Source organism: Brevibacillus choshinensis, from assembly GCF_016811915.1.
Taxonomy (GTDB): Bacteria; Bacillota; Bacilli; order Brevibacillales; family Brevibacillaceae; genus Brevibacillus; species Brevibacillus choshinensis_A.
The window spans coordinates 2,659,239-3,581,984 of record NZ_CP069127.1; the positions used below are offsets into that span (position 1 = coordinate 2,659,239).

884 protein-coding genes, 2 tRNA genes, 1 other RNA gene, 15 pseudogenes, 4 riboswitches and 1 other annotated feature (2 of these 907 running past the window's edge) are annotated in these 922,746 nt (G+C 49.3%); of the genes and pseudogenes, 365 read left to right on the plus strand and 537 right to left on the minus strand.

Going from position 1 to position 922,746, the window contains the following annotated elements:
• Positions 1–3,418 carry the 5' portion of an AAA domain-containing protein gene (locus JNE38_RS13600; RefSeq protein WP_203357029.1) on the minus strand. 356 nt of this gene lie to the left of the window's left edge, so only the first 3,418 of its 3,774 coding nucleotides appear in the window; the start codon lies at positions 3,416–3,418; the stop codon falls past the left edge of the window.
• 888 nt (positions 3,419–4,306) lie between these two features.
• On the opposite strand from JNE38_RS13600, the gene JNE38_RS13605 reads away from it, so the two are divergent.
• The 9 genes from JNE38_RS13605 to JNE38_RS13645 all read left to right on the plus strand — a co-directional run bounded on the left by JNE38_RS13605 (position 4,307) and on the right by JNE38_RS13645 (position 11,652).
• Positions 4,307–4,678 (plus strand): response regulator, encoded by a 372-nt coding sequence (locus JNE38_RS13605; protein ID WP_203357030.1) that lies wholly within the window; start codon positions 4,307–4,309, stop codon positions 4,676–4,678.
• 126 nt (positions 4,679–4,804) lie between these two features.
• Positions 4,805–6,166: an ethanolamine ammonia-lyase subunit EutB gene (locus JNE38_RS13610; RefSeq protein ID WP_203357031.1), complete on the plus strand. Its 1,362-nt coding sequence runs from the start codon at positions 4,805–4,807 to the stop codon at positions 6,164–6,166.
• A gap of 20 nt (positions 6,167–6,186) precedes the next feature.
• Positions 6,187–7,014, plus strand: coding sequence for an ethanolamine ammonia-lyase subunit EutC (eutC, locus tag JNE38_RS13615; RefSeq protein WP_203357032.1), 828 nt, complete (start codon positions 6,187–6,189; stop codon positions 7,012–7,014).
• Between the two features lie 83 nt (positions 7,015–7,097).
• Positions 7,098–7,307: a hypothetical protein gene (locus JNE38_RS13620; RefSeq protein ID WP_203357033.1), complete on the plus strand. Its 210-nt coding sequence runs from the start codon at positions 7,098–7,100 to the stop codon at positions 7,305–7,307.
• Between the two features lie 110 nt (positions 7,308–7,417).
• Positions 7,418–8,362 carry a helix-turn-helix transcriptional regulator gene (locus JNE38_RS13625; RefSeq protein ID WP_203357034.1) on the plus strand — a complete coding sequence of 315 codons (945 nt, stop codon included), beginning with the start codon at positions 7,418–7,420 and terminating at the stop codon, positions 8,360–8,362.
• Between the two features lie 70 nt (positions 8,363–8,432).
• On the plus strand, positions 8,433–8,942 hold the full coding sequence (locus tag JNE38_RS13630) for a GyrI-like domain-containing protein (protein ID WP_203357035.1): 510 nt from the start codon (positions 8,433–8,435) through the stop codon (positions 8,940–8,942).
• Positions 8,943–9,007: 65 nt separating this feature from the next.
• Positions 9,008–9,592, plus strand: a complete 585-nt coding sequence (locus JNE38_RS13635) for a TVP38/TMEM64 family protein (RefSeq protein WP_203357036.1) — start codon at positions 9,008–9,010, stop codon at positions 9,590–9,592.
• 24 nt (positions 9,593–9,616) lie between these two features.
• Entirely contained in the window at positions 9,617–10,318 is a 702-nt protein-coding gene (locus JNE38_RS13640) for a response regulator transcription factor (protein WP_203357037.1), read from the plus strand.
• On the plus strand, positions 10,315–11,652 hold the full coding sequence (locus tag JNE38_RS13645; protein ID WP_203357038.1) for a HAMP domain-containing sensor histidine kinase: 1,338 nt from the start codon (positions 10,315–10,317) through the stop codon (positions 11,650–11,652). Before JNE38_RS13640 ends, JNE38_RS13645 begins: the two co-directional genes overlap by 4 nt.
• Here JNE38_RS13645 and JNE38_RS13650 read toward each other — a convergent pair.
• Positions 11,645–12,520: a helix-turn-helix domain-containing protein gene (locus JNE38_RS13650; RefSeq protein WP_203357039.1), complete on the minus strand. Its 876-nt coding sequence runs from the start codon at positions 12,518–12,520 to the stop codon at positions 11,645–11,647. The two genes, JNE38_RS13645 and JNE38_RS13650, sit on opposite strands and share 8 nt — an antisense overlap.
• 116 nt (positions 12,521–12,636) lie before the next feature.
• Here JNE38_RS13650 and JNE38_RS30650 point away from each other — a divergent pair, with 116 nt between their 5' ends.
• The 4 genes and pseudogenes from JNE38_RS30650 (at position 12,637) to JNE38_RS13670 (ending at position 17,280) form a co-directional block, all read left to right on the plus strand.
• Positions 12,637–14,139 carry an L-fucose/L-arabinose isomerase family protein gene (locus tag JNE38_RS30650; RefSeq protein ID WP_238933648.1) on the plus strand — a complete coding sequence of 501 codons (1,503 nt, stop codon included), beginning with the start codon at positions 12,637–12,639 and terminating at the stop codon, positions 14,137–14,139.
• A 184-nt stretch (positions 14,140–14,323) separates the two neighbouring features.
• The gene (locus JNE38_RS13660; RefSeq protein WP_203357040.1) at positions 14,324–15,085 is read left to right on the plus strand and encodes a DeoR/GlpR family DNA-binding transcription regulator; all 762 of its coding nucleotides are present in this window, start codon (positions 14,324–14,326) and stop codon (positions 15,083–15,085) included.
• Positions 15,086–15,539: 454 nt separating this feature from the next.
• Positions 15,540–16,583 (plus strand): rhamnose ABC transporter substrate-binding protein, encoded by a 1,044-nt coding sequence (gene rhaS / locus JNE38_RS13665; protein WP_203357041.1) that lies wholly within the window; start codon positions 15,540–15,542, stop codon positions 16,581–16,583.
• Positions 16,584–16,729: 146 nt separating this feature from the next.
• Positions 16,730–17,280: pseudogene (locus JNE38_RS13670) on the plus strand (dihydrofolate reductase family protein).
• 56 nt (positions 17,281–17,336) lie between these two features.
• On the opposite strand, the gene JNE38_RS13675 reads toward JNE38_RS13670, so the two are convergent.
• A complete protein-coding gene (locus tag JNE38_RS13675) occupies positions 17,337–18,569 on the minus strand; it encodes an MFS transporter (protein ID WP_203357042.1) in 1,233 nt (410 codons plus the stop codon).
• A 354-nt stretch (positions 18,570–18,923) separates the two neighbouring features.
• Between JNE38_RS13675 and JNE38_RS13680 the strand changes: the two genes are divergently transcribed.
• The gene (locus JNE38_RS13680; RefSeq protein ID WP_238933649.1) at positions 18,924–20,114 is read left to right on the plus strand and encodes a P1 family peptidase; all 1,191 of its coding nucleotides are present in this window, start codon (positions 18,924–18,926) and stop codon (positions 20,112–20,114) included.
• A gap of 63 nt (positions 20,115–20,177) precedes the next feature.
• On the opposite strand, the gene JNE38_RS13685 is transcribed toward JNE38_RS13680, so the two are convergent.
• Both JNE38_RS13685 and JNE38_RS13690 read right to left on the minus strand, forming a co-directional pair.
• Complete coding sequence (locus JNE38_RS13685; protein ID WP_203357043.1) at positions 20,178–21,302, minus strand: M20 family metallopeptidase; 1,125 nt, start codon at positions 21,300–21,302, stop codon at positions 20,178–20,180.
• Positions 21,303–21,336: 34 nt separating this feature from the next.
• Positions 21,337–22,659, minus strand: coding sequence for a M20 family metallo-hydrolase (locus tag JNE38_RS13690; protein ID WP_203357044.1), 1,323 nt, complete (start codon positions 22,657–22,659; stop codon positions 21,337–21,339).
• Positions 22,660–22,870: 211 nt separating this feature from the next.
• On the opposite strand from JNE38_RS13690, the gene JNE38_RS30655 reads away from it, so the two are divergent.
• From JNE38_RS30655 to JNE38_RS13735, 11 genes are all read left to right on the plus strand, one after another.
• A complete protein-coding gene (locus tag JNE38_RS30655; protein ID WP_238933650.1) occupies positions 22,871–23,692 on the plus strand; it encodes a M20/M25/M40 family metallo-hydrolase in 822 nt (273 codons plus the stop codon).
• Positions 23,693–23,695: 3 nt separating this feature from the next.
• Entirely contained in the window at positions 23,696–24,220 is a 525-nt protein-coding gene (locus JNE38_RS30660; protein WP_238933651.1) for a M20/M25/M40 family metallo-hydrolase, read from the plus strand.
• Between the two features lie 4 nt (positions 24,221–24,224).
• The gene (locus tag JNE38_RS13700) at positions 24,225–25,427 is read left to right on the plus strand and encodes a M20 metallopeptidase family protein (protein ID WP_203357045.1); all 1,203 of its coding nucleotides are present in this window, start codon (positions 24,225–24,227) and stop codon (positions 25,425–25,427) included.
• A 63-nt stretch (positions 25,428–25,490) separates the two neighbouring features.
• Entirely contained in the window at positions 25,491–27,080 is a 1,590-nt protein-coding gene (locus tag JNE38_RS13705; RefSeq protein WP_203357046.1) for an ABC transporter substrate-binding protein, read from the plus strand.
• An 85-nt stretch (positions 27,081–27,165) separates the two neighbouring features.
• On the plus strand, positions 27,166–28,083 hold the full coding sequence (locus tag JNE38_RS13710) for an ABC transporter permease (RefSeq protein ID WP_203357047.1): 918 nt from the start codon (positions 27,166–27,168) through the stop codon (positions 28,081–28,083).
• A gap of 15 nt (positions 28,084–28,098) precedes the next feature.
• Positions 28,099–29,025: an ABC transporter permease gene (locus JNE38_RS13715; protein ID WP_203357048.1), complete on the plus strand. Its 927-nt coding sequence runs from the start codon at positions 28,099–28,101 to the stop codon at positions 29,023–29,025.
• A gap of 11 nt (positions 29,026–29,036) precedes the next feature.
• On the plus strand, positions 29,037–29,999 hold the full coding sequence (locus tag JNE38_RS13720; protein ID WP_203357049.1) for an ABC transporter ATP-binding protein: 963 nt from the start codon (positions 29,037–29,039) through the stop codon (positions 29,997–29,999).
• Positions 30,000–30,013: 14 nt separating this feature from the next.
• Positions 30,014–30,997: an ABC transporter ATP-binding protein gene (locus tag JNE38_RS13725; RefSeq protein WP_203357050.1), complete on the plus strand. Its 984-nt coding sequence runs from the start codon at positions 30,014–30,016 to the stop codon at positions 30,995–30,997.
• Positions 30,919–31,365: a YheC/YheD family protein gene (locus tag JNE38_RS31165; protein ID WP_428993703.1), complete on the plus strand. Its 447-nt coding sequence runs from the start codon at positions 30,919–30,921 to the stop codon at positions 31,363–31,365. Before JNE38_RS13725 ends, JNE38_RS31165 begins: the two co-directional genes overlap by 79 nt.
• Positions 31,366–31,558: 193 nt before the next feature.
• Positions 31,559–33,301: an ABC transporter ATP-binding protein gene (locus tag JNE38_RS13730; protein ID WP_203357051.1), complete on the plus strand. Its 1,743-nt coding sequence runs from the start codon at positions 31,559–31,561 to the stop codon at positions 33,299–33,301.
• Positions 33,302–33,487: 186 nt separating this feature from the next.
• A complete protein-coding gene (locus JNE38_RS13735; RefSeq protein ID WP_238933652.1) occupies positions 33,488–35,776 on the plus strand; it encodes an EAL domain-containing protein in 2,289 nt (762 codons plus the stop codon).
• Positions 35,777–35,957: 181 nt separating this feature from the next.
• Here JNE38_RS13735 and JNE38_RS13740 read toward each other — a convergent pair whose 3' ends face one another.
• From JNE38_RS13740 to JNE38_RS13750, 3 genes are all read right to left on the minus strand, one after another.
• On the minus strand, positions 35,958–38,813 hold the full coding sequence (locus JNE38_RS13740) for a DEAD/DEAH box helicase (protein WP_203357052.1): 2,856 nt from the start codon (positions 38,811–38,813) through the stop codon (positions 35,958–35,960).
• Complete coding sequence (locus tag JNE38_RS13745; RefSeq protein ID WP_203357053.1) at positions 38,810–40,411, minus strand: SWIM zinc finger family protein; 1,602 nt, start codon at positions 40,409–40,411, stop codon at positions 38,810–38,812. Before JNE38_RS13745 ends, JNE38_RS13740 begins: the two co-directional genes overlap by 4 nt.
• A 78-nt stretch (positions 40,412–40,489) precedes the next feature.
• Entirely contained in the window at positions 40,490–41,530 is a 1,041-nt protein-coding gene (locus JNE38_RS13750; protein WP_203357054.1) for a DUF4855 domain-containing protein, read from the minus strand.
• A gap of 206 nt (positions 41,531–41,736) precedes the next feature.
• On the opposite strand from JNE38_RS13750, the gene JNE38_RS13755 reads away from it, so the two are divergent.
• The 13 genes from JNE38_RS13755 to JNE38_RS13815 all read left to right on the plus strand — a co-directional run bounded on the left by JNE38_RS13755 (position 41,737) and on the right by JNE38_RS13815 (position 56,146).
• Entirely contained in the window at positions 41,737–42,492 is a 756-nt protein-coding gene (locus tag JNE38_RS13755; protein ID WP_203357055.1) for a DeoR/GlpR family DNA-binding transcription regulator, read from the plus strand.
• Positions 42,489–43,400 carry a 1-phosphofructokinase gene (gene pfkB, locus JNE38_RS13760; protein ID WP_203357056.1) on the plus strand — a complete coding sequence of 304 codons (912 nt, stop codon included), beginning with the start codon at positions 42,489–42,491 and terminating at the stop codon, positions 43,398–43,400. Before JNE38_RS13755 ends, pfkB begins: the two co-directional genes overlap by 4 nt.
• Positions 43,401–43,418: 18 nt before the next feature.
• A complete protein-coding gene (locus tag JNE38_RS13765; protein WP_203357057.1) occupies positions 43,419–45,314 on the plus strand; it encodes a PTS fructose transporter subunit IIABC in 1,896 nt (631 codons plus the stop codon).
• Positions 45,315–45,337: 23 nt separating this feature from the next.
• Positions 45,338–45,598, plus strand: coding sequence for an HPr family phosphocarrier protein (locus JNE38_RS13770; RefSeq protein ID WP_203357058.1), 261 nt, complete (start codon positions 45,338–45,340; stop codon positions 45,596–45,598).
• 184 nt (positions 45,599–45,782) lie between these two features.
• A complete protein-coding gene (locus tag JNE38_RS13775; RefSeq protein ID WP_428993704.1) occupies positions 45,783–46,643 on the plus strand; it encodes a YitT family protein in 861 nt (286 codons plus the stop codon).
• A 200-nt stretch (positions 46,644–46,843) separates the two neighbouring features.
• Entirely contained in the window at positions 46,844–50,299 is a 3,456-nt protein-coding gene (locus JNE38_RS13780) for a M14 family metallopeptidase (RefSeq protein WP_203357060.1), read from the plus strand.
• Positions 50,300–50,340: 41 nt separating this feature from the next.
• Positions 50,341–51,039, plus strand: coding sequence for a DUF969 domain-containing protein (locus tag JNE38_RS13785; RefSeq protein ID WP_203357061.1), 699 nt, complete (start codon positions 50,341–50,343; stop codon positions 51,037–51,039).
• A gap of 3 nt (positions 51,040–51,042) precedes the next feature.
• The gene (locus tag JNE38_RS13790) at positions 51,043–51,996 is read left to right on the plus strand and encodes a DUF979 domain-containing protein (protein ID WP_203357062.1); all 954 of its coding nucleotides are present in this window, start codon (positions 51,043–51,045) and stop codon (positions 51,994–51,996) included.
• 123 nt (positions 51,997–52,119) lie between these two features.
• Positions 52,120–52,884 carry an IclR family transcriptional regulator gene (locus tag JNE38_RS13795; RefSeq protein ID WP_203357063.1) on the plus strand — a complete coding sequence of 255 codons (765 nt, stop codon included), beginning with the start codon at positions 52,120–52,122 and terminating at the stop codon, positions 52,882–52,884.
• A 45-nt stretch (positions 52,885–52,929) separates the two neighbouring features.
• Positions 52,930–53,577, plus strand: a complete 648-nt coding sequence (gene pcp / locus JNE38_RS13800) for a pyroglutamyl-peptidase I (protein ID WP_203357064.1) — start codon at positions 52,930–52,932, stop codon at positions 53,575–53,577.
• 81 nt (positions 53,578–53,658) lie between these two features.
• Positions 53,659–54,372 (plus strand): 5-oxoprolinase subunit PxpB, encoded by a 714-nt coding sequence (gene pxpB, locus JNE38_RS13805; protein WP_203357065.1) that lies wholly within the window; start codon positions 53,659–53,661, stop codon positions 54,370–54,372.
• A complete protein-coding gene (locus JNE38_RS13810) occupies positions 54,369–55,382 on the plus strand; it encodes a 5-oxoprolinase subunit C family protein (RefSeq protein ID WP_203357066.1) in 1,014 nt (337 codons plus the stop codon). The genes pxpB and JNE38_RS13810 overlap by 4 nt, the downstream gene beginning before the upstream one ends.
• A complete protein-coding gene (locus tag JNE38_RS13815) occupies positions 55,379–56,146 on the plus strand; it encodes a LamB/YcsF family protein (RefSeq protein WP_203357067.1) in 768 nt (255 codons plus the stop codon). Before JNE38_RS13810 ends, JNE38_RS13815 begins: the two co-directional genes overlap by 4 nt.
• A 41-nt stretch (positions 56,147–56,187) precedes the next feature.
• Here the strand turns inward: JNE38_RS13815 and JNE38_RS13820 are convergent, their stop codons facing one another.
• Genes JNE38_RS13820 through JNE38_RS13830 form a run of 3 tightly spaced genes read right to left on the minus strand, consistent with a single transcriptional unit; the run spans position 56,188 to position 59,873 of the window.
• Entirely contained in the window at positions 56,188–57,303 is a 1,116-nt protein-coding gene (locus JNE38_RS13820; RefSeq protein WP_203357068.1) for a GerAB/ArcD/ProY family transporter, read from the minus strand.
• Between the two features lie 22 nt (positions 57,304–57,325).
• Entirely contained in the window at positions 57,326–58,441 is a 1,116-nt protein-coding gene (locus tag JNE38_RS13825) for a Ger(x)C family spore germination protein (RefSeq protein WP_238933653.1), read from the minus strand.
• Positions 58,398–59,873: a spore germination protein gene (locus tag JNE38_RS13830; RefSeq protein WP_203357069.1), complete on the minus strand. Its 1,476-nt coding sequence runs from the start codon at positions 59,871–59,873 to the stop codon at positions 58,398–58,400. The genes JNE38_RS13825 and JNE38_RS13830 overlap by 44 nt, the downstream gene beginning before the upstream one ends.
• Before the next feature lie 145 nt (positions 59,874–60,018).
• Between JNE38_RS13830 and cdaS the strand changes: the two genes are divergently transcribed.
• Positions 60,019–60,630: a sporulation-specific diadenylate cyclase CdaS gene (cdaS, locus tag JNE38_RS13835; RefSeq protein ID WP_203357070.1), complete on the plus strand. Its 612-nt coding sequence runs from the start codon at positions 60,019–60,021 to the stop codon at positions 60,628–60,630.
• 35 nt (positions 60,631–60,665) lie between these two features.
• Here cdaS and JNE38_RS13840 read toward each other — a convergent pair whose 3' ends face one another.
• Together JNE38_RS13840 and JNE38_RS13845 are read right to left on the minus strand one after the other, a co-directional pair.
• Positions 60,666–60,860 (minus strand): hypothetical protein, encoded by a 195-nt coding sequence (locus tag JNE38_RS13840; protein WP_203357071.1) that lies wholly within the window; start codon positions 60,858–60,860, stop codon positions 60,666–60,668.
• 238 nt (positions 60,861–61,098) lie between these two features.
• A complete protein-coding gene (locus JNE38_RS13845) occupies positions 61,099–62,325 on the minus strand; it encodes an aminopeptidase (RefSeq protein WP_203357072.1) in 1,227 nt (408 codons plus the stop codon).
• A 280-nt stretch (positions 62,326–62,605) separates the two neighbouring features.
• On the opposite strand from JNE38_RS13845, the gene pepF reads away from it, so the two are divergent.
• Positions 62,606–64,411, plus strand: coding sequence for an oligoendopeptidase F (pepF, locus tag JNE38_RS13850; RefSeq protein WP_203357073.1), 1,806 nt, complete (start codon positions 62,606–62,608; stop codon positions 64,409–64,411).
• A gap of 85 nt (positions 64,412–64,496) precedes the next feature.
• The gene (locus tag JNE38_RS13855; RefSeq protein ID WP_203357555.1) at positions 64,497–64,844 is read left to right on the plus strand and encodes an MGMT family protein; all 348 of its coding nucleotides are present in this window, start codon (positions 64,497–64,499) and stop codon (positions 64,842–64,844) included.
• Positions 64,845–64,874: 30 nt separating this feature from the next.
• Here the strand turns inward: JNE38_RS13855 and JNE38_RS13860 are convergent, their stop codons facing one another.
• Positions 64,875–65,234 carry a Lin0512 family protein gene (locus JNE38_RS13860; RefSeq protein ID WP_203357074.1) on the minus strand — a complete coding sequence of 120 codons (360 nt, stop codon included), beginning with the start codon at positions 65,232–65,234 and terminating at the stop codon, positions 64,875–64,877.
• Positions 65,235–65,346: 112 nt separating this feature from the next.
• Between JNE38_RS13860 and JNE38_RS13865 the strand changes: the two genes are divergently transcribed.
• From JNE38_RS13865 to JNE38_RS13910, 10 genes and pseudogenes are all read left to right on the plus strand, one after another.
• Positions 65,347–65,817 (plus strand): PaaI family thioesterase, encoded by a 471-nt coding sequence (locus JNE38_RS13865; RefSeq protein ID WP_203357075.1) that lies wholly within the window; start codon positions 65,347–65,349, stop codon positions 65,815–65,817.
• A gap of 406 nt (positions 65,818–66,223) precedes the next feature.
• Positions 66,224–67,840, plus strand: coding sequence for an ABC transporter substrate-binding protein (locus JNE38_RS13870; RefSeq protein WP_203357076.1), 1,617 nt, complete (start codon positions 66,224–66,226; stop codon positions 67,838–67,840).
• A 111-nt stretch (positions 67,841–67,951) separates the two neighbouring features.
• Entirely contained in the window at positions 67,952–68,872 is a 921-nt protein-coding gene (locus tag JNE38_RS13875; protein ID WP_203357077.1) for an ABC transporter permease, read from the plus strand.
• Positions 68,873–68,887: 15 nt separating this feature from the next.
• Positions 68,888–69,793 (plus strand): ABC transporter permease, encoded by a 906-nt coding sequence (locus JNE38_RS13880; RefSeq protein WP_203357078.1) that lies wholly within the window; start codon positions 68,888–68,890, stop codon positions 69,791–69,793.
• A gap of 14 nt (positions 69,794–69,807) precedes the next feature.
• Complete coding sequence (locus JNE38_RS13885) at positions 69,808–70,788, plus strand: ABC transporter ATP-binding protein (protein ID WP_203357079.1); 981 nt, start codon at positions 69,808–69,810, stop codon at positions 70,786–70,788.
• A 16-nt stretch (positions 70,789–70,804) separates the two neighbouring features.
• Positions 70,805–71,776 (plus strand): ABC transporter ATP-binding protein, encoded by a 972-nt coding sequence (locus tag JNE38_RS13890; RefSeq protein WP_203357080.1) that lies wholly within the window; start codon positions 70,805–70,807, stop codon positions 71,774–71,776.
• Between the two features lie 144 nt (positions 71,777–71,920).
• A pseudogene (locus JNE38_RS13895) lies at positions 71,921–73,868 on the plus strand (ATP-dependent DNA helicase).
• 1,167 nt (positions 73,869–75,035) lie between these two features.
• Positions 75,036–77,078: an acyltransferase family protein gene (locus tag JNE38_RS13900; protein WP_203357081.1), complete on the plus strand. Its 2,043-nt coding sequence runs from the start codon at positions 75,036–75,038 to the stop codon at positions 77,076–77,078.
• A 154-nt stretch (positions 77,079–77,232) separates the two neighbouring features.
• On the plus strand, positions 77,233–78,003 hold the full coding sequence (locus JNE38_RS13905; protein WP_203357082.1) for an SDR family oxidoreductase: 771 nt from the start codon (positions 77,233–77,235) through the stop codon (positions 78,001–78,003).
• A 121-nt stretch (positions 78,004–78,124) separates the two neighbouring features.
• Positions 78,125–79,105 carry a 2-hydroxyacid dehydrogenase gene (locus JNE38_RS13910; RefSeq protein WP_203357083.1) on the plus strand — a complete coding sequence of 327 codons (981 nt, stop codon included), beginning with the start codon at positions 78,125–78,127 and terminating at the stop codon, positions 79,103–79,105.
• A gap of 77 nt (positions 79,106–79,182) precedes the next feature.
• Here the strand turns inward: JNE38_RS13910 and JNE38_RS13915 are convergent, their stop codons facing one another.
• From JNE38_RS13915 to JNE38_RS13925, 3 genes are all read right to left on the minus strand, one after another.
• On the minus strand, positions 79,183–80,508 hold the full coding sequence (locus tag JNE38_RS13915) for an MFS transporter (RefSeq protein WP_203357084.1): 1,326 nt from the start codon (positions 80,506–80,508) through the stop codon (positions 79,183–79,185).
• Positions 80,509–80,768: 260 nt separating this feature from the next.
• Entirely contained in the window at positions 80,769–82,880 is a 2,112-nt protein-coding gene (locus JNE38_RS13920) for a sensor histidine kinase (RefSeq protein ID WP_203357085.1), read from the minus strand.
• Between the two features lie 83 nt (positions 82,881–82,963).
• The gene (locus JNE38_RS13925; RefSeq protein ID WP_203357086.1) at positions 82,964–83,509 is read right to left on the minus strand and encodes a hypothetical protein; all 546 of its coding nucleotides are present in this window, start codon (positions 83,507–83,509) and stop codon (positions 82,964–82,966) included.
• Between the two features lie 262 nt (positions 83,510–83,771).
• On the opposite strand from JNE38_RS13925, the gene JNE38_RS13930 reads away from it, so the two are divergent.
• Positions 83,772–84,431, plus strand: coding sequence for a response regulator transcription factor (locus JNE38_RS13930; protein ID WP_203357087.1), 660 nt, complete (start codon positions 83,772–83,774; stop codon positions 84,429–84,431).
• Positions 84,432–84,520: 89 nt separating this feature from the next.
• Here JNE38_RS13930 and JNE38_RS13935 read toward each other — a convergent pair whose 3' ends face one another.
• Positions 84,521–85,990 (minus strand): hypothetical protein, encoded by a 1,470-nt coding sequence (locus JNE38_RS13935; RefSeq protein ID WP_203357088.1) that lies wholly within the window; start codon positions 85,988–85,990, stop codon positions 84,521–84,523.
• A 62-nt stretch (positions 85,991–86,052) separates the two neighbouring features.
• Between JNE38_RS13935 and JNE38_RS30940 the strand changes: the two genes are divergently transcribed.
• The 17 genes from JNE38_RS30940 (at position 86,053) to JNE38_RS14015 (ending at position 105,568) form a co-directional block, all read left to right on the plus strand.
• Positions 86,053–86,184, plus strand: coding sequence for a hypothetical protein (locus JNE38_RS30940; RefSeq protein WP_275296705.1), 132 nt, complete (start codon positions 86,053–86,055; stop codon positions 86,182–86,184).
• A gap of 115 nt (positions 86,185–86,299) precedes the next feature.
• Positions 86,300–87,214: a DMT family transporter gene (locus JNE38_RS13940; RefSeq protein WP_203357089.1), complete on the plus strand. Its 915-nt coding sequence runs from the start codon at positions 86,300–86,302 to the stop codon at positions 87,212–87,214.
• Between the two features lie 172 nt (positions 87,215–87,386).
• Positions 87,387–89,180 carry a S9 family peptidase gene (locus JNE38_RS13945; RefSeq protein ID WP_203357090.1) on the plus strand — a complete coding sequence of 598 codons (1,794 nt, stop codon included), beginning with the start codon at positions 87,387–87,389 and terminating at the stop codon, positions 89,178–89,180.
• Positions 89,181–89,186: 6 nt separating this feature from the next.
• Entirely contained in the window at positions 89,187–91,208 is a 2,022-nt protein-coding gene (locus JNE38_RS13950) for a S9 family peptidase (protein ID WP_203357091.1), read from the plus strand.
• 234 nt (positions 91,209–91,442) lie between these two features.
• Entirely contained in the window at positions 91,443–92,651 is a 1,209-nt protein-coding gene (locus JNE38_RS13955; protein ID WP_203357092.1) for a M20 family metallopeptidase, read from the plus strand.
• 34 nt (positions 92,652–92,685) lie between these two features.
• The gene (locus tag JNE38_RS13960; protein ID WP_275296706.1) at positions 92,686–93,708 is read left to right on the plus strand and encodes an ABC transporter ATP-binding protein; all 1,023 of its coding nucleotides are present in this window, start codon (positions 92,686–92,688) and stop codon (positions 93,706–93,708) included.
• Entirely contained in the window at positions 93,705–94,694 is a 990-nt protein-coding gene (locus tag JNE38_RS13965; RefSeq protein WP_203357094.1) for an ABC transporter ATP-binding protein, read from the plus strand. Before JNE38_RS13960 ends, JNE38_RS13965 begins: the two co-directional genes overlap by 4 nt.
• A gap of 20 nt (positions 94,695–94,714) precedes the next feature.
• The gene (locus JNE38_RS13970; protein ID WP_203357095.1) at positions 94,715–95,665 is read left to right on the plus strand and encodes an ABC transporter permease; all 951 of its coding nucleotides are present in this window, start codon (positions 94,715–94,717) and stop codon (positions 95,663–95,665) included.
• A 21-nt stretch (positions 95,666–95,686) separates the two neighbouring features.
• Entirely contained in the window at positions 95,687–96,601 is a 915-nt protein-coding gene (gene opp4C, locus JNE38_RS13975) for an oligopeptide ABC transporter permease (protein WP_203357096.1), read from the plus strand.
• Between the two features lie 32 nt (positions 96,602–96,633).
• The gene (locus JNE38_RS13980) at positions 96,634–98,286 is read left to right on the plus strand and encodes an ABC transporter substrate-binding protein (protein WP_238933654.1); all 1,653 of its coding nucleotides are present in this window, start codon (positions 96,634–96,636) and stop codon (positions 98,284–98,286) included.
• Positions 98,286–99,686, plus strand: coding sequence for a M20/M25/M40 family metallo-hydrolase (locus JNE38_RS13985; protein WP_203357557.1), 1,401 nt, complete (start codon positions 98,286–98,288; stop codon positions 99,684–99,686). Before JNE38_RS13980 ends, JNE38_RS13985 begins: the two co-directional genes overlap by 1 nt.
• 22 nt (positions 99,687–99,708) lie before the next feature.
• Positions 99,709–100,926 carry a M20 metallopeptidase family protein gene (locus tag JNE38_RS13990; protein ID WP_203357097.1) on the plus strand — a complete coding sequence of 406 codons (1,218 nt, stop codon included), beginning with the start codon at positions 99,709–99,711 and terminating at the stop codon, positions 100,924–100,926.
• A gap of 174 nt (positions 100,927–101,100) precedes the next feature.
• Positions 101,101–102,066, plus strand: coding sequence for a peptide-methionine (S)-S-oxide reductase MsrA (gene msrA, locus JNE38_RS13995; RefSeq protein ID WP_203357098.1), 966 nt, complete (start codon positions 101,101–101,103; stop codon positions 102,064–102,066).
• A gap of 235 nt (positions 102,067–102,301) precedes the next feature.
• Positions 102,302–103,231: a bile acid:sodium symporter family protein gene (locus JNE38_RS14000; RefSeq protein ID WP_203357099.1), complete on the plus strand. Its 930-nt coding sequence runs from the start codon at positions 102,302–102,304 to the stop codon at positions 103,229–103,231.
• 200 nt (positions 103,232–103,431) lie between these two features.
• Positions 103,432–104,370: a M15 family metallopeptidase gene (locus JNE38_RS14005; RefSeq protein ID WP_203357100.1), complete on the plus strand. Its 939-nt coding sequence runs from the start codon at positions 103,432–103,434 to the stop codon at positions 104,368–104,370.
• A gap of 270 nt (positions 104,371–104,640) precedes the next feature.
• On the plus strand, positions 104,641–104,895 hold the full coding sequence (locus JNE38_RS14010) for a hypothetical protein (protein WP_203357101.1): 255 nt from the start codon (positions 104,641–104,643) through the stop codon (positions 104,893–104,895).
• Between the two features lie 199 nt (positions 104,896–105,094).
• Positions 105,095–105,568 (plus strand): SRPBCC family protein, encoded by a 474-nt coding sequence (locus tag JNE38_RS14015; RefSeq protein WP_203357102.1) that lies wholly within the window; start codon positions 105,095–105,097, stop codon positions 105,566–105,568.
• Between the two features lie 153 nt (positions 105,569–105,721).
• On the opposite strand, the gene JNE38_RS14020 is transcribed toward JNE38_RS14015, so the two are convergent.
• Positions 105,722–106,342: an RraA family protein gene (locus tag JNE38_RS14020; protein ID WP_203357103.1), complete on the minus strand. Its 621-nt coding sequence runs from the start codon at positions 106,340–106,342 to the stop codon at positions 105,722–105,724.
• Positions 106,343–106,555: 213 nt separating this feature from the next.
• Here JNE38_RS14020 and JNE38_RS14025 point away from each other — a divergent pair, with 213 nt between their 5' ends.
• From JNE38_RS14025 to JNE38_RS14040, 4 genes are all read left to right on the plus strand, one after another.
• On the plus strand, positions 106,556–107,635 hold the full coding sequence (locus JNE38_RS14025; RefSeq protein WP_203357104.1) for an isocitrate/isopropylmalate dehydrogenase family protein: 1,080 nt from the start codon (positions 106,556–106,558) through the stop codon (positions 107,633–107,635).
• A complete protein-coding gene (locus JNE38_RS14030; RefSeq protein WP_203357105.1) occupies positions 107,636–108,301 on the plus strand; it encodes an aspartate/glutamate racemase family protein in 666 nt (221 codons plus the stop codon).
• A gap of 30 nt (positions 108,302–108,331) precedes the next feature.
• Positions 108,332–109,390, plus strand: a complete 1,059-nt coding sequence (locus tag JNE38_RS14035) for an Ldh family oxidoreductase (protein WP_203357106.1) — start codon at positions 108,332–108,334, stop codon at positions 109,388–109,390.
• Between the two features lie 122 nt (positions 109,391–109,512).
• The gene (locus JNE38_RS14040) at positions 109,513–110,673 is read left to right on the plus strand and encodes an MFS transporter (protein WP_203357107.1); all 1,161 of its coding nucleotides are present in this window, start codon (positions 109,513–109,515) and stop codon (positions 110,671–110,673) included.
• Positions 110,674–110,678: 5 nt separating this feature from the next.
• On the opposite strand, the gene JNE38_RS14045 is transcribed toward JNE38_RS14040, so the two are convergent.
• Positions 110,679–112,247 carry an FMN-binding glutamate synthase family protein gene (locus JNE38_RS14045; RefSeq protein ID WP_203357108.1) on the minus strand — a complete coding sequence of 523 codons (1,569 nt, stop codon included), beginning with the start codon at positions 112,245–112,247 and terminating at the stop codon, positions 110,679–110,681.
• Between the two features lie 166 nt (positions 112,248–112,413).
• Between JNE38_RS14045 and JNE38_RS14050 the strand changes: the two genes are divergently transcribed.
• From JNE38_RS14050 to JNE38_RS14105, 12 genes are all read left to right on the plus strand, one after another.
• Positions 112,414–112,887, plus strand: a complete 474-nt coding sequence (locus JNE38_RS14050; protein ID WP_203357109.1) for an SgcJ/EcaC family oxidoreductase — start codon at positions 112,414–112,416, stop codon at positions 112,885–112,887.
• 42 nt (positions 112,888–112,929) lie between these two features.
• Positions 112,930–113,208 (plus strand): DUF2277 domain-containing protein, encoded by a 279-nt coding sequence (locus tag JNE38_RS14055; protein ID WP_203357110.1) that lies wholly within the window; start codon positions 112,930–112,932, stop codon positions 113,206–113,208.
• Positions 113,209–113,249: 41 nt separating this feature from the next.
• Positions 113,250–113,900 carry a TetR/AcrR family transcriptional regulator gene (locus JNE38_RS14060; protein ID WP_203357111.1) on the plus strand — a complete coding sequence of 217 codons (651 nt, stop codon included), beginning with the start codon at positions 113,250–113,252 and terminating at the stop codon, positions 113,898–113,900.
• 235 nt (positions 113,901–114,135) lie between these two features.
• Entirely contained in the window at positions 114,136–114,660 is a 525-nt protein-coding gene (gene accB, locus JNE38_RS14065; RefSeq protein WP_238933655.1) for an acetyl-CoA carboxylase biotin carboxyl carrier protein, read from the plus strand.
• A gap of 39 nt (positions 114,661–114,699) precedes the next feature.
• Positions 114,700–116,823 carry a methylmalonyl-CoA mutase family protein gene (locus JNE38_RS14070; protein WP_203357113.1) on the plus strand — a complete coding sequence of 708 codons (2,124 nt, stop codon included), beginning with the start codon at positions 114,700–114,702 and terminating at the stop codon, positions 116,821–116,823.
• Complete coding sequence (gene scpA, locus JNE38_RS14075) at positions 116,820–118,994, plus strand: methylmalonyl-CoA mutase (protein WP_203357114.1); 2,175 nt, start codon at positions 116,820–116,822, stop codon at positions 118,992–118,994. The genes JNE38_RS14070 and scpA overlap by 4 nt, the downstream gene beginning before the upstream one ends.
• The gene (gene meaB, locus JNE38_RS14080; protein ID WP_203357115.1) at positions 118,991–120,043 is read left to right on the plus strand and encodes a methylmalonyl Co-A mutase-associated GTPase MeaB; all 1,053 of its coding nucleotides are present in this window, start codon (positions 118,991–118,993) and stop codon (positions 120,041–120,043) included. The genes scpA and meaB overlap by 4 nt, the downstream gene beginning before the upstream one ends.
• 18 nt (positions 120,044–120,061) lie before the next feature.
• Entirely contained in the window at positions 120,062–121,603 is a 1,542-nt protein-coding gene (locus JNE38_RS14085) for an acyl-CoA carboxylase subunit beta (RefSeq protein ID WP_203357558.1), read from the plus strand.
• Between the two features lie 15 nt (positions 121,604–121,618).
• Entirely contained in the window at positions 121,619–122,068 is a 450-nt protein-coding gene (locus tag JNE38_RS14090) for an acetyl-CoA carboxylase biotin carboxyl carrier protein (protein ID WP_203357116.1), read from the plus strand.
• A gap of 11 nt (positions 122,069–122,079) precedes the next feature.
• On the plus strand, positions 122,080–123,426 hold the full coding sequence (gene accC, locus JNE38_RS14095; protein ID WP_203357117.1) for an acetyl-CoA carboxylase biotin carboxylase subunit: 1,347 nt from the start codon (positions 122,080–122,082) through the stop codon (positions 123,424–123,426).
• A 469-nt stretch (positions 123,427–123,895) separates the two neighbouring features.
• The gene (locus tag JNE38_RS14100; RefSeq protein ID WP_203357118.1) at positions 123,896–124,759 is read left to right on the plus strand and encodes a cation diffusion facilitator family transporter; all 864 of its coding nucleotides are present in this window, start codon (positions 123,896–123,898) and stop codon (positions 124,757–124,759) included.
• Positions 124,760–124,963: 204 nt separating this feature from the next.
• Entirely contained in the window at positions 124,964–125,254 is a 291-nt protein-coding gene (locus JNE38_RS14105; RefSeq protein WP_203357119.1) for a hypothetical protein, read from the plus strand.
• Positions 125,255–125,330: 76 nt separating this feature from the next.
• Here the strand turns inward: JNE38_RS14105 and JNE38_RS14110 are convergent, their stop codons facing one another.
• A complete protein-coding gene (locus tag JNE38_RS14110; RefSeq protein WP_203357120.1) occupies positions 125,331–125,801 on the minus strand; it encodes a hypothetical protein in 471 nt (156 codons plus the stop codon).
• Positions 125,802–126,109: 308 nt separating this feature from the next.
• Here JNE38_RS14110 and JNE38_RS14115 point away from each other — a divergent pair, with 308 nt between their 5' ends.
• The 6 genes and pseudogenes from JNE38_RS14115 (at position 126,110) to JNE38_RS14140 (ending at position 131,968) form a co-directional block, all read left to right on the plus strand.
• Positions 126,110–127,063 carry an MBL fold metallo-hydrolase gene (locus JNE38_RS14115; RefSeq protein ID WP_203357121.1) on the plus strand — a complete coding sequence of 318 codons (954 nt, stop codon included), beginning with the start codon at positions 126,110–126,112 and terminating at the stop codon, positions 127,061–127,063.
• 361 nt (positions 127,064–127,424) lie between these two features.
• Positions 127,425–128,462: a zinc-dependent alcohol dehydrogenase family protein gene (locus JNE38_RS14120; RefSeq protein WP_203357122.1), complete on the plus strand. Its 1,038-nt coding sequence runs from the start codon at positions 127,425–127,427 to the stop codon at positions 128,460–128,462.
• A gap of 309 nt (positions 128,463–128,771) precedes the next feature.
• Positions 128,772–129,569: a citryl-CoA lyase gene (locus JNE38_RS14125; RefSeq protein WP_203357123.1), complete on the plus strand. Its 798-nt coding sequence runs from the start codon at positions 128,772–128,774 to the stop codon at positions 129,567–129,569.
• 21 nt (positions 129,570–129,590) lie between these two features.
• Positions 129,591–130,373 (plus strand): annotated as a pseudogene (locus JNE38_RS14130) (enoyl-CoA hydratase/isomerase family protein).
• Positions 130,374–130,555: 182 nt separating this feature from the next.
• On the plus strand, positions 130,556–130,891 hold the full coding sequence (locus JNE38_RS14135) for an acyl-CoA dehydrogenase family protein (RefSeq protein ID WP_238933726.1): 336 nt from the start codon (positions 130,556–130,558) through the stop codon (positions 130,889–130,891).
• 90 nt (positions 130,892–130,981) lie between these two features.
• Positions 130,982–131,968 carry an NAD(P)H-dependent flavin oxidoreductase gene (locus tag JNE38_RS14140; RefSeq protein ID WP_203357124.1) on the plus strand — a complete coding sequence of 329 codons (987 nt, stop codon included), beginning with the start codon at positions 130,982–130,984 and terminating at the stop codon, positions 131,966–131,968.
• Positions 131,969–132,045: 77 nt separating this feature from the next.
• Here JNE38_RS14140 and JNE38_RS14145 read toward each other — a convergent pair whose 3' ends face one another.
• Entirely contained in the window at positions 132,046–133,287 is a 1,242-nt protein-coding gene (locus JNE38_RS14145) for a cysteine desulfurase-like protein (RefSeq protein ID WP_203357125.1), read from the minus strand.
• 199 nt (positions 133,288–133,486) lie between these two features.
• On the opposite strand from JNE38_RS14145, the gene JNE38_RS14150 reads away from it, so the two are divergent.
• Positions 133,487–134,101, plus strand: a complete 615-nt coding sequence (locus tag JNE38_RS14150) for a DedA family protein (RefSeq protein ID WP_203357126.1) — start codon at positions 133,487–133,489, stop codon at positions 134,099–134,101.
• A gap of 64 nt (positions 134,102–134,165) precedes the next feature.
• Here JNE38_RS14150 and JNE38_RS14155 read toward each other — a convergent pair whose 3' ends face one another.
• Positions 134,166–134,561, minus strand: coding sequence for an RrF2 family transcriptional regulator (locus tag JNE38_RS14155; RefSeq protein ID WP_203357127.1), 396 nt, complete (start codon positions 134,559–134,561; stop codon positions 134,166–134,168).
• 266 nt (positions 134,562–134,827) lie between these two features.
• On the opposite strand from JNE38_RS14155, the gene JNE38_RS14160 reads away from it, so the two are divergent.
• From JNE38_RS14160 to JNE38_RS14185, 6 genes are all read left to right on the plus strand, one after another.
• The gene (locus tag JNE38_RS14160; protein ID WP_203357128.1) at positions 134,828–135,103 is read left to right on the plus strand and encodes a hypothetical protein; all 276 of its coding nucleotides are present in this window, start codon (positions 134,828–134,830) and stop codon (positions 135,101–135,103) included.
• 132 nt (positions 135,104–135,235) lie between these two features.
• A complete protein-coding gene (locus tag JNE38_RS14165) occupies positions 135,236–135,778 on the plus strand; it encodes an AAA family ATPase (RefSeq protein ID WP_203357129.1) in 543 nt (180 codons plus the stop codon).
• Between the two features lie 326 nt (positions 135,779–136,104).
• Complete coding sequence (locus tag JNE38_RS14170; protein ID WP_203357130.1) at positions 136,105–137,265, plus strand: iron-containing alcohol dehydrogenase; 1,161 nt, start codon at positions 136,105–136,107, stop codon at positions 137,263–137,265.
• A gap of 30 nt (positions 137,266–137,295) precedes the next feature.
• Entirely contained in the window at positions 137,296–138,705 is a 1,410-nt protein-coding gene (locus tag JNE38_RS14175; RefSeq protein WP_203357131.1) for an APC family permease, read from the plus strand.
• A 37-nt stretch (positions 138,706–138,742) separates the two neighbouring features.
• Positions 138,743–139,306 (plus strand): DUF3156 family protein, encoded by a 564-nt coding sequence (locus tag JNE38_RS14180; protein ID WP_203357132.1) that lies wholly within the window; start codon positions 138,743–138,745, stop codon positions 139,304–139,306.
• A 9-nt stretch (positions 139,307–139,315) separates the two neighbouring features.
• Positions 139,316–140,836, plus strand: coding sequence for an aldehyde dehydrogenase family protein (locus JNE38_RS14185; protein WP_203357133.1), 1,521 nt, complete (start codon positions 139,316–139,318; stop codon positions 140,834–140,836).
• A gap of 445 nt (positions 140,837–141,281) precedes the next feature.
• On the opposite strand, the gene JNE38_RS14190 is transcribed toward JNE38_RS14185, so the two are convergent.
• Positions 141,282–141,632: a YunG family protein gene (locus JNE38_RS14190; protein WP_203357134.1), complete on the minus strand. Its 351-nt coding sequence runs from the start codon at positions 141,630–141,632 to the stop codon at positions 141,282–141,284.
• A gap of 26 nt (positions 141,633–141,658) precedes the next feature.
• The gene (locus tag JNE38_RS14195; protein WP_203357135.1) at positions 141,659–142,018 is read right to left on the minus strand and encodes a hypothetical protein; all 360 of its coding nucleotides are present in this window, start codon (positions 142,016–142,018) and stop codon (positions 141,659–141,661) included.
• A 200-nt stretch (positions 142,019–142,218) separates the two neighbouring features.
• On the opposite strand from JNE38_RS14195, the gene JNE38_RS14200 reads away from it, so the two are divergent.
• The 7 genes from JNE38_RS14200 (at position 142,219) to JNE38_RS14230 (ending at position 148,694) form a co-directional block, all read left to right on the plus strand.
• Positions 142,219–142,767: a GNAT family N-acetyltransferase gene (locus tag JNE38_RS14200; protein WP_203357136.1), complete on the plus strand. Its 549-nt coding sequence runs from the start codon at positions 142,219–142,221 to the stop codon at positions 142,765–142,767.
• A complete protein-coding gene (locus tag JNE38_RS14205) occupies positions 142,768–143,205 on the plus strand; it encodes a GNAT family N-acetyltransferase (protein WP_203357137.1) in 438 nt (145 codons plus the stop codon). It abuts the gene before it with no gap.
• Positions 143,206–143,312: 107 nt separating this feature from the next.
• Positions 143,313–144,083: an IclR family transcriptional regulator gene (locus JNE38_RS14210; RefSeq protein WP_203357138.1), complete on the plus strand. Its 771-nt coding sequence runs from the start codon at positions 143,313–143,315 to the stop codon at positions 144,081–144,083.
• A 241-nt stretch (positions 144,084–144,324) separates the two neighbouring features.
• Positions 144,325–145,479: an acyl-CoA dehydrogenase family protein gene (locus JNE38_RS14215; RefSeq protein ID WP_203357139.1), complete on the plus strand. Its 1,155-nt coding sequence runs from the start codon at positions 144,325–144,327 to the stop codon at positions 145,477–145,479.
• Between the two features lie 5 nt (positions 145,480–145,484).
• Entirely contained in the window at positions 145,485–146,534 is a 1,050-nt protein-coding gene (locus JNE38_RS14220) for an acyl-CoA dehydrogenase family protein (protein WP_238933727.1), read from the plus strand.
• Positions 146,535–146,555: 21 nt separating this feature from the next.
• Positions 146,556–147,371 (plus strand): enoyl-CoA hydratase/isomerase family protein, encoded by an 816-nt coding sequence (locus JNE38_RS14225; protein ID WP_203357141.1) that lies wholly within the window; start codon positions 146,556–146,558, stop codon positions 147,369–147,371.
• A 120-nt stretch (positions 147,372–147,491) separates the two neighbouring features.
• On the plus strand, positions 147,492–148,694 hold the full coding sequence (locus JNE38_RS14230; RefSeq protein ID WP_203357142.1) for a CaiB/BaiF CoA transferase family protein: 1,203 nt from the start codon (positions 147,492–147,494) through the stop codon (positions 148,692–148,694).
• A gap of 101 nt (positions 148,695–148,795) precedes the next feature.
• Here JNE38_RS14230 and JNE38_RS14235 read toward each other — a convergent pair whose 3' ends face one another.
• Positions 148,796–149,143: a carboxymuconolactone decarboxylase family protein gene (locus tag JNE38_RS14235; RefSeq protein WP_203357143.1), complete on the minus strand. Its 348-nt coding sequence runs from the start codon at positions 149,141–149,143 to the stop codon at positions 148,796–148,798.
• Between the two features lie 299 nt (positions 149,144–149,442).
• Positions 149,443–150,510, minus strand: coding sequence for a COG1470 family protein (locus JNE38_RS14240; RefSeq protein ID WP_238933656.1), 1,068 nt, complete (start codon positions 150,508–150,510; stop codon positions 149,443–149,445).
• A gap of 201 nt (positions 150,511–150,711) precedes the next feature.
• Between JNE38_RS14240 and JNE38_RS14245 the strand changes: the two genes are divergently transcribed.
• The 7 genes from JNE38_RS14245 (at position 150,712) to JNE38_RS14275 (ending at position 156,922) form a co-directional block, all read left to right on the plus strand.
• A complete protein-coding gene (locus JNE38_RS14245) occupies positions 150,712–151,572 on the plus strand; it encodes a MurR/RpiR family transcriptional regulator (RefSeq protein ID WP_238933657.1) in 861 nt (286 codons plus the stop codon).
• A gap of 41 nt (positions 151,573–151,613) precedes the next feature.
• On the plus strand, positions 151,614–152,285 hold the full coding sequence (locus JNE38_RS14250; protein ID WP_203357145.1) for an N-acetylmannosamine-6-phosphate 2-epimerase: 672 nt from the start codon (positions 151,614–151,616) through the stop codon (positions 152,283–152,285).
• The gene (locus JNE38_RS14255) at positions 152,282–153,187 is read left to right on the plus strand and encodes an ROK family protein (protein WP_203357146.1); all 906 of its coding nucleotides are present in this window, start codon (positions 152,282–152,284) and stop codon (positions 153,185–153,187) included. The genes JNE38_RS14250 and JNE38_RS14255 overlap by 4 nt, the downstream gene beginning before the upstream one ends.
• 15 nt (positions 153,188–153,202) lie before the next feature.
• Positions 153,203–154,588, plus strand: coding sequence for an ABC transporter substrate-binding protein (locus JNE38_RS14260; RefSeq protein WP_203357147.1), 1,386 nt, complete (start codon positions 153,203–153,205; stop codon positions 154,586–154,588).
• 7 nt (positions 154,589–154,595) lie between these two features.
• Positions 154,596–155,453 carry a carbohydrate ABC transporter permease gene (locus tag JNE38_RS14265; RefSeq protein WP_203357148.1) on the plus strand — a complete coding sequence of 286 codons (858 nt, stop codon included), beginning with the start codon at positions 154,596–154,598 and terminating at the stop codon, positions 155,451–155,453.
• Positions 155,454–155,457: 4 nt separating this feature from the next.
• A complete protein-coding gene (locus JNE38_RS14270; protein WP_203357149.1) occupies positions 155,458–156,279 on the plus strand; it encodes a carbohydrate ABC transporter permease in 822 nt (273 codons plus the stop codon).
• A 250-nt stretch (positions 156,280–156,529) separates the two neighbouring features.
• Entirely contained in the window at positions 156,530–156,922 is a 393-nt protein-coding gene (locus tag JNE38_RS14275) for a winged helix-turn-helix transcriptional regulator (protein WP_203357150.1), read from the plus strand.
• A gap of 82 nt (positions 156,923–157,004) precedes the next feature.
• Here the strand turns inward: JNE38_RS14275 and JNE38_RS14280 are convergent, their stop codons facing one another.
• From JNE38_RS14280 to JNE38_RS14290, 3 genes are all read right to left on the minus strand, one after another.
• Positions 157,005–158,072 (minus strand): SDR family oxidoreductase, encoded by a 1,068-nt coding sequence (locus tag JNE38_RS14280; protein WP_203357151.1) that lies wholly within the window; start codon positions 158,070–158,072, stop codon positions 157,005–157,007.
• A gap of 123 nt (positions 158,073–158,195) precedes the next feature.
• Entirely contained in the window at positions 158,196–158,876 is a 681-nt protein-coding gene (locus tag JNE38_RS14285; protein ID WP_203357152.1) for a YjjG family noncanonical pyrimidine nucleotidase, read from the minus strand.
• A 318-nt stretch (positions 158,877–159,194) separates the two neighbouring features.
• The gene (locus tag JNE38_RS14290) at positions 159,195–160,100 is read right to left on the minus strand and encodes a glutamate biosynthesis transcriptional regulator GltC (RefSeq protein ID WP_203357153.1); all 906 of its coding nucleotides are present in this window, start codon (positions 160,098–160,100) and stop codon (positions 159,195–159,197) included.
• A 123-nt stretch (positions 160,101–160,223) separates the two neighbouring features.
• On the opposite strand from JNE38_RS14290, the gene gltB reads away from it, so the two are divergent.
• The 15 genes from gltB (at position 160,224) to JNE38_RS14365 (ending at position 180,582) form a co-directional block, all read left to right on the plus strand.
• Complete coding sequence (gene gltB, locus JNE38_RS14295) at positions 160,224–164,837, plus strand: glutamate synthase large subunit (protein WP_203357154.1); 4,614 nt, start codon at positions 160,224–160,226, stop codon at positions 164,835–164,837.
• Between the two features lie 260 nt (positions 164,838–165,097).
• Positions 165,098–165,655, plus strand: coding sequence for an NUDIX hydrolase (locus tag JNE38_RS14300; RefSeq protein ID WP_203357155.1), 558 nt, complete (start codon positions 165,098–165,100; stop codon positions 165,653–165,655).
• Between the two features lie 419 nt (positions 165,656–166,074).
• Positions 166,075–167,043: an ROK family protein gene (locus tag JNE38_RS14305; RefSeq protein WP_203357156.1), complete on the plus strand. Its 969-nt coding sequence runs from the start codon at positions 166,075–166,077 to the stop codon at positions 167,041–167,043.
• A 123-nt stretch (positions 167,044–167,166) separates the two neighbouring features.
• Positions 167,167–168,225, plus strand: coding sequence for a Gfo/Idh/MocA family protein (locus JNE38_RS14310; RefSeq protein WP_203357157.1), 1,059 nt, complete (start codon positions 167,167–167,169; stop codon positions 168,223–168,225).
• Positions 168,226–168,301: 76 nt separating this feature from the next.
• The gene (locus tag JNE38_RS14315) at positions 168,302–169,909 is read left to right on the plus strand and encodes a glutathione ABC transporter substrate-binding protein (RefSeq protein ID WP_203357158.1); all 1,608 of its coding nucleotides are present in this window, start codon (positions 168,302–168,304) and stop codon (positions 169,907–169,909) included.
• A gap of 69 nt (positions 169,910–169,978) precedes the next feature.
• The gene (locus JNE38_RS14320) at positions 169,979–170,902 is read left to right on the plus strand and encodes an ABC transporter permease subunit (protein ID WP_203357159.1); all 924 of its coding nucleotides are present in this window, start codon (positions 169,979–169,981) and stop codon (positions 170,900–170,902) included.
• 20 nt (positions 170,903–170,922) lie between these two features.
• A complete protein-coding gene (locus JNE38_RS14325; protein ID WP_203357160.1) occupies positions 170,923–171,816 on the plus strand; it encodes an ABC transporter permease subunit in 894 nt (297 codons plus the stop codon).
• Positions 171,817–171,834: 18 nt separating this feature from the next.
• Positions 171,835–172,827 (plus strand): ABC transporter ATP-binding protein, encoded by a 993-nt coding sequence (locus JNE38_RS14330; RefSeq protein WP_203357161.1) that lies wholly within the window; start codon positions 171,835–171,837, stop codon positions 172,825–172,827.
• A complete protein-coding gene (locus tag JNE38_RS14335) occupies positions 172,820–173,779 on the plus strand; it encodes an ABC transporter ATP-binding protein (protein ID WP_203357162.1) in 960 nt (319 codons plus the stop codon). The genes JNE38_RS14330 and JNE38_RS14335 overlap by 8 nt, the downstream gene beginning before the upstream one ends.
• A gap of 33 nt (positions 173,780–173,812) precedes the next feature.
• Positions 173,813–175,015: an ROK family transcriptional regulator gene (locus JNE38_RS14340; RefSeq protein ID WP_203357163.1), complete on the plus strand. Its 1,203-nt coding sequence runs from the start codon at positions 173,813–173,815 to the stop codon at positions 175,013–175,015.
• Between the two features lie 39 nt (positions 175,016–175,054).
• Entirely contained in the window at positions 175,055–175,981 is a 927-nt protein-coding gene (locus JNE38_RS14345; RefSeq protein WP_203357164.1) for a Gfo/Idh/MocA family protein, read from the plus strand.
• A complete protein-coding gene (locus JNE38_RS14350) occupies positions 175,978–176,970 on the plus strand; it encodes a Gfo/Idh/MocA family protein (protein WP_203357165.1) in 993 nt (330 codons plus the stop codon). The genes JNE38_RS14345 and JNE38_RS14350 overlap by 4 nt, the downstream gene beginning before the upstream one ends.
• 106 nt (positions 176,971–177,076) lie before the next feature.
• Positions 177,077–177,949: a sugar phosphate isomerase/epimerase family protein gene (locus JNE38_RS14355; protein ID WP_203357560.1), complete on the plus strand. Its 873-nt coding sequence runs from the start codon at positions 177,077–177,079 to the stop codon at positions 177,947–177,949.
• A 101-nt stretch (positions 177,950–178,050) separates the two neighbouring features.
• Entirely contained in the window at positions 178,051–179,250 is a 1,200-nt protein-coding gene (locus JNE38_RS14360; RefSeq protein ID WP_203357561.1) for an MFS transporter, read from the plus strand.
• Positions 179,251–179,376: 126 nt separating this feature from the next.
• Positions 179,377–180,582 carry an ROK family transcriptional regulator gene (locus tag JNE38_RS14365; protein ID WP_203357166.1) on the plus strand — a complete coding sequence of 402 codons (1,206 nt, stop codon included), beginning with the start codon at positions 179,377–179,379 and terminating at the stop codon, positions 180,580–180,582.
• 181 nt (positions 180,583–180,763) lie between these two features.
• Here JNE38_RS14365 and JNE38_RS14370 read toward each other — a convergent pair whose 3' ends face one another.
• Positions 180,764–181,435, minus strand: coding sequence for a GntR family transcriptional regulator (locus JNE38_RS14370; protein WP_238933728.1), 672 nt, complete (start codon positions 181,433–181,435; stop codon positions 180,764–180,766).
• Positions 181,436–181,677: 242 nt separating this feature from the next.
• On the opposite strand from JNE38_RS14370, the gene dpaL reads away from it, so the two are divergent.
• From dpaL to JNE38_RS14435, 14 genes are all read left to right on the plus strand, one after another.
• Positions 181,678–182,904, plus strand: coding sequence for a diaminopropionate ammonia-lyase (dpaL, locus tag JNE38_RS14375; RefSeq protein ID WP_203357168.1), 1,227 nt, complete (start codon positions 181,678–181,680; stop codon positions 182,902–182,904).
• Between the two features lie 49 nt (positions 182,905–182,953).
• Positions 182,954–184,210, plus strand: coding sequence for a Zn-dependent hydrolase (locus JNE38_RS14380; protein WP_203357169.1), 1,257 nt, complete (start codon positions 182,954–182,956; stop codon positions 184,208–184,210).
• A 189-nt stretch (positions 184,211–184,399) separates the two neighbouring features.
• Entirely contained in the window at positions 184,400–184,726 is a 327-nt protein-coding gene (locus JNE38_RS30945) for a type III PLP-dependent enzyme domain-containing protein (protein ID WP_275296707.1), read from the plus strand.
• 5 nt (positions 184,727–184,731) lie between these two features.
• Positions 184,732–184,914, plus strand: coding sequence for a hypothetical protein (locus JNE38_RS30950; protein WP_275296708.1), 183 nt, complete (start codon positions 184,732–184,734; stop codon positions 184,912–184,914).
• 19 nt (positions 184,915–184,933) lie between these two features.
• Entirely contained in the window at positions 184,934–185,560 is a 627-nt protein-coding gene (locus tag JNE38_RS14390; protein ID WP_203357170.1) for a ParB N-terminal domain-containing protein, read from the plus strand.
• Between the two features lie 275 nt (positions 185,561–185,835).
• A complete protein-coding gene (locus JNE38_RS14395) occupies positions 185,836–186,378 on the plus strand; it encodes a helix-turn-helix domain-containing protein (protein ID WP_203357171.1) in 543 nt (180 codons plus the stop codon).
• A 49-nt stretch (positions 186,379–186,427) separates the two neighbouring features.
• Positions 186,428–186,796 carry an acyl-CoA thioesterase gene (locus JNE38_RS14400; protein WP_238933658.1) on the plus strand — a complete coding sequence of 123 codons (369 nt, stop codon included), beginning with the start codon at positions 186,428–186,430 and terminating at the stop codon, positions 186,794–186,796.
• A 159-nt stretch (positions 186,797–186,955) separates the two neighbouring features.
• Positions 186,956–187,390, plus strand: a complete 435-nt coding sequence (locus JNE38_RS14405) for a MerR family transcriptional regulator (RefSeq protein WP_203357172.1) — start codon at positions 186,956–186,958, stop codon at positions 187,388–187,390.
• Between the two features lie 69 nt (positions 187,391–187,459).
• The gene (locus JNE38_RS14410) at positions 187,460–188,632 is read left to right on the plus strand and encodes an MFS transporter (protein ID WP_428993727.1); all 1,173 of its coding nucleotides are present in this window, start codon (positions 187,460–187,462) and stop codon (positions 188,630–188,632) included.
• Positions 188,633–188,740: 108 nt separating this feature from the next.
• A complete protein-coding gene (locus JNE38_RS14415) occupies positions 188,741–189,061 on the plus strand; it encodes an ArsR/SmtB family transcription factor (protein ID WP_203357174.1) in 321 nt (106 codons plus the stop codon).
• Positions 189,051–189,506 carry an SRPBCC family protein gene (locus JNE38_RS14420; protein WP_203357175.1) on the plus strand — a complete coding sequence of 152 codons (456 nt, stop codon included), beginning with the start codon at positions 189,051–189,053 and terminating at the stop codon, positions 189,504–189,506. Before JNE38_RS14415 ends, JNE38_RS14420 begins: the two co-directional genes overlap by 11 nt.
• A gap of 30 nt (positions 189,507–189,536) precedes the next feature.
• Entirely contained in the window at positions 189,537–190,010 is a 474-nt protein-coding gene (locus JNE38_RS14425; RefSeq protein WP_203357176.1) for an SRPBCC family protein, read from the plus strand.
• Between the two features lie 4 nt (positions 190,011–190,014).
• Positions 190,015–190,449, plus strand: a complete 435-nt coding sequence (locus tag JNE38_RS14430; RefSeq protein WP_203357177.1) for an SRPBCC family protein — start codon at positions 190,015–190,017, stop codon at positions 190,447–190,449.
• A gap of 215 nt (positions 190,450–190,664) precedes the next feature.
• Positions 190,665–192,332: a flavin-containing monooxygenase gene (locus JNE38_RS14435; RefSeq protein ID WP_203357178.1), complete on the plus strand. Its 1,668-nt coding sequence runs from the start codon at positions 190,665–190,667 to the stop codon at positions 192,330–192,332.
• Positions 192,333–192,473: 141 nt separating this feature from the next.
• Here the strand turns inward: JNE38_RS14435 and JNE38_RS14440 are convergent, their stop codons facing one another.
• The gene (locus tag JNE38_RS14440; RefSeq protein WP_203357179.1) at positions 192,474–193,886 is read right to left on the minus strand and encodes a sigma-54 interaction domain-containing protein; all 1,413 of its coding nucleotides are present in this window, start codon (positions 193,884–193,886) and stop codon (positions 192,474–192,476) included.
• Between the two features lie 182 nt (positions 193,887–194,068).
• On the opposite strand from JNE38_RS14440, the gene pdhA (JNE38_RS14445) reads away from it, so the two are divergent.
• From pdhA (JNE38_RS14445) to JNE38_RS14530, 19 genes are all read left to right on the plus strand, one after another.
• The gene (gene pdhA, locus JNE38_RS14445; RefSeq protein WP_203357180.1) at positions 194,069–195,136 is read left to right on the plus strand and encodes a pyruvate dehydrogenase (acetyl-transferring) E1 component subunit alpha; all 1,068 of its coding nucleotides are present in this window, start codon (positions 194,069–194,071) and stop codon (positions 195,134–195,136) included.
• Entirely contained in the window at positions 195,133–196,116 is a 984-nt protein-coding gene (locus tag JNE38_RS14450) for an alpha-ketoacid dehydrogenase subunit beta (RefSeq protein ID WP_203357181.1), read from the plus strand. The genes pdhA (JNE38_RS14445) and JNE38_RS14450 overlap by 4 nt, the downstream gene beginning before the upstream one ends.
• Before the next feature lie 16 nt (positions 196,117–196,132).
• Entirely contained in the window at positions 196,133–197,380 is a 1,248-nt protein-coding gene (locus tag JNE38_RS14455) for a dihydrolipoamide acetyltransferase family protein (RefSeq protein ID WP_203357182.1), read from the plus strand.
• Entirely contained in the window at positions 197,381–198,823 is a 1,443-nt protein-coding gene (gene lpdA, locus JNE38_RS14460; protein WP_203357183.1) for a dihydrolipoyl dehydrogenase, read from the plus strand.
• Between the two features lie 125 nt (positions 198,824–198,948).
• Complete coding sequence (locus tag JNE38_RS14465) at positions 198,949–200,331, plus strand: sigma-54 interaction domain-containing protein (protein WP_203357184.1); 1,383 nt, start codon at positions 198,949–198,951, stop codon at positions 200,329–200,331.
• Between the two features lie 52 nt (positions 200,332–200,383).
• Positions 200,384–201,523, plus strand: coding sequence for an S-methyl thiohydantoin desulfurase family protein (locus tag JNE38_RS14470; protein ID WP_203357185.1), 1,140 nt, complete (start codon positions 200,384–200,386; stop codon positions 201,521–201,523).
• Positions 201,492–202,892 (plus strand): hydantoinase/oxoprolinase N-terminal domain-containing protein, encoded by a 1,401-nt coding sequence (locus JNE38_RS14475; RefSeq protein WP_203357186.1) that lies wholly within the window; start codon positions 201,492–201,494, stop codon positions 202,890–202,892. Before JNE38_RS14470 ends, JNE38_RS14475 begins: the two co-directional genes overlap by 32 nt.
• Positions 202,893–203,083: 191 nt before the next feature.
• A complete protein-coding gene (locus JNE38_RS14480) occupies positions 203,084–203,554 on the plus strand; it encodes a hypothetical protein (RefSeq protein ID WP_203357187.1) in 471 nt (156 codons plus the stop codon).
• A complete protein-coding gene (locus JNE38_RS14485; protein WP_203357830.1) occupies positions 203,554–203,703 on the plus strand; it encodes a hypothetical protein in 150 nt (49 codons plus the stop codon). The genes JNE38_RS14480 and JNE38_RS14485 overlap by 1 nt, the downstream gene beginning before the upstream one ends.
• Before the next feature lie 402 nt (positions 203,704–204,105).
• A complete protein-coding gene (locus JNE38_RS14490) occupies positions 204,106–205,428 on the plus strand; it encodes a purine-cytosine permease family protein (RefSeq protein WP_203357188.1) in 1,323 nt (440 codons plus the stop codon).
• Between the two features lie 29 nt (positions 205,429–205,457).
• Positions 205,458–206,555 (plus strand): S-methyl thiohydantoin desulfurase family protein, encoded by a 1,098-nt coding sequence (locus JNE38_RS14495; RefSeq protein ID WP_203357189.1) that lies wholly within the window; start codon positions 205,458–205,460, stop codon positions 206,553–206,555.
• Complete coding sequence (locus JNE38_RS14500; RefSeq protein ID WP_203357190.1) at positions 206,552–208,117, plus strand: hydantoinase/oxoprolinase N-terminal domain-containing protein; 1,566 nt, start codon at positions 206,552–206,554, stop codon at positions 208,115–208,117. Before JNE38_RS14495 ends, JNE38_RS14500 begins: the two co-directional genes overlap by 4 nt.
• A gap of 58 nt (positions 208,118–208,175) precedes the next feature.
• Complete coding sequence (locus JNE38_RS14505) at positions 208,176–208,898, plus strand: aspartate/glutamate racemase family protein (protein ID WP_203357191.1); 723 nt, start codon at positions 208,176–208,178, stop codon at positions 208,896–208,898.
• Positions 208,899–208,958: 60 nt separating this feature from the next.
• Entirely contained in the window at positions 208,959–209,066 is a 108-nt protein-coding gene (locus tag JNE38_RS31170; RefSeq protein WP_428993728.1) for a hypothetical protein, read from the plus strand.
• Between the two features lie 33 nt (positions 209,067–209,099).
• Positions 209,100–209,870: an HpcH/HpaI aldolase family protein gene (locus tag JNE38_RS14510; protein ID WP_238933659.1), complete on the plus strand. Its 771-nt coding sequence runs from the start codon at positions 209,100–209,102 to the stop codon at positions 209,868–209,870.
• A 145-nt stretch (positions 209,871–210,015) separates the two neighbouring features.
• Positions 210,016–210,570: a GNAT family N-acetyltransferase gene (locus tag JNE38_RS14515; RefSeq protein ID WP_203357192.1), complete on the plus strand. Its 555-nt coding sequence runs from the start codon at positions 210,016–210,018 to the stop codon at positions 210,568–210,570.
• A gap of 194 nt (positions 210,571–210,764) precedes the next feature.
• Complete coding sequence (locus JNE38_RS14520) at positions 210,765–211,247, plus strand: PTS sugar transporter subunit IIA (protein WP_203357193.1); 483 nt, start codon at positions 210,765–210,767, stop codon at positions 211,245–211,247.
• Complete coding sequence (locus tag JNE38_RS14525) at positions 211,244–211,528, plus strand: PTS sugar transporter subunit IIB (RefSeq protein WP_203357194.1); 285 nt, start codon at positions 211,244–211,246, stop codon at positions 211,526–211,528. The genes JNE38_RS14520 and JNE38_RS14525 overlap by 4 nt, the downstream gene beginning before the upstream one ends.
• Positions 211,529–211,562: 34 nt before the next feature.
• Positions 211,563–212,909 carry a PTS galactitol transporter subunit IIC gene (locus tag JNE38_RS14530; RefSeq protein WP_203357195.1) on the plus strand — a complete coding sequence of 449 codons (1,347 nt, stop codon included), beginning with the start codon at positions 211,563–211,565 and terminating at the stop codon, positions 212,907–212,909.
• A 65-nt stretch (positions 212,910–212,974) separates the two neighbouring features.
• Here JNE38_RS14530 and JNE38_RS14535 read toward each other — a convergent pair whose 3' ends face one another.
• The gene (locus JNE38_RS14535) at positions 212,975–214,435 is read right to left on the minus strand and encodes a flavin monoamine oxidase family protein (protein ID WP_203357196.1); all 1,461 of its coding nucleotides are present in this window, start codon (positions 214,433–214,435) and stop codon (positions 212,975–212,977) included.
• 132 nt (positions 214,436–214,567) lie between these two features.
• Positions 214,568–215,098, minus strand: coding sequence for a cysteine hydrolase family protein (locus JNE38_RS14540; RefSeq protein WP_203357197.1), 531 nt, complete (start codon positions 215,096–215,098; stop codon positions 214,568–214,570).
• 230 nt (positions 215,099–215,328) lie between these two features.
• Here JNE38_RS14540 and JNE38_RS14545 point away from each other — a divergent pair, with 230 nt between their 5' ends.
• From JNE38_RS14545 to JNE38_RS14555, 3 genes are read left to right on the plus strand one after another with little or no spacing between them, the layout of a single operon-like run.
• Positions 215,329–215,703 (plus strand): copper amine oxidase N-terminal domain-containing protein, encoded by a 375-nt coding sequence (locus JNE38_RS14545; RefSeq protein ID WP_203357198.1) that lies wholly within the window; start codon positions 215,329–215,331, stop codon positions 215,701–215,703.
• 24 nt (positions 215,704–215,727) lie between these two features.
• Positions 215,728–216,477: a polysaccharide deacetylase family protein gene (locus tag JNE38_RS14550; RefSeq protein WP_203357199.1), complete on the plus strand. Its 750-nt coding sequence runs from the start codon at positions 215,728–215,730 to the stop codon at positions 216,475–216,477.
• Positions 216,478–216,509: 32 nt separating this feature from the next.
• The gene (locus JNE38_RS14555) at positions 216,510–217,178 is read left to right on the plus strand and encodes a hypothetical protein (RefSeq protein WP_238933660.1); all 669 of its coding nucleotides are present in this window, start codon (positions 216,510–216,512) and stop codon (positions 217,176–217,178) included.
• Between the two features lie 370 nt (positions 217,179–217,548).
• Here the strand turns inward: JNE38_RS14555 and JNE38_RS31175 are convergent.
• A pseudogene (locus tag JNE38_RS31175) lies at positions 217,549–218,027 on the minus strand (DUF6022 family protein).
• 171 nt (positions 218,028–218,198) lie between these two features.
• Between JNE38_RS31175 and JNE38_RS31180 the strand changes: the two are divergent.
• The 18 genes from JNE38_RS31180 (at position 218,199) to JNE38_RS14650 (ending at position 235,116) form a co-directional block, all read left to right on the plus strand.
• On the plus strand, positions 218,199–218,423 hold the full coding sequence (locus tag JNE38_RS31180) for a MerR family DNA-binding transcriptional regulator (RefSeq protein ID WP_203357200.1): 225 nt from the start codon (positions 218,199–218,201) through the stop codon (positions 218,421–218,423).
• The gene (locus tag JNE38_RS14570) at positions 218,371–218,889 is read left to right on the plus strand and encodes a MerR family DNA-binding transcriptional regulator (protein WP_238933663.1); all 519 of its coding nucleotides are present in this window, start codon (positions 218,371–218,373) and stop codon (positions 218,887–218,889) included. The genes JNE38_RS31180 and JNE38_RS14570 overlap by 53 nt, the downstream gene beginning before the upstream one ends.
• Before the next feature lie 232 nt (positions 218,890–219,121).
• A complete protein-coding gene (locus tag JNE38_RS14575; RefSeq protein WP_203357202.1) occupies positions 219,122–222,001 on the plus strand; it encodes a sigma 54-interacting transcriptional regulator in 2,880 nt (959 codons plus the stop codon).
• 13 nt (positions 222,002–222,014) lie between these two features.
• Entirely contained in the window at positions 222,015–222,278 is a 264-nt protein-coding gene (locus JNE38_RS14580; RefSeq protein ID WP_203357203.1) for an HPr family phosphocarrier protein, read from the plus strand.
• Between the two features lie 94 nt (positions 222,279–222,372).
• Entirely contained in the window at positions 222,373–222,537 is a 165-nt protein-coding gene (locus JNE38_RS14585) for a hypothetical protein (RefSeq protein ID WP_203357204.1), read from the plus strand.
• Between the two features lie 109 nt (positions 222,538–222,646).
• Positions 222,647–223,633 carry a thiamine pyrophosphate-dependent dehydrogenase E1 component subunit alpha gene (locus JNE38_RS14590; RefSeq protein ID WP_428993705.1) on the plus strand — a complete coding sequence of 329 codons (987 nt, stop codon included), beginning with the start codon at positions 222,647–222,649 and terminating at the stop codon, positions 223,631–223,633.
• An 18-nt stretch (positions 223,634–223,651) separates the two neighbouring features.
• Positions 223,652–224,644 (plus strand): alpha-ketoacid dehydrogenase subunit beta, encoded by a 993-nt coding sequence (locus tag JNE38_RS14595; protein ID WP_275296709.1) that lies wholly within the window; start codon positions 223,652–223,654, stop codon positions 224,642–224,644.
• A 21-nt stretch (positions 224,645–224,665) separates the two neighbouring features.
• A complete protein-coding gene (locus tag JNE38_RS14600; RefSeq protein WP_203357205.1) occupies positions 224,666–225,892 on the plus strand; it encodes a dihydrolipoamide acetyltransferase family protein in 1,227 nt (408 codons plus the stop codon).
• Positions 225,893–225,910: 18 nt separating this feature from the next.
• Positions 225,911–227,293, plus strand: a complete 1,383-nt coding sequence (gene lpdA / locus JNE38_RS14605; RefSeq protein WP_203357206.1) for a dihydrolipoyl dehydrogenase — start codon at positions 225,911–225,913, stop codon at positions 227,291–227,293.
• A 77-nt stretch (positions 227,294–227,370) separates the two neighbouring features.
• On the plus strand, positions 227,371–227,781 hold the full coding sequence (locus tag JNE38_RS14610; protein ID WP_203357207.1) for a transcriptional regulator GutM: 411 nt from the start codon (positions 227,371–227,373) through the stop codon (positions 227,779–227,781).
• Between the two features lie 103 nt (positions 227,782–227,884).
• Positions 227,885–228,418 (plus strand): PTS glucitol/sorbitol transporter subunit IIC, encoded by a 534-nt coding sequence (gene srlA / locus JNE38_RS14615; protein ID WP_203357208.1) that lies wholly within the window; start codon positions 227,885–227,887, stop codon positions 228,416–228,418.
• Positions 228,419–228,442: 24 nt separating this feature from the next.
• The gene (srlE, locus tag JNE38_RS14620) at positions 228,443–229,459 is read left to right on the plus strand and encodes a PTS glucitol/sorbitol transporter subunit IIB (RefSeq protein WP_203357209.1); all 1,017 of its coding nucleotides are present in this window, start codon (positions 228,443–228,445) and stop codon (positions 229,457–229,459) included.
• Positions 229,460–229,481: 22 nt separating this feature from the next.
• On the plus strand, positions 229,482–229,847 hold the full coding sequence (locus tag JNE38_RS14625; protein ID WP_203357210.1) for a PTS glucitol/sorbitol transporter subunit IIA: 366 nt from the start codon (positions 229,482–229,484) through the stop codon (positions 229,845–229,847).
• 39 nt (positions 229,848–229,886) lie between these two features.
• Positions 229,887–231,176: an NAD(P)H-dependent oxidoreductase gene (locus tag JNE38_RS14630; protein WP_203357211.1), complete on the plus strand. Its 1,290-nt coding sequence runs from the start codon at positions 229,887–229,889 to the stop codon at positions 231,174–231,176.
• Positions 231,177–231,292: 116 nt separating this feature from the next.
• Positions 231,293–232,267 (plus strand): sugar-binding transcriptional regulator, encoded by a 975-nt coding sequence (locus JNE38_RS14635; protein ID WP_203357212.1) that lies wholly within the window; start codon positions 231,293–231,295, stop codon positions 232,265–232,267.
• The gene (locus JNE38_RS14640; RefSeq protein ID WP_203357213.1) at positions 232,254–232,577 is read left to right on the plus strand and encodes a hypothetical protein; all 324 of its coding nucleotides are present in this window, start codon (positions 232,254–232,256) and stop codon (positions 232,575–232,577) included. The genes JNE38_RS14635 and JNE38_RS14640 overlap by 14 nt, the downstream gene beginning before the upstream one ends.
• 498 nt (positions 232,578–233,075) lie before the next feature.
• On the plus strand, positions 233,076–233,669 hold the full coding sequence (locus JNE38_RS14645) for a YdeI/OmpD-associated family protein (RefSeq protein ID WP_203357566.1): 594 nt from the start codon (positions 233,076–233,078) through the stop codon (positions 233,667–233,669).
• Between the two features lie 178 nt (positions 233,670–233,847).
• Positions 233,848–235,116, plus strand: coding sequence for a sensor histidine kinase (locus tag JNE38_RS14650; protein ID WP_203357214.1), 1,269 nt, complete (start codon positions 233,848–233,850; stop codon positions 235,114–235,116).
• Between the two features lie 189 nt (positions 235,117–235,305).
• Here the strand turns inward: JNE38_RS14650 and JNE38_RS14655 are convergent, their stop codons facing one another.
• Positions 235,306–235,686, minus strand: a complete 381-nt coding sequence (locus JNE38_RS14655; RefSeq protein WP_203357215.1) for a VOC family protein — start codon at positions 235,684–235,686, stop codon at positions 235,306–235,308.
• A 472-nt stretch (positions 235,687–236,158) separates the two neighbouring features.
• On the opposite strand from JNE38_RS14655, the gene JNE38_RS14660 reads away from it, so the two are divergent.
• The 8 genes from JNE38_RS14660 to JNE38_RS14695 all read left to right on the plus strand — a co-directional run bounded on the left by JNE38_RS14660 (position 236,159) and on the right by JNE38_RS14695 (position 242,613).
• A complete protein-coding gene (locus JNE38_RS14660; RefSeq protein ID WP_203357216.1) occupies positions 236,159–236,359 on the plus strand; it encodes a hypothetical protein in 201 nt (66 codons plus the stop codon).
• Positions 236,359–237,360, plus strand: coding sequence for a carbohydrate kinase family protein (locus JNE38_RS14665; protein WP_203357217.1), 1,002 nt, complete (start codon positions 236,359–236,361; stop codon positions 237,358–237,360). Before JNE38_RS14660 ends, JNE38_RS14665 begins: the two co-directional genes overlap by 1 nt.
• Positions 237,361–237,451: 91 nt before the next feature.
• Positions 237,452–238,213: a DeoR/GlpR family DNA-binding transcription regulator gene (locus JNE38_RS14670; protein ID WP_203357218.1), complete on the plus strand. Its 762-nt coding sequence runs from the start codon at positions 237,452–237,454 to the stop codon at positions 238,211–238,213.
• 20 nt (positions 238,214–238,233) lie between these two features.
• Positions 238,234–238,770, plus strand: coding sequence for a D-lyxose/D-mannose family sugar isomerase (locus tag JNE38_RS14675; RefSeq protein WP_203357219.1), 537 nt, complete (start codon positions 238,234–238,236; stop codon positions 238,768–238,770).
• A gap of 140 nt (positions 238,771–238,910) precedes the next feature.
• Entirely contained in the window at positions 238,911–239,837 is a 927-nt protein-coding gene (locus JNE38_RS14680; protein ID WP_203357220.1) for a bifunctional helix-turn-helix transcriptional regulator/GNAT family N-acetyltransferase, read from the plus strand.
• A gap of 57 nt (positions 239,838–239,894) precedes the next feature.
• Positions 239,895–240,707 (plus strand): MerR family transcriptional regulator, encoded by an 813-nt coding sequence (locus tag JNE38_RS14685; protein WP_203357221.1) that lies wholly within the window; start codon positions 239,895–239,897, stop codon positions 240,705–240,707.
• 256 nt (positions 240,708–240,963) lie between these two features.
• Complete coding sequence (locus JNE38_RS14690) at positions 240,964–241,848, plus strand: hypothetical protein (protein WP_203357222.1); 885 nt, start codon at positions 240,964–240,966, stop codon at positions 241,846–241,848.
• An 81-nt stretch (positions 241,849–241,929) separates the two neighbouring features.
• Positions 241,930–242,613 (plus strand): DUF554 domain-containing protein, encoded by a 684-nt coding sequence (locus tag JNE38_RS14695; RefSeq protein ID WP_203357223.1) that lies wholly within the window; start codon positions 241,930–241,932, stop codon positions 242,611–242,613.
• 49 nt (positions 242,614–242,662) lie between these two features.
• On the opposite strand, the gene JNE38_RS14700 is transcribed toward JNE38_RS14695, so the two are convergent.
• Entirely contained in the window at positions 242,663–243,961 is a 1,299-nt protein-coding gene (locus tag JNE38_RS14700; RefSeq protein ID WP_203357224.1) for a copper amine oxidase N-terminal domain-containing protein, read from the minus strand.
• A 350-nt stretch (positions 243,962–244,311) separates the two neighbouring features.
• Between JNE38_RS14700 and JNE38_RS14705 the strand changes: the two genes are divergently transcribed.
• Positions 244,312–245,490 (plus strand): DUF4272 domain-containing protein, encoded by a 1,179-nt coding sequence (locus JNE38_RS14705; RefSeq protein WP_203357225.1) that lies wholly within the window; start codon positions 244,312–244,314, stop codon positions 245,488–245,490.
• A gap of 77 nt (positions 245,491–245,567) precedes the next feature.
• Here the strand turns inward: JNE38_RS14705 and JNE38_RS14710 are convergent, their stop codons facing one another.
• On the minus strand, positions 245,568–245,840 hold the full coding sequence (locus JNE38_RS14710; RefSeq protein WP_203357226.1) for an HU family DNA-binding protein: 273 nt from the start codon (positions 245,838–245,840) through the stop codon (positions 245,568–245,570).
• Positions 245,841–246,019: 179 nt separating this feature from the next.
• Between JNE38_RS14710 and JNE38_RS14715 the strand changes: the two genes are divergently transcribed.
• Entirely contained in the window at positions 246,020–246,886 is an 867-nt protein-coding gene (locus tag JNE38_RS14715) for an SDR family oxidoreductase (RefSeq protein WP_203357227.1), read from the plus strand.
• A 204-nt stretch (positions 246,887–247,090) separates the two neighbouring features.
• Positions 247,091–248,209, plus strand: a complete 1,119-nt coding sequence (locus JNE38_RS14720) for an alkene reductase (protein ID WP_203357228.1) — start codon at positions 247,091–247,093, stop codon at positions 248,207–248,209.
• A gap of 27 nt (positions 248,210–248,236) precedes the next feature.
• Here the strand turns inward: JNE38_RS14720 and JNE38_RS14725 are convergent, their stop codons facing one another.
• A complete protein-coding gene (locus tag JNE38_RS14725; RefSeq protein WP_238933664.1) occupies positions 248,237–249,421 on the minus strand; it encodes an MFS transporter in 1,185 nt (394 codons plus the stop codon).
• A 314-nt stretch (positions 249,422–249,735) separates the two neighbouring features.
• On the opposite strand from JNE38_RS14725, the gene JNE38_RS14730 reads away from it, so the two are divergent.
• The 5 genes from JNE38_RS14730 (at position 249,736) to JNE38_RS14750 (ending at position 254,723) form a co-directional block, all read left to right on the plus strand.
• Positions 249,736–250,320 carry a TetR/AcrR family transcriptional regulator gene (locus JNE38_RS14730; protein ID WP_203357230.1) on the plus strand — a complete coding sequence of 195 codons (585 nt, stop codon included), beginning with the start codon at positions 249,736–249,738 and terminating at the stop codon, positions 250,318–250,320.
• A 216-nt stretch (positions 250,321–250,536) separates the two neighbouring features.
• Positions 250,537–251,964, plus strand: coding sequence for an aldehyde dehydrogenase family protein (locus JNE38_RS14735; protein WP_203357231.1), 1,428 nt, complete (start codon positions 250,537–250,539; stop codon positions 251,962–251,964).
• 235 nt (positions 251,965–252,199) lie between these two features.
• On the plus strand, positions 252,200–252,730 hold the full coding sequence (locus JNE38_RS14740; RefSeq protein ID WP_203357232.1) for a histidine phosphatase family protein: 531 nt from the start codon (positions 252,200–252,202) through the stop codon (positions 252,728–252,730).
• A 124-nt stretch (positions 252,731–252,854) separates the two neighbouring features.
• On the plus strand, positions 252,855–253,454 hold the full coding sequence (locus JNE38_RS14745) for an undecaprenyl-diphosphatase (RefSeq protein ID WP_203357233.1): 600 nt from the start codon (positions 252,855–252,857) through the stop codon (positions 253,452–253,454).
• Between the two features lie 60 nt (positions 253,455–253,514).
• Positions 253,515–254,723, plus strand: a complete 1,209-nt coding sequence (locus JNE38_RS14750; protein WP_203357234.1) for an MFS transporter — start codon at positions 253,515–253,517, stop codon at positions 254,721–254,723.
• A gap of 240 nt (positions 254,724–254,963) precedes the next feature.
• On the opposite strand, the gene JNE38_RS14755 is transcribed toward JNE38_RS14750, so the two are convergent.
• Both JNE38_RS14755 and JNE38_RS14760 read right to left on the minus strand, forming a co-directional pair.
• Entirely contained in the window at positions 254,964–256,460 is a 1,497-nt protein-coding gene (locus JNE38_RS14755) for an oligosaccharide flippase family protein (RefSeq protein WP_203357235.1), read from the minus strand.
• A gap of 78 nt (positions 256,461–256,538) precedes the next feature.
• The gene (locus JNE38_RS14760; RefSeq protein ID WP_238933665.1) at positions 256,539–257,816 is read right to left on the minus strand and encodes an amidase domain-containing protein; all 1,278 of its coding nucleotides are present in this window, start codon (positions 257,814–257,816) and stop codon (positions 256,539–256,541) included.
• 40 nt (positions 257,817–257,856) lie between these two features.
• Between JNE38_RS14760 and JNE38_RS14765 the strand changes: the two genes are divergently transcribed.
• Complete coding sequence (locus tag JNE38_RS14765) at positions 257,857–259,365, plus strand: FMN-binding glutamate synthase family protein (protein ID WP_203357236.1); 1,509 nt, start codon at positions 257,857–257,859, stop codon at positions 259,363–259,365.
• Between the two features lie 26 nt (positions 259,366–259,391).
• Here the strand turns inward: JNE38_RS14765 and JNE38_RS14770 are convergent, their stop codons facing one another.
• Positions 259,392–259,865: a GNAT family N-acetyltransferase gene (locus tag JNE38_RS14770; protein ID WP_203357237.1), complete on the minus strand. Its 474-nt coding sequence runs from the start codon at positions 259,863–259,865 to the stop codon at positions 259,392–259,394.
• A gap of 230 nt (positions 259,866–260,095) precedes the next feature.
• Here JNE38_RS14770 and JNE38_RS14775 point away from each other — a divergent pair, with 230 nt between their 5' ends.
• Both JNE38_RS14775 and JNE38_RS14780 read left to right on the plus strand, forming a co-directional pair.
• Positions 260,096–260,566 (plus strand): MarR family winged helix-turn-helix transcriptional regulator, encoded by a 471-nt coding sequence (locus JNE38_RS14775; protein WP_238933666.1) that lies wholly within the window; start codon positions 260,096–260,098, stop codon positions 260,564–260,566.
• A 48-nt stretch (positions 260,567–260,614) separates the two neighbouring features.
• Positions 260,615–260,983 (plus strand): VOC family protein, encoded by a 369-nt coding sequence (locus tag JNE38_RS14780; RefSeq protein ID WP_203357238.1) that lies wholly within the window; start codon positions 260,615–260,617, stop codon positions 260,981–260,983.
• A gap of 123 nt (positions 260,984–261,106) precedes the next feature.
• Here JNE38_RS14780 and JNE38_RS14785 read toward each other — a convergent pair whose 3' ends face one another.
• Entirely contained in the window at positions 261,107–261,553 is a 447-nt protein-coding gene (locus JNE38_RS14785; RefSeq protein ID WP_203357239.1) for a DUF2269 family protein, read from the minus strand.
• A gap of 22 nt (positions 261,554–261,575) precedes the next feature.
• Entirely contained in the window at positions 261,576–262,304 is a 729-nt protein-coding gene (locus JNE38_RS14790) for an NAD(P)-dependent oxidoreductase (protein WP_203357240.1), read from the minus strand.
• Between the two features lie 131 nt (positions 262,305–262,435).
• Here JNE38_RS14790 and JNE38_RS14795 point away from each other — a divergent pair, with 131 nt between their 5' ends.
• The 4 genes from JNE38_RS14795 (at position 262,436) to JNE38_RS14810 (ending at position 265,853) form a co-directional block, all read left to right on the plus strand.
• Positions 262,436–262,819, plus strand: a complete 384-nt coding sequence (locus JNE38_RS14795; RefSeq protein ID WP_343071659.1) for a winged helix-turn-helix transcriptional regulator — start codon at positions 262,436–262,438, stop codon at positions 262,817–262,819.
• A gap of 263 nt (positions 262,820–263,082) precedes the next feature.
• Positions 263,083–263,520 (plus strand): NUDIX domain-containing protein, encoded by a 438-nt coding sequence (locus JNE38_RS14800; RefSeq protein ID WP_203357241.1) that lies wholly within the window; start codon positions 263,083–263,085, stop codon positions 263,518–263,520.
• A gap of 117 nt (positions 263,521–263,637) precedes the next feature.
• On the plus strand, positions 263,638–265,011 hold the full coding sequence (locus JNE38_RS14805; protein ID WP_203357242.1) for a DJ-1/PfpI family protein: 1,374 nt from the start codon (positions 263,638–263,640) through the stop codon (positions 265,009–265,011).
• Between the two features lie 161 nt (positions 265,012–265,172).
• A complete protein-coding gene (locus JNE38_RS14810) occupies positions 265,173–265,853 on the plus strand; it encodes a response regulator transcription factor (RefSeq protein WP_203357243.1) in 681 nt (226 codons plus the stop codon).
• Positions 265,854–265,946: 93 nt separating this feature from the next.
• Here JNE38_RS14810 and JNE38_RS14815 read toward each other — a convergent pair whose 3' ends face one another.
• The gene (locus JNE38_RS14815; RefSeq protein ID WP_203357244.1) at positions 265,947–266,471 is read right to left on the minus strand and encodes a GNAT family N-acetyltransferase; all 525 of its coding nucleotides are present in this window, start codon (positions 266,469–266,471) and stop codon (positions 265,947–265,949) included.
• A gap of 363 nt (positions 266,472–266,834) precedes the next feature.
• Here JNE38_RS14815 and JNE38_RS31185 point away from each other — a divergent pair, with 363 nt between their 5' ends.
• From JNE38_RS31185 to JNE38_RS14830, 3 genes are read left to right on the plus strand one after another with little or no spacing between them, the layout of a single operon-like run.
• On the plus strand, positions 266,835–267,113 hold the full coding sequence (locus JNE38_RS31185) for a YkgJ family cysteine cluster protein (RefSeq protein ID WP_203357245.1): 279 nt from the start codon (positions 266,835–266,837) through the stop codon (positions 267,111–267,113).
• A 2-nt stretch (positions 267,114–267,115) separates the two neighbouring features.
• Positions 267,116–268,219 carry a hypothetical protein gene (locus tag JNE38_RS14825; protein ID WP_203357831.1) on the plus strand — a complete coding sequence of 368 codons (1,104 nt, stop codon included), beginning with the start codon at positions 267,116–267,118 and terminating at the stop codon, positions 268,217–268,219.
• Between the two features lie 6 nt (positions 268,220–268,225).
• Positions 268,226–269,671, plus strand: coding sequence for a hypothetical protein (locus JNE38_RS14830; RefSeq protein WP_203357246.1), 1,446 nt, complete (start codon positions 268,226–268,228; stop codon positions 269,669–269,671).
• Positions 269,672–269,710: 39 nt separating this feature from the next.
• Here JNE38_RS14830 and JNE38_RS14835 read toward each other — a convergent pair whose 3' ends face one another.
• Positions 269,711–271,774, minus strand: coding sequence for a helix-turn-helix domain-containing protein (locus JNE38_RS14835; protein WP_203357247.1), 2,064 nt, complete (start codon positions 271,772–271,774; stop codon positions 269,711–269,713).
• 124 nt (positions 271,775–271,898) lie between these two features.
• On the opposite strand from JNE38_RS14835, the gene JNE38_RS14840 reads away from it, so the two are divergent.
• The 12 genes from JNE38_RS14840 (at position 271,899) to JNE38_RS14895 (ending at position 286,799) form a co-directional block, all read left to right on the plus strand.
• Positions 271,899–273,350: an aldehyde dehydrogenase family protein gene (locus JNE38_RS14840; protein WP_203357248.1), complete on the plus strand. Its 1,452-nt coding sequence runs from the start codon at positions 271,899–271,901 to the stop codon at positions 273,348–273,350.
• 29 nt (positions 273,351–273,379) lie between these two features.
• Positions 273,380–274,273 (plus strand): NAD(P)-dependent oxidoreductase, encoded by an 894-nt coding sequence (locus JNE38_RS14845; RefSeq protein WP_238933667.1) that lies wholly within the window; start codon positions 273,380–273,382, stop codon positions 274,271–274,273.
• 257 nt (positions 274,274–274,530) lie between these two features.
• Entirely contained in the window at positions 274,531–275,622 is a 1,092-nt protein-coding gene (locus JNE38_RS14850; protein ID WP_203357249.1) for a Fe(3+) ABC transporter substrate-binding protein, read from the plus strand.
• Position 275,623: 1 nt separating this feature from the next.
• Positions 275,624–277,276 (plus strand): ABC transporter permease, encoded by a 1,653-nt coding sequence (locus tag JNE38_RS14855; protein WP_203357250.1) that lies wholly within the window; start codon positions 275,624–275,626, stop codon positions 277,274–277,276.
• Positions 277,273–277,911 (plus strand): ABC transporter ATP-binding protein, encoded by a 639-nt coding sequence (locus JNE38_RS14860; protein WP_203357251.1) that lies wholly within the window; start codon positions 277,273–277,275, stop codon positions 277,909–277,911. The genes JNE38_RS14855 and JNE38_RS14860 overlap by 4 nt, the downstream gene beginning before the upstream one ends.
• Positions 277,912–278,433: 522 nt before the next feature.
• A complete protein-coding gene (locus tag JNE38_RS14865; protein ID WP_275296710.1) occupies positions 278,434–279,276 on the plus strand; it encodes a decaprenyl-phosphate phosphoribosyltransferase in 843 nt (280 codons plus the stop codon).
• Positions 279,277–279,340: 64 nt separating this feature from the next.
• The gene (locus JNE38_RS14870) at positions 279,341–280,711 is read left to right on the plus strand and encodes an FAD-binding protein (RefSeq protein WP_203357252.1); all 1,371 of its coding nucleotides are present in this window, start codon (positions 279,341–279,343) and stop codon (positions 280,709–280,711) included.
• Positions 280,708–281,448: an SDR family oxidoreductase gene (locus tag JNE38_RS14875; protein ID WP_203357253.1), complete on the plus strand. Its 741-nt coding sequence runs from the start codon at positions 280,708–280,710 to the stop codon at positions 281,446–281,448. Before JNE38_RS14870 ends, JNE38_RS14875 begins: the two co-directional genes overlap by 4 nt.
• Positions 281,449–281,508: 60 nt before the next feature.
• The gene (locus JNE38_RS14880; RefSeq protein ID WP_203357254.1) at positions 281,509–283,131 is read left to right on the plus strand and encodes an ArnT family glycosyltransferase; all 1,623 of its coding nucleotides are present in this window, start codon (positions 281,509–281,511) and stop codon (positions 283,129–283,131) included.
• 117 nt (positions 283,132–283,248) lie between these two features.
• Positions 283,249–285,036, plus strand: coding sequence for an LTA synthase family protein (locus tag JNE38_RS14885; RefSeq protein WP_203357255.1), 1,788 nt, complete (start codon positions 283,249–283,251; stop codon positions 285,034–285,036).
• A 91-nt stretch (positions 285,037–285,127) separates the two neighbouring features.
• The gene (locus tag JNE38_RS14890; RefSeq protein WP_203357256.1) at positions 285,128–285,274 is read left to right on the plus strand and encodes a hypothetical protein; all 147 of its coding nucleotides are present in this window, start codon (positions 285,128–285,130) and stop codon (positions 285,272–285,274) included.
• Positions 285,275–285,653: 379 nt separating this feature from the next.
• Complete coding sequence (locus tag JNE38_RS14895; protein WP_238933730.1) at positions 285,654–286,799, plus strand: sulfite reductase subunit alpha; 1,146 nt, start codon at positions 285,654–285,656, stop codon at positions 286,797–286,799.
• Between the two features lie 109 nt (positions 286,800–286,908).
• Here JNE38_RS14895 and JNE38_RS14900 read toward each other — a convergent pair whose 3' ends face one another.
• The 3 genes from JNE38_RS14900 to JNE38_RS14910 all read right to left on the minus strand — a co-directional run bounded on the left by JNE38_RS14900 (position 286,909) and on the right by JNE38_RS14910 (position 290,351).
• Positions 286,909–287,205, minus strand: a complete 297-nt coding sequence (locus tag JNE38_RS14900; RefSeq protein ID WP_238933669.1) for a helix-turn-helix domain-containing protein — start codon at positions 287,203–287,205, stop codon at positions 286,909–286,911.
• Positions 287,206–287,611: 406 nt separating this feature from the next.
• On the minus strand, positions 287,612–288,832 hold the full coding sequence (locus JNE38_RS14905) for an MFS transporter (protein WP_203357258.1): 1,221 nt from the start codon (positions 288,830–288,832) through the stop codon (positions 287,612–287,614).
• Between the two features lie 322 nt (positions 288,833–289,154).
• A complete protein-coding gene (locus JNE38_RS14910; RefSeq protein WP_203357259.1) occupies positions 289,155–290,351 on the minus strand; it encodes a M14 family zinc carboxypeptidase in 1,197 nt (398 codons plus the stop codon).
• A gap of 194 nt (positions 290,352–290,545) precedes the next feature.
• On the opposite strand from JNE38_RS14910, the gene JNE38_RS14915 reads away from it, so the two are divergent.
• Positions 290,546–291,595, plus strand: a complete 1,050-nt coding sequence (locus JNE38_RS14915) for a M14 family zinc carboxypeptidase (RefSeq protein WP_203357260.1) — start codon at positions 290,546–290,548, stop codon at positions 291,593–291,595.
• Between the two features lie 108 nt (positions 291,596–291,703).
• Here the strand turns inward: JNE38_RS14915 and JNE38_RS14920 are convergent, their stop codons facing one another.
• The gene (locus JNE38_RS14920) at positions 291,704–292,627 is read right to left on the minus strand and encodes a carbon-nitrogen hydrolase family protein (RefSeq protein ID WP_203357261.1); all 924 of its coding nucleotides are present in this window, start codon (positions 292,625–292,627) and stop codon (positions 291,704–291,706) included.
• 167 nt (positions 292,628–292,794) lie between these two features.
• Between JNE38_RS14920 and JNE38_RS14925 the strand changes: the two genes are divergently transcribed.
• Entirely contained in the window at positions 292,795–293,211 is a 417-nt protein-coding gene (locus tag JNE38_RS14925) for a DUF1259 domain-containing protein (RefSeq protein WP_203357262.1), read from the plus strand.
• A 223-nt stretch (positions 293,212–293,434) separates the two neighbouring features.
• Positions 293,435–295,042 (plus strand): GMC family oxidoreductase, encoded by a 1,608-nt coding sequence (locus JNE38_RS14930; RefSeq protein ID WP_203357263.1) that lies wholly within the window; start codon positions 293,435–293,437, stop codon positions 295,040–295,042.
• A gap of 150 nt (positions 295,043–295,192) precedes the next feature.
• Here JNE38_RS14930 and JNE38_RS14935 read toward each other — a convergent pair whose 3' ends face one another.
• Positions 295,193–297,373, minus strand: coding sequence for a malate synthase G (locus tag JNE38_RS14935; protein WP_203357264.1), 2,181 nt, complete (start codon positions 297,371–297,373; stop codon positions 295,193–295,195).
• A 158-nt stretch (positions 297,374–297,531) separates the two neighbouring features.
• Between JNE38_RS14935 and JNE38_RS14940 the strand changes: the two genes are divergently transcribed.
• From JNE38_RS14940 to JNE38_RS15000, 13 genes are all read left to right on the plus strand, one after another.
• Entirely contained in the window at positions 297,532–298,434 is a 903-nt protein-coding gene (locus tag JNE38_RS14940; protein WP_203357265.1) for a LysR family transcriptional regulator, read from the plus strand.
• 177 nt (positions 298,435–298,611) lie between these two features.
• On the plus strand, positions 298,612–299,295 hold the full coding sequence (locus tag JNE38_RS14945; protein WP_203357266.1) for a GntR family transcriptional regulator: 684 nt from the start codon (positions 298,612–298,614) through the stop codon (positions 299,293–299,295).
• A 65-nt stretch (positions 299,296–299,360) separates the two neighbouring features.
• Positions 299,361–300,590, plus strand: a complete 1,230-nt coding sequence (locus tag JNE38_RS14950; RefSeq protein ID WP_238933670.1) for an allantoate amidohydrolase — start codon at positions 299,361–299,363, stop codon at positions 300,588–300,590.
• 139 nt (positions 300,591–300,729) lie between these two features.
• Positions 300,730–301,812: a sugar phosphate isomerase/epimerase family protein gene (locus JNE38_RS14955; RefSeq protein ID WP_203357267.1), complete on the plus strand. Its 1,083-nt coding sequence runs from the start codon at positions 300,730–300,732 to the stop codon at positions 301,810–301,812.
• Positions 301,805–302,779: a sugar phosphate isomerase/epimerase family protein gene (locus JNE38_RS14960; RefSeq protein ID WP_203357268.1), complete on the plus strand. Its 975-nt coding sequence runs from the start codon at positions 301,805–301,807 to the stop codon at positions 302,777–302,779. Before JNE38_RS14955 ends, JNE38_RS14960 begins: the two co-directional genes overlap by 8 nt.
• A gap of 82 nt (positions 302,780–302,861) precedes the next feature.
• Positions 302,862–304,388 (plus strand): ABC transporter substrate-binding protein, encoded by a 1,527-nt coding sequence (locus JNE38_RS14965; RefSeq protein ID WP_203357269.1) that lies wholly within the window; start codon positions 302,862–302,864, stop codon positions 304,386–304,388.
• A gap of 118 nt (positions 304,389–304,506) precedes the next feature.
• On the plus strand, positions 304,507–305,445 hold the full coding sequence (nikB, locus tag JNE38_RS14970; RefSeq protein WP_203357270.1) for a nickel ABC transporter permease: 939 nt from the start codon (positions 304,507–304,509) through the stop codon (positions 305,443–305,445).
• Between the two features lie 3 nt (positions 305,446–305,448).
• Positions 305,449–306,357 carry an ABC transporter permease gene (locus JNE38_RS14975; RefSeq protein ID WP_238933671.1) on the plus strand — a complete coding sequence of 303 codons (909 nt, stop codon included), beginning with the start codon at positions 305,449–305,451 and terminating at the stop codon, positions 306,355–306,357.
• Between the two features lie 9 nt (positions 306,358–306,366).
• Positions 306,367–307,383: an ABC transporter ATP-binding protein gene (locus tag JNE38_RS14980; protein ID WP_203357271.1), complete on the plus strand. Its 1,017-nt coding sequence runs from the start codon at positions 306,367–306,369 to the stop codon at positions 307,381–307,383.
• Positions 307,373–308,347 carry an ABC transporter ATP-binding protein gene (locus tag JNE38_RS14985; protein WP_203357272.1) on the plus strand — a complete coding sequence of 325 codons (975 nt, stop codon included), beginning with the start codon at positions 307,373–307,375 and terminating at the stop codon, positions 308,345–308,347. The genes JNE38_RS14980 and JNE38_RS14985 overlap by 11 nt, the downstream gene beginning before the upstream one ends.
• Before the next feature lie 37 nt (positions 308,348–308,384).
• Complete coding sequence (gene allB / locus JNE38_RS14990; protein WP_203357273.1) at positions 308,385–309,779, plus strand: allantoinase AllB; 1,395 nt, start codon at positions 308,385–308,387, stop codon at positions 309,777–309,779.
• A gap of 52 nt (positions 309,780–309,831) precedes the next feature.
• Positions 309,832–311,085, plus strand: a complete 1,254-nt coding sequence (locus JNE38_RS14995) for an ArgE/DapE family deacylase (protein ID WP_203357274.1) — start codon at positions 309,832–309,834, stop codon at positions 311,083–311,085.
• Between the two features lie 215 nt (positions 311,086–311,300).
• Positions 311,301–311,648, plus strand: coding sequence for a VOC family protein (locus JNE38_RS15000; protein WP_203357275.1), 348 nt, complete (start codon positions 311,301–311,303; stop codon positions 311,646–311,648).
• A gap of 307 nt (positions 311,649–311,955) precedes the next feature.
• Here JNE38_RS15000 and JNE38_RS31190 read toward each other — a convergent pair whose 3' ends face one another.
• The gene (locus JNE38_RS31190; RefSeq protein WP_428993706.1) at positions 311,956–312,399 is read right to left on the minus strand and encodes an S-Ena type endospore appendage; all 444 of its coding nucleotides are present in this window, start codon (positions 312,397–312,399) and stop codon (positions 311,956–311,958) included.
• Positions 312,400–312,617: 218 nt separating this feature from the next.
• Here JNE38_RS31190 and JNE38_RS31195 point away from each other — a divergent pair, with 218 nt between their 5' ends.
• The 6 genes from JNE38_RS31195 (at position 312,618) to JNE38_RS15030 (ending at position 320,670) form a co-directional block, all read left to right on the plus strand.
• Positions 312,618–312,974, plus strand: coding sequence for an S-Ena type endospore appendage (locus tag JNE38_RS31195; RefSeq protein WP_428993729.1), 357 nt, complete (start codon positions 312,618–312,620; stop codon positions 312,972–312,974).
• 444 nt (positions 312,975–313,418) lie between these two features.
• Positions 313,419–313,655: a hypothetical protein gene (locus tag JNE38_RS15010; RefSeq protein ID WP_343071665.1), complete on the plus strand. Its 237-nt coding sequence runs from the start codon at positions 313,419–313,421 to the stop codon at positions 313,653–313,655.
• Positions 313,656–313,983: 328 nt separating this feature from the next.
• Positions 313,984–314,754: a prenyltransferase/squalene oxidase repeat-containing protein gene (locus JNE38_RS15015; protein ID WP_203357278.1), complete on the plus strand. Its 771-nt coding sequence runs from the start codon at positions 313,984–313,986 to the stop codon at positions 314,752–314,754.
• A 151-nt stretch (positions 314,755–314,905) separates the two neighbouring features.
• Positions 314,906–315,223: a VOC family protein gene (locus JNE38_RS15020; RefSeq protein WP_238933672.1), complete on the plus strand. Its 318-nt coding sequence runs from the start codon at positions 314,906–314,908 to the stop codon at positions 315,221–315,223.
• 393 nt (positions 315,224–315,616) lie between these two features.
• Positions 315,617–319,270: a bifunctional 2',3'-cyclic-nucleotide 2'-phosphodiesterase/3'-nucleotidase gene (locus tag JNE38_RS15025; RefSeq protein ID WP_203357279.1), complete on the plus strand. Its 3,654-nt coding sequence runs from the start codon at positions 315,617–315,619 to the stop codon at positions 319,268–319,270.
• A 206-nt stretch (positions 319,271–319,476) separates the two neighbouring features.
• The gene (locus JNE38_RS15030; RefSeq protein ID WP_203357280.1) at positions 319,477–320,670 is read left to right on the plus strand and encodes an oxalate decarboxylase family bicupin; all 1,194 of its coding nucleotides are present in this window, start codon (positions 319,477–319,479) and stop codon (positions 320,668–320,670) included.
• A 102-nt stretch (positions 320,671–320,772) separates the two neighbouring features.
• On the opposite strand, the gene JNE38_RS31200 is transcribed toward JNE38_RS15030, so the two are convergent.
• From JNE38_RS31200 to JNE38_RS15050, 5 genes are all read right to left on the minus strand, one after another.
• Positions 320,773–320,853 carry a YjcZ family sporulation protein gene (locus JNE38_RS31200; protein ID WP_428993730.1) on the minus strand — a complete coding sequence of 27 codons (81 nt, stop codon included), beginning with the start codon at positions 320,851–320,853 and terminating at the stop codon, positions 320,773–320,775.
• Between the two features lie 236 nt (positions 320,854–321,089).
• Positions 321,090–321,287, minus strand: a complete 198-nt coding sequence (locus JNE38_RS15040; protein WP_203357575.1) for a PLDc N-terminal domain-containing protein — start codon at positions 321,285–321,287, stop codon at positions 321,090–321,092.
• A gap of 80 nt (positions 321,288–321,367) precedes the next feature.
• Entirely contained in the window at positions 321,368–322,129 is a 762-nt protein-coding gene (locus tag JNE38_RS15045) for a sensor histidine kinase (RefSeq protein ID WP_238933673.1), read from the minus strand.
• On the minus strand, positions 322,126–322,527 hold the full coding sequence (locus JNE38_RS30675) for a HAMP domain-containing protein (protein ID WP_238933674.1): 402 nt from the start codon (positions 322,525–322,527) through the stop codon (positions 322,126–322,128). Before JNE38_RS30675 ends, JNE38_RS15045 begins: the two co-directional genes overlap by 4 nt.
• Positions 322,524–323,210, minus strand: coding sequence for a response regulator (locus JNE38_RS15050; RefSeq protein ID WP_203357282.1), 687 nt, complete (start codon positions 323,208–323,210; stop codon positions 322,524–322,526). Before JNE38_RS15050 ends, JNE38_RS30675 begins: the two co-directional genes overlap by 4 nt.
• A 195-nt stretch (positions 323,211–323,405) precedes the next feature.
• On the opposite strand from JNE38_RS15050, the gene JNE38_RS15055 reads away from it, so the two are divergent.
• The 4 genes from JNE38_RS15055 (at position 323,406) to JNE38_RS15070 (ending at position 326,745) form a co-directional block, all read left to right on the plus strand.
• Positions 323,406–323,810, plus strand: a complete 405-nt coding sequence (locus tag JNE38_RS15055; protein WP_203357283.1) for a DUF6223 family protein — start codon at positions 323,406–323,408, stop codon at positions 323,808–323,810.
• Between the two features lie 179 nt (positions 323,811–323,989).
• Positions 323,990–324,667, plus strand: coding sequence for a helix-turn-helix domain-containing protein (locus tag JNE38_RS15060; protein ID WP_203353744.1), 678 nt, complete (start codon positions 323,990–323,992; stop codon positions 324,665–324,667).
• Between the two features lie 14 nt (positions 324,668–324,681).
• Positions 324,682–325,542 (plus strand): IS3 family transposase, encoded by an 861-nt coding sequence (locus JNE38_RS15065; protein ID WP_238933452.1) that lies wholly within the window; start codon positions 324,682–324,684, stop codon positions 325,540–325,542.
• A gap of 270 nt (positions 325,543–325,812) precedes the next feature.
• Positions 325,813–326,745 carry a cation diffusion facilitator family transporter gene (locus JNE38_RS15070; RefSeq protein WP_203357284.1) on the plus strand — a complete coding sequence of 311 codons (933 nt, stop codon included), beginning with the start codon at positions 325,813–325,815 and terminating at the stop codon, positions 326,743–326,745.
• Between the two features lie 104 nt (positions 326,746–326,849).
• Here the strand turns inward: JNE38_RS15070 and JNE38_RS15075 are convergent, their stop codons facing one another.
• Positions 326,850–327,077 carry a Ger(x)C family spore germination C-terminal domain-containing protein gene (locus JNE38_RS15075; protein WP_238933675.1) on the minus strand — a complete coding sequence of 76 codons (228 nt, stop codon included), beginning with the start codon at positions 327,075–327,077 and terminating at the stop codon, positions 326,850–326,852.
• Positions 327,078–327,124: 47 nt separating this feature from the next.
• The gene (locus JNE38_RS15080) at positions 327,125–328,252 is read right to left on the minus strand and encodes a spore germination protein (protein ID WP_203357286.1); all 1,128 of its coding nucleotides are present in this window, start codon (positions 328,250–328,252) and stop codon (positions 327,125–327,127) included.
• A 244-nt stretch (positions 328,253–328,496) separates the two neighbouring features.
• On the opposite strand from JNE38_RS15080, the gene JNE38_RS15085 reads away from it, so the two are divergent.
• From JNE38_RS15085 to JNE38_RS15100, 4 genes are all read left to right on the plus strand, one after another.
• The gene (locus JNE38_RS15085) at positions 328,497–329,864 is read left to right on the plus strand and encodes a sigma-54 interaction domain-containing protein (RefSeq protein WP_203357287.1); all 1,368 of its coding nucleotides are present in this window, start codon (positions 328,497–328,499) and stop codon (positions 329,862–329,864) included.
• A 204-nt stretch (positions 329,865–330,068) separates the two neighbouring features.
• A complete protein-coding gene (locus tag JNE38_RS15090) occupies positions 330,069–330,272 on the plus strand; it encodes a DUF3311 domain-containing protein (protein ID WP_203357288.1) in 204 nt (67 codons plus the stop codon).
• Entirely contained in the window at positions 330,269–331,750 is a 1,482-nt protein-coding gene (locus JNE38_RS15095) for a sodium:solute symporter family protein (RefSeq protein ID WP_203357289.1), read from the plus strand. The genes JNE38_RS15090 and JNE38_RS15095 overlap by 4 nt, the downstream gene beginning before the upstream one ends.
• A 96-nt stretch (positions 331,751–331,846) precedes the next feature.
• Positions 331,847–333,448 (plus strand): amidohydrolase, encoded by a 1,602-nt coding sequence (locus tag JNE38_RS15100; RefSeq protein ID WP_203357290.1) that lies wholly within the window; start codon positions 331,847–331,849, stop codon positions 333,446–333,448.
• A gap of 39 nt (positions 333,449–333,487) precedes the next feature.
• On the opposite strand, the gene JNE38_RS15105 is transcribed toward JNE38_RS15100, so the two are convergent.
• Positions 333,488–334,717 (minus strand): MerR family transcriptional regulator, encoded by a 1,230-nt coding sequence (locus JNE38_RS15105; RefSeq protein ID WP_203357291.1) that lies wholly within the window; start codon positions 334,715–334,717, stop codon positions 333,488–333,490.
• A gap of 182 nt (positions 334,718–334,899) precedes the next feature.
• On the opposite strand from JNE38_RS15105, the gene JNE38_RS15110 reads away from it, so the two are divergent.
• The 12 genes and pseudogenes from JNE38_RS15110 to JNE38_RS15165 all read left to right on the plus strand — a co-directional run bounded on the left by JNE38_RS15110 (position 334,900) and on the right by JNE38_RS15165 (position 346,057).
• Positions 334,900–336,186 carry an NAD(P)/FAD-dependent oxidoreductase gene (locus tag JNE38_RS15110; RefSeq protein ID WP_203357292.1) on the plus strand — a complete coding sequence of 429 codons (1,287 nt, stop codon included), beginning with the start codon at positions 334,900–334,902 and terminating at the stop codon, positions 336,184–336,186.
• Positions 336,187–336,302: 116 nt separating this feature from the next.
• Positions 336,303–337,298: pseudogene (locus JNE38_RS15115) on the plus strand (aldehyde dehydrogenase family protein); the annotation flags it as partial.
• Positions 337,299–337,343: 45 nt separating this feature from the next.
• A complete protein-coding gene (locus JNE38_RS15120) occupies positions 337,344–338,768 on the plus strand; it encodes an MATE family efflux transporter (RefSeq protein WP_238933676.1) in 1,425 nt (474 codons plus the stop codon).
• 16 nt (positions 338,769–338,784) lie between these two features.
• Positions 338,785–339,075 carry a cupin domain-containing protein gene (locus JNE38_RS15125; RefSeq protein WP_203357295.1) on the plus strand — a complete coding sequence of 97 codons (291 nt, stop codon included), beginning with the start codon at positions 338,785–338,787 and terminating at the stop codon, positions 339,073–339,075.
• A gap of 166 nt (positions 339,076–339,241) precedes the next feature.
• Complete coding sequence (locus tag JNE38_RS15130; protein WP_203357296.1) at positions 339,242–340,525, plus strand: flavin-dependent oxidoreductase; 1,284 nt, start codon at positions 339,242–339,244, stop codon at positions 340,523–340,525.
• Positions 340,522–340,818, plus strand: a complete 297-nt coding sequence (locus JNE38_RS15135; RefSeq protein WP_203357297.1) for a Dabb family protein — start codon at positions 340,522–340,524, stop codon at positions 340,816–340,818. The genes JNE38_RS15130 and JNE38_RS15135 overlap by 4 nt, the downstream gene beginning before the upstream one ends.
• A gap of 126 nt (positions 340,819–340,944) precedes the next feature.
• On the plus strand, positions 340,945–341,250 hold the full coding sequence (locus tag JNE38_RS15140) for an amidohydrolase family protein (RefSeq protein ID WP_238933677.1): 306 nt from the start codon (positions 340,945–340,947) through the stop codon (positions 341,248–341,250).
• Between the two features lie 304 nt (positions 341,251–341,554).
• A complete protein-coding gene (locus JNE38_RS15145; protein WP_203357298.1) occupies positions 341,555–342,034 on the plus strand; it encodes a DUF6530 family protein in 480 nt (159 codons plus the stop codon).
• A gap of 1 nt (position 342,035) precedes the next feature.
• Positions 342,036–343,244 (plus strand): MFS transporter, encoded by a 1,209-nt coding sequence (locus tag JNE38_RS15150; RefSeq protein ID WP_203357299.1) that lies wholly within the window; start codon positions 342,036–342,038, stop codon positions 343,242–343,244.
• A 20-nt stretch (positions 343,245–343,264) separates the two neighbouring features.
• Positions 343,265–344,383, plus strand: a complete 1,119-nt coding sequence (locus tag JNE38_RS15155) for an AAA family ATPase (protein WP_203357300.1) — start codon at positions 343,265–343,267, stop codon at positions 344,381–344,383.
• Positions 344,384–344,517: 134 nt separating this feature from the next.
• Positions 344,518–345,477, plus strand: a complete 960-nt coding sequence (locus JNE38_RS15160; RefSeq protein ID WP_238933678.1) for a vWA domain-containing protein — start codon at positions 344,518–344,520, stop codon at positions 345,475–345,477.
• A gap of 34 nt (positions 345,478–345,511) precedes the next feature.
• Positions 345,512–346,057, plus strand: coding sequence for a hypothetical protein (locus JNE38_RS15165; protein WP_203357301.1), 546 nt, complete (start codon positions 345,512–345,514; stop codon positions 346,055–346,057).
• A gap of 210 nt (positions 346,058–346,267) precedes the next feature.
• Here JNE38_RS15165 and JNE38_RS15170 read toward each other — a convergent pair whose 3' ends face one another.
• On the minus strand, positions 346,268–346,633 hold the full coding sequence (locus tag JNE38_RS15170; protein WP_203357302.1) for an HsmA family protein: 366 nt from the start codon (positions 346,631–346,633) through the stop codon (positions 346,268–346,270).
• Between the two features lie 374 nt (positions 346,634–347,007).
• On the opposite strand from JNE38_RS15170, the gene JNE38_RS15175 reads away from it, so the two are divergent.
• The 4 genes from JNE38_RS15175 (at position 347,008) to JNE38_RS15190 (ending at position 351,251) form a co-directional block, all read left to right on the plus strand.
• Positions 347,008–347,688 (plus strand): response regulator transcription factor, encoded by a 681-nt coding sequence (locus JNE38_RS15175; RefSeq protein ID WP_203357303.1) that lies wholly within the window; start codon positions 347,008–347,010, stop codon positions 347,686–347,688.
• Positions 347,685–349,067, plus strand: coding sequence for a sensor histidine kinase (locus JNE38_RS15180; protein ID WP_203357304.1), 1,383 nt, complete (start codon positions 347,685–347,687; stop codon positions 349,065–349,067). The genes JNE38_RS15175 and JNE38_RS15180 overlap by 4 nt, the downstream gene beginning before the upstream one ends.
• A 374-nt stretch (positions 349,068–349,441) precedes the next feature.
• Positions 349,442–350,302 carry an MBL fold metallo-hydrolase gene (locus JNE38_RS15185; RefSeq protein WP_203357305.1) on the plus strand — a complete coding sequence of 287 codons (861 nt, stop codon included), beginning with the start codon at positions 349,442–349,444 and terminating at the stop codon, positions 350,300–350,302.
• 292 nt (positions 350,303–350,594) lie between these two features.
• A complete protein-coding gene (locus JNE38_RS15190) occupies positions 350,595–351,251 on the plus strand; it encodes a DUF2238 domain-containing protein (RefSeq protein ID WP_238933679.1) in 657 nt (218 codons plus the stop codon).
• 286 nt (positions 351,252–351,537) lie between these two features.
• Here JNE38_RS15190 and JNE38_RS15195 read toward each other — a convergent pair whose 3' ends face one another.
• On the minus strand, positions 351,538–351,987 hold the full coding sequence (locus tag JNE38_RS15195) for a hypothetical protein (RefSeq protein WP_203357306.1): 450 nt from the start codon (positions 351,985–351,987) through the stop codon (positions 351,538–351,540).
• 443 nt (positions 351,988–352,430) lie between these two features.
• Here JNE38_RS15195 and JNE38_RS15200 point away from each other — a divergent pair, with 443 nt between their 5' ends.
• Positions 352,431–352,997 (plus strand): SLOG family protein, encoded by a 567-nt coding sequence (locus JNE38_RS15200; protein ID WP_203357307.1) that lies wholly within the window; start codon positions 352,431–352,433, stop codon positions 352,995–352,997.
• Between the two features lie 1,829 nt (positions 352,998–354,826).
• Here JNE38_RS15200 and JNE38_RS15205 read toward each other — a convergent pair.
• The 7 genes and pseudogenes from JNE38_RS15205 to JNE38_RS15235 form a co-directional block, all read right to left on the minus strand.
• The gene (locus JNE38_RS15205; RefSeq protein WP_203357308.1) at positions 354,827–356,488 is read right to left on the minus strand and encodes an Ig-like domain-containing protein; all 1,662 of its coding nucleotides are present in this window, start codon (positions 356,486–356,488) and stop codon (positions 354,827–354,829) included.
• Between the two features lie 7 nt (positions 356,489–356,495).
• Positions 356,496–356,672 (minus strand): annotated as a pseudogene (locus JNE38_RS15210) (sigma factor); the annotation flags it as partial.
• A 58-nt stretch (positions 356,673–356,730) separates the two neighbouring features.
• Complete coding sequence (locus tag JNE38_RS15215) at positions 356,731–357,918, minus strand: NAD(P)/FAD-dependent oxidoreductase (RefSeq protein WP_203357309.1); 1,188 nt, start codon at positions 357,916–357,918, stop codon at positions 356,731–356,733.
• A 165-nt stretch (positions 357,919–358,083) separates the two neighbouring features.
• Positions 358,084–359,346: an aminopeptidase P family protein gene (locus JNE38_RS15220; RefSeq protein ID WP_203357310.1), complete on the minus strand. Its 1,263-nt coding sequence runs from the start codon at positions 359,344–359,346 to the stop codon at positions 358,084–358,086.
• 31 nt (positions 359,347–359,377) lie between these two features.
• Positions 359,378–360,802, minus strand: a complete 1,425-nt coding sequence (locus tag JNE38_RS15225) for a PQQ-dependent sugar dehydrogenase (protein ID WP_203357311.1) — start codon at positions 360,800–360,802, stop codon at positions 359,378–359,380.
• Between the two features lie 256 nt (positions 360,803–361,058).
• Positions 361,059–363,314, minus strand: coding sequence for an ATP-binding cassette domain-containing protein (locus tag JNE38_RS15230; protein ID WP_203357312.1), 2,256 nt, complete (start codon positions 363,312–363,314; stop codon positions 361,059–361,061).
• A gap of 47 nt (positions 363,315–363,361) precedes the next feature.
• Positions 363,362–363,904: a PadR family transcriptional regulator gene (locus JNE38_RS15235; RefSeq protein ID WP_203357313.1), complete on the minus strand. Its 543-nt coding sequence runs from the start codon at positions 363,902–363,904 to the stop codon at positions 363,362–363,364.
• A 212-nt stretch (positions 363,905–364,116) separates the two neighbouring features.
• Here JNE38_RS15235 and JNE38_RS15240 point away from each other — a divergent pair, with 212 nt between their 5' ends.
• On the plus strand, positions 364,117–365,313 hold the full coding sequence (locus JNE38_RS15240) for an alpha/beta hydrolase family protein (protein ID WP_203357314.1): 1,197 nt from the start codon (positions 364,117–364,119) through the stop codon (positions 365,311–365,313).
• Positions 365,314–365,376: 63 nt separating this feature from the next.
• Here the strand turns inward: JNE38_RS15240 and JNE38_RS15245 are convergent, their stop codons facing one another.
• From JNE38_RS15245 to JNE38_RS15300, 12 genes are all read right to left on the minus strand, one after another.
• On the minus strand, positions 365,377–365,937 hold the full coding sequence (locus JNE38_RS15245) for a glycerol-3-phosphate responsive antiterminator (RefSeq protein WP_203357315.1): 561 nt from the start codon (positions 365,935–365,937) through the stop codon (positions 365,377–365,379).
• A gap of 13 nt (positions 365,938–365,950) precedes the next feature.
• Positions 365,951–367,612, minus strand: coding sequence for a glycerol-3-phosphate dehydrogenase/oxidase (locus JNE38_RS15250; protein WP_203357316.1), 1,662 nt, complete (start codon positions 367,610–367,612; stop codon positions 365,951–365,953).
• A 151-nt stretch (positions 367,613–367,763) separates the two neighbouring features.
• A complete protein-coding gene (gene glpK / locus JNE38_RS15255; RefSeq protein WP_203357317.1) occupies positions 367,764–369,263 on the minus strand; it encodes a glycerol kinase GlpK in 1,500 nt (499 codons plus the stop codon).
• Positions 369,264–369,362: 99 nt separating this feature from the next.
• On the minus strand, positions 369,363–370,193 hold the full coding sequence (locus tag JNE38_RS15260) for an MIP/aquaporin family protein (protein WP_203357318.1): 831 nt from the start codon (positions 370,191–370,193) through the stop codon (positions 369,363–369,365).
• 271 nt (positions 370,194–370,464) lie between these two features.
• Positions 370,465–371,172: a purine-nucleoside phosphorylase gene (gene deoD, locus JNE38_RS15265; protein WP_203357319.1), complete on the minus strand. Its 708-nt coding sequence runs from the start codon at positions 371,170–371,172 to the stop codon at positions 370,465–370,467.
• Positions 371,173–371,336: 164 nt separating this feature from the next.
• Positions 371,337–372,107: a glycosyltransferase family 2 protein gene (locus JNE38_RS15270; RefSeq protein ID WP_203357832.1), complete on the minus strand. Its 771-nt coding sequence runs from the start codon at positions 372,105–372,107 to the stop codon at positions 371,337–371,339.
• Entirely contained in the window at positions 372,061–372,918 is an 858-nt protein-coding gene (locus JNE38_RS15275; RefSeq protein WP_203357320.1) for a glycosyltransferase family 2 protein, read from the minus strand. Before JNE38_RS15275 ends, JNE38_RS15270 begins: the two co-directional genes overlap by 47 nt.
• A 134-nt stretch (positions 372,919–373,052) precedes the next feature.
• Entirely contained in the window at positions 373,053–374,276 is a 1,224-nt protein-coding gene (locus JNE38_RS15280) for a D-alanyl-D-alanine carboxypeptidase family protein (RefSeq protein ID WP_203357321.1), read from the minus strand.
• Positions 374,277–374,344: 68 nt separating this feature from the next.
• Positions 374,345–375,160, minus strand: coding sequence for a GTP pyrophosphokinase (locus JNE38_RS15285; RefSeq protein ID WP_203357322.1), 816 nt, complete (start codon positions 375,158–375,160; stop codon positions 374,345–374,347).
• A gap of 16 nt (positions 375,161–375,176) precedes the next feature.
• On the minus strand, positions 375,177–376,055 hold the full coding sequence (locus JNE38_RS15290) for a M23 family metallopeptidase (protein WP_203357323.1): 879 nt from the start codon (positions 376,053–376,055) through the stop codon (positions 375,177–375,179).
• Between the two features lie 90 nt (positions 376,056–376,145).
• Positions 376,146–376,403 carry a hypothetical protein gene (locus tag JNE38_RS15295; RefSeq protein WP_203357324.1) on the minus strand — a complete coding sequence of 86 codons (258 nt, stop codon included), beginning with the start codon at positions 376,401–376,403 and terminating at the stop codon, positions 376,146–376,148.
• Between the two features lie 206 nt (positions 376,404–376,609).
• The gene (locus tag JNE38_RS15300; protein WP_203357325.1) at positions 376,610–376,810 is read right to left on the minus strand and encodes an alpha/beta-type small acid-soluble spore protein; all 201 of its coding nucleotides are present in this window, start codon (positions 376,808–376,810) and stop codon (positions 376,610–376,612) included.
• A gap of 245 nt (positions 376,811–377,055) precedes the next feature.
• On the opposite strand from JNE38_RS15300, the gene JNE38_RS15305 reads away from it, so the two are divergent.
• Both JNE38_RS15305 and JNE38_RS15310 read left to right on the plus strand, forming a co-directional pair.
• The gene (locus JNE38_RS15305) at positions 377,056–377,934 is read left to right on the plus strand and encodes a 5'-3' exonuclease (protein WP_203357326.1); all 879 of its coding nucleotides are present in this window, start codon (positions 377,056–377,058) and stop codon (positions 377,932–377,934) included.
• A gap of 16 nt (positions 377,935–377,950) precedes the next feature.
• On the plus strand, positions 377,951–378,625 hold the full coding sequence (locus JNE38_RS15310) for a YdeI/OmpD-associated family protein (protein WP_203357327.1): 675 nt from the start codon (positions 377,951–377,953) through the stop codon (positions 378,623–378,625).
• Positions 378,626–378,682: 57 nt separating this feature from the next.
• Here the strand turns inward: JNE38_RS15310 and JNE38_RS15315 are convergent, their stop codons facing one another.
• Complete coding sequence (locus JNE38_RS15315) at positions 378,683–380,395, minus strand: hypothetical protein (protein WP_203357328.1); 1,713 nt, start codon at positions 380,393–380,395, stop codon at positions 378,683–378,685.
• Between the two features lie 12 nt (positions 380,396–380,407).
• The gene (locus tag JNE38_RS15320; RefSeq protein WP_203357329.1) at positions 380,408–381,709 is read right to left on the minus strand and encodes an AAA family ATPase; all 1,302 of its coding nucleotides are present in this window, start codon (positions 381,707–381,709) and stop codon (positions 380,408–380,410) included.
• Between the two features lie 236 nt (positions 381,710–381,945).
• Here JNE38_RS15320 and JNE38_RS15325 point away from each other — a divergent pair, with 236 nt between their 5' ends.
• Together JNE38_RS15325 and JNE38_RS15330 are read left to right on the plus strand one after the other, a co-directional pair.
• On the plus strand, positions 381,946–383,343 hold the full coding sequence (locus tag JNE38_RS15325) for a hypothetical protein (RefSeq protein ID WP_203357330.1): 1,398 nt from the start codon (positions 381,946–381,948) through the stop codon (positions 383,341–383,343).
• Positions 383,344–383,518: 175 nt separating this feature from the next.
• On the plus strand, positions 383,519–384,553 hold the full coding sequence (locus JNE38_RS15330; RefSeq protein ID WP_203357331.1) for a YkvI family membrane protein: 1,035 nt from the start codon (positions 383,519–383,521) through the stop codon (positions 384,551–384,553).
• A 79-nt stretch (positions 384,554–384,632) separates the two neighbouring features.
• On the opposite strand, the gene JNE38_RS15335 is transcribed toward JNE38_RS15330, so the two are convergent.
• Positions 384,633–385,187, minus strand: a complete 555-nt coding sequence (locus tag JNE38_RS15335; protein WP_203357332.1) for a cysteine hydrolase family protein — start codon at positions 385,185–385,187, stop codon at positions 384,633–384,635.
• On the minus strand, positions 385,184–385,804 hold the full coding sequence (locus JNE38_RS15340; protein WP_203357333.1) for a DJ-1/PfpI family protein: 621 nt from the start codon (positions 385,802–385,804) through the stop codon (positions 385,184–385,186). The genes JNE38_RS15335 and JNE38_RS15340 overlap by 4 nt, the downstream gene beginning before the upstream one ends.
• 129 nt (positions 385,805–385,933) lie before the next feature.
• Between JNE38_RS15340 and JNE38_RS15345 the strand changes: the two genes are divergently transcribed.
• On the plus strand, positions 385,934–386,791 hold the full coding sequence (locus JNE38_RS15345) for a LysR family transcriptional regulator (protein ID WP_275296720.1): 858 nt from the start codon (positions 385,934–385,936) through the stop codon (positions 386,789–386,791).
• A 40-nt stretch (positions 386,792–386,831) separates the two neighbouring features.
• Here the strand turns inward: JNE38_RS15345 and JNE38_RS15350 are convergent, their stop codons facing one another.
• Together JNE38_RS15350 and JNE38_RS15355 are read right to left on the minus strand one after the other, a co-directional pair.
• Positions 386,832–388,055 carry an MFS transporter gene (locus tag JNE38_RS15350; protein WP_203357334.1) on the minus strand — a complete coding sequence of 408 codons (1,224 nt, stop codon included), beginning with the start codon at positions 388,053–388,055 and terminating at the stop codon, positions 386,832–386,834.
• Positions 388,052–388,633, minus strand: a complete 582-nt coding sequence (locus JNE38_RS15355; RefSeq protein WP_203357580.1) for a cysteine hydrolase family protein — start codon at positions 388,631–388,633, stop codon at positions 388,052–388,054. The genes JNE38_RS15350 and JNE38_RS15355 overlap by 4 nt, the downstream gene beginning before the upstream one ends.
• Before the next feature lie 99 nt (positions 388,634–388,732).
• Here JNE38_RS15355 and JNE38_RS15360 point away from each other — a divergent pair, with 99 nt between their 5' ends.
• Positions 388,733–389,374, plus strand: coding sequence for a TetR/AcrR family transcriptional regulator (locus JNE38_RS15360; protein WP_238933681.1), 642 nt, complete (start codon positions 388,733–388,735; stop codon positions 389,372–389,374).
• Between the two features lie 277 nt (positions 389,375–389,651).
• Positions 389,652–390,080 carry a VOC family protein gene (locus JNE38_RS15365; protein WP_203357335.1) on the plus strand — a complete coding sequence of 143 codons (429 nt, stop codon included), beginning with the start codon at positions 389,652–389,654 and terminating at the stop codon, positions 390,078–390,080.
• 420 nt (positions 390,081–390,500) lie between these two features.
• Here the strand turns inward: JNE38_RS15365 and JNE38_RS15370 are convergent, their stop codons facing one another.
• From JNE38_RS15370 to JNE38_RS15390, 5 genes are all read right to left on the minus strand, one after another.
• The gene (locus JNE38_RS15370) at positions 390,501–390,905 is read right to left on the minus strand and encodes a nuclear transport factor 2 family protein (RefSeq protein WP_203357336.1); all 405 of its coding nucleotides are present in this window, start codon (positions 390,903–390,905) and stop codon (positions 390,501–390,503) included.
• A gap of 174 nt (positions 390,906–391,079) precedes the next feature.
• The gene (locus JNE38_RS15375; protein ID WP_203357337.1) at positions 391,080–392,276 is read right to left on the minus strand and encodes a branched-chain amino acid ABC transporter substrate-binding protein; all 1,197 of its coding nucleotides are present in this window, start codon (positions 392,274–392,276) and stop codon (positions 391,080–391,082) included.
• Positions 392,277–392,579: 303 nt separating this feature from the next.
• Positions 392,580–393,824 carry an MFS transporter gene (locus tag JNE38_RS15380; RefSeq protein ID WP_203357338.1) on the minus strand — a complete coding sequence of 415 codons (1,245 nt, stop codon included), beginning with the start codon at positions 393,822–393,824 and terminating at the stop codon, positions 392,580–392,582.
• 193 nt (positions 393,825–394,017) lie between these two features.
• Positions 394,018–394,416 (minus strand): nuclear transport factor 2 family protein, encoded by a 399-nt coding sequence (locus tag JNE38_RS15385; protein WP_203357339.1) that lies wholly within the window; start codon positions 394,414–394,416, stop codon positions 394,018–394,020.
• Positions 394,417–394,497: 81 nt separating this feature from the next.
• Positions 394,498–394,962 carry a DinB family protein gene (locus JNE38_RS15390; RefSeq protein ID WP_203357340.1) on the minus strand — a complete coding sequence of 155 codons (465 nt, stop codon included), beginning with the start codon at positions 394,960–394,962 and terminating at the stop codon, positions 394,498–394,500.
• Between the two features lie 195 nt (positions 394,963–395,157).
• On the opposite strand from JNE38_RS15390, the gene JNE38_RS15395 reads away from it, so the two are divergent.
• Complete coding sequence (locus JNE38_RS15395; RefSeq protein ID WP_203357341.1) at positions 395,158–396,069, plus strand: LysR family transcriptional regulator; 912 nt, start codon at positions 395,158–395,160, stop codon at positions 396,067–396,069.
• Positions 396,070–396,334: 265 nt separating this feature from the next.
• Here the strand turns inward: JNE38_RS15395 and JNE38_RS15400 are convergent, their stop codons facing one another.
• The gene (locus JNE38_RS15400) at positions 396,335–396,559 is read right to left on the minus strand and encodes a glycine zipper domain-containing protein (protein ID WP_203357342.1); all 225 of its coding nucleotides are present in this window, start codon (positions 396,557–396,559) and stop codon (positions 396,335–396,337) included.
• Positions 396,560–396,801: 242 nt separating this feature from the next.
• On the opposite strand from JNE38_RS15400, the gene JNE38_RS15405 reads away from it, so the two are divergent.
• Positions 396,802–396,975: a hypothetical protein gene (locus JNE38_RS15405; protein ID WP_203357343.1), complete on the plus strand. Its 174-nt coding sequence runs from the start codon at positions 396,802–396,804 to the stop codon at positions 396,973–396,975.
• 118 nt (positions 396,976–397,093) lie between these two features.
• On the opposite strand, the gene JNE38_RS15410 is transcribed toward JNE38_RS15405, so the two are convergent.
• The 3 genes from JNE38_RS15410 to JNE38_RS15420 form a co-directional block, all read right to left on the minus strand.
• Positions 397,094–397,552, minus strand: a complete 459-nt coding sequence (locus tag JNE38_RS15410) for a GreA/GreB family elongation factor (RefSeq protein WP_203357344.1) — start codon at positions 397,550–397,552, stop codon at positions 397,094–397,096.
• A gap of 202 nt (positions 397,553–397,754) precedes the next feature.
• Entirely contained in the window at positions 397,755–398,402 is a 648-nt protein-coding gene (locus JNE38_RS15415) for a nitroreductase family protein (RefSeq protein ID WP_203357345.1), read from the minus strand.
• Between the two features lie 364 nt (positions 398,403–398,766).
• Positions 398,767–399,822, minus strand: a complete 1,056-nt coding sequence (locus tag JNE38_RS15420) for a glycosyl hydrolase family 18 protein (RefSeq protein WP_203357346.1) — start codon at positions 399,820–399,822, stop codon at positions 398,767–398,769.
• Between the two features lie 165 nt (positions 399,823–399,987).
• Here JNE38_RS15420 and JNE38_RS15425 point away from each other — a divergent pair, with 165 nt between their 5' ends.
• Positions 399,988–400,323: a hypothetical protein gene (locus JNE38_RS15425; RefSeq protein WP_203357347.1), complete on the plus strand. Its 336-nt coding sequence runs from the start codon at positions 399,988–399,990 to the stop codon at positions 400,321–400,323.
• 70 nt (positions 400,324–400,393) lie between these two features.
• Positions 400,394–402,061: a ribonuclease J gene (locus JNE38_RS15430; RefSeq protein ID WP_428993707.1), complete on the plus strand. Its 1,668-nt coding sequence runs from the start codon at positions 400,394–400,396 to the stop codon at positions 402,059–402,061.
• 96 nt (positions 402,062–402,157) lie between these two features.
• On the opposite strand, the gene JNE38_RS15435 is transcribed toward JNE38_RS15430, so the two are convergent.
• Positions 402,158–402,301 carry a hypothetical protein gene (locus tag JNE38_RS15435; RefSeq protein WP_203357348.1) on the minus strand — a complete coding sequence of 48 codons (144 nt, stop codon included), beginning with the start codon at positions 402,299–402,301 and terminating at the stop codon, positions 402,158–402,160.
• 143 nt (positions 402,302–402,444) lie between these two features.
• On the opposite strand from JNE38_RS15435, the gene JNE38_RS15440 reads away from it, so the two are divergent.
• A complete protein-coding gene (locus tag JNE38_RS15440) occupies positions 402,445–402,795 on the plus strand; it encodes a DUF2512 family protein (protein WP_203357349.1) in 351 nt (116 codons plus the stop codon).
• Between the two features lie 81 nt (positions 402,796–402,876).
• On the opposite strand, the gene JNE38_RS15445 is transcribed toward JNE38_RS15440, so the two are convergent.
• From JNE38_RS15445 to JNE38_RS15470, 6 genes are all read right to left on the minus strand, one after another.
• Positions 402,877–403,089 carry a hypothetical protein gene (locus tag JNE38_RS15445; protein ID WP_238933682.1) on the minus strand — a complete coding sequence of 71 codons (213 nt, stop codon included), beginning with the start codon at positions 403,087–403,089 and terminating at the stop codon, positions 402,877–402,879.
• Positions 403,090–403,182: 93 nt separating this feature from the next.
• Positions 403,183–403,347, minus strand: a complete 165-nt coding sequence (locus JNE38_RS15450; RefSeq protein ID WP_203357350.1) for a hypothetical protein — start codon at positions 403,345–403,347, stop codon at positions 403,183–403,185.
• Between the two features lie 87 nt (positions 403,348–403,434).
• The gene (locus JNE38_RS15455; protein WP_238933683.1) at positions 403,435–404,892 is read right to left on the minus strand and encodes an MDR family MFS transporter; all 1,458 of its coding nucleotides are present in this window, start codon (positions 404,890–404,892) and stop codon (positions 403,435–403,437) included.
• A 171-nt stretch (positions 404,893–405,063) separates the two neighbouring features.
• Complete coding sequence (locus JNE38_RS15460) at positions 405,064–406,725, minus strand: AAA family ATPase (RefSeq protein WP_203357351.1); 1,662 nt, start codon at positions 406,723–406,725, stop codon at positions 405,064–405,066.
• Between the two features lie 229 nt (positions 406,726–406,954).
• Positions 406,955–407,248 (minus strand): hypothetical protein, encoded by a 294-nt coding sequence (locus JNE38_RS15465; protein ID WP_203357352.1) that lies wholly within the window; start codon positions 407,246–407,248, stop codon positions 406,955–406,957.
• A gap of 78 nt (positions 407,249–407,326) precedes the next feature.
• Positions 407,327–407,632: a YolD-like family protein gene (locus JNE38_RS15470; RefSeq protein WP_203357353.1), complete on the minus strand. Its 306-nt coding sequence runs from the start codon at positions 407,630–407,632 to the stop codon at positions 407,327–407,329.
• Between the two features lie 169 nt (positions 407,633–407,801).
• Here JNE38_RS15470 and JNE38_RS15475 point away from each other — a divergent pair, with 169 nt between their 5' ends.
• The 4 genes from JNE38_RS15475 to JNE38_RS15490 are packed head-to-tail and all read left to right on the plus strand — an operon-like array spanning position 407,802 to position 411,861.
• Positions 407,802–409,334: a spore germination protein gene (locus tag JNE38_RS15475; RefSeq protein WP_203357354.1), complete on the plus strand. Its 1,533-nt coding sequence runs from the start codon at positions 407,802–407,804 to the stop codon at positions 409,332–409,334.
• Positions 409,331–410,536, plus strand: coding sequence for a Ger(x)C family spore germination protein (locus JNE38_RS15480; protein ID WP_203357355.1), 1,206 nt, complete (start codon positions 409,331–409,333; stop codon positions 410,534–410,536). Before JNE38_RS15475 ends, JNE38_RS15480 begins: the two co-directional genes overlap by 4 nt.
• A gap of 1 nt (position 410,537) precedes the next feature.
• Positions 410,538–410,771, plus strand: a complete 234-nt coding sequence (locus JNE38_RS15485; protein WP_203357356.1) for a hypothetical protein — start codon at positions 410,538–410,540, stop codon at positions 410,769–410,771.
• Positions 410,764–411,861, plus strand: coding sequence for a GerAB/ArcD/ProY family transporter (locus tag JNE38_RS15490; RefSeq protein ID WP_203357357.1), 1,098 nt, complete (start codon positions 410,764–410,766; stop codon positions 411,859–411,861). The genes JNE38_RS15485 and JNE38_RS15490 overlap by 8 nt, the downstream gene beginning before the upstream one ends.
• A gap of 66 nt (positions 411,862–411,927) precedes the next feature.
• On the opposite strand, the gene JNE38_RS15495 is transcribed toward JNE38_RS15490, so the two are convergent.
• Both JNE38_RS15495 and JNE38_RS15500 read right to left on the minus strand, forming a co-directional pair.
• Positions 411,928–413,520: a catalase gene (locus tag JNE38_RS15495; protein WP_238933684.1), complete on the minus strand. Its 1,593-nt coding sequence runs from the start codon at positions 413,518–413,520 to the stop codon at positions 411,928–411,930.
• Positions 413,521–413,600: 80 nt separating this feature from the next.
• A complete protein-coding gene (locus JNE38_RS15500; protein WP_203357359.1) occupies positions 413,601–414,332 on the minus strand; it encodes a 2-phosphosulfolactate phosphatase in 732 nt (243 codons plus the stop codon).
• Positions 414,333–414,457: 125 nt separating this feature from the next.
• Here JNE38_RS15500 and JNE38_RS15505 point away from each other — a divergent pair, with 125 nt between their 5' ends.
• Positions 414,458–414,898 carry a hypothetical protein gene (locus tag JNE38_RS15505; protein WP_238933685.1) on the plus strand — a complete coding sequence of 147 codons (441 nt, stop codon included), beginning with the start codon at positions 414,458–414,460 and terminating at the stop codon, positions 414,896–414,898.
• A 162-nt stretch (positions 414,899–415,060) separates the two neighbouring features.
• On the opposite strand, the gene JNE38_RS15510 is transcribed toward JNE38_RS15505, so the two are convergent.
• Both JNE38_RS15510 and JNE38_RS15515 read right to left on the minus strand, forming a co-directional pair.
• Positions 415,061–415,879 carry a phosphotransferase family protein gene (locus JNE38_RS15510; RefSeq protein ID WP_238933686.1) on the minus strand — a complete coding sequence of 273 codons (819 nt, stop codon included), beginning with the start codon at positions 415,877–415,879 and terminating at the stop codon, positions 415,061–415,063.
• 140 nt (positions 415,880–416,019) lie between these two features.
• Positions 416,020–416,223: a cold-shock protein gene (locus JNE38_RS15515; protein ID WP_023556900.1), complete on the minus strand. Its 204-nt coding sequence runs from the start codon at positions 416,221–416,223 to the stop codon at positions 416,020–416,022.
• A 438-nt stretch (positions 416,224–416,661) separates the two neighbouring features.
• Here JNE38_RS15515 and JNE38_RS15520 point away from each other — a divergent pair, with 438 nt between their 5' ends.
• Together JNE38_RS15520 and JNE38_RS15525 are read left to right on the plus strand one after the other, a co-directional pair.
• A complete protein-coding gene (locus tag JNE38_RS15520) occupies positions 416,662–417,003 on the plus strand; it encodes a rhodanese-like domain-containing protein (RefSeq protein WP_203357360.1) in 342 nt (113 codons plus the stop codon).
• Between the two features lie 145 nt (positions 417,004–417,148).
• Positions 417,149–417,304, plus strand: a riboswitch (cyclic di-AMP (ydaO/yuaA leader).
• 7 nt (positions 417,305–417,311) lie between these two features.
• Entirely contained in the window at positions 417,312–418,037 is a 726-nt protein-coding gene (locus JNE38_RS15525) for a CAP domain-containing protein (protein ID WP_203357361.1), read from the plus strand.
• A gap of 57 nt (positions 418,038–418,094) precedes the next feature.
• On the opposite strand, the gene JNE38_RS15530 is transcribed toward JNE38_RS15525, so the two are convergent.
• From JNE38_RS15530 to def, 3 genes are all read right to left on the minus strand, one after another.
• Positions 418,095–418,250, minus strand: a complete 156-nt coding sequence (locus JNE38_RS15530) for a hypothetical protein (RefSeq protein WP_203357362.1) — start codon at positions 418,248–418,250, stop codon at positions 418,095–418,097.
• Between the two features lie 103 nt (positions 418,251–418,353).
• Positions 418,354–419,367: a homoserine dehydrogenase gene (locus JNE38_RS15535; protein ID WP_203357363.1), complete on the minus strand. Its 1,014-nt coding sequence runs from the start codon at positions 419,365–419,367 to the stop codon at positions 418,354–418,356.
• Positions 419,368–419,394: 27 nt separating this feature from the next.
• Entirely contained in the window at positions 419,395–419,919 is a 525-nt protein-coding gene (gene def / locus JNE38_RS15540) for a peptide deformylase (RefSeq protein ID WP_203357364.1), read from the minus strand.
• A gap of 181 nt (positions 419,920–420,100) precedes the next feature.
• On the opposite strand from def, the gene JNE38_RS15545 reads away from it, so the two are divergent.
• Positions 420,101–421,408: an aminotransferase class I/II-fold pyridoxal phosphate-dependent enzyme gene (locus JNE38_RS15545; RefSeq protein WP_203357365.1), complete on the plus strand. Its 1,308-nt coding sequence runs from the start codon at positions 420,101–420,103 to the stop codon at positions 421,406–421,408.
• Positions 421,409–421,477: 69 nt separating this feature from the next.
• Here JNE38_RS15545 and JNE38_RS15550 read toward each other — a convergent pair whose 3' ends face one another.
• The 22 genes and pseudogenes from JNE38_RS15550 to dacB all read right to left on the minus strand — a co-directional run bounded on the left by JNE38_RS15550 (position 421,478) and on the right by dacB (position 447,207).
• Positions 421,478–422,599, minus strand: a complete 1,122-nt coding sequence (locus JNE38_RS15550; protein ID WP_203357366.1) for a Ger(x)C family spore germination protein — start codon at positions 422,597–422,599, stop codon at positions 421,478–421,480.
• Positions 422,596–423,696 (minus strand): GerAB/ArcD/ProY family transporter, encoded by a 1,101-nt coding sequence (locus tag JNE38_RS15555; RefSeq protein ID WP_203357367.1) that lies wholly within the window; start codon positions 423,694–423,696, stop codon positions 422,596–422,598. The genes JNE38_RS15550 and JNE38_RS15555 overlap by 4 nt, the downstream gene beginning before the upstream one ends.
• Positions 423,696–425,228 (minus strand): spore germination protein, encoded by a 1,533-nt coding sequence (locus tag JNE38_RS15560; RefSeq protein WP_238933687.1) that lies wholly within the window; start codon positions 425,226–425,228, stop codon positions 423,696–423,698. The genes JNE38_RS15555 and JNE38_RS15560 overlap by 1 nt, the downstream gene beginning before the upstream one ends.
• A gap of 174 nt (positions 425,229–425,402) precedes the next feature.
• Positions 425,403–426,302: a DMT family transporter gene (locus JNE38_RS15565; RefSeq protein WP_203254593.1), complete on the minus strand. Its 900-nt coding sequence runs from the start codon at positions 426,300–426,302 to the stop codon at positions 425,403–425,405.
• 72 nt (positions 426,303–426,374) lie between these two features.
• On the minus strand, positions 426,375–427,541 hold the full coding sequence (locus tag JNE38_RS15570; protein ID WP_203254594.1) for an acyltransferase: 1,167 nt from the start codon (positions 427,539–427,541) through the stop codon (positions 426,375–426,377).
• A 143-nt stretch (positions 427,542–427,684) separates the two neighbouring features.
• Positions 427,685–428,809: a GerAB/ArcD/ProY family transporter gene (locus JNE38_RS15575; protein WP_203254595.1), complete on the minus strand. Its 1,125-nt coding sequence runs from the start codon at positions 428,807–428,809 to the stop codon at positions 427,685–427,687.
• Entirely contained in the window at positions 428,806–429,057 is a 252-nt protein-coding gene (locus JNE38_RS15580; RefSeq protein ID WP_203254596.1) for a hypothetical protein, read from the minus strand. The genes JNE38_RS15575 and JNE38_RS15580 overlap by 4 nt, the downstream gene beginning before the upstream one ends.
• Positions 429,054–430,232, minus strand: a complete 1,179-nt coding sequence (locus JNE38_RS15585) for a Ger(x)C family spore germination protein (RefSeq protein ID WP_238933335.1) — start codon at positions 430,230–430,232, stop codon at positions 429,054–429,056. Before JNE38_RS15585 ends, JNE38_RS15580 begins: the two co-directional genes overlap by 4 nt.
• Positions 430,226–430,930, minus strand: a complete 705-nt coding sequence (locus tag JNE38_RS15590; protein WP_203254597.1) for a YqjF family protein — start codon at positions 430,928–430,930, stop codon at positions 430,226–430,228. Before JNE38_RS15590 ends, JNE38_RS15585 begins: the two co-directional genes overlap by 7 nt.
• 77 nt (positions 430,931–431,007) lie before the next feature.
• A pseudogene (locus JNE38_RS15595) lies at positions 431,008–432,439 on the minus strand (FMN-binding glutamate synthase family protein).
• An 86-nt stretch (positions 432,440–432,525) separates the two neighbouring features.
• Complete coding sequence (locus tag JNE38_RS15600; protein ID WP_203254598.1) at positions 432,526–433,710, minus strand: Ger(x)C family spore germination protein; 1,185 nt, start codon at positions 433,708–433,710, stop codon at positions 432,526–432,528.
• The gene (locus JNE38_RS15605; RefSeq protein ID WP_203254599.1) at positions 433,707–434,813 is read right to left on the minus strand and encodes a GerAB/ArcD/ProY family transporter; all 1,107 of its coding nucleotides are present in this window, start codon (positions 434,811–434,813) and stop codon (positions 433,707–433,709) included. Before JNE38_RS15605 ends, JNE38_RS15600 begins: the two co-directional genes overlap by 4 nt.
• 31 nt (positions 434,814–434,844) lie before the next feature.
• Entirely contained in the window at positions 434,845–435,951 is a 1,107-nt protein-coding gene (locus JNE38_RS15610) for a GerAB/ArcD/ProY family transporter (RefSeq protein ID WP_203254600.1), read from the minus strand.
• Between the two features lie 21 nt (positions 435,952–435,972).
• On the minus strand, positions 435,973–436,191 hold the full coding sequence (locus JNE38_RS15615; protein ID WP_203254601.1) for a hypothetical protein: 219 nt from the start codon (positions 436,189–436,191) through the stop codon (positions 435,973–435,975).
• Positions 436,188–437,750 carry a spore germination protein gene (locus JNE38_RS15620; protein ID WP_203254602.1) on the minus strand — a complete coding sequence of 521 codons (1,563 nt, stop codon included), beginning with the start codon at positions 437,748–437,750 and terminating at the stop codon, positions 436,188–436,190. The genes JNE38_RS15615 and JNE38_RS15620 overlap by 4 nt, the downstream gene beginning before the upstream one ends.
• A gap of 310 nt (positions 437,751–438,060) precedes the next feature.
• The gene (locus tag JNE38_RS15625) at positions 438,061–439,269 is read right to left on the minus strand and encodes a DUF418 domain-containing protein (RefSeq protein WP_203254603.1); all 1,209 of its coding nucleotides are present in this window, start codon (positions 439,267–439,269) and stop codon (positions 438,061–438,063) included.
• A 217-nt stretch (positions 439,270–439,486) separates the two neighbouring features.
• Complete coding sequence (gene brnQ, locus JNE38_RS15630) at positions 439,487–440,818, minus strand: branched-chain amino acid transport system II carrier protein (RefSeq protein ID WP_203254604.1); 1,332 nt, start codon at positions 440,816–440,818, stop codon at positions 439,487–439,489.
• 93 nt (positions 440,819–440,911) lie between these two features.
• On the minus strand, positions 440,912–441,736 hold the full coding sequence (locus JNE38_RS15635; protein WP_203254605.1) for an alpha/beta fold hydrolase: 825 nt from the start codon (positions 441,734–441,736) through the stop codon (positions 440,912–440,914).
• A gap of 163 nt (positions 441,737–441,899) precedes the next feature.
• Positions 441,900–442,637, minus strand: coding sequence for a YheC/YheD family protein (locus tag JNE38_RS15640; RefSeq protein WP_203254606.1), 738 nt, complete (start codon positions 442,635–442,637; stop codon positions 441,900–441,902).
• Between the two features lie 2 nt (positions 442,638–442,639).
• Positions 442,640–443,023: an aspartate 1-decarboxylase gene (panD, locus tag JNE38_RS15645; RefSeq protein ID WP_203254607.1), complete on the minus strand. Its 384-nt coding sequence runs from the start codon at positions 443,021–443,023 to the stop codon at positions 442,640–442,642.
• An 82-nt stretch (positions 443,024–443,105) separates the two neighbouring features.
• Positions 443,106–444,170 (minus strand): Ldh family oxidoreductase, encoded by a 1,065-nt coding sequence (locus JNE38_RS15650; protein ID WP_203254608.1) that lies wholly within the window; start codon positions 444,168–444,170, stop codon positions 443,106–443,108.
• Between the two features lie 154 nt (positions 444,171–444,324).
• Positions 444,325–447,207: a D-alanyl-D-alanine carboxypeptidase/D-alanyl-D-alanine endopeptidase gene (dacB, locus tag JNE38_RS15655; protein ID WP_203254609.1), complete on the minus strand. Its 2,883-nt coding sequence runs from the start codon at positions 447,205–447,207 to the stop codon at positions 444,325–444,327.
• Positions 447,208–447,382: 175 nt separating this feature from the next.
• Between dacB and JNE38_RS15660 the strand changes: the two genes are divergently transcribed.
• The 3 genes from JNE38_RS15660 (at position 447,383) to JNE38_RS15670 (ending at position 450,581) form a co-directional block, all read left to right on the plus strand.
• Positions 447,383–447,928, plus strand: coding sequence for a hypothetical protein (locus tag JNE38_RS15660; RefSeq protein ID WP_203254610.1), 546 nt, complete (start codon positions 447,383–447,385; stop codon positions 447,926–447,928).
• A gap of 305 nt (positions 447,929–448,233) precedes the next feature.
• Entirely contained in the window at positions 448,234–449,475 is a 1,242-nt protein-coding gene (locus JNE38_RS15665; protein WP_203254611.1) for a cytochrome P450, read from the plus strand.
• A 194-nt stretch (positions 449,476–449,669) separates the two neighbouring features.
• Positions 449,670–450,581 carry an AEC family transporter gene (locus tag JNE38_RS15670; protein WP_203254612.1) on the plus strand — a complete coding sequence of 304 codons (912 nt, stop codon included), beginning with the start codon at positions 449,670–449,672 and terminating at the stop codon, positions 450,579–450,581.
• 64 nt (positions 450,582–450,645) lie between these two features.
• Here JNE38_RS15670 and JNE38_RS15675 read toward each other — a convergent pair whose 3' ends face one another.
• The 13 genes from JNE38_RS15675 to JNE38_RS15735 all read right to left on the minus strand — a co-directional run bounded on the left by JNE38_RS15675 (position 450,646) and on the right by JNE38_RS15735 (position 463,869).
• Positions 450,646–452,586, minus strand: a complete 1,941-nt coding sequence (locus JNE38_RS15675) for an alkaline phosphatase family protein (protein ID WP_343071702.1) — start codon at positions 452,584–452,586, stop codon at positions 450,646–450,648.
• A gap of 17 nt (positions 452,587–452,603) precedes the next feature.
• Positions 452,604–453,995, minus strand: a complete 1,392-nt coding sequence (locus JNE38_RS15680) for an amino acid permease (protein ID WP_203254613.1) — start codon at positions 453,993–453,995, stop codon at positions 452,604–452,606.
• A gap of 432 nt (positions 453,996–454,427) precedes the next feature.
• Positions 454,428–454,937, minus strand: coding sequence for a GNAT family N-acetyltransferase (locus JNE38_RS15685; RefSeq protein ID WP_238933337.1), 510 nt, complete (start codon positions 454,935–454,937; stop codon positions 454,428–454,430).
• A 145-nt stretch (positions 454,938–455,082) separates the two neighbouring features.
• Complete coding sequence (locus JNE38_RS15690; protein ID WP_203254614.1) at positions 455,083–456,165, minus strand: M42 family metallopeptidase; 1,083 nt, start codon at positions 456,163–456,165, stop codon at positions 455,083–455,085.
• 157 nt (positions 456,166–456,322) lie between these two features.
• Positions 456,323–457,348, minus strand: coding sequence for an ABC transporter substrate-binding protein (locus JNE38_RS15695; protein ID WP_203254615.1), 1,026 nt, complete (start codon positions 457,346–457,348; stop codon positions 456,323–456,325).
• A gap of 19 nt (positions 457,349–457,367) precedes the next feature.
• Positions 457,368–458,138: an ABC transporter permease gene (locus JNE38_RS15700; protein WP_203254616.1), complete on the minus strand. Its 771-nt coding sequence runs from the start codon at positions 458,136–458,138 to the stop codon at positions 457,368–457,370.
• On the minus strand, positions 458,138–458,914 hold the full coding sequence (locus JNE38_RS15705; protein ID WP_203254617.1) for an ABC transporter ATP-binding protein: 777 nt from the start codon (positions 458,912–458,914) through the stop codon (positions 458,138–458,140). The genes JNE38_RS15700 and JNE38_RS15705 overlap by 1 nt, the downstream gene beginning before the upstream one ends.
• Entirely contained in the window at positions 458,908–459,579 is a 672-nt protein-coding gene (tenA, locus tag JNE38_RS15710; RefSeq protein WP_203254618.1) for a thiaminase II, read from the minus strand. The genes JNE38_RS15705 and tenA overlap by 7 nt, the downstream gene beginning before the upstream one ends.
• A gap of 4 nt (positions 459,580–459,583) precedes the next feature.
• A complete protein-coding gene (locus tag JNE38_RS15715; protein WP_203254619.1) occupies positions 459,584–460,873 on the minus strand; it encodes an acetylornithine deacetylase in 1,290 nt (429 codons plus the stop codon).
• Position 460,874: 1 nt separating this feature from the next.
• Positions 460,875–461,645 (minus strand): thiazole synthase, encoded by a 771-nt coding sequence (locus JNE38_RS15720; RefSeq protein WP_203254620.1) that lies wholly within the window; start codon positions 461,643–461,645, stop codon positions 460,875–460,877.
• 5 nt (positions 461,646–461,650) lie between these two features.
• A complete protein-coding gene (gene thiS / locus JNE38_RS15725; RefSeq protein WP_203254621.1) occupies positions 461,651–461,854 on the minus strand; it encodes a sulfur carrier protein ThiS in 204 nt (67 codons plus the stop codon).
• Positions 461,855–462,079: 225 nt separating this feature from the next.
• A riboswitch (TPP riboswitch) is annotated at positions 462,080–462,190 on the minus strand.
• A 41-nt stretch (positions 462,191–462,231) separates the two neighbouring features.
• The gene (gene kapB / locus JNE38_RS15730; RefSeq protein WP_203254622.1) at positions 462,232–462,612 is read right to left on the minus strand and encodes a kinase-associated lipoprotein KapB; all 381 of its coding nucleotides are present in this window, start codon (positions 462,610–462,612) and stop codon (positions 462,232–462,234) included.
• Positions 462,613–462,660: 48 nt separating this feature from the next.
• On the minus strand, positions 462,661–463,869 hold the full coding sequence (locus JNE38_RS15735) for an alanyl-tRNA editing protein (RefSeq protein ID WP_203254623.1): 1,209 nt from the start codon (positions 463,867–463,869) through the stop codon (positions 462,661–462,663).
• Between the two features lie 101 nt (positions 463,870–463,970).
• On the opposite strand from JNE38_RS15735, the pseudogene JNE38_RS15740 reads away from it, so the two are divergent.
• Positions 463,971–464,357: pseudogene (locus JNE38_RS15740) on the plus strand (DUF2203 domain-containing protein).
• A gap of 6 nt (positions 464,358–464,363) precedes the next feature.
• Here the strand turns inward: JNE38_RS15740 and JNE38_RS15745 are convergent.
• The 3 genes from JNE38_RS15745 to JNE38_RS15755 all read right to left on the minus strand — a co-directional run bounded on the left by JNE38_RS15745 (position 464,364) and on the right by JNE38_RS15755 (position 466,392).
• Positions 464,364–464,591 (minus strand): 50S ribosomal protein L7ae, encoded by a 228-nt coding sequence (locus JNE38_RS15745; protein ID WP_203254624.1) that lies wholly within the window; start codon positions 464,589–464,591, stop codon positions 464,364–464,366.
• 140 nt (positions 464,592–464,731) lie between these two features.
• Positions 464,732–466,015, minus strand: coding sequence for a glycoside hydrolase family 18 protein (locus JNE38_RS15750; RefSeq protein ID WP_203254625.1), 1,284 nt, complete (start codon positions 466,013–466,015; stop codon positions 464,732–464,734).
• Positions 466,016–466,083: 68 nt separating this feature from the next.
• A complete protein-coding gene (locus JNE38_RS15755; protein WP_203254626.1) occupies positions 466,084–466,392 on the minus strand; it encodes a thioredoxin family protein in 309 nt (102 codons plus the stop codon).
• A 78-nt stretch (positions 466,393–466,470) separates the two neighbouring features.
• Between JNE38_RS15755 and JNE38_RS15760 the strand changes: the two genes are divergently transcribed.
• Both JNE38_RS15760 and JNE38_RS15765 read left to right on the plus strand, forming a co-directional pair.
• A complete protein-coding gene (locus tag JNE38_RS15760; protein WP_238933338.1) occupies positions 466,471–467,484 on the plus strand; it encodes a medium chain dehydrogenase/reductase family protein in 1,014 nt (337 codons plus the stop codon).
• Positions 467,485–467,509: 25 nt separating this feature from the next.
• Positions 467,510–467,923 (plus strand): MerR family transcriptional regulator, encoded by a 414-nt coding sequence (locus JNE38_RS15765; RefSeq protein ID WP_203254627.1) that lies wholly within the window; start codon positions 467,510–467,512, stop codon positions 467,921–467,923.
• A 59-nt stretch (positions 467,924–467,982) separates the two neighbouring features.
• Here the strand turns inward: JNE38_RS15765 and JNE38_RS15770 are convergent, their stop codons facing one another.
• The 11 genes from JNE38_RS15770 to tlp all read right to left on the minus strand — a co-directional run bounded on the left by JNE38_RS15770 (position 467,983) and on the right by tlp (position 479,669).
• A complete protein-coding gene (locus JNE38_RS15770) occupies positions 467,983–469,479 on the minus strand; it encodes a long-chain-fatty-acid--CoA ligase (protein ID WP_203357588.1) in 1,497 nt (498 codons plus the stop codon).
• A gap of 56 nt (positions 469,480–469,535) precedes the next feature.
• On the minus strand, positions 469,536–470,801 hold the full coding sequence (locus JNE38_RS15775; RefSeq protein WP_203254628.1) for an MFS transporter: 1,266 nt from the start codon (positions 470,799–470,801) through the stop codon (positions 469,536–469,538).
• A gap of 19 nt (positions 470,802–470,820) precedes the next feature.
• Positions 470,821–472,122, minus strand: coding sequence for a CapA family protein (locus tag JNE38_RS15780; RefSeq protein WP_203254629.1), 1,302 nt, complete (start codon positions 472,120–472,122; stop codon positions 470,821–470,823).
• A gap of 42 nt (positions 472,123–472,164) precedes the next feature.
• Entirely contained in the window at positions 472,165–473,046 is an 882-nt protein-coding gene (locus JNE38_RS15785) for a MurR/RpiR family transcriptional regulator (protein ID WP_203254630.1), read from the minus strand.
• A 230-nt stretch (positions 473,047–473,276) separates the two neighbouring features.
• Positions 473,277–474,233: a class 1b ribonucleoside-diphosphate reductase subunit beta gene (nrdF, locus tag JNE38_RS15790; RefSeq protein ID WP_203254631.1), complete on the minus strand. Its 957-nt coding sequence runs from the start codon at positions 474,231–474,233 to the stop codon at positions 473,277–473,279.
• Between the two features lie 55 nt (positions 474,234–474,288).
• Entirely contained in the window at positions 474,289–476,373 is a 2,085-nt protein-coding gene (gene nrdE, locus JNE38_RS15795; protein WP_203254632.1) for a class 1b ribonucleoside-diphosphate reductase subunit alpha, read from the minus strand.
• On the minus strand, positions 476,360–476,719 hold the full coding sequence (gene nrdI, locus JNE38_RS15800) for a class Ib ribonucleoside-diphosphate reductase assembly flavoprotein NrdI (RefSeq protein ID WP_203254633.1): 360 nt from the start codon (positions 476,717–476,719) through the stop codon (positions 476,360–476,362). Before nrdI ends, nrdE begins: the two co-directional genes overlap by 14 nt.
• A 150-nt stretch (positions 476,720–476,869) precedes the next feature.
• A riboswitch (cobalamin riboswitch) is annotated at positions 476,870–477,068 on the minus strand.
• A 191-nt stretch (positions 477,069–477,259) separates the two neighbouring features.
• Positions 477,260–477,775 (minus strand): ACT domain-containing protein, encoded by a 516-nt coding sequence (locus tag JNE38_RS15805; protein WP_203254634.1) that lies wholly within the window; start codon positions 477,773–477,775, stop codon positions 477,260–477,262.
• Positions 477,776–477,812: 37 nt separating this feature from the next.
• Positions 477,813–478,142: a hypothetical protein gene (locus JNE38_RS15810; protein WP_203254635.1), complete on the minus strand. Its 330-nt coding sequence runs from the start codon at positions 478,140–478,142 to the stop codon at positions 477,813–477,815.
• Between the two features lie 26 nt (positions 478,143–478,168).
• Positions 478,169–479,275, minus strand: a complete 1,107-nt coding sequence (mnmA, locus tag JNE38_RS15815; RefSeq protein WP_203254636.1) for a tRNA 2-thiouridine(34) synthase MnmA — start codon at positions 479,273–479,275, stop codon at positions 478,169–478,171.
• 175 nt (positions 479,276–479,450) lie between these two features.
• Entirely contained in the window at positions 479,451–479,669 is a 219-nt protein-coding gene (gene tlp / locus JNE38_RS15820) for a small acid-soluble spore protein Tlp (RefSeq protein ID WP_203357589.1), read from the minus strand.
• 140 nt (positions 479,670–479,809) lie between these two features.
• Here tlp and JNE38_RS15825 point away from each other — a divergent pair, with 140 nt between their 5' ends.
• Positions 479,810–480,025 carry a hypothetical protein gene (locus tag JNE38_RS15825; RefSeq protein WP_203254637.1) on the plus strand — a complete coding sequence of 72 codons (216 nt, stop codon included), beginning with the start codon at positions 479,810–479,812 and terminating at the stop codon, positions 480,023–480,025.
• 5 nt (positions 480,026–480,030) lie between these two features.
• Here JNE38_RS15825 and JNE38_RS15830 read toward each other — a convergent pair whose 3' ends face one another.
• The gene (locus JNE38_RS15830; RefSeq protein ID WP_203254638.1) at positions 480,031–480,375 is read right to left on the minus strand and encodes a DUF952 domain-containing protein; all 345 of its coding nucleotides are present in this window, start codon (positions 480,373–480,375) and stop codon (positions 480,031–480,033) included.
• 30 nt (positions 480,376–480,405) lie between these two features.
• Positions 480,406–480,648: a hypothetical protein gene (locus tag JNE38_RS15835; protein ID WP_203254639.1), complete on the minus strand. Its 243-nt coding sequence runs from the start codon at positions 480,646–480,648 to the stop codon at positions 480,406–480,408.
• Between the two features lie 135 nt (positions 480,649–480,783).
• Here JNE38_RS15835 and JNE38_RS15840 point away from each other — a divergent pair, with 135 nt between their 5' ends.
• Both JNE38_RS15840 and JNE38_RS15845 read left to right on the plus strand, forming a co-directional pair.
• The gene (locus JNE38_RS15840; protein ID WP_203254640.1) at positions 480,784–481,794 is read left to right on the plus strand and encodes a glycerophosphodiester phosphodiesterase family protein; all 1,011 of its coding nucleotides are present in this window, start codon (positions 480,784–480,786) and stop codon (positions 481,792–481,794) included.
• A 71-nt stretch (positions 481,795–481,865) separates the two neighbouring features.
• The gene (locus tag JNE38_RS15845; RefSeq protein WP_203254641.1) at positions 481,866–482,063 is read left to right on the plus strand and encodes a hypothetical protein; all 198 of its coding nucleotides are present in this window, start codon (positions 481,866–481,868) and stop codon (positions 482,061–482,063) included.
• Between the two features lie 72 nt (positions 482,064–482,135).
• On the opposite strand, the gene JNE38_RS15850 is transcribed toward JNE38_RS15845, so the two are convergent.
• Entirely contained in the window at positions 482,136–482,666 is a 531-nt protein-coding gene (locus JNE38_RS15850; RefSeq protein ID WP_203254642.1) for an NUDIX hydrolase, read from the minus strand.
• A 296-nt stretch (positions 482,667–482,962) separates the two neighbouring features.
• On the opposite strand from JNE38_RS15850, the gene JNE38_RS15855 reads away from it, so the two are divergent.
• Both JNE38_RS15855 and JNE38_RS15860 read left to right on the plus strand, forming a co-directional pair.
• Positions 482,963–483,775 (plus strand): alpha/beta fold hydrolase, encoded by an 813-nt coding sequence (locus tag JNE38_RS15855; protein WP_203254643.1) that lies wholly within the window; start codon positions 482,963–482,965, stop codon positions 483,773–483,775.
• A gap of 138 nt (positions 483,776–483,913) precedes the next feature.
• A complete protein-coding gene (locus JNE38_RS15860) occupies positions 483,914–484,138 on the plus strand; it encodes a hypothetical protein (protein WP_203254644.1) in 225 nt (74 codons plus the stop codon).
• A gap of 2 nt (positions 484,139–484,140) precedes the next feature.
• Here JNE38_RS15860 and JNE38_RS15865 read toward each other — a convergent pair whose 3' ends face one another.
• Together JNE38_RS15865 and JNE38_RS15870 are read right to left on the minus strand one after the other, a co-directional pair.
• Positions 484,141–484,818 carry an SOS response-associated peptidase gene (locus tag JNE38_RS15865; RefSeq protein WP_203254645.1) on the minus strand — a complete coding sequence of 226 codons (678 nt, stop codon included), beginning with the start codon at positions 484,816–484,818 and terminating at the stop codon, positions 484,141–484,143.
• A gap of 279 nt (positions 484,819–485,097) precedes the next feature.
• The gene (locus tag JNE38_RS15870; RefSeq protein ID WP_203357590.1) at positions 485,098–486,084 is read right to left on the minus strand and encodes a bile acid:sodium symporter family protein; all 987 of its coding nucleotides are present in this window, start codon (positions 486,082–486,084) and stop codon (positions 485,098–485,100) included.
• Positions 486,085–486,281: 197 nt separating this feature from the next.
• On the opposite strand from JNE38_RS15870, the gene JNE38_RS15875 reads away from it, so the two are divergent.
• Positions 486,282–486,491, plus strand: a complete 210-nt coding sequence (locus JNE38_RS15875; protein ID WP_203254646.1) for a hypothetical protein — start codon at positions 486,282–486,284, stop codon at positions 486,489–486,491.
• A gap of 150 nt (positions 486,492–486,641) precedes the next feature.
• On the opposite strand, the gene JNE38_RS15880 is transcribed toward JNE38_RS15875, so the two are convergent.
• Positions 486,642–487,361, minus strand: coding sequence for a YebC/PmpR family DNA-binding transcriptional regulator (locus tag JNE38_RS15880; RefSeq protein WP_203254647.1), 720 nt, complete (start codon positions 487,359–487,361; stop codon positions 486,642–486,644).
• A gap of 236 nt (positions 487,362–487,597) precedes the next feature.
• Entirely contained in the window at positions 487,598–488,092 is a 495-nt protein-coding gene (locus tag JNE38_RS15885; protein ID WP_203254648.1) for an HPP family protein, read from the minus strand.
• A 158-nt stretch (positions 488,093–488,250) separates the two neighbouring features.
• On the opposite strand from JNE38_RS15885, the gene JNE38_RS15890 reads away from it, so the two are divergent.
• Complete coding sequence (locus tag JNE38_RS15890; RefSeq protein WP_203254649.1) at positions 488,251–488,418, plus strand: hypothetical protein; 168 nt, start codon at positions 488,251–488,253, stop codon at positions 488,416–488,418.
• A 120-nt stretch (positions 488,419–488,538) separates the two neighbouring features.
• Here the strand turns inward: JNE38_RS15890 and JNE38_RS15895 are convergent, their stop codons facing one another.
• Together JNE38_RS15895 and JNE38_RS15900 are read right to left on the minus strand one after the other, a co-directional pair.
• Complete coding sequence (locus JNE38_RS15895) at positions 488,539–489,195, minus strand: YczE/YyaS/YitT family protein (protein WP_203254650.1); 657 nt, start codon at positions 489,193–489,195, stop codon at positions 488,539–488,541.
• Between the two features lie 260 nt (positions 489,196–489,455).
• Positions 489,456–490,211, minus strand: a complete 756-nt coding sequence (locus JNE38_RS15900; protein ID WP_203254651.1) for a metallophosphoesterase family protein — start codon at positions 490,209–490,211, stop codon at positions 489,456–489,458.
• A 93-nt stretch (positions 490,212–490,304) separates the two neighbouring features.
• Here JNE38_RS15900 and JNE38_RS15905 point away from each other — a divergent pair, with 93 nt between their 5' ends.
• From JNE38_RS15905 to JNE38_RS15915, 3 genes are all read left to right on the plus strand, one after another.
• Positions 490,305–490,463: a hypothetical protein gene (locus JNE38_RS15905; protein WP_203254652.1), complete on the plus strand. Its 159-nt coding sequence runs from the start codon at positions 490,305–490,307 to the stop codon at positions 490,461–490,463.
• 256 nt (positions 490,464–490,719) lie between these two features.
• Positions 490,720–491,553, plus strand: a complete 834-nt coding sequence (locus JNE38_RS15910; protein WP_203254653.1) for a lipase family protein — start codon at positions 490,720–490,722, stop codon at positions 491,551–491,553.
• Positions 491,554–491,576: 23 nt separating this feature from the next.
• Positions 491,577–492,467, plus strand: a complete 891-nt coding sequence (locus JNE38_RS15915) for a lipase family protein (protein ID WP_203254654.1) — start codon at positions 491,577–491,579, stop codon at positions 492,465–492,467.
• A 65-nt stretch (positions 492,468–492,532) separates the two neighbouring features.
• Here JNE38_RS15915 and JNE38_RS15920 read toward each other — a convergent pair whose 3' ends face one another.
• The 3 genes from JNE38_RS15920 to JNE38_RS15930 form a co-directional block, all read right to left on the minus strand.
• Complete coding sequence (locus tag JNE38_RS15920) at positions 492,533–492,907, minus strand: hypothetical protein (protein WP_203254655.1); 375 nt, start codon at positions 492,905–492,907, stop codon at positions 492,533–492,535.
• Between the two features lie 171 nt (positions 492,908–493,078).
• On the minus strand, positions 493,079–493,948 hold the full coding sequence (locus tag JNE38_RS15925; protein ID WP_203254656.1) for an alpha/beta fold hydrolase: 870 nt from the start codon (positions 493,946–493,948) through the stop codon (positions 493,079–493,081).
• 106 nt (positions 493,949–494,054) lie between these two features.
• Positions 494,055–494,222: a hypothetical protein gene (locus JNE38_RS15930; RefSeq protein ID WP_238933340.1), complete on the minus strand. Its 168-nt coding sequence runs from the start codon at positions 494,220–494,222 to the stop codon at positions 494,055–494,057.
• A gap of 1,324 nt (positions 494,223–495,546) precedes the next feature.
• Between JNE38_RS15930 and JNE38_RS15935 the strand changes: the two genes are divergently transcribed.
• Positions 495,547–495,756 (plus strand): hypothetical protein, encoded by a 210-nt coding sequence (locus tag JNE38_RS15935; RefSeq protein WP_203254658.1) that lies wholly within the window; start codon positions 495,547–495,549, stop codon positions 495,754–495,756.
• A gap of 634 nt (positions 495,757–496,390) precedes the next feature.
• Here the strand turns inward: JNE38_RS15935 and JNE38_RS15940 are convergent.
• The 8 genes from JNE38_RS15940 to JNE38_RS15975 are packed head-to-tail and all read right to left on the minus strand — an operon-like array spanning position 496,391 to position 504,068.
• Positions 496,391–497,140, minus strand: a complete 750-nt coding sequence (locus JNE38_RS15940) for a creatininase family protein (RefSeq protein WP_203254659.1) — start codon at positions 497,138–497,140, stop codon at positions 496,391–496,393.
• A 32-nt stretch (positions 497,141–497,172) separates the two neighbouring features.
• Positions 497,173–498,138 (minus strand): ABC transporter ATP-binding protein, encoded by a 966-nt coding sequence (locus JNE38_RS15945; protein WP_203254660.1) that lies wholly within the window; start codon positions 498,136–498,138, stop codon positions 497,173–497,175.
• Positions 498,135–499,118, minus strand: a complete 984-nt coding sequence (locus tag JNE38_RS15950) for an ABC transporter ATP-binding protein (protein WP_203254661.1) — start codon at positions 499,116–499,118, stop codon at positions 498,135–498,137. The genes JNE38_RS15945 and JNE38_RS15950 overlap by 4 nt, the downstream gene beginning before the upstream one ends.
• Positions 499,119–499,134: 16 nt before the next feature.
• Entirely contained in the window at positions 499,135–500,037 is a 903-nt protein-coding gene (gene nikC, locus JNE38_RS15955) for a nickel transporter permease (protein ID WP_203254662.1), read from the minus strand.
• A gap of 15 nt (positions 500,038–500,052) precedes the next feature.
• Positions 500,053–500,973 carry a nickel ABC transporter permease gene (nikB, locus tag JNE38_RS15960; protein ID WP_203254663.1) on the minus strand — a complete coding sequence of 307 codons (921 nt, stop codon included), beginning with the start codon at positions 500,971–500,973 and terminating at the stop codon, positions 500,053–500,055.
• 51 nt (positions 500,974–501,024) lie between these two features.
• Positions 501,025–501,834 carry a carbon-nitrogen hydrolase family protein gene (locus JNE38_RS15965; RefSeq protein WP_203254664.1) on the minus strand — a complete coding sequence of 270 codons (810 nt, stop codon included), beginning with the start codon at positions 501,832–501,834 and terminating at the stop codon, positions 501,025–501,027.
• A 17-nt stretch (positions 501,835–501,851) separates the two neighbouring features.
• Positions 501,852–503,399, minus strand: coding sequence for an ABC transporter substrate-binding protein (locus tag JNE38_RS15970; protein WP_203254665.1), 1,548 nt, complete (start codon positions 503,397–503,399; stop codon positions 501,852–501,854).
• A gap of 33 nt (positions 503,400–503,432) precedes the next feature.
• Positions 503,433–504,068 (minus strand): RraA family protein, encoded by a 636-nt coding sequence (locus JNE38_RS15975; protein WP_203254666.1) that lies wholly within the window; start codon positions 504,066–504,068, stop codon positions 503,433–503,435.
• A gap of 187 nt (positions 504,069–504,255) precedes the next feature.
• Between JNE38_RS15975 and JNE38_RS15980 the strand changes: the two genes are divergently transcribed.
• On the plus strand, positions 504,256–506,202 hold the full coding sequence (locus JNE38_RS15980; RefSeq protein WP_203254667.1) for a sigma 54-interacting transcriptional regulator: 1,947 nt from the start codon (positions 504,256–504,258) through the stop codon (positions 506,200–506,202).
• A 488-nt stretch (positions 506,203–506,690) separates the two neighbouring features.
• Here the strand turns inward: JNE38_RS15980 and JNE38_RS15985 are convergent, their stop codons facing one another.
• The 3 genes from JNE38_RS15985 to JNE38_RS15995 form a co-directional block, all read right to left on the minus strand.
• A complete protein-coding gene (locus JNE38_RS15985; protein ID WP_203254668.1) occupies positions 506,691–507,527 on the minus strand; it encodes a transporter substrate-binding domain-containing protein in 837 nt (278 codons plus the stop codon).
• Positions 507,528–507,853: 326 nt separating this feature from the next.
• Positions 507,854–508,219 (minus strand): RNA 2'-phosphotransferase, encoded by a 366-nt coding sequence (locus JNE38_RS15990; RefSeq protein WP_203254669.1) that lies wholly within the window; start codon positions 508,217–508,219, stop codon positions 507,854–507,856.
• 29 nt (positions 508,220–508,248) lie between these two features.
• Positions 508,249–509,241, minus strand: coding sequence for an aldo/keto reductase (locus JNE38_RS15995; protein WP_203254670.1), 993 nt, complete (start codon positions 509,239–509,241; stop codon positions 508,249–508,251).
• 140 nt (positions 509,242–509,381) lie between these two features.
• On the opposite strand from JNE38_RS15995, the gene JNE38_RS16000 reads away from it, so the two are divergent.
• Positions 509,382–511,187 (plus strand): ABC transporter substrate-binding protein, encoded by a 1,806-nt coding sequence (locus JNE38_RS16000; protein ID WP_203254671.1) that lies wholly within the window; start codon positions 509,382–509,384, stop codon positions 511,185–511,187.
• A 227-nt stretch (positions 511,188–511,414) separates the two neighbouring features.
• Here the strand turns inward: JNE38_RS16000 and JNE38_RS16005 are convergent, their stop codons facing one another.
• The 5 genes from JNE38_RS16005 to JNE38_RS16025 form a co-directional block, all read right to left on the minus strand.
• Positions 511,415–511,597, minus strand: a complete 183-nt coding sequence (locus tag JNE38_RS16005; RefSeq protein WP_203254672.1) for a hypothetical protein — start codon at positions 511,595–511,597, stop codon at positions 511,415–511,417.
• A 24-nt stretch (positions 511,598–511,621) separates the two neighbouring features.
• Positions 511,622–513,046 (minus strand): amidohydrolase family protein, encoded by a 1,425-nt coding sequence (locus JNE38_RS16010; RefSeq protein WP_203254673.1) that lies wholly within the window; start codon positions 513,044–513,046, stop codon positions 511,622–511,624.
• Between the two features lie 56 nt (positions 513,047–513,102).
• A complete protein-coding gene (locus JNE38_RS16015) occupies positions 513,103–514,653 on the minus strand; it encodes a Na+/H+ antiporter NhaC family protein (protein WP_203254674.1) in 1,551 nt (516 codons plus the stop codon).
• Positions 514,654–515,062: 409 nt separating this feature from the next.
• Positions 515,063–515,650 (minus strand): helix-turn-helix domain-containing protein, encoded by a 588-nt coding sequence (locus JNE38_RS16020; protein ID WP_203254675.1) that lies wholly within the window; start codon positions 515,648–515,650, stop codon positions 515,063–515,065.
• Positions 515,651–515,901: 251 nt separating this feature from the next.
• Positions 515,902–517,251, minus strand: a complete 1,350-nt coding sequence (locus JNE38_RS16025; protein ID WP_203254676.1) for an aminotransferase-like domain-containing protein — start codon at positions 517,249–517,251, stop codon at positions 515,902–515,904.
• A 201-nt stretch (positions 517,252–517,452) separates the two neighbouring features.
• On the opposite strand from JNE38_RS16025, the gene JNE38_RS16030 reads away from it, so the two are divergent.
• Together JNE38_RS16030 and JNE38_RS16035 are read left to right on the plus strand one after the other, a co-directional pair.
• Positions 517,453–518,106, plus strand: coding sequence for a nitroreductase family protein (locus JNE38_RS16030; RefSeq protein WP_203254677.1), 654 nt, complete (start codon positions 517,453–517,455; stop codon positions 518,104–518,106).
• A 197-nt stretch (positions 518,107–518,303) separates the two neighbouring features.
• On the plus strand, positions 518,304–518,852 hold the full coding sequence (locus tag JNE38_RS16035; RefSeq protein WP_203254678.1) for an NADPH-dependent FMN reductase: 549 nt from the start codon (positions 518,304–518,306) through the stop codon (positions 518,850–518,852).
• Positions 518,853–519,071: 219 nt separating this feature from the next.
• Here the strand turns inward: JNE38_RS16035 and JNE38_RS16040 are convergent, their stop codons facing one another.
• The 3 genes from JNE38_RS16040 to JNE38_RS16050 all read right to left on the minus strand — a co-directional run bounded on the left by JNE38_RS16040 (position 519,072) and on the right by JNE38_RS16050 (position 522,961).
• The gene (locus JNE38_RS16040; RefSeq protein WP_203254679.1) at positions 519,072–520,805 is read right to left on the minus strand and encodes a methyl-accepting chemotaxis protein; all 1,734 of its coding nucleotides are present in this window, start codon (positions 520,803–520,805) and stop codon (positions 519,072–519,074) included.
• 240 nt (positions 520,806–521,045) lie between these two features.
• Positions 521,046–521,753: an SDR family oxidoreductase gene (locus tag JNE38_RS16045; protein ID WP_203357591.1), complete on the minus strand. Its 708-nt coding sequence runs from the start codon at positions 521,751–521,753 to the stop codon at positions 521,046–521,048.
• A gap of 158 nt (positions 521,754–521,911) precedes the next feature.
• Complete coding sequence (locus JNE38_RS16050; RefSeq protein ID WP_203254680.1) at positions 521,912–522,961, minus strand: NAD(P)-dependent alcohol dehydrogenase; 1,050 nt, start codon at positions 522,959–522,961, stop codon at positions 521,912–521,914.
• Between the two features lie 334 nt (positions 522,962–523,295).
• Between JNE38_RS16050 and JNE38_RS16055 the strand changes: the two genes are divergently transcribed.
• The gene (locus tag JNE38_RS16055; RefSeq protein ID WP_203254681.1) at positions 523,296–523,841 is read left to right on the plus strand and encodes a TetR/AcrR family transcriptional regulator; all 546 of its coding nucleotides are present in this window, start codon (positions 523,296–523,298) and stop codon (positions 523,839–523,841) included.
• 81 nt (positions 523,842–523,922) lie between these two features.
• On the opposite strand, the gene JNE38_RS16060 is transcribed toward JNE38_RS16055, so the two are convergent.
• Complete coding sequence (locus JNE38_RS16060; RefSeq protein WP_238933341.1) at positions 523,923–524,087, minus strand: hypothetical protein; 165 nt, start codon at positions 524,085–524,087, stop codon at positions 523,923–523,925.
• Between the two features lie 123 nt (positions 524,088–524,210).
• Between JNE38_RS16060 and JNE38_RS16065 the strand changes: the two genes are divergently transcribed.
• Together JNE38_RS16065 and JNE38_RS16070 are read left to right on the plus strand one after the other, a co-directional pair.
• A complete protein-coding gene (locus JNE38_RS16065) occupies positions 524,211–524,654 on the plus strand; it encodes a MerR family transcriptional regulator (RefSeq protein ID WP_203254682.1) in 444 nt (147 codons plus the stop codon).
• On the plus strand, positions 524,626–525,600 hold the full coding sequence (locus tag JNE38_RS16070) for an arsenic resistance protein (protein ID WP_203254683.1): 975 nt from the start codon (positions 524,626–524,628) through the stop codon (positions 525,598–525,600). The genes JNE38_RS16065 and JNE38_RS16070 overlap by 29 nt, the downstream gene beginning before the upstream one ends.
• A gap of 235 nt (positions 525,601–525,835) precedes the next feature.
• Here JNE38_RS16070 and JNE38_RS16075 read toward each other — a convergent pair whose 3' ends face one another.
• A complete protein-coding gene (locus JNE38_RS16075) occupies positions 525,836–525,973 on the minus strand; it encodes an RCC1-like domain-containing protein (protein ID WP_203357592.1) in 138 nt (45 codons plus the stop codon).
• A 44-nt stretch (positions 525,974–526,017) separates the two neighbouring features.
• Positions 526,018–526,821, minus strand: a complete 804-nt coding sequence (locus JNE38_RS16080; RefSeq protein ID WP_203254684.1) for an HhH-GDP family DNA glycosylase — start codon at positions 526,819–526,821, stop codon at positions 526,018–526,020.
• Positions 526,822–527,477: 656 nt separating this feature from the next.
• Here JNE38_RS16080 and JNE38_RS16085 point away from each other — a divergent pair.
• On the plus strand, positions 527,478–529,001 hold the full coding sequence (locus JNE38_RS16085) for a glycine betaine uptake BCCT transporter (protein WP_203254685.1): 1,524 nt from the start codon (positions 527,478–527,480) through the stop codon (positions 528,999–529,001).
• Positions 529,002–529,397: 396 nt separating this feature from the next.
• Here the strand turns inward: JNE38_RS16085 and JNE38_RS16090 are convergent, their stop codons facing one another.
• The 13 genes from JNE38_RS16090 to JNE38_RS16150 all read right to left on the minus strand — a co-directional run bounded on the left by JNE38_RS16090 (position 529,398) and on the right by JNE38_RS16150 (position 545,035).
• The gene (locus tag JNE38_RS16090) at positions 529,398–530,282 is read right to left on the minus strand and encodes a carboxylesterase (RefSeq protein ID WP_203254686.1); all 885 of its coding nucleotides are present in this window, start codon (positions 530,280–530,282) and stop codon (positions 529,398–529,400) included.
• Between the two features lie 978 nt (positions 530,283–531,260).
• A complete protein-coding gene (locus JNE38_RS16095) occupies positions 531,261–532,331 on the minus strand; it encodes an LLM class flavin-dependent oxidoreductase (RefSeq protein ID WP_203254687.1) in 1,071 nt (356 codons plus the stop codon).
• Between the two features lie 40 nt (positions 532,332–532,371).
• Complete coding sequence (locus tag JNE38_RS30955) at positions 532,372–534,405, minus strand: ABC transporter ATP-binding protein (RefSeq protein ID WP_203254688.1); 2,034 nt, start codon at positions 534,403–534,405, stop codon at positions 532,372–532,374.
• Between the two features lie 17 nt (positions 534,406–534,422).
• Complete coding sequence (locus JNE38_RS16105; RefSeq protein ID WP_238933734.1) at positions 534,423–535,280, minus strand: ABC transporter permease; 858 nt, start codon at positions 535,278–535,280, stop codon at positions 534,423–534,425.
• 42 nt (positions 535,281–535,322) lie between these two features.
• On the minus strand, positions 535,323–536,249 hold the full coding sequence (locus JNE38_RS16110) for an ABC transporter permease (RefSeq protein WP_238933342.1): 927 nt from the start codon (positions 536,247–536,249) through the stop codon (positions 535,323–535,325).
• A 21-nt stretch (positions 536,250–536,270) separates the two neighbouring features.
• Entirely contained in the window at positions 536,271–537,902 is a 1,632-nt protein-coding gene (locus JNE38_RS16115) for an ABC transporter substrate-binding protein (RefSeq protein ID WP_203254689.1), read from the minus strand.
• Positions 537,903–537,931: 29 nt separating this feature from the next.
• Positions 537,932–538,414, minus strand: a complete 483-nt coding sequence (locus JNE38_RS16120; protein ID WP_203254690.1) for a DinB family protein — start codon at positions 538,412–538,414, stop codon at positions 537,932–537,934.
• Positions 538,415–538,516: 102 nt separating this feature from the next.
• Positions 538,517–539,587 (minus strand): LLM class flavin-dependent oxidoreductase, encoded by a 1,071-nt coding sequence (locus JNE38_RS16125; RefSeq protein WP_203254691.1) that lies wholly within the window; start codon positions 539,585–539,587, stop codon positions 538,517–538,519.
• 126 nt (positions 539,588–539,713) lie between these two features.
• Positions 539,714–540,628, minus strand: a complete 915-nt coding sequence (locus JNE38_RS16130; RefSeq protein ID WP_203254692.1) for a LysR family transcriptional regulator — start codon at positions 540,626–540,628, stop codon at positions 539,714–539,716.
• Positions 540,629–541,166: 538 nt separating this feature from the next.
• Positions 541,167–542,075 carry a fumarylacetoacetate hydrolase family protein gene (locus JNE38_RS16135; RefSeq protein ID WP_203254693.1) on the minus strand — a complete coding sequence of 303 codons (909 nt, stop codon included), beginning with the start codon at positions 542,073–542,075 and terminating at the stop codon, positions 541,167–541,169.
• 21 nt (positions 542,076–542,096) lie between these two features.
• Complete coding sequence (locus tag JNE38_RS16140) at positions 542,097–542,870, minus strand: cyclase family protein (RefSeq protein ID WP_203254694.1); 774 nt, start codon at positions 542,868–542,870, stop codon at positions 542,097–542,099.
• Between the two features lie 22 nt (positions 542,871–542,892).
• Positions 542,893–544,158: an MFS transporter gene (locus JNE38_RS16145; RefSeq protein ID WP_203254695.1), complete on the minus strand. Its 1,266-nt coding sequence runs from the start codon at positions 544,156–544,158 to the stop codon at positions 542,893–542,895.
• Between the two features lie 73 nt (positions 544,159–544,231).
• Positions 544,232–545,035 carry a TrmB family transcriptional regulator gene (locus tag JNE38_RS16150; RefSeq protein ID WP_203254696.1) on the minus strand — a complete coding sequence of 268 codons (804 nt, stop codon included), beginning with the start codon at positions 545,033–545,035 and terminating at the stop codon, positions 544,232–544,234.
• A 907-nt stretch (positions 545,036–545,942) separates the two neighbouring features.
• On the opposite strand from JNE38_RS16150, the gene JNE38_RS16155 reads away from it, so the two are divergent.
• Entirely contained in the window at positions 545,943–547,268 is a 1,326-nt protein-coding gene (locus tag JNE38_RS16155) for an FAD-binding oxidoreductase (RefSeq protein ID WP_203254697.1), read from the plus strand.
• A 359-nt stretch (positions 547,269–547,627) separates the two neighbouring features.
• Here JNE38_RS16155 and JNE38_RS31205 read toward each other — a convergent pair whose 3' ends face one another.
• The gene (locus JNE38_RS31205) at positions 547,628–547,915 is read right to left on the minus strand and encodes a YkoP family protein (RefSeq protein ID WP_428993661.1); all 288 of its coding nucleotides are present in this window, start codon (positions 547,913–547,915) and stop codon (positions 547,628–547,630) included.
• 130 nt (positions 547,916–548,045) lie between these two features.
• On the opposite strand from JNE38_RS31205, the gene JNE38_RS16160 reads away from it, so the two are divergent.
• Positions 548,046–549,602 carry a COG4705 family protein gene (locus JNE38_RS16160; RefSeq protein ID WP_203254698.1) on the plus strand — a complete coding sequence of 519 codons (1,557 nt, stop codon included), beginning with the start codon at positions 548,046–548,048 and terminating at the stop codon, positions 549,600–549,602.
• A 524-nt stretch (positions 549,603–550,126) separates the two neighbouring features.
• Here the strand turns inward: JNE38_RS16160 and JNE38_RS16165 are convergent.
• The 8 genes and pseudogenes from JNE38_RS16165 to JNE38_RS16195 form a co-directional block, all read right to left on the minus strand.
• A complete protein-coding gene (locus tag JNE38_RS16165; RefSeq protein WP_203254699.1) occupies positions 550,127–550,978 on the minus strand; it encodes a COG4705 family protein in 852 nt (283 codons plus the stop codon).
• 501 nt (positions 550,979–551,479) lie between these two features.
• Positions 551,480–552,784, minus strand: a complete 1,305-nt coding sequence (locus JNE38_RS31085; RefSeq protein WP_428993731.1) for a sensor histidine kinase — start codon at positions 552,782–552,784, stop codon at positions 551,480–551,482.
• A 66-nt stretch (positions 552,785–552,850) separates the two neighbouring features.
• A pseudogene (locus JNE38_RS31210) lies at positions 552,851–553,447 on the minus strand (response regulator transcription factor); the annotation flags it as partial.
• A 397-nt stretch (positions 553,448–553,844) separates the two neighbouring features.
• The gene (locus JNE38_RS16175) at positions 553,845–554,636 is read right to left on the minus strand and encodes an SDR family NAD(P)-dependent oxidoreductase (RefSeq protein ID WP_203254701.1); all 792 of its coding nucleotides are present in this window, start codon (positions 554,634–554,636) and stop codon (positions 553,845–553,847) included.
• A 185-nt stretch (positions 554,637–554,821) separates the two neighbouring features.
• Entirely contained in the window at positions 554,822–555,832 is a 1,011-nt protein-coding gene (locus JNE38_RS16180) for a helix-turn-helix transcriptional regulator (protein ID WP_203254702.1), read from the minus strand.
• Positions 555,833–556,067: 235 nt separating this feature from the next.
• Positions 556,068–556,490, minus strand: a complete 423-nt coding sequence (locus JNE38_RS16185) for an SRPBCC family protein (protein WP_203254703.1) — start codon at positions 556,488–556,490, stop codon at positions 556,068–556,070.
• Entirely contained in the window at positions 556,487–556,816 is a 330-nt protein-coding gene (locus tag JNE38_RS16190; RefSeq protein ID WP_203357595.1) for an ArsR/SmtB family transcription factor, read from the minus strand. The genes JNE38_RS16185 and JNE38_RS16190 overlap by 4 nt, the downstream gene beginning before the upstream one ends.
• A gap of 82 nt (positions 556,817–556,898) precedes the next feature.
• Positions 556,899–557,312, minus strand: a complete 414-nt coding sequence (locus JNE38_RS16195; RefSeq protein WP_203254704.1) for a DoxX family protein — start codon at positions 557,310–557,312, stop codon at positions 556,899–556,901.
• Positions 557,313–557,644: 332 nt separating this feature from the next.
• Here JNE38_RS16195 and JNE38_RS16200 point away from each other — a divergent pair, with 332 nt between their 5' ends.
• Together JNE38_RS16200 and JNE38_RS31215 are read left to right on the plus strand one after the other, a co-directional pair.
• Positions 557,645–558,142, plus strand: a complete 498-nt coding sequence (locus JNE38_RS16200) for a DinB family protein (protein WP_203254705.1) — start codon at positions 557,645–557,647, stop codon at positions 558,140–558,142.
• 591 nt (positions 558,143–558,733) lie between these two features.
• The gene (locus tag JNE38_RS31215; protein ID WP_428993662.1) at positions 558,734–558,934 is read left to right on the plus strand and encodes a response regulator transcription factor; all 201 of its coding nucleotides are present in this window, start codon (positions 558,734–558,736) and stop codon (positions 558,932–558,934) included.
• Between the two features lie 163 nt (positions 558,935–559,097).
• Here JNE38_RS31215 and JNE38_RS16210 read toward each other — a convergent pair whose 3' ends face one another.
• Both JNE38_RS16210 and JNE38_RS16215 read right to left on the minus strand, forming a co-directional pair.
• The gene (locus JNE38_RS16210) at positions 559,098–559,841 is read right to left on the minus strand and encodes an SDR family NAD(P)-dependent oxidoreductase (protein WP_203254707.1); all 744 of its coding nucleotides are present in this window, start codon (positions 559,839–559,841) and stop codon (positions 559,098–559,100) included.
• 7 nt (positions 559,842–559,848) lie between these two features.
• Positions 559,849–560,754 (minus strand): DMT family transporter, encoded by a 906-nt coding sequence (locus JNE38_RS16215; protein WP_203254708.1) that lies wholly within the window; start codon positions 560,752–560,754, stop codon positions 559,849–559,851.
• A 130-nt stretch (positions 560,755–560,884) separates the two neighbouring features.
• Here JNE38_RS16215 and JNE38_RS16220 point away from each other — a divergent pair, with 130 nt between their 5' ends.
• From JNE38_RS16220 to JNE38_RS16230, 3 genes are all read left to right on the plus strand, one after another.
• The gene (locus JNE38_RS16220) at positions 560,885–561,754 is read left to right on the plus strand and encodes a LysR family transcriptional regulator (protein ID WP_203254709.1); all 870 of its coding nucleotides are present in this window, start codon (positions 560,885–560,887) and stop codon (positions 561,752–561,754) included.
• A gap of 181 nt (positions 561,755–561,935) precedes the next feature.
• Positions 561,936–562,109, plus strand: a complete 174-nt coding sequence (locus JNE38_RS16225; RefSeq protein WP_203254710.1) for a tryptophan RNA-binding attenuation protein — start codon at positions 561,936–561,938, stop codon at positions 562,107–562,109.
• A gap of 326 nt (positions 562,110–562,435) precedes the next feature.
• Positions 562,436–562,879, plus strand: a complete 444-nt coding sequence (locus JNE38_RS16230) for a cell wall hydrolase (protein WP_203254711.1) — start codon at positions 562,436–562,438, stop codon at positions 562,877–562,879.
• 199 nt (positions 562,880–563,078) lie between these two features.
• On the opposite strand, the gene JNE38_RS16235 is transcribed toward JNE38_RS16230, so the two are convergent.
• The 4 genes and pseudogenes from JNE38_RS16235 to JNE38_RS16250 form a co-directional block, all read right to left on the minus strand.
• Complete coding sequence (locus JNE38_RS16235; RefSeq protein WP_203254712.1) at positions 563,079–563,636, minus strand: DUF1541 domain-containing protein; 558 nt, start codon at positions 563,634–563,636, stop codon at positions 563,079–563,081.
• 454 nt (positions 563,637–564,090) lie between these two features.
• Positions 564,091–564,351: pseudogene (locus JNE38_RS16240) on the minus strand (DUF1259 domain-containing protein); the annotation flags it as partial.
• Positions 564,352–565,168: 817 nt separating this feature from the next.
• Positions 565,169–566,908 carry an FG-GAP-like repeat-containing protein gene (locus JNE38_RS16245; protein WP_203254713.1) on the minus strand — a complete coding sequence of 580 codons (1,740 nt, stop codon included), beginning with the start codon at positions 566,906–566,908 and terminating at the stop codon, positions 565,169–565,171.
• Positions 566,909–567,752: 844 nt separating this feature from the next.
• Entirely contained in the window at positions 567,753–567,968 is a 216-nt protein-coding gene (locus JNE38_RS16250; RefSeq protein ID WP_203254714.1) for a WYL domain-containing protein, read from the minus strand.
• A 1,836-nt stretch (positions 567,969–569,804) separates the two neighbouring features.
• On the opposite strand from JNE38_RS16250, the gene JNE38_RS16255 reads away from it, so the two are divergent.
• Positions 569,805–570,023 (plus strand): hypothetical protein, encoded by a 219-nt coding sequence (locus JNE38_RS16255; RefSeq protein WP_203254715.1) that lies wholly within the window; start codon positions 569,805–569,807, stop codon positions 570,021–570,023.
• Between the two features lie 146 nt (positions 570,024–570,169).
• Here the strand turns inward: JNE38_RS16255 and JNE38_RS16260 are convergent, their stop codons facing one another.
• The 29 genes from JNE38_RS16260 to JNE38_RS16400 all read right to left on the minus strand — a co-directional run bounded on the left by JNE38_RS16260 (position 570,170) and on the right by JNE38_RS16400 (position 598,394).
• Complete coding sequence (locus JNE38_RS16260; protein WP_203254716.1) at positions 570,170–571,027, minus strand: creatininase family protein; 858 nt, start codon at positions 571,025–571,027, stop codon at positions 570,170–570,172.
• Positions 571,028–571,066: 39 nt separating this feature from the next.
• Positions 571,067–572,221 (minus strand): iron-containing alcohol dehydrogenase, encoded by a 1,155-nt coding sequence (locus JNE38_RS16265; RefSeq protein ID WP_203254717.1) that lies wholly within the window; start codon positions 572,219–572,221, stop codon positions 571,067–571,069.
• 27 nt (positions 572,222–572,248) lie between these two features.
• Positions 572,249–573,871, minus strand: a complete 1,623-nt coding sequence (locus JNE38_RS16270; protein ID WP_203254718.1) for an ABC transporter substrate-binding protein — start codon at positions 573,869–573,871, stop codon at positions 572,249–572,251.
• A gap of 14 nt (positions 573,872–573,885) precedes the next feature.
• Positions 573,886–574,854, minus strand: coding sequence for an ABC transporter ATP-binding protein (locus JNE38_RS16275; RefSeq protein WP_203254719.1), 969 nt, complete (start codon positions 574,852–574,854; stop codon positions 573,886–573,888).
• Positions 574,855–575,853: an ABC transporter ATP-binding protein gene (locus tag JNE38_RS16280; RefSeq protein WP_203254720.1), complete on the minus strand. Its 999-nt coding sequence runs from the start codon at positions 575,851–575,853 to the stop codon at positions 574,855–574,857.
• A gap of 31 nt (positions 575,854–575,884) precedes the next feature.
• Positions 575,885–576,772: an ABC transporter permease gene (locus JNE38_RS16285; RefSeq protein WP_203254721.1), complete on the minus strand. Its 888-nt coding sequence runs from the start codon at positions 576,770–576,772 to the stop codon at positions 575,885–575,887.
• A gap of 6 nt (positions 576,773–576,778) precedes the next feature.
• Positions 576,779–577,729 carry a nickel ABC transporter permease gene (nikB, locus tag JNE38_RS16290; protein ID WP_203254722.1) on the minus strand — a complete coding sequence of 317 codons (951 nt, stop codon included), beginning with the start codon at positions 577,727–577,729 and terminating at the stop codon, positions 576,779–576,781.
• Positions 577,730–577,798: 69 nt separating this feature from the next.
• Positions 577,799–578,266: a GNAT family N-acetyltransferase gene (locus JNE38_RS16295; RefSeq protein ID WP_203254723.1), complete on the minus strand. Its 468-nt coding sequence runs from the start codon at positions 578,264–578,266 to the stop codon at positions 577,799–577,801.
• 17 nt (positions 578,267–578,283) lie between these two features.
• Positions 578,284–579,774: a M81 family metallopeptidase gene (locus JNE38_RS16300; protein WP_203254724.1), complete on the minus strand. Its 1,491-nt coding sequence runs from the start codon at positions 579,772–579,774 to the stop codon at positions 578,284–578,286.
• 22 nt (positions 579,775–579,796) lie between these two features.
• Complete coding sequence (locus tag JNE38_RS16305) at positions 579,797–581,038, minus strand: NAD(P)/FAD-dependent oxidoreductase (protein WP_203254725.1); 1,242 nt, start codon at positions 581,036–581,038, stop codon at positions 579,797–579,799.
• Positions 581,028–581,336, minus strand: coding sequence for a (2Fe-2S)-binding protein (locus JNE38_RS16310; protein WP_203254726.1), 309 nt, complete (start codon positions 581,334–581,336; stop codon positions 581,028–581,030). The genes JNE38_RS16305 and JNE38_RS16310 overlap by 11 nt, the downstream gene beginning before the upstream one ends.
• Positions 581,333–581,608, minus strand: coding sequence for a (2Fe-2S)-binding protein (locus tag JNE38_RS16315; RefSeq protein WP_203254727.1), 276 nt, complete (start codon positions 581,606–581,608; stop codon positions 581,333–581,335). Before JNE38_RS16315 ends, JNE38_RS16310 begins: the two co-directional genes overlap by 4 nt.
• Positions 581,601–582,905, minus strand: coding sequence for an NAD(P)/FAD-dependent oxidoreductase (locus tag JNE38_RS16320; protein ID WP_203254728.1), 1,305 nt, complete (start codon positions 582,903–582,905; stop codon positions 581,601–581,603). Before JNE38_RS16320 ends, JNE38_RS16315 begins: the two co-directional genes overlap by 8 nt.
• 11 nt (positions 582,906–582,916) lie before the next feature.
• A complete protein-coding gene (locus JNE38_RS16325; protein ID WP_203254729.1) occupies positions 582,917–584,371 on the minus strand; it encodes an aldehyde dehydrogenase family protein in 1,455 nt (484 codons plus the stop codon).
• Positions 584,372–584,398: 27 nt separating this feature from the next.
• Positions 584,399–585,160, minus strand: coding sequence for an amino acid ABC transporter ATP-binding protein (locus tag JNE38_RS16330; RefSeq protein WP_275296578.1), 762 nt, complete (start codon positions 585,158–585,160; stop codon positions 584,399–584,401).
• A 12-nt stretch (positions 585,161–585,172) separates the two neighbouring features.
• Positions 585,173–585,829, minus strand: a complete 657-nt coding sequence (locus JNE38_RS16335) for an amino acid ABC transporter permease (protein ID WP_203254730.1) — start codon at positions 585,827–585,829, stop codon at positions 585,173–585,175.
• Positions 585,830–585,841: 12 nt separating this feature from the next.
• The gene (locus tag JNE38_RS16340; RefSeq protein WP_203254731.1) at positions 585,842–586,657 is read right to left on the minus strand and encodes an ABC transporter substrate-binding protein; all 816 of its coding nucleotides are present in this window, start codon (positions 586,655–586,657) and stop codon (positions 585,842–585,844) included.
• Positions 586,658–586,680: 23 nt separating this feature from the next.
• On the minus strand, positions 586,681–587,988 hold the full coding sequence (locus JNE38_RS16345; protein WP_238933344.1) for an aminotransferase class III-fold pyridoxal phosphate-dependent enzyme: 1,308 nt from the start codon (positions 587,986–587,988) through the stop codon (positions 586,681–586,683).
• Between the two features lie 3 nt (positions 587,989–587,991).
• Complete coding sequence (locus JNE38_RS16350; RefSeq protein WP_203254732.1) at positions 587,992–589,374, minus strand: aminotransferase family protein; 1,383 nt, start codon at positions 589,372–589,374, stop codon at positions 587,992–587,994.
• Complete coding sequence (locus JNE38_RS16355) at positions 589,362–590,552, minus strand: thiolase family protein (RefSeq protein ID WP_203254733.1); 1,191 nt, start codon at positions 590,550–590,552, stop codon at positions 589,362–589,364. Before JNE38_RS16355 ends, JNE38_RS16350 begins: the two co-directional genes overlap by 13 nt.
• A complete protein-coding gene (locus tag JNE38_RS16360; protein WP_203254734.1) occupies positions 590,537–591,238 on the minus strand; it encodes a 3-oxoacid CoA-transferase subunit B in 702 nt (233 codons plus the stop codon). Before JNE38_RS16360 ends, JNE38_RS16355 begins: the two co-directional genes overlap by 16 nt.
• Positions 591,235–591,897: a CoA transferase subunit A gene (locus JNE38_RS16365; RefSeq protein WP_203254735.1), complete on the minus strand. Its 663-nt coding sequence runs from the start codon at positions 591,895–591,897 to the stop codon at positions 591,235–591,237. Before JNE38_RS16365 ends, JNE38_RS16360 begins: the two co-directional genes overlap by 4 nt.
• A gap of 145 nt (positions 591,898–592,042) precedes the next feature.
• Positions 592,043–592,369, minus strand: a complete 327-nt coding sequence (locus tag JNE38_RS16370; protein WP_203254736.1) for a DUF3870 domain-containing protein — start codon at positions 592,367–592,369, stop codon at positions 592,043–592,045.
• Between the two features lie 543 nt (positions 592,370–592,912).
• On the minus strand, positions 592,913–594,055 hold the full coding sequence (locus tag JNE38_RS16375; RefSeq protein WP_203254737.1) for a GerAB/ArcD/ProY family transporter: 1,143 nt from the start codon (positions 594,053–594,055) through the stop codon (positions 592,913–592,915).
• Between the two features lie 32 nt (positions 594,056–594,087).
• Positions 594,088–595,299, minus strand: a complete 1,212-nt coding sequence (locus tag JNE38_RS16380) for a Ger(x)C family spore germination protein (RefSeq protein ID WP_203254738.1) — start codon at positions 595,297–595,299, stop codon at positions 594,088–594,090.
• Positions 595,289–596,833, minus strand: coding sequence for a spore germination protein (locus JNE38_RS16385; RefSeq protein ID WP_203254739.1), 1,545 nt, complete (start codon positions 596,831–596,833; stop codon positions 595,289–595,291). Before JNE38_RS16385 ends, JNE38_RS16380 begins: the two co-directional genes overlap by 11 nt.
• A gap of 280 nt (positions 596,834–597,113) precedes the next feature.
• A complete protein-coding gene (locus JNE38_RS16390; RefSeq protein ID WP_203254740.1) occupies positions 597,114–597,368 on the minus strand; it encodes a hypothetical protein in 255 nt (84 codons plus the stop codon).
• Positions 597,369–597,388: 20 nt separating this feature from the next.
• Positions 597,389–597,589 carry a hypothetical protein gene (locus JNE38_RS16395; RefSeq protein ID WP_203254741.1) on the minus strand — a complete coding sequence of 67 codons (201 nt, stop codon included), beginning with the start codon at positions 597,587–597,589 and terminating at the stop codon, positions 597,389–597,391.
• Positions 597,590–597,824: 235 nt separating this feature from the next.
• On the minus strand, positions 597,825–598,394 hold the full coding sequence (locus tag JNE38_RS16400; RefSeq protein ID WP_203254742.1) for an SF0329 family protein: 570 nt from the start codon (positions 598,392–598,394) through the stop codon (positions 597,825–597,827).
• A gap of 462 nt (positions 598,395–598,856) precedes the next feature.
• A riboswitch (cyclic di-AMP (ydaO/yuaA leader) is annotated at positions 598,857–599,013 on the plus strand.
• 7 nt (positions 599,014–599,020) lie between these two features.
• On the opposite strand from JNE38_RS16400, the gene JNE38_RS16405 reads away from it, so the two are divergent.
• The gene (locus JNE38_RS16405) at positions 599,021–599,635 is read left to right on the plus strand and encodes a CAP domain-containing protein (RefSeq protein ID WP_203254743.1); all 615 of its coding nucleotides are present in this window, start codon (positions 599,021–599,023) and stop codon (positions 599,633–599,635) included.
• Positions 599,636–599,950: 315 nt separating this feature from the next.
• On the opposite strand, the gene JNE38_RS16410 is transcribed toward JNE38_RS16405, so the two are convergent.
• The 45 genes from JNE38_RS16410 to JNE38_RS16625 all read right to left on the minus strand — a co-directional run bounded on the left by JNE38_RS16410 (position 599,951) and on the right by JNE38_RS16625 (position 644,857).
• Complete coding sequence (locus JNE38_RS16410) at positions 599,951–601,144, minus strand: winged helix-turn-helix domain-containing protein (protein ID WP_203254744.1); 1,194 nt, start codon at positions 601,142–601,144, stop codon at positions 599,951–599,953.
• Positions 601,141–601,296: a hypothetical protein gene (locus JNE38_RS16415; RefSeq protein ID WP_203254745.1), complete on the minus strand. Its 156-nt coding sequence runs from the start codon at positions 601,294–601,296 to the stop codon at positions 601,141–601,143. The genes JNE38_RS16410 and JNE38_RS16415 overlap by 4 nt, the downstream gene beginning before the upstream one ends.
• 879 nt (positions 601,297–602,175) lie before the next feature.
• Entirely contained in the window at positions 602,176–602,544 is a 369-nt protein-coding gene (locus JNE38_RS16420; protein ID WP_203254746.1) for a hypothetical protein, read from the minus strand.
• A gap of 22 nt (positions 602,545–602,566) precedes the next feature.
• A complete protein-coding gene (locus JNE38_RS16425) occupies positions 602,567–607,948 on the minus strand; it encodes an RHS repeat-associated core domain-containing protein (RefSeq protein ID WP_203254747.1) in 5,382 nt (1,793 codons plus the stop codon).
• A gap of 33 nt (positions 607,949–607,981) precedes the next feature.
• Entirely contained in the window at positions 607,982–610,642 is a 2,661-nt protein-coding gene (locus JNE38_RS16430; protein ID WP_203254748.1) for a fibronectin type III domain-containing protein, read from the minus strand.
• A 496-nt stretch (positions 610,643–611,138) separates the two neighbouring features.
• Complete coding sequence (locus JNE38_RS16435; RefSeq protein WP_203254749.1) at positions 611,139–611,996, minus strand: N-acetylmuramoyl-L-alanine amidase; 858 nt, start codon at positions 611,994–611,996, stop codon at positions 611,139–611,141.
• Positions 611,997–611,998: 2 nt separating this feature from the next.
• Positions 611,999–612,457 carry a phage holin family protein gene (locus JNE38_RS16440; RefSeq protein ID WP_203254750.1) on the minus strand — a complete coding sequence of 153 codons (459 nt, stop codon included), beginning with the start codon at positions 612,455–612,457 and terminating at the stop codon, positions 611,999–612,001.
• Positions 612,458–612,590: 133 nt separating this feature from the next.
• Positions 612,591–613,022: a hypothetical protein gene (locus JNE38_RS16445; RefSeq protein WP_203254751.1), complete on the minus strand. Its 432-nt coding sequence runs from the start codon at positions 613,020–613,022 to the stop codon at positions 612,591–612,593.
• Positions 613,023–613,393: 371 nt separating this feature from the next.
• Positions 613,394–613,528: a CD1375 family protein gene (locus tag JNE38_RS30960; protein ID WP_275296579.1), complete on the minus strand. Its 135-nt coding sequence runs from the start codon at positions 613,526–613,528 to the stop codon at positions 613,394–613,396.
• 40 nt (positions 613,529–613,568) lie between these two features.
• The gene (locus JNE38_RS30965; RefSeq protein WP_275296580.1) at positions 613,569–613,685 is read right to left on the minus strand and encodes a CD1375 family protein; all 117 of its coding nucleotides are present in this window, start codon (positions 613,683–613,685) and stop codon (positions 613,569–613,571) included.
• A complete protein-coding gene (locus JNE38_RS16455) occupies positions 613,685–614,128 on the minus strand; it encodes a hypothetical protein (protein WP_203254752.1) in 444 nt (147 codons plus the stop codon). Before JNE38_RS16455 ends, JNE38_RS30965 begins: the two co-directional genes overlap by 1 nt.
• A gap of 14 nt (positions 614,129–614,142) precedes the next feature.
• On the minus strand, positions 614,143–615,093 hold the full coding sequence (locus JNE38_RS16460) for a Kelch repeat-containing protein (protein ID WP_203254753.1): 951 nt from the start codon (positions 615,091–615,093) through the stop codon (positions 614,143–614,145).
• On the minus strand, positions 615,093–616,730 hold the full coding sequence (locus JNE38_RS16465; protein ID WP_203254754.1) for a hypothetical protein: 1,638 nt from the start codon (positions 616,728–616,730) through the stop codon (positions 615,093–615,095). Before JNE38_RS16465 ends, JNE38_RS16460 begins: the two co-directional genes overlap by 1 nt.
• Entirely contained in the window at positions 616,727–617,014 is a 288-nt protein-coding gene (locus JNE38_RS16470) for a hypothetical protein (protein ID WP_203254755.1), read from the minus strand. The genes JNE38_RS16465 and JNE38_RS16470 overlap by 4 nt, the downstream gene beginning before the upstream one ends.
• The gene (locus JNE38_RS16475; RefSeq protein WP_203254756.1) at positions 617,011–617,583 is read right to left on the minus strand and encodes a hypothetical protein; all 573 of its coding nucleotides are present in this window, start codon (positions 617,581–617,583) and stop codon (positions 617,011–617,013) included. Before JNE38_RS16475 ends, JNE38_RS16470 begins: the two co-directional genes overlap by 4 nt.
• Complete coding sequence (locus tag JNE38_RS16480) at positions 617,580–618,395, minus strand: baseplate J/gp47 family protein (RefSeq protein ID WP_203254757.1); 816 nt, start codon at positions 618,393–618,395, stop codon at positions 617,580–617,582. The genes JNE38_RS16475 and JNE38_RS16480 overlap by 4 nt, the downstream gene beginning before the upstream one ends.
• Positions 618,380–618,817: a DUF2634 domain-containing protein gene (locus JNE38_RS16485; RefSeq protein ID WP_203254758.1), complete on the minus strand. Its 438-nt coding sequence runs from the start codon at positions 618,815–618,817 to the stop codon at positions 618,380–618,382. Before JNE38_RS16485 ends, JNE38_RS16480 begins: the two co-directional genes overlap by 16 nt.
• A complete protein-coding gene (locus tag JNE38_RS16490; protein WP_203254759.1) occupies positions 618,818–619,066 on the minus strand; it encodes a hypothetical protein in 249 nt (82 codons plus the stop codon).
• Positions 619,067–619,068: 2 nt separating this feature from the next.
• Entirely contained in the window at positions 619,069–620,022 is a 954-nt protein-coding gene (locus tag JNE38_RS16495; protein WP_203254760.1) for an XkdQ/YqbQ family protein, read from the minus strand.
• Positions 620,023–620,026: 4 nt separating this feature from the next.
• Positions 620,027–620,623 carry a hypothetical protein gene (locus JNE38_RS16500; protein ID WP_203254761.1) on the minus strand — a complete coding sequence of 199 codons (597 nt, stop codon included), beginning with the start codon at positions 620,621–620,623 and terminating at the stop codon, positions 620,027–620,029.
• Entirely contained in the window at positions 620,620–621,336 is a 717-nt protein-coding gene (locus JNE38_RS16505) for a glycine zipper domain-containing protein (RefSeq protein ID WP_203254762.1), read from the minus strand. The genes JNE38_RS16500 and JNE38_RS16505 overlap by 4 nt, the downstream gene beginning before the upstream one ends.
• Positions 621,337–621,404: 68 nt before the next feature.
• The gene (locus JNE38_RS16510) at positions 621,405–623,096 is read right to left on the minus strand and encodes a YlbF family regulator (protein ID WP_203254763.1); all 1,692 of its coding nucleotides are present in this window, start codon (positions 623,094–623,096) and stop codon (positions 621,405–621,407) included.
• A 491-nt stretch (positions 623,097–623,587) separates the two neighbouring features.
• Positions 623,588–624,040: a hypothetical protein gene (locus JNE38_RS16515; RefSeq protein WP_203254764.1), complete on the minus strand. Its 453-nt coding sequence runs from the start codon at positions 624,038–624,040 to the stop codon at positions 623,588–623,590.
• A gap of 11 nt (positions 624,041–624,051) precedes the next feature.
• Positions 624,052–624,501 (minus strand): hypothetical protein, encoded by a 450-nt coding sequence (locus JNE38_RS16520; protein ID WP_203254765.1) that lies wholly within the window; start codon positions 624,499–624,501, stop codon positions 624,052–624,054.
• A 3-nt stretch (positions 624,502–624,504) separates the two neighbouring features.
• Positions 624,505–625,845 (minus strand): phage tail sheath subtilisin-like domain-containing protein, encoded by a 1,341-nt coding sequence (locus tag JNE38_RS16525; protein ID WP_203254766.1) that lies wholly within the window; start codon positions 625,843–625,845, stop codon positions 624,505–624,507.
• Positions 625,846–625,848: 3 nt separating this feature from the next.
• A complete protein-coding gene (locus tag JNE38_RS16530) occupies positions 625,849–626,040 on the minus strand; it encodes a hypothetical protein (RefSeq protein WP_203254767.1) in 192 nt (63 codons plus the stop codon).
• Positions 626,040–626,501: a hypothetical protein gene (locus JNE38_RS16535; RefSeq protein ID WP_203254768.1), complete on the minus strand. Its 462-nt coding sequence runs from the start codon at positions 626,499–626,501 to the stop codon at positions 626,040–626,042. Before JNE38_RS16535 ends, JNE38_RS16530 begins: the two co-directional genes overlap by 1 nt.
• Entirely contained in the window at positions 626,502–626,984 is a 483-nt protein-coding gene (locus JNE38_RS16540) for an HK97 gp10 family phage protein (RefSeq protein WP_203254769.1), read from the minus strand. It lies immediately after the preceding gene.
• Entirely contained in the window at positions 626,984–627,310 is a 327-nt protein-coding gene (locus JNE38_RS16545) for a hypothetical protein (protein WP_203254770.1), read from the minus strand. The genes JNE38_RS16540 and JNE38_RS16545 overlap by 1 nt, the downstream gene beginning before the upstream one ends.
• The gene (locus JNE38_RS16550; protein ID WP_203254771.1) at positions 627,307–627,687 is read right to left on the minus strand and encodes a head-tail connector protein; all 381 of its coding nucleotides are present in this window, start codon (positions 627,685–627,687) and stop codon (positions 627,307–627,309) included. Before JNE38_RS16550 ends, JNE38_RS16545 begins: the two co-directional genes overlap by 4 nt.
• Entirely contained in the window at positions 627,653–627,892 is a 240-nt protein-coding gene (locus JNE38_RS16555; protein WP_203254772.1) for a hypothetical protein, read from the minus strand. The genes JNE38_RS16550 and JNE38_RS16555 overlap by 35 nt, the downstream gene beginning before the upstream one ends.
• Complete coding sequence (locus tag JNE38_RS16560) at positions 627,892–628,827, minus strand: phage major capsid family protein (RefSeq protein ID WP_203254773.1); 936 nt, start codon at positions 628,825–628,827, stop codon at positions 627,892–627,894. The genes JNE38_RS16555 and JNE38_RS16560 overlap by 1 nt, the downstream gene beginning before the upstream one ends.
• A 15-nt stretch (positions 628,828–628,842) precedes the next feature.
• Complete coding sequence (locus JNE38_RS16565; RefSeq protein ID WP_203254774.1) at positions 628,843–630,069, minus strand: XkdF-like putative serine protease domain-containing protein; 1,227 nt, start codon at positions 630,067–630,069, stop codon at positions 628,843–628,845.
• 20 nt (positions 630,070–630,089) lie between these two features.
• Positions 630,090–630,917 (minus strand): phage minor head protein, encoded by an 828-nt coding sequence (locus JNE38_RS16570; RefSeq protein ID WP_203254775.1) that lies wholly within the window; start codon positions 630,915–630,917, stop codon positions 630,090–630,092.
• Complete coding sequence (locus tag JNE38_RS16575) at positions 630,910–632,343, minus strand: phage portal protein (RefSeq protein WP_203254776.1); 1,434 nt, start codon at positions 632,341–632,343, stop codon at positions 630,910–630,912. Before JNE38_RS16575 ends, JNE38_RS16570 begins: the two co-directional genes overlap by 8 nt.
• On the minus strand, positions 632,343–633,662 hold the full coding sequence (locus JNE38_RS16580) for a PBSX family phage terminase large subunit (RefSeq protein WP_203254777.1): 1,320 nt from the start codon (positions 633,660–633,662) through the stop codon (positions 632,343–632,345). The genes JNE38_RS16575 and JNE38_RS16580 overlap by 1 nt, the downstream gene beginning before the upstream one ends.
• Positions 633,646–634,461, minus strand: coding sequence for a phage terminase small subunit (gene terS, locus JNE38_RS16585; protein ID WP_238933345.1), 816 nt, complete (start codon positions 634,459–634,461; stop codon positions 633,646–633,648). Before terS ends, JNE38_RS16580 begins: the two co-directional genes overlap by 17 nt.
• Positions 634,462–634,549: 88 nt before the next feature.
• Positions 634,550–634,813 (minus strand): hypothetical protein, encoded by a 264-nt coding sequence (locus JNE38_RS16590; protein WP_203254778.1) that lies wholly within the window; start codon positions 634,811–634,813, stop codon positions 634,550–634,552.
• Positions 634,814–635,500: 687 nt separating this feature from the next.
• Positions 635,501–638,821, minus strand: coding sequence for a S8 family serine peptidase (locus tag JNE38_RS16595; RefSeq protein WP_203254779.1), 3,321 nt, complete (start codon positions 638,819–638,821; stop codon positions 635,501–635,503).
• A 166-nt stretch (positions 638,822–638,987) separates the two neighbouring features.
• Positions 638,988–639,635 carry a hypothetical protein gene (locus tag JNE38_RS16600; protein WP_238933346.1) on the minus strand — a complete coding sequence of 216 codons (648 nt, stop codon included), beginning with the start codon at positions 639,633–639,635 and terminating at the stop codon, positions 638,988–638,990.
• Between the two features lie 132 nt (positions 639,636–639,767).
• Positions 639,768–641,633, minus strand: a complete 1,866-nt coding sequence (locus JNE38_RS16605) for an MICOS complex subunit MIC60 (RefSeq protein WP_203254781.1) — start codon at positions 641,631–641,633, stop codon at positions 639,768–639,770.
• A gap of 506 nt (positions 641,634–642,139) precedes the next feature.
• Positions 642,140–643,456, minus strand: a complete 1,317-nt coding sequence (locus tag JNE38_RS16610; RefSeq protein WP_203254782.1) for an Ig-like domain-containing protein — start codon at positions 643,454–643,456, stop codon at positions 642,140–642,142.
• 161 nt (positions 643,457–643,617) lie between these two features.
• A complete protein-coding gene (locus JNE38_RS16615; protein ID WP_203254783.1) occupies positions 643,618–644,121 on the minus strand; it encodes a sigma factor-like helix-turn-helix DNA-binding protein in 504 nt (167 codons plus the stop codon).
• Positions 644,122–644,142: 21 nt separating this feature from the next.
• Positions 644,143–644,355, minus strand: a complete 213-nt coding sequence (locus tag JNE38_RS16620) for a hypothetical protein (RefSeq protein WP_203254784.1) — start codon at positions 644,353–644,355, stop codon at positions 644,143–644,145.
• 295 nt (positions 644,356–644,650) lie between these two features.
• Positions 644,651–644,857: an XtrA/YqaO family protein gene (locus JNE38_RS16625; protein WP_203254785.1), complete on the minus strand. Its 207-nt coding sequence runs from the start codon at positions 644,855–644,857 to the stop codon at positions 644,651–644,653.
• Positions 644,858–645,610: 753 nt separating this feature from the next.
• Between JNE38_RS16625 and JNE38_RS31220 the strand changes: the two genes are divergently transcribed.
• The 3 genes from JNE38_RS31220 (at position 645,611) to JNE38_RS16640 (ending at position 646,586) form a co-directional block, all read left to right on the plus strand.
• Positions 645,611–645,784: a Spo0E family sporulation regulatory protein-aspartic acid phosphatase gene (locus JNE38_RS31220; protein ID WP_428993732.1), complete on the plus strand. Its 174-nt coding sequence runs from the start codon at positions 645,611–645,613 to the stop codon at positions 645,782–645,784.
• A 78-nt stretch (positions 645,785–645,862) separates the two neighbouring features.
• Positions 645,863–646,093, plus strand: a complete 231-nt coding sequence (locus tag JNE38_RS16635) for a hypothetical protein (RefSeq protein WP_203254787.1) — start codon at positions 645,863–645,865, stop codon at positions 646,091–646,093.
• Between the two features lie 88 nt (positions 646,094–646,181).
• Positions 646,182–646,586: a hypothetical protein gene (locus tag JNE38_RS16640; RefSeq protein ID WP_203254788.1), complete on the plus strand. Its 405-nt coding sequence runs from the start codon at positions 646,182–646,184 to the stop codon at positions 646,584–646,586.
• 324 nt (positions 646,587–646,910) lie between these two features.
• Here the strand turns inward: JNE38_RS16640 and JNE38_RS16645 are convergent, their stop codons facing one another.
• Complete coding sequence (locus JNE38_RS16645) at positions 646,911–647,117, minus strand: hypothetical protein (RefSeq protein ID WP_203254789.1); 207 nt, start codon at positions 647,115–647,117, stop codon at positions 646,911–646,913.
• Positions 647,118–647,969: 852 nt separating this feature from the next.
• Between JNE38_RS16645 and JNE38_RS16650 the strand changes: the two genes are divergently transcribed.
• Together JNE38_RS16650 and JNE38_RS16655 are read left to right on the plus strand one after the other, a co-directional pair.
• Positions 647,970–648,332, plus strand: coding sequence for a zf-TFIIB domain-containing protein (locus JNE38_RS16650; protein ID WP_203254790.1), 363 nt, complete (start codon positions 647,970–647,972; stop codon positions 648,330–648,332).
• 104 nt (positions 648,333–648,436) lie between these two features.
• On the plus strand, positions 648,437–648,655 hold the full coding sequence (locus JNE38_RS16655) for a hypothetical protein (protein WP_203254791.1): 219 nt from the start codon (positions 648,437–648,439) through the stop codon (positions 648,653–648,655).
• Between the two features lie 21 nt (positions 648,656–648,676).
• On the opposite strand, the gene JNE38_RS16660 is transcribed toward JNE38_RS16655, so the two are convergent.
• The 5 genes from JNE38_RS16660 to JNE38_RS16685 all read right to left on the minus strand — a co-directional run bounded on the left by JNE38_RS16660 (position 648,677) and on the right by JNE38_RS16685 (position 652,603).
• On the minus strand, positions 648,677–648,823 hold the full coding sequence (locus tag JNE38_RS16660) for a hypothetical protein (protein ID WP_203254792.1): 147 nt from the start codon (positions 648,821–648,823) through the stop codon (positions 648,677–648,679).
• Positions 648,824–648,868: 45 nt separating this feature from the next.
• Positions 648,869–649,594 carry a BRO family protein gene (locus tag JNE38_RS30700; RefSeq protein WP_238933347.1) on the minus strand — a complete coding sequence of 242 codons (726 nt, stop codon included), beginning with the start codon at positions 649,592–649,594 and terminating at the stop codon, positions 648,869–648,871.
• A gap of 12 nt (positions 649,595–649,606) precedes the next feature.
• Entirely contained in the window at positions 649,607–650,668 is a 1,062-nt protein-coding gene (locus tag JNE38_RS16675; RefSeq protein WP_203254793.1) for a DnaD domain protein, read from the minus strand.
• 171 nt (positions 650,669–650,839) lie between these two features.
• Positions 650,840–651,682: a recombination protein RecT gene (recT, locus tag JNE38_RS16680; RefSeq protein ID WP_203254794.1), complete on the minus strand. Its 843-nt coding sequence runs from the start codon at positions 651,680–651,682 to the stop codon at positions 650,840–650,842.
• A gap of 12 nt (positions 651,683–651,694) precedes the next feature.
• Positions 651,695–652,603: a YqaJ viral recombinase family nuclease gene (locus JNE38_RS16685; RefSeq protein ID WP_203357601.1), complete on the minus strand. Its 909-nt coding sequence runs from the start codon at positions 652,601–652,603 to the stop codon at positions 651,695–651,697.
• Between the two features lie 229 nt (positions 652,604–652,832).
• Here JNE38_RS16685 and JNE38_RS16690 point away from each other — a divergent pair, with 229 nt between their 5' ends.
• Positions 652,833–653,387 (plus strand): hypothetical protein, encoded by a 555-nt coding sequence (locus JNE38_RS16690; RefSeq protein WP_203254795.1) that lies wholly within the window; start codon positions 652,833–652,835, stop codon positions 653,385–653,387.
• A 221-nt stretch (positions 653,388–653,608) separates the two neighbouring features.
• On the opposite strand, the gene JNE38_RS16695 is transcribed toward JNE38_RS16690, so the two are convergent.
• From JNE38_RS16695 to JNE38_RS16730, 9 genes and pseudogenes are all read right to left on the minus strand, one after another.
• Positions 653,609–653,677, minus strand: an RNA gene (locus JNE38_RS16695) — hammerhead ribozyme type II.
• Positions 653,676–653,900: a hypothetical protein gene (locus JNE38_RS16700; RefSeq protein ID WP_203254796.1), complete on the minus strand. Its 225-nt coding sequence runs from the start codon at positions 653,898–653,900 to the stop codon at positions 653,676–653,678. Before JNE38_RS16700 ends, JNE38_RS16695 begins: the two co-directional genes overlap by 2 nt.
• The gene (locus JNE38_RS16705) at positions 653,881–654,120 is read right to left on the minus strand and encodes a hypothetical protein (protein ID WP_203254797.1); all 240 of its coding nucleotides are present in this window, start codon (positions 654,118–654,120) and stop codon (positions 653,881–653,883) included. The genes JNE38_RS16700 and JNE38_RS16705 overlap by 20 nt, the downstream gene beginning before the upstream one ends.
• Positions 654,117–654,329, minus strand: a complete 213-nt coding sequence (locus JNE38_RS16710) for a hypothetical protein (protein ID WP_203254798.1) — start codon at positions 654,327–654,329, stop codon at positions 654,117–654,119. The genes JNE38_RS16705 and JNE38_RS16710 overlap by 4 nt, the downstream gene beginning before the upstream one ends.
• Positions 654,326–654,517, minus strand: a complete 192-nt coding sequence (locus tag JNE38_RS16715; protein WP_203254799.1) for a hypothetical protein — start codon at positions 654,515–654,517, stop codon at positions 654,326–654,328. Before JNE38_RS16715 ends, JNE38_RS16710 begins: the two co-directional genes overlap by 4 nt.
• Positions 654,514–654,912 carry a hypothetical protein gene (locus JNE38_RS16720; RefSeq protein ID WP_203254800.1) on the minus strand — a complete coding sequence of 133 codons (399 nt, stop codon included), beginning with the start codon at positions 654,910–654,912 and terminating at the stop codon, positions 654,514–654,516. Before JNE38_RS16720 ends, JNE38_RS16715 begins: the two co-directional genes overlap by 4 nt.
• A gap of 30 nt (positions 654,913–654,942) precedes the next feature.
• Positions 654,943–655,146, minus strand: a pseudogene (locus JNE38_RS31225) (helix-turn-helix domain-containing protein); the annotation flags it as partial.
• A gap of 100 nt (positions 655,147–655,246) precedes the next feature.
• Entirely contained in the window at positions 655,247–655,438 is a 192-nt protein-coding gene (locus tag JNE38_RS16725; protein ID WP_203254801.1) for a helix-turn-helix domain-containing protein, read from the minus strand.
• 27 nt (positions 655,439–655,465) lie between these two features.
• Positions 655,466–655,699 carry a helix-turn-helix domain-containing protein gene (locus JNE38_RS16730; RefSeq protein ID WP_203254802.1) on the minus strand — a complete coding sequence of 78 codons (234 nt, stop codon included), beginning with the start codon at positions 655,697–655,699 and terminating at the stop codon, positions 655,466–655,468.
• A 163-nt stretch (positions 655,700–655,862) separates the two neighbouring features.
• Here JNE38_RS16730 and JNE38_RS16735 point away from each other — a divergent pair, with 163 nt between their 5' ends.
• From JNE38_RS16735 to JNE38_RS16750, 4 genes are all read left to right on the plus strand, one after another.
• Positions 655,863–656,231 carry a helix-turn-helix domain-containing protein gene (locus tag JNE38_RS16735; RefSeq protein WP_203254803.1) on the plus strand — a complete coding sequence of 123 codons (369 nt, stop codon included), beginning with the start codon at positions 655,863–655,865 and terminating at the stop codon, positions 656,229–656,231.
• 89 nt (positions 656,232–656,320) lie between these two features.
• Positions 656,321–656,953, plus strand: coding sequence for an ImmA/IrrE family metallo-endopeptidase (locus JNE38_RS16740; RefSeq protein ID WP_203254804.1), 633 nt, complete (start codon positions 656,321–656,323; stop codon positions 656,951–656,953).
• Positions 656,950–657,300 carry a hypothetical protein gene (locus tag JNE38_RS16745; RefSeq protein WP_203254805.1) on the plus strand — a complete coding sequence of 117 codons (351 nt, stop codon included), beginning with the start codon at positions 656,950–656,952 and terminating at the stop codon, positions 657,298–657,300. Before JNE38_RS16740 ends, JNE38_RS16745 begins: the two co-directional genes overlap by 4 nt.
• A 15-nt stretch (positions 657,301–657,315) precedes the next feature.
• Entirely contained in the window at positions 657,316–658,509 is a 1,194-nt protein-coding gene (locus JNE38_RS16750; RefSeq protein WP_203254806.1) for a site-specific integrase, read from the plus strand.
• Between the two features lie 63 nt (positions 658,510–658,572).
• Here the strand turns inward: JNE38_RS16750 and JNE38_RS16755 are convergent.
• The 11 genes from JNE38_RS16755 to JNE38_RS16805 form a co-directional block, all read right to left on the minus strand.
• Positions 658,573–658,646, minus strand: a tRNA-Gly gene (locus JNE38_RS16755).
• A 33-nt stretch (positions 658,647–658,679) separates the two neighbouring features.
• Positions 658,680–658,761 (minus strand) — tRNA-Leu (locus tag JNE38_RS16760).
• A gap of 107 nt (positions 658,762–658,868) precedes the next feature.
• A complete protein-coding gene (locus JNE38_RS16765) occupies positions 658,869–659,180 on the minus strand; it encodes a hypothetical protein (RefSeq protein ID WP_203357602.1) in 312 nt (103 codons plus the stop codon).
• A gap of 87 nt (positions 659,181–659,267) precedes the next feature.
• Positions 659,268–659,834 (minus strand): thioredoxin family protein, encoded by a 567-nt coding sequence (locus tag JNE38_RS16770; RefSeq protein WP_203254807.1) that lies wholly within the window; start codon positions 659,832–659,834, stop codon positions 659,268–659,270.
• A 140-nt stretch (positions 659,835–659,974) separates the two neighbouring features.
• On the minus strand, positions 659,975–660,130 hold the full coding sequence (locus JNE38_RS16775) for a YycC family protein (RefSeq protein ID WP_203254808.1): 156 nt from the start codon (positions 660,128–660,130) through the stop codon (positions 659,975–659,977).
• A 170-nt stretch (positions 660,131–660,300) separates the two neighbouring features.
• Positions 660,301–660,501 (minus strand): hypothetical protein, encoded by a 201-nt coding sequence (locus JNE38_RS16780; RefSeq protein ID WP_203254809.1) that lies wholly within the window; start codon positions 660,499–660,501, stop codon positions 660,301–660,303.
• 245 nt (positions 660,502–660,746) lie between these two features.
• On the minus strand, positions 660,747–661,280 hold the full coding sequence (locus JNE38_RS16785; protein ID WP_203254810.1) for a TlpA family protein disulfide reductase: 534 nt from the start codon (positions 661,278–661,280) through the stop codon (positions 660,747–660,749).
• A gap of 23 nt (positions 661,281–661,303) precedes the next feature.
• Complete coding sequence (locus tag JNE38_RS16790) at positions 661,304–662,014, minus strand: cytochrome c biogenesis CcdA family protein (protein WP_203254811.1); 711 nt, start codon at positions 662,012–662,014, stop codon at positions 661,304–661,306.
• Between the two features lie 225 nt (positions 662,015–662,239).
• Positions 662,240–663,466: an efflux RND transporter periplasmic adaptor subunit gene (locus tag JNE38_RS16795; protein ID WP_203357603.1), complete on the minus strand. Its 1,227-nt coding sequence runs from the start codon at positions 663,464–663,466 to the stop codon at positions 662,240–662,242.
• A gap of 33 nt (positions 663,467–663,499) precedes the next feature.
• Entirely contained in the window at positions 663,500–666,640 is a 3,141-nt protein-coding gene (locus JNE38_RS16800) for an efflux RND transporter permease subunit (RefSeq protein ID WP_203254812.1), read from the minus strand.
• Positions 666,641–666,660: 20 nt separating this feature from the next.
• On the minus strand, positions 666,661–667,047 hold the full coding sequence (locus JNE38_RS16805; protein ID WP_203254813.1) for a MarR family winged helix-turn-helix transcriptional regulator: 387 nt from the start codon (positions 667,045–667,047) through the stop codon (positions 666,661–666,663).
• 216 nt (positions 667,048–667,263) lie between these two features.
• Here JNE38_RS16805 and JNE38_RS16810 point away from each other — a divergent pair, with 216 nt between their 5' ends.
• Together JNE38_RS16810 and JNE38_RS16815 are read left to right on the plus strand one after the other, a co-directional pair.
• On the plus strand, positions 667,264–668,457 hold the full coding sequence (locus JNE38_RS16810; RefSeq protein ID WP_203357604.1) for a sensor histidine kinase: 1,194 nt from the start codon (positions 667,264–667,266) through the stop codon (positions 668,455–668,457).
• Positions 668,454–669,143 (plus strand): response regulator, encoded by a 690-nt coding sequence (locus JNE38_RS16815; RefSeq protein ID WP_203254814.1) that lies wholly within the window; start codon positions 668,454–668,456, stop codon positions 669,141–669,143. Before JNE38_RS16810 ends, JNE38_RS16815 begins: the two co-directional genes overlap by 4 nt.
• A gap of 60 nt (positions 669,144–669,203) precedes the next feature.
• Here JNE38_RS16815 and JNE38_RS16820 read toward each other — a convergent pair whose 3' ends face one another.
• The 15 genes and pseudogenes from JNE38_RS16820 to JNE38_RS16885 all read right to left on the minus strand — a co-directional run bounded on the left by JNE38_RS16820 (position 669,204) and on the right by JNE38_RS16885 (position 682,323).
• On the minus strand, positions 669,204–670,715 hold the full coding sequence (locus JNE38_RS16820) for a two-component system sensor histidine kinase NtrB (RefSeq protein ID WP_203254815.1): 1,512 nt from the start codon (positions 670,713–670,715) through the stop codon (positions 669,204–669,206).
• Between the two features lie 177 nt (positions 670,716–670,892).
• Positions 670,893–671,183: an antibiotic biosynthesis monooxygenase family protein gene (locus tag JNE38_RS16825; protein ID WP_203254816.1), complete on the minus strand. Its 291-nt coding sequence runs from the start codon at positions 671,181–671,183 to the stop codon at positions 670,893–670,895.
• Between the two features lie 82 nt (positions 671,184–671,265).
• A complete protein-coding gene (locus JNE38_RS16830) occupies positions 671,266–672,174 on the minus strand; it encodes a hypothetical protein (protein WP_203254817.1) in 909 nt (302 codons plus the stop codon).
• A 90-nt stretch (positions 672,175–672,264) separates the two neighbouring features.
• Positions 672,265–672,927, minus strand: coding sequence for a thiamine phosphate synthase (gene thiE / locus JNE38_RS16835; protein ID WP_203254818.1), 663 nt, complete (start codon positions 672,925–672,927; stop codon positions 672,265–672,267).
• Positions 672,928–673,553, minus strand: a pseudogene (locus JNE38_RS16840) (thiamine phosphate synthase).
• Positions 673,537–673,896, minus strand: coding sequence for a hypothetical protein (locus JNE38_RS16845; protein WP_203254819.1), 360 nt, complete (start codon positions 673,894–673,896; stop codon positions 673,537–673,539). The pseudogene JNE38_RS16840 and the gene JNE38_RS16845 overlap by 17 nt, the downstream one beginning before the upstream one ends.
• A 146-nt stretch (positions 673,897–674,042) precedes the next feature.
• Positions 674,043–674,174: a hypothetical protein gene (locus JNE38_RS30970; RefSeq protein WP_023556963.1), complete on the minus strand. Its 132-nt coding sequence runs from the start codon at positions 674,172–674,174 to the stop codon at positions 674,043–674,045.
• 75 nt (positions 674,175–674,249) lie between these two features.
• Positions 674,250–674,663, minus strand: coding sequence for a DUF3054 domain-containing protein (locus JNE38_RS16850; RefSeq protein WP_203254820.1), 414 nt, complete (start codon positions 674,661–674,663; stop codon positions 674,250–674,252).
• A 95-nt stretch (positions 674,664–674,758) separates the two neighbouring features.
• Positions 674,759–675,349 (minus strand): GNAT family N-acetyltransferase, encoded by a 591-nt coding sequence (locus JNE38_RS16855; RefSeq protein ID WP_203254821.1) that lies wholly within the window; start codon positions 675,347–675,349, stop codon positions 674,759–674,761.
• A 133-nt stretch (positions 675,350–675,482) separates the two neighbouring features.
• Positions 675,483–676,589, minus strand: coding sequence for a D-TA family PLP-dependent enzyme (locus JNE38_RS16860; RefSeq protein WP_203254822.1), 1,107 nt, complete (start codon positions 676,587–676,589; stop codon positions 675,483–675,485).
• A gap of 149 nt (positions 676,590–676,738) precedes the next feature.
• Positions 676,739–678,265 carry a tripartite tricarboxylate transporter permease gene (locus JNE38_RS16865; RefSeq protein WP_203254823.1) on the minus strand — a complete coding sequence of 509 codons (1,527 nt, stop codon included), beginning with the start codon at positions 678,263–678,265 and terminating at the stop codon, positions 676,739–676,741.
• Positions 678,266–678,268: 3 nt separating this feature from the next.
• Complete coding sequence (locus tag JNE38_RS16870; protein WP_203254824.1) at positions 678,269–678,742, minus strand: tripartite tricarboxylate transporter TctB family protein; 474 nt, start codon at positions 678,740–678,742, stop codon at positions 678,269–678,271.
• A 51-nt stretch (positions 678,743–678,793) separates the two neighbouring features.
• A complete protein-coding gene (locus JNE38_RS16875; protein ID WP_203254825.1) occupies positions 678,794–679,858 on the minus strand; it encodes a tripartite tricarboxylate transporter substrate binding protein in 1,065 nt (354 codons plus the stop codon).
• A gap of 148 nt (positions 679,859–680,006) precedes the next feature.
• A complete protein-coding gene (locus JNE38_RS16880; protein WP_238933349.1) occupies positions 680,007–680,696 on the minus strand; it encodes a response regulator in 690 nt (229 codons plus the stop codon).
• Entirely contained in the window at positions 680,662–682,323 is a 1,662-nt protein-coding gene (locus JNE38_RS16885; RefSeq protein ID WP_238933350.1) for an ATP-binding protein, read from the minus strand. Before JNE38_RS16885 ends, JNE38_RS16880 begins: the two co-directional genes overlap by 35 nt.
• A gap of 214 nt (positions 682,324–682,537) precedes the next feature.
• On the opposite strand from JNE38_RS16885, the gene JNE38_RS16890 reads away from it, so the two are divergent.
• Positions 682,538–684,028 (plus strand): NCS1 family nucleobase:cation symporter-1, encoded by a 1,491-nt coding sequence (locus JNE38_RS16890; RefSeq protein WP_203254827.1) that lies wholly within the window; start codon positions 682,538–682,540, stop codon positions 684,026–684,028.
• Positions 684,029–684,082: 54 nt separating this feature from the next.
• Here JNE38_RS16890 and JNE38_RS16895 read toward each other — a convergent pair whose 3' ends face one another.
• From JNE38_RS16895 to JNE38_RS16920, 6 genes are all read right to left on the minus strand, one after another.
• Positions 684,083–685,795 carry a methyl-accepting chemotaxis protein gene (locus JNE38_RS16895; RefSeq protein WP_203254828.1) on the minus strand — a complete coding sequence of 571 codons (1,713 nt, stop codon included), beginning with the start codon at positions 685,793–685,795 and terminating at the stop codon, positions 684,083–684,085.
• A 98-nt stretch (positions 685,796–685,893) separates the two neighbouring features.
• On the minus strand, positions 685,894–686,418 hold the full coding sequence (locus tag JNE38_RS16900; protein ID WP_203254829.1) for a hypothetical protein: 525 nt from the start codon (positions 686,416–686,418) through the stop codon (positions 685,894–685,896).
• 88 nt (positions 686,419–686,506) lie between these two features.
• Complete coding sequence (locus JNE38_RS16905) at positions 686,507–687,397, minus strand: nitrilase-related carbon-nitrogen hydrolase (RefSeq protein ID WP_203254830.1); 891 nt, start codon at positions 687,395–687,397, stop codon at positions 686,507–686,509.
• Positions 687,398–687,425: 28 nt separating this feature from the next.
• Positions 687,426–688,811 (minus strand): dihydropyrimidinase, encoded by a 1,386-nt coding sequence (gene hydA / locus JNE38_RS16910; protein ID WP_203254831.1) that lies wholly within the window; start codon positions 688,809–688,811, stop codon positions 687,426–687,428.
• A 103-nt stretch (positions 688,812–688,914) separates the two neighbouring features.
• Complete coding sequence (preA, locus tag JNE38_RS16915) at positions 688,915–690,192, minus strand: NAD-dependent dihydropyrimidine dehydrogenase subunit PreA (RefSeq protein ID WP_203254832.1); 1,278 nt, start codon at positions 690,190–690,192, stop codon at positions 688,915–688,917.
• Positions 690,193–690,231: 39 nt separating this feature from the next.
• Positions 690,232–691,578: an NAD(P)-dependent oxidoreductase gene (locus JNE38_RS16920; protein WP_203254833.1), complete on the minus strand. Its 1,347-nt coding sequence runs from the start codon at positions 691,576–691,578 to the stop codon at positions 690,232–690,234.
• Between the two features lie 195 nt (positions 691,579–691,773).
• Here JNE38_RS16920 and JNE38_RS16925 point away from each other — a divergent pair, with 195 nt between their 5' ends.
• Together JNE38_RS16925 and JNE38_RS16930 are read left to right on the plus strand one after the other, a co-directional pair.
• The gene (locus JNE38_RS16925) at positions 691,774–692,286 is read left to right on the plus strand and encodes a hypothetical protein (RefSeq protein ID WP_203254834.1); all 513 of its coding nucleotides are present in this window, start codon (positions 691,774–691,776) and stop codon (positions 692,284–692,286) included.
• Between the two features lie 9 nt (positions 692,287–692,295).
• Positions 692,296–692,727 (plus strand): ribbon-helix-helix domain-containing protein, encoded by a 432-nt coding sequence (locus JNE38_RS16930; protein ID WP_203254835.1) that lies wholly within the window; start codon positions 692,296–692,298, stop codon positions 692,725–692,727.
• A gap of 246 nt (positions 692,728–692,973) precedes the next feature.
• Here the strand turns inward: JNE38_RS16930 and JNE38_RS16935 are convergent, their stop codons facing one another.
• Positions 692,974–694,170: an iron-containing alcohol dehydrogenase gene (locus JNE38_RS16935; protein ID WP_203254836.1), complete on the minus strand. Its 1,197-nt coding sequence runs from the start codon at positions 694,168–694,170 to the stop codon at positions 692,974–692,976.
• Positions 694,171–694,377: 207 nt separating this feature from the next.
• On the opposite strand from JNE38_RS16935, the gene JNE38_RS16940 reads away from it, so the two are divergent.
• Positions 694,378–695,688: an MFS transporter gene (locus JNE38_RS16940; RefSeq protein ID WP_203357606.1), complete on the plus strand. Its 1,311-nt coding sequence runs from the start codon at positions 694,378–694,380 to the stop codon at positions 695,686–695,688.
• 58 nt (positions 695,689–695,746) lie between these two features.
• On the opposite strand, the gene JNE38_RS16945 is transcribed toward JNE38_RS16940, so the two are convergent.
• The 7 genes from JNE38_RS16945 to JNE38_RS16975 form a co-directional block, all read right to left on the minus strand.
• Positions 695,747–696,682 (minus strand): aldo/keto reductase, encoded by a 936-nt coding sequence (locus tag JNE38_RS16945; RefSeq protein ID WP_203254837.1) that lies wholly within the window; start codon positions 696,680–696,682, stop codon positions 695,747–695,749.
• Positions 696,683–696,888: 206 nt separating this feature from the next.
• Positions 696,889–698,718, minus strand: a complete 1,830-nt coding sequence (locus tag JNE38_RS16950) for a UbiD family decarboxylase (protein WP_203254838.1) — start codon at positions 698,716–698,718, stop codon at positions 696,889–696,891.
• Positions 698,719–698,904: 186 nt separating this feature from the next.
• On the minus strand, positions 698,905–700,092 hold the full coding sequence (locus JNE38_RS16955) for a cytochrome P450 (protein WP_238933351.1): 1,188 nt from the start codon (positions 700,090–700,092) through the stop codon (positions 698,905–698,907).
• Positions 700,093–700,276: 184 nt separating this feature from the next.
• Entirely contained in the window at positions 700,277–701,605 is a 1,329-nt protein-coding gene (locus tag JNE38_RS16960) for a hypothetical protein (protein ID WP_203254840.1), read from the minus strand.
• Between the two features lie 175 nt (positions 701,606–701,780).
• Positions 701,781–702,368 carry an LOG family protein gene (locus JNE38_RS16965; RefSeq protein WP_203254841.1) on the minus strand — a complete coding sequence of 196 codons (588 nt, stop codon included), beginning with the start codon at positions 702,366–702,368 and terminating at the stop codon, positions 701,781–701,783.
• Positions 702,369–702,539: 171 nt separating this feature from the next.
• Entirely contained in the window at positions 702,540–703,901 is a 1,362-nt protein-coding gene (locus tag JNE38_RS16970) for an aspartate aminotransferase family protein (RefSeq protein ID WP_203254842.1), read from the minus strand.
• 13 nt (positions 703,902–703,914) lie between these two features.
• Entirely contained in the window at positions 703,915–705,423 is a 1,509-nt protein-coding gene (locus JNE38_RS16975) for a CoA-acylating methylmalonate-semialdehyde dehydrogenase (protein ID WP_203254843.1), read from the minus strand.
• A gap of 160 nt (positions 705,424–705,583) precedes the next feature.
• Here JNE38_RS16975 and JNE38_RS16980 point away from each other — a divergent pair, with 160 nt between their 5' ends.
• On the plus strand, positions 705,584–707,281 hold the full coding sequence (locus tag JNE38_RS16980) for a PucR family transcriptional regulator (protein WP_203357607.1): 1,698 nt from the start codon (positions 705,584–705,586) through the stop codon (positions 707,279–707,281).
• 10 nt (positions 707,282–707,291) lie between these two features.
• On the opposite strand, the gene JNE38_RS16985 is transcribed toward JNE38_RS16980, so the two are convergent.
• From JNE38_RS16985 to JNE38_RS17040, 13 genes and pseudogenes are all read right to left on the minus strand, one after another.
• Complete coding sequence (locus tag JNE38_RS16985) at positions 707,292–709,565, minus strand: S8 family serine peptidase (protein WP_343071221.1); 2,274 nt, start codon at positions 709,563–709,565, stop codon at positions 707,292–707,294.
• Positions 709,566–709,659: 94 nt separating this feature from the next.
• Positions 709,660–712,059 (minus strand): AAA family ATPase, encoded by a 2,400-nt coding sequence (locus JNE38_RS16990; RefSeq protein ID WP_203357608.1) that lies wholly within the window; start codon positions 712,057–712,059, stop codon positions 709,660–709,662.
• Between the two features lie 145 nt (positions 712,060–712,204).
• A complete protein-coding gene (locus JNE38_RS16995) occupies positions 712,205–713,026 on the minus strand; it encodes an alpha/beta fold hydrolase (RefSeq protein WP_203254845.1) in 822 nt (273 codons plus the stop codon).
• A gap of 6 nt (positions 713,027–713,032) precedes the next feature.
• Positions 713,033–713,518 carry a DinB family protein gene (locus JNE38_RS17000; protein WP_203254846.1) on the minus strand — a complete coding sequence of 162 codons (486 nt, stop codon included), beginning with the start codon at positions 713,516–713,518 and terminating at the stop codon, positions 713,033–713,035.
• A gap of 285 nt (positions 713,519–713,803) precedes the next feature.
• Positions 713,804–714,169, minus strand: coding sequence for an MFS transporter (locus tag JNE38_RS30705; protein ID WP_238933353.1), 366 nt, complete (start codon positions 714,167–714,169; stop codon positions 713,804–713,806).
• A 94-nt stretch (positions 714,170–714,263) separates the two neighbouring features.
• Positions 714,264–714,869: pseudogene (locus tag JNE38_RS30710) on the minus strand (MFS transporter); the annotation flags it as partial.
• 151 nt (positions 714,870–715,020) lie between these two features.
• Positions 715,021–715,512, minus strand: a complete 492-nt coding sequence (locus JNE38_RS17010) for a MarR family transcriptional regulator (RefSeq protein ID WP_203254847.1) — start codon at positions 715,510–715,512, stop codon at positions 715,021–715,023.
• A 140-nt stretch (positions 715,513–715,652) separates the two neighbouring features.
• Positions 715,653–715,856, minus strand: coding sequence for a hypothetical protein (locus JNE38_RS17015; protein ID WP_203254848.1), 204 nt, complete (start codon positions 715,854–715,856; stop codon positions 715,653–715,655).
• A gap of 42 nt (positions 715,857–715,898) precedes the next feature.
• Positions 715,899–716,948, minus strand: a complete 1,050-nt coding sequence (locus tag JNE38_RS17020; RefSeq protein ID WP_203254849.1) for a Gfo/Idh/MocA family protein — start codon at positions 716,946–716,948, stop codon at positions 715,899–715,901.
• 23 nt (positions 716,949–716,971) lie between these two features.
• Positions 716,972–717,946: an ABC transporter permease gene (locus JNE38_RS17025; RefSeq protein WP_203254850.1), complete on the minus strand. Its 975-nt coding sequence runs from the start codon at positions 717,944–717,946 to the stop codon at positions 716,972–716,974.
• On the minus strand, positions 717,943–719,448 hold the full coding sequence (locus tag JNE38_RS17030) for a sugar ABC transporter ATP-binding protein (RefSeq protein ID WP_203254851.1): 1,506 nt from the start codon (positions 719,446–719,448) through the stop codon (positions 717,943–717,945). The genes JNE38_RS17025 and JNE38_RS17030 overlap by 4 nt, the downstream gene beginning before the upstream one ends.
• A gap of 96 nt (positions 719,449–719,544) precedes the next feature.
• Positions 719,545–720,555 (minus strand): substrate-binding domain-containing protein, encoded by a 1,011-nt coding sequence (locus JNE38_RS17035; RefSeq protein WP_238933354.1) that lies wholly within the window; start codon positions 720,553–720,555, stop codon positions 719,545–719,547.
• 97 nt (positions 720,556–720,652) lie between these two features.
• Positions 720,653–721,645 carry a LacI family DNA-binding transcriptional regulator gene (locus JNE38_RS17040; RefSeq protein WP_203254852.1) on the minus strand — a complete coding sequence of 331 codons (993 nt, stop codon included), beginning with the start codon at positions 721,643–721,645 and terminating at the stop codon, positions 720,653–720,655.
• Positions 721,646–721,818: 173 nt separating this feature from the next.
• On the opposite strand from JNE38_RS17040, the gene JNE38_RS17045 reads away from it, so the two are divergent.
• Entirely contained in the window at positions 721,819–722,787 is a 969-nt protein-coding gene (locus JNE38_RS17045) for a sugar phosphate isomerase/epimerase family protein (protein ID WP_203254853.1), read from the plus strand.
• A 22-nt stretch (positions 722,788–722,809) separates the two neighbouring features.
• Here the strand turns inward: JNE38_RS17045 and JNE38_RS17050 are convergent, their stop codons facing one another.
• From JNE38_RS17050 to JNE38_RS17065, 4 genes are all read right to left on the minus strand, one after another.
• The gene (locus JNE38_RS17050; protein WP_203357610.1) at positions 722,810–723,484 is read right to left on the minus strand and encodes a metallophosphoesterase family protein; all 675 of its coding nucleotides are present in this window, start codon (positions 723,482–723,484) and stop codon (positions 722,810–722,812) included.
• Positions 723,485–723,618: 134 nt separating this feature from the next.
• Entirely contained in the window at positions 723,619–723,945 is a 327-nt protein-coding gene (locus tag JNE38_RS17055; RefSeq protein ID WP_203254854.1) for a hypothetical protein, read from the minus strand.
• An 8-nt stretch (positions 723,946–723,953) separates the two neighbouring features.
• Positions 723,954–726,497 (minus strand): DNA topoisomerase IV subunit A, encoded by a 2,544-nt coding sequence (parC, locus tag JNE38_RS17060; RefSeq protein WP_203254855.1) that lies wholly within the window; start codon positions 726,495–726,497, stop codon positions 723,954–723,956.
• 2 nt (positions 726,498–726,499) lie between these two features.
• Positions 726,500–728,473 carry a DNA gyrase/topoisomerase IV subunit B gene (locus JNE38_RS17065; RefSeq protein WP_203254856.1) on the minus strand — a complete coding sequence of 658 codons (1,974 nt, stop codon included), beginning with the start codon at positions 728,471–728,473 and terminating at the stop codon, positions 726,500–726,502.
• A gap of 383 nt (positions 728,474–728,856) precedes the next feature.
• Between JNE38_RS17065 and JNE38_RS17070 the strand changes: the two genes are divergently transcribed.
• A complete protein-coding gene (locus tag JNE38_RS17070; protein WP_203254857.1) occupies positions 728,857–729,234 on the plus strand; it encodes a YflT domain-containing protein in 378 nt (125 codons plus the stop codon).
• Positions 729,235–729,305: 71 nt separating this feature from the next.
• Here the strand turns inward: JNE38_RS17070 and JNE38_RS17075 are convergent, their stop codons facing one another.
• The 10 genes and pseudogenes from JNE38_RS17075 to JNE38_RS17120 form a co-directional block, all read right to left on the minus strand.
• A complete protein-coding gene (locus tag JNE38_RS17075; protein ID WP_055747121.1) occupies positions 729,306–729,608 on the minus strand; it encodes a DUF1292 domain-containing protein in 303 nt (100 codons plus the stop codon).
• Between the two features lie 82 nt (positions 729,609–729,690).
• On the minus strand, positions 729,691–731,124 hold the full coding sequence (locus JNE38_RS17080) for an ATP-binding protein (RefSeq protein WP_203254858.1): 1,434 nt from the start codon (positions 731,122–731,124) through the stop codon (positions 729,691–729,693).
• A 104-nt stretch (positions 731,125–731,228) separates the two neighbouring features.
• Positions 731,229–731,884, minus strand: a pseudogene (locus JNE38_RS17085) (aminoglycoside 6-adenylyltransferase).
• An 84-nt stretch (positions 731,885–731,968) separates the two neighbouring features.
• Positions 731,969–732,139 (minus strand): hypothetical protein, encoded by a 171-nt coding sequence (locus tag JNE38_RS17090; RefSeq protein WP_203254859.1) that lies wholly within the window; start codon positions 732,137–732,139, stop codon positions 731,969–731,971.
• A gap of 30 nt (positions 732,140–732,169) precedes the next feature.
• Positions 732,170–733,036, minus strand: coding sequence for an ABC transporter permease (locus JNE38_RS17095; protein WP_203254860.1), 867 nt, complete (start codon positions 733,034–733,036; stop codon positions 732,170–732,172).
• Complete coding sequence (locus JNE38_RS17100; protein WP_203254861.1) at positions 733,036–733,962, minus strand: ABC transporter ATP-binding protein; 927 nt, start codon at positions 733,960–733,962, stop codon at positions 733,036–733,038. The genes JNE38_RS17095 and JNE38_RS17100 overlap by 1 nt, the downstream gene beginning before the upstream one ends.
• Complete coding sequence (locus JNE38_RS17105; protein ID WP_203254862.1) at positions 733,956–736,190, minus strand: hypothetical protein; 2,235 nt, start codon at positions 736,188–736,190, stop codon at positions 733,956–733,958. The genes JNE38_RS17100 and JNE38_RS17105 overlap by 7 nt, the downstream gene beginning before the upstream one ends.
• A 17-nt stretch (positions 736,191–736,207) precedes the next feature.
• Positions 736,208–737,281: a PD40 domain-containing protein gene (locus JNE38_RS17110; RefSeq protein ID WP_203254863.1), complete on the minus strand. Its 1,074-nt coding sequence runs from the start codon at positions 737,279–737,281 to the stop codon at positions 736,208–736,210.
• Positions 737,253–737,840, minus strand: coding sequence for an RNA polymerase sigma factor (locus tag JNE38_RS17115; protein WP_203254864.1), 588 nt, complete (start codon positions 737,838–737,840; stop codon positions 737,253–737,255). Before JNE38_RS17115 ends, JNE38_RS17110 begins: the two co-directional genes overlap by 29 nt.
• 137 nt (positions 737,841–737,977) lie before the next feature.
• Entirely contained in the window at positions 737,978–739,126 is a 1,149-nt protein-coding gene (locus tag JNE38_RS17120; protein ID WP_203254865.1) for a trans-sulfuration enzyme family protein, read from the minus strand.
• A gap of 141 nt (positions 739,127–739,267) precedes the next feature.
• Here JNE38_RS17120 and JNE38_RS17125 point away from each other — a divergent pair, with 141 nt between their 5' ends.
• From JNE38_RS17125 to JNE38_RS17135, 3 genes are all read left to right on the plus strand, one after another.
• Entirely contained in the window at positions 739,268–739,963 is a 696-nt protein-coding gene (locus JNE38_RS17125) for a peptidylprolyl isomerase (protein WP_203254866.1), read from the plus strand.
• A gap of 252 nt (positions 739,964–740,215) precedes the next feature.
• Positions 740,216–741,445 carry an MFS transporter gene (locus tag JNE38_RS17130; RefSeq protein ID WP_203254867.1) on the plus strand — a complete coding sequence of 410 codons (1,230 nt, stop codon included), beginning with the start codon at positions 740,216–740,218 and terminating at the stop codon, positions 741,443–741,445.
• A gap of 246 nt (positions 741,446–741,691) precedes the next feature.
• Positions 741,692–742,321: a cell wall hydrolase gene (locus tag JNE38_RS17135; RefSeq protein ID WP_203254868.1), complete on the plus strand. Its 630-nt coding sequence runs from the start codon at positions 741,692–741,694 to the stop codon at positions 742,319–742,321.
• Between the two features lie 388 nt (positions 742,322–742,709).
• Here JNE38_RS17135 and JNE38_RS17140 read toward each other — a convergent pair whose 3' ends face one another.
• Positions 742,710–743,474 carry an SDR family NAD(P)-dependent oxidoreductase gene (locus JNE38_RS17140; protein WP_203254869.1) on the minus strand — a complete coding sequence of 255 codons (765 nt, stop codon included), beginning with the start codon at positions 743,472–743,474 and terminating at the stop codon, positions 742,710–742,712.
• 103 nt (positions 743,475–743,577) lie between these two features.
• On the opposite strand from JNE38_RS17140, the gene JNE38_RS17145 reads away from it, so the two are divergent.
• Both JNE38_RS17145 and JNE38_RS17150 read left to right on the plus strand, forming a co-directional pair.
• On the plus strand, positions 743,578–743,889 hold the full coding sequence (locus JNE38_RS17145; RefSeq protein ID WP_203254870.1) for a YfhH family protein: 312 nt from the start codon (positions 743,578–743,580) through the stop codon (positions 743,887–743,889).
• A 129-nt stretch (positions 743,890–744,018) separates the two neighbouring features.
• Positions 744,019–744,468 (plus strand): DUF441 domain-containing protein, encoded by a 450-nt coding sequence (locus tag JNE38_RS17150; protein WP_203254871.1) that lies wholly within the window; start codon positions 744,019–744,021, stop codon positions 744,466–744,468.
• A gap of 5 nt (positions 744,469–744,473) precedes the next feature.
• Here JNE38_RS17150 and JNE38_RS17155 read toward each other — a convergent pair whose 3' ends face one another.
• Positions 744,474–744,791: an iron-sulfur cluster biosynthesis family protein gene (locus JNE38_RS17155; protein WP_238933355.1), complete on the minus strand. Its 318-nt coding sequence runs from the start codon at positions 744,789–744,791 to the stop codon at positions 744,474–744,476.
• Positions 744,792–745,113: 322 nt separating this feature from the next.
• Between JNE38_RS17155 and JNE38_RS17160 the strand changes: the two genes are divergently transcribed.
• From JNE38_RS17160 to JNE38_RS17170, 3 genes are all read left to right on the plus strand, one after another.
• Positions 745,114–746,166 (plus strand): DUF2515 family protein, encoded by a 1,053-nt coding sequence (locus JNE38_RS17160; protein ID WP_203254873.1) that lies wholly within the window; start codon positions 745,114–745,116, stop codon positions 746,164–746,166.
• A gap of 28 nt (positions 746,167–746,194) precedes the next feature.
• Complete coding sequence (locus JNE38_RS17165; RefSeq protein ID WP_343071228.1) at positions 746,195–747,124, plus strand: hypothetical protein; 930 nt, start codon at positions 746,195–746,197, stop codon at positions 747,122–747,124.
• Positions 747,125–747,217: 93 nt separating this feature from the next.
• A complete protein-coding gene (locus tag JNE38_RS17170; protein WP_203254875.1) occupies positions 747,218–747,769 on the plus strand; it encodes an MOSC domain-containing protein in 552 nt (183 codons plus the stop codon).
• A 16-nt stretch (positions 747,770–747,785) separates the two neighbouring features.
• Here the strand turns inward: JNE38_RS17170 and JNE38_RS17175 are convergent, their stop codons facing one another.
• Positions 747,786–748,715 carry an apurinic/apyrimidinic endonuclease family protein gene (locus JNE38_RS17175; protein WP_203254876.1) on the minus strand — a complete coding sequence of 310 codons (930 nt, stop codon included), beginning with the start codon at positions 748,713–748,715 and terminating at the stop codon, positions 747,786–747,788.
• 152 nt (positions 748,716–748,867) lie between these two features.
• Between JNE38_RS17175 and JNE38_RS17180 the strand changes: the two genes are divergently transcribed.
• Positions 748,868–750,070 (plus strand): low temperature requirement protein A, encoded by a 1,203-nt coding sequence (locus tag JNE38_RS17180; protein ID WP_203254877.1) that lies wholly within the window; start codon positions 748,868–748,870, stop codon positions 750,068–750,070.
• A gap of 138 nt (positions 750,071–750,208) precedes the next feature.
• On the opposite strand, the gene JNE38_RS17185 is transcribed toward JNE38_RS17180, so the two are convergent.
• Entirely contained in the window at positions 750,209–750,826 is a 618-nt protein-coding gene (locus JNE38_RS17185) for a DUF1444 family protein (protein WP_203254878.1), read from the minus strand.
• A gap of 18 nt (positions 750,827–750,844) precedes the next feature.
• Entirely contained in the window at positions 750,845–751,969 is a 1,125-nt protein-coding gene (locus JNE38_RS17190; protein ID WP_203254879.1) for a DUF3900 domain-containing protein, read from the minus strand.
• A gap of 110 nt (positions 751,970–752,079) precedes the next feature.
• Here JNE38_RS17190 and JNE38_RS17195 point away from each other — a divergent pair, with 110 nt between their 5' ends.
• The gene (locus tag JNE38_RS17195; RefSeq protein ID WP_203254880.1) at positions 752,080–752,925 is read left to right on the plus strand and encodes a serine/threonine protein kinase; all 846 of its coding nucleotides are present in this window, start codon (positions 752,080–752,082) and stop codon (positions 752,923–752,925) included.
• 79 nt (positions 752,926–753,004) lie between these two features.
• Here JNE38_RS17195 and JNE38_RS17200 read toward each other — a convergent pair whose 3' ends face one another.
• The 3 genes from JNE38_RS17200 to JNE38_RS17210 all read right to left on the minus strand — a co-directional run bounded on the left by JNE38_RS17200 (position 753,005) and on the right by JNE38_RS17210 (position 754,776).
• On the minus strand, positions 753,005–753,160 hold the full coding sequence (locus JNE38_RS17200; protein ID WP_203254881.1) for a hypothetical protein: 156 nt from the start codon (positions 753,158–753,160) through the stop codon (positions 753,005–753,007).
• Positions 753,161–753,280: 120 nt separating this feature from the next.
• Complete coding sequence (locus JNE38_RS17205; protein WP_203254882.1) at positions 753,281–754,501, minus strand: DEAD/DEAH box helicase; 1,221 nt, start codon at positions 754,499–754,501, stop codon at positions 753,281–753,283.
• Positions 754,502–754,632: 131 nt separating this feature from the next.
• Positions 754,633–754,776 (minus strand): hypothetical protein, encoded by a 144-nt coding sequence (locus tag JNE38_RS17210; RefSeq protein WP_203254883.1) that lies wholly within the window; start codon positions 754,774–754,776, stop codon positions 754,633–754,635.
• Positions 754,777–754,898: 122 nt separating this feature from the next.
• Between JNE38_RS17210 and JNE38_RS17215 the strand changes: the two genes are divergently transcribed.
• Complete coding sequence (locus JNE38_RS17215) at positions 754,899–755,966, plus strand: phosphodiester glycosidase family protein (RefSeq protein WP_203254884.1); 1,068 nt, start codon at positions 754,899–754,901, stop codon at positions 755,964–755,966.
• A 92-nt stretch (positions 755,967–756,058) separates the two neighbouring features.
• On the opposite strand, the gene JNE38_RS17220 is transcribed toward JNE38_RS17215, so the two are convergent.
• Positions 756,059–757,630, minus strand: a complete 1,572-nt coding sequence (locus JNE38_RS17220) for an ABC-F family ATP-binding cassette domain-containing protein (protein WP_203254885.1) — start codon at positions 757,628–757,630, stop codon at positions 756,059–756,061.
• 32 nt (positions 757,631–757,662) lie between these two features.
• The gene (locus JNE38_RS17225; RefSeq protein ID WP_203254886.1) at positions 757,663–758,520 is read right to left on the minus strand and encodes a HEPN domain-containing protein; all 858 of its coding nucleotides are present in this window, start codon (positions 758,518–758,520) and stop codon (positions 757,663–757,665) included.
• Positions 758,521–758,803: 283 nt separating this feature from the next.
• Here JNE38_RS17225 and JNE38_RS17230 point away from each other — a divergent pair, with 283 nt between their 5' ends.
• Both JNE38_RS17230 and JNE38_RS17235 read left to right on the plus strand, forming a co-directional pair.
• Positions 758,804–758,953: a small acid-soluble spore protein P gene (locus JNE38_RS17230; protein WP_203254887.1), complete on the plus strand. Its 150-nt coding sequence runs from the start codon at positions 758,804–758,806 to the stop codon at positions 758,951–758,953.
• Positions 758,954–759,080: 127 nt separating this feature from the next.
• Complete coding sequence (locus JNE38_RS17235; protein WP_203254888.1) at positions 759,081–759,833, plus strand: hypothetical protein; 753 nt, start codon at positions 759,081–759,083, stop codon at positions 759,831–759,833.
• Here JNE38_RS17235 and JNE38_RS17240 read toward each other — a convergent pair.
• The 5 genes from JNE38_RS17240 to pdhA (JNE38_RS17260) form a co-directional block, all read right to left on the minus strand.
• A complete protein-coding gene (locus JNE38_RS17240) occupies positions 759,828–759,989 on the minus strand; it encodes an aspartyl-phosphate phosphatase Spo0E family protein (protein WP_203254889.1) in 162 nt (53 codons plus the stop codon). The two genes, JNE38_RS17235 and JNE38_RS17240, sit on opposite strands and share 6 nt — an antisense overlap.
• Before the next feature lie 136 nt (positions 759,990–760,125).
• Entirely contained in the window at positions 760,126–761,535 is a 1,410-nt protein-coding gene (gene lpdA / locus JNE38_RS17245; protein ID WP_203254890.1) for a dihydrolipoyl dehydrogenase, read from the minus strand.
• 6 nt (positions 761,536–761,541) lie between these two features.
• Positions 761,542–762,945 (minus strand): dihydrolipoamide acetyltransferase family protein, encoded by a 1,404-nt coding sequence (locus JNE38_RS17250; RefSeq protein WP_203254891.1) that lies wholly within the window; start codon positions 762,943–762,945, stop codon positions 761,542–761,544.
• Between the two features lie 90 nt (positions 762,946–763,035).
• A complete protein-coding gene (locus tag JNE38_RS17255) occupies positions 763,036–764,016 on the minus strand; it encodes an alpha-ketoacid dehydrogenase subunit beta (protein WP_203254892.1) in 981 nt (326 codons plus the stop codon).
• 3 nt (positions 764,017–764,019) lie between these two features.
• The gene (gene pdhA / locus JNE38_RS17260; protein WP_203254893.1) at positions 764,020–765,105 is read right to left on the minus strand and encodes a pyruvate dehydrogenase (acetyl-transferring) E1 component subunit alpha; all 1,086 of its coding nucleotides are present in this window, start codon (positions 765,103–765,105) and stop codon (positions 764,020–764,022) included.
• Between the two features lie 327 nt (positions 765,106–765,432).
• Between pdhA (JNE38_RS17260) and JNE38_RS17265 the strand changes: the two genes are divergently transcribed.
• Positions 765,433–766,167, plus strand: coding sequence for an alpha/beta hydrolase (locus JNE38_RS17265; RefSeq protein WP_203254894.1), 735 nt, complete (start codon positions 765,433–765,435; stop codon positions 766,165–766,167).
• 4 nt (positions 766,168–766,171) lie between these two features.
• Here JNE38_RS17265 and JNE38_RS17270 read toward each other — a convergent pair whose 3' ends face one another.
• Positions 766,172–766,369, minus strand: coding sequence for a hypothetical protein (locus tag JNE38_RS17270; RefSeq protein WP_238933356.1), 198 nt, complete (start codon positions 766,367–766,369; stop codon positions 766,172–766,174).
• A gap of 240 nt (positions 766,370–766,609) precedes the next feature.
• A complete protein-coding gene (ltaE, locus tag JNE38_RS17275; protein WP_203254895.1) occupies positions 766,610–767,653 on the minus strand; it encodes a low-specificity L-threonine aldolase in 1,044 nt (347 codons plus the stop codon).
• A 112-nt stretch (positions 767,654–767,765) separates the two neighbouring features.
• Between ltaE and JNE38_RS17280 the strand changes: the two genes are divergently transcribed.
• Entirely contained in the window at positions 767,766–768,068 is a 303-nt protein-coding gene (locus JNE38_RS17280; protein ID WP_203254896.1) for a HesB/IscA family protein, read from the plus strand.
• 56 nt (positions 768,069–768,124) lie between these two features.
• Here the strand turns inward: JNE38_RS17280 and JNE38_RS17285 are convergent, their stop codons facing one another.
• From JNE38_RS17285 to yneA, 4 genes are all read right to left on the minus strand, one after another.
• A complete protein-coding gene (locus tag JNE38_RS17285; protein ID WP_203254897.1) occupies positions 768,125–770,365 on the minus strand; it encodes a HelD family protein in 2,241 nt (746 codons plus the stop codon).
• A gap of 36 nt (positions 770,366–770,401) precedes the next feature.
• Positions 770,402–770,770 carry a fluoride efflux transporter CrcB gene (gene crcB, locus JNE38_RS17290; protein WP_238933357.1) on the minus strand — a complete coding sequence of 123 codons (369 nt, stop codon included), beginning with the start codon at positions 770,768–770,770 and terminating at the stop codon, positions 770,402–770,404.
• An 85-nt stretch (positions 770,771–770,855) separates the two neighbouring features.
• Positions 770,856–771,053 (minus strand): DUF896 domain-containing protein, encoded by a 198-nt coding sequence (locus tag JNE38_RS17295; RefSeq protein WP_203254898.1) that lies wholly within the window; start codon positions 771,051–771,053, stop codon positions 770,856–770,858.
• Positions 771,054–771,144: 91 nt separating this feature from the next.
• Positions 771,145–771,483: a cell division suppressor protein YneA gene (gene yneA, locus JNE38_RS17300; RefSeq protein ID WP_203254899.1), complete on the minus strand. Its 339-nt coding sequence runs from the start codon at positions 771,481–771,483 to the stop codon at positions 771,145–771,147.
• 161 nt (positions 771,484–771,644) lie between these two features.
• Here yneA and lexA point away from each other — a divergent pair, with 161 nt between their 5' ends.
• Positions 771,645–772,268 (plus strand): transcriptional repressor LexA, encoded by a 624-nt coding sequence (gene lexA / locus JNE38_RS17305; protein WP_055747083.1) that lies wholly within the window; start codon positions 771,645–771,647, stop codon positions 772,266–772,268.
• Between the two features lie 44 nt (positions 772,269–772,312).
• Here the strand turns inward: lexA and JNE38_RS17310 are convergent, their stop codons facing one another.
• A complete protein-coding gene (locus tag JNE38_RS17310; RefSeq protein ID WP_203254900.1) occupies positions 772,313–772,798 on the minus strand; it encodes a DUF456 domain-containing protein in 486 nt (161 codons plus the stop codon).
• Between the two features lie 143 nt (positions 772,799–772,941).
• On the opposite strand from JNE38_RS17310, the gene JNE38_RS17315 reads away from it, so the two are divergent.
• Positions 772,942–773,529, plus strand: a complete 588-nt coding sequence (locus JNE38_RS17315; protein ID WP_203254901.1) for a DUF4269 domain-containing protein — start codon at positions 772,942–772,944, stop codon at positions 773,527–773,529.
• Positions 773,530–773,573: 44 nt separating this feature from the next.
• Here the strand turns inward: JNE38_RS17315 and ileS are convergent, their stop codons facing one another.
• The 12 genes and pseudogenes from ileS to infC all read right to left on the minus strand — a co-directional run bounded on the left by ileS (position 773,574) and on the right by infC (position 787,091).
• A complete protein-coding gene (gene ileS, locus JNE38_RS17320; protein ID WP_203254902.1) occupies positions 773,574–776,654 on the minus strand; it encodes an isoleucine--tRNA ligase in 3,081 nt (1,026 codons plus the stop codon).
• Between the two features lie 66 nt (positions 776,655–776,720).
• Positions 776,721–776,978 (minus strand) — a binding site (T-box leader).
• 230 nt (positions 776,979–777,208) lie between these two features.
• Positions 777,209–777,814 carry a dihydrofolate reductase family protein gene (locus JNE38_RS17325; RefSeq protein WP_203254903.1) on the minus strand — a complete coding sequence of 202 codons (606 nt, stop codon included), beginning with the start codon at positions 777,812–777,814 and terminating at the stop codon, positions 777,209–777,211.
• 369 nt (positions 777,815–778,183) lie between these two features.
• Entirely contained in the window at positions 778,184–778,486 is a 303-nt protein-coding gene (locus JNE38_RS31230) for a DUF1963 domain-containing protein (protein WP_203254904.1), read from the minus strand.
• A 27-nt stretch (positions 778,487–778,513) separates the two neighbouring features.
• A pseudogene (locus tag JNE38_RS31235) lies at positions 778,514–778,717 on the minus strand (hypothetical protein); the annotation flags it as partial.
• Between the two features lie 43 nt (positions 778,718–778,760).
• Positions 778,761–778,985, minus strand: coding sequence for a hypothetical protein (locus tag JNE38_RS17340; RefSeq protein WP_203254905.1), 225 nt, complete (start codon positions 778,983–778,985; stop codon positions 778,761–778,763).
• A 1,150-nt stretch (positions 778,986–780,135) separates the two neighbouring features.
• On the minus strand, positions 780,136–781,470 hold the full coding sequence (glnA, locus tag JNE38_RS17345; protein ID WP_203254906.1) for a type I glutamate--ammonia ligase: 1,335 nt from the start codon (positions 781,468–781,470) through the stop codon (positions 780,136–780,138).
• Positions 781,471–781,507: 37 nt separating this feature from the next.
• Positions 781,508–781,918: a MerR family transcriptional regulator gene (locus JNE38_RS17350; protein WP_203254907.1), complete on the minus strand. Its 411-nt coding sequence runs from the start codon at positions 781,916–781,918 to the stop codon at positions 781,508–781,510.
• A 151-nt stretch (positions 781,919–782,069) separates the two neighbouring features.
• Positions 782,070–783,353, minus strand: coding sequence for a methionine gamma-lyase family protein (locus JNE38_RS17355; RefSeq protein WP_203254908.1), 1,284 nt, complete (start codon positions 783,351–783,353; stop codon positions 782,070–782,072).
• 8 nt (positions 783,354–783,361) lie between these two features.
• Positions 783,362–784,654 carry a GTPase HflX gene (hflX, locus tag JNE38_RS17360; RefSeq protein ID WP_203254909.1) on the minus strand — a complete coding sequence of 431 codons (1,293 nt, stop codon included), beginning with the start codon at positions 784,652–784,654 and terminating at the stop codon, positions 783,362–783,364.
• Between the two features lie 49 nt (positions 784,655–784,703).
• Complete coding sequence (locus JNE38_RS17365) at positions 784,704–785,663, minus strand: AAA family ATPase (RefSeq protein ID WP_203254910.1); 960 nt, start codon at positions 785,661–785,663, stop codon at positions 784,704–784,706.
• A gap of 59 nt (positions 785,664–785,722) precedes the next feature.
• The gene (locus JNE38_RS17370; RefSeq protein ID WP_203254911.1) at positions 785,723–786,487 is read right to left on the minus strand and encodes a DUF4184 family protein; all 765 of its coding nucleotides are present in this window, start codon (positions 786,485–786,487) and stop codon (positions 785,723–785,725) included.
• Positions 786,488–786,605: 118 nt separating this feature from the next.
• Positions 786,606–787,091, minus strand: a complete 486-nt coding sequence (gene infC, locus JNE38_RS17375) for a translation initiation factor IF-3 (protein WP_203357614.1) — start codon at positions 787,089–787,091, stop codon at positions 786,606–786,608.
• 156 nt (positions 787,092–787,247) lie between these two features.
• Between infC and JNE38_RS17380 the strand changes: the two genes are divergently transcribed.
• Together JNE38_RS17380 and JNE38_RS17385 are read left to right on the plus strand one after the other, a co-directional pair.
• Positions 787,248–787,697, plus strand: coding sequence for a MarR family winged helix-turn-helix transcriptional regulator (locus JNE38_RS17380; RefSeq protein WP_238933358.1), 450 nt, complete (start codon positions 787,248–787,250; stop codon positions 787,695–787,697).
• 66 nt (positions 787,698–787,763) lie between these two features.
• Positions 787,764–788,987, plus strand: coding sequence for a multidrug effflux MFS transporter (locus tag JNE38_RS17385; protein ID WP_238933359.1), 1,224 nt, complete (start codon positions 787,764–787,766; stop codon positions 788,985–788,987).
• Positions 788,988–789,100: 113 nt separating this feature from the next.
• Here the strand turns inward: JNE38_RS17385 and hfq are convergent, their stop codons facing one another.
• From hfq to miaB, 9 genes are all read right to left on the minus strand, one after another.
• Positions 789,101–789,340 carry an RNA chaperone Hfq gene (hfq, locus tag JNE38_RS17390; RefSeq protein WP_007719110.1) on the minus strand — a complete coding sequence of 80 codons (240 nt, stop codon included), beginning with the start codon at positions 789,338–789,340 and terminating at the stop codon, positions 789,101–789,103.
• Positions 789,341–789,369: 29 nt separating this feature from the next.
• On the minus strand, positions 789,370–790,329 hold the full coding sequence (gene miaA / locus JNE38_RS17395; RefSeq protein WP_203254912.1) for a tRNA (adenosine(37)-N6)-dimethylallyltransferase MiaA: 960 nt from the start codon (positions 790,327–790,329) through the stop codon (positions 789,370–789,372).
• Entirely contained in the window at positions 790,326–791,111 is a 786-nt protein-coding gene (locus JNE38_RS17400; protein WP_203254913.1) for a class I SAM-dependent methyltransferase, read from the minus strand. Before JNE38_RS17400 ends, miaA begins: the two co-directional genes overlap by 4 nt.
• A gap of 179 nt (positions 791,112–791,290) precedes the next feature.
• Positions 791,291–793,348: a DNA mismatch repair endonuclease MutL gene (mutL, locus tag JNE38_RS17405; RefSeq protein ID WP_203254914.1), complete on the minus strand. Its 2,058-nt coding sequence runs from the start codon at positions 793,346–793,348 to the stop codon at positions 791,291–791,293.
• Between the two features lie 24 nt (positions 793,349–793,372).
• Positions 793,373–795,952 (minus strand): DNA mismatch repair protein MutS, encoded by a 2,580-nt coding sequence (mutS, locus tag JNE38_RS17410; RefSeq protein ID WP_203254915.1) that lies wholly within the window; start codon positions 795,950–795,952, stop codon positions 793,373–793,375.
• Between the two features lie 80 nt (positions 795,953–796,032).
• A complete protein-coding gene (locus tag JNE38_RS17415) occupies positions 796,033–797,301 on the minus strand; it encodes a putative amidoligase domain-containing protein (protein ID WP_238933360.1) in 1,269 nt (422 codons plus the stop codon).
• Positions 797,302–797,419: 118 nt separating this feature from the next.
• The gene (gene cotE, locus JNE38_RS17420; RefSeq protein WP_203254916.1) at positions 797,420–797,980 is read right to left on the minus strand and encodes an outer spore coat protein CotE; all 561 of its coding nucleotides are present in this window, start codon (positions 797,978–797,980) and stop codon (positions 797,420–797,422) included.
• A 133-nt stretch (positions 797,981–798,113) separates the two neighbouring features.
• On the minus strand, positions 798,114–798,557 hold the full coding sequence (locus tag JNE38_RS17425; protein ID WP_203254917.1) for a YlbF/YmcA family competence regulator: 444 nt from the start codon (positions 798,555–798,557) through the stop codon (positions 798,114–798,116).
• Positions 798,558–798,561: 4 nt separating this feature from the next.
• Positions 798,562–800,073, minus strand: coding sequence for a tRNA (N6-isopentenyl adenosine(37)-C2)-methylthiotransferase MiaB (gene miaB / locus JNE38_RS17430; RefSeq protein ID WP_203254918.1), 1,512 nt, complete (start codon positions 800,071–800,073; stop codon positions 798,562–798,564).
• A 545-nt stretch (positions 800,074–800,618) separates the two neighbouring features.
• Here miaB and JNE38_RS17435 point away from each other — a divergent pair.
• From JNE38_RS17435 to cbpB, 4 genes are all read left to right on the plus strand, one after another.
• Positions 800,619–801,857, plus strand: a complete 1,239-nt coding sequence (locus tag JNE38_RS17435) for an S-layer homology domain-containing protein (protein WP_203254919.1) — start codon at positions 800,619–800,621, stop codon at positions 801,855–801,857.
• 164 nt (positions 801,858–802,021) lie between these two features.
• Positions 802,022–802,864, plus strand: a complete 843-nt coding sequence (locus JNE38_RS17440; RefSeq protein ID WP_203254920.1) for a lipoyl protein ligase domain-containing protein — start codon at positions 802,022–802,024, stop codon at positions 802,862–802,864.
• 72 nt (positions 802,865–802,936) lie between these two features.
• The gene (locus JNE38_RS17445) at positions 802,937–804,073 is read left to right on the plus strand and encodes an acyltransferase (RefSeq protein WP_203254921.1); all 1,137 of its coding nucleotides are present in this window, start codon (positions 802,937–802,939) and stop codon (positions 804,071–804,073) included.
• A 271-nt stretch (positions 804,074–804,344) separates the two neighbouring features.
• Positions 804,345–804,815 carry a cyclic-di-AMP-binding protein CbpB gene (gene cbpB / locus JNE38_RS17450; protein WP_203254922.1) on the plus strand — a complete coding sequence of 157 codons (471 nt, stop codon included), beginning with the start codon at positions 804,345–804,347 and terminating at the stop codon, positions 804,813–804,815.
• Positions 804,816–805,030: 215 nt separating this feature from the next.
• Here cbpB and JNE38_RS17455 read toward each other — a convergent pair whose 3' ends face one another.
• From JNE38_RS17455 to JNE38_RS17465, 3 genes are all read right to left on the minus strand, one after another.
• Complete coding sequence (locus JNE38_RS17455; protein WP_203254923.1) at positions 805,031–806,110, minus strand: YheC/YheD family endospore coat-associated protein; 1,080 nt, start codon at positions 806,108–806,110, stop codon at positions 805,031–805,033.
• Positions 806,111–806,280: 170 nt separating this feature from the next.
• Complete coding sequence (locus tag JNE38_RS17460) at positions 806,281–806,841, minus strand: tRNA 5-(aminomethyl)-2-thiouridylate-methyltransferase MnmM (RefSeq protein WP_203254924.1); 561 nt, start codon at positions 806,839–806,841, stop codon at positions 806,281–806,283.
• Positions 806,842–806,879: 38 nt separating this feature from the next.
• Positions 806,880–807,629, minus strand: a complete 750-nt coding sequence (locus JNE38_RS17465; protein ID WP_203254925.1) for an MBL fold metallo-hydrolase — start codon at positions 807,627–807,629, stop codon at positions 806,880–806,882.
• A 53-nt stretch (positions 807,630–807,682) separates the two neighbouring features.
• On the opposite strand from JNE38_RS17465, the gene JNE38_RS17470 reads away from it, so the two are divergent.
• Positions 807,683–808,723, plus strand: a complete 1,041-nt coding sequence (locus JNE38_RS17470) for a YkvI family membrane protein (protein WP_203254926.1) — start codon at positions 807,683–807,685, stop codon at positions 808,721–808,723.
• A gap of 44 nt (positions 808,724–808,767) precedes the next feature.
• Here JNE38_RS17470 and JNE38_RS17475 read toward each other — a convergent pair whose 3' ends face one another.
• The 113 genes from JNE38_RS17475 to JNE38_RS18035 form a co-directional block, all read right to left on the minus strand.
• A complete protein-coding gene (locus tag JNE38_RS17475) occupies positions 808,768–809,634 on the minus strand; it encodes a 2-oxoacid:ferredoxin oxidoreductase subunit beta (protein WP_203254927.1) in 867 nt (288 codons plus the stop codon).
• Complete coding sequence (locus tag JNE38_RS17480) at positions 809,606–811,384, minus strand: 2-oxoacid:acceptor oxidoreductase subunit alpha (protein WP_203254928.1); 1,779 nt, start codon at positions 811,382–811,384, stop codon at positions 809,606–809,608. Before JNE38_RS17480 ends, JNE38_RS17475 begins: the two co-directional genes overlap by 29 nt.
• Positions 811,385–811,566: 182 nt before the next feature.
• Entirely contained in the window at positions 811,567–812,505 is a 939-nt protein-coding gene (locus tag JNE38_RS17485; protein WP_203254929.1) for a dipeptidase, read from the minus strand.
• A gap of 90 nt (positions 812,506–812,595) precedes the next feature.
• Positions 812,596–812,856 (minus strand): stage V sporulation protein SpoVS, encoded by a 261-nt coding sequence (spoVS, locus tag JNE38_RS17490; RefSeq protein ID WP_003385776.1) that lies wholly within the window; start codon positions 812,854–812,856, stop codon positions 812,596–812,598.
• Positions 812,857–812,973: 117 nt separating this feature from the next.
• A complete protein-coding gene (locus JNE38_RS17495) occupies positions 812,974–813,768 on the minus strand; it encodes a TIGR00282 family metallophosphoesterase (protein WP_203254930.1) in 795 nt (264 codons plus the stop codon).
• 105 nt (positions 813,769–813,873) lie between these two features.
• Positions 813,874–815,415, minus strand: coding sequence for a ribonuclease Y (rny, locus tag JNE38_RS17500; protein WP_203254931.1), 1,542 nt, complete (start codon positions 815,413–815,415; stop codon positions 813,874–813,876).
• A 278-nt stretch (positions 815,416–815,693) separates the two neighbouring features.
• Positions 815,694–816,341 (minus strand): RecX family transcriptional regulator, encoded by a 648-nt coding sequence (locus JNE38_RS17505; RefSeq protein WP_203254932.1) that lies wholly within the window; start codon positions 816,339–816,341, stop codon positions 815,694–815,696.
• 69 nt (positions 816,342–816,410) lie between these two features.
• Complete coding sequence (gene recA, locus JNE38_RS17510) at positions 816,411–817,469, minus strand: recombinase RecA (protein WP_203254933.1); 1,059 nt, start codon at positions 817,467–817,469, stop codon at positions 816,411–816,413.
• Positions 817,470–817,639: 170 nt separating this feature from the next.
• Positions 817,640–819,229: a DEAD/DEAH box helicase gene (locus JNE38_RS17515; RefSeq protein WP_203254934.1), complete on the minus strand. Its 1,590-nt coding sequence runs from the start codon at positions 819,227–819,229 to the stop codon at positions 817,640–817,642.
• 7 nt (positions 819,230–819,236) lie between these two features.
• On the minus strand, positions 819,237–820,481 hold the full coding sequence (locus JNE38_RS17520) for a competence/damage-inducible protein A (RefSeq protein ID WP_203254935.1): 1,245 nt from the start codon (positions 820,479–820,481) through the stop codon (positions 819,237–819,239).
• A gap of 118 nt (positions 820,482–820,599) precedes the next feature.
• Entirely contained in the window at positions 820,600–821,175 is a 576-nt protein-coding gene (pgsA, locus tag JNE38_RS17525) for a CDP-diacylglycerol--glycerol-3-phosphate 3-phosphatidyltransferase (protein ID WP_203254936.1), read from the minus strand.
• A complete protein-coding gene (rimO, locus tag JNE38_RS17530; RefSeq protein ID WP_203357618.1) occupies positions 821,176–822,522 on the minus strand; it encodes a 30S ribosomal protein S12 methylthiotransferase RimO in 1,347 nt (448 codons plus the stop codon). It abuts the gene before it with no gap.
• Between the two features lie 111 nt (positions 822,523–822,633).
• The gene (locus JNE38_RS17535; RefSeq protein WP_203254937.1) at positions 822,634–823,539 is read right to left on the minus strand and encodes a helix-turn-helix domain-containing protein; all 906 of its coding nucleotides are present in this window, start codon (positions 823,537–823,539) and stop codon (positions 822,634–822,636) included.
• A 12-nt stretch (positions 823,540–823,551) separates the two neighbouring features.
• Entirely contained in the window at positions 823,552–824,331 is a 780-nt protein-coding gene (locus JNE38_RS17540; protein ID WP_203254938.1) for a YmfK family protein, read from the minus strand.
• Between the two features lie 106 nt (positions 824,332–824,437).
• Positions 824,438–824,707, minus strand: coding sequence for a DUF3243 domain-containing protein (locus JNE38_RS17545; RefSeq protein ID WP_203254939.1), 270 nt, complete (start codon positions 824,705–824,707; stop codon positions 824,438–824,440).
• A 102-nt stretch (positions 824,708–824,809) separates the two neighbouring features.
• Positions 824,810–825,544: an elongation factor P 5-aminopentanone reductase gene (gene ymfI, locus JNE38_RS17550; protein WP_203254940.1), complete on the minus strand. Its 735-nt coding sequence runs from the start codon at positions 825,542–825,544 to the stop codon at positions 824,810–824,812.
• 9 nt (positions 825,545–825,553) lie between these two features.
• Positions 825,554–826,846 carry an EF-P 5-aminopentanol modification-associated protein YfmH gene (yfmH, locus tag JNE38_RS17555; RefSeq protein WP_203254941.1) on the minus strand — a complete coding sequence of 431 codons (1,293 nt, stop codon included), beginning with the start codon at positions 826,844–826,846 and terminating at the stop codon, positions 825,554–825,556.
• A 2-nt stretch (positions 826,847–826,848) separates the two neighbouring features.
• Positions 826,849–828,144, minus strand: coding sequence for an EF-P 5-aminopentanol modification-associated protein YfmF (yfmF, locus tag JNE38_RS17560; RefSeq protein ID WP_203254942.1), 1,296 nt, complete (start codon positions 828,142–828,144; stop codon positions 826,849–826,851).
• Between the two features lie 134 nt (positions 828,145–828,278).
• Positions 828,279–828,434: a hypothetical protein gene (locus JNE38_RS17565; RefSeq protein ID WP_203254943.1), complete on the minus strand. Its 156-nt coding sequence runs from the start codon at positions 828,432–828,434 to the stop codon at positions 828,279–828,281.
• A gap of 47 nt (positions 828,435–828,481) precedes the next feature.
• Entirely contained in the window at positions 828,482–829,663 is a 1,182-nt protein-coding gene (locus tag JNE38_RS17570; RefSeq protein ID WP_203254944.1) for a stalk domain-containing protein, read from the minus strand.
• 79 nt (positions 829,664–829,742) lie between these two features.
• The gene (locus tag JNE38_RS17575; protein ID WP_203254945.1) at positions 829,743–830,702 is read right to left on the minus strand and encodes an ABC transporter permease; all 960 of its coding nucleotides are present in this window, start codon (positions 830,700–830,702) and stop codon (positions 829,743–829,745) included.
• Positions 830,702–831,775, minus strand: a complete 1,074-nt coding sequence (locus tag JNE38_RS17580) for an ABC transporter permease (RefSeq protein ID WP_203254946.1) — start codon at positions 831,773–831,775, stop codon at positions 830,702–830,704. Before JNE38_RS17580 ends, JNE38_RS17575 begins: the two co-directional genes overlap by 1 nt.
• Positions 831,768–833,282, minus strand: a complete 1,515-nt coding sequence (locus JNE38_RS17585) for an ABC transporter ATP-binding protein (RefSeq protein ID WP_203357619.1) — start codon at positions 833,280–833,282, stop codon at positions 831,768–831,770. Before JNE38_RS17585 ends, JNE38_RS17580 begins: the two co-directional genes overlap by 8 nt.
• Positions 833,283–833,402: 120 nt before the next feature.
• Positions 833,403–834,458: a BMP family lipoprotein gene (locus JNE38_RS17590; protein ID WP_203254947.1), complete on the minus strand. Its 1,056-nt coding sequence runs from the start codon at positions 834,456–834,458 to the stop codon at positions 833,403–833,405.
• A gap of 58 nt (positions 834,459–834,516) precedes the next feature.
• Positions 834,517–835,242, minus strand: coding sequence for a GntR family transcriptional regulator (locus JNE38_RS17595; RefSeq protein ID WP_203254948.1), 726 nt, complete (start codon positions 835,240–835,242; stop codon positions 834,517–834,519).
• Between the two features lie 223 nt (positions 835,243–835,465).
• Complete coding sequence (locus tag JNE38_RS17600) at positions 835,466–837,841, minus strand: FtsK/SpoIIIE family DNA translocase (protein ID WP_203357620.1); 2,376 nt, start codon at positions 837,839–837,841, stop codon at positions 835,466–835,468.
• Between the two features lie 131 nt (positions 837,842–837,972).
• Positions 837,973–838,200 (minus strand): YlzJ-like family protein, encoded by a 228-nt coding sequence (locus JNE38_RS17605; protein ID WP_203254949.1) that lies wholly within the window; start codon positions 838,198–838,200, stop codon positions 837,973–837,975.
• Positions 838,197–839,018 (minus strand): ClpP family protease, encoded by an 822-nt coding sequence (locus JNE38_RS17610; protein WP_203254950.1) that lies wholly within the window; start codon positions 839,016–839,018, stop codon positions 838,197–838,199. Before JNE38_RS17610 ends, JNE38_RS17605 begins: the two co-directional genes overlap by 4 nt.
• Before the next feature lie 125 nt (positions 839,019–839,143).
• Positions 839,144–840,820 carry a ribonuclease J gene (locus JNE38_RS17615; protein ID WP_203254951.1) on the minus strand — a complete coding sequence of 559 codons (1,677 nt, stop codon included), beginning with the start codon at positions 840,818–840,820 and terminating at the stop codon, positions 839,144–839,146.
• A 144-nt stretch (positions 840,821–840,964) separates the two neighbouring features.
• Positions 840,965–841,831, minus strand: coding sequence for a 4-hydroxy-tetrahydrodipicolinate synthase (gene dapA, locus JNE38_RS17620; protein ID WP_203254952.1), 867 nt, complete (start codon positions 841,829–841,831; stop codon positions 840,965–840,967).
• 31 nt (positions 841,832–841,862) lie between these two features.
• Positions 841,863–843,089 carry an aspartate kinase gene (dapG, locus tag JNE38_RS17625; RefSeq protein ID WP_203254953.1) on the minus strand — a complete coding sequence of 409 codons (1,227 nt, stop codon included), beginning with the start codon at positions 843,087–843,089 and terminating at the stop codon, positions 841,863–841,865.
• 11 nt (positions 843,090–843,100) lie between these two features.
• Positions 843,101–844,141, minus strand: a complete 1,041-nt coding sequence (locus JNE38_RS17630; RefSeq protein ID WP_203254954.1) for an aspartate-semialdehyde dehydrogenase — start codon at positions 844,139–844,141, stop codon at positions 843,101–843,103.
• 61 nt (positions 844,142–844,202) lie between these two features.
• Positions 844,203–844,799 carry a dipicolinate synthase subunit B gene (locus JNE38_RS17635; protein ID WP_203254955.1) on the minus strand — a complete coding sequence of 199 codons (597 nt, stop codon included), beginning with the start codon at positions 844,797–844,799 and terminating at the stop codon, positions 844,203–844,205.
• On the minus strand, positions 844,796–845,695 hold the full coding sequence (dpsA, locus tag JNE38_RS17640) for a dipicolinate synthase subunit DpsA (protein ID WP_203254956.1): 900 nt from the start codon (positions 845,693–845,695) through the stop codon (positions 844,796–844,798). Before dpsA ends, JNE38_RS17635 begins: the two co-directional genes overlap by 4 nt.
• 138 nt (positions 845,696–845,833) lie before the next feature.
• Positions 845,834–846,094 (minus strand): YlmC/YmxH family sporulation protein, encoded by a 261-nt coding sequence (locus tag JNE38_RS17645; protein WP_203254957.1) that lies wholly within the window; start codon positions 846,092–846,094, stop codon positions 845,834–845,836.
• Positions 846,095–846,188: 94 nt separating this feature from the next.
• A complete protein-coding gene (locus tag JNE38_RS17650) occupies positions 846,189–847,442 on the minus strand; it encodes a M16 family metallopeptidase (protein ID WP_203254958.1) in 1,254 nt (417 codons plus the stop codon).
• A 114-nt stretch (positions 847,443–847,556) separates the two neighbouring features.
• Positions 847,557–848,534: a polysaccharide deacetylase family protein gene (locus JNE38_RS17655; protein ID WP_203254959.1), complete on the minus strand. Its 978-nt coding sequence runs from the start codon at positions 848,532–848,534 to the stop codon at positions 847,557–847,559.
• A 136-nt stretch (positions 848,535–848,670) separates the two neighbouring features.
• Positions 848,671–850,818 (minus strand): polyribonucleotide nucleotidyltransferase, encoded by a 2,148-nt coding sequence (pnp, locus tag JNE38_RS17660; protein WP_203254960.1) that lies wholly within the window; start codon positions 850,816–850,818, stop codon positions 848,671–848,673.
• Between the two features lie 233 nt (positions 850,819–851,051).
• Positions 851,052–851,321, minus strand: coding sequence for a 30S ribosomal protein S15 (gene rpsO, locus JNE38_RS17665; protein ID WP_049738821.1), 270 nt, complete (start codon positions 851,319–851,321; stop codon positions 851,052–851,054).
• Between the two features lie 142 nt (positions 851,322–851,463).
• On the minus strand, positions 851,464–852,396 hold the full coding sequence (locus JNE38_RS17670; RefSeq protein ID WP_203254961.1) for a bifunctional riboflavin kinase/FAD synthetase: 933 nt from the start codon (positions 852,394–852,396) through the stop codon (positions 851,464–851,466).
• Positions 852,397–852,399: 3 nt separating this feature from the next.
• Positions 852,400–853,326 carry a tRNA pseudouridine(55) synthase TruB gene (gene truB, locus JNE38_RS17675; RefSeq protein ID WP_203254962.1) on the minus strand — a complete coding sequence of 309 codons (927 nt, stop codon included), beginning with the start codon at positions 853,324–853,326 and terminating at the stop codon, positions 852,400–852,402.
• The gene (locus JNE38_RS17680; RefSeq protein WP_203254963.1) at positions 853,319–854,314 is read right to left on the minus strand and encodes a DHH family phosphoesterase; all 996 of its coding nucleotides are present in this window, start codon (positions 854,312–854,314) and stop codon (positions 853,319–853,321) included. The genes truB and JNE38_RS17680 overlap by 8 nt, the downstream gene beginning before the upstream one ends.
• Positions 854,298–854,669, minus strand: a complete 372-nt coding sequence (gene rbfA / locus JNE38_RS17685) for a 30S ribosome-binding factor RbfA (RefSeq protein WP_203254964.1) — start codon at positions 854,667–854,669, stop codon at positions 854,298–854,300. The genes JNE38_RS17680 and rbfA overlap by 17 nt, the downstream gene beginning before the upstream one ends.
• Positions 854,670–854,692: 23 nt before the next feature.
• Positions 854,693–854,974 carry a DUF503 domain-containing protein gene (locus tag JNE38_RS17690; protein WP_092266703.1) on the minus strand — a complete coding sequence of 94 codons (282 nt, stop codon included), beginning with the start codon at positions 854,972–854,974 and terminating at the stop codon, positions 854,693–854,695.
• Positions 854,974–857,523 (minus strand): translation initiation factor IF-2, encoded by a 2,550-nt coding sequence (gene infB / locus JNE38_RS17695; protein WP_203254965.1) that lies wholly within the window; start codon positions 857,521–857,523, stop codon positions 854,974–854,976. Before infB ends, JNE38_RS17690 begins: the two co-directional genes overlap by 1 nt.
• A gap of 22 nt (positions 857,524–857,545) precedes the next feature.
• On the minus strand, positions 857,546–857,845 hold the full coding sequence (locus JNE38_RS17700) for a YlxQ family RNA-binding protein (protein WP_203254966.1): 300 nt from the start codon (positions 857,843–857,845) through the stop codon (positions 857,546–857,548).
• Positions 857,842–858,132, minus strand: coding sequence for an RNase P modulator RnpM (rnpM, locus tag JNE38_RS17705; RefSeq protein WP_203254967.1), 291 nt, complete (start codon positions 858,130–858,132; stop codon positions 857,842–857,844). The genes JNE38_RS17700 and rnpM overlap by 4 nt, the downstream gene beginning before the upstream one ends.
• Positions 858,133–858,134: 2 nt before the next feature.
• Entirely contained in the window at positions 858,135–859,226 is a 1,092-nt protein-coding gene (gene nusA / locus JNE38_RS17710; RefSeq protein ID WP_203254968.1) for a transcription termination factor NusA, read from the minus strand.
• A gap of 43 nt (positions 859,227–859,269) precedes the next feature.
• Entirely contained in the window at positions 859,270–859,728 is a 459-nt protein-coding gene (gene rimP, locus JNE38_RS17715) for a ribosome maturation factor RimP (protein ID WP_203254969.1), read from the minus strand.
• A 167-nt stretch (positions 859,729–859,895) separates the two neighbouring features.
• On the minus strand, positions 859,896–864,200 hold the full coding sequence (locus JNE38_RS17720; protein ID WP_203254970.1) for a PolC-type DNA polymerase III: 4,305 nt from the start codon (positions 864,198–864,200) through the stop codon (positions 859,896–859,898).
• A 100-nt stretch (positions 864,201–864,300) separates the two neighbouring features.
• Positions 864,301–866,046, minus strand: coding sequence for a proline--tRNA ligase (locus JNE38_RS17725; RefSeq protein WP_203357621.1), 1,746 nt, complete (start codon positions 866,044–866,046; stop codon positions 864,301–864,303).
• Between the two features lie 143 nt (positions 866,047–866,189).
• Complete coding sequence (gene ispG, locus JNE38_RS17730) at positions 866,190–867,272, minus strand: flavodoxin-dependent (E)-4-hydroxy-3-methylbut-2-enyl-diphosphate synthase (RefSeq protein WP_203254971.1); 1,083 nt, start codon at positions 867,270–867,272, stop codon at positions 866,190–866,192.
• Positions 867,273–867,321: 49 nt separating this feature from the next.
• A complete protein-coding gene (rseP, locus tag JNE38_RS17735) occupies positions 867,322–868,593 on the minus strand; it encodes an RIP metalloprotease RseP (RefSeq protein ID WP_203254972.1) in 1,272 nt (423 codons plus the stop codon).
• A 26-nt stretch (positions 868,594–868,619) separates the two neighbouring features.
• Positions 868,620–869,780 carry a 1-deoxy-D-xylulose-5-phosphate reductoisomerase gene (locus tag JNE38_RS17740; RefSeq protein WP_203254973.1) on the minus strand — a complete coding sequence of 387 codons (1,161 nt, stop codon included), beginning with the start codon at positions 869,778–869,780 and terminating at the stop codon, positions 868,620–868,622.
• Between the two features lie 36 nt (positions 869,781–869,816).
• Positions 869,817–870,602 carry a phosphatidate cytidylyltransferase gene (locus JNE38_RS17745; protein WP_203254974.1) on the minus strand — a complete coding sequence of 262 codons (786 nt, stop codon included), beginning with the start codon at positions 870,600–870,602 and terminating at the stop codon, positions 869,817–869,819.
• A 17-nt stretch (positions 870,603–870,619) separates the two neighbouring features.
• Positions 870,620–871,390: an undecaprenyl pyrophosphate synthase gene (locus tag JNE38_RS17750; protein WP_203254975.1), complete on the minus strand. Its 771-nt coding sequence runs from the start codon at positions 871,388–871,390 to the stop codon at positions 870,620–870,622.
• Between the two features lie 67 nt (positions 871,391–871,457).
• Positions 871,458–872,015 (minus strand): ribosome recycling factor, encoded by a 558-nt coding sequence (frr, locus tag JNE38_RS17755; protein ID WP_203254976.1) that lies wholly within the window; start codon positions 872,013–872,015, stop codon positions 871,458–871,460.
• Positions 872,016–872,019: 4 nt separating this feature from the next.
• Positions 872,020–872,742: a UMP kinase gene (gene pyrH / locus JNE38_RS17760; protein WP_203254977.1), complete on the minus strand. Its 723-nt coding sequence runs from the start codon at positions 872,740–872,742 to the stop codon at positions 872,020–872,022.
• Positions 872,743–872,898: 156 nt separating this feature from the next.
• Positions 872,899–873,786 carry a translation elongation factor Ts gene (gene tsf / locus JNE38_RS17765; protein WP_203254978.1) on the minus strand — a complete coding sequence of 296 codons (888 nt, stop codon included), beginning with the start codon at positions 873,784–873,786 and terminating at the stop codon, positions 872,899–872,901.
• Between the two features lie 106 nt (positions 873,787–873,892).
• The gene (gene rpsB / locus JNE38_RS17770) at positions 873,893–874,600 is read right to left on the minus strand and encodes a 30S ribosomal protein S2 (RefSeq protein ID WP_203254979.1); all 708 of its coding nucleotides are present in this window, start codon (positions 874,598–874,600) and stop codon (positions 873,893–873,895) included.
• A 193-nt stretch (positions 874,601–874,793) separates the two neighbouring features.
• Positions 874,794–875,432: a DNA polymerase III subunit gamma/tau gene (locus JNE38_RS17775; RefSeq protein WP_238933361.1), complete on the minus strand. Its 639-nt coding sequence runs from the start codon at positions 875,430–875,432 to the stop codon at positions 874,794–874,796.
• A complete protein-coding gene (locus JNE38_RS17780; RefSeq protein ID WP_203254981.1) occupies positions 875,425–875,940 on the minus strand; it encodes a DUF6115 domain-containing protein in 516 nt (171 codons plus the stop codon). Before JNE38_RS17780 ends, JNE38_RS17775 begins: the two co-directional genes overlap by 8 nt.
• Before the next feature lie 38 nt (positions 875,941–875,978).
• A complete protein-coding gene (locus JNE38_RS17785) occupies positions 875,979–876,320 on the minus strand; it encodes a hypothetical protein (protein ID WP_203254982.1) in 342 nt (113 codons plus the stop codon).
• A 40-nt stretch (positions 876,321–876,360) separates the two neighbouring features.
• Positions 876,361–877,776, minus strand: a complete 1,416-nt coding sequence (locus JNE38_RS17790) for a flagellar assembly protein A (RefSeq protein WP_203254983.1) — start codon at positions 877,774–877,776, stop codon at positions 876,361–876,363.
• A gap of 36 nt (positions 877,777–877,812) precedes the next feature.
• On the minus strand, positions 877,813–878,601 hold the full coding sequence (locus JNE38_RS17795) for a FliA/WhiG family RNA polymerase sigma factor (protein ID WP_203254984.1): 789 nt from the start codon (positions 878,599–878,601) through the stop codon (positions 877,813–877,815).
• Between the two features lie 17 nt (positions 878,602–878,618).
• Complete coding sequence (locus JNE38_RS17800) at positions 878,619–879,005, minus strand: hypothetical protein (protein WP_203254985.1); 387 nt, start codon at positions 879,003–879,005, stop codon at positions 878,619–878,621.
• 2 nt (positions 879,006–879,007) lie between these two features.
• Complete coding sequence (locus JNE38_RS17805; protein WP_203254986.1) at positions 879,008–879,493, minus strand: chemotaxis protein CheD; 486 nt, start codon at positions 879,491–879,493, stop codon at positions 879,008–879,010.
• Positions 879,480–880,106 (minus strand): chemotaxis protein CheC, encoded by a 627-nt coding sequence (locus JNE38_RS17810; RefSeq protein ID WP_203254987.1) that lies wholly within the window; start codon positions 880,104–880,106, stop codon positions 879,480–879,482. Before JNE38_RS17810 ends, JNE38_RS17805 begins: the two co-directional genes overlap by 14 nt.
• Positions 880,107–880,111: 5 nt before the next feature.
• The gene (locus tag JNE38_RS17815; RefSeq protein ID WP_203254988.1) at positions 880,112–880,588 is read right to left on the minus strand and encodes a chemotaxis protein CheW; all 477 of its coding nucleotides are present in this window, start codon (positions 880,586–880,588) and stop codon (positions 880,112–880,114) included.
• 19 nt (positions 880,589–880,607) lie between these two features.
• Positions 880,608–882,650 carry a chemotaxis protein CheA gene (locus tag JNE38_RS17820; protein WP_203254989.1) on the minus strand — a complete coding sequence of 681 codons (2,043 nt, stop codon included), beginning with the start codon at positions 882,648–882,650 and terminating at the stop codon, positions 880,608–880,610.
• Between the two features lie 20 nt (positions 882,651–882,670).
• Positions 882,671–883,804 carry a protein-glutamate methylesterase/protein-glutamine glutaminase gene (locus JNE38_RS17825; protein WP_203254990.1) on the minus strand — a complete coding sequence of 378 codons (1,134 nt, stop codon included), beginning with the start codon at positions 883,802–883,804 and terminating at the stop codon, positions 882,671–882,673.
• Between the two features lie 33 nt (positions 883,805–883,837).
• Positions 883,838–884,701 carry a MinD/ParA family protein gene (locus JNE38_RS17830; protein WP_203254991.1) on the minus strand — a complete coding sequence of 288 codons (864 nt, stop codon included), beginning with the start codon at positions 884,699–884,701 and terminating at the stop codon, positions 883,838–883,840.
• Positions 884,702–884,705: 4 nt separating this feature from the next.
• On the minus strand, positions 884,706–886,061 hold the full coding sequence (gene flhF / locus JNE38_RS17835; protein WP_203254992.1) for a flagellar biosynthesis GTPase FlhF: 1,356 nt from the start codon (positions 886,059–886,061) through the stop codon (positions 884,706–884,708).
• A complete protein-coding gene (gene flhA / locus JNE38_RS17840) occupies positions 886,058–888,100 on the minus strand; it encodes a flagellar biosynthesis protein FlhA (RefSeq protein ID WP_203254993.1) in 2,043 nt (680 codons plus the stop codon). Before flhA ends, flhF begins: the two co-directional genes overlap by 4 nt.
• A gap of 18 nt (positions 888,101–888,118) precedes the next feature.
• Entirely contained in the window at positions 888,119–889,216 is a 1,098-nt protein-coding gene (gene flhB / locus JNE38_RS17845) for a flagellar biosynthesis protein FlhB (protein ID WP_203254994.1), read from the minus strand.
• On the minus strand, positions 889,213–889,995 hold the full coding sequence (gene fliR, locus JNE38_RS17850; protein WP_203254995.1) for a flagellar biosynthetic protein FliR: 783 nt from the start codon (positions 889,993–889,995) through the stop codon (positions 889,213–889,215). The genes flhB and fliR overlap by 4 nt, the downstream gene beginning before the upstream one ends.
• Before the next feature lie 3 nt (positions 889,996–889,998).
• Positions 889,999–890,268, minus strand: a complete 270-nt coding sequence (gene fliQ, locus JNE38_RS17855; protein WP_203254996.1) for a flagellar biosynthesis protein FliQ — start codon at positions 890,266–890,268, stop codon at positions 889,999–890,001.
• Positions 890,269–890,301: 33 nt separating this feature from the next.
• Positions 890,302–891,063 (minus strand): flagellar type III secretion system pore protein FliP, encoded by a 762-nt coding sequence (fliP, locus tag JNE38_RS17860; protein ID WP_203254997.1) that lies wholly within the window; start codon positions 891,061–891,063, stop codon positions 890,302–890,304.
• Positions 891,060–891,737 (minus strand): flagellar biosynthetic protein FliO, encoded by a 678-nt coding sequence (locus tag JNE38_RS17865; RefSeq protein ID WP_203254998.1) that lies wholly within the window; start codon positions 891,735–891,737, stop codon positions 891,060–891,062. Before JNE38_RS17865 ends, fliP begins: the two co-directional genes overlap by 4 nt.
• Positions 891,737–892,099, minus strand: a complete 363-nt coding sequence (locus tag JNE38_RS17870; RefSeq protein ID WP_203254999.1) for a response regulator — start codon at positions 892,097–892,099, stop codon at positions 891,737–891,739. Before JNE38_RS17870 ends, JNE38_RS17865 begins: the two co-directional genes overlap by 1 nt.
• Positions 892,100–892,134: 35 nt before the next feature.
• On the minus strand, positions 892,135–893,502 hold the full coding sequence (gene fliY, locus JNE38_RS17875; protein WP_203255000.1) for a flagellar motor switch phosphatase FliY: 1,368 nt from the start codon (positions 893,500–893,502) through the stop codon (positions 892,135–892,137).
• Positions 893,495–894,490 (minus strand): flagellar motor switch protein FliM, encoded by a 996-nt coding sequence (gene fliM / locus JNE38_RS17880; protein ID WP_203255001.1) that lies wholly within the window; start codon positions 894,488–894,490, stop codon positions 893,495–893,497. The genes fliY and fliM overlap by 8 nt, the downstream gene beginning before the upstream one ends.
• Positions 894,491–894,530: 40 nt before the next feature.
• A complete protein-coding gene (locus JNE38_RS17885; RefSeq protein WP_203255002.1) occupies positions 894,531–894,986 on the minus strand; it encodes a flagellar basal body-associated FliL family protein in 456 nt (151 codons plus the stop codon).
• Positions 894,987–895,000: 14 nt separating this feature from the next.
• A complete protein-coding gene (locus tag JNE38_RS17890) occupies positions 895,001–895,222 on the minus strand; it encodes a flagellar FlbD family protein (protein ID WP_203255003.1) in 222 nt (73 codons plus the stop codon).
• A 70-nt stretch (positions 895,223–895,292) separates the two neighbouring features.
• Positions 895,293–896,111, minus strand: coding sequence for a flagellar basal body rod protein FlgG (gene flgG / locus JNE38_RS17895; protein ID WP_203255004.1), 819 nt, complete (start codon positions 896,109–896,111; stop codon positions 895,293–895,295).
• Positions 896,112–896,212: 101 nt separating this feature from the next.
• On the minus strand, positions 896,213–896,602 hold the full coding sequence (locus JNE38_RS17900) for a TIGR02530 family flagellar biosynthesis protein (RefSeq protein ID WP_203255005.1): 390 nt from the start codon (positions 896,600–896,602) through the stop codon (positions 896,213–896,215).
• Positions 896,603–896,626: 24 nt separating this feature from the next.
• Entirely contained in the window at positions 896,627–897,853 is a 1,227-nt protein-coding gene (locus JNE38_RS17905) for a flagellar hook-length control protein FliK (protein WP_203255006.1), read from the minus strand.
• Positions 897,854–897,919: 66 nt separating this feature from the next.
• Positions 897,920–898,831, minus strand: coding sequence for a MotE family protein (locus JNE38_RS17910; RefSeq protein ID WP_203255007.1), 912 nt, complete (start codon positions 898,829–898,831; stop codon positions 897,920–897,922).
• 12 nt (positions 898,832–898,843) lie between these two features.
• Entirely contained in the window at positions 898,844–899,290 is a 447-nt protein-coding gene (gene fliJ, locus JNE38_RS17915; protein WP_203255008.1) for a flagellar export protein FliJ, read from the minus strand.
• 1 nt (position 899,291) lies between these two features.
• Positions 899,292–900,611: a flagellar protein export ATPase FliI gene (gene fliI, locus JNE38_RS17920; protein ID WP_203255009.1), complete on the minus strand. Its 1,320-nt coding sequence runs from the start codon at positions 900,609–900,611 to the stop codon at positions 899,292–899,294.
• The gene (locus JNE38_RS17925) at positions 900,608–901,426 is read right to left on the minus strand and encodes a FliH/SctL family protein (protein WP_203255010.1); all 819 of its coding nucleotides are present in this window, start codon (positions 901,424–901,426) and stop codon (positions 900,608–900,610) included. The genes fliI and JNE38_RS17925 overlap by 4 nt, the downstream gene beginning before the upstream one ends.
• On the minus strand, positions 901,410–902,423 hold the full coding sequence (fliG, locus tag JNE38_RS17930; RefSeq protein ID WP_203255011.1) for a flagellar motor switch protein FliG: 1,014 nt from the start codon (positions 902,421–902,423) through the stop codon (positions 901,410–901,412). Before fliG ends, JNE38_RS17925 begins: the two co-directional genes overlap by 17 nt.
• A gap of 13 nt (positions 902,424–902,436) precedes the next feature.
• A complete protein-coding gene (gene fliF, locus JNE38_RS17935) occupies positions 902,437–904,020 on the minus strand; it encodes a flagellar basal-body MS-ring/collar protein FliF (RefSeq protein WP_203255012.1) in 1,584 nt (527 codons plus the stop codon).
• Between the two features lie 31 nt (positions 904,021–904,051).
• Complete coding sequence (gene fliE, locus JNE38_RS17940) at positions 904,052–904,351, minus strand: flagellar hook-basal body complex protein FliE (RefSeq protein WP_203255013.1); 300 nt, start codon at positions 904,349–904,351, stop codon at positions 904,052–904,054.
• Positions 904,352–904,369: 18 nt separating this feature from the next.
• Entirely contained in the window at positions 904,370–904,828 is a 459-nt protein-coding gene (gene flgC, locus JNE38_RS17945) for a flagellar basal body rod protein FlgC (RefSeq protein ID WP_203255014.1), read from the minus strand.
• A gap of 3 nt (positions 904,829–904,831) precedes the next feature.
• Positions 904,832–905,245: a flagellar basal body rod protein FlgB gene (flgB, locus tag JNE38_RS17950; protein WP_203255015.1), complete on the minus strand. Its 414-nt coding sequence runs from the start codon at positions 905,243–905,245 to the stop codon at positions 904,832–904,834.
• A 374-nt stretch (positions 905,246–905,619) separates the two neighbouring features.
• A complete protein-coding gene (gene codY / locus JNE38_RS17955; RefSeq protein WP_203255016.1) occupies positions 905,620–906,399 on the minus strand; it encodes a GTP-sensing pleiotropic transcriptional regulator CodY in 780 nt (259 codons plus the stop codon).
• Positions 906,400–906,441: 42 nt separating this feature from the next.
• A complete protein-coding gene (hslU, locus tag JNE38_RS17960) occupies positions 906,442–907,842 on the minus strand; it encodes an ATP-dependent protease ATPase subunit HslU (RefSeq protein ID WP_275296582.1) in 1,401 nt (466 codons plus the stop codon).
• A gap of 20 nt (positions 907,843–907,862) precedes the next feature.
• Positions 907,863–908,405, minus strand: a complete 543-nt coding sequence (hslV, locus tag JNE38_RS17965) for an ATP-dependent protease subunit HslV (RefSeq protein WP_203255017.1) — start codon at positions 908,403–908,405, stop codon at positions 907,863–907,865.
• A gap of 16 nt (positions 908,406–908,421) precedes the next feature.
• Positions 908,422–909,363, minus strand: coding sequence for a tyrosine recombinase XerC (xerC, locus tag JNE38_RS17970; protein ID WP_203255018.1), 942 nt, complete (start codon positions 909,361–909,363; stop codon positions 908,422–908,424).
• A gap of 55 nt (positions 909,364–909,418) precedes the next feature.
• Positions 909,419–910,741 (minus strand): FADH(2)-oxidizing methylenetetrahydrofolate--tRNA-(uracil(54)-C(5))-methyltransferase TrmFO, encoded by a 1,323-nt coding sequence (trmFO, locus tag JNE38_RS17975; protein WP_203255019.1) that lies wholly within the window; start codon positions 910,739–910,741, stop codon positions 909,419–909,421.
• Positions 910,742–910,772: 31 nt separating this feature from the next.
• Positions 910,773–912,851 carry a type I DNA topoisomerase gene (gene topA / locus JNE38_RS17980; protein ID WP_203255020.1) on the minus strand — a complete coding sequence of 693 codons (2,079 nt, stop codon included), beginning with the start codon at positions 912,849–912,851 and terminating at the stop codon, positions 910,773–910,775.
• Between the two features lie 108 nt (positions 912,852–912,959).
• Positions 912,960–914,057, minus strand: a complete 1,098-nt coding sequence (gene dprA / locus JNE38_RS17985) for a DNA-processing protein DprA (protein ID WP_238933362.1) — start codon at positions 914,055–914,057, stop codon at positions 912,960–912,962.
• Between the two features lie 125 nt (positions 914,058–914,182).
• Complete coding sequence (gene sucD, locus JNE38_RS17990) at positions 914,183–915,085, minus strand: succinate--CoA ligase subunit alpha (RefSeq protein WP_055746960.1); 903 nt, start codon at positions 915,083–915,085, stop codon at positions 914,183–914,185.
• Positions 915,086–915,128: 43 nt separating this feature from the next.
• Positions 915,129–916,289, minus strand: a complete 1,161-nt coding sequence (sucC, locus tag JNE38_RS17995; protein ID WP_203255022.1) for an ADP-forming succinate--CoA ligase subunit beta — start codon at positions 916,287–916,289, stop codon at positions 915,129–915,131.
• A gap of 186 nt (positions 916,290–916,475) precedes the next feature.
• Positions 916,476–917,537 carry a hypothetical protein gene (locus JNE38_RS18000; RefSeq protein WP_203255023.1) on the minus strand — a complete coding sequence of 354 codons (1,062 nt, stop codon included), beginning with the start codon at positions 917,535–917,537 and terminating at the stop codon, positions 916,476–916,478.
• Positions 917,538–917,578: 41 nt separating this feature from the next.
• Positions 917,579–918,472 carry an AlbA family DNA-binding domain-containing protein gene (locus tag JNE38_RS18005; protein WP_203255024.1) on the minus strand — a complete coding sequence of 298 codons (894 nt, stop codon included), beginning with the start codon at positions 918,470–918,472 and terminating at the stop codon, positions 917,579–917,581.
• Between the two features lie 86 nt (positions 918,473–918,558).
• Positions 918,559–918,891 (minus strand): SCP2 sterol-binding domain-containing protein, encoded by a 333-nt coding sequence (locus JNE38_RS18010; protein WP_203255025.1) that lies wholly within the window; start codon positions 918,889–918,891, stop codon positions 918,559–918,561.
• A 100-nt stretch (positions 918,892–918,991) separates the two neighbouring features.
• Positions 918,992–919,306 carry a YbjQ family protein gene (locus JNE38_RS18015; RefSeq protein WP_203255026.1) on the minus strand — a complete coding sequence of 105 codons (315 nt, stop codon included), beginning with the start codon at positions 919,304–919,306 and terminating at the stop codon, positions 918,992–918,994.
• A 151-nt stretch (positions 919,307–919,457) separates the two neighbouring features.
• Positions 919,458–920,264 carry a GGDEF domain-containing protein gene (locus tag JNE38_RS18020; RefSeq protein ID WP_203255027.1) on the minus strand — a complete coding sequence of 269 codons (807 nt, stop codon included), beginning with the start codon at positions 920,262–920,264 and terminating at the stop codon, positions 919,458–919,460.
• The gene (locus tag JNE38_RS18025) at positions 920,261–920,617 is read right to left on the minus strand and encodes a hypothetical protein (protein ID WP_203255028.1); all 357 of its coding nucleotides are present in this window, start codon (positions 920,615–920,617) and stop codon (positions 920,261–920,263) included. Before JNE38_RS18025 ends, JNE38_RS18020 begins: the two co-directional genes overlap by 4 nt.
• A 32-nt stretch (positions 920,618–920,649) precedes the next feature.
• Positions 920,650–921,372 carry an EAL domain-containing protein gene (locus JNE38_RS18030; protein ID WP_203255029.1) on the minus strand — a complete coding sequence of 241 codons (723 nt, stop codon included), beginning with the start codon at positions 921,370–921,372 and terminating at the stop codon, positions 920,650–920,652.
• Entirely contained in the window at positions 921,372–921,629 is a 258-nt protein-coding gene (locus JNE38_RS18035; protein WP_203255030.1) for a hypothetical protein, read from the minus strand. The genes JNE38_RS18030 and JNE38_RS18035 overlap by 1 nt, the downstream gene beginning before the upstream one ends.
• 286 nt (positions 921,630–921,915) lie before the next feature.
• Here JNE38_RS18035 and JNE38_RS18040 point away from each other — a divergent pair, with 286 nt between their 5' ends.
• Positions 921,916–922,224 (plus strand): protease inhibitor I42 family protein, encoded by a 309-nt coding sequence (locus tag JNE38_RS18040; protein ID WP_203255031.1) that lies wholly within the window; start codon positions 921,916–921,918, stop codon positions 922,222–922,224.
• 7 nt (positions 922,225–922,231) lie between these two features.
• On the opposite strand, the gene JNE38_RS18045 is transcribed toward JNE38_RS18040, so the two are convergent.
• Positions 922,232–922,746, minus strand: partial view of a YifB family Mg chelatase-like AAA ATPase gene (locus JNE38_RS18045; RefSeq protein ID WP_203255032.1) — the 3' end only. Its footprint extends 1,036 nt past the window's final position; the window shows 515 of its 1,551 coding nt (coding positions 1,037–1,551); its start codon lies beyond the right edge, outside the window; it ends in the stop codon at positions 922,232–922,234.

Consider the following 922,746-nt stretch of genomic DNA (forward strand, 5'->3'; position numbering starts at 1 on the left):
TACTGTCTTGACTCATTTTATAATCGGAGTTAATTCGAGCTAACACCGACTTCGCCATCTGGAGATTGCCTTCTGAGATTGCATAGGCATATTCCAAAAATCGCTTAAAGTAATAGACGCCTCTATTTTCTTCATCTCCTGCCATTTCTGAAGGATAGAGGGAGGCGACGATACGCATTCCTTGCTTTGCCCGTGTAATTGCTACGTTTAGACGATTCTCACCATCATCGTGATTAATCAAACCAAATCGCCCCGAAGTATTTCCTTTCACATCTCTTGCATAAGTTACCGAGAAAATGATGATGTCGCGCTCGTCCCCTTGGATATTTTCGATGTTACGGACGATCAAAGTTTTCTCTAAATCTCCCCCCATCACTTGGTTATAAACTACGCCAAACTCCGAATCTTCTTGTGCTCTCCGTGCAATCAGCCGCTCGATGAGATCCTGTTGGTGACCATTCATTGCTACTACACCCAAGGAGAGGGTCCGATCACCATGAAGGTAATGGTCTCCTATCAGATCTACGACTTTCTTAGCTTCTGCCATATTTGAATTGTTAGCCCACTGCCCATTCTCCACATGAAACCATTGGATCGATGGAGGATCTTGGGTTGGGAGGACATTTGGGGCCACTTGGATATTCTTATAAAAAGCGTGGTTCGAGAAATTTATAAGCTCCTCGTATTTCGAACGGTAATGCCACTTTAACGGTTTTGGTTTGAAATTGAGCTTTGCTAAATCTAACAGGGACTCAGCTGTCTGGATGTCCTCGTAATAGTCTTCGTCGTCTTCATCCATTACGTACGTCTTCTTACCGATCATAGTTGGTTTTAATTGTTTTTCATCCCCAGCTACTATAATGCGACGTCCACGAAACAAAGCTGGTATGCCGTACTCTGCTGGACATTGACTCGCCTCATCAAAGATGACGAGGTCAAACAGTTCTTTTTCTAAGGGAAAAATGGTGCTCGCTATAGAAGGAGACACCAACCAGACGGGCACAACTTTGGCCAATATATCGGGGTATTCTTGGAGCAATTTCCGAATTGGCCATGTTTTGTTTTTCAATCCACAACGATAAGCGATATCACTCCTTACCTTTTCGGGAATTTCAGTAATTTCGTGCTTAAGTTTCATTCGAAGGTATAAAGCGGAGACTTCTTGTTTTCGTTTTAATAAAGCGGCGAATTGTTGACGCTGGATTTCGTACTCATCTTCAGACACATCTTTGACCTTTGGATTTCCTTCTTCTGCAACATGAATCCAATAGTCAAGGTAAGCTTGTTCAACTAGCTCCCACCAAATTGATCCCTGTGATAGTTCTTTAATGGGGGGGATAGTTTGCATACACATTTTAAAGATCTCTTGCTCCGTATTAGGGAGGGACGCTACTTCCCGATCCATTTGTTTCATCTCGTCCCAATCTGATAGCAAGGAATCATGTAATCCTTGCAGCCAGTCACGTAAGGATTCTCCCTGTTTCCATCGGTGGTATTGATCTTGGAGATAATCTTCTGGGAAAAGGGGAGTTAAACTATGTATGTGCTGCTCAAACTGCTCACGTGTTTCTCGCCACCTCCGAAAGTTGGAGAAGTGATCCAATAACTTGTCCCATTCGAGTTCATCATGTCCTCCTAACCGAGTGACAACATGTTGATTTTTCTTTACCCAACGATTCCAATACCACTTAGCTAGCCACTTCCTATCCATGGCACGACGTAAGAGTGAATGACCTTGATCAAATGCTTGTCCATTTCTCTCTAGATAACTTATGGGGAATCCTAAAGTTTCCCACTGGTGCCGTTCTAGTGCCTCCTGTTCTTCTTGAACTAAAAGTGCGCCAAAAACATCAAACCATTGATTGCGCTTCGTGATATCCCAATCTGCAAGGCTTTTTCTCTTGGACCACGGATGCCCAGCATGGAGATAGCGACTGGCGTAGCGCCCGAGACGCTCTAATTTTTCTTTAAGTTTGTCTATATCATCTACCCTCATATCATACCCCTTCGAAGGCAGACGAAAGAGGGGGGCTTTGTTCCTATACTTTAAAGCCCGATCGTACATCCGAAATAAGGATATACCATTGGATTGGTTTAGCCATAGCGTATCAGATATACCTTTTAAATATGTCGTCTTTACCGCAATTTGTTCGGAGTAATGAGTGTACTCCCGTTTAGCTCGTTCGAACTCTACGTTATGTGTACCTCCAACAAGTTTTGCAATTTTATCATAAAGCAAACTCCGATCTTCTTTTTCATCGTGGACCAACGCAACAAATTCCTCTAAACCAACCTCCTGCAACCGTTGTAGTACGACGGTCAAGGCGGCTTTCTTTTCCGCAACCAATAGTACTGGTTTACCGAGTCTGATGGTGTCAGCGATTAAATTGACTATCATCTGGGACTTACCTGACCCTGGTGGCCCATTTACGACGATCCCTCGTTCAAAGCGAGCTGACAATATCACTTCCTCTTGTGATGAATCGGAATCGAGGATAAATACATGCTCTTCTTCCTTACCTTCATCCACGTTGAGTATCGGTTTTTTGTCAGTTTCTCCGAGCTCTAATGTGAGTTCATTTAATAAAGCCGCCACTAAATCCGCTTTTTCTCCTTGCTCGACTTCTTTTATTAACGATTGATAGTCTTTTGAAATGCCCCTTTTCCCTTGACTAAATTGCCCGAGGATTGCATGTGGGACGATTTGAAGTGGAGTTTCAACTTGATCCCATGCAAACTTCTTCGTGGATTCTTTTGGGATGACTCCGTCCTTTAACATCTTCAAATAGTCATCAAAAGGAACAAGTGACAGGTTTTGATGTGGTTGAGGAGAGTGAAGGGGAAGGCCCCAATCCCATAGCATGGTTTGGTATGATACTAGGTCATAGGGATCTTTCAATGGAAGCGTTTGTTCCAATTGACTGTCGTTTATCTTGATTTCATTGGCTTGTTGGACGGCCAGAATTAAAGCTCGATTCCAACTTACTTCCCCGTCTTCTTCAAAGGAAAGAAACCAATCTCCGTCTTTCTTCTTTAGCTCAACCGGATAGAAAAGTAGTGGACCATGAATAAAGGAGCCATCTTGCAATTTTCCTGAAAGAAAGGGGAACCCAACAAACATATCCCGCTCGCCTGTTTCCGTATGGCGAGTGGTCCATTCTTTATGAAGATCTTTACATTGATTCGTCCATTTCGTTTCATCCATTAGAGGACTCTTTGATAGAGTAATTTGTAGGTTGCTGGTATTTCGGTGAAGAATGACGTGATCAAGAAGATCAAAATTGCTTATCCTTCCTTGAGGAATGGTTGTTAAATCAATATAAGACTTATCGCATTGGGTAAAACGAATGTTTTTATTGTTTCTTCGAAGATCATTTAATTTGTCATGGTATTTTTTGAGCTTGTCCACGAGTTGCATAGGGATCACCTGTCATCTACGTAGTTGTGTTTGTTTTTAGTATTTCTTAAGAGTGGGTAGCATAGACCTTTAGACCTATAAGTTGAAAACTAAATATGTTTTATTGATTAACCTAGTTCTTGTTTATCGGTAGCTTAATAAGGGGATTCAACACGATCAGTGGACATCCCATCGAATACTTTTACCTACAACTATGACGTATTCACATTTTTGTTTTTCAGGCATTGTTCTGTTCCGATCAACTCCCAAGCCGAGAGGGGAAAAACATGCCTAAAAACTCGAGATACGGATCCTATGAACGAAATCATAAAAAATTGAGGATGCACCCTCTTCTATGTTCAGTACTATTTTGTGAGTTAGTTCTAACGGGAAGCAAGTGATCTTTCTAGCGATTAATGTTGCTGAACCTGACCTTTTGCTACATCTCCTCAGATTTAAGAGCGGGTTAAATACATCAAACAGCGTCTGTGATTACCCCAGATTCGCATACACAAAACAGCGTCTGTGATTACCCCAGATTCGCATACACAAAACCTCGAAGCGGTGAAGTTATCGACAACATTTAGTCCAGCGGCATGGTGGTCAAGCTAAATGATGGCGTTTAGAACTTAACATGCTAATTATAGCTATCATTGAGTATTAGAAAAGCTCATACCTCATTCCTCATACCAACTTTACGATTCATCATGATCCTACGGGTCGTCTTCAGCTTAATAGTGTATTGGTTTGGAATGCTTGTAGGATGACTTGATTCAGGGTGGAAAATGCCAGACTTTATCGATATAATGTTATTATTCTGAAAATATCGCATTTCGACAACGGCGTCGATCTGCCTTGTTTTTTTAATGAATGTGCACGTCCATTCTCTGAGAAACTGGAGGTGGAGTTTTGCGTCAACCCTATCGAATCATTGTCATTGATGACGATCCGATCACTCGCATGGACTTGATCGAGATGCTGCAGGAGGTCGGATATCATATCGTGGCTGAAGGTAAAAATGGAGAAGAAGCAGTCCGCTTGACGCAAACGTGGCACCCCGATCTCCTCATCATGGACGTGAAGATGCCGGTCATGGACGGGTTGACAGCGACTGGAATCATTCGCAGCTGCTCAGATACCGCGATCCTGCTCTTGACGGCTTACAGCCAAAAGGACATGGTGGTGCAGGCGATGGCCAAGGGTGTAAGCGCTTATCTGATCAAACCGGTCATGGAAGAGGAGTTTTTGCCCGCCGTGGAACAAGTCCTGACGAACCGTTAAAGCAGCAGAGAAAAGTGAACAAAAAAAGCAACGGCGCTTTGGAAGCATACGGTCACAACCGTGTGTTCGTTCAAGGCGTCTTTTTGTTTTTCTATGACCCGATCCAACAGAAAGAGAGTGATACCCATGAAATTGGCATGTGTCATCCGCAAACAACACTATTCGTTTGGTTCTGTGCGTGAAGTGCTGGCAAAGGCGAGTGAAGAAAAATCCGGTGATCAAATGAGCAAAATCGCGGCACAATCAGCCCTGGAGCGGATGGCTGCGAAAGTCGTGCTCAGTGAGATGACACTGGCGGATTTGTATGAAAACCCTGTGATCCCGTATGAGAAGGATGAAGTCACCCGGATCATTTACGATGACCTGAACCTTTCGATTTACGAAGAAATCAAAAATTGGACGGTCGGTGAACTGCGGGAGTACATTTTGTCCTTTTCGTCCGGAATGTCTGAGCTGACTCGTATCAGCCGTGGTTTGACCAGTGAAATGATAGCTGCGACGGCCAAGCTGATGTCGAGCATCGACCTCGTGATGGCCTCGCAAAAGATGCGTCATCAAGCGTATTGCAATACATTGATCGGTGAGCCTGGCCGACTCGCGTTTCGCTGTCAGCCCAATCATCCGATCGATGATCCGGAAGGGATTCTCGCCTCTATCAAGGAAGGGCTCTCCTACGGGTCGGGGGACGCGGTCATCGGGATCAACCCAAACAACGATTCAGTCGAAAGCGTCACGAAGCTGCTCAAGATGAGCCATGAATTCATGCAAAAGTGGGAGATTCCGACGCAAAACTGCGTGCTCGCACATATCACGACACAGATGCAGGCATTGCGCGGTGGCGCCCCGATTTCCCTGATGTTTCAGAGCCTGGCCGGCTCACAGCGCGCCAACGAGGCATTCGGTGTCTCCAAAGACCTGTTGGACGAGGCGATGGAGCTGATGCTGCGCAAAGGGACGGCAGCAGGGCCAAATGTGATGTACTTTGAGACGGGTCAAGGCTCAGAGGTATCGCTGGATTCACATGAAGGTGTCGACATGCAGACCTTGGAGGCGAGAACGTACGGTTTCTGTCGTCACTGGAAGCCTTTCATGGTCAATAACGTCTCAGGGTTCATCGGACCGGAGACGCTTTACGACGGCAGGCAAATGATCCGAGCCGATCTGGAAGATTTGTTCATGGGAAAGCTGCACGGATTGCCCATGGGAATCGCACCGACCTATACCAATCACATGAATGCCGATCAGAATGACCAGGAGATCGCTGGAATGCTGACGACGCTGGCTGGCGCCAACTTTTACATGGGGGTACCCGGCGGAGACGATGTCATGCTCAGCTACCAGGATACGAGCTACCACGACGATGCTAGCTATCGGGAGCTACTCGGCCTGAGACCGCTGCGCGAGTTTGAAAAATGGCTGGAGAAGATGGGGATCATGGAAAATGGTCGACTGACAGAGCGGGCAGGGGACTTGTCCATTTTTGACTAGACAGTGAGGAGGGGAAATGAATGAAACCAATCGATGTGGATGATCTGGTACAGCGTGTCTGGGAAGAAATGATGCGGAAGAGGCAGGAGGCCATTCCATTTCCAGAGCAGAAGCAACGGGGCGTCGAGCGTCCAAAGAACCCGGAAGCGTTGGAGCGAGCGATGAATCGGACGCCTGCTCGAATCGGCATCGGCAGGGCAGGGACTCGGATGAAGACCGGAAGCTACCTGCAATTTCGCATTGATCAGGCGGCGGCTCAGGACGCGGTCATGAAATCGATCAGTCCCGACTGGCTCGAACAGCTTCAGCTGCCGGCCCTCTGCACGAGAGCGAAAGACATGCAGGAATATTTGATGAATCTCGATTCCGGCCGGATGCTCTCGAATGAATCCGCCGCTTGGCTGCAGCGCCATGGAGAGATGGGAAAAGACGTGCAGATCATCATATCGGACGGCCTCAGCACGTCCGCATGCGAAGCCACCATACCTGACTTGCTGCCAGCACTGATGCAAGGGCTGACATTGAAAAAGATCAGCGTCGCAAAACCGATCTTCATCCACAGAGGGCGAGTATGGGTGCAGGATCATGTCGCTTCCATCGTGAAATGCAAGGTGGTTATTTCGTTGATTGGGGAGCGGCCCGGACTCGCTACAGCGGAAAGCCTAAGCGCCTACATGATCTATCAGCCCAATGAACAAACGGTGGAGTCGGATCGCACGGTCATTTCCAACATCCATCGTGGAGGGACACCACCGATCGAAGCGGGCGCCTATTTGGCGGAGATTCTGGAGGAGATTTTACGCTATCGAGCGAGTGGGGTAAAATACGCCCAAATGCGTTTGAAATAACAGGTAGATTCCTACTGGCATCTCGGTCGTTCATGCTCTAGAATACATATGAGTAGATCATTATTGATGAGGAGTTGCTACGCATGACGGAGCCTAATCAAAACGAAAAAGACACGTCCGAACAAAAGCCAGGTAAAATCAGCCTGCAAGAAGCAATGAAACGCAGACTCGCGGAGAAAAAGGCACAGCAAGCTATGGCCAACAATCCGATCAATCAAAAAGCAAAAAACGATGTCGTGAAGAGCCAGAATACGAAGAAAATCAACAATCAACGTCGCCGCATGGGCGTATAACGCGTCTTTTTGAACGATATTGGATGAATGCCAAGCGAGAAGGGGATGTGCAGTGGTTCGTCTACTGTGCGTCCCCTATTTAGTTGTCAGGATGTAAAGGGGGATTCGTGATGAAGATCGAACGACTTCTGGCTATCGTCACGCTGCTGATGGGCAAGCGGAGAATGAGCGCCACGGAGCTGGCCAAGCACTTTGAGGTGTCCCTTCGCACCATCTATCGCGATCTGGAAACGATCAACACAGCAGGAATCCCCATCGTCGCCTACCCGGGATCGAGCGGCGGCTTTGAAATCATGGAGAGCTTTACCATAGATCGGCAATACGTATCCTTGGACGAGCTAGTGACCCTCATTGCAGCTCTTAAAGGAGTGCAGACCTCCGCGGCTGAAAGGCAGGTGGGGCCCTTATTGGAGAAAATCAAATCGCTGGTGTCGACCGGAAGCGAAAAAAGAGGAACCGCACACGCGCATCCGATCGTCTACGATTTTAATCCATGGGGGCATACAGAAGAATCGATGCGTAGGGTGAACCAGCTCCGCGAGGCAATCGAAAGCAGGCAGCGAGTGACGTTTCTCTATACGAAGTACCAAGGTGAGACTCAAAAAAGAACGGTGGAACCAATCACACTGATCTTGAAGGGATACGTCTGGTACGTATACGGATACTGTCAATGGCGGCAAGCGTATCGGCTTTTCCGGCTATCCCGGATGGCTGACTTGATGGTGAAAAATGACACGTTTCACCCGCATCAATATACAGGGGAAGCGCTGAAGTGGCTGGAAGAGTGGAATCAGGAAGAGCAAGTCATGCTGGTCCTGGAGTTCTCACAAAGCGTCCACGTACGGGTCCGAGACATGTTTCGACCAGAAGAAATCGAGACCAAAGAGGATGGCACGCTCCTCGTCAAAACGATGGCGTCCCATGATGAGTGGTTGTACGGAATGCTTCTCAGTTTTGGAGATGCGTTGTATGTGATGGAACCAGAATTGGTCAGGTGCCGCCTCCATGATACAGTGAAAAGGATGGCGGCACGATACGAAAGGGAAGAACGTTGACAGACAGTTGTCAGGGTAGGATTCGTATACTGTTACTTGTAACCAACTCTTTCAAAGGGGCGAGAAAAGCATGAGGAAACCTACCTTTATCGAACTGGGTGAAATGAAGGTTGCCGGGATCGGCATTCGCACGACCAATCAGCAGCAAAGTGACGGCAATAATGCCATAGGTGAGCTGTGGCAAAGATACTACCAGGACGGGATTCAGGATCGTACTCCAGATCGCCTGGACCCGGATGTCGTGGTAGGCGTGTATTCGGGGTATGAGAGTGATGAAAACGGAGCGTACGACCTGTTGATTGGATCAGCCGTGCCGCCTGAAACCGATTTGCCTCAAGAGCTTTCGGTTGTCACCATCCCTGCTGGCACTTATGCGGTTTTTACGTCACGACGCGGGCCACTCGTGGACGTAGTTGTCGAGGCATGGGGGCACGTGTGGGAATGGACCCGTCAAAGTGGGAATAAACGCACATTTACAGCAGATTTTGAACGGTATGATCGTCAAAATTGTGCCGATCCGAGCAATGCGCAAATTAAGCTGTACATTGCATGTGAACCTGGCCATCATCCAGCCCCATGATTTCTTCACAAGTTTGGTTTACTCTGTAGAGAGAAAGTAGTCGAGAGGAGTGTACGGGGCATTTCATGGATTGGATAACAAACGTAGAGGGCTTAGCCGAATGGATTCGTTCGTGGGGTGTTCTCGGCATATTGGGGAGTATCGCGCTAAATGTCATCATCAGCATAGCAGGCGTACTTCCGTCCATCTTTTTATCTGGGGCGAATGCGATCGTCTACGGGCTGGTGGGAGGATTCTTCGTTTCATTGACAGGGGAAGTGCTGGGGGCGACGGTGGCATTTCTGCTGTATCGATACGGCTTGCAAAAATCGAAAGGACTGAAAAAGCTGGGGAAGTTCTCCTGGATTCAAACGATCAATGGATCGACTCGCTTTCGCAAAGGATTGGCGATCGTCTTGCTGAGGATGAATCCGCTTATTCCATCCGGGATCATCAATCTGGGAGCTGCACTCACAAGCATTTCCTTCGTTGATTTTCTCGTCGCCACGCTTCTGGGAAAAATACCGTCCATGGTCTTCGAAACATTCGTCGGGCATGATCTGGTCTATCTGTCCGAAAACAAATATCGGTTGATCATCTCCCTGCTCGCGGGTTCCTTGGTATTTCTGCTCTTTTGGCGGAAGGAGAAAAAACGCCCGCAACAATCCTAGCAAGTGGTCAAAGGAGGTCCTATCATGTCTACGATTCTGCTGGTAGATGACGAGCCTCAAATCCTGGAAATATTATCGTCCTACCTGCAAAAGGACGGCTTTCATGTGGTGACGGCATCGTCTGGCAGCGAGGCACTCGAGCTGGCGAATTCGCTCGATCCTGCTTGCATCATCCTCGATTTGATGCTCCCTGACCTGAATGGAGAAGAGGTGTGCAGCCAGATCCGCAAACGCTCCCGTGTTCCGATCCTGATGCTAACCGCGAAAAGCAAAGAGTCCGATCGGGTTCATGGTCTGGAGATCGGCGCCGATGACTACTTGGTCAAGCCCTTTAGTCCGAGGGAGCTGGTCGCAAGGGTCCGGGCCATTTTGCGACGAGCAGGGGATTATCAATCATTGACGGATCAGGTACAGATCGGTGATTTGCTTATTTTCATGAGCGACAAGCGAGTGAAAAAAAAGGACGTCCTGCTCGAATTGACCCCCAATGAGTACCGACTGCTCACGACGTTTGTCCGGTATCCAGGGCGGACGTGGAGCAGAGAAGACCTGGTGGCGGAGGTGCTCGGCTACGACTTTGACGGCTATGACCGGACAATCGACACACACGTGAAAAACCTGCGCCAAAAAATCGAAGACGATCCGAAGTGCCCTGTCTATATTAAAACGGTATACGGTTTCGGGTATCGGTTTGAAAATCCGGAAGCTGAACGCGGTCTGCGATGAAAAAGGTCTGGGTAAAGCTTGCATTCGTGCTGATGGCGGTAGGGACGTTGGCGATATTGCTGTCAACTGTGCTGTCTCTAAAGGAAATGGACTATCATTTCGCCATGTACTTGGGCGAAGTCAGAAACCAGCACAATCAGGAAATTTCAAAGACAGCGGTTCATGCTTTTGAAGAAAGCGGCGCGTGGAACGAAAAAGTCTATGGAAAGCTGGAGGCAGTCTCAGCGGTGCTGGGGCTGCGTCTTGCGCTGTATGATGATCGCAAGCAGCTTCTCGGATCGTGGGGCCAAGGCACGCTGCAAAGCAGTCTGGAGGATAGCATACCGCTCGATCTGAATGGGAGGCGAATCGGATATCTGTCTGTCGCCCACCAAGATCAGAACGGATACAAATCGCTGGAGGATCACTTCCAGATGGCCCACACGAATGCGATGCAATGGACAGTGTTCGCCTTGATCCTGCTCGTGATCCTCATCAGCATCCTACTGGCGCGTACGCTGGTACGACCTATTGTTCAGATGAGCGGGGCAGCACAAAAGGTGGCAAAAGGCAATTTGCATGTCCGAGTGACGCCACCGCGTAGTCAGGACGAGATCTCTTCATTAGTAGACAACTTCAATAATCTTGTCCATAGCCTAGAGCATCAGGAGGAGCTGCGAAAACGTCTGACCTCGGATGTTGCCCACGAGCTGCGTACCCCACTCAACACACTGCTGGCACAGGTCGAAGCCATGATCGATGGTGTATGGGAGACGAGCCCTGCGCATCTGGAGTCCATGCGCGGTGAAGTTCTGCGCTTGAGCCGCCTCGTACGTGACTTGGATCAGGTGATTCAGGTAGAGTCTGGGGTCCAGCGCATGAACAGAGAGGCAGGAAACCTGAGCGAGATTGTGCAGGAGGTTCTCGATGCCATGAGCGCGGCTTTTACACGTGACGACATCCAGCTACGAGGAAAGCTCGCAAAAGAGGCCTGGGTAATGGGAGATCAGCAAAGACTGGCTCAAGTGGTGACCAATCTTTTGAGCAATGCCGGCAAACATACGCAGGCGGGTGGATGGATCGAGGTCACTGTCATTCAAACAGGAGATTGCGTAACCCTTCAAGTAGCGGATAATGGCTCTGGAATTCCCAAGGATGACATTCCATTTGTCTTTGAGCGCTTTTACCGGGGGGATCGGTCACGAGTCAGAGAGAGTGGAGGATCGGGCCTTGGGCTGACCGTTGTCAAAGGGATCGTGGAAGCCCACAATGGGAAGGTTGCTTTGGAAAGCGAGGAAGGCATAGGGACGCGGGTCTTGGTCACGCTGCCTTCCATTCCGTCCCCGATCAGGTAATTCGCTGCCACTTTTTGCGATAGGCCAACGGAGTCATCTCGACTCGCTGTTTGAAAAGGTTGATAAAGTGGCTGACGTTATCCATTCCAATCTGGTTTGCGATCTGTGCAACCGTCCATTCGGAGTATGTGAGGAGCTCTTTGGCATACGTAATCCTGCGATGAATCAGATACTCGTTCGGCGTGTAGCCCGTATACTTTTTGTACTCTCGCAGCAGGTGGTACTTGCTCATGGCATGTTCACTGGCCAGCTGATCGAGAGACATCTTCTCCGCAAAGCGCTTGTCCAGCTCCGAGACGATGCGCTGAATATGAGCGGGCAGAAAGCTTCCGGCTGCTTCTCTAGGATTCGTGACGAGAAGCAGCTCCGTCAGTAAATCGACGAGATGTTTGGATGAAAGCGGCTCGGTGCGTACGTCATTCTGACGGTTTGTCAGAAGGAGCTGAGCGAGGATACCGGGAATCGGACTATTTTCCCCGACGGAGATGACGGGACAGCCGTTCTTGGCAAACTGCTCATAGTAGCCCCGGCTGCTGCTCCCATTAAAATGAACCCAGGCGATTTCCCAGAGATCGGCTTTGTCCGTTCGGTAATGCTGGTACTCTTGGCAGTCGATGAAGAAAACGTGATGGGGCAAAAGCTCGTGGGTCGTCCCCTGATAGTGCAGATACCCTTTGCCTGCCAGCGTGTAGACAATCAGAAAGGAATTCAAATGCTGCCGCTCGGTGAAATAGGTAGGCAGCGTTCGGAAATGCCCTACCTCCTGCACATAATAATACGTAGATTTCGCCGCCATGCTCGGGGTCGCTATGATTCGGACAGAGTCGTCTGTCCAGTCATGGGCGGCTTTTTCCATGTACGTCCCCATATGATTTCCCTCCTTGAGCAAGATTCTGTTATAAATGATCAAGAACCATGGATGATCTTCCCATTGTAAGCGAATACAATGAACGCATAAAGCTTGTATTTTTAGGGGGGATCAGGATGACAATCTTGCAGCCGATCAAACCGGCCAAAAAAGCGCGAATCGGACTCTATACGATCGGGCTTGCCGCGTATTGGAAGCAGTTTCCTGGACTGCGGGAGCGGCTTCTGGAGTATGGACGTTTTTTGGAGACCAAGATGTCCGAGTTCGGTGAGGTTTTCTTTTACGGTCTGGTGGATCATGAGGGTGAAGGGAGACGAGCGGGGGAGTGGTTCAATGAAAAGAACGTCGACCTGGTGTTCTGTCACTCCGGGACCTATTGCACCAGCTCAGCGGTTCTTCCTGTGCATCAAATCTGCAAGGCACCCGTTGTCGTCCTGAATTTGCAGCCCGCAGCGAGAATCAACTATGAGCAGACCACGACAGGCGAATGGCTTGCTCACTGCGGAGCGTGCCCTGTGCCGGAAATATCCAATTCCTTTGAACGTGCAAAGATTCCGTTTCGGGTGATCAATGGATTGCTCGGCCTGGCTTATACACCTGACATTTCCCTCGCGAATGAGCATACCATAGATCATCCATCGTCCAAGCGGGCGTGGAAGACGATTGAGGAGTGGATTCGAGCAGCGTCTGTTCCACGTACGCTGCGGCACAGCCGATTCGGATTTCTCGGAAATACGTACAGCGGCATGCTGGATATGTACAGTGATTTCACCATGATCCAGGCTCAGACCGGCTTGCATGTAGAGATCTTGGAGATGTGCGATTTGGACCGGATGCTGCGAGACGTGACAGATGCCGAAGTGAAGGAAAAGCTGGAGCAGGTACACGAAATGTTCACTATCAGTGAAGATTCGCCTGCCGATCCGATCGCAAAACGTCCAACCGAAGAACAGATGCAGTGGTCCTGCCGCGTCGCAGCGGCTCAGGAAATGCTCGTCCGCGAGTATGATCTGGACGCATTGACGTACTACTATCACGGAGCTCCTGGCAATGAGTACGAAAAGCTGCAGGGTGGATTTATCGTAGGGCACTCCTTGTTGACCGCACGAGGTATCCCCTGTGCAGGTGAGGGAGATCTCAAGACGGCTGTTGCGATGAAAATATGCGATACACTCGGCACGGGAGGAAGCTATTCAGAGATCGTCGTGGTAGATTACGAAGACGAGTCCATCCTGCTCGGTCACGACGGTCCGTTTCATATCGCCATCTCGGAAGGCAAGCCCATTTTGCGTGGGATGGGTCTCTACCACGGCAAGCAAGGAACAGGGGTTTCCGTCGAGGCAAAAGTAAAAACAGGTGCGATCACGACGCTCAATGTGACGCAGACAGGGGATGGCCAGCTAAAAATGATCAGTAGCGAGGGAGAATCAACGGACGGGCCGATCATGAAAATCGGCAACACCCAAACACCGGTCAAATTCCGGAAACATCCGGACGATTATATGGAGGAGTGGTTTCGGGAAGCGCCTACCCATCATTGCGCGATGGCCATCGGTCATCAGGCGCGGCTGTTCCAAAAGGTAGCCGAGCTGCTGGGAATGGTGCACGTTACTTTATAAGCGAAGAATCAAAAGAGCACGGAGACATAGAATCCGGCTCTTTTTTTAATTCGCAACCCAAAAAACAAACGAAAAACCAAAAAAAATCCTGCGTACCCATGTAAAACTGGTATAATCAAAACTATACAAATAATTACGCGCCTAGAAGAAATTGCGATCATTATACAAGGGAAAGAGGATGACGATGCTTGTAGCGGAAAGACACGAAAAGATTGTCCGTCTGGTCAACGATAGAGGAAGTATCCGCGTCTCGGAATTAAGTGAAATCTGCCAAGTGACGGAAGAAACGATCCGCCGGGACCTGGACCGGTTGGAAGAAGCCGGGCGTTTGCTTCGCAGCCACGGCGGTGCCGTCAGCGTCACCGAGCACCAGCCGGAGATCCCGTATATCGAGCGGGAAATCACCCAGATGGAAGAGAAAAAACGGATAGCGAAAAAAGCGGTATCCTACATTGAACCAAACGACCGGATCATTCTCGATGCGAGCACGACGGCCTGGTATATGGCCTCCATCATTCCGGATATTCCGCTTACCGTGTTGACGAACTCTATCAAGGTAGCGATGGAATTGAGCTCGAAGGAAAAAGTCGAAGTCATTTCAACAGGGGGAAAGCTGGCACCGCGTTCCCTGTCCTTCTTGGGACCGAGCGCAGAGCGTTCTCTCGATCAGTATCATGTCGATAAGGTGTTCCTCTCCTGCAAGGGCATCCATCTGGAGAGGGGGATCAGCGAGTCGAATGAGATGCAAGCGTTGGTCAAGAAAAAGATGATTGGAATCTCGGACAAGGTCTACTTGCTCGCCGATACGAGCAAATTCGGCGTGCAGGCATTTACCTATTTTGCCGAGCTCAAACAGATCGACGAAATCATCACCGATAACGAAATTGATGCGCTTTCGGTGCGACAGCTGGAAGAAAAATCGGTGATTGTGACGGTTGCCCCTTGATGAATGTGCAGAGAAGAGAAGGTGTATCTGATCAGGTACGCCTTTTTTTCTTCAAAAACGTAGAAATATTTTTGAAAACGAGAAGGAAATCAGAAACATACAACGAATGCATAGATACAGAACATAAATAATAAAATACAAACAAAAATAAAACAAAATGAATTTCTCTTTTAGGGGATGTCTGAACACTTTTGTTGTACTGTTTTCTAATGGCTGGCTCATTCTTGTCTGTTTCTGGAAAGGAATTTCTGATAATGAATCATAGGCTGCACCGTGCCTATCTGCATCCGGAAAGAAACAAAAACATGATTGTGCAAAAGCGGATGCAAACAAAAGATATTGTTTTCACATCAATTTGAGAGCGCTTACTTCAAGGTGAAATGCCCGACATCGATACTCGGCAGTCCAGGGGACTGTTTAGTATACATAATGGAAGATAAGGGGAGGAGCACAAATGAAGAAGTTCTTCACATCGTGTCTGTCTTTGATGCTCGCGGTTACCGTCATGGTCGGTTGCAGCACGCAGGCACCAAAATCGGCTGACAACGCAGGCAGTGCCGACGGCGGTAAAAAGAGATTTGCCATCATCTTTAAAAACACGGGGAACCCTTATGGGGAGAAACAAATGGAAGGCTTCAAGAACGCCATCGAGGAGCTGGGCGGGGAGGCCATCCTGAAAGCGCCTGACCAGCCGACAGCAGAGGCACAAATTCAAATGATCGAAGAACTCATCTCTCAAAAAGTGGATGCCATCGCGATAGTCGGAAATGATCCGGATGCACTGCAGCCGGCACTGAAGAAAGCCATGGATGCGGGCATCAAGGTGTTGTCGCTGGATTCAGCGGTTAACGCGCAAAGCCGGATGGTGCATGTCAACCAGGCAGACCCTGAACGAATCGGCCGCGTGCAAATCCAAGCTGTCAGCGAAATGATCGGCGGCAAGGGGGAAATCGCGGTACTGAGTGCCACTTCGCAAGCTACCAACCAGAACACGTGGATCGAATGGATGAAAAAAGAGCTGGAAGATCCAAAGTACAAAGACATCAAGCTGGTGAAGGTCGCTTACGGGGATGACTTGCGCGACAAGAGCGTATCGGAGACAGAAGCACTTTTAAAATCCTATCCCGATCTGAAAGGAATCATTGCTCCAACAACCGTGGGGATTGCGGCAGCAGGAAAGGTCCTGACCGATAAAGGGCTGAAAGGGAAAGTCCAGCTGACTGGTCTGGGTCTGCCAAGCGAAATGGCGGAATACATCGAGAGCGGTGTGTGCCCGTGGATGTACTTGTGGAATCCGGTAGACGTAGGCTATCTGTCTGGCTATGCTGCTGATGCACTCGTAAAAGGGACCATTAGCGGCAAGGCTGGCGAGAAGTTCAAAGCGGGACGTTTGGGCGACAAAGAAATCATCCAGGATGGCGACGGCACGCAGATCATGCTGGGTGACCCGTTCAAATTTGATTCAGGCAATATCGGGGAATGGAAAAAAGTATACTAAAGCGAGAAAGTGGAAGCGTGGAGGATCGGACATAAAGCTCAATGTCCCGTCTGCCACGCTTTTTCTATGGTCTATTTGATGAAAGAGATTGAAATTCCAAAATATTACACGTAGAATGAGGTGTCGGAACAAAGGAGGCGTATGATATGGCGACATTGGTATATCACGTTGCGGTTTCGCTTGACCACTTCATTGCCGATCCAGGGATGGTGGATGGAAAATTGGACAAAACTCTCTTCTTGTTTGATGGAGATCACGTTCCTGACTTTTTATCAGACATCCAGCAATACACGGCGGTATTGATGGGCAGAAGAACGTATGAGTTTGGATTTCAATTCGGTGCAAAACCGGGTGAGCCCGGCTATAAAGGCATCAAGCATTACATCTTTTCGCGTTCCCTGCAGTTTGAATCCAATGACGAGGTCGAGCTGGTACGCGGGATTCAACAGCCTTTATCCGAGACCTGAAAGAAAAGGAAGATGGAAAGCTGTGGCTGTGCGGCGGCGGTGAACTCGCCGGTGCTTTGCTGGAAGAACAGCTGATCGATCAATTGGTGCTGAAGGTGAACCCGATTTACGTGGGTGAGGGTGTACCGATGTTCGGCAGCGTAAAACCACGCATGACGCTCGAGCTCTCGGATTTGAAGCGCTATGATAGCGGCGTGCTGAAAACAACCTACGACATCCGCTATCCTTAGATGATCACAAATAAAAGAAGGGACCCAGCTGCCGGGTCCCTTTCTATTGTTTTCGACTATTTCGTAGCAAGCTGTGCTTCCGACGTTTTTTGTTGTTTCACACCTTGGACCGCTTCATCCGGCTTCCGGTATCGGATCAAGATAGCGGTAGCCAAAAGGGCGATACCATTGATGATGAAAACGATGCGGATGGGGATCAGGCCGCCCATGACACCGCCGATTACCGGACCCAGCATGGTGGCAATCTGTGTCGATGACTGATTCAGACTGAATGCCCTGCCGCGAAACTCGGGATCGGTCACTTTGACAATCATCGCGTTGATGGATGGGTAGACAGCCGCGAAAAACAGGCCGTACACAAAGCGAAGAATGCCAAAGCCATACAAGCTCGTAAAAAAGAATTGCAGCAAGTTTCCGATAGCGCCACCGATCAGCCCGATGAACAGGATCTTGGAGTAGCCAACTCTGGTACCGAGCTTGCCCCAGCGCGGAGCCGCGATGACGGTAGCGATTCCTACTGCGGCAAAAATAATTCCGGCACTGAGCGAAGCATCCTTTTGGGAAGCGCCCAGCTGCAAGACGTAGACAGTCAACAGCGGTTCGAGCAGCATCACGGACATCGTCACAATCAAGCTCAATCCCAGGATCGACATGAGCGGCTTGTTAGCGATAGCGGAACGCAAATCATCGCGCACATGGGAGCGTACACCGGAACGGTTGATATTCGTTTCCTTGACCATGAAAGTGGCGATGAGTGCCGCTACCAGGACAACGACGCCCGAAAATAAAAAGGCTTCCCTGTTTCCCCACATATGGCTGACAACTCCGCCGACGAGGGGACCGATAATGCCTCCAGTGGCACCTGCCGTCGCCATGACGCCAAGCGCGTATCCAACATGTTTTTCAGGCGTATTCGTAGCAACCAGCGCGATAGAAGCAGGAACAAACCCTGCCAGGAGGCCTTGAAAAATGCGCAGGACGAGAAACGAATACGGGTCGGTAATAAAGTAAGTGACAAAATACAGCACCGCAAGACTGAAACCGGATCGGATCAGCATCGGCTTACGGCCATATTTGTCTGCGAGTGATCCCCAATAAGGAGAGATCAACGCACTGGCCAAAAAAGTAATCCCGAATGAGATACCAGACCAAGCTTCCAGATTCTCAGTGACTCCGAGAGAAGTGTGAAGGAAGATGGGCAAAAACGGTATCGCGATGGAATAGGCTGTGCTGCAAAAGAACACACCGACCCACAGTACAATTAAGTTACGTCTCCAGGAAAAATCCATCTTTCTGTCACAACCTTTGCAGTCAAGAAGCAGGATACTCGCATTGATTATTCTAGCACTGCTAACCCCCCTGACTAATAAAGAAATGCGATCATTCTTATGCCAAACAGAAATAAGCAGAAACTGGTTGTATAACTTGACGTACCATTTTGCCATTCCCAAAGTCTTTTTGACGGCCTATGCAAGCTGCAAGAATGCCGATTAAAGAACTAGTCCGAAAGCACTGCGTCTTTCCTCTCAAAATAAGCCTTGTTCATTGAGCAAGCACGAAAAGCAAGGTAAGATAGAAAATAGACATAACTTTCAGACAACTGCAGGCGATCCTCCACATATCCGAAAAAAGGTGGGTACCACATGGCGAATGATTGGGATGAATCGGCTTTTGTACGAGGGGAAAGAAAGGTGAAGCAAGCCGGGGAGATTGTTTCTAGACGGAAGTTTTTGCAGAAGACTGCCATGCTAGGCTTGGCCGCGGCTGTTCCAGGCTCTTTGCTCACCATGTCTGCGATGGCGGAGGAAAAAGCTCAGGGTAAAACCGGGCTGGAAGCAGGTCTGGCTGCCGGAGCCGCTGTCAAACTGGCGAACGGCAGCATCGTGGATGTGCCAGGAGTGAAGGTAGGACAAGTATCGGATGAAACGGCTTTGACTGGATGCACCGTCATCGTTTTGGAAAAAGGGTCTGCATGCGGCGTAGACGTACGAGGCTCTGCTCCAGGAACGCGGGAGACAGACTTGCTCAATCCGATCAACTCGGTACAGGAAGTCAATGCCGTTGTTTTGACGGGGGGAAGCGCGTTTGGACTGGATGCTGCGAGCGGAGTCATGCGATTTTTGGAGGAACAGGGACAAGGGTACAACGTCGGTGTAGGAGTGGTACCCATCGTACCGGCAGCCGTCATCTTCGACCTGTCCATCGGCAGCTCCAAAATTCGCCCTGATCAACAAATGGGTTATGAAGCGGCACGAATCGCAAGCAAGGATCCGGTTCAGCAGGGAAATGTAGGGGCTGGAACCGGAGCTACTGTCGGGAAGCTCGCGGGGATGAAGCGGGCCATGAAAGGCGGCCTGGGATCTGCTTCACGAAGGCTTCCGAACGGTCTGGTCGTAGGGGCCATTGTAGCGGTAAATGCGGTCGGCGAGGTACGATCACCGCATACGGGAGAGATCCTGGCAGGTGCTCGTGATGACAGTGGGAAAATCCGCGATGCCATGTCCTGGATGATCGACGCCAGTACACCGCCTGCACCAACGGGAACCAACACCACGATCGCTGTGGTAGCGAGCAATGCCAACCTGAACAAGGTACAAGCGAACAAGATCGCGCAAATGGCTCACAACGGATTGGCGAAAACCATCCATCCCGTCCATACGATGAGCGATGGCGATACGGTTTTTGCGCTGGCCACAGGCGGAGTGGATGCATCCGTCAATCTCGTAGGAGCTCTTTGTGTGGAAGTATTGGCAGAGGCAGTAGCCAATGCCATCTTGTCCGCGAAAGGGGCAGGAGGCGTGCCGTCCTATCAGGATCTGCAGGCAAAACCATAAAGGAACAAAAAGAAAACAACAACCCTTAGGATTCTCTCCTAAGGGTTGTTCTTCTTGCTTCAGCTACAGCCGTGTCATCAGGGAGGCGAGCATTGCGGCTCTCATGGGAAGCTGGTCGATCAAGATGTGCTCGTATTCAGCATGCGGCCCATCTCCCATGGCGCCTAGACCATCCAGCGTGGGGATTCCGAGGGCTGCCGTAAAATTGCCATCGCTGCCGCCGCCGACATGCGCTTCGGTTAGCGATATACCCACTTCTTTTGCGCACGCGGTCGCAAGGTGGTAAAGCTTCTCCGTCTGGGCCGTACGCTCCATCGGTGGGCGGTTCACATCGCCGTCGATCTGCAGAGTCGTTCCTTCGAGGTGTGGCGTCGATTGGAGGATGAGAGAGCGAATTCGATCGGCCTCGGAAAGACGGTTGATTCGTACATCGATATCAAGCTGAGCACTTTCGGCCACCACATTGCTCCGATTCCCGCCGCTCGCAACACCAACGTTGATAGTCGTCCCCTGTCTGTAATCGGTCAAGCCCTGCAGAAACAGGATTTGATGGGCCATTTCCTCTACGGCGCTGATGCCTTCCTCGTGATGGTTGCCGGCGTGGGAGGCTTTTCCCCTGATGCGCATGGTGAAGTGACCGACCCCTTTGCGAGAGGTCTTCAAGGCACCGGTATTTGCCTCGGGAGGCTCGACGACCAGAACGACATCGCTCTTTTTGGCTTCCAGCTCGATGTATTCACGGGAGCTGGCACTGCCCGTCTCCTCGTCACTCGTACAAAGGAAAACGACTTTTTTCTTCAGGGAAACACCGAGATCCTTGCAAGCCTTCAAAGCCCAAATCGCTTGGACGATCCCGCCCTTCATGTCCTGGATGCCGGGGCCGAATGCTTTGTTGCCTTCGATGCGGTAGGAGAGCCTGCCGATGTCCCAGACCGTGTCGATATGTCCCAAAATGAGAATTTGCCCGCTGCCCTCGCCATATGTGAAGCGCAGGTGGTTGCCGGTCACCTCCATGGGAATGATTTCAGCGGTGAGTCCCAAATGCTCCGCAAACAGCGACTGAAACACTTCCCCGCAGCGATCTACGGCTTGCTTGTCGTGGGTAGGGGACTCGGCCTTGACGACACGTTCTACATCCCCCAAAATATTTTCCTGATTTTCTTGCAAGTAATGTAGGAACTCGGTCATGATCGTATTCCTCCTGTCAGGTATGGATCGTCCCTTACGCTGTGGTCACAGGCAAGGACAGTTCGCGGGCATTGATCGCGCACAACGCGAGCGTTTTTACTGCAATCTTCATGACCTCTTCATCGATGTCGAACCTTTCGTTGTGATGGCCGGCAGCCAGCGTAGTGCCGAATAGGAGATAGGAAGCGAGACCACCGTTTTCTTTCACCCGCTCCATCAGGTATGTGGCATCTTCTGAGCCGCCGGCTGACGTCATATCCACCACGGACTCTACCCCCTGCACGTTGCTTGCCTGTGAGCGAATGTAGGGAAGAAGCTCCGGACTCGGATCGCTGCTGCCAGCCTTGCCAACGATCTCAATCTTGGATTCAACCCCGTACATCTTCGCGGAACCATGGATGACGTCGAGAGCTCGAGCCAGGATGTACTCATTCACTTCACTCGTGTCGCCTCTCGTCTCCAGCTTGAGCGTGGCGTGGTTCGGGATGATATTTCGCCCGCTTCCGGCTTCCAGCACACCGACGTTGATCCGTGAATTGCCGCCGCTATGACGGGAGATGGCGTGCAGATTCATGACGGCAGAAGCAGCCGCGAGCAAAGCGTTCCTGCCTTCCTCGGGATTGCCGCCGGCGTGAGAAGCGACACCGGTATAGACGACGTCCATTTTCGTCGTCGCGAGATAGCCTTGTGCTCCGCAAACGACTTCCCCCAGAGGGACGCCGGTGCCGATATGGGTGGCGAATAAAGCATCCACATCGTCCACAACTCCTGCCTCCACCATCGCTTTAGCGCCGCGCACGCCTTCCTCGGCAGGCTGGAAGATCAGCTTTACACGACCATGGAGCTCCTCTTTTCTCTGACTCAGGACGTAAGCCAGCCCGAGTCCGATCGACGTATGAGCATCGTGGCCGCAGGCGTGCATCATTTTATCGTTGACTGATACAAAATCACCTGCTACTGGCGGATGATCCGCGTCTCCTGATTCCTGGAGATCGAGGGCATCCATATCGACGCGAAAGGCAACGGTGGGACCCGGTTTGCCGGAATCAAGAATGCCAACAACCCCAGTAAAGCCTCCTGAAAAAGCAGGGAGCCATTCCTCGTCAGCCCCCTGGGACAGCGCCCTCTGTTCCTGAGCCTTGAGAAAGGCGAGAGGAGGGACACCCATGCGTGCTTCCTCTTTAATCACTTCTCGCCCGGCTTTTACTTCAAAGCCCCACGAACTCAGTTTGCTCGCCACAATGCTGGCAGTGCGGAATTCTACCCAGCCTGATTCGGCATACTTGTGAAAATCACGGCGCCATTCCTGCAGAGAGGGATACAGTTCTTCCACAAGGCCATTTAGACGATCTTCCATAGCGATTTCCCCTTTGAATTTAGGAATGATTTAAGAAATTTTCCCTTAATGAAAAAACGTTTCTTCGTAAATCAAATAAACCCTGCAAAAGAGCAGGAAATATTCTTTTAAAATTTAGAATATTTGAAGTTGACACTATTTTTCTAATATTTTATAGTTTTTCTAATAAGAGAACAATAAGCGAATATTTCTGTTAAGGGAGCTGACTTCTGTGCAGGACGTGTATGCATTCATTGAACAAAACAGGGAGATGTACATTCGCTGGCTTCAACAGATTTGCCAACAGCCGAGTGTCGCGGCCCAAAATCGGGGCATGAAAGAAACGGCGGCGATGGTGGAGCAGTTTATCCATCAAATCGGCGGGGATTCAAAGCTGCTGGAAACGTCGGGGTATCCGATCGTGTACGGCGAGTTTGCAGGTGAGAGCGAAAAGGTCTTGTCCTTTTACAATCACTATGACGTGCAGCCGGAAGATCCTCTGGATTTATGGGAGTCTCCTCCTTTTGGCGCTGAAATTCGCGATGGCCGCATGTACGCTCGAGGTGTGGCTGACAACAAAGGAAACCTCATGGCAAGGCTCGCTGCAGTCCATGCCTATACGCAGGTACGGGGAAAGCTGCCGACTCGCGTCAAGTTCATCGTAGAAGGAGAAGAAGAGATCGGAAGCGTGCACCTGGAAGAATTCGTGGAAAAGTATCGCGATCAGATCCAGGCGGACGGCTGCATCTGGGAGTTTGGGTATAAGAATGCAGATGGACGTCCGCAGGTCAGCCTAGGGGTCAAAGGAATGTGCTACGTCGAGCTGGTTTGTCGGGGCGCGAATACAGACCTGCATTCGGCCAATGCGGCGATCATTGAAAACCCCGCCTGGAGATTGCTTTGGGCACTGAATACATTGAAGACACCGGATGAAAAGATTCAAATCAAAGGATTTTACGACAAGGTAGCGACGTTAAATGAACACGACGCCTCGATGCTTGAGCAGATGATTTACAACGAGGAAAGCACATTGGAAAAACTGGGTCTGAAGTAGTTTTTGCTCGATTTGTCGGGGGTCCCTTTAAAAGAAAAGCTAATCTTCCAACCCACGTGTACGGTATGCGGACTGGTATCCGGCTATACCGGCACCGGTTCGAAAACGGTGTTGCCGGCTGAAGCGAGGGTCAAACTGGACTTCCGGCTGGTGCCAGACCAAGATCCTCATGAAATCTTCAACCTTCTGCGCGCGCACCTGGATGAGCACGGGTTCTCCGATATCGTGATGGAAGGATACACGTTGGAGCATCCAGCGCGCACACCTCTGAACAATCCATTGACGCGAGCTGTGGTGAACACGGTAAAAGACGTCTATGGAATGGAGCCGACGATCATGCCGATGTCACCTGGCACAGGGCCCATGTACATCCTCTGCCAAAATCTCGGAATCCCGGCGGTATCGGTAGGCGTAGGCAATTTTGCTTCCAATAATCACGCTCCTAACGAAAATGTCATCATCGAGGACTACATCCAGGGGATCAAGCACATGGCGGCCATATTCGAAGAGTTTGCGAAGGAGGCATAAACGGATGGACCAGATCCCTGTCTTGTACCGCAGCTCCGAAATCCTGTCCAAAGCAAGCTCATTAAAAGAACAGGTAACGGCTTGGAGACGGGATTTTCACCAAAATCCTGAGCTCGGATTCGAGGAAGTGCGCACTTCAGAGCGGGTAGCCAGACATCTGGAGCACATGGGGCTTGAAGTAAGGCGCGGCGTCGGGCGTACGGGAGTCGTGGGCTTGCTGCGCGGTCGGCAGCCCGGCCCGACAATCGGCCTTCGCGCGGATATGGACGCATTGCCCATCCAGGATCAAAAGCAAACGGCGTATCGCTCTACCGTACCGGGCAAGATGCACGCCTGTGGACATGACGCCCATACCAGCATCCTGATGGGGGCAGCCCAATTTCTGTCCCAGCAGGAACGGCCTGAAAAAGGCAACATCGCGTTTGTTTTCCAGCCAGCTGAAGAAGGGCTGGGCGGTGCCAGCGAGATGATCAAGGACGGACTCTTGACTGCGTACAACATCGAGGCGATGGCGGGACTTCACGTCTATCCCGGATTGCCGACAGGACAGATCTCTTGCGTGCGCAACGTGAGCTGTGCCGCTGCTGACCGGATCCGCATCAACATTATCGGGAGAGGCGGCCATGCCGCTCATCCTCATCAGGCGATCGATTCTGTCGCTGTTACGGCGGAAGTGCTCTCCGCCCTCCAGCACATCGCGAGCCGCCAAGTGAATCCACTGGATCCGATCGTCATTACCATCGGCAAAATTCAGGGGGGCATTGCCAGCAATGTCATTGCCCCTGAAGTGGAGCTGCTGGGTACGGTCCGGACATTGAACCCAGCTTTGCGGGAGCAGATGCCCGGCAAGATTGAAGCGGTCGTCAAAGGTGTGACGATGGCACTCGGGGCTTCCTATGAGTTTGACTATCATTTTGGCTATCCTTCCATTGTGAATGATGATCAAATGGTCGATCTGCTCTTGGCAACCTCTGATCAAGTGCTCGGTGCAGGAAAGTACCAGATGGTGACACCCTCCATGGGGGGCGAGGATTTCTCGTACTACACGGAACAAGTGCCGGGCGTATTTTTCCGTTTGGGTGTCGGCAGCGAGGAGAAGCAATCGACATATCCGCTGCACCACCCGATGTTTGACATCGATGAGGATGCGCTTCCCGTCGGCATCGCCATGCTGTCATCGTTCGCCTTGAACTACCTTAACAAGTGAAAAAATGATGGATGCAAGCTGGGAAAGAGAAGAGAGACTGAAAAACGTTAGGGGGCGTACAACATGAAAAAGCGTTTTGCCGGAATCGGGCTTGCCGCCGTGCTGGCTCTGTCTACAGCAATCGTGGGATGCAGCAGTCAGCCGACGACTACGACGGCACCAAAACAGGAGCAGACCTCACAGGGCTCGACTGCTCCTGCTCAGAGTGACAGCGGTGAAAAAGTGCTAACCTTTGCCAGCGGAAATGACATTGTCAGCTTCGACATTCACGACCACAACAACACGTCGACGGAAGCAGTACATGTCAATATGTTCAACTATCTGGTGAAGAAGGACAGGGATCAAAAAGTACAGCCTGATTTAGCCACTTCCTGGGAGATCGTCAATGACAAGACCTGGCGTTTCAAGCTTCGTGAAGGGGTCACCTTCCACAACGGCGATCCGTTTACCGCGGAGGACGTGAAGTTTACCCTGGAGCGGATTGCAAAAGACCAAAAGCTGTTGGAATACGGCAACTACAAGCAGATCAAAGAAGTGAAAATCGTGGATCCGCACACGGTTGAGATCATCACCAACGAATCGGAGCCCGTCCTGTTGAACAGGCTGTCCCGACTTGGTTCCAGTATGCTGCCATCCAAGTACATAAAGGAAAAGGGCTGGGATGAGTTCCTGAAGAATCCGGTTGGAACAGGCCCGTACAAATTCCAGGAATGGAAGCGTGACGACCGTTTGATCCTGGTGAAAAACGAGCAATATTTCGGTGACAAGCCAAAGTGGGACAAGCTCATTTTCAGATCGATTCCAGAGGATGCGACGCGGGTAGCTGAGCTATTGACTGGCGGGGTAGATATCGCGGTGAATATTCCGCCGAGTGATCTTGACCGGATCGAGGGCAACGAAGGCACTCACACGGCAACAGGACCGACTCAGCGCGTCATGCAGCTGACTGTGCGCACGACGCCGGGAACCGTCACGGAAAATCCGAAAGTTCGTGAAGCCATTGACCTCGCAATTGATGAAAAAGCTATCGTGGACAGTATTTTGGCAGGGGGCGGAACGCCGACCCGCACTCGTGTAACACCAGGGAACTTCGGCGCCAATCCTGATCTGTTCGGCAAAGCGCTCTATGATCCGGAACGTGCGAAACAGCTTTTGGCCGAAGCCGGATATCCGAATGGCGTGGACATTACCTTCAGCGCGACAAGCGGTCGTTATTTGAAGGACAAGGAGACTGCCGAGCTGATTCAAGCGATGCTGGGGGAAGTCGGCATCCGTGCAAAGCTGGATCTGCTGGAGTGGAGCAAGTTCAATGAGACGTACAAAGCGAAGAAATTTGGCGAGCTGTTCATGATCGCTTATGCGAACTCCATGTTTGATGCTTCCCTTGCGTTCGACCGCATCACTACCGAACGTGGAAAAGGCGAGACGGACTACAGCAATCCAGAGGTAGACCAGCTGTTGAAGGACGCCGAAAAGAACATGAACCTGGAAGAGCGAGCGAAGCAATATGTAAAAGTGCAGGAAATCATTGCACAGGATCGTCCGCAAATCTACATGTACCAAATGAATGCGAACTATGGTGTGAGCGATAAAATCAATTTTGAGCCTCGACTGGACGAAATGCTGTTCGCGGATGAGATCACCAAGAAATAAGTAAGGAAACGAATAGGTCACGGGAGGAGGTCTCTTCAAGCTGAGGCCTCCTCCTGTCTAAAAAGACTCTTGCGGAGGTGACACCATGAAGCAGTATTTGCTGAAATCACTGCTCCAGATCATTCCCGTCCTGTTTTTGATCTCTGTCATCGTATTCGTGCTCGTGTACTGTACGGGCGACCCGGTTTCCCTGATGCTGGCCGATACCGCAACAGACGAAGACAGGAGAATTTTGATTGCTGCGCTCGGCTTGGATCAGCCTCTGTATGTACAGTACTTCACCTTTATCGGGCACCTGCTCCAAGGAGATTTCGGTAAATCATTCCGTTATGACATGCCTGCTCTGCCGATTGTGATGGAGAGACTCCCTGCAACATTTGAACTGGCGATTGCCGCCATGCTCGTGGCAACCGTGATCTCCATCCCGTTAGGCATTCTTTCCGCCACCAAGCGCAATTCATTTCTCGATGTCCTTTTTTCCGGGAGCTCTGTTTTGGGGAAAGCGATGCCCCATTTTTGGCTGGGGATCATGCTGATCCTGCTGTTTGCGGTGGAGTTGAAAGCCTTGCCGGTATCCGGACGCGGAACATTGGCGCACTTGATCCTGCCTGCCTTTACGCTGGGGACCGGGATCGCGGCCGAAATGACACGTCTGATCCGTTCCAGCATGCTGGAAATATTGAATCAGGATTACATTCGCACCGCACGCAGCAAAGGGCTGTTTGAGTCGATCGTCGTGTACAAGCATGCGCTGCGAAACTCCATGATTCCCGTGGTGACCATCATGGCGCTGCAGACCTCAACCCTGATAGGCGGCACGTTGATTACCGAGACCATTTTCTCCTGGCCGGGAATGGGCCAGTTGATCATCCAGGCAGTCAATACCCGTGACATGGCGATCGTACAGGCTGCCGTGTTTGTCGTCGCTTTTCTCGTCATCATCAGCAATCTGCTGGCAGATATTCTCTACCGTGTCCTCGACCCGCGGATCAAGTACAACTAATCGGAGGTGAGCCTGATGTCTGCATCCTTGGAGACACAATCTCCGCAGCTACAGAGCATAGGCGAGCGAAGGCGGCAAACCGGACAGTTTGGACGCATTGCCCGCATGCTGCTCAAGAGCAAAACCGGCACAATCGGATTGATCATCGTTGTTGCCGTCGTGTTCATGTCGGTCTTCGCCGGTGCTATCGCCCCGCATGACCCGGCCAAAACGCAGGCGGCGAAACGCCTCAAACCGCCAATGTGGATGGAGGGCGGATCCTCAGCCAACCCACTGGGAACGGACAATCTGGGCAGAGACGTGTTGAGTCGGATCATTTACGGATCGCAAGTATCGCTTTTGGTCGGCATCTGCGCCGTCATACTAGCTGGAGCCATCGGGGTCATTCTCGGCTTGGTATCCGGCTATTACGGGGGATGGATCGACAGCATCATCATGCGGACGGTTGATGCTTTTCTGGCGATCCCCAATATTTTGTTCATGCTGGTTATTCTGGCCGTTCTGGGACCCAGCCTCATGACCTTGATCCTCGTCCTGGGTTTTACCAACTGGGTGAAATATGCGCGGATCATTCGCAGCGAGGTGTTGGGGGTAAAAGAGCGGGATTTCGTCAAAGCTGCTCTGACCGTCGGAGCCAGCGACAGGAGAATCATCCTGACGCACATCCTGCCCAACGTCATTTCCTCCTTTATCGTGGTTTCCACGTTGAGCGTAGCCACCACGATCATCGCTGAAGCGTCCCTGAGCTTTCTCGGGCTCGGAATTCAGCCGCCAACCGTTTCATGGGGAGGCATGCTCAGCGACGGAAGGCAATACCTGGCTACGAGCTGGTGGGTAGCTACGTTCCCTGGGATTGCCATCACGATTACCGTGCTGGGAATCATGTTCCTCGGGGACTGGCTGCGTGATGTGCTCGATCCACGGATGAAAGCCAGAAAGTAGGGGGTGGTCAAATGGAAACCAAATTGCTGGAAGTAAGGAACCTGCAAACACACTTTAAAACGGAAGAGGGAGTGGTTCCGTCCGTAAATGGAATTTCCTTTACCGTTGCCAAAGGAGAGACGCTTGCCATCGTCGGGGAGTCGGGCTGCGGCAAAAGTGTTACTTCCCTATCGATCATGGGCTTGATCGCCCCGCCAGGACAGGTGGTGGGCGGTGAGATCCTGCTGGAAGGTCAAAATCTGCTGGCGATGAATAAAAAAGAGCTTCGCAAGCTGCGCGGCAACAAACTGTCGATGATCTTTCAGGAACCAATGACCTCGCTCAATCCGGTTTTCACAGTGGGAAACCAGCTGGGGGAAGTGTTTCGTCTACACCAGAACATGGACAAGCAGCAAGCGCGCGCGAAGAGCATCGAAATGCTCGATACAGTCGGCATTCCGCGAGCGGATAAAGTGGTGGATTCGTTCCCGCATCAGCTATCCGGGGGGATGCGCCAACGTGTGATGATTGCGATGGCCCTGGCATGCAATCCGGCTCTGCTGATTGCAGACGAGCCGACGACTGCCCTCGATGTCACCATTCAGGCGCAGATTTTGGAGCTGTTGAAGAAATTGAATCACGTATACGATACGGGAGTCATTCTGATTACTCACGACCTCGGTGTCGTCGCAGAAATGGCGGATCGAGTGGTCGTCATGTACGCTGGAGAGGTGGTGGAGCAGGCAAACGTGTTCGAATTGTTCGCCAGACCCAGACACCCGTACACCAAAGGCCTGCTTGGCTCGCTGCCCAAGCTCGATGAACAGCTGGAAGAGCTGGAATCCATTCCCGGAGCAGTCCCGAATCCATTGGATATGCCTGGAGGTTGCGCCTTTCATCCACGCTGCCCGATCGCTACCGAGCAATGCCAATCCAAGAAGCCGTCGCTTGTCGAGGTGGCCCAGGACCATCTTGCGCGCTGCTTATATGCGTAAGGAGGGACTGTCTCATGAATCGAGCACAGGAAGCATTGTTAGAGGTGAAAGGGCTGAAAAAGCACTTTCCGTACAAGCAAGGAGTCTTTTCAAAAAAGCTGGGACACGTTCGGGCAGTTGATGGGGTTGACTTTACGGTCTGCAGAGGGGAGACCTTGGGGATCGTAGGGGAGTCGGGCTGCGGCAAGTCCACGACGGGCCAAATGATCCTCCAGCTCCTGGAGCCTACGGAAGGGGAGATCTGGTTCGAGGGAAAGCGCCTGGAAGGCTTGGGGAAAGAGGAAGAAAAGGCGGTTCGGCGGAACATGCAGATGATCTTCCAGGATCCGTACTCCTCGCTCAATCCGAGGATGCGGGTGGAGGATATCGTGGCTGAGCCGCTCCGCGTGCACGGAATGGGACGGGGAACGGAAGTGAGGGAAAAAGTGGTGGAGCTGCTGCGGCTGGTCGGTCTGGACGCCCATCACTTGAATCGTCACCCCCATGAGTTCAGCGGAGGACAGCGACAGCGCATCGGAATCGCGCGAGCCCTCGCTCTTCATCCCAGTCTCATCGTTTGCGATGAGGCAGTCTCGGCCCTTGATGTTTCGATCCAGTCACAAATCTTGAATCTCCTGAAGAAATTGCAAAAGGAGCTTAACCTCACCTATATTTTCATTTCGCATGGGCTGCCCGCGGTCAAGCACATCAGCGATCGGATCGCCGTCATGTACTTGGGCAAGATCGTGGAGATGGCAGAGCGCGACGAGCTGTTTGCCAGACCCATGCATCCGTATACGGAGGCGCTGTTGTCCGCCGTTCCGATTCCGGACCCGACGCAGCGAAAAGAGCGGATCGTTTTGCAAGGAGATTTGCCCAATCCTGCAAATCCGCCGTCAGGTTGCCATTTCCACACACGCTGTCCCTATGCACAGGACTTGTGTCGTCAGACAGCGCCACCGCTGCAGCAACATGCGTCAGGTCATTCGGCAGCCTGTCATTTCCCATTGAATGCGTAGCTATTTCCCCGGTTAAAGAACAGCAGCCTCAGTGGGCAGCTGTTCTTTTCCGCATTTTAGGAAGGCGAGCGGCTGGTATCAGGCAGGTCCACTCAAAAATACGCTCACGTGCAAGCCCTCGCATCAGGTGCCTTCCGCCCACGGCCATTTTGTCGAGAAAAACTCTATCCGCATTCTTGCAGCGATACTCTTCGGTTTATATCAAACCGGACAGAGAGCATACAGGGACTGGAATCATACGCGTCTGGAAAAAAAGCGGCCGCTATTCCTTTGTAAGGGTAAAAGGAAAGAATTGGTCTCGCTCTGGGAGTGTGCAGCGGATCGGGTCAATCATGAGGTTCCTTCGAATATGCTTTTCTATCGGTTAAAGGACAAATCGTACTTTCATTATATTCGCAGACTGGCTCGCACGTATAAAAAGCGAAAGTAAATAACCATTTCCCGAGGATGCAGGCTGAAAAGGGATTCACTTCCAAGAAAAGAATCGCTACCAAACAAGTTAGCCTATATAATGAAAATGATTATCATGGGTGGTGTCCCTGAAAGAGAGGAGCTCTGGACATGCTTCGTCGTTTTTTTTCCTATTATCAACCTTACAAAGGATTATTTCTGCTTGATTTTACATGTGCGATCCTCGCTGCTTTGCTGGAGCTGGGATTTCCGCTCGCGGTCAACATGGTTGTGGACCAGTTGCTGCCGAGCAAAGACTGGCCATTGATCCTATGGGCATGTTTTGGACTTCTCGTGATGTACATCCTCAATGCAGGGATGAACTACGTGGTCACGTACTGGGGACACATGCTAGGGATCAATATTGAGACAGACATGCGAAAAAAACTGTACGACCACATTCAAAAGCTTTCCTTCCGCTTTTTTGACAACACGAAGACGGGCCATCTTCTATCCAGATTGACGAACGATTTGATGGAAATAGGCGAGGTCGCACACCATGGACCGGAAGACCTGTTCATCGCCGTCATGACATTGGTCGGCGCATTCTGCCTGATGTTCAGCATCAATGAAGAAATGGCCATCATGACATTCCTGGTAATCCCAATCATGATCTGGGCGGTCATTTACTTCAACCGGAAAATGACGGCGGCGTTTCATCGAATGTACGGTGACATGGCTGAGTTTAATGCTCGGGTGGAAGACAATGTCGGCGGGATTCGTGTCGTCCAAGCTTTCGCAAATGAAGAATTCGAAAATGGCCGCTTTGCTGAAAATAATCTCCGCTTTCGGCTTACCAAGCTTTTGTCCTACAAAATCATGGCTCAAAACTCTTCGGTAAGCTATATGATGATGCGTCTTGTGACGTTGTTTGTCTTGATTTGCGGAAGCTGGTTTGTCCTGCAAAACCAATTGACTTATGGAGAATTCGTCGCTTTCCTGCTTTTGACGAACGTCTTCTTCCGTCCGATGGAAAAAATCAACGCGATCATCGAAAGCTATCCAAAAGGGATTGCAGGTTTCCGCCGCTATGTAGAAATATTGGATACCGTACCGGATATTGCTGACGCTCCGGGTGCCATTGCGGTAGAAAAGCTGCGGGGAGATATCGAATATCAGGGTGTGACATTCAGCTATGACCGTGAATCGAACATTTTGCAGCACATAGATTTGAAAATTCGGGCTGGAGAGACCATTGCATTTGTGGGACCTTCCGGTGCTGGAAAAACCACGCTTTGCAGCCTGCTGCCGCGTTTTTATGAAATCGACAGTGGAAGCATTACGATCGACGGCTTCGATATTCGCCACATCAAGCTGTCGTCATTGCGCAGCCAAATCGGGATTGTTCAACAGGATGTATTCCTTTTTTCGGGGACGATCCGCGAGAATATCACCTACGGGAACCAAACGGCGACGGAAGAGGAGATCTGGGATGCTGCGCGGAGAGCGAAACTGGAGGACTTCATAAAGGCGCAGCAGGATGGGCTGGAGACGATAATCGGGGAGAGGGGCGTCAAGCTGTCCGGGGGGCAAAAACAGCGGCTGGCGATTGCGCGCATGTTCTTGAAAAACCCACCGATTCTCATTTTGGATGAAGCGACTTCTGCTCTGGATACGGAAACAGAACAGGCCATTCAGCAGTCACTGGCAGAGCTGTCCTATGGACGTACCACGCTGGTCATCGCCCACCGTTTGGCCACGATTAAAAACGCGGACCGCATCATGGTCGTCACAGAAGAGGGCATTGCGGAACAAGGCAGCCACGACGAGCTGCTGATGCAGGGGGGAATCTACAGCCGATTGTATCAGGCCCAATTCGGTACCTACGCTGAACAGACGGCTTTCTCTAGGTAATAACATATCATGAGCGGCTCGGACAATTGGTCGAGCCGTTTTCATTTTGAATGGACAAGGGCAGAGTTATGGTGTCATCGAAAAACTGGACAGGCCATCAGTCATCTTATAAAGTAAATAGGAGACCCGAATTACCAAAATTAAGAATTTTTTATATGTCGAATGCAACTTAGATCGGAGGAAGTGATGAGTATGCAGCCTTGGTACCGAATGAATGAGGTAACAGAACCGGATGAATGGGAAAGCAGCCTATTGAGTGCTCTCATACGTCACGAGCTATTCCTCCACTATCAACCTATGGTCGACTTGAAGTCCGGAAAAGTAACGGGAGCAGAAGCCCTGCTGCGCTGGAATCATCCAGAAAAAGGCGTGCTGCTGCCGAAAGACTTTTTTACCTGTGCAGAAAAAGGGGGAGCACTCTCTTCGGTTGAAGAGTGGATTTTGCATACGGCTTGCAAGCAAAACAAGCAATGGCAAGATCAAGGTCTTCCACCTTTCGTAGTCTCGGTCAATATTTCCGCATTCCCTTTGCTTCATGGAGATCTCGTACGGGCGGTTGAACAAGCGCTGCTGGACAGCGGGCTAGAACCGAAATATTTGGAATTGGAAATTACCGAAAAGATGGCGATGGATGCAGTCCGCACGATTGATATTCTGTTTCAGCTCAAGCGAATCGGTATCTCAATCAGTGTGGATGATTTCGGAAAAGGATACAGCTCCCTGAACTACCTAAAGCGTTTTCCGATCGATAAGCTGAAAATTGACCAATCGTTCGTGGAGCAATGCTTGGAGGATGAAAAAGAGGAGTCGGTCGTGAAGACGATCATCGGAATGGCAAAAAATCTGCGCCTCCAAGTCGTAGCAGAAGGGGTAGAGACGAGGGAGCAGCTTTTGTTTCTCCAGCAAAATCTGTGTGATGCTGCGCAAGGGCACTTGATATGCAGGCCAATTTCAGCTGGGGAACTGACAGATCATTTTTCGCGCGTACAGGAGATTGTGCCAGCGATCGGGATGGGGCCGGATCAGATCAAGCAGCTCTGGAAAAAGGAGGTCCACTCCCAAGCGCGGATCGAACTGAGTGAAGCGTTGAAGAATCAACAGGGAATGACGTTCAAGTTTACAAAGATAGATGAACGGTATATCCATACACTGTGCGAAGGCGAGCTTATGTACAGGATGGGGCTGAATGCCGAGCAAGTTTTGGGCAGGGAACTGTCCGCGTTTTTGGATTCTGCCGAGGCAGAGAGAAAAACGAGTTTCTATGAACGTGCATGGAACGGAGAAGAAAACGTCAACTACGAAGGCTGCGTGAACGGCGTCTATTATCTGGCAGCGCTGCGCCCCATTTACCAGAGCGGAAAAGTCAAAGAAGTACTGGCTTCCTGTGTGGATATTACCGATTTGAAAAAAACGGTAGAAGCGCTGCGAGCGAGCGAAGCAAAATACCGTCTGATTGCAGAAAACATGTCGGATATCATTGTTGTGCTCAATCGAGCGGGGAGCATCACCTACACGTCACCGGCTGTTACAACGGTTTTGGGTGTCCTGCCTGAGGAGCTGCAGGATCGGCAAATGCTGCAGTTCATCCTCCCCAAAGAGAAAGAAAAGGTACAGCACGCCGTGCAGAAGATGATGGAGGAAAAGCTTCCCACGCAACTCACGTTTTCCAGTGTGCATCGAAATGGCACCGACGTCATTCTCGAAGCAAAAGGCACTCCGGTGATTGACAATCAAGGCGAGGTCCAGCAAATCATCCTGATCATCCGAAATATCACCGCGCAAGTCCATGCAGAGGAGTTTTTGCGGAAGATCGACAAGCTGGCAGCGGTTGGACACCTGGCGGCAGGAGTGGCTCATGAAATCAGAAATCCGGTGACTTCCATAAAAGGCTTCGTCCAGCTCTTGAGACATGATCAAGGAAAGCAGGAATATTTTGATATCATGCTGGCTGAGTTTCAGCAGTTGGAGAACATTCTGCGTGAATTTGTGTTTTTGACCCAACAGCGTTCAGCTATCTATGAGAGGGTAGCCATTGGGAAGATGCTGGAAGACGCGATAGCACCTTTGCGGGAATCATGCACGAACCATACGTTCAAACTCCATCCCGGAACAGCACTAGACCTGCAAATCTGGTGCGACCCAAGCCAAATTCGCCAGCTTTTTGACAATCTGCTGTCCAATTCAGTCAATGCCATGCCAAACGGGGGGACTGTTCACATCAAAGTGATCCCGGAAGAACACGACAAGGTGAAGATTCAGATCGTGGATCAGGGCTGTGGCATGTCTGAAGAGCGGATCAAACGGCTCGGGGAACCCTTTTACAGCACAAAGGAGAAAGGGACTGGTTTGGGACTCATGATCAGCTACAAGATCATGGAGTATCACGGAGGCTATCTCCATTTTACCAGCGAGCCCGAGAAAGGCACTACAGTAGAAGTGGTTTTTCCATTGGAAAAGGTCCGATCAGCTACTTGATCGGACCTTTGTTATACAGAGAAACTCAGCTTTCCACCTTATTACTCGGGAGACTTTCCATAGTGTCGGCGGATGGCGTCAAGAAGGCGCAGCCAGGCATCCGGAAGTTTGGGAGGGAGCTCTGGGATCTGCTCAGGGATGGGAGAATTGGATTTTTCCTCGTTTTGACCCACGGTGTCGTCTATCCTTTCGTGTCGAGCCAGTCACGTCGAAGGGCAAACAGCTCCCGCAGCTCGTTGGTAGAGAGTTCGGTTATCCACGACTCGCCGCTTCCGACGATCTGTTGACTCAGCGTCAGTTTTCTTTCCATCATTTCATCGATTCGTTCTTCAATGGTTCCGAGAGAGATAAATTTATACACCTGGACGTTCTTGCTTTGTCCGATTCGGTGAGCACGGTCGGTCGCTTGATTCTCGACAGCGGGATTCCACCAGCGGTCGAAGTGAACGACGTGATTGGCCTCGGTCAAATTCAGGCCGGTGCCGCCAGCACGCAAGGAGAGGATAAAGATGGCGCCGCGTTCTTGATCGGGCAAGCTCTCGTTCTGGAAGCGTGAGATCATGTCATCTCTCGCTTCCTTTTTGGTTGAACCATTCAAGAAAAAGACAGGTCCGTATCCTTCCCGAATCAGTACGCGCTGAAGCATATTGCCCATCTCGATGTACTGGGTGAAGATCAGGCAGCGCTCTCCTTTTTGCCGGATATCGCTGATTAATTCCAGCAGACGCTCCAGCTTGTGGGATCGGCTCGCCTCATCTCTGGCCATGCTCTCGCCGAGGAACAAGGCGGGATGATCACAGAGCTGCTTGAGTCTCGAAAGCGTCGTGAGGATGAGTCCGCGCCGTTCCATTGGACTCGTGTTTTCCATGCGGGCGAACATCTCCTGAATGGCAGTTTCATAGAGCGCTCCCTGCTCTGCGGTGAGAGGCACGTATTCCTTGGCTTCATTCTTTTCAGGAAGATCCAGCTGAATATGCGGGTCCGTCTTCACACGCCGGAGCAAGAACGGCTGAATCAGGCGTTGGACTTGCTGGATCAGACTCTGATCCTGATCCCGCTCGATAGGCTGCACATACCGTCTCGCGAATTCGCCGAGGCTTCCTAAATAGCCAGGATTCAAGAAATCAAAAATCGACCATAGCTCGCTCAAACGGTTTTCGATCGGTGTACCAGTCAAGGCGATCCGATGCCAAGCATTCAAATCTCGCACAGCAGAGGCTTGCTTGGTGTAGGCGTTTTTGATGTTTTGCGCTTCATCCAGACAGATCGTATTCCACGTCACCATCGATAGCTCTTCCTCATCCAAATGAGACAAGGCGTATGACGTGATGACCAGATCCGCTCCGGCGATGGCAGGGAGGAAATCCTCCTTCCGTTGCCGCGCATTTCCGTAATGAATAAATACCTTGAGCGAGGGAGCGAATCGTTCCAGCTCCTTCTGCCAGTTTCCGATGACAGAAGTCGGGCAGATCAGTAGCGAGGGGGAGTCCCCGCCTCCTTCCTGCTTCAAGTGGAGTAAATATGTGATGAATTGGACCGTTTTCCCTAGCCCCATGTCATCCGCCAGGCAAGCTCCGAGACCGAATCGGCGGAGGAAGAACAGCCATGAGCTTCCTTCCAGCTGATATTTGCGCAGCGTCCCCTGAAACGCCGGCGGCTGCGCAAGAACGGGAACTTCCTTCGTTTCTTGCAGTTGATGCATCAGCTGCAGCAAATGCTGATTCAACTCCACTTCGACGGAAAGGGGATAGGACTCCTGATCGTAATCCTCTTCCGGCTCATCCTCCAATTCAGCGGGTGCAGTCAAATGCATCTTCATGACATCACGCAAGGTCAGCGCATTTTTCCCTCTCGATTTTTTCAGGGTCTCCTGCAGCTGCAAGAACAGATCAGGGGTCAGCTGCACCCAATGCCCGCGGATTTTAAGCAGTCGCTGCTTCTGCATAATCAACTGTTGGAATTCATCTTCACTGAGCTCGACGGGGCCGAGTGCAAGCTTCCACTCGAAATCCATGAGTTGCGAGATTCCCAAATACGACTGCCGGCTCGCTCCGACAGAGGAGGTGACCTTCGCTTTCAGCTTCGGCTTGACCCGTCTGACCTGTTCCCACCATGCCGGTAAAAAGACGTGGATGCCGGCTTGTACGAGCAATAAACTGCTTGCAGTCAAGAACGTCCAGGCTTGTTCATTTGTGAGATGAGCCCGCAAGATCCCGCTCTTTTCCGACTCTTCCCAAGGCAATATGTCACGGCATTTGTGGATATCATGCAGGAAGCGATCCCAATGCTCCAGCCAGTCAGCCGGTATGCCAGACGATGAGTAGCCATGTGGGGTGTCCAGATCTTGCTCCATGAGAAAGAGGCGGTCCGTTTCTTCACGATCCTGCAAGTAGACGGAAAGCAGCCATTCCCCATAGCTGTCCTCAGCCTCGATCAGGCGCAAACAGGTCCGAAACGGGGTGAGGTCGGGGAGCCAACCGATCGTTTGCAGCCATTCGCGTTCCTCCATATGAGGCGACAAATCCCCACCCATGACGGTCAGGGCAGGGTACTGAGTCAACAACTGATCCCAAGCGAGTCCGACCTCGCTTTTGGAAAACAGCGTCTCCTCCAATGCGAGCGATAGCCATCTGTTTCCAAACGGGGGATAGTCGTCAGGCGTATCGATCAGCTTCCAGCCATAGTGTCCAGCCTTCCATTGGGAAAAATCCGGGGATATGCGTCCGGATGCCAACGCTTTGTGAATGGCATTCGCTGTTTCCTGATAGCTGGAAAACGAATGATCCGTCTTGTATACCATGTGCTCGAGCCAGGCAGGAGTGGCAAAAAAGGAAAGGGCTTCGGAGGGGCTCAGGAGCAATCCTTGCTCGGATTTCTCCAGGAATGTCCCGTAGAACGATTTTTCATCCCAGGCAAACAGCACTCCTGCCAGCTTCTCCGGATCCACCATTTCTCCGTGCGTGCCCGTTCCGGTGATCAAAAAGCGTCCGTCTGCCAATATTTCCGCAGCTAAACCCAGCGTTGTGACAGTGGTCATAAATATAGATTTCCTCTCCTTAGCTCCTCCTGGAAAGCACGCAATCGGTTATGCTTGGCACCCAATTGATCCACGTAGCGCTCCCAACGAGATTCTTGGTTCGCTTTGCTGTAAGCCGTACGAATTTTCTTCAGCAGCTTGATCGCTTCCTTGTATGCGGGACGGTTTCGCTCTGCGATCAGTCGATTCACTTCACGGACGTAGAGCGGGAAGGTCAGCGCGGGATGTGTCTCTTCCAATTCTTTGAGTGGAGCCGTGAGAACATCCGTCAAAGGAACCTGATAAGACATTTGCAAGTCCATCCATTGGCGAAATTGTTTTTGCTCATACAAATACGTTGCGTATTCGTGGAAGCTGCTTGGCAGGAACTGTTTCAGTCCAGCTCCGCATTCTTCGCCTCGTCCTTCTCTCTCCATAGCCTCTTGCCAAATCGCCGCGACGAGCTGGTAATTTTGCGGATCTGCCTGACCGATCAACGAGTGAAGAGCATCCGTCCAAGCCAGGAAGCGAGACCACTTTTCGTTGCGAGCAAACATTTTCAAATATGGAAGGTAGAAAGAGAGAGAGAGTCGCTGATTCGAGCTCCAAATGCGAATAGCCGCCTCGTCTTTCTCTTCCATGACATAAAAGTGGGCACGCAACAGACGATAGACGTCTTTCGCTGAAGATGCAGCGTCAGGATCGCGCATCAAACGGTCGAGATCCTCGATTTCTGACTGAATCCATTCGTCTACCTGAAGCAAGCTCCACCAGAGCAGTTGATAGGCAAATGTCCAATAGAGAGCTGAGGACTCAGTTCCCTTCATCCTTTTGACGGTCAGAAGGGTTTGTTCCAGCAATTCTGGATGCTGATCGCGGAGCCTGGCGTCATCCATGTAGAAAAGGGTCGCTTCCAGCTGCTCGAGGAGTCTCTCTGCAGTCTGGGACAAATCTTGGAACCAATAGGATTGCCGGTTCGTTTTGACAAATTCCTGCAGCTTTAACAGATGAAACACGTTGGCATGTACCGCAAAGAGCTGCGCGCGTTCGGGCGGCCATGCAGCTGCAACTCCGAGTACGTTTTGATAACTCGACAAAAGCTCGGAGGACGCCCGGTACGTCTCCATCGCGGAGGGCAAATTACGGGTCCAGCTCTCAAAAAAGGACCACCAATCCTGAACAGGACTGTCTGGCTTTAGTGGAGATTGTACGGCCGCACCTTCTTGCGGGCTTGGCAATGCCAGGTTTTTATAAGCGGGCACGAGCATGGCGGGAGAGAATCTCGCGCGTCTCGGCTGCTGCGCTCGGGACATGTATTGGCGAGGGTTCTCAAATACGCTGTACATTTGAAAGAAGGTAGCTGCAATGTGCTTGCACAGTCGGGTGTAAGGGCAAGTGCACGTACTGTTCTGGACGTCTTCCAGATCCAAGACGACGCGATATACCTGCGACCCTTGGACGTCACTCGTCAGCAATGTTCCTTTTTCTACACGGGTGTTGAAGACCACGCCATCTGAAAAATAGGAGTAGCCGCGCTCCATCACCGATCCTTCCGCAAAAACAAGGAGCTGTTCTCCCGCCTGCACCGCTTGTTCCCGAGTCAGTTCTCTTTGCAACATTTGGTCAGATCCTCCGCACGAAGTGTCATCCCTCCATTATAACCCAAACAGCGGGGAATGGAAAAAGGAAGAGCGCAACTACTCCGTAATTCCATTGAGATATCGGAAAATCACGTCGTAGAGAGGATCTTTTGACTGGTACAGACTGACCATAGCCTGTTTTCTGCCGTTTTTGCCAAAGAACCAGCCTCCTGTATACCACGCGAGAGGGGATTCGTATCCGTAGGGCCCAAAATACCGTCCTTGTGCATCCGTTCCGCCTGTTGCCCCCAGGCGTAAATACTCGAGCAATTTCTCGCGCTTCGCTTGATCATATGTGACGGCCAAGTCGAACTCGATCATGACTCCCATGTCGTTCTCATAGGCAGATGCCGCGGCTTGACTGATGCTGCGTTGGGGATTGAAGTACGCATTGGGCTGCAGAAAGGCGAGGTCAAAGCCCAAGGATCGCCATTCGTTCCATCCGTTCGCCAGCTGATAGGGAATCCAGATCGACTGCAGGGGAACCCCGTTTTCTTTGCAAGCATGGATTTCCCGATTCACCTCAGTCATGACAAAACGGTCATCGAATGCGCCTCCATACTCGTACAGGCTCTCTTGCAGCCAATAGAAGCCTTTTAGATTCAGGCAGCATTTCAATGGACGGTTTGACCAATTTTCTAGGAACAGGCAAATCCACTCGACGACAGCCCGGATGCGAAGGTGATCACTCGGAAAGATTTGAGGATTGGGATAGGGGAGAGCGATCCAGACGTTCGTGGAAGAAAGAGAGGATCTTTGAACTGCCTGACACAGTGCATCGAGGTTCCGATCGCACAAAAAAAGCTCGTTTTGGTACCGCACCCATTCGTTCCAATTGGCGGGGGCTTTCTCGTTACGAGGCAGGAATCGGCCTTCGCCGGATTCATTCAAGATTCCCAGTGCGAGAAACAAAAAATCGGTAAACATCGTTCCGTCCACGCAGCCGGTGACTTCATCCGTATGTGTCAGGAGTGGAAGAAAATCAGTAGGCTCCCAAAACTGATAGTGAGGCGTACCATCCGTACCAATGCTGTAACCCGTATAGGCGAGAAACAGCTGATCGATCTGTCCTTTGCTCAAAGAAGGATATGGAGACACGGATCACCACCGCTTTCCCCGAGGATTGGAGCTATCATCCTTCATGTATATGAAAAAACGGCTTGGACTATCCGTGCTCCTGAAGTGCAAGCTGGATGATGTTGAATGTTTATGGAAGGTTTATGACTGATTTTGAACGAAAATGATTGTTTATGAAAGGTGCCTGCGATATAATCAGGGACAAGAAGCACAAAGAGGAGGTAACCATGCTAACTCCTGAGCGCCATCAACTCATTTTATCCTTGCTCAAAGAGAGAGATACGGTTCGCATCAATGAACTGGTTGAAATGACAGGGGCCTCAGAGTCCACGATCCGTCGTGACCTGAGTGAACTGGAAGAGCAGTCCCTTCTGAAACGTGTACACGGAGGAGCATCCTCCCTGCAAAACAAGATAGAAGAACCGACGATGCTGGAAAAATCGGTCAAATACGAGCGGGAGAAGACGGCTATCGCCAAATATGCCGCAAGCCTGGTGAGCGAACGGGACTCGATCTTTATCGACGCAGGCTCGACGACCTCGCGCATGGTTCCCTTTTTGCCATACGAGAATATCGTGGTGGTCACGAACAGTCCGGACATCGGGATTCAGCTGATCAAGCGAAACATCAAGACATTTCTTCTTGGTGGTGAATTGAAAGCGGCTACATGGTCACTGGTTGGGCGGGATGCGATCAAATCGATTGGACAGTATCGATTTGACAAATGCTTTATCGGCACAAATGGAATCGATCTCACCCATGGGCTGACGACTCCCGACCCGGACGAAGCCTACGTGAAGCAACTGGCTTTGCAGTATTCGGACAGACGCTTTGTCCTTGCCGATTCATACAAATTCAATCGAGTGACCTTTGCCAAAATGGGGGACTTCTCCCATGTGACCGTCGTCACAGACGATGGGCTGGGGGCGGATGACCAGGTAGCGTACGGCAAATTAACGACAATAAAAGTGGTGAGAGCATGATCTACACAGTAACCTTGAACCCGTCCATCGACTATCACGTGTGGATCGAGACGATGACGGAGGGCGCCATCCACCAGGCACAAAAAGAGTGGAAGGCTGCCGGCGGCAAAGGGATCAATGTCTCCAAGGTCTTGCACAATCTGGGGAGCGCGAGTGTTGCATTGGGATTTGTAGGAGGCTTCACAGGCTCCTTTATCCGGCAGCAGCTCGAGCAGGAAGGGATAAAACACCGTTTCATCCCCATTTCTGAAGATTCGCGCGTGAACATCAAGATCAAGGCAGAGCGGGAGACGGATCTTAGCGGAGTTTCCCCGCACATTCCCAAAGAGGCCTTAAAACAGCTGCTGGACCAACTCGATCAGCTGGAGCGCAATGATTTTCTCGTGCTTGCGGGAAGCGTTCCGGAAAGCTTGCCAGCAGATATTTACAGATTGATCATGCAGCGGATGAATGAGATTGGCGTCCATGTCATTTTGGATGCAAAGGGAACGGCGCTGGGCAATGCGCTGGCAGAAAAGCCGTTTTTGATCAAACCGAACCATCATGAATTGGGAGATTTGTTCGGAGTCTCGGTAACGACGCCGGAAGACGCTGTTCTCTATGGGAGGCGGGCATTGGAGATGGGTGCGTCCAACGCTATTGTCTCCATGGCAGGGGATGGAGCCGTTTTTGTCAATCGTACAACTGCTCTTTTAGCTCAGTTCCCCAGACAGCAGCTCGTCAATTCGATTGGAGCAGGCGATTCTATGGTTGCCGGTTTCTTGTATGCGTATACACGCGGTCAGGGCGAAAAAGAAGCCTTTCGTTATGCGGTTGCAGCTGGTAGTACGACCGCCATCTCGGAAGGATTCTGCACACCCGAGAAGATCCAAGCGTTTCTACCAACAATCTCGATTACAGAGCTATGAGAGGGGGCATCACTCATTATGCAAAATCAAATTCGGATCGCAGACCTTCTGAAGGCCGACACCATCGTTATTCCATTGACTGCGACGACAAAGGATGCGGTATTGGACGAATTGATTGACCGTTTGGATCAAGCCGGTCGATTGAATAGCAAGGAAGGCATGAAGTCATCCATTTTGGCGCGCGAAGCACAAGGCTCGACGGGAATCGGCGAGGGAATTGCCATTCCCCACGCAAAGACTGGCGCAGTGAAGCAGCCGAGCATTTGCTTTGGATTGTCACCGGAAGGGGTCGACTTTGATTCTCTCGATCAGCAAAAAGCACATCTGTTCTTCATGATTGCGGCTACCGAAGACGCCAATCAGGCTCACTTGGAAACACTCGCCTTGCTTTCTCAAATGCTGATGGATGATGCCGTCCGCCAGCAATTGATGACGGCCACGACAAAAGAGCAGGTGCTCGAACTCCTCACGAAAAAAGAGCGGGAAATGAACGGCGAGGATGAAAGTATCGAGGTGGAAAGAGCAGATTTTGGATCGGCAGCCAAAATCGTTGCCGTCACGGCATGCCCGACAGGTATCGCCCATACGTACATGGCTGCGGACGCCCTCAAGAAAAAAGCTGGTGAGCTGGGCATCGCGCTCAAGGTCGAGACGAATGGTTCAGGTGGGGTAAAAAACAAGCTGACCGAACAGGATATCGCCGAAGCGACCGCTGTCATCGTGGCTGCGGACAAGCAGGTGGAAATGGACCGATTCGCAGGCAAAACGGTGATCGAGGTGCGCGTAGCGGAAGGGATTCGCGATCCGGAAGGCCTGCTGACGCGCGCGCTCAACCAGGATGGACCGACTTATCAGGCAAAAAACAGCGGTCAGTCAGGAGGCAGCAAAAGCCAGAAACGAGAGTCTTACTTCTATAAACATCTGATGAATGGCGTCTCGAACATGCTGCCGTTCGTCGTCGGCGGAGGAATTATCATCGCATTGAGCTTTATGTTCGGCATCAAGGCGTCTGATCCCAATGATCCGTCCTTCCATCCATTTGCCAAAATTCTGATGGATATCGGCGGGGGCAGTGCCTTTGCCCTGATGATCCCGGTATTGGCAGGCTTTATCGCAATGAGCATTGCGGATCGACCAGCCTTTGCGCCGGGTATGGTGGGAGGGATGCTGGCGACATCGGCAGGAGCAGGCTTCTTGGGCGGTTTGATTGCCGGCTTTTTGGCAGGCTACGTCGTGGTTCTGCTGCGCAAGGCATTTTCCAGATTGCCGGTTTCGCTGGAAGGCATCAAGCCGATGCTGTTGTACCCGCTATTCGGCATTTTGATCACTGGTTTCATCATGATTTACGTCGTATCGGGTCCTGTGGCCGCCATCAATGGAGCACTGGGCGACTGGCTGAAAAACATGAATTCCGGCAATGCGGTGCTGCTCGGACTGGTGCTCGGGGCGATGATGTCCTTTGACATGGGCGGCCCGCTGAATAAAGCAGCCTTCACCTTTGGCATCGCAATGATTGCGGAAGGAAGCTATACTCCGCACGCTGCGATCATGGCAGCTGGGATGACTCCGCCATTGGGACTTGCACTGGCTACCACGTTGTTCAAGAAAAAATTCACAGACGAAGAGCGTCAGGCAGGCAAAACGGCATACGTGCTCGGAGCATCCTTCATTACCGAGGGAGCGATCCCGTTTGCGGCAGCGGATCCGACCCGCGTCATTCCATCGATCATGATCGGTTCAGCCGTAGCAGGTGGCTTGTCCATGTATTTCGGATGCACCTTGCCTGCTCCCCACGGTGGATTATTCGTCCTGCCGGTCGTAGGCAATGTCGGGATGTATATCGTTTCGATCCTCGCAGGAACCGTGGTCACAGCTCTGATGCTGAGGCTGCTGAAAAAAGACATTTCAGAATGATAACGAAACAGGAGTGAAGAGCTATGGTAGCAAAAACATTCGTCATTCAAAATCCAACAGGCTTGCATGCCCGCCCGGCGTCCTTGTTTGTACAAAAAGCAGCATCGTTCCCGTGCGAGGTGCAGGTCATCAAAGGAAGCAAGAAGGTAAATGGAAAAAGCATCATGGGTGTGATGGCTCTGGGTGCAGCGAAAAACGATGAAATCATCCTGGAAGTGACCGGTGACCGCGAAGAGGAAGCGCTGGAGGAGTTGGGAAAAGTCCTCACTCAGGTACACGGGTAAGCGAAGTTCAACACACGAGGGAAATGCCGCTGGTCTTCACGGAAGCCAGCGGTTATTTTCATATGTACAACTCCGAAGCAGAGGGAAAATACGATCCAGCCAACCAGTCAGTGAACGGGTTGGCTATTTTTTTGGTATGGGCTGGGAATGATGAAACTATGGAAAGAGGGGAAGGATGGTAAAAATGGCCCACAAAAAATCAAAAAAGAAACGCATCATTTCGAGAGCGTTCATCATTGTAATCGGCGCATTGCTCGTCTCCGTAGGACTGGAAATATTCCTGGTTCCCAATCACATCATCGACGGTGGAATAACGGGTCTGTCGATCATGCTGTCCCATTTGACAGGGCTCCATCTCGGCCTGTTTTTATTCGTATTGAACCTGCCCTTTTTGCTAATCGGGTACAAACAAATCGGCAAAACGTTCGCCATCTCCACCTTATTTGGCGTCGCGGTCATGTCTGTCGGCACCGCACTGCTGCTGCCTGTTCCCAGCCTGACTCACGACCTGCTGCTGTCAGCGGTTTTCGGTGGCATTATCGTGGGGATCGGCGTTGGCCTGGTGATCCGGGCAGGGGGGTCGCTGGACGGCACGGAGATCGTAGCGATTTTGCTCACGAAAAAAAGCCCGTTTTCCGTTGGGGAAGTGGTCATGTTCTTCAACATCTTCATCCTGGCCAGCGCGGGCTTCATTTTTGGCTGGGATCGGGCGATGTACTCGTTGATCGCTTACTACATTGCCTACAAAATGATCGATCTGACGATGATTGGTCTCGAGCAGTCACGTTCCGTCTACATCATCAGCGACTTTCCGGACGAGATCGGGGATGCGCTTGCGGCGCGATTGGGCAGAGGCATTACCTATTTGAGCGGAGAAGGCGGATATTCCGGTGAAGACAAAAAAGTGATATTCTGCGTCATCACCCGCCTGGAGGAAGCCAAGCTGAAGTCCATCGTCGAGGAAATCGACCCCTCAGCGTTCTTGGCGATTGGCCACATTCACGATGTTTCAGGGGGACGTTTTAAAAAGAAAAACATTCATTAATGCCCTTTCATACAGAAAACCCTTGCTACGGAAACTCTTTCTGCATGCAAGGGTAATGCGAGGTGATTGTTTTTTCAGAACCTTGTAAATCCATTGTTGATTTTTAAGCTTTATGAACTTATGATAAATCTATCAAAAATGAAACTGAAGTTCCGAAATTCGGAATTTCAAGAATCGGCGAGCGAAAAGGATGGTGAACCATGCATACAAGCATGATCTGGAGCAATGAAGGCATCTTTTTTTCGTTGAACGGAAAAGCGGCGCCAAAAGGAATTCGCAATCGTATGACAGTGCCGTCTGCGGCGTCGAGCTGGGAATCTGCAGCTATGGTAGAGCTGGCAGGCAGGCTTGGACTTCATCTGCCGGATTTGCCTCTGCCAGTCTTTGAGAACTTGTTTGTAGCAGATGTGCTCGACCCTCACTCACATGAAAGCCTTCCAAAGGGTCATCGGCCATTCCACCTCGTTCTCGGCTATGACTGGAAATGGCTGGAGTCAGTCGTGGGGGAGCGTATTCAACCGTTGCAAACCTTTCGTCAGGGGAATCAACAGGAGAGCGGGATCCTGCATGTGATCGAGAAGGAAGAGGAGACGATTCTTGTCGTAACGGGAACCTCACCCCAAATGACGCTCCATGCTGCTCGAACACTGGTATCGGAGCGTTTCGAGCAAAGAACCCTTGAAGAAGCAACTCCGATGCTCATTCCCGCTGACGGTTTGCCTCCAGCCGCTGCAGCCAATCCGGAAACGAAACCAACGAAGCGGTACTCCCTGCACAATCTGTTTACGACGGATGGAATCTTCCAAAAGAAAGAAGGCGAGCTGCTCCCGACGCTCGATGTCCATTTGGCGGTTGCAAATGCGGAACATGAGCAAACGGTCGCTTTCGTTGAATTAGCCGCAAGATTGGCACAAGCAGCTGGGTACGTCTGTTTCCCCATGACTCTGACAAACGAAGAAGAAGCGGCTCAAAAACGATTTGTCATCGAATTTGTTGCAGATGGCGAGGACGAGTCCAATCCACCTTGTCTGCAGCTGGATGATCAACATCATGCACTCAAACTGACTAGTCCCTCAGGAAAGCTGGTTCCTTTTATTCGTGAGTTTCTCCATGAGGGATTGAAGCCTTTGGATTCTTGGCAAGAGGACACATGGCGCCATCGCTTTGCGAATCTGACGGGCAGCAGTCCTGACGTCTCTGTTCGCGCACGGCTTGGATTGCAAGCGTTTTCCCAGAACGAGACCGAAGCGCTTCAGTCCTTGCAGGTACCAGAGCATCTCTCTCAGCCGATCGAGCTTTGGCACAACTACGTCGGGCATGACGTGGCTATCCAGATTGAAGCAGAAGAGCCGATTTGGACCGCTAAATGGGACGATCCTGGCGAGCTTGAGGAGATGAAGAGCTACCTGCTCGAACAATGGAAGCGAATGCCGGCAGGACCACATGCGGTTTCGTCTCTGGAAATCGAAGTGACGACAACCGCTAGCGAGCAGACCTTTTGGGAATGGGCAGCACAGCTTCAGCCCCATTTCCTGGAGCAATGGGGAGTGTCGGTACGATTCGTGTATCGGGATGCCAACAAATCTGGATTGAATTGGGCCATGCAGGAAGTCCTTCCTGCCATCAAGCAGCTCACCGGGATTCGACACATCCAGGTGCGGGCGCGTTCCTTCCAGTCGAGTGAGAAGCATCTGGATCTGGTCCATCGTTATTTGCAGGAACTGTATCCGTTTGACTCCATTTTGGCTCGGGAATTGGGCCTCCCACTCGAACAGATCTCACTCTCACTGGGAAATGACGCTGACTCACCCATGTTCGAAGTCGTGGCGTTTGACCAGGAAGGTCGAGAACTGGAGGCATGGAGCTGGGAAGGATGGGTAGAAAGCTTGCCTTACATGCCTGGTCAGCCAAAGCGCGGTCATGTGATGGTTCCTTTTGCAGGTGTCCGCATGTATGAAGGGGCCACCGGTTCTGAGCTTGCCAGTCAGTCCTTTCCGACCAATCCCTATCGCTTCTGGAAGTGGTATCAAGGGCACGTGCTTCCTCAAGTTTTGGGACAGGTAGGAGATCTTGCAGGCGTTCCCAAGTTCTCCCGACTGGAATGTCATGTGGGGATGGATGCGGTCGAGAAGAAGGTGCCGCATTTGGAGGAGAACAGCTCCGTGTTGGAAGCCTTGCATGAAGACATTTACTTCTACACCTTGCACGCCATGCATGATCACGGGAAAAAGGTGGGAGACCCTGAGTGGGACGCACCAGGCGGAATTCTGCCCTTCATGCACGTGCAGCGGGGAGTCAAGCCATGGGCGAGTGTTTCCTTGTATGCGTTTCCGAGCGATCATCGTGTCTCTATCGTCTACCGTGGAGGAGGAGTTGAGATCCTCACGCCGCATGATCAAGCGTACTTCCGGACTGCGAGAGTGACGGGGATGACCGCTGCGGAAACGGAGTGGACCTTTGCTTTCCAAGGCATTGAAGGAGCACTGCTGGAGGAGCAATGCGGGAACTGGCTAGCTGCAGCTGCATCAGAGCCATCACTCATTCAGCGAGTTGCCGAGGGGCATGGGAAGAAGTCCATTTGGGAGGATGTTTTCGTCAATGAAGATGTCCAGCAGTGGCTCGAGTCGAGGATGAATCAAATCCCGGGCAATGTGACTCCCCTCGATTATTCCTTGAACGGACGCTGGATCTGGATGACAGAGCTGTTTTCGAGCGGGACTCGCAGCACGCTGTCCGCACGCTCAGAAAAACACGGGTTGTACAAGCCTACCTTCTTCATCAACGCGAGACATCATGCGAACGAGGTATCCAGTACAAATGCCGCTTTGCAATTGATCGAGAAGATCGCGGATGACCCGGAAGTGCTCGAATCGCTCAATCTGGTGATCATCCCACTGGAAAATACGGACGGAGCGGCTCTGCATGCAGAAATGGCGAAGGAAAATCCGTGCTGGAAACACCATGCAGCCAGGTACAATGCGTGCGGTTTGGAATTTGCGAAGTATCGGTTCCAGGATGGCGTCTCATTTGGAGAAAGCCGTGTCTACCCGAAAGTATGGGAGCGTTGGGCACCCGACATCGTACTGGATGATCACGGAATACCGTCTCATGAATGGATTCAGCCGTTCAGCGGGTACAACAGTCCGCCACGCTTTCCGGTGTCCTACTGGATTCCGAGTGCGAGGATGTACACGATCTGGCGGGAGCTGATCGAAGCGTCAGCTGTGCAGCGTGAAGCCTATCAGTCAATCCGTTCACATCTCACGAAAAGGCTCGACGAAGATCCACAAGTGGCGGCAGACAACAAAGATTGGCTCCAAACGTACAGGCGTTGGGGGAATGACTTCGACCCTGTTCATTTTCCGATTGAATTGTCCAACGGCAGTATCGCATATACGCGGGATAGTCCGATCAATCGCACATCGCATGACCTCATTGAACGATTCCCCGAATGGGTCACCGCTGATCTGATGACAGAGGTCAATGACGAAACGGTGTACGGTGTTGAATTGGCGGCTTGCCGGCATGCCCATCACGTCGTTCACCAAGCGATTGTTGATTGGATGAAAGATAGACCGATTCAAGTACAAGTAAGCCAGCAGCACATGGAGAGTGGGAAGACACGGATTGGTCTAGAACGCTCCAGACCCCTGTAGGCAACCAAACAAATCCACCACAGCTCGAAGGGAGTTTTATTATGGTTCTGATCGGTGTTGCCATCGTCATCATTGGGTTCATCGTCCGTCTTAATCCACTTTTGGTGGTAACGGTAGCAGGTCTCGTGACGGGACTGGTTGCCAAGCAGCCGCTGTACGACATCATTGAGCAGTTTGGCAAAGCGTTTACGACCAATCGGTACATGGCAATCTTTATCGCCACACTGCCGGTGATCGGTTTGCTGGAACGCTATGGGCTTCGGGAACAAGCAGAATCTGTTGTCGCCAAAATCAAGGCAGCGACGGCAGGGAGAATCATTAATGTGTACTTCATCATTCGCGAGGTGGCAGCCGTTTTCGGCCTGACATCGATTGGTGGACATGCCCAGATGGTGCGGCCGTTGGTAGCCCCGATGGCAGAAGGGGCAGCGGAAGCCAAATACGGGAAAGACATACCGGATGATGTTCGGCAAAAAATCCGTGCTCACTCTGCAGCGGCAGATAACATCGGCGTATTTTTCGGAGAGGATGTGTTTATTGCGATCGGGGCCATCTTGCTCATGAAAGGCTTCTTCGACCAGAACAACATCCCATCAGATCCGCTCCAAATGGCCATGTGGGCGATTCCTACCGCGATCGCAGCTCTCATCGTGCACAGCATTCGGCTGAATATGCTGGATCGTTCGCTTGATCGACGACTCGGAAAGCCAAAAAGCAATTCGGTAGGAAAGGGGGAATAAGCCTTGTTTATCTCGATTGAAGCGGTATACGTATTTTTGGGATTGATCACTCTACTGGGCAGCTTGTACACATTTCGCGATCAAAAAAATCCGCGACGTCTCACGTCAGGCATCTTTTATTTCCTGTATGGGATCAGCTTGCTACTCGGCAGCGTCATTCCACCGTTTATCATGGGGCTCCTGGTCATCGTCATGGTCATCATCGTGGGTGCGGGTGGATTGAAAGTAGGCAGCTACGGAGAAGCAAGTGGGGAAGAGCGTCAGCAAAACCGCAAGCGCTTGGGCAACTGGCTGTTCCTGCCTGCCTTGCTCATTCCGATCATTACGATCCTGGGCACGACAGGTATGAAAGATGTAAAAATCGGGGAGCTGTTCATCCTTGATCAAAAGAATATCACTCTGGTATCGCTCGCACTTGCTACGCTCATTTCCTTGATTGTCGGAGTCGTGATGACCAAGAGCCGTCCAATGGTACCGGTCAAAGAATCGCGTCGTTTGCTGGAAGCGATCGGTTGGGCGGCGGTACTTCCGCAAATGCTGGCTACACTCGGTACCATCTTTACAAGTGCAGGAGTAGGAAAAGTCGTCTCCGATGTGGTTAGCACCATCATTCCGACGCACTCCTTGTTCTGGGTTGTTTTCGCGTACTGTGTAGGAATGGCCTTGTTTACCATGATCATGGGGAATGCGTTCGCCGCTTTTCCCGTGATGACAGCGGGGATCGCGGTGCCTTTGCTGATTGGCCAATTTGGCGTGGATGCCAATCATCTGGCGGCGATCGGGATGTTTGCGGGCTATTGCGGCACACTGATGACTCCGATGGCGGCCAACTTCAATATCGTTCCTGCTGCACTCCTTGATTTGAAAGACAAAAACCATGTCATACGTGTACAAGTGCCGACCGCACTGATTCTCTTGGGTTTCAACATTGCACTGCTCTACTTTATTTCTCTCTAAGCAAAAGTAGGGACGGAGGGTGCTGCCCCTTGCCATTGTTTGGAATTGCCAAGTTTTCTAATGATGAAACTAATGATAAAATATGGACAAATAGTACCTGAATACGGGGGATAAGTAGCGTCCATGATCCAGAATAAAAACAAAACGGTGGTAAAGTCGATGGAGCTGCTCAATCTCTTTATTGAGCACTCCCGGCTGAGCCTCAATGAAATGGTAGAGCTGTCAGGCATCCCGAAAACGTCGATTCACCGAATGGTAGGTTCCTTGGAAGGCATGGACTTCCTGCAAAAAGGGGAGGACGGCAAATACTCACTGGGACTGTTGTTCCTGCAGTTCGGACAGCTCGTTGCAGAGCGGCTGGATATTCGGCAGATTGCTTTGCCCGCTATGACGGCATTGCGGGATCGAGCAGAAGAGGCTGTGAATCTCATCATCCGCGATGGTAAAGAAGCGATCTATGTCGAAAAGCTCGATACGAATCATCCTGTGCGGCTCTACACCAAAATTGGCAGAAGGTCTCCTTTGTATGCAGGAGCGTGCTCTAGAATCATCCTTTCTTATATGGAAGAAAAAGAACGCGAGCGGTATTTGCAGGAGGTTGAGCTGGTGGCGATCGGCCATGGCACGATTATCGATATCGAGCGCCTCCGCCAGGAACTGAAGCTGGCTCGAGAAAAGGGATACACCATCAGCTATTCCGAGCTGGAGAATGATACGGTATCCATTGCCGCTCCAATCTTTGACCATACGTCGCGTTTGGCAGCGGGCATCAGTATCGCAGGTCCGCAAGTGAGATTTGGAGAAGAACGCCTTCCGGAGCTGATTCATCAATTGCAAAAAACAGCAGAAGAAATATCGCGGGAGCTGGGATGGCGCGGACCGCAGTAATCCGGTCAAGTTAGATACTTTGACGATCATGGGAGGGGACGAATCATGAAAACGGTACTCGTAACCGGATTTGATCCATTTGGCGGTGAAACGATCAATCCCGCTTGGGAATCGGTAAAACGCCTTGCGGATGCTTCATCGGCTGACTATAAAATCGTGGTGAGACAGATTCCCACTGTTTTTGATCGTTCCTTGGAGCATCTCTATGCGGCGATCGAGGAAACGAAGCCAGACCTAGTTCTTTGCATCGGCCAGGCAGGCGGTCGAACAGATATCACGGTTGAACGGGTAGCGATCAATGTAAATGACGCACGCATCCCTGACAACGAAGGAAACCAGCCGATCGATACACCTGTAGTGCAGGGCGGACCTGCCGCATACTGGTCGACCTTGCCGATCAAAGCGATCGTGAAGGAGCTTCGGGAAAAAGGGGTTCCGGCTTCCGTTTCGCAGACGGCAGGTACGTTTGTGTGCAATCACCTGTTTTACGGGTTGATGCATGTCATCGCCACGAAGCATCCGTCCATTCGCGGGGGGTTCATCCACATTCCCTATTTGCCAGAGCAGGCAGCACGTCTGTCCGGGCAGCCGAGTATGGCGGTAGAAACCATTGTATCGGGACTGCGAGTCGCCATCGATGCAGCACTTGCGAATGAAGAAGATGTCGTATTGACAGGTGGACAGATCAGTTAAGCAAGAGGAGAGATTCTCCTCTTTTCCTTTATCTATAATTAGGAACGATCATCCCGATAATCGGAATGGGAGGATGGGGAGTTGGAGAGACATACGTACTTTCCCCTCGGGGATTCAGGTGTTGTGGTCAAGCTGGGAAATGAAATTGACCAGTGCACGCATCAAAAAATAAAAAGGTTATCTGCGCTTTTGCAGGATGAACCGTTTCCCGGGATGGTAGAAATAGTGCCAGGGTACACAACGGTTACCGTGTATTACGATCCGATCCTTTTATATGATCCGAAGGGCGGGAGTACGCCGTATGAACGAGTCCTCGGCTTTCTCAACCCTTTCATTGCCCGCGCGCAAAGTGGAGAGGCAAGGGAGCCGAGGCTTGTGGAAATTCCCGTCTGCTACGGGGGCGAGTATGGCCCGGATCTGGAAGAAGTAGCTCGTTACAACGGACTGGAACCGGAAGAAGTCATCCGAATTCACTCCGGGCAGGATTATTTGGTACACATGATCGGGTTTGCACCTGGCTTTCCCTATCTGGGCGGGCTGGATGAACGGATTGCCACACCCAGACGTTCCATACCTCGAACAGCCATTCCGCAAGGCAGCGTAGGGATTGGCGGCTCTCAAACAGGGGTATATCCCATCGTCAGCCCAGGAGGATGGAATATCATCGGACGTACCGCACTTCCGTTGTTCCGCCCAGAGAATGAGCCGCCGAGTCTGCTTCGCGCAGGTGATCTTGTTCGCTTTCGCCCCATTTCGCCAAAGGACTACGATGAGCAAAAGGAGGTGACTTCATGAGTGTGGAAGTGATTCAGCCAGGTGTCTGCACGACTGTACAAGACCTTGGGAGATACGGTTTTCAACAGCATGGAGTCATTGTGGGAGGCGCCATGGATTCTTTCGCTACACGTGTGGCTAACCTCCTCGCAGGGAATCAGGGGGGGGAAGCCGTACTGGAGCTTACATTAAAAGGGCCTGCTCTCTTGTTTCATGAAGATCTGGTAATCGCCATCTGTGGGGGAGATATGGCGCCCGTGTTGGACGGGAAGCGGGTGGACCGCAATCGTCCGATTTGGGTAAAACGCGGCAGCACCCTGCAATTTTCCCATGCCAAAAAAGGTTGTCGCACCTATCTGGCAGTCGCAGGGGGCTGGGATGTGCCGGTTATCATGGGGAGTCGAAGCACGAATTTTCGAGCGGGATTCGGAGGCGTAGAAGGACGGCTGCTGCAGCCAAAGGATCGGTTGAAAACGAATGAACCAGGGGAGTTCAGCCGTTTTCTCGCTTCTGCCTTTTCCGAACAGGCGGGAGCGAACTCCTCTGTTCAAGCAGACTGGTACGTACCCAAGGCAACGTTTACATATGGGGCCAACCCGGTTGTACGTGTCATTCGCGGGGAGCATTACGATGATTTCTCTTCTTTGAGCCGCCAGTCGTTTTGGGAGGAAGACTTTCGAGTGACACCGCAATCGGATCGAATGGGGTACCGGTTAGAAGGACCGCAGCTGACCCTGTCTTCACCCCTTGAGATCACCTCTGAGGCGGTAACGGCAGGGACGATTCAGGTGCCTCCCAGTGGACAACCGATTGTCCTTTTGGCAGACCGCCAGACCACAGGCGGATACCCAAAGATTGGATACGTTGCCAGTGTGGATTTGCCGGTGTTTGCTCAGCTAAAGCCTGGAGATAGGGTTCGATTTCAGGAAGTCTCGGTCGGAGATGCCCAACGAGCGTTATGGGAAAGAGATTCGGAACTGAAACAGCTGAGAGTGGCGATGGAGCTCATCAGCGGATGGAGGCAGCGATGAAATACGTAGATATCAATTGCGACATGGGAGAAAGCTTTGGAGCCTACACGATGGGAAATGACAGCGAGATTCTCGCCTACATCAGCTCGGCCAATATCGCGTGCGGTTTCCATGCAGGTGATCCGGCGACAATGAGAAAAACCGTCCGCATGGCGCTGGAAAAGGGTGTCGCCATCGGTGCTCACCCCGGACTGCCTGACCTCGTAGGGTTTGGTCGACGCAATATGGACATTTCTCCAGAGGAAGCGTACGACATGGTCGTGTATCAGATCGGCGCGCTCCAGGCTTTCGTCCAGGCGGAGGGCGGCACGATGCAGCATGTAAAGCCGCATGGAGCCTTGTACAATATGGCTGCTGCCCGTGCGCCATTGGCGCAGGCCATCTCGGAAGCGATTTATCAGGTGAATCCAGGCCTTGTCCTATTCGGATTATCCGGCAGTGAACTTGTGAGAGCAGGGGAAAAAATCGGCCTTCGCACGGCACACGAAGTTTTTGCAGACAGGACCTATCAGGAGGACGGTACGCTCACGCCTCGCAGGCAACCGGACGCCATGATCACCGAGCAGGAGCAGTCCATGCATCAGGTCGTGCGCATGGTGAAAGAAGGAAAAGTACGTTCCCGCCAAGGGGTAGACGTGTCCATAAAAGCTGACACGATCTGTATTCACGGAGACGGAGCGCATGCACTAGAATTTGCCCGCAGCATTCACGCAGCTTTTGCAGAGGCAGGGATTGTGCCTCGTTCTTTTACAGCCAGCATTTGAAAAAGATAAGAAGCCTGATGATCCCATCAGGCTTTTTTTATTTACTGGTTGTGCTCTAGGGGAGTGCGACTGCCTCGGCGCTTGCCCCACAAGTGGTAGGCGAAAAAAAGAAAGGGAATATACCCATACAGAAAATACATGGCAGTCTCGCCATACATGCTTGTAAGTTCCATGAGGCCCGTCCGACTATCCAATCCGAGAGAGGTGAGCAGGATGGCAAGCAGGACAAAAAGCAGCGTTTTCCGCTGATTCAGGGCAAACATCTGCTTCATCGCCCTTGTGATAGCCCAGACATTCAGACAAATGTTAGGCAGCACCACGAATAACCAAAGGGACACTACGATAAATTCGATTCGTTGAATGAGGGGAATCTCGATGATTTTCACCATGGTTAACGTGGGCCAAATGATTTTCTCCAATTCGCCCTCCGTAAAAAACATAAAAGTAATCAAGGTAAGGGCAAGGTAAAGAACGGTGGTAAACAGCAGCGCGGCGTGCGCCCATTTCCGTGATTGACCAGGGTTTTTAATGAAGGGGTAGTAAAAAAATAACAGCTCAAACCCGGCGAAGTTGAAGATCCCGCTCTTCGCGGACAAGTACAGCTCTTTCACCGAATGGGAAAAGACAGGTAATAAATTATTCGGTTGGATAAATTCAAAGGGAAAGGCAAACAGAGGCAGAATGAGAAGCAAAGGTACGGTCACACCAAAAAAACAGATTCCCGTCACCGTTCGAAATCCGCCAGAAACGACATAGTACACGAGCAAAAGTACGACAAGTCCGATACTCCATGTATTCATCAACGGAAAAATGATGAGTTTTACGACTTCCACATACGAACGAAAAATGATGAAGCCTGCTACGAACACATAAAGAAGGACGAGCAGGCTCATCATTCTGCCCACCCATTTTCCAAAGCATGATTCGTGGAGCTGCAAGAGATCGATCGCTCCATTGCCAAGCATGCTGTACATCATCCACATGACGATATGCGTGCTGAGCCCCGTGGCGATCAGCGAGATCCAGGCATCATACCCCGCGGGATGAATGAGGCTTCGCTGAAATCCCAGGATCCCGACCCCCACCATGTTGGCATGCACGAGAAAAAAGACAAAGAACGGTGTCACGACGTATCTCTCCTGCATGACCGTGCTCATTTGGAAACACTCCTTCCCTCACTTACTCCCCGACGCCTGTTTGTTCCAGCTTGATCTTCACTTGTACGCCTATGTCCATGTGCGGATATTGCTTTTGAAAATCAGCGTAATTCCAATGTGCACTCTTTCCTCGGATGAGATCCCCGATTCCGACCGGATCAACCTTTTTCTTTTGCAGATTAGCGAGAAATACCTTGAGTCGATTCTGGAGATAACCGGACAGTTCTCTTTCCGTTGCATGGAACACAGCGGGGTCCGATAATTCCAGCCACGTCGGGTAGTCCTTGATTTGCCCGCGCATGTTGAGATGGATCATTATCGAGGGGGTAGGTTTACTCTCTCGCACTTCAAACGCCACGACCGATCGCAAGTTCTTCAAAATGCCATTCCCTTTGCGCTTGCCCATTTGTAATTCGACGGGATATTGCCCGCTCTTCGATTTTTCCACCAGAACCTTCAGGAGAAAGGCTTCATCGGTTTGGATGTGATCCACGAATTTATCCTTCCGAAAAAGAGCGACTCCGTCCAGCTTGAGGCGATCGTTTTGCACGACATAATAAGGCAGATACGGATCACGTCCCTGTCCGTACAGGTTGAACAAAAAAACATGTAGATTTGATCTTGGAGTATTCAGCGTTTTGATGTTTTGCTCGATGGTGTCAGAGAGGATGAAAGGAACGTTCATCCGGTGATTGACTCGCATAATCGTTGCAGCTTGCGGATCAGCGACCGCCAGCTGCATACGAAATCCGATATTTGGATCACGGCAGAGCGTGTGTACCAGTGTGCCGATTCCTTTTGACGCATATGCCTTCCCGACGACAACGGAACGCAGTTGACCTAATTCCAGTTGAGAGGATGTGGTGGTATTGAGCTCAGGAAAAATGGAATAGAGGGAAGGCACATGGGTCTCTAGCAGTTCTACCTTCACCTGTTCTTTTTCATAGCGGTGGGTAATGGCTGTACCGAGAATGTGATTATCTTCCAGATCGAGGCCAATCGAATGGATCAACTGCACTTCATTGATGATGCGAGTACTCGAGCAGCCATTGAGGACGAGGCACAGCAAGCATATCTTTCCCCACCGCGCCAGCCTAGTACTCGTCGATATCTTTTCGCTCATTCGCTTTACGGGCATTGTACCTCCATTCAGAGAGGGTTCGTAATAAAGGGGACCGTCTCGATGTTTTGCTGTAAGAAGCTCGGATAAAGCTGTCCGTATAGCTTTTTCGGCGGAACGGATAGAGTGGTGCCAAGTAAGGATTGCCAAGCGATGTGAGACGTATGAGATGGGTGAAGATCAGACAAAGACCCAGCACGATGCCAAAGCCCCCCCATATTCCCGAGAGAATGATCAGCGGGAAGCGCAAGAACCGAATGGTATTCGACATTTTGTAGATGGGGGTCGTGAAAGAAGCCAGGGCTGAGAGGGCGACGATAATCAACAGGATGTTGCTCGTCAGGGCAGCTGCCACCGATGCTTGTCCAATCACAATTCCCCCCACGATGCCCAGCGTTTGCCCGACCTTGGTGGGCAGCCTAGCACCGGCCTCCCGCAAAAATTCAATCGTCAGTTCGAGAAACAGCACCTCCAGCACGGGCGGAAACGGCACATAATTTCGCGAAAGGATAATGGGTGCCAGCATGTCCTTGGGAATCATCTCCAAGTGGTACGTCAATACAGCGGTGTAAGCTGGAGTCATGAGGATGGAAAAGCAGACCCCGAAAATCCGAATCAAACGGAACAATGAGCCCAGTATCCAAGGCAAATAGTAGTCTTCCGGTGAAATGAAGAAATCGAAAATCGTAGTCGGCCCGGTCAGTACATAGGGGGATGCGCTTGAAACGATGGCAACCTGCCCGAGAGTCAGCCCGTAAATGACACGGTCAATTCGTTCGGTGGAAAGAAACAAGGGAAAAGGCGTTTGTGAATTGTCACTCATGATTTGTTCCAGCTGGGAAGAGTCGAAAATGATGTCAAAATCAATTGTTTGCAGGCGCTGCTCAACCGTTTGCACATGCTGGGGATTGGTCACGCCATCGATATAAATGACGGCGACGCGCGTGTGGGACATGCTCCCGATTGAAATTTCCTTGATGATGAGATGGGGTGTCCGAATCTGCTGCCTGATCAGGTGCAGGTTGATATCCAGGTCTTCGACGAAGCCTACTTTGGGGCCGACGACACTGAATTCATTTTCGGTGTCATTGTCCGTACGCAAGCCTCTGGTGGCATCCGATAAATCAATCAGGGCAAAGCAGCTGTCATCGCCATCTATTTGGATGGCAGCATAGCCGCTCAGGATTTTGGAGAAGATGGCGGAAGGATCATCCGTAATCGTGATTTCTTCGACGGGGATCAATCGTGCCAGCTCTCGAAGCTCCTGTGGCAGTTCTTGCCTTGATCGGTATTTTTGAAGAGGGCGCAAGACGTTGTCCTGCAACAGCTCCGTCTTGATTAAGGTCTTGTAATACGAAATGACAAATCGCCCGCCTCCTTCGAAGAGGGGATGGCGCTTGAAATCGTCGGAGCCGTGGGCAAGGGTGAGAAAATCAGTCCATGTATTCATCAATACGTCCGCCTCATACACATTCTTTCGACATCGTTATTATGATCTGTTAGATATTGGATTCTCATTCCAGAATTCGAATGTTTCTTCGAGCAAAAGGGAACAATCAACCATACACGGTAGAATTTGAAATCGAGGGGTTTCCATGGAACAAGTGAACTGCGACGTATCACCGTTGAAAGCGGAGATGAAGGAACAATTACATGCCATCTCAAGCGCGATTGAACTGAGTATCCTCACCCTTGAGAACGAAAATGGATGTCTGCTTGGGACATTTGATCAGATCAGAAGCCGATTCAGCCAACTGGAGACCGTAGCGGCTTCCTTTTATTTGCAATGTTATCTAGGTCCCTATACAGACAAGTATGCAGACCTTTCTATTGCGGTGCAAAATTTGTCTTCACGCAGGCAAGGCGCCTTGATTGTGGTGGAACGGGAGGATCCTATAGGGGCACTGATGCAGGCTGGCATTCCGATTGGTGGCTTGATGACTCACTCCCTGCTCGAATCGATCTTTTATCCGGGGAGTCCTTTGCATGATGGGGCCGTCGTGATCCGGGAAAACCATATTGTCTCTGCAGCCAATGTTTTGCCCTTGTCCAAGGTCCAGGTCGGCGAGCAAAAGCTGGGGACGAGACATCGGGCTGCTTTAGGCTTAAGCGAACAGTGCGATGCGCTGGTCATCGTCGTCTCTGAAGAAACAGGAAAGGCATCCTTTACCTTGAAGGGTCACATGTACCCGATCATTACGCATTAATGCAAAAGACACCGTCTAGATCTGACGGTGTCTTTTTACGGATTCACTCTGCGCTGAAATAGCCAAACGAGAAACATGAAAAACAAGTAGACGGACGTAAACACGGCAGCCAACGAAGCATTTGTGGCTGTAACGCCAGTGCCGGGAAAATCATCCTGGTTTATGTAGGAAAAGATGGCTAGGAACAGCAAGGAGAGGAACCATAAAAGGGTAGCAATGATGTAGGACATATCAGCCACTCATTTCCTGTATGGTTACTTGAATTATCGGATTAGCAGAAGAAAATTTTAACAGGATAATAGGATGAATATGGAAAATGAGAGGAAAGTACCAGGAACAAGTAGATCTAACGACTTGCAGAGCGGGAACGAGATGGGGCATAAAAACCTAGTCTTTTTTAGGTGTGATGAAGAAGATACAAAAAAGCAGCAGGGACACGAGACTCATGTTCCTGCTGCCTTTTACTGTCTATGCCCAGTTCCCGTTTCGGAAAATGGGTTCCCGTTTGCCTTCTGCGGTTTCCCCGTCAATGTTCATCTCGGCAGAACCGATCATGAAATCGACGTGAGTGATGCTGCTGTTCAGGCCGTATGCCTCCAGCTCTTCATTTGTCATCTCAGCGCCGTTTTCGATGTTGACCGGGTAAGGATTCCCGATCGCCAAGTGGTTGGACGCATTTTCATCAAACAGGGTGTTGTAAAAGATGATGTTCGATTCCGAGATGGGAGAGAAATGAGGCACCAATGCCACTTCGCCCAAGTAATGAGACCCTTCATCTGTTTCGATCAGCTTGGTCAGTGCGGCTTCCCCTTTTTCCGCCGCAGCCGAAACGATCCGCCCGTTTTCAAAGGTCAGGGTGAAGTTTTCGATGAGGTTTCCTTGATAGCTCAAAGGCTTGGTGCTGCGAACCGTGCCGTTTACGCCGTTTTTGAGCGGCGCGGTAAATACCTCCTCCGTAGGCATGTTGGCCATGAAAGAAGTGCCATCCTTGTTTACACTGCCGCCGCCGATCCAGATGTGACGCGGGGGCAGCTCGATGGTCAAATCCGTGCCGGGTGCGGAGTAATGGAGATAACGGTATTGCTTGGCGTTGAGAGCGTCCACTTTTTCATTCAGTGCTGCGTGATGGTCATGCCAAGCTTGAACAGGATCGTCCTTATCGATGCGTGTCGCGCGGAAGATGGCTTCCCACAAGGCATGCTCCTGCTGTTCTTTCGGCAAATCAGGGAACACGGCCTCGGCCCATGCCGGCGAAGGAACCGCAATCACGCTCCAGCTGACCTTATCAGCCATGGAGTAGCTCCTAAAGGTGTTCAAGGCTTGTCCAGCCGTCCGATTGGCATTGGAGATCCGATCGGGGTCGACCCCTTTCAGGAGATCAGGGTTGGATGCGCTGATGTAGAGAAAAGCAGCCCCGTTTTCTGCCAGCTCTTCCAGACCCTTCGCCTTCCACATCGGATACTCGAGAAACGCCTCGTCTGGTGCCAAGTCATACTTCATGCGGGTCAATTCATCGTCGGTCCAGTCGATTTGTACGTTCTTGGCACCCGCTTCGTACGCCTTTTTTGCAACCTGACGAACAAATGAGGCAGCGGAGAGAGGGGCAGTCACGACCAAGGTCTGCATTGGCTGCACATTGACGCCGACCTTTACCGCCAATTCAGCGTATCGTTCAATTAAGGAATCAAAATCCATAGGGAAACCTCCTGAGCATGACGTAGTTCTTCTCTCTATTATATCTGCCTGACTGGATTTCTTTGCTATTTATTTTGGGGCATACAGGAATATCTGTGCGAGAGCCCTGAATTTCCTAGGAAAGCGCAGAAACAGACACAATCCAACTGCTTTCGAGCCTCCCAGAGGGGAAAGCTCTGCGAAACCAAGTTTTCTATTTAAAATTAGAGGATTATTGGCAAGAGAATCCAACTTAATTAGATAGAAAACATTTTACTGAATCTTGAGGGAGGCGTGAGCGGTGAAAGCGAGACAGACACGAGAGCACGTGGCAGTGGAACAAACCTGGAATTTGGATGACTTGTTCCCCAGCCAGGAAGCCTGGGAAAACGAATTGCAAGAAATTCTGAATCACCTTCCAATGCTTACCGAGTTTAAAGGAACACTGCATACAGGGGCAGAAAATCTGTCGGCGTGCCTGGAAGCAAAAGAAGCGATCGTCGTTCGGGCAAACCTCGTGGCGACTTATGCCAGTCTGCGTACCTCTGAAGACGGGACAAATCCGCAAAATCAGGCAAATTCTGCGCGGGTCGGCGATGCCATTTCTGCGTTGAATGCTGCGCTCTCTTTCATTCCTTCGGAGATTTTGGACTTGCCGAAAGGTGTAATCGAACAATATTTACAAGAAGAGCCTGGACTTGAGCCTTTCCGCAAAAATCTGGAGGACCTGCTGGAGACCAAGCCGCATCGACTCAGCGCGGAAACGGAGTCAGCGCTGGCTTCTCTAGGGGAAGTCTTTTCCGCTCCTTATACCATTTATCAACGCGGGAAGCTGTCGGACATGACGTTTGCCCCCGTGAAGGATTCAAACGGGATCGAACATCCTGTTTCATTCGCTCTGTTTGAGACCGATTATGAAATGTCGGCGGATACAGAGCTTCGTCGTGCATCCTATCAGTCTTTTTCCAAGACGCTCGCGACGTACCAAAATTCCTTCGCGGCAGTGTATGCGACAGAGGTCAAAAAACAGACGGTGCTGTCCCGTCTGCGAGGCTACGAATCGGTCACCCAGATGCTCCTGCAGCCTCAACAGGTTTCCTTGGAAATGTACCACAACATTCTCGATATTATCGGCACGGAGCTCGCTCCCCACATGCGCCGGTATGCAAAGCTCAAAGCCAAGGAGCTCGGTTTGGAAAAGCTGATGTTCTGCGATCTGAAGGCGCCGCTTGACCCTGAGTTTAGTCCGCCGGTTACGATCGAGGAAGCGGGCAAGACGATCAAAGCTGCGCTGAAGGTAATGGGGCCCGAGTATGCGGAAATCATGGAGACGGCTTTGGATAACCGCTGGATCGACTACGTGGACAATGTAGGGAAATCCACAGGGGCTTTCTGCTCTACACCGTACAGCAATCATTCCTATATCTTGATTACGTGGTCCGGGAATATGCGGAGCGCCTTTACGCTTGCCCATGAGCTAGGACATGCGGGTCACTTTATGTTGGCAGGACGCAACCAGGCGTACGCAAATTTCCGCCCATCCATGTACTGCATCGAAGCTCCGTCGACATTGAACGAGCTTCTCTTGGCTCAACATATCGTGGAGCAATCGGACGATCCGCGACTGAAGCGCTGGGTCATCCTGCAGCTGTTGAATACGTACTACCACAACTTTGTCACCCATCAGCTGGAAGCGCAGCTGCAGCGAAAAGTGTACGAAGCGGCTCAAAGAGATGTGCCGATCACCGCGAAGAAACTGGCGGAATGGAAGGGCGAGGTGCTGGCAGCCTTCTGGGGAGATGCGGTAGAATTAGACGAGGAAGCCAGCCTGACGTGGATGCGTCAACCTCATTACTACATGGGTCTTTATCCATACACATACGCTGCTGGATTGACGGCATCGACAGCTATGGCGGCGAAAATCCGGGAAGAAGGACAGCCGGCAGTAGATCGTTGGTTGGACGTACTGAAGGCGGGGGGGACACTGAAGCCGCTCGAACTGATGAAGCTGGCTGGATTGGATATGTCGGATCCTCAGCCGATTCGCGATGCAGTGGCCTACGTGGGCAGCTTGGTAACCGAATTGGAGCAATTGTTTGAAGCATAAACAGGAAGAAGTAGAGGGGGAATGGGCTTGTGCAGGCGACAGCCGCACAAGCCTGTCTCTTTCCACCGAGGAGTGCGAGAAGGAAATGAGAGCATTTACCCTGAGGGCAGTATCGGTCATCGCGAGTATTCCGGAGGGAAAAGTCATGACGTACGGGCAGATTGCGGCTTTGGCGGGAAGTCCCAGAGGTGCGCGGCAGGTCGTGCGCATCCTTCATTCCATGAGCAAAAAATACAAGCTGCCCTGGCACCGTGTAATCAACGGGAAGGGCAAAATCGGCTTGCAGGATGAAGTCTCCTATACGGTGCAAAAAATGCAGCTGGAAGCTGAAGGCGTGCAAGTCAGTTGGGATGGGACCATTGACCTTGCGAACTATCAATACATTCCCGAAAAGCTGCCGGATCTGCTCATGGAGGGCATGGAGGGGGAATAGAAAAAGGCTTGCATAAGCAAGCCTTTTTTTCTAATATCCAACTTCTACGGAGGCGATGACCACGTACGCGAGGTCATTCTTATCTTCCTTTTCCGCGATGACAACGCCGCTGCTGGTCAGCATACCGCCTTCGACCACTTCGAAAGTGACCTCCCCATAGGGAAGCTCTGCCCGGACGGTTTCGAGGTCCAGCTTGTCTGAATCAGCTGGCACAGCCAGGCGAACGTTCACTTTCATGTTGTGGATATTGTTTTCCGGGAGCACCATGCGCAAGCCCGGCATCGAGTTGTGGTGAATGGCATTTTGAACCGCGCGGACGGCTGCCTTAGTGACGTTTTGGCCGTGCAGGTCAATGCCCATGCCGATTTCAATAAACATGACTTTTTCCATTATGGGTTCACTCCTATGTATGCCTTCTTTCTCTTCTATTTTAGCATGTTTCTCGATTCACGCAGCCATTATCACGAATCTGCGCAAAAGATAAACGTCAGAAAGGAAGAAAATGATGAGAGCAGCCAAGCCTGTCTTGACCCCGCATGATCCTGATTTTGAATCACGCGTCCGCGAAAGCTTTGAGAGGCAAGGTGCGATGAAATTAATCGGAGCCTCGCTGGAAAAGGTAGCTCCCGGTGAAGTGGAGATCTACTTGCCTTTCCGGGAAGATTTGACGCAGCAGCATGGGTTTGTCCATGCAGGGATCATCACCACCGTCATGGATAATGCGTGCGGGTTTGCCGCTTACAGTCTGATGCCTGCAGATGCTTCCGTCCTCTCGGTAGAATTTAAGGTGAACCTGCTGGCACCAGCCAAAGGGGAGGCTTTTATTGCCAGAGGAGAGGTGATCAAACCAGGCAGGACAATCACCGTTTGTAATGGGGAAGTATACGCACCAGGCGAAGTCAACAAGCTGATCGCTACCATGACAGCCACTCTCATCATGCTGCAAGGTCGTACTGGGATTCCCCAGGGCTAAGCTAGATGGTGCCGTTTCCACGAGTAGGGGTCATGTACACCCTGTATGGACTCCTGCTTGCTCTCGCCATCATCGGCATGATGGTGTCAGATTCTGCCTGGCTTGGGAAATTTGCTGTACCTGAATCAAAGGAGTGTGCGAGGGAGTCATCTAGCACATTCCTTTTTTTAGGAAAAGGGAATAAATGGTTAAATTGGAAATGAAAGCATATGAAAATTAGACAGGTTGAATAAAATAATAGTCGAAATCAACAGAATATTTGTACAACATGTGAAATGACGTTTACTAGTTTAGCAGAGTACCATTTTTATAAATATTCATTTTATTAGGAGGTGAATTCAATCGGAGCATTCCTGACAAGCAAAGGCAGAAGAGTCACAACCTGAAGAACGAAGGGAGCAAGTGTATGAAAAGATGGTCACGCTCATTGTTTTCATTTATTTTTGTTCTGATTATTCTGTCATCCGGTATCCTAAGTGGCTGTGGAAAGAGTGCCAGTTCTGGGCGAATGCTGACGATATCCCAACAAAAGGACCCTGGCACCGCGGACGTTCAACTGACTACAGACGACTACATGATCCCACTGAATATTTACGATCGACTCGTGGAAGCCAAAACCGTAGCACCAGGGAAGTCTGAGCTGGTTCCGGGATTGGCTGAAAGTTGGGAGGTAACTCCTGATGGATTAACGTACACGTTTCATCTGAGAAAAAATGTGAAATTCCACAACGGGGAAATCTTCAAAGCCGATGATGTGCTGTTTACGTTTGATCGCATGCTGGATCCCAAAACAAAGGCATTGAATACGGACTTCCTGGATATGATCACAGGTGCGCAGGAGCGGATGGACGGCAAGGCAGACAGCGTGAGTGGCATCAAGGTTATCGATGACAATACGATCGAAATCACACTGTCGGAGGCATTTGCCCCATTTGTGGCCAACCTGGCGACTCCTGCTGGCTCCATTTACAACCGGAAAGCGACGACGGAAGCAGGAGATCAATTCGGCATTGAACCGGAAAAAACAGTGGGGACAGGTCCGTTCAAGCTCTCCAAGTGGTCTCTGAACGACAGCGTGGAAATGACCTCATTTGCGGATTATTGGCGTGGCGCTCCGAAATTCGATGGAATCGTGATGAAGATTGTACCGGATGCCGAGACCAACCGGATGTTGTTTGAAACAGGCAAGCTCGACATTCTGGATCTGGAGGATTCGGCTTCCCAAATTCCGCAATTTAAAGGCGATGAGAAGTGGAAGAACCAGATTGTCAGCGGTCCGATCGTGGGTGTGTATTATTACGCATTCAATGAAGGCATGGAAGCACTGGGCGATGTGCGCGTCAGAAAAGCTTTGCAAATGGCCATTGATCGCCAGACGCTGTTGGACAAGCTGTATTACGGGGAAGGCAAGCTTGTACACGGCATTTCGCCACCCGGACTCTTGGGCTACAATCCTGACCTCGCAGAGATTCCGTTCGACCCAGAGAAAGCAAAGGCTCTGCTTGCAGAGGCGGGCTATCCGAATGGGTTTGATATGGAAATTGCACAGGTGACGGATAGTCCCAACACATTGAAGATGAACGAAGCGGTACAAGCCATGCTCTCCAAAGTCGGAGTAAAAGTCAAAATCAATCAAATGGACGAATCTACGTATTTTGCCACTCGCAAAGAAGGGAAGCTCGCATCTGCTCATAACAACTGGTCTGCAGATTATAACGATCCGGATAACTTCTTCTACACCTTTTTCTCCTCGAAGAACGCAAAAGCTCGCTCTTTTAACTACACGAACAAAGCAGTTCAGGACGATCTCGAGAAGGCACGGACCATGGTCAACCAGGAAGAGCGCATCAAGCTGTATCAGGAGCTGGAAAAGAAAATCGTTCACGAAGATGCGGCTTGGCTTCCTCTGTTTGCATTGAACCACCTGTTTGTCGTGCAGCCGCGAGTGAAGAACTTCCAGGTTTCCTGGAATGGCTGGACTTCGATGAGTTTTTACGAAATCGATATCGTGGAATCCAAATAGGCGGAGCGCTTTCGAGCTGTCTGTCGAAATGAACAAGTTTCCTGTAAGAATAACTACTGCTGCCTGGTAGTTATTTTTACATAGGAAACGGTGAGGAAAAGGAGGGGCCAGATGGGGGCGTATATTGCGAAAAGACTTCTCATATCCATACCGGTTATATTCGGAATCTCCCTGATCACGTTTATATTGTTAAATGTGATACCCGGTGATCCCATTGCTTTGATGATGAAAGAACATATTAGTCCCGATGTAGTCGCGCGAGTCCGTGCTCAAATGCATCTGGATGACCCTGCTTACATCCGCTTTTTCCGATTTATCTGGGATGCACTGCATGGTGATTTCGGTACGTCTTACAAATTAAACCGTTCCGTGACCACCCTGCTCATGGATGCTTTTCCGAATACGTTGGTGCTTGCTTTGTCAGGTGCTCTCGTTTCCTGGATCATTGGAATCCCGGCTGGCGTGCTTTCTGCAGTCAAAAAGCGTTCTTTCCTGGACAATGCCATCATGGGTTTTTCCCTATTCGGGGTCTCGATCCCGGTCTTTTGGGCAGGTCTTCTTTTTCAGTACATTTTTTCAATGGTGCTTGGAATCTTGCCGGTTTCCGGATTTAGCGGGCCGGAATACTTGATCATGCCTGCTATCGTTCTGGGTTGGAGCTCTGCCGGGACGATTGCCAGACTTACACGCTCAAGTCTGCTGGAAGTCATGCGCAACGACTATATCCGGACAGCGCGGGCCAAAGGAAACGTTGAGCTAAAGATCATCCTCAATCATGCCTTGAAAAACTCCATGCTGCCTGTCGTTACGGTCATGGCGCTGCAGGTGGCGGGCCTTCTGTCAGGTGCGGTCATCACGGAGAGTGTCTTTGGAATTCCGGGGATCGGGAGAATCGCGGTAAACGCCATTCAGAACAGGGATATGCCGCTTCTCCAGGGAGCTGTCATGTTTACGACTGTCCTGGTCATTATGGGGAATCTGATCGCTGACATCCTCTATTCCCTGATTGATCCGAGGATTAAATATGACTAAAGGAGGTCGTGATCAATGAATCTAGCGAGAAACCTCATGCTCAAAAAAGAGGTGATCGAAGCCAGTGACGAGCTGGTCAAAGAGACCTTTTGGCAAGACGTGTTTCGTTCTTTGCGAAAGGACCGCATGGCGGTAACGGGCGGCATCATCATCCTGCTCTTTCTCTTGATGGCGATTCTCGCGCCGCTCATCGCACCGCATAATCCCTACGAAGTCAATTTGGATAATCAATTTCAGCAGCCAAGCCTTCAGCACTGGCTGGGGACGGATATGTTTGGCAGAGATGTGTTCTCCCGAATCATGTACGGATCTCAAATTTCCCTCTTGATTGGGATCGTACCGAGTCTGATCACGATGTCGATCGGGATTGTTTTGGGTATCATCGCAGGATACTTTGGGCGCAGAACCGATTTTATCATCATGACGATCTCGGATATGGTCCTTTCCTTTCCGTCTCTTCTGCTGGCGATGGTCGTCATGTATACGCTTGGCGCCAGTCTGTTGAATATCTTTATCGCTCTGAGTATTGTGGGCTGGGCAGGGACGGCCAGGGTCGTGCGCGCACAAACACTCTCGCTGAAAAACAAGGAGTTCGTAGAAGCAGCAAAGGCAGTGGGGGTCAAGCCGTATGTCATCATGCTTCGGCATATTTTGCCAAACTGCATCCCGCAGCTGCTCGTTCTGTTCACCTTGGAAATCCCAGGCTCCATACTGTCAGAGGCGAGCTTGAGCTTTTTGGGAGTAGGTGCACAGCCTCCTGCCTCAAGCTGGGGGCTCATGGTCTCAAACGGGAAAGAATTTTTATTTAATGCCCCTTGGGTAGCGATCGCGCCGGGCGTCGCTATTCTGGTGATTGTCTTGGCATTCAATTTCTTGGGAGACGGTTTGCGCGATGCACTGGATCCGTATTTGAAGCAATGAGGGGGGAGAGCGCCGTGAGTGATACCATTTTGGAGATCAACAACCTGAAAACCTACTTTTACACGGATAAAGGAGTCATTCCTGCAGTTGATGACGTCAGCCTGAAAGTGAAAAAAGGGCAAATCGTTGGCATTGTTGGAGAGTCGGGATGTGGGAAGAGCATGACGTCCTTATCGATCATGCAGCTGATCTCACCGCCAGGAAAGATTGCAGGGGGAGAGGTCCTGTTTGATCAAAAGAATTTGGTAGGGATCTCCAAGCAAGAAATGCGTTCGATCCGAGGGAATGACATCTCGATGATTTTCCAGGAGCCGATGACTTCCCTCAATCCTGTCTACACTGTGGGGAAACAGGTCGCAGAGACGCTGCTGCTGCACAATGAAAGCATGTCCAAAGCGGAAGCCAAACAAAAAGTAATCGAAATGTTTGCGATGGTCGGAATTCCCGAGCCTGAAAAAAGATACCATGTTTTTCCTCACCAATTGTCGGGTGGATTACGGCAACGAGTGATGATCGCGATGGCACTCATCTGTCGGTCCAAGCTGCTAATCGCTGATGAGCCGACGACTGCACTCGATGTGACGATTGAAGCCCAAATATTGAGGCTGATGAAAACCTTGCAGGCGGAGATCGATACTTCCATCATCATGATCACACACAATTTGGGAATTGTCGCCGAAATGTGCGATTACGTATATGTCATGTATGCAGGCAAAATCATGGAGCAAGCCGACGTCTTTGAGCTTTTTGATCATCCAAAGCATCCATACACAGAAGGATTGTTGAAATCGATCCCGAGAAGAGACATTCAGCAAAACAAGTCAAAGGGCTTGTACAGCATTGAAGGAATGGTGCCCAATATGCTTCAGCTGCCCCGTGGCTGCAGGTTTCACCCACGCTGCGAATACGCAGTGGACGCTTGCCGCGAGATCGAGCCGCAGCTCGTCGATGTAGGCGACGGTCATTTGGTCCGCTGCGTCAAATACAACCAGTAGAAGGGAGGCAAGGGACATGGACCAGGCACTGATGCAAGTAAGAAACGTGAAGAAGTACTTCCCGGTGGAAAAAGGCCTCTTTGGCAAAAAAACGGGAACGGTGCATGCGGTAGATGACATCAGTTTTGATATTCATGAAAAAGAAACATTGGCAATCGTAGGAGAATCGGGGTGCGGAAAAAGCACTTTGGGAAGGACATTGATTCGCCTCTTGGATGCGACGGAAGGGTCTGCTCTCTTTCAAGGCAAGGATGTTTTCAAGCTTTCCCAGCATGAGCTGCGCCAGCTGAGAAAAGAGATGCAAATCATTTTTCAGGATCCTTTTGCTTCCCTGAATCCGAGAATGAAAGTGTCGGACATCATCGCCGAACCGCTGGTTACGCATGAGACGATCGGGCGAAAAGAGAGAGAAGACCGCGTCGCAGAGCTGATGGAGCAGGTCGGCCTACGAAAAGCATATAGCTCCCGGTACCCCCATATGTTTAGCGGGGGACAGCGCCAACGGATCGGCATTGCACGTGCACTTGCCCTCCATCCCAAATTCATCGTATGTGATGAGCCTGTATCGGCTTTGGATGTCTCCATTCAATCGCAGATCATAAATTTGCTGCAAAAATTGCAGGAGCAAAACCATCTGACCTACCTGTTCATCTCTCATGATCTAAGTGTGGTCCGCTATTTTTCTGACCGCATCGGCGTGATGTTCCTCGGAAAAATGATGGAGCTGGGACCCACGGAGGAAGTGTACCGTCACCCCTTGCACCCTTATACCAAGTTTTTAATCGCAGCAGCACCCGTTCCAGACCCGCATGCCCGCCACCAGGAAAAGCTCATTTTGGAGGGGGATATCCCCAGCCCGTTGCGCCCACCATCCGGATGCCGTTTTCATACGAGATGTCCGTATGTCAAGGACATTTGCAGGAGCCAGGAGCCGCAAATCCAGCAAATCGACGATCGCTCTGTGGCTTGCCATTTTCCATTGGAATAAAGAGGTTGTCCGTTTCTCACTTTTTTCGCCTCCTTTGCAGATCTTTTTGAGCCAATCTTATTGTGTTTATAAGCAAGTCGTGTCATGATTACTACTTGGCACTATACAGACGATGCATTTTACCTTATTGGAGGCAAGACAGAATTGGAACGGTATCCTTTTGCATACGATCCCACCCAACCGTTTATCTCGCAGGTAAGCGATTGGGTTGCGGATGTTTTTTATGACATACTGCCGGATGCAGGCTTTGAAGTAAGGGACGAACAGATTTACATGGCTTTTCAGCTCGAGCGTGCGTTTGCTGAAAAGGAGACGATCTTTGCCGAAGCGGGGGTAGGGACTGGAAAGACGTTGGCCTACCTGCTCTATGCGATCTGCTACGCCCGCTATACGAGAAAACCCGCGATCATTGCCTGTGCAAACGAATCGTTGATCGAGCAGCTGGTCAAGCCGCAGGGGGATATTGCCAAGCTGGCAAAGCACCTCGATCTGACCATCGATGCGAGGCTGGGGAAATCCCCGGATCAATATCTGTGCTTGCGAAAGCTGGATGAAGCGAGGTATCAGCCGGAGCATGGCGAGAGCTTCCAGATGATCTATCAAGAGCTGCCTCCGTTTGTGAATGCCTATGAAGCTTTGCAATCGTTTCATCCATATGGGGACCGCAGCGATTACCCTGAGCTGGATGACGAGAAATGGGGAAAGATCAACTGGGACTCCTTTCAAGATTGCTTTGCCTGTGATAAGCAGCATCGCTGCGGACAGACTCTGTCGAGAAACCATTACCGCAAATCAACGGATCTCATTATTTGCTCCCATGACTTTTATATGGAGCATGTATGGACGTATGAGGCTCGAAAACGCGGCGGCCAGCTTCCCCTGCTGCCAAGTCACAGCGCTGTGATCTTTGATGAAGGCCACCTGTTGGAGCCAGCTGCCCAAAAAGCACTGACGTACAAGCTGAACCATACTGTCTTTGAAGAAATCATTACTCGGCTGCTCAAGGGCGAGATCCGCGAATCGCTGGCCGTGGCGATCGAAGATGCGATCGGACAGAGCGAGGAAATGTTTTACCAGCTCGACAAGCATAGTCAGGCCGTCATCGGTTCCAAACGAAAGGAAATCCACTTTGACACTCAGCTGCTGCAGGCGATCCGTACATTTACGGACCTGATCAGCTGGATCGAGGAAGAGCTGGCACTCGAAAGCGGATTGTACACGCTGGATGAGTTTCAGCTGCGCATTGTCGAAGAGCATTTGGAAATGATGCAGCTCGCGCTCAGCTTGTTTCGACAGCCCGACCGTGTCATTTCGTGGATGATCGAAGACACCTCAGGCCCGACCTTGATCGTCATGCCGAGAATGGTGCAGGAAGTGCTAAAGGAACGCGTCTTTTCCGAACGGATGCCGATCATCTTTTCCTCGGCGACCCTTTCCGTCGACGGAGCGTTTTCCTATGTGGCAGACAGCCTCGGCATCAGCCAGTATCTGTCCTTTTCCGTCCCTTCGCCGTACGATTATCCCGAGCAAATGGAAGCAATCGTACCGAGGATCTCGGGGATGATTCGCTCCAAGAGAAAATGGATGCGGCTGTCAAGCTTCTGAAGCGAACAGAGGGTAGAGCTCTGCTGCTGTTCCCTTCGATGGAGGAAATGCGGCAGTTCAAGCAAGCTTTCGCGAGTTACCCGAATGCGCCGACATGCGTTTTTATTTTGAGGGCGATCAGGAAATCACGCATCTCATTTCCTCTTTTCAAGAGGACGAGCATAGCTGTCTGTGTGCGGTCTCCTTATGGGAGGGACTAGATGTTCCGGGGCCATCCTTGTCCAATGTCGTGATCTGGTCCTTGCCGTTTCCGCCAAACGATCCTGTTTTTGCTGCAAAACGGAAGGCATCGGCATCGCCTTATGAAGAGGTCGATCTTCCCTACATGCTCTTGCGTTTGCGCCAAGGGATCGGCAGGCTCATTCGATCACGGGAGGATTGCGGTATCGTAGCTGTGTTCAGCGCCGAGCTGTTCCGCGATGAGAAGCTGAAAAAGCATGTCCTGAGCGTATTTCCTCAGGGCGTAGAATGGAAAGAGAGTTTGTAGAGAGATGCTAGGCGGGAACAGTTTCGTTCCTGCCTTTTTTTAATTCCGGCATGATTCCGACGACAGGGGGATTGGAGAGTATCAAAAGATTATTGAGAAACCATGGAGGCTGGATGTATGACACTTCTGTTACGGTGTGAATGAAAATTCAATCGCGGGGTGCATCCCTGTTATAATGGAGTATCGACTTAGAAAAAATGGAAAGTAGAATGGGAACGGGGTAGGTGTAGAAGTTGGGTAATGTCGATTTGGCAAGCTTGCCGTGGAGTTTGTTTTGGGTAGGAATTGCGTATTTTTTGGTAACCGGTGTGTTTTTCTGTCTTGGTTTTATGCGCTTGCTTTCGGCGCGAATTCGCAGTGGAATTATTTTCATGGCAATTGCCGTGATTAGCGGCGGACTTTTCTTGAATTATTTGTTTACACATCACATTTAATGTTGGAAAATGATCGTAGATTGTCAGATCTTTTCCGGGACGGAGCAACGCTTACATAAGGAAGCTGTTGGCAGGAAATGACGCCAGCGGCTTCTTTTTCGTTTGTGGCATATGCTTATGAGGAGAAGAACGAGCGATGACGATGGCCAGCCTTCTGGGTGTCGAATTTCCGGGAAAAATTCCCCGCGCGCATTGTTAACTTTTTGTAACGCGTTCCCCGTCCGGAGCGTCTTATAATCGAAGTACACGAGGTTACCTCTGCTAGGAGCGTACATACCGAAACAGCCTGATTTTACTAGGCCTATCTACCAGCAACCCAAAGGTAATTTCCTGTAAATGGATACGGGATCGAGGCGATGAAGCATATATACATAAAAGGAGAGGACTTCACACCACTGTGAGTCGCTACACACATCCTGAATACGGGCAATATGATTGGAACCAGAAATAATCCATAACGATTATGAACGATACCAACCCCCGTTTTCTCATGCACCTGAAGACAAACAGGGGGTTTTGCATTCATACAGCACGCATTTCCCGATGTGAAATGGCTGACCCCGTCAACTTTAGTCAACGAACAGAATGGAACAAAAGGGGAGAATGCAGATGAGCTGCATATCGAGTACGGAGCTACTTCACCAAAGAAACGTTTTATTTGTAAAGCAAAACAACGAAGATCGAGCAGACGCTGCATCGTCACGTAAAACAGCAAGCAGGGGAGGCCGTCAACATGCCTGAACCAGTAAAAGGCACCAGCCGCTATATGGCTGGAATCGACGGTCTCAGAGCCTTTGCTGTGCTTGCTGTCATTTTGTATCACCTGAATTACAACTGGGCACCCGGCGGCCTATTGGGAGTGGGAATCTTTTTCGTGCTCTCGGGTTACCTGATTACCGATTTGCTGATCGCCCAGTGGAATAAACATGAACGGCTCGATATGAAAGATTTTTGGCTGCGCCGTGCGAGACGACTGTTGCCTGCTCTTTTGATCCTTCTTGTGGTCGTTGTGGCTTGGGTGACTTTTTTCAAGCCTGACCATCTCCCCAGCATGAAAGGCGACGTACCGGCCGCCATCCTGTACGTCAGCAACTGGTGGCTCATCTTTCAGGATGTCTCCTATTTCGAAAAATTTGGTCCCGCATCGCCATTCGGCCACTTATGGTCACTGGCTGTCGAAGAGCAATTTTATTTGGTATGGCCACTGCTGCTTGCACTCGGATTGCGCTTGATCAAACGACGCGGTCCTTTATTCTTCATCACACTCGCAGCTGCTGCCATCTCCGCTTGCGCGATGGCGTGGATGTACGAACCCGGTCTTGACCCCAGCCGTGTTTACTACGGGACAGATACGCGGGTATTCGCACTCTTGATTGGTGCCGCCTTGGCAATGGTGTGGCAGAGTCGCAAGCTGTCTGCAAATATTTCTCGCTCTGGACGAAATGCGCTTGATACGGCCGGTGTAGTTGGTCTTGCCATACTGCTTGCAGCGATTTGGAAAACCAATCAATACGACGACTTTCTTTATCGCGGAGGTCTCGTACTGCTGTCTGTAGTGAGTGCCATGGTTGTAGCGACCCTGGCGCACCCTGCGAGCCGTTTCGCCCGCCTGATGGGCTGCAAGCCGTTGAAATGGCTCGGTGTGCGATCGTACGGAATCTATCTTTGGCACTATCCGGTGATCGTACTGACGAGTCCGGCAGGGGAACAGGGGGATGCCTTCTCCATTCCACTTGCCGTTCTTCAAGTGGTCATCTGCATCGTGATTGCCGCGCTCTCCTGGAAGTACGTGGAGGAGCCGATTCGTCACGGGGCACTGGGACGGATCTGGGCGAGTCTGAAGCCACAGCGCGACGGAAAGAAACGGCGTTATACCCGTCTGGTCGCTTCTGCGTGTGCGCTTGTTCTGTGTGTGACGTATTTTGGAATCGCGTCGTTGACTTCTGATGCGACAGCCAGCCAGATGTCCGTGGAAGAGAACAAAGCGGAGCCTGTGAAGCCAGCTCCGCAGCCGAGCATGCAGCCATCAAAGCCGATGGGTCCGGTGCTCCCGGCAAAAACATCGACTGAACAAGCAAAGCCAAATGAATCATCGAAAAAAACGGATGCTGCTGGGCAAACAAAGCCGGATAAAAAACCAGCTCCCCCCAAAGAAAAGGCCCCAGTGACTGCACCGGAAACACCAGCGCTGCCTGTGAAAGAAAGTCCGGCCGCTCCTGATAAGGCTGCGGAGAATCAGACAGGTCAAACGGATGAATCAGCTGAGAAGCAGGAGGGGCAGGTGCAATCCGGAAAAGGAATCACGGCACTGGGAGATTCCGTCATGCTGGATGTCGCTCCTTATCTGGAGAAGCTCTTGCCTGGAATTGTCATCGATGCCAAAATCGGAAGACAAATGTCGCAAGCTCCCGATGTCGTGGCGAACCTGAAGGCAAAAGGGCAGCTTGGGAACATCGTCATTATTGAGCTGGGCACGAACGGTTCCTTCAGTCAAAAGCAATTGCTGAAGCTGCTGCAATCATTGGACGGGGCCGACCACATCATTCTGGTGAATACGAGAGTTCCGAAGCCTTGGGAAAGTGTGGTCAATAACACGCTGGCAGACGTGGCTGCCTCCAATCCGCACATCGTTTTGCTCGACTGGTATGCGGCAAGTGCCGGCAAAGATTCGTTCTTTTATAAAGACGGAGTACACCTCAATCCGGAAGGCTCACAGTTTTACGCCGATTTCCTGGCGAAGGCCATAGCAAAGGTATCGGAGGATCCGAAAAAGTAAAGAGTTCAGACATGAAAAAGGACAGCTAGGGAGCTGTCCTTTTTGCCGTTTAAGGACGCGGCTGCAAGGAGATGGAGATGATTAAGTAAAAATTCAGTTATTTTGAATAGAATAAAAAGGTACCCGGACACCCATAGCAAAGGGAGGTTTTACGATGCATGTCACTCAGTTGTTTGACCTGAAAGGAAAGCTAGCGCTTGTAACTGGTGGGGGCAGAGGCTTGGGTGAGCAGATGGCAAAAGCGTTGGCTGAAGCTGGCGCGGACATCGTCGTCTGCTCACGCAAGCTGGATAATTGTCAGCAGATCGCGGAAGAGCTCGGAGACATGGGAGTGCGAAGTCTGGCTTTGGAATGTGATGTCACCAAACCGGAGGATATCAATCGAACAGTAACGGAAGTGATCGAGCAGTTCGGTGCCATCGATATTCTCATAAACAACAGCGGGGCGACATGGGGGGCGCCGGTTGTCGATATGCCGCTGGAAGCCTGGAACAAGGTCATGAATGTCAATGTGACGGGGACATTCCTCATGAGTCAGGCTGTAGGAAGGCATATGATAGAGAGGGGCTATGGGAAAATCATCAATATCGCATCTACGGCAGGATTGCGCGCCGACCCGCCAGAAGGCCTGAACGCCATCGGGTACAGCACGAGTAAAGCAGCGGTCATCCATTTTACCAAGGATTTGGCTAGAAAATGGGCGCGGCACGGCATCTATGTCAATGCGATCGCTCCGGGATTTTTCCCTACCAAAATGACCAAGGCACTGCTCGAAAAGCGGGGAGATGCGATCGCGGCGAAAATACCGCTCGGGAAAATCGGGGATGAGACGATGCTCAAAGGAGCTGCAGTCTATCTCAGCTCTCCTGCAAGTGACTTTGTAACCGGACAGGTCCTGGCTGTAGACGGCGGGAGTACACTTTAACGAGAGGAACTTCCTGCGGGAGGGCAGGAAATGCCCCAAGCCTTGATGAATTGGAATCATTACTTAGCCAACGAACGCAGTAGGTTTGTTGGTCCTCCAAGAAAAGAAAGTGGGGCAGAGCATGAAACCAAAAGCGATTATTTATAAGAAAGTAGAACCAAGCATCCTTGCGTACATCCAAGAGGTCTGTGACGTCGTCTATTTCGAGCAGCTGGATTCGAGCAATCTGGAGTCGTTCTATGAGGAGCTTAGAGACGCCCAAGGTCTTTTTGGCTCGGGATTAAAAGTGGATGCAGCTCTTCTCGAAAAAGCTCCCCGTTTGAAAATCGTGAGCAATATCTCAGTCGGCTACGACAACCTGGATGTTCCTGCACTGACCGATAGAGGTGTGATGGCGACGAACACGCCAGACGTCCTCAATGAGACCGTAGCGGATACGATGATCGGTCTGATGCTGGCGACAGCACGGCGCATTCCAGAGCTCGATCAGCTGGTCAAATCCGGGAAATGGACTTCGCATCTTGCTCCTGCCCAGTTTGGGGTGGACATGCATCACAAGACATTAGGGATCATCGGCATGGGACGGATTGGAGCAGCGATTGCCAAGCGTGCGCATTTTGGCTTTGGCATGAACATTCTGTACCGCAATCGCTCTCGGAATGAGGAGGTTGAGAATGCCTATGGTGCAACCTACTGCTCACTAGACGAGCTCTGCCAGCAAGCTGATTTTATATGCTTGATGGTTCCTTTGACGCCGCCTACGACGAAACTGATTGGGGACAGAGAGTTTGGACTGATGAAAAAGACGGCCATTTTCGTCAATGGCTCGCGTGGAGCTACGGTTGATGAAGACGCTCTGGTTCGAGCTCTGCAAAACGGGGAGATCTTGGCGGCTGGAACCGACGTTTTCGCCCAGGAGCCGGTAAATCCGGACCACCCGCTCTTGTCGCTGCCAAACATGGTAACTCTCCCGCACATTGGTTCTGCCACATTGGAAACCAGACAGGCGATGGCGCGGTTTGCAGCGGAAAACTTCGTCCTGGGAATGCAGGGCAAGCTGCCTGTCGCTCTGTTGAACCGGGAAGTATTCGTGAAGGCTTAGGAGAACGTAGCAAAAAGAAAAAAGGACAACGGCAAAGGAGATAGACGCAGGATCGTCTCCTTGGCTGTTGTCCTCTTTTATGCGTGAAGAGTTTGTACGTTGCGCGTTTTTCGATAGCGGAGAACCGTTACGAAAGCTCCGACGAGCACCAGGAAAAGCAAGAAGTATATGGCCTGATAAGAGATTTGCAAGGGCAGCTCTTTTTCCCAAGCAAGCAGCAGACCGCAAAGGGCGACTGCGAAAGAACCTCCTAAAAATTGCACCAGCTGCAACAGACCCATGCCCGCCCCGATCATGTCTTTGGGCAGGATTTGCGAGACTTCATTGGATATCGTCGAAGTGACTGTCGAGAGTGAAGGTGCAAACAGCATGTATGCAAACAAAATGACGTAAGGAGACAGCGGGAGAAGCACCGTCATTGCCAGAATGGATGCCATGAACACCAGATGCGCGCCCAGTAAGAATCGGAAGTTTCCGTACCGGTCAATCATTCGGCCGATGAAGGGGATGAGGATACTTGACAGCATCGCGCCCGGAAAGATGGTCAAGCCGATTGCCGCGGCGCTTTGATGGAAGACCTGTGATAGAACCAATGGCATGAGAAACAGGTTGGACATGTTCAGGATGAAGGCAAAAAACGCGATCATGACCAGCTTGCGATAGCCAGTGTGCATGAGCAGAGCCGGGTAAATGAATGGCTTCTCCTTTTGCCGCAAGTGCCGGACATTGAGGACGCTCGCTGCGATGCCGATGAAGAGATAGAGGAACGAGAGCTGAGTAAGCGCCAGGAGCAGGCTGGCTGTGGCGACAACCGTCAAAAGCGCTCCGATGAAATCAAAGTGCAGCTCTCTTGTAGCCTCACGCGGCAAAAGACGCCACAAAATGGGAATGAGCACAAAGACCAAGCAAATAATCAGAAACAGTCCATGATAGCCCATCATCTGTGTGATTGCTCCGCCGATGACGGGTCCCAGCCCAAAGGCAAGGATGCTTCCGGAAGCGAGAATGGTGATTGCTTTGCCGCGCCGCTCTACTGGAACGTAACGACTGGCGAGAATCATCCCGAGACCGGGAACGGCTCCAGCACCGCATGCCTGCAGCAAACGAGCAAGCAGGATGACGGCAAAGCTGTCGGCCATATACCCGATGATGGAAGAGGCACCCAAAATGCTAAGGCCTACGGTAAGCAGCTTGCGGATCGGGAGGCTGTCGGACAGACGGCTAAAGATGATCGTCGAAAGCGCAAAGACGATCGAATAACCGGAAACAATCCAGGAACCAAGACCTGCATCAATCTGCAATGCGGTGATAATACTCGGCAACGATACATTAAACATCGTCGTGTTCATGAGAACCAGAAACGAACCGATCGCCCAGATCGGAATGGTAACTCGATCGTTCATACAGCACCACCTTTACGAACATTCTATACCTTGAAACTCATAGGAAAAAATATATTTTTTATCCCGCAGTCAAATTGTTTCGCGGCTAGAAGCCGAAGTAGGGGTTTCTCTTTTCGATCGGCAAGGTCGCCCAATTCCGATCCGGATTGAAGAACCTCCCTGCGAGCTCCCATCGGACGTGCCTTAGGCGGTTCCGTTCCTGGGGGAGTGGTGGATAGGAAAAGTCCCTGATCAGAAATGATCAAGGACTTTATTGTGACTTACAACGGCAAGGTGGTTGTCACCCGTGTCCCTCCAGTCTCCAGGCGCTCAAAGAGGCAGTTTCCACCGAGCTCGGCCGCTCTTTCACGAATGGACACGAGGCCTAGTCCGCCCTTTTCCGAGGGCTTAGGCCGCGGGTGTATGCCGATGCCGTTGTCCGTCACTTCCAGAACCAGCTGTCGGGAAGGGGAAATTTGGATTCGGACAGTGCAAGCGGTGGCGTTCGCGTGGCGCACCACATTCACCAAAAGCTCGGTGACGATTCGATACGCAGCGACCTCGACAGCAGCAGGGAGAGGAGGAAGAGAATCGGGCACATGAAAAGAGAATTGAAGCCCAGTCTGCATGCCTGCTGCAGTGAGATGGCGGGTGGACTGGCCAAGCTCATTGATTCTCTCTTGTACGGCCCCGATCAATCCCAATTCATCCAAGGTCGGCGGGCGCAAGTCATGGACCATGGTGCGGATTTCATCGACTGTGGCACGGATGACTTTTCTGAGCTCGACCATCATCTCTTTGGCGGTTTCGGGATTGTGGACGACGTGTTTTTCGGCTGCGGCTGCATTCAGCGCGAGCGCGGCCAGACGAGGCGCGAGGTCATCGTGCAGGTTGTGACGAATTTGCCTGCGCTCTTCTTCGCGCGCCAACACCAGCTTTTCACGAGATTCCTGCAAGGCATCCGCCAACAGCTTCATCCCGATGGTCATGTTCACGTTTTGAATGATCGGGCCAGATTGAGTAAGCAGCACGTCGAGCAGCTTGTAGTCTGCAGCTGTGAACGTCTCGCCGGGTGAACGGTTGGCCACGAGCAGCGTCCCCAGCTCTTCCCCCCGATGGATGATGGGAAATGGCAAAAGTTCGTCCGCCCGCTCCCCGGCGGATGACACCAGCGTGTTTTGGCCGTTGACGGAAATCGAGATGCCGGTATAAGGCAGCCGGAGCGACTCCTTGATGGTCATGACGACAACTTCAAGCATGGCTTCAGGTGAGATCGGTTTGACCAATTGGCTCCCAAGCTCCGAGAGAACGGCATATGGGTCATCGTGCCGCCCTTTCATGATGCGATTGACAAGCCGCTGCAGCTGCTCCTTCAAAGGTGCGAACAACACGGCTACCACAGAAGTGGCAAGCAGGGAGATCACGACGTTGTCTTTTGTCTGGAACAAACGGCTGAGGTACAAGACAGATAAAATGTAGACCGCGACTACAAAAACGGATAGGCCGACATAGACCAGCGTTCGCTTGACCAATGGATCGATATCCCACAGACGCAGGCGGACGATCGCCAAAGTCAAAGTCAGTGGGATGATCAGGAGAAACAGCTCCAGAATCCCGTTCAAGTAAATATAGGCAACTGCGCCCCATTGAAACAGTGCGGGCTCAAACAAAAAACTGATACTGATAAAACCACCCAACCCGCATGTCATGCCGAACACAATCCATTTGGTCTGTTGGCGCTGCAGAGGGAGCGACTTTTTCCGATAACGATAAATCTGGGTGCTTACCAGCAAGAGAATGATCGAGAGAAGCCAGAACGCCTTCGCGAGATTCGGCCATGATGTGAACCTGAACGGGGCGTCAGGAAACAGGCCGCTGTACAAGTAAACCAGGCAGATCAGCGACAAGGCTTTAGCTGTCCAGGCGGGAACGAACTTGCCATCGGGAAAGAGGAGAAAGAATGAGAACAAGGTAATCCAGCCGATCATGTCCACAAGGTCGTACCATTGCCACAAGACTGGCGAAAGCTCCGCTGCACCCCATACGAGCGAAGGGAATGTCGTTCCGAACGATACCAGCATCAGTGACGCGAGCAGGCCGAGTGGTTCACGGAAGCACTTCCACAAAATAATCAAGGCCGCAAAATAAAACAAAAGCGTAAAGGATGCATCGATCACGGTGAAAGTCATGGCATAGCCTTCGACTGTCAAGTGCTCCTGCTGCAGTGCCGCAAGCGGCATCGGCGGCGCTGGCGTCACCTTGCAGGCGGAAAGGATGCATTCGTCGACCAAACGTTCATAATAGCGAGGGATGCTGACAAGAAAACAGGAACAAACTGCGAGGCAGAATGGAACAACAAAGATTTGAATGGGCAAAATCTTGCGAACATGCATCAGACAATCCCCTTTGAGGTTTGGCAGTAAGTGGGTTCCCTCATTATAGCAACGACAAAAATGCTTGGATACACCCTTTTCCGCTACGATGCGGCAGTGATTTTGTTCTTAAGTTTGCCGGACCAGATGAGATAGCCCATCCCGATATAAGATAACCCCCAAAAAAAGGCAAACCATTCGTCTAGAACAATTGTGCACATCATGAGGACTTGCAGGACGACGATCCAGCGCGGATATACCCTTGCCCGAAACGTCACAATCGCAAAGAGCAGGGTGCCGAGCATGGTTCCGACCATGCCAATCATACGTGTGACCACGACAAAAACACCTGGATTATCTGGCACGTTACTACCTAATGCAAATACGCTCCATACCATGCTGGTAATGATAATGTTGCCAATGATGATCAAGAGCGTCGCCAAAAAGCCTGCAATGCCTGTTTCCCGCGATTGCACCAGATACGTGCCGATTGTCCCCGCGGACATCAAGACGCAAGCGATGAATCCAAACGTTAATTCTTGCGGGCTATCCGAGCCCCAGATCAATGCACTCGGGGTCATTCCCATCCGCGTGAGCCCTGCCAGCAAACAAATCATGCCTAACCATTTCACAACCGTTTTCCATTCCATAAATGTACCCTCCATCTTGTAAGGTTGATTTTTTCTGAAGCAATCGTATCAAGCGAGGTTTCCCACCGTGTAGAGCAATGGCTTCCTTCCTTTCAGGGAAAAGCTCGGGAACTTTCGGGATGGTACGCAGAGCAGTATTCGAATTTTTACAAAGTTGCTATAATGGGTTACGCGATGAAAGGACTTCCCGGATACCCTTTTGAGGGGTGCCGCTATCCGTCCTTTTGACAATGTGCCGGAAAAAGAAAAGGAGAGATCTTCGTTGGACATTCTTGTCTCTGACGACCACCCCCTGTTTCGCAATGGAGTCCGCAATCTTTTGCGCACCACTGACGACTTGCGCGTGGTCGGTGAAGCGTCGACTGGCGAAGAGGCGATTGCCCTCGCTTCCAGCCTGCAGCCCGATTTGATTTTAATGGACATACGCATGCCAGGATGCAACGGTATTGAAGCGACCCGCCAGATCTTGGAAAAGCATCCGCGCATGCAAATCCTCATCCTCACCATGTTCAAGGACGACCAATCTGTTTTTGCAGCCATGCGTGCAGGAGCACGCGGGTATGTTTTGAAGGATGCAGATGAAGCTGAACTGATTCAATCCATTCGCATGGTGGGAAATGGTGGGGCCGTCTTCGGCTCCGATATCGCGTCGCGGATGATTCATTATTTTTCGAATCCGGCTCCCGATGAACCGCTGATGGATGCCAGTCTGTCCGAATTGACGAAGCGTGAACGGGAGATTCTCGAACGTATTGCGGAGGGGGACAGCAATGCCAAAATCGCGTCTCGCCTTCAGTTGACAACAAAGACTGTCGCCAACTATGTCTCGACGATTCTCAATAAGCTGCAGGTCGTCGATCGCAATGAAGCCGGACGTCTGGTGAAAAAAATGCGGGATGGAGATCAGCTTGATTTGACATGAGAAGTCGTATGGCAGGGGAGACTTTCGGGGTGTTTATATGAAACAACCAGCCGCCGGTTGATTCCTGCGACTGGTTTATGAACGCCGTCCTATGGCATGATCGGCACGATTTCGATCACGGAATCCGGTATTTCTACAAGCAAACGAATGTCCTGCGTTGCTTTCTCTGTCGTGAACTTCACTTGATAGCCGGTCACCATCGAATTGGATAACTCTGTCTCATGCTCTACTTTTCCATCCAAGGGGATCAGCTTGTTACCGTCGAGCAGGTACACATGTAATGCCGAAGTGCGGATGGTTCCATTGCGGGCGGTTAGTGTCACTTCTTTCCCGTTTCGTTCCGCTTTCACGGTCTTATCATCGAACATATCATAGCCGAGCTTAATATACATGACATGTTTTTGCCCATTTGCCCCTTTCGCCGTAACGGTGACAATATCCAGCGGGGAATACAGGTCGAAATTCTTTTGCAAGACGAAGCTTTTCTTGTCATTGACCGGTACCGTTGAAGACACGCCCGCATACGACACATCTACTGATTTGATTTCGCTATCCAATACAAACCCGTATAGATTCAGCCTTACCTGTGGGGTGGTCCCTTTCACGAAGGTGACATAACCGCCAGTCGAATCGACTCTAAGCAGATCGGCGGTTTTTTCATCCGTAACCGTAGCTTCCGCCGATGTCCGGGTTCTCTCTCCATTCACGCTTTCCGTTACGTAATATTTGCCGCCCTTGCTCGGCAATTTCGAAAAGACAATGCTGCCTTTGCTGTCCGCGGTCTTGGAGCCGTAATTGGAGAAGTAATTGTAGTTGCAATTCGCGCCGCCGTAGCAGACGTTATCTTGAAAGAGCGTAATCATTGCTCCGGGCACCGCTCCTTGCACGGTGATGGTCCCCTGTCCGCCCGTAATCGTCAAATCTGTCACGGGAACAGGAGAGGGAGCAGGAGTGGGCGCAGGATTCGGATTAGGCGTGGTTCCAGCGCCAGCTGAGCCATTCGTTCCCCCGCTTGCAGAACCATTCGACGGCTCTCCGAACGTGATCGGCTGCGAGATGATCGTATCTTCGGGCGTCTCGATTTCGAGGACGTAATATTGTCCTTCCTTCATCGTACCGTTGTCATTCGCAAACAAATCGAAGGAAACCGTCCCTTCAAACGTTCCGACCGGATCATTCGGACTTGGCCGGAATGCAGGCGTGATTACCTTATCTCCCTGCACGATGCCCAATAGCCAGCCGACCCCCACGCGGTTGGTCCTCCAAATTCCATGGTAGTTTTCTTTGCCAAATACATCGGTAGAACGCAGGATGATGGCATTCACTACGGTTTTTTGCGAAAAGGTGAGGCTCACTTGAAAATGACCATCCCGTGTGCCATCCGGTTTGAATTCAGCGCTGCCGGTCTTGTCGAATTTCTTCTCCAGCAAGGCAAACTTCGTAATGCTTACACCTGCTGCCGATTCGGACTCCGCCGCATGTGCAAATTCTCCAAATACGCCCGTCAGCATGGCGCATAGCAACATCCATATTGCTTTTTTAGTGAGTTTCCACTGCATTTCCATACACTCTCCCTGATGAATCAATTTGAATGGTATCACTATAGGGGAGCGTGATTCCCATGAACAAGGGAATCTCTTCCTTGCCGATCCGGGAAGTTTTTCAGGAACGCCAAAGACGGAGCAAATTGCGAAGGCTGGCTTCCTATGAGCGATTGTCGAAAGACGTCATTTCACTGGTCGTGCGTATGTAAAATCGAACATCTTCAATCGAAAAATATGGTTGGAAATCTCATGGACTTTTGGCGAACTCTCGTGTACGATAGCGTAGCGAAGAAGTCAATGTAACGGGCGAAAGAAGGATAATCCATGATTCGATCATACTTGCTATTGCTTTTTTGTGTGACACTGTGGGGAAGTAATTTCGTGTTCGGGAGCATGCTGGTCAAAGAATTTCCTCCCCTGTTTTTGGCAGATGTTCGATTGATGTTTACCTCACTGTTTTTGCTCAGTTACGCGTGGATTACGAAGAAATTTGTGAAAATCAAGCCAAGGGAGTGGGGCTTGCTTATTTTGCTCGGGCTCATCGGTACTCTGGCGAATCAGACGGCGTACTTCAATGGCTTGCTCACCACGGATGCCACCACGGCTTCCCTGATCCTTTCCATGTCGCCGATTGTGACGGCCATACTGGCTTCCCTGTTTCTCAAGGAGCAATTCACGCTGCGCATGAAGATCGGATCGGCAGTGGCACTCCTCGGCACGTTTTGCGTGGTGGGAATCGGGGCCGGATTGACCATTTCCAAAGGCGTGATGCTTATCGTCATCGCGATGATCACCTTTTCCTCCTCCATGATCATCATCCGCAAACTGACGGAGACGATGCATCCGTTTATCTCGACGGTGTACTCCACGACAGTGGGGACCTTGTTCCTGACACCTGCCGCGTTTCTTTCCATCGAACCGGGCACCCATATCAGCCATGAGGTCTGGGCATGGGCGATGCTGATTACGACCGCTATCTTTATGCAAGGCGTTTGCGGTCTGGTCTGGAATCAGCAGCTGAAGGTAGTGGGGACGGGAAAAGCAGCCATCTTCCTGAATTTGCAGCCGTTTGTGGCGATGCTGGTCGGATTCCTGCTGCTCGGCTCTCAGGTAACGGCCATTCAGGCGACAGGCTCATTGCTGATCGTTGCGGGAGTCGTTGTGGCTAGCGTACGCTCTCAGAAATCAACGAGTAACAAGCAAACGCAACTGGCAACAAATCGAACAGAGTCCATGTAAAGCCATTTTTAGCGCAAGCCAGCGGGAATCCATGGTTCCTATGGTCTTGCGCTTTTTACTTGCGGAAAAAGACGAAATTTACAGATAATAATTCCGCGCTCAGGAAGGATAACCATCTCCTCCGTGGAACTGGTTGATGAGGGGGACAAAATGGCAAAGAGGGTGATGACACGTGATCTTGGACTATTTGCAAGTGCAATCTGCCTTTCAGATGAAAGTCATGCCGGGGAAAAACGGCTGGACCTTTCTCAGCAAAATCTCTGGCAATGCTCAGTTGTGGCGCTGGGATGAAGAAGATTCAAGACCTGTGCAATTGACGTTTTTGCCCGACCGAGTGGTTGACTATAGCCACTCTCCATGCGGAACGAAGACAGTCGTCGGCATGGATAGCAAGGGAGATGAGCGGCAGCAGCTATTTTTGCTCACCGAAGAAGGAAAGGTCGCGCGGGCGTTGACGGATTCTCCGTCACACTTTCACTACCTCGGGGGATGGTCCCCATGCGGAGAGAAGATCGTCTGGTCCAGCAACCGCCGACATTCGCGCTGCTTCGATATCTTCGTACAGAACGTCGAGACAGGGGACTGCGAGGAGGTCTTTCAGTACGACGGAAGATGTGACCCGGTAGCTTGGCTACCTGATGGCAGCGGGATTATTTTCAGCGTGCAAGAAACCAACATCGACAATGCTCTCTATCGGTTAGACTTGCAATCCAGGTCAGCGAGCAGGCTTTCGATTTGCAATCAAAATGCCCGATTTCTTTCCGTGAAGCTCACCAAGGACGGGAGGGGCGGCTATCTTGTGACCGATCGCGGTGAGGACACGATGGGCTTGTGCCAGTTTACCTTTGACAGTCCAGAACTGGAGTGCCTGGTCCATACAGCGGGGTGTGACATCGAGGAAATCGTTCTTTCCCAAGATGAACGGCAGATTGCGTTTACGACAAATGAAGGCGGTATTTCCACGCTGTCTGTCCTTTCTTTGTCCGATCAAACGTGCATAAAAGCGGAGGACGTCCCATTTGGCGTCATCCAATCGCTGGACTGGCAATCCGGGGAGCAGTTGACTTTTACCTTGAAAAGCCCGACGATGCCGGGAGATATCTGGACGTATTCGATCCCGGCCCAAACTGCCAGACGGATTACGTACATAGGGAAATCGGAAGCGATCGATGCCACTCTGATCACACCAGAGCTCAAATCGTTCCGTTCCTTTGATGGGTTGGAAGTCCCTTATTTTTACTATGCGAAAGAAGCGGCTGAAGAGTGCCCCGTTGTCGTGTATGTTCATGGCGGACCCGAAAGCCAGATACGCGCCGAGTATCACCCCGTATTTCAGTACTTGGCCAACCAAGGCTTCATCGTCGCAGCACCAAACGTTCGGGGCAGCATGGGGTACGGTCGCACCTACGTGCAGCTCGACGACAAGCGAAAACGAATGGATTCGGTCGCAGACCTCGCTTGGCTTGCGAAGTCGCTTTCGCATCTCGAACAGGTGAATCCCCATGCGATTGGCATCATGGGGCGCAGCTATGGCGGGTTTATGGTTTTGGCCGCCATGACGCATTATCCGGAGCTTTGGTCAGCGGGCGTGGACATCGTTGGAATTTCCCACTTCCGCACGTTCCTCGAGAATACCGGAGAGTGGAGACGCAGTCTGCGAGAAGCGGAGTACGGTTCACTCGCGGAAGACAGCGACTTTTTCGAAGAGATTGCCCCTCTCAATCACTCCGATAAAATCAATGCGCCCTTGCTGGTGTTTCACGGACGCAACGATACCCGCGTACCTGTCAGCGAGGCAGAGCAGCTGGTCGCGGACATGAAAGCCAGAGGGCAGCAAGTAGACCTGCACATCTATGAAGACGAAGGCCACATGACGGAAAAGCTTGACAATCACATCACGATGAATCACAAGATCACCGAGTTTTTTCTGCATCACCTGGCGAAATCCAATTCGGACGAGGAGTGAAGGACGATGGTACAAAACAAACGAGGCATTACTGCAGAGGATTTTTATCGGATGCGTTATACGAGTGACCCGCAGCTATCTCCGGATGGGAAGGCTGTCGCCTACGTACAGACCATGGTGGACGACGACCGTTCGTATCGGAATCACCTGTTCATCCAGTCGATGGAGGACAGGACGGTGACAGCCTTGACAGAAGGAGCTGTCAGGGATACTTCGCCGCGCTGGTCTCCAGACGGTTCTCAGATTTGTTTTGTCTCCAAGCGTTCCGGAACGTCTCAGATCTGGCTGATCGATGCCAAAGGAGGGGAGCCCAAGCAGCTTACCCGCTGCAAAACGGGTGCAGCGAATCCTGTCTGGTCCCCGGATGGCAAGCACATCGCTTTCTCGTCCATGATGACGGCTGATGATTCGTTTGAGGAGCTGGAGAGCGAAGAAAAGAAGGAAGCGCCAAAAAAAGCGATCGTCGTCAATCGCATGAAGTACAAGTCGGATGATTTCGGCTATGTTTACGACACGACCAAGCATATCGCCGTGGTGCATGTAGAGACAGGGGAGATCACCCCTCTTACAAAAGGTGATTACCTGCATACAGTGGGCGCATGGTCTCCAGACGGTCAATGGCTGGCCATTACTGCCAATCGCGTAGAGAATACCGATACGCAGCACAGCGTTGACGTTTATCTCGTCCCTGTGGGTGGGGGCGAGTGGAAAAAACTGACCCGCAGCATGGGCACCTTCTTTTTCCCCAGCTGGTCAGCAGATAGCAAAAAGCTGTCTTATATGGGAAGCGAGTCGCCGACACAGCTGATCGCGACGCAAAAGAAGCTGTGGGTAACCGATCTGGAAAGCGGCATCCAGACGTGCCTCACTGCTGATTGGGACGTTCAGGTGGGAGACTCGACGATCGGGGATGTGCGTTCTCCGGGTCATCCGAATCCGGGAGGCGTCTGGACAACGGATGGAGCAGGCATGTATTTCATCGCCAGCGAACGCGGGAACTCCGGGCTGTACCATGCGACCCTGAATGGGGAAATCACACAGATTGTTGGAGGACCGCGCAACATTTATGGCTTCTCTCTGCATGCAGAGCAAAACAAAGCGGTGATTGCGGTCAGTGATCCGTTCACGCCGGGAGATCTCTATGAAGTCGATCTGCTGACAGGGGAAGAAGTGCGTCTGACGGATGTCAATCGCGAGCTGCTGGCCGAGCTGGAATTACCCGAACCGATCGAATTGGAGTACGAAGGGCAAGATGGCTGGAAGCTGCACGGCTGGCTTCTGAAACCCGTAGGGCATAAGGCCGATCAAAAATACCCGATGGTCCTGCAGATCCACGGAGGTCCGCATTCCATGTACGGAAATACGTTTTTCCATGAGTTCCAGCTGCTTGCGGCAAATGGCTATGCCGTCCTCTATACTAACCCGCGCGGCAGCTTGGGCTACGGAGAGAAATTTGTGCAGGCTTGCTGCGGTGATTACGGAGGAAACGACTACCTCGATCTGATGAGCGCGGTGAAGTACGCGTGCGAACGGTTCGATTGGATTGACACCGATCGCTTGGGAGTGGCAGGGGGCAGCTACGGAGGTTTTATGACCAACTGGATCGTCGGTCAGACGAAGCTGTTCAAAGCGGCTGTGACGGATCGGAGCATCTGCAACTGGCTCAGCTTCTACGGGGTGAGCGACATCGGCTACTATTTCTCGGCAGAGGAAATCCAGGCCAACCCGTTTGACAATCCCGAAAAGCTCTGGCAGCACTCGCCGATCCGCCATGTCGCCAACATCGAGACGCCGCTGCTCATCATGCACGGCGAACAGGATCATCGCTGCCCGATCGAACAGGCGGAGCAGCTGTACATCGCGTTGCAGCACCAAGGAAAAGCGCCGGTGAGCTTCATCCGATTCCCGGGTGCCAGCCACGAGCTGTCACGCAGTGGAGATCCGGTGCAGCGAGTGCTGCGACTGCAGTATACAGCGGAGTGGTTTGACACGTATTTGCACCAAACAGAAAAAGTGGTCATGGAATAACCGCTTGGATGTAGGGAAAAAAGGGACGTCAAAAGGGCGTTCCTTTTTCTGAAAAAATAATTCCTAGTTTTCCAATTGGATGATAACGATTACAAACAGCGAAATAGCAACAATGAAAACGTTTTCATAATTAATCGTTAATTCAGAATAGACTGAAAAATTTAATTGAATTGATAACTGAATATTCGTATACTCAAACTATGGATTTTGACTACAGTTGAGAGGGGAGTCCAAATGCTGAATAACTGGTTTGCGCAGATTGAAGCGATGTACGAGCAGATGGTCGCGTGGAGAAGGCATATGCATCAGTATCCTGAGCTTTCGTTTCAAGAAGTGGAGACACCCAAGATGATTGCGGGCATTCTGGAGAGTTATGGCATTGACGTGAAAACGCACGTCGGCGGCCGAGGCGTTGTCGGTACCATTCGTGGGGCAAAGCCTGGGAAGACGATCGCTTTGCGGGCAGACTTTGATGCGCTCCCCATTCCGGACGAAAAGGATGTCCCGTACAAGTCAAAAGTACCCGGCGTCATGCACGCTTGCGGCCACGACGGACACACCGCAACCTTGCTCGCTGTAGCAAAAGTGCTGAGTGAAAATCGGGACAAGCTCTCGGGAAATGTGGTTTTGCTCCATCAACACGCAGAAGAGCTCGCTCCGGGCGGTGCACTCGAGATGATTGCAGACGGTTGTCTGGATGGCGTCGATGTCGTGTTTGGCACCCATCTCACTTCCCAGGCACCGACAGGCACATACTTGTACAGCAAAGGATACGCGATGGCAGCAGCAGACTCATTTGAGATCAAGGTGCAGGGAAAAGGTGGACATGGAGCATCCCCGCACGAAACGATAGATGCCGTGGCGATCGGAGCACAGCTCATCAATCAGCTGCAATACATCGTCAGCAGACAGATCAATCCGCAGAAAGCAGCGGTCCTATCGGTAGGGTCCTTCCACGCAGGAAATGCAGGGAATGTGATTGCGGACTCGGCAATATTGAAAGGGACCGTGCGTTCTTTTGATGAGAATGTCAGGGAGCATATGCAGCGCGAGGTTACCAATATCGTGAACGGGATCGGTGTAGCCTTGCATGCGGATTGTCAGTTGACCTATCAGTCTGGATATCCGGCGGTCTACAATCACGCTGCAGAGACGGATGTCTTCCTGGAAACGGTACGACAATTTGCGGAAGGAAGCCAGCTGGTGGAAATGACGCCGATTATGGGCAGCGAGGATTTTGCCTACTATTTGCTTGAAAAGCCAGGGATGTTTTTCTTTACGGGTGCCCGAAATGAAGAGACGGGAGCCAAATACCCACATCATCACCCGATGTTCGACTTCGATGAACAGGCGATGGTTCACGCAGCAAAAGCATTGGTTGCCCTCGTTTATCATTACGCTGTAGAGGAAGAGACAAAGCCGGTTCCCGAAGCAGCACTGTAGAGGGTACATGACGATAACGACGGGGGTGGGAGACTTGGAAAAAAACTTTTTGGAAGTAGATAAACTACAGACGGCATTCAAAACGGACAAGGGCGAGGTCGTCTCCGTGGAAGAAGTGAGCTTTCAGCTGAGGCAAGGCGAAACGATCGGGATCGTCGGTGAATCCGGATGCGGCAAGAGTGTCACGTCTTTGTCCCTCATGAGATTGCTCGGCAGCTCAGGTTTTATCAAAAAGGGCTCCATCACCTTCAACGGCAAGGATTTGACAAAGCTGACGGAAGCAGAGATGCGGCAGATCCGCGGAAATGAAATCTCCATGATCTTTCAGGAGCCGATGACCTCCTTGAATCCAGTCTTTACGATCGGGAATCAGATGCTGGAGCTGATCAATCTGCATATGAAGCTGCCTGCGAAAGAGGCGAGGGCATACGCGATTGAAATGCTGACCCGGGTCGGAATCCCGCGGGCATCGGAAATCATCGACGAATATCCCCACAAGCTTTCGGGTGGAATGAGGCAGCGGGTCATGATCGCCATGGCATTGTCTTGCAAGCCAAAATTATTGATTGCGGACGAACCGACCACAGCACTGGACGTTACGATCCAGGCACAGATTCTGGAGCTGATGAAAAAGCTGCGCAATGAGTCGAACACCGCGATCATGATCATTTCTCACGATTTGGGCGTAATCGCAGAGATGGCGGACAAAGTACTCGTCATGTACGCCGGCCAAGTCGTAGAAGAAGCAGATGTTTTCACCCTGTTCGACAACCCCAAGCACCCCTACACCAAAGGATTAATGGATTCGATCCCCCACCTAGAGCACGACAGCGACCAGAGGCTTTTCTCCATCCCTGGAACGGTACCGACCATTCATCAAATGCCACAAGGATGCCGGTTTCACACACGCTGCCAATACGCCATCGAAAAATGCGCACACGAAAAACCGCCTTTGCTCCCCATCGAAGCACACAGTGACCACCGAGTTCGCTGCTGGCTGCTGCAAGACGAACCAGGCCGAGCCCCTATCCCGTCCAGGACAGAGGTGATCGCATGAACATAACTACCCCAGAAAAACCCACACCATTGCTGGAAGTCCAAAATTTGAAAAAGTACTTCCCGATCAAAAAAGGGATCATTTCTCGTACCGTCGGTCACGTGAAAGCCGTTGATGGATTAGATCTGACCATCTATCAGGGAGAAACGATTTCCCTTGTAGGGGAGTCGGGTTGTGGAAAGTCGACGACAGGACGAGCGATCGTTCAATTGGATCCGCAGACAGAAGGAAAAGTCATTTTTCAGGGCAAGGAGCTTACTTCGCTGTCTACGATGGAACTGCGCAAAATGCGGACAGACCTGCAGATCATCTTTCAGGATCCATACTCCTCCCTGAATCCGAGAAAAAGAATCGGAGACCTCTTGTCAGAGCCTCTGCTCGCGCACAAGCTGGCAGACAAGAGTGAGGTTACCAAAAAAGTGGACGACATCCTGGAAATCGTAGGCTTGTCCAAGTTCCACAAAAGCCGCTACCCGCATGAGTTTTCAGGCGGGCAGAGGCAGCGGATCGGCATTGCCCGAGCACTGATCCTTCAGCCAAAGCTGATTGTCTGCGACGAGCCGGTGTCAGCGCTGGACGTTTCCATCCAGGCGCAAGTCTTGAATCTGCTCAAGGACCTCCAAAAAGAATTTCAATTGACCTATCTGTTCATTGCACACGGTCTAGGTGTCGTAAAGTACATCAGTGATCGAATAGCCGTCATGTATTTGGGCAAAATCGTCGAGCTCGCCAAAACGGAGGACATTTTCAAAAATCCTCGTCATCCGTATACACAGGCGCTGCTCCATGCGTATCCGATTCCCAATCCGCATCTGCGCAACAGGGAACGCATTGTGATGGAAGGGGATGTCCCCAATCCGGCCAATCCGCCCAAAGGCTGCAGCTTTCACGCCCGTTGTCCACTTGCGCAGAACATTTGCAAGGAGAAATCGCCAGTCCTGCAGGGCGACCATCATACCGTAGCCTGCCATTTTCCGCTGGGCTAACAGAAAGGAGAGAGGATCTCATGTTTCCGTATATCATCCGAAGACTCTTGATTGCCATTCCTGTTCTCCTCGGGGTTACGGTATTCAGCTTTTTCATCGTGAATCTGGCTCCGGGAAACCCGGTGGAGATGTTCGTCAATCCGGATACGTCCGCAGCCGATATCGAACTGAAAAAAGAAGCGTTGGGGCTAAATGACCCGATTTACGTCCAATACGTCCGCTGGCTCGGCAATTTGGTTCAGGGAGACTTCGGTTTCTCGTATTCGACGTACGAGCCTGTGATGGGAATGGTCTCTTCCCGTATCGGACCGACGCTGCTCCTGATGGGGACGGCCCTGATCGTCGCGTACCTCATTGCGATCCCGATCGGGGTGCTGAGTGCGACTAGACAGTACTCTTGGCTCGATTATTTATCGACGTCCGTCTCTTTTTTGGGTATTTCCATTCCTCACTTTTTTCTGGGCCTCGGATTCATTTACATATTCGCGGTCCAGCTGCACGCGCTGCCGACAGGAGGAATGACTACGCTTGGGAGTGACGGCGGCTTTGGCGATACGTTCAAGCATTTGATCATGCCGGCGCTGGTGCTCGGTGCAGGTATCGCCGGAAGGATGGTTCGCTACGTTCGCTCCAGCATGCTGGATATCCTGGGTCAAGATTATTTGCGGACGGCGCGTTCCAAGGGATTGCGCGAATTTTTCGTCATTAACAAGCACGGCTTTCGCAACGCTCTGATACCGATTATTACAGTGATCGGGATCGATGTCTCTGTATTGATTGGGGGTGCAGTCGTTACCGAGCAGATTTTTCAGTGGCCGGGCTTGGGACAGCTGACCATCCAGTCGATTGGCTCTCGGGATTATCCTACCTTGATGGCGATCAACTTCCTGGCAGCCATTGCCGTGCTGTCATCCAATCTGCTCGCGGACATCTTCTATTCGGTTGCAGATCCGCGCATCAAATATGATTAACGTTGGATTGGGGGGATAACCATGTCGATGGTCAATGTGAAAACAGAGCATGAGATTCCACTGGCGAGTCAACACATCCAGATGGGGGCGGAAGAAAGCTATTTCCGAATGATTGTCAAACGATTCCTCAAGCACAAGCTCGCTGTGCTAGGCTTGATTGTATTTTGTCTGATTATTTTGTCAGCAGCTTTGGCGCCCGTCATCGCTCCCAGCGATCCGTACGCCATCTCTGGAGAGTTCGCAGCGGCTCCGTCCGATGCGCATATGCTGGGGACGGACCAGGTCGGCCGGGATCTGTTGAGTCGCCTGATCTATGCCTCGCGGGTCTCGCTCTCTGTAGGCGTTGGCGCAGTAGCCATTTACGTGGTCATTGGCACGGTGCTTGGGGCCATGGCAGGATATTTCGGCAAATGGGTTGATATGATCATCATGCGTATCACGGATGTCTTCATGTCATTCCCGTACCTCATGGTCATTCTGGTCCTCGTGAGCATCATGGGACCGAGCTTGTTCAACATCGTCGTCGTGCTGGGGCTGCTAGGCTGGCCAGCCATCGCTCGCATCGTCCGGGGAAGCGTACTCTCGATCAAGGAGATGGATTACATCAAAGCGGGGATCGCGCTCGGCTATTCCACACCCAAAATTGTCTTTCAGCATATTTTGCCGAACTGCTTGGCGCCTATTTTGGTCAATGCGACGTTCGGGATCGCCCAGGCAATCATCATGGAGGCATCCCTCAGCTTTCTGGGGATGGGGGTTCAGCCTCCGACGGCGAGCTGGGGCAACATGCTGACAGAAGCACAATCACTGACGGTATTATCATCCCAGCCTTGGCTTTGGGTCCCGCCTGGCTTGATGATCCTGCTGGCTGTCCTCTCGATCAATTTCATGGGTGACGGCCTCAGGGATGCAATGGATCCGAGGAGCTTGAAGTAACAGGCTGGCAACAACAAAAAAGAGGGGGTCTAATGATGAAGAAAAGAATCAAGCAAACCATTAGTGTGGCGGCCATCGCGTCGCTCTTGGTCCTGGCAGGCTGCGGCGGCGGAAACACCGCTTCGAGCGGTACAGGCAGCAGTGCAGGAAACAGCAGTTCATCGAGCAGTGCCGGCAAGACCATGTTCCTCGGGATGGTCAACCCTCCGATTCTCTTCAACCCGATCAACAGCGCTGACGTAGCCTCTCAATTTGCTGAGAAGTTCATGTTTGACTCCTTCCTGGAAATGGAAGGTCCGATGAAGTTTGCTCCCAAGCTCGCGGATTCCTTTGAGACGACCGACAATCAGACGTTCACCATCAAGATCAACAAAGACGCCAAATGGTCGGATGGAAAGCCGGTGACTGCCGAGGATGCAGCGTTTACCTTCCAACTGATCGCCAATCCGAAAGTGGAGACCACTGTAGGAGCGTACTTGTCGATGTTCGACGGACTGGAGATCACCGGGAAGCTGAAAGAGGGGCAAACCGAGCTGGCTTCTGTCAAGGTCCTGGATGAAAAGACGCTTCAATTCAAGACCAAGGCGCCTGTCGATCCCAACATGATCAAGGAGCAGCTGGGCACCAAGCTGATGATTTTGCCGAAGCATGCGCTCGAAAAAATTGACCCGTCGGCTCTGTCGCAGGACCCGTTCATGCAAAAGCCGACCGTCACCAACGGGCCGTTCAAGTTTGTTCAATACAAAAAAGACCAGTACATCGAATATGCGAAAAACCCGGATTACTACCTGGGCGCACCTGAGCTGGATAAGCTCTTCATCAAAGTCATGCCGGCACCTAACCTCGTCGCCCAGCTGCAAACGGGAGAGCTGCACATGAACGTAGCGGGGGGAATCGGTAAAATCCCGCCGCAAGATTACGACACGGTGAAGAAGTTTGAAAATGTGCGAACCAAGGACGAGCCGCAATTTGGCTTCCAGACGATGATGTTCAATACGGAAAAAATTCCGGATCCAAAAGTGCGCCAAGCAATCGCCTATGCCCTCGATCGTCCGCAGATCGTAGACAAACTGCTGAAAGGCTACGGGGAGGTAGTGGATGGGCCGTATACGTCAATAAACCCATATTTGGATAAAAACCTGGAGAAATACAGCTACAACGTCGAAAAGGCCAAGCAGCTCCTGCAGGAAGCAGGCTGGGATTTCAATCGCGAGCTGTCCTTCGTAGTCCCTCTTGGAAACAAGGTCCGCGAGCAATCCGCTGATATCTTGACGCAAAACCTGCAGGCGATCGGCCTGAAAGTGAAGGTAACGACGTATGACTTCCCAACGATCATGCAAAAGGCCAAAGCAGGCGATTATGAACTGCTCCTGATGGGGCTGACCTTTACGCTCGATCCTGAAGTATCCTCCCTGTACAGCTCGATCGGTAGCTTCAACTTCATGAAGTACAAGAATCCAAAGGTAGACGAGCTGCTCTTGAAAGGTAAAGCAGAACCGAATGCAGATAAGCGGAAGGAAATCTACGCAGAGCTGCAAAAAATCTGGAATACAGATGTCCCATTGATCACTCTCTACTCCGACAACGAGTTTTCCGCAATCTCCAAGCAGGTGTCGAATGGCGAGCCAAAAGTATTCGGCTTCCATAACCACCTCGAAAAATGGGCTGTAGGAGGCGCGCAATGATGGAAAAGGAACAGCTGCTCAGCTACGTAAAGGAAAGTGTGCCGAGTGCCATTGAGACGCTCCAGGAGTACTTGAGATTTCCCACCGTTTCCGCGCAGCACAAAGCGATACCTGAGACAGTCGACTTCGTAGCGGGGATCATCCAAGCTGCAGGAGGAGAAGTCAAGGTTCTCGATGATTTAGGAGGAAACCCCCTCGTGTACGCATTTTTTGCGGCGGGGAGTGAAGGGGATGCCACAAAAACACTCCTGTTTTACAACCACTACGATGTCCAGCCGCCGGAGCCTTTTGGTGAATGGAATTCAGAACCGTTTGATCCCGTGATTGCGGATGGCAAGCTGTTTGCTCGCGGCGTCGCAGACAACAAGGGAGATCTGGTCGCACGCTTGACGGCAATCCAGCTCTTGCAAGACAAGTTTGGGGGCCTCCCATGCAATATCAAATTCCTCATTGAAGGCGAGGAGGAAATCGGCAGTCCGAATCTTGAGCCGTATCTGAAAGAATACCAGGATCTGTTTGCGGCGGATGCGTGCATTTGGGAATTCGGATCAAAGGATGAAGAAGACCGGATCAGCATGGTGGCAGGAATCAAAGGAATGGCGTATCTCGAATTGACCTGCGTGGGGGCAGACATCGACATGCATTCCTCCGTGGGTGCCTACGTGGACAATGCCGCGTGGCGCTTGGTGCAGGCGTTGGCCACCATGAAAAACAAGCAGAATGAAATCTTGGTCGAGGGATTCTTCGATGGCATTGAAGAGCCGACAGACGGGGAAAAGCAGGTCACCTCCGAGCTACCGTTTGACGAAGAGGCAGTCAGCCGACTGTATGGACTGAAGCGTCCTCTCATCACTGCTGCGGCAGGTACGGACCCGCGAGAGGCGATGGTCTTTCATCCGACGATGACGATTTGCGGACTGGAGAGCGGCTATACGGGAGAAGGTGCGAAAACCGTCCTGCCGAAGTCGGCGAAGGCCAAAGTCGATTGCCGACTGGTGCCAGGTCAGGATCCCCAGCACATTCTCGCATGCATCCAGAAGCATCTGCTCCAGCACGGTTTTGACGACATCCAGGTGACGATGATCAACGGGCAAAAAGCGTACCGCTCCGATTACCATCATCCGTTTGTCGCTCATGTGCTGGAAACAGCGCGGGTGGTATATGAGAAAGGAACGGTTCTTGCCCCCAATTCGGCGGGAACAGGTCCCATGTTTGCCTTTGGCGAAACGCTACAGCTGCCGATTGTCAGTACCGGAGTAGGCTGGATGGGGTCAAAGGCTCACGCGCCAAACGAGTCGATCCGCCTGAAGGATTTTGAACAGGGAATCGCGCATATGGTCTTGTTGCTCGCCGGATTTGCAGCTGCACTGACTGCTGAGGAAAACAGCGTGCAAGCCTAGTGGTGTAAAGGGGGACGGGAGAATGCTGAATGACTTGTTCGCCAAGCTCGATCAGCTTTATCCGGAAATGGTGAGTTTTCGCCGAGATCTTCACATGTATCCAGAGCTGTCATATCAAGAAGTGAATACTCCGCAAAAGGTGGCTGACTATCTTCAGACCCTAGGGCTGGAAGTACGCACAGCAGTAGGAGGCCGAGGAGTCGTCGGCCTTCTGCGAGGCGGCAAGCCAGGCAGGACCATCGCTTTGCGTGCTGATTTTGACGCTCTCCCGATTCAGGATGAGAAACAGGTGGAGTACAAATCCCGCATTGCGGGTGTCATGCATGCATGTGGTCACGACATTCACACTGCTGCACTGGTTGGGGTTGCCCATGTGCTGAGCGAACGGAAAGACCAGCTTGCCGGCAATGTCGTATTCATTCACCAGTTCGCAGAAGAAATGCCTCCAGGCGGCGCAATCGAAATGATCAAGGATGGGTGCCTGGATGGCGTGGATGAGATCTATGGCGCACATGTATGGTCTTCGGAGCCTTTTGGCACGATTGGCGTCACCGATGGATTTGCGATGGCTTCCGGTGATGGCTTTGACATCGAAATTACGGGGCGGGGCGGTCACGGCGCACAGCCTCACCTGACGATTGACCCGCTTGTCGTGGGTTGTCAGCTGGTGGTGAACCTTCAACAGATCGTCAGTCGGAGAGTCAACCCGATCGATTCAGCCGTTTTGTCGGTCGGTTCCATCCATAGCGGGTTGGCGGCCAATGTCATTCCTGATTCCTGCAGCATCAAAGGGACGGTTCGAACATTCAATGAGGAGGTTCGCCGATTCATCGAGCAGCAGGTTCGGCAGATCACTCAGTCGACCTGCGATGCGATGGGGGCAGTCGGTACGGTTCACTATCGCTCAGGGTACAATGCGGTGTGGAATCATCCCGAGCAGACACGCCAGATTCGGCTGCTGGCACAGCAACTTGTCGGTGAAGAGAATGTAAAGCAGCTGGCGCCAAGCATGGCAGGGGAGGATTTCTCCAACTACCTGAATCAGGTGCCCGGAACGTTCTTCTTCGTCGGTGGAGGCAATCCAGCCATCGGGGCAGACTATCCTCACCATCACCCCATGTTTGATGTAGATGAACGTGCGATGCTGCTGATCGGGAAAGTCTTTCTTTCCGCCGTGATAGCGAGGGGGGAGGCTGAGACGCTTCCTGTCACTATGGAGTCGACGGCTTCCCAAGCATAAAATCAGAGTCAGCTGATCCCGATCCTACCAGGAGAAAGGCCTCGCAAATGCATGCGGGGTCTTTGTCATTGACGCAGGAGGTTGCCTGACAGTTACAAGGTGGACTTTCGTTTTTAAAAACAGGTACAATCGAGTTGTTGGAAGAAAGTTGGGACATGACAGGAGGCGAAGGATATGAGCAGCGAAACCAGCACCTACCAATTGGCCACTTTTGCAGGTGGATGCTTTTGGTGCATGGTAAGCCCTTTTGATAAAATGCCAGGCATAATCAAAGTCATCTCCGGCTATACAGGTGGACACGTGGAGAATCCTACGTATGAAGAGGTGTGCTCCGATACCACTGGACACTATGAGGCTGTGCAGATCACCTTTGATCCTGCCGTTTTCTCGTACGAGCAGCTCGTGGAACTATTTTGGCGGCAAATCGACCCGACGGATGCGGGAGGTCAATTTGGCGACCGCGGGCAATCGTATGCGCCAGTGATTTTCTATCACGATGAAGAGCAGCGACGTATTGCGGAAGAATCCAAACAGCGACTGGATGAGAGCGGGCGCTTTGCAAAACCAATTGCAGTCGCTATCCTGCCAGCGAAGCGCTTTTATCCGGCGGAGGAGTACCATCAGGATTACTATAAAAAGAATCCGCTGCGTTACGAGTACTACAAGGCTGCCTCCGGGCGCGCAAGATTTACAAAGGAAGCTTGGAAAGACCGCGAGAAGCAGGAGGATCTGAAAAAGCGACTCACTCCTTTGCAATATGAAGTTACACAAAACAGCGGTACTGAGCGTCCATTTACAAACGAGTTTTGGAACCACAAGGAGGAAGGCATCTACGTGGATATCGTCTCCAATGAACCGCTCTTCAGTTCGTTGGACAAGTTTGATTCCGATTGCGGGTGGCCATCGTTTACGCAGCCTATTTCGCCTGATCAGGTGACGGAGCACGTCGACCTCACGCACAACATGATCCGCACCGAGGTGCGAAGCAAGGAAGCAGACTCCCATCTGGGCCACGTATTCGAGGACGGTCCAGGAGAAAATGGACTTCGCTACTGCATCAACTCGGCCGCGCTGCGCTTCATTCCCAAAGACAAGCTGGAGAAAGAAGGCTTTGGGGAGTTTAAACGCTTGTTTACGTAAGAACAGGACAACCAAACCTGCTGCTGACCGTCCGCTCCAGTCACCCTGGAGTGTGACGGTCTTTTTGATTGGATCCTATAGGGGATCTCGCCTGAACGTGCGTTCTGATGCAAAACCTATAGTTATATAGGTAACAAGTATAGACGGAATTGTTCCATTGTATAGAATAGTAAAAAGATGTGAAGTATAATGTAAAAAAATTCAATAGAGATATAAAAAGAGTGGAGAGATTGTAGTGAATACAATTGAAAGAATCAGTAAATTTGTCGGCGGCACTTTTTCCATCTGGGTCATTCTGTTTGCGGTCTTCGGATTTTTTGCTCCGGAAGCCTTTGTAGGGGGGAAAGGGTATATTTCTCTGCTTCTCGGCGTGATTATGTTTGGGATGGGCTTGACCTTGTCCAAGGAAGATTTTCGTGAAGTTTTCCGGCGTCCCATGGATGTGCTCATCGGTGTTGTCGGCCATTACCTGATCATGCCGTCACTGGCTTTTGCCCTGGCAGTGGTTCTGCAGCTGCCGCCTGATATCGCAGTCGGTGTCATTCTGGTAGGATGCTGCCCGAGCGGTACTGCCTCTAACGTGATGACCTATCTATCCAAAGGTGATGTAGCATTGGGTGTATCGATTGCTTCCGTCTCGACTCTCATCGCACCATTGGCAACACCAGCGCTGATTTCCCTGCTGGCGGGACAATGGATGAACATTAACACGCAATCCCTGATTATGGACATCATCACTGTCGTTATTGTACCGATCGTCCTTGGCGTGGTTGTAAAGGCATTGTTCCAAAAGCAAGCGGAAGCGAGCGCGAAGGCACTTCCACTCGTTTCTACCATTGCTATCGTCCTGATCGTGGCTATCGTTGTAGCGATCAACAAAGGTAAAATCATGGAAACCGGACTGATGATCTTCGCCGTAGTCATCCTGCACAACTTGCTGGGATATTTGCTCGGGTACGGCTTCGCCAAGCTGTTTGGCCTGAATTTGGCGAAACGCAAAGCCGTAACCTTGGAGACCGGGATGCAAAACTCTGGACTGGGTGCTGCCCTCGCTGCAGCGCATTTCAATCCGCTTGCTGCAGTCCCTAGTGCGATTTTCAGCGTATGGCATAACATTTCCGGTTCTGTGCTCGCTACTTGGTTCGCTAAGAAGGAAGAGAAATAAAAAGGATTGTGGATCCGTATACCTCCGTTCCAACAAGGCAGAGCCTATGGGACGGAGTTTTTTTGTTTGCGCCTAATTTCAGGAAACGTGTAACGAAATCAGACGGATGTATGTCATAATGATTACGTACGCTATAGACAATCGTACGGATATCCGCAACAGGCAGAGATCATGGCTGCCTAATCGAAAGGAACGACAAGATGAGAACTACGCTACATAGCCCTCTAAAAAATCCATTCATTCTCATGTCTGCGGTAGTGTTACTCTTGAGCGGGTGCAGCAGTGCGGCAGCACCGAATCAGTCGGATTTGCCTGCCCCTACAGAACAGACAGAACCAGCCCAACCGGCAGATCCGAGCAAAACGGCGGAGCCAAGCAAACCATCTGATACGGTGCAAAAGCCGGCGGAAGGAAAAGCACCTGTCGCCTCGCCTCCAAAAGCACCGACGGAACAACCAAAACCGCCAGCGAAAGCAAATCCGGTTGAGCAAAAGCCTGTGAAGAAGCCATCGGAAACCGTGCAGATGCCTGCTTTGGATGTGGTAGCCGAACCGCAAAGCATGACTGTGCTCGTGAATAAACAGCATCAGCTGCCGGATCAATATACCCCGAACGATTTGGTTTTCCCGAACGTTCCTTATCTGTTGCCTGAGAAGAGCGAAAAACGCCAAATGAGAAAGGAAGCAGCGGCTGCCCTGGAGCAACTTTTTTCCGCAGCGAAGGCAGATGGCGTCTCCCTCGCAGGAGTTTCTGCGTACCGTTCCCATGCGTACCAAAAAGCGTTGTTTAATCGCTATGTGCAAAAGGATGGCTTGGAAAAAGCCCGCACGTACAGTGCAATACCAGGGACCAGCGAGCATGAAACGGGTCTTGCCATCGATGTATCCGGGGCAGACGGAAAATGCGCGGCAACCAGCTGCTTTGCGGGAACCAAGGAAGCAAAGTGGCTCGCACAGCATGCGCACGAGTACGGTTTTATCATCCGCTACCCGGATGGAAAAGACAATATAACCGGCTATATGTATGAGCCATGGCATCTGCGCTATGTTGGAAACGAAGTCGCACAAGCCGTAACGGCGAAAAACATCACGCTCGAGGAGTATTTCGGTGTCGCTCCGGTTTCGTCGGAGAAGAAGTAGCTTTCATGAAAGAAAAGACAGGCTTAGTCTTCCTATGAATGAAAGGGGAGAAAGGGCCTGTCTTTTTATTTGGGAGGAGATCTTCGATGGAAGTAGTACTCAAAAAGCAACGAAAATTGACGTAATATTTATTACGTTAACTGCAAATGCCTGTTGGTTGAAAATAAAGTTTTAAACCAGTATTAGACTAAATAATAAAGGTATAGACTGGCATCGAGAGTAAGCTGACAGCAGAAGAGTTAAATAATCATTGTTTAAGGAGTAATTTGTTTGGGGAAAACTCATGTTGGTTTGGTAATCATTGCTGGTGCCATTTTTTTAGTTTTGTTAGGCGTGTTTTTGTGGAAAAAGGGAGACCAGAAAGTGCAATTTTGGGAGGCTCTACTTGATGTAATAGGGGATATAATAACATTTCAACTACCCATCTTTTTCACTTTTCGTGCATGGGCAGTGTTTTCTTGGATGATTGGAATTGGAATTTTAATAATAGCTATAGTTGCGTTAGTCACGAAATACATCTCTTGACTAACGGGTTCGTTAGGTCAATGAAACAGAGGCAGTCCAGGACTTTATTTTCGTGTCCTGGACTGCCTCTGACTCTTATATCAGGGCTAATCTAAATGAGTTGATCAATGATGACAAACATGGAACGGAACGCAAGGGAAACTACATAGCGATATCGCTTTCGGCAAGTCAAAGTCAATTTCATATCGGAGGAATGGACATGAACCAAAACAACGAAACAAACAAAATCGCAACCCAAGTAGGTGAATGCGAGATTGTGATCACCCGCATATTGGATGCTCCTCGCGAGCTTGTGTTTGATGCTTGGACGAAAGAGGAGAACCTGTCGAAGTGGTGGGGACCTAGAGGCTTTACGACGACTTTTCAGAAGTTTGATATGAAGCCGGGCGGTACATGGCAGTTTATCATGCACGGTCCTGATGGCGTTGATTATCCCAACACCAACGTCTTTGTAGAGGTCGCTAAACCCGAGCGAATCGTCATCAAACATACTGTGTTTCCCCATTTTCTGGCGACAGCAACCTTTGAGGATCTGGATGGTAAGACCAAACTCACTTATAGAACAGTTTTTGAAGAAAACGCGGCTGCATTCGATAAGGTGAAAACATATGCCGTCCCAGGTGCCGAACAGACCATGGATCGTCTGGAGGAGCATCTGGCGAGTATGTCTTAAAAGTAAGAGGCGAGCCTCGTATTGATGCCGCCGGGATCTATGAAGCCTATTTTCTATTTCATCCCATTACCTAACATCTACCGCAACAATAACTGTGAAGAAAAAGCCCGATTTCCTCCAACTCGCAGAAATCGGGCTGCTATCCATGACTCCTCATTTTCTCCCCAAAAACCGGTCCAAGTACTCGATAATCGCTTCCCGGTTACCGGAAACAGCAGCCTCGCGCTCTTGATCCTTTTCCAGCTTTTCCAAAGCCTGCTCCAAAATTTGCTCTTCCTTTTCCTGAGGCACGACGACGACGCCATCTGCATCCGCTACGATGATATCACCTGGTTGAACGCTTACACCTCCGCACGAGATTGGAACGTTGACCTCTCCCCAGCAGGCCTTGCCACTGGCAGCGACCGTCGTTCCCTTGCAGAAGACAGGGAAATCGAGCTTTTTGATTCCCGCGACGTCACGGATCACACCATCGACGACGATTCCCTTGATGCCCAAGGTTTGCGCCATTCCGACGACGAAATCGCCAGCGATGGCCCGGTAGGTGTCGCCTTTTGCATCGATGACGAGGATGTCGCCTGGCTGTGCATCGCGGATGGCTTGCAGGACGGTCAGATTGTCGCCGACAGGCATTTTCACGGTGAAAGCTCTACCTGCGATATGGTGCTCTTCCTGAAGCGGCTTGATGGCAGGGTCGAGGTTGTTAAGGCCTTGCATCGTGTCGGAAATGCAAGTAGTGGGGACAGTTTGGAATTTTTCTACGATCGTGGACATGAAATAGCCTCCTTTAATCAGAAAAGGTCGATGATAATCCAAGTATACATGCTGTCAGAAAATCGGAAAAATGCCGAAAAGGAATTGCGAGCCATAACCAATCTCATAACAAAAAGTTATCTTTCCTCATTCGAAACCGATATTTCATTTCCCGTCCAAACTACCGTACATTTTTCATAACAACACACGCCAACACAGAAGGGAATGGAATAAATGGCTACTTATCAAATCGGAGTACTAAACGGAGACGGAATCGGACCAGAGATTGTCCAAGCAACCGTAGAGGTGATTGCGGCAGCTGCCGAGTTTGCAGGAACCACTACCTTTGATTTTGTATCCTTGCCAATGGGATGGGAAGGGATCGAGAAGCATGGAGAGCCGATTCCAGCGATCACCAAAGAAAAGCTGCTGGAATGCCACGGCTGGATCATGGGGCCGCATGATTCCTCCGCTTACCCGCCTGAGCAAAAGGAAAAGCGCAATCCGAGCGGGGAGCTGCGCCATACCTTTGATCTGTATGCCAATATTCGTCCGAGCAAGACGATGCCTGGCATCAAAAGTGTGGTAGGAGAAGCAGACCTGGTCATTTTCCGAGAAAATACGGAAGGCTTTTATCCAGACCGAAATATGTACGCAGGACTGGGAGAGTACATGATTACGCCTGACATCGCTGTCGTAAATGGCGTATTTACCCGAAAGGCTGCCGAAAGAATTGCGCACGCCGCTTTTCGCATGGCGATGCAGCGAAAACGCAAAGTGACCATTGTCCACAAAGCGAACGTCATTCGGCTGGGCTACGGACTTTTCCTCGATACCTGCCGCGAGGTCGCAAGGCAATATCCAGAAGTGCAAGTCGATGATTACCACATTGATGCGATGGCTGCCCATCTCGTCCGAAGAGCGAAAGACTTTGATGTGATCGTGACGACGAACATGTTCGGCGATATTTTGTCCGATCTGGCAGGGGAGCTTGTTGGCAGTCTGGGACTGGCTCCTTCCATCAATACGAATGATCGGCAGGCGATGGCGCAAGCGGCCCATGGTTCCGCTCCTGACATTGCCGGAAAAAACATCGCGAATCCGGTAGGCGAAATGCTCTCGATGGTCATGCTGTTGGACTGGCTTGCTTCCCGTCATCAGGATCAGGAGCTGCATCGGATCGCACGGCTGGTGGAACAGTCAATCATGACGACGATCGAAGAAGGAATCTGCACCCGCGACCTCGGAGGAGACGCAACCACCACGGAATTTACGGCCGCGATCATCAAGCGAATCGGGTCGGGAGGGAAATGAATGGCGACGACACCTATCCGTATTGGCCTGATACACGCCACGATGAATTCGGTGCAGCCGATCCATGCCGCCTTTCGTGAGCAAGCTCCGCATGTGACTCTGCTGAACTTCATGGATGAGGGATTGATTTTTGAGCTAAACGAAACGGGTGTCATTACACCTGCGATGATACGGCGGCTGATTGCATTGATCGAGCGAGCTGAAGAAAGCGGGGTAGATGGAATTTTACTGACCTGTTCGTCTTTTTCTCCGTACGTTACCCAAATCAAAAAGCTGTTTTCTACTCCGGTCGTGAGTGCGGATACCAGCATGCTTGAGTATTCCGTCGAAGTGGCTGAACGGATAGGAGTGATCGCGACGGTAGGCACTGCAGGACCCATCACGACTCAGCAGCTGAAAGAGATTGCCGCTTTGCGAGGCAAGTCCATTGAGGTTCAGACGGTAGTAATTACGGATGCGTTTTTCGCCCTGCAAAATGGCGATGTGGCCACGCATGATGGACGGATTCATCAAAAAATCGAAGAGCTGTCTGAAAGCTGCGATGTGATCCTGCTGGCGCAAATGTCGATGGCCCGAGCTTTGCGCACGATCAACAAGGAAATGAAAAAGCCGGTGCTCACCAGCCCGGAAATAAGCATCCGCACCATCTTGAATTTGCTGGCCTAGCAGCTATTCGGTTGAAAAGGGGGCATTGCCTTGCCACAGGATTTGTATCAAGCCGAAGATCTTGTCCAGTTCGCGACGAATTTATTCGTGGGCGGGGGCTTGCGTCAAAAGGATGCACAGGTAATTGCTGAGGATTTGGTTGCAGCCAATTTACGAGGAATCGATTCTCACGGCATTTCCCGCGTTCCGATGTATTTGGAGCGGATACGACGAGGTGTCGTCAATCCGCAGCCAAACATAACCGTGAAGCAAATCACATCAGCCGTTTCTGCAGTAGATGGAGACGATGGAATGGGGTTCCTCGCCGGTCATCGGGCGATGGAGGAGGCCATCTCATTAGCGGAAAAGAGTGGGATTGGCCTCGTAGGGGTTCGCCGCAGCACGCATTATGGAATGGCTGCCCTCTACGTTCTGCAGGCAATTTCTTCTGGCTATATCGGGCTTGCGTACACGAACTCCTCACCCGCTCTGCCGGTGTGGGGAGGGCGTACCCCCTTTCTGGGAGCCAGTCCTTTTGCGGCGGGTGTACCGAGCGGCAATCAGCCTCCGTATGTCCTGGATATGGCCATGACGGTGATTGCCAGAGGAAAGATTAGGCTGGCAGCCACTCACAATGAGCCGATCCCACAAGGTCTGGCGCTGGATGCGGAAGGAGCACCGACGACAGATGCCAAGAAAGCATTTGAAGGGGTCTGTCTGCCCTTCGGTGGCCCTAAAGGGGCGGCGATCGCCATGCTGATGGATGTGCTATCTGGTGTATTGACGGGCGCGAATTATGGAGGAGAGGTAAAGAGCCTTTACTTCGACCACACAGAACCGCAGAATGTCGGCCATCTGTTTTTTGCCATCAGACCGGATCTGTTTCTCACAAAGGACGAGTTTGCCGAGCGCATGGACACCTTCGTCACGAGGGCCAAATCATCTCCGCTTGCCAAAGGGTTCGATGAGATCCTGATTCCTGGAGAGCCTGAAGAGCGCACGGCAGCGAAGCGTCGTGAAGAGGGGATCCCGGTGTCTCATACCGTCATCCAGTCACTGCGAGAAGAGGCAGCCAGGCTCGGCGTAGATCTACCCGACAGCATGACCTGACTGGGAGCGTGTGAGCATTCGCGTTTTCAATAACTGTGATAAAGATTTACAATTTCTGTTTCTATTCGAATTTACCTACAATGAAGCGATACAAATAGAGAGAAAAACTAGGTGGTTCTGGCATGATCCTTCGCAATGTCCTTTTCATCACATTCGGGTTTCAAATCATGATTTTCGCTACGAGGCCGATAATGACACTGTACGCATCCCATCTGGGGGCGGACACCTTTCAAATCGGAATCCTCGCAGCGACTTTTGCATTTTTTCCCTTGCTGTTTGCGATCCATGCGGGAAAGATCGCCGATTACTTCGGGGATCGGATGCCGCTCTTTTTCTCCAACATGAGCTGTGCGCTCGGGCTCACGCTCCCTTTTCTGTTCCCGACGCTCTGGTCGCTGTTCGTCTCGCAGGCGATCGTCGGAATCTCGCACGTGTTCATTAATGTCTGCATGCAAAATGTCTTGGGGAAAGCCGCCACGAAGGAAAATCGCGACCATTATTTCAGCGTGTTCAGTACGGTGGTTGCCTTGGTGAGCTTTATTGGTCCCGTCCTCGGAGGATATATGTCCGAGCACGTCTCCTATGCATCCGTGTTCATGGTTGCTGTCGCCATCAGCGTGATTCCGATCGGCTGCTCTTTGCTGATCCCTGCTCTCGTCGGGCAAAAAAAAGAAAAAGCGGGGGAAGATACGGGGAATACCTTTGCATTGCTGAAGATCCCGCTGCTGCGCAAGGCATTGGCGACCAGTGCCCTGGTGTTGTACTCCCGCGATATTTTCGTCGCGTACTTTCCGTTGTATGCAAGCCACCTCGGCATATCCGACTCCAGCATCGGGTGGATCATCGCAATTCAAGGCTTGGCGATGGTGCCTGTCCGCCTCTTCCTCGCCAAGCTGGCAGATGTGGCAGGGCGAGACAAGGTACTGCTATTCTCCATTATCACGGCCGGCATATCGTTCATCCTCATTCCCTTTGTAAGCAACGCGTGGATGCTGCTCGTCTTGAGTGCCATCATGGGGGTTGGATTGGGGTGTGGACAGCCGTTGTCGATGACGACGACGTACAATGCCTCACCAAAGACGCGAACAGGCGAAGTGCTGGGACTCCGCCTGGCATCCAATCGTCTCTCGCAGCTGATCGCTCCGCTGTTTTTCGGAGTAGTCGGAAGCTGGGGAGGATTGGTAACGGTATTTTATATCAGCGGTGCGTTTTTGCTGGGGGGAGCCTTTTTAACGAAGGAAAAGACCCGCCCCGCAAAAGAGAATGTGACGGTAGGGCATTAATGGAATCACATCGTTTCAGGATACGGAAACAGATCTGCAATCCGAACCGTTTGACCGCTTTCGTTTGTAAATACGACGTGTTCTCGGCGAAAATGGCGGGGGCTATCCAAGCCGCAAGCTGCAGCCAACGAGTACAGTCCCTCCCGTAACTGAAGAATGTAGTTCATGACGCGCCACTGCTTCTCTTCAGGCGCTAATGCCTTTTGATATCTGGAGTCGGTGGTGGTAATTCCGGTCGGGCATTTTCCTGTATGGCACTGCAAGGCCATGATGCACCCATTGGCCATCATGAAGCCGCGTGCGGAGTTGACGAGATCTGCGCCAAGCGCCAGTGCAATCGCCACTTTGTCAGGAGTGACGAGCTTGCCGGAAGCGAAAATTTTCATGCGGTCGCGCACGCCGTATCGTCTCGCCATGTCATCGAGAATAAGAAGCGCGGGGTAGAGGGGGAGACCCATTCCATCGGCCATTGCTTTGAAGGTTGCGCCGGAGCCCCCCTCGGAACCGTCAACGGTAATGAAATCAGGGAAGATATTCAAGGTAAGCATGGCCCCGAAAAACGGTTCGAGCCGCTGCGGATCACCCACCACGATTTTTACGCCAACCGGTTTGCCGCCAGCTTCCTGCAATTCCGCGATAAAACGAAGCGCTTCCTCGGGGCTGGTAAGAAATTCGAACCGGTTTGGCGAATTGACGGTTTTGCCTACCGGTACGAGACGTGCTGCCGCGACTTTTTCCGTGACCTTCGTGCCCTCGAGGTGTCCGCCGCGTATTTTGGCACCCTGATGAAATTTGAGCTCGAATGCCTTGATTTGCGGGTGCTCAGCTTTACGCTTATATTCTTCGATGGAAAAACGACCGGTATCATCCCGAAAGCCGAACAGTCCTGGTCCGATTTGCGAGATAATGTCGACGCCCGTATCCAGATGCACTTGGGCTACTCCGCCTTCGCCTGTATTGATCCAGGAACCACCCGCCATTTTTGCCCCAGTCCCCGTCGATTGAATGTAGTTTTCTCCCACCGCACCGAAGGAAGTGGCGGATGCTCCGAACATTCCTTTGAGTCTCCATGGTTGTCTGCGATTTTCACCTACCACAATCACATCATCATCGTGGAGCAGCCATGGCTTGATTTGCTCTTCAATGAACTTCTCTTTCCTCGTAAAGAGGCCTTCATCGGTAATCACGTATTTCTTCCCTGTGACTGTTCGATCATTATCTACCTTTAACTCGCTCGTCAATTTCGGGAACATGGCATTGGAAAGATAAAAGCCGGGCTTCTCGTAATCGCGTCTCCCGCCAAAGGAGATGAGATCGGTCCGATATTTGGCCGCGTAGACGAGCCCGACAAAATCAGCCCGGGAAAATGGCTTTCCTTCCGTGTCGCTATCAAACCAATATTGGCGAAACTCCGGCCCCAGCTTTTCTAAAAAGTAGCGCAGCCACCCGAGATAGGGATGGGAGCGAATGATGGAATGCTTGGGGCGTTTGGATAGACGATATAGGTAGGCTAAGAAAAGCGGCGGCACAACAAGAATAATCAGGAGCAATACGAGCAGAAATATCTGGAGCATACAGCTTACCCTCCTATCACACATGGTTCATTAGGCAAAAGAATGCCTGCATAGCTTCCCACAAAACACCAATGGCGATTCTACAACTCGCATATAGGCAAATAGGATCACTCTCTTTTTGCTATAATGGGAAAAAGTCAATTTGTGAGCAAGGAGGGAATGAGGCATGGAAGCGTCAACATTGGGACATGATTCCAGTTCGCCAGAGGAAATAGAGGTTCGATCGCTTTATGCGGGACTTATCAAGGGCTGGAATGAACGAAATGCCAAGGGAATGGCTGAACCATTCGCAGCCGATGGCTCCTTGGTTGGATTTGATGGGAGCCAGATCGCGGGGCGGGTTCAGATCGAAGAGCATCTGACGCCGATTTTTGCCAGTCATCCGACAGCGCCCTATGTGACGATTGTGCGCTCTGTGCGGATGATGGGGACGGATGCAGCGGTATTGCAAGCGATAGCAGGAATGGTTCCGCCAGGGAAAGGTGATATCGAGCCAGGACTGAATGCCGTCCAGACCCTCGTGGCTGAAAAACAGGCTGGCGCGTGGCAAGTCGTACATTTTCAAACGACCCCTGCACAATTCCACGGAAGACCGGAATTGGTAGAAGAAATGACCACAGAGCTGCGAGCGTTACTGTAACGTACGCCTCATTACGAATAAAATAAGCAAAAGGAGATTGCCATGTGCAGAAATATTAAAACCTTATTCAACTTCGATCCGTCCGCCACAGAAGATGAGATCCATGCCGCCGCGCTTCAATTCGTGCGCAAGCTTTCGGGGTACAATACCCCGTCCAAAGCAAACGAAGCTGCATTCAACCAAGCGGTTCAAGAGGTGGCACAGGTTGCCCAAAAATTGCTCGATTCGCTGGTCTCAAATGCCGAGCCGCGCAACCGGGAGACGGAGATCGAACGTGCTCGCGCAAGAAATGCCAAACGGTTTGGAACAAGCACAGAGTGACGATGCCAGATCTTGTGCTATAATGACTACGGGTGAAGATAATGAGCGAAAAATCGATCAGAGAACGAATCATTGAAACGTCCATGCGCTTATTCGAAGCGAATGGCTACCACAAGGTGACCGTCGACCAAATCGTCAAGGAAAGCGGTACGTCCAAGGGTGGTTTTTATCACAACTTTAAATCAAAGGATGAATTGCTCTACATCATCCATGATCAGTTCATTTCGTATGTACTGGAAAAAGCGGAGGAAGCTTATGAGCAGTGGGGGACGCCTACGGAAAGGCTCCAAGCTATCGTAAAATCCTTCGTGAAGATGATCGATCTGTACCGGTCGCAGGTGACGATCTTTTATCAGGAAAGCTTGTTCCTGGCTCCTGAATACTTCAAGGATATTGAAATCAAGCGGGACCGCTACAAAAAAATGATGTTTACGGTTGTGCAGGAAGGGATCCACTCTGGAGAATTTCGCCCAGAACTTCCGGTTCCCATCGTGTCCATGGCCATTTTCGGGATGGTCAACTGGATTTACAAATGGTATCAAACATCGGGAACGTACTCCATCGATCAGATCGCTGACATTTATGCAGATATGGTGCTGCACTCGGTGTTAAAATCGGAAGCGATGGAAAATCCGGATTTCAACCGGTTCTTTTTGCAATCCTCAGATTTCCCCCTAAAGCCCTTTTCCTAATGGAGAAGAAGGAAATAAGTATGGTCAACTCGATACGCTCTCGTTGTATGTGGGCTTGTGCAACGAGTTTAAAAAAAGTTCAGACAGACCAACCAGTTGGTCTGTACTATTATTCAGAAACTTGCTATACTGGATCAAAGACCAACTAGTCGGTCCAGTTTAAGGTAATCAGACCAACTGGTCGGTTTGATTACCGTTTACTCATATAGAGACTTGGAAATCGGGAGGAATGGTTGTGCTGACGATTTATGAACTGAGAGAGCTTGTGAAATTGCTGGAGCAAACCGATGTAGAATCCATCGAGGTCAAACAAGATGATTCTCGACTGGCTATTAAACGCAGACCAAACGGGGACGTCGGTCATGCACAGCCAGCTGTGAATGTAGCCGCATTACCCGTAAAAGCGGTCGCGCCTGCGCCAGCAGCCCCTGCAAAGCCGAGAATCGAAGCGGCCCGCCCTGCCGCTGCAGAAGTTCCCAAAGCTGCCGCTGCCCAACCAGCAGAAAACACGGATCAGCTGCATAAAGTCACTTCCCCGATGGTAGGCACTTTTTACGCCGCTCCGGCTGTCGATGCCGCACCATATGTATCAATCGGAAGTCGTGTGGAGAAATCAACGATCGTATGTATTGTAGAGGCCATGAAGCTCTTTAATGAAATCGAGGCAGAGGTAAACGGGGAAATCGTCTCGGTTCTGGTCGAAAATGGCCAACTGGTAGACCTCGGTCAGCCCCTGTTCCTAGTCAAGACAGCACAATGACAGGTGATCCAAACACCCAAGCGGGGGAGGTCAAGATTAGTGAACAAAGATACATTGTTTAAAGAATTTTCTGTCCCAACGTACGACCAATGGAGGGAAGCGGCAGAAAAGACGCTGAAGGGAGCTTCTTTTGACGCCAAGCTTTTGACGAAAACCTATGAGGGGATTACTCTTCAGCCCATTTATCGGCAGGAAGATGTCGTAAAACTCGTGCACATTCACGCTGAGCCAGGTTGTGCTCCCTATTTGCGGGGTACAAACACAGCCGGTTCCCCTGAAGCGCAAAGCTGGGAGGTAGCCCAAGAGATTTTGACGGCAGATGCCGCAGCATTTAATGAAATCGCACGAGGCGACCTGGAGCGCGGTCAAACCATGCTGAACCTCGTATTTGATCAAGCAACCCGCTCAGGACGCAATCCAGAAAAGACGGCGCTGGAAACGGTCGGCGATGAAGGGCTGTCCATTTTCAGCCTTGAAGATCTGGCTACAGCTTTTGCTGACATCAATCTGGAGGAAGTACCCGTTTACGCATACGCAGGTCCACATAACATGCCCATCCTATCCTTGCTTGTCGCTCACCTAAAGGCTGCGGGCCGAGATGTATCAAAGCTGCGTGGCTGTGTGGGCGCTGATCCGTTCGCCGCACTCGTTACGGAGGGCACACTGCCTGGATCTAAGTCAGCTGCATTTGACGGCATGGCACAAGCAACACAATGGGCAGCCAAGCATGCGCCGCAGCTGAAAACGATCCTCGTGCAAGGCCATCCGTACCATGATGCAGGGGCTCATTCGGTCCAGGAGCTCGCCTATGCACTGGCAACTGGTGTCGAGTATGTCCAAGCGATGCTGGAACGCGGACTTTCGATCGAGGATATCGCACCGCGCATGCAGTTTGCCTTTTCTGTGGGCTCCCATGTGTTCATGGAAATCGCGAAAATCAGGGCGGCTCGCATGCTGTGGGCAGCGATCATGGATTCGTATGGCGGATCGGAAGCGGCTCAAAAAATGACCATTCACGCGCGCACCTCTGCGTGGACCAAGACCGTACTCGATCCAAACGTGAATATGCTGCGGGCAACTACGGAAGCGTTTTCAGCCGTGGTAGCCGGCGTAGACAGCCTGCATGTTTCTGCATTTGACGAGGCAATTCGTCCAGCCAATGAGTTTTCCAGACGGATCGCGCGCAACACGCAAATCATTCTTGAGAAAGAAGCGCATTTGGCGAAAGTGGCCGATCCAGCCGGTGGCTCGTGGTACGTCGAAAAGCTTACAGATGAGCTGGCTGAAAAGGTGTGGGAGCTGTTCCTGCAGGTGGAAGAGCAGGGAGGAATGCGCAAAGCACTCGAGTCAGGAATTCCTCAGTCGCAGATCGAAGAAGTCGCAGTGAAAAAGGCGGCAAATGTTGCGCAGCGCAAGACGCGAGTCGTTGGGACGAACATGTATGCAAATGCACTCGAGCATCCTGAGGCAGTAAGCAAGCTGGCCGTGGAGCCTGAAACCCGATTGGCTGCTCTTGAAGCCTATCTCGCGAAGCACGACCGCAACAAAGTCAGTAGCATGCTTGAGGCCCTATCTGTGGAGCAGGATGAACGGATGGAGAAGGCGATACAAGCCGTTTTGGCAGGCGCAACGTTAGGTGAACTGACGAAGGTCCTGCTGCCAGAAGATCAGGAACGGACTTGTGCAAAGCCGCTTCGCCGTCACCGGCTGGCAGAACCATTCGAAACATTGCGTCAGCGGGCAGTTCAATACGAGGCGAAAACGGGTCATAAGCCGAAAGTCTTCCTGGTCAATATGGGTCCCGTATCGAAGCACAAGGCGCGGGCGGACTTCGCGGCAGAGTTCTTTACGGTAGGAGGCTTCGAAGTTTTGCGCTCCGACCCGTTTGCTTCATCCGACGAAGCTGCCTTGGCGGTGATCGCATCCAAAGCTCCGATTGCGGTGATTTGTTCGGATGACGGCAGCTATCCCGAGATCGTCCCGGCACTGGCGCAGGCAATCAAGAGAGGAAACCCTGAGATGACGTTGCTTTTGGCCGGTCTCCCGGATGAGGAACAGTTCGCCAGCTATAAAAATGTCGGGCTGGATGACTGCATTCATATCCGCACCAACTGCTACCAAGTACTTCGCGACCTGTCGGAACGAATAGGGGTGATGTCATGAAGAAGAGGCCTGATTTTTCAAAAGTGCCATTCCGTACGACGAAAAGCTTGGCTGCGAACTCTTTCCTGCCAGCGGATCAACACTCGACAAACGAGCGGCTCTGGCAAACTCTCGAGCAGATTCCCGTAAAGCCGCTCTATTCCAAAGAGGATCTGGAGGGAATGAATCATCTGGGCTACATGCCCGGCTTGCCGCCCTATTTTCGCGGGCCGTATCCGACCATGTACGTGACGCAGCCGTGGACCGTTCGGCAATATGCCGGGTTTTCCACAGCCGAAGAGAGCAACGCGTTTTACCGACGCAACCTGGCAGCTGGTCAAAAGGGTCTGTCGATCGCCTTTGACCTGGCCACTCACCGGGGCTACGACTCCGATCATCCGCGGGTCGTCGGGGATGTCGGGAAAGCCGGTGTAGCGGTGGATTCGATCCTGGATATGAAGATCTTGTTTGACGGGATTCCGCTGGATCAAATGTCGGTGTCCATGACCATGAACGGGGCCGTTTTGCCGATTATGGCCTTTTATATCGTAGCAGCGGAAGAACAGGGGGTCCCCCAGGAGCAGCTGACTGGAACGATCCAAAACGATATTTTAAAGGAATACATGGTGCGCAATACGTACATCTACCCGCCGGAAGCGTCCATGAAAATCATTTCCGATATCTTTGCGTATACCTCCAAGCACATGCCGAAATTCAACAGCATTAGCATTTCCGGCTACCATATGCAGGAAGCGGGGGCGACTGCCGATATCGAGCTTGCCTATACGCTGGCAGATGGTTTGGAATATGTGCGAACGGGTCTGAAAGCAGGGATAGAAATTGACGCGTTCGCCCCGAGGCTGTCCTTTTTCTGGGCCATCGGCATGAATTACTTCATGGAAATTGCCAAGATGAGAGCAGCACGTCTGATCTGGGCGAATCTGATCAAGCAGTTCCATCCGAAAAACGAGAAGTCCATGGCGCTGCGCACGCATTCACAGACATCCGGATGGAGCTTGACGGAGCAAGATCCGTTTAACAACGTGGTTCGAACCTGTGTCGAAGCAATGGCAGCAGCCCTGGGGCATACGCAATCCCTGCATACGAACGCACTGGACGAAGCGATCGCACTCCCGACAGACTTCTCTGCCCGGATCGCACGCAATACCCAGCTGTTCCTGCAGGATGAGACAGAGATCTGCAAGGTGGTAGACCCGTGGGCTGGCTCCTATTATGTAGAAGCATTGACTGCTCAGCTGGTTGAGAAAGCATGGGCTCACATCGAAGAGATCGAAGCACTCGGCGGGATGGCCAAAGCGATCGAGACCGGTCTGCCCAAAATGAAGATCGAAGAAGCAGCGGCAAGGCGCCAAGCCCATATTGATTCGGGCAAGGAAGCGATCATCGGAGTCAACAAATACCGTCTCGACAAAGAAGACCCGCTGGAAATCCTCGAGGTGGACAATACAGCTGTACGCGAAGCGCAGATCAAGAGATTGCGCGAGCTGCGTGAACACCGCGACGAGGCAAGAGTGCAAGCAGCGCTTACAGCCATCACGACTTGCGCGGAAACAGGAGAAGGCAATCTGCTGGAGTTGGCCATCGAGGCTGCTCGCGCAAGGGCTTCACTAGGAGAAATCTCGGATGCGTACGAAAAAGTAGTGGGCCGCCACAAGGCCGTCATCCGTTCCATCAGCGGAATCTACAGCTCGGAGTATGCAGATGCGGAAGAAGTGGCAGCTGTGCGAAAAATGGCGGACGAGTTTGAGCAATGGGAAGGCCGTCGTCCCCGCATCATGATCGCCAAAATGGGTCAGGACGGGCATGACAGAGGAGCGAAAGTCATTGCGACCGCTTTTGCGGATCTAGGCTTTGACGTCGATATCGGACCGCTGTTCCAGACACCGGAGGAGACAGCCAAGCAAGCCGTTGAAAACGATGTGCACGTCATTGGCTTCAGCTCTTTGGCTGCCGGACATAAGACGCTGCTGCCGCAGCTTGCCCTTGAACTGAAAAAGCTGGGTCGGGAAGATATCGTGGTGGTCGTCGGCGGCGTCATTCCGGCGCAAGACTATGCGTTCCTCAAGGAAAACGGTGCAGCTGCCATCTTTGGTCCGGGTACGGTCATACCGGTTGCAGCGCAAAATGTACTCCAAGAAATCGTGCGTCGTCTGGAGGCTGGCAGTCTATGAGTGAGGGCGACAAAGACCGGACTTCCTTGAACTTTTCTTCATCAGTCCGTCTCCCTCGCTTATCGGTCGATCAATATGTCCAGGGTGTTCGGGAAAACAACCGCACGATTCTCGCACAAGCCATCACCTTGGCCGAGAGCAACTCGGCAGTGCACATGAATATGGCACAAGAAGTGATCAGACAGCTTTTGCCGCACACCGGCAACTCGATTCGCATTGGCATCACGGGTGTGCCAGGGGCAGGGAAAAGCACGTTCATCGAAACATTTGGAACGATGCTGTGCGAGAAGGGACATCGCGTAGCCGTGCTGGCGGTCGATCCGAGCAGCACGGTGACCAGAGGAAGCATTCTCGGGGATAAGACCCGGATGGAGCTTCTGTCACGCAATCCAAACGCATTTATCCGACCCTCCGCAACAGGCGGTACGCTGGGCGGAGTCAATCGGAAAACGCGGGAGACCATGCTGATCTGCGAGGCGGCAGGGTACGATGTGATCCTAATAGAGACAGTTGGCGTGGGGCAAAGCGAGACGACGGTCCGGTCCATGGTCGATTTCTTTTTGCTTCTCATGCTGACAGGAGCTGGAGATGAGCTGCAAGGGATCAAAAAGGGAGTCATTGAAATAGCGGACGCCCTCTTGATCAACAAAGCAGACGGAGAGAACAAGCACAGGGCGCTCGTCGCACGGGGCGAGTACAATCGGGTTTTGCACTACCTCCAACCGGCTACGTCCGGCTGGGAGACAAAAGCGTACATGTGTTCAGCGCTGACAGGGGAAGGCATCGAAGAGATTTGGAGCGTCATCGGTCAATTTCGTGATCAGACGACTCGCACGGGTGGCTTCGATGCCCGCCGCAAAGCCCAGTCGCTGGATTGGATGCACAGCATGACGCAGGATTATTTGCGCGCTACCTTTTACAGCAATCCGGAAGTGGCGGGCATGCTGCCAACGATCGAAAGCGCCGTCGCAAGCGGACAGCTGTCTGTGACGAGCGCCGTCCAGCAATTGGTGGAACGATTTGAAAAACGCGATAGGGATGGAAAGTGAGGCCAGACTATGAGCAGCATGCATGAAAAAATAGATGAGCTGATGGAACGGAAGTTTAAGGTCCAACTTGGCGGCGGGGACGCGCGGATTGATGCCCAGCACAATCGGGGCAAACTTACGGCGAGAGAGCGGATCGATCTGTTGCTAGATCCGGATACCTTTATGGAACTGAATCCCTTCGTGGAGCATCGCGCAACTCACTTTGGGCTGGATAAAATGGAAGCGCCAGGCGAAGGTGTCGTTACGGGATACGGGAAAATCAACGGTCGACCCGTCTACCTGTTTGCACAGGATTTCACGGTATTCGGCGGTGCACTCGGGGAAATGCATGCCATGAAGATCGCCAAAGTGATGGATTTGGCTGCAAAGAACGGCGCTCCCTTTATCGGATTGAACGATTCCGGCGGGGCGCGCATTCAGGAAGGGGTAAGCTCGCTGGATGGCTACGGAACGATCTTTTACCGTAACGCTATTTATTCCGGTGTCATTCCGCAAATCTCCGTCATCCTGGGACCGTGCGCAGGCGGAGCAGTTTATTCGCCAGCCATCACCGACTTCGTTTTCATGGTGGAAAAGACCAGCCAAATGTTCATTACGGGTCCTAAGGTAATCGAAACCGTAACGGGAGAAAAGATCTCGTCCGAAGATCTCGGTGGAGCGAAAGTGCATTCCACCGTAAGCGGAAACGCTCATTTCACCGCAGAAACCGAGCAAGAAGTACTCGAGCAAGTCCGTAGACTGCTCAGCTTTCTGCCGCAAAATAACCGGGCCAAAGCACCTGTCCACTCATCCGAGGAAGGGAAGAAGTGGCAGGAGGAGCTGCTGGAGCTGGTCCCGGCGGAAAGCACCAAGGTGTATGACGTTCGAAAGGTGATCGAGCAAATCGTCGACTTCGGAGACTTCATGGAAGTCCAGCCGAACTTCGCCCGCAACATCGTGATCGGCTTGGCACGAATTGACGGACATAGCGTAGGGATCATTGCCAACCAGCCAAAAGTCATGGCTGGAGGTCTAGACATCCACTCCTCCGACAAATTGGCGCGATTCATCCGTTTCTGCGATTGCTTCAACATCCCTCTCCTGACATTTGAAGATGTATCCGGATTTTTCCCGGGGATCAACCAGGAGCATGGGGGCATCATCCGTCACGGAGCGAAAATCCTCTACGCCTATTCAGAAGCGACCGTGCCGAAAATTACCGTGATTCTGCGCAAAGCATACGGCGGCGCCTATGTGGCTCTTAACTCCAAGTCGATCGGCGCGGACGTCGTGTACGCATGGCCCAATGCGGAAATCGCGGTCATGGGTCCAGAGGGAGCAGCCAATATCATCTTTGCAAAAGAGATCGAACAAAGCGCTGATCCAGCGGCTACTCGTGCAGAAAAAATCGCAGAGTATCGCGAGAAGTTTGCCAATCCGTACGTCGCAGCGAGTCTGGGCATGGTCGACGACGTTATCGACCCGCGCGAGACGCGAATGAAAGTCGCACAAGCGCTGGAAATGCTGAGAGACAAACAGGAAGATCGTCCATTTAAAAAGCATGGGAATATCCCATTGTAGAAGGGATCGATAGAGATGAAACTGCATGATATTCGCGAGCTCGTCAAACTGGTCAATCAATCCTCGATCGAAGAGCTGGAGTGGGAGAGCGGCAACACTTCGATCGTGATTAAAAAAGCAGCTCCTGTATTCATCGCTGCGCAAGAAATCTCTCCCGTTCCTGCAGTTGAAGTAGAGGCTGGTTACCAGGAAGCAGCAGCTACGGCTGAGCTCATCGGGCAAGTACAGGAATCATCCGTCGTGACACATACGATCGCTTCGCCGGCAGTAGGGATCTTCACGTCATCGGTAGCGATCGGTCAACGGGTCCAATCCGGCGATGTCGTGGGCCGTTGTTCCGTAGACGCTTTGCAGCTTTCTCAAGACATTGTCTCTTCCATCCAAGGAGAAGTCGTAGAAATTTTCGCAGCAGACGGTCAGCTCGTCGATTACAGCCGGGCACTGATGGCTGTCAAGCAAAGCTAGGAGGAGAGACTATGTTTACGAAAGTCTTAGTCGCCAACCGCGGAGAGATTGCTGTCAGAATCATTCGCGCTTGCCGAGAATTGGGAATTGCCACCGTCGCCGTCTACTCAGAGGCCGATCGTGAAGCCCTGCACGTTCAGTTGGCAGACGAAGCGTATTGCATTGGACCGACTGCTTCCAAAGACAGCTACCTGAACATGCCTCGAATCATGAGCATCGCCTTGTTGACGAAGGCGGATGCGATTCATCCTGGATACGGTTTCCTTGCAGAAAATGCGTCATTTGCTCAACTATGCCAGGATTGCTCGATTACCTTCATCGGTCCAGATCCGGATGCGATTACCAAAATGGGGGATAAATCCGAGGCGAAGGCAACCATGAGCTTGGCCAGTGTGCCGTTGGTGCCGGGGACGGAGGGACTGATCGGTGACATCGAGGAAGCTTTGGAGGTTGCGGCAAGTATCGGTTATCCGGTGATAGTCAAAGCCACTGCCGGCGGTGGAGGAAGAGGGATGCGTCTCGCCTACGACGAGCAAGAGCTCACCAAAGCCATCCATCAAGCCCAGAAAGAAGCGGAGTCCGCTTTCGGGAACGCAGGCGTGTATTTGGAAAAATACGTAGAAGAACCGCGTCACGTCGAGATTCAGATCATGGCCGACAAGCACGGCAATGCCGTTTATTTGGGCGAGCGTGATTGCTCTATCCAGAGGCGCCATCAGAAGCTGGTAGAAGAAGCGCCATCTCCAGCACTGGATGGTGAGCTTCGTGAGAAAATGGGGCAAGCTGCAGTGGCGGCAGCCAAGGCTGTTCGTTATCACGGTGCCGGCACCGTCGAGTTTTTGCTGGATAAGCATGGGCAGTTCTATTTTATGGAAATGAACACCCGCATTCAGGTGGAGCATCCAGTCACGGAAATGATCACCGGAATAGATCTCATCAAGGAACAAATATCAGTAGCAGCAGGAAATCCGCTTTCCTTTACCCAAGAGGATGTCAAAATCAACGGATGGGCGATTGAATGCCGGATCAATGCAGAAAATCCCTCCAAGAACTTTATGCCGTCACCTGGCAAAGTCACGGGTTATTTGCCCCCAGGAGGATATGGCGTACGAGTGGACAGCGCCGTATATCCTGGCTACGAGATTTCTCCGTTCTACGATTCCATGGTGGCAAAGCTCATCGTATGGGGGACGGACCGAAGCGAGGCTATTGCCCGCATGCGCCGCGCACTCGATGAATTTGTAATCGAAGGGGTGCACACGACCGTTCCATTCCATGAAAAGCTGCTTGTCCACCCTGACTTTGTAGCAGGACAGTTTGCAACAAACTTCCTGGAGAAAAACAAGCTTGACCTGTAGTCACCTTCATAGGAGCAAAGGAAAAGCCCCGATTTCGGGGCTTTTTTCTATGCAGACATTGCTGGGGATCATTCCATGATTTGGCGTATGCAATACATCCCACTGAAACATACTGAAAGGGAACTATATTCCACTTGCAGGTGTTGCTTTGTGATTACGGACGCGAGAATACGAAGATCGGGACTGGATACGAAGAGTTTGCTGAAGCAGTTCAAACAAAAGTAGTGAGCTCGCCATGAAGAGCGTCAGCCCAAACAACTGATGCTCTTTTTTGTGATCCTGCAATTTCATGCAGCCGCACTCCCTGAGAGAACCAAAAGTTTGATAAAAGTAAAATCTTTGACCGCGCGCAACTTATTTTCGCGCGCACTAAAAGCGTGAATCCGACAAACACTGTTTCTCTAGACCCACATGATTTTCGTTTGGTAACATGGTTACGTTCAAGAAAACGTACTTGGAGGGGCAGTTGTTGGAAATTTACGAGGATATTAAAAAAGGGGAAAAGGGTGCATGGATCAGCATTATCACCTACATCTGCCTTTCCATACTTAAACTAGGGGTTGGCTATGTTTCGAATTCGGAGGCATTGCTGGCGGACGGACTCAACAATACGACAGATATTATCGCTTCCATCGCGGTTTTAATTGGACTGAAAATATCTCGTAAGCCTCCTGATAAGGATCACCCGTACGGCCATTTTCGTGCAGAAACCATCAGTGCACTTATCGCATCTTTTATCATGATTTCCGTAGGGATACAGGTACTCTATCAAGCGGTGATCGGATTATTTTCCCCAGATGTTCAGGCGCCAGATTTGCTGGCGGCATGGACTGCGCTCTTTTGTGCAATGATTATGTTCATTGTGTATCGCTACAATCGTCAGCTAGCACAGAAAATCAAAAGCCAAGCCATGATGGCAGCAGCACAGGACAATCGTTCTGACGCACTCGTCAGTATCGGGGCATTTATCGGAATCATGGGTTCGCAGTTGGGTCTGCCTTGGCTCGATTCGCTCACAGCCGTCGTGGTGGGTGTCATCATATGCAAGACCGCTTGGGATATTTTCCGTGAAGCTACCCATACGCTCACGGATGGATTCGACGAAGAAACGCTCGAGACGTTTAAGCAAACGATCGAAGACACGCCTGGAGTTGAATTCATTAAAGACATCAAAGCAAGGAAGCATGGGAGCAGTGTCCTCGTAGATGCTGTCATTACCGTAGATCACAGGCTGAACGTTATCCAAAGCCATGAGATTACAGAAGAGATCGAAAAGAAAATGCTGCGTGAATACCGCATCCGCCATGTGCATGTTCATATTGAGCCGAAGTAAATGAGTTCATTAGCCCCCTTTGATCAGAAGGGGGCTTTTCGTCGAATTCAGGACGAATCCCAGAGGGGAAAACGCACCGCGATTGACAGCCTGCGTAGGCATGCGAACAGGCAAATGAGGAAACCGACACATACAGTATCTCAAGCCTCAGCATATGACGCCAGAAGAATGCTTGTCAGCTCAACCAGTAAAGGGAGGTAGGAAATGAGGAAGCAGGATGGGAAAGACGAGCTTTTTACACCTGAATTTCTAGACTGGCTAAAGGAGAAGCAAATCACGAGGAAAAGGCTGAAGAAAGATCCGACGGCATTGGACATGTACCATCGAGAATGGATGAAGACGAAAAAAAGAAACAGGACAAAGAAGCTGTCTCTGTTTCAAAATTTGCCTTCCATCAATTTCGATTTGGGTAAAGTCGTAGACAATGTCCGAATAGCTGGCGAGCTATTGAAAGCCTATCAGGAATCAAAAGAAAGCCATTCTCCAGAATCATAGTGCCGCACGAAACCAACAGAGGGAGGGCAATGGCCCTCCCGTTCTGGATGATGTGTCGAAGCTCGGTACCTAAACCCTAATCGCCATGGACTGTTTGCGTGTTATTCTCGAGCAATTCAGCCTCCTCCTGAAAAGCCTGTCGCGCTTCTTTTACGAGCAGCATCAGCAATAGGATGACGAGGAGGTAGGCAATATCCAAAAACCAGATCAGCAACATGGGCCCCGAGAGCATCGCGCCGAGCATGGGTGACATCATCCCGCCCATGACTCCGGCCATGACACCTTCGATGGAAGCCGTTAGCGAGACCAACCAGCCTGTACAAAATCCCACAGTCATCCCGATCAAGACAGCAATCACCGTGGCGAGAGCCAGATCGCTCGCGAGAAGAACTTGAATATTCAATCCCAGGGTGACGCTAGACATAGCACCTAAGCCCATGGCGATGATCATCCCGTCCATGCAGGCAAGCTCTGTCCGGTTTTTATAGGTGTAAAGGACGCTGCCGATCGTCAGCAAACTGAGGAAAACGATGTTGAGTACGAGCATAGCAACCTCCCTGATGAGTGAAGATTCAATTATTTACTGATGTTCCATTTGCTTCTTCTCCTGCAACCGCATCGGCAAAAAATCGTGCATCTCCTGCCGCGGCAAAGGCATCTGAGAGCCATTTGGACCACCTCCTGCCATAACATATGAACTCGTCAATCAAAGTTGTCTCTCGGCGGGTTGGCGATTTCATTATTTGTGGAAAAACGGGCACGAACGGGTTTGCCGGCAAAGCGGACGGGCAGTGCCTTCGCCCTCAGAAAAATATGGTAAGATAAAGGCAGAAGAAGAGATAAAGGAGAAAAACGATGCTGGTTCAGGTGGCAAAAGGGATTCATCAACTATCGATTCGATTTCCATTCGGCATGAGACAAGTGAACAGTTATGTCATAGAAGGAAGTAAAGGGGTCACGATCGTAGACACGGGCAGCTGCGCTGAGCAGTCCATGGATATCTGGAAAAGCGCGCTTCCTATGGGAACGAAGGTGGAAAAAGTGCTGCTGACGCATGCGCACACCGATCACATCGGTTTGGCTAAGTGGCTGCGGGAGCGCTACGATGCACCTGTACTCCTCTCACGACTTGGCTATGAGGAGATGCAAAAATTTCACACGAGATTGAAAGAGTATAAAGGGGATGAGTCCGTAGATTATCCCTATTTTCTTCAGCATGGGGGTCCGGCAATCAGTGAAAAGGCATTGCTGGAGCAAGTAGACGCCGATTTTTTCGAGCCGGATGAACTCCTGGAGGACGAGCAGGAGATCGTATTGGGAGACTTTTTGTTCGAGTCGATCTGGACGCCAGGTCACTCGCCCGATCACTTCTGTTTTTACGATCGTTCCAATGGCGTACTGCTGGCTGGCGATCACGTGTTGAATGATATTTCCCCGCTCATTCCCATCTGGTCCGAAGAGGAAGGCAATCCGCTGCGCTCCTATTTTCAATCGCTGGACAAGATAGTTCGGCTTCCCGTACAGATCGCCTTGCCTGGACATGGCAGCATGATTCAGGATTTGCCTGCGAGAGTCGCTGAGCTGCGAATCGGGCATGAGCAGCGCATGCAGCAAATTCTGGAGGGAGTAGCTGCGGGCGGCAGCACGGCTGGCGAGATCGCAAAAGTCGTGTACGGCCTGGAGAAGCTATCCATACGGCACATGGCCGAGTTTCTCATGACACTGTCCCGGATCTTGTATCTCGAATCGGAAGGCAGATTGCGTGCAGAGAAAGTAGAAGGGAAAGTCCGTTTTCATGTGATGGGCTAGGCGCTACCATTTTGTTTGCGCTGTCCTCATTCAGCAGCACACATGTACGAAGATGGATTCAGCAAGTAGTAGGCGCCAGTAATTCAAAGGAAGAAGAGCAGAACGACCCGAAGTTCGGGGCTTTCGCTCTTTTTTCAAACACTCCGGGCCAGTAGAAGCAAAGGAAACAATGAAGTATAGAAGTCTGAAAATTCATAAAATATACAAGGGTTTTTGCCAACCAAAGTCGAATAGACATGATTATTCACATGGCGCGTATGTTATCAATAAGCGTCAATGTCCGCGTACAAGGAACGGTTGAGTGTGTTCATCCAAGAAGACACAGTCTTTTTCCATATACGTTGATGGGGGGCATTCTATTATGAAAGCGCTTGTATTGGAGAGCCAAAAGAATTGTGTTGTCAAGGAGGTCTCTACGCCAGCACCTGGGGACAACGACATCTTGGTGAAGATCATGGCAAATGGCGTTTGCCGGAGCGACTGGCACGTCTGGGAAGCGGAAGTAAACAATTATCCATCCAAAATTCTGGGTCATGAATTTACGGGGATCGTAGAGGAAGTAGGGAAGAACGTCACGCGTTTTAAGAAGGGCGATCGTGTCATCGCTCCTTTTTCGGGGAGTGAAGGGACATGTCCGCAATGTCAGCAGGGGCACACGAATATATGCGACTCCTTTTTGTTGCCCGGATTTATGTACCCAGGCGGTTTCGCGGAATATGTTTCGATTCCTTACGGGGAACGCAATCTCGTACACTTGCCGGAAGAAATCAGCTTCGTGGATGGGGCTGCTCTCGGCTGCCGATTCATGACAGCGTTCCACGGCATCGTCGATCAGGCAAAAGTTCAGCCGGGCGAATGGGTTGCCGTATACGGGTGCGGAGGAGTAGGTCTCTCGGCGATCAATATTGCTACGGCCATCGGGGCAAATGTAATCGGTGTGGATATTAATGATGCCAATCTGGAATTGGCGAAGCAAATGGGAGCCGCTTACACGATCAACAGCAAGCAGACGGACCCGGTAGCCGCAGTTAAGGAAATCACCAAAGGCGGCGCACATGTCTCGATTGATGCGCTTGGTTTTACACAGACCTGCGTCAGCGGCATTCGCAGCTTGCGAAAGAGAGGACGTCATCTGCAGGTCGGTCTCACCATGAATCACGAGCAGGGGCATATTGCCATTCCAGTCAATGAAATGATTTTGAAAGAGATTAATTTTATCACGACATTGGGGATGCCTGCCCATCGCTTTGCATCGCTTCTACCCTTGGTAACGACGGGTCGCTTGACTCCAGGAAAAATGGTGACGAGGGAGATTGCTCTATCCGAGGTGAACGACATTTTCACCGCGATGAGCTCGTATTCCAACACAGGTACATTTGTTGTCACCACATTTGCGTAACGGATAAAGGAAGAACTGAATAAAGCAGCGGGGGCAAATCCTAGTGGCCTTCGCTGCTTTTTGCTGCCGGAAAGTGTATGGAATAGTAAGTGTTGTGTGAAAATAAAGACAACTATTGTTCGAATCGAGACACTTTTACGGACGCAGATTCATCGAGCATTAGGAACTTGGAGCTCTGGCATGTATTTTGCTAGGAAAAGGTAGAGACCGCATGAGGAGTCACTTTGCTCAGCTCAGCAGTCCCAAGCTGGCGATGGATGCCATCGATTCCCGAGCAGAAGCCTGGAAAAAGAAAGCGAGGAAGCGAAGATGGAATTCAAAACACAGATCGGGGTTTCCGAGCCCGATAAGATTTACGTGCATGGCTATGATTTGAGCGAGGATCTGATCGGACAGATCACGTTGGCAGATATGGCGTTTCTGGGAGCTGCCCACCGCAAGCCGACTATTCAAGAATCGAGAATGCTGAATGCGTGTATGGTGGCTATCTGCGAGCACGGATTCACACCTAGCTCCATTTCGGCTCGGTTGACGTATTTGGGAGCCCCAGAAGCCGTGCAGGCAGCGGTGGCGGCGGGTCTGCTTGGAGCAGGCTCTGTTTACCTGGGAGCCATGGAGTACGTGGCACAGATGCTTCAAGAAGGCTGGAAGAAGCAGGAGCAAGAAACCGATGTGCGGCGCCTTGCCGAGCAGATCTTGCATGAAAGAGCGGAGCAAGGACTCTCCCTTCCTGGGTTCGGGCATCCCGTTCACAGACCCGTCGATCCTCGCACGACGAAATTGTTTGCGCTTGCAGAAGAGCTCGGATTTGCCGGAAAGCACACGGCCTTGATGCGTGAAATCCACAGACAGTTTTGCGAGAAAAAGGGAAAGACCATCACGTTAAACGTGGCAGGTGCGATTGGAGCAGTGCTCTCCGATATGAATATGCATCACAGTGTCGTCAAGTCTTTTGCCGTAGCCGCCAGAGCCGTGGGACTGATCGGCCACATCGTCGAAGAAATCGAGTCGGGACGAGCGGACAGCATGGCACAGCAGCTGTATGACTATGTCGAAGAAAGCACGGTCTACACGAATGACAAACCGCGTCATCAAGCAGAGGAATAAGTACGGGAAGGGGAGAGAGTCATGAAACAAGTACATACGAGACGCACGGGTGTCGACAATACGATCGCCGTTGCCGAGCTGAGCCGGCCAGAAGCGCGAAATGCGTTCAACACCAGAATGGCGAAAGAGCTCCTACAAGCCTTTCAGGAGATAGTCAGCTCCGATGCTAGGGCTGTGCTGCTTCAATCGACGAATGGGAAAGCATTTTGCGCAGGGGCTGATTTGAAAGAACGCAATGGGATGACGGAGGCAGAGTGGAGAGACTAGCACAAGCTGTTTGAGCAAATGTTTTACGCCATCGCAGATACTCCCCAGCCCGTCATTGCCGTTGTGGACGGATACGCATTGGCAGGAGGATTCGAGCTCGTGCTCAATTGTGACTTTATCGTAGCGGCGGACAGTGCAATCTTCGGTCTTCCAGAGGTTACGCGGGGGATTATGCCAGGAGGGGGAGGGACACGGCTCTTGGCAAAGCGAATCGGCCTGCACAAAGCGAAAGAATGGATATGCACGGGCAGGCTGATCGAGGCTGGGGAGGCTGATCGGGCAGGCTTGATAAATCGATTGACGACAGCAAACTCGCTTGCAGAGCAAGGGCTGAATTTGGCAGAAAGTCTCGCCCGCAATGCGCCGTTGGCAGTGCAAGCATGCAAGAAAGCGGTCGACGTGCTCTTCGGAATGGACGATCAGCTGGCTCGAGAAAAGGAGCTGGAGTTCTACAACCGCTGTGTCGATACGCAGGATCGTCTGGAGGGTGTGCTCGCCTTTGTGGAAAAGCGAGTGCCGCGTTTCGTAGGAAAATAAAGAGCATACAGGCTGGAGGAAGAGTCATGAAAGACGACGCATTTCACCAGGAACTTCGCCAGAGCGTACGCGCCATTTGCAAAAATTATCCGGATTCTTACTGGAGAGAGCTGGATGAGAGGAGGGCCTATCCGTAAGCCTTTGTCAATGAGCTGTCACGCACAGGATTTCTCGGTGCGCTGATTCCGGAAGAATACGGCGGCCCCGGCTTGTCCGTCACAGAAGCCTCCATCATCATGGAAGAAATCAATCGCTCGGGAGGGAATGCGGGAGCGTGCCATGCCCAGATGTACACCAGGGGAACGCTGCTGCGCCATGGCTCGGATACGACCCAGTTGAGAACCGCGGCCGTACGAAAAGGCGACAAGTACATCCGCCCGATACGAACCATGATGAACCACGCGACGACAGAGCTGTTTATCGAAAACCTCGAGGTGCCTGCGGAAAATTCCTCATCCTGTCCTATGTGGCCGAGCATGTCTTGGGGCTCCCAAGATCGTACTGATTGGAAAGCATAGAGGTCCTGATTTTGCCCAAGGCATGTCGAGCAAATGATGTGCGGAAATAGGTAGCGAGTCCAGAAGGATATTTGAGAGGAGTGGAAGAGTATGAAAAATCGTTTGCCTAGCTGGATTTCAGAGCATATCGTCCTCCCGGTGATTACAGCTCCCATGTTTCTTGTATCAAACCCGGAAATGGTCATCGCTGCATGCAAGAGTGGAGTCATTGGCTCCTTTCCATCATTGAATGCACGTACCGTTGATACCTTGACGGAATGGATGTCGACCATTTCACAGGAGCTGGCTCACTGCAAAGCGGCAGAGCCGACGAAGAAAATTGCTCCATGGGCGATCAACATCGTCATTCGCCATTTGAACAATCGATTGGAGGAAGAACTGGAACTGATCAAAAAGTACCAACCGCCGCTCGTCTTTACGGCTTTGGGGAATCCGGCTCCCGTCGTAGAAATCGTACATGCCTATGGAGGAATCGTTTTTTCTGATGTGACTACCGTTTACCATGCGAAAAAAGCTGTGCAATCGGGTGTCGATGGCTTGATTTTGGTTTGCGGGGGCGCAGGAGGACATGCGGGCACTTTGAATCATTTTGCTTTTGTCAGTGCCATTCGGGAATTTTGGGACGGGATCACGATCCTTGCAGGTGGGATTGCCAATGGTCAAGACATTTTGGCAGCCCAGGCCATTGATACAGATTTAGTCTATATGGGCACGAGGTTTATCGCTTCCGCTGAGAGCAACGCGGGGGAAGAGTACAAGCAGATGCTGATCGACTCCACCATCGAAGACATCCTATATACGTCGACGTTTAGTGGCATTCCAGCCAATTACCTGGAGCCGAGCATCATCAATGAGGGGCTCAATCCAGACGACCTAGGCTCGCATGCGGACTTCGCCAAGACCGGCAGAAAGGCCTGGAAAAACGTATGGTCCGCGGGACACGGGGTAGGTAGGACGAAGTCGATCCAGACCGTCTCTGAAATCGTCGGGGAACTCCAGACGGAATACGATCAGACGCTCACCGCTCTGCAGCAGGTAAGCCACACCCGCACGCATCTGAATACATCCATGTCTTGACATGGGTCCCGTCTGCACCAGATGCAGTCAAGAAGAAACCCCGAGATGAAATTGATCTCGGGGTTTTCGCGTATTTGTCAGCTCTGGGTCAATTCACGGATTCCCTGAATGAATCTCTCTACTTCTTCCGCTGTATTGTAGGGAGCAAGTCCTGCGCGAATCCAGCCGCCACTTTCATTGATTCCCAGCTTGTCTGCAAGTGTCATCGCGTAAAAGTCTCCGTCGGCAATGAAGATGCCGTAGTCTTCACACATCCTCTCGCAAAATGCTTGAGTGGACCAGCCATCGACCCGAAAAGCGATTGTTGGCGTTTTTGGCACATCAGGTGCAGCTTGATAGAGCGTAACAGCTTCCATATCCGCCAGTGCCGTACGAAGCTTTTCGGCAAGGCTGTTTTCATAGGCCTCGATTACTTCATACCCAGAGCGTATCTGCTCGGTTAACTCCTGACCTTCTCCCAGACTGGCAATAAATTCGATAGCGGGACGAATCCCTGCGATGCCTTCGTGATTTTGGGTTCCGGTTTCCAGCTTATCCGGTATGTAAGAGGGCGCTGGCTGGAGCTTGTAAGGCTGGAGCTTTTCAAAGAGTTCCTGACGAATGACGGCGATCCCGATGTGCGGACCAAAAAATTTATAGGCAGAGCAGAGGAGCAGATCCGCGCCGAGTTCATCCCGATCTACGGCAAAATGAGGGACAGCATGAACAGCATCGACAGCCACGGGAATGCCGTGCGCGTGTGCTTTTTTCGAGATAGCGGCGATGTCATTGATGGTTCCGACTGCATTGGAAGCAAGTCCTACCGCAATCAAGCGTGTACGGGGAGTGAGGAGATCATCCAGTTCTTCCAGACGCAATGTCAGCGTATCAGGATCGACAGGCAGCCAGCGCACGGTCATGTTGCGATCTGCCGCAATGGTCAGCCAAGGATCGACGTTCGCCCGATGATCGAGCTCGGATACGATGATCTCGTCGCCTTCCCTCCAATCACGTCCCAAAGCTCGGGCAATGGCAAAGGTCAGTGTGGTCATATTGGCGCCAAATGCGATTTCCTCGGGAGAAGCGCCAAAGAGAGCTGCGATGGCATCCTTCGCATCCGCGATGATTTTCTCCGTTTCCTGACTGCTCGGAAACGATCCGTGGAGGTTTGCGCCCCCATTTGCCATATATGCGTAGATGGCATCCATGGAGCTTTTGACTACCTGCGAACCGCCAGGACCATCAAAATAAACAACAGACTTGCCGTTGTGTGTCCGGCGCAAAGCGGGAAATTGTTCACGTACTGCCGCGATCGGGTAGAGCTCAGCCGTTTTCGTCATACTCCACGTCTCCTTTGCATTGCAGAAGTAATCTTACACTCCCTCATATTATCATAATTGTTTGTCAATTTGGCGAAGGATTACAAGCGTGCTAATACATTGTACAAACGAGCGACGGGTATCTATACTGGTAGTAGAGACGTAATACTGAGAGAGGCAGCGCAAACGCCTTGATCAAGATGTAGATGAGAGGGATACCATGCAAACGTGGATTACTACCTTTATGGAACAGTTCAGCTACATCGGCATCTTTTTGCTGATGGCCTTGGAGAATGTGTTTCCCCCAATCCCATCTGAGGTGATTCTGACTTTTGGGGGATTTATGACCACATACACGACACTGTCTATACCGGGAGTCATCATTTCCGCAACGATGGGCTCTGTTTTTGGAGCCATCATTCTATATGGGATTGGGTACTACCTCGATTTCGAAAAAATCGAGAACCTCGTGGATCGCTGGGGACATATCTTGCGGTTGAAGAAAGAAGATATTTCTCGCGCGAATGCGTGGTTCAACAAATACGGCTACTGGACCATTTTCCTTTGCAGAATGGTACCGCTGGTGCGGAGCTTGATATCTGTCCCGGCTGGAATGACCAAAATGAACGTCTGGCTCTTTTTGCTGTTTACGACACTCGGGACGCTGATCTGGAATGTGGCGCTCGTCATGATCGGTTCTTTTCTGGGACAATCCTGGGACAGTATCCTATCGTTTATGGACATGTATTCGACCGTGTCCTATATTGTCATTGGAATCGGAGCAATCGTGTTTCTCTTTTTCTTTTTCCGCAAAAGAAGTGTGAGGTCGAAGTAGGAGGAGGACAAGCGGTGCCTCCATAAAAAATCTCCGGTCGAGGTGGCCGGAGATTTTTCGTGCTTTAGCCTTTCATTTGCCTGGCAATATCCGAGATTTTTTTACTCCTCAGTGCCTGCTCCATCTGACGCTCGGCGTCCAATACGACCTGTTGGATCAAGCACTCGCTGCTGTGCTGAAAGCCGCATTCAAACAAGGAGGACGTACCTTCGATGGCATGAATGACATCCAGAAAGGAAATATCATCCTGATTGCGTTTGAGCCGGTAGCCTCCATTTGCTCCTGGAACAGAGTGGATGAGCCCGGCTTTGACCAGCTTGGTTAGCATCTTGGAAAGATACGTTTGGGAAACTCCTAATTTTTCAGCCAAAAGCTGCACACTGACGGGCTTGTCCGGCGCTTCAGACACCAGGTACAGCATGGCATGGAGAGCATAATCTGTCGCCTGTGAAAACTTCATGAGACACCTCTAACGTAGATTTTATTTATCCATAATAAAGAGAATAAGGCAGCAAAGCAAGTAGATGGATGGAATTGCTGCTCGCTTCCGGGATGAGTCATTTAAAAGCATCGTTTCAGATAGAACGAAGCACCAACGCAAGAGAGCTGGGCTGCATCCTAATAATGCAGCTACAATAACAAAAGTTATTCCAAAACACCTAATGGACTGATTAGCGTAACTTTCCATTATTTGGTTCGTATATGAAGGGGATAGGACAGGGAGTAATGGCTCCTCACTATCCTAAAAATAAAAACGGACAAACATACGGTTCTATGGCAGATGCTGCTTCTGCTGAAATGGAACCTGAATTAATCAGTGCTACAGGTGTGGATGGCACTGCAGGATATGTGCTGAAAAAAGACTTAGACGGTGAGCGACCAAAATCACCCGAGGAAGCCATTGCGATACAAATCAGTAGATCACCAGGTGGTCGTGATATTCCGCTGTATGACGTTGATGGTGAAACCGTAATTGGTGTGTTTCATGTTGGAGGAAAGTAACAAAAATGCATGTTCAAGAGATACGCTGACTGGCAGTATAGCGTAATGAATGAATATATCTAAAGTCGAGCTTACCTCGTTGCCTTCATTTCAAATTTCCGTTTACGTATTACGTTCAAGGATGGTGACTGTATGTCAAAGGAAGATCCAAGCATTATATTAATTACAGGGATAATGGCTAGCGGAAAATCGACAGTAGCGCAACTGCTCTCTGAACAATTCGAAAAATCGGTGCATTTACGTGGAGACATTTTCCGAAGAATGATTGTAAATAACCGCAAAGAGGTCCATCCAGACTCGGGAAGTGGCGAGCTTGATCAATTGAAGCTGCGATATCAGCTAGCCGCTCAATCAGCGGAGATGTACCAAAAGGCGGGATTTACAGTTGTTGTTCAAGATGTCGTCGTTGGACCATTGCTTACTGATTTTATCTCGTATATTAGTAGCCGCCCATTTTATGTAGTAGTGCTTTGTCCAAACTCTACAGTGGTTGCAATGAGAGAGGCTGCTCGCAAAAAGAAAGGTTATGGCATTTGGAGTGTTGATGTATTAGATCGTCTGCTGCGAAATGAAACTCCGCGCACAGGATTGTGGTTGGATTCATCTGATTTGTCCCCTGAAGAGACGGTGAATGAAATTGTCAAGAGACTGCAAAATGAGGCAATGATTACATAAGCGATTACGTTAGCGGGTTCGGTCGTTTCATAAAAGGCTCAAAACCCACATGTAGTTTTGTGGGTTTTGTTTTGGCCAAACAGAGCCATGCTGATCAAGCGCATACTGAAAAGTGCCTAAAAAATCTGGTAGAAGAGGAAATTGGTAAGACAGAGGATTGGGACATGGTGTATGACGGATCACTCAGCAAAATGGGATTCTGAAATTTACCATATGTAAGAATATTTAATCTATATTTCATACATTTTGTAAAATGAACAAAGTGGAACAGTTGGGGTACGATCAAAACGTATTCTCATCTTATAGATTAGGAGGTTGAGTGACAGATGATTTGGGACTTTCTCTTTCAATTGCCGACACGAATCGAATTTGGAAATGGAAAAGTGAAAGAACTGGCGCAGCGCGTTTTGGAGCTAGGAGGGAAAAAAGCGATGCTGGTAACCGATCAGGGCATCGTTAGGTCGGGCATTCTCGATATCGTGACGGGTGTTCTGGAGGCTGGTGGGATCGCGTTCACCGTGTATGATCAAGTGAAACCGAATCCGCGTGATGTCGATTGCATGAGTGCGTACCAATTAGCCAAGGATGCAGAGGTTGACGTGCTGATCGGGTTGGGCGGAGGCAGTTCGATGGATACGGCAAAAGCAGTCGGAACGCTGTTAACCCACGGCGGCGAAATCAAGGACTGGTACGGCTTAAACGTGCTGGAAAGGCCGATCACACCGCTGATCTGCATCCCGACCACGGCAGGTACAGGCAGCGAAATCACCTTTTTCTCCGTCATCACCGATACGAATACAAAATTGAAAATGAACATACTCGACGCCAAGGTTGCGCCAAAAATCGCACTGCTCGATCCTGAGCTGACAGTTACGCTACCTGCACATGTAACCGCTTCCACGGGGATGGATGCGCTGACACATGCAATCGAGGCGTATACCTGCAACATTTCCGAGCCGATTACGGATGCGCTCGCCTTGTATGCGATCGATCTGATCGTAGAGAATTTGCCTCTAGCCGTGTCTGATGGCGCCAATCTGGAAGCACGGCGGAACATGCTGGCAGGCAGTCTGATTGCAGGCATTGCTTTCGGGAATTCTGATGTCGGAGGTGTCCACTGCATGGCGGAGGCACTCGGCGGCTTGTACGATACCCCGCATGGCGTCGCCAATTCGATGCTCTTGCCGTATGTGTTTGAATACAACATTCCGGCTGATCCGCGAAAGCACGCCATTGTCGCCGAAAAGCTGGGAGCCAAACGCAATGGCCGTACGGATGAGGAGGTCGCACAGGAAGGCGTGCAGCTTCTGAAGGATTTGGCGCAAACCGTCCGCATCCCCAAGATGAAAGAGCTTGGCAATGTAAATTCAGATGATTTCCGCTACCTGGCTGAAGCTGCTACTAAAAATGTCTCGGCACCAAGCAATCCGCGCGCTGCCACGATGGAGGACTATTTGAAATTATTCCACACTGCTTTTGAAGGATAGTTCTGACGTACACAAGGGGTAGGTGCAAATATGAGCGATCTGAAATTAAATCGAACATTAGGATTTTGGGCAGCATACTCAGCTTCGGTTGGACTCGTTGTTTCAGGAACAGCGATGGTTGCGTTAGGCAATGGATACGGCGTGAGCGGCCCTGCATACAGCATTGTCGCATTCGGAGCATTGATCGTGATTTTATGCGTGGCGCTGTCGTATTCCGAGATGGCGGCCATGATTCCCGGCGCTGGAATGGTCGGCGAATATACGCTTCCGGCACTGGGCAAGCTGCCTGCTTTGTTTGCGGTTTTGGCCGGATACATCGTACTGGTCGGCACAGACGGCGGTACGAACATGATCGTCGGCGGACAGTCGCTGGAGGCTTTGATCGGTGTGCCTTGGTATCTGTGCGTCGCTGTCATCTTGATCTTTCTCGTCATCGTCAACATGATGGGCGTCGAAGTGTTCGGTAAAGTCCAATCTGTGCTGGCCATCAGCATGATGGGGCTTCTCGGCATCCTCGGGCTTTGCGGCGTGTTCGGCATCGGGACCCAGGAGCCGTTGGCAGTCCAGCCGCCATTCTCCGCCTTGACGTGGCAGGAGCAGGCGGGCACGCTCGGACTTGCGATCTGGCTGTTCATAGGGATGGAATTCGTAGCGCCGCTTGCAGAAGAGGTGAAAAATCCGGGGAAAACGATTCCGTTTGCTATGCTGTTCGGCTGCTTCACCATCTGGCTGGTCGACCTGTTCTTCGGACTCGGCGTTACCAAGTACATTGCCTTGGACAAGCTCGCAGCGTCGACGATCCCGCACGTGGATGGGGCTGCTGCCATGCTGGGCAAACCGGGATTGGTCATCATGAGCATCGTCTCGATCTTAGCAGCGGTCACGACATGCGACACGTATTTGGTCGCTGTTCCGCGCATGCTGTACGGTTTGTCAAAAGAAGGGCTGCTGCCGAAAATGTTTTCCTGGCTGCATCCGAAAACACGAACACCGTGGTATGGGATTTTCTTTGTCGTTGCTTTGATTCTGATCGTGCTCGTTTATGCCGTCATCAATAAGGCAAACATTGATTTCGTCACGACCATGATCGCGGTTGCTTGCGGAACATGGCTGATGTCCTACATGATCACGCAGATTGACGTTATCGTGCTTCGCGTCAAGTATCCGAAAGCCGTGCGTCCGTTCAAAACGCCTTTGTATCCGCTCCCGCAGATTATCGGTATCGTTGCCTGTGCTTACATGATCTACACGCAGTACCAGGATCCGACTGTGTTGACCATATCCCTTTACGTGATCGCGGTCATCTTGATTTTTGGAATCATTTATTTAAAAATGACCGGTCAAAAATTGTTTGAACCCGTGCCGTTAGAAAAGATTTACGAAGGAATCCGCAAACGCAGCGAGTTGGACAGTGAGCTCGGCATCGCCGAAGAAAAGTAGCGCAATCTGTCCGCATGAAAGGAATAGGTGGGGGAGCATGGGGTTATATACTGTCATCGATCAGCGCGCATTCAAGGTGCTGCGTTCCGTCGCAACCGATTTCGAGACATTTGCTCCCATCGGTGTGGCCTCTAACAATCGCATTCAGCTGGACGGTCACAAGCTAGGGGTAGAATCTCTGGAAGCAACCTATCGGATCATCAATAAATGGATGGGGCGCATCTATGTGTATACATGGAAATGGTCGCTTCCCGATGACTCTGTCCTGGAAGATGTTGTGATAAAATGTAAGTACTCTGGAAAACTGGGCAGTCGTGTGGCTCAGTTCACTTCCAAGCAAGACTCGGCATTGCTGCAGCGCCTCAATCAGGATCATGAGATTCTGGCCTTGTGCAATTCAATCGATTATGAGGCAATCGAGCTGCGCTATTCCAGTAAAGAGCAGCGCTGGCACGTCGAGATGAAGCCAAATTATGGTGATTTCATCTGGATCTTGTTCCCGCCGGTCCGGTATGCACGCAGGCCCAAGCAACAAGAAATGGACGATACGATGCGTTTGGTCAAGCGTTTGGCCCAAAAAATCAAACAATCAACCAAGTGAGGTATTTCTATGATTTCGATGTTGCAAGCGAAAGCATTTTTGACGGATCTGAATACGGTGCAAAAAATGTATATCGATGGAGAATGGGTGGCGAGCGAAAGCGGTGGCATCCGCAATGTGATCAATCCGGCGAATGGCGAGATCATCGGCGTCGTAACGGAAGGGAATCGTGATGACGCCAAGAAAGCGATTTTGGCAGCGAGACGCGCATTTGACAAAGATGGCTGGCAGGACAGCAAAGCTCGTGATCGCGCAGCTCTGTTGAACAAGGTGGCCGATGCGCTGGAAGCGCGCGCAGAAGAGTTCGCTTCCCTCGATACATTGAACAACGGCAAGCCGCTGCGCGAATCCCGCTACGATGTCGCAGATGCGGTGAACCAGTTCCGCTACTTTGCCGGTCTGTGCACGAAGCCGCATGGTACGACGTATGATGTGCCGGACGATATGCAGGCGATGGTCGTGCGCGAGCCGATCGGCGTCGTTGGACAGATCATCCCTTGGAACTACCCGCTCGTCATGGCGACGCAAAAAATCGCTCCGGCGATCGCGGCCGGCTGCACCGTCGTGATCAAGCCTGCGGAGCAGACGCCGTTGTCCTTGATCCGGCTGTTTGAAATCATCGATGAAGTTGGCTTCCCGTCAGGCGTGATCAATCTGGTGCTCGGTGCCGGGGAGACGGTCGGGGCAGAGCTTTCCGAGAGCCCGCTGGTGGACAAGGTCGCCTTTACTGGCGGAACGGATACCGGTATCCGCATCATGAAGGCGGCTGCGGAAACGATTAAAAAAGTCGGCCTGGAGCTTGGCGGCAAATCGCCGAACATCGTGTTCGCCGATGCGGATTTTGAGACGGCCGTTGATTACGCGCTGTATGCGATTTTTGCAAATCAGGGCGAGGTGTGCTCCGCCGGTTCCCGCCTCTTGCTCGAGGAGACCATCTATGAGCGGTTTATTGTGGAACTGACTGCCCGAGCCGAAGAAATCGTCGTAGGAGACGGGACGGATGAAGGGACTGAGATGGGGCCGCTGATCACGGAAGAGCATATGCAGCGAGTCCTGCACTATATCGAAGAAGGCAAAAAAGAAGGCGCGACGTTACTGTGCGGAGGTAATCGCTTGACAGATAACGGTATGGACAAAGGCTTCTTCGTGGCGCCGACGATTTTTACCGACACCAAACCCGACATGACAATCATTCAAGAAGAAATTTTTGGTCCTGTATTGGCGATTCAAACGTTCCGCACGGAGGAGGAAGCCATTGAGCTGGCCAATGGCACACGTTTTGGCCTGGCAGCCGCGGTTTTCACGACAGATGTCGCCAAAGCCCACCGGGTGATCAAAAAGCTCCGTGCAGGCATCACCTGGATTAACACGTACCACCCAACGTACAACGAAGCGCCATGGGGCGGCTACAAACAGAGCGGGATCGGCCGTGAGCTCGGTACTTACGGATTCGAGGAGTATCTTGAAATCAAGCAGATCAACGTCAATCTGAACGTCGCGCCGAGCGGGTGGTTCGAGAAACGCAGCTAGGCCCATTCTAGAACGGATATAGGGGTGACCCAGAGACGGTCGCCCTCAGAGTGTCGAGGAGGTCTGATGCTGTGGCCAGGAGAGGCCCCGAAAAACAACAAACGAAAAAGAATGAACGAGAAAACGCCGATGGAAGCACGGTGTTTTTTTGTTAGGTGAAGTTTCTTTGTCTGGTTAAAAATCGTTAACATAATAAATGTTATGGAACGTAAAAATACGTTGCTTGCATTCCCCATCTGGTCGTTCAGAACCTAAGCAAGAGGAAAAGGCCGCATAGATAATAGTGGGAATCATTGTTCTGGGCACCTTCAGCTTTTGAGAGGGGGTGAGAGAAGTATATTCGAGGATGGAGGATGAGCAAGCGAAAGGAAACCATGTCATGCTGCGTAAAATGAAGTGGGAATGAATCGTTATGAGGGATGAAAGGACTGAGAACCATTAGTTTTTAGACACTCCATTCCCTCAAAACGTTTGATTTTAGATAGCCGTACTGCTTTTCGTTGGTATCGCTGAATGCCTCATCACGATTGGAAGGAACGTCCTGGTAATCTACCTTTTCGGTAAATTGAGATTCAGTGAAGTCACGACGAACACCATTTATGAGGTTGTAGTAGTGCCAGCCATCAGGAGTCTGCGTTTTCAGGATGTCTCCAGAGAATAGATCATGTACGACCAAGGCGGTAACTCCACACTGGCCCTTTGCCGGATTGTCGGGTGTCCATTTTGAGCTGGATTCAATCGACCAAACGCGCTGAAGTATTTTCGCCAGATCGGAATAACGATGCTGGTCATCCATAGAAAGCCCCCCATTATCGATAGGTGTCATTTCGGAATCCTTTTTCGAATCTCCGAAGCTACTTGTGTAGGATTGTCGATTTGAAAGATCACATGATGATATTTTTTGTGGCCTTCCAATTCAAGCATGACGAGATTTTCCCGGCTCTCATAGGAGAGGAAGTACCATTCGTCCGCATATTTAAAGCTTCCCTCATAGACATTCAGCGGGGAAATGGAAGTGCCAGGCATTCTCAGCATCCACTTGGGTGCGTCGAAATCAGCGACGAAAACTCGCTGAACCGCTTTATAAGGGATGGCAACCTCTCGCTTCAGGGCAAAAAAAGAAGTCAGGCCTTTGAGACTTAGGACAAATTCAGTTTCTCCAAATTGGACGGTTCTTCCCATGGATCACTTCTCCTTTTGTCATTACGAGGATTCATATCAGATTGGTCTTATCTTTTAGACGAAAAAATACGTTAATGGTTTCGATTTTTTCCATTCACCATGTAAATTCTTCTGAAATCCACTCCCCACCGATCCGGAAGGTAAGAATACAGCTCTGAACGAATTCATACATGATCCGATTCTATTCAAGGAGTGAACAAATGCTGAACCAGTCAAATCATTTCGACGTGCTTATCGAGCCATGGAAGGAAAGCGACCTAGAACTCCTGCATCGGTTAAACTCTCCTGAAATGCTGAAGCACCTTGGCGGACCAGAGACGGAGGAGCAAGTCCTGCGGAGACACCATCGATATGTGAATCTGAAAGGGGGAGAAGCGGGACGAATGTTCCGTATCGTGCTGCTGCCAGAGGGATTCTCTGTTGGGAATATCGGTTACTGGGAGAGAGTGTGGGAGGAAGAGACTGTTTACGAAATGGGCTGGGGGGTCCTCCCTCAGTACCAGGGGCGAGGAATCGCGCGTGCCGCTGCCAAGGCAGCTGTTGAGCATGCACGATTGGAAAAGAAGCATCGGTTCATACATGCTTTTCCATCGGTCGACAATCCAGCATCTAATGCGATCTGTCAAAAGCTATCGTTTACCTTAAGCGGTGCTTGCGATTTTGAATATCCACCGGGCAGCATCATGCGCTGCAACGATTGGTTTTTGGATCTTGCCCTCATTTCAAACGAACCTACAGAGGGATCATAAATGGAAACGATTTATCGGAGGGCAAATAGGGAAGACGCCTATGAGATGGCGCGACTCTCGACTCAATTGGGTTACTCTGTTCTACCAACTGAGCTGAAAGAAAGAGTAAAGGCAGTCCAAGCAGCTCCACACCATATCATCTTTGTGGCAGAACAACATAACCGGCTGGTAGGTTGGATTCATGCTCACGAACGGCTGCTCATCGAATCAGCGCCATTCGTAGAAATCGGCGGTTTCATTGTCGATGCCGCCTGCAGGGGACAAGGGGTAGGGAAGAAGCTTGTGCGGCTTTGTGAAGAATGGGCATCAGGGGAAGGATACGCGAAAATCAGGGTGAGAACCAATACGAGCCGAGAGGATGCCCAAGCGTTTTACTCACGTTTGGGGTATCAGAGTGTGAAGGCACAGCAGGTGTATGATAAAAAGCTCGAAACATAAGAGTTTACCTGTCATGTTTCGGGTTACTGGAGGCAAAAGACTCGCTTTATCATTTCCTGGAAAGATGATACCATGGACTCACTATCGATTATGGGAAGTGATGTAGGGTGAGCGCAGATCATTCCATGCAGACGATCAGTCGGACGATCCAAATTCTGCGATCCTTTTCCAAGGACGAAAAAGAGCTGTCCTTGGCGGAATTTCACCACAAGCTGGGCCTTTCTAAATCCAGTCTCCAAAGGATTTTGAATACATTGGTCAATTTCGGTTTTCTGGAAAAGGACGAAAAACGAAAGACGTATCGCTTGGGGAACGAGCTGTATTATTTAGGGAAGCTCGTCGAGGAGCACTCCCATCTTTTGACCGTGACCAAGCCCTATCTCAAAGCGATGCGTGATCGCTTGGGAGAAAGCGTCTATTTGAACATCATCGAGCAGAACGAGCGGAAATGCATCGCTTTTGAAGAAGGGAAGCACGATCTGATGACCATCTCGTATATCGGTCAGACGTCCCCTCTGTACGCGGGAGCTTCTGCAAAGCTGTTGCTTGCCTTCATGTCTCCCGAAGAAATGACGAATTATCTGCAGCAAACTACGCTGCAAGCGATCACAGATGCGACGGTGACGGATAAGGACAAATTACTGGGAGAACTCCGGGAGATTCGGGCTCAGGGCTATGCAAGCAGCTACGGCGAACGCGTCATTGGTGTATGCTCCGTCAGCGCACCCATTTTCAACCGGTGGGGCGAAACGATCGCAGGCGTCTCGATATCTGCTCCCATGATCCGGGTAAGCGAAGAAACGTACCAGCAATTTGTTCAAGCCATTACGGAAACGGCAAGACAAATATCCGAGGAATTCAAGTTTTCGATAGCGTGAGTACATTTTCCCTACAATCGTAAATGGGTTCAAGCTGTGCACGCCTTTCATCTGTTTTGGATGAGGGGGCACGGCTTTTTTTGTTGGCGGGGAAAGACTTGTTTCATAAATAGTAAGTATATTCAGTAGATTCTGTTATTGAAATCGTTTTTGGGTTCCTGTATCATTTCAATTATAGGTACTGCATACCGATTATCGGTACGATTATGGTGTTTGTGATTCCGACAGGGGGAGGATATCGATGAGAAGCCTGCCATCGCCAAGTGGACATTTTTCAGAAAAAACGGAATTAACACGCGCCGAAGTACGTGAGTTTCTAAGGCTGGAAACGCAGCGAGGTTCCTTTGTTCCCAAATGTGATACGTGGTTAAGCGGATTCTCGCCCGAGTTTAGCCAAAAACTCGGAGCGAGAGGTTGGATTGGGATGACTTGGCCCAAGCGATACGGGGGACACGAGCGATCCGCGCTCGAGCGGTATGCTGTGATCGAGGAGCTCTTGGCTGCTGGAGCTCCTGTCGCAGGGCACTGGATCGCGGATCGGCAAACGGGTCCGCTCTTGCTTCGCTATGGGACAGAAGAGCAACGCGAGCACTTTCTACCGCGCATTGCCAAAGGGCAGTGCTATTTCGCAATTGGACTCAGTGAACCAAACGCCGGGTCTGATCTGGCAGCGATACATACCCGTGCAACGAAAGTGGACGGCGGCTGGATTGTAAACGGGAGCAAGACGTGGACGAGCGGCGCGCATCATGCTCACTACATGATCACGCTTTGCCGCACTTCGCCATTCAACCCGGAAAAACGGCACGAGGGGATGAGTCAGCTGCTGGTGAATTTGTCTGCTCCAGGAGTTACGATTCGCCCAATCCTGCTGACGACGGGGGAGCACCATTTCAACGAAGTATTCTTCGAGGATGTCTTCGTTCCGGAAAACAGGCTGGTCGGGCAAGAAGGAAACGGCTGGAGGCAGGGAATGACAGAGCTGGCTTACGAGCGCAGTGGGCCTGAACGCTTTTTGAGCACGTTTCCGCTCCTGGAGGAACTGGCAAACCGCATACGGCAAAGCAAAGACAAGCAGCAGATGGTTCAGGTGAGCAAGCTCGTTTCCCGTTTATGGACCCTGCGTCATATGTCCATCGGAATCGCTCACATGTTGGAAAAAGGCGAGACGCCGGATGTCGCAGCGGCTTTGGTGAAAGAGATGGGCACCAAGTTTGAGCAGCAGGTGGCGGAAATCGCACGGCTGCTCATTCCGTCATCTCCTTCCCTCGATTCATCCAATCGCTTGGATCAGCTGCTGGCACAGGCGATCTTGCATGCTCCGGGCTTTACCCTCCGCGGGGGAACGACAGAAATCTTGCGCGGAATCGTGGCCAAAGGAGTGGTGGGCAAGTGAACGATATGGCAAAGATCTTGATTCAATCGACGACGAAGATCATGCGGGACGTATGTACAAAGGAGCTCGTGAATGATGCAGAAAATGGGGTGTGGGCCAAAGAGCTGTGGGAAGTCCTGGCTGAATCTGGAATGCTGACGGTAGCCGTCCCAGAGGAGATGGGTGGAACTGGTGGCAGCTGGGCGGATGCTTACCAAATCCTTCGTCTGGCCGGGAAATTTTCAGCGCCGATTCCTTTGGCAGAAACCTTTATGGGCAATTGGCTTCTGGCTGATCTGGGAGTGGATGCGACCAATGAGCCGCTCGCGATTCTGGTAAATCATCTTGAGCCCTTCCAATTCAGAAAAGGCCAAGAAGGCTGGATAGTCTGTGGAGCGGCAACATCGGTGCCATGGGGTCGCAACGCAGCCAAGCTGCTCGTCCTGGGTGAATCGGAGTCCGGATCGGTTTTGGGGGTCATGAGTCCCGAAGCTGTACGGATAACTTCTGGACGCAATCTTGCAGGCGAGCCGAGGGATACAGTGGAAGTACAGGATGCGATTATCCCGGAGTCCTTCGTTTTTAAGGTAGATCCAGGAAAAGTGCACGAACGACTTTTGTTTACCGGTGCTCTTTGCCGTACGGTCATGATGGCAGGAGCTTTGGAGCGCATTTTGGAGCTATCCGTGTCATATTCGAAGGAGCGCACGCAGTTTGGCCAACCGATTCACCGTTTTCAGGCTGTCCAGCATCATTTGGCAACGTTGGCCGGCGAAGCAGCTGCAGCGGATACGGCTGCGCAGTCTGCGGTGGATGCCATCGAAAAGGAGACAGCCAAAGCATCCATCTCCATGGCCAAAATCCGCTTGAATGAAGCAGCGGGGATCATGGCTCCCGTCGCTCATCAGGTTCACGGTGCAATCGGGTTTACGCATGAGCACATCTTGCATCAAAGCACGAGAAGAGTCCTCTCTTGGAGAGAGGAATGGGGGACGGAGACAGAGTGGGGCGAGAAATTGGCTGAACAGCTCTTTGACCTTGGAGACAACGAGCTGTGGTCATTCCTTACATGGTAGAGGACGAAAGGGGCGAGAAACATGGCTGATTTGCTTTTTACGGTAGAGGAAGGCATTGCCCGTATCACCTTAAACCGACCAGAGGCACTTAACGCTTTTAGCACGGAAATGATAGACTTATGGATTCGTGCGCTGGAATCCATTCGAGATGATGATTCCGTGAGAGTTGTCGTACTGACCGGGAACGGAAGGGCATTTTGCAGCGGAGGGGACATCAAGTCGATGATGCGGGGCGAAGGCTTTCTGCACAACAACACCGAGGCGAAGGATCTATCCTCGACAGGGCTTGCCCGCAAGCAGAGCCTGTGGAAGCGTGTCCAGCGAATTCCGCTGCTCCTGCAGGAAATCGATAAGCCAGTCATTGCGATGATGAATGGAATCGCTACAGGTGCTGGGCTGGACATGGCACTGATGTGTGACATTCGGATCGCCGCTCAAAGTGCGAAGGTTTCAGAAGGGTACATCAAGGCTGGAATCGTACCCGGAGATGGCGGCGCCTTCTTTTTGCCTCGGCTGGTAGGGATCGATCGCGCCCTAGAAATGCTGTGGACCGGGGATTCGTACAGTGCAGAGGAAGCCAAGCAGATGGGACTGATCACACACGTCGTCCAAGACGATGAGCTCCCAGCATTCGTCGATGCTTACGTGAAGCGGTTGGCTCGAGCCCCGCAGGAAACCATGCGTTTCATGAAACGAGCGGTGTATCAGGGGATGACCACTGACTTGCGGACCTCGCTGGATATGATTTCTTCTGCGATGGGACTCGTGACTGAGCTTACGGATTACGAGGAAGGCGTGCGTGCCATCGCTGAAAAGAGACCGCCGAACTTCTCCTGAACAGGCGGGTTCATGTGCTTCCAGGCTCGGCGGGAATACGAAGGACGTTACGCCCTGCAAGATTTTGCGGATCCCCTCGCCGATTTGAGTGGACTGGGGGTAAACGGAGGAGGAGCTTCTATGCAAGCATTGGATGGCATTCGCGTATTGGATCTGTCGAGAACATTGGCGGGACCTTTTTGCACCATGCTGCTGGGGGATATGGGAGCAGATATCATCAAAGTGGAGCAGCCTGGGCAAGGCGACGAGACGCGGAAATTCACACCCCCCACCTGGGACGGGATAAGCAGCTACTACTTGGCATCCAACCGGAATAAAAGAAGCATCACGATTGACCTCAAATCGGAGGAAGGAAAAGAAATCATCTACGCATTTGCCAAAACCGCCGATGTGTTCGTAGAAAATTTCCGTACCGGTACCATGGATCATCTCGGGTTTGGCTATGAGCAGCTCAAGGAAATCAACCCCCGTCTCATATACTGCTCCGTGTCCGGATTCGGGAGGACGGGCCCTGAAAAAAACAGAGCGGGCTATGATTTGCTTCTGCAGGGCTACGGAGGATTGATGAGCATTACAGGAGAGCATGGAGGATCTGCTGTCAAGGTCGGCACCTCCATCGTGGACATGAACGCGGGAATGTTTGCCCTTTACGGAATCTTGTCAGCCATCATCGCCCGTGAAAAAACAGGAAAGGGTCAGTTCATCGATGTCAGTCTGCTGGACGGTCAAGTGGTATTGCTGAATTACCTGGCAACCAGTTACTTCGCTACTGGCAATCCGGCTGGCCGCTTGGGGACCGCGCATCCCTCTATCGTTCCCTATCAGGCGTTCGACGCCAAAGACGGGGAGATCATTCTGGCGATTGCCAATAACCGGTTATGGGAAAAGGCATGTCAGGCATTAGGCTGGGAAGATTTACGAGACGATCCGCGCTTTTGTACCAACGATGAACGGGTTGCCCATCGTCAGCTGTTAATCGGGATGATCCAGGAACGCATATCCGGAATGAATCGTCAGGAAATCATCGAAAAGCTGGATGCATTCGGTGTTCCCTGCGGACCGATTCATACGATCGATCAAGTCCTGAACCACCCGCAAGTGCTGGATCGGGAGCTGATTCTGGAAGTCGAACATCCTGTGGTCAAAAATCTGAAGATGCCCGGTTTTCCGGTCAAGCTCTCGGACACACCTGCACAGGTACGACGGCATCCTCCGCTGCTAGGAGAGCACACGGATGAGCTGCTCCTTGAATTGGGGATGGAGCCTGAGAAGATCGAGGAGTGGAGAGAGAAAAAGGTCATCGGCAGCAAGCCCCAGCCTTGACTCATGTCTAGCGATTAGAGGATTTATTGGGCTGGACCGAGGCTCTTCTTTATGAAAAAAACCACGGAATGCTCGCCCGCGGTTTCGACTTGCTGCATCAGCTATTGCATGGAGTGCTTTTTTGATAACACGACATCTTCAATCAGGATGGCTCCATGAGAAAAGGTACTGCCACCACCATATGCGCCTGCCACAGCTACAGTCTCAGCAATTTCCTTTTCGGTAGCTCCTTCCTCCAGAGCCAACTCCAGATGATACACCATGCAATGCTCATTCCCAGAGAACAAGGATACGGCGATCGCCATCAAGTGCTTGTTTTTCGCGGAGATTTCCCCGGATTGAAAACAGCGTGCCGTAAACTGATTATACGATTCGAGAACATCAGGCATGAGCTGTCCGTACGATTTTAGTCCGTTCCGATATTCTTCCGCCAGGATATGTTCAGACATCGTTCAACCTCCTACTTTTTTTACAGAACTTATCCTTCCTCGATGGTTGAGAAAACATACCGAGATAGATCGAATCACATGGTAAAGCAGGATGGACAAACGCACAACGAAGATAAAGGCTTACAGAAAGGATTCCAATCGTGGCGCTCGGCCAACATGCCCAGTCTACCTACTACCTGGAGTATCGGGAGAGCATTGCTGAACTGATCGAAACGAGAGAAGTACATCGATTGCACATCGTCGAATAACGAGGAAAAGTACACCATTCCCTTCGGGTGGTGTACTTTTTTTATCACGGGCTATTGGACCTCTACGGTAAACTCTTTGATCCCGACGGTTTGCCAGCCTTGCTTGAGAGACACGATATACCGGTAGCTGCCTTTGGGCGCGTGCTTGCTGGATTTCACTTTGATTTGGACCGTGCTCGTTTCTCCTGGCATCAATTCAAGCTTCTTCTCTGGATTGGTGATGACTTTGACCCAATTTGAATTGTTGTAAGCAAAATGGTAGTTGACATCGATCTGGTAGGCTGCAGAATGATAAGGGCTTTTGTTGGTTACCGTCCAGTCTTCGATTGTCAATTCCTCACCGGGGTGTATGGTGTAACCCCCGCTGGCGTTCGGAGTGCTTTGCTTTTGTTCAGGTCCGGCTGCTGAAGTCACTGGTTCCTGAGCGGCATGCGTTTGCTCTTGGGAATCGGATGCACCGTATTGGCTTTGCAGGTAGACGATGACTCTTTTTTGTTCAGGCACATGATCGACCTTGACTGAGGTATATCCGCTCGGAGATTGGTAGAAGTCTACGTTTCCGGTGTCTTGTGTCTTATCCAGGCCTAGAAGCCAGGGCTTCTGCAAAAGGCTGTCGTCATCCTCGTAGGTCATGAAAGAGATCCGCTGGTTATCCTCTTCAAAAAAGATGGACAGCTTGCCGTACTGATAGCACAAATAAATGGATTCTCCATCCTCATAGGATTCACGGTCTGGATTTCCGAGCAGGCTTTTGACTTCCTTGGTACCCAAGCTCAAGTTGATCTGTTTTTCCGTCCCGCTCTGATGCCAGACGCCTACGTACTCACCGTCCTTGAGCTTCGCATAAAACGGTTCGGAGATCTCCTCTATCGATGAAGTACCATCTCCTGAAGCAGGCTCCTCGTTTGAAGGGGTGGAAATGGGTTGATCCTTTTGGATGTTTTCCAGTGCTATTGTTTGCTCCGCTTGTACATGTGACGCTTCGGGAACCTTTGGAGTCGCCGCTTGACTTTTGGGCTTGAAGACCAATGACTGTAAAAGGTAAATGGACCCGAGAGCGATTCCTATGACGACTGCAATCATGACAATGAATTTTCCAGCTTCGTTTTTCTTGCTCAAAACAAGCCCTCCTGCTCTAAACATACATCCTTTCGAATGCAACCGAACGTTTTCTTGCATAGAAGATGTTCCCTTTGCCGGGAGAGTTCAAACATTTTTGGAGATTCCCTCCACTTTCTTCTCAAAAAAAGGATATATCCAAAACGGATCCGCATACATTTTAGTGAAAATTCAGAATGATCAGGAGGTGTTTGGTACCGAGTGGAAACGCCAGTGGTAATGAACGAACTCCATGCCAAAATAAACAGCTATGTCAAATCGCTGACCAAATCAGAGCAGAAAGTCGCCCAATTCGTATTGGAGCGGTTTGACGAAATTCTCCATTTGTCCGTGACTGACTTAGCCGAACAAGCGAATGTAGGAGAGACGACCGTACTGCGCTTTTGCCGCAAGCTGGAATTTAAAGGCTATCAGGAATTCAAGCTGGCTCTTGCCAAGAATACCGTCAATCCCTTGTCCAATTTACACAGCAATCTGACAGAAAGCGATCCGTTTCAGGTCATGATTCAAAAGGTCAATGCTTCGAATGTCCAGGCGATCCAGGAAACGACCGGGATGATGGATAGCAAGGAACTGAATCGGGCGATTGAACTGATCTTATCCAGTCAACAGATTCATTTTTACGGGGCGGGAGTATCCGGGATTACCGCGCTGGATGCCAAAAGCCGCTTCATGAGAATCGGATTATCCGTAGATGCGCAGCTCGACGCCCATCACCAGGCAATGGCTGCTGCCATGCTGTCTGAAAATGACCTCGCCATTGGATTTTCCGTGTCAGGGAGTACGAAGGATACCGTGGATGCGCTGGCGATTGCCAAAGCAAATGGTGTGAAAATCATCGCGAGCACCCATTTTGCCCGATCCCCCATTACCCGTATCGCAGATGTCGTCCTGCTGAATGGGGGCAGAGAGACACCCTTGCAGGGAGGGTCACTGGCAGCCAAGATCGCTCAGCTGCATGTCATCGATTTGCTGTACACGGGCGTGGCACTGCGCATCAAAGAAAAGGCCTTGTACTACCGGGAAAAGGCAGCCAAGGCAGTAGCGGATAAAGCCTATTGATTTCGCACGTTGAGAAAAAGGAAAAAAGAAAGGATACGGCGATGCTGGAAAAATTGAAAGCAGGGCTGGTGGTATCCTGTCAAGCTCTGGAAGACGAACCGCTTCACGGCCCGCAATTTATGGAACGCATGGCGATGGCAGCAAAGGAGGGTGGAGCTGTCGGAATCCGCGCCAATGGTCCCTGCGACATTCGCGCCATTCGAGCCAGCCTCGACTTGCCCATCATCGGGATCAACAAACGAAAACAGCCAGGGTTTGATGCTTTTATCACTCCCTCCATGGAAGACGCCCGTCTCGTCCATGAAGCCGGAGCCGATATCATCGCGATCGATGCGACGACGCAGAGCAGGCCGGAGCCGCTGGAACAACTGATCGACTTTATCAAGAACGACCTCGGGAAAGTGGTGATGGCTGATGTTGCCACCCTCGAGGACGGAATTCGCGCTCAGCAGCTGGCGTGTGATGTGGTCGGGACGACGCTATCCGGCTACACCCTCGAGACGAGGCAGAGGAACAGGAAGGATCCTGATTTTGACTTATTGCGTGCCCTGATATCCACGCTGGACATACCTGTCATTGCAGAAGGCAGAATCCATACACCTGAACAGGCAAGGGACGCTTTGCGATTCGGAGCGTTTTGTGTCGTAGTAGGCGGTGCCATAACCCGCCCGCAAGAGATCACGCGTCGCTTTTGGGAAGGGATGAAGGGATGAAAAAAGCCATCGGCATCGATGTTGGAGGGACCAAAATTCGCGGCAGCCTGATTCGAGAGGATGGCATCCTCGTAACGGTGCGCGAGATTCCGACAGAAGCCAATCGCGGAGGAAAGGCAGTGATGGAGCGGATCGCCCTCCTGATTCGCGAGCTCTCCTCGGAGGAGATCATCGGCGTCGGAATCGGAGCGACCGGACAGGTCGGACTGCACGGAGAAATTTTGTCGGCGACCGAGACCTTTCCCGTCTGGGCAGGAATTCATCTCGAAAGGGAGCTGCAAGAGCGAATCGGTCTACCCGTCCGTGTCGTCAATGACGTGCAAGCGATGGCATTGGGGGAACGCGCATATGGAGAAGGGAAAAACACGCGTGACTTTCTTTGTCTGGCCTTGGGAACCGGAGTCGGCGGGGCGATCATCTCCCAAGGAGAGCTGGTTCGCGGGAGCAGCGGCGCCGCAGGTGAAGTCGGTCACATGCTGCTTCATCCAAATGGGCGCAGGTGTCCGTGCGGCAATAGCGGTTGCATGGAGGCATACGTTTCCGGCCGTGCCTTGGAAGAGCGCTACCGGGAGGAACATGGCGCGGTCAGAACGGGGATCCAGATCATTCGTGAAGCACGAGCCGGAGACGTGGCAGCCTATTCCGTATGGGAAGCCTACTTGAACGACTTGGCAATGGGCATTGCTTCGCTTGTGACCGTATTGAATCCAAGCAAAGTCATCCTCGGGGGTGGTGTCGCACAAAGTCTTGGCCTTGATTTGCCGGCTTTGGAAAATCGTGTGATGGGAAGGCTCAGTCATGCAGCAGCCCGAAATTTTGGGCTCGTCTTGTCTGGCTTAGGTGATGCGGCCATGCTGCTTGGAGCGTGCAGCTTGCTGTTTGATTCACAAATGGGGAAGTAAAGGAGGAACCGCGAGATGAAGGTGCAGCAAAAATGGTTGTCCATGATCGTGACAGCGGGTTTGGTAGCGGCAATGAGCGGATGTACGACATCGAGCACGCAGACACCAAGCCAGACGCCAGCTGGAGGGAACGGCGGAGGCACGACAAAAGCTGAAAAACAGACGGTGACGATGCTCTACTGGCCAGGACCGGAAAGCGATGCCATGCAAAAAGTAGTTGATCACTACAATCAGTCAAAGGGGACAGAGGATGGCGTGGAAGTCAAAATGGCACCCGCCCCGCGTGAAGGCTTTTGGGAAAAGGAATCTGCGATGATGGGTGCAGACAATAAGGACATCGATGTGTACTTTACGGCCAGCTACAAAATCGGGGAGCACAAGAATGATTTGCTGCCCCTGGATGACAAGCTGGGAGACAGTCTCAAGCTGTATATCGGAACGACGATCGACTCATTGAAAAATGGGGGACAGACGTACGCGATCCCGACAGATGTATCCAATCATTTTATGTATTATCGGAAAGACTTGATCGACCAATTGCTCACGGATGCGGCATGGCAGGCAACCTATAAGGAAGTGAGCAAGAAAATCGTGGGCAAAGAACTCACTCCGAAGAAACCGGAGGAATGGAACTGGGATGACTTCACGGCGACAGCTGCTTTCTTTACCCAGAGCGTAAATCCTGGCTCGCCGACACAATACGGAACGGCGCTGCAAGCGAAAAACCTGATCTACAACGTCATGATCTGGGATGATGTCCTCTACTCCATGGGAGGCACCTGGTACACGAGTGATGGCAAAGCAAATTTCGATACGGCCGAGACGAAGCGAGCGCTCGACATCTATGCCAATCTCACGAAAAACGGGATCTCGCCGGCGACTGCATCGACCTTTGAATATCCAGAGACGAATCAATCCTTTCAAACCGGCAAAACGGCGATGATCCTGCAATGGAGCGCAGCGTATCACGAACTGACCGATCAGAGCAAGAGCGGACTCATTTTTGACAAAGTAGGAATCGCTCCCATCCCTGGCGACAAACACGCGACACATGTTCATTCGCTCGGTGTGGGCATCAACAAGCATTCCGAGAAACAGGAAGCTTCGTTGAAATGGTTGAAGTATTTGGCTACGTCAGAAGCCATGAAGACGTACGCGGAAAACGGAGGGATCCCGCCGGTAGCGGACGTCCTCAAGGGCATGAAGGAACAACGTCCAGAATTCCCTTACATCGCGGAGCATGTCGATCAATATGGCTATGTCGTAGATACCAGCGACAAAGTCTTTCCGATACTCGAAGTACTCGCCAAGCATTTTTCAGCAGTGTGGGCCGGGCAAGCCGATGCGGATGAGGCTGCGAAAAAGGCGCAGGCAGAAGTCACCACGCTTTTAGGGAAGTAGACGATCCGTGCAGCATGCAAGAAACCAAGCCCTGTGGATGATGACTCCTTTGGCAGTGGTGGTGATCGCGCTGGTCGCGTTCCCCACCCTGTACGCTTACTTTGTGAGCGTGCATGATGCCCGGCTGTCAGGAGAGTCTGCGTCTTTTCTTGGGCTGAACAACTATGCATCAATGCTGACCAACCCTTCCTTCTACGGTTCGATTTATTACAGTGCCAAATTCGCATTATTCGCGACCGCAGCAGAGCTGGTAGTAGGGATCTGTCTCGCCGTCTTGTTCAATCGTAAGTTTCGGGGAAAAGGCATATTCACCAGCCTGCTCCTTCTCCCTTTGATGGTGGCTCCATCTTTGTTCGCTCTCATTTTTCGGCTCATGCTAAATGAATTCGTAGGAATCGTTCCTTATTATCTGAATCTGTGGGGGATCACGGTCAATCCGTTCGATCCGGCATGGGTCAATGTTACGTTGGTCGCGATCGATGCGATGCAATGGATCCCGTTTGTTTTCATCATCGTGTATGCCGGGCTGACGACGATTCCTGAGGAACTGTACGAAGCAGCCAGGGTGGATGGAGCCAATCCCATTCAGAGCTTTTTTCGAATTACACTCCCCCTCTTGGTTCCGACCCTCACGATCGTGGCCTTCCTTCGTGCCATCGATTCGTTCAAGATCTACGACATGATCTACGTCCTGACGAATGGAGGACCGGGTGAGCTGACTACGAGTGTGAGCCTGTTCATCTACAAGAAGGCCTTTTTGGAAGGAAATATAGGAGAGGCGACTGCTGCAAGTGTCCTGCTGACTTTCTTACTTGCCCCAGTGCTCGCGTTGTCCATGAAGTTTATCGTGAGGAGGGGAGCTTAGCCAAATGAAAATGGCAAAGCAAATCGGATTTTGGCTGCTGCTCTCTTTCATCCTGCTCCTGTTTCTGTTTCCTCTGCTGCTTGATTTTCTGACTTCCCTAAAAACAGAAGGGGATGTGGCGTCGTTTCCGCCCAAGTGGGTGTTTTCACCGACCCTTGAGCATTACCACAACGTCTTTTCCGGGGCAGGATATCCATTTGCCCAATTTTTCTTGAACAGCTTTTTCATCGCAGCAGGCACGAGTGCCATTACGGTCATCGTTTGCATGCCCGCAGCTTACGCGATGGTACGGTATGGCGTTGGGTTACGAAAGTTTTTCTCGTTTATCGTCAGCTTGAAGCTGCTGCCACCCATTGTGTTTGCCATTCCGTACTTTGCCATGTACCAGTTTATCGGGTTGCTGGACACCAAGCTCGGCCTCATCTGGGTGGCTGTCATTATGAATGTTCCGCTTACCCTCATGCTGATGGTAGGGTTCATTCAAGAATTGCCGGTCGAGATCGAAGAAGCTGCCCTCATCGATGGGTGTTCTCCGGGGAGTATTCTGCTTCGCATTGTCTTCCCGCTGCTTGCCCCTGGCATCGCTGCAGCCGCGATTCTCACTTTTATCTTTACTTGGAATGAGTTTTTGTTTGTCCGCATCCTGAGTGACATGAACGCCATGACGACCACGGTGGGCTCTACCTTGTTCATACAGGCTTACGGCATTCGCTGGGGAGATATCGCAGCCGCCATTGCCTTGTCCGTATTACCGCCGTTGCTTTTCACATTCTTTGTGCAGCGGTATTTGGTGAAAGGATTGTCTATGGGAGCGGTAAAAGGGTAACCAGATCCATTACGACCTAGCGATAAAGGTCTGAAGGCTACGTCAAGCATGCTGGCGTAGCTGTTTGTATTTACAGATTTTTCAATGTTCTATAAGATGGATACGCTGGATAGGTTGCTTCTGGTGACAATGGCTTCATATGTGGAGAAGCAGGTGCCGATAGTTTACAAAATAAATGTTATGGTAACAAAAGGGGTAAAAACGTTGCTAACCAACCTTGAATCAGCAGGGAGAAAGGAGGACTTGGCCTGTGCAAGAACCAAAAAGAATCTACAACACCGCGGTTGAAGCGACATTAGAAGTGATCGGCGGCAAGTGGAAGCCGCTTATTTTGTTTCACCTCACGTTGGGCAAAAAGCGTAACGGAGAGCTGATGAGCTTGATGCCCGCTGTTACGCAAAAAGTGCTGACCCAGCAGCTGCGGGAGCTGGAGGAGGCGGGGATCGTCACAAGAATCACCTACAATCAAGTGCCGCCGAAAGTCGAATATGAACTGACAGAGTTCGGGTGGAGCCTCAAGGAGATTCTCCATCTCATGTGCAGATGGGGGGATATCTATATTGAACGGACGTATGGGAATCAAGCTGTCATCCTTCGCGTTCCTTCCCAACAAGATATGACCGCTTTGGATCCGGGAAGATGAAAATGGCGAGGAAGCCACACAAAAAAACCGATCATCTGCACGCTTGCAGTGATCGGTTTTTGCTGTTTGAGGAGATCGCTCATTACGGAATCAGCTTGCGTTGTCGAAAGTCATCAAAGATGCCGAAAAACATTTCTTCCGTATCGATGAAGTCGTGAAATCCAAAGCGGCGCGCTTTTGTGCCATCAGCGAAAAAGTCGTAATCCCAGGAGAAGACGAAATCCCCGAAGCGCCACGAAGAGATGTCCTTGTATGAAGTCTTGACCAAGCCGTGTTTCTCCACCATGGTATTCCAAAGCGGTTCCTTGTCCGTCATTACAGTCTCCAGAGACATCGGCAGGGGAGGAGCGACCTTCAGATCAAAATACTCCGCAATCTTAGGCCACATTTCATTCCAGCGGAAAAGATCGCCGTTCGTGATGTTAAACGCTTGATTGGCGCAACGCTCATCTGTCGCCGCCCAAACAGTCGCTCTGGCAAGCAGTCCTGCGTCGGTCATCTCGAGCAAGCTGCTGTACGCGCCGGGTTTTCCAGGGAAACGGAGTGGAAGGCCCAGCTCCTTGGAGATGGATGCATAGATGGCGATCACCATCGCGAGATTCATCGGATTGCCCAGTCCGAACCCACATACGACTGAAGGGCGCAGAGCCGACCACGTCCAGCGCTTGCCCAGCTGCTGCTGTTCCAGAAAGTTTTGCTGATCGACGTTAAACTCAGGCGGCATGTGGTAGGCGTCCGTCTCCTTCGCCGGTGTCTTAAACGGTCCGAGGTGAGCACCGTATACCTTGTAGCCTTGCATGAGGCTGATGTGCTGCAGTTTTGGAGCGATGGGCTCGATTGCATGGACGACATTTTCAAGCATCGCCATGTTTGGGGGAACCAGCTCTGCCCACGTCGGACGGTCTTGATAAGCGGCATAAAAAACATGAGTGACGTGCGTCAAGTTCTGCAGCTTCTCGTGTGTGTCTGCTTCCTCCAGCAAATCGACAGCGATATAGCGGACGCTTCCAGAAGCTTCTCCGCCCCGGCGTGACAAGCCGATGATTTCCCAATCGGGCAGCTGTGCGAGATAGTGGATCAAATTGCTTCCGATGACGCCATTGGCTCCTACAACTAGAGCGACTTTGCGGCTCTGTTCATTGTTTCTCATGGATTTCTCTCCCTCTGCTTTTGGTCTCAACGTCATTTTGCGCCAAGCAGAGGGGAGTGAAAAGTACGCACTTTGAAGTCATATAGGTACTTGCAGGTAATGATGAAGGTCGGTGGGAGCCGCTTACAAATGGTCCAAGAGCTCCATCAGAGCATGAATTTCGTAGGTTGGCTGGATACCAAGCTTGTTTTCCTTTCGAAGCGGATTAAACCAGCAAGTGTCGATCCCGTAGTTGATGCCGCCCTGTATGTCGGAGGTTAACGAATCTCCGACGATCAACAACTTGGATTTATCCGTCATTTGCAGCTGGGTAAATACGTAATCAAATATTCCTTTATCAGGCTTCTGGAACCCGGCTTCCTCGGAAGTAACCAGGCACTCAAAGGAATTGCACAATGGCGAACCGCCGATTCTTGCTTTTTGTACGGCGTCAAAACCGTTTGTGATAATCACCAGTCGATAGCCCGTGAGCTGACTGCACAGCTCGACCGCGCCTTCTGTCAGATGGACTTCTTTGCCTAAATTCGAGAGGTAGTCGCGGTTAAATGCGGCTCCGTCGATAGAAAGGCCCAGTGCGCGAAATAAGCGCGTAAACCTTTGCTCGCCCAGCTCGGGCAGAGTGGTGCGGCCTTGCTCTAGCTCTTTCCAAAGCCCACCGCTGATCTCTTTGTAAATCGGTAAGTATTCCACCTGTGGGGTGGATATTCCGTAGGTTTGAAACGTCTTATGCAATGCTTCTTTTTCCGTCATGCCGAAATCGAATAATGTGTCGTCTACATCGAATAAAATAACCTCGTATTTCATTTTTGCCTCCGTTATTCTTCGCTGGTGATTCCGTATCTCGCTAGGGCTTTTGCCGACGTTTCCCACATCCGCACGCATTGTGTTTTCGGATGCGTGATGCGGTACGTGTCCATTTCATCATTATACGCTACTTCTTTATCAAAACAGGAAAAAGCATACTAAATTCTCGATCATTCTGTTTAGTAGGTCGGATGTCTTGATCCGTGGTGCTCCATTCCATGAAATCCATAGCAGGAAATCGATCCACGTCTATAAGAAAACGCGAAGCGAAGCAACAAAAAAGCACAGCATGCAATGGCAGGCTGTGCTTTTCCCATTCTATCCGCTATATCGACCCAAACGATGAAAGAATTCCTTGAGGAAGTCGTAAAAGAGCTTTTCCGATGGCGGCAGCTCGCGGTTTTTCGGGATGATGATGCCTACGGTTCGGGTGACGTTTGGCTCCGTGATCCTCATTTTGACAGTCTCCCGTGGGATGTTGTCAGCAAGTGTCAGCTCCGGCAACAGCGTGACTCCTAAACCTGCAGCCACCAGACCTTTGATCGCGTCGATATCTTCCCCTTCAAAAGCCACTTTCGGTTCAAAACCCATCTGGGCGCAGGCGTTTACGGCGATGCTCCGAAGAATGAAGCCCGGGGGGAACAAGACAAACGTATCCTGCATGAGTTCATTGAGGCGCAAGTTTCTGTTCTTGGCCAGCGGGTGTTTTGCAGGCAAAAGGGCGACGATCTCTTCTGCGAAAAAGATGTGGCTCTGCACGCTTTTTTCCTGGGTCGGCACTGGACCGAGAAAGGCGATGTCGAGCTCGCCCTTGATGACGGAATCGATCAGTGGCAAATAGGCGCCCTGGCGCAGCTGAAATCCGATGTCCGGATAGCGCGAGCGAAATGCGGAAATGACTCCCGGCAGTGGATTGGCGGCAAGGCTGCTGGTAAACCCGACACGAATCGTCCCGCGTTCAGGGTCGAGGATCTCGTTGATTTTCTTTTTCGCTTTATCGATTTCTGCCAGTGATAATTCAGCGTGCTGCAAAAAGATTCTGCCAATGTTTGTCAGCTTGACGTTGCGTCCCTCACGGATAAAAAGAGAGACACCCAATTCCTTTTCCAGGATGGCAATATGCCGGCTGAGCGCGGATTGGGCGACGTGAAGGGAGTGGGCAGCCTCGGTGTAGTGCTCCCTTTTGGCCACTTCGATGAAGTACTGGAGCTGTCTAAAATCCATTTTTCTCTCCTCAAAACACGACTTATCTCATTTTGAGATCATTTTAACACTAATTATATATTGTTCAAATAATTTGCTCAATCTAAAATAAGTCGTAACAGAGAGAGTAAGGAGTGGAGAAAAATGAACATGCGAGGATTGCCTACCAAACAGGGTCTCTATGATCCGATGTTCGAACATGATGCTTGCGGGATCGGTTTTATCGCCAACCTGAAAAATAAAGCAAATCACGAAATGGTGAGAAAAGGGTTGGAAATCCTCTGTCATCTGGAGCACCGCGGCGGCCAGGGCAGCGACCCGGAGACAGGCGACGGAGCGGGAATTTTGACAGGCATTCCGCACGCGTTCTTTAAAAAGTCTAGTGAAGAGCTGGGCTTCAAGCTTCCCGCCCAAGGCAAATACGGTGTGGGCATGCTGTTTCTCCCGATGGACGAAGCTCTCCGAAATACGTACGAAAAGCAGCTGGAACAGATTATTCAAGGGGAAGGACAAAAGCTTCTCGGATGGAGAACGGTTCCGACCGATGCGACGAAAATCGGGAAGACAGCAAAGGCTAGTCAACCCTATGTCCGCCAGGTTTTCATCGGGGCAAGCTCGAGTGTGAAAGATCAGCTCGCTTTTGAGCGAAAATTATATATCATCCGAAAACAAATGGAGCAGGCAGCAGGGGAAGGGTTCTACGCAGCTTCGCTGTCCAGCCGAACCATCGTTTACAAGGGCTTGGTCACTCCTGAGCAACTGGATCAATTTTATACCGATCTGCAGGACGCTTCTTATGCTTCCGTCTTTTCGGTGGTTCACTCCCGTTTCAGCACCAATACCTTCCCGACGTGGGAGCGCGCCCATCCGAACCGTTACCTGATTCACAATGGCGAAATCAATACGCTGCAGGGCAATATCAACTGGATGCGTGCACGTGAGCAGATGTTCCAGTCTGACGTCTTTGGTGCCGATTTGCAAAAAGTAGTGCCCGTCATTGATCTGGAGGGCAGCGACTCGGCGATTCTCGACAACTGCGTGGAGTTTTTCGCCCTGGCAGGTCGCTCGTTGCCGCACGCTGCCATGATGCTGATTCCGGAGCCATGGGATCAGGATGCAAACATGGAGGCCTCCAAAAAAGCCTTCTACGAATACCATAGCACTCTGATGGAGCCATGGGATGGGCCGACTGCGATTTCCTTTACCGATGGCAAGCAAATCGGCGCGATCCTCGACCGAAACGGCCTACGTCCCGCCCGTTATTACATTACCTCTGATCATACTATTATTTTCTCCTCTGAGGTAGGGGTGCTGGAGGTTCCAGATGAAAAGATTGTCCAAAAAGGGCGACTCAGTCCTGGAAAAATGCTGCTCGTCGATTTGGAAGAGGGAAGAATTGTCTCCGACGAAGAGATCAAACAGCAGGTTGCGAATGAACAACCGTACAGCAAGTGGGTTCAGACCAACCTCGTGACGATCTCCTCCCTGCCGAAAGCGGTAACCGCTCAGCGGATTTCGGGCGACAAGCTGCTGGCACATCAAAAGGCATTTGGCTATACGCAGGAGGAGCTGTCCAAAGTATTGACGCCGATGGTCGCAGAGAAAAAAGACCCGATCGGTTCCATGGGCATCGATACGCCGCTCGCGGTTTTGTCTGATCGTCCGCAGCTTTTGTACAACTACTTCAAGCAATCGTTTGCGCAAGTCACCAATCCGCCGATTGATGCACTGCGTGAAGCGTGTGTGACCTCTACGCTTTCTTATTTGGGAGCGGAAGGAAATCTGCTGGCGCCGGATGCAAGCAGCTGCCGACGCATTCGACTAGGCTCGCCGCTCCTTTCCAATGAAGAATTGGCGAAGCTGGCGAACAACCCTCACGTGGAATTCATGGCCAAAACGTTGCCGATCCTGTTCCCTGCAAATGGAGGGGCAGCTGAACTGGAAAAAGCACTGGATGACTTGTTCGCCGCTGCTGACCAAGCGATCACAGACGGTAATACGCTCTTGATCCTGTCTGACCGTGGCATGAATGAACAGTTGGCGGCTATTCCGGCATTGCTCGCAGGAAGTGGACTTCATCACCATTTGGTCGGCAAAGGAACGCGCACAAAAGCGAGCATCATCATCGAATCCGGCGAACCGCGTGATGTCCACCAGTTTGCGATGCTGATCGGCTACGGGGTAGACGCAGTGAATCCTTATGTTGCGATTGATTCGTTGCTGGAGCTGGCGGCTTCCCAAAAAGCCAACGGCGTCAATAGTGCGGATGCGGTAGAGATCTACCTGCGCTCAGCGACTGAAGGCGTCGTGAAGGTCATGTCCAAAATGGGGATCTCCACCGTTCAAAGCTATCGCGGCGCACAGATTTTCGAAGCCGTGGGGGTAGATTCTTCGGTAATCGATCGTTACTTCAGCCGTACCCCTTCCAAAATTGGCGGGATTACGTTGGAAGTGATCGCAAAGGAAGCTCTCATTCGCCATGCAAAAGCATTTTTGCCGGAACATTCCGAAGAATCTCTGGAGCCGGGAAGCGATTTCCAATTCCGCCGAGATGGAGAGTTCCATTTGTTCAATCCAAAGACCGTTCACGCTTTGCAAAAAGCTGTACGTGAAGGCAGCTACGAGCAGTATAAGCAGTACTCCGAAATGGCCAATGACCAGCAGTTCGCTTTCCTGCGTCACTTGCTGGACTTCAAATCGGACCGCAAGCCTGTGCCTCTGAACGAGGTTGAATCCGTCGATTCGATCGTTCACCGCTTTAAAACGGGTGCAATGTCGTACGGATCCCTGAGCAAGGAAGCGCACGAGACGCTTGCGATCGCCATGAACCGACTGGGTGCGAAAAGCAACAGCGGGGAGGGTGGAGAAGATCCGCAGCGCTACGTGACAGATGAAAACGGGGATTTGCGCCGCAGTGCGATCAAGCAGGTAGCATCGGGACGCTTTGGAGTCTCCAGTCACTATCTGGTCAATGCCAGTGAGATCCAAATTAAGATGGCGCAAGGTGCGAAGCCGGGTGAAGGTGGTCAGCTACCTGGAAACAAGGTGTATCCATGGATTGCCGAAGTACGGAAATCCACACCAGGTGTAGGCCTGATTTCTCCGCCTCCGCATCACGACATTTATTCCATTGAGGATCTCGCGCAGCTGATCTTCGACCTGAAAAATGCAAATCCGCGTGCACGCATCAGCGTGAAGCTCGTATCCAAAGCTGGCGTCGGGACGATTGCAGCTGGTGTGGCAAAAGGTCTGGCAGACGTGATCGTCATCAGCGGTCATGACGGCGGTACGGGTGCCTCACCGAAAAGCAGCATCAAACATGCCGGCTTGCCGTGGGAGCTCGGTCTGGCGGAGACCCATCAGACACTGATGCTCAATCAATTGCGCGACCGCGTCGTGTTGGAAACCGACGGGAAAATGATGACCGGACGTGATGTCATCATCGCAGCTCTGCTCGGAGCTGAGGAATTTGGCTTCGCGACAGCACCGCTCGTGTCCATCGGCTGTGTCATGGCTCGCGTCTGCCATCTCGATACGTGCCCAGTCGGGGTAGCGACGCAAAATCCGGATCTGCGCAAGAAGTTCAAAGGAGATCCGCAGCACGCCGTCAACTTTATGCGCTTCGTAGCGCGTGAAGTGCGTGAAATCATGGCAGAGCTTGGCTTCCGTACCTTCGAGGACCTGATTGGCCAAAGCCAGCTTTTGACGATGAACGAAAAAGCCAAGTCGCACTGGAAAGCCCAGCACGTCGATCTGTCTGCACTCCTGTTCCAGCCAGAGGTATCGGCAGAAGTAGGCAGATTTCACCAGAGGGCGCAAGATCACAAGCTGGATGCGACCATGGACCGCAAGCAGCTCCTGGGGCTCGCCAAGCCAGCGCTGGAAAAGCAGATTCCTGTTGAAATCAATTTGCCGATCAACAATACACACCGCGTAGTCGGTACCATCCTGGGCAGTGAAGTGACGCGACGATATGGCGAGCACGGCTTGCCGGAAGATACGATCCGTTTGCAGTTCACTGGATCTGCGGGTCAAAGCTTTGGTGCTTTCGTACCGCGCGGCATGACCATGAAGCTCGAAGGAGACGCCAACGACTATGTAGGAAAAGGATTGTCAGGCGGCAAGATCGCGGTATATCCTTCCGCGAAAGTGACCTATGCGCCAGAAAAGAACATGATCATCGGGAACGTGGCCTTCTATGGAGCGACATCCGGCGAAGCCTATATCTCCGGCATGGCGGGCGAGCGCTTCTGCGTCAGAAACAGCGGCATGACAGCCGTCGTCGAGGGAGTAGGCAATCACGGTTGCGAGTACATGACAGGAGGACGTGTCGTAGTTCTCGGACAGGTCGGGAAAAACTTCGCAGCAGGGATGTCCGGCGGTACGGCATACGTCTTGGCTGAAGATAAAGCTGCCTTTGCTGAATTTTGCAATCAAGAGATGGTGCTTCTGGAAGACTTGCAGGATGAGCGCGAAATCGCGGACGTGAAAAAGCTTTTGGAAAATCACGTTGCGGCTACAGGCAGCAAGCACGCCCAAACGCTGCTCAACGAGTGGGAACAGACCATTACGAAATTCGTGAAAGTCATTCCAAAAGACTACAAGCACATCGTTCTGACCATGGAAGAGCTGCTGCAATCCGGCATGAAACGCAGCGATGCCATCCTGGCAGCATTTGAGATCAGCCAGCAAAAGCATGCTGAAAAAGCGCCAAAAGCCAAAACAGAAGAGCAAGTAGCCGCTTCCGTAGGGAAGTGATGAAAGAGGCCGATCTCTCGCCTGTAATGGCGGGGATCGGCATTTTGCAGGATGGAAGATGGAAGATGGGGAAATCTATCCGGCGAGAAGTTAAACGATCGTTTAATAATTGTGAAACAATCGTTTTACGCCTAGGGCTGTAAGAATGAACAATGCCCTTGCTCACAACGTACACTTTCCCCATTCCTTTCCTACGTAACGATCTGCTATCATTTGCTTGGGGAAAAACAGATGCGTCGTACAAGGATGGATGACTTAAGATGGCAGTGAATTATTGTGTAGCATGTGGGCATTCCATGGAATCGCGGACAATCGATGGCATTGAGCGCAAAGTATGTCCATCCTGCGGGAATGTGCACTGGGGAAATTACAGCATTGGGGTAGGAGCACTCGTCTTCAAGGACGAGAAAATGCTGCTCGTACGCCGCGCACAAGAGCCGGGAAAAGGGAAGTGGACCAATCCTGGCGGGTACATCGAGCAGCACGAGCCAATTGAACAAACGATCGTCCGCGAGGTATTGGAAGAAACGGGCGTACAGGCAGAGGTAAAAGGCATAGTGGCTCTGCGCGATCAGCCGCGAAGCATCCACAACGTATATATTGCGTTTCAGATGGAATACGTGGGGGGAGAGCCTGTGCCAGATGAAGTGGAAGTGGATCGGGCAGGCTTTTTCTCGCTGGAGGAAATGGAGGGGATGGAGCTGGCGAGTTTTACCAGATGGCTCCTCGATGTTGCGCTGAATGTAAAGAATGAGGGACTTGTCATCGACTCCAAAGCGGTGGAACAAGGCAATGGGGACGTGTATTTCAGAGTGTAGAGGAAGCTGTGGATTCGAGGAAAAGCTCGGCCAATTGAGATGGCTGGGCTTTTCTTTTTGGCTCTGTTTTGTGATTGGAAATAAGATCCATGTATAAAATCCTGACTATTGTACAAACTGATAATAGATACGAAATTTGCAGATGTGTTTCCTATGAACCGAGGGCTGGTTAAGCCATACTTACATTGTTAGGACATTTGGTTTCGTTCGTAACCCGTAATTCTTACATGGATTACGGGTATATTTGATGTATCAAAGAATCATCGCGGATCGTGCTTCTCTTGGCCTTCCAACGAGAAATAATATTCAGAAAAATCTGGACGAAAAACAATCGATATGCTACTAATTAAGAAGAGTAACTTTATAAAACCAGTGGAGAAAGTAATTTTGTTTCTGCGATTCATAAGGAGGGGGAGGCAGTGAATGAAAACGAGTACGCAATTGGGTTGGACTTGGGCGGAACGAAAATTCTTGCTGGATTGGTAGACAGTGAAGGACGGGTAGTTAGCCAAAAGCAACTGCCGACTTCTTCGGAAGATGGTGAGAAAGCGGTAATAAGTCGGGTATTGGCCGCTATCGAAGCCGTGATGCTAGAAGTGAGCGTGGATCGCAATCAGATACGTGGTGTGGGGATCGCTTCGGCAGGGGTCATAGACAGCGCGAAAAAAGAGGTGATTTTTGCGAGCAACCTCGGCTGGCGCGACGTTCCGATCGGCAATCTGATTCAGGAAAGATTCGATTTACCTGCCAGCCTGATGAATGACGCGAATGCGTCGGCAGTAGCAGAGTGGATGTGGGGAGCAGGCAAAGGAACGCAAAATATGATTTACGTTACGGTAAGCACAGGGGTGGGAGCGGGGATCATCTGTAATGGCCGCCTGCTCTTGGGTCATGATGGCAGTGCAGGAGAATTTGGGCACATTTCGATTGATTGGAATGGTCCGATCTGCAGCTGCGGGAATAGGGGGTGCCTCGAGAATTATGCTTCCGGTACTGCTATCGAAAATGTGGCACGTGCCAGAATGGTAAGTAAGGAGTCGTCCCTTTCCGGAAGTCTATCGGAAGGCGAAAGTCTAACAGCTAAACAAATTGGAGAGGCTGCGCTGCAGGGAGATCCGTTTTCGATCGACATTTTGAAGCAAGCGGGTTTTTACTTGGGGATCGGCGCTACGAGTCTCATTCATTTATTTAATCCGGAAATGATCGTGTTCGGCGGAGGTGTGATGAATGCGGCACCTGTCATTTTGGAGGAGATTGAAAAAAGCCTGAAAGAGCGCTGCATACCAGGTTTGGCGAGCCAAGTTCGCGTGGAGCTAAATCAATTAGGGATAGAATCGGGCGTCATGGGAGCGGCTGGCCTGTTATTTTCTGAAGAGAGAAAAGGTTAGAAAATTTTAAATATTATCGTCAACTTCATGTTGCAAAGGTTATGAAAATTCTGTATCATCTATTTAATAACTCCAGTGGAAAAATTAAAAGATCAATTAAGTCACAATCATAGGGGGCAAAACGTGAAAAAAGTAAAGGTCGCGGTTATTGGTGCAGGCTCCATTTCAGACATGCATATGCAATCGTACCAAAATAATGACAGGGCAGAGCTGTATGCCGTAGTAGATTTCAACGAGGAACGAGCAAAGGAGAAGGCACAAAAGTTCGAGGCAAGAACGTTTTACAGCAGCTTGGAAGATGTATTTGCGAACGAAGAAATAGATGCAGTAAGTATTTGCACCTGGAACAACACACATGCAGAGATTTCGATCGCCGCTTTGAATGCAGGCAAACACGTTCTGGTCGAAAAGCCGCTGTCCACATCGGTTGAAAGTGCACTTCAGATCGAGGAGGCAGTAAAACGGAGCGGCAAGGTTCTGCAAGTTGGATTTGTCCGAAGATACGACACGAATGCTCAGCTCTTGAAGCAGTTCATCGATGCGGGAGAGCTCGGGGATATCTACTACGCCAAGGCTTCCTGCTTGCGTCGATTGGGAAATCCAGGCGGATGGTTTGCTGATAAGGAAAGATCCGGGGGCGGCCCGTTAATCGACCTGGGCGTGCATGTGATCGATCTCTGCTGGTACCTGATGGGGTGTCCAAAGGTGAAGACAGTCAGCGGCAATACATATAACAAGCTGGGCAATCGCGCCAACGTCAAGAATCTTTCCTTCTACAAGGCAGCTGATTACGATCCGGAAAAAAACACGGTAGAAGATCTGGCCAATGCGATCATTCGTTTTGAGAACGGGGCATCGCTCATGGTAGACGTAAGCTATACGCTCCACTCGAAAAAGGAAGAGCTGTCTGTCAAGCTTTACGGCGACAAAGGCGGTGCCGAAGTAGAGCCGCAGCTTTCCATCGTTACGGAAAAACACGATACGATCCTGAATGTCAGTCCGCAGATGGATAAATTATCGTTTGATTTTAAACAAGGCTTTCAAAATGAAATCGACCACTTTATCTCCAGCGTTCTTGGTGAGAAAGAGACTCTCAGTCCTGTGCAAGATGGCGTAGAGATGATGAAAATTCTCTGCGGGATTTACGAATCGGCGCAACAAGGACGCGAAATCGAATATTGAGCTAGGCTATTCGAAGTATACCTTGGGACATCCAGATTTCATCTATCAGATAAAAATTGTAAGGGGGAAAAGGGTCGTGAAAAAAGTGTCCTATTTTCGAGCTGCATCTGTCTTCCTTTTTTCAGTAGCTTTACTATTTGGGTGTTCCAGCGGTAACAGTCCTACGAGTTCGGGCAGCAGCAGTGGCGGCAATACTGCTCCAAGCACTTCCACTGCACAAGAGAAGCCGTCGACAAAGAAAGATGAGCTGGTGGTGGCGGTCAACGAGAACTTCATCACGATGGACCCGCAAAATACAGGGGACGCTTTGTCATCTGGAGTACAGACGTCGATGTACGAAGGCCTGATGATTTACGACAAGGATTTGAAGTTAATCCCCGGGCTTGCGACGGAATATTCAGCGAACCAGGATGCTACCGAATACACGTTTAAATTGCGTCAAAACGTTACGTTCCATGACGGTACCCCCTTTAATGCAGAAGCAGTCAAAATCAACTTTGACCGCATGAGCAACAAGGACAACAACCTGCGTGCCTATCGGAATTATAAGTATATCAAGAGCACAGAAGTCGTGGATGAATACACGGTAAAAGTGACACTGAACCAACCGTTTAGCGCCATGATCAACAAATTTACGACTGGAATCATCAGTCCGCAAGCTTTGCAGAAATACGGAAAAGACATTGCGAAGAATCCAGTAGGTACAGGGCCGTACAAATTTGTAGAGTGGGTCCAGGGTGACCATCTGTCGGTGGAGCTGAATCCTGATCACTGGAACAAGGGTGCAGCGAAGGTTGCCAAAATTACTTACAAACCCGTTCCAGAAAACGGTTCGCGAGTAGCGATGCTCAAAACAGGAGAGGCGGACGTCATCTATCCTCTGCCTGAACAGCAAGTGGAGACTTTGAGTGGAGCAGAAGGCGTCAAAGTGGAGCGCACGCCATCGACGATTACCCGTTACGTTTCCATCAATATGGTGAAAAAGCCGTTTGACGACCCTCGCGTAAGACAAGCGATTAACTATGCAGTAGACAAGAATGCGTTCATCAAAGTAGTGAAAGCAGGCTATGGAGCGAAGCTGGAATCTGTCATGTCGCCAACGATCGCTCACTACGCCAAGCAAGGTGAGTATGAGTACAACGTGGAAAAAGCGAAGCAACTGCTCAAAGAAGCTGGCTACGAAAACGGCTTTACTACAGAAATCTGGGGCAATACCAACTCGGATACGATGAAAGGCATGCAGTTCATCCAACAGCAGCTGCAAAAGGTCGGCATCACGGTAGAAGTGAAATCGATGGAAGAAGCTACCCTGTCTGACGAAATCTACAACATCAAATCTCCAGAAGAAGCAAAAATGCAAATGTGGTACGTAAGCTGGTCTTCTGCAGACCCCGATAATGCTATGCGCTCCTTGTTCAGCAGCGAGAACTTCCCGCCAGCTGGAGCCAACACGGCTTTCTACAAAAATGATCTGGTAGATAAGAGCATCAAGGAAGCGACACAATCTTCTGACCAAGCGAAGCAAAAAGAACTGTACGGAATCGTACAAGAAAATGTATTTAAGGAAGCTCCATGGATTTTCCTCGCTGTCGATGAAATCTTGTATGGAAAACGCAGCAACGTAGAGGGTGTTTACATCACGCCAAGCGGCGGCATCTACGTCAGAGAAGCCGAAATTAAATAAATGGAGAAGTGGCGTTGGGTCATTGCCTGTTGCCCAACGCCCTTTTCCACATTTAGGAGGAACCGATATATGTTCCGTTATATCGTGAAGAGGCTTATCGGGATCATTCCGATCATTTTCATCGTGTCATTGCTCATCTTCTTTTTCATTCACTTGGTTCCAGGTGATCCTGTGCGTTTAGCTGCTGGAAAAGAGGCGACACTGGAGGAAATCACACGTGTTCGTCAGGAATTGGGTTTAGATAAACCGTTGGCGGTGCAATACGCCAACTACATGAAAAACTTGTTCACGGGTAATTTGGGCCATTCGTTAAAGACAGGTCTTCCGATTAGCGATATGTTCGAAAATCGGTACGAGATATCGTTGAAATTGACATTTATGAGTTTAGGCTGGGCGCTTGTTCTGGGGCTGCTGATCGGCACCATCTCTGCTGTGTTCCGCAATAAATGGCCCGATTTTTTAGGGATGCTTGCGGCAATTTCAGGCATTTCCTTACCCGGATTCTGGCTGGGACTCATTCTCATACAGGTGTTTTCCGTTCAGCTCGGATGGTTTCCAACAGGAGGGACCGATAGCTGGAAAAGCTATGTTCTACCTTCCATTACGCTTGGCGCAGGAATCATGTCGATGCTTGCCCGCTTCACTAGATCCTCTCTGCTAGAAACCTTGAAAGAAGACTTTATTCGGACAGGACGAGCAAAGGGCTTAAAGGAATCCGTAGTGGTACGCAAGCATGCGCTGAAAAATTCAATGATTCCAGTCGTCACCATAGCGGGCTTACAATTCGGATTTTTGCTTGGAGGCTCAGTTGTTGTGGAGACCGTGTTCAGTATTCCGGGGATGGGGCGACTTCTGATTGACTCGATTGCCTTCCGCGACTATCCCGTTGTGCAAGCGGTGATTCTGCTGTTCTCGCTGGAATTCATTTTGGTGAATCTCCTGGTGGATATTTTATACAAAGCTCTCAATCCGAAAATTCGCTTTGATAGCTAACCAAAAGGGGGGAGACATTCATGGAAGCTGTGAAAGAAGTAAGTCAAGTCTCTTTGGTTTCCGAGGAAAAGAGGAGCTCGAGGATTAGCGAGTTTTGGACAAAGTGGAAGAAACAAAAGACCGCATTTTGGGCCGGTTTTTTCATCATCATCCTGCTTCTTGTCGCAATATTCGGACCTCTCATAGCTCCGTATGATCCGTATGAGCCAGATTATGATGCGATTTTGCAAACCCCTTCCAAAGCACATTGGGCAGGTACGGACGAATATGGCAGGGATATATTGAGCCGGATCATCGTAGGGGCAGGCATTTCGCTCAGTGTCAGCTTCACCTCAGTCTTGGTGGGAGCCGTGATCGGGACGATTTTGGGATTGTGCAGCGGTTATTACGGAGGCTGGCTGGATCGCCTCATCATGAGATCCAGCGACGTGATGTTTGCCTTTCCAGATCTCCTTTTGGCGATTGCGATTGTCGCGATTTTGGGGCCAGGCTTAACGAATGTAGTGGTTGCCGTAGCCGTATTCAGCATCCCTTCCTTTGCTCGTTTGATTCGAGGGAACACACTGGCTGCAAAGGAAGCGGTATTTGTAGAGGTGGCGAGATCCATGGGTGCCAGAAGCAGCCGGATCATTTTTCGTCACATTTTTCCGGAAACCGTCTCAAGCATGATCGTTTTCTTTTCCTTACGTATCGGAACGTCTATCCTGGCAGCATCCAGCTTAAGCTTTCTCGGTCTGGGAGCAAAGCCTGAGAGTCCAGACTGGGGAGCGATGCTGAGCATGGGGCGAGATTACTTGGACACCGCGCCGCACGTCGTGATGATCCCCGGTTTGGTCATCTTCTTGTCGGTGCTGGCGTTCAATCTGATCGGCGATGGCTTGCGAGATATTCTGGACCCGAAAACGAAGAATTAATCGAGGGAGTTGGGGCAGATGAGTGAAAACATCATCGAAGTAAAGCATCTGCAAACGCAATTTACGAGAGATAACAAAAAGACAGTCGTCCTGGACAATGTCAGCTTTCACATAAAAAAAGGGGAAGTGCTCGGGCTTGTCGGGGAATCAGGCTGTGGAAAGAGCGTAACCTCCCTTTCGATCATGCGCCTGTTTAAAGATACGACTGGGGAAATCACGAACGGGGAAATCAAGTACAACGGAACGAATCTTTTGTCCATCTCGGAAAGCAGTATGCGCGGAATTCGGGGGAAAGAGATTGCTATGATTTTCCAGGAGCCGATGACATCTCTCAATCCCGTGATGAAAATCGGTGAGCAGCTTATGGAATCCATTCGTCTGCATCTCGGCTATTCTGACAAACAGGCGAGAGAGCACGCGGTGAATATGCTGACCAAGGTAGGAATTCCGAGACCACAAGAGATCATGAGCGAATATCCGCACCAATTGTCCGGCGGGATGAGACAACGGATCATGATCGCGATGGCCATGTCGTGTCGACCGAATCTGCTGATTGCAGATGAGCCTACAACCGCACTGGATGTCACGATCCAGGCGCAAATCCTCGATGTGATGAAGCAGCTCCAAGCGGAAGAGCATATGTCGATGCTCTTGATCACGCACGACTTGGGCGTCGTGGCGGAGATGTGCAATCGCGTGGTTGTCATGTACGCAGGCCGAGTGGTGGAAGAAGCGTCTGTGTACGATTTATTCGATGACCCGAAACATCCTTATACAAAGGGCTTGATCGGTTCGGTTCCAAAACTGGGTCAAAAACGTTCCAGGCTCGATTCGGTCCCGGGCAATGTACCAAATCCGAACCAGATGCCAAAAGGCTGCAAATTTGCCCCGCGGTGCAAGGAGGTCATGCCTGTTTGCTGGGAGGCAGAACCGGGCATTACAGCCTCAGGTCCAGAACGCTTCTGCCGCTGCTGGCTCTATCGTGAAGAAAGTAGGGATGTGCATGTCTAAGTCACTAGTGGTTGTAGACGGGATCAAAAAAACCTTTCCGATAGACAGTGGATTTTTGGGCAGCAAAAAAAGCGTGAAGGCAGTCAATCACGTCTCCTTTGAAATCAAGGAAGGCGAGACATTCAGCCTGGTCGGGGAGAGTGGATGCGGCAAGTCTACTACGGGACGTTTGGTGACGAGGCTGCTGACCCCCGATGAGGGAAAAATCTGGATCAATCAGGAAGAAATCTCAAAGATGAATGAAAACCGGCTGCGGGAAGTGCGTAAGCAAGTGCAAATGATTTTTCAGGACCCGTATGCTTCGCTCAACCCGAGAATGAAAATTCGTGAAGTCGTAGGGGAGCCACTCGTCATCCATACAAACCTATCTACAGCGGAAAGAGAAAAGATCGTAGCTGAAATGCTGGAAGTGGTCGGGTTAAATAGCTACCATGCGGACAAATTCGCCCATGAATTCAGCGGTGGACAAAGGCAGAGGATCGGCATCGCGCGTGCCCTCATTTTAAAGCCGAAATTAATCGTGGCGGATGAACCCGTGTCTGCGCTGGATGTATCCATTCAGTCGCAAATTTTGAATCTGCTCAAAGATTTGCAGGAAGAGTTTCACCTGACGTACTTGTTTATTTCCCATGACTTGAGTGTGGTGGAGCATATCAGCGATAAAATCGGCGTGATGTATCTGGGCTCTCTGGTAGAATCGGGACCGAAAGAATCCATTTTTGCAAATCCCCAGCATCCGTATACCAAGGCACTGCTCTCCTCTGTTCCAATTCCCGACCCGCGAGCAAAAAGGGAGCGTATCCTGCAAGGGGATGTGCCGAGTCCGGTTAACCCGCCATCAGGCTGTCTATTTCATACTCGCTGTCCGTACAGCATGGATATATGCAAGACCACTGTCCCTCGCTTGCGGGAAACAGCAGAACAAGGTCATTTCGCGGCCTGCCACTTATGAGCAGTGAATAGCCAAGGAAAAAGGAAGGGTACCATGCGCAGGACGGGTGATTTAAAGCTAATTCAAGAGTTGAATCGATCCATCATACTAGACACGATCCGTCATTATGGACCTATCTCCCGAAGCGAAATTGCGAAACGGCACAAACTGAGTCCTACAACCGTTACGTCGGCAGTCGGTGAACTGATTCGCGACTCGCTCGTCAGTGAAGTTGGAACAGGGACATCAAAGGGAGGACGAAAGCCGATCCTGCTGCAGTTCTCGCCCGACAGCCATTTTTTAATCGGGATATCGATAAGTGGGTCTAAAATAACGATTGCGGAAATGAACCTGGAAGCAAAGGTCCGCAAAAAAGAAGTTTATGCGATTAAGTCCTATCAAGGTGATCGTGTCATCACGTACTTGCTGGAAATCATGGAGAAGTTCTTTTCGCCCTATGAAAGCTTGGAGAACTGCGTCGGCATTTCCATCGTTACGCAGGGAATCGTGGATTCTCAAAATGGGGTCATTCGCTATAATCCAAAGCTGAAATTAAAGGACATCCCGGTGAAAGAGATCGTAGAAAGCCGTTTTCCTATCAAAACCTGGCTCGACAACGACACGAATGCCTATTTGCTTGCGGAAAAGAACATCGGTGATTTCTGCCATTTCCAAAACATGCTATACGTAACGATCGGGGATGGTTTGGGGTCCAGTATCCTGGTAAACGGCTCTATCTATCGGGGATATGCTGGAGGAGCCGGAGAGTTTGGACATACCACGATCGATCGCACGGGTGTTCGCTGTGATTGCGGAAATATCGGATGTCTCGAGAATTATGTTAGTTGGCCAGCGATTTACGCCAAGCTCTTGTCCGCACTTGCCAAAGGAAAGCAAAGCTCTATTTTTGAGCTGGCCGGAAATGACGTCAATCGAATTTCCGCGACTGTTTTTCGGCAAGCACTGGAGCAAAACGATCCGCTTGCCGAGGGAATTTTAGAAGAAATAGCTTCTTATTTGGCGTCAGGTTTGGTCAATCTCGTCCACCTCTTTAATCCGGAGGCCATCATTCTCGGCGGAGAAATAGCGTTTGATAATAAACTGCTCGTTTCTAAAGTAACGCAATATGTCCATGAATACGCCCATGGCATTTTAACCGAGGGGCTTGCAATCTGTCTGAACTCGCTTGGAGAAGATGTGGAAGTGGTAGGAGCGGCAGCGGTCGTGCTGCAGGATACGTTTCAATTTTCTTTATAGCACAAAAAGCTAGAAGGTCACTGGAGGTGGGAAAGCCACATGTGGAGAGTAGCCATTGCGGATACGACTGGTGGGAGCGGGCAAGAATCAGTTTGGTCGAGCGAGAAAGAGGTAGAGATGGTAGGAGTGGTAGACAGCATAGATGGATTGCGAGAACTGCTAAGTGAACAAGAGATAGATGTGGTAGACATCGCATCGACAGTGACGGCACCTGAGAAATGGATCCAGCTGGCTGCCGATGCCAAAAAGCATGTGATTTGTGATGCAGATGGGCAGATCGGCTTCGAATCGATTCGCGAACTGGAAGCGGTATGTGCGAAACAAAGTACACTGCTGCTGATGGCAAATACACTTCGTTTTTCACCGGAGTATGTACAGGCTCGCGAGCACATCTTGCAGGGAGCGATAGGCAAGCCAGGTGTGATCCGGATGCGAAGAAGCACACCGGTTACGGCAAAAGGTTGCATCTTTGACATTTTGGGTACAGACGTATTCGATTGGCTGCGGTGGACTTTCGGTGATGTTTCGCGTGTCATGGCCAGGCTTGTCGAGCATACGGACGAAGCCGGTCAAGGAATCCAATATGCACTGGTTGTCCTGAGACATGTCGATGGAACGATTGCTCATGTCGAGCTGTCCTGGACAGAGGAGGAGCGCTCATCCTTTGAATTGACGGGTGATTCCGGCATGATGCAGCACGACAGTCACGAGAGTCAGCCGATCCTATGGCAAATGAGCGGGAAGCAGCCACAAACGGAATATGGTATCAACCGTTTGGCTGATGTAGCCCACTCCGATCGTTTGCGAAGCCGCAGAGCGCATTTTATTCGAGTTTTATCCAAACAAGAGACGCTCCGCATGGCTCCAGAAGATGTGTTTCATGCTCGAAAAATCGCCCAGGCTGCACGACAATCATCTGAGTCGGGGCAGCCGGTCCAGCTCATAGATGGAGGTAGCTCCAGATGAAAGTAGGGATCATCAGTTTTGCTCATATGCACGCCCATAGCTACGCCGCTTATTTGCAAAAGCACCCGGACGTTCAATTCACTGCCATCTGGGATAACGATGAGGAGCGGGGGAGTGCGGCAGCAGCAGCCTATCAGGTCGAGTATCATCGCGATCTGCGAGAATTTTTGCAGACAGATGTGGAGGCGGTCATTGTCTGCTCGGAAAATGCCAGGCACAAAGAGCATGTGATTGCTGCTGCCAAAGCCAAAAAGCAGATTTTATGTGAAAAGCCCATTGCGACAGAAGTGAAGGACGCCGAAGAGATGATCCGCACCTGCAGGGAAGAAGGGGTCATTTTGCAAATCGCCTATCCTGTGCGGTTTTCACCGGTGATGGAACAAGTGAAGCAGCTGATTGAGTCCCGGGCAATCGGAGAGATTCTGGCGATCAACGGAACGAATCACGGGCAGATGCCTGGCGGATGGTTCATTGATAAAGAGCTCTCCGGTGGCGGAGCTGCTACCGACCACATCGTGCATGTGATGGATCTCGTCCGCTGGCTGCTGAAGGATGAGGGGAAGAGTGTTTACGCCGAGCTGGATACCCGGTTTTACGACATTGAGGTGGAGGATTGTGGAATCGTTTCACTGGAAATGGAGTCTGGTGTGATTGTGACCATCGACCCGAGCTGGTCCAGACCGAAATCATTCCCTACCTGGGGCGATGTGACCATGCATATCGTAGGGACCAAAGGCACGCTGTGGGTCGATGTGTTTAAGCAGCATGCCCTCTACTACAATGATCGAGGCAATAGGCTGCAGTATCTCCCGTGGGCAAAGGATATGGATGAAGGACTCATTGCGGATTTCGTTTCGTGCGTGCAAGAAGGAAGACCTCCGTCTATACCGGGAGAGGATGGGCTGCGCACGCTTGAAATCGTCAAAGCAGCCTACGAATCGAATCGCTGCAGGCAGGCTGTCATGATCGACAAGGTGACCTTGTCCTGATTGTCATGCTTGGGAAGGAGGGATGGAACCGAACGAGAATGACGAACAGAGCCGGCCGGATGACACGAAACCAAATGATAACGATAAAAAAGAAGAGGTGGATCTCATGAAAATCGGATTGAGCACATATAGTTTGCTGACCGCAATCAGAGCGGGAGAGATGGATGTACTGGATGTCGTGCAATGGATTGCCGATCATGGTGGCGAGCATATGGAAATCGTACCTTATGGCTTCACACTGGTCGACAATTATGAGCTGGCTGACGCCGTTCGGGACAAAGCCAAGGCGGTGGGGATTGAGCTGTCTAACTACTCGATGCCGACAAACTTCATCCAGGAAACAGAAGAAGCCTTCGAGGCAGAGGTTGCGCGTGTAAAAACGCATGTGGATCTCATTAACCGGATGGGCATCAAGCATATGCGTCACGATGTATCCGCTTTTACGGTTCCAGTGGAGCAAACGACGATCGAATATTTTGAGAACAACCTCGAAATGATGGTCGAGGGCAGCAGGCAAATTGCAGACTACGCAGCGCAATTCGGTATTACAACGACGATTGAAAACCATGGCTGGCTGGTCCAAGCAAGTGATCGCGTACAGCGCGTATTGCAAGCGGTCAATCGCCCGAATTTCAAAACAACCGTAGATATTGGAAACTTTATGTGCGTGGATGAAGACTCGCTGGTTGGTGTGAAGAAAAATTTACCTTACGCTTCGCTCGTTCATTTCAAAGATTTTTATTTCCGTCCCTATTACCAAGAGCCAGGTGGCGGAAAATGGTTTAAGACCGTCAACGGCAATTACTTGCGTGGAGCCATCGTCGGACAAGGGGATATCCCTATTCGCGAAGTTGTCAAGCTGGTGAAGCAGTCTGGCTACGACAGCTATATTACAGTGGAATTCGAAGGAATGGAAGACTGCCGGGAAGGGTCTAAAATCGGTATGGAGAACTTGCGGCGTTTCTGGGAAGAAGCGTAGCGAGCGAATGGGGAGAAGCATTGCGATCTGCATCGTGATGCTTCCTTCTGTTTCCGTTTGGAAAATGCCATTGTTTGCAGGAAAGAAGGTTTGTCATGGCCATGTCGTTCTCCTGGAAAAGAAATCTCGTGGTCCTGTGGATCGGTGTATTTTTCTGTAGTACCGCTTACTCGCTGTCGATCCCTTTTTTGCCACTTTTTATGTACAACACGCTTGGGGTTCACGAGCATTTGGAGGCATGGTCGGGGATCGCTTTTGGGATTACCTTTTTGACAGGTGCATTCATCGCTCCGTTTTGGGGCTCCCTCGCGGATCGATACGGACGCAAGATGATGATGATTCGGGCAGGGTACTGTCTTGTACTGATTTACTTCCTTTACTATCTGGTTACGGACCCATACGTGTTTTTAGGTGTGCGCATGCTGGAAGGTCTTTTGGCTGGTTTTGTACCTTCTGCCATTGCGCTGGTTGCGACCAATACTCCCGAAGAGAACGCAGGCTACGCGCTGGGGATCATGGCGACAAGCGGTGCGACAGGTGGAATTATCGGACCATTGATTGGAGGTGTAGTCAGCCATTTGTGGGGCAATCGGGAGGCTTTTCTTTTTTCCTCTTGCCTTGTTCTGGTTGCTGCCCTGATCGCTACCTTCTTCGTCCGTGAAGTTCATGTCAAGATGAAGCAGCGATCGAAAGTCCGGGACGATTTGCGATTGGCGATGTTGAACCGTCGTTTCATGATCGTTCTTGGGATCAGCATGATGGTGACCGTATCCGTTATGCTGCTGGAGCCGCTTCTGACCGTATATGTTTTGCAGCTAGGGGCTGCCGAACAGGATGCTTCTCTTAGCTCCGGTATCATTTTTTCTGCGATTGGCATCGCGACAGTCTTGGCTGCCCCGCGTTGGGGGAGAGTAGGAAGTAAAATTGGCTACACCAAGGTTTTGTTCTTCGGGCTGGTAGGCGGAGGAGTCGGAAGTGTGCTGCAATCCTTTTTTACCAATCTGTACGGCTTTGGCATTCTGCGGTTTTTGTACGGCTTGTTTTTCGCTGCCGTTTATCCGGCAATCAATGCACTGATTGTGAAAGTGATTGAGCCTGATTTTCGCGGGAGAGCTTTCGGACTGAACCAGTCTGCCATCCAGATTGCCAATATGATCGGACCGGTGCTTGGCGGTTTTCTCGGAGGCATGCTTTCCACCCGGTTCATTTTTATCGTAAACGGCGCAGCGCTTCTGCTGACGGCACTGTATATCAAGTACCAAGGGCTGGATGAGACAGCGGTTCACCAATCTTCCAGATAGCAGCCATCCGAGAGAAACGGGTGGTTGTTTTCTGTGCCGTTGACGAACGCTGGACGGACGGGTAGTGTATGGATTACATAGGTAAAAAGATACACTGGAAAGTCATAGGTAAGAGGGGTAGCAGCTATGAAAAAAATCGTGAAACAGGATCAGGACGTAACCAAACAGCATAACAAGCAGATGATACTAGACATTATAAAAAAACAGCGGCCTATTTCCCGAGCCGAAATTACGAAAATCACCAAAATGAGTGCAACGTCGATCGGCAGGTTTGTGAGTGAGCTATGCGAGGAAGGGGTCATTCGCGAAACGGACCTGACATCTTCCGGTCTGGGCAGGAAAGCCATCATGCTGGATATTGAGCCAGGAGCGATCTACTCGATTGGTGTCGATATCGAAAAAAAGCGAATCAGCTTTGGATTGATGGATTTTAGTGAAACGGTGACGGTATACCACCGGGTAGACCATCAGGCGCAAAAATCCACACCTGAGGAGACGGCTGACCTGATATGCAGGGAAATACGCGCGATGATCGAGGAACAAAACATTCCCTATGAAAAAGTGATCGGGATCGGAATTGGAATCCCAGGTGTCATTAATTATGAACAGGGCATTGTCCAGCTCTCGGGAACGTTAGGCTGGAATAACGTAGCGTTCGCCAACATGATTGAAGCAGAGCTGCAGATCAGAACAGTGATCGATAACGACCTGAAAGTAAAAATTCTCTCGGAGTATCTGTACGGCTCCGCGAAAGGATCAAACAAGACCGCACTGATTGGAATCGGCACCGGGATTGGTTCTGCGCTCATCATAAATGGGGAGGTCTTCCGGGGTGGCTCCAATAGCGCCGGAGAGCTTGGACATACGACGCTTGATCCAAACGGCAACCTATGCGATTGCGGAAAGCGCGGCTGCCTGCAGACCTATGTCGATGAGAACTCGTTGATTCAGGAAGCGCGACGTGTAAGTGATATATCGGATGTTCGCCAAGTATATGCAGCCGCGAGAAACAACGAGCGCTGGGCAAAAGAGATCGTCTGGCGCACAGCCTTGTACATTGGCATTACGATTAACAACATCGTTTGCATGTACAATCCAGATACCGTCATTTTAAGCGGTGATTTGGTAGAGCATTACAGGGAAATTATTGACTTGGTTGAAGAACATAGCGAGCAAGTCATTTGGGAGCCTTTTCGGGGCAAATTCAAGGTGATTCCATCAGAGTTGAGGGGAGATGCGATTGTCATGGGAGCAGGTGCTTTAGCGATGCAGCATTTCGGCCCCTTAGCGAGCAGGTTGGTAGAGAGGGAAATGATTGAAAGATTGCATTAAAACCTATTTATACAAATAACCCTGAACTGGAGAAGTCCAGCAATCGCAAAAAAACACATGGCATGCGCTCCTATACCGCCCGTAGGGTGGGAAGGGGCGCATGCCATTTTTTTTGCCTAAAAAAGAAAGCTTTCCTCTTCCGGATAAGATCCACCGGAAGCGTAATGCAAGATTTGCTCTTTCAGTTTCTACTCTCTGATTCCATATTGGACAAGCGGCGTTGAAAACTCTCCTGCCAGTTGGCTTCTATTTGATCGGCAGCAGCTTCAAAGTTTTTTTCTTTTAACGAAAGAATGATTTTTTTATGTTCCTCAACGGATTGTTCTGCCCCCGAAATACCGTTGAAGTAGGTGATTTCATAACGGCGCAGCTTTTTTTTCAATCCATCCAGCACATGAATCAGTTCTTCATTTTCCGATAAATGGATAATCACTTGGTGAAAGCGCGCATCATGGTGCTGGGCACCAAGCGCATCCCCTTGCTGGAGGGCACGATCCAGTTCTTCATTAATCGCTTCCAATTCCTTGATATGCACTGTCTCAATATTCTCTTTGGCGAAAGAAACAGCAAGCTTCTCCAGCGTCCAGATGATCGGATACAGGCGATGAGCCTGGTTTATATCTACAGGAGCAACTTGTGTCCAGCTATTCGCTTTGCTTTGAATCATTCCTTCTTCTTCCAGCCTCAACAGGGCTTCACGAATAGGTGTGCGGCTGGCCCCCAACAATTCCGCCAAATCCTGATCTTTTAATCGGTCACCCGGTTTTAATACGCCGCTAATAATCCATTCTTGAATCTGATGGTATACTTGCTCGCGAATAGATGAGCGCTTCACTTTTTTGGCATGCTCCACTAGCAAATGATACGCCTCCTCCTAATTACTGTCTGCATGTAATATATCACGTGCAATTTGTAGATTTCAACATAGGCCATACGAAGTTGACATCGATTCATAGCGTTAGGTAGAATGTAATATATCACATACTACATTATTCTGCATTCTCTTCTTGCAGCGTTATTTCAATCAAAATGACAAAGGAGGCCGAGTCGAAACAATAGCCAACTTGGATTGCATGGATGACAGGGGGAACGAAAATGACAGGCAGCACTCCATTCAGCTACATCGTTAATAAACAAGCCCGTAAATGGGAAACCGAACACATATCCGTACCTTTTCTGGACGTGGAAGTGATTGGGAAGGTCAGAAGCTTTCACAAGAGTTTTATGGAATACCAGGTGACGCCTTTGCACAGTTTGAAAGCATTATCAAGTGAGCTGAACGTTCAGAATATATGGATAAAGGACGAGTCTTACCGATTTGGCCTCAATGCTTTTAAAGTATTGGGCGGCTCCTATGCGGTTGGAAAATACGTAGCACATAAACTGGGAATCGATATTTCGGATCTTACATTTGAGATTTTGAAGTCGAGTGAAATGAAAGAGAGACTTGGCAGCATTACCTTTGTTACCGCTACAGACGGAAACCACGGCAGAGGGATTGCCTGGGCGGCGAAGCAGTTGGGACAAAAATCAGTCGTGTTCATGCCCAAAGGCTCTTCCGAAAATCGGTTGAACCATATTCGAAAAGAAGGTGCCACGGCTTCGATCACCGAGCTGAACTATGACGATTCTGTCAGGATGGCCAAGAAATATGCTGACGAGAATAACGGCGTATTCATACAGGACAGCTCATGGGAGGGCTATGAAGAGATCCCCACCTGGATCATGCAAGGATACTGTACGCTCATTGACGAGACGTTTGAACAGTTGCAAGCAGAGGGAGAGGAATGGCCGACACATGTGTTTTTGCAAGCCGGCGTGGGCTCCTTTGCAGGAAGCATACTTGGATATTTACTAACGAGACTTGGAAAAAACAGGCCGATCACCATCATCGTAGAACCAAATGAAGCAGCATGTATTTTCAAATCCGTTGAAATCAATGACGGAAAACCTCATGCTGTAACCGGTTTTATGCCAACTATCATGGCTGGCCTAGCGTGCGGAGAACCGAGCACTGTGGCTTGGGGGCTTTTAAGAGATTATGCCGATATGTATATTTCCTGTCCGGATTATGTATCGGCAAAAGCCATGCGGATGCTAGCCAACCCATTGCCAGGAGATCCCCGTGTCATTTCCGGAGAATCGGGCGCAGTAGGATTAGGTGTGCTCAGTCTTATTCGGGAAGGAAAAGCAATGGACCAACTAGCTGCACAGCTCCAAATGAACGAAGATTCACGAATTCTAATCATTAGTACAGAAGGCGACACAGATCCCGAGGGATACAGAAAAATCGTATGGGACGGTATGCATCCGTCCGCATAGCTGGGTTCCATGCCAACCCAGCCATTCATGTGAAAAGGGGAAATGTGAAATGGCTTACGATTCTTCCATCATTTCGATCGATGCTGCACGATTATTGGATAGAATTGAGCAGCTAGGGCAGATTGGCCGTGACGGAGGAGACAGACTCGTCAGACTGGCGGGTTCAGACGAGGACAAGCGGGGCCGTGATGCTCTCGTTTCCTGGATGAAGGAGGCGAATTTGGAGGTAGCGGTAGACAAAATCGGCAATATTTTTGGTATCTGGCGAGCTTCCAGTGAAGATGATCAAGCTCCTGTCATGGTAGGATCGCACATTGATACGGTCATCGATGCGGGAGTGTACGACGGGTGCTATGGTGTGCTCTCCGGTATCGAGGTCATTCAGACGTTGCAGGCAGCTGGCTTTGTTCCGTCTCGCCCGATCGTCGTCGCAGCATTCACAAATGAAGAAGGTGTGCGCTATACACCCGACATGATGGGGTCGCTCGTGTATGCTGGCGGTCTGTCTGTAGAGGAGGCGCTCTCCTCAGTCGGTACCGATGGCTCCGTGCTAGGAGAGGAATTGGAACGTATCGGCTATGCAGGTTGTGAGGAGCCAGGGTTTTTGAAACCACATGCGTATGTCGAGCTTCACATTGAACAAGGCCCCGTCCTAGAAAAAGAGGGAATACAGATAGGTGCGGTGGAGAACCTTCAAGGTATTTCGTGGCAGCGGATTACGATAGAAGGTGTAGCAAACCATGCCGGAACGACACCGATATCCATGCGCTCAGATGCGGGATACGCTGCGTCACGAGTCATTTCATTCCTGCGCGACAGGGCGACGAGTTCACAGACGCCTACTGTAGCAACGGTTGGCTGTATCAGCTTTGAGCCGAATGCAGTCAATATCATCCCGTCTCGCGCCATATTCACGGTTGATCTGCGTGATCCCAACGAACATAGCTTGCAGGCTGAGGAAGCGGCACTCGCTGCCTTTCTCACAGATCTTGCCGCTGCGGAAGGGGTGAAGATCGCCACAGAACGCATGGCTCGTTTTGAACCTGTCACCTTTGATGCAACTATCGTCAAAATAGTGGAAGCAGCATCCGAGCAGCGCGGATTGACCTCCAAGCGGATGACGTCCGGTGCCGGACATGATGCTCAAATGATCGCACGCATATGCCCGGCAGCCATGATTTTCGTACCGAGCATCGGGGGAATAAGCCACAACCCTCGCGAATTTACATCAGGACCGGATCTGGTAGCCGGAGCAAATGTATTGTTAGATGTGATCAGCAATCTTGCAAGCGACCATGAAAAATAGGTAAGTGGTGGATTGCTAGGCAGTAACAATCAATGCAGTTGAAACGAAATCCCGGTACAAAACTCAATGACCTCGCTAAAAACAGCGGTCAGACGAAGACTTTTCTTTCACGTCTTCGTCTGACCGTTTTTTGTTTATCTTGTTACCTATCAACGGCTATTTCGAATCTATAACCCTGGTAGAAATGACGTGAATCTCGCCTACGCTGATCTGGAAAAGCAATTTGATTGGGATTTGTTTGCGCGAGGATTGTCATCCGTGATAGAAACCAAAGTCCCACCCGGTCTGCATATTTTGTTTGAATGCGGCAGATATTTGACCGCATCCTGCGGCTATTATGCAGCTGAAGTGTTGGATATCAAAGAAAATCACGGAAAGACCTACGCCATCATTCGCGGGGGAACCCACCATTTTCGTCTGCCTTCGTCTTGGCAGCACAGCCACCCTTTTACAGTCATCCATACAGATAAGTGGAAGTACCCATTTTCACGACGTGAGGCTCGGGATGAATTGTAACCGTAGTGGGCCAGCTGTGCACGCCGAAAGATGTGTTGGCTGCCGATGTTTATGTGCCCAGGCTGCGGGTGGGGGATATCATCTGCTTTTTGTATGCCGGAGCCTACGGATGGGCGATTTCTCATTACGACTTCCTCAGCCACCCCCATCCGGAGCAGGTATATTTGAAAGAAGTGCGCATTCCCTAGGTGAGGAGGAGTACGAATATTGAAGCAAGTTTTATCTTCCATACAAGTCATCGAAAGCAGCCGAGTTTGCTTGCACGAAGACCATGAACCATCCAGGTTGAAAGATACCTGCAAAGCCATTCTGGAGCAGGGCGTACTTCTTCACCCACCCTTGGCCAAGCGCATGGAGGACGGAAGGTACCTCATTTTAGACGGCGCTCATCGGACGGCAGCCATGCGTGAAATCGGGTGCCACTGGTTGCCAGTACAGGTCGTAAATCAAGAACACTTCCAAGTGGAGGCATGGGATCATCTGGTCCCGATGGGGAGCTGGCTCAATGGTTTGCTGCACGATCCCTCCATCTGGTCGCAGCAGGAAAAGCTGGATCGGCCGTATGTTGCGCAAGTGATCTATCCGAATGGGAAGCGATTCTATCTGTATGCGCTGGAAAGCCAGGAAGAGCCCGACTACCTACTGCGGCTGTGGCATCGAATGGTGGCTTCCTATAACAGCAAGTACCGTGTGCACCGCGTCCCGAAAGGCAAGGAGCAGCTGCCGACCGAAGGAATGGTCCTCCTGCGGTATCCGTCTTGCACCATGGATGCGATCGAACAAATCGTGTTGTCTGGGCAAGTCACATGCCAGCAGGTGTCACCCGTTTTCTGATCAGCGGACGATTACTGAATTTAAAGATTCCTCTTTCCCTGCTGTTCCCTACCCGCTTTGATCATGTGGAGTGGGAGAATCACCTAAGGCATTGGGAAGGCTCCTTGCGGCTCTACGCTGAGGCCGTATATCTCAACGAATAGGCATCACTTCCTCTTTTTTCGCTCTAGCATAACGCTCCCGAATCCCTATCTGATCAGGATAGGGATTAGTTTTTGCCCAAAAGGTGTTAAAATAGGAAGCAGAATGTTGACAGGGAGATGGTGGTAACGGAAATGGATGAAGTGAGCCATAAAATTCGCAGCCTTCGCTTGCAGCAAAATTTGACCTTGAAAGAATTGAGCGAGAAAACGGGATTGTCCGTCAGTTTTCTTTCCCAAGTGGAAAGAGGGGGATCTTCGCTCGCCATCACATCCTTGAAGAAAATTGCAGACGCATTCAATGTGCCCATCACCAATTTCTTTGAGAGCTACAAAAACCAGAACTTCTACGTGAAAAAAACGGATCAGAAGCCTTTCCAAATCGAAAGCTCGAGCTTGCTATACACAAGGTTGGCCGGTGAGTTTTCCGGACGATCGCTGGAGCCGATCCTGGTCGTGATGCCGCCTGGATTAAAACAGGACAACGTTTTCAACCATCCGGGAGAAGAGTTCTTTTACGTCCTGGAAGGCGTCGTCATTTTTAACGTGGATGGCACGGAATATATCGTGAAAGCGGGCGAGTCCATTCACTATCCTTCCCATTTGCCGCACTTCTGGCTGAACCCGCTTGACCATGAAGCGAAAATACTGGGCATAACTACTCCCGTCATTTTTTAAAAACCATTTTATCTGTAGTACTGCTTGAAGGATATAGAGGAGGATTCTCATGCTGCCAAACGCCAAATTCGAGGTGGTGGTTCCAGTCGAAGCTGTCCATGGGGGCCACGTCAACAATGTGAAGTACTTGGAGTTTCTAGAGAATGCCCGCAGACCATGGTATGAGTTCTTCTTCGGCTTGGGCTTTCGCGCGTTCGTGGCGCATTTGGATGTGGAGTACAAAAAAGAAGCCTTTCTCGGTGATCGCCTAGTGATCCATTCGGCTATTGAGCGAGTGGGCAATACGAGCTTCGTGCTTGCACAAACGATTCAAAACCAGAATGAAGAAAATGTACTGAAGGCGAAAGTGACATTTGTAGCGATCAGTGTGGAAACCGGAGAAAAAATGCGAATCCCTGATGAATTGCGCGAAAGCTAAAGCTAAGACATATGGACCTGTGTATGGCGGTAAAGCCGCTCTGCACGGGTTTTCGTGTTACCGGAGCAAATAAACAGGAACACGAAATTAACGTTGACGTAAATGTTATTGTCATGATAATTTTATCCTTATTAACTGGAAAATCAGAGGGGAGATGTCATGAGCATTTACAAAATTGAAGAGGTAGCGAAAGAATGCGGCCTCACGAAGCGTACCATCCGTTATTACGAGGAGATCGGTCTGCTGTTCCCGCCAGAGCGAAGTGAAGGCGGATATCGTTTGTATACCGACCAGCACATCGAGCAGCTCAAGAAGATCATCAGCGCGAGGGACGTCCTCGGCTTTTCGCTGCCGGAACTTTTAGAATTCATTCAAATGAGTGACAGCATCAATAACCAACGGGTGGAGGCCAAGCAGACAGACGATATACCACTCAAGCTGGAGAAAATTGCGGAAATGGAGCAGACGCTGGAAAAGCAGCTGCACATGATCGACCAGAAGCTGGAAAAGCTCACCATGTTTCGAGCTGAACTTACGGATTTGCAGGAGCGAGTCCAGACAGCCAAGAACAAATATAGGGCCATTCAGGAGTGAAACAGGATGTCACGTACAGGAAATGCAGGAGCCAGTGTCAAAGCTGCTCACACCTATGAAGCGGGTCTTTTGCAGCAGCCGCGATCGGTATGGGCGGTATTTTTTGCCGGGATCATTGCGTTTATGGGAATCGGCCTGGTTGACCCGATTCTGCCTGCGATTGCAGAGAAAATGGATGCAACACCCAGTGAAGTGAGCATGCTGTTCACCAGCTATAATGCTGTAATGGCAGTAGCCATGCTGTTCACGGGGATGATTGCTTCCCGATTGGGAATCAAAAAGACGCTGCTCACTGGAATCGTCATCATTGCGTTGTTTTCGTTTTTAGGTGGATTATCCAACCATATTTGGGTGCTCGGCGGATTACGTGGTGGCTGGGGCCTCGGGAACGCCCTCTTCGTGGCAACTGCACTGACAGCCATCGTTTCCTTGTCAAAAAGCGGCGTCACGAAAGCAATCATCCTGTATGAAGCTGCCATCGGACTCGGGATATCCGTAGGGCCGCTGGTAGGTGGGGAGCTGGGAGCCATCTCCTGGCGAGGACCTTTCTTTGGGGTAGCATCTCTCATGGTGATTGCCTTTATCGCCCTCATCATTTTGATGCCGGCGGAAGCGAAAACGAGTACATCGACTAGAGCCAAAACCTCCGTCCTTGATCCGTTCCGCGCCATGAAGCACCGTTCCCTGGTGGTTTTTGGGTTGACAGCATGCCTGTACAACTTTGGCTTTTTCACGCTCATGGCCTACGCTCCATTTGTCATGGGATTGGATGAGCATGGTCTGGGATACGTGTTTCTCGGGTGGGGTGTCCTGCTCGCGATCACTTCCGTATTCATGGCACCAAAGCTCCAGCAACGGTTTGGAACGGTCACGTCCATGTCCGTGATGCTTACTCTTTTCGGGCTCACGCTGCTTGCAATGGGCATTTGGACGAACACTCAGGCGGTTGTGATCGCAGCAGTTATTTTTTCCGGTGCGCTTCTGGGAAACAACAACACCTTGATTACCACAGGCGTCATGAACGCTGCTCCCGTCGAGCGCTCCACTGCTTCAGCGGCGTACAGTTTCTTGCGTTTTATCGGGGGAGCGATTGCCCCTGTCCTAGCAGGGAAATTGGCGGAGTGGTACAACCCCCACGTCCCGTTTATCGTTGGGGCAGGATTCGTCCTCCTGTCAGTCGTATTCGTGACCCTAAACCGTCGTCATGTCCAGCACGTGGACCAAGCGGGCTCAGCCCATTAAACATGGAGTACAAAGATGAAACAGATGGGCACCCGATAAGAGGGTGCTCTTTTTCTGTTTCTGCCTCTGATTTGACATGCAGTCATTTGGTTGCATATAATAAATGTCATGGACAAGGTATTTAAAGCTCTCGCAGATGCAACGCGCAGGCAGTTGCTTGACTTGCTGTTTCAGAAAAACGGTCAGTCCTTGGGCGAGCTGTGCGACCACTTGGAAATGACACGGCAGTCGGTAACCAAGCATCTTCTTATTCTGGAGGAGGCAGAGCTGATTGTGGTGGAATGGCAGGGCAGAAACAAGCTGCACTACTTGAATGCCGCGCCGATCGCCGATATTTACGATCGCTGGATTGGCAAGTACGAGCGGCAGCGAATCGACGCGCTGCGCACTTTGAAAAGGAAATTGGAGGAGGACAACGATGGCAGATAACGCATTTGTGTACGTTTCCTACATCGCAACGACACCGGAAAAGCTCTGGGAGGCTCTGACCAGCAGCGAATTCACCGAGCAATATTTCTTTGGCAGCAAGATCGAGTCTGATTGGAAGGTTGGCTCCAGCATCACGTACTCTCGAGACGGGAAAGTGTCGGATTACGGGACCATTTTGAAATGCGAACCATATCGGGTTCTTTCGTTTACGTGGACGTACGTTGCTGATCGAGCGACGCGCGAGGAGCCGTCACAAGTGACATTTGAGCTCAAACAAATGGGTTCGGCTGTGAAGCTCACTTTGAAGCATGAAAAACTGGTCGCAGCTGATATCGTTGAGAAGGAAGACACCTTCGAAGGGCTGAACAACGGCTGGCCGGCTATCCTGAGCAACCTGAAAAGTCTGTTGGAAACGGGAAAAACTTTGGAGCCGGTCTCCTTGTAAAAACACAATCGAATCGGGGGGCGATACGGCATGACAACACCCATTACGGTACCAGATCTGTCAGAGAGGCCGTTTTCTTTGCAGGTTGAGCGGGAAATGACATTGACTCCCGCGGCGCTTTACCTGGCTTGGACGAGGCAATTTGATCGTTGGTTCGCTGCACCCGGCTCGGTCATCATGCAAGGGGAAGTCGACACAGCCTTCTTTTTCGAAACCGTCTACCAGCCAGACGCTAAGAGTAAGCCCATGCGTCACCCGCATTACGGACGGTTTCTCAGACTGGAACAAGACCGCTTCGTTGAATTGACTTGGGTCACGGGAACAGGCGGTACCAAGGGAACAGAGACTGTAGTAACGATAGAGATCCAAGAGGCTGGGGATGGATCGCGTATTTTTTTGACTCATGCAGGCTTTCCTGATGCAGAATCGAGGGACCAGCATGAGTACGCCTGGCCTATGGTGCTGGAGCAGCTCGAACAAAAACTGGGGAAACGGGAGGGATAGGATCATGAACAACGTGACCAAAATGAAGATCGCAAAGCCTGCACACGACATTTACGAAGCGTTTGTGGACCCTCAAAAGATCGGGAATTTCTGGTTCTCCTCCAGCTCAGAGCGCTGGGAGCCCGGCAAGACGATCACACTGAGATACGACGAGTATAATGCGGAAGGCACCATTCAGGTAGTGGAGGTCGAGGAGGACAAGAAAATCGTCTTTACCTGGGGACCACAGGATGATCCCCACACGGTAACGATCTCGCTGCAGGTGCAGGGCGATTCGCATACCATCGTGGAAGTAACAGAAGAGGGCTTTAACGAGAACGATGAAAATCTCATTCCTGACCTGATTGGCAACAAGGAAGGCTGGGTGTACATGCTGACTTGCTTAAAGGGTTACATGGAAAACGGCATCAATAACTTGCGGGCAGGTCTGTGGAAATAATCGAGGTATGAGCAAAACATGAGAGAAGGAATGCTGAGAAAGATAGCCGCATGGATGTGGCTATCTTTTTTTTGTTTGCCACTTTACCAGGGGGGGTGCTCCCTGATTTAGGGGATATCCCACGCCTTAAAAGGGGTAATATTCACCCTTTTTCCAAAATAATAAAATGGAGATACGAACAAAGGCGTCCATTCGGGGGAGAAGGGGGAAGGAACATGGCATCTGTACCAAAAGCGGACACGACACAAGCGATCCATTTCGATGCTGTGATTGTGGGGGCTGGTTTTTCTGGGTTGTACATGCTCCATCGGCTGCGGGAAGCAGGTCTGTCCACCATGGTTTACGAGGCTGGGGATGGCGTAGGGGGTGTGTGGTACTGGAATCGCTATCCAGGCGCCAGGTGTGATTCGGAAAGCATCTATTATAACTACACGTTTTCGGAAGAACTCTATCAAGAGTGGACTTGGTCATCTCGGTATCCGGGACAGCCGGAAATTCTCCGGTACTTGAATTTCGTTGCGGACAAATTTGATCTGCGGCGCGATATCCAATTCAAGACGCGCGTTGTTTCCGCGCATTATGATGAGGCGACAACCAAATGGCGCATTCAGACGGATGACGGCATAAGTGTATGGGCCACGTATTTCATTTCCGCTGTCGGCTGTCTTTCTGCAGCCAATGTTCCCAAGATCAAAGGAATGGAGAGCTTTCAGGGGAAGTGGTATCACACGGGGAATTGGCCGCATGAAAAGGTGGAGCTCGGCGGCAAGCGTGTAGGAGTGATCGGAACGGGCTCAAGCGGAATCCAGTCCATACCTGTGATCGCAGAAGAAGCTGCGCATCTCACGGTATTCCAACGAACGCCTCAATACAGCTCCCCGGCGAGAAACCACGAGCTGGATGAGGATTATGTACAATCAGCCAAGCAACGTTTTCATGAGATGAAACAAGCGATGCGTGAGTCGGCCATCGGATTTCCCATCAAGCGATCGGAGCGTTCCGCCCTGGAAGTATCCGAGGAAGAGCGAAATCAGGTATACGAGTCGGCCTGGAACAAGGGCGGGTTGATCTTTACCAGCACGTTCCAGGATTTGATGGTAAATGGAGAGGCGAATGAAACGTTGTGCGAGTTCCTCCGAACCAAAATTAAAGAAACCGTCAGAGATGAAAAGGTCGCAGAAATGCTGTTGCCCACCTATTATTTCGCGACCAAGCGTCCCGTTTTGGATACGCGTTACTTCGAGACGTACAATCGGGATAACGTCACATTGATCAACGTGCGAGATGAGCCGATTGTCGAGATCACTCCGAAGGGTTTGCGAACAGAGTCTGCCGAATACGAGTTGGACATTCTAGTTTTTGCAACCGGCTATGATGCGATGACGGGGCCGCTTTTGAAAATGGACATTCGCGGCAAAAACGGACTTGGCCTCAAGGATAAGTGGGCAGAAGGAGCGAAAGTGAAGACGTATTTGGGAATTGCTACGGCAGGTTTTCCCAACATGTTTATGATTACCGGTCCTGAGAGCCCAGCCGTTTTGAGCAACATGCCGGTGTCCATCGAGCAGCACGTCGAATGGATTGCAGACTGCATTCAATATCTCCGCGATCATGGGCTGGTTCAGATCGAACCGAGGACCGAATCGGAGGATGCCTGGAGCAAGCATTGCTGGGATGTCGCCAATTCGACGCTCTTCACCAAAGCCGAATCTTGGTATACGGGGGCGAACATCAAGGAAAAGCCGGTCGGATTCCCCATCTATCTGGGAGGAGTGGGCAATTATCGGCAAATCTGCACAGAGATTGCGGCGAAAGGGTACGAAGGATTCATCTTCCATCCCGCGTCCGAAAGCGGTCAGATAACGTCCACGAAAACAAATTGAACCCTGCGAAGAGCCAAGGAAACGTTCTTGGCTCTTTTCTTGTCACCAGAATGGGAAAGAATCGAATACCAATCGAATGGAGTTTTGTAAAATAAAGCAAAAAGCCCGACGAGTTGAATGATCGGGCTCTTTGGCGTTTCATCACAGTTTGATTCCCAGACTCCGCTTTTTGCGCACCAATGTCGAGATGTTCACTCCCAGCCTGTCAGCGCATTCTTGCATCGTGCCTGTTTCCTGCAAGAGCCGTTGAATGTACTCCCGCTCAAAGCGATCGACTGCTTCCTTCAATGGCAAGGACTGATCCATTTTGGCCAGCTGCAAAGGGAGAGAAGATTGCTGAGACTTGCGAATGGAGGCGGGGAGCTGGTCGATCGTGATTTTTCCGTTTTCACACATGTGGTACGAGCGCTCGACGACGTTTTTCAGCTCGCGGGTATTTCCGGGCCATTCGTATTCCATCAAAGCTTCCAATGCCTCAGGCTCGACCCGCATTTCCTGCTGGTACTTTTTCTCCAGCATTTTTAAAAAGTAAAAAATCAGGGCAGGTATGTCCTCGCGGCGATCTCTCAAAGGCGGTACCGAGATGGAAAGGACATTGAGACGGTAGTAGAGATCCTGCCGGAATTGCTTGCGTTCGACCATCTCTTCGAGGTCGCTGTTGGTGGCGGCGATGATTCGCATGTTGACCTGGCGAGCCGTTTTCCCTCCCAGCCGACGGATCTTGCCGTCCTGCAGGACATTGAGCAGCTTGAACTGAAGCGGAAAGGGCAGATCACCCACTTCGTCGAGGAAGATGGTTCCGCTGTGCGCGAGCTCCAAGAGTCCTTCCTTTGACTGACTAGCCCCAGTAAATGCTCCCTTTTCATACCCGAACAGCTCAGATTCGAGGAGGTGATCGGGGATAGCGCCACAGTTGATCTTGATGAAATCTCCCGTTCTTCCGCTTTTGGCATGAATGTAGCTGGCGAGCACGTCCTTGCCCACACCCGATTCTCCCAGCAGGAGGATCGGTGAGTCATTTCGGGCAAATCGCTGCGCCAAAGAGACGATCCGGTGCATCACGTTGCTTCGATAGATCAGCTGTCCTTCGAAACCCATCTCGTTTTGGATCTGCTCCAACGCCTGCTGAAAGGCAGAATTGATCTGGCGCGTCTCCTCCAGCTCTTGCTGCAGCTGATTCAGCTCCGTAATATCGCGGACGTTTCCTACGACAAACAGGAGCTCCTGATTCTCATCGAGCAAGGGAGTAGCTGTATTGATCGCTTTTCGGCCGTTTGCGTAGTCGATCACCACGCTGTGGATTTGCTTGGTCTGGATGGCACGTGCTGCGGAGGAATCCGGGACCATATGCATTTCTTTTTGCTCGATAAAGCTGTAACGGTTCAATACCTCGGCCGGAACGCCTGTAATATGCAGGTATGCTTCATTATAGAGAAGGACATGGCCATTTTTGTCACAGATGGCAAGCCCGTCGTGGGAAGTATGGAAAATCGTCGTGATCAATTTGACGAGCTCGTCATTGTCGCTGGCTTGAAAGAATTGGGTTTGGTACATAAAAGCCCCCTTGAACCGCTTGTGTAATCGAAATAATCAGAATTGAGCATCGTAGCGCAAAAATGCATATGCAAAATTGATCATTCGCCTATCTCAACAGGATCAATCTGGCGAAAATTCGCTTGGCATGCTACTTGCTGTAGTATTTTGCTGGAATGAATCGGAAAGAGAGGGATGTATCAATGTCTCCATTATATCAGGTATTGACTCCAGAGGGGCAACTGGTGCAAGACATCGCGGGGCTGCCGGACGAAGCCACCATGATCAAGATGCTGGAAAATATGCTTCTGGTCCGTTTGTTTGACCGTAAATCGATCAACCTGCAGCGCCAGGGACGCATGGGCACCTATGCCCCATTTGAAGGGCAGGAAGCATCGCAGGTAGGCAGTGCTATGGCGCTCGCACCAGGTGACTGGCTGTTCCCGACGTATCGGGATCACGCCGCAGCGATTGTCCACGGCCAATCCATGATGAGGGTGTTCCTGTACTGGATGGGACACATGGAAGGTAGCATCAGTCCTAAAAATTTGAATATCATGCCTCCGTGCGTGCCGATCGCGACCCAAATGGTGCATGCCGTAGGGACTGCATGGGCGAGCAAGCTCCAAAACGAAAAGCATGTGAGCCTCGCGTACTTTGGGGACGGTGCGACCTCTGAAGGCGACTTCCATGAAGCCCTGAATTTTGCAGGTGTATTTAAGACTCCGACCGTCTTTTTCTGCCAAAACAATGGGTTCGCCATCAGTGTCCCATTTGAGCAGCAATCTGCTTCCAAGACAATCGCTCAGCGCGCAGCCGCCTATGATATTCCAGGCGTGCGAATCGATGGAAACGATATCTTCGCCGTTTGGCTCACGATGAAAAATGCAATCGAGCGTGCACATGCAGGTGAAGGACCAACGCTGATCGAGGCGATGACGTACCGATACGGCGCCCATACCACAGCGGATGATCCGAAAAAATACAGGGATCAGGATAGACTGTCGGAAGAATGGCGACAAGAGCGAGACCCCATCCAACGACTTCGCGTGTATTTGGAAAAGCAAGGCCTCTGGAACGAAGAAAAAGAAAGCGATTTCATTGCGGGAGCAGGCGTGAAAATTGATGCGGCTCTGGCTGAGGCAGAGAGCTATCCGAAATCACGTCCGGAAGATATGTTCAAGCACGTCTACGCAGAGCCTACCTGGATGGCTTCGGAACAGGAAAAAGAGCTCGTGAAGCCAGCCAAGCAGGAGGGTATCCCGGCATGAAGCGAAAACTGACCATGATTCAAGCCATTACAGAAGCCATGGATCAAAAAATGGCGGAAGATTCACGCGTCATGCTCATGGGTGAGGACGTGGGAGTGAATGGCGGCGTGTTCCGTGCTACGGAGAACCTGCTTCAGAAATATGGCGCGAACCGTGTCGTGGATACGCCGCTGGCTGAGGCAGGCATCATCGGGGCTGCCATCGGGCTAGCCATGAACGGGCTATTGCCGGTTGTGGAAATTCAGTTCCTGGCTTTTATTTATCCAGGCTTCGAACAGATTGTGTCCCACGCTGCGCGGATGCGTTATCGGACACGGGGCCAATACCATGTGCCGATGGTCATTCGCACGCCATACGGTGCCGGCATTCGGGGGCCTGAGCTTCACTCGGAGAGCGTAGAGTCGTTTTTTGCTCACGTTCCTGGATTGAAAGTAGTCGCGCCAAGCAATCCCTACGACGCAAAAGGGCTCCTGATCGCTGCGATGGAAGATCCAGACCCGGTCATTTTTCTGGAGCCTACGAAGCTGTACCGGGCATTTAAGGAAGAGGTTCCGGAAGAGATGTATCGTGTACCGATCGGCAAGGCAAAGGTTGTACGGGAAGGAACGGATCTCTCTATCTTTGCCTGGGGGGCCATGCTCCGTGTAGCAGATGAGGCAGCCAAACAGATCGAGCGTGAGCAAGGCGTCAGCTGTGAGGTAGTGGACCTGCGCACGATTTACCCATTGGATCGGGATGCCATCGTTCAATCCGTGAAAAAGACAGGTCGTGCGATTGTGGTTCATGAGGCGCACAAGACAGCGGGCATGGGTGCAGAGATTATCTCGATCATCAATGATGAAGCCTTGATATACCTGAAGGCACCTGTGAAACGGATTACGGGATTTGATGTCCCTGTTCCACAGTTCAGCATTGAAGATGACTACCTGCCAACACCAGGCCGTGTGATGAGCGGAATTATGGAAACGGTTACGTACTAGAGAAGGAGCGAGCGCCATGGTGGAGTTTAAGCTTCCCGACGTGGGTGAAGGCATGCACGAAGGGGAAATCATCAAAATACTGGTAAAGACAGGAGAGGCAGTCGAGCAAGATCAACCCGTGATGGAAGTGCAGACAGATAAAGTAAACGCAGAGCTCTCCGCTCCAGTGAAGGGCGTCATCAAGGAAATTCGCATAGCGGAGGGCGAAACTGTCGAGGTGGGCACGACGCTGCTGGTCATCGAGCCGACAGCAGGATCGGCCAAGTCAGAAACGGCAGCGACTGTGGAAAAGGCATCTCCTCGACCTGTGAGTTCCCAGCCTTTTCGCACACTAGCGACTCCGTACGTACGCCAATTGGCTCGAGAAATGAAGATTGATATCGAAAAGGTCAGCGGGACAGGAGCAGCCGGGCGTGTAACCGAGGAAGATCTGCGCCAATACGCATCCTCAGCTTCGGCCAAACCTGTTAAAAGATCGATCGCGCCAGCATCAAACAACGAAGCGGCCCCAGCTCCAAGCGAAAAGACATCGATCGGAATGCAGCCTTCTGCAAGCACGCAGCAAATCGAGCGGATCCCGATGAAAGGCATCCGAAAAAAAATCGCGGAGCACATGACCAAGTCGGTTACCGTGATTCCACATGTGACATCCGTGGACGAGATGGAAATGGATCAGCTCCGTGCCCTGCGAGAACAAATGCTGCCTTTTGCCCAAAAGCGGAATATCAAGCTGACATTCCTTCCTTTCTTCATCAAGGCTTTGGTGATCGCATTGAAAGAATTCCCGGTGCTGAATGCTTCCATCGACGATGCCACGAACGAAATTTTGATGAAGCGCTTTTACCATATCGGAGTTGCCACGGATACGGCAGATGGCCTGATTGTACCGGTCATCAAGGACGCAGATGGCAAATCCATCTTTCAGATCGCCGAGGAGATTTCCCGGCTGGCGGAGCTCGCACGGGTTGGCAAGCTGACACGGGAGCAGATTACGGGCGGGACCTTTACCGTCAGCAATGTAGGGCCGATCGGAGGTCTGCAGGCGACGCCGATCATCAACCACCCTGAGGTCGCTATCATCGCCTTGCACAAAATGGAGAAGCGCTGGGTCGTTCGCGAGGATGAAGGAGTCATTCGCTGGATGATGAACGTCTCGCTTTCCTTTGATCACCGCCTGATTGATGGTGTGACAGCGGTAAGGTTTACAAATCGAATCAAGGAATTGCTGGAAAATCCTACTCTATTGTTTGCGGAGATGGTATAGATGGTAGTCGGAGAAGTGGCGGTAGAAACAGACGTAGTTGTGATCGGAGGAGGCCCAGGCGGATACGCAGCCGCTATTCGTCTGGGGCAATTGGGCAAGTCCGTTGTCTTGATCGAAAAGGGAGAGCTCGGCGGAGTCTGTCTGAATCGCGGCTGCATCCCGTCAAAAGCACTCATTCATGCTGCGGGTGAGTACCACAAGCTCGCGGGTCTGTCGAAGCTGGGGATCGAACTGCCAGCAGGGGATGCCTCGTTTCACATGCCGAAGTGGCAGAGCTGGAAGGAGTCAGTGGTTTCCCAGCTGAGTCAGGGTGTCGATCAATTATGCCAAGCCAATGGTGTGACGTTGGTGAAAGGCGTGGCGACGTTCTTGTCCAGTGATCGGATTGGGGTAGAGACAGGCGGAGATTTTGAGACGTACAAGTTCCGCCATGCCATCATCGCCACAGGATCTCGTCCCTATATCCCTCCTTTTTTAGAACCAGATCATGAGTATTTGCTCGACTCCACCGATGCATTGAAGCTGCAGGTGATACCCCATACGCTCGCGATTGTAGGCGGGGGCTACATCGGGATGGAACTCGGAATGGCCTTTGCCAAGCTGGGGTCCAAAGTGACGGTCATCGAAGCGGCTGACCGGATTTTGCCGCAGACGGCTTCGCATCTCACGGCGGAGGTGTTGAAGCAGGCGAGAAAGCTGGGGATGACCGTGAAATCAGGAACCCTCGTGGAGTCGGCAAACGTGAGCGGCGGCCAAGTCGAGCTCGAAATCCGATCCCCTCAGAATGGGCATGAACGACTATGCACGGACAAAGCTCTCATCACGATAGGCCGTGTTCCCCATACGGCGGATCTTGGGCTCGCGCAAGCCAATGTCAGTGTCAGCGAACGGGGGTACATCCCTGTCGATAACACGTGCCGCACCAGCCATCCGCATATTTTCGCGATCGGTGATGTGACGCCAGGTCCGGCTTTGGCGCATCGAGCCTCCAAGCAGGGGATCGTCGCAGCCGAGGTGATCGCAGGACTTCCCAGCAGTGTCGACTCCCCGTATGTTCCCTATGTCATTTTCACCGAGCCGCAAATCGCTGGAGTCGGCATGACAAAGGAAGAGGCGCAGCAGCAAGGCTACCAGGTGAAGGTGGCATCTTTTCCCTATCGGGCGAATGGTAAGGCGCTGGCTATCGATGCAAAGGAAGGCTTCGCTGAGGTGATTGTGGATGAAAAAAGCCATCTGCTGCTAGGCATGCATGTCGTGGGGGGGGACGCCTCCAATCTGATTGCGGAAGGCACGCTCGCCTTGGAAATGGCAGCACGTGTCGAGGATGTGGTACTTACGATGCATCCCCATCCGACGCTGAGCGAGGTATGGGTAGAGGCGGCTGAAGCTGCACTCGGTCACGCCATCCATATCGTCAACAAGCCAAAAGTGGCAACTTCATAGAGACCCTCATCCCTTAAGAGTCTGCCTGCATCTGCTGCGCAGCTCTTTTTCTTTTGGGCGTTTAGAGGTATCATCAGCTATAAGAATCTCGAGAAACGGAATCTGTCGTAAGAGGGAGGGAGAAAATGCAAGAGGAGGCTAGCAGGGAACGAAAATGGCTATTGCAAGAGGTGGAAGGGCTTCTGTCGTTCATCACCTACCCCATTTTGGTGGTCGATCGCTTTGGGCGAGTCATCCACGTGAATCCGGCTGCCGAGCATATTTGGCGGCGGTCACAGGTCGTTTTGCTCAATCAAACCCTGCAAGATTTAGTAGAGTCAGCCAAATTGCTAGAATGGGTGGGAAAAGGGAAACCGCTCCGTGACTTTCCTGTGGAAATGACAGACGGATCGGGAAAAAAATCCCCCTATCTTTGTCGTTTGCACCCTTTGTTCATCAACCGGAAAGCAGAAGGCGCCATTCTTCAGTTCACAGAGCAAATACTCGAAACCGAATTCGAAAAAAACAGAAAATACGTGACGCGTTATACGCTTGAAGATGTTCGTGGACATAGTCCCGGTATCATGGCGTTAAAAGAGCAAGCGAGAAAAATCGCAAAAAGTGATTCCACTGTCCTGATTCGGGGAGAGAGTGGCACCGGTAAGGAGGTACTCGCTCAGTCGATTCACCAAGCTAGCTCGAGAAGCGGAGGGCCCTTCGTCGCCATCAACTGTGCGGCAATTCCCGAGGCTCTACTGGAGAGCGAGCTGTTTGGATACGATGACGGAGCTTTTACAGGGGCGAAAAAGGGCGGGAAGCCGGGACGCTTTGAGCTTGCGTTGAACGGGACCTTATTCCTGGATGAAATCGGGGACATGCCTCCCTATCTCCAGGCGAAACTGCTGCGCGTCCTGCAAGAGAAGCGAATAGAGAGAGTCGGCGGTTCGGAGAGCATTCCAGTCGATACTCGTCTGATTGCGGCGACGCACAAAGACTTGGAAGCCATGATCGTCAGTGGACAGTTCCGAGAAGACTTATTTTATCGTTTGCACGTAATTCCGCTTTACGTTCCTCCCCTGCGCGAGCGTGGCGAGGACTTGTACGATCTGATTCAGTATTATATGAAATCATTTGGCGATCGACTGGGGAAAGAACCCAAGCGCTTTACGACACAGGCGATGAAATGCCTTCTGGAGTATCATTGGCCGGGGAATATCCGAGAGCTGGAGAACACACTGGAGTATATCGTAAATCTGGAGATTGGCGATCTCGTGACGATCAATAGCTTGCCTTCCTCCATTCGCACGAGTCAGAGCAACGGGGAGGTTCAGCGTGCTGCTGCAGCTTCTGCGCCAGCGTATCCGGAGCTCTCGATCGAACAAACGGAGGAGCAGCTGATCCTGCAAGCGGTACAGCGTTTTGGGAGGAGCACCGAAGGCAAGAGAAAAGCTGCGGAGTATCTGGGAATCAGCGTCGCGACTCTGTATCGGCGGCTGAGCAAGATCAACCGCAAGCATCCCTTGTCGTAATGAGAATCTCAGCAAGCAACGATGACCACCATACATGCAAAGGAGGCTCTCGATGGGGCGTTTACTTGATGAAAAAGATGTGGATTCGCTTGCCTGCGGTTGTACTTTTCTCGGCTCAGGCGGTGGAGGCGATCCGGCGATCATGGCGATCATGGCGAAGCAAGCCATTCGGGAAATGGGTCCCGTTCGTTTGCTCTCACCCTTTGAGCTTCGGGAGGAGGAGTGGGCTGTAACCATGTCCTTGATGGGCTCGCAAGCCATTCACTACGAGAAAATCATGTCAGGTAAGGAATTGATGACAGCACTCGGCATCCTTGAAGACGAAATACGAATCTCGGCTCAAGCAATCACGCCGCTGGAGATAGGGGGAATCAATGCCATTACACCTCTAGTGGCAGCCTCGTTATCAGGTTTGCCGCTAGTCGATTGTGATGCGATGGGTCGAGCTTTTCCGGAGTTTCAAATGACGACCTTCCATGCCTTTGGCTCACAAGCAAGTCCGTTCGTAATGTGCGCCGACAACGGACAATGCGAGCTTCTCCTGCATGACTCCAATTTTGAAATTGAGAAAGAGGCTCGGCTCACGATGACGAAAATGGGAGGTTCCGTTGCAGCTGCCTCTTTTCCCATGCGGGCGAGTCTCTTGCAAGAGGTGGCCATCCCTCATACCCTGCTGGCGTGCAAAAGGGTAGGTGAAGCAGTACTCGCAGCCGGATCGGATATTCATCGGGTTTTTGCCAACCTGTCGCAGGTGCTGCACAACTCCATTTACGGGAAGCCTCACAAATTGATCGAGGGGAAAGTCGTCGATGTGCAGCGTCACTTGCAGGAGGGATTTTTGCAAGGGGAATTGCTCGTGGAAGGCAGCGGCTATCATCATAGCGAGCACCTTGAGGTCAGGTTTTTGAGTGAATACCTGTTGGCAAAGCAGGGCGAACGGTTATTGGCTACGGTGCCGGATATCTTGTGTGTGCTCGATGCGGACAACGGACTTCCTGTCATGATTGAAGAGCTGGAGATGCACATGAAGGTGTGGGTGATTGCAATCCCCAGTCCCCTGTTGCTCCGTCATCCCAAGATGCTGGATGTCGTGGGACCTTGGAACTTCGGGGTGGCTGATGCCTTTGTGCCAGTCGAGCAGCTACTTGCAGAAGAAGGGAATGGCGGACATCATGTATCGACTCGGAATTGACGTAGACAGCGAAACAACCACAGGCCTGGTCATGGACAGCCTAGGAAAGATCGTATGCTGTGCCAGAGAACGGACAACGGCAGATTTGCTTGGAGGAATGGAGCAGGTCCTGCAAAAGATAGGCAAGCGGCAGCAGGAAGTATGCGGGAGCATCCGGCAAGTCATCATCGGTACGGATTACTTCGCAAATGCCCTGCTCGAAGGGGAGAATCTATCCAAGGTTTGTTCCATCCGCATCGGTCAGACTCCCAACTCCATTCCTCCGCTGTATGGAGGGGATGAGGCATTGCTGCTGGCGATCCGCCCTCTCGCACTGCACGTAGCAGGAGGACATGAGCTTGATGGAAGCGTGGGGAAGAAGGATCCGTCTAGACAGGAGCTGGAGGATCGATTGTTGTCCATCAGGAAGCAAGGCTTTCAAGCATTTGCCATTACAGGGGCATTCTCGCCAGTCAATCAGGAGCATGAAAACCAAGTGGCTCGATGGGTTCGGGAGCTGTGGGGAGATGAGTGTTCGATCACTACGTCCCACGAGCTTGGGAGTATCGGTTTCTTGGAGAGGGAAAACTCGGCTATTCTCAATGCTGCCTTGTCCAAGCTCATCACCCATTCGCTCAAAGGTCTCAAATGTCTGATTCGCCGACACCACATTGAAGCATCCATCTACTTTACGCAAAACGACGGATCTCTCTTATCCTATGAATCTGCCCTTCTCCATCCCATTCGCACATATGGATCACGCATTTCCAATAGTTTTCGCGGTGCAGCCCTGCTTACCGAGCTGCAGGAATGCGTCATCGTCGATGTGAGCCGATACCGAGTGAACATTGGAGCGATGGAAGGTGGATTTCCCAGGGAAAAGCGTCGGAATCCAACCATTGCAGGCGTTCACGTCAACCTCAGAATGCCCGACATTACAACTCTCTCACTAGAAGCGACTTCTTCTGTTCGTGACGACCTGCTCGATGCGGTTTATCATGCCATCCAACGATTTCAGCCGCGTTTTGAACCGCTGCCGATCGTTTTTGTAGGAGAGGGAAGTGAGCGGATCGCTTCTGCATTCAACTTTCCGTGGGCGGATGTCCACCTGCCCGGCCATTATCAGAATGCCAGTGCGCTTGGCGCCTGCATTGCACCTATCAGCGGAAGCGTAGATCGCATTTATTGGCTGGAAGAACGAAGCCGTGAAGAAACGATCGGGCTTGCCAAGAAAGAAGCTGTACAAGCAGCGGTCAAAGCAGGAGCAGCACTTGATTCTGTCGTCGTGCAAAAACTGGAAACCATCCCACTCTCCTATATGCCAACCAAAGCCTTGCGTGTCAAAGCGAAGGCGGTCGGAACCCTGAATTTTTTCGAGCAAACCCACTAAGTGAATGGAATGGGCTGGGTAAGCAAGCACAATAAAAGGGACCTGGGAATATGATTTGTATGAAAAGCAGGTACGGTACGGTTGCTAGATTTGTTTGTATGTAAGGGTGAAACTTTGGAAATTGTGGTGAACAGTCTCACCTCACACCGATCTATTTGAGCACGTACATTGTTAGGTGGGAGGAGTAAGAAATGGATTCACAACATTCATCAAATGATGCAGATAAGAAACAGGCAAACAATCCGCCATCCAATCGCGCGAAAAAGAAACAAACAAACAATCAGTCATCCAACCATGCGAAAAAGAAACAAGCAAATAATCGTTCGTCCAATGGCGCAGAAAAGAAGCAGGCAAACAACCACTCATCAAAAGAGGCCGAAAAGAAAGACCAGGCTAAGGTTCAATCAGCCTTATTGCCTTGTCTGAATGGCAGAAGTTTGGAGCTCATTGTGGCTAGTCTGCTTTTAACGGGGAAGCTGAGGGTGGATGCTGTTCAATTGTTTAGACAAGCCACGATGATTGTCAGCTTAACGGGAAAGTACCTCACACTGGACGACTTGAACAATAAAAATGTAGATAACATGCTGAAATTTCTAAACGATAATGGAAATGTGACGGTTGATGAAATCTTTCAGGCATTTAAAAAGAAAATGGAGAGTTGATGATCCGATCAGAAAAGGGTGAGAGCGCCATGATTCAGTTTGACGGAGAAAGCTTTTCGGAATCCATCTTGTTCATCATTCTGATTGCATTGGTATTATTTGGATCAAGAGATATTATGGGTCTGTCCGCGCAGCCAACAAAATCCTAAGAAATGGAGCGATTACTTAGTGCGCCTAGCACATTGCTACCTAGGCTCATAACCTGCTCGCGCATAAGTAAAACCGTCAGAGTGAAAACTGACGGTTTTTTTTATTCTCATTTCATTATCAAGTTGAGAAACGGTGCGATTGTTGAGGAAAATAGATAAAAATAGAGAAATGTTGAGAAATATTTAGATAAATGAATGTAACTTGAAACATCCATCATACATAACCATTCCTAAATTTCAAAATTTTGGTTGATTTAGTGGGTCATTATGCGAATATTCCGTGCTTTTGCGTTGGTACGGCATTTGCAACTTAGAATATTCAAACACTTTGGAGGTGAACTTTCCATCTTTCTCTAGTCTGAGTGCTTACAAGCAAATAGAAGGCAAAGGAGGGGCGATATCATGGCTAGTCATTCAAACATGGCTGACGATTACTCGCTGAGCAGAGTGCCCAAAGAGGCACGTGTCCCCATGTGGGAAATTCTCGTCATTCGGATCGGTGCGTTTACTTCTCTCAGTCAGTTCATATTGGGTGCATTTCTCGGGTACGGGATGTCTTTTTGGGATGCTGCGCTTGCCAGTTTTCTGGGAGCGATCATTTTGGAAGTCGTCATTCTGCTCATTGGGATTGCAGGCGCACGTGAGGGACTGTCCACCAGCATGCTGAGCAGATGGACGGGTTTTGGAAAATACGGATCAAGCATCATCGGATTCGTCATCGCGATTTCTACGATTGGCTGGTTCGGCGTCCAGAATTCCGTATTTGCCAACGGTATTAATGATGCCTTTGGAGGAGCATTGGGGTTCCCACTGGCCGCCACCCTGACAGGGCTATTTGTCACCGTGATTGTGATTTTCGGTTTCAAGTGGCTGGGAGTAACGGCCAAGATTGCCGTTCCCGGTTTTTTGCTCACGATCGCTTATGGAATCTACCAGGTGTTTGATAGCCATTCGCTCCCCGAACTGATGTCGTCGTCGGCGCCAGGTCCCGCACTTTCGCTGGGTGCCGCGGCAACCATGGTGGCAGGAAGCTTCATGGTGGGAGCTGTACTGACGCCGGATATGACGCGCTATTGCCGAAGCAGCAAGGACGTGCTGTGGTCTACGCTCATCTCCGTGGTGATCGGTGAAATTATCATCAATCTGATTGCGGTCCTCATGGCGCACGCTGTGAAAACGAGTGATGTCGTAACCATCGCCTTGCAGACTTCCGGTTGGCTGGGAGCAGCGACAGTTATCTTCGCGACGGTGAAAATCAACGATATCAACTTGTATTCCGCATCTTTGGGCTTTACCAATATCATACACGCACTGTTTGGTAAAAATGTGAATCGCGGTCTCATTACTCTCATTGTCGGAATGGCGGGAACCATTTTGTCTGTCCTGGGAATCTTGGATCAATTTGTGAATTTCCTCATTTTCCTCGGGGTGTGGATCCCGCCGATCGCCGGAATAATGGTAGTCGATTATTTCATTTTAAAACGTAGCAGACAAGTGCTGGATGAGAGTCGGATGAATGGTGAACTGCCTGCTGTCTGTGAAACCTGGAATCCGGTTGCACTCGTCGCATGGGCTCTGGGCTTTGGAATCGGCTACCTGATTCAATGGGGAATTCCCTCGATCAATTCACTGGCTGTCGCCGGAGTTGTGTACTTCGTTGGAATGAAGGTTTTCGGGGCAGCTTTGGATCAGAAATGGAATGTGAAGATGGACAAAGCAGGTTAAATCTTGAGTGAAAAAGGAGAGAGGTTGTTGTGAGACGGATAGGAAAACAGGAAATAGAAGACATCGCAATCGGCGCGGCAGTTTTGGGAACCGGAGGAGGGGGAGATCCGTACATCGGCAAATTGATGGCTCTCCAGGCAGTGGAAGAATACGGACCCATCACCTTGCTGTCTGTAGATGAGGTGCCAGATGAGGCACTCGTCGTTGCCTCCGGAGGCATGGGCGCTCCGACTGTTCTCATCGAGAAAATTCCCAGCGGGCATGAAGTGGCGCAGACCTTTCAGGCGTTGGAGAAATACATGGGCAAGAAAGTTTTTGCCACTTACCCGATTGAGGCGGGAGGAATCAACTCGATGCTTCCTTTGGCGCTTGCGGCACAGCTGAGATTGCCGGTGGTGGATGTAGACGGCATGGGGCGCGCTTTTCCAGAGCTGCAGATGACGACATTTTACCTCGATGGCATTTCTGCGACTCCGATGGTCCTCGCCGACGAGAAAGGGAACGTCACGATCATGGATACCATCGATAATTCCTGGACAGAGCGCATCGCCCGCAGCGTCACCGTGCAAAAAGGCGGATCTGCCACATGCGCCATCTACCCGATGTTCGGCAAAAACCTGAAGGAGAGCGGCATCCACAGCATCCTGCAGCTGGAGGAAAAGATCGGTCGGGCCATTCGCTTGGCGAAGGAAACGAACGTCGACCCTGTTCAGGAAGTGCTGAAATTGACCGACGGCTTTGAATTGTTCCGCGGCAAAGTGGTGGATGTTGACCGCAAGACAGAAGGCGGATGGGCGAGGGGAACGGCAAAGATCGAAGGATTGCTGCAGTACAAGGGTGAGAACCTCGAGCTTCGTTTCCAAAACGAGCATCTGCTTGCACGTACAAAAGATCGCCTGCTCTGCGTGACCCCTGATCTGATCGCTGTGCTGGATTCGGAAACGGGACTTCCGATTACCACAGAAGGCTTGCGCTATGGTGCGCGTGCGGTGGTCATCGGGATGCCGTGCCATCCAAAATGGCGAACGGAAAAAGGGATCGAGACAGTCGGTCCACGTTACTTCCGTTATGACGCGGATTACATCCCCGTTGAACAGCTGGTGGAGAAAGGAAGTGTTGTGAAATGAATTACAGAATCGGGATTGACGTAGGCGGCACGCATACAGACGCGGTACTCCTGGACAGCGAATATCGGGTGCTGTCCAAGACCAAATCTTCTACCACGCAAGATGTGAGCACCGGTATCTATGAGGCCATGCGTGAAGTGATCGCACAAGCAGGGGTTCCCCGTGAACAGATCACCTACGCGATGCTGGGAACGACCCATTGCACCAATGCGATCGTGGAGAGGAAGCGTTTGAATGAAATTGCGGTCATCCGCATAGGGGCTCCAGCTACGTTCGCCATCAAGCCATTGGTGGGTGTACCGGATGACCTGCGTGAACATCTGGGGAAACGCGTGTATATCGTTCGAGGTGGACACGAGTTCGATGGGAGAGAAATCGTAAAGCTGGATGAGGAAGAGCTCTATCGCATTGCGCGTGAGATCAAAGGGAAGGTGGACTCTGTCGCGGTCGCCTCCGTATTCTCCCCAGTATCCAAGGAGCACGAGATGAGAGCAGGAGAAATCCTGCGCGAAGTACTCGGGGAAGAAACCCCCATTTCCCTCTCGTATGAGATTGGAAGTGTCGGCTTGCTGGAACGGGAAAACGCTACGATTTTGAATGCTTCCATCGTGACTGTGGCAAAAACGACAGCTTACGGCTTTATGGACGCACTCAAAGCGGAAGGCGTCCATGCGCGTGTCTTTTTTGGACAGAACGATGGCACGTTGATGAGCATCGAATACGCCATCAAGTATCCGATTCTCACCATCGGCTGCGGCCCTACGAACAGTATCCGCGGAGCCTCTTATTTGTCCGGACTGGCGAATGCCCTCGTCGTGGATGTAGGTGGGACGACCACAGATATCGGCGTACTCGTCAACTCCTTCCCGCGCGAATCTTCGCTGGCAGTTGAAATAGGGGGAGCCCGCACGAATTTCCGGATGCCTGACCTGATCTCGATCGGTTTGGGTGGCGGTACGATTGTTCGAATTCAAGAGAATGGACAGTTTACCGTCGGACCGGACAGCGTCGGCTACCAGCTGCCGCAAAAAGGACTCGCATTTGGCGGGGATACATTGACTGCGACCGATGTCGTGATTGCGCTTGAAAAGGTGAAGCTGGGCGATCCTCAAAAAGTAGCCCATCTGGATAAAGAACTCCTCGAGAATGTGTACAGCCGCATCGTAGAGATGGCTGAAGAGGCGATTGACAAGATGAAAACCAGCGCGGAACCTGTTCCCGTCATTCTGGTTGGCGGAGGCAGCATCTTGCTGCCGGACGTATTAAAAGGGGCATCCCAAATCATCCGTCCCGAAAACTTTGGTGTGGCGAATGCCATCGGTGCGGCTATTGCGCAAATCAGCGGGCAGATCGATCGAGTCTTTTCCCTGGATGAAACCGGCCGGGAAAAAACGCTGGAAACAGCCAAACGTATGGCGATCGATGAAGCCATCGCAGCGGGTGCGGAGCCGGAAACGATCGAGATCGTCGAGTTCGAGGATATTCCATTGTCCTATCTGGGTAATGCCACAAGGATTCGAGTAAAGGCAGCTGGAACGCTCGCAGCACCGGTAGAGGTGTGACGACCATCCACGTGAATGAAGGCCAATCCACGATTTCATAGAAAGAGGGATTCAGTTGATGAAAATCAGAGTCTTATTGCCAACCATCATGGATATTTTCAATGAAGAGGTCAAACAGGAATTTGCGCACTATTTGGATGAAACGACAGAAGTTCAGGTTTGCAACTTGGATTATGGACCAGCCTCTGTAGAAGGGGAGTACGACGAAGCGTTGGCCATCCCGAACATGCTGGAAAAAGCGATCGAAGCGCAAAACGAAGGATGCGACGGCATCATCAGCCTGTGTTTTGCAGACCCCGGTGTGAAAGCGGCTCGTGAAGCACTGGACATCCCTGTCATCGGTGCAGGGGAATCCTCGATGCTATTTGCCAGCATGCTGGCGAAATCCTATTCCGTCGTCACTGTGCTGCCGAATGTCATCTCCATGATTGAAAATGTAACGAAATCGGTGGGTGTTCACGGCAAGCTGGCCTCCATCCGCTATGTGGATATCCCTGTTTTGGACCTCGTAGATAAAGAAAAAATGGAACAATCCTTATTCGAAGAAATGGTGAAGGCGATCGAGCTCGATAAAGCCCACGCACTGATTTTGGGCTGCACCGGAATGATGGGTGTCGCAGAAAATCTCCAGACCAAGCTGAAAGAACACGGCTATGACGTACCCGTCATCGATCCATCATTTGCCTCTGCGAAAGTGCTGGAAAGTGTGATTTCCATGAAGGTCAAACAAAGCAAGCTGACTTACATGAAGCCTACGGAAAAGCTCCGTACATCGAGATAAAGCGCACACCAACCTGGAAGGATCGAAATTTACTCCTTCCAGGTTGTTTTATTTTATGCCCTGCGAAGGATGAAGGGTACATACGGGCCTGTCGATCTGTACCTTGAAAAAGAGCTTGGATTCACGCAGGAAAAAAGGGGGAATTTACGGAATCTTCTACTGGAATAGCCGTTCAAGCAAAGCGCAAAGGACTGGTGGTAGATGATGAGAAATACCGTGAAGCAAAAAATACTAAATGGGGAAAAAGTGGTAGGCGCCTTTCTCGGCTTCTATAGTCCCGAGATCGTAGAAATGCTGGGATACTCCGGGTTTGAGTTTATCGTCATCGATGATGAGCACGGGGCATTTAGCCCGAGAGATCTGGAGAACATGATTCGAGCAGCAGAATCGGTCAATCTCGTTCCCATCGTTCGAGTCTCCTATGACCCGTCCTGCATTCAAAAAGCACTGGACCGCGGAGCAAAAGGAATACAAGTGCCGATGGTCAACACGAAGGAAGAGGCTGAGCTTGTCGTCAAGCGGGTGAAGTTTCCGCCTATCGGACAGAGAGGCGCTGCATTCATCACGCGACCCGCACGCTACGGACGGGACCATGGGAAACCTTTCCTTGATGCGGAAGATGAAAATGTACTGATCATCGTCCAGATCGAAACGCCGCAAGCCGTAGATAACTTCGAGGTGATTATCAGCGTGCCTGGAATTGACATGGCGTTTATCGGGCCTACGGACTTGTCCATTTTTATGGGCTACAAAGAAGAGGGTGCCAAGCATCCGGAAGTCCAGAAAGTGATCTCGGAGCTGCGCGAGCGGGCTCGCCAAAGGAACATACCCCTTGGTACCATTGCCGGAAGTCATGCGGGAGTAAGGCAGGAGCTGCAAGATGGAACAGCGTTTGTCGCGGTCATCGTCACCTCTGTCATGATGAATGCTTTCACGGATGTTGTGGAAGTGGGACGCAAACAGAATCAGTAGGAACATGACGGGAAGACTCCGACTGCACATTGGCGGCTTTGCGTGTCCAGCACCAGCAGCAGCTGCAAAAGGTTGTTCCTCCTCACAGGAAGGAAAGCCTAGGAGGAGATAGCCTGATTGCTGTGCGAGAAAGGGTGGAGGGCGAATGGAAGTCGTGACCACTGAGCAATGGTCCGAGAGCTTATGGAGCGAGGCGGAGCCCATTTACTACGCTGCATTTCCTGAGCATGGAAGAAAAAAGCGCGAAATCATTCGGAACATGTTCAGCAAACAGCTGTGCGTGCTGCATCTGGTTAAAATCGAGGACCAGCCAGTGGCTATGGCTCTGACAGGAAATACGGAGCATAGTCCCGCCTTGATCATCGATTACTTCGCGGTTCGTGAAGATCAGAGGGGAAAGGGCGTAGGTACGCTTTTTTTGGAATCCATCCAACGCTGGGCGAAAGCACAAGGCACGTACAAACTGCTCTTGATTGAGGTGGAAGCGCAGGACAACCAGACCAACCAAAAGCGAGCGCAGTTTTGGGCAAACGTGGGATTTATAGAGACCGCTTATGTACACCAGTATATCTGGGTGCCTGAGCCGTATCGAGCGATGTATTTGCCCCTTGGGAACGGTCCGTTTTCAACGGAGGGAGAGCATTTGTTTTCGTACATCACGCGATTTCATAAAGAGAGCTTTACAAAAACGCAAACGTGACTGGGAACATGTGCAAATGATTCTCGCAAAATCATCCACAATCTCTGCTGGATAAAATGTGTGAGGTCATTAGAAAATGTGTGAAAAAGACGTGGACGCCTGCTGCAGCAAGGCGTCCCGCATTTTTATTGGATTGGCATCACTATTGCTTTATTTTTAAGCGGAGTGGGGAGGAAAGGAGGTGCAAACCGATAGTGAGTTTGTCAGAATATATAGGCAAGGATCACATCCGCATATTTGAAGAATCGTTGGATCAAAGAGAGCTGCTGCGGCAATTGGGGGACGCACTCATTCGGACGGGGGCCGCGCGCGAGGAGTATATCGATGCCGTGTGTAAACGGGAGCAGGACTATCCTACAGGACTGCAAACCGGCGAAGTGAACGTCGCCATCCCTCATGCCGACCCGGAGCACCACGTTCTGAAACCGGCCATTGCGATCGGTGTGGCTCGGAGGGGCGTGCCATTTCGAAACATGGCTGACCCGGCCACCGAGATATCCGTGCAAGTCGTGTTTTTGATCGCACCGGAAAAAGGAGGTACCCAGCTTGCCATCCTGGAACAGATCATGCAGTTGATTCAAGATCAGGCGAATATGCGAAAAATGATGAATGCACAAGGAACGGATGAGGTATGGAGCGTGCTGGCTCAACTTGTGCAAGTGGAGGAGAAATCATGAACAAGAAAAAAGTCCTTGTCATTTGTGGTACAGGTGTGGCTACTTCTACCGTCGTGATGCAAAAATTGAAAGCGTTTTTACGGGACAAAGGAATCGATGCCTCACTCGATCAATCCAAGGTCATCGATTTATTGAATAAGGCTGAGCAATATGATCTGATTATTTCCACAACGGCAGTGCCGCCGTCTTTGGCAGGGAAAGTCATCAATGCGGTGCCTTTGCTGACTGGGATCGGAAAAGAGCAAGTCTATGACGAGATCGAAGCCAAATTAAAGGTGTGACAGTCATTCACTGCCTTATCAAAGGAGGTTCACTATGGACGTCATCAAATACCTCGTCGACCTTGGCCCTTCGGTAGTTTTGCCGGTACTCATCTTCTTATTTGGGATCATCCTGAAAACAAAGCCAGGGGAAGCCTTCCGGGCAGGTCTGACCGTTGGGATTGGATTTATCGGGATCAACCTTGTGATTGGCTTATTGATGGGGAGCCTTGGACCTGCGGCGCAGGACATGGTGAAAAATTTGGGCATCCAGCTGACCATCATTGACGTCGGCTGGCCCGCTACATCGGCAATCGCTTTCGGCTCCGCGGTGGGGGCGCTGGCGATTCCCATCGGCCTGGCTGTCAATCTGGGCATGCTCGTATTGGGATTGACCCGGACATTGAATATCGATTTGTGGAATTTGTGGCACATTGCGTTTACGGGCTCCTTGGTTGCCGTCATGTCCAACAACATCACGCTCGGGATTCTGACATCGATTGCACACGCGATCATTCTTCTCGTGCTCGCAGATTTGACGGCCAAGCACGTGTCTGCCTACTACGGATACCCGAATATTTCGTTTCCGCACGGTACATCTACCCCGTACTACTTGATCGCACTCCCCCTGGAAAAGCTGTTTGATCGCATCCCTGGTTTCCGCAATCTGAAAGCTGACCCTGAGACCATTCAAAAACGCCTCGGACTTTTAGGGGAATCTACCGTTCTGGGACTCATTTTAGGTATTATCATCGCTCTGTTGGCAGGATGGGATTTGCAAAAAATATTGGATCTAGGTGTGAAAACGGCTGCTGTCATGCTCATTTTGCCGCGAATGGTCAGCATCCTGATGGAAGGTCTCATCCCGATTTCGGAAGCTGCGAGCGAATTTGTTCGTAAGCGCTTTCCTGGAAGGGAAGTCAATATTGGGATGGACTCCGCACTGGCAGTAGGGCATCCGGCTACCATCGCTGCCTCGCTCTTGATGATCCCCATCGTATTGGGCTTGGCCGTTTTGATGCCAGGAAACAAAGTCCTTCCTTTTGGCGATCTGGCTACTATTCCTTTCATTGTCTGCCTGATGGTGCCCATTTTCAAAGGCAATGTCATCCGCACCGTGATTGGCGCGACGATCTCTCTCGCATTCGGATTGCTTCTGGCGACGTACATTTCTCCGCTGTTTACCCAAGCTGCTAAAAATGCGGGCTTTCAGTTCCCGGAAGGTGCCAATGCGATCTCATCGCTTGTGGATGGTGCCGTTCCCACTACGGCCATCTTCCTGTTCGGAGCAAAGCTGGGGTATATAGGGATCATCGGCATTGCCGTCATCGCGCTGGCGGTCGCCTATCTGGTACAGCGCAAGCAGAAGAGCTCTTCCCAATCAGCGAGCAACACATTTTAGGAAATACACCCCGAGGTAAGCCATTTTGGCTGGTTCGGGGTTTTTCCTTTTTAAGGCGAGTCGTTTCAGAGAGTGAGTCTATTCAATTCGAATGCAGTCCGCAAAGCAGATTGAATGGCACCTTGTATCCACCCGTGGTAATCGGAGGCATGCTCGCCAGCAAAGTGGATGAGTCCCTCGGGTGTCGAAATGTGAGGTCCAAGCTCTGTTTCCTGCAACGGTTTAAACAGCGTGAAGGCACCTGCTGAAAAAGGGTACAAGTCCCAGTTGTGGGTAACTCCAGTGACGAAGGATTGAAACACCTGTTCACCATGAAGCACAGCCATGTTTTCTAGTGCCTTCATGACTTGCTCTTCCATGGACATGCTGAGCCAAGGCTGGGCGTCATCCTCCCACGTATAGCTAGCCAATACAACGCCGTACTGCTCACCAAAACCATGACTGGGATAGTACGTGAGTCGAATCGGGAGGTCTGTGACGCTCTGGCCGCCATATGTGCCATTTGCTTCCCAGAACCTTGGGGAAAATTGGATACCGATTTTGGTGGAGGCGACATAGTGAAGCTGACGAATGGCATTCCATTTTTCATAGGAGAACAGATCGTTGGGTTCTACTTTGACAAATTGCAGCACGGTGAACGGGACCGTAATGATCGCAAAATCACCGGATACTTGAAACGGTTCAGAGGTTACCGTATGTTTACCGGAAATCGTGACTTCCCTGCCCTGCTGGGTGAGGTGAGTCATTTTGCAATTCAGATGAATATTCTCTCGAAGCTGCGTGAGAAAAGCTTGGGGCAACCGATCAAACCCACCTGAGATTTCATAAAAACGGGTCGTGGGAGTGAAGAGAATGAAGTCTCGTAAAATCTCAATAAAGGAAAGCTCGGGAAATCCTTCAAACCCGGACAGAACCTTGATCATATTGACGGCAGCAGCAGATAGGGATGGACCGACAGGATTAAATCGCAAAAAGGTATCCATGGAATACTTATCAAAATGCTTGATCACGATGGGCCAGTGCTTCTGCGGATCCTGATGGATAAAGTCAACGATCGGCTTGACTGCCATGGCTGCAAGCTCATCCGCCGTTTTTCCACGCTCGCTTGGAGAGACAGGAAAGCGGAGCGCATCCGGGTTTTTCTGATAGTTCCATCGGCGCGTCCTGATTCCATTTACATAGAGCAAGTCATGGGGCGTGATGTTTATGAATTCCTGAAGAGGCAGACGGAATTTGGAGAGGTATTCCATTGTCAGCAGATGCGTGCTAGGAATACGCATGGCTCCCGCTTCCATGTATTGACCTCCATAAAAGGGGGAGCGGAGGGTGTAGACCCGTCCGCCTATCCGATCGGAACCTTCGATGATGACCACTTCATGGCCCGCTTCTTTTAGCAGCGAGGCGGATACGAGCCCAGCCATACCTGCACCGACAATCACGATGCGCTTGGGGGATGTCGTCTTGGGGAGGCCGTTTCTGATCAGGGAAAGCAAAAAGGATTCGGATAATGGAGGCGTGGATGACATCGTTTTCTCCTTGAAATTCAGTATATTTCCACGTTATTCCAATACCCGCCCAGTGGTGAAACATCCTGACTGGGAGAAAAAGAAAAAGAGCCAGCCGATCTCACATGAGAAGAAGGCATAGCTCTCGCCGCTCTATACAAATAGACTTTCAGCGTTTTTTACGGATATCTGTTTTTGTTCCGTACCAAAACCATTCAGGACGGCATTATGATGAGCGATGATTTGCTCCGCTTTTAATACCGAATTGTCGAAGGTGGAATGGCCATCTCCTACGAGTGTGACACCATAGCCGAATGAAATGGCGCGTCTGCTGGTGGTATCGATGCAGTATTCCGTTTGCAGTCCACAGATGACAAGGTGATTGATTTCTTTCGACTCGAGTACTTCTCGCAAGGGAGTATCCAGAAAAGAGTCGCAAGCAAATTTTTGTATGACGGTTTCCTCTTCTGCTGGAGAAAAGGCGGGATGAATTTGCCAGGTAGGGGTGCCGATCGCAAACTCTCCTTCCTTTTCACAATGCTGGATGTAGATGACGGGGATCTGTAAATCACGGGCGCGTTCGATTACCTTTTGGATCCGTTCCGCCAATTCTTGGCCTTGAAATGCATGCTCGATCAGGAATGTTTGCGCATCAACAACGAGTAGTGCAGGACGCTGACTCATGAGAAAATCACCCTTCCCCAGTATGTATGTACTCAAACAGTATAATCGGATTGGAAGAATCAGACAAATCGAATTCCTGCCCATATTCTGCAAAAAACTTGCAACAAATCGTCCCTATGTTCACGTTTATATAAGAGTATGGAACCTTTTGCGAAAAATGGTAGAAGCCTTTTACGGCCAATGCTATGGCTACACTACATCTATGTTGGCTTGTTAGGAGGAAGAAAAAGATGCGAAAGATAGTTTCAGGACTGCTTGTTGGAGCGATTGTTTCGACTGCCGCGGCAGTATCGGCCGCACCACCCATCACGCTTGTCATGAACGGTCAGGCGGGAAAACCAAATGAGGCAGCGCAAATCGTGAATGGTAGGGCTTTCGTTCCTGTTCGTGCAGTGGCGGAGGAATTGGGAGCAGTAGTGAAGTGGGACCCAGCAGAGCGATCGGTTTACGTGTCATCAGGAGAACAGGAAAAGGCTGTTTCGTTAAAAAGGGACAAAGAGGATTCTTCCATTTCCGCAATTAGACTCTTCATCGACGGGAAAGAGGTAAAATCCGGGGTGCCGCCGCAAATCATAAATGGGAGAGCATGGGTATCTGCGCGGTAATTGGCTGAAGGATTAGGGAGCGGGGTGCAATGGAATGCTTCCCGAAATTCCGTGTGGATCACAAACAAGATCGTTAACCCTTCGGCAAAGGAATTCAACGGTCAGGCCATGATTACCTTCTCCTATGATGACGGACTGGATACCTTCTATGATTTTGCCTTGCCTCTGCACGAAAAATACGGGATCCCTGCAACTGACAACGTCATCGCTGGCAAGATCAAAGACGGTGCGCGGACCATGTATCTCGATGCTGGGCAAATAAAAGATATGTATGATCGCGGTGTCGAAATCGGTTCTCACAGCTATTCTCACGAGCAGGGGTTAACGACTCTTTCGGATGAGGATTTGGACTTTGAATTGAGAGAGAGTAAAGCGGTGCTGGAACAGATTGTCCCGAAGGTTCAAACGATCGGCATCCCGTTTTCCATGTATGACGAACGTGTAAAAACGGCAGCGAAAAAATACTATCAAGCAGCGAGGAATTTTGAACACCTGCAGAATGATATCCCAGCTGCCGACAAACTTTGGCTGCATACAGCCATTGCCGTAACCAATGAGATGACTTTCGATCAGATCAAACTGCGAATTGATGAAGCTGTAAAAAACAAGCAATGGTGCATCATCATGCTGCACGGTATCGACCCGGATAACCGTGATCTTTATGAAATAAAGCCAGCGCTGCTGGAGCAGGTACTAGCCTATGTGGCGAGTTTGGGGAGAGACAAAATTTTGCCGGTTAACACGATGGATGGAGTGTCACTTGCCGCGAAGTAGAGAAAATGACCACGCATTGGGGGACTGAGACGATGAAAGTGATACGTGCCGTTTCACTGACAGTCGGATTGACTTTTGGAGTTTTGGGTATGGTTCATGCAGACGCTAATGCAATTGAACCCCAGTTCACCAGCTCGAAATTGCCTGGGGGAGGGATCGAGGTTCCTCACAACCAGAGATTTCATTTCTCCACGGATCAACAATGGATCTACTCACAAGGGCATCTGTCTGATCTTATTCGCTTGCAATGGACGGCCGATCGGGCAAAACCTGCCATCTCCTGGATGGATGAAACCGGTCAGGACAAGACGGCAATCGTTTCCCATGCCAAGGCAAATGATCCGAACCAGCAGGATCATAACCACTTATCTATTGAAACGACCATGTCTCCAAATGGGAAATATGCGAATCAGCTTTTCACCAGATTCGAGGTTCCATTCGATCAGGACGTAGCGGAAATACGGACTCACTCAGCGAATTTGAATGTGATGGACGGGCTCATGAGAATTGCCGGTTCGGAGGGAATGAACCGCGATGTGCAGCTTGCGAAAACCTCAGGCGGAAATGTAACGACCCCGCGGTGGACGGTAAGAGCCGATAGTACGCCAGAATCTGGAGCGAACGCCGGTTCGAACTTCCACATCATCCGCTATTCTGATTCAGGGAAGCGATGGACACCCCGTTTTCCATTAACCGCATGAATGGCAATGTCGGCATTGGCAATACGAATGCCACAGCGAAGCTCGACGTGAATGGTGATCGGATTCGAATCAGGAATTCTGCCACCCCTGCATCTTCATCGGCTCCGGGCAATGTAGGAGAGATTGCGTGGGACAGCAGGTATCTGTATATTTGCGTTGCACCGAACAAATGGAAACGGACAGAACTGACATCTTGGTAAATGCCAAAAGCTGTTAATGAAACGTTCAAGGAACACTGGCAAAGCTGCCCGTGTTCCTTTTCATATCCTATCTTTGCAAACTCATCTTTATCTTCAATCCCGTATACGCAGGCTAGGTGAGATTCGTGTTACTAGTTTTCTGTTCGCAGTTTGAAAAAGAATGAACGAGTCTACTGTCGCTGTAAGATTCTGGCCACAATCTCTTTTCGCTCTGTTTCTTCGAAGGCGAAAATCCTTGGTCTATCGGGGATGTCGAACTGAATGTGAGAGTGCGGAAACTCCATGACCAGCGTCCCGATCGGTTCGTCCTGATGATTGGCAAGCACGATCCAAAAGATGCGCATCTCATGTCCGGGGGAACCCCATTCCGCTTTTTCCAAGGAATTTCGGAAAAGAAGACAGTCCGCAATCACAAAATCATCGTCTTTGGCGGCATCCACCAATTGAAAGCCATTGCGACGCAGCTCCTGCCAAGCGGGGGGATCAACTTGTCGAGATACATACCGTATGTCGCATCCTCATATTCCGGGAACAGAGCAAAAAGCTCATCTCTGCTCGAGGTAAGCACGGCGCTCCAATTGTGCTCGATATACGCATCGAGTGCCATACCCAATGGTACAATGGTCATATCAGTCTTTAATTCGATCATCAGGACATTCCTCCATCATCCGTTTAATCTGAAGACTTACAACTCAAGTGTATAACATTGAAGCGAATGCAAAGGTTTTGGTAAAAATCAATCGAATTATCTGGAGTACAAACATAAAAGCTTATAAGAACTGCAGTCTTGATGGAAAACAGGGGAGTTATGAACCGTATCATGCGTCCAGCAGATCTCGCCAAGCAGTTAGGGATAAGTACAAGCTCTCTACGAAACTATGAAACCCGTGGGCTTGTACCGCCTGCCAAGAGGGGCCCAATGGATATCGGGGTATACTCCAGAGCATGCTGCCTATTTTTCATGCATCACTGCCATGTCTCCAGGGTTCGGCATGGAACTTACTTCGTCTGTCCTTGCCTTGCTTCAACGAAAACAGCTTGGTGATGCCCTCTGGTTAATCAATGATGCCCAAGCGGCCACTCAGAAGGATCGCAGCATGCTGGATAAAGCGGAAGAGCTGCTGATGCAGCTGAAAGAAGGGAAAGGAGAGAACGGCAAACGAGTGACCATAGGGGAAATGGCGTCAGCTACGAGTCTATCGGCATCCACTCTCCGGTATTGGGAGAAGGAGGGGTACATTCAATCTGAGAGGAACAAAACCAATCGCTATCGTCACTACGACTTGTTTCAAACCGTGAAAATATGGCTGTTGAAATCCACTCAAAACGCTGTCTACTCGAGTGACGTGGTCCTTCTCAAACAAGCGATGGCAATACTGACAGATGGTGATTTGCAGGGATTGCAAGCTTTGATCGGGACTGCACGGGAGGCGCTTGTTCAGCGTAACAGAGAGCAGCTTGGGGGGCTGAATCAATTGCATCAGCTGTGCATGGTGCTCAAGCTGGTTTGAGGAGGTTATTCAAGAGATAGGCAGCGCAGTCGAGTCTGCCGCCGCCTATTCATTTTCTCCGCATCTGATTTCTGCAAATAATCTGTGGAGACACTCACAAATCCTGCCACAGAATATTCTGATCTATAATGGGGAGTATGGTACGGCATAAATTGTAGAACGGAACAAACGGGAAAATCACCTAAGGAAGATTGGAACGCTTATTGCTTGTAATAGATTGCGGGGGGATGTTATGGAGGAACGCATCAAGCAGATCATCAATCACGAGGATAAAAAAGCTCCGTATACCGATGAGCAAATCGCCCGACAGGTAGGGGTCCGACGAGATGAAATCACGCTGCTTCGGCACAAACTCCAGATACCCGATTCCCGGAAAAGAAGGCAGCCTCTCTTGCTCAAGGAAATGGAGAATCTCTTGCAGACTGAACCAGGCATGACGAGTCGGGAGCTGACTACTCGCTTGAATGAACGAGGATATGATGTCTCCCGTTTCATGGTGCATCAGCTGCGGAGCAAAATGGAAGCGTTCTCAGAGCCTGTTCAGATTGCAGGAGACCGAGCCCGGCAAAAAACGCGAAAGGCCAACCAGACGGTGACCTTTGCAAGTCTGATCGGAGCAAAAAGTACATTGAAGGCGGCCATTCAACAAGCGCAAGCGGCCGTACTGTATCCGCCAAACGGCCTGCACACCCTCTTTTTTGGGGAAACGGGCGTAGGAAAGAGCAGAATGGCAGAAGCGATGTATCATTTTGCGATCGAACAGCAGGTGATGAAGCAGAACGCACCATTTGTTATTTTCAATTGCGCGGATTACGCAAAGAATCCGCAGCTTCTGCTCTCCCAGCTGTTCGGGTATGTAAAGGGGGCTTTTACCGGAGCCCAGCAAGATAAGCTCGGTTTAGTGGACCAGGCTGACGGTGGCATCCTGTTCTTGGACGAAATCCATCGGTTGCCACCGGAAGGGCAGGAAAATCTCTTTTACCTGATCGATAAAGGCGTGTACCGGCGATTAGGAGAGGTTCAATTCCAGCAAAAGGCGACGATTCTGATCGTGGGTGCGACAACGGAAAGACCGGAGTCCAGCTTGCTTCTTACCTTGCGCAGGCGAATTCCGATGACCATTGAGCTCCCTTCCTTATCCGAGTGGACGCTGCAAGAACGACTCTCTCTGATCTTTCATTTCTTAAACGAAGAGACCGATCGCATCGGCAGGGAAGTCGTTGTTCAAAAAGAAGTGATGGCTTCCCTGTTGACGTACGACTGCCCGGCAAACATGGGCCAATTGCATAGCGACATTCGGGTGCTGCTCGCGAAAGCCTTTTTGAAAACGATTCATCAGGAAGAAAAAGCCGCCGTACAGGTGGATCGATTCGACCTGCCCATGCCCATCGCAAGTCAACAAAGTACGGGCCTTTCGCCTGAGCTGCCGATGCTCAAGAAGGAACAGTTTTTGTTCATCCCGGGGCAACGCTCTGATGCTGGAGGAGGAGAATTGGAGGAAGATTCCACCCAGCACTTGTACGACTGGGTAGTCGAGCGTTACCAAAACCTGAAGAATCAAGGCCAGAGTGAAGAGCTGATTGAGTTGATCGTGAACAAAGAGCTAGATACACGCATGGAACCGTCGACCGGAGAGCATGAAAAGCGCTCTCTTCGTTTGCAGCAGCTGGTCAAGCTGGTGGGCGATCAGGTAGTCCAGGCTGTGGAGCAAATGCTGTGGATTGCGGAGCGGCATATGACATTGGATTACCAGAGAATTTCATATGCATTAGCCATTCATCTGCACGGCTTGCTCAATCGATGGCCGGAAGCAAATGGTCAGCATGGTGTCATCGAAACCGAACATGAATCCATGGAGTACAAAGTAGCGCTGGAAATGGCCAAGGTCATCCAAACCAGCTATGGCATCCTTCTTCCCGAAAACGAAGTGGCGATCCTCGCCATGTATTTGCAGCAATGCTCCATCTTCACCGAATCAAAGCCGATGATTGGCGTTGTCGTCACCTCGTACGGTCTGGTCGCGAAAAGCATGGTCGACGTGGCGACTCGTCTGTTCGAACGAAAGCATGCTCAGGCAGTCGAGCTGTATTGGAACGACGATCTCTCTGTCGCAATCGAGCGGATCTGCACGGCGATCCAGCAGGTAGACCAAGGAAAAGGGGTTGTCCTGCTTGCCGATATGGGGAGCAATCTCCTGAGTGCACAGGAGTGGGAGAGAAGAAGCGGTGTGGCTGTGCGGGTGCTGTCGAATGTGACAACGACGCTGGTCATCGAAGTCATCCGAAAATGCCTCTATTCGAGGGAGTCACTGGAGCAAATCACAAACCAGATGAGTCACATGCCGGCTCAAGCCCTTCATCAGGTTCCCACATTTGCTGCCAAGCCAGTGGCGATTGTCACGATTTGTATCACTGGCGAGGGAGCGGCAAAAAGGCTGGATCCGCTACTTAAGGAAAAGCTTTCGACCACGGATGAGCAGGTCACGATTTTGAATGCGAGCTCGCTTTCGATCCGCAAGCAGTACAAGGAATGGCTGGAAAAGTATCACATCTTTGCGGTGGTCGGTACCGTGAACCCGATGCTCGACGGAATCCCTTTCATATCCATCAAGGAAATCGTGGACGAATCCGGGATCAGCTTCATGAAACGTTTGTTGATGCTGGCAAGCGGGATGCTTCCCGAGTCGTTGATCCCTCCCTCTTTTGAATTACAGGATCTTTTGTATCCGGAGCTGATCTGCGACAACCTCGCGGCAGCCACGAAAGAACAAGTCATCGAATCTTTGGCCAATCGTTTGCAAGAGCACGGTTTTGTCGAGTCCACTTTCGCGCACAAGGTGTGGGAACGGGAAAAAATGGGAAACACCTGCTTGTTCGGAGCGGCCATCCCGCACGCAGACACGCTGCAAACAATCCGACCTGGAATCGCCATAGCTGCATTGGCGCAACCAGTAGAATGGGAACCTGGGCATTCGGTGCGCCATGTGTTTATGCTGGCGATCACAGAAACCTGCCAGCCGGCTGTTGAGCAGCTCTATCACTTCCTGCAAGAGCGGGAAAACGCAGACGAGCCGCTTGATTTGCAGAAGCTGATGGGCGGGAAAACGAAATGAAGGAGGACGTACCATGGAAAAGCAAGTAACCATATTGAATAAAAACGGTCTGCATGCGAGGCCGGCTTCTGAATTCGTCAAATTGGCTTCACGATTCCAGTCAGAGATCCACATCCTCGCGGGTACAAAAGTCGCCAATGGGAAAAGCATCATTAACGTACTGTCTTTGGCTGCAGCTGAGGGAACTGTCTTGACCCTCAAGGCTGTCGGGCCGGATGAAACAGAAGCGATCGAAAGACTTTCCACCCTGATCGAACGCAGGTTTGGAGAAGAGTGAGCAATTGTCTCTTGACTCGTTTGTCAGAATATTTATAATGAATTACAAATGTAACGATAAGGAACATTTGTAAAAACGTCCGGAGGTGGCCTGCATGAAGTCCATGGAAAAGATAACTCCCGGAGCGAAGGTATACAAACTGTTTGAACACGAAAAGCTGGTTTGCGAAGGGAAAGACGAGGTGTTCATCATCTCGGTGACCAAGATGTCGCGTGAGGAATATGAGCGGGATCAAAAGCAATCAGCCGCCAATCACTAACTTCATATGGAATTTACCGACGCTTGGACCACGGGTCAGGTGGGGGAACCATCCCTCCATCTGACCCGTTTTTTCATGATACAAGCTATTTCTCGAGGAGGAGAGGACTTTGATTACCAATGTAAACGTTCCACCCATGATCACGGAGAAAAAGCTGGTGGAGCTGTTTCATCAAATGTGGCTGATCCGATTTTTTGATGAGAAGGTCGATGAGTTTTTTGCCAAAGGGCTGATTCACGGGACGACACACCTATGTGTTGGGCAGGAAGCCTCGGCTTCTGGAGCGATCGCCGTATTGGAAGAGCGCGACAAGATCACGAGCACGCATCGCGGCCACGGTCACTGTATCGCAAAGGGCGCAGAAACCAACCGCATGATGGCTGAGCTTTTTGGGCGTGTTACCGGGTACTGCCGCGGAAAAGGCGGTTCGATGCACATAGCCGATGTGGAAAAAGGCAACTTGGGGGCAAACGGAATCGTTGGCGGAGGGATTCCGATTGCCGTAGGTTCTGCCTTGACATCGCAGATGAAAAAGCTCGGCTATGTGACGCTGTGCTTTTTCGGAGACGGGGCTTCCAATGAAGGAAGCTTTCACGAAGCAATCAATATGGCGGCCATATGGAATCTCCCGGTCGTTTTTATCTGCGAAAACAACCAATACGGCATGTCAGGACCTGTGAAGGAAATGGTGAAGGTAGCCAACATCGCGGATCGTGCCGCAGCATACGGCATTCCTGGCCAGGTGGTGGACGGAAACGATATTTTTGCCATGATGAACGTTACCCATGAAGCGGTCGAGCGTGCGCGGCGGGGAGAAGGGCCGACACTCGTGGAAGCCAAGACCTATCGCTGGAAAGGCCACTCCAAAAGCGATGCGAAAAAGTACCGGACTCGCGAAGAGGAAATGGACTGGCGCAGCAACCGCGATCCCATCGAGCGGATGAAGCGTGTCCTGATCAGCGAGGGGATGCTAAGCGAACAAGAGGCAGAGCGGTTGGAAGCAGAGGCTAAAAAGGAAATCGAGGACGCTGTGAAGTTTGCCGAGGAAAGCCCGATGCCGCCGATTGAAATTTTGGAAGAAGATGTCTACGCGTAGGCGAGGGAGGGAAATGGCGTGTCTACCCAAAGAGAGCTCACTTATTTGGAAGCGGTCAGGGAATGCATGAGTCAGGAGATGCGCGTCAATGAAGACGTGTTCATCATGGGGGAAGATATCGGGTTGTACGGAGGGGCCTTTGGTGTCACGCGCGGCATGATCGAAGAATTCGGCAACGAAAGAGTGCGGAATACCCCGATCTCCGAGGCAGCGATAGCGGGTGCAGCAGTCGGAGCAGCCATGACTGGCATGCGTCCGATCGTCGAGCTTCAGTTTTCTGATTTCATCACCATCGCAACCGACCAGATCGTAAACCAGGCGGCGAAAAACCGATATATGTTTGGAGGAAAAGGCAAAGTGCCGCTCGTACTGCGGACGCCATCCGGTTCGGGGACAGGGGCAGCCGCTCAGCATTCCCAGAGCCTGGAGGCCTGGATGGCCCATATTCCGGGGCTGAAGGTCATTCAGCCATCCACGGGTTACGATGCAAAAGGCTTGTTGAAAGCCGCGATCGACGACGATAACCCCGTCATCTTTTACGAGCACAAGCTCCTTTACCGTACAAAAGGGTACGTGCCAGAGGAGCCCTACAGCCTGCCGATCGGCAAAGCGGACATCAAGCGCCAGGGGACAGATGTGACCATTGTGGCTACAGCGATCATGGTTCACAAAGCTCTGCAAGCGGCAGTCGAGCTCGAGAAAGAAGGGATCAGCGTAGAAATCATCGACCCGCGTACGCTGGTGCCATTGGATATCGAGACGATCATCGAATCCGTGAAAAAGACCGGACGAGTAGTCGTGGTGCACGAGGCGGTCAAGCGCGGCGGATTTGGCGGAGAGATCGCCAGCCTCATTGCGGAGAGCGAAGCTTTTGATTATTTGGATGCACCCATCAAGCGCTTGGGTGGCAAATCTGTTCCGATTCCGTACAATCCGGTCCTCGAAAAAGCAGCCATTCCACAAGAGCGCGATATCATCCAAGCGGTCAAAGAAACGGTATTCCGCCGCTGACATAGGAGGGGGTCGATCATCATGGCTACTGCCGTATTTATGCCGAAATTGAGCATGACCATGGAGACGGGAACGGTCATTCAATGGTTCAAGCAGGAAGGGGACCACGTTCGAGAAGGGGACGTCCTCCTGGAAGTGTTGACCGATAAAATCAACATCGAAGTGGAGTCCTATTCAACAGGTACTCTGCTGAAAATCTACTATGGTCACGATCAAGTCGTTCCCGTCAATCATGTGATTGGCTATGTGGGTGACGCTGGCGAGGCTGTCCCTGATTTACCGCCTTCCTCGGAGTCGAACATCGCCAAAGATTCGACAGAAGCACAGCATGAGCAAAAAGATCAGCAAGTATCCCATTTTGCAGGGCCAATTACTCAAAAAATCAGAGCCACGCCAGTAGCACGGCGGATCGCCAGGGAAAACGGAATCGAGCTGGGTGCGGTCATTGGATCAGGACCCAATGGCAGGGTTCAAAAAGCAGATATCGAGCTCGCTGTTGCTGCTCAATCAAAATCTGCCTCAAGTCTCGCCCCAACGACTGCCAAACAAACGGAAGCCGCAAACCGACGAGTGAAGCTGGATGGCATGCGCAAGGTCATCGCTGAGCGAATGGCAGCAAGCGCCTACACAGCTCCGCATGTGACACTCACCACAGAAGCGGATATGAGTCGGGTCGTGGAGGTGAGATCTACCCTGCTGCCTACGATTGAGAAGATGACCGGTGCGCGGCTCTCTTACACGGAAATCATCGTAAAGGCAGTTGCGTCAGCATTAGCTCGTCATTCAAATGTCAATGTGTCCTTGAAAGAGGATGTCATCGAGCACCACGAATCCGTTAACATCGGTTTGGCCGTGGCGGTAACGAATGGATTGGTGGTCCCAGTTTTGAAGCAGGCAGATCGAAAAGGTCTCGCGGAGCTGACGGTGGAGTCGAAGCGGTTGGCAAGCCTGGCACGGGAGGGACGCTTGCTTCCGGATGATATGCATGGCGGCACCTTTACGATCAGCAACCTGGGGATGTACGCGATTGACACTTTTACGCCAATCATTAATCAGCCTGAGAGTGCCATCCTCGGAGTCGGACGAATCCATGAAAAACCGGTGGGGGTGGCCGGTCAGATCGTTTTGCGTCCGATGATGTCCCTGTCCTTGTCTTTTGATCATCGCGTCATGGACGGAGCCCCAGCAGCTGCATTTTTGCAAGAAATCAAAGAATTGCTGGAAGAACCCTACCAACTGCTGGCGTAAAAGGAGGAGCACTACACCATGAAAACGTATGATATTGCCGTCATTGGCGGAGGTCCCGCAGGATATGTGGCAGCCATTCGTGCCTCCAAAGAAGGGAAGCGGGTTGCTCTGATCGAGGCCGATCATGTGGGAGGGACCTGCTTGAATCGCGGCTGCATCCCTTCCAAAACCTTGCTCCATGGGGCAGGCGTCATCGATCAGATTCGCAAAGCATCGAGCTGGGGAATCGAGACGGGCGAAGTGACAGTTTCTCTGGAAAGAATGATGGCGCGAAAAAATCTGGTCATCTCCCGACTGCGCACAGGAATTACTGCCTTGCTGAAAGCGGGAAAAATTGATTTGCTCGCGGGATATGGCGAGGTAAAAGCTGACAAAAGCATTTCCGTTCGCGTCGGGGAAGCGGAGCACAGCATACTGGCAAGCTCGATCATACTAGCCACCGGTTCCACACCGGCTGTACCGCCCATTCCTGGACTCTCTGATGTCCCTTTCCATACCAGTGATACGATATTCGATATCGACCACATACCAGCATCGATCGCCATTCTCGGCGGTGGCTTCATAGGCGTCGAATTTGCGTGCATCTTTGCCAGCCTAGGAGCAAACGTGACGATCATCGAGATGGCAGATCGTGTGATCCCGCTCGAAGATGCAGATGCATCCCGCGTGCTTGGCAAGTCACTGCGCAGCAGGGGCGTCAGTTTGGGAACAGGCCTCAAGGTCACGGCGGTCACGAATAGCAAGGAAGGGATTCTGCTGCAAGCGGTAGATAAGAAGGGCATTGCTCAGACCATCACAAGTGAAGCGCTACTCGTGGCTGCGGGGCGCAAACCGAATGTGCTTGCTTTCTCCAATCTGAATATGGAAATGAATGGTCCCTTTGTGAAGGTAAATGAATATTTGGAGACAAGCGTACCGGGTGTGTTTGCGGCTGGCGATCTGATTGGCGGCTGGCAGCTCGCGCATGCGGCAAGCGCGGAGGGACAGATCGCTGCGGTCAATGCGGCAGGGGGGAGACAAAAGGCCAATGTTCATGCGGTCCCTCGCTGCATCTATACGAGTCCGGAGATCGCAAGCGTAGGATTGAGCGAGGAAGAAGCGAAAGCACGCGGTTATACGGTGAAAACCAGCATCTATCAGCATAGTGGAAATGGCAAAGCGTTGGCCTCTGATGAAAGCGGGGGCTTTACCAAACTGATAGCGGAAGAGACTTACGGTGAGGTGCTGGGGGTCGTCATGGCCGGGCCGCACGTGACGGAAATGATCGCGGCGGGAACCGCCTTTTTGCAGTTGGAAGCGACGGTGGATGATCTGGCCGAGATGATCTTTCCGCACCCAACTGTATCCGAGAGTCTGATGGAGGCTGCGGCGCAGTGGCTTGGCCGCGGCATTCACACCTAAAAGATTGTGTTTGACTTGAAAGCGTTTTCAATTTACAATTGTAACTAATAAGAACATTTGTAAAAGGAGGTGGTCACTTGGCTTCTTGGGGGTACGTTGTTCTGCTGTTTGCGGGGCTTTGGGTTTTGCAGGTGGTATTCACTCAAAGGCAATCCCGACACTACTACCAGGAGTTAAGGGAAATGCAGCGGCAACCCAACGGCTACTTGGGAGTCGGAGTGAACAAACGACGGTTTGGCGTCGGTGCCGTTATCATTTTGGTGACGGATGTGCAGGGAAAGGTAACTAAATGCAGGCGAATGACTGGCATTAGCGTATTTTCCCGCTTTGGTCCGTATGAAGAGCCAATTGGCAAGGAGCTCGACTACCTGTATGAACAGGCAACACAGCAAGCAAAGCATCCTGTTCAAACGGCGCTACGAATGGCAATCGACCAAATTCGGGCCGCGCAGTCCAAACAGCAGCACAAGGAAGAGCAAACTGGATAAACAATGTTGGGCCGCGGGCCAGATGGATAACCATCTGGTTTTTTATTTTCTTTCGAGTCGTATGGAAGAGAAGACAAGTTTTGATAAGGGAGGTACGGACGTTATGGACTTTTTTGTTCATCTTGCAGAAGGTTTCATCGGCATGTTTCAAGAGGGCGGGAAGACCTTTGTAGGATTGGTGACGGGGATCATCCCCACATTGATCTGCTTGATCACAGCTGTAAACGCCTTTATTAAATTCGTCGGAGAGGAACGCATAGAAAGATTCGCTGCCAAATGCACAGGCAATATGGTCTTGCGCTATACCATCTTCCCGATCTTATCCATGTTCTTTTTGACCAACCCGATGGCCTACACATTCGGCAAATTTTTGCCAGAGCATCAAAAACCGGCTTTTTACGACTCTGCGGTTTCCTTTTGCCACCCGATCACCGGTCTGTTCCCCCATGCAAACGCTTCAGAGCTCTTCGTCTACATGGGGATCGCCACAGGGATCACACAGCTGGGTCTCTCACTCGGACCACTGGCCATTCGTTACTTTTTGGTTGCGATCGTCGTCATTTTGATTCGCGGTATCGTAACCGAATCCATCACCAAAATGATGATGAAACGCCGCGAAGCGCAGGTCGCGGCATAATGGAGCGGAAAGGGGAGACAGAGAATGAGCAACTATCGTGCGGTACTGGTCACAAAAGCGACAAGCGGTTGGGGAGGACCACTGACCATCCTGCCCACTGATGAGAAACCATACATTGCCTCCATCACGGGCGGCGGCATTCACCCTGTGGCGGCACGGATCGCTGAGCTGACAGGAGGGATCGCAGTCGATGGCTTTAGCAATAAGGTGGAGCCAGATGAGATGGCATGCGTGATCATTGACTGCGGGGGGACAGCCCGCTGCGGCGTTTACCCCAAGCTCGGGGTCCTGACTGTCGATGTGATGCCAGCTTCCCCGTCCGGACCCTTGATCAATTTTATCAAGGAAACGAACTTTGTCTCCGGGGTGAAAGAGAGCCACATCGAACTCTTGAACGAAGTGGCATCAACAGCTGAAAGTACATCTGCAACCAAAAAATCCGCTCAAGAGCTGAAAGCCGAGGCTCGTGCCAAAGTGGCGAGCATGCAAAGCAATCAACCGACTCGAAAGCCCAATTTCATAGAGAAAATCGGTCGTGCGATGGGAGGAGTTGTCGGAACGTTCTACCAAGCGGGACGTGACACAGTCGATCAGGTTTTGCGAAACATCCTGCCGTTTATGGCATTTGTCAGCACATTGATCGGGATCATTCTGTTCACAGGAATTGGCGACATTCTCGCAAATGTCATCAAGCCACTGGCAGGAAACCTGATCGGACTGTTGGTCATCTCCATCGTCTGCGCGCTCCCGTTTTTGTCTCCTTTGCTCGGTCCTGGAGCGGTCATCGCCCAAGTCGTAGGGGTTTTGGTTGGGGTGGAAATCGGCAGAGGAAACATCCCGCCGCAATTGGCTTTGCCAGCACTCTTTGCCATCAATCCTCAAGTAGGCTGCGACTTCGTACCGGTAGGACTCACGCTCGGGGAAGCCAAACCGGAGACGATTGAAGTAGGCGTTCCCGCGGTTCTACTCTCTCGCCAGATTACGGGGCCAGTGGCGGTCATCCTCGCTTACGTGGCAAGCATCGGACTATACACCGAGTAAAATCATGATCAGGAGGGTGCGCATGAACACCTTGTTTACCAGCACGATCGTTTCCATCGGGGTGATGGTAACGGATTTTCTCAGAGAAAACACATTGATTTTGTTCAATGAGGATGCGCCGGAAGAATTGCATGATATCGCCGTGCTGCACACCAAATCCGAGGAAGCACTGACGATCGGACCGGGCGATATTCTCCTGTTGGGTGAAAGGTCATACAAGGTCACTTCTGTCGGGGAAAAAGCGAATGAAACCTTGCAAACCATCGGTCATTGCACGGTGAAAGCGGATGGCAGCAACGTACCTCAGCTGCCAGGCACCATCCATGTGGAAGACGCGGACCTGCCTGCCTTGGAGATCGGAGCCAAAGTGGCCTTTATCCGCCCGTAAACCACAACATTCATTTACCAAAAGAGAGGGAGAGACACCATGTTGGGATTCAATAGACGACTGGCAGCTTTAGAAAAAGAAGGAGGCTGCATTCGCGTCGGTCTTGTCGGTGCCGGGCAAATGGGACGGGGCTTGATCTCACAAATTGAGGGCATGAAAGGAATGTCTGTTGTCATCACGGCTGATCTTTTTCCGGATAACGTCAAGGCTGCCTATCGCAAAGCAGGCATTCCGGAAGCCCGAATCACGGAGACGGAGGACATCGACAAAGCTGATAAAGCCATTGCGTCCGGACATTACGTGGTGACGCGTCATGCCGAGCTGCTCCCCCAGCTGACGAATGTGGACGTGATTGTCGATGCGACCGGAATGCCCGAGATCGGTGCCAAGGTAGCGTGGGAAGCGATCCGGCATAAAAAGCATATCGTCATGCTGAATGTGGAAGCTGATGTGACGATCGGTCCGCTGCTGATGCAGCAGGCAAAAGAAGCGGGGGTCGTCTACACGGGATCAGCGGGAGATGAACCCGGAGCCATCATGGAGCTGTATGATTTTGCAGATGCTCTAGGCTTTGAAATCATCGCGCTGGGAAAAGGAAAAAACAATGCATTGAACGTGCATGCCAACCCTGATTCTGCACGGGCGGAAGCGGCCCTCAAAGGGGCGAGCCCCAAAATGCTGGCATCGTTTCAGGACGGTACCAAAACGATGGTGGAGATGACAGCCGTCGCCAATGCGACTGGGTTTGTCCCCGATAGACCGGGGATGCATGGGCGAAAGGCTAAGTTAGCGGAACTGCCAGGTCTTTTCTCGCTCGCAGAAAAGGGCGGCATGCTAAACCGCACCAAGATCGTCGATTATGTGGACGGTGTGGCACCCGGCGTCTTTGCGATTATCTCCTCTTCCATGCCGGAAGTGCACGACACCATGAAATATTTGAAGATGGGTGAGGGCCCGCATTATGTCCTGTACCGCCCTTATCATCTGACCAGCCTGGAGACACCTCTTTCGATTGCGCGGGCTTATTTCCAGCAAGAAGCCACGATCGCCCCCTACTGCGGATTAGTGGCTGAGACCGTAGCTGTTGCCAAAATGCGCTTGAAGCCAGGGGAGGCCATGGATGGAATCGGTGGGTTTTCCGCCTATGGCACCATTGTGACCGCAGCGGACAAACGGGAACGAAATGCATTGCCTATCGGTTTGATCGGTTCGAATATTCGGTTGAAGAGAGAGGTTGAGCAAGGCGCAGTGATCACTCTAGATGACATCGAAATTACCGAGCAGTCCACGATTCATCGTCTTCGCGAGCAAATGGAAAAAGAGAGCTGAATAGGACTTGGGGAAGACATCCGTGTGTCTTCCTCTTTCCTTTCTAAAAAGAACAGCAAATCTGTTATAATATGTAAGAAAGAGGAGTATAGTAACGTTTTTAATGAGGGATACATATGGATAACTGGACAGAAAAACGTGAAATGGTACGAGTCGCCAAATTATACTATTTGAATGGACTCACACAGGCCGAGATCGCCAAAAAGCTCGGGGTTTCAAGACCGGTCATTTCCAAAATGCTGCAGCGCGCCAAGGATACGGGAATCGTGGAAATTTACATCCGCGACGAAACAGTGAGTATGGTGGAATTGGAGCAGCAGCTTGAAGCCGCATTGCGCCTGGATGAGGTCATCGTGGTCCCGGCTCACGGGAGCAAAAATGAAGAACTGATCAAGCAACAAGTAGCCAAAGCAGCTGCCCAGTATCTTCCCAAGTGGATCCGCAATAAGCGGAGGATCGGAATCTCATGGGGGACGACGCTGTACCATCTCGTCAATGAATACCCATTTGAGAGACATCATAAAATGAAAGTATACCCACTGGTTGGCGGCATTGGACGCCACCGGATCGAGATACACTCCAATCAGTTGGCCTATGAATTTTCCAAAAAGCTCGGGGGTAGCTGTGAGTTTCTTTACGCTCCCGCTATTGCTGATTCGATGGAACTGAAAAGACAGTTGGTAGACTCACCGGATATTCGATCCATTCTGGATGAAGCGCGGCGAGTGGAGCTTGCCATCGTCGGGATCGGAAATCCGTATGAATCGACCATGACGGAAATGGGGTATCTAAAAGATGAGGATCTTCGCCAGCTGCAGGAAGGTCAGGCAGTCGGGGATATCAGCTCGCGTTTTCTCGATCGGACGGGGAAACCCATCGATACCGATCTGAATCATCGCGTCATCGGGATCGAGCTGGATGAGCTGAGACAGATCCCCATTGTGGTGGGAGTCGTTTCAGGAAGCAATAAGCTGGAAGCAGTTTGGTCCAGTCTGCGAGGAGACTATTTCGACAAGTTAATCATAGACGAATATTTGGCGGAAGCCCTATTGGATAAGGCGAAGGAGGTGAGCAACGGTGAAAGAGGATAGAATGAGAGCGACCCTGTTTTGCGACAAATGCATGGATGATACCGTCCATGAGGTGACGTATGTGGACAACATCCTGTATCAGATTCGTTGTGTAGCCTGTGACAAATCGCACTCACGCGGATCGGAAATTCAACGAGAGCTGTACTTGAATTACATGGAGAGAGTGTTTAGCAAGCCCAAGCGCTTTAAAAATGAGGCAGGGGACAACTTACCTCATTTCCTGTTTTCACTCCCCTATCGTGTGATGAGCAAGCCTTTTCGAACCTACAAGGAAATCAAAGACATGTTCCTATACAAACGAAAAATCTGATCCAGAAACGCAAAAACGAAGGCGCCAGGTGCGGCCTTCGTTTTTTTGGTGCCTGCCAGCTTTCGTACGGGAACACTACGGAATGAGATTCCCGGCAGCCTTGTAGATTTGGTGCCACTCTTCCCGAGGGAGAGTCACGTCCGCACCCTTGCAAGCGTCTTTTAACCGCTGAGGACTCGTCGTTCCCAGCACCACCTAATGTTGGCGGGATGACGGGTGATCCAAGCCGTCGCAATCGCTTTGTTGGTTACCCCATGCACTTTCGCGATTTATGGACTGAGCGGGCTTCATGTTAAAGGAAACGACTGAATCGATCACGAGGGTATGGGCGATACTAAGTTTTTACTTTGGCCAGGCACCTCGATAGCAAGGAGTACGAAATCACTTCATCGAATAAAAAAAGATGGATGGGAGTCTCCCCTTGCCTGTTTCTGTCAAGGATACGAATAGGATTGATCATTCACAGCTGATTGAATAATTACAGAGGGGTGTTTCATGATGGCGAACAGCCAAACGAATCCAAAGGTTGATGAATTTTTAGGGAAAGCCAAAAAGTGGAAGGCAGAATATGAAGAGTTGAGAAAGATTGTTCTGGACTGTGATCTGACTGAAGAGTTTAAGTGGATGCATCCTTGCTACACGTATGAGAATAAGAACATCGTGTTAATCCATGGATTTAAAGAATATTGTGCGCTTCTGTTTCACAAAGGTGCCCTGTTACAGGATGTCCATGGGATTCTCATCCGACAAACGGAGAATGTACAGGCTGGGCGCCAGATTCGATTTACCAATGTTCAAGAAATCGTTGATCAGGAATCCATCTTGAAAGCTTATATTCAGGAAGCCGTTGAAGTTGAAAAAGCCTGTTTGGAAGTGAATTTCAAAAAGAATACAGAATACATCATTCCGGAAGAGCTTCAAATGAAATTCGATGATATCCCTGCCTTGAAAACTGCTTTTGAAGCATTGACGCCGGGACGGCAAAGAGCATACATTCTTCATTTTTCGGGGCCAAAGCAATCCAAAACGAGAGAAGCTCGGATTGAAAAATGTATGCAGCAAATTCTCAGTGGAAAGGGATTAAATGATTAGGGCAGAAAATAGATCCGAAGTGAGTAAGCAACTGCCGCGAACGCCACACGTTGGCTGTACTAAATCAGCAGAAAGGAACTCCAACGAAATAACGATGTCCTAATTTTTTTATAAGTGCTAAAATATGCCTTAGGAGGCCGATACTTACACTTTTTGGTTTGAATGCTAGGGGGAAGCTATGGTTAGTTACTTCAAAGATTTTTTACTGAACATTTTCATTATATTTTCCCCACTTGTTTTTTATCCGTACTTAAATAAATACAAAGCGCAAGGTAGAGACACCCTGTACAGAGTCTCCCTGTATATCCTCTTTGCATTCGCATTGCTTCTAACCATGTCATTTCCCGTCAATCTGCATGGACTCATCTATGATTTTCGCTCCATCCCCTTGGTTTTGGGATCGCTTTATGGAGGCCCCATCGTCACGGTTTTTTTGTTTTTGACTGTTGTGGTGTACCGTTTCATCTTGGATAATCCTCAGCAGCTGGCATACATGATCTCTGTTCTTCCTGCCGCGGCTCTTGTGATTATGATGCAGAAAAGGTTCCAAGAGAGGAAGCTGTATCAGAAAATTCTCTTGTCCATCATATTGTGTACATGTATCAAATTGATCATTTTTGGCATTTATCTTGCTTATATCCACGAATTTGCACGGATGTTCAATCAGCCTCTCGCTACCATCGAGACCTATTTGCTGCAGGCAGTCATTATTGCGGTTTGTGTGTATCTCGTTGAATTTCTCCATACGTATTCACAGATGCAAGAAGAAATGATCAAGAGCGAAAAAACCAAGATCGTCAGCGAAATGGCTGCTGCGGTTGCCCACGAAATTCGCAACCCGCTCACTACCGTGAGAGGCTTCATTCAATTATTTGGCGCCGATGATTTGGACAAGCAAAAGAAAGAGTTTTATCAAAAGATCTGCCTGGAAGAGCTGGATCGGGCGCAGCTTATCATTACGGATTATCTTTCGCTGGCAAAGCCCGACCCGGAAATCATCGAGACCATTGCCATCAACGAAGAGATACAATATTTATCCAATGTCCTCATGACCTATGCCAATTATAACAACATCCAAATCAGTGGGATCCTTTCGGAGGACCCTTCCTTGAAAATCGTGGGAGATCGATATAAGTTCCGCCAAGCCTTGATCAACATCGGAAAAAATGCAATCGAAGCTCTTCCTGAGGGGGGACTGTTGGAAATAATGGCAAATGGAACGGGGGAGGAAGTGTTCATCGTGATCCGGGATAATGGGATCGGAATGACGCCGGAGCAGATCAATCGACTCGGTACCCCTTATTACTCTACCAAAGAAAAAGGAACGGGCCTTGGAACGATGGTATCCTTTGGGATTATTAAAAAGATGAGCGGAAGAATTGGGATTACCAGCGAAAGAGGCGTGGGAACGGAGTATACCTTGAGTTTCCCGCGAGTGAACGGATGACTGGATAAAAGATGATGATTTCAAGTACCCCGCAGCTGGTTGCGGGGTTTTTTCTGTGAAAAACGTCCCCTCTCATCGGGGGATTGGACATCTTGACGTTCTCCTAATCGTGGATGGGACACCACTTCTCGTGAACGCAAAAAAGCGGCCAACAATTCCTGTCAGCCGCTAATCCGTACGTACAATCTGTCACTTTTTCTCCATGACGGCAAAGTAGTTCTCTTCATCATCCGCAAAGTTAAATACTTTTCCGGAAGGCATCTGGACAACATCTCCGACCTTCACGTTTTTGTTGCGCAAGTCGCTATGCAATTGATCGAGATTATCGGTAAAAAACATTAAAGAAGGTGTACCGAGATTTAATCCAGGTGACATTTTCGCCACGAATTCCTTGTTGTGGAGAATGATGCTGGTCTCTGCCTGTTTGGTCGGCGCAATCTCGATCCATCTCATGCCTTGTCCATTGTCTTCTTCGGAAATGACATGAAACCCCATTTTTTCCGTCCAAAAATCCCTGGCTCCATCTTGATTATTGACATACAGCATAATTTGACCGACTTTACTCATCATCAGTGATCACTCCCGTATATAAGTTATTACCCGTTTCCAGGCAAAGAATCCGTTCTGCAGGTAAAGGTCATGCTCTTGGCAAGATCAGGTTACCCGATCTGCAGTTGGCTCTCGCTTTCCTCTTTCTATCATAGCACGTAGCCCAGACTAATATTTCTCATCGATTGCGAATGTTAGGGGAGAAGCTTTTCTAACAGCAGGATGAAAATGTTTTCGGTTCAAGAATTCAGCTACCAAGCGAATGTTACGAATAAACTATTTAATTGATGAGAAAAGTATCACCTTTTCCTTCTGAAAAATAGAAATAGAAGATATTTGTTCGAAAGTGTTTGTTTGTGATGGCGCTGTTGCTTTTTTATTTTCTTCTGTTTATCATAGGCATATATTTCCTAAATGGAAATATTCAGATAATGGAACTGCTGAGTTCTTCTAGGGGGACGTAACCCTCAGATGGAAAGAAGGAATGGAAGAAATGAACTCCACGAACGCAGAAGTGATGGTCGCAGGACTGGTTTGTCTGGATATCTTTCCGACGGTACCGGCAGGCAAAGCACTGAGTCAGTTTCTACTCCCAGGGAAACTGATTGAGGTTGGCGAAGCTGCCGTCTCAACGGGTGGTGCAGTCTCCAATACCGGGCTCGCCTTGCATCGATTGGGGTCTCCACTTGTCTGATGGGGAAAGTGGGGGACGACGAGTTCGGGCGCATGGTTATCGACATTTTGAGAAGAGCGGATCCGTCATTCATCAACGAGATGATTGTAGCCAAAGGAGAGCAGACCTCTTACTCCATTGTGCTCAGCATACCCGGTGTGGACCGGATCATCCTACACTGTCCTGGTGCGAACGCGACGTTTCATCCTGCAGATCTTGACCCAGACCGGATCGCACGCGCTCGAATCTTTCATTTTGGATATCCTCCGCACATCCGCCAAATGTATGTAAATGGCGGGCAAAACTTGGCAGAACTCATGGAGAAAATCAAACGCCTTGGCGTCGCAACCTCCCTGGACATGGCTATGCCCGATCCGGATGCCGAGTCAGGCCGAGTGGATTGGATCCAGCTGCTCCAAAGGACGCTGCCTCACGTCGACCTTTACTTGCCCAGTCTGGAAGAGACCCTGTTTATGCTCAAACGCCCGTATTACGAAGAGCTGCAGCGAAGGGCAGGCGAGGAAGGAATATTGCCTCTGGTTTCGGAAGAGGTCATACGTGAATCAGCGGAACAATTGCTTGGGATGGGATGCGGAATGGTGGGGCTGAAGCTGGGTGAGTCGGGTATGTTGTTGCGAACGGGCTCTAGAGAAAGGCTTCGTCAAATAGGTGGCTCTCTGATCCGCGATCATGAGCAATGGGCCAACCGGCAGCTGTGGACGCCTTGCTATGAAACGATCGTAAAGGGAACAACGGGGGCTGGAGATTGCACCATCGCGGGCTTCCTGGCAGGGATGTTGAAGGGATTGCTACCAGAGTCTACCTTGCGTCATGCAGTCGCGGTAGGTGCTTTCTGTGTAGAAGCAATGGATGCGACGAGCGGAGTGGTTTCCTGGGAGCAGGTCGAAGGGAGGGCGCGAGCAAAGGAAAAGAGGCTTCCACTGCGACAAGCTCCCGAGGGCTGGTCTTGGGATGAACGGCTAGAGACATGGGTGGGGCCGCTAGACAAATCATTCGTTTGAATATGTTTGGAAATGTTTGTATTTGATAAGATGGTGCTAACACAAACCGGGGTACTGATCGCTTTTCGTTCGTGACAGGAGGGGAAACAACATGCTGAATAGCACCAGACAATTGCAAATGAAAGAATATATCCAAGAGAAGAAAAACGTTACTGTTCAAGAGCTGATGGAGTACTTCCATGTTTCAGACATGACCGTTCGACGTGATCTGATCCAGCTCGAAAAGCTCGGGACATTCAAGCGTGTCCATGGAGGCGTGGCTCATGTGGAGGGCGAGAAGGATTTTCTGCTCCCTTTCTCAGAAGATTCGAACCTGCAAGCGAAAGTACGGATTGGTGAAAGGGCCGCTTCCATCGTACAGGATGGTCAATCGGTATTGCTCGATGCAGGATCAACCGCTTTGGAAGTCGCGAGAGCGCTTGCAACCCGTTCGAACATCACCGTGATCACGAACTCGATTCCCGCTGCTTCACTCCTTTCTCAAAACAGCAGCTTGCAGGTCATGATGACAGGGGGTGACATCCTCCATACTTCACAATCGCTGATTGGTTACACTGCCGTTCAATTTTTGCGGCGCTTGCAGGTAGATCACGCGTTTATTGGCTGCAAAGGTATGTCAATGGAGCGCGGACTCATGAATTCGAATATGGCAGAAGGCGAAGTAAAATGGACGATGATGAACGTTTCTCGCCAGGTGTACGTGGTGGCAGACCATACGAAATTTGAACAGGCCGCCTTCCATGTTTTTGCGGGCTGGGACCAAGTCGATGCCATCATCTCCACCGATCAGGTGAAGGAATCGTATCAACGAGATTTTGAAGCGAAAGAACAGGCGCAGTTGATTCTGGTCTAGAGAAAAAGGAGGATTAGCCCATGACGATTCGCAGTGAGGTAAAAAAACGTACGGTTGAGATGTTGGCACATGCGGGTCTCTTGCTGACGGAAGAGGAGCAAGAGAAGATTGAGATTGCGGATATGGGATTGGGTCATCTGGAAGTAGAAGGACTGCAGCTGTTTACCTACATCAATACGGATCGTTACTGCGCAAAAGAGCTGGTTCTCTTTCCACGCCAAACCTGCCCGGAGCATTTACACCCGCCAGTGAACGGGGAACCCGGAAAACAGGAAACCTTTCGCTGCAGGTGGGGAACCGTCTACCTGTACGTGGAAGGGGAAGCGACACCCACTATTCAAGGGATTCCTCCTGCTGGGAAAGAAGACGTGTACACGGCAAGGCATGAAATCATTCTCAGACCTGGAGAGCAATTTACCATTGATCCCGGCACGAAGCATTGGTTTCAAGCGAGTGATGAAGGGGCGATCGTTTCCGAGTTTTCCAGCACGAGCCGGGATGAGTATGATGTGTTCACGGACCCGTTGGTGAGAAGGCTGGAAGGGATCGATCTATAGCGCAAGCCTTTAAACAGCCCTTGTTCCTCTTGGGCTGTTTTTTGTGTCGAATAAGAATTGGGGAATTTAGTTGACTGAGGCAACTTTACAGATTATTCTCTACGTAACAACCATTTCTTCCACAGGCAGGGGATAATCTGATGGAATTGATGCAAGCTGTAGAAAAAATCCGCAAGTTCAACCGGTATTACGCTAATCTGTTGGGCAAAATCGATCAGGAAATCTACCATAAGCCCTTTCCGTTGACAGAAGCTCGTGTCATCACAGAAATTTATGTTCGAAACGGCTGTACTGCCACGGAGGTACGGGAGACGCTGGGGATTGATAAAGGCTATATGAGTCGAATCCTGCAGAGGTTTGAGGAAGATCATGTCATCAGGAAAGAGCGCAGAGCCGATGATCAGCGTCAATACGTGCTCTACCTGACGGAGGAGGGCAAAGAAATCTATCATCGACTGGCGGATGATGCGAACCGGGAAGTGGGGAAAATGATACAACCCATTTCGAAATCAGATCAGGCAAAGCTTGTGACCTCCATGGAAACCATTGAATCCATTTTAGCATCGGAAGCGCCACCTGAAGTCATGATCCGACCCTTTCGGCCAGGAGATGTAGGGTATGTAGGACACCTCCATGGCAAGCTCTACCGTACTACGTATCAATTTGGTCAGATGTTTGAATATTACGTCATGAAGGGCTTGACCGAGTTTATGCTGGATAACGCTGGAGGGAATCTCTGGATTGCAGAAGTGAACGGGCAATTGGTAGGGTCCATCGCCATTACGCGTTCTACTGAACAAGTAGCTCAGCTGCGGTGGTTTGTGATTGATGAACAATTTCAAGGCCTCGGGATCGGAAAAAAGCTCATGGATACAGCAATCTCCTTTTGTGTTGAGCAGGGATATCGACACGTTTTCCTATGGACGGTAAACATTTTGGAGACTGCACGCTACCTTTATCGCAAATATAACTTTTCCATAACCGAAGAAAAACTAAACGCGGAATGGACCAAAAGCACGATCATGGAGGAAAGATGGGACTTGGAGCTAACGAATCAGGAGGCATGACCGCGCCCCCTTCCTTCCATATCGATTCCCTCTAGCGAACAGGAGTGAAGTTCCTGCATGTTTTTGATCGGTGAAGTATCGAAGTTGTTTCAAATCGACATCCGTACCTTGCGTTATTACGATGACATTCATCTGTTAAAACCGGCTCATGTGGATGATCGAACAGGCTATCGGTATTACTCGATCGAGCAATTTGAGCAGCTGATCACGATTCTGTACCTCAAAGCGCTGAACATTCCATTGAAGCAGGTGAAGCAGTTTTTGGAGAATCGAGACATTGATCATATCTTGCAGCTCTTGGAAGAACAGCAGAAAGAGACGGAAAAACGAATCAGTGAGTTTACGCAAATACAGAAGAAAATTACTAGCCGGATTCATCAAATCGTGGATGCGACGAATGAACAAGAGCTGGACAAGATTCGCGAAGTGGAACTCCCTGAGAGAACGATCGTCTGGCTGAAGCAAAAAATACAAAAGACCGACAACCTGGAGATGTCGATTCGGCTATTGGAGAACAGCACGCATATGAAGTCGACGATATTTTTGGGGAAAGTCGGGCTGTCGATCGCGATGGAGAATGTAAAGCAACGGAGCTTTGATGAGTATGACTCCATCTTTGTCATCGTTGAGAATGAAAGCTTCCATGTCAATGAGGCGAATGAAAAGATCCTTCCGAGGGACAGGTACGTGACCATTCGTTTTGCGGGAACTCACGTCGATGCTTCTCCCTATTACGAAAAGCTGATGGATTACATCGAAGAGAAGGGATATGAAATCGTAGAGGACGCCTTGGAAATTACCTTGATCGACTATGGACTGACCAATGATCGAAGCAAATTCGTAACCGAGATTCAGCTGTTGGCAAAATAGATAGCTTGAAAGATCAACCGCCGAGCAATGCCTTGGACAGCTTTAGCGGTGAATGAGAACCGATATGCGAAAGCGTGTCGGTTTTTTGCTGTACACGGCAGGAGATTTTTAGCGAGTCTGAGGTGAATTCCGACTAAAGTTGGACACAAAAATCATACTTAGGATAACGTTTGATTTCAAACCCGAGCCGTTTCCATCCTTTCCCATCATTCATGTACCTTTAGAGTAACAAATATTTGAAAAATGGGGTACGTACATGAAAGCCGAGATTGGAAAGAGGAATCATTCATCGACTGCTTTTTTTGAAGGGGAGAAATGGCTGGTCATCACGGGCTTGCTAGGTTTTTGTTTGGCTGCCGTATGCGGAGTCTGGGTAATGATGCACGGGGCGCAGGTTCTTCCAAAAGGGGATGTCCTGAAAGCCTTTTCATTTAATGCGGCACTGGGTATGTTTCTGTTGTCCACAGCAGCTATCATGCCGCTTTCCGCCCTAGGTTCGAATAGTAGGGCGGTGTTTCGGTGGACTTATATCACGCTTGCGCTTTATTCGTACGCTGCGGAAACCGTTCAAAATTTTCGAGGGGTGGATCCCCGGTTCGTGAAAGGCGGGACTCCTTTTGATATCTGGGTGGGCTCGATTTTTACGTTTGTCGCCTTGCTGCTGGTCCTCTTTTATTTATTTGCGGCGATTTCCTTTTTCCGTCGAAGGGCATACCAGCTTCGGCCTGAACTGGTGGTGGGAATTCGCTATGCCATGCTTGCCGTGATCCTCTCCTTTGCAGCTGGGATCTGGATCTCATTTAATGCGGGACGCTATGTCGGAATGCATGGAAACATCATCTGGCTCCACGGGCTTGGTTTCCACGCCCTGCAAGTCGTCCCCCTTATCGCATGGCTGTGCGAACGAACAAGGCAGCTGACAGCGGTACGCAAACGACTGATTCATGTGACAGGGATTGCGTACTTGATGGGACTGCTGGCAGTCGGATGGCAAACCTACCTCGGCTTGCCTGTCTTGACTTTATCTGTACTGCCCATCCTCGCGTCTATCTGTTTTTTAGTTACGGTAGCTGCTGGCATCTGGCTGTTGTGGCAGTGGAAAGACCGAACTCCAATCATTCTGGAACAAACAAATGATTGAGAATGAAAAGTCATAATTGACCCTCCAGCTGCTGGAGGGTTTATTCTTTTCCCAAAGATTCGAGAGGGAGAGGATTTTGGCGTGTTGGGAACGATCGTGAATGTCGCGTTGATTATCATGGGAAGCATCATCGGCAGTGTGTTCAAGAGGGGGATGAAAGACGCGTATCAGGATATTTTGATGCAAGGAATGGGACTGGCCGTGACGGCGCTTGGGGTCTACGCGATTTCAAAGCACATGCCAAAAAGCCAGTATCCGGTCCTGTTTATCGTCAGCCTGGCTTTAGGTGGAGTCATAGGTGAAAAGCTGAACATGGAGGAGCGCTTCAAAACACTGGTTTCCAAAATTTCCAAAGGGAATCTGGCGGAGGGGCTATCCACTGCGGTGCTGCTATTTTGCATTGGCACCCTGTCCATTGTGGGACCCATAGAGAGTGCGTTGAATGGAAACCAAACCTATTTGTTCACCAATGCCATCCTGGATTTCGTGACCTCCATTGTGCTTGCAGCCAGCTTTGGGATTGGAATAGCCCTATCCGCCATTGTCCTGTTTTGCTGGCAAGGCTTTTTATTCGTCTCAGCGGGAGCTGTTGCCAGTCATATCCCTCCCGAGCTCTTGACGGAAATATCCGTTATCGGAGGCGTTTTGATTCTCAGCTCTGGTCTGAGCATTCTCGGGTTAAAGAAGTTCCGGACGATGAATCTGATTCCCGCGCTTCTGATCCCGGTGCTATATTTGTCGGTGAAGAGCTGGATCGGATTTTAAACGGTAAAGGTACTGTCCACGGGCAGTACCTTTTTCGCTCTTTCGGTATTCAATTTTTGGAGCGCGCATCTAATTGCGTCCAATTCTTGTAATCGTGTATGGCAAAGCCTGCAAAGCTAGGATAATGGGACAGCTTTTCCTTGGCGATCGCCATCTGTTCCTTCATCGCTTTTATACCAGTAGTGTAAAACGTCGTGAAGTCGCCTTCCGAGCTGGGGGCTGTTTCGACGGCGAACACGGCTTGCTTTTTTAGCGTGCTAGCTTCTCGGGCGATCGCGTGTGCATTGGCGACGATGCCGTCATTGCCTAGCGCAGCATTTCGATAGTCCATGATGACGACAGCATCTGCTTTCTCGAGCATCCAGGCGCTCAAGCTGTATGTGGAATCTGGCACCTTGATCATAGGCAGCCAAAAAGGAACGTCAAATGTCAGTTTTAATCCGCTTCCTTTCGTCTTCTGCTCGATCAAACGGATATTGTCCATCCAATTTTCGATCACTTGCCTGTTCTCGGTCTTCCACTCGGGTAAAAGATAAGGCTCAATATCAAAATGCAGCCCGGAAAACCTTTCAGATGGATCAACCGTCGCATTGTACGTGCTCACCCAGTCAATAAATGCCTCGATATTCACCTGCTGGGAGGGATACGCCCATTGGGGACGGCCGGCCAATGCTTCCACACGAATCTGGTGATCCCTGGCCGTTTTGATAAATTTCCGGTAGACGTCCACAGGGATGTCGCGGTCGAATTGAAGGTAAATCGTGGTCAATTGGTTATCACGCGCAAATTTCAAAAGGTTTTCTTGATCTGTCCGGATGAGGGGGGTATCCCAAATCCAAGTGCTTCTCTGCAACGTACGCACGTCCTCGTTGCCTGCAGCCGGGGCAGGCGGCGGTATCACTTTCGAATGTCCGGGAGTCGTCACGACTATCAGATTTCGCTCATCGATCCAATCGATCTTCGCATCAAACACTTCACTGATGAAGCGAAGCGGGATCATCGTGCGGCCCTCCGTGATCACGGCAGGCGTATCGAAGGGGATTGACTTCCCATTTACCAGTGCGCTGTTTTGGCCGATAGTCAAGACGATCTTTTCCGTTTTGTTTGACAGAGTCACTTGGTTTGTCTGACCATTCCATTGGACGAGAAGACCAAGCTCCTCGGCTACAAATCGTGCAGGGACAAGCGTGCGTCCCGTCTTCTCATCGATATAAGGAGAGGCATCCGGAAAGGCGACATATTGTCCATTCACCGCAACCTGGACGGGCGTTGCGGCTGCGAGTACCGGTATCGTCTGAGTGGTGCCGAGAAGGCCAGCCAGTAAAACAGCGCCAACTATTTTTTTCATCGTATTTTCCCTATAGCTTTCATTTACTTTTGCAAGGCGTTGCCACTCTATTTTACTATAGGAATCCTTTCCCATCCTGATCAGAAGGTTGGATAGAGGCGGGCCTCATCCATGAAAAAATTCCTGGGTAGGAATACATCCACTGCCCCCGACCTCCATCTCCGAACAGTCTAGGGCGACTGCCCTAGGTTGCGCACCCCATCAGGAGCGGATACTGGCAAGTTCTTGACCAGGATGATTCCAAAGGTAAAAATATACAGTATATTCATCTTCTTCGACATTGGCTAGAAAATTCAGATCATTGACTTGCAAAGAACAGGGTGAGAATACCAGAAAGAGAGGAATCCAAATTGAATCATTGCACGTTGTACGCATCCGTTCAGGAGCATCAGAAAATCCTCGACGCGATTCAGGAGATTTTTCTTGATCAAGATATCGTGAGCAGCGCTGAAGGTCGGACCGTTACAGTTTCGGATAAAAAGTGGTTTAGCAAAAATACTGTGACGTTCAATCTTATGCGAGAAGAACGGGATGCGAAAGACTTCCAACCGATGAAAAAAGAGATGTTTGCCTTCTTTGCCCAGATTGAAACGAGACACGAACAAGTCAAGCAGAAGCTGCTGCTTCAAATCTCGGCTCTAAACGTGGCGGTCGGGATCGTGTCGAACAAGGAAATCAATCAGGCGACGCTTCAAAGCATCCTGAAAATCGCAGCAAAAGTGCACGGCATCGTATTTCTGCCGAGCGGGGATATGCTGGATCAGTCGGGCCGGCTCATTTTGAATCCAGCAGGTGAATCCGAGTTGGAAGATTTTCAGGTAACGGTAAGCGCGGATTTGATAGATGGCCACATTCGGCCAACGAAGTTGGGGGAAGAGCGAAAAGAGCGAAGCATGAAGCTGCTGGATGAACAGGGTATTCCCTACATTCGGCATCTTCCTGTGATCGAGGGAGACGAGGAGACGGTCATTCGAAGCAAGGAAGAGATCGTCCAGAGAGCCATTGCGCTGTGCTTGATCGCCGTCTATGCGGGAGGCATCGCTGAAAATGGAGAAGTGCGTAAGGAGCGGGAATTCATAGAGGAAATCATTCAACAGTATGGAGCAGGCACATTCTTTACAGAAAAAGAAAGAAACTTCCTCGATGATCCCGAGCCTGCCCAGACAAATACGATCCAGATGGTATGGATGTACGAATGCTACTGGGTGCTCCTGTGGGCTCTCGGCTACAAGGAAGAACTCGAGTTTCCCGGGCAAATCTGCGATGTGAGCGTGGCTATCGATGTTCTGCGCAGTGCTGGCGATTATGATACCTTTTGCCAGCATGCAGTCGTTCGGAGCAAGGCGGAAATCCTGGATCAGGCAGATCTGATCTACCGCTATGATTGGGCATGCGTGGACGCCAGAATCCATAATCGCACGGTTGCCGGAGGTTTGGACAGCGGGGTCGTCATGGAAAGGCACCGGGCATTGAATTGGCTCTTCCGGTTTATGGGGGACGACTGGGATCATGTACAGATTCATACGTAGCGATTAGGAATCAAAAAGAAAACGCCCTTGTATGGGCGTTTTCTTGCGTAAAGCTTTCAGCTATGTATAGAGGTAGCTTATTTTACGATATCTTTCAATTCTTTTCCTGGTTTGAACGCAGGGAGCTTGCTGGATGCAATCTCAATCTCTTCACCGGTTTGCGGGTTACGGCCTTTGCGGGCTGCACGCTCGCGAACTTCGAAGTTACCGAAGCCGATGAGGGATACTTTTTCACCGTTTTGGAGGGAGTTTGCGATCGCGTCCAAAATCGCGTCTACTGCTTTTGTGGAATCTTTTTTCGTGAGCTCTGTCATTTCTGCTACTTTTGCGATCAGTTCAGTCTTATTCATAGAATCAACATCCTTTCAATTGATATAGAATACATATTACTGGTTTTCTATGAAAAATGGAAGAGTTTGAAGGGAACGTTTGTTTTCGCAACTGCTAAAAAGGAACTGCGAAGCCAAAATCATATATTTTTGGCAGATTCCCATACTAATGTAGACTTTGCCCGAAGGAGGACCCATACATGCCTGCAGATTCAAAGAAACAGACGCTGCCCCCGCAGCATCAAAACCAGCAGCCGGGTAAGGAAAGCAAAATGACTCCGCTTCCCGAATCGGTCAAGCCGCACTATCTTGCAAGCGGAAAATTGCGAGGAAAAGCAGCAATCATTACCGGTGGGGACAGTGGGATTGGGAAGGCAGCTGCCATTTGCTTTGCAAAAGAAGGAGCAGACGTCGCCATTGTATACCTAAGCGAAGAGGACGATGCGAAGGAAACGCAAAAACTGATAGAAGCAGAGGGAGTAAGGTGCCTTCTCTTATCCGGTGATATCGGAGACGAAACCTTTTGTCATAACGTGGTGCAGCAGACCCTCGCATCCTTTGGGAAGCTGGACATTTTAGTAAACAATGCCGCGGAACAGCATCCCAAAAAGAATCTGGAGGACATTACGACCGAGCAGCTGCATAAGACGTTTCAAACCAATTTCTTTTCCGTCTTTTATTTGACAAAGGCCGCGCTTCCTCATTTGCATAAAGGTGCATCCATCATCAATACCGCTTCTGTCGTCGCGTATGAAGGTCATAAAGAGTTACTTGATTATGCTTCGACAAAAGGAGCGATAGTTGCCTTTACGCGCTCACTCTCTTCAAATCTGGCGGAACGTGGGATACGGGTAAACGGGGTAGCTCCGGGACCGATCTGGACACCATTGATTCCATCCACATTTCTCGCGGATCAGGTCGCGACCTTTGGAAGCGATACCCCGATGAAACGTCCGGGACAGCCTGCAGAAGTGGGACCCGCCTATGTCTTCTTGGCCTCTGATGATGCCACTTACATAACGGGACAGGTCATCCATGTGAATGGAGGCAGTATCGTAAACGGATGACAATCTTGCGCCACACCTAGTATTGCACCTGACTCGGGTGCTTGTTCCACTTTGCACTCTCCTGCACTCCAATCCTTGACAAAAAATGGATCCGTCCCTATAGTGTTTTTACGCGCATGACTCTGTGATGAGTGAGTCATTTTGCCACGTATATTTCGGTATTTATATACATTCAAAACGATGGAGCATTGGGGGAGTAGCCGTATGAGCCAAGCCAATAGAGGAATCTATCAGTCGACGGAAATGAAAAGCTGGGCAAACCTGGTAAATGGTGAGAACAGCAAATTGTTCGAGCCCGTAACCATCGGTGCATGGAATCTCCGGACTCGGACAGCAATGGCTCCGATGACTCGTTGCTTTGCAGACGATCTGACCGGTGTGGTAGGTGAAGATGTCGCAGCCTACTACCGGAGGAGGGCAGCGGATGGAATCGGTTTGATCATCACGGAAGGAATTGTCGTGAGTCCTCGTGGAAAAGGAAATCCCGGCATTCCAGGCCTCTATACGCAGGAGCAAATCGAAGGGGGGACAAAAGTGACGCAAGCCGTGCACGAAGAAGGCGGAACGATTATCGCCCAGATCTGGCATGTCGGACGACTGTCTCACCATGAGCTGGCAGGCAACCTGCCGCCGCAAGCCCCATCCGCGATTGCCGCTGAGGGAACCGTTCCTCGCTTCCGCCAGCCTTATGACATACCCGAAGCTATGACGATTGCGGACATCGAGGAACTGATTGGTCAATACGCCCAGGCAGCGAGAAACGCGATGGAAGCAGGCTTCGATGGAGTCGAAATTCACGGGGCTCACGGTTATTTGATCGATCAGTTCAATTCTGACGTGTCCAACCATCGTACGGACCGTTATGGCGGAGATCTGGCCCAAAGATTGACGCTGATGAAAGAGGTAACGAAAGCAGTCATCGATGCAATCGGTGCCGATCGAACGCTGATTCGTTTTTCTGCCCATAAAGCCGATAATCCGACCTACATGTGGGAAGATCCGGAGATGGCGATCCGAACGTTCGTTGAAGCCTTCAAGGAAGTAGGGGCGACCATGATCCACCCATCCATCATGCAGTACACACGGGTGCTGGCGGATGGAAAAACCATGCATCAGCTGGTGCGCAAATATTGGGATGGTGTGATCGTAGGCGTCGGCACGTTGGATCCGGAAACAGCAGAGCGGGCGCTGCTGGAAGGAACGATTGATGTGGCAGCCTTTGGTCGTCCCTTGATTGCCAATCCTGACTTTATCCATCGCTTGAAAAACGGCGAGGAATTACAGGAGTATGATGCGAAAACCCAATTGGGTGTTTTGGTGTAAGGCCAAGGCCAATCATAGAAAAGAAGCTCAGAGATGGGCTTCTTTTTTTGCGGTTTTCTCTCCATGTTTGACCGTTGCTGCCCAAAACGAGAGTGCCATGACACTGACAGCAGCCCCCAGAAGGCAAACGCCGTACCATCCAGCGATGGAGTACACATAGGTGGATGAGATGGACCCGGCTGCACTGCCGATGGAATAGAAGATCATGTAAGCGGCCGTCAGCCGGCTGCGCGCTTCGGGGCGGACCATGAAAATCATGCTCTGGTTTGTGACGTGGACTGCCTGCACGGCCATGTCGAGAAGTACAATGCCGACCACTAACGCAAGCAATGAGTGCTCCGTATTAGAGATGGGGATCCACGAGGCCAGGAGGAGGGTCAGTGCAACGCCTGTTGTTCGCTGTCCTAATCCTCGATCGGCATATCGCCCAGCCCGTATGGCGGCTAACGCTCCTGTTACTCCCGCCAGGCCGAATGCGCCGATCGCCGTATGCGAAAGGGACAAGGGAGGAGCGCTGAGCGGGAGCACCAGAGATGTCCATAAAATGCTGAAAACCGTAAAAATCAGAAGAGCAAGCACTGCACGAACTCGCAAGATCCCCTCCTGCCGGAACAAAGTCAACATAGAGCGGAGTAGATAGCTGTAGGAGAGGGATTCTGTTTGATGTTCCTTCTTCGGCATGGAGAAAAAGAGGGCACAGGCCATGATGAGCACGAGCGCTGCCGATACAAGGTAGACAAATCGCCAACCAGCAAGGTCGGTTACGATCCCGGCAAAGGTCCTGGCGAGCAAAATCCCGATCACGACGCCGCTCGTCACAACACCTACCACGCGCCCCCGTCTTTCTGGTGCCGATAATGTAGCTGCGAAAGCGACCAGCGTTTGCGTCACTACTGCTAAAAAACCGACGAGCGATAAGCCGGCAAATAGTACAGTGGCGCTAGGGGAGAGACCGACTATCGTGAGGGCAAGAACGGAAGCAAGCATCTGACCGAAGATTAATTTGCGGCGATTGAGCATGTCACCGAGCGGCACTAGCAAAAAAAGTCCCAGTGCATAACAAATCTGCGTAATGGTAATGAGAATGCCAATGGAGGCGTGAGCCATACCAAATTCGATGGCGATCGCATCGAGCAGCGGCTGCGCATAGTAGATGCTGGCGACAGAAAGGCCGCAGGCAATGGCAAATAGAAGAGCCGCAGCGTGAGACATCTGAAAAAATCTCGAATTGTTGCCAACGTTCGCATTTGTATTCCTTGAATTCATGTTTTCGATTCACCGTCTTTCCCATTTGGATGAGGTAAGGAATCAAAATATACCGAACGGTACAAAAAGATTCGAGTTCAATTTATCTCATGAATTTGCATATCGTCAAGAGGGATTTTCTTTTCGCACAACAAAAGGCTGAACCAACAAAAGCACTGATGTGCGGGGCTAATCATGTTCGGATCGAATAGTAAATTGACAATCATGCTGGATGGTTTTACTATATAACTTACCGATCGGTATGAAATGAGGAGGCAGTCATGGTCAGAATTCGGGAATTTGATGAGGAAAAGGCACTGGACGCAGCCATGCAATTATTTTGGGAGAAGGGGTACGAATCCGCCTCGCTGAGCGATTTGACAGCTCGCATGGGGATTCAGAAGCCCAGCTTGTACGCAGCCTTCGGAGACAAGAAGCGGTTGTTTGAAGCAGCTCTACGAAAATACACGCAAGCCCACGCATCCACTGTACGTTCAAAGCTGCATGGCCACTCTTCTGTGAAAGAAGCCTTCCGGTCCTACTTCGAAGACCTAGTGAATGCGGAGTACGAGGAGAAAAGCCCGAACCGGGGGTGCTTTTGCATTAACACCATCGTGGAGCTGGCCCCCCATGACGAGAAATTTGAAATCCTTACGCGGGAGCATCAAATGTTTCTGACTGTCCTTTTTCAAGAAGCACTTGAGCGAGGAATCCAAACAGGAGAGCTGGATAGCGGGCTCCATGCAAAGGCGTTAGCTCAGGCGTTGGTCGTGTCATTGATCGGACTCACGGTGCTGATGAAGTCGCGACCCGAACGTTCAGTTGTCAATAACGCGGTATCGGTCATTCTCTCGTTGATCCACTGATTCCATTTTGTCCGGGTGCAGGAGGTCTCCAGTAGATGGGGAATATCGTAGAGTAGGAACGTGACAGGGTTTTCGGCGCAGGAAACCATGTTCGGGAAAGCGCATCCGACACATACGTCCGGCATTGGAATCATAGAAATAGTAGCGGATGAGCGTGTTGGTTTTCGCCTATGTCTGTAGACTGACCCGTATCTGCGATCAAAGGGAGGAAAAGCGATGAAGAGTGTGTACGAGCTGAAGATGACGATCGATGGAGAAGCGGTTGCTGCCGAGGAGACTCTGCCGGTGATCAACCCGGCCACGGAAGAAGTGATTGCCGCTGTGCCGCAAGCCAGCAAGCAGGAATTGGATGCAGCGGTCGCGGCAGCCAAAAAGGCATTTTCCAGTTGGGCTGCCACCCCGATCGATGAACGCGGAGAACAGTTGTCCCGATTAGCGGATGCCATTTACGCGAACCGCGAAGAACTGGCGACTCTCTTGCGGCTGGAGATGGGACGGCCCCAAGCGGCAGCGTTGGGTGAAATCGATGGAGCGTCCTATTGGCTAAAGGAAGTGGCCAAGCAACGATTAAAGCGGGAAGTCATCGAAGAAACCGAGAATCACCGCGTGGAGCGGTATTTCACCCCGCTGGGAGTCGTAGGAGCCATCGTTCCCTGGAATTTCCCTTTCGCTCTTTCCATCTGGAAAATCGCTCCAGCCTTACTCGCAGGTAATACGGTCGTCGTGAAGCCATCGCCCTATACCCCTTTGACTGCCCTGAAAATCGGCGAAATCGCATGTGGGATCTTGCCTCCAGGCGTTCTCAACGTGGTTTCGGGTGGGGACGATTTAGGCAGATGGATCACAGAACACCCGGACGTGAACAAAATCAGCTTTACGGGGTCGACGGCAACCGGCAAAAAGGTCATGCAAAGCGCGGCTTCGAACCTGAAGCGGGTAACGCTCGAGCTCGGAGGCAACGATGCGGCCATTGTACTCCCGGATGCTGATCCCGCAAAGATTGCCAAGCCGCTGTTCTGGGCAGCGTTCCGAAACACCGCCCAAGTATGCATCGCTACCAAGCGGATGTATGTTCACGAAGACATTTACGATGCCTTTTTGAATGAACTCATCGAATATGCGAAAACGGTTAAAGTGGGCGATGGTGCGGACCCTGCCACCGAGCTGGGTCCGATTCAAAATAAAATGCAGTATGAAAAAGTCATGGATCTGATTGAAGATACGAAACGCATCGGTGCCTCCATTGTGCTTGGCGGGGACATTGAAGACAAACCAGGCTACTTCATCCCGGTAACGATTGTGGATAATCCACCGGAGGATTCTCGTGTCGTGGTGGAGGAAGCTTTTGGGCCTGTCCTTCCTGTCTTGAAGTATCGTGATTTTGATGAGGTCATTGCGAGGGTGAACAATACCAATTATGGCCTCGGAGGCTCCATTTGGGGAAAAGACGTCGACTTGGCGCAGAGCATCGCTGAGCGACTGGAGACGGGGACCGTATGGATCAATGAAGTAAGTGTGCTCTCCCCCCATTATCCATTCGGGGGGCACAAAGAGTCTGGATTAGGTGTAGAGAATTCGCTGGATGGCCTTGCGGAGTATACCAATTCCAAAACGATCATGGTGAATAAGAAAAGATCCTACTAGTTTCTTCATCCGAATGCCTACACTAAAAAAAGCACCTGATGGGTGCTTTTTTTGATTCACAGCTTCTAGTGCAACTTACGGTGCTTCTTCACGAGGAAAGCTCACCTGTAAAAGATGATTACCAATCAAAATCGCCCTACCCTTTCGTTGGAAAGAATCGTAAAATAGCCCCAGTCTAAGAACTGAAAAAAGAAAACAACAGCCTACGTCGCTGCCAGTGAAAGGGTGTTTGGAAGTGAAAATCGGGTTGGTCCGTCATTTTAAAGTGAAACAGGAGTTTCCCAAAGGGGTGTTGAGCGGACGTGAACTACGTGAGTGGTTTGAAGCCTATGACTTGGCTGAAATCGAAAAGGGGGAAACTGACCTCCATAATATTGAATGGGACCATTGTTTCGCTAGTGAAATGCCGAGAGCAATGCAAACCGCTCAAAACATCTTTAAAGGACCCATTCGGATGATGGCGGAGCTCGTCGAAGTACCAGCACCCGTCTTTGGCGAAAACATGAAGCTGCCCTTCATGATTTGGGGAATCTTAATCCGGCTCTCTTGGATATTCAATAAAAAAACACGAAGCGACATCGAACAGGCGAAGGGAAGGATTCACCGTGTACTGGATGAAGTCATTGCGCTAGAGGAAGGGAACGTTTTGATCGTCAGTCATTCAGCCCTGATGATGTTCATGCGTAAAGAGCTCCTGAAGCGAGGTTTTCGGGGACCCTCTTTCAAGCATGCAGACAATGGGAAGCTCTACGTCTTTGAGAATTGAGTCAAACCCAGTCTTTCATGTGATCAACCTTACAAAAGTGTAATGGTAGGGAAAGGGAAAACCATTTTTCATTTTCTTCAAATGAACTAAGATTCTCCTATTGGAAAAAGGGGGATCACTCTTTATGAATGCCATGGAAGTGAATATTCATTATTTCAGGCTGATCAATGATTTGGGGAAGCAATATCCGATGTGGAATCCGGTGTTTTATGTCATCGCAGAATACATGGTGTACGGTCTGGCACTCGCTGTATTCCTGTATTGGTTCAGGCGCACATCCGAAAATCGCATGATGGTCATTTGCGGGACCGTTACATTTTTCCTCGCAGAATTATTTGGGAAAGTGGCCGGGTCTCTGCACTACAATCAGCAACCTTCCGCAGAGCTGACAGACGTCAATCAGCTGGTACAGAAAGCCGTCAACAATTCTTTCCCAAGCGACCATACCATCTTGTTTTTTTCCTTTTGCATGAGCTTTTGGCTGTTCAAAAAGCGATCAGGAATATTTTGGATGCTGCTGGCATTATGTATGGGGATATCCCGCATATGGGTCGGAGTGCACTATCCGGCTGATGTCATCGTGGGTGCGCTGATCAGCATCGGTTCTGCTCTGGCCGTATATTTGGTCGTGCCAAGACTTCCTATCGTCCACACACTACTCGGATTTTACGAAAAAGCAGAGCAAGCACTGTTCCCTGCGAAACAAAAATCGAGGGACTTGTGAGAGTGCTTGGCGGAAGTGTCAAGGCTGAGTAGAGCTAAAATTCGGCAATCGAGGTGAAAAATGGCCACACTGTTTTTAGGGATCATCTATGTAGCTTTTATTAGCTTGGGCCTGCCTGACGCTTTGCTGGGAGCGGCTTGGCCAAATATGCAAGCGGATGTAGATGCACCATTTGAAACAGCTGGGTTCTTATTTATGACCATGGCGGCAGGCACGATCGTGTCCAGCCTGGCAAGCGGCACCTTGGTGATTCGGTTCGGGACAGGCAAAATCACTCTCGTTAGCTGTATCTTAACAGCCAGTGCTCTGCTAGGCTTTGCTTATGCCCCCTCGATAGTCTGGCTGTATGCGTGTGCCGTTCCCCTGGGTCTAGGCGCAGGGGCAGTGGACGCAGGATTGAATAACTATGTGGCTGCACACTACAAAGCGCACCATATGAGCTGGCTGCATTGTTTTTGGGGAGTCGGGGCCACTTTGGGTCCCGTCATCATGGCACCCTTCCTGTCAGGAAAAGAGATGTGGAGACAGGGCTATTTGACTGTTGCGAGCATACAATTTGCATTGGTGGTCATCCTCTTCTTTACACTTCCTTTATGGACTTCGAGAAAAGCGCGTTCAACTGGGGAAGAAACCACGCGAACCGAAAATAGAGGGGTGAGCGAAAAGACGAGGCCAGACAAAACCTTGCAGAAAAAAGAAGTTACATGGGCCTTGGCACCCTTTTTGCTGTATTCCGGAGTCGAAGCATCCATCGGCTTGTGGGGAAGCAGCTTTTTAGTCGAGAGGCGGGACATTCCTGTCTCGGCGGCTGCTCACTGGATCTCCCTTTATTACGCTGGCATAACCATCGGCAGATTCCTGACGGGATGGATTACCTTTACAATGAGCAATCGCCAGCTCATTCGCACAGGCCAGTTGATTGCCCTCAGCGGTTCGGCATTACTGCTCCTGCCCTTGCCGCCAGCTTTCTTGCTGGCAGGCTTCATGATCCTTGGATTAGGCCTCGCGCCGATCTTTCCGTGCATGCTACATGAGACACCTGCGCGGTTTGGACACGCAAATTCTCCTGCCATGATGGGGTATCAAATGGCGACTGCTTATACGGGAAGCACGTTCATCCCTCCGCTGCTCGGTTTCGCCGCCTCCTACTTTTCGATCGGAATCTTTCCGTTCTCGATCTTGGCGGCGGTTGTCTGCATGTTATTTTTTACGGAACAACTAAACGCTATCATAAAAAGAAGACGACCTTGCATGTATCAAAAGCAATAGATGTGGAAATCATTCGACTAGAATCCTTCAGTTCGTTCGGAGGGGCTGACTTTGCTACTCATCGCAGCGGTTTTCTTAGGTATTCTTCTTTTGCTTGTTCTGGTTTGGTATGCATTCTGGAGGAACCTTCGAAAGTAATGATTACGTCAATGAAACAGGGAAGCACCCGTGTGCTTCCCTGTTTCTGTGTGACTCAAAGCAGGAGATGACGCGTTTTTCGTCCACGGAGGGCATTCCTGCCTACTGTCTCTGGATATATTTGAGATGTACATAGAGATAGGGAGGGATAAACAAAATGAGCGTACCCCCCATGACGGATTGCTGGAGCAGCGGTGAGTTCCAATGGAAGAGCTGCGAATGCAGAAAGATAAGTGCCAGGTGCAGCGAGAGAAGGAAACAAATACAGATGGCTATATCTCGAAAAACAGATAGCTTGAATTTTCGAGGGGAAATAGCCCGATTTAAGACCCATACATTATAGGCCAAAGAGGTGATTTCAAACGACAGGATTCCCAGAACGATGCCAGCTTTGCTGAAAGCAGGAATGCCGATTACAAACAGGTTGACAAGTGTAGAAACGAAAGTGGAGAGCAGCAGTCCAATCAACGGCTTCCGCTTCATGTCCATGCTCCATAAGACAGTGGTAGAAAATTCCCTCAAGCCAGAAATCAACGGGATGAGAGAAAGCGATTGAATCACGTTCGCAAGAGAATCATTTCCCACAACGATCGTAGACAGAAGATTTGCGTAGACCGCAAGAAAGAAAGACGCCGATACACCCCATAGCAGCACCGAGTGAAATCCCACTTTTATCTTTCTAAGAAATTCGGAACTATGAAAGGAATCCCAAGCGATCGTCAATCTTGGCATAATGATATGACTGAGTGATCCGGTGATAAGGGTGGGCACATAGACGACAGTAGCGGCTATTCCAAAAAACTCTCCAAAGATTCGGGTTGCCTCCTGATCGGAATAACCAGCATGCACGAGCCGGTTGGGGACGAGCAAAGAATCCAGAAAGTCCGTGAACGGAAGGATGATTCGGGTACCCATAATAGCCATGCATGAAAGCAGAAAAACAGAGAGGGAAGAGGCAGTGGATGGTGGAGCGGGATGCACGTTGGATAATGATGTGGAGAGGGGGAGCAGCAAAAACAGAAAAGCAACCACTGCGCCGGCAGCTGCCCCCAAAATGGCTCCCCCTACCGCTTCAGACAATCCAGCGTAGAGAAAAAGACTAGCAAAGATAACCATGCTGATGACTCGTACAACTTGCTCAATCAGCTCTGAAATCGCGATTGCGCCGTAGCGTTGAACACCTTGAAGAAACCCTCTCATCAGGCTAAGCACAGGCACGAGCACGATGGCAGGCGCCAACAGTTGGATGGGTCTCACAAGCTCCGCGATCCCCATCCATTTCGCTATAGTAGGTGCGCCAAGATAGGAAAACAGCCCCGTAGCGCCTCCAAGTACTGCAAGCAGCAGTAAGGAAAAGTGGAACCATTGCTTCCCCGTATGCTGATTTTTTGCCGTTGCCAACGATAAGGCAGTGGCAAAGCCTCCAGATATGACCGTAATCATCAGCCCATAGTACGAATAGGCCATTTGATAAAGCCCGATTCCTTCTGAACCAAGCAATCGAAACAGAATGAGGCGACCTATCGCGCCAATTATTTTACCTACAGTCATCAGACTAGACCGTAGCAGGAAATCTTTCATTAGCTGGGGAACATGCATTGTTTACGCCCTCTTTTACCAAGCCTTTCCTGCATTGTATGAAAGAGAGGGGACAACTATGTGAGTTCCTGGTTGGTTTTAGTCGCCGATGCGGTACAAGAGGAATTTTGTACGTTTGTCCCAGCCCAGATCCCAAGGCACATGATAGCGGTCTGCCGTATGGGAATTCACCAGAACGTAACCTTGTATATCCCGGGCAGTGACAATAGAGAAGTGGTCAACATCCCCATTCATCTCGTATCCAATCACGTCTCCTGGTTGCAATTTAGACAAGGCAGTGCCGGGGAATTTGGGTGTCGGCTTCGCAATTTGTTCATAAGTGCCTTTGGCAATTAGCTTGCCATAACCACTTCGGATTAAAAAGCTGTTGAATGAATCGGTACGAACCCACGCTACATTTCCCCCTTGGTTGTACCTGTATCTCCAGTCCGAACGCATTGGGAGTCCGCCGCCCTCTTCCTTGTCTCCGAGTACCTGCGAAGTAAAATTCGTGCAATCTCCTCCTTGGTACGTATAGTCAAGATACTTTTGGTTGTATCTTCGGTTTTGTCCGGCCTGATTCGCCAATCCCGCATATTTGTCTGCGTATTGAACAGCTTTCTTCCGATTGTATTTTTTATTCCCTTTTCGGGAGTGGAGATTCTGATCCGCAGTCAGTTCGCTAACTTGCTTCGTGGTAGGGATTAGTCTTGGATTTTCTTCCAGCGGATCGAGATACCATTCCTTGAAAACGTACCAGTTGCCATCGTTCTTTTTCAAATTCAGGACATGCCTCGTGCCGATTCCCATTGTGTGCTCTCCTTGAGTGGGGTATTGATAGGTGAGCTGGAGGGAATGCACAAGGGATACTCTGGTTGAATCACCCACTTTGTTCACTCTGACAATCCTGATATCTCCCGTGGCTTTTACAAACTGGACGCCCCTCGCTTCAGCCCATTTTTTTAGATAATAACTTCTGTGGAATTCATGCTCCATGGCATTCTTGCTGCGTTTTTCTGTCTGCAAATAGAATGGTTTCAGCTGTTCCTGTCGGTGATGCACAAGCAGCTGAACACGATTATGGAATAATTGATTCAAAAACGCCTGGATCTCATCGTTCGAAGCATTTTGCGCAAGGGACTGATCTGAAGTCGTCAGCAACAAGAAAAACAGGAATAGAACTTGGAAAAGCCTCTTCGTAAGCAATCGATGCCCCTCCCACAGACAATAAGCATTCTGAGTTACTGTTCCCAATTTGAGTGCTTCCATTACCGCCATCATTTGTTTTATTTTTGAAGAAGGCTTTCTATCGGGAAGCATCATGCATGCAGAAGGGGAACTCATAATCCCAGTTCTAGCCGAGCAAGCTATTCCCATCTAGGAATGAGCTGTTGTGGATTCGAAGGGGAGAAATGGAATGGGAAACAACTGGATGACGTTTTTGCTCGGATCCTTTGCCGGAGCCATGATCGCAATCGTCGTGTCAGGAGTACTCACGCTTTTATTCGCGAGACCGCTGATACAATGGATCGTCGGACAGTTTACGAAAAGACTCATGAACGATCGTTATCCGGAAAATATTTGGGAGATGGTATCGGCTCTGACACGTGTATCTCCCCAAACGGTGATTGAAAATAGTTTGCGTGCCGCAGAGGCTGGAGTGATCGAAAGACCATTCGGCAGCCCTCGTAAGTTTCTCCATTTTGATGGATTGGTCTTTTCACCTGCCCAACTGGCAACCCTGGCTGCTCCTGACGACGCAGAAGTCGATTTGCGAGTGACAATCGGACCGCGTGCGAAAAGACCATTGACGATCGAGATGCCGATCATGGCAGCAGGCATGGGGTACGGAATCGGTGTCTCCGAGAAAACGAAAATCGCAATCGCAAAGGGAACGGCAGCCGTTGGTACATTGACCAATACCGGAGAAGGGGGATTTTTGCCCGAGGAGCGACAACACGCAAAGCATTTAATCATTCAATACCATTCAGGTTCGTGGTCCAAGGAGCCCCATATACTCAAGCAAGCAGATGCCATCGAAATCCGATTCGGACAGGGAGCTACAGCCGGCGCTGCAAATGTCACGCCTGTCGAGTATCTCGAGGGAAGAGCCGCTGCCATTATGCAGATCCAAAACCAAGAGTATGCGGTTGTCCCTTCTCGGCATGAAGAAATCCAGAAACCGCAAGATCTTCGCGGGCTCGTCGAGAAGCTTCGTGCCCTCACAGAAGGTGTCCCCATCGGCGTCAAAATAGGTGCAAGTGCCAAACTGGAAGCGGATCTGGAAGTGGCCATTTGGGCAGGTGTCGATTTCATCAGCATCGACGGAGGGCAAGCAGGCTCCAAGGGCAGTCCACCCATCCTGGAAGACGATTTCGGGCTACCGACCATCCATGCCTTGTCGCGAGCTGCACGCTATCTGAGAGAGCGGGGGGTGAAAGAGCAGGTCACACTGCTTAGCGGCGGCGGATATTCGACTCCATCGGAATGCTTGAAAGCTGTCGCATTGGGCGCTGATGGCATCTACATGGGGACGTCGCTCCTGTGGGCCATGACCCATGATCAAGTAACGAAGGCGATACCTTGGGAACCACCCACGCAGCTGTTGTTTTATCCCGGCAGCTTGACAGAGGAGTTCCATGAGCAAGAAGCCGCACAGTATTTGGAAAATTTTTTAACATCGTTTGCAGAAGAAATGAGGCTCGCTATCCTTGCCCTGGGAAAAACCTCGCTTCAACAGATGGGGCCGGATGATCTGGTAGCCTTGGATGAATGGACGAGCAAAATCACGAATGTCCCACTCGTTTCAGAGCCTTATTTGCCCGAAAAGGAGTGGATGGATTCGCTCTATGCATCGACAGAAGGCGAAGAAAAGAGGAATAAGCGGCCAGATAGGCAAACAAAAACCCGCAAGCCGGACACTTGAAGCGAGAGTCACTTGCGGGTCAACATCTATAACGTTTTTATATACCAGGCATCACAAGCGTAGTGCTCGGTTGCGTTCAATGGCTTCTCTAACTGGATGAACCCATGCTTTTTGTAAAATTTATTGGCTGCGACCATGTTGCTGAGTGTCTCGAGATAGCATTTCTCATAATGTTGTTTGGCAAATTCCAGGGCGACCTTCAGGAGATCGTTTGCAATTCCGGTGCCGCGCGTTTCTTCCAGAGCGTACATCTTTTGCAATTCACAGATGGCTGGCCAGCCTTGGATTGGACCGATGCCGCATCCAGCCACAATTTTGTTGTTGTGATCTTCAACCACCCAATAGTTAGAACCCTCAGACTGATACAAATGATAAAAATCCCCCAAATTTGGATCCGCCCATGCCGTGCCAGGCTTGTCAGCCCCGAATTCGATCAAACAAGTTCGAATGACCGATTCCACTTGCTGATTATCTTTTTCTTCGATCTCTCTGATGATCATGCAACAACCTCCTCTGTAAAAAAGCCCCGTATCCTGGCGCATCGGTTAAGAAGGTACCATTTTCCCCAAGACTAGTCAAGATTTGGTCACTACCGTTTGATTTTTTGAAATACGTGAAGCAGAAACATTGGATGAGATTTACAAATAATTAGTTGCAATAGCATCCTATACGACATATGATGGAATCATGAAATTAGTTGCAATACCATCCTATTTAAGGGGGGAGTACATTGAATGAGCTTGGGCAGCGAATGGGAAGCGGAACGTCGGAATCACACGGTCAATACATCTCGGCTATTTATCGTCACATGCAGGTATTGATTTCAGCTGAGCTGGCACCATTTCGAATAGGAAGCGGACAGTACATTTTTTTGATGGCGATTTCTTTTCAGCAGCCAATCACGCAGAAGGCGCTGAGCGAGAAGCTGCTCATCGACAAGACGACTACCGCCAAAGCGATTGCCAAGCTGGAAGCGGAAGGCTATGTCCGAAGAGAAGCCGATCCCGCCGACAATCGCTATCATTTGCTTTATTTGACTGATTCGGGCCGCGAGGTGGTGCCAAAGGTACACGAAGCGTTGGGCCGCGTCAAGAGCAAAACGAGAAAAGGCATTACTGATGAGGAATACGACATGCTGCTGGGCCTGCTGAAAACCGTGCTTCGAAATCTGGTCGACCCAGAGGAGACGGAGAGCCATTGAAATTGCGTGTTCACTAAATGATCAAAAAATGCGTGGAGGGATGTAAGGATGATTGCAAATGCGTTGATCGCGGTGGAGAACTGCAAAGACGAAATCCGGTACTATCAAAGCGTTTTAGGTGGCGAAATCCAAATTTTGCGCAAGCAGGGAGAAGAAGTGTTGAACGCGGATTTGCATGTAGAAGGGGCAACTATCAAGTTTTCCGATACGCAATCCGCAAAGCCGGTGCTGAAAGGCGATTACGTGCGAGTCTTCCTGCGAATCGAGACCGAGGAAACGTTTCGACGGATCTTCGGAGAATTTGCGGCAGGTGGAACGATCAATGCGGATGTGTACGAAGCTCCGTTTGACGGATTGCTGGGAATCGTCACTGACCGAAATGGCGTGTGCTGGGTACTGTCGTATTATCGAACGTGACAAGTGTTCGTAGAAAATGAAGCTGTGGACTGGAGTTGCAACAGCGGCTGACCAGGACGTGAAAATATAGTCCCGGACCGGCCGCTGTTTCGATTAACATTCAACTATCGTTCTCCGCGGGGATTAAAACGGCTTGATGACCATTAGCACGATAACGGCAATCATCAGAAGCTGCACTGCCGACTCTAAGGGCGCGATCTTTTTCATCGCGTGGGAGAACTCGGCAGGAACCTCATCCCCACGGCTTGCCGCCACGAGCTTCGCGACTTTTATCAAACGAGGCTCGATGAATGCGCCAATCGCGACCACCAGGAGCAGCGACAACAGGATAGAGACATTCAGCCACATGTGGGACAGTCCCATGCCGGTTATGATCATGAGCCCAATCCCGGTCGCAATCAGAGCAGCTCCGCCGATTTTAGGCAGCCAGGAAAGCTTGCCCGTGATATCGAAGACAAACCGAAGCTGACTGGCGGTTTTGGCGGACCTGCGAATGGCAGGGATGAAGAAAGCGTAGCCCATGAAAGCAATCGCCGAGAGTATATGCAATACGAGCAGCAATCGGAACATACAGGGCCTTCTCCTTCCGCGCTCAGCTTACCGGCAGCTCGCTTTGGTAAGCGAGACCGACTCTTTTGCCTTTAAACGGCCCTGCAAGCTCGAGGTGGTTCAGCATACAATTCGCTACGTCCTCGTAAGCGACATCCAGCTCCTTCAACCGGCTGAACAGGTGGCCGGCAACTTCGGCTTCAGAGAAGTCCTTGATGCTCTTTGGAACAGGCACGGGCAAAATGTCTGTGCTCACATGCAAACGAACGGACGACGGAAGATCGGACGATTCGACCATCGTTCCCGGACACATGACGGACCAATCGAGCTTGGTCTGCCGCAGCCGGTCCAGATTCCGGTTGTGCGTTTGGTACATGGGCGGGAACCCGGGCAAATGATTGCCGATCAGATCGGTATAAGGAATGTCGAGCAGCCCGGCACCTCCCATTACCCATACCCGTCCGGAAAACCGAGAATTATTTTCACACTGGCTGACGATGTTATCGACGATGCGAACAAACTCTTCTCCCAGGGCGGCATGACCGGCTGCGATAATCGCGGCGTTTTGCTGCGAGAGCGCTTCGCAGACGCTTTCCTGATCCGTGATGTCCTTCGCGATCACCTTCACTTGCCCCGCGATCTGCTCGCCTTGCTGCTCATAAAGCTTCTCGGGATTGCGCACGAAGGCGGTCATTTCATACCCCCTATTAACACCTTGGGCCAGTACCCTTCTTCCCGTATTTCCCGTTGCTCCGAAAACAATAATCTTCATTGTTCATTCCTCTTTTCCAAATTTTTCATTGCTTGATTGACTAAAGCTTAGCACCGCCCTAAAATCTTGGTAAGAACCCACTTTCATGTTGGTTACTTACTTGAAAGTAAGCTTGAGCAGGGAGGGATTGGATGGAAGCCGGCGCAGAGGCAGCAATGGAGAGAAAATGTCCGATTGAAACGGTGATTCACGTTCTCGGCGGGAAGTGGAAGCCTGCGATCTTATGGCTTTTGTTAGACTCCACCAAGCGGTTCAGCGAGCTGGAGAAGCTGATTCCCGAGGTGACGCAGAAGATGCTGGCGCAGCATTTGCGGGAGCTGGAGAACGACCTGCTAGTGACACGGACGGTTTATCCATCGGTACCCCCGAAAGTGGAATATTCGTTAAGTGAATATGGCAAGACGTTGGTACCCGTGATGGAAGTCATGTGCGAGTGGGGAGAAACCCATCAACGGCCGGGATCAAGGCATGCTGTCCTGGTATCTGCAAGTCCATCACCAAACCATCAGCAGTAAACAGTCTTTGGAATTCTGAATCGTTTGCTGGCGATAGAATGTTCAAAATGTATTATTCCCTCTGACCTTGCAGAAGATGGCAAGGTTTTTTCATTTTCGAAATTGGTATGCTAAGATTGAATGTTGATAGGTAAACATTTCCGAATAAAACGAGTTGCCGATTTCTTACATACGGAACGGTGCCTTCAATCCCTTGAGCTAAGTACGAGGAAGAACAGATTTGGAATGCGTATCTAAATGCGTAGAGGAGCGAGGATTTTACCATGACGACAAACATAGCCGTACCCAGATTAGGAGTAGGAGCAGTGATCCTCAACAATCGTGACGAGATCCTGCTCGTATTACGAAACCACAATCCGGAGAAGGGAACGTGGAGCATTCCAGGAGGAAAAGTGGACCCCTATGAAAAGATGGCGACCAGTGTGATCCGTGAAGTGAAGGAAGAAGTCAATCTGGATGTGGAAATCAAAGAGCTTCTCTGCACGGCAGAAACCATTCGACCGGAAAACGAAGAACACTGGGTGTCTGTGATATACGAGGTAATCATCATGAGCGGAGAGGCTTGTAATCGGGAAGAGGGCGGAGCCATCGGCGATATGAGGTGGTTCCCTTTGAATGAGCTTCCGCCAAATCTTGCGTGTTTCACTGTACCAGCCATCGAGCAGCTGAAGAAACGGGACAAGGGTACCAAAGCTCTGTGACCGCTGGCCTTTTTGCATGAGTCCATTGTTCCTCCATCGTTCATACTGAGTTCACAAAGGTGCTTTAAAGTTACCCTCAAGAAAGGAAATGAACGAAAAAACAGGAGGAAGATTCACTTGAAGAAGCTGGCAATACGCGTAATCCTATATCTTTCCGTTTTGATTTTGATTGTCGGTGGGAGTGGAGTTCTCGGTTATATTGGTGAGCAAAAAGCATACTGGTATGCTTTTCGTGATGAGCCGGTTACAACAGCACTGGAAGACATCGACATCCCGAAGTACGATCCTAAGAAGCCTACGGCAGCTGTTCTCTTGGGAAGCGCATCGACAGAAGTTTTCGACTTCCTAGTTCCTTACCAGATGCTGGCCATGACTGAAGCCTACAATGTATATGCAGTTGCCCCTGACAAAAAGGTGACGCCGTTAACGGGCGGTCTTGATTTGGTTCCCCACTATACGTTTGATGAAATGGATCAATTACTGGGCAAGAGCCCGGATCTCATCGTCATTCCTTACATGCCCTTGGGTGACCAGGAAAAGTATAAGCCTGTCCGAGAATGGATCCAAAAGCATTCCAAAACATTTATCTTGAGTATTTGCGGCGGGGCTATCAATTTGGCGGACACTGGTCTATTGAATGGAAAATCATCAACCGTCCATTGGCAGTACTTTGATCAGACGAAAAACATCTTTACGGCAACGAACTGGATTCGAGATCAACGCTATGTGGTAGGTGCTGAAAATATCGTATCTTCCGCCGGTCTCACATCCGGTATCGATGCAACACTCTATGTCATTTCGAAGCAGCAAGGCGAAGAGATGGCGAAGAGCATCGCGGAGAGAATGAAGTATCCGTCTTATCAGTTTGTCAACCATCCGAAAATAGATCCTTATTACATTGATCAGAGTGAAGCGATTTATTTGTTGAATCAAGCATTTCAATGGAACAAGAAAGAGATAGGTGTACTTCTCTACGATGGGATGGATGATGGGGAGCTGTCGACGATCTACGATACGTACGCCGCATCTGGAACGGCGAAGGTGATCTCCCTCTCCAGCTCGGATAAACCAATCGTCACCAAGAATCATCTCAATCTGATCCCGAAATACTCCTTGCAAAATGCCCCGGAATTGGATCGTTTGATCGTTCCTGGAAAGGAAGCGAAAACGTTAGCTGCGGATGCTGTAAATCAGTGGAAGGAAGTGGGCAGCTCCTTACAGCCGGAATTCATGCACGTGCAGGCAACGGACAGATTCATGTTCGATGCTCCGCTCGAGGATTTGGCTAGGCAGGAGGATCGACTGACGGCTATTTATGGAACGAAAAGATTGGAGTATCGTGCGGATTCCTTGACGTTCGAAGGCAGACCGTTCTCGGTAGAATCGTTTGGAATCCCTCTCTTGCTCGTGGTTGCCGCTTTCCTGACAGCCTACGCAATTGACAGACGGTTTCTCAAAAAAAACCACAGATACGCCATTCTGAATAAGTAAGGCTATCCACGGTTTACAGGCTGCACATTGGTTTTCTCCAAAGCTGCAGCCTTTTTTCGGGGCAGCGCTCAGGAATGAGTAAAACAAAAAGGGAAAAACCGATGGTGATGGAGAAGTAAGAGAGACTCGCCGTAAAACACGAACAGGCAGGAGGAAATCAGGTGCCCAAGATCGTCGTTGTCGATGATGATGCTCATATTCGTGAGCTTGTGAAATTGTACTTATCTGATGAAGGCTATACGATCATCGAAAAAGCAAACGGGGAAGAAGCGCTGCAGTATTTGGAAAATCACGTAGTTGATCTGGTGATCATGGATATCATGATGCCGAAAATGGATGGCTGGGATCTCTGCGCCAATCTCCGTGAATTTGGGGAAATGCCCATTTTGATGATTACCGCGAAGGGAGCAGCCACGGATCGGATTAAAGGGTTTAAGCTGGGAACGGATGATTATTTGGTGAAGCCGTTTGATCCAGTGGAGCTGGTCTTGCGGGTGAAGGCATTACTGAAGCGTTACAAAATATCGACTTCCAGTATGATCACATTGGGAAGCATCGCCTTGGACCAAAAAAATTACAGCGTCATCTATCCGGATGGAAAGAAGGCTACTCTTCCCATGAAGGAGTTTGATCTGCTTTACAAAATGGGCAGCTATGCAGGTCAGTTATTTACGAGAGATAGCCTCATTGAGCAGATATGGGGAATGGACTATCAAGGGGACGATCGGACGGTGGATGTGCATATCAAGCGGCTTCGCGAGCGCTTTTCCACATACGAGTCGGAATTTCGGATCGTGACCATACGTGGACTCGGCTATCGCCTGGAGCTATCCAGGGATTAAATCCTAAGGAATCTCGATCCTGATGATCGGGATTTTTTTGAATCAAAAAACCTGCAGCAGGGTGAAGGATACCGTGTGCAGGTTAGCAGCTGATTATCGTTCCAACGAATAGAAACAGTCATTGACCCATTTGCCATTGATTTGAGTGCTGTCTGGCACGATTTCATCCAAATTCATTCCTGCCTTCTCCAGGACCCGGCGTGAAGCAATATGTTCCTCGGAGCAAACGGCCGTAAATTTTTGGAATCCAAATGTATCCGCAGCAAAATCCAAAATGGCTTTGATGGCTTCGGTCGCATAGCCTTTACCGGTGTATGCCTCCTGCAATATGAAGCCTACTTCAGCCGTAGGCTTTTCTCGGTTGCGAGTACATATGCTGATCAAGCCGACCTCGGTGCCTGTGGAAGCTTCGCGTATGATCCACGTTAGCCAATGGGTGGATTCCATACTCCAGGGTGCGAGTTCCTTTTCAAAGTTTTTGCGGATGTCCTCATCGCTCATCGTCGATCCGATGTGTTTCATGAGTGTCGGGTTGGAGTAGACCGAGCGGATGAGCTCCCAATCGTCTAAGGTTACTTTTGTAAAAGTCAAGCGTGCACTAAGGATTTGACTATTCATGCGATTCTCCTTTGGCGGTAGGATGGGGACCTCAGTCATTTGGATTTTTTTCCAGTATACCAGAGAATTCATGTGATGGAACAAAAAGTGCTGCGTGGCCAGATCTGTCAGATAGAATGGGATGAAGGTGCAAAAGAACAGTTTTCGCACAGAAGGTTACGTGCGTTCACTGTTCTTTTTGCTTGAGCTTCCATTGTGGTATTTGTCATGGTGTTGTTATTTTTGCTTCGTGTAATCAGGCGTTTGGGTCTTTGTGCCTAGTTTCCTAGTCATGATAAGTGGGTACTTGTAGAAAATAGCGACTCTCATGGTCAGTTGCTTTCGATTTATCGAGAACCAAGAAATAAGGAGCGTAACGGATGAATGGATGACGCCCAATTCCCTTGTACGAGGTGCGGCTTATGCTGTCAACACATCTCCCATATCGAGCAGTTAGCAAAATTTGATCGTGGAGACGGTGTCTGTATCCATCTGGTCGATCATCTATGCTCCATCTATGATGATCGGCCGGAAATATGTCGTATCGATGAGATGTACCACAAAGCATTCAAAACCTATTTTACGAAAGAACAATTTTATTACGAGAATGGGAAAGTCTGTCGAGACCTGCAAATCAGATATGGAGTCACCAAGGGGGAGTAGAAATGCCATTACCATTAATTCTGGGAGGAATCGCCGCGGTTGCTGGGGCAGTCGGTATTTACAAAGGGGCAAAATCCGTTTCAAACAATAACGAGGCGCAAGATTTACTTGAACGTGCCCAGGAAATATATGAGCATGCCCGTCAGGAAATGGAAGATCAAAAAGAAGAGAGCACGCAAGCCTTATCTGAGCTGGGAGAACTGAAATTACGAACGTGGGACGAGCAAATAGGTCGATTCGTCCATATCGTAGAAAAGGTCAAAGCAGTGGAAGTGCATGGCGGTGCTGCTGTAGATCAAAATCATCAGCCGATTCTCCAGAAGCATGAACTGAAAGAAATGCGAAAACTATCACTGCAGGCGACTGAAGTGGTGTCCGGTGGTTTCAAATCAATAGGCGCAGGTGCATTGGCTGGGGTGGCATCCTACGGTGGGGCGATGATGTTTGCAACAGCCTCGACAGGAACTGCGCTCTCTACCTTATCCGGAGTGGCGGCGACCAACGCGACCTTAGCGTGGTTCGGAGGCGGCTCGCTTGCTGCCGGCGGTTTGGGGATGGCTGGCGGTGCTGCTGTATTGGGGGGAATCGTTGCGGGACCGGCGATCGCTTTAGGTGGATTTTTGATGGAGGCAAAATCCAAAAAGAATCTGGCGGAGGCAAAGTCCCATTTGTCCAAAGCGAAAAAGGCTGCTGAAGAATTCCGTACAGCTACGAGCATGATGGAAGCCATATGCGAAATTTCCGATCAATTCAGCGAAGCGATTGAAGAAATGTCGGATCGTATGGATCTGGTTGTGGATCGCCTCGAGCTAGCGCTGACTGAAGCAGATGAAAACAGACAAAGGAAATTCGGGTTTAGAGTGAAGAAGTTTTTCTTCGGGCTAATGGGTAGAAAGCTTCCTCTGAACTATGATGATTTGGCCCCTCATCATAAAGAAGTGCTTCATGTGTCTTACCAATTCGCCCAAGCTCTGAAGCTTTTGCTGGAAACTCCTTTGCTCGATAAAAAAGGCGCGATCCTGGAGAGTTCAGTGGAAGCCCTCGAGCCTGCTTATGAGTTATTGGACGACTCTCCCTTACTGTTGACAGAGGAAAGAAGGGAGTAAAGCAGAATGCTATCATTTCTATTCGGGCAAAAAAAGAAAGACAGAGCTACGGAAAAGAATACGGCAGAGGATGCCTCTTTTCTGGGGAGCCAATTCGGATCGTATGCAGCTAGACACGAAGCCGAGGCTTCTCGTGTCGCCGTCGATGGAATGGATTCCTTGAGAAGTATGGCCGACAGCTTAAGAAATGTTGGTGTTGAGCAGAAGCAAGGCAACTTGTTTGAAATCATCGAAGCGACCAAATTCAATATGGATGCTGCTTCGAAAGGGGCGGATATCCGCGCCTATGTAACCGCACTCGAAGGGGATCCTCATGCCAAAGCAGACATCGTGATCCGCAGCGGCGGTAAAATACTAGACGAAGTGCAGGCGAAATCGAGCAATGATGCAGCTCGTCTGACCCGAATGGTGAGCGACGAGAAGTATCGAGGCATGCAAAAGCTGGTGAGCATGGAAAAAGCGGATCGAGTGCGTGAGCTTGCGGAAAATCGCGCGAACAGCGGGTCGATCTACAGTGAGGATTATCGGGACACGCTGAGGAACGTCAAGGGGAAACTGACATACAAAGAGCTTCACTCAAGCGGTACCTCCTATGAGGAAACCATCCATGCTACAGAACATACAGCAGCCTACAGTTCACAGCTGGAATCGGAGCAATTCAAGAAGGAGATCGGCGTGACCAGCGCACAAGCTGCAGCAGCTTCCGCTGTCGTTGGAGGCGCCGTTTCCTTGATCAAAAATGGGATAGCGGTCAGCAAAGGACAAGCCAGCCTCGAGCAAGCAGCGAAGAATACGCTAAAAGAGACAGGAGCAGCTGGAATGAGAGGCGCTAGCACGGGGGCGATCAGCGCCGGAATACGCACCGCGGCACAAAAAGCAGGAATCGATGCGTTGGCCAAGTCGAATGTGGCTACTTCGATTGCGGCGGGTGTCGTAGATATGGGTGTCACCATGCTTCGGTACGCAAAAGGGGAAATCTCCTCTGAGCAAGCCGTGGAGAAGATTGGGCAAACAGGCGTAAGCACTGCCTCCAGCATTTATGCGGGAGCTGCTGCTGGAGCTGTATTTGGCCCAGTTGGGGCAGTCGTCGGCAGTATGGCTGGGTACATGATCGCCACGGGATTGTATCAATCGTCTCTTTCTATTCTAAATGAGGCGAAGCTAGCCGAAGAGGAAGCGCAAAGAGTGATGGCCTTGTGCGATGCAGCCGCTTCAGAGATGCGTTCGCGACGTGCGGAATTTGAGGCTGCCATGAAGCAAAAGCTTCAATATAACGATAGAGAGTTCAAAAAATGCTTTCAGCTGATTGATTCAGGGTTAGCGGCGGACCGTTTTGTGGATACCATAGTCGCGCTGGAAGGATTTGCGCAAGTGTTCGGGAAAGAACTGAAGCTCAGCCATTTCGGCGAGTTTGATTCGTATATGAAACAGGACAAGCCGTTGATATTGTAGGAAAAAGGCCAGCCGCCTCCACTGTGAGACGGCTGGCCTTCATGATTCCCGACGCAAATGACAAGCCAATTGCACCTTGAGAATGTCCTCGGGCTGACGCAGATCAAGCAGTAACAGTTCTTCTATTTTTCGCAGCCGCTGATAGAGCGTATTTACGTGAATGTGCAGCTCCCGTGCTGTCTGCTGGGGAGACTGGCTGCATTCCATATACGTGAGCAGGGTGTGCTCCAGCTCTTGATGCTTTTCCTGGCCCTCCCACAGCGGTCCAAACACATCGCGGACAAACGCATCGATTTCCTCTTGGGATTGATTGAGGATGAGTCGATTGACGCCCAAATCCCCATAACGAGCCACACCAAAACGCCCTCGATTCAGCAGATAGTGTGCTGCCTTTTTGGCCTCCTCAAAGCTTTTGCCGATTCGATCAATTCCCGTGTAGATACCTCCCACACCGATGGAAAGAGAAGCATCACCGCCATGCTCCCATTCCTCCGACGCAGCTTGCAAGCGAGCCATGATCTCTTTGATCTCCGACGGGGATTTTGGCTGAGCCAGCAGGGTTACGTGATTATGGAAGCCGTACACGAGAATGTGAGAGCTGGAAAATTCCCATTTCCATTTGGTTACCAGACGGTGTATGTTCGCTTCGAGAATCGATAGGTCATGGCAACGGCTGAAGTAGGCGAAGACAACGAGGGAGAGGCTGTTCTGCTTTAGCCCCAGGACTTGGGCGCGTTCCTGCAATTCTTGCCCTTTGCTTTCGACGACTCCCAAGAAAAGGTCATGGGCTCGTTTATACATGATGGAGCTGAGGGACTGTTTTTTCACCAAGTCCAATGTCAAAACCGCGCTGCCTTGTTCAATGGTGACGCGTTGATGCTCCGAAAGCTCACCGTCTGTCACACAAATCAGCAGGCAGCCTAAAAAAACTTGGCCATTTCCCAACGGATAGAGGAGAAAGGCCTGATCACCTGCGCCCTGTGAAGAAAGCGTCACCTTGACGGGGTTCCTCTTTTGCCCCAGCAATAAGGACAGTTCTTCCCAAGTGAGTGGAAAATGGCAGTCTTCCGGAAAATAGCGCTGCTCCAACCAGTCGGCAAAGATGACGGGCTCTGCGGTCATACGCTCCAACGCACGAATGATCGATTCTGTCCCTTTGTTTTGCAAAAACAGCTGCTTGAGTGATTCGTGGATCTCATTCCTTTTGACGAGATCGTCATGCTTCGTCCGGGCATCGGCATATAATTTGGCGTTATGCAATGCGATGGAGGTCTGATCAGCAAAGCCTTGCAGGACAGACAGATCGTAGTCGGTAAACACCTTGTCCTGATGAAACTGGTGCAGGACAAGCACGCCGATTCGCTCGCTTTCGATAGAGATGGGTACACACAAAAGTCCATTCAAGTCTCTGAGCTCTTTCGCATCATTTAAAAATCGGTAGTTTTCCTCTGAGATGTCCATCATGGCCTTCTTTGTCTCGGGATGGGACCGGTAGATCCTGGCATGGCCGTCCTGATAGACTTTTCCTGCAATCGACTCACCAATTCGCAGCTTGAAATATTGGAACACCCGGTCGTGGAAGCCGACGGTCGCTTTTGGAACCAGCCGATCGATGGCTGGATCGTACAGGTGCAGCAGCCCGGCATCTGCGGCAGGAATGACAGCCAGTGCGTTTCCAATGATCTCTCGGATGATGCTGTCAATATCCAGCTTGGATGAGATGGAACGGATGCCCTGCAACAGTTTGGACCACTCATCATTTTTGGTTCGGATCATTTCTTCTGCAAGGAATAGGCGGAACGTCAGCCAGAGAATTTCCAGGCTATCCGGAGAAGGAGCACAGATGGAACCGGAAGCAACGACGACAGCTTGTCCCGCTTCCGGGAAGAACAATCGCAGCAAGGCAACATCAGCCTGTTCCTCCCATCGGTACCTCTCGTCTTCGACATGGGATGCTGCAGAGGGGATAGGGCCGCCAGTTCGTTCGCCTTCCGCATGCAGCAGGCGAAACTGCCGATCATGGGAGGCGAGAAGCCAGAGCGCGAAAGACCGCTTACCAAACGTTTGACGCAATCGATGGATGAACTGTGGAAAGACTTCCATTTGCGACATCCTCCTATGGAGAATCGCACACATAACTGATCATAACTGTGTGCACTTCAACATTGTACGAAATGTTTCGAATTTATACAATCCTCTTACAAGGACAGGAAAGGTGGCAGAACAGATGACGAACACCTATCAAAACTATATCGATGGAAAATGGGTACCAAGCCATACCGGCGATGTATTCACAAGCACGAATCCGGCTAACATTGATGAAGTCGTAGGCTATTTTCAAAAATCGGACGGCGAGGATGCCCGGGCAGCAATCGAGTCTGCAGCAAGGGCGTTTCCCCAGTGGTCGAAAACACCTGCGCCCGTGCGAGGAGAATTTTTGTTTGCCCTGATCCATTTGTTGGAGCAACGAAAAGAAGAATTGGCGGAAACCATTACACGCGAGGTTGGGAAGACCTTGCGGGAAGCACGCGGGGAAGTGAACAAGACGATTACCTCCATGAAACAGCTGACGGGGGAAGCGACGCGCTTGACAGGTCAGACGGTTCCTTCCTTTGATGAACGGGTGGTCGGATACACCGTTCGTGATCCGATCGGCGTGTTTGCCATTATCGCACCTTGGAATTTCCCACTGGGGATCGGGCTTTGGAAGATCGTCCCTGCCATTATCGCAGGAAACACGGTGGTATTTAAACCTGCAAGCAACACATCCCTGATCAGCGTCAAACTGATGGAGCTCCTCATCGAAAGCGGAGTGCCCGCAGGAGTCGTCAACATGGTGACAGGTCCTGGAGCCGTTATCGGCGATGAGCTTGCGAACAACCCGATCATCAAGGGCATATCCTTCACCGGCTCCTCTGAAGTCGGACTGTCGCTAGGCAAGGCAGTCGGCTCTCGCGGCGGAAAAATCCAGGCGGAGATGGGTGGGAAAAACCCGGCCATCATTCTTGGAGACGCCGATATTGATTTGGCGATTGATTGCATCGTGACCAGTGGATTTTTCGACAACGGCCAGCGCTGCACGGGAACAAGCCGCGTTTTGGTCGTCCCGGAAGTGGCGGATCAAGTAAAGTCGAAATTGATCGAACGTGCGAAGAGCATGAAGGTTGGCGATGGCTTTGACCCTGAGAGCCATAATGGCCCTGTCGTGGACGAGCATCAGTTGAATCTGTATTTGCACTACGTCCAAAAAGGAATCGAGGAGGGCGCGACTCTTGCCTGCGGAGGACAGCGCCTCACCGATGGTACTCTAGGGAATGGCTACTTTGTTGCACCGACAGTGTTTACTGGGGTAACACAAGAGATGACGATTGCCAGAGAAGAGATTTTTGGGCCAGTCATCGCCGTCATCGATGTGGAATCTTTCGAGCATGCCATGGAAGTGGCAAACCAAGTGGAGTTCGGCTTGTCCTCTACCATCTTTACCAACGATTTGCGCAAGGCGTTTGATTTTGTCAAAGGGATCCAATCTGGTGTGACGCATGTGAATATGCCATCTACCCACTTCGAATCCCAGTATCCATTTGGAGGCAAGAAGATCTCTGGCTTAGGTCCAAGAGAGCAGGGAGAGTCTGCGCTCGACTTTTATGTAGAGACGAAGACCGTCTATATTCGTCCATAGGTTAGGAAAATGCTGAAGGTGAGGGATTTATGATGGATACGATCGGTGTCATTGGCATCGGGGCGATGGGCAAGGGAATGATTGGCAGCTTGCTGGCAAAAGGCTACCAGGTAATCGCTTATGATCCCGTTCCAGCTGCGCAGGATTGGGCCAAGGAGAAGGGCGCCCACGTGGCACTGTCTCCTGCGGACGTAGGAAGGACGGCATCCGTCGTAATCACTTCCCTGCCCGGTCCGGCTATTGTGGAACAGGTGCTGCTTGGAGAGGATGGGCTCTATTCGACGCTTGCAGCAGGCAGCTACGTTCTGGATGCCAGCACGATTGATCCGGCCACAGCAAAACGGCTCCATGCAGTAGGTCTGCAAAAGGGAATTTCCTTATTTGATTGTCCCGTTAGCGGTGGCCCGGCAGGATCTGCCGCCGGTACCTTAACCATCATGGTAGGCGGCGACGAATCCAAGCTGCCTGATATTACCCCTTATCTGCAAGGGATCGGCAAAGACATCTTTTACATGGGGGAATCGGGTTCCGGCCAGGTTGCAAAGCTATGCCATAATTCGGTCGTTGCTGTGATCACCGCGGCTCTGGGAGAAGCCTTTACGGTAGGGGCAAAGGCGGGCGTCGATCCGCATAAATTGGCTGCGGTCATGGACAAAGGTTCTGCGCATAACCGCGTGCTGTCCGTCTTTGGTCCGAACATCCTCTACGGAACCTACGAAAAGACCGTTTTTTCCCTGGACCACATGCATAAAGACTTGCAGCTTTACGCGCAGGCAGCCCGGGAACAACAGGTGCCGGTATTGGTGGGAGGGACTGTCGTCCAATTGTACGAAGCTGCAAAAGCTCAAGGAAAGGGAGCATGGGATTCCTCAGCCGTATGTTCGGTCACGGAAGAGCTGGCGAAGGCAACCATTTCAAAATAACAGAAATAGATGATGGATATCGAATTTTCCGTACGGATGATGCCGATGGGGGCACGTTAGGGATAGGGAGAATGAAAAGGTTTTCATAATGGAGACTGAGCAGGTCGTCGTGTTCAACATGGCTGCCTGCTTTTTTGTATGAAATGCATAAAAACATAAATATATAATAATTCGTTGACATGTTTAGTGAAAGTCATTATCATTAACATTGTTGATAATGAGAATTGTTTTCATAATTTTTAGGGGGATTAACCGATATGAAGCGTAGCAAAGTACTCTCCACTATGTTTGCAACCGTTATGGCTGCTAGCCTGCTAGCTGGATGCGGCACAGGGTCCAAAGATCAAGCTCAGCCAGGGCAAAAGGAAAGCGGCAGTACAGACAAGCCAGCCCAAGAACAATCAGTGAATATCTATACCGCGAGACATTATGAAGTGGATGATGTACTCTATAAAAACTTTACCGATAAAACGGGTATCAAGGTGAACGTCGTAAAAGGGAAAGCGGAAGAATTGATTGAAAGGCTGAAGCGTGAGGGACAAAGCTCACCTGCGGATCTGTTCATTACGGTGGACGGCGGAGTATTGAACAATGCCAAGCAAAACGGTGTCCTGCAGCCTGTACAATCAGATGTAATCGAACAGCAAGTACCGAAGCAGCTTCGGGATCAAAATAATGAATGGATCGGACTTTCTACGCGTGCACGTGTAATCGTATATTCCAAAGATCGCGTGAAGCCGGAACAACTTTCTACATATGAAGATTTGGCTGCAGATAAATGGAAAGGAAAGGTGCTGGTTCGCTCCTCCACTAGTCTGTATAACCAGTCGCTTGTAGCCTCGATGATCGAGCTGAATGGAGAACAAAAAACAGAAGAGTGGGCAAAAGGTGTGGTAGCGAATATGAGCCGTACACCGGAAGGCGGCGACCGTGACCAAGCGAAAGCCATTGCAGCCGGTGTTGGCGATGTGGCGATCATGAACACGTATTATGTGGGACAAATGGTAAATTCCAAAGATGCCGAAGAAGTGAAAGCAAGTGAAAAAATCGGCGTATTCTTCCCGAACCAGAGCACGACAGGCACACACGTGAATGTAAGTGGGGCTGGACTCGCTAAGCACAGTAAAAATAAAGAGAACGCAGTGAAGCTTATTGAATTCTTGACATCCGAGGAAGCACAGGCGCTCATGTCCAAAGAAAACTTTGAGTTCCCGGTAAACGAGAAAGCGCAAAAGCCTGAGCTGCTTAAATCATGGGGCGATTTTAAAACACAGCAGATTGATTTCAGCAAATTGGGTGAACACAATAAAAAATCCATTGAGATCATGAATAAAGTAGGATGGAAATAAGATGAGCTTTAAAACTGTTTTGCGAAATAGGAAAGCAAATACAAACGGCTGGGTATTGATCAGTCTGATTGGGGTAGCAGTAGTACTGCTGCCCGTTTTGTCTATTTTCTTTTCTTTATTGAAAGCACCTAATGAGAACTGGGCACAGATCAAACAGTACATGCTTACGGATTATCTGGTGAATTCGTTATTCCTGGTGGTGTTTACGGGGATTTTCACTGTGACTGTTGGTGTGACGCTAGCTTGGTTGATCGCTGCCTATGATTTTCCAGGGAAACGTTTTTTTCAATGGGCACTGGTTCTCCCGCTCTCGATTCCTCCCAATATTGCAGCGTACACGTATAGCCACATGGTTAGCTACACAGGCGTTGTGCAGGTTACGATGCGGTCCACATTTGGTATTGAGTGGAATCCCAAATGGTTGGATATCATGTCGCTTCAGGGTGCTGTTTTTATCTTTACGCTTTTTTTATACCCGTACGTTTTCATGATTACGAGGTCGTTTCTTGAACGGCAAAGTGGTTCCTATATCGAGAATGCGATCCTTCTGGGGAGAAACCATTTCACGATTTTCTTTCGCATTGTTTTGCCGATCGCACAGCCGGCCATCATCGGGAGCGTTATGCTCGTCATTTTTGAAGTGATCAGCGATTATGGGGTTACGAGCTATTTTGGGATTCAGACGATTTCTACTGCAATTTTTCAAACGTGGTTTGGCATGTATGATGTGGATTCGGCACTTCGCTTGGCTGCTTGGATGATGGCGGGAGTCATTGGGTTGTTCATCATTGAGCGATTGCTTCGAAACCGCCGACGGTATAGCGCTTCGACGAGTAAAGCCAGCCCGCTTGTTCCCAAGCAGCTCAAGGGGAGCAGCGCCTTCATAGCGGTACTTTTTAGCGGGGCCGTATTCGCATTCGCTTTTTTGATTCCGGTTGTTCAACTCATCGTTTGGTCAACCTGGACCTACCAGGACGTTCTGACTTTCTCATTCGTTGAGCTGACATCCAACACGCTGCTCGTTGCCTTGATTGCGACAGCTTGTATCATGTTCCTGTCCGTGGTGGTCGCCAATGTATGCCGGGTGCAAGGAAAAGCTTTTTCCTCCGTACTGTCTAAAGTCATCGCATCGGGCTACTCCATTCCAGGAGCGATCATTGCAATCGGCGTGCTTACGTTTTTTATCGTTCTCGATGAGACCCTGGCGCCTTTCTATCGCTGGATGGGATTGGGGGAAGCACCGCTAGTGCTCAGCATGTCTCTCGTGATGGTAGTGGTGGCGTACGTGGTTCGCTTTATGGCAACGGGTTATAATGCAGTCGAAGCAGGCTTTGAAAAAATGGGCAAGACCTATATGGAAGCTTCCAGATTGCTCGGGTACGGGATGACCCGAACCTTTTTCAAAGTGGACCTTCCTCTGATGAGAGGCGCGCTCCTGAGCGGTACGATCCTGACCTTTGTGGAAATCATGAAAGAGCTGCCGATGACACTCTTGCTCAGACCCTTTAACTTCGAGACGCTGGCAACCAAGACGTACCAATATGCCAGCGATGAAAGAGTCATAGAAGCGTCGATCCCGTCCTTGTTTATCATTGCCGTCAGCGTTTGCTCAGTTCTGCTCGTTTACAAACTAGGAAAGAGGCTGGAGAGATGAATTTTGTTGAAATCCAAGACGTTTCTTTTTCCTATTCCAAAAAAGAAGCTCCCATTCTAAAAAAAGTCTCCTTTACGCTAAACAAAGGGGAAATCGTAGGGGTGGTTGGCCCGAGCGGAAGCGGAAAAAGCACACTTTTACGCTTGATTGCCGGTCTCGGCACACCCCATACAGGGAAAATCAGTATTAATGGCAAAGTGGTCATGGACATGCATACGTTCATTCCACCTGAAAATCGCGGAGTCGGCATGGTGTTCCAAGACTACGCACTGTTTCCGCATCTGACAGTTGCCCAAAATATTGAATTCGGCTTGCATCGCATGTCCAGATCCCTGCGATTGTCCAGGGTAGATGAGATGGTCGAGCTGGTCCAACTCACTGGTTTTACCAAGAGATACCCGCATGAATTGAGCGGAGGGCAGCAGCAGCGTGTTGCATTGGCCAGAGCCCTCGCTCCGAAGCCGTCCCTTTTGCTCATGGACGAGCCTTTCAGTAATCTCGATGCGAATTTGCGCACGTCGATACGCAGCGAACTTCGGGATATTCTGCAAAAGGCGGGAATGACCTGTTTACTTGTCACCCATGATCAACAAGACGTGCAAGCGATTTGCAGCCGCGAAATTCAGCTGACATGATTATAAACTGAAATAGACAACGTTACGCAGAAAAGGGCCAAGCTGGCCCTTTTCTATTTTTTTCGGTTCCTTTTACGGTCACAAAATGGTGAAGGGAATTTTCAGAAAAAATGCGGTTGCTTAGGGTGGTCTATTAGGGTGAAGCTGGTTACGATTTCCCCGGGCAGGTGACTATTCGTTCCACAACATCGGGATCAGGATACGTTTTGAAATATCTGAGGAACCAGATTCCATTATTTACTGGATAAGGTATTTTTGGGTGATGCATACTACCAACACACTAAGGTTGCCCCTGATCTGGTAAGCAGGAAAGAAGCTAACGAGGCATGAATGAAACGCTAGGAATCGGGTCGTTTTCAGCGATCTAAATCTCCTCTCCAGATTGTGGGTTGCGTCCTTCCAAGTATTTTTTTCAGGCTCCGGTTCTGAATTTCGTATAGGGGAATCACAATCAGGTAAAAAATGGTGAGGGGAAGATTCATGTCAGTATAAAGGGGGGATAGTTAACTGAAACCGCTGTTATTGCAGCTGAGACCAAGACAGTGGACAAAATGCTTGCTTGTATTTGCTGCTCCGGTCTTCGCGGAAAAATTCCACGATCCCGTTGCAATAGGGAAGGCTGTCATCGCTTTCTTTTGTTTTGCCTTGACTGCAAGCACAGTGTACATTGTGAACGACATCATGGATGTTGAAAAGGACCGGTTGCACCCGGAAAAATCGAAACGTCCAATCGCATCTGGAGCACTTAGGATCCGGACAGCTATTTTGTTCGGCATTTTTTTGTTGATTTTCTCATTATCCATATCCTATTTCATCACACCTCTTTTTTCCGGAATCCTCATTACATACTTGATCGTCAATCTCTTCTATTGTGCATGGCTGAAACATGTCGTGATTATTGATGTTATGGTCATCGCTTCAGGGTTTGTCCTTCGGGGGATCTCTGGAGCCGTAGTGGTGGGCGTAGGCATCACTTCCTGGTTCATTCTTTGCACCATGCTGCTCGCTTTGTTTCTAGCTTTGAGCAAAAGAAGGCACGAATTTGAAAGGCTGAACGGTGACAAAGAGAAGCAGCGCAAAGTACTGGAGCATTATTCGATTGCATTTTTAGATCAGCTCATTTCCATTGTTACTTCGGCCACGATAATGACATATTCACTTTATACGGCGAACACAGGTCCGAATGCATACATGATGTGGACGATTCCGTTTGTCATCTATGGCATTTTCCGCTATTTGTACCTGGTCCATATGAAGCAAGGAGGAGGAAGTCCGGAAAAGAGTCTGCTCGAAGATAAGCATATCCTGCTGACGGTCATCCTTTTTACCTTAAGTGTGATGGGCATTAAAACTTATTTGTGGTGATAGTCAAAGAAGCACAGAGATGATAATCGGACAAATGAGTCGGGATGATAGGAGCGATGTTGGTATGGTCAAATCCAAGGAAAATGTATTATCAGGATGGGGGAACTTTCCAAAACAGACGGGGCATGTTTACAGACCGGAGAAGTACAAGGATTTACAGGATATTTTACGGTTACGAAGCCAGTCAAACTTCATTTCCCGGGGAGCAGGAAGGAGCTATGGCGATAACGCCTTAAACGACCAAAACGGAGTAATCCTGCATACTCGGTTAAACCGCTTTCTATCCTTTGACGAGCAGACCCAGGTATTGGAATGCGAAGCAGGGGTTACGTTTGGAGAGATCATAGAATACTTCTTGCCACATGGGTATTTACCACCCGTCACCCCGGGAACCAAATATGTGACAGTTGGTGGTGCCATTTCCAATGAAGTGCATGGGAAAAACCACCATCAGGACGGCTCCTTTTCTAATCATATTCTGGATTTTCAGCTGCTCGTCGCATCTGGGGAGTTTCTAACTTGTTCACGTAGTGAAAACCAAGAATTATTCTGGGCCACGGTCGGAGGAATTGGGCTCACAGGAATTATTCTAAGTGCCCGCATCAAATTGATGAGGGTTGAATCGGCTTATTTAGAGGTGGATTACAAAAAGACATCCAACCTCGATGAAACCATCGTCCTGCTTAATGAAATGAACGGGAAGTACCAATACTCAGTAGCCTGGATCGACTGTTTATCGACAGATCGCACCATAGGCCGTTCCATTCTCATGCTGGGGAATCATGCCTTGCAGAAACAGCTTGACGGCAAGGTGGAGCCTCTTTCTCCAAGAAGGAAAAGAAATATGATTGTACCCTTTTACTTTCCTTCTTTTGGACTCAATTCTTCCAGTATAAAAACCTTCAATTCCTTTTACTATCACCGTTTCAAAGATGCCTCTAGGCAAGTGGTAGACTATGATTCATTCTTTTATCCGTTGGACACGCTCTTACATTGGAATCGTTTGTACGGAAAAGCGGGGTTTATTCAATACCAAGCAGTATTCCCTCCGGAAACGGCCCGCATGGGGCTTACGGAACTTCTCCAGAAAGTAAGCCAGGGGAGATGCGCTTCATTCTTAGCAGTCTTGAAGATATTGGGTGAGAGAAGCGGTGGCTTGTTAGCTTTTCCACGTAAAGGCTATACATTGGCTTTGGATATACCGCTTAGGGGCGGAACAGAGCTCTTGGCGTTCATTCGGAAATTGGATGAAGTGGTGCTGGCTCATCGAGGGGTCTTGTATTTGGCGAAGGACGCGTTAATGTCCGCGGATATGTTTGCCCAAATGTATCCGGAGCTTCCGAAGTTCAAGGAAGTCAAAGCCAAAATAGATCCCGGCTGTCTCTTCTCGTCCTCGATGGCCAGGCGGTTGAATATCGTGGGGAATTTGGGATGAGGAAGAACATTTTAATCATTGGAGCGACATCAGGCATCGCCAAGTCGATCGCTTATCAATATGCCAAACAAAACCATTCATTGATTTTAGCGGGGCGCGACCACGGAGAAATGGAGAGGCTCGCGTCCGACATCCGGATTCGCCACCGGGTTCCAGTCTGTGTAAAAAAATACCACGCGGAAGCCTATGATGAACACTCCGGTTTCTTTGCATCTTGTCTGGAGGAGCCCGGCATGCTTGGCGGCATGATTTTGGCCTATGGGTATATGGAAGATCATCAATCCGCCCAGGCTGATTTCAGATTGGCCAAACAAATCATTGAGGTGAACTTTCTTTCCTGTGTGTCTATATTGGAGACAGCTGCCCGCTATTTTGAACAGGAGCGGAGCGGCTTCATCGCTGTCATTTCCTCTGTAGCCGGGGACCGTGGCAGACAAAGCAATTATATTTACGGTTCGTCGAAAGGTGCATTATCCGTGTACCTACAGGGATTGAGGAGCAGGTTGTTTGCTTCGGGTGTGCATGTGGTGACAATCAAGCCAGGGTTTGTGGATACACAAATGACCTATGGCTTGAAGGGTCTTTTCCTATTGGCTAAGCCTCAAGATGCGGCAAAAAAGATATGCTTGGCCATTCAAAAGGGGCAGGAGATTGTCTATGTGCCAGGTTTTTGGGCATTCATCATGATGATCATCAAAGTGATGCCGGAGCGGTTCTTCAAACGCTTGAAACTTTGAATAAACAGACCGTGTAAGGCCTGTATCCATTCAAACTAGAAATCGACGAGGGGGGCCATAATGGTGAATAAGCAGCTGCGATTTACCCATTTAAAGCCGACACTTCGATGGCTTTCTAACGATTGGGTCATTAGCTTTATCCTGTTTCTTTTCGCTTTCATCATCCGTATTCCTTACTTGTATGATGTTCCCCGATTCATCGATGAGTGGAGAGAGATTGGGCTGGCTGCCCAAATCGCAAGGGGACAGGCTTGGCCCCTGCACAATACGTCCCACGATATTGGCCCGTTTCATAATTATGTCTTGGCAGGACTGTTTACGCTATTTGGATTTGATGTGTACATACCCAGGTTATATGTAACGGTCACCAGCGCAGCTACCGTAGTGGTTACTTTTTGGCTTGGCAGACATTGGGCGGGAAGGATAACGGCTGTTTTCGCCGCATTGCTATTGGCGACGAACAGTATGCACATCCTGATTACGCATATGGCTTGGTCGAATGATACCACCCCATTTTTCGTAGGGTTGGCCGTGCTGGTATCTCTCAAGGCCATGGATCAAGAGAGACGCTCATTATGGGCTTTGGCTGGGTTGGCATGGGCGATCGCCCTGCAGACTCACCCATCCGTTATCGCTGCTTTACTCGGAGTCGTTTTCTACTTCGCCCGCCAGCTTGGCTGGGGAGCTTTTTACCGGGACGCCCGCCTTCGAATAGGGATTGCTGTATTAATAGTGGGATACAGCAACATGATTATTCATAATTTTATCAAACCGTTAGATTCCGTTCTTTGGGTAAAGCGAAAGGGCTACGCGCTGAATCAGGAGTGGTCGATTCAAGGTTATTTTCAAAACATGCTGGAGATGGGCAGTGAATTGATTCACTCTTTAGCTAGTGCCTTCCCTGATGGAAAAGGGTGGTTGCACGGCATAAGTTCATTTCTTATGCTGTTCTTTATCATCGGATTGTTGGACGGGTTTCGCCGGCTATGCCGTTTCCGTAACGGATCTTTTGTAGTAGCGATTGTTATTTCCAGTTTCCTGGTGATTCCTATATTAAACGATCAATATAAATTTTATATATGGACAAGATATATCGCTTATCTATTTCCTCTTTGCTTTGTCACCGTAGCCATAGGATTTCAAGGATGGATACGGTATTTGGCGGACAGGGACCAGACTCGGCAGCTCAGATCAGGCCTGGCCGTAGCATGGGTCTTACTCCTCATTCTGCCGCTGCATCACTTTTACCAGTATGCCGAGACATATATTCAATCCGGAGTGGATAACTCCGCCGAATTTTTTACGGTACAAACCCTGCAGCCCAGACTCACCAAAGACTCGATCATCGTCGTTGACAAGCAGGCAAAGCAGGCCGAAGCGGTCAGCAAAATGCTGAGAGTGAAGGGGTTCAGAAGCCCTTTGGAGGGAGTAGATCCGAACGAGGTTCGAGAAGTTCAAGCTGTTCCATCGAACGGGGGAGAAGGGATAGATGCGACCTACTACAGTAGATGGAAAAAGGCGTTAGCCCTGCACAAGGATCATACCTGGTATGTTCTGTCACTGGAAAATAAGGACAAATTAACGTCTCTATTTGGCATCACCTGGACAAAAGGGGAAGTGATTCGGGGCGGAAGCGGAAAACAGATATATTTTGTAGGCAGAATTTCTTCCTATGAATATTGAACTTTAAAGAATCAACCATACATTCACTTACATGTATGGTTATTTCCATTTACTTGCTCTTATCAGTATTACCTTTTGAGGAATAATGAGAGTAAGGAAATGCGGGAGGCATTGCAGATGCGCGTTTTATTAAAAGACGATTTCTTCGTCTTTTCTCAGTTATGTGGGATTATGCTCAAATCCGTTTTCTTTGTTTACTTAGCCACCGATATGGCTTACTCGTTAACTCCTTTTCATCTGGCAGATGTACTCAAATCCTTGCCATTATACATATCTATCTACTTAACTCTCCTGTCGTTCGTTTATTTGGCCAAGCGCAAGGTTTACATCGCTCTCATCTTGAATTTCATCGTAAGCTTCATACTCTTGATGGATTTCGTGTATCTTAGAGCTTTCGGGGTTCCAACTTCATTATTCTCTCTGCCTATGATTGAGTTTTTAGGGGATGTCGGGGATTCGGCGTTTGATCTTTTCCATATGCTCGATTTTCTTTTCTTTGCAGATGTGATCCTTTGGTCTTCGCTGCTTTTATTTTTTCGTAAATCTTATTCAAAAACAGCTATTCAGGGATGGAAATTTATCTCCTGTATGACTTTTGCGGTTGTAACCGGTTATGTAGCTTATCCCGAAGGATTAGTGCAGAAAATGCTGAGCATCAAACACCGGCCCATTTTTGCCATACAGAAAGTCACCCCCATTGGTTACCATTTGTTCGATTCCTATGAGTTTATGCGATCTTCTCACGCGATCTCATTATCAGATCATGACAGAAAAAAGGTGCGTCAGTGGTTCGACAGGAATAAGAAAATCAATAAGCAACAGTCTACAGACGAGCAGCTGCACAAAGGGATCTTTCAAGGCAAAAATGTAGTTTTCATTCATTTTGAGTCCTTGGAAAGCAGCGTCATCGGCCAACGCATTCATGGTCAAGAAATCACTCCCGAATTAAATAAACTGCTTTCCCATAGCTTTTATTTCCCTAAAATCAAGGAACAAGTTGGGGAAGGAAATTCTGCGGACGCTGAATTCATGGTATTGAATTCTCTGTATCCACTACCACAGGGGATTATCAGCTTGCGGTATCCTTCCAATAGCTACTTTGCCTTTCCAAAAGAACTGGCAGGTCACGGATATGAGACAGCGGCTTTTGTGGGAATGAAAAAAGGGTTTATGAACATGGGCATTGTGTTGCCTAATTTCGGGTTTAAAAAAATATTTTCCTTTCCCGATAATCAATCAGAGAAGAAAATCGGTTTAGGGATCCCGGATCAGGACATGTTCGATCAGTCCATACCCTATATCAAGAGCTTAAAAAGCCCATTCTTTGCTTACATGATTACCCTTACAAACCATGTACCCTATAAACTGCCTCCAAACATGCAGACCCTTACTCCGCCACCCGGGATGAAAAAAGATGGTGTTGCCAGATATCTGCAGAGTGTCCACTACGCTGATCAGGCGGTAGGTTCTTTTATAGAGGGATTAAAGAAAGAGCGATTGCTGGATCAGACAGTCCTTGTCATTTACGGTGATCACCAGGGAGTTAACAAGTATTATGCTAGGGATGTACAAAAAAGCGGAATTTCCTGGTTGAAAAACGATAAGAATTTGCCCCTCTTGATTTACCATTCCTCCTTGAAAGGAGTAACCCTGAGCCAAATGGGGGGACAGATTGATATTCTTCCTACGGTTCACCATTTGTTGGGACTGCCAGATAATCCTCGAACTGCCTATCGTGCGGGCCGAAATCTGTTTAGTTCAGATAAAGGGTTTGCTGCACTGAGAAATGGACAGTATGTATCAGATGACGTTTCCAATACCGACATCCGACGCCACAGACAAAAGGGGGTCGAGATCAGTGCAAAGGTCATACAGGGAAACTTGTTCCCAACCCCTGATTATTAAAGTTTTTTCCGAGTCGATCCATAAAAAGTGCACATTCCGACCCTAAGTTTCATCTTGAGGGCCCAAAGCGGTAGGAAGGCAAAATGGAGAAGTGACAGACCTGCAAGTCAAGAAAGCGAACGAGCAGCTGCAGGAGCTGGGACGCACCTTGATTACATTCAACTTCTCACGCCGTGGCGGCAAAGCGGATCATTCGCAGCTGATTCAACGGATCGTAAAACACGGTGATTTCAGGTAGCTTCCTGAATAAACGTATGAACGGAGAGCTGACAAGTATCTTGTCGGAACTCCGTTTTTTTGTGTGAGACGGATATTCGAGCTGCGAGAATCATGGATTAGTATTTACAAACGTGATGGATTCGCAATATGATGAAAAATGAGTAAATTTAGCATACTGATACAAATTTACGTAGGAGTATGCCATACTGGTAGAGACTGAGGAGGGTTAGGCGCAAAACGGAGGGCTACTCCCATTTTGGCTAGTTTGGAACAGGCAAAATAGGGATATCATGACAATGCGGTCACGAAACGGTTTCGCTTACATTGCATTTACACCAAGGTATAGTTTGAAGCGACTCAATACTACTTCTTGAGGTGACATTATGCAAAATACAGTGATGAATAACGTACCAGTAACATTCTCGAGGACGAATCCATTTCCAGCGAAAGTTCTTACAAATGTAAACCTAAATGGAGAAGGATCCAAAAAAGAAACAAGGCATCTCGAGCTATCGCTAAAAGGATCGGGCTTGACCTATGCCCCAGGTGATTGCCTTGGGATCATTCCGCAAAATGATCCGGAGCTTGTCACATCCTTGATCGAGGAAATGAAATGGGACCCAGAAACAGCTGTTACGATCAATAAGCTGGGTGAAACCCTCCCTCTCAGGGAAGCCCTCACCACCTACTTCGAAATTACGTTGCTGACCAAAAAAATGATTCAGCAAGCAGCAGAGCTGACTGACAGCGAAGCTTTGAAAAAGCTTTCGTCGGAGGAAAACATCCATCAGCTGAAAGAATACATCGATGGTCGGGATTTGCTTGATTTGCTTCAAGATTTCGGTCCTTGGAAAGCCACTGCCCAAGAGATCGTTGCTCTATTGAGAAAAATGCCGCCACGGCTCTATTCCATTGCAAGCAGCGTCTCGGCTCATCCGGAGGAAGTACATTTGACCATCGGCGCCGTTCGCTACACGACACACGGACGGGAACGAAAAGGCGTTTGCTCCGTTTTGTGTGCAGAACGTTTGCATGAAGGAGATACGCTGCCGGTCTTTATTCAAACCAATAAGCACTTTAATCTACCGGACTCTCCCGAGAAAGATATCATCATGGTTGGTCCCGGGACGGGCATTGCTCCATTTCGTTCCTTCATTGAGGAGCGCAGCGTGATAAAAGCGCCAGGCAGATCATGGCTGTTCTTCGGTGATCAGCACGCATCGTGCGATTTCCTCTATCAAAACGAATTGGAAGGCTATCAAAAAGCGGGTGTTTTGACGAGAATCGAGACAGCTTTCTCACGCGATTCGGAGGAGAAAGTCTATGTCCAGCATAAGATGCTTGAGCACAGCAAAGAGCTGTTTGAATGGCTGGAGAATGATGCCTGCTTCTATGTTTGCGGAGACAAGCAGCATATGGCCAAAGACGTCCACGACGCCTTGATCAGCGTCATTGAAAAAGAAGGACAAATGACACGTGAAGCGGCAGAAGCGTATGTAACAGAGATGCAAGCGCAAGGACGTTACCAGCGCGATGTGTATTAATAGCAGCCGCTCATCGTAAAAAATGCAAAAATCCCGCCACGAAAATGGGGCGGGATTTTTGCTTTCATATAGGCTGCACTCCTCGTTTCATCAATCTTGAAGTAACCTTCTAACAACCGTTTGCAGTAGGGTCCCCGATACGCTTTGCTTCATATTGGATATTTCTTCCTTGATCTCCCTCACGGCTGCAATGATTTTGCCCAGCGCGCTTTGCCAGCAATTCGCCCTCAGGGGTAAAATGTACGCCTTTAATGCCTCTATTTACGATTTTCACGCCAAACTCTTCTTCAATCTGCATGAGTCGCTTCGTCAGTGCGGGCTGGGTGATGAACAGGAGTTGAGCGGTCTTGGTAATGTTCTTTTGGTTATAGAGGATGTGCAAAACCTGCCAATCGCGATCATCCATTCCATTCTCGCTCCTCTGTTCGCGTAGTGAATGACACAAAAAGCGCCAAGTTCGGTGGCGCTTGAGGATCGAAAGCTATCAGTTATCTACCATCTATTATACGTTGCTTCGTATTCGCTTGGAAAATAGCCATTGTTTATCGCCAGCCATAAATAAAAGAGATGGTGGACAAAAGGTATTGCGATAACAAAAAGCTATGGTCCCCAATTCTATATCCGTATTTTTATTCTCGTTTTTGCCTATCCGCGAGACCTGGATGCTGTACCATGAAGAGTTTATGGAATTGAAGCTTGTCAAAGACTTCATTGAGTTTATGAAGGAGCTGGATTTTCAGCATTCGGACAGGCAAATACCAAAAAAAGGTCAACCCGCTACGGTTAACCTTTTCATATGTTTCAAATGTTAATTACATGGTCGAGACGATTCGTTTATTCGCAGCGGCCTTGCGCTCAACCAGATAGGAAGCGATTCCCAAAATCAGAGCAAGTCCTACGAGCACAGCACCGACCCATGGGAGGGATGTGATAGCCAGATGCGTAATGACCCATCCCCCAATGAAAGCACCAGCAGCATTTCCCAAATTTCCGGCAGAATGGCTGGAGGTAGAGGCAAGCGCTGGAGCCGACTGTGCAAGGTTCATCACGCGTACCTGCAGCCCTGGAAAGACTGCGAAGGACGCAGCTCCCCATAGAAAAATGGTCACGACGGCAGCTATGGGACTAGAAATGGTTAACGTGAACAGAGTGAGAATGATGCAAATGGCAAAATAAAGTCCCAGTATGGAAGGCATCAGCTTCCAATCGGCCAGCTTTCCGCCCACGATATTGCCGATGGTCACTCCGCAGCCGAAGAGGACGAGAATCCATGTTACATGCTGCTCTGCAAATCCGGTAACTTGCGTAAGCAGTGGCGTAATATACGTAAATACGGTGAATAGGCCTGCGTTTCCTAATGCCCCAATCAGGAGGTATAGAAGGAGCTTAGGCTTTATGAGTGCAGCGATTTGCCCCGTAATACTCCCAGAGTTTTCTTGACGAATTTGCGGGACGAAAATAAGGATGCCGATCAGTGCGATGATTCCCATGATGGCGATAGAGCCGAAGGAGGATCGCCAGCCCAAATGTTGACCGATAAAAGTCCCGAGTGGAACCCCAATAATATTGGCAATCGTCAGACCTGCCATCATAATGGAAACGGCACTGGCGCGTTTGTCAGGCGGTACGAGATTGGAAGCGACGACAGCGCCAACTCCAAAAAATGTCCCATGCGTCAAAGCGGTCAGCATGCGTGCCCCCATCAAAACAGCGTAGTTGGGAGCTAAAACAGAAATTCCGTTACCGAGAATAAAGAGAACCATGAGCAGACAAAGCAGTCTCTTTTCGGGAATTCGATGGGTGAGGATGGTCATGATGGGAGCACCGACTGCTACCCCGAGAGCATACATGGTAATCAGCTGCCCCGCGGATGAGATGCTGACTTGCAAATCATCAGCAACATTAGGTAGAAGCCCCATGATGACAAATTCAGTCATTCCAATGGCAAAAGAGCCCAGTGTAAGACAAAGCAACGAGATAGAAAATGTTTCTTTCTTCGCCTGTTCCCTGGTAGTAAGGTGAGATAACTCCATGAAGTGTTTACAACCTTTCTGCAGTGTAGAATCCGGTTCAATGCAAGAATTGTGCCGGTCAAGAATGCCTGTTCCATATTATTAAGCTTTATTCGAGTAAAATCAAGGTATTCTTCATCACTATATAGCAAAACTGTGAATCTACTTAAGACACGCGAACGGAAGCGCCTGGGGAACGACATGAACCTGGGCGATAAAAAGGGAAGAGTTGAATCGATCATGCTCTGAAAGAAACGTGGGGAGTTTTGGAGAGGAAAAAATCCAAGCACAGGAAAAACCAGTGCAGATGCTAAAAGCGAACTGCACTGGTTTGCTTTCATGATCAGATCCCGGGTTCATACGAAGTGATGGGAATGTCGTCATATTCCTCGGGATCAAGCTCATCGATACTGCCCGTGGCAACCGCGTCAAGGATGCCGTATAATCCTGTTTCCACTGCTTTGACCAATTGCCCTTTTTTCTTTTGACCCATGCTCTGAGTCTGACCGCGGACTTCAAACAGCACGGTTCCGCTGCCATTGAGAGCGAATGCCCCGAGAGCCGTCCCGGGAAGATCGATCTTTTGATCGTACAGGCTGATGTTATTAAACGGGGAGCTGCCCATGGATCGAAGCGCATGGTAAGCCGCCAGATTGAGCTGTCTGGAAAAATCGTAGTTATATTTGTCTTTATACTCTTCGTACTTTTCTCCCGCCGAGCTGTTCGGGTCAGCAACAAAGCGACCGGACAGAGAAAGCGTCACGACATCATTTGTGCCGTCCACATAATAAAAAGGTCCTTGATGATGGAGGTCTATGTATACATCGACTTGTCCGAAGTCGTCCTGGAGCGATTGATAGACATCGCGCACCGTTTGCGCTTCAGGTGTGATAAACCAGCCTGGTTTGGAAGAGCTGCCTGGGAAATCAGAAGCTTGAGGCGAGTAATTCAGATCAGGATTGTAATCGCGATTGACGTCAAAGCCAGGCGTCGCGGCATAGTCATCTCCCTGACGAGGGGTGGTGTAGTAATTCCACGCAGGTTTTGCACCAGCGAGCTGAGGAAATGCGTCGACGATTTCGTCCCATGTCATGTCATTACCCCGACGATCCAAGTAGGCGGCGTCCGGGTTCATCATCGGCATGGCAACCAGTGTGATTTCCTTTCGAATTTGCTTTGCTTCCGGAGAGTTGCTGGATCCAAGATACTGGAGGATGCTGACGAGCGCTTCCGTTCCGGTCGGTTCATTCCCGTGAATTTGGCTGGTGATAAAGACGACCTTTTTCCCAGAGCCGACTGTCGCTTTGAAGATATCCCGGTCACGATTTGACTTTCCGACGACTTCCAGGCTGACTTGACCATTGCTATTGTTCTCGATCTTTTTCAACTGCTTTACCAATTGGTCATAGCTTAAGAAACCGGAAATCGAGTAGTTTTGCTGCTCTGGTGTACCTGGAGAGGTGTTGCCCGCAGCGAATCCAGGTGAAACAAGACTTGCTGTCAAAAGGAGAGCACCCGCGATAGAACATGCTTTTTTCATGATCAGTCCTCCTACAGTTGGAAAATTTTGTTGCAGCAAACATATAAATCATAGTTTATTTGATAGATCAGCGTGAATGGATACAAGGGATTATTTTCAGTCAATTAAAAATATTAAAAAAGTACTATAGAAAATCTTGCCAGACAAAATCTATGATTATGTACGAGACGACGACAAACTAGAGGAGGGTGTTTATGAAAAAGCAATTCGCAGCAATTTCTTTAGCAAGTGTACTAGCGGTAAGCGGTGTGTCTATGACTGCAGTCCCGGCGGGAGCTACGGGTGAGGGGCCCAACTACAAGGGCAACGAAACCGTGCAAACGGAAATTCTTCATACATATCAAGAGATGGCAGATTATCTGAAAACACAAGACGAGAAACAAAAAGCCATGCAGCTTGAGGTAATCGGAAAGACCGTGAAGGGGAGAGACATTTATCTCGCAAAATATATAACCGATGAAAAGAACCCGACAGTCCTCTTTCTGACGCAGCAGCATGGCAATGAGCAGCTTACGACAGAAGGCGCACTGGAATTCATCAAGCATCTCGGTACGAATAAAACCAAAGGCGTGTTAGACAAGGTCAACATTTTGATCGTGCCGATGCTGAATGCCGACGGGGCGATGGGTGATGTGGACTTTTCTTTGGATGATTACATCGCAAAAGGACGCCATTTAACACGTTACAATGCCGTAGGAACGGATTTGAACCGCGACCATGTGGCCAAGCTGCAGCCAGAGACGAAGGCGCTTCATGAAAATGTGCTCGGCAAATACAAGATTGATTACATGATTGATTTGCACCACCAAGGAACGCAAAGCGAAATCAATGGGAAGCTCGTGTCTGGCTCCATCCTCTATCCTACGAATGCGAAGGTAGCACCGGAGGTAGTGGAAAAGTCGAAGCGACTCGGTGCAATCGTATATGGTGCAGTGGACTCGACAGGATGGGGCCTGATCGGGAAATACAATGGCGGCTCCGAGTTAACAATCGGTCGCAACGGAATCGCCAACGAGTATGGGATTGCCACGCTGCTCTTTGAAATGCGGGGAATGTCTGATCATTCGTCGGAATCGGCTATCCTGGGTCAAAAAAGCAATGGCTACTTGATCAAGCAAACCATCACCACGCTGGATGCGACAGTAAGGGCAATTGCAGATGGCTCGATTGAAACAGTGGATGCGAGCTTCTGGGATACGCTGCCCCAGCAAACTAGCAGAAGCAACGGGGAAGAAGGCGAATAAAGAAAAGAACACCGTTCTCTATAAGGACGGTGTTCTTTCCCTTTTTGATACGCTTACGCATTTGTCTGATAGGTTCCATTTTGTCCTTGGCTGTTGAGGCGAAGCCATTTATTGCTTTTCCTCATTCACAATTAATTGAAACACATCTTTTCGGCTGTAGTGTCCCACCACATCAAAGTCAAAATGCCCACGTGCGATATCATCTAAATCTAAAGTCGCATACAAAATTTCTTCTTTTCCAAACACAGGCTCTACTAAAAATTGTCCAAGCGGATTTACGATGCAGCTTCCACCGCGCGTGATTTCATGAGGCATTTTTTGCATTTCCTCTGTATTTAGTAAATCTTCTTCATACATATCCTTCGTACTGTATTGATTGCAAGATAAAACAAAGCAACGTCCCTCAATCGCAATATGCTGCATCGAAGAGAACCAAGTATCTCGTGAATCAGCAGTAGGAGCAATATAAATCTGAATCCCTTTTTCATACATGGCAGCTCGTGCTAGAGGCATATCGTTTTCCCAACAAATCAGGGAACCCATTCTACCATATGGCGTATCGAATACAGGGAGCGTACTGCCATCCCCTTCACCCCAAATGAGACGCTCGCTTCCAGTCGGTTTTAGTTTTCGATGCTTACCCAGCAGCTTTCCATCGGGCCCAAAGAATATGGCTGTGCAATAGAGTGTGCCTCCGCTCGATTCTTGATCCCGTTCAATGACCCCGATCACCGTATAAGCGCCAGCTTTTTTCACGGCTTCGCCCAGTTGGTCGGTTTCTGGTCCGGGTACGGTGATGGCATTTTTTGCGTAACGTAAAAATTCATCTCGCCCCCTGTCAGAACGGTTTCCTACGACTGCCCCAAAGCTCATCCCCCGTGGATACGCAGGGATATACGCTTCTGGAAAAACAATGATCTTGGCACCTTGTTTTCCGGCTTCTTGGATGAAGTCAATTGCCTTATTGATGCATTTTTCTTTATTCATTACGATCGAACCAGCCTGAACGACAGCAACTTTACAAGTAGTCATATGATTCCCTCCTTTTCCCAAAATGGTAACAGAGATGATATCGAATGTGAAAGATGTGATAGGAGGGAAAAGTCCATTTTTAAAAAATAGTGTAACTATACTGGGGAATGTGTACAATCCCTCCGATTGCTTGGACCATAGAATATGGTAAAAGGAGGAGGATGCGTATGGCACAAGTCAATGTCAGCAAACGTTTCAGAGTGCTTTGCAACCAGTTTTCTAGGATTTTAGGTGGGGAGCATGAAATCGACCCCGGTCCGGTATGCTTTGTCAGCCGAGCCAGGAGGTTAAACGCTTCGATTTTGGGAAGAAAGACGACATCGCCGCTGGTACGGTACCAACTGTTTTCGTTTGAAAGGCTGGATAGCACGGGGCGTGCTCTCTGCCTGGGTGAAACCGCCTGTTTTCAAAATCAAGCCAATCGATTGATTTCCAACCTGCGCAGGGAAGGCATCAAAGTGACTGCACTGCATAACCACTGGCTGTTTGACAACCCCCGCTTAATGTATATTCACTGGGAATCCATTGACAATCCAATCGCTTTTGCTAGAAAGTCAAAACGAGCGATTGCCTTCTTGGGTTAAGCGAAAATGAAAGGCTGCTGCATCCGTAGATTTCGTACGGAAGCGCAGCCTTTTTTCTTGCAGCAAACGAGGGAGCTCCCTTGCATCCAATCAGACCACGTAGATTGGTCGGAGCATTCACCATCGAGACGATGGAATAATACCCTACATTAACCCAATTTCTTTATGCGAAGTGTGTCTCTGAGTGAGTGGGATCCAAACTAGTCTTGTAGGGGAGTATCTAATGAGTGAGCATAAACAGAAGGATGAGAAATTCATTTTTGATTACATTGTCGTAGGCACCGGTCCTGCAGGTTCTGTTCTTGCAAAGAAACTTACGGATGATAAAAAAACATCCGTTCTCGTATTGGAAGCAGGAGAAAATAACGATAAGGACACGCCAATTAGCGACTCTACGTTTGCATTAGAGCTAGAGGAGCTTTATCTTCCTCAATATTTTTGGCAGGGGGAAGGAATTCCGCAGGAAGAAGTAAATGAACGAAGTTTTGAATGGACGACCGGACGATTATTGGGTGGAGGCACTTCCATTAACACACAGCAGTATGTAAGGCCAACATCAGCAGTTTTTCGGGAATGGGAAAAGCTGCTGGGACCTCTTTGGTCACCCAAGAACGCAATCAGCAGTTTCCGAAAAATGGAAAAGTACAACGGGAAGACAAACAACAAAAATGCACATGGCTATCATGGAAGAATCGACATTCGGCAAGCACCGGAAAATCCAACACACATGTCAAAAAAGCTAGTGTCAGCCATCGAAAGGGCAACTGGATTTCCAAAAATTCTCGATTACAATGACCCGAAAACTCCCCTGGGACCCTTTTTGCGCTGGCAATTATTTCAGCAGCCCAACGGACGGCGAGAAAGTGCTTCCACCGCCTTTCTATCATCAGATATCATGACTCCTGCCGGTCAAGGAGTGAATGGTCGAAAGCTTCGGGTTTTCTTTCAATCAACAGCTCTGCGCGTCTTGTTCAAGAATAAGAGAGCGATTGGCGTAGAGTTTCTCAATGAGGGTAAATGTGTGCGAGCCTACACGCGGAAAAAAGTGATCATTTCTGCAGGTATCAATAGTTCTCAGCTTTTAATGCTTTCTGGAATAGGTCCCGCCACAATGCTGAAGGAAGCGGGAATCCCTGTTGTTTTCGCCAACCCTAATGTAGGAAAAAGCCTTCGAAATCACACGCTCAACTTTGCCGAGTTTAGCGCCAATCCGAATGACAATCCATTACCTGAAAACGATCCAAATGCACTTTTTACAGGCGGGGCTTTCTTGCCGGATCCCACACCAGGCTCAAACAAAACTCGTCGTGCAGTGCAACTGATCGGTATCGGCTCAAAAGGGAAACTGACGATCGCTATCCTTTTCCTAAAACCGAAAAGCCGCGGTTCCATCCAAATCCAAAGCAAGGATCCGTTGAAAATTGTGCTGGCTGATGAAGGATATCTCACGAATCCGGCAGATCTAGAAGCAGTTAAAAACTGTTATAAGGTATATATCAAGAAGATAGCTGCACAGCTAGCTTCGATAGACCGATCTTACAAGCTTCTTTCACCGACACTGGACATCATCAACAATAATCGCAAGCTGGAAGAGTTTATCAAAGATAATTTTGACCATAATCATCATGAACAAGGTGCGCTTCGCATGGCGCCTCTGAGCAAGGGCGGAGTGGTGGATAGCCAAGGTCAAGTCCATGGGGTAAAAGACCTAATTGTTGCGGATGATTCGATTATTCCATTCACAGTGGATGGAAACACGTCTGCACCAGCCTACCTTATCGGACATACAATTGCACAACAGCTCTTGAAACAAAACTCGAAAAAGAAATAGGTAGGTGGGAAATCAAAGACAAAGCAGCCATTTTCCACCCATTTTGGAAAAGGAGCATGGCCGTTTCGGAAAAGTCGATCATGCAAACCAGCGACAAAAAACCAACGTGGATGCGGGCACTCGCAAACACGTTGGTTTTTTTGTCACAGGTTACACTTTGCTTGCGATCTTTGCTTTAAACTCCAAGCGCTTGCGGTGCAGGATCGGATCGGTGTATCCGTTTGGCTGCTCGCAGCCTTTCACGACCAGCTCTACCGCTGCCTGGAAGGCGACAGAGTTGTCATAGTCATCAGCCATGGGCCTATACGCCAGGTCTTCGGCGTTTTGCTGATCCACGACTTTAGCCATGTTTTTCATCGTGGTGATTACCTGTTCTTCACTGACCACGCCATGGCGCAGCCAGTTGGCGATATGCTGGCTGGAGATCCGCAGGGTAGCGAGGTCTTCCATCAGCCCGATGTTGCTAATGTCCGGCACTTTGGAGCATCCGATGCCTTGTTCTACCCAACGCACCACATAACCGAGAATACCTTGGATGTTATTGTTCAATTCCTGTTGGACTTCCTCCTGCGTCCACTGAGGGTTGGATGCCACAGGGATGTCCAAGATGTCATCTCGGTAATCGCGAATGGCCTCTTTCAATTTGTTTTGCACTTCGTTGACGTCGATTTGATGATAGTGCAGGGCGTGAAGGGTAGCTGCTGTCGGTGAAGGAACCCACGCAGTATTACCTCCGGCCATCAGATGGCCGCTTTTTTGCTTCAGCATTTCCTTCATCAGATCAGGCATGGCCCACATGCCTTTTCCGATTTGGGCGCGGCCTTGTAGTCCGCAAGCAAGCCCGATGCTTACATTCGACTTTTCGTAGCTTTGCAGCCAGTGTGTGGTCTTCATTTCATTCTTGCGGATCATTGGTCCAGCTTCCATGGAAGTGTGGATTTCGTCACCTGTCCGATCAAGGAATCCGGTGTTGATAAATACGATCCGTTTTCTCACTTGGTAGAGGCAAGCTTTTAAATTAAGGGAAGTGCGGCGCTCCTCATCCATGACACCGATCTTAATCTGGTGACGCGAAAGTCCCAGCAAGTCTTCCACCCGGTTAAACAGTTCGTTGGCAAAAGCCACTTCTTCGGAACCGTGCATTTTCGGCTTGACGATGTATACAGAGCGTTTGGCGGAGTTGACAAAGCGACCGTTGCCCAGCAGATCGTGCATGGCGATCAGACTGGTTACGACAGCATCCATGATTCCTTCCGGCACTTCCTGACCCTCTTTATCCAAGATGGCACCGTTGGTCATCAGATGACCGACGTTTCGAATCAGGAGCAGAGAGCGGCCGGGCAGGGTAAATGCCTCTCCTGTAGGTGAAATGTACGAGCGGTCGGGCTGCAAGGTTCTGGTTATCGTCTTCGAGCCCTTTTGGAACGTAGCCGACAAGTCGCCTTTCATCAGACCCAGCCAATTGCGGTATACAAGCACCTTGTCTTCTGCATCAACGGCAGCGACAGAGTCTTCGCAGTCCTCAATGGTAGTCAGAGCCGATTCCATCAGGATGTCTTTTACTCCAGCGGGATCCGTCTTTCCGATCGGATGGGCGCGGTCGATTTGGATTTCAAAGTGCAGCCCGTGATGTTTCAGGAGGACAGCGGAAGGGTTCGCAGGATCACCTGAATAACCCGCGAGTCGGGAAGCATCGGCCAAGGTTGTCGTTTGCCCGCTGCAAAGTTCAACGGAGAGCTGCCCATCGACAATGGAATACCGGACGGCTTCTGTATGGGATGCCCCTTGCAACGATGCGGATTGGTCGAGGAACTGTTTGGCAAAGGCGATGACTCTCTCGCCGCGCACCGGGTTGTAAGAGCTGCCGCGCTCGGCACCGCCATCCTCCTCGATCGCATCTGTGCCGTACAGTGCGTCGTAAAGGCTTCCCCAGCGAGCGTTTGCAGCGTTGATCGCATAACGGGCGTTGTTTACAGGAACGACGAGCTGCGGACCGGCCTGAAGAGTGATGGTATCGTCAATCCCCGTTGTATCTATTTCGAAATCCTCTACATCCGGCTCTAAATAGCCAATATTCTGTAAAAACGCCTTGTACTCTGGAAAGGAAAACGAGTCCTTATGTTCCTGGTGCCAGCTGTCGATTTGCTGCTGCAGGTGGTCGCGCTTTGCAAGCTGTGCCTGGTTTTGTGGTGTCAAGTCGTGAATCAATTTGTCAAAGCCGGACCAGAACTGTTCGGTGGATACGCCGGTGCCAGGCAATGCTTCGTTTTGGATGAATGCATGCAGAATGCTGGAAACACGCAGGTTTCCGACTTCGATGTATCGTTCCATCTATGATCTCCTCCTTTTTCTAGCACAAATGAAAATTCACTGTGCTGGGGGCCATGCAACTGACTTGTATGTATTGTACAATAATGATCATTATGGTAAAAATAAATATTCAGAAAAATCTTTATGCATTTTAGTTATAAAGAGTGGGAGGAATGCACATGGATATTCGACATCTGGCGTATTTTTCTGAGGTGGCCAAGCATTTGAGCTTTTCCAAAGCAGCTGCAGCTTTGTACGTATCACAGCCTTCCATCAGCAAGGCGATCAAAAGTTTGGAGGTTGATCTGGGTGTCCCGCTGTTTTATCGCTCGACGAAACAGCTGGAGCTTACGGACGCAGGTAGAGCAGTGTTGACGAACGCCAAATACGTCCTGGAATCGTTTCACAACCTTACTTCGGAGTTACATGACGTGATGGAAATCAAAAAGGGCGAAATTCGGATCGGCATTCCTCCCATCGTAGGAGCGGCCTTTTATTCTAAGCTCATCATCCAGTTCAAAGAGATGTACCCCGATATTGATATTCGCTTGACCGAAGTAGGCACAAAAATGATCAAACAGGGAATCGATGAGGGTTCACTCGATGTTGGATTGGTCTGCAGTTATCCTCTGCAGAACGACGGTTTTGAAGCGATGAAATTATTGAAGGATCCGCTGATGCTCGTGGTTCACAAAGATAACAGGCTGGCTGCCCTACCGTATATCCGGATATCGGAAATCGTAGGCGAACCACTCATCTTGTATCGGAAGGATTTTTCACTGCACGATCGCATCTTGGAAGAATACGCCAAACAGGGCTTTTCTCCAAAAATCGTCTGTGAAAGTTCCCAAAAAGACTTTCTGATCGAACTGGTGGAGGCGAAACTGGGGGTTACCTTTTTGCCGAGTAAAATTTGCAGCGAGCTTGCCCATCCCGCGGTTGTAGCACGTCCTTTGCATGATGCGGACATTTCCCTGGAGCTGGGATTGATCTGGAAGAGCGGGAAGTACACGCCGTTCTGCGTGCGCAAGTTTCTTGAAATGACACAGCAGATGCTCTTGCAACCCGGCACAGGCGAATGAATGGTGATGCTGGTCCGAACTGCTTCGATGAGTGGAGTGGTCAGGTCAAGCTGTAAGGGGGAAGAGGTATACGACTCAGCCTCCTTTTTTAGAACAAATATTCAAAATATTTAAATATTGACTGAATGCAAGACACGCTGATACATTAGAAATATATCGCTGGCATATGATTGAGATATGAGTGTTGAACCCTTAGGAGTGATTCCCATTTTAGAAGATAAGCAAAAATCAAGAGCAGAAAGCGTGTATCAGCATTTAAAGCAAAAAATCATCTACGACGAACTCACTCCAGGAACGTTCCTCCGCGAAGGTGAATTGGCTGCTGAGCTTATGGTCAGCAAAACCCCTGTAAGGGAGGCTTTAAATGGTTTGAAGTTTGAAGGATTGGTAGATGTCATTCCCTATAAAGGATACATCGTGTCGCAATTTTCCTTTCAAGAACTAAAAGACTTGTTTGAGCTCCGGATCATATTGGAAAAAGCCTGCGTAGAGTTGGCCATTCAGAACATAACAAAAAACCAGCTCGAGCGGTTTAAGGAGCTGGCACGTCGGGAATTCGATGTGGATTCAGTCGAGGCCAGGAAAGAATTTATGAAGGTAAACATCGGTTTTCATTCATATCTGGGGGAAGTCAGCGGCAATAAGCAATTGGCAACCCTACTCGAAAGCACCATCCAGAAATTGCAGCGCGGTTTATTTCAGGCCTTAAAGGAATCAAGCCTAAAAACAATGGTAGAGGAGCACTTGCAAATCGTGGAAGCCATTGAAATGAAGAATGAAAGTGTAGCCAAGAGCATCGTTACCAAGCATGCGCGAGATTCTCACCTCAATATTCTCTCCATAAACAAAATCCTTTCCTAAAAAATCAATGTTTCTCCATCTAAAACAATCCTGATTCCTATGGAGGTGAGGAAGGATTGGAAACCTTGCCAACACGTATGAATGCAGAAAGAATGATTGATCGTATCGAGAAATTGGCCCAGTGCAGCCGATCAGTGAGAGGGGTGACCCGTCTAGCGTTCACAAAAGAAAGCGAACAGGCCAACCATCTAGTTGACGGCTGGATGAAAGAAGCAGGAATGAAGGTCCGACGGGATGCTCTGAATAATATCATCGGAAGATATGAGGGAATGGACCCGGATGCTCCTGTGCTCCTGATCGGATCGCATCTGGACTCTGTCGCCGAAGCCGGAAAATATGATGGGATCCTAGGGGTGATCGCAGGGATCGAAGTCGTACATGCGATGCATGAGAACGGGATCGTCACGAAAAACCCTATTGAAGTGATCGGTTTCTGCGATGAGGAAGGAACTCGTTTTCATACTACGCTGCTCGGGAGCAGGGCGATTGTTGGGTCTTTGAGTGAAGAAGATTTAGAGGCTCGAGATCACGAAGGTGTAACAGTAGCAGAAGCGATGCAGGCGATTGGAATGAATCCCGATCAATACGGGCGGGCAGCTCGTGATCCGCAATCGATCCTTGGGTATTTGGAACTGCATATTGAACAAGGACCGGTTCTGTGGGAAAAAGGTCAATCCTGCGGAGCAGTAGCCGGAATAGCTGGACAATCGCGTTTTGAATTCAAGGTAGAAGGTCAAGCTGGTCACGCCGGGACCGTTCCACTAAGCATGAGAAGAGATGCCTTGGTTGGAGCGGCAGAGATGATTCAAGCTGTCGAGAGGATTGCCTTGGAGTATGAATCCGTAGTTGCCACTGTGGGGAAGCTGGCTGTCCTTCCAGGAGCGAGCAATGTCATTCCCGGTGTGGTAGAGGGGACGCTGGACGTTCGCAGTCTCCATGATGAAACGAAGAGAAATGCCTTATTGGCAATAATCGAGGAATTCCACCGTATCGCTCATCGCCGTGGATTGGTCTGTCACATCCGGCGTGTAATGGACTCTCCCGCAGTAGTATGCACTTCGCAATATGTTCAGACGATTGAAACGGTTTTGGCGCAGCGAGGAATGAAGCCATTGCGCCTGGTTAGCGGAGCGGGGCATGACGCTATGGCATTAGCCTTGATTACGGATATCGGCATGATTTTTGTAAGGTGCAAAGAAGGTGTGAGCCATCATCCGGATGAATATGCTTCGCCCGAGGACATTCTGGAGAGTGCAACGGTCCTCATGAATGTAGCGCTTCGATTGACCACATAAAATCGACTTCAATGCCTCATGCAATCGTTTCAGCGTGTAAGGGAGCAGCATTCAACACTGGTTCATTTAGATCCTTGGGGTATAAAAATGTCTGAATAATCAAAATACAATATGTGAAAATGGAAAGGAAGATATAACCATGCGAATTGGAATTGATGGTAGAAAAATACCAGAGGCGAAGTTGAGAGGACCGATAGGCACACTTGAACACGCCAAAAGTCTAGGAATGGAAGGAGTGTTTTTCCGAACCATCCTGGATGTAAGCCCGACACTGGACAGATCGGTGATCCGTGAAATCCGTCAGCGTGCCGATGAGCTCGGGCTCTATCTGGAAGCAGGTTTAACGAAAGTGAATCCTTATGCTCTTCCTGAAACTCCAGAAGTGAGGCAAATCGGTGATGGGGATACGCTGCTCGGTTTCCGGAGAATGATGGAGGCATGCGCAGAATTCGATATTCGGGAGCTTTGGATTTCGACGGCAGGTATAAAACCGAACTACAGAGGACGATTCATGACTGACCGCTTTCGAACAGACGTTTCCTGGGAAGACCAGCTTGAGGCGACACGGCGATTCATGCTGAAGCTTAGGCCCATAGCTTTGGACCTCGGGATTCATCTAAATCTGGAAACACACGAAGAGATTACAACGTTTGAAATTCTCCGCCTGATCGAATCGGTTGGCGAGGATGTGGTAGGGATCGTCTTTGATACGGGAAACATCCTCATTCGCGGGGAGCATCCTGTCTACGCAGCTAAACGTATTGCTCCGTACGTACGTCAAACGCACCTAAAGGATGGGTACGTTGAACTTATCGATGATGGTGCCTACTACCAGTCACGCATGTGCGGATCAGGTCTGGTTGATTTTTTTGCAATATTCTCCGAACTGAACAAATATCGCCCTGATCTTAACGTAACCATTGAATGTGATACTCCACGTTTAGGAGCGCTCAAAGGTGAGCCGCATTTTCTCGAGCTTTATAACCCAGAATGGATCGCAGGACATCCTGATCTTTCACGAGAAGAGTTTTCCGCGTATTTTGAACTCGTTCGTGACTTCACGGAACGCATTCGCAAGGGGGAGATCAAGTCCTGGCAGCAGCATAATGCGGAGTGTTTTGAGTACCCCGAAGCCATTCAGTGTATCGAGTCGTCCAGACAGCACATTGAAAAAATCTGCCAGGAGATTGGTATCACGAGGGGAGAAAAGGCCAATGCTTGAGAAGTTGCCTACAAGAGTTGGTATTTTCGCGAAAGATCTGTGCGGTTCGTCATTTGATGTACGGGATTCGATTCTGCAGGCGCGGCAGCATGGAATGAAAGGTACTTTCATTGGAACTGCCATCAAGGCGAGCTCGACATTGGATCAGGGGGAATTGGAAGATATCCGGAAACTCGCACAGGAGTCAGGGATCACACTTGGACTCGGAATCGGGATGCTTAATCCCTATCGTCCAGAACGATCCTCGGAAGCATTGGAAGTCGGAAACGGAGATCTTGCAAAAGGTTTGCTAACGTTGACAGAGGCAGCTCTTGCGCTTGGTCAACCCAATGTGATGCTAGTGGTTGGCAAGGAAGAAGACCGCTTTAATCGTTCGGTTACCTGGTCAGTTCAATTGGAAGAGGTATCCTATTTCTTGAAACGATTGGAACCGGACCTCCGTTCGCTTGGGGCACGCGTGCTCATCAAGACTCACGAGGAAATCACGTCTTGGGAGGTTCGACGATTACTAGAGGTACTCGATCCTGATCTTTTCGGTGCTGCATTCGATCCCGTGAATCTGATCGTACGCATGGAGGATCCGATTGCTGCAGCGGATCGTCTCGCGGGTCGCATTGGGCAAGTTCATGTCGACGATGCGCGTCTCTTGTGGAGCGGACGGGGCTACTCCCGTTTACTCTGCCCAGTGGGTGAGGGCTGCATCGACTGGACTGGACTGATAAGCAGAATTAGCGCAAGTGATCCGGATGCCTGGTACTGGGGAGAGATCCATCGCGCAGAACTTGATGTACCGTTCCGAAACGAAGGTTGGTTTGATTTTCATCCAGATATCGAAATCTCGGAACTGGCAGCGTGGATCTCGAAAGGAAGACCGCTGACTGGGGCTCCGCTTTCACTGGTGGGAGATATAGAGGAGCGAGTAAGAGAAGTTGCCTCATTTCTTGCGCGACAAGTGATTTATGGCTAAGGTTGTTCGTTGATAGGCCATTCTATACCTTTTTAGGCGATTAATGAACAGAACATTCTGAATACAAAGGGATGATGTGAGAATGGTGAGGAAAATCCCTCTTTACTTACTTATTGTTTTGCTGATTGGCAGTGTGATTGCCGGCTGCTCAAGCGAAACTGCAAACCGTGGTAGTGGTGCTGCAAAAGATACCCTGATTGTTGGGGTTCCCGATGCGGCGGTTTATATGGACCCTCAGATCCAGGCCTCCGTTGCTTCCTACCGCGTGACCACGCAAATTTTTGATAGGCTTGTAGCGCTGGACAGCAATATGAAGCTGGTACCCGCACTTGCAGAATCTTGGGACGTAGAAAATGAAACGACTACCGTTTTCCATCTTCGCAAGGGAGTCAAGTTTCACAATGGGGAAGAAATGAAAGCGGAAGATGTGAAATATAGCCTCGAAAGAACGATTGCAAGCGATGGCGTAAATTACAACTACCTCATTATCAGCGACATCATGATTGTTGATGATTACACCGTGAAGATTGTGACTTCAAAACCTTTTAATGCGCTCTTGTATAGGCTAACACTTGATGCCGCAGCCATCCTTAGCAAAAAGGCAGCTACCAGTGGCGAAGATTTCAATGCTCATCCCGTTGGCGCAGGTCCTTATAAATTCGTTTCTTGGGAGCTTGGCGGCGATGTTGTTCTGGAAGCCTTTCCTGATTACTACAGAGGCGAACCCAAAATCAAGAAATTGATATTCAGGCAGATTCCTGAAGCGCTCAACAGATCCGTTGGTCTTGAAACAGGGGAAATCGACTTGGCTTATGATTTGGCCATTACTGATTTAGATAAGGTAAAGGGCAACAAAAACCTAGCGCTGGAGGAAGTCACCAGTACAACCGAATGGTATCTGGGATTCAATACCAAAAAACCTATCCTTGATGATGTCCGTGTAAGGCAAGCGATCGCTTATGCTCTGAACACGAAGGACATGATTGATATTGTTTTTAATGGTGTAGCGACCCCCTCCCACAACACGATGATTCCACCAGACGTTTTCGGCTATGCGCCTGATACCGTGACCTATGATTTCAATATAGAGAAGGCGAAAAGTCTGCTGGCAGAGGCCGGGCACCCAAATGGCTTCAAGACGACACTGTGGGTTCCTGATAGCCAAGTGCCGAGAGATGCGGCAGTCGTCATTCAAGGGCAGCTGAGTGCCATTGGCATTCAAGTGGAAGTCAAGACCATGGAGCAGGGAAAATATTATTCTGCTACAGGAAAGGGCGAACATGACCTGTTCTTCATGTCAAAAACATCGATTGATCCTGACAGTATGCTGAGGGCTGTGTACCACACGCAAGCATTTGGGCTTTCGGGCAATCGCTCGTTCTGGGCGACGAAAGAAGTGGATGAAAAATTAGACCGGGCCAGTGTGACGACGGATTCCAACGAGGCTAAGCAGCTTTATGCAGACGTTCAGAAAATAGTAGCGGACCAGCTTCCTCTTATCCCAATAGGAATTGAGCATCTAAATGCCGGCATGCAGTCAACGGTCAAGGGCTTTGGCTTATACCCAGGAAAAACGCATTCCATCTACGGGACGTATTTTGAAGAGTAAATACGAGAATTGGATCTTCGTATCATGCCGATACCCTTCGGCATGATACGAAAAAACTGACTGTCTGGCAAAAGCCGATTTTTTGAGGAGAATCCAGTCGGAAAGTGGAGGTTGTCAGATGTATAAATTTATTCTTCGAAGGCTAGCCATGCTGGTGCCTGTATTATTGGGGGTAAGCTTAATCGTTTTTACGATCATGGATCTTACTCCTGGTGATCCAGTGGAAATGTATTTAGGGGATAACTACACACCAGAGGCGCATGCTGCCATGACGCAGGAACTTGGTCTCGACCGACCATTCTTTGTTCGGTATATCCACTACATTGGCAATGTGGTTCAAGGAGACTTTGGCATCTCGTATTCAACGAAACAGCCCGTATCCGCAGAAATTGAAGCAAGGTTTCCGAGTACCATCATTCTTGCCATCTCTGCGCTCATTTTTGCCATTGCGTTAGGGATTCCGCTGGGGACCATTTCTGCCGCAAAGCAATACTCCGCCATTGATTCGGTCTCGATGTTTGCCGCTTTAATAGGCGTTTCCATGCCGAACTTTTGGCTAGGGCTCATGCTCATTCTCATCCTTGCTGCCAATTTAGGGTGGTTTCCTTCGGCAAACTTCGATGGGTTCAAATCGTTAGTCCTTCCTGCCATTACTTTGAGTGCCAGCTCACTCGCAATCATTACAAGAATGACTCGGTCTTCCATGCTGGAAACCATTCGTCAGGATTACATCCGAACAGCACGAGCCAAAGGAGTCAAGGAGTTTAAAGTCATTATCAAACATGCGCTCCGGAATGCCATGATCCCCATTATTACGGTATCGGGATTGCAGTTTGGCTTTGCAATTGGCGGGGCTGTGCTGGTAGAAACGGTATTTTCCTGGCCTGGAATTGGCAGGCTTCTCGTTGAAACGATCAAATTAAAAGATACGCCTGTTGTGCTTGCGATTGTCCTCGTCATGGCAACCATGTTCACAATTATTAATCTTGTCACCGATATCCTATACGCCTATTTTGATCCGCGTATAAGGGCACAGTACAAGATGAAGAAGGTGTAGCGGATGAATACAACAACGATGCCGAGAAACAATGAAAAAGCGGAAATCCTAGTGAGAAAGAAAAAGAAATCCCAGTGGGTCGCGATTTGGAAACGATTAAAGAAGAATAAAATGGCCCTTGCAGGCTTAATCATATTAGCGATTATCAGCCTGTTGGCAACTTTTGCAAACGTCTTATTCGATTATAACTCCGTAGCCATTCAACAAAGCGCTGCATTGCGCTTGAAACCGCCTTCTTTCAGCCATTGGCTGGGGACCGATGAACTAGGCAGAGATATTCTTGCGAGAATCGTTCATGGAGCGAGAGTCTCACTCCCGATCTCGTTTGCGACCATCCTTATTGCAGCGGTAGCAGGTGGTGTGCTAGGGGCAATTGCCGGATATGGAAGTAAAACAGTCGACAACACGATCATGCGGATTATGGATATCTTTCTTGCCATCCCTAGCATTTTGTTATCCATCGCCATTGTATCTGCTCTGGGCCCTAGCATGACCAACCTGTTGATTGCCATTAGCATCTCGAATATTCCTCCCTTCGCTAGAATTGTAAGGGCATCTGTGATGTCCATACGCAACGAAGAGTATGTGGAAGCGGCCAGGGCGATTGGCGCCAGTGATATCCGCATTATCTTTCGTCACATCATACCCAATTCGATGGCTCCTGTAATCGTCCAAGCAACTTTGTGTATCGCAGGTTCGATCTTATCGATTGCCAGCTTGAGCTTCATCGGTCTCGGTATTCAGCCTCCTGCACCTGAATGGGGCGCCATGCTCAGCGGCGGTCGGCAGTATATACGTTATGCATGGTGGGTTTGCGCTTTCCCGGGTGTAGCGATTATGTTAACCATTCTTTCTCTCAATTTGCTTGGGGATGGATTGCGTGATGCATTGGACCCTAAGCTGAAGAACTAGGAGGCCGCTATGACTGGTAGACAGCTGCTCGAAATCAGGAATCTTACTGTGGAGTACAGGACGGATGATGAAATCGTCCATGCCGTTAACTCCCTTGATCTAACCCTGCATTCTGGAGAAAGTCTTGGTCTGGTAGGGGAGACAGGTGCCGGGAAAACTACAACAGCTCTCAGCATTTTGCAGCTTGTTGCGAACCCACCTGGCAAGATCACGAACGGTGAAATTTTATATGAAGGCGAAGATCTGCTAAAAGCAAAAACGGATACGCTGCGTCATATCCGAGGCAATAAAATATCCATGATATTTCAAGATCCGATGACGAGTCTAAATCCGGTTTATTCCGTCGGCGACCAAATTGCGGAAGTGATTCATCTCCATGAGTCATGCAGCAAAGCCGAGGCACAGCAAAAAGCTGCCGAGATGCTGGAAATGGTCGGGATTCCGAAAGATCGTTATGATGAGTTTCCCCATCAGTTTTCTGGAGGGATGAAGCAGCGCGTTGTGATCGCTATGAGCATTGCATGTTCACCCAATCTAATCTTGGCGGATGAACCAACCACAGCGCTTGATGTGACGATTCAAGCTCAGGTGCTGGAATTGATGAATGATTTGAAAGAGAAATTCAACACCTCTCTCCTTCTCATCACACATGACCTTGGTGTGGTTGCGCAGGTGTGTGACAGGGTCGCCATCATGTATGCGGGTGAGATTGTGGAAACAGGGACGATCGAGGAGATTTTTGAACATCCGCATCACCCGTATACGATTGGCCTGTTTAAATCCATTCCTACCCTGGATGAAAAAGTGGATAAGTTAAAACCGATAACAGGACAAATGCCGGATCCTACCAACTTGCCATCAGGCTGTTCCTTCCATCCGCGCTGCCCGCATATGAACGAGCTTTGTTCGAGTATCAAACCAGCGATGACGAATGTGGCAGGCACGCATTTCGTGAAATGCTTGATCCACGAGGGCAAGTTTGAATCACCTGCGCTTCGGGAGGAGGTAGTCAATCATGGCAGATAATATTTTGGAGGTTCGGAATCTTAAAAAGCATTTCAAATCGAAGACGGGAACTCTGCATGCAGTCGATGGTGTCTCATTCAGTGTAGGGCGCGGGGAAACATTGGGGCTTGTAGGTGAATCCGGCTGTGGAAAGTCAACCATAGGCCGCTTAATACTCGGGCTGCATCAGGCGACAAGCGGAGAGATTCTTTTCAACGGGCAAGATATCTGCAAAATGAACAAAGCGCAGATTCATGACTTGCGCAAAGATCTTCAAATCATCTTTCAGGATCCTTTTTCCTCTCTGAATCCGAGGATGTCCATTGGTGAAATTATTGGAGAGCCGCTTCTCATCCATAAAAAGGTAAAGCATCGTGCAGATCTTGAAGCGGAAGTCAGACGCTTGATGGATGTTGTGGGATTGAGTGAAAGGCTTGTCAATTCCTATCCCCATGAGCTCGATGGGGGACGTAGGCAGCGCGTCGGGATCGCAAGGGCACTATCCTTGACCCCCCAGTTTATTGTTTGTGATGAACCGGTCTCTTCCTTGGATGTTTCTATCCAAGCGCAGGTGCTGAATTTGCTAAAGGATCTGCAGGCAGAATATGGTCTGACTTATCTATTCATCACTCATGACTTGTCCGTCGTAAAATATTTTTCTGATAAGATAGCGGTCATGTATCTCGGTCAACTGATTGAAATCGCAGAATCCGATGAGCTGTTTAAAAAAACGATCCATCCCTATTCGCAAGCATTGCTTTCTGCCATACCGGTCCCAAACATACGTCAGAAGATGGAGCGCGTAAAGCTCTTTGGTGAGCTGACCAGTCCCATTGATCCAGTGCCTGGTTGTCGGTTTGCAAAACGCTGTTTGTACAATCAGGCAAAATGTGTCGGACAGGATCCGGAGCTCATTGATTTTGGAAATAGTCATTTCTGTGCATGCTGCAGAGCTGAAGAGTTACTCCACGCAACCCGTTTCTGAATTTTTCGTTAAGAATGAGGATTGAGAGGGGACCGCTATGAAGTATGACTTACTCATAAAGGACGGCAGTGTCGTTTTCAGAGACGCGGTGAAAAGGGCAGATATCGCCATTCGAAACGGGAAGATTGTTGCAATTGCTGAAAGAATACAGGCAGCAGCAGATCAAGTGGTTCATGCAGCAGGTCAATATGTGATGCCAGGGATGATCGATACGCATGTTCATATCTGCGAACCGGGGCGCACAGAATGGGAAGGGTTTGAAAGCGGTACAAAGGCACTGGCAGCAGGAGGTACCACATGCTACGTCGATATGCCCTTGAACGCATTACCAGCTACTACGACAAAAGAAGCTTTCGAATTAAAACGAGCAGCTGCTGATGGGAAAAATTACGTCGATTATGCTTTTTACGGCGGTCTCGTTCCGGGAAATATGGAAAATTTGCAAGAGCTGTCCGATGCAGGTGTTGTAGCGTACAAGTGTTTCATGGCCACTTGCGGAAGTGATTTGCCGGATGATTTTAAAAATGTGGATGACTTTACGCTTTATTCAGGAATGAAAAAATTAGCAGAGCTTGGACATATCTTATCGATTCATGCTGAAAATGCAGAGATCACTGACCATTTCGCTCAAGAAAAGATCAAGCAAGGAAAGGTAACGGCTTTTGATTATGTGGCATCTCGTCCAGTCTTTACAGAAGTAGATGCCGTTTTGCGCGCACTGTTTTTCGCAAAAGAGACGGGTTGTAAGCTCCACTTTGTCCATATAAGCAGTGCAGATTCGGTAGAAGAGATCATGAAAGCACGCCATGAAGGAGTAGATGTAACCTTGGAGTCATGTCCGCACTACTTTACCATTACGACCAGTCAATTTGCAGAAATAGGACCCGTTGCCAAATGTTCGCCGCCATTGCGGGATGAGTTGGAGCAAGAGAAGCTATGGGAAGCATTGAAACGAGGCAAAATCGATATGTTAACCTCGGATCATTCCCCTTGTCCGCCAGAAATGAAACATAGTGACACGAACAACATGTTTGAAGTATGGGGCGGAATTACGGGCTGCCAAAACAATGTTGACTTGATGTTTGATGAAGCTGTGAAAAAGCGTCATGTACCGGTAACCGAATTTGTCAGAATGATTTCGACCAACCCTGCCGAAAGGTTTCAATTACGGACAAAAGGTGAAATCGCGATAGGGAAAGACGCGGACATTATCTTGATCGATCCCAATCAATCGTATGTGGTAAAGGAAGAAAACTTCTATTATCGTCATAAGCATAGTCCCTATACAAATAGAACGATTGATTGCCGAGTCACCAAAACCTTCGTGAGAGGGCAGTTAGTGTTTGATGTAAATGAAGGGATTGTTGGGAACCCCATCGGACAATTCATGACCTCTCAGAAGATTCCACATAATGATTTCGCACAATCCTAGTACCGTAAGCCATTTCGATTAATCCGATCAATCGTGCAAAGGAGAAGGAATTATGCGTGAAGCCAAAAGAGAAATTTTACAATGGGTAGAAAACAATCAAGAGCAAATGATTCAATTCTTACGAGAGCTTGTTGCGATCCCGTCCGACAACCCGCCTGGAGATTGTTACGCGATCGCTGATCATATTCATAAAAGGTTGAAGGATTTTCAATTCGATGATGTTCAGTTCTTAGAGGTGGATTCGGCACAGGTCATGGCCAACGGAATGATCCGAGTCTCCAATGTTATTTCAACTACCGCCTTCGGAGAGGGAAAGGGTCCGGAAATATCGTTGAATGCCCACGGGGATGTAGTCGCTCCAGGAATGGGATGGACATATGACCCTTACGGAGGAGAAGTTGTAGAAGGCAAGCTATATGGCAGGGGTGCAGCTGTTTCCAAGTCTGATATCGCAGCCTATACGTTTGCCCTTATGGCAATGCGCGGTGTGGCGGAGGAATTGAATGGAAAGGTATCTTTGGCATTTACCTTCGATGAAGAAACAGGGGGAGAGATCGGTCCAAAGTGGTTATTGGATAGGGGTTATATCAAACCGGATATGGCCATTGCAGCCGGGTTCACGCATTCGATTGTCAATGCCCACAATGGATGTCTGCACTTGGAAATAGTGGTGTCGGGGAAATCAGCTCATGCTGCGGCACCTCAAACCGGTTTTGACGCCATACAGGCAATGAACGGGATCCTACACGCCTTGTACGCGTATCGCGAGTCACTTGGCAGGATCAAATCTGCCGTCCCGGGAATTGAATCGCCAACGTTAGTAGTAGGTTTAATCTCTGGGGGAATCAATACCAATGTGGTTCCAGACCGGTGTACGATTCGCTTGGATCGGCGACTGATTCCCGAAGAGAACGGAGAGCAGGCGGAAAAGGAAATCCGTCAGGTGGTTGAGCAGGCTGTTTGTGATTACGAAGGCATCGAAGTAAAAGTAGATCGCATTCTTTTGGCAAACAGCTTTGGTCCTGTTCAGGAGGATGAGCCACTGATTCAGACGTTAGGAGCGAATTGGAAAGAAGTGATGGATGGGCAACTAGAAATCCATGGGGTTCCGCTTTATGCCGATGCCAGACATTTCTACGAAGCGGGGGTGCCGGTCGTCATGTTTGGGGCGGGTCCTAAAACCTTGCTGGAAGCAAACGGCCACAGAGCCGATGAGCATGTCCGTATTGATGACCTGGTGAAGGCAACTAAAATTGTAGCGTTAACTCTCTATGATCTGTTAAAAAATAAAGCCCTTTCCCAATAAAGTCTTCCTGTCTTATTGCCAACACATGTAGTCTAGCTACGGACTGTACACTCATGCAAACACGTCCCGACCATAACTGCCGGAATAGAAGGGGCCTTAGGGGCCTTTTCTGCATGTAACGGAGTGAAAAGGGAAAAAGGAACCTAAATGTAAATCTAGAATATCTCCAGTAATCGGATAGCTAAATATTTGATGCCAGACAGGAGATAGATACGATGATAAAAGGTTTCGGAGGAATATTTTGGAGAACCAAGAATCTTGAGGTTGTAAAAAAGTGGTACAGTGAAGTGTTGAAGATCGAAATAGAAAATTGGAATGGGACTGTGATAAAACCCGAAATAGGAAATGAGACTATCTTTTCTTTCTTTACCGAGAATGACAGCTATTTTCCAACCGAACAACAAGTGATGTTAAATTTCCAAGTACATAATCTAAACGAGACTATTGAGCATCTAGAACATATTGGTGTACCTCTTGCGAAGGAAAAAGAGATGAATGAATTTGATAAGTTTATTTGGATTAAAGATCCTGAAGGTCGACTGATCGAGCTTTGGGAGCAATAACGAGGTTTCATTCAAATGCCGTACTTGTATTTTACTCGAGAGTTCATAACTAGCTGATGCCTTTCAAGCCCACTTGCATGATCAAGATGGAGGATGCTATGAATGGTTTGGATATTTTCGGAAATGAGAACGAGTGACAAGGGGATAAAAACCATTACAAAAAGCGGATAAGAAAGATCAAACACAAAATGGCAGTTTGAGCTATTTTGTGTTTGTTTTCATTTGGGGAGAAGAATGGGCCGTTTGTAGCCTGATGCATTTAATCATCAGCAAAACATTAGAATGTAAAGACTAAGCCACTCCTGAATTAGAACATTAAAATGTAATGTAAATCTAATTCTAATAATCCAGTACCTTCAGCAGCGGATTGTCCCTTACATAAAACATTTATGGAAATTAAATTGGAGACAATCGCAGTAAATGATGAGTTTGGACCAACATCAACATCTTCAGGTACCTGATCAGATGTGATCAGGTTTATCTGCATAGTACAGTTCTTACTATTATTTATGATGGTTATTGTCCCTGATGGGGGGAAGATATTGGGACCTTCAAGAAAAATGAAATATGCTCGATGAGTCGTGTTATCACACGGCTGTTTAATAGGAACACACCTACGAATACATACAACTTTCTGAGTAAACCTGCCATTTTTCTTTGGACGATGACGAGGGCGTTTTATATTGTTATGAATGTTACATATACAAATTAAGCGTCTACACCTGACACACTTGGACTTTCGTTGGGACAATTCGTTTCACCCTCCACTCTCCAAAGGCATCACTACTTCAATTATATGGTAAAATGAGTGATTAACTATCGACGAAGAACCATTTTTTACTCTCTACGTAAAAACGGGTCAATAACTGCTTCTTTCGATGGCTTTAGATAATATAATGTCTTAACAAAAAGCTATCACTTGATTTCAAGGGGGTGAGTACTTTGTGTGATACTTCCTCTAATACTGCAGTGTTTAATTTTTGCAGTAATATCCCGAGACAACTTGTAAATCTTCAACAATGTAATCCTATTTTCCAGCCGTGTCCAAGTGGTCCTTTCGTGTATTTTACTAACTCAACAAATTTCACGATTAACGGATCATTTACGGTTGTAAATACGAGCACGCATTGCACCATGAATATTGTTTATGTCCATAGTGGTACGACTACAGCCATCCCACTTGCTGCAGGTCGCGCAGAAACAATCTTTTTTGAAGATTTGACCAGTATTACAATTGAATGTTTAATGGGAGCAATTGCTGAAGCTAACTGTACAGGAAACTTATTGCTTGACTTACATTATTGCGTAAGATGTATAACTCCATAATCTTGCCTGCGATTTAAAGTAACAAGCGAAAGAAAAGAATGAGCCAACGTTGGATCGTAGCGTTGGCTCATTTCTCTGGTAATGATCTCCAATAAGAAACAAGCTTCTCATTGGACGCTAGTTCATCTTGATGTTGCGCTAACGGATATCGATAGTTTCATAAAAAGAGGTTTCAGGAATGTATTTCGCCTGAATACCTCTTTGTATTTTCCAATTGGATTTCTAAGCACGTATACGAGTAACATGCAGCTCTTTAAAATTGATATAAAGAACTCCAGAAATACTATATTTTCACTAATGAGCATCCTCTACCTTATCGTTGTGTAATTAAGATGATGTAGAAACGATTAGAAATGCACAAAGAGGTCACATTCTTCCAAAGGAATATGTCCCTCAATGCGGTTCTACTCGAATGCATATCTTACCCTTCAAGGCAATGTCGTCATGAGCGTTGCTTTTTTCGAACATTGGGATGGTATTGAAATCTCAAAGGATCAATCAGAGTTGTTGGGAAAAATTCATTTGAGAAAGATTGATATGTCTGATGAGATCTTTGTCATTGATGTCGATGGGTACATAGGTGACAGCACACGAAAAGAGATTGAATATGCCGAAAAGACGGGAAAGGCAATCCGTTATTACTCTAACGTTGAGATACCTTCAACCATGTTCAGTCCATAGGTTAATGGGCTTGATGAGGCTGCCGTTTTCTCAACTACAGAGCAGGATAGTTTCGTCACATCGTGAATATAAGAGGTAATTATTTCGAAAACAGCCTAAGAGGACAACGAGTATGAACTGACCAAAGTAAGGAGGCCCCCTTGGATGACAACAAACAATCCGACTGGCAAATCACAAAACCAGAGAAATCAGTCATAGATTGGCTGCTTAACGCCGACCCTGCAATCCGTTGGCAGGTGAAGCGTGACTTAATCGGTGAGCCCGATGAATTTGTAGCCGCTGAGCGGTCGCGGATTGCCACGGAAGGTTGGGGGCCCGGATCCTCGGCATGCAATCTCCCAAGGGCAACTGGGGTGGTGACGCCGACGCTCGGAACTGGCTATGCACGAGCTACACCTTGTTGCTATTGAAGGACCTAGGCTTGGATCCCTTGAGTGAGGAAGCCCGCAAATCGATCAGCCTCGTGCGTGGACACATCACCTGGCCGCAGCAAATGGGGGGCCTGCCCTACTTCGACGGCGAAACCGAGCCCTGTGTCAATGGTTGGATTCTCGGGGTGGGCGCCTACTTCGGGCAGGCAAGCGATCGGCTAGTCGATCGACTTCTCGGTGAGCAGCTTGAGGATGGAGGCTGGAATTGCGACGCCCCGCAAAGTCGACGATCCTCGTTCCACAGCACCATCTGTGTGTTGGAAGGACTATTCGAGTATGAGAAGGCGAAGGGTGAAACCGCTGCGGTGACGGAAGCTCGCGTCCGAGCACATGAGTACCTGCTGGAGCGTCGAATGTTTAGGTCTCTTTCCACCGGCGAAGTGATCGATCCAAATTGGACGCGTTTTTCGTTCCCGACCACCTGGCATTACGACGTCCTAAGGGGTCTGGATTATTTACGCAGCGCCGGTATCGAACCAGATGAACGGGTGACCGAGGCTGTACGTTTGGTGGCTGAGAAACAAGATCAAAACGGGAAATGGACCCTGGAGAACGCTCACCCCGATCGAGTCCATTTCGACATGGAGGGTGTGGAAGGCGAGCCCAGCCGCTGGAACACTCTGCGCGCCTTGCGAGTGCTGGACTGGTATTCAAAACGAGACAAATGAATCCGACGAGGGACGAATGGCAGGACATCCGGGGGTTCATTCAATAGATGAGAACAGGTTGGTGAACTGATTTGAAGCTGACTCACACGCGATTATTGGTCAACAAGTATCAGGAATGTTATTTCTTTTATAAAAATGTAGTAGGCTTTTCGTGTGTCTGGGGGATGAAAATAGTTTCTATGCTGATTTTGAAGCGGGTGACATTACATTGGCATTATTTGACAGAAGGGAAATGTCGCAAGCGATTGGAACAGAGAATTTGCCGATCGAATCAGCCCCATCAATGGATAAAGTATCGTTGATATTGAATGTGGACAGTGTAGATGAGATGTATGCTCGTTTCAGGGATAAAGGAGTAAAATTCATAACGGAACCAATGGATAGAGAAGAGTGGGGGATAAGAGTTGCACACTTTCGCGACCCGGATGGAACACTAATTGAAATATATGAACCATTGAATTTGAAATGATTTAGTTACTCTATTAAGTCATGACCGTGGTATTTCAACTGGAAGGACAAGGCTTCGTCGCTTAACGGAGACTGCCCTGATCCGAATAGATCTGAAAGAGTTATGAAGGCAGTGCTTCAAACGAAAGCAAACGAGGGGTAACAAGACCCCAAAATGAAAAGGCCGCTCCGTAAAGGATGGCCTTTTCATTTTTGCATGGAGTTGAATCAAATACAATTGGGAATTTAGGAACATGGTCGGAATGATACATATGCGTTCTGTTGGACCTATTTCCTATCTTTCAAACCTTCTATCTATTTTTACGTGGAATTAATGATTGACTGGTATAGTGTGTTTTGGCGTGTTAACACTCACCAAATGCCTGCGCCAATCAAATGAAAGGGTGATACTCAAATGAAAAAGAGAGGTAAGATGTCAGCGAATCGTATTCTTACAACGACACTTGCGGTCAGTCTCTTTGCTACACCAATGTTTTCAAGCCCAATTAGCGCAGAAGGAACTGGGGCATTGAAAGACAAGCCGAATCAACAGCTTGATCCCGATTCAAATAGCAGTCAGCCCGGCTCTAACCAGCACTCTGAAAACGAGAATTCTCGATTCAAACTTCGAATCATGGAAACTACTGATATTCACACCAATTTGTTGAATTATGATTATTTTAAAAACACTGTTTCTGAAAAAATTGGATTAGCAAAAACAGCAACTCTCATCAATCAAGCACGAAACGAAGTGAAAAATAGCGTATTGGTTGACAATGGCGATTTGATTCAAGGATCTCCGCTCGGGACCTTTCAGGCAAAAATTGATCCATTGAAGGATGGAGAAGTGCATCCTGCGATCCAAGCGATGAACCTGATGCATTATGATATGGCAACGCTAGGAAACCATGAGTTTAATTATGGTCTGGATTTTCTGGATGAAGTTTACGATGACGCGCAATTTCCGTTTGTGAATGCAAATGTCTATGTGGATGATCATGACAACAACCCTGGGAACGACCGCAATAAATATACGCCGTACCAAATCTTGAATAAAAAAATTATCGATGAGAGCGGCAAGACAAAGGTCATCAAGATTGGATATATCGGTTTCGTACCGCCGCAAATCAATGAGTGGGACAAGTCAAATCTCGATGGAAAAATAATCACAAAGAACATTGTCGAAACAGCACAAAAATTTGTACCGGAAATGAGGAAAAAAGGGGCCGATCTGGTTATCGCAATGGCTCATACCGGGTTTAGCGGAAATGAATCGAATACCGAGGACGCCGTATATGCACTGAGCAGAGTACAGGGTATCGATGCCATCACATTCTCTCACACGCACAAATTATTCCCTGCCAAAACAGAGGCAGCGCTTGATGGTTTGTTCTTGGGACCGGATAAAAAACCATTGCCAGGCGTTGATAATGCAAAAGGAACGATCAATGGCGTTCCAGCTGTACAAGCCGGTTATGGCGGCGGCTCGCTGGGGCTGATCGATTTAACCATCGCAAAAGAAAAAGGAAAATGGAAGGTAGTTGATTCACAATCCTCCACTCGGGAAACGTGGGCGACAGATCCGAAAGATCCAAAAAAAATCATCAGTTCGGTAGAAGCAGATCCAGCAGTCGTGAATGCCGTGCAAGCGGTTCATGAGGACACAATCTCTTACGTGAATACACCAATCGGGAAAACAACAGATGACATCTACAGCTATTTTGCTTTGGTGCAGGATGATCCGTCCATTCAAGTGGTGACGAACGCACAAAAATGGTATGTAGAGAAGTATATCGCAGCAAGTAAGCCCCAGTACAAAGATCTCCCGATTTTATCAGTAGGCGCACCATTCAAGGCTGGTCGCAACGGGGTTGAAGAGTATACGGAAATTAAAAAAGGTGACTTGACCATCCGCAGTGCCGGTGACCTGTACCTTTACGACAATACGCTGAAAGCAGTAAAGGTAAAAGGCTCTGTCGTGAAAGAGTGGCTCGAGATGTCAGCTGGCATGTTCAACCAAATCGATGCTGCAAAAACAGAAGAGCAACAGTTATTGAATCCAGCATTCCCTGTTTTCAACTTCGATGTGATTGATGGTGTTCACTATCAAATCGATGTCACCAAGCCGGCAAAATATGATACAGCCGGCAAGCTGATCAATCCGGATAGCAGTCGAGTGGTCAATCTCAATTTTAACGGTAAGCCTATCGATCCGAGCCAGGACTTTATTGTTGTAACCAACAACTACCGTGCAGGCGGCGGCGGTAACTTCCCGGGTGTGAAAGGAAGCGAGTTGGTCGTTGACTCTGCGGATGAGAATCGCCAAATCTTGATGGATTATATCTCCGGAATGAAGGAAATCGTACCAACCGCTGACCAAAACTGGTCCCTGACTCCAATCGCAGAGCCGGTACATGTGACCTTTACAACTTCGCCAAAAGCAGCAGCCTATCTTGAAGAGGGAAGCAATATAACGTATTTAGATCGACTGGATGATAAAGGATTCGGTATTTTTGAAATCAAGCTTGGCGGTTCAGCAACCACCCCAGGGGAAAAAGTAAAGGTTCAATTGTTAGGTTTGAATGACTTGCACGGCCAGCTCGATACAGACACAAAGGTAGGGACTCAATTGGCAGGGAGCATGGAATATACGGCTGCTGCGATAAAACAGCATGAGGCGGAAAATCCCAATACGCTTCTTGTAGAGGTAGGCGACATGATTGGGGGAAGTCCTTTGATCTCCGCGCAATTTCAAGATGAACCTACCGTCGAAGTGATGGAAGCAATGGGTTATGACGTCGGGACTCTGGGCAATCATGAGTTCGACGAAGGGATAGCCGAATTGCAGCGCATGATACATGGCGGAGAACATTCAAAAGGAACAAAAGGTTATGACGGGATCAATTTCCCAATCGTCGCTGCAAATGCATTTGACACCTCAACCGGCAAACTTATTACAGATCCATATGTGGTGAAAGAAGTCGGCGGTGTCAAGATCGGGTTCATCGGGGTCGTAACTCAGGAAACTCCAAACATGATCGTGAGAAAAGGCAACGAAGCATTGAAGATAACCGATGAAGTGGAAGCGATCAATCAATACACCGAAGAATTAAAGAAACAGGGAATCAAGGCTATTGTGGTCCTCGCACACAATCCGGCCACTCAAACAGGCAAGGCAGATTTATATGACGCAACAGATATCGCAGAGAAAGTGGATGACGAAGTAGACGTGATTTTTGCTGCCCACAACCATGTTTTCGTGAATAAAGAAGTAGACAATAAATTAATCGTTGAAGCGTATTCGTATGGTTCAGCCTTTTCAGACGTCGACCTGGAAATTGATCCGCTGACAGGTGATATTGTTAACAAAAAAGCAGAAGTCGTGACCGTATATCAGAAGGATTACACGCCAGACCCTGCTGTATCGGCGATCATCCAGAAGTACGAAGATCAGATTGCTCCGATCAAAGCGGAAGTCGTCGGTGAATCCTCCGCAGCATTGCCGAAAGGATATCCTTCTGTTTCGGAAGATCAAGGTGACATTGCACTTGGAAATTTAATCGCGGATGGAATGAAGCAGGCGATGGATGCAGATTTTGCTATGATGAATGGCGGTGGTGTCCGTGCGGATCTCCCAGCAGGTAATGTTACATTCGGCGATTTGTTCGCGATTCAGCCGTTTGGAAATGTGCTCAACAAGGTGAAATTAAGCGGCGCGGATTTAGAGACGGTACTGAACAACCAAATCACTGACAGAGGTCTTGATTTCCATATCTCCGGTTTTACTTACACGTATACCTATGACAGCACGGCAAAAACAGGGAAAGTAGTGGACATCTTTTTGCCGGATGGAAGCAAGATCGATAAAAGCAAAGAATATAGCGTGGTTGTGAATAACTATATGTACGGCAATGTGAAGTATGGAATTGGCACGTTAGGAACAGATCTTGAGGTGGGGCCAGAAGATTTACCAGCAACGGTTGATTTTGTAAAATCACTGCCCAAGCCATTTGGTTATAAAGTGGAAGGCAGAATCCAAAAAGTGATGGCTCCAGTGGCGACGCCGTAAATTCCGTTTGTCCATGCTTGGTAATTGTAAGAGGACCTCCCGAGGCTTTGCCTTTGGGTGTCCTCTTTGTTTATTCGGATATTTGGCTGTGATAATAGGGCGATTGTTTGGAGACACGTGACCAAATCCTGGCGCTCTTCATAATGTAATTTGGGCACTTGGAATCGTGTCCGATACGTAGTGAATGGAACTAGGGGTGTCGTGATATGGAAAATGAAAGCCGGAATGAATATATACCGCAGCCGATAAGGAACGATGGTGCCGGTTGGTGGGATTTTGGTCCACGGGACGTTATGCGAGACCTGGAGAACCCCGACATGCTTGTTTCACCCGTCACCGATGCTGGCTCGTTGCCCAATATGAGGTTCTCTTTCTCCGACGCACATATGCAGTTAAATCAAGGCGGCTGGTCAAGGGAAGTGACGGTGAGAGAGTTGCCGATAGCGACCACGATTGCTGGGGTGAATATGGCTCTGACTCCCGGTGGTGTGCGTGAGTTGCATTGGCATCAACAAGCGGAATGGGCGATCATGCTTGTGGGGCGAGCACGAATTACATCAGTCGACCAGAATGGGAGGAACTTCATTGCAGACGTAGGCGTGGGCGACCTATGGTACTTCCCTCCCGGAATTCCGCATTCGATTCAAGGGCTGGAAGAAGGGTGCGAGTTTTTGCTCGCCTTCCCCGACGGCAGTTTCTCCGACCTCAATACTTTATCGATCTCCGATTGGTTCGCACATACGCCAAAGGGAGTACTATCAGCGAATTTCGGTGTTCCACCAAGTGCTTTTGCCCATAATCCGAACCATCAGGTATACATTTTCCAAGGAACCATTCCCGGTCCACTCGAAAATCAGCAGGTACCAGACCCGTACGGAACCGTACCAAAAACCTTTACACATCGGCTGCTCGCACAAGAGCCGATTGTAACTCCGGGTGGGAGTACCGTGCGTATCGTGGATTCAACAAACTTTCCTATATCGACTCAAATTGCCGCATCGTTACTGGAAATCAAACCGGGCGCAATGAGAGAAATGCATTGGCATCCCAATAATGATGAATGGCAATATTACATCTCTGGTAAGGCACGCATGACCGTTTTTGCACCCAATGGTACGGCGCGTACTTTCGATTATCGTGCCGGTGATGTAGGTTATGTACCGAGAGCATTCGGTCATTATATCCAGAATACTGGAAATCAAAGCGTATGGGCTTTGGAGATGTTCAAAAGTGACCGTTTTGAAGATGTTTCACTGAATCAGTGGATGTCGCTGACGCCTCATCAGCTGGTACAACAGAACCTGCATGTAGGACCGGAATTAATGAACGCTTTGCGAAAAGAAAAACAATTCATTGTAGAGTATCCGTCATTTTCTTTTAGCCAGATAAAGGGGAGATAAGGACATCGGCATGAAAAGCTCTCCATTATAATTGGAGAGCTTTTTTCCGGTTCCCAATCATTAAAAAAGGCGGCACAATTGCCGCAAATTCATAATAAAAAGTTAATCACAGGTACTAGCAACAATGGCTAAGAGAACGAAAAGAACCAAGACTAAAGCAAAATTATCATCAAAAAAACCCATTGATATCACCCCTAAATGAGTTTGAGGAAATACCTCAAAAACAAGGTATGCAATCTCATGAACGATGTATAGACATCCCCCCAGGAAGGAACAATATAGGTTTTACTGGTTTCAGTTAGCAGGAGCGATTCGTTGAACCGTACCAAACGTAACAGGTGGTTATCATGGGGTTGCTTAACGCAATTATGTAAAAGAGAAAAAGTGTAAGGAGAATACAATCACCTTACACTCTCGAATTAATCTTTTCGAATTACTAAATATACGATTAAACCAATGATTGGGAAAAACAATAAAGCCACTAGAACGATTATAGAAAATTCTTTGCTGTTCCCTCTTTGACGTGAATCGCGATACGCCCAGATACTGATCAAAATGTTAATCAAGTTTAGAGCCAATATGAACAGAAAGGGAAGTAAAACACTTATACCACCCATGTCGATCAATGTTACCACCTGCTCTCAAAGATTGTGAAACATGTCAATCATACAACAAATGGATGTATTTGGAAAATGATTCACTGAAACGACATGATCCTATCGGGGTTATCAACTTTTTCTTGATCATTGCCTATAGGAAGATAAACAGTAAAGACAGTACCTTTATCAGTCTGACTCGCTACGCGGATGAATCCGCCGTGGGCTCTTACAAAAAGATGTGCGATGGATAACCCGAGCCCCGTACCGCCTGTATGCCGCGATCGCGCTTCGTCTACGCGATAGAATCGATCGAATAGATGCAGCAGATGTTCCGACGGTATTCCGATTCCGGTATCGATCACCGAAACACGTGCATAGAACGCGTCCCGATCAATGACCCGATCCTCGATTTCAACCGTAATCTTCCCTCCATGTGGTGTGTAACGAATCGCATTGGTCAGCAAATTAAAGAAAACCTGCGTGATCCTCCTCGCATCGACCATCACGGTAAGCGGCCTCGAAATGGTAGAAAGCTGAAATTCTAAACCGTTTTCTTCCGCCTCGAATTTCAAGTCGTCCACGATTCGTGCTAGGTGCACCGTCAGATCGAGCGGTTTGCGATCGAGCGACAGCCGACCGGCTTCTGCCAACGACAAGACATGAAGATCGTCTACAAGCATGCTCATTCGGATCACTTCATCATGAATCCGAAGCAGCATTTCCGGCGGGACATGCTGACCGGCCTGCTGATAATTCTCTAGTTTGAGCTGCATAATGGATAGCGGCGTGCGAAGTTCGTGAGCAACATCGGCCACCAATCTTCTGCGGACTTCTTCGGCTTCGCGCAGTCGAAACGTCATGTCATTGAAGGTTTGGCGACTTTCCCATACTCATCTTTCGTGTCTACAGGTACTTTGACGTTTAGGTCGCCCTGCGTCACGCGCTCTATGGCAGCTATCAGTTTTTTGAGCGGAAGGGTCAGAACACCCGATATCCAAAAACTGAAGGACAACCCGATCGCAACAAAAATGAACATTCGAAGAAACACGTTCAGCTCCATTTTTTCAAGGACATACGTTTTTAAGATTTCGATTTGCTCTTCGGGCTTCGCGCTCAAATAGTTGGTGTCGATTTGTTCCTTTTGAAATTGATCGAACAAGCCGCCTGTGTAAACTTGTGTTGTAAGGGAGATGATGTTTCCTACAATGAGCAAAAGCAGTCCCATCGCAAATATTTTCATCCGGACCGTCATCTTCATGAACGTTCACCGAATCGGTAACCGAAGCCATAAACCGTTTGAATATATCGAGGATTGGCAGGATCGTCTCCAAGTTTGCGGCGAAGATTCCGAATATGGGAATCCATCGTTCTTTCGTATCCCAAGTACTCATCCGCTAAAGCAGCCTTTAACAATTGCAAACGGCTAAATACAACTCCGGGACGACCCGCCAGTGTGAACAAAATTTTGAATTCCGTAGGGGTCAATTGGATCTCCTGGCCGTCTTTGAATACCTTGCATTTGGCCTCGGAAATGATTAAGTTGTCTCTTTCCAAGAACATCGACCTGTCTTCTGGCCCGCGTAAACGGCGAAGCAAAGCTCGGATGCGCGACGCGAGTTCTCGCAAGCTGAAAGGCTTCGTCAAATAATCATCCGCACCGATTTCCAGCCCTACAATTTTATCCGACTCGTCTGTTCTTGCCGTGACCATAATAATGCCGCATTGCGAAGTTTGCCTGATTTCACGGCATACGTCTATGCCGCTTTTCTCAGGGAGCATCCAGTCGAGCACGATGATATCTGGCCGCTCAGACCGGGCGATCGTTAACGCTTCTTTTCCAGTACGGGCGCTCAATACCTGAAACCCTTCACGCTGCAGAAAAGTGAGCATCTCCTCAAGCATGCCCGGTTCGTCCTCCACAAGCAACAATTTCGCATCCATTTCAATCACATCTTTCCATAAGAGTGAGTACATACCGCTTACGCAAAATTATAACGGGATTTGACAGATTCTTGAAGGAATTCACACAAAGAGAGGAAGATATGCATAAGTTCTCGACATTTGTTGTGTAAACTGACTCTGAAATTAGCTGATATCTATTCCGTTTGCAAAAACAATCAAGAGGAGTGATAACAAATGAAAATGAGGGTAGTTTCAATCGTAATGCTAAGTGCATTTCTACTTGTCCCAACGATTGCCTCTGCAGAAGTGACCAATGGCAATGCCGTATACGGATTAACCACCGGGCGACTTTGGGCCACGATGGATGCGGTGGTGGGGCTGATCAGCGCGGTCATCGGTGGGTTGTCTTTGGCACGCTCTGCTGGTCGTTTCGGCACTGGCTCAGGGAGACGCGGTGCCATCGTGGCCGCGGTGATGGCTCTGATCGTCATCGTGTACGGTGGGCTGCACATGGTCAACTTCACCGGTGATTTCGGCACAGGGAGCGGGCGGGCCGGGGCTATCGTGGCGATCGTGATGGGGCTGATCGGCATGGTACTCGCTGGGCTGACTTTGGCCCGCTCCCGCCGCACCAGTTGACCCGACCATAGCACCCAGTTTATTGTGGTTCCTTCCTTTCCCGGGCGTGAATTCATTCATGCTGCTTTGTGAGAATTGTATAGCTGATCAAACACAAAATGGGCTGCCGGTGATATGATATGCTCCCTTTAAGTAGACAGGTGAAATAATGAAACCTGCTAATAAAGGGGAGCATTTTCATGTCTAAAGTACAATTTACTGCGTCAGAAAAACTGGCCATCCTTCTGGAGATCGATAGCGGTCAGATTGGTGTTATGGCTGCTGCTAAAACATACGGTATTAGCAAAACAACCGTAGTGAAATGGCGACGGCGATATGAGGTGTACGGATACAAAGGGTTAGAGATTCAATCTTACAATAGAACTTACTCGGTGGAGCTTAAGCTTCAAGCCGTTCAAGATTATCTAACCGGTCATTACTCCCAATATGAAATCATCGATAAATATAAAATCGCCAGCCGCACCCAACTCAAGAATTGGGTAGACAAGTATAATGGTCATAGCAGCTTAAAATCGTATAACGAAGGAGCAAAAGCTATGACGAAAGGTCGGGCTACAACATGGCAGGAGCGAATTGACATCGTTCACTACTGTCTTGCACATAAACATGACTATCAGGAGACGGCGAGCCAGTATCAAGTGTCTTATCAACAAGTATACCAATGGGTCAAGAAATATGAGGATGGCGGGCTAGATGCCCTACAGGATCGTCGTGGTCGGAAGAAGCCTGTTGAAGAGCTAACTGAAACAGAGCAGGAAAAGATGGCGATGAAGAAGTTGGAGTATGAAAATGAGCGGCTTCGAGCGGAGATTGCTTTCTTAAAAAAGTTACAGGAATTCCAAAGGAGGCGAGTTTAAGGCAGCACCGACAGGTGCATGTTTATTTAGCAATCCAGTCCATTCAGCAGGAAGGAGAGTTTAGTCTACAGCTACTATGCGAAATTGCAGGGGTTCCACGGTCAAGTTATTACAAATGGCGTAACCACAAGCCTAGTTTGCGTGAACTGGAAAACCGACAACTGATTCAGGCTATGCTTTTACTCCATGAGCAGGTTGGGGGAATCTACGGGTATAGACGATTGACACTTCATTTACGCCGACAAACCAAACTGCGAATTAACCACAAGCGGATGAAACGCCTAATGAAGATGGCCGGTGTCCAATCGGTTATTCGTAGGAAGAGAAAGAAATATGCACGATCAACTCCTCAACATATTGCCGAGAATTTGTTAAACCGTGAGTTTCATGCAGCAGCACCAAACGAAAAGTGGGTAACGGATGTTACGGAATTCAAATACGGCAGTGGAAAGAAGGCCTATTTAAGCGCAATTCTGGATTTACATGACAACACGGTTGTCTCGTACGCTTTCGGTCATTCCAACAACAATGCCCTGGTAATTCGAACGGTGAAATCGGCCCTGCAAACGGTACGGGTAAACAAGCCTATGCTCCACAGTGATCGGGGTTTCCAGTATACCTCTTCGAGGTTCAAAAGATTGTTTGGGCACGAAGTGGTCCAGAGCATGTCCCGAGTTGGCAGGTGTATCGATAATGGTCCCATGGAAGCTTTCTGGGGAACACTGAAATGCGAGAAGTATTATTTGAATACATACAGTACCTTTGAGGAACTTGAAAAAGACATTAAGGACTACATTTATTTCTACAATAACGAACGATTACAGGCAAAATTAGACGGCCTCAGTCCCATGGAATTCAGGACCAAGGCCGCTTAACCGGTTTTTATTATTTGTAATGTCTACTTGACGGGGTGCAGTTCAATAAATCGGCAGCCTTGTTTCGCGCTCTGGCATTGGTGAACAGTTCCTAACCTGTCATAAAAGGCCACGAGATCACTACACGTATAGAAGGAACATAAAATGAATGCTCCATGTTCATCGTGCCTGTTGATTTTGTGATCTGATTAAACAATTCAAATACATCGCCTACGAATACAGGTATATTTCAGTCCATTACCAGCACAATAAGCATGATTGCTTGATTCCATGTATAGCTGGTCTTGGAGGGAGGAGGCGGCGAACGTGAGTAAGTCGACTTCATTATTTGCATTATGGATTAGCTTGATTAGCAATGTGGTTTTAACCATCATCAAAATCGTAGTGGGCTATTTGTTTAACAGCCAAGTTCTTATTGCTGACGGCATACATAACGCTGGAGATGTTGTTGCGACATTTGCTGCGCTTACATCGTCCATGGTCTCCAAAAAACCCTCTGATGAAGACCACCCTTATGGTCATGGAAAAGCAGAGGTAATTGCCTCAGGGATTGTTGCGATTATTTTGGCTTTAGCAGGGCTTTTGATGGCCTTTAAATCCATTCAAGCGCTATTCGAACCTGCAGGAGAAGCCAGTATGATTGCTTTGATTGCTGCGGTTATCTCTCTGCTTTGGAAACAAGTGCTCTATGTGTACTGTATGCGCCTCGGAAAATCGCAAAAAAGTAAGAGCCTCATTGCAACAGCCAACGATCACCTAGCAGATGTGTATGCCTCCATTGCGGCTGTAGTTGGGATTGGAGCGGCATTGGTCGGTGAACATTTTCATTGGCCTTTTACTCAGTATGGTGACCCCGTAGCTGGAATTATTGTGTCTTATTTTGTTTTGAAACTAGCTTATGAGATGGGGAAGGAATCGACTGGGGTTTTGATGGAAAAAAATGTATCGCCGGAAAAAATGGATCAACTTGAGAGAATTGTTAGGGAGATACCCCAGGTAAAACGGATTGATCGCATGCGGGCTAGAGAACACGGTCATTATGTAATCGTCGATATACGTGTGAGTATCCCAAATCAACTGACGATTAAAGAGGGGCATGATATCAGTCGTTTAATCAAGCATGCCATTACCAGTCAAATGGAAGATGTTTGGGAAGTCATGGTTCATTTAAATCCTTGGTTTGAAGATCAACATGAAGGATGAATCCAATGTAATGAGTAAGCATTATTGCATTTTTTCAGACCATTGACAGTTAGGGGGCGGCTATTTAGCTGCCCATTTCATTTTACCGATCATGTAAGTTCCGTCTAGCTCTTTGTTTTGAGGAGTCCTTCATTCTGAATGATCACATGAAAACGAATGGTCATTTTGATAGTTGGGTAATAATCAGTTCTCCAATGATCCAGGCGATCACGGGGAATCTTGGACCGGAAAAGCTGACCGACTCCAAAAATATCGGCTTTAAGAGATTGGGTTTTGCGGAACAATCGTTGAAATCGATCTGCCAGCATTCCTTCTAGCTCTTTTTTGATCATGGTTACAGACGAGGCACCCTTTGTTTCCAGAATGGTAACCTTTAGCATCACCGTGAAACTGGCGATAGTCGTTGCATAATGAGGATGTTGCTGACGAGCTTTGCCTGTACCACTGCTTGCCCGAGGATGATTCCGCCAACCATCGTTATCGTAGGTCCGATCGTTTTTGGAAGCCGGATACTGGCCTCGAGGATCAGTTCCAGGATGATGAGGAGAAGCAGCGTTTCGACCAAGGCAGGATAAGGGACTCCCACACGGCTGCTTGCAATCGACAAAGCAAGCTCAAGTCGAAGGACGTCGGGATTTACCGAAACAAGGCCGACATACAATCCGGGCATCAACATGTTTGTCAATACACCGATGATACGCAATAACCGCATGGCTACCACGAAAAACAGAGGGAAGTTACGATCGCTCTCCTCTGCAAACATGTTCATGAGTAGACTCGGCAGCACGATGGCAAATGGAAAGCGGTCGAGAAACAGAACCACTTTGCCCACCCCGAGTGCCGAGGCGACATTCTCGGGTAACCCCGTCGTATTGTACCTGGTAATCAACGTCCATCTCGGAAAGCCTAGCAGCTTGGATAGCGATAGCAAATTGGGAATATCTTTATCTAAATGGGATTCGATTCTTCGTATCATTGCCGTGAGAAACGGTGTGTTTGTTTTCCCCTCCATGTATAAAAGAATCGCGCGTCTGCGTTGATCTTTTCCAAACCAGTACGACTGCGTTCGAAGTTTGTCTGAAAACACGTGCCTTTTTACAATTCCGATATTGGTATCGAGATCTTCGATGAAGGAGCTAATGGAACCGCGCATCACATTTTCGGTCGTTGGCGCCTCAATGGATAGGGACAACGTACGGGATACCGGAATGACTTTTAGGCAAGAGTTGGATGACTCGAGTAGAACCATCACATATCCTTCTGTCATTGCATCGACGACTGCTTGCTCGTCAGCATGGTCTATTCGTTCACCGAACCCGATTTCAAGCGCAAGCAAAGACCTGTCTGCAGCGACGGCATTTTGAGCATGCTGTTGAAGCATCATCATGGTCTGAGGCAAATCGATGAGTGATGTGTACCCTGCGAGGGTGACTGGTTGACCGAGAAGAAACATTCGATGGAGAAACAAATCGGCATCCTGCTTTTGTCTTGTTTGCAAACGATCCATTAGGTCAAAGCAAGCTCACTTCCCATCGCTTATTATTTTGCAGTATTTCCAGTTGGGGAGGGAGGCAAACTTGAGTAGATGGTTGATGCGAACAGATCCGAAAGGCACATAATGGAAAGCAGCCGTGGGAATAATTGAAGGGTTCACCCTAAGTTTATGGACAAGCCTCCTTTTGATTGAAGAAAACAGAGAGGGATGGTAAGTTATTCCTGTACCTATCAATGCACCGGGGAGGTAATGGGACGTGGTTGTCTCAAAAGAATGGGATACACTGCTAGATTTAATCTTGGATGGCGTCATCATTACAGACCACGAAGGAACGATCCTGAAAGTAAATAAAGCGTATCAACAGATTTTCAACATTCGTCCGGAAGCATACGTCGGGAAAAACATCAGGGAGCTGGTCGAGGACGGGACGATTCCTGAGTCTAGCACGCTGAAGGTCTTGCAGACAAAGCAAAGAGTGACATTATTTCACGAAAACAGCGAAAAGGATTTGGTCTATACCGGCACGCCTATGTTTGATGATCGAAATGAAATCATAGCAGTGGTGAATTGTGTCCGCGACATGCGGGAAATCAACGAGCTGAAAAGAACCGTTACCCAAACAAAGCAGGTCAACAAGGAATATCGCGAACAGCTTGATTATTTTCGCGGGCGTGAGACCAAAATCGATGGACTGATCGCCGAAAGCAGTGAAATGCGGCACGTTTTATCATTGGCAAGCAAGGTTGCACCGATTGACTCTGCTGTCATGCTTCGCGGCGAATCAGGTGTCGGTAAAGAAGTGATCGCAAAGTTCATTCACACCCGCAGCAAACGTGCTTCCGAAGCTTTTATCAAAGTGAATTGCGGCGCCATCCCTGAAAACTTGATGGAGAGCGAATTTTTTGGATATGAAGCAGGTGCGTTTACCGGTGCAAGCAAGGGAGGAAAGCCCGGGTATTTTGAATTGGCCGATCAAGGCACGCTGTTTCTCGATGAAATCGGCGATATGCCACTGGAATTGCAGGTGAAACTTCTGCGGGTCCTCGAAGAAAGAGAGTTCCGACGTATTGGCGGAGTGAAAACCCTTCACTCGGATGTGCGCATTATCGCAGCGACGAATCAGCCTTTAGAAGATCTGGTGGAGCAAAAGAAGTTTCGCAAGGATCTGTACTATCGTCTCCAAGTGTATCCGATTATGATTCCTCCTTTGCGAGAACGGAGAGCAGATATCCCGCCTCTGATTGAGCATTACCTGAAAAAGATACACGAAAGACATGGAACGGTGAGTCACATCAGCCCCGAAGCTGTTGACACGCTTACGAAGTACAAATGGCCAGGAAACATCAGAGAGGCAGTCAATTTGCTGGAGCGTCTGACGATCATCTGCCCGAACGGAGAAATTTTTCCCGAACACCTTCCGCGAGAATTTACGGATTGCCTGCCTTCGTATAAGCCTGTCGATTTCAATGAAAAGGTAAAATGGATGGAGTATCACGAATTGCAGCGTGCATTAAAACAGGAGGGCTCTACTAGAAAAGCAGCCGAGTCGCTTCAAATGAGCAAAACTACATTTATTCGAAAATTGAAAAAGTATCAGGTGCTTTTCGAAGCGGACCATAAATGATCTGGGCGGGCCAAAAACGGTCCGCTTTTTTCTTTTTCATTCTGTATCGATCGCTGAAAGTGGCCACTGCGAGAATGGCACGAATCGTGCTCTGAGTAAGAAAGCAGTTCGGCAAGAAGAAGGGAGGCTTGATACTCAAGATCAGTATCAGGGGTCGTAGCAGGGAAAAGGGGACGAACAAAAAGGGAAGAAAGGGGAATGAAGATGAAGATAAAGTTAATTGCGCTTTCTTTCGTTCCATTTATCGGGATGTTGGGGTTTTTACCCTGGGTTAACAAAGTAGAGCCATTTGTACTCGGTATGCCGTTTCTCTTTTTTTGGTTCGTCTTGTGGGTCGCACTGACTTCCGGTGTCTTGGCGATTTTGTATAAGTTCGATCCTGCTACCCGGGAAGGTGATCCAAAATGAACGCGGCACTGTTCATCATTTTTGGCTTTTTCATTCTATCGATGTACTTGGGAATCTCCGCAAAAAAAGGGAAGGATATGAACCTTGAGCAATGGACTGTTGGAGGCCGCGGGTTTGGTACACTCTTTTTGTTTCTATTACTGGCTGGCGAAATCTACACGACCTTCACATTCCTTGGTGCCAGCTCTTGGGCTTATGGGAACGGAGCGCCTGCGTTGTATGTCCTTGCTTATTTGTCGCTTGGTTATGTCCTTTTCTATTGGATCCTTCCGAAAATCTGGAAATATGCAAAAGAACACAACTTACTGTCTCAATCTGACTTTTATGCACGGAAGTATGAGAGTCCTTATCTCGGGGTTCTCGTTGCGGTCATTGGGGTCGTTTCCATGATTCCCTATACGGTGATCCAATTGAAAGGGTTAGGGATTATCGTCTCAGAGGCCTCGTACGGATCCATTTCACCAGCCGCCGCGGTTTGGATCGGTGCCATTACGGTTACCGTTTATGTGATGAGCTCCGGTATCCACGGTTCGGCATGGACAGCAGTCATCAAGGATATCATGATTTTGGGAATTTGCATCTTCATCGGAATCTACCTCCCGCTGCATTACTATGGCGGTTTTCAACCCATGTTTGAAGCGATTCATGCGGCGAATCCTGCCTTCCTAAAGCTCCCCGATAAAGGATTTGGCATCTCATGGTTTATTTCCACGGTACTGTTAACGGTTCTAGGAATGGTGGCGTGGCCTCATTCGTTTAGTGCAACTTTTTCAGGGAAGAGCGAAAATGTTTTCCGCAAGAACGCGATCGTAAGTCCGCTTTATGCTCTCTTGCTGTTGTTCGTATTTTTTGTTGGCTTTGCCGCCATTCAGCAAGTGCCGGGCTTGAAAGGGCCAGATGCCGATCTCGCATTATTGAAGCTGACCATCCAAACCTTTGATCCTTGGCTTGTCGGCTTGATTGGGGCGGCTGGCCTGTTGACAGCTCTCGTTCCCGGTTCCATGCTTCTGATGGCTTCGGCTGCGACCTTATCAAAGAATGTCTATTCCGTTTTTGTTCCAACGGCTTCTGATCAACAGGTTGCGAAGCTGGCGAAATACCTTGTCCCTGTACTTTCCTTAATCAGTGTGTACTTTACGTTCAACGGAGGAAATACCATTGTCACCCTGCTTTTGATGGCGTATAGCTTTGTGACACAATTGGTGCCAGCATTACTTGCCAGTTTCATGAAGAATCAATTCGTAACGAAGCAGGGAGCCGCTGCCGGAATGAGTGCAGGCGTTATTCTTGTCGCGTACATTACCATTACCAAATCAACCATTGGCACTTTGTTTCCAATTCTGCCTCAGGCGGTAAAAGACATGAACGTTGGGATTGTCGGTTTATTCGTAAATGTCGCTATGATGGTCGTGGTTAGCTTGCTCACCAGAAATTCTGCTGCTTCCTCTAATCTCAAAGATCAATCACAATCCGCCTGATTTAGAGGAGAAGTCGAGAGAGGATCTGGTAGTTTGGCATTACTTTTGCAATGGATCATAAAGGAGATTGCATAAAGTGAATAAGGAGGTTTACGCATGCCTGATCTTGTATTTCTTCGCGGCGAAGTGATTACTGCTGATGAACAGAATCGGATTTTGGAAGCGGTTGCAGTGAAAGGAAACAAAATTGTCGCCACAGGTACCACAGAGGAAATCGAACCCCTGATCGGACCACAGACAACTGTCATCGATTTGAACGGAAAAAGCTTGTTGCCCGGTTTTATCGATTCGCATTTGCATCTGTCGTCATACGGCATCGACAAATTGGGAGTGAGCTGCAAGGCACCCCATATCCAATCGCTGCACGATATTTTACAGGATGTACGTGAAAAAGCATCCGAGCTTCCGGCAGGCAAATGGGTCCGTGCCTGGGGCTTCAATGAGACGAAAATCACGGAACAACGTTATCCGACCAAAGAGGAATTGGACCAGATTTCCACAGAGCATCCCATAATCATCATCCGAGCGTGCAATCACATTTCTGTAGTGAATTCAAAAGCGCTGGAAATCCTCTCGCTTCACAAGGATACTCCAAATCCGAAGGGAGGCATCATCGAGCGAGACCGCGAAGGAGAGCTTACCGGACGTTTACTGGAAAATGCCCATTTTCAAATTGCCAAGGGAGTAACTTATACCGAAGAAGAGCTGTCGCATGCCTTGAAGCTCGCATCCGATGATTATGTGGCAGCTGGCATCACAAGTATTCATGATGCCGGCTGCATGGACTCCGACAGTTTTCGTCTCATGCACCAAGCGGTTCGGAACGGACTCGTCAACGTGCGGATTTATGCGATGGCCTGTGTAATGGATAGTCCCGAATTGTTTTTGGAGAGCATGATTGGTGCCGGTATGGCGACGGGCGTAGGGGATGAGCGGTTCAAAATCGGTCCGGCGAAGCTGTTCACGGACGGAAGCAGCAGCGGTCCAACGATCGCGACTCGCAAACCATATACAAGCGATTCGGAAAACTGCGGCATCCTGTACTACTCGCAGGAAGAGCTGAACCGTCGACTAGGGGAAGCTCATAGAATAGGATTTCAGATCACGGCCCACGCCCAAGGTGACCGTGCCATTGAAATGGTGCTCGATTGCATCGAGGCCGCCCAGCAGGAGCATCCTCGCCCGGACGCTCGACCTCGGATTGAACATGCCGGTATCTCAGAACCTGATCTGCTGGAGCGGATGAAACAGCTTGGCGTCGTCCCGATACCCAATCCTGCTTTTTTCTATGAATACGGGGAAGGATACGTCCACAACTACGGCGAGCGGGTGAATCAGATGTACCCGATGCGGGATTTCATGGAGCGGGGGATCATTGCGGCTATCGGCTCCGACAGTCCGGTGACGGATTACCGGCCGCTTTTCGGCATTCAGGCAGCGGTAAACCGGACCAGCAAGCAAGGACGTAAGATTGGAGTAGGTCAAACCGTTACGGTACTGGATGCGATACGTGCCTATACGTGGAATGGCGCATACGCAAGCTTTGACGAGCACCGGAAAGGGAGTATCGAAGCGGGTAAACTGGCAGATCTGGTCATCTTGGACAGCAGCATCTTGCGTGCGGATCCAGCTCGAATCGCTGATCTGTGCGTGCACATGACGATCATCGATGGTGAAATCGTCTATCAAGCAAAGTAACCAGCGAAAAACGGTAGCCCGCGCTACCGTCTTTTCCGTTTATTTCATCCGAGCCACATACATGAGGGAGTGAAGCTTTTCGTTCCCGGTATGATAATCAAAGAAAATGCCCGGATCTGTGCAGGCACCGAGGTGTTCCTGTTGAGTGATTTGGAAACCGTTGATGGCTAACTGATCTTTCAGGTAATTCTGATGCAAGATACAGTCGTGTGAATTTGGATATATAGCGGAGATGTTTTTCAATGATTTGGCCGAACTTTCATAGTATGAGTATCCTCCGACAATGGTGGACGCGCTATGAAAATAGTCTTTGAGCACTTGAATCGGAAAGTGTGGATTGAGAAGCGAGAAATCATTTGTAGTAAAGCTATCGACAAAGACATCGATGCAATTCGCTTTCAATGGCAGATTTAGATCTGTATTCAATATGTAGAGCGCGTTAATCTTATGGTTCATTCGTTCGATTCTTTTTTTCATTTTCTTGAGCATCGCATGGGAATAGCCGCTGAATACATAGAAGGCACGGGTATCCAGAGCATCGATGTATTTGGGGAGGGAAACAACCGCATCAACATTTGTTTCCACGACTACTTTGTTTTTCAATTCAGTCTGCTGCAGTGTTCTTTGGAACCATGCATTGCTTTTTTCAAAAATGTTAATCATTCCGGGACTGATCTCTTTAATCGTTTCTTTATCGTAATAATAAGACGGATACGGAGATGTCTCGTACAAGTTTGCCGTAATGATCATGCCGTCTTCGATCGCTGCCTCGTACCCACAGGAGCATGCTAAACTGCCAGATTGAATGTAGACTTCCTTTATCATGACATCTTTCAGTGTTAGCGGAATACGGCACTTCGGGCAGTGGAGCAAATGCACAAAAGAAAGGGAGATTCCCGTCACACTCTCGTCTTTGACTGTAGGAGTGCTGATTCGGACTGCTTTTTCAATGGACAGGATCGCCTTTGATATGTTTTCTCTTTCTTTTATCAGCTGGTTCTTCTTCTCCATGAGCAAATTGTTGTAGTAGTCGATGTCCTCATGGTCTGAAAAGTTCGTGACGCGCCGATAGGAAATCAATTGTTGGATTTCTTGCAACGAAAAATGGTATTGCTTCAATTCGGTAATGAAAGTCATATCGTCTAGACACATTTGATTCATTTGATACTGCGTGTTTTTTTTATCTGGGAGCAATAATCCCAGTTCAATGTAATACCGGACCGTATCCGTTGACACAGAGAACAGCTTTGCGAATGCACCGATTTTCATAGACGCCCCCATGGAAAATGAAAAAAGTGGAGTAACTCCATTTTTTTGTGAAAACGTTATCAAAAAACATTGTAAAAGGCTATTGACTGGGAGAATGCTCCATTTACTATGATGAACTCACAAAAGCGAGATTATTCTGACGGTATTGTAACACACCCGTCACATAAGGAGAAGAACAGCACATGGACAAGATGGATCGAATGGACACTCTCTCACTGTGGACAGCGACTGCCAATCTCTATCAAAAAGGAAAGCCGCTGGAAGAGCATGAAGAGGCAGATGTTGTGATTATCGGAGCGGGTTTCACAGGAATTTCTTCTGCCTATCATCTGCAAAAAGCAGGGAAGAATGTCATCGTCCTCGAGCAAGAATCGATCGGGTATGGGGCAAGCGGCCGTAACGGGGGGATGGTATTGCCTGGCTATAAGCCAACGATGCAGGAGCTTGCCAACAAATATGGTGTCGACGAAGCGAGACAGCTGAACGCGCTCTCTCTGGCGAGCATTGAACTGGTGAAATCGCTTGTAGAAGCTCATCGAATCAGCTGCGATTTTCGACAGACCGGCCATATTGTAGCGGCTTATAAAGCCAAGCATTTTGAAGCATTGAAACGTGAAAGCGAATACGTAAACAAGCACTTCGGCTATGCATCAACCTTACTTGATCGCAGTCAATTGCACCAAGAGCTAGATTCCCCCGTGTATCATGGGTGCTTGGTCGACAACATGAGCTACTCGTTCCAGCCCCTGAATTATGCGATCGGCCTGGGGGAAGCTGCCAAGTCGCTCGGAGCACGAATCTTTGAGCATACGAAAGCACTTTCGATCGAGTACGGGCGATATTGCGTAAAAGTATCAACCGAGAAAGGTGCTGTTACAGCGAAGGACATTATCGTCGCAACAGATGGTTACTCCGGAAAAATCATGAAGGAACTGAACAAAGGCGTATTGCCGATATCGGCACGTCTGATCGCGACGGAGCAGCTGCCGAAATCAATAGTGGATGCAGTCATCCCAAAAGATCGCATGGTGTTTGACACAAGCAATTTTCTCTACTATTTCCGACGCACGCCAGATCATCGAATCGTGTTTGGCGGAGGAGACATTCGTCCAAACCTGGGTGATGCCGTCTATCGAAGTGTTTACGATGCGATGGTTGCGATCATGCCAAAACTGGCAGGTTGCAAAATCGAATATCGGTGGGGTGGTTTCATCGGAGTTACGCTCGATACCTTTCCGGTGATTGGCAGATCCCAAGAAGGCGCGTACTTTGCCGCGGGTTATACGGGTCACGGTGCTTCTCTCTCGACGCTGATGGGGAAATTACTCGCTCAATGGATCGTTACAGGGGATGCAGGCGGATATCGGTTCGAGAAAGAACGCCTCAAAGCCTTCCCCTTCTATAATCAGAAAACGATGCTGGTCAATTTGGCGCATTACGGGTTTAAATTGCTCGATATGATTGGCTAAAGGAGAGTTGTCTTTGAAGATGAACATGTATATTGACGGGGCCTGGGTAGAAGCGTTATCTGGTGAGAGAAGAGACATTATCAATCCCGCGACCGGGGAGGTAATCGCCACTGCGGCAGATGGCTCCTGCGCTCGCCGCCGGAAATACAATTGTGATAAAGCCTGCCGAAATCACTCCTGCAAGCGTAGTCAGAATGTTTGAAATCATGGGGGAAGTCGGCCTGCCTGCGGGTGTCGCTAATCTGGTATTGGGGCCAGGAGCTACGGTAGGGAATGAACTAGCCGAGAGCCATGACGTCGACAAGATCGCTTTTATCGGCGGAACAACAACCGGACAGAGCATCATGCGTGCAGCCGCAGGCAATATGAAAAAAATGACGCTAGAACTGGGCGGAAAATCCCCGCTGATCGTGTTTGATGATGTGGATTTGGAGACGGCAGTAGATCACGCCTTGTTCGGTATATTCCACAATGCCGGCCAAGTTTGCTCGGCTGCTTCTCGGTTGCTCGTGCAAGAATCGATGTACGATCGGTTCATCGATAGACTGGCCGAGCGAGCAAATAAAATCGTAGTTGGCAATGGGAAAAGTGAGAGCGTGGAAATGGGGCCGCTTGCAAGTGAATCTCATATGAATAAGGTCTTGGATTCCATCAAGTACGGAAAGGAAGAAGGCGCCAGGCTCGTTTGCGGTGGCAACCGCTTGACAGCAAATGGGCTGGATAAGGGATATTTCATCGCCCCTACCATCTTTGCTGATTGTAATGGGAATATGCGTATTGTCCGAGAAGAGATTTTTGGCCCCGTACTCATTGTTCAACCGTTTACGGATGAAGAGGATGCGATTCATAAAGCGAACGATACCATTTATGGATTGGCGGGCGCCGTATTTACGGAAGATATCGATCGGGCAAAACGCGTCATTCATCGATTGCGTGCGGGAATTACATGGATTAACAGTTATCATCAGGCGTATACGGACAGTCCATGGGGAGGCTACAAGCAAAGCGGAATCGGTCGGGCATTAGGATCTGACGGACTGAAGCATTTTATGGAGACAAAGCAAATCAATATCCACCGGCACGCTAAGCCTGTTGGTTGGTATGCAAATTAACCCGGCTGAACTAGCTGTATAAAAAATGTATAAGGGGAAATGCATATGGGAAAAGTGGAGACTCACCCTCCATCGGAGACTGTACCAGCTGCTGATTCCATTCTGGGTACGAAAAGTATTCCCATCCTCTATTTGCGTTTTGCTCTCGCAGGAATCATGGCGAATGCGATTTTGGGGGTCGTAGCGGTAGTCGATGGTTATTTCGTCAGTGGCTTTCAGGAACTGGAGGTCGAGGGGATCGGGATTGGATTTACAGTCATGGTCATTACCCGTATGCTTGGCGTGCTATTTGGAGTAGGTGCAGGAGCGGTGATTTCTCTGCGCCTGGGAAAAGGAAAAATAGAAGAAGCCAGAAGCATCATGGGGCAAACGTTATGGTTTACTCTTTTCCTATCCAGTCTGCTGGCGATCCTGGGATTGCTCTTCGAAAATCAGATCATGATGTTATTCGGAGCTAGTGTCGAGTCACTTCCCTATGCGGTGGAATACAGCCGTTTGCTATGGATTTCATTACCGGTAACGATTTTGGCAGTGGTACTGAGCATTTTAGCCAATATCGATGAAAAGCCCATATTGTCGATGAACAGTTGGTTAGTGGCAGCAGTTGTTGCCGGGATCACGGAATGGGTGATGGTAGAGAAGTATGACATGGGGATGATGGGTTCCTCCTGGGCGAATACCATTTCGCAATCAATACCTGTTTTGCTGATCATCTATTTCTGGTTCGGCAAAACAAAGCTGAAGCCAAAGTGGAAAGACAGGAAGATAAAATGGAAGACGATCGGGGAGGTGGCTTGGACAGGATTCGCCTCGTTCTCCAGTCAGTTGATGATGTTCTTCGCCATTATATTCTTCAACAACTTGCTGCAAAGCTACGGTGGTGGGTTGCACGTCGCCGCTTTCACGATTCAAAACGGTTATATCACCAATCTGCTCGCGTTGGCAGCACTTGGCGGAATGACCGGGCTCCAACCGATCATCAGTTACAATTACGGCGCAGGAAACTTTGCGCGGGTGAAACAAGCGATTCAGATGGGACTCATTTTTACCGTTTCCTTCTTTGTAATCTTGACCGCCATCATGATCCTGTTCGCAGATCCGATCGTGTCGTTTTTTTCCGGCGGGAATCCGGAATTGCAGCAACTCGGCACGTGGACGACCGTCGTATTCAATTCGCTGTTTACGCTGAACGCAGTCAGTCTCCTTATCTCCGGTTATTTTGAATCACAAGAGCGAAACTGGACAGCTACCTTTATCAATGTCAGCAAAATGCTGTTATTCGCTTTCCCGTTTCTCTTTATTTTCCCGAAAATATGGGGAGTAAATGGAATCTGGTACTCGGGTCCTGCGTCCGAAATACCCGGCGTTCTCATCGCCATTTACTTTATTCGAAAAGAGTTCAAGCTATTAAAGGATAAGTCTGCTACCACAGCACGTGTAGAGCAAGCAATGGAACAGCGATTCATTTGAAAGGGAGAGGATCTAGATGTTCTTAGCGAAAAAACTGACCACACAAGAGGCTCAACAACTTGGTGTTGACACATGGGAACCATGGGTAGGCGAACCGAATAAAGGCACATGGCATGTAGAGGAGCAAGAAGTTTTCTACGTAACAGACGGTGAAGTGTTTATTACTGTTGAAGGAGAAACACATCACATTACAAAGGACTGGGTCGTTTCCTTGCCGAAAGACCTTGTCTGTGAATGGGATTGCCCGAATTTTTTGAAAAAGAACTACAAGATGAACCATGACATCCTTCAAAATCGATCTGAATAACGAGCTTCCAAAAACGGGTGAGAAACATACGGTCCTTACCCGTTTTTACATTTCCTCGTCAACGCTCCTGCTCATTGAGACCAATTGCATACGGAAAGCGGTGGGGGATTGCAGTACTTTTTGGAGGGATCTACATGTTAAAGCCGACGGAAAGGATTGATAAGGGATGATGAATGTCAAAAAAGTGATGATTATTGGTGGAGGAATAGGAGGCTTGGTTACTGCATTACACCTTGCTCAGTCCGAAATATCCGTTCAAATTTTTGAAAGTGTGGAAGAGATCCGTGAGCTTGGAGTAGGTATCAATTTGCTTCCACACGCCGTTCGAGTTCTTGCTAATCTTGGGTTGATAGAAGAACTTGAGAAAGTGGGTCTGCCAACAGCAGAACTGATTTACCACAATAAGTACGGCCAACGCATTTGGGCCGAGCCGAGGGGGATCGCTGCCGGCTATCGTTGGCCCCAATATTCCCTCCTGCGAGGGAAGCTGCAAATGCTTTTTCTTCAGTCAGTCAAAGATCGTTTGGGGGAAAAGGCCGTAGTCACGGGGCATCATCTGGCTGCCTTCCAAACCGGCGAGCATGGGGTAGAGGCATCCTTTGTGAATCGCAAGACAGGTGCTCTGCTAGGTACACGACAGGCAGATATCCTAATCGGTGCTGATGGCATTCATTCTGCTGTACGCCGCAGCTTGTATCCAAATGAAGGAATCCCCAAATTCAGCGGAAGAATGCTTTGGCGCGGAATTACTCGGGCTGACTCCTTTCTAACCGGGCGTTCGATGATCATGGCAGGGCACCAGGATCAAAAATTTGTAGCCTATCCCGCCTGCCCACTAACCGCATCCCATGGCGCATCACTCATTAATTGGATTGCCGAACTGAGGGTTGGCGGCGATGCACCGCCGAGGAATGACTGGAATCGTCTGGCAGACAAGCGAGACTTCGCACCTGCTTTCTCGAATTGGAGATTTGATTGGTTGGATGTGGAAAAGTTGATCCAACAGACCTCGCTGGTTTATGAATTCCCCATGGTGGATCGCGATCCATTGCCGCGATGGAGTTTCGGACGTGTGACTCTACTCGGTGATGCTGCGCATCCCATGTATCCAATCGGATCGAATGGTGCTTCACAGGCGATCCTTGACGCGGAAGCATTGGGACAGGCATTGGCTCGCAACCCAGATGCGATAAGCGCACTTGCCCAATATGAAGAAGTCCGGATGAAACCCACTGCGGCCATCGTGCAAAGCAACAGGGAAATGGGCCCTGAGAAAGTGATGCAAATCGTAGAAGAACGTGCTCCACATGGATTTGCAAAACTTGAGGATGTCATTGCCAGGACGGAACTGGAACAAATCTCCACTCAGTACAAACGACTTGCCGGTTTTGATCCCGACTTGTTGAACAAACATGGCGCATTTGATAGAGGGGGAGTGAGCGAAACATGATTGAACATATCGTATTGGTCAAGTTCTCACCGAACACCTTGAAGGAACATATCGACGAGGTGATTCGACGCACCAAAGCATTGCGCGGAGTGATTCCAGGACTTATCGACCTGCAAGAAGGACACAACTTTTCAGCGCGGAGCCAAGGCTATGAATTGGGATTGACGGTTCGTTTCACAAATATAGAGTCACTTGATCAGTATCAAGTCCATCCAAAACACAAAGAAATTCGCAAATATATGAATGAGATTGGTTTACTCGACATCATCGTTGTCGATTTTGAAATCGATTAGCTCGAATCGACAAGGATGCTTCCGGGACGAGAGGGGAAACGGCATTTCCTGCAGAAACGTTGAAAAAATGGATAGTCGATGCAGATAAAGAGGATTTTCGGATACGACTTCACGCACTACGGAGCCATGCGTCTAGCCTTTGATGCGTATGAAGAAGCTCAAAGGATCAATGGTAGAAAAGATACGCGTCATGCAATCGAACATATTGAGGTCATACATCCCGACGATATCCCGTGTTTTCTTGAGCTTGGAGTAATTGCTTCCATGCAGCCGAAACATTTGGCTGCGGCGGAAAAAAGCATGTATGCAGCGAGAATCGGGAAAGGTCGGGAACAATACACGTTTACGCTTCATTCTCTGCAGAAAGCGGGGGCAACTTTGGCAATAGGGAGTAACTTTCCGGTTGTACCGTTAAAGGGTAATATCGAGTGAGTGCTGAACAGGCTGTGGACATATATATGTCTTCAGCCTGTTCGTTCGATAAAGAGCTATTATTTCATCAAAAATTGCATCCGCTTTCGTATGACCGAGAAAGCTAATGGCGCGTTTATACTTCAAAGAATCGTCCATCAGCAACAGCGGAGATACAAAAAAACAAACAACAACAATTCGTGTTTGTTATATATTAAACGAAATGACTATTCGTTTGTCAATTTGGTAAAAACGTGTTGACTAAACGATGACCTCCAAGATAAACTGAGGCAGTCATTTAGTAAATCGAAAGAGGGGCAAAAAAATGAAAATACCCACAACTTTGAAACATAAGCCTGTTATCGTGTCGGAAAACTATGAGCAGGTTGACGGCAGATTAGCCAGGAACACAGATGCAAAAGCTCTTTCTCTAGGATTGATCCAGGGGAACGACGGAGGAAAGGCCAATCTTTCTGCCAAGGTATGGAGATCCACAGGAGAAAACTGGTCGAGTGAATCGGAGGAAATGCCTCTGCACCGCGTTCTGGATATGTCCATTCTGATTTGTCGGTCGTTGGCACATTTTCGCGAAGCTTACAGATATGAGCTTTTATATGACCCTCAGGAACCCATCATCGACCGGGTTGCCTTGCAGGGGAGTGCAATGACCGTGGCAATATGTACGGACAATGAGAGAATTCATGAAGATATGAAGCTGTTCAGCCAAGCTCTGAGTGACGACGATGAGATGATCAGCGAACGTCTGCGCATGTTATCTAGAATTTTAAAGGATATGGGGTATTGAAATGTTTTCGAATCGTTATGTTCGAACGATTATCCTCTCCCGAGTGATGTTGCAGCTGGGGATTTGGATCCGGAATTATGCAGTCCTTCTGTTTGTTAGCGAATTGACGAATAATAATCCAGTCTATGTATCACTCATATCGGTTGTGGAATTCGCTCCGATCTTTCTATTCGGCCTTATTGGCGGGACCTTTGCTGACCGATGGAGGCCGAAGCGGACAATGGTTTGGAGCGATCTGCTGTCTGCCTTGTCCGTTGGAGCTGTGCTGCTTGCACTCATGAACGGTGGATGGATTGCCCTTCTCATCGGAACATTTATTTCCGCCAGCCTGTCTCAATTTTCTCAGCCTTCTGCCATGAAACTCTACAAGCGGCATGTTTCAGTTGAACAACTGCAGGGCGTGATGGCAATGTCACAGACTCTTGTTGCTGTCTTTATGGTTTTGGGTCCGGTCATCGGCACGTTTATTTTCATACAGTTTGGAATGAATGCCTCCCTGATTGTGACGGCCATTCTGTTCTTCGGTTCTTCCCTTGTATTAGCTACGCTTCCTCGAGACGCGGAAGAACCGAAGTCTGGCGATGCAGGCGGCTTCATTAAGGAGTTGAAAGCCGGTCTTCGCTATATCGGGTCCAATGAATCCTTACGAACGCTATGTTTGACTTTCTCGGCTGTCGGATTAGCATCGGGACTGACTCAGCCGCTTCCGATCTTCCTTGTCATCGAGAACTTGGGACAGGACAAACCATTTCTTCAGTGGTTGGTTATGACCAATGGGGCAGCCATGTTGGTCGGAGGAGCTGTCATCATAGGGATGTCCAAAAAGGTGAAGCCGCAGCTGTTGCTCTTCATGGGTTTGCTTGTCACTGCCGTTTGTACGATCGGAATAGGTGCCTCTACAAAGATTTGGCTGACAATGATTCTGTTGGTGATCAGCGGTTTCTTTTTCCCTTGTATTCAAGGCGGAATTCAGACGCTTATCGTACGAAACACAGAAGGGGCATTTATTGGCCGGGTATCGGGAGCGATCATGCCTGTTTTCATGGGGATGATGGTGATTGGCATGTTTATATCCGGCTATTTGAAGGATACGTTTTCTCTGGTTGCGGTTTATGTGGTGAGTGGAGTTTTGACTGTGATCGGAGCGTCTTTGCTCTTCCCTCTTATGGTTCAGAGAAGAAGCAAGGATGAGAAACGCACAGCATTTTGACGGAGTGGAGGAGACGTGTGATGACTGAAAATAGAGAATATGAGTTGTCACCTGAAAGACAGCTCACTGATGAAGAAAAAAGGCTTGTATGGAAAAAGCCATTAACTCATAAGGTCAGCGAAGAAGAGCGGCGCATTAGTAAAGAAATAAAGCGCAACTGGAATCGCGGGGAAATGAAAATCGCCACTATTTTATTGGAAGGTGACGCCGGTTCCGGTAAAACACAACTGGCAAAAGCATTATCGGCTAATTTCGGGTTGCCGTATACAAAAGTGACTTGTTTTAACGATATGGATAAATCGGATATTATTGGGGCTATTCTGCCGGTGATTTCGTCTGAACGTATAGAGAAAATGGAGCCTGCGGAGCAAACCGCATGGAAAGCGTTATATGAAAGCAATGGGTTTCAAAGCGTAACGGAAATTTTGACGGACGCACTGGGGATTACTCAGGAACAGGCCGCCTTGAAGATGAAGCAAATACTGAAGCTTGCGGCGGAAAGCACCGATGGCGAAGCGGTTGAGTACCGATTTTACCCTTCGGAGATCGTCAGAGCCTATCAAAAAGGTTATCTTCTGGAAATCCAGGAGCCCAATGTCATTCGTGATGCTGCGGTGTTAATGGCATTAAACTCTGCCTTGGAGCTGGATGGGAGCATCAATCTTCCCACCGAGATCATACGCAGACACCCAGACTTCATAGCGGTTATCACGACAAACCGCAGTTATTCGGGAATCAGACCGCTGAACGAAGCGCTGCGCGACAGGGTTCAGCATACGGAAAAGATGGACCTGCCGACCAAACAAATCATGATCGAACGCGTGATGGCCAAAACCGGCTTTCAAGATGAAAGGATGTTGAGTGTCTTAGCGGATATCATTATGATTTTGGACAAAACTGCCCGGGCCAATGCGATCAAGGGCGTGGCGGGAATGCGTTCATTTTTTTACTGGGCAGATGCGATTGCCGGGGGAGCTTCCGCAAAAGAATCTCTTTATCATAAGGTCATCTACAAGATCACCACCGATTCGGAAGAAATAAAGCTTTTGGAAGAAGCACTTAACAAGCATGAGCTGATTGCCAGCTTAGAAGAAGCCCGGATTGAACAAAAAAAAAACGAAAATCTGACGATGCCGTAGAGATCAGGACATGGGGAGATATCGACGACAGCGGTTTTGACCATGACAACCATGGTGAGAAAAAGGGAATCACACTACAAAAGTCTGCTGAGAGCGATGAAAGCTCTTCTCATGACTCGGATGATTCTACCCATGTGGAAGGTTCGAGTATAGGGGACAATGGCTCACCGAAATATCATCAGGCAAATCCGGAATCCACGTCAGAGGAAGCGAAACGAAAGGAACGCGATTTCCGAAAAAAGCTGAATCAAGAAGCAAGAGAGGTTAATTCCTATTCCATCCATAAAAAGGTAAGGCTCATTGTTCACCGTCCAGACTGTGATTTGGAAGACTACCAGGAATATGTCCGTCTCAGTCATGGAATCATGCCAATCGTGCAAGAGCTTGCAAGAAAGACACGTCCGTACTTGGAACATGAGATCTCTTCCGACTTTGCGAGAAATCGTTACTATGGCAGCAAATTTCAGGCAGACAGCGTCGCTTATAGGGATTACAAGCATTTTGCCAAGAAACTTCCTCCGACTGATTCCCCATCTCTTGTGGTTGGTCTAAGGGTTGATGAATCCGCATCTATGTCAGCCTTCGGGAGATTAGAGGCAGCAAAACGAGCCGTGATAGCGGTATATGAATATTGTCAGCTTTGTCATATTCCCATTTTGATCTACGGCGATACTGCGGATGCTTCCAAGATGGAGCAAATGTCCATCTTTGCCTACGCCGACCCTGATAAAATGGATGCCAATGATCGCTTCAGGTTAATGAAGATTCGAGCCAGAAGTAATAATCGCGATGGAATGGCTCTTAGAATTATGGCGGAACGCTTATCCGGTTCCCCTCAAAAGACAAAACTGTTGATAAGCATAAGTGATGGACAACCGAAAGCAATGGATGACTATGCCGGAAGTTATGCTGTTACAGACATGCAACAGACCATTCAGGAATATGAACGGAGGGGAATTGCATTTCTTGCAGCCGCAATAGGTCAAGACAAGGATGTGATTAGTGAAATCTATGGAAATGAAAGATTTTTGGATATTACCAATTTACAGGAGTTCCCTGCAAGGTTAGTTCGGATGATTGCTCGGTATTTGTAATGTCCAAGATTTCCATGATCCAGGGACAAAAATCATGCTGTACGTGTACAGAAGAAGCTGGTTATTTCCTCTAAACAACGATGGTCGGATACTCGTTGCCGGGATCAACAGCGGTCTTAACGTGTTTTCGATCGATTTCCAATATCAGAAAAAACCGACGGGCTTTGTGATGGTTCCAATAGGCGAGAAGAAGATTATGGCTTGCGAGCGGGCAAACATCGAGATTTGCAGGCTCGGGCCGCGCCTGTTTTCCGTATTGGACTATTCCGGATACCTGTTTGAAGTGAAGGAAGATTACTCGGTAGTAAAGCTCAATAATTGGATACCCGGGAACCCCGATTTTTACGGAATCGTTCCCTGGGAGGATCACATCGGATATTTGCTGACCGATAGCGTGAGCACGTCTGGTCGGTTGTCCGTCACCAAGCTCGCCTATTTGGACGGTTGGTTCCGCCAGACGGGAAAAGCACGCACGCAATCTGAGATAGCTACGAAAAATATCATCCAATTCCAGAAGCTGGGCAAGTACGGTGAAGTGCCGAAAATGTCTTCTTATACGAGCTTCGTTTATATTAATTAGCCCGATAATGTCTATTATCGGGCCTAACTGTAGAAAATCTTCAAAACATCCTTGCGCAAGAGGGAGAGCCTATCAGTAGGATCGGCTAAAGGATTCCACTGCGCTCGTGGTAGTGAATGGGCAGGCCACCCTTTTACGAATGAGAATTTGAATTCTGAATAAAGGGTAGTCAGTTCCCGACTTTCCAGAGATATCTTAACGGTGACACGCTTATTTGATAAAACTTAACGCTACTCCAATTGAATATGGTACTAACCATAGAATCCATACGAACAGACTAAATGTATGGAATTGCTTGATCTGATTTTCTTTCTTCTTCCATAATACGTAGCATGCCCATACAGTGTGAAAGAACATCAGGACCAGAGCTATCAATCCCGTTATGCCATGCAAATTAAGAGTTGAACTGTCCGCGAGAAACTTCATAAAAGTGGTTCCTACGGTATCAAAGAAGAGCCCAAGCCCAAAATAGGCAAGGTGATTCGGTTTAAGCCGCCCAGATCTCTTTTCGCTCCATACACCAATAGTATATGAGAGTAAAGCAAGGTTGATAAAAATAACAGCGAATAGTAACAACGCAGATCATCTCCTGTTCTCTTTATTGATAACGCGTTTGATTGTAGTACACGGATATGAACAACAGATGAACAAACGTATGTATTTATTCTCCAGTCCGAGCCCTTCAGCAAAGTCCTTATAAGGAAGTCCACTGCATTTCACTTGAGTGAGTCTTGCTTTCCGTCTTTGTCATTTATTATTCATCTGTCGTTCACATTGAACTGCTATATTGACCACATTGGGCTGGTCAAACGGTAAACAAAACCGCGTGACTGGTGAGGAGACCACTCATGATGAGTGGACTTGTTGCGCTGTGGTTTGTTGTTCTAGTAACATGGTGAACAACAGTTTTCGCATGCAGAAAGAGGTTGAAGTGAAAGGGGGAAGTACAAATGAAAATCCCAATACTCATTGCGGATGACGATCCGCATCTCCGGGAATTGCTGCGATATTATTTGACGAGAGAGGGGTATGAAGTCCGGGATGCTCCTGATGGCCAGATCGCATCAGACATTCTCGAACAGGAACAGATTTACCTAGCAGTGGTTGATGTGATGATGCCAGGAAAAAATGGATGGGAACTTTGCCGGGAGATCCGTGAAAACTTCGACATCCCTGTTATCCTGCTCACTGCCAAGGGAGAAGTAAAGGATAAAGAGAAAGGGTTTCTGGCAGGTACCGATGATTACCTCACCAAACCGTTTGAACCGCAGGAACTGCTTTATCGCATCAAAGCACTGCTCCGGCGCTATCAAATGGTAAACAAGAAAGTCATCGTATTCAATAGAACGGTCATCGATCGGATCAGCCATGTGGTGAAAGTTGGGGAAGAATCTGTTCACCTACCATTAAAAGAGTTCGAGCTTCTTGTCCAATTAGCAAGCTTTCCTGACAGGACATTCACCAGGACCCAATTACTCGAACTTATTTGGGGCATTGATTATGAAGGGGACAGCCGAACCATTGATGTGCATATTAGACGGCTGCGCGAGAAGTTTGCGGATAAGACGGATGACTTTGTCATTTCTACAATCCGAGGTTTGGGTTATAAGTTGGAGGTGCGCAAGGTGTGAAGTCCCTTTACGTTAGGCTTGTCCTGACCTTTATATTCATTGTATTTATAAGCGGGTCACTAGGCTTTTTGCTGTCTAATTGGTATTATCAGCAAAACCTGAAGTCGTACAACGAGCAGAAAATCATGCGACTTGGTGAAGAAATGATCTCCTTGTATGAGCAAGATCCCTCACAAGATTTGCATGGATTTCTAACGCGGATTGCCAATATGAATTTTCAACTTTACTTAGTCGATGAAGGAGGAAAAGGAACATTATTCGGTGCGCCTTTCAAGGATCATGAGATTGACCCTGCGATTTCCAAAAGAGTACAAGCCGGTAATGTGTACAGGGGAATTTCGGAGGAAAAACATGGCTTATTTGTAACAGGATTTTTTGAGAATACCCTAAAAAACAGCATCGGCCTTCCCTTGAGATCAAATGGAAAGACGTATGCGCTTTTTCTACGCCCCAATATTGAGCAGCAGTTTGGGGAAGTTCACATCTTGTTCGCGATGCTGCTGGCCTCCTCTTTTCTGTTAAGTATTTTCTTTATACTGATTTTAACCCGATATCTTGTGAGGCCGATTCAGGGATTGACGAAGGCAACGAGAAAACTGGCGGAAGGAAATTATAGTATTAAGCTTGATATTTCCCGTAAGGACGAGATCGGGGATCTAGCCACCAACTTTATGCATATGACAAACTCACTGAAACAGCTTGAGGAAATGAGGCAAGAATTTGTCTCCAACGTCTCACATGAAATTCAATCACCGCTAACATCTATTCAAGGCTTTTCCCAAGCAATTCGAACAGGTGACGTTACAGAAGAGCAAAAAGAAGCATACCTTGCCATCATTGAACAGGAAAGCAGGCGTTTGTCATCGCTAAGCAAACAACTCCTGACCCTGGCTTCCCTGGAGAAAGAAACAAATCTATATGAACCGTCTGTTTACCGATTGGACGAGCAAATTCGGCATGTATTGCTGATGCTCGAACAACAATGGCGAGGAAAGGGATTGGAAATTGATCTTGACTTACCGGAAGTAGTGATTTTTGCAGATCAACAGCTTCTTAGTCAGGTGTGGATCAATCTAATTTCCAACAGTATCAAATTTACCGGATCTGAAGGAACGATTTTCATCAGCATACGTGATGAAAAAGATATTACCGTAACGGTCAAAGACACGGGAATCGGAATTTCTGAAACGGAGCTGCAGCGTGTTTTCGATCGCTTTTACAAAGGGGATTCATCTCGAAATCGGAGCAGCACGGGCACTGGACTCGGGTTAGCCATCGTTAAGAAAATTGTGCAAGTAGCCGGGGGAAGTTTATCTATAGAGAGTGAGAAGGGGGAGGGAACCAGCATTACGGTGAGGCTACCAGGTGGGTCTGCATAATTTATCTTTCTCATCCCTCTGATGGAACGAATATCCTGGAATGTTAACAGCTTTCCAATGAGACCAGTGAACGGACATATGTCATAGACTGGTCTAATTGATTGAGAAAGGTTAGTCAATCGAATTTCCGTAGATGAGGCTCAAAGACGAGACGCGGGCCATGGTCATCTTGAATCACAGGGCACCAGCAATGAATAGCTGGTTATTATTCTTGCATACTCGCTCTAATTCTCGGGGTATCTACCAAAGCGCTTTGCAACGCGGGCGTTTTTGCTTGAGCGAGGGTAGCGTGTTGTGTGATAACATGGAAAATATTGCTGTGTCTTCCTATAGAGAGAAAATGACCATGGCGAATTGGGGAAGGGGAGAAGGAAATGTCCACGATTGAACAGATTACTGAGCATATCTGGATCATGCATGCAAGTCATGACACGGATCGTCCCATCTTAGCAGCCATTACGGGGGCCAGAAAAACCCTCTTGATGGATGCTGGAAATTCACCGGCGCATGCCGCGCTGTTTCGTCAGGAGTTGCAAAGGCTAGGTGTGCGCCTTCCAGATCTGCTCATACTGACTCATTGGCACTGGGATCATACATTCGGAATGTCAGCATGGGATCTACCTACCATCGCACAGGCAGAAACCGCACATTCATTGAGCAGACTGAAGGGGCTGGAATGGTCGGATGAAGTCATGGAACAGCTCTGTAAGGACGAGATCATCAATGCCAGCACTGTGGCGAACATCAGAAAAGAGTACGGGGTGAACAGGGACCGGATCCGAATAATCGAGCCGGATATCCTATTCGATGACTCGATCACGATCGACCTCGGTGGTGTGACATGTCAGGTGAATCGAGTCGGAGGAGATCATTCGGAAGATTCGTGCTATGTATACGTAAAAGAGGATCAAACGTTGTTCCTCGGAGATGCCTTGGGTCCCTCTGTCTATGGCGGACCTCGCAGTTATACAGCCTCCCGTTTTCTTCGCTTGTTGAAGCAAGCGTACCAGTCTGAAGCAACCCTTTTCGTGGAATCGCACGGACGGCCGATGGATCGAGCTGCCTTTCAAAAGGAGCTCAGGGATTGGGAGCAGCTGGCACTGCTCGCAGAACAATATGGGCAAAACAGAGAACGGATCGCAACCGAGATGTGCAGCTTCCTCCAGGTGTCAAAGCTTCCTCATGATTTTTCAAAAGCGCTCGACTGGTTCATGGCCGGGTCTGCCAACCAATGATCCGATACATCGGCCTTTGATTTTGCCTACTAAAATCACAACGAACGCAGATTCACAGCCTCGATTCTTCGCCGTGAATCTGTGTTTTTTTGCAAGGGCGTAGGTCAAAGGGCTGACGGCTTCAAACTTTACCGATCCAAGCAATCTGCTTATGACGTTCATACGAAATGAAAGGGCAGAATGTACATCAGCGCTGAGTTTTATTGCAGGTATGCATTCTGTAATTTTGTCTATAATACAAAGATAACTACGAGTCCGAAGTTAACTATTGAGAATGAGGTACTACATTCAAATGGTTCGAAATCCAATGACACGCAAAATGAACATGCTGATGACGAACAATATTCCCTTCACTCGTAATTATCAGCTGCAATTCATGTTCACGATCTATCTTGTTTTTTGGATCGTAACGGCTATTTCTCCAACCGATCGTTCGCAATGGTTCATGGAAAGCATACTTCCCGTAGGAACCATCATATTCTTAGCAGCTACTATGAAGAGATTTCAGTTTACCAATTTATCGTACGTGCTCATGTTACTCTTTTTAATTCTCCATACATACGCCGCGCATTATACCTATCAACATACTCCATTTGACATATGGTTGAAAACTCATTTTCATACACAACGAAGCTACTTTGATCGAGTCGTCCACTTTGCATTCGGATTATTTTTGACATACCCCATCAGAGAGCTATTGACCCGGGTTGCTACCATCCGCGGATTTTGGTCGTATGGAGTGCCTGTTGCAGTCGTTTTTAGCTTTAGTGCACTATTTGAGGTCGTTGAAATGGTCGTAGCTCTATTGGCTGGACAAGCAGGTGCAGATTATATGGGACTTCAAGGAGATATTTTTGACTCTCAGAAGGACATGAGCCTTGGATTGTTAGGGGGGATTGTTTCAATGGGAATTCTTGCAGGGATATTAAAATGGAGAAAAAAGAAATGATTTCCGTATGTAGGGCGTTTTAGAATGCAGAAGCTCTACTGGATGAGCACCTTCTTTTATCATCCGCACCAAAGACCCTTAGTTTTATCAAAGGGTCTATTTTTATTTTCAAACTTTTGTTTGAGGGAACCTGCAGACTCGTGAAATCCATACGTTCGATCAGTATGCGATCGTCAGTGAGCAGGTCAGACGCAACAACTTTAGTATTCAAAATCGACACGCAAGACGACTCGAGTCGGTTGATTTGTAACCGCGATTCCCCTAAGTACGTAATGGATGCCAGACATTACATTTGAGACAAGGCGAGCGGATGGCCTTTGGACTGGTACCACATGCGCTCCATTCGTTCCTCATGGTCGATTCCGCAGCGCCGTAAATAATCGAACGAGTCTTCCCGATTCAAGTGCTCGACGGGGATGGGAAGGATTCTTTCTCTCCACGCAGGGAGGGAGAGCCATGGCCCTTTTAAGGGATGGCGTCCGGCAATAAGGACGAGCACGTTTTCCGGGAGCCATTTCAATAAATGATCCCTTAGCCACGCTTCCAAACCTGTCAACTCTTCAAATGTATCAAAGGCGAGAATCACTATTCGGTGTGAAGAAATCTCGCGAATCGCTTCTATGGTTTTTTCGAAAAGTGCCGCTGACGTGCTTTGGCCGGCGGCGACTTGGACTTGTTTAAGCAGCGCGCTGAGTAAATCGTCTCCCGCATGGTTAAAATCTTTACTGTCCAGCATGATGTAGCAACTATCATGCTGATAAGCAAGCAGCCGGAATACTCGTAACAGGGTACTTTTGCCGATGCCTCCCGTGCGTAAAGATTCCAAATGTTTTTACGATGAGAGATCTTTTGATCCAAGAAACAAGAAAACATGGTTATTTCATTGCTGCGTCCAACAATAAAATGCTGCTCCCGAAAATCGAGAGCATTGACTTTTTTTATCAAATTTCTCACCCTCTAACAAGGAAACATTTGGATTTACCACTTGAGTATACTACTGTTTACGTTATTCGTGTAAGAAACGACCGGCGATTACGTGCCATACTCCATCCGATATCCTGAGTCATACAAATTTATGATAATATATGTAAAATATGAGGCGTAATACGTAATGAAAAGACAGCGAGTGAAAAGAAAACGATTTTCTGCTGGAGCTTCTTTTAAATGAGAGGTGGCATCATGGTAAAACGTTTATTTGTTTCAGGATACAAGGCTCACGAGCTTGGCATTTTCAATGAAAAAAATCCGGGGTTAGCTATTATTAAGAAAGCACTGAAGAGGGAACTCGTAAGACTCCTTGAGAATGAATTGGAATGGGTCATCTTATCAGGTCAACTCGGGGTAGAGATGTGGGCAGCCGAAACTGTTCTGGAATTAAAAAAGGAGTATCCACATCTAAAACTGGCGGTAATCACTCCATTTTTGAATCAGGAGGAAAAGTGGAAAGAAGAGACACAGGATTACTACCGAAATATTGTGATGCAAGCCGATTATATCAATAGTGTCTATCAATCACCTTACCAGGGAGTATGGCAGCTCGGAGAGAAAGACAAGTTCCTGCTATCCAATTCAGACGGCATCTTGTTAGTTTACGATGAAGAAAACGAAGGCTCCCCGAAATTTCTAAGTAAGCTCGCCGCGAAGCGAGCGGAGTTGGGCGATTATCAGGTAATTCGAATTAACGCATACGACTTACAGACCATTGCAGAGGAACAGCAGCAAGAAATATATAATGATTATTTCTAAACAAAGAAACCAGCTATGAGAAGCTGGTTTTCATTTTTCTAGTCGCCCAGACTAAATCATCGAACGAAACCCATGGCACACGTAAAATACGTACATTAATCCGATGCTCACTAAATATAATTCGCATTTACTAGCTACGTTTCCCTCCGAGTGAGAAAAATCTCGGGGGCGATACTTTTGTATTTGACAAGCTGCTTGCGTAAATCCGAATGATCTTGTGTTTGATCTGTTCGTCTTTTTTCCTGGAACAATGAGCACTAACGAAGAAGGTAGTGTCTTTCTTGCACAGAAGAAAGCTGCGTTTTTAGGCTAATCATTTGTGACTAACCACGTAAATCAACTATATGTGTTTAACATCTAGAGTGATGCCGTGAAGCTCCAGACAGTTGCCGCCAAAGAAAGGGGGAGAAGGGCTAGTTGTTGCACTAGGGAACTGAATGCTTCCGTCCAAATGAAATTGCACACTAAACCCTCTGATGAATGGCGTAGGGGCCAGCTACAATGGTCTGATCCACATTGTTAGGGGAACAGTACATAAATCATAGAAACTTGAGAGCAGGAGGTGTAAACAAAGATTTTCATACCCTTTTTCAGTTCATAAAACAGCCATTTCATGAACTGAAATTTATTTTGGCTAAAAACGAAGTGGAGCACCGTTCCACATCTGTGAATATGACCTGGTTTCATTACATTGCTTCAGAATCTTGCCTGCGACAGTATTGAACCACGATAAGTAACGATACTGAAATAATCCATGCGTTTTCACTTTTGTTCGATATGACTACTGGATGTTGGCATTCTACGAATCTCGTATTTCAACGAATCGAATCATGGATATCCAAACGACTATGATCGTCCAGCAAATTAGCGACTACATGCCAAATTCGTGACAAATCCTTAGAAAGCTGCTGCGATCTATACAATATGTGAGCCTATGTAATCAATTCTAATTAAGATTGCTAGTTTACTTACATGCTCACTCATAGGAAAAATTGATTCTCTTCATAAGTTTACATAATATATATTATCGGACTCAAAGAATACAGACGAATTATGGCGGGGAGTAACTCCTCCTTCAACGTTTGTGATGATAAAACGGTCAATCTGAATCGGTTGAATCAGATGAATCAGTTGATCTGGCAGCTCTCAACGGCAATTGTATGATACCCACACGTTAACGCCTGAAAACTTCATCAGTCCGTTGTGTAATTCATGTATCCGTAATGATCTGTATCACAGACTGCGACGCATCTTTTTGTAGTCGATAAACTGCAGGCGCTGCCGATTTATGTTTACATGATTCCTGAATATTACAGGTATGTCATGCAGGCTTTTCCCAAGCTATTTCCACATTAACTGAACGACTCATTTTCAATTCATGTAAGCATCTGTCAACCAGGTTCTTTGAAACAGTGATTGCAGCATAAAATTCAATTTAAATAAAAAAGTAAAATATTTATAAAAATATAGTTTACAATATTTGGGATTTCATATATATTATAATTAAGATAACTATAACGAAAAACGTCCGGAGGTCCACCATGACGAAAGTGAAAACAAAACCAAGCACCACCACTACTTCTCAAAAGAAAAGATCCTACGAAGATACATTGAATAACCTGGCCCACTACCTGGAACGGAATAAGAAAAAGTAATAACGAAAAGAGTGCCAAAGAGCGGCACTCTGCTTCGTCGTGTAACGATAGATATTCTCTCTACTCCCTCTTCTCCCGCCTATCTCCACTGACTACCTTACCTTCCGGATACCAACCTTTCTCTTCCGATTCCTTTTTTAGGTTCGATTAGGTTCAAACCTTCAAGCCCACCGATCACTTCATCGTTTCGGCTGCCAATATGGACACCTTTACTTTTACTTTCTTTTTATCATAGTTGGCTGTGATCGTTGTATTACCGGCCATGATGCCCGTTACTGTACCCTCGGATACCTCCGCAATTCGGCTGTTATCCGATATCCATTCGGCATCCCTCGTGACATCCTTCTTCGAGCCATCCTCAAAAACCGCTGTTAGAGTCACCTGTTCGCTATCTCCTTCACCGATGCGAACCGTCCGGCTGCTTGCAGTCAGCGCCTTCAGATCCGGTTTGTCCTTAATCACGATGAGCCGCACGGATAACTGCGAACCCCCGTAGTTGGCGCGAATCCAGGTGTACCCGAAACCGACTGCCTCTACCTTGCCGGTGTCGCTTACTTTGGCGATTTTTTCGTTGCTAGATGTCCAAACCGCACGCTTTGTGACATCTTTCATCTGATTGTCTGTCATCGTTGCATTCAGCTCAAGCTGCTGGGCCTCTCCTTTTTTCAGCGACACTGTTTTGGAAGCGACAGACAAGCTTTTGACCAGTGTTTTCGAAATATTAACGGGAATTTTCCGCTCTTCCCCTTGATAGGAAATCGTGACAGACGCTTCGCCTTCTTTTTTACCTGCCTTGATACGACCGTTCTTCACTGTCAGGAGTGAGGAGCTGCTACTGTACTCGGCATCCCGGGACCACGTGATTTCCTTTCGCTTGCCGTTAGGGTAGACAACAAATGTCCGAAAAGAAGCCGTACGATTCGGGCTCACGAGGATCTCTTTTTCAGATGTCTCGATTATGAACGGTCTTTCTCTCGCTTCCACAGTTACCTTGCAGGAAGCGGTTTTTTTGCCGTCTTCTGACGTCACCGTGATGACTGCGGTTCCCGGTGCTTTTGGTGTGACCGTCCCATCCTGATCTACCGTCGCCACATCTGGATCGCTGGAATTCCATGTGACTTGCTGATTGGTCGCGTAGGACGGAAGAATCTTGGCCTTCAGCTCGACCGCATCGTCTTCCTCTGTAAAGGTCAGCTCCGTTTCATCCAAGCTGATGTCCGTCACCGGGTAGTAGGGCGGCTGCGTTGGTGGAGGTGGTTGGTTCGCCAGTTCCCTCGTAACCGTGATCGTGTAAGTCTTCTCTGTACCATCCTGTGCAGATACTTCGACTTTCAACGTGTTACGTCCGACATCGAGAGAAAGTGGGTCGGATGCCTCGCCGTTCGTCAGGTCCAGCGGCCCCTGCACTAGCTTGCCGGTGCTGTCGAGCACGCTCACTGTCGCTGTCGAGGTATCATCGTTAGTCACCGCGGTAACAGTCACCGAGGAAATCCCGTTGGCGACACTCACTGAATATTGCAGTGTATCTGCAGAAAATGAAGGGCTCAACACGCCGCCAGAAAGCGTAAGGCTGCGCAAATCCGCATCGCCGCTTTGCTTCGTCCACTGCGCATACAGGGTGGCATTCCCTGTAATGGTGAAGCTTGCGCCCTGAGCGTAGTCCGTACCGCTTCCGTCTGCTGCCGTATTCCAGCCGGAGAACGCGTATCCGGTCTTCTCCAGGCCGCCTGTATTGCCCAATACGATAACGGCATCACCAGTCTGGTATTGGGCGCTGTCGGACGGCGCAGCACCGCTTGTGGCCCCATTGCCGTCGTAGGCGAGGGAGTATGTCAACGGCGCTGTGGACAGTTACCATTTTGCACAAATACGCCTTCGGTTTCTCCAGACGATCAGGATGCACGTCGAACGACTTGATAAACACGTCCTGTACCGCATCTTCCGCGTCTGCCGCAGAGCCTGTCAGCTGATAAGCCAGCGTGAACAGCAGCGCTCTGTATTGATCGTACAGTTCCTCCATTCGCTGTCTCACCTTTTCCGGGTTGTTAGAAATATTCCCAATCTTGATGTTTTTGGTACTATCGAAGCATGCTCCCTGCATCCCATGCCAGATTCCTGAATTTCCAGGCGGGCTTTCCTGTTATCATCATCGAAAGTCCCCATTTGCGTCCCCACACCAATGCGCGATTTTCCCCCAGGCCGATGCAGAAGAAATCCAACGGTACCGATTTGTGAGCCGGCGCGGGACTGCCCTCCAGATCGGCAATCACGATTTTCCCCAGTCGATCCGCCTGTAGCACTCCTTCGCCGCACCTCATCTGATCCGCCTTGCCGGTTCTCGGATCGACGATTCTCGCACAGTCCCCGATGCTGTATACGCCCGGCGCCCCTTTGACGCGATAGCATTCATCCACCAGCACTTGACCTTCTGGAGTAAGCGGCAAGCTCATGCTGCGAAGGGCAGGATTCGGGATCAGACCAATTGTCCAGATACAGAGGCCAACCGCCAGACTTTCGCCATTGCCGAGCGTCACCACACCTGCCGCCTCCCGCATCGCTTTGCGATTGTGAAGCACTTTCACTCCGCATTCGCGAAGTGTCTGCTCTAACTTCTGTCCAACTTTCTCCGGCGCTTCCGGGAACAGCCGCTCCTGCGCATTCAGCAAATAGACGGAGGTATCGGATGGATTCAGACCCAGCGCAGACGCTTCATCCCGCATCGCGAGGGCCAGTTCGGCGGAGGTCTCGATGCCGCTGATGCCCGCTCCCGCAACAACGACCGAGAGCAAGCGTTTGCGTTCTTCAAGATTTGTCTCCCCGACAGCCTTCCGCAGGTTGGCGTGCCAGCGCTCCCGGATGTCCGCCGCAGCTTGCGGGTCGGTCAAGGCGATGCCGCCCTGAGCGGGATCCGGTCGCCGTACGATGCTACCGACCGCCACGACCAACAGATCATAATGGATTCGGGCATCATTTCCTTCTGCATCCGTATATCGAATCTGTTTTTCACCGCTATCTACGGAAGTAACATTACCTTGCACGAATTCGACTCCTTCTGAAGACCAATGCGTCCAAGGAACCACGATCTCTTCCCCGCTAACGGCAGGCCGGAACAACAGCACTTTGCGCACATGACCGGGCAGCTTGTCGAACAGAACAAATCGAATCCGCCTTCCGTTTGCCATACCCTTTGTCGTTTCCTTAATGGCTTTGAGCGCATGAAGCCCTGCATGGCCGCCTCCGATGATGATGCATGTCAATTCGTTCATTTTCCTCAGCCCCTTCAGGTTTTACACATATAACAATGTAAGGCTCTGATTTGTGACATCGGAATAAACGAATTTTGCATGATCTCGTCTTTGAGTAAATCTGCCCGTCAGCTTAATGAAGTGCAGCGTGCGACTACACAGAATCCATTCGCTCGTAAGCGTTCGCTAATTCTTTTTTCCGATTAACCATTCGACTTCTTCGATTTCCTTCGGGATCTGCGAAGAGAGCACCTCGCAGCCGTCTGATGTGACCAACACATCATCCTCAATCCGAATGCCAATCGCTTCTTCCTCAATGTACAAACCTGGTTCGATCGTGATCACCATGCCGGGCTGCAGGGAAGCACTGTAATCCGAGACATCGTGCGTATCCAGTCCAAGGTGATGAGATACGGTATGATAATAGTATTTGGACAGCTCACTGCTTTCTTGGATGAGACCGAGACGGAGCAGGCCATCTGTCAAGACTTGTTTCGTGACTTCATTTAGTTGTTGGAGGGTGACACCGGGCTTCACTGCTTCGATGGTCTTAATCTCCGCATCGAGCACGAGTTGATAGATCTCTTTCTGGCGTTCTGTAAAGCGACCGTTCACTGGAAACGTTCGCGAAATGTCAGCCGCATAGAAGTTCGATGCTGCACCGAGGTCGAGGAGGACCAAATCTCCATCCTTCGCACACTGATTATTCTCTTCATAATGCAAGACAGTAGCATTGATTCCGCTAGCAATAATGGGTAAATAAGGGAGCTCGCGAACGCCATGCGACTTCAATGCGAAATCATAGTGTGCCTCTAGTTCATATTCCATGATTCCAGGACGTGCATATGACCACATGCGCCGAATGGCTTCATCCGTGATCGCAATCGCCCTTCTGATTTCTTCGATCTCTGCCGGACTCTTTTGCATACGCAGTTCTTTCAACCAAGGGCCCGCATCGTGAATCTGCAGGGTCCGGTATTTCTTCTGCGCTTCTTCGGCAAAAGTATCTGCAGGGGTCAGCTCGTCGCTCCACTGATAGCGATACAAGTCAAGATAGAGCGAACACCTGCCTTCGCAGCGCCTCATAAAGGTTCCAAATGAATGGTGCCACTCATCGAGAAACTCGAAGTGTTCGAGACCAGACTTCTCTTTAGCCTCTTGATCCGATAGTACCGCTCCTGTCCATTTCGCTTCCAGTTCATTTGGGCGCTGGAGAAATAACGTTTCAGTCACGTTGCCAGCGCGTTTCGTGATCATGAGAATGAGGTTGCTGCGCGTGATGCCCGTTAGATAATAGAAGTTGCGGTTCGGTGTAAACGGATATTTGTCGTCATTGCTGCGAGTCTTGACAACCCCTGAAAATAGTACGAGTACGCTGTGTTCAGGCATTTTTTCCGCGAGTCTTTGACGGCGATTGATGTACTCTTTTGGATCCATGGCTATTGTCATTTGTTTTCTACTCCTTTGTACGTGAGTTTCACTATTGAACAATTTCAAAAACGGTACCCTGATTAAAATCAGTCACCTTCGTAGATCCATAAACCCCAACAAATAGTCTGGTTTGATCCAGGTTTGTTCCCAAACTAACATAATAAGCTGATTGAGAGCCGAAATCATAATCGGTTTCAATAACACGAAAATCATTTAGTTTACAGTCTGTTTGCATCCTGGTGTAAGCTAAAACCCCTCTGACGGGTGGGCGAGATCCTTCATTCCTGGCGAGATCGGTAAACACAATGCTCCCTGTTAAATCGGGGATCCCATTCCCCAAATAGGGCTGGACTCCTGTAAGTGCTGTTCCGCCAAATTTATCTGGCCTAGGATCTTTATGAAAATAACTCGTTAAAGGCGGAAGGCGTCTTACGGAAGTTATTACTGCATCATCGTAATAAGCAGTTGTTTTCTCATCCAAAGCTGGAGTTGCAGAGCATCCTTTCATGAACAAAGTAGGAAAAGCACCTTCCCACCCTCGCCAGCCAAAGTTGACGAATCCTTCTTGATCCGGTTCAGCATTCATTATGGAAGCTTGGACAATCTGGGTAACCGGTAGTGGCTTATACTGAATGAATGAAAAAATCGACTCTACCAAATCCTGTCCGACAATCCCCACATACTTGATATATTGATCGTAGAACCTTTGATATGAAATGCCTGGAATATTGCGGACCCCTTTGGCAATTACCGTAAGCGTCTCTTGAATCGGTACAGGAAGCTCATCAAAACGTGTCACGACGGGTGGATTATGAATCCATGCATTCGCATCTACATCGATTTCTATCACTTTTCCTGCGATTTCCATATCATTCTGACTTAAGTTAAATGGATCGTAGCCTGATCCACCATCTCCGGTTGTTAAAACAAGTTTTCCTGTTTCAGGTGAAAAGTTTAAGCTATTGACACCATTATGATTTAAAAATGGTCTTCTTATGTTCAGGATTGTCCGTCGTTGTTGAAGTTGACCATTCGATTGTAAAATCCATTCTTCAACGGTATCAATATGATCGTATTGACTTTCTCTATTCATCCACTTTAGGTGTAAGGTTTTAGGATCACACGGATTCGGCTTAAAAGATTCAAAATCACCTGTAAGGGCACCTGGTCCTTGTGATCCAGCTACTGAAAAATGAAGATAGAAAAGACCGTTGTAATAAAAATGGGGATGAAACGCTAGACCTAGCAACCCCCGTTCATCGTATCCACCACTAGAGGCTCCAAGTTTTATGATTCGCGGGCGAATATCTAAAAAAGTCCCTAACACTCCGTCTCGTATGTAAAAGATCTCTCCTACCTGAGTTACAACAAATAAACTTTCACTTGAATCTCCTGGAAGTACGGCTGTTTTCAAAACAGTGGGCATGTTTATCTTGCCTACAATGGGTTGCAAACGAACCTTAACGTTTCTCAACTGATTATCGCGCTCCCTCCTCTTGTTTCTTCTTTAAGAATATGATAGGCACTATGCCCGTAGTACCGGCCACATCCTTACTCCATCTATTCGAAACCCCAGTTTCCCTTTCTCTCTCCTATCTTCTGCATTGATCTTTGTTTTTGTCAATCGATTTCGAAAAGTCTGAAGCGCGGAATAAAAGTGAAAGGCCGCCGATTCTGCCGGCAGCCCTGGTTTCGCAAACGTTACGTACCATTTATGCGGATTTGATGCATTACTTCAAGTATCTTCCTGTGATCGACTGCTCTGCCTGGATGATCTGTGAAGGTGTGCCCTCGAAAACCACCTGGCCGCCCTTGCTGCCCCCATCCGGACCCATATCGATGATCCAATCCGCTTGGCTGATCACATCGAGGTTGTGCTCGATGACGATCACCGTATTGCCGGCATCCACGAGGCGGTTCATGATCTCCAGAAGATGACCGATATCTGACATATGCAGGCCGGTCGTCGGCTCGTCCATCACGTAAATGCTGCCTTTTTTATACAGCTCGCTTGCCAGCTTGATGCGCTGGCATTCACCGCCGGAGAGTGTGCTGAGCGGCTGGCCGAGTGTAATATAGTTCAGCCCCACATCACTCATCGCCTGGAGCTTTCGCACAACTTCTTTTAGCTGAAAAAATCCCAATGCCTGCTCCACAGTCATCTCCAGCACTTCAGCAATGGATTTGCCGTTCAGCTTGTACGCGAGCACCTCTTCCTTGAACCGTTTACCTCCGCATACTTCGCATGGCAGCTTCACACTGTCGAGAAATGCAAGGTCCGTATACACAACACCCAGCCCTTGGCAGTTCTCGCAAGCCCCTTTGGAGTTGAAGCTGAACAAGCCTTGGCCCACTTTGTTCGCGGTAGCAAACGCCTTGCGCACATCATCCATCATACCCGTGTAGGTGGCAGGATTCGAGCGTGTCGACACCCCTACTGCTGATTGGTCGATGACGATCGCATCCGGATGCTGGCTGAGGAACACTTCGTTAATTAACGTACTCTTACCCGACCCAGCGACACCCGTGACGACTGTCAGCACTCCGGCAGGAATGTCTACACTGACGTTCTGCAGATTGTGCAGGGTAGCATTCTTGATGGACAGCTTGCCGGATGGTCGCCTGCAATCTTGCTTCAGATGGAGCGGCCGCTTCATATGGGTGCCGGTCAGAGTGCCTGCCTCAAGCAGACCTTGGAAGCTTCCTTCATACACGATGGTACCACCGCGGCTGACGGCGTGGGGCCCGACGTCGACGATATGATCCGCCACCTTGATGACATCGGGATCATGCTCGACGACAATCACGGTATTGCCCTTGTCGCGCAGCTTCTGAAGCAATCCATTTAACCGATGCACGTCACGGGGGTGCAAGCCGACGCTTGGTTCGTCGAAGATGTATGTGACATCCACCAGACTGCCGCTCAAATGCTTCACCATCTTGACGCGCTGCGACTCGCCGCCGGACAAGGTATCCGTCTCCCGGTCCAGTGTCAAGTAGTCAAGTCCGATATCTACCAGATGCTGCAAACGCTCTGTTAACGACTTGACGATCGGAGCCGCGACAGGATCGCCAATTTCACGTATGACGCGAATGAGTCGTCCCACCTCCATGGAGGACAGCTCAGCAATGTTGAATCCATCGATCCTGCAGCTGAGCGCAGCCGGACTGAGTCTCGCGCCTCGGCAGCAGGGACAGGGACCTTCGGTGATGTAGGGTGCAACTGCTTTTTGGGTGCGCTCGGACTTCGTCTTCACATCCTGTTTGATGTACTTGTTCGTGAACTTCTCGATAACGCCTTCCACGGTAATATTTGTTGCTTTCCCGACGAAATCCATCTTCACTTTCCTCGCCTTGCCATGCAGCAGCAGCTCCAGCTCCTCATCCGAATAATCGCTCAGCTTTTTATCTGGATCGAAGGACCCCGACTGCACGATCATCGTCCAATCCCAGCTGTCTACCTTATAGTCCGGCAGCGTGATTGCCCCTTCATTCAATGACTTTGACATGTCCAGCGCCTTGCTCACGTCGACACCTAATTTGCGGCCAATTCCGTTACATTCGGGACACATGCCTTGAGGATCGTTAAACGAGAACCTATTCGCTTGTCCAATAGAGGGTTGACCCACTCGGGAGAAGAGTAGACGGAGAATGGGAGAAATATCGGTAATGGTCCCCATCGTGGAGTGGGAACCGCCGCCCAGACGCTTCTGATCCACAATAACAGCCATGCTCAGATTCTCGATCGCGTCCGTATCCGGCTGCGGGTAGCGAGGCAGGAACGTGCGCACGAACATGCTGAAGTTCTCATTCAGCAAACGCGTTGATTCTGCAGCGATCGTATCGAAGACAATCGATGACTTGCCAGAACCGGACACTCCGGTGAAGATCGTGATCTTCCGTTTGGGAATGCGCAAGGATACGTTTTTGAGATTGTTTTCCCTCGCACCCGAGATGACGATATACTCCTGACTGAATTCGCTCATAAGTAACACCCTTTCGTCCGTGTTAACTTCTTTACGCATTGGAAATGCTACTTCGATTTGCTGATCAACTGATCGCACCACTCGATATATAAACGCTCATACTGAACACCAAATTCCACAACCGAAATACTCGACAGCAGCGGATTATTCCCATTCGCTTGATCCACCAAACGATTCAGTTCCGCTATTTTCTCCTCGTACGCAGCCAACCTCTCCTCATGCTGTTTCTTGATTTCCTCAATACGCTTGCTCATCGTCACAGGATCGACCATCCAGGAATTGTAAACCTTCAGCAAAAAATCATCGCGAACCTTCTCCAGCTCTCCCGCTTCCAATGTCCATTTTCGAAGCACATCTCTCCCCGCCTCCGTAATCTCATAAACTTTTCTAGCTGGGCGGTATGTATTTTGCTCGACCGCTTGCAATTCAATCAGCCCTTCTGCCTCCATTTTGGCCATTTCGGGATACACTTGATTGCTTCCCGCTTTCCAAAATGGCCCCAGTCGATTGTTCATCTGCAGTTTGATATCGTACCCGGATAAAGGCTCTCTCGCCAGCAACGACAATAAGGCATAACGAATGGAACTCACAAAAACAACTCCCTTTTCAATCGCACATCGCAGCATAAGTCAATTTTAATATAGTACGGTGCATCTGGATTTACAATCGCCTTCAAAAAGATAGGTTCATTTTAACCTAAATTCAAGATTGACGGCGAGTTCTTTTTGGTTTATTTTGGTTTAGGATCATCTTGACTTAGGTTCATTTTAACCTATCATTTCACACAAACGGAGGAATCGTGATGCGCATCGTATTTGAAGACCAGACCTTTTCTTTTGAGCTTTTGCGTGCATTGAGCTACGCACCTTATGGAGGTGCCGATATCGGGGAATGCTTGACGACTGCCTACCGGATCAAGGAAGGAGATTTCGATAGCTGGTACAGGGAATGGTATAGGACAGCAGAGCGTATTCATTCACGTGCCGAGCAGAATAAACGGTGCGGGCAATGGATGAGTGCGCGTGAAAATTACTTGCGTGCCCACAATTATTATCGTACCGCAGAATTTTTCCTGCACGGTGATCCAGATGACCCGCGCATGATGGAGACGTGGGGAAAAAGCCGAAGTGCCTTTCGTGAGGCGATCAAACGGATGGACTTCATCGTGGAAGAAGTGCAGATCCCTTATGAAGGAACTTTTTTGCCGGGTTATTTCTATCGTCTGGACGACTCGCCGCGACCGACCTTGCTCATTCATGGAGGCTTTGATTCTACGGGTGAAGAGCTCTATTTTGGCGGGGCTGCAGCTGCCTTGCAGCGTGGCTATCATTGCCTCACCTTCGAGGGCCCAGGCCAGGGCGCAGTTATTCGCGAACAACGGATTCCCTTTCGACATGATTGGGAGAGGGTCGTTACACCTGTAGTGGACTACATGCTGGCGCGTCCTGAGGTCGATCCGCTCCGATTGGCGTTGATGGGCATCAGTTTGGGAGGCTATTTGTCACCTCGCGCAGCGGCCTTTGAGCACCGACTCGCTGCCTGCATCGCAAACGACGGTTTATTTTCCAACCAATTTGGAGAGATGGGGAAAAAGCTGCACAGAGGGAAACCTGAAGATTTGCAAGATACGCAATACGTAGAAGCCTTTATTCGTTCGTTGATGGATAAGAGTACAAATGTGCGTTGGGCGATTGAAAATGGGATGTTTACCTACCAGGCTGCTTCGATTCATGACCTCATTGAAAAAACGCAGCCGTATACATTGGAAGGAGTAGCACAAAAGATCCAATGCCCGACACTCGTTTGCGAGGCGGAGGCGGATCACTTCTTTGCCGGCCAGCCAAAAATGCTCTACGACGCGTTGACTTGCCCCAAGACATTCATGCTGTTTTCATCCGAAGAAAGCGCCGAGGAGCATTGCCAATTCGGAGCGCTCGTGCACTTTCATCAACGCCTGTTTGAATGGTTGGATGAGGTCATGGCTGTCGTACGGGAATAAGCAAAAAACCCATCAAAAATGCCTGGCATTCTTCACACGGAAGAAGTGTCAGGCATTCGTTCTTTACCGTCTTGCAGTCGACCATACATCCTTAGTGGAAGTCGTGACGGAACGGGCGCCCGCTTCGATAGCGCGATTGACATCCTCGATGGACCGGATGAACCCCCCTGCTATGACAGGAATTTGTGTCCGCTTCGTAATTTCCTCGATCAAGTACGGTACGACACCCGGCAGCACTTCGACGTAATCCGGTTTTGTCCTCTCCAATTGGGATAAGCTGCTTTCCAAAGCCATTGTGTCGATTAAAAAGAGACGCTGGATGAATACCAATCCTTTTTTCTTCTCTGCCAGGATCACGCTGTTTCGCGTCGTAATAATCCCTTCCGGCTTGACTTCTTGAGCCAAATATTCGATGGCATACTCATCCGATTTTAACCCGTCGATGAGATCCGCATGCATGAGCAGCTTCTTTCCAAAAGTGCGAGCGCGGCTTCCCAAAGACTTTACCTGAGCAATATGCGCGTGCAGTAAAATGATGCGCTCGTAGCAAGATTCCATCAGTTCATCAAATTCCTTCAGGTTCCGGACAGCGGGCAGGATACGTTGATCAAATTGCTTTGCCAACAAAGGTTCACTCCTAGCGAAATGATTTTGCCTGATGATATTCCTCTTCGAATGCCTGAATTTCACGTTGTTTTTCAGCTGAGGACCATTTCAATGTTCGGGCCAATTCATCTGCTACGATTGGATACATACTCCCGATGGAATCGCGATCGAAAAACAGTCTTCCGGAGCGTCTGATCAGAAAATCGCGTAGAGTCACGACCATTTCTTCCTGCATTCCGTAGCGAAGTTCGGCGAGGACCCATGCATTCTCCGTTATCGCTCCCAGCTTCATCAGTTCGATAGCTGTCTCTACGATACTCTCGGTGTTTCTCCCATATTTCCAGACAAGCTCTGCCACTCGCTCTTCGGTTCCGCCAAATGCCCGGGCTTTTTGTGATTGAACAACGATAAAGTCTGCAATCGCTTTTCTTGATGGAAAATCACCGCCTGCCAGCACGATCTGATCCGTATGGCACGGTTTGAATCTTCTCCCTTCTTCCTGAGTCAATTCCTTCGACACGAGGTCGACGACACGCTCGGCCATCTTTCGGAAGCCCGTTAATTTGCCTCCCGCAATCGTAATCAATCCGCTCGATGAATGAAAAACCTCGTCTTTGCGGGAAAGCTCGGACGGCGACTTCCCGTCTTCGTGGATCAACGGTCTCAGGCCCGCCCAACTGGAGGAAATGTCAGCCTCAGTCAGTTTCACGCTGGGAAACATCTCATTCGTCGCTTTCAGCAAGTAGGAAACATCCTCGCGAGTAACCAGCGGCCTCTCCAGCTCTCCCTGATAGTTCGTATCTGTGGTGCCGATATACGTGGTCTTGCCGCGCGGGATGGCAAAAATCATCCGTTTGTCTGCCACGTCAAAGTATACCGCTTGCTTGAGAGGCAGACGTTCGTGGGGAACGACCAGATGAACGCCTTTGGTGAGATGCAGCCGCTTGCCAAACAAGGATTGATCTTTGTCGCGGAGCAGATCTACCCACGGACCTGCTGCGTTGACGATTTTCTTGGCTGAAAAGAGATACTCTTTGCCCGTTACGCGATCTCTTCCCTTTACACCGGATACCCGCCCATTTTCATACACAAAATCCGTCGCCTCTGTATAATTTACGCAGCAAGCTCCAAAAGTACGAGCAGTTTTCATGACCTCAATCGTCAGCCGCGCATCATCCGTCCGATATTCGTAGTACAGTCCGCTTCCTTTGAGGATATCCGTACGCAGGAGGGGTTCGGTCTTGATCGTCCGCTTTTTGGAAAGCATGATGCGCCGTTCCTTTCGCTTTACTCCCGCCAAAAGGTCGTAGACGTAAAGCCCGATGGAGGTGGCCAGCTTCCCATAGGTTCCCTTTTCGACGATAGGTAGGATCATTTTCTCGGGTATGACGATGTGAGGCGCATTGCGATAAAGGATCGTCCGCTCCCTGCCCACCTCCTGCACAAGCTTGACATCGCCTTGCTTTAAATACCGCAAGCCGCCATGCACCAGTTTAGTCGAGCGACTACTCGTCCCAGCTGCAAAATCCTGTTTTTCAATCAACCCGACTGTGAGCCCGCGTGAAGCCGCATCCAGTGCGATCCCAGCTCCCGTCACTCCACCGCCGATGATCAACAGGTCCATGCGTTTTGCAGCCAGCTGATCCAGGTAATGAGATCGCTGAAGAGCGGACAATGTCAAATCTGCATTCATGATACCGTCCATCCTTTCTGCTAAAAAAACAAAGACAGCCCAGATTCAAAAGAAGCAACGCATCTGCCTTTGCCCTTTCGATACCGGCTGTCTCCCATGTCTCCACCGCATCATTAACTTATCTTTACTTTATTCCGGATACCTGTAAAAATCAATGCCCAATCTTGTAGCCCATCGTCGCTTGAACCGCTTGCTTCCAACCTTCGTAGAGATCTTGACGCCTCTCTTCTGGCATCTTGGGCTCAAAAGAGCGCTCGACGACCTTGTTTGTGACGATGTCCTCCTTGCTATTCCAGTACTCGACGACAAGGCCGGCCAAATAAGCAGCTCCCAGTGCCGTGGTTTCATTGACACGCGGACGCTCGACAACCGTACCCAGCAGATCCGATTGGAACTGCATCAAGAAGTTGTTGGCTACAGCGCCGCCATCGACTGCAAGCTTCTGCAGCTTGATCCCAGAATCGGCTTCCATCGCTTCCAAGACATCTCGCGTCTGGTAGGCGAGCGATTCCAGTGCAGCACGGATGAGATGGTCTTCTGTCGTACCGCGAGTGAGTCCGAAAATAGCTCCCCTGGCTTCCATATCCCAATACGGCGCACCCAGCCCCACAAAAGCAGGAACGAGGTAAACGCCGTCTGTGCTATCGACAGCTGTCGCATGCTTTTCTGATTCTGCCGCATTGCGGATTAGCTTGAGTCCGTCTCGCAGCCATTGAATCGCGGCACCTGCTACAAAAATACTTCCCTCCAGGGCATATTCCACCTTGCCGTCTACACCCCAGGCGATCGTGGTCAGAAGTCCATTTTGTGAGGCGACTGCTTTCTCTCCCGTGTTCATGAGCATGAAGCAGCCTGTTCCGTACGTATTTTTCGCCGAGCCTTCCGTGAAGCAAGCCTGACCGAAGAGGGCTGCCTGTTGGTCTCCTGCGATACCGGCGATCGGGATGGGAGAGCTGAATATCCTTTCATCCGTGTAGCCGTAAAGCTCGCTGGATGGACGCACTTCCGGCAAAATTTGAGACGGGACTCGCAGCATTTGCAGCAGTTCTGAATCCCATTCGAGCGTGTGGATGTTGTACATCAAGGTACGTGAAGCATTGGAGTAGTCCGTGACGTGTACCTTTCCGTTGGTCAGTTTCCAGATTAACCAGGTATCGATCGTACCAAACAACAGTTCCCCTCTCTCCGCCCTCTCCCTCGCACCTGCGACATGATCGAGAATCCACGTCACCTTGGTCCCCGAAAAATAAGCGTCGATCAATAGTCCCGTCTTCTCCCGGACCGTTTGCTCATAGCCCTGCTCCTTTAGCTGATTGCAGATCTCGATGGTCTGCCGGCTTTGCCACACGATCGCATTGTACACGGGCTTCCCTGTATTTTTGTCCCAGATGACGGTTGTTTCCCGTTGGTTCGTAATCCCGATTCCTGCGATCTGCTCGGGCTTTACGTGATTCTCCAATAATACCGCTTTCAAAACCTCCAGCTGCGATTCCCAAATCTCTTCGGCATCATGCTCGACCCAGCCTGGCTTCGGGTACATCTGAGTAAATTCCTTTTGTGCGACGCCGATGATCGCCCCTGATTTATCGAACAGAATCGCCCGGGAACTGGTCGTTCCCTGATCTAACGAGAGCATGTATTTTTGTTCCATCTGCACCGCTCCTCCTCACGTTCCCATATCGGATTCTTCTTATTTATGCCTGAATCGGGGAAATCCCTGCTTGCCGATAAAATCTAAGCCACGACCAGCCTACCTTTGTACGGCATGCGAGCTGGGTGCTGCTTTTCCAGACTCCGTGCTCGAGCTCCATTTTCCGATGACGATGCCAATCACCAGGAATACGATCAAGCCGATCACACCTGTGTACGAATGATCCGTGAATGTCCATTTGTAAAAGAATGCTCCGCAGATGGCACCAAGAATCGGTCCTACGACAGGGATCCAGGCATACCCCCAATCGGAATCGCCTTTCCCGTGAATCGGCAGCAGTGCGTGTGCAAGTCGAGGACCGAGGTCGCGAGCGGGATTGATTGCATAGCCAGTCGTTCCACCCAACGATAATCCGATAGCAACGATCAGAAAACCGACGACAAAGGGATTGATGCCTTCCGCAAATTTGTTTGCCCCAATCGTCAGCAGTCCCAACACGAGGAAGAATGTACCGAGAATTTCACTAAACAAGTTGGCAACTGTATGGGGAATCGCAGGACCTGTCGAAAAGACACCCAGTTTTGCGCCGGCATCATCCGTTGCTCTCCAGTGAGGATAGTAGAACAGCCATACAAACGTCGCACCCATGAACGCTCCCATCACTTGCGATGCGATGTAACCAGGCACATGCTCCCAGGGAAATTGCCCGATGCAAGCCAAGGCAATCGTCAAAGCAGGATTGAGATGCGCGCCGCTGATGCTGCCGACCGCATAGGCTCCGCATGCGACCCCGAGGCCCCATCCCATTGTGATGACGATCCAGCCGCCGTTTTGCGAGTACGCTTTCTTTAAATTTTGCCCTGCGCAGACACCCGCTCCCAATATGATCAGAATCATGGTCCCGACCATCTCGGCTACATAAACAGACATATCCCATTTCCCCCTTTTTCATGACGAATCGCACGCTAAATTTGTCTCATCCTGTGGACAAGTGCACCGACGGCTATAAAGCGCTTACCGTTTTTTCGCCTCCTTTCGTCCTGTGATGAAAACAAAAAAGCTAATACTCGCAAACCGAAAGCCGAAGATTCCTGCTTGCAAATATTAGCTGGTCTCCACATCTCCACAGCGCTATTAACTTAGGACCTACTATATCGCCTTGGATCAGGGGCTGTCAAGAAGTTCCTTTTTATCCTCGAAATTACTTCAGCAGAGCAGAATCCAGCGCCACTTCGATCATCTCATTGAATGTAGTTTGACGTTCTTCCGAGGAAGTTTCTTCTCCTGTCAGGATATGATCGCTGACGGTGAGAATGGAAAGGGCATTGCGCTTGTATTTGGCAGCCAGCGTATAGAGCGCGGAAGATTCCATTTCGACTGCCAGAACTTGATACCCAGCGAGCTTTTTATACAGATCCATGCTCTCGCGATAAAAGCTGTCACTCGTAAAGATGTTCCCTACTTTGACGGACAAATTGCGTTCGGTTGCCACCTGGTAGGCTTTATGAAGCAGTTCAAAGCTTGCCGTAGGTGCGAAATCAATCTGATTGAACAGCAGGCGATTGGTTTGGGAATCTGAGGACGCACTCATCGCAATGATGACGTCGCGCACTTTGATATCTTCCTGGATCGCGCCGCAGGTACCGACGCGGATCAAATTTTGCACATCGTAGGATTGCATCAGTTCATTGACATAGATAGAGATGGAAGGCACCCCCATGCCTGTCCCTTGCACAGAAACTCGTTTCCCTTTATATGTACCTGTATAGCCCAGCATGCCGCGGACATTGTTATAGCATTCTGCTCCTTCAAGGAAAGTCTCTGCAATATATTTTGCACGCAACGGATCACCTGGCAATAGAATCGTTTCAGCAATCGCCCCTGGCTTTGCTCCGATATGAATACTCATGGAATAATGGCTCCTTTACTATCCAAAAATGACTTACCATGTTATGGTACTACAAAACACGAACATTGCAAAGGGACGGAGAAGCGTCGGAAAATAAACACGGAGGAAACAATAGCTGCACAAGTTGCACGTCTCCTCCAGCGAATCCCTCTCTATTTTCTTTTTTATTGACCTGTTTTATCCCTCTCATTCCAATACGCGACTGCTTCCATATGATCTCCCAGACTAGTCAATTGCCTCATCCGGCTCTGGGAATCGCGCCCTTTCTGCCTTCCTTGATTGGCTTCTTTCAAGAAATGCTGGACAGTCTCTATTCGTAGCCCCTTTTCGATCGCGATGACTTGCGCAAGCGGGGGTGTAAACAAATGATCCAGACCAATGCTGTTCGCTGCATGCTTTGTAATGGCCAGCGGAAGCTCACACATCGATGACAGACCCAGCTGCTTTTGATCCAATAAGCTGTTGATGTACGATTTGGCGAGCGTGACGGTGCCAGGCAAAACGTTGGGGGCTTCTTCCTTGCGCAAGGCTATATCGATACCTTGATAACACGCGCGGACAAATGGCACCAGATCTTCCGCTTGAATGACCCAATCCCCCGAAAGAAACAGCCAGACATCTCCTGTCACTTCCTTCGCTCCGATAGAGCGCCATAGGTCGTCCCCCAAAGGGAAGGGGTAGATCAGGCAGGTTCGGTCATACAGTGTAGATTGCAAGACAATGTCGACCGAGTGATCTTGACTCCCATGCATGATGATCACAATCTCTTTCGGGAGTAACCGCTCCACTTGCCGAATCACTTGCCTGATCGTTTTTTCGTCTTGCTGAACGGAGATGATCACGCTTAACCGACTCCGATTTTCCATGCGGTGGCTAAACGGTACACCTTTACTTTTTTTTGCGGACATGGGTCCGTTTCTTTTTTTGCTTGGCACCCCATTTCCCCCCTCTATCATCCTTGGGCTGCGGGTAAAAGGCGGATCGCAGGTGAAGCTGTCCGGGCACCTTCAATAGGCCACGATACCTCTCTCCATCGGGCAAGCCGCCACGTTTGCCAACCACTTGCAGGATGGATTGTATGGCTATGGCATGGTCCTGCAAGATTTGCCGTGTCCCTTTTTTACCGATTCCTTGCAAATCCCGGCTCCACGCGATGGCCGGCAATGGAGAGACCTTCACGATCTTGAGCTTTGCCTCTACCGCTCTCACCAAACCGAGAGGAGGCGTTCTCAATCCGTCATGACCGAGGATCTCCAGTGCTTTGCGATTGCAGGCGTATGGAATTTTAGACATCGTACTGCTCCCCAGCTCATGGAGTCCGAGCAAATGATTCAGCAAACGATAGGCGTTACGCGGTGGGTTCAGCCTTTTATTCGCACGGACGGGTTCGGCTCCGGTCAAAACAATGTCCGCACCGTTTTGTATGTCCGTAACATACTTTTTCAAGAGGGCAGGGGCGACGATCGCTCTTTCATCCAGAAAGAGTACCACATCACCTTTTGCATGGTAGGCTCCCTGAGCTCTGCTATCATCGTAGGTTTGAGAGGAGTCTGTCGGGATGACATGTACCCAAGAGGAATGCGCTTGCGGTACTGAAATCCGTGCACTGGCAGGGCAAACGACAATGACTTCTGCAGTGAGGTTCAACTGCTTGATGTTCTCAAGTAATTGCCGAAGCACGTTGGTATCTTCGTTTAGTGGAATGACGACGGACACCTCGGGGCGTTCGACTAGAAAGTTGTCCATCTCCATTCCCCCCTCGGCGGAATATCCTACTCCTCCATAGGGTACGCAGGTGGAATTCAAGTGGACACGGCTACTCCAGCACAAAAAAACACAGGATCAAGGCTATATCCTCAATCCTGTGTTCAACCCATTTTTCAATATGCGCGCCGCTGCCAATCACGACTGCGAACTCGCTTGATCCGACGAGAACGGCTCACCGTATAGGCGAGCATGAAAAGATTCAATCCGAGCCATACAAACAACAACCCATATTCCACAACGGGATGCTCTCTCATTGCTTGGGCGGTTGCTGAGGTTCGTTCCTGCTCCGGGCCAGGCGGAGGATCATGGCGAAGCAGCGGATAGGTGATTTGTAGATCGCCTGCTTGAACAGACAAATGACCGTCATCCGTTAGCTCGACAAGTGGCTCTGTCCCTATCGGAGCGGTCGCAAACAGCTTGTCCACTGTCGTATACGTAATCACAGCATCGTTTCCTGGCACGGCTGCCTGCGTATACGCTTTACCCGAAGGCGCCACTTCCTTGGTCTCAAAATGAGCAAACCCGTAGTCGAGCATCTTTGTGACATCTTTGTAGGCATATGCACTTGCTCCAGCTTTCATGGTCACGGCAATGAACTCCGTATTCCCCCGCTTGGCAGAACCGACGAGTGTATGCATGGCTTGATCGGTAAATCCGTTTTTAATCCCGGTCGCGCCTTCGTAGTCACGCAGCAATTTATTGTGGTTAATCAGCTCGGACTTCCATTCCTTTCCGTCCCAAGGCAGCCGATTCGTCCCTACAATTTCTCGAAAGATGGGATTCGTCATCGCATAACGTGCAATTTTCGCCATATCGGAAGCTGTGGTGTAATGATTCGGATCGTGCAGGCCGTGGGCGTTCGCGAAATGCGTCTCTGTTACGCCTACCTTTTCCTGCAAATAGGCATTCAGCTCTTCTGCAAAATGTTCGGTGGTCTGGCTCATGTGCTCTGCAATGGCAGTCGCCGCATCGTTTCCTGAATGCATCAGAAGTCCGTATTCCAGTTTGCGCAACGGAACCTGCTCGCCTTCTCCCAGGTATACGCGAGTTCCTTCTTCATATCTTGCCTTTTTGGAGACGGTGACAATATCGTCAGGATTCCCTTTTTCGATCGCATAGATACCGGTTGCAATCTTCGTGATACTTGCTGGATACAGCTTTTCATGAGGGTTCTTTTCAAACAGGACTTGTCCGGTTGTCGCATCAATCAAAATCGCTGACTCTCCGCTCAGTGCATCAGGTGAAAGTGTTGACGCATCTTCAGTATAGGCCTTAGGTATGCCAGGGCTCCAAAGAGCCGTGACCACAACGAGAAGGTACGTGAGAAGAAAACGCATGTTAGTCTATATCCTTTCCATACTTTATCGCGCTTTTACATGTGGCTTAAGCTCCTAACTATCTTTCCCTACCCGAGACGTTTTCCTAACAGATCGTAGATCATTTTGAACTTCGGATTGTCTGCGAAGGCCTCTTCAAACCCTCGGACATGCTCCCGATACAAGGCCGAAGCCGCTTCCAGATCCTGCTTCACATACAGCTGGAAAATTTCTTCCAGCTTGTCTTCGAGGGTCGTATCTACCTCTGCTGGGGTCAAAATTTCCTGACGCAGGTTATTCATCAAAATGTCCAACTGATGGGTAATGACGGAAGCTTCCTGCAGCTGCACCCATACATTTTCCGGAATGTTTCCTGCGTATTTGTAACGCAATTCATGCTCATTCGTCGCCCAGAAATTCATTCCCAGTGTCCGGATTTGAATCTCGCAAAACAAGTTGATTTTTTCACTGCCATGATAAACCGTGTAGGATGCAATCATATGGATGCTGCGGTAACCCGAATCTTTCGGCGATGCAATGTAGTCCTTGATATCGTGAATGACGATATCTTCCCGTTCCTGGAGCAGCTGCTGCACTTCACGAACGTCGTCCACATAACGGCAAACGATTCGCAGCCCCGCGATGTCGGATACTTCCCGCGCGACAGCCTCCTGCCAATTTGCATCCTGAAAATCAATGCCTTTTTCTTTTGCTTTTTTCATCAAGCTGTCCACTTTTTTTACCCGACCCACGACAAACTCAATGGGCGAATAACGTCCGCTTTTTTGAAAGCCGTATTTGATTCCTTTCAGCTTCAGCTTTAATTCATCTACTGCCTGCTCATAAGGTGCCAAGAAATGAACCATATTGTTCAAAACCTTACTTGGCACGGTTGAGATTTTCATGATTTCACACCTCTCATTACTTCCATTGGAAAGGTGATGCCTCAAAAAAAGGCTGCGGGTTCACGTAGGTGTTCCCGATCAACATTCCATAATGCAAATGGGGACCCGTGGAGAACCCGGTGGTACCCATACGCCCGATCACCTGTCCCTGCTTGACTTCCTGTCCCGCTTTTACCTCCAGCTTGGACATGTGTGCGTAAATCGAAAAAACATTCAATCCGTGGTCGATGATGATGGTATTGCCCGTTAAGTACAAGGAATCAGCAAGAACTACTTTCCCGTTGTTGCTGGCCCAGATCGGCGTTCCTGTTTTGTTTGCGATGTCGATCGCCGAGTGCCTGTTGGCCGGAACACCGTTCACGACTCGTTGATAGCCAAAAGGAGTCGTCAAAGTTCCCACAGCTGGTTGTTTGAATGGTCCCGTAAAATAAGGGACTTGCGCCGATTTGGAGCGGGCGGCGTTGATTTTCTTTTGGTCTGCGTTAATCCGGTTCGTATCTTGTCGCATCTGTTCCATTTGCTTGCTGACGGTAAGAACGTCTACAGCAAACTTTTTGGACTTGATCGTCAACGGGATCGTCAGCTTTTTATCGGCGGTCTGGATTTGATAGGCACCTGGTTTGGCATTGAAGGGAATGGGAATAAATCGGCTGTACTCTCCCTGGGAAGGCTGCAGGCGATATGTCTGTGGGAAGAGTGTCACCGATTGCGCACGATTACTTCGCACCAAAATAACGTCGCCTGGGTACGTGATGCCAGGCATCACGGCTAGAGGCGGCTGCTGCTTTTGAAACTGAACGTGTACTTCCTCCATGATTTCTTTGCCGTATGTGCTTGTCCCGGACGCGAGTGTCAGGGCAGCGATCAGCATGAAACCGACCATCGATTGTAACATTGCCGTTCCCTCCTATTTTCCAGTATAACAAAAGAGTCTGCGAAAGGAAAAAGAAAAAGAAGGCTGGAAAGCAAGCCTTCTCCAATCTCCTTACAGCTTTTTGGTATAGTCAGCCATCATATCCATAATCGATTGCACGCCGTTTAGCATTTCACTTGCACGCTTCGTTTTTTGGGAGATGGTGTCAAAATCGAGTTTGCCTTTTTTGCGATCGTTCCACTTTTTAAAAAGTTCTTCAGCCGCACTTGGATTACTGCGAACGGACTCGACTCGTGCCTGGTCTTCCTTGAGCCACGCCTCGAATTCAGGATGGTCCTTCAATAAGCGTTTCACTTCTTTTCGTTTCATCCGCGGACGCCTCCCCTCTGGTGTACAAACGTACATAGTTATTTGTTCGTTACACCATATGACTAGTCCGCGAATGTGCTTGTGTGTTTGCACTATGTATGGAAAGAAAGGGCGTTTCCCACAGGCCTAATTGGTCCACAATAGAGAAAGGCCCCAGCGAGGGACCTTTCTTCATCCAGCTATTTACTTGTGATGAAGCGCGTGGCTTAGCGACCTGCCATTTGCGATTCCGCGAAGCTCACCAGACGCTTGGTGATTTCTCCACCAACAGAACCGTTTTGACGAGAAGTTGTGTCTGGTCCGAGATTTACACCAAATTCAGATGCAATCTCATACTTCAGTTGATCCAGAGCTTGGTTCGCTTGAGGAACGAGCAGATTGTTGGTTCCACCTTGGTTGTTAGCCATGATTGATTCCTCCCAACGCGTTTTTTCTTCCAGGACGGGGTTGAACCGTCAGCGTTTGCTTCCCGCCGGCCGGGACCGGAAGATGATAATTGGTGCGAAAGTTGTTTGATTGACCTCTCGTGGTACTATCATCCCACGACAGCTGGGAGCCATACGCACTTTTTGAATTGTAAAATCTGACAGGGACCAGAATGCCCTGTATGCTATAATGTTGCATAGAGTTGGATATGAGAGGGGCTTTGCAAGTGAGTCAACACGGAAAAGTACTGCTCATTGATGGGATGAGCTTTTTATTTCGCGCGTTTTACGGTTCTGCCTGGGGAGGAGCTTACCGACAAACCTCGACCGGTGTGTACACCAACGCCGTCTATGGCTTTACGAAAATGATGCTGGACTACGCGGAATTGGTAAAGCCGACCCATCTGATCGTGGGGTGGGATGTCGCTTCCCGAGAATCCCTCGTCCGAAGTCAGTGGTACGATGGCTACAAATCGAATCGCCAAGCTGCCCCCGAAGAACTGATCCCCCAATTTGATTTGGTCAAAGAAGTGACGGATGCATTTTCCATCCCGAATCTGGGGTGTCCAGGCTATGAAGGGGATGATGTTCTGGGCACACTAAGCACCAATCTATCATCAGAAGGTTATCAAGTCGTAATCGCGACCGGAGACTACGACAGCCTGCAGCTGGTATCGGATATGGTCAGCGTGAAGATCCTGAAAAACGGCGGCAAACACGAGCATTACAATCCTGCGAGCCTTCTCACCCTCCGCGGCATCTCGCCTGAGCAAGTGGTGGACGTGAAGGCGCTTATGGGCGATACGTCTGACTGTATTCCGGGCTGTCCGGGAATCGGGGAGAAAACAGCCACGAAGCTGATTACCGAGCATGGCGATCTGGACCGGTTATATTTGAACCTGAACGCTTGCACGCCAAAAATGCGCGGCAAGCTGGAAGAACACCGTGACCAAGTCTACCTGAGCCAAAAGCTGGCAACGATTATTCGCGACGTACCGATTGAATACTCGATCGAGGCAGCGACATGGGAATACGATCGAGCGGTTGTCCGTGATAAATTTGAAGAACTCGAATTTGGCCGCACGATGGCAAGCAGAGTCGGCTAAAGCGAGGTGAATGGCTATGAATGCGGATATCGCCAAAAAATTGCGATGGAAGCCAGGGATGCGTTTCCTGATACTGAACCCATCCGAGGAAGCATGGAGCTTATTCTCATCAGGCTACGAGGATGCCTCCCCCGTTGTTTCCCATGAGCCTCTTTCACAGGGGGCTGGGGCTGGTTCCTTTGATCTCGTTCTTTTGTATGTGAGTAGCGCTGCAGAGCTTGCTGAATGGTCTTCTGCGGCTTTGTCCGCCGTTTCCAGCGATGGTTTGCTCTGGGTCGCCTATCCAAAGAAAACGTCCAAAATCAAAACAGATATTCATCGTGATCAAGGCTGGGAGCCCATCAGCGAGGCTGGTTGGGAGGGCGTTGCACTGGTATCCCTCGACGAGACATGGTCAGCGATGCGTTTTCGTCCGGCCGAGAAGGTGAAAAAACCTCGAGCTGCGCGTGTAAAGGAAGAGAAGCCTGTGTCATCTTCTGCGGAACGAATCGTCGTGGTGCCTGAGGATTTGCAAGCCGAGCTGGACAAGCAAGAGCAAGCCAAGCAATTTTTTGATCGGCTGGCTTACACCCATCGCAAGGAGTATGTGCGGTGGATTACAGAAGCCAAACGCCCAGAGACTCGTGCCGGTCGAATCACCAAGACCCTCGAGCGGTTGAATCAGGGCATCAAAAACCCGTTTGTCAAATAGCAGATACAAAAAAGACGGCAGCCTCGGAGCGATAAAAAACTCCGGACTGCCGCTTTTTTATGTCTGGAATACATCCAATAGCATCCCTGACGTCTGCTCCTGATCTGTTTCCCATGAAGTCGCAAAGCGCACCCGATGAGAAACGCCTAAAATATCGTACGTTTGAACCAGATGCTGACGGGCAGAGCCGATGATGAGACTGTGCAGGCGCACTTGCTTTCTTTTTCCCAGATCTGCCAACTGATCCTGAACATACGGCGATATGCCGCCGACCCCGTCCGTTACCATGACGAAATCTGCGCCGCGAAGAGCACTGTCCTCATTCACCAGCTCGATTCCCCGCTTCATGGGAGAATCGAAGTGCGTGCCCCCACCGAATGCCATCTGGGCCAAGCCGTAAAAGGCGGGCCAGTCCGGCTTCTTGTAGGATATGGCTTGCTCCCGCAGTTCTCCCTTTGCACCAAAGAGCAGGAGGACGAAGTTGCGTTTTTCGAGCATGGCGAGTGCTGCGAAGGTCATGACGAAAATCTGGGCCAGTCGAAGCTTTGGCCCCCGCATCGAGTGTGACGTGTCCAGCATACAAATGACTGGTCCTTTCGGAGGCTCCTCCACCCAGCCCGAGGTATCGTACGTCATGAGCTTTTGCTCGACCCATTTGAGCATAAAGTACGTTTCGTAATCCGGATCCGCAAGCAATACCGCCTCCCCGGGCAGCATGTGCGCTATGTCTCCGGATTGGCGCAGATCGTAGTACTCTTCAGGCAGTTGCTTGGTACGCATTTCTTTGCGTTTGACGCGAAACTGGCGGACATTGCGCCCGATTTCGGCTAAAAACGAGAGCAAATCCGGATGGCGCTTCAGTTTTTCAACCCATTTCAGATACTGCTCAAAGCTTTGCCGGCGCAGCTTGCCCAGCTCATGTCCCCAGCTCCGATTGGCAAAGCGCTGGCTAGCAGTAAACAGTTCATCGACGAACAAGGTGTCGAGATCTTCTTGGGAAAGCGATTGTTTGAGAGACTGCTCCAGCCATTGGCCCAGTTCACTTTCAAAGGCTGCAATGGCTTCCTTTTCCTGCCGCACTAGACGCTCCAGCTGTTTCTCCCTCTGACCCAGCTCTTCTTCCAGCTTTTTCACCTTTTGCAAAAGCTTGGTGCGCTTGGTGAATTGGACAGCCATTTCTTCACGCAGTTGGGAAATCTTCTCCTGCAAGGATTGAACCTCGGCTCGAACCAGTGGTTTCGTGTCCAATGCCTCCTGCTTGTCCTCCACCATTCGCTTCCCCTGCTGCAGGGTATACCCCACGAGCGCAAGCTTCGCGACTTGCTTTTCAGACAGGAGCTCGGACAGTCTGGCTTCCTGGCTCCCTTCTTGGCCCTGCTTTTCCTTCAGACCCGCAACCAGCGGCGAGAGCTTCTGATCTTTTTCTCGCTGCTGAACTTCCTCCGCAAAGGTCTCTGTCAGCCAAAGCAAGGCTTTGATGGCTGTCTTGAAAGCCGCGCTCTCCTGCCCGACCGTTCGCGGATGAATCATTTTGGTAAAGTACTGCTTCATCAGTGTGCGAATCATCCAATGGTGAAACGGAGTGGCCTCTTGAGTCAGATCGACTTCCGGTTTCTCCAGGTAAAAGACAAAAAAGAAATCGGCAAACAGCTCCAGTTCAAACCATGGCGCACGTGCCTTTGCTTCCTCTACCCATTCCTGAGCCGTACGGGACGAGGCGAGATATGTATCAAACAAATACCGGTCCACGCGACTGGCACGTATGATCATGCTCACCACCCCCTACAGCGTATAATCGTACTCCGTGCCGGCGATCTCCTGATCAAACACCGTGCGGAACGTTTTCTGGAGCTGCTGGAGAATGCGTTCCCCTTCGATGCGCAGATACGCGTATTTCACGGTGTATTTTTCCGGATTATGTATCAAACGGTTCTTTTCAAATATGTAGCCGGGCAAATCTTGCTCCCGCTTTTGCCATTGCAGCAGACGATTTCGGAGGTCCCTGGCCGACTCCTCCAGCTCAGCGCGACTCTCTTCGAGCAGCTGGCGGTTGCGTTCCAAGGCATCCTTCCCCATTTTTGCCCCGACTTCCCGCTTGAACTGATAAGCGTGCAGGTCTGATTCTTTGGACTTCCATTTTTCGGCGATCTGACTGAATCTGCGCAACGGCAGGTCATTTTCCAGCTCCGCCTTGAGCATTTCCGTAAACTGATTTTCAAACAGCTCACGCATGACAGGCAAATCCTCCGGCACATCCCACATCATATGCGGAGTAAAAATCGTATCCCAGATGGCGACCTGCTCGCGGCCGTGCAAGGCAGCAGAGGTTTTCCAGACATGGGCGATCTTGCTCCAGCGGCGATCCGACAGGCGGTATTCCTTGGCTTCCAAATCCTGCTTGACTTTGTACAGGAAATAGATGATGGATTCAGGAATGGTGACCTGCGCGGCAGCAGATTGGACATCGGTTACGTCGTAAAGGGAAAAGACGACGGGAAGTTCCGTTTTGGGCAAGGAAAACATCTTTTCATAGCTCGAAGCATGCTGCAAATAGCCGACTTCATAGCGAAAAAGAAAGCGGTCGTACAGCGCTGTCAGCTGCTCGTCATCGTCGGGCAGTTCATTGGATGCGGCAATGAGGAATTGCAGCGGAACCTTTTCTTTTTCTCGCCCGTTGAAGTAAATGCGCTCATTCAAGATCGACAGCAGTGCATTCAATATCGCGCTGTTTGCCTTGAAGATTTCATCTAGAAAGGCAAACTGGGCAGCGGGCAAGTACCCGTCTGTTTTGCGAACGTACTGATCCAGCTTGAGCTGCTGCAGAGAAACAGGTCCAAAGATTTCATCCGGTGTCGTAAATCGCGTCAACAAATATTCAAACCAATGCTCAGATCCGAACAAATGAGAAACCGCACGTGCAAGCTGCGATTTGGCGGTACCCGGCGGGCCGATCAAAAGAGCATTTTCCCCGCTGATCATCCCGAGCATCAAGAGTCGAATCAATTCGCTCCGCTCGAGAAAGCGACGCTCCAAAAGCTCGATCGCTTGGTCCATTTTTCGTTGGATTGGTGTCGTTGTGTTCATGGTATGTTGTGCTCGCCCCAATATGTGGAGGTGAGGCAGCACCTGTCCCCCCTCGTGCTAGGATCCCAAGTATGGATGAAATGGCACTGTCTTCATTAATAGTCGCATACCGCTCTCAAAAATGCCAGTTTCCGAAGCGAACCGCCTGCCTTCTCCGCTCTCACCCATACTCGCCGTCCCGCATATGGTGTGACATAAGGGATTGTAAACGGAGAAAACAAAAAGGAGGGTTCGCTATGGGTATTGAACTTGCTTGGCTGCACGGCGTCTATGTCTTGTTCGTTCTCGGCATTATTTTATTGATGGTCCTGCGACGTGACACCAGCCTCATCAGCATCGTCGGGATCGCCATCCTCGGATTGGTCGCGACAGGTTCCATTACAGCGGCTGTCGGTGGGATTTTTGGCAGCTTCATTTATGCCATCACCGAACTATTGCCCACCATCCTGGTCATCTGTATCATCGTGGCCATGAGTCACGTCCTGACAGATACAGGTGTCAATGAGACGATGATTCGGCCGATGACTCACTTGATCCGCACCCCTGCGCTTGCCTACTGGGTGATTGGTCTGGTCATGATGGTGATCTCCTGGTTTTTCTGGCCATCTCCTGGCGTCGCCTTGATCGGTGCCGTCATGCTGCCAGTCGCTCTGCGGGCCGGACTGCCGGCCATCGGCGTTGCCATCGCGATGAACTTGTTTGGACACGGGATTGCATTGTCAGGGGACTTCGTCATCCAGGGTGCTCCTACCTTGACCGCAAAAGCGGCTGGCATCCCCGTCCAGGATGTGATTTCAGCAAGTATCCCTCTCGTGATCGTCATGGGGGTAGTCACCACGCTCGTCGCGTTCTGGTATTTGCGCAAGGACATGAAAATCGGGTATATACCAGCACCTACGGACGATGCAGCTGTCCCTGACTCCGTGTTTCATTCCGCTAAAGTCCCGCTTCCACCAGGCGTGCGCAGCACACTGGCTGCCGTTGTCCCCATTCTCTTTTTGCTAGACGTGGTCGCCATGTTCGTTTTTGAATTGCGCGGGGGAGATGCGACGGCGCTCGTGGGCGGAACGGCCTTGCTGATCCTCATTATCGCTACCATGCTCGCTCACAAGGAAACTGGCCTTGAGCAAGTCACGACCCATCTGATTCAAGGCTTCCAATTCGGCTTCAAGGTGTTCGGTCCCGTCATTCCTATTGCCGCTTTCTTTTATATGGGGGACAGCGGGTTTGTCAAAGTGTTTGGGGAAGTCCTCCCCAGTGGTTCCCATGGGATCGTCAATGATTTGGGCGTTGCATTAGCTAACACGATTCCCATCAGTAAAGAGGTCGCTGCCCTTACCTTGACGGCAGTGGGTGTCATCACCGGATTGGACGGCTCTGGGTTCTCGGGCATCACGCTGGCTGGGTCTCTGGCGCAGTTATTTGCGACAGCACTGGGCTCAGGTATCGCTACTTTGACCGCACTCGGACAGATCGCAGCCATCTGGGTAGGCGGAGGAACGATCATACCTTGGGCTTTGATTCCAGCAGCTGCAATCTGCGGAGTCGACCCTTTCGAGCTCGCACGGAGAAACTTGTACCCGGTTGCTATCGGCCTCATCGTAACAACGATTGTCGCCATGTTCCTCTTGTGAGAAAGCTGAATAGATAGAGAGGCGATCGGTCACAAGACGGTCGCCTTTTATATCGATGAGGTTGGACAAGCGCTGGCTCGACATAAGCTTGCGCTAAACCAGTTTTCCAGATTCTGTTTTTGATGGAAGCTCATACACTTGTACTAGCATCCCATTTGGAAAGGAACAGGCCGGTATGAAGTTGTGGGGAAAAAGTATCCAGGTCGCTGCCACTTACATCGGAACAGTGGTTGGTGCCGGTTTCGCCAGCGGTCAGGAAATTCTCGCCTTTTTTACATCGTATGGCCATGCGGGCACCATCGGGATCTTGGCTGCCACAGCCTTGTTCGTATGGCTCGGCTACAAAATGATGCTGCTCGCACACCAAATGCGTACCCCCTCCTACGAATCGTTTAATCAACAGCTGTTCGGCCCGCTCATCGGGCGTACGATGAATGTGCTCGTCTTCCTGACCTTGTTTGGCGTAACCACTGTCATGCTGGCTGGCGCCGGATCGGTATTGGAGGAGCAGTTTCACATTCCATATCTCGCTGGCACCATTGCCACGCTTTTCCTCGCCCTGCTGATATTGCGACAAGGGCTCGAGCGATTGCTCGTGGTCAATGCCATCGTGGTGCCATCCATGCTCTTGTTTGCGATCCTCATCCTACTCGAAGGAAATGCGGATTCTCCCCTTCCCCTGACTGCACCGAGCAATTATGTTTTTCTTTGGAAAACGGTCCTCTACGTCTCCTTTAATCTGGCGATGGCTCAATCTGTCCTCATCCCGATCGGCTATGTGATCCGCGAGCCGGTCATCCTGTTTCGAGCTGCCGTCATCGGGGGAGTCGTCCTCGGCTTCATGCTGCTGGTCGTCCATACGTCGATGCTGGCAAATTGGGACGATGTGCGCTTCATGGATATCCCGATCCTGTTTGTCACAGATCGCTGGAACGAATGGCTGCAGCTGTTTTTCGTGTTTGTCCTTTATTCCGAGATCTTCACGACGCTCATTTCCAACGTGTTTGGCATTGGCCAGCAGCTTCGCGAGATCTTTGATGTTCCCGAGACCCGTCTTTATCTGCTCTTGTTCCTGGCGGCCTTTTCCCTCTGCCTGATCGGTTATTCCCAGCTTTTGATGTTCCTCTACCCCCTATTTGGCTACCTCGGCCTCACGACGCTTTGCCGGATCGCCTTTCCTCGGCATCACCTCGGCAGGCAGCGGTTCTAACGTTGGTCATTTTTCCAAAAGGAAAGCCAAACCTGCTGCATGAGCAGGTTTGGCTTTTTCGATCTCTGATTTTTCGAGGTCACTCGTCTGCCAGCCACTCTAAGATTTTGCTCGTCTCCGTCACCTGAGCGAATTCCTCATGCAAGCTCACCAGCGCCAGATGATGAATGTCTTCCGCTCGATGCCGCTTGCCGTCAAAACTGATCCGTTCGAACGTTGCGGTCGCATCTGAAACCAGGTAAGGGTCAAAGCCAAGATTCTTGGCCATTCGCGTTGTTGTCGATACACAATGGTCTGTCGTAAGTCCTGCGATGACGAGGGTTTCGATTCCTGCTTCTCTCAAGTGTCCTTCCAGGTTTGTGCCGATAAAGGCGCTGTTCACCTGTTTGACCATGACCGGTTCGTTTGGCAGAGGGGCGACGATCGATTTGATATCCCGTCCAGGATGATGAGGTAACGAAGGGTTGCTGATGTGTTGAATATGGATGACCGGTCGATTCGTCTCTCGCCAGACGTGCAATAATTCGGCCATTCTCTCCTCAGCGTTTGGATTGTTCCGCTGACCCAGTGCGGGATCATCAAAGTGATTTTGGACATCAATGAGGATCAATGCTGCATTTTTCGCGATTTTCATACAAGTCCCTCCACGCCTTTTTGAATGGCAGGTTGGAAACCCATCAGCCTTTTAACCTGATCTGTGTTCTCTTTGGTAGTCAGTGCCTCTAGCAGCGTAAACGCCACATCAAATGCGGTAGCAGGATTGTAAGACGTGATAATATTGCGGTCGATCACAATAGGTTGGTCCGGCAACACGTTGGCTCCCATTCCTGCGAGCTGAATTTGTCTCTTGCGTTCATTCAGGTGGTACGTGGTCGCATTTCTACCCGTCAGAGCACCGCATTTGCCAATGGGTAATGCGCCGACGCAAATGGATGCGATGATTTTCCCCTGCCTGTCAAACTCACGAATGAACTGCAAAACGTCTGGTCGAAAGGCATCCTCGTAAAATCCAGCTGTTTCAAATCCTCCCGGTAAGGCTAGCGCATCGAATTCTTCCACCGTCACTTCTGACAGGATCTTTTCCGGAATGACCGTAAAATTCCACGTGCACGTGAGTTCTCTCCGCGTGCCGACAGTCACCAATTCGGTCGTGCCATCGCCCTCATCTTTGTTCCAGCCGATCACATCTGTAAACACGCTTGCTTCCACTGCTTCAAATCCATTCGGTAAGAGCAAACATACTTTTTTCATCACAAGCACCTCCATGAGAGGATCTTATGCTAGAATGAATCATTAGTAAAATTGAAAGATCCAAACGAAATGTTTAGGATTCCTGATGACACAGAAAGATAAGATCGATCGAGGTGATACGGTATCGAGATCCGTCAGTTACAATCTTTTAAAACCGTTGTCGACATGAATAGCTTCACGAAGGCCGCACAGGCTCTTCAGTATTCGCAGGCAACGATTACCTCTCACATTCAGCAGCTCGAAGATGAGGTCGGCATGCCCTTGTTTGACCGATTGGGCAAGAAAATTCAATTGACTTCCGTCGGGCATGAGATGTATCCGTATGTGGTTGAGCTTTTGACCTCTTACTCGAAGATCAAGCATCTGTCTTCCGATGACCAGACACTCAAGGGTGAGCTGCGGATTGGGGCTTCGGAGACGATCACCGTTTACCGGCTTGCCTCTGTACTCTCCCAATTCAAACGAATGTATCCGGAAGTTACGGTTTCCCTCATCAACGACAATTGCCTTCCTCTACGTGAAAGACTACACGCTGGAGAGTTAGATATTGCCATTACTTTGGAGCCAAAAGTGCATGATCCGCAATTATCGGTGGAGATCTGTTCGGATGAGCCACTGGTTTTTGTGGAGGGCTTCACTCATTCTGCGAAAACCCTGAAGGAAGCAAACGGTGAGTGCATCATTTTCAGCGAGAAAAATTGTTCGTTACGCCGCTTTTTTGAATCGCTGTTGATCGAACAAGGAATCAGTACGAGTAATCATCTGGAGTTTACCAGTATGGAGGCCATGAAGCAGTGCGTGGCAAATGGTTTGGGGATTAGTCTCATGCCCTACATCAGTGTGAAGGCACTCTTGCAGGAGCAAAAAATGAAGGTCATCGAGTTTCCAGACAAAGATCTCAGGTTCTATGCGCAAATCTCCTACCACAAAAACAAATGGTTATCGAAAGCGCACAAGAAGTTTATTGAAATGGTCTTGGCGCACTAACCCTCCAATCAAACCAAAAGACACCTATTTGGGTGTCTCTTCACTTGATTTTAGTAGAATTAGTCAGGAGCGGGCTTTTAGTAGCGATCGTTTGTTCTAACTTTCGATTGAACAGTAACATCAAGGCATTCGCAAAAAGAATACTCATGGTGATATAGAAAACATAACGGATGTCATACACCGCGGACACCGTGCTTCCCAGTAGAGGGCCGATGAGGCTACCGAGAAATTGGGCAGACGAATTGAAGCCGAAAGCCCGGGCCTGAGCCTCCCGTGGAGCCAGCTTTTTCACAAGAACATTGAGAGACGGCAGCATGCCGCCGACAAACAGTCCTAGCAGGAAGCGCGCGATCAAGAGTACGGTGATATCATGGGTTACAGCCTGCGGGATAAAGGTTAAGCCCGACATCACCAGCGAAAAAATGAGAATTTTCCGCTGACCGATGCGATCCCCGTAACGCCCAAGCAAGGGAGACCCAATCAGATTGGCGACACCGGTGATGGAGACAACCAGCCCCGCAATAAATTCAAGATGGACGCCATGATAAAGCGATTTCGTATAGATGGATAGAATCGGCTGAATGGACATCATCCCAATTTGGGTGACCGTGGTCGCGACAAATATGGGAATCAACGGTGTCAGCGTTCGCCAATCGCCCGATCCAACTGAATATTCTTTCTTTTCCGTTTGTACAGGAGTTCCTTTATCCACGAAGATCATCACAACGACACTCGCCATGAGGAGAATCATCCCCGTCAAGACGAATACATCGCGAAATCCGAATGCTTCCGCTAGAATGCCTCCGATCAGAGGGCCGATCAATCTTCCTGCCATTTGGCCTGTCTGTAATGTACCCAAGGCGTTTCCGGCATGTTCGTCTGGTGTGACCGACGCCTGCAACGAGATGGACATTGAGATAAAACCGGAAAAAACGCCGTTGATCAGCCGCAAAACAAGAAGTTGCCAGGGCGCGCTGACAAATCCCATGAGGATGGTCATAATCGCCATCCCAATTCCAGCTCTCAGAAGCATCACTTTGCGTCCGTATTTGTCTGCCATCGCTCCCCAGATTGGCTGGAATATCACAGCCGTCAGCGATTGCGCTGCAAAGATCCACCCAGACCATAGATTTACATCTTTCGGATGATGAACACCAAGTTCTTCGATATACAAGGGCAGGAAGGGGATGATCAGACTGACCCCCGCCACCGCGATAAAATTAGCTGTCCATAAAATCCATAAGGTTCGTTTCCATTTGATCATGGCTGATGCCGGTTCAAACTTTCGATCCAGGCGCCAGCCGTCATCACGTCGGCCTGACGGGGAAACACTTTCTCCATGAGCACGCGATGAACCTCGGGATCGGCATCGAGACATGCATCCGAAAGCACCTTGAGCGCGAAGTCCTTATCCGCCGCTTCCCGCAGCGTCGACAAGACGACGCCACTCGTGGCGATGCCGGTGAGTACCAGAGTGTCGATCCCGCTAGCGCGGAGAATGACTTCCAAGTCACTGCCGGCGAAGGCGCTCACGCGGCGCTTCGTCACGATCAACTCACCCGGCTGCGGCTGCACTATGCTGTGAATTTGCGTCGCCTCGTCCGATTCCGTCATGCCTCCAAACTTGGCAACCGCCGAAAAAGCCTTGTTGTTCGGGCTAACTTCTTGATAGCCTTCACGAAAGGCGACGCGGACATATAGCACCGGGATGTCGTGGCTGCGCGCTGCTTCGATCGCCTGCTTCAATGGAAGCAGCACCTCTTGCTTGTCAGTGAACCGCGATACGATCCCGTTCTGCAGGTCCATTACCAGGAGAGCCGTGTTTCGAGACTCACTTCTCATGGGTTTGAACACTCCTCTATCGTATGTTAGGATGAAACGGAGACCTCTCCTCTTATTTAAGCGGAGAACTCTCCGCATGTCAATACGGAGTACCCATGGATGGAAAGGAAGCTGGAAAACATGAGCGAGAACGAGTCCCCACCCTTTCGAGCGGAGCGCCGAGATGCAGCAGAAAATCGACAACGAATCCTGAACGCAGCTATCCGGTTGTTCGAGCAGTATGGCGTCGAGCAGGTCAGCATGAATCAGATTGCCGCAGAAGCGCAACTCGGTTCGGGTACGCTCTATCGCCGCTATCGCAATAAGAGCGAGCTGTGTCTGGATCTGATCAAGGATCATGTCGATCTCCTGTTTGAGGACATGGAGGCTTATTTAGAACAGAACCTGGCTGATTCCCCAGATCTGCGGTTGCGAGGCGTGCTGCGTTTATTCCTAGCTTTTCGGGAAAAAAAGTTGCAGCTTCTGACGGGAGTCGAGGAGTCCGCATCGTTGAATCGACCGAAGCCCCGCACGCACGGCCCAATTTACCACGAATTGCACAAGCTGCTTGTTGGACTGTACGAGGAGATGGCCGCAAGCGGAGTCGAGCGAACACCCCCGGACAGTGTCTTCCGAGCCGATATGCTGCTAACCGCCCTGAGTAGCGACTCCTATATCTTCCAACGTGACGTCCGCGGTTATTCGCCCGAAGCGATGCTGGAGCAACTCTACAGGACTTTCGTGATAGCGAAGGAGAAATGATCGATTGTAAGGACAGGTAATTAACGCCTTCCAAACACTCCTGTTCAGTGAAAATAAAATAGAAGACCGGGACACCTTATGCTTCAAGGAGTTCCAGTCTTTTCTATCACTAGATATTTGAAAATATTAGCAGACCTAACTTGACTGACTCACTTCGCCCAAAAATCCGACTAGTTTTTCCAATCTCCTCTGAACAAATCGAAAAGTTTATTTCATGCAGAACTGGTATAATATAGAATGCAATGGAAAGAACGTCAACCAAAAAGGAGAGAAGAAAATGCCTGTTAATCCTTATCTGGTCTTTGATGGAAACTGTCGGGAAGTTGTAGAATATTACGCGGACGTCTTTGGGACGGAAATACCAGGAATCATGTCCTTTGGCGATGCGCCTCCGAATCCGGATTATCCGCTCCCCGAGGAAGCAAAGCAACTGGTTATGCATACGAACATCACCGTCTGCGGAACCAACATCATGTTCTCCGATTCTTTCCCAGGCACCCCCTTTCAAGCAGGCAACAACTTCAGCCTCGCAATCGTCCATGACAACACAGATGAAATGAAAGCTTACTTCGAAAAATTAAAAGCAGGCGGTACAGTACGAATGGAACTGCAAGAGACCTTCTGGAGCAAATTGTACGGCAGCGTGGTCGATAAGTATGGCATCGAGTGGCAATTTAATTACGCGAGCTGTGAACTCGATCAATAAGTTATTGCGAGAGCACCTTCCTTGCGAAGGTGCTTTTGGTTTACACACAAGCAAATAATGCACTCCTCAAAAAATTCTTTCCGATAAGCGCGCCAACTTCATTGTTTCATCCATAAACTATTTCAGAAAGTGATCAGTAAGCCTTTCTCGCCAAATAGCGCATAATAGAGCTGGAAATCTATCGACGGATCGGAAACTTCCCCTTCCGTTCTTCTGTAATGTGGTTTTTAGTATTACTAACCCCACGCTAAACTGCCAGATAGCGTAACAAAGCTGCCGGTCATCATCGCGTCTGCCGTCGTTTTTTAAACTATCGATCCCCTTTAGCCTTAACGCATTACTTATTGCCGGCCAATAACCTATGTTTCGTATGACTGGCTCAGCATAGTGCTGTGAAGGCGCGCTACCTTAACAACGCTCTCATAAATCAAAAGCTTCTTCTAGTGCAGCCGTATCTTCGAAGATTTGAAAAAACCTTATCTTCTCCTGTTCTACTTCGCAAATAATTGCCCAATCACTCTCGAATACTTTCCCGGTTACATTGACTTTGATGCGGAAATTCCCCCATGCACACGCTGCTTCCTGATCACCGATGAGTTTGTGGAGGACAAACCTCTCTATTTGTTCCGATTCTTCTAATAAGGTTAAATAATTTCTAACACCTTCTTTTCCATGGAATGTGCCGTATAAAGGAATTTTAGTAGAGGGCTCTTTTTTAAGAATAATAAATTTCGCTTCATCATGAACCAATTCGATCACTTTATCAATCTGTTTGCTTCCTAATGCTTGAAAATAACTTGTTAGCACCAGTTGGGCACTTTGCATTTTCTACTAATCTCCCTTCGAATAGGCGAAATAAGCTTTCCGCAATCGAATTTTAACATATTTATCCACCATCCTGCCCGTTCGTTTCACTATGAAAATCAACAATCAAAAATGACAGAGCCAATAGAAAAACGCCTATCCAATGACAGGCGCTTTCGCTTGCTATTTAAAGAATTATTCCCCTGCTTTGCCGATGAATTCAGCTTTCTCTTTTCCATATTGGTAAATGTAAACTTGAGAATGCTTGTTGTCACCTTTCTCATCAAAGGTAACCTTTGTGAACAGCCCATTGAAATCCGTTGTGGCGCGGATCGCGTTCTCGACTTGTTCACGAGTAGGTTTTTTGCCGCCATTGTCTTTAATCGCTTTTTCCACGCCATTCAAAGCGACCAGCGTTGCATCATAAGCAAAAGGAGAGAAAGCACCCGGCTCTTTATTGAATGCTGTCTTAAACTTTTCTACCCATTTCTTTCCTTCTTCTTCAGAACGAATGTCACTCACGACTGTTGCGTAGACGATCCCTTCTGCAGCAGGGCCCGCGATTTTATACATATCGGTAGACTCCAGACCTTCTCCACCCATGAACTTACCGGTGAACCCTTTTTCACGCGCTTGCTTGGCGATGATCCCCATCTCAGCGTACATCCCGCCGAAGAATACCAGTTCCGGTTTCAGCCCGATCAGCTGGTTCACGATCGAGGTATAATCTTTCTCTCCTGCCGTCACGCCTTCATAACCGAGCTCTGTCACGCCAAGTTCTTTGAATGCCTTGCGCACTTCATCGGTCAAGCCTTGTCCATAAGCGGTCTTGTCATGAACCAGAAAGACATTGGTTGCACCCATTTTGTCTTTTGCGTATTTGGCTGCGGCTGGAGCGATCTGGTCATTTCGCGCCACCAGACGGTTTACGCTCTTTTTGCCTGCTTCCGTGAGGTCTACGCCGGTATTGGCGGGAGAAACCATGGCCAGCTTTCCTTCTTCGTACTTCACAGAGGAAGGTATGGCGACGCCGGTGTTGTAATGACCGATTACTGCGAAAACATCCTGGTCCGAAATCAGCATCTCTGCATTGGAAACGCCGATTTTAGGATCCGCTTGGTCGTCCTGTGGAAACAGCTGCACATCAAAGCCCAGTTTTTTAAAATCCTCTGCACGATCTTGCACAGCCAGCTGTGCCCCCAGCTTGATGCCGTCTCCTTCCAGCGATTGCGCACCAGACAACGGGCTTTGCGTGGCAATCTTGATCACGTTACCACCGCTGCTTCCATTTTGAGCACCGTTTCCTGCTGGCGCTGAGCTACCGCTCGAACAGCCTGCAACAAGTGATCCAACCAAAAGGGAAGCGAGTAACAGTCGAGCATTTTTCTTCATAGACGATGAGACCCCCAGATGTTTTATGGATTATATAATTTCTATTAACATATCAATAGATCACAGTTTCGTCAACAGATAATTCCTTCTCTTTTAAATATAGAAAAAATTCACCGAACAACAAATAGGAGTAGTGTGACCCCAGGTACGTTGTAGACATTACAGTAGAGTACGATCACATCAGCTGGGTAGAGATTGAATGGAACGGGAAAGGAAAGAGGTATCCAGGAAAGATCATCGTTCCCGAATACCTCTATTTCATTCCATGATCGTTTCTAATCTAATGCAGCCCATTCGTCTTGCTCACTTTGATTGCGTTTCATCAGACTGGTTCATCCTTTGGTTTAACCGATGATACGAAGGCAGAAATCTGCCGAATAACGCTACCACCACTTCGGACGCACCTGCGAAAAGAAAGACCATTTTCGAGCCGACCAGGGCAGCCAAACTTGTACCCACTCCCGTCGAGAGCAAGCTGACAGGTTCGCTGCATGTACTTAAAATACCATACACGCGCCCACGCATAGCCGGATCCACCGTGCTTTGCACAACCGTTTCTGTAACAATGCCGTTGACTGTTCCTATTACACCCAAGAAAATCCAAATAGCAACAACGGCAATAAGGTCCTTACTGACGGCGAAAATGATGACGAGAAAACCATCGAGAGCCAAGCTTAGCAGGAATAAAGGGATCATCCGGATGTGCCCAAGCATTTTTCGCATAAACACGGCTCCGAGTAAACCACCAATTCCCGTCACTGAAAATAATAAGCCCACGATCGTCTCTGTGTCACCATATCCTTGAAAATGCGCCTCCACATGCAAGAAAGTAAGCGCTGCCTGCATGGACATGACGAATGTCACCAGCAGTTGAACAAAGATCAAATACGTGAGGGACGCTTCCTGCCTGATCAAACGCACTCCTTCGAAAAAATCGTGAAGGCCGACTTTTCTGCGGGACTGTTTTTCGAGCGGCTCCGGCTTTTTTTCAGGCCCTGGAGCATGGATCGGCAGCATGAGCACCACCGCTATTATACAAAGAACACCCGCCAGCAAAAATGCCTGATGGACACCGAAAAAAGCGACCACTAGCCCGGCAAAAGCAGGACGAATGATTTGAAAGATACTTTTGAGCATGGCATCCAGGCTGTTCAGCTCCAGATAGAGCTTTTCTTCCACAAGAGACGGCTGCAACGCCCTTTTTGCCGGAAATGAAAAGGAATAGGCGGTTCCTGTCGCGAAGGCGAGAAGATAAAGCGCCCACAAAGTCTGTGCCAAAGAAGCAGCGGAAATGGCGACGGCGAGAAACAGATAGGAGCCGATGATAAGCGCTTTCCGGTTGCATCTATCCGCCAGCACACCGGCAAAAGCGCTAAAAAGCATAAAGGGCAATGTCTCCAGCATCGTTATCATCCCGACATGCACCGGATTGTTGCTTATATCCATCACCAAGGCGATGCTCGCGAAATAAGCGATGCCATAGGCGATGGTTTTCAGATAATAACTAGAGAAAAGCAATACAATATTCGAGTTTAACGCTTGTTTCATAATCTCCCCGAGACAATTAGAATTTGGGTACCCCGGGGGAAACAACATTCATCAGGATCACATTGACACCTCCTGCCGATCCGTATTTCTGAATTCTCAACATATACGATGTTTGGACCATTATATATAGATATGGAATGATTCGCAAAATATTTTGTCAATACAGATAAAAAAATCCCAGGCTGTCATGGCTTTATTTTTTTCTAAAAGATGCCTCCAATGCACCTGTATCTTCAAAGCCTCGAAAATACTTAATCTTCCCGTCTTCCACTTCACACACCACTGCCCAATAACTTTCAAAGATGTTATCCGTCGACCGTATCCGATGCTGAAATCTCCCCCAGGCAAAAGCCGTGATTTCATCCCCCAGTATCTTATGAATTTCGAATTCTTGGGTATCGAGATCATTCTGGAACTTAGACAACATCGCCCTTACGCCTTCTATCCCCTCATACGTACCGTAAAAGTGATGTCTGTCCGTTTCCTTATCGTATGCCGCGATAAACTTTGCATCTCTATGCACGTAGTTGAGTGCTTTGTCCATATCCTTCAAATTTTGAAAATATTGTAGCAGCACTTGCTCTGGTTTCATCAAGCATCGGTCTCCTTTTTTTCGAGGTGGAAAACTTGCGAACATCCCGGCGGGCTATTTGTCATGGGCACAGAAGTGGCTTTATTGCATTGCTTTAAGCTGGCTGGAAACTGTACCTAGGTGGATTCCTTCGTGAACCAGAGCAAAGTTGAACAGCTCACCTGCGGTATCGAAATGGAAAGGTCCCATAACAAACGGTGATTTCAATGGTGCATCCAGTATCTCAGGAGTCAGCTCTGAGAAACGGGAAAGTTGCATCGAGAGGAATTGAAGCAATTCTTCCTTGCTTGGGGGAGCTATCGTCCAAGAAGATGGTTTCGTTCCCGAATTGAAAAGCGATTGATAATGATCCGGTATGAAGGATGGAGAATCGAAGCAAAGTGTTGAGAACTGATCCATCCAATAGATCATGTGACCCACATTCCACCGGATTGTGTTATTGAAGCCATTCGGTTGCACGTCGAACTGCTCATCGGAAATAGCTTGAACCTGACCAATCACAATTTGACGAAGTACTTTGCTCGTGTGGATAACGGATTGACTCATAAGATAGCGCCTCCTCTTATTTGTGTTGCTCTCTTCCATGCAAGTGTAGCTCTACCTTGGATACGCAACAATCACACGATTCCGATGCAATTGATCGGTCTCACTAATCGTTCGATAATCACAAGTGAAAATCATCCATTTCTTCGCTATACTGGAAGCAGTCAGTGTAAAAAATGGGTGAAGGAGCATGATGGAATGGAACTTAGACAGCTCCAGTATTTTGCTGCGATCTGCAAGGAGATGCACTTTTCCAAGGCAGCAGAAAATCTCTGCACGACTCAGTCCAACCTCAGTCAGCAAATCAAGTTTTTGGAAAATGAACTGGGATTGCCGCTATTTGACCGCATAGGGAGACGAATTGCTTTAACTGACGCTGGGCAAATCCTTTTGGAACAGAGCAAGATTATTTTCGAACGCATTGACTATATACAAGGGGCCATCTCGGATCTGAAGAAAGTGGATGGCGGCAAACTGGATATTGGGATTCTTCCTGGAGACGGGGATCTTTTGTTTGACGCTCTGCTTATCGATTTTCATCGGTCGTACCCAAAGCTGTCGATCAAAGTCACCGAATCTACAGATGTGTATGAACAAGTAGTTGAAGGCATCAGAGATCTCGGCGTTACCACAACCCCTGACAAACCCGATGACCGTATCTCCGTGATTCCGCTATTCCATGAGGAGTTCGTCTTGGCAGTACGCTCGGATCACCCTGCTGCCAAAGCGAAAGCGATTCCTTTCGAACAACTGCAGCAAATGAAGCTGGTCATGTTCGAGGCGGAACACCAAATTTCAAAGATCATTCATGCCTGTTGTCAACAAAAGGGGATCTCGATCGATAGTCCGATCGTAACGTCCACTCTCTCGACATTGCTATCCTTGGTTGAGCAAGGCGTAGGAGCTTGCATTCTCCCCCGCTTGTTAGTGGACAATCTCAATCGAGGCAACATCACAGCCGTCACCCTGTTGAATCCTACGCCAAGTCAGGACATCTGTATTATCTACCATACAGACCGGTTTATGGGGAAAGCGGCCAAATTGTTCATCGATGTTCTGCAATCTTATATTCAAAGAGTGATGGAAAACAGCAACCGATCTTTGGGCTGACCGTTACAACCTAAAAAGTCCGTCGTTAGGCAACCGGGCTATTTTCAAAAATACCGTCCGTTCGGCTCATCACGAGACCACACGACTTCCTCGTAAACGCGAATGCTTGATTCTTGATTCCTGATTTCAATCGCAATATTTCGATGACAATCATGATAGATTAACTGAAAGAGGCTGCAGGTTCTTCTTCCGCAGCCTCTGATGCTTCGTTATTAGAAATCCACCAAAACCAAGCTTGCACCTACATCTTAATAAAATACGACCTTTATTCTTCCCGGTCCACGTTCTCGACAGAATTATCAACGACGTCACCAGCTTTATTACCTAGCATACCACCGACAACTGCACCCGCAACAGTACCAAGAGGTCCAAAAACGGAACCTGCGGCAGCGCCTGCGACAGCACCACCAGTCGTACCTACTGCTTCTGCTGCATTATTGTTATCTGCACCTTCGCTTTCATTTTGAAAACGATCTTTGCCTTCAGCCATCCAATTCACCCCCTCATCCTGATGATAGGGAAGTTCTCTGCTTACCATGACATTCCCGGAAGTATTTTGCCCGTCTTGGGGTATTTCTACTCCAATCCTTCCATGTCGGGAAACAGAAGCCGTACTCTTTTGCGAGCCTACCGCTCGAAACTGAATGACCGTTCCAGGCTACTCCCAGATTGATTCCTTTCAAAAAAGGCCATAATGAAAGGAGGGATTGGAAAGGTACAGGAGGAACGAACATGAACATCGATCGAGCAAGTAAAATCGCTTTTATGGACTTTGGAGGTCATTTGATCCTGAATATGCTGGAGTATCAAGACATCTCTCCTTCCAAAAGGCCCCGCAGCAAAAACTCTACTGAAAAAGAGCAAAAGAAAATACAGCAAAAGGTTTCATCAGAAATACCGTTTTAAGTAATGTGTGAATCAAGCTGTTCTAGGTTACATGATGAAAGGCAGTGGCAGTCTACGAAATCATGTTTGATTTCGCAGCTGCCTCTGCCTTTTTATCTAGGAAAACGCTGAGGTCTCCTTATTGTCCTGGAAAACCTCCTCTATATGAGAAGCTTACCTCTTTGATTTGGACAGGCTGCCTGCCAACCGGGCTTTCCAAAACCAGTGACTCCTGGGGTGCCGTCAAAAGCAACTGCCTGCCAATGGGAGATAAGAAGGATATTCGATTGTGATCAGGATCAATGTCTGTGGGAAAAACCACAGTAAATAACTCCTCGTAGCCGTCCTCTTCAAACCGTACACTCACGCTGCTGCCCAGTAAGGTTACATTTTGCAGGCTTTGGGACAACTCACTGTCATCCTGAGCGAGAATGTCCTCTAAGGTCTCCCTGTACCGCCTGACGAGCGCATCCACGATCTGCTTTTCCTTGCCGTAATCGCGCACGTAATGATCAAAAAAAAGAGAATATTGTTCATCGAAAAAGATGAGCTGCTGGATCAATTGCTCACGAGTCGCACTCAATATTCTATGGTTCATAATAAATGTCACCCCCAATTAACTTTTCGCCGCTTCGTTTGATGAACTTGATGTCTTTCATGGCAATACCTCCTTAAAAAAATAGCCCCGCGTCGAATCGGGACTTCTCTCCATTTTATCAGGAATTTCCGGTGGTTTCCATTCTGTAGGCAACCCTGACGGAACAAAAAAACCTCATCCTGATCAGATGAGGTTCCCGTTTTTATTGAATGTACGTGGTAATTTCGCTTACCTCTTTGCGAGGGAGCTTTTTCGGAACGTCTTGAGGATGTCCGAGTGCGATTACCATGTTCATTTGTTTTTCATCAGAGATGTTCAGGTAGCTTCTGATTTTATCAGCAGCAAGCAACACCGGTCCCGTCATCGGGCACGTACCCAAACCCTTTGCGTAAGCAGCCAGCATCAGGTTTTGGGTAGCCAGGCAGCTGCTCTTGATGCCCTCCTCTTCCCAGACCGTTTCCGGAACCAATTGGATCGGTTCGAAGATCTTTTCGCGGAACTTCGACTGGTATGGGGTCGCCAAGCAGATGATCAGCGCAGGTGCATTCGAAAATGCCGTTGCATAGGGTCCAAATGAGCGAACCAACAGCTTGGCTTCCTTTTCAAATCCCTTTTCCGTTGCTGCTGCTGCTTTTTCGTTCAGAGCATCCCATGTGAGCTGCTCGATTTGTTTGATCATTTCTTTGTTGGTGATGACGATGAATTCCCATGTTTGAGAATTCGTGTCACTAGGAGCGTAACGGGCACAGTCCAGGATGTCGTTGATGTCCTCGATCGACACGTCCTGTTCGGTAAATTTACGTACGCTGCGTCTTCCGTGAATAATATCTTTTAGTGCGTGAAAATCCATGTAGAGTGCTCCTTTTGTTTATTTACACGATTACCATTATAACGTAAAACTTTTGAATGTCGAAACTACTCTATGCGAAAACGGTTCTTACGTCAAGGGTTGTTCAATCCGATGAGGAGCGAAAACCGCAGCTTCCACTTCGAGTGCAGGGAGAGGACGGCTGGATTAAGGACCCTGACCAAAAGGGGTGTTCCACATTAGTGAACTTATTGTTTTCGACAACTTTCTGCATTTTCCTGCATTATCCAACAAAACGTGTTACAAACCTGTTACGGCTTTCTCTTTTTTACAGTTCTCTCTCCATTCCTACCAGCAAAAAAGCATCGAGGTCGCTTCCGAACGAAAGTGCCTGATGCCCCATCCATCATTGAAAGATCGGCCAGATATCGGGCGTTTCCTGCCCTACATACCAGACAGCGGAACCTTTCAGTTTGTATTTGTTAACCAGTTCCAATCTGTGTTTCATTGACATTTCGTCCTCAATCCAGATCTGATGCTTCTCTCCATTCTCGATGAACTCTACGTAGTTTTGCTTCGTTTTGTCGTCCCATTTCTTGGTTAGCTTCTTCTCCTGTAACAGCTGCTGCGTTTCTACCATACTGCGGTCAAAGCGAACCGATTGATGGGTCGATAGGTTCGTGACCCATTCTCTGGTGTAGAAAGGAATTGCAAGCAAGACCTTTTCCGCTGGAACATCCCTCAACAAGAGCTGCACTCCCTCCTCCACCCACTGGAGAGAGGCTACGGATCCCACCTTTTCGCCTCCACCCAGATCTTCATCATATCCCATCATGATCATGTAATCGGCTGTTTTTCCGAGCTCTTTTCGATCGTAGCTTCCCGACCAGTACGGATCCGGGTTTTCCCGTGTGACATCGACAGACACGACGATGCCATGGGGCGAAAATGTCTTCTTCAGTTGTTTGATGAAATCGACGAAATCCGCTTTGTTTGTAGGACTGATATTTTCGAAATCCACATTGATGCCATCGATTTTGCTGGGTACTACTTTCTTTTCGAGAAGCTCTACGATTTTCTTCCGCTTGTCCTGACTTCCGATCATGGAATCCGTCAGTTCCGCATTGAATTGGTTCCCAAAGAATGCCCAGACCTTTTTCCCTGACTGGTGTGCCCACTCGATGTATCGCGGATCTGCTTCCCCTGAGACTAAGCGCTCAGCATCCAGGCTGTACCAGCGAGGAGATACGACGTTGATTTCTGGCGATAAGCTATTTTGATGAATGTAGATGTCTGTGGTGCCAAAGGCATTCCACCCCAAAACGATTTTGCTGAGTTCATCGTGACTATTTTTCTGCACAGTGGATCTATCTATAGGCGGTGATGCATCATGACGGGGCTGACCACACCCTGCCAATCCGATCAGCAATAGCACAGAAAGACAAATAAGCGTTTTTCTCATACGCATGTTCCCCTCTTCCCTGTTTTCCTTCCGGTTAGTTTGTCCAAAGCGAAATGTGTTTCTAGCTCGCCCTTTATTTACCAGTAAGGGGATGGTCTTTTCCTGTTCATGCTATAAGCAGAACGAGGCTCGTGGGCCAGTCCAGTAGAAAGGATGGGAACTACCTTGACGAAAAAAGATTATGTAATGGGTATCATCGATAATCTAAGGAAGCATCGTGGCCTCTTGCCGCAGCATGTTCAAACCGTGTTCGATGAAGTACGCTCTGACTTACAGAGTGTATCTTCGGAAGACTTTTATCTGCAATCGAATGGAGCCGTTACGCAGCAAGAGCTCAATCAAGCACCCAATCCACAGGCTCCGCTGCTCCGCTTGTCAGAAGCGTACTTTGATCTGAAAAAAGTGGCCGATGCAAATCGATCCACCCGGCCTGAACTGGTGTCAGCTGTGAATCAACTGGAGGCTTTGCTGCAAGAATCGGATAACTATTCTCCAGAATAACGTTCCTACTCTTGCACGCAAGTTCATTCGTAATGGTACATAAACAAAGGATTCCTGTTCTCGGGGGGAATTGTTAGTGAGTACACTTTCCATTTTCGCATTGGGTGGCGTATATGAGATCGGCAAGAACATGTACGGAGTGCAATACGGGGATGACATCGTATTAATTGATTGCGGGTCAAAATTCCCGGATGAAAGCTTGCTTGGAATTGACCTGATTATCCCTGACATTACTTACTTGTTGGAAAACCCTGATAAAGTACGCGGCTTGATCGTAACCCATGGCCACGAAGATCATATTGGCGGCATCCCTTATTTGCTGAGACAGTTCAACATGCCGATTTTCGGCTCAAGATTGACACTGGGATTAATTGAAGAAAAGCTGAAAGAACACGGTCTCCTGCAAACGACAAAACGCACGCCTATAAACTCCAAATCAGTCATAACGCTGGGCTCATTTACGATCAGCTTTTTTCAGACCAACCACAGCATTCCCGATTGTCTGGGCGTCGTATTTGAAACGCCCAAAGGCACTGTTGTACATACCGGAGATTTCAAATTTGATCTGACCCCCGTCAATCATCAAACCCCCGATATACACCGGATGGCTGAAGTCGGGAATAAAGGGGTACTGGTGTTATTGTCTGAAAGCACGAATGCGGAGCGCCCTGGATTCACTCCATCTGAGAAGCATGTAGGTGATCATCTACAGGAAGCATTCAGCAAGGCGAAGCACAAAATCTTTGTCTCTACGTTTGCGTCCAATGTCTATCGCCTGCAGCAAGTGATCGACGCAGCATTGTTGACGAACCGCAAGATTATGCTTCTCGGCAGGAGTATGGTCAATGTCGTCAGGATCGCCTCGGAACAAGGATATCTGCATGTCCCGGAAGGTATGCTGATCGAACCGGAGGAAGCCAATCAACTGAATCGGAATCAGATCGCTATCTTGTGTACGGGCAGCCAAGGGGAGCCAAATGCAGCGTTGGCTCGCTTATCTACTGGAAATTACCGGCATGTGAAAGTGGAGTCCGGGGACACCGTGATTTTGTCGGCATCCCCGATCCCAGGGAACGAGAAAAACGTCTCGCGCATTGTCGACAATCTGTTTATTCTAGGGGCAAATGTGATCTATGGCTCTGGATCCGCAACCGGCATGCATGTATCCGGCCACGGCAGCCAGGAAGAATTGAAGCTGATGCTGACTCTGATGAAACCCACCTACTTTATTCCGATCCACGGCGAGTATCGCATGCTCCATCAGCATCGCCTTCTTGCGGAATCCATGGGAATGGACAGAGAAGACATTTTCATCGTCAATATCGGCGATGTCGTCGATTTTTCAGAGGGAGAACCGAAGCAGGTGCGTAAAATACCCGCTGGCAACACTCTCGTAGACGGATTTGGCATCGGGGATGTCGGTACGGTCATTTTGCGTGATCGCAAACACCTTTCCGAGGATGGCATACTGGTCGTTGTCGTCACGCGAAATAAAGCAGATGGCAAAATCCTTTCAGGGCCTGAGCTCATTTCTCGCGGTTTCGTATTCGCCCCAGAAGCGGAAGCACTCATGGAAGAAGCCGGCCGCATTGGACTCGCTGCCCTGATCCAGCTCCAGGAAGAAAACGTGAACCAATGGAGTCGTCTCAAGCAAGGGCTAAAGGAATCGATCGGACAGTTCCTTTATTCCAAGACCAAGCGTCGTCCGATGATCCTTCCCATCATCATGGACGTGTAGGCCACCCAAAGAAAGCCGTCCCGAATTCCGAGGGACGGTTTCTTTTTGCATAAAAAAGCCTTCCTGAATGGAATCGAGGAAGGCTAAACGATTTTCCTACTGCTCTGTCTGTTCTTCTTGATCCACATTATTGGTCCAACCCCAGCTTTCGATCTTTGCCGTAGGATTGGATTGGTTAGCGGTCTTTTGGTTATCCACTGCCTCTTCGTTGTCCTGCTGGTTCTGGTTTTGGATTTCCATACACTCGCCCCTTTGAGTTCATTATTTTATAGTATGATTCCTGCAGATTCGTTGTATGCAAGGTTCGTTTTCAAGGATCGAATGAAAAAAGAGTCTTTTCTTCATACTAGAGACGAACCCTACCTTGGAAAGGAGAAGTTTCCTTGACTCGTTTTATTGTGAAGGTTGTCATGAATGGCATCATTCTCATCCCCCTTCTCAAGTGGTATACCGAAGCAACTACCATGTCCGCTGTCGTCGCTTCCATCATTTTCTCCCTAATTGCCTATTTCATTGGGGACCAGCTGATTCTTCGAGCATCCAACAATCTCGTCGCAACCATCTCAGATGCCGTGCTGGCCGCCATATACCTCTGGGCAGTGTCTGCCATGATGAATTGGTCGCTTAGCTGGGGTGAACTCCTGTTTACAGTCGTCTTGCTGGGAGTAGCCGAGATGCTTTATCACTACTTCCTGAAGAGATTTGATCGTGATACGGAACGGGAGACGGCATAGGCACTACCACTAAATCTCGTCACGCGTTCACAAAAAGCCAACCTGAATCAGTTGGCTTTTCGTGCTTTTCTGCTCCATTTTTCAGATCAAGGCAGGCTGCTGTGACTGCAGAGGCTGCTTCATGATCCCCTGCTGATAAGCATTCATGATGACCTGTTGATGAGACAAAAGCAAATGTTTCAATTGAGGATCTTGTGCCATTTCCGCAAATAAGCCGTGCATTTCAATTTCCGCGTGTTTGGAGCGTAAAGCTTCTTGTGTTTCGAGGAAATCATGGGCAGCAAAACGTTTCATAAAACAGCATCCTCTGATTCGAGCATTTTCATACCCGTACGAAAAACGCACATAAAAAGGACCAGGCATTTTCGACCTGGTCCCGCTTGGGGGCTAATACGTGCCGGACGAACCCGCTCCCCCGGGATGCTTCGGTGGTTTGACACTCTCACCTTCCGCAGCTTTTCTCTGTTCGAATAAATCAGTTGCGCCTGCAGCATGAGTTCCCAAAATTTCCATTTCTTTATTTTGCGTTTGCTGACCGCTGTCTTTCGGCATGGCTCAAACTCTCCTCACGTAGGGGATAGACAACTTACAAGTAGTTTGTCTCGGATGGCAAATCCTACTCCAAACGGACAAAAAGAACTATTCCTGGGCAGGCTTCGTCTTTTGGATGAAGAACGCTAGCACCAATGCAAGGACAGAGAAACCAAGCCCGATCAAAAAGGCGTTATGAACACCGGCTACCATCGCCTCAGCCAGTTGATCAGGCGCTGTAGGATTGGGTGACGTCGCCAGGAAAGCTCGCTGGCCAGAAGTCATCACACCGATGAAGAAGGCGACACCTATGGCTCCGGCAACCTGCTGCAAGGTGTTCAAGATGGCCGTTCCATGCGGATAAAACCTTGGCGGCAACTGATTCAGTCCATTGGTCTGGGTAGGCATCATGATCATGGAGATCGCCACCATGAGACAAATATGCAGCGCGAGGAAAGACATCTTGGACGTTTCAATCGAAATTCGTGTAAGAAGCCACATGATCACGCAGAGAAACGCTGCTCCCGGAATAACCAAGGCTCGGGGGCCGTATTTGTCAAACAGTTTTCCTGTAAGGGGCGAAATAAGCCCGTTCAATAGGCTTCCCGGCAGCATTAACAGGCCAGAAGCGAATACTGTCATGCCAAGCGCTCCCTGGAACAGGAAAGGAAGCAGCGACATCGCAGAGAACAGGGTCATCATCATGATGATGAGCAAAATGGCTGTCAGCGTGAACATGGGAAAACGGAATGCACGAAGATCCATCAAAGGCTCCTCTACCCGTAGCTGCCGCACTACGAACAACACGAGCGAAATGAGACCTACCGCCACAGTTCCGTAAACAAGTGGATTCGACCATCCTCCATGACCCTCACCCGAGCTGCTGAAACCGTAAACAAAAGCACCGAACCCGATGGTGGATAAGATGAGGGAGACCACATCCACCTTTATTTTTTTGGTCTCCGATACATTCTTCAGGTAGATTGCTGCAAACACAATGGAAAAGACAGCGAAGGGCAGAACCAGGTAAAAAAGCCAGCGCCATTGCAAGGACTCCAGAATGAGACCGGAGAGTGTGGGTCCAATTGCAGGGGCAAACATGATGACTAGCCCGATGCTCCCCATGGCGGCGCCTCGCTTTTCAGGCGGGTACAAAACGAGAATCGTATTCATCAAAACAGGCAGCATCAGGCCGGTTCCCGCTGCTTGGAGCAGTCGTCCGACCAATAAAATGGAAAAGTGCGGGGCAATTCCACAAACCAAAGTGCCCGCGGTGAACAGGATCATGGCTCCCAAAAACATTTGTCTGGTCGTAAACAATTGGACCAATAATCCCGATGCCGGAACCAGCACACCGACAACGAGCATGTAGCCAGTCGCTAGCCATTGCAACGTCGATGCCGATACATTCAACTCGATCATCAGCTGCGGAAACGCAATGTTGAGCAGTGTTTCATTTAGGATGGAGAAAAATGCCCCGATCATGAGCGAGATCAAAATAGGCAGTCTCTTTACTTCCCCAACATCTTTGGGAGACTGGAAAGTGGCGTTTGCGTCTGGATTCACTTTAACATCATCTCCTTTGTCATTTTAGCCTCCCCAAACCATAAGGGAGCATCAATTGGAAATTCCGGCCAAGACCACTAAAAGGTAACAGCAAAAAGGGAGATCAATCCCCGCTAACGACACGGAGATGATCACCCTGTAATGATTCCCTATTCTTTTGACTGGGCAGCCCTATTCTTCCACATCAGGTTTCACATCCGGCTCTGGAAGACGCTGTCCATACAGCTGCGCATGAATCTCCTCGATTTCTTCACCCGTCAGATCTCCGCGTTTTAGCAGCTCTTCCGCAATCGCGTGGACAAAGTCGGCATATTCCAAGACCAGCTTCTTTACCAGCTCCATCTGCTCACGTAGCAGCTCATTGATTTTGGGTCGAAGCGTTTTAAGTCCATCGATTCGGGATCCAGTGGCCAGCCAGCTGAACAGTTCATCTCCCATTCCAACAATCCCCAGATAAGCACCTGCGAGCTCTGTAGCTTGATGGAGATCGGAGGTGACACCGTTTAGCTTTTTCCCGAGAAACTCTTCTTCAACGGCGCGCGCTGCCAGACACACTTGAATCGCGGCGAGAATCTCACTGTCACTGCGGTTGTATCTCTCGTGTGTCGGTTTGGTAGCTGCCAGCCCCAGTGCCCCACCCCTGCGGATGATCGTCACCTTCCAAACGCGCTCATGCGGTTTGAGAAAAAACTGAGCCACTGCATGGCCCGCTTCATGGTACGCAACATTACGCTTTTCATCGTCGCTCATTGAACGGAGAGGCTGCTTGATCCCCCACTCGTACGTTTCCATCGCGGCGCGGAAATCATCATAATTGGCGACCTGAGCCCCCCGTTGATGGGCAATGACGACGGACTCGTTCACAATATGCTTGATCTGCGCGGGACTGTACCCGATGGTATCGAGGGCCGCTTTTTCTGGCGTCAGCGATTCATCATGTTTTACTTTTTTCAGATAGTACTGAAAGACATCGATCCGCCCATCATAGTCGGGAGAATCAACCCACAGCTGACGATCGAATCGTCCCGGACGAAGCAAAGCGGAGTCGAGAATATCCGGGAGGTTTGTTGCCGCTATGGTCATGACTGCCGGCCTTTCTGCCTTCTTGCGCCTCAGGCCGAGAGTCCTCATCAGCTTGGCAATTTTCGTATTATCGATGTTGGGTGGATCCATTTGAAGCAGCAGTTCATTCAACAGACCCGCACCGCCCATGCCGAGCATGCCTCCCCCCATCATCCCCCCGCCTTGGCGTTTCATCCCGATGGCATCGATCTCATCGATGAAAATAATGCACGCCCCATATTCGCTTGCCCGCTTTCTCGCTTTTCGGTACAACCCCATGACCTTGAGATTCCCTACCCCAAAGAACATGTTTTGAAAGCTGGGTGCTGATGCATACGCAAAAGGGACCTGTGCTTCGTTGGCAATGACCTGAGCTAGGTAAGATTTTCCAGTCCCTGGCGGCCCGCATAGGAGCAGTCCACGAATCGCTTCTCCTCCCATTTCCTTGAACTCTTTTACCCCTTTGAGCAGGGTGACGATCCGCTTGGCATTCTCCACGATCTCGGGGTTTCCGCGGTAGTCCTCCCACGTCGAGCCAGTCTCACCGGGCAAGATCCAATACGTTCGCCCGCGGGCTAAAAACCAAAACAAAGCAACAAACTGAATAATGATGAACAGGATGGCAAATAGAAGTTGAAACAACAGTGAAACAATTCCCCAGGCAACTGCCCAGTAAGTCGGTCCTCCCACGGTCAGGACAATCAATACCGTCGCTATGATTCCGAGCCAGAGGAGGATTTTACGCCACTTGATCCACTGATATCTCCTCATGGCACCACTCCCTTTTACGAAATATTTTGATTATTGTATGAGGAGACAAACTTTGTGGTGCCTCGTCCCCTCGTGGAGGATGCCAGGCGAGATGCTTCGTAAGTGTCCGTGATTCCTTACAAATATATACGAGGAGACGAGCAAATCATGTCTCGGTACCAAAAATATAAGCACATCCAAATGGGTTATGGATCAAAAAAACAGCCCTCCAAACAGGAAGGCTGACCCTTTATGTTGCAAATCTGCTTTTAATGTCCAGCACGTACTTGATAATAACGGCAAGCCCGCCGATGAAGTAAAAAACCAACAAGGCATAGCCAGTCGGATCGATCGAGGACATGGATACCAGGATGTTAAGCGGCAGGATGTAATAGAGTATATCTTTTAAATATCCAAGAATGAAAGTGGGATGAAAGGAACCTTGCCAAAACGACTGGAACAGTACGATCAAAAAATCGATGATCATGAGTCCAAAAATGGCCCAAACCGTGTAAATCATCCAGTCAGCCAGTGAATACCCCATCTTCTACACCACCTTTTTCCTTCATCCTATGCGAAGGAAAAACGCAGGTGCGGATAAGCAATGCGGATTTTTATCCTTTCATTTCGTCACACTTACGATGTCCTTGACTTTGATCCATCGGGAATCTTCTTTGTTGACGAGTTTGACCAAATATTGTTCGGCGTCAATTTCCCGAACCAGTCCACATGCTGATTCTACCGTGCCCAAAGACCCAGATTCCCTGACGAACCATAGTACCTGAATGGGATAGTTGTATTGCGTGCTGTCATAGATTCGAAAACACATCTCCCCGAAGTCTTCATCCTCTATCGTCGGCCGCCGCACCAATGTACATGCTAGCTCCTCGTAGCCTCTTCCTGCGTGATGTGAAGATTTCTCGCTCATTCTCAACCCTCCACGAATACGAACTTATGTTCCTATTATGCGTCAATCGATTCCGTTCCGCAAGGGGGATCATTCCCGGTAGCACGAGTAGCGCTATCGAAAAGAATAATGCAAGGAAGATTGTGTAAAAATACGACAAACGAATTCATTGGGAAATCAGGGTGCTCTTATGAAAAAGATCGCTTGGAACAGAAAAGGCTTCAAAACCAATCGGGGATCTGATCCAATCACACCCTCCATTGACGAGCAAATCGAATGGCTCCGCCAGCAACTCACGGACCGCTTTGACGTTGTTTACCATCAATTCGTGATCGGTTCTTCGCAGCGATGCGCCCTGGTTTATTTGCAAGGCATGGTGGATATCCAAATGCTTCAGGAAGAGCTCCTACGTCCCCTCTTCACTCTCTCGCAGACGAGCTCCCGTGAGTTTCGCGAGAGAATCTTTGAGCGCAGACAACTGCCTGTCTCTGATTATCACATAACCAGCCTGCGTGCTGGCTTCCACTCTTTGCTCGATGGCTCTGTGCTTTTTCTGGTTGATGGCGAGGAGAATATCATCCAGCTTCCTTTCGGCTCCCAGGAGCAGCGCACCATCGATGAACCTGCCAATGAGGCTACCGTCAGAGGCCCGCGAGAAGCCTTTATCGAAAATGCGGAAGTCAACCTTTCCCTGATTCGAAAAAGACTGAAAACCCCTCTGTTCAAAACCGAATCCATGCGCCTTGGCACCCATACCCAAACCGAAGTCATGATTCTCTACATACAGGGAATCTGCAAGAAGGAACTGGTGGATGAAGTCAAGATGAAGCTTGCGAACATCGAGATCGATGGGGTACTCGGCAGCAGCTACCTCGAGGAATTTCTCGACCATTCCCCTTTCTCTCCTTTTCCCCAGGTGCAATATACGGAAAGGCCAGATGTCGTTTCCGCAGCACTGCTGGAAGGACGGGTCGCTATGATCATAGATGGTACGCCTATGGTGTTGCTCGCACCCGTCACGTTATGGATGCTGCTACAATCAGCAGAGGATTACTACCAGAGGTATATCGCAGGAACATGGATTCGTTGGATACGTTATCTGTTTGTTTTCATTTCACTGCTGCTTCCTTCTGTGTATGTTGCGATTACGACGTTTCACCCGGAAATGATTCCACCTAAGCTGCTCATGACCATCGCCGCTTCTCGTGAAATCGTTCCGTTTCCTGCATTGATCGAAGCCTTCATCATGGAGGTTTCCTTTGAAGCCTTGCGGGAAGCAGCCGTACGCATCCCCAAATCGATCGGTCAAGCTGTGTCCATCATCGGTGCCTTGATCATCGGTACCGCTGCCGTGCAGGCGGGGATCGTTTCCGCTGCAATGGTCATCATCGTATCTTTTACGGGCATCGCTTCCTTTATCATCCCGCACTATGATTTGGGCCTGTCCTTTCGCTTTTTACGGTTTCCCATCATGATTTTTGCTGGGTTGTTTGGGCTCTTCGGCATCATTTGCGGCCTGCTTTTGATCTATATTCACCTCATCAATTTACGTTCATTTGGCACGCCCTATTTGGCACCCATGACACCGTTCATCCCAGGTGAACTCAAGGATACCTACGTGAGGGCACCGTGGTGGTCCATGCGCAAAAGACCATCCACGGCAGGGATGAATAAGATCAGGCAGCGAAATAACATGAGCACGCGAGAGGAGGATGGCGATTGAGTACGATTCGACATTGGCGAACCGCCGCGCTTTTCTTCGTTGCTGTCCTCGCCTTCTGCGGACTAACGGGATGCTGGTCGTCCGTAGAATTGAATAATCGCAGTTTCGTACGCATCATTTTCTTAGATAAAGTGAAAGACGGGGTCGAGATAACCCTCTCTTTCCCTTTGCCGAACCGCCTCATTCCAGGACAGTCAGGCGGTACCGGTGAATTAACCGGAAAGCCTTATACTTCCATCACCAAGACCGGACATGACATCGGTGAAGCGTATCGCTTCATCCAATCCGACTTATCTCGGACGATCACCTTTGGCCAAACAAGCGTAGTGGTAATCGGAAAGGAGTTGGCAAAAGCCGGCATCTCCCAGATACTGGAATTCATTTCTCGTGAACCTCGGTTTCATATCAATACCAATTTGTTTATCGCACCTGGCAAAGCCAAAGAAGTTACGACGATTCCCATCATCTTTGAGCGCTTTCCCGTAGACATCTTGCTCGCCTATGGCAATCAGCTTGTGACGATCGATACGACCGCAAAGGATTGTTTGGTCGCTTCTTATTACGGGGGTGACATGATCATACCCATGCTGAAAATCGAAACCAAAGCTATCCCCAGCGAAAAAAACGAGGTGCAAAACTGGCTTGGAACAGATGGAGCAGCTATCTTCAAGCAAGGAAAACTAGTTCATATTCTCACGACTTATGAAATGAGGGGGGCCATGTGGATTCTCGGAAAAATGAGGGACGCAGAAATTTCGGTGAATGCTCCTACAGATGGAAAGCCACTCGATTTTATGATCAACCAGTCCCATTCCAAGATCAAACCGGTCATCGCGGGAGATCAAATCACGATGCATATTCATTGCAAAGCGGACGCTTCCTTGATCTCTTCGCAGTCCACCCTTCCGTTGCAGGATCCGGAACAGATCAAAAAATTGGAGAGAAGCCTCGAAGAATTGATTAAGATCCGGATGACGAAAGCCGTAGAGCGCTCGCAGCATGCCGGAGCGGATGTCTTTCAATTCAGTTCTTACCTGGATTGGTATGCCCCAAGCGTGTGGAAGGAAGTGGCCCCACGGTGGCGGAAAATGTATCGCGAGAACGTGAAGGTCATCCCTCATGTTAAAATCACCGTAAAACGGCTAGGGACCAATAAAAACCCTGTTCACATTCATCCCACAGAGCCATCAACAGGGGGTTGACATGTTTATCGTAGCCTTTGTCTTTGGAATCATCTTTTTCTATGAGCTGCATTATCTTCGGCAAGCAAATCGAAAAAAACGAACGAAACGGATCGTCGTTGGGTTTCTTCTCTTTTGCTTTCTCAGCTTTGAAGCTCTGTATTATTTTCGGGAAGATTTCCAGTTTGCCAAAGTAATTGAGTTTCTTTTTCAACCGATCGAAACGTTCATTGTGTGGAGAGACGAAAATGGATAACGAGCAGGGTAAAGTCACGCAATCACAAATCTATATGTTGTTCACCCAATACCTTTTTACCACCGTGCTTGGATTTCGCCTGTCAACAATGGTGACGGAGGCGGGATATTCTACCTGGATCTCCCTCTGCTTGGGAGCTATTTGCGGCTTTGTCATTACCTATCTCTCCTTTCGGCTGGCCATCAAACGTCCCACTGCCTCCTTTGCTGTCTATGGCAAATTCATAGTTGGAAGGTGGCTGCACTATCCTCTCATCGCCATCATGATCTTCACGAGCTTGCTCAGCGGAGCATTTGTCTTGCGTGAGCTGCAGGACTTCCTGGTAGAGGTTTACCTTCCCGAGACTCCTGATTGGGCGGTCGCAACACTTATCAGCATTTGTATCGCCTATGCTGTCCGCTCAGGTGTGCAAACCATCTTCAGGTGTGCGCAAGGGATCTTCTTCTTAAGCGTCTTTGGCATGTTGATGATCCCGCTATTCGTTGTACGGGATATGAACTTCCAGATGACCATCGCTTTCTTTCAGCATTTCCAGCAGGACAACATCGGAAATGCGAGTTATATTACCACAGCTTTATTTGGAGAAATGTCCTTCATCCTGTTTTTGATCCCTTATTTTGCGCAACCACAAAAAACCATCCGATCTTTGGGATGGGCACTCATCTCCTCACTGTTTATTATCCTGACGAGCCTCATATCTACCTTGCTCGTATTTGGACCCCATTTGACAGCAGACCTGATTTACCCCGAATTAGAGCTTATTCGCTTTATCCGAGCCGGCTCATTTCTGGAGAATCTTGATCCTGTTCTGATTGCGGTGTGGCTCACAAGCCTATTTATCAAAATCAGTTTGTTCCTGTACATCGCGGTGATTGCACTGACTCACAGCTTTTCCTTACATGATCACAAGCCGTTCACTTTATCCATGACCGCCATCATGGTGGGTCTATCGTTATTCATGGCCCGATCGAAAATGGAGCTTGCCCATTTGACCATTCACGGAATGGTCAGCCTCCTTATACTAGCGGAGATCATCCCTGTCCTTTATTATGTAGCAGACTGGGTGCGTGCATCTTGGGCCAAACGTTAAAAATACCATATAAAAAACGCACAAGCCAAAGGTGGCGGGTGCGTTTTTCTTCTGGCATGAATCTGATTAATAAGGATCAGCAGGATGTCCTTCATTTTCTGCTTGACGAACGGCCTGCCCAGGATTGGTCGCTCCCATGGGGCCGCCAATCCCGTCGCTTTTGCTCTTTCCTTCCTCCACGCCTTTTTTGATCCGATTCCCATAATCCATATCGCATTGGGTAAAGAAATGAATCATTTTTTCCTGAATTCGCGGGTCACAGCTGAGCATTGCATTGGTGAGATTGGCGATCAGCTCGTCTCTCTCCCAATCCTCCATCATTCGATAACGCTCACCCGGCTGCTTGAAATCGTTGGTGCGATCGATTTTTTGACGTACGATATTTCCTGCGACATACGGCTCATGATCTTTTCCATGCTGCTTGGCCTCATGCAGCCCACCGATTGTCGAAGGCTCATAATTGATGTGAGGCTCGGTGCGATCAACCTTGTAGAGCATCTGGCCGCCTTCCTGATTCGTTGCCACATGCGTTTTGGGTGCGTTGACGGGAAGCTGCAAGTAATTCGCCCCTACCCGGTAGCGCTGCGTATCCGAATAAGAAAATGTCCGGCCCTGAAGAAGCTTGTCGTCGGAGAAATCGAGACCGTCCACAAGCACTCCTGTTCCAAAAGCGGCCTGCTCGACCTCTGCAAAGTAGTTTTCCGGGTTTTTGTTCAGCACCATTTTCCCTACGGGGAGAAACGGAAATTGGTCTTCAGGCCAGAGCTTGGTCGGATCGAGCGGATCGAAGTCCAACTCTGGATGATCATCATCGGACATGATCTGCACGCACATTTCCCATTCCGGATACTCGCCTCTCTCGATCGCCTCGTACAAATCCTGTGTCGCGTGATTGAAGTTTTTCCCCTGGATCTCTTCTGCCTGTTTTTGCGTCAAGTTTTTGATTCCTTGTGTCAGTGGCTCCCAATGGTACTTCACGAACACTGCTTTTCCTTCTTGATTGACCCATTTGTATGTATTCACCCCTGAGCCCTGCATCTGCCGGTAGTTGGCCGGAATCCCCCATGGAGAGAACAGGAAGGTGATCATGTGCATCGCTTCCGGAGTGTTGGAGATAAAATCGAAAATGCGCTCCACATCTTGAATGTTGGTGACGGGGTCTGGCTTGAAGGCGTGAACGAGATCGGGGAATTTCATGGCGTCCCGAATGAAAAACACCTTGAGATTATTGCCAACTAGATCCCAGTTGCCGTCCTCCGTGTAAAATTTGACTGCGAACCCCCGGGGATCACGCAGAGTCTCCGGTGAATGGATACCGTGAATCACTGTAGAAAAACGCACGAAGACAGGCGTTTTCTTTCCTTTTTCCTGAAAGAGCTTCGCGCGCGTATAAGTGGAGACAGGCTCGTTTCCAACCGTCCCATACGCTTCGAAATATCCATGCGCCCCCGCACCACGTGCATGCACGACCCGCTCTGGCGTCTTTTCACGGTCAAAATGAGTAATCTTCTCCAGGAAATCGTAGTTCTCCAGTACGGTCGGCCCGCGATTCCCCACGGTACGCATGCTCTGATTGTCGGTTATCGGATGCCCTTGTCGATTCGTCAGCGTTTGCTCTCCATCACCGTCGTTGGTGTTGCTTCCCTTGTTGATATCCATCCCTATCCTCCTCCGTGAAACATTCATGTACATGTAAATGTTTTCCGGCGGAGGAATTCTTTATGCAGAGAAACAAGCTGCTAGCATGCAGTATAGCCCATCTGTTCTCCCAAGATGGGAACGCACTCACTGCTATCGTAGGCAGCAGCCACATGGACGTCTTCCACATATCCTTTGCTGATCAATTCCTGTCCAGAACCGGATTGGGCCAATGTTGGCAGCAGAGCATTTTTGGCCATCCGATAGGAAGCTACGGCGGTTTTAGCTTCAGGAGATAAGTGATGTGAGGTCAATTGATCGAGTATCGAACCGGCAGCGATCATGTCTTCAATGGCTGGGCGAAGGGCTCCATTTGGCCATCTTTCTCCGCTCGCAATCATGGTCACGCTACCGCCATGCCGGTTGATATAACGAGCTACGGCAGATGCGTTACGTAAACATGCGGCGATCACAGTCCCGCCGCCTCGCTTCGCCAAGACTGTGCAAGTGGAGCCGTTCGGGGATGGCAAGACGATCCGTGTATGCAGAGGGATGGCACGAAGCGTAGCTGGGGAGTGGGAAATCGGTTCTCCACGCTTGCCAGCCACTATTGCATTGTTCTCCATCGCAAAGGATTGGGCCGTATCATCCTTAAAGCGGTAGGGGAATACGACTCCCCCGCGTCCCACTACCACATCTACGCACGTCGTAAAAGAAAGGACATCCACGATGACCACGATATCAGAGGCATTTCCGACATATTCCACCCCTTCGTATCCCCATTCAAATCTTGCTGAAAAGTCTGACTGTGTAAATACATCAGCACTAATCACCGTATTCCGCCTCTCCCTAGCAAAATGGTTACTCGTCCTAATACGTTCGCCGTTACAAATAAAGACAAGGTGAAATATAGTATTATGTCCCACTGATTAAAATACTAAGAATGGAGTGAACTTGATTGGGAAACAACAATCAGCAAGAACTTCGTACAACCGGAATTTTGCAAAACAACCTTGGTGTTGCCGTCGCAGCTCACCTCGAACTGCTCAACCTCAACAGTACTGCAGTTGACGTGCGCGTACAAGTATTGAACTGGGGGACTGCCGTAACACAAACCAACCCTGTCAGCACTTTCCTCGACGTGACGCAAGCTATCGCCGGAAACACCCGCATCGCTTTTAATGCAACTATCCCAGCATCCTTCCACTATGAAGTACGTGTAACTGTCAACTGCGAAAACTACAAAAACTACACCAACAACAACAATAACAACAAACCTGACAGTGACAACGTCCTCCTCAACACCTACGCACGCACAGCAGTCGGCGCAGGCCAAGTCAATGGTCTTTCTGTACTCGATAGCCAGTTCCAAAGCGTTAAGATTGACACCTGTTTCTAATGTAGAATCTATGGAGAAAAGGAATTGTGGCCCTTGCCATAGTTCCTTTTTTCTTTCAATCCGCTAGATACCAACTGGGAACAATCTCCTCAAAATATTCATGGTCCTGGCAAACTCGTGAAATCCGCTCCTGCATTTCCTTCATCTGATGGGGAACCACCCTCAAGGTCCACACAATCGATGAGAAGATGGCCATCGCTGTATACACACCATATCGTATCCAAAAAACATCGCTGGGGCACCCGTTCGCTCAAGATATCCCCTGATTTGACCGATACAAAAAGGAACGCTGGTTTCTCTGCTAAAAAAAGCAAGCTTGGTAAAATCGTGAACAGGATCTCCCCAGTCCATCCGATTAAAATCAATCGCTCCGGCGTACTTTCCCTCATGAACGATCAAGTTACCCACATGAAAGTCATCATGCAAAAATCGGTTCGGTACGTCGCGCAGCAAACGCGTATGGTCTTCGATAAACGTCAGGATTTTTTCCGCTTGGGGAATTCGGTATCCACAATTGTAGTACGCTTCTACATAGCGCTCATGTTTTAGCAAGCAGCGTTCTTCCCATTCAGGAACGGAGGCTTCCGCACAGATCGTATGCATGGCAGCTAGCTGAGTTCCAGCTACTCTCCCAATTTCATATTGTTCCTCAAGAGAAAGAACGGGCAAAGCGTCCTTGGCATCCTCCCCCTCCAGATAAGACAAGACCATGTAGCAATGATTCGATTCCTCCAACACGGCCTGTTCCATGGGTAAAGATGCCTTTACCTCCATTTTTTTCAAAACCTCTAGAATCGCAAATTCTTTTTTCTTTTGCTCCCATGCGGTCCGGTCGGCTATGCGCAGCATTCGCTGGGTACCGTCAGACAGGTATACGCGATATTTGAGATCTGTAGAGAATCCTTTGAAGATTTGCTCGATCCTCTCCGTATTTCGAAGACTCGGTGAGGTATGTATCAATGCTTGCAGCCAGTCCTCCATGCTTTCCCCTCGCTTTCTCATGGCAACCATTTATTATACTAGCAAACTCACGGAAATGGTAGAAAAAGGAATACAAGGGCTCATCAATGGATGAAAACAAAAAAACTGCCCGCGAACGGACAGTTTTTTTAAAGGGAGACTTACAGTTTTACTACGTTCTCAGCTTGTGGGCCACGGTTGCCTTGAACGATGTTGAATTGAACGCGTTGGCCTTCGTCCAAAGTTTTGAAGCCATCACCTTGGATTGCGCTGAAGTGTACGAAAACATCGTCTCCGCCTTCTACTTGAATGAATCCGAAACCTTTTTCTGCGTTAAACCATTTTACTGTTCCGTTCGTTTGCATGAAAAAAAACCTCCAAAAAAGTCAATTTTGAATATGCTAGTCATATTTACCGAAGCAAATAAAGCTCACATATCATGAAGAAATACCCTTATCGATACGTGTGATATGCCTTCATGATATGTGAATCCATACCTACTTCTCAAATATGTGAGAATCGTATTACGGAACTTCAAAACGGGCAAGGTACATCTTTTGAAAACCAAAAACAACGAAAGCCCTGCCTCTCTTTCATCCTTGCGGCTCCGATGACCGCGCCAGTGTGAATCGGGCATTCAAAAAATAAAAAACGTAAGGTGTCCACTTTCTACGTGGATATTACGTATCGGATTTTCAAGTAGCAACCTCATTCTACCATGCCTGTCCAGTAAAAGCAACAAGACACCTTCTATCCCTTACTCTTATGCTTCTGCTACAATCAAGGAAAGGAGTGATCCACACATGCAAAAGGAAACCATCAGCTGCTCTACTTTTCGCAAAACCATCCAGGAAGAAAGCAACCTACTACTGGTTGACGTTCGAGATGAAGAGAAATTCCTACAAGAAAGTCTGCACATAGAAGGAATCGAAACCAAAAACGCCCCCTACGTACATATGAAGGAACAAGATCAGCCCTTTGATGAAAAAACCTCTCATACGTTCCGAGATGCGACGATCATCACGGTCTGCACCACAGGCAACAAGGCACAAAAAGCAGCAGCTCTCCTCCGGGAAAAAGGATATCGTGCCCTTGCACTTGAAGGCGGATTGACGGCTTGGAACGATTTGAAAGAAAACCGCTAATGACTTCTCCCTCTCGATCAATCGAGAGGGATTTTTTCTTATTCCTTCCTACCTGTATTCTCTATTCTATGATTCTTATCCTATTAATCCTACCAAATATTACACCTATCATTCTCCGATAGATCTCTGTTATTCTGGTTCATGCCAAACAAAACAGCCGAAACTTCCTCTCGAATGGAAGTGCGGGGGATCTTTTTCTTGCGGATGAGAGATCTGCATGGGGTGAATCGCTAAAGTGCGTAGGGTTGTTTCCTCAATCCGAATCCGTCAACTAACCTCGTAGGCCAAAAAAAGGAGACGATGTGAATATGAAACGCCTTGGTACGATTGCAATCGCGACTTTGGGATTGGGGTTTGCTCTTTCCGGCTTTTCAAACACAGCTTCTGCCGCGGCAGCGTATAATTGCCCACTGAAAGCAGGGGCGCCTAGCCAAGTGCAACAGCAGCAACAAGTCCAATGGTTCCCATATATCCTTCAAATGAAGCAATTCACACCACAATTTGGATATCAGCCAGTCATGCAACAGCCGGTGCAGCCGCAATACGCAGCTCCAGTCAAACAGCAGCCTGTACAGCAACAACCTGTACAACAACAGCCAGTTCAGCAACCGGTTCAACAGCAGCCTGCAGCTGCTCCGCAACCTGCAAATCAAGCCGATCAACAAGTTTCCTCTGTTGTGAAGCAAGTAGCTGATCTGGTGAACCAGGAGCGTGCAAAAGCGGGTCTGAAACCACTTCAGCTTGATGCTTCCCTGAACAAGGTCGCACAAGCAAAAGCGGTTGACATGTCCAACAACAACTACTTCGACCATACAAGCCCAACGTATGGATCTCCATTTGACATGATGAAGCAATTCGGCGTATCTTTTATGACCGCTGGGGAAAACATTGCAATGGGTCAACGTACAGCTGATGAAGTCATGAACCAATGGATGAACAGTGAAGGTCACCGTCAAAACATCATGAATCCTTCCTTCACCAAAATTGGTGTAGGCTTTGTGAATGGATATTGGGTGCAAGAATTCATCGGATAATGAAATGGTATGGGAAAGCCGAGACCTCAAGTGAGGGCCCGGCTTTTTTGGTTTTTGCTATTCCTGCTTGGATTGAGTGTCCGTGCATTGCTTAGACGTGCAGCCACAATCCTGTTCTTCCATGAGCGCTACATCTTTTTGATGCATCTCTTGCTTCGTCGGATAGGCAGATACTTGCTGCATTTCAGCATTCACATCGTTTTGCTGTGGCACGGGCTGCTCCTCCTCGCCTTGCAAGTAGTCATTGCTCTTTTAGTATACACCGCTCTTTGGCGTTCATTCTCCATGGGAAGAGGGAGCGTGAACCAATCAGTGATTACTGCAGACTGAGAATATGCTCCAAATCCTTCAGCGCTGCTGCAGCCGCTGCGACGGGATCTGATTTCCCGCCAATGACAAGCAGGTCACCCATGACATCCGTTTCCACTCGGATCGCTTTTGTCGTGCCTTTTACATTTGCAAACGGGTGCGCAGAGTCAACTGCCAGCAATTCCACAGAAGCCCGGAGCCCTTCCGGAGTGCGGCGAATACTCCCTATCAGCTTTGGTGTCTTACCGGATTGCTGCCATAGCTGGATTTGCTCACGGGTCACTTCTCGCACACTTGATTTCGCGATGTCTGAAAGTGTCAGCTGAGCCCCAAAAGCGGCGTTCGCCAAAATGGTTACTTTGCACGCAGTATCCCATCCATCCACATCAAACGACGGGTCCGGCTCCGCAATTCCCAGCTGCTGCGCCCTCGCAATCGCTTCCTCGCAAGAGATGCCTTCGTCCATCATGCTCGTCAGGACAAAGTTGGTCGTCCCTGTGAACACCCCTTCCACCGCCTGAATTTCACAACCCGCCAAATTGTACTGCAAAAGATCGATGGTCGGTAAGGCAGCCGCCGTCGCCCCGCTAATCTTGAGAGAGACACCATGCTGCTTCGCCAATGCGGACAGACCTGCATAATCAACAACCAGTGCCCCTTTGGACACCGCGATCGCATGCATGCCAGTTTCTAATGCATGCCGTATGTAAGCGAGTCCGGGCCCGCCCGTTTCAAATTGGGATGGTCCCGTTTCAATGAGGACGTCAGCTTGACAGGAACGGATAAAATCCGAACCGGAAAATGGCATATCCCCCGTTTTCTTTTCCGCAGCAAACGCCTCAAGCACTGAAGGCTGCAGCCCCTTCTCATCATAGACACCGTGAGTCGAACGAGCAGTTCCAACCAAAATCACTTCCATGCCATACTGCTTTCGATAGTGGTCCTGACGCAGCATCAATAATCTCGCTACTTGCTTCCCTACCGAGCCATACCCTGTAATCACTACTTTCCATTGTTTCATCCGTCATCCATCCTGTTGGCAATACGCTTATCGAACCAATCTCCTCTGGTGCATGAGTATTGGATTCGCGTCTTGTGGTTTTAGTTTCTTACCGTTTTTTGCAGAGTACAGCTCATCCACATAATCTATGAACAAGATTCCTTGCAGATGATCCATTTCATGCTGGATGCAACGTGCCAGGAAATCCTCTGCTTCCAATATGACCGTTTCTCCTGCCCGGTTGAGGGTCTGCACTTTTACATAAGTCGCACGTTTGACGATACCGACCACTCCGGGGATCGACAGGCACGCTTCGGGCCCTTCCTCCTCTCCGGATTTCTCCAGCAAAACGGGATTGATCAATTCGATGAGACCATCCCCGCAATCCATCACAATCAATTGCTTGGCGATACCGATTTGAATGGCGGAGAGTCCCGCACGCCCTTTATCTGCATAAATGGTTTGCGCCATGTCATTCAAAATCTTTTCCGTGTTCTGCGTGATGGAAGATATTGCTTTTGATCGCTCACGCAAGATCGGGTCACCCAAGCGAACGATTATCCTTTCAGCCATTTCAATTCCCTCCCGCACTGATTTTCCCACGATTTCACCGTAGCAAAGCCTCTCGAATCTGTCAAAGGGAAACCGAGCATATATCTGAAAAATCATCCCCAGCAAGGGTGACAAATGCATGTAGATGCGCTATCTTTATTGGTAAACGATACAGATGTTCCACTTGAAGAGGGAGGCTACCATGCACGCAATAGCATCACAGCTGAATGACACCATTCAGCGCGAAAATCCACATGTATACGAGATGTTGTCCAATCTGGCAAAGCTGATCTATTTCCCCAAGGAAGGTATTCTCAGCCAATCTGCCGAGGCCAAAGCAAAAGCGAAAAAATACAACGCAACCATTGGGATTGCTTTGGAAAACGGACAACCGATGCATCTGAAAGTCATTCAAGATACTTTGTCTGCTTACCAGCCTAAAGACATTTACGAATACGCTCCACCTGCCGGGAAACCAGAGCTGCGTGCCGCTTGGCGCAAAAAAATGATCGAAGAACAACCCTCGCTCGCGAATCATACCTTCAGCAACCCGATCGTGACCAACGCATTGACCCACGGTCTCAGCATCGTTGCTGACTTGTTCGCAGATGTGGGCGACAGCGTGATCATTCCAGATAAAAACTGGGAAAACTACGAGCTGACCTTCTCCATCCGTCGCGGTGCTGAGATTGTCAATTATCCACTATACAACGACAGCATGAAATTCAACGCTGCTGGACTTCGCGATGCAATCCTTGCACAAAAAGACAAAGGGAAAGCTATCGTCGTTTTGAACTTCCCAAACAACCCGACCGGATATACACCTGGCGCTGAAGAGGGTAAAGAAATCCTCGCCGCTCTCAAAGAAGGCGCGGATGCTGGCATCAACATCGTAGCCGTTACCGATGACGCCTATTTTGGTCTGTTCTTCGAAGATTCCATGCAAGAATCCTTGTTCGCTAACCTGTGCGGACTGCACCCTCGTGTGCTTCCGGTCAAAGTGGATGGAGCTACCAAAGAAGAATATGTGTGGGGCTTCCGTGTAGGCTTCATCACGTTTGCTGATTCTTCCAGCGAGCTGCTGAGCGCTCTGGAGCAAAAAACATTGGGTGTCATTCGCGCGACCATTTCCAGCGGTCCACATCCTTCTCAGACTTTTGTTTTGCATGCGCTCACTTCCCCGGAATTCCAAGCTCAAAAGCAGGAGAAGTTCGACATCATGAAAGGCCGCGCTAACCGTGTCAAACACATCCTGGACAGCGGCAAATTTGATGATGCGTGGGGCTACTACCCATTCAACTCCGGTTACTTCATGTGCCTGAAGCTCAAAACAGTTGATGCCGAAGCACTCCGCCAGCATCTTCTGGATCAATACAGGGTTGGTACGATTGCCCTTGGCGAAACAGACCTGCGTGTCGCCTTCTCTTGCATCGAAGAGAACGGGATCGACGAACTGTTCGACATGATTTACAGTGGTGTCAAAGATCTGGAAAAAGCTGCAGTAAAATAAAGGTATACCCAAAAAAGTCCGCACCCCTTTGCGAAGGGGCCGGACTTTTTTTACTACGCTCCCACCTTCCTACCGTTTCAAGGAACCCACGCTGATGATCTTGACTTCAGGAATGATATTGATTTTTGCCTGTGAGAATGCTCGTCCCCAGTCATCCTCTACCGTCCTCCACTGATCATACGCATAGGCGCGGGCGTATTTCCCCAGTCCGATCGGGTCTAGTTGGCGTTTTTGCAGCTTGGCCACCACGGCTTCCATCTTCTTTTTCATCTCGAGAGCAATGGCCTTTTCTAATCGGTCTTTTTCTTTGAGAGGATTTGCCTTGACCAGCACTTCCGTCAACACGATCTGGTGTTTGAAATGGAGATCAAACTGAAATTTGCCATCTTTCACGGAGGTTCGGTACTTATAATCGGTATAGTCTATAGAGAAGCTAATGTTCTTACTCTCTTCGTCTTTCCCTTGAAATGAATTGTCCATCATTTTCATGGTGATGAAAATCGGATGTTTGGTGTCCTGCTGCAGGATTAACAATTGGATGCTCTCAAGCTCGTCCAGCGACTCCATGTAATACCCTCGCTTATCGAGGAGAGCCGTACCCGCTATCTTTACCTTGTTTTCATTTAGTTTGATCTCGGTCAGATACGGGGTTATTCCCTTCTCGTAAAATTGATCGTAGACTTTTCGTGCAGTCGTATAGACCGAAGCTTCACTCTTGTGACCGGAACGAACCAGCTCTCGCAAATAGACGGGCAGCCGTGGCTTATCACGCACACTCACTCCCATCACTTTTTCAATGCTTTCGTCGGCCATGATCAGATCTACCTTGAGGGCGCTTTTCGTATCGCGAAAGATGACATCCAGCAAATCGAACAATCCCTTTTTCATCAATACTTTTTTCGAAACGATGAGATTCTGGACTTTGCCTGTTTCGACGAGTCCATTGGCTTCATCATCAAAGCGATCCCTGCCTTCGCGAAAGGATGAGGCATGCACATGAAGGATTTCCGTCTTTTCACGAGCTTCGGTCCGAAACACCGGGACTGCGGAATAAATATCCAGCTCTCCATCCTTTGTGATATCTACCCCGAGTGTCAAAATCAGCGTCAACTCATCCAGTCGATTTTGCCCGAAGCACCCCGTCAATAAAAGCATCACAGATAGGAGTGCACATCCTAGCCTTTTTGTCATGGATGCATCCTCGCTTTCGATCGGCCGATTGTCACCATGTACAGCCAGAGTAAGATCGGGAAGGCATACGCGACGTACATGCCGACCTCTCCCCCCCATTTTTGAATGGCTTGTACGTGATAAAACGTAGGATTATAAGCGAAAGCCAACAGAACGAAGCCTATCGACAGCCAGATGATAACCTGCCGGTGATTACGCTTTCCCAGCAGCTGACTCGTGCCGAAAGCAGCGGTAAAGTAATAAGGGATGCCAGTGGTTGAAATCAAAAACAAATAAAAGGCAGAGAATACGACTTCGATCCGTTCGATGAAAGGAAATTCGAGGGTCTCAAACAGGTCGAGTGTCGGCCAAATATATGTCGCTACCTGATAAGGGTTAAATTGTACATAGCATGCTATGGTGACAAGCAGGTACACGAACATGGTAATGCTATTCGCAACGATCAGCCCCGGTGCAGCATGCTTTTTGTTTTTCAAGAACGGATACAGGATAAACGCCAGTTCAAAGCCTAGGAACGATAAGATGGTCGTTTTCACACCTTTTAGCACAGGAAGCCATCCTTCTTTTAATACGGGGAGCAAGTGAATCCAATACCCCCCTCGCATCGACATAAAGAAAAGAGGAAGCATGATGATCATGCCGATCCCCACAAATTCTGCATACCGTCCAAGCATGCGGATCCCATGCTGGGCAAGCATGGCCTTGGGTATGATGAACAGGAGCATCAACAAATAGTTGGGAGTTTGCGGCAAAACCCAGGTCTGTGTGATGTGAATCGCGGCGTACAGGGTGATCATAAACACGAATAGGCTATATAGGATAAAAAGGATGGAAAGCAAAATGCCCAGCCATTTACCCAAATATCGGAGCAAGAGATCAAAAATCGATTCATTCGGGTGGCGCTTCATAATCTGCAGGATCATCAGTCCACCCACATTTGCCAGCACCCATCCGAGCACGATGGAGATCCAGCCATCCGTACTGGCTACCTCTGCCAAATCGGATGGCAGTGTGATGATTCCAATTCCAATCTGTACCTGCGAAATGAATAAGATGTACTGAAATGTAGTGACATCATTGAATTCGTTTGTTTTCATTATGCATCATCACTTCTATTGTTAGGATCTTGACGAATCAATTGCTTTGTCCGATTCGAAAAAGGACGCTTGATCAGACTCCAGATCGGCAATCGGACGAGATTGTCTCTCCATGCAACCGGGTGAAAAGGAGCAAAGGGGCTTCCATACGGTGTCCCCAATGAATCGAGGGTGATCAGATGAACAGTCAAGATCATCAGGCCGATCACGAGGCCGATAATTCCGAACATGTATGCCATCACCATCATCGGAAAGCGAAGAATCCGAGCAGCCGCTGATAGATCGGCATTCGGCATAATGAACGAAGCAATGGCCGTCGCGGCTACTACGATTACCATGACATTACTGACGATCCCTGCAGAGACTGCCGCTTGTCCGATTACGATACCTCCTACAATCCCTACCGTTTGTCCAATTTTGGATGGCAGTCGCAGACCAGCCTCTCGCAGCATTTCCAGTGTAATCTCCATGATGGTGGCTTCCAAAATGGGAGGAATGGGCACTCGTTCCCGAGACTCCCCGATCGAAAGAATTAAGCTGAGCGGAATGATTTCATAGTGAAAAGTAAGCGCAGCGATATATAGCGCTGGTAAAAAGATAGAGATCAAAAAACTGACAAATCGCAGCATCCTGATAAAGGAGGAAATGATCCAACGCATGCTGTAATCATCGGGGCTATGAAAAAACGAGGCCAGTGTCATCGGCCCAACCAGCACCCAAGGGGAATGGTCCGCGACAATGACGATTCTTCCCTGGAGGATATGGGAAGCAGCAGAATCAGGACGCTCTGTCGACAGGTATTGTGGGAAAGGGGTAAAGGAATTGGTCTCGATCAACTCCTCCAGCTCGCCGATGTTGATGATCGCATCAATGTTGATCTTGCTAAGCCTGTCTTCCAGCATTGCCACTATTTCACTGTTCATGACATCGCCCAAGTAGAGCAAAGCTACCTTTGTCTGGCTTCTTGCCCCGATCCGTGTCTCCTGAATCTTCAGCTCACCATCCGGAAGATATCGGCGAATCAAGGAAATGTTTTGTCCCAGCGACTCGACAAAGCTTTGCCGAGAAGCTTTTATCACGGTTTCTTTAACCGGTTCGCTCACGTCCCTCTGTGGCCATCCCGGGGTGTTCAGGACCAAGCACTGCGACTCTCCCTCCACAAAGAGGATGCTTTTCCCACTGAGGATTCCTTGCTGGACTTCAATCCAGGATGAAGTCGCCTGTTTTGACCCGATGGATACTTCCAGATTGTCCAAGCCAGTATAAGTGACGGTTTCGAATAACAAAGAGCGCAACACATTGTCATTAATGCTGTTTTTATCCACCATATTGTCCAAATAAGCCAACAGTGCGGAATGATTGGTTTGGTTGATCACAAATTTGGTCGCAATTAGATCCGGAGCATCTGAGAATAGGGAATGCAGCTTTTGCAAGCAAACGGACAGATCTGTGCTGATGAGTTCCTCGTCAGCCCCATTCATCTTGATCTTCAATCGATGATTCTTTCCGAGCCGTCTAAACTGATGTCTCATGACAATATCTCCTAGTAGCAGGAAGTACATTTCCGTTGCATTCTCCCATATCGTTTCCCGAAGTTACCAAAAGTATGAACGAATACCCGTCGTAGAAATCGGTTGGGTGGATCCAAATAAAAAAGCGCTTTGGCACTTGCCAAAACGCTCCTTTTCAACCTGCTTGCACCTCCCTTATTCCTCAAGGGAAAACGCCTGCTTTTTGATGTTCAAGGTCCCAATGTATATGGATACCAGCACGAACAGCATGCCCAACGCATGGAACCAAGTAAACGCTTCGTCCAAGAGCAGAACCGCGATCAGGGCGGCGCTAATGGGCATCATGCCGGTAAACAGGCCTGCTTTGGATGCCTCGACCTTTGCCACTCCTTTATACCATAGGAAGAAAGACAAGACGCTCGCGGTAACGGCGTAATAGACAACGAGCAGCCACACGCTTGCAGGCACACTTCCCCAATCGAAGCGAAGTCCTTCCATGATCGCAAGCGGAAGGAACAGTACAAAGCTGATTCCATTTATAGCCGTTGTCATTTGAAACGGTGTGATTCTGCCGGACAACCTCTTGGCAAAAATGGTGAACAGCGCTTCACTGATCACAGCGAGAAATACGAGTAGATTCCCGAGCACGCCGATGGCAGAAGTTTCCTGACTTTCACCCGTAAAGGTAATCAGCCCAATTCCGCTGACTGAGAGTAGGATTGCCCACATACTGTTTTGCTGCAGCTTTTCCTTGAGAATCCAGAAAGACAGCAACGCAATGCATGCCGGCACCGTGCTGGTAATGATCCCCGCAGAGGTAGCCGTGGTCCACTTTACGCCGTACAGCATGCAGATACTAAACAAAAAGACACCGAAAAAAGATTGCCAAAAAAGGACGGTTCCCTCTTCTCTGCTCCAGGATGACTTCCATTCGCCTCGCATGGACAACAGCGGAAGAAGGATCATCATCGCGATCACGAACCTCAGCTCGGAAAATAGAAAAACAGGGATATGTGAGACGATTTCCTTCCCGATGGAAATATTGATGCCTACCAAAGCCATGGATAAGGCTAGCTGGATATAGGCGAGCTGCATCGTTTCTGATCTCCTCTCTCTTCCTACGTTACCAGTAAATATTTTCCACCCAGAAAGAAAACCCTTCTTTTCTCAACCGGCATAGGGCAAATCTTTTGTTTGTCCAGACGATACCTTTCTTTTTTTCTCGGCAGCACCCACAATCCATGCTCCAAAAGGCAATTTGCCCAATCCATAGGAGATCGCGAATGAAAGGATCGAGCACAAGACAAAGGCAACGAGGCTTCCTGCCAAGCTGTTATGAAAGACCTGAAGCGCGTTCAATCCTTTCATCACGTACGTAAGCACCAGAGCGTGCATTAAATACGCCCCGTAGGAGTATTTGCCGAGCAGGGCAAACCATTTGCTCCCCTTCCACTTCCCGAGCCACAAGGCAGCTCCATATACGAGCAGAAGCTGTGCGACCGTGTACAAAAACATGGATGGCTTCAGAGAAGTCGCCACGTTCAGATTGATCATTCCATGGCCGGAATCCCGGAATAATTCGTAGCCGATGTAGACATACAAAAGAACGAAGCTTGTACAGATCCACAGCCACCTGCGCTGGATGGTCTGTCGAAAGGTCGCCAGCGTGACGGCGGCCAGTCCCCCCATGAGAAAGTAAAAAAAGTAATAGAATGCATTTCGATCCCGGTACTTGATCCAATACGTATCCAGCAGCGTCACATCAAAGCGAAATGCGTGAGCCGGAATGTACCGGGAGGAAAACCACATGAACCCTCCGTACAAGAGGCTCATCATTCCTATGGCAACCGTGAAACGAATCTTGCTGCTCGCCCATTTGCGGAGAGCACGAAACACTGACTGCCAAAGCGGATACAACAGATAAAATTGAAAGATCATGACCACGAACCAAAGATGATAAGACGCCGTACCTGTCAAGAAGCTTTTCATCATGACCCAAAGAGGATCTTTCCCTCCCCACGGATTGGGCTGCAAGGCGAGGTAGACAGCGGTCCATATGGTATAGGGGATCAGGATTTCCACTACTCTTTTCCGAATGAAGGTCGGATAGGATATTCGGTCGTAGTAATTATAAAATAGGACGAGCCCCGTCATGAATATGAAAGCAGGTACAGCAAATTTCAGGAAGTGAAACAGCATGCCGTACATGATCGCGGTGTGCTCATCTATCCCAGGCTTTCTCATGTAGATGCCTATGACATGCTGATAGACAACGGCCAGAAAAGCAAAGGAGCGAATCAAATCAAGTTCGGCAATTCGTTCTTTTCGGGTCATTTCAAAAATCCCAAACCTTTCCATTATTATTCGATTTTGGTTTTCCTTTTTCATCTTACCCTTCCGTTTTCCCATCGACAAGTCTATCACAAAAGAAAAGCCGATGCCCGTAGGCAACAGCTCCCTTTTGAATCGTTCGGGTTCTATTTTCCTCGCGAGGAGCCTACCCCTTTTGGAGGCTCCGCTCTCTTTTTGAATCGCAGTCGAGCAATCACCCACAGCAAGAGTGGGACCATGGTATAGATCGAGGTGGTCTGCACCCCTGCGAGGAGCTGGATAAATGATGAGAGCTGGGACAGGTTTGGGGCCGTCCAAAAGCTGAAGACGACCAATAAAAAGCCAATCGGTAGGACGATAGGACGATAATCATCTAGACGCAGCCATTGAGCGGTCCCCAATGCCAATGCATAAAAGAAAACAGAAATCTTGATAAAGGCCCCTGTCACCCATGTCGCCATCACGACGGCATCGATGTTCTCAAAAAAATCGGCATAGCTGATCATCTGGATCGCCGTATAGAACGGGTACGTCATAAACGACACCTCATTTCCCAAAACCAACAGGCTTGAGCTATTGATCGCCGTTAATGCGAGCATGGCTGAGACGACAGTGAGCGTTCCTGTACGCATCCCCTTCTCCTCATCTGCTCGAAATGGCAGAAGGAACGAAAACAGGATGACTTCGCTAAACCAGCCTTGTGGAGTCACCGCCCCTTTTAAAGCTGGCATGATGCCGTGCTCAAACATGGGGAAAAGATGCTCCGCTTTCATGAATGGGATCATCAGTACGAGCAAGATCCCGTAGAGGAGCACAACGGTAGGCACAAATACTTGCGCAGCTCGGGCGAGCACTTCCACTCCTGCGCGAATCGTGATGGCACAGATGAAAACGATACTGCCTATCACCGCAAGCAAAGGGGTCTGATGGAGGAAGGAGCCGACAACGAATTCACCGTACTGTCGGATGATATTGCCGTTCGTGTAGAGCAAATCAAAGAGAACCAGAAAACTGGTTATTTTCCCAAGAAACGATCCTATGATTTTGTCGCTGTACTCGACAATGCTCTGTCCAGGAAATGACTTATGCAGCTGAAACACAAGATACACGGTCAGAAAACCTGTCAGGGAAGCGATCATGGGAGAGAGCCACATGTCACGACCTGCCTGACGTGAGGTTGTGGCAGGAACCAGCAAGTCAGCGGTCGCCACGATAACCGGAAACACCAATATCCCTATTTGAGCCGCCGATAAGTACGGTCTATCCTTCATTCTTGCTCACCCGAATATGCATCAAATTTTAAAAGGGAAGAAAAAGGCTTATAGATGCGAAGGAGGACCTGTGTCGCACCCGGCAAAGCAGGGTTGTGAACCAGAAGGATCGCAATAAACCAGCTCGCAAACAAGATGGTCGTGTAGGCAGCCTTCGTTTTCCAATGACTGGCCCGCAGCACCGGCCATTCATACCAAGTCATGAGGAATGCTACCAGCGATATGCCTACGATGGCTCCCCATCTCATCTTTCCTTTACCTCGGATTCCGGGATGCCTGCCGGGATCGTAGCCAAACCAGGACGTCTAATGTGCGAGGTTACTTTCAAGTCTACTGCGATGGTGGGAAACACTTCTCCCCACTTGTCTTTGACTTCCGCAAATTCTTTTGGGTACTTCCGATGGAATTGGGTCGCAAACCCGAAAATATCCACTTTCATCTCATGCTGCACTTTCTGCAAGGTTGCCTGGATGCGAGCCTCGATGTCTTTTCCCAGTGCCACTTGCATGATGTGCATCAAAGAGGGGTTCACCAGGTTGAGATTGGTACCATTTTGAATGAGATCCCCTTCTGTTTCGATTTTGACCACCATTTTCCATTTTCCGTTTTCAATCACCGGATAGAGCTTGGTGGACTCGCGTAAGGGGTTTAACGAGACGAAGCCTTTCACATTCTTCGCCTTGACGGTCACTGTTGTCGAAGAGATCTCATTTCGTAACCACATCACACCGCGTGTATCCCGCTCAGAGAGCTGACCAATCATTTTACCCTCTTTAAAGACGGCACTTCCATACAAATACGGGATGGCTGTTACAGGTCCTTTCGTTTCAGGTGATTGCTGCAGATTGATCATGGGAAGAACGGCTGCCTTGGAGGAGCTCATCAGCATTTTCAAAAGCTGAATCAAAGTCACATCCATCCCCACATGAAGTCCAGACAATTCATGGACCACTACCGCCGAGTATCTCTCCAATTCCGGCGTGACCTTCAGCAAATCCACAGCTTTCCCTTTGCTTACGTAAAGGAAGGCACGGTTCCTCGGTTCAGGGTGGCGCGCCAAATAATCGACGAATTCCTTGATCCCTTCTCTCGCGAGCTCTTCCCCGTAGATATACACCTTACAGTGTCCCCAGAAGATCATTCTCGGAATTTTCATCTGGATTTTGGACATCGCATCCGCTATATTGGCTCCTTTCTCTGTCTGCACGAGCGTCACGCTTTTCAACCCGCCTCCCTGCGTGGCACCGCCGCCACCGAGCGTTCGAGGTATGAATACCTGGATCGAGAGCTCGATTTCCTTGTTCTCAGCCTTGTCGATCGCGGCTGCCGTTACGATAGCGACATCGTTCACCTCGATCCTGTCCCAGCAGCCGCTGAGCAGTAGGCTGCACATGATGATCCATACAAGCATTCGCTTTACCATGTGGCACCACGCTCCGCCTTTATCTGCTGGATGGGCCAAACGATGCTTTGTACGCCGCGAGCGTACAAAGCGAGCTCGGGGGGATCGGTTAAAGAGATGTGCTGGTGGGACAAGCTGTTTTGCTCGATTTGCAAGACGGCTTTTTGCAGCCGCCACGGCTCGTGGTACACATTCGCTCCATGGAGCCGTTTCGTTCTCATGCATTCACAAAACAGCGTGTATCTTTCCGTCAGCCAGTTTTCCAACGTCCCCCCCTTTGCCTGGAAGACGTCTGAATCTGGACCATAGACAGCAGAAAATTGCTTCGCTTGCGCCTGGCTTCCTGCCCTTTTCGACTGAATCGTTACGCCTTCCCGATTTAAGCGAAAGTCCATGGATGCCTGGTAGTAGGGGAGTCGATACCACCTTTTTGCTATCGTCGTAATCAACGGATTCGAGGCATCAAGCGAAAGAAAGTAGATCCCCGATTTTCCTGAAGCCTTGACATAGGTACGCACATTAATTTCAGGAAAAGAAGTGGTGTAGGGAATAGGCGGCAAGCAGCGCAGGCGTACCCCTGTCATCCTGAAGGGAATGATGCTGATCCATCCAACGCCCTCATAGGTATCAATCTCAAGCGAATGCGGGACCAGTGGACGAATAAGGGCAGGCGGGACGGCCCAATGAGCAAAGAGCAGATGCTCCCATGTCTGCGTCATGATCCACCCCTTATGGTTCGTGCGATTGTTGATCGATTGGACCTTCGGATGAATAGGAATCACCCCTTTCTGTGCCCTTACTCACGGCTATCTGTACTCGTTTGCTTCACTTTGGGCTGAAAAGCGAGCGGAACCTGCGTTACCTTGCTGGTCGTCTCATCCAGTGCGATCAAATCATCTGCCGTGACCTCTTTCAGTGACGTTTTCCCCAGCGCGAGAATCGCGATTTCAAATTCCTCTGCGAAGGCGAAAAAGAAGTTCGCCAAATGAGTCGCAGCCTTTTCCGCATCAAACTGATCTTTCAATGAGCCTGGATACCAGGTGAGCTCAGTGGGTGGCTCCCACGGGATGGCCTTGGTGACTTGATCGTGCGTCATTGCCCATACAATGGCCGTTCCCATGAAGATGCCGTCAGCTCCCAGAGCCAACGCTTTCAGACACTCCCCTGGCGTCGCGTAACCGCCCCCGGACAAAAGGGTAATTCGGTCTTTGACTCCCCGTTCGTTCAAATAGCGAACGGCGCGAGAGAGTGCATAAATCGTGGGCAGACCAAAGTCATCCTCCAGAATAGGAGGACTTCCTTTTGTCCCGGCTTGTCCTCCATCAATGCTGATAAAGTCGACACCAGCCTGAATGGCGATTTCCATGTCTTCCTCCAAAACAGAGCTGGCGCATATCTTTACGCCAATGGGGACACCCCCGTGATCGTGCGAAGCTTTTCCACAAGCTTTGGAAGATCCTCCGGCTTTTGGACTTCTGGATGCAGGGAGGGTATGACGACGAATTCCTCTCCTTCCACTCCCATGATTTGACTCGCTCGCCCCTGGATGTACTCCGCCGGTATGAAACTGGCAGATCCGGCTGAAGCCCCTGTCCAAAATGGATTTCAATCGCATCTGCTTGTCTCAAGGTCTCCGGCTCTTTTGCCCATTTCCCTGAGCTGTACTGCAGGATAAGGTGTTTGGCATACTGTCTCTCTTCCGGCAGCAAAGGTCCTTCCCCTGTGTTGGTGAGGGTCCCTGCGGCAGCGGTTCCTTTGGCAATGGCGATCTTTACGTTCTCGCTGATTCCGATCCCGTATCCCATCGCCCCTGACATAATCGGCAAATCCAACTTCAGTGGTTTCTTTGCCATGGGACCGATGACAATACTGAGGTCCACCTCCGCATCTTCGGGTGCCGGCATTCTCGCGAGCTGGGCGGGAGAAAATATGAGTCCATCAAAGGTGAGAACCTTTCGGGAGCTGCCAAACGGACGTTCAATGACTTGACCCGACGCTGCTCTCAGGCTGTTTTCCAACACGATCTGCGGGTGAATTTTTCGCATGGCGGAAATCATCTCGAACACATTCTCCGGATAACGGTCATCCATCAGACGTTTCATGAATCGGCCGAGGAGCCATTGTGTCAACGGGCGAAACAAGAAGAACATCAGCACCCCGATGCACAAACTAGCAAGTAGCGTGCCCGCGAAAGAGCCAATCAGGAAGGGAAGCCATTTTCCATTCATGTGTTACTCCCCCTTTTCATCCGTTTTCATGCTACCTCCTCACTTAGACTGCCCAAAATTGGAAATACGAACCCCATCCATGCCGGTTACTCGGTTTTCACTTCTTCCTGTGGAATTCCAGCCGGGGCAGAGATTAATCCCGGACGCCGTATAGCCACTCTGACGTCTGTCTTCACTTCCAATTGCGAAAAGATTTCGTCCCAACGGTCTTTGGCTTGTTCCCATTCCTTTGGATATTTGCGATGAAAGGCGGCCGCAAATTTAACCACGTCTGTTCGTAATTCATGCTGCAACACATCCAGGGCCATCTTCATTCGTTCATCGATATCCTTTTGCACAGACGTCTGAAGCATGGCCACATACTTCGGGTTCATCAGATTCAGCTGAGTACCGTTTTCGACCACATCCCCTTCTGAGTCTACTTTTACTAGCATGGACCATTTGCCATTCTCAATCTTCGGCAGCAGTGTCGTTTTCGTGCGAGTCGGGCTTACAGATACGATTCCTTTCTCGTCTTTGATCCGAACTGTGATCGCTGCCTTTTGCATCTCGTCGCGAAGCCACAGCAACCCCCGTGTCGCTGTCGGTGAAACCTTGCCGATCAATTTGTCTCGTTTCAGGATGGCTGTCCCTGCCATGATTCCTCTGATCTGGATGTCTTCTGGACTTTTCAGATTCTTACCGTCCTCGATCATCGGAATGGCGACAGCTTCTGCCTCACTTCTCAGCATGTTCCGGTAATCGACCAACGTGACTGCCATGGCGATATGAAGGTTCGCATACTCTCGGAGTGATTCTGCCGTAGACCGCTCCAATGCCGGTGTGATGGTAAGCATATCGAGCCCTTTCCCTTTTGAAACATATAAAAATGATCGATTCCGCGGCTCCGGGTGACGAACGAGAAAGTCTATATGATCCGCGAGGCCATGCTTGGCAGCCTCTTCCCCGAATAAATAAACTTTGCAATGTCCCCAGAAGATTTTTCTGGGGATTTTGGTTTGGAGCTTGGACATCGCATCAGCAATATTGATGCCTTCACTGCTGCGCATCATGGTCAACTTTCCTTCCCCACCCCCTACACTTCCTCCTCCGGCGCCGCTTCCCCCCAATGCTCGGGGGATGAATACCTGTACGCTGAGCAACACCTTGTTCTTTCCTTCCATATCGATGGACGCGGCTGTGATGATCGCCAAGTCGTTGATCTCCGTTCGATCCCAGCACCCCGTCAAAAGAATGGTACACAACCCGAGTACGATCCAGTTTGCCCTCATCCGGAATCCACTCCCCTGACTTTGCTCCTTTTTCTAGAAAAGAAGGAGAAAAGCAAAAGAATGCCCGGCATGATAACGAAAAAGAGAGACAAGTAAAAAGGAACCACTCGTATGTTCCACTCTGATAATGTCGCAAAGTTCGGCAGTCCCCAAAAGCTGAACAGAACGGTGAGCCACCCTATGGGGAGGGCGACTAGGCGATAATTGGACAGCTGAAGCCATTGGGCCGTCCCAAGCACGGACGCATACAGGAAAATCGAGACCTTTATGAACACCCCTATGACCCATATCGCCATAACCCCGGACTCCAGATTTTCAAAAAAATCTGCGACGCTGATGTATCTAGCCACATCCATGATGGGAAACATGAGCGTTTTGGACACGTCACCCATTAAAAACCAGGTCGTGAGATTCGCAACGATCATGGTGATCATTGACGCAAAGACCGTGATCATGGCAGCTCTCTTCCCATTTTTCCGATCATCCAGAAAGGGAAGCAGAAAGGATAACAGAAATGCTTCGGAAAACCACGCCTGTGGGAGTATGGCCGCCTCGAACGTTGGAATCAGGCCATTTTCGAGCACAGGGAAAATGCTTTGCGGTTCCATATCTTTTAGGACGAGAAGGATCATTACGACCAATGGAGCGACAAACAAGGGGAAAAAAACTTGTGCGGAACGAGCCAGCACTTCAATCCCCCCCTGGACTGCATAGACACAAACCATCACCAGGACCGCACTCACGATAATGGTCGGCGTGTCTCTCAAAAATAAAGTAATGAACTCCGTGTATTCCCGAACGATGCAGCCATTGATCTGCACCAGGATGAACAAATACAAAAATCCGATGACCTTTCCGGCTGCCACCCCTACAATTTGCTCGCTCTGCTGGATGATGCTGAGCTTTGGAAAACGTTTGTGCAGGTGACAGGCAATGAACACCGCTAGAAAGCCCATGAGGGAAGCCCAGATGGGAGAGATCCACAAGTCGTTGGATGCTCGCTTTGCCATGATGCTCGGCCCTATAATCATGGCAGTTGACATGATGGTCGAATACAGGATCATCGCTGCTTGCGTACCCGATATTTTTCCCTGTTCTAGCACAGCTCTCCCTCCTGGTGCAACGAGTCATGGATTACGGCCTTATGACTTGTGAACGACTCTGTTGTCGTTTCCGCAACGAACCGACAAGCAAGAGAAGCAACGGCAGTACTGTCAGAATGGACGGGCCATAGAATGGAAAAGCATACATATCGAATTGGAGCCCTGTATCGAAATCAGGATAGGACCAAAAGCTGAAAAGACCAATTAATAATCCAAAAGGCAGGACCAAATAACGGTATTCACTCGCCCTCATCCATTGACCTGCCCCCATCACAGTCACGTAATAGAAAACCGAGATCTTGACAAACATGCCCAAAATCCAGATCGCCATAATCAGCGATTCCATGTTCTCAAAAAATTCGGCAACGCTAATATACCGAAACGCTACCATAACGGGAAAAAGGAAATCCCCCACCTGCTTTCCCAGCACAAACAGAATGAACAGGTTGATCATCGTGAGAAGCATGGTGATGCCAAATACGGTCAGAAATCCTGAGCGCATACCTTTTTCCACATCTTTCACATAAGGCAGGAAGAAAGACATGATAAACATTTCGCTGAACCACCCGCCTGGTACCAAGGCGCCTTTTAGGGAAGGCAATACGCCATGCTCCAGGACCGGAAACAAGTAATCCAGCTTCATATCCCCCAGAAGGAGCGGCATAAAGAATACGGGTATTAAGAAAACTGGGAAAAACAATTGCGCTGTTCTCCCCACCACTTCAACACCACCCGTTACGGCGAAAGCACAAACACCAATCATACTGATGACGATGACACTGACTGGCGTACGGTGGAGAAAATTCGCCACAATGAACTCCGCGTAGCTGCGAACAATGAAGCCCGTCAGATGCAAATAGAAAAAGATCATGAGGAAACCGATCACTTTGCCACCTAGACGCCCCAATATTTCTTCACTGTACTGGATGGCTGATTTTTGCGGGTACAGGCGATGCAAGCGTATGGCAGTCCAGACCGTAATCACCCCGATGAACGCTGCCCAGATCGGAGATAGCCAGAGATCATTCCTGGCGTATTTACCGGTGATGCCAGGAATCCACATCACTCCTGAAGCCACAACAGCGAGGAACATCATCATGCCCATTTGTGACGCTGATATTTTCCCACGTTCCAGCATTTGCTCACCCGCTCCTGTCCATTACTCTGGGAAGATCCACAACGGCTTAAGGATTGATTGCACGATAGTCGTAGGGCCAGGCAAGTTGGGAAGGTCAAACATGGAGAGGACCCAGGAGATCGTCACGAGGGTGAGGAACACCCATTTGTCCTTTTTCGTCAGCTTCTTGACTCTTGGCCACTCGTACAAGATCAACACCACAGCCAAAGCTGTCATGCTAAGAATCAGTCCCCATTTCATGATGACTCCCCTCCTTTTGTCGGTCCTGGTTTTAATCCCGATGCTTGTCTATACGTATTCGGTTCTCCGGTTAAATGCGGACGTGTGTCCATCATCCACCAAGGCGCACGAATAAGTGTGTCCTTTAATTCCCCCACCTTCAAAGGGCCGATCGGACTCAGGTATGGCACACCGAACGATCGCAGGGAACATAAGTGGACCACCACTAAAATAATTCCAAGCATAATCCCTAGCAAACCGAGTGTTCCCGCGAGCAGCATCATGGGAAAACGCAGAATCCTTATGGAAATACCCGCAATGTAGTGGGGAATCATGAAGGAGGCAATTCCTGTGATGGCGACGACAATGACCATCGGTGCAGATATGAGCCCTGCCTGTACCGCTGCTTGCCCGATCACCAGCGCTCCGACAATACTGACTGCCGCACCTATCTGCTTGGGCAACCGGACTCCTGCTTCGCGCAAAGCTTCGAATGTGATTTCCATGAGCATGGCTTCCACTAGCGCCGGGAAGGGTACCGCTTCACGCGAGGAAGCCATGCTGATGAGAAGAGAGGTGGGCACCATTTCATGATGATAGGTGATAAGGGCAACGTACAAAGAAGGCAGCACTAACGACATCGAAGTAAACAGATAGCGAAGCCAACGAATCGCTGTACCGGCTATCGAGCGTTGGTAGTAATCCTCGCTGGATTGAAGCAGCGAAAACAAGGTAGTCGGTGCGATCAGGACAAAGGGTGTACCGTCTACAATGATTGCGATGCGACCTTCGAGCAGATTCCCGCAGACGACATCCGGGCGTTCCGTGCTCAATATTTGGGGAAACGGCGACGCTGGTTGATCCTCAATCATTTCTTCGATATAGGAACTTTCCAAGATCCCGTCCATATCGATCCGATCTAGCCGGGAGTTTACTTCCGTGATTAATGACGGGTCGACCACCCCCTCGATATAGGCAACTACGACGTAGGTCTTTGTCAATCCCCCAACCTGCTTGCGCTCCATCTTGAGCGCAGGCGTCTTGATCAGTCTTCGCAATAAAGAAGTGTTGACTCCGATGGATTCCGTGAAGCCTTCCCTCGGCCCGCGGACCACTCCCTCGGCCGCTGGTTCTTCGATCGACCGCTTTTCCCACTTCGGCAATCCGATGGAGATGGCCAGCTCCTGCTGGTCGATGAGCAGGACCGGGTATCCGCAGGAGATCGATTCCACGCAAGCCTCTACCGAATTGATATCATGCCATTTTGAAACTGGAATCGCTCTTTGCAAAAAATCGTTCGTACTCATCTCGATGTTGCCTCTGCCAGCCATGAGAGGGGCGAGGACTCTGGCATCCAGCTCCTCGATGTTTGCCAGCCCATCGATGTATATTAATAGGGCGGGTGTGGTACCGAAGATCAGAAACGATCGGAAAACAATATCCGAGCAATTGGTATAGAGGGAGCGCAGGAGTTCTTCTGTTTGTGCCAGGTTTTTACCGAGCAAGGTTTGCGTGGGAGCTTGCTGCTGATTGATTCTGCCCTTGTTCCTTCTCCACCACTTTCGGGCATTTCCCGCCACTTTTTCTCCCCCCTTCTGAAGCCGATCCAAGTTAAGGAAATTTTGCCCAAGGAATACCACTTTTATCCACGGCCGGACTTTGTCTGGATTGCTCTCTATTGCCGCTCCAAAATGAAATGGTGAGATTTGGGTTGCAAATTTGGACGCAAATTGATTCCGATGATTCCCCTGGGTATCGTTCTGACTGACAGCGGCTTCTGTGACGGCTAGGCTTCACAAGAACTCCATTATGCCTGCATATAACGAAAAAAGCCTGTAGAGAATGACAACTCTACAGGCTCAAGTTTTTTGGGGCCAGACGGGATCGACGTTATCCCGAACCTGGATCCATTCTCCTCATAGGCACGAGGGACGCGTACGTAAAGCACCGCCAAACCCATTCGGCTGGGCCGAAGCGATACCGAGAGAGCCACCATCTGCTGGCCGCGATCTGCAGCGGGTAAACGATCAAACAAATCAACAAGCCTGCCCCCATGCCAGCTTCCCCGTACAGATGAAAAATACGAACAATCCCCACCGAAATCAATGTTTGCCCCAAATAATTCGTCAAGGCCATCCGTCCCACAGGCTCGAGATGCCTGAGCAGGCTGCGGCCCCTTTTCGTTTCATACAAAAGCAGCAATGAACTCATATAAAAGCCGCACAATGTCAAGCCGCTCCACTCGACAAACACTTGCACAGACACGGATGCTGGCGCTGGAAAACGCACCCAATCGCCATGCAAGAGCGGAATCATCGAGACGAGAACAGCACTTAATACGAGAAGTACCCACCACAGTCGTTTGATCACGGGTAGATACTCCTGTGCCCGTTGAAGCACCCCGCGTCTCTCCAGGTAAAAGCCAATGAGAAAGAGCGGCAAGATTGACCAAATGGCAAACCATTCGTTTTCCATCAGCAGCGGCAGCTCGTTCGTGAGGCGAAAAGACAACCAGTCCGACCAGGTACCGAAGTTGTATACCTCGCTCGCTTGAACCGCCAATAGAGGGGACACTGCGTTCACTGCCTCCGCAGAATCTTCCGGAGTGAACAGTGTGATGGCGTAGAGAGATTGAAGGCTAATCACAAGCAGCCACGTCCATCGGAGAACAGCTCTATCACTCGCCCGATAAAAGAAAATCAAAAGCAATCCCGTCAAGGCGTAGGTATGTAAAATATCTCCGTACCATAAAAAGAAAAGATGGGCTAAGCCAAACATCAAGAGCCCAACCAGTCTTCTCATATAGAGAGAGCGTACGGCAAACCCTTTTTGTTCCGCTCGACTCATAAACAAGGAAAAGCCTGCACCAAACAATATTGAGAAAATGGTGTAGAACTTGGTCTGTACAAACATATCGAACAGAAGACGAATCCAATCATCCAAGCGGGTATGCCCAGCAGGCAAACCATTCTCGGGAAGAAATAACGCAGGCTGCAAGAACGTCGGCATATTGACTAAAAAAATCCCAAACAAGGCGAAACCGCGAATCACATCCAGTTGGCGAATCCGATCTCCCTCAGCTACAGGAGCTGCTTTCACACTCTACCTCCTTTTTTTTGGGCCATCGACATCGTTTGATGCCAGCATACCAAAAAATGAATGCAAGTGCAGTCACAAATGGACCATATCAAACCAATGCCAGCCCTTCCTTCCGGCACAATAGGCTCTTCCTATTGTTGTACCTTCACAGAAAAAGCCAGGTGCCACACGACTGATACGTGTAACAACTGGCTTCCTATTTGCTGGGAACTGACGATCAAGTGGTCCCTTTTTTGTATGCCGCAGCTGTCTTTCGCCCAAAATCCAAGAGCATTCCCATGCAACCTGCCACCAGAGCAGGCATGATCCATCCAGCTCCTTCTGCTTGGAAAGGCAGAACATTGAGCCATGAGTCCCAAACGTGGTCCATGAATGTACTGTTAATCATGTCGATGACACCGAAGATGGCGACGATATACACCGTCGTCGCATACACGCTCGAAGACTCTGGAAGCAGCCTGCCCATTAGCGCCAAGACGATCAGTACGATCGCAACTGGATAAATAGCACCCAAAATCGGAACGGAAACGCTCAAAATCTGAGTCAGACCCAGATTGGCAATCGCCATGCTAAGCAGACACAAGATCGTAACCCACACCCGATATGACAGACTGCCAAATAGCCCTTGAAAGTATTGACTGCAGGACGTGACGAGCCCGATAGACACACATAAGCAAGCTACGGTGAACACAGCACCAAGGATGATAGTACCACTCTCGCCAAATAGATGCTCCATGAGGCTCGTCAAAATTTGGGCGCCATTCTCCGCCGCGCCCAGAAAAGCGCTCCGAGATCCAAGGCTTCCTAAAATGACATAGATGATTGTGAGGAGGATACCGGCACCCAGACCGGCCATAATCATATACTTCGATAACGCCTTTTGGTCGCTTACCCCTTTACTTCGCAAGGTGTTGGCAATCACAATGCCGAAGACAAGAGCAGCAAGCGCGTCCATCGTTAGGTACCCGTCCAAAAAGCCTTGAAGGACTGGATGATCCGCGTACTTTTCCACCGGCTCGGTAAGTGAGCCCATTGGCGTGATCAAGCTTTTAAGAAAAATAACCGCGATCAAGATCAGCAAAGTCGGTGTCAGCCATTTACCAAAACGATCGACCAGCTTTGAAGGCGATAAGCTCAGCCAAAAGACAAGACCAAAAAATACAATCGTATAGAGCAAAAGACTAAGTGGAGATTGCATCCACGTTTCGGGAATGAACGGACCCATCCCCATTTCAAAAGCCAAGCTGCCTGCCCGGGGTATCGCTAACCCCGGACCAATCGAGACGTAGATCAAGAATGGAAAGATCAGGGCAAAGAGGGGATGCACACGGGTCGCCAAATCATGAAACGTCCCTGCTTTGGCAATCGCCACTACCCCCAAGATAGGCAAACCGACAGCGGATAAGATGAAGCCTGTGAGGGATATCCAGACATTTGCCCCAGCGGATTGCCCTAAAAATGGTGGAAAGATGAGGTTGCCTGCACCAAAAAACATGGAAAAAAGCATAAAACTAAGTAAGATAACTTCGCGCTTTGATAGCCTTATCATTGACGATCATACATCCTCCCATCATAATGAGAGGCATTCTATCAATATTTCTTAACAGATGCTAGTCATCCAATCATATTCGCAATTGCAAAATCATTGTAAGTTTTCATTTTCCATGACACGTTTCAGCCATTCGTCAACGAGTGCGGTAAATAAGCCACTCTGCTCGGTCTGCAGATTGTGACCTGCCCGGTCGAGGACCGCAATGCTGGCACGCGGGTATTGTTCCAATATGGCCCATACATCCTGATAGCCTGTCACATGATCCTGTCTGCCTGTTAAAAACAGGACAGGCTTGTCAAACGGTACTGGCTCTCCCCATTCAAAAGAAAATTCGTATCGTTTGCTTATCTTTTGCAAAAAATCAGGATCTGCTATTTGAAGCCCAGGCAGAATCTCTTTTTCAAATCGCTCCCAGTTGTACCGATCCTGCACAACAGACAAAGGTGTAAATCTACTTTGTTGTTCAGGAGTAAGCGAAGCCACAAATTCTTTGTCCTGAGCGATGACTGCTGGCATAGGCAAAATGCGTTTGGCAGCGATTGGTTCAACAAGGGGGCAAATGAACAGCATGCCCGCTACCCTCTCTGGCTGTCTGGCTGCAATGGCTCTGATCAAATATCCCCCGTATGATTCCCCCGCCAGTAAATACCTTCCCTCAGGAATCATTTTCTCTATGAACCTTTCCACCACTTCAAGCATGTGATCTGATCCCTTTATCCATTCTTCTCCCTTGGTTTGTCCCATCCCAGGCAAATCCAAATAAATCCGTCGCCATCCCGGTTGATTCTCGAAAACAGGTTCCAGGCATCCTGTCATCAATCGATGGTCCGGCGTAAATCCGTGGATCATCACGATCGGAAAGCCTTCCCCGTGAGTCTCATAGTAAACTGAAACATTTCCCAAATCGCAGAACATACCTGACCACCCCATCCAAGAACGTACGTTCCTATATTTTCTTTCAGTTTATCTGTTTTAGCAGAAAAAGGAAAGAATTTTTTCTCACACCCTCCATCCAAATGAAAAAACCACCTGCGCCCGAACAAGTCCGTAGTCCGTACGACAAGTGGTCCATTTTGCGTTAATGTTTTTGCATGGCGATAATTTTGCGGTAGAAGGTTTGATCCTTCAGCTGGCGAAACAGTGAAAGGGACGGGCGGAAGTTTGCCTCAATGATCCACGGCTTCCCTTCTATATCAATGCCCATGTCCAGACCGATCGCCCGCAGGGTCGGATATGCTTTTCCGAGCTCATTGGCAGCGGCCAAAGCGACTTCAGAGATCTCCTCCTCCAAATCCTCCGAGGCAGAAATGTTAGACAAACGGATGGCGGTCTTAAGAGGGAGGACTTTCCCTCGGCTTCGGGCGACGTTGGTCACGACAAAGCCTGGACCTGCCAATTTGGCTACCCACCCCGTCACGATCCAGGGAGAATTTTTTCCCGTACGCTGCACCATTACCCGAACGTCGAATGGTCTTCCATCGATCTTGCCCAGCGGAATAAGCGGCTGCAATAAATAGGGCTTTGGCCGAAACAGAGATTTGACATACTCGACAGTCTTCGTCCGACCTTCTACAATGCGTTTGGCACTCCCCGCGTGAACGAGATAGCGATTCTCCCCTCGATCCGTAAGCTGAATAATGCCTGCCCCTCCTCCGCCACCAGAAGGCTTCAGCATGACTTTTTGATAATCCTCTACATATTCCCACAGCGTTTCTGGAGTAAACTGCCGTGTGGCGGGCAGGTAATCGCGCAAAAACTCGCTTTTTACCAGGTGTTGATGTTTACTCCATTTCCCGACATTTGGCGGTTTTCTCACGTTTACTCCCCATTCGTAATAAGATGGTGCTCTTCTATCTTGGTGATGCTGTTATGTTCGTCAACAAAAACGACTCTCGGGACCAATTTGACTGCTTCTTCTTCCTCGTACATTCCCATGCTGAGGATGATGACCAAATCGCCAGGCTGGAACAAATGAGCAGGAGGACCATTCAAGCAAATCTTCCCGCTTCCTTCTGGAGCAGGCAAAGCGTATGTTTTCCACCGGGTGGCATTGCGCAGACTGGTAACCTGAACGATTTCATACGGCATGATGTCTGCTGCTTTTAGAAGAAGGGCATCGATCGTGATGCTGCCCACGTAATCAAGCTCTGCCTGCGTCACCGTCGCACGATGTATTTTTCCTTTGCACATGTGTCGTTGCATAACGGATCCTTCCTTTCCAAACCGATGACACCAGTCTATGTGGAAACGGCTGTCCGTGAAACCAGAATCGGATGGAATACACTCAGCTCCCGACCCGTGCTCTTCCCCAATCCACCCCGTAATCGGCACATGTCTGCTCCAGCTCCCGTGCGATTCCAGGTGCCAGGCACACTCCCTGTGCTTTTTGATCCATCATTTTCCTTCTTTCGATCTCTCCCGGAATCAAGATCTCCGAGGCTCCCTCTGCTTTCGGAACGGCTTTAATTTCCCGAATATACTCGTCCATCCTACGTTGAAAGACAGGGAGTGGCCAAAAGTGCTCAATATCAATCGTGAGAAAGACGTGCCCGATATCTTGAGGCTGCGTCCAGTTCTCGTAAAGGCTTTGCACACCGGGACCGCTCGCTGCTCCCGTCAGCAGCCCGCAAAGAATATCGATGAACATGGCGAGTCCGTACCCTTTCGCTCCACCAATCGGCAGCAAGGATCCGAGCAAGGCCAGCTTTGGATCGTTCGTCGGGGTTCCATCCTGATCGATAGCCCAGTCCACAGGAATCTTTTCCCCTTTTTTAGCTGCCAGCGCAATTTTCCCCCGCGCCACTACGCTTGTCGCCATATCGAGCAAAAAGGGTGCCTCTTGGCCAGCAGGAATGCCTACGGCTATCGGATTCGTACCGAAGAATGGACCAATTCCCCCTGTCGGTGCCATTGACGCCGGCGCATTCGACAGGACCAGCAGGATCTGCCCTTGCTCGATCGATCGCTCTGCATAAAATGAGCACGTCCCAAAATGATTGGAATGACGTACCCCTACAAATCCGATACCCGTCTGTCTAGCGAGAGAAGTGGCAAGCTCCAGAGCATGCTTTCCTACCACTGCGCCGAGATGGTTGTTGCCGTCCACGAGTGCCGTTGCCCCGTTTTGCATGGCAATATGCGGCTCTTGATCCAGTTGGACGACACCCGCTTCAATCCTCTTCATATAAATCGGCAAACGAGAAAGCCCGTGCGATTCAATGCCACGCAAATCGGCGTGAACCAAGGACTGGGCGACCGTATGTGCGTGGTGATCGGATACTCCGACGCGCGTAAACAGTTCGGCGGCCACTTCCTCCAATCGCATCCAGTCGTACCGTAATGGATTCAAAGTAATGTCAACCCTCCCAGTCATGCAGCTGTTCGTACCTGTAACCATCTGAATATAGATATGATTACAGGCAAATGGCCGACACGGACAATGGCCTAAGGCAAGCACACGAAAAAACGGACGGCCAGCTATACGCCAGCGGTCCGTTTTTCCCCTATTCCATGTCTGCCAGAATCGTAGCAATTTGATCCTGTATATCCGTCATCACATCACTGCTGATCGCGTAGCCGTTTAAAATGATGGAGAGAATGAGTGTCTCGCCATTTTTCGTCGTAATGTAGCCAGACAAGCTGTTTACCCCTGTCATCGAGCCTGTTTTGCCATGCAATTTCCCTTGTGCAGGTGTGTCTTTCAGTCGATTTTTCAGTGTTCCATCTACTCCTGCAACGGGCAGAGAGAGATCATAGGCCTCAAAAGCGTCCGACTTGGTCATTCCCTCCAGCATGGAAGCAATGTGCCGGGCGGAAATGAGGTTGTAACGAGTGAGCCCCGATCCATCGATCATATCGAAATTCGAGCTCCCTCCAAGCGTTGTCAGCTCCTCCTGCACCGCTTCCGCACCAGCAGAAGCACTTCCCTCGCCACTCTTCGCAGCTCCGAGTGCTTTAAGCAGCATTTCCGCATAGAAATTGTCACTGTGTTTGTTCAAGTATGTCACAATGTCCGAAAGCGGCAGCGACTTGAATTCGTTCCATTTTACAGCAGATGAAGGAACCTGGCCGATTGTGATAGAGCTTTTCGGTCCGAAGCTGATTCCCTCTTTCGTAAGCGCCTCCCTCAAGACGGTCCCCACGTACAGGGCTGGTTCTTCTACTGGTACACGCTCATAATCACCTGAGTCATCAGCGGGTAGATTGCCTGTCAATCGAATGGTATTGGTTCCACGGTCCCGTTGAATGGCAAAGGTATTCTCTTCCCCTGCTTCTACCGTTTTCGCTTCGTTGATTACTTTTGCATACGAGGTTTGGGGCAAAAGATTCCATGTAACAGGACTGCCAGCTTCCTTCCCTGGCTCGTATTCGACCATGACCGTACCGCGGTTAAGCGCCAGAGCCCCCAGCGTTGGGTTGTAATAATAGCTCTCGTCATCCCAAGCCCAGCCCAGCCCCAGGCGCTGCTTGTCGAAATAGCTTTCGTCGAGAATCAGGTTGCCGTTTACCCGCGTCAATCCTTGCCCTTTCATCCACGATGCGATTCCCTCGATCGAGACACCGTCTTGTACTTTCAGCTCATCTTCCGTATGAAGCGTCGGGTCGCCGTATCCTTTCAGGTATAGATTCCCTTTTTGGTTGCCATCCGGGGAGAGGGGCGCGTCCCCGTACAGCTCCGTTTTGAATGTGTAGTCCGGGCCCAGTTGATTCAAGGCTGCCGCAGTGGTCAACAGCTTGAGATTGGATGCCGGAGTGAGCAGGGAATCTGCATCCCGCTCATACAGGACTTCTCCCTCCAGCGTCTTGATGATGACACCTGCAGTCAATCCCGCTGCTTCCGGCTTGTCGAGAATCGGATCCAGCCATTCAGACAAATCGTAGTTCTTGGTTTCTTCCGGTGTGTAATCGCCCGGGTACGGAACCTCTGGATAGGTGGCCATTTGAATCGCAACAAAATCTTGCAGCTCTCGTCCGTATTTGGATTTGTAGATGCCGTTGACAATGATGGAGAAAGCGAGCTTATGACCGTTTTTCGCTGTGACAAAGCCTGACAAGCTGTTTACGCCACCCATTGATCCTGTCTTTGCAAACACTTTGTTCTCTGCCACGGTGCCTTTCAAGCGGTTTTTCAAGGTACCATCGACTCCCGCGATAGGCAGCGACGCTTCCAGTGCCTCACGGTAATCCTGATCTTCCAGAAAGACGAGCAGCTTTACCATTTGCTCCGCTGTTATCAGGTCAAATCGGGATAAGCCGGAACCGTCTACCTGCGTATAGCCCGATTCGATTCCAGCCCTCTTGATGACATCTGCTACGACCTGCGTACCGGCTTGGAAGCTGCCGTTGCCTTTTTGTGTGGCACCCAGGGTTTTGAGCAGCATTTCCGCATAGAAATTGTCACTTTCCTTATTCAGCTCCACGATCAACTCACGTAGTGGCATGGAGAGATGCGCTGCAAAGGGGACACCCGTCTTTACGGTTGTCTTCTTCAACTCAGTCTTTGGCTTCAGTTTGATCCCTGCAGCGCTCAGTTTTTGCTTCCATACATCTCCGACGAACAAGGCCGGGTCTTCCATCGTCACATCTTCTGTATAGGCTGGCGATGTCACCCCTATTGTTCCTGTCAAAATGATTTCGTTTTTCCCTCGCGGACGTTCGACAGAGATCGCGGACTTGTTCCCTTCGACTGTCTTTACTTGATTGATCAGCGTAAGATAGGCATTTGCTGGCTCGATCGACAGCTTGGCTGGGTCCCCGGCCTTTTGACCCGGCGCTACCGTGGCTGTAGCGAAATTTTTATGAACAGCGAGGGCGCTGATTTGAGCGCTGTATCCATACGGCTCATCGTCCCACATCCAGCCCGTCCCTAAACGCTCCTCATCAAAGTAGCTTTCGTCCAGAAGCAGATCCCCATTTACTTGCTTAATCCCTTTTTCCTTGACGACCGCTGCCAGCTTTTCCAGATCCTCGGCAGCCAAGCTCGGATCTCCATAACCTTTCAGCAACAGATTTCCTTGCAGGACGCCTCCTGGATTGACTTTGCCGTCTATGTACACTTCCGTCTTCCATTGATAGTCTGGGCCAAGTCGATCGAGAGCAGAGATAGTCGTAAACAGCTTCATATTAGATGCAGGTATGTAATTTCGCTTTTCATTGTGGGTATAAAGGTATGTTTGATCAGTCAAATCATAGATGGCGATCCCCGTGTACAAGCCGATGCTCTCGGGATTCTGCTGCAAGTCCTTGAGGTACTTCTCCACACTTGCGGCAAGCGAGTTTGCTGCAGAATTCCCTCCCTCAGCAAACGCAGGCACCGCTGCCATCTGGAGCAAAAGCAGCATCATGAGAAACCAAGATAATGTTCGTCTGGCCATCCGATAATTCATAAAGCCCTCCTCGTCCTAGTCTCTGTTTTCTCTCATCGAACTAGTAGTACCCACTCATGATAGCATGCACTTGATACTTTCGGAATATTACCATAATACTAAAAATAGTGATCCGCATACTGTTCCATTGCATGCTAATACTAAGAAGCATTCGAACGAAAACGGAGGAATGTAGGTGCTTTACCGTCTTTGTTTCATTCTGTTCGCACTAGGATTCGTGGTTGTGCCAGCATCTGCAGCCACAGACATAGGCAGGATCCGCATCGACCCAACCCCTGTGAATACATGGCAGGATCTCGTCAAACAAAGCGAGTTGATCGTCGTTTCTTGGGTCGATAGCGCGAATCAGTCCGTTTCTACCCGGCGCACCTTACGCGAGGGAGCATTGGTGAATTACGTTCAGTCGCTTCATGTGAAACAAGCATTGAAAGGCTCTGGACAGCGACTGTTAAAGCTGGTCAGCACCGGCGTGGAGCCCTTGCCGGATGCAAGCAGCCCGCTCAATCGAACCTATCCTGGACCATTAGCCGAAGGAAACTACATCTTGTTCCTGCGCCATGTATCTGGGACGGATCTATACAGCACCGTAGGACTATGGCAGGGTGTGTACCCGCTCTCCCAGGGTCAGACGATCGCTTTGCAAGGCTCAGGTTTTTCCGAGCTCAATCAGCTGACCGTCGAAGAATTCGCTAGGAAACTCAGGAGCGTTTCATCGCGATGAGTGTCGGCTCTACAAAAAAGAAACCGCGAGCGAACTTTCGCGGTTTCTTTTTCATTTCTTATGTCCACTCAACTTCTCATAACGTAAATGAAAATCGCCATGGACAGCGCACACACCAGTATCGTGCCGATAAAACCGAACATGACCAGCTTATTGCTGCCTTCTCGTTTGTCGTTCATCCCAAACTACTCCTCGCACTAGCATTCACATCTACATTATAAAAAAGATTGTGTCGAAAGGGAAACGTAAAGTGCGACCCCTGCCTTCACGTATATTTTCCCGCAGGTAGCGAAATCTTAGCTTGTATGCCAAACTATTTACTAGGAGGCAAGCCTACCGTGAATCCGGATAAACAACCTGCGCGATATGCCACGATCATTTTCATGAGGGAGCTGGCTCGGCACGAGGACCAATTGTTTCCTTTCCCGATCTATCGGGAGCTTCGTGAAAATACTCCTGTACGTTTTGATGAAGATAGGAACTCGTGGGACGTTTTCCGTTACGAGGATGTCCATCGCATTTTAAAAGACCCTGCCGCTTTTTCATCCCGCCGCGGGCTGGAAGTAAGGGGCGAAACTCTTTTGACAATGGACCAGCCCAAGCATACGCATATGCGCAATCTGGTCAACAAAGCTTTTACGCCCAAGGCGATCAATGATCTGGCTCCACGCATTTCTTCCATTACGAATGAATTGCTCGATCAAGTGATTCAATCAGGGAAAATGGACGTGGTACACGACCTGGCCACTCCTCTGCCTGTCATCGTCATCGCGGAACTTTTGGGAGTGCCTGCCAAAGATCGGATGCTGTTCAAGGAATGGTCCGATACCATGGTAAAAGGAGTGGAAGGGAGCTCGGATGAAGCTTTTGCCCAAATGGTGGCGGAGCGTGACAAAGCTGAGAAAGAACTTTCCGCATACTTTCTTGCCATACTCAATGAACGCCGAAAACAGCCTGAGGATGATCTGGTTTCTGCACTCCTGCAAGCAGAGATCGACGGAGAAAAATTACAGGAACAAGAGATTCTGCGCTTCTGTATCCTGCTTCTTGTGGCGGGGAATGAGACGACGACGAACCTCATTACCAATGCGGTTCGCCTCTTGACGGAGCAGCCTGCAATCCAAAACCAAGTCAGACAGAATCCAGAGCTCGTAAAAACGACTGTCGAAGAAACACTGCGTTTCTATCCTCCCATTGTTGCGATAGGTAGAATGACGACCCAGGATGTGGAGATCGGCGGTCAGTTGATCCGAGAAGGCCAGCAGGTCGTATCCTGGGTAGGCGCTGCCAATCGCGACCCCGAAAAGTTTGAGGACCCGGACACATTTCTTCCGGATCGCAAACCTAATCCGCACATGGGCTTTGGATTTGGCATCCACTTTTGCCTCGGCGCCCCTCTGGCTCGGTTGGAGGCACAGATTGCACTAGAGATTATGCTCTCCCGGATGGATGATTTGAGCTTTGCCAAAACAACACTCACACCAATCCCCAGTCCGTTTGTTTTTGGCGTAAAAAGCTATCCGATCACTTTTTCCGCGCGTACATAAACCATCAAAAACTCAGGAATGGACAGCCCTCTGCGCTCCATTTCTGGGTTTTTTGCATATTGTCTTTCAACCGCTGCCGCGTACGTAGATTACTTTTTACAATCCTCGTCTTTTCATCTCATCAGAATAGTGGTAAAGTCAATAATTGTTTGCGACATACCATTTGAACAGCAAGAAAGTTAGGAGACTTTGCAATGGACAGTTTTAACAGTCAGTTTCTCTCCTCCGTCCTGATTATCGCACTTGGCTATTTTCTCAAACGCTGCAGCATCATCAGAGAAAAGGACGGCGAAGCACTGGCTCGAATCATTTTCAACATCACCCTGCCTTGTCTGATCATCACTACCTTTCATAGCATCACCTTGGATGCCTCTCTTTTGCTGCTCGTTGTCAGCGGATTTCTCTACGGGATTCTCGCTGCCATCCTCGCTTATTTTGCTTTCCGGAAAGAAAATCGGAAAACAAAAGGTATGCTTGGGATGATGATACCGGGCTTTAATGTTGGCTTGTTCGCCTATCCGCTCGTCCAGGGAATCTGGGGAGAGGAAGGTCTCGCCTATTTTGGGATGTTTGACATCGGCAACGCTCTGGTCGTATTCGGTGTGAGCTATTTGATCGGGAGCTACTACTCTGGCGACGATGGAAAGCTGAATTTTAAGCAAGTGATTGGGAAAGTGTCCAAATCGATTCCATTGATTACGTATCTCCTCATTTTTGTGATCAATCTCGCTCATATTCCACTCCCCGAGATGTTTCTCGGCATCACCGGAACGATCTCGAAGGCAAACATGCCGTTGTCCTTGCTGCTGCTCGGTATCTACTTGAACTTTTCGTTTGACAAGCGTTACCAGCTTCACTTTTGGAAAGTGCTCGGTCTGCGTTACGTCGTCGGCCTCGCCATCGGCATTGCCTGTTTTTTGATCCTGCCTTTCGAAGACATGTTCAAATATACGCTGCTTGTTGGGTTCATTCTGCCGATGGGAGTCTCCGTGCTTGCCTACTCGGTGGAATTTAAGTACGATTACAAGTTCGTCGGCATGGTATCGAATACGACCATCCTAATCAGCTTTGTCCTCTTGTGGGGCATCTCCAATATGCTGTTGTAAGAGAAAGAAAAGCTATCCTTTTTCCTTGAATGCAGGAACGAGGAATAGCTTTTCTGCTTTTTATTTACTCTTTGTCCTGAAATAGACCTTCTGGAATTTTTGCATCCCAATTTTGTGGGAGATCCAGACGCAGCGCATGGGCCACTACGGCAGCGGTGTCCATGTTTTCCACCCCTGAAAGCTCTGTTCCGGGCGCGATTGTAGCGCCTTTGGCAGCCCAGAAAATCCGTTGTTCTCCCAGAGAGGAACCTCCATGCCCGGTTCCTTTGCCGCCGTGATCAGCTGTGAGGATGATCAAGGTATCTTCCATCAGGCCCTCATCCTCCAAAGCTTTGAGGATGTCACCCACATACTCATCTTCTTTTTGGAGCTGCTTGTAAAATTCCGGGGTGAAGTAGCCATGATTGTGGCCGGCGCCGTCTACTTCATCCAAGTGAACGAAGATGCTGCGGGCATTTTTTCCCTCATTTTTCATGTACTCCACTACCTTTTTCGAAGTCTCTCGATCGGATCCGCTGTTTTGCTTGAATGCTCCTGCAGAATCTTCGATGATTCCGATGTTGATGGAGCTCCATGTGGCAAAGGACGCTTGTTCAAGCTTTGGACGTTCTTGCTTTAGCAGCTTCATGTACGACGGATAATCGCTGTTCTCAGGATATGGAGTAGCAGCTGCGATATCGTTGATCAATTGATGCTTGTCCGGAGTGACACCGTGCAGAATGGCTCCCCAGTTTTGCGCGCTGATCGTCGGCAGCATGGCCCTGGCATCAAAGGTTCCTGCGCCTTCTTTGATGAGATTTAAAATATTCGTTGCGTTTGCCTCTGGATCCTTGACAGCAGCCCCTGCTCCATCAATTCCGATGACCACCACCCGTTTGTAAAGGAAATCGTTCCGGTAGGGCGCGAGTTTTTCGTTCATCATTTTCAGATCGGCTTTGTCTACTTTCTTATCCGAATTGATATCCGCTTGCTGGGCTTTTTCCCAATTTCGGTCACCGGCGAGGCTGCCCTGGTAATTCTCAATGATTTTCAGGTCATCCGCGCTCAACAGGCCGTCTCCAGAGACGTCTATGGAGTTCGTGACGGTCACTTCGGTTTTTGCCGTTTTGCTGCCATCGACCGTCCTGACTGTGATTTTCGCTTTTCCCGGTTTGCCTGCGATGACAGTCGGTCGTCCATTGACCATTTCAATCTTCGCGATTTCCTTGTTGCTGGTGCTCCACTTCACCTCTTGCACGGACGCTTCCTTCGGGGAAATCATTGCCGTGAGTGGCATCGTTGCACTCGCTTTGAGACTCAGCTTGGTCTGATCCAACGAGACGCTCTTCACCGGTATTTTGGGAGCACTCGCGTAGACGCTCGCCACTTCTTTCTCGGTCACCGTGTGACTCAAAATTTGCAGCTGGTCCAATTGCACATCGTAGCGATTTCCAAAATGGTTGCCAGCTCCATCGAGTCCTATTTTGGTCGTAAAGCTCGTATCGATCGTTCCTTTGGATGTGCTGATATCGATCGTTTTTGCTACCTTACCGTCCATGTAGATGGTTGCAAGTCCATCACGATCATGAGAAACGACGACGTAGTGCCATACGTCATTAGCTACGTTTGGAATCGCAGCATCCAGACGAGAACTGTCGGATGTGCGCCAATTCCATTTCAATGTAGACCCTTGCAGCCCGATGAACCACCCCACATTTCCGCCGCTTGACCAATTTTTATTGGAGATGATACCCGGATCCGCATCCACACCCGGAGACTTTACCCAGAAGGAAACCGTAAAGTCTTGTGCGTCACCAAACTTCAGCTCTTCATTCTCACCGAGATCAATCCAGGAAGCATTTTCTTTCGATGTGGATTGAAAGTGAATCGCTTTACCCAGTCCTGATCGTCCTTTAACAAAAGCTGGGGCTCCTCCGAATCCTGTAATGGCAAGGAATCGAGCGAGTGTAACGGCGCTGTAACGAAAAAAAGAGACATCGATGTTCGATGTCCCTTTTGGTTGAATGGCTCATGCTTAAAGTACTATTTTGTTCCTTTATGATCATCGGAGTGATTCTCCAATGGCACCGCCTTGCTAATTCCAAAAGCGTAAAAACTGATAGCTACGATAGCGAGAAACACAATCCCTGCGATCAAGGAAACGCGAGTCTCATCATTCACCCACATGCCGACCAGCACCATCAGCAAAAAGGCGATCGTAACGTAGTTGGTCACGGGTGCGAAAGGCATCTTGAACGGATGATTGCTCATCTGCGCAGCGTTTACTTTTCTGAATCGAATCTGACTGATGAGAATCACAAACCACGGGACCATACCAGGAAGCACACTTGCACTGTAGACGTACACAAACAGATTCTCAGGTGCGATATAGCTCAAAATTACCCCGACGCCTAGCCCGATAAGCACGCCGATCGTTCCCAGCAGCGGCACACCGTTTTGGGACAGCTTCGTAAATACTTTCGGTGCCTGTCCATTGACACCCAAAGTATACAGCATGCGTCCTGCACTGTAGATCCCGCTATTACATCCAGACATGGCAGCGGTGATGACGACAAAGTTGATGAATCCTGCTGCTGCGGTAATCCCAATCTTCGCGAAAGTGGCGACGAACGGGCTGCCGATTGCATGCAGCTGATCCCACGGGTAAACGGTTACAATGACAAAAATGGCACCAATATAGAAAATCAAAATGCGCCAAATGATACTCTGAATCGCGCTAGTCAACGTTTTGCGAGGATCTTTGGCCTCACCCGCCGTAATCCCGATCAATTCGACGCCTTGGTAAGCCCCGATCACTAACGACAATGCAAAAAAGAAGCCAGTCCAGCCGCCCGTGAAGAAGCCTCCGTTTTTCCACAGATTGGATAATCCGATTGCGTTGCCTCCATTGCCGATTCCAAAGAAAATCAGGCCAAACCCGGCAATGATCATCAAAACGATAGTGACGATTTTGATCAACGCAAACCAGAATTCAAATTCACCGAATGACTTCACAGAGATCAAGTTGGCCGCACCGAGAATCACCATGGCTATGATACCAGGGATCCATGCAGGTAAATCAGGGAACCAGTATTTCATGTAGGTACCGACGGCGATGATTTCTGACATCCCGACGACTACCCACTGGAACCAGTTGCTCCAAGCTGTCATGTACCCTGCCAGCGGGTGGATGTACTTATGGCCAAAGGTCGCAAATGAACCTGTACTTGGTTCCAGGTACAACATTTCCCCCATGGCACGCATGATTAAAAAAATAAAGATTCCTACAATTGCGTAAGCGAGCATGACGGAAGGACCTGTCCAGCCGATTGTGCTTGCTGAACCCATGAAAAGTCCAACACCAATGGTGCCTCCCAAAGCGATCATCTGGATGTGACGTGATTCCAGACCCCTTTTCAATTCCTTGTTTTCCACTCCAGCTTCTCTTCCTCTCTGCTACTCCTAGCTTTTTTCAGTATGACATTTCTCCATTCCATCTCCATGTTCAAATCTGTGTTTTTGTTGATTCACAAATAATCTACGAAATCATGTACACTTCTTCGTAAAGCATTCCAAATCGCCAATTCGATTATTCATCCTGCTATGGTAACGCTTTACTTCAGAATTACTTGTTTATTTTAATATGTTTCTTTGTTATTGACAATTGTATTTACTAAAAAAACAGTCAGTTTATTAATATGTTTTGTATGAATAATAAATAAAAATTACATGTTCGATAAACTTTTTTTCGTTACCTTGTGTCTGAAACGATTGAATCTTGCACTCAAAAAAGAAAACCAAATTCTCACTGGACATCTTTGAGAATTTGGCTCTATTCTTTCCTTGAATCTACTTGTCCGGAAAGCCTTATGTTTTTTTCAATTCGAGCTCCATAAACCTCGCACCCGGGATTGGATTAAACACATAAGGGTCAATCTCATAAAAGCCCAGGGAACGATACAATGCTTGCGCTTTTGCCATCGTGGGCAAAGTATCCAATCTGATCGATCCATACCCAAGCTCCGCAGCCCTTTGTATGATCGTTATGATTAATTCTTTTCCCAATCGTAATCCTCGGAATGCGTCTCTGACATATAACCGTTTCATTTCACATATGCCTTCCGAAATCTTTCGCAGGGCAATGCATCCAGCTGTTTGCCCTCCTACAAAAGCGAGCAGCAAAACCCCATCCGGTGCTCCATACTTTCCTGGCAATGATCGAAGTTCCTCTTCGAAATCTTGAAAAGACAGATCAATCTCGAGCGATTGGGCGTACTCTAAAAAGAGTTGTTTCACTTCTTCTATTCGTTCCGTGTCTTGCTCTGTCACTCTTATCAGTTCGAGAATAGGTCCCTTTTCATCTAGGATGGTCTTCATTACATTTCCCTCCTCTACTGCTTTCCTATGCGTTATAAACAATGTAGCTTACTTGGTCAGCATCTAGCCAGAAGGAATATTGCCATTGATCTTCCACAACGAAAAAAACCCTCTGCCTAAAAAGAGGCATCGGGCTTCGCTACGATCATTTTCTCCTATTCATCCCTTTGATCTGTTGAACGGTATTCTCATCCAATTTCTTGATCAGCTCAACAAGGAGCTTTACGGTCATGTCCAGATCGTCTCGGCTGACCATGGAGACATGGCTGTGGATATACCGAGCTGCTACACTCACGACCATGGAAGGAACGCCGTTGTGAGCGAGATGGAATTTACCTGCGTCTGTTCCACCGCCTGGCATGATATCCGTCTGATAAGGGATGCCATGTTCCTTTGCCGTATCGATGACAAAATCTCGGAGATTCAAATGAGGGATCATGCTGGCATCATAAAAACCGAGAAGGGGCCCGCCGCCCAGTTTGGTGTAGCCATCCCGCTCAGTCATCCCAGGGGTGTCAGCGGCTACTCCCACATCAAGAGCGAAGGCGATATCCGGGTTAATCTTATGGGATAGGGTAACCGCACCTCGCAGCCCTACTTCCTCCTGTACGGTTGCACCGCAGAACACGGTATTGGCATGCGTTTCTTTCTGGATTTGCTCCAAAACCTTCAAGACTACGTAGCAGCCTGCGCGGTTATCCCACGCCTTGGCCATGAGCATTTTCGGATTGGGCAGTACTTCGAAGGGGCAAATCGGGACAATCGGGTCACCCACTTCGATCCCGAAGCTTTCCACTTCTTCCTTGCTGGATGCTCCAATGTCGACAAACATGTTTTTGATTTCAAGCACATTTTTTCTTTCTTCAATGGAAAGGACATGAGGCGCCTTCGAGCCGATCACTCCCGTGTGATCGCCTTTTCGGGAAAGCACTTTTACTCGTTGAGCCAGCATGACGTGTCCCCACCATCCGCCGAGAGGCTGCATGCGGAGAAAGCCGTCTTTGGTGATGTGCGTGACCATAAAAGACACTTCGTCCAAGTGTGCAGCCAGGAGGATTCTCGGCCCTGACTCTCCGTGCTGGCCTGCGATTCCGCCGAGATTGTCTTCTACCGTCGTGTTCGTCAATTGGGTAAGTCTGTTCTTCATGAGCTGATGCACACGCATCTCAAATCCGGGCGGCCCTGCTGTTTCGGTTAATTCCTTCATTAATTGCAGATCGTTATCCATGATCGCATCCCTCCAGTGGGTATGATGACCATGTAGGAACTTGGATATGTGTGGCGGTGATCTAGGAGTCTTTTTTTCTTTCGGTTTCCATAAAAAAACGACAGCCAGGACGAACGTTCGTCCTACACTGCCGTTATTCTTTTTCTCCCATGCACAATTACTTGGCCAGATCGCGCATAACTTCGTCTACTTTGACATCCCGCGTAATCAGCTGCTCTTTTTTCATCCAATCGATGAGAGTCTGCCAGGATTCTTTGGCTTGACTCCCAAACGGTTTGTCCCCTGCATCCATCAGAGGGAGCAAAATGTCGAGACTCTTTGTTTCGATGTCTTTTTCGAGCGGGAATTCATTTGCCTGCTTGCCGAGGAGCAAATCGAGCGCTTTTTCCTTGTTATCTTTGACGTATTGCTGGCCTTTCGCAGCAGCGCGCATGAATGCTTCAATCGCCTTCTGCTTTTTGCCCAATGTATCATCGCTGGTGGTCATGACCAACTCGTAGTAATCCGGTACGCCAAAATCAGACGGCGCAAAGACATTGACCGGAATGCCATTTTTCTCGAGGATCAGCTGCTCGTGGTTTTTGTACCCGCCAACGACAGCATCGACCTTTTTGCCAGTCAGAGCAGGCACGATATCAAAACCGATGTCGGTAAAGGAAATTCCGGAATCATCGCCACTTGAATGCTTGACGACGTTACGCACGATAGACTCATCCAAAGGCACAGAAGGATAGCCTACATTTTTCCCTGCCAGCTTTTGCGGAGTGTCGATTCCGCTATCCTGTCTCGTCATGATGACGTTAAGCGGATGGCGTACCAAAGCCCCTACCGATACCACAGGAATGCCTTCGGAACGGGCTTGTACGACCTGTGTTTGATAGCTGATCGCCAGGTCTACTTTCCCTGCAGCCGCCATTTTCAATGGATCGTTGCTGTCTGATGGCATTTGAAAATTCACTTTCAGATTTTCTGCCTGGAAGTAGCCTTGCTCTTCAGCCGCGTACAAGAAGGAGTGAACCGCGTTTGGGTACCAATCCAGCGCGACGGTCAGCTCAGTCGGTGCGTTCGTTTGATTTGTACCAGGAGCTGTTTGCTGCGCTCCCGATTGGTTTCCGCAGGCTGCAAGTCCCGCTGACAGGAGTAGAGCCGTGACGGCTTTGCTCCATTTTTGAATCGATTTCATGGGTAAGTTCCCCCTATTTTCACTTGGATGTTTTTCTTCTTGATCTTTGCTGTGGGGTGAAATGCTGCTCCAACCGACCGACCAACCAGAACAGGAGCATGCCGAGCACAGAGAGCAAAAGGACGGACGCAAAGAGAGCTGGTGCCTGGAAGTTTCCAGACGCGCGGCGGCCAAAATAACCAAGTCCTTCACTAGCTCCGAGCCACTCCCCGATCGTCGCCCCTGCCACACTGTAAGTGGCGGCTACCTTCAGCCCGCTGAAAAAATGCGGCAAACTTGCGGGAAGCTGGAGCTTCGTGAAAATCTGCCAACGGTTAGCTCCCATGGTTTTCAGCAGCTGCAGCATTTCTTTATCTGTGGAGCGCAGCCCGTCGTAGGTATTGACGACAATCGGAAAAAACGTGAAGAGTATCGTGATGGCAATTTTCCCGGATAAATCGTACCCGAACCACAGGATAAAGACGGGTGAAAGCGCAATGATCGGGATGGTTTGGGAAATGACGATATACGGATATACCAGTCGTTCCACTACCCGGCTCATGCTCATCGCAAAGGCGAGCAAAATCCCGAAAAGGATCGAGACACTCAGTCCAAGCAGCACTTCCTTCAACGTCACCCATAAATGAAGTCCCAGCAGGGTGGCACGTAAATCCCACAAGGAGCTCACAACCGCACTTGGCGGCGGCAAAATAAAGGATGGCACGTTCAGCAGCCGACACCCTGCTTCCCATACGATCAGGAAGAGCACAATGGAGATGGCAAACCAGATCCCTCGACCCCACCTGTCCATTACGCTTCCCTCCCACTCGACTGCTTCGCGACGTTTTTACGCAGCAGCTCCCAGATTTCTTCACGCAAGGAGAGGAATTCGGCACGATTTCGAAAGGCAGTGGTACGCGGGCGCTCGAGATTCACCACGAGCTCGACTGGCTTTTCGATCGGCTTACCCGTCAAGACAATCACGCGATCGGCGAGTAAAATGGCTTCATCGATGTCATGGGTAATCATCAGCATGGTGCTGCCGGTCTCCTGCCACATCTCCATCAGCCACTCCTGCATCTCCATCCGCGTAATTCCATCAAGCGAGCTGAACGGTTCATCCAAAAGCATCAGGTCAGTTCCAGAAAGCAGTGCACGCAGGAAAGACACGCGCTGCCGCATACCGCCGGATAGCTCTGAGGGGTATGCATCCGCCCACTCGGACAAGCCATAGCGGGGCAGCTCAAGGCGAACTTTCGCTTGCGCCTCTTTTTTGGCAACGCCATGAATCTCCAGAGGGAGTGCTGCGTTTTCCACGACCGTACGCCACGGGAGCAGCGCGTCTCTTTGAGGCATGTACCCCACCATCCCCAACCGCTTCTCCATCGGAGCTCCGTTTAAGGTGATGGTTCCCAGCTGTGGGTGCAAGAGACCTGCCACCAGCTGAAACAGCGTGCTTTTTCCGATTCCGCTGGGTCCGATCAGGCTGATGAATTCGCCTTTTCCTACATGAATGTCAAAATCGTGGAGAATGGGCTGATCACCGTAGGAAAAACGAACGCCTGAGAAGGCCAGTCTGTCTAGCACGGCCACATTTCCTTTCGATAAGCCATGTCCCAGAACAAGTACTCCATTTTGGAGGTGGTCAGGAAATGCTCTTCGAGTCTCGCGAGTTCCTGTTCACTTTTACCCTCTGCCAGCTGGTCCATCAGACCGATCAACCAGGCGGCCAGCTCCCCGAACTCCTCAGAGCTGTAGGTGCGCACCCATTCTCCGTACCATTCATGGTTCATCGCGCCTTCCACTTTGGCCAGCTTCTTACCGATTTCCCAGTATCCCCACATGCAAGGGAGGACAGCACTGACCAATTCGGCCAAGGAGCCTTGGTGAGCAACCTTCAGCATATAGCTGGTATACGCGATCATGACGAATGAGGGTTCGGTTGCTTCCAGCTCTTCGCGGGAGATGCCAAACCGTTCGGCGTATTGGCGATGCAAAGCCATTTCTCCGTTCAGTGTGGCTTCTTGCAACCCTGCAAACTTGGCGCTCGTCTCCAGATCATGAGCCTTGGTGCTCGCGATGGCAAAGATCTTGGCGTAATCAATCAGATAGACGTAGTCTTGCTTCATGTAAAAGGCAAATGACTCTACGGGCAACGTGCCGTCCCCAAGCCCGGTCACAAACGGATGCTGATGCGTCTTCTCCCAAATGGGTGCGACATGCTTCCACAGACGTTCCGTAAACGTGCTCATGCTCCTACCACTCCTTTGCTTCCTTTTTCGTGTTGCACCACTCGGCGATAAATCGAGCCATCACTTGAGCGAATTGAATCAGCTGCTCGGGATCGATGGATTCATCCACCGCGTGCGCATGCGCGAGCTCTCCAGGGCCGAACAGGACAGCAGGGATTCCTGCGTGCGCAAACCAGCCTGCGTCGGTCACCGTAGGAGACATGTCCAAAACAGGAGCTCGCTTGACCTGAGCTTCGTAAGCGTTTTGCAGCGCAGCTAGTCCGGGATGGCTGCGGTCTACTTCGAGGGAGGGGAAAATTTCACCTCGCTCCTCGATCATGGAACGACCTCCCCAGCGAAACGTCGGTGGATTCTCGCGTAACCACACATCAGCAGACGCAGCACGGCAAACATGATCCTCGATCTGGCGAATGATGTCTTCGTAGGATTCGTCTGGATAAAAATGGACCGAAATCCACAGCGCACACTTGTCGGCGATAAAAGCGGCATGTCTTCCGCCTTCGATCACAGCAGGATTAATCGTATTGCTCCCAGGTGCGAATCCGGGATAGGTTTTCATGACGGCCCAGTGACGTTCCAGCTCTTGCAAGGATGCGATGATTTTCATCATCTTTTCAATCGCCGAAGCACCGTGGACGCGCCCGCCGGCATGGATGGTTTTGGCCCGCATCCCATCATGCAAGGTCGTCGGGCTCTCAATCGTAATCCAGCCTGTGATGACTCCGCCTTGCCCTTGCATATGCAGATTGCTCGTATCGACGACAACGGCGTAGTCGGCGCTGTAGCCTCGCTCAATTGCCACGAGGGTCCCAGCTTCTCCGGCTTCTTCACCGATGACCGACTGGAAGAGAAGATCTCCCTTTAGTTCGACGCCATGCTCTCGCAGCATTTTGATGGCAAACAAGCTGGCAGCCAATCCGCCTTTCATATCTGCCACCCCGCGACCGTACCATCTGCCGTCCGGTCCTGTCGTCAACGTAAATGGCGGATACGTCCATCCCGTGTCATCTCCTACTTCCGCGACGTCGATATGGCCATTGATGATCAAGCTCTTGGACTCTTCTGAAGCAGTTCCCGGCAGTCGTCCCACGACATTATCGTCACCGGGATACACGGGCCATCGATCGATGTCAAAGCCCATTTCCTGCAGCTCCCCCGCAATCAAGCTCTGGGCCTGCTCACTGTTGCGAGCCGGGGGACTCACGGTTGGCTGTGACACCAGCTTGCCCAGCAAGTCAAACAGTTCGTCCCCTCGGTTGGCGATAGCCTCGACTGCTGCCGCGAGCCCTCTCATGCTACTCAATCATCCCTTCGGTCGGGCTGCTCGCAGACGCATACCGTTTTTTCGCAATGCGTCCAGCCAGGAACCCTTTGCGTCCTGCTTCCACACCCAGCTTCATCGCTTCTGCCATGAGCACGGGATTGTCCGCCAAAGCTACGGCTGTATTCAAGAGCACGCCATCTGCACCCAGCTCCATCGCTTTCGCGCAATCGGCCGGCGCCCCGATGCCTGCATCGACAATGATCGGCACTTTTGCATCTTCGATAATGAAACGGAGATTATTTTCATTGACAATTCCTTGGCCGGAACCGATTGGAGAAGCTCCTGGCATGACTGCATGAACGCCCACTTCCTGAAGTCGGCGAGCGAGGATTGGATCATCATTCGTGTAAGTCAGAACGATAAAACCTTCTTCAACCAAAATTTTGGAAGCTTCCAGAGTTCCGATCGGATCAGGCAATAGGGTTTTGGGGTCCCCGATCACTTCGACCTTGATCATGTCGCATAGTCCGGATGCTTTTGCCAAGCGCGCGATGCGAACTGCTTCCTCCGCGGTATAGGCTCCCGCCGTGTTTGGCAGCAGCGTGTATTTATTCAAGTCGAGCTGTTCCAAAAAGTTAGGCTCCTGCGGATTTTCCAAATTCAGTCGGCGAATCGCAAACGTCAGGATTTCTGCCTCCGAAACATCTACCGCCTTGCCTTGTGTCTCTAAATCCGCAAACTTCCCTGTTCCCAAAAGCAAACGGGAATGAAATTCGTAAGGGCCAATTTTCCATGTATCCATGATGATCATCCTCCTCCAACAAAGTGAACGATTTCTATGCGATCTCCATCTGCAATCGGTGATTCTTCGTAGCGTGTACGGTCGATGATGTCACCGTTTTGTTCCACTACCACGATTTTCTCCTGCAGCTGGTATGAGGCGAGCAGGGCACGGATCGTCCTGATCTCTTCTGCCAGTTCTACCTTTTTTCCATTGAGCGTAACTACCATCGTATTCCTCCCATCCATTAGAAACCTGGCTGCACCAAGCTTTTTGGTGCAGACTTGGTTGCGCTTATACTATCAGCCTTAAGTTTTAATACTTCCGATAGTACAAAAAAACGACTCCTCCCACTGCTGGATTTCACCCAGCAAAACAGAAGAAGCCGTCTTCCCTATCATCACGCAGATCGTTTTTATAAAAAAACCATCCGCCGTGGATGGTTTGGTTTTATAACGATTCGTTATACCTCTTCCTCCGCTGGCATGACCCAGATCAGGTTCAACGGTCAGTAACACCCTCGTTACAATCTCAGCCGACGTCGCTCGGCTCCCGCTTGGTAGTCATCGTATTCAATTGTCGTTCATTCGAGTTCTACAGTAACACTCTATTTTGAATTTGTAAAGGTTTCCTTGTGCAGGGCTTCCAGCTCAAGCAGACAGCGAGCAGCCCACTGAGACATCTTTCTCATTTTCTCCATTTCGCGCTCCATGGCTACACGCACAGACTCTCGGTAATCCGGAATCATGCCGTTATACCTCGTGACCGCGTTGCTAAATACCATGAATTTTTCTTGGTAGGACAAGGCCGGACGTTGGTGAAACAAGGGGACGTCCACTTCATAGGAAGTATGCAAATCTCCTTGGGTAGGAAATTTCGTGACGGCCAAGACCTTTACCAGCAGCTTGGCATCATGGATTTCCAACACCTCAGTGATATACTCTCCTGTTTTTTGGGTCACACGTACAATATCTCCCGGGTTCCACATGAACCTAAATTCCTCCTTTTGCATTGCCCATGCTTCCATTCTACCGGTTTAGGCCAGCGCAGCTTCCAGCTGTCTGCGAGCATGAGCCAGCACTTCTTCCGCAGGCAAGCTCGGTTGTCCACCGCCTTGTGCCATGGCTGGATTTCCCCCGCCCCGTCCTTCGACGAGGGGAAGCGTATCCTTCATCAGCTGATTGACTGCCACGTCGACTTGGGGTCCCCTGGCAAATACAAGCTGCAGTTTTTCTCCTGTCGCGGCCAATAGGCAAACGACATCAGGAGCTTGCGCGACAGCTTGCTGGGCGAATTGCTGGAGCTGTTGAATGGTTTTGTCTGTAAAGGTTTGCTGCACGATTCGTACAGGACCGACTTGGCTTGCTCGCTCCAGCTGCTGGCGGACTTCTCCCTCCAGCAGAACTTTCTCCTTCTCCTGCAAGCTCTGTTTCAACGCATCTCGCTCCGCAATCAGTCTCTGCGTCTGCGCGATCACTTCTGAATCACTGGTCATCAGCAGCTTCGACACTTCCCTGACTGCAGCTTGCTTTTTCGTATAGTCTCGCAAGGCGCGCCATCCACAAATAAACTCCAGACGAATGTTCCCCCGATGACGTTCCCACCCCAAGATTTTGATCATGCCGACTTCCCCGGTATGTGCCGGGTGCGTACCACCGCATGGATTGTAATCGAATTCGGGAATGATGACCACGCGAACGTTTTCCGTCACGGTCGGCTGCTTCTTCAAAGGCAACGTCGCCAGTTCTTCATCATCCACGAATCTGGCAGAGATCGGGCGGTTCTCCAGTACGATCTGGTTGGCTCTCTGTTCGACGCTCTCCCAGAGTTCCTCTTTTAAATCATCCAGTCTCACGTCAATCGTGACACGCTCTTTGCCCAAATGAAAGGCCAGCGTCTCTGCACCCGCCACTTCCAAGAACGCAGCGGACAAGATGTGCTGTCCCGCGTGCTGCTGCATATGATCAAATCGGCGGTCCCAGTCAATCTGGCCCTCTACTTGTGTCACGTTCTCCGGCAATGGATCTGACAGTCGATGGCGAATCTCTCCATCCACTTCTTCCACATCCATGACACGGATCCCGCCAAGTTTCCCTTGATCAGATGGCTGGCCGCCACCCGTGGGATAAAAGGCGGTTTGACTCAAAACGACGAAGGGAGAACCGTCCTGCTCCGTTCCCCGCTTCACCACGTCTGCTGTAAATGTTTGCGTATAGGCATCCTGATAATACAATCGATCTTTCATCTCGGCTCCTTGCTGCAGAAAGCAAAAATCACATCGGATATGCTTCCGTCATTTTCTCCCGCGGTGGGTTGCTAGTATAATAGGATCAGGAGGTGGTACTCTTGTCCAAAAAATATTTTACTCGTGAAGAAGCAAATGAGTTATTGCCGTATGTACGCGAAGAGCTATCCTTCTTGCAGGAAGCCAAACGCACTTTTTATAAGCTGTACCAGCAACGTGAACAGATCAAAAAAGAACAGCCTGTTAACGAAGAGGAGCTGTTTGCCGTAGAATGCCGCCTCGAATTCATGGAAATGGAAGCCCAAATGCGTGTCACTTAGCTGATCAGCAAAGGGATCCAAGTCAAGGATATCGACATCGGACTCTTTGATTTCCCGGCGATGATCAATGGCGAAGAAGTCCTCCTCTGCTGGAGAGAGGGCGAGTCATCCATCACACACTACCACGGACTCTACGATGGCTTTAACGGCCGCAAGCAGCTCGACTAAGGGGAGTTATCCCAGAAGAAGTGCCATTTTTTCTTCCCGCAGAGCTCTTTCTTCAGGCGTCGCCAAATCGTATTTCTTCAGTAGGTGGAACAGCTCGTTCAGTCCTTCTTGAGACTGCTTGGTTTCAAGCCATGCCCGCAGCTGTTCTACCTTCTCTTGCGGCAAGAAAGGAGATTGTTCCGCCAGCTTTTTTTGCACATCCTCTACACTGTGATCCAGTTTGCACTCTCCCATTTTCCCTTCCCCCATCCTTTCTTTCGGCATACGCCACGAATGTACTTTTTGCCATCATACCATGTTTCCACCGGATTCGAAAACTCGCCGATACGGCCAAGCAGACAGGCGCACAACCCAATGGATTGTACGCCTGTCGTTCAGCCACGCTTGCGGACGCGGAAGTTCCCCTCAATCAGCAGCCAGTTCTGCGGAAATGGCAGTCCCAGCTTCCAGTAGCTGACCCCTCGCAGGCCGAGCTGCTTGACGAGATCAAACTTTGCTTGGATGGAGCGTGCGTCTTCAAACCACACTTGATGACGCCGATCTTCATCGTCAGTGTACTGAAAAAAAGGAGCCTGAGCACGGTAGTCGTACTGGATATTGACGTTGTGCTCTGCGGCCAATGCTATCGCTGCTTGGGGACTCAGCGCTCTTGCTGTCGTTCCAGGCTTATAAGGAAGGGTCCAGTCATACCCGTACAGATTTTGCCCCATCAAGATTTTTTCAGCAGGCATTTCGGTAATCGCATACTGCAGGACACGTCGGACTGGGCCGATCGGCGAGACAGCCATCGGTGGACCTCCGCTGTATCCCCACTCGTACGTCATGATGACGACAAAGTCAGCGATGGCTCCAATCGCTCCGTAGTCATGAGCTGTATACCATTTGCCCTGCTGCTCCGCACTCGTCTTGGGTGCGAGCGCCACGGACATCATCATACCCGCTGCGTGTGCCCGCTGCTTCGCTCTTCGCAAAAATCGGATGTAGGCTTCCCGATCCGTAGGCGGCAGCGCCTCCATGTCGAAGTGGATGTCCCCCATTCCGAGCTCCTGTGCGGTGGAGATGATGTTGTCAAATAGCTTATTCTGAAGCTCCACATCGTTTAAAATCAGTCCGCCGAGCTCTGTGCTGAACTGACCACCTTCCAGATTCGTCACGACCAGCATCATCACGACATGATTGGTGCGTGCAATCGACTGGAAATCGTCAAGCGCTGGCCTTGCCAACGTGCCATCCCGTTTGATCCGAAAACTGAATGGCGCCAAATAGGTCAGATGAGGGGCAGCAGTCCTCACCTCGTCCTCCAACTCTTGGGACACCTGTCTCCTCGGCTCCACATAGGCGTTGAAATCTGCCGCCCGCCGGGGACGCGGGGGAATGTACAGCCTCTGACCAATCTGCAAGGGACGGTATTGGGGAATGCCATTCACCCGTGCCAATTCCGCCGCACTGATGTTAAAGCGTTGACCGATTGTATACAACGTGTCGCCTTGCTTCACCCAATAAAAGCTTCCCTCAATGGGAATGACGAGCGCCTGTCCGATGACAAGATTGTCTGGGTTGGGCAGCTCATTTGCTCTGTTGATTTCTGCTGCTGTCGTCCCGTATGTTTCGGCGATGCCAGACAGCGTTTGTCCTTGTTCCACCACATGAATCTGCATACGCCGTCTCCTCCTTCGCATGATGTCTCTCTTTCTGTTTATTCCTCGCGAAGGAAATGGGTGTATGTCTAGTTCAGATCTTTTAGCCTTTCATATAGGAAGCCGACCGATTGCATCGCATAATGTCTTTCGATCAAGACCCCCTCACGAAATAAAAGCAAGGCGGGAACGCTGCTGATTTCCCACTCTTGAGCCAATTTCGGCACGGTATTAATGTTCATTTCAAAAGCGCTCAGTTTCGGCGTGAGCTCCAGAGTAATGGTCAGCATCCTTTCTGCCAGCTTGCAGGTTCCGCACATGGGTGTGTAGAGGAACAGGGCGAACGTTCGTTTCTGCTCCAGCTGCTGGATGAATTGCTCCACCTTTATTTCTTGCACGGCATTTTCACCTCTTGACTTCGAGTTTACTCTAACTCTTACAATACATCCATCTTTCAATATGGAAAAGGGGATAAGATGATGGTAAACTCTCGAGTACTGGTAACCCGATACGGAGGAACAGAAGTCCTACAGATCACTGAGGAGCCTTTGCGTAAAACAAGAGGAAATGAGGTCCGCATCAAAGTGGAATGCTCAGGGGTCGCCCTGGCGGATCTCATGCGCAGGGAAGGTTTTTACCCTGGTTCGCCACAGCCCCCTTTTACGCCGGGGTATGATGCCGTTGGAATCATCGATGATTGCGGGGAGGATGTCATGCAGTATGCGATCGGGGATCGTGTAGCCGTCTTTTTCAACGGGGTTGGCGGGTACGCCTCGTTTATGTACGCCCAGGAGGATGAAGTGATCCCTGTGCCTGATTCGGTTGAGCCTGCAAACGCGGTCTCCATTTTGCTCAATTATGTGACCGCCTACCAAATGCTGCATCGTTTTGCCAAGGTGTCCAAAGGGGATCGCGTCCTGATCCATGGAGCAAGCGGCGGCGTAGGAACGGCGCTTTTGGAATTGGGGCGGCTAGCGCAATTGCAGATGTACGGCACTGCCTCAGCCAACAAGCACCCAATCGTCGTCAGCTACGGCGCTACCGCCATCGATTATCGGAGGGAAGATTTTGTAGAAGTGTTGGCGCACCAGGCTCCGGATGGAATGAATGCCGTCTTTGATCCAATCGGAGGGAAAAACTGGGATCGTTCGATGCAAACGTTACATCGCAGTGGGACATTCATTGGGTATGGATACACCTCTGTTTTTGAGGAGGGTTCAGCAACCGATTGGTCCGTTCGCTGGAGGACATTGACCGAAGCGAAAACGACGGAGACAGGAAATCCTGTTCATCTGTACAGTGTGACTGCCTTGAAGCAAGAGAAGCCAGAGTGGTTCCTCGAGGATGTGCGGCATCTGTTCTCGCTGCTGGAAAAAGGAGAGCTTCGACCGCTGATCTCCCATCGCATTCCGTTCCGCGAGGTGGCAGTGGCCCATGAACTTCTGGCAGGCACCCAGACAGCGGGAAAAATCGTCCTCGTCCATCCATGACCGTGCAAGGAGGAAATTGATTCACATGTACTCCATCAGTGATATTTCCAGACTGACAGGGATATCCCCATACACCCTGCGCTACTATGAAAAGATTGGTGTTCTGCCCCAGCCCGATCGTCTGGAGGACCGCAAAAACGGAGTTCGCCAATACAATGATCAGAATTTGCGCAACATCCGATTTATTCATGGGCTGAAGCAAACCGGTATGAAGCTCGAGGACATCGCTTCATTCGTCCAAACCGGCTGCCTCCTGGATCACGATTTTCCCGATTCAGATGTGGATGAAACCTTGCAAAGACGAATCGAACTGTTGGACCATCACCTCGCGCAATTGGACGTCCAGATGCAGCAGCTGCTGGCCGTCAAAAGCTTTGCGATGGAAAAACGAGATTTCTATGCCCGGATGCAAGAGGGCCGCAATCAAGAAAAAAACTAGCCGAAAACAAGAAGAAACCAGCTCTAACGATCGTTGGAGCTGGTTCTTTTTTGACATGCCTACTTTCTCAAGGAACGGCGCAAAATTTTGCCTGTGCTGTTTTTCGGGAGCTCTGTGACAATTTCCACCAGACGAGGAATTTTGTATTTGGCGAGTTTGTCTGTGCAAAACTCCAGAATCTCCTCCTGAGAAACGGCGACTTCCTTTAGGGCGACAAATGCCTTTACGGCTTCCCCATGCACGTCGTCAGGAATGCCGATCACGGCTGCCTCTATGATAGCCGGGTGCTGGTAGAGGACCTCCTCCACCTCGCGCGGGTAGACGTTGTACCCGTCCACGAGAATCATATCCTTCTTCCTGTCGACAATGTACACATAGCCTTCCTCATCCATTCTCGCCAGGTCACCCGTATACAGCCACCCGCCTTTCAAGGCAGCGTTCGTTTCTTCCGGCAATCCGAGATAGCCGATCATCACATTCGGCCCTTGGACGATCAGCTCGCCTACCTCCCCGCGCGGCAGCTCCACTCCTTCTGGGTCCACGACCTTATTTATCACACCTGGCAAGTCGATTCCTACCGATCCTGGTTTTCTTGTCCCACGTATGGGGTTAAAGGCTGTAGCTGGGGCGGCCTCAGACAGCCCGTAGCCTTCCATGATCTTCACACCGAACTTTTCCTCAAATCTGTGCAGCAATTCCACTGGCATGGACGCACCCCCAGAGCAGCAGACCCGGATCGTCGCGAAATCGGCCCTGGTGGCTGTCGGGAGCTGTAGCATGTAGTTGTACATGGTAGGTACGCCTGCAAAGCAAGATGCCTTATGTTCGCGGATCACACTGACGACCTCCGCCGGATGGAAGCGCTGCACGATCAAGATTGTAGCACCCGATCGGATGGGGCCGTTGAGACAGACGGTCATGCAGAACACATGAAACATCGGCAAAACAGCAACCATGCGATCATCGGGTTCCAGCTCAAACAAGGCCCCCATCGCTTCCGCATTGGAATCCATATTTTTATGGGAAAGCATGGCTCCTTTTGGCTGACCGGTGGTACCCGATGTGTATAAAATGACGGCCAAGTCGTTTTCATCCCGCTCTGGCTCTTCATATTCGGTTTCTCGTTCGTGAATAATCTGGTCGACAGTCAGTTCCTCACCTACGGCTTCGGTGTATATCACCAGCTGCAAATCGCTTAGCTGTTCCTTTAGCCCGGATAAGACCGGTTCCAGCGCTGAGAGAGCGATCACTCCCTTTGCCTTGCTATTGTTCAAAATGAAGCTGATTTCTCTAGGAGTGTAGATGGGATTCATCGGAACCACGGCAGCTCCGACTCTCAGGATCGCATAGTAAGCGCTCACAAATTGCGGCCGGTTGTCCAAGAGGAGTGCTACGGCATCCCCTTTGCCAATTCCTCGCTTCGCCAGCCCCGCGGCTAAAAACTCTACCTGCTGATCCAGCTCCGCATACGTCGTGCTTTCTCCCTGGAAAACGTACGCAGCCCGGTCAGGGAAGTCATGGGCACTCCTCTTCAGGTTCTCGTTCAAATGATACATCACACATCTACCTCCTTTTGAAAAATTTTAACATTCAGAATAATAAGGCGAAAGTATTACTTTTGCGTTATGTGAGAGATTTGCGCAGGATCATGATGTTTGCTTTCCTCACGCTTGGCAAACAGCAGGAAAAGGACGCCGAACACCAGATAAATCAGAGCATTTACGGTCAGCGCACGACCAAAGCCTGTGCCGATTTCTTCCGCTGACTGCACGATGGCACCGGTTACGAGTGGTGAAATGATACCCGCAAGCGTAACCAGACTCGACATCACCCCGACTAGAAGACCGGTTCTCCTCGGCATCAGACTGCTGACGATCACGGATGCTGCCGTACCTACTGAAAAAGTGAACCCCTTCCCGAGACACAATGCGATCAGTACCCATGCAGTCGATTGAAACCATGTCGATGAGTAGAAAAACAGTCCGCCCAAAATGAGAGAAAGGCCGCCAATGATGACATACGACTTCCGATACGAGCGATGCTTCTTGTAGAGACGATCCCCTGCCCAAGAAATCGCAATCGTCATGAGTCCTGCGACCAGGCCCGTACCTGCGATGGAATACGCCATCTGCTGATTCGTCAAATGGATTGCTTTCACTAAATAGACTGGCTCCCAGACGGCTGCAAACGTCGTACCCCAAATTTGTCCGAAGTAGATAAGAAAACTGAATACATAGGTCGCCGAGAACATGACTCCTGCTATTTCCGACCCCTTCGCTTTTGGCTTCTGGGTTTCCGCAGATTCAATCGGAGAGAGACTTGCTTTTGGTCTTTCCTTGCCGATCATGATCCAGACGAGAAACCAAGCCAAGCTGAGCGCCCCCATAAACGCCCAGGCAAAGCGCCAGCCGCTCTGATCGATCATCGAGACCAGCAACGGCGCAGAAGCTACCGCACCGACAAAGGCGCCAAAATTGACGGTAGAATAGACCAGCCCCCTCTTTTCTTCCGGAAACCATTTATTCAGGTGGCTGACAACCGTAGCCCAAAACGGACCTTCACCGATGCCGAGCAGCACACGTGCCAGGATCAGCATGGGGAGACTGGCAATCGCGTATGCCCCGAACTGCACCACCGTCCAGGAGATCGCCATGATTGCCAGCATTTTTTTGGTCCCGATACGATCCGAGAGAGCGGCACCCAAAATGCCCGCGATGGAGAAAAACCAGAAGAAGCTGCTTCCGACCAGCCCCCATTCCTTCTGCGTAAGGCCAAATTCCTCCATAATCGGGACTGCCGAATATCCCGCGATCGTTTTGTCCGCGTAATTAATCATATACAAAAGAAACAACAACCCAAGCGTCACCCTCGCCATCATGCCGACCACCCTCCCCGCTTTACCCACGCTTCATTCGGATTCTGCCTATCCTTCCATCCCACTCAATCTGTGTCCCATACGGTTCGCTCCATGCTTTCAGATTCTCGATAACGGCGGAAGAACCGCTCAGCTTTGGCCAGCCCATCCGATGTATCGGCATTCCAAAGCCCAATTCAATCGGGTGCAGCTCGATCTCCAACAGTTCGCCATCCTGCATCTTCCAGATCGGAACGACGGATTCCCACACCTCTCGATGGACGCAAAGCCCCCTGGTATAGTTCGCACTCATCGCTTCCAGCGCATCCGCTACATTGTGATCGTGGGAGAGGCCGTACTGCTCATAGAAATCGGCTGGCTGACTGGTGACGGTCTCTGTCTGAAAGATGAAATCCCCCAGGCTGTAAAAGATCGGTCGATTTTGGTAGATTTCGATCCCTCTCAGCAAATGCGGACCATGCCCCACCACAGCGTGAGCCCCTGCATCTATGCACGCACGTGCGAATATCTCCAGAAACTCTGCGGGTGCTTCCTTGCGTTCTCCCTTCATCTCATGCGCATGGATGCTGATGATGACATAATCGGACATGCGCCTGGCTTCCTCGATCGTGCCTATGATCCGACGCAGATCACGCGGATGCGGCTCTGTCCTCGTCCGATTCTCCTTCCCCTCCCGGAAAAGCGATGTGCCGAATAAGTAAAGATCCCGTCCGGGTGCATTCATGAAGCCTTCCTCTATCAACACCTTGCTGAATGCATTGATATCGATGCTATCCGCAATCGCTTTTAACTGACTCAGCTTTTCTTCCGTCAGTTCGTGTGTCATGACATAGCGCATCGGATTGATTCCCGGCCTTCCGATACTGTCCCGTCTCTGTTCCCCGGCTGCCCACCACGGATGAAAGGTAGAGGTGGCCGCGATTAATGCGATTCTCGCATTTTTACATTCCAAATATCGCGGCGCGCCTGCTTCCGCCAAGTTTTTGCCTGCTCCTGCGTGGACGAAACCGTAATCGCTCAGATGCTGCTGGGTCGCTTCCAGTCCGCCGTACAAATAATCGAGGGTATGGTTGTTCGCCCATCCGATCATGTTGAAGCCATACTCTTTCATGGCCTGCAGGACGGAAGGAGGGGACATCGCCCATGTTCCTCCGCTCTGAGCGCTCGGGTAGCCCTTTTGATCATGTACCGTGGTCTCCAGATTCGCGATGCGGACATCTGCCTGATGCAGCAAAGCCGCCACTTCTGCAAAGGCCTCATCCTTGTAAGGCAGGCGGGTAATAAAGCTGTCTCCTGTTGCTGCAAACGTAACTGGTCTCGTCAAGAATCATGCACCTCCAGCTTGGCTGATAAATTCCTGGTCAGCTCAGATCGAAAATTCATCCTCATCCCCGAGGAAAGAGTACAGCTGTGAGCTGATTTCATCGTAGTGCTGCAATCGCTTCTGGACATTCTCTGCGTCGTAGACCATCACCCCTTTGATCAGTACGTTCAACAAGGAAAACAGCACGGGCATCCCGCTGGTTGCGGCCGGCTGGGGGGTTGTCACCGTTAAAAGCAGATCCGCCATCTGACTGATTGGCGAAAGCTCCCCCTCCGTAATCGCAAGCACTTTTGCCCCCAAGGATTTGGCCGATTTTACCAGCGCCACCGTTTCTGCCGGGTGGCGCGGAAAGGATAGCGCGATGACAAGCCACTCCTGATCTCGTTCGGTCAGAAAGTAATCCGCGTTATCTACGGCACCTGTATACAAATAGGTGTTTCCCTTGATGGCACCCAGTGCCGAAGAGAGCCACTTGGCTGGGATATGGCACCACCGAAAGCCAACGACGACAATGCGGTTGGCTGCAATGATGCTCTGGATGGCTTGCTCGTACAGGTCGTAATCCAATTGCTGGAGCCCCTGCTGCAAAAAAGCGATGTCCCCTTCCACGACCTGATGCGCGTAGTTGCCACGTGTCAAGACGCCTTCCGTATCGCGGTATTTTTGATAGGGACCTTTGCGCGGGTCCACAACCAGCAGCGTTTTTTTGATTTCGTCCTGCAGCTCTGCATAGCCGGAGTAGCCCAATGCATAGCAAAAGCGGATGACCGTCGCCTCACTCATGTTCATCAGATCCGCCGCTTTTTTTGCGGTATGGATGGCAAACAGGCTCGGCTTTTCGATCACAAATTTGGAAATGATTTTTTGACTGGAAGTGAGATTTCCGTACTGCTTGCGGATTCGTTCCTTCACCAGCTCATCCATGCAAGGCACTCCTTTGCTGACTAGAGTCTCATCAATTTTACGAATAGTATATCTCTTGCAATAATTCACTACAATACATCATAGAAAATGTAGTTTTTCCTTCATTTTGAGGCTGGCAGGAATCAAAAAAAATCGCCTTCCCAAGGAGTGTCAGTCCGATGGGAAAGCAACTTAAAAAGCAAAGAACCCTATCCGCACGGGGATGGGGTTCTTCGCTGATGGCAAATCGATTAAAAGTCGAAGCGGAAATCATCATCGGACAGCTGCTCGACGTGGATGGTCCGCACGTAGCCATTCCCCTTCTTGGAGAAGAAATCGTGCTGCTTCGTCTGCGTCCGAATGCCGTTCAGAACAATCGGGTTCACTTCTTCTTCCGGGAAAATCGGGTCGAGCCCAAGATTCATCAGAGCCTTGTTTGCATTGTAGCGCACGTATGCCTGGACTTCATCAGCCAGTCCGATCTGCGAATAAAGCTCAGTCGTATACGCCTCTTCGTTACGCTGCAGCTCTTGCAAAAGCTGGTGCAGCTCTTCCTTGCATGCTTTCTGCTCATTGACAGTCAGACGTTGAAACACTTCTTGCGCCAATACCCCGACGTACAACCCGTGAATGCTCTCGTCCCGCACGATCAGATCGATAATTTCACCACTGCTGGTCATCTTTCCTTGCCCGGCCAAATAGAGCGGATAAAAGAAGCCGCTGTAAAACAGATAGCTTTCCAAAAAGACCGATGCCACCATCGCCATATAGAGATCTTTTTGCGTCTCGATTTCCTGATACCGGCTGGAAATCAGCTTCGCTTTCAATTGCAGGCGGGGATTTTGCTCCACCCAGCTGAAAATCTCATCAATTTCTTCCGTCGCAGCCAGCGTAGTGAAAATGCTGCTGTACGATTTGGCGTGGATCTGCTCCATCATGCCCATGAAGGCGAGTACGGCTTTTCGCTGCAAACCGTCCACGTGCTCCATGATTTTCGGCATTCCCACCCCGCCCTGTACGGTGTCGAGCAGCGTGAGTCCACCTAGGACCTTTTTATAGGTATCTCGCTCTGCAGCGCTCAGTTCCATCCAGGACATTTTGTCGTCCGAGAGCGGAATCTCATCGTCAGTCCAAAACTGCATAATGTTTTGGTTCCAAAACGTCATTGTAAAATCATCATCTGGCCTGTTCCAATTGACAGCTTTCATTGCGCGTTCCTCATCCCTTTTTGCTAGTCCTGTCTCTATCTCTTGCCCCGCCAGGTTATACCGCGCAGCTGATGCACTCTTCGACGGTCAAGTGCTTGGTACGTGTATAGTAGAGCGACTTCAGACCTTTTTTCGCCGCGTATATATAGTAGCGTGCCAGCTCACGCGTGGACACGTTGCTGTTTACGTGCAGGACGGTCGATATTCCCTGGTCGACATGCTCCTGAATTTCTGCGATCAGATCGATGACCTTGAACTGATCGATGACGTACGCAGATTTGTAGTAAAAATAGTTCTCTTGTGACAAGTACGGCATCGGGTAGTACGTCGTCGAGTTGGCGTAGGTTCTCGTTTCGATATGCTCCACGATCGGCATGACACTGGACGTCGCATTCTGAATGTACGAAATGCTTTGCGTAGGTGCAATGGCCAGTCGATACGCGTGATACAGCCCGTACTGCTGGACGTTTTGCCCCAGTGCTGCCCAATCCTCAGGTGTCGGAATATGCATACCTTCAAAAAGCTCCTTGGCTCGCGCTGTTCGTGGCTGATAATCGTTAGACACATACTTTTCGAAATAGGTGCCTTTGGCATACTCCGATTTTTCAAATCCAAGGAAGGTGATTCCTCTTTCTTTGGCAATCTCCATGCTCTTTTCGAGCGAATAAAAGTTCATCATCATGAAGAAGGTTCGGGCAAAATCTCTCGCTTCTTCGCTCTCGTACGCGATCTTGTTCTTTGCCAGATAGCCGTGCAGGTTCATCGCGCCCAAGCCGACCGAATGCAGTTCGCGATTCGCCTTTTGCACGCCTGGAGCATTCTCGACAGCTGTCATGTCACTCACAGCAGTAATTGCCTCGATCCCCTCGTGAACGGACTCGCGAATCATTTTTTGCTCCATGACGTTCACGATGTTGAGGGATGCCAGGTTGCAGCTGATGTCTCGGCGGATGATGTCCATTTCCCCATAATTCGTGATCGTGGATGTATCCTGCAGCTGGAAGATCTCCGTGCACAGATTGGACATTTTCACCGATCCGATATCCTTGAGTGCGTGGTTCTTGTTGGCATTGGTCTTATTCATGATGTAAGGATAGCCGGATTCGAGCTGGATCATGGCGATTTTGGTGAGCATCTCTCTCGCGCTCATGATCGTCTTTTTCTTGACGCGGTCATTGGCCAGCAGCTCTTCGTACATCTCGTCCATGTTCATGTCATCCAAATGCATACCGTACTCCTTGTAAACGGAATAAGGAGCAAAGATAGTCAAAGGCTTGTTCTCTTCTGCCAGCTTGTAAAAAGCATTCGGAACTATGAGGCCGATCGACAGCGTTTTGATCCGTGATTTTTCGTCCGCATTGATTTTTTTGCAATCGAGGAACTCATTGATGTCCCAACCAAAAATGTTGTAGTAGGCTGCACCGGAACCTTTGCGTTGTCCCATCTGGTCTGCGTAGGAAAAAGCGTCTTCGAGCAGCTTGAGTACCGGCATGATGCCCTTTGCCGCTCCTTCCACTCCCTTGATCGGTTCACCGCGTCCCCGCAGCTTGGACAGATTCACGGCGACACCCCCGCCGATTTTGGACAGCTGCATGCAGGTCCCGAGTATGTAGTTAATCGAGTTGAGAGAATCATCCATCTCCAGCAGGAAGCAAGAGACCATTTCTCCGCGACGGCTTTTCCCTGCGTTTAAAAACGTCGGAGTCGCTGGCTGCAGACGTTGATCCATCATGGAAACCGTCAGGCGCTTAGCCCGTTCAAAATCTCCCTGTGCCAGGGAAAGGGCTACGACGGCTACGCGATCTGGATATTGTTCGAGGTAGGTGGACTTGTCGTCCGTTTTGAGTGCGTAGTCTTTATAAAATTTTGAGACGGCCATGTAAGAGGCGAATTGAAACGACGCTTCCTTTGCCAATCGGAATACTTCATCCACCTGCTCTACCGTGTACTTCTCATACACATTCTCGTAGTAGTCGTTCTGGATGAGATAGTCCATTCTTTCCTTGACGCTGCCAAAGGTCATCGTGCTGGCTTCCACTTCACGAAGGAAGTCCTGTACCGCTTCTTTATCCTTGGCCAATTGGTAAAAACCATCTTCGCCTCGTTGCATGAGTTCGTTGTTCAGTTCAATATGCCGCAATGCTGGCCACCCCGTTCGTAAAATGTTCTACATCTCGGCCGGTACCGGATAATTCAAATTTGGAGATCACCGGAACGCCGTATTGATGGGCGATCGTATCGGCGCTTTTCGCGAAGCTCGTCCCCCAGTTGCGATTGCCGCTAGCCGAGACGCCTTTCATATACCTGTGATTTCGCTGCAAAAACGAAGTGACTTTTTCGGGAACCTGACCAAATCCAGTCGTATATGTAATTAAAACGAACGGTTCCTCAATGGTCATCTGCTCATCAATCTCCACACTCGGAAGATTGAGCTTGTTTACAAATCTTCGAACATTCCCTGTCTTGGAATCGTATGCGATGAGCATAGGTCCCCTCATCCTTTCATCCCTGATGCTGCAAAAGAAAAGCGCATTCGACGGTAAGAATGAAAGTCGAATGCGCAAAAAATCCACTGATCTTTCGACTCGCTTAGGCGAATCGAGCGCTCCGACACCTTTCCTATCTCCCGTAGGTTCCCTAGTGTCATTGGGTAGGCAGGTCTCCTGGCTCTAGGATCGTCACTTCATTTCGCCTTCCCAATCTTGTCGATCAGTGGCACATCTTCGCAAATGGAGCTCCCCTGTCACAGTGGCGGGACCGCGTCGGATTCACACCGACTTCCCTATTAAGTCTGCCAATATTTTGTGGCTAGACACCTATCCGCATCAATATGTAGTTGGTAGAACTTACTTTACATCAAGATATCGTAGCAGTCAATAGAGAGAAGAGAGTTTTAGGAAACAAGATTCCAAGAGAATGTGCAAAACCAGCGGAATCCTGCTTTGTCAAATCTTGTAGAATCAGGGAAAAACAGAAAACCGCCCGCGAGCTTGCGGACGGTGCGCAATTCCATAACGGTAATCCATTTATTGAAGAGTAACGACTTTGGTGATTTGAGGCAGTTCCTCGATCGCCGTAACCACGGAAGGGGTAATTTCTTCATCTGTCACTGAGACAAGCAAAGCGTTTTTCCCTTTCTGCTCCCGAGACACATTCAGCTTGGAAATGTTGATCTCGTGATCTGCCAATTTCCGCGAGACGTCATAAATCACGCCTGGGTAGTCCACATGGTGTACCAAGAGACCGTGTGCTCCTGGCGGGATGCGGCATGCACAGTAATTAATCTCACTGATATACACCTCCCGCCAGTCTTGGGCAAAGGTGTACTTATTGCTGCCTACGCGCAGGACTGCCAGGTGATTGGCATACTCACCCGAGCTGTGGGTTGCAGAAAGCCGCACACCAAAGCCCTCGTTAAGCAGGTGGGCAATTTCATCCTTGTTTTCGTGAGCTAAAATGCTCAGAGAAGCCCCTGCCAGATTTGGTTCAATCCGCTGGATGAGCTTCGCAAGCTCGCGAAGCCCTGCAAGTTTTTCGGTCATGATCAACACTCACTCTCCCAAATTACGTTTCACTTGGTTAGGGAAGGATCCATTCCTCCGGCTCTTTGAGGATGGAAGAATGGTTTTCTGAACGATACCAAGCGGTGAACGGCTGCCCATCTTTCGTATAGTCGATTTTGTAGATGGTGTTTCCTTTCCCGCCACGTTCGAATGGACTTTCGTCTAAGGGTACAGCCGTGACGCCACCCGCAACGATCACACCGCCTTTATCCTGAATCACTTGCTTGATAATAGCCATATGCTCTTGTCCTGTTGTTGACATGCCCTTGAATGCTACAAATCCCAGCAGGAGCGCTCCTGCTAAAAAGGAAACGATCAAGACTTTAGACTTCTTCGCTGGATCCACCGTACTACCCCCGTCAATCTCTCGTTCTATTTGTCCATCAGGGTGACTTGATCAATCGTGCCTCCACCCAAGCAGATTTCTCCGTCGTAAAACACGACGGCTTGCCCAGGTGTCACCGCTTTTTGTGGTTTGTCGAATACAACCTCGACAGTATTGCCTTCCCGCAGATGTACAGTAACGCCTTGATCTGGTTGACGGTAGCGGAATTTGGCCGTACAGCTGAATGTCGGTGCCGGTTTCTTATCGCTGACCCAGCTCACATCGGTTGCGATCAGGCTGGTAGAATAGAGTCGCGGGTGATCCGAGCCTTCTCCCACGATCAGTACATTTCGTTTCAAGTCTTTATCGACAACAAACCAAGGCTGCCCGCTCTTTCCATGACCTCCGCCGATGCCGAGGCCCTGACGCTGTCCCAGCGTATAGTACATCAATCCGTCGTGATGGCCGATTACGGTTCCCTCAACAGTCTCAATGTCGCCCGGTTTGGCAGGCAGGTAGTTTTGCAGGAACTCGCGGAAGTTGCGTTCGCCGATAAAGCAAATACCGGTACTGTCTTTCTTTTTTGCCGTAGCCAATCCCGCTTGTTCCGCAATTTCCCTTACCTTTGCCTTGGGAAGGTGACCAATCGGGAACATGGTGCGGGACAATTGGTCCTGACCCAGAACATTGAGGAAGTAGGTCTGATCCTTGTTGTTATCGACTCCGCGAATCAGCTTGTACTCTCCATCTACTTCCTTCACTTGCGCATAATGGCCGGTCGCGATGTAATCCGCGCCAAGATCCATGACTTTGGACAGCAGTTCTCCAAATTTGATCTCCCGGTTACACATGACGTCCGGGTTTGGGGTGCGCCCCCGTTTATATTCATCCAAAAAATACTGGAATACTTTATCCATGTATTCTTTTTCAAAATTGACTGTGTAGTAAGGAATGCCGATTTGTTCACAGACGCGCCGGACGTCCTGGAAGTCATCTTCCGCCGTGCAGTGGCCGAATTCATCGGTATCATCCCAGTTTTTCATGAAGATGCCGATGACGTCATATCCCTGTTGTTTGAGCAGGTAAGCCGTCACGGAGGAGTCGACGCCGCCGGACATGCCGACTACGACGCGTGTATCTTCTGGTCGTTTCATGGTCTAGCTCCTCTTTTTTCAATTTGTTCCTCTAACAGATTACCACGTTTCGCAAAACAAATCATGTCTTGTTGCACTTCTATGAGAAAACCTGGCAATCTCAAACCTTTGGGTGAGCCTCCGAGTATGAAAAAACGCCTGTCCCATGGTGGCAACAGGCGGCTTTTTTGTTCGATTAGCTCTGAGAGGCTTCATCTTTAATTTCAGAACGAAACCCTTCGATGCTCTCTTCACGACGCTGGTTTTTCTCTTCGATGTTCGCTTTTTCTTCAGCAGAAATCTCACCTGCGTGGGCTGCCAAGTAATCTCTCGACTCACGAATGCTTTCCTCGGTATTTTGCAGCATTTCCTGCAGTTTTTCCACATTGTCAGAACGATCGTCCGGCTTTGCCATCATTACGCACTCCTTCGCTTCCATGATATCGTGGTGAATGCACCTGTACCATTGTGCGCCATTCTTGGATGATTTATGTAAGGGCAAGGCCGTGCTATAATGCAAATGTCGAAATACACGAAACGAAGAGGTTGGAATCCATGGCATCCCTAGATTTATTGGAACGCAAGCTGCTCAAAATTATTTCCGATACGGATCCTGTCCGGCTCAAGCGGCAGCGAATGAACCCACAAATACAGCGCGAAACCGATGCAGAGCAACGACTGCGAATCGAGCTTCTCCTGCGCAGGCTCGACAAGCTGCCTGATCAGAAGCGACAGGAAGTTTTGGACCTGCTCAAATGGTTTAACTGGTAACGGCTTTAGCGAATACTGGCACCGATCTCCCAGCGTCCGTCCGTTCGCTGCATGCTTTTTACGTCCACGATCGCGTCGTGATTCAGCGGCCCATAAATATGCGGGTACAAGAGTCCGTCCTTGGCTTGCTCATATTTGATCGGCGAAGTCGTCTTGTGCTCGTCCACAACAAGCACCAGAAGTTCACCCTCGTACTCCTTATATACCCGGTTGGCGACTTTCCCCAGAAGCTCATCCCCTTTTGTTGCATGGATGAAACCCTCCTGTTCATAGTCACGCGGGAGATAATGCTCCCGTATTTCCCACTGCTCCCAGTATTCTTTTGGCACTAAGCAATAAATCGTATTCATGGCTGCTTCCCCTTTTACACTATTCTTTTCCTACCGTCCCAGATGTTTATCAATGTGCCGGATCGCTTTATCGTAAAACATTCCATCTATTCTACCTTGATCTCGTCTCCACTGAATGAAGTTCCGGAGGGAATGGAGATCTACCCAGGCATCCCTGGACTGCGGATTGTTGCCCGGGACCTCGCCGGTAATTTCCCCTTCATACACCAGCCTGGCCATCTCGTTCGGGTGATACCCAATTTGGTATGCAATCTGATGCAATGCGATTTTCATGGAACCTCCTAGCTCCTATCTTGGCTTTTCATTTATTTTGCCAGTCTTTTGATGACATGCCAAGTCCTTAACCTGCTCAGACTGATTTGTTACAATGAATGGGCCTGATCAAACATTCTGGAGGTACCACCTAAGATGAATGGGAAACGAAAATCGCGCAAGCCTTTATGGAAGCGCAAGTGGTCATGGGTTATTCTGGCGCTTATCGCCTTTGTATACGTCAACAATAGCTCTTTTTTGGCAAAAGAGTCTGATCGCGGGCCGTTTTTACTCGCCCATCGAGGAATGGCACAAACGTTTCATATGGAAGGGATCACCGACGAGACTTGTACAGCGGAGCGAATCTATCCCCCAGAGCATCCGTATCTGGAGAATACGCTCTCGTCCATGCAAGCTGCTTTCGAAGCTGGAGCTGCTGTCGTAGAGTTGGACGTACAGCCGACGAAAGACGGGACGTTTGCCGTCTTTCATGATTGGACACTCGTATGCCGAACAAACGGTGAGGGAGTGACCCGCGACTTCTCATTGGACGAGCTGCAAAAACTCGACATCGGGTACAACTATACCGCCGATCAGGGTGCGACTTTCCCCTTTCGCGGGAAGGGAATCGGCTTGATGCCTTCACTCGATGATGTATTCAAACAGTTCCCCAATCAACCCTTGCTGATTCATGTCAAAAGCAATGACCCAACAGAAGGAATCCTGCTGGCAGAATATTTGTCCGCGCAGCCAAAGGAGCGCCAAGCGAGTTTGACTGTATACGGGGGAGACGAACCGATCGCGGCGCTGCACGAACAACTTCCTGATATGCGGGTGATGTCCAAAGCCAGCCTAAAGAGCTGCTTGATTCCCTACCTCGCCGTTGGCTGGACCGGCTACATTCCAGAGGCTTGCAGTCAGACCCAACTGCATATTCCCGACAAGCTGGCACCGCTACTCTGGGGATGGCCGAATCGATTTATGGAGAGAATGGACGAGCAAGGTACTCGGGTGATCCTCGTGGCTGGCAGCGGAGATGTATCGAGCGGGTTTGATTCGCTGGAAGATCTCAAGCGAATCCCCAAAGGCTTTTCCGGCGGCATCTGGACCAATCGCATCGATCGAATCTCGGCTGCCTATCCAAAAACGGAGAAGCGGATCGACTGATGCAAAAAAATTGAAACGATTTGTCTACTTATTCGTATAAACGAATATCGACACACGAGGAGTGATTGGGTATGCTGAAAAAACTGTTGAAAAGTCTGATGGGGAATCACTCGTCATCGCACAGCTACCGCAAGTACAGCAGCAGCGACCACAAGCACCGCAAAGGATACGGTCATCCCAATGGACATGGTTCCGGACACGGACATTCCTATTACGGAGGCTCGCACTACAAGAAAAAGCACTCCAGCCGGAGCTTTTTCAGTAGTTAAACGAACGTTTAAAATGTTGAATCAAGAAACGGCAGCTCAGATCATGTGAATCCATGGTCTGGACTGCCGTTCTTATTTAGCGAGGTCTGGATGCTGCCTCAACACCCAATGCAGCAGCTTCAGGTGCGGAAAAGGCTCCAGTCTCCCATTCATGGGGAGATTTTCGTGAATGACCGCTTTTCCACCCGCCTGCAAATACTGCTTCAACGTGATTGGCTTTGCTATAATTTTCGATATGTCGGTTGGCGTCAACAGCAGCAGGCCCTTTGTTTCATTTGCCGGCACCGGATTGTCCTGGGATACAGCCAAATAGATCGGCGTCATATGATTGCGGTTCAAATGTCTCCCAATCAAGATCGGATTGATTCCGTTCTCCGGCCATTTCTCCAGGAACCTGGCAGGAGAGTCGGCGGCTGATGTCTCGTACCAGTAGGTAGCCGGTGGCTTGAGTGCTGTGATCTGCAAAGATGCCTCCTCGTAAGCTTCTCTAGCAGCACATTCCCATCCCGTCTCAGTCCCTTCGCGGTGTCCGCCTAATCGAATGATTCCGAGAGCTGTACCCGCCCGGTTGGGACCGACTTGAAATGGAAATCTGCCGTTCACCAGAACGTATACCCCAGCCGTCACAATCACTTCATTTGAAATCTTGAAGACACACCCTCCTCTCCCCAAGCCTTTGCACACGAACCAAGTAGAAGCACACGGATTCCCTTTGAATAATGTTTACTTATTCGTAAACGGTTTTTTGTATGACTGCGTAGGGATGATTCTTATTCGGACAAGCTTACGAGCGGTTGTTACTTGCGCATTTGCCATGGATCTTTCACAGTTTTGATACCCAATTTATGGTAGCATTTGATTGTAAGCGTTGTCATTCCATGTAAGGGAGAGTGTATATTATGGGACAAACAGGATTTTTGCCATGTAACGGGGCTTCCATCCACTACGAAATGGCTGGAACAGGTGACACCATCGTTTTGCTGCATGGCGCTCCCTTGGATAGTCGCATGTGGGAGCCTCAAATGGCAGCTCTCGCAAAAAGGTACCAAGTCATTCGTTTTGATATGCGTGGAATGGGGCAGTCAGTAGATCCCGGCACTCCCTTTACGTTGTATGAGGATCTCTCTTCCTTGCTGCAGCAATTGCACATTCGCCGAGCTTCATTGATAGGGGCTTCCTTTGGTAGCTACGCCAGCGTGGAATTCGCCCTGGCTTACCCGGATGTCGTACAGAGCCTGATCCTCGTTTGCCCTGGAGGCTTTGCGCCGCCATCCGAAGGTCAACAGCGAATGTTTCAAAAAGTTCAGGAACAACTGGCGACAGGTAACCTGGACGAAGCACTGGAAATCAATCTACACCTTTTGCTAGACGGCCCGGATCAACCAAGAGGCAGAGTGACAAAAAAACGTTCGTGGCTCAAAGAGATTTACCGCGACATCTTTTTACAGTCCCGCTCATTTACAAAGCCGGACGCACTGCAGCCTGACCCGAGAAATCGTCTCGCTGAAATCGCAGTCCCTACACTCGTCATTTCCGGTGAGCTCGATCATCCCGATTTTTTGGAGACCGCTGCAAATCTCGTGCGCACCATCCCCAACGCCACTCAGCGCTTTTGCAAAAACTCTGCCCATTTCCCGAGTATTGACTGTCCGAATGAGTTCGTAGAGATCGTCGAGGACTTTTTCCGTCAGCAGACACCTTCCGCACGGTAACTTCATGCTTTGGGAAGGGAACGGTCCCTCTGGTGCTGTTCCCTTTATCACTCCCCTTTTCTTTACATAACATTAATTATGTCGCGTTACTTCGTTGCTGGCTCCTATGTTACAATAGGTAGAAAGGAGCGTGCTCGCATGAAATCGTCCAAATCATTTTATTATACAGTTGATCAATCCATGGTGGATGAGTACAAAAAAATGCTGGATCTCATGAAAATCCCGTATGAGATTGAGACTCCTGTCGCCTTGCTCGCTCAGGGTGCCAATCAATATTCATTTGTTTTCCCCAATATGCCCGGCAAGCTCTACGCCATGGTCAGCAAACTGTTTCAAGGTGATGCCAAACCCTACCCCCAATGATTTTACTCATGAAATGAGACTTCGCGTATACACTCCGGTTCGTCATTCTTCACGTTTCCTACTGCCTTGGCTACGGGATAAGCGCGCATCCGATCTGCAGCATACGGGACCAGCAGAGACTGCAGCTTGTCCATGTCCTGGAAATCACGATCGAGCCACAGAGACTCGTCTTCTTCTCGTAGGATGACAGGCATTCGCTGATGAATCGGAGCCACCACTTCATTGGGCTTGGTCGTTATGATCGTGCAGGTATGCAGTTTTTGTCCATCCGGCTGGATCCACGTGTCAAACAAACCAGCGAAGGCAAATGGCTGCTCATCTTTTCTCTGGATGCGCATCGGCTGCTTCCCCGACTCCGTTTGCTTCCATTCATAGAAGCCGTCTGCCGGAATCATGCATCGTTTGCGTACAAGCAGCTTTTGAAAGGACGGCTTCTCCTGCAGGCTTTCCGCTCTAGCATTGATCAGTTGAAATCCTTGCCCCGCATCCTTCGCCCAGGAGGGAATCAACCCCCAACGCAGCTCACCGATTCGGCGTTTCCCTTTTTCCGCAATAATGGCAAGGATCTGTTGACCTGGCGCAATATTATACCGCATGCGGTACTCCAAATTTTGCAAATCTACTTGAAACCGTCTCACCATCGTCTCCGGTGCAATCACCAGCGTAAATCGTCCACACATGCTGCCCTCACTCCCCAGCCGTATTTCCTCATCCTTTCATTTTCTACACACTCGCTGAAATCCACTCTTTTTAGACAAAAAAAAAAGGACCCAGGAAGCCTGGGTCAAAGATAGGAAGTGGAGAGAATGCATGCTATGTAATATATACTAACACAAACGAAATAGTAGTCAATGAATTTTTCAAATTTTATGTTAGGTTTTCTCACACAAAGTTTTCTCAAATGTTTTTATGTCATGTTTTCTACATATATGTAAGCTTCTCATTCTATCCTCACCGTCTTATCCTGCTTTTTCGCTGGCTGTCGCCTGTCCAACTAATACAGACTCCTTCTCCACCATGGACAAGAACTTCCCGAATGTAGAGGCAAGTATTTGCTGAAAGAGCATCCCCAGAACAACAGGCAGTGCGACAGGTGCAGGAAAGTACGAAATTGCCATTACGGCCCCTGCGCTAATGTTGCGCATACCGCTATTGAACGTCAGAGTCACGATGATATCCCGTTCCCATCCGAACATCCGGGATACGAACCAACCGAGCACATAGCCGAAGATGGCCAGTACCAATACCAAACCTGCCAAGCTGATTACTTTTCCGTCCAGGTTTGTCAAATAAGGTGCCACAACCGAACTGTTTATCGCGACAACGACCCCCATCCCGATTTTGGAAAACGGAGCTAGCTTGGGCGCCAATGTTTTTTTGACGTTTCCATGCGACAGTTGATTGAGCGCCATTCCGAGCAGCGATGGGAGCACAATCATGAAAAACATTCCTTTCATCATGGCTGCCGCATCCATCTCGACTTTCGCCCCGAGAAAAAGCGCCATTGCCAGAGGCACTACAAATGGCGAGAGCATTGTGTCGATCAAGATAATGGAGAGCGTCAACGCTACATTTCCCATGTAAATGGAGGTCCACAGAAAACTGGATATGCCTGTGGGTATGACAGCAGCCAGGATAAGTCCCGTCACGATATGGATATCGTCCGGGTAAAACAGCAAAGCCGCCCCCCAGGCGATCAAAGGCATAATTGCATGTAAGATGAGCAAATTAACGAGTAAAGGCAAAGGTCTTACAAGTACCCTGGCAAACTCGCCAAATCCAGAACCGAGACTGCCTGCGAAAGTCATGAAGGCAAAGATCCAAGGAGCCAAAGGTGCCATTGGCTGCAGGTGACTCCCGGACAATACACCAATCGCGACACTGCTAGGCGTGAGGATCGGCATGATTTTTTCTAGGCCCTTGTTTAGCTTTGTTAGTGTATTCATCATCGTTCACCTCTGCCTCCTATTTTTTTGAACCGCAAAGAACATCGATGTGAGGTATGTTACCATGTAATGGCGGATCCAACAAGACTAACCGATGTACATATGCTCACACATTACTGCCTTATCCCGTTGAATGCTGCATACTTTCCTTGACGCTTGTAAAAGCTATGATTGATTGGAAAGGAGGACTACTATATATGAACGGAATGGATTGGGTAGAATTCATTCGAAAAACCGAAGATAAGATGTTTCATCTCCATCGCGCGATCGATGGGATCGTTAACGAATCCGAATATAAAGAGTCTGTCGCGGCGTTGACAGAGGTCGTCAGAGATTATCAGGTGCTGGTGGATAAGGCAAAGGATGAGCTGCGCTCCGTTAGCTTCAATCGTGAGCACCATGACTAACCACATATCCATCCACCTGAACCAGCGTCAGTTCAAATAGGAAGGCCTCCATAATCGGTGGCCTTCTTTTGTTTCCATCCCGCACTTCTTCTCTTGAACCTCGACAAAAAAGCAGACCTCTGCTTTTTGACAGAAGTCTGCTTGGGTAACTTATTCGCTCAAATCTACATTGTGATAGACTTGTTGGACATCATCCAAATCTTCCAGAGCGTCAATCAGCTTTTCAAATTGAGCCTGAGCGTCTTCAGGCAAAGCGATTTCATTTTGTGCGAGCATGGTCAATTCCGCTACGGTAAACTCTGTAATGCCCGCTTTTCTAAACGCTTCTTGCACGATATGGAACTGGTCTGGCTCAGCATACACGATCACGGAATTATCTTCTTCGATAATATCACGCACATCAACATCGGCTTCCATCAGCATTTCCAATACTTCATCGGCTGTCTTTCCTTCGACCCCGATAACAGCGGTGGCATCAAACATGTATGCCACAGAACCCGTTACACCCATGTTCCCGCCATTTTTGTTGAAGGCCGCACGCACTTCAGGCGCTGTACGGTTTACGTTGTTAGTCAAAGCATCTACGATAATCATGGATCCATTTGGTCCGAATCCTTCGTAACGCAGCTCGTCATAGACCTCGTCAGAACCGCCTTTTGCTTTCTCGATCGCCCGGTCAATAATCGCTTTTGGAACACTGTATGTTTTTGCACGCTCGAGTACAACTTTCAGTGCACGGTTGGACTCAGGATCCGGTTCCCCCTGCTTGGCTGCCACATAAATTTCCTTACCGAACTTCGCATATATACGACTCGTGCTTGCGTCTTTGGACGCCTTTTTTTCTTTAATATTATTCCACTTACGACCCATTTTTTCCCACTCTCTTTCAATTGGAAAAGATTAATTGCTAGTTCGTGGCTCTGGCCACTTCTTCACGATCGTTGACCAAAGAGCGCGAACAACATCACACTCTTTCACAAGACTATATTATACCTTACTTCCTATGTGATTATAAGGTAGATTCTCAAAAAAAGTATAGAAGGACACGTTGCTGATCCCATCGTCTGTAAGAGATTTACCTGATCGGCGGCTTGCAACCCATCAAGTCAAGCAACCGTATCTAGCTTCTCCGATTTTGCTGCTACCTTGTTTCCCAAAATGAAAGACAAGAGTTCTGCCTTCCTTTTCTCGATCAGCTCCGCCACAACTAAAAATAGCATAAGACCAAGCATAACCGCGCAGATCGATAATGGGATAAACCAGTGATTTGGAGAATGCGAGAAAAACGGGATGAGTGAGACCGCAACAATCGGTGGTGCATTCCACTTGAACCGCGTCACCATCCACATCGTGATAAGCGCGTTTGCAAAAAGCGAAATCGGACTCGGATACATGTAAAAGAACAAAGTACCAAGCGCAGACGAAAGAAAGGATCCCAGAATGATTTTGCTGATTTCCGTCATACGAAATGACTTCGTGGCGAATAGAAAACTATAAGCCCCGAGTGCTGGAAAAAACAAAGTATCTAGGTAAGGAATTCGCAGAGAAAGCCAATACACTAGCATGATGTACATGCAAATCACAATCATTTTTACATTCATTTGACAGACTCAATCCTAACAATCTTTAAATTTCAAGCATGCTACATTTTATTTAGTTTTATAGCCGCTGTCAATCCAGCTTCCACCATTCCTCCTTGTTTTCTAAGAAAAGCGTTCAAATTTCAATTTTTGAAAGGTTTGCCGATCTGGAGATTTCCGTGATTGACATGGTACCTGTTTTTTCATTTAGCCCGAACCTACCGATACCCATGATGAAGGAAAAAGGCGTCAAGATGGCCTTGGGTACGAACAGTGCCTATGACACCTGGGGACCGTTTGGAAATGCCGGCTTTGTTCCGCAGACGCCAGCTGCTCAGCTGAAGTGATTGCCAGAAGAAGCAAGCGACAAGGCCGACTGGTAGCAGGTTCCCTTTCTTTCCACGATGGAGGAAGTCACTCCTAACAGCAAAAACCACCACAAAAGCATCCGTGGTGGTTTTTCTCTACTATTTGGCCAGCTCTCTTTTTTGTGCCGCCGACAGGTACAACCGTGCCATGACTCGCTCCCAAAACGGGATGAACCGCTTGATCAATGGTCCGATGGAAAAAGCCGTGACGATCGTTCCTACCGATACCGGTCCTCCGAGCAAGAAGCCCAGCAGGGTAACCGTGCACTCGATTCCGATTCTGACTTTACCGATATCCCATCCCAGACGATCGTGCAAAGCTAGCATAAAGCTGTCTCGCGGCCCCGCGCCTAACCGCGGCGAGATGTACATCCCGGTCCCGAACGTGTAGATCAGAAGACCGGCTGCGAAGAGTACGATCCGCTCCGTGACAGTGCTTCCTACCGGTATCCATTTCAACCACATGAACAAGTCGATAAACAATCCGAAGAAAAACATGTTCAGAAACATTCCCACACTCGGCTTGATTTTGCCGATGAGGTAGGAAGCGACAATAATGAACAATCCGACTATCTGCGACCACATGCCGATCGTCAATCCAAACGTCTTCTGCAATCCAATATGCAAGGTATCCCATGGTGCGACACCGAGATTGGCCTCAATCATCGTCCCGATGCCATACCCCATGACGGCTAAGCCCAGCATGAATACAGTGTACTGAATGGCAACAGGGCGTATCGCGAACTTCGTCTGCATCCTTTGTTCCCCCCAAGGGACGGTCAGCCCCTAATTTGTTGTCCGTTTCAGGACGCAATTGGGGGTGATTGTGCGAATGCTAACCAGGACCTGTTCACTGCTATCACCTACTTTCTAATCAGCTGTGTCATCTACGTGATGGACCTTATTGATTAGGGGGATAAGACGGAAGGCCCTCTAGATTGCCCCATGCCACAACTCGATACGATCGCATAGAAGTGTGAAGTTCCACTCATTGTCGTATACTTCTGTCGGATTGTCTATAGATTCCGCAATTTTTCAAAAACTCCGATTGCCTCTTCAGCAGTGGGGACCTTGCGCACATTTTCGTCCGCAAACTCTTTCGCTTGCGGGTAAAGGCTTTTCTGAATCTCTCGGGCGGCCGCCTCCACGTCATACGATGTTTTGCGAAACTCGCATCCCTCTGGCCCAAGTAACAGCCAATAGGCTCCCGGTTCATCCGCGTAGGGCATTCCGACACTGCCAGCATTCACAACTCGCGTTTCGCCTATCCGCATGTCAAATTGAATATGGGTATGACCGCAAATGACGGTGCGTTGTTGGACGTTTTCAAAAATCTCCTCGAGTCTTTGCAGGTCGGTCATCGGTGTGAAAATCACATCGTCACTCCCAGGAGTGGCGTGGCAGAACAAAACTTCGCCAATCCCTTCTACCGAATGCGAATATTGGGCAGGAAGCTGCTCCAGGAATTCGCGATGATGGGTGGTCAATTGATTGGCTACCCATTCGGTGATTTCACGTCCTTTTTCAGACATCCCTGGTCGGAGGGGAATACCATCATACGCGAGGGCAACCTCTCGATCACAGTTGCCTCGTATGAATTGGACGGGTGCCGACAGCTGCAGGAGTCGCTCCAATGTCTGCACCGGCATCGGGCCTGAGAGGATATCTCCCCCGATGACAATCAAATCTGGTTTCAGTTCTTCCAACTCTGTCAGAACTGCCTGCAGAGCGAAGACATTGCCATGGATATCGTACAGCGCTGCAATTTTCATTTTCCCATCACTCCTCTGCTCTTTTTTGGGGAATTCGAGAGGCATAGGAACCGACAACTTTCCACACCCTACAGCATGAGGAGGTGGAACTTTATGGACAAGAAAAAACATGACTCCAAGCAAGAACCTACTGTGGCCCCAAGTATGAACGGTCACGATCCGCTCGAAGAAGAAGCAACAGCTAAAGAAGTCGAAGCCGGAGATTACACCTCTGTAACCAAGCTCTTCCTGGATCGTACTCCGGAGGATTGATACGTGTCGGCTTTCTTGTTGTCAACCTGAGTCTTTCTACCTTGAAAAAGCCACTAAATAGGTGGTTTTTTCTTATGCCCGCTTCGTTATCTTTCTAAAACTGCTCACCAGTCCATACCTCGTGGTGCTTCTACCCGGTGCCAAATCGTTTCTTTCTCATACAAGCACGGACACGAACGATTAGGCATAGGCTCATAATGGATGATATCCCGCTATTCTCACCTCAGACATTCTTTCTTGGAAAGGAATGGCTTGAATGGTTCACACCATCAATCATAATGGCTTTACGAGTAAAGAAGCCATTTTACTTGCAGCAATGTGCTATCAGACTTATCCTTTATTTTTTGAGGGAGAGCTGCTTTTGCCAAAAGGGTTTAAGCTTGTATACACGATTCGTGCTTTTGCGGATGTAGAGAACCCTACAGAACATGTGTATGGCTTTCTTGCAGAGTCAAAGGAACAGATCGTTATTGCATTCAGAGGTTACGCAGCCTATCCGGCTGATCTTTTAGCTGCCTATGACATTCTGCAAGTACCGTATTCTTTTGTCAGCAGCGGAGGGAAAACCTCCCGTGGCTTTACATGTCTATATCGTTCGACCCGGAATGAACTCATAAGGAAAGTGAGCAAGCTGTCGGCAAACAAACATTTGTTTATAACCGGCCACAATTATGGGGGCGCTCTTGCAGTGTTAGCCGCGTTAGATATCGCGGTAAATACGAAGTTTCATGAACCTTTTGTTTATACCTACGGCAGTCCACGTATCGGAGATCCAGAGTTTTCGCAACGATTCAATCAAGTGATTAACAATAGTATGCGTATCGTAAACATCCATGACCCCTACCCTACGTTTCCAGATCGAGAATATCCCCCTCCATTTACAGAACAAGGAGTTTTTTACCAACATGTGAAAACAAAGGTGCCAATCTCTTTCCAATTGAACAATACGCCTCGCAATGATGCGATTGCCTGTTATTTTAAAGCCCTCAGCCAGCTCGATCCTGACTTTACCCATTCGCTGTGCACAGAAAATCCGGGTTTTTGTCCCGATACCACATTCTGTGTACCCTTTCAGGGAGCATGCAGGTAGCCAATGCGAAAGGAGCCTCATAGATGGAAGGCACTAAAGTCGATCAGATTTATAACAGCGAAGATGCCATCTTGCTGTCGGCCATGCTCCATCAATCCTATCAGCTTTTCGAAACAAAGACTCTTATCTTGCCGGTTGGGTTTACTCTTCGATACACCATTCGTGCGTTTGCCGGAGTTGAAGATCCGAAACAGGAAGTATTTGGCTATATTGCAGAATCAAAAGAGGATATTGTTGTTACCTTTCGTGGAACCCGAACTTTTGACGACAATGAGTCGGACCAAGATTTATATCAAGTTCCTTATCCTTACGTCAAAAACGCAGGAAAAACACATCGAGGATTTACCTGTATTTATGAATCGACAAGAAACGAATTAATGAGCGTCATGAAAAAGCTGCCCGCATCAAAAAGATTGCTTGTTGCTGGTCACAGTTTAGGTGGAGGTTTGGCTGTCCTCGCTGCATTGGATATTTCCGTTAACACGAAATTTAAAAAACCTGTCGTGTATACGTATGGCAGCCCGCGCGTTGGAGATCCTTCCTTCGCCACCCGTTTTAACCAGTCGGTAAAGAACAGTATTCGAATCTTCAATGTGCATGATATTATTCCGACTCTACCAGCTCGGGTATACCCGCCTCCGTTTACGAAGAAAGGGTTGTATTATCAGCATGTAAATAAAAAGTACGCACTTTCATTTCAGCTGAACAGTTTAGCGATTCGCAATCACGAAATCGTTTGCTACTTTGCCTTTCTAAGTAAGCAGAATCCTCATTTTACTGAGGCGTTACGTACGTCTACCCCTGGCTTTTGTCCCGATACGGAACTTTGTGTTCCGTTTTTAGGAACTTGCAGCGAGAATGATACGCAAGATTTTCATCGGACGGCTCTGTCCCCAAGGAAACGCAAGAAGTAGCTGGCGGCCACCTAACCTGCTAGCATACACTCGCTGCTATCCATGGTCTCCGTAAACCATTTCCATCATTCCGTCACGATAAATCGATACGCAGTTGAGGCAGTTCCACCTCTTTGATCACTTGCTGTCACTATGATCGTAACCCTCCCCGTCTTCTGTGCCATCACTTTTATCATACTTCCCTCCACTTCCACTTTTGCTACCGACTCACTTTGCGACATTGCAGTAAATACTAACTCATCCCCATCCTCATCCGAAAACACATGACTTACATCTATCTCATACACGACCCAAGGGAAAATCTGCTCAGGATCCGTCACTTCTTCCCGTAACACAGGAGGATGGTTTACGACTTTTGACCCGGATTCTGAAATATCCCCATTCATTAAGAATCCTGACATTGCTACCAGTACGGCCTTATATAGCAGCCAACCCTTCATGTCTGCCCTCCATTCCTGACCATTTATCGTGTTCTATCTCCAGAAAATCATGCCGAGTCTCACACCCGACAAGCTTTGAATGAAAAATAAGGCCCCTATCCTATTCGGGGGAACTTCTAGCAGGGCTCAGAAAAATTTGTTTTAGACTGAACCCGCCGCTGTTTTAGTACGCTAACGAACCCGTTCGTTGCATTCGTTGTCGTTGCCTAAAACTTTCCCCAGAAAGGCAAGCATCGGGATGTTAAATGACTCAGGCCTCTGCAGCGGTGCGAAATGACTCACACCTTCCAAGGTAACGAATACCGCGTTTGGAATGCTGCGACTTAGATATTCAGCGTGCTCGCGCTTGATGAATTCATCATGTTCGCTATGTACAATCTCCACAGGGACGCTGATCTGAGCCAAATCTTGCGCCGAATAATTGGGTTCTGTTTGCATCATGAGATTTACAGCGGCACAGAAAGCTTCGAATTGGTCAGGCGTGGCCGATAGCTGCGCGTAGTCTATCGCGTGTCGGCGAAAACACCGGCTGATGATCGGGCTCATCTCTGCCATTTCCTTTGCACCGCTCGGATCCATGTTGCAGCCAAAATAGAAAACGCCTGCGACTCGTTCGGGTGATTTCATGGCGAGGATCATGGCTACGACAGCGCCGTCGCTCCAGCCCACCATTCCCGCTTTTTCGAGGTTCAATGAATCCATGACCGCCAAAACATCAGATGCCATCCGTTCATACGTATACGGCCGCTCATCGCGCGTGCTGCGGCCGTGGCCTCGGCTGTCTATCAAAATCGCGCGATAGCCACTCCTCACCAGCGCTTGAACCTGATAGCCCCAATTGCCACTGTGTCCTAAACCACCATGAAGCAAAATCACAACTGGACCAGTTCCGTATGTGGCGTACCAGATTCGAGCACCTTCGTGTTCGACATAACCCTGTTCTTTCGTGTCAGGCAGCGGCGCTGCGCCGTCCGATTCAAACCTGCATAGCTCATCGTCATAACCTTCCACTGCGTTCCCCTCCGTCCCATAGCCTTGCATGATCTATTTCTCATTTCTCATTCAAATATCCTGCTCGTTCATACACTCGAATGATTACCTGCAGCCTCGATTTTGTTTGGGCTTCCCATTCGCTGATTTTTCAGTTTTATTCATCGGCTTCTCCACTAAAATTATCCTCATAAATACCGTCTTTCCATACGATAACTCCACTGCTCGACAAGGCTTCAATCTTTAAGGGGTCTGGTTTTCCAGGGTCAGGGTTTTCCAAAATATCAAAATAGGTAAACCATATACGTCCTTGTTCCGTTTCCATTATCTTTGCTTGTTTATACCCTGTCTTTTGTCGTACCAAAACCTTTTCTATCTTACTGTCAGTAATGATCCCGAGAATGTCACGATCGGTATGGCAATGTCATGAATCATGGTCCAAGTGAAGCCATCATTTGGATTTAGTTCAGCATTTCCACTGATATTCACATACTCCGAATCCTCTGAAATGAACGCATGGCGAAATTCCTTTTTCTATTTCTTCTTGATGGAGTACTTCAATCGTCTCTGGATATGGAGATTTCTTCATTAACAGCTTCATGTTCTGATCTTCTTCAGATAATGAACATCCTGCCAAGAATGTGATTAGAATGAACCCTAATAGTAATTTTATCACGGATTCTGCCACCTCCATCAGTTTAACCCGGATCGTACTGGAACGATTGCTTGGTGAGAAGTTTGCTCCCAAAGGTTCAGTTCTGGATGTAATGGGCCTTTCAGATCATAGAGGCATTGGAAAGAATAACTGGGCGGACACTGAGCCTGGAAAAAATAGAGTTATCGGGGAGCTGGAACAAATATCATTCTTGCTTAAAGAGACGATTTAATCGTTCTTTAGTCGTGTCTCCCCGACTCATTGGGTAATCATTTATTTTGTAAAACGAGACAACATTATTCAGTAAAGAGCGTCAAACAAGTAACAACTTATTCGAGGTGAATACCTTTGTGGATTAAACTATCTGCTGTCATCTTGAACATTCTCCTCGGGATCGCGGGAGTTTATGTCTTCATATTTGTCATAATGACTGGCGGAGCTCTTGATGGCAGCCGGCCTCCAAGTCCCACTCCTTTAGGGTATTTGGTCATTCTGGTTTACTTATTAATTTGTTTGGGATCCAATATTCCTTTTGCCCGAAAATCCTCCAGCATTTTGAGGTATTTCCTGACTAGTGTTTCAGTATGGTTGGTTTCATTTTTCTTGACCATTCTGTTATAGTTGCCTGCCTAATTAACATAATTATTCTTATGTTAATTAGGCATTTTTTCAACTGTGAACAAGGCTGTAAGCTATCGAATTCGACGTATTATGAGGTCAGCCAGTTTTTACTGGAAGGTTGTGTTAAACCGCTCTAAAAGGAATTCTTTGTTATTTGTTTGGAAAAACTACGTAAGAAAGGAGTGTTGGACCAGATATTGGGATTCCCTCGAATTACGAAGCGAATCAATCCGGGACCAAGAAAAGTCTTTCGGGCTTTGAAGTAAGCAAACATATCGGTAGACTGTAGTCCTCGAGATTCGGGGATTTTTCCTTTCTCTTACGGGTATAAATAAGCAAGGATTTTACAAACATTCACTGAGGAGTGATTAGAATGACTCAATTCGATGTTGGCTTGGTTCACAGGCTTGCTGACCAAATGGAGGGCCTTGCTTCAAATATTAAAAAGCATGTAAACTCCCCAAATCAACTAAACGAGGACATAAAACAGATGAAGAGTATCCTCAACAGTTTTCAAACGCTAACCAATTCGTCTGAGAATAACGGTACCTATCCAATTGCAAAGGATAATGATGTAAGATAAGGCATTAGATCGTAACGGCAGTTTGAATCCAAATCCATTTCATCTCGATTCGAAAGAACCCCATCTCCGAAAACTCTATCGGCGGCTGGAAACACTTTGCTTGTAGCTGCATTTCTTTGCCGCCCTACTCCTTTACAGCCATGACCCCTTATAAAAAGCTTTTTTAGGGAAATCTTACTCTGATTATATTTTGTGTGGTGCTACAGCTCACACTTTTTCTTCTCAATGTTCCATTGGAATGCGCACGCGCTGCGATGACCATTTCGACTTGGTTAAAGAAATTTGATCCCAACTAATGCATACTTCCGCGCAGGTGTACTTTACTCCTCTCTAGCAGTTCCCTCTTCATGGAAATTTCAATGCGCTTCTGTTTCTGTCTCCGGGTATATAGCTGAACGAACTACTAGCAGGAGTCCACATAGATATATCGAGTTATGTAAATATTAGTAGAATTTTAGCTGAAAATGAGAACTCCTAAGTTCCACTCTGAACTTAGGAGTTTGTCTGTAATCTGAGAGATAAAAGAATCCTCTCGCTCAACGAAAAACGACAGCCGCTATTCTAGAGGCTGCCGTCGCTTTTTTGAACTATCGAATCCGTTAGCAGAATCATAAGATTGGTTTCTTTTCTAATTTCACTTATAAGAGACGTTCCATGTTTCATGGAGGAACCGGGCAATGCGATCTACGGAGCGCTGCACCAGTGCCTCTCCTTTTTCACGACTGGCCAGACTCGGATAGCCGATCGTCCCAGACTCTGTTTTTGTGCCGTAACGCGCGTATTTAATTACTTCGGGAAACAGATCCTTTTGCTTTGGCACCTCGTCTACCGCCTGTTCCAGGTCAACCAGCTCTGGGTACAGGTAAAGCAAGACAGATGTGCCTGCTTCCCCCGCGTGACCATGTGCCACCTCTCCGGACTCAACAATGCCCTGATCCTGAGCCTTGATAAAGCGCCAGCAGTCAATCTGGGCACAACGAAGCTCCGGCCGTTGACGCAGCGTCTGGGAGACATGGTTCACCATCGCCACATTCCCTGCATGCCCGTTAATAAACAGAAAATTTTTGAAGCCCCATTTGATCAGACTGTCCACTACGTCTTTCAAATACGCTTTGAAGCTGTCAGGTGTGATAGTAATCGTACCAGGAAAATCATCGAGGGCCGATGAATCTCCCACTTCCAAGGTCGGACCGATGATGGCATGTACCCGCCCGGCCACCAGCTCGGCCAATTTGGCTGCGACTAGCATATCCGATCCCATCGGTAAGTGAGGACCATACACTTCGCATGCCCCTGTTGGGATAATGACCAGATCCGTCTGTCTTTTGCGCTCCAGAAACGTCGTCCAGCTCATCTCTTTCATCCGATTCGTTGCAGCTGCCATGGCAGTTGTCCCTCCCGTATTCGCTCCTATTTTTATTCGTACAAGTGACAGGCGATATATCGACCGTCCCTATTTTGGAAGACAGGGTTAACAGTTTTGCATATGTCCATGCAAGCCGGACAACGCGGATGGAATGTGCATCCGGCTGGCGGATTAGCTGGGCTTGGCACATCTCCGCGAAGAACGATCCGCTCTTTCTTGACCAACGGATTTGGAGTCGGTACGGCCGACAGCAATGCTTTCGTATACGGATGCATCGGGGAATCAAACAGCTCCCTTTTGTCAGCCAGCTCCACGATTCTTCCCAGGTACATCACACCGATCCGGTTACTGATATGCTTAACGACACTGAGGTCATGGGCGATGAACAAGTAGGTCAAGTGAAATTGTTCCTGCAAATCTTGCATCAAATTGATCACTTGTGATTGGATGGACACGTCCAGGGCGGATACCGGCTCGTCTGCCACAATCAGCTTGGGATTAAGGGCCAGCGCTCGGGCAATCCCAATTCTTTGGCGCTGCCCGCCGCTGAATTCGTGACCGTACCGCTTGGCGTGATAGCTGCTCAATCCGACGACATTCAGCAACTCGTCGATTCTCTTGTCCTTTTCCTTGCCATGTGCAATCTGATGAATCTCCAAAGGCTCCGCGATAATATCGCCAACCGTCAGGCGGGGATCGAGCGACGCATACGGATCCTGAAAGACCATCTGCATATCCCTGCGCAGCTTGCGGAGCTGTGATGTATTCATGCCGACCAGGTTTTGTCCTTCGTATTTGACTTCGCCTTCCGTAGGCGCAAGCAGCTGCAGGAGCAATCTACCCGTCGTCGATTTTCCGCAGCCGCTCTCTCCCACCAAGCCTAACGTTTCCCCTTTGTGAATGGAAAAATCCAAACCGTCAACTGCCTTCACATACCCTGCAGTTCGACTGAAAATCCCCTTTTTAATCGGGAAGTATTTCTTTAAATTCGTCACTTCCATCAAGGGTTGCTTCATCCCCTGTCCCCTCCTTTCCCAGATGCGTGAAGCCAGCATCTGCTGAAATGTCTCGATTCAATCTCTTCCAATGGAGGAGACTGATCGCGACAAATCGCCATGGCGTGCTCACAGCGAGGAGCAAAGCTGCATCCGATGCGCAGGCTTCCTTGGGCAGGTACACTTCCTTTGATGGAATACAGTCGCTTCTCTTCCGAATCGAGCGTGGGCATGGACTTCATCAGACCTTGCGTGTACGGATGATGCGGCTGGTTAAAAAGAGTAATGACATCGCTCTCTTCCACCACTTTTCCGTCGTACATGACGACGACCCGGTCGCACATCTCTGCCACTACCCCCAGATCATGAGTGATGAACAGAATCGCGGTTCCTTTTGTGGCTTTCAGCTCACGCATCAGGTCCAAAATCTGCGCTTGAATCGTCACATCCAGAGCTGTCGTCGGTTCATCGGCAATCAACAGCTTTGGATCGCAAGCCATCGCCATGGCGATCATGACCCGTTGCCTCATCCCGCCTGACAAGCGGTGCGGATATTCGTTGACGATTTGCTCCGCCCTTGGAATCCCAACCAGCTTGAGCATTTCCACGGCTCGCGCTCTTGCTTGCGCTTTGCTGTAATGACGGTGGATACGAACAGCCTCGCCGATCTGATCCCCGATTGTAAAAACCGGATTCAGGGAAGTCATCGGCTCCTGGAAGATCATCGCGATTTGGTTTCCCCGAATCTCTCTCATCTCTTCTTCCGACAACGCCAGGATGTCTTTTCCGTTAAAGGTGATCGAGCCTTCTACCACTTTGCCTGGTGTCAATCGCATCGCTGTCAAAGAGGTTACACTCTTCCCGGAGCCGGACTCTCCCACGATCCCGACCGTTTCTCCCTCGCGAATGCTGATGTCTACGCCATCGACGGCAGCCACGACCCCTTCATCCGTGTAAAAATACGTTTTTAGTCCTTTGATCTCGAGTAGTTTGCGCTCCAATGCTTATCCCCCTTTCTCACAGCTTCATCTTCGGATCCAACGCATCTCGCAAACCGTCTCCCAGCATATTAAAGGCGAGCACCATGAACATGATCGCCAATCCAGGGATCGTGCTCACATGTGGAGCAGTACGCAAATATTCCCTGCCGGTACTCAGCATCGCTCCCCATTCCGGTGTCGGAGGCTGAGCGCCCATCCCGAGAAAGCTCAGTCCAGAAGCCGTGAGAATCGCCGTCGCAATACGCATGGTGGATAGAACGATGATCGGTGCCACGCTGTTCGGAAGCACATGCTTGAAGATCACCCTGGCATGGCTCGCTCCCATCGATTTAGCCGCTTCGATAAACTCTTTGTTCTTTACGGAGATGACCGCACTTCGGGAAATCCGGGCAAAGGTCGGTACAGAGAAAATCCCGATCGCGATCATGACATTTACCATTCCCGGACCGAGGACACTGACGATGGCCAGCGCAAGCAGAAAGCTGGGGAAAGCCATAAAGATATCCATGATCCGCATGATGAACATATCCGTCCTACCTCCAAAATAGCCAGAGAGCGTTCCCAGCCCTACGCCGATAACGACGGAGATCAACACACCCACGATCCCGATCATCAAGGAAATTTGTGATCCGTAAATAATCCGGGACAAAATATCCCGCCCGTACTCATCCGTGCCAAATGGATGGTTGGCGGAAGGAGGCTGCAGGATCATATTCATGTCTTGCTCGATCGGATCATACGGGGCGATCACCTGTGCCAAGAGAGCAATGCCGACAAAGACGACAGCCATCCAGAACCCTACGAGTGCTCGCTTGTTTTTTCGAAATCGGCGCATCATGGATGCCCATGGAGATCGCCGCTGGTAGGACACCTCTGTCGGGTGGGAGGCTACCTGTACGCTTACTTCCGTATCGCTCATCGCTTTCTCCCCCTTCTAGTCGTATCGAATCCGAGGATCTACCGCACCGTAGCATAAGTCGACTACGAGATTCACGATGACAAAAATCGCAGCGACGAAAAGAATGCTCCCCTGAATAGCCGGATAATCCCGAAACTGAATCGATTGGATAATATAACGTCCGATTCCATTCATCGAAAATACTGTCTCGGTCAGAACGGCTCCACCAAGCAAGTGGCCGAATTCCAGCCCCACAATCGTAATGATGGGAATCAAAGCATTTTTCAGGGTGTGCTTGTAAATGACCAGCTTTTCCTTGACTCCTTTTGCACGCGCCGTACGGATGAAGTCCTGATGAATCACCTCCAGAATACTGGAGCGAGTCAAACGAGCCAGTACCGCTGAAGAGGATAGTCCCAGCGCGAGTGCAGGAAGGATGTAATGCTTGAACTGCGTGCTTCCGCCAGAGGGCAGCAATTGCAGGTAGTAAGAAAAAACCAAGATCAGCATGATCCCCGACCAGAATACCGGCATCGATATCCCGAACAGGGAAACCATCATCGTCGCGTTGTCCCTCATGCTGTTCGGCCTAATCGCAGACATGATACCAGCGAAAAGACCTACGATGACCATGACGACGACAGAGAGCATGGTCAGCATGATCGTGCTTGGAAAGCGGGACAGGATTTCTTCTGCCACAGGTCTGTCTGAGCGCAGCGATTTGCCCAAATCTCCTTGCAGAAGCCCCATGACATAGCTTCCGTACTGTTCATGCAAGGGGCGGTCGAGTCCCAAGCGTTCCTTTACAATCTGAATCTCTTCCGCCGTAGCATCCACGCCCGCAATCAAATTGGCTGGATCCCCGGGTACCGAGTGAATGATGATAAAGCAGAGAATCGATACACCGACCAAGGTAGGGATCATTTGCAGCAAACGTTTTGCGATATATCCCAGCAACTCGACGCCTCCTTTTCTTGTGATTCATTCGCATTCATGAGAGGTCGTTCGTCAGGCGTACATCGCGGGCTGTCGGTGCAAATGGGAAGGCAGCTTTTCCCGTACCTCTTGCACGCGCGCCAGATCGACTCGACAAGGGATGAGTCCTTCTATCTCCACCCCACGTGCCAGGACTACCCCCATCGGATCCACGACCAGGCTCTGTCCGATATAGTGGTCGTTCACCTGGTTGCACGCAACGACGTATGCCGTATTCTCCAATGCCCGCACCGTCACGAGACTCTCCCAATGTCTTTCCTTGACAGGTCCCTTTACCCATCCAGAAGGAACGATCAGAATGTCAGCCCCATGAAGCGCTTGATACCGGGAAATTTCCGGAAAGCGCAGCTCGTAGCAGACGAGCAATCCAATTTTTCCAAATGGCGTTTCGATCGGCTGGAACAAGGAATCACCTGGCTTGATCGACGCCGATTCCTTTGCCCCAAAGGCGTCGTATAAATGCGTTTTCCGATACGTACTAACGACCTTCCCTGTGGAATCTGCCAGGACGACGGAGTTGTACACCCTGTCATCCTCCGGGTCTTCCGCCCGCTCACGCATGCCGAAAATGATCCACACACTGTATTTGTGCGCCAGTTCACACATTCCATTTACGAACGGGCCGTCGATAGCCTCGGCATCATTCAGCTTCACTTCGCGCGGTGTGCCAACGATGAAGTAGCTCATATACGCCTCGGGGAAGACCACCAGATCCGCCCCGTATACTTCTGTCGCCTCCTTCAGCGCCTTTTCCGCTTTTTGCAGATTCACTTTCTTGTCATCCGTCGAACCAAGCTGGGCCATCACGATTTGAAAGGACATATAGGATCACTCTCCTCTTATTTTTTCACTACCTTGCGCAAGTCCCAGATATACGTAGGTTGAACCTCGACGCCCTCGATGTTTTTCCTCATGCCTACGTACCCCACATCCTCGTGAAGGGAGATCCACGGTGCCTCTTCCTTGATCAGCTTGAGAGCTTCGGCGTATGATTTTTGGCGTTCCTCTGGCTTGGTCTGCGCAGCGCCGGCTTTGATCCATTCGTCGACCTTTGGATTTGCGTAGTGGGAGTAATTCGTGGCACTCGTAGACAGCAATCCGTCACTCAGTACGGAATCAGCATCTCCCGTGGAAGCAGAAGCACCTCGGACGAACAATTCATAAGTGGATGGATCTTTCAGCGTTTCCAAATACGATCCCAATTCGAGAATCTTCAGTTCCACATTCAGACCCAATTTTTGAAGGTTATTTTGGACGAACTCAGCGGCCGGACGGTCCTGAATGACGTTTGCAGCGAGGATCAAGCGAATTTTGGTACCTTCCTTGACACCAGCTTCCTGCAGCAGCTGCTTTGCCTTCTCCACATCGTAAGAATAAGCACCCACATCGCTGTAACCAAACGTTTGGGCGGCCACAGATGCTGTCGCCAGCTTTACCCGTCCTTCGTACAGTTTGTTGACCAAGGTCTCCCGGTCAATCGCGTAGTTTAGAGCCTGGCGTACTTTTACTTGGTCAAAGGGAGCGACAGTCGTATTGATGCCCACGTACAGCACCCGATTCGTCGGTCTGGAGACGACTTGCACTTCTTCATTCGATTTGAGTCTCTCGAATTCAGAAGCAGGTACTTTTTCGATCACATCTGCCTCACCTGTCTCCAGCATGATGACACGTGCCGCATTTTCCGGAACCGGTTTGAAGGTGACGGATTTTACCCCTGGCTTTCCGCCCCAATATTGCGGATTTGCCTCCAGCACAACCTGGTTTCCGGGTGTCCATTCCTTAAACGAAAATGGCCCTGTTCCGATCGGTTTTTTTGCAATGCCTTGCTCATTTTCTCGGATCGACTTGGGGCTGAGAATCCCGCTCGCTGTAACCGCCAAGTTATTCAAGAAAGGTCCTTGCGGGGTGTTCAGCTGAAAGACGACCTCGTAATCGCCATTGGTGGTGATCTTTTCGATGAATTGCCCCACCAGCACACGTCGACTCAGCTTCTTCCCTTTGTCGGCCAAACGCTCAAAGTTGATTTTCACTGCTTCGGAATTAAACGGGGTGCCATCCTGGAAAGTCACTCCCTGTCTGAGCTTGAACGTCCAAGTCTTCCCGTCCTCGGACACCGTCCAGCTCTCCGCCAAGCGCGGTACGATTTGCATTTTGTCATTGAAGGCAACCAGTGTATCCAATATTTGATAGTTAATCAGGCTGGAAATCGTATCTGTCGCATTATGTGGGTCCAGACTTACCGGATCTCCCGTCAATCCTACGATCAAATCTTTTGCTTCCACTTCGGCTCCTGGCGAAGACGTCTCGTTCGCACCGCACGCGGTTACAAGCAACGAGAAAGCCAATACGATGGGACCAGCCCATTTTGCAATCCGCTTCTGTTTCATCTACTGATCTCCCCCTTTATCGTTGGATTGAATTCAAGTTGGTGTCACACGGGATTCAAAGAGTCTGTCATATCCGCGCTCGGTGCGCATCTGAAGTTCCTTTTGCTGTTTTTCGAGCGCTCTCTCCCCGAATTCTTTCGCTTTCTCGGGACTCACGACAAAAACGCCGTCGTCATCCGCGACGATCAAATCCCCCGGATGAATGGCTACTCCACATATGCTCACGGTTGTGTTGACCTCTCCTTCGATCCCCAGTGTCCGGGTCGTAAGGGCACTCACCCCGAGCGAAAAAACAGGAAAGCCAAGTTCCATAATCGGGCGAACATCTGTCACGCAACCGGAGATGATGACGCCCGCTACTTTTTTCGTGACAGCTGCATAGGTCAAAAACTCACCCCAGCATGCGCGTTTCTCGTCACCTGACATATCAATAACGAGTACATCTCCTGGCTCAACCTGGTCCAAAGCGTGACGTATCGCCGTCGCATCCATATGTGGAATCCGTACCGTCACGGCATTGCCTACCAACCGAATCGGTCGAAACAGCGGCGTAAGCCCATTGAGAAAACCAAAATCCGTGAAATGCCCGATGGTCGATGGACTGACCGTTTTGTAAAGGTTGAGAATCTCTTGCGTTACTCCTTGCACTCTTGGTTTCACAGTAAACATGATAGCTCCCCCTTTCATTTACGAGAATCGACGTTGCAACTAACGTGCCAACAGTGAAAATATTCAGATAATATCATTTGCACTCTATTACGAACAAGGGATCCGTTCCATATTTGATACAAACGTACTAAAATAGGTACCAATCAGACATTTGCAAATGCCATTTCTCTGACCAGGAGGGAACAGCTTGACTACCAAGATAGCTATTGTGGGACAAGGAGATTTTATCAACCTGGCCAAGCGTGTTACCGCTAAGCTCGCACATCGTTTGAATGTTCATTTGCAGCTCCTGGAAATCAATCAGGCCGATTCCCCTGGCTTGGTTCCGTCCATCTTGTCACTGATCGAGAAAATCGACACAGACATCATCATCACGGGCCGTTTTATCGAGAGCCTGCTTCGAGGCAAAACCAGCATCCCGATCATTCACCTACATTTGACTCCTTCAGACATACTCATAGCCGTCAACCAATCCATCCCGTATTCGCGCCGGATCGCGATCGCCATGGCAGAGCTTGCGGATCTGAGATACGATTTCTCTGCTCTGCAAGATCTTTTGAATATCAAGCTCGAATATATCAACTACACGACTCCGGCAGAGCTGCACTCGAAAATAAGGGGATTTTCGGACGAGGAAGGCACGGTGATCGGAACGGGACTCGCGGTCAGGTATGCCCAGCAGTTCGGCATGCATGGGACACTCATTTATACCGAGAAGAGCATCATCGAGTCGATCGAGCGCGCTTTGGAAATCATTCATTTTAAAAAAGAGGAAGAAAAACGCAATCAGGCCTTTATGGCCATTATCAATTCCGTGCGCGACGGGATTATCGCAACCAACAGTAACGACGAGATTACCATCGTCAACGATTCAGCCCGCCAGCTCCTCCAGCTCCCAAACGAAAATCTCCTAGGAACAAACCTATCCGCTGCTCTCTCGCCTCTCTCCTTGCTGGAGCTTGCCCATGAAGAGAGCTTCCAGGACAAGATCATCAAATTCAGGCATATCCGGTTGAATACGACCAAAACGGGAATCTATCAAAAGAATGTCAAAATCGGCAACGTGCTAACCTTTCAGGACATGACGCATATCGAGAACATCGAGCAGAAGTACCGGCTGGAGAATGAAGCGAAAGGACAGATTGCCCGATCGCATTTTCCAGATATCATCAGCTCAAATTCAGCCATGAGTCAAACCGTGGAACGAGCCAAACGATTTTCACAGACCGACTCCACGATCCTGATCATCGGCGAGACTGGAACAGGTAAAGAGCTCTTGGCTCAGAGCATTCACAATCACAGTGACCGCAAATCGCAGCCTTTTGTCGCCATCAATTGTGCAGCCTTGCCGGAAACGCTCTTGGAAAGCCAGCTGTTTGGCTACGAAGACGGAGCGTTCACAGGCGCCTCCAAGAACGGAAAAAAGGGCCTTTTTGAAATTGCCCACAACGGCACTGTTTTTCTGGATGAGATCAATTCCATTTCCCTGCATTTTCAGGCCCGGTTATTACGGGTTCTGCAGGAAAAAGAAGTGGTTCGGGTCGGGGGAAACAAGGTGATCCCTATTAATATCAGAGTCGTCGCTGCCACCAATGAGGACTTGTTGCCTCTGGTGAAGAGCAGCAAATTCCGTGCGGATCTCTACTACCGCCTCAATGTATTGAAGCTGAATATCCCTCCGCTGCGGGAACGGCTGGAGGATGTCCCGCTGTTGACCAAGCAATTTTTGCTGCATCAAAACAAAGAGCTCTATCAGCACGTCGAACCGTGCATTGAAAAATTGTGCGCGGAGCTCAAGAAGTATACATATCCAGGCAACATCCGCGAACTATACAATATTTTGGAGCGCTTCTCTATCCTCTGCGAGCCTGAGAAAGTTCAAGATTTCGAAACCTGCAAACAGATCATCAGGGAATGCATGGAGGACCGCTCAGCGGATATAGGAAACCACGGTCAAAGTTTGGAGATCGACCTGCAGGAAAGCTATCGGGAGAGCTTGATTGCAGCAGAACGCATCATTATGACCAGATACATCGATAAATATTATGGGGATAAGACTAAGCTCGCCTCCAAGCTGGGAATGGGAAGGACGACCTTCTATAGAAAGCTGAAGGAATTGGGGATTTCGTACTGAGGGCATCAAGCTAGATAATATTCATTTGCCGGTTATGAGGCAATTGACATTATCCCTCTTGGAATAATAACGACCTTGCTCGTAAAAGTGATCCGAGAGTACAATCGGTTTTTCTGACCCGGGAGCAAGAGAGCTCAAGACTTTGCTTAGCCACTCGTTTCGCTTCCGATCCCAATCTCTTGCATTCATAACTAGTCTTCCTTTGGTTTTTTGACAACGCAAAAAGCCCGCTGAGAAGGTAGGTTTACAAAAAACCTACCAGCCTGCGGGCTGAATCAACATAACCAGAAATTCCTAGAGTACAGAACCTTACATAGGTGGTTCATCAGAGAAGTGAATTACATTACACTCCACTATTATACCAAGTAAGCCTACCGATTGGGACACGAATAAAAAGCAATACTCACGCCAAACAGTAGGAGCCAGACAATGGAGCGGGTGTTTTTCCCACGTTTTCCTTAACTGAAAGGTTTTCTTACTTTTCCTTGTTAATCCATCCACTTATTCGTTAGTTTCTCCAAATCCCCTTTGAGGGTCATTTCCTCCATCCACACATTGACCCAATTGCCGAAGACAAAGTCCCCGCGAGGCATTAAAATTCCCATTTGGCTCTTTGTAAACGTTTGGTCAGTCAACGGAGCGTAAAGCCGTTGGTCCTCTTTCGCATACGATTTCGCTTCAATGCTGTCGGTGATCATTACATCAACTTCTCCTGAGGCCACTTTTCCGGGAATCTCCAGATTTTTCTCGAATACCATGATCTGCGCGTTTTTCAAGTTTTCTTTGACAAATTTTTCGTTTGTACCTCCTGGATTGACCCCGATTTTCACGTTTGGCTGGTCAATATCAGCCAAGCTTTTAAATTTATCCTTGTCAGCCATTCGAATCAGCGGAGACTTTCCAAAATTGATATACGGACGGGAGAGCTGAGCTTTTTTTGCGCGCTCAAGGGTGCGGGTGATGCCTCCTATTGCAATGTCATACTTGTCTGCCAGCAGATCATCCATCAGTGTGGGCCATGTAGTCTTGACAAAGACGACTTTGACACCCAGATCGTCCGCCAGTTTTTTCGCCATATCGATATCGTGTCCTTCATACTCGCCTGTTGCCGGATTCAAGTATGAAAAAGGTTTGTAATCTCCCGTCGTCCCCACACGGATGTAGCCATTTTTCAGAATCGCATCGAGTCGGGATTCCACTTGCCCATACATTTCTGGACCTTTCTTGGTTTCCGCAGACATGGCATCAGTGCCGGAAACGAGCAAGCCGACAAACAGGATGAGAGACAGCGCAATGGTTAACCAATTATTACCAGTTCGTTTCATGATACCAACTCCTTATTGTTTCCTTATTTTTAAAACATTCAGATAGATTCTGTTCATATTCTGCAATTCCTTCACAAAAAATCAGAAAAACCGGGTATGGCGCCGAGTGACAATTAGGAACGAAGCAGCGGTAGTCTGAGGAATCGTAAATAAAGTCTTAGATTGCAGCTGATTTTATTGAGCTCGGTGGTGAGGTGATCAGTTGCTCCTTGAAGGTTTCAGCCATCGGGGCTGTTACAGGAGCGGCGGTACGCGGAAGCAGAATGGGCGATAAGGATGAAGATTGTCCTCGTCAAAAAATAAAGCCTTGAGGGGAATTGAGCCGCTCAAGGTTCAACCGATTCTTCCAGGAGAGTAATGAACGTAGAAGGAACACGATCCGCTAACCATACAGCATGATTGCCTTGGTAAAACGCGATCCCTTCTATCGAGGCCTTCTCAGCGTTTACTTGCAGCAAGACAGGTTTGCGGTCCTTCCGTTTTCCGACCTGCATCGCCATTTCTCTGTCGACCGACAAATGCACATACTGCCTGCCCATCGGTAGAATCCCCTCCGCGATAATCCTCTTGATGGAATCTCTGGAAGTTCCATGATAGAGAATGGAGGGGGGAATGCCAGTTGTTTTTACTATTTTCTGTGGAACCGAATGACCGTACAAAGCCCTTATCTGAGAGGCATCGAGCCCCTCCATTCTACGTTCATCACGTTTCCCGGCCCCGCCTACCAAGTCCGCCTGAATCTTTCCTGCATGCGGCCCGGATATTCGCTTGGCAAACGGCTGATGTCATCCAGATAGCTCCACTGCTCAGGCGTGAGCGACCAACCGACAGCTCCCATATTTTGTTCAAATTGAGCAAAGCTGTTCGCCCCTATGATTGGGGACACAATTCCTTTTTTGCCTAACAACCAGTTCAATGCGACCTGTGACGGCGTTTTTTCCGTTTGGCGCGCCACTTCATTCACTGCTTGGACAATCTCGAAATTTTTCGGCGTAAACTTGTTCTGGTAATCAAACTCCCCGCTTAATCCGAGAGAGAATCGACCGGCGTCCGGCTTTTCAAGCGAACTGTATTTACCCGTTAAAAGACCTCCTCCTAGCGGCCCCCATGGAATGATCCCTACCTGCTCCTCCTGGCACAGCGACATGTGCTCCCGATCCATTTCCCGGCTCACCAGGCTGTACTGCTGTTGAATGGAAACGAAGCGTACATAGTCTTTGGCATCGCTGCAGGCCAGCGATTTCATCAGCTGCCATGCGAGAAAGTTGCAGCAGCCCACATATCGTATTTTTCCCGCCTTAACCAGATCGTCGAGCGTCCGCAACGTTTCTTCCAACGGGGTTTCGTGGTCCCATACGTGCAATTGAAACAAATCGATGTAGTCGGTATTCAAACGGTGCAGGCTTGCCTCCACGCTATCCACTAGATGTTTCCGGGTAGAGCCCCTGTCGTTCGGGTGAGGTCCGACTGCAATCCCCGCCTTCGTAGCAAGCACGACCTGGGCTCTGCGCCCTTGGATCGCTTTCCCCACAATCTGCTCGGAAACTCCTTCTGTATAAACATCCGCCGAATCGATAAAGTTTCCGCCAGCATCAAGAAACTGATGCACCATGCGGATTGCCTCCCCCTCCTCTGTTGACCCGCCAAACAGCATGGTTCCCAGGCACAATTCCGATACGAGCAGTCCGCTTCTTCCTACTTTCCGGTGGTTCATTTCCGTTCCTCCTTGCGTATTTTCGGGACACAGCTATGATTTCCGTGTCGCACTCTTCTAATCGTAGCTTGAATGCGTGAAAGAAAAAGGGTATTATCTAAGCCAAAACTTCACCCTTTTCTAAAAACGGAGGACCAAGAATGAACCCCAACGAGCATTACATGACGATCCTGATGTCACCCCAGGCAAAACGTGCCAAGGACGGAATCGTCTCGATCACGGTCCAGGAGCTGGCGGAAATTCTGTACTGTACGCCGCGAAACGTGAAGATGACCCTGCGCAAGCTGATCGAGGATGGCTTTATTGAATGGCGTGGCGGTGTAGGCCGGGGCAACCTTTCACAGATGCGCTTCCTTCGGGATTTGGAGGATGTGGTGGGCGAACACTTTCTGGACCTGCTGGACAAGGGCAAAATCAAAGAGGTCATGGATCTGATCTACCATAAAGATTTACCCCTTCCCTTGCGCAATAATCTGCGTGGGCAGCTCGACCAGCAGTTTGGCCATCGAGTGGAACAGAAAGACACTGCTGCCGTCGACGTGCTTCGGGTAAAAATGACCCGGAGATCTGCATCCCTCGATCCCGCTTTTGTATCCAGCTCGGCTGAAGCCTTTATTCTTCGGCAAATCTGCAATACGCTGGTTTCCTTCGATCCCAGGACCAATACCTACACTCCGGCACTCGCCCATGACTGGGAATGCAACGAAGATGGAAGCCGGTGGACGTTCTTTTTAAGGAAGGGTGTTCGTTTTCACCACGGGCGAACGCTTACCAGCAAAGATGTCCGGTATACGCTGGAACGACTCCAGGATGTGAATTCTCCATCGCGCTGGCAGTACCGGGAGATCGAACGAGTCGAAATCGAATCCGACCATGTGATCTCCTTTTCCCTGCGTCGGCCCAATCGCATGTTTTTGCATTTTTTCGGTTCGTTCTATATGTCGATCATCCCTTATGACGTCGAGTATTCGGAAAGAACCATGATCGGTACGGGGCCATTTCGTATCGCCGAGTTCACAGACCAGGCGATTGTCCTGGAAGCGCATGAGGATTATTTCCTGAATAGACCTCTCTTGGATCGGGTCGAGTGGTGGATGATGCCAAAGGACGCCCCGGACGATCTGTATCAGCTCCCGAGGCTGGGGAGCGCTCCGCTTCCAATCAACTCGCCTAGCGGTGAATTTGAAGCGGTACTGGAGGGCTGCCAAGTCATCGTTTTCAATTTTAGAAAAAATGGGATTCATCATCATCGAGCTTTTCGTCAGTCCGTCCGGCTGCTATTCGACCGACTTGCGATCATCCAAGAATTGAAAGGAAATCGGATTGCACCGGCGGACAGCTTTTTCCCCGAAAAAAGCAAGCATGCCCACTACGGGAGGCCCACGCTGGAAGAAGCGGCGACTTCTCTTGTAGAAAGCGGGTATCGGGGTGAACCGCTGAAGCTGTACTATCTGGACAGGAAGGAATTGCGGGACGACGCCAGATGGCTGCAGCTGCGATGCGAATCGATCGGGCTGAACATCTCTCTCCATCCTTTTTCGCTGTCCGAATACTATACGACCGATGCGGACCAAGAGGCGGATTTGCTTCTCATCAACGAAGCGCTGGAGGACGATACAGAATGGGGATATCTGCGGCTGCTGCAGGATGAAGCCAGCTTTGTGCATCGATTTTTCGATCTTGAGCAGCATGCTTGGGTGGAGGAATACCTGGACAGCATGGTTCAACTGCCGTCCCGGGATTTGCGTGATCGGATCGCGGATCGAATCGAACAGGAAATGCGCCATGAGAATTGGGTCTTGTTCGGTTACCACATCAACCGGGTATCGAAGCATCATCCTGCGCTTCATGGTCTTTACCGCGATTCCTTTGGGTGGATTGATTTCACAAAGGCATGGATTCGAAAAGGGGCGGAGGCGAGATCAGATAAAAAATCCCCTTCCTAGAAAAGGGGCGATTTCCGCTCTTGCGGTCCCGCTCCCTTTCTAATTAAGGGGTTGTTCGACTTTAAGCTTTTGCATTGGTGCAAGAATGCAGTGGACTGCTACATCTTCACCAGCGTCAGCCCTCCCGCCACAAACTCTAATCCTAGTATGGCTTTTAAAGAAGGGACCTCCGAAAAGAACAATTAAGAAACGACGAGCAATGTCGCGATCTCTGTCATGTTGTTCGACTATTTGTATCCGATCTTAAAGCCGGCGCCAAGCAAGAGGTTGACGATGAAGAATACAGGCAGTACATACAGCTGATACTTCACGATATCGGAAAAACCTTCCCACATGTACTTCACCTGGTAGGCAAAAACGGAATTCGCCAGGAAAAAGGCGGCGATCAAAATGACGACGGATAGTACCATGGCTCTGCCGTGACCCGCACCTTCTTACAGATATCCGTCTTTCATCATGTTGGCGATCGGGGTGTCTATCTTGTGAAAGGAAGCTTTCGCTCTTTCGGCCAGCTCTGCCGCGGCTTCGTGCGCTTTCCTCACCGCTTGCTTCTCATTCACCGTGAGCACGACGCGATTCTCCATGACAAACTGCCCGTCAATGATCACCGCCTCTACTTCGCTGCCTTTCGCGGAATAAATCAAGTTCGGAATGATGTTGCGAATCGGTTCCTGGATGATCGGTACTAGGTTCGGGCTATCGAAATCGACGATGATCACGTCTGCTTTTTTCCCTTTTCGCAAAGAACCGATTTCATGCCCGAGCCCAATCGCTTTTGCGGAATCAATGGTAGCCATGCGCAGTACCTTCCACGATGGGAAGACGCGCGGGTCCTTCACCTTGCACTTGTTTAAGATGGCTGTGAATTTCATCTCGTTGAACATGTTGTTGCAGTTGTTGCCAGGCGCCTGATCGGATCCGAGTGCCAGTCGATTGCTTACCTCCAAAAACTCCGCAGCCGGCGGCACGATGCCATCGATAATTCCGATGCTTCCCGAGCAAAGGATCATGGCAGCACCCGAACGGCCCAATACGTGCGTCTCCTCCCGCGTCGCCTCGGTGAGGTGCACGGCCATGAGACGCTCATCCAGATAATTCAGTTCCTCTAGAAATTGGATGCTCCTCTTCCCGTACCTCTTGATCATTTGGTTGATTTCCCGATCTCCCTGGGCCACGTGCATATGGATGCTCGTGTCGTACTTGTTGGCCAGTTCTTTGACTTCCAGCAGGAGTTCCTTGGACATCATGTCCGGCCCCTGAGGACCCAGGAGGCAAGTGATGCGTCCATTCTCTTTCCCGTGCCATTCTTCGAGGAGGGCGATATTTTCCTTCAGCTTTCGCTGTCCGATCGCCGAATCAAAGGTGTACAGCTCGCCCACTTTCACATCGCTCAAATCGTCCGGGAGCTCGTTTACCATTTCGGTGACCCTGGCCCTCGTCCCGAGCATCGCATGATTTTTCACAATCTCGCGCATCGGCTCGTCGTAATCGCAGAAGGTCGTCGTACCCGCTTTCAGCCCTTCGATGATGTTGACCAACGAGCCCGCGACCCGATCTTCAGGGGTCAGCACTTTATGGAAGGGCCATAGCCCTTTTTCCATCCAGTTGTCCGTATCCTGTGACAATCCTCGCAATAGTGCGATCCCGGAATGGATATGAGCGTCGATGAGACCCGGCATGACAACTTTCCGGTGTGCATCCACATAGCGGTGGGCTTTGTAGTCCTGAAGCACTTCCGACGTTTCCCCCACGACTTCGATGAGATTGCCTTTGATCCCGACAGCTCCGTTTGGGATGGCGCCTACTCCTTCTCCCTCCATCGTGATCACGGTACCGTTGTAAATGATGATATCCAGCATGTGAAAGTCCTCCTTTTGGCTTTTGGCGTATGGCTATTGGCTCTGCACCAACTTCTTTACGCCACGTTTTCTATGTTTTTCGCGGCCCGTGCTTTCTTCTTCACTTTTTTGTTCAAGATCCAGAAGATCGCTATGATCAAAACAGCCTGTCCGCACAAGCTCGGAATCGCTTGCCCCGTCATTCCCCCGACTAGGAAGCCGCAAACCGTCGTCGCTGCGATAATGAGCGCGTACGGCAATTGCGTACGGACGTGCTCGATGGGGTCGCAAGCGGCGGCTGTTGCGGTCATGACGGTCGTATCCGCGATCGGCGAGCAGTGGTTTCCAAACAGGCCGCTGCTGATGACTGCTCCTATGACCAAGGGAAGCGACAACCCCATGCTGTGCGCCATCGGAATGGCAATCGGCATGAGAATGGCCCATACTCCCCACGAGCTCCCGGTCGCGAACGAAATGAGGGCACCGATCACGAAAACGCAGGCTGGAACAATGCTTGCAGGCAGGAAGCCATCGATCAGCTGAGTGATGTATCCCCCTACGCCCATTTTGCTGGTGACCGCACCGATCGACCAGACCATGACCAAAATGAGAGGGACGTTCATCATCTGCTTGACGCCCTTCACCCAGTCATCCACCGCTTGCTGAAAGGTGCGCAGGCGAGTCACAACCGCCATCGACGACGCTCCGACCGCTCCTGCCAAAAATCCGATGGAAATGGCAGTGACAATATCTCCATGCAAGAAAGCGCCTACAAAACCATTCGTTCCAATTTCCCCTGTCCAAAAAATCACCGAGAAGATCCCGATGAAAAGAAGCCCCATCGGAACAAGGAAGTTCCACAAGCTCGGACGATAACCGGACGGCAGCGCATCTTCCTCATTTTCCGAAACCATCGGGACGTCATTCTCCCCGATCAGCTCTCCCGTATCGTCAGCCCTTTTTTGCGCCTGGTACATGCCGCCGATATCAAACCCGGTGAGCACCACGAAGGAAACCGTCAGCATGGCAAACAGTCCGTACAGGTTGAAGGCGAACATATCGAGGTAAACGGACCATGGATTGTCGCCAAGCTGCAAAGCCACCAGCTGCGGGGCGATCAGTCCGATGATAAAGGGCCCGTAGCTGCTGATGGGAGAAAACGAAGCGAGTGGACCGCCCATCGAGTGGAGAATATAAGCCAGCTTTACTCTCGCTACCTTAACCTTGTCCGTAATGGGCCGCATCACTGTGCCCAGAATCAGAATCGGCTCCGTATAGGAAAACAGGAACGCGCATGCCCACGTCATTAACTGTGCCTTTTTCTTCGTGTTGATCTTCTTCGTAATGATTCTTGCAAAAGATTCGGCTGCTCCCGAAACTTTCAGGCTATAGATGAATCCTCCGGCAAGGGAAACGAGAATGAGCAACGATGCGTTTCCTTTGTCGCTGACAGACGGGACCACGAAGTCGGAAATAACTTTGACGAGTCCCTCGACCGGATTCCATGCATTGAGAATCGTGGCCCCTACCCAAACCCCTGCGAATAAAGACAATAAGGTCTGCTTGGTCTTTAAAGCGAAGATAATGGCTACTAGCGGCGGGATAAGCGAGAGAATGCCATACTCCATGTAGTGAACCTCCCTTATGATCGTTTGTTTTACTGCTCCCCCGTGTCAAAACATCGGTTCGTCGATTCGAAAGTGCAGCCTCCTCATCTATCTAAAAATTAATTATATTTAATATAATAGCAATTGTATTGCGATAATCAAGAACAAAAATTACTCACATTACTTTTTTATTACCCATATTTATAATTTCTAAATTCACTCAATTCGATCGCTTCCGAATCCCAACAGTCTTCTACAGGGCTTCCCAGTGTGTCGCACGCAGGATGCGCAATGGTTTCGTGTTCGACAGCTTCTGTCCAAATAAAATACCCTCCTGGCCGACAACGGGAGCCCATCCTTTCAGACGGCTTTCATCCTTGTCACCACGAGGGAAACACTCTTGCTATTCAACCTGTCCATACCGTAGCGATTAGCTTTCATCGATTGGCACCCATGGAGTCCCCGTCCAAATAGCGATGGCGGGCTCCGTTCCCGGGTTGCGGAACGCATGGGGCTTGGTGCTGTCAAAGTAGATGCTGTCCCCTTGCTTCAGCAAATAGGTTTCATCGCCAATGGTTATCTCCATTTCTCCGTGCAGCACGATGCCGCCTTCCTCCCCCTGATGAGGCAAGGGCACGATTTTTTCTCCGCGGTCAGGGCTGACGATGATTTCGAAGAACTCCAGCTTGGTGCCGGTCAGAGGAGCCAAGACCCGATATTGCACATTCGGGTGCCTCATCGTGAGAATCTCCTGCTCTTCGCGTCTGGAAAGGAATACGGAGCTTTTCTTGATCCCCTCGAAAAAATAGGAAAGGGAGACGTCAAAGATGATGCTTAATTTCCATAGCGTATCCAGAGAGGGCTTCGCCTTTCCTCGTTCCAGCTGGGAAACCATGCTCTGGCTCAAACCGATTCTCTCCGCGACCTCGTCCACGGTCAGATTCGCCTCTTTACGTTTGGAGCGAATTCTCTCTCCGATGATGCCGATCGGGAGCTCGAACTGATGTATGTCATTCATTCTACTTACATTCCTCCTGGATCTATCTTGAATGGGTATAGGGAAGCGATCGAAGCGATCGAAAGCAATTCGGATACAGCTACGTTACATATCTATGCAAAACGCATGTTGATCCGACTCGCACCAGCCGCGGCTGGCGCACGATCACGTATTGGTTTCGGGTTATGTCATTTTAGTATACCATTTGTTGGGGCACTTTCGATAATGGGAAAAATGAAGGTCAGTGAAAGAACTCCTTCGCCATGGCTGATTCATCCGGTTTGATTACGCCCCCGCCTCACTTCTTCGATGATCCCCTTTACTCCTTCCTCGATTTGCTCCTGCTGCGCTCGTGCGATGCTGATCCGCAAAAACTTCTCCCGTTCCAAAAAGTCCGATAAATAAAATCGCTTTCCGGAGAGGACAAGAATCCCTCTCGCCGCAAGTCGCTCGATCAGGCGTTCCAGATTGACCGTTTGAGGCAGCTTGAACTGCACGTACACACCGAATTGGACCTTTGTTATCTCTAGCAATCCTGCATCGTTATGCCTCTGGACCGCATCGTTCAGCATCTGAATCCGCAGTGCATACTGGCTGGCTATTTTGCGTTTGTGCCGCTCGTACATGCCGTTTTTGATATACACCTCGAGCGCCCCTTGGGATAGCTGCGATGTATCCGCATATCCCTTGTGTTCGAGGTACGTCTCCAGCAGAGTTTCCGGCAATACGGCGGCGCCGAGTCTGAGTCCCGGGAAAATGATTTTTGAGAAGCTTTTCAAATAAACAACATGGGAGGTATGGTCGTAGGCGTAAATAGGATCGGAGCCCGGCTCTTCGCCCAGATCGGCCATGTAATCGTCCTCCACGACGTATACGTCATATTTGCTCGCCAATCGGGCAATCCTTTTTCTCTCGTCGACGCTGTACGAGGTGCCGAGAGGAGAGTGGTACCTCGACATGGTGTAGAAAAACTTGATTTTGCCCTGTCTGAACTTCTCTTCCAATTCCCGCAAATCAATACCGGAAGCCGTGCGGGCAATTCCGATCACCGGTATGCGCTCCGCCTCCAGAAAACGCAAAAATATATCGTAGCTTGGCTGTTCCACCAATATGGTCGAGTTCTCGTTCGGAAACGGCATTTTCGCCAAGATTTCCAGTGCCGGCTGAATCCCTGACATGACGATCACCTGATTCGCTTTGGCAAAAACTTGGTCTCCCGCCAAGTGGGAAACGAGCGTGTGGCGGAGAGTTTCCAGTCCTGTCGCATCTCCGCACGTAAACAGGTCGTACTTGTAGGTGTCCAATGCTTTATTCAAGCAATGCTGGAAGTCCAAATAGGGAAACAGGCTCGGATCCGGCGACGAAGCGGAGAAGTCGATCGTCTTGCATTCCGTAGCGTTGTGCCGGCTCCCGGGCTTTTCCACCACGTAATAGCCGCTTTGGGCAATGGAATAGATGGCATGGCGCTTTTCCAATTCCATATACGCACGCGATACCGTGTTGACACTGCAACCATACATCCTGGCGGCATTGCGGACAGATGGCAGCTTTTGGCCCGAGGCGAATCTCCCTTCGTTGATTTGTTGCTCGATATCGGAGAGAATCTCCACGTATTTTTTCATTCCGATCCCTCGCTTTCCCCTAGCCCCTCTATTATACGCGGTCAACTGTATTGAGACACTTTGAAAAAAATCCGATTGTTCTAAGCCGCAAATCGAACTACCATCTCAGGTAACGGATTCAAGCCACGAGAAAGCCTGACAAGGTGATACATGCAAGAGTCCGCGCCCATTCTTCATACAGACAAAGGAGTCGATTGGATCATGTCATCTGCCCTGCAAGCCGACTATTCCACCCTGTTTCGTGAACGTCATTCCGTCAGGCATTTCGATGCCTCACACAAGCTGAGCGAACAAGAAGTCAAGGAGCTGCTTGAGATCGCTGGCAGAGCTCCGTCGTCCTGGAATCTTCAGCACTGGAAGTTCGTCGCTTTTACCGACCCTGCTGCCAAGGAAACATTGCTCCCGATCGCGAACGGTCAAAAGCAAGTCGTCGACGCTTCCGTCACCATCGCCATCCTCGGAGACCTCGAGGCCAACCGGAATACAGAAGCGGTGTACGGCCCCGTCATCCAGGCCGATGGCGAAGATTCTTACGCGGGCTACCATTCCCATCAAGTCCTGTTCACTCAAATCGAAGAGGCATATGCGGCCGGTGCATCGTCCTCGTATCGGCGCGATGAAGCGATACGAAACGCCTCCCTGGCCGCCATGCAGCTCATGCTCGCCGCAAAAGCGAAAGATCTCGATTCCGGCCCGATGGTTGGCTTCGACGCCGACGCCTTCGTCAACACGTTCCATGTCCCGCCTCGATACATTCCGGTCCTGCTCGTGGCCATCGGCAAAGCCGCCAGACCTGCCCGGCCTACTACCCGCTTCCCGGTGGAGCAGACGGTCGTTTGGAACGGGTTTGAATGAGCCCGTGCCACGTGTCTTTACGCCATTGCGCTGAATGACAGACCATCGAAAGCAGAAAGACGTCACCGTGAAGATCGGTGACGTCTTTGTCAGTCAATTTTCTTTGAACAGCAGGTGTTAAAATATAAAAAACTCTCTTTCAAAAATCAAAAACTGTATAATTTTAGGTGAATCTAATGAGAGAATAGGGTGATAGAATGAATGGTTCAATAAAAATCCTCGCCATATCAGGGAGCCTGCGTAAAAGTTCAACGAATACTGGTCTTTTGCTTGCTTGTACATCTATCGCGAATGAAAATATTACATTTACTATTTATGATGGATTAGGTAACCTCCCGCACTTCAATCCGGATTTTGATGATGAAAATGCACCAGACTCGGTTTACGATTTTCGCATGAAGCTGAAGGAAGCTGATGGAGTGCTGATTTGTACACCGGAGTATGCAAATGGAGTACCGGGTGTTCTAAAAAACGCTCTGGATTGGGTCGTATCTTCAGGTGAATTTATGTATAAACCGACAGCAGTCATTAGTGCCTCCCCTTCCCAGTTTGGTGGCGATAAAGCGCACGATTCATTGATTCTTACCCTTTCCATTATGACCGCAAAAATAGTGGAAGGTGGTACACTGAAGATCCCGTTCGTCACCAAAAAGGTGAAACCACAAGGAGAGCTGACAGACTCTGCCACAGCACACTCTCTAAGATCATTAATTGATGCACTTACTCAGACAATCCATTCTAGTTAGTACAACAGTCTAATCTTCGCTCGCCGATTGTCTTAGTGACACCTGATTACAGCTTCTGATTCCGAAATACTGCCTTAATAGCTTAAAGAGGCTGCTGGATCATCTCCAGCAGCCTCTGATGCTTTTGTTATCGTCTTCTTCTTTACTTCCCTGTCTATTTAGCTAGTCGTTTTCTAATCAGTCGAGAGGGATCTCAAAACGCATTTTGCAACTTAACACTTAGACTTTATAATTGCTCAAAGAACCCTGCAGCTCTTCCGCCATTTTCGAAAGGGTATGGGCTGCGGCTGTAATTTCGTCCATCGATGCCAACTGTTCCTCAGCTGAGGCTGCCACAGTCTGCGCAAGTTCAGCAGATATTTCAGTTACATGTGAAATGTCATCGATGGAACCGACCATACTCTGTGCTCCCACATGTATTTGGTTGACAGCTTCTGTAACCTCTTTCGTTTGCGTGTACACATCTTCCACTGCTCTCAAAATTTCTATGAATGCGGATCCTGCATGATTGGCCAAAACAAGACCATCGGATACGGCTGTAGTTCCTCCGTTCATCGCCTCGACTGCTTTTTGGGTACCGTTTTGAATCTCCTGAATGAGTGTCCGAATCTGACCAGCCGCTGCTCCAGATTGTTCGGCCAATTTGCGCACCTCATCAGCTACTACCGCAAAGCCTCTTCCTTGCTCCCCTGCGCGGGCGGCCTCGATCGCCGCATTTAACGCCAGCAGATTTGTTTGTGCCGCAATTTCAGTAATGATCGAGACGATGTTTCCGATTTCATTTGATTGATTCCCAAGCGTATTTACAACATTTGCAGAAAATAAAACCTTCTCATTTATAAGATTCATTTGGGTAATCGTATTTCTGATGACTTCATTACCGCTTTGAGAGAGTTGCGAAGCATGAGACGTCGATTCAGACATATTCTGCATATTATTCGTAACTTCGCTCAATCCCCTTGCCATTTCGGTTACGAAATCATTTGCATCCTTCATGCTGGAAACTTGTTTTTCCGCACCAGCGGACACATCTTGAATGGCATTCGATATTTGATCGGAAGCTTGACTTGTTTGCTCCGTGCTTGCCAATAATTGTTCCGAGGTTGCTGCTACTTGGTGGGCATTGCCCGAAAACTGCAAAATCATGTGTTTCAATGTGCTCGACATTTTATTAAAATCTTTTCCCAATTCCCCGATCTCATCGCGATTCTTAATAACGAGCGGTTCCGCCGTTAGATCACCATCTGTGATTCTTCGGACTTGCTGGGAAATCTGTTTGATCGGATTGGAAATATGCCTGGTAAATAAAAGGACAATAAAAGTTCCCAATACCCAGCATACCCCGATTGTGATAACAATCATCGTAATGATGCTATTTGCCTTACTGTTGTAATCTTTCATGTATGAGCCTGCTGTCACAATCCATCCCCAATTCGGATCCATTTCCGAATATGCGATTTTCGGCGCCACGACTTCGGATTTTGGCAGTTTATAATTGTAATAAGTATACCCGCCTCCATTCATGCCTTGTTTGATAATTTCCTGCATGAAATAAAAACCATCATCCGATTTCAATTCCCAAACATTTTTGCCCTCTAGCGTGGGATGGGCAACCTCCAATCCTGTCTGATCAAGTACTAGAAAGTATCCGTTTTCCCCCAAATCGATATTTTTATTGATCGGGCGAGTGCCGTCTGGTTTTTTCTCTCCCAGTATTTGAACTTTTACTTGCTCTTGTGCCTCTTCGAGTGTGAGCTGACCTTTTTCCACTGCTGACTGTAATGAATCGATCATGGCAATAACCAAGCGGACGTTATTTTTCAAGCCGGTGGAGCCACTTTCATTAAGGGCGTCTCTGCTGAAAGTGAAGCTGAAAATCCCCACCACCATACTAGGAATTGTTAGTAACAGAATGGATACCAGCAATAACTTTTTAAAGGTCGTTAATTTCACGGTGTCTACCCCCACATGTCTCATTCACTGATCTAATAACTTCAATACCCGTTCAAGAAAGGCATCAAACGTATGGAAAAGTGATATAAGCCAAATGTGGGCCCTTTTCGATCGCCTCAAATGGAAGATTCGCGTAGTGCCTAACCCCCATTCCGGTATTCAAGATACCGAAGGCACCGAGGGTCAATATAAAGATCAGTAATTTCTTATGTTTCCGTATAATTCCCAACTTCATGTCCGTTACCAATCCGTTCGTTTTCCGTCTCTGAAGAACCCTCCATTCGGTCCTTCAGGTCCAGTAGTGGCTAACCAAAGGATCGACTCAGCAGCTTGCTTGGGAGTTCGCGGAGCCGATGGTCCACCCATATCTGAGCTCACCCATCCCGGATCGACCGCATTGATTTGAATATCGCCTTTGATTTCTGCAGCTACCAATCGAGTCAATCCATTTAGGGCAAGCTTAGACAACTTATATGCACCAACTCCTGGGGAGGACATTTCCCTCAACGCCCCATATTCCGAAGAAACATTAATCACTCTTCCATAACCTTGCTTTTCCATAATAGGCATAAAGGAACGGATGACATGGTAAGCGCCGAAGAAATTCGTTGCCATCGTTGCCTCCAGAATGGAGGGTTCCATTTCCATCAACTTCTCGTTTTCGTCCAAATACACGCCAGCATTATTAATCAATACGTCTAATCTTCCAAAACACTCACTTACTGTGATCGCAGCTTGCCGTATGCTCTCTTGACTGTCTACATCCATCTGCACAAAGGATACGTCCAATGTCGACACCTTCAGTTTTTGGGCGGCTTCATGCCCCGTTTCAGAATCCCGACTAGTCAAAATGACCTGAAATCCCTTCAAAGCCAACTGTTTGACTAGTTCATACCCAATTCCTCGATTCCCTCCGGTGACAAGTGCAACTTTACGCTCCTTTGACATTGTAATCCCCCATTTCATGATTTGGATCAAATGCCCCACCTTTAAGGAATGAGGCACACCAGTAGGAGTGCCCCAAACAAATTTCTTCAATCTCTCAAGAATGTTTCAACTTGCCCACGGTAAATTGCGAAATGAGGTTTTTTTGGTGGTACGTACGGTTATTCATTCTCCATCGTGCTGATGTCGATCACGAATCGATACCGGACATCCGAAGCCAGTACGCGTTCCCAGGCTTCATCGATCTGGTTGGCGGAAATCACCTCGATCTCGGTAGCGATGTGGTGTTCAGCGCAAAAGTCCAACATCTCCTGCGTTTCGCGAATACCGCCGATCATCGAGCCAGCATACGACCGACGATGACCGATAAGTGACATGGCTTGAACGGACAACGGGTCGGCTGGCGCACCGACGTTGACCATCGTGCCGTCCAGAGCCAACAGCGAAAGGTAGGCGTTCACATCAACCTTCGCGCTCACTGTATTTACGATGAGATCGAACGTACCGGCCAGTTTCGCAAACGTCTCCGGATCGTTCGTCGCATAATAATGGTCCGCGCCAAGTCGCAAACCGTCTTCTTTCTTCTTCAAGGATTGGGATAAAACTGTGACCTCCGCACCCATGGCATGAGCGAGCTTCACTGCCATGTGGCCAAGCCCGCCAAGTCCGACAACAGCGACCTTCTTGCCGGGACCGGCTCCCCAATGACGCAGCGGAGAATACGTTGTAATGCCAGCGCACAAGAGCGGAGCGGCAACGTCAAGTTCCATACCATCAGGAATTTTAACCACGAAGTCTTCCGTTACAACGATGTGCGTGGAATAACCACCCTGCGTATACTGCCCGTACCGGTCTGTAGCCCCATAGGTGCCAGTCATTCCGTTCAGGCAATACTGTTCTTCTCCCTTATGGCAGTTCACGCACTCTCCGCAGGAGTCAACCATGCAGCCAACCCCTACGCGGTCGCCAACGGCATACTTGGTCACTTCCGAACCAACTTGGGCGACAATGCCAGCGATCTCGTGCCCTGGAACAAGAGGGTATTGAACCGGTCCCCACTCGCCGCGAGCCGTGTGGATGTCAGAGTGGCAAATACCCGCATATTTAATCTCGATGAGGACATCATGCGGCTGGAGGTCCCTACGTTCGATCTCGGTCAGTTTGAACGGACCTTCCGGATTGAATACAGCACGTGCATTGGCATGAATCATATATATCCTCCTGTAATTCTGATTGATTGGTTTTGCGGGACATGCAATCGCCTAAGCTAGGGAGGTATATTCGGGACAGCGCCTCGTTGCGAGGACCTGATCACTCACCCATCCCCTCGTCTTGCACCAGTAATGAATGGAACCTTCGTTTTCTTATCAACTCGAATTCATACAACTACAAGCGAATAAACAAAATACATTGCTTAATCAACTTATGTTCATTATTATATAATCAAGAGAACGACATTCAATGGTTAAAAACACGCGAAACGTTGATATATTAACAATGGAATCAAAATTGTTCATTATCTCAAAAAAGCTAGGTGAATAATCGATGGCAAAAGTGGATCGGAGAATTGCTAAGACGCAAGAGTCCTTGAAAAAAGCTGTTATTGAATTAATGAGCGAAAAAAGTTTCGATGAGATTACCATTCAGGATATTGCGGACAAGGCTAACCTAAACCGCGGAACCATTTATCTTCATTATCAGGACAAATATGATTTGCTGGATAAACTGATCGAGGCACACATGAATGAACTAGCAGAGATGGATGAATGGGCATGTAGACTGGATTGGGGCAATGCTCTTGTACATTTTTTTGAGTACTTTGAGAAAAACTATTTATTTTTTTCGACTATGTTAGCCAGTAAAGGAGCCCCCTCTTTTAGAACTCGGCTTCTTCATTATATTATGGAAGGATTCAAAGGTGAGATTGATAGAGAAAGCGGAAGAAATGCGGATATTAGTGAAGAAGTCATGTTGCAATATGCGGGTACCGCTTATGTAGGGGTAATTGAGTGGTGGATTAGAAATGGCATGCCGCATCCACCGCAAATCATGGCGAAACAAGTTGGAGCCTTATTGGAGAGAAGTCTATAAGCTTATCGAGGCTGCCGGATCATCTCCTGCAGCCTCTGCCGCTTTTGTTTTGCTAATGCCCCCATTACCTTGCTCCATTTCTTAATGCTCTTCGTCCACTTTCGTTATGAATTCAATCTTCTCTTGAATTTCCGTGCGCAAAAATGCTTTTGCCTCTTCGGTTCCCGTAAGCTCTAGCAGTATCGGCTCCTCTTCGTTGCTCGCAATGACCGTAAACGTCAAGAATGGGCAGCATTTTCGCTCCATTCTTACCCATTCTGTAACAAGCTGAAGCGTTCCCGAATCCCCTTCTTCATTTACATCACTTCCTTCATGGGATATATTCGAATCATAAAACTTAAAGTGAACTTTAAGTCAAGAGGTGTAGCTATGTCAGGTCTAAGCATAGGTCAGCTCGCCGCAAGAGCAGATTTGAACGCATCGACACTTCGTTATTATGAATCCGTTGGTTTGCTGCCATCGCCTGAGCGAAAAAACGGTCAGCGCCGCTATGACGAGGGGCTGCTTGACCGTATCCATTTTATTAAAGTGGCGCAGCAGACTGGCTTTCGTATTCAGGAAATAGCTGTTTTATTAGAGGGCTTTGAAGCCGGCCATTCACTTTCAGAACGCTGGGAGCTGATGGCGAGACAAAAACGCTCGGAGTTGGAAGAGCGAAAGAAACAGATCAATTCCATGATACAGATCCTTGATTGCGGGTTACGGTGCAAATGTCTTACGTGGTCCGAATGCTTGGAGAAGATAGAAAATACGGGTTCGTATCAGGAAGGGACAGGGTCGGGAAGTGATTTCAAGAGAACAATTAGAAAATAATCAAGTTTGGCTCTATGCTTTCGTACTACTGATAGCCGCTGGAATAGGCTTGTTATGGCCAGAATCCAGCGAAAGCTTAGATGGCATGATTTCAATCGTACTTGGCATCTTGATGTATGGAATGTTTGCCCAAATCCCTTTTTTCCGTTTAAAAGAGGCACTAACAAATCGAAAGTTCATCTATGCGCTGCTTATTACGAATTACATAGCTGTACCTCTCCTTGTTTGGGGGTTAACACGGTTTCTTCCAGCCGATTCAGCAATACGACTAGGTGTACTCCTTGTTTTGCTCACCCCCTGCATTGACTATGTGATTGTTTTTACACATCTTGGACGTGGCAACGAGAAGCTTGTTTTGGTCTCAACACCTATCCTTTTTGTCACTCAAATGCTTTTATTGCCTATTTATTTATGGCTATTTATGGGCGAGAATGCTGCAGAGATTGTGAGCGTCGGGCCATTTTTCGAAGCATTTTTAGGTCTTATTGTTGTTCCGCTGGGACTTGCTCTACTTACGCAATGGTGGGCATGGCGACAACCACAAGGAGAGCGTTGGCTTGATGTGACAGCATGGCTTCCTGTACCTTTTATGGCGTTAACCCTTTTTGTTGTCGTTGCATCACAAATCTCTAAACTATACGCCTCGTTTGATTCTATCATCCAGGTGGTTCCGGTCTATGTAGCCTATATGGCCATTACACCGATTCTTGCGCGTATCGTTTCTCATATATTCCATTTAGATACCGGCGCAGGGCGGGCTCTTATTTTTAGTGCAGGAACCCGTAATTCTCTTGTCGTTCTTCCTTTTGCACTGGCGCTGCCGGAACCTCTAAACGGGGTTGCCTCAGCAGTAATCGTAACGCAAACAATTGTAGAACTGATTGGGGAGCTCTTATATATTCGGCTTGTCCCAAAGGTACTTTTACGTGGGACGGATGGGCACTGAAAAGTTGAGAAAGTCAAAAGGCAAACTTACGAGGAAATATAGCTAATGCCAGTTCAAGAATATAAGCTTGACTGTTTCCCGGTTGAAGCGATCCTGCTCTTTCGTTAATCAGAGGCTGCCGGTAGTAACACTAGCAGCCTCTATAGGTTGTGGGTATTTTTTGCATCAAACCTCTGCATTTGTTACTTTTACCCTGCCTATTAGCATGATGACTCCTTTGCTGTGTATTTCTTATTCATATTGAAAACGAATTTCCAGGCAGTTGAATGCTGCGCCAGCCGCTTACATCGCATTGGCCATATTCATTATCACCCACAGCTACCACCGTGCCGTCCGATTTAAGCCCAACGGTATGACGACGCCCCGCCGCTATGCCTTTTCATCTTCCGAATTATTAGACGTTTTTGCATTCTTTCGCTACGACCTTTCCGACATGTATTTCCAAATGCTGTGATCAAACAACGAACGATTTACCCCGATGTGATCAGCTGCGCGATTAATGATTTCGCTCGTCTTCTGATAGCTTTCAAAAGGAACCCCTGATTGCTCCAGGAAATGGATCAAATGTCGATCTACTGCATTCCCTTGCTGGCCAACCAAGATCTTCATATAGTCGGCTGTTTTATCTTTAATACCCTTGAGCTTTTTAATGCGAATCACATTTTGATCATCCGATAACCATACAGCGAATTCGTCTTCTGTTTCAATTTGCTCAGATTGTAGAAATTCTGCGACCTGCTTTATTCTCTCTACTTTGGCTCCCTTAAAATTGATCATCCTATCCAGACCGTGTTCGCTCATCGTTTTCAAAAATCCACTTGTTGTGCTGGCAGAGGGATATTGTGTTTTGATATTGTTGACTCTTGGCTTTACTACTGACTTGTAATCGATCCCTGATTGTAGGATGGCATCAGTTAGGGTCGCTCCCATATGACCATACGAGCCATCTATTTCAGTAACCAGTTTAAAATCAGGAAGCATAGTGAGGAAAGAAACCAATTTATTTACCGAAACTTCTACGGATATGTCTGAATGATGCGTTTCGAGCAACCGAAGGGCACCGTCAGCAATACCAAAGAAATCTTTCGCTATTTTTAATGAGGTAAAGGCTGAAGTCCCGTCCGATTTCCCTCCTTCTCTTATACGAATATCATTTTCGGCAGTCGAACGTATCCATCTCAAAGCTTCTCGGATTGCTTCAGCATTATGATTGATGCTCATTGGAGATCTCCTTCGTATAAACTCCTGGATTTTTAATCCTCTCATTACCTCTGAGGAAAAGACCTTACGACGGAACAGTTGTTGCTTTAGAATACGTACTTCATCAAGATTGATGTTCATCTATGAAATGTTTTAACCTGGAGTAATGGATGCAAAAAGCTAACCTGTTCCATCGTACCATTCATATTTTATGAGGAGCCCTGAATCTTTGTCGACCCAAAAGCGGAATGTTTTCGCTCCGTGTTTATCGCTATTATTCAACTTTCCTTTTAAAACGATGGTAGTGTGATTCAGCACGATCTCATTTTGATTTTCAATTTCCCAATCCCCTGGGTATTGCTGGAAGGCTATAGTTAGCAGGATAATATACTGTCCACTTCCGATTCTATAGGGTGCTAGCTCTGATGAAATCAATATCAGCGAGAAATGGCAGAGATATACTGGGCGTTCGATTCTCGGATCCAACACTCCAAATCCTTTACTCGTATGAGCTTACATGTTTACCGCCAAAGCCATTCGTACAAAATGGGGAATACACACCGGATAAAGGCTGGTCTATTCGGTACTCAGCCATCATTCATTTTCTTGGAATGATACACCTTCGTTGGCACCTTTTCATTTAATTCTCTTGTCACTCACATTCTCGGAGGAGCTACATGACATTCCTGATATCCTTACTCATTGTCCTCGCCATCGTGTCAGTTGGAGTCATCAGTCCCGCTCTCTTTTCTCAGGCGGCGTCAAAGATCCTTACTCTCACAACCACAAATTTCGGCTGGTTTTACTTGATTGTGACATTCGGCTTCTTAACTTTTTGCCTCTTCCTCGCTTTTAGCAAGTACGGGCAAATCACGCTTGGGGAAGATGACGATGAACCGGAATTTTCTCTCCCTACCTGGTTTGCCATGCTATTTAGTGCCGGAATGGGGATCGGGCTTGTGTTTTGGGGAGTCGCGGAGCCAATCTCCCATTATTTCTCTCCTCCTGCGGGTGTTGCTGGTCAGACGCCAGAGGCAGCACAGACTGCCATGCGCTTTGCTTTTTTTCACTGGGGGCTTCATCCTTGGGGCATTTATGCTGTCATCGCTCTCTGTCTAGCTTACTTTCAATTCCGAAAGGGGGCCAAGGGGCTCATCTCTTCCACATTTTTTCCTTTGCTCGGTGACCGGGTTAATGGCCCCATCGGCAAAGGAATTGACGTGTTCGCCATCATCGCCACCGCCTTTGGTGTCGCTACTTCGCTGGGATTGGGGACCCTGCAAATTAACGGGGGTCTTGCCCATCTCTTTGGGCTCCCTTCCAACCCCACCGTTCAGATCATCATTATCGCAGTCATCACTGTGCTCTACCTTTTGTCCTCTACATCCGGGCTGGATAAAGGAATCAAAATCCTTAGCAATATCAATCTAGCTTTGGCTTTCTTCCTTTTGCTGCTCACCCTTTTTATGGGACCGACCGCCTTTTTGTTCGACACCTTTACGACTACTCTTGGCAGCTATTTAAATAATTTAATCTCGATGAGCTTGCGGCTCACTCCTTTCACGCAAGGAACCTGGGTGGCAAACTGGACACTGTTTTACTGGGCGTGGTGGATTTCCTGGGCACCTTTCGTCGGCACCTTCATTGCACGTGTCTCCAAAGGCAGAACCATCAAAGAGTTCGTCATTTGCGTCATGCTCGTCCCAAGCTTGCTCAGCTTTATCTGGTTCTCCGTTTTTGGAGGAACTGCACTGCATCTCGAAATGTTTGACAAGGCTCCGATCGGTTCTGCCGTTCATCAGGATATTTCCACTGCCTTGTTCTTGGCCTTGGAGCAGCTCCCACTCGGGCAAATCCTGAGCTTAGTCGCCCTCTTTTTGATTATCGTGTTCTTTATCACTTCTGCCGATTCTGCCACATTTGTGCTTGGCATGCTGTCATCGGAAGGGAATCTGCACCCGACCAATCGGGTTAAGATCACTTGGGGTATTCTCCAGTCAGCTACAGCCGTTGTATTGCTTTTGAGCGGCGGTTTGGAAGGACTTCAGACGGCTTCTATCGTCGCTGCACTGCCTTTTGCTATCATCATGGTACTGATGTGTTACTCGCTGCTGAAGGCATTAGGGGAAGAGGCTCGCCACGAACGAAAAAGGCGGAAGGAGCAGCAGAAAAAGTTGGAGAGACTTTTGAAAGATGTGTAGAGGCATGAGGGTAGAGGACAGCCATTCAGGTTGTCCTCTTTATTTGCTAGACACGAACCTTCCTTCATTAACAGTAGCGTCACGATTCAGGTAAGTGTCGTTGGTAACAATTTGAGCATCCAGCGCAGTTGCAGGATCTGGTCTGCACGAACAAGCATTTTTACCGTAGAATTCATTCCCTCTTTACCTTTGTCTTGGGAGTGGGACGTCAGACGATAGCGACTTCGTATACGGATACAGCGGAGAGCGAAATAGTTGCTACACAGGAGCCTGTTTTAAAACCGCATGATCCTATAATCTTACATGAGGCTTTAGTTGTCCAACGATAATCTGTTTTTTCTTGTTTATTCTGTCATTACGGGTGTCCTCCTTTTCCACGAGCTTATTCTAGTATTTTCATCTACCTAAAAATCTCATAACACGTTCATTTACGTATGAAGGCTGTTCCATCGATAAAACGTGCCCAGCACCGCTCACTATTTCTGCTTCAATACCAGCAACAAGGGTAGAAGCTCGCTTGAAGGCGGATTGCGGATTGTATATGACCTCATGTTCCCCAAGTAATAAAAGGATGGGAACAGTAATAGATTTTAATTCGTCATCAGAGAAAACATATGGAAATCCGTCCGCTTTGGGCTTCGGGTTTCTTACTTCATCCTGCCACATTACTCCTGCATGGAACTGCTTTGCAAAATCAGATTGTAACACACAGCGATCTTCCATCATCCACTTTAAAAAATTCTCAACACCGTTAGGCTCTACAAGGCCCAGAGCATATTTATAGAAATCTTGATCAAATGATACAAATGTCTCTGCAGGACTAAGAATGACTGCCCTTTTGACTCTTTCAGGCATTCGTAAAACAAAATTCAAGGTATGAAGCCCGCCAAGCGAAAGCCCCAGGACATGTGATTTTTCGATTTCTAATTGGTTAAAAACATCATGGAGCCAATTGGCGTAACCCGCTCTTGTGCCGCATAAATCAGTTGGAATACTTTTATTTTTATCACCAATGATATCAACGGCATAGGTTCGGTATTTACTGCTCCAATCCGCAATATTAGGGTACCACATGGTGGAACTGAATAATGCTCCATGGAGCAATACAAGTGGTGGAGCACCTTTGGGGCCGCTTGCAATGATATGCGTTTGACCATAGCGAGTAGGCGCATAGAACGTTTCGTAAGGGACTGGCCAAAGAGCAAGGCTATTATCATATGTTTGATAATAGTGAATACCACTGTTACTTCGAGTTGGCATAATAGGTAAATGATTATTCATACAAATCCCCTCCAAATTCTGCTCGTAATGAACGCTTCGATTCAAACCGAAGTCTGTTTGTCGTATAAAACAGATCACTTAACAAGTGTAATACAGATTACTATATCATCAAATACAACCACAGACATTAATTTTCTTTGTTATAACAGAATTTTTATTTTAGTATAACAGTTTGTTTAAGATGAATCTTCTTTACTGTAATGAGTTATCGATACCTGAGTGTATGGATTGCTCAATTCCTTACTTTAATCGTTTATAAAACCAGAAAATGAAAATCGTACGTATATAAATAACCCTAAGACTCCCTCTGAGTGTTGTGCCGATTGTTTTCTAATTCTGGGGCTTCCGTGCCAACTGGCAATTTCCTAATAGCCAATACCTCCTTCTTCATTTTTTGGTTCTATTCGTTCTATTAGTTTCTATTGAATCCGTTCAAACTTCTTGCCGCCTTATTTTTCGGCAGAAGATTCCGTAACTTCCAGTGCTCTCGGCTGATCGGGTCGATTCTCGGGAACGCGATTATTCAGGCGAAAGTATTCCCGTCGTTTGTCGGTATCCTGAGCATTCTGACTGGAGTGTTCTATTCCGGTCCGATCTGTGAAAATAATGGGAGCTTGACAAATTAATATTACACTTGTAAAAACGGTTATTTTTGGGTAGAGTACGATATGTGCTACGAGGTAACGTTTTTAGAGGAGATTCCGCAGCAACAAGAGATTGTCGCTGAATTGATGAAAGCAAAACAGGTAGATATCAACCAATTGAAATAAGTCAAAAGGGAATTGTACGGATCTTTTGTACAACTCCCTTTTGTTGCGGCCAGATTATGCAACCTCGGTCGGTGACCTGATAAAGATCCCCTTTGAGTTAACTTTACTGAATGTATTAGTAACTTTGTACCAATGTTGAATTCGTAGATAGCCGACTTAATAAGAGTGGCCGCCTGCACCTTCAGCAAGACTCCAGGTAAGAGAAAAGCTACCTTGTTGCACTTTCCTGAAGCACCGGCCCACTCTCCCAAGCATGGCTCGGAATCTCTCTTTTTAAAACCGGGATGACTTCTTGCGCGAATCGCTCCAGCTGTTCACGCTGCTCCGATGCGGGAAGACCATCTACACTGATCGTCAGCACTTGGTGACCAAATGCCTCATGATATTGCAGGATCTTTTCGATCACACTTTCCGGACTTCCAACCAGAATGGGGCCATTTGCTACATTGTCTTCGAGATCCCTGAATGGAGGAATATCATGGGGTTGAGTCAATCGGGATCGAAATGCCTGATCATAGGGACGGAATCTATGTATCGCTTCTTCCGTCGTGTTGGCCAGATAGATGCTGCCTCCGGCTCCTGCCCCTACGATCGCTTTTTGCGGATCATGCCCATAAAAAGCCAGTCGCTCGCGGTAATGGTCGATCAAGGCTTTGTATTTCTCCTGACGATGCAGGGTATTGGATGAAAAGATAGGTTCGCCATATTTTGCCGCCAATTCGGTAGACAATGTACTGGATGCACTGCCATGCCAGATGGGAATTTCCTTTTGGAAAGGTCTCGGCTGCGTCGTGACATTCTGCAGGGGCGGTCGATATTTTCCATCCCACGTCACATTTTCTTCGGTCCAGAGTCGTTTCAAAAGGGCGTACCGTTCGGCGAGAGACTCCCACTGCTCCTCTTCCTTGATCCCGAACAAAGGGTAGTGCTGGGCGAAATTGCCCTTGCCGATGATGATCTCCAAGCGGCCACCCGAGAGGTGATCGAGCGTCGCATAATCCTCAGCGACCCTAACCGGATCGAGAATACTCAGCACCGTGACGGTCGTCAGGAGCCGAATCCGGGATGTCCTCGCCGCTATGGCTGTCAGGACAACAGGCGGCGAGGAGGATAGAAACGGGGCACCATGCCTCTCTCCCACTCCGTAAGCCTCAAATCCCAATTGCTCTGCGAGCTTCGCTTGGTTGATGATATTCTGGAATTTTTGCTGGGCAGTTAAGGTTTCTCCCGTCACTGGATTCGGATTATTGGCCATCAGACTCATGACTGCGAACTTCATAGGTTTTCCCTCCTTTGTGTCAACGCGCACATTTATTGCCTTAAATAGGGTAATGACAAGCGACGGAATGACCCGTGCTGACGGTCTTCATGACCGGTGCCTCTTCTCTGCAGCGGGCAGTCGCAGCGGGGCAACGTGTATGGAACCGGCATCCCGCTGGCGGTGCGGCAGGTGAAGGAATCTCCCCCTGGATCGGCGTGAAAAAACGCTTTCGCGCAGGATCTGCCCATGGAATGGAAGCGATCAAAAGTGCCGTATATGGATGGGCTGGATGGCTGAATAACTCTTCTGCTGTGGCAATTTCCACGAGATTGCCCAAGTACATGACTCCGATGCGTGTGGAGACGTGCCTAACAATATTCAACCCATGCGCGATAAACAGGTACGTCAATCCCAGTCTGTTTTGCAGCTCTTGCATCAGATTGATGATCTGCGCCTGTACGGATACGTCGAGAGCAGAGACTGCCTCATCTGCCAAAACAAATCGTGGGTTAAGTGCGATTGCCCGAGCGATTCCAATGCGCTGTCTTTGGCCACCGGAGAACTCATGGGGATAACGGTCTGCCCAAGCCGGATTCAAGCCGACCATCGACAATAATTCTTCTACTCGTGCACGACGCTCCCCCTTGGCAGCCACATGATGTACATCAAGTGGCTCTGCGATGGTTTCCCCCACCGTCCAGCGTGGATTGACCGAGCCATAGGGGTCTTGAAAAATCATTTGCATGTCCCGCCTGATTTGGCGTTGCTCTCCACCGTCACTGTCGGTCAACAATTTCCCGCGAAAACGAATATGACCTGCTGTCGCTTTTTCCAGCTGAATCAGCACTCTGCCCAGCGTTGATTTTCCACTGCCCGATTCCCCGACAAGACCAAATGTTTCCCCTTCGTAAATTTGAAACGAAACGTCATCCACTGCATGGATAACCGCTTTCGTCCTGCCAAAAGACCCTTTGATCGGGTAATGCTTGGTCAGTCCCTCCACATCAAAAAGCACGATCTTGCGTTCAGAAGAATCATTCTTTTGCGCACGGGGCTCTTCTTGCATTTCCAATCGACTACCCGGCTTGCTTTCGCTCCTTTTTTGTTCTTCTGACTTGACCAGCAAATCAGAATGCCAGCAAGCGACATCGTGCGCACCATCCCCGATGAGTGCAGGTGCCTCTGCCTTGCATTTGCTTGTGGCAAGCGGACAACGAGGATGGAACCGGCATCCACTCGGAAATTCGGAGACATTGGGAGGCGTGCCCTCGATCGTATGCAACGGCGCGTTTCGATCACTGTCGAGAGTCGTAATCGAACGAAGCAATGCCGCCGTGTAAGGATGACGCGGCTCGGCAAACAGCCGATCTGCCGCCGCCTGCTCGACGATCCTGCCTGCATACATCACGATCATGCGGTCCGCCATTTCTGCAGCGATGCCCAGATCGTGGGTGATCAACAGTATGGACATGCCGTATTCAGCCTGCAAGTCCATCAAAAGACTCAAGATCTGCGCTTGAATCGTGACATCCAGTGCAGTCGTCGGTTCATCCGCGATAAGAAGCTCTGGCCCGCATGCGAGTGCCATCGCGATCATCGCCCGCTGAAGCATCCCGCCTGACAATTCGTTCGGATATTGATGGTAGCGAAGCTCCGGTTCAGGCAATCCGACGCGCCCGAGCAACTCAATGGCATGTATTTTCGCTGTATTTCCGCTTTTTTTATCATGACGCCGGATGGTTTCGACCAACTGATGGCCGATGGTGAATACTGGATCAAAAGCAGACATGGGCTCCTGAAAGACCATCGCGACCTTTTTACCGCGAACAGACTGAAGAATCCGCTGGGGAATATTCGTCAGCTCTGAACCATCGAGCTTCACGCTCCCTTTTGCAATCCGACCACGCTCAAAATCGATCAGCCGCATAATGGCTTTGGAGGTAATCGTCTTACCGCTCCCCGATTCTCCTACGAGGCATACCGTCTCACCACGACCAATATGAAACGAAACATCTGTGACAGGAGTCAAGGCACCATTGGCTGTCGGGAATTCGACGGTCAACCTGTTAATCTCCAGTAATGCTTGGGTCATATGCTGTCTCCTCCGTTTTAACCCTGGCTTTTTTTCGGGTCGAATGCATCCCTGATACGGTCCCCGATGATGTTCACTGAGAGGACGAACAACGCGATGGCCAGCCCCGGGAAGGTGCAGACCCACCAGGCAACTGTCAAATAGCCTCGACCCTGGGATAAGACTGCTCCCCAATCCGGAATTTCCTTGATCACGCCAAGCCCTAAAAAGCTGAGTCCAGACCCTGTCAAGATGGATGTCCCCATTCCGATGGTGGCCATCACTAAAAAGGGAGCCGTCGAGTTCGGCAGCACATGCTTGAAAAAGATGCGGACAGGCGAGCTGCCGATGGAGCGCGAAGCCAAAACAAATGCCCGGTTTTTTACCGTGAGGATCTGGCTCCTCATGACTCTCGCGTACCTCGGAATCGTGCCTGCCGCTATCGCCAGGACAACATTGATGGTGCTTGGACCCGTGGCGGCGGCTATAGCCAATGCGAGCAAAATACCCGGAATCGTCATGAGGACCTCAATCAATCGCATGATGACGAGATCGACCCATCCACCCACATAGCCGGAAATCGTGCCAAGCGCAGCTCCAGTCAAACCACCGACCAGTACGGAGGCAAAGCCTATCAACAGAGAGTCCCGGCTACCGTAAATCACCAGCGTAAACACATCTCTCCCAAAGTAATCCGTCCCGAAGAGATGGGATGAGCTCGGAGGCTGGAGCAGATTGGCTGGATCGATCGCTGTCGGTGAATACGGTGCGACCCATTGTGGCGCAGCCGCACAAATGATCAGAAAAGCTACGATGAATCCTGCCACAGACACAAAAAGCTGTGAGGCAGTGATTTGCTGTACTCGATTCCACCTCCACCGAACCGTCGTTCGCATAGGCTTCACGATCATCGTTTCCTTCACGCTACTCCCTCCTTCTTATTGTGAGCGCCGGATGCGCGGATCGACGAATGAATACGAGATATCTACGAGAAAATTCACCAGCACGTAGATGATCGCTGTAAAAAAGACCACACCTTGCACGACTGGCAAATCTTTTGCCATGATCGCATCTGCGAGGATCCGCCCGATTCCTTGACGAGCAAAGACTGTTTCCACGACCACGGTCCCGCTGAGCAGCTCTCCGATCATGACCCCAATGACCGTCAACGCAGGAATGAGTGCGTTGCGCAGGGCATGTCGATACATCACGGCTTGTTCCGCTAGACCTTTAGCACGCAGCGTGACAATGTAGGGTTCGCTGATCACCTCCAGCATCGTGTTGCGCACCATCCGAACAATCAGACCAGCTCCCACCAGTCCCAGCGTGATCCCTGGCAGCACCAGTGACTTCCATCCGGTAGACCCTGCTATCGGAAGCAAGCCGAGCTGGATGGAGAACAACAGCAAGAGAAGGATTCCCGTCCAAAACGTCGGCATCGAGATCCCAAACAAACCTACAAAGCGGGCGAGCATATCGATGAACCCATTACGATGAATGGCGGAAAGAACACCGAGGATCGTACCTACCAGGATCGAAACGGTCGCACTCACCAATGTCAATGCCAGTGTAGCTGGAACGTGTTCGAGAATTTTCGCCAGTACGGGACTGCTGTCTATTCGGGATATGCCAAAATCGCCCTGCAGCAAGTGAAGAAAGTACTGCAAGAATTGCACGTAGAACGGTTGATCCAGCCCTAGCTGTTTCCGTACTTGCTCGATGGCCTCAGGTGATGTGGCATTTCCATCCAGCATTTGCAGCACGGGATCGCCAGGCAAAACGTACATGATCACAAATACCAGCATGGAAGAGCCAATGACCACGAGGGCGGCTGTCAGCAAGCGGGTTGCGATGGTTCCAGTCACAAGTCGTCCCCCCTTTTCCGTTTAGTTCCGGATCTGGACGTCATAGAACTGCGGGTAGCCGAGGAGGTCAAATTTCAGACCTTCCACTGACTTGGAGTGAGCCACCGTATACGGAAATACGTAAATCGGCAGGGCAATCGCGTTTTCGATCATGTATTGCTGTATCTTTGTGTAAATCGCTTTTCGCTTTTCCGGATCGCTTTCCGAAGATCCCTGCTCGAGCAGCTTATCGATGTTCGGATCAGACAATTGCGCCCAGTTCGTCCCGCCTTTTGTAAACATGCGATCGGAACGCAGCAGATTGGTCAAAATGTCCGGATCTGCCTTTACCTGCGAATTCCCAAAAATATCGTACTCGCCCTTGGAGATCGGAGTATTGGTGTCTTTGGTAATCGTGAGGTTGACTTGAACCCCGATCTGCTTCAGCTGCTGTTGGACAATGGCCGCAATGTCATTGCGCTTTTCTCGATTCGGAGACGGCTCGAGATAACGAATGATCAGTTTCTTTCCGTCCTTTTCACGTATACCATCTGCCCCTTTTTTCCAGCCGAGCTCATCCAGGTATTGATTGGCTTTTGCGACATCCGGTGCGAGCTTGTTCTCCAGTGTTACATCGTAGCCGAGCATTCCTGGAGTAAGCGGAGACCACGCCCGCTGATAAGTTCCCAGATAAAGCGTGTTTACAATCGTATCCACATCGATTGCGAGATGAACGGCTTTTCGCGCCTTCACGTCGTTCCACGGTTCGTTCTTCGTATTGAAATAGAGGGAGAAAGCCGTCCCATTTGTAATGGACTGATCCACCTTGAGCTTTTCATCGTTTTGCAGGGCGGAAATCAGCTGCGGCGGTACTGTTTCGGCGGCAAGTCCTTGACCGCTTTGCACGCTGCCGATGCGCGTCGCTTCTTCCGGAATGATCTTGAAAATGAGCTTGTCGAGATGGGAAGGACCCTTATTTTCAGCAGTTGGCGGCCCCCATTTGTAATCCGGGTTCTTTTCGAGCACGATCTCATCGTTTTCCGACCATTTTACAAACTTGAAGGGTCCCGTTCCGACTGGATGCTTTCCGTATTGATCCCCAAATTCCTGAATCGCTTTTGGCGAGGATATTCCCAGAAAGCCGGAGCTCAGGCCACTGAGGAGGGGTTCAAATGGCTTGGAGAGTATAATTTTGATGGTGTATTCATCGACGACTTCTGCTGATTGGAACGGACCTAGAAGTGCGATCGACTGGCCTCTGCCACCCGAATAAATATGGTCAAAGTTGGCTTTCACGGCCTCAGCATTGAACTTCGTGCCATCCTGGAACGTTACATCCTGCCGGAGCGTAAATGTATAGGTCTTTCCATCCTCTGACTTTTTCCAACCCGTTGCGAGCCAGGGCTGGAAGGTACCGTCTTTTTGCTGCGAGACGAGACTATCGAATATATTTCGGAATACCCGATGCGATACGGCAAAGCCACTGGCACCAGCATCAAGGGAATCAGGCGAAGTGGCGAGAGCGTAGGTCAGCTCGCTGGCGCTGCCGGCACTCACTGCCTGCGCGGAGCTTGTTCCTTGCCCCTGATCGGTTCCGCATCCCGCCAGCAGCAAGGCAGCTGCCAGTGTAATCGCTGTGCTTTGTAACCATTTCTTTGTCTGCTTCTTCTCCACGTCTTGTGCTCCTCTCTCTTTCCGACTGTCTAGTTCGTTTCGGTTAGCAGTGCCGCTTGCGACTGCTTGATCCGATCGATTTGACCGATATGGTGGTGGACATGTTTGATAAAGGCTCCGACAATATCCGGAATGCGAACGGTATCTCCTTTTTGATTGATCCCGTTCTTTTGCAAGTCCGCCTCCGTCAGTCTTTTGAAAAGCAGCGAATTATAATGAAGCAACGCCTTATAGGTGTCCAAAATCTCTTCAGCATGGCTGGTGTTTCCATGCTGCCCGTTTACCCAGTTGTCTTGCTGGAATCCAGGCAGTTGCACAGGAGAATCCGCAAGTATTTCCCGTATGCGAAAGGAAACGATCAAATGATGATCCAGCAAGTGAGTGAGAACTTCCGTCACGCTCCACGCCTCAGGTCTTGCCTTCCAGCGCAGTTCTACGTCAGATAGACCTTCTATAGCCGAATGCAGGTGGCTGTGAGTTTGGAGAAACGCTTGAATATCGATTTGGCTCATCCTCGTAACACCCTTTACTTTTATAAGTTTTTTTATATGTTTACTTGGTTTTGTCTGTTGGTGATATCCCGATTCATTCTTTTCAAGTGTCGGGACAAGCGTCTAAAAGGAGGAAGCTGCTTGTTGTACGAGTGAGTCTTGGTCCCAGACGGTGCTCGGAATTTCACGACGCAAGACAGGCATGACTTCAGAGGCAAACCGCTCGATCTGTTCGCGCTGCTCTGATTCAGTCAGACCGTCCACGCTGATACTCAGCACTTGATGCCCGAATGCTTTTTGGTACCGCAGGATCTTTTCGATGACCATCTCTGCATTGCCTACTAGGGACGGTCCATTCTTGATATTGTCTTCCAGATCCGTGAATGGCGATTGGTTGTGCTGCGAGGCCGCTGTTGCATGAAAAGCGTCGTAGTACGGTCGATATCGCTTGATCGCTTCTTCCCGGGTATCAGCCAGATACAGGGCCCCTCCTCCAGCTCCGACCACAGCCTTTTGCGGATCATGCCCATAAAAGGCCAATCGTTCCCGGTAATGATCAATCAGCGCCTTGTATTTCTCCAAATGGTGAAATCCATTCGAGGAAAAAATCGGCTCTCCGTACTTGGCTGCCAACTCCGTGGACAATGTACTGGACGCGCTGCCATGCCAAACGGGAATAGACGTTTGATACGGTCTGGGCTGCGTGGTCACTTGATGGAGCGGCGGTCGATATTTCCCTTCCCAGGTGACCTGCTCCTCGTTCCACAAGCGCCTGAGTAGTCCATATCTCTCAGCCATGGACTCCCATTGCTCTTCCTCTTTGATTCCAAACAACGGGTAGTGACGCGGATCGTTCCCTTTGCCGATAATCATTTCGAGGCGCCCACCCGACAAGTGATCCAATGTCGCATAATCCTCGGCCACTCGTACCGGATCGAGGACGCTCAGTACAGTCACGGTGGTGAGCAATCGGATCCGCGATGTTTTCGCAGCGATGGCAGTGAGGACTATGGGAGGCGCTGAAGAGATAAACGGTTCCCCGTGTCTCTCCCCCACTCCATACGCCTCAAACCCCAGCTCTTCCGCAAGTACAGCCTGCTTCAGCACATTTTGGAATTTTTGCTGCGTCGTCAGTGTTTCTCCCGTTACCGCATTGGGGATGTTCATCATGAGACTAAATAAAGCAAACTTCATCTGCCGACTTCCTTTCTGCTCTGCTTTCCATCGAATCTTATTATTCCGATGTTTTTAGTTGGTTTAATGCTACAAAGAGTATCACCTCGCATCTCGCGCGTCAATGCATTGCACAATCAGGGATTTCTATCGATTGATAGAAACCTTCGATCTTACAAAAGTGCCAATATCCGATGTCCGAATCAGGTCGAGAAACACTCCACGCAGCGCCATTCCTTCCCCTTTCAAGGTGATCGCATTGGTGCGAAGCGTGAGGCTGGCCAATGAGGGGATGCGGACAGGAAACAACAGCTGCTCGATGACTTCTTTATGCGCGCAAAGATCGGGCAAAAATCCGATGCCCATCCCCTTGGCTATGCATTTCTTGGCCGTCTCCTGATTGTCGATATACACATCGATGACAGGAGGACGCTGCAAGGTCTCAAACAAGCTGTGCAGCTTGATCCAATCCAAGGAACCGCACTCAAAAAAGATAAGCGGCTCTCCAGCCAGTTCATCCAGTGTAACGGGCGGTTGTTCGATAAACCGATGTCCCCTATGCACGTAAAGCTGGATCGGGTCTTCATAGAACAAGGCGGATTCTACCAAAGGATGGCCGATATTGCGGACGAAGCCAATATCCACCTCCTTCTGCAGTACTTTTTCGAGAATCGCTTCACTTGAGGCTGTCGTAAGCTTGATGTGCATATCTGGATACTGCTCTTTCAAACGGGGCAGTACCTCCGGCAAAATATACGAGGACACAGAAACCGTGCTGCCGATGGAAATCTTACGCATACTCGTGTGGTTTCTTCGCAGCTGCTGTTTGCCTTTGCGATAGGACTGCAGGATTTGCTGCGCATAAGGCAGGAATTCCTTCCCCTTCTCTGTCAGCGAAAAGGTTTTGCCTTCACGCAGAAACAGTTTGGTATCCAGATCGCGTTCCAATGACTGGATCCTCGCGCTGATCGAAGGCTGCGATAAAAACAAAGCTTCTGCGGCTTTGTGAAAGCTGTTGTGATGCACGACATAGACGAATGCCTCGAGATTTTCGATGTTCACGTTACTCCCCCTCTATCTAGCTCCTACTCGAAGATGGACACTCTCGTTCCGAGCGCATTCAAGCCTGAAAACGTACGTGAGTCGAAATGTTCAACACATAACACTTCTGACACGATTAATGGCTGGTCAGCAAGAAGCTCCTGGATTTGAGCATCGCTGTAAAACTCGTACGCGTAACGATGGAGAAAGCGTATCCGCCAGATTTTTTGCCCTTGCAATGAGACGAATAATTCGTGGAGGTGCGGGCAGAGCTCCTTCCTTTTTTCAAAAGCTTGCTGACAGGTCTGACAAAAATATTCCACGGTCCCAACCCCCTCAAAAAAGGCTGCAAACAAAAAAGACTCCGTTACGCTTGCATCGGGTACATGCGTACTGGAGCCTTCAGTTAACTGATCGGCTTGCTATGTGAGACATCCTGTATTAACCATCAGTTTAAACAGAGAAAACCTACCGGTCAAGTGGTTATATCTAATGCCGCGCATAATGAAGGGTGTCCAATTCCCCTAAACGACATGTGTAAGGGGGCTTTGCTGCTTCCTCACTCGATGATATTTTCCAATATGCCAAGCCCGGTGATTTCCAGCTGCACGATGTCTCCCGGCAACAGCCAGCGATGCACGTCAGGCCCTAATTCAAGCAGGCATCCCGTTCCCACAGTTCCGGAGCCAATCACATCCCCCGGATACAGCGTAACGCCATCTGAAGCCCGTTCGATCATCTGTCCAAAGGTGTAATAGATGTCTTTGAAATTGCCCCGGGAGAGCTCCGTTCCATTCACTCTGGCGACCATCTCCAGATTATGCCGCTCACCGATGCGATACGGGTCCAATTCGTCCTTAGTCACGAGATACGGTCCTATCGAGGTGGCAAAGTCTTTTCCCTTGGCAGGACCCAGACCGATTTTGGATTCCTTCATTTGGAGATCACGCGCCGACCAGTCATTTAAGATTGAATAGCCAAAAATGTATTCTTCTGCATCCACGGCTCGAATATTCTTGCCTTCCTTGCCGATGACGCACGCGATCTCGAGCTCGTAATCCAACCATTGGCAGCTGGGTGGTTTTGCAATTCTGGTACCAGTGCCTGAGATGACTTGATGATTGGTAAAATAAAACGCGGGGATTTCGTACCAGGACTGCACCATCTGTTGTCCCAAGCGCTTGGCCGCATTTAGAATATGGAGTTCAAATGCCATAAAATCCCGCACACTGCGTGGATTCGGCACGGGAGACAGCAGCTTCACCTCTTTCAGGGAATAGGTCTGGGCGTGCCCCTCCCGTTCGAGTTTTTGCGCTAGTGGCAAATACGTTTCCTGCCGCGCCAAAAAGTCCAGCATATTCGCAGGCAGCTCACCCTGACTCGCCTCATTCATATCCACGATGCCCTGCTGGGTCATCCAGCCTGCTCGTACATCTCCTCCGGCGTTTACAAAAGTGGCAAATCTCACAGGTACTCCCCCTCTTCTCTTCTACTCTTCGATAATCGCGACGGGACGGGCCCAGCCTCCACTCGCTCCCTTAATCTTGATCGGAAAGACGGCAATAGTAAAACCATACGGCTTTGGTAGTTGATCCAAATTGGCCAATTTTTCGATCTGGCAATATTCTTTTTCTTTTCCGACGTAGTGCGCTGCCCAGAGCACTCCTTCTCTCGGATTTTGCTTGTAGTCAGCCGCCTGGATCGAGAACGGGATGTCCCATCCCCAACCGTCTGTCCCCATGACCTTGATGCCTTGATCAATAAGCCAGTGCGTCGCCTCTGCCGACACTCCAGCGTGTGATTGGTAGTAGTTGTCCTCATAGAAGCGTTTGTCCGCATCTGAGCGGATCAGGACGATATCGAATGGCTTCAACGTGTACTGGATCTCCTCCAGCTTTTGCTTCACATCGCTCACGTTAATTTCATAGCCAGATGGCTTGTCGCTAAAGTCCAGCAGAACCCCATCACCGTAAAACCACTCCAACGGCAGTTGATCAATCGTTTTGGCCGGCTTGCCTTCCGAAGTGGGGGCATAATGCCAGGGAGCGTCCACGTGCGTCCCAGTATGGGTAGTCAAGGTGATGGTCTCATTTGCCCAAGCCTTGCTCTCCGGGAAATCAGAGGGGGATAGTCCAAACAGCTTTGCTGCGTGGATGGCTCCGCTCTCATGATCGCCATATTGGATGTCCGGCGGTGACGGCTCCTTCGCCACCGGATCCATCATTACACTGAGATCGATGATTCGACGCGTTTTTCGTGTCAAGTTCTTCTCCTCCTCTTTGTATCTATGCAGTCGCTTCCCTCTCCTGGGAGGCCGCTTGCGCCGGTGTGCTTGTCTCAGGCAAGAACACTGTGAGCACCGCCCCTATGATCAGAGTGATCGCACATAGCGCAAAACCGGTCCCCAGGCTGTACTGGGTCGCAATATGCCCGAGCAAAAACGGAGCGAAGGCAGACAGCCCGCGTCCGACATTGAAGCAAAAGCCAGCGCCCATGCTGCGTAAATGCGTGGGGTACAGCTCGGCGAAATACGCGCCGAAAACTCCCGCCTGTGAGAAAAACAAGAATAGCAAGGGTCCCATCCAAAACAAGACCGTGACGTTCTGTGTGAAGACATAGAGCGGAATCATGACCGCGGCGCCGAAGAAAGAGAGTAAGCAGATTTTTTTCCGGCCGATCTTGTCTGCGACATAGCCAAACAGCTGATACCCGATAAACATCCCGATGTTGATCACGATCAGGAACACGCCCATCTTGTCTACGGACAATCCCCGCTCCTTGGTTAAATATGTAGGAAGCCATGTATTAATTCCCCAATAAGCGGTCAGCGTGCAGCAGGAGACGAAAGTCGCGAGGATCGTGCGCTTTGCAAGTCCGCCACTGAACAGTTCTTTGACCGAGACTCTGGCAGGACGATTCAGCTCGCGTTCACGCTTGCTCTTGTTCTCCAGCCAGACTTTCGACTCTGGGACGAAGAAGTAGATATAAATCATGGCGAGAATACTTGCCAGCCCGAAAGCAAATAGCGCTCTCCACCCGTACTGAGGCAGGATGAATGCAGCCAGCAACGCCGCAAGTCCGTATCCCACCGGCCATGCACTGAGTACAAATGAAGTAGCCCGCGCCCGGTGCTTGGCTGACCATGTCTCGGAGACATAGGCCGATGCGATCCCCCATACGCCTCCGAGGCCTAGGCCCGCGAGGAAACGCAGGATCATAAACTGCTCCCATGTCTGTGATACCGCGATCGCCACCGTAAAGAGCCCGAAGACACCCAAGCTCACCAGTAAGGCTAGCCTCCTGCCGTAGTTATCCGAGAACCATCCGAGCACGATACTGCTGAGGCCGACTCCAATCAATGTAGAAGTACCCAAGAGGCCGGCATCGCCAAGCGACATATTCCACTCTTTGATAATGACGGGAAGCGCCAAAGCAAGAAACATGAAGTCCATCGCATCCAGTGTGTAGCTAAAAAACGAACCAAACAGTGTGTGCCATTTGACAGATTTTGTGCCTGACTCGGTGTCGTCATTGGAAACGTGGTCGGACATGCCATTCCCTCCCTGTAATCGCTTTCATTCCTTTCCTCCGATTCACCTCCAGCGATGAATCGGCGCCTTGCTGTTAGAAGTCGTCGATGAGGCCCTCCAGTCCTGAGCCGTAGCGTTGCATCATCACCTCCCCGAAATCCTGCACGATCCGATTGACGTAAATGTCGTGGCGTATGTAGTTAAGAGTTGTCTTGATCGTCACAGGATGGCTGGAGACAACGGCGTGCGGGCGCTCCTGTGACGATTGGAAGATGATCGTTTTTTCTTTGTCGAGCACCATATTGAGCTCGCCGGTGTGCCTTGCGCGGATCAGGTCGGCATGGTGATGTTGAAAATGGCGCCAAGGTACCTTCCTCCCCTGGTCAAACGTTAAAGTGACGATCGAGACACCGCGTCGGTGAGCATCCATAAGTGCTTCATGGAGAAAGTCCAGTTCCGGGCTCCACAGGCTCATGATGATGTCTGCCCTCGCCTCTGTCACAGCCGACCGCACCGCCTCCATGGCAGCCGCGTACCCATTTATCACGAAAAGCTCGGTCCAGTTCGTATCACTCATCGCTGAAATTTCCGTGAGTGCCTTCTGCAAAAAGTCCACGTTTCCCAAAAACGCTTGTTTGGAACGGGAGAGCAGATCATCATAGGGCAGCGGGCTGTAACGCATCTGATTTCCTTTGTCGCCGCCTGGCACAGTGAATACGACTTCCCGCTCCTGCATCTTGCGCAGCGTCTCATACACCTTTGGCGTCGGCACACCGGATTGAACGGCGATGGTGTTGCCGTTGGAAGGATGGGATCGCAACAGTGAGAGATAGATCCTTGCCTCGTATTCGGTAAACCCGAGTTCTTTCAAGCCGTTTATTGATTCTTGAATTTTCAAAATATTCACCTCGAAAATAATGTACTACCTTTGTAGTATGATTGTCAATCATTCATTCAAAAAAGGATCTCCCTTCCACACGCTTGGGTGATGGATAGAAGCAATGCTTGTTTGGGTTTCGTCCAGTACAATGCTGACCAATGAGAAGCTGTATGACTCCAATGCATCATGTACAACCACATCCAATCAACTGTACGGTTATGTCTTCCGGTTTTGCCGCATCGACAATGTTAGATGGTCTCATTGAATGACTCTGATTTTACGGGTTTACAATAATGAACGCACTTTTTGTAATCCGCTCCATTCATTCATAAAACATCTCCATAGAAGCCCTCCTGACTCTGAACGGATTACGCTTTGAGGGAACTTTTTATTGTACATGCACGATATACATGTAGCACTCGAAACCACCTATTAATTTGAACAGATTTAAACATGAAATAAACCCATAATTCAAATAAGAATTACGGGTCACCAACGAAATCAAATGGCCTAACTATTTGTGTATGGCTTAACCAGCCGTAGGTTCCTAGGAAACACATCTATCTGCAAATTTCGTATCTCCCTACAACGCCCCTTCCGTCAACACCAGTCCGCACCTCGATTCGGAAGAAGGTCATCATCTATTGATTCTTTGGTGTTTCCATTTCCTGAAATGAAAGTGCCGGGTAATGGTGAACGTGCCTTCTCCGCTCTTATCCCCCTCCACAATTTTGTCAATCGTGCTTTTTCTTCTGTTCAAAACGATATCTCTTCATCTATATCGACCAAGCGACCGCGCAGCTAAAAGAGGACGTGCTCCCTACAATTGCTCTATTTTGATTAGTCACTGAATATTTTATGCTTAACAACTTATTCAAAATATGATTTCGTTTCGCTTAAGAAATTCCTTGCAGGAGGTGTTGCCGTGCCAAGGACGGAGGGATTGACCGGACGTGTGATTGTGGAGGGCGAAATTGGCTATGAACAAGCAAGGCGAGATTTCAACACCCGCTTTTCCAAATTTCCAAAAGTAATTGTCTACTGCATGGATGAACAAGATGTTGCCAACGCTGTTATATGGGCACGTAAACATAGGATGCCTTTTCGAGTGCGTGGCGGCGGGCACAGCTATGAAGCGTTTTCTCTTGTTGACGGAGGGCTTGTCATCGATGTCAGCAAATTACTTCATCTAAAAATTGACAAAGTTGGCGGCACTGCGCATGTCGGTTCGGGGTTTCAGATACTGCCTCTATATGAAGCCTTGTGGAAACAAGGACTGACTATTCCAAGTGGGACCTGCGCGACAACCGGTATGTCCGGGCTGACTCTTGGCGGAGGGTATGGTTACTTGTCTCGACTTTTTGGTATGACCTGTGACAATTTACTAGCAGTCGAGATGGTAAACCCGTGGGGAAGGATTATTCAAGCCAGCGAAGAGGAGCACAGCGACTTGCTTTGGGCATGCCGCGGTGCCGGAGACGGGAGTTTCGGCGTCATCACTTCCTTTACATTCCGTGCGCACCCGATCGGTGATGTCGCACACTACACCATGACGTGGGACTTTACTGAACTTCAAAAAGTGGTGCGTTTTTGGCAAAAATGGGCTCCGTATATTGATGTCCGCTTAACCTCCTCGCTCCTGCTTCCTGCACAACACCACGGCGATATCCAATCCCGTGGTGTCTTCGTGGGCTTGGAAAGAGAACTTCGCCAGCTTTTACGGCCTTTGCAGGAGGCGGTGCCGCCCAAGACGATCTCGATCCGATCCGCCTCCTGGATCACGGCAGCACGCATGTTGTCCGGAGCCGTAACCCGCCATTCTAAGTTTAAAAATACATCTGCATACGTGTACGAGCCATTCTCAAACGAAGCGCTTTCCATACTGACCCATTTTTTGTCCATTGCCCCTGGCACGAGTAATTCCGTCATATTCGACGCCTTTGGCGGTGCGATTGGCATGGTACCCCCTGACGCGACTGCTTTTGTGCACCGCAATGCCCTATTTATGGTACAATACCTATCTTATTGGGAGAATGATAGGGACGAGGCAATGAATATTCGATGGGTTGAACAATTTCGTACAGCCATGCTTCCCTTTACCCGAGGTGCATACCGCAACTATGCCGATCTGCTGATTTCTGATTGGCCGACAGCGTATTTCGGTGAGAATATAGCCAAATTGAAAAAAGTCAAACAAGCCTACGATCCAGAGAATGTCTTCTGCTTCGAACAAAGCATTCCACTAGCATAACGAAAATGGTGGAAATGATTGCTTTCTGATTCAATATCCAGGAGATTTTAACATGCCTGAACAATGCCTGACAGTAGTAAGGGGAAAGGCCAGATACCTTTCCCCTCCATTCTCACAACACGACGACGCTCCCTACCATTCCGTTTCTTTATGACCAGGAATCGTACAATAAAATTCGTATGTTCCTTCTTCCGTTGCTTTCCATACGCTTGTAGTCGACCCTCTGACCAAAGTCAGAGGGCTACTCGCTGTTTCGTTTTGTAAGAAGCGATCTGCTACCACAACGTCTCATGGGAAATGATGGATTCCGTACACACCCTTTACCTCATGATCCTTAGAATGAATAGCGAGTAGTTTCGTTATTTTGGGGAACGAGCGTTAGTTTGTCGAATCATTTGAATAGCGAGTTGCACAGAAGATCGCGAATTGCTTCCCGGCTTATATAACCATTCATTATCGAAGTGAATCTCGGAGACACAATCACCTTTGCGAATTTCTTCCCCATCTTTGAAACGAATGCTCTTTCCTCGATACGTACATACCCTCATGTGAAGGATTGGATCACTCTCACCAACTGGTTTGATCTGAAACAACGTTCGAAATACCCTTTCCCACCTCAATCTTTTTCTCCTATTTATAATCGTCACTCATTGACCTTGTTGGTGTGATAGCTTTTTAATCTTCTTTTAATTCTCCTGTATTACAGTTAATTTGCTCTCACAACACAGTGAATGAAAATAAGCAGTGAAAAAGCACTGCCTGGAAAGGAACATCTGTATGGCACTCAACCAAAACAAAATGAAAATTTTACTGAGCAAGGTACCTGAGGTCACGATTTTCTTCTGGATTATTAAGGTTTTATGCACGACTGTCGGTGAAACATTTGCCGATTTCCTCAATTTTAATCTCGGATTGGGTTTAACGTCTACGACTGTCACTATAGGAATCGCGTTTTTCATTGTTTTATTTCTACAATTCCGAGCAACGAAATATATTCCGGGCGTTTATTGGCTAACCGTTGTGTTGATCAGCGTGTTTGGGACGTTGGTTACTGATAATTTGACAGACAATGTCGGAGTGCCGCTTGAGACGAGTACAGCAGTATTCTCCGTACTGCTAGGGTTAACGTTTCTTTTTTGGTATCGGAGTGAAAAAACACTCTCCATTCACTCGATTTACACGAGGAAACGTGAGGTTTTCTATTGGCTTACCATTCTTTTCACCTTTGCGCTTGGTACAGCTATCGGCGATTTGTTTTCCGAGCAACTCGGTCTCGGTTATCTATACACTGGAATAATCGTCATTTTGATCATCGTTTGTGTATTTTTGGCTTGGAGCTTTTTGAACCTTGATGGAGTGTTAGCGTTTTGGATTGTTTATATTCTTACTCGTCCACTCGGAGCATCAATTGGAGATTATCTATCTCAAGCAAAAAAGAATGGCGGGTTAGGTTTGGGGACAACCGTCACAAGTGTCATTTTCCTTATAGCGATTTTAGCGATCATCGTTTTTCTTGCGGTGACAAAATTTGATCGTTTGGCAAAAACGGAAGCAGCAGATACGAAGCAAACAAATGGAAGCAAGAAAAGTGCGCTGATGCAAACCGTAGCAGTACTCTGTATTTTCTTAGCTGTTGGTATAGGCGGTTATGTCGAGTTAAGCAACCATATCGCATCGCAAGCTGCTTCTGCACCAGCGACATTAGCCGGACAGTTAACCGAATTTATTCAAATTGAAAATGATTTGCTAACCGATGTAAATGCAAATGATTTTGCATCAGCGAAAAAAGAGGCCGACGATCTGGAACATCAATGGGATGTAGCGGAGCCTGTGCTGAGAAAAATCGATGGCACGACATGGACTAAGATTGATGAATCGATTGACAATGTATTGGCAGCTGTACGTACAGGAAGCCCTGATGCCAGCCAGTGCAAATCTGTACTTACTGATTCGGTTCGTGTCTTACATGGAGCAAATCAATCATCCTCACAAACCGATTCTACACAAACGACTGCAGCTAGAAAATCGCAAACCGATACGAAACAAGCTGCATTAGCTGGAAAATTAACCGATTTTGTTACAATAGAAAATAGGATGCTTACCTATGTAAACGCAAACGACTTTGCTTCAGCGAAAAAAGGAGCGGATGATCTGGAACGCCAATGGGATGTAGCGGAGCCTGCGCTGAGAAAAATGGATGGCCCTGCATGGACCAAAATTGATGAAACCATTGATGCTGCATTGGCAGCCGTACGTTCAAAAAACCCCGACGCTCGCCAGTGCGCGTCAGCACTTACCGATTCTCTTAGCATCGTAAACGGCGAAAATAAATAAGCATGCTAAACGGTCGACTGTTTTCAGTCGACCGTTATTGATTGTCTACTTCATAGCAATTGACATTCCATCACTCGTACTGAGGGCTTCCCCTCTTTTCGTTTCGTAATCCTGATTTATTTAGTCCATTCTCCCAGTCATACTTACCGCCCAACCTCGTTCGAAGTGCTCTTCAACTTCCCGTGTGATTGATTCATTCCTTCTTAACAAAAACGGAACGACGCTTGAACCTTTAAATACATGTAATCCTATGACTTGATCCTTTGCACACTCTCCTGGAATACCTAGCTGACCTGAAAATACGAAAAAGCTATTGAACCCGTAGAATATTTGTTTGAATTTCCGACCACCAAAATTATCTTCATATTACATGAAAGGCACCCATTGGGGTGCCTTTCATGGTTTCATCATGGTTCGTGGCAGTATAGGCTGCGATGTAATTTGGGGTCGTTTGATTTCACTTTCGGCTATTGGGGATGAAGAGAATGGAACAATGTGCCGTTTGCTGAATGAAAAGCCGCCATTTAATGTTCAACTGATGGCGATCTATTCGAAGACAATTTTTTACGTGTTGCGTACTCTACTACGATGCAGATTACAAGAATGGCCAATAAAATGGCAGAAGCAATTTCTGTCCCATTCTCTAATCCAAGCCCACCTTTTTCATGGGGTTTAATCAAGTAATCTCCAAAAGTTGCTCCAAAAGGACGTGTCAATACAAATGCTAACCAGAATAGAAGAACTCGGCTCATTTTCGTTAGAAAATACGCGAGTACGACGACTAGAATTAGCCCTCCTGTTACCATCGCACCTTGAGCGATTGTGAGCCCCAAACCTTGCTCAAGGAAGCTTCCTCCGCCAGCCAGCTTACCGACTCCTTCAGCCTCGTGCGATAAAAAATCTCCCGCAGCCGTACCTAATGTGTTCGAAATTAAAATGGCAACCCAATAAAGCACTTCAACTCGTTTGGTTGCAATACTCTTAACATTTAATGTTGGCTCTGTGAAATACCAAAAAAGAAAGATAATAATCAGCAAACTGATTAGTAGGAAAGAGCCCTTCATATATCCTAAACCTAATGAGCGGTCCATATAATCGGAAAATGCTGTGCCCGCAAGGCTTGTGGAAGTTATTACAGTCCAATAAACGGGAGCGATATATTTCTTGACGAACAATTGTATGATCAAAAAGACCACAAAAACGCCAATGAAAAAGAGAAACGGTATCAAATAGTTATCTTCTGCTCCAGGAACCGTAACTAAATCACTACCCGTTTCTCCCAAGGTTGTAGCAGCAATCTTCATAACCCAGAACAGAAGAGTTAATTGAGGAATCTTACTGATTGTTGAACGTAACACGTTCTTAGTAGTTGTCATTTTTAATGTATCTCCTATCTATGAAAAAGTGACTGTGACGATTACCATCTCAATTCCTATGAGATCACCTCTCTTTAAACGGTCACGTAGACATACTACTATCTTTACATTAAAAACAAATGAAAATGCCCCTCATATATCTCTACATTCACAGCGGTTTGTTGATATGCAAAGAAGACGCCATTGTTAATCACTTGTACCGTTCCCGTGTATTTTCAAAACCATCATGTTGTTTGTTTAGGACAATCTAAAAGAAAAGACGCCCGCATGTTCTCACAGCGAGGGCGTCTTCTTTACTATTGTATTCTTCGGGCGTTTCGAAACAAAAACGTCAACACCACCAGTACAAGTACGCCGAGAATGACGAAGCTGATCGGTTTCATCCAGGGCTCGATACAGCTCCAATTTTCCCCTAAACGTTATCCGCCGTAGGTCAGATACAAATTCCACGGAATACAACCAAGCAGTGTCACGTAGAAGCCGATCAGCTCTCGCATGCGCCTACTTTATCGGTAGAAAAACAGTGAAGGTGCTGCCAACGCCAGATACGCTTTCGACGTGTATGGTTCCCCGGTGAGCATCGATAATCCATTTGGCGATCGAAAGGCCCAACCCTGTCCCCCCTGATTGCCGGGACCGATTTTTATCTGCACGATAAAACCGGTGAAAAATTTGCGAAAGATCGTCGGACTCAATCCCGATCCCTGTATCTTTCACCATGATGCATAGCTTGGGCTTGTAGTCGACCGTCGTTGTCTTGACGGTGAGCGTGATTTCTCCTTGTTCCAGCGTGTATTTCACCGCATTGTCCAGCAAAATATACAGGAGCTGCTTGATCCTTTCCTGATCTGCATGCAGCATGATCGAGTCCTGCACGTGCAAATGCAGTCGGATTTGCCGTGATTGGGCGAACCCTTGAATCAAACGGATCACTTGCCCTGCCATTACAGAAAAATCAAAGGTTTCCATCGAGATTTCCTGTACCCCGGAATCGGTACGAGCGAGCAGCAGCAGATCGCCCACCATTTTTGCCGCGCTCTTCGCTTCTTTTTGCAAGTCTTGCAAGAGCTCCTGCGAGAATGCCGAAAGCTTATCGCCATCCTCCATCCCAATCACTTCGAGCCCAGATTTCAAAATGCTGATCGGCGTTCTTAGCTCATGGGACGCATCCGCCAAAAAATCTCTCTGCAATTCGTAGGATCGCAAAATCGGCTTCATGGCGCGCCTCGTCAAAAACTGGCCAGTCATGATGGCCACCCCTAAAAAGAGCACGGACATCCCGAGCAACACGACCAAAAGCCACTGGAACATGCTCCACAAATACGAAACGTCTTTTCCAAAGTAAACCGTGCCCATCAAGTGGCCATCATGATAAACATTTTGAGCAGCTATCAAAACGTGCAACTCGGATTTCTGCTGGTTTACGATTGTCTTGTATTTGATTTCAACGATATTCGGTTTCCACCCTTTTGCATATCCGATGATCGCTTCCCGCATGTCGGGTGCAAATTCGTCCCCCACCAGCAATACTCCGTTTTCTTTCAAGAAATAATTGAAATACATTCCTTGATTGGCTGAATTCGCATGATCAGGTTTTGTTTCACCCGGTGCAACCGTTTGAGATTCCTCTACCTCTTGCTGGGTAAGCGCTTTTAGTTCCAGTTTTTGTTCATTATAAAAAATAGAAAAGAGCAAACCGAACGTACCGATTATAAACAGCAAAAGGAAGACCATCAGCATCACGCTATTGATGATAGTCAACCGTTTTCTTGTGCCTCGAAATAGCTCTCTGTTATGATTTTTCAATGACGTACCCCACCCCCTGATACTTCGGATCAGTGTTTTTTGACTGGGTGCATCTATTTTTTTTCGCAGCAACGTAATGTACACATCAACCGAATTACTTGCAACTTCCATTTCGCCCCCCCAAATGCGATCGAGGATCAAGTCACGGGTCAACACCGTTCCCTGATTGCGCACCAATAGATCGAGTAAGGCAAATTCCCTACCTGTCAATTGGATTTCCTCGCCATCGCGTGTGATGGATTGCTTGGACCGATTCATCCTGATTCCTTTCACCTCGATGATGTCCTCTTGGATCGGGGCAAAATTCCGGCGTGACAGCGCACGCAAGCGGGCAAGCAACTCATCTGACTCAAACGGCTTGACTAAATAATCGTCAGCACCCGCATCGAGCCCTTCGATTCGTTCCTCCAGCGTATCCTTTGCGGTTAGCATCAGAATCGCACCTGAATACCCTTGTTCGCGCAATTCTTTACATAAGGTGACGCCGTCTTTTTGCGGCATCATCCAATCCAAGACAAGCACATCGTAATAGGAGTCGATGATCAGGTTATAGGCTTCTTGGCCATTCGTTACCCACGTGACGTCATGTCCGCCCTTTTCCTCTAGCATATGGGCGATGATTTTGCCAAGAAGAAGCTGATCTTCCGCAAGTAAAACTCTCATATTTGAACCTCCATTTCGGGCCAGTTTGCATGCAAGGAATGACTTAATAGAAAAAGGTCCCTATACGTATCTTGAGCACTCTCCACCTTTTTTAGCCTATCGGAATGCTATTGGAATGAAAAAGGATTTATCACGGATCTGTCCAGAATAAAACTATACATGTGAAAAATTAAAAGTGAATTAAAAAAAGTGCTTGTCTGCGATTTCGTTGCTGTGCAGTGATAATAAAGTTTTAGACTGGTTACCAAGTTAAACTGACGGGTAGGTAGTATAAAGGATAAAAGCCGGCGCATTCGCCGACTTTTGTCATCAGTGTTGGGAATCTAGCTTTTTTAAGAGCTTATTACGCTAACGAACTCCGTTAGCTTCCTATTGCTTCGATCATACAGAATTTATGTTAAAAAATAGTTGGCACCATGCCCCCGTCCATACGAATGGGTGAACCTTTAAATGCGGTTGCATAAGGACTGGATACGAATGCAGCCAGCCTGCCTATTTCAAAAGGCTTGATAAACCGCTGTAATTCGGATTGGGGCAGGTTTGCAGCCATAAATCTCTTTTCTTTTTCCGAAAATGGCATCTCTTCAGGAAACAAACGATCAATGATTTGATATACATTTTCGGAAAGCGTCGGTCCTGGCATGATCGTATTGGATGTGACTTCTGTTCCGATCGTTAGTTTCGATAGGCTTTTTGACAACGATAATAGCATAGATTTCGTCATGCAATACTGAGGCATTTGCCCTGACGGCATGATCGCTTCTTCACTTGCTATAAAGATTATGCGTCCATAATTATTCTTCAACATATTGGGTAAGTAAAATTTAGATAATCCATTAGCGGCAAGGACATTTGTTCGGAAGTATTTTTCCCATATCTCATCGTCAACGTCTTCATAGGACATGATTTCATAAATACCCATATTGTTAACGAGAATATCCACATGGGGATATTTTTCAAACAAAGCTTCTCTTTGCTGCCTCTCCACAATATCCGCCGTAGCATTCTGAGGAAAAGTAGCCGGAAATTCCGACTTCAATTCATTTACAGTACGTTCTACCTCTTCATCATTCCGTCCATTTACGAGGACATTGACGCCTTCTCTGGCTAGCTCAATGGCAATAGCTTTCCCAATACCTTTCGTCGATCCAGTTACCAAAGCAGTTTTGTTCCTTAATCCCATATCCATAACACTAGTCTCCTTTGTAGTCATTCACGGCAAGCTGACTAGACGTTCCTCTTGGAACATCCTTGTGCTCCGAATAGAGATTATCGTACATTGTCTGGATCGTTCGGTAACTAGCGTACGACGTCAAATTACTTGCATAACCCGCCAAAAGAAAGTCCCGGTTGGAACGGGTTAGGTGAGGGATTCTATGCGGTCGGATCTGACCTAAAGTATTCGGAACGCCAATTTGAAGGTGTATCGCCCTCCCAAAGGCGAAAGGCCCGGTAAAACGAATTCTGATCTTCATACCCAATCAAGAAAGCCACTTCTTTTATATCGAGGTTGGGGTCTGCCAAGTATTCTCGTGCCTGTTCATGTCGAGCCAGTGACAACAGTTGCTTGAAGGATGTGGATTCATCGGTAAGTCTGCGCTGCAAGGTACGATCGCTCATGCCGAGCTCGCTCGCAACCGCTCGAATATCATGGCGGCCTCCGGTTAGACTTCGTTTCAAGATCCACTTGACCATCTCAGCGACTGAACGACTGCACTGTTCATCCAACGATCGGTCCAAAACAGGTGTCAAGATCTCCAGCAATTCATTGTTATACGAAAGAAAGTGACGGTCCAAATCGCTTCGATGGAGTGTTAAGCGGTTAGAAGTGCCACCAATCCGTATAGGGCAACCGAAGTAAGCTTCAAGAGCAGCTACGTCCCCCATCGGCTGAGAAAATTCCACGGACATGGCAGTTATAGGCTGACCCGTACCTCGTCGCCCAAGCTCTAGAAGAAAGGCTAGCGTGGTTCCAACCAGCACGGGTGGTCCCGGTTGCTCGCCTTGCATCCACTTCAATTCGATTGTACAGCGCTCGCCTTCCTCTGCTATGCGCAAGCTCTCCGGAGGGCACAGTTGTTTGTACCGGGCCATTCGAATAAGAGCGTCGCGATAGTCACGAGCATGGTAGGTGGCTAAAACGGTCGGTGGATATTGTGTCGTTTCAAAGTTGGTTAAAAGCTTGATGATTCCGGTAGCAGTGTCACCAATTAGATCTGAGTACGCTTGCCAGATTCTGAAATATTGGGCAGTGGTGACTTCCGCTGGTTCTGTAAGAATGGTGAGCGGCAGGCGCGCTTTGCGAGCTAAGTCGAGTGGGGCAATCCCTAGCCGTTGTAAACCGGCCAATAATCCCACCGGGAATTTTATACGGTCTGATTTCATTACGCACGGATCTCCTCTAGTTGCTTGCCTATTCGTTTCTAGTCACGATTAAGTAAAGTATAAAGGAAGGCACCCCAGTTTTTCTTCACAAAATTTAGGGTAAATGAAATCGAAAAGGACGCTGCAGAATAGCAGTGTCCCCTTCAATCTTTTTCTCAATGGATTAACGTTGCATATGCTTTGTGTTTATACCGGTACTCCCCCAATTTTTTCAAAGGAGCATAGCTTACTCAGGTTATTGTTCCAACACCCCTTCAAGCTCACCGCACCATTTGCTCCAGCCGAACTTAGCTCCACCCAATGCTTGAGCATTTGAGATTCCGGTTTGTTCGAGATGAAGGTTAACCTTTCCGTCCCCTAAATCCTGCAGCGTCCAGGTGATCGTGTGCTTCTCTCCCCCACTCGCCCATGTATAGGACAACCGGTTTGGCTCATCCACGGTAAGTACTTCACCGTCAACAATGCCATCCCAATATTCGGTCGGCTGAGTGCGAAACTGAAACCGGTGTCCGACGACGGGCTTAAAATCATTTTCCATCGCCTGGCCGCTGTGGATGTTGACCACCCACTTGGCCAGCTTGCTTGAATCGGTTAAGGCAGACCAAAGTTTCTCAATCGATGTCTTGTATTGAAAATCCAAGGATAATGTTAAACTCATTCTTCTTCCTCCTCTAAAAGTTGGTTCAAACGCAACATATTCGCACTCCAGAACTTCCTGTAGAAAGCCACCCAATCTTGAATTTCCCTGAGTGGAGAGGCGTTTAGTCTAAATCTCGTCTCTCTGCCGACTTTTCGGTCTAGCACCAGTCCTGCCTCTTTAAGGATTGTCAAATGCTTGGATACCGCTGTACGGCCCATTTGAAACTGTGCCGTTAATTCATGAAGCGGCATCTCCTCTGCCTCTGCCAACAGACGAATCAGTCGGCGCCTGGTCGGATCTGCAATCGCGTCAAACACATCCCGTAGCTGGTTGTTCTCGCTCAGGACACTCCCTCCAAAACTATTATTTTCTGTATTAGGACTCTATGGATGGTACGAGGGGACAACCGTTATTTTCACCACCTCCCTAAAGTTTGCGGCTCTTCGGACGCAGCGCCCACGAGGCGATATTTAGTGCGGCATATGAAATGGGAAGGATCATAGGAAATCCGTAATCGGAAGCAAACGCATGAGAAAAAACTGCACCAATCATTAAAAAGAAGATGCCTGCGTGAGCCCATTCTTTAAGCCGGGGAAAACCAGGCACGACGAGAGCGATGGCTCCAAGCACCTTCCAAATCCCGAGAATAGTCAAGACGTATACTGGATAACCAAGACCCGTCACTAACTCAATGTTTCCTCCATATTGCATCAGCTGCCCGATGCCACTCAACATCATTGACGCTGCTAGTATGGATGTGACTGTCCAATAAGCTATTATTCCTCCCCGGGGCTGGTTTTCTACTTTCACGACTGTTTGCGCACCGATACTCTTACTCATTTTTTTCCTCCTCAGAAAGAATATGAAAAGAAACTTTTCAGATCCCAAGCTTACCAAATGACTTGCAATTGGACACCAAATGGTGTTACTTTGAGAATACGACACCATTTAGTGTCCTGTCAACAGCATTTTTACAATCAAAGACAATGTAATTGTTCCCTACCTGCATGCGAAAAAGCCTCCGCACTATAATGCCGAAGCTTTCGAGAGTGACCCCGTCTGCCACTTTATTACGTCTCTGCACCGTCGCCGGGCGCCAAACAAATGAGACAAGCCTTTCTGCTTGACCGTATTTATAGTATGCTAACCATAAAAGGAAGGAGAGGTAATTTATGGGGACACAATTGATTGTCGGAGACGCCTTGCATGAGCTGGCCACTACGCGCCGCATCCTGGAGCGATTGCCTGAGGAGCATATGACGTGGAAGCCACACGTGAAATCGATGACGGTGGGCGGGTTGGCGACACACCTGATCAACCTTCTGAACTGGCAAGTCGCGATTTTTCTTTACCCAGAATTCGATCTTTCGACCGTGCCGCTTCGACGGGAACCTTTGGCGGGGCGCGATGACGTCCTAGCTGAATTCGACGCGAACGTCGTCACGCTTGAAAAGCTGTTAGCCGAATGTGACGAGAAAACGCTCGGCGAGGAATGGACCTTGCGGAACGGCGACCATATCATCCTGCGCCAACCGCGAGCGCTCGCGCTTCGTACTTTCGGATTAAGCCACATGGTCCACCATCGGGCGCAGCTCGGTGTTTATTTGCGGCTTCTCGATATTCCGGTTCCTGGCCTCTACGGTCCCTCGGCCGATGAGGAAGGCAAATGAACGAAGACGCTCCGAAGAGTCGCAGGGAACCAGCATGACCGCTGGTACTCTGCGACTGTTTTTTTGTGACGAACAACTTTTATTCCGCTGGGCGGCATAGCGCAGCTGACTTTCTATACCATCAAGCTGCTATCCTCTCTATAGCTGTTTCAGCATATAAATGACTTGGGAGTCGACCTCTTCTCCCCCCCACCTGCTCACCTAGGTCATTCCATGTTATAGACATCCAGCCGATTAGCGAACAAACAAATGGGTCGAGAAATAGGATCCGAATGGGTACTATCCGTTCGGGTAGTTTTCCATTTCCTGCTATAATGAGATCAACTATCTGCGGGTATATGTAGTTGGCCGCAGTAAAGAGATTCATAGGTACCTGGGTATTTTGGATGAATGCAATCAAGAAAAAAGCATGATCATGCATGTATTTGGAACGGGAGGAATTGGAAAAACAACCTTCCTTCGGGTGCAAGCATGTATCCAAGCAGAAGAACATTCCATTTCTTGCGATAGACAGCTGTGATTTTATCCATGCGGAACAAGGTCTTACCGAAGCGCTGATCAAGAACATCCACTCTTTTATTGGGAAACGGTGTGACGTCCATTCTTGCGCAGCGTGAATGGGAGGTCGTCAAACACGTGATCGCTGGGCGTTCGAATACCGAAGTCGCCCACCTCCTTTTCATATCCGAAAATACAGTAAAGAAGCATCTGAACTCCATCTATTCGAAACTGGAGATCACAAAGCGCATCCAACTTACGCAAAAGATTCTTCCCAATATGTTGATCCCATAAGAGCGCTATTATGGGAGGTATAACGATTGCTGCCAAAGCAAAGGCTGCCGAATGACACCGACAGCCTCTTGCTATGCTGATCAGCTTAGCCTAAAAAATTCCAGAATCCTCAAATGGTGGAGGCGATGCTATGCCCCCTATTGCCTCTCCCTCCTTTGTCCATTTAACGGCCCATTTGGCCACAATCGGCGGTGATGATTTGTCCAGTCATCGCTTCTTGCTCCAGCACTGCGCAGATTAGCTTGGCGATATCCTCCGGTGTCGCGATCCGTTGAAGCAGCAGGTGACCAGCCAGCTGCTGCATCCGCTCTTCCTGCCCGGCCCACCATCTTGTCGCGACCGCTCCGGGGGCGATGCTGCTTACTCTGATTTCCGGCGCTAGGGCATGGGCGAGCGATTTTGTCAGCCCGTGCACCGCTGCTTTGGAAACGGCGTACGGAAGCGACGAGCCTGCTCCGGTCAGACCGGCTATGCTCCCCACATTTACGATCGCCCCGCGTTTCTTATTCTTCATCAAGGGAGCTACCGCTCTCGCACAGAAAAACATCCCTTTGACATTGACATCGTATAATTCATCCCACACTTCCTCCGTTTGCTCTTCCAGGTCACCCATTGGGATATGGCGGGTGATGCTGGCATTGTTCACAAGCAAATCGACGGTCCCGAACCGTTCTACAATCGTACGGACCATTTGCCGCACTTCCCTATCGTCAGATACGTCCGCTTTTACACAGATGGCACTCCCGCCTTCTTTCGTAATCAGATGTACAGTTTCTTCTGCGTCCACCTCGGATCGGGAATAGTTCACGGCGACACAAGCCCCCCGCCGTGCCAGCTCGATGCTTGTTGCCCTACCGATTCCGGTGCCCCCGCCCGTAACGAGAGCTACTTGATTTGTCAGATCCATTATTCAGTCACTCCTTGACCATTTTTGAATGAAGAGCCATTCGTCTCGTCGTTATCGCACCCAGTCGGGCACCCTCCCAATTGACCAAAAAAATGCCAGTGCCAATCAATAATCCTCCTGCACCGACGTACCATTCGATACGCTCGCCGAGCAGAAGCCAGCTGGTGAGAACCCCGAAAAGCGGTACGAGAAAAAGAAACGAGCTTGTTTTCGCAGGATCACCGCGGTGAAGCAGATAAAACCAGAGCGAAAACTGGACGATCGAGCACATAATCGAGAGCCATAGGACGACCGTTACGGATCCAGCTGTCACCGTGAAGAAAGGCTGCTCCGTGACCATGCTCATCATGAGCAAGGCGAGTCCTCCAGCCAGCATCTGATACGCAGCAAGCACATACCTATCAAAATTCGGTGCCCACCGCTTGATGAGCAGCGTAGCCGTAGCAAAAATGACTGCGCCCGCGATGCTGATGAAAGTGCCTGGCTGCAGACCGAGATGAAATCCGACTGCAACCGCTACACCGACCAATCCGATTACCACGCCGAACCACTGGCGCATCTGGTAAACTGCTCCGGATACAAACGTCCCCAACAGAATCACGATCAATGGACTCGTGCTGGTGAGGATGGCTGACTCACTTGACGTAATCCAACGCATGCTGAAGAATACGCATCCCATCACACCAGCGGACTGCAACAGACCGATGACGATTGATTGCAGCCACTGCTTAAGGCTTTGCGGTTGTTGCCTTTTTGCGCAAAGCAATGCAAGCAAGCCACCTGCCACCACAAAGCGAATGCCCATTAAAAGAAACGGCGGCGCATACGCAAGGCCGATCTTGCCCACAGGAAAGGCGATCCCCATCAAAAACGTGGTCACGACTATCAGGCAAGCATACTTGAGCTTGTGCATGATGAATTCCTCCTTACGTGAAATGCTTACATGCCATATTGTAAGGGAGGTTTGGTTTTTTATATAATGATCATTACAGATGTTTGCCATCATCTAAGGTGATATCAGACAGAATCGGAGGATCGATCACATGGAGAGCTCGGAACTTCGCATTTTTCAAATGGTCGCCCGTGAAGGCTCGATAACAAAAGCTGCAACCAAACTCGGCTATGTGCAATCGAATGTCACCGCACGTATTCAGCAGTTGGAGACGGAGCTTGGAACGGTGCTGTTTTTTCGCCATAACCGAGGAATGACTCTCTCCTCAAGCGGGAAAACGCTGCTCGCCTATGCAGATAAAATCATCGGGATGCTGGACGAAGCAACCAAGGCACTCGCTTCCACCAGCGAGCCTAGCGGGCCTTTGATGATCGGGTCCACGCAGACTGCGGCCGCCGTCCGGTTACCCAAGCTGTTCGCTGCGTACTACGAGCAGTACCCGAATGTGCTGCTTTCGCTAACGACCGGGCATACCCAGTTTTTGATGGAGAAAGTACTGCACTACGAACTGGACGGAGCTTTCATCGGTGGCGAATGCGACCACCCGGAGCTTCAGTCCATTCCCGCCTTTGACGAAGAGCTCGTCATTGCTTCGTCTACGGCCATTGAAGACCTCGACCTAGCGCTATTGAAACCGATCTTGGTGTACAGCACCGGTTGCTCGTATCGGGCGGTCTTGGAGCGTTTTCTGCACTCACGCGGCCTGACTTCTCCCGTCATTATGGAGTTCGGGACCATAGAAGCGATTATCGGCGGTGTTTCCGCCGGGCTTGGCATTTCCCTGCTCCCTCGGACCGTCACGTCCCGGTACGTTGTCGAGGGGATGATCCACACCCACGATGTCCCCGATCCGTTGCGCCATATGAAGACAGAATTCATCATGCGCAAGGATTCGTTTATCAGCAATGCCCTGCGTGCGTTTATCGACATGCGGTTTGATCATGATGTCGCCAGTGCATAACTCCCTACACATTGCATTCATTCAAATCTAAGGAATAATGACCACCACCACTACCAAGAATGGTAAAATATCCAAAAGGGTAAGGTGGCGATACGACGTAGCTTCTGGATAAAGATTTTGACGCTTCTACTTGCATTTACATATCCATCTGCAGTTCTACTAAAAAAGGAAGGTGAGATAGGTGTCCGTCACTATATCAACAGATGATTTAGAACTGTCTTGTCCGAATTGTAATGGGCAATCATACGTTCTCGTAAACAATGAAAAGGAATCGTGTCCAAAATGTGATGGGAAAGGTGTTATCTTAACAGCATTAGGGCAAACTTTGCTTCACTTTATTAAAAAGCATTCGTAATTCTTTTAAACGGTAAAAAGCTAGGGCTAATCATTTTCAAAGGAATAGACTGTTCCAAAAAGAAAAAGCGGTGGTTTAAGACATTGATAAGAAAGTCTTAGACTGCCGCTTTTGTTGTAAGCCTCTTATTAGAACCGTGAAAGCTCCTACTCCAACTGCAGCTCCACCCCCAAGGCAGTGCCCCCAATAAAAATGACTCCTCCGTTCCTGCATCAGAGTACATTCTTCTGCGATCAGCTCGTGTAAGCAATTATGAGAAAAAGGCAGCGTAACATATCCGATTCATCTGTAATATGATGTGCCTAGAACAGTAAAGAGGTGATCTGATGGCAGTCGTAAGAGCCAGGAACAGTGATATTGACATGTTGGCAAGGTTGCTTCGCGCCGAAGCTGAGGGCGAAGGCGAAATGGGTATGCTCCTTGTTGGGAATGTTGGAGTTAACCGAATAAGAGCGAATTGCTCTGATTTTAAAGGACTCCGGACAATTCCCCAAATGATCAACCAACCGCATGCGTTTGAAGCTCTGCAGCATGGCATGTACTACCAAAGGGCGAGAGACAAAGAACGGCGTCTGGCGCGACGTGTTGTAAATGGGGAGCGGTATTGGCCGGCCAAATACTCTCTCTGGTATTTTCGCCCGGGAACGGCCGAAGCCCCCCAGGCATGTCCACCGACGTGGTATAATCAGCCGCACGTGGGACGATACAAGCTTCACTGTTTTTATGAGCCGACCGGGCAAGAGTGTGAAAACGTCTATAATGTTTATTAGTTTCATGGACAGTACTGCCCACAAATAAAGATAGAATTCCATCCGGACGGCCATGTCAAAATTCACTGCAATCTCGCCCACGCAGAGGTGGTGGGCGAGATCCTGCAATGAGATTCAGAGGAAGGTAGGACCCTTAACTCAACTCATCCGGATTTAGACAAAATAATTCCACGCATTCGAAAAATTGATCCAATCGCTTTTATTTCGCTGAAAGCTCGCTCTCTGTTACCCATTGATGATTTTTTACTGGTTCTCCCCCCGTTGTCGGCGTGTAATCAACCATATAGATCGTTGTTCGTTCGGTTGATTCAATGGTTGCCGTCGCTCCTTTCATCCCTGGCATGTGATCCCCTACTACTACGACGTCCGTCCCTGGCTTATACGGCTCCGCCCCCGCATTTTGAATTTCTTCGTGGATCACCCATTTATGATTGGTTACTCTGTCTCCGCCCGTTGTCGGTGTATAGGAAATGGCATATACGGTCGTGTCATAAGCTCCCACGATTGTCGCTGTTGCTCCCTTCATGCCTTCCATGTGGTCGTTCAGAATGATGGCCTGACTGCCGACTTTATAGGTCGGATTCTGCGCCGCCTTCAACCCTGCAGGGATTTCACCAGTACTGGCATGAGTCATGCCTGAATGACCTTGATGAGAGCCTTGCTGGTTATTTGAAGGGCTTTCTTGGCTTGCATTATTTCCACATGCAGTTAAAGCAAGAAAAATAGAAACACTAATGAAAACTAATCGTTTTTTCATCGTCACTGACACTCCTCTTTCACGTTATTGTGTACGTATTTTGCTGTAGCTCTATCTTAAAGGGTCAGTATGGAGAAGATGTGAAGAAAAAAGTTATTTGCTCTTTTGTTAATCGTAACGTGTGTTTTGTTGAATCCTTTACATAATACAAAGTTTTATAATCGACAGACGTATTGGGAATTCAACCCCAAATCATAAATGGTGTATGCACCTTAATGAAAGTAAGAAATTTTCCTGTAACAATTTTAGGACGCCCTTCACGTTCGATTAAGTAAAAGCGCTTAGAAAAATGGCGGCAGACAGGGACCAAAAATATGTCCTAGGCTGCCGCCTTTTTTTCGTTAATCTGCCCGTAAGTTATATTATGAAAATCAACACGCTGACTAGTAGAAAAACCTTAGCAACGAGGCAATGTAAATACCTGATCATAAAAAAACCCATAAAGGGTCAAAAGTTACTGTCTCAGGACTGAAAGGGCGTGACGAACTTTATAGGCAAATTGGACGGGCTCGTCAATGGATTCAAAGTGTATAAACATGATGCCAGGATTGTTAAAAAGCCAGTGATTGTGAAGTGCAGTAACCAGTATATCGTAATGTCGAAGAACAGAAATGAATGGGTTAATTTCTTCTGGAAGAATTACGGTTTCTTCCAAGCAAAGCGCATTCCCATTTTAATCCATCGATTCAAATGAGAACATCATCGGTACCGTCAGTTAGGAGTAATTACATTCGGAAACATAGTTTTACGTTTCTATGTTTTTCTTTGCTAACTGACCCAAAACATTCGCTGCATCCTATTTACTACACTGGATGCTTACACATACAAAGTATTCAAATTCACCGGCAATTTCGATTTTGCTGGCTTATGGCCGAGTTCGTGTTCGTCCTCCAGCCAGTTGATCATAGATTGTATAGTTGCTTGTTGTTGGGGTGTCATCGATTCAGCTCCTAAGTGGAAGAATCGTTATTTAAATGTATATTTTACCACTAATAGGAAATGTTTGAACTTTACCGATAAGATTCTTTGATTTATACGGATCAAATTCTTGAATTTCGCCATATATTCGAATTGTCGGGAGGAAAGCATTAAAAATTTCTTCGATTTCTTTTTTGGCTGATGGCTGCTGAACTGCTCTGAAAATCTACTAAATCTTCTTCATGAACTAAGACCTTGATTTGTTCTTTATACTGGCTGTTTACTTCAGAACTACACCCACTTATAACTAACATCGAAAAAAGATAAAACGCTCTCATATCAACCCTTGCAGTAAACTTTTTATTTATAAACATAAACAGTTGAATTGGATATATATACCATTTTACAATCAACACCTTATTCCTACTAACAAAACATAGAAGCAAAAATCACGCCTCATTTCATTCTGAGGCGGCTTTCTTGGGAAGCTGATATCATATTAACGTAAAATGAGTGAATCGCTTCCCGGAAAAAAACCGACCTTTCCCATCCGTTGGAAAAATCGGACTTGATTCCATTTGCAATTGCAATTCTAGACCACTCCTAAAAAGGAGTCATTCCTCAAATTGATTACCTTTACGATCCGTGTTATTGAAATCCAAAGTAATTCTCGTCTTGGTTTGAACGACTACCCAATCGTATACCTTTTTTACGCGAATCACTTGAGGCATGACATTATTGGTGACAGCTAAAGAAACGGTAACAGTAAACGTACATGAAGCTGTATTTCCAGACTGATCCGTCGCCGTGCAGCCGACAATGGTCGTTCCCAGAGGGAAGTCCATTGTAAAACTTGCAACAGCAAGCGGAGCTGGAGGAGAAAATGTCTGCGTCATCCCATGGCATGTGATGGAGGTGACACCACATTGATCAGTGGCCGTGGTTTGAAACGTAATCGTAGCAAACGTTTGCCCTGGTGTAATCGACACTGAGATGTCATCAGGACACTGAATGGCGGGAGGAAGGTCTACCACCGTTACGGTAAATGAACATGTTTCGGTATTCCCAAAGATATCTGTTGCTGTACACGTAACTTCGGTCTCTCCTACTGGAAAAAGTGAACCGGAAGGCGGAGAACAGGTTACGGTGACTCCGGGGCAGGAGGCTACAGGGGTTGGATAGTTTACGATGGGGCATGGGACTATTATGTCAGGAGGGCAAGTCGGTGGTTGCACACATCCATTCAACAAAACGGAAACATCGTCTGAATCCTCGTTTGCAGTTGCGATGTCAATCCTTCCGTCTCCATTAAAATCAGCTGCTGTAATGCTGATCGGACCTGCACCTGTTGGGAACTCAAAAGGTGCCGAGAAACCGCCCGAGCCGTCGTTTAGAAGAACAGAGACGTTATTCGTACCTGTATCGGATACAGCCAGATCGATAACTCCATCACAATTAAAGTCAGCCGCTGTAATGTCAAACTCAATAGCGTCGGTACCCGCAGAAAAGGGACTTCCAGGCGCTTGCGTAAACGAACCTAATCCATTGTTTAGGAAAACACTTATATTACTCGTAGCGACATTTCCTGCCGCAAGATCAATGGACCCATTACCATCGAAGTCTGCCGCCACAAGACTAATGGGGTCTAATCCCCCAGGAAGCAAAGAGAAACTCACTCCAGGAGTTTGAAATGTACCATCCCCATTCCCTTTAAATACAGTTATATCATCGGTGTCTCGATTAGCAGTGGCCAGATCAAGGATGCCATCTCCAGTAAAATCAGCTGTGACAATATCAAAAGGGGCTAAACCAGGCGTAGTGGCAAAAGGACTTCCTGGCGCCATCGCAAATACACCTGATCCATTGTTCAACAAGACAGTAACGAAGCTGTTTCCTGTAATGTGACCTATGTTTGCTATTGCTAGATCAGGACCGTTCATGCCATCATAGTCACCGATCGCAATCGAGTAGGATTGAAAAACCGCAGGAAACGCTCCAGTACTGTAAGCTACCGGTGCGGCAAAGGTACCGTCTCCATTATTCAGTAGAATAAATACGCGGTTATTGGAGGTCTGGTCTGTCACAGCCAGATCAATATGACCATCCCCGTTTAAATCAGCTGCCGCGATTTGCCCGAGTAAAACCCCAGGAAACAGAATGCCGAATGAGATAGTCTGTAAGACAGAAAACTCTCCTGAACCATTGTTGATCAGAATGGAAACATCACCGGAAACGATATCAACCACTGCTAAGTCGATAAAATCGTCTCCATTTAGATCTGCGGAGGTTATGCTGGCTGGGGCTGTACCCCCTGTCAAATATTCGACCGCGGTTTGAAAAAAGGGGCATGCCAATCGAGATTCACCCTTCCTTAAGAGAATTCCGCTCGCGTCTTCTTCTAAGGTGCATGTACTGCTTTAATACAGAGAGTCTCTACTCGAGGCTTTAACCGGATATGATTACCTTACCAAGCCATTGAATTTCGTGATCTCCGATTTGAGGATCATCACCAGCACTTGTGAGGCGGTAAGATTTCTGTCATCCTTTCGGGGGATAAGAAAATGGCTTATTCCTGAAAAGGCCCTTCCCTCGATCGAAATGCTTCACACGGAACAACAACTCAGAAGTAAAATAAATTACGTCTACATCATACGCAATTGTCTATGATGTGTTAAAAATTGGACGGAGCATTCCGTTGACGGCATAATGAATAACCCCGCCTCTTCAAAATGTAGAGATGGGGCTTGTTATCTCGAGTTCTTTGATGAAGGGTTATTTTCCTTCTAATATCCATTCGTGAACCTTGTCAGCAGACATAGAGCAGACCCACAAAGCTCCTAATCTCTATCTTTATATTTCTTCAACCAGTTGATTTTCAGGTTATTCTAGTTCATTTCCATCCTGAGTTAGCACTTAGATGCAGGACCCATTGTTTTGGCAACACCATCGGCATTCTGCGAATAGGTTTGCTATCTTGCTTGCCATGATCCCCCCTTTCTTTCCCACGCTTCCAACAGTGCGATCTGATCAGGATTTGAGCGTTGCCACTCGATATACTCCTCTTTTGCAAGAACTTCTAACACTCTCATGATACCTCCCCTATTCCGGCCCGTCTTGATGCACAGCTCATCGATTCTGGGTGTACGTCTGCGTCCAGCAGAGTAATTCGCGATAACCCGTAAAACTTTTCTCTCGATATCAGACAACATTCCGGATCACCAACAGCTGGATTGCCAGGATGTTGTCGATTACAAAAAACCTTTGTTCCTTACTTGTGAGGCTATACGCTTTCAAGCTGTCACCCACCATCTCTAACGGGTGCAGGATGCGCTGTGTTGCATGACCGTCACCGCCGAAATCAAAGATCTGGTTATGCTGATGCTGTGATGTTGCTCTATTTTGTTCCTTTATCAAGTCGTTCGCCTCCGCGTAGAACCTTTGTTCGTATTATATGCGAACAAAACAAGAACATTCAACACGAATTATTTCGCTCCTTTTTCATGCGAATAAAAATACTTGTCACTACAGAATTAAGGCAGATGAATGATGGTAAGCCGCTCATCAGGTAAGGGAATACGGCCTCTTGAGATGAATGGATGGTACGCAGGACAATATAAAAACCTCATCCATACGCGATGAGGTCATTGCCTTTATAGCTTACTTTCAGTTGATTTTGCTATCACCCATCTAACAAATTTAAGATGGCTCCACACAATTAATAATATCGGGGGGTAAGCAAGGGCTGAATACCACCACTTCCATCCATTGTAATAAAAAATGCCATTCTGTATGGATACAAGTTCATACAAGACAGAAAAGCAATCCCACGCTAGTAAATAAGAAGCGATCTTGATGAAACCTTTGCCCGATGGATAAAGAGTAAGTACTAGGTAATTTAAGAGTGGGTAAATGCCTAGTAGTGGGATAAGTGTAATGATGTCAACTCCCTTGTTAAAATAACCGTAAAGGTCATATTTTAAATCAAGATACACATTTACCATTGCTTCAAAGTACAAACCAAACCAAGTAGTTGACAATATTTCTATCCAAGTAAGGCGCCTGGGGACAATCAGGCAGAGAAAGAAAAATACAAGGATCGATCCAATGCAAAATAACATAATGTCCCCTGCTCCCTTACAAAAATTCTACCCTTTGAATTAGTATGTACTTCCATATCTCGTTTCATTTATTTGCGTGTAATTTACGCCAGAACACGACCATATTAGGTGTGAATCTGACGCCCCCCCAAATCTTGGTATCAGGCGCTAATTACTATTTATTTGCTTCTCCATTTGCTCGATTGCTCGATCCATTTTCTTGTCTTTTCCCTGACTCTCGATTACTTGAATTAATCGGTCCAATTTTTCATTACGTTCTTTTTCATGTTGATGCATTGCTTTCATAAATGATATGAAACTAAGGTCCCGTCCCTCTAAAAGCGTTTCAGCGACTATTCGATTGGATTCACGTTTTTTTTTCACGGAATACAAGTTCGGCAAACGGAAAGTATCCTATTCTGTCACGTTCACTTCCCTTCTCACAAGTATTGTTTGGGGATTAATAAGATTATCACAATCTTGAGATGAGCCCTGGATGTTTCATATAACCATTTATCTCTGGTCCCTTTTTGCAGCTTGGAAGTGGGCAGACTTAAAGAATTGGAAAAAGTACCATCCCACAATGCTCTTTATGTCGTTTGCAAACTTGGTCTACTATTTACTTGCCATTGATCAGGATTACTTCTTGTGGAGGTACAGCTACAGTGCGTATCTAAGCCCCGAACTCACTGTTTTCTTATATTGCTTAATCGCTTTCCCAGCTACAGTCATCACTTTTTTATCCAACTAACCAAAGAAAATACGAAATCAAATTGTTCACATCATAAAATACGTTGCTCTTTACGTTGTACTTGAGGTAGTTGCTTTACACACTGGGGCTATCCTTTACTCGAATGGTTGGTCTATTTGGTGGTCAATCTGGTTCAATCTCATTACTTTTTGTGTTCTAAAACTACATCACGATCGTCCTTACTGGGGGTATTTAGCTTCAGCAATTGTAACGGGTTATTTATTGTTCCACTTCCAAGTCCCGCTTTGGGATATCTGAAGAGCTGGAGCCATCGCTGGTACACCTAGGTGTGCGATGAGGTTGGTACGGATTGTCGAGCTAAAGCAGAGCATTAATGTCCTTTCTTCACATGTACTCCTACCAAATTTGGACATACTGCAAAGAGATAGGAGGTTGAATCTCATGGGAAAAGATGAAGCAAAGAAAACCATGCGTTTTTGGATATTTGCAGGCATAGCTGCTATTGCTGCTTCTCAAATACCAATGTTTTTGAAAAAAGGGGACCCTCAGGAGGACGGACAAACTCAGGAGCAACCAAAGAAAAAGCCTGTTTGGATGAAGTATCTCATCGGGGCCGTACTTCTTGGACTTATCCTTTGGTTGTTCGATTATTTCATGTAGGATGCAGGTGCAGGACTAAAAAGATTAGTCGGGAAACAACAGACTCCAGACGGTCGCTTGGCAGCCGAAGCGCTCCTAATTTACCTATTTATGCAAAAACGCTCCCGTCAATAAAATCTCAGGGGAGCGTTGTTTAAGACTCTTTATTATTGAAATTCGCTTTGCTTCTTCATCATGTTCCACTCTCTATCATGATGAATCACTCGTGTATGATGCGGCCGTTCCCTAAATATTCGGATAAACTCAACTAGCCCCTCAACAGCAGCTTCGAGAAGTCTTTCCCCTTTTTCCTTCGTCGCAACCGTTGGATCCCCCAACGTTCCCGTTTCGGAAATAGAGCTCCAGTACGGCATCATGATAACCGGTCTGCCTTCGCCTTTGCCAACCAAATCCAGCCAGAAATACTTGGATGTTTTAAATTTATCCATGTCGCGAACCGCTTTGTCCATCTGTACGAGTTCTTCCCTTATAGCCAGATACATGGAAGTCTCGAGTTCGCAAGCATGATTCATACCTCCTGGATTCTCCGATTCCCGAATTTCTTCAGCCAATTCAATTACGGGCTGCGTGTCCCAATGGGATATAGAGGCGCACATCACATCTGGATATTCCAAAATCGTTTGGCGTGCCACTACCTGAAGCAAGGATACGTTACTACCGTGACCGTTGAGCAATAGAATTTTTTTAAAACCTTGATGGGCAAGGCTTCTACAAACATCCGTGACGTAGCTAATGAATGTTTGCGAGCTAATCGAAATGACTCCAGGGAAGTCCATTTGATGAGGTGCATAGCCGTGGTTGATAGGTGGGATGACAACCATTTCAGACGGAATCTTTTTGGCAGCGCGAACGCATACTTCATTGGCCAATACCAAATCTGTATCAACAGGCAGGTGGTGACCGTGTTCTTCAATCATTGCTACAGGAACCACAGCTACACGTCCCTCACGAATCACCTGCTGGATTTCAGGCCAAGTCATTTCGGCAAAAAGGTACTTTTTCATCTTCATACTCCCTTTCTTGAGGAACATTTGTACTTTGCTTTACATGGCTGATTGTAAAATCGTTTTGATGTTATCTTTTGAAAGCCGGCGAGGATTGAAGAGTAAATATCCGTCCTTAGATGCCTGTTCTGCCATTTCATCCAATTTCGAATGATCTACCCCAACTTCACGTAAGCTCTGCGGCAGATTGATGTCCTGTAAAAGGGAGCGTACCGTTTCTGCTGTTCCTTTTGCCTTTTCCTCTGTTGATCTTTGAATAGGGTTCATGGCTAATCCATCATGAATGGTTGCAAATTTCATGGGATTGGCGATCCAATTCCATTTGATGGCATGCGGCAAAAGGATCCCGTTTACCATCCCATGAGAAACCTCGTAATGTCCTCCGATCACATGTGATATCGCGTGCACAATGCCCAATGATGCATTACCGGCGCCGATCCCCGTTATGGTGCTAGCCATTAACATCCCGTTGATTGCTTCCAAATTGCTGCTGTCCGCAACGGCAGGACGAATGGAAGAGGAGATCAAGTGGATTGCATACAGATTCAGCGCATCCGTAATGGGGTTCGCGTTTTTGGAAACAAAACCTTCTATCGCATGGGTCAATGCATCTATTCCTGTTGCTGCGACGAGATGGCTGGGCAGCTTGGTGACAAGATTTGCATCGAGAAATGTAACTTTCGGGGCAAGTGACGGGCCTCCTACAATCATTTTACGATGCCTTTCATGATCGCTGATCACACAGGCTCTTGTTACTTCGCTTCCCGTCCCCACTGTTGTCGGAACCGCGAATAGCGGGATTGCATCATTTTTGAAGATTCCTCTTCCTTCATAGTCTCTGATGAATCCCTTATTTGTCAGAAGCAAGGCAAGAGCCTTTGCGGTATCGATAACACTTCCGCCTCCAATTGCAATAATCAAATCAAATGTTCGATTATGCATCAGAAGATAGGATCTATCAACGTGCCAGACATCTGGATTTGGCTCTACTTGGTCATATACTTCATAGCCTATACGACTAGCATCCAAAACTTGCCGCACTGCATCGAATACTCCTGATTTGACGATTCCCGCATCGGTTACGATCAAGATATCCTTGCTTCCCTGTTTCCTGATTTCGTCCCCCATTTTTTCCACACATCCAGGTCCAAAAATAAGGCGTGTGCCCAAGAAGAACTCCTGATGGTCTCGCATCCAATCCCCCTGTCATGATTCTCGCGTTTACTTATCCAACCATACGTTCCACAACCGCGGGTAGCCTGCGCTCCATGGGATATAGCCCTTCAGGTAGGCCTGATGCGCTTCGATAACTGGATAGTAGTAGGTAGACATAAACGACAGATCTTCACGCAGCAATTTTTGTACATCGTTGTAAATCTCCTTGCGCTGTTTCTGATCGACCGTCGTCAATCCTTTTTCCAACAGTTCATCCATCCTCGGATTATGGTAGCCGTTAAAGTTGGATTTGCTGTGTGTGTATGCGTAGTAGATTTGATTCGGATCAGGACGAGGCGTGATATGGCTGACGGCCAATTGGTAGTCCCCAGCATTCGCACGCTCGGAAATGAAGGAAGCCCACTCCAGTACTTCTACATCTACATTCATTCCAATCTTTTTTAACTGGCTTTGAATGGTCAAGGCTGCTTTTTGGTGATGATCATAAGCTTTGGCCGTCGAGATGGTAATTTTTTCACCGTTATACCCTGCTTCCTTTAACAACTGTTTCGCTTTTTCCAAATCCTGCTGGTAATCTGCAGCATGCGCGTCCGAATACCATTCCGTCTCGGGATAAACAGGTGAACTGGCCACTTTGCCCAGACCCCATGTAGCAACATCGACAATCTCTTTTTTATTGATGGCATACGCCACTGCCTGCCTCATCTTGAGATTGTCAAATGGCGGCTTTTTAAATCCAAAGAATAGATAACCCCAATTCATGGAGGTTTCTTGAGATAACACTAAGTCCTTGCTGGTTGATAACCTTTTCACATCCTTCGGGAGAATGTCAGTCGCTAGGTCAATTTCGCCTGTCTCGAGTGCGGTGAGGCGAACACTAGCTTCAGAGATCGGTTTAAAGACGACTTCATCCACGTATGGCTTTTTTGCCCCACCGAAACCGCTGGTCTCACCAGCAGCAGGCATATATTTGTCAAATCGTTTTAGGACCAGCTGTTTTCCCTGTTCCCATTTGACAAATTGGAAGGGTCCTGTCCCGATGGGAGTGACAATGTTGTCATTTTGTTCCTCCGCAATTCCCTTCGGCATAATGACGGCAGGATTATACGGATTGGCAAGGGATGCCAGGAACACGCCTGAAGGTTCTTTCAGATGAAAGACGACTGTGAAATCATCCTTGCTCTCGATCGACTCTACCATCGAGAATTCTCCCTTGCGAGCTGCGACTTTCATGAACCGCTCGATGGAGTATTTCACGTCTTCTGATTTCATTTCTTTTCCGTTGTGGAAAGTCACGCCTTTGCGAAGCGGGAAGGTGACAGTTTTGCCGTCTTGGCTCGTCTCCCACTTTTCTGCAAGCAGTGGGATGATATTCATTTTTTCATCAATGGTGACAAGCATTTCCTGTACGTGCAGCAAAGGAATGCGATCGGACAATACAGTGGATGAATGCAAATCCAGCTTTGTCAGATCAGCGCTGGTTCCAACAATAAGCGTCCCGCCTGTTTTTGGCGTTCCAGAGTTTGCTTGCGTGTCAGCGGGTTTTTCCGAGTTTTGCCCCGCCAAGTTATTTGACGATGCGTTACCTCCGCATCCGGCCGTAACCCAAGCCAGCAGCAATACCAAAGCAGACAGAATGACCACTCGAAAATGCTTCATCTTTCCCATAAGAACCCTCCTTGTTATTTGATCAAGTGGCATGCTACCGCGTGACCGCTAATTTCCTTCAAAACCGGGACATCCCGTTTGCAGATATCCTCAACATAAGGGCAACGGGTGTGAAATTTACATCCGATCGGCGGATTTGCAGGATTGGGTATTTCCCCCACTAAGGTGATGCGTTCCCGCTTTAGTCGTGGATGCTCAGCTGGAATAGAGGAAAGAAGCGTACGAGTATATGGGTGCTGCGGATTGAGAAACAATTCCTCCGCAGTGGCCATCTCCACGATGCTTCCCAGATACATCACAGCGATCCGGTGACTGATATGCTTGACCACACTAAGGTCATGTGCAATAAAGAGGAGCGAAACTCCGGATTCCTCTTGCAGCTCTTCCAGCAGATTAATGATCTGCGATTGGATCGATACATCCAGTGCTGATACCGGTTCATCGCATACGATTAATTGCGGATTCAACGCTAGTGCTCTTGCAATCCCAATTCGCTGGCGCTGTCCCCCACTGAACTGATGCGGGTAACGCTCAGCGTGCAGCGGATCCAGCCCTACTCTTCGCAGCAAAGCAGCCGCTTTTTCCTCTCGTTCCTGTTTGCTGTGCTTCGAGTGGATACTGTACGGTTCTTCCAGAATATCCCCAATTTTCTGACGTGGATTGAGGGACGAAAAAGGATCCTGGAATATCATCTGGACCTGCCGTCTGAATGCCTGTTTTTCTTTCGCACTCATCGAAGCTACATTCTTTTGACCAAACCGAATCTCTCCAGCAGTCGCTTCCATCAGTTGAACAATCACGCGTCCAAGTGTACTTTTACCGCAGCCGCTCTCTCCAACAAGGCCGAAAGTTTCACCAGGAAACAGGTTAAAACTGACCCCATCCACGGCTTTTACGTACCCCTTCTGTTTACGGAGCAGCCCCTGCCGAATTGGGTAATATTTTTTCAGATCAGTAAGCTCTAGCAACGGAATCGCCGTCATCTATACGCCACCTCTGTTTCTGCGTAAAATTTGATCACTATGCCAGCACTTGACTCGATGGCCGGGCGTAAGCTCTTCTATTGGTGGATCCTGCTCCTGACAGCGGGAAGTGGCATAGGAGCATCGCGGATGAAATCTGCATCCTTTCGGCATATCGCTTTGGTTAGGAACGCTTCCGGGGATGGAATATAGCTTGACCTTGGCACCGCTCACTTTGGGAATGGATTTCAAAAGACCCTCCGTGTAGGGATGAGCAGTCCTGTCGAATAATACCTCAGTAGGAGCTTCTTCCACGATTTGCCCTGCGTACATGACCAAGACCCGATCACACGTCTCGGCAACCACCCCCAAATCATGTGTGATCATAATGATTGCGGTCTCAAAGGATTGCCGCAAGTCGTTCAGCAGGTCCAATATCTGTGCCTGAACAGTCACGTCCAAGGCGGTTGTCGGTTCGTCCGCGATGATCAACTGGGGATTGCATGCCAGCGCCATCGCAATCATGACTCTCTGCCGCATTCCTCCTGACAATTGATGAGGGTATTCGTGATAGCGAAGCTCAGGGTTGGAGATTCCCACCAAACGCAATAATTCAATGGAGCGATCCTTAGCCTCATTGGATTGAACTTTTTGATGAAATTGCATCGCTTCATCAATTTGGCTGCCAACTGTAAAGGCTGGGTCAAGCGAACTCATCGGATCTTGGAAAATCATCGAAATCTTGTTTCCTCTAATGGATCTTAGATGGTCTCGGGATTCGGCCAGAAGGTTTTTGTCTTGAAACCAGATTTCTCCCCCGATTTTCTTTGCCGGCGGCGACGGGATCAGCCCCATGATCGCCAGGGAGCTTACACTCTTTCCGCATCCGCTTTCTCCTACCAACCCTACCGTCTCGCCCCTGTTGACGTGAAAATGAACGTCGCTGACAACTTCGATTGGGCCGACCGGGCTGTCAAACTGCACCGTTAATCCTTTTACATCCAACAATCGTTTGCTCATTCCCAATCATCACCTCTGTGTGGATCTACTCTCATTTCATGCGAGGATCTAGGTAATCTCTCAAACCGTCACCGAACAGATTCAGTCCTAACACCGTAATGGCGATGGCCATTCCGGGGAAGATCGTGATCCAAGGTGCTTCAAGCATGTACTGTCTGCCATCGTACAGAATGTTTCCCCAACTTGGCTCTGGCTGCGGCACCCCCAGACCGATAAAACTGAGCGACGCTTCAGCTAAAATGGCATACGCAAAATAGGTAGTCATCTGTATCAGCAAGGGCGACAGGCAGTTTGGCAAGATGTGTTTCAATAGGATCCGAATGTGGGAACCACCCATCACTCTAATCGCATCCACGTATTCCCGCTTCTTAACGGACAAAACCGTACCACGCACGAGTCGCGCAAACAAAGGGGCGTACACCACTGCCAGTGCGACAATAATGTTGCCTGTGTTGTTACCCAGTGCGGCCATAAGCGCGATGGCAAACAGGATTGGGGGAAAGGACATCAGTCCGTCTACCAATCGCATCAGCACGTTGTCGATCACTTTTCCGTAATAGCCTGATACCAGTCCAACGATAATTCCAATAGCCGCTGAAATCGTCACTGATGCAGCTGAGATCGCAATGGAGACTTGTGCTCCCATTAGCACACGGCTAAAAATATCCCTGCCAAATTCGTCTGTTCCAAACAAATTCGTGGACGAAGGAGAGGCGATCCGATTTCCGTAATCCACGTCCTCTACAGGGTCAAAAGGTGTGAGAAGCGGAGCCAAGGCTGCGATCAGAACAACAACGCTCACGATTGCCAGTCCCAGGACGGCTGTCCTTCTGCGGGAAAACGCTCGCCAAGTTGTCCTGATATGATCTCTAAATCGACTTGTTTTCGTCGTTTTTACTGGATTATGTACGATTTCCACCGATTCTCACCCCTCGTTGTAGTCAATTTTTGGATCAAAGTAAGCATAAAGCAGGTCAACGACTAGACTGATCAGAACATAGATCACTGCCACGCACAGGATTACTCCCTGGATCACCGGATAATCCCGGTTAAAAACAGATTGGACCAAAAGCTGACCAATGCCTGGTATACTGAAAATCGTCTCAACGACGACCGTCCCTCCCAGGAGCAACCCAAAGTTAATCCCAATAATGGTAATGATGGGTATCATTGAGTTTTTTAGTGCATGCTTTAGGATTACCACCTTTTCCGTCCCGCCCTTGGCGCGGATCGTACGGATATAATCCTGCTTCAGGACTTCCAGCATACTGGAGCGCGTCATACGGGTCACAATCCCTGCTTGTAAAAAACCGAGGGCAAAAGCGGGCAGTGCAAGATGTTCAAAGTGGCTCCAAATGTTTTTCGTAATCTCTACATATCCTGTTGAAGGAAACCACCCCAAATGTAAAGAAAAGGCCATGATCAGCAGTAGTCCCGCCCAAAAATTAGGAATCGAAACGCCTATTAATGCTATCAGCATAGCGGTGTAATCCCAGCGCGTGTTATGTCGTACCGCAGAGATAATCCCTAATGGAATTGCAATGACGACTGATATCAACAGGGCGTAGAGGATGAGCGCCATGGTAGCCGGCAGCCTCTCGATAATCAGAGTGGTAACTTCTTTGTTCGAAACCAAGGAATTGCCTAAATCGCCGGACAGCATATGAACAAACCAGTTGAAGAACTGTTCCTGCAGAGGCTTATTCAACCCCAGCTCTTCCTGCAGTTCAGCCAGCTGTTGAGGAGTCGCTTCCGACCCAAGCATGACGGCTGCCGGATCACCGGGTACCAGGTGAACCAGAAGAAAGACAACCACGGACACAACCAGCAATACCGGAATCATTGAAAATACACGTTTTGCGATAAAGGTTGCCATAATCGATTCGTAGTCCTCCTTTCTAATAAAGAAATCTTACTCATTCGCGTAAAAGTGAGAGTCCAAAACCTAGAAATATTTCACCATATAGTACCGATCTGAGCCTTCGCCGTATTCCGCTACTCGAGTCTCCTCCATACGAAATCCAAGTTTCTCATACAATTTGACAGCAGCTGTATTGCTTGGCTTCACGGTAAGACACGACTTGGTAAAGCCGTCCTGCTTCATCATCTCAAACAGGTAATCAAAAAATATCCTCCCGTAACCTTTGCCCTGTTTGTCGGAGCGTACATAATAGCCAAAAATATAAGCCATGTCTGGCTCTTTATAATCCCGCAACAATTCGCAGACTGCGACGGGACGTTCGTCTCCTGCTTCACGCAGCCAGATGAGCCGCCCGTTTCTCGTTACCGGGACAAGCAGTACTTCGTCAATTGCCCCATCCTCAGGGAATGCGTCTGCTTCCAGCGCACACATCATCTTGATTTTCTCCGGCGTCAAAGAATCAGGGATCTCCAAGTACAGATTGTCATTCATCCTTCTCTTGCTCCTCCTTATTTACGCCAGGTTTGCACATCATCAAGCGGCCAAATCGGGCGCGGAATATGGGCATAGGAAAAACTTTTCAGTTGATTGGATGCGACTCCCGGACCATCGATATAGATGATCTGACTGACCAATGGATCGAACGCTGCGCGAAAGTGATTCTTCACTTTTAGGCCCAGAATTCGCTTCTTAGTCGGCTCCAATCCAATATGCCGGAACATTTCAGGATCATTGGCCGAGAGTGCTCTTCCCGTAAGTAAAATATCTAGTTCGCCTACCTGGATGTGTGCTGCTCCCTTCATATCCACCATGAGGCCGGTATTCATGGGGCCCTTATTGATAAATTTACCATCAGAAAGCTTTATGACCTTGGCTACCACTTGAACCGGCTCTCCGAACTCCGGTGAACATTTGCCGCCGAGAGCTAGCGATACGGTCGCCCCTTCCCCTGCTTCTACGCTGCTTGAAAGCGATTCAGGGTCGTACAAACCGCCAAATAGGGCATCAGTGAGATTGCGGTTGATCATTTCTCTGAGCAGCGCGGTTGTGTCACCACTTCCACCGCTAAGCGGATTGTCCGAGATATCGGCAATTGCCACTGGCTTTTCGGATTTCAAGGAGAGCGCCTGCGATACTCCCTCTGTGACGCCAGGCAAATCCATAATAAATCTGTCTCGATTCAGCCAAAACTCTTCGGCAAGCGAGCTGGCTGCACGATCTCCTCTTGATTGATCCGTAGCTACCACGATGATGCTTGCACCCACTTCGGGAATATCTGAATAGGGAAACCCTCCCATGACCGAAGCACTGACAATCCCTTCCTCACTCTCCCAGCGGATCGCTGATTCTACCAAGTCGTGCATTGGCCCTTCCGCTGTCCGCATATTGATGCTTGGCGGCATCATCGGCAATTTCACGAAAGAAACAAAATACCGTTCATTTGTTTCCACTTGTTTCAGCAAGGCATGAGCCGCCCGCTCTCCCTGCTCGTACATATCGATATGCGGATATGTTTTAAACCCAAAGTGCAGTGGTGTTTGCGCAATCATTCGTTCGCTCACATTGGCATGCATGTCGAGTGTAGTAGCGATCGGCAGCGTGTCTCCGACAAGCTGCCGGATGTGGCAAAGCAAGTCACATTCCGGATCAGACTCTCCTTCCACTACCATTGCACCGTGCAAAGCAAGCAAGAGCCCGTCCAAAGCACCTGCCTGTTCGATTGATTTAAGCATTTCCCGTTTGATTTCTAGATAGGCTGCCTCTGTTACGATGCCAGATGGAATAGCCGCTGCCGTAACCAGCGGTACGATTTCAGCGTTCTTTTCCTCCAGTATGTCAATAAAACCGCCTACTTCTGTTTTTGTGCCTTTATATGCCGTAATGATGGCTTTGTCTTTATAGAAGCCTTCGTTATAGAAATCCTGAATGGAAGTTTTGACCGGGCTGAACGAATGTGATTCATGATAAAAAAAAGCGATCCCGATACGTAGTTTGCTCATGTAATCTCCTCTTTTTCTGCCATTAGTAGGAAGCATGCAGATGCTGATTTTGCTCCCAAAGCTTTTGCAGCTGGGTCCTTGCTTCCTTAATATTCATGTGAAACTGGATGTCGCTCTTCTCTCGCGTCTCCTCCACCTTACGTATAGCAATCTGCACATCCTGCTCGCCGACCTGTCCGATCCCCAGCTGTCTACAAATGCTTTTTCCAGCGACTCTCCCCTGTTCCATGGCAATCTTGGCTCCTTCAACGCCCGTGACATTCCCCGCAACGTATAAGTTTCTCACGGTTGTTTCCATCGTACGGCTATGCAGGGGAACAGCCCCGCTTAATCCATCGATGCGAACAAATTTGCACCCTGCCGTTGCTGCCAATTCTCCAAGCGGGGTCAACCCGCCTGATAGGCATACGGCATCAACGGGAACAGCAGTCGATGTCCCGGAAATGATCTTACCGGTAGAATCAATCGAGGCAATCTCAGCGTGAGTTACCTGCCCTTCACCGTGAATAGCGACAAGCGCTTTTTTCAGTTGGAGCGGGATTCCCCACACCTTCAGTCCGTTGTTGGGATAAAAGCGTGCGGCAAGCTGAATGCCAAACCTGCTGCTGAGAAAAGCCCCGCCCGCCCGCAGCATTGGATTGGGAGCGAGATGGGCCATGGTTTGCAGCTGGTTCAGGACGCCCACAGGGTTGGATCGTCCTTCCGTAAAATCGCTTTGTCCAGGCAGAACAATTCCTGCTATCTCTACACCTGCCAGCTTCAGGGCACGGGCGATCGTCAATGACAAAACATCAACTCCCGCTATGACAACCCGTTTCCCTGGCTTCACTCGGTACACATTCGTCAAAACCTGAGCGGCTCCAACCGTCATCACCCCAGGCAGGGTCCAGCCAGGCATTGCCAGCGGTTTTTCGACCGCCCCGGTAGCAAGCAAGACAGCTCTTGCCTGAATATTTCGACACGGGAGATTACGGTTGCAAATATCGGCAATAAAAACATTCCAGCCTGCTTCCAATCCCCATACTTGTGTTTGCGGCATGAGTGTTACACCCGCAGCTTTTGCCTCCCCGACCAGCTTCGCCGCGATTTCTCCACCCTTCCACCAGTGATTTCCTTCCGGTTCCTCGTGCAGCTGACCCAACAGTTTGCCGCCGAATGTGCTGTTCTCATCTACGACGACGACAGAACCGCCGCGTGAAGCAATTTCTTTAGCGGCAGTTAAGCCTGCCGGACCTCCACCGATTACAGCAACATCAACTTTCACAGCCTGTCCCCCCTCTCTTTGGTGTTAGAATCATTCCCTCATCGACAGGTGTGATGCAGGCGCGAATTTCACCCGCGCCGGCCAAATGAATTCGGCATTCGTAGCAATGGCCGATGCCGCAGTAAAGTCCGCGTGCTTCTCCGCTTTTTTCGGAATGCCGCAAAGTGCGAACCCCATTGGCCAAAAGGGCGGCGGCGATGCTTTCTCCTTTATGTCCCGTATACGGTCTGCCTGCATACGTAAACGATACTTCTTCTACTTTATTCGGTGTAAAGACAGGGTGCGAAATGACTCTCATGACTGATCCCTCTCAACTAGCTGTCCGATATGGATGGGACGCACAGGATGATGGATGGTGAGCGAACTCGGATGCTCGACTATTTTGCTGTATTCTTCACTCACGAATGCCTCTAGCAGACTCCGGCATACTCGCCCCTGACAGGTTCCCATTCCGGCTCTGGTCTTCATCTTAATCTCCTGTGATGTACGGACACCTTGCCTGATCGCTGCATCAATCTCATGGCGGCTGACCTCTTCACATCGGCAAATCAGGTAGTCGGCTCTATCCATAACGGTTCACCCCATGTTTTGAGTCTGTCGTTTGCCCAGATGCGAAACGAGACGGAGAAAAATGGCCAATCAATTCTCTGATCCGCAGCGGGATTTCCTTGTCGGCATGCTCTGCGGCAATCATCCTGGAAAGCAGCTTTCCCATAACTGCCGACATGCCGTAACCGTGTCCGTTATACCCTCCGGAAACATACAGATTGGTATACTCTGTAATCGCTCCGAACAGCGGAAAGTGATCGGGTGTGATCTCCACCGTTCCGGCAAATGAGCGGATCAGGTGCTTCGTATGGTATTCAGGAAACAGCTCGACAAACCTGGTAGACAGCAGCTTGATTGCTTTTGCCGTGTTCGTTACATCAAAGCTCGTCACTTCCCAAGGACCGCCGCCGCCGTACAAAATATTGCCGGTATGCGTCTGTCGTAAATAGAGTCCGTTTCCCGATACGAATGGATCCATTCGTCTCTGCTCCAGAATTTCCGTTACCATGATTTGCGATCTGCGCGGAATGATCGGCAGATGAAGCTGAAGAAGTTTTCCCGCAAATTGCGTCCAAGGCCCCGTACAGAGGATGAACGTGTCTGCAGTGAGTCCCCCGTGTTCGGTTTGCGCGGCGGTAATCATCCCGCCCCTCACGGTAAAATCCTTTACTTCACAGTGGCTGATAAACTTCACACCGCGCTGTGTCAGCCATTCGATCATGCTTGCAATGGTCGTAAATGGGTAACTCTGGCCATCGATCGGGCTGAACAACGCTCCTCTGTTTTGCGGATGGATATCCGGGAGCAATTTGATTACCTGGTCCGGTTCAAGGAACATGGTCTCCAATCCGGCGATTCGGTATAATTCATGCGCTTTGCCCAGCTTTTCCACTTCCACATCATTCATTGCCACCATTGCATGTCCCGAGCGGATGAACCGAGTATCGATCCCAACCTCTGATAACTGCTCCCATAAGTCCATGGAAACCCTGACAAAGGGAACCTCCTCCAATTCACGCCCGAGAGCGAGCACCCCACCGCCATTTCTGCCAGAAGCAGCAGCACCAAAAGATTTGCTTTCTACCACGGTCACTTGGTAGCCTTCCTGATAAAGGAAGAATGCGGTCATGATGCCGACCAGACCACCGCCCACGATCAACACCCTGTGAGCACGCGAAGATCTGCTTGTACGATCCAATGCTCCAAAGATATAGTCATGCAACGTATGGTATACCTGGTTCATTTTATACGCTGTTTCAGTTGTCGTCGTTTCTACATTCAAAGAGAGCAGCGTTAAGCGGTCAACGTTTTTATCCATTGGAAAACTCCTCAAAAATTGGTATAAATCGTTTTCCATTCGGTCATGCAATCAAAAGCGTGATGAGACACTTCACGATGACCGTTTCCGGACATTTTCACGCCTCCAAATGCCATCCCCGTTTCGGCATTCGAAGTTCCATTATTGATGTAAACAAGCCCGGCTTCCAATTCTCGCGAAGCCCGATTGGCATAGTGCAGGCTATTCGTATAAATCGATGTGGACAGTCCGTATTCCGTATCGTTATTTACCTCGATCGCTTCCTCAAAATGCTCAACCGAAATGATTGCCAGTACGGGACCGAAGATTTCTTCTCGTGCAATGCGATGGTCTCTTCTGACATTCGTAACCACAGTAGGTGCATAATAGAAGCCTCCTTGATAAGCGGCTTCCTTCAAAGCAAAACCGCCTGTCAACAAGCGACCGCCTTCTTGTTTGGCAATCTCTACATAGGTCTCTACTGTTTTTAACTGCGAAGCATTTGCTAGGGGACCGATGTCGATGCCTGTTTCCAAGCCGTTACCTACTTTTAGCTTTTCAGTCAGTGCGACGATCCGTTGTTCCAATTCCTCACGAACCGATTCCACGACAATTACCCGACTGGCTGCTGTACAGCGCTGACCGGTTGTCGTAAATGCCGCTTTCACGATGCCTGCAGCTGCCTGATCCAAATCGGCGTCTTCCATAACAATTACGGCGTTTTTCCCGCCAAGTTCAAGCGAGATTCGCTTCAGCGTACGAGCGCCGATTTCCGCCAGATGGATGCCTACTTCCGTTGAACCGGTAAATGCGATTACTTTTACATCCTTGTGCTGGGCCAGCGCGTTTCCCACTTTGCTGCCGGTGCCGAGGATGAGATTCAGTACGCCATCAGGCAAGCCCGCGGATTCAAATATTTCCGTAAACAGCTTTGCTGATAAAGCAACATCTGACGCCGGCTTCCAGACGATTGTATTTCCGGCTACAAGCGCAGCAAAAATCTTATAGGCTGCCAGCGCGATAGGAAAGTTCCACGGAGTGATGCAAGCTACCACACCTAACGGTTCCCGTACTGTCATAGCCATACGATCCTGGGAGCCGGTCGGGATGGTTTCACCGAACATTCTTCTCCCTTCTCCTGCCATGTATTTGCAGGAAGCGATCGTCGCGTCTACTTCACCTAGCGATTCCGCATACACCTTTCCCATTTCCAGCGTCATCATTTTTGCGATATGTTCTTTTCGTTGCAGCAATATTTCTGCTACCTTCCACAAATAGTCTGCACGCTCTGGAACAGGCCTTTTTTTCCATGCCTGGTACGCTTCGTTTGCAGCCTGTACGGCTTGTGTCACATCCAGCTCTTTGGACATGACACACGTCCCGACCATTTCTCCAGTCGCCGGGTTTCTACTTGTAAAGCTCTCAGCGTTATCGGCGGACTTCCAAACGCCATCAATAAAATTCGTCGCCAACTGTACGTCTGCCATTTTTCGCACCTTGCCTTTCCCGTCGCCTTAATTAACAAGCCGTAAGAACCCTTTTAATCTTTCGCTTTTGGGATTGGAGAGAACCACTTTGGGATCACCCTGCTCCTCAATCATCCCGTTGTGCATATAAATCACCCGATCAGCGACATCGCGGGCAAAACCCATTTCGTGGGTAACGACAACCATGGTCATCCCTTCATTGGCCAGTTGCTTCATGACATTCAGGACCTCTCCGACCAATTCCGGATCAAGCGCAGAAGTCGGTTCATCAAACAGCATGATTTTCGGATTCATCGCTAGCGCCCTGGCGATTGCCACCCTTTGCTGCTGACCTCCGGAAAGCTTTTTGGGATAGACATTCTGCTTCTCTAGCAAGCCCACTTTTTCCAGTAGGACGAGTGCCTCTTTTTTGACATCCTCTTTTTTTCTGTGAAGCACTTGAATGGGCGCTTCCATGACATTTTCCAAAACAGTCATATGCGGGAAAAGATTAAACTGCTGAAAAACCATTCCAACTTCTCGCCTGATTTGATTGATGTGTTTGACTGATTCATCCAGTACGATGTTGTCTATGATGATCTTCCCAGCTGTGATCGTCTCCAAGCGGTTCAGACAACGAAGCAACGTACTCTTCCCCGATCCACTAGCGCCAATCAACGAGACCACTTCGCCTTTGTGAATGGTGATGTCAACGCCTTTCAACACTTCCAAATCTCCGAAGCTTTTATGCAAGTTATGGATTTTAATAATTGGCTCTGCCGTTTCTGTTTTCATCGCTGCCACCTCCATACTCTATTCCTCCTAGTGATCGCTTACAGAAAGGCGATATTCAATCTTCTTGAGAATGAAAGAAAAAATGGTCGTCAAAAACAAATACAGCAGGGCAGCCGTAATGTAAAACTCGATAAACGCGTAGTTGGTCGCAGCAAAGCGCTGGGAGACCATCATCAGCTCAGAAACGGTCACAAGAGACGCAAGCGAAGAGTCTTTCAGCATACTGATGGCTTGATTGCCAAGGGCCGGGATGCTTACCCGAATGGCCTGCGGCAAGATGATTCGCTTCATAATCGTCGCGTAACCCATGCCTAAAGACTGCGCCGCCTCTGTCTGCCCTTTGGGAATGGAAAGCATTCCACCGCGGTAGATCTCGGCAATATAGGCACCTGAGTTAATTCCCAAGGCAATCACGCCCGCAGTAAAAGGTCCCAGTTCAATCCCCACTTGCGGGAGACCAAAATACACGAGGAACAGCTGTACCAGCATAGGTGTGCCGCGAATGACCCAGATATAAAAATCGGCTATCCAGACGAGTGGCTTTACTTTGGATATTTTCATCAGAGCAGCGATTAATCCGAGCAGCAGCCCAAGTATGATAGATACAATTGACAATTCTAATGTCACCAGAGCTGCCTGCAGCAGGAAGGGTATGAAGTCAGATACGAGTGTGAAATCTAGCATGACAACTCTCCCTTACCGAATGTCTTGATCAAACCATTTTTTACTTATTTGTTCGTAGGTGCCATCACTAAGCATTGCTTCTAAATGCTTGTTCAGTTCTACTCTCAGTGCTTCCTCATTCTTGTTCAAGGCGATGCCCGCAGCATCCTTGAGTAATGGATCACCAATCGGCTTGAATGGATAGTTCTTTTCTTTAATGATCCGGGCGCCTACCCCACGGTCTGTAATTACCCCTTCTACCCGGCCGTTCGCCATGTCTTGAAAGCTCAGCATGTCATTTTTGTAGGTAACCAGCTCGGCACCCAGCTCATTTGCTTTCTTCTCAAAGGTTGTCCCCATGGCAGTGCCGATTTTTCTTCCTTTAATATCTGTCGAACTGGCGATGGCGGAAGATTCCGGAATGAAGAGCTGAGCGCCCGTATGATAGTAAGGATCCGTAAAATCTACTTTCTTTTTCCGCTCCTCTGTTATCGCCATGCTGGAGAGAATGATATCGTACTTTTTCGAGAGCAGTCCGGCAATGATGCTATCCCAGGGAGTTGCAATATAGTTAGGCTTTACTCCCATGCGTTTGGCAAGCTCATTCGTAATATCCACATCAAAGCCTTCCAGCTCGTTTTTGTCGTTGTAGAAATTAAACGGAGGGTACGCCCCTTCAATGCCGATATTGATCGTTCCAGAGGACTTGATCTTCCCCAGTGCTCCTGCGGTTTCAGCTTCACTCGACTTCGATGCTTCAGTGGTGCCTGTTTCCTTGCCGCCGCAAGCAGACAGAAGCAGTGTAAAAAGGGCAAATACCAACCCGACAATCATTCTCTTTTTGTTCATCAGATATCGTCCCCCTAATGGTTTTATACGGTAGCTGCTTTTACAATCGCTGTTTCCAAAATGGTTAAGCCTTTATCCAGGTCCTCTTCCGCAATATTCAGCGGCAGCATGAGACGTATCGTTTGCCCGTATACTCCGCAGCTTGTGACCAACAGCTTGTTTTTCAGCGCCTCTTCACGAATTGCTGCAACAAGCTTGGTTCCGGGATTTCCATTTTCATCTTGGAATTCAACCCCGATCATCAGCCCTGTGCCGCGAATCTGGGCGACTGAGGTAAGATGGCCAATCTCTTGCTTTAGCCGCTCTACAATTTGATTGCCTAGCGCAGCCGATCTTTCAACGAGCTGTTCTCGTTCAATGACATGAATACTCGCAAGTGCTGCCGCACAAGAGATTGGGTTACCTCCAAACGTCGATCCATGTCCGGCTACCGGCCATTTTTCGTGCAGCTCCCTATTGGCAACGATCGCTCCGAGAGGCATACCGGCGGATAGCGCTTTGGCCAGGACCAGAATGTCCGGCGTCACCTCGGCGTGTTCTGCAGCAAACATCTTTCCTGTTCGGCCAAATCCTGTTTGAACTTCATCAAAAACGAGCAAAATCCCATGTTTCTCCGTGATTCTGCGCAATTGATGCAGAAAAGCAGCTGGTGCGGGTACATAACCACCCTCTCCCATAAAGGGTTCTATAATGATCGCTGCTACCTGAGCAGGATCCACTTGAAGCTCGAATAACTTTTGCAATCGATCAAGCGAATAGGCAGCCGCTTCTTGTTCACTCATGCCCTTACCCAGCTGAAGCGCATATGGATAGGGAATGTGGTAGACACCACCCATGAGTGGTTCATAGTGCTTTTTGTACTTGGCGCTGGAAGCTGTCAGTGTCGTGGCTCCAATCGTTCGGCCGTGAAATGAGCCTTCAAAGGCAATGAGTGCCGGCCGGCCTGTAGCCGCTCTGGCCAATTTGATGGCACCATCAATCGCCTCAGCCCCCGAATTGCTGAAGAAGACGGTATCCAGATCACCTGGTGTAATCTCTGCAAGCTTTTCCGCCAAATTGACAACGCTTTCATAGTAACCGTAATTCAGCCCGAGATGGATCAGAGAACTTGCCTGATCTTGAATAGCCTTGACCACTTCCGGATGCGTGTGTCCCAGTGCATTGACTGCTACCCCGGAAACAAAATCGATATACTCCACATCATCGACTGTCCAAAATTTTGCCCCGTGCGCGTTCTTAACCACGAGGTTCGTAACCCGCGTCATTACCGGCGACAGGTGGCGAAGTGCTTTTTGTTGAAGCTCGCTCATACTTTTTGTGCTGTTCGTCATGGTTCATTCCTCTTTCCCTATTAATTTGTGTACCTGCAACTCAAAAGCAGTAAGTGCCTGATCCAAAATGGCGATAAGCTCATCGATTTCATCCCTAGTGATCGTAAGCGGAGGCCCGATCAACAAATGATCTCCATTCGTTCCATCGATTGTTCCAGATCCCGGATAGAATGTCGCTCCCCGCTTTATTGCCTCTTGATTTAACCGCTCGGCAGCTCCGAATGAAGGGGGAAACATCCGGTCCTGAGAACGGTCCATCAGCAGTTCAAAGCCGATTAGCAAACCTTTTCCCCTGATTTGTCCCATACTGCTGTGCTTTTGCTGCAGCTCGCTCAAACGCTGAAACAGATAAACGCTTTGTTCTCTGCAATTGGAAAGCACATTCTCTCGCTGATAATAACGAACAGCAGCGAGGCCGGCAGCAACCGATACCGGATGACCGCTGAAAGTATAGCCGTGAATAAAGTGACCGTCTCCGTTTTCAATTAAGCTATCTACGATTCGATCAGAGACAATCATTCCTGCGAGGGGAGCATACCCTGCCGATACACCTTTGCCAAAGGTGATGATATCCGGTTGGATCCCAAACTGCTCGCTGGCAAAATCAGTGCCCGTTCGACCAAAACCGGTCATCACCTCATCGACAATGAAGACAATATCATTTTGATCGCAAATCTCCCGCACTCGCTGCAGATAGCCGTCGGGCGGAACTACCGCCCCTTGTTGGCTGCCGACGATCGGCTCGCAGATAAAAGAAGAAATCGATTCAGGTCCAATCTCTTTGATGAGCCGCTCCAGCTCCTCCGCGCAAGGCAACAGCTTTTCTCTCTGGCAGATTTCCTCTGACCGTTTGTAGGGACAGCGATGGCAATACGGTGAATGGATATGTTCGAATTTAGCCAAGGTCGCTGTATACGGTTTGCGCCTTTTACTATCGCCACCTGCGGATAATGATCCGAGCGTGTTGCCGTGGTAGCCCTGCCAGCGGCCGATGACCACATGCTTTTCCGGCTTGCCGCGATCTCGATGGTACTGACGCGCGAGCTTCATCGCGCTCTCGTTCGCTTCCGACCCACCCGAGGTAAAATAAACCCTATTTAATGAAGGGGGAGCCATCTTCCCGATCTCCGCTGCCAATTCGTGCAGCACCTTTGTTTCAAAGCGCAGGGTATGAACAAACCCCGCTTTTTTCGCCTGTTCTGCCATCGCTTCTGCAATTTCTGTCACCCCGTGCCCCAAATTGGCAGCAATTGCTCCAGAAGAGGCATCCAGATAACGCTTTCCATGTTCGTCATACAGATAAACGCCCTCAGCATGGGTAATCACGGGGTACTGTTTGGAAAAATCACGGTGAAACACATAGTCTTTTGCCACTACCCGTTCCATTTTTCAATCACCGTCGCAATTCCTTGGCCACCTGCGATACACAGAGTGGCCAATCCGTATTTGGCATCCTGTTTTTGCATTTCGTGCACGAGGGTGACCATGATTCTGGCACCGGAGCAGCCTAACGGATGACCGAGGGCGATTGCTCCTCCATTGACGTTTACGTTGCTGCCTGAGATCCCCCACTCCTTGAGCACTGCCAGACTCTGTGCCGCAAAAGCTTCATTTAACTCGATCAATTGAACATCACTCAGATCCACACCGCAAAGCTGCAGTGCTTTTTTAGTTGCAGGCACGGGTCCGATCCCCATTTCTTTTGGGGATACCCCGGCCGAAGCAAACGATCGAATCTTCGCCATCGGGGTCAAGCCCAGAGACTTCGCTTTCTTCTCGCTCATCATCAGCAGCATCGCTGCTCCGTCATTCCTACCGGACGAGTTGCCCGCTGTAACGGTTCCATTCTTTCTAAATACGGGAGATAGCTCAGTCAGCTTTTGCAGACTCGTTTCTCTCGGGTGTTCATCGACAGCAAATAAACGAACGCTGTTTCTACCTTCCTTTACTTCGATCGGGACGATTTCGTCGTTGAACCTTTCCGATTCTATGGCACTTTTGGCTTTTGCTTGGCTCTGATACGAAAATTCATCCTGAGCCTGACGGGAAATTTCATATTTTTCAGCCAATATCTCGGCGGTTTCGCCCATCGTAAATGTTCCATATCGATCGACAGGCTGCGAACGGGGCTGGCTCTCTGTATTGGAATCGAACATCGTCATATTCCCCGGATTCAATCCAAATCTGTTTCCCACGAAATAATAGGGTGCCATCGACATGCTCTCCACACCTCCTGCCAACACAACCTCGGATTGGCCGGTCAAAATCGACGTATAGGCATTCCAAACCGCTTGCATTCCTGAACCGCATTGGCGATGTACCGTATACCCAGGCACTGTTTCCGGAAATCCGGCCTTGAGTGCAGCCACTCTGGCAATATTGGGTGAATGGGCACTTTGCTTGGTCTGCCCCACAATCACTTCATCGACAATTTCCGGTCGAAAACCGGAATGTGAGAGGTTATTGTTCATGACAATCCCTACCAACTCTTCCGGAGTAGTTTGAGCCAGAGCTCCTCCGTATTTCCCTATCGGTGTGCGTAATGCATTCACGATGACAACCATTTATCCACCTCATGACCATGCGTATTGGTTAGATATTCACTCGTTTCTTCCTTTGCCAGCTGCACTTCAAAATGAGCTTCTGTCTTGCTCTTCACTTCTTCAAGGGTTACATGGGGGGCGAGTTCGGTCAGAACCAGAGTCCTGTCCCGGACCTCAAACACCGCTAACTCCGTAACAATCAGATCAACTCGGCGAATCGAGGTCAACGGGTACGTCGTTTGTTTTACCAGCTTTGGGCTACCTTCTTTCGTGGTATGCGTCGTAGCGACAATTACTTTTTTTGACCCTTCCAACAGATCCATCGCTCCTCCTACGCCAAGCACACTTTTTCCCGGAACGGCCCAGTTTGCTACTCGCCCCTGTTCATCCACCTGCAGAACACCCAAGATAGACACATCCACATGTCCTCCGCGAATCATCGCAAAAGACTCGGCACTGTCGAAATAGGAAGCGCCTCTTAAAACGGTGACTGGAAGCTTACCGGCATTCACCAGATCTTTGTCCACCTCATCCGCAGTGGGGGCAGGACCCACGCCAAGGATTCCATTTTCCGAATGGATAAACACTTCGATCTTTTCTGGGAGGTATTCTACGACCAGGGTTGGGATTCCGATGCCGAGGTTTACGATATCCCCGTTCCGCAATTCCTTTGCAACCCGCGTTGCTATCAGCTCTTTCTCATTCATGAGCGGTCATCTCCCTTCATCGTCACATAGTTGATGAACAAGTGAGGCGTTACGATTTCCTCCGGGGACAGCTCTCCCACTTCAACGATTTCATCCACCTCGGCTATGACCATATCGGCAGCGGTGGCCATGATTGGATTAAAATTTCTAGCCGATTTTCTGTAAACGAGATTGCCCAGCTTATCGGCCTTATGCGCTTTGATAATCGCTACATCTGCACGAAGCGCTTCCTGAAAAAGGAACGATTTGCTCTGTATGACTTTCACTTCTTTTCGATCCTCTATTTGCGTCCCCACACCAGCAGGTACATAAAAGCCGCCGATTCCGGCTCCACCGGCGCGAATTGCTTCTGAAAGCGTCCCCTGCGGCATCAACTCGATCTCCAGTTCACCGCTCTGATTCGCTTTGACAACATCCGGATTAGACGTAAAGTAAGAGCCGATTGCTTTTTTTACGCGTTTTTCCAATACGAGTTCGCCAAGCCCTTTTCCCGGCTCTCCCAAGTTGTTGCTGATTATCGTTAGATTACGTATGGATGACTTGACCAACTCGGCAATGATGGCCAATGGACTTCCAACCAATCCGAATCCCCCTACCATCAGAGAGTTCCCATCCTTGATGAAAGCTGCTGCTTTTTTCACATCAATGAATTTCTCCATGTTTCCTCCTAAAAAATGAAAGAACCGAGCATAAAGCAACGTGACCGTACCAGAAATCAGAAAGATTCCTGAGAGTCTTTGCTTAGCTCGGTTCTGATGAGATCATGGAAAGAGGTTGTCTTCCCACTTCAACATAACCAACGTATTATTTTTTCTTGTCGAGGAAATCCCAGTAACGCTGTACAGCCGCCTGAAGCGCCACGATGATCGCCTGTTGAGATGGTGCGAAGTAATGCTCTTGGATCCTTTGAATCAATGGCTCCAAGCCTTTGTCCAGCTCATACCCGACAACAAGTCTTTCAAAAAAATCCTTGGTCAAGCTGGCGACAAAAGTAAATTCGACGCCAACAATCTTATGCGTTTCTAGATGCACTTCCAATACGATGCCTGCGTGCTTGTAAACTTCATACATCGAAGTACCTTGAGGTGCTTTGGAATACCCTGTGACTAGAACGGTTTGTAATACTTCCATTGGCTAAGTTCCTTCGGTAGTATTTTCTAAATAGTGAAGCGCTAACATTGGTTATTATTATAAAATTACCCATCTTTTTTTGTCAATGTAGAAAACAAAATTTTTCGTATAATCGAAATTATCTTTTGCGACTAAGCTGTACCGCTTGTCCCCTCCTTGTCCGTCAACCGACAATCATCTCCGCGGCAGTTCTTCATTCGTTCTCAGATGGCAAGTACCGATTCCAGAGTTTTATAGAGTCATGTCCTTTTTGCCAAACTCCTCTCCTTCTCCATTCCCCTTATTGTGATAGCAAGCGAACACGATCGACAATGCCGAACAAGGAAGTCCCTTCCGCAACAACGAATGGCCCCGATCAGACCGTTGCAAACTAAGGATACTCAGATTTCTACCAATCCCTATCCGAGAGGTGACTTCCCATGAAACGGATCGCAATTTTTGTCCTGGTTGCCTTGATGAGCGTCGGATTCCTGATGGCAATCGACTCACTCATGGGCCTGAGCCTTTTCCAATCGCTGCGAAATATTCGGCATACCTTCACCTTCATGGGGTGGGCTGAGTATCTGACCTCGCTGGCTCTTCTGTCGTTGTTCCTCGTGACAGAGATCGTTTCCTCCAGAAAGAAAGCAAAAGCAAAACGAGGGGGATAAACAAGGAGAAGACAAAGTATACGGTTCTCACCGTAAACTTCCCTTCCTGGATGTGCTCCGAAAAGCTGCCCGCAATCATGATGGACATGAAAAGGATCACGATTCCGATCGGGATGACCAGTCTCCGATGATCGTTTACGCGAAACAAATCTGCCGTACCGATTACTGCCGCATAATAAAAGATGGCCACCTTAAAAAAAACGGTAATAATCAATGTAAATACGACAATGGCATCCAGGCGCTGCAAAAAGTTCGCAATGTCTACCTTGCTGATCGTGGTCAACAGCGGAAAGGTCGAGCGGCGAGCTATGTCCGCTCCCAGCGTCGCGATTTCCACGGAGATGGTCAGGCACAAAGCTAGACCACTCAATAACATGCCAGCCATTCCGGCCCGAAGTACTCCCTTTTCATTTTTGAGATAAGGGAAGAGCATGGCAAAACAGATCGCTTCACCAAAAGGCGACATGAAGTTCCGAAAAATGGCCGTCTTTACTACCGGCTCCCAGCCTTTTTCTAAGAAGGGGAGCAAATTGTGGATGTTCACGATTCCGGAAAACTGAACGAGAAGGTTTCCGACGATCCCCAGCAGCACGATGACGATGAAAAAAACTTCCCCTGTTCGCGCCAGCACCTCGATCCCTTTGGCCAAAACATAGGCCGTCCCAAGTAACATGAGAGCATTCAGCATAAAAATGGGGGTAAGATCGTACACGGCGTTGTACAGTAGATTGCCTACATCCCGTAAGTCCCTTGCCGCCCCGTACACAAAAAACAAAATGTAGCAAAAGGCGATGGGCCAGCCGATGATGTTCCCGAGAATCTGCCTGACGTAACTGGTCAACAGGAGCGCCGGATAGCGGCGGTAAAGCGCCACATATACAAGAAGGAGAGCGAAACCGCACAGCATGGCGAGCAGGATGGACAGCCACGCATCTTTTTTGGCATCCAGCCCAAGCGGAACCACCACGGTTGTGCCCAATTCAAACAGGAACATCAGCGCAAACAGTTGCAGAGGGCCGATCCGTGCCTTTTCCATGAAATGCGTCTTCGCCTCCTTTCCTGCGCTTATTATTTCCCGCTTTCGGGATGGTGAGGAGAAGTAATCATACCGGGCTGCCGGATAAAGGCTTCGATTGACAGGTCAATTTCTATCGAAGGGAGCAGCTCATTCCACTTGCCTTTGATCAGATCCCACGCCTGCGGATCTGCCCTGTTCGCCGCTGCACCAAACCCGAAAATATCCGATTTCTCCTTTTGTGCCAGATGAATAGCAGCCAGTACCCTTTTCTTCGTCTCTTCCGCCAAGTTCTGCTCCAATTTGGCAATGGCCCGATCATCCTCGATGGGGACGGGAATCCTGGCCTCTCGGATGTCTCCTTCTTCCTTGATCGATACTTGAATGACCGGCTTGCCGTCGCGCCATTTTGCATCGATCTTCGTCCGGGATCGTGACACCTTGATGGCTAGCGCTGCCTTCGTCCCTTCCCAGTCGACATTCAGGACGGTGCTTTTCATTTTATTCAAGAGCCACACGGTCCCAATCGCCTCGTCCCCTTCCACCCAACGGAGCATCTTGCCGTTCTTGAACATTGCAAGACCGCCATTTTTCGTAATCGCCGACGGTTTGGACTCCTGCAGTGTCGTTATACGATCTCCGCTTGCCTCTCCCAGCTGCGTAAGCCCGCTGATTACCGGCTCACTTTCCTTGGTGGTCAATTTATTGATGACGTCGTCGTAATTGACCCGGATGCTGTGCCCCCAATCCTTTTCCGAGAAATCCATCTTGCCCACATTGGCATTGGCCGGGATTTTCTCCATTGGGGTCAAGGTGCTGATCACATTCTCCGCCGTCGTACCTCGAGCTATGGCGACCCTGGCTGTATAACGGATTTCATTGGACCTCTCCAGCGAGTCGAACAAGTCGTTAATTCCTTTGCGTGCCAGCGATTCCCCGATCACAACGAGGCGGACGTGGGAAAAGAACATGTCCCTGGGCACTTTCGGAGCCACTTTCCGGCTGATCTCGAAGATCGTGCTCCCCGTTTCGCTGTAAACAACAACCGGGGAGTTCTTTCCTCCTCCCCCTCCCAACGGCCCAGAGGTCACTTCTGAGGGGATGACGATCTGGTAAGAGGCGCGAAGGTGGTCCTTACCCGGCACAAGATCGATCCCAATCGCGGAGACAAAGGCCAGCTCCCCCAGCTCTCTCCGATTCCAACAGCCGGTCAAAAGCAGCAGGGAGATGAAGCATGCGATGACGGCGATTCTCTTACTGCTCATCCGGTTCCCCCTCTAGCCCTTTGACTTTTTGGGTTTGGATCACCCTGACGCGGGTAAACAGGGACCACAGCGGAAAGCGCATCAGCGAATCCTTCTGCTCGGAAGGCAGGAAGGGCGCAAAGGGCGTCAGAAACGGAACGCCAAAAGACCGCAGGCTGCACAAATGAGCAGTCAGGACAATCATTCCCAATGTCAGCGCGTAAAAGCCGAACGAGGCAGACAAGATCATGAACAAAAATCGGATCAAGCGTGCTGAAATGGCCAGGTTGTAGGAAGGGATAGCGAAGCTGGCTATGCCGGTGATCGCAACAACGATAACCATCGCCGGCGAAACGATGCCCGCTTGTACCGCGGCCTGACCCAACACGAGTGCCCCTACGATGGAAACGGCCTGTCCGACCGCCCTGGGCAGGCGGATACCCGCTTCCCGCAACAATTCAAACGTCACTTCCATAATCAATGCCTCGACCAAGGCTGGAAAGGGAACACCTTCCCGGGACGCAGCCAGGCTGAACAGCAGGCTGGTCGGAATCATGTCCTGATGAAAGGTCACCCCCGCAATGTAGATGGAAGGAACCAAAAGAGAGATCAAAAAGCTTATATAGCGGATTAATCTGAGAAAGCTGCTGATGTCGTAACGCTGATAGTAATCTTCTGCGGATTCAAAGAACTGCGCAAGCACTGTCGGTACAATCAAGGCGAACGGTGTACCGTTGACTAAAATGGCCACTCGTCCCTCGAGCAGGTTTTTGGCCACCACATCGGGACGCTCGGAATTATACATGGTCGGGAAGGGAGTAAAGGTCTGATCTTGAATCAGCTCCTCGATATAACCCGACTCCAGTACAGAGTCGAGCTTGATCTCCTTGAGCCTTTGTTTGACTTCCTGCACGATGTTTTCATCCGCTACTCCTTTTATGTACATGACGGCGACATCGGTTTTGGTCACATTGCCGATCTTCATCGTTTCCAGCCAGAGATCCGGGTTCATGATCCGCCGGCGAAGCAAGGTGATATTGGTCGCGATCGATTCATTGAAGCTATCCTTGGGACCGCGGATCGTTACTTCTGTCGTCGGCTCCGAAATGGAGCGCCACTCGCCGCCTCTCGTCCCGCAGACCACCGCTTTTGCGCAGCCGTCGATGAGAATGGCAGTATCACCGGAAACGATGGATACTGCGAGGTCCATCCAATCTTCGGTAACCCTTACTTCGCCGACCTTCACGGCGCGACTTTTGATGAAGCGGAACGTATCTTCGGGGGAGAACAAGCTGGCGGCAAAATCATCTGTCCCGAAAACAGATAAGGAACGCACAATGAACTCATTGACGGTTTGCATATCGATCAGATTGTTCGTATAGACGACAGCGACCCAGATGCCCTGTTCCCCCAGCTCCCACTCGCGGATGGTCAAATCGGGACTGTACCCGAGTTCTTGCCGCAACTGCTGAAGGTTGGCGGTCAAGCCCAGCTGGAAAGAATGCATCGGTCCAGTGGCCTTTCTCTTTCGAGCATACCTAGAATACCCCTTCATCTGTCAGTCCCCAAGTCCATTCATTTACCACAATTATCCGCAGGGGGGGCTAGTTTTATACAGTTCGGTCTACCCGCCGCAAAAAACGAAAAAAGCCAGGGGCTCCCACTGCGAGGGCAACCCGCTGACTTTCCTTTCGACTCCTCACGGCGTTCGAATGAAATAACGCTTTCGGCGCGATCTCATTGAACGTCGAAATCCTGTGGCTTCAAATCAATGCCCGATTGCACAGCAAATCCGGCAAAGGTTTTCGACGAATGACAACCTTTGCGTGCTTGCTTTACGAAGAAATCACGTTTGCTTCACTAGCCCCCTCACTTACCTTTTGCTTCTTCTTCTGATTCAACAAATAGGCAATGACGCCAGCTACTGCACTAATTGCAAATGTAGGCTTTGCCAAGAGCTCCTGGCTTTTCAAAATAAGTTCACCATTTTGCAAGAGAAGACCAAGCACTTGACCTATTACTAATAATGAGCCCGCTAGTAAAAAGAGTACCAGACTGACCACGAAAAGTACCTCAAGCGTCTTTTTCATAAAACACTCCTCCTTTGCCTTTATACAGGAATTGGCAATACACCCAGCGCGATGAAATAACCGATCAGGAAAATCGGAACGACATAATACATGATTAACGGGACAAACGTCTTTTCAGGCCGGGCTCCCGCTATTCCGGATGCAATAAAGATCGGTGCTGAGGATGGCGGGGAAGCCCCTTCCAGGCTCCTTAGAACCACTACTCGTGTATCTAGATGCACGGATGGGTCTTCCTTTATGCCTGGTGCGTGATCACTGCATCCTGCAATTATTGCTATCGTAGCCATTATGTAAAGGTACGTTTCATGTAGGTTCCCCTTCCTTAAACAATATTGCAATTACACTTCACTCATTTTTTATCTAGAAAGATATAGTAAATTAGCGGTAGATTTGGACTTTTCTTTCTTTGTCCAAGACTACCGCTAATTCCGGCGCATCTTAAAAAGGGATGTGTTTTCATAAGGTACTAAGTCGTAGTTCATAAAAATACTGCACAATTGGATGCTTTAATTTCATTTTCTCGGCCATGTTTAAAATTCGCTTTTTTCCAACTCGTCTGTCCACCAAAGCCAGGATATTCAATAATATATCATTGCTCTCCAGGCTTTCCTCAATAGAAATGGCTAAAAATTTATTAGCAACAACGCTAAAATTTGATTTACTTAATGATACCTGTGCTAACAAAAGCTCCTCTGCATATTCTGATATTTTTCTATTTCTTGCAATTACTTTTAGACGATCCTCTGGAACTATTCCCTTGGCATCTTTTCTGACAGCTTCAATTTCTTCATTACTGATTGGAATTTGGATATTTGGATCATTCTTAATTTCCAGCTCCGTCTGATACCATTTGATTAAGGTAGTTTTATCATTCATATTGAGTACATTCTTTTTGTCTACCGAAATATAACAAAGTCCTGCTTTATCTGGTAAATAACGATAGCCGGTTGCACGGTATTCAACCCTTTCATATAACGCAGGACAGAGAAAACTCTCCAGATTTTGCTTCAATTTGCTCCAGGACATTTAATCCTCCAATGTTCTATATGGTAAATACCTAGTGAGGCAGTCATTCTATTAGCCATCATACAAATACAACCTAATAGATCAGACTAAATACAAGTAACCTAGCGTTTCACCCGTTACTGGGGTTGCTCTCATTGCCTTCATCGTCTCTGTTTTGTTGCCTCTTCTATCTCAGTCCAGTTTAATTGTTGGGATCACTGAGCGAGTTGTATCAGCCTTTATTTTGGATGCCGGTGTTTCTGCGAAAGCTACTGTTGGTTGGTCTTACGCCGTAGGGGGATGGAATGCAGCCTTATGGTTTGGATTGATTTTGCCTGTCCTTGCCCTGCTATATTTTACATCAGAAAAGAAACGTTCCTAAGAAATCGCATGCAGTCAACGTTTGCGGCCATTACACCTAGTACTCATACCATTTTTTGTGTATTTATTTCGACGTAGAATCTCTGTTATTCTGGGTCATGCCAAACAAAACAGCCGAAACTTCCTCTCGAATGGAAGTGCGGGGGATCTTCTTTTGCAGATGTGAGATCTGCATGGGGTGAATCGCCAAAGGGCGTAGGGTTGTTTTTCCTCAATCCGAATCCGTCAACTAACCTCGTAGGCCAAAAAAAGGAGACGATGTGAATATGAAACGCCTTGGTACGATTGCAATCGCGACTTTGGGATTGGGATTTGTTCTTTCCGACTTTTCTAACACAGCTTCTGCCGCGGCCCTTCAACAACCAACCCAATCGTTTCCATATACCGTACAATACGGATATCAACCCGTGATGCAGCAACCTGTTCAACCGCAATACGCGACAACTATTCAGCAGCCTGTACAACAGGTAGCTGCTCCACAACCTGCAGAGCAAACCAATCAGCAAGTGGACGCTTCCGCTGTCATGAAGCAAGTCGCTAACCTGGTGAACCAAGAGCGTGCAAAAGCAGGGCTGAAACCAGTGGAGCTCGACGCTTCTTTGAACAAAGTAGCACAGGCAAAAGCGGCTGACATGTCCAATAACAACTACTTCGACCATACCAGCCCTACGTACGGTTCTCCATTTGACATGATGAAGCAGTTCGGTGTATCTTATATGACCGCTGGAGAAAACATTGCGATGGGTCAGCGCACCGCTGATGAAGTCATGAACCAATGGATGAACAGCGAAGGTCACCGTCAAAACATCATGAATCCTTCCTTCACCAAAATCGGTGTAGGCTATGTGAATGGATACTGGGTTCAAGAATTTATTGGCTAATGAATGCGATGCGAACGCCGAGTCCTCAAGCGAGGGCTCGGCGTTCTTGGTTTTCCCAGAAAGCCAGCTGCCTCATATGCTCGCGCTCCCTTTTCACATTAGTATTCACTAAGGTTGTGCTGTCATTCGCTGAAGAGACAAAATGCGTCCTTTCATCTTCTTGGAGCGACAGGAGCCCAATGCCTTTATTCCCCATATTCGAATGGGCGGATTCAAATAGTCATGTGCAACTTGGTTAAGGATGATCGTAAAGCGGGCAATACCTGATTCGTACGCGGAGACTTGTCGGCAAATGTTACCGGGGAACTCGAAATATCAGTTCATAGACTCTATCGAAATCGTCTCGCATCCATTGAATACTCCAAAGTTTTGAAAACAATTGTTCAAGGCTGTCCGCAATTGTTTTGTTGGCTTTATGTCGTTCTCGTACCAGATGTTTTTGACAACCAGCGTCCCGGATTTTCGCTCCGCGATTACCTCGGCTCGTCCGATGAGGCTTTCTCCGTATAATAGAGGCAACACATAATAGCCGAACTTCCGTTTGATTGCAGGCGTGTAGATCTCCCAGGTGTAATCGAATCCAAACAATTCTTTGATCAGTTTTCTGTCCCATATGAAATTATCTAGTGGGGCAATCAGCTCGCAGCGCCATTTCGGCGCTGGATTTTGCTGAACGGCTTCAATAAGCGGCAAGTCTTCCGCGCGGCAATAAAGTATATCCTTCATTTGTTCTACGGCAACAGCAGCAATGCGAGCTTCGTGCAACAGTCGGCGGAAAACCTCATTGCGCTGCTCCGCTTTCAATCCCCATATGTTCAGCCAGGCATCGGATGCGCGATTCCATAAAAGGCCAACAGCGCCGATTCGACGCAGTACCCGCCACTTGTGATGCTCCAGCTCGCTCTCCAGCGGCTCCGGCGCATTCAGCAGATTTGGCGGTATGTACTTCCCCGCGATATCGTAATATTTACGTGTTCCTTTTTTGTGATGGATAATCAACTCGCCTGTCGAATACATCTGCTCCAGAACCGACCGAGATGAATTGTTTCCACTGCTCCAATGGATGGCCGATCGCCAAACGAAGTTTCCATCCAATTTTAGATCATCCGAACTTAGCGCACCGTGATTTTGGATGTGAGCTCGTACTTGCTCTATCAACGCTTCCATTTCGGGATAGCGCTTGGCATGTTGTCGGGCGGCTTGTCTGTACCGCTCAAAATACGGCCAGTCCTCGACGGGGATAATGGCCAGATTCTTGTCGGGATAATCGACAAGGATTCTATCTTGATACAGCAACTCGGCGAGCATGTTCTTGGTGAATCCTTTGATTCGCGACTGCAACACCAGTTCGGCGTTTTTTCCGCAAACATCGATGGGATCGTATTGAATACAGCCTACCTGCCGCACAAAATCCAATACTCCCTGCTTTCCGGTAAAATGATATTCGCCCAACAGCCCGTGCTTCAATAGCAGAAATTGCCGTGCCTGGCGGTTCGTCAATTGGATCATGTACACATCGACTCCTTAACGAAACAAACAGGAACCGTTTGCACATGACGATGGATGGCTAATGATGGTATCCATTGGGGAGCTTCATTAGCAAACCCCTTTCCTAATTTTCCAACAACCGAAAATTGCTCTTTTTCAATGATTTCAACCATGCCTATTCCCCCTATACGTTGGAAAACGAAGAAAACAAACACACGTTCCTATCAAATGTTACCATTATCTCCAACATAAAAACAAGAGCTATTGAAGGCTGACCGTTAACGCAATGAAGCTGCCGTTCGCCGCGGCAGCTTCATCTCATTTGTGCATTGGGCCAAAGTCTCAAACAACAAAAAAACCTTGATTTCTCAAGGTTTTTTGACTTTCTCTATGGAGCGGGTGATGGGAATCGAACCCACGCTACTAGCTTGGGAATATAGATTTCCCCTTTTGATGCAATATGATTGAGAAGTGTAAACCCTGATTTACCAAGAGATTAGTATGCTGTCAATCCAATCATTTATGTCTTAAAATGAAAGGTGGGGACCAATTTGGTCCCCAATTCGTCCCCAAGGACTAATTTAGTAACTCTCTTTCACAGCCGGAATGTCCGCTGGAACCCATTCAATACTCAAATATCCTCTTAATTGGGCAAGTGAGTTTCTAATACTTGCTTTTTTATCTTCGTAATAAAGCAAAATAATGCCCCTTGGACATCAAGGGGTATTATCATAATTTATTCAATCCTAGCTTTTTATTTAACCATCCCCACTCTGTCAAAGTGAGACTTGGGTTAGTAGCACTTCTGTTATAGTCGGGTCAAAGCCAATAAAATTCATGGTTTAACTAAATTTTTTCTGATAGCTTATGACTCTGAAAGGCACATGTTGACATATTTGGTCAACAAATCGTCAACATGATTAATAACTTCAATTCTAGTCATTATTCTCCTTTTGATTACGTAATTCTTAATGAGTTTTCCAATAATTTTTTTTCTACACTATTCAAAAAAAAAACCAAACGAGTGTTATACTCGCTTGGGGTCATAATCATTAATTGTTATTATTTTTTAAATTCAATAAGTTTTTCCCCCACTCAACTACTAAACTTCTTAAGTCCTGGGTTTCAATATTAGATTCAACTCTTTCATGTTCCTCAAGATTCTCGTATAAGAAGTTCACAACTTTTGTGTTATCTTTTTTTATTTCAATCCTACATGCATTTCCTTGAGCTATTTCGTAATTAGAGAAACCATTCAACACCTTGTCAATTAAGTTTAATATCCTATTACTATCACCTTCCCATTGCACATCAGAATGAAGGAAATCCGATACTGCATCCATTTGTTTAGGAAGAGAAACTGATAAGGTTCTTATCCCGTTTGACAATTCAATTACCTTTATTTCATATTTAATCTTCATGTTTATCTCCTTTGTAAATTAATTAATACTTTGGAAATGCGCTAATTATTTTTCCTGCATTATCAAGGTACATCCCAATTTTCATTCCAGCTTGGGTGACACCTTCATAAGTATTACCATTTAGAAAAGCTTTGTTTGAATAAGCTTCATTAATTGCATTAATTACTTGGTCTTTAGACCAGTTATCAGGAAAAAAGGTAGAGTACCCGCCGTTACCACTCTTTAATACACCATTAAATTCCACCTGTGCTGTATATACTCCAAACTGATTCGGAGTTGACTTGGTTCCCTGAACTATTCTCGCAGCACCTGTAGATCCTGGAAGCCAGTGAAATCCTCCTCCATTGGCACCTTCAATTATATGTGTCAAGGCACCATTTCTGAAAGAGCTAGTGGATGTATTTAATACATTATTTGCGACCTTTACCCCGTTAATTGCTGTAATAACAGCTTTGCCTACACCCCGAACAATTCTTACTCCTGCGGAACCTGGAAGGGCATCCCCTGAAAATATTTGAACTTCATCACGATACATTTCTGGAACAGCTTCTAATCCATATCTTTTATAGATATCTAACATAGCCTCTCTCTTCTTATCATCAAAAAGAGTATCTCCAGGCCTGTTAATTGATGAAGCACCGATTTCAACTTCATGTCCACTAGGGTCCACAAACTTCAATGGGTTATTATGTGTATACGTATATCTATTCAGTGACAGTGGATTGTCAACTTGCCCTTTATACGAGTCCTCTGAAATAAATCGTCCTATGCTTGGGTCATAGTAACGAGCTCTTAAATAGTAGAATCCAGTTTTTTCATCATAGATCTCCCCACTATACTTAAAGGGATTAGCCATACCTTCTGTCTGAGAAATAAGATTACCCCAAGAATCGTAATCGTAATGATTCAGTTCATTACCAGCGGCATCGGTCACCGATACTACGTCTCCGTGACTGTTAAGCCCGTAATACCCCTTCTGGTTAGTGTTAAAGTCCTTACGGAAAAGCAGTCCGTTGCCCCAGATATTCTGAGCGATTGCATTACCCGATCCATCTAGTTCTTCAATTACTTTTCCATTAAGGTAAACGTATTTCGTTTCATCTTCGTTTTCAATCTTTGTTGCCCGGAAACCATCAGCATAGTACGTGTAGTCTAGTTTGTCATTCGTGGTCTTGTTTTTAAAACTACGCAAACGGTTTAATCCATCGAAGGTCAGTGATGTTGAACTGCCATCCTCTGGTAAGGATCCATCAAAGCTTTGTCGGTTTCCTCTTTCATCGTATGTGTACGTATTGGAAACACTAGGTGTTGTCTCTGAATCAAGTCTATCAATCTTATCGTATTCGTAAGAGAAGGTTTGGGAATTTCGATTAATTGTAGTAATGTTACCAAAATTGTATTCAGTTGACTCATCCCAAGTTAAATTTCCATCTTTAAGATGGTTCAATTTATTAATTTGTCCAAAGGAATCGAGTTTCTGCTCCATCTCAACTTCATTTGGATACGTAAGTGTGATGACTTCTCCTGTGCTTGTTGTATTGTAATCATAGGTGATACTACCAGAAACACCGCTACTCACTTGAGTTAACCGACCAGCTGAATCGTAAGTATAAGATACTGCCGTATTATCTGGATAAGTTAGTTTATCCATCAATTCGTCGCTGTCCGTATAACGTATCGTATAGGTGCGATTAAAGGCGGTCTGGCTATCCATACGATTAAATGCATCGTACGTATACTCAATTTCTCTGTTGTTGGCTGTTCCCGATCCATTACTATTCGTCAGCGTAAGCAATAGTGAGTTATGTGGGTCATACTCCCTGGTTTCTTTGTTGGTTACACTTCCGGAGGAATTCTTGGTAGTAATCGATTGTACGTCATAAAATGGTGTGTACACATACTCGTGACGATTGCCAGACTTATCTACAAATTGTTTGACATTACCTACTTCATTATAGCTGAATGTCTCTTGAGCACCGGATGGCACATACTCTTCCTTCAATTTTAGAGACAGTGAATTGTACCCATAACGAGTCGTTAAGGTATTGTTCTCATTTAACGTTACCAGGTTTCCTAAAGAGTCATATCCATAACCATAGACATTAGACTCTGGATCAATTATATTGATTGGCTTGCCACGCAGGTCGTATTTATATTGCCAGGTTCTACTTTCACCAGATTGAGATGTTTCCTTCTTTCTCGTTGGATTACTAAAAGCATCATAATCAAATTCAGTAATCACTTGCTGCAGCCCGTCACCTGTTTTAGCTAGCTGCTTTGATTGATTTCCATAACGATTCGTAAATATATATTGTTCAAGTCCGTTTGGTTGTCTTTCGACGGTTGAACTTTCTGGAATGTACTTGGTCCCGTAGATACTTACATTTGTGCGTGCGTAGTAGGTTGTCCCAATTGGATCAGTCTTCGAATTGAGTGAACCGTCAGCATTGTATGAATACGAGATTTTTCGTTCTGGAAGCGCATAAGGATAAGACTTATCCAAGTGCTTTCCATCAATCATGTACTTGTTAAATAGTAGTGGTCGCTCTTGACCGTTTGTACCAATTTGTGCTTGGTACTCAGTATCCCCAAAAGGGGTAAACACCGTTACAATTTTCGTATCGTCGGGTAATAATTTGGTAACCTTTCTTTTTGAATCATCGTACTCATACTGTGTTATTCGGAAGTCTCCATTACTTGCAACAAATCCTTCGTACTTCATGCGCCCGAGTAAATCGTACGAATATCCAACCTGACTGCCGTCAGGGTAACTTTGGCTTTTTAATTGTCCAAGATCGTCGTATTCATACATGGTTGTCAAAGCTGTTTCACTTTGACCAGTAGCCAATTTAACTTGAACAATTGCTGTTGTTGGATGCAAACCAAAACGATCATATGCCGGGAAAGTCTTCGTCAATGTTTTTTGTTCAGCACCGTAGCTAGTCTCTTCAAGCTTTGAAAGTAACTTATTCTGATACGTATAGTTTCGGATTACCTTATCAGTGTATTCTTTTCCCGGATACGAATCCTCAATTGTTTCACTTTCTAATAAATGGTCAGCATTATACGTATAAATCGTCTGCTTGTAATGATTTGGGTTGTCATTAGCTTGAGATTTTATAGCCGATGGTAGTCTAAATCCCGCACTTACATTTAAATATTCCCAAGAGGTGTCATTTCCTTGCGGATCCTCTTCATACGTGATATCTCCATAGTCATCGTACTCTCGGTAAGTCTCGTTAGCATAATTATCAATTTCAGAATCAGATGGTCGTACTACAGTATTGTGTAGAAGATAGTTGTACACATTTTGATTTACTGATGTTCCTTGAGCATCAACGAAAGTCTGCTCATAATTTGGCTTTACATTATTATTCTGATAGTGGTAGCTAGTATAAGTAATTGGGATATATTTATACTGCTTACCACCATCATTTAAAACTGTTCCGGGAGCTGCAGCCGTCTGTTTCACAAGGCTAAGTAAATGGTTACCTTGTGGGTTTACTGTATAAGTATTTTCAAACAAATAGCCTAATTGGCCAGTTGGTTGCTCCTTTGAAACGATTCGATCTCCGTTACGACTTGCGACCGAAGCTAGTCGTAGAATCATCGATTTCGGTACTTTCCAAATTTCAGGACTAACCATTTCATAATTTCTACTAAATGAGGTTTGATATACAGCCGAATCAACTGGATTTGGATTCATCGGCATATATGAATAAGTAACGGATGTTACTGGATGATATGAAATATAGGAAATCGCATAATCATCCTGATAGAGACGTACGACACCCCTTTGTAACATATTAGCGTTAGGATTATAGGTCCCATATTTATAATTCATTTTTAATCCTTGTACTGGATAGGACGCTTCTTTTAACAACAGGTATTTGATTTCGTCTCGGTATTGATTATCACGATTAATATAAGTCTGAGAGTCTATACCGTTATTATCATTCTTAGGTAGATCATAAGATCGATTGTAGTTAAACTCTGCTTTCCCAAGAATGTTTGGATCGTGATATTGATATTCTGAAACGATTTTCGTTTCATTAATTGGAGAAATTTCAGTTACCCGATCTAACTGAAGATAATCAGTCATGGCGGTCATGTCATAATGAATATGCTTAATTAAGTTTTGCTTCGAACTATCCGAATAAACTTCTAAATCAGAGATCCCACCATATGGACCATTTTTTCTTAAAACGACAACACGACCTACGCTATCAGTAATTTCAATATTAGAATTAGTACTTGGAATCCAGTACTTAATTTTATCTCCTTGAGGGTTAGATTTGGTGATCGTTACACTTCCACCATTTTGGGTTTCCAAGTCATATATATACGTAATGCCATTTTTGATTAATCTTGCATGGAGTCCATCCGAGTCGTAAGTAAAATCCAGCCCCTTATAAGGGTAATTCTTCCACCCACTTAACCCATTTCTCTCATAACTTGTACCGTCATCTAAATTTATGAACCATTTGAACCTGGTGAATTCAAACCACGCTGTGTCAGCTGAATAACGCTCACTGTCTCGAAAATTTTCATAAGCTGTCGTCAATTCTTGCGAAATGAAAGAAAAGCTCGGTATGTTAAAATCCCAACCTGCTGCGAAAGGGATTTCGTCATTTGCGACTTTCTTTTTATACGTTACGTTATCATCTTCGCCGTAACCCGGCCATAGAACCTTACTGTTCATAGAATGGTAGGATCTTTGCAAAACCAAATCCAGTCCATGTTTTCCCTCGAGCACGAGGTCTGTTTCTACAACATTTGCCTCACGGTATAAATCGTTTACTGGATTAGCCGAGTTTTCAGTCGCGTAATTCCATTTCTGTTCTTTCTCTGTGTACTTTACCTCAGGGGGTACTGAGCTGGTTAATGCCTTTACTGTCCCCGTGCTTGAATTTGACTTCCACTCAGAGTAAATAGTACCGATCGCTGGTGTAAGACTCTGAATTTTAGCAAAACGCTCTTGGGGAAGAGCCTCGATTTTCTTCATCACTTCGATGTCTTGCCACTTTGATGTTTCTAATCTTTCCTCATGAGAAAGAAATCTATCAAGGTTGGAGTAGAAATAAGAAGCAATTTGTAAGGTAGTTCGATCGAACTGGTGATAAATTTCAATCGCATCAGCTACTGGTAGTTGATCCCAGGACATCTCACGAATTTCATCATCTGTGAGATCAGGAATTTCAGATGGATCTTTATCTTCGATCTGATTTTCATTTACTTCATCAGCGACCCACTCAACTGTTGATTTTACTTTTTTCTTTTTTACTTTTGCTTCGGATTGCGAAGTTATCTTTGAACTCCCCTCTTCAGCAAAAGCAGCTGCAGGAGAAACGCTACTTAATAACAAGCTTAAAATCAATAATAAACTCAGTACCTTTCTGTTCATGTTACCCTCCCTTTGTCAATGAATTTGAAGCGATTAATGTTTTACTTTGCTTTTCAAATTACCATTGGCGTCATAAGTAAATTCATATAATATTGCGCCATTTTTAGTGATGGATATTAACCTGTTCTGGTTATCATATTCGTAGACATATGTCCCCACCGGGTTCTGATCAGTGAAATCAAAACTGAACATTCCAGAAATGATATTGGCCGTTGCACCGTTGATTTTGCTTTTTTCAACAGTTATGAATGCATTAGCTACGTCATTTTGATTGGTATGACTAATTGCCTTTCCGTTAAATGCGATAGTGAATTGAGTGTCACTGTCTCTTGTGACAACAAGTGTTAGCCCTGCAGGTAGATTTGTAATAGATACCCCTGCCGAAAGATCTGCCGCTAACACCCCGTTTTCAACAGTCACTACCATCTTTTCGTTTATAGAACCATCGTTAACCTGTGACTCATGAATGATATTCGTAGATAGATTTAATGTTGCAGTAGGATCCATAAAATCAAAGGTAACCAAACCTGATGTTACATCAGAAGTAGCACCGGTAATTTTGGATTGAAGTACGGTAACAGATGCATTTGTTACATCGTTCAAATTAGCATGATTAATAGCCTTTCCTGTGAAAGACACTGTAAGCTGTGTATCACTTGCACGAGTAACATTAATTACAAGGCCTACTGGGAGATTGTTTACTCGAACTCCACTCGCAACGTCTGTGGTAAACGTTCCTCCTGGTAATGTGACCAATAACGTATCTGTGACAGCACCATCGTTACTTGGAGCCTCTACTACTTTGTATTTATCAAGTTGTAACGAAAGGTTAGTTTTCACAGTAATCGTATTGCTAGATGCTACATTCCCAGCTGCATCTTTTGCTTTTACAATAAAGCTATAGGATGTATTGGGGAGTAACTGTGGTATCACGATTGTGCGGTTAGCAGTCGTCGAATTATATACCCCATTAACATATACATCGTACCCAGTTACACCAACATTATCTGTTGAAGCTGTCCAAGAAAGTGTCACCGTTGTATCGGTTTTTGAGGGTGATGACAAAACTGGAGCAGTAGGAGCTTGAGTATCTGCAAGTGTTCGCGCAAGGGTTGCGCCACTTGTCCGAGTGTTTCCAGCTGCATCTATCGCTTTAACATTGAAATAATAGTAAGTGTCCGGTTGTAATCCTGTCACAGTGTATGTTCTTACATCAGGTGAAACCGTCGCTAACAAAATTTGATTTGTTGTACCTTGATTCACTAAATAGCCAACTACACCAACATTGTCAGTGGACTCTGTCCATGTTAGGACTGCAGATGTAGATGTTACTCCTGAGATTGTTAATACCGGTGCTGAAGGTGGTAGGGTGTCTGTACCAGTCGTTGTCACTCGAACTTGATTACTTGCAGAGGTATTTCCAGCGGCATCTTTTGCCTTCACTTGGAAATAATATGTCTTTGCAGAACCTAAAGTCGTAATATTAAGGCTTCTCTGTGAAGAAGCAACACTTGTATACAACGAATCATCTCTGTAAATGTCATACCCAATCACACCTACATTGTCTGATGAGGCAGTCCAGCTTAAGGTCACATTGGTATCCCCAATATTTGAAGCCGTTAAAGTGGGGGCAGTAGGGGGTTGAGTATCTGAAGGACCTTTCACAGTAAACGTTTTAACTAACGAATCTACCTCTCCTTCGTCCGAAATACCTACTACTCTACAATAGAGTGTAGTATTAGGAGCGACATTAATCGTGTTAAACGTATAGGAGGTATTTGATACATATTTTTTTACAAGGTTAGCATTGTCATATTCTGTCCCAATCCGAACCTGGTAACTCAAAAAGGTCCCCGTCCACGATAAAGTAACATTTCCACCTTTTTCTACCAATGTTGGAGTCACAGTTAATACCGGGGCAGCCTTCCTAGCAAGCAAAATTACAGCCTGATTTTCTGATTCATTTCCTGCAATATCTACAGCTCTAGCTTTAACAGTCTTGGACAAATTTTCAGCACTGTCGCCAAGTTCAACTAAAATATTGCCATCATATTTCTCCCAAGCGCCGTCATCTATCTGATAGTATTTTTCAACCGCGTCCTCAGGATATTGTATGTCAAGCAGCTTTTCTACTCCGACATCACTTTCCAATTCCTCTACTTCTTTAATAGTCGGTTCAGTTGGCTTTTGAGTGTCAACTATGAACTCTATTTCCGCTACTGTTGATTCACGTCCCTCTTGATCCATTGCCCACACTCTTAAAATATGTTCACCATCTTCAAGAGTCTCGTCCATTTCAACTTTGTGAGTCTTAAACTTCTGTTTAGATCCATTTGCTTTCAACTTATCGATAACGAAGGCTTCGTTGGAGTCTACCTGAGCATTAATCGTGAGTTCGTCTCCTTTATTCATCCCTCTCACGTTTCCTGAGAGCTGAATGTGGTTTCGCCCTGTCATCCTAGAGAAATACTTGTTATGAGGTAAGTCTGACAATTTTAATATCGGAATCTCTAAATCGGCTTCCTCCGGGATTTCTTCTCCCTGCTCAACCTGGCTTTGATCATGCTTCATAACCCCTACTTCCAGTTGGGTAGTTTGGTTTGCTTTTGCATTACTTAAGGGAAAAGCCGTCATGTTTCCCATTAATAAGCCTGCTACTATCAGTCCCTTTAACCACCTGCGTTTTTTAGTCAACCCAATCACTCCTTTTTCTATTTAGGTACAAAATTTTGATAACTCTTATATAGACTCCCCCTCTCAAAACAAAGAAAACTATATTTGTACAAACATGTAGAATATTGTAAACTAAATTTCATTTTCTAGTAAATACCATTTCTTTATGTTGAATATTTTTTAATTATATGGAATTTTCCGTTTAGATTTTATTGTGTGACCTTTTCATGCCTACTTGAAAGATCTTTGTAAATAACATTCTCAATAACCAATAAGTTATGGTACAATAGTCACGGATAATAGTTTCACTGCCTTACTTCACTGCTTATAGTAGTGAAGTCTTTTTATGTGAAAATGATCCTTCCGAGATTGACGGAAGGATCAGAGATCAATCAATGTACTGGCCATCTTTATACATAGTTCGTCAACCTTTGTATTATCATGGCAACCTAAACAGCGATGAAAAGAACGATCAGAGGCAACTATTCCTCGAAGAAGAGAACCGATTGTTCGAGCTTTATTCACATACACATCCTTTCAATTTTACGGTTTTGGTGGTGCCATGCCACTCCACTTGGAGATTTAGCGCCGCTGAAAGCTCCCGGGCCGGGGCATACGAAACACCCGACTCGATTGTCTCAGTCAGATCTTGGCCGCTCACTTTCACTTGTTTGGTTTCAGCGCACCACTCGACCTTTCCACCGAATGCTTCTGCAACAGCACGAACAGGGAGATGGGAAACTCCGTCCTTTAGGTATCCTTGAGCAGGTAGGTGCACTCCGTTGATCTCAATTGATACTTTAACCACATTTGGTTGATTTTTCTGTGGATTCCCTGTGAGTATCGTCTGCACATCGCCCTTGAATTTCTCCCACGCTTTCTCAGCTGATTGACCAAAAAATCGCTCGGCAAAGCTATCAGTAACGAAATACGCCGGGCAGTTCTTCCCTGTGATATCGTAATGACGCCAGAGGTGATCCACTCCCCAGCCGTATCGTTTCAGGATGTCCGTTGCGAGCTCCAGCGTGGTTTGGTACATCTTCTGGAAATCACCGTCCTTGTTCACGCACATTTCAATCCCGATCGTGCAGTTGTTAGGGTAGGAACTGAGGCGCTTGAGTGCGTCCGTCTTGTACAACTTGGCACCGACATGATAGCCCATCTCATTCTCCGGCAGGCATCTGACGATCTGCTTATCGTCTACGCAGTAGTGGGCGCTGGCTTCTGTAGTAGGCCTGTCGAAGTAATTCCGGTTAGCCACGGCATCGGCTCCCTTCCCTTCGTTGGCAGTCCAGTGAATAACAAGGCCCCGGGGAGTGATCCGTGTCCCGGGGCGTGCAGTTTTATTGGTGATCAACATGTTGATGATTTTCATGTTTACTTCGTCTCCTTTCGTGCTGCCCGTTCTGCCTTCGCTTTGATCTCAGACCCAACGAGGCTAACAATCGACTTTGGAATAGGCCAGCCAGCCCGATGTGCATTTGCCGTAAGGCTTGTCCATGTGTGATAAATGAGGCCAAACGTTACACCGAAGAAAAGAAAACCAGGAGTACCCATTACCCGGTCTAACAAGTTTGCAAGGGCCGGCAATGTTACCAGAAACAATGTTCTCGGAATACGACCGAGTCCATATTCAGATGAATAGGTTTTGTCCTTCTTGGCCGCGTGGATTCCAGTTACCCAATCAAGTGCGATCATAAAAAGCAGAACCACTAAGATATCCTGACGGTTACTTCCATAAAGATACTGAAACCATGGTGCTACCATAGCACCGATTGTAGCTGCCCATCCGTTCGCCGGGGTTGCTACATTATCTAGGCTCTGTAGAAATTTCATGTGCTCATCTTCCTCCTCACCCCCTTGGGGCAAACATAAAAAGCCCCGTTAGGAACGAGGCGCACTGTCAGTCATGGTGATAAACAAAGTCCCCTAGGATTTCTCCTAGGGGTGGTTACTATCATCTGCGCTATTAAGGCCGATTGAGAACAAAACCATGTACCATTGACTTATTACCGGCTTTGTCGATCACCACTACAAAAATCTCATACGAACTGTCTTTATCCAAGCCATTGATGTTTATGACTTCTTCAGTATTGGCATTTAGAGAAGCATTACCACTTAACACCAAATGTATATCATCAATATCTGTTCCAGCAATAATTTGATTCTCTGAAGGGCTTGAGGAACCTTTTACCAGAACTACGAAATAAGCAGTGGTATCTTCATCTGTTCCAAGCAATAGGTTAATAGAATTTCCCAAATCATTTTTTACGTCAGGATATTCGTCCAATACAGTGGGGGCGGTTTTATCAATCGTAAAAGTAACCGTGGTTGTATTACCTGATTGGTCTGTTACTACGAGAGTATGCCAACCTTCTGCATTTACCAAAGTACCTGACACAAAAAACGGCTTGCCATCAAAGGTTGCGTTGCCTTCTGTAAAGATAGGAGTAACACCTTCTGGACCATATGTTGCACCATTCGTGACTCCCGTTACAGTCGGTGGTGTTGTATCGCTATTCTCGACTTATTCCCTTCTGTTTCTGAGGTTTTCGTTCGAGCCTACACCGTGCGGGCGACTTTCATCGCACACGGCGTTCCATCAACGGATAAAACGGACTCCTTTCTAAAGATTCATACAATGGGCAAATAGAGTTTACACCAAATAGTAATTTTTTACTAGCTTCTACTATTTTCAACAAAATTTGATATAAGGGAGCGCCACATGGTAACTCACCACAAAAAAGAGCCCTCTCCATTTTGGAAAAGGCGTTACACTTGCGGTGTTCCTTTTGAGCTCAATCCGATTGCTTCCAGATCGCTTTTTACAGCCGGTTTCAGGTTTGCAGGTACACTTTCGTATGTGCGGCGTCCTGCGACAATCAGAGCTACGTAAATCGCTACCATGATATCACCTCCTTTCAAAGAGACGAGCCAGATGCCAATCCTAAGTGGTAGCGTTGTCAGCATCGAGCATCGCCTGCACTTCCTCCCGCAGATTGGCTGGTACCGATTCAATTGTTCTGCGACCGGCTTTGATCAGGTTGTAGTAGATAGCAACCACTATACAGCACCTCCGTTTGGATTCTGCAAAGCTAGGAGTTGTTCGTAAACATCGGCTAGAGCTTCCATCGTGTTCAGGTTATTCTCCTGCTCTTGTGACAGCTTATCCTCTAGTTCTTTGATTATGTCTGCTGGTTTGACCGCGAACTGGGTAAGTACGATCTGGTCGACGAGGTCTTCCTTGTGGCGTTGAATAATCGCCGCCGCGTTTGCGTCTAGGATTGGCGCAAATCCTGGTTCGAACGGGTCATGGTTTTGCAGGAAGGTTGCACCGCCTACTCGCAGGACGTAATACTTCGCTTCAACTACGCCCGTCGGGTTCTCGATTTGAACGCCGTTGTACTTCTCCGAAAATTCCCGTACCTCGATGGATACGGGTAGATTTGCCAGGAAGTCGTCCAGAATTTCCTGGGTGCATGTCAATACTACGCCTTTATAGTTCATGTTGTTTTCCTCCTTTAGTTTGCTGCTAGCCAGCCTAGCAAGGCATCCAGTCCGTCTATTTTTCGTGGCGTGTATTCGTGGCATAAAGATTGCACCACCGAGCTGCTATAGCCCGCACCCCCGAATGTATAAATTTTGTCGCCAACTAGTGCAGGCATCATACCAACAGCTTGCTCCCAAATTGTAGTCGTTCCGAATGTCCACTTGTTTTCCACTACATTGTAAATATGAACATTCAAAATATCGTTTGTGTTTACAAAATCATCGTATCCCCCGAATAGATAAGCATTGTCACCAATACCCATAGACGTGTGCCATCTACGGTTTCGTGGCATGTTTGCCGCTGGCGACCAACTGTTGGTGGTTGGGTTATACAATTCGGCGGTATAGTCGTTATCGCCAATGCCGCCGGTAGCAAGCAGTTTTCCACCTACCGCAGCTAATCCATTACCGTTCCTTGCCTTAGCCATTGACGCTTTCGTAGCCCATACGTTTTTGGATGGGTCGTATTGATACATAGGCAGTTTATTGTCACCCGCTACATATATCATCCTATCGTTAGGATTATAGGCCACCCCCGGCCCCCTCATAGCGACGGGCATGAGCGCTTTCGATGTCCAGATGTTTGTTGTTGGGTCGTATTCGTAAATCAGATTACGCTCGTCCCCGCCCATACTGCCGATTGCGCCGCCGATGGAATAGACTTTTGTCAGGGAAGCACAAAACCCTCGACTCTTGAGGCCACCCGGCGAGCCGTCTTTTACTGCGTAGGTATCGGTGGTGGGGTCGTACTCGTAATGATTGGCTACAATTGTGCTGGATGTTTCCCCAGCAAAAACGTAAGCCTTTCCGTTCACCCCGCCCGCGCCGCCATTCTTGAAAGCGAGTGGCATGTTTGATTTCTTGATTAGGATATCGTCGCTTACTTTAATCGACTTCGCCAGAGCAAAAGCTACAGCGTCCATTAACCCGTCACCGCCTTTGTTACGCCGGACAGTTTACCGCTGGTGTACGCCAGGGTCTTTGTGACCGTTGTCCCGCCTGCGACTTCCTGCGTAGTTGCCAGGGTACCATCCCCGTTGTAGGTTAGATTCGTCGTTTTTACAGCTGTAGCCCCGTCCATTTCCTCGACCTTCGTCAGCTGGTTTCCTGTGTAGGTAAGGACCAGGGAACGGGTATCGGTTTGCAATTGTACTGCCTTTGTTTTGTTTACGTCAGTATTCGCGGTCCCTTTTAGCTGGTACTGCGAATGTGGATCAGCGGCGCTTAGATGCGCTGTGAGGTCCGAAGCCAGGGCGAAGCCAGTTTTGTCCGTTAAGGTAGTCTGGTTTGAATATGGTGTCAGGTCAGTTACACCATAACTAATAGACCAACCGTCACCTTGAGTCAGCGTTGGTGCTTTGGATACATCTACTCGTGAGACGCTGATTTTTGCTTCTGGAAACGTATCCGTTACATTGCCGAGAATGATAACTATCTTTCCGCTTGCATCCCGAGCTGCCCTTACAGTATGACGAAAGCTGCCCTGCATCAGGTAGCCAGGGTTTAGTATTGTAGTGGTCCCATTGCTGTATAAGCCGACGACCAATTCAAACGATGCGTTTGAGTTATAGCAGTATCCTTCGATCTTCGCACGAACCGCCACGCTTGTATTGATCGGCGTGTTGATAACGATCGCGCCTGTGGCAGAAGCCTGGGCACTATGAGAGGCCACATTGAGGAACGTGTTGAAGTTCGCTGGTCCCGTAAACGCGAGTCTGGAACTGTTCATCTCCAGATTTCCTGTCATCTTACCCCCTGCTGCGGGTACTGCCCCGACGTCCGAAGCGCTTGTTTTGTGCGGGTTCGTCTGGGATACGTGTGCCGATAGGTCCGAATCCAGTGCGTAACCAGGATGCGGGTCCGTGGCGTTGATATGATTAGTCAAATTCGTCTGGACTGCATCCGCTTTTGCCTGCGCTCCTGCATGTGTTTCTTTGGCATTCCATGCAGTACGCTCTGCTGCCGTGACGTGGGAGACTGTATCGGCAATGTGGTTCGAGAGATCCGTCCACAGCTGTTTAATCGTTTTTACCGGCGTCGTTTTCCAGTCGGCCTCTCCTGTAACGGACTTGAACAAGTACGCAAAATAGGAAAAGAACTTCGGCCACTTTGCGGTGTTGCTGGACGGCACCTGTGTTTGATCCACCGTAATGGTATCGGAAAGAATGTTTCTCCTGTCTGTATAAGAAAGAACTGCTGACGCGTTTGTCGAGAAATACCACAAAGGGCATACAGAGTCCGCAACAGCCTGGGACGTGCTTTTCTTGATCACGCCATCTGTATCGAGATAGATGTACTGCCCTTGGTTCGCATTCAGCACGATCGACCCTGCAGGGATGGAGAACCTTTGACCTTTAACGTAGGCAACGCCCGCGGCGTAGTTGGCTGTGAGTCCAGTGTACGTAAAGGTTAGCCCTGAAACTACGAAGCTGCCGCCTAGCTCATTAGCCAGGTCCTTCACAAGCTGGTGGGCATCAGCAATCCCCTGCTCAATTCGAATATAGTCAGTCTCCATGACAGGATCATCGGGTTTCCAGTTCGTCTTAGCTTGGTAAGTCATGCTGTTCCTCCTCGCACTTCGATGTTAAAGGTAAAGTCCTGCTGTTGTGTGGCTGGCATCGTCAGGTTTACAGCCTTATCGATGATGACTTTGCCGTCGGCGGTCTTCAGCTTCAGATTTGTAATGGCCGTTACGTTCTGTACTGTCTCGGTTCGAACCGTCACGACTTTGCCCGACACGGTTACGGACAGAACAGGAATTGATGTCGTGTTATTAATCAGAACGGTGGTTGCCCTGGCTTGAATGTCCTGAGCAACCAGCTTGAGATAATCATCTGCGATCATAGCGCGATTTCACTTCCCCTCATCATCGGCGCAAGTCCGACACGCATTGCTCGGACCTTTCGGTACCGTTTCGTCGCCATGGTTACGGTGTCAACCAGCTGTATCGTCTCCGATCCCGTAAACGAGAGGTCGATCCCCACAGCGTGAACAGGCCGAATCTTCTCGAATGACTTCACCAGCTTTGATACATCGACCATGTCCTTTTGCTTGAAGGTGTACCGGATACGCTTCGTAGCGAATACCTCTTCCATCGTGACGACCTTCAGTGTGGAGGCATCCAGCCCAAGGTTACGAAGCACTGCAGGCGTGAAGGACACTCGAGACCAGTATTTCTCCTTGATTGCTTGCCGCCGCTGTACGTCGGGCGTGAACTGCTTGGTCCCGAAGTAGATCCAGTCCCAGACATCCAGTGAGTATGTCGCCGTCATGGGAAAGAATTGATTTCGCAGCTGCTCGATCTTGGCGATTTGCTCGACCATTTCACTTTCCGCAGCTTCGAAATGGTAATCGGCAACCTGGTTCTCGTACCAGTAGGGCGGGAGCATGCTACGGTATTTCTCTAATATCATGTCGTCACCACCAGTTTGAGGGAAACCACCTGGCTACCCGGCACCGTGAGGTTCGCTGTGCCCCCGTTCAAGGTGTAATTCGTGAAGTCCACAACGCCATCAACGAAAAAGAGCGCTGCAATCTGCTGATAAACTAGCTGCGAGCGCCCTTTCAGGTATTCTTTTATCCGTGCAGTCAGCAGCGTAATGACATCAGCCAATACGGCTCCTTCCTGCAGCGTAAGTTTCACCGATACGGTCAACGTGAACACAGTTGCAGGCAGTACCTTCAGGTCATGCAGTGCGATCCGTTTTTCCTCCAGCGCTGCCCTTACTTGGTCAGCGAAGGCTTGCGTCGCGGGTTGCCCGTTGATATCCGTGATATAGACATCGATGGATTGATCGTTTCTCGCTTTCTCGACCGCTGTCGCGCCGCCTACGCCGTTTATGGCCCTTGCCCAAATCGCGTAATCATTGGCACGCCCATTCCCTTCCTCTGTTCGAGCGCGTTCGATCAACCGATCGCGGTAAGGATCATCCAGTTCTCCATCTTTACGGGTCAAACCAAGAAACGCACCGTGAGCATCTAAAAATACGTCGTCCGCCCAGGGAAGGAACGCCTGCAGAAAGCCGTACTCGAGTAGTTGCTGCTGCTCGCTGATCTCTTCCGCGATCGGGTAAAGCAAATCATAAAAGATTTCCCCCTCCTCCGTTGCTGGTGGAGCTTCTCCCCGGGCCTCTGCGATCGCAACCAACTTATTCGCGAGCCGCTGATAGATTGCGTCAGCCGATTCTCTCAAGATCGGCATTTCAGGTTTTACGATCGTTGCCATGCGTCCACCTCCATTTCTTCTGTTCCCCGTATTCCTTCCATTTGCAAAAAGAATCTGATCCGATTGTCTACAATCCGTATGTCCAGCACTTCTGCGCGGTTTACTTCGCTGTGTGCTTCCAGGGCTTCCTCAGCCAGCGTTTTAATCACCGGGAGAGAGACGAGGGATCTCATCTTTCCTATGTCTGATTGAAAATCGACCCCGTAGTTTTCGGAGTAGATCGCGTACCGGAACCGCTTGGTATTTAAAATCTTGCGTGCCGTTTCTTCCAGGTACTCTTTGTATGTCTGGGTCCGCACGTACCTGCCGTCTGGTCCTTGTATAAACTGCTTGCTTGACCAGTCCAGTCTATACGTCCACGGGATCGGTGCGTCTGCCGACTGTACAAGCTGCGTTTCATCACCGTTCAGCTCAGGGAACATTTACCCCACCACCCCAAGCAAAAGGTACTGACCGTTTGAGCAGCTCAACAAAGCCACTTTTTTTCCGACGTCCTCCGGTCGCCAGCTCGTAGGGTTTAATTTTACGAGTTCATCGGGTTCCAGTGGGGTTGGATCCTCGTCAAGCTTGACGGATAGAGGCGACAAGGAAAGCAGCGTCCCGAACTCGCCTTGTGTGTCTGTTACCCCGTCCCGGGCACCCGCAAAAATTTTACTGAGTGCTGTCTGCATGGCTATGTCCTCCCTTCCAGCTGTAAGTCCATCGTGTACTGTCCGCCCTTCCAGCGTGCGTTGCAGCTCGTGACGATCCAGTCGGTTACCGTCACATTGTCTTTCTCCAAAATTTTGATAAGCCAGCCTGCGCGCAGGCGAGCAGCGTTGTCGTCCTCGTGCTTGACGGTTATTGAGCGCGTTTTCGGGATCTTAGACAGATTCGCCAGCTGCTTGCTTGCCAGGGAATCGAGGCTCTTTTCCTCGCCAGCATCGATGACGGTTTCCATACGTCCGATCTGCTTGATCAGATTCGCGTTTTCTTTCGTCACGCTGCTGGCGACCTGATCGTCTTTGTATTTCTCGACCGTCACGACCGTGTAAACCTCTTCGATGCTCTCGCCTGTAGAGCTACTTTCCAACATGTTTGCCCTGAACATGGGGACTACGCTGTTTGCTCCTTCAGGCAATACGGACAATTTATCACGCTGATGCTGCACAAAGTACCGGAATCCTGTTTTCTCGTAAGCCTGCTCTGTGAATGATGTGAACAGGGATGTGAAGGACTGCGGCGATATCCGCTCTTTGACGGTGAAGCCAAACGCTGGACACGTAAAATTGATTCCAGTCGCTTTGATCAAACGCTGCAGCTCTGTTCCAGCGTCCCCGTTCACTTTTGTTCGAGGTGCAGGATTCTTTTGTAGGTACCAGCTGAGCTCGTAGGCAGTCGCGGTCAAGTCCCCGGTTTTGTCATCTCGTAATGGGTTGATAATTGGGCCGTGAAAGAACTGCTGTGATTCTTTCAGCTCGTAGCCAGAAAAGAGCATCAAAAAACCCGCCGACTGTAGGGGCGGGGCATCCTTGATCCGGATATCTAAGTTTTGCGCAATCTGGCCACGTGAGGATGACCAAGACAGTTCCATGGACGGGGAAGTCAGGTCATAACGCGTTGATTCTTTTCCGTAAATCACTTTCATACTATCACGTCCCGATCGCTCGGTTGACACTCGCCAGTTTCCGATCAATCCGCTCCCGCTGCTGTTGAATGGTCTGGAACGCAGGACTTACCAGAGAGTTCGAGCTGCTTTTTTTTGCCTTCTTTCCGCTCGTATTGGGCCTAGCCGCCTTCGGCATGGCAATCACACTGGCAGGACTCAGTACCTGAGTTTGATTGCTCCATGACACGTATTCCTCTTTGACAAACAAAGGGAGCTCGATACTCCCATGCCAGTCCACGTTCTTCCCTCTGAAACGACCATCACAAGATCCGATAATCACATTCCAAGCGAGGTCCAATTCATCAATTGTAAGCAGTGCCTCCGATCCTGTCAGCCGATCCAGCCCGGCCAGCCACGGACGTGGACCCTGATATCCTTGCACCTCAATGAGTGGAGAATCGAAATCTCCCGGCAGGAAAAACTCGAAGGAAATAGACTTTGGCCGCCGTCCTGAAATCCGATTTCCCGTGATCAATGTAATGGACGTCGTGCTCTCAATGTCATTCCCATACCCTTTAATCTCGATTTCTCCGGGTGTTACGGGAAAGGTAAGGCGGTATTGCCCTTGCAACCGAATCATGATGGAACACCCCCGCGTGTCTCCATTGCGTCAATCAGTGCCTTTTCAATGATGTCCTTTACCTTTTGGCTCACAGAGGGATTGTCGAGCAGTCGTAACATCGTTGGCACATCCTGCAGCACCCCGTCTGCGTATAATGGTATCGATAATTGTGGGATTGTGAGAGAAACTGACCTCGGTTTCTCCTCTTGTGGTTTGACCGGCGGAACAACGGGAATCGGTGGCCCAAGTACGGGTGCTGTCGGTCTTATTTGATCCCTTATCTCTGGAGGAATCGGTTTATGAATGTCAGGCGGCGTGGCTGGAGCATCATTCCACCAAGACTTCACCTTATCAAACATCGCTCCACCACCGAATGCACCTGCAATACCCCCAACAATGCCACCTATAGCAGTACCAACCCCTGGAACTATTGATCCAATAGCAGCGCCCGCTGCCGCCCCTCCCCATCCGCCAAGGGCCTCTGAACCTACTCTCCCAGCCATGTCGAGCTTGTCGTCAGCTGTTAGGATTTGCCCTGCTCCAATTGCTGCACCAACGATCGGGAGTTTTCGGAAAAGACTACCCCCTAAAGACTTTGCTCCTTCCCATGCACTTTTCACTCCGGGGAATATAGAGTCACCTTTTGGTAGTAATCCACCGAGACTCTTCAGCTTGTCCAGCCATCCGGCTTTAGCAGGCACATCTACTACCGTGTTCTTCCCAAAAGCCATGTCTGCCGCTTCTTTTGATGTTAACCAGTTCTTTTTGCGTGGCTCCTCTTTTCCCCCGCCACCCCAACTCAGCGGGTTCCACCACTTGCGCTTTCCACCCTTGCCCCCTTGCCCTTCTTGTCCGGGCCATCAGGGAGATCGATGTCAGGGACGTCACCACCAAGTCTTTTTCTAATCATATCTGAAGGTAAAGATAAAAGGCTTCGAGCTGCTTTTTTCGTCGCTGCCCACAATCCCCAAAGTGCTAACGAAGCAGTACCTACAACTCCGACAAAAGCAATTGCTGCTGTTTCTTTTGGGAGTGAGTCAAGAAATACTTTGAAGTCTTTTATGCGCTCTGCGGCCCATTTAATAGCTGGAGCAAAATCTTCTGCAATTACAAATCCGAGGCTCGTCAATTCGTTGGAAAGCATAGTTTTCGCTTCCAAAAATCCTCTTAACGGATCATTGTCCTGAAACGTTTTGAATGACTGGTCCAACTTCCCTTGATAATTAAATTGACTGGCGTCCGCCATCCCGATTCGACCTGCTGCTTGCAGCAAAGGTGCGTACGCTTTTGCGATGTCTTCCCCTGGTCCTGCCCCTAACTCATTCAATAACTCCTGTCGTACTTTTTGGTCCTGTATCCCACCAAATGTCTGGAGTAACGCCGCGACCGCAAACTGATTGTCAGCAACACTATCAGAATGGATGGCAGTTGAAATCGTCTTTGATTCAGTTTCCGCTCGTTTTTGTGCCTTTTCTGAATCCATCCCTTGTGCTTCATATGCAGTTTTTAGGACGTTGACCATGTCCCCTTGTTTATCCAACTTTATGGTTGATTCTTTCAAGGAATCGAAACCTTTATCAATTGACCAAAGGTCATTCATTTCTTTTGTAAGAGCTGCCAATTTTTCAGGTGTATCCAAAAACTTAGTGACCTGAGTAGAGTATTCCACGATCGAATCAAGGGCTTCGCCGCGTATATCAGTTGTGGTATTTGCAATTTCAGCAAGAGTATCACCGAATCTACCTACATCGGTAATATCCTTCCAAGCCTGTTGCATAGCGAACATAGTCTTTTGATATTCCTCAACTCCACCCAAATCCGGTCGAATCGCGTTCAATTGCAATGCCTGCTTCGTTATCTCTGTACCGTTACCACTGTCAAAACGTGTGGCCTGTGTCATCAGGTCCTTGATGTAGGTTCTATCTACATTTGGATTAATCATTGAGAGGTCTTGAGCTTGCCTCTGAAATCGCGATAACTCTTCGGGGGTATCTCCCAGTAGAGCACGTCGTGCATTTGCTTGTGTTTCTAGAGTAAGTTGATCGAGTAAACCAGCACCTCCATAGGCTGCTATTCCACCAACCACTCCGCCAGCCATAAGTGTGCCGCCAGCCTCAGCCGCTTCAACTTGAACTTTTGCTTTTGTTCCATCGAGAGCTTTAATTTCTTGTCTAACAGCTGCAATTTCACGTCTCGCCTGGTCGTCAATGGAGACCTTTGGCATTGCCCTTGTGGTATCTAGCCCTCCTAATTGCTTTTTCAAATCTTGTATTTCTCGCTGCATCTTATCAATTTCCCGATTGAATCCACGGGCGCTCTGCTCTGCTGCCTGTTTCATCTTTCGCATTTCCTTGATCATTTCTTGTGTCGCGTCGTCAAGTTGCAGCATTTCCTTAGCTGCATTCTTTGTCATCTGTGCCACTTTCGTTAACTGTGGTGACAGTTCATTCTTCGCTTGAAGATAGGCAGTAATTCCAACCACAGAGCCCATACTTTCACCCCGAACGGAATAAAAAAGACGCCCTATTCGGCGCCCCAACTCATAAGAGAGAATCCTCCCCAAATTAAACCAATTGAAATTACTAAAACTATAATATAACCCAAGCAACCGCTTATCGTTTCAGCGAGCCATCCTTTAAATATCGACCCATTTATCGGTTCGATTCGTTTGTTTACGAAAATACTTTTGATACCTTCTATGAATAACACAAGCATGAAGAACAATCCAACCAAAACTAGAATTAATCCTATAATGCCGCTCAAATTATCGCCTCCCCCCACATTCTACCCCACCTCACTTTTCCAGTCAGTGCAAACAAATCGGGAACAAACGACAATATTCGACTTCCCCCCAACCTTCACTCGCTCGGGAAAAGGGAGAAAGCTATTGCCTGGCCTTCTCCATCTCCTCTGCTTCCACAGCTTGGCAAGCCATGATAAACAGCTTCTGCATGTACAAATCTACTTCGTACTCTACGAGGTCTACTGGTCGTCCTCGTCCGTTAAGGAATGCCCGACAGAGGTGACTGGATTCTCCATCGGTTCGGATGAGTTTTTTAGATCTTCTACGACCTCTTGCTCGGTCTTCACCTTGGCATTCACTTCGTTCACCTTGTCCAGCAGCGACTGGTAGCCGGCTTGGTTATGCTCAAACAACTTCACAGGCAGATCGTACTTGTCTTTCGCCTTATACGCCTTCAGCAGCTCAATGTTATTCCAAGGAAAGTCGTGTTCAGTCGCCTTGACAATCCGGATGTCGTTGTAACGGAACGTATCAAATCTCCCGTTCGCATCCTCGGCCAGTTTGAATGATTGACGGCTTTCGGAGAAAGTCAGCTCTCGGACGTTCCATTCATCCCCATCAATCGAAATAGAGCCAGTCTGACGCTGCACCGGCTCCTGCGCTTTGGTAAGGTATTTCTCCAATTTACTCATGTTCGTTCCCCCTATTCGTCGTATTCAGGCAATTTTTCCAGGAAGTCTGGTTCCAGATTGCTGCGTCCGGTGATGACGTACGTTGCCCGGTCATTCCCCTCTGCCTTTGCTTCCCACAAAGTCAGTTCTTCCGGATCCAAGGAAATTTCCGAGATACGTAACCGCTCTACATTACCCGTTTCTTTATCAACGGCCTCACAAATGATGAAGGGGATGATCGGCGTCTTTCCTCTCACCAGTTGCTCGAGCGCAAAGTATTTCAGATCAGCATCGATAGATGACATGGTTAAGGTGACTTCGATGTAGGTCTCATCGATCACCTTTCGTGTCCCCTTTTGCAGCCGGGGAACCTCGAGATACGTAAATTTTTGTACGGCCTTGCCCTCCATCAAACCTTGTAACGGGTCCCCGTCTTCGTTATAGGCTTGGGCATTCTTTAGGAGTAAGTCACGTTGCGCCATGGTCTATAGCACCTCCCAATCCACATCAAAGTTTTCAATGGCATCCAATGGCTTGGCTGAAAGAAGGAAGCTCCGGCGATCGCCTACCCCGTTTTTCTTGTCCGTAAAGGTCCATCCCGTATCAATGGCGCCTTGTTGCTCCCGGACATTCAGGTACGCTTTTACCGCACCGACAAAGACAGCTCCTCCAAGATCGTTGTTGTCCAGCTTGCCTTTGTATTTCTTCCCTGCTGCCATGAGGTCGTTCATGATTTGGTCAATGGTCATGCTGACACGGATTTTGCCGTAGTCCTCACGCTCATTCGGTCCGATTGTGGACAGCGTGTTGACAGCACTCTCGATGATGTAGACGTCACCGTCACGGGTAGCAAGCAGCGTACCAGTACTGAGCGCGTTCAGTATTTCCGTATGGCCCCAGTCCTTTGCCGCTTTCTTCAGCGGAACAACGATCGCTGTCAGGGATTGATCAGCTGGCGTTGCTGCAATCATGCCAGCTACCCAAGCTGCCCACTGGACGCTGTTGTAGGTCTTGCCGTTGTTGTGTTCACCAGCAATCGCGCTATTGACTACATATCGTGCGTTCATGGAGACAGAACGCTCCGTATGCCTCGTCATATCCAGGTCGTCAGCTTCTTTCCCGCCAATGACCAGCGTGCTCAATTTCTTCGAGAGCGCGCGGCGATCCGAAATGAATTGCTTCGCGGCTGCTTGGACTGCTGCGTCATCAGAAGGCAGGTACAGCGTGTCAAAGTCCGATCCCGAAACAGCATTGAAGATTTTCGTGAAATCGGCTGACGTCAGAGGCGCAGTTCCCGTCATGCCGCCGGTAAACTGGGCATCAGTAGCGTCTGTCACTGTGTCGGTTCCCAGCTTTTTGGCACGTACATAGTTGGACAGTGCCGTCTTCTTCACCAGCTCGTCAGCATCTGCAAACGAGAACTTTTCAAGGACTCCCGTTTCATCTTTGACCTGCAGTTCCTTTTTACCGGGATCTGCCGAGGATGCTGCGATCGTCACGCGGAGGTTATTCCCGTATGTCCCAGGGTAAAGGGCTGCAATCTCGATCGCATTTGCCTGCACATACTTGGCGCTAACCTCGTTCCCATTGGTGACACGGTAGCCGAGGACAGTAGCTCCGCCTGCAGCAGCCAGCTCGACGGTGTCAACGAGTGCGAGCGTCTCTTTATAACGCTCTTCGTATCCAGCCATTTTTATAGCTGTGTTCGGACTTCCCCATTCAGACTGATAAGGAACCAGTACCACACCGCTCTTTGGTTCAACACGCTCCTGCGCTTTTGCAATTAACTCAACAGTGACGCCGGGGCGTTCGCGATTGATGGACATATCTTATACACCACCTTTGTATTCAGATAGCCGCTTTTTGACTTCGCTTTCTGCTATCTGGTCATGGTCTTTAACGTCAAAAAGAGCGCCTGCCACTTCAAACCTCTCGGCTTTTAAGTAAGCTGCGCTCTCGATCCAGTCCCTTCTAGTCCGTTTCAGATCAGAGGGATCTGCTTGTGGGTCTTTGCGTGCCACTAGGACCACTCCTCTTCAAACTCAAATGTGCTGATCTTCTCAACTGGAGCCTTTGGAATGGAAACCAGGTATTCAAACCGGAAGGTGACCTCCGTACGATCTTTCTTATCCGAACGGACTCGTATCGTCGTGTTGTCTATGTTGATGAACAGCCCATCCGTTTTTCCACGGTAGCTATAACGGTCTCGGCGCAATAATTGGCGTAGAGGCTCCGTCGAAATAGATTCGAAAACTTCTTGGCCGCCGATCTTCTTTTTGCAATGATGCAACACGATCCCAGCGTCGGAGATGATTTTGTACGACGACAGAGTGTTGCCTCTTTCGGTTACCTCTTGGGTTTGGATGAACGCAAGTGGAGGCTTAAAATTCCCTGATAGCCATACATTCAAGCTGTCCAGGATGGCGAGATCCGGGTACGCCTCGTTTATCAGATCAATCAAGCAGGATAATTCCCGATTCAATTACCTCACCATCCTTTCTAGCTCAGCTAGCAGCAATTTCTCCAGCAGCGCTTGCATACCGCCTTGGAAATCTTTCAGGGCAATATCAAAATACTTGCGGCCAATGAAGCTACGGGGGCGAACCATGAAACCGCCCTTTGCCTCTCGGTCGTAGATAAACTTCCCTACTCCGTTCCAATATCCGGGAACAAAATAGGGCTTGTCGATTGTGTATCCCTCATTCAGATACTCGGCATAGGTAAGATTGGAACCGACCTCAAGCGTAAGGGAATTGCGGTCGGCGTCGAACTCCCAGACGTTGTTGGGATCTCCTTGAGAGAACGAGTTCCAGAGCGTACCGGTATCAATCAGGTCTTGGCTGCCGAGCTCCTCGATGACGTGATTCATCAACTCTTCCCCAAGCTGATACAGGATTCGCTCAAGTGCCTGTGGCATGTTTCGGTTGAGCTTCTCCAACCGTTTCTGAAATTCACGGAAGTCCACTACTCGGCACCTCTTTTCTCCTGAAGGGCAATTACGAATAAGAGGCGGCGACCAGGCGTAGCGTTAACGACCACAAACTCACCATGCCCCGGCAATTCCAGAACGTCATCCTTCCGAACATCCTCCCTCGGTAGAAAACCGAGTGTGGCTTTGTACTCCCAGGTTACCGGGTCAGCATTCGCTGGACGTTGCCACGACGACTCTACGCCGCGTATACAGCCCATTACGGTTCGGGGGGGTAATTCCACAGGGCTAATTCTATTTCGCCCATCCTGCCCCGTTTCCGTTCGTTTCAGAATGATCGGATCATTCATGCGGTGATTCATAGGAGCATCGCCTTGACGTTTCCACCGTCGCTCGCCTCTGCTGTGAAAGCCATCCACTGCCGCAGCAGGGAATCTACCAGCGGGCTGCCTGTCGTGACGCTTGCCCTTTCGACGGACCATGTGTATCCCTGATCGGACTCGGAAGTTATGCCGCGCGCCTCCGCTCCAAGCGTCTCGTCATTGTCCGTCAAAGCCATTGCCTCAACCAGACGGAAGTGAGCCACTTCCAAACGGCTGTCGTCCTCCACGTACTGGCGTATAGTGAACAACTCGATTCGTACCTGAGCCTCGTCAACGAGATAGGAAAGCCGCTCAGGAGTCATTTCCTGAACGGCCCTCGTACTACTCTGCTCCTTTACTTTCTCCGGCGTCAGCATCGGTCTCACCCTCTTCTGGTTTAGTGGCGACAGTGCCCTCGCCTTTCTTACGAGGAGCGGCTTTCTCTTCCATCACTTCGAAATTGCCGCGCTCCTTCAGCTTCTTCAGCACCTTGTCGTCCTTTACTTCGACCGGTTTGTCTTTCTCAAAACGAAAGCCATAGGCTTGCAGCGAGGCGTTTTCCCCTGTGAATTTAACGAGCATTAAAACTCCACCCCTTCAACGTAGGCAACCGCTGCCGGTTCCTCGAAGATCGGGTCAAAGTCGGAGTGGATCGCGTAGAAACGTTTGTCAGCGTAGATCGCTTCTTTGCCTTCCGTAGTCTTCCGAATCTGCATGGCATAAGTGTGTACCATGACAAAGTTCGGCTGGTACGTGAACAGGATCGCACCTTCAGGCATGTGAGCAACCTCTTCCACATCATAGGAGTTGATCTTCTTCACACCGCCGGTAATCTGCAGCTGTACAGAAGCCGAGTTATCCATTTCGGCCAGCTTCTGGAGTCGTTTGGAATACGTGTTCGGATGCATGAAGTATTTGAACGTTCCACCTGTACGCTGGCGAGTAGGAATCGCGCGTTCCAGTTCAAAGAGAATGCCAGTTTTCTCAGCAGCAGTAATGGTTGCCCAATCGATGTAGTTGCCTGTTGTTTGAGCTAGCTTCAACCATCCGTCATTGATCTTCAGGAAATCATAGTCCGGATCTGTATTCAAAGTGGCGATGTCACCGTTGAAGCCAAGGTCCTGCATGTTATCGCCATAGTTCAATGTCATATGGCGCAAGATAACCTCTTCCGCATTTTGCCCGCGGACACGCTGTGTTTGGCGAATGAATTCTTCAGTAATTTCAAATGGCAGCACAACAGGAGTAACCGAGTAAGGAACCTGTGGGAATGTCGGTTTCTTTGTGTTGGTTGCTTCAGTGTCCTCAATTTTAGAACGCAAGTTACGTCCCGTTACACCGATCTTATCGATTGTACCTTGCGCGGATGTACGGGTTTCGTGACGGATTCCTCTAAGAAAACCAGTAGAATCATACGCCATGTCCAAGAACTTTTCGACTTGTTTGAAGTTAAGAGCCGAAGAGTCGCTCGCGGTTGTAGTCGCAGCTTTGCTAATAATTTGTCCGTTTGTTCTCATGTCTCTTATTCCTCCTTACAACAGTCCATCAAAAGAACTGTCGTCCTCATTTTTTTGAATCTGGTCATCAGCAGGCTGTTGTTGGCTGGAGCCACGTGCGTTTTTTATCAGCTGCACTTCTTGTCCCAAGGTCTCCATTTGTTTGCTGATAGGCTCCAGCACCTTTGCAAGTGCATCTGTCAGCTGGGCGCTGGCCGGATCCTTTTGTTGATCGTCTCCCTCCCCGCCTTCTGCCTTTTTCAGTTCTGCTACTTCTGTTTGAAGGGCAGTCAATTGTTTGGTAATTGGCGACATAGCCGCCTCTACTGCTTTTTGGATGTCCTCTGCTTTCACGTCATCTTCCTCCTTGTCTTCCACCTCAGCCAGAAGGTCTGCAATGGTGGTATGGGCTTGTTTCAATTTGTCCAGACGAGCTGTTGAGATCTTTCGGCCGGCCTTGGCAATCTGTTCAGGCGGTTTTCCTAGTGCCTTGGCGATGTCGTTTGCCCCAAGAATCTCTTGCAGGATGTCTGCAAACTCTTGGATTGCCTCTTTCGCCTTTTCCGGATCGCTTTCAAACTCATAGCGATCGGTCTGCCAGTTATAGCGTTTGATCGTAGACTCAAATGAGCTCAAGGCAGTCCAAAAATTATTGTTCTGCTTGTTACGCTCATACTTGTCTTTGACATCGCCCTTTACTATCCGGGTTAATGCCTTTGCGATGGAATACAAAAGCCCCTTCTCTACCGTTTCATGATCGGTATGCGAAGAGGCTTTTTCGATTTGTTCGCGTTTCCCAACTCCCCACATAGAGAAGCCGGTAATCTCGCCTTTTTCGATTTGTTCCCAAGTATCGTCATCTGTTACCTTTACCCCAGCCACCCAAGAGCCTTTCTTGATCTCCTGATCGCCTAGTTCCATGTCTACTGGTGCGATGTACGATTCCACCACGTACCCTTTGTCGGCATCCAAATCGTGCTGCTTATCGATGTTGTATGTGCTTTGACGTTCCATGAAGCCGTGGGCCGCCTTCTCAATTTCGCCGGCGGTCATTGTATCTCCGTGGGAGTCCTCTTCATCTGGCTCATACACTAGGCCGTAAACAATTTGCTTGGCCTTGTCTGCCTTAGCAATACGGATATCCTTTTGCAGCGCCTCTTTTCCTTCTTCCTTGAGGATTGCAAAGGGTTTTCCATTTGCCCCTTTATCAACGAGGGAAATGTGTGTGATCCTCGCGTCTTTCAGTGCGTACTTTTTCCCCAAATTCTTCACCTCCTTTCGTCTTAGAAAACAGCCTGCATAGTACAACGACAATGCACGATTTGTTTTGCACTTCCTGCTGGATCGCCTGGATGCATCAGCCTTTCACCTCCCACCTTGAACGGCTTATCAATATCGACCTCTTGGCCGTTTGCCTCTTTGTGATCATTCCGCGTGCGCTTGTTGTTTGCCGCCCGCCAGCGCTTTTTCTTCACGAGGCCGGTCTGTTTCCACCCCTCCAACTTTCCACCGTTGGCTGCCGCCGTGGATAAGGTCCGGGAGATGGTAACGGCCCTGGTCATCGTGAACGGCCCCTCTTCCCCGGCTGCTGCTTGCTTACTTACCTCTTTCACTAGGGTTGCACGCTCTGCAGGTGTCTTCCCTACTTCAGTGGCACGCTGGAAAGATCGGAGCATGTGGTCAGCAGATGTGTCACTCATAGCAGGCACCAGCTGCTTTAGCCTCTTAGCAAATTTGGCCGCTGCTTTGTTTTCCTGCTCCCACGTTACGTCTGTATTAATTCCGATGGCTTCGGACTCTCCTGCGAGATGGAACAAGGGCATGAACGCGTCGTAGACGGCTTGTTCAAACTTCACCTGAAAGTAGTCTCCGCCTTGTATCTGCAAGATGACTTTCCATAGCTCGTCTGCGTCAGAGGCCAACTCCTCGCTCAATTCCTGTATGGCTTCATCAAGCGCCTTGCCCTGTAGTCCCAGAAGGTCCGCAATCGTTCCTTCGCCTTCCTTGTACAACTTTTCAAGAAGCTCACGCTCCGCATGGGTTAGATCCAGGCTATCGAGAAAGTCATCGTCGTCCGCTTTGGCAATCAGATGCAGGCATCGATCACACATGCTGGCGTTCCCTCGTTTCACGGAGTAGCCGCTTGGCGATGGTTGCGAGTTTCTCTTCCGGCTCCGTATCCGTCGACTGACCGAGTGAAGCCTGGGATTGCATCAGCTGTATAATTGGTGTATCCAGATAGCCATCAGGAAAACGGCTCTCGTCAATGACTGTCCCAAGCACTTCCTCAGCAATCGGAATCAAGTCGCGGACAATTAGAATGCCTCGGTCAGCCAGATAATCAAGCATGGCCTTACGCTCGTCTGGGTCACTGATTTTGGGACTACGGAGGATTGCCTTTACTCGGTACACAGAGATAGCAGGCAGCAGTCGTTTGTTGAAGATCTCATCCATGATCCATTTTCGATACGGCTGGAATACCTGTTCCTCTACAATCTTGCGGGCATTATCACTGGTAGCTCGATTGTAGTCGTCTGACTCGCCAGTTAGGATTGGCGGGACACGGAATGCTGAACGTGTTTCTTTCCGTTTTTCCCGGTTGTACTCAATAAAAAGAGCATCCTGCTGGAGCAAATCATTCAGCTTGTCCAACTTGATGCTTGTCTTTTCCTTTTCATCACCAAGCATCCCTTTGTCGTATCCCTGTACTTCGAGATAGAGGATGCCTCCCTGAGACTTCTTTCCTTTCGCTCCTTTTAGAGCTTCGATCGACTGTGGCGCTAATTCACCATTCATCACCGTCAAAATCATTGCCAGCATTCGACCGTTGTCAAAGTAATCGAAGTTGAGCTCCTCGGCCTTCCTTGATCCCACAATCCCGGGCGAGTTACCGGACCAACGAGGCTCTCCGTATGTCCCATTTCCAAGCTGTAGGTGTATGACTTCATTCCCCTCGCCAGGCGCCCCGAATTCACGGAACCATGTTATATTCGTTCCTCGCTTTTGGGCGTACCGTCTGACCCACTTGCTCTGTGTAAACTCTTCTACCCTGCCCTGTACCAGTCTCTTATACTTCATATCGACTAGTTCGAGTGGCGCTGTACAACGCATGTATTCTGGAGGTATACGATATACAGCAGGGAGTCCACCGCCCCAAGCCACTTCAACATAGGCGTTTCCGCAGTGTTCAAGGTCTTCAATCAGTTGCCCCAGCAATTGCTCGTTAGACTCCTCCAGATTGGCCGTCTGCATAAACCGATCAGCAATGTCCCACTCTGCTTTTGCTGTTTTATCGCTCTCACCCGGCATATATTCCAACGTGCAACCGAAGCCGGTTATATTTGTTTTGTACGCCTCAATACACTGTGGGATGATATTGCTCTGTTTTACCACATGAACACATGCCAACGGGTCTAAAGTTGGCCGTATCAGCTTGTGTTCGTCGTAATCATGATCGAATTGGTCCGTAACAAGCTGCTTGCTCTCGCCAGTACCTTCTGCCTTGCCAATGGGATACCAACCAGTCGCGTTCGACATCAGATCCATCCTCCTTTCCCCTCACGCCGTTTATCTTCACGTGCAGCTGCTTTGCGCAGCAGGTGCCAAATCGTATACAAGGCATACCGTAGCGCATCCAGCGCATGGTCGTTTTCCTTGATGACCTCGTCCTCTCCCCTTGCTTGGGCTTTCGGGTCCCACAGATATGAGAAGAACTCCCGGATAAGGTTTACACACGAACGATGAACAAAAAGACGGCCTCCATTACCCGTGAGCAAGTTCTGCACGAGCTGGATGCCGTCTGTCACGCTGTTGTCAGCGCCTCTAATATTGGTAACACCTTTCTGCTTCAATTCAAGAATCAGCGCTGCTGCAGATGGGTCGAGGAATACCACCTCGGGACAATTGTTGCCAACGAACGCCAGATAATCCTCAGCCAGCTGGGCCACTGTCTTCTGTTTACCGACTTTCTTGGAGTCGAAATAATACTCCCGGATAGCGTAAAAGTCTTTCCCTTTCTGACCAAACAGTAGAAACGAAGTCGGGTTATTGATACCGTAGTCCCCGCCTACAAAGAGACGATCAAATGATGTTGGGAGTTCATCTACCACATGAACATCTTCATCAAACATGTCATAGACGACACCCTCGGCCATCACCCATAGACCAAGGATGTACCGCTTGAAGAAAACGCCGCTGAACATCCGTCTGAAGCGTTCCTTCACCTTCTCGGAAAGACTCAGGTTGTCGTCCATCGTGAAGTGAAGAACAAGGATGCGCTTTTCCTTCGCCTTGTCGATGAAGTCGGTATTGAACCAATGATACGGACCTGCAGGGTTGCAGTTGAAGAATACCTTTGCCCCATTACCATCCGTCTCAGCAGAGCAGCGGCCAATTGCTTGGTCAACGAATGATCGTGGAAACAGCGCTACCTCATCCAGATACGCGCCTGCTGCCGTCAGCCCCTGAAGGGTATCCTGGCTGGCCTCGTTGTTCGCACCGAATAGGTAGTAAGTATTCGTGCCGATGATGATGTGGGGATTCTCAGACCGATGGTAGTGGTAATCGATCCCCTTGGCCGTGAGTATCTGGAACATAGGCTCGAGAACGTTACGTTTTAGCGCACCCATCGACTTCCCGGCCACGATGAAGTTCTGATGACGGTGTTTTTCCAGAGACCAGGTGATGAACGAATCGATGCAGCCGATTGTTTTCCCCGACCGGATCGCGCCCTCGGCAATCACCATATCGTAATCACGATATGGACTACTGTCTGCCCACCACATGAGCAGCTTTTTTTGCTTCAAGCTGAATGGGATAAATTTGAACGAGGTGGTGCGCTTACGCTTCTTCGCCATCTTCGTTCACCTCATCCGCAAACACATCTGCCGCCTGTGCGTTCAGGGCAGCGGCATATCCGCTGTTTTGTTGATGGGCATCGCCGTCGGTATCCCCACGTAGATTTCCCACTTCTAGCTTCAGCTTCTCAACTCGTAGACGCTGCTCCTCGGTCGCCAGCCCCTTGTTGCACAATTCCTCGTACTGACGAATGAGTGACTGGAAGGTAGCCATTGCACGGGACTGTGCCTGCAGGAAGGTTGCCTGCTTGTCCCAGGCATGCTGATACTCCCATTCCTTTTCATCGCCGAACATACCCGGTTTGAACTTTTTCAGCACCTTCGTCTCGTCCTCTTGGTCCCGTACAAACATGATCTGCTGCGCGCGGATGATCGCCGTGTACTGGATCACAATGTTGTCCCAGAGCATATCCAGCGGCGAGCGTGTCTCAATCTGCTCCATGATCTCCAACGTCTCTTCGGGGAAGAACTTCCGAAAAAAGCCGTGGGTGACGGCGTTCAAGTTGCGCATCGGCGCAGCTCCTCCCGAATTACCCACGGCATTTTTATTCCCTTTTGGTGCTCCAGAGCCGACAGCGTTTCGATTCCCCTTTGGTGGTCCTGCCCGGCTCCGTGTGGATGCATCCTCTTTCGTAGCAGATGCATCTTTTGCATCTATGGATGCATCCTTCTCCCATGCTTGACGTTGCTTCCGACTTTTGATGGTCGGGTACTTGATCCCGTGCTTATCAGCCAAGTCCGACAAGGAAATTTCCGTTCTCTCGTATTCCTCTCTAATCACGTCCCAATCTACCGCCACTACATGATCACCACCACCTGATTGTTTGTGTTTGTTTTGCAAAAGAAAAAGCACCGAAAAGGTGCTAAGAAATTTTATATCCTTCTCATCATAAATCGTCTGTTTTTTGAGATTGGCTCAATTGACCTGGTTTTCTTCCTGAACTTCTCGGCGCCCCTCTTTTAATGCCGGTATTGAGCTCGTAACTTCTTCTAATCTGGTCTTCTTCCTTTACGCTGTAAGCAAGTTTTGATTCATAGTATTCGTATAATGCAATGGCCATAACCGAAGATATAGAGGTTCCTACAATTTCACTTCTCTCAGTGTACCATGCTTGCAATTCGTCACTAATAGTAATGTTTACTCGCCCCACAATCTGATTCCTCCCTATGTAATAACCGGATAACCAGATTATGAAGCAACATCACTAAAACGTCAAATTTCATCTTTACAGAAAACTTTTACATCATTTTGATGTTATCTTGATGTATATAACCCAATTAACATTGAATGTACAGTTGATATACCTTGAATACCGTGGGTGCCTTTATCTTCCTCTAAACTTGTTAATAAAGATAGGAATAGTAATTAGTCCAATCACAATTGGGATCGCAACACTTTGTATAGTGATAATGAGTTCTTGTTGTCCAAGGTTAATTGTTGGCATATTTCATTCCCCCTAATTTGAAAGCTTATACCCTAAAAATTCGGGAAAAGTTGCGATTGTAAAGAGCCCGCCCGGTTGCCCAGGCGATAGGAAGGGTTCGCGAAAAAAGTCCTTTCACATATAGCGGGCTTTCGTATGACAAAACAAAAGACAATTTCCCAAAGTCCAGTACTCGATTACAGAATTTGCTTGTGCGATCCAACGATTCTTGCAGAGGCGAGTTTCTGGTTAAGGCTCCTCGCATAGTCTCTACACCCTCACACTACCACTTAAGCTTATATGCCATGTAAAATAGAAAAGAGCCCACGTACTCTTAGATCGAGTAAGTGGGCTCTTAACGTGATATTGATTTTAATCTATTTCTTCAGGAACATCTTCTTATAAACAAGTACCTTATGACCAGCTAACCATGAGTTGGTCAATGTAGCTTCTACGAGTGTAGTTGCTGTTGGAGTTGTTTCTCCAAGACTCAAAACGGATTGTTTGTGCTCCAGTTCCAAGAGTGATTTGTTGATTCATGTACCAGTTTCCATTATTGGCATTCAGCGTCAGTTTGAGTACGTTGTTAATGTACACTTTCAGATAGCTGATTGGTGTTGCTGTACTGTCGAATCCAACCAGAGCATCGAATCGTAGTGTTGCAGTTGTTGCACCAGTTGGCACGTTTACTGTGAACTCCATATTTTTCGATGTGCCGATTTCAGTGGACAGCGTAGTTGGGGATGCGAAGCTTCCAGAACCAGTAGCACCACTGATACCAGAAGTTCTTGACCATACACCAGTGAAGGTGAAGTTGTAGTTTGTGTCTTCGAAGTCTTCAATGATGGTTGTTGGTGTTACTCCTCCACCACCGCTGGAAAGTGTAGTCCCAGTACGGGTGGAAGAAGTTGCGCTACCATAACTGTTACGTGCAATGACGTAGTAGCTGTACGTGGTGTTTGCTGACAGACCGGAATCTGTGAAGCTTGTGGATGTGCGACCACCGGAAATCAGAGAACCGCTGCGGTAGATGTCGTAGGACGTTGCGCCGCTTGCAGAGTAGGTCAGTGTCAGGCTGGACGTTGTTGCAGAGCCAACAGTCAACGATGGAGTGCTTGGAGCAGAGCCACCAGAAGTTGGTGTTGCGTACACTGTGTTGGATGCAGGGGAGTTGCCATAGCTGTTCTTCGCAATAACGTAGAAGCTATACTGTACTCCATTGGTCAATCCAGAGATTACTGGTGATGTGCTTGTTGTGTTCGTGTAGAACGAACCATCTTTGTACACATCGTAGCTGGTTGCGCCAGTAGCACCAGAAATACTCAATGTTACTTGACCACTGCCAGCAGAGTAGCTAAGAGATGGAGCAGAAGGAACAGAGCCTCCACCAGAGCCAGCGCTTACGGTTACGCCAGAGCCAGACACAGAAACATTATCAATGTAAACAGAGTCAGTTCCACCGTCTACGCTACCATCTTTTGCGTACTTGAAGGTGACGAGAGTAGTTCCTGCTGGTAGTGTGTACGTTATTTTTGTCCATACGCCAGAAATTCCAGACACGCCATCGAGAACAGTGTTCGCGCCAGCAGTTACCGTCAACTTATCCCATCCAGTCTCCGAATCAGTGCGGTAGTAGAACTCAAGTGTACCACCAGATGGAGCGTTTACGTTGAAGGTTGTTTGGGAAGTCCCACTGTGCGAGATGTCTGCATTGCGATAGCAGTAGGAGCCAGCATATGGCGAAGTGGTCACACGAACCCAGTCACCAGTGAACGGGATGTTGAAGCTTGTGTCTTCAAAGTCCTCAGTAATTTTGCTTCCTGCGCTTGGTGCAGTCACATTGAGAGTGAATGAGCCAGTAGAGGAAGTGCTATATGCGTAGCACTTGAGGAAATAGGTGTTTCCACCAATTAGTGGGTAGCTGATGCGAGGTTGCAAGTTTCCGTCACTGTCGTCGTCAGTGTACAGGTTTCCACCAGCAGAATTTAGCAATTCCATCTTCATGTCGAAGGATGCATCTGTGTCAAACGTGTAAGTTCCATCTGTTGCAGGAACGTATTTAAAGTAGACGATTTGTCCACCAGTCGCAATGTTTACAGAAGCGGAAGAACCAGACAGGATGATTGGGTTAGTCATGGATTCGCCAGCTTGACCTCCACCTCCACCACCTGTGCCATTTACATTAACAGTGATTCGGTCAATGTAAACTGCGTTTTGCCCTGCACTACTGTTACCCTTATCCCAGTGCAGTTCAACGAGGTACTTCTTGCCAGCAACTAAGTTCATGCTGTGAGTTACATACCCAGTGTCGATGTCGCTTTGGTAGAGCAGTGGCATACCGTTAACAGTAACCAGCATTACATCAGTCCAGCGGCAGTCTGCGCGAGTTACCATCTCGATTGTTGGGTTGACTGCATTCGATGGCAATTGGAATGTGAATCGGCTTGTTCCAGAGCCAAGCGCAGTCAGAGGAGGTGTGCGAAGAACGCTGTTCGCTCCATCTGTTCCAAGAACGAAGTCTCCTGTGATGTTGAAGTTGAAGTTTGAATCAGAGAAGTCTTCTGTCGTGTTTGCGGAAAGCAATGGGTAGGATAGCGCGCTTCCAGATGGAAGAATGTCAATTGACAAGTTAGCCAATCCTCGACCATACTCATTTTGCGTTCCGAATCGATTAACGCCAGCGTACAACTTGTCACGCAATCCCTGTGCAGATAGAGTAGGGTATGCTTGCTTGATGAGCGCCATCATACCTGTGGTGTACGGAGTTGCACAAGATGTACCAGTGTAAGATTCGGTAATTCCACCGGACTTGCTTGTAGCCGCTTGACCAGTCCATCCCATAATGTCCAGATAAGCACCAGTACCAGAATAGCTTGCTCGTGTTACGAATGGAGCGTTAGTAGAGCGAGAAGCGGCTCCTACTGCAACTACTTTTTCGTAATGCCCAGGGTATCTTACTGTGTCAATGGACGTGTCACCAGACTCGTCAGGGTAGTTACCAGCAGCGGCAAGGATTGGAATGCCTTTGGCTTCAAGAGCATCACAGGCAGCTTGCAAGTCCGAGCTTCCGGATGACAACTGAACATTACACAGAACAACGTCTACATCAAGAGTTGCCGCATATTCCAGTGCGTCAACTGTGTACGCAATACTTGTGTAGGCACTAGATGTATCTCCATCCTTCTGGAAGTAGCAGTTAATGATGTGAATGTCACACTCATACGCTACGCCAACTACTCCTGTTCCGTTTCTACGAGCAGCGATAACGCCAGCGCTCTTTGTGCCATGACCGGAAGTTGTTGGGTTTACATCCTCTGCGAATGTTGTGTCATTCACTACATCCCATGTGGAGAGAGGAGTTGGAAGGTCAGGGTGAGGAGTCATACCAGTGTCGATGAGAGCTACTTTTACTCCTCGACCAGTAAATCCTGCTTGCCAGAAATTGTAGACAGAAGACATCAGATGACCATTCGTCTCAACCTCTGTTGCCGATGGGTCCTTTGCTTCAACATCTTGGTCGATGTATTCGACTAACTCATGGTTCAACAAGTCGTCAACCAGTTCGTCATCAATTTGAACTGCGACAAGATGTCCGTTTCTGAACTTCTTGAAAACTTTGCCGCCAAACTGCTTCACAATTTTGCGCTGTTCTTTCTCGTCAACACCTTGCTTAAATCCAACAAGATACTGATTCTTAATGCGATGTTTTGAATTCTTGTTGTTTACTTTCCTCATTCAATCCTCTCCTTTAAAATTTATATTTTTACTCCTGAATAGGTCACAAATAGAAAAGCCACCCGGCTGCCCGAGTGGCTCGTTTCCTATTCACTTGACCCCATTTTAACTCTGGAACCTTTTCTATCGCTGAAATCATCTAAACTGTACCGTTTCGTCTACACTGTCAACCTTCTGTAATTTCATCTCCATACATGAACAAAGCCATCTTCATAATAACGGTTCGCTTAATATTATAATACTTCTGCCGACTAACCCCGATCTGCTTAGCAATTACCACATTGCGCTCTCCATCCAGCAGAGCTTCGATGACAACACGCTCTTTTTTATCCGTTATAGAATCAGCTGCCCGGTGAATTCGATCAACAGATGCTTGTAAGTTAGCTAAACGTTTCCATTTTCGTTCGCGTTGCGCAACTTCTGCATGGGTTCGATTACTAACTATTCCTTTGCCCCTGGGTTGTCCAAACTCAGCTCCGTAAAGACTCACTGTTCCTGAACCAATTTCGTTCATGTAGTTTTGTATCCGTTTGATTTCTACCATCATGTATCGGTAATCTTTTATGTCTTCCTCTGTACGTTGGAGGATTTCGAATGCTGGTTCCAAATCTGTAAATCCAGCAGATGATTGATCTGACTCCTCTAGTTCGCGATTATTATCACAATACTTTTCCCACTCTGGGCATGTCTCAACTTTTCCAACATGGAGATCATGTACGCGACAAACACTCTTTTTTCCCCAACTTGTGGCCGGACAATGACTGCAGACTTCCTCGATCAATATGTCTCTTTTTGTCGATATTTGTGTGCTCACCAATAATCCTCCTTTTGGATAGCCCATGTTATAATGTATATGCGAACATACATTCGGGGTTCTCCTTATTGGAGGACTCTTTTTTCTTTAATATAAAGAAAAAAGCACCATAAGGTGCTTTTTTCGAAGAGATTAGTAATAGATTGTATTTTGATTCAAACAAACTATATAGCTTGGACTATATGAACTAGCTATCCAACCCTTCCAAAATTCATTGAAGGTCGCTGGCTTTTTCGTGGTAAGCACTCTAATAATATCTAAATAAGAGGTACTCATTGTATCTAATCCATCATTAGTCGTATCTATCATATCCCAAAGAGCACCTGCAACCCTTCCCTCTACCATATCACCTTGGTCCCACGTTGATGTATTTTCATAATCTACAGATTTTCCATTCGCCCATGTATATCTTGAACTATCATTAACTGCTAAAGCTACAAAATCTGCCCAACCTTCAGTCCACGCACATCCCAAATCTTTTGAACTTATATTATGATAGTGAGGACTTGGACAATTTTTTTGAGGCATACCCATTATATTATCCATGTAAGCATGTCCAATTTCGTGCACAGGTGTAAATTTTGACAAAGGAGCATTGGAATCAAGAAAAATAACATCTTCATATGGGAGATAGTAATTTCCTGGGTTACTAGCTTCCTTCCAAACAATCTGAACTGCCCCTGGATCTTTTACAGAAATAAATTTGTCACGTGTTCTATAAATATCATCAAAAAGCCATACAGCAGAAAGCGCAGCATTATTCGAAGCAATAATAGTAGTTCCAATATTCCCCCCGTTAGGGTAATCAACTTTGTTAATCGCAGTGGATAAGAATTTATAAGTGTCACCACTATTAGAAGTAGTTACGACCGATCCTAAAGCGGGACTTACTGTTGAGAATTGAACTCGAAACTGGTTATAGTTCTTGTAACTAACATCGAATGTATGTGACCATGCTCCATTAGAATCCGTAGTTACTGTTTTAAAGTTGTACCAAGTATCGCCGGATAATTTATATTGCAGTGTTGCTTCTGCAAATCGCAGTGGTTTTAAATTATTGTCTCTGTCATAAAATTTAACATTACCTGATAAAGTAATATTTGTAGCAAGCAAATTTATATTTTGCTTGAGCTTGTCTTCTCGAATCTGCTCATCCTCTTGCTTCTGCTCGTCTTCTTGCTTCAACTCGTCTTCTTGCTTCAACTCGTCCTCTTGCTTCAACTTGTCCTCTTGCTTCAACTTGTCCTCTTGCTTCAACTCGTCCTCTTGCTTCAACTCGTCCTCTTGCTTCAACTTGTCCTCTTGCTTCAACTCGTCCTCTTGCTTCAACTCGTCCTCTTGCTTCAACTCGTCCTCTTGCTTCACCTCGTCCTCTTGCTTCAACTCGTCCTCTTGCTTCACCTCGTCCTCTTGCTTCAACTCGTCCTCTTGCTTCACCTCGTCCTCTTGCTTCAACTCGTCTTCTTGTACTTGTATATCTTCTCTTGCTATTCCAATTGGAGCATCCGTTTCCCATCCTTCAATAACTGCTCCCTTTTTTACCGTAAAATAAACATCTTCACGAGCACCCCAAGTCTCATCTTCACTAATCTCCGAAGTTGCTTGCAAAGCTAATTTGTACTGACCCACTTCGAGTGAATCAAAAGAAAGATGCAACTTTTTTTCTTCTTTAATTTGCTCACGGAAGACTTTTTCCTTTGCAATCGTATCAACAGTGCTATCACTATTAAATTTGGATAAAACGTAGGTAAATTCGACCTTCTCAGAAGTCACTTGTTCAAGCTTTACCTTTACGTCCAGCTCGATAATTCCTTTTTTGTTCTTTAGTTTCTTTCTTTCAAAATTCGTGGTAATAGACAATTCATTAGGCTCATCACTGGAATGTACCATTTCAATTGCTTTTGTTTTTTGATTGCTCGTCTTGTCAAAGGCTTCAATTGATGTAAATGGTGTAAGTGCTAGTAGAAGTGCTAAACAACCTGTTACATACTTCTTCATGATACCCTCCCGTTTTTTCATAATTTTACATTTATGTACATTAATGTATATAAATTTACATTGTTCCCCAAAATTTGTAAATACATATTCGTAATTTTTACCAGAATTCTTTTATTACAAAATTGTATTACTCACTTATAGAGGGCTTTCGTATGACAAAAATCAGCTATTTTTAGCTTAGCCACATCTAAATATTCCGTTAACCATCAGCACGCAGTCGAAACTTTTCTTAGAAACCTAGATACGCAATAATCAGATGAATGAGCATGTACGAACCAACCCTATCTTCAATGCCCCGATCGTTAATCATGGCAAATTCCTCATAATATCAGATCCCATAAAGAGCATCCATGCTAGCCCTACAAAAAAACAGCCTCATCCGATTAGGAAAGAGGCTGTTCATAACGTGTTCCACTATTTTTCCTTTACTTGAGATTTCATAATCTATGAATCTTATTCAATCCGATTATTTGTACCTAGCACAATATAGGAGACTCAACTCCTTATTAGTTAACGGTAACCTTAATCTCTACTTCTTCTCCCCCGTACTTAGCAGTAATAATTGCTGTTCCTTTTGATTTGGCCCTGATAACTCCATCTGTTACCGTTGCTACCGAAGATTTAGAAGTGCTCCATTTTGCTTTTGATCCCGAAAGATTCTTATCGTTATAATTTAATGTAATAGTCTTAGATTTACCCTTGCTAATTGATGTATTAGTTACATTAGCTTTTAGAATAATCTTAGACACATTAACATTAATTTGCACTTCTTTGTCCGCATACTTAGCAGTAATAATTGCCGTTCCTCTTGATTTGGCCTTGATAACTCCATCTGTTACTGTCACTACTGAAGATTTTGATGTACTCCATTTTGCTTTCGAACCCGATAGGGTTTTCTCGTCATAGGTTAAACTAATTTTTTGCGTATCACCAACATATACAGAAACATTTTTAGTGTTGGCCTTTAAGAGGTTCACATCAATAACAGTTACGTCGATTCTTACTTCCTTACCCGCGTACTTTGCACTAATAGTTGCTGTTCCTTTTCCTTTTGCTTTAATTACTCCATCTGTAACTGTAGCTACTGAAGTTTTAGTAGTACTCCATGTTGCTTTTGATGCTAACATCGCTTTATCATCATATGTTAATAAAATTTCCTTTGTTTCCCCTACATTTATAGATGTTTTACTAATATTCGCTTTCAATTCCGAATCTGTAACTGTTACATTGATTTTAACTTCCTTACCGCCATATTTTGCTGATACAGTGGCAACTCCTTTTCCTCTAGCCTTAAGTTCTCCGTCACTTATGGTAACTACTGACGAATTGCTCGTATCCCATTTTGCTTTTGATGGTGGAAGAGTCTCACTGTCGTATGTTAGGCCAATTGTTGTAGACTTACCATTACTTAATGTTAATTTACTGAAATTTGCTTTCAAACTTGGATCATAAACAGTAACTTCTATACTAACTTCATGGTTATCGTACACTGCTGTAATTGTTGCATTTCCTTCCCCTATAGCGCTAATATTTCCATTTGTTACAGTAGCGACTGATGGTGTAGAGGAACTCCATTTTGCTGCAGATCCTATTAATATTGCATTTCCGTAGGTTAGTCCAACCGTCTTTGAACTGCCTTTATTAATCATTAATTTACTGTAGTTTGCCTCAATCAAACTATTGTCTACTAAATTGTTTATTTGTGATGTTACAATTCCCTCGTTACCAGAGAGTTGTTCGGCATTTGCTTTTACTGCAAATCCTTCATACCCAAGAAAAAACAAAGTGATTACTGAGAAAAGAAAAACAAATCGCTTCTTCATTTCAATTAGCCTCCTATTTGCTTATCTAAATATATGAGACGTTGGGATCTGTAAAATGTTTCTAACTGGGGCTAAGAAATATTTTAGGAAAGTAAGTAAATTTGTTCATTTATATTAAATTACCCAGACATTAAGGGGCACGTATGACAAGAATGGCCTCTTCAAGCAAGGAAGAGGCTAGACGTTACACGTTCTGAAATTTTGACTTGTGCCCGATTGACGTACGTCTGCACGCTACTCTTCGTGAGGTTTAATAAATCAGCTGATTGCTCTAACGAAAAGCATTGGCCGTGTACCATCACGTAACAATCACGCTCTCTCTCCGTTAAACAACATAACGCATCCTCAATCTGCTCGAGCTGCCATTCACTTAAATTAACTGGACTACCGGCCTTCCCTCTCTCCGCAAATGCCTGCATCCGGAGAGGATCCATGAGTTTCTCCCTCTGGTATGCAGCTCGCCGTTCGATTCCACGCTTATTTCCTGGTCGTCTCCCGGTCTCAAGCCACTCAATGACCCATTCTACCTCCCCGCGCATCTCACTGATTAGTTGACGTTCAGTCATTGCCGCCTCGTTTCCCTTCGCTGCCTCCTCTCTACGCACGTCGTAGGCGGCGTTCAATCCTCTTCTTGTCTCTTTGTAACTTTTCAATAAATCCTGCATTAGACCCCCTCCCCCGCGCGTTTATTTACACCTATTTCCCTTGTCCTTCAGAAACTGCCTTGGACCCGTATCCCCCATTAATCGTCTCAGTTGATCTAACCTCATAACTTCGGCCGGTTTATTCGGCAGCGACTTGCGCCGGCGCTCCTTTGCCCGTTCCAAGTGCTCAGCGAAGCTAATTGGCTCATTCTTTTTCTGTTTCTTGAACTTCAATAAGTCACGAACCTTTGCCATGGTTTGTCCTCCTTTCAGGCAAAATAAAAAGGACGCCAGAACACACCAATAGTAGGTGTGAATCTGACGCCCTCCCGTATTTCGGTATCAGGCTACTTTTTATTTTTAGATCTCCGATAAACTACGACATAAAAAGTAATGAACGACAAAGATCCAATAAATTGTGGAAGGTACACAAACCACTGGTATGTCATTAATGGAGTGCTTGATTGATTCGCGTAGTAAAAGCCTATCACGGTAAAGATAAGCATCAAACTAGCTGCCGTAATGCCGATCCCAAATCTTTGTTTGGTCATTAAAACAACTCACTCTCACGATAATCAACCTTGGAAATCTTTCCCTGACTTGATTTTACCACGGTCTCACCATGCTCTACCAGAGGGATAATCTTTGCTTTTCCTTGCTTCGGATCCAGTAGGATCATGCTCAGATCTTTTCCAACTGGGACAGTAATTGTCATCGTTTTAATATCTATCTTTACTTCCTTAGCTCGTGTGCTCATTTCGGTTCCCCCTATTCTTTGTCCGTTGTATAATGTGGTTATCACGAACATACATCTTGCTCCCGACTGGGGGCTATCTTTTAAGGAGATTCATATGAACTTTTTTCAGTTACTTTTTGTCTCCTTTATAGTTGCTTTCATACTCTTACTTATGGGTTGGGTCTTTAAATATTGGGCTTATAAAGTGATTGGGCTCGCAATTCTTGCCTTCTGCTTTATCGTTCTAAGTTATTTATTTTGGTCTATTAGGCAGATTTAAATTCTGTGCAATCAACTTTTAACTGGTCGTTAGCCATTTAATATCAATACATATGTTTCCTCAATCTATCCTTTTAATTTTGTGGTATCTTTACTATCGGTGACTGTCATCATATTAGATTGACACATTTATTAGGGTAGTACGTGAATAACTATAAATTGGCAGTCATCATGACCATAGATCTAATCTATCTATGGTCTTTTTATTTCCGAACTTTTTGCAGCCATATCTGGGTATGCAAAAGGTCATAAGCCAGCTACCAGTTATAACATAAGCTCCAATCAAAACTACAAAAACGATTAAAATTATAACTACTGTCCAAATAAGAATTACAGCACCATTTACTCAACTTGAATACTTCTATTTACCTCTTAATGTCTAAATAACCATTTATATTTTTGTTAAATCAGCAACCCAACTGAGCCCAAACACCTATACCAAAATACCTATAAATGTTATAATTTGGATCAATTTGGTATAGATGGGGCCTGATGATGATTACCGAACATGAACGATTATGCGAACAAATTGAACTATTACGAACTGAACCTAACAAATTAGCAAAAGACTATAAATTGACTGACCCTATCATGATCTCGATTAGTCAACAACTCGATGCTTTGTTAAATCGTTTATATGACTTGAAACACCCCTTTGCTCCAAACTAAAGCGCTAACTCATATTTGTTGTATTCAACAACCACCTTTGTTAATATGTTGTTATAAACAACAAAAGGAGTTGCTCTAATGGAACCATTGCTTTCTAATGCTGAAATTGAAGCTTTATTTGCTTGGCCCAAAAACAAAGCATCGGTTTATATCGATCGAGGCTATCTTGGATCCCCTTATCAAACCCTCAAATGTGGTAGGCTCTTTAAACTATCTTCCATCCTTGAAATAGCTCAGCAAAAGGGCTGGAATGTTAATGAATCTGCTCTACGTAATATTTACGCTTCTGTCACAGATTCCTCAACATAATTTCTCTTTTGTTAAATCAGGTCTTTGTAAATAAATAACAGTGGTGTTGCAATTGATCAGGAAAAACTGTAAAGAGAGTTGGAATAAGATGGTTACATATTTTAAAGGCTGTACAGGTTCGCTAATTGGTTCCACTCTGGTATATTTTCTACTAATCCACAATCCATTAGAAAACATAAAGTTGCTCGCTATCATTACACCTTTTATTTTTATTGGGGGAATTTTTGGTTATTTTTTGTTCCAAATCCTCCATGCAAAAAACATAATAAGCTATTGGTTAGGATTATTTAGTTTTGCACTTTTAGGCGGATTATTTGCACTGATCCTTCAATTCTTCTTACCTTTCCCCTACCAACTTACCCTTATTACAGTTTTTGGCTCTATTACATTCTTTCTTTCGCAGCTAATAAAAAATGTTGTGCTTTCAAGAGTCCTTGCTGTCATTGGTCCACTTATTTCACTTATTCTTGGATTTGCTACGAGACAAATGTAATGTTGTATGAATTACCATTTTCTTGAAACAACTAGGGGTCAATAACGTATTTATTAAAAAAGCAAAGGAGACTGATTAATTTGCAATATAAAGCTGCTGAACAGACTATTACCTGCCCATGTTGTAAACATTTCCTTTTCGACAAGGACTATCGCCAGTTAAACACAAGGGGAGCCACATTTTTCGGAGTTGATTGGGCAAATAGAGAGGTTCCAATCCTTATTTGTAAAAGATGTTCATATATTCTTTGGTTTATGGAAGAACCAACCGTTAAATGATTTATCAAGGGGGATGCTAGTCCCCCTTAACACATCGATTGTCGTGTTAAATAACTGACAGACTTCCTTCGTCATCTTCCTGCACCTCAACGATATACTCGTCGCAATGAGCTACTGGGGGAAGTTGGTTTAAAGAAGTAAACAGCATCGCATTTCCGAGATCGTCTGTATATGCATCTGCACTTCCCCAACCAGTCCGCAAATAATTTTCTTGCCCGTTGATGCTTCTAGCAATCGCAAGATACTTTTTCATGCAATTCACCCTCCCATTTAACAAATCGTGTGTTTTGAAAAGCTGGTGATTGGGTACCAATTTTATTTGGTACTCTGATGTTTTTTCATCCTGTGTTCTAATGTAAACAGTGCATTGAAACCTCCTGCGAAAATGGTGATTACCATGAAAAGAAAAATCATTTACATATTGTTTTTTCTTGTGGTTATGTTTTTTCTTGGTTTCTTTGTTCTGTACCTTGCTTTTAAGCAGTTCCCGTTTGGTGGTTGAACAACTAAACCAACTTACCGTTTTGTTAAGCAGACCAGTGATAGACAAGAGCTCCTAGCCCAACTATAGCTCCACCCCCGAGCCCGACAATGGCCCAAATAAGAATGACAGCTCCGTTTACTCCTGCAGAGTACAATTTACTCCCCCATTTCTCTGAATAACTATTGAGTATAGTTCTAAACGCGTCTGTATGATATTTCCGTTTGTGCTATCATCACCTTAGACTCGATAAATATCTGAGGTGACAGTCAGTGTTTTTTGTACTCTGCATAATCTTGATTGTTATTGGTTTTATTTTCTCAACGTTGATACCAAGTCGCTTTTTGTTTTTTTTGAACTTGCTTTATATTGCTCTTTTGGTCGTTCTCCACTATCTTGAAGTGTTTATCCCGAGCAAAAAGGAGTATTTTCTTGTTCCCTTCATACTTCTTTTATTTACCAATGCACTAGCGCTGACACGTATCGTCCAGAAGATTAGAAAGCTCTTATGAAAGCAACTTAACGCTTTTCACATTGTGATAACTACTCAAATCAGTTACTACCATCCTCTCCCACAAACTGGTATAATTTTCTAGAAGTATATTTTGTCCTTGAGGTGATTCAATGAGATGCCCTTGGTGTGACAACGAAATTTCAGAATTTAACGGATATTGTTCAAATTGCGGGAACGAACTAGTTGATTTTGAGAAACAAGATTCTTCAAATTTTAAAACCCCTGAATTAAACGAAGAGTCTGTGCCAAAAGTTGAACACTGCCCAAAGTGTCATGGTGAGATGCTATTCCTAGGTGATCAAGAATTACAACGGTCATCATCAATCAGTAATCTATTTTTTGGTGAACTAGGTGATCTAATTAAAGGAACTCTTCGCTTGGTTATGTTTGTATGCAAAAATTGTGGGAAGGCTGAATTCTCTGTTACAGAAGATACCTTGTTGCGCTTAAAAGATTACGGTCAGTTAGATTAACTATCTCATCCACACCAAGTGCCCATTTAACATAATTGAGCTTTTGATAATTCACTTTTTTGTCCCAGCTCCTCATGGCATAATGACCAAAAGGAGTTGTTTGTATGGAAAAGTCTTTTTATTACTCGATCCCTTGGTCAGAGGTCAGCTACCTTAAAGAGGCAATGACCTCCATGCAGATTCCGTTCGTTATAGAACAACCATCAAATAAGCTGCCGCTTGAAGAAGGCGAAGTCGCCATTGTCTTTCCCAACATGCACGTACGAGTTTATAACCATGTCCGAGAACTTTTTAACAGCCATGGGCTACGCTACCCTGAGTAGCTAAATTCTTTGCGAGCAACTTCATTTACCCCCGTTCCATGATGGTCTCCCTCCACCAACTTTGAAATTGTTAACTGGGCTGCTGTAACTTGTTTTACGTGCCCAGTCGTAGACTTTTTTCGGGATGATTACAGGGCCTTTATTCTTTTGTTTCTGCGTATCGCTCATCTCTAGTTTTCCTCCTCTGGCTCCGTATGTTGCTTGTAGTCCCGTTTATGCGGTTCTTCTTGGCATCCAAGCATCTATATAGCGAAGTACTTGTCTGAGCTCTATACGCCTTACATCACGGTAGCTCGCTACTGCCCAACGGTCTTTGATTTCACGATGGAGTTGACGGAATAGCTCGCTACGCTGCTGCGGATCTCTTTCTACTTCGTATACCCTCCGGGAAATTGCTTTCTGAAGTTGGCGCTGTTCCCCATGGTCGATAGTAATCTGCTCGTCCACTTTCTGTTCCAACTCTATTAACTTCTGCCCGTGGGTCTGCGTGATGCTTTTCACCTCATCCATTTCCTCTGCCAGTTCAGCTGTCAGTTTCAGGGACTGGACAAGTGCTTGTCGTTCACTAAGAGCAACGACCTTATTTTGCTCTGCTGCGTAAACTCCAGTCTTACGGATGGACGGCAGAACCTCGTCGAACACCCACCGCTCGTATCGCTCGGCCTTCTCCTTGATCTCCGGATTCTTACTTTGATCCGCGGCTTTCACAATCAGCCTGTAAATATCGCCCTCCGGTATAGCCTTGACATCCTGTTCCCCACCACCTGTTAGGACACGGTAAGTTACCGCCCCCTTGCAGTGTGTTGTGACAGCCTCGTACGGTCGCACATAGCCCAAAGACTTTGCCACGTCGTTTCCCACTGCATACAGTTTGCTATCGATTTTGATCAATCGGATGTGACCGAATTCTACGTTCTCAAAGATTTGGATTTGATTCAAAACTCATTCCCCCTAATTCCCTACTCTTTTAGCACGAAGTCCATGAAGCATCGCTGCCAACTCTGGATCATCAGTTATAAGCTTCCCCTTTTCCGCTGGCTGTCCGCTGCTCTCCAGCTCTCTCTGCCGTTCCACAGAAGCAGGCAGCTTGTCCACCAGTTGAACAATCTTCCCAGACGGCTTTTCTTGTTGTTTTTTCTTGAATTCCTGGTCTGCTAGATCCGCTTGTTCGGCTGTTTTAATTCCGCGAGAGAAAAGGTTATTGATTGTACCCTTGGCATAATTCCAGTCCTTGCCCTTTTCTGCCGAGTCTCGCATCGCCCAGGCAAGCATATCCATCTGCACTTCGTCTTCGAGGTAGCTATGTAGTAAATTCTTGATGGTCTCATTTAGGTCCCTGACGAAGTAGTGCTTGTACTGGTCAATTACACTTTTGAAAACATAGAGGTCTCTACCACCGACCACCACAACATCTGGCTTGTGTTCTTTTCTTGTGAAGGGTAAGGGTAGTAGTGGTTCTTTATCATCTGCTTCTGAATATGAATTTGATTCTGCATCTGAGTCTGTATCTGAGTCTGTATCTAAGGCGTGAATCGGCGTGACTTCGTGTGACAAAGACGTGACATTGTCGTGACCCTTATGTTCATCACTTGAAAACGTTGATGTACCAGCACTTTCAAATGGCTTTCCTTTCTTATTTGCTGCTTCTTTTTCACGCTGCTTACGTTTTCGCTCGCGTGTTTTTTCAGCAGAATCGGACGGTTTTTCGTACTGACGGGAGTTAAAATTCAGAAGTGTCACGCCACCGTCCGCGTGACGTTCCATCATTTTTAGCGTGACACACATATCGATAAAACCACTTACATACTCCAACTCGCTATACGGAAGACCTGCAGCTTGAGCGAGGTCCTGGTCCGCATACTCAATACCATCTGCAATGAACAGCTTTCCACGCTCCGAGGCTTGAGCTGCCTCACACATAGCAGTGATCCAGAGCCACTTTTGAACGGTGGTAAACCTGCGAATCTTGGGGTCTTTTAGTATCTCTGGATACAACCTAAACCACGGCATCATCTTTCTGTTCCCTCCCCCGCCTTTCAGCCAGGACTCTATAATCGTTGATCTTGATAGGATTCCATTCCGGATAGTACCTTCTCATGTAAGCCCCAGCGAAACGCTTGAGTGTTTCTGGATCCTCCAACGTGCGGTACATATCCGGGAGTAGAAACCATTGCTGCTGATTGATCATTGCGTGTCAAAAAGCGACTCGTTTTCTGCAGCTGAGGAATCTTGCTTTTCTTCTTCCATACGGACTGACTCCGCAGATGAAATGTCTATCTCAATCGCATCGTTGTACACACTCACTGGGTCACTTGTGATATCTTTGCGTACCACTTCGTCCTGCGTAGCCTGCTGCTGCATCTCGATACTGATCGGCAGATACTTCCACATGTGTCGGATGACTGTTTTCTTTGCCATTTCTTCGTAGTCTGTAACCCAAGGACCGTTCTTCGATGCTTTGGAACGAGACCTTCGTTTTTCGATCTCCTCTTTGTCCATTACCTCGAACTGGTAACCACCATCTTTGAAGTGTGCGACTGCGTATACATATTTCATTTCACCACGCCGGCCGGTTGCAGGTTTATGATGCAATTTCGGATGGAGTCCTAGCTCGTAATCAAACTCATCAGCTTCGTACACAGTGTGAGCGTAAATGCTTTCGATGTTTCCGGATCTTCGCGCCAGGTCGATCATCCCTTTGTAGCCGATTATGAATTGTGCTTCGCGACCATACGGAAGGATATAGCAGTGGCCGATCAGCCCCGGCTCCAAGCCTAGTTGAGCAGCCTGCATGACAGCTCCAAGTAGAGACGATACATTGCACTCCAGCAACTTCGGTGTGGTACGCATCGTAGTCAGGGCAATTCGTGCCATACGGTCAGCATTCATGTGACTCGGAAGAGCTTTTTCAATCTCCGGCCCCATTCGTTTTAGATAAGCAGCTATTGTTTGTTCGGGTGACTGCTTCTGGGCTGATTGATTTGCTCTACTGGAAAGTTGGTTTTTAATATCCTGATTAGTCGCCATTTATATCCTCCTTTACACCGTCTTCACACCGAAACGGCGCGAAACAGATGGTTTAAGATACTTTTGGTAAATGTCAGGGTGGTCTTTGGCCAACGCCTTGCTGTCAATTCGATGTGTCGTCATGTTCTTCCAACTGACGATGTGCTTACTAGCAATTCCTGTCTCTATTTCGCCAAGCATGGCTTTAAGGCGGTTCTCCAGTTCCGTCACTCGATCAATTGCAACCTTCTCATCCTGCTTTGCTTGTTCTAGCTGCTCGAGGATTACGTCTGCCTCAAGTGGTAATTCAGTTTCACTCTCCGATTCCCCAACCGGATACATATTTCTCAGCAAGGCCGTAGAAGCTTCTGAACCGTCTACCATCGGCGGTATTTTTGTCAAAACGTGATTGTTCCAGAATTCGGATTCCAGATTGATCAAGTACTGGATAATCTCGTCGTCCCTCTCGATCCTCTTGTAAATGAATTTGTTTCCTCCGATTAGAACCGCAATCCACCAGGCGGTGTACCCCGTAACAGCCATGTAATGCTGGCACTGGATTAGGTATTGTGGCGGGATCTCTTCACCTTCCCACTCATGCTTTAGATATTCGCTGGCGGTCTTACATTCCAATCCAGTACGTTCTCCTACAATGAGGCGATCAACATTAGCGAGCATGAATGGATAATCCGAATGCTGCAGGATCGCGTTTCTTCGTTTTACTTTCAGTCCTGTACGTAGAGTGAATTCTTGCGCTACGACATCTTCTAAAATGGAACCAAAGTGGGCTGCCTCGCTTTGAACATCTTCCAGAGGAGTTTGTCCAATCTTCTCTAGATAGACCGCTACAGTGAACTTCCATTTACTTAGCCCAGCTATTGCAGCTACATCACTTCCCCCGATCCCTTTCCGACGAAATTGCAGCCACAACTCCCGATCCATTTCTTTTGTTGAAGCAACTGCTATTGCTATGTCAATCCCTCCTCTTGATTTGTGAGGGCCGATCAGATACGATTGAAGTAGATTCCCAATCGCTATATCGGCCAAGGACTCAGCGTTGCCCCGCTGGGTCTTTTTATTTGTAGGAATTTCATCATCATTGTCGAAACAGTTTGTCGAAAGAACTCGTAAGCACAGTACTTTTTATTTTGATTCTAGGAGATGGTAATACTTGTGGACTGGTGATGCTTTGCAATGGTTTGGAATTTTCCTAAGTATTTTTCTGATTTATTATGGTTTTAGGTATCAATTCTCAAAAGCACCTTTGGAGAAACAGTTATACTCAGCTTATTTGCCGATGTTCCGTATAATGGAGCCATATCTTTACCAAAATTGCCGTAGCATCGGAAAAGAGAGAGTGAAGGATTTACTTAGTCAACTGTTGACAATTGTAGATAAACATTATGAATTGATTGAACCAAACATAATTTACTGGTGTAGGCTACTAGAATCCAAAATCGTTAATCCTGAGAGCAAGTCGGAAATTGATGATATTTTTATTCATCTTTCCGTCCTTATTGACAGAGAGTTTGAAAGAACAAGGGCAAGACTTTTTTTGCCAACAAGAGATATTTACTATCGGTTGAATAACAGGCATTATGCTAGTAAGTTAAGGATGTACATTGATATACTTCTCATTTCTATACCTCAATTGATGGCATTGGGAGGAGTATGTTACCTTGCATTAACTCTCTTGCAATTTACCGACAATATAGTTGGTAAATAAGAAATGTTACGGCCAGTGGAATAAAAAAATCCCATCTGTTCAAAAACCTAAACACTTTCCCCTCACCGCCTTTTACTTGTGCTTACCCAAAAGCTCATCTAATTGGTGGTTTTTGATTCCTTCTTTTCCCCCTCTCTGTTTAGTCACGAGGCTGCCGCGTCCCAACCTCTACGCGGCCGTTGCAGCTCCACTGACTGCGCCACGCTCTTTGCCCCGTTATGTATGACCTGTCTCATCAGTGCCGGTAGGTCAACTCCGGCAGACCAGGGGGATTAGCCCCGGTTTCGACTATTTAAGTAAGCGCCTTGCTTGTTCTCTAATCCCATCGATGAACTCTTCAGGCGCCATTGTTGCTCTCCCATCAACCAGTAATTCTAATTCTTCGATCACATCGCGTACTGTCCACTCAATCTTACTGACGTTCATATCGAATGCCAGTATTTCGAGTTGTCGCTGTCTGAACGGTTCAGTAATTTCCACGAACTTCTGGAAATCAAGCAATGGTACGCTCATATTTGAGTGCCTCCTCTAAAGCTGCGATTTCTCGTACACGCCAATCTATCTCATGAGCCAAGTCACGTTTATGAACATCTAGTTCTTCACGCAAGCGTTTCAATTGTACGTATTGCGTGTCTACCAACCGCCAATCATCATCCGCTTGTCGATAAGCTTGTTCTGCATTTTCAAGCTCACGCTGCAATTCTGCTATTTGAGAAGCCACTGACTTTTTCAAAAGCTTGTCCTCCCTATGGATGCGTGATATACTACTAGCATCCAAAATGTTTTCCTTAAGGCCGTCTGTTCGCTGCAGGCGGTTTTTTCATTTTCTGCCATGAATTGGAGCTCAACCATTTCCCCAAGGGTGATAATCTTACGTCCTACTGGTCGATCCGCATTGCTCACCAATTCAATCACACCTGCTGCTGTTGTCAGATCCTTCATAACGTCTCCTCCTTTAAATCTGCTTTGAAGTGAAGCATTCTTGCTCGGTAATTTTCGTTTTGCTCATTTGAAGTGGTTATGCCTTTAGCAATTTCCGGTATGAGCAAATCTGTCATAGCTGCATCATAGGTATATGTTCGTTCCAAGACGTTCAGTAAACGCTGGTTCCATTCGTGGTTCAAGGTCATAACAGGCTCCCTCCTGCGAAAAGTATCTCCTGCCTTTCACGGCGCATCAGTTCCCGAGGGTCACTTACTACAATTTCCTGAGCTTTCGCTTCCACCAGCCAATTATGTTGGTGAACGACTGGATCAATCCCGTAGCGCTCGTCCATCAGGATATGTACGTCATCACCTACCTGGAAAAGATCCTCGATGTGCTTCCCGAAGGTCTTCAAAAGTCTTTCATCGTTATCAGAAATGGGATTCCAAGGCCTACGATTGCGCTCCCACTCTATTGTCCGTTGCGCTTCCTCAATAACGTCTTGGCATTGTTTGATCAGGTTATAAAGCGTCCCAGTGAAGTCCCCCATGAGACGCGGATCGGTAGGTGGCGGAGCATCACCGTACATGTGCTTCAGCATACGAATGGCTCGATGGTTGTCACAGATCCTTACGAAGTCCTCTGCGTCCTCCCGGGAAGGAGTTGCCCTTCCATTAATCACATCCGACACCCATCTGGCCGACCTTCCAATCTTTTTTCCTAGTGATTCGTACGTCATTTGTTCGCCTGTCCGTTGATTCCGGAATGCATATTCACATATGTCGTGTATCCGTGAGCGAGAGTATAGAGAAATGGTTGTGCTGCTGTTCCCCATGTGTTCTCCTCTTTTCTATTTGGTTTTCTAAGTACAATGAGAATGTGCTAATCTTTCCCCCTCGGTTTTGAAACTCTCCCGAGGGCTTTTTTCTAAATGTTTATCCAGCTGTTCTTGCATTGCTTTCTTCTTGATTTTTCATCCAAGCATCGATAGTTTCTGATCTGAAGAAGATGCGTGATCGAATTCGGAAGTGTGGGATTTGCTTCTGCCGGACCATGGTGTAGATAGTGTCCTGGTGTACCCCGAGTCTTTCAGCTAGTTGAGTTACTGTTAGTGTTGTTGGTTGCATGTTAATCATCCTTTCAGCGTTTCGCTCTCAAAAACTTGAGCATTCATCAAGTTCTTCCTCTAAAAAAAGGTGAGCCATTAGCTCATCCAGACTCAACTCGAATTTAATAGCAAGCCTAGGTAAATGTTCCGCCTTCAATTTGTTTTCGCCGTTCTCTATTCTTAGGTAACCCCCAGCAGTTTTTAGTCCTAGCGCTTTCGCCATTTCATGAAGTGGAATGCTTTTCTGTATCCTCAACTTTTTCAATTCAGCTAGGTTCATAGTTTCACCACCTTTATTTGATGATTACTCAACTTGTTAATTTAATAATAGTTGAGCTTTGATCAATTGTCAATTATTAGTTTGCTATTTAATCAATATCATTCCCAACATTTGATCAAAATGATATTCTTAATTTGATGAAACAGCAAAGGTGGTGGCCACAATGTCTCTTGGGAGTAGATTAAAAACTAAAAGAAAACAATTGAAATTTACCCAAGTAGATGTTGCAAAACGCCTGGGTATCGACAACACAACTGTATCAAAATGGGAATCAGATACATATGAACCTGACATTGACACATTAAAAAAGCTTGCCGACTTATATCAAACCACTACTGATTTCCTATCAGGGAAAGAACCTCTTTCGCTAAATAATCCTAGTGCATCCAATGATAACGAGGATTCACGTATGGGACTTGCTTTTATTACCGGCGGAGACGATCTAACAGAAGAAGAAGTAGAGTACCTCAAAGAGAGTCTGGAACTCTTTCGAAGAATGAAAGAGAAACGAGCTAAAGAACGCGAAAAGTAAATCAAACTCCTCTGTGATGACATACATAGCCCTCTGGGCTATTATTTTCACCTATATACACGAACATATGTTTGGGAAGAGGGATACTAATGGACCTTTCACTGTATAAGATGACTCCACTTGAGGAATGGATTACCACAACCTATTTGCAGCATTCCATTACTACTCCAGATGATCTCTCCTTAGAACACGTTGTTGCATCTTTTGGTGGAGAGATCGCCCTCCTTAAAACCCGGTCACATGCAAGGTGGATCGAGGATGGTACCGGCGATTTTATTATTATTATCGATTCTCGGCTAGATGAAGCTACACAAAGAAGCGAATTTTATCACGAGCTTTGTCACCCACTTCGTCATGTTGGTAATCAGCAAATGCTTCCTAAGGCTTTCAGGGATTTACAAGAAACTCAAGCAACAATGTTTCAGCTGTACGCATCGATTCCATTTTTTATGATAAAGGAGCTTGATATGCCTGATTTGGAGCACAACGTACCTTACCAGTGGGCGCAAATCTTCAAAACACCTCTGCCTCTTGCTGTTCAACGATTTCGACAAATTAAAAGCCGCATCAATCAAGAAGAGTATCAGAAAACGATCAACTCGTACTTCCAAAATCAGCATAGTAAATCTAATCCCTCTAATTGGTCAGACGAAACTAAACAACTCTTCTTAACAGCTATTCGCCGAAAGTTAGAAAAAAGTAAAGGAGTAGTCATTCAATGAAAATTGCGGTCTATTACGATTATTTTGAAGGAGTCCTCTCCCCTCTTTGGTACGTCATAACCTTTAGAAAAGGGGAACTAAATTGGAATAGAGATACGGCCTATGTGCCTATAGAAACCCCCTTTGAAAGACAAAGCGCTGAGGACTTCATTTCAGAAAAGATGGGCATCACCGTAACCCTGGGTGACTTAACTTTAAATGAAGAGAAAATCGGGAAGTTTGGTATCCAGCTCGCCCCCTTACGCAAACGCGCTCAAGAGAACATGAAAGATTATTGGGATGCAGAGTACTTGTTATTACAGGTTTCTGATCTTGAAGAAGTACTACAGATGAAATCATTCTGTTAGGAGGAGTTTAGAATAATGGCAAGCATAGAAAAGCGAGGTGCAAACTCTTACCGCCTTATTGTTGAACTAGGTTATGATGCTAACGGAAAACGAATTAAACGTTCGAAAACAGTTAAAGCAACTGGGGTACGTGAAGCAAAGCTTGAACTTGCAAAATTTGTAACGGAAGTTTCAGCTGGTGAGTACATTACACCCGAAAAGATGACCTTCTCTTCGTTTGTAGACAATGAATGGATGAAGAAGTTTGCTGAACGCGAGCTTTCACCGGGAACATTGAAAATCTATTTAGTTCATCTTCAGACACACATTAACCCTGTTTTTGGGCACAAACAGCTTGAGCAAATCAAAACCCTACATGTAGTGACATTCCTTAATGACTTACGGAATCCAGAAGCAAGACGAGACGGTAAAAATGGTATTTTATCTGACTCAACTATTCTATATATTTATAAAGTGCTTAAAAGCGTTTTATCGAAAGCAACTGACTGGAGACTGATTCAAAAAAATCCTATGGAAGGAGTGAAGCAGCCAAAAGTCGAAAAACGTAAGATGAAATTCTATGATGCAGAGGAAGCAAAAGCGGTAATAATGGCACTTTATAAAGAGCCAGCAGTGTGGAGGTTATATTTTCTTGGTGCTATAATCGGAGGTTTTAGGCGAGGAGAATTGCTCGCATTAGAGTGGACAGATGTTCACTTTGAAGAGAATACTCTCTCAATTAGGAAAAGTATTTCCCTAACGGAAAATGGATCGCCGATAATTGGCAAGACTAAAACTGCAGAATCGGAGCGAGTCGTCGTAATGCCAGCTTGGTATATGCGTGAGCTTAGGGAATATCTTCGCGAGTGGAAAAAGGAAAAGTTGCAAACTGGTGTGCAATGGCTAGGCGAAGATAGACAGTTTGTCTTCCATAACGGTCATGGAAAACCCTATCATCACACCACCCCCACTGGTACCTGGAGAAAATTCATTAAGCGACATAGTTTAAAATTCATTCGACTCCATGATCTGCGTCACACTGCTGCGACACTCCTTATTGAAGCTGGAGTTGATCTGAAAGCTGTACAAGAACGATTAGGCCATACAAAATACTCAACAACTGCTGACTTCTATGCTCATGTAACAAAAAAAGTAAGCAAAGATGCTGCCTCTAAGCTTGATAAGTTTGACCCCAAATTATTTGGTCCCCAATCCGTCCCCAAAGGGTAATATTACTAACAAGCTCTATAGAGTGTGAAATAAAAAAAGCCTTGCTACGCAAGGCTTTTCGTATGGAGCGGGTGATGGGAATCGAACCCACGCTACTAGCTTGGGAAGCTAGAGTTCTACCATTGAACTACACCCGCAAATCAGGACCACAGAGATCCGTATGTAAATAATGGTGCCGGTGAAGGGACTTGAACCCCCACGGTTTCCCTCACGATTTTGAGTCGCGCGCGTCTGCCATTCCGCCACACCGGCATTTCAAACTATACGACAATTATAGCACATGATTAATAGAAAATCAAGAATAGGGATACCTTTCCAAAAAACCTACGAGAAAGTCTGTACAGTCACCATGTCTCCAATTAGACTTTGTCGATCTTCTGCAGAATTTCCTCTGCCCACTGATGAAACACGGTCAATGCAGCTTCTACGTCTGAAAAACGCTGCTCCGCCTCGCACACATATTCGGGAAAATCGACGATTCGATTTTTACGAATAAGCACGCCTTCCACTTCACATTTGATGTCGAGGAAATAAGGGACAGACTCATCGATGCCATAGCTGTTTTCCAAGAATTCGTATGTACGCACCCATTCCAGGATTCGGACCTCAGAGGGCTTCAACCGCAGTACTTGCTCCAGGGACATAATCGTTTCATTGCCGTAGTAATGCATATCGTTCAACCTTTCTTTCCGATTCACTTTTCACGAACAACAGGCGGAGAGCTTCCCCCGCCCGTTGGCTCACATCGTGCCATTCCCTTAGATAGAAGACAACAACTCTCTCAGCTCTTTGACGATAACCGCCTGATAGCCCGGACCTTCTCCATATTGCTTGAGCATTTCTGCACGAGCCACTTTGATGTTTTCATCATAATCCGGAGCATTGCGATCAGGATTTTGCTGTTTGAAAGCGATCATGACTTCCTGAACGTGCTTCGGACGTGGCCCCCACTTCGCCAGTACGTGTCCGCCTGTGTCAGCAAAAATGACGACAGGAATGGAACGCCCGCCCATTGTGAGATTTTCGTCCATGAATTCCAGATGCTCTTCCATGATCAGGATCTCAGTTGGAATCTCCGTGTCTTTCAGTGCTTCCAGAACAACCGGTATGTTGCGGACCACATCACCGCACCAATCTGCAGCAAGAATCAGGCAGCGCAGGTCATCTCGATTGGCGAGGGATGCAAAAAACTGGCGATCTTCCTCGCTCGGCCACGAAAAGGCTTCTTTCCATCCCAGGAACGCCTCCTGATTTTTCGTCATGCCATCTACAAAAGCCTGTGGTTTGATACCCGTGCGAAACTTGTGGGACACATTGGTCGACATCGCGTTTCCTCCCTCGATTTCTTCTATGTATGTTTGTAAGGTTTCCACATCGTTTGCCATTATCCTGTCTCAAGAAACAGTTTTGACATGCGTTCATACGATGCGAATGGCGGTACAGGATCGTCACCCATTCCTCGCCCTTACTCTTTGGTTTCTTTCTCTTCCTCTTGCTTGGCCAGCTCCATCATTTTTTGCATCAAAATATGCTGCGGCATATGCATGAGCTGTTCGAGTGGTACATTCAGTTTCTCAGCCAGTTTTACAGCTGTCTCGGGCGATATTTGCAATGGGCGCACAAAATCACCCTCCTTTCGTCGTGAAAATGGAAGTCTCTTCAGTATAGTACATGCCAGACGATCTTGCCATAGAAGGCGGTGCCGTAACCAAACCATAAAAAATAATCCCCCTTTTCATGGAAAGAGGGATAATCTGTGGGAAAGTTCGCCAAAAAGTGTCTGGCCAAGCATCATGGCTGGCGCTTGGTTAAAATGCAGGGAACTCCAAAGCCGATCGCACCGGGCTGGGACATTTCTTCGAGATATGCCAATCCCCGGGCACACTGCTGCTTGCACACCTGACAGGTACTAGAAGTCACGATCTTCAAATTCAATTGATTGGGATGTTGACGAGAGTTTTTTTTCTTCTTAATTTTCTTTGCCTTGGCCATCCGTTCTCCTCCCTTAGCCCGAGATCACTCCAGTCTATGAAGGAGAACAACCTATTTCTTTAGGCAAGGGTACAAAACTAGACGTTTGACTTCAAAATGGGCATTGCCAGTTCCCATCGGCTGCTATTTGAATGGTTTGCCTATGAGAATCCGCCAGAGACGCTTCAGAAGCCGCCATGGGCCCACGAGAAAATGTCCAAACAAAAAAACGCTGTGCTTGGGCACAGCGCCTTTCTTCATGCTTACTATGGTTTTTCATTCAAAAGCTTGCGCAATTCAAGCTCGAGAGTCGGCGCATCGATCATGCCGATGATCTTTGCCCTCACGACCCCCTGCGTATCCACCAGATAAGTCGTGGGGAAGGCTTGAATCAAGTAACGATTGGAAACAGTCCCCGCAACATCCATGGGGATGGGAAACGTCAGCTTGTACGCTTGGACGAATGCTGCTGCGGCTTCTGGACTATCACTATTGGTCACATTGACCCCATAGAAGTCTACCTGATCTTTGTACTTCTCGTACAGCCTTTGCAGATCCGGTGCTTCCATGCGGCATGGTCCGCACCAGGAGGCCCAAAAGTTGAGAAGAACAGGCTTCGGTCTTTTTCCTTCAACCTTATACACTTGGTTGTCTAAGCCCGTCAAGGTGAAATGGGGCGCCAGATGGCCTACCACCGGCTTTTGGACCTCTGCTACGACTGCTGCTGATTCTTGGGGCTGCTGCCAAACGGCATAGCCCACACCCACAGTGACCAGCAACGCCAACACCAGTTTGTTCATGTCTTCACCTCTGGTTTGCTCAATCAGAATCCCGTAAAGCCACCGAACAGTTGAATCAGTACACGTGTAATGTCCGTCAATTTATCGGTGTACAAGAGCACCCCGAACAGAATCATGATGCCCCCGCCCACTTTCATAAATTGGTCGGAGTATTTGACGATCGCACTTACTTTACTGATAAAGAACGTCATGACAAAAAACGGAATGGCAAACCCAAGCGTATAGGCCAGGGTGTACGAAAGGGCCCGTGAAGGATCCGTCACACCCATGACAATAATCCCCGAAAGAATCGGTCCCACACATGGCGTCCAGCCAGCAGCATACGTCATGCCTACCAGTATGGACCCAGTATACCCTAATGGGCGGGATTTTAAATCGACTTTAAAAGAACGCATCATCCAATCCATTTTGAAGACTTGTAGCATGACAAGCCCAATGACGACCAGCAAGATGCCGCCAAGCTGGCGAATCAGGTCCTTTTGGTTCACGAATAAGCTGCCAATCCACGAAGTCGACAAGCCTAACGCAATGAAAATAATGGAAAAGCCGATGATGAAAAACAGAGTGTGCATGAGCGCCTGTTTCTGAAAGACGGTCCTCCCTTTTTTCACTTCGTCGACGGTGATCCCTGTTATGTATGATAAAAAGGACGGGTAAAGCGGTAAACAGCAAGGTGAGATAAACGAGAGAAAGCCTGCACCAAAGGCTAACAAAATGGAAAGATTTCCAGTCATACATACCTCCGCGATTGTTTCATCCACTATCTCCCTCATTGTAGCGAAACTTTCCGGTTGTCAAAAGTGGGAAGGACACTTTGACGTAAATCTGTGACAATATTGTTTACGTAATATTTGTTATGTATCATTTTCTTGGCAAATGGAGAAGCTCATCGATAGAACAAAAAAGAGGCGGATCCTACCCGCCTCTTTTTGCTTATTACGTACCCCTGCTTTGCTTGATTACTTTTGAATACTTACCTTGCCGCCATCATGCAAGAGGGTCTGGCCTTTCACAACAATCTGATCGCCTGCAGCGAGGCCTGAAGTGATCTCGATCATGTCGCTGGAGCCAGCGCCAGTTTGAACCTCTACCTGTTTGGCTACGTCGCCTTCCAGTTTGAATACATACTGTTTGCCTTCACGCTCGAATACGGCTTTGCGGGATACCACCAGACTGTCCTTCTGGTCAGAAGAAACATTCGGGAATGTCACATTCACGACCATATCCGATTTCAATTCGTTATCGGCATTCGGAATCGTAATTTCAACAGGATACGCTTTGAGAGCGGAATCCATCACGGGACTGACTGCTGTTACTTTGGCATCGATGGTTTTACCCGTGGATTGTACGTTTACTTTGACAGCTGTTCCGACCTTCACCTTTGTGATATCCGCCTCAGACAGGTTCGCTTTAACCAAGAGTGGATTCGTGTTCACGATCACCACGACTGGCTGTTGCCCTGCCATTTGTCCTACCGCGCCATTCACACTGGAGACGAAACCGCTGATTGGAGCCGTAACGGTTGCATTCGCCAGCGCCTCTCGTGCGTTTTGCAGACTGACAGCGGATTGATTGACGGATGCCTCCGAAACTTGAGTGCCAGTCTTTTGCTGAGCCGCTTGCAGGCTTTGCTGCGCATTCGCATAAGAGGTTTGTGCGTTTGTCAGCTGTGTGTTTGCCTGCTCCAGCTGTTGGGAAGAAATCGCCCCTTGCGCAAACAGCTGCTGCATCCGCTGTTGGTTGATCTTGGCATCTGCCAGCGCTTGTTCAGCCTGTTTCAAACTGTTTTTCGCTTGGACCAGACCTTGGTCCGAACTGCTGTTGGTCTGTCTCAGGTTTGCTTGAGCCACCCGGTACGCTGCCTCTGCTTGCTGAACGCTGTTGCTCAGATCCTGTTCATCGATCTTAAACAGCAGCTGTCCTTTGTTGACATATTGGCCCAGCTTCACAGGAAGTGACGTAATCTTTCCGCTCACTTTGGGGGTGATTTGCACTTCCTCACTCGGTGCCAGTTTGGCAGTCAGCCCGGACTCCGAGGTGACTGCACCGGTCGTGACTTGCTCTACCTGCACGGGTGTAACTGACTCCGTCTTTTCTGTAGGTGTTTCTGCCGCTTGCGGGCTGGAACAACCTGCCACCAAGCTGATGGCGAGCAACGCCAGAATTACGGGTTTATTCACTTTCATCATATATATGTCCCTCCTTATCCCACAAACGTACTACACTTCCAGAGCGGGAGCGTTTTTGGCGTTTTTCTTGGCTTCTCTTTTTGCTTTCCGTTTCGCTTTCCGTTCGCGGCGCTTTTTGCCCATATCATCAAACCACGACGTAACAACTGGTACCAATACAAGCGTAATCAATGTAGCAAAGCTCAGACCGAAGATGACGGTAACGGCCATTGGCGCTTGCGTTTCTGTGCCCGATCCGCCGGAGAATGCGAGCGGACCGATCGCAAGGATTGTGGTCAGCGTGGTCATCAAGATCGGACGCAGACGGATTGGTCCCGCGTGCAAGATTGCATCGCGCAATTCCCAGCCCTGAGCACGCAATTGGTTGACGTAGTCGATCAGTACGATCGCATTGTTCACGACCAGACCGATCAGGAGGATGTAACCGATCAAAACGGATACGCTAATCGGCGTTCCTGTTACGAGCAAGCCAAGCAGTACGCCAGTAACGGTCGGTGGAACCGAGAACATGATGATGAACGGGCTGTACAGCGATTCAAACTGTGCCGCCATAACCATGTAGAGCAATACCACGGAAAGGACAATCGCAAGTGCAAGGCTGCCGAACGATTCGGCCATGTCTTGGCTTTGTCCGCCGAATTCCAGTTTGTAGCCGTCTGGGAGATTCAGCTTATCCACTTTTGCTTGAATATCTTTCGTAACGGAGTTCAAGTCGCGTCCAGCCAAATCGCTCGTAATTTTCACTTCACGCGTCAGGTTGGAGCGATTAATGGTCAACGGAACGTCTACTTTGCTGAGCGTTGCCACAGAAGAAAGCGCTACTTGTGCCCCGCCTGGTGCGGAAATGCGCAAATTGTTCAGGTAGTTGATATCTTCCTGATAATTCTCAGGCAACTGCAGCTTGATGTCAATTTCATCGTCACCTGTGCGATACTTCGTGACGGTCGTACCTTGGAACGAAGTGCGCACAGACGAAAGAATTTGACCAGTAGTCAAGCCGTACAGACTCGCTTTTTCCGCATCTACTTTCACTTCGAATTCTTGTCTGGACTCTTCCAGGCTGGTCGTCACGTTGTTTGTGCCAGGAATGCTTTGTACTTCCCCTTTGATGATGCCGCTGATGTCTTTGAGTACATCGAGGTCATCCCCGCGAACAGTCAGTTCGATCGGTGAACCTGTCGACATACCTTGAGCAGCGCTGACTTTGATTTCAGGGCCAGCAATAGACTTCAGTTTTTCAGTCAAATCGATTACGACATCATCTGAAGAACGCTGCCTTTGGGTAACGTCTACCAGCATCAGCGTGATGGTCGCCTGATTCGAGGACAATGTGCTCGCAAGCGGTGAGCCGTTGCTGCCGATCGAGGTGGCCACAATGTCCTTTTCAGGAACCTGGTTCACGATGTCTTCTACTTGTTTGGTTACTTTTTCCGTTTCGGCTAAGACGGTGCCATTCGGCATCTTGATGGATACCGATACCTGCCCTTGGTCCATGCTCGGAATGAACTCAGCACCGATCATCGGCGTAAGAGCCAGAGAGCCCACCATCATGACAACCGCGGAAATCATGACGGTCTTGCGGTGTCCCAATGACCAGCCCAGCAGTTTTGCATAAGCTTTTTCTACCTTATGGAACCCGATATTAAACCAAACAACCGGGTTGATTCCTCGGTAATCTTTGCGCTCCCCGTGCTCCGGCACTTTTTTCAAGATGCGTGAGCTGAGCATCGGAACGAGCAAGATCGAGAATACCAGTGCAGCGATGTGGGAGAATACGACGGTCAATGCCAGCGGACCAAACAGCTCGGCCGCGATCCCTTCTGTCAGGGCAATCGGCAAGAATACGCAAATTTGCGCCAGGGCTGATGCCATAACGGCAGTCCCTACTTCTTTGGAACCGATCAATGCCGCTTCCATCATTCCTTTTCCTTTTTCGCGCTGACGGAAAATGTTTTCCAGCATAACGACCGCAAAGTCAATCAGTGACCCCAGACCCAGCGTCAAACCGGAAAGCGAGATCAGGTTGATCGTCTGTCCTGTCATGTACATGAGCAGGAAGGTCGCTACGATCGAGACAGGCAACACGATGATCGCGATGATCATGGACTGGAAGCTTCCCAGGAAGAAGAACAGCAGGATGATCCCGACCAGTCCACCAAGCAGAGCATGCTCTGCCGTTGTATAGATGGAGTCCTTGATGTATGTAGACGTATCAAGGGTTGTCGTCACCTGGATGTTCTCTGGCAGATCCTTTTTGATCTTCTCCATCTCTTTTTTCACTTCGTCGGCAACTTCAATGGTGTTGCCTCCGGAAGCTTTCGTAATGGAAATGCCAAGACTCGGTTTTCCATTGACATAGCTAAGCTGCGTGACTTCTTCGGTGGTATCTTTCACTTGGGCAATGTCGCTCAGGCGAATGGAACCGCCATTCCCTACGGCAATCGGAGTCAGAGCGATCTGCTCTACATTCGCAAACTCACCTTGTACGCGGATGTTAAGCTTTCCATCACCCTCTCGCACCGAGCCAGCTGAACCGGACAGGTTGCCGCTGCTCAAGGACTGAGAGATCTGATCGAGCGTCAAACCGTATGCCGACAGCTTTGCCGGGTCGACGATGACGTCGATGATGCGATCTTGACCACCGCTTATCGAAGCGGATGCCACTCCATCGATCCGCTCCAATCGGGATTGGATCAAATCTTCGGCCATGCTTTTCAATTTGTTTACATCCTGATCACCCGTCACAGCAAACTGGATGATTGGCTGACTGTTTGGATCAATGCGCAGTACGCGTGGAGCATGCGCGGAATCAGGCAAAGCCCCGCGGACCTGGTCCACTTTTTCCCGCATATCCAGTGTGGCTTGATCCAGATCGGTCCCCCAGTTGAACATCAGGATGACCTGTGAAGCACCTTCAACGGAGACGGATGAAATGCTATCTAAATCCGACACCGTTCCCAGTGCATTTTCAATGGGCTTCGTGACCAGTTTTTCTACCTCGCTCGGAGACCCCCCGTCAACGGACGTCACGACGACCGCGACTGGAAAGTTCAAGTCAGGCATCAAATCGATCGCCAGACGCGGGAGGGACACGAAGCCAAAAATAAGCATGGCCACCGTCAGCATGATCATGGTGACGGGGCGTTTAATCGAGAGTTCTGACAGATTCAAATGTACTCACCTCTTTTAGATCAGCTAGTCAGTTTCTTACCTTTTGTAAATAAATCTTGCAGGGCATGAAGAGATGAGATTGCGTGAGGATCTTCCCGCTCCACCCCATCCTGTTCAAAAACTCGATCGGTCATAGAGACCCACACAATGCGGCGGTCACTCTTATCTCGGAACCTCCTCACCAGATTTTCCTGTTCGAGTCTGTTGATTAGGCCCGAAGTCGTACTGTATGAAAGATCGACAGCCTTACTTATGTCTCCCATCGTCTTTGGACCCTTTTCGATTTGCTCCAGGATCAGAACCTGCTGCCACGTAACATCCCCGGTGTCCAGTTCCTTTTTCGAAATCGACGAAAACAAGGCACTCGCTTCCCGCAGAAGCTTTGCCAGCTGAATCAGTTCTTTCATGAAAGCCTCCCCTTGCATTCACTACGCAACCTTAGACCCTTTCTTGCAAAGTGCACATTTACCAACTTTATTCTACCTACAGTCCTAGGTAGTGAAGTCTACCAGTTGGTTGATTTCCAAGGCGACGGTATCTATCTAGAGATAGACGACAGCGCATGCTAGAATGAAACTAAGCGATAATCCCAACAGAGAAAGAAGGATGTCTCTTTGTTGCGTATGAGTCTAAAAGCCATTCAAAAACGGCTGTTAATCATTTGGTTTTCCGTTCTAATCATTCTGTCGTTGATACCGAATTCATTCATGCGGGAAACTCCCCTGCAGTTTTTCACTACTATGGTACTATTCTTTTTATATATCGTCTTGTTCTGGGCGTCTAAAAAGAATTGGAAGCCCTTCCAGATTGAGCTAGTTACGATTCTGCTTGGATCGCTTTCCTTATTGAAGAGTGTGTTTGTTGGCGGGGAAGGCTTTGGAATGATGCTGCCCTTGGCCGTATTCATCGGATTTCACATTGAGGGGAAGCGCTCGCTCGCCTATGCGACCTTTTTTGGCGTCTGTACCACGCTTTCCATGTACTTCGAGGAAATTCTGCCCATTCAGCACATCATCCCGTTCATCTTGACTTATATGGGGTGCTACATCGGGGCACGAGGCTACCGCATTCAAAACACCGCTTATCAAATGAACCAGCAGCATCTCGAAGAACTGCAAAAAGCCCATTCTGAGCTGCAGGAAGCGCATGACCAGCTCCAGGAAGCCGCTCTCCACACCATGCAGGTAGCGGTATTGGAGGAACGTACGCGCATTGCCCGGGATATCCACGATGCGCTCGGCCACAGCCTGACATCGCTCATCGTACAGCTGCAGGCTGTGAAATACATGCTTCAGGATGGGCCGCCTCTCGCCCAGGAAGCCGTACGGAATATGCTCGGAGTCGCAAAGCAAAGTCTCGAAGAAATTCGCTCCTCCGTTCATACCTTGGCCATGGATAAAACCTCGCTGGGCCTGAGCCCGCTGCGTGCCCTGCTGTCCCAGGCGGAGAAGCATACAGGGGTCAAAATGGAGCTCGTCAGTGACGATCTCGACATTACGTTGTCTCAAGAAGCGACGATCACGTTTTACCGGATTTTACAGGAAGCCGTGACAAACTCGTTGCGACATTCCGACGCCAAAAAAATCGAAGTAGCATTGGAACACCGCGGGAACACCATCTTTTTCTCCATTCGCGATGACGGGAGCATTACAAAAGAAAAAGCAGTCAAGCCTGGCTTTGGATTAAACGGTATTTCGGAACGACTGCAAAAACTGAACGGACGCCTTCGCTATTTTGTGCGGGATCCACACGGCTTTCAGATTGATGTGGAAATCCCCTTGACACCATTCACACAGGAAGGGAGCATGAGGAGATGACAGAAACGAAACAGCAAGAGAATGAGAAAATCCGTGTGGTTTTAGTAGATGACCAGACGATGATACGTCAGGGACTAGGATACGTCATCCAAATGCAACCGGATATGGAAGTGATCGGAGAAGCCTCAGACGGGGAGGAAGCGGTAAAGCTCGTTGGGGAACTGACACCTGACGTCATCTTGATGGATGTGCAGATGCCAAACAAATCCGGAATAGATGCGACGAGGGAGATCATGCTCCATCACCCCACCTTGAAAGTGCTCATCCTGACGACGTTTGATAACCATAACTATGTCGTAGATGGCATTCGCGCGGGAGCAGTCGGCTATATGCTCAAAGATGCTGATTCGCAGGAGATGCTCGACCTCATTCGTCGCGCTTACCAAGGGGAAGCGTTGTTTCACACCGTAACTGCTGCCAAGGCTTTGGCGGAAGTGCTGCAATCACAGCGCGCCATACCCGAAAGCCCCCAATCCGCCTCCGTTCTCCTGGATGACTTGACGGATCGCGAGCTCGATGTCCTACAGCAAATCGCGTATGGCTACCGCAATGACCAAATTGCCCAAAACTTGTTCATCTCAGAAGGTACGGTAAAGACCCACGTCCACCGCATCCTGCAAAAAATGGGAGTTGAAGACCGGACACAAGCCGTCGCCATGGCGCTTCGCCTGCAGCTGGTCAAATAAGAAGCATGAAAAAAGACGGAATTTGTTCCGTCTTTTGCTTTTGTACCCCTTTGCAAAGACTTATGTTGTCAATGGCAGCCGGATCTCGAAGCGAGCGCCCCCCAGCCTCGGCGAATTGTCTGCAAAGATTTCTCCGCCATGGTCGTTGATGATCCGCTGAGTCGTGGACAATCCCAAACCCGTTCCCTCCTGCTTGGTTGTGAAGAAAGGAACAAACAAATTCTGCAGGGTATCCCGAGAGAGCCCCTCCCCATCGTCTTCTACCGTGATGACGAGCTGATGGATGGAGGCAAATACGGTGATGGACACCAACGAGCCGCGATTGACCAGTGCCTCGAAGGCATTTTTCAGGATGTTCAGAAAAGCCTGCTTGATTCGGGACCGATATCCCATTATGTACCAATCTCCATCTGCTATCTGCTGCTCCAGCTTGATGCCCCTTCTGTTCGCCTCAGGCTCCAGCAAACGGATCACTCCGTAGATTTCCTCCATGACAGGGAAATGCTCTGTCACAATCTTGTCGTCTCTGTATCTCGCTAGGACAAGAACGTCATTGAGCAAGCCGTCAATACGTTCGATTTCTGTCAAAATGACGGAAAAATAGGACTCGCTACGATTGGGCTCGCCTTGCTCTCTCAGCAGCTGAATGAACCCTTTGATCGATGTAAGCGGATTCCGAATTTCATGCGCCATCCCCGCGGCCAGTTGACCGACTGCCGCCAATGCTTCCCTTTTCGTCAACTCTTCCTCATAACGCTTGCTATCCGTCAAGTTCCGCAGCACAGCTATCGCACCCCACACCTCACCCGCATGATAAATCGGGCTCGTGCTGACCGTCGTCCATTGCGAGTTGTATTCGGCGACATAATGACCGGACTGGCCGCGTTCAATGACCCATTGGACGAAACGCTCACTTTCATGCGGGCAAAAGCTTTCGTCAATGTTCGTCCCCAAAATTTTCTCCCGATCGACTCGAAACAACCTTGCCAGCGCATAGTTTGCCTCGATGATTTTCAAATGACGGTCAATCATCAGGACAGCGATGTCACTGGATTGAAGAACGAGCTGAACGAGCTCTTGCTCTGCTACCTCTGAGAAAAGATCCCCCTGGGCATTCGGCTGGATCGCTCCCTCTTTTTGTTCTGGATCTGCTTTTTCCTTTTCCAGTAAAAAAGCCACTACCCGATCGACTACTTGGTACAGCTGCAGCTGGATTTGATAATACACCACACGATCTTCGGTAGTCAGTACCAGCGTATCCGAGTCTCGATTCAAGTACTCCAGCACTTTGTCTCGGCACACTCGCAAACGCTCCACCGCGAAGAGCAAGGACATGCCCTGTTCCGCACACGTGCTCGCAAACTCTCCTACATGCTTTTCCAACTCCCGATAATCTTCTGTCTCTACCGTCTCTGCCAGTCTTGCAATCAATTGCACCAGCCAAGATTTGGGATGTGTACACTCCCCTGGTTTTGAGGCAATACCTTGGTGTCCATTGGAAAGAAATGAAAGCATTTCGGCCGCCAATACAGGGGCCAGATGAGTAAGATAAGTGCGTATTCGATTTTTCAAATCGCTCTGGCTCCTTTACTTCTTACTATGCAGTGGTGATTTCTTCCAACTTTGGAATGCTTCTATTATGGACGCAACAGGGCCAAGATGTAAAGCAGACGTAAAGACTAGTAGGGACAAAAATATTTCAAAGAAACAGAAAGGCACTTGCCCCACGTGGAGACAAATGCCCTGAAATTACGAATGAGATTTGACGATGTAGTTGCGCAGGTCTGATTTGACGGGACTATTTGGGTTACTGCCAGCGTGCGCACGTTTGAATGCTTCGCTCTGTGTCCAATTTTTGAAATCTTCCTCAGTCGCCCATTTTGTGAAGACGATGTACTCATCCCCCTCCGTAGGGGCCAGAAAAAGGAACTCAAGAAATCCAGGAACCTCTTTCATTCGTTCACCGCCACCACCGAAAGCTCGTTCCAATTGGGATTGGTAATCAGCCGGTACCTGCAGTCTGTTCATGGATACGTACATGCTCATCACTTCCTTTATCGATTGGTTCCCGCTTCCATTATACCTCGGAATCGGACAATGCCAAAATGAACCGCAGACGCGTCTATTCGCGCCGGCGGTTCATCTGCTGCTCCAGCATGATATCCATGAGCAGAGTATCCTGCAGGGGGTCTTTAGGATCGGTGGTCAAAAGCGCAGCAACCGCTGCCATGGCACTGCGGACGGTGTGATACGAGTAGAACGCGTCCCGCTCCGCCTCACTGAACAGGGATAAATCAGAGCGCTCTTGAACGGGATAGGGAAAATCAGTTTCGACTCCCGCCCGATCCAGCACGATCAATGCTTGCTTAATGGCCAGCAAGGCAGCACTCACACTGATTCCATATTCCTGGCGAAGATCATCCCACACTTGAAAAGCGGATTTTTCCACTCGCTCCTGATTCGGCCGCGTAATAATTCCTGATTTGCGTCCTTCCTTCAACAGCCAATCCACAAAAATGTCGGGACGAGGAGGAAACGCATAAACCTGCAGCTTCATTTCCAGCTCCGTCGGAAAATCCTTTGCAAATCGTGCGTGGGACAATAACATCTCATAGCGCCGCGAGGGATGGCCAGGAACCGTTACAAAGACGGTATCCTGACGCACAGCAGCCACCTGCAGCTTCGTGCGGGCAGGGATCCTGCCTTGCGGTGCCTTTTCCCGGCGGATATTGCCTGGAATCAGTTCTGTCCCAAACTGGTGATATTCGAGGGGCGAATCAATCCACGGGATCGGCTCGCGCTCCAGAATTTCATACATGCCATTAAAAGTCACCCATTCTCCCGGGCGTCGTTGACTGCGAATGAGTACTTTATGACGTTCTTCTTCTGGCGGGACTTCGGTCTCCTGGTCGTCTGGCGCAGGGTGCAACCTTTTATGCTCGACGAGAGCGCTCTCATTCAAAAGCAGTCTCTCCAGCAGCTCACGCTTGCTGACCCATTCGTATCCGATCCGGTAAATCCGATTTTTCATCGGCTCCACCTCCTTTTGGTCGCCATAAGGCGATTCCTAACAGCCGAGTGATTTTGTTAACTACCATATGTATTTATCCACTTGTCCGTGCTAGACAGATCGTACAATTCCCTGCATAGCGCTCGCTGCCTCTCGGGGGGAAGCTGCACGACTAATCGCACTGATGATGGCCACGCCGTCTGCTCCGGCACGAATCACTTCCGCCGCATTTTCCAAAGTAATACCGCCGATCCCGACAATAGGAAGCTCACTCCCTACGGCCTTTCGGATTTCTGTCAACCCTTCTGGGCCAATGGGTTCCCCTGCATCAGCCTTGGAGGACGTTGCGAACATGGCACCCACACCGATACAATCGACGCCTCCAGCTTGTGCAGCTAAGGCTTCCTCCACCGTCCCGGCTGATACGCCAATGTACATATCTGGCCCAACGATGGCTCTCACATCCGACAGGTTCATATCGTCTTGCCCAACGTGCACCCCGTCCGCTTGCAAGTACACAGCCAGCTCGACGTCATCATTGACAAAAAAGAGCGTTCCGTGTTCACGGCAAAGATCCTGCATGTGACGACCCAGCTCCACTTTTTGATCAGGGGTAAGCTTGCTTCCTTTGTCCCGAAGCTGCAGGGTTCCTACTCCTCCAAGCAGTGCTTCCCGAACGATTTCAAGCGTCCGTTCCATGGAATAACCGCAATCTTGTGTACCGACGACGAAGTACACACCCATTTTCTCACGCAATACATTCAGGTTCTTCATCTATATGTACCCCTTCCAAGTATCCAATGCGTTGCGATAGGCCGATGCTGCCTGCTTGACGTCGTGAGCGTCCGTAATCCCTGACAGCACGGCAATCCCTGCACAACCAGCCGCTAAGACCTGGCTGACGTTTTCCGGAGTAATTCCGCCGATCCCGATTACCGGGATGGTCAGACTCGCTGCAATCCGGGCAAGCTCCCTGTTCCTCTCGGAGGTACACCCGGCTTGGAGCCGCTGGGAAACAAATGACCGTACAACACGTAGTTTACCCCTTCGTTCGCTGCTTGTACGGCTTCCTCGGCGGAATGCACGGAACGCCCGATCCATTGTTCATCAGACAAGACCTTGCGCGCTTCAATCGGCGTCAGGCTGTGGTAGGCTAGATGTGCACCGCGACAATCCACAGCTGCCGCTGCATCCACACGGTCATTGATGATCAGGCATTGCTTCGGTATTACTTGTGATAATTCGTACGCCCAGTCCATGCATTCTCTCGCTGTCCGCTGTTTTTCACGGATATGCAGATAGTTCATGCCACCTGCGTAGGCTGCCTCTGCCATTCGAAGCACGTCATCAAGATCCTGTCTTCCGTTCGTAATGACATGGAGCTCAGGAGATGGGGGCATCCGAGATACCTCCGCCAGAAAGCGCTGTCAAGCATTCTTGAAGCCACTGCTTGGTTTTGCCATCCCCCTCCGATGGCGAAAGAGCCAGCAAATCCACCACGAGCTTTCTCAGCAGGAACATTTGCTGCAGCGTCAGTGGAAAGGTGATGTTCTTTGGTTTGGTTTCTTGCTTTTCCAGTGTCTCCACTCCTGCAAGCAGCATATCCGCGATCGACTCGACCAGCTCAGACAGCTGTTCATTCTGTTTCAGCTCGTCATAGCATCCGTCAAAGAGGCGACACAATATTAAAAACGCCTGTGACGACAGGGTCACCGGCTGTACATCCTGCATCGGTTCCGTCATACTCCATCCTCCACTCGCTTTCCATACTCGACTTCCCTTCCGCCGCGCGTGAAGAAGCCGTAGAAAAACAAAATCTATTATAACATAATGATTCCTGGTTCGTGCCGATTTGCTCGTCATCCTCCAAAAAGAAAAACCGCTGAAAGTCAGCGGCTTTTACTCGTACCTTCATTGCGGTCATTGTGATGCGACTGGCGCAGATTTGTGTTCTTGTCATTCTCGTCCAGCGTCTTCCCGCGGTTTTTCCCCAGGTCCTTGCTGTTGTTGTTCTTGCCCAAGCGGTCCACCTCCCTTGATGTCATCAAAGGATAGCGTAACCAAACTCTGTTACTTTACTCTCCGATTCTCCTCGGTCAGGCAAGCTTACTCGCATATCGTCTGCTGACTTCATAACCGATGGCAAACAGGATTCTCCAGCCCAAGAGAAACGCAAGCGTAATCACATAAGCCACCCAGGTAAAGGTCCAGGTCATGGGAATTCCCGTCCACCAGACACGGACCACCAGACCGATCGGTGCGGCTAGTGTCCAAGTGAAAAGGGTGGATAGGAGCAGCAGTCCGAATGAGGAGTACGCCCTCTCTCTATAAGTTCGAAAAACGAGGATCGCAACCATCCACCCCGCTAAAAACGGTGCGAGGGTATCCAGAATTCCAAGTATCGTTACAGGCAAATGATGGGCCAGCTTTCCATAGTAGGCGAACAGCAGGAAGGCGATCAAATCCCCGGCGAGCAAAACGTAGCCTGCCGGCAAGATTTTATGTCTCATGAAGATCCTCTTTTCCATGAAGCTTGTATTGTGCAACAAACCTTACCCGTTTATTGTACACACGCTTCCGTTCGCCTCACAATCGTTCTGCCCTTTTATTCACCAAACAGCAACAAATTCAATTTTTCTTGGACCGTTGGCCATTCGCTTTCAACGATGCTGAAGTACACCGAATCACGAATATACCCATCCGGCAGGATCATGTGATTGCGCAGGATTCCTTCATATATTCCGCCGATTCTGGCAATCGCCCGCTGAGAATTCTTGTTTCTCGAATCCGTCTTGAGCTGCACGCGAATGCACCCCAAGTCCTCAAAGCAATGCCGCAGAAGGAGCAGTTTGCATTCCGTATTGATCATTGTCTTCCAGACGGACGGGGTCAGCCAAGTATAGCCAATCTCCAAACCACGATCCTTCCGTGAAATGTTCAAGAAACGCGTGCTGCCGATCAGCTTCCCGTCCTGTCGGTTCACGATGACAAAAGGGAGCTCCGTACCTTCCGCTTGATGATTCAATGCAAGCTCGATAAAGGTTTTCGCATCTTCTGGCTTGCTCATCCTGGAGGACATGTAGGTCCAGATTTGTTCGAATTGACCCGCTTCCCACAGACCTTCCGCATGCTCAAGGCGCAGCGGCTCCAAACGGACAAACTTTCCTTCTAGTGTGACAGGTGCGATGGTTAACATGATCATGTCTCCTCCGACTGTTTTGCCCCAAGTGAAAAGCAGAACAGCTTTCATAAATTTTTCCTATGATACGAGGCAGAAGATCATCTGTCAATTCCTTCTTTTCTGTCAACAAAGGGAAATGTCATCCTAGCTACTGAACCTTTCCGCGTGCGTCAACCGGCCAGGTGCCAATGACCTCGTCGTTTTTGACCAGGTACACTTGATCAAACAAATTCATCACCGTGCATGCGTGATTCGGGATAATCTGGACGCGATCCAGCAGGCCGAGTGTCGTGCGCCCTTGTATGGCAGCGATGCCGTGCTCCTCCGAAAGGCGCTCTAAGACGATTTCCGGATGATCTACCACATGACCGAATCCTTTGACCGTGGCATTTCCGTGAGCCCCTTGGTCCAGCGACAAGGATTTGCTCCCGGTATCGAATACCAGCCGCTCTGTGGCCCTTTGACTTACGACAGTACTGATCAGGCGAAGGGCACAGTCAGAATAGGAGGCAACTCCGAGGCCTACTTGAATCGCATCGTAAAACACGGCATTGCCCGGACGTACTTCCGTGATTCCAGGTACTTTTCCAGCAATTTGAAAAGTCGGGGTAGAACCTACACTTCTCACTTCTATCGGTATGCCATGCTGCTCACAGAGCTCTGCACTGGCGACGATGCATTCGCCCTCGTATCTGCCGATCTTTTCGATTTGCTCGTAGGTGGATGCAGCATACGAATGGCCAGCATGGGTGTACAGCCCTCTCAGCCTGAGATTCGGGCAGTTTTCACTCACGTGCTGAGCCAGTCGCAAAGTGGGTTCGCCCGGATCCACCCCGCAGCGCTTCAATCCGGAATCCACTTTGATCCAGACTTCGATGTCTTGTCCGATTTGTTGGAAAAAAGCCTGCACATGCTGCGCCTGCTCAGCGGAGTCGATCGTGAGAATGATGGTGGCGAGGGGAAGCAATTCGGCCACTCGCTCGAGTTTCTTGCGAGATGCCAGCGGATAGGCAATCAATATGTTGGTAATGCCGCCCCTCGCCATCACTTCGGCCTCGGCCACCTTGGCGACCGTGATTCCGCATGCCCCACTCGCCACTTGTCTTTTCGCAATTTCAACGGATTTGTGCGTCTTGATATGCGGGCGCCAGGCGATCCCTTGTTCTTTTGCAAAGCTGTCAATCCGTTTGATATTCGCTTCCATCTTGTCAACATCCAGCAGCAGTGAAGGTGTGTCCAATTGGGTGATGTCCATTTGCGAGCCCTCCCGATATGTCTGTTTCCCTTGGAAAAGGTGTCCTATTTGCCTATCATACCTTGGCGACCTTTCATAGGGAAGGAGACATCCATGCGAGCCAAAAAAAGCATCCCTTCCGTAGATTCTACATCAGGGACACTTTGCCATTACGCTTCCTCACTGATCACGACCTGTTTTCCCCGTTTTTTCAATAGAATCGGGATAATCAACCAGAGCAATGCACAAACAAGGAAGGCTGCCGATATCGGTTTGGTCAGGAAGATCATGAAATCTCCATTAGACGTAGTCAACGCACGGCGCATGTTATTTTCGATCATCGGCCCGAGGACAAGACCGAGAACCAGCGGAGCCAGCGGAAAATCGTTTTTGGAAAGATAATACCCTGCCACTCCGCAGATGACCAGCAGCACGAGATCAAACGTGCTGATCTGGACGGCGTACACCCCAAACACGGAAATTGCGATGATCAGCGGAATCAGGTACTCGGATGGGGTTTCTATGATCTTTGCAAAGATCTTGACGAGGGGCATGTTCAAGATCAGCAGCATGACGTTACCGATGAACATACTCGCGATGAGTCCCCATGCCACTTGCGGATGATCGGTGAACAGCAAGGGACCCGGCTGTACATTGTACATGAGCAAAGCCCCCATCAGGATCGCTGTCGTACCCGAACCTGGGATCCCCATCGTCAAGAGCGGCACCATCGCTCCACCTGACGCAGCATTGTTCGCTGATTCCGGAGACGCTACACCCTCGATGGCCCCTTTCCCAAACCGCGTGGGATCCTTACTCAGCTTCTTTTCCGTGATATAGGCAAAAAAGGAAGCGAGCGTAGCCCCTGCGCCAGGCAGAACCCCGATAAAAAAGCCCAAGAGCGAACCGCGGGCGATGGGTGCCGCACTCTGCTTCAAATCAGCAATAGTAGGGAGAACACGTCCCACCTTGATGATTTCCGAATTTCCCTTGTCTGTCTCGATAATCGTTTTGAAAACTTCCCCCAAAGCAAACAACCCGACTGCAATGGTCAGAAACTCCAATCCTTGATACAAATCCGGAATGTCGTAGGTAAACCGGGCCACACCAGATACACTGTCGATCCCGATCGTCGCGAGCAGCAATCCCAAGACCGTCATCATCAGCGCCTTGGTCATCGATTTTCCGCCCAAGCCGCTCACCGCACACAAACCGAGAATCATGAGCGAGAAGTATTCGGCAGGACCAAATTTCAAGGCCATTTCAGACAGGGGATCAGCCAGAAATACGAGCGCTACCAATGCGACGATCCCCGCCACAAACGAACCGATGGCGGAAATGGACAACGCTGTGCCAGCCCTTCCCTGACGAGCCATCTGGTACCCATCCAGCGTCGTTACCACTGATGACGACTCTCCCGGTGTATTTAACAAGATGGAAGTAGTCGATCCCCCGTACATCGCCCCATAATACACACCTGCAAGCAAGATGATCGCGCTGGCAGCCGCGTCTTCAGGACCAAGACCGGATGTCAATGATGCCGTCACAGGCATGAGCAAAGCTACACCACTCATCGGCCCGATGCCAGGAAGAACACCGACAGCCGTTCCAATCAATACACCGACAAAGGCGTATATCAGGTTATGCCATTGCAAGGCGAGAAGAAAGCCGTCACCCAAATACTGTAATGCACTCATTTCTCATCCTCCTCCAAAGCCGAGCCAAGCAGGAAACGGCGGCAGCGTTCCTTGCAGCAAGTAGACGTAAAGGTAATAGACTCCTGCAGAAAACGCAAGCGAAACCACTATGGACTTGACCAGGCTCCCATTTCCCATCATCCGAAAGGCAAAAGCCAGGAACAGGAACGTGGAGATTACGTAGCCTAGCACTTCAAGCAGGAAAACATACAGCAAGGTCGCTGCCAGGATCGATAGAAAGCGTCTGTAGTTTCCCTTTTCAGAAGCATTCGTCGCCTGAGGATTTTTTTTCTTCAGCGTCTCCCAAAATGATCGCAAGCTCAGCAGAATCAAAATGATGCCCAGACCAAGCGGAAAGATATTGGGTCCAACTTGACTGCCATACGCACTGGCGGATATCGAACGGCTCTCAACTACAAACATCGCCCCGATGAGCGCGAAAAGGATACTTCCGAAACGATCAAAAGTCAGGTTCATCAATCTACCTCCTAACCGTGTGAAAAAGGAGAGGAAGCCCTCTCCTCTCCCTTATTTCGCCATGCCGAGCGATGTCAGCAGATCTTTTACCAGTTTGTCTTGCTCTTCCAGGAAAGTAGTAAAGGTAGCAGCGTCCTTGTATTCACTTTCCCACCCGTTTGCAGCGAGTTCTTTCTTCCAGATTTCATTGTCATTCAATTCCTTCAGCTTGGCATCCCAGTAGGCTTTCGCGTCAGCAGGCATGTTGGGTGGACCAAATACTCCACGCCAAATCGTAAAGGTCGCATCGATCCCCTGCTCTTTCAACGTCGGCACCTCACTGAGTACACCAGTCAGCCGTTGCTCAGAGGTGACTCCCAGTACACGGACTTTCCCAGCTTTCAAGTACTCCCCTACGCCGGATGCGTCAGTAGCAATCATATCCGCGTTACCACCGAGCAGGGCAGCAATCGCTTCGCCGCCGCCGTCGTACGAAACGTATTTGACGCTTTTTGGATCGATGCCGAATTTCGCCGCTGGCAAAACACTCACCAAGTGATCCATGGAGCCTGGCGCTGACCCACCCGCCAAAGTAATTTTCGTTGGGTCGGCTTTGATGGCATCCAGAAGACTTTTCATATCTTTATAAGGCGAATCTGCCTTTACCACAAGCGCTCCGAAGTCTTTCGTCATTTGCGCAAGGGGCGTCACTTCTCTAAATCCGTAAGGGGTATTCCCCTCTTTTTTATCGTTATTGATCAAGATGGGCGGCGAGCTGACAAACAGACGATAAGGATTTCCTTTATCTTTGTTCACATACTCAGCCATGAAGACCGTGCCGCCACCGCCAGGCTTATTTTCCACGGTGATCGCCTGGTTCACCAGCTTGCTCTCATTCAACACCTTTGCCAAGGAACGGGCTGTTTTGTCCCAACCTCCGCCTGCGCCCGATGGAGCTACGATAGCGAGCGGCTTTTCAGGATAGCTGGAAGCGGCTGGCGCCGTCTGCCCCCCTGAGTTTTTACCCGTGCTGCCCGTGCTGCCCGAGGCTCCTGGTCCCGCGGTTCCGCCACCACAGGCAGCCAGCACCAGCGTAAAAAAAACAGATAGGGCAATCCATACTTTTCTCTTTTTCATGCTTTCATCCCCCTTGTTGCTTACGTTTATGTAAGCGCATTCAAAAGCTTGGAATAAACGTAACATGGGGAGATAGTTGGGGATAGTTTTCGTTCATAAGGTCTATTTAGAATTTTGAGAACGTTTTGTTCATATTGTTCATGGATCATTATGGGACTAGCCGATACTTTCGCTCCGGTCTTCCTACGGTGCCATAGATCAGGTCAGCCCGAGCTTTTTTCTCCACGACGAGGTACTCCAAATAACGTCGTGCTGTCGTTCTGCTCGTGCCAATTTCTTTTCCGATTTCCTCCGCGGAGACACCTTTCTCTCCCGTTCTTTGGATGGCCTCAATCACCTTTTCCAGCGTCAGCAAATCAATCCCTTTGGGCATGGCCGCCTCCCGCGTCTTGCCGCTGTTCCGACTCCGGGTCATGATGCGATCAATGACATCCTGATCGACTTCACAGACCTCCTTCGTCTGCCACAGATGCTCGCGGTAGACTTCCAGACGCTCGCGAAAGCGCTCGAAGACCAGCGGCTTGACAATGTAATCGAAAACGCCGCCGCGCAGGGCCTCCTGCACCATTTCCATCTCCTTGGCAGCAGTGATCATGATGATATCTACATTGCGATGATGCTGCCGGATATGCCAGACCAGTTCGATTCCGAGCATGTCGGGCAAATACACGTCCAGCAGAACCAGATGCGGCTGTGTGACGGATAACAGCTCGATGGCTTCCGCTCCATTCGTCGCGGTTGCAATGACCTCAAACCCCTCGATTTTGCTGACGAACCGCCTGTTGATATCGACGATCCGCAAATCATCCTCCACAATAAGCACTTCCACCTTGTGCAACGAGACCCCTCCGTTCTTTCGGGAGCGAAACCGTAAAGAGGGCTCCTCCCCATTCACTCCTGCCCACCAATACATAGCCATCCATCTCCTGGATGATCCCCTGCACTTTGGCCAGCCCCAGCCCTCGATGCTCTCCCGGCTTGGTGCTAAAGCCATCCTGGAAAATGACTTCCCGCAAGCCCTCTGGCACGCCAGGTCCGGAATCTTCCACTTCAAACAAGATTTCGTCCCCCGTATCAGACAAATAGCACTCAACCACTTTGCGTTCGGCATTGGCCTCATTGACCGCTTCCAACGCATTTTGAATCAGCGTACCGAGCAAGACCACCACTTGCTGACGGTTGATCGCTGGCGGCAGTGCCTGAAGGTCGCTATCCTGATTGATCTGAAACTGAATCTTCAGTTCCTTTGCGCGATTATGCATTCCGAGGAGAAGGGCTCCAATTAAAGGATCCGGGATCTGCTTGGCTAAAAACAGCAGCATCTCCTGCTGCGCTGACGTCTCGCTCGTGATGAGCTCGACCGCTTCCTGAATGGAACCAAGCTGCAATAGGCCCGAGATCGTATACAACAGATTGTGAAATTCATGTGTCTGCGCACGGAGCACGTCCGCATACCGACGTGTTTGCGACAGCTCTGAGACGAGCTTGTCGATCTCTGATTTCGGTCGGAAGCTGCTCACGACACCTACCACTTTATCGCCGAATTTCATGGGGATGCGATTCACAATGATTTCTTTTCCCACGAGGATCGTCTCCCTGTCCAGCTGATGCTCCCCCGATTCGAGCACTTCGGGCATCCGACTGTCGGGCAATATCTCCGTAATTTCTTTTCGATGGTAATCGTCGTGGGGAAGATCGAGTATGCGAATGGCTGCCTTGTTCATCATGGTGACTCTGTTGTTGCGATCAATGGCAACAATCCCTTCCCTCACCGATTCCAGAACGGCGTTGCGCTCCACATACAGCGCCGCAATCTCTTCGGGCTCCAAGCCGAGGATGACGCGCTTCACGTAGCGGCTCAAAACAATGGCTCCCACTACTCCGAAGAGCACCGCGAGAAGAATGATCAAAAATACCTTTTCCTGATAATCGCCGATTGCCTGCTCGATGTCCTCCAGCAAGAAGCCGACGGAGACGATTCCCACAACTTCCCCTTTGTCGTCTCGGATGGGAACTTTTCCCCGCAAGGAAGGTCCCAGGCTGCCCACCGCCTTGGAAATATACGATTGGCCGTGCATGAGTCCTAGTTCATTGTCACCACCTACCATCGACTTCCCGATCCTGTCCGGCAGCGGGTGAGAGTAGCGAATCCCTTCGCGGTTGCCGACGACGACGAACTCTGCATCCGTCTGTTTGCGTATATTTTCGGCAATCGGCTGAATCAGGAGAGACGGATTCGCGGTGGTGAACGCATGACGCAATTCGGGATCATTTGCGACGACCTTGGCCACACTCAGCGCCTTCTTCCCCAGCTGCTCCTCGATCGACGAACCGATAATCGAAGAAAAGACAGCCCCCATCGATCCAATGATAAGAATAATGACAAACGTAAAAAGTGCGATCATTCTGGTTTGCAAGGACAAGCGTATTTTGGTAGCTGCCACCATTTTCACCCCCTGGTTCATTTTACCATCTTCCATAGGCCAAACGATAGATTCCACCTGAGACCGCAAGCTCGGACATCATCGCACCCCTTGATCCGCAAGCGTTTGTTCCCCGCGAAATTTGTGGAATTAGGTCTTCTTTCCCCCAATATAATGTTACAACTTGTATTCGAGACAAACTGGGGGGCAGCAGTCCGAATACATGAAACACCAATGGAAAAGGAGGGAATTGCTAATGAAAACCCAAGCGGAATCAGGCGGCGTCGTCACGCTGACGAAAGATGGCGAAAAGCTAGTGAAAGATAGCCCGCTGTACAACGAGGGTCTGCGGCCAACTACCAGAGCGGAGCATTCCTGGGGAGCGTACAACTTTGCCAGCCTCTGGATCGGGATGTCAATCTGCCTGCCTACGTACGCCATGGCTGCCGGTCTCATCTCATTGGGGATGAACTGGTGGCAGGCCATTATCACCATCATCCTCGGAAACTGTATCGTCCTTATTCCCATTCTTCTCAACTCCCATGCCGGGACAAAATTCGGGATCCCCTACCCGGTCTTTGCCCGTCTATGGTTTGGATCCAAGGGAGCACATATCCCTGCCGTCGCCCGCGGGCTAATCGGAGCTGGCTGGTTTGGGATTAACTGTTGGTTTGGCGGTGCAGCAATTGACACGCTGCTCATGTCCATGTCCGGATGGGGGAATGTGCCTGGCCATTTATGGATCGCATTTTTTGGGTTTTGGCTGTTGAACGTCTGGATTGCTTACCGTGGACCGGAAGCCATCAAGAAGATGGAGGCCTGGGCCGCTCCTATCCTCATCATCATGAGCCTTGCTCTGCTAGTCTGGGCATTGACGAAAGCTGGCGGCTGGGGTCCCATGCTCTCCGCGCCTTCCAAATTTACTACCACGGGCGAGTTCTTGAAGGTCTTCTTCCCTGCCTTGACCGGTGCCATCGCTTTTTGGGCAACGATGGCATTGAATATTCCGGACTTCTGCCGGTATGCGAAGAACCAGAAGGCTCAGATCATCGGCCAGTCATCTTCCTTGCCTACCACGATGGGGGGTTTTTCCTTCGTTGGTGTGGCAGTCGCTTCCGCTACCGTCGTCATTTACGGCGAAGCCATCTGGGATCCTGCTGCCGTCCTGGCTAAATTTTCACCGTTCGCCATTTTCCTGGGGACGATCGGGATCATCCTCGCTACCTTGACGACCAACGTAGCTGCCAATATCGTCGCCCCAGCCCGCGCTGTAGAAAATCTCGTTCCCCGTCGTCTGACGTATGAGCATGGCGCCATCATCGCAGGTGTCGTTTCTCTGGTCATGCAGCCTTGGTACATTCTCGAGAATTTCGGAAACTACATCTTCCTTTGGCTCGGTACGTACGGCGCGTTGCTCGGTCCGATTGACGGGATCGCCATCGCCGACTACTGGCTGGTGCGCAAGAGACGAATTCATTTGACAGAGCTCTACAAAACCAATGGCATTTATTCATACAAGACGGGCTTTAACACCAGGGCCATCTGGGCGATGCTGATCGGGATCATCATACCGTTTGCCAGCAAATACATCCCAGGCCTCTCCATCATCTGGGATAATGCCTGGACCATCGGGCTGCTGATCTCGCTCGCCCTGTACACGTGGATGATGAAAAACGATTCCACCATCATGAGTGAAAAGGACTATGAGAAAGTGACGGCGCGCACGAATGAGTCGCAGGCCTCCTGAGTGCAAAAAGACTGGCATCCCAAGCGGGAGCCAGTCTTTTTATGCTTTTGAACGTTACCATTTGAATTGACTGATGGACTCTTGCAGCTCGTGCGAGAGCTGATTGAGATTGTTGCTGGAATGCGCGATTTCCTGCATGGAAGCAAGCTGTTCTTCCGCTCCAGCGGATACGCCTTGCGTATGTAGGGCGGCATCCTCCGCCAAGCGGTTCATTTCGTCCATGGCAGAAGCGACTTGTTGCACACTCGCCGACATTTCCTCCGTTGCGGCAGATACTTCCTGAATCTGGTCAGCCACTTCCTGGGAGGAGGCAACGATTCGTTGGAAGGTCTCTCCCGCTTCCTGAACCACGACGGCACCTTTCTGTGCTTCCTTGGTTCCTTCCTGCATGACGCCTACAACCTGTGTGGTCTCATGCTGGATTTCTCCAATCAAGCGAGCGATTTCTCTGGCTGATTCTTCAGACTGCTCGGCCAGCTTTCGCACCTCATCCGCCACAACCGCAAAGCCTCTGCCATGCTCACCTGCACGAGCAGCCTCGATCGCCGCATTCAGCGCGAGCAGATTGGTCTGCGATGCAATACCGGTGATGACATCGACGATCTGTCCGATTGCTTCGGAGCGTACTCCCAAAAGCTGCACAAGCTCCGCCGCGCGGTTGACGGATTGAGAGATCGAATCCATCTGGGACACGGCTTTTTGGATGTGCGTATTTCCCTGCTCCGCTTCCATGGCAGCTTGTGCGGAAGTTTCCGAAACTGCGCTGGAAGTGTCCGCGATACGCTGGATGGCGATGGACATCTCTTCCATGACACGTACGCTTTCTTGTGTGCGTTGCGTTTGCACTTCTGAAGCGCTTGCGATCTGCTGCACGCTTTCGATGGCTTGTTCTGTCGCATGCGCCGATTGCTCCGCACTAGCAGACAGTTCCTCCGAGGACGCTGCCACTTGTTCTCCCGCTACTTTTACTTGCTCGATCAAGGAGCGGAAATTGGATACGAGCTCGTTGAAAGCAATGCCCAGTTTTCCTACCTCGTCACGGGTCACATAGCTGACCGGTTCGACAGCCAGATTCCCCTGTGACAATTCCTGCATCCGACTCACAACGACACGAAGGGGATCCGAGATCATGCGGGAGATCAAGTATCCGAGTGCCATGGCGATCACCAGGGAAAGGACACCTACTCCGCCCAATACCATCATCGCTTTTTGGGAGTCGGATTCATTGGCCAGACGAATTTGTTCGGCCTGCTGCGACTTGTAGTTTGCCCAGGTGAGCTGCTCCTGATTGATCCAGTTCAGAGTCTTGTCGGTTGCGCGGTAGAACGAATAGGCCTGCTGCGCGTCTCCGCCCTCGATCATTTTGATCACTTCGCTCTGATCGCCACGATATTGGGTCAAAAGTTCGTTCAGCATATTGACGCTTTCTTGTTCTGTCTGATCCAGATGGGTCTGCTTCAAGTTTTCGAAAGTCTGGTTGGCGTCCCCCATCCGCTGCTCGAGCTCTGTCTTGTACTCGGCAAGTACGGCTGGAGACGGGTCGAGGATCATCTTATAGATCAGTCCATCGATCGCACGCATTTCTTGTCGCCAATCATTAATCCATTTGACCGGAAGCAGCTGCTCTTCGTACATGGATTGGATTCGTTCACCTGAAATTTTCAGATGGTAGTAACCTGTTGATCCGACGCCAAGTAAAAAAACAGCCATCATGATGATCAGACTAAACAGCTTTGCTCTTGTGCTTACATTCCGAAAGAGACTCATTGTTATTTGGCAATCCTCCTGTTAGAAACGTTGAAAAATGTAGAAAAACATCGAATATTGTCTAATCTTACCAAATTATCTTAATCAAGTCGATAGTCTTAGGTGAATTCTCTTAGATCCAACACAGAAACAATGGAAATCTCGTAAATCTGCACCTCAGGCTGGTAGCAGACATAGTAAGTTAGTTCGGGGCTGATCCGGTACTGAAGCCCCTTGTAGCCTTCTGCCAGCAGATACGTACGCACTTCCTCCCCTGTCCACTCGAGCCATTCCTGATGCCCCATCGAGTGCGAGCGATACTCCAAGGATTCTGCAGAGTGCTTGTTGCGCAGTGCATCCGTGCGCAGTTCATTTTCACCATAACGCTCGTCCAAGCAAAACAACCCGGTCACATCCACTTCTTGGCGCAAAATGGCCGCTTTGTCCCATACTGTCTCTGCATGGCATATGGCATATTGGGCCGCTACTTCCGGATTGCTCACCAGATAGACCCCCGTCCCAAAGACAGCCTTGGCGCTTGCCCCATTTATGAAGCGGCGGCGTTCATCCCGCTCGTAGCGCTGAGATCGCACCACCCTCCATGCCTCACCGTATTCCACACCCCGATATACGATTTGCCTCATCCCTGTTTTCTCCTCACATTCCAGTGATGGGAATCATCCTTCTATGCGAAAAGGAGGAAGGCGCTAAGGGGCGCCTCCCTCTCTCACATCAAGGCAGAAGTTTGACCATGTCATCATACGTTTCCGGACGGCGATCGCGATAGAACTGCCAGGTGTCACGAACCTCATGGATTTTGTTTTTATCCATTTCGGCGATGATTACCTCATCCTGATCGCGACTTCCCATAGCGACGAACTGCCCTCGCGGATCCACCAGATAGGACTGCCCATAAAATTCGCCCATGTTCCATGGCGCTTCCATTCCGACGCGATTGATCGCAGCAACGTAATATCCATTGGCTACGGCATGTGCAGGCTGTTCCAACTTCCACAAATATTCTGAAAGACCGGCTACGGTAGCAGATGGATTGAATACGATCTCCGCACCATTCAGCCCGAGCAGGCGTGCTCCTTCCGGAAAGTGGCGGTCGTAGCAGATGTAGACGCCGACCTTGGCAAATGCCGTTTCAAACACTGGATAGCCCAGATTACCCGGCTTGAAGTAATACTTCTCCCAAAAGCCGTGCCCGTTGCCACCCACACCAACGTGAGGAATATGCTGTTTTCGATACTTTCCGAGATAATTTCCATCGGCGTCGATTACTGCTGCCGTATTGTAGTAGGTGCCGATTCCTACCCGCTCGTACACCGGGAGAATCAGGACGACTCCCAGCTCGCGTGCAAGGGAGGAGAACAACTGAACGGTAGGACCATTCGGCACTTCTTCGGCTGCTTCATACCATTTGGCGTTTTGCTCGGAGCAAAAGTAAGGACCGTAAAAAATTTCTTGCAGACAGATGATCTGCGCTCCACGAGAAGCGGCATCGCGCACCATTTTCATGTGCTTTTCGATGGCCTTTTCTTTATGGAGATGAACCGGCTCATCCCCATTCACATCGTTTTTTGCCTGGATCAGCCCGATGCTAACTTTATTTACCATCCGTTCCTTCTCCTTTCTATACCCTTACCTACGGACGTGTAAACCTCGACCGTTTCAAATATCGTCCAGCGCCTGCCTGCCCGACAAATTGCTTGTCACGGACAACGAAGGAGCCGCGCGAAAGAACGGAGACGACTTCCCCGTACACTTCTTTCCCTTCGAACGGGTTGTAGTCTACATTCATATGGTGCGTCTCGGCGGATATGGTTCTTTTCGCAGCTGGATCAAACAGCACGATATCCGCATCCGAGCCAACAGCAATCGTCCCTTTTTGCGGGAACATCCCGAAAAGTTTTGCCACTTTGGTCGAAGTGAGATCGACGAACTGGTTCAAGCTGATTTTTCCTTGTCGCACCCCTTCGGAGAAAAGCAGTGTCAGGCGATCTTCGATAATCGGGCCGCCATTTGGAATCTTGGTGAAATCCCCTCGTCCCAGTTCCTTTTGTCCAGCGAAATTAAAGGGGCAATGATCCGAACCGACTGTCTGCAGGATTCCGTTTTTCAGCGCGCTCCACAGCACATCCTGGTTCCATTTTTCACGAAGAGGGGGCGACCAGACATACTTGGCCCCTTCGAAATCTGGCCGATCCAGATCCGTGATATCGAGTACGAGGTACTGCGGGCACGTCTCCCCGTAAATATTCCAGCCTTTTTCCCGCGCTTCCGCTATTCGCCTGACCGCATCAGCGCAAGATACGTGCACGACGTACAGCTGGGCATCCGCCAAAGCCGTCAATGCGATTGCGCGTCCTGTCGCTTCCCCTTCCGCTTCCGGCGGCCTTGTGTAAGCGTGGTAGATCGGATCCGTATTCCCCTCAGCCAATGCCTGCTTGGTCAGGTAATCTAGCACATCTCCGTTTTCCGCATGCACCTGGACGAGCGCCCCCAGCTCTTTTGCCCGGATGAGGGTCTTAAACAGCGTCTCGTCGTCTGCCATCAACACATTTTTATACGCCATGAACACTTTCAGAGAAGTGATCCCATCATTCGCGACGACGGACTCCAGCTCCTCTAGCACTTGATCGTTTGCGTCCGAGACCATCAAGTGAAAGCCATAGTCAATGACTGCCTTGCCCCGCGCTTTTTCGTGCCAGGTCGAAATCGCCGACTGAAGCGACTCGCCCTTGCTCGTCAAGCAAAAATCAATGATGCTCGTCGTGCCTCCAAAAGCCGCCGCCTTCGTTCCCGTAAAGAAATTATCCGACGTGACGGTACCACCAAAGGGCATATCGAGATGGGTATGGGGATCGATCCCGCCAGGCAGTACATAACAGCCCGTCGCGTCAATCTCTTCCGCTCCCGTCGTGTCCAGATTGTATCCGATCGCTACGACCTTTTCCCCTTCGACGAGAACGTCCGCCTGATACGTATCCGCTGCCGTTACGACCGTCCCACCGCGAATCCACTTTTTCATTCTTGCCCCTCCCTTTTCCCCCTATGGTCTGGGCACTAATAGACGTGCCACTACTAGTACAGGCTATGCAGACCGCGACCAAAAGATTACGTCAACCTGATGCTCAAGTCTCATTCGTACCATTGGCGGCCAGAGCTGCCTGTCGCTGATTCCAGCTGAGCGGTGGCAAATCGCTCGGGATCTCTACCATTTCAATCGTTCCTTCCACCGGGCAAACGATGGAGCAAAGGTTGCAGCCCACGCAGTCGTCTTCGCGAACGACCAAGCGCTCCTTGCCCGTCGCCTCATCCGCGATGATGTCTATACACTGATGGGATGTGTCTTCACAAGCGATGTGGCACTTGTTGCAGTTGATACACGTCTCCTCATGAATACGGGCTACGACCTTGTAGTTGAGATTAAGATGTCCCCAATCCGAATAGGTAGGCACTGCCTTACCCACGATGTCCATGACCGAGGCGATCCCGCGCTGATCGAGGTAGTTGTTAAGGCCATCGATCATATCCTCCACGATCCGAAAGCCGTGGTGCATCGCAGCTGTACATACTTGAACCCCGGTCGCTCCCATCAGCAAAAACTCAACGGCATCTCGCCAATTGGAAATTCCGCCAATACCCGAAATCGGTACGCCTACCTGAGCGTCCCGCGCGCATTCCGCTACCATGTTCAGCGCGATCGGCTTTACTGCAGGCCCGCAATATCCACCATGCGCTCCTTTGCCATCAACGTGCGGGATCGGCAGCCATTTATCCAGATCGACTCCCATCAGACTGTTGATGGTATTGATCATGCTGATGGCGTCAGCGCCTCCCTGGGATGCTGCTCGTGCGGTAAACCGTATATCGGTAATGTTTGGCGTGAGCTTCACGATGACTGGTGTCTGCGCGACTTCCTTCACCCACTCCACCTGCTGACGAATCAAGTCAGGATGCTGCCCGACAGCCGAGCCCATCCCCCGCTCCGCCATCCCGTGCGGACAGCCAAAGTTTAATTCCAGTCCATCTACTCCGATCGCTTCGACCTTTTTGACAATTTCATGCCACGCTTCCTGCTTGTGCTCGACCATCAAAGAGGCGATCAGCGTATGCTTCGGAAACCGTTTTTTTGTTTCGTCCATTTCCTTTAGATTGACTTCAAGCGGTTTGTCTGTGATCAGTTCAATGTTGTTGAAACCAAATACCCGTTGTCCACCGAACGTCAGTCCTGCAAATCGGGAAGTGACGTTGATGATCGGTTCCCCCAAGGTTTTCCAGACAGCCCCACCCCATCCCGCTTCAAACGCACGTTGGACCTGATAGCCGGAGTTGGTCGGAGGTGCGGACGCGAGCCAAAACGGGTTGGGAGACTGTATGCCAGCCAGATTGATACTGAGATCTGCCATGATCATCTCTCCTCTATCACTGTGAGATTTTCTTTCGTGCTACACGGGTTGCTTTTGATCACTCAACGCATTGTGTATCGCATGGGCTGCCCGCTTGCCGTGATTGGCTGCATCCACGACCATCGCGTCCGTCTTTCCGCCGCCGAAAATGATATCGCCTGCTGCAAACACTTTCGGGTTGCTCGTCCGGTAAGTGGCATCTTGCACGGACACGACTCCTTTTTGATGCTGAATGCCAAACGCTTCGATGAGCGAAACATGTCTCTCTTGCCCGATCGCTTTTACCACGAAATCCACTTCGATGACAAACTCGCTGCCCGAAATAGGGACGGGTCGCTTCCTTCCTTTGGCGTCAGGCTCTCCCAGTTCCATCTTCGTCAATTCCAATCCCTTGACGCGTCCATTTTCACCGAGAATGCGGGAAGGCGCCACCAACCAACGGAATTCCACGCCGTCCTGCTTGGCAAATTCATATTCAAACTGGTAACAGGACATCTCGTTCGCGGTCCGGCGATACAGGATTTGAACGATTTCGGCACCGAGTCGCTTGGAACAGGTCGCAGCATCGATCGCCGTATTACCCGCTCCGATGACGACCACTTTTTTCCCGACCATGTCATTCGCGAGCGGCTTGGTTTTTGTTTCCTCCACCAGTGAGATCGCATCCAGCACGCCTTCCAGCTCTTCTCCTTCGATCTGCAAATTCGGAACGTTCCCCATCCCAGCCGCGAGCAGGACAGAATCGTAGTCGGCGAGCAGCTCTTCAGCCTGAATATCCACCCCGATTCTGGTATTCGTCTGGATCTTTACGCCGAGAGCTTCGATCTGTTCAACCTCCCATAAGGAGATTTCTTGGGGCAGTCGGAAGGAAACGATCCCGTACGTGTTCAAGCCACCCGCTTTTTCCTTGGCTTCATACACCGTCACCTGATATCCCAGACGAGCGAGCTCCCGTGCCGCCGATAGTCCTGCGGGTCCCGCTCCAATGATGGCGACTTTTTTTCCATTGTCCTCGCCCTTTTTAAAGAGCGCTGCGTTATTCTGGATGGCCCAATCGGTCGCATGCCTCTGCAAGAGTCCAATCATGATTGGTTTGGAAGCATGATTCAGGACACAGGCACCTTCGCATAGCTCCTCCGTCGGGCAGACACGAGCGCAGCTTGCTCCCACCGGATTGGAATCCATGATCGTACGAGCCGAGCCGTACAAATTTCCCGTGGCAATTTTTTTGATGAAAGAAGGAATGTCAATCGACGTCGGACAAGCCTTGATACAGGGCGCATCGTAGCAATACAAGCAACGATTTGCCTCGTCGATGGCTTCCTTCGGTTTCAACGCCGGTACTACTTCCCTGAAATTGTTCTGCAAATCGTTCGGGACGCCCATCTCATCACAACCTCCCTGCCAGATCTCCTCGTATTTGCGTGCTTGCTATTAATCAATGTACAAAAAAACGATTTTATGATTGTTTCATTTCCTTTTGAAATACGGAATGCACGAAATCATTTCTCCTCATTTGGAATGATTGATTTCAGTAGCGAATATGTTGTAACAAACAACGGGAGGGAGAGCAGCAGGGAAATGAAAGATTACGAACAGCAAATGGAACGGATTCAACAGCTGATTGCGGAGCTTTCGGAGCAGCTCTCCCAGCTGGAGCAGGAACAGCTGGCCTACAACCAGCAGCGCAAGCGTCGCCAATCCTACCTCTCCTCAAGGGAAATCCTGGAGCTGCTCGAAGAACGCCAGGGCCGAAACGGCAGTATGGCTACGATCAAGCGTTGGGCGGACAATGGATTTCTCGGTGACGTAGTAGATGAGCGCGAGCAGTTTCCTCTGTTGGAAAGCAAACAGGGTAACAAACGGTTTCTTTATCCGCGTGATGCCGTACTCCGTTTCCTGCATGAAAAAGGCTTGCTTTGTCCTGCCTTTGACATTTTGGATCGCGTCCTGCTCGCTTCCCCATCTGGGCGTTTTGGCGCCTTAGTCACCTGTGTGGAAAGAGAGGACGTTCACTTTCGCTATCAAGTCCAGCTGGAAGAAACGGGAGAAGTCGTGGAAGGCGTACCGGAAGAAGATTTGATACTCCCGTAAGGAGGCACTATGGAACTGGCAGTGATCACGCTGGAGAATACGGTTACCAACCAGGAAATATCGCGGAGAATACGCGATCTGCACAAAAAAAAGGGGCAACCCCTCGCGATCCGTTTTAGCGAAGAGCTGACCCATATTATTCTGGAAGCACCCTGCCTCTACATCCTCAATCCCGACCAGTTCGACGATACCGCTGTAATCGAAGGGCAGCTGCGTCACAATCATGGTCATTACGAAATTCATCCGAAAAGCAAAGGAAAGACCGTCAACCTTCACCTTGACTCTGAATTGGTCGCCGAGCTGGAGCTCATCCGCTCTCGTGTGAATAGCAAGACCCAAAGCGAAGTAATCCGCGAGCTGTTTATTCGAGGCATGCGCGCCTATTTAGCGGAGGAAGAAGACATGTCGACTGAACCGTCTGAGACCAAATCAACCCAATAACCCGCTGTCATTATTTCCCCAAAGGAGGTCCATTGGGGGTTTTTCGTGCGTCGATCGGTTTTCGTTTCTCCCTTTTTGTCCACCAAAGCTCGAAAAGCGTCGTGAGAAAGTCTGCTGACGCCCAAAGAATCCGCCCCGTCAGGTGCATGGTCTTCCTCAATATCGTCCCAACCCCTTCCCAGAAGTCAAACAGGTCCACACTCCCCGCCTCCTTTCTCTTTTCCAAGTTATGCTTCATTTGCCCTGTCAAGCAAAACGGGGACTTGTCAGTTCGTAATCATAGCTCACCTGATACAGATGCATAATCTCTTGATGAGTAGGAACGATTGGATTGTTGCCGGGACTTCCGCTAGCCAATGCATCGGTCGCCATTTTGGATAGGGAGCGCTCGAATGCTTCCTGATCAATCCCCCATGATTTCATGTTCGGGATATGGAGCAAGGCGCACAGCTCCTTGATCTTCGCAATCGTTTGCTCGGCTGCTTGCTGCTTCGATACATGCTTCCACTCTGGATGCAAGTGGCAGCCAATATTGGCCAACTTATCAACCGCACTGTCTTTCGTGTAATCGAGGACGACGGGCAGTAGCATGGCATTGGATATGCCATGCGGGACATGAAAGAGTGCCCCGATCGGCCGTGACATTCCGTGTACGAGCGTTACCGAGGCATTGGAAAACGCGGCACCGGCCAGCATGGCACCCAACGCGACTTTTTCCCTGGCATCCAAATCTTCGCCATCCCGATAACACTGCAGCAAATTTCCTATGATCCAAGCGATTGCCGTCAATGCCAGCGTATCTGTAACCGGTTGTGATTTGCGAGACAAATACGCTTCTACGGCATGGCAAAGCGCGTCTACTCCCGTAGCAGCTGTCACGGCTGGGGGACAGGATAAAGTCAAGACAGGGTCAACAATCGCTACGGCTGGAAGCAGCTCAGGCTTCGAAATCATCATTTTCACCTGTGTCTGAGTGTTGATGATGACCGTTACCTTTGTCACCTCTGATCCCGTCCCAGCTGTCGTCGGACAAGCGACGAGTGGAAGCGGGGGTGCCGCAAACGCTTTTTGAGACCCCATGTAATCCCCGATGTACCCTTCATTGGTCGCCATGACGGCAACGGCCTTGGCCGTATCGATGCAGCTGCCTCCCCCGACCGCTACGATGAGCTCGCATTTCTCTTGTACGCATACATCCAGTGCCGCCTGTACGTGAAGGTCGGTGGGTTCCGCATCGATGCCTGTATACCTGGCAGCAGCCACACCTCTCTCCTGTAAATACGATTCACACAACGAAACGTTCCCTACCTTTTCCATAACGGGATCACTGATGATCAATGCCTTCTTCCCCAGCTCTGCTGCCTGTATTCCTACCTGTGAAAACGAATCACGCCCATAGAGCATTTTCTTTGGCATGAGCACCTCATAAAATTCATTGAGCATGGCGTTCCTCTCCTCAGTTCTGATATTTTTTCAATATACGATATTTTCAGTATTCTATATCGATAATCCTCTAATCTCCCTGCACATGCATCATCTGGAAAAATTCCGGCTAAAGTCACAGGCTGAAGGGTCATACTAACTACACGAAACGAAAGATCTTCGCCAAACGGCATCTTTCATCTGTATTTTCACCAGGAGGTAGGCATGATGACTCTATCTGATGAGCGCAGACAGTCCAGACGCATCACATCGAACATCTTCAAGGGGTCAATGGGTAACCTCATCGAATGGTACGACTGGTACGTCTACTCTGCATTCGCTGTGTATTTTTCCGAAGAATTTTTTCCGAAAGGCGACCCTACCAGTCAATTGTTGAATACAGCCGCCATTTTTGCCGTCGGCTTTCTCATGCGTCCAATCGGCAGCTTGCTGATGGGACAGTATGCCGATCGACGAGGACGACGCGCCGCACTCACCCTCTCGATCTTGATCATGGCAGGAGGCTCATTGATCATCGCCTGTACTCCCAGCTACAACTCCATTGGTGTGCTGTCTCCGATCATTCTCGTCATCGCTCGTCTGCTTCAAGGCCTTTCATTGGGCGGAGAGTACGGAACATCCGCTACATACTTATCGGAGATGGCGAGCAGCGGCAGGCGTGGATTTTATTCCAGCTTTCAATACGTCACACTGGTTGCCGGACAGATGGTCGCACTTGGTGTGCAGATCATTCTGCAGGTCCTGCTGAATGAAGAAGCCATGACTGCATGGGGCTGGCGAATCCCCTTCGTCATTGGCGCCCTGGGTGCACTTGCAGTCCTGTGGCTGCGCACCTCCATGGATGAATCCGAGCAATTTGCGAAAATGGGGTCGGAGAAAAAGAAAAAAGCCGGCACCCTCGAGGCTTTGATGCAGTACCCCAAAGCGGTGTTTACGGTCGTCGGATTGACGCTCGGCGGAACAGTTGCGTTCTATACCTATACGACGTATTTGCAAAAGTTCATGGTCAACACGGTCGGGCTCGACAAAAAAACGGTCAGCTGGATCAACTTTATCGCCCTTCTCATCTTTGCTCTGATCCAGCCTCTCGCAGGCTCTCTCTCCGATCGGATCGGTCGTCGTCCCCTGCTGCTGACATTTGGTATTTTTGGGACGCTGCTCACAGTTCCGCTGTTTTTGCTGATGGAAGGCGCTCATTCGCCTGTCGTGGCGTTTGTGCTCATGATGGTCGGTCTCATCATCATTACGGGCTACACTTCCATCAACGCCGTCGTAAAAGCCGAGCTATTTCCGACTGAGATACGCGCGCTCGGTGTCGGTTTCCCGTATTCCCTCACGGTAGCCATATTCGGAGGAACTGCCGAATTCGTTGCGCTTTGGCTGAAAAGCGCTGGAGCAGAGTCACTCTTTTATTTCTACGTCTCCCTCTGCATCTTAATCAGTCTCTTCGCATATTGGCGAATGGGCGAATCCTCCAAGGTGTCCAAGATCGATGCGGGAACGGGACATGGGAAATAAAACAAAAATAAAAAAACGAGGAGCATGCATATGCTCCTCGTCTTCCTATGGACAGATCTTATCCTTCGAAAATTTGGCTGATTTTATGAACTTCTGCTGGCGTCAGCGATACATCGAGCGTCTTCAGCGTATTCGTTACTTGATCCGGCTTCTTCGCACCAGGGATCAGGGCATCAATCGCATCCACTGTCAGATACCAGGCAAGGACGATGTGAGCGACCTCTGCCTCCTTGGAATGGGCGATCTCACGAAGCTGTTCCACTTTTTCCAGATTGCGTGCGAATTGATCTCCCTGGAACATCGGGTTTCTGCTGCGACCATCTGCAAAGGTCGTCTCTTTCGTATACTTTCCTCCCAACAATCCTGCTGCTAGCGGGAAATACGGTACGAACGAAATGCCCTGCTGCGCACAATACGGAAGAATTTCGTTTTCCACACCACGTTTGAACAGGTTGTATTCAGATTGCAGGACATCTACATGGCCGTCAGCGTTCGCTTGGCGGAGTTGGTGGATGGAAAAGTTGGAGACCCCAATCGCCCGGATCTTTCCTTCCGCTTTCAGCTTGGCCAGCGCTCCTACAGCTTCGTCCTTGTGAGTCGCCTCATCCGGAAAGTGAATGTAGAACAGATCGATATAGTCGGTCTGCAACCGTTTCAAGCTAGCCTCGACTGATTCTTGCAAAAACGCGGGTGAGTTGTCAAAGACGACTTTGCCATCGACGAATTTATGTGCTCCCTTGGTCGCAATCACGACGTCGTGACGATTCCCTTTTTCTTTGATGACCTCCCCGATCAATTCCTCTGATCTTCCCGGTCCGTAAATAAATGCCGTATCGATGAAATTGATCCCATTTTCCAAAGCAGCTCGAACAACGTCTCTTCCGGTATCATCACTGAGGTTCGGATAAATGTTGTGTCCGCCTACCGCATTCGCTCCCAAGCCGATGGGATTCACATACAGATCCGTCTTGCCGATGCGCGTTTTCTGAGTCATGGCGTTTTCAGCTCCTTTGGTTTTTACTGGCGTGCGATTTTGCTACTCGACCCCAAATCCCTATTGTCAGATGGGAGAATTGGTTGATTTTACAGGAAAATTATAGCATTCCATCAGGTAGCTGTCTAATTGAACCGAAGCTTTTCCTATCCTTCTCCATAAAAAAAAATAGACCGCCACTGGGTCTATCTTTGAATGATGCACCTTTAGAGAATCCCTGCCAGGCTGCCGCCTTTTGCAAACAGGCGCTCTATGTTTTTCTCCACAGTCGGATCCGGAACGAGAGGCGGAGCATGATGGGGCTTCATGCGGGCGTCAATGATGACATTGTCGCATGCCCAGTGCTTGTTCTCGTAGTAGCTGTTAACCCCGTGAATGTCATGCGACGGATTGCTGCGCGTAAAGGTCGCCCACAAGAAGTTGTTGATGTTCGCCGCCAAAAATTCGCTGTCATCGCAAAGAATGATAAACGGGCAGGAAGGAAGATCTCCTCGATCCCGAATCGCATCGCTGAGCGCCTGCATCTCGCGCCCTGTCTGCGCATAATCGACGAATTTCGGCCCTTGCAGTGCCACAATTCCCGGCATGACGAGCCGAGCACCGGAATAGTCCCGCAGTTCCTTCAGCGCATCTGGAACCTCGGTGCACAGCTCCCTTTTTTGCTCTCCATAAGCGGCAAAAATGACTTTGGAGCCGCTGTTCAGGCCAGTTCCTGAATAGTCAAGGGTATCGATCGTCGTATTCGTCTGGAAGTGGATATCCCGCCGCAGGTCTATTCGCTCCAGAATGTAAGTCAAGAACTCCTCTTCCCGGTGCGTATCCAGCTTCTTGTTTTCTTCCGCCGTAATGAACAAGTATTTGGCCAGGCTCAGCTGTCCCGTACCCAAGATGCGGTTGGAGATCGTCAGCAGCTCGGTTGGCTGCTTCACTCGTTGATACGGGGTGTAGCGCTCGCTTCCGATCGCAAACAGCAGAGGATGGACACCGGCTGCATCTACCGCATGGACCTCTTTCACCCCTGGGATTTCTTTGACGATCGCATCTCCCGTCAACTCGTGAATCAGTGCTCCAAACGAAGTATCCTCCTGAGGCGGACGCCCTACCACTGTAAAAGGAAAAATGGCATTCGGCTTGGCATAGACCTTGTGTACCTTCAGCACAGGAAAAGGATGCGTGAGACTGTAATAGCCCAAATGGTCGCCAAATGGCCCTTCCGGCTTCGTCTCCCCGGCGTGAATTTCCCCCGTGATGACAAAATCTGCGTCGTTGCTGACACAGAAGCCATCCATGTAGCTGTATTGAAAACGACGTCCTGCCAGCATCCCCGCAAAGGTCAGCTCGCTCATCCCTTCAGGCAACGGCATGACGGCAGACAAGGTGTGGGCAGGCGGGCCTCCAATAAAGCAGCTTACTTTTAGAGGGGTGCCCATTTTATTCGCTTTATCTTGATGGATTCCAATCCCGCGGTGAATTTGATAGTGCAGGCCGATTTCCTTGTTCAGCTCGTAGTCATTGCCGTTCAACTGCACCCGGTACATGCCGAGGTTGGAATTCATGATACCCGGCTTCTCAGGATCCTCCGAGTACACTTGGGGCAATGTGACAAATGCCCCTCCATCCATCGGCCAGCTTTGAATGAAAGGGAGATCGGAAATGCTGATTTCGTGGGTCGTGACGGGCTGTCCTCCCGATTGCTGAGCCGGCAGGGCCTTCCATGCTGCCAGACCATTTCCAACATGCTTAAAAGGATTTTTCAGGGCCTTCATCGGATCGTTGCGAAGTGCGATCACATTTTCCACTGCTTTCCACGTATCGCGAAAGATGAACTTGCTCCGCTCGATGGTGCCAAACAGATTGGATACCGCCCGAAACTTCGAGCCTTTGACATTTTCAAACAGCAAAGCGGGTCCCTTCGCTTCATACACTTTTAAATGAATGGCCGCCATTTCCAAATACGGATCGACTTCTTCCCGTATTCGAACCAGGTGTCCGTTTTTTTCCAAATCAATGACGCATTCCTCTAAATTGCTGTACATCTATCCAATTCTCCATTCTCTAGAAAGATAGCTGTGTTCGTATGATAAAGCTCACCTGTCTATCATACCTCATGAGCTCGTCCATAGGTCTATCGAATCCAGTTAAAATCAATTTTTTCGAGTTGTCAAACGATGCTGCCTTGAACAAAAAGCCCATGCCCGTCGTAAGGAGCATGGGTAGCCGAACTAGTTTGCGGTTAAAGCGAGACTTTTGAGGCCGTAAACAAACCCGCTGACGATCGGGTTTAGCTGGAAGGAATCAGCCAAATGCAAGGACGGGTAGCGTTTCACGAGATGTTCAAATGCGATTTGCCCTTCCATTCTGGCCAATGGGGCACCCAAGCAAAAATGAATGCCCTTTCCAAAAGACAAATGGTTCTTGGGAGTACGTTCCATGAGAAACTGATCCGCGTGTGGAAAATGGGTTTCGTCACGATTGGCAGAACCAATCCACAAAATCAGCTCTTGCCCCGCTTTGACTTTGTTCCCCCCAAAATCGAAATCTTCCTTCGCCACGCGGGCGATTGCTTGGACGGGGGAGCGGTAGCGAAGTCCTTCTTCAATGGCAGACGGTATGAGAGACGGAACTTTGCGCAGCTGTTCATACCGGGATGGAGATTCCAGCAAGGCGTACATGGTATTTCCGATCAGGTTGGTAGTCGTCTCGTTGCCTGCTGCCAGCAGCAGTCCACAAAACGATTGAATTTCCGACTCCGTCAATTTCTGTCCATCTATTTCTGCTTCTACCAGGACGGAAATCAGATCGCTCTGTGGATTGGCTTGCCTTTTGCGGATAATGTGCAAAAAGTAATCTGTCATTTGCGCGATGCTCTCACTTCTCGTTTTCCGAAAAGCAGCGAACGCTTCCGGGGTGGAAGCTTTCGGACTTGCCACCAAAATGTCTGACCAATGCTTGAAGCTCTCCCGGTCCGACTCCGGAACGCCGAGGATGTCAGCAATGACGATGACGGGAAGCGGATAGGCGAGATCCCGGATGAGATCAAATTCCGCTTTTGCACCCAGCTCTGTGATCAGACTCTCGGTAATCTGTTCGATCCGCGGCTTCCACAACGCCAGCTCTCTCGGAGTGAAGGCTTTGCTCACGAGCGCCCGCAGCTGCGTATGACGGGGCGGATCCAGATTGAGAATATTACGTTCTCCTTCGATCGGCCGTTCTGAGGAAAATACTTCCTTGTTCTTCGTGATGGTTTCGATATCATCATAGGAAAAAACATCCCAGCACTTGGCTTCTTCGTCAAAGGTGAAAGGAGACTCCTTTCGCATCTTCTCATACCACGCAAATCGGCCGTTCCAGTTCTCCTCCGGGGAGGAAGCCTTTTGTCGAACAAGGATGACGGATAATTCTTTTTCCACGCTGTCCAACTCCTCTGTGATTGCCATGAAGCTGCTTCAACGTTTAATCTTTGCCAAGAAAGAATGCCTATGCACCTCGTGAACAAGTTGAGAACGATGCTGAAATGAAAAAAGCATCTCTCAAGGATCTCGTCATCCGCGCTTGTTGGCAGGACGTTCCCTTGAAAGATGCTATTGGATCGTTTTACTTGTACTCACCCAGCAGGTAATTGTAGAAAGGTTGGTCAACCCAGAACTGATAGGTCTCAATCTCCACCTGGCTGTCGAGCTTCTTGAAGCCTTGCACGACTTTGGCAGATTGATCATTCAAAGAGAACGACTGAACGATATACCGGCCATCCTTCAGCAAATTATTCGTGATGACTGGATAATCAGCCAGCTCTGTACGAGAATGATACAGAGGCTGCCACCAAGAGCCTTTCAGCAGCCCTACCGCGTCCTCGGAATCTTTCTTGGCGTATTTCAAAATCAATGGCTGGAAGCGTTTTTTCTCATCGACACTCGCAAACTCGAAGCTGAGATCGTATTCTTTCGCGTAGGCGATATAGTTGCCGTTTTCGATTTGCACGACCTGATAGTCATCCGTTTGAACAGGCTCTCCCCATTCCTTCAGATAAATGAAAGCCGAAGTTTTTGGCTCAAATTGGACTTTTGCATCGATCCCTTCGCTCTTCAAAAGCCCGATCAGCTGGATCGCATGGATGAGGTCACTGTGTCCGTAAGTAATCGTAAGTGCCGGGTCAAAATGCGGATCAAAGGCCGCGTCCTTGAGATTGTAGCCCGTGATCAGGTTTTGTTTGAGTGCCGTGTCTACCAGCTCTTGCAGTTCTCCTGCTTTAATGATCTGGGACTCATACCAGGCTTGCGCCAATTTGCCGTAGATGCCTTCTTCTCCGACGGTTCCGAGATAATTTTTGTAGTGACCGCTGAATTCTGTTACTTTTCCAAGGAACTGATAAGCGAGATCAGCGGAAACTGCACCGGTTACCTTTGCTGCTTTCAGTTGTGCAGCCGAAATCAATCCCGTGTCAATGGCTACTGCCAGCTCCTGTGCGTTCTGGGCAGACAGTCCCCCCCCTTTTTCATAGGCGATTTCTGCTTTTTTCAGGGCCGCATTCACTTTTTCGTCGCTGTATGTAGCAGCGAGTTCTTTCAAGTCTGCCGCCTTCACCACTGCGCTGATCGCTTCGCCAATCGTGAACGGAGCGGCACCTGCTGCCAAGAAACCTTTGGCAGCCGCATCTTTTTCCGATATACTGGAAATACTTGCTTCCAGCTTGGACAAGGCAGATGCAAACTGTTCACGGGAAACTGTCCCGGAGAGCTGAATACCGTATTGCTGCTGGATGTAAGTGCTGTATTCGTTGGTAGCTTTTGCCGATTGAACCAGCGTCAAAGCAGGGGCTGGAACCGTAGTGGATGGTCCCGCCGCACCTGCCCCTTGGGGTAATACAATCGCAGCCAGAATAGCTGCGGATGCTGACAGCTGCAGCAGTTTTTTCGAAGTGATCATAGTTGTTCCTCCTCTTTTCTATATAAATGAAACATATACCCATTAATCCTATAAAAATACTTGGATAATATATTCATTCAAAATACCGTAGTTTGTCCTCCATGTCAAGAAAACTTTTCCAATGAAGAGGATGAAAAAAGCAGTTCGCTTACCAGCCGGTGCGAACTGCTTTTTTCTATTCCTTCTCGGTCAATTCCGACCATTTGTTCACCTTGACAGGTGGTGTGTAGACGCTCATCTTTTCCAGCAGCACAGCTGGATCGCTCTCGCACAGGATGAAATCTCCCTGCATAGCAGGGATAAAGCCTGCCGCTTTGGCGTGATTCACCATTTCAACGAGTGGTGTGTAGTAGCCATCCACATTCAATAGGCCGATTGGTTTGGAGTGAATCCCGATTTGCCCCCAGCTGACTACCTCAAAGATCTCTTCGAACGTACCGTAGCCTCCTGGCAATGCAATGAACCCGTCGGACAGATCGTTCATTTTTGCTTTTCTCTCATGCATGGTGACCACTTCATGGAGCTCAGTCAGTCCCGTATGCACAATCTCTCCTCGGAAAAGTCCAGTCGGCATGACCCCGATTGCCTTTCCGCCGCCCGTCAGAACAGAATTGGCGACTCTCCCCATCAGCCCCATATTGGAGCCGCCGTAGACCAAATCAAGATCTCGTGCAACCAACTCTCTGCCCAATTCCACAGCAGCTTGTTCGAAAGCAGGATTGACTCCTGGGTTGGAGCCTGCGAATACACAAATACGTTTCATGATATCCTCCCGAGATCTCGTGACGTTGAATGCGCTTTGTACCATTAGTAAGTTTATCGCATCGTTTTTGAACATGCCAGAAGAGAGTGTCGGAAAATGGAAAAAACGGGTCACTCCGCACGAGTCTTACTCGCCCGGAATGCCCGTTTTTCTCTTTATGTGATTGAACTGCTAGCCCAAGGTATCAAACGCTTCCTTCATGACCTGTGCAATGAAGTCGATATCGTCATTGGTTGTGCTGAATGGCGGCGATAAGGTAAGAACGTTGTTAAAGCCTGGAATCGTATCGCCATTTCGCCCGATAATCAGTCCGCGCTTCTTGCATTCGGCAATCACTTGGGTCAGCTTTGCCGGAGCCGCTGGTTCCTTTGTGCTGCGGTCCTCTACCATCTCGATGCCCATCAGGAATCCAAAGCTGCGGATGTCCCCTACATACGGATGATCGGCCAGGAATGCCAGCTTGTCACGCAGCTGCGCCCCGAGCTCCTTGGCCCGCTCCACGAGCTGTTCTTCTTCCATCAGCTCCAGGTTTTTCAGCGCAAGCGCACAGGCAGCCGGATTACCGCCGAACGTATTCACGTGACGGAAGTGCAGATTGTTCCCTTGCTCATTGAATTTATCCGCGATGTCGGCTCGGACAGCAGTCGCGGACAGTGGAAGATACGCGCTGGTAATCCCTTTTGCCATCGTCACGATGTCCGGCTTCACGCCGAAATTTTGATGTCCGAATCGTTCACCGGAGCGCCCAAAACCGCAAATGACCTCGTCGACGATCATCAGCACGCCGTACTTGTCGCAGATCTCCCTTACCTTTGGCATGTATTCGGGAGCTGGCACGATCACGCCTCCGCCTGTGATGGTCGGCTCCATGATGACAGCCGCAACAGTCTTCTCGCCTTCCCAGTTGATGACTTGATCAAAGAACTGCGCGCACTCCATGTTACAGTTCCCATAGGATTTTCCGACCGGACAGCGGTAGCAGTAAGGCGGTGGTACATGCAGGAAGCCAGGCGCAAGCGGTTCGTATTTCTCTTTGCGAATCGATTGGCCAGTGGCTGCCAGTGACCCCATCGTATTCCCGTGATACGCGCGGTGGCGGGAAATAAATTTGTACCGTCCAGGCTCGCCATTTTGATGATGGAACTGCCTCGCGATCTTGAAGGCGACTTCATTTGCCTCCGAACCACTGTTGGAGAAGAACACCCGGTATTCCGCACCCAGCCACTCGCTTACTTTTTCCGCCAAGCGAATCGCTGGCACGTGACTTTGCGTCAGCGGGAAATAGGCAAGCTGCTTCAATTGCTCGTAGGCCGCATCCGCCAGCTCTTGCCGACCATATCCGATATTCACGCACCACAATCCCGACATCCCATCCAGATAGCGGTTCCCGTCGATATCCGTAATCCAAGAGCCGCTCGCTTCCGTCACGATCATCGGATTCGGATTGTAGGGTGACATGTGATGCCACATGTGCGAACGGTCCGAATCCAGCAAGCTTTCTTTATCGTAAGATTGCGTCAGTTGATCTGCCATCTTGGGCTCCCCCTTATTTGACAAAGACTTTTTGCGATCCGATGCTCGTATCTCCATCTTCAAACCAACGGGAGGTCACTGTCTTTTTCTTCGTGTAGAAAAGAACGCCGTCTTTCCCGTTTGCATGCAAGTCGCCGTAAAACGACTCTTTCCAGCCAGAGAAGGCGAAGAAGCCCATCGGAGCCGGCACACCCACATTCACCCCGACCATTCCTGCTTCGACCCGCTGCACGAATTCTCTTCCCCATTTGCCGTTATTCGTGTAGATGGTCGCACCGTTTCCAAAGCGGGAGCGGCTGATCGTCTCGAGACCTTGCTCGAAATCTTTCACGCGCATGACACTCAGAACAGGCGCAAAGATCTCATCCCGCACGATGACCATTTCAGCATCAGCCTTGTCAAAAATAGTCGGGCCGAGGAAGTAGCCGTCTGGCATATCCTTTGCATCCTCACGCCCGTCGCGCACGAGGTCGGCACCGGCTGCTACCCCTTTTTCGATGTAATCGTGCACTTTGGACAAATGAGTATCGCGAATGACCGGTCCCAGGTCAACGCCCTGCTCCAAGCCGTTCCCCATCTTCAGCGCGTTCGACTCCTCGACCAAATATTGAACCAGCTGGTCTGCAATCTCTTCTACAGCCACGACTGCACTGGCTGCCATGCAGCGCTCGCCGGCACATCCGAATGCGGAGCTCACGATGGTCTTGGCAGCGCGTCTGAGATCGGAATCCGGCATGACGAGGTGATGGTTCTTTGCCCCCGCCAGTGCCTGCACGCGCTTGCCGTATGTGGCTGCCGTCTTGTAGATGTACTCGGCGACTGGCTGCGAACCCACAAACGAAATCGCTTTCACATCCGGATGCTCCAGCAAACCGTTCACGACATCATGTGCGCCGTTCACGACGTTGAACACCCCATCCGGCAAGCCCGCTTCCTTCAGGAGCTCGGCGATGCGGATGGAGGAAACCGGTGTGCGCTCGGAAGGCTTGAGGACAAACGTATTCCCCGCTGTAATGGCAATCGGATACATCCACATCGGCACCATCACCGGGAAGTTGAAGGGAGTGATCCCTGCCACGACACCCAGCGGAAAACGAAGGACCTGACCGTCGATGTTAGCAGCGATGTTTGGCAGGGTCTCCCCCATCATCAGGGTTGGCATCCCACATGCGAACTCCACCATCTCGATCCCGCGCAGCAGCTCGGCTTGGGCTTCCGGAAAGTTCTTTCCATTTTCTCTCGTGATCATCTCAGCCAGCTCATCCTGATGCTGGGTCAAAAGACTGTGAAAACGAAACATGATGCGCGCACGGTCGGCTACAGGCGTAGCACTCCATCCTATAAAGGCTTCTTTTGCCGCCTGGACTGCCTTGTCCACGTCTTCCTTGGTAGAAAGCGGCACTCTGGACAACAGCTCCCCGGTTGCCGGATTGGGGATATCCTCGTAACGGTTCGTCGCAGACTCTACCCACTGCCCACCGATGTAGTTTTTCAACGGATTGCCAACAGTTGTTGTACTCATTCCTTCAACTCCTCCACGTTCATTGTTTGACAATTCCATTTTATCCAAAAACAACACTTGTCATCACTAGACAAAGCGTCAACGTTTCTGTAGCATGAATCATACAGAGTGTCGATTGTCCGGGGCTCATTTCATGTGGTGGTAAAAAGGGGGAGCAATGATGAGCAATGACTGGCGCCTAACGGTCGCAGAATCGATCAAGCGTCCCTTGTTTGAGCACGCGGAGGTCGTGGCAGGCAGCAGAGGCCTGGCCCGTCCCGTTCGCTGGGTCCACGTCATAGAGACGACGGATTCCTGCCAATATTTAAATGGTGGCGAGCTGATTCTCTCTACCGGACTCGGGTTCGGTGGCGAAAGGGAAAAGCGACTTGCCTATTTGTCGGAATTGATCCGTAGAAAAGCGGTAGGACTTTGCATGGAGCTAGGGGAATACATTCCGAACATCCCCATGGACATGCTCGAGATGGCCAATCATCACGACTTCCCCCTCATCGTTTTTCATCGCCCTGTCCGCTTTGTCGATATCACCCAAGACTTGCACGAGCACTTGATCAATCGGCAAATGCAAGCGCTGCGTGATCTGGAGGCGTATTCGCGAAGCCTGCAGCAGTTGAGCCTGCAATACCAGGGAATCCCGCGGGTCTTGCAGCACTTTCAGAACGCGGTGCAGACGCAAGTGTTTCTGTACACCCCTGACGGAGCCACACAGTATGTCCCTCCCCTACCCCAGAGTGTGCAAACTGAATTGACCGAGTTGATGCGCAGTCATCTTTCTCAATTGGAAAGCACGAATGGGACAGTGAATTCCTTCCAGCTGACGGATACAAAGCAAATCGTCTATCAACCAGTCATGGCCATGGGTCATCTGCTCGCCTACCTTGGCATCGTGCTCTATGAGCGCCAATCGGACGAGTATTTGTTGCTGACACTGGACAGCACGGTCAGTACGTTGGCACAGATCATGATGAGGAAAATGTTCGTGGAAGAACAGGCTCTCGCTACCGAAAACCGGCTGTTTGACGATCTCATCGCTAATCGCCCCATCTCTGAAGAATGGATGCGCTCCCATTTGGGGTTATCCGCAACAGAAAGGACCCCTGCTTACCTCACCATGCTCATGTCCTTTCAGCGTGTTTCCAACGACCGTTCGGACTCCCTTCCCCCCCATGACCTGACCGCTGTTTTTCGCTCGGTCCTGTCACGTCTCGGCTGGCGTCCATTCATTCGTTGTACAGGCAGCCGCTTTACCTTTCTGCTCGTGGAGCGACAGCCCAAGAAAGACTCGCGTCGCTTGCTGGAAAAAGCCATGAAAGATCTCGAGCGAATCACTCGTCAGATGATGGGGGCCGATGTACAAATTTGGTTTGGGATTGGCAGAGTGGGCCGGCGTTTGGCAGAGGCGGGCCAGCATTTGGCTGAGGCACAGCAGGCGCTTGCTTTCCAGCATGAAGCGCAAAGTCCTTTCTTTTCGGATCTCGGTCTGTTTCGACTTCTCTTTCACATCCCGCCAGAACCTGTCTTGCAAAACTTCATTGACGATTATCTCGGTCCTCTTCTCGCACATGACCGGGAGTACGGGTCATCCCTTGTATCCACCCTGCGCGTCTACCTCGATGCCCATCTCTCCAAGCAGGAAGCTGCAGAGAAATTGTATATTCACCGCCAGACGCTTTATCACCGACTGGAGAAGATTACGGAATGTCTCGGAGAAGATTTTACCTTGCCGCATCGGCGACTATGCTACGAAATCGCCCTGCGCGCACTCGACTGGCTCGAAAAGGAACCCAGTACCCCTGAAAGCAATAAAAAATCCGGTCCGCGATCGCTCGCAAGACCGGACAGTGGCACGGTGGAATGACACCGTGTCTTTATTTCCTCGTCGGATAGCTTACCCACAGTTTATAGTTGGCTTTGCTCCCTTTTTTCCAAACTACGCTCACCTCATATATGCCCGTTTTGCTCAGTTCGACTTCCAGCTTTTCCGGATGATTGGAGCTCACGGCTGAGGCGATTTCCTTCTTTTGTCTGTCATATACATACACGTCTACATCCGCATCTCCCGCCCAGTCGAGGGAGACTGTCAGAAGCCCTTGCTTCAAGGCGCGAATCTTATAGGAATGAGTTGGCTTACTCTCGTTCACATTTCCCACGTACGTATTGGCCCCAGTTCCGGGCTGCTCGGGTTCCTGCCCCGGATCCGGCTCCTCTGCGGTTGCCCATTTTCCCGTCGTAGCGAGTGCATAGGGCTGCGGACCTTTTGGAATATTGTAGCCCTGCACGGTAACCGTATAAATCCCCTTTTCCGGTTCCTTGATCCAGATTTGCTCGACGTTGTTCAGGTTGTCTACCTCATCATCATAGGGAGCCTCGAAGAAGTCATTTCCATTGAGCTTTTCCCCACTCGGTGTCGTGACCGTGAGATTCAAGTCGTTGACCAACGCTCGCTTGGCTACCAATGCGGATGGATAGTCCGTCCAAGCTAGCGTAATGGCTAACGGTTTCGAATCGTCCGTCACCTTGACCGAGTATTTGACTTTGTCTCTCGTCTTGATACCCTTCTTCTCGTCCTTGTAGCTCGTTTCGATGGCATGAGTGAGGTTGGCCCGACCATAGCCTTGCAAGCGCATGTCTTCGTCAAGCTCTTCAGCGCTGCTGAGCAGAATGGCCTTGAGCAGGGCTCCGCTCGGCTCCTTTTCCCCACGTTCATCCAGGAACTGTCGGATTTGAGCGACACCCCCAGCCATGATCGCCGTCGCCATGCTCGTCCCTGTCATGTATGCGTAGCGGTTATCCACACGCTGATCGAAGTTTTTGCTTGGCGCGAGAGCAGAACGAGTGGAGATGATCGATGTTCCTGGAGCTACGAGGTCCGGCTTGATCCGGCCATCCGAGGTCAGACCGCGGCTGCTGAATTTCCATACGTCGTCAATGTCATTGGACTCTGTTCCCAGATCAGGCCTGTCGTTCTCCGTCGCCCCTACGGCTATGACATTTTTCGCTGTAGCCGGGCTGCCAATGGATTGATACCCTTTTTTCCCATCGTTGCCTGCCGCCACTAATGCGGTCATATCCGGGTGCTCCCACAGGAATTGGTCGAACAGAAAGGAGGTGAGACTGTACTCCCCGTTGTCGTCGTCCCCCCACGAATCGGAATGAATCCGCGCACCATCCTCGTACGCTTGCGACAAGATCGTTTTCACATCCGTCTTCAGGCCTTCCTCACTCTCAATGGCATGAAACACAAGCTTGGCCTTTGGAGCCATCCCTTTGTATTTGCCGTCAGATGCCGCTCCCGTCCCTAGGATGGAACCAGCTACATGTGTGCCATGACCGTGCTGATCGCTGGGATCACCGGCTCTTCCGATTGCATACAGATTCTTGATCTGGCCTTGAAAGTCGGGATGCATCGACTCTTCTCGTCCGGTGTCCAGTCCCGTATCCGCGACACCGACGATCTGACCCTCTCCGGTATAACCAGATGAAGCCAGCTCATCCGCGTGGATAATCGCGGCAGCCACATCGTTGTGCAGCTTGTTTTCCGGAACTGGCACGACCGCGATCACGTCCTCTGACTGAATCACCTCTTCCAGGTCTTGTCCACTCATCGTTGCGACGGAAATATGCTTCGCATCATCCATGATTTGCAAATCTTGCACGCTGTTCATCACGGACAGGCTGTTCACTGTGTGCCGCATATTCACTTTTCGGTCAAAGCCTACTACCGCGACCTGGACCGCCTTTTGTCCTCCCAGTGCGGATCGCAGACTAGGCGCAACCTTGGAAACGGGTGTGTAAGGGGTCACTTTCTCTACGAAAGACAGTCTCTCCAGCTTCTTTTTATCTTGCGCATGTCCCAGCTTTGCGAGAAAAGCATAATCCGGTATGTAATCTCCCAGCGTGACTCCCGTGCCTTCTATTTCTTCCTTCCAATCCTCTCGCACAGGTCCGCTTAGCTGGATGATGACTAGCTCCGACTTGGCCGATCGGGATGAAGCTGTGTCTACTGCCAGCTCTTCTTTTGCTTCGATCTGAATTCTTCCTCGGCGCTCTCCTGACTGCTTGGCATGTGCGGGCAGCGTGGCGGCGAGTAGTGATAAAACAATGGCTGTGGATAGTGCCGCGTTCCAACTTCTATGCAACACAAAAACACCCTTCCCCAAATTGGCGTAATGTTTCCATTATACGGGAAAGAGTGTATTTGAAAAAGGGAGGGAAGAAGGAGAACTGAGACAAAAACTAGTTCTCCGTCCCTTTCTCTTCCCCAATCCAATCCAGCATCGGTGCGAAATCTGCCCACTCCAGCGTCGTCAGCAGCTCCTGAGTCCAGCTTTGTTTCGGCACTGCCATCAAGCGCACAGCTTGATGCTGCATCGCTTCCTGCAGCAAATTCCGGCTGAATCGACCATTTCCGTCGAGTCGCTGTGATTCCGTCACTGCGAGCAGCTTGTCTTTGATCTGGCCGATTACACGGCTGTCTATCTGATAACCTGCTTCACTCGCCGCCTGCTGGAGAATCAAGACGAGTTCATCCACGGTATAATCAGCAAAGTGGACGTATTTTTTAAACCGTGACAGCAGCCCCGGGTTGCTCGTCAAAAGCTGATTCATTTCAAAAGGGTAGCCTGCCAGTACGACAACGAGATTTTCCTCGTGCCTGGTCATCTCTTCTACCAAAGTATGGATTGCCTCTTGGCCAAAATCCCGCTCACCGTTGCCGAGCAAAGAATAAGCTTCATCGATGAAAAGGACACCGCCGAGTGCTTCACGCACTTTTCTGCGGGTATGCGCTGCCGTTTGACCGACATAACCTGCCACCAGATCAGCCCGACTCGCTTGGACCAGATGACCGCGCTTGAGATAGCCAATCTCTTTTAGGATTTGAGCGTAGAGAGCAGCTACTGTCGTTTTTCCCGTTCCCGGATTGCCTGTAAATACCGCGTGCAGCTCCACCGGACTCATCGGCATCCCGAGAGAACCCCTCTCCTGCTGTACCGCTACAAATGCCGCGATCTTCTTCAGCTCGGCCTTGACCTGTTCCAGACCGACCAGACTCTCCAGACGCTCTGTGGCGGTTGGCTCATCCGTCGTGACCACATCTTCTGCGACATCCTCGGGAAGCAGAACGGTGTAATCCTCCCACTGCAGGTCTTTTCCCGCTGTTGCACGCCCTTTGGAAAAGATGGCATCCAGCACAATATTGGTGACGGTCCGCGCGTTTCCGAAGGTGTCGTCCACCTGTGATTTTTCCACTCGCTGGCGCAAGGCAAGTTTCGCTGGCGCCGTCAGGGAGAAATCGTTGCGATGCGCGACATGATCGGCGATGAGCAGAAGCTCTTCCGCCGAGTAGTTCGGCAGCAGAAAATGCCCGGTCTCAGGAAAGCGGCTGTACAGCCCTGGATTTGCCAGCAGAAAATGACGCATTTCCTCCGGGTACCCTGCCAAAATGACGACAAATCGACCTGCATATTCGCCGCTTGTCATGGCAGCGACCAGTGTATCAATCGCTACCTGTCCATAGTCGCTGCCCGAACTATCCGGCCGCTTCAGGCTGTAGGCCTCGTCGATGAACAGCACGCCTCCGTCAGCCTGCTTGACTGCCTCCATGACACGCTGCTCCGTTTGACCCACGTAAGCTCCGATCAAATGAGATCGATCGACCTCGATCATCTGACCATGCTCTAGCAGACCGAGCTCGTGGTACAGCCGAGCCATCAGGCGGGCCAATGTGGTTTTCCCTGTTCCGGGATTCCCCATCAGGACCAAATGAAGCGGCAATTGATCGTGCATGTGCCAGCCTTTTTCTTCACGCAACCTTTGATACTGCAGGAATTGAGCAAGCTGACGGACACGCAGTTTGATTTCTCCAAGCCCAATCAAGCCTTCCAGCTGTTCTAACGCCGAAAGCTCACGCCCCGCGTCTTCCTCTTCCTCACCAGATTCGTCTTGCTGCAGCAGAAGCGCTTTTTGCTCATGCTGCGCAGCCAGCTTGCGTATCGTGTCCTGCAGCTGGCCTAGCATCTCGGTCGAAAAAAAGACACCGGAAAGGGAACCCGCGTAGGCTTGGACCCTTTCTTTCAATTCGAGCAGGAGCTGCTCCCGTGCCACATATATCTGCTCCACCTGGGCGGCGATAGCCTGGCATTGCGGGTCCTTCAGCTTTGTCGCAAGCGAAACCGCTTTGGCCGCGAGAGTCCGCCATTTGCCCATATCGTCTGTCTCCGAGGCTGCCAAGGCAGACAGAACTTCAACGGTCCGTCTGCGCGTCACCACATTGTCTGTCTCCCTGATAGACGGGAATGCATTTGCGAGAACGTGATCCCGCAGCTGGGAAAAACAAAGCTGTAGGCGGTACTCCGTCGCTGTCAGATACGTCGGATCGAGCTGCTCGGCTCTTTCCAGCCATTCTTCCGCCAGAGTCACCCCGCCCCTCTTCGTCATTCGCTGTGCAGCCATTCGGGTGAGTACAACGGCCTCAGCGCGATCCAGAGCAGCACCGTCCGGATTCGTGCTCCTTTGCTGCTCGATCTCCCTCAGCAAAGAGATTAATTCGCCTTCTGTAATTTCTCGTATTCCAGGCGGATTTGTGCGCCACCGTTCGATCAATTGGATTGGATTCCGTTCTTCTTGTTGATGCATCATGTTTTGCTCCTTCCGATCCTTCTGTCCCTACTGTTGTAGCATATTTAGAGGAGCATGAAAAGAATTGCCGGACTTTATTATCGTATCAAGACATCTCGCGACAAAGAAGCCAGCCTAGAAAAAGGCTGGCTAGCGTGTACGTCTAAGTGTTGACGAATTCCAACAGATCGGCATTGAGGCGATCCGCATGGGTAATGAAGAATCCATGTGCAGCGTTCTCGTAAACGATGAACTTACTGCCTTGGACGAGCTTTGCCGATTTTTGCCCGCACAAGTGGATGGGAGCCGACTGATCCGAATCACCGTGAATGATCAAAGTGGGAATGCGTATGTCACTCATCTCAGCTCGGAAATCTGTGTGAAAAAATGAATCACTGCAATCGATCGTAGCTTTGGGTGAGCACTGCAGGCACATTTGCGTGCCCCACTGCACCCTCTCTGATGATACCGAATTACCCGGCAAACCTGCACCGAAAAAGGGCGGGGCGTTATCAGCGAACCATTTTGGGCGATCTTGAGTCCGTTTCGCGACCATGCTATCAAAAGCTCTCTGCTCGATCCCGTCAGGATTGTCCTCGGTCTTTCGCAAAAACGGTGCGGTTCCGGCCAAGATGGCGATCCGGGCAACACGTTCCGAGCCGTAGCGGGACAAATAACGGACAACTTCGCCGCTCCCCATCGAGTAGCCAACCAGCGTGATGTCTTGCAGGTTGAGACTTTCGATCAATGCGGCAAGATCACTGGCGAGCGTTTCGTAGTCGTAGCCCTCCCCCGGCCAATCGGAGCGGCCGTGTCCGCGTCTGTCGTAGGCAATACACCTGAGCCCGCTGGAGGCAAGGTACGTCATTTGGAGCTCCCACATTTCGGAGTTCATAAAGGCAGCGGAAACCAGAACAACCGGCTTGCCCGTCCCCCAGTCCTGATAATACAGACGTGTACCGTCACTGGCATCAACGAAAGGCATGGCTATTCACTTCCCCTTTTCATTCTCATATTGTAGTACCTTCAAGAGGCTGGTGATGGTGGAGAAGTGCATGGTCTCATGGATGAATGCAAAGTTGAATACCTCTCCTGCGGTTTCAAAGCGCAGCGGTCCCATTTCGATGGGCGATTCGAGATTGTGTTCAAGCAAGGCGGGAGGGAGTTCAGACAGATTAGCCAGTTGAGCCGACAAGCATTGAACCAGTTCCTCTTTGCTCGGGGGCGTCGCTGTCCAATCGGAAGGCTTCGTCCCGCTCTGGAAAAAGGCAGCGAAGTGATCCGGGGAGCTGGAAGAGACCGGGAGCCCTAGCGAGAGGAAGTAATCCAGACCGACTGCAATGTGTCCGACATTCCATCTGATCGTATTGGCAAACTGTGGTGGCTGCTTATCAAATAGATCCTCGGGAATTGATTGAATCTGATGCAGGACAAGTTGGCGGACAGAAACAGCTGTACGAATCATGCTTTGCGACATTACGGATCTCCTCCGTTTTTCCTTGATTGACTGCTTATCGTCAAACCAAGTGTACCCCTAACAAAAGCAGCCAACAATCGCGCAATTCCGATTATAATCATTAGTTGGAGTAATGATGTCTCAGCTGGAAACTGAGCCATGGAGCTTAGACCTTCACATCGATACCCTAGCAACCAGAACCCCTATTTCTGAAGATGCATGTTCTCTTTCCATTTCCCGGATGAAGGCTTTGAGCCCTCAAATGAGATGCCTCGTTAGTGGTGCTTTTTATGAATCAGTCTAAAACTATGCTATCTCTTTATCGCTGACCGACTTCTGCCGCTTGCTGATTTGCGTCCGAGCAAAAAGAGCGGAACACCCTACCACGATACCTGCAAAACCGAACTCCAGCCAGGAACCGCCAAGGCCTAACAATGCGGCTCCCCCAACTGGACCTGCCGCCATCCCTAGGTATCGGATGAAATTGTATACGCCGATTGCGGTACCACGTTCTTTTTCAAACACTTCCGATAACAGCGTCGTATGAACAGGCATGCCGATTCCGAGAGTGAAGCCGAAAATGGCATTCGCCACCAGCATCAGGGGAAGGGAAACACTTGTTGTGACCATGAACAAAAGGGTCGCGAGCGAATGAGCGCAAGCCGTGATCACCAGCGCTCGGCGAGTTCCCAAACGTTTTTGCGCAGACCAGTCCAATTTGCTCTGCCGGCATGTGGTATTCCTGTGTCAGGTGGACGGGAATATACAAAAGAAAGGCGTGATAGGCAAACATTTGAGTAAAACCGCTCAGAATGACGGAGGTACCCATTGGCTGGATGAGTACATCCCGGAACGACTCAAGGCCAAACTTTTTCGAACCTGTTTGCTGTCCTCTCGTCTCTGGCAGCAAAAAGGCGTTCGCCCCTAAAATACATAAGGCACTGACCAGCAAAAACAGAAAAACGGCACTGTGGCCACCTGTCCCACCAATCCATCCTCCAAGAAGAGGGCCGATTGCAGGACCGATCCCCAGCATCATTTGATACGTTCCCATCGCTTCCGCTCGCTTCGGCCCCTCAAACACATCGCCGATGACGGTCGCCGCAACAATGGGAATGGCCGCAAAACCGATGCCTTGCAAGGCACGAAATAATAAGAGCGAGTAGATGGAGTCCACCAGGTAGCAGCCTAACGAAGCCAGCGCATACAGCAGGAGGGCTGGAATGAGGACCTTCCGTCGGCCGAACCGGTCAATCATCGGGCCATAGACGACTTGCATGATGGCTAAGGTGACAGTAAAGATAGATACCGTCCAGTTGATGATCGCCTGGGTCGTATGAAATTCATTCTGCATGGTAGGCAGAATGGGCATAAACAGATTTTGCGCAAAGGTTCCGAGCAAGATCGAAACCCCGAGCAAATAGAGAATTTTTTGGCATTCATGGCCTCATTCACCCTAACTGACATTATTGTTTCCAAGGAAACAATGTGCTTGTAAAAAGGGAATGGAGATCATCGTACATTTATTGCCCTGACCAGTTTTTGTCCATTTCCAACGTGGCATCGCGCATGACTCGTTGCAAAAACTTGAGCTCCTCATCGCTGTATTGCGATAAAAATGCCAGCATGTGGCGCTCCAGCCGGGAATGAAACATCTCATGAAAGTGAAAAACAGACTCTCCTGCGGTCGTCAGCCGAAAAAACACTTCCTTCTGGTTATCTTCCAGCTGGTAGCGTTCGATCAGCGCCTTTTTCATCAGCTTCCCCGTAATTTTCGAGATAGCGCTCTTCGTCACGCCAATACGCTGAGCGATGGCTGTCACATTTACCTGTTCCTGCGAGCCGATGGATTGAATCACGTGCAATTCTGTGATGGATAGTCCGCCTAGCTCTTCATAGTCAGGCATGCTCTTGCGAATTTGCTCCAACAGCAAGCTTTCGCGGCGTTTGGCACGATCCTCTTGCTTGTGGAGCATCAAGACCCACTGATTCCAGATTTTTTGCTTTAGATCCACGATCTTGTACAGCCCCTTTTTTGTGTCCTCGGAAACATTGTAACTGTACCACGGAAAACTGCCAATTGCAATCCAGAACAGCTCTGAAAAAGGCAAAAAGAAACCGCAGCCCCAGAAAAGAGGCTGCGTCTCTTGTTTCTTCACAATTGGATGTTGCCCATTTCCACATCGGCGGAAAAATGAGCGAGAGCTGCGTCAAAAACATCACTCTCGGAATCGGCTGCAATTTTGAACATCGTAACCACTTTGTTGCCGCTGCGCACCTGAACATTGTATTGCGAGTCTCCATCGTACGTGGTGGCAAAATTGAATTCCCTGCCGTTTACACTCATGTTTCGTTCCACAGTGGTCACCTCCCGCCATAGTGTGACCGTTCTGCTTCCTCATTATCCCTCCCCAGGCAATGTGGATACTGATTTGCCACTCTCAGCCGATTCGACTGCGGCCTGAATGATTTCCAACGCACGCATGCCATCTTCACCGGTTATGACGGGACGACTGTTCTGCTGGATCGCCTGGATAAATGCATCGATGACGCCGCTAGTCGTCTGATTGTCGTTGGTTTGGATCGCACCGACCTTGCTCTGCTTTCGCTCTCCCGTCGTTTTCACCACCTCGATATCCGCGTCCGGACTTGCAAATATTTTCATCATGCCTTTATCACCGTACAGCACCGTGCTGTTGTCCTCATCCCCGTAGTAGGTCCAGCTAAAGGAAGCGGTCCCGATCGCACCCGATTCCGTGCGAAGAATACAAACCATGTTGTCGAATACTTCGATCGGTTTCCCCTGCTCGTCCTTTTTGTCGAGTGCTCCTGCATACGCACTCACTTCCACGATGTCCTCATCCAGCAAAAAGCGGAGCAAGTCGACCTTGTGGATTCCCAGATCACCGGCCACGCCTAATGCGGAGCGGCTCTTTTTAAAAAACCAGGTGGAATTGGTGGCATTGACGCTCCAGTACTCGGGGCCTTTGTGGCCAAAATTTGTCTTAAAAGACAGCACCTTTCCGATCTCGCCTTCTTGCAGCATCTGCCTTGCCATTTCATGAGCGGCGACCAGCCGTTGATTGTGATCGATCATCAAGATCTTCCCCGACGCCGCAGCCGCATCGATGATGGTTTTGGCGCCTTCTCTAGTCGTCGCGATCGGCTTTTCGCACAGAACGTGTTTGCCCGCTCGCAGGGCACGCGTGGTTATAATGTGATGCATTTCGTTGGTAGAGCAGTCGCTAATCGCATCGACATGTGGATGATCCACGATTTCCTCCCAGCTCTTCGCCACCTTCCCGCCAAAACGCTCAGCTAGGCGTGCAGCACGTTCCGGATTGGGGTCATAGACAAAAGCGAGCTCTACATGCGGATGGTTGGCATACTCAGGAGCGTGCCGCTGGTTGGCAATGGATCCGCATCCGATGATTCCCACTCTGATCGTCATTTTCTTTCCCTCCCTCTTCTCCTTTACTGCTGTTCTTTCTTTTGCAGTAGTACGGCCGCGATAATAATCAGACCTTTCACCAGCCCCTGTAAATAGGGAGAGATGTTCATGAGGTTCAGCATGTTGTTCAGTACGCCGAGGATCAGGACACCAAAGAACGTTCCGATGATTTTCCCGCGCCCGCCAGACATTCTGGTGCCGCCAATGATGACGGCTGCGATCGCATCCAGCTCGTAGGAGAGCCCGGAGCTCGCTGACGAAATGGAGTTGAGCCGCGAAGATTCCACCACCGCCGCTACGGCAACAAACGAGCTGCAAAGCATATAGACTCCCATTTTGACCCGGCTGACGCGGATGGTGGACAAAAGAGCAGCCTTTTCGTTGCTGCCAATCGCATACACATAGCGCCCAAATCGCGTCTTGTGCATGAGAACATAGACCAACAGCGTCATCAGCAGAAAAATGTAAACGGGTACTGCAAGTCCAAGCCACTCCGTGTTGGAGATGGACGTATAGCTGTCAGTCTTTCCTGAAAGACTTCCTCCTTCTGCAAAATAAAGCACGATGGATCGAGCGGATGCCATCATCCCCAAGGTGGCGATGAACGAAGGAATCTTCCCTTTCGTCACCATGAGCCCATTCATACTGCCCACAGCTGCCCCCGCTAGCAGCGCCGTCAGTAACGCGAGCAGAACACTCTGGGTAGCATTGAGGACGCTGACGGAAATGGCGCCCAGCAGAGCGAGTACAGCCCCCACGGATAAATCGATTCCACCTGAGAGCATCACGACCGTCATACCGAGCGAAATAATCCCGATGATCGACACCTGCCGCAAGATGTTCGTAAAGTTATCCACACTGGCAAAATGGCTGTCCACCAATGATGCGATGACAACGATAACGATAAAAGCTACAACCACGCTATATTCGGACCAGACCCACTGTCCGCGCGTCTTCCAGGAGGTCGACTGCCTGGCAGTCTGGGGAGTATTCATCATCCAGCTTGTTCCTCCTTTTTCACGCCTGTCGCAAAGAGCATGATCAACTCTTCGTTCACTTGCTCCCGTTTCAGTGTACCGGTGATCTCTCCCTGATACATGACCATGACCCGATCGCACAGCTTCATGATCTCGGGCAGTTCAGAAGAAAGGACGATGATCGCCTTTCCTTGCTGGGCCAGCCCGGCAATGATTTGGTAGATTTCGCTTTTCGCCCCTACATCGATCCCCTGTGTCGGGTTGTCGAAGATCAGGATATCGGGATCTGCTTCGAGCCATTTGGCCAGCACGACTTTTTGCTGATTGCCCCCACTGAGACTGATGATGGGCAGATTCGGATCCGAGACCTTGATGGAAAGAAGCTCGCGGTAGCGTTCGAATGCCTCGACTTCTCTACTGCCATCAATGAGCCCCCTTGATTGAAAATGCTTGAGCGAAGCGAGGCTGAGATTCTCTTTGATACTCATATCCTTGATGATGGCATTTTCCTTGCGATTTTTGGGAACCAGCCCGATGCCCGCCTGCAGAGCCTGACGTGGATGCCGCAGCTTGTGGGGCTGCCCCTTTACCAGAATCTCACCGGTATAGGGCCGGCAGCCGAATATGGTCTCGAAAAGCTCGGTCCGACCATCTCCTGCCAGTCCCGTAAAACCCAATATTTCTCCCTTCGCCAAAGAAAATTGGATGTCGCGAAACCATTTGCCGCTGGAAAGATTACGCACCTCCAGAAGGCGTTCACTAGAGGTAGGAGAGGAATGATACGCCTCATGTCCCACGGATTTGCCGACCATCAGACGGGTCAGTTCCTCTTCATTGGTATCCTTCACCTCTCCGCTGCCCGCCAGCTGACCGTCCCGCAGAACGGTGTAGCGATCGCACACGCTGAGCACCTCTTTGAGCTTGTGGGAAATGTAAATGATGCTGACTCCTCCCTCCCGAAGCGTGCGCATGGTGACCATGAGATGCTCGATCTCATAATTGGTGAGGGCTGTGGTCGGCTCATCCATGATGATGATTTTCGCGTCAGTCAAGAGGGCTCTCGCTATTTCTACCATCTGCTTGAAGGAAGGCTCCAGATCACGCACGAGGCTTTTCGGGTGCAATGAGGCTCCCATTTTGCCAAGCAGCTCTTCCGTTCGTTTGCACATGTCCTCTACCCGCAAAAAGCCAAAGCGATCGGTCCATTCCGCTCCCAGAAAAATATTTTCATAGACGGTCAAATCTGCGACGACATTCAGCTCCTGGTGGATAAAACGAATTCCTGCCTGCTGGGAAATGCGGGGCTCCGACATGGTTATCCGTTTATTCTCGATCGAAATCTCGCCTGCATCTGGCTGCAGAATTCCTCCCAGAATGTTCATCAAGGTGGACTTCCCCGCTCCGTTCTCCCCCAGCAACGCATGTATCTCACCCTTGCGAAGCGAAAAATCGACCCCTTTTAATACCGGAACCCCATTGAATGCTTTTTCAATCCCTCGCATGTGCAGCACGTTTTCTGCCATAAGCTCCTCCTGCCAATCAGCTCCAAGTCCAGCAGAAAAGGCGGCAACCCTCGGACCGAAAATCATCCACTGCCGCCCTTCCCCTGTGGAGTCTGATTAATAATTCGCGTTCGGATCGTAAAACTTGTCGATATTGTCTTTTGTGATTGGCGTGGCCTCCAGCATCGTGACTTTTTCTGCCGGGGTCTTGCCGCCCACGATATCAGCGGCCAGCTTGACCGCATCCTTTACCATCAAAGGCGAATACGTGAAAGTCGCTTGCATGAGCGGATCTCCATCTTTGATCAGCTTGTAGACATCTTTGTGTCCGCCTGCTCCGGTGACGACTTTGATATCCGTGCGTTTGGCTTCCTTGATTGCCTGGAGCACACCCAGCGCCATCTCGTCATCATGCGTGTAGACAGCATCGATCTGCGGCTGAGATTGCAGAATATTCTGCATTACATTCAGAGACTTTTCCTTTTGGAAATCGCCGGACTGGCTGACAATGACCTGCATGTCCGGATGATCCTTGATAGCTTCTCGGAAGCCGTCGCTTCGCATGGTCGTCACGGAGCTCGGTACGCCGATGATTTCCACGATCTTGCCTTTTCCCCCAAGCTTGTCGACGAGATACTTCCCTGCATGTGTGCCGATTCCTGTGTTGTCTCCTTTTACGAGAGCAGTAAAATCATCGCTCTCCAGCTCGCGGTCTACCACGATCAGCGGGATTCCCGCTTCCTTGACTTTTTTGGCGACCGGCGTCATCGCTGCTGACTCGATAGGGAGCATCACGATGGCTGAGACCTTTTTCGAGATCAGGTCTTCGATATCATTGGTCTGTTTGTTCGGGTCAGCAGCGGTCGTGATCACGTATTTGAGGCCTTCCGCCTTGGCTTCGTCCTCCGCATTTTTAATGACAGCACCCAGCCACCCGTGATCAGCCGCAGGGAATGACATCCCGATCACTTTTTCGGTAGGGGCTGGCGTGGCTGCTCCTCCACTCTGTCCTCCCCTGACGATCCAGCACCATTCCCTGCCGAGCCGCCGCCGCTGCATCCTGCCAGTGCCAAAAATGCCGACAGGGCCAGAGCTGCCCACTTTCCAAGATGAAACCGTTTCATGCATGTTCCCCCTTTTTGTTTGCATAAATAACCCGGGTCACTCTTGCTGCAAGCGATTGCAAAAAGTCTCCCGGGAAAATTCCTCCTGCTCCTTACCTTCCTTACCCCATCGTCGATTCTCGGATGATCAGCTCATAGTCCATGACGATGCTCTCCACTCGATCTTGCGGCGCTGCAATGCGCTTGATCAGCATCCGCGCCGCCTCACAGCCGATCTCATACATGGGCTGCGCGACGGTCGTCAGGCTGGGATTCATCATGCTGGCAAACGGAATGTTATCAAATCCAACGACCGCCATGTCGTCCGGGACCTTCAGCCCTGCTTCCTTGATGCTGCGCAAGGCCCCGATGGCCAGCGTGTCCGAGACCGCAAATACCGCGGTCGGGCGGTCTTCCAGTCCTAGCAACGACTTCATGGCTCGATGCCCGCTTTCAAAATGCAAATCCGTATGAATGAGGTAGTGTGGATCTACAGGGATGTCAAATTCCTCCAGAGCTAGCAAATAGCCTTCCTTGCGATGCCGCGCGTACAGGAAGCGCTCATCCGAATTGATGATGGCCACTTTCTTATGCCCCATCATCAGCAGATGCTTGACAGCTTTATAGGCTGCAGTCTGGTTGTCGATGGAAACATAAGGCGTTTGATCCGTTTCGCTGTATTCGCAGCACTGAATGACGGGATACTCTTCCCCCAGCTGGCGGATGTTCGCCAAATCCACAGCGGGGTCCATCGAAATGACGCCATCTGCCATGCGATTGCGCAAAAGATCCAAATATACGTTTTCTCGCTCTACATCGGAGTCGGTCGTGCATAGGAGGGTGTTGTATTGATTGCGGCGTGCGATGTCTTCAATTCCTTGCACGATCTTGGAGTAAAACGGGTTGGAGATACTGGGAACGAGGACGAGCAGCATCCGACTTTGGGAACAACGGAGGTTTCGTCCAAGCATGTTGGGGTTGTACTGCAGTCGTTCAATGACATCTTCTACTTTTGCTCTCGTTTTTGCAGAGACAGATGCGTGCTGATTTAATACGCGGGAAACGGTGGCGACGGAGACACCCGCTTCCTTTGCTACGTCTTGTATCGTTGCCATGTGTCGTGGTTATCCCTTCAAATTGTAATCGATTACAAGGATAATGTAGCGGAGCACACGCCCAACTGTCAATAAGTTTTTTGAATATTTTTATGATATTGACGATTATGATTCTTTTACTCTACTATGATTCATGTAATCGATTTCATTTTCATGATTCGGAGGTGCTCCTCATGCACTTGGGAGTTTTTACAGTCCTCTTTTCCCAGAAAACAATCGAAGACATGCTCGATCACGTTGCCGCCCACGGATTGGAAGCAGTCGAGCTCGGAACGGGGGGATATCCTGGCAGCTCGCACTGCCCCCTGGACGAATTGCTGGAGAGTGAACCCGACCGCAAACGTCTCTTGCATGCGATTCATTCCCGCGGCTTGCGCATCAGTGCGCTCAGCTGTCACGGAAACCCTCTCCATCCGCAAAAGGCAATCGCGCAGGAGGCCCATACCCTCCTGGAAAATACAATGAAGCTGGCAGAGCTGCTGGAAGTGCCCGTCGTCAACACGTTTTCCGGCTGTCCAGGGGATTCGGAGCAGGCCCGTTATCCCAATTGGCCGGTTGCTCCGTGGCCCCACGATTTTCAGGAGCTGCTCGACTGGCAGTGGAACGAGAAAATCTATCCGTACTGGACCGCCATCGGTCAGGAAGCAAAGTCGAGACACATCAAAATTGGCCTCGAGCTTCACGGTGGATTTTCCGTCCATACTCCAGGCACACTCTTGCGTTTACGGGAACGTGCGGGCGATGCGATTGGAGCCAATCTCGATCCGAGCCATTTGTGGTGGCAAGGCATCGATCCTGTGCAAGCGATTCGAATTTTGGGTCGGGAAAGTGCCATTCATCACTTCCATGCGAAGGACACTTCCATGGACAAAAGCAACCTTTCCATGCACGGTGTAACGGATATGCAGCCGTACTCAAAGCTGTTGGACCGTGCCTGGCAATTTCGAACCGTGGGCTATGGGCACGATTTGAAGACGTGGGCGGATATCATGAGTACCCTGCGTCTGGTGGGCTATGATTACGTTGTCAGCATCGAGCACGAGGACGGACTGATGTCGATTGAGGAGGGCTTTAGCAAGGCGGTCCAAAACCTGAAACAAATACTGATCCGTGAGCCGCTGACAGAGATGTGGTGGGTATGACAAAAGGGCGTCCTCAAGTCTCCTACACCGAATATATCTTTTTGCTCGGCAATTCCAAACAATTCAGCTGGCCGCCAAAAACAGCCCCGCCGTCAATTCCGATGATGTTGTTCTCGCCAAAGTAAACGTCATGCTTGCCATGGAGATTTTCCGTAGGCGTATGCCCGAAAACGACCGTTTTTTCGCCTTTGTAGCCGTTGTGAAATTCGTTGCGAATCCACATGAGCGTATACGGATCTGTCTCTGGCAATGGAGTCGTCGGGTGAACACCGCCGTGCACAAAAATGTAATCCTCCGTCTCATAGTAGCAATCCAGCCCGCGCAAGAAGGATACATGCTTCTCCAGCAAAGGAGTCAGCTCCAATGACTCTGGTCCTCTCTCCTGTTCACCGGCCGCATGACCATAGCTGATCAACGTTTTCTGCGCACCGTTACGGAACCAGCGCTCGATGAATACGGGATCTTGTTCGAAGGATTTGATCATCATGTGATCGTGATTCCCCATCAAGACAATGGCGCCTTTTTCGTGCAATTCCATCACTTTTTCCAGCACTCCTCGGGATGCTGGCCCGCGATCTACATAGTCTCCCAGCAGAATCAGCTGATCTTTTTCGTGGTTGTAATTTACTTTCCTAAGCAACGATTCCCATTTTTCGAGCTCGCCGTGAATGTCACTGATCACCAAAATGCGTTCCATCATTTGAACCTTCTTTCTCATGCTTGTCTCCTTCATTCTACGCTCCTGTTCCTTGGTTTACCAGCATTGAACGTCTCCTGATATAAAGAAAACAGCCTTGGTTCCCTTTCAAACCAAGGCTGTGATACTGATGCTCAGACCTGTGAAAACATCGAGAGGACCGTCAGTTGACGGACTGTCTCGCCATTAGGCAATGATACAACGAGCACTCCCTTGCCATCTTCCGAACCGTCTTCCCAGTCCAGAGAAAATGGCACACGGGTGAAGGCATCCTCTTCCCTCACACAGCCTAGCATGGCTCGCAGGGTCTCAGCCGTCATGGGAACGGCAACGCTTGCCCCCTGCTCATTGGGAATGGATAGCCATTTGGGTGCATCCTCAAAATATTGGACCGTATCCAGGAGCAATGACAGCTGCTGCCAGCTCAATGGAGATGTAAAGGTTTCAAACGCGCGTGACATTAGCCGAATCACTCCTTCTCCTCGCCAGAGGCTTCGTCAAACAGACTGACTTGGTTCCCTGACGCCTTTTGCGGGGAAGTGGAACCCTCACCTGGGCCTTTTCCGTGGTCTTCTCTCGTTTCATCGGTTGGCAAAACTGTTTCAAATACGACAGCTTTGGCGCCGCCTTCCACCACGGAACGGCCGATGCCTCCCTGCTCGTTGACAATCACCTGACTTGTTTCCACCAGGCTCCATTCGTTCTGGGATGTCCATGCATACATGGTCTCCTCAATGCTCATCGAGATCAGCTGGTGCGGGTTGTTCTTCCGTTTGCGGATCAGCTGCACCCCTTTTCCGGCACGCCCTTGAAGCGGAATGTCGGAAATGGTGGTGCGTTTCACTACACCTTCTGTCGTGAGCAGGCTGAATGCGCGAGAGTCGTCTTCCTCTACAGGCAGCATCATGATGGCTTCATCACCAGCAGCAAGAGCGATGGCTTTTACCCCACTCGATGCACGGCCGGTCGGGCTGACCTCACTGCGCAGGAAGCGAATGCCCATTCCGTCCCGAGTCGCTCCGAGAATGCCTCCTTCATCGTCTGCCACAAAAGCCGTGATGAACTCGTCGTCCTCCGACTTCAGCTTGGCCGCCACAAGTGCTCCTGAGCGGTTGGTCTCGTACTCGGACAAGGCAGTCTTTTTGATCAGGCCGAGTCGGCTGACGTGATACACGTATAGAGGCTGCTTGAAGCTCTCGACGATCGTAAATCCGACGATCTTCTGCTGCTTCTCCAGCGGAATCACATTGACGAGGGCTGATCCGATGTCCTTCCACTTGTCATCCGGGAAGGAATTGACCAGTGTCGCAAAGTATTTGCCGTCCTGGGTGAAGAACAGCGCGGTATGCGACGTATTCGTCTCCACGAAGTGACGTACCCGGTCGCCTTCCTTGACCCCACAGGTTTCGATGGTCCCGCCCATCGATTTGAAGGAGCGCGGGCTAGACCGCTTAATGTACCCTTCATTCGTCAGGGTCACGATGCAGTCCTCAGCATTGATCTGCATCGCGATATCGATTTTGATTTCCTCGATCTCACCCTGGATTTCCGTCAGGCGCGGCTCCGCATACTTTTTCTTGATTTCGTTCAGCTCGCCAGTGATGACCTGAATCAGCTTTTTCTCGCTAGCGAGGATCGATTGGAGCTCCTCGATTTCCTTTGCCAAGGTCGCCAGCTCTTTTTCCAGCTTCACGATATCCAGTCTGGTCAAGGAAGCCAGCTGAATGGCCAAAATTGCATCTGCCTGCAAATCGGTAAATCCGTACTTCTCCATGATGTTGCGCTTGGCATCTGCGCGGTCTTCGGAATCCATGATGGTATCGACGATTTCCCGCAGGATGGACTTCGCGCGGATCAACCCTTGCACGATGTGCTCCCGATGCTGTTTTTTATCGAGGTCAAACTGGGAACGGCGGGTGACGACTTCTTTCTGGTGATCGATGTACGCACCCAGCAGAGGTTTGAGGCCCATCTGCTTGATCGTTCCCTCATGGATCACGTTCATGTTGTAGTTGTAATAGATTTGCAGATCTGTATTTTTGTACAGGTAGTTGAGAATCGCCTGCTCATCGGCTTCCTTGCGAATGTCGACGACGATTCGGACTTTTTTCAGCTCCGCTTCCTTGCGGCCAGTTTCATCGCGTACGGCGATTGCCCCTTCGATCTTTCGTTCCATCACGAGCTCGTCGATCTGTGCGACAAGCTTGGACTTGACGACCTCATAAGGAATTTCCGAAATCACGATTTTTTTGATTTTGCCGCCTTTTGGCTCTTCCACATGCGTTTTGGCACGGATGATGAACTGACCTCGTCCCGTTTCAAACGCTTTTTTAATGCCTGATACCCCTTGAACGATCGCACCGGTAGGAAAATCAGGGCCTTTTACGTATTCCATCAGCTCTTCGAGAGTGATGGAGGGATTTTTCATTTGAGCAACGGCGGCATCGATGATTTCCCCTAGGTTATGGGTCGGAATATCCGTCGCAAAACCTACCGCGATCCCAGACGCCCCATTCACCAGCAAATTCGGAAAGCGGGAAGGCAATACCGCAGGCTGCTGCGCCGAGTTGTCGTAGTTCGGAATAAACGTAACGGTATCTTTTTCGATATCGCGCGTCATTTCGTTTGCCAGCGCAGACAGTCGGGACTCCGTATAACGCATCGCTGCCGGCGGGTCCGCGTCCAAGCTTCCGAAGTTACCGTGCCCTTGGATCAGCACGTGGCGCATTTTCCACCATTGCGCCATCCGCACCATGGTCTCATAAATGGCAGAGTCCCCGTGCGGATGGTACGTACCCATTACGAAACCGACTGTTTTCGCCGATTTGCGGTACGGCTTGTCATTGGTGTTGCCCTCTTCGTACATCGCGTACAAAATGCGGCGCTGTACGGGCTTGAGGCCATCTCTCGCATCGGGAATGGCACGGGAGAGGATGACCAGATTGGCGTAATCGCCGAAGCGCTTGCCCATGATTTCAGCAAAGCTTTGTTCGATAATTTGATTGGACAGCATGCTTATTCATCCTCTCCCATCTCAAAGGTAACGTGGCTTTCGATCCACTCGCGACGGGGAGGTACTTTGTCGCCCATCAAGACGGTGACGAGTTTTTCCGAATGAGCAAGGTCCTCGAGCTGCACTTTGATCAGCTTTCGTGTTTCCGGATTCATCGTGGTTTCCCACAGCTGATCCGCGTTCATCTCACCCAGACCTTTGTAACGCTGGACCTCTGCTCCTCGGCCAGCTTGTTTGAGCGCCTGTTCCAGCTCGTAATCGCTCCAACAGTAAATACCTTCCGTCTGCTTCCCGTTTTTGCTCGTTTTTCTCACCTGATACAACGGTGGCTGAGCGATATACAGATGTCCCGCCGCAATCATCGGACGCATGTAGCGGAAGAAGAAAGTCAACAGCAGCGTCTGAATATGTGAACCATCGACGTCCGCATCGGACATGATAATGACTTTATCAAATGCACAATTCTCGATGGAAAACTCTTCGCCGATGTCGGTCTCGAGCACTTCCAGAATGGTGCGGAATTCTTCATTGGCCAATACTTCCGAGAGCTTCGCCTTTTCCGTGTTGAGCGGTTTTCCCCTCAAGCTGAACAGCGCCTGAAACTCGGAGTTGCGCGCCTGCTTGGCGGAGCCGCCTGCGGAATCCCCCTCCACAAGGAACAATTCATTGCGCTTGGAATCCTTGTATTGGGGAGGTGTGAACTTCTCCGAAATCGACTTGCGTTTCTTGGCGGTTTTGCCTTTTTTGTCCCCGCGGAGCGCTTCCCGCTGCTTTCTCAGCTCTTCCCTGATTTCAGCGGAACGCAATGCCTTGTCGATCAAAAGCTTGCCGATTTCCGGGTTTTCTTCCAGGAAGAAGCCCAGCTTCTCAGATACGATCTGCTCCACGATCGCGCGTGCTTCTTCGTTCCCCAGCTTGTCCTTCGTCTGCGATTCAAATTGCACATCCGCCATTTGCAGCGACAAGACGCCGAGGAAGCCTTCGCGCAGATCATTTCCTGTCAGATTCGGGTCCTTGTCTTTCAAGTACCCTTTTTTCCGGGCAAATTCGTTGAAGATCCGGGTCGTACCATTCCGGAACCCCGTCACATGCGTCCCCCCGTCGCTCGTCACAATCGAGTTGACGTAGGAAACGAGAGTCTCGGCATAGCCGTCGTTGTATTGGAAAGCGAGCTCTACGTAGACGTTGTCCTTTTCCCCTTCGAAGTACACGATCGGGTGCAAGGTGTTTTTGCCCTCATTCAGATAGGATACGTACGATTTGAGCCCGTCTTCGAAGTAAAATTCTTCACGTTTTTTCTCAGGACCGCGTTCATCGATCAAGACCATCTTCAGCTTTTTCAGCAAGAACGCAGTTTCACGGAACCGATCGCGAATGGTCTCGTAATCAAAGCGAGCGTTTCCAAAAACGGCCTCATCTGGCAAGAAGCGGACCGTTGTTCCCGTGCGCTTGGTATTCCCTACGATTTGAAGGTCCGTCACCGGTTTCCCTACATGCTCGATCCCTTTTGCATCTACCTCGTAGGCAAAACGTTGTTTATGTATTTTACCTTCGCGGTGAATTTCTACTTCCAGCCATTTGGACAAGGCCACAACGACACTTGAACCAACCCCGTGAAGTCCCCCGCTCTTTTTGTACCCGCCGCCGCCGAACTTACCGCCGGCATGAAGCGTCGTAAAGATCACTTCCGGTACGGGACGACCCGTTTTATGCATGCCGGTAGGAATCCCACGCCCGTGGTCTTCCACGCTCACGCTGCCGTCCTTGTACAGCGTAACGATGATGCTATCATTCACGCCTGCCAGCGCTTCATCTTTCGCATTGTCCACTATCTCCCACAGGAGATGGTGGAGACCTCTACTACCCGTAGAGCCGATGTACATCCCCGGCCGTTTGCGAACGGCGATCAAGCCCTCGAGGACCTGAATATCTTCTTCGGTGTACGTCAACGTATGAAGTGTGTCTGTTTCCTTCAATCGCGTTCTCCCCTCTACATTCAGCACTTCCTAAAAAGCCTCGACTCCCTGAAGCATTCTTTCAAGAAGCTGATTTCTTCTTGAGAAGATGGCACAACCATGCCAATTACCCTGTGTTTCTTTTCGTGTGCCCAAAAAAGCGAACACTTAATCGCTATTGTACCGTAAGCTTCCCATTGTATTCAATCCTGGCACACAAACGGGGCAAAAAAGCCACCTCGCCCGAGCGAGATGGCCGATTTCATCGTTGTTTTCCATAGTATAGTCTAGCATTACTGGTAAAGAAAGGTCAAAGAGAAACCACAACTTTTTCCATTCATCCCCCACTTTTGTCTGGACACCCTAGTAAGGCAGCGATTCCTACGCGAAAAAGGGGGAACGACATGATTAGTGCAACCAAGCCTTTTGTCAAATTCCATAAGTATGATCAAGAACTCGTATCGGACATTCAGGCGTTGAACTCATCGGGCTACCACAAAGACGATATCTGGGTGTTGAAGTGGAATCCCGATAAAAATCACTCCAATCAACGGAACAATTTTTATAAATACAGCACGCATTTTGAAAGTGCTGTGGGGGATATCGACAGCAAAGCCCACTTTTTTGACAATGGGGGAGAAGAGCTGCGCACACGTCTGGAAAAGCTGGGCCTGACCAAGGACGAATGCTCCTCTCTCTTCCGTGAGCTGCAAGAGACCGACTATACATGTCTGCTGGTTGTTCGGGATCTCAAGGACAACATCATCAAGATGAACGATTAACCCATGTAAGCCAAAAGCCACTGCCTGGTTTTATACCAAGCGGTGGCTTTGTGTTTGAGACGAAAAATCGATTAGTCTTCCTTGATCAGTTCGATGCCTTCGAGGACTTCGTTGAGCTTTGCGTATACAGTGCTCTCCTCGTCTTCTTCCAGCGGAACCATTTCGCCGCCATCCACTTGGAAAACGAAGATATCCACTTCTTCGTCCAGTTCTTCTTCGCTTTCTTCATCTTCAATGGCTTCAGTCAAGGCAATATATTCTTTACCGTTCAGGTCGAACAATGCGATTACTTCAAAATCACCCAACGGTTCACCATTTTCGTCATCCAGAGTAATGATGTCGCCCAATTCGAGATCTTTATTTTCTTCCGTCAAAGCGTTCACGTCCTTACGATGTTATTGGTTCTCGATTCCATCATACCGTTTTTTTCCGGCAGAAGCAAACAGGCGAATATAACTATCGCAGGGGTAATTGCACTTCCATCGATGTCCCCATGCCCATTTTGCTCCGAACGTGTATTTCACCGCCGTGCTCCGCGATAATCTTTTGGCTAACCATGAGGCCAAGCCCTGTCCCGGTTTCTTTTGTAGTGAAAAAGGGTTCACCGAGCTTTTCCAATGACTCCTCGGGGATCCCGCAGCCTTGATCGGTAAACGTGATGAGGAGCTTGTCCTCCACATGCTTTGCTGCTACCGTAACCACTCCCCCTTCCGACATCGATTCGATTGCATTTTTCATCAGATTGAGGAAGACCTGCTTGAGCTGCTTCTCCTCGCAGGTAATGCTGGGCAGCATTTCGGGTATTTCGGTGACGATCTGAACGTTGTGCAAAATGGCATGCGTGTCTGCAAGCATGACAATTTGCTCCAGCATGCGCCGAATATCCCGAGGCTGATGATGAACGATCTGTGGTTTGGCCAGCACCAAAAATTCACTGATGATAAACTCAATCCGATCGAGCTCCGACAGCATGATTTGGAAATATTCCGGCTTGCCGTTCGGGAACGTTTGAAGAAGCTGGACAAAGCCCTTTAGTGATGTTAACGGATTGCGAATCTCGTGAGCGACGCCTGCTGCCATTTGACCGACGACGGAGAGCAGCTCCGACTTGCGGATCAGCTCCTCCGCATGCTTGCGTTCGGTGACATCCTGCAGGATTCCGATGACAGCAGGCTTTCCCTTGTACATGGTCGTCTTTTGCAGGACCTCCACATCAATGACCGTCTGATTTTTACATAAGCCGCGAAACTGATGGCGAATACTCGTTTGATCACCATCCATTCGCCTTTGCTGGTGAGTATAGATGACCGATCTTTCCTCTGGGATCACCAGGTCGGCAGCCGTCATTTTCACCATCTCATCCTGTGTATACCCGTAGATCTCAGCCAATCGAGGATTGACATAAACGAAACCCGGGTGCTCTACGTAGGCGATATACACGCCGACCAATGTGTCCTCTACCAGACTGCGGTACAATTCCTCCGCCTCTAACAGCTGCTGCTCCATACGCTTGCGTTCGGTAATTTCCAAGGTCGTCCCGATGACTTCCTCGATTTCATCCTCCGCATAGATCGGCGAGAGCGTGGTCCAAAAAATCCGGTCCCCGATCGCTGACTCAATTTCTACGACAATGCCCTCATAAGGCTTATGGTAAATGGTCATGATGTCTTCTTCGTTGGTCTTCAGTAAGATATCCTGCAGTCGTTTCCCTTTGACAGCTGCGGTAGTCAGACCCATTTCGTGTGCGAGCTTTCCTTCTGACAACAGCGCAATGAGCTCCCCGTCTTGATTGCGTGAATATTTAAAAATATGATTATATAAATTTTCCACCGTACGAAACTCATCGTTGTTCGGCGGAACTGCCCAGTAGCCAACATTACGAATCTGCAATCAGCATGCACCTCTTTTGTCACACGAATTCCGGTCCACAACCATTTCACCGTCGTCCCTCGTTTTCCTCCTTTTCCTGCGTTGTTACTATCGTCAAAAGGCGGTCACCTGCTGCAAGACTGTTTGATTTTATTGGTGTAGGTGGTGATGGCCTCGTCGTACGCGGGATACGGATATCCGAGACCCTCTGCCACCGCTCTCGCGTATTTTCGGAACAGCGCGTAGCACGTGAAAAGCGATTGCCACATGCTCGCATAGCCATTCTGCGAATAAGTAGACAGTAATGCGTCCCAATCTTGTGCTGGAAGATAACGTTCTATGTATTTTGCATTTTTCCCGACACTGAAGGAATACCCATGCTCAGAACCGATTTTCCATGCCATCATTCGGAGCAAATTGGGCCTCACGATCTCATGAAGATGGTCGACGGCGAACAACATTTCTTTTCGCGCGAGTCCTTTCACCACGTACGTCGAGCCCATCCAAAATTCGTTACAGCAATCGTCAAACTCACGGGCAGTCGGCTTTTTGATCCAATACTGGCTGTCGTTTGCCGTTACCTCCCCTTTGACGAGCTTATCCTTATCAAGCAAGACCTCGACTAATCCATCGCTATTCGTGAAATAATCCTCCACTTCGTCCACAGGTATCAAGGTGTCTTCTTGTTTGCCCGAGAGCCTTCCAGTGTAACAAGCCGGATTCGCTGATCGTTCCTCGCAAACTGGATCAGCATCTGCATCATTTCTTGCTCCCCTCTCACGTCAGGCACTTCTCTCTTCTTGCCCATTTGGACGAATGTATCCGTTACGAAAAACAACCCACCATTCTGGCAGGTTGTCCTTGCTTACTCGCTGTATTCTTGCAAAATCCCTTTTTCCAGGAGAAATGCTTCCTCTGCCTGCAAAATGGTAATGATCGCTTCCCGCTTCACATACGTTCCTGCGGAAGCGAGGCGGCTTTCGATAAACCGCAGCATCTCTTCAAAGTCGACGATTTGTACCTCTTGCTCGCTCACTGAGAAACCCTCCCTTTTCCAACACGCCTCTTATTTTACACGATTTTGGCGTTTCTTCCAACTCAACCATGTACGCCGAACCGGTCTCAACAAATACGCACTCCACCACATGAGCAGAGCAGTGAGCACCAAATAAAAGCAGGCGAAAAACAGCCAAGGGGAAAACGAGAGCTGATCGACATCGGCAATCGACTCACCTAAGATGCCAAACAGGACTACGGCAGGATTGATTCCCGCCAGCATCTGCAACTCAGGAAGATTCCATACACCCGCGTCGGGAAACCGATCTGGATACGCTTGCTGCAGGGACTCCCCGATGAACAGAAAGAGGAGGCCCGTCCCGACAATAAAAAAGAACGCGATCCCATAAGCGGTAATCGTACTGACAGACGTCCGCTTGATCCATGTCGAGCAGAATAATCCCAAGGACCCGAGAAACAAGACATTGACCCCTAAAAAGACAACCAGTTGAGCCATTTGCTCAGGGGAAACCGACCCGTAGAGCATGACTACACTGTATAAAGGCATGGATGCTACGATCAATAACGAGGAAAACGCTAATGACGTGATCAGCTTGCTCAGCACAATCGTACTCGGGGAGAGCTGCGTCGTCAGCAGGATGTGCAGCGTCTGTCGCTCTCTCTCTCCGCTAATGGCCCCAGCGGTTAGGGCAGGTGCGACAAAACATACCATGGCGTAATGAATGCTCGCTGAGATCAAAAACAGGTTGCGATTCTCGCCGAGGGATCCAGCGCGGATCGGATCCATCAGCAAAAATCCCAAGGGAATCCCCCCCATTACGATCAGGTAAATCGCGAGAATGCAAAACGTTTTTTTTGAGCGGAACCTCTCCCGCATTTCTTTGACGAGTATCGGATTGAAAAAGAAGCTCCCCATCACCCACTCACTCCTTCTGTGATGGCCAAAAACATGTCCTCCAGATTCTCTTTGGCATCACCGAAAAAGACGACAGGAATCCCTGCAGCGATCAATTGCTGAAGTAATTCCGCCTTTTGCTGCTCATTGCCTTCAAAACGAATCTGGAATCCATCTACGTATTCCTCCAGCTGAAATACTCTGCCGGATTGATTTAACAAGTGTGCCGCCTCTTCCTCATGGCCCAGCGTCTTGAGCTCCATCAGAGTGCGTCCCCGATCCTTGCTCACCTCGTGAACCGAGCCGCAAGCAATCAGACGGCCCCGTTCGATGACGCCGATCTCATCGCAAAGCTCCGCCAGCTCCGGCAAGATGTGAGAGCTGATCAAAATGGTCTTTCCCATGCCCCGCAGCTGCTTGATGATCTCCCGCAGCTCAATTCGTGCACGGGGGTCCAGCCCCGAAGCCGGCTCATCTAAAATCAGTGCGGAAGGGTCGTGCACCAGGCAGCGCGCCAGCCCCAGACGTTGCTGCATGCCGCGTGAAAGGGAATCGACGTAGGCGTCTGCCTTATGAGACAGATTCACGAGCTCCAGCAAATCCGCGACCAGACTGGAACGCTTTCGCGCGGGAATTTTGAAGGCACCTGCGTAAAATTCCAAATACTCCACTGCGGTCAAATTGTCATACACCCCGAAAAAGTCGGGCATATAGCCAAGGGATTGACGAACAGCTTCCGGATTTTTGCGCACGTTGTACCCGCACACAAAAGCATCCCCTTCTGTCTGTTCCAGCAAAGTCGACAGAATGAGCATCGTGGTGGACTTTCCAGCTCCGTTCGGCCCGATAAAGCCAAATACTTTTCCAGCCTCAATCGAAAGGTTTAGATCCGTCAACGCTTGCACATTGCCGTATCGTTTGCTTAAGTGAAGCGTTTCGATTACCATGTCCGCTCCCTCCCTTCTACCTGATAAAACGGTGTTGGCAGGGTAAGGCGCGGGGTGCCGTCGTGAGAGAACCTAAGCAGCAGCGTGCCTCGAGGGGTCAGCATCTGTGCCAGTTCCTTGTCCAACATCAACCGTTTTCCACGCTCGAGCGGCAGCCACCTGCCCGTTTTTTGCTCAAAAACCTCGATGCGAAACGGTCGAAACGAGCTGTGCTCCAAAGGTACAATCACCCTTTCGAGGTCGAGCTTCGCCTCTCCCGCTTCCAATTCAAAGGTGATGCTCCCCTTTCCAAGCTCCCAAAGATAAGCGGAATTCGAATCGTAATCACCAGAGGTTTCCCGGACCACAACATCCAGGAGTCCATATGGGTACGTAATGATTCCTCGCGAGTCAGGCCCAAGCGGAATCGTCTGGTGAATGACATTCCAGTACTGGCTTTGATGGGGCTCCTGCATCGTCAGCAAGGGCAATTCCTGCGTGTTGACCCCCAATACCCGCACCTCGTGCCCTCGGCTGTAGGTTAGAACGCTTTCCTGCATTTGCTTCCGTCTTTCCTCCGACGTCGTCTCTTTGTTCCCCGCGGCTGATTGACGCGGCATGAACAACGGGTCAAGCCTAATATCGACTTGCTTTTCCTCCCCAATCGTCATAGCTCCCAGGGGGATTCGCTGTAAACCTACCTCCAGAAAGGACGACTCTAGTGCAAATCGGGTATTGTTCCTCACCTTCCCTTGAAGATGGTCACCATTTACCGTTAAGGACGCAGTAAATTGCCCTGCATCAGGCAGCATGCCAAATCCGATCGCTTGCTTCGGCGTCAGATAGGAAACGTTTCGATAGGATATTTTCTTGCCATCCGTAATCCCTTCCGGCTCATAGTCGTTTTTCCCGAGGGCTAGAGGCAAGGCGACCAATGGTTCCTCCACTTGCACGTCGTATTGATCGCGATCGACTGCCAAAAACGTAGAAGCCGTTTTCACCTGTGCCAGTTGATCATCCACGATTCGCACATCAGAAATCGTATAGCTGGCACTGCTTTTGACCACGAGCGGCTTGCCGACAGCAAATGTCCCGAAGGTCAGCAATACCGCGAATCCTGGAATGATACCCCATGCCCACTGCCTCCGCTCTTTTCGCTTCAGCACGAAATAGGTGAGAGGCGCAACCACCAGAACATAGCCTCCCCACAGGACAACCATCCAGATTGGGGCAGGCGTCTGTACGCCAGGGATTTGCCTGCTTAGTTCCAGAAAGGGACGAATCATTTGATCCACGTATGTATGCTGCTCCAGTATTTGCAGCCCGCCATGCCGCTCCAGCACATTTTGCCAAAGCTGAGAATTGTACTGCCAGGATGCCAGCGGCTCTGCGGTTACATCGTAATTCACAAAAAGAATGCGGCCAGCTCCCACGGCTTTGGAAGTAAACAAAGGCAGATCGCGATTGTAGACGGCAATCTGACCTTCTGGAATGACTTTTTCACCGGTATATGCCTGCAGTCCCCTGCTCAGGCTCATCTGACCGCTATGGCCTGCTGCGACGGGCAATTCCTTTTGGAAAGGCTTGACGACATCATCCTGGCCAGGACCTGCAGACAAAATGAGAAAGCCCCCAGTCTTGACCCATTCCTCGATGGCTAGTACCTGCTCCTTCTGCAGCTGCGAGGCCTGCTTGCCCCCCAAGGCGAGAACATCGAGATTCTGGTAAATCCATGATTCTGAAGGAAGCGATTCGACATTCAGATTTTGGATCGAATACGGCATCCCCATCGTCATTTGGGATTGCTGGATCGCCAGGAAGTGAAATGCGCTAGCACCTTCATGAATGATGCCGATCGTTTGGCCATCTTTTGGGTACGGCATGCGCAGCTTTTCTGCCTGGATGACCTGACCGTTTTGCGATAACCGTATGTACCATTCATCCAACAGCACTTGCGCCGGCAAATCAAAATTCACCACAGTGTTTTTTCCGGGTTCAAGATCTATTTGCTGCCGGAGAGCAGATTCATGAGAGCCTTTGGACGATTTCCTTTTGGAGAGCTCCACATACCCATGGAAAGGAATGTCCTGGGCAGTGACGCTCACCTCCAGTCTCGTCCACGCATTGTATTTGATTATCCCACCGAGTGGTACATCCACATCTATTTCCATGTTGCTCTCTGCCTGTACAGGTCGTACCCCGAGTGTCAACCAGACCGCAGCCAGAAGCAACATCCATCTCCATCTCATGCTTGTTCCTCCGCTCGTTATCGTGACGCCAAAGAAATGACGAGTGATCCCGGTTGCTCGTCATGATGGACGAGGAGCAATTGCTTGCCTTCCGCTGCCCAGTTGCCTCTCACCACTTGTTCACCTGACAGACTTGGAAGTCCCAGCTCCACTTGGACGACACGCCCCTCGTCCAGCTGCGCTTCCACCAACGTTCCCTTCGGCGTCGTGTAAGTGAGAGTCAGATCGTCCATCCAGGATGGCCATTTTCCTTCTCCCATCACGGTTACTTTGCCTGTCCGAATCTCCATGACATGAATGCTTCCCTCTTTGGTAAAAGCCAGGTAGCGACCGTCAGGAGACCACTCGGGCTGGGAGCCCTCTGCCATTTTCCATTCCTGAAACGAGACCGTACTGCTCATCCAGATTTCTTCCGTCCCATCTTTCACACGGGTGTAAGCGATGGTTTCATCGTTCGGCGACCATGTGGGAGAGTGATAGGTGACGCGATCCTCTTCCTTCAGCAAGCGACTGCTGCTAACGTTGTTCTGATCCGGTAAATCGACGATCCAGATGCGCGACTGGCCAGAAAGCTGCTCCACCACGGCCACCTGATTGCTGCGATTGGCCCATGCGATCGCTCGATAACTTCCTTTTGTCGGCGGCAGCGATATGGTCACCGGATGCTTCTTCTGATCCAGAGAAAGCGTGCGAACCACCGCGTTTGGACCCACGTATGCAACTTGAGTGCCTGCAGGATTGATATCGATTTGTTCTTCCGTCGTCTGTATCGGCATGGACAGGACATTCCGTTCTTCTACCGCCAGCACGTCTTTATCCCACCAGACATACGTACCTATGAAAACCCCCAGCAGCATCGCTGCCGCTACGATATTGATCCATTTTTTGCGTCTGCCAGATGGCGGAGAAACAGGGCTGTCGTTCTTTTGCATTTCGAGCTCTTTCATCCGTTCGAGCAACTGCTTTTTCAAATCGGCTTTGAGCTGGTAATTCACAGGGACTGATCGTCGCATTTGCTGCAAGTGTGTCAGCAGGGACGCTACCGTCTGCTCTTCTTCCCGTTTACGGGGGTGCTGATCCTGACTTTTCATTCGGATCCCCCTTTTCGTACATCTTCTGGAGTTTTTGTAGACCACGGTAAGAAATCATTTTTATACTCGACTCCGTTTTGCCTAAAACTTCGGCCACCTGACTGATTTTGAGATCGGCAAAATAGCGGAGCATCAGAACGTCTTTTTGGTCCTGTGACAACAAATCGAGCCGGTCACGAAGCAGGCGAATTTCTTCCTTCGTCAACGCCTGCCTCTCCGGCTGCCATGTGTCGTCCTGCTCTGCCCCCAGCAAATCCTCCTGATCTACCGGCAGCTCCCTGTTCTTTCGCATAAAGTCTACGTATGTATTGTGTGCAATTCGAAAGATCCAGGAAGCGAACGGACTTCTTCTACTGTATTGATCAAATTTTTCCAGCGCTTTTAAAAATACCACAGTGGTCAAATCGTCTGCGTCCCATGTATTTTGGACACGACATCGCAAGTAACGATTGACGCGATCAAAATACTCGTCATACAGTTCCGTAAATGGACGAGATTCATAAAAGTCCCCATTCGATTGGGCCGATGGTTGCGCGGAACGCTCGATTGCCATTCCCATTGCGTTTTCCTCCAGCCTGACTGCAAAGCTCACGATTCACGATCGAACCTGCCGCTCAGACAAACTTGTTCTGCTCTATCTAGTTTCTACGTTTTGAACAAGAAGAAAGTAACAGATTTCGTGAACTTTCTTTCCCATTATTTTTCAAGTGCTCGTCCCAATTCATCAATGATATCCGCAGCGGATTCGATGCCGACAGACAGCCGGACGAGGCCCATGGTGATTCCTGAGGCTTGTCTCTGTTCTTCTGTAAACGCACGGTGCGACGTCGTGACAGGATGAGATACGCTTGTCTCTACTCCTGCCAGGGACGGGGCGAATTTGATCCACTGCAAGGCACGGTAAAACTCGTAGATCTTGCTCTCATCCTCAAGCGTAAAGGAGACCATCGCTCCCTGCTTTTGACGTGCGAAGAACCGGGTTGCCTCAGGAGTCGGATAATGCACCTTTCTGACAGCAGGATGCTGTGCGAGATAGCCAGCCACCTCACTGGCGTTGTCGCATTGACGATCCATCCTCAGCGCCAACGTTTTCAGGCCTCTCGAGGTCAGCCATGCTTCAAACGGACTAAGAGACGCCCCGTAGCTGACCACGATCTCTCGCGCTCTTGCTATCAGCTCTTCGGATCCGACGAGTACACCCGACGTCACATCACTGTGTCCGCCGATGTATTTCGTCGCGCTATGGACGACAAGATCGGCCCCAAGTGAAATGGGCTGTAACAGATAAGGGGTCGCAAACGTATTGTCTATCATTACGGTGAGCCCATGCTCTTTTGCCTGCTTGATCCAATAAGGCATATCTGCCACGGTCAGCAATGGATTCGTGATGGTTTCCATGAAAAAGAGCCGGGTAGTAGGGCGCACATGATCAGCCAGCGTCTGTTTTTCATTCAGATCCATACATTCCAGCTCGATCTGGAATCGGGAAAGCTCCTTATGCAAGAGTGCGTATGTTCCACCGTAGATTTCATGGGACGCCAAGACGTGATCACCCGGCTTTAGCACTGCGAGCAGACCAGCCATAATCGCTCCCATACCGGACGCTGCACTGACTCCTGCACTCGCACCTTCCAGCGCCGCGATGGCATCTGAAAGCTCCGCCTGGTTGGGATTCCCGTTTCTCGTGTACAAGTACTCCCCTTCGCCAGCATAATATTGCTCAACGTCTTCCAACCCTTCGAATGCGAAAACGGACGTTTGGTAGATCGGGGTTGACTTGCTCTTCACCTGACGCAGCGGCTGATGCCCGATATGGACGGTCTTGGTTTCAAATCTTTCTCCCATGCTGATCACCTAATCCTTTTTCTCCCATCATATCACGCACAATGGAAATGCGACTAGTGGATTGGCATTCACCCTATTAGGTATGCTATAATTCGAAACCGAAACTCCCACTCAGGGAAGAAGCAAAGGAAGGTGCTTGAGATGAAAAGACTACTCCCTACGATTTTCGCTTGTCTGACAGCGATCGCTTTGGTCACTGGATGCTCCAGTGCGGGTAATCAGACGGCTCCGCCAGCACAACCGGCTCCTGCTGAAAAACCTGCATCCAACGAACCTGCTCAACCGCCTGGTCCTACTGGCGCCAAAAAGTATGAGAAAGCTCCAGCTATGCAAATTGACAAAGCGAAATCATACCAAGCAAAAATTTCGACGACGATGGGTGACTTCACGGTGGACTTGTTTGCCAAGGATGCGCCAATTGCCGTAAATAACTTTGTATTCCTCGCGAAGGACAAGTTTTATGACGGCGTCACTTTCCACCGCATCATCAAAGATTTCATGATCCAAACCGGTGATCCGCTCGGCTCTGGTATCGGCGGCCCCGGTTACACGTTCCAGGATGAGCTGAACAATGGCCACAACTACGAGGTTGGGGTCGTAGCTATGGCCAATGCGGGTCCGAACACAAACGGCAGCCAATTCTTCATCGGTACAGGAAAAGATGTCGAGGGTCTGAAAAACTCCCCGAACTACACGATTTTCGGTAAAGTATCTGCCGGAATGGACGTGGTTCAAAAAATCGCGGGAACAAAAGTGAAAAACAACCCGCAAACCGGAGAGCAAAGCACTCCTGAACAAACCATCAAGATCAATTCTGTAACCATTACTGAAAAATAAGGTCTCTCATGCCAAACACCACTGCCATTCTCAGCAGTGGTGTTTTTACATCCATCGCTTATTGTTGCTATACTCCAAAAATACTGATAAAATATAGGAAATGAGAGTGCTCACGGGATACTGGGAGCCTGATCGCAGAAGAGGACTATTTTCCTCTGCGCTCAGGCTCCCTTTATGTTTTTTTTAGGGCTTGTTACCGGATGGGCCACATGCCATCCACTTCGCCCTGAAAATGCTTGAAGGAGTGAAAAGATGAAAGAGGTTTTCCAAAATCGCAATTTTCGCAACCTGTTCTTCGCTAACTTGTTTTCCGGATTCGGTCAAGGCATGACAATGATTGGCATTTCCTGGTATCTGGTAGAAACAAGCGGTTCTGCCAGCCTGCTCGGCTCGACGATGCTGATCTCATCTATCCTGACCCTCCTCGCCGGACCTTATTTAGGCACCTTGGTTGACCGTTTCTCTCGCAAGACGATTTTGCAAGCAGAACATTTGGGGGGCTTCTTGACGCTGGCCGTTTTGGCAGCCTGGGGGTTCCGGGGTGACTATGAGGAATGGATGCTGGTGCTCATTTTTTTGGCAGCTACCCTTTTGTTTCAGCTGCATGAGCCGACTCAGGCAGCTTTTATTCAAGAGACGTTTGAACAGAAGGATTTCAGGGTCATCAATTCTCTGTTAGAAATCGAAAACCAGACCGCTTTGGTGCTGGCCGGAGCATTCGCCGGATTCCTGCTGGCGCCATTCGGTCTTCATATCGTTCTTGTGCTGAATGCTTTGACCTATCTGTGCGCATATTTGCTGATGTCCCGATTGGACTACGTATTTGCACGGGACCAACAGAACGTGATATCACAGATGGCCCCATGGACGGAGCAGTTTTTGGAAAGCTGGCTCTTTATTCGGCAAATGCGCGGTTTCTTGGTTTTTGGAGTGGCTGCTTTGATCCCCTTTATCAGTGTCATGCTGGTAAACCTGTTGAATCCCATCTTTGTCAGTCAAACCCTGAGGGAGGATGTCCATATATATTCCCTCGCCGAGGTGACGTATTCGATCGGGGCTGCTGCTGCTGGATTCCTCTTTACGCTGCTCAGCAAAAAGGTCGGATCTTTTGCATTCATGGTGGGTCATTACTTGTTGATGGCCATCGCTCTCATTCTGACCATTGCTTTTCCAAATGGTATCAGTTTCATCTTGTTGTCCACCTTTGTGGGCTGGTGCAACGTTTCTACCCGACTTACCCGGCAGACCCTCTACATGGTGCTCCTCCCGAATCATTTCATGGGTAGAGTCATGAGTTTTTTTCGATCGGTCGGGACGTTGATCAGATTGCTCATGCTCGCTTTGTTCACGATGATGATCGATTCGACTGGAGCCGCAATCGGATACCTGATTGTGGCAAGCCTTTTGGGCGTTGCAACAATGGGGATCATCATTTCGATGTCAGCACTGTTGCGAAAGGCAGGCAACGTCCACACCCGTTGAAAAGCATGAGATAAGCAAGGTGTTAACGAGAACAGCAATCAACGGCCAGTCAAACCCTTTTTTGGTTGTGTTGGCTGGCCCACCGTTTTTATTTTCAGCGCAAAACAGGGCTTGAAATTGAACGAAAATAGTTCTATGGAACCATTTCCCTCTTGAACCGTCAGGACAATGTCGATAGACTTGCAAATGACCCGATTCGCTTCCGCAATCAAAAGCAAAAAGCGAAAAGGAGTGGTTCCCATTTTTATGACACGCGAAGCGCGAACGCGCTTATTTTTCTGGACAAATAGTTTTGGTTTGATGCTTTTATGCCTCTTCGTCACCCCCACAAACGCTTCAGCACCTCATCCGATTGAAGCAACACCTGCTCTCGTAAAACTACCTGATGCCTCCGCAATACGTGCTGCGAAACAAGAACCAAAAGCGAAACCCAAAACTTCCGAAACCACCGCTGTGCGCCAAATGGCTTCGGTAAGCCGAGACCAGCGGCCACGAGTGATACGTAATGGAAAAGTTAAAGTATCTGAGCGGGATATGGAACTGCTTGCCCGGCTAGTTTACGCGGAAGGCCGTGGCGAACCGTATGAGGGACAAGTGGCAATTGCTGCTGTCGTTTTGAATCGGGTAGCGTCATCTCAATTTCCCAATTCCGTTCGGGAAGTGATTATTTCACCGAATGCATTTTCTCCGGTACGCAATGGCACTTTGCCACACAAGTCCAATGATAGTACACGTCGAGCGGTGCAGGATGCTGTAAACGGAAAGGATCCAACGAATGGCTCGCTTTATTTCTTTAATCCACATACAGCGACTTCCGATTGGATTTTTTCTCGGCCAAAGACGGTCGTGATCGGCAATCATACTTTTGCCCGATGAGCGACAGCGATCGAACACATGTTGAAAAAAGAAAGTGCAGTAAAATTTAATAATACTTTATTTTTATTTTATCTGCATTTTACTTTTGCTTGCTATTTTGTAATCGTAAGCACTTTTTCAACGCATTGAGAAAAAGCCCGATATTCTTGTTTGAATGACTTTTCGAGCACTCTTGTGGGTAACGCACCACACAGATTGTCAGAACATAGTTGGTTCCCGATATGTTTTGGGTGAGAGCAAAACATATTGAACGAACCGATCGGTATTTTTCTCAATCGCCCCCAATACTTAGGCATTCCCTATTAGGGAATGCCTCTTTTTTTGCTTTACGCCTGATGCAGTTGTTTTCGCAGATAGACTGTTGGCTCAATGGGACACCTCGTTGTGGTTAAAAGCCATAAATAGACATGCCGCCATCCACCGAGATCGTTTGACCCGTTATGTATGCTGCTGCGTCCGAAGACAAAAATATGGCTGGTCCTACCAAATCCTCTACGTCGCCAATGCGCCCGCTGGGAGTTCGCTGCAGGATCTCCTGCACGTACGCTTCATCCTTCAGCAAAGTCTCCGTCAAAGGCGTCCGGAAATACCAGGGAGCGATCGCATTAATGTTTACCCCGAACTTACTCCATTCGAGTGCCAGCACGCGCGTCATCTGAATGACTCCCGCTTTGCTGGATCCATAAGCCACACCTGTGCGCATGGCCACCACACCTGCCACCGATGCAATATTCACGATGCGGCCGTAGTTTTGCTCGCACATGATTTTTCCGGCTGCCTGACACATGAAGAACGATGCCTTCAAATTCAGGTCTACCACGCGATCCCAATCTTCTTCCGTCACCTCATGCGCCTTTTTCCGCAGGTTCATCCCTGCGTTGTTGATGAGAATATGCAGGCTTCCCCATGCTTCTACAGTCTGGCCGACCACTTTTTCCGCAGCACCCGCTTCGGTAAGATCTGCCGTGATGGGGATTGCTTTGCCACCTTTCTGTTCGATTGCTTGGACTGTCTCCTGCAAATCTGCTTCCGTACGCGCGACGACAGCCACATTGGCTCCTGTATCTGCCAGCCCCAAGGCCAATGCTTTTCCGATCCCTCTGCCCGCACCTGTGACAATCGCGGTCTTTCCAGTCAGGTCAAAACGTGTCATATTCGCATCTCCCCCATTCTTAGGTTCCCTAGGACATTCTCCATCCATCGCCAATTCCCTTGTCTTTTGCTACAATATACCTGTCAGGAAGGGAGGCATTTTGGTGCGTTTGTACAGTCAAATGACTTTAGCTGAGTTGCAGGAAGAAATGGAACGTCTGCGCTCGCAAGCGGAAGAAAAAAAGAAGGCGGGAGACGAATCCCAATTTGGGATCATCCAACAAAAGTACTTTATGGCCAAATCGTATTACCTGGGTACGGACGAGTTCCGAATCGGCGGGAAATACAGTGTGCCTGAACATGATCAACCTTTTACGATCGACTATTTTAACGGCGTTTTTGCTTGGGGCCGCTTTCCCGGTTCCGATGAGCAGACAGGCTTCCCTGTCGGCATGCTGGATGATTGGTTCGGCTGATTCTACCACTACAAACACAAAAGGGACCGGTGATTTCTTTTCACCAGTCCCTTTTCTTTTTGCACGCCAAGCACGAGGCGCTGGCCTACTGGATATACTAACAAAAAAACGAAAGAGAGCCTTTGGACCATGGATTGGATCAATATCATCTTGCTGGTACTCCTGGCGCTCGGTGTCGCAGGAAACAATGCGACAGTATCCATTGCTGTAGGCATTTTGCTTTTGCTGAGGCTACTGTCGCTGGAGAGGCTGTTCCCCTTTTTAGAACAGTATGGACTCCATGTCGGCATTGTCGTTCTCACCATAGGAATTCTGAGCCCGCTGGCGAGCGGAAAAATAAAGCCTGACTCCATCTACCAGCTCTTCACTCACTGGCAATCAATTCTCGCTGTTCTCATCGGTGTTTTCGTAGCTTATTTGGCAGGGAAAGGCACGTATCTCATGTCTCAAAACCCGCTCATCGTGACAGGCTTGCTCCTGGGGACGATCATCGGTGTGACCTTTTTTCGCGGCGTCGCGGTGGGACCACTGATCGCTGCAGGGATTCTCGCCTTCATTTTGCAATTCGTCCCGAAGTAGAGCGATTATCCCCAGCGTTCCTTGAGATGGATCCCGTATGCCAAGATTTGCGCTGGCGTCACGAGTCGAAACCCTTGCTGGGCGCGAAAATCAATCGTGAGTCTGTCCGTGTCCATATGCTCAATCGTCTGAGGGTCAATCACAAAGGTCAACGCGTCTATTTCAACGACGTGATCCGCAGGACTAGCTTCATCCCACCACAGGGCGTACTCAACATTCATTCCGCATCCGCCAACCAGCTCACCGCTGATGCGGATGGTTTTTCCCGGTTGCAGGACGGATTGGATCTTCTCCGCCGCTTCCTGTGTCAGTGTTACTTGCATCGCCATACTTCCTTTCTGAAAATGCTCTTCCCTGATTTTTGTATGCATCATTCCTTTCATGATAGCATACAATGCTTGAAAGGCAGAAGAAAGGACGATCTTCTATGAACATTTACGAACAAGATGGTATTTTTGTGGCAGAAACAGAATTCCAATCAGAGCAAGTCGTGATATTTGCGAATTCATGGGAGGAAGCCAAAGAGAAACTTATGGTTAGGCTCCTCGTATTAGAAATGATTGGATAAACATGGGCGGGTCGGGGATAAGACCTGCTTATTCACCCCCTGCGTGGCTATTTGCAGAACTGGCTGAGGAGCTATTCATGACAAAACAACTTGCCGGAGTCGACACACAAGAGCTCGTATCGCGGATTCGTCAGCAAACAACTTTGGCCAACCGCAACAATGTGACGCGTACCCAAGCCTACTTGGAATTTTATCGCCAGCACGAGGAGATACACTGGGCACTGCTTGCCCATCTTGTCTCCCGCAATGGTGGCTGGAACATGACAGATCTAAAAGGGGAATGGCTTCCGCTGCTTCTGGACGAGCAAGCGATCCAGCCATTTTTTTGGTTTTTAGAGAGAAGCAACTGGCTCATTTTCCACGATGCGTATGCGCAATTGCTGTTGTATGCCGAAATGAAGCGAACAGGAACCGATCTCACTGCTCTGTTACTCCCGCTCGGTGTATCTGGTTTTATGCAGCCGTTTTGGAGAGATTTTCTGGAGACGAACGATTCTGGGCGCCTCACCCATGCCATGATTGTCAATGAGCAGCAGTACATTGAGCAACGCGTCATACATAAGCCCATTACCCTCCACCTCGTATTTGCGACGTTTGCCTATTTTACCCAGTCCGTCTTGTCCCTAAGCCAAGTCCTGTTTCCGTACAAGGCACACCCGACTGATCGCAGGCTCAGCCTTGTCGGCTTGGATGTCCAGCATTTTCCGAAAGTAGAAGAGCGCATTGCAACGGGGAAGACGCTCTATCGGATTCTTTACGGAGATGCAAACCGTTTGGAGCAAATTCGCCAGTTTACCTTCCGGATCCCCCATTCTGGCTCGAGGGCAGATTACTGGCCGCAGCTCTTTACAGTGCGGGCTCCTGAACAGCCTGCTCAGGCCCCGTATGAGCTGCGACTGAATGGTACCGGGATTCGGGAGGGACAAAAGAAATTGTATAGCCCTCCCCTCACCGTCGCGTGGAAGGATGTTTCCCACACAGCTGCTGACGGCGTAGACTGGTTCCGTGATCCAAAATGGCTGGAGGTCGTTGATCTGCCTGGAGAATTGCCTGCGATCACCAGCGAAGATTACGTTCGCGCCCTGCAATGGATGGAGTACGGAATCAAACTCGTAACGGCCATCACGTAGGACCAAGAAAAAAAGGATGGTTCTTGCCATGAATGAAATGGTGGAGAATCAAAGGGCTTATCTCCTCTCCTGCTGGTTGCCCAGCGGGACTTTTCGCCTTGCCCCGAAAAACAATCAGATCAATCCCTACTTTACCAATCTCGCCTTGATTGCTCTTGTGCGACTGAAGGAATGGGAGGCGGTGCGAAGCCATATTGAATGGTATTTGCATCACGTGAATGCGGACGGATATGTCAACGATTATCGGTTGGACGGGACGCTGGAAGTCGATACGGGAAAGGCTGACAGTGAAGACAGCTACCACACCACGTTGTTTAGCTTGCTCGCAGAGTTCGTCCGTGAAGGCGGGGAAACCGACTGGATCGTGCCTCACAAGGATGAGCTGGTCGTCCTCATGCAAGCGGTCGGAAAGCTCCAGCAAAAGGATGGTTTGACTTGGGCAAAACGATCGTATCGCGTGAAATACTTGATGGATAATTGCGAAGTCGCCCGAGGTTTCGAAGATGCGGCTTACCTGTTTGCCATGCTGGGGGACGATGCATCGGCCGAGGAAGCGAGAAAACGCGCTGCCGCATGCCGTGCAGGGATCCATTCGATGTATAGCGGGATGCGCAAGTCGTACGCCGTCTACGACAGCCGTTACCCCGGATGGCGCAAATGGTATCCGGACGTCACTTCACAGGCATTTCCGATCCTGTATCAGATGACCCGCCCTGATGAAGACGCGATGTTGTACGAAAAGATTACTCAGGCCTTCCCGCACTTTGATACCTTTCAAACAGGAGACTTGTACCCGTGGATGTCGATGGGGGAATGCGCACGGCTCATGGGAGACTGGCGCCGTGTGGATTCCATGCTGAATACAGCGAATGAGCTGTACATCTTCGGACCACGCTCTCAATATTGGCTCATACACGAATCAGGTCGTTATGTGGAGCTGTCCCTTTTGTGCCAGTGACCCATTTTGCCTGGGTTTCACATTTTTTTTACCAGGCGGTGCTCGCCCATCGAGACTCCTACGATTACAATAGGAGCAGGAGGTGTACGTTGGATGTCCCGACCATTTGGAGAAGTAGTAGCGGTAAGCATCAGCAGCACGCACACGTTTAGCAAGCAGAATGCAGATGTCATTCACCTTTTGGCAGGACTGGGAGTAGAAGGAGACGCCCATCTGGGTGCCACTGTTAAGCACCGTTCACGCGTCGCGCAGGATCCCACCCAGCCCAATCTTCGTCAAGTTCATTTGATCCATGCCGAACTGTTTGAGGAATTGCGAGATTCAGGATTTGAGGTAGCTCCCGGTCAAATCGGGGAAAACATCACGACTCGCTGCATTTCGCTGCTTTCCTTGCCGACCGGAGCCATCCTCCGCATCGGAGAATCGGCAGTGGTAGAGATCACGGGACTGCGTAATCCCTGCCCTCAGCTGAACCGTTTTCAGAGTGGTCTGATGGATGCTTTGGTGGACCACGACGAGCAAGGCAATCTGATCCGAAAAGCAGGTGTCATGGGCATCGTGCTAGCAAATGGACCTGTACGTCCAGGAGATCCGATTCAGGTCGAGCTCCCCGCTCTGCCTCACCGCCCGCTTGAACGAGTCTAAATCATTCCGCTTCCTGTCAGGTTTCAGCTGCAGGCAGCGGAATTTTTTGGGTGTGGCCGTTCATGATTTGATCGATCCACTCGTAGCAGGTCTCCAGCTCCTCATCCGTGATCCAGTCGGAGCGATGCTCGAACATGATCGTTACCTCTTGATTCTCCCTCTTGATGATCTGGAGATAGTCTTCGATCGGGGCCCATCCATCTTCCGGTTTGCAATCCGGCAAGGCAGGATGGTGGTGGTATTCAAACACGTCCGTGATCCGCATGTTTGACAAGTGCACCGTTTTCGCATACTTAGCATAGGTCCTGAGTACCCTTCTCGCATCAAAATGCGGATCAATCTTTTCTTGCGCGTGGAGCCTTGCCGTATCCAGGCACAGCTTGATCAGGGGGTACCTTTCCAGCAGCGACACGAGGAAGTTTTCCTCATACACGTAGCGGTTCAACGCGTCGAATTCCAGAACCGGGGTGAAGCCATACTCTCTCGCCTTGGCACTGAGCCATTCGAATAGCCGTTCGCTCTTACAGGCGAGCTCGGCCAGCGTATATTCGCTCTCCCGTACATACTCGCGTCGATCTGCGAATTTCCAGCTGTCCCAGTTGACCCGATCATCCAGAATGACGGGTTTCGGATAATGAAACAAGATATAGGCCGGCTGAATCTCAAAGAGGTCCTGTAATTCACGTTCGATCGATGCATACGCATCGTCTCGGACCTCGTTGTCCTGCGATAAAAACAGGGCATCCCGCAGCCGAGAGCCATCTTTTCGAAAAGGAAAATGAATGCCGATCTGAAAGCCGCGCTGTTTCGACTCAAAAGCGAGTCTCGCGATATCCTCCTCTGTCTCGAACAAACAAGCTTCGATACCATAGAAGCCTCTCCGGAAGTCCCTCTCATACTTATTCTCATCAAAACCACCATAGAGCCCGATCATGAATGAGTGCATGGTCCCTCTCCTTTTTCTCTCTGGCTACGATGTCTTTTTCCCATATTTTCTCAGGTTTTGCAAGTGTTTTCGATGATCACGTGATACAATCAGACAGAATCCTACGGAAAAAAGGAGACAGCTTCGATGCCACATAAGCAAGGTGAGAAGGTATGACCAGATTAACTTCAGGAGCAGTGTTACTTCGCAGTCGAGGGAACAGCGACTCGGGGAAAGTATCCTTCATTGAATTGTTTTTTGACTTGATCTTTGTCTTTGCGGTTACTCAGCTATCGCATTCCTTTCTGGAAAACTTTACGTGGGAAGGTGCAATCCATCTCGTGCTTCTGACGATGGCCATCTGGTGGGTTTGGATCTTTACTGCATGGGTGATCAACTGGTTGAATCCGGAAACTTTCCGCGTACGATCCATGCTCATTGGGCTCATGCTGATTGGACTGATCATGTCTACTTCTATTCCGGAAGCATTTGAGGGGTCGGGGCTTTATTTTGCGTCCGCCTACGCCTTGTTCCAGGTGGGTAGAACCGCTTTTACCGTCTGGGTGCTCCGCAATGGCCAGGCAGAGCTTCGAATCAACTTCATCCGCATTCTCTGTTGGCTGAGCTTGTCAGGGATATTCTGGGTTGCTGGCGGGACCGTACATGAGCAAGCTCGGTTGGTGCTATGGTGCATCGCGTTATTCATTGAATACATCGCCCCATCCATGGGCTTTTGGTTGCCCAAGATCGGCAGAACCCCAACCAAAGTCTGGAATGTGGAAGGGTCTCACATGGCGGAGCGATGCGGATTGTTCATTATTATCGCTCTTGGTGAATCGATTCTGGTGACAGGGGCGACCTTCTCTTCGCTAGAATGGGATGTCCTGACGCTAAGCTCGTTTGCTACCGCCTTCCTAAGCACAGTCGCCATGTGGTGGATTTATTTTGATGCAACAGCAAAAACGGGACATCATTTCATCGCTCATTCCGCTGACCCTGGCAGAGTGGCTCGTTCTGCCTATACCTATACTCATCTCCTCTTGGTGTCCGGCATCATTTTATCCGCTGTAGGAGACGAGCTGCTGCTCGCCCATCCAGTCGGTCACTTGGATACCAAAACCGCTGCAGTCATGCTGGCAGGTCCTGCCTTGTATTTGCTCGGTAATATGCTGTTCATGCGCATCGCAGCAGGTGTTGTCTCTACACCTTATTTGGCAGGAATAGGCGTATTCATTGTACTTTTTCCATTTGCAACCAGTATGTCTCCCCTCCTCTTGTCCATCATCGTAACGGTTGCGCTCATCGTCGTCTCGCTTTGGGGCTCCGTCTTCACCGAACGGCTATGCCAAACGAAGCAGCATCGAGATCACCGTTGAACAGAAGCTCTGTAAAACGGAAGTACATCTGCCAAGCCTGCCGCACCCACCGTTGTTTTGACACGGAATCATTTGATGAATACAAAAAAACTGCCTTCTGGTGAAAGGCAGTTTTTTCGCTGTAAAGTCCTTTTTGTTTTACTTGGGCTCGTTCTTACGCTGAATCTGGGCATCGCCGCCGTGAGACACTACCAAAAACGGAGTCAGCTCGTCATCCTCCCAGAAAAACGGAAGCGGGGAAATCGGTACCTGCCCTTTGGAAGCGAAATCGTAGGTCAATCGGGCTAAAAGATGGGCCCCCGCATCGCCTACAAGCTCTGCCACAATGAGGACATCTTGATGGGGAATCGCCACTCCGAGCTGATCCCCCGTTTTTTGTTGATCCATTTTTTGCAGCAATGACGCAAGCAAAATACGGCTGGCCGCATATCCATCTGTCGGACTGATGAAATGAATGCGATTTCCGGCCACTTCCTGTGTTTTGACTGTGTAAGGCAGCTGCTCTAGATTGCTCATGGCATACTGGTGCAGCCGCTCGTCGCTCCATCCCGCTTGTTCCAGCATCGCTCGCTCAACCAAGAGATAGCCTTCCCCGACGTCAAGCGCGTACAGAACGGCGGTATCGGCTGTGTGCGGTCGTGTCACCCACCGTTCCGGGTATTTTTTTACCATGGACGCGTGCCGCAGCACGGGGTAAACATTTCGCTCCTGTCCATACAAGCTTTTTGGGACAGATTCCTTTCCGTTTTCACTCATGGTACCAAGATCCACTCCTTACTCCCAAGGTGGTCGTTCTTCCTCATCCGCGGTACTTCTCGATGCTGCGACTTCTGGAACAGCGTAGCTGCTGCGGGCTTCTATCTCTCTCACCAAATCGGCGAGCGCTTTTGGCTTCACGAATTCAACGGGTGACATGCCACGTTCGAACTGCAGCTGTTCGCCTTCTAATAGAACCAAGTACCGGCCATTTACCTTGGCAATGTGCATGCTTGTCCCGTAATCCGCCAGCAGCGTTCGGATTTGCATATGGTCCAGCTTGAATTTCAGTTCTATTTCCGGTTGCTGATCCGTGATGATCTGCATGGCTTCCATCACAGTCTCATGCTCCCACTTCTCAGCCAATTCCCGCTTGGGGCTGGCAGCCATCAGCTCGATGGCCTCCTCTTCCCGCAAGCGCTCCTCCGTCTCTTCCGGATACGTGTATTCGATATGCTGTCTAGCCAGCGAGATGACTTCCTCCGAGACGATCTGCGTGATCGTTTGCGGATATTCAATAAAGCGCAAAAACTCTTCAAAGTACCTCGCATGCGAAAATTGATGGATTTTCACGTGGTAAGGGTCGTTCATCCCCGATTCGATCATGTACGGATACATCAACGACTTCATATTTTTCGCATTGATGGCCATTTGCACATTTGAAATCAGGCTCTTTTCATCTGTGATGACAGCTGTTTTCTGTTCGAAATCGCACTTCAAGATAAAGACGTAGCGTTCATCCAGCAGCTCTAGGCGGCTTCTCACCACAATCAGGACGCCTCCACGCACTTGGGAGGTGCGCAGGTAGGACTGAATCAACTCCTGACACGGGTCCTTGCACTCCCCGGCCGTCTCAGCCTGCATGAGCCGCTGAAGCAAAGCATAGTTGGGATTTGAATCCAATGGATGACCCGGCTCCAGAATGAACTGCCCCAATTTCGTCGGAGTTCCTTCCGACTTTGGATTCATCTCTACTTTACGTTTGGCAATCCGGGCAAATTCCCCTTCCAGAAAATCTCGCAGCTCGCTTTTCTGATATTCATCATGGCTTAAGTAGCGCGTCATCTTTACTTTTTTGTTGCCATCCTCTTCTTCCGGCTGTTCGATCAAGAAAAAGGATAGCCAATCAATGGTAAAATTCATCGCATTCCGCTCCCGTCTACATGTAACGAATCGATTATAGCAAACCTCAGGAAAAAGCGGTCAGCCATTTTTCGCAAACATGGTAAGATGATAGCAAAGGGGAGAGGGACATGTGGAACAAAATCGTTACCTGGTGGAATGACAATGTACGGGACCGCCCTTATGCACCCGGACGTCAGATCCGCCACTACCGCATTCGAAAAGTGCTCGGGATGGGTAGCTACGGCATCGCATATCTCGCGATTGACCTGCGTAATGATGCTCAGGTTGTGCTCAAGCAGGTAAAGCCCAGTCTTCGTCATTCTCCCAAAGGTGAAGCGATGCAGGCCTACGAGCAAAAGGTGCTTTCTGCGCTTTCGCACCCCCAAATTCCGAGGTGGCTGGATTCGTTTACGTATCGACGGGATTCGTTTCTCGTCATGACTTTTATAGAGGGTCCGACACTGGAGGAGGCACTCTTTGACCATAGGATCACCATCGATGAGAGAGAGGCTGCCCGGCTGATGAAAAAGATCGCGGAGATCGTCGCTCATCTCCATGAGCACCACCTGATCCATCGCGATGTGCGTATTCCCAATGTCATTTGGCACCAGGACGAGCCTTATTTGATTGACTTTGGTCTCGCACGATTTATCGGGGACAGCCCTACCTATGCGGCAGATTCACTGACTGCCTACCACTCCGAGAAACAGGTAAAGCGTGAGGTGGCCCCCTCCAGTGATTTATTTGCCCTCGGTCACTTTTTCTTGTTTCTGCTTTATTCCGGATACACGCCAAACGAAGAGGATCCGGAGCGCAGCTGGGAGCAGGAGCTTTCTCTAACTCCCGCCGTTCGCAGCATGATCAGACGCTTGCTGCAGGCAGATGCCCCATACCCTGCTGTCGAGGATTTTCTTGACGATCTTGAACAGTATTTGTGCGAAACCAGCCAAGCCCCCACTCAGGCAGGCATGTAAATCCCCGATCGTGTACAGACACCAAAAGAGCAGTGCAGCCGCAGTGTATCATCACTGCAGCAGCCCTGCTCTTTTCCCTTTACTCGGAGATCGGTTCGTTTTTGGCCTTCTCCATCATTTCTTTGAGCTCGCCTGCTTCCCGCTTGAGGGTCTGCCGCTCATGCTTGGACAAGACCTCGCCTCCTACAGGACCATTCACCAGTAAATCTTCTTCATACAGTCGATCTTTGCGCATGGAAACCTCCTGAAGACAAGAGTGGTTCTTTCTTGTCCTACTTTGTTCCAAAGCCGCTTTTCTTATTCTTTCTTTCGCCCTGTAAGGAAGTGAGCTGAGAACGCAACATCCTGAGGCATCCTACCGCACACGTTTTGGTGGGGCAGACTTTTTGGAGGAACCGGATTTTCCAGCGGGCTTCACTCGATTCCCTGTTTGCTTTTGCATCGGTCTGGGATCTTCCAGCGCCCCATGAGACATGAATTTTTCCGCAATCGGCACGCCCGTCTGTTTGGAGAACTTTTGAATGATGAAGCGTTCCTGCGGACTGATGACGGAAAATACGAGCCCGGCACGCCCCATGCGACCCGTACGCCCGCTGCGGTGCACGTAGGTGTCTGGATCCGATGCAGGATCATAATGCACGATGCATTCCACTTCCGGGATGTCGATGCCTCGGGCGGACACATCTGTGGTAATCAGAACCGGAAATACGCCATCGCGGAACTGCTGCAGCGTGCGCGCACGCTCTTCCTTGGTCGCATCACGGTGCAAAAGCCTGCATGGCAAGTGGTGATAATTGAGCTTGGATACGATTTCATCGACTTTCTCGATCTGATTGACGAAGACGATGGTGGAGCGAACATTCACCAATCGCAGCAAACGACGCAGTGTGTCCACTTTTTTGCGCGGGTCACTCACTATGTACATGTGAGCCACCCCGGCAGCTCCCTCGGGTGCGGCAGCACGAATGACGGCCGCATCTTTGGTAAAGACTTCAGAAGCCTCGATGACACCAGCAGGAAGTGTAGCGGAGAAGAGCAATCGCTGAGTATCGCGCAGTGTGCGCTTCATGACCTCTGACACCGGCTTGCCGAAGCCTGCGTCCAGCATCCGGTCCGCCTCATCGACCACAACCGTTTTGACCTCATGCACTTTCATCTTGCGTTGGTCGATGAGCTCCAAAAGTCGGCCTGGCGTAGCAACCACGAGTACAGGCTTCTTTTTCAGCCTCTCTACCTGACGCTTCACATCGACACCGCCAATGATCGGCAAGACAGCATGCTCTGTGGATGGCAGCAAGCGCTCGGCTTCTCTGGCAATCTGCATGACCAGTTCATGCGTGGGGGCCAGGACGATTGCTTGCACATCTTTTTTATCCATATTGATCTTTGAAAGTAAAGGCAGCAGATAAGCAAATGTCTTGCCTGTCCCAGTCGGAGATTCTACAAGTGCGTCCCGACCTTCCAGAATCAAGGGAATCGCTTCCACTTGTACCGGAGTCGGATTTTCCATATTTCGTTCGCGCAATAGGCTGACCAACTGCGCGCTAATGTGTAAATCTGCAAACGTGGTGCTCACAAGAACCCTCCTGGCTTGAAAAATCGTGCATTGGGTAAGCTTACCACACTTTGCCCGAGGGGAAAAGCGAAACCGATCTCGTCCTCATAGGAAAGCAGGCGAAATCCAGTCGGACTTCGCCCATGTTTCCATTACCCGTTATTGGAGTCTTTACGGGTCTCCTGCATTTCCCCTTGGTCCTGACGATCTCGGCTGGTGTGTTGGTTACGTGTCCCTTTTGGACCCTTTTGGTAAGCCTCTACTTCCTTTTGAAACTCTTCATCGAAGCCTCGCACACGGCTCACCTCCTGATGCTAGTCTGCCCGCTGCGATCTCAATTATTTCCCTGAAACTTTTTACCTATTTATACGTCCATTCTTATAGAGAATATCCTATTGAGATGGTTAGGTGAAAATGGATGCAGACGTTATCCCGAGCACGCTCCCACAAACGATCAACTAGAGTGGCAAGAAGACCCTGGCGCTGGGTCAAACGCTTGCTGCTGTTATCTGCTTTGGCATGTACCACTTTTGCGCTTGCCGGCATCATCTTCTTATTCGGTACCCAGACGGGAGAGGATTTGCGGGAGTGGGCAGCAGGCACTCTATTGACGACCCAGCATGATTATTGGGCTCCTTACACCTTTATCCCCGAGGACAAGCTGAATGCGCTGAAGGATCAGATCAAGCATCCGGAAGTGATCAATTCAGAAAATGACCCGAATCCGACAGAGCTGCCTGCCGTAGGAAAGCCTGTGATTGTCCCCCTTCCGGAAAAGCCAGAGGAACTGGTCACGATTGAAGAAATCAATGTGAAAAAGGAAAATTATTATTTTAAAGGCAAGATTATGTACGTCCATGATCCCAAACGCGTACAGCTGCTCGTTACGAATCGCAAGGACCGTGGAGACTTGCTGGACGAGTACGTCAAAAAAACCAATGCAATCGGCATCGTCAACGCGAGCGGCTTTTCCGATCCTGACGGTTATGGGAAAGGTGCGAAGGCATACGGCGTCGTCATTCACGACGGGAAAATCCTCCAAGGCTACAACCCAAAGAGCGGGGAAACCGCACTCGGGATTACGTACGAGGGCAAGCTCATCACGGGCAGTTATTCCGCCGAACAGATGGTGAAAATGGGCGTAAAAGATGCCATGAGCTTTCGACCCCAGCTGATCGTCAATGGGAAAAACCTCTTTACAGATAAGCCTGCCAGAAGCTGGGGCATCCAGCCTCGCACGGCTGTCGGTCAAAAAGAAGACGGTACGATTGTCTTTGTCGTCATCGACGGCCGCCAACCTGGCCACTCCATCGGAGCCAGCATGAACGACCTGGCTGAGCTGCTGGAGGAGCGCGGTGTCGTTACCGCGATGGCCATGGACGGAGGCTCCAGCTCCATGATGCTGCACAATGGAGAGGCCATCACCAAAACATCGTGCCCCTACTACCGTGGAAGATACTTGCCGAACGCCTGGGCCGTCATCTAAGGCCATGGACGAGACGAGGAGATTTTTTCTTAGAAAACGAAACAGGCAGCACCACATGATGTGGGCTGCCTGTTTTGTTTCGTGCAGGAGTATTACAGCTTGATTGGGGTCTTGGCTTGTTCCAGGCTCCATTTTTCTACATCCCAGACCTGGGTTACCCAGTCCTCATAGAACTCGGGTTCATGGCATACCAGGAGAACGGTCCCTTTAAATTCTTTGAGGGCGCGTTTGAGCTCTTCTTTTGCCACGACGTCCAAGTGGTTCGTCGGCTCGTCAAATACGAGCCAGTTGCTCTCGCGTTGCAGCAGCTTGCAAAGACGTACCTTTGCCTGCTCGCCCCCGGAGAGAGCGTTCATGTTTCGGTTGATGTGCTCATTTTTCAATCCACAGCGTGCCAAAGCGCCGCGCACTTCGTGGTTGTTCATCGAAGGGAATTCATTCCACACTTCATCCAATGCGGTAATCGGCTTCGCTTTCACTTCTTGCTCAAAGTAAGCCGGGTGCAAAAAGTCTCCACGATCCAATTTCCCATTCAGCGGCTTGATGATGCCGAGCAATGTTTTCAGGAGCGTGGATTTCCCCACACCGTTCATTCCCACGATCGCAACCTTCTCACCGCGCTCCAGCTTGACACTCAGCTTTGGCAGGAGTGGTTGGGAATACCCGATCTCCAGATTCTCCGCTTCTACGACGAAACGGCTGCTCGCCCGGGATTCTTTAAAAATAAAGGAAGGCTTAGCGGCTGTCTCCGGCTTGTCGATCCGATCCATTCTGTCCAACTGCTTTTGACGGCTCTTCGCACGTCCCGTAGTGGATGCACGCGCTTTGTTGCGGGCGATAAAGTCTTCCATTTTCGCAATTTCTTCCTGCTGCTTTTCGAAGGCATCAAAGTGCTGGCTGCGCTTCGTCTCCGATTGAGCAAGGAACGACTCATAGTTTCCGGTGTAACGGTTCAGTTTGGTAAATTCCAGATGGTAGATGACGTTGACGACTTCGTTCATGAAGCTGGTGTCATGGGATATCAGCATGAAGGCGTATGGATATTCCTTCAGGTAGTTTTTCAGCCAGACGATGTGCTCCTCGTCCAGATAGTTTGTCGGCTCATCCAGCAGCAATACGGTAGGCTGCTCCAGCAAGAGCTTTGCCAGGAGTACCTTCGTGCGTTGCCCACCAGACAGAGCAGCGACGTCTCGATCCAGACCGATCGCGCTCAAACCTAATGCGTTTGCAATTTCCTCAACTTTGGCATCAATCAAGTAAAAGCCGCTGGTTTCCAGTTTATCCTGGATTTCTCCCATGCGCTCCAGCAATTCCTCTAACTCTTCCGGAGAGGCCTCGGCCATTTTTTCACCGATGACCATCAGCTCGGCTTCTTGCTCCAGGAGCGGCAGGAACGCGTCTTTGAGCACATCGCGAATCGTTTTGCCCGCTTCCAGCTTCGTATGCTGATCCAAGTACCCGTATTGGATCTTTGGCATCCATTCGATACGGCCATGATCGGGCATATTTTGCCCTGTCAAAATCCCCATCATCGTGGACTTCCCGGTACCGTTTGCACCTACGAGCCCTACATGATCACCCGGCTGCAAGCGGAATGATACATCGCGAAACAAAATACGGTCCCCAAAACCGTGGGACAGGCTTTCCACAATCAAAACACTCATGATTTTCCTCCTGATCTGTTCCTCTATGAGGTTTACAAAGTGATTCTTTCAAAAAAAGACGGATGATAGCGATCAAAATAGCTCTCACCGCTGAGCATCAACTGATCCAAGCGAACTCGCAAATCCTGAAGGCTAATGCCCTCCATCGCGACGTTCAAAATCGCAGCACGTGCCATCAGGCGAAGAAGATTCACTTCGTCAGCCAAGGCGTTCCCAAAAACCTTCCCGCTATGCACGATCTCTGAGCGATGGTTGTACGATTTTTTTATCAGCTGTGCGATTTTTTCTCGCTGCTGCAGGGTTTCACCAAAGTAGTAAGCCATACGGAGCCGCAGCTTATAGGTGATTTCCCCTTTCTTCCCATCTGGCACAAAAAGGGACTCCAGACCAATCCACAAATCAAGCAGTTGGTCTTCATAGCTTTTTTTCTCCAGCGAGAGGGAATATCTCCGAAAGGCTAACGTGGGCAAACTACGATCTAATAAATCCAGAAAGATCTTCTGCGCCCGTTCGTCAAACATGTACTTGGCACCGTCTAACGAACGCTTCAGATACGTGATTCCATACAAATTTGCTTTCGCTGTGATGACATACGGAATGGAGCAAATGCCATTGACCGATGCGAGATTCAGCTTGTTCTCAATCTCTTCGATCCAGTCCCGGTCATCGTTCAATCTCATTTCCGGGTATTCACCTACGAGGAACAGGCTGCTCATATCGACCCGCTTGTCAAACATGCGCCTGTTCTCATCCATTTCATTACGCAAATAGCGAGACGCAACTTTATATGGTCGTTCAGCACCTGAAAGCAGCGTATAGGAATTGGGCATATCAATCCGGACAGATTGCGGCGTCGTCGAGTTAAACACGGGTGCGATCAAAAGTGGCATCGGCTCTCTCCTTATTGAACGTGCAGGAAATGATAAACGCTACACTAATGAATGATGAAACGCATGATCCTCTCATAGAATCATGCTAGGTATCACTAGGTGCTTGTTTCATTTTGTTTACATAATTAATATTATGTTAGACTCAGTCACTTGTGCCAACCTCGTATTATTGCCAAATTGCCTTCACAGACACGCTTCCCTATAGAATACCAGCAATTCCTATGGTTCGTCATCCTCCGTTTGCGACAAACTACAAAAAGCTACATACGAAGGAGCTGATTTTATGGAAAAAGACCATATCTTAGATGAGAATCCACATCAAACCTACAATAATGAAGCAGAAGGTATCGAGCAAACTGGAGAACCGCTTCCCGGATCCAAAAAAGTAAAGCAGGAAAACCATAGCCGTGCCATCAAAACACGGGAAGGCTAGGAATACCACCCGGCTCTCAATGATGGGGCCGGGTACCCTTTTTCCTTATTTTTACAATAAAAAGATTGAATTGTCCCACAAGGATGAACTATGATGAAGGCAGAATCCTTGTTGGAGGTAAGTATAAATGATCACCATTCCACTTATGGGCAATCGCCCTCTATCCCACAGGTTCAGTTACAGCATCTCGCCTTTGTATGAATTGGCCGCCAGCCTGCATACACTCGCGCAGCCGACGCCTCCTGAACACTTCTCTCCATGGATCCACGAAAAATTATCGCACTTTCAAGTCGTGCGTTTGATGAAAGACTGGGAGTACTTCCTCCCGCTTTTTCGTTTCGCGATTCCTGACTCCTTTGATCCATACCAGACGAAAGGTGTCATGGCTGTGAATGATCAATACGAGTACTTCGTCACGCTTACTACGCCGCATTTTTTGAAAAGTCTCACCAAGGCATTGGATGCTTGGAATGCGCATCATGACCAACCTGAGGTAGCGGATGATTTGCGAGAGGATCCTGAATATGTGAAGGGCCGTTTTAGCCTGTTTATTTCATCTTACTGGCAGTTATCCTTCGAATCAAACTGGGAAGAAATTGCCCCCGAGTTTGTGAAAGAAGCGGAACGTATCCATCATTCGCTGGAGGACCACGCTTCCTTGTCCGATCTTTTGCAGGGTATTTTGCCTGCCATTCAGCTCGATGCGGAACAACTTACCTTAGCCTGTCCCCACAAAGGACAAACCCATGAGGCACAAAAATTGATTTTGTATCCCAGCTACTATTACGCAGGCGAGCCGCTCGTAACCGTAAAAGATGCGGATGTTCACTTGCTTTATTCCTTTACAACGCCATCTGCGCCCACCAAAAACGCCCTATGAAGGGCGTTTTTCATGCAACATATGCGCAACAATTAGCTTATCTAGCTGCTGACTAATCCTGACGATCTCAGGGTCAAGAAAATTGTAACCTGCATCCTTGGCTGCACACTCCAGTTTCCGGCGCAAGTCATCAATCATCTGATTCGTAATCTCCATGTTGCAGACCCCCACCCATCTTGCGTCTCCCACTATTTTACATTATATAACTAGCGGAGGAAAGGGTAAGATGTGGAAGAAAAAAGCCTTGCACCCAGAAAAGTGCAAGGCTTCCATCTTTCTAGAACGAATATCCTTACTTCATGACATGGATCGGATGACCCAGGGCAAGCTCAGCTGCTTCCATGGTCACTTCACCCAAGGTAGGATGAGCGTGGATCGTCAGCTCGATATCCTCGAGAGTAGCGCCCATCTCAATCGCGAGACCAATCTCAGCGATGATATTGGAAGCTTCTACACCCACGATTTGCGCACCCAGTACAAGGTTTGTGCCTTTTTCACCGATCAGTTTTACATAGCCTTCGCCAGCATTGACAGACAATGCGCGTCCGTTTGCTGCGAATGGAAAACGTCCTACGACGTAATCAATTCCTTTTTCCTTCGCTTCTTTCTCATTGATCCCTACGCTTGCAATTTCAGGATCGCAGAAAACGACTGCAGGAATGGCTTTGTAATCCACTTCGGACGGATGCCCAGCGATCGCTTCAGCAGCCACTTTCCCTTCGTAGGAAGCTTTGTGAGCAAGCGCAGGACCTGGCACGATATCGCCAATCGCATATACGTTTGGAATGTTAGTGCGGCCTTGTTTGTCAACGACGATCAAGCCACGATCGGTCAGGTTCATCCCGATATCGCGAACGCCAAGCTCATCTGTATTCGGACGACGACCAACTGTCACGAGGATGTATTCCGCCTCGACTTTTACTTGCTCGCCTTTGACTTCAGCCGTTACGATGACGCCGTTCTCGGTTTCTTCCATGCCTTGAGCCAATGCTTTTGTATGGATGGTCACGTCCAGCTTTTTCAGCTTGCGCTCAACCAGACGAGGCATATCAGGCTCAAAACCAGGGAGGATTTGATCAGCGCCTTCCAGGATGGTCACTTTGGTTCCGAACTTGGCAAATACGGTACCCAGCTCGATGCCAATGTAGCCGCCGCCGATGACAACGATGCTCTTCGGAAGCTCAGTCAAGCTGAGGGCTTCAGTAGAAGACAGCACGCGTTTGCCAAATGGGAAAGCTGGCAATTCGATTGGACGGGAACCGGTTGCGATGATGCAATGTTCGAAGCGATAACGGTTTACATCGTAGCCGTGGAACACACGAACTTCGTTTTCGCTCACGAACAGCGCTTCACCCGGGATGACTTGGATTTTGTTGCCTTTGAACAAAGAGCCTACGCCACCGGTCAATTGCTTGACGATGCCGCCTTTCCACTCTTGCACTTTGGCAAAATCCACTTTCACGTTCTCCATGGTGATCCCCATGGACTCGGTATGCTGTGCGTGCTCATAAGTGTGTGCTGCATGGATCATTGCTTTGGACGGAATGCAGCCTACGTTCAAGCATACGCCACCCAGTTCCGCTTTTTCCACAACAGCCACGGTTTTGCCCAGTTGGGCGGCACGAATAGCCGCCACGTATCCACCCGGACCAGCACCGATCACCAGCACGTCTACTTCTGTAGTAAATTCACCTACTACCATTGCTTCTTATCCCTCCATGACAAGCAGCGTCGGGTTCTCCAAGAGCTGCTTCACGTAGTTGACGAAACGTTGAGCCGGTTCGCCATCAACCAAGCGGTGGTCAAAGCTGAGAGACAGGTGCAGCATTTGGCCAACCACGATTTCTCCATTTTTCACAATCGGTTTTTCACTGATGCGTCCTACGCCCAAGATCGCCACTTCTGGGTGGTTAATGATTGGGGTAAAGAACATTCCGCCTGCAGAACCGATGTTGGTGATGCTGAAAGTAGATCCTTTCAGATCATCGGCAGTCGCTTTGCGATCGCGGGCTTTTTTCGCCAGTTCGCCGATTTCGCCAGCGATTTGGAAGATGGACTTGCTGTCAGCGCCTTTGACTACAGGTACAAGCAGGCCGTCTTCAGTCGAAGTGGCGATTCCGATGTTGTAGTATTTTTTATAGATGACTTCTTGTTTTTCATCATCGATGGATGCGTTCAGCTCAGGGAACTTTTTCAGTCCAGCCACTACCGCTTTTACGATCATTGGCAGGTAAGTCAGCTTCACGCCGCGCTCTTCTGCGAGTGGTTTTGCGTCTTTGCGCATAGCCACGAGTGCTGTTACATCCACTTCATCAAAGATGGTTACGTGTGGAGCGGTGTAAGCGGATTTCACCATTGCTTTTGCGATTGCTTTACGCATACCTTTGAGTGGTACGCGCTCTTCCAATTCGCCAGCTGCAGTTGGCGTGTAGTGAACAGTAGGAGCTGCTGCTGCTTGCGCTACGCCAGTCGGTGCTGCGGCTGCTTCCGGAGCTGTGGCCGCTGCAGGAGTAGCCGCAGTCGCAGCTGCTGGTGCAACGCCGCCTGCTGCGAAGCGATCTACGTCTTCGCGAGTGATGCGGCCCAGTTTGCCTGTACCAGGTACGTTTGCCAATTGAACTCCTTTTTCACGTGCGTATTTACGTACGGATGGAGTCGCGAGTACATGCTTGCGATCGATTGGCGCTGCCACAGCAGTCGCGGTTGCTTGCGCCATAGGCGTTTCCAGTGCTTGGTTTGCATTCGCACTCACTTGAGAGCCGATATCGCAGCCTGGTTCCATCTTGTCAGCTTCAGCTGGTGCAGGAGCTGCTGGAGCTTCTGCCACAGGTGCATCGCCATGACCATGGACTGGCAGGTTAGGAATTTCGCCTTCTACTTCAAAGTCAATCAGTGGGTCACCAACTACGGAAACGGTACCCTCTGTTACTTTCAGTTCGAGGACTTTCCCTTTAACAGGCGATGGCACTTCTACAACCGCCTTGTCATTTTGTACTTCCATGATGACCTGGTCTTCTTCTACGGAATCCCCCGGCTGTACGTGCCATTTGACGATTTCGCCTTCATGGATGCCCTCGCCGAGCTCCGGGAGTCTGAATGTAAAACGACTCACGATATCTCCTCCTTATAAACAGTTCGCCATATTTTTACCCTGTATCTGCCAAAAGAAGGCGGAAAGCTCTCATCTTTCCGCCGATTGTCCTTAAAAATCAAGCACTTGTGTCAAACCGTCCACTACGCGCTTCACGTCAGGAAGCCATACATCTTCTGCTTGCGCAAACGGATAAACGGTATCCGGTGCTGTGATGCGCAGAACTGGCGCTTCCAGGTGCAGGATCGCACGCTCGTTGATTTGCGTGATGATTTCCGCTGCGACGCCGGAAGTTTTTTGTGCTTCCTGCACGACAATTGCACGGTTGGTTTTCTTCACGGATTCAACGATGGTGTCGATATCGAGTGGGCTGATGGTGCGCAGGTCGATTACTTCTACCTTTGCTCCGCGAGCTTTTTCGATTTCTTCTGCCGCTTTCAAGCTGGTGTGCACCATTGCACCGTACGTGATGATGGTAGCATCTGTACCTTCTTTCACTACGTTCGCTTTTCCGAGTGGAATGGTGTAATCGCCTTCTGGTACTTCTTGACGGAAGGAACGATACAGCTTCATGTGCTCAAGGAACACGACTGGATCATTGTCGCGGATTGCGGAGATCAAGAGTCCTTTTGCATCGTACGGGTTGGACGGGATCACCACTTTCAGACCCGGCGTTTGCAGCATCAGACCTTCCAGGGAGTCGGCATGAAGCTCAGGAGTTTTCACGCCGCCACCAAATGGGGAGCGGAAAGTCACCGGGCTGTGGAAGCGTCCACCGGAACGGTAACGCATGCGAGTTGCTTGAGAAGCAATCGCATCGAACGTCTCGAATACGAATCCAAAGAACTGGATTTCAGCTACTGGACGGAAGCCGTTGATCGACAGACCAACAGCCAATCCGCCAATACCGGATTCTGCCAGCGGGGTGTCAAACACGCGCTGCTCACCGAATTCTGCTTGCAGACCTTCAGTCGCACGGAATACCCCGCCGTTTTTCCCTACGTCTTCCCCGAAGACAAGTACGGTCTCATCGCGTTTCAGCTCCACGCGCATTGCGTCCGTAATGGCTTGAACCATTGTCATTTGTGCCATGGCTTACTTCGACTCCTTCGCCAGGTATTCTGCCTTTTGCTCTTCCAATGCTGGTGGCAGTGTCTCGAACATTACATCGATCAGCTCAGATACTTTCATTTTCGGAGTCTCGTCCGCTTTTTTGATGGCATCTGCAACTGCTTTTTTCGCTTCTTCAATAACAGCTTCTTCGTCTTTTTCGTTCCACAGGCCTTTTGTTTCGAGGAACTTGCGGAAACGGATCAATGGATCGCGCAGCTCCCACTCGCTTTGCTCTTCGCCTGTACGGTAACGAGTCGGGTCGTCACCAGCCATGGTGTGAGGGCCATAACGGTAAGTCAGAGCCTCGATCAAGGTAGCACCTTCACCGTTCACACCGCGCTCTTTTGCTTTTTGAACTGCGTAATATACAGCCATGATGTCCATACCGTCGATGCGCTCGCTAGCAATACCTGCAGCAACTGCTTTGACAGCGATGTTCTCGGAAGCGGTTTGCTTTTCGAACGGCAGGGAGATCGCATAACCGTTGTTTTGAGAGAAGAAGATGACTGGCAGTTTGTAAACCCCTGCATAGTTCATCCCTTCGTAGAAGTCACCTTGGGAAGTCGCACCGTCACCAAAGTAGTTGATGGCAACGCGCTTTTCGCCGCGCAGCTTGTAGCCCATTGCAATACCTGTTGCTTGTGTACATTGAGCTGCGATGATGATTTGTGGCATCAATACGTTAACGCCCTCAGGAATGCGTCCACCCTCGATGTGTCCACGAGAATACAGGAACGCATTGTGCATTGGGTAACCATGCCATACCATTTGCGGAATATCGCGGTAGCTAGGCAGGATGAAGTCTTCTTTGGACAATGCAGCTTCAGAACCGATCATACTCGCTTCTTGACCTGCTACCGGAGCATAGAAGCCCAGGCGGCCTTGGCGGTTCAGGCTGATCGCGCGTTGGTCCCATACGCGAGTAAACACCATTTTACGCATCAATTCACGCAGTTCATCATCGGAGAGCTTAGGCATTAAATCAGGACGAACAACCGTTCCATCCGGAGCAAGAATTTGCAGCGGGGCGTTGTTCTCTGTTTGTTCAACAGCAGTGGTTACGCTCATCACATTCACCTCGTCACTGGATTAAGGGTTCCTTGAACATATCCGCTTGTTTGCTGGCTAAACGGTCGAGTGTCCGTTCAGTCAAGAATCGCGAACGCTGGCTCTGGATACCCTGAGAAAAGCAAAAGAACAGTTGGAACTTACAGGAAAGGGCTTACAGATCCTCCTGTGCAACCCTGTTATACTGCAGACAAATTGTCTGTTCAACGTGTTATAGTATTGATATTACAGGGTTTATTTCCTCTCTGTTATCATTTACTATATAAGCTGTATCAGTTTATTTCAAGGACTTTCTTTTCAAAAAAGTAAATTTTGGTGGTGGGAATCATGTCCGAATATGTAAAACGTACGATCATAAAAGAAGAAGTGCCAAGCATTCACGTGGACACTCCACGCTCCGTGAAGGTGTACCTCCCGCCTGGTTATAACGAGCTCCTTTCCTATCCCGTCGTCTACTGTCAGGATGGGAATGACTTCTTTACAATGGGACGAATCGCTACCATCGCAAACCAGCTGATTTTGGAAGATGGCATCGAACCATTCCTGATCGTGGGAGTCTCAGTAGAACGCAGCAAACGTACCAGCGAGTACTCTCCGATTGGTTCACGAAATGCAGCATACAAGCGCTTTTTCACAGAGGAGCTCGTCCCTTATATCGAGGAGCGTTATCCCGTGCGTCGCGACCCTTCATCCCGTGTGCTGGCCGGTGACTCTTTGGGCGGTACCGTTTCCTTGCACCTATCCTTGGATCGACCTGATGTTTTTCCCCGCGTCCTGTCCTTGTCAGGAGCTTTTTTCGAACCGACACTGGAACAGCTGCAGCTTCAATCCAGCCTTTCTTGGCTCAACATCTGGATGGTAGTCGGTCTGGATGAGGTCGCCGTTGAAACCCATATGGGAACGTTTGATTTTGTCCAATACAACAGAGCCGCAAAGGAAGTGCTGGGAGCCAAGCATGCTGTTATCTCCTATCGGGAAAAGCCGGGCAATCACGTCTGGGGCTTGTGGCAAAAAGAGCTGCCTGATGGATTGCGCCATTTCTTCCCGGCTCCCAAGCTGTAGGTTTTTAAAGTCCGTTTATTTCCTTGATATCTTCATAGCTGTAATAACGGCCATCCACCAAAAAGATGCCTTCGTGGTTGGCTTTTTCAATTTCCCCCGCCACCTGTTGGGCATCGCTTAACACGATATTGACGATTTTGCTTTCGTCACGTTGCATTTGACCTTGTATGCGCTGGCGCTCTTTGGCCGATATCATGTTCATCCCTCTTTTCCCCTACGCTTTGATAGCTATAGTATTTCTTTGGCAGCACAGATTTACACTAGAAAACTTGGCTGCTCCATGCCATCTGGGGGTCAAAGGAGCTCGCCATCACACGATCGTTCGCGGTCTCGCTATGCTGCACTTGTACCGGACAGGATCAGATCAATACCTAAATCTGTACAACAAAAACAGCCCTGACCTTGCCAGCGGGCTCAGTCAGGACTGTTCGAATCCTCCCTATTACTTGGCTGCTGGAACGCTCGCCAGCAATCTTTCCACGATTTGAAGAACATACTGAACATCTTCCTCTGAGATGTGACGATGAGTCGTAAAACGGATGACGTATTCATCGAAATCAACGGCATAAACCCCTTGATCCGCCAAGCGTTTCAGGAATTCTACGGCCGTAGTCTGGATGGAGTCTGTTTTCACGAGGACAATGTTGGTTTCGACTGGTTCGACTTCCAAAGACAGATTGCGGAGCCCTTCTGCCAGCATTTTCGCATGGTTGTGGTCCTCCGCCAAACGCTCTGTCATGTCTGTGAGAGCGAGGATGCCCGGAGCCGCCAAATAACCGACTTGACGCAATCCTCCCCCCAGTTTCTTTCTCCACCATCTCGCCTCTTCGATGAACGCACGATCTCCCGCCAAAATGGAGCCTACTGGTGCGCTTAGTCCTTTCGACAAGCAAATTTGAACGGAAGTTGTGTACTGACTCAGCTCCCGAACATCTACACCCAGAGCGACTGCCGCATTAAAGAGTCGAGCTCCGTCCAAGTGTACGGGGATGCCATGCTTTTGTCCCACCTCGTAAACACTTTTCATCTTCTCCGGAGTAATGACTGCTCCACCTGCTCGATTGTGCGTGTTTTCCAGGCAGATCAGCTTTGTTCGGGGAAAATGGATATTCGTCGTGGAACGGATCGCCTTTTCCACATCTTCTGCGCGCAAGGCACCGCGTACACCTGCCAAAGTGCGTGTTTGGACACCAGCTAATGCCGACATCGCACCCCCTTCATAGTAAAAGATGTGCGATTCCGCTTCTGCAATGACTTCATCTCCGTTTACGCAATGGGTCAAAACCGCTACCTGATTTCCTTGCGTACCACTCGTGACAAACAATGCAGCTTCTTTTCCCAGCCGCTCTGCGGCGATTTCCTCCAGGCGATTGACAGTCGGATCCTCGCGGTAAACATCGTCACCTACCTCCGCTTCTGCCATCGCGCGAATCATGGCATCGGTTGGCTTGGTAACCGTATCGCTGCGCAAATCGATTTTCTTCATGGTTCTCCTCCCCATTGCTTCCTTCTTTCATTAAACTTTCAACATTGCATATCGATTTACCTCTTTGCTAATATGGAAGGGATCGATACATAAACGTTAGGAGACCTGTCCAATGAATGTGAAAATTACGCGCAATGCTGCGAAACAATTGAAAACCATTATGGACCAAGAAGAAGACAAAGATCTGAAACTGCGCGTATACATCACTCACGCGCACGGTGACCACGCTCACTACGGTTTGGCTCTGGACAAGCCCACTGAAGAAGACGAAGTTATTTCGACAGACAAAGAAATTGACGTAGTAGTGAAAAAAGACGAGCCTCTGCTGGACGGGATCATCCTCGATTACCTCTACCTCCCTGAAGAGGGCTTTGTGATTACCAACCCATCCAAAGGAAACACCGGCGACCACTAAGACTCGCTAAAAACCCCTTGCTGAATCAAGATCAGCGAGGGGTTTTTTGTTACTTCTTATTGTTTTATATACAATTCGTTCGGCATCCCGAGAAGCAAAGGTGGTTCCGTTCCTTCTCCATGTGCCATCACGAGGCGATGAACAGGACGCGTCATCGCGACGTATAGGAGTTTCGCGTCCCATTCGTTGTCATCATAGGTATCAACATCGAGCAAAAGGACGACATCAAACTGCAGCCCTTTGGTCAGGAATGCCGGCATGACAGTGACACCGCCGGGAAATTGGCTGTCTTTGCTGCCCAATAGCGTCAGACCCTCGATGCTTTCTTGCAAGCCTTTATACGCTTTTTTGCTGGCCCCGATCGTTTTCGTCACGATGGCAATCGTTTGGAAGCCTTCTTCCCGATAAGAGGCGACGCGCTGAGATATATCTTCCCAAAGCTTTGCTCGAGTCGCAGGGCTGATCATGATCGGCTTTTCCCCGTGCCTCAGTACCGGCTTTGCCAAAACAGTCTCAGGAAGGTCGATTTGCCTCAAGACCTCGTTTGCACATTGCATGATTTCTATGGTCGAGCGATAGCTTTGCGACAAGGTGTAGTACGATGGACGCAGCTTTTGGAAAATGCCTTGCGTTAATTCCTCCCACGAATGGATACCGCGATACGAGTGTATTCCTTGTGCGATGTCCCCCACAATCGTAAGTGATTGACTCTTCGTCGCAAGGGAAACGACGGCAATTTCCAGCGCACTCAGATCCTGCGCCTCGTCGATTACGGTATGGTCGAAGTGCTCAGCTTTGCTCATCCCTTCGATGATGTGCTGCAGATACAGCAGCGGTGCGATGTCCTCCGCTTCCATCCGCTCCTCAGCAAACAGCTTGTTTGACGATTCACAGACGTCCACAATGACACCATCCTCTATTTCAGGGGAAACCAGCTTTCGCAGAAGCTCGATGTCTGTAATCAATTCCCGGTAAGAAGCGAACGCCTCTAATGTGGGGAAGGATGACATATAGGTTTCGAGAATGGTCTCGAGCATTTTTTCAAACTTGGCCAAGCCCTGTTTGTCCAGATCGATTTTCAACTCGCGCAGATGCGCAAACATTTGCTTGTTCATTTCCTGCTTGATGTGTTTGCGCAAGGAGTCCAGCCGGCGCTGGTAAGGCAAGTGGGCAAATTGCTCCAAAAAGCTCTGACGAATGAAGTCCCCTGGTATCGTAAAGACTTGCTTGGTCTTGTTGTACTGGAAGCTCAGCTTCTTGAAGGGGATCCGTGTTTCGATTACATAGCGAATATACTGCTCCAGCGCTTCTTTGCACACCAGCGAGCCTTTAAATCGCAATCGATTGCGGGTCAATTCCTGCTCCCGCTCGTCCTGATCGGCTTCAAAAAACAGTTGGATCGGTTTGTCGGGACTTGTAATCCTCCAGCCTTTTGGCAAGAGCGGTTTGACGAGGCGAGCTGCCCAATCGATAAACGTCGACTGCTGCACATCATCTACCCCAAGCTCAGGCAATACGTCCGATATGTATGTAAGAAACATGCGGTTTGGAGCGAACACCATGAATTTTTTGGACATCATGGAATCCTGATAATTATAGATCAGATAGGACAGCCGGTGCAGGGCAATAGTGGTTTTCCCGCTGCCCGCTACCCCCTGCACGACAATCGGCCGCTCTTTTTCCGCACGAATAATGTCATTTTGTTCGGATTGGATGGTCGCCACGATATCCTTTAGACGGCTGTCATTGGCCTGGTTCAGGTTGGCGGCCAAAAATTCATCGATGAAACCTTCCTGCAAGAAATCATCCGGATCTCCCATCTCGCGGTGTATCGTCTCTTTCACTGCGCCATCATAAATCCCGGTGATTTTTCCTTGCTCGATTGCGAAATTACGCTTTAAGGTTACTTCTCCACGGACGATTTCTCTTCCCATCCGGTAAAAGGCGTCTTTGCTCTCCCCAGAATAATAGAGGCTGGCAATCGGTGCTCTCCAGTCGACAACCACAGAGTCAAACGTATCTCCCCGCACAATTCCCCGCTTGCCGATGTAGACCTGATCCAGCTCGTACACTTCATCCTTCATAAAGTCTACCCGTCCGAAGTATGGCTTTTCACGTCCCTGGTCCTCAAGATAGCGCAGATCCTTCGACTTTTTCGAATTCACGACTTGTTTTACGTAGTCGTCGGTAGCTTCCCGAATATCCTCGCGTAATTGCGTGATTTCACTGTCAATTATCGCGATGGTGTCATCCAGCTTCTTTTGTTCCCGTTCGTATTCCCGGTGTTGGGTACTCATACCCGTCCCCCCTCTCAGTCCGTTCATTTCGCATTGCTATGTCCATTGTCGTGCCAGCCAAATACCTGCCGCACACGAAAGCAAACCAACCGTCACGCTCAGAAGCGCATACAACAACCCTCGAACAATCTGGCCATCTCCCCAAAAAGAAATGACCTCCAGAGAAAAGGTGGAGAATGTCGTAAATCCCCCCATTACCCCTGTGGCAAACAATAGATACACTTCCGGTGACAACATTCCCCGTTCTTTTCCCCATACAGACAGCAAACCAATCAGAAATGAACCCACGACGTTCGCGAGCCATGTTCCGATCGGCCACCCCGGCTGATTCGCTATCAATGAAAGACCATAGCGCATCATGGATCCGAGTGCTCCTCCTGCTGCCACCGCAATCCATGGAATCATTATGCTTTCCCTCCCATGCTCGGTTCGGAACAAAAAGACACCCTAGCTTGCAGCAAGGATGTCTTTGTTATCAATATCTGTTATCTTACTGTTTCCGACCATTTTCTTCAAGGTCTTCCACGTAACGGATGGAATCCAGGTTTGCTCTCAAAGAAAGCTTTACAGCATCGATATACTTTTGACGAAGTGCTTTTTGCTCGAGCTTTTCTTCCTCGGACAATCCGACCTCTTTTGACTTTTTCACCAGTTCATTAATGCGCTTGATTTCTGCGTCAGATACCACTACTGGTTCCTCCCCACCTGTAAGTAATGCCGCTCCATTATACCATATCCCAAGGGCGGTGCAAGCAGGTCGGGCGTCAGTGAATGGGAAGTTATTCCGGAAGCGGTATTCTCAAGGTCTGGCCAGGGTAAATCATGACACCTTCCATGTCGTTTATTTCTTTGATCGCCGCTACAAGCTCATTCACGTCCATCTTCGCTTCCTCTTGATAGCGAACAGCCAGCTTCCACAAGCTATCTCCGGCACGCACTGTGATTTCCTTTACCGGCGGAGCCACCTCTACACCAGAAGCAAACACCAGTTCGGTCAACAAATAAAAAAAGAGAGAAAAACTAATCAGAAACAATAGAGCCTGTCCTCGGGTAATGCCGAAACGAGTGCGTCGAACTACCTTCTTTTCAAAGCGATTATGTACAGTCAATACAGACATCAATATCTCCTCCTACAAACGTACGTTCTGTTCTCTTGTTACCATCATATATGGGAACGTATGTTCATGTCAACAAAAAAGATCCGAACTTATGTTTGTCGAACGCAAGATCCCATGGTATAATATAGGAAAACATGTTCGAGAAAACTGAGGTGTCTCTTATGTCAAAACTTTCGAATCGACAGCAGGCCATCATCGACTTCATCCGAAAAGAAGTCCGCGATAAAGGCTACCCACCTTCCGTACGGGAAATCGGGGAAGCAGTCGGACTTGCCTCCAGCTCTACTGTACACGGACACTTAGCTCGCTTGGAAAAGAAAGGCCTCATTCGGCGCGACCCTACCAAACCTCGTGCCATTGAGCTCTTGTCTGAGGAAGATCGCTTTCAAGATGATTTTGAAGATTCCGTTGTTCGTGTGCCCGTCATCGGGAAAGTCACTGCAGGTCAACCGATCACAGCCATTGAAGATGTCGAGGAATATTTCCCATTGCCGGAAAACATCGTAACGTCGGACAAGGTGTACATGCTCCGCGTATCCGGTAACAGTATGATCGACGCGGGAATTCTCGATGGCGACTACGTCATTGTCCGTCAGCAGCACGTTGCGAATAACGGTGATATCGTAGTGGCGATGACCGAAGAAGATGAAGCCACTGTCAAACGCTTCTTTAAAGAGAAGAATCATTTCAGACTCCAGCCGGAGAACGCCACGATGGAGCCGATCATCCTCGACGCCGTTTCGATTCTCGGTAAAGTCATCGGAGTCTATCGCTTGATTCACTAATGATTGCAAGTAAAAAGGACAGCCTCTGCTGTCCTTTTTTGCGCCTATGCCGCGATGAAAAACCAAATGATCATCGTCACCTGGAGCACGACTTTGACGACGGCACTTCCCAAAAATCCGATCAATGAGCCAAAGCCTGCCTTGATGGCTTTTTCCATCGTTTGTTTTTGCATGAAGAGTTCTACCAACACGACGAAAGCGAATGGAAGAATGATCATACCGAACGGCGGGAACAAGAAGATCCCGAGCAAAATCCCGATGATCGCCGCAAACGAAGACCACTTAGATCCCCCGTACTTTTTCACAAAATACATATTGGTCAAGAGATCTGCTCCGTACAAGAGCACACTGAGCGCAATCATCCCCCACCAAAAGGATGACGGAAGTCCCGCACCCGGATCTGCAATAAAGAAGTGATAGATCAGGAAGCCGCCCCATAGCAGGATCGTATCAGGTAATACCGGCAGAAAGATTCCGGCGATACTCAATACAAACAAAGCTACCACAATCACCCATAAAAGTATATCCACTACCCCCACTCCTCTCCCTATGGTATACGAGTCAAGCTCATTTTCGTTGCAGTCTGTTTGACAACCGACTACAATCATTTCACACCCCTATTCTATGATCGTTACCCAATTCTTCGGGACCAAAACACGATGGAGGCATCCACATGAAAAACTGGCGTGATCTCGCTTATTTGCAATCCGGCAATGCTCGCCAACAGGCTGCCTGGAATGCCATCTCGCAAATCCGGCTGATGGAATCCTTGTGTGCGTACGATCCCGTTCTCGCCGGCACAATCCCCCTGCAAATCGATGTTCCGGATAGTGATCTCGATATCATCTGCGTGAGTCATGACCTGGATCGCTTTGATGCTGATGTGCGTGCAGCATATGGCAGCATGGAAGGCTATCAGGAGAGCCGTATTCTCGTATCTGGCAAGGATTCCAGCGTCATCGGATTTTATGCACATGACTTCTGGTTTGAATTGTTCGCTCAATCTGTCCCGGTCGAACAGCAAAATGCATACCGCCATATGGTTATCGAGGATCGATTGCTCTCGATCGGCGGTGAAGAGGCTTATCGGGATATTCGAATGCTCAAAGCGAACGGCATGAAAACCGAGCCTGCCTTCGCTCACTACTTCCATATCCCAGGCAATGACCCTTATCAGGCACTTTTGGAGCTAGAGCGCTACCATACGGAAGAGCTTACGTCCTACATTCTCCTCTTCCAAGAGAAAAACCAGTCCAGATAATGCTTGCCGGACTGGTTCCTCCTTATCAGGTGCCTTGCAGCATGCTACTCCACTCGCAGGCCAATGCTTTTCTCTCCAAAGGAGACTCTCTCCATCGGGTTGCCGGCTTCATATCGGACCTGGTCAAGAAGCACATGGCTCCTCAATACATGATCAAATTGCTCCAGCGCTGCTTTCACCTGCGCATCTACATCCAACGTAAGGGTAATGCGCTTTTCGATCGGTAAATCCAGCTTCTTGCGGTAATCCTGAATGACCCGGATGACCTCGCGCACGATGCCCTCCTGCCTCAGGTCCTGCGTGATTTCCGTATGCAATGCCACATGGATTTGGTATCCTGAAGCCCAAGCGTAGCCCATCTTCCCTTGCTTCTCCACAAGCAATTCCTCCAGCGGGATTCGCACCGTTTCATTCTCCAGAACCAGATCCAGATACCCGTTCTGTATCACCTGTTTTGCCTCAGAGTCGCTCAACTCTTTCAGGCCGTTTTGAATGGGGGCCACTTGTTTGCCGTATTTTTTTCCAGCCACTTTCAAATTCAGTTTGAAGCGGTATGTTACGAAGCTGCTGTCATTTTGCTCCGCCCGAATGCTCTTTACATTGATTTCGTCCATAATGATCGCCGCATATCGCTGGACATCGAACGATCGTTCGCTTATGACGATCAGTTCTGACAAGGGCTGGCGTGTCTTGATCCCTGTCTCGTTTCTGATGTTGCGAGCCAGCTCAACGATACGGCGAACCGTTTCCATTTCCGCTTCCAGCACCTCATCGATGGCACTTGGATCTGCCGACGGATAGTCTGCCAAATGCACGCTGTCATCCCCTGCCAAATTGCCGTAAATGTCTTCTGCAATCAGAGGCGCGTATGGCGCGATCATTCGAGCGAGCGTAACCAGGACTTCGTGCAACGTCTGGTAGGCAGAAAGTTTGTCTTCGGTCATGCCGCTGCTCCAAAAGCGGTCACGGGAACGACGAATGTACCAGTTGCTCAGCTCGTCGATGAATGTCTCCAAGTGCATGGCGGGATTGAGAAAATCATACGACTCCAATCCCTTCGCTACGTCTCGCAAGGTGGATTGCAGCCGCGAAAGGACCCAACGATCTAATTCGTGGACAGCAGTGAGTCGCGCGTGCTCCTCGGGCTGGTACCCGTCTATCGACGCATACATGGCATAAAACGCATGGATGTTGTGCAGCGTATCAATCACTTTAGACTTGGCCTCTGCGACGATCCGTTTGGAAAAACGCTTGCTGCTCCACGGAGCGCTGTCAGAAAGCAGTGCCCAGCGAAATGCATCCGCTCCAAACTCCTCGATAACCTCCCAGGGATCAATCCCATTTCCTTTGCTCTTGGACATCTTTTGACCGTTTTCATCCAAGACATGCCCGGTTGATATGACCGCTTTATACGGAGCTTTTCCGTTATAGAGAGTGGATACAGCCAACAAGCTGAAGAACCAGCCTCTCGTTTGGTCGATCCCCTCCGAGATCATGTCAGCCGGATACTGCTCAGCGAATTCTTTCTCATCACCAAATGGATGATGGTACTGGGCAAACGGCATGGATCCGCTGTCAAACCATACGTCGATGACCTCCGGCGTTCTCTCCATCGTCCCTCCACACGAGCAGGGAAGCAATACATCGTCCACGAACGGTTTGTGCAGCTCGAGGCTCTCATCGATCGGTGCCAGTGACCTGTCGCGCAATTCTTTGAAGCTGCCAGGGGCAAACTCACTGCCGCAATCCTGGCAAAGCCAAATATTTAACGGTGTTCCCCAATATCGATTGCGACTGATATTCCAATCAACCAGCTCTTCCAAGAACTTGCCAAAGCGCCCCTCACGCAAATGCCCCGGGTACCAGTCGATCTTGCTGTTATTTTCGATCAGCTGGTCTTTGATTGCCGTCGTTTTGATAAACCAGCTCTCCATGGCGTAGTAGAGCAGAGGAGATTTGCATCGCCAGCAAAACGGATAGCTATGCTCATGCCGCTCCTTGGAAAACAGCAGATGGCGCTGGGACAGGTCCTTGACGATATCCACATCACAGTCTTTGACGAAGCGACCGGCAAATTCCGCGATCTGGGCTGTGTAGCGTCCTGCCAGATCGACGACGTTCACGAAGTCCAGGTCGTGCTGACGAGTCGTCCGATAGTCGTCTTCCCCATGCGCTGGTGCGGTATGGACGATTCCCGTACCGCTTTTGTCACTCACATAGTCCGCATCGACCACGATGTGCCCTTTCTTTACGCGGATATAGCTGAATGGCGGCTCATACGCGGTGCCTACAAACTCCGCTCCTTTGTGTGTGGACAAGATCTCGTAGCCATCCTTCATGACGGCATCTACCAGATTTTTTGCGACAATGTATACTTCTCCAGCCTTTTTCACTCGCACATAGTCAAGCTCTTTGTTGATAGCCAAGGCAACATTGGCTGGAAGTGTCCACGGGGTAGTCGTCCACGCCAGAAAGATGTCATTCCCGTTTTTGCTTCGGAATTTCACTGTAGCACTGAGGTCCTTCACGTCTTCGTATCCTTGCGCCACTTCATGCGAGCTCAGCGTGGTCTGACAATCCGGGCAATAGGGGCTGACTCTGTGGCCTTTATACAGGAAGCCCTTTTTATGGATTTCGGACAGGATGTGCCAGACGCTTTCGATGTAATCATTCGTCAAAGTCACATACGGATGCTCCATGTCGGTCCAATAAGCGATTCCTTCAGTCAGCTCGCGCCACTGCTTTTCATATTCAAACACGCTGCTTTTGCATTTCTCGACGAATTTGGCTACTCCATAATTTTCGATTTCCTGTTTTCCCGAAATCCCCAGCTGTTTTTCCACACCCAGCTCAACCGGCAGCCCATGCGTGTCCCAGCCTGCTTTGCGGACGACACGATACCCCGACATGGTCTTGTAACGCCCGATAAAATCCTTGATCACGCGCCCGAGGACATGGCCGATATGAGGCTGGCCATTGGCTGTTGGCGGCCCTTCATAAAACACGAAGTTGGGCTTCCCTGCTCGGTTGTCCATGGATTTTTGAAATGTATTCTCTTCCCTCCACCGGCTCAAAATCCGAAGCTCTCGTGTCCTCGCCTTTTCTTTCACATCCACCGCTCTCATCGTTTTCATCCCTTCTTTTGATTATTGATGGAGGGAGTGTCCAAGAAAACAAAAAAATCCCGCCCCCTAAGGGACGAGATTCCATCTCGCGATACCACCCTTGTTCCGAAAAGTTCATGTCGATCATGACTTTTCAGCACTCATACTACGTACCATCATACGCGTCCCTTGTAACGGCGGGATCCCGGGTCAGCTTACTTCCACATCTTCAGCTTTCCTTCTCGGAGAGGATTTTCAGCTAAGTCTTGAACGTTGGCTTTCAGCACAGGGCCAACTCTCTGGGGAACAAGGAAATAGCGTACTCTTTCTCGTCAACGAATTTGGTTCGTTCAATTGGTTATATTTGTTTTACACTACTTTCAATCCATTGTCAATTGCGGGCAAGCTTAGCCAGTTGCAAATGTGTATAATTGCATCCAGGCTGTTCAAGCAAATCTGACCAAATCATCTTTCGCTTCTTCATCGGAGTTCGGTTCCGATAATCTCCTTTATAAAATGAAACGAATACATGCAAGACTGGAGATACCTACAACACTGTCGGTTCCATCAGCATCCTACGCCATGTTGCCGAAAGACGCTTTTCCCGCAAGCTCGTAGCGCAATAAAACTGTACCGCTGGAGAACGTTCTGCATTCAATCAATTGCAGTGCTGTCGGCATCGTTCCATCGCCGAAGAACCGCTTTCCCTTCCCGAGCAATACCGGAAATTGCCAGATATTCATTTGGTCAATCAGCTCGTGACGCAGCAATGTTTGGACCAGGTCGGCACTGCCTGCCACGTGCACCTCCGCGTACCGCTCCTTCAACAGGGGCACACTTGTGGTCACATCCGCGTCGAGCAGCTTTGTATTGTTCCAATCGACGCTGGTCAATGTCCGGGATGCGACATATTTCGGCTTCTCGTTCAGCAGCTGGGTGAACGGGTTTTCAGCCGGCGCCGTCTGCCAGTAAGGCGCAAAAATTTCGTACGTCTTGCGGCCTAAGAGCAGAGCGTCGAGGCTCGCATAATCCGCCGCAATCAATTGTCCGGACTCCGCATTGCGATACGGTGCCTGCCACCCGCCATAGCCGAATCCGCCTTCCCGATCTTCATTCGGCCCTCCGGGAGCTTGAACGACGCCATCCAAGGTCATGAACATATGTACAATAAGTTTTCCCATCTTGCTTTTCATCCTCTCCAATAAATTAGCTTAACTGTACGTTAGCGCGTATAGCGCACTTTGCGAGATATCGTCGTCACCAACCGTCAAGAGATGCATGCAGAAACAGAACCAGCCTTCTCACTTTCAGTTCTCCTCAAGTTCATCAGGGTTAACTGTATAAACTACATTTTAGATCATTTCAGATCGGAATGATTCTTACAGATTGCTAATAAAAACTGCCCTTTAGTTGAGAAAACGGCAGCCAATTACGTAGGCTGCCGTTCTTCGTGTGTATTAAGCTCTTGAACCCGTTAGTTGAACGAATATCGTGTTCAAATGCTTATCTCTTCACTCCATCTTATCCCTTTAGGGGATAATGGATCTCACCTAACAACACTGTAAACAAAGCTCCGTTTCTTCAAATTTCTTATTTTTGAGATGATCCTCAGAAATGACAAAGTATATGGTACCAAAATCTCCCCACACGATATGTAAATTTTCTTCATCCGTATCTACCTGAAGCAGAAGTATGTATTTTTCCTTGTGTTCATTCCCTTTTAAGTTGTTCAATTCTTCATAAACATCATTTTGGATGTTTTGTGGATGACCGAGTATTTGGTGACATGGTTTCCCGTTTAATCCATGTAGTCGTTTGAAATCTTTTAGAAAACGATCGTAACGTACACGCAATGAACTGTTCTTTGGGTGACCTATTTTTTATCTTTGCAAAGACAAACCCTTTGTAAAAGTAATCAGGTTAGTCGGCAGCATAGACTTATTGCCCAAAGGGTTGTCTACTGGGATTAACTGACTAAGATCCCCATCATAATAGAGTGTGCACCATGCCTTCTGAGCTTCATTATTTGAACCATAAATCCCCTGATCGATAGCATCATAAAAGAAATATAAAATACCTGAATTGGGTAAATCATTTGCAACGCCAACTGTTTAAGGCAATTGCAATTCACATCTCGTCAGCCGCTTCCCAGTCCCCCAAGGCGGCTGTGGCTAGGAGATCGCCCAAGCCACCATAAAATCCCATGGCCAGAAAGGCAATGATGCCGGCGTCCCGAGCGGAAAATGCATATCGCTCGAAGGTTGCTAGTGCGCTCGGCTGCTCTGCCGTGAAATCCAGATCATGAATGCCTGCCCGCAAAGCCGCCTTTATGATCGGCTCCGCCGGGTCCAAAAACGGACCTGTGCAGTTGTCGGTCTCTTAGATAATCCCTCAAGTATTCCTGTCGGCGAATTCATCGACAAAGTGTTAGATTGGTTCAAAGATCGGTGATTTACCTTAAGCGCTGATTTGTTTGAAACATGATGACCAAGCTGTTCGGAATTGGGCTACCTTTTCCTCGCAAATTGCCGTATCCATACGCACAATTTCATCCATGATAGGCTCGTATCAGTTGCCAAGCCTTCCCTCTTTGCATTCTCTATACCATACAGAGAGAAACGAGGTGATTGATATGACTGACGTGGTTGTGATTTTATTCAGACGTATCAGAGTCAATGGCGTACGGAGGCGAATTATTCGCGACGTTAGCATCATTGGAAATGCCGCACCATGCAACCAATTTTTAATGATTGGTCGACGTGTAGGCCCTGCTTCACGTTGTCTTTTGAATAACGGGTTCCAACTTGTTTTTGCAAGAGATAACGTTTGGGTGTTTGTCCGAGTACGATAAATGGGTTTGTAAGAGAACGGTAGCTCTTTTCGCTACCGTTTTCTTTTGTTACAACATACACATGGCGTGAAGTTCCTTAGCTACTCACTGGCCTTCCCTCTCCGTTCGTTTTATCTGCATTAGGTGGGATTGGCTTAGATTTGCGGTTTATCCTGTTCCCTCTATCGGCATGGGTTCGCCACAAGAAAATATTCCACTGGCCCGCTGGTGAGTACACAATCGAGCGGATCTGATGCTGTGGGAGTTCAAATCGTGAATAATGGAAAAAGTCTTGTCACAGTAAGAGTGAGAGCATTCAATCTCGCAGGTGTGAATAAAACTCGCTTTTTTTCGGACTATCGCGGTTCCATCAAACTCCTCTTCCTTTTTAACTTTTAGTGTTGATGTACTTGAATTCGAAGTGCAAATCAAAGTAAGAAACGGCAACGATTCTGTAATCACCGCGTCTTGCATCGAGAGCTCAAACGTATCTAGCTTGGAGAATGTATCGTTTCATCGTTACACGGCGGATTTGAATGGCTGCCTTTTTCACTTTACACATTGTGTTCATTTGGGAACTCCAATGGCGGGGACTCATAAATGAACAGACAGCCATGAACAACGCAATAAGAAAAAACCCCTCGCACCTAAAGGCACAAGGGGTTTCGCTGATTAATACGTGTTCATGTACTGCTCGCGCTCCCAATCGTGAACGCGTGTACGGAACATATCCCACTCGATTTCTTTTGCTTCGATGAAGTGAACCAGAGCGTGCTCACCCAGCGCTTCGCAGATCACTGGATCAGCTTTCAGGCACTCGATCGCTTCTTTCAAAGTTGCAGGCAGGTTCGCGATGCCGTTTTCTTCGCGATCTTGCTCGGTCATTACATAAATGTTACGGTCGATTGCAGGTGGTACGGCAATTTTGTTTTTGATTCCATCCAAGCCGGCTTTCAGCATTACTGCCAATGCCAGGTATGGATTTGTTGCCGGATCCGGGCTGCGAACTTCGATACGAGTTCCCATGCCTCTGGAGGCAGGAATACGAATCAAAGGAGAACGGTTTTTAGCAGACCACGCTACATAGCATGGAGCTTCGTAGCCAGGTACGAGACGTTTGTAAGAGTTAACCAGCGGGTTGGTAATGGCAGTGAAACCACGAGCATGATGCAAAATTCCTGCCAGATAGTATCTCGCTGTTTGGCTCAGACCCATTGCGTCTGACTCATCATAGAATGCATTTTCTTTTCCACGGAACAGAGATTGGTTCGCGTGCATACCAGAACCCGCTACACCGTACAGAGGTTTTGGCATGAAGGTAGCATGCAGACCATGCTTTTGCGCGATGGTTTTCACTACCAGCTTGAATGTCAAAATTTGGTCAGCTGCTTGCAGTGCATTCGCATATTTAAAGTCGATCTCGTGTTGACCTGGAGCTACCTCGTGGTGGGATGCTTCCACCTCAAAGCCCATCTTCTCCAAAGTCAGTACGATATCACGGCGGCAGTTTTCACCCAGATCAAGTGGAGCGAAATCGAAGTATCCGCCTTGGTCATTCAAATCAAGTGTCGGTTCGCCTTTTTCGTTCAGTTTGAACAGGAAGAATTCTGGCTCTGGACCTACGTTAAACGCGGTGAAGCCCATTTCTTCCGCTTCTTTCAGAGCGCGCTTAAGGATATAACGCGGGTCTCCTTCAAATGGAGAGCCATCAGGATTGTGGATATCACAGATCAGACGTGCAATTTTGCCATGCTCGTTGCCCCAAGGGAATACGACCCATGTGTCCAGGTCTGGAACCAGGTACATGTCGGATTCTTCGATGCGGACGAAGCCTTCGATGGAAGAACCGTCAAACATCATTTTGCCGTCGAGTGCTTTTGGGAGCTGGGACAGAGGGATTTCTACGTTTTTAATGATCCCCATCAGGTCGGTAAACTGCAAACGGATGTACCTTACGTCCTCTTCTTGGGCCAAACGCATAATGTCATCTCTTGAAAACTTGCTCACATTTCTCTCCTCCTGTCTCTATATACCCTTTTTTATATCAGTGGAAGAAGCGGGAAAGCTCTCCACGTATCAATGCGGCCTCGCCATTGCGAGATGCACTGTGATACATAATCTGTTGTCTCAGGAGCTGGTGTAGCTCCTTGTCTGTCATGTCCTTGCGTTTAGCTTCTGATGTAGTGGAAATCTCTGTCTGCTCCGCTGCGGGCTCTTGCATTTGCAGGACCTGTTTGATTCCCGCAATGTTGAGTCCCTTTTCAATCAGAGCTTTAATTTCCAACAGGCAGTCTACATCGTTGAAGGAAAATAGACGCTGTTTCCCTTCGGTGCGGGCTGGGTGAATGAGCTCGTTTTGTTCGTAATAGCGAATCTGCCTCGCAGTTAGATCCGTCAATTTCATGACGATCCCAATGGGAAAGAGGGCCATATTCCGACGAATGTCATCACTCATGACTTGTCCCTCCTCAATTGTGTTCCATATGCTTTATTCTATGCAACATCACAAACCCTGTCAACACATGTTAGAAAATATCACGTAGCAAGTCATGACAAATGAAAAAACAGCGATCCGCCACTCATGAGACATGACGAACCGCTGATTTTTAGGTTTCAGAGCCAGGCAGATCCAGCAAATTCTTTTCCAAAAGCCCGTTCAACGCTGTCAAAATCCCGACTTTTACGTGGGAATAAGTCAGTCCACCTTGCACGAAGCCGAGATAAGGCGGACGGATCGGGCCATCCGCGGAAAATTCAATGCTGGCACCCTGAATGAACGTACCTGCAGCCATGATGACAGGGTCGGCGTATCCCGGCATTTCGCTGGGGTATGGGGTGACATGGGAATCAACGGGAGCAGCCTTTTGGATCCCTTGGCAAAAAGCGATGAGCCGTTCCGCCGAACCGAACTCCACGGATTGAATCAGATCGGTGCGAGGCTCATGCCAGAGTGGATTTGTCTTGAAACCGAGTCTCTCCAGCATCGCGGATGAAAACACGGCGCCTTTCAACGCCTCCCCTACGACGTGCGGAGCCAGGAAGAAGCCCTGGAACATCTCCAGCAAGGAATACAGGGATGCACCTCCCTCTGCCCCGATCCCCGGTGCTGCCATCCGGTAGGAAGCGAGCTGCACGAGATCCTGGCGACCGACGATGTATCCACCGGTTTTGACCAAGCCCCCTCCCGGATTTTTGATGAGAGAACCGGCCATGATATCGGCACCAACATGCAGCGGCTCCAGCTCTTCCGTAAATTCACCGTAGCAGTTGTCCACGAATACGATCACATCCGGCTTCATTTCCTTGACGAGACGGATCATCTCCTGGATCTTGGCAATCGTAAATGAAGGTCGATCGGCATACCCGCGGGAACGCTGAATTCCAATCGCTTTCGTCTTCGGAGTGATCGCTCCAGCCACGGCCATAAAGTCGATCTCGCCTTCAGGTGTCAATGGCACATAGCTGTAGCCGATTCCGTAGTCCTTGAGGGAGCCTTGTCCTTCTCCGCGAACTCCGACGACTTCCTCCAGGGTGTCATACGGCTTGCCTGTAATGTAGAGCAGATCGTCTCCTGGCCGCAAAATCCCGAATAGGGAAATCGCGATGGCGTGTGTGCCCGAAATGATATGGGGACGCACTAACGCTGCTTCTCCCCCGAATACATCCGCATAGATGGATTCCAACGTGGAACGACCGGAATCGTCGTAGCCGTATCCGGTCGAGGGAGAAAAGTGAAATTCATTGACTTCGTGCTTTTGAAACGAGCGCAGCACTTTCAGCTGATTGGTGTCCACCAGCGCTGCAATCTGCCTGTGTCTTTCTGAAATCGTTGCTTCTACTTCTAAGACGAGAGGTCTCAGTTTCTCGCCGTGTGAAAAATATTGAAACATCAGCTATCTTACCAACTCTCTTCAACAGTCTCTGGTTTGTCCAGGAGGAAAGGAGCGATCCGTCCATAAATAGGGTTATCCCGATTTACGCGAACCGTGACTCGGTAGGACTCTTCCTCTTCATCAAAATGCTGCTCCATCTCGACGCCTTCCCGATGCAAAAGCGACAGGATGTCTCCGCGCTCTACAGGCACTTTCAGGGTCATTTCATTAAACGACGCGAGTGCATACGACTCGATCCGCTTCACCAATCGCTTCAAGTCATCATCGCGCATAGCCGAGATCAAAATCCACTCGTCGGCAGGCGGCAAATACGTTCCTTCCGCCATCGCATCCGCCTTGTTAAACACGACGAGCTGCGGGATGTCCTCCGCTTTCAGCTCATGCAAGATCCGATCAACCACTTGCATGTGGATTTGCAGGTCGGGGTGGTGACTGTCTACCACGTGCAAAATCAAATCCGCTTCCTTTACTCCTTCCAACGTGGAACGGAAGGCAGCGACCAAGCTCGTCGGCAGGTCCTGAATAAATCCGACCGTATCCGTCAAGAGGACCTCCATCCCGCTCGGCAGGGACAGCTGACGTGTCGTTGGATCCAGAGTCGCGAAGAGTTTATTTTCCTCAAGGGTGCCCGCATTCGTCAACCGATTCAGGATGGTTGATTTCCCCGCATTGGTATACCCGACGAGCGCGACCTGGAAGACGTTGTTTTTCTTGCGTCTCTCGCGATGAAGCTGTCTGGTGCGGACTGTATCGGACAACTGCTGTTTCAGCTCCGTGATCCGTCTGCGAATGTGCCGGCGATCGCTTTCCAGCTTGGATTCACCGGGACCTCTCGTACCGATCCCGCCACCGAGACGAGAGAGCTGTTTCCCTTGTCCCGCCAAGCGGGGAAGCAGGTAATTGTACTGGGCAAGCTCTACCTGGATTTTCCCCTCGCGAGACTGGGCGCGCCCAGCAAAAATATCGAGAATCAGCTGCGTGCGGTCAATGACCTTGCAGTCAAAGAGCCGATCCAGATTGCGAGTCTGACTCGGAGAAAGCTCATCATTGAAAATGACGACGTCCACGTCCAGTTCTTCCGCAAGCTGCGCGAGCTCGTCGATTTTCCCGGTCCCTAAATACCAAGCCGGGTCAATTCTGTCGCGGTTTTGCGTGATGACATCCAGCACTTCTACGCCAGCTGTGTCCGCGAGCTCCTGCAGCTCCTCCATGGAAAGGCGCATGCGCTCTTCATCACGGTTATCTAAAAGGCAGCCGACCAAAATCGCCGTTTCCTTCGTTTTTATCAGATCGTTCACCGATTCACGCCCTTTCTTCCCCTATCATACCACAATTTCCCCTGATTCGTTACGACGTGGACCAGACAAAATCCTCCGGCATCAAGGTCATGATGTCGTCCCTCGTGAGCTCATGTACGGCCAGCAGGCGGACAGCTTGCTTTCGAATCGCTTGCTCGAGTGCATTGCGCACGTACCTTGCATTGCTGAAATTCGTCTCAAAGATATCTTGTCGCATTCTCGTTAAATGTAGCCTCAGTTTTTCCTTGGCATTCGCGGAGAGGCGGTACTCTTTGCCCACAAGCAGGCTGTCTGCGATTCTGATCAGGTCGTCAACGGAATAGTCTGCGAATTTCAGGTGGATCGGGAACCGCGAAGGCATGCCTGGATTGAGTTCTAGAAACGCATCCATTTCTTCGGTATACCCTGCAAGTATGCAGATAAAATCATTCCCGTGATCTTCGAGGGCTTTCGTCAGGCAGTCGATCGCTTCTTTGCCGAAGTCCTTTTCCCCGCCACGGGCCAGCGAATAGGCTTCATCGATAAACAAGATTCCACCCAGTGCTTTTTTGACCAAATCCCGTGTCTTTTGCGCCGTATGACCGATAAATTCTCCTACCAGATCGGCACGCTCTACTTCTATCAAATGGCCTTTGCTCAGGATTCCCATCTCGCGAAACATCTTACCGAATAAACGGGCTACCGTCGTTTTGCCGGTGCCCGGATTTCCCTTGAATACCATGTGGAACACTTGCTTTTCCAGTTTCAGGTGGTGCTTTTCACGCTCTCTATTGATCCGCAGCAGGGCGTGAATCTCATACATCAGCTTTTTCGCTTCCTGCAATCCAATTAAACGCTCGAGCTCGTCAAAGGCTGCCGCGACGTTGCCAGGAGCTGTCGTTCGGACTCGATCGGCCAAAGTCTCAGGCTGCTTGACCCGCTGCTCTGGTCTGTGAAATACCACCTGGATTCGATGGGGAGCCTTTTCCTCGACCGTGTCAGCTGAAGGTTGATATCCCGACGGTTTCACATGCGATCACCTACCTCATGGTCATACATTAGTATACTCACGTCCGAGGTAAACCTGCCCTATTTTTTCAATCCGTACCTGCCGAGGAGCCATGAGCAAAGGAGTACGGCAATGAGACAGCCTGACAGAAAAGGGACGACGCCTGTGAGCAGTCCAGAGGGAGTGAGCGTGCTAACCCTCGAGATCTGGCAAAGACTAGCCACTACTATGCCGCCAGTGCCTATTCCCGTCCAGTACAGCCGTTTCATCCATCGGGGAACGCCGCTTTCTTCGTGAGGAAACGGTACTCCTCTCCCTGATTTCCAAATCACAAACACAATCGCGGCGAGGCCGAAGCATGTGCTTCCATGCTGCAGCACTTTATATACCGGAAGATCCATTCCTCCCAGCGATAGATGCTGCTTTAGAATTGAAAGGCGGGAAACCGCGAAGGCTCCTTTGTGCGTAAAGGCATCCCAAATGAGATGACTGCAAATGCCAAGAATGGCCGAATAAGCAAAAATCATCGATGAATACCAGGAGGGCAGCATTTGTGTGGAATGTTCTCTACGTCTCGCGTCGAAGTTCTTGCTCAACCAGGACGGCAAGCAAAGGAGTAGCGGCCTTTTCACAACATGAGCAAATAATAGACAGAGAACAACGACCAGGGGCAGATCAAAATAGAGTATTCCGAGAGTGGTGTGACTGTATGCACTGTATGCCTGCATCCGGATAAAGTACTCAAAATCGGGCGCCATGCTGCCGAAGACTAACGCAGGAAAATGGAAGCATCGGTTCTGGCGAAGCGGCAGGACAATGGCTGGATGTGCGAAAGTAAATGGCAAACAAACACCTTCCCTCTTCTTTGCCCAATATGACGTTTACTCAGCAGAAAAAGATACAGAAGGGCAAAAAAAGAACACCCAGCGCCGGCTTTGCCTTCGGTGAGTGCAGGGATTTCCATTAGAGTGGCAGCATGACAGCGATCACTTGTTTTCCGCTGACCTGTATGCCCTTTTCCTGTTTGCCGCAGTGTGCCAGTTCGCGAACGAGCTCCTCAACCAGCTTTTTCGCTTCCTGGCTTTCCTTTTTCTCCAGGCGAACCGTCAATTGAACAGAATCGCCCGCAACGAGAATTCGTTCTGCTTGCCTTTTCTTTGTATCGTAATCATGGTCCTCGATGAATGCGCTAAGGCGGATCTCTTTCAGCTTTGGACCCTTTTCCGCTTTGCGGCTCTTGGCACTGTCCTGAATGGCTTGCTGCTTAAAATCAGTACGGCTGACCAAACGGCAAGGAGGAGGGCTGCTGGCAAGAGACTGACACACGAGATCGACTTCCAATTCCTTCGCCATTTTCAGCGCTTCTTTCGTAGGTACGATCCCCAAGTCTTCTCCGTTCACCCCGATTAGCAGCACTTCAGAAGCTTTAATTTTTTCATTCATGATGATCATTTTTTCTATCCGTTCCTTCCTTTGTTTCTCTATAATGATGATTGTACCACATCCAAAGGTTTGCAAAACGCCCTCATGGATGTATTGACAGGTAACCAGAGAATCGTTTACATTTACGCTTAGTTAGCCAGCTAAGTAACTGGAGGAATTGCCTTGGATTTTGATTACGTTAATGCCTTGACTCATATCATGGGTCACGTGATGAAGCTGCATCGACACAATCTCGATCTGCTCATTCAAAAGTACGATGTACATCCTGGTCAACCTCCTCTTCTGCTCCGGCTTTATCGTCACGGCGGGCTGATGCAACGAGAGCTGGCAAGCAGCATGAACGTGAAGCCGGCCACCTTGACCGTCATGATCAATCGGATGGAGAAGTCCGGTCTCGTCATCCGCAAGCCTGATCCGAATGATCAGCGTGTGTCCAGAGTGTATTTGACAGACAAGGGCAAAGAGGCAACCTTGGCTGTAAAAGACGCATTGGAGCTTCTGGAGACCCGCTGCTTTCAGCAATTCACGAAAGAAGAAACAACCGTGCTTCGGGATATGCTAGGCCGCCTGCACACGAATATGGAGACGTTCAACCGCGAGCATGGCAGCTAAGGCTACTTTTCTTGGCATGGGGCATAGCCCTGTGCGTACTTCATACAGAAAGGTTTGAATTTCTCTTTGAACAATCTAGCTAACGAACTGGAAGGCCCTGAATCTTCCGTCAGCCGATCGAGACGTCTGGGGATGGCTGTCATTCTCGGATCGTTATCTGCATTTGGTCCATTATCGCTGGATATGTATTTACCCGCGCTCCCGATGCTGGAGACGGATCTGCAAACGACGACTTCCATGGCGCAATTGAGTTTGACTGCATGTCTCGTCGGCCTTTCTGTCGGGCAGCTTTTCGCAGGTCCGCTCAGCGACGTCCAGGGTCGTCGCAAGCCTCTTTTAATCGGACTGATCCTATACGCTCTTTCCTCGTTTTTATGTGCCCTAGCCCCTTCCATCTGGACATTCCTGTTGCTTCGTCTCGTGCAGGGCATGGCAGGTTCAGCTGGTATCGTCATTGCCCGTGCCACGGTTCGCGACCTCTACTCCGGAATCGAGCTGACCAAATTCTTTGCTCTCTTGATGCTGATCAATGGGATCGCTCCGATCGCAGCCCCGATTGTCGGAGGACAGCTGCTGCAGGTTACCTCCTGGCATGGTGTCTTTATCGTTCTTGCCTTGATTGGCCTTGTTATGTTTATCACTGTGATGTTTGGTCTACCCGAAACATTGCCGTCCCATATGCGCTCCAAAGGCGGTTTGGGTCATACATGGAGAACGTTCAAAGGTCTCGCGACGGATCGAACGTTTATGGGCTATGCGCTGTCCCAAGGGCTCGTGACGGCCGCCATGTTTGCCTACATCTCCGGTTCACCCTTCGTTCTGCAGGAGATTTTTGGCGTCTCTCCGCAAATGTTCAGTGTGATCTTTGCAATCAATGGTTTCGGCATTATTATCGCGAGTCAAATCACCGGAAAGCTGGCTGGAAAAGTAAAAGAAACCAAGCTATTCTTGACCGGGATCAGCATAGCGGCGATCGGCGGGATTACGCTTCTCGCGATGATTCTGCTCGGAGCTGGACTGTTTGCTGTCCTGATACCCCTCTTCTTCGTCGTCTCTAGCGTAGGGATCGTCGGTGCTACGGGTTTCTCATTGGCGATGGCCAACCAAAGCAAAGCTGCCGGCAGTGCGTCCGCCCTTCAGGGACTCATATCCTTCATCGGCGGAGGGATTGTAGCGCCGCTGGTGGGAATCGGCGGAAGCGGCACGGCTGTTCCGATGGGTGTCGTCATGGCTGCAGCGACGACGGGGGCCATCCTCTGCTACTTGTTTATGATTCGTCGAAATGCGTAAGAAACAAACCAAAAAGGGCAAAGGGATACGCTTCATGCGTCCCTTGCCCTTTTTTATCACTCAAACAAAAAAGCCCGGTTTCATCAGATCCGGGCTTTCGAACATACAGGCGCTTATTGCTGATTGTTTTCTTGGGACATCAAGGAAACAGGGCGCTGCGGTGTAAACGTGGAGATCGCATGCTTGTAAACGAGTTGTTGCTTGCCTTCGCTATCGATCACAATCGTGAAATTATCGAATGCTTTGATGTAGCCACGCAATTGAAATCCGTTCACCAGGTAAATGGTGACCGCGATGTTTTCTTTCCGCAAATGATTCAAGAACGTATCTTGAATATTGATCGTCTGTTTCATGTACATTACCCCCTAAAAGGACTTGTATGTTATATATTCGGCAATTGTTGAAACTTTCCTGCCAATATCTGCTTGATAGTTTGCACGTTGTTTGGCCTCTCTGCCGGATCAGTCATGTCGAACCACTCGATTTGTGGCATGCGTCTGAACCAGGAAAGCTGCCTTTTTGCAAAATGACGAGTTCGTTGCTTGATGTCATTGATCGCTTTTTCCAATGTAATCTCTCCGTACAGATACGGGATGAGCTCTTTATACCCCAACCCCTGCATGGAAACCAGAGACGCATCGTATCCACGATCAAGCAGACCCCTCACCTCTTCAACCAGCCCTGCCTCCATCATCAAATCTACGCGATGGTTAATGCGCTGGTACAGCTTCTCACGATCCATCGTAAGGCCAATGATGACCAAATCATAGGGAGAATACTGGGCCCGAAGTTGAAAGTCGGACATTTTGTACCCGCTGCATTCATAGATTTCGAGAGCGCGAATGACCCGCTTTACATCATTCGGATGCAGCCTCTGCGCCGTAACGGGATCGACTGCTGCCAGTCTTGCATGCAAAGCTTCCACGCCTTCTGTATCCGCCAGTCGTTGCAGACGTTCACGCAGCTCTGGATCTTGAGAGGTTTGTGAGAATTGAAAGCGATGGGTTACCGATTCTATGTAGAGACCCGTACCACCCACGATAAACGGCAAATGCCCTCGCTGATTGATTTCCGTGATCAGTCGCGTGGCGCTATCCTGAAATTGTGCGACCGAATATTCATCACGCGGAGAAATGATATCGATCAAATGATGCGGCACGCGCGCTAGTTCTTCTGGGGTCGCCTTTGCCGTACCAATGTTCATTTCGCGGTAAACTTGCATGGAATCCCCGGAAATGATTTCTCCTTGAAACGCCTCGGCCAGCTCCAGACTGAGATCCGTTTTGCCTACGGCTGTCGGGCCAATAATGACAACAAGCTTTTCTCTCTTGTGCAAGGTCACTCCCCTCCACTTATCTCTTTGTAGCTGTACACGACCTGCTGGCCGCGAGAGCGAAATGGGGTAAAACCAAACCGCTCGTACATCCGACCTGTCTTTCCTTCTTTAAGTACCACTCTTTTTTTGGCTACACGAAGTGCTTCTGTTACAGCTTCCTCTTGCAATGCTTCCGGGTTCGCATATTCACGGACACCAGCAATTCCATTGGAGCTTTGAACCGTCATTTCAAACATCGGATCGAAGTAAACGACATCAAATGAACGATTTGGCAAGCCCTTCAGAACCTCCAAATGGTTTCCGCAGCGAACTTCTACGCGTCTCATAGCCGCTTCCAAAGCAGGATCGTCTGAAGACCAATGACGAAAACCATCTTCTACCAAGATGGCCAAAATTGGCTCAGACTCGACGCCTACCACATGTCCATCCACACCCGTTGCATGTGCGAACACGATCGAATCGGCTCCCAAGCCCATGGTAGCATCCAGAACATGATCCCCTGGTTGAATTTGGCAAGCGACAAGCATAGTATCAGTATCGCCTCGCATAAGTCGCTTTATACGAAATGCAGAAGTGTTCGGATGAAAAAAGAAAGGCTTTTTTCCCGGCACTTCCAGACGAGCCCCAAGCGCTGACACCACCAATACTTCTTCCTCGCCATGACGTCTGCGAAGTTCGTTTAAAGATAGATCGCCCCGCAGGGTAACTTTCAGACCAAATCTCTTTGCCAAATTCGTTGCGTGATCCAAGGTCTCCATGCAAGGATCAAGTCCAGTAGTTATGAGCATGTATCCGTTCCTTCTCTCGTGTGTTCGTCCCAGGTGGACGGAAACTCTTTTATTGTACGCAGGATTAATTTGGAGAGTCAAACAAATCTTTTCGAAAAGTGCGGGCTCATCCATTCGTGTTAGTACAAAAAATCCCCAGGAATGAACCTGAGGATCATCGACCTAGATCGCTTGTAGGACTACATCACTCGTTTAAACATCTTTTCCAGATCATATCCCGAGAAATGAATGACGATCGGCCTACCGTGCGGGCAGGTGAACGGGCTGCTAGTCGTGCGAAGCTGGTTTAAGAGACTCTCCATTTCTGCGTGGGTCAAGTAGCGATTCGCCTTGATCGAGGCTTTGCATGACATGAGGATCGCCGCTTTTTCCCGCATCTGTACGACATTCGCATGCATACTTTCGCTCGTTTCCAGAACAAACTGGATCAGCTCCTCGACGACCTCGATCTCAGCACCTTCCGGAAACCAGTGAGGATGAGCACGCACGATGAACGTCCGTCCTCCAAAAGACTCCATTTCCAATCCAAAGGACTGCAGCAGAGGAAGTCTTTTTTCCAGCTTGTTCGCCTCTTGGGTCGTCAGCTCCACCGTATGGGGGAACAGCATGATCTGGCTAGCTATACCCTCTTCCGCCAGCTTCGCCATGAAGTATTCGTAAAAGATCCTCTCCTGTGCCGCATGCTGATCAATGAGGTACATGCCCTCATCATTTTGAGCAACGATGTACGTCCCATGCACTTGTCCGACAGGGTACAGCAAAGGCACGGCGGAACTCACTTCTTCTTCCACAGCATCAGCAGAAGCACCTGACTGCTGCACTTCCGCCACGAATGCTTCCTCCGCAGCTTCGAGCGGCATGGCCGGATCAACCTGTGCCGCTTCTGCTAGGAGCACTTCTGAATCAGGACCAGCTTCGCGAACAGCCGGAACTTCCGCTACGGCTGCCTTAGATGGTGCTGTTGTCCCGCTTTCCCACGACGCTTCCTGAAATGGGATCTTAGCAGGATTTGCATATCCGGCCAACGCTTCTTTTACTGTAGCCGTATCCTTTCTCACAGGTGAATCTGCAAGGGGCTGGACCCGTTCCTTTTCCTGCTTGGACATCCATTCCTGCAAGCGCGGACTGGCTTCCAACGTGGGAGACAGCGACACGGACGGCTTCGGGAGCTGCAGATCGAACTGGGGCTGCACCACCTGTGTCACTACTTTTGCCTTTGGAGTCGAAACCATGGGTCTTACGATGCCTAGCCCTTGCCGCAGCGTGGCTTTCACCGATTGCTCGATGGCACTGCACAGCTCGTCTTCCTTGCTGAAGCGGGCCTCCAATTTTGCCGGATGGACATTGACATCCACCAGGGAAGGGTCCATCTCGATCTGAATGGCTACGATCGGAAACCGGCCGATTGGCAAAAGGGTATGATATCCCCTCATGATCGCATTATTCAGTGCATAACTGCGTACGTATCGACCGTTGACGAGCGTCGACAGGTAGGAGCGATTGGCACGCGTCACCTCTGTTTTGGAAATCAATCCGCTCCAGCGATAGTCGAGGGTCTCACCGGATATCGGCAGCAGCAGCTTTGCTACTTGAACACCGTAGATCGCCGCCATCACGTGCAGCAGTTTTCCATCACCGGACGTCTGCAAAAGCGTCTTCCCGTTATGAGTCAATGTAAACGCGATGGAAGGATGGGTCAGGGCCAGACGATTGACGTAATCGGAAATATGCCCAACCTCTGTCGCGATCGACTTCATGTATTTGAGCCGAGCAGGCGTATTGAAAAAAAGACTTCGCACACATATTTCCGTGCCTTTGACCGCCGCCACGTCAACGGGCTCCCCGAACTGACCTCCCTCATTGGTCAAGCGGGTACCGATCTGATTGCTGGACGTGCTGCTCACAAGCTCCATCCGGGACACTGCTGCGATACTCGGGAGTGCCTCCCCCCGAAAACCAAGCGTACGGATGCGAAACAAATCACGAGGCGATTGAATTTTGCTGGTCGCATGGCGTTCAAAGGCGAGGATGCAATCCTCCCGATCCATCCCCAGACCGTTATCCACAATGCGTATGAGCTCCAAGCCGCCTTCTTCCACATGCACTTCGATGGTGGTAGCTTGTGCATCGATGGCGTTTTCCACCAATTCCTTCACGACGGATGCAGGACGTTCCACCACTTCACCGGCTGCAATCATGTTCGCAAGGTGTTCATCCAGCACTTGAATTTTGCCCATGGGTTCCTCCTCTCTGTTCGCTTGTTACCCTTTTTTCAGCTGCTGCTTCCAAGCAAACAATTTCAACATCGCGTCCATAGGTGTCGTTTGATTCAAATCGAGCTCTCTCAAGTCTTCCAAGATCGACGCTTCTTCGGTGGATAGAAGCGGCGCAGTTTCTTCTTTTACTGCAGCAACAGGTGCCGACCAGAGTGTTTCCAGCGACATCTGCATGTCTGAAGCTGCGCTGTTGCTGCCACCTGCTTCTAACCCTGCCAGGATATTGCGTGCCCGTTCGATGACCCAATCCGGCATCTCAGCCAGCTCCGCCACGTGGATACCATAGCTTTTATCCGCTCTTCCTTCCTCGATTTTGTGAAGGAACAACAGCTTGCCATCCCGTTCCTCGCACCTTGCATTGACGTTTACCACACCAGACATCGTCTCTTCCAGGCTGGTCAATTCATGATAATGGGTGGAAAAAAGCGTCTTCGCCCCGATTTTTTGGCAAATGTATTCAATCACGGCTTGTGCCAAGGCCATTCCATCGTAGGTGGACGTCCCCCGACCGATTTCATCCAGCAAAATCAAACTTTGGGCAGTGGCCTTTTGCAGAGCATGCTTCGTTTCCAGCATTTCCACCATGAATGTACTGTGTCCGCCCACGAGGTCATCCGCCGCGCCGATCCTTGTAAAGATCTGGTCGACGAGCGACAGCTTGGCCGACTTGGCCGGAACGAAGCACCCGATCTGCGCCATTACCGAAATGAGTGCGATTTGCCGCATGAATGTACTCTTCCCTGCCATGTTCGGACCCGTAATCAGCAGGACCTGCCGATTGTCTTGATCCATGCGGGCATCATTCGCCACGTACTTTTCCCGCTCCAGCACAGCTTCCACTACCGGATGCCGCCCTTCCTCGATGACGTACTCGCCGGAATCCATCAGCTCAGGGCGCACGTACCCGCGTTCGTCACTGACCGTAGCAAAGGACTGCAGGACATCAACAGCGGCGATCCGTTCTGCGAGTGCTTGCAGGCGCGGTATATGCTGCGCAATCTCGGAACGAACGGCTGAAAACAATTGATACTCCAGCTCGATCATTTTTTCTTCCGCTTCTAAAATCAACGCTTCCCGCTCTTTCAATTCCGGCGTGATGTAACGCTCTGCATTGGCGAGAGTCTGTTTTCGCTCATATCGTCCAGTCGGAACATTGGCGATATTTGCTTTGGACACTTCGATATAGTATCCGAAAACCTTGTTGAACCCTACCTTCAGTGAGCGGATTCCCGTCGCTTCCCGCTCTCCCTGCTCGAGCTGCGCAATCCATGTTTTGCCATCCCGACTCGCAGAGTGCAGCTTGTCCAAGTATTCATCATACCCGGTGCGGATCATCCCGCCTTCGCGAACAGAAATGGGCGGATCATCGACCAGTGCCGCTTGCAGAAATCCTACGAGATCGGCGCAGTCTTCCATCCCCGCCGCAAGATCCTCCAGTACAGGGGACTGCGTCGCGAAGAGAAGACTTTTCAGCTCAGGTACAGCCTCCAGTGAATATCGCAGCTGGATCAGATCCCTTGCATTCGCATTCCCGTATGAAATCCGACCTGCCAGACGCTCCAAATCGTAGACGCGATCCAGGCAGCTGCGGACATCCGAACGCAAAAGCATGTCTCCTTTGAGTGCCTCGACAGCATCGAGTCTGGCCGCAAGCTCGCTTTGGCGAAGCAACGGCCTCTCGAGCCATCTGCGCAGCAGCCGACCGCCCATTGCGGTTTCTGTTCTGTCCAATAACCAGAGGAGCGATCCCTTCTTGGTCTTGTCCCGAATCGTTTCCGTCAGCTCCAGATTGCGTCTGGAAAAGCCGTCCATCTGCAAATACTGTCTGGCATCGTAGCGTTTGATCAGCCGCATATGAGCGAGACTGCGCTTTTGTGTCGTACCTATGTATGCGAGCAGGGCATTGACTGCAGCGCGCATGACCAGATCCAGCTCTTTTGCTTGCGCCTGGTATTGGGTATCAACCGCAAACGCATCGATCTCGTTCGCCTGAAACGCCGCATACGGAAGAGCCGTTTTCGGAACCGAGGAAAGTCCACAAAACACCAGCTCTTTGGGACGATATTGAAGAGCCTCGTCGAGTACGGATTCTGCTTTGCCAGCCAGAGAGGTCACGTACATCTCTCCCGTACTCATGTCGCAGGCAGCGATACCTGTGCGCCCATCCAGCTCAGCCACAGCAACCATGTAGTTGTTTTCTTTATCCGAGAGCCACTTGCCTTCCATCATGGTCCCAGGGGTGACCACACGAGTCACTTCTCGACGGACTACCCCCTTTGCTTCCTTCGGGTCTTCCACCTGCTCGCATACGGCAATTTTGTAGCCTTTTTTCAGCAATTCTGCAATATAGCCATCTGCTGCATGGTGGGGAACCCCGCACATCGGGATTTTTTCATCCCCACCGCCTTCACGGCCTGTTAGCGTAATCTCCAGTTCACGGGACGCCAGCACAGCATCATCAAAAAACAGTTCGTAAAAGTCGCCCAAGCGAAAAAATAAGAAAGTATCCGGGTAATCTTTTTTGATCGCCAGATACTGCTGAATCATCGGGGTATATTGAGTCATCGTATATTCTTCTCCTAGCCTACCAATCTCGACTGCTATTATAACACGATTTGAACATACAGTTGAAGGATCTCGACTGCTCAGACAATTCCCCATATCTTCCGCAAATCTTCATCCGCTGGCCAGGATTCTTGAGTCAGCAAGTGCGTAAAGTAACGATCCAGGTGGATGCGGGAAAGCATATACCCGGGAAGCTCTGACAGCTCCTCCCATATTTGCCGAACATATGGCCTCAGAACCTCTCTCTCTCCTCGATAGTACGCTTTGATATAAGGAAGATGGAGATGTGGCGTTGCTTGCAATCGAGGCAAGGAAGTCACAACCAGCCTTGCTAGGTGCAAAAGCCCCCGGGCAATATCCGGATGGACCAGCCAGCTGGGAAGCGTCCGGTATTCGAAGCCATACTCTTTTTCCCGGACATCCCCTAAAAAGCCATAACGCTTTCTTCGGAGACGGCACCCCTCATCTTCTATCAAAACCAGAGGCAAAGCCAAATAGGCGTCCAATTTCCGACGAACGGAGAAAGTAGGCGTCAGACCCCCAAAATGAATATGCCCTCCGATGGGATAGCCTGCAAACGGCATTCCCCCTCCCAGCCACTCCAGTTTGGGATTATTGATCTTCCTCGTCGCCAGCTTCAGGGCATCCAGGACGTGGAAGAAAAGATCGTCCGGATCTTCCGATGGGGCCGGTCGCAGCTCGGCTACCGGATGCTGGTGCATCGCCAGTTCTTCCCGATATCTCGTCGTATCACATCCGACTGTCCCATTTATTTTCAAATAATCAGAGGCCAGTGCCATTCCCCCGTCTGGTGTTCGCAGGGCGAATTCCGGGTCTGCACCCATCCTGCCTAGCTCTTGTGGGTGAGCAGACATCTTTGCCTCCCACCACTGCCGTGCTTTCATGAGGTAGGCATCCGCCGCTTTCATGGGCCAATCCGGACTGACACGCACTACTTTTGCGCGATGAGGAGAAGCAGCCATAATCGTAACCTGTCCGCTATCGATCCCAGCCGCATAGATGCTTCGCGCTGCCAGGCTTCTCACCAGATTGACTTCAGGGTCAGCAGAAGGAAGCTCCACCGGTTCAAATGACGGGTCCTCCCAGCGCTGGAGCAGCCATTGCGGACTTTCCGTACTGCGCTGCATTTCCAGGACATGCTCCTGATACAGGCTGATTCTGTAGATTCGCCATCCGGGCAGCGAGCTTTTCCCGGAAGTGACGGGTATCCCGCTGAGCCGAAGAAGCCAGCGCCCAACTTCAGGGCGATTCAATAAATCTACGGCTTCCTTCGTGTTGGCAGTCATCTGTTGCAGCACTTCCGCTTCCTGTTGATTGCGTGCCAGCATGACATAACTCCCCCTCGCTGTTCTGCTGTATCCTATGTAAGCGCCCAGAAAAGAGTGAGTCAGCCGCTCCTTTTTCAAAAAAGAAGAAAAGAAAAAAGAGGAGATGGTTCTCTCCTCTTTAGTCAAGCTCGTCGAGCAAGCTGGCTGAATCAAAGTCGTCAAATTCGTCGCTGTTCTCTTCGTAGTCTCCAAGCACATGGAAGTCTTTTTCATCGCAGTTATTGCAGACAACAACGCACACCTTTGTTTCTCCAATGATTTCTACCGCAAACTCGCTTTCAACCTTGACTGTGATTGTTCCTCCAGGACTCAACTCGGCTTTCACGCACTTCGGTTGTTCCACGGCACGAGCAACGATTTCAAGATCGCCTCTGCAGTTTTTATCGAAGAACGTTAGCGGAACGAGTACGGAGAAATTGACAGTTTCCCTCTTGACTTCGGTTTGCGTGTTATTTGCAAACGAGAACCACAGGTTGGCGTCATACGTACCAGATACTTCAACCGCGTCTCCGACTTTCTCTGCCTGGAAGTTCGTGTTTATCAACCAGCATCCGAGGATCGTCGAAGGAGTTTGCGACGGTATGATGGTGTGGGTGCTAGTAGTGAATTTATGGCCTTTACCGCAGACAGCTTTCGCGATGAGTTCCCGGCACTGTAGATCTTTGTCTGTACCCGACATTTCGTTACCTCCTCCATACAACGTTTCTGTACATTTGTATGCAGGGCATTCGGCTAGGGTGCAAACACCCACCTTATTTTAGGGAAAGTCGTTGGAATACTCATGACCGCAGCGATTTGCTGTCTTTCCTCATTTACGAGCAGCAGCCGCCCTCGTGTTTCTTCTCTGGGCCTCCGCCTGTTTCGCCAGTCAGAGGGTTACCGCCTGTATCTAGAATAATACGCTCGGATACGGTATTCGTGATCACATTCGTGACCATTTGCAAGAGGTCATTCACGTCTACTTGGGATTGCTTGAACTCGGTTACGATCGGAATGGAATCCAGCTCATCCTGCATGGCATTGAATTCATCTTCCACTTTTTTCACGAGCTCAGGCTTGTTGATGGACTCGAACATGACCATTTGCTTCTGCTTTTGCTTGAGAGAATCAATCAGCTCTTGCACTCGCTCATTGTGCTTGATTTGCAGCTCTGCACGCTTGAAAAAGTCTACCTCGTTCGTGCGGGAAATCATGGCTGCCAATTCACGTGCTTTGTCTAAAATTTCTTTTTGTGTGTATGCGTTTGTCTGTTCCATCTCTTTACACCTCGACAGTAGTCACGATTTCTCCGTGGAGTGTCCACGTTTTCGCGTCTGTAATTTTAACGTGTACATATCGGCCGATCAAGGATTTGTCTCCTTTGAAGTGAACCAGCTTGTTCGTGCGGGTGCGCCCTGCCAATACTTCTGCATTGGTTTTCGACTCACCCTCGACCAAAACTTCCAGCACTTGATCCTGAAGCTTTTTGTTCTGCTCGAGACCGATTTTAGCCAACACTTCATTCAGTCGGTACAGGCGGGCTTTTTTCACTTCCATCGGCACGTTGTCTTCCATGACGGCAGCAGGGGTACCTTCCCGTGGCGAATAGATGAACGTATAAGCAAAATCGTAGCGGACCTCTTCCACCATCGAAATGGTTTCCTCAAACTGCTCGTCTGTTTCGCCTGGGAAGCCGACGATAATATCGGAGGAAAGAGAAACATTCGGGATTGCCGCTTTAATTTTACGCACGAGCTCCAGGTAGTGTTCACGCGTATATTTGCGTGCCATCCGCTTCAGGATTTCACTGGAGCCAGATTGCACCGGCAAGTGAATCTGCTCCACCAGATTGCCGCCTTTGGCCAATACTTCGATCAGATGATCGTCGAAATCGCGAGGGTGACTTGTCGTGAAACGAATGCGCGGAATGTCAATCTTGCGGATCTCATCCAACAAATCTCCAAAGCCGTACTGAATATCCTCAAAGTCCTTGCCATAGGCATTGACGTTTTGTCCAAGCAGCATGATTTCCTTGAAGCCTTGGCGAGCCAGATCACGGACTTCAGCGATGACGTCTTCCGGACGGCGGCTGCGCTCTTTCCCACGGGTGTACGGTACAATGCAGTACGTACAGAATTTGTCACAGCCATACATGATATTGACCCAGGCTTTGGTGTTTCCTTCCCGGATCTTTGGCATGTTCTCGACGATGTCGCCTTCTTTGGACCAAACCTCGATGACCATTTCCTTGCTGAACATGGCATCGCGCATAAGCTCAGGCAAACGGTGGATGTTGTGTGTGCCGAAGATCAGGTCGACTTGCTGGTAGCTCTTCAAAATCTTGTTTACGACCTTTTCTTCCTGCGACATACAGCCGCAGACGCCGAGTATGAGGTTCGGGTTGTTGTGCTTCAGCCGTTTCATGTGACCCAGCTCTCCGAAAACCTTGTCCTCCGCATTTTCCCGGATGGCACAGGTATTGAAAAGGATCACGTCTGCTTCCTCAATCTCTTCAGACGCTGTATATCCCATCTGCTCGAGAATGCCTGAGATGGTTTCTGAATCGTGCTCATTCATTTGGCAGCCGTAGGTCCGGACGTGGTAACGCTTCCCTTTCCCGATGTCACGCATATCTTCCGCGATGGTAAAGTCGTAGTGAACCTTGATATCTTCCTTCCCCCGCTGCTTCGCATCTTTAAGGGAAGGTGCTTGAAAGTATTTTGCAAAGTCTGCCGTGCTCTTCGGAGACTTAGTGGATTTTAAGTCCACAGTCGCCTCTTTCGTTTCCTTCATGATGTATCACCTCAACTAAATAATTGTCAGTAGTCACCAATATAGAATTATAGCATTTCGGGTGATGCATCGCTAATGCATAATGAGGCAAAATATGTACAAAAGCCCTAAGAAGAACTCAGCCCCGACGCTACGGTAATTCCTCTATATATAGAATGTTTGGGCAGCGATCCCGCGGCAAGAGCCAATGTGGTGCTCCCTACCACCGTCTTCCGCGCTCCCGTCTCACTGTATGGCTGATTCAACGTCTTCATAGTTATCGCAAAGCCCAAAAATGTCGTTGGCATCTGGCCATCCCTCCAATTTGGTGCCAGCGACTTATCTTCAGGCACGTCCGCAAGCCGTGTCTATGCCTCCTGTTCGATCCCCAAGGATTCACCCACCCGTCCCAGCACCAGGATCTAATACCCGTTTTCAGCCCCCCTCATCGTGACTTTTTCCCCATTTTTTCCAACAATCTTTGAATCTGATGCAACATTCCCTTCCCACCCAACGTCAGAATATCAGCCAGACACAAATTACAATTTTGATTGAGGAGGTTCTACATGAAAAGAGCACTAGCCATATTTTTATCGGTGATGATGTTCTTGACTGTCGTTCCGTTCGCGAGTGCCGCCAATTCATCCTTCTCCGACGTCCCGCGCAGTCACTGGGCGTATAAAGAAATTACGGAGATGGCAGAAAAAGGCATTATCGCGGGCTACGACAATGGGACATTCCGTCCTAACAACAAGGTAACCCGTGCTGAGTTTGCAAAGATCATGATTGCAGCAGCCGATGTTGACATCGATAAGCGCTCTGTCTCACAAACCTTCAAGGATGTACCGAGATCCCACTGGGCGTTTTACTACGTGGAGTACGCCAAGCCATATCTGACTGGTTACAAATCGGGCTCTACCTACACGTACAAACCGAATGACTCAGCTGTTCGTGAGGATATTGCCGTTGCACTGGTTCGATTGCTCGGCTACGACAAAAAGTATAAAGCCGATCTGAACCAATTGAAGAAGTTCCGGGATGACGACGATATCTCGCCTGCACTCCGCTCTTACATCGCGATCGCAATCCAAACGAATCTCATGCAAGGCTCGAACAACTACTTCCGTCCGCAAGATCCGATCACTCGCGCGGAAGCCGCTTCTCTGCTCTATCGCGCTCTGATCGATCGCAAGGATGACGACGAAACCAAAGTGGTCTTCCCAGCTCCGGTCGAGCCAAAGCCAAACCCAACGCCAATCAAACTCAGCGATGCCTTCTCCGAAACCAATCTGAAGAATTGGGAAACTGACAAGGCCAATGGCTCCTGGGGTGTCATCAACAAGCAAGCAACTGCCATTTCCACTGATAAGGATTTGGACCACTACCTGCTCCCCTTGAACTGGGATGAGTCGGATAAAGTAACCCACTATGAATTGTCGGTAGATGTGAACGTATCGGGAACAGAAGGCTTAGGTGGTCTGTTCTTCAATGGAAAAGACGGGCAATCAAACGTCGTGTTCGTTCAAAAGGATCGTGTTGTCCTCGGAAAAGTCAAAGACGTAAAAGATGACGATATTGATTGGATCGCTTCCGGCTCCTACAAACTGAAATCAACCAATCGTCTCAAGGTCGTCGTTGATGGCAGCTCCGTATCCATCTTCATGAACGGACAGTTCCTTTTCGGCCAGCAGCAAATTAAGCAAGAAGGAACGAAGCTGGGACTGTATCTGCAGCGTGAAGCAACTAGCGAAACGCCTCGCAAAATGACGTACCTCGATAATTTCTTGTTCCAAGAAGTGAAGTAAAGAAAAACACTTGCCCGACACTTTTTGCTCTAGTGTCGGGCGTTTTTATACATAGTGGGAATCAAGCATCTTTTTCCACATTCAAAAAAGGGCTCCAATAACCTAGAAATGAACGCGGTTCAGTTGTATAATGGTAGCTATTCTTGTTCGGTGAGGGGTTCACTATGTCATTTTCTATCAATCAACCGTTCAAATGGATGGATTCGGGTACCTATCAAGGGAGCCCATTAGAACCGCTCGTTCAGGATGAAGCATTGGCTGCCGGCATGCGTGATCTTGGCTCACCGCCTGTCATTCACCTTTGGGTGTACGATCAAGGCCTCTACCTTGGTCGTCGGGATGCGAAATTGCCGCATCTGGAAACCGCACTGCGTCAATTTGGCCACGACGGCTTTGGATGTGTACTGCGTTCTTCTGGCGGCGCTTGTGTACCTCTGGATGCAGGAGTGCTTAATCTGGCCTGTCTGTTGCCGGATACGTCGATCTCGATTGACTCGTTCTTCTCGTTTGTCGCAGAGCTTTTACAAGTAGGCTTGCGTGATTACGGATCGATTCAATTTGGCGAAGTAGCCGGGTCCTATTGTGCGGGAGAGTACGACTTTTCTTTATACGGCAAAAAAATCGGAGGCATGGCTCAGCGGCGTACCCGCTTCGGCTCGATACTGCAGCTTTGCATCCAGGTGGACGAACGACCTCGGGGAGAATGGATGGAACGTTTTTATCAACTGGCTGGTTTGGATGAAATGGAGAACCACAAGCCCATTCCACGCATTGATGGAGCTACGGTTGGCAGCATTGCCGGTTTGACAAAGAAACTCGTGACGGTCGATGACGTGAAAGCACGCCTGCTTTCGGCGATACGCACAGAGTGGCCGGTGACGCCTACTCCTTTCCATGTGCAGGATGACTTGCAACGCGAGGCGCAGCATCATCTGTCTTCACGTTTGCACCTGTTTTCCTACACAGCAAAAGAACTGGCTGCACCTGATTGGAAGTTGCCTGAATAAGGCTCTGTACGAGAAACAACCAGATGAGAACTTCTCCATAAGGTGCTGCCGGTAAGAATCATGGAGGACATAATGAATAGCAATCGAAAGGGGACGTTTCAGGATCTGAATGCCCTTTTTGTGTTTGGGGCATGTACGGTATTGATTATTCACATCCTGGGTTTTTTCGTTGAAAATCAGACGGACTACCCATGGAACGGCGATATTGAAGCCATTTCCTTGATTTTGCTGAGATTTGGGCGCTCCCTGTTCATCTTCGCAACAGGTATGCTCCTATTCTACTGGCATCAAAAGAAGCAAATGGACTGGGCGGCGTTTTGGCGTAAGCGCTGGCGGGTCATCGTGCTACCCTATATGATTTGGACCGCAATTTTCACCGGCTTTCAATTGCAGACCATCAACCCGGTCGAGTTGGCTGGGCCGTTCTTTCACAGTCTGTTTACAGGGAGCTCTTTTTATCACCTGTATTACATTTCGCTTTACCTGCAGTTGAACGTACTGTTTTTCTTGACCAAGCCGCTTATTGAGCGTTACATGTCGATGAAAGTGCTGGTCGTGTTGTTTTTGGGCCAAATCGGACTTTACATGCTCTACGAAGCCCTTTTCGTCGATGGCATGTGGGCAATCGACTGGACAGCCAATCCGTTGCTCAGCCTTGTCCAGCATAGCTATGTTGCAGGGCAAAACTATTTTTACATGTACGTTTTCACGTTTGCTCTTGGCGCTTATGCGGGGTTGAACGTTGAAAAATGGCGTACCTGGACCTACCGATTGCAATCGATTTCCTATGCCGTAACCATCGTGACTGGGGCATGGATTATGATTCGGTACTTGAATGGTACAAAAAGCTATGCGGAGAGCCTCAACATTTTTGATCCACTGTACCTGGTCTACACGTTGAGCTTCCTCCTTGCCTTTTATTCTCTATCTCGTTATTTGGGAGCGCTTCCAGTTATAGGTAAATGGCTCTCCCGACTCGCGAAACAAAATATGGCCATCTACATGGTCCACCCATTGATCCTGTTTTTGATGGAGAGTTACGTCATTTTCCGGCTGGATTGGTCGACTCCTCTCATCATGCTGGCGATGTTTGTGATAACACCGCCGCTGTGCATCTTCTTGTACGAACACACGCTGATCTCGCACTGGACCCGCGGAGGAAAACCGAAATCCAAGCCGGTGTATCATATGGAGGCACACAAGGCGTAAGGAGTGCTTCCCTGCCTTTCCTCCAAACTCCTAATGTAAATAACGCAGTGATCTAGCATACTAAATACAGGGACAATTGTTCCACACCTCGATACTTGACCCGGCGTAACTGCCGGGCTTTTTCTTTTTGGGCCGGTTCATCAGGAGTGGCCTTGCCAGGTGAAGTTTTCGAATGTAACCCTACCACTGGCTCGCTGCTTACGGTATCATAGAAGTGAACCACAGGCGGCTCCTCTGCCGCCATAGACGAAAGAAAAGGTGGTGGATCCAGATGAATCAGGATATCCCATTGCTACATACACCCATTAAAGATCTCATCATAGCTTCCACAAAAGTCGCTCATGTTCAACTTGGCAACTCCCTCGAGCATGCCCTACTGGTCTTAATTAAGTCAGGCTACTCGGCAATCCCCGTTTTGGATCATCAGTACCGCTTGCATGGATTAATCAGCACCAATATGATTATGAACAAGGCACTGGGTTTGGAACGCTTCGAAACGGAAAAGATGTCCGAACATACGGTCGATGAAGTCATGGAAACCAAAATCGCCAGACTGAAGTACACGGATGACTTTCTGAAAGCACTGGAAGTCTCCATCAATCACCCTTTTATTTGCATTGAAGATGAAGATCAGTATTTTCAAGGGATTCTCACTCGAAAATCAATCCTTGCTCTGTCTTATCGGCATTTTCGGAATCTGCCTTACCCGAATACAGAACAGCAATCAACCGCTACGGAGTAAATACACTCATGCAGAACGGGTGCGCACGCCTCCGTTCTTTTTCTTCCCTCATCCGCCGGACATGCCTCACCACTTCTGGCTCATCTACAAATACGACATCGGCTGAATCTCTTCCCGATCCTTTTCCCTCTTGCTATGTACGGAATTTTGCTCTTTGAAAAAAAGAAGCAGACATTGCACTCTCGCAATGGTCTGCTCCTACTATTTCCTGGAAATCAAGCAGGTTTTTTTTTCGGCTTTCTTTCTTCGTGAAGCAATGTATGCCCGTATTCTAACGGATGTCGGTACGTCTGCTTAAACATGGCTTTTTCGCCTGCTTTGTAAAATGAGTAGCGCTGGTCTCTCACGTTTACCTCAATCAAGTACGGGTTGCCTTTTTCGTCGATCCCCATGTCCATCCCCAAGTCGGCCAGAGACGGGAAATGGTGGGAATACTGTCTGGCGATCTCAATGGCTGCTTCCTTGATGCGCTCCATCGTCTCTGCTTGCGCATCCTCTGCGATCGTCGGTGCAATGGCTGTCGTCAATGGTACTGCTCGGCCTCCACGAGACAGGTTGCTAAGTTTGTTATGCTGATTGGCAACTTTGGCGACCATACCGCTCACAGCCCATTCCTTATCCGCATTCCGCTGAACAGATACGCGAATGTCAAAGGTTTTTCCCTCGTAGCGTGCCAATTGAATACCTTGCTGGATTAAGAATCGCTTTCCCCCAACCCAACTGCGCACGGTTCGCATCAACTGATTCAAGGACATGGTTTTTTTCTTTTTTGACGCAATAAAATGATACTCGTTTCCATGCCGCTCAATGCGTGCGACTCCAATTCCAACCGAGCCGATGGAAGGCTTCACGTATACCACCCGATACATCTCCAAAAACTGTCTGAGCTGACTAGGCGAGTACGCTACCGTATGCGGCAAATACTTGCGAATCTGCGGGTTTTTCCAAAGCATCTGATGGACTCTTCGCTTATCCCGTACGACCAGTCCGTTGAAGACTTTCTTCTTTTTGCTGAGCCGACTGATCACACCCCGCGCTCTGGCATTTCCGGTCAAGACTCGGTTATGAATGACACGTGGGATCTGAACCAGACGGGGGACCAGCCGGCTCCCATTCCAAAAGTATCCGCGGACTTTTTCTTCACCTGCCATAACGTGCAAGGGATGAAAAAAAACCGGCTCCAAGCCAAGCTCTTTACCGATTTCGACATAATAAGGCAAGTGCTCGTAAGACTTGTCTCCTTTGATTCCCCTCTGCATAATGCCCCAGTCCAACATAATGCCGATTCTATTCACATAGATCCCCCTTGCTGCATTCCTCAACTTAAGGTATGTGTCTCGACTGGCAGGGGCGTGCCTATTTTTCGCCTAATAAGCTGTCGGCAAATCTGTTTTGACAAGATTCCCGAATTGCTCGCGCTCGTTGTCGCAATCTGCGCTTGCCCGGGAAAAGAGCATCGTCTTGACTAGACGTCTCTACGTTCGATGGCGAGCAAAAAGGGCGCCTGATTTTGCTGATTGACGTACTGGTATTTCAAGACGAGAAAGTCCAATTGGCTGATCGTCTGGCAAAAGGTTTCCACCGCTTCTTTTTCCACCTCACCAGCGGAATGACCCCAATAGATCATCACGGTCATGATGCCACCCGGACGCAGCACCTTCAGACCCGCCTCGATTGCCCGGATTGTACTGGCAGCCTGAGTAGTAATTTCTTTATCTCCTCCTGGCAAATACCCGAGATTAAACATGATGGCTCCAACAGGCTCCATGACCGACTCGATTTCTTCATGGCTCGTGAGGCGCATGTCTACCCATTCCAATACCCCTTCACGCTCTAGCCGTTCACGCGTCTTTTCCATCGCCAGCGGTTGAATGTCATACGCAATCACTTTGCCAGCCCCCTGCACAAGCTGGGCGAGGAAGAGCGTATCGTTGCCATTGCCCATCGTCGCATCAATGACGGTTTCTCCTGCCTGCACTCTCTCTTTGATCAACTTGCGTGCAACCTCCAAAACATTAGGAAACATCTTCACATTCTCCTCACTATGTAATGACCGCTTTCTTTCTATAGGTTAATTCCCAGCCCGACCTCTGCCACATAGCACTTCCCGGCGGTATAGGCCTCTGCTTGCCTGCGCACTTCAGCGGCATCGTAGCCATGGTATAGATGCGTGATCAACAAGGCTCGGCAGGCATGCTCCTGTGCCAATTCTGCCGCTTGCCTCACCGATAGATGACCGTTCGGTGTTTTTGGCAAATTATGATCCAAATAGGTCCCTTCGCAGATGAAAAGATCAGCCTCTCTGATAAAGCTTCCCCAGTTCGTTGCAGGACCACTGTCAGCCCCGTAGACCAAGACCTTGCCCCCGCACTCCAGACGCATCGCATAGCAGGGATCGCCATCTCCATGATCGGTACGCAAAAAACCGATCTGTATATCCCCAATCGTCACCGTGCTCTCCTCTCGTACCGGGTAAAACCTGGTCGCATCCCGATACGGCAGATTTTCTGCATGTGCAGTCGGTGTTTCAGGTGCATAGATGGGGAGAGGCTTCTCTGGATCCCTCTCTTTGAACAACTGATGGACCATTAGGCCATATTGAAGTACACCTACGTCCGCTACATGATCATGATGGTAATGAGAGAGAATCAGGGCGTCCAGCTCATAAATAGGGAAATGCTTGCCTAATTCGGACAGCACTCCGCTCCCGCAATCAAGCAAGAGACGAATGTGGTCCGTCTCGATCAGATAACCGGGGGTCGCTCCCCCAGGTCCAGGATACGGAGATTGATAACCCAAAACAGTAACGCGCATATTCGGATCACTCCTATTCATAGGATGGAATAAGGTGGGACAGGAGGTCTGAGATGCAAGGATCATGGAAAACTGCATGGCAGATCGCTTTTACGTACATTGGAACCGTCGTGGGAGCTGGTTTTGCCTCTGGCAGAGAAATTGTGGAATTCTTTGTTCAATATGGTACCCAAGGCTTGATAGGAATTTTGTTGGCGACCGCCTTATTTATATGGGCTGGCACCCGTGTTATGCTCATTTCCTATCAAATCCAGGCCAATTCTTACCAGGAAGTCAGTACGTACTTGTTTGGTCATCCATTCGGCACGGTCTTCAACAGCCTGCTTCTAACGGTGATGTTCGGCACTACCTCCGTCATGCTCGCCGCAACGGGTGCGATCTTCTGGGAATCGTTCCAATTGCCTTCTCAGGTGGGCATTTGGCTCAGCATGCTCATGATTTTCGTCGTCACACGAAAAGGACTTTTTGCCATCCATCGTGTCAACAGTATCTTCGTTCCGATGCTGATTGCATTTACCTTGCTCGTCTTTATGTACACAGAGCCCTGGAAAGACCCCATTCTCATCAGCGAGTCAACCCGGCCATTGGTGTGGCTTAGCTCTCCCTTCTATTATGTTGCCTTAAATGTCACCCTTACACAAGCGGTTCTTGTGCCAATCGGTCGTGAAAGCACCAGTGAAAAACCCTTGATTGCCGGAGGCATCATCGGGGGACTCGGGATCGGGCTGCTGCTCTTCCTGGCCTTTAGTTCCTTAGCTGCGAAAATGCCCGGTATCCAGCAGGCGGAAATGCCCATGATTGCGCTGCTCCAGGGGGTGGGACGCGGCATTCCCCTTTTATTTTCCTTACTCGTCTACGCGGAAATTTTCTCTACACTGGTAGCCAACGTATTCGGACTTGCCGAACAACTGCGCCTGGTTACACGGCTGCGTAGCGCGACGATTTTACTCGGCATTCTTGTACTGAGTTACTTGATCAGTTTTATCGGCTTCAGCTCGCTCTTGCGCTTCTTATATCCTCTCTTTGGCCAGCTCGTCGTCTTTTTCCTGGTCATGCTGCTCTATCGCCAGTGGCGCGGTCGTACCCAAACCTAAATAAAAAAACCTCTCCCATAAAGGAGAGGTTTTTCATCGAAACCTTAAGCAAATTCTGCAACCAGTTTCGCGAAGTCTTCATCAGACAAACGAATGTCTTGGTTTACCAAGCCTTCTTCTTTGAATCCATTTACAAGGGACTCATAAGATTTTTGCTCAGTGTTTTGGTAGATCAGACCAGTGATCAAACCTTTGTGTTGCATGGAAGTGGACATTGCTTTGATACGGTCATGAGGATCGTAGCCTTCGATTGTCTCTACTGGTACGATGTTCTCTTTGAACCAATCATAGGTGTTCACTTTGTTGTAAGTTACACAAGGGCTGAACACGTTGATCAGGGAGAAACCTTCGTGTTGGATACCTTTTTCGATCAGCTCAGTCAAGCCTTTCAGATCGCTGGAGAACGATTGAGCAACGAAGGTTGCACCAACGGACAGCGCCAGTTCAACTGGAGAGATGGAAGACTCGATAGAACCTGCTGGTGTAGACTTGGTAACGAAACCAGTCGCGGAACGCGGAGAGGTTTGTCCTTTTGTCAGACCATAGATTTGGTTATCCATTACGATGTAAGTGACGTTCATGTTGCGGCGGATAGCATGCACAGTATGACCCATACCGATTGCAAAACCGTCACCGTCTCCACCTGCTGCGATTACAGTCAGTTCACGGTTAGCCATTTTCACACCTTGTGCGATCGGCAGGGAACGTCCGTGAATACCGTGGAAACCATAGCAGTTGATGTAGCCGGAAATACGACCGGAACAACCGATACCAGAGATAACTGCCAGATCTTCAGGCTCCAAGCCTACATTCGCTGCAGCACGTTGAATCGCTGCTTGAATGGAGAAGTCACCACAGCCCGGGCACCAGTTTGGCTTTACATTATTTCGAAACTCTTTCATAGTCGCCATGTTTTACCAGCTCCTTCACTTCAGCATAAATTTCTTTTGGCAAGAACGGATTTCCGTCATATTTCAGCACGGATTCGATCTTCTCTGCGTTGCCTACGTGCTGCTTGAGAAGGTTTGTAACTTGTCCTTGGATGTTGTGTTCTACGACAACAACCTTTTTCGCTTTTGCAACAAGTGCTGCCATTTCCTCAGCTGGGAATGGGTGCAACAGGCGAATTTGGGCATGGTTAACCTTCACACCCTCTTGCTCCAGACGAGCTTTTGCTTCTTGAATCGTACCGATGGTGGAGTTGATACCCACAACCAGAACGTCAGCATCTGCATGAGGTGCGTCAACGGTTACAGCGTTTTTGAAGTTTTTCAGCACGCCGTTCAGTTTGCGCATGCGTTTTTCCATTTGAGCTTTACGGTTAGCTGCGTTCTCGGATGGACGACCTGTTTGGTCATGCTCAACACCGGTAACATGGTGCAGACCGTATTTTTGGCCAGGAATTACGCGAGGAGAAACGCCGTCTTCGGTTACTTCATAACGTTTGAACAGGTCGTTTTGCTCTTTCTCAGGCAATTCTTGTCCAGCCAACAGCTTACCACGGCGGATTTCCACTTGGCTGTAGTCGAAAGGTACAACGGTTTGTTTACCCAAAGACAGAGTCAAGTCAGTCACCACGATAACTGGCAGTTGATATTCTTCAGCAAGGTTGAAAGCTTCGACTGTATCATAGAAGCATTCTTCCACAGTGCTTGGAGCGATTACGACTTTCGGAATGTCACCATGAGTACCATAGATCATTGCGTTAACGTCGGATTGCTCGATTTTGGTCGGCATACCAGTAGAAGGACCACCACGTTGCGTGTCAACGATGACAACTGGAGTCTCAGTGATACCAGCCAGACCGATTGCTTCCATCATCAGGGACAGACCAGGACCAGCAGATGCAGTCAAGGAACGTGCACCAGCGAAGTTAGCACCGATTGCCATGGTGATCGCAGCGATCTCATCTTCTGTTTGGATAACAGTACCACCCAATTTAGGCAGCTTTTTAATGAGGTATTCCATTACTTCGGAAGCAGGAGTAATTGGGTAAGCAGGCATGAAACGGCATCCTGCTGCTACTGCTCCGAGAGCAATCGCATCGTTACCGATCAGGAACAGCTGTTTTTGTGGATCTGCTTTGTCCAATTGGAACTCAGGCAGTTGGCCACCCGTTAATTCGCTTACAAATTCGAAACCGCGGCGAATAGCGTCCATGTTCTTTTCAACCACTTTTTCGCCTTTGCGGAGGAACATATCTTCAACAATGACGCGGTAGCTTTCCACTGGGATGCCCAGGATTGCACTGGAAGCACCGATCGACACCATGTTTTTCATCAGGGAAGTTCCCAGTTCATCTGCAATTTCAGTAAGTGGTACGGTCAAGAAGCGAACTTCCTTCAAACCGTCTGGCAATTTTGGATTGAATTTAGCATCCGCGATGATGATGCCGCCTTCGCGCAGCTCGTGCGCATTGAAATCGATCGTCTCCTGGTCGAAAGCTACTAGGATGTCCAGATCGTCAGAAATCGCGCGCATTGGCGTAGTGCTCACGCGGATTTTGTTGTTGGTATGTCCACCCTTAATACGGGAAGAGAAGTGACGATAGCTATACAGATGGTAGCCCATCCGGTTCATCGCCATCGAGAAGATCTCACCAGTACTCTCGATGCCCTCCCCTTGCTGTCCTCCAACTTTCCAAGAAAGTTGACTAATCATTCAGATTCCACCCTTTCAGTGACTGTGAGAAAAGCTGCCCATCTTACATAAGATGTGACAATTTTGTGCATAGACAGTACCAATTGTAGTCCTGTCCATCTAAAATTGCAAGTGCTTTTACTCAACTTACTTTTGACCTGAATTTTAATGTTGAACTTGGTTCATTAATATATCTACAGGTATTATTGTAGCACGTTTCCGAAAACACGCAACCAATTTCCTTGCACAAATTTGAATACTTCTTCCTCTTTATAACGTTTTAGCAAGGCTTCTAATAAAAGGGAGTAATCTCCCGCACAGGTGAGGTCTCCGTAGGTTTGGGAAATGCCATCAAAATCGGATCCGAAGGCGACATGGTCGACTCCACCTAATCCACATACATGATCCAGATGCCTCAGCAAATCGTCAATCCAAACCGTACGCTTCTCATTCACTGTAAAGAAGTCTACAAACGTGAGGCCCATTACGCTATCTTTCGCTATCAACGCTTTGATTTGTTCATTTGTCAGATTGCGAGGATGGTCACATAGCTGACGTGCATTGGAATGGGAAGCGATCACTGGCGCCTGTGAAAGCTCCATAATGTCCCAAAAGCCCGGATCGGACAGATGGGATACGTCGATGATCATACCTAATCGGTTCATCTCAGCGACAACTTGTCTCCCAAATCCGGTCACTCCTCCTGGATTGGGCTCGCCGCTGCCATCCGCGACTGCGTTGCCATGATTCCATGTCAGGGTCATTCCTCGAATACCTAACCGATACCATGTACGCAGCTGCACGAGGCTCTCCTCCAGCGCATGTGCTCCTTCTACAAACAGAATAGCCCCTTTCCGCCCCTTTAATACGCTATCCTCCAAATCCGCCTTGGTGTAGATAGGGCGGAACTGATCGCTCGCTACCCGCTCATAAAATACATCGATCATCTCGAGCACCGTATGAAAACGACGGCCAAACGGCACTGACGTCGGAACGAAGCAAGCGAGTACCTGTATATCTACATTCCCTTTTATCAGATCAGGGAAACCTACGTGGATCCGTTTATCGCCTTTGTAAAAATCAATCTCTGGATGCTGCCATAGCTTTCCCAATACGTCGCAATGTGCGTCAAATACCTTCATGACCAACTCTCCTTCTTCTTTTGCGCAGACAAACGAAAAAACCTGTTCATTCGTTGAACAAACAGGCCAGCCAAACGGTGTTCACTTGTACTATCTGGGTTCTACGATTAGTTTGATTGCAGTTCGTTCTTCTCCATCAATCACGATGTCGGTAAAGGCTGGAATACAAATGAGGTCAACTCCACTCGGCGCTACGAACCCTCGTGCGATTGCTACTGCCTTCACTGCTTGGTTAAGCGCCCCAGCGCCAATAGCTTGGATCTCAGCCGCCCCGCGTTCGCGAAGCACGCCGGCAAGGGCACCAGCAACGGAATTGGGGTTAGACTTTGCTGAAACTTTTAATACTTCCATCCTTTTGAACCTCCCGTCTGATAGGAATCCTGTCATCATTAGAATGATATTCGCATAACCCCTAAAAATTCCTGCTAACTGTCATGAAAGATTCAAAAAATTCTAATCTTATTCATATTATTCCATAAACGGGTGGTCGGCGTCAATTCGGATTCGCTCCAATTTTTTCGCGTTCCCATTCGCTTTGTCGAGAGTAATCAAAACGGCGTTTAGTTGAGCGGGATCTGGCGCTACTTCAAACCGCACCGGAAGCTGCGTCAAAAACTTTTTGATAACCGCTTCCCTCTCCATTCCCAAGATCCCGTTGCTCGGACCGCACATGCCGACATCGCACAAAAATCCGGTTCCCTGCGGAAGGACTCGTTCATCCGCTGTTTGCACATGTGTATGGGTTCCTACTACCGCACTCACTCTTCCATCCAAGTACCAAGCCATCGCTTGCTTCTCGGAAGTGACCTCAGCGTGGAAGTCGACAAAAATGTATTTCGTACGCTTCCTCGCTTGCTCCACCAATTTGTCAGCCATCTTGAACGGACAATCCAATGGTGGCAAAAAGGTGCGCCCCTGCAGATTGATGACCGCCAGCTCACCCTCGGATTGCTTGATGTACGTGATTCCTTTTCCTGGTGCCCCCTCAGGAAAATTCGCGGGACGGATCATGCGCGGCTCATCATCGATAAAATCAAAGATTTCTTTCTGGTCCCATGTATGATTGCCCAGTGTGATGGCATGCACACCAAGCTCAAACAGCTCTTTCGTGATCTTTTCCGTAATTCCTCTGCCGTGAGCGGCATTTTCCCCGTTTGCGACGATAAATGTGGGCTGGTATTTTCTTTTTAAGAGCGGTAGGTACGTTTTAACCATTTCCCTTCCAGGGGAGCCCATGATATCTCCAAGAAACAACAACTTCATTCCCTATCACCTCAACTGCTAGTATACACAACGGAGGAAAGATAAAAAAACCTTTCCCGAAACCTGTCCAAGATTAGAAAAAAAGTAAAGTGGCATTTCGCCACTTTACTTTGCATACTCAACCGCCCGCGTTTCACGGATAACCGTGACTTTGATATGACCAGGATAGTCGAGTTCATTTTCGATTCGTTTCGTGATATCACGAGCCAAGCGTGTCGCTTCTGCATCGTCAATCTTCTCAGGCTGAACCATTACGCGGATTTCGCGTCCAGCTTGAATCGCATAAGACTTCTCTACTCCATCGAACGACTCAGAGATCTCTTCCAGCTTCTCTAAACGTCTGATATAGGTTTCCAATGTCTCACGGCGTGCGCCTGGACGAGCAGCAGACAATGCATCCGCAGCTCCTACCAGCATAGCGATAACGGAGGTTGGCTCTGTATCACCATGGTGCGATGCGATACTGTTGATAACCACTTGATGCTCATTGTACTTCTTGGCCAACTCCACACCGATTTCCACGTGGGAGCCTTCGACTTCGTGGTCGATCGCTTTTCCGATATCGTGAAGAAGACCAGCGCGTTTCGCGAGTTTGACATCTTCTTTCAATTCGGCTGCCATCAATCCTGCGAGGTGCGCTACTTCCATCGAGTGCTTCAGTACGTTTTGACCGTAGCTTGTACGATAACGCAAACGACCAAGGATCTTGATCAGGTCCGGATGCAATCCGTGTACACCGGTTTCAAACGTCGCTTGTTCCCCATACTCACGGATTCGCTCGTCCACTTCACGGCGCGCCTTCTCCACCATTTCCTCAATGCGGGCTGGGTGAATGCGTCCATCAGCGACCAGCTTGTCCAAAGCAGTCTTAGCAATTTCCCGACGAATCGGGTCAAAACCAGACAGGATCACAGCTTCAGGGGTATCGTCGATAATAAGATCAATACCCGTCAACGTTTCCAGTGCGCGAATGTTACGTCCTTCACGACCGATGATCCGTCCCTTCATCTCATCGTTTGGCAGGGTAACGACGGAAACAGTCGTCTCCGCTACATGATCTGCCGCACAACGCTGAATGGAAGTCGTAATGATTTCACGAGCTCGTTTGTCCGCTTCTTCTTTGGCTTGTGTCTCAATCTCTTTGATCATCACAGCCATTTCATGGCGAACCGTATTTTCAACGTCTGTCAGAATGATATTTTTCGCCTCATCCTGTGTCAGTCCAGAAATACGCTCCAACTCAGAAACTTGTTCTTTATATAAGTGCTCTACCTTGCTTTGCAATTCTGCGATGGCTCTGTCGCGATCAGACAATTCTTCTTCTTTACGCTCCAGCTGTTCCATCTTGCGGTCCAACGATTCTTCTTTTTGCAGGATTCGACGTTCCTGACGTTGTATCTCGTTGCGCCGCTCGCGCAGTTCGGTTTCCGCCTCTGAACGAAGCTTGAAAACTTCATCCTTGGCTTCGAGTACCTTTTCTTTTTTAACGGCTTCGGCGTCCCGTTTCGCTTCTTCTACGATCTGTCTAGCAGCTTCTTCCGCGCTAGAGATCTTCGCTTCCGCAATGGATTTGCGTGTGAAGTAGCCGGCACCCGCACCGATGAGCAGAGCGATGAGCACAATGACTACAGTTAGAATAGGATCCATAGGTTCTTCATTTCACCTCCTTATGGTAAGACATCTCCCCGCTTTCCAAGCATTCGTTTTTCATGGAGTGCCGCTGTCGTTTTGATCAACCATCGGACATTCGACTAAAAAACAAGACCGATTCGACTCGGTCCGCTGAATCCGCACTCGTCGCACGGGTCTTCAGTTGTTCCACAGGCAACGAGTAAGAAAACCAGCAAAAAGTTATGATACACCAAGTAAATACAAATCTATTTTATTATTTGTGAACAAGAATTGTCAAGATCATGCAAATTGGGTCAAGCCTGCCCTTCGTTTCTTTGACGCAATTCGCCCCGCACCTGTTGAATGACGGCATGAGAGAAACCCTTTCGCATCAGCATCGACAGCAGCTTTCTCTCTTCGTCGGGATTCGGTGGACCCTCGAGCCTTCTCGCTTTTTTCTCTATCAAAGCTCGTGCTGCTAAGAGTTCATCCTCCCTAGAAACACCCCTCACCGCATCTTCTACGATGCTCCTGTCGATCCCTCGTTGCTGAAGCTCCATACGCAGCATATAGGGGCTACGAGGCTTGAGCCGCAGCCGCTCATCCACCCACTGGCGAGCGAATGCTTCATCATCGATGTAGCCTTGCTCGAGGCATCGATTGCATACTTCTTCCGCCACCGATGGGAGAAAGCCTTTTTCCAGCAGGTATGCGTGCAGCTGGCTTTTCGTCCGTGGACGTATGCCCAAGTAGCGCAAGGCATTCAGATACGCCCGATGCTTTTCTTCAGCTACCAGTACCTCATGATAGAACGGCTCGTCTACTTCCGTCCCTTTAAAGAGATTGTATTTGACCAGGATGTCCTCATGTACGGAAAAAGCATAATCCCCATCGAGATCGATGTGATACCGCTGCTTCTGTTTGTTGTCCCGATGAACGGCAGTGATCATTCCGCTCTTCATCGCGTTCCCCCTTCCCCAAGCTAACAAAGCAGCCTGTCGCATTGACAGGCTGCTGTTTTACACTTCCGTTTACTCTAAATCAAAAGTCGGTTCTTCGTCCTGCTCAGGATCGATGACTGCTTCTGCTTCCGGAATAGAGCCAGGATTGAGACTGAAATACTCGCGGACCTTTGTTTCAATTTGGGCAGCAACGTGCGGGTTCTCTTTCAGGTAAATTTTTGAATTTTCACGACCCTGTCCGAGGCGCTCTTCATTGAAGGAGTACCATGCTCCGCTCTTCAGTACCACATCAATCTCAGAACCAATGTCGAGGATGCTACCTTCCCTGGAGATCCCTTCACCGTACATGATGTCAACTTCCGCAACCTTGAACGGTGGAGCCACTTTATTTTTCACGACTTTGATCTTGGTCTTGCTTCCCAAGATGTCATTGCCCACTTTGATGGACTCAGCTTTACGAACATCCAAGCGAACGCTCGCGTAGAACTTGAGGGCGCGTCCACCTGGAGTGGTTTCCGGGTTACCGAACATGACCCCTACTTTTTCACGAAGCTGGTTGATGAAGATCGCAATCGTCTTGGACTTGTTGATCGCACCAGACAGCTTGCGCAGAGCCTGGGACATCAGACGAGCCTGCAGACCAACGTGAGAATCACCCATCTCACCCTCGATCTCCGCTTTCGGCACCAGTGCTGCTACCGAGTCAACTACGATAATATCTACAGCGCCCGAGCGAACCAGCGCTTCGGCGATTTCGAGAGCTTGCTCACCTGTATCAGGCTGGGACAACAGCAGCTCATCGATATTCACACCCAGCTTGGCAGCGTACACAGGGTCCAGTGCGTGCTCCGCATCGATAAAGGCAGCTTGTCCGCCTTGTTTTTGTACTTCCGCGATCGCATGAAGTGCAACTGTGGTTTTACCAGAAGACTCAGGACCGTAGATCTCAACAATCCGTCCGCGTGGGAATCCACCAACTCCGAGAGCGATATCAAGAGCAAGCGCTCCACTGGATACGGTAGAAATTTGAACGTTGGCTACTTCCCCCAACTTCATGATGGAACCTTTTCCGAACTGTTTTTCTATTTGACGCAAAGCACTTTCCAAAGCTGCGCGACGATCTGACAAATGGTACACACCCTTTCAACATTCGCTTCTGTTTTGCTTGTTTTAATCATACATCGAGATAGAACCGTTTGCCAAGTGTTTTTTGCGAACAAATATTCGCATCACAAAAAGACAGCCATCCGCCTGAGTTTCCGGCGAAATGACTGTCTTTTCCCTGCACGAAACGAAGCTTAGGAACGCTTGGCTCCACGTGGCTTCGCTGGCTCCAAATTAATGCGTTTGCCGTTGATACGTGTCTGACGCAGAGACTCGTATACGAATGCCGCCACTTCTTCCGGCACTTCCACAAACGTGAAGTTCTCAAAAATGTCGATGCGGCCAACTGCTTTGCCCGGGATGCCTACGGATTCGGAAATCTCGCGCACGAGATCTTGCGGCTTCATGTTGGCATTTCGTCCCACGTTCAAGAAGAAACGAACCATGCCTTTGGCAGCACCTGTTTCTCCAAAGTTGTAAGCTTCTACCTCTTGGGTTTGGCCCGCTTCGCTGTGGAATGCGAGATGAAGCGCTGCAGCAGCTACTTTTTCTGCAGGATATTGGCCTACCAGAGTTTCCGCCACTTTTTGATACATATCTGCGATCGCATCGCTCTCCAAGAGGCTGGTCAATTGCTCACGCAGCTGCTCTTGCTTGCGCTCTGCCACTTCCTCGAGAGAAGGAACGTTGCGGGACAGCACTTGCGCTTTGGTTTGCTTTTGGATGAACATCATTTGTCTTACCTCGCGCGGAGTCACCAGGGTCATTGCGATCCCTTTGCGGCCTGCACGGCCAGTACGACCAATGCGGTGAACGTAGCTTTCCGAGTCTTGCGGAATGTCGTAGTTGATGACGTGCGATACGTTGCCGACGTCGATACCGCGAGCAGCCACGTCCGTCGCAATGAGGAACTCGATCGAGCCTTCACGGAACGCATTCATGACTTTGTCACGCTGTGCCTGGGACAAGTCCCCATGCAAACCATCCGCCAAGTAGCCGCGGGATTGAAGAACCTCAGTGAGTTCGTCCACACCACGCTTGGTGCGGCAGAAGATGATGCCCAGCTCCACATCTTCACTGTCCAGTATGCGGCAGAGGCTTTCTACTTTATTGCGGTCAAATACTTTGTAATACACCTGTTCGATCAATGGAGCCGTTACTTCTTCTCGGCTAACCGCGATGGTTTGCGGCTGCTTCATATAGCGAGTCGCCAAGCGCTTGATTTCTGGAGGCATCGTTGCGGAGAACAGCAATGTCTGACGCTCTTCCGGCATTTGCGTAATGATCGTCTCGATGTCCTCGATGAAACCCATGTCCAGCATTTCGTCCGCTTCGTCCAGGACCAGGGTATGTACATGATCCAATTTCAAGGTCTTGCGGCGAAGATGGTCCATCACACGTCCCGGTGTCCCAACCACTATTTGTACGCCTTGACGCAGCGCACGAATTTGATGGCCGATGGATTGACCCCCATAGATAGGCAGAGTGCGCACTTTATTGTACTTGGAGATGCGCAAAAGCTCTCCCGCCACTTGAATCGCGAGTTCGCGAGTCGGCGTCAGCACGATTGCCTGCACGCGGTTAGCGGAGCTTACCTTTTCCACCAGCGGAATCCCAAAGGCTGCCGTCTTACCGGTACCGGTCTGAGCTTGACCAATCAGGTCACCGCCATCCAGCACCTTTGGAATGCAAGCTGCCTGGATCGGCGATGGCTCTTCAAACCCCATGTCATGGATGGCTTGAAGAATAGATTTATGTAAAGGAAAATCAGAAAAAATCGTCATGAATACGTCACCTTTCTTTTTGCATTTGCAGCGCGTAAAACAGCGCGAATTTGGCGGCGCGGCCAACGATTGCCTGCCGTCTTCCCGCAAGTCGCAGCTCTTTCACCACCGTCGGCAGACCTTCCGCCGCGATACCGACATAGACCAACCCGACAGGCTTGCCCTCGGAAGGGTCGGGTCCTGCCACACCCGTGACTGAGATTCCGTATGTCGTTCCCAGTTTTGCTCTTACATTTTCAGCCAGCAGCTGGGCTGTTTTTTCACTGACAGCGCCATCTGTTTCCAGTACTTCTGCGGGGACTCCCAGCACTTGATTCTTGACTTCGTTTGTGTAGCAGACTACACCGCCATGAAAAGCGGAGGAGCTACCCGGAACAGACGTAATCAAGGAGGCTACCGTACCACCTGTGCAGCTTTCCGCACAAGCGATCGTCTCATTCCTTTTGATCAGTTCTGTGACGAGCACCTCATGCAGCGAGGAATCTTCGCCCGTGCCGTAAATATACTGGCCGACCCGGTCGCGAATCTCTTTTTCCACAGGCAGTATCAACGCTTCGCCTTCGACCGCAGACGCTGCTCTCGCGGTTACACGCAGCGTGACTTCGAATTCCTTGGCGTATGGGGCAATCGTTGGATTATCCTGCATTTCGATCAAATCGATCAGTTTTTCCTCCAATGCCGACTCCCCTATTCCGTAAAAACGGAACACCCGGGAATGAAACACCTGCCGCTCTGGCAGCAGATTCACCAGATAAGGCATCACGTAACGTTCTACCATGGGATACAGCTCGCTCGGCGGGCCAGGCAAGAGTACGAACGTAGTACTGTCATGACGGACCGCCATCCCAGGCGCCATCCCGAAGTCGTTGGAAAACACATGGCTCCCTTCCAAAACAAGGGCCTGCTTTCGGTTGTTCTCCGTCATGACAATGCCACGTTGTAAAAAGAAGTCTTCAATACGCTGCATGGCCGGTGAATCCGTTACCAAACCAACGCCGACGTGTTCGGCTACCGTTTCCTTGGTCAGATCATCCTGGGTAGGACCCAATCCACCGGAAAAGATGACCAGATCGGACCGCTGCGCAGCCAACCGAATCACTTGCAACAGCCGCTCCGTATTATCGCCCACAACCGTGTGGAAATACACCCCTACACCGATCTCAGCAAGTTTTTGCGATAGAAACTGCGCATTTGTATTCGCAATTTGACCCAACAAAAGCTCGGTCCCCACCGCGATAATCTCCGCTCTCATTTTCCTCACCCGTTCTCGTCGAGAGTAAGCAATCAGAAGGTAAGCCTCTAAACTAACAGTCTATCACTGACAACCGCATTGGAGAAGAGCCTTGTGAAAAAAGAGACCAATACCCGCATTACGAGTATTGGATAACGTTGCGATTCTTCGCAAAGTAGTCGTACCCGGAGTAAATCGTGATGATGACCATTGCCCATGTAGCGACCTCGTCAAATGGAATGCCGAGAAACTCAAACGGAAAGTTGCGAATCATAACCACGGTAATGGCAACGATTTGCACCCATGTCTTCAGTTTACCCAGAGCGCTGGCAGCAATAACCTGCCCTTCGGCCGCTGCAATCAACCGCAAACCCGTCACTGCAAATTCCCTACTGATAATGACAATGGCAATCCACGCTTCCAGCCGTTGCATTTCTACCAACGAAATCAATGCCGCCGAAATGAGGAGCTTATCGGCGAGAGGATCCAAAAACTTGCCGAAATTCGTTACGATCTTCCGTTTACGGGCAATATATCCATCGAGTCCGTCCGTACTGGCTGCAAGGATAAAGACCAAAGCCGCAATCAGCTCGTTAAACGTCATCGTCAGGCTACCAATCGTAAAAGTCCCGATGTTGTAACGCACCAGCAGAAAAAACATAACGACCGGTACCAGGAAAATCCTGGCGAGGGTGATGCGGTTGGCGAGATTCACCTAGACTACCTCCCCAGCTAAATCGTATTCAAAGGAGTGCGTAATCTTAACCTTCGCGATTGAGCCAAGTTCCCCCTTAAAGCCGGAGACAAAAACTTCACCGTCAATTTCCGGAGCATCGTACTGAGTACGGCCCACGTAAATATCATTGCGACCTTCGTACCGTTCAATCAGCACTTCGAGCACCTGTCCCACGAAGCGACTGTTGCGGTCGCCTGCCACTTCGCGCTGAATTTCCATCAGAAGGTTCGCGCGCTTTTCTTTCGTCTCTTCATCCACATGGTCTGGAAGTCTGGATGCTGGAGTGTCGTCTTCGTTGGAATACGTAAATACTCCAAGACGATCAAAGCGAATGTCTTTTACAAACTCGCTCAGACGTGCAAAGTCTTCCTCCGTCTCACCGGGAAAACCGACAATCAGCGACGTGCGCAAAGCAACGTCCGGTACTTGTGCGCGAATTTTCGCTACCAATGCACGGATATCCGTCTGACGTCCAGGACGGCGCATCCGCTTCAGAATGTGATCCTCCGAATGCTGCAGTGGCATATCCACGTATTTGCATACTTTTGGATTGGTTGCGAACGTCTGAATCAACTCGTCCGTAAAGAATCCTGGATACGCGTAATGAAGACGGATCCACTGGATTCCGTCCACCTCAGACAAGCGGTTCAACAGTTCTGGAAGCATGTGTTTTCCATCGTAAATGTCCGTACCGTAGTTGGTGGAATCTTGCGCGATTAAGCTGACTTCAACAATCCCCTGTGCGGCAAGATGGCGCGCCTCTTCCAAAATGGATTCGATCGTGCGGCTGCGAAATCCTCCACGCATCAAAGGGATACTGCAAAAGGTACATGCATTGTCACAGCCCTCTGCAATCTTAATGTATGCAGAGTAGGTACCTTCCTTCACTTTTCGCTTTACTACATCTTCATACGTAAAAATCGGGTTGCCCACAAAAACCGGGCGCTTGCCTGCAAGAGATTCTTCGATGATCCCTGTAATGGACATAAAATCGCCTGTTCCGACAATGCCGTCCACTTCAGGAATCTCGTTCAAGATATCCTCTTTGTAACGCTGGGTTAGACAGCCTGCCACTACAAGCGATTTGAGCTTGCCCGTTTCCTTCAATTCAGCCATGTCCAAAATCTTGTTAACCGACTCTTCTTTAGCTGCATCAATGAAACCACAGGTGTTGACGACGACCACGGTTGCATCCTCAGGATTATCAACCAGCTCATAGCCTTTTTCATCTATCAGATGGGCCATCATGTCGGAATCAACGAGATTCTTCTCACAGCCCAGTGTTACAATCGCAACTTTTTCTCGCGTGCCTACTTTCTCTGTCATCATTTTTCCTCCAATTGGTCACACCAGCCCATATTACACCTAACCAGTATAATATAAGCGTAAAGGAAGTGTCAAAAGAGACAAAAGTATGAAAGGCAAGCATTCGCTTGCCTACTGAGTTACTGTCTCTTTCATTTTAAGTGTAATGTTCGAAGGCATGGACTTCATTTTAGAAGTATCCACCAGCACTCCGTTCACTGTCAACTCTACCGTCATAGGTTTGCCTAATCGCACATAAGCCGATTTACCCAGCTCGATTGTCTTTTCCTCGCCCTTTTTTAGCTCGCCTTCTTCAACATATTTTTTGCCTTTTCCTTCCGAAATGCCAAACCAGCTACGGTCATCCTTTATCTTCAGCTTGACCGTCATTTTTTCTTCTCCCGCTACAGCATAGTTATACATGGAACCTTGCTGGGACTCGAAGGTAATCGTCGTCTTTGGGGTTTCAGTGACCGGGTCCGTAGTGACTGTCCCGGGATCGGGAGTCGTCGGAGTGACCGTGGTCGGGGGGTTTGGTTGCTGGGCAATCGGCGAAGTGGCAGCTCCACCACCATTCCCAGGGGAGACCATTTCAGCACCTGGGGTTACGGATCCACTCGGTACAGGCGGCTGTGTCATCGTTCCACCATTGCTATTGACAACAGCTATGTAGATGACGCCAATGATCAAGGCAATAAACAGGACGAGCAAGGTCTTGGTTACCCATCGACCTGCCTGCAATGGACTGTTGGTCGACGCCACTCGGCGACGGCGCAACCTTTCCACTTGTTCTGTTGGAGGCTGGGCCGGCAAATCGGACTGGAAGTGATTCATGATGTGATTCGGGTCGAGACCAACGGCTTCCGCATAGCTTTTGATGAACGCACGCGCGTAAAAGTGGCCGGGGAGTACATGAAAATGGCCCCTTTCAATGGCTTCCAAATAACGTTTCTGTATCTTCGTGATACGTTGAACGTCATCGAGCGTGATTCCCTTTTCCTCGCGGGCCCTTTGTAGTACTTGACCAAGCTCAGACACAGCTGCCCCTCCTTAATTCATTTCAAAATTATCAAAGCCGCGATTATTGATCAATTCGTAGGTAATTTCCTCTTCCGGATGGTGACGCAGTTCAATTATGTAATGAAAATCAGATAGCTCGTACTCTGACTCCCTTACAAAGATATCCGGATGCTCAATAATCTTGGCGGCAGGGAAATTCATGATTTCCCGAAGCAAAGTGTAATGCTTTTCCGTAGAACGCAGCGTGGACACAATGCCATCTATCAAATATACATGATCAGTAGACAATTCATCAATGGCTAGTGAGCTACGAACCGTTTGACGCAGAAGTGTCGAGGAAATAAACGTCCATCGCTTATTGGCGGAGACGCTGGCTGCGATCATCGATTCTGTTTTTCCCACGCGAGGCATTCCTCGAATCCCGATCAATTGATGGCCTTCTTTTTTCAAGATTTCAGCCATGAAGTCGACCAAGAGGCCCAGTTCATCCCGAACGAAGCGAAACGTTTTCTTGTCTTCGCTGTCACGCTCGATATAGCGGCCATGGCGAACAGCCAGTCGATCGAGCATGGTTGGTGGACGCAACCTCGTTATGGTTATGTTGTCCATTTTTTGGACAACGTTGCGCAATACCTCAATTTTTTCATCGTCGTCCGTTAAAAGTAACATGCCTCTTCGCATGGTATCGACACCGTTAATCGTCACGATGTTAATGTTCAACATACCCAGAATAGAAGCGACGTCCCCAAGGAGCCCGGGACGGTTACGGGCGATTTCGTACTCCATATACCATTCTTTTTTTGCTTCCATATGCATTCCTCTCCGACATACAGATTCTCTTCTTATGTAGTATATCACGTTCCCATCAATCGACAATCCGGGAAAAGAAAAATCCCCAAAATAGGGGATTTAAGGGCTAATTGCCACGACCGACGTTCTCAGGGTTTTGAACAAGTTTCACCATCAGCGAAGCCAGTGCTTGCTGCTGCTGTTGATCTCCTGCATCCCACAGCTGCTTTAGCAGGCGCTCTTGATCATTTTTCGGATCCACTTGCTCTGAGAGGTAACCACCGATTTGGTAAGCTACATTTTGCAGCGTTTCGCTCTCCATACCCGCTTGTGTCGCTTGCGCTACTCGTTCACCGAGAAACTCTTTCCAGTCGCGAAAATTGTCAAGAACTGACATATGGAAATTCCCTCCTTAAATACGTTGCGGACAAGATTGCTGCCCACACAGAGGTAGAATTCCACCAAATCTCGGGATTTATGCAGATGAGCAAGCGAATCCTCAGGTGTACCAGCCGCCATTTGGACTGATGATTTGGCCTGTGACGTAGCTTGCCTCCCGCGAGAGCAAAAAGCATACGACAGCGGCAACTTCGCTAGGCAAGCCCAGCCGGTTTGCCGGGATCTCTTCGGCAATCATCTCTAATTCATCGGGGGAAAAGCGTTCCATCATGCCCCCTCGAATGGCACCTGGTGCAACCGCATTTACCGTAATCCCGTTAGGGGCGAGCTCCTTTGCCAGCGCTTTGGTAAACGTATTGACAGCACCTTTGGTAAGCGAGTAGAGCACCTCACAAGATCCTCCTGTCATTCCCCAGATCGAAGAAATGTTGACGATGCGTCCATAACGTTCGCGCAGCATGGCAGAAAGCCCCGCTTGACTGACGAGAAAAGCGGAGCGAACATTTGCAGCCACGAGTTCGTCAAACTGGCTAAGCGTCACATCGGAAAAGAGGCCAATATGGTCCGCAGAAGCATTGTTGACGATCAGCAACGGGGGAACTGGCAATTGCTCAAACATCATGCTGATTTGCAATGGATCACGCAAATCGGCTTGGAGCTTGACTGCCGGTACTCCGAGCTGCTGACACAGCGCCAGGAGTCCATTCAGTTTTTGTTCGGATTGATGGTAATGCAGGTAAAGCGGAACTCCTGCGTGAGCCAGGCCACTGGCGATCGCTTGCCCAAGCTCACCGGAAGCACCTGTTACCAACGCCCAGGGCGTCTGTTGATTCATCCTCTTTCACTACTCCTGTGGCGAAGCGGAACGAACAATCGAAACAGCCATTTGTTCGATGACAAAATGCTCATTCAGACGTTTTTCCACATCCTCGCGCGTGATCGACTCCAACGTCGGCACCACAGAAAAGAGATCGTTGTCGTTAAATTTGAAGCTGGTGAATTGATTCGCAATGAACTCTACGGAGTTGAGCGAACGCAGGAAGTTGCCGATTTTCTTCCGTTTGGCACGTTCAAAATCATCCTGATCAATTCCTTTTTGCTTCAACTGTTCGATCTCCGTTTGAATGGTCTGCACCAAGCGCTCCGGATCGGGCGTATCTCCCCCCAAAATGGTGTACGCGTAATCCTTCTCGCTGCTGTAGTCAAAATCAAAGCTTTCCGTGATCAGCTCGCTATCGTACAGTCGTTCGTAGATCGCGGAGCTGGTGCCGAACGCGATGTCCAATAACAGTTTAGTGGTGAGTTCCCTTTTTAACAAGGCTTCTTTCGTAAGGCCGAGCTCCCGTTCCTTGATCCCTATCATGCATTTTGGCAAGCCAACGGTCAGATTCGCTTCGATTTTTGCTTGCGCAGGTTCGGGCTGCTCCGTCGGAAACAACCGGGTGATTTGCGGAGTAGGTGGAAACTCTTTTCCAGACTGGTTTTGGCGGATCAATTGCATGATGGACTCTGGGTCAAATGAGCCGACGACCAGAAGCACCATATTTGCAGGATGATAAAAAGTCTCATAGCATTGATACAGGTATTCTTTGGTGATGTGAGAGATCGTTTCAATCGTGCCGGCGATCTCAATGTTGATCGGATAATCTTTGTACATGGCCTTCAGAAGGTTCATGTAGACCTTCCAGTCCGGATTGTCATCGTACATCGTGATTTCCTGGCCAATGATCCCTTTTTCCTTTTCCACACTGGCATCCGTAAAGTACGGATCCTGTACGTAATCCAGCAGCAAATTCAGGTTGTCATCCAATTTATCTGTGCAAGAGAACAGATAAGCGGTCCGGTTAAAGCTCGTAAACGCATTGCAGGATGCTCCATTTTTACTAAACTCGTGCATGACATCCCGATCTTTTTTCTCAAACATCTTGTGCTCGAGAAAGTGAGCGATCCCGTCTGGAACATTGATCTCCTCTCCAGCACGGGTGCGGAAGTGACTGTCAATGGAACCGTACTTCGTCGTGAAGACCGCATACGTTTTGCTAAAGCCCTGCTTCGGTACCAAATATACCTGCAGGCCATTCGGTAACGTCTCGTTGTATACCGTTTCGTTGACTTGCTCAAATCTGGTCGTCTGCATCGTCACGCCTCTCCCTTCTTGTCGCGGAGCAGATAAATCGTATCGATCTCCACTTTGGCAGCCACATTTTTGATATCTTCAATCGTCGCCGTCTCAATTCCTCGCAACAATTCATCCAGCTGCCGTTTGCGTCCACTGACCAATCCGTTGTAGGTAAACTCGATCATGCCCCGTGCACTGTCCAGCAGTTCTCGGAATTGATTGGAGAGCGTTGCCTTCGTCTGGCTCATTTCTTCCTCGGAAATGTTTCCCTGACTCATGGATTCCATCTGCTGCTTAATGATTTCAACAGCTCTCTGGTACTTGTTGACCTCGATGCCCGACATGATCATCATGATCCCTTTGTGGCTTTCCAAACGGGATACCGCATAATAGGCCAAGCTTTCCTTTTCGCGTACATTGACGAACAGCTTCGAGTGAGGGAATCCGCCCAGGACGCCGTTGTACATGAGTAAAGCAGGGTAATCGTCATCCTTGTAGGTGATATTTGTTCGGCAGCCAATATTGAGTTTGGCCTGATTGACATCCAAACGATCGATGACTTCCCGCTCGTTCGCGATTTGCTTGGATGCATTGCTGATATCCAGCGATTGCACATCAGAACGTTCCAGTGAAACATGCTTCGAAATGGCCTGCTCGACAACCTGCGGCTTCACATCGCCGACCACGAACATATTGATTGGATTGCTTGCCGTAATTTCTTTGAAATATCGATACAGCTCTTGGCCAGTAATGGCAGGCAGATCTTTCACATTCCCCTGAACAAGCAACGAAAAGGGCTCACCTTTGCACATTTCTTCTGTGACCCGTTGGTTGGCATATTTCATCTTGTCATCAATCAGGCTTTCCACACGCTTGCGCAGCGTTTCTTTTTCCTGCGCGACGTATTTCTCCAGAAAAGATCCGTTTTCCACATGCGGCCTGACGAGCATATCACCGACAAACTGAATGGCCTGCTCGAGCAGCGAATCCTCCTGTGACAAGTACTTTTCGTTCGGCACTTCCATATAGATCTGGAGAATTTGCCTCTCGCCTTTTTTGGTAACGTCTACATCAAAGATCGCCCCATATAGAAAATCGAGGTGAGCACGCAGCAGCTTCGTCTCGGGAAAACGTGCGCTTGCCCTCTTCATCACCATAGCGAGTAAGGCTGTCTTGGTCACGGTCTCCTCGGAAAGAGCTTGCTCAATCATTGTCACGATCGTTGTGGTTTTAAATTTGCCTGTTGGCAAGATATGTACGTTCATCCCATTGATCTGGGTACTTTGAAACGCGATTTCCGTTATGTTCGCACTCATCGCTCAATCTCCCTTCTCTTCAGCGTACTCTCCTCTATTGTAACCAATTGACAGGCCATCAAGCATGTGAAACTTCTCACCGAACTGCATTTTCCCAGAAAAAGAAAAAAAGGAGCAGAATCGCCCCTTCTTTCCTACAAATCGCTATAATCCCATTCCGTTCGCTCATCTGGTATGGCATCTTCCTGTACGAATCGACCGCAATCATCCGATAAGCAAAGCATGCCATCCAGCTGCTCGTCATGGAAAGGGAGTCCATGATTCCCACCGCAATAGGGACAAACCCACATACAGATTCCTCCTCTAGAAAAGGGATTTACCTGTTTAGTTTGCCCCATTAAGAGAACGGACTTTCCACCTTGTTCTGCTCCCAATAGCGCAAATAGAAATACGGATCAATCGCTAGCCCATCGCTGTTTTTGTAGAGTCCGAAGTGGAGATGGGGTTCAAACATGCCTACCGTGCCAGTTCCTCCATACCCTGTATCTCCCACAAACCCGATCAATTGGCCAGCGCGGATCGTATCTCCTATCGCAAGACCCGGGGCATAGGCGCTTAGATGCGCGTAGTACATCCGGTAGCGTCCTGCTCGATCGGTAATGTTTACCCGCCATCCTCCGTACGTATTCCACCCCACTCGATTAATCGTGCCATCTGTCACAGCGTAGACAGGGGTTCCTTTCGGTGCCATGATGTCGATCCCTTCATGGCTGCGTACATTTCCGCTATTGCTCTCCGTCCATTCCCTGTCAGACCCATAGCTGTCGCCATAAGGCTCGTACCAGGTCGCTTCAGAAAAAGGAAAGTAGAAGCTATCGTCGTACAATCTGCTATCTCCGACGGTCGATAGTGGATGCTCGGATTTTTTCGAACCCTCCGGCAAAAATAAAAGCTGCTGGACCGTCAGCTCATCTGATGACAGGTAATTATTCTTTTTCAAAGCCTGGACAGTCGTATGGTGTCGCTCTGCGATTCCGGTCAGCGTGTCTCCTGCCTGGACGACATAAGGATTGGAAGCCTCTTGAATCACAGCAGCTTTATCTTCAACAGGCTTGGTCTGAACCTGCGCAACGCCTGCCCTCTCGTCCCAAACCACTTGATAGCCCAATGCCTCACTCACAAAACGGATCGGAACCACTGTCCGTTGATTCACGATCATCGCTGGCGCATCCATGGTGACACGTTTGCCATCTACAAACGCTGTGCGACTGTCCACAAGCAGAACAATCCGTTTTCCCTTTTCCGTGACCGTGACTTGCCGATTGGCCGTCTCGTAGGTGACGTTTGCCCCGGTGGATTCAGCGACAACGCGAATCGGAACAAGCATGCGTCCGTTTTCACGGATGGGCTGTACGTCTGTACTGATTCCTTTCCCATCAATCACAAGTGAAATGACCGGTCCCGGTTCTGCAGCTCCTGCACGATTCGCACCTGTGACACTTAATCCCAGACATAAGAAAAAAGCGCCTAGAACCTTCGTCCATAGAAGACTGCTGTTTTCATGTAAACAGCTGTTCATCCATATCCCTCCCCGCGCGATCTAACAAAAAAATTATCGCATACGGAAAGATTGAGGTTCTAGACGCAAATTATGTCAACTAACGTGAGCCTGTATCGTATGGTTTACCCAATGCTGCCGGTGCATTCGAGCGACCGACAAGTCCAGCCATAACGAGGATCGTCAGGACGTATGGCAGCATAAAGATAAACTCTGTAGGCACGTATTTGGTCAAGCCGAAAATTTGAACGAGTGACTTGATGGCTTGAGCAACCCCGAAGAACAAAGCTGCCCCCATCGCACCCGCTGGATGCCACTTTCCGAAAATCAGAGCGGCAATCGCGATAAATCCTTGCCCGGAAACGGTGTTGTGAGAAAAGTTGCTGGTGGTGGTCAAGGAAATGGTGGCCCCACCCCATGCAGCCAAAATACCACTGATCATAACGGCAGTGTATCGCATCTTTTTCACATTGATCCCAACGGTGTCAGCTGCACGCGGGTGTTCACCGACAGCGCGAAGACGCAAGCCAAATGGTGTTTTGAAAATAACGTACCAGGTTACAAACACCATGATGAAAGCCAGGAAGCTTGTTGGGTATGCTTCGAAAATAGCATGTCCAAGGTATGGAATGTCATGAAGCCCCGGAATGCTCCACTTTCCGAAAACGCTGGTAAGCGTGGTCGTTTGCCCTGCCCCGTTGAAGATGATCTTGGTCAGGTAAACAGAGAGACCTGCAGCCAGGAAGTTGAGTGCTACCCCACTCACTGTCTGGTCCGCTTTGAACGTAACGGATGCGACCGCATGAGGCAGTGCAAAGATTGCACCTGCGACCCCTGCCAAGAGGAATCCAATCCACGGGGCTGCTCCGCCAAGAGAATCCTGAAATGCGTAGGTGATAACCGCACCGGTGAATGCACCGATGATCATCATGCCTTCCAACGCGATGTTCACGACACCCGAACGCTCGGAATACAGTCCACCCAATGACGCAAATATCAAGGCAGTGGAAAACACGATGGTATCATGAACGAGGTTACTTACAATTAATCCCCAATCCATCAGTTTCCACCTTCCTTTTTCTTATTCAAAATCGGTTTAACAAAAATCTTCACGATTCCATGCGCCGCCACAAAGAAAATAACGGAAGCGATCACGACACGAATCAGTTCAACCGGTACACCCGCGCCAAACTTCATGCCTGCTGCACCAAACGACAGAATACCGAACAGGATGGCCCCGAGTACAACCCCCAGCGGCGTGTTTCCACCAATCAACGCTACGGCGATCCCGTCAAATCCGTAGCCTGGCTGAGCGGTCATGATTGCCTGGTAATGGAAGACACCAAGAATCTCACACGCACCACCGATTCCCGCAAACATCCCACCGATAAACATTGCTTTTACGACGTTGCGGTTTACGTTCATCCCTGCATACTCGGAGGCATGCGGGTTCAAGCCAACGGCACGCAGTTCAAAGCCGGATTTCGTTTTCCAGAGGATAACGTAAAAGAAAATAGCTGCAAGAACCGCAATCAATGTACCCCAATGCAAACGCGCGCTGTCAAACATCGTAGACAGCCAACCAATGGTGATGACAGCGGAGTCGTGAATCATCTCGGAACGCTGTTGCCCAGCTGGTACGAAGAACGCATTCATGACCCAGTTCGCCAAGTAAAGAGCGACCCAGTTCAGCATGATGCTCGTAATGACTTCATTCACGCCGCGTGCCGCTTTCAAATAGCCGGCAATGGAACCCCAAAGCCCACCAGCAACTGCACCTGCGATGACGGCAAGTGGAGCATGGATGTAAGCAGGCAGATCTAGCGATACGCCAACTGCTGTAGAGGCGATCATCCCGACGATAAACTGGCCTTCAGCACCGATGTTAAACAGACCTGTCCGAAATGCAAACGCAACGGCGAGACCTGTAAAAATCAGAGGCGTAATCTGGCGAATGGTTTCCCCAAAGTTGTAGGCACTGCCGAAAACTTTCTCTAGCAAAGCCATATACGCTTTTATCGGGTTAAAACCACCTGCCAACATCGCGATCGCACCTGTCAGTAGACCAAGAATGATCGCTACTAGCGGAACGAGAAACGATTCTTTTGTAAATACGGCAATGACTCTATTCATCGTTTCCCCCTCCTTGCATCCGTTTTCCACCGGACATCATCAAGCCAAGCTCTTGCTCGGTAGTCGCTTTGGCATCAACAATACCTACAATGTTTCCTTCATATATCACGGCGATTCGGTCTGACACATTGATAACTTCGTCCAGCTCCAGAGACAAGAGCAATACTGCCTTGCCATTGTCACGCTGCTCAATCAGGCGGCGATGGATAAATTCAATCGCACCGACATCCAATCCGCGAGTCGGCTGCGCAGCGATGAGCAAATCCGGGTTCTTGTCCACTTCACGGGCAATAATCGCCTTTTGCTGGTTCCCCCCGGAAAGAGCACGGGCTGGCGTGTAAATGCTCGGTGTTCGTACGTCAAACTCTTCAATGAGCTTTGCCGCATGCTTGTCAATGGCGCCATAATCAAGAAAACCGTTCTTGTTGAACGTTGGATGGAAGTAGGTCTCCAATACCATGTTTTCACTCATGGTGAAATCCAGTACTAAGCCGCGCTTGTGACGGTCCTCTGGAATGTGGGAAAGCCCCGATTCAGAGATCGCACGCGGTGCCTGATTGGTGATTTCTTTGCCATTAAGAAGTACACGGCCGCTAGTGGCTTTGCGCAGTCCCGTCAATACTTCGATCAATTCACTCTGACCGTTCCCATCTACACCTGCAATCCCGAGGATTTCGCCTGCGCGAACCTCCAGACTGAGATTGTTCAGGGCATTGACGCCGCGATTGCCCATAGCTGTCAGATTTTCCACTGCGAGAATCGATTGCTTAGGCTGGGATTCCTTCTTGTCGACTCGGAAGTTGACTTCCCGTCCAACCATTTTCGCAGCCAAATCATCCGGATTCGTATCCTTGACCAGGACGGAATCGATGACCTTGCCTCGGCGAATAATCGTCACCGCATCGCAAACAGCCATGATTTCTTTCAATTTGTGAGTGATGAGAATGATGGTTTTGCCTTCTTTGACCAAGTTATGCATGATCTCGATCAATTCATTGATTTCCTGTGGGGTCAATACCGCAGTCGGTTCGTCGAAAATCAGGATGTCCGCACCGCGATACAGCGTTTTCAAAATCTCGACCCGCTGCTGCATACCTACAGAAATATCTTGGATCTTCGCTCGCGGATCTACTTTTAAACCATATTGATTTGAAAGCTTCTCCACTGCCTTCTCCGCACTCTGGATATCTATCTGCAACCCGTTTTTCGGTTCGTTTCCTAGCACAATGTTTTCTGTTACGGTAAATGTTTCAACCAACATGAAATGCTGATGCACCATACCAATACCAAGCTCGTTCGCTTTATTGGGATTTGTGATTTTAACCGGTGTTTCATTGATAAGGATTTCGCCTTCATCAGGTTGATAAAGACCAAACAAAATGTTCATAAGAGTAGACTTGCCTGCGCCGTTCTCGCCAAGGAGGGCATGAATTTCCCCATGCTTTACGGATAGCGTGATGCTATCGTTCGCGATGATTCCTGGGAAACGTTTGGTAATTCCTCGCATTTCAACAACATTCTTTACCGGATTCAACCATGTTCCCCCCGTTTTTGTGGGTCTAGTTTGAAGGTAAAGAACAAGGCTAGTTGCTCGAACTAGCCTTGTCCGTTTGCAGCTTCAATGTAATTATTTTTCAGGTACAGTGATTTCGCCTTTAACGATTTTTTGCTTGTACTCGTCAACCAGCTTCAGAACGTCTTCTGGAACGTTTTTCTTGGAAGTGTCAGCCAATCCTACGCCGTCTTCGGCAAGACCCAGCCAAACGATTTTACCGCCTTCGAATTTACCATCGATGAGGTCTTTGGAAACTTTGAATACCGCTTGGTCTACACGTTTCACCATGGAAGTCAGGGTGACTTCATCGCCGAAAGTCAGAGATTGGTCTTTGTCAACACCGATTACCCATACGTTTTCGCCTTTTGCTTTGCGGTCTTTTGCTTCGTTGAATACGCCATCGCCAGTACCGCCGGAAGCGTGGAAGATAATGTCCGCGCCTTGGCCGTAGATGGAGGAAGCGGTGGATTTACCTACGTCTGGCTTGTCAAAGGCACCCGTGTACACTTTGATTACTTGAACGCTAGGGTCAACTGCTTTCACACCAGCTTCAAAGCCCAATTCAAAACGTTTGATTACCGGGATCTCAACGCCACCCACGAAACCAACTTTTTTCGTTTTGGTCATTTTCGCTGCTACCACACCCGCCAGGAAGGAACCTTCATGCTCTTTGAAGAGTACGGATTCTACGTTTGGCGCATCTACTTCAGCGTCAATGATAGCGAGTTTAGCATCTTTGTTTTCGTCAGCCACTTTTTTCAGGTGGTCTCCCATCAGGAAGCCGATACCCCATGTCAGATCCCATTTGTCTTTTACAAATTGGGTCAGGTTTGGAACGTACTCAGCATCGCTGGTGGATTGAAGATAGTTTACGTTATCTTTCGGCATGTTCAGGTCGGTTTGCAGTTTTTGCAGACCTTCCCAAGCACTTTGGTTGAAGGAGTTGTCGTTTACCCCACCAACGTCAGTAACCATACCGATTTTCGCAGTTGGTGCTGCTGCTCCGCCAGTTGCTCCGCCTTGACCTGCTTGGCCTTGAGGTTGTGCTTCTGGTTTGCTACCACACCCAGCCAATACGAGAGAAAGGCTGAGAGTCGCCACAGACAGCACAGAAAGAACTTTCTTCATCTGAGAATACCCCCTGTTTTTAGTTGAATGAAATTGTTGACTGAGGTTTCCCTCACAGTTACAACCGTCTCCGCACGACGTGAAAGTGAATTTTATCAGCCCTGAAGTAGTTATGGGAGTAGAGCACCGGCCGCTCACTTTCGTCGTAGTGAATCTGCTTCAGCAAGAGCAGCGGAGTTGATTTGTCGCATTGCAGCAGGTTGGAAACCTTTTCATTGTAGCCCATGGGTTCAATCTCAGCCACGGCATACGCAATGCGCAATTCAGTCACACTCTCCAGCCATTTGAAGATGGACTCTCCTACAGCTGTATAGCCTTCTGGAACTAGGTGTGCGGGAATGCGGTCGACACAATAGACCACAGGCTCCCCATCGGCCGTACGAATGCGCTCAACAGAAAGCACGCCTTCGCCCGGGTTAAGAGACAGCTTTTTTCGCTCTTCTTCAGCAGACTCGCCAAAGGACGTCTTCAGGATCATCGTTCCTGCAGAATACCCCTGACGCTCAATCGCATCCGTCACACTAAAGAGTTCCCCAATTCCACCTGAAAAAACAGGTTTTGAATTGATAAAGGTCCCTACCCCGTGTCGTCGAATAACAATCTTCTCTTCTTCAAGAAGACGCAATGCCTCGCGGAGCGTCGCCCTGCTAACGCCTAACTGTTTTGAAAGTTCGGCTTCGGAAGGAAGACGTTCCCCTGGACGCAGCTGACCTGATTCGATATCTCCCTTGATTTTATCCATTACCAAGAGACAAAGCGATCGAACATTCCCTTTGATGCTCATTGTCATTCACTCCTGCTGTCCATTAACCATCCCAACAGGTAGGACGTCAGACCTCTGATTCGTATGGGAAACGATACAACAATTTCCTTCAATCTCGTAAAAATTTTAACCTAGGGGCGGGTATCATGCAAGCCAAATATTTATGAATAACCATGCATAAACATAAAAACTTGCATGACTTCGCTCCTAGTTCAGATAAAGCAAATCTACTCCTGTAATCCTATCAGGATATATTACTTTCGATGGATGGCCGTGGCAGCCTGACTTCTCTAGGCTTGCTGCCTTCATAAGGGCCGACGATCCCTTGTGCTTCCATCATGTCAACCAGACGTGCGGCACGTGTATAACCGACTCTCAGTCTGCGCTGGAGCAGGGATGCAGATGCAGTCTGGGCTTCCGCAACGATCTGAACAGCCTGTTCGTACAGCTCATCATCGACGACTGCCTGCTGCTCTTCCTGAACGTCACCCGGTATCATTTCTTCGTTGTATCTCACTTCCTGCTGCTCCTTCACGAAGCGCACGACTTCCTCTACTTCTTTGTCAGAAACAAACGCACCTTGCACCCGAATGGGTTTGGAGGCACCCATCGGAAGGGAGAGCATATCGCCTCTACCCAAGAGCTTTTCGGCGCCGCCCATATCGAGGATCGTTCTCGAGTCGGCCATGGACGATACACCAAAGGCGATACGTGACGGTATGTTCGCTTTGATGACCCCTGTAATCACATCGACAGAAGGACGCTGGGTCGCAATGATCAAATGAATACCCGATGCACGAGCCATCTGTGCTAGACGGCAAATGGCATCCTCAACTTCACCAGGCGCAACCATCATCAAGTCAGCGAGCTCGTCTACGATTACGACAATGTATGGCAGCGGCGTACCTTCCACTTGGGCGTTGTACATTTCGATGTTTCTGCTGCCTGTCTTTGCAAATAAGTTATAGCGGCGTTCCATTTCCGCAACGACTTTTTTCAAGGCGACGGAAGCGCGGCGCGGATCCGTAACAACGGGCGCCAGCAGATGCGGGATGCCATTGTATACATTCAACTCAACCATTTTCGGGTCCACCATCATCAGCTTTACTTCCTCGGGTTTCGCCTTGAAGAGAATGCTCATGATCAATCCATTGATACAAACGGATTTCCCGCTGCCTGTAGCCCCTGCCACCAACAAGTGGGGCATTTTGGTCAAGTCCGCCACAATCGGTTCCCCTGAAATATCTCTGCCTAGCGCAACCGTAAGCTTTCCAGGTGCATCCTGATACTGTGGCGCTTCCAGGACCTCTCTCAGAGATACTACGGCCACCTCTGAGTTAGGAACTTCAATACCGATCGCTGATTTTCCCGGGATCGGGGCTTCGATACGGATGTCTTTAGCTGCCAGTGCCAATGCCAAGTCATCGGTCAGGCTGACAATCCGACTGACCTTGACTCCGGTTGCCGGCTGAACCTCGTAGCGTGTGACGGCCGGACCTCTGTGCACTTCTGATACCGTCGCACTGACTCCGAAGCTTTTCAGTGTTTGAACGAGCTTGTTAGCATTGGAGGTATGATCGACATCTTTCCCGATCCCACTGGTTTTCGGACGAGACAACATGTGCAGCCCAGGCAATTCATACGGCGCAGCAGGTTGTCCTTCTTCCGTCTCCAGCGTTCCAAAAATCTCTTCTTCCCCTTCTAGGGAGAAGGTAATTTCTTGTTTGGTTGCCGCCCCGGCGCGATTCGTTTGCGGAGACGAAATGGGCTGTTCTCCATCATCCATCGCGATTCGATCAGCAAAATCGCGAATCACGGGTGCAACCACTGGTGCCTCCGCAGGACTCGATGAGTAGGAATCCTGTGAATCGCTTTGGTAGGCGTCATGGATGACCGGGACCACAATCGCTTCATCTGCCTCGGTTGCTTGTTTTGCCTTGCGCGCTTCTCTCGCTTCTTTTGCTTCCTGCTTGCGTTTGTCGTTCTCCTCCTGCAAAAGCTGCACGGAATCCTTGACCGTTTCCTTCGCTTTGCCATACATCAGCGCAACTTTATCACGCAGGAACATCACGATGTTCACGTAAGAAAGATTGAACATGAACATAATGCCTGCCAAAAACAGAAAGACAATCACGAGACCTGTCCCTATCATGCCCACCAAGCCGTTGCAAATGGCGAAAACAAGTGCCCCTACCATTCCGCCGCCTACTCCTGTTGTCGACACTTTTTGGTTGTGGTCTAACCAGAGCCTGTCCCACGTTACCCGAATGATGCTCTGCTCGGCAAATTTGCCGTCTGCTGTAATCTGCTTGTACAGAATGAGATGGTCCCAAGTAAAGATAGCCACTGCGATGAGGACAATGCCCAGCACACGATAAGTCAATCGTGGAGCTTTTCTCGTAAACATCATGTGAATCGCCATTCCTATCAACAGTACAGGAAGAAGGAAGTCCCACGACCCTGCAAGGAAGCGGAACAGAAAAGCCAAAATGTTTTTACCCAGCCATCCGCTCTCCAACAGTCCGATCAAGGATAGGACAATCACGATCAGTCCTAGCAATTCTATTTTGACAACTGAGGCCAATGCCGCTTGCGACTGCTCTCTTTTTCTTCTACTCAGATGGCACGCCTCCTTTTGCCTATTTTCTGATATGTATACCAAATGGTAAAAAGGCAGCCGTTTGCTGTTCGGCTGCTGTTCGTACACAACTAGTATAACACAGGAAAAACATAGAAATACAGGACTTCTTGCTAGTTCCACTCCGGCTGAAAACGAACGATTTGACCAGGTGCGTAATGCGGCTTCAGGTAATCTTGGGGGTCTGGACTGATCAGTCGGACGATCCGACCTTCAAATGGTCCCGTCTGCTCCACCAGCATCGTCGCGTGCCCATAGGTTACTTCCTTGAGTTCTTGCTTTTCTACGACATCCATATTCGCAAAGACCGTTTCAGAAGGCATAACCGAATACAAAATCATTGAAGCACCTCTTTGTCTTTGTTGCGCGCGACCTCCATCAGCTCATTTAATTTTTTCAGAGCCGATCCCAATCCGCCGACTTCATCGATGAGTCCGTACTTCACCGCATCCGCACCGATCACATTGGTTCCGATATCTCTCGTCAGCTCTCCTGTACGGGTCATCAGCTCACGGAACTGCTGCTCGGAAATTTTCGAATGGCGCGCGATGAAGCTCACGACGCGATCTTGCATTTTGTCCAGGTACTCAAACGTTTGCGGCACACTGATCACCAGACCAGTCAGGCGGATCGGATGAATGGTCATCGTCGCGGTTTCCGCGATGAAGGAATAAGTACCCGCCACGGCGATTGGCACACCAATGCTATGGCCTCCCCCCAGCACGAGGGTCACTACCGGTTTGGACAGGGAAGACACCATCTCTGCGATTGCAAGTCCCGCTTCTACGTCCCCGCCTACCGTATTCAAGATCACCAGAACGCCTTCAATCTTGCTGTTTTGCTCTGCTGCAACCAGTTGTGGAATGAGATGCTCATATTTCGTTGTTTTATTTTGCGGTGGTAATTGGATGTGGCCTTCTACTTGCCCGATGATGCTCATACAATAGATATTGCTTTCCAACTGCGGAACATTCGTCTGTCCCAGCTGTGAAATCGAGTCTAGCAACTTTTTCTTTTGTTCTTCTCCTGGCGCTTCAGGCGGCACGGCATTCGGTTCTTGTTCATCAGAAGGAGCTGCCTGTGGGGAATTTCCTCTGTTCATCATGGAATTTGCAAATGGTGGCCGATTCAAGAAATCGGTAAATTGTTGCTTCGACATGAATAATCCTCCCTCACTTTCTTTTGTAGTATGGTTAGGATGAGGGAAAATAATGCACCTCTGGCAACGTAACGCAAAAAGCCGGAAACCCATTTGAAACGGGTTTCCGGCTCACAGTGCGACACTTATACTTCCATGATAATCGGAAGAATCATCGGACGGCGACGAGTCTGCTCATACAGATAACGTCCCAATGCTTCTTTGACATTGTTTTTAAGAGATGACCATTCGTTTACATTTTCTTCCATGCATTTGACAAGTGTTTGGGTCACTATGCGATTTGCCTCATCCAGCAGTTCCTCGGATTCACGGACATAGACGAACCCACGGGAAATGATATCGGGACCAGACAAAATCGTGCCATTTTGTTTGCTGAGTGTAACGACAACTACCAGAATTCCATCTTGAGATAGTAATTTGCGGTCTCGAAGAACGATATTACCTACATCCCCTACGCCCAGGCCGTCAATCAGGACATTGCCTGCATGAACTTTTGGACCGTAACGAGCTCTGCCACCAGAGATCTCCACCGTATCGCCGTTATCCAGCAAGAAGATGTTTTCTTCCGGTACCCCCACTTGTTCTGCCAGCAGCGAATGGGTTTTCAGCATCCGGTATTCGCCGTGGATCGGGATAAAGAACTTCGGCTTCATCAAGTTGAGCATCAGGCGAAGTTCTTCTTGACTGCCATGACCGGAGACGTGGACGGTTCCGTTTGGTCCATGGCCGCCGTAGATGACTTCGGCACCAATGCGGGATAATTGATCAATTGTGCGTGCCACGTATTTCTCATTCCCTGGAATGGGCGTAGCCGCGATAATCACTGTGTCTCCTGGAAGGATGTCAATTTTCCGATGGGCGGATCGGGCCATACGAGTGAGCGCAGACATGGGCTCTCCTTGGCTTCCAGTAGACAAAATAACCACTTGTTCAGCGGGTAATTTATTGATTTCATCTGTATCCACAATCAGCCCATCGGGTACAAAAAGATAGCCCAAGTCTCTGCTGATGTTGATTACATTTTGCATGCTTCTGCCAACAACGGTAAGCTTCCGGTTGAACTGCACAGCTGCATCCACTACTTGTTGAATGCGATGCACATTAGATGCAAACGTAGAAACGATGATGCGTCCATCTGCTTTGCTGAACACATCTTTGATTGCAATGCCGACGGAACGTTCCGATCCGGTAAAACCGGGCCGCTCAGCATTGGTGCTGTCCGAAAGAAGACACAATACACCACGGTCACCAATCATCGCCATTTTTGCAAGATCGGCCGTTTGTTGGTTCACCGGCGTCTGATCAAATTTGAAGTCCCCCGTGTGGACAATATAACCTTCTGGAGTGTCCAAGCATACACCGACACAGTCAGGAATGCTGTGGTTCACTCGGAAAAAGGTTGCTTTCATCTTGCCGAGGACGATCTCCGATTCACCGTTGATCAAAACGCGCTTGGTGTCATTTAGGATGCCCGCTTCCTTCAATTTTGCATCAATGAGTCCAAGGGTAAGTTTGGTCGCATAGACTGGCACATTCAGGTGCTTCAGTACATAACTGAGGCCACCGATATGGTCTTCGTGCCCATGCGTCACGATAATCCCCCGAACCTTGTCGCGATGCTCCTCGAGGTAAGTGATATCCGGAATAACCATATCAATTCCCAGCATTTCCTCTTCCGGGAATTTCAATCCGGCATCAATCACTACGATGTCATCCTCGCTTTGTACCACGTACATGTTCTTCCCAATTTCGCCGACTCCGCCCAGGGCGAAAATGAGAACAGAGTGATTCGACTTTGCCAAAACGTGTAACCTCCTATATTTAGTTGTCATGTCCACTCAATTAAACCGCCCCAAATCACTTGTTATCATTATACCCGAAGTGAAAACATGAACACAAGGAAAAAGAGCCATTCCCGAGGGAACAGCTCTTTTCTTTCGATATGGTTAAACGAGCAAGGAATGGACAAACGCTTTTTCCTGTTCATTCAGTGGCGCAAGCGGCAAGCGTACACCGCCTACGTCAATTCCGAGCTTCTCCAGCGCCACCTTTGTCGGGCCGGGACTCGGATAAGCGAATAAGCCCTCGAATACAGGCATCAATTTGCGATGCAAGCTGGCTGCACCCTTGAGGTCGCCATGGAAAAAGGAGTCCATCATCTGCGTCATTTGTTCCCCGATGACATGACTGGCAACGCTGACGATGCCTACCCCACCAATCGCGAGGATCGGCAATGTCAGGCTATCATCTCCGCTGTACAATTCAAATCCATCCGGAGCGTGTTCGATGATCTTTGCCATTTGCGAAAGGTTGCCGGAAGCTTCCTTGATGCAGACCACATTCGGCAGCTGCGCAAGACGAAGAGTCGTCTCTGCTGTCATGTTGACGGCAGTTCTTCCTGGTACATTGTACAGCATCACCGGCAGCCTAGAGGCTTCTGCCAAGGTCTTGAAGTGACCATATAGCCCTTCCTGCGAGGGACGGCTATAGTAAGGAGCCACAACCATGACCGCATCTACGCCGATCGATTGAACAGCCTGTGTGAATTCGACGCTGGACGCGGTGTCATTGCTTCCCGTACCTGCGATAATAAGACACTTGCCTTTGGCATACGCCACGACATGCTTGAACAAATCCAATTTTTCTGCGCGAGACAGAGTGGGTGACTCGCCTGTTGTTCCGCTGATTACGAGACCTTCGCTGCCCGTCGCTACCAAGTGGTCGATGAGTCGCTCCGTTTTCTCGTAATCAATCTCCAATTTATCATTGAATGGAGTCACCATAGCGGTAACCAATCGGCCAAAACGTGCCACTGCCTCTCCAACTCCTCTATTCTTGGTGGTATTACATATGATGTGCGTGCAGATTGAATTGTTGGTGGAGTGCTCGAACCGCTCTGACCATATCCATCTCGTGAACGAGCACCCATATCGTCGTATGGGAGTCCGCAGACTGCAGGATTTGGATATCTTCTTGGGTCAGAGCTTCTACAATTTGTGCCATGACTCCAGGCACACCCGTCATTCCCGCTCCGATTACAGAGACCTTCGCACAATGGGGCAGCAGTTGGGGCTCGAAGCCCATTTCCGTCAGGAGGCGGGCTGCTTTTTCTCCCATTTCATCGTGGACGGTATACGCAACCCCGAGGGGATTCACGTTGATAAAGTCCACACTGATGCTGTTTGTCGCCATTGTTTTGAATACCTGCAATTGCGTATCGTAATGACCGTCTCTGTTTGCCACTTTCACTTGCGTAATGTTAGGTACATGGGCTATTCCCATGACGACCCGGTCGTGAACAGTATATCCTAACTTGCCGATTTCCAGCATAGTCGTAACAAGTGTCCCAGGGTCGTCCGAAAACGTGGAGCGTACTCGAATCGGCACGTTTGCCTGCATGGCAATTTCCACTGCCCGTGGATGTATGACTTTGGCTCCGAGATGAGCCATATTGCAAATTTCGGTATAGGTCACCATGGACAGAGGCTGAGCTTCTTGCACGATCCGTGGGTCAGCTGTCATGATGCCTTCCACGTCCGTGAAAATGTCCACCATTTCCGCTTGAAGCGCAACTCCCAATGCGGTCGCCGTCGTATCGCTCCCACCACGTCCCAATGTCGTAATTTCCCACTCAGCAGTGCGCCCCTGAAAACCAGGTACGATCACGACATTGCCCGCCTCCAGTTCTTTGTGGATGCGAGCAGGGTCGATCGTGAGAATTTGTGCGTTGTTAAAGTCATCGCTGGTTATGATATTCGCTTGGCCACCTGTGAGAATCGTAGCTTTGATCCCGCGCGCATTCAGCATGCTGCACATGATCGTAGCCGAAATGATTTCCCCCGTATGCATCAGCATATCCATTTCCCGACTCGGCAGTTGGTTCCCATTATTGCGAACCAGCTGCAGGAGAGTATCGGTTGCATAGGGATCGCCTTTGCGTCCCATCGCTGAGACGACAACGACGAGGGCGTAGCCTTCGTCGATCGCCTTTTCCATATGGTAGATTGCGCGATTCCGGCAATCTTCCGTCGTCAGGGAAGAACCACCGAACTTTTGGACGAGAATCTTCACTAACCTCTCCCCTATGCTCTTGCTTTGATGAGTTCTTCAGCGATTTGCACCGTATTCCATGCCGCACCCTTGAGAAGGTTGTCAGAAACGATCCACATATGCAGCCCGCGAGGATGATGGAGATCACGACGCACACGGCCCACAAATACATCCAGTTTGCCTGTCGCATCCGTAGCAAGCGGATAGCGTTGCTCTTCCGGTACGTCTACAAGAACGACTCCAGGAGCGCTCTCCAAGAGGGATTTCACATCTTCCAAATCAAAGTCCTGTTTCAGCTCTACGTAAACGGATTCGCTGTGTCCGTAGACGACCGGAATGCGGACGCATGTAGCAGACACCAATACTGTGTCATCACCGAAGATTTTTTTGGTCTCGTTCACCATTTTCATTTCTTCATAAGTAAAGCCGTTGTCGGTGAATACATCAATTTGCGGAATCGCATTATACGCAATTTGATGGTGAACCGGCAGCTTCCCTACTGGAAGCACGTTGCACTCAGGCTCCTTGCCATCCAGTATATCGCGGCTTTGCGTTTGCAGTTCGTTGATGGCGGATTGACCCGCACCCGAAACAGCTTGGTAAGTCGAGACGATAATACGGTCTATTCCAAAACGATCATACAAGGGTTTCAGAGCGGCTACCATCTGAATCGTGGAGCAATTCGGATTCGCAATGATTCCTTTGTTCGCAAGCGCGGCTTCCATGTTTACTTCCGGAACGACCAGTGGAACTTCCGGGTCCATCCGGAATGCACTGGTGTTGTCGATCACGACAGCACCGTGACGTACGGCATGGGGAGCCAATTCTTTACTTACCCCTCCACCCGCACTAAACAAAGCGAAGTCGATACCAGCGAAGCTCTCTGGCGTTGCTTCTTCCAGAACAAATTCCTGTCCTTTGAACGTTACCGTCTTGCCAGCAGAACGTCCAGAAGCAAGCAGCTTGAGCTGATTGATAGGAAAATTGCGCTCTTCCAAAAGTCGAATCATCTGTTGTCCGACTGCGCCAGTTGCGCCTACCACAGCGACATTGTAAGTCAGTTGGTTAGCCATCTCTTACTCTCCTCCTAATCGCGAAAAAACAAGTTGGTTTGTTATTGTTTTTCTGTCGTGTTTAATAGTTGAATCTTTCGATGAGCAAGGGCTGCAATTGTCGACCTTCCAAGGAAGCTACGCATGTCTCCAATAGTAAGTCCATGCGTGCGACAAGCGAATTAGGCTTTTTATCCGGAGCATCCTGTCCGAACGGGACGAAATAGATGTTTTTCGCAGCCAACAGCTTGGCAATATTGGCCGCATTTAATCCCAGACCATCGTTTGTGGATATCGCGATCACCAGCGGACGCAGATTGCGCATCGTCGCCTTTGCAGCCATCAGGACAGCACTGTCCGTAATGGCATTCGCCAAACGGCTTGTCGTACTTCCGGTGCACGGTGCGATGAGCATGACGTCCAGCAGTTTGGATGGACCAAGCGGTTCTGCCTGGGGAATCGTTGAGATCAACTCTTCTCCTGTCAGCTCCTTTATCTGCTGTTGCCAGCTTAAAGAGGTCCCGAAACGGGTATCCGTCGTCATGATTGTATTCGAAACAATCGGAATGACACGGGCTCCCTCGTCCACAAACCTTTTGATTTGCGGCATGGTCTCCTCAAATGTGCAATGTGATCCAGACAAGCCAAAACCGATTGTTTTCCCTTTTAGTTTACTCATGTTGTCTCCCCCCTGGTTTTCGATTGCTCCGCAATTAGACGAGACAAAGTTTGAGCGAGAATTTGTCCTGCGGTTTTGGGTGCAACGATTCCAGGCAATCCGGGAGCAAGCAGCGCTTTGATACCTCGTCTTTCGGCGTAGCGAAAATCAGTGCCTCCCGGCTTGGAAGCCAGGTCAAGAATGAACGCCGACTGCGGCATCTGGGCGATTACTTCAGCAGTGAGTAATAATTGCGGGATGGTATTAAAAATAAAATCAGCATTTGTCACCTGTTGCCTAAGTTCGCTTATATGGAAGGGAGTCATTCCCATCTCATAAATGCGTGCCAAGTGTTCTTGACGCCGAGCCCCCACTCTGACGCGTGCTCCCAATGCATGCAGCGCCCTGGCCATGGATATCCCGGTTCTGCCCAATCCTAGTACGATCGACTGTGATCCATGGATCGTGATATCCGTGTTTTGAATCGCCATCATCAAAGCGCCCTCCACCGTAGGGATGGAGTTGTAGATAGCTACTTCATCACGCTCCAGCAGCTCCACCAGCGGGATCTGCTTCGGACTCACCAATCTTTTCAAATAAGGTTTGGCCATTCCCGTGTATACCACGCAGTGCTTAGGCAAGCTCGCTATGTGCTCATCTTGCAGCTGCAATTGTTTGGAGCAAAAGATACTTTCCACGAAGCCATGATCATCTGTTCCCACGATCGGAAGGATGAGGGCGTCTACGTCTTTCAACACATCGCATGTTAATGGTTTCTTCGTTGCCCCTGTGAAATTGCTTTCCAGGTTGTCGAAGCCTACTAACGTGACGCTAGCATCCAGTTGTATGCAACGCTTGATTACTTCCAACTGGCGAGCGTCTCCGCCAATGAAGGCAACATGTATGCCCGTTAGCATGCTGCGTTCCCCTTTCCACACATTTTACTGCATTAAATGATCGAAACGCAAAGGTTTTTCCATGTGAAAAAGTTGACGAAAAACGTTGCGGTCTACCCCCATCCTATTCTCCTCTCTCGGGTTAGGTGACACTGCTGCCTACTTTTGCGATGCTTGTATTTCGTGCGAATTGAGCTGAATGATAATCATGTCTGGCCCAATTTTTACAATCGAGCTCCATGGGATAACAATATCCTCCCGTTTCTTGCCGAAGCCAAAGAAACTGCCTCCTGGCAAGACGATCGATTGGATTTGTCCATCATCCGGATTGATCACGAGATCGGAGTCACTGATAACGCCCATTTTCTCCCCTGTATCCAGCCCGATGATTTCCTTTCCCCCCAGTTCACTCAAGCGCATATGCGTACCCCCTTTGTCCTGATTACTTGTTGATATACGCAAAAAAATCCGGGCTATGCCGGATTTTTCCTGAAAGCGTCATTCCTATTTCTTTCTACAAAAGAATATCGTTTTTCACATTCGCAGGGAACCCGTCCAAAGGGCTGACCATGGCAAGTGCCAGTTTGGACCGGAACAACTGCTGCGCAACTGACAATACGGATTCATGAGAAACCCGGTCGATCTTCGCCAAAATCTCATCGAGGGTCAGATGCCTCTCCAGCAGCAGTTCGTTCTTGCCAAGGCGGCTCATGCGGCTGTTCGTGCTCTCGAGACTGAGCATGAGGCTTCCTTTCAGCTGTTCTTTCCCTTTGTTCAGTTCCTTCTCGGTAATTCCGTGGTCCGCCACATCGCGAAGCACATGAGATACGATGTCAAACACCTGACCGACATGCTCTACAGCGGTACCTGTGTACACGGTAAATGTGCCCGCTTCCTTATAAGAGGAATGGTACGAGTACACTGAGTATGCCAGGCCTCGCTCTTCGCGGATTTCTTGGAAGAGTCGGGAGCTCATGCTGCCACCCAGCACATTGTTCAACAAGATCAGGGAGTACACTTCATCATGCCCCACCTGGAAGCCTGGAAGCGAGATGCAAAGATGCGCCTGCTCTGTCTTTTTCTCCTGCGAAATGACGTTGGCTGCAAAATCTGGCGTCGTCAGAACGGGGAGTGTCGCTGAGCGGTGAAACGCAGAAAAACGACGCTTGATATCTTCAATCAAGCTGTCATCAAAGTTACCGGCTACCGTAATGACCGTATTTGTCGGCAAATATCGCTGATCGACGTAGGCTTGGAGGTCATCGCGCTTCAAGCTTCTCAGAACATCTTCGGTTCCCAGAATGGTATAGCCAAGCGGATGCTTCTCATAGGAAGCACGGGCAATCAGATCGTGTACGAGGTCGTCCGGAGTATCCTCGTACATGCTGATTTCCTCAATGACGACATTCTTTTCTTTTTCGAGCTCATCCGCGTCAAAAATAGAATGGAAGTACATATCCGAGAGCACGTCCAAAGCGATCGGGGCATGCTGATCCAGCACCCTCGCGTAATAGCAGGTATACTCTTTGGATGTAAAAGCATTTACATTGCCGCCAATCTCGTCAAAAGTCTCGGCGATTTCCTTGGCCGAACGAGTGGCCGTCCCTTTGAAGAACATGTGCTCCAAGAAATGGGAAATCCCGTTATTTGCTTCGTTCTCATATTTTGAACCGGTCCCAACCCATATACCCAGCGCAACGGAGCGAACCGACGGAATCTTTTCCGTCACGATTCTTAGACCGTTCTCACACGTATGACGTTGTATCACGCAAATCCTCCTCGGTTGATCATCTGTCTCTATCCACTATCTAGGGGGAAATCCTGTAAACACGTCTAACTATAGCAAACTTCCCATGTCTCCACAACAAATGAACACGTTTTCTCACTTGCCGAGGCGGTTGCTGGAAATGACTTCGGATACGGTGGTCGGCACCAGCCCTTTTTGTTTGGCGATGGTCAGGAGCTGATCGAGGCTCGCCTCGGAAGCAGCTGTTGGATGCATGAGTACGAGCACGCCATTCCCCATCAGGCGGCTGATCTTGCGTATGACCCAGCTAGAAGATGGCTTTTGCCAATCCACGGTGTCCGCTGTCCATAAGATGGTCTTCATTTGATAGGATGATTGCGCAATCTGAACGACACGCTGGTTAAACGCCCCAGAAGGCGGAGCAAACAACGTCGGTTTTACCCCAATCGTCTTCTGAATGATATCTTGTGTCTTGCTGATTTCCTGATGAATGCGCTGCATTCCCAGTGTATTCATATCCGGGTGGGAGTACGCGTGATTGCCTATCTCATGGCCTCGCGCTGCAATTTTTTTCGCTTCCTCCGGGTACCGTTTCACCCATGATCCATCCAGGAAAAAAGTCGTCTTCACTCCATGCTTGTCAAGTATATCAAGCATGGAGTCCAAATACTCATTTCCCCACGCCACGTTGATCATGAATGAAATGGCTGGCTTGTTTGGATTTCCCCGATAGATCGGCAGCGTTCCGAGCTGCTCCAGAGAAACAGCAGGGGGCAGCTCCTTGTACACCATCATTTCCGGACTTACCGTACCCGTGGCAATCATTTTGCTTACGGATGCTTCTACATCCACTATACGCCCGTTATAGCCTGGAACTGCCGCTTTCCAGCTTTTATCGAAGACAGCATCGATCGGCATCTCTTCCTTGCCGCTCTTCCATTGTTCGATCAATCCCCGAAGTCGCTCGCGCTCATCTACCCGACCATCCGCGGTTACGGCTTTGTGATTCTTTATCACATCTATGTATTGATGAATGGGCTGATAGTTCAGCGCGAGCATCAACAGAGCTGCGCAGCTGATTGTGAACCAAAGCCTCCTCTTTTTTCCTGTCATCGGGGTAGCCCCCTCCTCCCATTCGTACAAGTCTCTCTTTGTCCAATGTATGACTGGGTAACAAGACTTAGACGAAAAAAAGAAAAAAGCTTCCGTACACGAATTTCTTCGAGTGACGAAGCCTTTTGCTTGTTGTTTATTCAGCTGTGGCTGGAGCAGAATCCGCTTGTTGTGCGGCAGCTTGCTCTTTGAGAACAGCCTTGCGAGAAAGATTCACACGACCTTGGTCATCGATCTCGGTAACTTTTACTTGGATCTTATCACCGACGGCGACAACATCTTCGGTCTTGGCTACACGTTCTTCTGCCAATTGCGAGATGTGGCACAGTCCTTCTTTTCCTGCAAACAGCTCAACGAATGCACCGTATTTCTCTACGCGCTTGACTGTACCCAGGTACGTTTGGCCAACAGCCACTTCGCGAACGAGATCCTCGATGATTTGTTTCGCACGCAGGTTTGCTTCGTGATTGATCGAAGCGATGAAGACGCGGCCATCTTGCTCGATGTCGATTTTGACGCCTGTTTCTTCGATGATTTTGTTGATGACGCGACCTTGAGGTCCAATGACATCGCGGATTTTTTCCGGATTGATGGTCATGGTCATGATCTTTGGAGCGTATGGAGACAGTGTTTCACGAGGCGTGGAAATTGTGCTCATCATATGCTTCAAGATGTGCAGGCGGCCAATGCGCGCTTGCTCCAATGCCATTTCCAGGATCTCGCGGTTGATGCCGGAAATTTTGATGTCCATCTGAATGGCGGTAACCCCTGCTTCCGTACCAGCCACTTTAAAGTCCATGTCGCCCAGATGGTCTTCCATGCCCTGAATATCGGTCAGGATCGAGAAGGATTGTTCATCCTTGCCCATGATCAATCCCATGGCAATGCCCGCTACCGGCGATTTGATCGGCACCCCTGCGTCCATCAATGCGAGAACGCTGGCGCAAATCGATGCTTGCGACGTGGAGCCGTTGGATTCGATGACTTCCGATACCAGACGGATCGTGTAAGGGAACTCTGTCTCCGATGGGATGATCGGTTCAATGGCACGCTCACCGAGTGCGCCGTGCCCAATCTCACGACGGCCAGGAGGACGAAGCGGACGTGCTTCCCCTACGCTGTACGGCGGGAAATTGTAGTGATGCATAAAACGTTTGGACTCTTCCAGGCCAAGTCCGTCGAGAATTTGCACGTCGCCAAGAGCGCCGAGTGTACATACGCTGAGCGCTTGGGTCTGACCACGCGTGAACATAGCCGAACCGTGCGTACGAGCCAAAATATCTACTTCACTGGACAACGGACGGATTTCGTCGAGAGCTCGTCCATCCGGGCGGATTTTATCTTCCGTGATGAGGCGGCGGACTTCATCTTTTACGATGTTGCCGAGAACTTCGCTAATCATTTTCTCCTGCTCTGCAAAAGTGTCAGGGTTTTGTGCAGCGAAATGCTCCTTGGTCTGGGCCTTGATCGCATCGATGGCATCGTAGCGTGCTTGCTTTTCCTCGATGCGAACTGCTTCTTTCAAGCGTGTTTCCGCAAATGCGCGAACGGCTTGATCGATTTCCGGATCGACTTCGTGCAGGATGACCTGCATTTTTTCCTTGCCGATCTCAGCTACGATTTGGTTTTGGAATTCAATGATTTTCTTGATCTCATCATGACCTGTCATGATTGCTTCCAGCATGACCGATTCCGGCACTTGATTCGCGCCAGCTTCCACCATGTTGATCGCTTTGTGCGTTCCCGCTACGACCAGATGGATATCGCTCTTTTCTGCTTGAGCTACAGTCGGGTTGATGATGAATTGTCCATCGACACGGCCTACGATCACACCAGCGATCGGGCCCTCGAATGGAATCTCGGAGACGCACAGCGCTGCAGATGTACCGATCATTGCGGCAATCTCAGGCGAGCAATCTTGATCGACGGACAGTACAGTGTTCACGATCTGTACGTCGTTACGAAAACCTTCTGCGAAAAGCGGGCGAACAGGGCGGTCGATCAAACGACTTGCCAAAATCGCCTTTTCACTCGGACGACCTTCTCTTTTAATAAAGCCGCCGGGGATTTTCCCGACCGCGTAGAGACGTTCCTCGTAGTTGACAGTCAGCGGAAAGAAATCAAGAGCTTTCGGTTCCTTCGAAACTGTCACTGCAGACAAGATTGCCGTATCGCCGTACCGAACCAGAACCGAACCATGCGCCTGTTTGGCCATTTTCCCAAACTCGAGCGTCAGTTTGCGGCCTGCCAGTTCGAAATCAAATGTACGGAATTGTTGCTCCATGTTGCTAGCAGTCCTCCTTCACGACAATGTGCATATCTACACTTTGTTTTCTACCTGTATGTATTATTTCCTGCCGTACTCAAAATTAAATGGGTAGCATTGGCAGTCTTTCTAGATAATAAAAAAACCTCTGTCGAGGCTTATTCATGTGAAGCGTGTAACACGCGAAATCGTGCTACACGCTCCTACACGAAGGAAAAAGCGGGATGACCCCGCTTTTTACAAGACGCTGATTAGCGACGCAGACCCAGACGGTCTACTACGGAACGATAACGCTGCACGTCAGATTCACGCAGGTATGTCAACAGGTTACGACGTTGACCTACCATTTTCAACAGGCCGCGACGGCTGTGGTGATCTTTTTTGTGCGTACGCAGGTGTCCGTTCAGGTTGTTAATGTTTTCGGTCAGGATAGCGATTTGTACTTCCGGCGAACCGGTGTCGTTCTCATGAGTACGGAACTCTTGGATCAGTTGAGTTTTACGTTCTTGAGTCAATGCCATCATGACTCACCTCCTTATTTTGTATGCCGTTAGCCGAGTCTGCCGCCGGTGAGCTTCGGTCAGCCAAGCTACGGTTATCTGTACAACGTTTTGAATTATAGCATACCATTTTGTGAAAAGCAAAGAGATTCCGTTACGAGATTTACTCGCCCAGCTTCATCTTGGCAGTCTCTACGTCTCGCTGAATTTGAGCAATCAGCGCGTCGACTCCAGCAAACTTCTGCTCTTCACGAAGGAAGAACAAAAACTCTACTTCTACATCTTTGCCATAAATCTCGCCCGAGAACTCAAAAATGTGTACTTCTAGCGATTTTTCTTTCTTTTCTAGCTCAAAGGTCGGCTTGATGCCCACGTTCATAACGCCAAAGTAGCTCTTTTGATCGACCGTGAAGCGCACACCGTACACCCCGTTTTTCCCAATCAAATAAGGAGCGGCCACTTTAACGTTTGCGGTAGGAAAACCGATGGTACGCCCGCGCTTGTCACCGTGCACGACTGTCCCTCGGACTTTATAGGGACGTCCGAGCAAATGGCGCACCTGCTCTACATCCCCATCGTGCAAATACTCGCGGATGATCGTGCTGCTCACCTTTTCCCCCAGACGATTGACAGGACCCACGATATCCAGTCCGTAGCGTCCCTCGCTCATTTCCTGAAGCGTCTGCGCCGTTCCCATGCCACGGTGTCCAAACGTGTAATCAAAGCCTACCACCACGTGGCGGCAATCCAGTGGCAGCAAGCATTCCGCTATGAAATCTTCCGGATAGACTGCAGCAAAACCGATATCAAAGTTCATCACGTATGTGGTGTCGATGCCCATTTTCTCAAATTGCTCCAGCTTGTCAGCGAGTGGTGTCAGGTAACGGGTATAGCCACTTTGGCCGAGCACCTCACGAGGATGCGGATCAAAAGTGAGCACCGTGCTCTGCCAGCCGTTTGCCTTTGCCGTATCGATCGCTTTTTGAATCACTCGCCGATGACCGATATGTACACCATCGAAATATCCTAGTGCGATTGCGCAAGGCTGCGTTTGCAAATCAATAGACAACGGGTATGTCAGGGAGATCGTTTTCACGGTTTACACCTCGGAAGGAAAGACTTTTTCTGCTTTGGCGTAGAGGCCTTTATCCCCACGGCAAACGCGGTGAATCCCGAGCAATTCGTTCCCATGGAACAGGCAGATCAAGCTTCCTTCCTCGGCACTTACTCCAGGCAGTGCGGTAATTAATCCATTACGCACCGCTTTGACGCGCTCCGGTTTCACTTGATAAGCTGGCAAGAACGACATCGCTTGCGGGATTGAGACCAATTTTCGGGAAAGCTCCTCCCGATCGGCGGCCGCATCTTCCAGCCGTTGAAGAGGGATCGCTTCTTCCTGCACGAACGGGCCGCTTTTGATACGCCTGAGCAGCTTCATATGGGCAGGATACCCCAGGACGCGCCCGAGGTCAACACATAAGGTGCGCATGTACGTTCCTTTGGAACACGTACACGTAAATGATACGTCCACTACACCGTCTCCTGGCTTAATCTCATGCAAGGTCAGTTCGTAGATCGTGACTTTGCGCGCTTTCCGCTCAATTACCGTTCCTTCTCTAGCGAGGTCGTACAGTCTGACGCCATTTACCTTTACTGCCGAGTACATAGGCGGCACCTGTTCGATTTCACCCAAAAAGGAGCGGAATAACTCTTCCACGCGTTCTTCCGTGATCGATGCGGCGTCCACAGCCATCTGCTCCACGACTTCACCCGAAGCGTCCTCTGTCGTCGTAGAGGAACCTATTCGCATGACCACCTCGTAACGTTTGGGGAGTTCCTGCAAGTACTCCACGAGGCGTGTCGCATGTCCGAGGCAGATCGGGAGCACTCCTGTCACATCCGGGTCGAGAGTGCCTGTATGACCTACTTTTTTTGTGCCGTAGAGTCGGCGGATCCGCGCCACGCAATCATGGGAGGTCATGCCAGCCGGCTTGTCCACGATCAGTACACCATTCACGTTACTCATTGCTGCTCACTCCTAGTGCTTCTTCCAGAACAAGCCTCACCGTCTCTTTCGCCTCCTGGAGAGTTCCTCGAATGGTGCACCCTGCCGCTTTTGCATGTCCACCGCCACCTAAACGCTTGGCAATGGCTGACACATCCACTCGATCACGAGCCCGCATGCTCACCTTGACAGCTCCTGCTTCGGACTCCACGAAAGAGACCCCGACTTCTACGCCTTCGATGTTACGGCAGTAGTTGACCAAGCCCCCTGCATCCTCACGATCAGCTCCAGATTGGACAAAGTCCTCCTGACGAACCGTGATCGATGCCACGAGATTTTTGTGAGAAAGCTCCAAAGATTGCAGGGCGAGGCGCAAAATCTTGACATGGGCGAAAGTAATCTCCTCAAGACAACGCTCGGCGACTTCACCTGGCTTTACACCATATCGCAGCAGCTCGGACGCGATTTCCATGACGTACGGAGACGTATTGGAATACCGGAAGCCACCTGTATCCGTGAGCAATCCTGTATAGAGGCACAGCGCCAGCTCTTTGTTAAAGGTCACGCCAGCAGCTACAGCCACATCGTACAAAATTTCAGCTGTCGCAGCGGCATCCGTCCGAATCAGGTTAACGGTGCCGAAGCCATCATTTGTTGGATGATGGTCAATATTCAGCAGGGCAACGCCTGAACCAAATAAAGACCGTACATCGCCCATCCGAGACTCATCAGCACAGTCTACGGCGATTACGGCCTCGAACGTTTCGTCAAGCGGATCTTTCGAAAGGTTTCGCAGCTGGTCGAAACGCGGTAAAAAATTGAATTTCACCGGCGTTTCTCCTTCATTTACGACCACGTACTCTTTTCCCAATTGCTCCAGAATCATGACAACCCCTAGAGCCGAGCCTGTGGCATCTCCATCTGGATTGACATGAGAAAGAACCAGGAAGCGGTCATGCGCTTGCATGAATCGTGCCGCTTCCTCTACATCATTATGAATTGGATTCATCCTGTTTTCCCTCTTCAGTGGAGATTTCCCGCAGGATTGATTCTATTTTACTGCCGTAGTCAATCGACTCGTCCAGTTTGAATGTAAAATCAGGAATGTGACGCAGCTTAACGCGCTTGCCGATTTCGGTTCGCAGGTAGCCTTTTGCCTTTTGCAATCCAGCCAAAGATGCCTTGCGCTGCTCTTCACTTCCAAAGATGCTGACAAATACCTTCGCCAACTGCAGGTCGCTGCTTACTTCCACATCTGTAACGGTAACAAAGCCAATACGTGGATCCTTGAGACCACGCTGCAAGAGCATGCTCAGCTCTTTCTTGATCTCTTCCCCTACTCGGCTCATCCGTGTCTTGTTCATGTTCTTCACCTCCGCTGGCTGTACTAATCGTAGTATTCCGTATCCGCTTGAATCAACTCCACATCAGGGTGATTTTCCACGAACCGGATCACTGTCTGAACCTCTTTTTGCAAAAAAGACATTTCATTAGCAACGGCAGCGATACCCAATATGGTACGCTGCCACTGCTCGGGGTAAGCCATCTCAGATGCGGAGACATTGAAACGGTTCCGCATCTTTCCAATCAAGCTCTTGACGATGGCTCTTTTCTCTTTCAAATTTTGACAAGCGGGCAGAAACAGTTCGATCTGCACACTCGCAATCATTATTGTTTCACTTCCACCATCACGAAGGCTTCGACGACGTCGCCCACTTTGAGATCCTGGAAGCGCTCCAGTGTCAGACCGCACTCGTAACCTGCGGCAACATCCTTCGCATCGTCTTTAAAGCGTTTCAGCGTATCCAGCTTGCCTTCGTAGATCACGATGCCTTCACGGATGAGGCGAGCACCGGCATCGCGGCTCAGCTTGCCTTCTGTTACGTAGCAGCCTGCGATGTTACCCACTTTGGATACTTTGAACACTTCACGGATCTCGGCTTGACCGATGATGTTTTCTTTATAGACTGGATCCAGCATACCTTTCAGCGCTTGCTCGATCTCTTCAATCACGGTGTAGATGACGCGGTGCAAACGAATGTCGATCTTCTCTTGCTCCGCCATGTTGCGTGCATTTGGCTCAGGACGAACGTTGAAACCGATGATGATCGCGTTGGATGCATTTGCCAAAGTCACGTCGGACTCGGTAATCGCACCTGCACCTGTGTGAATGATCTTCACACGAGTACCGTTGACGTCGATTTTTTCCAAAGCACCACGAAGGGCTTCTACAGAACCTTGTACGTCTGCTTTCACAATCAGGTTCAGCTCTTTGATGTCGCCTTCCTGAATTTGTTGGAACAGGTCATCCAAGGATACTCGAGCACTTTCACGACGTTCGGATTCGCGCTGCTTGGATGCACGGGCTTCCCCGATCGCACGAGCTTTCTTCTCGTCTTCGAAGACGCGGAACTGATCACCGGCTTGTGGTACATCGTTCAGACCTGTGATTTCTACCGGAGTAGAAGGACCTGCTTCTTTCAGACGACGGCCTTTGTCGTTCACCATCGCACGGACACGTCCGAATGCCGAACCGACAACGATCGGATCCCCTACGCGCAGTGTACCTTGCTGAACGAGGATCGTAGCGACAGGACCGCGGCCTTTATCCAGCTCGGCTTCCACGACAGTACCGCGGGCACGTTTGTCTGGGTTCGCCTTAAGTTCTTGTACTTCGGATACCAGCAGGATGTACTCCAGCAGTTCCTCGATACCCGTACGCTGTTTTGCAGACAATGGTGAGAAAATGGTGTCGCCGCCCCATTCCTCGGCAACCAGTTCGTACTCAGTCAGCTCTTGCTTGATGCGATCGATGTTCGCTTCTGGTTTATCCACTTTGTTCACCGCTACGATGATCGGAACATTCGCTGCCTTCGCATGGCTGATGGCTTCAATGGTCTGTGGCATCACGCCGTCGTCAGCTGCTACAACCAGGATGGTGATATCCGTAATTTGGGCACCACGAGCACGCATAGTGGTAAATGCCGCGTGACCAGGAGTGTCCAGGAACGTGATTTTCTTGCCTTTGATCTCAACTTGGTACGCACCGATATGCTGCGTGATACCGCCGGCTTCCCCAGCTACTACGTTTGTAGAGCGGATCGCATCCAGCAAAGTGGTTTTACCGTGGTCAACGTGACCCATGATCGTAACGACTGGTGGGCGCTCCATCAAGGTTTCAGGAGCGTCAACTTCTTCCAGCGTTTCGAAGTTTGTCTCGTCAATGATGATTTTTTCTTCCACTTCTACGTTGTACTCAGCGCAGATGAGCTCAATGGCTTCTTTCTCCAGGTATTGGTTAATGGTAGCCATGATACCCAAATTAAACAACTTTTTGATGATTTCCGCAGGTTCCTTGCGCAGTTTTAACGCCAGCTCATTCACTGTCAGAGAATCTGTGAAAGTGATTTTTGTAGGTGGCTCCAGAACTGGACGCTGCTGTTTTTGCGGAGCGCGGTTGTTGTTGCCTCTGCGGTTGTTTTGATTGCGGTTGTTGCCGCCGCGGAAAGGCTGGTTTTTCTTATTGTCCTCAAACGTTTTTTGGGTTTGTGGACCTTTTTTGATTTTCTCGCGCTTTTCCATGCCTACATTCGTAGGAAGTTTTACCTTATCTTCAAAATCCTCTCCTGTACGTGGTTCTGCAGGAGTGCTGGCAGCAGCTTGATTTTGCGGACGCTGCTGATTTTGATTTTGCGGTCTCGCTGGTCGTTGCTGTTGGTTTTGCGGCTGTGGCTTGCGGTCATTCGGCTTTGCGGGTTGACTTCTCATATTGTTTGGTCTTCTCTCCTGATTCTTCCCCTGATTTTTTCCCTGTTGAGGACTCTGCTGATCGGGACGATTGGCATTTTGGCTATTCCCCGTTGGACGATTGCTGTTCGGGGTGCTTCCTCCGCGATCACGGTCGGCCGGACGGTCCTTACCTTGTTGCACGGATTGACCTTGCCCTGGCTGCGACTGGGGACGGGATTGTCCTCTGGATTCGTTCTGTCGACGTTGATCGTCTGCTTGTTTCGGTCTGGCATCACTTGGCGCAGTACGCTGTTCTGGCTTTGCGCCAGATCGGAGCTTTGCCATGTGATCCTCGATCTTCTTGATCGTGCCTTCTTCCATGATACTCATATGATTTGCTACTTCTATATTCAATCGCTTTAGCAAATTGAGGATTTCCTTACTGCTCATGTTGTGTTGTTTGGCATATTCATACACACGTGTCTTCAAATGGACTTCACCCTTTCGTGAGTTAGGTGAGCAGACGTTGAATGCTTTCGGCCAATTTCCCATCGGTTATCGCCACGGTAACGCGCCCATCTTTTCCGATTGCGTGCCCAAGTTCGTGACGGTCCCCAGTGGTTACACATGCAACACCGTAATAGGAACATTTATCTCTTACTTTTTTGGCAGTATTATCAGATGCATCAGCTGCTAGCAATACCAGCCTGGCCTGACCACTGCGTACGCTAGCTAGGACGAGTTCCTCACCGGTAATTACTTTTCTCGCTCGCATCGCGAGTCCGAGCAATTGCGCAGCTTTTGGGATCATTGTCCCATCATCTCCAGCCATTTTTCACGAAACGCATCGTATTTCTCTTGGGTGATGGACATATTCAGTGCGCGTTCCAGCACTTTTTTCCATTTTCCCGAATCGAACGTATCCGGCTTCAGACAGCTATCCTGCCGACAAACATAAGTTCCACGGCCCGCCGCCTTTCCGGTCAGATCGATCACGATCTCTTCCTCGGGCGTCCGAACCACGCGGATTAATTCCTTTTTCGGAAACATTCCCTGGCAAACGATGCATTTACGCAAAGGTATTTTTTTTTGCTTCATGATTATTCGATGTCAGCCCCTTCATCGCCCTCTGCTGCTTTTGGATAAGCGATGCCTTCTTGATCTGCCTGGGACTCACTCTTGATATCGATCTTCCATCCAGTGAGTTTGGCAGCCAGTCGAGCGTTTTGACCGCGCTTGCCAATCGCCAGAGACAATTGGTAGTCAGGAACGATTACACGCGTCACTTTTTCTGCCGCATTCACTTCTACGTGGAGAACTTTTGCTGGGCTCAGTGCATTGGCCACATATTCAGCTGGATCTTCTGACCAGCGAACGATATCGATCTTTTCACCTTTCAGTTCGGTGACGATCGTCTGTACGCGCATGCCTTTTGGACCAACACATGCACCGACAGGGTCTACGTCTGCATTAATCGAATGAACAGCGATTTTGGAACGATCTCCGGCTTCACGAGCGACGGATTTGATCTCCACCACGCCATCGTAAATCTCTGGAACTTCCAATTCAAAGAGTCTCTTCAAAAGACCTGGGTGGGTACGGGATACCACAATTTGCGGACCTTTTGTTGTTTTTTCTACCTTGATGATATATGCCTTTACGCGGTCTTGGGACTTAAACTCTTCGGAAGGCATTTTTTCCGTGATGGGCATAACCGCTTCGGCTTTGCCCAGATCGATGTAATAGTTGCGTGCATCCATGCGTTGTACGACACCTGTGACGATATCGTCTTCACGCTCGATGAACTCGCTGTAGATCAATCCGCGCTCCGCCTCACGAATGCGCTGGGTCACGACCTGCTTCGCCGTTTGCGCAGCAATCCGCCCAAAATCACGAGGGGTTACTTCAATTTCAACAATATCGTCCAAACGGAAATTTGGATCAATTTCCTGTGCCGCCTCCAAAGAAATCTCCAGGCGCGGATCCAGTACTTCCTCTACTACGTTCTTACGCGCGTATACACGCACGGTACCCGAATGACGATTTACATCCACCCGCACATTTTGGGCCGAGTTGAAGTTACGTTTGTATCCAGAGATAAGAGCCGCTTCGATGGCTTCAATCAGTACGTCTTTGGTGATGCCTTTCTCTCTCTCAATGGCTTCTAGAGCCTCGATAAAATCGCCGTTCATGACTTTCGTTGCCTCCTCCTTTACTTACCACCGGCCTTGACTATTAAAAGACGATTGCCATCCGAGCCGTGTCAATTTGTTCAAGTGTGATCACATACGTCTTCTTTGGTTCCTTTACAGTCAGCTTGCCGTCCTCAAAGGATATCAGTTCGCCCTCGAACAGGCTGGCTCCTTCTATTGGCTCTTTTGTCGTGATGTGAACGTGCCTTCCAACAGCCTTCTTAAAGTCTTTATCTTTTCTCAGCGGACGCTCTGCGCCCGGTGAAGACACTTCCAAGAAGTATGCAGTAGGGATCGGATCCGACTCATCAAGTATTTGGCTCAGCTTCTCGCTGACAAGGGCGCAGTCATCGATGTCGATGTTGCCAGTTTCATTGTCGATAAACACGCGCAGAAACCAGTTGCTGCCTTCCTTTTTGTACTCAATGTCAACCAGTTCCAGACCCAATTCGTCAACAATGGGCGTGACCAGTTCGGTGACGATGTCCGTTACCTTGCTCAAGCAAGTACCTCCTTCTCGTATGAACCCTGAGGTGTAGCCAGAAAGAAAGAGTGGGTTTCCCCACTCTCGATCTGCCATGCGTATAAAACCAGTATTTCCAAAAAAATTATAGCATAAGCGCCCTCCGCTGACAACCTTTGGATGAGCAGCGCCCGCTTGACAGCGAATCAGAACAGGGATAGCTGATTGGATTCAGGCAGCCCTTTCAGCGCTCCCTGCTCTTCCAGGTACTCCAAAATGGTTTTCGAGATCTTGGAGCGAGAGAGCAAGTCTTCCTTGGATAGGAACTCACCCTGCGCTCTGGCTTCCACGATGCTGATGGCGGCATTGGTACCCAATCCCGGAAGCGCGTTGAACGGCGCAATCAAAGAATCGCCATCGATCAAGAAGCGTGTCGCGTCAGAAGCATACAAATCGACATTTGCAAAACGGAAGCCGCGCTCCACCATCTCAAGCGCCATCTCCAGAACTGTCAGCAGCGATTTTTCCTTCGGCTGCGCATCGTGTCCTTTGCCCTCGATTTCTTCGATTTTTTGGCGAATCGCTGCAGAGCCTTTCACCATCAGCGGAATATCAAAATCATCTGCCCGTACAGTGAAGTAAGTCGCGTAAAATTCCAGCGGACGATGCACCTTGAAGTAGGCGATGCGGACAGCCATCATCACGTAAGCGGTCGCGTGCGCTTTTGGGAACATGTACTTGATCCGCTGGCAGGACTGGATGTACCACTCGGGGACATTATTATTGCGCATCTCCACCTGATCGTCCTCCGGTACCCCTTTTCCTTTCCGCACGGACTCCATGATTTTAAATGCGCGCGACGGCTCCAGTCCTTTGTAAATCAAATAGACCATGATGTCGTCACGACACCCGATAACATCCGGGAGCTTACACGTACCATTGCGAATCAAGTCTTGCGCGTTGTTGAGCCATACGTCCGTTCCGTGCGACAGTCCGGAAATCTGCACAAGCTCGGCAAACGTGGTCGGCTTGGTATCCTCGAGCATTTGACGAACGAACTTGGTACCAAACTCAGGAATGCCCAGTGTTCCCATATTCGTGCCAATCTGCTCCGGGGTAATACCCAGTGCTTCTGTCGAGCTGAAAATGGACATCGTCTTCTTGTCATCCAGCGGAATGGTCTTCGGGTCCATCCCCGTCAGATCCTGCAGCATCCGGATGACTGTCGGATCGTCGTGACCCAGAATATCCAGCTTGAGCAGGTTGTCATGGATCGAGTGGAAGTCGAAATGTGTCGTGCGCCATTCTGACTCGTTATCGTCTGCCGGGAACTGAATCGGGCAGAAGTCCTCGATTTCCATGTAGTCCGGCACAACGATGATCCCCCCCGGGTGCTGTCCCGTCGTGCGTTTGACGCCCGTACAGCCATTGACAATGCGTGCGATTTCCGCATTGCGCAGGGTCATCTTGCGCTCATCCGCATACTTTCGCACATACCCGTACGCCGTCTTTTCCGCTACGGTACCGATCGTCCCTGCACGGTATACATAGTCGGCACCAAACAGTTCCTGGGTGTATTTATGCGCGCGAGGCTGATAATCACCCGAGAAATTCAAGTCAATATCCGGAACCTTGTCACCTTTAAAGCCCAGGAACGTCTCGAACGGAATATCCTGTCCATCCTTCGCATAGCTCGTCCCGCAAGACGGGCATTCTTTATCCGGCAAGTCGAAACCAGAGGCGATCGAGCCGTCTGTGATGAATTCGCTGTGCTTGCAATTCGGGCAACGATAATGCGGCGGCAGCGGGTTTACCTCGGTGATGTCGGACATCGTAGCGACGAAAGAGGAGCCTACCGATCCCCGCGAACCAACGAGATACCCATCTGTCAGGGATTTCGTCACCAAACGCTGGGAAATCAAATAAATCACGCCGAATCCGTGCTTGATGATGCTGTTCAGTTCTTTTTCCAGTCGGTGCTCCACCAATTCCGGCAACGGATCTCCATAGAGACGTTTCGCTTTGTCGTAGCACATTTGGCGAAGCTCATCGTCAGCCCCTTCGATGATCGGCGTATACAGCTTGTCCGGAATCGGGCTGACATCTTCAATCAGATCGGCAATCGCATTTGTATTGGTTACGACGATTTCGTGCGCGGTCTCCTCCCCTAAGAATGAGAAGGCCTCCAGCATCTCATCAGTCGTATGCAGGTAGAGCGGCGGTTGATTGCCTGCCGTTGGATCCCCCTTGGAAAGCAGGAAGACATCGCGGAAGATTTCGTCCTGCGGATTCAGGAAATGCACATCTCCTGTCGCAACGACCGGCTTGCCGAGCTCTTTGCCCATCTCCACAATCATGCGATGGTAGCCCTTCATCGTCTCCAGGCTCGGGATCTCCTCATTGCGCAGCAAGGGAGAATAATGTGCGATCGGCTGCAGCTCCAAATAGTCGTAAAAGGCCGCTACTTCCTTCAGCTCTTCCGGAGATTTCCCCCGCAGGATGGCTTGCATGAGCTCCCCGTCTTTACATGCCGTTCCTATCAGCAGACCCTCTCTGTGCTTCGATAATTGGCTTCGTTGAATGCGCGGCCAGCGGAAGAATGTCTCCACATGGGAGCGGCTCACCAGCTTGTACAGGTTTTTTAGGCCCTCCTTGTTTTGGACAAGGATCGTTGCGTGGAAAGGACGCCCGCTTTTATAGTCGGCTTCGGCATTGCTCCGTTCATTCATTTCAGCGAGCGTCTTGATTTCAGCTTCCTTGATGTCCTTGAGCATTTGCTGGAACACATGTGCGAGGGCAATGGTATCATCCAAGGCACGGTGAGCGTTGATCAGCTCGACGTTGAATTTTTTCGCCAGAGAGCCAAGGCGGTAGTTCCGCATTCCTTTGTACATCATGCGGGCCAGCGGCAATGTGTCCAGGAAAGCGTTGTTCCATGGCTCCATGCCGATCCGTTTGGCACAAGCGTTGATAAAGGCTTTATCGAATTCCGCATTGTGAGCTACCAGGATGGCATCCCCCGTAAAGTCTTTGAATTTGCGAAGCACGACGTCGAGCGTATCCTTGCCTCGCAGCATCTCGTTGGTGATCCCCGTAATTTCGGTTGTTTTAGGTCCGATTTCCAACTGCGGATCAATCAGATCTGTCCATTGGTCGACGATCTCGGAACCTTTCATCTTGACAGCCGCGATTTCAATGATCGTATGCTCGGCAGCATTTAGCCCCGTCGTCTCCGTATCGAAAACCACATATTCGGTATGTTCATCTATTGTCATGTTATTTTCAGAAGTGAGATTGTACACGATATCAATGCCATCCTCGATGACGTAGGCTTCCATCCCGAGGATACACTTGATGTTGTTTTTCTTTGCGACGGAATAAGCTTCCGGGAATGCCTGCACGACCCCATGGTCCGTGATCGCAATGGCAGGATGTCCCCATTTCGCTGCTGTCGATACCAGTGATTTGACAGAGGCAACCGCGTCCAGCGCGCTCATGGGAGTATGGCAGTGCAGCTCCACCCGCTTTTCCTCGGCGGTATCGCGGCGTACCACTTGCTCGATCTGATTCAAATCATTGGCATTCATCACCAAATCTCGAATGAAGGTATCATGCTGCACGCTTCCTCGTACCTTTACCCACATGCCGTCCTTGAGGGCTTCCAGCATCTTGACATCTTCCTTGTCACGGGAAAACATCTTGACGGTAAGGGAATCCGTATAGTCGGAAATATTGAACGTCAGCAAATGGCGGCCACTGCGAAGCTCCTTGACCTCCACGTTAAACACGGTACCTTGAATCACGACGCGGCGCTCTTCATCCTGAATTTCGTTAATCGGAATGGGAGCATCCTTGATTTCATATCCCATCATGAGCGTCGTGATGGCTTCGGTCTTATCGGAAGCTTTGCTCTCTGCCGCTGCAGCTGTCATCACGACTTCCACCAGCGCGCGTTCTTCTTCGTTGCGCTGCTCGACGAAGGCCTTGTAAGCTTCATCGCTCTCTTCCGCGTGGAATGAGAATCGGGGAGATGTGTCCGTCACCTTTTGAAAGGTCGCTAACAGCTCATTGTCAGCTTTCTTTTTCTTCGCTACTTCTACCGTCATTTCAGTCGGCAGGTAGACTTTGATCTCTTGCTGCTCTACTTCCTTTCTCGCCGTTTTCATGGTTACTGCCAAAGAATTCAAAGCAGGCTCCACTTTTGCCAGAAGCAGATCCCAATACTCATCGACGATTTGATTCAGCGGTGGTTTTTGCCCATAGCGAAAGCTCGCATCCACCTTGGCGAGATGTGAAAAAGTCTGCGTCAAGCGCTGCGTAAAGGCGTGAAAGACATCCGCAGGCAGCATTTTCGGCAGAGTGAAGCGAAACACCCACTCCCGATTTTGCTTGTACAGCTCCAGTTTATCAATCTGTCCATCCAGAAAAAAACGCTCCACCCATTCCGCTGGCAGATCCATTTGTTTCACCAGCAGGGAGAAACGCTGTTTTTGCTCTTGTGTACGATCCACGGTTTTCCCACCCCCCAAGACAAGAAAAAGAGGTACTCCCATTTCCATAGGGGAGTACCCCGTAAATTTCGACAAAAACCCTCTTTATTCCTGCTACGAATTACTGACCAAAGAGTGCAGCACCGGTATGATCGACGCGAGCCAGCAGCGCTTTTACTTCAGCCGCGATATCGTCGAGCTGTACATGAACAGTTTCGCCCGTTTTGCGAACACGTACCTCTACGGTTCCTTCTTCCACAGCTTTGTCAGATACCGTAATTCGCAGCGGCAATCCGATCAAGTCAGCATCCTTGAACTTCACTCCTGCGCGCTCTGGGCGGTCGTCAAATAATACTTCCACGCCTGCCTTACGCAATACTTCAGTGATCTGTTCGCTGGTCTGACGCTGCTCTTCTACTTTAACATTGACCGGAATCACGTGCACGTGGAAAGGTGCCACAGCGACTGGCCAAATGATTCCATTCTCATCGTTGTTCTGTTCAATGACAGCCGCGATCGTTCGGGATACCCCAATTCCGTAGCAGCCCATGATCATCGGTTGACTGCGGCCATTCTCATCGAGGAAGGTTGCGCCAATCGCCTTGGAATATTTCGTGCCGAGCTTGAACACGTGACCCACTTCGACACCGCGTGCAAACTTGATAGCACCGCCAGTACGAGGGCAAGTGTCTTCTTCGGTGATATTCCGCAGATCCGTATAACGGGAAACGGTAAAATCACGTCCCGCCTCCACGTGTTGAAGGTGATAATCCGTTTCGTTGGCTCCTACCACGCCATCATGAACATCCTGAACATTGTTATCGGCGATGATTTCTACTTTCTCTCCATCAATGCCTACTGGACCTACAAAACCCGCTGGAGCACCTGTAACGGACAAAATGTCTGCCTCTGTCGCCAGCCCTACGAATGTCGCATCGTACAGGTTTTTCAGTTTGATTTCATTCAATTCGTGATCTCCGCGAACCAGTACCATGACGAGCTTATCATCTACGCGATAGATCAAGCTTTTCACGATCTGTTTAGCTTCGATCTTTAGGGCAGCAGTCAGCTGCTCGATCGTTTTGACACCTGGTGTATGGATCTTTTCAGCAGCAGGGGTTTCTGCCTCTGGCTTGGCAGCAGGGTTGTACACCACTTCTGCCTTCTCCAGATTCGCAGCAAAATCTCCCTCTTCCGAATAAGCGATGGTATCTTCCCCAATGTCGCACAAGGCCATGAATTCATACGTACCTTTTCCACCGATCGCACCTGCATCCGCTTCGACTGCGCGGAAATTCAGGCCCACACGAGTAAAGATGTTGGTGTACGCATCGTACATCGCTTGGAAGTTGCGATCCAGACCTTCTTGTGTCGTATCAAACGAATAAGCGTCTTTCATGATGAACTCGCGGCAACGAATCAAGCCGAAGCGAGGACGTACTTCATCACGGAACTTCGTTTGGATTTGGTACAGGTTGATTGGCAGCTTTTTGTACGAATTGATTTCATCGCGTACCAGGCTGGTAATGACCTCTTCGTGAGTCGGCCCCAGAGCGAAGGAACGGTCGTGGCGATCGCGCAAACGCACCAGCTCAGGACCGTAAACATCCCAGCGGCCTGTTTGGTGCCACAGTTCTGCAGGCTGCATGGCGGGCATCAGCAGCTCTTGAGCGCCAGCGTTGTTCATTTCTTCACGCACGATGGCTTGGATTTTATGCAGGGAGCGGAGTGCCAGCGGCAGGTACGTATAAATACCGGATGCCAGCTGACGTGCCATACCGGCGCGCAGCAGCAGCTTGTGGCTGGCAATCTCTGCGTCAGCAGGTACTTCCCGCAGGGTAGGAATCAACATTTGGCTTTGCTTCAACACGTGCGTGTCCTCCTTAATGCCTCACTATCTGTATGAAAAACCTCTAAAGCGGCCTGCTCAAAAATGAGAGACCGCGGTTTAGCGAAAGCTTTATACGGTTCAGAATTCATGCGCGTTTGGACCACGCGCTCCTGAACGCATCACCCTACGTGCGTAGGTTTTTGCTCCCCAACCATTTCATTGATTTCTTTCATCAATTCTTCAAACAGTTCGGTTTCCTTGACTTTCCGAACAATTTCACCATTGCGGAAAATCAGACCTTCACCGTTTCCACCCGCTACCCCTACATCAGCCTCACGAGCTTCTCCAGGTCCGTTTACAGCGCAGCCCATAACGGCTACTTTCAATGGAACCTTCAAGGTAGAGATCGCATCCTCTACTTTTGTCGCGAGCCCGATCAGGTCGATGGCGCAGCGGCCGCAGGATGGGCACGCAATCACCACTGGATCATTGTTGACGATATCGAGGCTGCGCAAGATTTGCTTGGCAACCTTGATTTCTTCCACCGGATCTGCAGTCAAGGACACGCGGATGGTATCGCCGATGCCCATGGACAGAACGGTACCGATCCCCACGGAAGACTTGATGCTTCCGGAGAATTGCGTTCCCGCTTCCGTCACCCCGACATGCAGCGGGTAGTTGCGTTTTTGAGCCATGAGGGAATAGGTCTGAATCATCGTCGGAACATCCGAAGACTTCAACGAAATCACGATGTTATCGTAGTTCAGATCCTCGAGTATCTCTACGTGGTCCATGGCACTTTCCACGATGGCTTCCGGTGAAGGATACCCGTACTTATCAAGCAACCGCTTTTCTACGGATCCGGAGTTTACTCCGATTCGGATCGGCACATTCCGTTCTCGGCAGGCCTCAACGACGCGTCTGGTCTTTTCTTTGGAACCAATATTCCCCGGATTGATCCGGATTTTGTCGATCCCGCTTTCCAGCGCAATCAAAGCGAGCTTGTGATCGAAGTGAATGTCAGCGACGAGCGGCAATGGGGACCGCTCCTTGATCTTTTTAATCGCACGCGCTGCATCTTCGTTAATGACAGCCAGTCGAACAATTTGACAACCTACATCGTGCAATCTTTGGATCTCGGCCAATGTTTTTTCAACATCACGCGTGTCCGCAGTCGTCATGGACTGAATGACTACGCTTTTTTGTCCCCCGATTTGTACGCCTCCGACAAATACCGGTTTCGTCTCCTCGCGCTTGTACATTTTGCACCATCCTTCATTTTGTCTGAATTCTATCTAGTATGTTTGTACGTTATTGGAAGAAAAACCGTTGCAGGTCATTCCAAGTTACAACCAAAATCAAGAGCATCAAGAACGCAAACCCGAGAAAGTGAACCATTCCTTCTTTGTGCGGATCGACAGGGCGGCCACGCAGGGCTTCCACTGCCAAAAACGCAAGGCGTCCACCATCCAGTGCCGGGAGCGGCAGCAGGTTGAACAATCCTAAGTTGATACTCAGGACAGCAGCCCATTTCATCAGGATTGCAAGGCCCTGCTGAGCGAACTCACCTGTCATCTTGAAGATTCCAACCGGCCCACTCAAATCATTGATCCCTACAGAACCGGTGAAGAGCATTCCCAGGCTTTTCAGGATCATCATGGTAAATTCGTACGTAGACGAAGCGCCGTATTTCAAGGCTTCCCCGGGCGCATAGGTCAACGAATTGGTCACCATGATTTTCCCTACGTTGTTTTCGTCTTTGCTTACCTTGACAGGGACGGTATGACGCTGCCCATTTCTCTCGTAATCAAATTTCAGCTCTTTGCCCGGAGACTGGCTGACGATTTCTACGATCTCTTTCCACGAAGCAACAGGCTTTCCGTCAATGGCGATGACTTTATCCCCTTGGTGCAACCCGGCTTGTGCAGCGGGACCTCCCGCTCTCACTTCGCCAAGGTAAGGAATGTCTTTGGGGACGCCGTAAATCAGCCCAATCGCGACAAACAGCAGAAACGCCAAAATAAAGTTGGCGGCAGGACCGGCGAAAATCGCCCAAAAGCGTTGCGATACCGTCTTTCCTTTGAACTGTCTGTTTAGTGGTGCGATCTGAACCTCTTGTCCATCTTTCACCAATTGAGCCTGCGGATGCACGGAGAACGTGCGCGATTCACCATCGATTTCAAGCGTCAAGCTCAGCGCTTGTTCCAGATCGAAGCTGACGACTGTTCCCGCGATAGCTCGAGCCGAGCCTGCACCCGGCCCATCCAGGAGGATATGTGTGACCTTCCCCACCGCGTCTCGCTCTACACTGACTTCCATGTGGGGTTTGATCATATCCATCTCAGGGTCTTCGCCAGCCATCCGGACTAATCCACCGATTGGCAGCAGACGAAGTGTGTATTCCGTTTCTCCCCGCTTCACGCGAAAAATTTTGGGCCCCATGCCAAGTGCAAATTCACGGCAAAGTATTCCCGCTTTTTTCGCCAGCAGGAAATGTCCCAGTTCATGCACGAATACGAGTACCCCAAAAACGACTACAATCGCGAGAATTGATTCAACGGAATCCAGATTGGGAAAAGGCAAGTGAACAGCCACCTTTCATTCAGTATCTAAAGCCCTACCGTATACAATTCCCGTGCCTGAGTTCGAGCCCAGCGATCAGCGGCAAAAATCTCCTCAAGCGTCGGGTCGTTAACTCCAAGGTGAGCTTCGCATGTCTTTCTGACGATGGTTTCAATCTCTAGAAAACGAATGGCACCTTTTAAAAACAAGTCGACGGCAACCTCATTGGCTGCATTCAGCACAGCTGTGTGAGTGCCGCCAGCTTTTCCGCACTCATACGCCAATTGTAACAGAGGATAGCGCTCAAAATCCATGGCAGCAAAGTGAAGAGTGCTCAGTCGGGCCAAATCGAGTGCTTCTGTCTCCAGATTCATCCGCACCGGATAGCTGAGCGCGTACTGAATGGGAACGCGCATGTCCGGGGTACCCAGCTGCGCCATGACCGCCTTGTCTTTGTATTCTACCATAGAGTGAATGATACTTTCATAATGCAGCACACACTCGATTCTCTCGTACGGCAATCCAAACAGCCAGTGAGCTTCAATCACTTCGAACCCTTTATTCATCATGGTTGCCGAGTCGATCGTGATTTTCGCTCCCATGCTCCAGTTCGGATGAGCCAGGGCTTGGGCGACTGTGACTTGTTCCAAATCTTTTCGGTCTAAATGACGAAAAGACCCTCCCGATGCAGTCAAGATGATGCGAGCTACGTCTGCGCTGCGCTCCCCTTGCATGCATTGAAATACCGCGGAGTGCTCACTATCCACCGGGATGATGGACACCCCTTTTTTCTTCGCTGCCTTCATCACAACCGGTCCTGCACTCACGAGTGTCTCCTTGTTGGCAAGGCCAATCGTCTTGCCCGCTTCGATGGCTGCCAACGTAGGAGCGACACCGACACTTCCAACAATGGCAGTCATGACAAAATTTGCCGATTCATGGCGGGCAACCAGCTCAAGCCCTTCCGGCCCGTAAGCAATTTGAGGTTTGGCACTTCCTGCCAGCAGTCTCTCCAAGGCAATCGCTGCTTGTTCACTTCCTACAGAAACCAGCTCAGGGCGGAACTTCATGACTTGCTCTGCCAGCAAGTCCACATTGGTCCCTGCCGCCAGAGCGACAACCGCAAACTCCTCGGGATGCTGTTCGACCACATTCAGCGTGCTTGTACCTACCGAACCGGTCGAACCCAAGAGCGCTATCTGTTTCAATGATTTCACCCTCTATATTTCTTTATGCGCCAAGTCTCAGACGATACCTAGTAGATGCAAAACCGGAAACACAAGAAGAAAGCTGTCAAACCGATCAAGCACTCCCCCGTGCCCAGGTATCAGTGTACCGGAATCTTTGACTCCGTAATGGCGCTTCAGCCCGGATTCAACCAAATCTCCCAATTGCCCCACGATTCCTGCGACCACGGCAATCATGAGAGCCTGTGATACACTTGCATTTCCAAACCAAGCATTTACCGCCAGTACTACAACGACTGCAGCCACGAGACCGCCCAGCGATCCCTCGATCGTCTTGTTAGGACTAATCTCGGGCCACAGTTTATTTTTTCCGATCGCTTTCCCGACAAAATATGCGCCCGAGTCAGTCGACCAGATTGCCAGAATGACCAGCACCGTTAACATCAATCCGTCCGGTAGATTGCGGGCAGCAGCCATATATGTAAAACCGAAGCCTATGTATAACGCCCCCACCAACGTAAGGGCGACGTGTTCGATATGAAACTGATTTTTCCGCAGAACGGAGTAAATCAATAAAAGCATGAGTATCGCTATCATCAGATCCGGCGTGCTGATGGGAAGCCATGTAGAAAAAGTAAGGGATGGCCAAAGAATGCTCACCATCAAAACATATCCAAGGATCCCTGCCACATCGAATGGCTGAAGGCGTGCCATCCGCATAAATTCAAAATGGCCAATGAAGGCCAGCAGCAAAACCAAGAGTGAATACCAGGCTCCTCCTAAATAAATCATGAGCAGGAAGGCCGCTCCACCAATCAAACCAGTAATTATTCGTTGCTTCAACAGATTCCACCTCTCGGCTATACCGCCCCGTAGCGACGAGCTCGGCCTTGGTACTCCACAATCGCTTGATAAAAGTGTTCACGGGTAAAATCAGGCCAAAGTACATCCGTAAACCACATTTCCGTGTAGGCCAATTGCCAAAGCATAAAGTTGCTCAAGCGAATCTCTCCACTAGTGCGAATCAAGAGGTCTGGGTCGGGAATATCGCTTGTATACAGGTAACGGGAAATGACTTCTTCATCCAAATTCTTTGGGTCGAGCTTCCCCTCTTTTACTTGCTCCGCAATCATCGAAAACGCTTTGACAATCTCGTCACGACCGCCGTAATTCAACGCAAAGTTAAGCTGCAGTCCACTGTTGTCTTTTGTTTTCTCTTCTGCTTCCAGCAAAGCCTTCAAGGTATGCGAAGGCAATTCCTCTTTGCTGCCCATCATGCATATGCGAACATTTCGTTCAATTAATTCATCCAATTCTGTCGACAAAAATTCCTGCGGAAGCTTCATGAGAAAATCCACTTCGTCCCGCGGTCGCTTCCAGTTTTCGGTAGAAAAAGCGTACATCGTCATATAGCGCACGCCAATTTCATCGGCGGCTTTGACGACTTCCTTTACCGTTTTCATTCCTGCACGATGCCCGGCGACCCGGGGTAAATTACGCATCTTGGCCCATCTTCCATTCCCGTCCATGATGACAGCCACGTGCTCCGGGATTTTGCCCGAGAGATCCAGCTCTTCCTGTACGGCTTGTTTTTCCTTCCGGGACCATTTGCGCGCTAGATGTTCTAACATAAAGTGTTCCCCCGTAATGAGAGATATAGACGTACATCCCCCTCAATATGAGGGGGATTCCCTTGAATTACACTTCCAAGATGTCTTTCTCTTTGTCTTTCACGACTTTGTCGACTTCTGCGATGAATTTATCCGTAGTCTTTTGCACGGTCTCTTGATGACGGCGAGACTCATCTTCCGAAATCGTAGCTGCTTTCTCCAGCTTTTTAATTTCGTCGTTTGCATCGCGGCGAATGTTGCGGATCGCTACTTTTGTTTCTTCCCCGCTCTTACCTGCCAGCTTCACCAGATCCTTGCGGCGCTCTTCTGTGAGCGGTGGAATGATCAAGCGAATGATTACGCCATCATTGCTCGGCGAAATTCCCAAATCGGATTGCTGCAGAGCACGGTCAATCTCTTTCAGTGCCGTTTTGTCCCATGGTTGAATGGTCAGCATGCGTGGTTCGGGAACGCTTACGTTTGCCAATTGGCTAATGGGTGTAGGCGTACCGTAGTAATCAACCATCACGCGATCCAGCATGGCTGGGTTTGCACGACCTGCACGCAGAGTGGACAGGTCTCTTTTCAAATTGGCGATCGCTTTATTCATGCGATCTTCCATGTCTTTAATCACGTTTTGTGCCATTCGATTATTCCCCCTTCACTAGAGTACCGATCTTGTCGCCCATCACTGCCCGGCGAATATTGCCTTCTTCGGAAATGTTAAAGACGATCAGTGGAATATTGTTGTCCATGCACAGGCTCGATGCGGTTGAGTCCATGACTCCCAATCCTTTGTTCAGGACTTCCAGGAAAGTCAAACGATCGTATTTTTCCGCCGATGGATCCAGGCTTGGATCAGCAGAATACACACCGTCTACTTTGTTCTTCGCCATGAGAATCACTTCTGCTTCGATCTCAGCTGCACGCAATGCTGCCGTCGTATCCGTAGAGAAATAGGGGTTTCCAGTACCAGCAGCAAAGATGACGACACGCATTTTTTCCAAATGACGAATCGCCCGTCGGCGTATGTATGGTTCAGCCACTTGTCTCATCTCGATGGATGTTTGAACGCGAGTCGGGACGTTCACTTGCTCCAATCCATCCTGCAAGGCGAGTGAGTTCATCACGGTGGCCAGCATGCCCATGTAATCGGCAGTTGCCCGATCCATTCCTTTGGAGCTGCCGGAAAGTCCGCGCCAGATGTTTCCTCCTCCGACGACTACTGCGACTTGTACTCCCAATTCTACGATTTCCTTGATCTGGTTAGCGACGGAGAAAATTACCTTTGGGTCAATCCCATACCCCAAATCCCCCGCCAGTGCTTCCCCACTCAACTTTAACACAACCCGTTTATAGGCAGGAAGTGGCATGTGAAACGGCCTCCATTCATGAATCATTCTCTGTGCGTTGTCGGCATTCCTTCCGACACAATCCTGCACATTGCTTTTTACGTGCAGGAGAGTTTCACTCGTCGTGAAACTCTCGCTTTGAAAATAGGGAACACGGAGGTGTTCCCTATATCCTTATTATTGCTTATTTACTTGCGCCATAACTTCAGCAGCGAAGTCTTCTTGCTTTTTCTCGATACCTTCGCCCACTTGGAAACGAGCGAATTCTTTCAAGGTAGCACCTGCTTCTTTCAGCAGAGCAGATACTTTCTTGTCTGGATCTTTAACGAATGGCTGTTCAACCAGTACGTACTCTTCGAAGAACTTGGAGAGACGGCCTTCCACCATTTTCTCAACGATGTTAGCAGGTTTGCCTTCAGCCAGTGCTTGGTTTTTCAGAACCTCGCGCTCGCGTTCGATCTCGTCTGCGGAAACCTCTTCACGGTTTGCAAAGCGTGGGTTCGACGCTGCAGCGTGCATGCCGAGGTCTTTTGCCAAGGTTTCGTTTTGAGTGCCTTCCAGAGTAACCAGTACGCCGATGCGTCCACCCATGTGCAGGTAAGCACCGAATACGCCGCTGTCGGATTTCTCGGAAAGGAAGAAACGACGGAAGGAGATGTTTTCACCGATGGTGGAGATTTTCTCGTTGATTACGTGAGCCAGAGTCTCGCCAGCACCTTTGAAAGGTTGCTCCAGTGCTTCTTCAACAGTTGCAGGACGCTGGGATACTACGTGCTCAGCAATGTCTTTCACCAGTGTTTGGAACTCAGGGATTTTCGCTACGAAGTCTGTCTCGCAGTTTACTTCTACTACAGCTGCTACGTTGCCAGCAACCGCAGTTGCAGTCAGACCTTCTGCTGCGATACGGCCGGATTTTTTCGCCGCTTTCGCGATACCGCGTTCACGGAGCAAGTCAATTGCTTTTTCCATGTCGCCGTTTGTTTCTTCCAGCGCGCGTTTGCAATCCATCATACCTGCACCTGTACGCTCACGCAGTTCTTTAACGGTTTGTGCACTAATTGCCATTGAGTTAACCTCCTTGGAAAGTACGATCTAAGTATTGTCTTGGTTACATTCAGTAAAAAAGGATGGACGGGGTTCTGACACCCTCAGTCCACCCTCTTACACTTGCTTACGCAGTTGTTGTGGCTTGCTCTCCGCCTTGGTTGCCTTCTTGCAGGGCATCTGCCATTTTAGCAGTCAGCAGTTTTACAGCGCGAATTGCATCGTCGTTACCTGGGATCACATAATCGATCTCGTCTGGATCGCAGTTAGTATCTACGATTGCAACGATTGGGATACCCAGTTTGCGAGCTTCTGCAACAGCGATGCGCTCTTTGCGTGGATCGATGACGAACAGAGCGTCCGGCAGTTGATCCATGTGAGCGATACCGCCGAGGAATTTCTCCAGGCGATCCATTTCTTTGCGAAGAACGATTACTTCTTTCTTCGGCAATACTTCGAAAGTGCCATCTTGTTCCATACGCTTCAGCTCAGCCAAGCGAGAAGTACGTTTTTTGATGGTAGTGAAGTTTGTCAAGGTACCACCCAACCAACGTTGGTTGATGAAGTAGTGACCTGTGCGTTCTGCTTCTTCTTTTACGGATTCTTGTGCTTGTTTCTTCGTACCAACGAAGAGCACTTTACCGCCGTTTTGAGCGAGTTCACGTACGAAGTTGTACGCTTCCTCAACTTTTTTCACGGTTTTTTGCAGGTCGATAATGTAGATTCCGTTACGTTCGGTGAAGATATAGCGAGCCATTTTCGGGTTCCAACGACGAGTTTGGTGACCAAAGTGAACACCAGCCTCGAGGAGTTGTTTCATCGAAATTACTGCCATATTTCACACCTCCTTAAAAGTGGTTTTTTTGATGCCTACCTCCGCCACACCGCATCTTCCAAGCAATTCTGCCTGAGGCAGCACCGTTGCTGGAATTGGTGGACGTGCGATTTCAACACCGTAAATGAATATATCATATGGGACTTTCAATTGCAACAAACAGATTCCATTATTTTCGTAAAAAAACACCGCCTCATTTCTTAGGCGGTGTCGTGATCAATTTGACGATTTCCGTTTCTGTAGCTGGGGTAGAAATTTGATAGGTACCTACGCGGATCCTATCCAGCTTGTCTTGATTGCGCAGCTCGTCGACAAACTTGTTGTTCGCAGGCAAGATCCCCGCATCCACGAGCTGTTTAGCCACTCCCTGGGCTGTTGCTTTATAGGGTACGGTAAAAGACACCTGCTTTTGTATCTCAGGTGCTTGTATCGCCGGCGCGGCTGGACTCTGTACAGGGTGCGGTGTCGCCGATGCTACCGTCTGCGCAGGCTGCGACGTGCTTACCTCGTTCTCTGCGATCGGCTTCTTTGGAGTCTCCGCTTGCTTGGTGACCGGTGTCTGTGGCTGTGTGGTCTGCTCCAGGGCAGGTGTCGCTGGCGCTTTGGGCGGCAGGGGGGCAGGCTTTACGTTCACTTTCTTTTCCTGCTGCCACTGCTCGTATTCCTCTTTTGTCAAAACGACCATCTGCAGTTCCTGGGCAGCACTCTTGATCTCATCAGAAGATAGAGCCCTCGCTCCAGAAGGCACCTGTTTGCCAAAAAACCATCCTGTGATTGAAGCGGCGACGATCAATCCAGCTCCAAAACCTAGCAACAGCTCCCGTTTATGCATCTGCCATACCTCTTTCATTCTTTGCCGCCAACGCAAAGATCAGGTCGATCTCCCCACGCCCCGCTCCCAGTCGCTTGGCGATTTCATCGAGGGAAAGACCTTCCTGGCGCAATTCAAAGGCTCTACGGTACCTCTCACGCAATACCAGCACGTCTTCGTCTTTGGCTACAGGCATCTGGAGAGCTTCCGCTTGCTGTATGCTTTCACGTTCCACTGTTGCCAGCTGTGCAGCTTTTCCGTGCTCCAATTGCTCCAATCGCTGTCGCAAATGCTTGATTTCCATTACGAGTTCTTCGTGGGACTGGTCGAGCTGTTTTTGCATCCAGTCTTTTTCTTGCTTTATTTGCCGGCTCATCTGCTGCAGGATTTTTTCCATTTCTGCCTTGTCCGTGGTGCGATGTGTCGGTAACATCGTGCCGGAATCACCAGACGGCTTTGTCTTGATGAACAAAGCGACTGCCATGCTGAGGAATCCTACACCGATCAAGCTGAGATACACTACGTCCATTTTGGCCACCTTCGCCTCTGGCATGTCTTTTTGCAATATTACATGGTTATATTAATATGCCGTCCCCGCAGCGGATCCCTCATCGATACCGGGAGAGAGGCCTTTGCTTCTCCTCCTGCTGCAAGGTTATCCGATGCAACTGTTCCAGATGATGTTTCTGTCTGTTCCTTATGCTGCTTTTGTTCCCGATCGCGAAGCTTGTTTTTTTCCGCATGCTCAATATCCGTTGGTCGTTGACGATTCTGTTGATCATGGAGGGTTCGTTCATCAATTTGCGACTGCTGCTCATGCACGGTACGTTGCTGTTGCTGCTCCTGAATCCGGCTGACTTCGAGCGTACGCGGCAGTGCTACTTGCAATTCTACCGTCTTCAGACTCACCCTCGTCCAACTCCCTTGTGCAAGTTGCTACTGATCTTACTTAGATGAGCGTAGCGGTGGTGACTTCGCCATCCATCACGACGAATCGCGTTCTCGCATACTCATGTTTAATGAAGTGAACAAGCTTGCCAAACGTCATTTTGATACCCGGATACATGACGTGACTGGCCTCGATTGCAGCTGGACTGTCGCCTTTCAATTCTGCTTCCACATCTTTCTTGCGTGCCTCCAGCGTCTTGCATTCTTTTTCCAATACCAATCGTGTATTGGTCAGCTTGATTTGCAGCATTCGCTTATCAGCTGGCAGCTCCCCGCTCGTCTGCAAAATTTGATTCATCACATTCAGACCTTGGTCTGTCTTGCGCAAATTTTCGTACACGATTTGCAATTCTTTCTGGATTTGAACCAATTCTTGCCGCAGTTCAGGCTTCACACCTACTTCTAAAACCGTGGGTGTTGCACTCGTGTTTCCGAATACGCGTGCAGCGATCTTTTCCCCTGCCTGCAGAACCCCGCCAATGATAATGCCTTTCGCACCTTTGCAAATGATCTGCTTTCCTGCACGAACGGAAGAAAACATGATGCTTTGGGAAACGATTACTTGATTCCCCGCAGTTACGTTTGCATTTTGAATGAAGGAAGTGCGAATGTTTTGACCCGCTACAATTGAACCTTTGTCTTGAGCAACGATGCCGCTTTTGATTTCGATGGAACCGTCAGCGTGCAGCTCTGCACCCTCGACACTCCCTAATACACGAATGTCTCCGGATGCTTTTACCCGAAAACCGTTCAGAACGTTCCCGCGAATGACCACCGTTCCCACAAAATCGATGTTGCCAACTCCAAAGTCAACGTCTCCATTCACTTCAAAAACAGGGAAGACGTTCATTTTATCCTGATCCGTGAATGATACTTGTCCATCGATCGCAGCGTAAATCATCGTTCGCTCCGCATTGTGGACCACGTTTTTACCAGGCTTGATAATGGCTTCTTTGCCGGCCTTGGGAGCGATGGGCTCTCCGGTAACAGCAGTACCCGGTTTGCCTTGATCGGCAGGAATTCTTCGAGCCAGCAGCTGCCCTTTGGCTACATTGGGAATCGCCGTCACATTGTAATAGTCAACTCGACCATCTTCCAATTCCTTAGGACCTTCCTCATCTTTTACCGTTTCCAGATACGGATACTCGATGAAGCCGTCCTTTCCTGGCACAGGCTGGATTCCAACGGCGATGGTCGCTTGTGCATTGGCGTACTTTCTCGGCAGGGCGCACAAGTCTTTCACTACATTGTCCAAGATGCCAAACGTAACCCTCTGTTTATGTAGTTCCTTATAAATGTCCTCTTCTCTGAGTAAAAGGGCATCGAGATCCTCCTCATCTACTCGAAGTAGGATCCCCGCTTCCAATTTGTCTGCAGTTACTTTTACCTCTAATCGATATTTCCCGATCCCTTCCAATCTTCTAACCCCCTCAAACCATTGGGTACTTTACCTCTACATTAATTGTGACTTCCATCTGGACAACGCAGAACGAAGTCGGAATAGAGCCTTGGAATGGAGCTGGGAAATGCGTGAAGGTGACAGGCTCATGATTTCAGCAATTTCGGATAAGGTCATCTCTTCAAAATAAAACAGGGAAACGACAAGCCTTTCTTTCTCGGGGAGCTTGTCAATGACGGTGACCAGCACTTCCTTCAGGCTCGAAACCTCTGCCACATTTTCCGGACGCGGGGTCAATTCATCGACAATGTACGAATGTCGTGCCGTTTTCTGTTCATCTTCCTCACCGACAGCTTCGTCAATGGATACCATCGTCGCTAGAGAAGTCTCATAAAACACTTGTTGTAGGTCTTTCTCGCTAATTCCCAAGTACTCCGCAACTTCCAGATCGGTGGGCATTCGCAGCATCTGCTGTTCCAATGTTGTGTATGCTTCTTCGATTTTTTTGGCCTTGTCACGAACCGTTCGAGGGATCCAGTCATTTTCACGCAAACCGTCGATCATAGCACCACGTATCCGCCACATTGCGTACGTCTCAAACTGCAATCCGCGTGTGTGGTCAAACTTGGCCAATGCGTCCAGCAGACCAAAGCGGCCATAGCTGATCAAGTCATCCTTGTCCACGTTGGCAGGTAAATTGATCGCCAAACGGTTGGCCACTTTATCCACAAGCGGCAAGAACCGTGTGATGAGATCGATCTCTGCCTCCCTACTGCCCTCTTGCTTCCACATGACCCATTTATCGAATTCTTTTGCTTTCTCTTGTATGGTTAGCCGTGCCACGAATTACTCACCAGCCTTTACTCATCTGTTAAGCGCCTAACGACCTCTGCAACAGTGGTTGGATCTTCAATCAGACGTATTCTCTCCATTTGGGAAATAGAGAGAGGAGAGAATGCTTCCTCCACCTCGCCCTCCTCTACCTGCTTGTCCTCTTTATCCTTATCAGGAGAAGCCTGCCCATCTTTGCGGGAAGCCTCCCCTTCTTTTGCTAAAGGAAGCGATGGACTTTGTGTCACCTTGGTGAGAACCCAACGGATAGGAAAAGCGGCGAGGAAAAACACCAGGAAAGCGACGCCTGCTCGCTCGAGTGAAACAAGCCAGACGTTGCTCGCCAAAGCCGTCGCCAGTGTGACGACAAAAGCGAGAAGTCCCAAGCCAGAATTGATCCAAATGGTACCCATCATCTCTATACTTCCTTCACACCTTGATTTACCGTACGGATTTGAAGCACGCCGTTTGTGGCATCCATTTCTATCGTCCGACCACAGTTACCCCCTGTATCTTCGGCCACTATTTTTATCTGAGCGTCCTTCAAAGCCATTTTGCAAGCTTCTACATTCCTCGGGCCGATCCGCATCGTATCATTGTTACCGAGGAAGGCAAACATTTGTGCACCGCCAGCCAATTTCGCCACCATATGTCGGGTGGAAGCACCCGCTTGTTCCATCTGATTGATCAGAGAAGGAATAGCCGTGTCCGCATACTTCCCTACTGTCAGTTCCCCGCCCTTTGCCAGAGATGATTCTGGTAGCATGACATGAGCCATTCCAGCAATTTTGTGAATACTGTCGTAGAGAACCACTCCTACGCAAGAGCCAAGGCCTGTCGTCCGCAGTCGGCTCGGGGGTTTTGCCACACCGAGATCGGCCATACCTATCTTAATAATCTCCATCGAAAGGAACTCCTAGTGAACGAAATAGAATGGGGAGTGAATCAGGATCGGGAATCAAGAAAAAGTTCCCTTTCACTTGGTCGTTCCCCTCAAAGAATGCGGTATCGATCGTGAGTGCGAAATCGCCTGCCTGCCCAAGCGCAATCAAGCCGTAGCTGAGAATCGCCCCTGCCATGTCTACCGCCAGAGCTGGGACAGAAGGCTGCAAATTCAACTGGGTAAAATCTGCAAGCGATGATAGGTAAGAGCCCGTCAAGATATTCCCGATCTCGTGCAATGCCGATATCTCGAGCTCCTCCCATTCGTACACATCCTTTTCGATCCCCGTGATTTGCTGCAGCAAATGCTTGGCCGACTCCATATCGAGAATAAAGAACATGTTTCCCGGACAATCCCCTTCGACACGGAGAAAGACTGTCACGACAACTGTCTCAGCTCCGCCTACGCAATCCGCTACTTCATCAAACGGGATGATGCTTACCTGCGGCACTTTCATATCGATTTCTTTTTGCATGAGTTTAGAGAGGGCGGTGGCTGCATGCCCCGCGCCTATGTTTCCGATTTCACGCAGTACGTCAAACTGGAAATCCCCAAACTTCGTAAAGTAGCCCATTTCGCTTACCCCTCAATTGCGTCCAATTGCTTGATCTCTTCGTTACTAAGCACTTTATCGAGGTTCAGGAGAATCAAAAGCCGCTTGTCCAGCTTGGCAACGCCCCGCAGATAGGCTGCCTCGACTCCTCCCACTACCTCTGGAGGAGGTTCGATCGCATCCACCGGGATGTCAATCACGTCATTTGCTGCGTCTACAATCAAGCCCACTTCCAGCTCTCCCACAGCCACAATAATGATCCGGGTAGACTCAGAATAGACGCTTTCTTCCAATTCAAAGCGGTTGCGCAGGTCGATGATCGGCGTGACTACGCCTCGGAGGTTGATGACCCCCTTTACAAACTTTGGCGTCCGTGGAACACGAGTGATGTGCTCCAGTTTTTCGATCGACTTAACCTGGTTGACTTCGACTCCGTACTCTTCATCCTTTAAACGAAAGACAATCACTTTCACTTCGCCTACAATTTCCTTGTGCTCGAGCATGTGGCTGCCCCTCCTTTTATTACTTGATCAGTGCATTGCAATCGATAATGAGTGCTACTTGGCCGTCTCCCAGGATCGTTGCACCGGAGATGGCGAATACATTAACGAGATACTTGCCTAGGGATTTCAAGACGATTTCCTGTTGTCCGATGAAGTAATCGACGACCAGTCCAGCCATCTTCTCTCCTTTACGGACGATGATTACTGCCACTTCATCTTCATCCGTTGCAGAATCAGCAGCCGGCACTTGGAAGATGTCCTGGAGAGATACGAGCGGTACAACACGCCCTCTGAAGTCGATCACCTTTTGGCGGTGAGCCATCATGATCTGATCCTTTTTGAAAACGGCTGTCTCGATGATCGAGCTCAGCGGTACCGCATATTTTTCGTTTTGCACTTGTACCAGCATCGCGGAAATAATCGACAGAGTAAGAGGAAGCTGAATCAGGAATGTCGTTCCTTGACCTCTCACAGAGTCTACGGTTACGCTGCCGCCGAGTGATTCGATTTTGGACTTCACGACATCGAGGCCAACTCCTCGACCGGAGATGTCTGAGATGACTTCCGCAGTGCTGAAGCCCGCAGCAAAAAGCAATTCATGGATTTGCTTGTCGCTCATGCTGTCCGCGTTCGCCGGGTTGACAATCCCTCGTTCGATCGCCTTTTTCAGCACCCGGTCCTTATTGATTCCTGCACCATCGTCTTTCACTTCGATGAAGACGTGGTTTCCACTATGGAAAGCACGCAGAACGATCGTACCTTCCTCAGGCTTGCCTGCCTTCTTCCTGTCTGCCGGAGACTCGATCCCGTGGTCGAGAGAATTGCGCAGCAAGTGATTCAGTGGATCTCCGATTTCATCGATCACCGTGCGATCCAGCTCGGTCTCCGCCCCGATGATCTCGAGGTTGACTTTCTTGTTCAAGTCTTTTTGCAAGTCACGAATCATGCGCGGGAAGCGGTTGAATACTTGTTCGACCGGAACCATTCGCATGGTCAAAATGATGTTTTGCAGATCTCCGCTGATGCGGCTCATGTGTTCGACGGTTTCTTGCAGTTCGCTTTTGCCGATTTCTCTGGCCAGCTGCTCGAGTCGTCCGCGGTCGATCACCAATTCGCTGAACAGATTCATCAGAATATCCAGACGATCGATATCTACCCGTATCGTTTTTCCGCCAGCCGCTTGTTTCCGTGGTGCTGTTGGCTGAGCTTCAGGAGCTTTTTGGGCTTCAGCAGCCGTCTCCACCAAAGGAGCGGAAACCGGAGCAGGCGTCGAAGCTTCCTTCAGATTGATCGGATCAATTTTCACTTCCTGGATCTCGGAAATGTTTAGAATCGTATTTCGGATTTTTTCTTCCGTCTGCATGGTGACGTACGCAATTTCAAACGAAGTATCGAAGCGTTCATTTTCGATGTCCTCCACCGATGGCTTCGTTTTGATGACTTCACCCAGCGATTCCAATTGATCGAAGACCATGTAACCACGAGCCGCTTTCAGCAAGCAATTTTCATTCAAGGTGACCTTGATCCACATCAAGTGATTGCCTAGCTCTTTGGATTGTTTCAGTACCATCAGGGCGTAATCGTCCAGCTCATTCTCGTGGGCAACTGCCTGCTTCTCTGCTGCTGCAGGAACTTCTTCTTCCAGCACAGCGGTCGCAGCTACTTCCATTTCTGCGCTGTATTCGCCCGCTACAATCGCGCGCAGCTTTTTGACGGGGATCGATACGTCGGCAGAACCATCTCCACCTTCCGTAATGTCGATCACCATTCCTTCGATCAAATCGACACTATGGAAGATGACGTCCATGATGTCGCTGTTAATCGTCAGCTTTTGATTGCGAATGAGGTCCAATACGTTTTCTGCTTCATGCGTCAGGCTTGCCATGTCTTCAAAGCCCATGGTCGCTGACATCCCTTTGAGGGTGTGAGCAGAGCGAAAAATTTCCTTTACATGCGTAATGTTGCTTGGATCATTTTCCAACAGGAGCAAATTTGCATTGATTGCTTGCAAATGTTCTTTCGACTCTTCGATAAACATGTCCAAATATTGATTCATATCCATCGGTGATCCACCTCCCAAAATCAGTGCACGAGCCTCAACAACAGCTCTGGAATTTTATCAACAGGAGCGACGTTGTCAGCCAGACCCGCTTGAAATGCTGACCGGGGCATTCCGTATACGACACAAGTCGATTCATCCTCGACAATGCTCGTAACTGTCCCGAGCTCTTTCATCATTTTTAAACCTTTTGTCCCATCATTTCCCATACCTGTCATGATAATTGCCCATTTGTCGACATTTGTCAATTGACTGGCAGATTCGAACAATACGTCTACAGAAGGACGGTGACCTCCGCGCGGCTCTTCCTGTTGCAGATGAGCCTGCAATCGTCCATTGACTTGCCGCACTTCGAAGTGATAGCCTCCTGGCGCGATGTAGGCCGTTCCTGGCTCCAACAGCTCACCGTCCTCAACCTCCGTGACGCGGATTTTTGAGAGGGTATTGAGCCGTTGTGCCAGCGATTTGGTAAAGCCTGCCGGCATGTGTTGAACCACAGCAATCGGTGCAGGGAAATCGGCTGGAATCGCAGTTAAAACCACTTGCAACGCCTTCGGTCCGCCTGTCGATGTTCCCAGCGTCACGAGTCTCGGTTTCGTGCTTGCAAGTCTTCTAGGCGTTGAAATCCAATCGGCAGCGGGTGCTTTCGTTTCTTTCGGAACAGGCGCTGACACGATCGGCTTTGCGATTGATGCTGGTTCCGGCGCTTGCGGCCTAGTCGTTTGCTGCATGGTTGATTGGCGCTGCAATCGCCCTTTGGACAATGATGCCGCCTTCACCCGTTCAATCAAGCGATCGCCAACTTTATGTATATCGAGCGAAATCGGTCCGGATGGCTTGGTGACAAAATCGAACGCTCCCAATTCCAGTGCCTGGATGGTTGCATCCGCTCCCTCCCTCGTCAAGCTGCTCAACATAACGGTCGGCAAGGGATGATCGCTCATCAATGTCTTCAACGCGGTCAGACCGTCCATGACCGGCATTTCAATATCCAGTGTGAGGACATCCGGATTCAGTTGCTTGCATTTTTCAATACACTCGAGTCCGTTACGCGCTCGATCAATGACCTCTATATCGGGATCCGTCGATAGTATATCGGAAATCACTTTCCTCATGAATGCTGAATCGTCTGTGACAAGAACTCGAATTTTACTCAATGCACACTCGCTCCCTTCCTACACCCTGATGCCTTATCGAATGAAGTTTTTCAGCCTCGTCAGGAATCCTTTGAGACCAATCGCCGGGATATCTGTTTTTGTGGAATTCTCCAAGTACCGACCAACCAAATTCCGAATGCTCCGTGACGCAAGCGATTGCGGGTAGGTAAGCAGGAAGGGTCTCTGCTGTTTCACTGCTTTGGTAACATGAGTATCATCGGATACGAATCCTAACGAGAGGATCTCCATGTTCAGGAAACGTTTTGCCACCATTGCCAGCTTGTCAGCAGTCATTTTCCCTTCTCTCTCAGAAGTCGCTCGGTTGATGACGAGTCGAATCTTTACAGCGGGGTTTCGGGAGTGCAGCATTTTGATCACTGCGTACGCATCGGTAATCGCAGGTGGTTCAGGTGTTGTCACGACGATCACTTCGTCCGAGGACAACATGAAGTGCAACGATTCTTTGGACAAACCCGCTCCAGTGTCAAAAATGATTGTATCCGCATACCCTTGCAGTGGATCCAGCTTGGAAAACAAGAGATCCAGCTTGTCGTCATCCAGTTGCATGATCTGCGTAAACCCCGAACCTCCCGCGATGAATTCCAGCTGTCCGGGTCCTTGTTCCATGATGTCCCACACGGTCGTTTCCGGTTCCAACAGATGGAACAAGTGCTTTTTGGGGGTAATCCCCATCAAGACATCCAGGTTGGCAAGTCCGAGATCAACGTCGAACAGGACTGCTTTATTTCCTTTTTCAATCAACCCGAGACCAAAGTTCAGGCTGAAGTTGGATTTCCCTACCCCACCCTTTCCGCTGGTCACGGTCACAAGTTTTGTCGATCGTTTCTGGGAGCTCTGAGAAATACGTTGGCGGAGTTGTTCGGCTTGATCACGCATTCCTTCAGTCTCCCACTACCATCGACGATATGAGCACGGGAGTCGCCACTACGATGTCATCCGGAACATTTTGACCGGTCGTTATATAGGAAAGGGATAGCTTCATTTCCTCAGCGACGTTCAGGATGGTCCCGTAGCTCTGTGTCTCGTCCGCCTTTGTGAAGATCACTTGCTTGACAGGTACTTCCGAAAAGTTTTGAATGATGGCTTTCATGTCGCTGTACTTGGAAGTCAAGCTGAGCACCAAGTAGTTGACGCTGTTTGATCCGTGTTCCACCAATTCCCGAATCCCTTGTACGTACTCATCATTTCGGAAATTGCGTCCAGCCGTGTCGACAAAAATCAAATCGCAGTCACTCAGTCTTTCCATCGCAGTCAGCATTTCCTTAGGCTGAAAGACGACTTCCATAGGAACATTGAGGATGTTCGCGTACGTTTTCAATTGCTCAACAGCAGCCATTCGATACGTATCCGCAGTAATGAAGCCAATCTTTCTTTTATCCTTCAGCATGCTGTTTGCTGCCATTTTGGCGATCGTAGTGGTTTTTCCCACCCCTGTTGGACCAAAGAAGAAAGCATAGTGTACAGAGCGCTCCAGCTTTACTGGGGTATGCACCTTGGAAGCGAGCATCTCCGTCACGATTTTCCTGCAAGCGTCTCGCGCTTCATCGAATTGCCACTCATGACCAGGAGTTGTCTGTTCCATCAGCTGTTTCAGGATTTCTGCGATAACTTCCTCGGATACGCCCTGCTCCACTAGACGGGTACGGATCTCTTGGATGGCGACTGGAAGCTGGTGGTTCAGATCGTTGACGAGCAGCTTTTGGAACATTTGCCTCATGCCTCTCACTTCGTTCGCCAGCTCGTCCGACCCAGCTGCTGCAGCCGTCAAGTGATCCTGCCTGTTCGTGGACGGAAGCGGTTTTGATGATGGCACCGTGGCAGGCTCCTCTCTCAGCGCTTCGGCAAACTCCGCTGCGCGAGGATCCCCCTTCGATTCCTCTGCGGCTAAAGTCACTCCGGGGTTCCGCTCCTGTACGGCGACCGCTCCCCCCTCCACTGACTCCTGCTGCAAAGCTGCAGCCTTTCGATACGCCTGTTTTGCCGTATACGTTCCGGCTTGTGGTCGAGTGATAGCGTCCATCTGTCGATTCTTACTGGGACCCTGAGTTTTTTCATTCTCAGATGCCTTCTCGTCTACTGCTGCAATCACTTCAATTCGCATCTTGCCGAACATTCCAAACAGTCCGCCGGTTTTCACCTGTTTCGAGTTTAAAATGACGGCATCCTTTCCCAAATCCACTCTGATCTTGTCCAGCGCCTCTGGCATCGAATCGACTATGTAACGTTTCACTCTCACGAAATATTCACCATCCCTACGCTTTGCACTTCAACATGTGGCTCCAGCTCGCTGTATGACAAAACGGGAACGTCCGGCATCATCCGATCTAGCAGCTGGCGAAGATACATACGAACGGCTGGAGAAGAAAGAATGATAGGCTGCTGCCCCGAGTTGATCATCTTTCCTACCTCTGCAGACATTGTCTGATAAATCCGCTGTGACGTTTCCGGATCCATCGCCAAGTAGCTTCCTTGCTCGGATTGCTCGACGTGCTCGGAGATTGCTTTTTCCAGTCCGGCTCCTGCTGTGAGTACACGCAGCGGCTGTCCAGGCTCGGTAAACTGCAGCGTAATCTGTCTTGACATCGCTTGGCGCACGTACTCCGTCAGGATTTCTGGATCCTTGGTGTACATGGCATGATCTGCCAGAGCCTCAAGAATGACAGTCAAATTGCGAACCGATACTTTTTCACGCAGCAGCTTTTGCAGCACCTTTTGCACATCGCCGATGGTAAGAGCTCCTGGAATCAGCTCGTCCACCAATACCGGCGCCGTCTCTCTCACATTGTCGATCAGTGCCCGCGTCTCCTGACGGCCCAATAGCTCGTGGGCGTGGCGCTTGATGATTTCTGTCAAATGAGTGGCGACAACGGATGGCGGGTCGACTACCGTGTAGCCGGAGAGCTCCGCAATCTCCTTATTCTCTTCTGTTACCCATAATGCCGGCAATCCAAACGCAGGTTCTACCGTTTCTATTCCAACAATGGAATCATCTTCAATTCCGGGACTCATTGCCAAATAGTGATCCAGCATGATTTCCCCTTTTGCAACCTGGTTCCCTTTGATCTTGATCATGTACTCATTCGGTCGAAGCTGGATATTATCGCGAATGCGGATCACCGGAACGACAATCCCCATTTCCAGCGCAATTTGTCTGCGGATCATGATGACTCGGTCGAGCAGATCGCCGCCCTGCTTCACGTCCGCCAATGGAATCAAGCCATAGCCGAATTCGAATTCGATCGGATCGACCTGCAGCAGATTGACCACACTCTCGGGACTGCGAACCTCTTCAATCTGTTGTTCTTCCACTTTGTCAGCAGACTCGAGCATTTCCATTTTCTGCTTGTTACTCAGCTTCCAGGCAGCAAAGCCCATGATCCCTGCTACGGGGAGTACAGGGAGCAAGCCAATCGGTGTAAAGAGCCCCAGCAAGAGCATGCATCCGGATACGATGTAGAGCAGACGCGGAAAGCTGAACATTTGCTTGGTGATATCTTCCCCGAGACCTTCGCCGGAAGTGGAACGCGTCACGATGATACCGGCTGCTGTCGAGATCAACAGAGCCGGGATTTGGCTGACCAGCGCATCCCCGACGGACATGGTCGTAAAACGGGATGCTGACTCGGCAAAGCTCATGTCGTGAACGAGCATCCCGATGATGAAGCCCCCGATAATATTGACGATAAAGATGATGATTCCGGCGATGGCATCCCCTTTTACGAATTTGCTGGCACCATCCATCGCGCCGTAGAAGTCCGCTTCGTTTTCAATCTTTTTCCGTCTGGTCCGCGCTTCTGCTTCCGTAATCATTCCAGCGTTTAAGTCGGCGTCAATACTCATCTGCTTCCCTGGCATCGCGTCCAAGGTAAAGCGTGCCGCTACCTCAGCCACACGTTCCGAACCTTTGGTAATCACGATAAATTGAATGATGATCAAGATGAGAAACACAACGAAACCAACAACCTGGTTACCGCCAACGACAAAATCCCCAAAGGTTTCAATCACTTTGCCTCCTTCGCCGTGGGAGAGAATGTTCCGGGTGGTGGATACATTCAGAGCCAGACGAAAAAGGGTCGTAATGAGCAGGACTGTGGGGAAAATGGAGAACTCCAGCGTTTCCTTTGTGTACATGGACACGAGCAAAATCGTCAACGCAAGGGAGATATTGAGGATTAGAAGCAAGTCAAGCAGGCCGGGAGGGAGTGGGATGACCATCATGACTACAATGCTTATAACGAATAGGATTGTGCCTATTTCCTTGAACTTGAATCCCACTGTTCATTCCCCTTTCTCTTATTTCGCTTTCCCCTGCAGCTTGTACACGTACGCGAGAACTTCCGCTACCGCTTTAAACAATTCTTCGGGAATTTGTTGTCCAATTTCAACCTGACTATAGAGAGCCCTGGCCAAGGGCTTGTTTTCCATCGTTACGATCCGGTGTTTTTTGGCCACTTCTCTGATTTTTAATGCAAGGTAGTCTTGTCCTTTCGCTATTACCGTCGGAGCGCTCATGGCACTCGCATCATATCGGATGGCAACCGCGAAGTGCGTCGGGTTCGTAATAATCACATCCGCCTTTGGCAGTTCCTGCATCATCCGTCTGATCGCCATGCTGCGCTGCCTTTCACGAATCTTTCCTTTAATCAGCGGATCCCCTTCTGCCTGTTTGTGTTCATCCTTCAGGTCTTGTTTGGACATCCGTAGATTTTTCTCATGTTCGTAGCGCTGATAGGCGTAATCCAAAACCGCTAAGACGAATAACAGCAATCCGAGGTAAATTCCGAGCTTGGCGACCTCGCCTGCCGTAAAGGATAAAACCGTACCCAAAGACTTCAGAGAGAGCTGCACCACCTGATCTTTGGTGTTCCATAAAATCGTATAGGCAACAAAAATACCCGCGCTGATTTTCAGCAAAGATTTGAGCAGTTCCACGATGGAACGCAGTGAAAAAATACGTTTTGCGCCTTCAATCGGATTTAACTTTTCCAGCTTCATCTGGAGTGGTTCAGTGGTCAGCAACCAACCGACCTGCATGTAGTTCACAGCAAAAGCAACGAGCAGCGAAACTCCTAAAACTGGCCCCACGATTTTGAAAGCTTCAAAAGCTAGCTGCGAAACCATCACCTTCAGATTCTCTTCGTTGACCTGCCACGTCGTGAAGGTTATCAACGACTCGCGCATGATGTTCTGAAAGGTGGCCAGCATGCTTGAGCCGAGCATGATTAAGAGAAAGAAAAAGGATGTCAGTGCAATTGCCGGTGACAAATCCTGACTTTTGGCAACCTGCCCTTTTTTCCTTGCATCTTCTTTTTTCTTGGGTGTTGCTTTTTCGGTCTTTTCCCCATTGAAAAATTGCAAATCAACCGGATAACGAAGCTTGATTCTCATCATGGTGTGCCTCCGAGCATGTTCATCATTTCTGCGAGCGCCCGGAACATACTTTCGAAAAGTCCACTCAAGGTCAGCAGGAAAGCGGGCATCACCACAATCAACAACAGAAAGCCTGCAAGCATTTTAATAGGAAGACCTACTACGAAAATATTAAACTGCGGTACTGATTTCGCGATGATCCCCAGAGAGAGATCCACCAAAAACAATGCGACAACGATCGGTGCCGCCATCATAAAAGCACTGAGAAACATATTTTGAAAGACTTTTACAGCAGTCAACATGACTTGTTCACTGCCAAATGCAGCCCACGCCGCCTCTACAGGGATGGCTTCATAGCTTTTGATGATTCCCCGGATGAGCATGTGGTGTCCATTGATACTAAAAAAATACAGCGTAGCCAGGATGTTTTTGAAGTTACCTGTGATCGGAACGTAAGCCCCTGTCCGCGGGTCGATGACATTGGCCATCGCAAGCCCCATTTGCATGTCCATCAATCCGCCGGCTACCTGAACGGCTACAAACATCAGCTCACAAATGAATCCGAGGATGACTCCTACCAACGCTTCCTTGCACACGTGCAGGATGAAAGTCAAATCCAGAGGAATCTGTCCTTGGACGGGTATGTATTGAAAGCTGATCATCGCCATGACGAAAGCCAAAGCGATCTTGAACTGATTGGGGACGCCTTTGATCGAGAAGAAGGGAGCCGCTACAAAAAAAGCACTCATTCTGACAAACACAAGTAAAAAGATGGGCAGGTACATGAAAAAAAGATTCATAGGCTATCCAACAAATCGATGGAGGTTTCCGAAGATTCCCATCGTAAAATCAAGCATCACTCGCAGCATCCACGGTCCAACAGTCAACAGTGTGATGAAGACCGCCAGGATTTTTGGAATGAATGCGAGCGTCTGCTCCTGAATTTGTGTCGTTGCCTGGAATACGCTGACAATCAATCCGACCAGCAAGGCAATTCCCAGGGCAGGTGCCGATAGCAGCAGGATGGTATAGACTGAGCTCTGGGCAATCTGCATCAATAATTCTTGTGTCATGCTCTCTACCTCCTCAGACCCTCTGGAATGTACCTAAAAACTGATCAAGAGCGATTTAACGACCAAGTACCAGCCATCTACCATGATGAACAACAAGATTTTAAAGGGTAAGGAAATCATGACCGGCGGAAGCATCATCATCCCCATCCCCATCAGAATACTGGAGATGACCATATCAATGACAAGGAATGGAATAAAGATCATAAAGCCGATTTGAAATGCCGTTTTCAACTCACTGATGGCATAGGCCGGAACCAGTGCACTCAGGGGAATATCCTGAATGGTCTTGGGCCTTTCCGACTTGGTATATTCCAGAAATAAAGCCAAGTCTTTTTCCCTTGTTTGCTTTGCCATAAATTCTTTAAAAGGAATCACTGCGGTGTCAAAAGCCTGCTGCTGGGTGATCTTCCCTGCCATGAACGGCTGAACGGCCGTCTCATTGACCTTGCCAAGAGTCGGAGCCATGATAAAAAAGGTCATGAAGAGTGCCAAGGCAACCAGAACCTGGTTGGGGGGCATTTGTTGAGTCGCCAGTGCATTGCGTACAAATGACAAGACGATCACGATCCGGGTAAAGCTCGTCATGAGCAGCAAAATCGCGGGAGCTACAGACAAGACCGTCAAGATCAGCAAGATTTGAATCGCCGAGGACGTTTCCTGCGGCGTCCCAGTTCCGCCGCCAATTTTCAAATCAATGCTCGGAACAAGCGGTGTTCCCACGGGAGCTGCCATTACGATGTTTGGCAAAGCCAGCAGCACAGCGGCAATCACGAGCACCTGCAATACATGTTTCATTTTAGGTCCCCTCTGTCCTGAGCATCCTCTTTGGTCCATACATCCGTTTGAATCGGTCGTTTTTGGACTTCATTCCACTTTCCTTTCAGAAGGTCTTGGAACGATCGCCCATCCACATCCGACGCATACAAGATTTCTTCTTCGACCGGCTTCTTTTTCCCAAATGGCAGCCAGCTTACGGAGAATGGGGAAGACATCGGCTTGATTTCTGCATCAGATAAAATGAGATCAGCTTCTTCACCAGGTTCGATCATTCTGAGGAGTTGGACATTTTCACCGACTCCGACGATATAGAGAGTCTCGCCAATCATGACAACCTGCATCGTCTTTCCATTTCCAAGCGCAGCTGCTGAAATGACTTTAATCGGTCCCTGACTCTGTCCCATTTGTCTTTTGCCTAAAAATCGAAGCAACAGGTAGATGAGCACAGCGATGAATCCGAGTGAGAAAATAACTTGCAGCAAGTATCCCCACATACTGCCGGATCCGCTGCCCGGAATGGCCGCCGGCTGTTCGCCGCCGGCGGGCGCATTGCTCTTTGGTGCATTCCCCTGGTTGTAGGAATCAGCGACAGTACCTTCAGCTGAAGCCGTGACAGGAAGGGAGGCGACAAGCAGCATGATGAGACAACAAACCCAGATGAGCCCTGTCCCTACATTCCGGAATTTCATCATTAGCTCAATGTCTTCTTGATCGCTTCCAATACGCGATCAGCTTGGAACGGCTTCACGATGAAATCTTTTGCGCCCGCCTGAATCGCATCAATTACCATGGCTTGCTGACCCATCGCGGAGCACATGATGACGCGTGCGTTCGGGTCGATCTTCTTGATTTCCTTCAAAGCGGCAATACCGTCCATTTCCGGCATGGTGATGTCCATGGTGACCAGGTCAGGCCCCAGTTCTTTGTATTTCTCGATCGCCTGTGCGCCGTCGCTCGCTTCCCCAACTACGCTGTAGCCGTTTTTAGACAAAATCTCCTTGATCATCATGCGCATGAATGCTGCATCATCCACGATTAATACTTTGTTTGACATGATTAGCTCCTCCCAATGCTTCACTGTTGAATGGATTATTGTAATTTTTGAACTCGATCGAACTGACTGATGATATCTGTGACACGTACACCGAAGTTTTCATCGATTACGACTACTTCACCCTTGGCAATCAACTTGTTGTTTACCAAAATGTCGACATGCTCACCTGCCAGCTTGTCCAACTGTATAATTGATCCAGCAGACAAGTCAAGGATTTCTCTGATTAATTTCTTGGTGCGTCCAAGCTCGACTGTCACTTGCAAAGGTATATCGAGAAGCAGGTTTAAGTTTTGCTCGTCTCCCCCTACCATAGGAGCACCACCAAGCGGCGCAAATTGCGCTGGTTTCACGTTTGCTTGGCTAGCGGCAGGTCCTCCAAAATGCTGTGGAGCCTGAGGCACAGGTGCCTGTGGATAGGCCGGAGGATACGGAGCATAACCTGGTGGCATCGCATGCTGCATGTATGGATCTGGGTAGGCGGGCTGTCCCGGGTATCCCATCGGTTGTGCGTACATAGGCGGTGGTGCGTAACCCATCGGAGGCTGTTCATACATAGGCTGAGGCTGCGGTGGTGCAGCTGGTGGCACGTATGCATGTTCAGGCTGTGCTTGCGGTGTCGCAGCCGGTGCAGCTGGTTGGGGAATGGCTGGTATGCTTGGCATTTCAACGACGGCTGCCGCTGCTGCGACCTCTTCCTCCGTACCGCCGACGAGTCGATCGATCATCTTTTTCGCGAAGGAAAGCGGCAAAAGCTGCATGATGTTTGAGTCAATCAACTCACCCTGCTCACCCACTTTTAATCGGAACGAAACTTTGACCAACGGACTGTCGTCATCCTTAAAGCTGTCCCCGCCCTTTCCTTGAGCAAGATCCATCACGTCGATACCAGGTGGAGTAATGTTGATGAACTGGTTAAAGATCGTCGACATCGACGTCGCAGCAGAACCCATCATCTGGTTCATGGCCTCTTGTACAGCGCTGATGTGCAGCTCAGAGAGCTCTGTGTTGTCTGGATTTCCCCCGCCACCCATCATCAGATCGGCAATCACTGCTGCGTCTTCCATGCGGATCACAAGCACGTTCTTTCCTACGAATCCGTCTGTGTACTCCACGTGTACGGCGACGTGAGGGATGGGGAACTCGCTTTCCAGCTCGCTCACGTTCACTACGGTAACCGTCGGGGTCGTAATGTCAACCTTTTGGCTGAGCAGCGTAGATAGCGCTGTCGCTGCGCTGCCGAATGAAATGTTTCCGATTTCTCCGAGAGCATCCTGTTCAAATGGGGATAGGTATTCGGCAACATCCTGACTGACTACCGAATCAGCTTCCTCTTCATCCTCTACCAAGTTGTTCGCGCGGAGCAGCGCGTCAATCTCGTCCTGAGAAAGCATGTCTCTACTCATTGTGTTCCTCCCCCTCCTCTATGACTTCATCAATCTGCACGGCAACTTTCCCTTTAAGCGTACCCGGCTGTCCGAGGAATTTCAGATGGCTGCCGATTTTGATTTTAAGCTTGTTATCGATCGACTGATCCAGTTGAATGACATCACCTTGTTGAAGCTGAAGAAAGTCTCTGACCGAAATCGTAGCCGTTCCCATCTCTGCGACAATCGGCAGCTTCGCCGTCTTTACCCGCTCTTCCACGCGGAGACGCTCTTCTTCGTCCCGCGTCTTTTTCTGCTTGGAAAACCAGTATTGTCCGGAAAGCTTCGTCATGATCGGCTCGAGAACGACGTGCGGCAAGCACAGGTTGATCATGCCGGTCGTATCCCCGATTTTCGTGCTGAATGAAATTACGACGACGATTTCATTGGGAGAGACGATCTGCATAAATTGCGGATTCATCTCCAGGCCTTCTTGGTATGGATCTAGTTCGATAATTTGTTTCCATGCCTCGTGGAATGTGTCCAGCGCTTTGCCAAACACACGCTCCATTACCGTTGTTTCAATTTCCGTAAGGGCGCCCATTTTTTCAGGTATCGCACCCTGCCCACCCAATAGACGATCGAGCATGGTGTAAGCGATGTTAGGATTCACTTCCAGGACCATTCGACCTTCCAATGGCGGCGCTTCAAAGATGTTGAGAATAGTCATCTTGGGTATGGAACGAATAAACTCGTCATACGGTAATTGATCGACGGAGGCAACCGTAATTTGCACGAAGGTACGGAGCTGAGCGGAAAAATACGTCGTCAACAGCCGCGCGTAGTTTTCATGAATACGCGTCAGACCACGGATCTGATCTTTGGAAAAACGCAACGCACGTTTAAAGTCATATACTTTAACCTTGCGCTCAGTCTCTTCTTTTTTCAGCTCGTTAGCGTCCATCTCCCCCGATGAGAGAGCAGCCAACAGTGCATCAATCTCACTTTGTGAGAGAACCTCGGCCATCTATCGTCACCTCCTTGCTATGTATACCTGCATCGCTGCCCTAGGACAAGACACGTTTGGTCGTCACTACTTGCACGATTTTACCTTCTTGCATCAGGGAGCTGATTTCATTCATGATCTTCGCTTCCAGCTTGTTGACGCCCTCAGTCCCTTTGATGTCCTCCGGTGTCAAGCCTGCCAATGTTTTGATGATGACTTGATTGATCTGCGGCAGCCGCTGCTCCAGCTCTGTTTTTGCATCAGAGTTATCTGCTGTAATCGTAAAGCGAACGATCATGTAATTGTTCGTCAGCAAATTGGTTGTAATTTCCCCCGTATCCACGGAGTATTCTTTCATCTCTTTCGCAGAGAGTGGTTCGATTTCTTTTTCCGCACTGCTGGCAGACTGAGATGTCGGAGAGAGATAGGTTTGCCAGAGCACGAACGAAATTACGCCCAGAAGCGATATCGCGATGATAATGATTAGAGCCATGTTAAACAAACGATTTTGAAACATCGCAAAGCCTCCCGCTATTCATTTGCATCGTCCGGCATTCTCGGAGCACTACTGGCCGGAGGAACATTTTGATAAAAGGCTCGGACACGTTCTGCGATTGACTCTGCCGAATCTTTGACGATGTACTTCCTGTCGTTGAACAGAGTAATCACCGTATCGGGAGTAGCCTCCACCGTCTCGATATGCGTGATATTCAGATAAAAAATCGCACCGTTAAATCGTGTCAACTTGATCATCAGCTGCTCCTTTCGGCAGGGAGCAAGGGAGCAGCTTTATGCCGCTTCCCCATGCTCATCCGTTACGCGATTAGCGTTTCAGGTTTACGAGTTCTTCCAAAACCGAGTCGGAAGTCGTGATGATGCGAGAGTTTGCCTGGAAACCGCGCTGTGCAACGATCATTTCGGTAAACTCCTCTGACAAATCGACGTTGGACATTTCCAGCTGACCTGCGATGATGCTCACTCGTGCATCGGTCGCGTTGGTTGGTGTCATCGGATCGTCGTCACGAGCACCGGCGTTGACAGTGTTTTCATACAGCGAGTTTCCGACCTTTTTCAGTCCGCCTGGGTTGTTGAATGTCATCAGACCAACCGTGTTGTCGGAAGCCAAAGCCCCGGTATCGTCGACGGTAGTAATCACACCGTCTTTCCCAATCGAGTAGGAAACAATGCCGTCAGCCTGATTGAGCTGAATCGCTCCACCGTCCGAGTTCATCAGTTTCATCCCTTGGGGGTTGACCAGGAATCCTTGAGCATCACGTGTGAAGTTACCCGCACGTGTATAGTACATGGTCGCTCCATCGTCGGGGCTTACCATAAAGAATGCATCCCCTTCGATGGACAGGTCCGTTGGCAGGTTGGTAGTCATGGGGCTGCCTGCGGAGAAAACCGTGTCAATCGACCCGATCGATGCGCCGAGACCGATCTGAGTCGGGTTCGTACCTCCTTTTCCGCCATCTGTAGGAGCGCTTGCACCCTGGATGTTTTGACTCAGGATATCCTGGAACATGACACGACCTTTTTTAAAGCCTACCGTATTTACGTTTGCGATGTTATTCCCGATCACGTCCAGTTTCGTCTGGAAACCACGCAAACCCGAAATACCCGAGTACATAGAACGAAGCATAATTTGTATCCTCCTCTGCTTTTTCCTCGTTACGATTACCTCTGTCGGTCGGTAACCGCTGGGCTTCCTCATGCGAGGTCCAGCCCGCATGTTGCTGCATACTACACGAAGATGGCACTGTCGATATTGGTGAATACATTGTCTTTCATGCTGCCATCGTCGACAGCCGTGATGATCTTCCGGTTTACGATGCTCACGACGTACGCCACATTATCCATCAGAATGAGAGACTCTTTTGCACCTTTGGCAGCGGCTTTTTGGACAGCCGTTTCCAAACGTTCCATTTGAGGGGCATCTAATGTGATTCCCCGTTCCCTCAGACGATTGACGGCGTGCTGGCTCACACTGAGCGGCTGCGCTTTTGCCCCCAGTGATTCCGTCAAAAACTGTTGAAACGATATGCCGCTTCCCTGAGCTGTCTGGGCAGTAGCTTTGTTGACGTGATTCGTTTTCGGAGGGAAGTAGGTTTGCGATACACGAAACTGGTTCATCGTGTTTCCTCCTTTATTCCATTCCTAGACGATATCGTTGATGCCTCGTGCGGTTTCACGCAGGCGATTCCATAACGATTCTGTCGATTCTGTGTTGTCTACCAGAGCATCCAGTGCGAATTCCTGATCTTCCTGCTCGTCCCTCTTGCGGTTGTGATCCTGTTGTTGTCTAGCCTGTTCTCGTTGCTGCTGGAATCCAAATGTCGCTTCCTGCTGTTGATTCACTTCGAGGCGATCTACTTGCAAGCCCTGCTGGGTCAGTGCGGCCCGAAGCTGCGGCAGCTGGTTGTCGAGCAAATCTTTTCCTGCTTGTGTTTCCGCTGAGAAGTGCGCGGTAATGACGCCATTGTGCGATGTGATCGTCACATCCACTTGACCCAGCGACTGCGGGTTCAAGATCAGCTTGGCTTCGTGAAGCCCATTCACCTGTGTCAGCTTCATTTGCTTCACAAAAACCTGTGTCACTTGCTGGGTCAATTGATTGGCGTGAACTTGATGGAAAGGCACGTTCGCTTGCTGCTGAGCCTGGCTTGTTTGCACCTGATTCGTCGTTGTTACTTGGCCTTGTGTGGTGCCGAACGGCATACCACCGTTTTCCTGGCTATCCTGATTCAACAAGCCTGAATCCTGCAAGACTGGTTGCACCGATTGAGATGGAATGCCTGCTTCTGCTTTGTACGCGGACAGCCCTTGATGAAAACGCAATGGTTGAATGTTTTTGTTTGCGTCCTGCTGTAAGGTGCTTCCGTTTCCGACAAGATCCGAGCGTAGGATTACCGTGCTTTTCTTCCCTGTCTCTTGCTCACTTTTCTGGTTTTTCAGGGCATCTAGAAGCTGAGTGAGCTTTTCCATTTCCTCTGATGTCGGATCGCCATTCGTCAGCTTGGATAGAAGCTGCTTCCAATCTTCTGTGATCTGAGGAAATTGACCTTGCGCTTTCTGAAGCAGCTGGTCGATTGCACCAGCTTTTTCTTCCATCTTAGAGGCAAGCTCATCCGGAAGTTTTTGGCCCGTCGCGAGCATCTGGGCCATCAAGGCCATCAGCTCTTGCAAAGCTTCCATGTCCTCATCATTCAAACCATCTGGCGCAATAGCAAGCTCATCCGATGCTGGCATGTTCTGCAAAGCCTGAACCATTTGCATCGAGAACAGATCTCCGAGGCCTGCACTGCCGCTTCCTGTCGTGTTTCCCGCAGACGCCGTTACCGTTCCGGAAGCACCTACCGGGGTTGCCACATTCGCTACATTCATCTCATTCACCTCCCTTATGTATTTTTGTTGCTATGAAAACGATAGCAGATCAGCTTTCGCCGTCTTTTATCGAAGCAACTCCTCGGTAATGCGCGCTGCCAGGTTGTCGTCTTTCTTCTTGTCTTCCTGTGCGATCGCTGCGAGAGTTTGTGCCCGTTTATCATCCGGCATGTCAGACAAGATCGAGATGGCTCTCGCCTTGTTTGTTTGCATCAAGGACCGGATCACTGCAGCAGAATCAGCTGCCGGCATTTGGGCGAAGGAATTGATCAAGGATTCCTTGGTGTCGCTGTTGCTTCCTGAGCTGTTCCTGGTTTCACTCAATGCTTTGCTCAACACCTGCACTCTTTCTTGCAAAGCAGCAATGTCATCATCTTTGTTCACTACCGAATCCTTTAGCATGATGGAAATGTCAGCCGCTTTTTTCGGATCCATTTTCGACAAAATGTCTGCACGCTGGGTGGGTTTCATCTTGGTCATGACGGTTACCGATTCTTCCTGGCTGAGGTTTTCTATGATCGCTGCTGCATTTTTTGCAGACATGGTGGTGTATACCTTTGCCAAATCCGCAAACTGCTGCTGGCGCTCCTCTTCTGTGGCACGCTTGTCTTCCATCATCTTTTGAAGATCCTGCACTTGTTTTTCCAGCGCCTGGATGGTGGCATCCTTCTTCGCCGTTTCTTCCTTTAATGAAGAAACAGCTTGCTGACTTTTCAGTTGATCATTTTGCAGGGTAGAAACTTGCTTGGTTAATTCTTCTTTCGGATCAGAGCCGGGAGCCGCTGCATATTCGTCTGGGACCAGTTTTTCCACATACGGTACAGACTTGGCCCAATGGAGCACGTTCCCCAGCACGTTGACCCCCAGCAAACTGAGAAGCACACCGCCAAGGAGACTGGCAAACAATGCAGGAATGACAATCATGTAAAAAAACCATTCCCAGCGGCCGTACTCCCGTTCTTCTTGGATCTCTTCCATCTGGTACCTCCCTCAGTTGCTTCGACGAAGATAGAGCTGGGTGCCGATTTCGTCCAATTCTTTTTGTTCCCGCTGCTTTTGCATGTCCATGAATTGAGTGTGGGACCGCTCTCTCAGACGCTGCCAGAGCTGGGATTCCTTCATTCTCTCCGTCAATCGAGACTGACAGCGTTCCACATCTTGCTCGCATCCATGCAAAGTCCGCTGCTGATTTTTGATCGATCTTTCTACGGATTGCTTGTACTGCGTGATCTGAATGAGCTGCGCAGCACTGCACGTTTGCGTCTGCGCATTTTGGAGGAGCAGCGACATTTCGTCATGATGCTCATGAAGGCGAAACAGCTTCCATTCTTCTTCATTTTTTCGCTGGACGGACTTGCCGAAGGCCCATTCCGCCTGTTCTTTCTCCTTTTCTTTCAGATCCAGAACTTTTTGAAGATGAAACTGAAACACAGCCACGTTAGTTCACTCCTCCGAAATTTGCGGTCAACGCTTTTATCGCACTCTCTAAGGTTGAAGGTTCATGAGTTCCCTGTCCGGTAAAATCGCGGATGACATCCCGATAGCGGATCGCCGCATCAATTTCCCGATTTGTACCCGGCTTGTACGCTCCGATATTAATGAGGTCTTCTGCATCCCGAAAGGTTGCCATATGCCTCTTTAACTGCCTCGCTGCTTCCATGTGATTATCACTGACAATTTCCGTCATGACCCGGCTGACACTGGCCAGCACATCTATCGCGGGGAATTGTCCCTTGTGTGCGATTTTTCGATCTAGAACGATATGACCGTCTAGAATCCCGCGCACGGCATCGGCGATGGGATCATTCATGTCATCCGAATCCACAAGCACCGTGTAAAAGGCCGTGATACTTCCTCGGTCAGCCGTCCCCGCTCTTTCCATCAGCTTTGGCAATAATGCAAACACGGAAGGCGTATAGCCTCGAGTGGCTGGTGGCTCGCCAATCGCCAGCCCCACTTCCCTCTGTGCCATCGCAAAGCGCGTAACGGAGTCCATCATGAGCATGACGTTCATGCCGCGGTCCCGGAAGTATTCAGCGATCGAGGTGGCAATCATGGCCCCTTTGATTCGAATCATGGCAGGTTGATCGGAGGTGGCTACCACGACGACTGATTTCTTCAGTCCTTCTTCCCCAAGATCACGCTCGATAAACTCCATGACTTCACGTCCGCGCTCACCAATAAGGCCGATCACGTTGATATCTGCAGTTGTATTTCTGGCAATCATTCCCATGAGCGTACTCTTCCCGACCCCTGAACCTGCGAAAATCCCTACGCGTTGTCCTTTCCCGATGGTAAGCAGCCCGTCGATAGCACGAACGCCTACACTGAGCGCTTCCTTGATCCGCGGCCTGAGGATGGGATTCGGCGGCATGTTGTTCGTAGGGTAGGTTGTGAGCCCAAATGGTAATGAGCCTTGAAAGGGCCGACCCAGCCCATCCAGAACAGAACCTAGTATTTCAGGCCCTACTTTCACCTCCAACGACCTTCCCGTTGCAACGACATCACATCCGGGTCCAATCGCTGTCAGCTCACCCAGAGGCATGAGCAGTACTTTGTTTCCACGAAACCCTACGACCTCTGCGATGATCGGCTCCTGGCTATTGCTAGGAAACAGGTTACAAATCTCCCCGAGCTTCACCTCGGGTCCCTGCGACTCGATGGTGAGTCCTACGACTTGTGTGACCTTTCCGTTCACTCGCATGGGATCTACTCCCATCAGGGCGTGCTTGTACTTCGAAAGATCGATGATGCTCATGGGGCTTCACTTCCTCGGGCGATTTCGAGCAAAGCCTGCTTGATCTCGGACAGCTGGGTATCCACTCGCGCATCCACGCTGCCCAATGGGGTCCGTACGACGCATCCGCCATCTTGCACGGTATAATCCGGGTATATGGAGAGCTCTGCTTGTCCATCGAGCAGCTCCAGCAGCTGTGCCCGATGATCTTGGACGTAATCGTAATGCTTGTGATTCACGCATACCGTTATATGTCCGTGGACTCTGGAGCGACGCATCACTTTTTTTGCGATTTCGAGCACGTGCTCCGGAGAATGCTGCAGCTCTGTCGTAATGACTTTTTTCGCAATCTCGGTACTCAGTTCCACCAGAAACGGTTCGGCTTCTGCAAGGATTTGCTTTTTCTGCAAAAATGCATCTTCCAGAAGCTTCTTCGCTTTTTTGATCGCTCCCGTTTCTTCTTCATACGCTAGCTGCTTTCCAGCTTCATAACCGGCTTCATGCCCTTCTCTGCCGGCTTGTTCGTGTACTTCTTGGAACAGCGCCGCGGCGTCCATCCGCTTTTGCTCCCACCAGTTCTCGATTTCTAGCAATGCGTTTTGCTTTGCTTGTTCCGCTTGCTCTACGGCTTGTTGCAATATTTTTTGAGCGGTTTCTTCCGCGTCCTGTATGATGATTTGCGCCTCCGATTCGGCTGCGCTTAAAATTTTTTGATTTTCTTGCAACCTTTCAGGATCAACTTCCGTCTTTAGTGGTGACGGCGTTACTGCAAGGAGCACAGAATCGTCTGAAGGCTGATAAAAAGAGGCCTTGATGATCCTAGACAATGATATCATCTCCTCCACCGCGAGCGATGATGATCTCACCGGCTTCCTCTAGGCGACGGATAATGGCAACGATACGGGATTGTGCTTCTTCCACGTCGCGAAGTCGAACAGGCCCCATGAACTCCATTTCTTCTTTGAAGGTGTCGGCCATCCGTTTGGACATGTTGCGGAAAATAACCTCACGCACTTCTTCGCTCGACACTTTGAGTGAAAGCTGAAGGTCTGCATTCTCCACATCACGGATGACACGCTGGATGGAACGGTTGTCCAATGTAGCAATGTCTTCGAACACGAACATGCGCTTCTTGATTTCTTCTGCCAGCTCTGGGTCTTGAATTTCCAAGGAATCCAGGATCGTGCGCTCGGTTCCTCGATCGACACCATTGAGTACAGCGACAATCGCTTCAATACCACCCGCTTGCGTGTAATCTTGCGTAACAGTGGCAGAAAGCTTTTGCTCCAAGACTTGCTCTACCTGGGCAATCACTTCAGGCGATGTACTGTCCATCATTGCGATTCTCTTTGCGACTTCTGCCTGACGTTCTTGAGGCAGTGCGGACAAGATCATTGCTGCTTGCTGAGCTTCCAAGTAAGACAACACCAATGCAATTGTTTGTGGATGCTCATTTTGTATAAAGTTGAGGATCTGACCAGGATCCGCTTTCCTAGCAAAGTCAAACGGTCGCACCTGCAGGTTGGCGGTAAGACGATTGATGATGTCCATTGCTTTCGTTTCGCCCAAGGCTTTTTGCAAAATTTCTTTGGCGTACGTAATACCACCTTGTGAAATGACTTCTTTCGCTACTGCGATTTGATGAAATTCGGCTAAGATTTTATCTTTTTCATCGGTATCCACTTTTCGGACATTGGCAATCTCCAATGTCAATTGCTCGATCTCATCTTCACGCAAGTGCTTAAACACTTGGGCGGAGATTTCCGGCCCGAGTGAGATGAGCAGGATAGCCGCTTTCTGTCGTCCAGTCAACTCTTTAGCGCCGCGAGCCATTATCTTTCACTCCTTAGTCTTCTGCTAACCATGTACGAAGCAGTACAACAAACTCATCCGGCTTGCTTTTCGCCAATTTTTCCAACTGCTTCCTGACCACGACCTGATCCCCGTCTTCTTGATACATCAAATCCGGGATTTCCATCGGCTGCGTAGGTGACAGCAGATCTACTTCTTCTTCCTCGAGCTGTTTTGCCTGTTTACGTCGGCGGAGTAAGAGGAATGCCACGGCCGCAAGAGCGAGTACCGCAATACCTCCAACTGTCCAAAGAACGGCAGGGCTCAGAGAACTGGAGTCTTCCACAGCTACTTTGCCAGAGAATTGACGCGGCAGGACGGAAATATGCTTGTCCAGCTCTTCCTGTGTCAGCTCAATTCCTTCGTTGCTAAGCGTCACACGCACAACATTGCGCAAGACTTGCTTGATGCTTTCAATCGTCGCATCGTCCAACGTGCCACCTGTTGGCGGCTCAACCCCTACGTTGATCGTTACGTCTTCAATTTTGTACGGGCTCATCGTGACGTTGCGAGTGATTCGATTCACTTCACGGTTAATGGTGTCATTCAGTTCTTCGTAATTGCTGTTGCTTCCCGCCGGCGTGCTAGCAGGGTAACTCGGAACGGCGTTTGCACCTGTACCTGCGACTCCCCCTGGAGGAGCACCTTGACCGGAAAATGTCTTTGATAATTTTTGAGATGAGATAATAAGTCCTTCGTTGTTTTCTTTGTCAGGGGCTTCCACGAGATTTTCTACGCGGTTTTCCTTATCAAAGTTCATTTTGATGAACGTATGGACGATCACTTTGTCTCTACCCATGATCGTTCCGAGTAGGTTGTACAGATTTTGCTGAATTTTTTTCTCTACCTCTGCTTTGATCTCTTCTTGCTGCTTAAAGCCGCTCAGCGTTCCTTCATTTTCGTTCGTATCCGCGCGCTCCAACGGGTTGGAATATTGGTCGGTGATCGCGATCGCTTCCATCGGAAGTTTTGGAACACTTCGAGATACTAGAAGATACAGAGAGTTGATTTGTTTTTGATCCAAAGTCGTACCCGGCTCCACATCAACGATCACGGATGCGGTCGCTGTGTCAGGAGTTTCCGTTACCCAAACGCTTTCTTGCGGCAGAGTAATCATTACCTGCGCATTGCGTACTCCCTTTACTCTCTCCAGCATCTTTCGCAATTCCTGCTGAAGGGCTTCCTTTTTCATCACATCGAATTGACGATCTGTTACACCCAATGTGTTGGAAAAGACCTCCGAATTAATTCCCGCCTCGCTCGGTATTCCTTGTGCTGCCAAGTCAACTATGACATCCTGAGCCATTTTTTCAGGAACCTCGATGCCTGTCCCATTTCCTGTAATGCGATAAGGAATTTGTGAGCTCTCCAGCTCTTGTTTGATCGTTCCGATTTCTTGTTCACTCAGTCTCTGATTGTAGAGCGGTGTGTACACCGGCTGTGATGCAATGTATATGTATAGTCCGAGTGAGATGAGCAGAAACAAGGAAATTCCTGCGATCATCCATTTCTGTTTTTTGGAAAACTGGTTCCATTTTGACGCAAGCTGTTCTCTGAATACTGCTATACGTTCGTTCATGATTCACCTCTCACAGGATACCAACAACAAATCATATCGACATTCGCATAATTTCTTGATAAGACTCGATCACCTTGTTACGTACCTGTAAGGTCATCTGCAACATGTTCGAAGCTTTTAAACCGGCAACCATCACTTGATCAATGCTGTCGATTTGACCTGCAGCAAACTTATCGCCCAAAACAGCCGATTCCACTTGTGCCTGGTTGACTTGATTCATCGCATCCGAGAGAAAAGATCCAAACTCTTTCGTCACTTGAGCTGGAGTCTGCGTTTTGGCCGCACTTGAAGTCTGAATGGGGCTTAACCCTGAAATCGTGTTGATCTCCATCGATTACTTTCTCCCTCTCTATCTGATTTCCAAGGCTTTCATCATCATGTTTTTCGTTGCGTTCAACGCGGTGATATTCGCCTCGTACGAACGGGAGGCAGAAATCATGTCCACCATTTCTTTCATCATGTCCACATTCGGCATGAGAACGTAGCCGTCTTGGTCAGCATCTGGATGAGAAGGATCATACACCCGTTTGAACGGGGTCTCATCTTCCTTGATGGCTGTGACTCTGACACCCTGGTCACCGTTTTTCCCAGTAATGTTTCCAACTGCCGCTTGAAGCAGATTATCAAACGACTCGCCGGATTTGGGAGAAAGCTCCACCATTTTTCGCTTGTAGGGTTGCCATACGCCATTCACGAAGTTAGCTCTGGTGGTTTCCGCGTTTGCAATGTTGGAAGCGATCGTATCCAGACGAAGCCGGTTGGCTGTCAGTGCCGAAGCACTCGTGTTGATTCCCTGAAATAGACTCATTCCCTATTTCCCTCCACCGTCAATTACGCTTCTTATTTTTTGGTAAGACCCTGATGTTAATTGAGTGAGACCGCTGTACCAGATCTGGTTTTTAGCCAGTTCGGTTTGCTCCGATTCCAAATCGACATCATTTCCATTGTTCTGCACGATGTTGTTTGGATTGGAAACGATCTGCGGCATTGCGAATCCTCCCGCATTTGCGAAAGGAATATGCCTCTCATTTGTACGGTACGCTTCCAGCTTTTGCTTTCCCAGCGCACCAGATAATTCCTGTTGTAAGTACTCTTCGAAAACGACCTGCTGGCTTTTAAATTGTGGGGTATCTATGTTGGCCAGGTTGTTTGTAATCGTTCTGTGTCGAAGGTTTGCAGCATTCATCGATCGCTCGAGGATCTGCGTATGATAACTTCCCAGCATCGCTTCTTCTCCCCCATTTGTTTCCTGCTCAGATTCGCTAAACCGCTATAATTCTTCCATATTCGACATCTAAGATACGTTACAATCATAGCAAAACTGGTATAGCGAAAAAAGCCCCTTTTCATGACGATTTTCAAAATGATTCAATGGCACTAAATGCCTGATCCTTCCTGATTTTTTACTGCATTTTACAATTGTTCATGGAAAAATCCCATATATTTGAAAGGGGAAACGACAGATAATTCGCCATTTGCAACCTTATAAATATGTCGGAATATGTTGAAATTAGGTATTAAGTCCCATAACAAAAGGTGTAGCACAGAGTCGCGCTACACCTTTTGTTTAATTTTATATAACTTTTTTGCCTTGCAAGATTAAGAGGTTTTTAATTTCTCCAGCTCAGGCAGCAGCTTTTCATTCAATACCTTAATGAAGGTACCCTTCATCCCAAGGGAACGCGACTCGATTACGCCCGCACTCTCCAGTTTGCGAAGAGCGTTTACAATCACAGAACGAGTGATGCCTACACGGTCAGCGATTTTAGAAGCAACGAGCAGGCCTTCTTTACCTTCGAGCTCTTCAAAGATGTGTTCTACAGCCTCCAGTTCACTGTAAGACAGGGAACCGATCGCCATTTGCACGACTGCTTTGCTGCGAGCTTCTTCTTCAATTGCTTCGGAACGCTCACGCAAGATCTCCATACCTACTACGGTGGCACCTACTTCAGCCAGGATCAAGTCGTCATCGACGAATTGGTCATTGATTCGGCCGAGAATCAGCGTACCCAGACGATCTCCTCCACCCATGATTGGTACGAGTGTCGTCCAGCCGGTACGGAACACTTCTTTCATTTCCACAGGGAAAATGGTGTATGGGCTATCCACATCCAGGTTAGCGGAAGTTTCCTCCACTTTCAGCAGGCCTTGGCTGTAATCTTCCGGGAAACGGCGCTCTTCCAGCATTTTGCGGATACGCGCGTTGTCCATCTCTTGGTGAATAGCAAACCCGAGCAGCTTGCCTTTGCGGCTGACAACAAATGTATTTGCTTCAATTACATCGCTCAACACTTGTGCCATTTCATTGAAATTCACGGCATGCCCTGCAGATTTTTGCAGCATGCGGTTAATTCTTCTTGTTTTAGACAGTAGATCCATCTTGTATTTCCTCCCAATGTATAGGTGATGCTATCCGATTCTTTACAGGATATATTGACTTAAATCCTTATTACCCGCGATATTACCCAGTTTTTCCCGGACGTAATCAGGGGTGATTTGTACAACTTCCAAATGAATGTCTGGCGCTTCGAAGGACAGGTCCTCCAAGAGCTTCTCCAGAATGGTGTGCAAACGTCTGGCCCCGATGTTGTCAGTGCTTTGGTTTACCTCCGCTGCCAAGCGGGCGATTTCCTGGATGGCTTCCGTGGTGAATTCCACCCGAACGCCCTCCGTCTCCAATAGGGCAATGTACTGCTTCAACAGCGCGTTTTTGGGCTCTGTCAAAATCCGTACAAATTCTTCTACCCGGAGACTGGTCAGCTCAACCCGAATGGGGAAGCGTCCTTGCAGCTCTGGAATTAAATCTGATGGTTTTGCCATGTGAAATGCCCCTGCTGCGATGAACAATACGTAATCCGTTTTAACCGGACCGTATTTGGTCATGATTGTCGAGCCTTCCACGATTGGCAAAATGTCGCGCTGTACCCCTTCTCGGGAAACATCTGGACCACGGCCATCCTTGCCTGCTATTTTGTCGATTTCGTCGATAAAGATGATCCCGTGATTTTCAGCTCGACGGATGGACTCCTGCGTAACTTCATCCATATCCACCAGTTTTTGCGCTTCTTGTTGAATTAATACCTTTCGCGCATCTTTTATTCGCAATTTTCGTTTCTTCGTCCGTTTTGGCATCAGGCTACCCAGCATATCCTGCATTTGCATCCCCATTTGTTCTGTACCCGGAACCTGGAACATGTCAAACATCGTGGGAGATTGATCCTCCACATCGATCTCGATCATTTGCTCTTCCAATTGGCCGTTTGCCAGCTGCCATGCCATCTGTCTGCGCTGCTGCTCGACAGAAGCATCTTCAGGGTCCTGCGTTTGGGATTGCTGCTGCTGCTGCTGTCCACCGAAGAGCATTTCCAGAGGATTTTTGAAAGAGCTTTGCTGTTTGCGCGATGGAACGAGTACGTTTACGATCGCTTCATGTGCAAGCTTTTCCGCTTTTTCCTTTACGGATTCCATCTTTTCTTGCTTCACGGTACGAATCGAAGCCTCTACCAAGTCACGAACCATGGATTCTACGTCTCTGCCCACGTATCCCACTTCCGTGAATTTGGTCGCTTCCACTTTGATGAAAGGAGCACCTGTCAGCTTGGCGATGCGCCGTGCTATCTCCGTCTTACCGACACCAGTAGGTCCAATCATCAAAATATTTTTCGGGATCACATCTTCAATCATTTGCTCCGGCAAACGGCTTCGGCGATAACGGTTGCGCAAAGCCACAGCAATTGCTTTCTTGGCTTGTGCTTGCCCGACGATGTATTTGTCCAAATGCTCAACGATCTTACGCGGGGTTAATTGCTCAAGATTCAGCACAGTAACGTCCTCCCTTTTGCTCAATTCAATTCATCCACAACAAGGTTGTTGTTCGTGAAGACGCAAATTTCTGCAGCCGTATGAAGAGAAGCTTCTGCAATTTCTCTTGCGCTGAGGTGGGGAGCATACTTTTTCAGTGCCCGTCCAGCAGCCAATGCAAAGCTGCCTCCGGAACCGATCGCCAATATCCCATCATCGGGTTCAATAATTTCACCGTTTCCAGATATGAGCAGTAGGTGGTCTTTGTTAAGTACGATCATCATTGCTTCGAGACGATGTAACACTTTGTCCAAACGCCATTCTTTTGCCAGCTCGACGGCTGCTCTTTGCAGATTGCCGTGATATTCCTCCAGCTTGCCTTCGAATTTCTCGAATAGCGTGATGGCGTCTGCCACAGATCCAGCGAATCCAGCCAAGACTTCTCCACGATAGAGCCGTCTCACTTTTTTCGCACCATGCTTCATGACCATGCTGTTGCCAAATGTGACTTGACCATCTCCGGCCATCGCTACGGATCCATTATGCTGTATGGCAAAAATCGTTGTGGCATGAAACTGTCCCATGACTGATTCCTCCCGTTTAGTTACGATTGGCGGAACCGGTATCGCGCGTTGTAGCACGCGGATGAGCGGTGTCGTAAACGTGGCGTAGCCTCTCTTTTGTCACATGTGTGTATACCTGCGTCGTCGATACATTTACATGACCGAGTAATTCCTGCACCGTACGGAGGTCAGCGCCCCCGTTCAACATGTGAGTAGCAAATGTATGACGGAACGTATGAGGTGAGACATGGAGATGAAGCGCGTAGGTTTCAACGTATTTGTCTACCACGCGGCGAACACTTCGATCTGACAACGGCTCACCACGGTAATTGACCAGTAGATATCCATGCTCCTTGTTACCAGCCAATAGTTTTTGTCTTCCATACTCTAGGTATTGCCTAAGAACGTCGCAGGCATAACTTCCTACCGGCACATATCGCTCTTTTGCCCCTTTTCCATAAACGAGCGCGACGCCCATGCTCGGATTGATCGAATCCAGTGAGAGAGTGACCAATTCCGTTACACGTATGCCGCTAGCGTACAACAGTTCAAAAATCAGCCGATCCCTCACCCCGAGAGGAGTGGACATGTCAGGCAGATCAAAAAACGCTTGAACTTCTTGTGGATACAAAAAGGTAGGAAGTTTCTTCTCCATTTTCGGAGTCGAAACGAGTTGGAAAGGATTTTGTTCCAATTGACCTTCACGCAGCAAAAATCGATACAGGCTTCTCAAGCTCGAAAGCTTGCGGGCGATACTTCGCCTGGAGAGACCTTTTTTCGCCAGATGCGCGAGAAAGGAGCGACCATGCAAATAAGAAACAGCAGCAAATACGGTGATTTGGTGCTGTTCCATAAAAGCGACAAATTCGCGGATATCTGCCACGTACTGCTTCACCGTGTGAGGAGAGGCGTTTTTTTCAACTTGCAAATAACGGGTAAACATCGCAATTTCCGCAGAGTTCTGTTGCGAAATGTCCATACGGGATGCACCCTCCTCGAAGCACCTATATAGTAACACAGTCGAAATTCGGATATCAACGTAAATTGTGTCGTTCTTGTGTAAAATTCTGAATTGTATCTAGCGCCCGCTCAGCGAGTTTTTCGTTTTTCTCACGCTTGTTTCGAATCCGTTCCGGCAACTCAGGAACAAGTCCGAAATTCGCATTCATCGGCTGAAAATGCTTCGAATCTGCCGTGGTGATATAACGAGCCATACTTCCCATAACCGTCTCCGGAGGCAGGACCAGCAGTTCCTCCCCTTTTGCCAGTCGAGCCGCATTGATCCCGGCGAGCAATCCGGAAGCTGCAGATTCCACATACCCTTCGACACCCGTCATTTGACCTGCGAAGAACAAAGTATCCCTGTCTTTATATTGATACGTTGGTTTGAGCAGTTTAGGCGAGTTGATGAACGTATTTCGGTGCATGACACCGTAACGAACGATTTCGCAATTCTCCAGACCAGGGATCAAGGAAAAGACACGCTTTTGTTCCGGCCACTTCAGATGCGTCTGAAAGCCTACGATATTGTAGAGCGTTGCTGCTCCGTTATCCTGCCGCAGCTGCACAACTGCATAAGGCTTTTTACCTGTACGCGGATCCGTAAGGCCCACCGGCTTGAGCGGTCCGAAAAGCATGGTTTGGCGTCCGCGCTTTGCCATCACTTCGATAGGCATGCAGCCTTCAAAAAAGACCTCTTTCTCAAACTCCTTGAGTGGAACTGCTTCTGCCGCAATCAGCTCATCATAGAAGCGGTTAAATTCCTCTTCGGACATCGGGCAATTCAGGTAGGCAGCCTCCCCTTTATCATAGCGTGAGGCTACAAACACTTTTTCCATGTCGATGGAGTCTTTTTCCAGAATCGGCGCAGCCGCATCGTAAAAGTAGAGGTAATCCTCACCTGTCAATTTTCTGAGCTGCTCGGACAAAGCCGGGGAAGTCAGGGGGCCTGTCGCGATTACGACAATCCCCTCTGGAATTTCAGTGATTTCCTCAGAGACTACTTCGACCAGCGGATGGTTTCGCACAGCTTGCGTCACGTAATCCGCAAATTCATGACGGTCTACGGCCAGTGCTCCGCCAGCAGGTACGGCGCAGCGATCCGCAGCTCCAATAATCACGGAACTGAATCGACGCATTTCTTCCTTTAATACGCCAACCGCATTCGTCAAGGAATTGGCGCGGAGAGAATTGCTGCAAACCAGCTCTGCAAACTTGTCGGTATGATGCGCCGGTGTCTGCGTTTTCGGTCTCATCTCATATAGTTTCACGGGAACACCGGCCTCGGCGATCTGCCATGCCGCTTCACTTCCTGCCAGCCCTGCGCCCACTACGGTGATTGCTTTTTGTTCTGTCATGATGGTAATCCTCCAAGCTTTATCAGTCTGATCAGGAATCTGCTTCTTCCTGATAATCGCATTTGGTGCAAACAACGCTCACACCTTGCTTTTTGCGTTTCTTTTCCACGAGCATGCTGGAACACTTCGGGCAAGGACGGGCAATCGGTTTGTCCCATGAAACAAAATCACATTCCGGATATCGGTTGCAGCCGTAAAAAATACGGCTCTTCTTAGATTTACGTTCAATGATCTCTCCGGTTTCACAATGTGGGCATTTTACTCCCGTTTCTTTTACGATCGGCTTTGTATTGCGGCATTCCGGGAATCCGGAGCATGCGAGAAACTTGCCGAAGCGACCGAGTTTGTAGACCATCACACGTCCGCACAGCTCGCAATTTTCATCGGATTCTTCGTCCTTCAGCTCGACTTCTTTCATTTCCTCTTCCGCAAAGGCTACACGTTTGGCGAAGTCCCCGTAAAACGCATCAAGCACTTGAACCCAATTCGCGACGCCTTCTTCGATGTTATCGAGGCCATTTTCCATATGTGCGGTAAATTCCACATCCAGAATCTCAGGGAAAAATTCTTCCATCAGCGTGATGACGATCTCTCCTAGCTCGGTGGGGACGAAACGTTTTTCCTCGAGGGCGACATAGCCGCGTTTTTGTACGGTTTCGAGGGTGGGGGCGTAGGTAGAAGGACGACCGATCCCTCTTTCCTCCAGCGTCTTTACCAGACGTGCTTCGGAGTATCGTGGAGGCGGCTGTGTAAAATGCTGTGACGGTTCGATCTCTTTTTGCTCGAGCCTTTGCCCTTCTTCAATCGGAGGCAGGAAGCTTTCTTCCTCTGTTCCGTCATCATTTCCTTCGATATATACCTTCATAAAGCCAGGAAACTTTACCTTGGAGCCTGTCGCACGGAAAGTCACTTCTCCTGCAGCGATGTCCACACTCATCGTGTCTAATACAGCCGAAGACATTTGACTCGCGAGGAAACGCTCCCAGATCAATCGATAAAGACGCAGCTGATCACGAGACAAAAACTCTTTGATTTCATCTGGCGTCCGCATCACAGCCGTAGGACGGATCGCCTCGTGCGCATCCTGAGCATTTTCGTTTTTCGCTTGTGTGCGCGGTTCAGACAAAATGTATTCAGGTCCAAACTTCTCCAGGATGTATTCTTTTGCTTCCTCTTGAGCGGTTGCGGAAATGCGTGTGGAGTCCGTACGCATGTAAGTGATCAGACCGACAGCGCCTTCCTTGTTGCCGACGTCAATCCCTTCATAGAGCTCCTGAGCGATCCTCATCGTCTTGGCCGTACGGAAATTCAGCTTGCGGGCTGCTTCCTGTTGCAAGGAACTGGTGATAAATGGGGGTGCCGGATTGCGTTTGCGCTCCCGTTTCGTCACTTTTTGAACCAAGTACGGCTGATCGGCCATACGCTTGTAAACTTCCTGAACGTCCGCTTCCGACTTCAGCTCGATCTTTTCATCTCCATAGCCGTAAAACTTCGCTTCAAACTCTTTGCCATTGCTTATCAGCTTGCTCGCGATTGTCCAGTACTCTTCTGGAATGAACTGTTGAATTTCCCGTTCTCGGTCCATAATCAGTTTCACGGTAACGGATTGTACACGACCTGCACTCAGGCCCTTGCGCACTTTTTTCCACAAAATCGGGCTGATGTTGTAACCAACCAATCTGTCCAAGATGCGGCGTGCCTGCTGCGCATTAACCAAATCCATATTAATGTGCCTCGGGTGTTTGAAAGCTTCCTTGATGGCATCCTTGGTAATTTCATTAAACACAACACGAAGCGGCTGATCCAAATCCAGCCCCAAGTATTGTGCAAGATGCCAGGCAATAGCTTCCCCTTCGCGATCCGGGTCGGCCGCCAGATAGACTTTCTTCACTTTTTTGGCGGCATCCTTCAGGGCTTTCAATACGTCGCCCTTGCCGCGGATGGTTATGTATTTGGGTTCAAAGCCACGTGTAACGTCTACACCTGTTTGGCTCTTCGGGAGATCGCGTACATGACCCATAGAAGCTTTGACAATATATTTGCTACCCAAGTATTTTCCAATGGTTTTCGCTTTCGCAGGGGATTCTACGATTACGAGCGTGTCAGCCATTTTTTTCCTCCCCTTTTAGTAAGGAATCTTCCCTATTATTAAATATGCTCATCCGATTTGTCAAACACTTGCCGTACTTAGGGAAGACGGAGGAACTGACATACCGCCCTATCGCTTGGCAAAATACCCGCCAGGAAGGCTGACAATCCTCCCCTTAGTTTCTAATTGAAGAAGGCTGCGATGCATGCTCACTTGAATGTCAGGGCTAAGCTGCTTCGACAATTCATCCACGTGTACCCCTTCGTACGATAGCGCTGACAGAACGGCTATCTCTCGCTCATCCAGATCAAGAACTTCGGCTGCCGCCTCCACGTTTCTGTCATGAACCGGAAGAAGGTGATTCCATTCCTCCAGTACATCCATACTTGATGTTACTAGCTTTGCTCCTTGTTTGATCAAGTTATGCGGCCCAGCACTCACTAATGAAAAAATGGGTCCAGGAACGGCAAAAACATCCCTTCCCTGTTCTAGCGCACAATCGGCAGTCACCAGTGATCCGCTTCTTTCCGCGCCTTCTACCACTAAAATACCCAAGGAAAGCCCGCTGATAATCCTGTTTCGCTCAGGAAAGAATCCGGGTAATGGCAGAGTACCTGGCGGATATTCGGATACAATCAGGCCAAAAGTCTCAATTTCGCGATACAGCGCGCGGTGCCCGGCGGGATACACCTGATCAATCCCGCATCCAAGAACACCGATGGTCTTTCCCTTTACTTGCAGGGCTGCCCGATGAGCCTCTCCGTCAATCCCATGCGCCAAACCCGATACAATCACCAATCCGTGCTGACTCAATTCCTTTACCAGATGTGTGCAGCACGCCCTGCCATAGGGTGTTGGTCTGCGCGATCCAACCACGCCGATCGCAGGCTGGTGCAAGAGCTCGAGTTCACCCTTGGCGAACAGGGTCAAGGGATTATCCGGCATATGGCGAAGTTTGTCCGGAAATGCTTCATCCAAAAAGCAAATGTAACGGAAATCGGCTTTGTCCCTCTTTTCGACAAGCTTTTGTCCTGTTTCTTCCTTTATATAGTCTCGGACATGCTTCGAAACCATGGGGGAAAGCTTCCAAAGCTGTTCAACGGATGCCCAGTCCTCTAGTGCTTCGGAAAAGGATCCGTACCATTCATAAATCGCTCGAATTCGTTTTCTGCCCAGACCTGGCACTACGGACAACAAGTACAGCCAGTCCCTTTCCTCTCTCTTCATCGATGTCACTCCCCATCTACATGTAAAAAACGAGTGGTTTCGAGTGCATTGTATCGAAAGACAGAGGGGCACACAAAAAGAAAAGACAGACAAGTCATTGCTTGTCCGCCTTTTCCCCAATCATCTTATTTGCTCATAACCTTGTCAAGCATGCCGCGTTCTTTCAGCACCTCAACGAGGGTTTCGCCGATAACAGCTGGAGTTTTTGCTACGCGTACGCCACATTCTTCGAGCTTCGCGATTTTTTCTGCAGCTGTACCTTTACCACCGGAAATGATCGCACCAGCGTGGCCCATGCGTTTTCCTGGAGGTGCAGTTTGTCCGCCGATGAAGCCTACAACTGGCTTCTTCATGTTTGCTGCGATCCATTCAGCAGCTTCTTCTTCTGCTGTACCGCCGATTTCACCAATCATGATAACCGCTTCAGTGTCTGGATCTTCGTTGAACATTTTCAGTACATCGATGAATTCCATCCCTTTAACAGGGTCTCCACCGATACCAACAGCAGTGGATTGACCAATGCCGCGAGTGGAAGTTTGGTGTACTGCTTCATACGTCAAGGTACCGGAACGGGATACGATACCCACTTTACCTGGAGTATGGATGTAACCAGGCATGATACCGATTTTGCACTCGCCTGGAGTGATTACGCCTGGGCAGTTAGGGCCTACCAGAAGGGTTTTCTTACCTTCCATGTAGCGTTTCACTTTAACCATGTCCAAAACTGGAATACCCTCTGTAATGCAGATAACCAGATCCAGTTCAGCGTCAACCGCTTCCATGATTGCGTCAGCTGCAAAAGGAGGTGCTACGTAGATAACGGACGCATTTGCGCCAGTTTTTGCTACTGCTTCTGCCACTGTGTTGAAAATTGGAATACCGTCAACTTCAGTGCCACCCTTACCAGGTGTTACACCGCCCACCATTTGAGTACCGTATTCAACGGCTCCGCGAGTGTGGAACAGACCAGTTGCACCCGTAATCCCTTGTGTAATGACTTTTGTATTTTTATTAACGAGAATACTCATCGCGTATTATTCCCACCTTTTTTTGACGTATCAACTACCTAGATTACTTCACCAAAGATACGATTTTTTCAGCGCCGTCTGCCATGGATTCAGCAGCTACGATGTTCAAACCGGACTCATTGAGGATTTTCTTACCGAGGTCAACGTTCGTGCCTTCAAGACGAACTACCAGCGGTTTGTCCAATTTGATTTGTTTTGCAGCGTTGACAACACCGTTTGCAATGACATCACACTTCATGATACCGCCGAAAATGTTAACGAAGATCCCTTTAACTTTTTCGTCGCGAAGAATGATTTTAAACGCTTCGGTTACTTTCTCTTCAGTAGCTCCGCCGCCAACGTCAAGGAAGTTAGCAGGATCTCCACCGTAGAACTTCACGATGTCCATCGTAGCCATTGCCAGACCAGCACCGTTTACCATGCAACCGATGTTACCATCGAGAGCGATGTAGGACAGGTCAAATTTGGAAGCTTCGATTTCTTTCTCATCTTCTTCATCCAGATCGCGCAGAGCTACGATGTCAGGGTGACGATACAGAGCGTTGCTGTCGAAGTTCAGTTTCGCATCGAGTGCCATAACTTCACCGTCGCCAGTAACTACCAGTGGGTTAATTTCAGCGATCGAACAATCTTTGTCAACAAATGCTTGGTACAAGCTCATCATGAACTTGGCAGCTTTGTTGATCTGCTCTTTTGGAATGTTGATTGCGTAAGCCAGACGGCGTGCTTGGAAAGCATTCAGACCGGTAACTGGATCGATTACTTCTTTGAAGATTTTTTCTGGAGAGTGAGCAGCTACTTCTTCAATTTCAGTACCGCCCTCTTCAGAAGCCATCATTACTACGCTGCCGGTTGCGCGGTCAACAACAACACCCACGTAGTATTCTTTTTTAATGTCGCAGCCTTGTTCGATCAGAAGGCGCTTTACTTCTTTACCTTCTGGACCTGTTTGGTGAGTAACCAGTACTTTGCCAAGGATTTCCTGGGCATATGTACGAGCTTCATCCAGATTTTTTGCCACTTTCACGCCGCCCGCTTTACCGCGTCCTCCTGCGTGAATTTGCGCTTTTACCACAACTACTTGGGTGCCCAGTTCTTTTGCTGCTTCTACAGCTTCATCCACTGTGAAAGCAACGCGACCTTCAGGAACTTTCACACCGTACTGCTTAAGTATCTCTTTACCTTGATACTCATGAATGTTCATTCTCCATCCTCCTATGGCAGATAAAGATCGGCAGGCCAAATGACTGATACATAAACAAATGTCTGTTCCAGTCCTAACCGCCACTATCAGTGCAACAGTAACTATTCTACGACAAAAATCGCAAAAGTGGTAGTCATATGTTCTCTTTATCGTGACCATAATTGTTCAGATTCATGAGGGTGTTCCTTATTTTTGCGTATGTTCTAGTAATTTCCATATCGCTTTTTGCACTTGATTATGTGCATACCACTTGTCGTTTATTCGGAAATGACGCGCATAAAAGATGACGGTTTGGTCATTATCGCCTATCCGGAAATGAATTCTGTACTCCTCTGGCCCAATCTCTTGCTGCGGCCGGTCTACAAGCTGCACTCCCGTCTTAAGCAAGCGAACTGCCTGATGAGCAATTCCCTGCTCGACGGTGCTTTGAGTCACATCCAAGTCCAGGTTGTCTACCCGCATGTCACCTGTCGCTTCCACTCGAATTTTTGTTGCCTTAAAAAGTTTTTCGATGGACGGGGCTTCCTTTTCCCTCGGCAGCAAATATTCCGTCAATGTCGAGAACATCTGCCCGTCGACGTGGTAAAAATGCTGATCCCTGCCGAAAGGTATCGTAATGAGCGTAGGCGTCAAAATCGTAATATCAATCGGTCTGTCCGAAGAGTTGATGCGCAATTTGTAGTTGGGATACAAAGGGTGCTGATTCACAGTGTGGTCGCTTTCGGGCACTGCTTTCTGCAGAACGCTTTGGATGAATGTCTTTTCGCTTTCCTCCAACACTCTCGACTGAGACAGATCGTCAGCACTCAGCAGGATGTTTTCACTGTTTCTTGGCAAAAGGCCTTTGCCGGTCAAACGATGCACCCATTGGTAGAACGTAATGGCTCCAGTACCTCGATACGTGTTCTCTCCGAATTGGCTCGCCTTTTCTCCGACTGATACCACCAGAGGGGCAAGCTGCTTTCTGTACAATACCAGGGTGAAACGAACTTCGTCCTGTTTCAGTGGGTCTCTCGATAGCTGGAGGTCTTTCCCTTGATTTTGCAGCTCCTTTAAAAATTCAGGCAATTCCAGCGAGACCTCTTGGCCATCTGTAGACATGACCGTTACTTTTTCAACCGAGCCCAGCTCTGTACCAATTTGTTCCCTCATGTCCGCTTGGGTCACCTTTGAATCCTGGGCACAGCCGGTAATGACCGAGCAGGCAACTACGATGGATAACAGATAGGCACGTAAAGACGATTTCATGCAGCAAACCTCCTTCATGTATGCAATCCTCTCAGATCTTGCTACAGAAGTCCCAAACGACGGCTGATTTCACTGCCGAGCTTTCTTTTTACGTATATTTCACCAATCTGATGGGGGTCCTTCACGATGACGGAACGATTATTTGTACGGATGACCACATATTTTTCACCATTCTTGTCCAATCCACAGATCAATTCTGAGGAGACTTCCACAAAAATGGCGACGACGTAGAGATCCTGCACTTTTTTTAGCGTGATTTTCGGAAATGGCGACAGAAGTGGTGCTGTTTTATCCTGAATGTATTGAGTGATGGCCAGCAAGTACTTATCGGGATCCCCGTACTGCTCAATTTCGTGATTGACGCCCATAATATTGCCTTCGTCTGTGATTCCGAGGAACAAATTTCCATTGTTTGAATTCGCAAACGCCACAATCGTCTTGATGATCCCGTTTTTCGACAATAGGAAGTCGCGTTTGAATTCAATCATGTCATTTTCACCAAGCTGTGTAGCGATGGTAGGATCATCGACCCTGCCCAAATAGCGAAATCTGCTGATTGCCCCAAGCCGATACACATATTCTTCAAATATATCAGCGGAAAGGGAAAGGTCTTCCAAAACGGCATCGGTGTTCTGCCACAATTTATACGTTTGAGGGGAGAAGCACATGTCAAATAAAACAGTACTTCCTAATGAACGGATGTTCATCCCGATAGCAGCAGGCTGTATGACTGCTGAGCTGTACGGCGGGTCACTTTCCACTTCCATTACTCCAGAGTGAAGCAGGTAATCAAAGTAATGCCTGGGTAACGAAACCTGTTGTTTGAGAAGTTCCCGCCCGGGATGTGAGCGTCTCGACTCCTGGTAAAAATCAAAATGAACCGCTTTTTCTTCCACTCTGGCTACGACCGCTATAAATGAACAATTATGGCGCATGGTACCCCTCGTTCTTTTGAATTAGCTACTCTTGGTTCGTTGGTCATATTTTACAGTAAGCAAAGAAAGGTTGACTAGTCATTTTTCTACGATTGATAGGCGTTCAAAATGGTCTGCAGCTTCAGGGAATGGCCGATATCTCCATTGATTTTCAACTTCCCCAGCATAAAGGCTGCCGTCGGATTCAGCGTTCCTTCCACGAGCTTGATAAAGTTCGCATCTGACAGCTCCAACGTGCATTTCGCTTCATCCGGCGTTCCTTTCGAATAGGTGGCGTGGTTTCCTGCGAAAGTCACTTGATACTGACCCCCATCGTCGCCGCTCAACAAAAAGTGATAAATGGCATGAAAGCCTTGAATGGCGTGCGGATTGGCATTTATTTTTTCAGATAGTGCGCGCAATGTTTGTTCGACTGTCATACAATTCCCTCTCTTTCTTACACTTTTATTGTCCCTACTATTCTAAAAGAACTTCTGTCCTACCGCGAGCAATAAAAAAAGAAAAGCCGGAAATTCCGGCTTACTTGACACGTACAGCTGTTCCGGTCGCAATCACCATCATCATGCCTTCTCGCAGTGTTTCAAAGTCCAGGTCCACACCGATCACAGCGTTGGCGCCTAGGGATCTCGCCTTTTCTTTCATTTCACGGATCGCGACTTCGCGTCCTTCTGCCAATTTATTTTCATACGTGCCGCTTCTACCGCCAATGATATCCGTGATTCCGGCCAAAAAATCACGAACAACGTTAGCCCCCATAATCACTTCACCGCTGACAATGTCCAGATATGCCTCAATTTCTTTCCCTTGCAACGTACTTGTGGTCGATATAATCATAGTCAAAGCCTCCCTAAATCTTCAGTTGTTTGCTTCTCTTCTGTTTACGAATGGGAACCTTACAAGTTACATTTTTCCACTCCAGTACAGAACTTATCATCATTGAGTGTATGCTTGTACTACCCCTAGTATTCCTGCAAGCCCTCTTCGTTTACGGAGCGAGGGATGTTTTTTTCTTTTTCGCATCGGTAGATAAAAGGCTCGCTTTTGCGATATGATCCCGTAATGTTTTTGCGAAGAAATCGGGTTCTCGAAATCCATCAATATGCCCAACTGCAGCGGAGACGGTAACTTTGTAAATCTCTGCAGGTTGGATGATGGCCTCCATCCATCGTTGTGCTTTTTCTTCCGATCCTGTCGTGAGCAATATAAACTCATCACCTGCATACCTGCACACATGGTCTGAGTCCTCTTCCATCAAAGAAGAAAGCAGGGAGGAGAAGCTGCGGATCACATCGTCACCAAATGGATGACCGTACTGTTTGTTGATTAGTCCGAAGTCGTTCACATCTATAAACATCAAATGGAAAGGTTTTTTCTCCTCCAGCCATTTTTCACCGATATCAAGTATGTAAGGAGCACGGTACAATCCTGTCAAAGGATCGAGAAATTCGGCCAATTTCATCTGGATGGCCTCTTTCGTTACGACACCAACCCATTCTTCTTGATTCATGACAAGCAGCAGTTCCCCTTCCCCCTCATGCAGAAGGCGATGTGCATCCCATATGTTTCGTTCTGGAGCCATTCGCATTGGCGGCTCATCCATGGCATCCGCAACGATTCGATTGGGATGTGCCGAGCCAACATGACGAGATGTTACAATCCCCATCAGCTCTCCGTGGTCCACGACAACCAAATAGTTTGTGCTGTACTCCTTCATCTGTTCGGCTGCGTGAGAGACACTTTTGTCAGATGTAATGGTAACAGCGCTTGTTGTCATGATTTCGGAGATTTTCATAACAAGTCCACCTCTCGTTGAACCGACATTGCTATTTTCAATTCGGAACGAAGAACCATCGAATCACTTATCATTCGCTCTGCTTCTTCCAAAATAATGTTCATTAATAATTTTTCATCGATCATCTGCAGTAATGAATTTCGTAGAAGAACCGCTTCAATCTTCGGATGATCCATTTTCATGAGGGTAAATTGCTCTGGTGAAAGCGCTTCTGCCATTCGCCTCGCTGCTTCTGGCCCAATGGGAGCTTTCCTGCCGATGATGAGCATGTCCTGCATCGGTGGTACTTCAAATTCAGAGATTTTCAACGTTAAGGTTGCTTTCCTGGACGAGACATTGTGATCACCTATCATTTGTATACCTCCATTCCATCCGGGCATCAATCTTACTCGCCTAGTAAGCTACCGGGCTTTCCGAATAAATACCCTTGCCCAATCGCGACCCCAAGCGATGCCGCGCAAGCAAAATCCTCCTCTTCTTCCACTCCTTCTAGAATCAGTTGTGCTCCATCCTTGCAATACTCTACAAGCAACCTAACTACTTTTTGCTTTTCCAGCGACTCTGATAGATTCTGGGAAAAGAATCGGTCGATTTTTATGTAATCAGGGGCTATCTCGAGTATTTTCCGGAAGGTTGTCGTGCCTTCTCCCACATCATCAAGCGCGATCAAAATGCCGGCTTTGCGCAGTTCGTCAATGCGCTCTAGAAAAACTGGTTCGTTCCATACTTTCCCTTCCATAATCGATTCGTTGATTTCCAAAACAATCTGGTTCAGGTACGGTTTAAAATCTCGCGCGATTCCCTGAATGAATGCCGGAAAAGAGTCTTCTACGATTGTGGAAGGAAAGATATTGACAAACAACAACTCATTCGTGCACCGATCTGGCGATTGAAAGAAGGACAAGAGCGCATATTGCAAAGAGCGAGTATCGAGTTCGAGCAACTCGTTCTTTTCTTTTGCTGTCTGGAACAAAGCCTCTGGGTTGACAGCCTGCTTGCTCCGGAGTAGAGCTTCATAACCTAAGCGATTTTTCCCTGGAAGGTCGCATATCGGCTGAAATGCATGGTAATATTCCTCTTTTTGAAATAACTTCGCAATGCTTTCCATCAGTTTTCCTTTCCCTTTCCCATTTCTATCAAAAGATGAACATGAAATAACAAAGCTGCGCTCTGCCTCTCAATCAAAGCCTTAGTTGCTTTTACCCTTTCACCTTTATCGTTCAGCGAAATGTATCTTCCTGAAAGCACAAAGAAAAAAGCTTCTCCCAAAAGAGAGGAGCAACAACAAATAAACCTGCTCTTTTTGAAAGTGCCGGGAAGTGATCCAATATAAGAAAAACAAATAGTCTCGCGATCTTGTAACATTCGGCCTAAACACCCTTGCTGTTTTCTCACCATTCCAGTTGGTAGGAAAAATGAAGTAGATGGTTCGTAACATCGTTCGACAATTTGCGCCTTTATTCCTATTAATTCGCCAATATTTTGCAAAACCCTTTCCAAATCATTCTAATTTCACATGAAAAATTCAGGACTTTACCATTTTGTCACTATTTTGTAAACATAAGCGCCTATTGTTAATGATAAATGGGCACTCACCCATTTTCGGCCGTTACATACAATGCTTATGAATTCATGAGAAAGGATGAAACCCATGGCGGATTCGACAACACATTCCATTCGCGCAGCAGCCGGACATTCGTTTGCTCTTACCTTTCCTGCTAATCCAACTACTGGCTATCAATGGTTTTTTTCCAATCCTCTCGATCAACGTTTTTTGACGTTAGTGTCCAATGAATATATCCCACCGGCTTCCCCCTCTCGCATCGGTCAGAGTGGACATCAGGTCCTCACCTTTCATGCCCACCTTCCAGGGATGACTTCGATTGCCATGAAGTATTGCCGACCTTGGGATGATACGGACTGCGGAACCTTCTCTTTTACGATCGTCCAGATTTCATGAGCAAGGATTAGATGGAGAGCCCTCTGTCCAATGCCCGATAACGGATCGCTTCTGCTATATGGGCTGCCTCCACTTGCTCGGAGCCACCTAAATCTGCGATCGTGCGGGCTACTTTTACGATCCGGTCATACGCTCTCGCACTTAGGCCAAGAGTCTCAAAGGCAAGCTGCAGCAACTCCTGACTCTCCTTGTCGAGAGAAGCATATCGTCGGAGTTCATTGCCATTCATAGCACTGTTAAATGGTGACCCTTGGCGATGGACATATCTCTCCTCTTGAATTCTCCTGGCCTCCTCCACTCTGTGCCGGATCTCTGCGGACGATTCTTCCATCGTTCGTCTATTGAGCAACTGGACAGGCACTCGTGGAACTTCCAAGTGAAGATCGATTCGGTCTAACAAAGGCCCTGACAGCTTTGAGCGGTATTTCTGGATTTGTTGGTGCGTGCATGTGCAGGCTTGCTGGTCTCTGCTACCGAAGAAACCGCACGGACAAGGGTTACACGAACCAATCAGCAAAAAAC

Bases quoted from the DNA above. Each gene is read 5' to 3' on its own strand.
- JNE38_RS13610 (WP_203357031.1), top strand. From the start codon at position 4,805: ATGAAATTGGCATGTGTCATCCGCAAACAACACTATTCGTTTGGTTCT.
- eutC (WP_203357032.1), top strand. From the start codon at position 6,187: ATGAAACCAATCGATGTGGATGATCTGGTACAGCGTGTCTGGGAAGAA.
- JNE38_RS13620 (WP_203357033.1), top strand. From the start codon at position 7,098: ATGACGGAGCCTAATCAAAACGAAAAAGACACGTCCGAACAAAAGCCA.
- JNE38_RS13625 (WP_203357034.1), top strand. From the start codon at position 7,418: ATGAAGATCGAACGACTTCTGGCTATCGTCACGCTGCTGATGGGCAAG.
- JNE38_RS13630 (WP_203357035.1), top strand. From the start codon at position 8,433: ATGAGGAAACCTACCTTTATCGAACTGGGTGAAATGAAGGTTGCCGGG.
- JNE38_RS13635 (WP_203357036.1), top strand. From the start codon at position 9,008: ATGGATTGGATAACAAACGTAGAGGGCTTAGCCGAATGGATTCGTTCG.
- JNE38_RS13640 (WP_203357037.1), top strand. From the start codon at position 9,617: ATGTCTACGATTCTGCTGGTAGATGACGAGCCTCAAATCCTGGAAATA.
- JNE38_RS13645 (WP_203357038.1), top strand. From the start codon at position 10,315: ATGAAAAAGGTCTGGGTAAAGCTTGCATTCGTGCTGATGGCGGTAGGG.
- JNE38_RS13650 (WP_203357039.1), bottom strand. From the start codon at position 12,520: ATGGGGACGTACATGGAAAAAGCCGCCCATGACTGGACAGACGACTCT.
- JNE38_RS30650 (WP_238933648.1), top strand. From the start codon at position 12,637: ATGACAATCTTGCAGCCGATCAAACCGGCCAAAAAAGCGCGAATCGGA.
- JNE38_RS13660 (WP_203357040.1), top strand. From the start codon at position 14,324: ATGCTTGTAGCGGAAAGACACGAAAAGATTGTCCGTCTGGTCAACGAT.
- rhaS (WP_203357041.1), top strand. From the start codon at position 15,540: ATGAAGAAGTTCTTCACATCGTGTCTGTCTTTGATGCTCGCGGTTACC.
- JNE38_RS13675 (WP_203357042.1), bottom strand. From the start codon at position 18,569: ATGGATTTTTCCTGGAGACGTAACTTAATTGTACTGTGGGTCGGTGTG.
- JNE38_RS13680 (WP_238933649.1), top strand. From the start codon at position 18,924: ATGGCGAATGATTGGGATGAATCGGCTTTTGTACGAGGGGAAAGAAAG.
- JNE38_RS13685 (WP_203357043.1), bottom strand. From the start codon at position 21,302: ATGACCGAGTTCCTACATTACTTGCAAGAAAATCAGGAAAATATTTTG.
- JNE38_RS13690 (WP_203357044.1), bottom strand. From the start codon at position 22,659: ATGGAAGATCGTCTAAATGGCCTTGTGGAAGAACTGTATCCCTCTCTG.
- JNE38_RS13700 (WP_203357045.1), top strand. From the start codon at position 24,225: ATGGACCAGATCCCTGTCTTGTACCGCAGCTCCGAAATCCTGTCCAAA.
- JNE38_RS13705 (WP_203357046.1), top strand. From the start codon at position 25,491: ATGAAAAAGCGTTTTGCCGGAATCGGGCTTGCCGCCGTGCTGGCTCTG.
- JNE38_RS13710 (WP_203357047.1), top strand. From the start codon at position 27,166: ATGAAGCAGTATTTGCTGAAATCACTGCTCCAGATCATTCCCGTCCTG.
- JNE38_RS13715 (WP_203357048.1), top strand. From the start codon at position 28,099: ATGTCTGCATCCTTGGAGACACAATCTCCGCAGCTACAGAGCATAGGC.
- JNE38_RS13720 (WP_203357049.1), top strand. From the start codon at position 29,037: ATGGAAACCAAATTGCTGGAAGTAAGGAACCTGCAAACACACTTTAAA.
- JNE38_RS13725 (WP_203357050.1), top strand. From the start codon at position 30,014: ATGAATCGAGCACAGGAAGCATTGTTAGAGGTGAAAGGGCTGAAAAAG.
- JNE38_RS13730 (WP_203357051.1), top strand. From the start codon at position 31,559: ATGCTTCGTCGTTTTTTTTCCTATTATCAACCTTACAAAGGATTATTT.
- JNE38_RS13735 (WP_238933652.1), top strand. From the start codon at position 33,488: ATGAGTATGCAGCCTTGGTACCGAATGAATGAGGTAACAGAACCGGAT.
- JNE38_RS13740 (WP_203357052.1), bottom strand. From the start codon at position 38,813: ATGACCACTGTCACAACGCTGGGTTTAGCTGCGGAAATATTGGCAGAC.
- JNE38_RS13745 (WP_203357053.1), bottom strand. From the start codon at position 40,411: ATGTTGCAAAGAGAACTGACTCGGGAACAAGCGGTGCAGGCGGGAGAA.
- JNE38_RS13755 (WP_203357055.1), top strand. From the start codon at position 41,737: ATGCTAACTCCTGAGCGCCATCAACTCATTTTATCCTTGCTCAAAGAG.
- pfkB (WP_203357056.1), top strand. From the start codon at position 42,489: ATGATCTACACAGTAACCTTGAACCCGTCCATCGACTATCACGTGTGG.
- JNE38_RS13765 (WP_203357057.1), top strand. From the start codon at position 43,419: ATGCAAAATCAAATTCGGATCGCAGACCTTCTGAAGGCCGACACCATC.
- JNE38_RS13770 (WP_203357058.1), top strand. From the start codon at position 45,338: ATGGTAGCAAAAACATTCGTCATTCAAAATCCAACAGGCTTGCATGCC.
- JNE38_RS13775 (WP_428993704.1), top strand. From the start codon at position 45,783: ATGGCCCACAAAAAATCAAAAAAGAAACGCATCATTTCGAGAGCGTTC.
- JNE38_RS13780 (WP_203357060.1), top strand. From the start codon at position 46,844: ATGCATACAAGCATGATCTGGAGCAATGAAGGCATCTTTTTTTCGTTG.
- JNE38_RS13785 (WP_203357061.1), top strand. From the start codon at position 50,341: ATGGTTCTGATCGGTGTTGCCATCGTCATCATTGGGTTCATCGTCCGT.
- JNE38_RS13795 (WP_203357063.1), top strand. From the start codon at position 52,120: ATGATCCAGAATAAAAACAAAACGGTGGTAAAGTCGATGGAGCTGCTC.
- pcp (WP_203357064.1), top strand. From the start codon at position 52,930: ATGAAAACGGTACTCGTAACCGGATTTGATCCATTTGGCGGTGAAACG.
- JNE38_RS13810 (WP_203357066.1), top strand. From the start codon at position 54,369: ATGAGTGTGGAAGTGATTCAGCCAGGTGTCTGCACGACTGTACAAGAC.
- JNE38_RS13815 (WP_203357067.1), top strand. From the start codon at position 55,379: ATGAAATACGTAGATATCAATTGCGACATGGGAGAAAGCTTTGGAGCC.
- JNE38_RS13820 (WP_203357068.1), bottom strand. From the start codon at position 57,303: ATGAGCACGGTCATGCAGGAGAGATACGTCGTGACACCGTTCTTTGTC.
- JNE38_RS13825 (WP_238933653.1), bottom strand. From the start codon at position 58,441: ATGCCCGTAAAGCGAATGAGCGAAAAGATATCGACGAGTACTAGGCTG.
- JNE38_RS13830 (WP_203357069.1), bottom strand. From the start codon at position 59,873: ATGAATACATGGACTGATTTTCTCACCCTTGCCCACGGCTCCGACGAT.
- cdaS (WP_203357070.1), top strand. From the start codon at position 60,019: ATGGAACAAGTGAACTGCGACGTATCACCGTTGAAAGCGGAGATGAAG.
- JNE38_RS13840 (WP_203357071.1), bottom strand. From the start codon at position 60,860: ATGTCCTACATCATTGCTACCCTTTTATGGTTCCTCTCCTTGCTGTTC.
- JNE38_RS13845 (WP_203357072.1), bottom strand. From the start codon at position 62,325: ATGGATTTTGATTCCTTAATTGAACGATACGCTGAATTGGCGGTAAAG.
- JNE38_RS13855 (WP_203357555.1), top strand. From the start codon at position 64,497: ATGAGAGCATTTACCCTGAGGGCAGTATCGGTCATCGCGAGTATTCCG.
- JNE38_RS13860 (WP_203357074.1), bottom strand. From the start codon at position 65,234: ATGGAAAAAGTCATGTTTATTGAAATCGGCATGGGCATTGACCTGCAC.
- JNE38_RS13865 (WP_203357075.1), top strand. From the start codon at position 65,347: ATGATGAGAGCAGCCAAGCCTGTCTTGACCCCGCATGATCCTGATTTT.
- JNE38_RS13870 (WP_203357076.1), top strand. From the start codon at position 66,224: ATGAAAAGATGGTCACGCTCATTGTTTTCATTTATTTTTGTTCTGATT.
- JNE38_RS13875 (WP_203357077.1), top strand. From the start codon at position 67,952: ATGGGGGCGTATATTGCGAAAAGACTTCTCATATCCATACCGGTTATA.
- JNE38_RS13880 (WP_203357078.1), top strand. From the start codon at position 68,888: ATGAATCTAGCGAGAAACCTCATGCTCAAAAAAGAGGTGATCGAAGCC.
- JNE38_RS13890 (WP_203357080.1), top strand. From the start codon at position 70,805: ATGGACCAGGCACTGATGCAAGTAAGAAACGTGAAGAAGTACTTCCCG.
- JNE38_RS13900 (WP_203357081.1), top strand. From the start codon at position 75,036: ATGCCTGAACCAGTAAAAGGCACCAGCCGCTATATGGCTGGAATCGAC.
- JNE38_RS13905 (WP_203357082.1), top strand. From the start codon at position 77,233: ATGCATGTCACTCAGTTGTTTGACCTGAAAGGAAAGCTAGCGCTTGTA.
- JNE38_RS13910 (WP_203357083.1), top strand. From the start codon at position 78,125: ATGAAACCAAAAGCGATTATTTATAAGAAAGTAGAACCAAGCATCCTT.
- JNE38_RS13915 (WP_203357084.1), bottom strand. From the start codon at position 80,508: ATGAACGATCGAGTTACCATTCCGATCTGGGCGATCGGTTCGTTTCTG.
- JNE38_RS13920 (WP_203357085.1), bottom strand. From the start codon at position 82,880: ATGCATGTTCGCAAGATTTTGCCCATTCAAATCTTTGTTGTTCCATTC.
- JNE38_RS13925 (WP_203357086.1), bottom strand. From the start codon at position 83,509: ATGGAATGGAAAACGGTTGTGAAATGGTTAGGCATGATTTGTTTGCTG.
- JNE38_RS13935 (WP_203357088.1), bottom strand. From the start codon at position 85,990: ATGCAGTGGAAACTCACTAAAAAAGCAATATGGATGTTGCTATGCGCC.
- JNE38_RS30940 (WP_275296705.1), top strand. From the start codon at position 86,053: ATGAACAAGGGAATCTCTTCCTTGCCGATCCGGGAAGTTTTTCAGGAA.
- JNE38_RS13940 (WP_203357089.1), top strand. From the start codon at position 86,300: ATGATTCGATCATACTTGCTATTGCTTTTTTGTGTGACACTGTGGGGA.
- JNE38_RS13950 (WP_203357091.1), top strand. From the start codon at position 89,187: ATGGTACAAAACAAACGAGGCATTACTGCAGAGGATTTTTATCGGATG.
- JNE38_RS13955 (WP_203357092.1), top strand. From the start codon at position 91,443: ATGCTGAATAACTGGTTTGCGCAGATTGAAGCGATGTACGAGCAGATG.
- JNE38_RS13965 (WP_203357094.1), top strand. From the start codon at position 93,705: ATGAACATAACTACCCCAGAAAAACCCACACCATTGCTGGAAGTCCAA.
- JNE38_RS13970 (WP_203357095.1), top strand. From the start codon at position 94,715: ATGTTTCCGTATATCATCCGAAGACTCTTGATTGCCATTCCTGTTCTC.
- opp4C (WP_203357096.1), top strand. From the start codon at position 95,687: ATGTCGATGGTCAATGTGAAAACAGAGCATGAGATTCCACTGGCGAGT.
- JNE38_RS13980 (WP_238933654.1), top strand. From the start codon at position 96,634: ATGATGAAGAAAAGAATCAAGCAAACCATTAGTGTGGCGGCCATCGCG.
- JNE38_RS13985 (WP_203357557.1), top strand. From the start codon at position 98,286: ATGGAAAAGGAACAGCTGCTCAGCTACGTAAAGGAAAGTGTGCCGAGT.
- JNE38_RS13990 (WP_203357097.1), top strand. From the start codon at position 99,709: ATGCTGAATGACTTGTTCGCCAAGCTCGATCAGCTTTATCCGGAAATG.
- msrA (WP_203357098.1), top strand. From the start codon at position 101,101: ATGAGCAGCGAAACCAGCACCTACCAATTGGCCACTTTTGCAGGTGGA.
- JNE38_RS14005 (WP_203357100.1), top strand. From the start codon at position 103,432: ATGAGAACTACGCTACATAGCCCTCTAAAAAATCCATTCATTCTCATG.
- JNE38_RS14015 (WP_203357102.1), top strand. From the start codon at position 105,095: ATGAACCAAAACAACGAAACAAACAAAATCGCAACCCAAGTAGGTGAA.
- JNE38_RS14020 (WP_203357103.1), bottom strand. From the start codon at position 106,342: ATGTCCACGATCGTAGAAAAATTCCAAACTGTCCCCACTACTTGCATT.
- JNE38_RS14025 (WP_203357104.1), top strand. From the start codon at position 106,556: ATGGCTACTTATCAAATCGGAGTACTAAACGGAGACGGAATCGGACCA.
- JNE38_RS14030 (WP_203357105.1), top strand. From the start codon at position 107,636: ATGGCGACGACACCTATCCGTATTGGCCTGATACACGCCACGATGAAT.
- JNE38_RS14040 (WP_203357107.1), top strand. From the start codon at position 109,513: ATGATCCTTCGCAATGTCCTTTTCATCACATTCGGGTTTCAAATCATG.
- JNE38_RS14045 (WP_203357108.1), bottom strand. From the start codon at position 112,247: ATGCTCCAGATATTTCTGCTCGTATTGCTCCTGATTATTCTTGTTGTG.
- JNE38_RS14050 (WP_203357109.1), top strand. From the start codon at position 112,414: ATGGAAGCGTCAACATTGGGACATGATTCCAGTTCGCCAGAGGAAATA.
- JNE38_RS14055 (WP_203357110.1), top strand. From the start codon at position 112,930: ATGTGCAGAAATATTAAAACCTTATTCAACTTCGATCCGTCCGCCACA.
- JNE38_RS14060 (WP_203357111.1), top strand. From the start codon at position 113,250: ATGAGCGAAAAATCGATCAGAGAACGAATCATTGAAACGTCCATGCGC.
- scpA (WP_203357114.1), top strand. From the start codon at position 116,820: ATGAAGAAGAGGCCTGATTTTTCAAAAGTGCCATTCCGTACGACGAAA.
- meaB (WP_203357115.1), top strand. From the start codon at position 118,991: ATGAGTGAGGGCGACAAAGACCGGACTTCCTTGAACTTTTCTTCATCA.
- JNE38_RS14085 (WP_203357558.1), top strand. From the start codon at position 120,062: ATGCATGAAAAAATAGATGAGCTGATGGAACGGAAGTTTAAGGTCCAA.
- JNE38_RS14090 (WP_203357116.1), top strand. From the start codon at position 121,619: ATGAAACTGCATGATATTCGCGAGCTCGTCAAACTGGTCAATCAATCC.
- accC (WP_203357117.1), top strand. From the start codon at position 122,080: ATGTTTACGAAAGTCTTAGTCGCCAACCGCGGAGAGATTGCTGTCAGA.
- JNE38_RS14105 (WP_203357119.1), top strand. From the start codon at position 124,964: ATGAGGAAGCAGGATGGGAAAGACGAGCTTTTTACACCTGAATTTCTA.
- JNE38_RS14110 (WP_203357120.1), bottom strand. From the start codon at position 125,801: ATGCTCGTACTCAACATCGTTTTCCTCAGTTTGCTGACGATCGGCAGC.
- JNE38_RS14115 (WP_203357121.1), top strand. From the start codon at position 126,110: ATGCTGGTTCAGGTGGCAAAAGGGATTCATCAACTATCGATTCGATTT.
- JNE38_RS14120 (WP_203357122.1), top strand. From the start codon at position 127,425: ATGAAAGCGCTTGTATTGGAGAGCCAAAAGAATTGTGTTGTCAAGGAG.
- JNE38_RS14125 (WP_203357123.1), top strand. From the start codon at position 128,772: ATGGAATTCAAAACACAGATCGGGGTTTCCGAGCCCGATAAGATTTAC.
- JNE38_RS14140 (WP_203357124.1), top strand. From the start codon at position 130,982: ATGAAAAATCGTTTGCCTAGCTGGATTTCAGAGCATATCGTCCTCCCG.
- JNE38_RS14145 (WP_203357125.1), bottom strand. From the start codon at position 133,287: ATGACGAAAACGGCTGAGCTCTACCCGATCGCGGCAGTACGTGAACAA.
- JNE38_RS14150 (WP_203357126.1), top strand. From the start codon at position 133,487: ATGCAAACGTGGATTACTACCTTTATGGAACAGTTCAGCTACATCGGC.
- JNE38_RS14155 (WP_203357127.1), bottom strand. From the start codon at position 134,561: ATGAAGTTTTCACAGGCGACAGATTATGCTCTCCATGCCATGCTGTAC.
- JNE38_RS14160 (WP_203357128.1), top strand. From the start codon at position 134,828: ATGGCTCCTCACTATCCTAAAAATAAAAACGGACAAACATACGGTTCT.
- JNE38_RS14165 (WP_203357129.1), top strand. From the start codon at position 135,236: ATGTCAAAGGAAGATCCAAGCATTATATTAATTACAGGGATAATGGCT.
- JNE38_RS14170 (WP_203357130.1), top strand. From the start codon at position 136,105: ATGATTTGGGACTTTCTCTTTCAATTGCCGACACGAATCGAATTTGGA.
- JNE38_RS14175 (WP_203357131.1), top strand. From the start codon at position 137,296: ATGAGCGATCTGAAATTAAATCGAACATTAGGATTTTGGGCAGCATAC.
- JNE38_RS14180 (WP_203357132.1), top strand. From the start codon at position 138,743: ATGGGGTTATATACTGTCATCGATCAGCGCGCATTCAAGGTGCTGCGT.
- JNE38_RS14185 (WP_203357133.1), top strand. From the start codon at position 139,316: ATGATTTCGATGTTGCAAGCGAAAGCATTTTTGACGGATCTGAATACG.
- JNE38_RS14190 (WP_203357134.1), bottom strand. From the start codon at position 141,632: ATGGATGACCAGCATCGTTATTCCGATCTGGCGAAAATACTTCAGCGC.
- JNE38_RS14195 (WP_203357135.1), bottom strand. From the start codon at position 142,018: ATGGGAAGAACCGTCCAATTTGGAGAAACTGAATTTGTCCTAAGTCTC.
- JNE38_RS14200 (WP_203357136.1), top strand. From the start codon at position 142,219: ATGCTGAACCAGTCAAATCATTTCGACGTGCTTATCGAGCCATGGAAG.
- JNE38_RS14205 (WP_203357137.1), top strand. From the start codon at position 142,768: ATGGAAACGATTTATCGGAGGGCAAATAGGGAAGACGCCTATGAGATG.
- JNE38_RS14215 (WP_203357139.1), top strand. From the start codon at position 144,325: ATGAGAAGCCTGCCATCGCCAAGTGGACATTTTTCAGAAAAAACGGAA.
- JNE38_RS14220 (WP_238933727.1), top strand. From the start codon at position 145,485: ATGGCAAAGATCTTGATTCAATCGACGACGAAGATCATGCGGGACGTA.
- JNE38_RS14225 (WP_203357141.1), top strand. From the start codon at position 146,556: ATGGCTGATTTGCTTTTTACGGTAGAGGAAGGCATTGCCCGTATCACC.
- JNE38_RS14230 (WP_203357142.1), top strand. From the start codon at position 147,492: ATGCAAGCATTGGATGGCATTCGCGTATTGGATCTGTCGAGAACATTG.
- JNE38_RS14235 (WP_203357143.1), bottom strand. From the start codon at position 149,143: ATGTCTGAACATATCCTGGCGGAAGAATATCGGAACGGACTAAAATCG.
- JNE38_RS14250 (WP_203357145.1), top strand. From the start codon at position 151,614: ATGCTGGAAAAATTGAAAGCAGGGCTGGTGGTATCCTGTCAAGCTCTG.
- JNE38_RS14255 (WP_203357146.1), top strand. From the start codon at position 152,282: ATGAAAAAAGCCATCGGCATCGATGTTGGAGGGACCAAAATTCGCGGC.
- JNE38_RS14260 (WP_203357147.1), top strand. From the start codon at position 153,203: ATGAAGGTGCAGCAAAAATGGTTGTCCATGATCGTGACAGCGGGTTTG.
- JNE38_RS14270 (WP_203357149.1), top strand. From the start codon at position 155,458: ATGAAAATGGCAAAGCAAATCGGATTTTGGCTGCTGCTCTCTTTCATC.
- JNE38_RS14280 (WP_203357151.1), bottom strand. From the start codon at position 158,072: ATGAGAAACAATGAACAGAGCCGCAAAGTCGCTCTAGTTGTAGGAGCC.
- JNE38_RS14285 (WP_203357152.1), bottom strand. From the start codon at position 158,876: ATGAAATACGAGGTTATTTTATTCGATGTAGACGACACATTATTCGAT.
- JNE38_RS14290 (WP_203357153.1), bottom strand. From the start codon at position 160,100: ATGGATTTTAGACAGCTCCAGTACTTCATCGAAGTGGCCAAAAGGGAG.
- gltB (WP_203357154.1), top strand. From the start codon at position 160,224: ATGAACATGCGAGGATTGCCTACCAAACAGGGTCTCTATGATCCGATG.
- JNE38_RS14300 (WP_203357155.1), top strand. From the start codon at position 165,098: ATGGCAGTGAATTATTGTGTAGCATGTGGGCATTCCATGGAATCGCGG.
- JNE38_RS14320 (WP_203357159.1), top strand. From the start codon at position 169,979: ATGTTCCGTTATATCGTGAAGAGGCTTATCGGGATCATTCCGATCATT.
- JNE38_RS14325 (WP_203357160.1), top strand. From the start codon at position 170,923: ATGGAAGCTGTGAAAGAAGTAAGTCAAGTCTCTTTGGTTTCCGAGGAA.
- JNE38_RS14330 (WP_203357161.1), top strand. From the start codon at position 171,835: ATGAGTGAAAACATCATCGAAGTAAAGCATCTGCAAACGCAATTTACG.
- JNE38_RS14335 (WP_203357162.1), top strand. From the start codon at position 172,820: ATGTCTAAGTCACTAGTGGTTGTAGACGGGATCAAAAAAACCTTTCCG.
- JNE38_RS14340 (WP_203357163.1), top strand. From the start codon at position 173,813: ATGCGCAGGACGGGTGATTTAAAGCTAATTCAAGAGTTGAATCGATCC.
- JNE38_RS14345 (WP_203357164.1), top strand. From the start codon at position 175,055: ATGTGGAGAGTAGCCATTGCGGATACGACTGGTGGGAGCGGGCAAGAA.
- JNE38_RS14350 (WP_203357165.1), top strand. From the start codon at position 175,978: ATGAAAGTAGGGATCATCAGTTTTGCTCATATGCACGCCCATAGCTAC.
- JNE38_RS14355 (WP_203357560.1), top strand. From the start codon at position 177,077: ATGAAAATCGGATTGAGCACATATAGTTTGCTGACCGCAATCAGAGCG.
- JNE38_RS14360 (WP_203357561.1), top strand. From the start codon at position 178,051: ATGTCGTTCTCCTGGAAAAGAAATCTCGTGGTCCTGTGGATCGGTGTA.
- JNE38_RS14365 (WP_203357166.1), top strand. From the start codon at position 179,377: ATGAAAAAAATCGTGAAACAGGATCAGGACGTAACCAAACAGCATAAC.
- dpaL (WP_203357168.1), top strand. From the start codon at position 181,678: ATGACAGGCAGCACTCCATTCAGCTACATCGTTAATAAACAAGCCCGT.
- JNE38_RS14380 (WP_203357169.1), top strand. From the start codon at position 182,954: ATGGCTTACGATTCTTCCATCATTTCGATCGATGCTGCACGATTATTG.
- JNE38_RS14395 (WP_203357171.1), top strand. From the start codon at position 185,836: ATGGATGAAGTGAGCCATAAAATTCGCAGCCTTCGCTTGCAGCAAAAT.
- JNE38_RS14400 (WP_238933658.1), top strand. From the start codon at position 186,428: ATGCTGCCAAACGCCAAATTCGAGGTGGTGGTTCCAGTCGAAGCTGTC.
- JNE38_RS14405 (WP_203357172.1), top strand. From the start codon at position 186,956: ATGAGCATTTACAAAATTGAAGAGGTAGCGAAAGAATGCGGCCTCACG.
- JNE38_RS14415 (WP_203357174.1), top strand. From the start codon at position 188,741: ATGGACAAGGTATTTAAAGCTCTCGCAGATGCAACGCGCAGGCAGTTG.
- JNE38_RS14420 (WP_203357175.1), top strand. From the start codon at position 189,051: ATGGCAGATAACGCATTTGTGTACGTTTCCTACATCGCAACGACACCG.
- JNE38_RS14425 (WP_203357176.1), top strand. From the start codon at position 189,537: ATGACAACACCCATTACGGTACCAGATCTGTCAGAGAGGCCGTTTTCT.
- JNE38_RS14430 (WP_203357177.1), top strand. From the start codon at position 190,015: ATGAACAACGTGACCAAAATGAAGATCGCAAAGCCTGCACACGACATT.
- JNE38_RS14435 (WP_203357178.1), top strand. From the start codon at position 190,665: ATGGCATCTGTACCAAAAGCGGACACGACACAAGCGATCCATTTCGAT.
- JNE38_RS14440 (WP_203357179.1), bottom strand. From the start codon at position 193,886: ATGTACCAAACCCAATTCTTTCAAGCCAGCGACAATGACGAGCTCGTC.
- pdhA (WP_203357180.1), top strand. From the start codon at position 194,069: ATGTCTCCATTATATCAGGTATTGACTCCAGAGGGGCAACTGGTGCAA.
- JNE38_RS14450 (WP_203357181.1), top strand. From the start codon at position 195,133: ATGAAGCGAAAACTGACCATGATTCAAGCCATTACAGAAGCCATGGAT.
- JNE38_RS14455 (WP_203357182.1), top strand. From the start codon at position 196,133: ATGGTGGAGTTTAAGCTTCCCGACGTGGGTGAAGGCATGCACGAAGGG.
- lpdA (WP_203357183.1), top strand. From the start codon at position 197,381: ATGGTAGTCGGAGAAGTGGCGGTAGAAACAGACGTAGTTGTGATCGGA.
- JNE38_RS14465 (WP_203357184.1), top strand. From the start codon at position 198,949: ATGCAAGAGGAGGCTAGCAGGGAACGAAAATGGCTATTGCAAGAGGTG.
- JNE38_RS14470 (WP_203357185.1), top strand. From the start codon at position 200,384: ATGGGGCGTTTACTTGATGAAAAAGATGTGGATTCGCTTGCCTGCGGT.
- JNE38_RS14475 (WP_203357186.1), top strand. From the start codon at position 201,492: ATGGCGGACATCATGTATCGACTCGGAATTGACGTAGACAGCGAAACA.
- JNE38_RS14480 (WP_203357187.1), top strand. From the start codon at position 203,084: ATGGATTCACAACATTCATCAAATGATGCAGATAAGAAACAGGCAAAC.
- JNE38_RS14485 (WP_203357830.1), top strand. From the start codon at position 203,554: ATGATCCGATCAGAAAAGGGTGAGAGCGCCATGATTCAGTTTGACGGA.
- JNE38_RS14490 (WP_203357188.1), top strand. From the start codon at position 204,106: ATGGCTAGTCATTCAAACATGGCTGACGATTACTCGCTGAGCAGAGTG.
- JNE38_RS14500 (WP_203357190.1), top strand. From the start codon at position 206,552: ATGAATTACAGAATCGGGATTGACGTAGGCGGCACGCATACAGACGCG.
- JNE38_RS14505 (WP_203357191.1), top strand. From the start codon at position 208,176: ATGAAAATCAGAGTCTTATTGCCAACCATCATGGATATTTTCAATGAA.
- JNE38_RS14510 (WP_238933659.1), top strand. From the start codon at position 209,100: ATGATGAGAAATACCGTGAAGCAAAAAATACTAAATGGGGAAAAAGTG.
- JNE38_RS14515 (WP_203357192.1), top strand. From the start codon at position 210,016: ATGGAAGTCGTGACCACTGAGCAATGGTCCGAGAGCTTATGGAGCGAG.
- JNE38_RS14525 (WP_203357194.1), top strand. From the start codon at position 211,244: ATGAACAAGAAAAAAGTCCTTGTCATTTGTGGTACAGGTGTGGCTACT.
- JNE38_RS14530 (WP_203357195.1), top strand. From the start codon at position 211,563: ATGGACGTCATCAAATACCTCGTCGACCTTGGCCCTTCGGTAGTTTTG.
- JNE38_RS14535 (WP_203357196.1), bottom strand. From the start codon at position 214,435: ATGTCATCCACGCCTCCATTATCCGAATCCTTTTTGCTTTCCCTGATC.
- JNE38_RS14540 (WP_203357197.1), bottom strand. From the start codon at position 215,098: ATGAGTCAGCGTCCTGCACTACTCGTTGTTGATGCGCAAACATTCCTG.
- JNE38_RS14545 (WP_203357198.1), top strand. From the start codon at position 215,329: ATGCGAAAGATAGTTTCAGGACTGCTTGTTGGAGCGATTGTTTCGACT.
- JNE38_RS14555 (WP_238933660.1), top strand. From the start codon at position 216,510: ATGAAAGTGATACGTGCCGTTTCACTGACAGTCGGATTGACTTTTGGA.
- JNE38_RS31180 (WP_203357200.1), top strand. From the start codon at position 218,199: ATGCGTCCAGCAGATCTCGCCAAGCAGTTAGGGATAAGTACAAGCTCT.
- JNE38_RS14570 (WP_238933663.1), top strand. From the start codon at position 218,371: ATGGAACTTACTTCGTCTGTCCTTGCCTTGCTTCAACGAAAACAGCTT.
- JNE38_RS14575 (WP_203357202.1), top strand. From the start codon at position 219,122: ATGGAGGAACGCATCAAGCAGATCATCAATCACGAGGATAAAAAAGCT.
- JNE38_RS14580 (WP_203357203.1), top strand. From the start codon at position 222,015: ATGGAAAAGCAAGTAACCATATTGAATAAAAACGGTCTGCATGCGAGG.
- JNE38_RS14585 (WP_203357204.1), top strand. From the start codon at position 222,373: ATGAAGTCCATGGAAAAGATAACTCCCGGAGCGAAGGTATACAAACTG.
- JNE38_RS14600 (WP_203357205.1), top strand. From the start codon at position 224,666: ATGGCTACTGCCGTATTTATGCCGAAATTGAGCATGACCATGGAGACG.
- lpdA (WP_203357206.1), top strand. From the start codon at position 225,911: ATGAAAACGTATGATATTGCCGTCATTGGCGGAGGTCCCGCAGGATAT.
- srlA (WP_203357208.1), top strand. From the start codon at position 227,885: ATGGACTTTTTTGTTCATCTTGCAGAAGGTTTCATCGGCATGTTTCAA.
- srlE (WP_203357209.1), top strand. From the start codon at position 228,443: ATGAGCAACTATCGTGCGGTACTGGTCACAAAAGCGACAAGCGGTTGG.
- JNE38_RS14625 (WP_203357210.1), top strand. From the start codon at position 229,482: ATGAACACCTTGTTTACCAGCACGATCGTTTCCATCGGGGTGATGGTA.
- JNE38_RS14630 (WP_203357211.1), top strand. From the start codon at position 229,887: ATGTTGGGATTCAATAGACGACTGGCAGCTTTAGAAAAAGAAGGAGGC.
- JNE38_RS14635 (WP_203357212.1), top strand. From the start codon at position 231,293: ATGGATAACTGGACAGAAAAACGTGAAATGGTACGAGTCGCCAAATTA.
- JNE38_RS14645 (WP_203357566.1), top strand. From the start codon at position 233,076: ATGGCGAACAGCCAAACGAATCCAAAGGTTGATGAATTTTTAGGGAAA.
- JNE38_RS14650 (WP_203357214.1), top strand. From the start codon at position 233,848: ATGGTTAGTTACTTCAAAGATTTTTTACTGAACATTTTCATTATATTT.
- JNE38_RS14655 (WP_203357215.1), bottom strand. From the start codon at position 235,686: ATGATGAGTAAAGTCGGTCAAATTATGCTGTATGTCAATAATCAAGAT.
- JNE38_RS14660 (WP_203357216.1), top strand. From the start codon at position 236,159: ATGAACTCCACGAACGCAGAAGTGATGGTCGCAGGACTGGTTTGTCTG.
- JNE38_RS14665 (WP_203357217.1), top strand. From the start codon at position 236,359: ATGGGGAAAGTGGGGGACGACGAGTTCGGGCGCATGGTTATCGACATT.
- JNE38_RS14670 (WP_203357218.1), top strand. From the start codon at position 237,452: ATGCTGAATAGCACCAGACAATTGCAAATGAAAGAATATATCCAAGAG.
- JNE38_RS14675 (WP_203357219.1), top strand. From the start codon at position 238,234: ATGACGATTCGCAGTGAGGTAAAAAAACGTACGGTTGAGATGTTGGCA.
- JNE38_RS14680 (WP_203357220.1), top strand. From the start codon at position 238,911: ATGGAATTGATGCAAGCTGTAGAAAAAATCCGCAAGTTCAACCGGTAT.
- JNE38_RS14685 (WP_203357221.1), top strand. From the start codon at position 239,895: ATGTTTTTGATCGGTGAAGTATCGAAGTTGTTTCAAATCGACATCCGT.
- JNE38_RS14690 (WP_203357222.1), top strand. From the start codon at position 240,964: ATGAAAGCCGAGATTGGAAAGAGGAATCATTCATCGACTGCTTTTTTT.
- JNE38_RS14700 (WP_203357224.1), bottom strand. From the start codon at position 243,961: ATGAAAAAAATAGTTGGCGCTGTTTTACTGGCTGGCCTTCTCGGCACC.
- JNE38_RS14710 (WP_203357226.1), bottom strand. From the start codon at position 245,840: ATGAATAAGACTGAACTGATCGCAAAAGTAGCAGAAATGACAGAGCTC.
- JNE38_RS14715 (WP_203357227.1), top strand. From the start codon at position 246,020: ATGCCTGCAGATTCAAAGAAACAGACGCTGCCCCCGCAGCATCAAAAC.
- JNE38_RS14720 (WP_203357228.1), top strand. From the start codon at position 247,091: ATGAGCCAAGCCAATAGAGGAATCTATCAGTCGACGGAAATGAAAAGC.
- JNE38_RS14725 (WP_238933664.1), bottom strand. From the start codon at position 249,421: ATGTCTCACGCTGCGGCTCTTCTATTTGCCATTGCCTGCGGCCTTTCT.
- JNE38_RS14730 (WP_203357230.1), top strand. From the start codon at position 249,736: ATGGTCAGAATTCGGGAATTTGATGAGGAAAAGGCACTGGACGCAGCC.
- JNE38_RS14735 (WP_203357231.1), top strand. From the start codon at position 250,537: ATGAAGAGTGTGTACGAGCTGAAGATGACGATCGATGGAGAAGCGGTT.
- JNE38_RS14745 (WP_203357233.1), top strand. From the start codon at position 252,855: ATGAATGCCATGGAAGTGAATATTCATTATTTCAGGCTGATCAATGAT.
- JNE38_RS14750 (WP_203357234.1), top strand. From the start codon at position 253,515: ATGGCCACACTGTTTTTAGGGATCATCTATGTAGCTTTTATTAGCTTG.
- JNE38_RS14755 (WP_203357235.1), bottom strand. From the start codon at position 256,460: ATGCATGTTCCCCAGCTAATGAAAGATTTCCTGCTACGGTCTAGTCTG.
- JNE38_RS14760 (WP_238933665.1), bottom strand. From the start codon at position 257,816: ATGGGAATAGCTTGCTCGGCTAGAACTGGGATTATGAGTTCCCCTTCT.
- JNE38_RS14765 (WP_203357236.1), top strand. From the start codon at position 257,857: ATGGGAAACAACTGGATGACGTTTTTGCTCGGATCCTTTGCCGGAGCC.
- JNE38_RS14770 (WP_203357237.1), bottom strand. From the start codon at position 259,865: ATGATCATCAGAGAGATCGAAGAAAAAGATAATCAGCAAGTGGAATCG.
- JNE38_RS14780 (WP_203357238.1), top strand. From the start codon at position 260,615: ATGATTGCAAATGCGTTGATCGCGGTGGAGAACTGCAAAGACGAAATC.
- JNE38_RS14785 (WP_203357239.1), bottom strand. From the start codon at position 261,553: ATGTTCCGATTGCTGCTCGTATTGCATATACTCTCGGCGATTGCTTTC.
- JNE38_RS14790 (WP_203357240.1), bottom strand. From the start codon at position 262,304: ATGAAGATTATTGTTTTCGGAGCAACGGGAAATACGGGAAGAAGGGTA.
- JNE38_RS14795 (WP_343071659.1), top strand. From the start codon at position 262,436: ATGGAAGCCGGCGCAGAGGCAGCAATGGAGAGAAAATGTCCGATTGAA.
- JNE38_RS14800 (WP_203357241.1), top strand. From the start codon at position 263,083: ATGACGACAAACATAGCCGTACCCAGATTAGGAGTAGGAGCAGTGATC.
- JNE38_RS14815 (WP_203357244.1), bottom strand. From the start codon at position 266,471: ATGAATAGTCAAATCCTTAGTGCACGCTTGACTTTTACAAAAGTAACC.
- JNE38_RS31185 (WP_203357245.1), top strand. From the start codon at position 266,835: ATGGATGACGCCCAATTCCCTTGTACGAGGTGCGGCTTATGCTGTCAA.
- JNE38_RS14825 (WP_203357831.1), top strand. From the start codon at position 267,116: ATGCCATTACCATTAATTCTGGGAGGAATCGCCGCGGTTGCTGGGGCA.
- JNE38_RS14830 (WP_203357246.1), top strand. From the start codon at position 268,226: ATGCTATCATTTCTATTCGGGCAAAAAAAGAAAGACAGAGCTACGGAA.
- JNE38_RS14835 (WP_203357247.1), bottom strand. From the start codon at position 271,774: ATGGAAGTCTTTCCACAGTTCATCCATCGATTGCGTCAAACGTTTGGT.
- JNE38_RS14840 (WP_203357248.1), top strand. From the start codon at position 271,899: ATGACGAACACCTATCAAAACTATATCGATGGAAAATGGGTACCAAGC.
- JNE38_RS14845 (WP_238933667.1), top strand. From the start codon at position 273,380: ATGATGGATACGATCGGTGTCATTGGCATCGGGGCGATGGGCAAGGGA.
- JNE38_RS14850 (WP_203357249.1), top strand. From the start codon at position 274,531: ATGAAGCGTAGCAAAGTACTCTCCACTATGTTTGCAACCGTTATGGCT.
- JNE38_RS14855 (WP_203357250.1), top strand. From the start codon at position 275,624: ATGAGCTTTAAAACTGTTTTGCGAAATAGGAAAGCAAATACAAACGGC.
- JNE38_RS14860 (WP_203357251.1), top strand. From the start codon at position 277,273: ATGAATTTTGTTGAAATCCAAGACGTTTCTTTTTCCTATTCCAAAAAA.
- JNE38_RS14870 (WP_203357252.1), top strand. From the start codon at position 279,341: ATGGTCAAATCCAAGGAAAATGTATTATCAGGATGGGGGAACTTTCCA.
- JNE38_RS14875 (WP_203357253.1), top strand. From the start codon at position 280,708: ATGAGGAAGAACATTTTAATCATTGGAGCGACATCAGGCATCGCCAAG.
- JNE38_RS14880 (WP_203357254.1), top strand. From the start codon at position 281,509: ATGGTGAATAAGCAGCTGCGATTTACCCATTTAAAGCCGACACTTCGA.
- JNE38_RS14885 (WP_203357255.1), top strand. From the start codon at position 283,249: ATGCGCGTTTTATTAAAAGACGATTTCTTCGTCTTTTCTCAGTTATGT.
- JNE38_RS14895 (WP_238933730.1), top strand. From the start codon at position 285,654: ATGAATAACGTACCAGTAACATTCTCGAGGACGAATCCATTTCCAGCG.
- JNE38_RS14900 (WP_238933669.1), bottom strand. From the start codon at position 287,205: ATGGATGATCGCGATTGGCAGGTTTTGCACATCCTCTATAACCAAAAG.
- JNE38_RS14905 (WP_203357258.1), bottom strand. From the start codon at position 288,832: ATGGAGTTATCTCACCTTACTACCAGGGAACAGGCGAAGAAAGAAACA.
- JNE38_RS14910 (WP_203357259.1), bottom strand. From the start codon at position 290,351: ATGAAAAAAGCATGTTCTATCGCGGGTGCTCTCCTTTTGACAGCAAGT.
- JNE38_RS14915 (WP_203357260.1), top strand. From the start codon at position 290,546: ATGAAAAAGCAATTCGCAGCAATTTCTTTAGCAAGTGTACTAGCGGTA.
- JNE38_RS14920 (WP_203357261.1), bottom strand. From the start codon at position 292,627: ATGACTACTTGTAAAGTTGCTGTCGTTCAGGCTGGTTCGATCGTAATG.
- JNE38_RS14925 (WP_203357262.1), top strand. From the start codon at position 292,795: ATGGCACAAGTCAATGTCAGCAAACGTTTCAGAGTGCTTTGCAACCAG.
- JNE38_RS14930 (WP_203357263.1), top strand. From the start codon at position 293,435: ATGAGTGAGCATAAACAGAAGGATGAGAAATTCATTTTTGATTACATT.
- JNE38_RS14935 (WP_203357264.1), bottom strand. From the start codon at position 297,373: ATGGAACGATACATCGAAGTCGGAAACCTGCGTGTTTCCAGCATTCTG.
- JNE38_RS14940 (WP_203357265.1), top strand. From the start codon at position 297,532: ATGGATATTCGACATCTGGCGTATTTTTCTGAGGTGGCCAAGCATTTG.
- JNE38_RS14945 (WP_203357266.1), top strand. From the start codon at position 298,612: ATGAGTGTTGAACCCTTAGGAGTGATTCCCATTTTAGAAGATAAGCAA.
- JNE38_RS14955 (WP_203357267.1), top strand. From the start codon at position 300,730: ATGCGAATTGGAATTGATGGTAGAAAAATACCAGAGGCGAAGTTGAGA.
- JNE38_RS14960 (WP_203357268.1), top strand. From the start codon at position 301,805: ATGCTTGAGAAGTTGCCTACAAGAGTTGGTATTTTCGCGAAAGATCTG.
- JNE38_RS14965 (WP_203357269.1), top strand. From the start codon at position 302,862: ATGGTGAGGAAAATCCCTCTTTACTTACTTATTGTTTTGCTGATTGGC.
- nikB (WP_203357270.1), top strand. From the start codon at position 304,507: ATGTATAAATTTATTCTTCGAAGGCTAGCCATGCTGGTGCCTGTATTA.
- JNE38_RS14975 (WP_238933671.1), top strand. From the start codon at position 305,449: ATGAATACAACAACGATGCCGAGAAACAATGAAAAAGCGGAAATCCTA.
- JNE38_RS14980 (WP_203357271.1), top strand. From the start codon at position 306,367: ATGACTGGTAGACAGCTGCTCGAAATCAGGAATCTTACTGTGGAGTAC.
- JNE38_RS14985 (WP_203357272.1), top strand. From the start codon at position 307,373: ATGGCAGATAATATTTTGGAGGTTCGGAATCTTAAAAAGCATTTCAAA.
- allB (WP_203357273.1), top strand. From the start codon at position 308,385: ATGAAGTATGACTTACTCATAAAGGACGGCAGTGTCGTTTTCAGAGAC.
- JNE38_RS14995 (WP_203357274.1), top strand. From the start codon at position 309,832: ATGCGTGAAGCCAAAAGAGAAATTTTACAATGGGTAGAAAACAATCAA.
- JNE38_RS15000 (WP_203357275.1), top strand. From the start codon at position 311,301: ATGATAAAAGGTTTCGGAGGAATATTTTGGAGAACCAAGAATCTTGAG.
- JNE38_RS15010 (WP_343071665.1), top strand. From the start codon at position 313,419: ATGAGCGTTGCTTTTTTCGAACATTGGGATGGTATTGAAATCTCAAAG.
- JNE38_RS15015 (WP_203357278.1), top strand. From the start codon at position 313,984: ATGCAATCTCCCAAGGGCAACTGGGGTGGTGACGCCGACGCTCGGAAC.
- JNE38_RS15025 (WP_203357279.1), top strand. From the start codon at position 315,617: ATGAAAAAGAGAGGTAAGATGTCAGCGAATCGTATTCTTACAACGACA.
- JNE38_RS15030 (WP_203357280.1), top strand. From the start codon at position 319,477: ATGGAAAATGAAAGCCGGAATGAATATATACCGCAGCCGATAAGGAAC.
- JNE38_RS31200 (WP_428993730.1), bottom strand. From the start codon at position 320,853: ATGGGTTTTTTTGATGATAATTTTGCTTTAGTCTTGGTTCTTTTCGTT.
- JNE38_RS15040 (WP_203357575.1), bottom strand. From the start codon at position 321,287: ATGGGTGGTATAAGTGTTTTACTTCCCTTTCTGTTCATATTGGCTCTA.
- JNE38_RS15045 (WP_238933673.1), bottom strand. From the start codon at position 322,129: ATGACGTTTCGACTGCGCGAAGCCGAAGAAGTCCGCAGAAGATTGGTG.
- JNE38_RS30675 (WP_238933674.1), bottom strand. From the start codon at position 322,527: ATGAAGATGACGGTCCGGATGAAAATATTTGCGATGGGACTGCTTTTG.
- JNE38_RS15050 (WP_203357282.1), bottom strand. From the start codon at position 323,210: ATGGATGCGAAATTGTTGCTTGTGGAGGACGAACCGGGCATGCTTGAG.
- JNE38_RS15055 (WP_203357283.1), top strand. From the start codon at position 323,406: ATGAAAATGAGGGTAGTTTCAATCGTAATGCTAAGTGCATTTCTACTT.
- JNE38_RS15060 (WP_203353744.1), top strand. From the start codon at position 323,990: ATGTCTAAAGTACAATTTACTGCGTCAGAAAAACTGGCCATCCTTCTG.
- JNE38_RS15070 (WP_203357284.1), top strand. From the start codon at position 325,813: ATGTATAGCTGGTCTTGGAGGGAGGAGGCGGCGAACGTGAGTAAGTCG.
- JNE38_RS15075 (WP_238933675.1), bottom strand. From the start codon at position 327,077: ATGATCAAAAAAGAGCTAGAAGGAATGCTGGCAGATCGATTTCAACGA.
- JNE38_RS15080 (WP_203357286.1), bottom strand. From the start codon at position 328,252: ATGGATCGTTTGCAAACAAGACAAAAGCAGGATGCCGATTTGTTTCTC.
- JNE38_RS15090 (WP_203357288.1), top strand. From the start codon at position 330,069: ATGAAGATAAAGTTAATTGCGCTTTCTTTCGTTCCATTTATCGGGATG.
- JNE38_RS15095 (WP_203357289.1), top strand. From the start codon at position 330,269: ATGAACGCGGCACTGTTCATCATTTTTGGCTTTTTCATTCTATCGATG.
- JNE38_RS15100 (WP_203357290.1), top strand. From the start codon at position 331,847: ATGCCTGATCTTGTATTTCTTCGCGGCGAAGTGATTACTGCTGATGAA.
- JNE38_RS15105 (WP_203357291.1), bottom strand. From the start codon at position 334,717: ATGAAAATCGGTGCATTCGCAAAGCTGTTCTCTGTGTCAACGGATACG.
- JNE38_RS15110 (WP_203357292.1), top strand. From the start codon at position 334,900: ATGGACAAGATGGATCGAATGGACACTCTCTCACTGTGGACAGCGACT.
- JNE38_RS15120 (WP_238933676.1), top strand. From the start codon at position 337,344: ATGGGAAAAGTGGAGACTCACCCTCCATCGGAGACTGTACCAGCTGCT.
- JNE38_RS15125 (WP_203357295.1), top strand. From the start codon at position 338,785: ATGTTCTTAGCGAAAAAACTGACCACACAAGAGGCTCAACAACTTGGT.
- JNE38_RS15130 (WP_203357296.1), top strand. From the start codon at position 339,242: ATGATGAATGTCAAAAAAGTGATGATTATTGGTGGAGGAATAGGAGGC.
- JNE38_RS15135 (WP_203357297.1), top strand. From the start codon at position 340,522: ATGATTGAACATATCGTATTGGTCAAGTTCTCACCGAACACCTTGAAG.
- JNE38_RS15140 (WP_238933677.1), top strand. From the start codon at position 340,945: ATGCGTCTAGCCTTTGATGCGTATGAAGAAGCTCAAAGGATCAATGGT.
- JNE38_RS15145 (WP_203357298.1), top strand. From the start codon at position 341,555: ATGAAAATACCCACAACTTTGAAACATAAGCCTGTTATCGTGTCGGAA.
- JNE38_RS15150 (WP_203357299.1), top strand. From the start codon at position 342,036: ATGTTTTCGAATCGTTATGTTCGAACGATTATCCTCTCCCGAGTGATG.
- JNE38_RS15155 (WP_203357300.1), top strand. From the start codon at position 343,265: ATGACTGAAAATAGAGAATATGAGTTGTCACCTGAAAGACAGCTCACT.
- JNE38_RS15165 (WP_203357301.1), top strand. From the start codon at position 345,512: ATGCTGTACGTGTACAGAAGAAGCTGGTTATTTCCTCTAAACAACGAT.
- JNE38_RS15175 (WP_203357303.1), top strand. From the start codon at position 347,008: ATGAAAATCCCAATACTCATTGCGGATGACGATCCGCATCTCCGGGAA.
- JNE38_RS15185 (WP_203357305.1), top strand. From the start codon at position 349,442: ATGTCCACGATTGAACAGATTACTGAGCATATCTGGATCATGCATGCA.
- JNE38_RS15190 (WP_238933679.1), top strand. From the start codon at position 350,595: ATGGTTCGAAATCCAATGACACGCAAAATGAACATGCTGATGACGAAC.
- JNE38_RS15195 (WP_203357306.1), bottom strand. From the start codon at position 351,987: ATGCTGGACAGTAAAGATTTTAACCATGCGGGAGACGATTTACTCAGC.
- JNE38_RS15200 (WP_203357307.1), top strand. From the start codon at position 352,431: ATGGTAAAACGTTTATTTGTTTCAGGATACAAGGCTCACGAGCTTGGC.
- JNE38_RS15215 (WP_203357309.1), bottom strand. From the start codon at position 357,918: ATGAACGAATTGACATGCATCATCATCGGAGGCGGCCATGCAGGGCTT.
- JNE38_RS15220 (WP_203357310.1), bottom strand. From the start codon at position 359,346: ATGACAATAGCCATGGATCCAAAAGAGTACATCAATCGCCGTCAAAGA.
- JNE38_RS15230 (WP_203357312.1), bottom strand. From the start codon at position 363,314: ATGAGCGAATTCAGTCAGGAGTATATCGTCATCTCGGGTGCGAGGGAA.
- JNE38_RS15240 (WP_203357314.1), top strand. From the start codon at position 364,117: ATGCGCATCGTATTTGAAGACCAGACCTTTTCTTTTGAGCTTTTGCGT.
- JNE38_RS15250 (WP_203357316.1), bottom strand. From the start codon at position 367,612: ATGAATGCAGATTTGACATTGTCCGCTCTTCAGCGATCTCATTACCTG.
- glpK (WP_203357317.1), bottom strand. From the start codon at position 369,263: ATGGAACAAAAATACATGCTCTCGTTAGATCAGGGAACGACCAGTTCC.
- JNE38_RS15260 (WP_203357318.1), bottom strand. From the start codon at position 370,193: ATGTCTGTTTATGTAGCCGAGATGGTCGGGACCATGATTCTGATCATA.
- deoD (WP_203357319.1), bottom strand. From the start codon at position 371,172: ATGAGTATTCATATCGGAGCAAAGCCAGGGGCGATTGCTGAAACGATT.
- JNE38_RS15275 (WP_203357320.1), bottom strand. From the start codon at position 372,918: ATGGACAACTTTCTAGTCGAACGCCCCGAGGTGTCCGTCGTCATTCCA.
- JNE38_RS15280 (WP_203357321.1), bottom strand. From the start codon at position 374,276: ATGCGTTTTCTTCTCACGTACCTTCTCGTTGTGGTCACGGCTCTTTGG.
- JNE38_RS15285 (WP_203357322.1), bottom strand. From the start codon at position 375,160: ATGAAAATCTCAACCGTGCCAAGTAAGGTTTTGAACAATATGGTTCAT.
- JNE38_RS15290 (WP_203357323.1), bottom strand. From the start codon at position 376,055: ATGTTACAATCGATGGTCGGTTTCATGCTGATCGCTGCCCTGACACTC.
- JNE38_RS15295 (WP_203357324.1), bottom strand. From the start codon at position 376,403: ATGAAACGAAAAGAAGTGAAACGCTTATTGAAGGACCATCCTGAATTC.
- JNE38_RS15300 (WP_203357325.1), bottom strand. From the start codon at position 376,810: ATGGCTAACAACCAAGGTGGAACCAACAATCTGCTCGTTCCTCAAGCG.
- JNE38_RS15310 (WP_203357327.1), top strand. From the start codon at position 377,951: ATGAATGCGGATATCGCCAAAAAATTGCGATGGAAGCCAGGGATGCGT.
- JNE38_RS15315 (WP_203357328.1), bottom strand. From the start codon at position 380,395: ATGATCATACGTGCCAGTCGCGTGGACCGGTATTTGTTTGATACATAT.
- JNE38_RS15320 (WP_203357329.1), bottom strand. From the start codon at position 381,709: ATGAACACAACGACACCAATCCAACGAAAAATGGACCAAGCGATCGAG.
- JNE38_RS15325 (WP_203357330.1), top strand. From the start codon at position 381,946: ATGGGTATTGAACTTGCTTGGCTGCACGGCGTCTATGTCTTGTTCGTT.
- JNE38_RS15330 (WP_203357331.1), top strand. From the start codon at position 383,519: ATGAAGTTGTGGGGAAAAAGTATCCAGGTCGCTGCCACTTACATCGGA.
- JNE38_RS15335 (WP_203357332.1), bottom strand. From the start codon at position 385,187: ATGAAAATCGCGAAAAATGCAGCATTGATCCTCATTGATGTCCAAAAT.
- JNE38_RS15340 (WP_203357333.1), bottom strand. From the start codon at position 385,804: ATGAAAAAAGTATGTTTGCTCTTACCGAATGGATTTGAAGCAGTGGAA.
- JNE38_RS15350 (WP_203357334.1), bottom strand. From the start codon at position 388,055: ATGATCAAATGGAAACGAACCTTATGGATTTTATGGACAGCTAATTTT.
- JNE38_RS15355 (WP_203357580.1), bottom strand. From the start codon at position 388,633: ATGAGAAGTGAGTCTCGAAACACGGCTCTCCTGGTAATGGACCTGCAG.
- JNE38_RS15360 (WP_238933681.1), top strand. From the start codon at position 388,733: ATGGAAAGGAAGCTGGAAAACATGAGCGAGAACGAGTCCCCACCCTTT.
- JNE38_RS15365 (WP_203357335.1), top strand. From the start codon at position 389,652: ATGCCTGTTAATCCTTATCTGGTCTTTGATGGAAACTGTCGGGAAGTT.
- JNE38_RS15370 (WP_203357336.1), bottom strand. From the start codon at position 390,905: ATGCAAAGTGCCCAACTGGTGCTAACAAGTTATTTTCAAGCATTAGGA.
- JNE38_RS15375 (WP_203357337.1), bottom strand. From the start codon at position 392,276: ATGAAGAAAAATGCTCGACTGTTACTCGCTTCCCTTTTGGTTGGATCA.
- JNE38_RS15380 (WP_203357338.1), bottom strand. From the start codon at position 393,824: ATGAAACAAGCGTTAAACTCGAATATTGTATTGCTTTTCTCTAGTTAT.
- JNE38_RS15385 (WP_203357339.1), bottom strand. From the start codon at position 394,416: ATGAAACCAGAGCAAGTGCTGCTACAATATTTTCAAAATTTGAAGGAT.
- JNE38_RS15390 (WP_203357340.1), bottom strand. From the start codon at position 394,962: ATGAGTCAATCCGTTATCCACACGAGCAAAGTACTTCGTCAAATTGTG.
- JNE38_RS15395 (WP_203357341.1), top strand. From the start codon at position 395,158: ATGGAACTTAGACAGCTCCAGTATTTTGCTGCGATCTGCAAGGAGATG.
- JNE38_RS15400 (WP_203357342.1), bottom strand. From the start codon at position 396,559: ATGGCTGAAGGCAAAGATCGTTTTCAAAATGAAAGCGAAGGTGCAGAT.
- JNE38_RS15405 (WP_203357343.1), top strand. From the start codon at position 396,802: ATGAACATCGATCGAGCAAGTAAAATCGCTTTTATGGACTTTGGAGGT.
- JNE38_RS15410 (WP_203357344.1), bottom strand. From the start codon at position 397,552: ATGAACCATAGAATATTGAGTGCGACTCGTGAGCAATTGATCCAGCAG.
- JNE38_RS15415 (WP_203357345.1), bottom strand. From the start codon at position 398,402: ATGGATTTTCACGCACTAAAAGATATTATTCACGGAAGACGCAGCGTA.
- JNE38_RS15420 (WP_203357346.1), bottom strand. From the start codon at position 399,822: ATGAGAAAAACGCTTATTTGTCTTTCTGTGCTATTGCTGATCGGATTG.
- JNE38_RS15435 (WP_203357348.1), bottom strand. From the start codon at position 402,301: ATGGAAATCCAAAACCAGAACCAGCAGGACAACGAAGAGGCAGTGGAT.
- JNE38_RS15445 (WP_238933682.1), bottom strand. From the start codon at position 403,089: ATGAAACGTTTTGCTGCCCATGATTTCCTCGAAACACAAGAAGCTTTA.
- JNE38_RS15450 (WP_203357350.1), bottom strand. From the start codon at position 403,347: ATGCCGAAAGACAGCGGTCAGCAAACGCAAAATAAAGAAATGGAAATT.
- JNE38_RS15460 (WP_203357351.1), bottom strand. From the start codon at position 406,725: ATGAGGAGATATCAGTGGATCAAGTGGCGTAAAATCCTCCTCTGGCTC.
- JNE38_RS15465 (WP_203357352.1), bottom strand. From the start codon at position 407,248: ATGGGGTATTCACTGGCTGACTGGATGATTTACACGGTTTGGGCCATT.
- JNE38_RS15470 (WP_203357353.1), bottom strand. From the start codon at position 407,632: ATGAGCGAGAAATCTTCACATCACGCAGGAAGAGGCTACGAGGAGCTA.
- JNE38_RS15475 (WP_203357354.1), top strand. From the start codon at position 407,802: ATGAAAAAGATCGCTTGGAACAGAAAAGGCTTCAAAACCAATCGGGGA.
- JNE38_RS15485 (WP_203357356.1), top strand. From the start codon at position 410,538: ATGTTTATCGTAGCCTTTGTCTTTGGAATCATCTTTTTCTATGAGCTG.
- JNE38_RS15490 (WP_203357357.1), top strand. From the start codon at position 410,764: ATGGATAACGAGCAGGGTAAAGTCACGCAATCACAAATCTATATGTTG.
- JNE38_RS15495 (WP_238933684.1), bottom strand. From the start codon at position 413,520: ATGGATATCAACAAGGGAAGCAACACCAACGACGGTGATGGAGAGCAA.
- JNE38_RS15510 (WP_238933686.1), bottom strand. From the start codon at position 415,879: ATGGAGGACTGGCTGCAAGCATTGATACATACCTCACCGAGTCTTCGA.
- JNE38_RS15515 (WP_023556900.1), bottom strand. From the start codon at position 416,223: ATGCAAACGAACGGAACAGTAAAATGGTTTAACGCAGAAAAAGGTTTC.
- JNE38_RS15520 (WP_203357360.1), top strand. From the start codon at position 416,662: ATGCAAAAGGAAACCATCAGCTGCTCTACTTTTCGCAAAACCATCCAG.
- JNE38_RS15525 (WP_203357361.1), top strand. From the start codon at position 417,312: ATGAAACGCCTTGGTACGATTGCAATCGCGACTTTGGGATTGGGGTTT.
- JNE38_RS15535 (WP_203357363.1), bottom strand. From the start codon at position 419,367: ATGAAACAATGGAAAGTAGTGATTACAGGGTATGGCTCGGTAGGGAAG.
- def (WP_203357364.1), bottom strand. From the start codon at position 419,919: ATGGCTGAAAGGATAATCGTTCGCTTGGGTGACCCGATCTTGCGTGAG.
- JNE38_RS15545 (WP_203357365.1), top strand. From the start codon at position 420,101: ATGCACGCAATAGCATCACAGCTGAATGACACCATTCAGCGCGAAAAT.
- JNE38_RS15550 (WP_203357366.1), bottom strand. From the start codon at position 422,599: ATGACAAAAAGGCTAGGATGTGCACTCCTATCTGTGATGCTTTTATTG.
- JNE38_RS15555 (WP_203357367.1), bottom strand. From the start codon at position 423,696: ATGAAAACAAACGAATTCAATGATGTCACTACATTTCAGTACATCTTA.
- JNE38_RS15560 (WP_238933687.1), bottom strand. From the start codon at position 425,228: ATGAGACATCAGTTTAGACGGCTCGGAAAGAATCATCGATTGAAGATC.
- JNE38_RS15565 (WP_203254593.1), bottom strand. From the start codon at position 426,302: ATGCAGCTCGCCTATATCCAGCTAGCCTTATCCATGGCTTTGGTAGGC.
- JNE38_RS15570 (WP_203254594.1), bottom strand. From the start codon at position 427,541: ATGACCCGAAAAGAACGAATTGCCGAACTTGATTTGATTCGCTCCTTT.
- JNE38_RS15575 (WP_203254595.1), bottom strand. From the start codon at position 428,809: ATGAAGGATAGACCGTACTTATCGGCGGCTCAAATAGGGATATTGGTG.
- JNE38_RS15580 (WP_203254596.1), bottom strand. From the start codon at position 429,057: ATGAGATGGGGAGCCATCGTAGGCATATCGCTGGTAGCATTCCTCATG.
- JNE38_RS15585 (WP_238933335.1), bottom strand. From the start codon at position 430,232: ATGGTAAAGCGAATGCTTGTATGGATCATCATGTGCAGCCTACTGCTC.
- JNE38_RS15590 (WP_203254597.1), bottom strand. From the start codon at position 430,930: ATGACGCAGACATGGGAGCATCTGCTCTTTGCTCATTGGGCCGTCCCG.
- JNE38_RS15600 (WP_203254598.1), bottom strand. From the start codon at position 433,710: ATGAGGGCAAACTGGATCGTACTCGGGTTGTGTACCATTCTTTTGACG.
- JNE38_RS15610 (WP_203254600.1), bottom strand. From the start codon at position 435,951: ATGCTGGAACGTGGGAAAATATCAGCGTCACAAATGGGCATGATGATG.
- JNE38_RS15615 (WP_203254601.1), bottom strand. From the start codon at position 436,191: ATGAAATGGGGACTGATTCTTAGCATGACAGCTTTGGCTGTGGTGTTG.
- brnQ (WP_203254604.1), bottom strand. From the start codon at position 440,818: ATGATAAGGCTATCAAAGCGCGAAGTTATCTTACTTAGTTTTATGCTT.
- JNE38_RS15635 (WP_203254605.1), bottom strand. From the start codon at position 441,736: ATGTTCTGCGATTTGGGAAATGTTTCAGTTTACTATGAGACTCACGGG.
- panD (WP_203254607.1), bottom strand. From the start codon at position 443,023: ATGCAACGACACATGTGCAAAGGAAAAATACATCGTGCGACGGTGACG.
- dacB (WP_203254609.1), bottom strand. From the start codon at position 447,207: ATGAATTATCGGATGGCCAGACGAACATTATCTTGGTTTCTCATGATG.
- JNE38_RS15665 (WP_203254611.1), top strand. From the start codon at position 448,234: ATGCCAAACTATTTACTAGGAGGCAAGCCTACCGTGAATCCGGATAAA.
- JNE38_RS15670 (WP_203254612.1), top strand. From the start codon at position 449,670: ATGGACAGTTTTAACAGTCAGTTTCTCTCCTCCGTCCTGATTATCGCA.
- JNE38_RS15685 (WP_238933337.1), bottom strand. From the start codon at position 454,937: ATGAAGACCATCCTAGATGAAAAGGGACCTATTCTCGAACTGATAAGA.
- JNE38_RS15690 (WP_203254614.1), bottom strand. From the start codon at position 456,165: ATGGATAACGATCTGCAATTAATGAAGGAATTAACCGAAACAGCAGGG.
- JNE38_RS15695 (WP_203254615.1), bottom strand. From the start codon at position 457,348: ATGAAATCGATTCAAAAATGGAGCAAAGCCGTCACGGCTCTACTCCTG.
- JNE38_RS15700 (WP_203254616.1), bottom strand. From the start codon at position 458,138: ATGGACAGGTGGGGTCGAGGGATCTGGTTTGCCATCTCCATTGTGCTC.
- tenA (WP_203254618.1), bottom strand. From the start codon at position 459,579: ATGAGCACGTTTACGGAACGTCTGTGGAAGCATGTCGCACCCATTTGG.
- JNE38_RS15715 (WP_203254619.1), bottom strand. From the start codon at position 460,873: ATGAGAGGGCTCGCGGCAGCAGTCGAGGCTATCGCCAACCGAGGGGAC.
- JNE38_RS15720 (WP_203254620.1), bottom strand. From the start codon at position 461,645: ATGGATACATGGAAAATTGGCCCTTACGAATTTCATTCCCGTTTGCTT.
- thiS (WP_203254621.1), bottom strand. From the start codon at position 461,854: ATGGTAGTTACGCTCAATGGAAAAAAGGTAGAACTGGCAGAAGAGATC.
- kapB (WP_203254622.1), bottom strand. From the start codon at position 462,612: ATGTGGAACCCGGGAGATATTGTACGTGTGACCCAAAAAACAGGAGAG.
- JNE38_RS15735 (WP_203254623.1), bottom strand. From the start codon at position 463,869: ATGAAAGATCGATTGTATTATCAGGATGCCTATACGCAAACATTTACA.
- JNE38_RS15745 (WP_203254624.1), bottom strand. From the start codon at position 464,591: ATGGGAGAGTGCAAACTGGATCACAGTGTAGAGGATGTGCAAAAAAAG.
- JNE38_RS15750 (WP_203254625.1), bottom strand. From the start codon at position 466,015: ATGCAGATTCATGTGGTGGAACAAGGACAAACGCTGTCTGGCATCGCC.
- JNE38_RS15760 (WP_238933338.1), top strand. From the start codon at position 466,471: ATGATGGTAAACTCTCGAGTACTGGTAACCCGATACGGAGGAACAGAA.
- JNE38_RS15765 (WP_203254627.1), top strand. From the start codon at position 467,510: ATGTACTCCATCAGTGATATTTCCAGACTGACAGGGATATCCCCATAC.
- JNE38_RS15770 (WP_203357588.1), bottom strand. From the start codon at position 469,479: ATGTATCATTTGAACGAGAACCTGAAGAGGAGTGCCCATGACTTCCCT.
- JNE38_RS15775 (WP_203254628.1), bottom strand. From the start codon at position 470,801: ATGATGGCGAGGGTGACGCTTGGGTTGTTGTTTCTTTTGTATATGATT.
- JNE38_RS15785 (WP_203254630.1), bottom strand. From the start codon at position 473,046: ATGGATGAGCTGGTGAAGGAACGAATCCGCAAGCAGTACGGAAATCTC.
- nrdF (WP_203254631.1), bottom strand. From the start codon at position 474,233: ATGAAAGCTGTCAATTGGAACAGGCCAGATGATGATTTTACAATGACG.
- nrdI (WP_203254633.1), bottom strand. From the start codon at position 476,719: ATGCTCATCGCATACGATTCCAAGACAGGGAATGTTCGAAGATTTGTA.
- JNE38_RS15805 (WP_203254634.1), bottom strand. From the start codon at position 477,775: ATGACCGAAAAACTTGCAGGGCTTCGCGAGCTTGCGAAGCTCATCCAG.
- mnmA (WP_203254636.1), bottom strand. From the start codon at position 479,275: ATGAAACGACCAGAAGATACACGCGTCGTAGTCGGCATGTCCGGCGGC.
- tlp (WP_203357589.1), bottom strand. From the start codon at position 479,669: ATGGCAAAGCCGGACGATCGTTCTGACAATGTGGAAAAACTGCAGGAA.
- JNE38_RS15825 (WP_203254637.1), top strand. From the start codon at position 479,810: ATGGCATCCCTAGATTTATTGGAACGCAAGCTGCTCAAAATTATTTCC.
- JNE38_RS15830 (WP_203254638.1), bottom strand. From the start codon at position 480,375: ATGAATACGATTTATTGCTTAGTGCCAAAAGAATACTGGGAGCAGTGG.
- JNE38_RS15835 (WP_203254639.1), bottom strand. From the start codon at position 480,648: ATGAAAATCGCATTGCATCAGATTGCATACCAAATTGGGTATCACCCG.
- JNE38_RS15840 (WP_203254640.1), top strand. From the start codon at position 480,784: ATGAATGGGAAACGAAAATCGCGCAAGCCTTTATGGAAGCGCAAGTGG.
- JNE38_RS15845 (WP_203254641.1), top strand. From the start codon at position 481,866: ATGCTGAAAAAACTGTTGAAAAGTCTGATGGGGAATCACTCGTCATCG.
- JNE38_RS15855 (WP_203254643.1), top strand. From the start codon at position 482,963: ATGGGACAAACAGGATTTTTGCCATGTAACGGGGCTTCCATCCACTAC.
- JNE38_RS15860 (WP_203254644.1), top strand. From the start codon at position 483,914: ATGAAATCGTCCAAATCATTTTATTATACAGTTGATCAATCCATGGTG.
- JNE38_RS15865 (WP_203254645.1), bottom strand. From the start codon at position 484,818: ATGTGTGGACGATTTACGCTGGTGATTGCACCGGAGACGATGGTGAGA.
- JNE38_RS15870 (WP_203357590.1), bottom strand. From the start codon at position 486,084: ATGAATACACTAACAAAGCTAAACAAGGGCCTAGAAAAAATCATGCCG.
- JNE38_RS15875 (WP_203254646.1), top strand. From the start codon at position 486,282: ATGAACGGAATGGATTGGGTAGAATTCATTCGAAAAACCGAAGATAAG.
- JNE38_RS15880 (WP_203254647.1), bottom strand. From the start codon at position 487,361: ATGGGTCGTAAGTGGAATAATATTAAAGAAAAAAAGGCGTCCAAAGAC.
- JNE38_RS15885 (WP_203254648.1), bottom strand. From the start codon at position 488,092: ATGAATGTAAAAATGATTGTGATTTGCATGTACATCATGCTAGTGTAT.
- JNE38_RS15895 (WP_203254650.1), bottom strand. From the start codon at position 489,195: ATGCAGACGAAGTTCGCGATACGCCCTGTTGCCATTCAGTACACTGTA.
- JNE38_RS15900 (WP_203254651.1), bottom strand. From the start codon at position 490,211: ATGAAAATTGCAGCGCTGTACGATATCCATGGCAATGTCTTCGCTCTG.
- JNE38_RS15905 (WP_203254652.1), top strand. From the start codon at position 490,305: ATGGACAAGAAAAAACATGACTCCAAGCAAGAACCTACTGTGGCCCCA.
- JNE38_RS15910 (WP_203254653.1), top strand. From the start codon at position 490,720: ATGGTTCACACCATCAATCATAATGGCTTTACGAGTAAAGAAGCCATT.
- JNE38_RS15915 (WP_203254654.1), top strand. From the start codon at position 491,577: ATGGAAGGCACTAAAGTCGATCAGATTTATAACAGCGAAGATGCCATC.
- JNE38_RS15920 (WP_203254655.1), bottom strand. From the start codon at position 492,907: ATGAAGGGTTGGCTGCTATATAAGGCCGTACTGGTAGCAATGTCAGGA.
- JNE38_RS15925 (WP_203254656.1), bottom strand. From the start codon at position 493,948: ATGCAAGGCTATGGGACGGAGGGGAACGCAGTGGAAGGTTATGACGAT.
- JNE38_RS15930 (WP_238933340.1), bottom strand. From the start codon at position 494,222: ATGGAAACGGAACAAGGACGTATATGGTTTACCTATTTTGATATTTTG.
- JNE38_RS15935 (WP_203254658.1), top strand. From the start codon at position 495,547: ATGACTCAATTCGATGTTGGCTTGGTTCACAGGCTTGCTGACCAAATG.
- JNE38_RS15940 (WP_203254659.1), bottom strand. From the start codon at position 497,140: ATGGCAGCTGCAACGAATCGGATGAAAGAGATGAGCTGGACGACGTTT.
- JNE38_RS15945 (WP_203254660.1), bottom strand. From the start codon at position 498,138: ATGAAGCAACCCTTGATGGAAGTGACGAATTTAAAGAAATACTTCCCG.
- nikC (WP_203254662.1), bottom strand. From the start codon at position 500,037: ATGAGCGATACGGAAGTAAGCGTACAGGTAGCCTCCCACCCGACAGAG.
- JNE38_RS15965 (WP_203254664.1), bottom strand. From the start codon at position 501,834: ATGTCCTTTCAAATCGTGATGGCCCAGCTTGGTTCGACGGATGACAAG.
- JNE38_RS15970 (WP_203254665.1), bottom strand. From the start codon at position 503,399: ATGAAACAGAAGCGGATTGCAAAATGGGCTGGTCCCATCGTATTGGCT.
- JNE38_RS15975 (WP_203254666.1), bottom strand. From the start codon at position 504,068: ATGTTTACTGTGAAACCAAGAGTGCAAGGAGTAACGCAAGAGATTCTC.
- JNE38_RS15985 (WP_203254668.1), bottom strand. From the start codon at position 507,527: ATGAAACGAACTGGTAATAATTGGTTAACCATTGCGCTGTCTCTCATC.
- JNE38_RS15990 (WP_203254669.1), bottom strand. From the start codon at position 508,219: ATGGAGGGGCTCGATGCCTCTCAGATAAGGGCTTTGTACGGTCATTCG.
- JNE38_RS15995 (WP_203254670.1), bottom strand. From the start codon at position 509,241: ATGAACCACCGGAAAGTAGGAAGAAGCGGACTGCTCGTATCGGAATTG.
- JNE38_RS16000 (WP_203254671.1), top strand. From the start codon at position 509,382: ATGAACCCCAACGAGCATTACATGACGATCCTGATGTCACCCCAGGCA.
- JNE38_RS16005 (WP_203254672.1), bottom strand. From the start codon at position 511,597: ATGGTACTATCCGTCGTCATTTTGATCGCCGCCTTTTTCCTGGCGAAT.
- JNE38_RS16010 (WP_203254673.1), bottom strand. From the start codon at position 513,046: ATGCTGGATATCATCATTTACAACGGTACCGTGATCACGATGGAGGGA.
- JNE38_RS16015 (WP_203254674.1), bottom strand. From the start codon at position 514,653: ATGGAGTATGGCATTCTCTCGCTTATCCCGCCGCTAGTAGCCATTATC.
- JNE38_RS16020 (WP_203254675.1), bottom strand. From the start codon at position 515,650: ATGAATGACATACATCAGTTCGAGCTCCCGATCGGCATCATCGGAGAG.
- JNE38_RS16025 (WP_203254676.1), bottom strand. From the start codon at position 517,251: ATGAAAAAATACGTGGAGATTCTCTCCGATATCGAGCAACAAATCAAC.
- JNE38_RS16030 (WP_203254677.1), top strand. From the start codon at position 517,453: ATGTCATCTGCCCTGCAAGCCGACTATTCCACCCTGTTTCGTGAACGT.
- JNE38_RS16035 (WP_203254678.1), top strand. From the start codon at position 518,304: ATGAATGGTTCAATAAAAATCCTCGCCATATCAGGGAGCCTGCGTAAA.
- JNE38_RS16045 (WP_203357591.1), bottom strand. From the start codon at position 521,753: ATGTCAAAGGAGCGTAAAGTTGCACTTGTCACCGGAGGGAATCGAGGA.
- JNE38_RS16050 (WP_203254680.1), bottom strand. From the start codon at position 522,961: ATGATTCATGCCAATGCACGTGCTGTATTCAATCCGGAAGGTCCGTTC.
- JNE38_RS16055 (WP_203254681.1), top strand. From the start codon at position 523,296: ATGGCAAAAGTGGATCGGAGAATTGCTAAGACGCAAGAGTCCTTGAAA.
- JNE38_RS16060 (WP_238933341.1), bottom strand. From the start codon at position 524,087: ATGGAGCGAAAATGCTGCCCATTCTTGACGTTTACGGTCATTGCGAGC.
- JNE38_RS16065 (WP_203254682.1), top strand. From the start codon at position 524,211: ATGTCAGGTCTAAGCATAGGTCAGCTCGCCGCAAGAGCAGATTTGAAC.
- JNE38_RS16080 (WP_203254684.1), bottom strand. From the start codon at position 526,821: ATGAGCATCAATCATAATGCTGAAGCAATCCGAGAAGCTTTGAGATGG.
- JNE38_RS16085 (WP_203254685.1), top strand. From the start codon at position 527,478: ATGACATTCCTGATATCCTTACTCATTGTCCTCGCCATCGTGTCAGTT.
- JNE38_RS16090 (WP_203254686.1), bottom strand. From the start codon at position 530,282: ATGAATAATCATTTACCTATTATGCCAACTCGAAGTAACAGTGGTATT.
- JNE38_RS16095 (WP_203254687.1), bottom strand. From the start codon at position 532,331: ATGAAGTTCGCAGTCATGAGTCTGATGGCCAATAATCCGAATCCAGTG.
- JNE38_RS30955 (WP_203254688.1), bottom strand. From the start codon at position 534,405: ATGACCCAAGCATTACTGGAGATTAACAGGTTGACCGTCGAATTCCCG.
- JNE38_RS16105 (WP_238933734.1), bottom strand. From the start codon at position 535,280: ATGCGAACGACGGTTCGGTGGAGGTGGAATCGAGTACAGCAAATCACT.
- JNE38_RS16120 (WP_203254690.1), bottom strand. From the start codon at position 538,414: ATGAGCCAAATCGATATTCAAGCGTTTCTCCAAACTCACAGCCACCTG.
- JNE38_RS16125 (WP_203254691.1), bottom strand. From the start codon at position 539,587: ATGAAGTTTGCTTTATTTAGTCTCATGATGAACATCCCCAATGCGGTA.
- JNE38_RS16145 (WP_203254695.1), bottom strand. From the start codon at position 544,158: ATGTCCGACCACGTTTCCAATGACGACACCGAGTCAGGCACAAAATCT.
- JNE38_RS16160 (WP_203254698.1), top strand. From the start codon at position 548,046: ATGGCACTCAACCAAAACAAAATGAAAATTTTACTGAGCAAGGTACCT.
- JNE38_RS16165 (WP_203254699.1), bottom strand. From the start codon at position 550,978: ATGACAACTACTAAGAACGTGTTACGTTCAACAATCAGTAAGATTCCT.
- JNE38_RS16175 (WP_203254701.1), bottom strand. From the start codon at position 554,636: ATGGATATGGGATTAAGGAACAAAACTGCTTTGGTAACTGGATCGACG.
- JNE38_RS16180 (WP_203254702.1), bottom strand. From the start codon at position 555,832: ATGAAATCAGACCGTATAAAATTCCCGGTGGGATTATTGGCCGGTTTA.
- JNE38_RS16185 (WP_203254703.1), bottom strand. From the start codon at position 556,490: ATGAGTTTAACATTATCCTTGGATTTTCAATACAAGACATCGATTGAG.
- JNE38_RS16195 (WP_203254704.1), bottom strand. From the start codon at position 557,312: ATGAGTAAGAGTATCGGTGCGCAAACAGTCGTGAAAGTAGAAAACCAG.
- JNE38_RS16200 (WP_203254705.1), top strand. From the start codon at position 557,645: ATGGGGACACAATTGATTGTCGGAGACGCCTTGCATGAGCTGGCCACT.
- JNE38_RS16210 (WP_203254707.1), bottom strand. From the start codon at position 559,841: ATGGATCTGACAAATCAAGTAGCTCTCGTTACGGGCGGGGGCACCGGA.
- JNE38_RS16215 (WP_203254708.1), bottom strand. From the start codon at position 560,754: ATGCACAAGCTCAAGTATGCTTGCCTGATAGTCGTGACCACGTTTTTG.
- JNE38_RS16220 (WP_203254709.1), top strand. From the start codon at position 560,885: ATGGAGAGCTCGGAACTTCGCATTTTTCAAATGGTCGCCCGTGAAGGC.
- JNE38_RS16230 (WP_203254711.1), top strand. From the start codon at position 562,436: ATGGCAGTCGTAAGAGCCAGGAACAGTGATATTGACATGTTGGCAAGG.
- JNE38_RS16235 (WP_203254712.1), bottom strand. From the start codon at position 563,636: ATGAAAAAACGATTAGTTTTCATTAGTGTTTCTATTTTTCTTGCTTTA.
- JNE38_RS16255 (WP_203254715.1), top strand. From the start codon at position 569,805: ATGGGAAAAGATGAAGCAAAGAAAACCATGCGTTTTTGGATATTTGCA.
- JNE38_RS16260 (WP_203254716.1), bottom strand. From the start codon at position 571,027: ATGAAAAAGTACCTTTTTGCCGAAATGACTTGGCCTGAAATCCAGCAG.
- JNE38_RS16265 (WP_203254717.1), bottom strand. From the start codon at position 572,221: ATGCGAGACCATCAGGAGTTCTTCTTGGGCACACGCCTTATTTTTGGA.
- JNE38_RS16270 (WP_203254718.1), bottom strand. From the start codon at position 573,871: ATGGGAAAGATGAAGCATTTTCGAGTGGTCATTCTGTCTGCTTTGGTA.
- JNE38_RS16275 (WP_203254719.1), bottom strand. From the start codon at position 574,854: ATGACGGCGATTCCGTTGCTAGAGCTTACTGATCTGAAAAAATATTAC.
- JNE38_RS16280 (WP_203254720.1), bottom strand. From the start codon at position 575,853: ATGAGCAAACGATTGTTGGATGTAAAAGGATTAACGGTGCAGTTTGAC.
- nikB (WP_203254722.1), bottom strand. From the start codon at position 577,729: ATGGCAACCTTTATCGCAAAACGTGTATTTTCAATGATTCCGGTATTG.
- JNE38_RS16295 (WP_203254723.1), bottom strand. From the start codon at position 578,266: ATGAATGACAATCTGTACTTGGAGATCCCTGATTCTTTGACGCCGGAG.
- JNE38_RS16300 (WP_203254724.1), bottom strand. From the start codon at position 579,774: ATGAGCAAACTACGTATCGGGATCGCTTTTTTTTATCATGAATCACAT.
- JNE38_RS16310 (WP_203254726.1), bottom strand. From the start codon at position 581,336: ATGAGAGTCATTTCGCACCCTGTCTTTACACCGAATAAAGTAGAAGAA.
- JNE38_RS16315 (WP_203254727.1), bottom strand. From the start codon at position 581,608: ATGGATAGAGCCGACTACCTGATTTGCCGATGTGAAGAGGTCAGCCGC.
- JNE38_RS16320 (WP_203254728.1), bottom strand. From the start codon at position 582,905: ATGGATAAAAACGTTGACCGCTTAACGCTGCTCTCTTTGAATGTAGAA.
- JNE38_RS16325 (WP_203254729.1), bottom strand. From the start codon at position 584,371: ATGGCAGACGTACAGTTGGCGACGAATTTTATTGATGGCGTTTGGAAG.
- JNE38_RS16330 (WP_275296578.1), bottom strand. From the start codon at position 585,160: ATGGAGGTGGCAGCGATGAAAACAGAAACGGCAGAGCCAATTATTAAA.
- JNE38_RS16335 (WP_203254730.1), bottom strand. From the start codon at position 585,829: ATGCTAGATTTCACACTCGTATCTGACTTCATACCCTTCCTGCTGCAG.
- JNE38_RS16340 (WP_203254731.1), bottom strand. From the start codon at position 586,657: ATGAACAAAAAGAGAATGATTGTCGGGTTGGTATTTGCCCTTTTTACA.
- JNE38_RS16345 (WP_238933344.1), bottom strand. From the start codon at position 587,988: ATGACGAACAGCACAAAAAGTATGAGCGAGCTTCAACAAAAAGCACTT.
- JNE38_RS16350 (WP_203254732.1), bottom strand. From the start codon at position 589,374: ATGGAACGGGTAGTGGCAAAAGACTATGTGTTTCACCGTGATTTTTCC.
- JNE38_RS16355 (WP_203254733.1), bottom strand. From the start codon at position 590,552: ATGGTTGTCATCGTGAATGCATTACGCACACCGATAGGGAAATACGGA.
- JNE38_RS16360 (WP_203254734.1), bottom strand. From the start codon at position 591,238: ATGAATGAGAAAGAGCTGATAGCAACGCGGGTTGCAAAGGAATTGCGG.
- JNE38_RS16365 (WP_203254735.1), bottom strand. From the start codon at position 591,897: ATGGAGAAATTCATTGATGTGAAAAAAGCAGCAGCTTTCATCAAGGAT.
- JNE38_RS16370 (WP_203254736.1), bottom strand. From the start codon at position 592,369: ATGGAAGTATTACAAACCGTTCTAGTCACAGGGTATTCCAAAGCACCT.
- JNE38_RS16375 (WP_203254737.1), bottom strand. From the start codon at position 594,055: ATGGAAAAGGCACGGATCGGCCCTCTGCAACTGTTTGCGCTGATGTTC.
- JNE38_RS16380 (WP_203254738.1), bottom strand. From the start codon at position 595,299: ATGAGCAGTAAGAGAATCGCCGTCATCGCATGCTTCATCTCCCTGCTG.
- JNE38_RS16385 (WP_203254739.1), bottom strand. From the start codon at position 596,833: ATGAAGGGGTATTCTAGGTATGCTCGAAAGAGAAAGGCCACTGGACCG.
- JNE38_RS16390 (WP_203254740.1), bottom strand. From the start codon at position 597,368: ATGAAAAAGACGCTTGAGGTACTTTTCGTGGTCAGTCTGGTACTCTTT.
- JNE38_RS16400 (WP_203254742.1), bottom strand. From the start codon at position 598,394: ATGTCCTGGAGCAAATTGAAGCAAAATCTGGAGAGTTTTCTCTGTCCT.
- JNE38_RS16405 (WP_203254743.1), top strand. From the start codon at position 599,021: ATGAAACGCCTTGGTACGATTGCAATCGCGACTTTGGGATTGGGATTT.
- JNE38_RS16410 (WP_203254744.1), bottom strand. From the start codon at position 601,144: ATGATCCAATTGACGAACCGCCAGGCACGGCAATTTCTGCTATTGAAG.
- JNE38_RS16415 (WP_203254745.1), bottom strand. From the start codon at position 601,296: ATGGTTGAAATCATTGAAAAAGAGCAATTTTCGGTTGTTGGAAAATTA.
- JNE38_RS16420 (WP_203254746.1), bottom strand. From the start codon at position 602,544: ATGAAGATTAAATATGAAATAAAGGTAATTGAATTGTCAAACGGGATA.
- JNE38_RS16425 (WP_203254747.1), bottom strand. From the start codon at position 607,948: ATGAACAGAAAGGTACTGAGTTTATTATTGATTTTAAGCTTGTTATTA.
- JNE38_RS16435 (WP_203254749.1), bottom strand. From the start codon at position 611,996: ATGAAAATCATCAACATGTTGATCACCAATAAAACTGCACGCCCCGGG.
- JNE38_RS16440 (WP_203254750.1), bottom strand. From the start codon at position 612,457: ATGAAATTTCTACAGAGCCTAGATAATGTAGCAACCCCGGCGAACGGA.
- JNE38_RS30960 (WP_275296579.1), bottom strand. From the start codon at position 613,528: ATGGTAGCGATTTACGTAGCTCTGATTGTCGCAGGACGCCGCACATAC.
- JNE38_RS16455 (WP_203254752.1), bottom strand. From the start codon at position 614,128: ATGAACTATAAAGGCGTAGTATTGACATGCACCCAGGAAATTCTGGAC.
- JNE38_RS16460 (WP_203254753.1), bottom strand. From the start codon at position 615,093: ATGGACGCTGTAGCTTTTGCTCTGGCGAAGTCGATTAAAGTAAGCGAC.
- JNE38_RS16465 (WP_203254754.1), bottom strand. From the start codon at position 616,730: ATGACTTACCAAGCTAAGACGAACTGGAAACCCGATGATCCTGTCATG.
- JNE38_RS16470 (WP_203254755.1), bottom strand. From the start codon at position 617,014: ATGATCGCAGATGATTATCTCAAGCTGGTTGCTCAGGACATTCAAGCC.
- JNE38_RS16475 (WP_203254756.1), bottom strand. From the start codon at position 617,583: ATGATATTAGAGAAATACCGTAGCATGCTCCCGCCCTACTGGTACGAG.
- JNE38_RS16480 (WP_203254757.1), bottom strand. From the start codon at position 618,395: ATGGCAACGATCGTAAAACCTGAAATGCCGATCTTGAGAGAATCGGCT.
- JNE38_RS16485 (WP_203254758.1), bottom strand. From the start codon at position 618,817: ATGTTCCCTGAGCTGAACGGTGATGAAACGCAGCTTGTACAGTCGGCA.
- JNE38_RS16490 (WP_203254759.1), bottom strand. From the start codon at position 619,066: ATGCAGACAGCACTCAGTAAAATTTTTGCGGGTGCCCGGGACGGGGTA.
- JNE38_RS16495 (WP_203254760.1), bottom strand. From the start codon at position 620,022: ATGAAAGTGATTTACGGAAAAGAATCAACGCGTTATGACCTGACTTCC.
- JNE38_RS16500 (WP_203254761.1), bottom strand. From the start codon at position 620,623: ATGATTCGGTTGCAAGGGCAATACCGCCTTACCTTTCCCGTAACACCC.
- JNE38_RS16505 (WP_203254762.1), bottom strand. From the start codon at position 621,336: ATGGCTTTTGGGAAGAACACGGTAGTAGATGTGCCTGCTAAAGCCGGA.
- JNE38_RS16510 (WP_203254763.1), bottom strand. From the start codon at position 623,096: ATGGGCTCTGTGGTTGGAATTACTGCCTATCTTCAAGCGAAGAATGAA.
- JNE38_RS16515 (WP_203254764.1), bottom strand. From the start codon at position 624,040: ATGAGTAAATTGGAGAAATACCTTACCAAAGCGCAGGAGCCGGTGCAG.
- JNE38_RS16520 (WP_203254765.1), bottom strand. From the start codon at position 624,501: ATGGCGCAACGTGACTTACTCCTAAAGAATGCCCAAGCCTATAACGAA.
- JNE38_RS16525 (WP_203254766.1), bottom strand. From the start codon at position 625,845: ATGTCCATCAATCGCGAACGCCCCGGCGTCACTGTTGAGTTAATTGCA.
- JNE38_RS16545 (WP_203254770.1), bottom strand. From the start codon at position 627,310: ATGAATCACCGCATGAATGATCCGATCATTCTGAAACGAACGGAAACG.
- JNE38_RS16550 (WP_203254771.1), bottom strand. From the start codon at position 627,687: ATGCTGACGCCGGAGAAAGTAAAGGAGCAGAGTAGTACGAGGGCCGTT.
- JNE38_RS16555 (WP_203254772.1), bottom strand. From the start codon at position 627,892: ATGCTCGTTAAATTCACAGGGGAAAACGCCTCGCTGCAAGCCTATGGC.
- JNE38_RS16560 (WP_203254773.1), bottom strand. From the start codon at position 628,827: ATGAGAACAAACGGACAAATTATTAGCAAAGCTGCGACTACAACCGCG.
- JNE38_RS16570 (WP_203254775.1), bottom strand. From the start codon at position 630,917: ATGTGTGATCGATGCCTGCATCTGATTGCCAAAGCGGACGACGATGAC.
- JNE38_RS16575 (WP_203254776.1), bottom strand. From the start codon at position 632,343: ATGTCGAACGCGACTGGTTGGTATCCCATTGGCAAGGCAGAAGGTACT.
- JNE38_RS16580 (WP_203254777.1), bottom strand. From the start codon at position 633,662: ATGGCGAAGAAGCGTAAGCGCACCACCTCGTTCAAATTTATCCCATTC.
- JNE38_RS16595 (WP_203254779.1), bottom strand. From the start codon at position 638,821: ATGAGGAAAGTAAACAACAAGAATTCAAAACATCGCATTAAGAATCAG.
- JNE38_RS16605 (WP_203254781.1), bottom strand. From the start codon at position 641,633: ATGAAGAAGTATGTAACAGGTTGTTTAGCACTTCTACTAGCACTTACA.
- JNE38_RS16610 (WP_203254782.1), bottom strand. From the start codon at position 643,456: ATGAAGAAGCGATTTGTTTTTCTTTTCTCAGTAATCACTTTGTTTTTT.
- JNE38_RS16615 (WP_203254783.1), bottom strand. From the start codon at position 644,121: ATGCAGGATTTATTGAAAAGTTACAAAGAGACAAGAAGAGGATTGAAC.
- JNE38_RS16620 (WP_203254784.1), bottom strand. From the start codon at position 644,355: ATGGCAAAGGTTCGTGACTTATTGAAGTTCAAGAAACAGAAAAAGAAT.
- JNE38_RS16625 (WP_203254785.1), bottom strand. From the start codon at position 644,857: ATGAGCACACGAGCTAAGGAAGTAAAGATAGATATTAAAACGATGACA.
- JNE38_RS31220 (WP_428993732.1), top strand. From the start codon at position 645,611: ATGATTACCGAACATGAACGATTATGCGAACAAATTGAACTATTACGA.
- JNE38_RS16635 (WP_203254787.1), top strand. From the start codon at position 645,863: ATGGAACCATTGCTTTCTAATGCTGAAATTGAAGCTTTATTTGCTTGG.
- JNE38_RS16640 (WP_203254788.1), top strand. From the start codon at position 646,182: ATGGTTACATATTTTAAAGGCTGTACAGGTTCGCTAATTGGTTCCACT.
- JNE38_RS16645 (WP_203254789.1), bottom strand. From the start codon at position 647,117: ATGAAAAAGTATCTTGCGATTGCTAGAAGCATCAACGGGCAAGAAAAT.
- JNE38_RS16650 (WP_203254790.1), top strand. From the start codon at position 647,970: ATGAGATGCCCTTGGTGTGACAACGAAATTTCAGAATTTAACGGATAT.
- JNE38_RS16655 (WP_203254791.1), top strand. From the start codon at position 648,437: ATGGAAAAGTCTTTTTATTACTCGATCCCTTGGTCAGAGGTCAGCTAC.
- JNE38_RS16660 (WP_203254792.1), bottom strand. From the start codon at position 648,823: ATGAGCGATACGCAGAAACAAAAGAATAAAGGCCCTGTAATCATCCCG.
- JNE38_RS16675 (WP_203254793.1), bottom strand. From the start codon at position 650,668: ATGATGCCGTGGTTTAGGTTGTATCCAGAGATACTAAAAGACCCCAAG.
- recT (WP_203254794.1), bottom strand. From the start codon at position 651,682: ATGGCGACTAATCAGGATATTAAAAACCAACTTTCCAGTAGAGCAAAT.
- JNE38_RS16685 (WP_203357601.1), bottom strand. From the start codon at position 652,603: ATGGATCGGGAGTTGTGGCTGCAATTTCGTCGGAAAGGGATCGGGGGA.
- JNE38_RS16700 (WP_203254796.1), bottom strand. From the start codon at position 653,900: ATGAGCGTACCATTGCTTGATTTCCAGAAGTTCGTGGAAATTACTGAA.
- JNE38_RS16710 (WP_203254798.1), bottom strand. From the start codon at position 654,329: ATGAAGGATCTGACAACAGCAGCAGGTGTGATTGAATTGGTGAGCAAT.
- JNE38_RS16715 (WP_203254799.1), bottom strand. From the start codon at position 654,517: ATGACCTTGAACCACGAATGGAACCAGCGTTTACTGAACGTCTTGGAA.
- JNE38_RS16720 (WP_203254800.1), bottom strand. From the start codon at position 654,912: ATGCTGAAGCACATGTACGGTGATGCTCCGCCACCTACCGATCCGCGT.
- JNE38_RS16725 (WP_203254801.1), bottom strand. From the start codon at position 655,438: ATGCAACCAACAACACTAACAGTAACTCAACTAGCTGAAAGACTCGGG.
- JNE38_RS16730 (WP_203254802.1), bottom strand. From the start codon at position 655,699: ATGAACCTAGCTGAATTGAAAAAGTTGAGGATACAGAAAAGCATTCCA.
- JNE38_RS16735 (WP_203254803.1), top strand. From the start codon at position 655,863: ATGTCTCTTGGGAGTAGATTAAAAACTAAAAGAAAACAATTGAAATTT.
- JNE38_RS16740 (WP_203254804.1), top strand. From the start codon at position 656,321: ATGGACCTTTCACTGTATAAGATGACTCCACTTGAGGAATGGATTACC.
- JNE38_RS16745 (WP_203254805.1), top strand. From the start codon at position 656,950: ATGAAAATTGCGGTCTATTACGATTATTTTGAAGGAGTCCTCTCCCCT.
- JNE38_RS16750 (WP_203254806.1), top strand. From the start codon at position 657,316: ATGGCAAGCATAGAAAAGCGAGGTGCAAACTCTTACCGCCTTATTGTT.
- JNE38_RS16765 (WP_203357602.1), bottom strand. From the start codon at position 659,180: ATGCATTACTACGGCAATGAAACGATTATGTCCCTGGAGCAAGTACTG.
- JNE38_RS16770 (WP_203254807.1), bottom strand. From the start codon at position 659,834: ATGTCGACCAATGTGTCCCACAAGTTTCGCACGGGTATCAAACCACAG.
- JNE38_RS16780 (WP_203254809.1), bottom strand. From the start codon at position 660,501: ATGGCCAAGGCAAAGAAAATTAAGAAGAAAAAAAACTCTCGTCAACAT.
- JNE38_RS16785 (WP_203254810.1), bottom strand. From the start codon at position 661,280: ATGAACAAACTGGTGTTGGCGTTGCTGGTCACTGTGGGTGTGGGCTAT.
- JNE38_RS16790 (WP_203254811.1), bottom strand. From the start codon at position 662,014: ATGACTGGAAATCTTTCCATTTTGTTAGCCTTTGGTGCAGGCTTTCTC.
- JNE38_RS16795 (WP_203357603.1), bottom strand. From the start codon at position 663,466: ATGAAAGTGAATAAACCCGTAATTCTGGCGTTGCTCGCCATCAGCTTG.
- JNE38_RS16805 (WP_203254813.1), bottom strand. From the start codon at position 667,047: ATGAAAGAACTGATTCAGCTGGCAAAGCTTCTGCGGGAAGCGAGTGCC.
- JNE38_RS16810 (WP_203357604.1), top strand. From the start codon at position 667,264: ATGAGTCTAAAAGCCATTCAAAAACGGCTGTTAATCATTTGGTTTTCC.
- JNE38_RS16815 (WP_203254814.1), top strand. From the start codon at position 668,454: ATGACAGAAACGAAACAGCAAGAGAATGAGAAAATCCGTGTGGTTTTA.
- JNE38_RS16825 (WP_203254816.1), bottom strand. From the start codon at position 671,183: ATGTACGTATCCATGAACAGACTGCAGGTACCGGCTGATTACCAATCC.
- JNE38_RS16830 (WP_203254817.1), bottom strand. From the start codon at position 672,174: ATGAAAAATCGGATTTACCGGATCGGATACGAATGGGTCAGCAAGCGT.
- thiE (WP_203254818.1), bottom strand. From the start codon at position 672,927: ATGAAGAACCTGAATGTATTGCGTGAGAAAATGGGTGTGTACTTCGTC.
- JNE38_RS16845 (WP_203254819.1), bottom strand. From the start codon at position 673,896: ATGACGGAACCGATGCAGGATGTACAGCCGGTGACCCTGTCGTCACAG.
- JNE38_RS16850 (WP_203254820.1), bottom strand. From the start codon at position 674,663: ATGAGACATAAAATCTTGCCGGCAGGCTACGTTTTGCTCGCCGGGGAT.
- JNE38_RS16855 (WP_203254821.1), bottom strand. From the start codon at position 675,349: ATGTTAACCATCGCACCTGTCACACTAGAAGGAAAGTTTGTCCGTTTG.
- JNE38_RS16860 (WP_203254822.1), bottom strand. From the start codon at position 676,589: ATGGACATCACCCAATTGGACACACCTTCACTGCTGCTGGATGTTGAC.
- JNE38_RS16865 (WP_203254823.1), bottom strand. From the start codon at position 678,265: ATGAGTGCATTACAGTATTTGGGTGACGGCTTTCTTCTCGCCTTGCAA.
- JNE38_RS16870 (WP_203254824.1), bottom strand. From the start codon at position 678,742: ATGAACCTGACTTTTGATCGTTTCGGAAGTATCCTTTTCGCGCTCATC.
- JNE38_RS16875 (WP_203254825.1), bottom strand. From the start codon at position 679,858: ATGAAAAAGAGAAAAGTATGGATTGCCCTATCTGTTTTTTTTACGCTG.
- JNE38_RS16885 (WP_238933350.1), bottom strand. From the start codon at position 682,323: ATGAACCAGGGGGTGAAAATGGTGGCAGCTACCAAAATACGCTTGTCC.
- JNE38_RS16890 (WP_203254827.1), top strand. From the start codon at position 682,538: ATGAAAACCCAAGCGGAATCAGGCGGCGTCGTCACGCTGACGAAAGAT.
- JNE38_RS16895 (WP_203254828.1), bottom strand. From the start codon at position 685,795: ATGAGTCTCTTTCGGAATGTAAGCACAAGAGCAAAGCTGTTTAGTCTG.
- JNE38_RS16900 (WP_203254829.1), bottom strand. From the start codon at position 686,418: ATGAGGCAAATCGTATATCGGGGTGTGGAATACGGTGAGGCATGGAGG.
- JNE38_RS16905 (WP_203254830.1), bottom strand. From the start codon at position 687,397: ATGGTAAATAAAGTTAGCATCGGGCTGATCCAGGCAAAAAACGATGTG.
- hydA (WP_203254831.1), bottom strand. From the start codon at position 688,811: ATGAAAAAGTGGATTCGCGGTGGGACGGTCGTAACGGCAGCGGATACG.
- preA (WP_203254832.1), bottom strand. From the start codon at position 690,192: ATGGCAGATCTCAGTATCAATCTGGCTGGCATACAGTCTCCCAACCCG.
- JNE38_RS16920 (WP_203254833.1), bottom strand. From the start codon at position 691,578: ATGGGCGTCCCGAACGATTTGCAGAACAATTTCAGGGAAGTAGTACCG.
- JNE38_RS16925 (WP_203254834.1), top strand. From the start codon at position 691,774: ATGAAAGATTACGAACAGCAAATGGAACGGATTCAACAGCTGATTGCG.
- JNE38_RS16930 (WP_203254835.1), top strand. From the start codon at position 692,296: ATGGAACTGGCAGTGATCACGCTGGAGAATACGGTTACCAACCAGGAA.
- JNE38_RS16935 (WP_203254836.1), bottom strand. From the start codon at position 694,170: ATGCTCAATGAATTTTATGAGGTGCTCATGCCAAAGAAAATGCTCTAT.
- JNE38_RS16940 (WP_203357606.1), top strand. From the start codon at position 694,378: ATGACTCTATCTGATGAGCGCAGACAGTCCAGACGCATCACATCGAAC.
- JNE38_RS16945 (WP_203254837.1), bottom strand. From the start codon at position 696,682: ATGACTCAGAAAACGCGCATCGGCAAGACGGATCTGTATGTGAATCCC.
- JNE38_RS16950 (WP_203254838.1), bottom strand. From the start codon at position 698,718: ATGTACAGCAATTTAGAGGAATGCGTCATTGATTTGGAAAAAAACGGA.
- JNE38_RS16960 (WP_203254840.1), bottom strand. From the start codon at position 701,605: ATGATCACTTCGAAAAAACTGCTGCAGCTGTCAGCATCCGCAGCTATT.
- JNE38_RS16965 (WP_203254841.1), bottom strand. From the start codon at position 702,368: ATGAAACGTATTTGTGTATTCGCAGGCTCCAACCCAGGAGTCAATCCT.
- JNE38_RS16970 (WP_203254842.1), bottom strand. From the start codon at position 703,901: ATGGCAGATCAACTGACGCAATCTTACGATAAAGAAAGCTTGCTGGAT.
- JNE38_RS16975 (WP_203254843.1), bottom strand. From the start codon at position 705,423: ATGAGTACAACAACTGTTGGCAATCCGTTGAAAAACTACATCGGTGGG.
- JNE38_RS16980 (WP_203357607.1), top strand. From the start codon at position 705,584: ATGAGCAATGACTGGCGCCTAACGGTCGCAGAATCGATCAAGCGTCCC.
- JNE38_RS16990 (WP_203357608.1), bottom strand. From the start codon at position 712,059: ATGCATCAACAAGAAGAACGGAATCCAATCCAATTGATCGAACGGTGG.
- JNE38_RS16995 (WP_203254845.1), bottom strand. From the start codon at position 713,026: ATGCCTTTCGTTGATGCCAGTGACGGTACACGTCTGTATTATCAGGAC.
- JNE38_RS17000 (WP_203254846.1), bottom strand. From the start codon at position 713,518: ATGTCGCAAAGCATGATTCGTACAGCTGTTTCTGTCCGCCAACTTGTC.
- JNE38_RS17020 (WP_203254849.1), bottom strand. From the start codon at position 716,948: ATGACGATCAGAGTGGGAATCATCGGATGCGGATCCATTGCCAACCAG.
- JNE38_RS17025 (WP_203254850.1), bottom strand. From the start codon at position 717,946: ATGATGAATACTCCCCAGACTGCCAGGCAGTCGACCTCCTGGAAGACG.
- JNE38_RS17030 (WP_203254851.1), bottom strand. From the start codon at position 719,448: ATGGCAGAAAACGTGCTGCACATGCGAGGGATTGAAAAAGCATTCAAT.
- JNE38_RS17035 (WP_238933354.1), bottom strand. From the start codon at position 720,555: ATGCATGAAACGGTTTCATCTTGGAAAGTGGGCAGCTCTGGCCCTGTC.
- JNE38_RS17040 (WP_203254852.1), bottom strand. From the start codon at position 721,645: ATGGCAACGATACAAGACGTAGCAAAGGAAGCGGGTGTCTCCGTCGCC.
- JNE38_RS17045 (WP_203254853.1), top strand. From the start codon at position 721,819: ATGCACTTGGGAGTTTTTACAGTCCTCTTTTCCCAGAAAACAATCGAA.
- JNE38_RS17050 (WP_203357610.1), bottom strand. From the start codon at position 723,484: ATGGAACGCATTTTGGTGATCAGTGACATTCACGGCGAGCTCGAAAAA.
- JNE38_RS17055 (WP_203254854.1), bottom strand. From the start codon at position 723,945: ATGTCACGCGCGTTTGAAACCTTTACATCTCCATTGAGCTGGCAGCAG.
- parC (WP_203254855.1), bottom strand. From the start codon at position 726,497: ATGCTGTCCAATCAAATTATCGAACAAAGCTTTGCTGAAATCATGGGC.
- JNE38_RS17070 (WP_203254857.1), top strand. From the start codon at position 728,857: ATGATTAGTGCAACCAAGCCTTTTGTCAAATTCCATAAGTATGATCAA.
- JNE38_RS17095 (WP_203254860.1), bottom strand. From the start codon at position 733,036: ATGGGGAGCTTCTTTTTCAATCCGATACTCGTCAAAGAAATGCGGGAG.
- JNE38_RS17100 (WP_203254861.1), bottom strand. From the start codon at position 733,962: ATGGTAATCGAAACGCTTCACTTAAGCAAACGATACGGCAATGTGCAA.
- JNE38_RS17105 (WP_203254862.1), bottom strand. From the start codon at position 736,190: ATGAGATGGAGATGGATGTTGCTTCTGGCTGCGGTCTGGTTGACACTC.
- JNE38_RS17110 (WP_203254863.1), bottom strand. From the start codon at position 737,281: ATGAAAAGTCAGGATCAGCACCCCCGTAAACGGGAAGAAGAGCAGACG.
- JNE38_RS17115 (WP_203254864.1), bottom strand. From the start codon at position 737,840: ATGGGAATGGCAATCGAGCGTTCCGCGCAACCATCGGCCCAATCGAAT.
- JNE38_RS17120 (WP_203254865.1), bottom strand. From the start codon at position 739,126: ATGGGAGAAAGATTTGAAACCAAGACCGTCCATATCGGGCATCAGCCG.
- JNE38_RS17125 (WP_203254866.1), top strand. From the start codon at position 739,268: ATGAAAAGACTACTCCCTACGATTTTCGCTTGTCTGACAGCGATCGCT.
- JNE38_RS17130 (WP_203254867.1), top strand. From the start codon at position 740,216: ATGAAAGAGGTTTTCCAAAATCGCAATTTTCGCAACCTGTTCTTCGCT.
- JNE38_RS17135 (WP_203254868.1), top strand. From the start codon at position 741,692: ATGACACGCGAAGCGCGAACGCGCTTATTTTTCTGGACAAATAGTTTT.
- JNE38_RS17140 (WP_203254869.1), bottom strand. From the start codon at position 743,474: ATGACACGTTTTGACCTGACTGGAAAGACCGCGATTGTCACAGGTGCG.
- JNE38_RS17150 (WP_203254871.1), top strand. From the start codon at position 744,019: ATGGATTGGATCAATATCATCTTGCTGGTACTCCTGGCGCTCGGTGTC.
- JNE38_RS17155 (WP_238933355.1), bottom strand. From the start codon at position 744,791: ATGCAAGTAACACTGACACAGGAAGCGGCGGAGAAGATCCAATCCGTC.
- JNE38_RS17160 (WP_203254873.1), top strand. From the start codon at position 745,114: ATGACAAAACAACTTGCCGGAGTCGACACACAAGAGCTCGTATCGCGG.
- JNE38_RS17165 (WP_343071228.1), top strand. From the start codon at position 746,195: ATGAATGAAATGGTGGAGAATCAAAGGGCTTATCTCCTCTCCTGCTGG.
- JNE38_RS17170 (WP_203254875.1), top strand. From the start codon at position 747,218: ATGTCCCGACCATTTGGAGAAGTAGTAGCGGTAAGCATCAGCAGCACG.
- JNE38_RS17175 (WP_203254876.1), bottom strand. From the start codon at position 748,715: ATGCACTCATTCATGATCGGGCTCTATGGTGGTTTTGATGAGAATAAG.
- JNE38_RS17180 (WP_203254877.1), top strand. From the start codon at position 748,868: ATGACCAGATTAACTTCAGGAGCAGTGTTACTTCGCAGTCGAGGGAAC.
- JNE38_RS17185 (WP_203254878.1), bottom strand. From the start codon at position 750,826: ATGAGTGAAAACGGAAAGGAATCTGTCCCAAAAAGCTTGTATGGACAG.
- JNE38_RS17190 (WP_203254879.1), bottom strand. From the start codon at position 751,969: ATGAATTTTACCATTGATTGGCTATCCTTTTTCTTGATCGAACAGCCG.
- JNE38_RS17195 (WP_203254880.1), top strand. From the start codon at position 752,080: ATGTGGAACAAAATCGTTACCTGGTGGAATGACAATGTACGGGACCGC.
- JNE38_RS17200 (WP_203254881.1), bottom strand. From the start codon at position 753,160: ATGCGCAAAGATCGACTGTATGAAGAAGATTTACTGGTGAATGGTCCT.
- JNE38_RS17215 (WP_203254884.1), top strand. From the start codon at position 754,899: ATGCAGACGTTATCCCGAGCACGCTCCCACAAACGATCAACTAGAGTG.
- JNE38_RS17220 (WP_203254885.1), bottom strand. From the start codon at position 757,630: ATGAGTGTTTTGATTGTGGAAAGCCTGTCCCACGGTTTTGGGGACCGT.
- JNE38_RS17225 (WP_203254886.1), bottom strand. From the start codon at position 758,520: ATGCCACTTTTGATCGCACCCGTGTTTAACTCGACGACGCCGCAATCT.
- JNE38_RS17230 (WP_203254887.1), top strand. From the start codon at position 758,804: ATGGAAAAAGACCATATCTTAGATGAGAATCCACATCAAACCTACAAT.
- JNE38_RS17235 (WP_203254888.1), top strand. From the start codon at position 759,081: ATGATCACCATTCCACTTATGGGCAATCGCCCTCTATCCCACAGGTTC.
- JNE38_RS17240 (WP_203254889.1), bottom strand. From the start codon at position 759,989: ATGGAGATTACGAATCAGATGATTGATGACTTGCGCCGGAAACTGGAG.
- lpdA (WP_203254890.1), bottom strand. From the start codon at position 761,535: ATGGTAGTAGGTGAATTTACTACAGAAGTAGACGTGCTGGTGATCGGT.
- JNE38_RS17255 (WP_203254892.1), bottom strand. From the start codon at position 764,016: ATGGCACAAATGACAATGGTTCAAGCCATTACGGACGCAATGCGCGTG.
- pdhA (WP_203254893.1), bottom strand. From the start codon at position 765,105: ATGAGCGTAACCACTGCTGTTGAACAAACAGAGAACAACGCCCCGCTG.
- JNE38_RS17265 (WP_203254894.1), top strand. From the start codon at position 765,433: ATGTCCGAATATGTAAAACGTACGATCATAAAAGAAGAAGTGCCAAGC.
- JNE38_RS17270 (WP_238933356.1), bottom strand. From the start codon at position 766,369: ATGAACATGATATCGGCCAAAGAGCGCCAGCGCATACAAGGTCAAATG.
- ltaE (WP_203254895.1), bottom strand. From the start codon at position 767,653: ATGAAGAAAATCGATTTGCGCAGCGATACGGTTACCAAGCCAACCGAT.
- JNE38_RS17280 (WP_203254896.1), top strand. From the start codon at position 767,766: ATGAATGTGAAAATTACGCGCAATGCTGCGAAACAATTGAAAACCATT.
- JNE38_RS17285 (WP_203254897.1), bottom strand. From the start codon at position 770,365: ATGAGTACCCAACACCGGGAATACGAACGGGAACAAAAGAAGCTGGAT.
- crcB (WP_238933357.1), bottom strand. From the start codon at position 770,770: ATGATTCCATGGATTGCGGTGGCAGCAGGAGGAGCACTCGGATCCATG.
- yneA (WP_203254899.1), bottom strand. From the start codon at position 771,483: ATGTCTGTATTGACTGTACATAATCGCTTTGAAAAGAAGGTAGTTCGA.
- lexA (WP_055747083.1), top strand. From the start codon at position 771,645: ATGTCAAAACTTTCGAATCGACAGCAGGCCATCATCGACTTCATCCGA.
- JNE38_RS17315 (WP_203254901.1), top strand. From the start codon at position 772,942: ATGAAAAACTGGCGTGATCTCGCTTATTTGCAATCCGGCAATGCTCGC.
- ileS (WP_203254902.1), bottom strand. From the start codon at position 776,654: ATGAGAGCGGTGGATGTGAAAGAAAAGGCGAGGACACGAGAGCTTCGG.
- JNE38_RS17325 (WP_203254903.1), bottom strand. From the start codon at position 777,814: ATGGGAAAACTTATTGTACATATGTTCATGACCTTGGATGGCGTCGTT.
- JNE38_RS17350 (WP_203254907.1), bottom strand. From the start codon at position 781,918: ATGAGTGATGACATTCGTCGGAATATGGCCCTCTTTCCCATTGGGATC.
- JNE38_RS17355 (WP_203254908.1), bottom strand. From the start codon at position 783,353: ATGTTTCAATATTTTTCACACGGCGAGAAACTGAGACCTCTCGTCTTA.
- hfq (WP_007719110.1), bottom strand. From the start codon at position 789,340: ATGAAACAGACGATCAATATTCAAGATACGTTCTTGAATCATTTGCGG.
- JNE38_RS17400 (WP_203254913.1), bottom strand. From the start codon at position 791,111: ATGCTCATAACTACTGGACTTGATCCTTGCATGGAGACCTTGGATCAC.
- mutL (WP_203254914.1), bottom strand. From the start codon at position 793,348: ATGGGCAAAATTCAAGTGCTGGATGAACACCTTGCGAACATGATTGCA.
- mutS (WP_203254915.1), bottom strand. From the start codon at position 795,952: ATGACTCAATATACCCCGATGATTCAGCAGTATCTGGCGATCAAAAAA.
- JNE38_RS17415 (WP_238933360.1), bottom strand. From the start codon at position 797,301: ATGCTGGCACGCAATCAACAGGAAGCGGAAGTGCTGCAACAGATGACT.
- cotE (WP_203254916.1), bottom strand. From the start codon at position 797,980: ATGTCGGGTACAGACAAAGATCTACAGTGCCGGGAACTCATCGCGAAA.
- JNE38_RS17425 (WP_203254917.1), bottom strand. From the start codon at position 798,557: ATGGAACAGACAAACGCATACACACAAAAAGAAATTTTAGACAAAGCA.
- miaB (WP_203254918.1), bottom strand. From the start codon at position 800,073: ATGAAGGAAACGAAAGAGGCGACTGTGGACTTAAAATCCACTAAGTCT.
- JNE38_RS17435 (WP_203254919.1), top strand. From the start codon at position 800,619: ATGAAAAGAGCACTAGCCATATTTTTATCGGTGATGATGTTCTTGACT.
- JNE38_RS17440 (WP_203254920.1), top strand. From the start codon at position 802,022: ATGTCATTTTCTATCAATCAACCGTTCAAATGGATGGATTCGGGTACC.
- JNE38_RS17445 (WP_203254921.1), top strand. From the start codon at position 802,937: ATGAATAGCAATCGAAAGGGGACGTTTCAGGATCTGAATGCCCTTTTT.
- cbpB (WP_203254922.1), top strand. From the start codon at position 804,345: ATGAATCAGGATATCCCATTGCTACATACACCCATTAAAGATCTCATC.
- JNE38_RS17460 (WP_203254924.1), bottom strand. From the start codon at position 806,841: ATGTTTCCTAATGTTTTGGAGGTTGCACGCAAGTTGATCAAAGAGAGA.
- JNE38_RS17465 (WP_203254925.1), bottom strand. From the start codon at position 807,629: ATGCGCGTTACTGTTTTGGGTTATCAATCTCCGTATCCTGGACCTGGG.
- JNE38_RS17470 (WP_203254926.1), top strand. From the start codon at position 807,683: ATGCAAGGATCATGGAAAACTGCATGGCAGATCGCTTTTACGTACATT.
- JNE38_RS17475 (WP_203254927.1), bottom strand. From the start codon at position 809,634: ATGGCGACTATGAAAGAGTTTCGAAATAATGTAAAGCCAAACTGGTGC.
- JNE38_RS17480 (WP_203254928.1), bottom strand. From the start codon at position 811,384: ATGATTAGTCAACTTTCTTGGAAAGTTGGAGGACAGCAAGGGGAGGGC.
- JNE38_RS17485 (WP_203254929.1), bottom strand. From the start codon at position 812,505: ATGAAGGTATTTGACGCACATTGCGACGTATTGGGAAAGCTATGGCAG.
- spoVS (WP_003385776.1), bottom strand. From the start codon at position 812,856: ATGGAAGTATTAAAAGTTTCAGCAAAGTCTAACCCCAATTCCGTTGCT.
- JNE38_RS17495 (WP_203254930.1), bottom strand. From the start codon at position 813,768: ATGAAGTTGTTGTTTCTTGGAGATATCATGGGCTCCCCTGGAAGGGAA.
- rny (WP_203254931.1), bottom strand. From the start codon at position 815,415: ATGGATCCTATTCTAACTGTAGTCATTGTGCTCATCGCTCTGCTCATC.
- JNE38_RS17505 (WP_203254932.1), bottom strand. From the start codon at position 816,341: ATGAAGAGCGGAATGATCACTGCCGTTCATCGGGACAACAAACAGAAG.
- JNE38_RS17515 (WP_203254934.1), bottom strand. From the start codon at position 819,229: ATGACGATTTTTTCTGATTTTCCTTTACATAAATCTATTCTTCAAGCC.
- JNE38_RS17520 (WP_203254935.1), bottom strand. From the start codon at position 820,481: ATGAGAGCGGAGATTATCGCGGTGGGGACCGAGCTTTTGTTGGGTCAA.
- rimO (WP_203357618.1), bottom strand. From the start codon at position 822,522: ATGACAGAGAAAGTAGGCACGCGAGAAAAAGTTGCGATTGTAACACTG.
- JNE38_RS17540 (WP_203254938.1), bottom strand. From the start codon at position 824,331: ATGGAAGCAAAAAAAGAATGGTATATGGAGTACGAAATCGCCCGTAAC.
- JNE38_RS17545 (WP_203254939.1), bottom strand. From the start codon at position 824,707: ATGTCAGTTCTTGACAATTTTCGCGACTGGAAAGAGTTTCTCGGTGAA.
- ymfI (WP_203254940.1), bottom strand. From the start codon at position 825,544: ATGAATCAACAGACGCCCTGGGCGTTGGTAACAGGTGCTTCCGGTGAG.
- yfmH (WP_203254941.1), bottom strand. From the start codon at position 826,846: ATGCAGACGACCAGATTTGAGCAAGTCAACGAAACGGTATACAACGAG.
- yfmF (WP_203254942.1), bottom strand. From the start codon at position 828,144: ATGAGTGCGAACATAACGGAAATCGCGTTTCAAAGTACCCAGATCAAT.
- JNE38_RS17565 (WP_203254943.1), bottom strand. From the start codon at position 828,434: ATGTGGGTTTGTCCCTATTGCGGTGGGAATCATGGACTCCCTTTCCAT.
- JNE38_RS17570 (WP_203254944.1), bottom strand. From the start codon at position 829,663: ATGAACAGCTGTTTACATGAAAACAGCAGTCTTCTATGGACGAAGGTT.
- JNE38_RS17575 (WP_203254945.1), bottom strand. From the start codon at position 830,702: ATGGATTGGGGATTAATTGTAAGTAACCTCGTTCATGATACCATCGTG.
- JNE38_RS17580 (WP_203254946.1), bottom strand. From the start codon at position 831,775: ATGAATAGAGTCATTGCCGTATTTACAAAAGAATCGTTTCTCGTTCCG.
- JNE38_RS17585 (WP_203357619.1), bottom strand. From the start codon at position 833,282: ATGCGAGGAATTACCAAACGTTTCCCAGGAATCATCGCGAACGATAGC.
- JNE38_RS17590 (WP_203254947.1), bottom strand. From the start codon at position 834,458: ATGAAGAAAGTTCTTTCTGTGCTGTCTGTGGCGACTCTCAGCCTTTCT.
- JNE38_RS17595 (WP_203254948.1), bottom strand. From the start codon at position 835,242: ATGAGCATCAAAGGGAATGTTCGATCGCTTTGTCTCTTGGTAATGGAT.
- JNE38_RS17605 (WP_203254949.1), bottom strand. From the start codon at position 838,200: ATGATTTTGTATTCGGTTATGCCTTCTGAAACGGTCTTTGCGAATATG.
- JNE38_RS17610 (WP_203254950.1), bottom strand. From the start codon at position 839,018: ATGTCGAAGCAACAATTTACCGATTTCTTGAATCGGCCACCATTTGCA.
- JNE38_RS17630 (WP_203254954.1), bottom strand. From the start codon at position 844,141: ATGGCTAACCAACTGACTTACAATGTCGCTGTGGTAGGCGCAACTGGC.
- JNE38_RS17635 (WP_203254955.1), bottom strand. From the start codon at position 844,799: ATGAGTAAACTAAAAGGGAAAACAATCGGTTTTGGCTTGTCTGGATCA.
- dpsA (WP_203254956.1), bottom strand. From the start codon at position 845,695: ATGCTAACGGGCATACATGTTGCCTTCATTGGCGGAGACGCTCGCCAG.
- JNE38_RS17645 (WP_203254957.1), bottom strand. From the start codon at position 846,094: ATGCGCTTGAGTGAACTGGGGGGAAAGGAAATCATCGGGCTGGATACA.
- JNE38_RS17655 (WP_203254959.1), bottom strand. From the start codon at position 848,534: ATGACAGGAAAAAAGAGGAGGCTTTGGTTCACAATCAGCTGCGCAGCT.
- pnp (WP_203254960.1), bottom strand. From the start codon at position 850,818: ATGGAGCAACAATTCCGTACATTTGATTTCGAACTGGCAGGCCGCAAA.
- rpsO (WP_049738821.1), bottom strand. From the start codon at position 851,321: ATGGCATTGACTCAAGAACGTAAAACTCAACTGATCCAAGAGTTCCGT.
- truB (WP_203254962.1), bottom strand. From the start codon at position 853,326: ATGAGTAACGTGAATGGTGTACTGATCGTGGACAAGCCGGCTGGCATG.
- JNE38_RS17680 (WP_203254963.1), bottom strand. From the start codon at position 854,314: ATGAATCCAATTCATAATGATGTAGAGGAAGCGGCACGATTCATGCAA.
- rbfA (WP_203254964.1), bottom strand. From the start codon at position 854,669: ATGAACAAGACACGGATGAGCCGAGTAGGGGAAGAGATCAAGAAAGAG.
- JNE38_RS17690 (WP_092266703.1), bottom strand. From the start codon at position 854,974: ATGATTGCGAGTGTGCAGATCGAACTGTTTCTGCCCGCTTGTCAAAAT.
- JNE38_RS17700 (WP_203254966.1), bottom strand. From the start codon at position 857,845: ATGATCCCAAAAGCTGCGCAATTGCTCGGACTCGCGATGCGAGCGAGA.
- rnpM (WP_203254967.1), bottom strand. From the start codon at position 858,132: ATGAAGCAAAAAAAAATACCTTTGCGTAAATGCATCGTTTGCCAGGGA.
- nusA (WP_203254968.1), bottom strand. From the start codon at position 859,226: ATGAACGGCGATTTTATCGAGGCTCTAGAAGCCATTGAGAGAGAGAAA.
- ispG (WP_203254971.1), bottom strand. From the start codon at position 867,272: ATGTACAAGCGCGAGGAGACGAAACCGGTATTTGTCGGAGGCGTACAA.
- JNE38_RS17750 (WP_203254975.1), bottom strand. From the start codon at position 871,390: ATGTTAGAACATCTAGCGCGCAAATGGTCCCGGAAGGAAAAACAAGCC.
- frr (WP_203254976.1), bottom strand. From the start codon at position 872,015: ATGGCACAAAACGTGATTAAAGACATGGAAGATCGCATGAATAAAGCG.
- pyrH (WP_203254977.1), bottom strand. From the start codon at position 872,742: ATGCCACTTCCTGCCTATAAACGGGTTGTGTTAAAGTTGAGTGGGGAA.
- tsf (WP_203254978.1), bottom strand. From the start codon at position 873,786: ATGGCAATTAGTGCACAAACCGTTAAAGAACTGCGTGAGCGTACAGGT.
- rpsB (WP_203254979.1), bottom strand. From the start codon at position 874,600: ATGGCAGTAATTTCGATGAAACAACTCCTCGAGGCTGGTGTTCACTTT.
- JNE38_RS17775 (WP_238933361.1), bottom strand. From the start codon at position 875,432: ATGCATAAACGGGAGCTGTTGCTAGGTTTTGGAGCTGGATTGATCGTC.
- JNE38_RS17780 (WP_203254981.1), bottom strand. From the start codon at position 875,940: ATGGACGTAGTGTATCTCAGCTTGATCGGTGTAGGATTCCTCAGCATG.
- JNE38_RS17800 (WP_203254985.1), bottom strand. From the start codon at position 879,005: ATGATGGGTACCATTTGGATCAATTCTGGCTTGGGACTTCTCGCTTTT.
- JNE38_RS17805 (WP_203254986.1), bottom strand. From the start codon at position 879,493: ATGGAGATTATTAAGATAGGTATGGCCGATCTCGGTGTGGCAAAACCC.
- JNE38_RS17810 (WP_203254987.1), bottom strand. From the start codon at position 880,106: ATGGGCTACTTTACGAAGTTTGGGGATTTCCAGTTTGACGTACTGCGT.
- JNE38_RS17815 (WP_203254988.1), bottom strand. From the start codon at position 880,588: ATGCTCGAGCACAAGGAAATTGTAGGCGAAGTGAAAGTGATTGTCTTT.
- JNE38_RS17820 (WP_203254989.1), bottom strand. From the start codon at position 882,650: ATGGATATGAATCAATATTTGGACATGTTTATCGAAGAGTCGAAAGAA.
- JNE38_RS17830 (WP_203254991.1), bottom strand. From the start codon at position 884,701: ATGCGTGATCAAGCCGAACAACTCCGCCAACGTATTTCTCAGAGCTCC.
- flhB (WP_203254994.1), bottom strand. From the start codon at position 889,216: ATGATGAGAATCAAGCTTCGTTATCCGGTTGATTTGCAATTTTTCAAT.
- fliR (WP_203254995.1), bottom strand. From the start codon at position 889,995: ATGAATCTTTTTTTCATGTACCTGCCCATCTTTTTACTTGTGTTTGTC.
- fliQ (WP_203254996.1), bottom strand. From the start codon at position 890,268: ATGACACAAGAATTATTGATGCAGATTGCCCAGAGCTCAGTCTATACC.
- fliP (WP_203254997.1), bottom strand. From the start codon at position 891,063: ATGAAACATGTATTGCAGGTGCTCGTGATTGCCGCTGTGCTGCTGGCT.
- JNE38_RS17865 (WP_203254998.1), bottom strand. From the start codon at position 891,737: ATGATGAAATTCCGGAATGTAGGGACAGGGCTCATCTGGGTTTGTTGT.
- JNE38_RS17870 (WP_203254999.1), bottom strand. From the start codon at position 892,099: ATGTCAAACAAAGTATTAATCGTGGATGATGCAGCATTCATGCGCATG.
- fliY (WP_203255000.1), bottom strand. From the start codon at position 893,502: ATGAGTAGAGACATGCTTTCTCAGGACGAGATTGACGCGCTGCTCCGC.
- fliM (WP_203255001.1), bottom strand. From the start codon at position 894,490: ATGGCCGAGGTTCTCTCACAAAGTGAGATTGATGCACTGTTGGCTGCT.
- JNE38_RS17885 (WP_203255002.1), bottom strand. From the start codon at position 894,986: ATGTTTCAAAATCGTTTGTTTAACATGGCTCTAATCATTATCATCGCG.
- JNE38_RS17890 (WP_203255003.1), bottom strand. From the start codon at position 895,222: ATGATCAAGTTGACACGATTTAACGGTGCGATTTTTTATCTGAATATC.
- flgG (WP_203255004.1), bottom strand. From the start codon at position 896,111: ATGCTTCGTTCTATGTACTCGGGTATTTCGGGTTTGCGTGGTTTCCAG.
- JNE38_RS17900 (WP_203255005.1), bottom strand. From the start codon at position 896,602: ATGAACCAGTTTCGTGTATCGCAAACCTACTTCCCTCCGAAAACGAAT.
- JNE38_RS17905 (WP_203255006.1), bottom strand. From the start codon at position 897,853: ATGAATGTAGCGAATGTGGCAACCCCGGTAGGTGCTTCCGGAACGGTA.
- JNE38_RS17910 (WP_203255007.1), bottom strand. From the start codon at position 898,831: ATGGAAGAGATCCAAGAAGAACGGGAGTACGGCCGCTGGGAATGGTTT.
- fliI (WP_203255009.1), bottom strand. From the start codon at position 900,611: ATGAGCATCATCGATCTTTCGAAGTACAAGCACGCCCTGATGGGAGTA.
- JNE38_RS17925 (WP_203255010.1), bottom strand. From the start codon at position 901,426: ATGATATCATTGTCTAGGATCATCAAGGCCTCTTTTTATCAGCCTTCA.
- fliG (WP_203255011.1), bottom strand. From the start codon at position 902,423: ATGGCTCGCGGCGCTAAAGAGTTGACTGGACGACAGAAAGCGGCTATC.
- fliF (WP_203255012.1), bottom strand. From the start codon at position 904,020: ATGAACGAACGTATAGCAGTATTCAGAGAACAGCTTGCGTCAAAATGG.
- fliE (WP_203255013.1), bottom strand. From the start codon at position 904,351: ATGGAGATCAACACGATTTCAGGGTTAAGCCCCATTCAGACTTCAAGT.
- flgC (WP_203255014.1), bottom strand. From the start codon at position 904,828: ATGAGTCTATTTCAGGGAATCAACACGAGTGCTTCGGCACTGACAGCC.
- flgB (WP_203255015.1), bottom strand. From the start codon at position 905,245: ATGCTGGGAAGTTATCATACGCAGATCCTCGAGCGATCGATGAATGCT.
- codY (WP_203255016.1), bottom strand. From the start codon at position 906,399: ATGGATCTACTGTCTAAAACAAGAAGAATTAACCGCATGCTGCAAAAA.
- hslV (WP_203255017.1), bottom strand. From the start codon at position 908,405: ATGGGACAGTTTCATGCCACAACGATTTTTGCCATACAGCATAATGGA.
- xerC (WP_203255018.1), bottom strand. From the start codon at position 909,363: ATGGACATTTCGCAACAGAACTCTGCGGAAATTGCGATGTTTACCCGT.
- trmFO (WP_203255019.1), bottom strand. From the start codon at position 910,741: ATGACAGAACAAAAAGCAATCACCGTAGTGGGCGCAGGGCTGGCAGGA.
- topA (WP_203255020.1), bottom strand. From the start codon at position 912,851: ATGGCTGACACGCTCGTAATCGTAGAATCCCCTGCGAAAGCGAAAACC.
- dprA (WP_238933362.1), bottom strand. From the start codon at position 914,057: ATGAAGAGAGAGGAAAGGGACTGGCTGTACTTGTTGTCCGTAGTGCCA.
- sucD (WP_055746960.1), bottom strand. From the start codon at position 915,085: ATGAGTATTCTCGTTAATAAAAATACAAAAGTCATTACACAAGGGATT.
- sucC (WP_203255022.1), bottom strand. From the start codon at position 916,289: ATGAACATTCATGAGTATCAAGGTAAAGAGATACTTAAGCAGTACGGT.
- JNE38_RS18000 (WP_203255023.1), bottom strand. From the start codon at position 917,537: ATGAAATCGTCTTTACGTGCCTATCTGTTATCCATCGTAGTTGCCTGC.
- JNE38_RS18005 (WP_203255024.1), bottom strand. From the start codon at position 918,472: ATGCGCCATAATTGTTCATTTATAGCGGTCGTAGCCAGAGTGGAAGAA.
- JNE38_RS18010 (WP_203255025.1), bottom strand. From the start codon at position 918,891: ATGACAGTCGAACAAACATTGCGCGCACTATCTGAAAAAATAAATGCC.
- JNE38_RS18015 (WP_203255026.1), bottom strand. From the start codon at position 919,306: ATGATTATATCGACCACAAGTACGTTGCAAGGGAAAGAAATTGAGGCA.
- JNE38_RS18020 (WP_203255027.1), bottom strand. From the start codon at position 920,264: ATGAAAATCTCCGAAATCATGACAACAAGCGCTGTTACCATTACATCT.
- JNE38_RS18025 (WP_203255028.1), bottom strand. From the start codon at position 920,617: ATGATAGGTGATCACAATGTCTCGTCCAGGAAAGCAACCTTAACGTTG.
- JNE38_RS18030 (WP_203255029.1), bottom strand. From the start codon at position 921,372: ATGGAAAGCATTGCGAAGTTATTTCAAAAAGAGGAATATTACCATGCA.
- JNE38_RS18035 (WP_203255030.1), bottom strand. From the start codon at position 921,629: ATGTTACAAGATCGCGAGACTATTTGTTTTTCTTATATTGGATCACTT.
- JNE38_RS18040 (WP_203255031.1), top strand. From the start codon at position 921,916: ATGGCGGATTCGACAACACATTCCATTCGCGCAGCAGCCGGACATTCG.